Source organism: Oscillospiraceae bacterium MB08-C2-2 (genome assembly GCA_035621215.1).
Lineage (GTDB): Bacteria > Bacillota > Clostridia > Oscillospirales > Ruminococcaceae > WRAV01.
In genome coordinates, this window is record CP141729.1 from 115,343 (window position 1) to 1,038,088 (window position 922,746).

General features: G+C 49.0%; 813 protein-coding genes, 5 tRNA genes, 10 pseudogenes, 7 riboswitches and 2 other annotated features (2 of these 837 only partly in view). Of the genes and pseudogenes, 381 read left to right on the plus strand and 447 right to left on the minus strand.

Annotated elements, in window-relative coordinates:
- Positions 1-1,333: the 5' portion of a molecular chaperone HtpG gene (htpG, locus tag U6B65_00530; protein ID WRS27642.1), read on the minus strand. 566 nt of this gene lie to the left of the window's left edge; only the first 1,333 of its 1,899 coding nucleotides appear in the window; the start codon lies at positions 1,331-1,333; its stop codon lies off the left edge, out of view.
- 244 nt (positions 1,334-1,577) lie between these two features.
- On the opposite strand from htpG, the gene U6B65_00535 reads away from it, so the two are divergent.
- The 5 genes from U6B65_00535 to U6B65_00555 all read left to right on the plus strand — a co-directional run bounded on the left by U6B65_00535 (position 1,578) and on the right by U6B65_00555 (position 5,780).
- The gene (locus U6B65_00535) at positions 1,578-2,138 is read left to right on the plus strand and encodes a hypothetical protein (protein ID WRS27643.1); all 561 of its coding nucleotides are present in this window, start codon (positions 1,578-1,580) and stop codon (positions 2,136-2,138) included.
- A 451-nt stretch (positions 2,139-2,589) separates the two neighbouring features.
- Complete coding sequence (locus U6B65_00540) at positions 2,590-3,348, plus strand: DeoR/GlpR family DNA-binding transcription regulator (protein ID WRS27644.1); 759 nt, start codon at positions 2,590-2,592, stop codon at positions 3,346-3,348.
- Positions 3,348-3,623 (plus strand): GIY-YIG nuclease family protein, encoded by a 276-nt coding sequence (locus tag U6B65_00545; GenBank protein WRS27645.1) that lies wholly within the window; start codon positions 3,348-3,350, stop codon positions 3,621-3,623. The genes U6B65_00540 and U6B65_00545 overlap by 1 nt, the downstream gene beginning before the upstream one ends.
- 190 nt (positions 3,624-3,813) lie before the next feature.
- Positions 3,814-5,307, plus strand: a complete 1,494-nt coding sequence (locus U6B65_00550) for an FGGY family carbohydrate kinase (GenBank protein WRS27646.1) — start codon at positions 3,814-3,816, stop codon at positions 5,305-5,307.
- A 35-nt stretch (positions 5,308-5,342) separates the two neighbouring features.
- Positions 5,343-5,780, plus strand: coding sequence for a GNAT family N-acetyltransferase (locus tag U6B65_00555; GenBank protein ID WRS27647.1), 438 nt, complete (start codon positions 5,343-5,345; stop codon positions 5,778-5,780).
- Positions 5,781-5,946: 166 nt separating this feature from the next.
- On the opposite strand, the gene U6B65_00560 is transcribed toward U6B65_00555, so the two are convergent.
- Positions 5,947-6,306 (minus strand): NifB/NifX family molybdenum-iron cluster-binding protein, encoded by a 360-nt coding sequence (locus U6B65_00560; protein ID WRS27648.1) that lies wholly within the window; start codon positions 6,304-6,306, stop codon positions 5,947-5,949.
- Positions 6,307-6,328: 22 nt separating this feature from the next.
- Entirely contained in the window at positions 6,329-7,159 is an 831-nt protein-coding gene (locus U6B65_00565) for an Mrp/NBP35 family ATP-binding protein (GenBank protein ID WRS27649.1), read from the minus strand.
- A gap of 303 nt (positions 7,160-7,462) precedes the next feature.
- Here U6B65_00565 and U6B65_00570 point away from each other — a divergent pair, with 303 nt between their 5' ends.
- Positions 7,463-7,615: a hypothetical protein gene (locus U6B65_00570; protein WRS27650.1), complete on the plus strand. Its 153-nt coding sequence runs from the start codon at positions 7,463-7,465 to the stop codon at positions 7,613-7,615.
- Positions 7,616-7,683: 68 nt separating this feature from the next.
- On the opposite strand, the gene U6B65_00575 is transcribed toward U6B65_00570, so the two are convergent.
- The 6 genes from U6B65_00575 to U6B65_00600 form a co-directional block, all read right to left on the minus strand.
- Positions 7,684-8,925 carry an Mbeg1-like protein gene (locus tag U6B65_00575; protein WRS27651.1) on the minus strand — a complete coding sequence of 414 codons (1,242 nt, stop codon included), beginning with the start codon at positions 8,923-8,925 and terminating at the stop codon, positions 7,684-7,686.
- 142 nt (positions 8,926-9,067) lie between these two features.
- Positions 9,068-13,207 (minus strand): Ig-like domain-containing protein, encoded by a 4,140-nt coding sequence (locus tag U6B65_00580; GenBank protein ID WRS27652.1) that lies wholly within the window; start codon positions 13,205-13,207, stop codon positions 9,068-9,070.
- A gap of 199 nt (positions 13,208-13,406) precedes the next feature.
- Entirely contained in the window at positions 13,407-14,792 is a 1,386-nt protein-coding gene (locus U6B65_00585) for a family 10 glycosylhydrolase (protein WRS27653.1), read from the minus strand.
- A 420-nt stretch (positions 14,793-15,212) separates the two neighbouring features.
- Positions 15,213-15,593 carry a DUF4363 family protein gene (locus U6B65_00590; protein WRS27654.1) on the minus strand — a complete coding sequence of 127 codons (381 nt, stop codon included), beginning with the start codon at positions 15,591-15,593 and terminating at the stop codon, positions 15,213-15,215.
- Positions 15,590-16,273, minus strand: coding sequence for a DUF421 domain-containing protein (locus U6B65_00595; GenBank protein ID WRS27655.1), 684 nt, complete (start codon positions 16,271-16,273; stop codon positions 15,590-15,592). Before U6B65_00595 ends, U6B65_00590 begins: the two co-directional genes overlap by 4 nt.
- Before the next feature lie 182 nt (positions 16,274-16,455).
- A complete protein-coding gene (locus U6B65_00600) occupies positions 16,456-17,625 on the minus strand; it encodes a DUF2225 domain-containing protein (GenBank protein WRS27656.1) in 1,170 nt (389 codons plus the stop codon).
- 333 nt (positions 17,626-17,958) lie between these two features.
- Here U6B65_00600 and U6B65_00605 point away from each other — a divergent pair, with 333 nt between their 5' ends.
- Positions 17,959-19,227, plus strand: coding sequence for a folylpolyglutamate synthase/dihydrofolate synthase family protein (locus U6B65_00605; GenBank protein ID WRS27657.1), 1,269 nt, complete (start codon positions 17,959-17,961; stop codon positions 19,225-19,227).
- Positions 19,228-19,277: 50 nt separating this feature from the next.
- Positions 19,278-19,371, plus strand: a riboswitch (THF riboswitch).
- A gap of 49 nt (positions 19,372-19,420) precedes the next feature.
- The gene (locus U6B65_00610) at positions 19,421-19,951 is read left to right on the plus strand and encodes a folate family ECF transporter S component (GenBank protein ID WRS27658.1); all 531 of its coding nucleotides are present in this window, start codon (positions 19,421-19,423) and stop codon (positions 19,949-19,951) included.
- Positions 19,952-20,165: 214 nt separating this feature from the next.
- Here U6B65_00610 and U6B65_00615 read toward each other — a convergent pair whose 3' ends face one another.
- From U6B65_00615 to nadE (U6B65_00675), 13 genes are all read right to left on the minus strand, one after another.
- Positions 20,166-21,584, minus strand: a complete 1,419-nt coding sequence (locus U6B65_00615) for an NCS2 family permease (GenBank protein WRS27659.1) — start codon at positions 21,582-21,584, stop codon at positions 20,166-20,168.
- A gap of 180 nt (positions 21,585-21,764) precedes the next feature.
- Positions 21,765-21,864, minus strand: a riboswitch (purine riboswitch).
- Between the two features lie 117 nt (positions 21,865-21,981).
- Complete coding sequence (locus tag U6B65_00620; protein WRS27660.1) at positions 21,982-22,605, minus strand: V-type ATP synthase subunit D; 624 nt, start codon at positions 22,603-22,605, stop codon at positions 21,982-21,984.
- Positions 22,606-22,652: 47 nt separating this feature from the next.
- On the minus strand, positions 22,653-24,035 hold the full coding sequence (locus U6B65_00625; protein ID WRS27661.1) for a V-type ATP synthase subunit B: 1,383 nt from the start codon (positions 24,033-24,035) through the stop codon (positions 22,653-22,655).
- 37 nt (positions 24,036-24,072) lie between these two features.
- Positions 24,073-25,836 carry a V-type ATP synthase subunit A gene (locus U6B65_00630; GenBank protein ID WRS27662.1) on the minus strand — a complete coding sequence of 588 codons (1,764 nt, stop codon included), beginning with the start codon at positions 25,834-25,836 and terminating at the stop codon, positions 24,073-24,075.
- A 21-nt stretch (positions 25,837-25,857) separates the two neighbouring features.
- Complete coding sequence (locus U6B65_00635) at positions 25,858-26,424, minus strand: V-type ATP synthase subunit E family protein (protein WRS27663.1); 567 nt, start codon at positions 26,422-26,424, stop codon at positions 25,858-25,860.
- A 108-nt stretch (positions 26,425-26,532) separates the two neighbouring features.
- Entirely contained in the window at positions 26,533-26,841 is a 309-nt protein-coding gene (locus tag U6B65_00640; protein WRS27664.1) for a V-type ATP synthase subunit F, read from the minus strand.
- A gap of 16 nt (positions 26,842-26,857) precedes the next feature.
- Positions 26,858-27,301, minus strand: coding sequence for an ATP synthase subunit C (locus U6B65_00645; protein WRS27665.1), 444 nt, complete (start codon positions 27,299-27,301; stop codon positions 26,858-26,860).
- 72 nt (positions 27,302-27,373) lie between these two features.
- On the minus strand, positions 27,374-29,440 hold the full coding sequence (locus tag U6B65_00650) for a V-type ATPase 116kDa subunit family protein (GenBank protein ID WRS27666.1): 2,067 nt from the start codon (positions 29,438-29,440) through the stop codon (positions 27,374-27,376).
- A 28-nt stretch (positions 29,441-29,468) separates the two neighbouring features.
- Complete coding sequence (locus tag U6B65_00655; protein WRS27667.1) at positions 29,469-30,506, minus strand: V-type ATPase subunit; 1,038 nt, start codon at positions 30,504-30,506, stop codon at positions 29,469-29,471.
- 5 nt (positions 30,507-30,511) lie between these two features.
- Positions 30,512-30,823: a hypothetical protein gene (locus U6B65_00660; GenBank protein WRS27668.1), complete on the minus strand. Its 312-nt coding sequence runs from the start codon at positions 30,821-30,823 to the stop codon at positions 30,512-30,514.
- Positions 30,824-31,164: 341 nt separating this feature from the next.
- Entirely contained in the window at positions 31,165-32,520 is a 1,356-nt protein-coding gene (locus U6B65_00665; protein WRS27669.1) for a PFL family protein, read from the minus strand.
- 37 nt (positions 32,521-32,557) lie between these two features.
- Entirely contained in the window at positions 32,558-32,827 is a 270-nt protein-coding gene (locus U6B65_00670; GenBank protein WRS27670.1) for an ACT domain-containing protein, read from the minus strand.
- 37 nt (positions 32,828-32,864) lie between these two features.
- On the minus strand, positions 32,865-34,670 hold the full coding sequence (gene nadE / locus U6B65_00675; protein WRS27671.1) for an NAD(+) synthase: 1,806 nt from the start codon (positions 34,668-34,670) through the stop codon (positions 32,865-32,867).
- Between the two features lie 468 nt (positions 34,671-35,138).
- Here nadE (U6B65_00675) and U6B65_00680 point away from each other — a divergent pair, with 468 nt between their 5' ends.
- The 4 genes from U6B65_00680 to U6B65_00695 all read left to right on the plus strand — a co-directional run bounded on the left by U6B65_00680 (position 35,139) and on the right by U6B65_00695 (position 41,726).
- Positions 35,139-35,966 carry a histidinol-phosphatase HisJ family protein gene (locus U6B65_00680; GenBank protein WRS27672.1) on the plus strand — a complete coding sequence of 276 codons (828 nt, stop codon included), beginning with the start codon at positions 35,139-35,141 and terminating at the stop codon, positions 35,964-35,966.
- 92 nt (positions 35,967-36,058) lie between these two features.
- A complete protein-coding gene (locus tag U6B65_00685) occupies positions 36,059-36,745 on the plus strand; it encodes a CPBP family intramembrane glutamic endopeptidase (GenBank protein ID WRS27673.1) in 687 nt (228 codons plus the stop codon).
- A gap of 323 nt (positions 36,746-37,068) precedes the next feature.
- Entirely contained in the window at positions 37,069-39,057 is a 1,989-nt protein-coding gene (locus U6B65_00690; GenBank protein WRS27674.1) for a toprim domain-containing protein, read from the plus strand.
- 434 nt (positions 39,058-39,491) lie between these two features.
- Entirely contained in the window at positions 39,492-41,726 is a 2,235-nt protein-coding gene (locus U6B65_00695) for a DNA topoisomerase (ATP-hydrolyzing) subunit A (GenBank protein ID WRS27675.1), read from the plus strand.
- Positions 41,727-41,996: 270 nt separating this feature from the next.
- Here U6B65_00695 and U6B65_00700 read toward each other — a convergent pair whose 3' ends face one another.
- From U6B65_00700 to U6B65_00755, 12 genes are all read right to left on the minus strand, one after another.
- Entirely contained in the window at positions 41,997-43,640 is a 1,644-nt protein-coding gene (locus U6B65_00700; GenBank protein ID WRS27676.1) for an NAD(P)H-dependent oxidoreductase, read from the minus strand.
- The gene (locus U6B65_00705) at positions 43,637-44,185 is read right to left on the minus strand and encodes a PadR family transcriptional regulator (protein WRS27677.1); all 549 of its coding nucleotides are present in this window, start codon (positions 44,183-44,185) and stop codon (positions 43,637-43,639) included. The genes U6B65_00700 and U6B65_00705 overlap by 4 nt, the downstream gene beginning before the upstream one ends.
- A 293-nt stretch (positions 44,186-44,478) precedes the next feature.
- Positions 44,479-46,746: an InlB B-repeat-containing protein gene (locus tag U6B65_00710; protein ID WRS27678.1), complete on the minus strand. Its 2,268-nt coding sequence runs from the start codon at positions 46,744-46,746 to the stop codon at positions 44,479-44,481.
- Between the two features lie 273 nt (positions 46,747-47,019).
- Positions 47,020-48,000 (minus strand): PfkB family carbohydrate kinase, encoded by a 981-nt coding sequence (locus tag U6B65_00715; GenBank protein WRS27679.1) that lies wholly within the window; start codon positions 47,998-48,000, stop codon positions 47,020-47,022.
- An 82-nt stretch (positions 48,001-48,082) separates the two neighbouring features.
- The gene (locus tag U6B65_00720; protein ID WRS27680.1) at positions 48,083-49,162 is read right to left on the minus strand and encodes an ABC transporter ATP-binding protein; all 1,080 of its coding nucleotides are present in this window, start codon (positions 49,160-49,162) and stop codon (positions 48,083-48,085) included.
- 1 nt (position 49,163) lies between these two features.
- Positions 49,164-50,861, minus strand: a complete 1,698-nt coding sequence (locus U6B65_00725) for an iron ABC transporter permease (GenBank protein WRS27681.1) — start codon at positions 50,859-50,861, stop codon at positions 49,164-49,166.
- Between the two features lie 142 nt (positions 50,862-51,003).
- Positions 51,004-52,071 (minus strand): ABC transporter substrate-binding protein, encoded by a 1,068-nt coding sequence (locus tag U6B65_00730; GenBank protein WRS27682.1) that lies wholly within the window; start codon positions 52,069-52,071, stop codon positions 51,004-51,006.
- Positions 52,072-52,341: 270 nt separating this feature from the next.
- On the minus strand, positions 52,342-53,031 hold the full coding sequence (dhaL, locus tag U6B65_00735) for a dihydroxyacetone kinase subunit DhaL (GenBank protein ID WRS27683.1): 690 nt from the start codon (positions 53,029-53,031) through the stop codon (positions 52,342-52,344).
- Between the two features lie 9 nt (positions 53,032-53,040).
- On the minus strand, positions 53,041-54,006 hold the full coding sequence (locus tag U6B65_00740; GenBank protein WRS27684.1) for a dihydroxyacetone kinase subunit DhaK: 966 nt from the start codon (positions 54,004-54,006) through the stop codon (positions 53,041-53,043).
- 16 nt (positions 54,007-54,022) lie between these two features.
- Positions 54,023-55,003 carry an ABC transporter permease gene (locus tag U6B65_00745; GenBank protein WRS27685.1) on the minus strand — a complete coding sequence of 327 codons (981 nt, stop codon included), beginning with the start codon at positions 55,001-55,003 and terminating at the stop codon, positions 54,023-54,025.
- 117 nt (positions 55,004-55,120) lie between these two features.
- Positions 55,121-56,641 carry a sugar ABC transporter ATP-binding protein gene (locus tag U6B65_00750; GenBank protein ID WRS27686.1) on the minus strand — a complete coding sequence of 507 codons (1,521 nt, stop codon included), beginning with the start codon at positions 56,639-56,641 and terminating at the stop codon, positions 55,121-55,123.
- A gap of 239 nt (positions 56,642-56,880) precedes the next feature.
- Positions 56,881-57,894, minus strand: coding sequence for a substrate-binding domain-containing protein (locus U6B65_00755; GenBank protein ID WRS27687.1), 1,014 nt, complete (start codon positions 57,892-57,894; stop codon positions 56,881-56,883).
- 882 nt (positions 57,895-58,776) lie between these two features.
- On the opposite strand from U6B65_00755, the gene U6B65_00760 reads away from it, so the two are divergent.
- Genes U6B65_00760 through U6B65_00775 form a run of 4 tightly spaced genes read left to right on the plus strand, consistent with a single transcriptional unit; the run spans position 58,777 to position 62,863 of the window.
- Positions 58,777-60,378 carry a spore germination protein gene (locus tag U6B65_00760; GenBank protein WRS27688.1) on the plus strand — a complete coding sequence of 534 codons (1,602 nt, stop codon included), beginning with the start codon at positions 58,777-58,779 and terminating at the stop codon, positions 60,376-60,378.
- 16 nt (positions 60,379-60,394) lie between these two features.
- A complete protein-coding gene (locus tag U6B65_00765) occupies positions 60,395-61,552 on the plus strand; it encodes a Ger(x)C family spore germination protein (protein ID WRS27689.1) in 1,158 nt (385 codons plus the stop codon).
- Positions 61,542-62,654, plus strand: coding sequence for an endospore germination permease (locus tag U6B65_00770; GenBank protein ID WRS27690.1), 1,113 nt, complete (start codon positions 61,542-61,544; stop codon positions 62,652-62,654). The genes U6B65_00765 and U6B65_00770 overlap by 11 nt, the downstream gene beginning before the upstream one ends.
- Entirely contained in the window at positions 62,651-62,863 is a 213-nt protein-coding gene (locus tag U6B65_00775; protein ID WRS27691.1) for a hypothetical protein, read from the plus strand. The genes U6B65_00770 and U6B65_00775 overlap by 4 nt, the downstream gene beginning before the upstream one ends.
- Before the next feature lie 139 nt (positions 62,864-63,002).
- Here U6B65_00775 and U6B65_00780 read toward each other — a convergent pair whose 3' ends face one another.
- The 11 genes from U6B65_00780 to U6B65_00830 all read right to left on the minus strand — a co-directional run bounded on the left by U6B65_00780 (position 63,003) and on the right by U6B65_00830 (position 77,616).
- Positions 63,003-64,178, minus strand: coding sequence for an LL-diaminopimelate aminotransferase (locus tag U6B65_00780; protein WRS27692.1), 1,176 nt, complete (start codon positions 64,176-64,178; stop codon positions 63,003-63,005).
- Between the two features lie 4 nt (positions 64,179-64,182).
- The gene (gene nadE / locus U6B65_00785; protein WRS27693.1) at positions 64,183-64,935 is read right to left on the minus strand and encodes an NAD(+) synthase; all 753 of its coding nucleotides are present in this window, start codon (positions 64,933-64,935) and stop codon (positions 64,183-64,185) included.
- Positions 64,932-68,972 (minus strand): carbamoyl-phosphate synthase large subunit, encoded by a 4,041-nt coding sequence (gene carB, locus U6B65_00790; protein WRS27694.1) that lies wholly within the window; start codon positions 68,970-68,972, stop codon positions 64,932-64,934. Before carB (U6B65_00790) ends, nadE (U6B65_00785) begins: the two co-directional genes overlap by 4 nt.
- A 51-nt stretch (positions 68,973-69,023) precedes the next feature.
- Entirely contained in the window at positions 69,024-70,106 is a 1,083-nt protein-coding gene (locus U6B65_00795; protein ID WRS27695.1) for a carbamoyl phosphate synthase small subunit, read from the minus strand.
- An 11-nt stretch (positions 70,107-70,117) separates the two neighbouring features.
- A complete protein-coding gene (locus U6B65_00800; GenBank protein ID WRS27696.1) occupies positions 70,118-70,681 on the minus strand; it encodes an ANTAR domain-containing protein in 564 nt (187 codons plus the stop codon).
- Positions 70,682-70,802: 121 nt separating this feature from the next.
- Entirely contained in the window at positions 70,803-72,068 is a 1,266-nt protein-coding gene (locus tag U6B65_00805; GenBank protein ID WRS27697.1) for a glutamine synthetase family protein, read from the minus strand.
- Positions 72,069-72,627: 559 nt separating this feature from the next.
- Positions 72,628-73,350 carry a glutamate synthase gene (locus U6B65_00810; GenBank protein WRS27698.1) on the minus strand — a complete coding sequence of 241 codons (723 nt, stop codon included), beginning with the start codon at positions 73,348-73,350 and terminating at the stop codon, positions 72,628-72,630.
- Positions 73,347-74,579 carry an FAD-dependent oxidoreductase gene (locus U6B65_00815; GenBank protein ID WRS27699.1) on the minus strand — a complete coding sequence of 411 codons (1,233 nt, stop codon included), beginning with the start codon at positions 74,577-74,579 and terminating at the stop codon, positions 73,347-73,349. Before U6B65_00815 ends, U6B65_00810 begins: the two co-directional genes overlap by 4 nt.
- Complete coding sequence (locus U6B65_00820; GenBank protein WRS27700.1) at positions 74,576-75,010, minus strand: 4Fe-4S dicluster domain-containing protein; 435 nt, start codon at positions 75,008-75,010, stop codon at positions 74,576-74,578. The genes U6B65_00815 and U6B65_00820 overlap by 4 nt, the downstream gene beginning before the upstream one ends.
- Positions 75,011-75,024: 14 nt before the next feature.
- Positions 75,025-76,524, minus strand: coding sequence for a glutamate synthase-related protein (locus U6B65_00825; GenBank protein ID WRS27701.1), 1,500 nt, complete (start codon positions 76,522-76,524; stop codon positions 75,025-75,027).
- Positions 76,525-77,616, minus strand: a complete 1,092-nt coding sequence (locus U6B65_00830; GenBank protein WRS27702.1) for a hypothetical protein — start codon at positions 77,614-77,616, stop codon at positions 76,525-76,527. It lies immediately after the preceding gene.
- 699 nt (positions 77,617-78,315) lie between these two features.
- On the opposite strand from U6B65_00830, the gene U6B65_00835 reads away from it, so the two are divergent.
- Positions 78,316-80,415 (plus strand): glutamine synthetase III, encoded by a 2,100-nt coding sequence (locus U6B65_00835; protein WRS27703.1) that lies wholly within the window; start codon positions 78,316-78,318, stop codon positions 80,413-80,415.
- 278 nt (positions 80,416-80,693) lie between these two features.
- On the opposite strand, the gene U6B65_00840 is transcribed toward U6B65_00835, so the two are convergent.
- The 7 genes from U6B65_00840 to chvE (U6B65_00870) form a co-directional block, all read right to left on the minus strand.
- Positions 80,694-81,221 (minus strand): CDP-alcohol phosphatidyltransferase family protein, encoded by a 528-nt coding sequence (locus U6B65_00840; protein ID WRS27704.1) that lies wholly within the window; start codon positions 81,219-81,221, stop codon positions 80,694-80,696.
- 12 nt (positions 81,222-81,233) lie between these two features.
- A complete protein-coding gene (locus tag U6B65_00845) occupies positions 81,234-81,803 on the minus strand; it encodes a class I SAM-dependent methyltransferase (protein WRS27705.1) in 570 nt (189 codons plus the stop codon).
- Positions 81,804-82,327: 524 nt separating this feature from the next.
- Positions 82,328-83,644 (minus strand): xylose isomerase, encoded by a 1,317-nt coding sequence (gene xylA / locus U6B65_00850; protein ID WRS27706.1) that lies wholly within the window; start codon positions 83,642-83,644, stop codon positions 82,328-82,330.
- A gap of 125 nt (positions 83,645-83,769) precedes the next feature.
- On the minus strand, positions 83,770-85,296 hold the full coding sequence (gene xylB / locus U6B65_00855) for a xylulokinase (GenBank protein WRS27707.1): 1,527 nt from the start codon (positions 85,294-85,296) through the stop codon (positions 83,770-83,772).
- 14 nt (positions 85,297-85,310) lie between these two features.
- Positions 85,311-86,468 carry a multiple monosaccharide ABC transporter permease gene (gene mmsB, locus U6B65_00860; GenBank protein ID WRS27708.1) on the minus strand — a complete coding sequence of 386 codons (1,158 nt, stop codon included), beginning with the start codon at positions 86,466-86,468 and terminating at the stop codon, positions 85,311-85,313.
- 5 nt (positions 86,469-86,473) lie between these two features.
- The gene (gene mmsA, locus U6B65_00865) at positions 86,474-88,006 is read right to left on the minus strand and encodes a multiple monosaccharide ABC transporter ATP-binding protein (GenBank protein WRS27709.1); all 1,533 of its coding nucleotides are present in this window, start codon (positions 88,004-88,006) and stop codon (positions 86,474-86,476) included.
- A 136-nt stretch (positions 88,007-88,142) separates the two neighbouring features.
- Positions 88,143-89,285 carry a multiple monosaccharide ABC transporter substrate-binding protein gene (gene chvE / locus U6B65_00870; GenBank protein WRS27710.1) on the minus strand — a complete coding sequence of 381 codons (1,143 nt, stop codon included), beginning with the start codon at positions 89,283-89,285 and terminating at the stop codon, positions 88,143-88,145.
- 365 nt (positions 89,286-89,650) lie between these two features.
- Here chvE (U6B65_00870) and U6B65_00875 point away from each other — a divergent pair, with 365 nt between their 5' ends.
- Positions 89,651-90,679 (plus strand): LacI family DNA-binding transcriptional regulator, encoded by a 1,029-nt coding sequence (locus U6B65_00875; protein ID WRS27711.1) that lies wholly within the window; start codon positions 89,651-89,653, stop codon positions 90,677-90,679.
- A 253-nt stretch (positions 90,680-90,932) separates the two neighbouring features.
- Here U6B65_00875 and U6B65_00880 read toward each other — a convergent pair whose 3' ends face one another.
- The 10 genes from U6B65_00880 to chvE (U6B65_00925) all read right to left on the minus strand — a co-directional run bounded on the left by U6B65_00880 (position 90,933) and on the right by chvE (U6B65_00925) (position 107,946).
- Complete coding sequence (locus tag U6B65_00880) at positions 90,933-96,149, minus strand: glycoside hydrolase family 3 N-terminal domain-containing protein (GenBank protein WRS27712.1); 5,217 nt, start codon at positions 96,147-96,149, stop codon at positions 90,933-90,935.
- 176 nt (positions 96,150-96,325) lie between these two features.
- A complete protein-coding gene (locus U6B65_00885; protein ID WRS27713.1) occupies positions 96,326-97,645 on the minus strand; it encodes a rhodanese-like domain-containing protein in 1,320 nt (439 codons plus the stop codon).
- Between the two features lie 94 nt (positions 97,646-97,739).
- On the minus strand, positions 97,740-98,234 hold the full coding sequence (locus U6B65_00890) for a signal peptidase I (GenBank protein ID WRS27714.1): 495 nt from the start codon (positions 98,232-98,234) through the stop codon (positions 97,740-97,742).
- A 161-nt stretch (positions 98,235-98,395) separates the two neighbouring features.
- Positions 98,396-100,537 carry an endo-1,4-beta-xylanase gene (locus U6B65_00895; GenBank protein ID WRS27715.1) on the minus strand — a complete coding sequence of 714 codons (2,142 nt, stop codon included), beginning with the start codon at positions 100,535-100,537 and terminating at the stop codon, positions 98,396-98,398.
- A 54-nt stretch (positions 100,538-100,591) separates the two neighbouring features.
- Positions 100,592-101,407, minus strand: a complete 816-nt coding sequence (locus U6B65_00900; protein ID WRS27716.1) for a hypothetical protein — start codon at positions 101,405-101,407, stop codon at positions 100,592-100,594.
- Between the two features lie 103 nt (positions 101,408-101,510).
- Complete coding sequence (locus tag U6B65_00905) at positions 101,511-101,996, minus strand: hypothetical protein (protein WRS27717.1); 486 nt, start codon at positions 101,994-101,996, stop codon at positions 101,511-101,513.
- 118 nt (positions 101,997-102,114) lie between these two features.
- Positions 102,115-102,699, minus strand: a complete 585-nt coding sequence (locus U6B65_00910; GenBank protein WRS27718.1) for a hypothetical protein — start codon at positions 102,697-102,699, stop codon at positions 102,115-102,117.
- A 24-nt stretch (positions 102,700-102,723) separates the two neighbouring features.
- Positions 102,724-105,486 (minus strand): vWA domain-containing protein, encoded by a 2,763-nt coding sequence (locus U6B65_00915; protein WRS27719.1) that lies wholly within the window; start codon positions 105,484-105,486, stop codon positions 102,724-102,726.
- A gap of 73 nt (positions 105,487-105,559) precedes the next feature.
- A complete protein-coding gene (locus U6B65_00920) occupies positions 105,560-106,279 on the minus strand; it encodes a hypothetical protein (protein ID WRS27720.1) in 720 nt (239 codons plus the stop codon).
- A 524-nt stretch (positions 106,280-106,803) separates the two neighbouring features.
- Positions 106,804-107,946: a multiple monosaccharide ABC transporter substrate-binding protein gene (gene chvE / locus U6B65_00925; protein ID WRS27721.1), complete on the minus strand. Its 1,143-nt coding sequence runs from the start codon at positions 107,944-107,946 to the stop codon at positions 106,804-106,806.
- 524 nt (positions 107,947-108,470) lie between these two features.
- Here chvE (U6B65_00925) and U6B65_00930 point away from each other — a divergent pair.
- Together U6B65_00930 and U6B65_00935 are read left to right on the plus strand one after the other, a co-directional pair.
- Complete coding sequence (locus U6B65_00930) at positions 108,471-109,502, plus strand: LacI family DNA-binding transcriptional regulator (protein WRS27722.1); 1,032 nt, start codon at positions 108,471-108,473, stop codon at positions 109,500-109,502.
- A gap of 238 nt (positions 109,503-109,740) precedes the next feature.
- Positions 109,741-110,931 carry an IS256 family transposase gene (locus tag U6B65_00935; GenBank protein WRS27723.1) on the plus strand — a complete coding sequence of 397 codons (1,191 nt, stop codon included), beginning with the start codon at positions 109,741-109,743 and terminating at the stop codon, positions 110,929-110,931.
- Positions 110,932-111,089: 158 nt separating this feature from the next.
- On the opposite strand, the gene U6B65_00940 is transcribed toward U6B65_00935, so the two are convergent.
- Positions 111,090-111,166 (minus strand) — tRNA-Met (locus U6B65_00940).
- 419 nt (positions 111,167-111,585) lie between these two features.
- Here U6B65_00940 and U6B65_00945 point away from each other — a divergent pair.
- From U6B65_00945 to U6B65_01000, 12 genes are all read left to right on the plus strand, one after another.
- Positions 111,586-113,949 (plus strand): UvrD-helicase domain-containing protein, encoded by a 2,364-nt coding sequence (locus U6B65_00945; GenBank protein ID WRS27724.1) that lies wholly within the window; start codon positions 111,586-111,588, stop codon positions 113,947-113,949.
- 76 nt (positions 113,950-114,025) lie between these two features.
- Positions 114,026-114,838 (plus strand): hypothetical protein, encoded by an 813-nt coding sequence (locus U6B65_00950; GenBank protein WRS27725.1) that lies wholly within the window; start codon positions 114,026-114,028, stop codon positions 114,836-114,838.
- A 238-nt stretch (positions 114,839-115,076) separates the two neighbouring features.
- Positions 115,077-115,859 (plus strand): FAD-dependent thymidylate synthase, encoded by a 783-nt coding sequence (gene thyX / locus U6B65_00955; GenBank protein WRS27726.1) that lies wholly within the window; start codon positions 115,077-115,079, stop codon positions 115,857-115,859.
- Positions 115,852-116,535 (plus strand): deoxynucleoside kinase, encoded by a 684-nt coding sequence (locus U6B65_00960; protein WRS27727.1) that lies wholly within the window; start codon positions 115,852-115,854, stop codon positions 116,533-116,535. The genes thyX and U6B65_00960 overlap by 8 nt, the downstream gene beginning before the upstream one ends.
- Positions 116,536-116,796: 261 nt before the next feature.
- Positions 116,797-117,708, plus strand: coding sequence for a phosphatidylglycerol lysyltransferase domain-containing protein (locus tag U6B65_00965; protein ID WRS27728.1), 912 nt, complete (start codon positions 116,797-116,799; stop codon positions 117,706-117,708).
- Positions 117,709-117,759: 51 nt separating this feature from the next.
- Positions 117,760-118,623 carry a GNAT family N-acetyltransferase gene (locus U6B65_00970; GenBank protein WRS27729.1) on the plus strand — a complete coding sequence of 288 codons (864 nt, stop codon included), beginning with the start codon at positions 117,760-117,762 and terminating at the stop codon, positions 118,621-118,623.
- Between the two features lie 28 nt (positions 118,624-118,651).
- Entirely contained in the window at positions 118,652-119,194 is a 543-nt protein-coding gene (locus U6B65_00975; protein WRS27730.1) for a DJ-1 family glyoxalase III, read from the plus strand.
- Positions 119,185-119,757: a 5-formyltetrahydrofolate cyclo-ligase gene (locus U6B65_00980; protein ID WRS27731.1), complete on the plus strand. Its 573-nt coding sequence runs from the start codon at positions 119,185-119,187 to the stop codon at positions 119,755-119,757. Before U6B65_00975 ends, U6B65_00980 begins: the two co-directional genes overlap by 10 nt.
- A gap of 375 nt (positions 119,758-120,132) precedes the next feature.
- Positions 120,133-121,416, plus strand: coding sequence for an endolytic transglycosylase MltG (mltG, locus tag U6B65_00985; GenBank protein ID WRS27732.1), 1,284 nt, complete (start codon positions 120,133-120,135; stop codon positions 121,414-121,416).
- On the plus strand, positions 121,413-122,645 hold the full coding sequence (locus U6B65_00990; GenBank protein ID WRS27733.1) for a U32 family peptidase: 1,233 nt from the start codon (positions 121,413-121,415) through the stop codon (positions 122,643-122,645). The genes mltG and U6B65_00990 overlap by 4 nt, the downstream gene beginning before the upstream one ends.
- Positions 122,646-122,893: 248 nt before the next feature.
- On the plus strand, positions 122,894-124,309 hold the full coding sequence (locus tag U6B65_00995; protein WRS27734.1) for an SPFH domain-containing protein: 1,416 nt from the start codon (positions 122,894-122,896) through the stop codon (positions 124,307-124,309).
- A gap of 88 nt (positions 124,310-124,397) precedes the next feature.
- Positions 124,398-125,930, plus strand: coding sequence for an FGGY-family carbohydrate kinase (locus U6B65_01000; protein WRS27735.1), 1,533 nt, complete (start codon positions 124,398-124,400; stop codon positions 125,928-125,930).
- A 25-nt stretch (positions 125,931-125,955) separates the two neighbouring features.
- Here U6B65_01000 and U6B65_01005 read toward each other — a convergent pair whose 3' ends face one another.
- Positions 125,956-126,327, minus strand: coding sequence for a helix-turn-helix domain-containing protein (locus U6B65_01005; GenBank protein ID WRS27736.1), 372 nt, complete (start codon positions 126,325-126,327; stop codon positions 125,956-125,958).
- A gap of 112 nt (positions 126,328-126,439) precedes the next feature.
- Between U6B65_01005 and U6B65_01010 the strand changes: the two genes are divergently transcribed.
- Complete coding sequence (locus U6B65_01010; GenBank protein WRS27737.1) at positions 126,440-126,835, plus strand: pyridoxamine 5'-phosphate oxidase family protein; 396 nt, start codon at positions 126,440-126,442, stop codon at positions 126,833-126,835.
- Between the two features lie 253 nt (positions 126,836-127,088).
- Here U6B65_01010 and U6B65_01015 read toward each other — a convergent pair whose 3' ends face one another.
- The 3 genes from U6B65_01015 to U6B65_01025 all read right to left on the minus strand — a co-directional run bounded on the left by U6B65_01015 (position 127,089) and on the right by U6B65_01025 (position 132,538).
- Positions 127,089-127,955 carry a hypothetical protein gene (locus U6B65_01015; protein WRS27738.1) on the minus strand — a complete coding sequence of 289 codons (867 nt, stop codon included), beginning with the start codon at positions 127,953-127,955 and terminating at the stop codon, positions 127,089-127,091.
- A gap of 977 nt (positions 127,956-128,932) precedes the next feature.
- On the minus strand, positions 128,933-129,670 hold the full coding sequence (locus tag U6B65_01020; protein WRS27739.1) for a coenzyme F420-0:L-glutamate ligase: 738 nt from the start codon (positions 129,668-129,670) through the stop codon (positions 128,933-128,935).
- A gap of 225 nt (positions 129,671-129,895) precedes the next feature.
- Positions 129,896-132,538, minus strand: coding sequence for a hypothetical protein (locus U6B65_01025; GenBank protein WRS27740.1), 2,643 nt, complete (start codon positions 132,536-132,538; stop codon positions 129,896-129,898).
- A gap of 473 nt (positions 132,539-133,011) precedes the next feature.
- Here U6B65_01025 and U6B65_01030 point away from each other — a divergent pair, with 473 nt between their 5' ends.
- Together U6B65_01030 and U6B65_01035 are read left to right on the plus strand one after the other, a co-directional pair.
- Complete coding sequence (locus U6B65_01030; protein ID WRS27741.1) at positions 133,012-133,320, plus strand: late competence development ComFB family protein; 309 nt, start codon at positions 133,012-133,014, stop codon at positions 133,318-133,320.
- A gap of 221 nt (positions 133,321-133,541) precedes the next feature.
- A complete protein-coding gene (locus tag U6B65_01035) occupies positions 133,542-134,117 on the plus strand; it encodes an XRE family transcriptional regulator (protein WRS27742.1) in 576 nt (191 codons plus the stop codon).
- A 143-nt stretch (positions 134,118-134,260) separates the two neighbouring features.
- On the opposite strand, the gene U6B65_01040 is transcribed toward U6B65_01035, so the two are convergent.
- Positions 134,261-135,715 (minus strand): L-fucose/L-arabinose isomerase family protein, encoded by a 1,455-nt coding sequence (locus tag U6B65_01040; protein WRS27743.1) that lies wholly within the window; start codon positions 135,713-135,715, stop codon positions 134,261-134,263.
- 494 nt (positions 135,716-136,209) lie between these two features.
- Between U6B65_01040 and U6B65_01045 the strand changes: the two genes are divergently transcribed.
- Both U6B65_01045 and U6B65_01050 read left to right on the plus strand, forming a co-directional pair.
- Entirely contained in the window at positions 136,210-137,721 is a 1,512-nt protein-coding gene (locus tag U6B65_01045) for a putative ABC transporter permease (GenBank protein ID WRS27744.1), read from the plus strand.
- Between the two features lie 66 nt (positions 137,722-137,787).
- On the plus strand, positions 137,788-138,180 hold the full coding sequence (locus U6B65_01050) for a hypothetical protein (GenBank protein WRS27745.1): 393 nt from the start codon (positions 137,788-137,790) through the stop codon (positions 138,178-138,180).
- 91 nt (positions 138,181-138,271) lie between these two features.
- Here U6B65_01050 and recG read toward each other — a convergent pair whose 3' ends face one another.
- The 3 genes from recG to U6B65_01065 all read right to left on the minus strand — a co-directional run bounded on the left by recG (position 138,272) and on the right by U6B65_01065 (position 142,041).
- On the minus strand, positions 138,272-140,317 hold the full coding sequence (gene recG, locus U6B65_01055) for an ATP-dependent DNA helicase RecG (GenBank protein WRS27746.1): 2,046 nt from the start codon (positions 140,315-140,317) through the stop codon (positions 138,272-138,274).
- Positions 140,318-140,618: 301 nt separating this feature from the next.
- Positions 140,619-141,425, minus strand: coding sequence for a TPM domain-containing protein (locus U6B65_01060; protein ID WRS27747.1), 807 nt, complete (start codon positions 141,423-141,425; stop codon positions 140,619-140,621).
- A 46-nt stretch (positions 141,426-141,471) separates the two neighbouring features.
- A complete protein-coding gene (locus U6B65_01065; GenBank protein WRS27748.1) occupies positions 141,472-142,041 on the minus strand; it encodes a LemA family protein in 570 nt (189 codons plus the stop codon).
- 654 nt (positions 142,042-142,695) lie between these two features.
- Here U6B65_01065 and U6B65_01070 point away from each other — a divergent pair.
- Positions 142,696-145,713: an EAL domain-containing protein gene (locus U6B65_01070; GenBank protein WRS27749.1), complete on the plus strand. Its 3,018-nt coding sequence runs from the start codon at positions 142,696-142,698 to the stop codon at positions 145,711-145,713.
- Positions 145,714-145,845: 132 nt separating this feature from the next.
- Here the strand turns inward: U6B65_01070 and deoD are convergent, their stop codons facing one another.
- Positions 145,846-146,556 carry a purine-nucleoside phosphorylase gene (gene deoD, locus U6B65_01075; protein ID WRS27750.1) on the minus strand — a complete coding sequence of 237 codons (711 nt, stop codon included), beginning with the start codon at positions 146,554-146,556 and terminating at the stop codon, positions 145,846-145,848.
- Positions 146,557-146,973: 417 nt separating this feature from the next.
- Here deoD and U6B65_01080 point away from each other — a divergent pair, with 417 nt between their 5' ends.
- Positions 146,974-149,622 (plus strand): cation-translocating P-type ATPase, encoded by a 2,649-nt coding sequence (locus U6B65_01080; GenBank protein WRS27751.1) that lies wholly within the window; start codon positions 146,974-146,976, stop codon positions 149,620-149,622.
- Positions 149,623-149,703: 81 nt separating this feature from the next.
- Here the strand turns inward: U6B65_01080 and U6B65_01085 are convergent, their stop codons facing one another.
- The 3 genes from U6B65_01085 to U6B65_01095 all read right to left on the minus strand — a co-directional run bounded on the left by U6B65_01085 (position 149,704) and on the right by U6B65_01095 (position 152,850).
- Positions 149,704-150,573 (minus strand): polymer-forming cytoskeletal protein, encoded by an 870-nt coding sequence (locus tag U6B65_01085; protein ID WRS27752.1) that lies wholly within the window; start codon positions 150,571-150,573, stop codon positions 149,704-149,706.
- Positions 150,570-151,628 (minus strand): polysaccharide deacetylase family protein, encoded by a 1,059-nt coding sequence (locus U6B65_01090; protein ID WRS27753.1) that lies wholly within the window; start codon positions 151,626-151,628, stop codon positions 150,570-150,572. The genes U6B65_01085 and U6B65_01090 overlap by 4 nt, the downstream gene beginning before the upstream one ends.
- A gap of 181 nt (positions 151,629-151,809) precedes the next feature.
- The gene (locus tag U6B65_01095) at positions 151,810-152,850 is read right to left on the minus strand and encodes a nitrilase-related carbon-nitrogen hydrolase (GenBank protein ID WRS27754.1); all 1,041 of its coding nucleotides are present in this window, start codon (positions 152,848-152,850) and stop codon (positions 151,810-151,812) included.
- Positions 152,851-153,083: 233 nt separating this feature from the next.
- Between U6B65_01095 and U6B65_01100 the strand changes: the two genes are divergently transcribed.
- From U6B65_01100 to U6B65_01115, 4 genes are all read left to right on the plus strand, one after another.
- On the plus strand, positions 153,084-153,728 hold the full coding sequence (locus U6B65_01100; protein WRS27755.1) for a lactate utilization protein: 645 nt from the start codon (positions 153,084-153,086) through the stop codon (positions 153,726-153,728).
- Between the two features lie 449 nt (positions 153,729-154,177).
- Positions 154,178-154,906 carry a tyrosine-protein phosphatase gene (locus U6B65_01105; protein WRS27756.1) on the plus strand — a complete coding sequence of 243 codons (729 nt, stop codon included), beginning with the start codon at positions 154,178-154,180 and terminating at the stop codon, positions 154,904-154,906.
- 130 nt (positions 154,907-155,036) lie between these two features.
- Positions 155,037-156,110: a mannose-6-phosphate isomerase gene (locus tag U6B65_01110; protein WRS27757.1), complete on the plus strand. Its 1,074-nt coding sequence runs from the start codon at positions 155,037-155,039 to the stop codon at positions 156,108-156,110.
- Positions 156,111-156,184: 74 nt separating this feature from the next.
- Positions 156,185-156,571, plus strand: a complete 387-nt coding sequence (locus U6B65_01115; GenBank protein WRS27758.1) for a RidA family protein — start codon at positions 156,185-156,187, stop codon at positions 156,569-156,571.
- 321 nt (positions 156,572-156,892) lie between these two features.
- Here the strand turns inward: U6B65_01115 and U6B65_01120 are convergent, their stop codons facing one another.
- From U6B65_01120 to U6B65_01145, 6 genes are all read right to left on the minus strand, one after another.
- On the minus strand, positions 156,893-157,501 hold the full coding sequence (locus U6B65_01120; protein WRS27759.1) for a hypothetical protein: 609 nt from the start codon (positions 157,499-157,501) through the stop codon (positions 156,893-156,895).
- A gap of 12 nt (positions 157,502-157,513) precedes the next feature.
- Positions 157,514-158,335 carry a metal ABC transporter permease gene (locus tag U6B65_01125; GenBank protein ID WRS27760.1) on the minus strand — a complete coding sequence of 274 codons (822 nt, stop codon included), beginning with the start codon at positions 158,333-158,335 and terminating at the stop codon, positions 157,514-157,516.
- Positions 158,328-159,038, minus strand: a complete 711-nt coding sequence (locus tag U6B65_01130; GenBank protein ID WRS27761.1) for a metal ABC transporter ATP-binding protein — start codon at positions 159,036-159,038, stop codon at positions 158,328-158,330. Before U6B65_01130 ends, U6B65_01125 begins: the two co-directional genes overlap by 8 nt.
- Position 159,039: 1 nt before the next feature.
- Entirely contained in the window at positions 159,040-160,038 is a 999-nt protein-coding gene (locus tag U6B65_01135) for a metal ABC transporter substrate-binding protein (protein WRS27762.1), read from the minus strand.
- Between the two features lie 100 nt (positions 160,039-160,138).
- Positions 160,139-160,441, minus strand: a complete 303-nt coding sequence (locus tag U6B65_01140; protein ID WRS27763.1) for a hypothetical protein — start codon at positions 160,439-160,441, stop codon at positions 160,139-160,141.
- 72 nt (positions 160,442-160,513) lie between these two features.
- A complete protein-coding gene (locus U6B65_01145) occupies positions 160,514-160,858 on the minus strand; it encodes a transcriptional repressor (protein WRS27764.1) in 345 nt (114 codons plus the stop codon).
- Positions 160,859-161,391: 533 nt separating this feature from the next.
- Here U6B65_01145 and U6B65_01150 point away from each other — a divergent pair.
- The 3 genes from U6B65_01150 to U6B65_01160 all read left to right on the plus strand — a co-directional run bounded on the left by U6B65_01150 (position 161,392) and on the right by U6B65_01160 (position 165,692).
- Positions 161,392-162,048, plus strand: a complete 657-nt coding sequence (locus U6B65_01150; GenBank protein WRS27765.1) for a SprT family zinc-dependent metalloprotease — start codon at positions 161,392-161,394, stop codon at positions 162,046-162,048.
- Between the two features lie 185 nt (positions 162,049-162,233).
- Positions 162,234-163,505, plus strand: a complete 1,272-nt coding sequence (locus tag U6B65_01155) for an HDOD domain-containing protein (protein ID WRS27766.1) — start codon at positions 162,234-162,236, stop codon at positions 163,503-163,505.
- Between the two features lie 63 nt (positions 163,506-163,568).
- Positions 163,569-165,692 carry a methyl-accepting chemotaxis protein gene (locus tag U6B65_01160; GenBank protein WRS27767.1) on the plus strand — a complete coding sequence of 708 codons (2,124 nt, stop codon included), beginning with the start codon at positions 163,569-163,571 and terminating at the stop codon, positions 165,690-165,692.
- A gap of 139 nt (positions 165,693-165,831) precedes the next feature.
- On the opposite strand, the gene U6B65_01165 is transcribed toward U6B65_01160, so the two are convergent.
- The 3 genes from U6B65_01165 to U6B65_01175 are packed head-to-tail and all read right to left on the minus strand — an operon-like array spanning position 165,832 to position 169,973.
- Positions 165,832-167,748, minus strand: a complete 1,917-nt coding sequence (locus tag U6B65_01165) for an ABC transporter ATP-binding protein (protein WRS27768.1) — start codon at positions 167,746-167,748, stop codon at positions 165,832-165,834.
- Positions 167,741-169,492: an ABC transporter ATP-binding protein gene (locus U6B65_01170; GenBank protein WRS27769.1), complete on the minus strand. Its 1,752-nt coding sequence runs from the start codon at positions 169,490-169,492 to the stop codon at positions 167,741-167,743. Before U6B65_01170 ends, U6B65_01165 begins: the two co-directional genes overlap by 8 nt.
- Positions 169,493-169,541: 49 nt before the next feature.
- Positions 169,542-169,973 carry a MarR family transcriptional regulator gene (locus U6B65_01175; GenBank protein ID WRS27770.1) on the minus strand — a complete coding sequence of 144 codons (432 nt, stop codon included), beginning with the start codon at positions 169,971-169,973 and terminating at the stop codon, positions 169,542-169,544.
- A gap of 368 nt (positions 169,974-170,341) precedes the next feature.
- On the opposite strand from U6B65_01175, the gene U6B65_01180 reads away from it, so the two are divergent.
- Positions 170,342-171,469, plus strand: a complete 1,128-nt coding sequence (locus U6B65_01180; protein WRS27771.1) for a DUF4317 domain-containing protein — start codon at positions 170,342-170,344, stop codon at positions 171,467-171,469.
- 366 nt (positions 171,470-171,835) lie between these two features.
- On the opposite strand, the gene U6B65_01185 is transcribed toward U6B65_01180, so the two are convergent.
- The 7 genes from U6B65_01185 to U6B65_01215 all read right to left on the minus strand — a co-directional run bounded on the left by U6B65_01185 (position 171,836) and on the right by U6B65_01215 (position 178,773).
- Complete coding sequence (locus U6B65_01185) at positions 171,836-172,198, minus strand: DUF4180 domain-containing protein (protein ID WRS27772.1); 363 nt, start codon at positions 172,196-172,198, stop codon at positions 171,836-171,838.
- Between the two features lie 108 nt (positions 172,199-172,306).
- Positions 172,307-172,984, minus strand: a complete 678-nt coding sequence (locus tag U6B65_01190) for an FCD domain-containing protein (protein ID WRS27773.1) — start codon at positions 172,982-172,984, stop codon at positions 172,307-172,309.
- 171 nt (positions 172,985-173,155) lie between these two features.
- Positions 173,156-174,088: an ABC transporter permease gene (locus U6B65_01195; protein ID WRS27774.1), complete on the minus strand. Its 933-nt coding sequence runs from the start codon at positions 174,086-174,088 to the stop codon at positions 173,156-173,158.
- Complete coding sequence (locus tag U6B65_01200) at positions 174,081-175,199, minus strand: ABC transporter permease (protein WRS27775.1); 1,119 nt, start codon at positions 175,197-175,199, stop codon at positions 174,081-174,083. The genes U6B65_01195 and U6B65_01200 overlap by 8 nt, the downstream gene beginning before the upstream one ends.
- A complete protein-coding gene (locus tag U6B65_01205) occupies positions 175,192-176,754 on the minus strand; it encodes an ABC transporter ATP-binding protein (protein ID WRS27776.1) in 1,563 nt (520 codons plus the stop codon). Before U6B65_01205 ends, U6B65_01200 begins: the two co-directional genes overlap by 8 nt.
- Positions 176,755-176,861: 107 nt before the next feature.
- Positions 176,862-178,043: a BMP family ABC transporter substrate-binding protein gene (locus U6B65_01210; GenBank protein WRS27777.1), complete on the minus strand. Its 1,182-nt coding sequence runs from the start codon at positions 178,041-178,043 to the stop codon at positions 176,862-176,864.
- Positions 178,044-178,104: 61 nt separating this feature from the next.
- A complete protein-coding gene (locus tag U6B65_01215) occupies positions 178,105-178,773 on the minus strand; it encodes a YitT family protein (GenBank protein WRS27778.1) in 669 nt (222 codons plus the stop codon).
- A 239-nt stretch (positions 178,774-179,012) separates the two neighbouring features.
- On the opposite strand from U6B65_01215, the gene udp reads away from it, so the two are divergent.
- Positions 179,013-179,780 carry a uridine phosphorylase gene (gene udp, locus U6B65_01220; GenBank protein ID WRS27779.1) on the plus strand — a complete coding sequence of 256 codons (768 nt, stop codon included), beginning with the start codon at positions 179,013-179,015 and terminating at the stop codon, positions 179,778-179,780.
- Between the two features lie 96 nt (positions 179,781-179,876).
- Here udp and U6B65_01225 read toward each other — a convergent pair whose 3' ends face one another.
- Both U6B65_01225 and U6B65_01230 read right to left on the minus strand, forming a co-directional pair.
- Entirely contained in the window at positions 179,877-180,206 is a 330-nt protein-coding gene (locus U6B65_01225; GenBank protein ID WRS27780.1) for a branched-chain amino acid transporter permease, read from the minus strand.
- Positions 180,203-180,898 carry an AzlC family ABC transporter permease gene (locus U6B65_01230; GenBank protein ID WRS27781.1) on the minus strand — a complete coding sequence of 232 codons (696 nt, stop codon included), beginning with the start codon at positions 180,896-180,898 and terminating at the stop codon, positions 180,203-180,205. Before U6B65_01230 ends, U6B65_01225 begins: the two co-directional genes overlap by 4 nt.
- Positions 180,899-181,124: 226 nt before the next feature.
- Between U6B65_01230 and U6B65_01235 the strand changes: the two genes are divergently transcribed.
- The 16 genes from U6B65_01235 to U6B65_01310 all read left to right on the plus strand — a co-directional run bounded on the left by U6B65_01235 (position 181,125) and on the right by U6B65_01310 (position 200,952).
- The gene (locus tag U6B65_01235) at positions 181,125-181,904 is read left to right on the plus strand and encodes a polysaccharide deacetylase family protein (GenBank protein WRS27782.1); all 780 of its coding nucleotides are present in this window, start codon (positions 181,125-181,127) and stop codon (positions 181,902-181,904) included.
- A gap of 129 nt (positions 181,905-182,033) precedes the next feature.
- The gene (gene ispD, locus U6B65_01240) at positions 182,034-182,771 is read left to right on the plus strand and encodes a 2-C-methyl-D-erythritol 4-phosphate cytidylyltransferase (GenBank protein ID WRS27783.1); all 738 of its coding nucleotides are present in this window, start codon (positions 182,034-182,036) and stop codon (positions 182,769-182,771) included.
- Positions 182,768-183,268 (plus strand): 2-C-methyl-D-erythritol 2,4-cyclodiphosphate synthase, encoded by a 501-nt coding sequence (gene ispF, locus U6B65_01245; protein ID WRS28890.1) that lies wholly within the window; start codon positions 182,768-182,770, stop codon positions 183,266-183,268. The genes ispD and ispF overlap by 4 nt, the downstream gene beginning before the upstream one ends.
- 396 nt (positions 183,269-183,664) lie before the next feature.
- Positions 183,665-183,889: a putative Se/S carrier-like protein gene (locus tag U6B65_01250; GenBank protein WRS27784.1), complete on the plus strand. Its 225-nt coding sequence runs from the start codon at positions 183,665-183,667 to the stop codon at positions 183,887-183,889.
- Between the two features lie 307 nt (positions 183,890-184,196).
- Positions 184,197-185,336: an aminotransferase class V-fold PLP-dependent enzyme gene (locus U6B65_01255; protein ID WRS27785.1), complete on the plus strand. Its 1,140-nt coding sequence runs from the start codon at positions 184,197-184,199 to the stop codon at positions 185,334-185,336.
- A 93-nt stretch (positions 185,337-185,429) separates the two neighbouring features.
- The gene (cdaA, locus tag U6B65_01260; protein WRS27786.1) at positions 185,430-186,320 is read left to right on the plus strand and encodes a diadenylate cyclase CdaA; all 891 of its coding nucleotides are present in this window, start codon (positions 185,430-185,432) and stop codon (positions 186,318-186,320) included.
- The gene (locus U6B65_01265; protein WRS27787.1) at positions 186,317-187,585 is read left to right on the plus strand and encodes a hypothetical protein; all 1,269 of its coding nucleotides are present in this window, start codon (positions 186,317-186,319) and stop codon (positions 187,583-187,585) included. Before cdaA ends, U6B65_01265 begins: the two co-directional genes overlap by 4 nt.
- 90 nt (positions 187,586-187,675) lie before the next feature.
- Positions 187,676-189,268, plus strand: a complete 1,593-nt coding sequence (locus tag U6B65_01270; GenBank protein WRS27788.1) for a hypothetical protein — start codon at positions 187,676-187,678, stop codon at positions 189,266-189,268.
- A 415-nt stretch (positions 189,269-189,683) separates the two neighbouring features.
- Entirely contained in the window at positions 189,684-190,403 is a 720-nt protein-coding gene (locus tag U6B65_01275) for a hypothetical protein (protein WRS27789.1), read from the plus strand.
- A 298-nt stretch (positions 190,404-190,701) separates the two neighbouring features.
- Positions 190,702-192,054, plus strand: a complete 1,353-nt coding sequence (gdhA, locus tag U6B65_01280) for an NADP-specific glutamate dehydrogenase (GenBank protein ID WRS27790.1) — start codon at positions 190,702-190,704, stop codon at positions 192,052-192,054.
- Positions 192,055-192,458: 404 nt separating this feature from the next.
- Entirely contained in the window at positions 192,459-194,084 is a 1,626-nt protein-coding gene (locus U6B65_01285; protein ID WRS27791.1) for a spore germination protein, read from the plus strand.
- Positions 194,081-195,325, plus strand: coding sequence for a Ger(x)C family spore germination protein (locus U6B65_01290; GenBank protein WRS27792.1), 1,245 nt, complete (start codon positions 194,081-194,083; stop codon positions 195,323-195,325). The genes U6B65_01285 and U6B65_01290 overlap by 4 nt, the downstream gene beginning before the upstream one ends.
- On the plus strand, positions 195,322-196,494 hold the full coding sequence (locus U6B65_01295; protein ID WRS27793.1) for an endospore germination permease: 1,173 nt from the start codon (positions 195,322-195,324) through the stop codon (positions 196,492-196,494). The genes U6B65_01290 and U6B65_01295 overlap by 4 nt, the downstream gene beginning before the upstream one ends.
- The gene (locus tag U6B65_01300) at positions 196,491-196,718 is read left to right on the plus strand and encodes a hypothetical protein (GenBank protein WRS27794.1); all 228 of its coding nucleotides are present in this window, start codon (positions 196,491-196,493) and stop codon (positions 196,716-196,718) included. Before U6B65_01295 ends, U6B65_01300 begins: the two co-directional genes overlap by 4 nt.
- A 191-nt stretch (positions 196,719-196,909) precedes the next feature.
- On the plus strand, positions 196,910-199,537 hold the full coding sequence (locus U6B65_01305) for a flagellin (GenBank protein WRS27795.1): 2,628 nt from the start codon (positions 196,910-196,912) through the stop codon (positions 199,535-199,537).
- Between the two features lie 347 nt (positions 199,538-199,884).
- Positions 199,885-200,952 (plus strand): branched-chain amino acid aminotransferase, encoded by a 1,068-nt coding sequence (locus U6B65_01310; protein ID WRS27796.1) that lies wholly within the window; start codon positions 199,885-199,887, stop codon positions 200,950-200,952.
- Between the two features lie 117 nt (positions 200,953-201,069).
- Here the strand turns inward: U6B65_01310 and U6B65_01315 are convergent, their stop codons facing one another.
- A complete protein-coding gene (locus U6B65_01315; protein ID WRS27797.1) occupies positions 201,070-201,600 on the minus strand; it encodes a hypothetical protein in 531 nt (176 codons plus the stop codon).
- A 21-nt stretch (positions 201,601-201,621) separates the two neighbouring features.
- Complete coding sequence (locus tag U6B65_01320) at positions 201,622-202,062, minus strand: cell wall hydrolase (GenBank protein ID WRS27798.1); 441 nt, start codon at positions 202,060-202,062, stop codon at positions 201,622-201,624.
- Positions 202,063-202,394: 332 nt separating this feature from the next.
- On the opposite strand from U6B65_01320, the gene U6B65_01325 reads away from it, so the two are divergent.
- Positions 202,395-204,014 carry a mannitol dehydrogenase family protein gene (locus U6B65_01325; protein WRS27799.1) on the plus strand — a complete coding sequence of 540 codons (1,620 nt, stop codon included), beginning with the start codon at positions 202,395-202,397 and terminating at the stop codon, positions 204,012-204,014.
- Between the two features lie 74 nt (positions 204,015-204,088).
- Here U6B65_01325 and chbG read toward each other — a convergent pair whose 3' ends face one another.
- Positions 204,089-204,874, minus strand: coding sequence for a chitin disaccharide deacetylase (chbG, locus tag U6B65_01330; GenBank protein WRS27800.1), 786 nt, complete (start codon positions 204,872-204,874; stop codon positions 204,089-204,091).
- A 1,013-nt stretch (positions 204,875-205,887) separates the two neighbouring features.
- On the opposite strand from chbG, the gene U6B65_01335 reads away from it, so the two are divergent.
- Entirely contained in the window at positions 205,888-206,676 is a 789-nt protein-coding gene (locus U6B65_01335; GenBank protein ID WRS27801.1) for a hypothetical protein, read from the plus strand.
- Between the two features lie 174 nt (positions 206,677-206,850).
- Here U6B65_01335 and U6B65_01340 read toward each other — a convergent pair whose 3' ends face one another.
- On the minus strand, positions 206,851-208,101 hold the full coding sequence (locus U6B65_01340; protein WRS27802.1) for a Ger(x)C family spore germination protein: 1,251 nt from the start codon (positions 208,099-208,101) through the stop codon (positions 206,851-206,853).
- The gene (locus U6B65_01345; GenBank protein ID WRS27803.1) at positions 208,102-209,514 is read right to left on the minus strand and encodes a spore germination protein; all 1,413 of its coding nucleotides are present in this window, start codon (positions 209,512-209,514) and stop codon (positions 208,102-208,104) included.
- Positions 209,515-209,609: 95 nt separating this feature from the next.
- Between U6B65_01345 and U6B65_01350 the strand changes: the two genes are divergently transcribed.
- The 4 genes from U6B65_01350 to U6B65_01365 all read left to right on the plus strand — a co-directional run bounded on the left by U6B65_01350 (position 209,610) and on the right by U6B65_01365 (position 217,983).
- Positions 209,610-210,713, plus strand: a complete 1,104-nt coding sequence (locus U6B65_01350) for an endospore germination permease (GenBank protein WRS27804.1) — start codon at positions 209,610-209,612, stop codon at positions 210,711-210,713.
- Positions 210,714-211,209: 496 nt separating this feature from the next.
- Positions 211,210-212,058, plus strand: coding sequence for a helix-turn-helix domain-containing protein (locus U6B65_01355; protein WRS27805.1), 849 nt, complete (start codon positions 211,210-211,212; stop codon positions 212,056-212,058).
- 129 nt (positions 212,059-212,187) lie between these two features.
- On the plus strand, positions 212,188-212,526 hold the full coding sequence (locus tag U6B65_01360) for a hypothetical protein (protein ID WRS27806.1): 339 nt from the start codon (positions 212,188-212,190) through the stop codon (positions 212,524-212,526).
- Positions 212,527-212,880: 354 nt separating this feature from the next.
- On the plus strand, positions 212,881-217,983 hold the full coding sequence (locus U6B65_01365; protein ID WRS27807.1) for a beta-L-arabinofuranosidase domain-containing protein: 5,103 nt from the start codon (positions 212,881-212,883) through the stop codon (positions 217,981-217,983).
- An 84-nt stretch (positions 217,984-218,067) separates the two neighbouring features.
- Here U6B65_01365 and U6B65_01370 read toward each other — a convergent pair.
- The 5 genes and pseudogenes from U6B65_01370 to U6B65_01390 form a co-directional block, all read right to left on the minus strand.
- Positions 218,068-218,355, minus strand: a pseudogene (locus U6B65_01370) (IS3 family transposase).
- Positions 218,356-218,414: 59 nt separating this feature from the next.
- Positions 218,415-219,647, minus strand: a complete 1,233-nt coding sequence (locus tag U6B65_01375) for an IS256 family transposase (protein ID WRS27808.1) — start codon at positions 219,645-219,647, stop codon at positions 218,415-218,417.
- 219 nt (positions 219,648-219,866) lie between these two features.
- Positions 219,867-220,859 carry a hypothetical protein gene (locus U6B65_01380; protein WRS27809.1) on the minus strand — a complete coding sequence of 331 codons (993 nt, stop codon included), beginning with the start codon at positions 220,857-220,859 and terminating at the stop codon, positions 219,867-219,869.
- A gap of 165 nt (positions 220,860-221,024) precedes the next feature.
- Complete coding sequence (locus U6B65_01385; protein ID WRS27810.1) at positions 221,025-221,432, minus strand: hypothetical protein; 408 nt, start codon at positions 221,430-221,432, stop codon at positions 221,025-221,027.
- A 173-nt stretch (positions 221,433-221,605) separates the two neighbouring features.
- Positions 221,606-221,791 carry a hypothetical protein gene (locus tag U6B65_01390; GenBank protein WRS28891.1) on the minus strand — a complete coding sequence of 62 codons (186 nt, stop codon included), beginning with the start codon at positions 221,789-221,791 and terminating at the stop codon, positions 221,606-221,608.
- A 132-nt stretch (positions 221,792-221,923) separates the two neighbouring features.
- Here U6B65_01390 and tnpA (U6B65_01395) point away from each other — a divergent pair, with 132 nt between their 5' ends.
- On the plus strand, positions 221,924-222,394 hold the full coding sequence (tnpA, locus tag U6B65_01395) for an IS200/IS605 family transposase (protein ID WRS27811.1): 471 nt from the start codon (positions 221,924-221,926) through the stop codon (positions 222,392-222,394).
- Between the two features lie 190 nt (positions 222,395-222,584).
- Here tnpA (U6B65_01395) and U6B65_01400 read toward each other — a convergent pair whose 3' ends face one another.
- The gene (locus U6B65_01400; protein WRS27812.1) at positions 222,585-223,031 is read right to left on the minus strand and encodes a hypothetical protein; all 447 of its coding nucleotides are present in this window, start codon (positions 223,029-223,031) and stop codon (positions 222,585-222,587) included.
- A complete protein-coding gene (locus U6B65_01405) occupies positions 222,989-223,231 on the minus strand; it encodes a hypothetical protein (protein WRS28892.1) in 243 nt (80 codons plus the stop codon). The genes U6B65_01400 and U6B65_01405 overlap by 43 nt, the downstream gene beginning before the upstream one ends.
- Positions 223,232-223,466: 235 nt before the next feature.
- On the opposite strand from U6B65_01405, the gene U6B65_01410 reads away from it, so the two are divergent.
- Positions 223,467-223,733 carry a hypothetical protein gene (locus tag U6B65_01410; protein ID WRS27813.1) on the plus strand — a complete coding sequence of 89 codons (267 nt, stop codon included), beginning with the start codon at positions 223,467-223,469 and terminating at the stop codon, positions 223,731-223,733.
- 32 nt (positions 223,734-223,765) lie between these two features.
- Here the strand turns inward: U6B65_01410 and U6B65_01415 are convergent, their stop codons facing one another.
- Complete coding sequence (locus U6B65_01415; protein WRS27814.1) at positions 223,766-223,987, minus strand: helix-turn-helix transcriptional regulator; 222 nt, start codon at positions 223,985-223,987, stop codon at positions 223,766-223,768.
- A 172-nt stretch (positions 223,988-224,159) separates the two neighbouring features.
- Here U6B65_01415 and U6B65_01420 point away from each other — a divergent pair, with 172 nt between their 5' ends.
- The 4 genes from U6B65_01420 to U6B65_01435 all read left to right on the plus strand — a co-directional run bounded on the left by U6B65_01420 (position 224,160) and on the right by U6B65_01435 (position 225,400).
- Positions 224,160-224,333, plus strand: a complete 174-nt coding sequence (locus U6B65_01420; protein ID WRS27815.1) for a hypothetical protein — start codon at positions 224,160-224,162, stop codon at positions 224,331-224,333.
- A gap of 88 nt (positions 224,334-224,421) precedes the next feature.
- Complete coding sequence (locus U6B65_01425; protein ID WRS27816.1) at positions 224,422-224,655, plus strand: hypothetical protein; 234 nt, start codon at positions 224,422-224,424, stop codon at positions 224,653-224,655.
- Positions 224,652-224,900 carry a hypothetical protein gene (locus tag U6B65_01430; protein ID WRS27817.1) on the plus strand — a complete coding sequence of 83 codons (249 nt, stop codon included), beginning with the start codon at positions 224,652-224,654 and terminating at the stop codon, positions 224,898-224,900. The genes U6B65_01425 and U6B65_01430 overlap by 4 nt, the downstream gene beginning before the upstream one ends.
- 224 nt (positions 224,901-225,124) lie before the next feature.
- Positions 225,125-225,400 (plus strand): hypothetical protein, encoded by a 276-nt coding sequence (locus tag U6B65_01435; GenBank protein ID WRS27818.1) that lies wholly within the window; start codon positions 225,125-225,127, stop codon positions 225,398-225,400.
- A gap of 873 nt (positions 225,401-226,273) precedes the next feature.
- Here U6B65_01435 and U6B65_01440 read toward each other — a convergent pair.
- Positions 226,274-226,347 (minus strand) — tRNA-Gln (locus U6B65_01440).
- Positions 226,348-226,953: 606 nt separating this feature from the next.
- Here U6B65_01440 and U6B65_01445 point away from each other — a divergent pair.
- The 5 genes from U6B65_01445 to U6B65_01465 all read left to right on the plus strand — a co-directional run bounded on the left by U6B65_01445 (position 226,954) and on the right by U6B65_01465 (position 232,889).
- Positions 226,954-228,063, plus strand: a complete 1,110-nt coding sequence (locus tag U6B65_01445; GenBank protein WRS27819.1) for a BMP family protein — start codon at positions 226,954-226,956, stop codon at positions 228,061-228,063.
- Positions 228,064-228,407: 344 nt separating this feature from the next.
- Positions 228,408-229,940: an ABC transporter ATP-binding protein gene (locus U6B65_01450; GenBank protein WRS27820.1), complete on the plus strand. Its 1,533-nt coding sequence runs from the start codon at positions 228,408-228,410 to the stop codon at positions 229,938-229,940.
- A complete protein-coding gene (locus U6B65_01455) occupies positions 229,930-231,090 on the plus strand; it encodes an ABC transporter permease (protein ID WRS27821.1) in 1,161 nt (386 codons plus the stop codon). Before U6B65_01450 ends, U6B65_01455 begins: the two co-directional genes overlap by 11 nt.
- Positions 231,083-231,988 carry an ABC transporter permease gene (locus tag U6B65_01460; GenBank protein WRS27822.1) on the plus strand — a complete coding sequence of 302 codons (906 nt, stop codon included), beginning with the start codon at positions 231,083-231,085 and terminating at the stop codon, positions 231,986-231,988. The genes U6B65_01455 and U6B65_01460 overlap by 8 nt, the downstream gene beginning before the upstream one ends.
- 127 nt (positions 231,989-232,115) lie before the next feature.
- Positions 232,116-232,889 (plus strand): nucleoside phosphorylase, encoded by a 774-nt coding sequence (locus U6B65_01465; protein ID WRS27823.1) that lies wholly within the window; start codon positions 232,116-232,118, stop codon positions 232,887-232,889.
- 189 nt (positions 232,890-233,078) lie between these two features.
- Here U6B65_01465 and U6B65_01470 read toward each other — a convergent pair whose 3' ends face one another.
- A complete protein-coding gene (locus tag U6B65_01470; GenBank protein WRS27824.1) occupies positions 233,079-233,276 on the minus strand; it encodes a hypothetical protein in 198 nt (65 codons plus the stop codon).
- A 101-nt stretch (positions 233,277-233,377) separates the two neighbouring features.
- Between U6B65_01470 and U6B65_01475 the strand changes: the two genes are divergently transcribed.
- Positions 233,378-233,548 (plus strand): Arc family DNA-binding protein, encoded by a 171-nt coding sequence (locus U6B65_01475; GenBank protein ID WRS27825.1) that lies wholly within the window; start codon positions 233,378-233,380, stop codon positions 233,546-233,548.
- 108 nt (positions 233,549-233,656) lie between these two features.
- On the opposite strand, the gene U6B65_01480 is transcribed toward U6B65_01475, so the two are convergent.
- The 7 genes from U6B65_01480 to U6B65_01510 form a co-directional block, all read right to left on the minus strand.
- Complete coding sequence (locus U6B65_01480; protein ID WRS27826.1) at positions 233,657-234,763, minus strand: S-methyl-5-thioribose-1-phosphate isomerase; 1,107 nt, start codon at positions 234,761-234,763, stop codon at positions 233,657-233,659.
- 30 nt (positions 234,764-234,793) lie between these two features.
- Entirely contained in the window at positions 234,794-236,107 is a 1,314-nt protein-coding gene (locus U6B65_01485) for an amidohydrolase (protein ID WRS27827.1), read from the minus strand.
- Entirely contained in the window at positions 236,104-236,943 is an 840-nt protein-coding gene (locus tag U6B65_01490; GenBank protein WRS27828.1) for a purine-nucleoside phosphorylase, read from the minus strand. Before U6B65_01490 ends, U6B65_01485 begins: the two co-directional genes overlap by 4 nt.
- Before the next feature lie 18 nt (positions 236,944-236,961).
- Positions 236,962-237,699: a nucleoside phosphorylase gene (locus U6B65_01495; GenBank protein WRS27829.1), complete on the minus strand. Its 738-nt coding sequence runs from the start codon at positions 237,697-237,699 to the stop codon at positions 236,962-236,964.
- An 80-nt stretch (positions 237,700-237,779) separates the two neighbouring features.
- The gene (locus U6B65_01500) at positions 237,780-238,400 is read right to left on the minus strand and encodes a class II aldolase/adducin family protein (GenBank protein ID WRS27830.1); all 621 of its coding nucleotides are present in this window, start codon (positions 238,398-238,400) and stop codon (positions 237,780-237,782) included.
- A gap of 29 nt (positions 238,401-238,429) precedes the next feature.
- Positions 238,430-238,996 carry a DeoR/GlpR family DNA-binding transcription regulator gene (locus U6B65_01505; GenBank protein WRS27831.1) on the minus strand — a complete coding sequence of 189 codons (567 nt, stop codon included), beginning with the start codon at positions 238,994-238,996 and terminating at the stop codon, positions 238,430-238,432.
- Positions 238,969-239,196 carry a DeoR family transcriptional regulator gene (locus U6B65_01510; protein WRS27832.1) on the minus strand — a complete coding sequence of 76 codons (228 nt, stop codon included), beginning with the start codon at positions 239,194-239,196 and terminating at the stop codon, positions 238,969-238,971. The genes U6B65_01505 and U6B65_01510 overlap by 28 nt, the downstream gene beginning before the upstream one ends.
- A gap of 484 nt (positions 239,197-239,680) precedes the next feature.
- On the opposite strand from U6B65_01510, the gene U6B65_01515 reads away from it, so the two are divergent.
- On the plus strand, positions 239,681-241,579 hold the full coding sequence (locus tag U6B65_01515; GenBank protein WRS27833.1) for a M23 family metallopeptidase: 1,899 nt from the start codon (positions 239,681-239,683) through the stop codon (positions 241,577-241,579).
- 210 nt (positions 241,580-241,789) lie between these two features.
- On the opposite strand, the gene U6B65_01520 is transcribed toward U6B65_01515, so the two are convergent.
- Complete coding sequence (locus U6B65_01520) at positions 241,790-242,509, minus strand: (4Fe-4S)-binding protein (GenBank protein ID WRS27834.1); 720 nt, start codon at positions 242,507-242,509, stop codon at positions 241,790-241,792.
- Between the two features lie 331 nt (positions 242,510-242,840).
- Between U6B65_01520 and U6B65_01525 the strand changes: the two genes are divergently transcribed.
- Positions 242,841-245,123, plus strand: coding sequence for an extracellular solute-binding protein (locus U6B65_01525; GenBank protein WRS27835.1), 2,283 nt, complete (start codon positions 242,841-242,843; stop codon positions 245,121-245,123).
- A 107-nt stretch (positions 245,124-245,230) separates the two neighbouring features.
- On the opposite strand, the gene U6B65_01530 is transcribed toward U6B65_01525, so the two are convergent.
- The 9 genes and pseudogenes from U6B65_01530 to U6B65_01570 all read right to left on the minus strand — a co-directional run bounded on the left by U6B65_01530 (position 245,231) and on the right by U6B65_01570 (position 252,128).
- The gene (locus U6B65_01530) at positions 245,231-245,572 is read right to left on the minus strand and encodes a hypothetical protein (GenBank protein WRS27836.1); all 342 of its coding nucleotides are present in this window, start codon (positions 245,570-245,572) and stop codon (positions 245,231-245,233) included.
- A gap of 457 nt (positions 245,573-246,029) precedes the next feature.
- Entirely contained in the window at positions 246,030-246,440 is a 411-nt protein-coding gene (locus tag U6B65_01535; protein WRS27837.1) for a GNAT family N-acetyltransferase, read from the minus strand.
- Between the two features lie 44 nt (positions 246,441-246,484).
- Entirely contained in the window at positions 246,485-246,829 is a 345-nt protein-coding gene (locus U6B65_01540; GenBank protein WRS27838.1) for a cupin domain-containing protein, read from the minus strand.
- 44 nt (positions 246,830-246,873) lie between these two features.
- Complete coding sequence (locus U6B65_01545; protein WRS27839.1) at positions 246,874-247,383, minus strand: ferritin family protein; 510 nt, start codon at positions 247,381-247,383, stop codon at positions 246,874-246,876.
- A gap of 122 nt (positions 247,384-247,505) precedes the next feature.
- Positions 247,506-248,843 (minus strand): exopolysaccharide biosynthesis polyprenyl glycosylphosphotransferase, encoded by a 1,338-nt coding sequence (locus tag U6B65_01550; protein WRS27840.1) that lies wholly within the window; start codon positions 248,841-248,843, stop codon positions 247,506-247,508.
- 147 nt (positions 248,844-248,990) lie between these two features.
- Positions 248,991-249,506, minus strand: a complete 516-nt coding sequence (locus U6B65_01555; GenBank protein ID WRS27841.1) for a hypothetical protein — start codon at positions 249,504-249,506, stop codon at positions 248,991-248,993.
- A 143-nt stretch (positions 249,507-249,649) separates the two neighbouring features.
- Positions 249,650-250,192 (minus strand): rubrerythrin family protein, encoded by a 543-nt coding sequence (locus U6B65_01560; protein WRS27842.1) that lies wholly within the window; start codon positions 250,190-250,192, stop codon positions 249,650-249,652.
- 100 nt (positions 250,193-250,292) lie between these two features.
- Positions 250,293-251,549, minus strand: a complete 1,257-nt coding sequence (gene glyA, locus U6B65_01565) for a serine hydroxymethyltransferase (GenBank protein ID WRS28893.1) — start codon at positions 251,547-251,549, stop codon at positions 250,293-250,295.
- A gap of 87 nt (positions 251,550-251,636) precedes the next feature.
- Positions 251,637-252,128: pseudogene (locus U6B65_01570) on the minus strand (aromatic acid exporter family protein).
- A gap of 386 nt (positions 252,129-252,514) precedes the next feature.
- On the opposite strand from U6B65_01570, the gene U6B65_01575 reads away from it, so the two are divergent.
- The 5 genes from U6B65_01575 to U6B65_01595 all read left to right on the plus strand — a co-directional run bounded on the left by U6B65_01575 (position 252,515) and on the right by U6B65_01595 (position 258,449).
- Complete coding sequence (locus U6B65_01575; GenBank protein WRS27843.1) at positions 252,515-253,924, plus strand: MBOAT family O-acyltransferase; 1,410 nt, start codon at positions 252,515-252,517, stop codon at positions 253,922-253,924.
- 15 nt (positions 253,925-253,939) lie between these two features.
- A complete protein-coding gene (locus tag U6B65_01580; protein ID WRS27844.1) occupies positions 253,940-255,421 on the plus strand; it encodes a DHHW family protein in 1,482 nt (493 codons plus the stop codon).
- 24 nt (positions 255,422-255,445) lie between these two features.
- The gene (locus U6B65_01585; GenBank protein ID WRS27845.1) at positions 255,446-256,447 is read left to right on the plus strand and encodes a hypothetical protein; all 1,002 of its coding nucleotides are present in this window, start codon (positions 255,446-255,448) and stop codon (positions 256,445-256,447) included.
- Positions 256,448-256,466: 19 nt separating this feature from the next.
- Positions 256,467-257,729 carry a replication-associated recombination protein A gene (locus tag U6B65_01590; protein WRS27846.1) on the plus strand — a complete coding sequence of 421 codons (1,263 nt, stop codon included), beginning with the start codon at positions 256,467-256,469 and terminating at the stop codon, positions 257,727-257,729.
- Positions 257,730-257,816: 87 nt separating this feature from the next.
- The gene (locus U6B65_01595) at positions 257,817-258,449 is read left to right on the plus strand and encodes a DedA family protein (protein ID WRS27847.1); all 633 of its coding nucleotides are present in this window, start codon (positions 257,817-257,819) and stop codon (positions 258,447-258,449) included.
- Positions 258,450-258,542: 93 nt separating this feature from the next.
- Here the strand turns inward: U6B65_01595 and U6B65_01600 are convergent, their stop codons facing one another.
- On the minus strand, positions 258,543-259,469 hold the full coding sequence (locus tag U6B65_01600; GenBank protein WRS27848.1) for a S1 RNA-binding domain-containing protein: 927 nt from the start codon (positions 259,467-259,469) through the stop codon (positions 258,543-258,545).
- A gap of 276 nt (positions 259,470-259,745) precedes the next feature.
- On the opposite strand from U6B65_01600, the gene U6B65_01605 reads away from it, so the two are divergent.
- From U6B65_01605 to tuf, 13 genes are all read left to right on the plus strand, one after another.
- The gene (locus tag U6B65_01605; protein ID WRS27849.1) at positions 259,746-259,931 is read left to right on the plus strand and encodes a DUF951 domain-containing protein; all 186 of its coding nucleotides are present in this window, start codon (positions 259,746-259,748) and stop codon (positions 259,929-259,931) included.
- 72 nt (positions 259,932-260,003) lie between these two features.
- The gene (gene prfA / locus U6B65_01610; GenBank protein ID WRS27850.1) at positions 260,004-261,083 is read left to right on the plus strand and encodes a peptide chain release factor 1; all 1,080 of its coding nucleotides are present in this window, start codon (positions 260,004-260,006) and stop codon (positions 261,081-261,083) included.
- A gap of 1 nt (position 261,084) precedes the next feature.
- Positions 261,085-262,119, plus strand: a complete 1,035-nt coding sequence (locus U6B65_01615) for an L-threonylcarbamoyladenylate synthase (GenBank protein WRS27851.1) — start codon at positions 261,085-261,087, stop codon at positions 262,117-262,119.
- A 34-nt stretch (positions 262,120-262,153) separates the two neighbouring features.
- Complete coding sequence (coaE, locus tag U6B65_01620) at positions 262,154-262,765, plus strand: dephospho-CoA kinase (GenBank protein ID WRS27852.1); 612 nt, start codon at positions 262,154-262,156, stop codon at positions 262,763-262,765.
- Between the two features lie 2 nt (positions 262,766-262,767).
- Positions 262,768-263,349, plus strand: a complete 582-nt coding sequence (locus U6B65_01625) for a lytic transglycosylase domain-containing protein (protein ID WRS27853.1) — start codon at positions 262,768-262,770, stop codon at positions 263,347-263,349.
- A 335-nt stretch (positions 263,350-263,684) separates the two neighbouring features.
- Positions 263,685-265,112: an aminopeptidase gene (locus U6B65_01630; GenBank protein WRS27854.1), complete on the plus strand. Its 1,428-nt coding sequence runs from the start codon at positions 263,685-263,687 to the stop codon at positions 265,110-265,112.
- A gap of 124 nt (positions 265,113-265,236) precedes the next feature.
- Complete coding sequence (locus tag U6B65_01635; GenBank protein ID WRS27855.1) at positions 265,237-265,461, plus strand: HPr family phosphocarrier protein; 225 nt, start codon at positions 265,237-265,239, stop codon at positions 265,459-265,461.
- Between the two features lie 354 nt (positions 265,462-265,815).
- On the plus strand, positions 265,816-269,553 hold the full coding sequence (rpoB, locus tag U6B65_01640) for a DNA-directed RNA polymerase subunit beta (protein WRS28894.1): 3,738 nt from the start codon (positions 265,816-265,818) through the stop codon (positions 269,551-269,553).
- 52 nt (positions 269,554-269,605) lie between these two features.
- Entirely contained in the window at positions 269,606-273,247 is a 3,642-nt protein-coding gene (rpoC, locus tag U6B65_01645) for a DNA-directed RNA polymerase subunit beta' (protein ID WRS27856.1), read from the plus strand.
- 178 nt (positions 273,248-273,425) lie between these two features.
- Positions 273,426-273,851, plus strand: coding sequence for a 30S ribosomal protein S12 (gene rpsL, locus U6B65_01650; GenBank protein ID WRS27857.1), 426 nt, complete (start codon positions 273,426-273,428; stop codon positions 273,849-273,851).
- A 125-nt stretch (positions 273,852-273,976) separates the two neighbouring features.
- The gene (gene rpsG / locus U6B65_01655) at positions 273,977-274,447 is read left to right on the plus strand and encodes a 30S ribosomal protein S7 (protein WRS27858.1); all 471 of its coding nucleotides are present in this window, start codon (positions 273,977-273,979) and stop codon (positions 274,445-274,447) included.
- Positions 274,448-274,530: 83 nt separating this feature from the next.
- Positions 274,531-276,612: an elongation factor G gene (fusA, locus tag U6B65_01660; protein WRS27859.1), complete on the plus strand. Its 2,082-nt coding sequence runs from the start codon at positions 274,531-274,533 to the stop codon at positions 276,610-276,612.
- A 108-nt stretch (positions 276,613-276,720) separates the two neighbouring features.
- Positions 276,721-277,923, plus strand: coding sequence for an elongation factor Tu (gene tuf, locus U6B65_01665; GenBank protein ID WRS27860.1), 1,203 nt, complete (start codon positions 276,721-276,723; stop codon positions 277,921-277,923).
- Between the two features lie 123 nt (positions 277,924-278,046).
- On the opposite strand, the gene dgoD is transcribed toward tuf, so the two are convergent.
- From dgoD to U6B65_01685, 4 genes are all read right to left on the minus strand, one after another.
- On the minus strand, positions 278,047-279,195 hold the full coding sequence (gene dgoD, locus U6B65_01670) for a galactonate dehydratase (GenBank protein WRS27861.1): 1,149 nt from the start codon (positions 279,193-279,195) through the stop codon (positions 278,047-278,049).
- Between the two features lie 111 nt (positions 279,196-279,306).
- Positions 279,307-279,729 carry an HIT family protein gene (locus U6B65_01675; GenBank protein WRS27862.1) on the minus strand — a complete coding sequence of 141 codons (423 nt, stop codon included), beginning with the start codon at positions 279,727-279,729 and terminating at the stop codon, positions 279,307-279,309.
- Between the two features lie 62 nt (positions 279,730-279,791).
- Entirely contained in the window at positions 279,792-280,883 is a 1,092-nt protein-coding gene (locus U6B65_01680; protein ID WRS27863.1) for a GntR family transcriptional regulator, read from the minus strand.
- Between the two features lie 33 nt (positions 280,884-280,916).
- Positions 280,917-282,062 carry an iron-containing alcohol dehydrogenase gene (locus U6B65_01685; GenBank protein WRS27864.1) on the minus strand — a complete coding sequence of 382 codons (1,146 nt, stop codon included), beginning with the start codon at positions 282,060-282,062 and terminating at the stop codon, positions 280,917-280,919.
- Between the two features lie 449 nt (positions 282,063-282,511).
- On the opposite strand from U6B65_01685, the gene U6B65_01690 reads away from it, so the two are divergent.
- The 8 genes from U6B65_01690 to U6B65_01725 all read left to right on the plus strand — a co-directional run bounded on the left by U6B65_01690 (position 282,512) and on the right by U6B65_01725 (position 290,516).
- Positions 282,512-283,552, plus strand: coding sequence for an ABC transporter substrate-binding protein (locus U6B65_01690; GenBank protein WRS27865.1), 1,041 nt, complete (start codon positions 282,512-282,514; stop codon positions 283,550-283,552).
- Positions 283,553-283,751: 199 nt separating this feature from the next.
- A complete protein-coding gene (locus U6B65_01695) occupies positions 283,752-285,299 on the plus strand; it encodes a sugar ABC transporter ATP-binding protein (protein WRS27866.1) in 1,548 nt (515 codons plus the stop codon).
- Positions 285,296-286,273, plus strand: coding sequence for an ABC transporter permease (locus U6B65_01700; GenBank protein ID WRS27867.1), 978 nt, complete (start codon positions 285,296-285,298; stop codon positions 286,271-286,273). Before U6B65_01695 ends, U6B65_01700 begins: the two co-directional genes overlap by 4 nt.
- 14 nt (positions 286,274-286,287) lie before the next feature.
- Positions 286,288-287,271, plus strand: a complete 984-nt coding sequence (locus tag U6B65_01705) for an ABC transporter permease (GenBank protein WRS27868.1) — start codon at positions 286,288-286,290, stop codon at positions 287,269-287,271.
- A gap of 154 nt (positions 287,272-287,425) precedes the next feature.
- Positions 287,426-288,082 (plus strand): bifunctional 4-hydroxy-2-oxoglutarate aldolase/2-dehydro-3-deoxy-phosphogluconate aldolase, encoded by a 657-nt coding sequence (locus U6B65_01710; protein ID WRS27869.1) that lies wholly within the window; start codon positions 287,426-287,428, stop codon positions 288,080-288,082.
- 53 nt (positions 288,083-288,135) lie between these two features.
- Complete coding sequence (locus U6B65_01715) at positions 288,136-289,140, plus strand: 2-dehydro-3-deoxygalactonokinase (protein WRS27870.1); 1,005 nt, start codon at positions 288,136-288,138, stop codon at positions 289,138-289,140.
- 42 nt (positions 289,141-289,182) lie between these two features.
- Entirely contained in the window at positions 289,183-290,148 is a 966-nt protein-coding gene (locus U6B65_01720) for a C-terminal binding protein (protein ID WRS27871.1), read from the plus strand.
- 35 nt (positions 290,149-290,183) lie between these two features.
- Positions 290,184-290,516: a cupin domain-containing protein gene (locus U6B65_01725; protein ID WRS27872.1), complete on the plus strand. Its 333-nt coding sequence runs from the start codon at positions 290,184-290,186 to the stop codon at positions 290,514-290,516.
- Between the two features lie 100 nt (positions 290,517-290,616).
- Here the strand turns inward: U6B65_01725 and U6B65_01730 are convergent, their stop codons facing one another.
- From U6B65_01730 to U6B65_01750, 5 genes are all read right to left on the minus strand, one after another.
- Entirely contained in the window at positions 290,617-292,995 is a 2,379-nt protein-coding gene (locus U6B65_01730) for a homocysteine S-methyltransferase family protein (GenBank protein WRS27873.1), read from the minus strand.
- Positions 292,982-293,662 carry a methionine synthase gene (locus U6B65_01735; protein WRS27874.1) on the minus strand — a complete coding sequence of 227 codons (681 nt, stop codon included), beginning with the start codon at positions 293,660-293,662 and terminating at the stop codon, positions 292,982-292,984. Before U6B65_01735 ends, U6B65_01730 begins: the two co-directional genes overlap by 14 nt.
- Positions 293,659-294,534 (minus strand): methylenetetrahydrofolate reductase [NAD(P)H], encoded by an 876-nt coding sequence (gene metF, locus U6B65_01740; protein ID WRS27875.1) that lies wholly within the window; start codon positions 294,532-294,534, stop codon positions 293,659-293,661. Before metF ends, U6B65_01735 begins: the two co-directional genes overlap by 4 nt.
- A gap of 630 nt (positions 294,535-295,164) precedes the next feature.
- Positions 295,165-295,602 carry a type II 3-dehydroquinate dehydratase gene (gene aroQ, locus U6B65_01745; protein ID WRS27876.1) on the minus strand — a complete coding sequence of 146 codons (438 nt, stop codon included), beginning with the start codon at positions 295,600-295,602 and terminating at the stop codon, positions 295,165-295,167.
- Between the two features lie 14 nt (positions 295,603-295,616).
- The gene (locus U6B65_01750) at positions 295,617-296,075 is read right to left on the minus strand and encodes a YhcH/YjgK/YiaL family protein (GenBank protein ID WRS27877.1); all 459 of its coding nucleotides are present in this window, start codon (positions 296,073-296,075) and stop codon (positions 295,617-295,619) included.
- A 273-nt stretch (positions 296,076-296,348) separates the two neighbouring features.
- Between U6B65_01750 and U6B65_01755 the strand changes: the two genes are divergently transcribed.
- Positions 296,349-297,206 (plus strand): AraC family transcriptional regulator, encoded by an 858-nt coding sequence (locus tag U6B65_01755; GenBank protein WRS28895.1) that lies wholly within the window; start codon positions 296,349-296,351, stop codon positions 297,204-297,206.
- A gap of 245 nt (positions 297,207-297,451) precedes the next feature.
- Positions 297,452-297,543, minus strand: a riboswitch (cyclic di-GMP riboswitch).
- 14 nt (positions 297,544-297,557) lie between these two features.
- On the opposite strand, the gene U6B65_01760 is transcribed toward U6B65_01755, so the two are convergent.
- The 6 genes from U6B65_01760 to U6B65_01785 all read right to left on the minus strand — a co-directional run bounded on the left by U6B65_01760 (position 297,558) and on the right by U6B65_01785 (position 307,794).
- The gene (locus U6B65_01760) at positions 297,558-303,140 is read right to left on the minus strand and encodes an S-layer homology domain-containing protein (protein ID WRS27878.1); all 5,583 of its coding nucleotides are present in this window, start codon (positions 303,138-303,140) and stop codon (positions 297,558-297,560) included.
- A gap of 17 nt (positions 303,141-303,157) precedes the next feature.
- On the minus strand, positions 303,158-303,373 hold the full coding sequence (locus U6B65_01765; protein ID WRS27879.1) for a hypothetical protein: 216 nt from the start codon (positions 303,371-303,373) through the stop codon (positions 303,158-303,160).
- A gap of 47 nt (positions 303,374-303,420) precedes the next feature.
- Positions 303,421-305,412 (minus strand): metallophosphoesterase, encoded by a 1,992-nt coding sequence (locus tag U6B65_01770; GenBank protein WRS27880.1) that lies wholly within the window; start codon positions 305,410-305,412, stop codon positions 303,421-303,423.
- 160 nt (positions 305,413-305,572) lie between these two features.
- Positions 305,573-306,859, minus strand: coding sequence for a GHKL domain-containing protein (locus U6B65_01775; protein WRS27881.1), 1,287 nt, complete (start codon positions 306,857-306,859; stop codon positions 305,573-305,575).
- Positions 306,852-307,592, minus strand: a complete 741-nt coding sequence (locus U6B65_01780; GenBank protein WRS27882.1) for a LytTR family DNA-binding domain-containing protein — start codon at positions 307,590-307,592, stop codon at positions 306,852-306,854. The genes U6B65_01775 and U6B65_01780 overlap by 8 nt, the downstream gene beginning before the upstream one ends.
- Positions 307,593-307,596: 4 nt before the next feature.
- Entirely contained in the window at positions 307,597-307,794 is a 198-nt protein-coding gene (locus U6B65_01785; GenBank protein WRS27883.1) for a hypothetical protein, read from the minus strand.
- A gap of 400 nt (positions 307,795-308,194) precedes the next feature.
- Between U6B65_01785 and U6B65_01790 the strand changes: the two genes are divergently transcribed.
- The 3 genes from U6B65_01790 to U6B65_01800 all read left to right on the plus strand — a co-directional run bounded on the left by U6B65_01790 (position 308,195) and on the right by U6B65_01800 (position 312,331).
- Positions 308,195-308,902 (plus strand): DUF6385 domain-containing protein, encoded by a 708-nt coding sequence (locus tag U6B65_01790; protein ID WRS27884.1) that lies wholly within the window; start codon positions 308,195-308,197, stop codon positions 308,900-308,902.
- Positions 308,903-308,965: 63 nt separating this feature from the next.
- Complete coding sequence (locus tag U6B65_01795; GenBank protein WRS27885.1) at positions 308,966-310,492, plus strand: DUF6385 domain-containing protein; 1,527 nt, start codon at positions 308,966-308,968, stop codon at positions 310,490-310,492.
- Positions 310,493-310,555: 63 nt separating this feature from the next.
- The gene (locus U6B65_01800) at positions 310,556-312,331 is read left to right on the plus strand and encodes a glycosyltransferase (protein ID WRS27886.1); all 1,776 of its coding nucleotides are present in this window, start codon (positions 310,556-310,558) and stop codon (positions 312,329-312,331) included.
- A gap of 261 nt (positions 312,332-312,592) precedes the next feature.
- Here the strand turns inward: U6B65_01800 and U6B65_01805 are convergent, their stop codons facing one another.
- From U6B65_01805 to U6B65_01835, 7 genes are all read right to left on the minus strand, one after another.
- Positions 312,593-313,675 carry a substrate-binding domain-containing protein gene (locus U6B65_01805; GenBank protein ID WRS27887.1) on the minus strand — a complete coding sequence of 361 codons (1,083 nt, stop codon included), beginning with the start codon at positions 313,673-313,675 and terminating at the stop codon, positions 312,593-312,595.
- A 136-nt stretch (positions 313,676-313,811) separates the two neighbouring features.
- Positions 313,812-314,822 (minus strand): ABC transporter permease, encoded by a 1,011-nt coding sequence (locus tag U6B65_01810; GenBank protein WRS27888.1) that lies wholly within the window; start codon positions 314,820-314,822, stop codon positions 313,812-313,814.
- A 28-nt stretch (positions 314,823-314,850) separates the two neighbouring features.
- Positions 314,851-316,335 (minus strand): sugar ABC transporter ATP-binding protein, encoded by a 1,485-nt coding sequence (locus tag U6B65_01815; GenBank protein WRS27889.1) that lies wholly within the window; start codon positions 316,333-316,335, stop codon positions 314,851-314,853.
- A 620-nt stretch (positions 316,336-316,955) separates the two neighbouring features.
- Positions 316,956-317,648, minus strand: coding sequence for an L-ribulose-5-phosphate 4-epimerase (locus U6B65_01820; GenBank protein ID WRS27890.1), 693 nt, complete (start codon positions 317,646-317,648; stop codon positions 316,956-316,958).
- A gap of 22 nt (positions 317,649-317,670) precedes the next feature.
- Positions 317,671-319,143, minus strand: coding sequence for an L-arabinose isomerase (gene araA, locus U6B65_01825; GenBank protein ID WRS27891.1), 1,473 nt, complete (start codon positions 319,141-319,143; stop codon positions 317,671-317,673).
- A gap of 40 nt (positions 319,144-319,183) precedes the next feature.
- Positions 319,184-320,806, minus strand: coding sequence for an FGGY-family carbohydrate kinase (locus U6B65_01830; protein WRS27892.1), 1,623 nt, complete (start codon positions 320,804-320,806; stop codon positions 319,184-319,186).
- A gap of 291 nt (positions 320,807-321,097) precedes the next feature.
- Positions 321,098-322,153 (minus strand): GntR family transcriptional regulator, encoded by a 1,056-nt coding sequence (locus U6B65_01835; GenBank protein WRS27893.1) that lies wholly within the window; start codon positions 322,151-322,153, stop codon positions 321,098-321,100.
- A gap of 907 nt (positions 322,154-323,060) precedes the next feature.
- Here U6B65_01835 and ruvC point away from each other — a divergent pair.
- The 46 genes from ruvC to U6B65_02065 all read left to right on the plus strand — a co-directional run bounded on the left by ruvC (position 323,061) and on the right by U6B65_02065 (position 368,046).
- A complete protein-coding gene (gene ruvC / locus U6B65_01840; protein WRS27894.1) occupies positions 323,061-323,570 on the plus strand; it encodes a crossover junction endodeoxyribonuclease RuvC in 510 nt (169 codons plus the stop codon).
- A gap of 5 nt (positions 323,571-323,575) precedes the next feature.
- On the plus strand, positions 323,576-324,175 hold the full coding sequence (gene ruvA / locus U6B65_01845) for a Holliday junction branch migration protein RuvA (protein WRS27895.1): 600 nt from the start codon (positions 323,576-323,578) through the stop codon (positions 324,173-324,175).
- 43 nt (positions 324,176-324,218) lie between these two features.
- The gene (ruvB, locus tag U6B65_01850; protein ID WRS27896.1) at positions 324,219-325,304 is read left to right on the plus strand and encodes a Holliday junction branch migration DNA helicase RuvB; all 1,086 of its coding nucleotides are present in this window, start codon (positions 324,219-324,221) and stop codon (positions 325,302-325,304) included.
- A gap of 103 nt (positions 325,305-325,407) precedes the next feature.
- Positions 325,408-326,790: a phosphoglucosamine mutase gene (gene glmM / locus U6B65_01855; protein ID WRS27897.1), complete on the plus strand. Its 1,383-nt coding sequence runs from the start codon at positions 325,408-325,410 to the stop codon at positions 326,788-326,790.
- Positions 326,759-327,622, plus strand: a complete 864-nt coding sequence (locus tag U6B65_01860; GenBank protein WRS27898.1) for a class I SAM-dependent methyltransferase — start codon at positions 326,759-326,761, stop codon at positions 327,620-327,622. Before glmM ends, U6B65_01860 begins: the two co-directional genes overlap by 32 nt.
- 7 nt (positions 327,623-327,629) lie before the next feature.
- Positions 327,630-328,493: an energy-coupling factor transporter ATPase gene (locus tag U6B65_01865; GenBank protein ID WRS27899.1), complete on the plus strand. Its 864-nt coding sequence runs from the start codon at positions 327,630-327,632 to the stop codon at positions 328,491-328,493.
- A gap of 133 nt (positions 328,494-328,626) precedes the next feature.
- A complete protein-coding gene (locus U6B65_01870; protein ID WRS27900.1) occupies positions 328,627-329,493 on the plus strand; it encodes an energy-coupling factor transporter ATPase in 867 nt (288 codons plus the stop codon).
- The gene (locus U6B65_01875) at positions 329,493-330,305 is read left to right on the plus strand and encodes an energy-coupling factor transporter transmembrane component T (GenBank protein WRS27901.1); all 813 of its coding nucleotides are present in this window, start codon (positions 329,493-329,495) and stop codon (positions 330,303-330,305) included. The genes U6B65_01870 and U6B65_01875 overlap by 1 nt, the downstream gene beginning before the upstream one ends.
- 15 nt (positions 330,306-330,320) lie before the next feature.
- Positions 330,321-331,061, plus strand: a complete 741-nt coding sequence (gene truA, locus U6B65_01880; protein ID WRS27902.1) for a tRNA pseudouridine(38-40) synthase TruA — start codon at positions 330,321-330,323, stop codon at positions 331,059-331,061.
- Between the two features lie 36 nt (positions 331,062-331,097).
- On the plus strand, positions 331,098-332,255 hold the full coding sequence (locus tag U6B65_01885) for a DUF5711 family protein (GenBank protein ID WRS27903.1): 1,158 nt from the start codon (positions 331,098-331,100) through the stop codon (positions 332,253-332,255).
- 28 nt (positions 332,256-332,283) lie between these two features.
- On the plus strand, positions 332,284-332,976 hold the full coding sequence (locus U6B65_01890) for a CvpA family protein (GenBank protein ID WRS27904.1): 693 nt from the start codon (positions 332,284-332,286) through the stop codon (positions 332,974-332,976).
- 230 nt (positions 332,977-333,206) lie between these two features.
- Entirely contained in the window at positions 333,207-333,740 is a 534-nt protein-coding gene (gene infC, locus U6B65_01895) for a translation initiation factor IF-3 (protein ID WRS28896.1), read from the plus strand.
- A 26-nt stretch (positions 333,741-333,766) separates the two neighbouring features.
- Complete coding sequence (gene rpmI / locus U6B65_01900; protein ID WRS27905.1) at positions 333,767-333,964, plus strand: 50S ribosomal protein L35; 198 nt, start codon at positions 333,767-333,769, stop codon at positions 333,962-333,964.
- Between the two features lie 45 nt (positions 333,965-334,009).
- Complete coding sequence (gene rplT / locus U6B65_01905; GenBank protein WRS27906.1) at positions 334,010-334,366, plus strand: 50S ribosomal protein L20; 357 nt, start codon at positions 334,010-334,012, stop codon at positions 334,364-334,366.
- 116 nt (positions 334,367-334,482) lie between these two features.
- Positions 334,483-335,265 carry an RNA methyltransferase gene (locus U6B65_01910; GenBank protein WRS28897.1) on the plus strand — a complete coding sequence of 261 codons (783 nt, stop codon included), beginning with the start codon at positions 334,483-334,485 and terminating at the stop codon, positions 335,263-335,265.
- A gap of 20 nt (positions 335,266-335,285) precedes the next feature.
- Complete coding sequence (gene dprA / locus U6B65_01915; GenBank protein ID WRS27907.1) at positions 335,286-336,449, plus strand: DNA-processing protein DprA; 1,164 nt, start codon at positions 335,286-335,288, stop codon at positions 336,447-336,449.
- Between the two features lie 266 nt (positions 336,450-336,715).
- Positions 336,716-338,803, plus strand: coding sequence for a type I DNA topoisomerase (topA, locus tag U6B65_01920; GenBank protein ID WRS27908.1), 2,088 nt, complete (start codon positions 336,716-336,718; stop codon positions 338,801-338,803).
- A complete protein-coding gene (trmFO, locus tag U6B65_01925) occupies positions 338,800-340,131 on the plus strand; it encodes a methylenetetrahydrofolate--tRNA-(uracil(54)-C(5))-methyltransferase (FADH(2)-oxidizing) TrmFO (protein ID WRS27909.1) in 1,332 nt (443 codons plus the stop codon). The genes topA and trmFO overlap by 4 nt, the downstream gene beginning before the upstream one ends.
- Positions 340,115-341,134 carry a phosphate acyltransferase PlsX gene (plsX, locus tag U6B65_01930; GenBank protein ID WRS27910.1) on the plus strand — a complete coding sequence of 340 codons (1,020 nt, stop codon included), beginning with the start codon at positions 340,115-340,117 and terminating at the stop codon, positions 341,132-341,134. The genes trmFO and plsX overlap by 17 nt, the downstream gene beginning before the upstream one ends.
- Positions 341,127-341,813 carry a ribonuclease III gene (rnc, locus tag U6B65_01935; protein WRS27911.1) on the plus strand — a complete coding sequence of 229 codons (687 nt, stop codon included), beginning with the start codon at positions 341,127-341,129 and terminating at the stop codon, positions 341,811-341,813. Before plsX ends, rnc begins: the two co-directional genes overlap by 8 nt.
- Positions 341,810-342,817, plus strand: coding sequence for a radical SAM protein (locus U6B65_01940; GenBank protein ID WRS27912.1), 1,008 nt, complete (start codon positions 341,810-341,812; stop codon positions 342,815-342,817). Before rnc ends, U6B65_01940 begins: the two co-directional genes overlap by 4 nt.
- 4 nt (positions 342,818-342,821) lie before the next feature.
- The gene (gene smc / locus U6B65_01945; protein ID WRS27913.1) at positions 342,822-346,394 is read left to right on the plus strand and encodes a chromosome segregation protein SMC; all 3,573 of its coding nucleotides are present in this window, start codon (positions 342,822-342,824) and stop codon (positions 346,392-346,394) included.
- Positions 346,395-346,413: 19 nt separating this feature from the next.
- On the plus strand, positions 346,414-347,331 hold the full coding sequence (gene ftsY / locus U6B65_01950; protein WRS27914.1) for a signal recognition particle-docking protein FtsY: 918 nt from the start codon (positions 346,414-346,416) through the stop codon (positions 347,329-347,331).
- Positions 347,332-347,334: 3 nt separating this feature from the next.
- Positions 347,335-347,940 carry an RdgB/HAM1 family non-canonical purine NTP pyrophosphatase gene (gene rdgB / locus U6B65_01955; GenBank protein WRS27915.1) on the plus strand — a complete coding sequence of 202 codons (606 nt, stop codon included), beginning with the start codon at positions 347,335-347,337 and terminating at the stop codon, positions 347,938-347,940.
- Positions 347,937-348,551 (plus strand): YhbY family RNA-binding protein, encoded by a 615-nt coding sequence (locus U6B65_01960; GenBank protein ID WRS27916.1) that lies wholly within the window; start codon positions 347,937-347,939, stop codon positions 348,549-348,551. The genes rdgB and U6B65_01960 overlap by 4 nt, the downstream gene beginning before the upstream one ends.
- An 82-nt stretch (positions 348,552-348,633) precedes the next feature.
- Positions 348,634-349,248: a nicotinate-nucleotide adenylyltransferase gene (gene nadD, locus U6B65_01965; GenBank protein ID WRS27917.1), complete on the plus strand. Its 615-nt coding sequence runs from the start codon at positions 348,634-348,636 to the stop codon at positions 349,246-349,248.
- A gap of 112 nt (positions 349,249-349,360) precedes the next feature.
- Positions 349,361-349,957: a bis(5'-nucleosyl)-tetraphosphatase (symmetrical) YqeK gene (yqeK, locus tag U6B65_01970; protein ID WRS27918.1), complete on the plus strand. Its 597-nt coding sequence runs from the start codon at positions 349,361-349,363 to the stop codon at positions 349,955-349,957.
- 69 nt (positions 349,958-350,026) lie between these two features.
- Positions 350,027-350,386, plus strand: a complete 360-nt coding sequence (gene rsfS, locus U6B65_01975) for a ribosome silencing factor (GenBank protein ID WRS27919.1) — start codon at positions 350,027-350,029, stop codon at positions 350,384-350,386.
- A gap of 75 nt (positions 350,387-350,461) precedes the next feature.
- Entirely contained in the window at positions 350,462-352,867 is a 2,406-nt protein-coding gene (leuS, locus tag U6B65_01980; GenBank protein ID WRS27920.1) for a leucine--tRNA ligase, read from the plus strand.
- A 195-nt stretch (positions 352,868-353,062) separates the two neighbouring features.
- A complete protein-coding gene (gene rpsU, locus U6B65_01985) occupies positions 353,063-353,239 on the plus strand; it encodes a 30S ribosomal protein S21 (protein ID WRS27921.1) in 177 nt (58 codons plus the stop codon).
- A 137-nt stretch (positions 353,240-353,376) separates the two neighbouring features.
- A complete protein-coding gene (locus tag U6B65_01990) occupies positions 353,377-353,883 on the plus strand; it encodes a YqeG family HAD IIIA-type phosphatase (GenBank protein WRS27922.1) in 507 nt (168 codons plus the stop codon).
- A complete protein-coding gene (locus U6B65_01995) occupies positions 353,876-354,754 on the plus strand; it encodes a TIM barrel protein (protein ID WRS27923.1) in 879 nt (292 codons plus the stop codon). The genes U6B65_01990 and U6B65_01995 overlap by 8 nt, the downstream gene beginning before the upstream one ends.
- Before the next feature lie 43 nt (positions 354,755-354,797).
- Entirely contained in the window at positions 354,798-355,238 is a 441-nt protein-coding gene (gene aroQ, locus U6B65_02000; GenBank protein WRS27924.1) for a type II 3-dehydroquinate dehydratase, read from the plus strand.
- A gap of 1 nt (position 355,239) precedes the next feature.
- A complete protein-coding gene (locus U6B65_02005; protein ID WRS27925.1) occupies positions 355,240-356,310 on the plus strand; it encodes a Xaa-Pro peptidase family protein in 1,071 nt (356 codons plus the stop codon).
- Positions 356,311-356,491: 181 nt separating this feature from the next.
- The gene (gene efp / locus U6B65_02010) at positions 356,492-357,049 is read left to right on the plus strand and encodes an elongation factor P (GenBank protein ID WRS27926.1); all 558 of its coding nucleotides are present in this window, start codon (positions 356,492-356,494) and stop codon (positions 357,047-357,049) included.
- A 100-nt stretch (positions 357,050-357,149) separates the two neighbouring features.
- Positions 357,150-357,590 (plus strand): hypothetical protein, encoded by a 441-nt coding sequence (locus U6B65_02015; GenBank protein ID WRS27927.1) that lies wholly within the window; start codon positions 357,150-357,152, stop codon positions 357,588-357,590.
- A gap of 72 nt (positions 357,591-357,662) precedes the next feature.
- Positions 357,663-358,736: an FAD:protein FMN transferase gene (locus U6B65_02020; GenBank protein ID WRS27928.1), complete on the plus strand. Its 1,074-nt coding sequence runs from the start codon at positions 357,663-357,665 to the stop codon at positions 358,734-358,736.
- Positions 358,733-359,260 (plus strand): Gx transporter family protein, encoded by a 528-nt coding sequence (locus tag U6B65_02025; protein ID WRS27929.1) that lies wholly within the window; start codon positions 358,733-358,735, stop codon positions 359,258-359,260. Before U6B65_02020 ends, U6B65_02025 begins: the two co-directional genes overlap by 4 nt.
- A gap of 13 nt (positions 359,261-359,273) precedes the next feature.
- Positions 359,274-360,599 (plus strand): electron transport complex subunit RsxC, encoded by a 1,326-nt coding sequence (gene rsxC / locus U6B65_02030; protein ID WRS27930.1) that lies wholly within the window; start codon positions 359,274-359,276, stop codon positions 360,597-360,599.
- Positions 360,600-360,617: 18 nt separating this feature from the next.
- Positions 360,618-362,108 carry an RnfABCDGE type electron transport complex subunit D gene (locus tag U6B65_02035; protein WRS27931.1) on the plus strand — a complete coding sequence of 497 codons (1,491 nt, stop codon included), beginning with the start codon at positions 360,618-360,620 and terminating at the stop codon, positions 362,106-362,108.
- Positions 362,109-362,110: 2 nt separating this feature from the next.
- Complete coding sequence (locus tag U6B65_02040; GenBank protein WRS27932.1) at positions 362,111-362,791, plus strand: electron transport complex subunit E; 681 nt, start codon at positions 362,111-362,113, stop codon at positions 362,789-362,791.
- Positions 362,792-362,794: 3 nt separating this feature from the next.
- A complete protein-coding gene (locus U6B65_02045) occupies positions 362,795-363,391 on the plus strand; it encodes an electron transport complex protein RnfA (GenBank protein WRS27933.1) in 597 nt (198 codons plus the stop codon).
- A 79-nt stretch (positions 363,392-363,470) separates the two neighbouring features.
- Positions 363,471-364,283 carry an RnfABCDGE type electron transport complex subunit B gene (locus tag U6B65_02050; GenBank protein ID WRS27934.1) on the plus strand — a complete coding sequence of 271 codons (813 nt, stop codon included), beginning with the start codon at positions 363,471-363,473 and terminating at the stop codon, positions 364,281-364,283.
- Between the two features lie 784 nt (positions 364,284-365,067).
- Entirely contained in the window at positions 365,068-365,571 is a 504-nt protein-coding gene (locus U6B65_02055; GenBank protein ID WRS27935.1) for a DsbA family protein, read from the plus strand.
- Between the two features lie 46 nt (positions 365,572-365,617).
- Positions 365,618-366,559, plus strand: coding sequence for a peptide-methionine (R)-S-oxide reductase MsrB (msrB, locus tag U6B65_02060; GenBank protein WRS27936.1), 942 nt, complete (start codon positions 365,618-365,620; stop codon positions 366,557-366,559).
- A 329-nt stretch (positions 366,560-366,888) separates the two neighbouring features.
- Entirely contained in the window at positions 366,889-368,046 is a 1,158-nt protein-coding gene (locus U6B65_02065) for a diphosphate--fructose-6-phosphate 1-phosphotransferase (protein WRS27937.1), read from the plus strand.
- A 78-nt stretch (positions 368,047-368,124) separates the two neighbouring features.
- Here the strand turns inward: U6B65_02065 and U6B65_02070 are convergent, their stop codons facing one another.
- From U6B65_02070 to U6B65_02095, 6 genes are all read right to left on the minus strand, one after another.
- A complete protein-coding gene (locus U6B65_02070; GenBank protein WRS27938.1) occupies positions 368,125-369,411 on the minus strand; it encodes an O-acetylhomoserine aminocarboxypropyltransferase/cysteine synthase family protein in 1,287 nt (428 codons plus the stop codon).
- Positions 369,412-369,551: 140 nt separating this feature from the next.
- The gene (metA, locus tag U6B65_02075; GenBank protein WRS27939.1) at positions 369,552-370,463 is read right to left on the minus strand and encodes a homoserine O-succinyltransferase; all 912 of its coding nucleotides are present in this window, start codon (positions 370,461-370,463) and stop codon (positions 369,552-369,554) included.
- Positions 370,464-370,947: 484 nt separating this feature from the next.
- Positions 370,948-371,886: a serine O-acetyltransferase EpsC gene (gene epsC, locus U6B65_02080; GenBank protein WRS27940.1), complete on the minus strand. Its 939-nt coding sequence runs from the start codon at positions 371,884-371,886 to the stop codon at positions 370,948-370,950.
- A 142-nt stretch (positions 371,887-372,028) separates the two neighbouring features.
- Positions 372,029-372,958: a cysteine synthase A gene (gene cysK, locus U6B65_02085; GenBank protein ID WRS27941.1), complete on the minus strand. Its 930-nt coding sequence runs from the start codon at positions 372,956-372,958 to the stop codon at positions 372,029-372,031.
- Between the two features lie 524 nt (positions 372,959-373,482).
- Positions 373,483-374,274 (minus strand): DeoR/GlpR family DNA-binding transcription regulator, encoded by a 792-nt coding sequence (locus U6B65_02090; protein WRS27942.1) that lies wholly within the window; start codon positions 374,272-374,274, stop codon positions 373,483-373,485.
- 339 nt (positions 374,275-374,613) lie between these two features.
- A complete protein-coding gene (locus U6B65_02095) occupies positions 374,614-377,361 on the minus strand; it encodes a hypothetical protein (GenBank protein WRS27943.1) in 2,748 nt (915 codons plus the stop codon).
- A gap of 423 nt (positions 377,362-377,784) precedes the next feature.
- Here U6B65_02095 and U6B65_02100 point away from each other — a divergent pair, with 423 nt between their 5' ends.
- The gene (locus U6B65_02100; GenBank protein WRS27944.1) at positions 377,785-379,902 is read left to right on the plus strand and encodes a methyl-accepting chemotaxis protein; all 2,118 of its coding nucleotides are present in this window, start codon (positions 377,785-377,787) and stop codon (positions 379,900-379,902) included.
- A gap of 107 nt (positions 379,903-380,009) precedes the next feature.
- On the opposite strand, the gene U6B65_02105 is transcribed toward U6B65_02100, so the two are convergent.
- The 4 genes from U6B65_02105 to U6B65_02120 form a co-directional block, all read right to left on the minus strand.
- Positions 380,010-381,092, minus strand: coding sequence for a GntR family transcriptional regulator (locus U6B65_02105; GenBank protein ID WRS27945.1), 1,083 nt, complete (start codon positions 381,090-381,092; stop codon positions 380,010-380,012).
- 203 nt (positions 381,093-381,295) lie between these two features.
- The gene (locus U6B65_02110; GenBank protein ID WRS27946.1) at positions 381,296-381,784 is read right to left on the minus strand and encodes a heme-degrading domain-containing protein; all 489 of its coding nucleotides are present in this window, start codon (positions 381,782-381,784) and stop codon (positions 381,296-381,298) included.
- Between the two features lie 88 nt (positions 381,785-381,872).
- Complete coding sequence (locus U6B65_02115) at positions 381,873-382,919, minus strand: hypothetical protein (protein ID WRS27947.1); 1,047 nt, start codon at positions 382,917-382,919, stop codon at positions 381,873-381,875.
- Positions 382,920-383,100: 181 nt separating this feature from the next.
- Positions 383,101-383,895, minus strand: a complete 795-nt coding sequence (locus U6B65_02120) for an IclR family transcriptional regulator (protein WRS27948.1) — start codon at positions 383,893-383,895, stop codon at positions 383,101-383,103.
- Between the two features lie 399 nt (positions 383,896-384,294).
- Here U6B65_02120 and U6B65_02125 point away from each other — a divergent pair, with 399 nt between their 5' ends.
- The 10 genes from U6B65_02125 to U6B65_02170 all read left to right on the plus strand — a co-directional run bounded on the left by U6B65_02125 (position 384,295) and on the right by U6B65_02170 (position 392,728).
- Entirely contained in the window at positions 384,295-385,575 is a 1,281-nt protein-coding gene (locus tag U6B65_02125; protein WRS27949.1) for an ABC transporter substrate-binding protein, read from the plus strand.
- 166 nt (positions 385,576-385,741) lie between these two features.
- On the plus strand, positions 385,742-386,623 hold the full coding sequence (locus U6B65_02130; GenBank protein ID WRS27950.1) for a branched-chain amino acid ABC transporter permease: 882 nt from the start codon (positions 385,742-385,744) through the stop codon (positions 386,621-386,623).
- Positions 386,620-387,633: a branched-chain amino acid ABC transporter permease gene (locus U6B65_02135; GenBank protein ID WRS27951.1), complete on the plus strand. Its 1,014-nt coding sequence runs from the start codon at positions 386,620-386,622 to the stop codon at positions 387,631-387,633. Before U6B65_02130 ends, U6B65_02135 begins: the two co-directional genes overlap by 4 nt.
- On the plus strand, positions 387,626-388,360 hold the full coding sequence (locus tag U6B65_02140) for an ABC transporter ATP-binding protein (GenBank protein ID WRS27952.1): 735 nt from the start codon (positions 387,626-387,628) through the stop codon (positions 388,358-388,360). Before U6B65_02135 ends, U6B65_02140 begins: the two co-directional genes overlap by 8 nt.
- A complete protein-coding gene (locus U6B65_02145; GenBank protein ID WRS27953.1) occupies positions 388,344-389,048 on the plus strand; it encodes an ABC transporter ATP-binding protein in 705 nt (234 codons plus the stop codon). Before U6B65_02140 ends, U6B65_02145 begins: the two co-directional genes overlap by 17 nt.
- A gap of 81 nt (positions 389,049-389,129) precedes the next feature.
- On the plus strand, positions 389,130-389,771 hold the full coding sequence (locus U6B65_02150; protein WRS27954.1) for a bifunctional 4-hydroxy-2-oxoglutarate aldolase/2-dehydro-3-deoxy-phosphogluconate aldolase: 642 nt from the start codon (positions 389,130-389,132) through the stop codon (positions 389,769-389,771).
- Between the two features lie 65 nt (positions 389,772-389,836).
- Positions 389,837-390,844: a 2-dehydro-3-deoxygalactonokinase gene (locus U6B65_02155; protein ID WRS27955.1), complete on the plus strand. Its 1,008-nt coding sequence runs from the start codon at positions 389,837-389,839 to the stop codon at positions 390,842-390,844.
- A 36-nt stretch (positions 390,845-390,880) separates the two neighbouring features.
- Positions 390,881-391,867, plus strand: a complete 987-nt coding sequence (locus tag U6B65_02160; GenBank protein ID WRS27956.1) for a C-terminal binding protein — start codon at positions 390,881-390,883, stop codon at positions 391,865-391,867.
- 392 nt (positions 391,868-392,259) lie between these two features.
- A complete protein-coding gene (locus U6B65_02165) occupies positions 392,260-392,436 on the plus strand; it encodes a CPC_1213 family protein (protein ID WRS27957.1) in 177 nt (58 codons plus the stop codon).
- A 1-nt stretch (position 392,437) separates the two neighbouring features.
- Positions 392,438-392,728, plus strand: a complete 291-nt coding sequence (locus U6B65_02170; protein ID WRS27958.1) for a DUF3892 domain-containing protein — start codon at positions 392,438-392,440, stop codon at positions 392,726-392,728.
- Positions 392,729-392,826: 98 nt separating this feature from the next.
- On the opposite strand, the gene U6B65_02175 is transcribed toward U6B65_02170, so the two are convergent.
- Together U6B65_02175 and U6B65_02180 are read right to left on the minus strand one after the other, a co-directional pair.
- Positions 392,827-393,135 carry a DUF4491 family protein gene (locus U6B65_02175; protein ID WRS28898.1) on the minus strand — a complete coding sequence of 103 codons (309 nt, stop codon included), beginning with the start codon at positions 393,133-393,135 and terminating at the stop codon, positions 392,827-392,829.
- Positions 393,136-393,242: 107 nt separating this feature from the next.
- Entirely contained in the window at positions 393,243-393,722 is a 480-nt protein-coding gene (locus tag U6B65_02180; protein WRS27959.1) for an iron dependent repressor, metal binding and dimerization domain protein, read from the minus strand.
- A 472-nt stretch (positions 393,723-394,194) separates the two neighbouring features.
- Here U6B65_02180 and U6B65_02185 point away from each other — a divergent pair, with 472 nt between their 5' ends.
- The 8 genes and pseudogenes from U6B65_02185 to U6B65_02220 all read left to right on the plus strand — a co-directional run bounded on the left by U6B65_02185 (position 394,195) and on the right by U6B65_02220 (position 403,275).
- The gene (locus U6B65_02185; GenBank protein WRS27960.1) at positions 394,195-395,133 is read left to right on the plus strand and encodes a zinc ABC transporter substrate-binding protein; all 939 of its coding nucleotides are present in this window, start codon (positions 394,195-394,197) and stop codon (positions 395,131-395,133) included.
- 58 nt (positions 395,134-395,191) lie between these two features.
- On the plus strand, positions 395,192-395,950 hold the full coding sequence (locus U6B65_02190; GenBank protein ID WRS27961.1) for a metal ABC transporter ATP-binding protein: 759 nt from the start codon (positions 395,192-395,194) through the stop codon (positions 395,948-395,950).
- A gap of 1 nt (position 395,951) precedes the next feature.
- The gene (locus U6B65_02195) at positions 395,952-396,875 is read left to right on the plus strand and encodes an iron chelate uptake ABC transporter family permease subunit (GenBank protein ID WRS27962.1); all 924 of its coding nucleotides are present in this window, start codon (positions 395,952-395,954) and stop codon (positions 396,873-396,875) included.
- A pseudogene (locus U6B65_02200) lies at positions 396,859-397,752 on the plus strand (metal ABC transporter permease). The gene U6B65_02195 and the pseudogene U6B65_02200 overlap by 17 nt, the downstream one beginning before the upstream one ends.
- A 184-nt stretch (positions 397,753-397,936) precedes the next feature.
- The gene (locus U6B65_02205; protein ID WRS27963.1) at positions 397,937-400,858 is read left to right on the plus strand and encodes a hypothetical protein; all 2,922 of its coding nucleotides are present in this window, start codon (positions 397,937-397,939) and stop codon (positions 400,856-400,858) included.
- A 151-nt stretch (positions 400,859-401,009) separates the two neighbouring features.
- A complete protein-coding gene (locus U6B65_02210; GenBank protein ID WRS27964.1) occupies positions 401,010-401,744 on the plus strand; it encodes a MerR family transcriptional regulator in 735 nt (244 codons plus the stop codon).
- Positions 401,745-401,812: 68 nt separating this feature from the next.
- Complete coding sequence (locus tag U6B65_02215) at positions 401,813-402,535, plus strand: ABC transporter ATP-binding protein (GenBank protein ID WRS27965.1); 723 nt, start codon at positions 401,813-401,815, stop codon at positions 402,533-402,535.
- Complete coding sequence (locus U6B65_02220; GenBank protein WRS27966.1) at positions 402,532-403,275, plus strand: ABC transporter permease; 744 nt, start codon at positions 402,532-402,534, stop codon at positions 403,273-403,275. The genes U6B65_02215 and U6B65_02220 overlap by 4 nt, the downstream gene beginning before the upstream one ends.
- 69 nt (positions 403,276-403,344) lie before the next feature.
- Here U6B65_02220 and ugpC read toward each other — a convergent pair whose 3' ends face one another.
- Together ugpC and U6B65_02230 are read right to left on the minus strand one after the other, a co-directional pair.
- A complete protein-coding gene (gene ugpC / locus U6B65_02225) occupies positions 403,345-404,433 on the minus strand; it encodes a sn-glycerol-3-phosphate ABC transporter ATP-binding protein UgpC (protein WRS27967.1) in 1,089 nt (362 codons plus the stop codon).
- Between the two features lie 96 nt (positions 404,434-404,529).
- Entirely contained in the window at positions 404,530-405,360 is an 831-nt protein-coding gene (locus tag U6B65_02230) for a HAMP domain-containing sensor histidine kinase (GenBank protein WRS27968.1), read from the minus strand.
- Here U6B65_02230 and U6B65_02235 point away from each other — a divergent pair.
- The 10 genes from U6B65_02235 to tnpA (U6B65_02280) all read left to right on the plus strand — a co-directional run bounded on the left by U6B65_02235 (position 405,359) and on the right by tnpA (U6B65_02280) (position 415,054).
- Complete coding sequence (locus U6B65_02235) at positions 405,359-407,089, plus strand: extracellular solute-binding protein (protein WRS27969.1); 1,731 nt, start codon at positions 405,359-405,361, stop codon at positions 407,087-407,089. The genes U6B65_02230 and U6B65_02235 overlap by 2 nt on opposite strands.
- Positions 407,079-407,597, plus strand: coding sequence for a hypothetical protein (locus U6B65_02240; GenBank protein ID WRS27970.1), 519 nt, complete (start codon positions 407,079-407,081; stop codon positions 407,595-407,597). The genes U6B65_02235 and U6B65_02240 overlap by 11 nt, the downstream gene beginning before the upstream one ends.
- Positions 407,579-407,806: a hypothetical protein gene (locus tag U6B65_02245; protein ID WRS27971.1), complete on the plus strand. Its 228-nt coding sequence runs from the start codon at positions 407,579-407,581 to the stop codon at positions 407,804-407,806. The genes U6B65_02240 and U6B65_02245 overlap by 19 nt, the downstream gene beginning before the upstream one ends.
- Positions 407,807-407,811: 5 nt before the next feature.
- A complete protein-coding gene (locus U6B65_02250) occupies positions 407,812-408,513 on the plus strand; it encodes a biotin/lipoyl-binding protein (GenBank protein WRS27972.1) in 702 nt (233 codons plus the stop codon).
- Positions 408,492-408,893, plus strand: coding sequence for a hypothetical protein (locus tag U6B65_02255; GenBank protein WRS27973.1), 402 nt, complete (start codon positions 408,492-408,494; stop codon positions 408,891-408,893). Before U6B65_02250 ends, U6B65_02255 begins: the two co-directional genes overlap by 22 nt.
- Before the next feature lie 94 nt (positions 408,894-408,987).
- Positions 408,988-409,953 carry an ABC transporter permease gene (locus tag U6B65_02260; protein ID WRS27974.1) on the plus strand — a complete coding sequence of 322 codons (966 nt, stop codon included), beginning with the start codon at positions 408,988-408,990 and terminating at the stop codon, positions 409,951-409,953.
- Between the two features lie 66 nt (positions 409,954-410,019).
- The gene (locus U6B65_02265) at positions 410,020-410,247 is read left to right on the plus strand and encodes a hypothetical protein (GenBank protein WRS27975.1); all 228 of its coding nucleotides are present in this window, start codon (positions 410,020-410,022) and stop codon (positions 410,245-410,247) included.
- Positions 410,248-410,368: 121 nt separating this feature from the next.
- Positions 410,369-411,265 carry a DMT family transporter gene (locus tag U6B65_02270; protein ID WRS27976.1) on the plus strand — a complete coding sequence of 299 codons (897 nt, stop codon included), beginning with the start codon at positions 410,369-410,371 and terminating at the stop codon, positions 411,263-411,265.
- Positions 411,266-411,741: 476 nt separating this feature from the next.
- Positions 411,742-414,393 carry a calcium-translocating P-type ATPase, PMCA-type gene (locus U6B65_02275; protein ID WRS27977.1) on the plus strand — a complete coding sequence of 884 codons (2,652 nt, stop codon included), beginning with the start codon at positions 411,742-411,744 and terminating at the stop codon, positions 414,391-414,393.
- A gap of 190 nt (positions 414,394-414,583) precedes the next feature.
- Positions 414,584-415,054 carry an IS200/IS605 family transposase gene (gene tnpA / locus U6B65_02280; GenBank protein WRS27978.1) on the plus strand — a complete coding sequence of 157 codons (471 nt, stop codon included), beginning with the start codon at positions 414,584-414,586 and terminating at the stop codon, positions 415,052-415,054.
- A 340-nt stretch (positions 415,055-415,394) separates the two neighbouring features.
- Here tnpA (U6B65_02280) and U6B65_02285 read toward each other — a convergent pair whose 3' ends face one another.
- On the minus strand, positions 415,395-415,802 hold the full coding sequence (locus U6B65_02285; protein ID WRS27979.1) for a VOC family protein: 408 nt from the start codon (positions 415,800-415,802) through the stop codon (positions 415,395-415,397).
- A gap of 373 nt (positions 415,803-416,175) precedes the next feature.
- Between U6B65_02285 and U6B65_02290 the strand changes: the two genes are divergently transcribed.
- The 4 genes from U6B65_02290 (at position 416,176) to U6B65_02305 (ending at position 422,696) form a co-directional block, all read left to right on the plus strand.
- Positions 416,176-417,297 (plus strand): site-specific integrase, encoded by a 1,122-nt coding sequence (locus U6B65_02290; protein ID WRS27980.1) that lies wholly within the window; start codon positions 416,176-416,178, stop codon positions 417,295-417,297.
- A 593-nt stretch (positions 417,298-417,890) separates the two neighbouring features.
- A complete protein-coding gene (locus tag U6B65_02295) occupies positions 417,891-419,678 on the plus strand; it encodes a methyl-accepting chemotaxis protein (protein ID WRS27981.1) in 1,788 nt (595 codons plus the stop codon).
- A 280-nt stretch (positions 419,679-419,958) separates the two neighbouring features.
- A complete protein-coding gene (locus U6B65_02300) occupies positions 419,959-420,483 on the plus strand; it encodes a chemotaxis protein CheW (protein WRS27982.1) in 525 nt (174 codons plus the stop codon).
- A gap of 17 nt (positions 420,484-420,500) precedes the next feature.
- Positions 420,501-422,696 (plus strand): methyl-accepting chemotaxis protein, encoded by a 2,196-nt coding sequence (locus U6B65_02305; GenBank protein ID WRS27983.1) that lies wholly within the window; start codon positions 420,501-420,503, stop codon positions 422,694-422,696.
- Here U6B65_02305 and U6B65_02310 read toward each other — a convergent pair.
- From U6B65_02310 to U6B65_02320, 3 genes are all read right to left on the minus strand, one after another.
- Positions 422,660-422,854 carry a hypothetical protein gene (locus U6B65_02310; GenBank protein ID WRS27984.1) on the minus strand — a complete coding sequence of 65 codons (195 nt, stop codon included), beginning with the start codon at positions 422,852-422,854 and terminating at the stop codon, positions 422,660-422,662. The genes U6B65_02305 and U6B65_02310 overlap by 37 nt on opposite strands.
- A 213-nt stretch (positions 422,855-423,067) precedes the next feature.
- On the minus strand, positions 423,068-423,922 hold the full coding sequence (gene nifH, locus U6B65_02315) for a nitrogenase iron protein (protein ID WRS27985.1): 855 nt from the start codon (positions 423,920-423,922) through the stop codon (positions 423,068-423,070).
- A gap of 20 nt (positions 423,923-423,942) precedes the next feature.
- Positions 423,943-424,773: an ABC transporter ATP-binding protein gene (locus tag U6B65_02320; protein ID WRS27986.1), complete on the minus strand. Its 831-nt coding sequence runs from the start codon at positions 424,771-424,773 to the stop codon at positions 423,943-423,945.
- 50 nt (positions 424,774-424,823) lie between these two features.
- Here U6B65_02320 and istA (U6B65_02325) point away from each other — a divergent pair, with 50 nt between their 5' ends.
- The 3 genes and pseudogenes from istA (U6B65_02325) to U6B65_02335 all read left to right on the plus strand — a co-directional run bounded on the left by istA (U6B65_02325) (position 424,824) and on the right by U6B65_02335 (position 426,763).
- Positions 424,824-425,852, plus strand: coding sequence for an IS21 family transposase (gene istA, locus U6B65_02325; GenBank protein ID WRS27987.1), 1,029 nt, complete (start codon positions 424,824-424,826; stop codon positions 425,850-425,852).
- A gap of 48 nt (positions 425,853-425,900) precedes the next feature.
- Positions 425,901-426,059: a hypothetical protein gene (locus U6B65_02330; GenBank protein ID WRS27988.1), complete on the plus strand. Its 159-nt coding sequence runs from the start codon at positions 425,901-425,903 to the stop codon at positions 426,057-426,059.
- Positions 426,052-426,763: pseudogene (locus U6B65_02335) on the plus strand (ATP-binding protein). Before U6B65_02330 ends, U6B65_02335 begins: the two are co-directional and overlap by 8 nt.
- Positions 426,764-426,811: 48 nt before the next feature.
- Here the strand turns inward: U6B65_02335 and U6B65_02340 are convergent.
- The 4 genes and pseudogenes from U6B65_02340 to U6B65_02355 all read right to left on the minus strand — a co-directional run bounded on the left by U6B65_02340 (position 426,812) and on the right by U6B65_02355 (position 429,057).
- A pseudogene (locus U6B65_02340) lies at positions 426,812-427,121 on the minus strand (ATP-binding protein).
- Positions 427,114-427,272 carry a hypothetical protein gene (locus U6B65_02345; GenBank protein WRS27989.1) on the minus strand — a complete coding sequence of 53 codons (159 nt, stop codon included), beginning with the start codon at positions 427,270-427,272 and terminating at the stop codon, positions 427,114-427,116. Before U6B65_02345 ends, U6B65_02340 begins: the two are co-directional and overlap by 8 nt.
- Before the next feature lie 48 nt (positions 427,273-427,320).
- Positions 427,321-428,763: an IS21 family transposase gene (gene istA / locus U6B65_02350; GenBank protein ID WRS27990.1), complete on the minus strand. Its 1,443-nt coding sequence runs from the start codon at positions 428,761-428,763 to the stop codon at positions 427,321-427,323.
- Between the two features lie 207 nt (positions 428,764-428,970).
- Positions 428,971-429,057, minus strand: a tRNA-Leu gene (locus U6B65_02355).
- 228 nt (positions 429,058-429,285) lie between these two features.
- Between U6B65_02355 and U6B65_02360 the strand changes: the two genes are divergently transcribed.
- From U6B65_02360 to U6B65_02370, 3 genes are all read left to right on the plus strand, one after another.
- Entirely contained in the window at positions 429,286-430,674 is a 1,389-nt protein-coding gene (locus tag U6B65_02360) for a D-alanyl-D-alanine carboxypeptidase family protein (GenBank protein ID WRS27991.1), read from the plus strand.
- Between the two features lie 173 nt (positions 430,675-430,847).
- On the plus strand, positions 430,848-432,602 hold the full coding sequence (locus tag U6B65_02365) for a methyl-accepting chemotaxis protein (protein WRS28899.1): 1,755 nt from the start codon (positions 430,848-430,850) through the stop codon (positions 432,600-432,602).
- 112 nt (positions 432,603-432,714) lie between these two features.
- On the plus strand, positions 432,715-433,161 hold the full coding sequence (locus U6B65_02370; protein ID WRS27992.1) for an FMN-binding protein: 447 nt from the start codon (positions 432,715-432,717) through the stop codon (positions 433,159-433,161).
- A gap of 58 nt (positions 433,162-433,219) precedes the next feature.
- On the opposite strand, the gene U6B65_02375 is transcribed toward U6B65_02370, so the two are convergent.
- From U6B65_02375 to U6B65_02385, 3 genes are all read right to left on the minus strand, one after another.
- Entirely contained in the window at positions 433,220-433,696 is a 477-nt protein-coding gene (locus U6B65_02375; GenBank protein ID WRS27993.1) for a pyridoxamine 5'-phosphate oxidase family protein, read from the minus strand.
- Between the two features lie 39 nt (positions 433,697-433,735).
- Positions 433,736-434,947: an MFS transporter gene (locus U6B65_02380; GenBank protein WRS27994.1), complete on the minus strand. Its 1,212-nt coding sequence runs from the start codon at positions 434,945-434,947 to the stop codon at positions 433,736-433,738.
- A 389-nt stretch (positions 434,948-435,336) separates the two neighbouring features.
- Positions 435,337-435,777: an RNHCP domain-containing protein gene (locus U6B65_02385; GenBank protein ID WRS27995.1), complete on the minus strand. Its 441-nt coding sequence runs from the start codon at positions 435,775-435,777 to the stop codon at positions 435,337-435,339.
- Positions 435,778-436,078: 301 nt separating this feature from the next.
- On the opposite strand from U6B65_02385, the gene U6B65_02390 reads away from it, so the two are divergent.
- From U6B65_02390 to U6B65_02405, 4 genes are all read left to right on the plus strand, one after another.
- Positions 436,079-437,074 (plus strand): spore photoproduct lyase, encoded by a 996-nt coding sequence (locus U6B65_02390; GenBank protein WRS28900.1) that lies wholly within the window; start codon positions 436,079-436,081, stop codon positions 437,072-437,074.
- A gap of 96 nt (positions 437,075-437,170) precedes the next feature.
- Positions 437,171-437,257 (plus strand) — tRNA-Leu (locus tag U6B65_02395).
- 101 nt (positions 437,258-437,358) lie between these two features.
- Positions 437,359-437,808 carry a hypothetical protein gene (locus U6B65_02400; protein ID WRS27996.1) on the plus strand — a complete coding sequence of 150 codons (450 nt, stop codon included), beginning with the start codon at positions 437,359-437,361 and terminating at the stop codon, positions 437,806-437,808.
- A 260-nt stretch (positions 437,809-438,068) separates the two neighbouring features.
- A complete protein-coding gene (locus tag U6B65_02405) occupies positions 438,069-438,644 on the plus strand; it encodes a DUF1697 domain-containing protein (protein WRS27997.1) in 576 nt (191 codons plus the stop codon).
- 238 nt (positions 438,645-438,882) lie between these two features.
- Here the strand turns inward: U6B65_02405 and U6B65_02410 are convergent, their stop codons facing one another.
- Positions 438,883-440,073, minus strand: coding sequence for an IS256 family transposase (locus U6B65_02410; GenBank protein WRS27998.1), 1,191 nt, complete (start codon positions 440,071-440,073; stop codon positions 438,883-438,885).
- A gap of 215 nt (positions 440,074-440,288) precedes the next feature.
- On the opposite strand from U6B65_02410, the pseudogene U6B65_02415 reads away from it, so the two are divergent.
- Positions 440,289-440,384 (plus strand): annotated as a pseudogene (locus U6B65_02415) (DUF3852 family protein).
- A gap of 58 nt (positions 440,385-440,442) precedes the next feature.
- Here U6B65_02415 and U6B65_02420 read toward each other — a convergent pair.
- From U6B65_02420 to U6B65_02440, 5 genes and pseudogenes are all read right to left on the minus strand, one after another.
- Positions 440,443-441,193 (minus strand): annotated as a pseudogene (locus U6B65_02420) (N-acetyltransferase).
- A 106-nt stretch (positions 441,194-441,299) separates the two neighbouring features.
- Positions 441,300-441,743 carry a GNAT family N-acetyltransferase gene (locus tag U6B65_02425; protein ID WRS27999.1) on the minus strand — a complete coding sequence of 148 codons (444 nt, stop codon included), beginning with the start codon at positions 441,741-441,743 and terminating at the stop codon, positions 441,300-441,302.
- Between the two features lie 954 nt (positions 441,744-442,697).
- Positions 442,698-443,081, minus strand: a complete 384-nt coding sequence (locus U6B65_02430) for a BlaI/MecI/CopY family transcriptional regulator (GenBank protein WRS28000.1) — start codon at positions 443,079-443,081, stop codon at positions 442,698-442,700.
- Between the two features lie 123 nt (positions 443,082-443,204).
- Positions 443,205-444,158, minus strand: coding sequence for a hypothetical protein (locus U6B65_02435; protein WRS28001.1), 954 nt, complete (start codon positions 444,156-444,158; stop codon positions 443,205-443,207).
- Positions 444,158-444,499, minus strand: coding sequence for a PadR family transcriptional regulator (locus U6B65_02440; GenBank protein WRS28002.1), 342 nt, complete (start codon positions 444,497-444,499; stop codon positions 444,158-444,160). The genes U6B65_02435 and U6B65_02440 overlap by 1 nt, the downstream gene beginning before the upstream one ends.
- Positions 444,500-445,130: 631 nt before the next feature.
- Between U6B65_02440 and U6B65_02445 the strand changes: the two genes are divergently transcribed.
- The 5 genes from U6B65_02445 (at position 445,131) to tnpA (U6B65_02465) (ending at position 453,531) form a co-directional block, all read left to right on the plus strand.
- Positions 445,131-445,853 carry a LytTR family DNA-binding domain-containing protein gene (locus U6B65_02445; GenBank protein WRS28003.1) on the plus strand — a complete coding sequence of 241 codons (723 nt, stop codon included), beginning with the start codon at positions 445,131-445,133 and terminating at the stop codon, positions 445,851-445,853.
- A 496-nt stretch (positions 445,854-446,349) separates the two neighbouring features.
- Entirely contained in the window at positions 446,350-447,177 is an 828-nt protein-coding gene (locus U6B65_02450) for an ATP-binding protein (GenBank protein WRS28004.1), read from the plus strand.
- A 130-nt stretch (positions 447,178-447,307) separates the two neighbouring features.
- Positions 447,308-447,601 (plus strand): hypothetical protein, encoded by a 294-nt coding sequence (locus U6B65_02455; protein ID WRS28005.1) that lies wholly within the window; start codon positions 447,308-447,310, stop codon positions 447,599-447,601.
- Positions 447,598-452,685: an S-layer homology domain-containing protein gene (locus U6B65_02460; protein WRS28006.1), complete on the plus strand. Its 5,088-nt coding sequence runs from the start codon at positions 447,598-447,600 to the stop codon at positions 452,683-452,685. The genes U6B65_02455 and U6B65_02460 overlap by 4 nt, the downstream gene beginning before the upstream one ends.
- 375 nt (positions 452,686-453,060) lie before the next feature.
- Entirely contained in the window at positions 453,061-453,531 is a 471-nt protein-coding gene (tnpA, locus tag U6B65_02465; GenBank protein ID WRS28007.1) for an IS200/IS605 family transposase, read from the plus strand.
- Positions 453,532-453,629: 98 nt separating this feature from the next.
- On the opposite strand, the gene U6B65_02470 is transcribed toward tnpA (U6B65_02465), so the two are convergent.
- The 5 genes from U6B65_02470 to U6B65_02490 form a co-directional block, all read right to left on the minus strand.
- Positions 453,630-454,805, minus strand: a complete 1,176-nt coding sequence (locus U6B65_02470; GenBank protein WRS28008.1) for an IS256 family transposase — start codon at positions 454,803-454,805, stop codon at positions 453,630-453,632.
- Between the two features lie 218 nt (positions 454,806-455,023).
- The gene (locus U6B65_02475) at positions 455,024-456,082 is read right to left on the minus strand and encodes an acyltransferase family protein (protein ID WRS28009.1); all 1,059 of its coding nucleotides are present in this window, start codon (positions 456,080-456,082) and stop codon (positions 455,024-455,026) included.
- A 233-nt stretch (positions 456,083-456,315) separates the two neighbouring features.
- Entirely contained in the window at positions 456,316-456,750 is a 435-nt protein-coding gene (locus U6B65_02480; GenBank protein WRS28010.1) for a C-GCAxxG-C-C family protein, read from the minus strand.
- Positions 456,751-456,783: 33 nt separating this feature from the next.
- A complete protein-coding gene (locus U6B65_02485; protein ID WRS28011.1) occupies positions 456,784-458,016 on the minus strand; it encodes an AI-2E family transporter in 1,233 nt (410 codons plus the stop codon).
- A gap of 49 nt (positions 458,017-458,065) precedes the next feature.
- Positions 458,066-459,982 (minus strand): ABC-F family ATP-binding cassette domain-containing protein, encoded by a 1,917-nt coding sequence (locus U6B65_02490; GenBank protein ID WRS28012.1) that lies wholly within the window; start codon positions 459,980-459,982, stop codon positions 458,066-458,068.
- Between the two features lie 266 nt (positions 459,983-460,248).
- Between U6B65_02490 and U6B65_02495 the strand changes: the two genes are divergently transcribed.
- Together U6B65_02495 and U6B65_02500 are read left to right on the plus strand one after the other, a co-directional pair.
- Complete coding sequence (locus U6B65_02495) at positions 460,249-460,437, plus strand: hypothetical protein (protein ID WRS28013.1); 189 nt, start codon at positions 460,249-460,251, stop codon at positions 460,435-460,437.
- Positions 460,438-460,804: 367 nt separating this feature from the next.
- Complete coding sequence (locus U6B65_02500; GenBank protein WRS28014.1) at positions 460,805-462,649, plus strand: diguanylate cyclase; 1,845 nt, start codon at positions 460,805-460,807, stop codon at positions 462,647-462,649.
- Positions 462,650-462,734: 85 nt separating this feature from the next.
- On the opposite strand, the gene U6B65_02505 is transcribed toward U6B65_02500, so the two are convergent.
- Together U6B65_02505 and prfB are read right to left on the minus strand one after the other, a co-directional pair.
- Positions 462,735-464,153, minus strand: coding sequence for a glycine--tRNA ligase (locus U6B65_02505; protein WRS28015.1), 1,419 nt, complete (start codon positions 464,151-464,153; stop codon positions 462,735-462,737).
- Between the two features lie 200 nt (positions 464,154-464,353).
- Complete coding sequence (gene prfB, locus U6B65_02510) at positions 464,354-465,466, minus strand: peptide chain release factor 2 (GenBank protein WRS28016.1); 1,113 nt, start codon at positions 465,464-465,466, stop codon at positions 464,354-464,356.
- Between the two features lie 411 nt (positions 465,467-465,877).
- Here prfB and U6B65_02515 point away from each other — a divergent pair, with 411 nt between their 5' ends.
- From U6B65_02515 to rpsR, 5 genes are all read left to right on the plus strand, one after another.
- Positions 465,878-466,921 carry an RING finger protein gene (locus U6B65_02515; protein ID WRS28017.1) on the plus strand — a complete coding sequence of 348 codons (1,044 nt, stop codon included), beginning with the start codon at positions 465,878-465,880 and terminating at the stop codon, positions 466,919-466,921.
- 160 nt (positions 466,922-467,081) lie between these two features.
- Entirely contained in the window at positions 467,082-467,951 is an 870-nt protein-coding gene (locus U6B65_02520; GenBank protein ID WRS28018.1) for a UTP--glucose-1-phosphate uridylyltransferase, read from the plus strand.
- 194 nt (positions 467,952-468,145) lie between these two features.
- On the plus strand, positions 468,146-468,490 hold the full coding sequence (gene rpsF, locus U6B65_02525; GenBank protein ID WRS28901.1) for a 30S ribosomal protein S6: 345 nt from the start codon (positions 468,146-468,148) through the stop codon (positions 468,488-468,490).
- Between the two features lie 3 nt (positions 468,491-468,493).
- Positions 468,494-468,961 carry a single-stranded DNA-binding protein gene (locus U6B65_02530; GenBank protein ID WRS28019.1) on the plus strand — a complete coding sequence of 156 codons (468 nt, stop codon included), beginning with the start codon at positions 468,494-468,496 and terminating at the stop codon, positions 468,959-468,961.
- Between the two features lie 35 nt (positions 468,962-468,996).
- Positions 468,997-469,263, plus strand: a complete 267-nt coding sequence (gene rpsR, locus U6B65_02535; GenBank protein WRS28020.1) for a 30S ribosomal protein S18 — start codon at positions 468,997-468,999, stop codon at positions 469,261-469,263.
- A gap of 228 nt (positions 469,264-469,491) precedes the next feature.
- Here the strand turns inward: rpsR and U6B65_02540 are convergent, their stop codons facing one another.
- Positions 469,492-470,469, minus strand: coding sequence for an RluA family pseudouridine synthase (locus U6B65_02540; GenBank protein WRS28021.1), 978 nt, complete (start codon positions 470,467-470,469; stop codon positions 469,492-469,494).
- A 200-nt stretch (positions 470,470-470,669) separates the two neighbouring features.
- On the opposite strand from U6B65_02540, the gene radC reads away from it, so the two are divergent.
- From radC to U6B65_02565, 5 genes are all read left to right on the plus strand, one after another.
- The gene (gene radC / locus U6B65_02545) at positions 470,670-471,368 is read left to right on the plus strand and encodes a DNA repair protein RadC (GenBank protein WRS28022.1); all 699 of its coding nucleotides are present in this window, start codon (positions 470,670-470,672) and stop codon (positions 471,366-471,368) included.
- 108 nt (positions 471,369-471,476) lie between these two features.
- Positions 471,477-472,661 carry an enoyl-ACP reductase FabV gene (gene fabV / locus U6B65_02550; protein WRS28023.1) on the plus strand — a complete coding sequence of 395 codons (1,185 nt, stop codon included), beginning with the start codon at positions 471,477-471,479 and terminating at the stop codon, positions 472,659-472,661.
- Positions 472,662-472,664: 3 nt separating this feature from the next.
- Positions 472,665-473,120 carry a GNAT family N-acetyltransferase gene (locus U6B65_02555; GenBank protein WRS28024.1) on the plus strand — a complete coding sequence of 152 codons (456 nt, stop codon included), beginning with the start codon at positions 472,665-472,667 and terminating at the stop codon, positions 473,118-473,120.
- A gap of 152 nt (positions 473,121-473,272) precedes the next feature.
- Positions 473,273-474,169 carry a diaminopimelate dehydrogenase gene (locus U6B65_02560; protein ID WRS28025.1) on the plus strand — a complete coding sequence of 299 codons (897 nt, stop codon included), beginning with the start codon at positions 473,273-473,275 and terminating at the stop codon, positions 474,167-474,169.
- A 211-nt stretch (positions 474,170-474,380) separates the two neighbouring features.
- Positions 474,381-474,593 carry a cold-shock protein gene (locus tag U6B65_02565; GenBank protein ID WRS28026.1) on the plus strand — a complete coding sequence of 71 codons (213 nt, stop codon included), beginning with the start codon at positions 474,381-474,383 and terminating at the stop codon, positions 474,591-474,593.
- A 118-nt stretch (positions 474,594-474,711) separates the two neighbouring features.
- Here U6B65_02565 and U6B65_02570 read toward each other — a convergent pair whose 3' ends face one another.
- The 8 genes from U6B65_02570 to U6B65_02605 all read right to left on the minus strand — a co-directional run bounded on the left by U6B65_02570 (position 474,712) and on the right by U6B65_02605 (position 482,601).
- Positions 474,712-474,975, minus strand: a complete 264-nt coding sequence (locus U6B65_02570) for a zinc ribbon domain-containing protein (GenBank protein ID WRS28027.1) — start codon at positions 474,973-474,975, stop codon at positions 474,712-474,714.
- A gap of 85 nt (positions 474,976-475,060) precedes the next feature.
- The gene (locus U6B65_02575; GenBank protein WRS28028.1) at positions 475,061-475,966 is read right to left on the minus strand and encodes a YafY family protein; all 906 of its coding nucleotides are present in this window, start codon (positions 475,964-475,966) and stop codon (positions 475,061-475,063) included.
- A 259-nt stretch (positions 475,967-476,225) separates the two neighbouring features.
- Entirely contained in the window at positions 476,226-478,076 is a 1,851-nt protein-coding gene (gene hcp / locus U6B65_02580) for a hydroxylamine reductase (protein WRS28902.1), read from the minus strand.
- 98 nt (positions 478,077-478,174) lie between these two features.
- A complete protein-coding gene (locus U6B65_02585) occupies positions 478,175-478,849 on the minus strand; it encodes a Crp/Fnr family transcriptional regulator (protein ID WRS28029.1) in 675 nt (224 codons plus the stop codon).
- A gap of 100 nt (positions 478,850-478,949) precedes the next feature.
- Complete coding sequence (locus tag U6B65_02590) at positions 478,950-479,636, minus strand: cupin domain-containing protein (GenBank protein ID WRS28030.1); 687 nt, start codon at positions 479,634-479,636, stop codon at positions 478,950-478,952.
- 15 nt (positions 479,637-479,651) lie between these two features.
- Positions 479,652-480,671 carry an ATP-binding cassette domain-containing protein gene (locus U6B65_02595; GenBank protein WRS28031.1) on the minus strand — a complete coding sequence of 340 codons (1,020 nt, stop codon included), beginning with the start codon at positions 480,669-480,671 and terminating at the stop codon, positions 479,652-479,654.
- Positions 480,668-481,369, minus strand: coding sequence for a GTP-binding protein (locus U6B65_02600; protein WRS28032.1), 702 nt, complete (start codon positions 481,367-481,369; stop codon positions 480,668-480,670). The genes U6B65_02595 and U6B65_02600 overlap by 4 nt, the downstream gene beginning before the upstream one ends.
- Positions 481,366-482,601 (minus strand): ABC transporter substrate-binding protein, encoded by a 1,236-nt coding sequence (locus U6B65_02605; GenBank protein WRS28033.1) that lies wholly within the window; start codon positions 482,599-482,601, stop codon positions 481,366-481,368. Before U6B65_02605 ends, U6B65_02600 begins: the two co-directional genes overlap by 4 nt.
- Before the next feature lie 275 nt (positions 482,602-482,876).
- Between U6B65_02605 and U6B65_02610 the strand changes: the two genes are divergently transcribed.
- Together U6B65_02610 and U6B65_02615 are read left to right on the plus strand one after the other, a co-directional pair.
- Positions 482,877-484,088 (plus strand): DUF438 domain-containing protein, encoded by a 1,212-nt coding sequence (locus tag U6B65_02610; protein ID WRS28034.1) that lies wholly within the window; start codon positions 482,877-482,879, stop codon positions 484,086-484,088.
- Between the two features lie 182 nt (positions 484,089-484,270).
- Positions 484,271-485,041 carry an SDR family oxidoreductase gene (locus U6B65_02615; GenBank protein WRS28035.1) on the plus strand — a complete coding sequence of 257 codons (771 nt, stop codon included), beginning with the start codon at positions 484,271-484,273 and terminating at the stop codon, positions 485,039-485,041.
- A gap of 85 nt (positions 485,042-485,126) precedes the next feature.
- Here the strand turns inward: U6B65_02615 and U6B65_02620 are convergent, their stop codons facing one another.
- A complete protein-coding gene (locus U6B65_02620) occupies positions 485,127-485,351 on the minus strand; it encodes a helix-turn-helix transcriptional regulator (GenBank protein WRS28036.1) in 225 nt (74 codons plus the stop codon).
- A gap of 21 nt (positions 485,352-485,372) precedes the next feature.
- Positions 485,373-485,606: a helix-turn-helix transcriptional regulator gene (locus tag U6B65_02625; protein ID WRS28037.1), complete on the minus strand. Its 234-nt coding sequence runs from the start codon at positions 485,604-485,606 to the stop codon at positions 485,373-485,375.
- A 90-nt stretch (positions 485,607-485,696) separates the two neighbouring features.
- Here U6B65_02625 and U6B65_02630 point away from each other — a divergent pair, with 90 nt between their 5' ends.
- The 3 genes from U6B65_02630 (at position 485,697) to U6B65_02640 (ending at position 487,449) form a co-directional block, all read left to right on the plus strand.
- Positions 485,697-485,861 (plus strand): hypothetical protein, encoded by a 165-nt coding sequence (locus U6B65_02630; GenBank protein ID WRS28038.1) that lies wholly within the window; start codon positions 485,697-485,699, stop codon positions 485,859-485,861.
- Positions 485,862-485,981: 120 nt separating this feature from the next.
- Positions 485,982-487,160, plus strand: coding sequence for a YibE/F family protein (locus U6B65_02635; protein WRS28039.1), 1,179 nt, complete (start codon positions 485,982-485,984; stop codon positions 487,158-487,160).
- A gap of 22 nt (positions 487,161-487,182) precedes the next feature.
- The gene (locus U6B65_02640) at positions 487,183-487,449 is read left to right on the plus strand and encodes a DUF1294 domain-containing protein (protein ID WRS28040.1); all 267 of its coding nucleotides are present in this window, start codon (positions 487,183-487,185) and stop codon (positions 487,447-487,449) included.
- Between the two features lie 74 nt (positions 487,450-487,523).
- Here the strand turns inward: U6B65_02640 and U6B65_02645 are convergent, their stop codons facing one another.
- The 3 genes from U6B65_02645 to trxA (U6B65_02655) form a co-directional block, all read right to left on the minus strand.
- On the minus strand, positions 487,524-488,195 hold the full coding sequence (locus U6B65_02645; protein WRS28041.1) for a Crp/Fnr family transcriptional regulator: 672 nt from the start codon (positions 488,193-488,195) through the stop codon (positions 487,524-487,526).
- Between the two features lie 210 nt (positions 488,196-488,405).
- Positions 488,406-488,741: a rhodanese-like domain-containing protein gene (locus U6B65_02650; protein WRS28042.1), complete on the minus strand. Its 336-nt coding sequence runs from the start codon at positions 488,739-488,741 to the stop codon at positions 488,406-488,408.
- Positions 488,741-489,058, minus strand: a complete 318-nt coding sequence (gene trxA, locus U6B65_02655) for a thioredoxin (GenBank protein WRS28043.1) — start codon at positions 489,056-489,058, stop codon at positions 488,741-488,743. Before trxA (U6B65_02655) ends, U6B65_02650 begins: the two co-directional genes overlap by 1 nt.
- 197 nt (positions 489,059-489,255) lie before the next feature.
- Between trxA (U6B65_02655) and U6B65_02660 the strand changes: the two genes are divergently transcribed.
- The 3 genes from U6B65_02660 to U6B65_02670 all read left to right on the plus strand — a co-directional run bounded on the left by U6B65_02660 (position 489,256) and on the right by U6B65_02670 (position 493,107).
- Positions 489,256-489,717, plus strand: coding sequence for a pyridoxamine 5'-phosphate oxidase family protein (locus U6B65_02660; protein WRS28044.1), 462 nt, complete (start codon positions 489,256-489,258; stop codon positions 489,715-489,717).
- Between the two features lie 551 nt (positions 489,718-490,268).
- Positions 490,269-492,068 (plus strand): ABC-F family ATP-binding cassette domain-containing protein, encoded by a 1,800-nt coding sequence (locus U6B65_02665; GenBank protein ID WRS28045.1) that lies wholly within the window; start codon positions 490,269-490,271, stop codon positions 492,066-492,068.
- A 16-nt stretch (positions 492,069-492,084) separates the two neighbouring features.
- Entirely contained in the window at positions 492,085-493,107 is a 1,023-nt protein-coding gene (locus tag U6B65_02670) for a pirin family protein (GenBank protein ID WRS28046.1), read from the plus strand.
- Between the two features lie 58 nt (positions 493,108-493,165).
- Here U6B65_02670 and U6B65_02675 read toward each other — a convergent pair whose 3' ends face one another.
- Both U6B65_02675 and U6B65_02680 read right to left on the minus strand, forming a co-directional pair.
- A complete protein-coding gene (locus U6B65_02675) occupies positions 493,166-494,599 on the minus strand; it encodes an MATE family efflux transporter (GenBank protein WRS28047.1) in 1,434 nt (477 codons plus the stop codon).
- A 184-nt stretch (positions 494,600-494,783) separates the two neighbouring features.
- Entirely contained in the window at positions 494,784-495,392 is a 609-nt protein-coding gene (locus tag U6B65_02680; protein WRS28048.1) for a nitroreductase family protein, read from the minus strand.
- Between the two features lie 384 nt (positions 495,393-495,776).
- Here U6B65_02680 and U6B65_02685 point away from each other — a divergent pair, with 384 nt between their 5' ends.
- The 3 genes from U6B65_02685 to U6B65_02695 all read left to right on the plus strand — a co-directional run bounded on the left by U6B65_02685 (position 495,777) and on the right by U6B65_02695 (position 498,116).
- A complete protein-coding gene (locus U6B65_02685) occupies positions 495,777-496,601 on the plus strand; it encodes a transporter substrate-binding domain-containing protein (GenBank protein WRS28049.1) in 825 nt (274 codons plus the stop codon).
- Between the two features lie 104 nt (positions 496,602-496,705).
- Positions 496,706-497,407, plus strand: a complete 702-nt coding sequence (locus U6B65_02690) for an amino acid ABC transporter permease (GenBank protein ID WRS28050.1) — start codon at positions 496,706-496,708, stop codon at positions 497,405-497,407.
- The gene (locus U6B65_02695) at positions 497,394-498,116 is read left to right on the plus strand and encodes an amino acid ABC transporter ATP-binding protein (protein ID WRS28051.1); all 723 of its coding nucleotides are present in this window, start codon (positions 497,394-497,396) and stop codon (positions 498,114-498,116) included. Before U6B65_02690 ends, U6B65_02695 begins: the two co-directional genes overlap by 14 nt.
- 99 nt (positions 498,117-498,215) lie before the next feature.
- Here the strand turns inward: U6B65_02695 and nifU are convergent, their stop codons facing one another.
- The 3 genes from nifU to rnhA all read right to left on the minus strand — a co-directional run bounded on the left by nifU (position 498,216) and on the right by rnhA (position 500,413).
- Entirely contained in the window at positions 498,216-498,644 is a 429-nt protein-coding gene (gene nifU / locus U6B65_02700) for a Fe-S cluster assembly scaffold protein NifU (protein ID WRS28052.1), read from the minus strand.
- Positions 498,645-498,677: 33 nt separating this feature from the next.
- A complete protein-coding gene (nifS, locus tag U6B65_02705; protein ID WRS28053.1) occupies positions 498,678-499,859 on the minus strand; it encodes a cysteine desulfurase NifS in 1,182 nt (393 codons plus the stop codon).
- Positions 499,860-499,954: 95 nt separating this feature from the next.
- Positions 499,955-500,413 (minus strand): ribonuclease HI, encoded by a 459-nt coding sequence (gene rnhA, locus U6B65_02710; protein ID WRS28054.1) that lies wholly within the window; start codon positions 500,411-500,413, stop codon positions 499,955-499,957.
- Positions 500,414-500,852: 439 nt separating this feature from the next.
- Between rnhA and U6B65_02715 the strand changes: the two genes are divergently transcribed.
- The 8 genes from U6B65_02715 to ftsH all read left to right on the plus strand — a co-directional run bounded on the left by U6B65_02715 (position 500,853) and on the right by ftsH (position 513,761).
- Entirely contained in the window at positions 500,853-503,177 is a 2,325-nt protein-coding gene (locus U6B65_02715; protein WRS28055.1) for a sugar phosphate nucleotidyltransferase, read from the plus strand.
- Positions 503,178-503,606: 429 nt separating this feature from the next.
- Positions 503,607-505,631 carry a ribonuclease J gene (locus tag U6B65_02720; protein ID WRS28903.1) on the plus strand — a complete coding sequence of 675 codons (2,025 nt, stop codon included), beginning with the start codon at positions 503,607-503,609 and terminating at the stop codon, positions 505,629-505,631.
- Between the two features lie 362 nt (positions 505,632-505,993).
- The gene (locus U6B65_02725) at positions 505,994-507,955 is read left to right on the plus strand and encodes a DHH family phosphoesterase (GenBank protein ID WRS28056.1); all 1,962 of its coding nucleotides are present in this window, start codon (positions 505,994-505,996) and stop codon (positions 507,953-507,955) included.
- A 15-nt stretch (positions 507,956-507,970) separates the two neighbouring features.
- Positions 507,971-508,417 carry a 50S ribosomal protein L9 gene (rplI, locus tag U6B65_02730; GenBank protein WRS28057.1) on the plus strand — a complete coding sequence of 149 codons (447 nt, stop codon included), beginning with the start codon at positions 507,971-507,973 and terminating at the stop codon, positions 508,415-508,417.
- A 32-nt stretch (positions 508,418-508,449) separates the two neighbouring features.
- The gene (dnaB, locus tag U6B65_02735) at positions 508,450-509,808 is read left to right on the plus strand and encodes a replicative DNA helicase (protein ID WRS28058.1); all 1,359 of its coding nucleotides are present in this window, start codon (positions 508,450-508,452) and stop codon (positions 509,806-509,808) included.
- Positions 509,798-511,177, plus strand: a complete 1,380-nt coding sequence (gene tilS / locus U6B65_02740; protein ID WRS28059.1) for a tRNA lysidine(34) synthetase TilS — start codon at positions 509,798-509,800, stop codon at positions 511,175-511,177. The genes dnaB and tilS overlap by 11 nt, the downstream gene beginning before the upstream one ends.
- The gene (gene hpt / locus U6B65_02745; GenBank protein WRS28060.1) at positions 511,178-511,717 is read left to right on the plus strand and encodes a hypoxanthine phosphoribosyltransferase; all 540 of its coding nucleotides are present in this window, start codon (positions 511,178-511,180) and stop codon (positions 511,715-511,717) included.
- 127 nt (positions 511,718-511,844) lie between these two features.
- On the plus strand, positions 511,845-513,761 hold the full coding sequence (gene ftsH, locus U6B65_02750; GenBank protein WRS28904.1) for an ATP-dependent zinc metalloprotease FtsH: 1,917 nt from the start codon (positions 511,845-511,847) through the stop codon (positions 513,759-513,761).
- A 129-nt stretch (positions 513,762-513,890) separates the two neighbouring features.
- On the opposite strand, the gene U6B65_02755 is transcribed toward ftsH, so the two are convergent.
- On the minus strand, positions 513,891-514,874 hold the full coding sequence (locus U6B65_02755) for a uroporphyrinogen decarboxylase family protein (protein WRS28061.1): 984 nt from the start codon (positions 514,872-514,874) through the stop codon (positions 513,891-513,893).
- Positions 514,875-515,000: 126 nt separating this feature from the next.
- On the minus strand, positions 515,001-515,684 hold the full coding sequence (locus U6B65_02760; GenBank protein ID WRS28062.1) for a GntR family transcriptional regulator: 684 nt from the start codon (positions 515,682-515,684) through the stop codon (positions 515,001-515,003).
- A 761-nt stretch (positions 515,685-516,445) separates the two neighbouring features.
- On the opposite strand from U6B65_02760, the gene U6B65_02765 reads away from it, so the two are divergent.
- From U6B65_02765 to dcd, 7 genes are all read left to right on the plus strand, one after another.
- Complete coding sequence (locus U6B65_02765; protein ID WRS28063.1) at positions 516,446-517,678, plus strand: ABC transporter substrate-binding protein; 1,233 nt, start codon at positions 516,446-516,448, stop codon at positions 517,676-517,678.
- 178 nt (positions 517,679-517,856) lie between these two features.
- A complete protein-coding gene (locus tag U6B65_02770) occupies positions 517,857-518,732 on the plus strand; it encodes a branched-chain amino acid ABC transporter permease (GenBank protein ID WRS28064.1) in 876 nt (291 codons plus the stop codon).
- 15 nt (positions 518,733-518,747) lie between these two features.
- Positions 518,748-519,767, plus strand: coding sequence for a branched-chain amino acid ABC transporter permease (locus U6B65_02775; GenBank protein WRS28065.1), 1,020 nt, complete (start codon positions 518,748-518,750; stop codon positions 519,765-519,767).
- Positions 519,760-520,524, plus strand: coding sequence for an ABC transporter ATP-binding protein (locus U6B65_02780; GenBank protein WRS28066.1), 765 nt, complete (start codon positions 519,760-519,762; stop codon positions 520,522-520,524). The genes U6B65_02775 and U6B65_02780 overlap by 8 nt, the downstream gene beginning before the upstream one ends.
- Positions 520,525-520,526: 2 nt before the next feature.
- On the plus strand, positions 520,527-521,243 hold the full coding sequence (locus tag U6B65_02785) for an ABC transporter ATP-binding protein (GenBank protein WRS28067.1): 717 nt from the start codon (positions 520,527-520,529) through the stop codon (positions 521,241-521,243).
- A 111-nt stretch (positions 521,244-521,354) separates the two neighbouring features.
- On the plus strand, positions 521,355-521,870 hold the full coding sequence (locus tag U6B65_02790; GenBank protein ID WRS28068.1) for an L-2-amino-thiazoline-4-carboxylic acid hydrolase: 516 nt from the start codon (positions 521,355-521,357) through the stop codon (positions 521,868-521,870).
- Between the two features lie 269 nt (positions 521,871-522,139).
- The gene (gene dcd / locus U6B65_02795) at positions 522,140-522,664 is read left to right on the plus strand and encodes a dCTP deaminase (protein ID WRS28069.1); all 525 of its coding nucleotides are present in this window, start codon (positions 522,140-522,142) and stop codon (positions 522,662-522,664) included.
- 29 nt (positions 522,665-522,693) lie between these two features.
- Here the strand turns inward: dcd and U6B65_02800 are convergent, their stop codons facing one another.
- Positions 522,694-523,839 carry an HD domain-containing phosphohydrolase gene (locus U6B65_02800; GenBank protein WRS28070.1) on the minus strand — a complete coding sequence of 382 codons (1,146 nt, stop codon included), beginning with the start codon at positions 523,837-523,839 and terminating at the stop codon, positions 522,694-522,696.
- Between the two features lie 5 nt (positions 523,840-523,844).
- On the minus strand, positions 523,845-525,614 hold the full coding sequence (locus tag U6B65_02805) for an ATP-binding protein (protein WRS28071.1): 1,770 nt from the start codon (positions 525,612-525,614) through the stop codon (positions 523,845-523,847).
- A gap of 369 nt (positions 525,615-525,983) precedes the next feature.
- Here U6B65_02805 and U6B65_02810 point away from each other — a divergent pair, with 369 nt between their 5' ends.
- The 12 genes from U6B65_02810 (at position 525,984) to U6B65_02865 (ending at position 536,156) form a co-directional block, all read left to right on the plus strand.
- Positions 525,984-526,343, plus strand: coding sequence for an MmcQ/YjbR family DNA-binding protein (locus tag U6B65_02810; GenBank protein WRS28072.1), 360 nt, complete (start codon positions 525,984-525,986; stop codon positions 526,341-526,343).
- 171 nt (positions 526,344-526,514) lie between these two features.
- The gene (locus U6B65_02815; protein ID WRS28073.1) at positions 526,515-527,645 is read left to right on the plus strand and encodes an ATP phosphoribosyltransferase regulatory subunit; all 1,131 of its coding nucleotides are present in this window, start codon (positions 526,515-526,517) and stop codon (positions 527,643-527,645) included.
- Between the two features lie 4 nt (positions 527,646-527,649).
- Complete coding sequence (hisG, locus tag U6B65_02820) at positions 527,650-528,273, plus strand: ATP phosphoribosyltransferase (protein WRS28074.1); 624 nt, start codon at positions 527,650-527,652, stop codon at positions 528,271-528,273.
- Positions 528,270-529,556: a histidinol dehydrogenase gene (gene hisD, locus U6B65_02825; GenBank protein WRS28075.1), complete on the plus strand. Its 1,287-nt coding sequence runs from the start codon at positions 528,270-528,272 to the stop codon at positions 529,554-529,556. Before hisG ends, hisD begins: the two co-directional genes overlap by 4 nt.
- 14 nt (positions 529,557-529,570) lie before the next feature.
- Positions 529,571-530,629: a histidinol-phosphate transaminase gene (hisC, locus tag U6B65_02830; protein ID WRS28076.1), complete on the plus strand. Its 1,059-nt coding sequence runs from the start codon at positions 529,571-529,573 to the stop codon at positions 530,627-530,629.
- Complete coding sequence (gene hisB, locus U6B65_02835; GenBank protein WRS28077.1) at positions 530,626-531,213, plus strand: imidazoleglycerol-phosphate dehydratase HisB; 588 nt, start codon at positions 530,626-530,628, stop codon at positions 531,211-531,213. The genes hisC and hisB overlap by 4 nt, the downstream gene beginning before the upstream one ends.
- Positions 531,214-531,242: 29 nt before the next feature.
- A complete protein-coding gene (hisH, locus tag U6B65_02840) occupies positions 531,243-531,854 on the plus strand; it encodes an imidazole glycerol phosphate synthase subunit HisH (GenBank protein WRS28078.1) in 612 nt (203 codons plus the stop codon).
- A gap of 22 nt (positions 531,855-531,876) precedes the next feature.
- Entirely contained in the window at positions 531,877-532,587 is a 711-nt protein-coding gene (hisA, locus tag U6B65_02845) for a 1-(5-phosphoribosyl)-5-[(5-phosphoribosylamino)methylideneamino]imidazole-4-carboxamide isomerase (protein ID WRS28079.1), read from the plus strand.
- Positions 532,577-533,332 carry an imidazole glycerol phosphate synthase subunit HisF gene (gene hisF / locus U6B65_02850; protein WRS28080.1) on the plus strand — a complete coding sequence of 252 codons (756 nt, stop codon included), beginning with the start codon at positions 532,577-532,579 and terminating at the stop codon, positions 533,330-533,332. Before hisA ends, hisF begins: the two co-directional genes overlap by 11 nt.
- A gap of 25 nt (positions 533,333-533,357) precedes the next feature.
- On the plus strand, positions 533,358-533,999 hold the full coding sequence (gene hisIE, locus U6B65_02855) for a bifunctional phosphoribosyl-AMP cyclohydrolase/phosphoribosyl-ATP diphosphatase HisIE (GenBank protein WRS28081.1): 642 nt from the start codon (positions 533,358-533,360) through the stop codon (positions 533,997-533,999).
- 30 nt (positions 534,000-534,029) lie between these two features.
- Positions 534,030-534,848 carry a histidinol-phosphatase gene (locus tag U6B65_02860; GenBank protein ID WRS28082.1) on the plus strand — a complete coding sequence of 273 codons (819 nt, stop codon included), beginning with the start codon at positions 534,030-534,032 and terminating at the stop codon, positions 534,846-534,848.
- Between the two features lie 210 nt (positions 534,849-535,058).
- A complete protein-coding gene (locus U6B65_02865) occupies positions 535,059-536,156 on the plus strand; it encodes a GGDEF domain-containing protein (GenBank protein ID WRS28083.1) in 1,098 nt (365 codons plus the stop codon).
- A 55-nt stretch (positions 536,157-536,211) separates the two neighbouring features.
- Here the strand turns inward: U6B65_02865 and U6B65_02870 are convergent, their stop codons facing one another.
- The 5 genes from U6B65_02870 to asd (U6B65_02890) form a co-directional block, all read right to left on the minus strand.
- Positions 536,212-536,988: a GNAT family N-acetyltransferase gene (locus tag U6B65_02870; protein WRS28084.1), complete on the minus strand. Its 777-nt coding sequence runs from the start codon at positions 536,986-536,988 to the stop codon at positions 536,212-536,214.
- 116 nt (positions 536,989-537,104) lie between these two features.
- A complete protein-coding gene (locus U6B65_02875) occupies positions 537,105-537,575 on the minus strand; it encodes an ACT domain-containing protein (GenBank protein ID WRS28085.1) in 471 nt (156 codons plus the stop codon).
- A gap of 120 nt (positions 537,576-537,695) precedes the next feature.
- Positions 537,696-538,445 (minus strand): 4-hydroxy-tetrahydrodipicolinate reductase, encoded by a 750-nt coding sequence (dapB, locus tag U6B65_02880; GenBank protein ID WRS28086.1) that lies wholly within the window; start codon positions 538,443-538,445, stop codon positions 537,696-537,698.
- A 68-nt stretch (positions 538,446-538,513) separates the two neighbouring features.
- Positions 538,514-539,401, minus strand: a complete 888-nt coding sequence (gene dapA / locus U6B65_02885) for a 4-hydroxy-tetrahydrodipicolinate synthase (protein ID WRS28087.1) — start codon at positions 539,399-539,401, stop codon at positions 538,514-538,516.
- Between the two features lie 59 nt (positions 539,402-539,460).
- Entirely contained in the window at positions 539,461-540,540 is a 1,080-nt protein-coding gene (gene asd / locus U6B65_02890) for an aspartate-semialdehyde dehydrogenase (GenBank protein WRS28088.1), read from the minus strand.
- A 126-nt stretch (positions 540,541-540,666) separates the two neighbouring features.
- A riboswitch (Lysine riboswitch) is annotated at positions 540,667-540,849 on the minus strand.
- Between the two features lie 97 nt (positions 540,850-540,946).
- On the opposite strand from asd (U6B65_02890), the gene queA reads away from it, so the two are divergent.
- From queA to U6B65_02920, 6 genes are all read left to right on the plus strand, one after another.
- Positions 540,947-541,972 carry a tRNA preQ1(34) S-adenosylmethionine ribosyltransferase-isomerase QueA gene (gene queA / locus U6B65_02895; GenBank protein ID WRS28089.1) on the plus strand — a complete coding sequence of 342 codons (1,026 nt, stop codon included), beginning with the start codon at positions 540,947-540,949 and terminating at the stop codon, positions 541,970-541,972.
- Positions 541,973-542,412: 440 nt separating this feature from the next.
- The gene (locus U6B65_02900) at positions 542,413-543,291 is read left to right on the plus strand and encodes a MurR/RpiR family transcriptional regulator (GenBank protein WRS28090.1); all 879 of its coding nucleotides are present in this window, start codon (positions 542,413-542,415) and stop codon (positions 543,289-543,291) included.
- Positions 543,281-544,525, plus strand: a complete 1,245-nt coding sequence (locus tag U6B65_02905) for an NAD(P)/FAD-dependent oxidoreductase (GenBank protein WRS28091.1) — start codon at positions 543,281-543,283, stop codon at positions 544,523-544,525. Before U6B65_02900 ends, U6B65_02905 begins: the two co-directional genes overlap by 11 nt.
- A gap of 39 nt (positions 544,526-544,564) precedes the next feature.
- Entirely contained in the window at positions 544,565-545,233 is a 669-nt protein-coding gene (gene cmk, locus U6B65_02910; GenBank protein WRS28092.1) for a (d)CMP kinase, read from the plus strand.
- A 56-nt stretch (positions 545,234-545,289) separates the two neighbouring features.
- Positions 545,290-545,817 carry a lysophospholipid acyltransferase family protein gene (locus U6B65_02915; protein WRS28093.1) on the plus strand — a complete coding sequence of 176 codons (528 nt, stop codon included), beginning with the start codon at positions 545,290-545,292 and terminating at the stop codon, positions 545,815-545,817.
- A gap of 77 nt (positions 545,818-545,894) precedes the next feature.
- Entirely contained in the window at positions 545,895-547,886 is a 1,992-nt protein-coding gene (locus U6B65_02920) for a bifunctional 4-hydroxy-3-methylbut-2-enyl diphosphate reductase/30S ribosomal protein S1 (protein ID WRS28094.1), read from the plus strand.
- Between the two features lie 182 nt (positions 547,887-548,068).
- Here the strand turns inward: U6B65_02920 and glmS are convergent, their stop codons facing one another.
- Both glmS and murC read right to left on the minus strand, forming a co-directional pair.
- Positions 548,069-549,892, minus strand: coding sequence for a glutamine--fructose-6-phosphate transaminase (isomerizing) (gene glmS, locus U6B65_02925; protein ID WRS28095.1), 1,824 nt, complete (start codon positions 549,890-549,892; stop codon positions 548,069-548,071).
- 407 nt (positions 549,893-550,299) lie between these two features.
- Positions 550,300-551,652 (minus strand): UDP-N-acetylmuramate--L-alanine ligase, encoded by a 1,353-nt coding sequence (gene murC / locus U6B65_02930; protein ID WRS28905.1) that lies wholly within the window; start codon positions 551,650-551,652, stop codon positions 550,300-550,302.
- Between the two features lie 495 nt (positions 551,653-552,147).
- On the opposite strand from murC, the gene spoVG reads away from it, so the two are divergent.
- On the plus strand, positions 552,148-552,438 hold the full coding sequence (gene spoVG / locus U6B65_02935; GenBank protein ID WRS28096.1) for a septation regulator SpoVG: 291 nt from the start codon (positions 552,148-552,150) through the stop codon (positions 552,436-552,438).
- Positions 552,439-552,613: 175 nt separating this feature from the next.
- On the opposite strand, the gene U6B65_02940 is transcribed toward spoVG, so the two are convergent.
- A complete protein-coding gene (locus U6B65_02940) occupies positions 552,614-553,843 on the minus strand; it encodes a glycosyltransferase (GenBank protein WRS28097.1) in 1,230 nt (409 codons plus the stop codon).
- A gap of 303 nt (positions 553,844-554,146) precedes the next feature.
- Here U6B65_02940 and hprK point away from each other — a divergent pair, with 303 nt between their 5' ends.
- The 9 genes from hprK (at position 554,147) to U6B65_02985 (ending at position 566,180) form a co-directional block, all read left to right on the plus strand.
- Complete coding sequence (gene hprK / locus U6B65_02945) at positions 554,147-555,115, plus strand: HPr(Ser) kinase/phosphatase (GenBank protein ID WRS28098.1); 969 nt, start codon at positions 554,147-554,149, stop codon at positions 555,113-555,115.
- 97 nt (positions 555,116-555,212) lie between these two features.
- Positions 555,213-555,938, plus strand: coding sequence for a phosphatase (locus U6B65_02950; GenBank protein WRS28099.1), 726 nt, complete (start codon positions 555,213-555,215; stop codon positions 555,936-555,938).
- 74 nt (positions 555,939-556,012) lie between these two features.
- Entirely contained in the window at positions 556,013-556,966 is a 954-nt protein-coding gene (locus U6B65_02955; protein ID WRS28100.1) for an ROK family protein, read from the plus strand.
- Positions 556,967-557,009: 43 nt separating this feature from the next.
- Positions 557,010-557,936, plus strand: coding sequence for a UDP-N-acetylmuramate dehydrogenase (gene murB, locus U6B65_02960; protein ID WRS28101.1), 927 nt, complete (start codon positions 557,010-557,012; stop codon positions 557,934-557,936).
- Between the two features lie 12 nt (positions 557,937-557,948).
- Entirely contained in the window at positions 557,949-558,815 is an 867-nt protein-coding gene (rapZ, locus tag U6B65_02965; protein ID WRS28102.1) for an RNase adapter RapZ, read from the plus strand.
- Between the two features lie 14 nt (positions 558,816-558,829).
- A complete protein-coding gene (whiA, locus tag U6B65_02970) occupies positions 558,830-559,723 on the plus strand; it encodes a DNA-binding protein WhiA (GenBank protein WRS28103.1) in 894 nt (297 codons plus the stop codon).
- Between the two features lie 18 nt (positions 559,724-559,741).
- Positions 559,742-563,275, plus strand: coding sequence for a DNA polymerase III subunit alpha (locus tag U6B65_02975; protein ID WRS28104.1), 3,534 nt, complete (start codon positions 559,742-559,744; stop codon positions 563,273-563,275).
- A 295-nt stretch (positions 563,276-563,570) separates the two neighbouring features.
- The gene (pfkA, locus tag U6B65_02980; protein ID WRS28105.1) at positions 563,571-564,566 is read left to right on the plus strand and encodes a 6-phosphofructokinase; all 996 of its coding nucleotides are present in this window, start codon (positions 563,571-563,573) and stop codon (positions 564,564-564,566) included.
- A 117-nt stretch (positions 564,567-564,683) separates the two neighbouring features.
- Positions 564,684-566,180, plus strand: a complete 1,497-nt coding sequence (locus U6B65_02985) for a nicotinate phosphoribosyltransferase (protein ID WRS28106.1) — start codon at positions 564,684-564,686, stop codon at positions 566,178-566,180.
- On the opposite strand, the gene U6B65_02990 is transcribed toward U6B65_02985, so the two are convergent.
- Entirely contained in the window at positions 566,177-567,193 is a 1,017-nt protein-coding gene (locus U6B65_02990) for a tyrosine recombinase XerC (protein ID WRS28107.1), read from the minus strand. The two genes, U6B65_02985 and U6B65_02990, sit on opposite strands and share 4 nt — an antisense overlap.
- A 217-nt stretch (positions 567,194-567,410) precedes the next feature.
- Between U6B65_02990 and U6B65_02995 the strand changes: the two genes are divergently transcribed.
- The 3 genes from U6B65_02995 to U6B65_03005 all read left to right on the plus strand — a co-directional run bounded on the left by U6B65_02995 (position 567,411) and on the right by U6B65_03005 (position 570,039).
- The gene (locus U6B65_02995; GenBank protein ID WRS28108.1) at positions 567,411-568,238 is read left to right on the plus strand and encodes a nuclease-related domain-containing protein; all 828 of its coding nucleotides are present in this window, start codon (positions 567,411-567,413) and stop codon (positions 568,236-568,238) included.
- Between the two features lie 72 nt (positions 568,239-568,310).
- Positions 568,311-568,988, plus strand: a complete 678-nt coding sequence (locus U6B65_03000; GenBank protein ID WRS28109.1) for a DUF2726 domain-containing protein — start codon at positions 568,311-568,313, stop codon at positions 568,986-568,988.
- 67 nt (positions 568,989-569,055) lie between these two features.
- Complete coding sequence (locus tag U6B65_03005) at positions 569,056-570,039, plus strand: Gfo/Idh/MocA family oxidoreductase (protein ID WRS28110.1); 984 nt, start codon at positions 569,056-569,058, stop codon at positions 570,037-570,039.
- Positions 570,040-570,091: 52 nt separating this feature from the next.
- Here U6B65_03005 and U6B65_03010 read toward each other — a convergent pair whose 3' ends face one another.
- The 21 genes from U6B65_03010 to miaB all read right to left on the minus strand — a co-directional run bounded on the left by U6B65_03010 (position 570,092) and on the right by miaB (position 594,589).
- Positions 570,092-570,991, minus strand: a complete 900-nt coding sequence (locus U6B65_03010) for a transglutaminase-like domain-containing protein (GenBank protein ID WRS28111.1) — start codon at positions 570,989-570,991, stop codon at positions 570,092-570,094.
- A gap of 114 nt (positions 570,992-571,105) precedes the next feature.
- Positions 571,106-572,296 carry an ABC transporter permease gene (locus tag U6B65_03015; protein ID WRS28112.1) on the minus strand — a complete coding sequence of 397 codons (1,191 nt, stop codon included), beginning with the start codon at positions 572,294-572,296 and terminating at the stop codon, positions 571,106-571,108.
- Positions 572,286-573,452: an HlyD family efflux transporter periplasmic adaptor subunit gene (locus U6B65_03020; GenBank protein ID WRS28113.1), complete on the minus strand. Its 1,167-nt coding sequence runs from the start codon at positions 573,450-573,452 to the stop codon at positions 572,286-572,288. Before U6B65_03020 ends, U6B65_03015 begins: the two co-directional genes overlap by 11 nt.
- Positions 573,453-573,981: 529 nt before the next feature.
- Complete coding sequence (gene radA, locus U6B65_03025; protein ID WRS28114.1) at positions 573,982-575,367, minus strand: DNA repair protein RadA; 1,386 nt, start codon at positions 575,365-575,367, stop codon at positions 573,982-573,984.
- A gap of 80 nt (positions 575,368-575,447) precedes the next feature.
- On the minus strand, positions 575,448-576,209 hold the full coding sequence (locus tag U6B65_03030) for an N-acetylmuramoyl-L-alanine amidase (GenBank protein ID WRS28115.1): 762 nt from the start codon (positions 576,207-576,209) through the stop codon (positions 575,448-575,450).
- A 420-nt stretch (positions 576,210-576,629) separates the two neighbouring features.
- Positions 576,630-577,445, minus strand: coding sequence for a Cof-type HAD-IIB family hydrolase (locus tag U6B65_03035; GenBank protein WRS28116.1), 816 nt, complete (start codon positions 577,443-577,445; stop codon positions 576,630-576,632).
- Positions 577,446-577,511: 66 nt separating this feature from the next.
- On the minus strand, positions 577,512-578,324 hold the full coding sequence (locus U6B65_03040) for a Cof-type HAD-IIB family hydrolase (GenBank protein ID WRS28117.1): 813 nt from the start codon (positions 578,322-578,324) through the stop codon (positions 577,512-577,514).
- A 5-nt stretch (positions 578,325-578,329) separates the two neighbouring features.
- Complete coding sequence (locus tag U6B65_03045) at positions 578,330-579,265, minus strand: RluA family pseudouridine synthase (GenBank protein ID WRS28118.1); 936 nt, start codon at positions 579,263-579,265, stop codon at positions 578,330-578,332.
- The gene (gene lspA, locus U6B65_03050; GenBank protein ID WRS28119.1) at positions 579,252-579,764 is read right to left on the minus strand and encodes a signal peptidase II; all 513 of its coding nucleotides are present in this window, start codon (positions 579,762-579,764) and stop codon (positions 579,252-579,254) included. The genes U6B65_03045 and lspA overlap by 14 nt, the downstream gene beginning before the upstream one ends.
- A gap of 45 nt (positions 579,765-579,809) precedes the next feature.
- Positions 579,810-582,575: an isoleucine--tRNA ligase gene (gene ileS / locus U6B65_03055; protein WRS28120.1), complete on the minus strand. Its 2,766-nt coding sequence runs from the start codon at positions 582,573-582,575 to the stop codon at positions 579,810-579,812.
- A 243-nt stretch (positions 582,576-582,818) separates the two neighbouring features.
- Positions 582,819-583,550: a DivIVA domain-containing protein gene (locus U6B65_03060; GenBank protein ID WRS28121.1), complete on the minus strand. Its 732-nt coding sequence runs from the start codon at positions 583,548-583,550 to the stop codon at positions 582,819-582,821.
- A 22-nt stretch (positions 583,551-583,572) separates the two neighbouring features.
- Entirely contained in the window at positions 583,573-584,337 is a 765-nt protein-coding gene (locus U6B65_03065) for a YlmH/Sll1252 family protein (protein WRS28122.1), read from the minus strand.
- Between the two features lie 9 nt (positions 584,338-584,346).
- Positions 584,347-584,772, minus strand: a complete 426-nt coding sequence (locus U6B65_03070; GenBank protein WRS28123.1) for a cell division protein SepF — start codon at positions 584,770-584,772, stop codon at positions 584,347-584,349.
- 48 nt (positions 584,773-584,820) lie between these two features.
- On the minus strand, positions 584,821-585,537 hold the full coding sequence (locus U6B65_03075; protein WRS28124.1) for a YggS family pyridoxal phosphate-dependent enzyme: 717 nt from the start codon (positions 585,535-585,537) through the stop codon (positions 584,821-584,823).
- Positions 585,515-586,735: an HlyD family efflux transporter periplasmic adaptor subunit gene (locus tag U6B65_03080; protein WRS28125.1), complete on the minus strand. Its 1,221-nt coding sequence runs from the start codon at positions 586,733-586,735 to the stop codon at positions 585,515-585,517. The genes U6B65_03075 and U6B65_03080 overlap by 23 nt, the downstream gene beginning before the upstream one ends.
- A gap of 21 nt (positions 586,736-586,756) precedes the next feature.
- Positions 586,757-586,990: an RNA chaperone Hfq gene (hfq, locus tag U6B65_03085; GenBank protein ID WRS28126.1), complete on the minus strand. Its 234-nt coding sequence runs from the start codon at positions 586,988-586,990 to the stop codon at positions 586,757-586,759.
- 30 nt (positions 586,991-587,020) lie between these two features.
- Positions 587,021-587,974: a tRNA (adenosine(37)-N6)-dimethylallyltransferase MiaA gene (gene miaA / locus U6B65_03090; protein WRS28127.1), complete on the minus strand. Its 954-nt coding sequence runs from the start codon at positions 587,972-587,974 to the stop codon at positions 587,021-587,023.
- Between the two features lie 2 nt (positions 587,975-587,976).
- Positions 587,977-589,941 carry a DNA mismatch repair endonuclease MutL gene (mutL, locus tag U6B65_03095; GenBank protein WRS28128.1) on the minus strand — a complete coding sequence of 655 codons (1,965 nt, stop codon included), beginning with the start codon at positions 589,939-589,941 and terminating at the stop codon, positions 587,977-587,979.
- Positions 589,942-589,981: 40 nt separating this feature from the next.
- Entirely contained in the window at positions 589,982-592,594 is a 2,613-nt protein-coding gene (gene mutS, locus U6B65_03100; protein WRS28129.1) for a DNA mismatch repair protein MutS, read from the minus strand.
- Between the two features lie 122 nt (positions 592,595-592,716).
- On the minus strand, positions 592,717-593,127 hold the full coding sequence (locus U6B65_03105; GenBank protein ID WRS28130.1) for a YlbF family regulator: 411 nt from the start codon (positions 593,125-593,127) through the stop codon (positions 592,717-592,719).
- A 43-nt stretch (positions 593,128-593,170) separates the two neighbouring features.
- On the minus strand, positions 593,171-594,589 hold the full coding sequence (gene miaB / locus U6B65_03110) for a tRNA (N6-isopentenyl adenosine(37)-C2)-methylthiotransferase MiaB (protein ID WRS28131.1): 1,419 nt from the start codon (positions 594,587-594,589) through the stop codon (positions 593,171-593,173).
- A gap of 381 nt (positions 594,590-594,970) precedes the next feature.
- Here miaB and U6B65_03115 point away from each other — a divergent pair, with 381 nt between their 5' ends.
- On the plus strand, positions 594,971-595,555 hold the full coding sequence (locus tag U6B65_03115) for a class I SAM-dependent methyltransferase (GenBank protein WRS28132.1): 585 nt from the start codon (positions 594,971-594,973) through the stop codon (positions 595,553-595,555).
- A gap of 71 nt (positions 595,556-595,626) precedes the next feature.
- Here U6B65_03115 and U6B65_03120 read toward each other — a convergent pair whose 3' ends face one another.
- From U6B65_03120 to xylB (U6B65_03235), 24 genes are all read right to left on the minus strand, one after another.
- A complete protein-coding gene (locus tag U6B65_03120; protein WRS28133.1) occupies positions 595,627-598,323 on the minus strand; it encodes a cation-translocating P-type ATPase in 2,697 nt (898 codons plus the stop codon).
- A gap of 148 nt (positions 598,324-598,471) precedes the next feature.
- The gene (locus tag U6B65_03125) at positions 598,472-599,155 is read right to left on the minus strand and encodes a hypothetical protein (protein WRS28134.1); all 684 of its coding nucleotides are present in this window, start codon (positions 599,153-599,155) and stop codon (positions 598,472-598,474) included.
- 30 nt (positions 599,156-599,185) lie between these two features.
- Positions 599,186-600,406 carry a tyrosine--tRNA ligase gene (gene tyrS / locus U6B65_03130; protein WRS28135.1) on the minus strand — a complete coding sequence of 407 codons (1,221 nt, stop codon included), beginning with the start codon at positions 600,404-600,406 and terminating at the stop codon, positions 599,186-599,188.
- 73 nt (positions 600,407-600,479) lie between these two features.
- Positions 600,480-600,719, minus strand: a binding site (T-box leader).
- Between the two features lie 137 nt (positions 600,720-600,856).
- Positions 600,857-601,426, minus strand: coding sequence for an alpha/beta hydrolase (locus tag U6B65_03135; GenBank protein WRS28136.1), 570 nt, complete (start codon positions 601,424-601,426; stop codon positions 600,857-600,859).
- Positions 601,427-601,451: 25 nt separating this feature from the next.
- Positions 601,452-603,128: a DNA repair protein RecN gene (gene recN / locus U6B65_03140; GenBank protein ID WRS28137.1), complete on the minus strand. Its 1,677-nt coding sequence runs from the start codon at positions 603,126-603,128 to the stop codon at positions 601,452-601,454.
- 38 nt (positions 603,129-603,166) lie between these two features.
- Positions 603,167-603,619 carry an arginine repressor gene (gene argR, locus U6B65_03145; protein WRS28138.1) on the minus strand — a complete coding sequence of 151 codons (453 nt, stop codon included), beginning with the start codon at positions 603,617-603,619 and terminating at the stop codon, positions 603,167-603,169.
- Positions 603,620-603,631: 12 nt separating this feature from the next.
- Positions 603,632-604,489 carry an NAD(+)/NADH kinase gene (locus tag U6B65_03150; protein ID WRS28139.1) on the minus strand — a complete coding sequence of 286 codons (858 nt, stop codon included), beginning with the start codon at positions 604,487-604,489 and terminating at the stop codon, positions 603,632-603,634.
- Positions 604,490-604,539: 50 nt separating this feature from the next.
- Entirely contained in the window at positions 604,540-605,358 is an 819-nt protein-coding gene (locus U6B65_03155; protein ID WRS28140.1) for a TlyA family RNA methyltransferase, read from the minus strand.
- Between the two features lie 2 nt (positions 605,359-605,360).
- Complete coding sequence (gene dxs, locus U6B65_03160; GenBank protein WRS28141.1) at positions 605,361-607,244, minus strand: 1-deoxy-D-xylulose-5-phosphate synthase; 1,884 nt, start codon at positions 607,242-607,244, stop codon at positions 605,361-605,363.
- Between the two features lie 15 nt (positions 607,245-607,259).
- The gene (locus U6B65_03165; GenBank protein WRS28142.1) at positions 607,260-607,784 is read right to left on the minus strand and encodes a divergent PAP2 family protein; all 525 of its coding nucleotides are present in this window, start codon (positions 607,782-607,784) and stop codon (positions 607,260-607,262) included.
- Between the two features lie 113 nt (positions 607,785-607,897).
- Positions 607,898-608,782 (minus strand): farnesyl diphosphate synthase, encoded by an 885-nt coding sequence (locus tag U6B65_03170; protein WRS28143.1) that lies wholly within the window; start codon positions 608,780-608,782, stop codon positions 607,898-607,900.
- A complete protein-coding gene (gene xseB, locus U6B65_03175) occupies positions 608,775-608,984 on the minus strand; it encodes an exodeoxyribonuclease VII small subunit (GenBank protein ID WRS28144.1) in 210 nt (69 codons plus the stop codon). Before xseB ends, U6B65_03170 begins: the two co-directional genes overlap by 8 nt.
- Entirely contained in the window at positions 608,981-610,258 is a 1,278-nt protein-coding gene (gene xseA / locus U6B65_03180; GenBank protein WRS28145.1) for an exodeoxyribonuclease VII large subunit, read from the minus strand. Before xseA ends, xseB begins: the two co-directional genes overlap by 4 nt.
- A gap of 55 nt (positions 610,259-610,313) precedes the next feature.
- The gene (gene nusB, locus U6B65_03185; GenBank protein ID WRS28146.1) at positions 610,314-610,802 is read right to left on the minus strand and encodes a transcription antitermination factor NusB; all 489 of its coding nucleotides are present in this window, start codon (positions 610,800-610,802) and stop codon (positions 610,314-610,316) included.
- 119 nt (positions 610,803-610,921) lie between these two features.
- Complete coding sequence (locus tag U6B65_03190) at positions 610,922-611,299, minus strand: Asp23/Gls24 family envelope stress response protein (protein WRS28147.1); 378 nt, start codon at positions 611,297-611,299, stop codon at positions 610,922-610,924.
- A gap of 586 nt (positions 611,300-611,885) precedes the next feature.
- Positions 611,886-612,461: a SpoIIIAH-like family protein gene (locus U6B65_03195; GenBank protein ID WRS28148.1), complete on the minus strand. Its 576-nt coding sequence runs from the start codon at positions 612,459-612,461 to the stop codon at positions 611,886-611,888.
- Positions 612,462-612,492: 31 nt separating this feature from the next.
- Positions 612,493-613,077, minus strand: a complete 585-nt coding sequence (locus U6B65_03200) for a hypothetical protein (protein WRS28149.1) — start codon at positions 613,075-613,077, stop codon at positions 612,493-612,495.
- Positions 613,078-613,111: 34 nt separating this feature from the next.
- Positions 613,112-613,591: a stage III sporulation protein AF gene (locus U6B65_03205; protein WRS28150.1), complete on the minus strand. Its 480-nt coding sequence runs from the start codon at positions 613,589-613,591 to the stop codon at positions 613,112-613,114.
- Between the two features lie 16 nt (positions 613,592-613,607).
- On the minus strand, positions 613,608-614,759 hold the full coding sequence (locus tag U6B65_03210; protein WRS28151.1) for a hypothetical protein: 1,152 nt from the start codon (positions 614,757-614,759) through the stop codon (positions 613,608-613,610).
- A 28-nt stretch (positions 614,760-614,787) separates the two neighbouring features.
- Positions 614,788-615,174 carry a SpoIIIAC/SpoIIIAD family protein gene (locus tag U6B65_03215; GenBank protein ID WRS28152.1) on the minus strand — a complete coding sequence of 129 codons (387 nt, stop codon included), beginning with the start codon at positions 615,172-615,174 and terminating at the stop codon, positions 614,788-614,790.
- A 1-nt stretch (position 615,175) separates the two neighbouring features.
- The gene (spoIIIAC, locus tag U6B65_03220) at positions 615,176-615,373 is read right to left on the minus strand and encodes a stage III sporulation protein AC (protein ID WRS28153.1); all 198 of its coding nucleotides are present in this window, start codon (positions 615,371-615,373) and stop codon (positions 615,176-615,178) included.
- Positions 615,374-615,418: 45 nt separating this feature from the next.
- Entirely contained in the window at positions 615,419-615,907 is a 489-nt protein-coding gene (locus U6B65_03225) for a stage III sporulation protein AB (protein ID WRS28154.1), read from the minus strand.
- On the minus strand, positions 615,804-616,877 hold the full coding sequence (locus tag U6B65_03230; protein ID WRS28155.1) for a stage III sporulation protein AA: 1,074 nt from the start codon (positions 616,875-616,877) through the stop codon (positions 615,804-615,806). The genes U6B65_03225 and U6B65_03230 overlap by 104 nt, the downstream gene beginning before the upstream one ends.
- 199 nt (positions 616,878-617,076) lie before the next feature.
- Positions 617,077-618,600: a xylulokinase gene (gene xylB, locus U6B65_03235; GenBank protein ID WRS28156.1), complete on the minus strand. Its 1,524-nt coding sequence runs from the start codon at positions 618,598-618,600 to the stop codon at positions 617,077-617,079.
- 123 nt (positions 618,601-618,723) lie between these two features.
- Here xylB (U6B65_03235) and U6B65_03240 point away from each other — a divergent pair, with 123 nt between their 5' ends.
- Positions 618,724-618,927 (plus strand): hypothetical protein, encoded by a 204-nt coding sequence (locus tag U6B65_03240; protein WRS28157.1) that lies wholly within the window; start codon positions 618,724-618,726, stop codon positions 618,925-618,927.
- A 273-nt stretch (positions 618,928-619,200) separates the two neighbouring features.
- Positions 619,201-620,637, plus strand: a complete 1,437-nt coding sequence (locus U6B65_03245; protein ID WRS28158.1) for a methyltransferase — start codon at positions 619,201-619,203, stop codon at positions 620,635-620,637.
- 166 nt (positions 620,638-620,803) lie between these two features.
- Here the strand turns inward: U6B65_03245 and ytvI are convergent, their stop codons facing one another.
- Positions 620,804-621,916 carry a sporulation integral membrane protein YtvI gene (gene ytvI / locus U6B65_03250; GenBank protein WRS28159.1) on the minus strand — a complete coding sequence of 371 codons (1,113 nt, stop codon included), beginning with the start codon at positions 621,914-621,916 and terminating at the stop codon, positions 620,804-620,806.
- 705 nt (positions 621,917-622,621) lie between these two features.
- Between ytvI and U6B65_03255 the strand changes: the two genes are divergently transcribed.
- The gene (locus U6B65_03255) at positions 622,622-623,128 is read left to right on the plus strand and encodes a ferritin family protein (protein WRS28160.1); all 507 of its coding nucleotides are present in this window, start codon (positions 622,622-622,624) and stop codon (positions 623,126-623,128) included.
- A 64-nt stretch (positions 623,129-623,192) separates the two neighbouring features.
- Here U6B65_03255 and U6B65_03260 read toward each other — a convergent pair whose 3' ends face one another.
- The 5 genes from U6B65_03260 to U6B65_03280 form a co-directional block, all read right to left on the minus strand.
- On the minus strand, positions 623,193-624,824 hold the full coding sequence (locus tag U6B65_03260) for an FAD-dependent oxidoreductase (protein WRS28161.1): 1,632 nt from the start codon (positions 624,822-624,824) through the stop codon (positions 623,193-623,195).
- Positions 624,824-625,387 carry an alkyl hydroperoxide reductase subunit C gene (gene ahpC / locus U6B65_03265; protein WRS28162.1) on the minus strand — a complete coding sequence of 188 codons (564 nt, stop codon included), beginning with the start codon at positions 625,385-625,387 and terminating at the stop codon, positions 624,824-624,826. The genes U6B65_03260 and ahpC overlap by 1 nt, the downstream gene beginning before the upstream one ends.
- Before the next feature lie 205 nt (positions 625,388-625,592).
- Positions 625,593-626,210 carry a manganese catalase family protein gene (locus U6B65_03270; protein ID WRS28163.1) on the minus strand — a complete coding sequence of 206 codons (618 nt, stop codon included), beginning with the start codon at positions 626,208-626,210 and terminating at the stop codon, positions 625,593-625,595.
- 1 nt (position 626,211) lies between these two features.
- Positions 626,212-626,466, minus strand: coding sequence for a spore coat protein CotJB (locus U6B65_03275; protein ID WRS28164.1), 255 nt, complete (start codon positions 626,464-626,466; stop codon positions 626,212-626,214).
- Positions 626,463-626,918: a spore coat associated protein CotJA gene (locus U6B65_03280; protein WRS28165.1), complete on the minus strand. Its 456-nt coding sequence runs from the start codon at positions 626,916-626,918 to the stop codon at positions 626,463-626,465. Before U6B65_03280 ends, U6B65_03275 begins: the two co-directional genes overlap by 4 nt.
- Positions 626,919-627,333: 415 nt before the next feature.
- Between U6B65_03280 and U6B65_03285 the strand changes: the two genes are divergently transcribed.
- From U6B65_03285 to rnr, 8 genes are all read left to right on the plus strand, one after another.
- On the plus strand, positions 627,334-634,725 hold the full coding sequence (locus tag U6B65_03285; GenBank protein WRS28166.1) for a glucoamylase family protein: 7,392 nt from the start codon (positions 627,334-627,336) through the stop codon (positions 634,723-634,725).
- A gap of 124 nt (positions 634,726-634,849) precedes the next feature.
- Positions 634,850-636,130: a pitrilysin family protein gene (locus U6B65_03290; protein WRS28167.1), complete on the plus strand. Its 1,281-nt coding sequence runs from the start codon at positions 634,850-634,852 to the stop codon at positions 636,128-636,130.
- Positions 636,127-637,413 (plus strand): pitrilysin family protein, encoded by a 1,287-nt coding sequence (locus U6B65_03295; protein ID WRS28168.1) that lies wholly within the window; start codon positions 636,127-636,129, stop codon positions 637,411-637,413. The genes U6B65_03290 and U6B65_03295 overlap by 4 nt, the downstream gene beginning before the upstream one ends.
- Positions 637,414-637,546: 133 nt before the next feature.
- Positions 637,547-638,647: a prolipoprotein diacylglyceryl transferase gene (gene lgt, locus U6B65_03300; GenBank protein WRS28169.1), complete on the plus strand. Its 1,101-nt coding sequence runs from the start codon at positions 637,547-637,549 to the stop codon at positions 638,645-638,647.
- Entirely contained in the window at positions 638,647-639,486 is an 840-nt protein-coding gene (gene folD, locus U6B65_03305; protein WRS28170.1) for a bifunctional methylenetetrahydrofolate dehydrogenase/methenyltetrahydrofolate cyclohydrolase FolD, read from the plus strand. Before lgt ends, folD begins: the two co-directional genes overlap by 1 nt.
- Before the next feature lie 146 nt (positions 639,487-639,632).
- A complete protein-coding gene (locus U6B65_03310; GenBank protein WRS28171.1) occupies positions 639,633-641,015 on the plus strand; it encodes a protein translocase subunit SecD in 1,383 nt (460 codons plus the stop codon).
- Entirely contained in the window at positions 641,015-641,935 is a 921-nt protein-coding gene (secF, locus tag U6B65_03315; GenBank protein WRS28172.1) for a protein translocase subunit SecF, read from the plus strand. Before U6B65_03310 ends, secF begins: the two co-directional genes overlap by 1 nt.
- Before the next feature lie 310 nt (positions 641,936-642,245).
- On the plus strand, positions 642,246-644,363 hold the full coding sequence (gene rnr / locus U6B65_03320; GenBank protein ID WRS28173.1) for a ribonuclease R: 2,118 nt from the start codon (positions 642,246-642,248) through the stop codon (positions 644,361-644,363).
- A gap of 70 nt (positions 644,364-644,433) precedes the next feature.
- On the opposite strand, the gene uxuA is transcribed toward rnr, so the two are convergent.
- The 3 genes from uxuA to yiaK are packed head-to-tail and all read right to left on the minus strand — an operon-like array spanning position 644,434 to position 647,586.
- Positions 644,434-645,501 carry a mannonate dehydratase gene (uxuA, locus tag U6B65_03325; protein WRS28174.1) on the minus strand — a complete coding sequence of 356 codons (1,068 nt, stop codon included), beginning with the start codon at positions 645,499-645,501 and terminating at the stop codon, positions 644,434-644,436.
- Between the two features lie 28 nt (positions 645,502-645,529).
- Complete coding sequence (locus U6B65_03330; protein ID WRS28175.1) at positions 645,530-646,555, minus strand: alcohol dehydrogenase catalytic domain-containing protein; 1,026 nt, start codon at positions 646,553-646,555, stop codon at positions 645,530-645,532.
- Between the two features lie 26 nt (positions 646,556-646,581).
- Positions 646,582-647,586 carry a 3-dehydro-L-gulonate 2-dehydrogenase gene (yiaK, locus tag U6B65_03335; GenBank protein WRS28176.1) on the minus strand — a complete coding sequence of 335 codons (1,005 nt, stop codon included), beginning with the start codon at positions 647,584-647,586 and terminating at the stop codon, positions 646,582-646,584.
- A 286-nt stretch (positions 647,587-647,872) separates the two neighbouring features.
- Between yiaK and U6B65_03340 the strand changes: the two genes are divergently transcribed.
- The gene (locus U6B65_03340; GenBank protein WRS28177.1) at positions 647,873-648,616 is read left to right on the plus strand and encodes a GntR family transcriptional regulator; all 744 of its coding nucleotides are present in this window, start codon (positions 647,873-647,875) and stop codon (positions 648,614-648,616) included.
- Positions 648,617-648,830: 214 nt separating this feature from the next.
- Here the strand turns inward: U6B65_03340 and nrdR are convergent, their stop codons facing one another.
- The 3 genes from nrdR to U6B65_03355 all read right to left on the minus strand — a co-directional run bounded on the left by nrdR (position 648,831) and on the right by U6B65_03355 (position 650,777).
- Positions 648,831-649,295, minus strand: a complete 465-nt coding sequence (gene nrdR, locus U6B65_03345) for a transcriptional regulator NrdR (GenBank protein ID WRS28178.1) — start codon at positions 649,293-649,295, stop codon at positions 648,831-648,833.
- A 34-nt stretch (positions 649,296-649,329) separates the two neighbouring features.
- Positions 649,330-649,605 carry a DUF6514 family protein gene (locus U6B65_03350; protein ID WRS28179.1) on the minus strand — a complete coding sequence of 92 codons (276 nt, stop codon included), beginning with the start codon at positions 649,603-649,605 and terminating at the stop codon, positions 649,330-649,332.
- A 392-nt stretch (positions 649,606-649,997) separates the two neighbouring features.
- Positions 649,998-650,777 (minus strand): sugar phosphate isomerase/epimerase, encoded by a 780-nt coding sequence (locus tag U6B65_03355; GenBank protein WRS28180.1) that lies wholly within the window; start codon positions 650,775-650,777, stop codon positions 649,998-650,000.
- Positions 650,778-650,882: 105 nt separating this feature from the next.
- Here U6B65_03355 and U6B65_03360 point away from each other — a divergent pair, with 105 nt between their 5' ends.
- The 6 genes from U6B65_03360 (at position 650,883) to U6B65_03385 (ending at position 656,962) form a co-directional block, all read left to right on the plus strand.
- A complete protein-coding gene (locus U6B65_03360) occupies positions 650,883-651,152 on the plus strand; it encodes a hypothetical protein (GenBank protein WRS28181.1) in 270 nt (89 codons plus the stop codon).
- Positions 651,153-651,341: 189 nt separating this feature from the next.
- Positions 651,342-651,591 (plus strand) — a binding site (T-box leader).
- A 103-nt stretch (positions 651,592-651,694) separates the two neighbouring features.
- A complete protein-coding gene (gene pheS, locus U6B65_03365; GenBank protein ID WRS28182.1) occupies positions 651,695-652,714 on the plus strand; it encodes a phenylalanine--tRNA ligase subunit alpha in 1,020 nt (339 codons plus the stop codon).
- 15 nt (positions 652,715-652,729) lie between these two features.
- Positions 652,730-655,105 carry a phenylalanine--tRNA ligase subunit beta gene (gene pheT, locus U6B65_03370; GenBank protein ID WRS28183.1) on the plus strand — a complete coding sequence of 792 codons (2,376 nt, stop codon included), beginning with the start codon at positions 652,730-652,732 and terminating at the stop codon, positions 655,103-655,105.
- Positions 655,106-655,202: 97 nt separating this feature from the next.
- The gene (locus U6B65_03375) at positions 655,203-655,448 is read left to right on the plus strand and encodes an IreB family regulatory phosphoprotein (GenBank protein WRS28184.1); all 246 of its coding nucleotides are present in this window, start codon (positions 655,203-655,205) and stop codon (positions 655,446-655,448) included.
- A 55-nt stretch (positions 655,449-655,503) separates the two neighbouring features.
- On the plus strand, positions 655,504-656,451 hold the full coding sequence (locus U6B65_03380) for an aldo/keto reductase (protein ID WRS28185.1): 948 nt from the start codon (positions 655,504-655,506) through the stop codon (positions 656,449-656,451).
- A gap of 214 nt (positions 656,452-656,665) precedes the next feature.
- The gene (locus tag U6B65_03385) at positions 656,666-656,962 is read left to right on the plus strand and encodes a hypothetical protein (protein WRS28186.1); all 297 of its coding nucleotides are present in this window, start codon (positions 656,666-656,668) and stop codon (positions 656,960-656,962) included.
- Between the two features lie 166 nt (positions 656,963-657,128).
- On the opposite strand, the gene U6B65_03390 is transcribed toward U6B65_03385, so the two are convergent.
- Together U6B65_03390 and U6B65_03395 are read right to left on the minus strand one after the other, a co-directional pair.
- A complete protein-coding gene (locus tag U6B65_03390) occupies positions 657,129-658,247 on the minus strand; it encodes an iron-containing alcohol dehydrogenase family protein (protein ID WRS28187.1) in 1,119 nt (372 codons plus the stop codon).
- 40 nt (positions 658,248-658,287) lie between these two features.
- The gene (locus U6B65_03395) at positions 658,288-658,764 is read right to left on the minus strand and encodes an RpiB/LacA/LacB family sugar-phosphate isomerase (protein ID WRS28188.1); all 477 of its coding nucleotides are present in this window, start codon (positions 658,762-658,764) and stop codon (positions 658,288-658,290) included.
- Between the two features lie 238 nt (positions 658,765-659,002).
- Between U6B65_03395 and U6B65_03400 the strand changes: the two genes are divergently transcribed.
- Together U6B65_03400 and U6B65_03405 are read left to right on the plus strand one after the other, a co-directional pair.
- Entirely contained in the window at positions 659,003-660,238 is a 1,236-nt protein-coding gene (locus tag U6B65_03400) for an ROK family protein (GenBank protein ID WRS28189.1), read from the plus strand.
- A 13-nt stretch (positions 660,239-660,251) separates the two neighbouring features.
- Positions 660,252-660,710, plus strand: a complete 459-nt coding sequence (locus U6B65_03405; GenBank protein ID WRS28190.1) for a rhodanese-like domain-containing protein — start codon at positions 660,252-660,254, stop codon at positions 660,708-660,710.
- 53 nt (positions 660,711-660,763) lie between these two features.
- Here the strand turns inward: U6B65_03405 and U6B65_03410 are convergent, their stop codons facing one another.
- The 5 genes from U6B65_03410 to U6B65_03430 all read right to left on the minus strand — a co-directional run bounded on the left by U6B65_03410 (position 660,764) and on the right by U6B65_03430 (position 666,241).
- Positions 660,764-661,444, minus strand: coding sequence for a ribulose-phosphate 3-epimerase (locus U6B65_03410; protein WRS28191.1), 681 nt, complete (start codon positions 661,442-661,444; stop codon positions 660,764-660,766).
- Positions 661,445-661,473: 29 nt separating this feature from the next.
- On the minus strand, positions 661,474-662,481 hold the full coding sequence (locus U6B65_03415) for an ABC transporter permease (protein WRS28192.1): 1,008 nt from the start codon (positions 662,479-662,481) through the stop codon (positions 661,474-661,476).
- A 14-nt stretch (positions 662,482-662,495) separates the two neighbouring features.
- Positions 662,496-663,479: an ABC transporter permease gene (locus U6B65_03420; protein WRS28193.1), complete on the minus strand. Its 984-nt coding sequence runs from the start codon at positions 663,477-663,479 to the stop codon at positions 662,496-662,498.
- 49 nt (positions 663,480-663,528) lie between these two features.
- Entirely contained in the window at positions 663,529-665,028 is a 1,500-nt protein-coding gene (locus U6B65_03425; protein WRS28906.1) for a sugar ABC transporter ATP-binding protein, read from the minus strand.
- 163 nt (positions 665,029-665,191) lie between these two features.
- Positions 665,192-666,241 (minus strand): ABC transporter substrate-binding protein, encoded by a 1,050-nt coding sequence (locus tag U6B65_03430; GenBank protein ID WRS28194.1) that lies wholly within the window; start codon positions 666,239-666,241, stop codon positions 665,192-665,194.
- Positions 666,242-666,727: 486 nt separating this feature from the next.
- Here U6B65_03430 and U6B65_03435 point away from each other — a divergent pair, with 486 nt between their 5' ends.
- The 12 genes from U6B65_03435 (at position 666,728) to U6B65_03490 (ending at position 679,323) form a co-directional block, all read left to right on the plus strand.
- Positions 666,728-667,414 (plus strand): redox-sensing transcriptional repressor Rex, encoded by a 687-nt coding sequence (locus U6B65_03435; protein WRS28195.1) that lies wholly within the window; start codon positions 666,728-666,730, stop codon positions 667,412-667,414.
- Positions 667,411-668,349: a LysR family transcriptional regulator gene (locus tag U6B65_03440; GenBank protein WRS28196.1), complete on the plus strand. Its 939-nt coding sequence runs from the start codon at positions 667,411-667,413 to the stop codon at positions 668,347-668,349. The genes U6B65_03435 and U6B65_03440 overlap by 4 nt, the downstream gene beginning before the upstream one ends.
- A 441-nt stretch (positions 668,350-668,790) precedes the next feature.
- Positions 668,791-669,633 carry a sulfide/dihydroorotate dehydrogenase-like FAD/NAD-binding protein gene (locus U6B65_03445; GenBank protein ID WRS28197.1) on the plus strand — a complete coding sequence of 281 codons (843 nt, stop codon included), beginning with the start codon at positions 668,791-668,793 and terminating at the stop codon, positions 669,631-669,633.
- Positions 669,634-669,635: 2 nt separating this feature from the next.
- On the plus strand, positions 669,636-671,030 hold the full coding sequence (gene gltA / locus U6B65_03450; GenBank protein ID WRS28198.1) for an NADPH-dependent glutamate synthase: 1,395 nt from the start codon (positions 669,636-669,638) through the stop codon (positions 671,028-671,030).
- A 2-nt stretch (positions 671,031-671,032) separates the two neighbouring features.
- Complete coding sequence (locus U6B65_03455) at positions 671,033-671,674, plus strand: redox-sensing transcriptional repressor Rex (protein ID WRS28199.1); 642 nt, start codon at positions 671,033-671,035, stop codon at positions 671,672-671,674.
- 201 nt (positions 671,675-671,875) lie between these two features.
- Positions 671,876-672,115 (plus strand): (2Fe-2S) ferredoxin domain-containing protein, encoded by a 240-nt coding sequence (locus U6B65_03460; GenBank protein WRS28200.1) that lies wholly within the window; start codon positions 671,876-671,878, stop codon positions 672,113-672,115.
- 35 nt (positions 672,116-672,150) lie between these two features.
- Positions 672,151-673,836, plus strand: a complete 1,686-nt coding sequence (locus tag U6B65_03465; protein WRS28201.1) for a [Fe-Fe] hydrogenase large subunit C-terminal domain-containing protein — start codon at positions 672,151-672,153, stop codon at positions 673,834-673,836.
- On the plus strand, positions 673,829-675,004 hold the full coding sequence (locus U6B65_03470) for a SpoIIE family protein phosphatase (GenBank protein WRS28202.1): 1,176 nt from the start codon (positions 673,829-673,831) through the stop codon (positions 675,002-675,004). The genes U6B65_03465 and U6B65_03470 overlap by 8 nt, the downstream gene beginning before the upstream one ends.
- 16 nt (positions 675,005-675,020) lie before the next feature.
- Positions 675,021-675,497: an NAD(P)H-dependent oxidoreductase subunit E gene (locus tag U6B65_03475; GenBank protein WRS28203.1), complete on the plus strand. Its 477-nt coding sequence runs from the start codon at positions 675,021-675,023 to the stop codon at positions 675,495-675,497.
- A gap of 1 nt (position 675,498) precedes the next feature.
- Positions 675,499-677,370 carry an NADH-quinone oxidoreductase subunit NuoF gene (gene nuoF, locus U6B65_03480; protein ID WRS28204.1) on the plus strand — a complete coding sequence of 624 codons (1,872 nt, stop codon included), beginning with the start codon at positions 675,499-675,501 and terminating at the stop codon, positions 677,368-677,370.
- A 5-nt stretch (positions 677,371-677,375) separates the two neighbouring features.
- Positions 677,376-679,076: a [FeFe] hydrogenase, group A gene (locus U6B65_03485; GenBank protein ID WRS28205.1), complete on the plus strand. Its 1,701-nt coding sequence runs from the start codon at positions 677,376-677,378 to the stop codon at positions 679,074-679,076.
- Position 679,077: 1 nt separating this feature from the next.
- Entirely contained in the window at positions 679,078-679,323 is a 246-nt protein-coding gene (locus U6B65_03490) for a (2Fe-2S) ferredoxin domain-containing protein (GenBank protein ID WRS28206.1), read from the plus strand.
- A 104-nt stretch (positions 679,324-679,427) separates the two neighbouring features.
- Here U6B65_03490 and U6B65_03495 read toward each other — a convergent pair whose 3' ends face one another.
- Positions 679,428-680,057, minus strand: coding sequence for a superoxide dismutase (locus tag U6B65_03495; GenBank protein WRS28207.1), 630 nt, complete (start codon positions 680,055-680,057; stop codon positions 679,428-679,430).
- A 487-nt stretch (positions 680,058-680,544) separates the two neighbouring features.
- On the opposite strand from U6B65_03495, the gene U6B65_03500 reads away from it, so the two are divergent.
- Positions 680,545-682,338 carry a heme NO-binding domain-containing protein gene (locus tag U6B65_03500; protein WRS28208.1) on the plus strand — a complete coding sequence of 598 codons (1,794 nt, stop codon included), beginning with the start codon at positions 680,545-680,547 and terminating at the stop codon, positions 682,336-682,338.
- Positions 682,339-682,491: 153 nt separating this feature from the next.
- Here U6B65_03500 and U6B65_03505 read toward each other — a convergent pair whose 3' ends face one another.
- From U6B65_03505 to spoIVB, 14 genes are all read right to left on the minus strand, one after another.
- Complete coding sequence (locus tag U6B65_03505) at positions 682,492-684,156, minus strand: DAK2 domain-containing protein (protein ID WRS28209.1); 1,665 nt, start codon at positions 684,154-684,156, stop codon at positions 682,492-682,494.
- 45 nt (positions 684,157-684,201) lie between these two features.
- Positions 684,202-684,564, minus strand: coding sequence for an Asp23/Gls24 family envelope stress response protein (locus U6B65_03510; protein ID WRS28210.1), 363 nt, complete (start codon positions 684,562-684,564; stop codon positions 684,202-684,204).
- A gap of 87 nt (positions 684,565-684,651) precedes the next feature.
- Positions 684,652-685,125, minus strand: a complete 474-nt coding sequence (locus tag U6B65_03515) for a helix-hairpin-helix domain-containing protein (GenBank protein WRS28211.1) — start codon at positions 685,123-685,125, stop codon at positions 684,652-684,654.
- Between the two features lie 574 nt (positions 685,126-685,699).
- The gene (gene carB, locus U6B65_03520) at positions 685,700-688,918 is read right to left on the minus strand and encodes a carbamoyl-phosphate synthase large subunit (protein ID WRS28212.1); all 3,219 of its coding nucleotides are present in this window, start codon (positions 688,916-688,918) and stop codon (positions 685,700-685,702) included.
- Between the two features lie 288 nt (positions 688,919-689,206).
- On the minus strand, positions 689,207-691,516 hold the full coding sequence (locus U6B65_03525) for an ATP-dependent Clp protease ATP-binding subunit (GenBank protein WRS28907.1): 2,310 nt from the start codon (positions 691,514-691,516) through the stop codon (positions 689,207-689,209).
- A gap of 272 nt (positions 691,517-691,788) precedes the next feature.
- Positions 691,789-695,328 (minus strand): helicase-exonuclease AddAB subunit AddA, encoded by a 3,540-nt coding sequence (addA, locus tag U6B65_03530; GenBank protein WRS28213.1) that lies wholly within the window; start codon positions 695,326-695,328, stop codon positions 691,789-691,791.
- Positions 695,321-698,656, minus strand: a complete 3,336-nt coding sequence (locus tag U6B65_03535; GenBank protein ID WRS28214.1) for a PD-(D/E)XK nuclease family protein — start codon at positions 698,654-698,656, stop codon at positions 695,321-695,323. Before U6B65_03535 ends, addA begins: the two co-directional genes overlap by 8 nt.
- Before the next feature lie 117 nt (positions 698,657-698,773).
- Positions 698,774-699,307 (minus strand): 2-oxoacid:acceptor oxidoreductase family protein, encoded by a 534-nt coding sequence (locus tag U6B65_03540; protein ID WRS28215.1) that lies wholly within the window; start codon positions 699,305-699,307, stop codon positions 698,774-698,776.
- Position 699,308: 1 nt separating this feature from the next.
- Positions 699,309-700,058 carry a thiamine pyrophosphate-dependent enzyme gene (locus U6B65_03545; GenBank protein ID WRS28216.1) on the minus strand — a complete coding sequence of 250 codons (750 nt, stop codon included), beginning with the start codon at positions 700,056-700,058 and terminating at the stop codon, positions 699,309-699,311.
- Positions 700,058-701,119, minus strand: a complete 1,062-nt coding sequence (locus U6B65_03550; protein ID WRS28217.1) for a 3-methyl-2-oxobutanoate dehydrogenase subunit VorB — start codon at positions 701,117-701,119, stop codon at positions 700,058-700,060. Before U6B65_03550 ends, U6B65_03545 begins: the two co-directional genes overlap by 1 nt.
- A 4-nt stretch (positions 701,120-701,123) precedes the next feature.
- The gene (locus tag U6B65_03555) at positions 701,124-701,336 is read right to left on the minus strand and encodes a 4Fe-4S binding protein (GenBank protein ID WRS28218.1); all 213 of its coding nucleotides are present in this window, start codon (positions 701,334-701,336) and stop codon (positions 701,124-701,126) included.
- 36 nt (positions 701,337-701,372) lie between these two features.
- Entirely contained in the window at positions 701,373-702,035 is a 663-nt protein-coding gene (locus U6B65_03560) for a ParA family protein (GenBank protein WRS28219.1), read from the minus strand.
- Positions 702,036-702,655: 620 nt separating this feature from the next.
- Positions 702,656-703,435 (minus strand): sporulation transcription factor Spo0A, encoded by a 780-nt coding sequence (gene spo0A / locus U6B65_03565; GenBank protein ID WRS28220.1) that lies wholly within the window; start codon positions 703,433-703,435, stop codon positions 702,656-702,658.
- Positions 703,436-703,609: 174 nt separating this feature from the next.
- Positions 703,610-704,821 (minus strand): SpoIVB peptidase, encoded by a 1,212-nt coding sequence (gene spoIVB / locus U6B65_03570; protein WRS28221.1) that lies wholly within the window; start codon positions 704,819-704,821, stop codon positions 703,610-703,612.
- A gap of 1,011 nt (positions 704,822-705,832) precedes the next feature.
- Between spoIVB and U6B65_03575 the strand changes: the two genes are divergently transcribed.
- Positions 705,833-707,038, plus strand: a complete 1,206-nt coding sequence (locus U6B65_03575; GenBank protein ID WRS28222.1) for an acetate kinase — start codon at positions 705,833-705,835, stop codon at positions 707,036-707,038.
- 179 nt (positions 707,039-707,217) lie between these two features.
- Here the strand turns inward: U6B65_03575 and U6B65_03580 are convergent, their stop codons facing one another.
- The 4 genes from U6B65_03580 to potA are packed head-to-tail and all read right to left on the minus strand — an operon-like array spanning position 707,218 to position 711,123.
- Positions 707,218-708,432, minus strand: coding sequence for an ABC transporter substrate-binding protein (locus tag U6B65_03580; GenBank protein WRS28223.1), 1,215 nt, complete (start codon positions 708,430-708,432; stop codon positions 707,218-707,220).
- Positions 708,425-709,249, minus strand: a complete 825-nt coding sequence (locus U6B65_03585) for an ABC transporter permease (protein ID WRS28908.1) — start codon at positions 709,247-709,249, stop codon at positions 708,425-708,427. Before U6B65_03585 ends, U6B65_03580 begins: the two co-directional genes overlap by 8 nt.
- A gap of 5 nt (positions 709,250-709,254) precedes the next feature.
- Entirely contained in the window at positions 709,255-710,073 is an 819-nt protein-coding gene (locus U6B65_03590) for an ABC transporter permease (protein ID WRS28224.1), read from the minus strand.
- Entirely contained in the window at positions 710,074-711,123 is a 1,050-nt protein-coding gene (gene potA / locus U6B65_03595; protein ID WRS28225.1) for a spermidine/putrescine ABC transporter ATP-binding protein, read from the minus strand.
- A gap of 374 nt (positions 711,124-711,497) precedes the next feature.
- Here potA and U6B65_03600 point away from each other — a divergent pair, with 374 nt between their 5' ends.
- Positions 711,498-712,253, plus strand: a complete 756-nt coding sequence (locus U6B65_03600; protein ID WRS28226.1) for a hypothetical protein — start codon at positions 711,498-711,500, stop codon at positions 712,251-712,253.
- Positions 712,254-712,366: 113 nt separating this feature from the next.
- Here the strand turns inward: U6B65_03600 and U6B65_03605 are convergent, their stop codons facing one another.
- The 28 genes from U6B65_03605 to tgt all read right to left on the minus strand — a co-directional run bounded on the left by U6B65_03605 (position 712,367) and on the right by tgt (position 736,834).
- The gene (locus tag U6B65_03605; protein ID WRS28227.1) at positions 712,367-713,011 is read right to left on the minus strand and encodes a hypothetical protein; all 645 of its coding nucleotides are present in this window, start codon (positions 713,009-713,011) and stop codon (positions 712,367-712,369) included.
- 19 nt (positions 713,012-713,030) lie between these two features.
- Entirely contained in the window at positions 713,031-713,303 is a 273-nt protein-coding gene (locus U6B65_03610; protein ID WRS28228.1) for a TIGR03905 family TSCPD domain-containing protein, read from the minus strand.
- Positions 713,304-713,552: 249 nt separating this feature from the next.
- A complete protein-coding gene (locus tag U6B65_03615) occupies positions 713,553-713,759 on the minus strand; it encodes a heavy-metal-associated domain-containing protein (protein WRS28229.1) in 207 nt (68 codons plus the stop codon).
- 381 nt (positions 713,760-714,140) lie between these two features.
- Positions 714,141-714,665 (minus strand): ribosome-associated translation inhibitor RaiA, encoded by a 525-nt coding sequence (gene raiA, locus U6B65_03620; GenBank protein WRS28230.1) that lies wholly within the window; start codon positions 714,663-714,665, stop codon positions 714,141-714,143.
- Between the two features lie 139 nt (positions 714,666-714,804).
- Positions 714,805-715,650: a fumarate hydratase gene (locus tag U6B65_03625; GenBank protein WRS28231.1), complete on the minus strand. Its 846-nt coding sequence runs from the start codon at positions 715,648-715,650 to the stop codon at positions 714,805-714,807.
- A gap of 14 nt (positions 715,651-715,664) precedes the next feature.
- Complete coding sequence (locus tag U6B65_03630) at positions 715,665-716,825, minus strand: amidohydrolase (protein ID WRS28232.1); 1,161 nt, start codon at positions 716,823-716,825, stop codon at positions 715,665-715,667.
- Between the two features lie 103 nt (positions 716,826-716,928).
- A complete protein-coding gene (locus tag U6B65_03635; GenBank protein ID WRS28233.1) occupies positions 716,929-717,384 on the minus strand; it encodes a S1 RNA-binding domain-containing protein in 456 nt (151 codons plus the stop codon).
- A gap of 48 nt (positions 717,385-717,432) precedes the next feature.
- A complete protein-coding gene (locus tag U6B65_03640; GenBank protein WRS28234.1) occupies positions 717,433-717,723 on the minus strand; it encodes a septum formation initiator family protein in 291 nt (96 codons plus the stop codon).
- Positions 717,690-718,262 carry a spore cortex biosynthesis protein YabQ gene (gene yabQ, locus U6B65_03645; GenBank protein WRS28909.1) on the minus strand — a complete coding sequence of 191 codons (573 nt, stop codon included), beginning with the start codon at positions 718,260-718,262 and terminating at the stop codon, positions 717,690-717,692. Before yabQ ends, U6B65_03640 begins: the two co-directional genes overlap by 34 nt.
- 20 nt (positions 718,263-718,282) lie before the next feature.
- Positions 718,283-718,537: a sporulation protein YabP gene (gene yabP, locus U6B65_03650; GenBank protein ID WRS28235.1), complete on the minus strand. Its 255-nt coding sequence runs from the start codon at positions 718,535-718,537 to the stop codon at positions 718,283-718,285.
- A 256-nt stretch (positions 718,538-718,793) separates the two neighbouring features.
- Positions 718,794-719,036 carry an RNA-binding S4 domain-containing protein gene (locus U6B65_03655; GenBank protein WRS28236.1) on the minus strand — a complete coding sequence of 81 codons (243 nt, stop codon included), beginning with the start codon at positions 719,034-719,036 and terminating at the stop codon, positions 718,794-718,796.
- 121 nt (positions 719,037-719,157) lie between these two features.
- A complete protein-coding gene (locus tag U6B65_03660) occupies positions 719,158-719,433 on the minus strand; it encodes an HU family DNA-binding protein (GenBank protein WRS28237.1) in 276 nt (91 codons plus the stop codon).
- Positions 719,434-719,457: 24 nt separating this feature from the next.
- Entirely contained in the window at positions 719,458-720,252 is a 795-nt protein-coding gene (gene mazG / locus U6B65_03665) for a nucleoside triphosphate pyrophosphohydrolase (GenBank protein ID WRS28238.1), read from the minus strand.
- Between the two features lie 48 nt (positions 720,253-720,300).
- On the minus strand, positions 720,301-722,037 hold the full coding sequence (locus tag U6B65_03670; GenBank protein ID WRS28239.1) for a polysaccharide biosynthesis protein: 1,737 nt from the start codon (positions 722,035-722,037) through the stop codon (positions 720,301-720,303).
- Positions 722,038-722,301: 264 nt separating this feature from the next.
- Positions 722,302-722,712, minus strand: a complete 411-nt coding sequence (locus U6B65_03675) for a zinc ribbon domain-containing protein (protein WRS28240.1) — start codon at positions 722,710-722,712, stop codon at positions 722,302-722,304.
- 157 nt (positions 722,713-722,869) lie between these two features.
- On the minus strand, positions 722,870-723,817 hold the full coding sequence (locus tag U6B65_03680) for a nucleoside kinase (GenBank protein ID WRS28241.1): 948 nt from the start codon (positions 723,815-723,817) through the stop codon (positions 722,870-722,872).
- Positions 723,801-725,270 (minus strand): coproporphyrinogen dehydrogenase HemZ, encoded by a 1,470-nt coding sequence (hemZ, locus tag U6B65_03685; GenBank protein WRS28242.1) that lies wholly within the window; start codon positions 725,268-725,270, stop codon positions 723,801-723,803. Before hemZ ends, U6B65_03680 begins: the two co-directional genes overlap by 17 nt.
- A 117-nt stretch (positions 725,271-725,387) precedes the next feature.
- A complete protein-coding gene (locus tag U6B65_03690; GenBank protein WRS28243.1) occupies positions 725,388-726,020 on the minus strand; it encodes an MBL fold metallo-hydrolase in 633 nt (210 codons plus the stop codon).
- A gap of 2 nt (positions 726,021-726,022) precedes the next feature.
- A complete protein-coding gene (dtd, locus tag U6B65_03695; protein ID WRS28244.1) occupies positions 726,023-726,499 on the minus strand; it encodes a D-aminoacyl-tRNA deacylase in 477 nt (158 codons plus the stop codon).
- Positions 726,500-728,683 (minus strand): bifunctional (p)ppGpp synthetase/guanosine-3',5'-bis(diphosphate) 3'-pyrophosphohydrolase, encoded by a 2,184-nt coding sequence (locus U6B65_03700; protein ID WRS28245.1) that lies wholly within the window; start codon positions 728,681-728,683, stop codon positions 726,500-726,502.
- A gap of 14 nt (positions 728,684-728,697) precedes the next feature.
- A complete protein-coding gene (gene recJ / locus U6B65_03705; GenBank protein ID WRS28246.1) occupies positions 728,698-730,740 on the minus strand; it encodes a single-stranded-DNA-specific exonuclease RecJ in 2,043 nt (680 codons plus the stop codon).
- Between the two features lie 407 nt (positions 730,741-731,147).
- Complete coding sequence (locus U6B65_03710) at positions 731,148-731,795, minus strand: stage II sporulation protein M (protein WRS28247.1); 648 nt, start codon at positions 731,793-731,795, stop codon at positions 731,148-731,150.
- A 234-nt stretch (positions 731,796-732,029) separates the two neighbouring features.
- Complete coding sequence (proC, locus tag U6B65_03715; protein ID WRS28248.1) at positions 732,030-732,845, minus strand: pyrroline-5-carboxylate reductase; 816 nt, start codon at positions 732,843-732,845, stop codon at positions 732,030-732,032.
- Between the two features lie 59 nt (positions 732,846-732,904).
- Positions 732,905-734,266: a thioether cross-link-forming SCIFF peptide maturase gene (scfB, locus tag U6B65_03720; protein WRS28249.1), complete on the minus strand. Its 1,362-nt coding sequence runs from the start codon at positions 734,264-734,266 to the stop codon at positions 732,905-732,907.
- Positions 734,267-734,378: 112 nt separating this feature from the next.
- Positions 734,379-734,516 carry a six-cysteine ranthipeptide SCIFF gene (gene scfA, locus U6B65_03725; protein WRS28250.1) on the minus strand — a complete coding sequence of 46 codons (138 nt, stop codon included), beginning with the start codon at positions 734,514-734,516 and terminating at the stop codon, positions 734,379-734,381.
- A 135-nt stretch (positions 734,517-734,651) separates the two neighbouring features.
- The gene (locus U6B65_03730) at positions 734,652-735,065 is read right to left on the minus strand and encodes a TIGR04086 family membrane protein (protein WRS28251.1); all 414 of its coding nucleotides are present in this window, start codon (positions 735,063-735,065) and stop codon (positions 734,652-734,654) included.
- A gap of 118 nt (positions 735,066-735,183) precedes the next feature.
- Positions 735,184-735,552 (minus strand): preprotein translocase subunit YajC, encoded by a 369-nt coding sequence (gene yajC, locus U6B65_03735; GenBank protein WRS28252.1) that lies wholly within the window; start codon positions 735,550-735,552, stop codon positions 735,184-735,186.
- Positions 735,553-735,700: 148 nt separating this feature from the next.
- Positions 735,701-736,834 carry a tRNA guanosine(34) transglycosylase Tgt gene (tgt, locus tag U6B65_03740; protein ID WRS28253.1) on the minus strand — a complete coding sequence of 378 codons (1,134 nt, stop codon included), beginning with the start codon at positions 736,832-736,834 and terminating at the stop codon, positions 735,701-735,703.
- Between the two features lie 890 nt (positions 736,835-737,724).
- Here tgt and U6B65_03745 point away from each other — a divergent pair.
- Positions 737,725-741,396, plus strand: coding sequence for an EAL domain-containing protein (locus U6B65_03745; protein ID WRS28254.1), 3,672 nt, complete (start codon positions 737,725-737,727; stop codon positions 741,394-741,396).
- A 93-nt stretch (positions 741,397-741,489) separates the two neighbouring features.
- Here the strand turns inward: U6B65_03745 and U6B65_03750 are convergent, their stop codons facing one another.
- From U6B65_03750 to U6B65_03800, 11 genes are all read right to left on the minus strand, one after another.
- On the minus strand, positions 741,490-742,077 hold the full coding sequence (locus U6B65_03750) for a hypothetical protein (protein ID WRS28255.1): 588 nt from the start codon (positions 742,075-742,077) through the stop codon (positions 741,490-741,492).
- Between the two features lie 297 nt (positions 742,078-742,374).
- Complete coding sequence (hslO, locus tag U6B65_03755) at positions 742,375-743,244, minus strand: Hsp33 family molecular chaperone HslO (GenBank protein ID WRS28256.1); 870 nt, start codon at positions 743,242-743,244, stop codon at positions 742,375-742,377.
- 8 nt (positions 743,245-743,252) lie between these two features.
- Entirely contained in the window at positions 743,253-744,014 is a 762-nt protein-coding gene (locus U6B65_03760; protein ID WRS28257.1) for a class I SAM-dependent methyltransferase, read from the minus strand.
- Positions 744,011-744,304, minus strand: coding sequence for a YerC/YecD family TrpR-related protein (locus U6B65_03765; protein ID WRS28258.1), 294 nt, complete (start codon positions 744,302-744,304; stop codon positions 744,011-744,013). The genes U6B65_03760 and U6B65_03765 overlap by 4 nt, the downstream gene beginning before the upstream one ends.
- 199 nt (positions 744,305-744,503) lie before the next feature.
- Positions 744,504-745,805, minus strand: coding sequence for a diaminopimelate decarboxylase (gene lysA / locus U6B65_03770; protein WRS28259.1), 1,302 nt, complete (start codon positions 745,803-745,805; stop codon positions 744,504-744,506).
- Between the two features lie 214 nt (positions 745,806-746,019).
- The gene (yihA, locus tag U6B65_03775; protein WRS28260.1) at positions 746,020-746,631 is read right to left on the minus strand and encodes a ribosome biogenesis GTP-binding protein YihA/YsxC; all 612 of its coding nucleotides are present in this window, start codon (positions 746,629-746,631) and stop codon (positions 746,020-746,022) included.
- 25 nt (positions 746,632-746,656) lie between these two features.
- Positions 746,657-749,086 carry an endopeptidase La gene (gene lon / locus U6B65_03780; GenBank protein WRS28261.1) on the minus strand — a complete coding sequence of 810 codons (2,430 nt, stop codon included), beginning with the start codon at positions 749,084-749,086 and terminating at the stop codon, positions 746,657-746,659.
- A gap of 354 nt (positions 749,087-749,440) precedes the next feature.
- A complete protein-coding gene (gene clpX / locus U6B65_03785) occupies positions 749,441-750,787 on the minus strand; it encodes an ATP-dependent Clp protease ATP-binding subunit ClpX (protein ID WRS28910.1) in 1,347 nt (448 codons plus the stop codon).
- Positions 750,788-751,040: 253 nt separating this feature from the next.
- Positions 751,041-751,622: an ATP-dependent Clp endopeptidase proteolytic subunit ClpP gene (gene clpP / locus U6B65_03790; protein WRS28262.1), complete on the minus strand. Its 582-nt coding sequence runs from the start codon at positions 751,620-751,622 to the stop codon at positions 751,041-751,043.
- Positions 751,623-751,761: 139 nt separating this feature from the next.
- Positions 751,762-753,174: a trigger factor gene (tig, locus tag U6B65_03795; protein WRS28263.1), complete on the minus strand. Its 1,413-nt coding sequence runs from the start codon at positions 753,172-753,174 to the stop codon at positions 751,762-751,764.
- 137 nt (positions 753,175-753,311) lie between these two features.
- Positions 753,312-753,995, minus strand: a complete 684-nt coding sequence (locus tag U6B65_03800; GenBank protein WRS28264.1) for a metallophosphoesterase — start codon at positions 753,993-753,995, stop codon at positions 753,312-753,314.
- Positions 753,996-754,094: 99 nt separating this feature from the next.
- On the opposite strand from U6B65_03800, the gene U6B65_03805 reads away from it, so the two are divergent.
- Positions 754,095-754,433 carry a hypothetical protein gene (locus U6B65_03805; protein WRS28265.1) on the plus strand — a complete coding sequence of 113 codons (339 nt, stop codon included), beginning with the start codon at positions 754,095-754,097 and terminating at the stop codon, positions 754,431-754,433.
- A gap of 136 nt (positions 754,434-754,569) precedes the next feature.
- A complete protein-coding gene (locus U6B65_03810) occupies positions 754,570-754,746 on the plus strand; it encodes a DUF1540 domain-containing protein (GenBank protein WRS28266.1) in 177 nt (58 codons plus the stop codon).
- A gap of 206 nt (positions 754,747-754,952) precedes the next feature.
- Here the strand turns inward: U6B65_03810 and thrC are convergent, their stop codons facing one another.
- From thrC to U6B65_03850, 8 genes are all read right to left on the minus strand, one after another.
- Positions 754,953-756,443: a threonine synthase gene (gene thrC, locus U6B65_03815; protein ID WRS28267.1), complete on the minus strand. Its 1,491-nt coding sequence runs from the start codon at positions 756,441-756,443 to the stop codon at positions 754,953-754,955.
- 45 nt (positions 756,444-756,488) lie between these two features.
- Entirely contained in the window at positions 756,489-757,421 is a 933-nt protein-coding gene (locus U6B65_03820; GenBank protein WRS28268.1) for a membrane dipeptidase, read from the minus strand.
- Positions 757,414-758,394, minus strand: a complete 981-nt coding sequence (locus tag U6B65_03825; GenBank protein WRS28269.1) for a ribonuclease HII — start codon at positions 758,392-758,394, stop codon at positions 757,414-757,416. The genes U6B65_03820 and U6B65_03825 overlap by 8 nt, the downstream gene beginning before the upstream one ends.
- Before the next feature lie 119 nt (positions 758,395-758,513).
- A complete protein-coding gene (gene ylqF, locus U6B65_03830; GenBank protein ID WRS28270.1) occupies positions 758,514-759,389 on the minus strand; it encodes a ribosome biogenesis GTPase YlqF in 876 nt (291 codons plus the stop codon).
- 450 nt (positions 759,390-759,839) lie between these two features.
- Entirely contained in the window at positions 759,840-760,406 is a 567-nt protein-coding gene (gene lepB / locus U6B65_03835; GenBank protein WRS28271.1) for a signal peptidase I, read from the minus strand.
- Between the two features lie 110 nt (positions 760,407-760,516).
- Positions 760,517-760,861 (minus strand): 50S ribosomal protein L19, encoded by a 345-nt coding sequence (gene rplS, locus U6B65_03840; GenBank protein ID WRS28272.1) that lies wholly within the window; start codon positions 760,859-760,861, stop codon positions 760,517-760,519.
- Between the two features lie 216 nt (positions 760,862-761,077).
- Complete coding sequence (locus tag U6B65_03845; GenBank protein WRS28273.1) at positions 761,078-761,752, minus strand: TIGR03936 family radical SAM-associated protein; 675 nt, start codon at positions 761,750-761,752, stop codon at positions 761,078-761,080.
- The gene (locus tag U6B65_03850) at positions 761,749-763,614 is read right to left on the minus strand and encodes a TIGR03960 family B12-binding radical SAM protein (GenBank protein WRS28274.1); all 1,866 of its coding nucleotides are present in this window, start codon (positions 763,612-763,614) and stop codon (positions 761,749-761,751) included. Before U6B65_03850 ends, U6B65_03845 begins: the two co-directional genes overlap by 4 nt.
- A 380-nt stretch (positions 763,615-763,994) precedes the next feature.
- Here U6B65_03850 and U6B65_03855 point away from each other — a divergent pair, with 380 nt between their 5' ends.
- The 3 genes from U6B65_03855 (at position 763,995) to U6B65_03865 (ending at position 768,399) form a co-directional block, all read left to right on the plus strand.
- Positions 763,995-765,728 (plus strand): ABC transporter ATP-binding protein, encoded by a 1,734-nt coding sequence (locus U6B65_03855; protein ID WRS28275.1) that lies wholly within the window; start codon positions 763,995-763,997, stop codon positions 765,726-765,728.
- Positions 765,725-767,461 carry an ABC transporter ATP-binding protein gene (locus tag U6B65_03860; GenBank protein ID WRS28276.1) on the plus strand — a complete coding sequence of 579 codons (1,737 nt, stop codon included), beginning with the start codon at positions 765,725-765,727 and terminating at the stop codon, positions 767,459-767,461. The genes U6B65_03855 and U6B65_03860 overlap by 4 nt, the downstream gene beginning before the upstream one ends.
- Before the next feature lie 173 nt (positions 767,462-767,634).
- Positions 767,635-768,399, plus strand: a complete 765-nt coding sequence (locus U6B65_03865; protein WRS28277.1) for a helix-turn-helix transcriptional regulator — start codon at positions 767,635-767,637, stop codon at positions 768,397-768,399.
- A gap of 77 nt (positions 768,400-768,476) precedes the next feature.
- Here U6B65_03865 and U6B65_03870 read toward each other — a convergent pair whose 3' ends face one another.
- Complete coding sequence (locus tag U6B65_03870) at positions 768,477-769,661, minus strand: GH25 family lysozyme (protein ID WRS28278.1); 1,185 nt, start codon at positions 769,659-769,661, stop codon at positions 768,477-768,479.
- Between the two features lie 489 nt (positions 769,662-770,150).
- On the opposite strand from U6B65_03870, the gene U6B65_03875 reads away from it, so the two are divergent.
- From U6B65_03875 to U6B65_03885, 3 genes are all read left to right on the plus strand, one after another.
- Positions 770,151-771,026: an NAD(P)/FAD-dependent oxidoreductase gene (locus tag U6B65_03875; GenBank protein ID WRS28911.1), complete on the plus strand. Its 876-nt coding sequence runs from the start codon at positions 770,151-770,153 to the stop codon at positions 771,024-771,026.
- A gap of 5 nt (positions 771,027-771,031) precedes the next feature.
- Positions 771,032-771,358 carry a thioredoxin gene (gene trxA, locus U6B65_03880; GenBank protein WRS28279.1) on the plus strand — a complete coding sequence of 109 codons (327 nt, stop codon included), beginning with the start codon at positions 771,032-771,034 and terminating at the stop codon, positions 771,356-771,358.
- Between the two features lie 516 nt (positions 771,359-771,874).
- The gene (locus tag U6B65_03885; GenBank protein WRS28280.1) at positions 771,875-773,218 is read left to right on the plus strand and encodes a hemolysin family protein; all 1,344 of its coding nucleotides are present in this window, start codon (positions 771,875-771,877) and stop codon (positions 773,216-773,218) included.
- 108 nt (positions 773,219-773,326) lie between these two features.
- On the opposite strand, the gene metK is transcribed toward U6B65_03885, so the two are convergent.
- The 7 genes from metK to U6B65_03920 all read right to left on the minus strand — a co-directional run bounded on the left by metK (position 773,327) and on the right by U6B65_03920 (position 780,947).
- Positions 773,327-774,502 (minus strand): methionine adenosyltransferase, encoded by a 1,176-nt coding sequence (gene metK / locus U6B65_03890; GenBank protein WRS28281.1) that lies wholly within the window; start codon positions 774,500-774,502, stop codon positions 773,327-773,329.
- 74 nt (positions 774,503-774,576) lie between these two features.
- A riboswitch (SAM riboswitch) is annotated at positions 774,577-774,679 on the minus strand.
- 58 nt (positions 774,680-774,737) lie between these two features.
- A complete protein-coding gene (locus U6B65_03895) occupies positions 774,738-775,325 on the minus strand; it encodes an ECF transporter S component (protein ID WRS28282.1) in 588 nt (195 codons plus the stop codon).
- A 151-nt stretch (positions 775,326-775,476) separates the two neighbouring features.
- A riboswitch (FMN riboswitch) is annotated at positions 775,477-775,608 on the minus strand.
- 66 nt (positions 775,609-775,674) lie between these two features.
- A complete protein-coding gene (locus U6B65_03900; GenBank protein ID WRS28283.1) occupies positions 775,675-776,139 on the minus strand; it encodes a GNAT family N-acetyltransferase in 465 nt (154 codons plus the stop codon).
- Between the two features lie 22 nt (positions 776,140-776,161).
- Complete coding sequence (locus U6B65_03905; protein WRS28284.1) at positions 776,162-776,938, minus strand: TIGR00282 family metallophosphoesterase; 777 nt, start codon at positions 776,936-776,938, stop codon at positions 776,162-776,164.
- A 118-nt stretch (positions 776,939-777,056) separates the two neighbouring features.
- Complete coding sequence (locus U6B65_03910; protein ID WRS28285.1) at positions 777,057-778,607, minus strand: trypsin-like peptidase domain-containing protein; 1,551 nt, start codon at positions 778,605-778,607, stop codon at positions 777,057-777,059.
- 112 nt (positions 778,608-778,719) lie between these two features.
- Positions 778,720-780,159, minus strand: coding sequence for a HAMP domain-containing sensor histidine kinase (locus U6B65_03915; protein WRS28286.1), 1,440 nt, complete (start codon positions 780,157-780,159; stop codon positions 778,720-778,722).
- Positions 780,160-780,254: 95 nt separating this feature from the next.
- Positions 780,255-780,947: a response regulator transcription factor gene (locus U6B65_03920; protein WRS28287.1), complete on the minus strand. Its 693-nt coding sequence runs from the start codon at positions 780,945-780,947 to the stop codon at positions 780,255-780,257.
- Between the two features lie 339 nt (positions 780,948-781,286).
- Here U6B65_03920 and ychF point away from each other — a divergent pair, with 339 nt between their 5' ends.
- Together ychF and U6B65_03930 are read left to right on the plus strand one after the other, a co-directional pair.
- Positions 781,287-782,381: a redox-regulated ATPase YchF gene (gene ychF, locus U6B65_03925; protein ID WRS28288.1), complete on the plus strand. Its 1,095-nt coding sequence runs from the start codon at positions 781,287-781,289 to the stop codon at positions 782,379-782,381.
- 287 nt (positions 782,382-782,668) lie between these two features.
- A complete protein-coding gene (locus U6B65_03930; GenBank protein ID WRS28289.1) occupies positions 782,669-783,937 on the plus strand; it encodes a patatin-like phospholipase family protein in 1,269 nt (422 codons plus the stop codon).
- 6 nt (positions 783,938-783,943) lie between these two features.
- On the opposite strand, the gene U6B65_03935 is transcribed toward U6B65_03930, so the two are convergent.
- Positions 783,944-784,264: a putative heavy metal-binding protein gene (locus U6B65_03935; GenBank protein ID WRS28290.1), complete on the minus strand. Its 321-nt coding sequence runs from the start codon at positions 784,262-784,264 to the stop codon at positions 783,944-783,946.
- Between the two features lie 219 nt (positions 784,265-784,483).
- On the opposite strand from U6B65_03935, the gene U6B65_03940 reads away from it, so the two are divergent.
- Positions 784,484-785,380, plus strand: a complete 897-nt coding sequence (locus tag U6B65_03940; GenBank protein ID WRS28291.1) for a ribokinase — start codon at positions 784,484-784,486, stop codon at positions 785,378-785,380.
- A gap of 76 nt (positions 785,381-785,456) precedes the next feature.
- On the opposite strand, the gene U6B65_03945 is transcribed toward U6B65_03940, so the two are convergent.
- The 3 genes from U6B65_03945 to U6B65_03955 all read right to left on the minus strand — a co-directional run bounded on the left by U6B65_03945 (position 785,457) and on the right by U6B65_03955 (position 787,240).
- Positions 785,457-785,996, minus strand: a complete 540-nt coding sequence (locus U6B65_03945; protein WRS28292.1) for a rubrerythrin family protein — start codon at positions 785,994-785,996, stop codon at positions 785,457-785,459.
- A 42-nt stretch (positions 785,997-786,038) separates the two neighbouring features.
- Positions 786,039-786,446, minus strand: coding sequence for a transcriptional repressor (locus U6B65_03950; protein ID WRS28293.1), 408 nt, complete (start codon positions 786,444-786,446; stop codon positions 786,039-786,041).
- A gap of 77 nt (positions 786,447-786,523) precedes the next feature.
- On the minus strand, positions 786,524-787,240 hold the full coding sequence (locus tag U6B65_03955) for a hypothetical protein (GenBank protein WRS28294.1): 717 nt from the start codon (positions 787,238-787,240) through the stop codon (positions 786,524-786,526).
- A 168-nt stretch (positions 787,241-787,408) separates the two neighbouring features.
- Between U6B65_03955 and U6B65_03960 the strand changes: the two genes are divergently transcribed.
- The 7 genes from U6B65_03960 to U6B65_03990 all read left to right on the plus strand — a co-directional run bounded on the left by U6B65_03960 (position 787,409) and on the right by U6B65_03990 (position 796,087).
- Positions 787,409-789,055 (plus strand): FAD-dependent oxidoreductase, encoded by a 1,647-nt coding sequence (locus U6B65_03960; protein WRS28295.1) that lies wholly within the window; start codon positions 787,409-787,411, stop codon positions 789,053-789,055.
- Between the two features lie 285 nt (positions 789,056-789,340).
- Positions 789,341-789,628 carry a hypothetical protein gene (locus U6B65_03965; protein WRS28296.1) on the plus strand — a complete coding sequence of 96 codons (288 nt, stop codon included), beginning with the start codon at positions 789,341-789,343 and terminating at the stop codon, positions 789,626-789,628.
- A 594-nt stretch (positions 789,629-790,222) separates the two neighbouring features.
- Positions 790,223-790,912 carry a response regulator transcription factor gene (locus U6B65_03970; protein ID WRS28297.1) on the plus strand — a complete coding sequence of 230 codons (690 nt, stop codon included), beginning with the start codon at positions 790,223-790,225 and terminating at the stop codon, positions 790,910-790,912.
- Positions 790,899-791,915 carry a sensor histidine kinase gene (locus U6B65_03975; protein WRS28298.1) on the plus strand — a complete coding sequence of 339 codons (1,017 nt, stop codon included), beginning with the start codon at positions 790,899-790,901 and terminating at the stop codon, positions 791,913-791,915. Before U6B65_03970 ends, U6B65_03975 begins: the two co-directional genes overlap by 14 nt.
- Before the next feature lie 162 nt (positions 791,916-792,077).
- Positions 792,078-792,845 carry an ABC transporter ATP-binding protein gene (locus U6B65_03980; protein WRS28299.1) on the plus strand — a complete coding sequence of 256 codons (768 nt, stop codon included), beginning with the start codon at positions 792,078-792,080 and terminating at the stop codon, positions 792,843-792,845.
- On the plus strand, positions 792,838-794,811 hold the full coding sequence (locus tag U6B65_03985) for an ABC transporter permease (GenBank protein WRS28300.1): 1,974 nt from the start codon (positions 792,838-792,840) through the stop codon (positions 794,809-794,811). The genes U6B65_03980 and U6B65_03985 overlap by 8 nt, the downstream gene beginning before the upstream one ends.
- A 436-nt stretch (positions 794,812-795,247) precedes the next feature.
- On the plus strand, positions 795,248-796,087 hold the full coding sequence (locus U6B65_03990; protein WRS28301.1) for an alpha/beta hydrolase: 840 nt from the start codon (positions 795,248-795,250) through the stop codon (positions 796,085-796,087).
- 73 nt (positions 796,088-796,160) lie between these two features.
- Here U6B65_03990 and U6B65_03995 read toward each other — a convergent pair whose 3' ends face one another.
- The 4 genes from U6B65_03995 to U6B65_04010 form a co-directional block, all read right to left on the minus strand.
- A complete protein-coding gene (locus U6B65_03995; protein ID WRS28302.1) occupies positions 796,161-797,540 on the minus strand; it encodes a solute carrier family 23 protein in 1,380 nt (459 codons plus the stop codon).
- Between the two features lie 448 nt (positions 797,541-797,988).
- Positions 797,989-799,632 (minus strand): diguanylate cyclase, encoded by a 1,644-nt coding sequence (locus tag U6B65_04000; GenBank protein ID WRS28303.1) that lies wholly within the window; start codon positions 799,630-799,632, stop codon positions 797,989-797,991.
- A 374-nt stretch (positions 799,633-800,006) separates the two neighbouring features.
- Positions 800,007-801,041: a dihydrodipicolinate reductase gene (locus U6B65_04005; protein WRS28304.1), complete on the minus strand. Its 1,035-nt coding sequence runs from the start codon at positions 801,039-801,041 to the stop codon at positions 800,007-800,009.
- Between the two features lie 115 nt (positions 801,042-801,156).
- Positions 801,157-801,996 (minus strand): MerR family transcriptional regulator, encoded by an 840-nt coding sequence (locus tag U6B65_04010; GenBank protein WRS28305.1) that lies wholly within the window; start codon positions 801,994-801,996, stop codon positions 801,157-801,159.
- Positions 801,997-802,178: 182 nt separating this feature from the next.
- On the opposite strand from U6B65_04010, the gene U6B65_04015 reads away from it, so the two are divergent.
- The 4 genes from U6B65_04015 to U6B65_04030 all read left to right on the plus strand — a co-directional run bounded on the left by U6B65_04015 (position 802,179) and on the right by U6B65_04030 (position 804,061).
- A complete protein-coding gene (locus tag U6B65_04015) occupies positions 802,179-802,331 on the plus strand; it encodes a hypothetical protein (protein ID WRS28306.1) in 153 nt (50 codons plus the stop codon).
- Positions 802,332-802,357: 26 nt separating this feature from the next.
- Complete coding sequence (locus U6B65_04020; GenBank protein ID WRS28307.1) at positions 802,358-802,531, plus strand: hypothetical protein; 174 nt, start codon at positions 802,358-802,360, stop codon at positions 802,529-802,531.
- A 284-nt stretch (positions 802,532-802,815) separates the two neighbouring features.
- Positions 802,816-803,736 (plus strand): allose kinase, encoded by a 921-nt coding sequence (alsK, locus tag U6B65_04025; protein ID WRS28308.1) that lies wholly within the window; start codon positions 802,816-802,818, stop codon positions 803,734-803,736.
- Positions 803,737-803,914: 178 nt separating this feature from the next.
- A complete protein-coding gene (locus U6B65_04030) occupies positions 803,915-804,061 on the plus strand; it encodes a hypothetical protein (GenBank protein ID WRS28309.1) in 147 nt (48 codons plus the stop codon).
- Between the two features lie 144 nt (positions 804,062-804,205).
- Here the strand turns inward: U6B65_04030 and U6B65_04035 are convergent, their stop codons facing one another.
- The 3 genes from U6B65_04035 to sfsA all read right to left on the minus strand — a co-directional run bounded on the left by U6B65_04035 (position 804,206) and on the right by sfsA (position 806,899).
- Complete coding sequence (locus U6B65_04035) at positions 804,206-804,958, minus strand: hypothetical protein (GenBank protein WRS28310.1); 753 nt, start codon at positions 804,956-804,958, stop codon at positions 804,206-804,208.
- Between the two features lie 278 nt (positions 804,959-805,236).
- Positions 805,237-806,175 (minus strand): YegS/Rv2252/BmrU family lipid kinase, encoded by a 939-nt coding sequence (locus U6B65_04040; protein ID WRS28311.1) that lies wholly within the window; start codon positions 806,173-806,175, stop codon positions 805,237-805,239.
- 31 nt (positions 806,176-806,206) lie between these two features.
- On the minus strand, positions 806,207-806,899 hold the full coding sequence (sfsA, locus tag U6B65_04045) for a DNA/RNA nuclease SfsA (protein ID WRS28312.1): 693 nt from the start codon (positions 806,897-806,899) through the stop codon (positions 806,207-806,209).
- A gap of 261 nt (positions 806,900-807,160) precedes the next feature.
- On the opposite strand from sfsA, the gene U6B65_04050 reads away from it, so the two are divergent.
- The 3 genes from U6B65_04050 to U6B65_04060 all read left to right on the plus strand — a co-directional run bounded on the left by U6B65_04050 (position 807,161) and on the right by U6B65_04060 (position 811,284).
- Positions 807,161-808,525 carry a trypsin-like peptidase domain-containing protein gene (locus U6B65_04050; protein WRS28313.1) on the plus strand — a complete coding sequence of 455 codons (1,365 nt, stop codon included), beginning with the start codon at positions 807,161-807,163 and terminating at the stop codon, positions 808,523-808,525.
- A 624-nt stretch (positions 808,526-809,149) separates the two neighbouring features.
- Positions 809,150-809,827: a response regulator transcription factor gene (locus U6B65_04055; protein ID WRS28314.1), complete on the plus strand. Its 678-nt coding sequence runs from the start codon at positions 809,150-809,152 to the stop codon at positions 809,825-809,827.
- 41 nt (positions 809,828-809,868) lie between these two features.
- Positions 809,869-811,284 carry a HAMP domain-containing sensor histidine kinase gene (locus tag U6B65_04060; GenBank protein ID WRS28315.1) on the plus strand — a complete coding sequence of 472 codons (1,416 nt, stop codon included), beginning with the start codon at positions 809,869-809,871 and terminating at the stop codon, positions 811,282-811,284.
- Positions 811,285-811,343: 59 nt separating this feature from the next.
- On the opposite strand, the gene U6B65_04065 is transcribed toward U6B65_04060, so the two are convergent.
- Positions 811,344-811,553 carry a hypothetical protein gene (locus U6B65_04065; protein WRS28316.1) on the minus strand — a complete coding sequence of 70 codons (210 nt, stop codon included), beginning with the start codon at positions 811,551-811,553 and terminating at the stop codon, positions 811,344-811,346.
- Between the two features lie 84 nt (positions 811,554-811,637).
- Between U6B65_04065 and U6B65_04070 the strand changes: the two genes are divergently transcribed.
- The 4 genes from U6B65_04070 to U6B65_04085 all read left to right on the plus strand — a co-directional run bounded on the left by U6B65_04070 (position 811,638) and on the right by U6B65_04085 (position 814,820).
- Positions 811,638-812,318, plus strand: a complete 681-nt coding sequence (locus tag U6B65_04070) for a Crp/Fnr family transcriptional regulator (GenBank protein WRS28317.1) — start codon at positions 811,638-811,640, stop codon at positions 812,316-812,318.
- Between the two features lie 81 nt (positions 812,319-812,399).
- Positions 812,400-813,488: an MqnA/MqnD/SBP family protein gene (locus U6B65_04075; GenBank protein ID WRS28318.1), complete on the plus strand. Its 1,089-nt coding sequence runs from the start codon at positions 812,400-812,402 to the stop codon at positions 813,486-813,488.
- Positions 813,463-814,236 carry an ABC transporter permease subunit gene (locus U6B65_04080; protein ID WRS28319.1) on the plus strand — a complete coding sequence of 258 codons (774 nt, stop codon included), beginning with the start codon at positions 813,463-813,465 and terminating at the stop codon, positions 814,234-814,236. Before U6B65_04075 ends, U6B65_04080 begins: the two co-directional genes overlap by 26 nt.
- Before the next feature lie 5 nt (positions 814,237-814,241).
- Positions 814,242-814,820 (plus strand): ATP-binding cassette domain-containing protein, encoded by a 579-nt coding sequence (locus U6B65_04085; GenBank protein WRS28320.1) that lies wholly within the window; start codon positions 814,242-814,244, stop codon positions 814,818-814,820.
- A 90-nt stretch (positions 814,821-814,910) separates the two neighbouring features.
- On the opposite strand, the gene U6B65_04090 is transcribed toward U6B65_04085, so the two are convergent.
- Positions 814,911-815,759 (minus strand): class II fructose-bisphosphate aldolase, encoded by an 849-nt coding sequence (locus U6B65_04090; protein ID WRS28321.1) that lies wholly within the window; start codon positions 815,757-815,759, stop codon positions 814,911-814,913.
- Positions 815,760-816,129: 370 nt separating this feature from the next.
- On the opposite strand from U6B65_04090, the gene U6B65_04095 reads away from it, so the two are divergent.
- The 3 genes from U6B65_04095 to U6B65_04105 all read left to right on the plus strand — a co-directional run bounded on the left by U6B65_04095 (position 816,130) and on the right by U6B65_04105 (position 820,836).
- Positions 816,130-816,897: a DeoR/GlpR family DNA-binding transcription regulator gene (locus tag U6B65_04095; GenBank protein ID WRS28322.1), complete on the plus strand. Its 768-nt coding sequence runs from the start codon at positions 816,130-816,132 to the stop codon at positions 816,895-816,897.
- Positions 816,898-817,016: 119 nt separating this feature from the next.
- Positions 817,017-818,771, plus strand: a complete 1,755-nt coding sequence (dhaK, locus tag U6B65_04100) for a dihydroxyacetone kinase subunit DhaK (GenBank protein WRS28323.1) — start codon at positions 817,017-817,019, stop codon at positions 818,769-818,771.
- 412 nt (positions 818,772-819,183) lie between these two features.
- Positions 819,184-820,836, plus strand: a complete 1,653-nt coding sequence (locus tag U6B65_04105) for a S41 family peptidase (GenBank protein WRS28324.1) — start codon at positions 819,184-819,186, stop codon at positions 820,834-820,836.
- On the opposite strand, the gene U6B65_04110 is transcribed toward U6B65_04105, so the two are convergent.
- Both U6B65_04110 and U6B65_04115 read right to left on the minus strand, forming a co-directional pair.
- Positions 820,833-821,408, minus strand: a complete 576-nt coding sequence (locus tag U6B65_04110) for a manganese efflux pump MntP family protein (GenBank protein ID WRS28325.1) — start codon at positions 821,406-821,408, stop codon at positions 820,833-820,835. The two genes, U6B65_04105 and U6B65_04110, sit on opposite strands and share 4 nt — an antisense overlap.
- A 665-nt stretch (positions 821,409-822,073) precedes the next feature.
- Positions 822,074-823,312 (minus strand): IS110 family transposase, encoded by a 1,239-nt coding sequence (locus tag U6B65_04115; GenBank protein WRS28326.1) that lies wholly within the window; start codon positions 823,310-823,312, stop codon positions 822,074-822,076.
- Between the two features lie 282 nt (positions 823,313-823,594).
- Between U6B65_04115 and U6B65_04120 the strand changes: the two genes are divergently transcribed.
- Positions 823,595-824,281: a hypothetical protein gene (locus U6B65_04120; GenBank protein ID WRS28327.1), complete on the plus strand. Its 687-nt coding sequence runs from the start codon at positions 823,595-823,597 to the stop codon at positions 824,279-824,281.
- 138 nt (positions 824,282-824,419) lie between these two features.
- Complete coding sequence (locus tag U6B65_04125; GenBank protein WRS28328.1) at positions 824,420-824,722, plus strand: hypothetical protein; 303 nt, start codon at positions 824,420-824,422, stop codon at positions 824,720-824,722.
- 65 nt (positions 824,723-824,787) lie between these two features.
- Here the strand turns inward: U6B65_04125 and U6B65_04130 are convergent, their stop codons facing one another.
- From U6B65_04130 to U6B65_04160, 7 genes are all read right to left on the minus strand, one after another.
- The gene (locus U6B65_04130) at positions 824,788-825,678 is read right to left on the minus strand and encodes a glycine betaine ABC transporter substrate-binding protein (GenBank protein ID WRS28329.1); all 891 of its coding nucleotides are present in this window, start codon (positions 825,676-825,678) and stop codon (positions 824,788-824,790) included.
- A gap of 30 nt (positions 825,679-825,708) precedes the next feature.
- Positions 825,709-826,302 (minus strand): ABC transporter permease, encoded by a 594-nt coding sequence (locus U6B65_04135; protein WRS28330.1) that lies wholly within the window; start codon positions 826,300-826,302, stop codon positions 825,709-825,711.
- 5 nt (positions 826,303-826,307) lie between these two features.
- A complete protein-coding gene (locus U6B65_04140) occupies positions 826,308-826,961 on the minus strand; it encodes an ABC transporter permease (GenBank protein ID WRS28331.1) in 654 nt (217 codons plus the stop codon).
- Positions 826,954-828,081 (minus strand): ABC transporter ATP-binding protein, encoded by a 1,128-nt coding sequence (locus U6B65_04145; GenBank protein WRS28332.1) that lies wholly within the window; start codon positions 828,079-828,081, stop codon positions 826,954-826,956. Before U6B65_04145 ends, U6B65_04140 begins: the two co-directional genes overlap by 8 nt.
- A gap of 592 nt (positions 828,082-828,673) precedes the next feature.
- The gene (gene spoVAE / locus U6B65_04150) at positions 828,674-829,042 is read right to left on the minus strand and encodes a stage V sporulation protein AE (GenBank protein ID WRS28333.1); all 369 of its coding nucleotides are present in this window, start codon (positions 829,040-829,042) and stop codon (positions 828,674-828,676) included.
- A gap of 13 nt (positions 829,043-829,055) precedes the next feature.
- Entirely contained in the window at positions 829,056-830,072 is a 1,017-nt protein-coding gene (gene spoVAD / locus U6B65_04155; protein WRS28334.1) for a stage V sporulation protein AD, read from the minus strand.
- Between the two features lie 182 nt (positions 830,073-830,254).
- The gene (locus tag U6B65_04160) at positions 830,255-830,668 is read right to left on the minus strand and encodes a SpoVA/SpoVAEb family sporulation membrane protein (GenBank protein ID WRS28912.1); all 414 of its coding nucleotides are present in this window, start codon (positions 830,666-830,668) and stop codon (positions 830,255-830,257) included.
- A gap of 609 nt (positions 830,669-831,277) precedes the next feature.
- Between U6B65_04160 and U6B65_04165 the strand changes: the two genes are divergently transcribed.
- The 3 genes from U6B65_04165 to U6B65_04175 all read left to right on the plus strand — a co-directional run bounded on the left by U6B65_04165 (position 831,278) and on the right by U6B65_04175 (position 834,327).
- Positions 831,278-832,561: an adenylosuccinate synthase gene (locus tag U6B65_04165; GenBank protein WRS28335.1), complete on the plus strand. Its 1,284-nt coding sequence runs from the start codon at positions 831,278-831,280 to the stop codon at positions 832,559-832,561.
- 216 nt (positions 832,562-832,777) lie between these two features.
- On the plus strand, positions 832,778-833,473 hold the full coding sequence (locus U6B65_04170) for a hypothetical protein (protein WRS28336.1): 696 nt from the start codon (positions 832,778-832,780) through the stop codon (positions 833,471-833,473).
- A 765-nt stretch (positions 833,474-834,238) separates the two neighbouring features.
- A tRNA-Ser gene (locus tag U6B65_04175) sits at positions 834,239-834,327 on the plus strand.
- A gap of 160 nt (positions 834,328-834,487) precedes the next feature.
- Here U6B65_04175 and U6B65_04180 read toward each other — a convergent pair.
- The 7 genes from U6B65_04180 to U6B65_04210 all read right to left on the minus strand — a co-directional run bounded on the left by U6B65_04180 (position 834,488) and on the right by U6B65_04210 (position 840,956).
- Entirely contained in the window at positions 834,488-835,735 is a 1,248-nt protein-coding gene (locus tag U6B65_04180; GenBank protein ID WRS28337.1) for a tyrosine-type recombinase/integrase, read from the minus strand.
- Positions 835,736-835,883: 148 nt separating this feature from the next.
- A complete protein-coding gene (locus U6B65_04185; GenBank protein WRS28338.1) occupies positions 835,884-836,102 on the minus strand; it encodes a helix-turn-helix domain-containing protein in 219 nt (72 codons plus the stop codon).
- Between the two features lie 16 nt (positions 836,103-836,118).
- Entirely contained in the window at positions 836,119-836,487 is a 369-nt protein-coding gene (locus tag U6B65_04190; GenBank protein ID WRS28339.1) for a type II toxin-antitoxin system PemK/MazF family toxin, read from the minus strand.
- A gap of 631 nt (positions 836,488-837,118) precedes the next feature.
- Positions 837,119-837,538, minus strand: a complete 420-nt coding sequence (locus U6B65_04195; GenBank protein ID WRS28340.1) for a sigma-70 family RNA polymerase sigma factor — start codon at positions 837,536-837,538, stop codon at positions 837,119-837,121.
- Positions 837,539-837,961: 423 nt separating this feature from the next.
- Positions 837,962-838,050, minus strand: a riboswitch (cyclic di-GMP riboswitch).
- A gap of 17 nt (positions 838,051-838,067) precedes the next feature.
- Positions 838,068-839,153, minus strand: coding sequence for an aspartate-semialdehyde dehydrogenase (gene asd / locus U6B65_04200; protein WRS28341.1), 1,086 nt, complete (start codon positions 839,151-839,153; stop codon positions 838,068-838,070).
- A gap of 97 nt (positions 839,154-839,250) precedes the next feature.
- Complete coding sequence (locus tag U6B65_04205; protein ID WRS28342.1) at positions 839,251-840,276, minus strand: epoxyqueuosine reductase; 1,026 nt, start codon at positions 840,274-840,276, stop codon at positions 839,251-839,253.
- A gap of 101 nt (positions 840,277-840,377) precedes the next feature.
- Positions 840,378-840,956 carry a LysE family transporter gene (locus tag U6B65_04210; GenBank protein ID WRS28343.1) on the minus strand — a complete coding sequence of 193 codons (579 nt, stop codon included), beginning with the start codon at positions 840,954-840,956 and terminating at the stop codon, positions 840,378-840,380.
- A gap of 185 nt (positions 840,957-841,141) precedes the next feature.
- Here U6B65_04210 and U6B65_04215 point away from each other — a divergent pair, with 185 nt between their 5' ends.
- Together U6B65_04215 and U6B65_04220 are read left to right on the plus strand one after the other, a co-directional pair.
- A complete protein-coding gene (locus U6B65_04215) occupies positions 841,142-842,023 on the plus strand; it encodes a LysR family transcriptional regulator (GenBank protein WRS28344.1) in 882 nt (293 codons plus the stop codon).
- Positions 842,024-842,318: 295 nt separating this feature from the next.
- On the plus strand, positions 842,319-843,068 hold the full coding sequence (locus U6B65_04220) for a hypothetical protein (protein ID WRS28345.1): 750 nt from the start codon (positions 842,319-842,321) through the stop codon (positions 843,066-843,068).
- Between the two features lie 257 nt (positions 843,069-843,325).
- On the opposite strand, the gene U6B65_04225 is transcribed toward U6B65_04220, so the two are convergent.
- Both U6B65_04225 and U6B65_04230 read right to left on the minus strand, forming a co-directional pair.
- Positions 843,326-843,592, minus strand: coding sequence for a helix-turn-helix domain-containing protein (locus U6B65_04225; protein WRS28346.1), 267 nt, complete (start codon positions 843,590-843,592; stop codon positions 843,326-843,328).
- 15 nt (positions 843,593-843,607) lie between these two features.
- Positions 843,608-845,431, minus strand: coding sequence for a type IV secretory system conjugative DNA transfer family protein (locus U6B65_04230; GenBank protein ID WRS28347.1), 1,824 nt, complete (start codon positions 845,429-845,431; stop codon positions 843,608-843,610).
- A 136-nt stretch (positions 845,432-845,567) separates the two neighbouring features.
- Between U6B65_04230 and U6B65_04235 the strand changes: the two genes are divergently transcribed.
- Positions 845,568-845,915: a hypothetical protein gene (locus tag U6B65_04235; protein ID WRS28348.1), complete on the plus strand. Its 348-nt coding sequence runs from the start codon at positions 845,568-845,570 to the stop codon at positions 845,913-845,915.
- A 117-nt stretch (positions 845,916-846,032) separates the two neighbouring features.
- Here U6B65_04235 and U6B65_04240 read toward each other — a convergent pair whose 3' ends face one another.
- The 11 genes from U6B65_04240 to U6B65_04290 form a co-directional block, all read right to left on the minus strand.
- Positions 846,033-847,454 (minus strand): DUF3991 and toprim domain-containing protein, encoded by a 1,422-nt coding sequence (locus tag U6B65_04240; protein WRS28349.1) that lies wholly within the window; start codon positions 847,452-847,454, stop codon positions 846,033-846,035.
- A gap of 146 nt (positions 847,455-847,600) precedes the next feature.
- Positions 847,601-850,471 carry a MobP3 family relaxase gene (gene mobP3 / locus U6B65_04245; GenBank protein WRS28350.1) on the minus strand — a complete coding sequence of 957 codons (2,871 nt, stop codon included), beginning with the start codon at positions 850,469-850,471 and terminating at the stop codon, positions 847,601-847,603.
- Entirely contained in the window at positions 850,471-850,887 is a 417-nt protein-coding gene (locus tag U6B65_04250; GenBank protein ID WRS28351.1) for a hypothetical protein, read from the minus strand. Before U6B65_04250 ends, mobP3 begins: the two co-directional genes overlap by 1 nt.
- A gap of 376 nt (positions 850,888-851,263) precedes the next feature.
- The gene (locus tag U6B65_04255; GenBank protein WRS28352.1) at positions 851,264-851,698 is read right to left on the minus strand and encodes a hypothetical protein; all 435 of its coding nucleotides are present in this window, start codon (positions 851,696-851,698) and stop codon (positions 851,264-851,266) included.
- The gene (locus tag U6B65_04260) at positions 851,695-851,958 is read right to left on the minus strand and encodes a DUF6103 family protein (protein WRS28353.1); all 264 of its coding nucleotides are present in this window, start codon (positions 851,956-851,958) and stop codon (positions 851,695-851,697) included. Before U6B65_04260 ends, U6B65_04255 begins: the two co-directional genes overlap by 4 nt.
- A 13-nt stretch (positions 851,959-851,971) precedes the next feature.
- Positions 851,972-852,346, minus strand: a complete 375-nt coding sequence (locus U6B65_04265) for a DUF3846 domain-containing protein (protein WRS28354.1) — start codon at positions 852,344-852,346, stop codon at positions 851,972-851,974.
- Positions 852,347-852,369: 23 nt separating this feature from the next.
- Complete coding sequence (locus U6B65_04270) at positions 852,370-853,878, minus strand: peptidoglycan DD-metalloendopeptidase family protein (GenBank protein ID WRS28355.1); 1,509 nt, start codon at positions 853,876-853,878, stop codon at positions 852,370-852,372.
- 4 nt (positions 853,879-853,882) lie between these two features.
- Entirely contained in the window at positions 853,883-854,389 is a 507-nt protein-coding gene (locus U6B65_04275) for a gamma-glutamylcyclotransferase family protein (GenBank protein WRS28356.1), read from the minus strand.
- Positions 854,390-854,399: 10 nt separating this feature from the next.
- Entirely contained in the window at positions 854,400-855,431 is a 1,032-nt protein-coding gene (locus U6B65_04280; protein ID WRS28357.1) for an amidoligase family protein, read from the minus strand.
- 12 nt (positions 855,432-855,443) lie between these two features.
- Positions 855,444-855,923: a hypothetical protein gene (locus U6B65_04285; protein WRS28358.1), complete on the minus strand. Its 480-nt coding sequence runs from the start codon at positions 855,921-855,923 to the stop codon at positions 855,444-855,446.
- Between the two features lie 19 nt (positions 855,924-855,942).
- Positions 855,943-857,772, minus strand: coding sequence for a DUF87 domain-containing protein (locus U6B65_04290; protein ID WRS28359.1), 1,830 nt, complete (start codon positions 857,770-857,772; stop codon positions 855,943-855,945).
- Between the two features lie 142 nt (positions 857,773-857,914).
- Here U6B65_04290 and U6B65_04295 point away from each other — a divergent pair, with 142 nt between their 5' ends.
- From U6B65_04295 to U6B65_04305, 3 genes are all read left to right on the plus strand, one after another.
- Positions 857,915-858,409 (plus strand): GNAT family N-acetyltransferase, encoded by a 495-nt coding sequence (locus U6B65_04295; GenBank protein ID WRS28360.1) that lies wholly within the window; start codon positions 857,915-857,917, stop codon positions 858,407-858,409.
- Positions 858,410-858,490: 81 nt separating this feature from the next.
- Positions 858,491-858,601, plus strand: coding sequence for a CatA-like O-acetyltransferase (locus U6B65_04300; GenBank protein WRS28361.1), 111 nt, complete (start codon positions 858,491-858,493; stop codon positions 858,599-858,601).
- A 15-nt stretch (positions 858,602-858,616) separates the two neighbouring features.
- A complete protein-coding gene (locus U6B65_04305; GenBank protein WRS28362.1) occupies positions 858,617-859,114 on the plus strand; it encodes an AAA family ATPase in 498 nt (165 codons plus the stop codon).
- Between the two features lie 50 nt (positions 859,115-859,164).
- Here the strand turns inward: U6B65_04305 and U6B65_04310 are convergent, their stop codons facing one another.
- The 5 genes from U6B65_04310 to U6B65_04330 are packed head-to-tail and all read right to left on the minus strand — an operon-like array spanning position 859,165 to position 863,491.
- Entirely contained in the window at positions 859,165-859,752 is a 588-nt protein-coding gene (locus U6B65_04310) for a hypothetical protein (GenBank protein ID WRS28363.1), read from the minus strand.
- Between the two features lie 2 nt (positions 859,753-859,754).
- Positions 859,755-860,012, minus strand: coding sequence for a hypothetical protein (locus U6B65_04315; GenBank protein ID WRS28364.1), 258 nt, complete (start codon positions 860,010-860,012; stop codon positions 859,755-859,757).
- Between the two features lie 3 nt (positions 860,013-860,015).
- Positions 860,016-862,184, minus strand: coding sequence for a DNA cytosine methyltransferase (locus tag U6B65_04320; protein ID WRS28365.1), 2,169 nt, complete (start codon positions 862,182-862,184; stop codon positions 860,016-860,018).
- Complete coding sequence (locus U6B65_04325) at positions 862,184-862,567, minus strand: DUF4406 domain-containing protein (GenBank protein ID WRS28366.1); 384 nt, start codon at positions 862,565-862,567, stop codon at positions 862,184-862,186. Before U6B65_04325 ends, U6B65_04320 begins: the two co-directional genes overlap by 1 nt.
- An 18-nt stretch (positions 862,568-862,585) precedes the next feature.
- On the minus strand, positions 862,586-863,491 hold the full coding sequence (locus tag U6B65_04330; protein WRS28367.1) for a conjugal transfer protein TrbL family protein: 906 nt from the start codon (positions 863,489-863,491) through the stop codon (positions 862,586-862,588).
- A gap of 202 nt (positions 863,492-863,693) precedes the next feature.
- Here U6B65_04330 and U6B65_04335 point away from each other — a divergent pair, with 202 nt between their 5' ends.
- From U6B65_04335 to U6B65_04355, 5 genes are all read left to right on the plus strand, one after another.
- Positions 863,694-863,861 (plus strand): hypothetical protein, encoded by a 168-nt coding sequence (locus tag U6B65_04335; protein ID WRS28368.1) that lies wholly within the window; start codon positions 863,694-863,696, stop codon positions 863,859-863,861.
- 246 nt (positions 863,862-864,107) lie between these two features.
- Complete coding sequence (locus tag U6B65_04340; protein WRS28369.1) at positions 864,108-864,980, plus strand: hypothetical protein; 873 nt, start codon at positions 864,108-864,110, stop codon at positions 864,978-864,980.
- Positions 864,981-865,278: 298 nt separating this feature from the next.
- Positions 865,279-866,100 (plus strand): helix-turn-helix transcriptional regulator, encoded by an 822-nt coding sequence (locus U6B65_04345; GenBank protein ID WRS28370.1) that lies wholly within the window; start codon positions 865,279-865,281, stop codon positions 866,098-866,100.
- A 3-nt stretch (positions 866,101-866,103) separates the two neighbouring features.
- On the plus strand, positions 866,104-866,574 hold the full coding sequence (locus U6B65_04350) for a VOC family protein (protein WRS28371.1): 471 nt from the start codon (positions 866,104-866,106) through the stop codon (positions 866,572-866,574).
- 59 nt (positions 866,575-866,633) lie between these two features.
- A complete protein-coding gene (locus U6B65_04355; GenBank protein WRS28372.1) occupies positions 866,634-867,356 on the plus strand; it encodes a DUF5131 family protein in 723 nt (240 codons plus the stop codon).
- A 170-nt stretch (positions 867,357-867,526) separates the two neighbouring features.
- On the opposite strand, the pseudogene U6B65_04360 reads toward U6B65_04355, so the two are convergent.
- The 27 genes and pseudogenes from U6B65_04360 to U6B65_04490 all read right to left on the minus strand — a co-directional run bounded on the left by U6B65_04360 (position 867,527) and on the right by U6B65_04490 (position 890,602).
- Positions 867,527-867,634, minus strand: a pseudogene (locus tag U6B65_04360) (DUF3852 family protein).
- 102 nt (positions 867,635-867,736) lie between these two features.
- Positions 867,737-869,554, minus strand: coding sequence for a reverse transcriptase domain-containing protein (locus tag U6B65_04365; protein ID WRS28373.1), 1,818 nt, complete (start codon positions 869,552-869,554; stop codon positions 867,737-867,739).
- A 599-nt stretch (positions 869,555-870,153) separates the two neighbouring features.
- Positions 870,154-870,384, minus strand: a pseudogene (locus U6B65_04370) (DUF3852 family protein).
- A gap of 70 nt (positions 870,385-870,454) precedes the next feature.
- Positions 870,455-870,925, minus strand: coding sequence for a hypothetical protein (locus tag U6B65_04375; protein WRS28374.1), 471 nt, complete (start codon positions 870,923-870,925; stop codon positions 870,455-870,457).
- 13 nt (positions 870,926-870,938) lie between these two features.
- A complete protein-coding gene (locus U6B65_04380) occupies positions 870,939-872,639 on the minus strand; it encodes a hypothetical protein (GenBank protein ID WRS28375.1) in 1,701 nt (566 codons plus the stop codon).
- Positions 872,640-872,706: 67 nt separating this feature from the next.
- Entirely contained in the window at positions 872,707-873,279 is a 573-nt protein-coding gene (locus tag U6B65_04385) for a DUF6550 family protein (GenBank protein WRS28376.1), read from the minus strand.
- A gap of 108 nt (positions 873,280-873,387) precedes the next feature.
- Positions 873,388-873,933: a hypothetical protein gene (locus U6B65_04390; protein ID WRS28377.1), complete on the minus strand. Its 546-nt coding sequence runs from the start codon at positions 873,931-873,933 to the stop codon at positions 873,388-873,390.
- 8 nt (positions 873,934-873,941) lie between these two features.
- Entirely contained in the window at positions 873,942-874,337 is a 396-nt protein-coding gene (locus U6B65_04395) for a DUF4320 family protein (protein ID WRS28378.1), read from the minus strand.
- The gene (locus U6B65_04400) at positions 874,331-874,987 is read right to left on the minus strand and encodes a hypothetical protein (GenBank protein WRS28379.1); all 657 of its coding nucleotides are present in this window, start codon (positions 874,985-874,987) and stop codon (positions 874,331-874,333) included. The genes U6B65_04395 and U6B65_04400 overlap by 7 nt, the downstream gene beginning before the upstream one ends.
- Before the next feature lie 12 nt (positions 874,988-874,999).
- On the minus strand, positions 875,000-875,872 hold the full coding sequence (locus tag U6B65_04405) for a secretion protein F (GenBank protein WRS28380.1): 873 nt from the start codon (positions 875,870-875,872) through the stop codon (positions 875,000-875,002).
- 10 nt (positions 875,873-875,882) lie between these two features.
- On the minus strand, positions 875,883-876,812 hold the full coding sequence (locus U6B65_04410; protein WRS28381.1) for a hypothetical protein: 930 nt from the start codon (positions 876,810-876,812) through the stop codon (positions 875,883-875,885).
- Positions 876,809-878,341 carry a CpaF/VirB11 family protein gene (locus U6B65_04415; protein ID WRS28382.1) on the minus strand — a complete coding sequence of 511 codons (1,533 nt, stop codon included), beginning with the start codon at positions 878,339-878,341 and terminating at the stop codon, positions 876,809-876,811. Before U6B65_04415 ends, U6B65_04410 begins: the two co-directional genes overlap by 4 nt.
- A complete protein-coding gene (locus U6B65_04420; GenBank protein WRS28383.1) occupies positions 878,335-879,150 on the minus strand; it encodes a ParA family protein in 816 nt (271 codons plus the stop codon). Before U6B65_04420 ends, U6B65_04415 begins: the two co-directional genes overlap by 7 nt.
- Entirely contained in the window at positions 879,150-879,974 is an 825-nt protein-coding gene (locus U6B65_04425; GenBank protein WRS28384.1) for a Flp pilus assembly protein CpaB, read from the minus strand. Before U6B65_04425 ends, U6B65_04420 begins: the two co-directional genes overlap by 1 nt.
- Positions 879,975-880,003: 29 nt before the next feature.
- On the minus strand, positions 880,004-880,138 hold the full coding sequence (locus U6B65_04430; GenBank protein ID WRS28385.1) for a hypothetical protein: 135 nt from the start codon (positions 880,136-880,138) through the stop codon (positions 880,004-880,006).
- A complete protein-coding gene (locus U6B65_04435; protein WRS28386.1) occupies positions 880,135-880,587 on the minus strand; it encodes an A24 family peptidase in 453 nt (150 codons plus the stop codon). Before U6B65_04435 ends, U6B65_04430 begins: the two co-directional genes overlap by 4 nt.
- Positions 880,577-880,807, minus strand: coding sequence for a DUF6133 family protein (locus tag U6B65_04440; GenBank protein ID WRS28387.1), 231 nt, complete (start codon positions 880,805-880,807; stop codon positions 880,577-880,579). The genes U6B65_04435 and U6B65_04440 overlap by 11 nt, the downstream gene beginning before the upstream one ends.
- Before the next feature lie 12 nt (positions 880,808-880,819).
- Entirely contained in the window at positions 880,820-884,764 is a 3,945-nt protein-coding gene (locus U6B65_04445; protein ID WRS28388.1) for an S-layer homology domain-containing protein, read from the minus strand.
- A 10-nt stretch (positions 884,765-884,774) separates the two neighbouring features.
- Complete coding sequence (locus U6B65_04450) at positions 884,775-885,134, minus strand: SpoVG family protein (GenBank protein WRS28389.1); 360 nt, start codon at positions 885,132-885,134, stop codon at positions 884,775-884,777.
- Between the two features lie 31 nt (positions 885,135-885,165).
- A complete protein-coding gene (locus U6B65_04455; GenBank protein ID WRS28390.1) occupies positions 885,166-885,429 on the minus strand; it encodes a DUF6133 family protein in 264 nt (87 codons plus the stop codon).
- 54 nt (positions 885,430-885,483) lie between these two features.
- Complete coding sequence (locus U6B65_04460; GenBank protein ID WRS28391.1) at positions 885,484-886,038, minus strand: YodL domain-containing protein; 555 nt, start codon at positions 886,036-886,038, stop codon at positions 885,484-885,486.
- A gap of 41 nt (positions 886,039-886,079) precedes the next feature.
- Positions 886,080-886,652, minus strand: a complete 573-nt coding sequence (locus U6B65_04465) for a hypothetical protein (GenBank protein ID WRS28392.1) — start codon at positions 886,650-886,652, stop codon at positions 886,080-886,082.
- A gap of 63 nt (positions 886,653-886,715) precedes the next feature.
- Positions 886,716-887,546 (minus strand): DNA adenine methylase, encoded by an 831-nt coding sequence (locus tag U6B65_04470; GenBank protein ID WRS28393.1) that lies wholly within the window; start codon positions 887,544-887,546, stop codon positions 886,716-886,718.
- A gap of 8 nt (positions 887,547-887,554) precedes the next feature.
- Entirely contained in the window at positions 887,555-887,887 is a 333-nt protein-coding gene (locus U6B65_04475) for a hypothetical protein (GenBank protein WRS28394.1), read from the minus strand.
- Positions 887,888-888,025: 138 nt separating this feature from the next.
- Positions 888,026-888,313: a hypothetical protein gene (locus tag U6B65_04480; GenBank protein WRS28395.1), complete on the minus strand. Its 288-nt coding sequence runs from the start codon at positions 888,311-888,313 to the stop codon at positions 888,026-888,028.
- 77 nt (positions 888,314-888,390) lie between these two features.
- Positions 888,391-889,881: an antirestriction protein ArdA gene (locus U6B65_04485; protein ID WRS28396.1), complete on the minus strand. Its 1,491-nt coding sequence runs from the start codon at positions 889,879-889,881 to the stop codon at positions 888,391-888,393.
- Entirely contained in the window at positions 889,874-890,602 is a 729-nt protein-coding gene (locus U6B65_04490; GenBank protein WRS28397.1) for a DUF4314 domain-containing protein, read from the minus strand. Before U6B65_04490 ends, U6B65_04485 begins: the two co-directional genes overlap by 8 nt.
- 427 nt (positions 890,603-891,029) lie before the next feature.
- Between U6B65_04490 and U6B65_04495 the strand changes: the two genes are divergently transcribed.
- Genes U6B65_04495 through U6B65_04520 form a run of 6 tightly spaced genes read left to right on the plus strand, consistent with a single transcriptional unit; the run spans position 891,030 to position 898,946 of the window.
- Positions 891,030-891,248, plus strand: a complete 219-nt coding sequence (locus U6B65_04495) for a helix-turn-helix transcriptional regulator (protein WRS28398.1) — start codon at positions 891,030-891,032, stop codon at positions 891,246-891,248.
- A gap of 57 nt (positions 891,249-891,305) precedes the next feature.
- Positions 891,306-892,613, plus strand: a complete 1,308-nt coding sequence (locus tag U6B65_04500) for a DNA cytosine methyltransferase (protein ID WRS28399.1) — start codon at positions 891,306-891,308, stop codon at positions 892,611-892,613.
- A gap of 1 nt (position 892,614) precedes the next feature.
- Positions 892,615-893,661 carry a DNA cytosine methyltransferase gene (locus tag U6B65_04505; protein WRS28400.1) on the plus strand — a complete coding sequence of 349 codons (1,047 nt, stop codon included), beginning with the start codon at positions 892,615-892,617 and terminating at the stop codon, positions 893,659-893,661.
- 5 nt (positions 893,662-893,666) lie between these two features.
- Positions 893,667-896,936: a type ISP restriction/modification enzyme gene (locus tag U6B65_04510; GenBank protein ID WRS28401.1), complete on the plus strand. Its 3,270-nt coding sequence runs from the start codon at positions 893,667-893,669 to the stop codon at positions 896,934-896,936.
- Positions 896,937-896,942: 6 nt separating this feature from the next.
- On the plus strand, positions 896,943-897,350 hold the full coding sequence (locus tag U6B65_04515; protein WRS28402.1) for a very short patch repair endonuclease: 408 nt from the start codon (positions 896,943-896,945) through the stop codon (positions 897,348-897,350).
- 12 nt (positions 897,351-897,362) lie between these two features.
- On the plus strand, positions 897,363-898,946 hold the full coding sequence (locus U6B65_04520; protein WRS28403.1) for a DUF6119 family protein: 1,584 nt from the start codon (positions 897,363-897,365) through the stop codon (positions 898,944-898,946).
- 296 nt (positions 898,947-899,242) lie between these two features.
- On the opposite strand, the gene U6B65_04525 is transcribed toward U6B65_04520, so the two are convergent.
- A complete protein-coding gene (locus U6B65_04525) occupies positions 899,243-899,815 on the minus strand; it encodes a helix-turn-helix domain-containing protein (protein ID WRS28404.1) in 573 nt (190 codons plus the stop codon).
- A 443-nt stretch (positions 899,816-900,258) separates the two neighbouring features.
- On the opposite strand from U6B65_04525, the gene U6B65_04530 reads away from it, so the two are divergent.
- Positions 900,259-900,708, plus strand: a complete 450-nt coding sequence (locus U6B65_04530; GenBank protein WRS28405.1) for an AAA family ATPase — start codon at positions 900,259-900,261, stop codon at positions 900,706-900,708.
- Positions 900,698-901,453 (plus strand): tRNA(His) guanylyltransferase Thg1 family protein, encoded by a 756-nt coding sequence (locus U6B65_04535; protein WRS28406.1) that lies wholly within the window; start codon positions 900,698-900,700, stop codon positions 901,451-901,453. The genes U6B65_04530 and U6B65_04535 overlap by 11 nt, the downstream gene beginning before the upstream one ends.
- A gap of 96 nt (positions 901,454-901,549) precedes the next feature.
- On the opposite strand, the pseudogene U6B65_04540 reads toward U6B65_04535, so the two are convergent.
- Positions 901,550-901,891 (minus strand): annotated as a pseudogene (locus tag U6B65_04540) (type II toxin-antitoxin system PemK/MazF family toxin).
- Positions 901,892-902,235: 344 nt separating this feature from the next.
- Here U6B65_04540 and U6B65_04545 point away from each other — a divergent pair.
- On the plus strand, positions 902,236-902,391 hold the full coding sequence (locus U6B65_04545; GenBank protein ID WRS28407.1) for a hypothetical protein: 156 nt from the start codon (positions 902,236-902,238) through the stop codon (positions 902,389-902,391).
- 112 nt (positions 902,392-902,503) lie between these two features.
- On the opposite strand, the gene U6B65_04550 is transcribed toward U6B65_04545, so the two are convergent.
- The 5 genes from U6B65_04550 to U6B65_04570 form a co-directional block, all read right to left on the minus strand.
- Positions 902,504-902,917, minus strand: a complete 414-nt coding sequence (locus U6B65_04550; protein ID WRS28408.1) for a sigma factor-like helix-turn-helix DNA-binding protein — start codon at positions 902,915-902,917, stop codon at positions 902,504-902,506.
- 466 nt (positions 902,918-903,383) lie between these two features.
- Positions 903,384-904,583, minus strand: a complete 1,200-nt coding sequence (locus U6B65_04555; GenBank protein WRS28409.1) for a M28 family metallopeptidase — start codon at positions 904,581-904,583, stop codon at positions 903,384-903,386.
- Between the two features lie 109 nt (positions 904,584-904,692).
- A complete protein-coding gene (locus tag U6B65_04560) occupies positions 904,693-905,442 on the minus strand; it encodes a MerR family transcriptional regulator (GenBank protein ID WRS28410.1) in 750 nt (249 codons plus the stop codon).
- A 335-nt stretch (positions 905,443-905,777) separates the two neighbouring features.
- Positions 905,778-905,963 (minus strand): helix-turn-helix domain-containing protein, encoded by a 186-nt coding sequence (locus U6B65_04565; GenBank protein WRS28411.1) that lies wholly within the window; start codon positions 905,961-905,963, stop codon positions 905,778-905,780.
- 130 nt (positions 905,964-906,093) lie between these two features.
- Complete coding sequence (locus U6B65_04570) at positions 906,094-906,507, minus strand: sigma factor-like helix-turn-helix DNA-binding protein (GenBank protein WRS28412.1); 414 nt, start codon at positions 906,505-906,507, stop codon at positions 906,094-906,096.
- 233 nt (positions 906,508-906,740) lie between these two features.
- On the opposite strand from U6B65_04570, the gene istA (U6B65_04575) reads away from it, so the two are divergent.
- A complete protein-coding gene (istA, locus tag U6B65_04575) occupies positions 906,741-907,958 on the plus strand; it encodes an IS21 family transposase (GenBank protein ID WRS28413.1) in 1,218 nt (405 codons plus the stop codon).
- Positions 907,951-908,748 carry an IS21-like element helper ATPase IstB gene (gene istB, locus U6B65_04580; protein WRS28414.1) on the plus strand — a complete coding sequence of 266 codons (798 nt, stop codon included), beginning with the start codon at positions 907,951-907,953 and terminating at the stop codon, positions 908,746-908,748. The genes istA (U6B65_04575) and istB overlap by 8 nt, the downstream gene beginning before the upstream one ends.
- Before the next feature lie 7 nt (positions 908,749-908,755).
- Here the strand turns inward: istB and U6B65_04585 are convergent, their stop codons facing one another.
- The 3 genes from U6B65_04585 to U6B65_04595 form a co-directional block, all read right to left on the minus strand.
- A complete protein-coding gene (locus U6B65_04585; GenBank protein WRS28415.1) occupies positions 908,756-909,694 on the minus strand; it encodes a hypothetical protein in 939 nt (312 codons plus the stop codon).
- 127 nt (positions 909,695-909,821) lie between these two features.
- Positions 909,822-911,078, minus strand: a complete 1,257-nt coding sequence (locus tag U6B65_04590; protein ID WRS28416.1) for a M56 family metallopeptidase — start codon at positions 911,076-911,078, stop codon at positions 909,822-909,824.
- Between the two features lies 1 nt (position 911,079).
- A complete protein-coding gene (locus U6B65_04595) occupies positions 911,080-911,457 on the minus strand; it encodes a BlaI/MecI/CopY family transcriptional regulator (protein ID WRS28417.1) in 378 nt (125 codons plus the stop codon).
- Between the two features lie 451 nt (positions 911,458-911,908).
- Between U6B65_04595 and U6B65_04600 the strand changes: the two genes are divergently transcribed.
- The 5 genes from U6B65_04600 (at position 911,909) to U6B65_04620 (ending at position 914,330) form a co-directional block, all read left to right on the plus strand.
- Complete coding sequence (locus U6B65_04600; protein ID WRS28913.1) at positions 911,909-912,196, plus strand: DUF3781 domain-containing protein; 288 nt, start codon at positions 911,909-911,911, stop codon at positions 912,194-912,196.
- Between the two features lie 201 nt (positions 912,197-912,397).
- Positions 912,398-912,892, plus strand: a complete 495-nt coding sequence (locus tag U6B65_04605) for a GNAT family N-acetyltransferase (GenBank protein WRS28418.1) — start codon at positions 912,398-912,400, stop codon at positions 912,890-912,892.
- 80 nt (positions 912,893-912,972) lie between these two features.
- Positions 912,973-913,620 carry a type A chloramphenicol O-acetyltransferase gene (gene catA, locus U6B65_04610; GenBank protein WRS28419.1) on the plus strand — a complete coding sequence of 216 codons (648 nt, stop codon included), beginning with the start codon at positions 912,973-912,975 and terminating at the stop codon, positions 913,618-913,620.
- A 13-nt stretch (positions 913,621-913,633) separates the two neighbouring features.
- Positions 913,634-913,756, plus strand: a complete 123-nt coding sequence (locus U6B65_04615) for a hypothetical protein (GenBank protein ID WRS28420.1) — start codon at positions 913,634-913,636, stop codon at positions 913,754-913,756.
- Positions 913,757-913,826: 70 nt separating this feature from the next.
- Positions 913,827-914,330, plus strand: coding sequence for a hypothetical protein (locus tag U6B65_04620; protein ID WRS28421.1), 504 nt, complete (start codon positions 913,827-913,829; stop codon positions 914,328-914,330).
- Positions 914,331-914,682: 352 nt separating this feature from the next.
- Here U6B65_04620 and U6B65_04625 read toward each other — a convergent pair whose 3' ends face one another.
- The 7 genes from U6B65_04625 to U6B65_04655 all read right to left on the minus strand — a co-directional run bounded on the left by U6B65_04625 (position 914,683) and on the right by U6B65_04655 (position 920,876).
- On the minus strand, positions 914,683-915,306 hold the full coding sequence (locus U6B65_04625; protein ID WRS28422.1) for an ATP-binding cassette domain-containing protein: 624 nt from the start codon (positions 915,304-915,306) through the stop codon (positions 914,683-914,685).
- Entirely contained in the window at positions 915,296-916,222 is a 927-nt protein-coding gene (locus tag U6B65_04630; GenBank protein ID WRS28423.1) for an ABC transporter ATP-binding protein, read from the minus strand. Before U6B65_04630 ends, U6B65_04625 begins: the two co-directional genes overlap by 11 nt.
- Before the next feature lie 15 nt (positions 916,223-916,237).
- Complete coding sequence (locus U6B65_04635) at positions 916,238-917,092, minus strand: ABC transporter permease (protein WRS28424.1); 855 nt, start codon at positions 917,090-917,092, stop codon at positions 916,238-916,240.
- Complete coding sequence (locus U6B65_04640) at positions 917,085-918,068, minus strand: ABC transporter permease (protein ID WRS28425.1); 984 nt, start codon at positions 918,066-918,068, stop codon at positions 917,085-917,087. Before U6B65_04640 ends, U6B65_04635 begins: the two co-directional genes overlap by 8 nt.
- A gap of 42 nt (positions 918,069-918,110) precedes the next feature.
- Positions 918,111-919,730 (minus strand): ABC transporter substrate-binding protein, encoded by a 1,620-nt coding sequence (locus tag U6B65_04645; GenBank protein ID WRS28426.1) that lies wholly within the window; start codon positions 919,728-919,730, stop codon positions 918,111-918,113.
- 272 nt (positions 919,731-920,002) lie between these two features.
- Positions 920,003-920,458, minus strand: a complete 456-nt coding sequence (locus U6B65_04650; protein WRS28427.1) for a chemotaxis protein CheX — start codon at positions 920,456-920,458, stop codon at positions 920,003-920,005.
- On the minus strand, positions 920,448-920,876 hold the full coding sequence (locus U6B65_04655; GenBank protein WRS28428.1) for a hemerythrin family protein: 429 nt from the start codon (positions 920,874-920,876) through the stop codon (positions 920,448-920,450). The genes U6B65_04650 and U6B65_04655 overlap by 11 nt, the downstream gene beginning before the upstream one ends.
- Before the next feature lie 356 nt (positions 920,877-921,232).
- Here U6B65_04655 and U6B65_04660 point away from each other — a divergent pair, with 356 nt between their 5' ends.
- The gene (locus tag U6B65_04660; protein ID WRS28429.1) at positions 921,233-921,850 is read left to right on the plus strand and encodes a lactate utilization protein; all 618 of its coding nucleotides are present in this window, start codon (positions 921,233-921,235) and stop codon (positions 921,848-921,850) included.
- 145 nt (positions 921,851-921,995) lie between these two features.
- On the plus strand, positions 921,996-922,746 hold the 5' portion of the coding sequence (locus U6B65_04665; GenBank protein WRS28430.1) for an AraC family transcriptional regulator. Its footprint extends 125 nt past the window's final position; only the first 751 of its 876 coding nucleotides appear in the window; it begins with the start codon at positions 921,996-921,998; its stop codon lies off the right edge, out of view.

The following is a 922,746-nucleotide window of genomic DNA, read 5'->3' on the forward strand; positions in this document are numbered from 1 at the left end:
CGCCTGTGGCGTAGTAGATGTTTTTCTGATCTTCCTTCATGCGGGAAATGTATTCCCCAAGGGTGACCAGCTTCTGCTCGGTGGAGGAATAGAACAACAGTAAATCGGCCAGCATATCTTTGTTCATGCCAAAGCCTGCGGTGATGCCATATTTAAGCTGCAAGCCGAAGCTCTTATAAAAAGTCTCGTATTTTTCCCGGTCGTCGCTGAGCAGCTTGAGCAGCTCGTTTTTGACCTTCTTTTCCAAGCTGGTGGCAATGGTTTTAAGCTGACGGGTATGCTGGAGCATCTCACGGGAAAGATTAAGGGAAAGATCGGGAGAATCCACGACACCACGGATAAAGCGGAAATGCTCTGGAACCAGCTCTTCACATTTATCGGTAATCAGAACGCCGCTGGAATAAAGCTGAAGCCCCTTCTTATACTCTTTCGTGTAATAATCATAAGAGGCTTTGGCAGGGATAAACAGCAGTGCCTTGTAGGAAACAAGCCCTTCCGCATCCATGTGGATGGCTTTCAAAGGCTCCTCAAAATCGAAGAATTTTTCCCGATAGAAGGTGTTGTAATCCTCTTGGGTTACCTCCGAACGGCTGCGCTGCCAAATAGGAATCATGCTGTTAAGGGTTTCCACCTCGCTATAGGTTTCGCTTTCGCCCTCTTCGCCGCCTTCCTTGGGGCGGTGTTTTTCACGCTCCATTTTGATGGGATAGCGGATGTAATCGGAATATTTCTTCACCAAGTCCACAAGGGTGTATTCCTCAAGGTATTGGCTGTAGTTCTCGTCATCCGTGTCTTCCTTGATCTTCATGATAATCTGGGTGCCCACTGTATCTTTTTCACAGGGGGAAATGGTGTAGCCATCCACACCGGAGGATTCCCACTTAAAGGCTTCCTCAGAGCCATAGGCACGGCTGATAACCGTTACCTGATCGCTGACCATAAAGGCGGAATAAAAGCCCACGCCGAACTGGCCAATGATATCCACATCCGCACCGGTTTGGGTTTCGCCTTCCTTCATATCCTTTTTAAACTGGAGAGAGCCGCTCTTGGCAATGGTTCCCAGATTGGTTTCCAGCTCTTCACGGGTCATGCCAACGCCATTATCTGAAATCACCAGCTGACGGTTTTCCTTATCCGGCGCAAGGGTAATGGCGAAATCACCGCGGGAAAGCCCAACCTTATCATCGGTGAGGGAAAGATAGCAAAGCTTATCCACAGCATCGCTGGCATTGGAGATGATTTCCCTCAGGAAAATCTCTTTGTGAGTATAGATGGAATTAATCATAAGATCCAGCAGACGCTGGGATTCTGCTTTAAACTGTTTTTTAGCCATACAATCCGGACCTTTCCTTATATATTTTTAGCACTCATTCATGCAGAGTGCTAATCCCAAGTTCTATTTTAGCTGGAAAGGCAGTTTTTGTCAAGGGACTGGCCGGGTTTTAACAAAGAGTTCATAGAAAAAGTCATTTTTCTGTGCTATTCTAAAGAAGTTCGGATACCCTATGCATAGTGCATGCCAGAGGTGCCTTTAGGCAGCGGCCAAATGGCTATAATCCTGGAACGGATGTGATTGTATGCTCAACAAGCTTTTGGTAAAATACCGGAGTTTTTCGCTGGAAGTAGGCAGAGACTTTGAAGCTATCATAGCTCCTCTGATGGCAGAAAAAGCGCTTCAAGAGCTGGATCACTGCCTTCATCATTTCAATTATACCCGCCTGCTTCACAGCTATCAGGTGGCCCGGTGGAGCTATTTTGCGGCCCGGCTGCTGGGGTGGAATGCCCTTGCTGTAGCCAGAGCGGGTCTGCTTCATGACCTCTTTCTGCGGCATCCGGGAGAAAGTGGTTTTCGGCTGATTTTTTCCCATCCCAAAGTGGCACTGCACAATGCCCGCAAGCTTTGTGATCTCACTCCCTTGGAGGAAGATATTATCCTCAAGCATATGTGGCTCATGACCTTTTCGCTGCCCCGGTATAAAGAAAGCTATTTGGTCACGTTTATGGATAAATGCTGTGCTGCTTATGAGTTCGGTTTGTGTATCTTTTATCCCACACGGATATTCGGCTATTATATAAGAGGGACCCGCAAGGCTCTGGAGCGTCCCCCGATTCGGGGCTATTACAGCCCTCTGTTATAGGGCTCAGACTGTAGGCAAAACTGTTTGGTATGTAAAGATGGTATGGTTTTGATTCGTAATTTTTCCGCAGTCGAATTGATTTCGACGCAGGAATACCACTTTTTGCGCCAAAGCGGCGCAATCCGGGGGGGCTATGGGAGGCATTGGATGCCCCCCATAGAGGGTGTAGACTTCTGTCTACGCCCTTAGCCCTCTGTTGTAGGGTGTATTGCCTTAAAATCGCTATATACCGTTAGCAGCCGCAGTCTGGCCGGAGAGCTTTTCCTGCCTGACTGCGGCTGCTAACTCGTTGTATTTGTTTTATTAATATAAATTTTAGTGAATGGTTATTAAAAATATTGAATATATACATAAAATATGTTACTGTATATTCAACAAATATTCAGAAACTGATAAAAATACGATCAGTTTCTTCGAGATTCAACATCAACATATTTTAGGGATGGTTGCTATGCGTGAAGAAAGACTGAAAAGGATCGAACAATATCTCCTTCAGCATGAGGTTTGCCGGTTGGATACCCTGAGTGAGCTGATGGGCGTTTCTAAAATGACTGTGCGCCGGGATGTGGATGCCCTCTGCGAGATGGGTGTGGTGCACAAGGTTTATGGCGGGGTGCGCCATAACCGCCGGCAGGGAGTGGCCCCGCTGCTTTCCTATTTTCAGCGCGAGGTTGCTCATGTGAAGGAAAAAGATTACATAGGCTCCATTGCAGGCGGGCTGACCCATGAAAAAGAAGTGGTGTTTTTGGATTCCGGAACCACCATACCTCTCCTTGTAAAGTATTTAAGCGGAAAGCAGGTTAACATCGTCACACACAATCTCAGTGCGCTGGGGGAGTGCTCCAAGCAAGCAGGTTTGAACCTGTTTGGGCTGGGCGGTGAATACAACCGGATGGGAAGCAGCTTCGCCGGGGAGCTCACACAGGAAGAGGTTGGCCGCTATAATATCACCACCGCTTTTATAGCGGCTACCGGCGTTTCTCTGGAGGTGGGCTATACCTGTTCCATTCCGCTGGAGGCGGCAATTAAGCGTTTGGTAATTCAAAAAGCCACCCGAGTTTATGCACTGGTGGATCATACCAAATGGAATGTTTCTGCTATGATGACCTTTGCGAAATTAACCGACATTCAGGGGGTTATCACCGATCGGCGGCCCCCTGCGGAGTTTATGAATCTGTTCCAGCAAAACGGAATAGAGGTTCATTATTGATGGCATCCGGCGAAGAAGCAAAAGGAAAGCATACGGTTTATATCCTGCGCTGTGGGGATGGCAGCCTTTATACCGGCTGGACAACCAGGCTGGAGGCTCGAATCAAAACCCACAACCAAGGCAAAGGGGCCAAATACACCCGCACCAGACTGCCGGTGGAATTGGTCTATGCAGAGTGCTGGCCGGAGAAATCACAGGCTCTGCGCCGGGAGCATGCCATCAAGGCCTTATCCCGGGCACAGAAACTGTCCTTGATCAGCGGGCAGCAAAAATGAAGCATGTGCTGATGAATTAACGCATCCATTGATATCTTTTCTTCGAAACCCTGCAGCGATCCAAGAGGTAAAACCTCTATACTTTTTGGCCGGTACATGCTATACTTTAAAAGCAAATGCCTCCTTTTCCGATCATGTGGGAAAGAGTTGAGCTGAGGCTGAAATCAGGATAATACGGAGGATACCTGCCATGCATTATTACATTGGTATTGACTTTGGAAGCACAAATATCAAAGTGGCCGCCTATACACTTGCGGGGGAGACCGCGCACATTGAAAGCCGTCCCAACCGGGTGACGCATCCCCGGCCGGATTGGAGTGACTTTGATATTGATGGAATTTGGGCGGGTATTCAGGAAAGCCTCCAGATCATCACCGCCAAGCTGGGAGCCGCTAACATTCGTGCGGTGAGCTTTTCCTCCATGGGTGAGCCGGCTGTACCCATTGATAAAGAGGGCACCCCGCTTTATCCCACCATGGCTTGGTACGACATGCGTTCCTTGCCACAGCTGGAATACATCAACAACAAAATTGGGCGCCGCCGCCTTTATGAGATTACCGGGCAGGTTCCGGACCCCAAATTTGCCATCAGCAAGATTGTCTTTTTGCAGCAGAACCATCCCGAGATATTTGAGAAGATTCACAAATGGCTTCCTCTGCCGGACTATGTTGCCTATCTGCTGACCGGTGAGCAGTTCACCGATTATTCCATCGCATCCCGCACCATGTGCTTTGATGTAACCAACCTGTGCTGGTCCCGTGAGATTCTGGAGCCCTTGGGCATCAGCCCGGATATCTTCCCGCCCACCATACCGGGCGCTACCCGCCGGGGTGAAATCACAACCGCCGCTCAGGAGCTGACCGGCCTGCTTAAAGGAACCCCTGTGGTTGCAGGCGGACATGACCATTCCTGCGCCGCCATTACCGTAAACATCTGGGAGGATGGTGTTGTGCTGGATTCTATGGGCACCGCCGAATCCTGCATGGTGGCCATTGATAAAATGAATTTCAGTGATCATGGCTATGAAAATGCCATTTGCATGTATCCTCACTGCACCGATAAGCTTTACCGGGCTATTTCCGGTTTTAATGCTTGTGGAGCTTCCGTTGAATGGTATCTCAAGACCATCGGCCGGGCCATTGTCTTAGAGGCCGAGGCCCAGGGCCGTAACCGCTTTGAACTCATGAACGAGAAAGCTGCTAAAGAGGTTACTGATATCCCCAGCATGGTGTATCTGCCTTTCCTGCGGGGCTCTCGGCATAATTCCAACGTGCGGGGCGGTTTTGTAGGTATTTCCGATGGCCATTTAGATGGGGACTATGTCAACGCTCTGTTGGAAGGCCTTTGCTGTGAATTTCGCTCCATTGCTCAAGAGTATGAAACTCTGTTTGGAATCAGCTGCAACCGCATTCAGGCAGTAGGCGGCGGCTCTCGTGACCCTTACTGGATGCAGATCAAGGCAAACGTCATGAAGAACACCGTTTATGTACCCGCCAACCGGGAGGGCGCCAGCATGGGTGCGGCTTTCCTTGGGGCTGTGGGTATGGGCGACATTGACTTTGCAGGTCTTGCCGCAATGAAGCGCCCGGGGGATACCTATAAGCCTGCCGCTGACGCTCAGGGTGAGAAGATATTTGAAAAATACTGCAAAGCAAAGGCGCATCTGATTTCTTACTATGAATAAGCCATCTATAACGCTAGTGTTGTAGGAGATAAGACATGAAGATCAGAGAAGCACAAGCGCATGATTTAAAGTCCTTGTTGCAACTCTACACACAGCTTCACGATAATATTTTGCCAAATATTGATTTAGGTATTGAAAAACTATGGGCATCTATTCTACAGGACGAAAAGTATCATGTCTTGGTTGGTGCTATTGATGATAAGCTGGTCTGCTCCTGCACTATTTTGATTGTTCCTAATCTTACTAATAATCAGCGTCCATATGCCTTAATTGAGAATGTCATCACACATCCAGGTTATAGGTGCCAAGGCTATGCCACATCTATTTTAGATTTTGCGAAAGAATTAGCTCGCAAAGAAAATTGCTATAAAATCATGCTCATGACTGGCTCCAAGCTGGAAAGCACGTGGCGATTTTATGAGAGGGCCGGATACAACTCTCAGGATAAAAAAGCGTTTGTTCAGTGGCTGTAAGATAATACCTAAGAATAGAATTTTCTATACAAAAAAGGGACCCGTTTCTGCAATCAAAATCGTAGAAACGGGTCTCTTTTTCATTTTTTATTAATACTTAAAGTATATATTTAACAAAATATTGCTAATTGTGCGTTGAAAATACTGTAAAAGGGGCTGGTTTGGTTTATTCGTGATGGTGATGTTCATGACCATGGTCATGGGTACAGCTTACGGGAATCGATACCAGCTCGCCCTTTAAATATTGCCTGACCGCTTGCAGAGCATCACCGGATGCACCGGTAAGCACCTCTATATTTCTTTGCTTAAGAGCCTTTTGAGCGCCTTCCCCCATACCCCCGGAAATGACCAGAGAAGCTCCTTTTTCCTGCAAAAAATTGGGGAGAGAGCCGGAATCATGCCCCGGGCTGGCAAAGCTTTCACAGCGGAGCAAATTGCCGTTTTCCACTTCACAAATGAGGAAGCTTTCACAGTGTCCGAAATGTCCGCTCACCTGAGAACCATCACACGCTACAGCCAATTTCATTTTCTGTTCCTCCTATTTTAATTTAATCCAGCATTTCCAGTGAATCTGCCAACGACTCCAGCCAGTCACCCTCAAAAAGCTCCACAACGCCTTGATCACAGGCCGAAGCAATGGAAGGATTAATTGGAATCCGGGCATATTGGCCGATCCCGAACTGGCAGGCCAGCTCTTTGGCTTTGGTTTCGCCGAAGATCGAGAATTCCTTCCCGCAGTCTGGGCAGGTAACATAGCTCATATTTTCCACCAAAGCCAGAATGGGGATATTCATAAGGCGAGCCATGTTGACCGCCTTCTCCACAATCATACCCACCAGAGACTGGGGTGTTGTTACAATTACAATGCCATCCAAGGGCAGGGACTGAAAAACGGTGAGGGGAACATCGCCGGTTCCCGGGGGGAGATCCACAAACATATAGTCCACATCGCCCCAGATTACGTCGGTCCAGAACTGCTTGACCGTACCTGCAATAATTGGCCCACGCCATACCACAGGGTCGGTTTCGTTTTCCACCAGCAGGTTCAGGGACATAATCTCGATGCCTGTCTTGCTTTTGACCGGGAAAAGGCCCATGTCACTGCCCTGTGCCTTTTCGGAGAGGCCAAAGGCTTTGGGAATCGAAGGGCCGGTAATATCCGCATCCAGTATAGCGGCTCTGTGCCCACGGCGATTCATAATCACAGAAAGCATGGAGGTAACCAGTGATTTACCCACGCCGCCCTTTCCGCTGACTACGCCAATCACCTTTTTGATATGACTGAGCTCGTGAGGTTTTTCCAAAAAATCCGCAGGCTCTGTGCGCTGAGCACAATCCTGCTGGCAGCTACCACATTGATTGTTGCAGCTCTCGCTCATTTTATGATGCCTCTTTTCACTTTAATCGGCGTTGAGAAGTCATCCTCCTTTTGCTTCGGTGATGCTGCTCTCACTGCCTTTGAAAAACAGTATATCACTTATTGAAACAAATGTTAACACTCGTATGACCAGCAGACCCAGAATATTCCATTCTGTGATCGTTTTTATATCCCTTCTTCTGGGTAAGCAGCATAGTTTTAAAGGCGGGATGCTATACAATGCGGTGCCGTTGTTGTATACTGTATTTAAAATAGGTTGGCAAGAATTGTTAATAATATGCATTTTTAAAAGGAGGTCTTAGCGGTGGAGAAAAAACGCCCCGATCAAAATAAAAACGCCCATCCCACTGCCGATGAAAGAACAAAAGAGGCCTATATGCGCAAGCTGGCCCAGGAAAACCCGGAGGCCATGGCCAATTTGCTCAGGGAATTTCTTAAAAAGCTGGAAGATAAGTAGTTGAAGATGAAAATCCCGGAGGAAGGCTTGCATGCCTGCTTCCGGGATTTTGCAGTTTTGTTGGCGCTTTAGACCAGCTGAGTTCCTCTGAGTGAAACCTCTATGGGCTTTTTGTGGGTAAATTCGACAGCTTCTACCAGCAAAAGCAAAGCACGGGAAAGGGCGGGGAAGGGGGAGACCTCTTCCTTTTCCAGAATATCATGGTAGAGCTGGCCGCTTGTGGCATCCTGTTCCATGAGTTGGGCGGCATAAATCATAGCGCCCAGCCCGGCATGTGTGGCTTTGGTGAACAAATCCTGATGGGCCACGTATTTTGTGGCGGCCTCCAGCATGTAGCGACGAGCCTTCTTGGGGTCAGGTACCGCATAAAGGGCATCCAAGACCGTTTCTGCAATACCCTTGCGCAAGGTTCGGGGAAGGAGCAACAGCAGGCTGGTGAGGGTATGTGAGAGACGGCAGAAACGGCATTTCTTATCCGAGACGGCCGGAACAAACTGCCCGGATTCGCTGATCTTAAACATAAAGTTGGAGTGGGGATACATAATCTGCCCGATGGTGGGGTTTTCTTCTTCCGAAGGAATATACAGGGATTCCACCACCAGAGGAGCCTTGACATTATGAAGCAGGGAGGAGACAATATCCAGTTCGTTCTGGACCAAAAAGATTCGTGGGCGCACAGCTTCGATGGCATCCTTATACTGTTCGATATATTCATCACTGAAGCCGGGAGCATTGAAGGCATAAGTGCTTACAATCCTATTTTGCAGGTGAGCGGGTGCGGCAATGGCACCGTGGAGGGCGAGATTACCACCCAAAGAATGGCCGGTGAGATAAATCTGCTCGTTCCGCCCGATGGGAAAGCGCCGCCAATATTCATCCACCATAGCTTGCTGGGGAGTGGGCACTACATAAGCCAGCGATACATCCGCCATATAGTCGTTGCGGTAGAGGGGGTTCCCCAGCAGCTCGCTGCCTCGAAAGGCAATAACCCGCTGCCCCCCCGGAGAAATAAAGCTGCTGCCATAAAAACCCGATTGTCTGGGAGCGTTGTCATTCAAAATATCGGTGACAATCCAATCCCGAAAGGGGATTAGATCCATGCTCAGAAACTGTTTCCAAAGCTCAAATTCCTGAGGAATGTCACCAAAGCGTGCGGCCAGATAAGCCCGGCCCAAAGGGTGCCGCAAATAATAGCGGGCCATCGAGCCCACAGTTACAACTCCATTTTCCTCCATAGCCGGGACAACGTCCAAATAGGCCAATTGGGATAGTGTATGAAGCTGAAGCGGCGATAAAGCGGGAGGATTCATGAAATCGCCTACCTTTCATATCATGTTTCACTATATGAAGGGAAGGGCCGGATGTTGAAAAGGAGAGAAAGGTTTCCGTCTTGCGGCAATAAAAAAGAGAGGCCCGTCATCCGGGTCTCTCTTTTTGCTCAAGTGGGTTTGTTCAATACACCGTGATCTTGCAGGTATCGGAATAATAGCCCTCGCTATCCTTAGTGGAAACAGTGATGGTAGCAGTCCCCTTTTTCAGAGCGGTAATTTTTCCCTTTGAATCCACCTTTACAATGGAGGCGTTGCTGGATTTCCACTCCACATTGGGGTTAGTGGCATTGGCGGGATAAACGGTGTAAATTAGCTCATGGGTTTCGTTGACCGACATTTCCAGCGTGTGATCGTCAAAAATGACCTCATCGGTATAAACCGTTTTGCTGCTGACCTCCACAGTGCACTGAGCCCGCAGGCTGCTGTTCTCTTTGCTGCGAACAATAATGGTGGTTTTTCCGGCGTTAACACCGGTCACTTTGCCAGTGGAACTGACAGTGGCAATGTTCTTGTTGGTGCTGGACCACACCAGATCGGAATTGGTAGAGTTGGAGGGGGTCAAGGTAACCTTAAGCGTTTCACTCTTGCTTTTGGAAAGGTATAGCTCATCCTTGTTCAGGGAAAGCCCGGTCAGCTTAACCTTATCCTTGGTGACAGTAACGGAGCATTCCAGAATTTGAAGGCCTTCTTTATTTTTGCCCCGAGCCTTGATGGTGGTGCTGCCGGCCTTTCGGGCTTTGATATTGCCGTATTTATCCACCGTGGCAATGGAATCATTGTCGGAATACCACGTGATATCGGTGCTGCGGATAGCACCTTCATCGGCATAAACCGTTAGCTGAGAGGTGGCAGTCAAGTAGAGGGTAATATTATTCTCATCCAGATACAAATCCCCAGTAGAACGGCTCAGGGCGTATCCGGAGGAATCGCTGTCATCCTCGCTGGATTCTTCCTCCGAGCTTTCGCCGGAGCTTGAATTGGTGACCGTTACCACGCAGGTGATGGAAATCTTGCTTTGGGGGTCTGTGGCTGTAATGGTAGCAGTGCCCGCCGCTACAGCCGTTACCTTGCCGGAATCGCTTACTGTGGCAACAGAGGTCTTGGAGGATTTCCAAGTCAAATCGGAGTTGCTGTCGCTTTTCTCAGGATAGAAATCCACCGAGAGCGTTTTGGTCTTACCCTTAGTCAGGGAGATATCCGATTCATCAAAGGCCATATCTTCAATTTTCCCGCTGTTCGAAGAACTGGAACTGCTGGAGGAACTTGAAGAACTGGAAGAAGAGCTTCCCGCATTGGTATTCGGCTTAACCGAGGAGCCTGCCGATTCGGTGCCGGAGGCGCTGGAGCCGCTGTAAGCCAGCTTGACATAGCCAGAAGCGGCATCTGCAAGGCCTTTGGCAATGCTGCTTTGGAAGTCCTCGGAAATCAGCTTTTCGTATTCATTTTTATTGCTCATAAAGCCGCATTCTGCCAATATAGAAGGCACTTGAGCCGAAAGAGTAACATGATAGTAGCTATACCGGGCGCCTCGATTTGCTGTGCCAAGCCCGCTGGATACATTTTTGCTGGCATTAATTGCCAGATTGTAGACATACGGATAGAAATAATAAATCTCAGTACCGGTAGTACCGTTATTTTGAGTCGTGTTATTGTGCACGCTGATCATAAAGTGAGCATTGTATTCCTCTGCCAAGCGCACACGAGTTTCCAAATCCATAGAGTTGCTGGTGTCAAGCAGAAGCACCTTGGCCCCACGGCCTGTCAGTTCATTCGCCAGCTTCTTAGCAATGGATGCATTGAGTACCCTCTCAGGATAATTGGCCAAAAAGCCCAAAGCACCGGGATCTTTGCCGCCGTGGCCGGGATCAATGACAATCCGGGCATTGCTTAGGGAAGAAGGCGGGTTGTTGAAGCGCAGAACCAAATTGCCGTCTGTGTTGTAGTAGCCCTTGTACCCCATAAAGCCGCTGGATTTATTGAATTTCAGGGTAAGAGTGCTGCCGTTCCACACGGCCTCCGAGAAAATGGGGTTGGAGCTGAGCTTGAGGCTATCAGTGCCTTTGTTGGTATTGTGGAAAATAAAGGAGATCTGCTCCGAACCATATTTCACCGAATAGGTCACCTTCTGTGCCGTTTTAAGCACCACATTGGTGAAGCCGTTCTCCGAGGTAACGGTCATACCGGAGATCACATTGTCGCCGGGGTAATCGTTGGAAATAGCCTGAATATCCTTGGATTCCACCCTCATTTCCGAGGCCAGAAGGGTGTAGGTATAGGTTTTATCGGCACTCTTGTAAACCACCTCATCGCCCACGGCATAATCCATAGCGCCCTTAGGCAGAGGGTAGTAGTTGGAATTGGGAATGTTATTCAAAGTGTTTGGCGGATAAGTTTTAGCCTGATCGGCTACAACTACAACCGGCACGCCATCCTCAATCTTGGCTTTTTTGTTGACCTTGATGGAAGCGCCCTTTTTGCTTTCCTTCTCGCCGTTCCAAGTAGCGGTCACCACAATGTTGCCGATGGATTGTTCTGAGGTGGTGGCGGCGGGAGCGGTATAAGTTCCCACAAACTGCTTGTAGTTGGAATCACGGTCCTGCACATCCGAAACGCTTTCGTCAATTGCCATGGCCACAGTAACGCCGCCCACTTCGGCCCAGACCTCTGCATCCGAATAGGCAAGGGCAGAAATGGTCACATCCATGTTGCCATCGGTGGAGATGCTGCCCTGCGGCTCAATTTCCTTGAGAATCTGCACCTGCCGGGTGATGTTATAGGTCAGTGTTTTTTCCTTGTGGGTGATGGTGAATTGGTTGGCACCGCCCTTTAGGTTGAAGGTTACCGTGAAATAGCCGCTGGCGTCGGTAGGGATGGTTTCCCCATTGATGACCACCGGGGAGTTGGGGTCAGAGGCACCGGTAAAGGTGATCACCGGCTCAAAGGTGGTGAAGGTTTGCTTATCCGGCTTTGTGATAGCCAGCTCAGTGAGAATATGCTCCGGCTTCACCTCGGCCTTATAAAGCTTAATGAGGGTGGTGGTGGCCCCCTTAGGGTCAGCCGCCAACCGGGATAGATTGTTGAAAATACTGCCGCCGAAATCGGAAAAATCGGTGGCCTCAATGACCTGCTTAGCCAGCTGGTCATGAGCTGCCCAGCCCGCTTCGTCGGTGCAGATGCTGCTGGAGGCATGGACAATGTATAGGGGAAGATTGTTTTCTCCCGCAACCTTAGCCCACCACGAGGCCGCTTCCTTAAAAGGAACGGCGGTGTTGCTGGTGGAGGTGAAAATGCGAACCGCTACAAAATCCACCATGCCTTCTTCCACAAAAGAGAGGGTATCGGCATTGCCGCTGCCCAGTGCAGTGAAGGTCGCTTTGGTGTTGGAGCCCTGCTCGTTGTTTTCACTGTTTTCCCATACGGAATCGGTGAGAAGCCCTGCCTGCACACCGGGAGCGTTGGCTCGAAGAGAATCTGAAACTGTTTTTACAATGGAGCGGGGGGTCAGGCGCATATAGTTATCAAACCCGATGGAACCGCCTGTCATGAGATAGGTGGGGTAGCTGTTGGTGGTTCTGGGGTTATAATATCCATCAATGAGCACAGCATCCGGCTCATAGCTTTGGGCGAATTCGGATATATTCTCAGAAAGCCTGTCCAAGCCTGCGGCAGAGCTTTCCTGCTGGGTGGAATCAGCGGTAGAAAGGCTCTTGACCATGCCGGCATCCCCATCTGCTTCACCAAGAAAATGGCGGGCATTCACAATGGCATAGGTATAAAGGCCCCGGCTGCGGCAGCCCTCCACTATATATTTGAACACATCGAAATCCAGCTCAAGCCTCCGGGCATCCGCTGTGTTGAAGATAACATAATCCTTGAGGGCGGTATCCACGATGATGGAGTTCATGGTCAGCTCCTGCGCCTTGTCAAGAGCCTGATCGATTTCTTTTTCCACGGTAGCCCGGGAGGAATCGGTGGTAGCCAAAAAATCCACCCCCGGGGTCAAGAAAACGCCCCGCATCTGGCCGGGAACATTAAAATGCACCGGCAGCTCCTCTGGCTCGGTCTCCGGATCGGGCGCTTCCTCGAAATCGGAGGCACTTGGCTCCTCCTCTGGCAAGGAAGAAGCATCCTCTGCTGATATTCCCTTCGGATCCCATAAATCGGTTCCCAGAGCAAGGTAACTGGCGAGAGCAGTGGTTAGAATAAACACCAGGCTCAGCGCTACAGCAATCACTCGCCGATTTTTAAACAGTTCACTCAAGATAAACGGCCTCCCTTGGTTTGACGGTCATGTCAGCCTGAGGCTGGAGAACAACAGTCCCGAATTTCATCGGGGTTATCGACTTAAGAGGGCTCGGGTATAGAGCCTTGCATAAGAAAGAAATCTGCCGCCCAAAATGGCAGCAGGGAGGCGAAGTTCGTCTCCCAACGGCCGGGCAAAAGCGGATTTACACCGCCGATTAATCTTCCATAAGCTGCGAAAGAGCTTCTTTTTCCAACTGTACCTGGGCTTTTACCGAGGCATCGGGGTTAAAAAGGGAATCGTAGCGATAAACGGCAAAGCCCTTGTAATTGGAATATCCACGGGCAGTTTCCACCATGCTGGCCAGCAGCTCGGTTCCGCCTACCCATTCATCCTTGCCGCTGCCGGCCCAGCTATCCACCTTGCCCACTTTATAAGCGGCGATTCCCACATAAAGCTCCACAGAGGGGGAGGTGACCACATTACTCCACTGCTTTAGGGTAGTGGCGTAGGGCTGAACCTCGTTGTTATAGCCAAAGTAAATCTGAGGGCAGATATAATCGCAATAGCCTGCATTGGCCGTGATTTTGGCAACATCCAGATACTGCACATCGTAGTTGGTTTTGATGTTGCTGGCGGGAGAAATTCCGAATTTTACCGCACTGTTTTCATCTTTGATGGCCTTATACATTCTTTTGAGCAGTGTTTCCACATTGGAGCGCCGCCAATCGGCCAGAGAAAGCTTTCCGCCGTTGGCCTGATAGGCGCTGTAGGAACCAGCATCGAAGGCCGCATCGGTGACAGGATAGAAATAGTCATCAATGTGAACGGCATCAATCTTATAGTTTTTCACAATCTCCCGCACACCGTTTACAATCAAAGACTGTGCCTCAGGGCTGGCGGGGTTGTAGCTGATGATGTCACCATAGCGGACGACTGCGTTGTTGTCGCTTTCCAGCCAAATTTTGGCTTGGTTATCTTCGCAAAGGGCATTTTTGCTGGCAGTAGCCCGCACTCTGTAAGGGTTAATCCATGCTTCCAGGCGCAAATCGCGTTTGTGTGCAGCTTGAACCATAATATCCAGCGGATCAAAGCCGGGGTCTTTTCCTTCGGTGCCGGTGGCTATGTAAGACCAAGGGAAATACTCAGAAGGATACAGGGCATCACCAAAGGGCCGCACCTGCACAATCACGGTGTTAAAGCCCATTTCGGCCAGATTGTCATAGACCTTTCCAATGCTTGTGGAAAACTGGCTTTTGCTTTTTCCCCGCAGCAGAGGGTCTAAATCCAGATAGGAGATCCAGACAGAACGAATTTCTTTAACCACAGAAGCAGCCGCCACCGGCTCAGCGGCAGGAGTTGACGCAGTTTGGGTGGCTTCCTTCGCTACTGCGGCATTGGCGAATACCGGCTCAGCATCAATGGCTGGATACTCAGGAGCATAGGAGCTGTGAAAAGAGGGGGTAGGGCCGCTGTCCTCAAACACCTCTAAAGTAGGCTGAGAGCTTGCTTCACGGTCTGGAACGGGAGTGGCGGCGGAACCGCAGCCAGCCCCAGTCAGTGCAATGATTAGGCAGAGCGCTATCGATACAATTCGTTTCATGCTTGATCTCCTTACTGTGCAGATGTCATTCTTTTAAAGATGCAAGGCTCTCGAAGAGCCTTTTGTTGCTAATGCCATAAAATGCCCTAAAAGCAAAAAAAGCGATCTGCATTAATAGTGGCAAAATCTCGCCAAAATCCTGCATAAAAAAGGAATTTTTAAAAAGTTATTTTGCAGAGTCTTGGGGAGCGCTGTCGCGAAGTATTGCTATTCGGTGAACCATGGAGAACGGTATAAAAAAATAGAAATACCCATTAGTTCGGCAGGTATTTCTGAAAAGGGTACTGCGGGTTTCAAAATATTGATGGATAGTATTCCAGCGAAAAAACAAAAGGGAGTGTTTGTCCCTGCCGGATGGATTCGGCGAGGATTTCACACTCCATTCTATGCGAAAGGTAAAAGCCTTATTCGGTTTTCATCCTACAGGATATTATCCAATACCGGGATTTCGGAGTTCCATAAATGAAGAATTTTCCAATGTATGCGGCTAAACTCAATATAAAGCTCCCTTCCCATTTTGTGTTCGGCCATGGTTTGCAGGGTGGCCACGCTGTTGCTGATATCGTGAATCTGACCGTGACGCACATAGTGCACCAGAATGCTTTCTTGCTTTACCCACTGGATGGTAAAATCCTTAACCATTTGATTGAGTCCGTCATAATCCTCTGCATCCAGCAGTTGCTCCATCTCTGACAGTGAATTTGTCATTTCTTCCTTAATAGATCGGATGCGGTAGAGTGAAAACAGGCTGAAGGCAATAACCCCCGCTATAATAAACAATACAATTATAAAGCGTTTCATGGCTTTTTTCCTTCTTTTTTAGCGATATAATAGCGGCCCGTGGAATCACAGCTCATAAGAAAGACCTCTTCCACGCTGACTCCTTCTGCTTTTAAAGTGGATTGCAGCCATTTTTCATCCAACCCCAGGTAAGGAAAAGCGTTTTTAATCAGCTCCCCATCGTTAATGAGAACCATGGGCAGAATGTAATCTGACTTAACCTTGATGCTCATCATTTTAGCCGAAGGGGGTCGAACAGAGGCCTTTTGGTAGGAAGAAAGCTTTCCCGAGGTTTCCACCACGGCATAGGCCACTTCATCAATATCAAAAATATTGTTGATGCGGAGCTGTTCCATAAGATCGTCGATGGTCCAGCGCAGGTCCTTCATACCCTTCTGATCGATTACACCATCCCGGATGATCACATAGGGATTGCCTGTAATAATTTTGCGCAGCCGAGAGCTTTTCATAGTGACAACCGAGATCACCACCTCGCAGCTGATCAGCATGAGAATGGGGATTATACTCCCCAGCAGGGGAACGTTATTATCTTCAATGGAAAGGGTCGCAATGTTTGAAACCAGTATGGTAACCACTAGCTCAGAGGGCTGAAGCTCGCCGATCTGGCGCTTACCCATAATTCGCAGCGCGAAAATAATCAGTGTATATAACAGTATGGTGCGAATCAGCAGTATAACCACACGAGACCTCCTTAGGGCAGCTTTCGGCGGGGAATCCAAAGCCTTTGCCAACTGTTTTCAGTATCCTCAGCCGTGAAATTTGGGCATAGCAAAAGCCGGGGCATACTTGATTTTAGTATACATCCCGGCTCCAATTTTATACCAATATGAAACGAAAAGCTTTTCTTCTGTCCATCTGAATATTATTTGCTGCGCAGGCTATCCCGAATGTTTTCCAAGCGGTTTTCGGACTGCCGTTTCATCAGCGGGCTGCCCGAACGGTTGGTTTTAGCCATAAAAAAGTAGTTTCGGGCTGTATCCACATTGCCCAGACGCTCCTCTAAATCGCCCATGATGTAGCAAAGCTGCTGCAGAGATTTATCGGGGATTTTGAAATGCTCGTAAGAATATTGATAATCGGATAAAGCACGCCGGGAGGCATAAAAATACATTTTGTCGTCTCCCAAATCCTTATAAAGGCGGCTCAGCTTCTGCCAGATGCTGGCCGTGGTGAGCTGATAATCATCCAGGCACACAGGCGCACAAAGCATCGTGAGATAATAGCTTGCAAAAACAGTAAAAGTGTCCCTCTCTATTCCGGCCTTTAAATGCATTACAGTATCTGCCTTATAAGGGGCAATAATCTCATAAAGCTTGTTTGCAAAGCCTCTGGAGGTGAATTCAAACTGCTCGGAAAGAGAGCTGTAAAGGCAGGTGGGGCAGGTGATGGTATCATAATGGAGAGGCTCTGCCCCTTTGTATATCACCCGCAAATCGCTGTCTGTGCGCTCCACCTTTAAGCGTGAGGTGAGCACAGCCATGTTCTTAAACGTATTGGTGCACATCGGGCAGGTATACTCTCTCTCATAAAAGAACTCTCGGTTTTCGTTATCCAGAGGGAGAAGATAGCTGCCATGCCCCTCAGGGAAAAGTGGGCTTATCTGCGAAGAAGACTGTATGGTAACCGGCTTTCCTGCGGCTTCTATCTGAGCCTTCAGCTCGGACAAGGCGCTTTCGGCATGAGTGGCCCGGCGGCAGATGTTTTCAATCAGCATAAAGGTTAAAGCGGGCTGGACAGTGAAAAACTCCGAAATATTCTGTCGGGTAAGGGCCAGAAGAACCACATCGCTGAGTGCCACAAGGGTATAGAGCTGGGGCGCATTTAAAAACAGCGACATTTCACCGACAAAGCTGCCGGGGCCATAAGCAGTCACCTGATTTTGCTCAGCTGTGTTGTATTTCTGGAAAGCGCCCAAATTCCCCTGCAACAGAAAAAACAGTTCACCTCCGGTTGAATCCCCTTCCTGCGCCACCATTGCGCCCTTCCGATGGCGCTTGGTACTGGATAATTTAAGCAGTGCTTCAATGTTCATATATGCTAATTCCTCCATTCCAGAAGATTTTGAATTGCTATACCGCTATGTTGTGCCCAGTGCTTTCTCTGGCTAAATGAAACACACGATTTCATTTGTATATGAGTATATTATACAGGAAACCTCACTCATTTACCAGTCGCTTAGCCCTGTTCCAAGGCCGAGAACGCAAATTCAACAATCTATTTAAAAAATGGTCAGTCATGACTGAGCACATGCACCAAATAATACACAGTCACTCCTTGCAAGGCATTGATTATGAGGTTGAAAAAAGCTATAATAAATATGCGGAAAAAGCCGCGAATTCAATTAAAGAAAGCGAAGAAGCATCCCATGGAGCACAGCGATGTTATGCAGAGCATTTTAAGCAATTCGTGGCGCAGAAGTGTGCCCGGGCTCTCAAGGATTACCCAGCTGCTTGAGCGAATGGGTAACCCACATAAAAAGCTGAAATTTGTGCATATAGCAGGAACCAACGGCAAGGGCTCAGTATCCGCTATGCTGGAAAGTGTGCTGCGGGAGGCCGGGTATAAAACAGGCTTGTTTACTTCGCCTTTTATTCATCACTTTGGGGAGAGAATGCAGGTAGAGGGGATTCCCATCTCTCATGAGCAGGTGGAAGAGCTGGCTAGCTGGATGACCGGGCTTGCGCAGGATATGGAAGATCCGCCCACTGAATTTGAAGTCATCACCGCTATGGCTATGGCATATTTTCAGAGAAGCGGCTGCGATATTGTGGTTCTGGAGGTTGGCATGGGCGGCAGGCTGGATGCCACCAATGTGATTGACCGGCCCGAGGCCGCTGTGATTACCACAATCGGTTTGGATCATACCACCGAGCTGGGGGATACGCTGGAAAAAATCGCAGGAGAAAAAGCGGGAATTATCAAGGCTGGCTGTCCGGTGGTGCTGTATCCCCAGCAGGCTGAGGTGGAGGCGGTTTTTCAGGCAGTTTGCAGGGAAAGAAGCGCTGCTCTGCACAAAGTATCCGCTACAGAAATATTGCCTGCAAACTTTGATCTGAACGGACAAACCTTTGATTACGGCAGCCAGCATGGGCTTAAAATATCCCTTCTTGGGCAGCATCAGCTGAAAAACGCCGCCACAGTGGCGGAGACTGTTTCGGTTTTAGCCGCTGGGGGTTGGAAAATTCCTGAGACAGCTCTGTATGGGGGCCTTGAAAAAGCACGCTGGCCCGGGCGATTTGATGTGCTCCGCCGAAGCCCCGTAGTGGTTGTGGATGGCGGGCATAACCCACAGGGAGCCCAGACCGTGGCGGAAAACTGCCGCCTTTATTTCCCTGGGAAAAAGCTTCTGTTTGTGGTGGGGGTGCTGGCTGATAAAGACTCTTATGGGATATTCAGCCCGATTTTCCCGCTTGCCGATAAAATATTCACTGTATCCCCCAATATTCCCCGAGCACTTCCGGCGGATCAGCTTCGGGATCGCTTGAGCCAGTATCATCCCCATGTGACCGCATGCGGGAGCATCAGGGAGGGGCTTGAGGCGGCCCTCAGAGAGGCGCAGGAAGACGATGTGATTTGTGCTTTGGGTTCCCTTTATATGGTGGGGGATATCCGCCGTTATTTTAACCTAGCTTAACAGGCTTTGGCCGACAGAGAAAGTGGCCGGTGCCTTTAAGAAAATATGATGTCAGAGTAGGAAACACGCGTTAAGTGCCGATGGATGGGAGGTCGCCATCGGACGAAGGGTCTTGGCCCGCGGTGTGTTTTCGCATCCGCTGCCACAAAGAGAGAGCTTCTTAATGTGGCGTAACATGTTAGGAGGTCTTTTTATGCCGAAATTCAGTATCAAAGCCATGGTTCAGATCGGGTTTCTCATCGGGTTGGAGATCATTCTTTCCCGATTTGCTTCCATTGCCACCCCGCTTGTGAAAATCGGGTTTGCCTTTTTGCCCATTGCGATTGTAGCCATGCTCCACGGCCCCTTTTATGGCGGCCTTGCCGCTGCTATGGGGGATTTTCTGGGGGCTATCCTTTTCCCTATTGGGGCCTATTTCCCCGGCTTTACCCTGACAGCCTTTCTCACTGGGATGGTTTATGGAACGGCTCTTTACAAGCGTCCCAAAAGCTGGCTTCGGGTGAGCTGTACGATTTTGTTCATTACACTGGTGCTCCATTTAGGGCTCAACACTGTATGGCTGTGGATGATTACCGGCAAGGGTTATCTTGCTATCTTGCCCACCCGGCTGATGCAGGCTGCCATTATGCTGCCGATTCAAACCGCTGGGGTATATTTTGCCGGGCAGAAATTCTGCTCGCCCGGCCCTTTCTCCAAAATGCTGGGCATTAAGCTGCCCGAGTAATTAAGCCTTACGCCTTCTCCCAAGGCACAGTTTCTTTAACAGTATATAAAAAAGCACCCTGCTACCGAATTGTCGTTCGGTAGCAGGGTGCTTTTTCTGGTGGGGAGGGAAGGTCGTTTTACATTGCAGCCTGTAGACAGAAGTCTACAGCATCAAATCCCCCTGTACCCAGAGGCACAGGGGGATTTTTGAAACAATAAAGAATGAAACGAGATTAGATGAAACACAGAAGAATGAAGTTCAGAATGAAGAGCAGGGTAGAAACTAAAAGAATGGGGTGAACGGTTTTGAGCTGGCCCTTGCAGAGCTTTACGATGCAGTAGAAGATAAAGCCAGCGGCAATACCATAAGAAATGCTGTAGCACAGAGCCATGAAGATACCGGCAAAGAAGGCGGGAATGGCTTCCTCAAGATCTTCCCACTCAATTTCCCGGAAGGAACTGAGCATCATGATACCAACTGCAATCAGCGCAGGAGCGGTGGCGGCAGCGGGCACAATACCGGCAACAGGGGCCAGGAAAATAGAAGCGATGAACAGCAGTGCGGTGACAACGCTGGTCAGACCGGTGCGGCCGCCTGCGCCGATACCGGCTGCGCTTTCCACAAAGGTAGTGGTGTTGGAAGTACCAAACAATGCACCTACAGAGGTGGCAACGGAATCAGCAAAGAGAGCCTTATCCATTTTGGATTTGAATCCGGTGCTGGTGGCCATAGCAGCTTCGTCTTCAGCGCTGAAAATACCGCTTTTGCGGCCGGTGCCAATGAAGGTTCCAATGGTATCAAAAGTATCGGAAAGGCTGAATGCAAAAATAGTCATGAGCACCAATGGGATTTTAACAGGATCAGCAAAGAGAGAACCCATACCGTTGGGGCCGAAGGCTGCACCAAAAGTCACGCCAAGATCGGCAAAAGCATTACCAATGCCGGCAGTGGCGCTCAGGGTGGAAAGATCCACAACGCCCATGGGAATACCGATCACAGTGGTTGCCAGAATGCTGATCAGGATAGCGCCTTTGACTTTCATAATCAGCAGAACCATGATCATGATCAGTCCGATCAGTGCCAGAAGCACAGGGGCAGTATTCAAAGTGACCAGACCGGGCACAATGCTGGAATCCGCAATAACGGTGCCACCATCCAGAACAATGTTTTTGCCGGGGTCAGAGGTGAACTGCAGCAGGCCGGCGTTTTTAATGCCTATGTAAGCGATGAAAATACCAATACCGCCGCCAATGGCATGCTGTAAGCTGAGCGGAATGGACTTAATAATGGATTTGCGGATTTTGGTGACCGTAATCAAAACGTTGACTACACCGCAGAGGAAAACCATAGCCAAAGCCTGTTCCCAGCTAAAGCCCAGCCCAAAGCAGACTGTATAGGTAAAGAAGGCGTTGAGCCCCATACCGGGTGCCTGTGCATACGGGACATTGGCGAAAAGGCCCATGATTAAGGTGCCAACGGCGGAAGCGATAATGGTGGCTAAAAATACGCCACCCCAGGGCATACCGGTCTGGGAGAGCATAGCCGGGTTAACAAAGATGATATAAGACATTGCGAAAAAGGTAGTAAAACCGGCCATAACCTCTGTCGAGACATTTGTTCCGTTTTCCTTGAGCTTAAAGAACCTTTCCATTGATGAATCCCCTTCTGAATGATATTTACGGGCGGATGATTCAGGGAAAAGAAAAACGACAATCGTTTCTACCGATTGCCGTAAAAGAAAAACAAAAGAAGCACACCATATTATATGTGTTTACCGGGCCAAAACAAAAGCCCTCCCCAGCCCAAAACAGCCGGAAAGCAAAAACAAAAAATATGGTGAAAATACTCCAATAGTCAAACAATTACGGTTGTTTGGTAGAAACTTCGGGTCCAATTCCCCAAATTATATCGGATCTATTCACATTACATTCATATTTTACACTGTTTTCTCCCACCGGTCAAGGGGAGAATGCCTTTTATGATATATATTTTTTCTGAAAAAAGAAAAACGGCCGCATTCACCAAAGTGAGCGGCCGCTGAACAGATGCTAATCTTTTTTATTTTTAACCCTTTTAATCACTTTAAGCCGTGAGAATTCCTCTCGATCTTTTTCCTCCAGCGCATCCGAAATAAACTTTGCAGTAAATTCCAAGCGGGGGATAATGATGTTTTCCAGCGCATTGGCACGGCTTTGGGTCTTTTTAATGGCAACCGCAAGCCGGTAAACACAGTTTTCAATTTCTGCAAGAGTAGCGCACAAGCGCTTAACCTCGTGGAAAGAAACAAAAGCCTGATCAAAAGCAGCGTTGGAGCTTCCAAAATCATACCACATTTGTGGCTGATCGGCGCATTTAAGATGAATGGCAGGCAGCTCCACACCCATGACCGAGCGGTAGGTGATGGAAAGGCCTTCCTCTATGGGGACTGTTTCAGCCAATGAATCGCTTTGACCCAGCGTAATATTGGCCCGCTGGAGAGATTGATAAGCTTTTTGAAAAATATCGTCAATGGATTCCCGAAGGGAATTGGCTTTATCAATCAGCCCCATCATTTCACGGATGAGGATGTTGCGCTTGCGATCCATCAGCTCATAGCCCATGCGGGCCAGGCTCAAAGACTTTTTGGTGGATAGCAGGTTCCCCTTGGTGGGAAATATATTGGATGTATCCATGTCGCAAGGCGCTCCTTTTTTTACTGGTTTAAGCAACAGTATATAGACTACTGTGCCTTTTTAGGCAGATACCGCTCCAGAATCTGGGGGCTTACCCGATCCAGCTCGGAGGGCGACAGTGCAGAGAGAATTTCCCAGCCAAGGCTTAATGTCTGCTCAATGGTGCGGTCATCGTTGGCACCCTGAGTGATGAATTTTTCTTCAAACAGTCTGCCGAAGCTGAGATATTGCTTATCCACAGGGGAAAGCTCCTCCTCACCGATAACCGAGGCAAGAGAGCGCACTTCCTGCACCTTGGCGTAGCTGGCAAAAAGCTGATTGGCAAGATCGGCGTGATCCTCCCGGGTATAATCCTTGCCGATGCTGTCCTTCATCAGACGGGAAAGGGAGGGAAGCACTGAAATCGGCGGATACACTCCCGTTTGATCCAGCTGGCGGCTGAGCACAATCTGGCCTTCGGTAATATAACCGGTCAGGTCAGGCACCGGGTGGGTGATATCATCGTTGGGCATGGTCAGGATGGGAATCTGGGTGACCGAGCCGGGGCGACCCTCCACAATACCGGCCCGCTCGTAGATAGAGGCAAGATCGGAATAGAGGTAACCGGGATAGCCTTTGCGTCCGGGAATTTCTCCCTTAGAGGAAGAAAATTCACGCAAAGCCTCAGCATAGGAGGTCATATCGGTGAGGATAACCAGAATGTGCATGCCTTTTTCAAAGGCCAGATATTCGGCGGCAGTCAGAGCACATTTGGGGGTGAGAATACGCTCGATAATGGGGTCATTGGAAAGATTCAGGAACATGACCACGTTTTTGAGCACACCAGACTGCTCAAAGCTGGATTTGAAATAATCGGCCACGTCGTTTTTAACACCCATAGCGGCAAACACAACACCAAACTCCACGCCCTTTTCCTGCGCAACCTTGGCTTGCCGCACAATCTGGACAGCCAGCTTGTTGTGCTGCATACCGGAGCCGGAGAAAATGGGCAGCTTCTGCCCCCGGATTAGGGTCATCAGGCAATCGATGGAGGAAATACCGGTGTTGATATAGCTGTGGGGATATTGTCTGGCAACCGGATTCAGGGGGCTGCCGTTGATATCACCCATTTTTTCAGGGTAGATTTCCCCAAGGCCGTCAATGGGTTTACCGGAACCACCCAGCACTCTACCCAGAAGCTCCCGGGCCAAGGGCATACGCATAGGATGCCCCAGCAGGCGGGTGCGGGGAGTTTCCAGCCCCAGCCCGCGGGTGCCTTCAAACACCTGAATAGCGGCCCGGTGGCCTTCAATTTGAACAACACGCCCTGTGCGGGTCGTGCCGTTATCTAATTTGATTTCAACCATTTCCTCAAAGGCAAGCTCCGGTACATCCTCCAGAAAAACGATGGAACCGGAAATTTCCTTGAGACCAACCAGTTGTATACTCATAGGCACACTTCCTTAGATAGAATCGCAGTAAAGAAAATCAAGCTGTAGCGGCCTTTAAGCTATCCAACTCTTTGTCAATTGCCTCAAAATAGGGGTCAAATTGCTCCGGATGGTCATTATCCACTTCATATTTCAGGCGAATAATTTGCTCGTAAAGCCCGGTACGCAGTATATGGGAGATGGGCAGTCCGCCGGAGACAACCTCTTTGGACTTTTGATAAAGATGAAGAATAACCTCCATCATTTTCATCTGCTTGGAAAGGGGAACATAGGTGTCGTTTTGGTGATAAGCATTCTGCTGGAGGAAGCCCACCCGGATTACCCGGGCAATTTCGATGGTCAGCTTTTGGTCATCGGGGAGAACATCCGAACCAATCAGCTTCACAATCTCCATGAGCTGGCTTTCCTGCTGGAGCAGAGTGGAAATTGCCTGCCTGCACCGCAGAAAATCAGGGCTGATGTTTTCTTTATACCACGGGGCCAGATCATCCACATATTCGCTGTAGCTGTTGTTCCAGTTGATAGCAGGGTAGTGGCGGGCATAAGCCAGGTTTTTATCAAGGCCCCAGAAGCTGCGCACAAAGCGCTTGGTGTTTTGAGTGACCGGCTCTGAAAAATCTGCACCCTGAGGGGAAACCGCCCCGATGATGGAGACCGAGCCCTGCTTGCCGCAAAGGGTGATCATATCGCCGGCACGCTCATAAAATTCCGAAAGACGAGAGGGCAGATAGGCGGGGAAACCTTCTTCAGCGGGCATTTCCTCCAAACGGCCGGAAATTTCACGCAGTGCCTCGGCCCAACGGGAGGTGGAATCCGCCATGATGGCTACATGATAACCCATATCCCGGTAGTATTCGGCAAGAGTTACACCGGTATAAATAGAGGCTTCACGGGCAGCCACGGGCATGTTGGAGGTGTTGGCGATCAGAACGGTACGGTCGGTCAAAGCTTTGCCGGTTCTAGGGTCGATCAGACCGGAAAATTCTTTCAGCACCTGTGTCATTTCGTTGCCACGCTCACCGCAGCCAATGTAGACGATGATATCCGCATCCGACCATTTGGCCAGCTGATGCTGGGTCATGGTTTTGCCGGTGCCGAAGCCACCGGGAATGGCGGCGGTTCCGCCTTTGGCGATGGGGAACAGGGTATCCACAATTCGCTGGCCTGTAATAAGAGGCCGTGTAATGGGCAGACGCTTTTGGACAGGCCGGGTGTTCTTGATGGGCCATTTCTGGCAGAGAGTCAGTTCATGCTCCTCACCCTGTTCATCCACAAGGCGCACAATGCAGTCGTGAATGCAGTAGGAACCGCTGGGAGCAGCAAAGGATACCTTTCCGCGCATAGTCGGTGGCACCAGCATACGGTGCTCAACAACCGGTGTTTCGGGGCAGGTGGCATAAATCTGACCAGCAGCCAGTTCATCCCCTATTTTAGCGGTAACAGTCACTTCCCACTTTCGGTCGGGATCCAGCAAGGGCACGTTGCTGCCCTGACCCAAAAAGGCGCCGGTTTCCTCAGCCATGGCTGTCAGGGGGCGCTGGATACCATCAAAAATTCCCGAAAGGATTCCCGGTCCAAGCAGGGCGCTCATGGGCTCACCTGAGCCTACCACCGGCTCCCCGGGGCGCAGCCCGGTGGTGTTTTCATAAACCTGAATGACTGTGGATTTGCGGCTGGTGGAAATAACCTCGCCTACCAGTCTCTTTTCTCCCACATAGACCATTTCCATCATGGAGAAATCCATGGTATTCTGAACGGTCACAACAGGTCCGTTTATGGAATAGATTGCATTTGTATTCATCTTAAGCACTTCCCGCTTATTCTATATAGTCATGCCGCAGGATTGATAAAACCAAGGCAGATTCTCCTGGAATTTTGCATCCAGAGTTTCATCCAAAAGCTGTTCTGCTTTTGGAGCAAAGAGCCAAAAGCCGCCCAGCTTAATGGTTTTATCCGTTACTACGGAGCTGCCCTGACCAAGCAGCGGACGCAGCTGCTCCCACAGGGGAAGATCCTCTCCCCGCAAAGCAAGAACCAGCTCATTTGCACCCAGAACCGAAACGCTGCGGCTCAAATTTTCTTTCAGAAAATCCAGGTATTGATCCGAAGCGGCTAAAGCTGAAATTTTAGCCCGCACATTGGCGAAAACCAAGGTTGCCAGCTCCTCCCGGTGGGAGAGAAGCTTGCGGTGGGCACTCAGCTCGTGTAAAGCAATCGTATGCACAGCCTGCTGCTTAATTTCAAACAGCTGGGTTTGCATGGTGGAAAACATGAGGTCAATGATTTTTTCCTCCTGCTGATGGATCTCCTGATCCCGCAGCAGGTCGGCGGCTGAAATGATCTGCTGGCTCTGCTCGCTGGCCTGAGCCAGTATTGAAGAACATATCATTTCTGCGCGTTCTTCCACTCTGGCGATCGGTATCATCTCCTTATACTAGATACTAACCGAGCTTCAAAGGAAGCTTAACGGCATACCGCTTGTGCGGCAGCCTGTTTTTTAGATTTTTATTCCGACGGCCTCAGCCACATATTTGGTAATAGAATCGGCAATGGCACCGTCACCATGGCGGTCGGCAACCTCCACAATCAGCGGGCGGGAGGTGCTCAACTTGATCTTATAAATCTCGGCCCTGCACAGGCTCATCAGCTTGGCAGTGATCAAAATAACGGCCACGGTATTATCCCGCCGGGCAGCGGCCAAGGCATCCAGCGTTTCTTCGGCGGTGTGAACCATAACGCCGTCAATGCCGGCCATACGCATACCAATCAATGTATCTGTGTTGTCACTGATTAAAAAGAATTTCATGGGGCATCCCCCTAGCTTAACCCAAACGGTTAATAATCAAAATGGAGATCAGCAGGCCATACAAAGCAACACCTTCGCCCAAAGCAACAAAGATCAGAGCCTTACCAAGGGCTTTGGGGTCCTCGCTGGTGGCGCCGATAGCGGCAGGAGCAGCGGCAGCCACGGCGATGCCGGCGCCGATGGTGGACATACCGGTTGCCAAGGCGGCGGCGATATAGCCCATACCGTTGCTGCTGGCAGCAGTAGCAGCGGCGGCCACAGGCTCAGCGGCGAAAGCAGCAACCTGACCGATGGGCAGAATCACCATAAGGGCGGCAAATCCGAAAAAGGCACACAGGTTAAAGATCAGGCTCTGCTTGGCCTTCTGGCCGGTGGAAATGCCTCTGTATACAGGGATAAGGGGCATGGAGATCAAAAGGATAATAGCAGCAGGAATCAATAAGGTGTAGATAGTTGACATAGAAAGCAGTCCTTTCAAAAAAGAGAATAGATTAAATGAGCATTGTTCTTTTTATATTTCATGCAGAAACAATCATACAGAAGTGGTTCCGGCACGAATAGGATCAAAAGGTGCACCATCGGCGTTGAAAAAGCGGCTGAAAATTTCGTAGAATTCCAGACGCAGCACCTGAATGCCCACAATCAGACCCTCAAGGGCCATAACAAACAGGTTGCCTCCGATTACAACACCCCAGTTCAGGCTGCCGCCTGAACCCATCATGGCCGAAAGAGTCATAACCACCGACATCATGCCGGCGTGGGAAAGAATAAAGCCGCCCACACGCAGGAAGGACATGGTGTTGGTAATAAAGCTCAGCAGCACCTCGAACATTTCAAAAAATGTCTCGATAAAGAAGGCACCGATTCCATCGGGGAACATGATTTGCAGCATAGTGCGGTGTTTGGAGATCGTTACCGTAGTGGATTTGGGGCTGGGGGCAATGTCGGAGGGCAATCCACCGGCCTCGATGCAGCGAGTTAGGAACTCCTCGGTTTGCTCGTTGCTGACCAAATAGGATTCAGGAATATAGATGCGTTCGAAAAACAAATCGTGGAAGATGGCATCCACTTCGGCCTTATCCGGGCCGGAGGTGATGTAAATGCACCAGACATATTCCACATCCGTTTTAAGGGGATGCACAATAAAAGGTGTCTGCGTAAAGAAATCCAGCTTCTGGAAGTTCTCGGTGGGAAGCCGGCCAAAGCGGATATAAAGGTTTTTGCAGGAGAACAGCTTAACCAGATTGACAGCACCCGGATGGAAAGTACGGCTTTCCTTCAGCTCCTGATCCTTTTCAATCAGTGTGCTGTGATCCCATAGGGCCACGCACCGGCCAAGGGGTTCCTTAAAGAAGATAACCACCAGAGAAAAGACAATTATGATCCAAAAAACGGGAGAAACGCTTTGCCCGGTGAGGGAGAGCAGCACAGCCGCAATCACAGTGCCGTAAAACAGCAAGCCGGCCAGCCCGTTTTGGGAAAAGAGAGTTCTTTCCAGATTGTGCTGTTTGATACCAATGCAGATATTGAAGATAATAACCATCAGGATAATGACCACGCCGATCCCCACTGAGGTGATCAAAACAGTGTTGGTGGTGGCCGGACGCATAACCTCGATGGGCTTTTCATGCAGACCGAAAAGCTTGGTATATAAGGGAGTCAGTGCTTCCTCAAAGCCGAATACCGAACCATAAGCGGTTCCAAAAATGGCCGAAGAAATTCCAATGCGGGAAATAATAGCTCCCAGCTTCATACCCTTGAAACGATAGAGCAGGTACCCGATCAAAGATATAAGCAAGCCCTGCCCCAAATCGCCAAACATAATGCCGAACAGCAGAGTGTAGGTATAAGCCACAAAAGGTGTGGGGTCAATATCGTTGTAAGAAGGGGAACCGTACATTTCCACAAACATCTCAAAGGGCCGCACAAACCAGTTGTTTTTCAGCTTAACCGGTACCTGCACAGGCAGATGCCGATCTTGCCCCGCATCCTTGGCTGTGATGGTAATTTCCGGGTAGCCCTCAAACAGGCTGATGAACTCCTTCTCGGTTCGCGTGGTTACAAAGCCCACCACGTGGAACACGCCACGAATTTCCACCACATATTTGCGCAGCTCATAGGCATCATGAAACAAGGAAAGCTGCGAGAACCAACAGGAAAAAGCTTCACGCTGATTCTGGGTAGTCTCTTTCAGCTTTTTAAGCTCCTGATGAAGCATCTCCTTGGTCTGCGGAGATGCGTGAAGAAGCTTTTCTTCCAACTCTGTCTTCTGATTCAGATAGGTGGGATATTCCTTTTGAAGCTGTGTGAAAAAGGAATCCGCATCCTTTAAAAAATCTTCCCGGCTTGAGGTCGGCACAGAACAGGAGGTGCTCATCTGCTCCAATGGGATGCCCACCGTTCCTGCAATATCCCCCATTTTGCTGTAAAGCTCACCGAAGGGATTTTGTGAAAGAACACTGGAGCCAATGGAATATTCGCTGAATCCGGCGGCATTTTCAGGGTGGAAAAGCCCCGAACTTACACACCGGATCAGCACATCATCCAGATATTGCGAGCTGCCCCGCATATCAATGAAAGTCATTTTGTCGATAGCCAATGTTGCGTCACCGCCTTTCAAAAGGCTGCTAATAATCCAGCAGCGAGTGAATTTCTTCGGGAGAAACGCCATAGCGAATTCCCTCAATGACATTGATAATATTGTGAATTTCGGTATCCAGCAGGTTCATATAGCTGATCAGCACCACAGGAGCCTGTGTGGAAAAACGAAATTCCTTCTGGCTAACTCTCTTGCGCATGGTGTAATCCATCTCACCGATGGGGTCATAATCCAAATGCTCCAGTCGGATATGTGGGAGCTTTTCCAGCTGCTGCAAAAATGCTGTGGCACTGGGCGCTTCCACCAAGGATTGGGTTACCCGCTTGCGCAGATTGGTGTGGCAGGGGATCAAATAGCGGCTGATCTCCTCAGGGGACTTGCCAAAAAACTTCTTCATCCTATAAATCAGAGAAAAATTATAGAAGTTGATTTTTTGGTGAAAAATATTGGTCAGAGATTTCCGAGCCTCTCCGCCGTAATCTTCTTCAATCCACTCCAGTGCCTGGCTGTAATAGTGGGTGCGCAGCTCCCGCTCACAGGCGGGAATATCAATTGCGTTGCCAATACTGGGCCGAAGGGGCAGCAGCAAGCGATGATAAACTGTATGATCCAAAACCCGCAGCAATTCATCAAAGCTGGTTACCTGTGCGGCGGCATACAAATCAAAGGAAAAATATTTGGCCAGATAGCCGGGAAAGCGGACTTTATATTTTTCCATCGTGTTGGTACCACGCAGGTGTCTCATTAAGGAAAGCAGCTGCTCTATTTCGTTCTGCATGGTATAAAGCCGCAGCAAAAGGCCATCTGATCGGGAATAGCGCAGAAACTTGGCCAGCGTATCCCACATGCGGCGGCGAATCAGGTTTTCAAGCTGCCCTCTGTGAATGAGATTTTCTTGAATGCCGGAGAGCACTTCGCTATAGGCCGTTTCCTTCTTCAGGTAACCGGCTACCTCACCCACCGATTTCATTTGCAGAAGATGCTGGTAATCCTCCATGCGCAGACGTTTGCCATACATAGCTTTGGCTTTGGCCATGGCGGCGTTTTCGGCGTATGCAATTCCCATTTTCATCACCGCCCTGTGCAGCGGGCAAACAGCTCGGTTTCCCAGCTCTTGTGGTTTTGCTCATAGAGCTCATCCAAGCGGGCCGTGTGCTGGGCATAACGGTTATCAATCTCCTGAATACCCTCACTAATCAGGTTTGATTCAGTGGCTTTGACCTTTTCCAAATGCTCGTCGGATCGCTGGCGGTATTCTTGAGAAAGGCGCTCTTTGGAGGTGTGGATTTCCGCCAGAGTTTCGTCATAATAGCGCTGCGCATCTGCAACCATCTGCGTTGCTTTGCGATCGGCTTCAAAAAGATGAGCAAAGATGCTTTGCATCTGCATGCCTCCATTCTGAAATTTTTAATAGTTTGTGAATTAGAGTAGCGTCTTCTAATACTATACCTCGGATTCCCAATATTCAAGAGCAAAACTGGTTAAAAACAATTATTTTAAAACCGCTGTTATGTTGGAAGTGCATAAAATTTATTTAATAACGGCTCGAGTTCCAAATGCGGAACAGAATTGAGTCATAAAGTGCTTAAGGAAATCCCTGCAGCTTATAGGGGTTTCGGCGTTTTACAAACTTGCTATATATTGTACCCCGGTTTTCACCGGGCATCCATACAAGAAAGAACCCCGGAAGGCTTCGTTAGAAGCTTCCGGGATTGCGACAGTTGCTAATTTTTCAGGCTTTGCAGTGGAGCCGGAATCTGGCCGCCTCTTGCAATGAATTTGGCTGGGGAATAGGGATTGACTTTCATAACAGGGCCTTCACCCAGCAAGCCGCCGAAGCTGAGCTCCTCGCCTTCTTTTTTGCCAATGGCGGGGATTAGGCGCACCGCAGTGGTTTTGCTGTTGACCATTCCGATAGCCGCTTCGTCGGCGATGATGGCAGACAAAATTTCATCAGGCGTATCCCCGGGCACAATGATCATATCCAACCCTACCGAACAAACCGCAGTCATTGCTTCCAGCTTTTCGATGGAAAGTGCGCCGCACCGGGCGGCGGCGATCATACCGGCATCCTCTGAAACGGGGATAAAAGCACCGGAAAGGCCGCCCACCTTGGAAGATGCCATAACGCCGCCCTTTTTGACAGCATCGTTGAGTAGAGCCAGTGTGGCGGTGGTGCCGTGAGCACCGCAGGATTCCAGCCCGATTTCCTCAAGTATATGTGCCACCGAATCACCCACAGCAGGGGTGGGGGCAAGGGAAAGATCAACGATTCCGAAGGGAACACCCAAAGCTCGGCTGGCCTCGGTGCCCACAAGCTGGCCCATACGGGTAATTTTGAAAGAGGTTCTCTTGATTAGATCGGCAATAGCCGTGATGTCACAGTCGCCTGCCCGGCTCAGAGCGGAGCGCACCACGCCCGGACCGGAAACACCAACGTTGATGACACAATCCGGCTCGCCCGGTCCGTGGAAAGCACCCGCCATAAAAGGGTTATCCTCGGGCGCATTGCAAAAGACCACCAGCTTGGCGGCGCCAATGCACTCCCGGTCGGCTGTTCGCACGGCACATTCCTTGATGGCCCGGCCCATCATAGCCACAGCATCCAGATTGATGCCCGATTTGGTGGTGCCCACATTCACAGAAGAGCAGACAAAATCGGTGCAGGCCAGTGCCTCTGGGATAGAAGCAATCAGCTCTCGGTCACCGGCAGAAAAGCCCTTGTGCACCAGTGCGGAATAGCCGCCTATAAAGTTAACGCCCACTTCCTTTGCGGCCCGGTCAAGGGTTTTGGCGTATTCCACCGGGTCTCCGCCGCTGGCACCCAGCAGCATGGCAATAGGGGTAACCGAAATGCGCTTGTTGATGATGGGGATGCCGTATTTTTTTTCGATGCTTTCACCGGTGGCAACCAGATTACCGGCCAAGCGCAGGATTTTGTTGTATATTTTTTCGCAGGAGCGCTTTTGATCGCTGTCGGCGCAATCCAGCAGGGAGATACCCATTGTAATGGTGCGGATATCCAGATTTTCTTCTTGGATCATGGTTATGGTTTCCAGAATATCGTTGGTGTTGTACATAAAGACGTTACTCCTCCAAGGCCCCCGAGGGGATTATTTAGATTCTGTGCATGGATTCAAAAATATCCTCGTGCATTACGCTGATGGAAAGCCCCATTTTCTCTCCGTTTTTTTTCAGCTTGTCAGAAAGCTCCCCAAATTCGCAGTTCAGATTAGAAATATCAATGAGCATGATCATGGCGAACAGGTCTTGCAGAATAGACTGAGTAACCTCTAAGACATTGGCGTTAGACTCAGCACATTGGGTGGAAACCTTGGCCAAAATACCGATCATATCCTTGCCGATTACGGTGACGACTGCTTTCATAAAATAAACATTCCTTTCAATATGGTTGTATCAAATATCAAAGAGCCTCCAGCTCCCGGAGAAGGGAGGAAGGGTCTAAATCCGAGGGGATGTAATAGTTCACGCCGCAGAGATTGATTTCGGTGATGCTGGCGGCATCGGGGGCGCAGGCACGCTTGAACTGCCCGGCGCAGAAACGCTTGAAGAAAATACGCAGCTTTTCCTTGATAAAGGCAGGCGCCAGCTCGCTGGCAAAAGCGTGGCAGGCATAAGCAAAAAGCTTGGAAGGGCGAAACTGGTACCGGACAAAATGGTAAAGGAAAAAATCATGGAGCCGGTAAGGCCCTAAAATATCCTCCGATTTTTGGGCAACCTCCCCTTGCTCGCTTAAAGGCAGCAGCTCGGGGCTGATGGGTGTATCCAGAATATCCTCCAGAATGCCTGCGGTTTCCGGCGAAAGCTTAGTGGCCAGATGGGTCACAAGGCTGCGCAGAACGGTTTTGGTGATGCACACATTTACATTGTAGTTGGCAATGTGGTCACCCGCAAAGGTGCAAAAGCCCAGCGCTTCCTCCGAAAGATCACCAGTCCCGATGACAAGGCCACCCTTGGAATTGGCAATATCCAGCAGAATCTGGGTGCGTTCTCGGGCCTGCGCATTTTCATAGGTGGTATCCTTTTGGCCGCTGTGGCCGATATCCTCAAAATGCTGCTGCACCGCCGCCTGAATGGAAATTTCCATCTGGGTGGCGCCCAGCGTATTTAAAAGGCTCAGAGCATTGAAATGGGTGCGTCCGCTGGTTCCAAAGCCGGGCATGGTGATTCCAATCAAATTCTTGGGGGGAAGCTCCAAAACCTCTAAAGCCTTAACCCCTACCAGCAAGGCGGCGGTGGAATCCAGCCCGCCGGAAACCCCCACAATCAGCTTTTGCAGCCCGGTGTTTTCAATGCGGGCTACCAGCGAGCGAACTTGAAAATCAAACAGTTCCTCTAAATAAGCTTCGGCTCCTGTCTCAGGCAAAAAAGGATTTTGCGAAACGGAGCGCAGAAGACCCTGCTTTTCTTTGCAGCCAGCCAGCACCGCAAAGGGACGTACGGTTTTGCCCGGTAACCGCTGGGAACGGATAATATCCCCATCCAGATCGCAGAAGTGAACCACGCTCTGGTAACCGGCTTTGGCAAAGTGCAAGGGCACGCCGCATTCATATACAGAAGAAAAACCGTTGTAAAGGTAGGGGGAGGAGGTATCGCCTATCCCACCGTTAACCAGCGCCACGGCACAGCCAAGAGATTGGGAAACAGCCTGTGCCATGGAACAGACCTGCTCGGTATACCCGGCCCAGACCGGGCTGTAAGCGGGGAGAACCAGCAGGTCACAGCCTGCCGAGACCGCAGCGGGTGCCACCATAGGAAGCTCCTGCGGCAGGCAGTCCAGCAGACACAGGCGAAGCGGCCCGCAGCGGAAAACCGTGGAGCTGGACAGCAGCTCGGTTTCGGGGTAATGCAGGGGCTGGTCTTCCGAATCGGAAACAAAGCCCAAAACCTTACCACGGTGTAGCACAGCGGTTACCGAAATAGGCCCATTGTGACCAGCCAGTGGCAGGCCAATCAGCACAGTGGTTTCTAGCCCGACAGTGGCGGCACACAGTTCCCGAAGAGCCCGGTCGCAGTCATCCAGCAAAGCAGGGTTGCCCAGCAGACTTCCGCAGCTTGCTGGGCACAAGGCCAGCCGAGGAAAAATCATCAGGTCGCAGGGCGTTTCTTCCAGGGGAGCCAACAGCCCTTTTATCTCATCCAGACAGTCGGCGGGGTTCCCGCTGTTGACCTTGTTGACAGCAACAGCTATGCGCAGCAGGGATTGCATAAGCACTCCTCCTATGAATAAATGGCAAAAATCATGGAAACAACTCTGAGTTATCACTATAGTATCACAAAATAGCCAAAGTATAAACTGATTCATTGACAAAATTTACACCGGTAATATACATTATCTTTGGAAGGTGCTATACTGCCTATGGGTTTTATATCATGCCTGCTGAATAATTTGAAAATGCAACAATAACAATACGTTGACAGCGTCTTTAAATTGTTTGGGTGCATGTTTTTGCCGTATTCGGCCAAAAACCTTGCACAAAGGATTTGTGGCGTGTGTCCGCAAATCCTTTCAGGCAGTCAATCAATATCAAAATCCTATGGAATTTTGATACAGCGGGCTTTTGCCCACTGGCATGCCTTGGGCGTGGGATTGACTATGCAGCAAGGTTAACCAGTTATACCACGAGGTATAACGAGAGAACTTCAACATACCGTTTATTGGGGAGGCGGCGTATTGATGCGTACACCGAAGCTTTATGACAGTCATACCCATTCCTATCATTCGCCGGATGGCCACGATTCCGTTTTTCAGCTCTGCCAGTCGGCGCTGGACCGTGGTCTTTCCGGCATAGCCATTACCGATCATTATGAAAACGATGTGCCCAGCGGGGATGAAGAACAGCGGTGCCGGGAATCCGCCGCCAACATCCGCCAAGCCAAAGAAATCTTTCGCAAAAGGCTGGATATATCGGTGGGCATGGAAATGGGACAAGGCCCCTCTGATACCCAGCGGGCGGCTGCCATTGTGGATGAGCTCAGACCGGATGTGGTGCTTGGCTCTATCCACCATCTCAATGGGCCTCATGATGAGATTTATCACACCAACTTTGCGGGTGTATCCGCTGCTTATGTCAACCAATTTATGCACGATTATTTTCGCAAGGTTTATGAGGTGGTGGAGTGGGGCAACTTTGATGTGCTATCTCATATAACCATGCCCCACCGGTATCTGGTCTCCATATTCAAGGTGCATGTGGATTTGGCCCGTTATGAGGAAGATATTGAGGAAATTCTCAAGCTGTGTGCCCAAAAGGGAAAAGCCATTGAAATCAACACCTCCGGCCTGCGCACCGACCATAAGGAATTCATGCCCCTTGCCCGGCATGTAAAGCGCTTTCATGAGCTGGGCGGCGAGGTGGTTACCCTTGGCTCTGATGCCCATTACATGGAGCATGTGGGCGAAGGGCTGACACCAGCGCTGGATGTGCTGCGGGAAGCTGGGTTTAAATATTACGGTTTTTTTAAGGAACGTAAGCCCGTGATGATCCCCCTACTTTCTTTTTGAGAAAAAGAAAGTAGGCAAAGAAAAACCGATGATTCTGTGCTGTGTTCACCATAGAAAGTGAACCGAGAAAATTTGTATGTTGGACAGGGTTAATGATGAAAACAAGAAAACTGTCGCTGCTAAAAGTGTTGCTGTCATTGGTTGGCTTTTTATTCCTTTGGGCAATTGTTACAGATGCCTGGGGTTATTCAGAACTGCTCTTTCATGCAGAAAAGGGAACCTGGGAAAAATATATATTCAATTTAGTAAATCGCCTTATTTGGGCGATACCTGCTATTGTTTTGCTGCGATTGTATAAAGAAGATTTGCCCACAAAATGGAATGAACTGTTTTTAAACAAACCACATAAGAGGCCTTTTATTATAGCGGCAGCTGTGATCATCCTCTATTGCTTTGCTGGGATGCTGTTTTCACACGGCGGTATTTGGTTGAATCCACAATTTAATTGCATCAAAGATTTTTTGAAACTGTTGATGGTGGCATTTGCCGAAGAACTGGTTTATCGTGGATGGGGACTCAATGCCCTGTCTGTATTTATGTCCAAAAGAGCAGCAAACTTAGTATCAACCCTGTTTTTTGTATTGCTACACTTACCTGCATATTTTATAAAATTCTATTTGATCGGGACAATCCCACTGGCAGCGATGGCTTTTCAGTGCTTTTTTGTATTTATACTTGGGCTTTTATTTGGATATTTATATAATAGAGGCAGATCACTCTGGAGCCCTATGGTAGTGCACTTTTTAGCTGACTTTTTATCGATTATGGTAATTGGCTAAGCTTTTACAGTATAAGCATTTTGATTGTTTACTTTTGTAGCAGGAAGTAAACAATCAAAAACTACAATGCTTATAGTTCTCAGGTTGATAAACCAAGAAAGAGCCTATTGCTTTTCCGGCTTTGGCTGTCACAAAAACCGTCAGGACTTGACAAAAACCGCAGACAGCCGATATTATAGTATACATAGAGCTTGTCCGCAGTTAGCGGCACCGTGTAGGGGGAAAGGCCTGACTTTCGGGTCTTTCCCCTTGCCGCAGAAGGGGGCAGGTGTCTGGATGAAATTTCGGTCGGTGCACCGCATCGGTCTGGAGGATAAAGATTTATGACAGCAAAAAAACAAGGGCAGGATTACGGCAACGAAAGTATTTCATCCCTCAAGGGAGCCGACCGTGTACGGCGCAGGCCGGCGGTTATTTTCGGCTCCGATGGGCTGGAAGGCTGCGAGCACGCCGTTTTTGAAATTCTTTCCAACGCCATTGATGAGGCACGGGAGGGCTTTGGAAACCGGGTGGATATCACCGTATTCCCCGATCATTCCATACAGATACAGGATTATGGCCGGGGCATTCCGGTGGATTACAACCAGAATGAAGAGAAATACAATTGGGAGCTGATTTTCTGCGAGCTTTATGCAGGCGGAAAATACACCACCAACGATGGCGGCAGCTACGAATATTCCCTTGGCCTCAACGGCCTTGGCCTGTGTGCCACCCAGTATTCCTCCGAATACATGGATGTGGAAATTCTGCGGGATGGCTTTCAGTATAACCTTCACTTTGAGAAGGGCGAGCTTGTGGGAGAAATGCTTAAAACACCCACAACCTCCAAAAAAACCGGCACCAAGATCAAATGGCGGCCGGATCTTTCGGTTTTCACCGACATTAACATCCCCATAGAATATTTTGAGGATATTCTGCGCCGTCAGGCGGTGGTCAACAAGGGCTTGACCTTTGTGTTGGAGCAGGTTACTCCCCAAGGCACCAACCGGCAGGAGTTCTTTTATGCGGATGGTATCACCGATTATGTCAAGGAACTGACCGGAGAAAATGTGCTGACCCCGGTGCAGTTTTGGCAGGCGGAGCGGCAGGGCCGTGACCGGGAGGATAAGCCGGAATACAAGGTGAAGCTCTCAGCCGCCATGTGCTTTTCCAACCGCTTGGATCTGCTGGAATATTACCACAACTCCAGCTTTCTGGAGCATGGAGGCTCCCCGGATCGGGCGGTGAAAGTTGCTTTTGTGGGCCAGATTGATTCCTACCTGAAAACGGCGGGAAAATACCTGAAAAATGAAAGCAAGATTACCTTTCAGGATGTGCAGGATTGCCTTGTGCTGGTTTCCTCCTCCTTTTCCACCCAGACCTCCTATGCCAACCAGACCAAAAAGGCTATCAACAACAAGTTTATTTATGAGGCCATGACCGAATTCCTCCGCCATTCTCTGGAGGTTTATTTTGTTGAGAACCCCGATGATGCCGCCAAGATCGCCGAGCAGGTACTGATCAACAAGCGCAGCCGGGAAAATGCCGAAAAAACCCGCCTGAATCTGAAAAAGAAATTGGCCGGGTCTATGGATCTTTCCAACCGGGTGCAGAAATTTGTGGATTGCCGCTCTAAGGATATTTCCCGCCGGGAGATTTACATCGTGGAGGGTGATTCGGCGCTGGGCGCCTGCAAGCTGGGGCGGGACAGTGAATTTCAGGCCATTATTCCGGTGCGGGGCAAGATTCTCAACTGTCTCAAGGCAGAGTTTAACAAGATTTTTCAGAACGATATCATCACCGATATCATTAAGGTTCTGGGCTGTGGCGTGGAGGTTAAATCCAAGGCCAACAAGGAACTGGCCAGCTTTGACCTGGAGGGCTTGCGCTGGAACAAGGTGGTTATCTGCACCGATGCGGATGTGGACGGCTTTCAGATACGCACCCTGATCCTCACCATGCTTTACCGGCTGACCCCTACTTTGATTGAGAAGGGGTATGTATACATCGCAGAATCCCCCCTTTATGAGATTAGCTCCAAAAACGAGACCCATTTTGCCTATACGGAGCAGGAAAAGGCGGAGGTTCTGGAAAACCTTGCCGGCCAGAAGGTAACGCTGCAGCGTTCCAAAGGTCTTGGTGAAAACGAGCCGGAAATGATGTGGCTGACCACCATGAACCCTGAAACACGCCGCCTGATTAAGGTGTCTCCCAGCGAGGCTGAAAAAACCGGGGAGATGTTTGAAATTCTCTTGGGGGATAATTTGCAGGGGCGCAAGGATTTTATCGCCGAGTTCGGCCAGAATTATCTGGATGCAGCCGATATTTCTTAAAGAGGCTTCGCCTCTTACTTCGGGCTTAGGTGAGTGAAAACTGTTGCCTTAGCGCTCGATGGGAAGCTTTATTTCTTTTATCGGGCGCAAGCCGATTAAACCTTCCCCCTCGCTGGATGATAGTTTAATTTAAGGGGAAGCCCTTTTCTTTGATACCTTTCTTTTTCTAAAAGAAAGGGTGCCCGTGCGGCACAAGCACGACCTAAGCCAAACTGTTTAAACGGCGTTGAATCTTGGCGGGGGAGGGTCCCAAGGGGGGAGTCACCCCCCTTGGCAATTCTTTGCATCCTTTCTCATTGCAGAGAAAGGATGTGCCAGTCTGCGCGGCACGAGCGCAGGGGGAAGCGGGACTACTTGCTTCCGGTAAACGCTGGCATAAATTGTTGAACTAAGGCCCTTTCTACCCCACCTGACTAATAGGAGTGAAGAACACAGTGCCTCCAAAAAAGAAGGATAACAATAAAAAAAGAAGCGATGTTTCCGGCGCATTCATTGAGAATGCCGGAATTGTCCTTGAACAGCCCATTACCGATACGCTGGAAAAAAACTACATGCCCTATGCCATGAGCGTGATCGTATCCAGAGCCATCCCTGAGATAGACGGCTTTAAGCCCTCTCACCGGAAGCTGCTGTATACCATGTATAAAATGGGGCTTTTGGGTTCTACCCGAACCAAATCAGCCAACATTGTGGGCCAGACCATGAAGCTGAATCCCCACGGTGATCAGACCATTTATGAAACCATGGTGCGCCTTTCCCGTGGCTATGAGGCTCTGCTCCACCCCTATGTGGATTCAAAGGGCAACTTCGGCAAGGCCTATTCCCGGGATATGGCCTTTGCGGCTTCCCGGTATACCGAAGCCAAGCTGGACCCCATTTCCACTCAGATTTTTGGGGATATCGATCTGGATACCGTGGATTTTGTGGATAACTACGACAACCAGATGAAGGAGCCAACCCTTTTGCCGGTGAGCTTTCCTTCTGTGCTGGTCAACGCCAACATGGGCATTGCAGTGGGTATGGCCTCCTCCATTTGTTCCTTTAATCTTGAGGAAATCTGCCAGACCACAGTTGCTCTTATTCGGGACCCGGAACATGATTTGCTTTCCACTCTCAAGGCACCCGATTTTTCCGGCGGGGGCTATATAGTTTACGAGGAAGAAACTTTCCGGAAGATTTACCAGACTGGGCGGGGCGGCTTTAAGGTTCGCAGCCGTTATGCCTACGATAAATCCAGCAACTGTATCGATATCACCGAGATCCCCCCCACCACCACGGTAGAAGCCATTATGGATAAAGTGGTTTCTCTGGTCAAGCAGAACAAGCTTCGTGAAGTGGTGGATATGCGGGATGAAACCGATCTCAGCGGCCTGAAGCTCACCATTGACCTGCGCCGGGGCAGCGATCCAGATAAGCTGATGCAGAAGCTTTACCGCATGACTCCGCTGGAGGATACTTTCTCCTGCAATTTCAACGTGCTTATTGGCGGTGCCCCCCGGGTGCTGGGTGTCCGGGAGCTGCTGGAGGAATGGACAGCTTTTCGGTTAGAGTGTGTCCGCCGCCGGGTATTCCATGACCTGAAAAAGAAAAAGGAAAAGCTTCATCTGCTCAGAGGCCTTGCCAAGATTCTGCTGGATATTGATAAGGCTGTTCGTGTGGTGCGGGAAACCGTTGAGGAAAAAGAAGTCGTTCCCAACTTGATGATCGAGTTTGGCATCGATGAAATTCAGGCTGAATACGTAGCGGAAATTCGCCTGCGCCACCTGAACCGGGAATATATTCTCCGCCGCACCCAGGAAACCGAGCAGCTTGAACAGGATATCGCTTCGATGGAGGATATTCTGGCTAACCCCAAGAAGATCAAGGGTATCATTGTGGAGGAGCTGAAGCAGGTTGCTAAGAAGTATGGCAAGCCCCGCCGCAGTCTCCTGTATTACCCCACCCCCGAGGATCAGGAAATACCGGAGGAGGAAGTAGCGGATTACCCGGTGAACCTCTTCTTTACCCGGGAAGGATATTTCAAGAAAATTACGCCCCAGTCTCTGCGCATGAGCGGGGAACAGAAGCTTAAAGAAGGGGATAGCCTTTCTCAAGAAATTCTGGCCTCCAATGCCAGCCACTTGCTGTTTTTCACCGACCGTCAGCAGGTGTATAAAGCTTCTGCCAGTGATTTTGCCGATACCAAGGCCAGTGTGCTGGGGGATTACATCCCGGCCCGGTTGGGTATGGATGAGGGCGAAACAGTCATTTATATGGCGGTTACGACTGATTACAGCGGCTATATGCTTTTCTTCTTTGAAAACGGCAAGGCCGCCAAGGTGGAGCTTTCCAGCTACCAGACCAAGACCAAGCGCAAAAAGTTGTTGGCCGCTTATTACGGCGGCTCTCTTTTGGTCAGCCTTTATCAGCTTTTGGAGGAAGGGGAATATCTGCTGCGGGCCAACAATGACCGCACTCTGGTGGTGCATTCGGGAGCCATTTCCCCCAAAACCACCAAGAGCACCCAGGGTATTCAGGCGCTGACCCTGAAAAAGAACACCTTCTTGACTGTTGCAGTGCCCTTTTCAGAGGAGCTGCTGGCCAATTCCCACCGTTTCCGCACCAAGAACCTGCCTTCTATGGGATTTTTCCCTCGGGAAAGCGATAAGGGCGAGCAGCTGACGCTGTAGGTTTCCACAATATACAAAAGGCCTGTGCAAAACTAAGTTTTGCACAGGCCTTTTTGAGGTTGCAGGCAAAAGTCTACAACCTCTATGGGGGGCATCCAATGCCCCCCATAGTCCCCCCGGATTGCACCGCTCCGGTGCAAAAAGTGGGATTCCTGCATCGAAATCAATTCGATGCAGGAAGAAATACGAATCAAAACCATAAGGTATTCAAGTAAAGGCAGGTATGACTACAGGCCTTTTTATGCAGATAATGGCTTACTTTCCTACAGATTAAGACCTTCTGCTTGCATAGTAGGGTGGATACCACTTCTGGAACCAGCCTGTAAAGAATCCCAATAGGGCCGGGAGCAAAGAATTGAGGGCCCCCACCCACGGTGCAAGGGAGGATTGCATCAGAAAATAGGTCCAGATCGGGGTCACCAGGTACAGCATCCCCCAGCATGCTGTCAGAATTCGGTTGGTTTGAACAAACAACCCATTGCTTAAAGCCTTTTGCCCGCCATAATCATACATAGAATAATAGGCGGTCAGAGGTACCTTTAAAAATACCGTGGTACTCCACATAATACCAAAAAGAAGATAAGACACAGGCAGAAGAAGGCTGGGGGGTACCCCCAATATGCCCAATGTGCTGATGCAGGCAACAGCAGTCAGAGAGAGGCATTCAAATACAGTAGCTTTCCATTTCAGGAATCCAAAGGACAAGAGAGCGCTGGCGGCAAGGCCGATCAGCCCTCCGGCAAAAGGGTGAATGGCCATGCCCACCCAGATCGGAAGCCAAGGCAAAATCAACAGATTCATGTTGCTTTTTTTCTCTGACTCTGCATCCTGCGGAACCGCATTGCTACCAGAGGAATAGCCAAATATCTCATCCCAATGGAGCATCAGTCCGAAATCCCCCTCCACACGGTAGCGGTGCTCCATTAACGCAGTTTGCCCATCGGTTTCACCTTTGGCAATTTCCATCCAGATGGTGAGAGGTGTTTCAATTCTGGTGGTAAAGGGCAGGAAATCCTCTGTCAACACCTGTTGGCCTTCACGGCCCAGTAGAATTTGATAGGTTTTGCCGGTGTCCGTATAGTTCATTTCCAAGATTCTGTCCTGGCCATTCCATGCCTCTGGGTTATAGAGTGCCGCCATTTGCCGGGTGAACAGGAGGGCGGCATCGGCCGGTTCGCCGGCAGCATCTTGGCAGGAATCCTGTGCAGCCTCAATTCCCCAGCTGGCATCCGCCATTTGCTCAAAAACCTTTCGGGGATACAAAAGCTCTGAAAGCTTTTTCTTTGTAGGTTCTGTTATGCCTTGCGCCATAAATTCGCTGCCAGCGGTTTTGACATAGCCTAAATATTCATCGGTACGTCCGCGCAGCTCGGGTACACGGAAAAGCTCGCCCTGCCCACAGTAAAGGGTCTCATAATTTTCCTTGCCAAGGCAGTGATCAAACAGAAGGTTGACACTGTCATAGTTGCCTGCCGCTGTATAAAAGCCGCAGGTGGAAATGAGCATATACCTTTTCCCCGAGAGATCGTAGCGGGAGGGATGAGAGCCACTGTCTGGATTGCCATCGGCTCTTTGGACCATAAAGGGCAAATTCATGGGAAGCTGGCGATCCATCAGGGCCTTGAGCTGTGAAGGAAGGCTGTAATAATAAAGAGGAAAGCTCCAGATTATCACATCGGCATCCAGCATTTTTTCTATAACCTGTGCCATATCATCCTGCATGCAGCAGTGACCGGGGGTTTTGTTCCAGCAGGCAAAGCATCCGATACAGGGGTTTATATTCAGCTTGTATACCGGTAAAATATCAATTTCCAGTGAAGCCTTTTGTGCCATCCCCTCTAAAAAAGCATTGGTAAGGCACATGGTGTTGCTGTTTTTTGGCCTGGGGCTGCCGTTGAGCACCAGAATCTTCATAGAATTTCCCTCAGCCTTTCAATGCTTTTTTTTGCCCAAGTGATGCAGGTCTGCGTATAGGTATAGCCGAAATCAGCGGCTAGCTCCCAGTAGATGGTCTGATAAGGCTCCACCTGTTGGCTGTACCGTTCAATGGCTTGGGGAATATGGCTCATTTCGGCAAGATATGTTTGGCAGTCCTCAGAGAATTGTTCCAGCATGGCGATGCATTTTTCCGGCGGATTGCTGCCGGAAAAGAACACCTTCATCAAAAAAGCATCCTTTGTGCCCTTTGAAAGCCCTGTGTTTTCATCCGAAAGCCAGTGGAGAAACTCCGTTCTTCCGCTTTCGGTAATGCTGTAAAGCTTTTTGTTGGGCTTATCGGTTTGCAGAATCGGCTGGCAGGTTACCAGCTCTTTTTTCTCCAGCTTGCCCAGCTCCAGATAAATCTGGCTGGTTTGGGCATACCAGAAGAATTTAACGGACGAACCAAAGGCTTTGGATAAATCATAGCCTGTCATGCTGCCATAGGAGAGAAAGCCTAAAATTCCATGGGAAAGAGACATTGTATTTCACCTGCTTCTATATTATAAAATTATAATAGTATAATTTTATAATATAGTCAACACATTTAGAAGATCTGGAAGAACAAAAAAGCGAATGGCCGTAGCCATTCGCTTCAGACTGTAGACATATCTGCCTTTAACTTCAAATCTTATGGTTTTGATGCGTAATTCTTCCGAAGTCGAATTGATTTCGACGCAGGAATCCCACTTTTTGCTCCGGAGCGGCGCAATCCGGGGGGAATATGGGGGGCATTGGATGCCCCCCCATAAAGGTGTAGGATTGTTTTGTTTTTTCAGACCTGACCTTCCAGTAGAGGAACAAACAGGAAAGCACCGCCTGTTTGCTGCCAAAGAGTAGCAATACCGCTGTCGTCCGCCTGTATCTCGGCCAAAAGCTCCAGCTTCCCGTGGGCATTCAGACGGTAGACCCGCAACGTCTTTTTACGGAACCAGCTGCCCAAATCATAAGTCACCTCAATTGGTGCGGTAACCGGCAACGTTTCACTGAGCAGGCGCACCACTACCGCATCTGGAGTGTCGGTCTGGGATAAAGCGGCTTTGGCCTCCACACTTTCCGTATCGTAGAGAACAGCACCGAAATCATGCAGCAGACCTGCATTGGCGCTTAAAGAGCCTGGGGGAAAGGAATACACCACATCGGCTGTGTTGACCGTTACTTGCCCTTCCCGGTTGGCACTGTAAAGCTGAGAAAGGGCTCCCAGACCGGCTTCGGTGGAGCCACGTGTCAAAGGAAGCTGGGTATCATCGGGCGAAACAAACACAGCATCCTCGGTTTTGGGCTGGGCGGAATCTAGGGGAGAGGCGATTGAGGTGCCCTGAGAAGAGCTTGGCTTGGCAACCGCAACAGGCTCTGGTACGCTTGGGTCGGGATCACCGGGTTGAGTAGGGCCTACAGGGTCTACAGGGTCTACAGGGTCTGGGGGATCAGGCGGAGCAGGATTTGCCTGCCACTGCGCATAAAGGAAAACGGTTTCTGAAACACTGTGGCTAAAGGCAGTGTCCGCCCCATAGAAAGTACCCTGACCCAAGCCGGCTCTGGTGCGCCAGCCGGTAAAGGAATAGCCCTCCCGAGAAAAACCGGTTCCATCTGAAAGGGTAATCCGCTGTCCCACTGGTTGGGATACCGGCACGATGGTGCCTTGGCCGCCATTTGCATCATACTGAACGGTATAGGTTTCATCCTCCGGAACAGTAATGAAAGCAGCAGGAGAGGGCAAAACATTATCCGAGCCGCTAAAGCGCACCTGATAAACACCGGGGTTTTCCACCGGTGTAGCGCCCGCTGTACAGGGGTGAAAATTCGCTCTGCCCAAAGAAGTGTATTCCATATGAGCGGAGGTACCCTCAATGGCCCCGCCCGAGGTCTGTGCAAGACTGGGGGAAAGCCCGGTTAGACCGGCGGGAGCATCGGCTTGGCTTGCTTGCTCCACTGCCTGTGAGAATGTATACACATAAGGCTCATCACCTATCTGTATGGTCAATGTACCTTTGTAAGGTGAGGGTGAAGCAGGCGTATTGGGCAAAAGCTGAACGGTTACAGCAGCCACATGCGCCGGAGGAAGATTGCCTAAGGCAACAGAGCCGCTACCCATCATCGGTCTGACAGAGCTGAAAACACTGAAAGCCGGGCTGTCTTCCAGCACAGCGGAGTAGGTGATATCATGGGGCGTTTCGTTGGTGATTTCCACCACCAGCTTAGAAGGCTCAGGATTGAGATAAAAGCTGTTCTCCAATAAAGTATTGCCCGGAGAGGGCGCCACAGTCAAAACGGAAATCCCCACCGTTATTTCAACCGGCTCAGAAGGTGCGGCTTCATCCGTTGCCGCCATGCGGATTTGATAGTTTCCCGGTGCCACCAGGGTTTGCCCATCCTGACAGGGCAGATAGTCTTCGGTGTTAAGAAGGCGGTATTCCATGGCGGATGTGGTGCCTTTGAGTGCGCCATTTTCATAGAGGGAAGGAGCCGGGAGAGCCTCAAGCCCTGTGGGTGGCTCTTGGGGAAGAAGCTGTGCTTCTGCTCTTAAAGTGACATCATAAGTGGCCAGAACTGTATCGTCCAGCGTATCTTCCAGTATTAACTGAACACTGTGATTTCCGGCTTGAGCATTTGCTCTGAGATACAGCTCCAGATCCACCGTTTGGTTGGCGGAAACCCAAAGAGAAAAAAGAGAAGCGGAGCTTGTACCTGCTTTGCGGACAGCAAACAAATTTGCGCTGCTTCCCACAAAGTTAAAGCTTACGTTTTGCCGGACATTTCCAGAAAGATTAGTTACGGAAAAGGTCAAACAAGCGGCTTGGCTCCCCTGAGCATAAGTTCCTTCAAAGGGATAGCTTCCGCTTGCTGGCGAGGCTTCCAGAAGAGAGCCGGATTCATCTATATTCTGCGCCGCCCTTTCCAAAGGAACGGTCTTTTCAGGCAACACGGTGGAGTCCCCCAGAGCGATTTCTGAAGTAAAGGCTGCGGCCGGTGCGATGCACATAAAAGAAAGAACAAGTGAAGCGGCGGTGATCAAAGCGGATAGACGGCGAAGTATGCTCATAGTAACTCTCCTTATGCTTTCCTGTAGGAAGCACCGTGCTTCCGGGAACACTGCCAAAGGGGGTTATGCTGAGAACCTGTATCCACAATTCTGGAATAATATGGAATACAGTATAGCATATTTTGTCGAAAATTGTAATATAAATGGCGCCAAGTATAAAAAATATATTGAGGAAGTTTTCCTTGTGTGCTCAGTGTATACAATGCAAAAAAACAGCATCACCTAAGGCAAAAAGCCAAGGTAATGCTGCTCAAGATGCAGTTGGAAAGTGACCTAAAGAAGCGAAGCCAATGCCGGGTCAATTCCCAGAATATCGGCGGCGCTTATTTGAGCGGCCACCCACATGGAGGCATTAGCGGCTCCGGCGGCCTGCGCCAATCGGATGCACTGGGCCATGTCATAGCCTTTGCACCAGCCATGGAGCCAACCGGCCACGAAGCTATCCCCCGAGCCTACCGGGTTGACCGTTTCAATACGATAGGGAGGGAAGAAAGCCTCCTGCCCCTTTTGCCATGTGAAAACACCTTCCTCACCCAGAGAGATCAGCAGGGTGGCACTGCGGGTGTAATCCAGCAGAGGCAGAAGTCTTTGGGTTTGTTCGGCTCCCCAAGGAGCACAGGAGAGCGAAAAAGGAGAGCCTGCATTTTCCTGATTTTTCAGCTGATCGGCCAGCTCCAAAGCCTCCTCAAGGTTGGGCTTGAAGAAATCCGGCCCGGCTGTAGCGGCCTCTAAAAACCCGGCTCCGTGGCAATCCAGCCAAACGGGAACCCCCTTGGAATGAGCCAGCCGTATAAGAGAAGGATACAAATCAAGAGTGGCCTGCGGGTTGGCCTTTAAAGCGCCTTCCGGCAGACGCCCCGAAAGCACCAGTAAATCACAGCTATCCAGCCGATTGGCCAGATTTTGGCGAATGGCATCCATATGTTCCAGTGTCAGCATAGAGCCGGGCTGGAAGTGCTGCACCTGCTCAAAGGTGCTTTCCTGCACACAGGTTACCACCGTGCGGGTCTCGCCCTGACAGGGCAGAGCCTCCAGAGAAAAACCTTCTTCCTTGGCCAAGGCAAGAACCTTTTCACCCGCCGCACCATAAAGAGGAGCCAGTGCGGTGACCTTGTTGCCCAGCGAGGCCAGCACCCGGGCCACATTGACACCCTTTCCGCCGGTTTGGTAGCTGCGCCGAAGCTCTTTGTCACCATCCATCCAGCGGGTTTCATCCAAACAGGGATTGGGGGTAAAGGTAATGATTGATTTCATATTTTTCCTCCATATCAAGCAACAACCCGGCCGAAGCTCCCTTGCAGGAGTGACAGCCGGGCTGAAAGGATCTAAGCTGTTCCTATAAAATATGCACATTTTCGGGGGCAAAGTCAAGGAAAGCTTTTTCTCCCGCCTCATAGACCTTTCGATTGATGGGGTTGGAATCGATGATTTTAACCAGATTATTCTGCACCATAACGTGATAATCCTGATAAGAGCCCATAAAGGTGGACATGACCACATGGCAGGGGAGAAGTCCTTTATCTCGAATGCTGGCTGCCTCCGGGCGAAGCACGATCTTGCAGCTTTTTCCCTTCACCGCCTTACCGGAGCCGGATACCTGAATGATGGCACCGGAAATGTCAATTTCGCAGGAATCTCCCTCGGCCCGCAGAACGGTGCCCTCAAGGAAATTGGCTTCGCCGATAAAATCAGCCACGAACTCATTGACCGGGTGATAATAGATTTCCTGCGGGGTTCCCATCTGCTCGATAATGCCTTTGTTCATAATGATGATCTTGTCAGAAATGCTCATTGCCTCGGATTGATCGTGGGTGACATAAATGGCAGTGATGCCCACCTTTTGCTGAATGCGGCGAATTTCGGTGCGCATGGCTACCCGAAGCTTGGCATCCAGATTGCTCAAAGGCTCATCAAAGAGCAGCACAGCCGGCTCCATAACCAAGGCACGGGCAAGGGCAACACGCTGCTGCTGACCACCGGAAAGTTGATTGGTCATGCGATTTTCCATACCGGTCAGCTCCACCAGCTCCAGCATTTCATGAACCCGCTTGTTTACTTCGGCCTTGGGCACCTTTTGAATTTTCAGGCCATAGGCGATGTTATCAAAAATATTATATTGGGGGAAAAGGGCGTAGCTCTGAAAAACCATTGCGGTATCCCGCTTGTTGGGCGGTATTTCGTTGACCATTTGCCCACCTATGTAAAGATCGCCCCCATTAGGGTCTTCAAAGCCTGCTATCATGCGCAGAGTGGTGGTCTTTCCGCACCCGGAGGGGCCAAGCAGGGTGATAAAATCCCCCGGATTTATTTCCAGCGAAACATTATCCACCGCTTTAAAGCTCTTGCTCTTATCTTTGTGATCGGGGTATATTTTGGTGATGTTCACCAGCTTGACTCCCGTTGGCTGTTTCTTCATTTCAGTTTCCCTCCGTAACAACAGTGCGGCTGACTCCGAAGAATTTCAGGAAGAGGTTCATGAGCAGAATGGCGCTGTATACAATAAGAATCAGCAGCGTTGAATAAGCGCAGGCCACGCCGAACCGCCCGATATCCGCCTGTGCCATAATCTGGGGCGTAATCAGCTGGTGGGATGGCGAAACCAGAAAGATAACGGCGCTGGTGGCAGTCATACTGCGGACAAAGGCGGTAACCAGCCCACTGAAAAAGGAATCCTTAATGAGGGGCAGGGTGACCGAAGTGAAAACCTTGCCGGAACCGGCTCCCATATCGTAGGCGGATTCCTCCAGCGATTTATCAATCTGCCGCAGAGCGGACATGCCCGAGCGTGTTCCCACCGGCAGGCTGCGCACCACATAAGCCAGAATGATGATAGCGGCCGTGCCGGTCAAAGTCATAAAGCCGGAGCCCAGCAGGCCGGTGTTAAAGGCTCGGATATAGCCAAGACCCAACACCGTTCCGGGAACAGCCATGGCGAAAAGGGAGGTGAATTCGATAAAGCTCTTGCCGATAAACCGCCGCTTTACCACCAGATAGGCGATAATCATAGAGATAATGGCAGTGATGGGTGCCGCAATCGCCGAGAAGATCAGCGAATCCTTAAAGGGCTTGATGCCCACAGTCAGCACATACTTAAAATGAGCCAAACTAAAGGAATAATCCCGGCCCCACAGCTTAAACAAAGCCCCCAAAGGCACCAGCGCATAAAACACCAGCACACAGACAGTGAAAAACAGGCAAATGGCCGAAAGGGGAACCGTTACGCTTTTATCCCCAATGGGCATCCGTTCCCGGCTGGCTTTTCCGGTAAGGGTGGCCACGCTCTTGCTTTCCACCCAATATTTGGAGAGAACAAACAAAGACATGGAAAGAAGTAAAAGAATCACAGCCATGACAGTGGCACCCTTTAAATCATAAGCGCCCACTGCCTGTATGTAAATAGAAGTGGCCAGTGTGGAGTAGTTGCCGCCAATCATCATCGGGTTGGAAAAATCCGCAACAGCCTCAATAAAGGTTATGAGAAAGGCGTTGGCAAGCCCCGGAGCCAGCAAAGGAAGGGTAACGGTGGTGAAGGTTTCCCACCGGGAAGCCCCTAAATTGCGGGCAGCTTCCTCCAAAGCGGGATCAATGTTTTTCAGCAGCCCCTTGAGCATGAGATAGCAGATGGGGAAAAAGGTCAGTGTTTCCACAATCAGAATGCCGTGGAGGCCATAGATGTTGGCATCCACCATGCCGAACAGCTTGTTGGTAATAAAACCGCTTCGGCCAAAAAGCATAATGGCCGAAAGGGAAAGAACAAAAGGCGGCGAAACCACCGGGAGAACAGATATAATCTTGAAAAGCCCGCCGAATCGGGTTTTGACATAGCAATCCACATAGGCAAACAAAAAGCCCACCGAGGTTGCCAGTATCCCGCTGCACAGGCCCAGAATTAGCGTGTTGAGAAAAACGCCCCGAAAGGATCGCTTTGACCATATCTCCATATAACCGGCAAAAGAAACCCCGCCACCATCTCCGGCGAAGCTTTCCAAAAGCAGGGAGAAAATGGGGTATACAATAAACAGCAGTAAAAACAAAATAAGCAGGAGCACAGCGGTTTTAATGAGCGGATCGTTCTGAATTTTCCTGTGTTTTTTCACGGCAATACCCCCTGACATAGCCGGTCACCCCCAGTGTTTCAATGGAATCGGGCTTTTTTCGCTTGCGTGAGCAGGTGAAAAGAAAAATCACAGTACACCTATTTGAAATCCATAAGTGTACTGTGATCCGGGTTAAACAGCTGCTACCCCATGGATGCTTTTATACAACAATCTTATCGGCAGTGATGTATTTGTTCCATTCATTTACCAGACGTTCCCGGTTATCCGCAGACCACGAAAAATCATAGTCAATGAGCTTGGTGTTGGAAAGCACATCCGCTTCCGGGGGATTTTTGGCACCCTCAACTGTGAGGAACTGATAAGCGCCCACCTCTTGGCCGATTTGCTGGCACTCGGGGGTCAGTGCAAACTCAATAAAGAGCTTGGCGGCTTCTTCCTGCTTGGAATTGGCGATAATGGCGGTTGCACCGATTTCGTAGCCGGTCCCCTCGCTTGGAGCGGAAAGCACTACGTTATCGTAGCCCAGCTTCTGCTGGGTAATGCCATCGTGCAGCATACCGATAGCGATTTCCAATTCTCCGCTGCCCACCAGCTTAGAGGGGCCGCCGCCGGTTTTGGGGTACTGCTTGATGTTCTTATCCAGTGCGCTCAGGTATTCCATGGCTTCTTTTTCGCCCATGAGCTGAACCAGCGTGGAAACGATGTTGTAGCCGGTGCCGGAAGCGCCGGGATTAGCAAAGGAAATGCAGTTTTGATATTTAGGATCAATCAGATCGGCCCAAGAGGTGGGAACAGGCAGGTTCTTCTCTTTGAGCAAATCCTCGTTGCAGATAAAACCGATGTAACCGCTGTAAATGCCATACCAGCGGCCTTCCTCACCGATATAGGCCTCAGAAAGAAGGTTTTTGGCGTTCTGGGCTTCATAAGGAGCCAACAGCCCTTCGGAGGCAGCCACAATGTAAGGATCGTTGGGGCCGCCATACCAAACTCCGGCTTGGGGGTTGGCGGCTTCTTCTTTGATGCGGGCATAAACCTCGCCTGTGCTCATGCGGACAAAGGTGGTTTTAACGCCGGTGGATTTTTCAAAAGCTTCGCACACCCGAGCCACATGTTCCTCATCACAGGAGCCATAGACAGTCAAATCCAGCCCCTGACCCGCCGAAGCGGTCGGCTTGGAGCCGCAGCCGGTAAAAGATAAAACGGAAACCAACATGAATGCAAGAATCAGACTGAGCAGCTTGGCAGTTTTGGTTGGTGCTTTCATCATGCAATCCTCCAGTGTATAATGATAAATCGTATTGTCACCCGAAAGAAATAAAACAGGCGGCCTCCCTTCCTGTGGAAATGGCAGGATACACATTCGTGAAGAAGGAACTATAAAATTTTATTTCATTTAAAACGGATAATGCAACGGCTATGATACCGGAGAGGTTTCCTTTTATTATTATATAAAGGTTCATCTATTTTGTCAATATTATAATTAAACAAAATCAATATATTTATGTATAATATATACATAGATAACCAAGCTGTGAAATTATATTTCAAGACGATGGAGGGGGATATTGGTGGAGGGAGATTCATCTGTCTCTTCTCCATACAGGAAATCAGAAAATGCTTTAAAAATCAGTGAAGTGGATATAGCTCCCGGGTCGGGGTGACCGATGGTTGCCTCGTGAAAGTTTTTAGAGCGTCCGGTCCGGGAACGCAGCGTACTGCTGTGGGCGGCGCCCGCCTGTGCCGCAAGGGAGGCGGCTTCCAGCAAGGCCTTGATATCATCGCTTTCTGCCGCCGATTTTTCCATAGCTTCCACAGCGGGGGCCAGCGCATCCAGCATGGTTTTCTGCCCCGGCTTTGCCTTGCCTCTCTTTTGAATAGCCTGCTGCCCTGCATCGAAAAAAGCGGCAAGCTGGGCTGCGGTTACTCCATTCGAATCGGTCAGATGCTCCAGGCCGCCAATAAACAGCGTGCCAAAAATAACACCGGAAGCGCCTCCCATGGTTTTGACCAGCTCTATTCCGGTGGCACGGAAAAGCTGTGCCGGGTTTTCAAAGGCAGTGGTGGAAAGCATCTCCTCCAGTGCGGTAAAGCCCCGTTTCATACCAATGCCATGATCCCCATCGCCGATAATTGTATCAATTTTGGTGAGATAGGGCTCGTTTTCCACAATCACCCGTGCGCTGTAAAGCAGCATACGGCGGAGCTGATCGGTTGTCAGCCGGTTCATATTGTCACCTCAAATTGTAAAATCATAGCCTTTGGCCGGTTTTAGCAGAGCGTCCAGCTCGGCATCCGCCGCCAGCAGGCTCACAATAAAGCCGGTAGCGTTGAAGGCATTGAAATAAGCGCCAAAGGAGCAGGCTGCTACCAAGTGGCCTGCTTGTTCCAGTTCAGTTTTCAGCAGGCCGGTGAGAATAGCTGATTCCAGATAGGTGCTTTGCTGCATACGGTTGACTGCTAAATGATAGCGGGAACCGGGGAATGCCTCCAGTTCATTGGTAAGCCAGCGGCAAAGCTCACTGGTTAGCTGATCGGCGTTTTGATAGGGTAGGCTGTGGGGTGCTTTTTCCCCGGAAAAACCAGCTCCGAATTCCATCGCTTGTTCTTGTGGGTTGATTTGCACCGATACCGAACGCAGCCGGTGATTGCCCTTTTCCACAATGCGGAAAACCTCATCCAGCTCCGCTCCTGTGTCAGCGGCGGCACTGGCCAGCTTGATCAGCAATCCGATGCCGCACAGGCCGCCCCGGTTTTCTTGTGGTTCACCCCGGGCGCTAAAAAGATCGTCTGTGGCATAAACAGTTCGCACAGGAATGCCCTCGCCAGCCAATAGCTCCTGCGCCATATCGTTGTTGAGGAAATCCCCGGCAAAATTGTTGGTGAGAAACAGAATGCCCTTTCCTTGATTGAGCCGCTTGGCCACTTCGTATAGGGTATAGGCATTGGGTGCGTTGGCAAAATCCCCCGAGCAAGCGCCGTCGGCTAGGCCCTCGCCCACAAAGCCTGTGAAAAGGGGGCCATGGCTTCCGCCGCCGCTGATGACAACCTGTACCCGATTTCGCCGGGGGTATTTTTTAAACAGTGTGTGGCTGTAGGGGCTGGGGATTCGCTCAAAGATACCCGGCTGAGCGGCTTGGATGCCGTCCAGCGCCTCCTCCAAAGCATTGGGGCGGTGACCAAAAACACCCATCAAATCTTTCATAAAGATACCACCCCCGCTAATTCTTTTGATTTTTCTGCGCCATATCCACAATAACGGCAAATAGAATAATCAAGCCGGTTATGACCTTCTGCCAGTAGGAGGAAACCTGTAAAAGATTCATGCCGTTGTTGATGATGGCGATAATAGCCACGCCCATCATAGCACGGGCCACACTGCCGCTGCCGCCGGTGAGGCTGGTTCCGCCCAGCACGGTGGAGGCAATAGCAAACATTTCGTATCCATCGCAGGAGGCGGGCTGGCCGTTGTTAAGCCGGGAGGCTACGCACACACCACCCAGAGCCGCCATAATGGAGCAGAGAATATGTACCCGAAGCTTGACATTTTTCACGTTAATGCCGCTGAGGTGCGCCACACTTTCGTTGCTGCCCACTGCATAAACATGCCGCCCAAAAACGGTTTTGGTCAGCAGAATGTGCATGAGAACCACCACCACAATGGTGAATAGGGTGATGATAGGGATAACGCCCAGCTGCATATCCTCTGTGGGCAGGATGCGCCCGGCTCCCAGCCAGGCAAAGTTATTGCTCAGCCCATATACCGGCTGGCCGCCGGTGACCACATAGGCAAAGCCCCGGGCCATGGTCATCATAGCCAGTGTGGCGATCATGGGAACAACCCGGAAGCGGGTGATCATCATCCCGTTAAAAAGGCCGCAGATGCCGCCGATGACAATGGCGCTCCCCACCTGAATCAGCAGGCTGGAGCCAGTGGACATATTGGGGAACCGCAATCCCACAAAGGCAGAAAAGATTCCGGCAAAGGCGGCCACAGAACCAAGGCTGATATCGATGCCGCCGGTTATAATCACAAAGGTGATGCCGGTGGCCAGCAGTGCATTGATGGACATCTGGGAGGTGACATTGATGAGATTACCCATTGTTAAAAAGGTGGGGCTTGCCAGACTGAAAGCCACCACGATAATCAGCAGAAAGACAACCACTGCATTTTTGCTCATCCAGCTTTTAACATTTACCATACTATTCAAACTCCCCTGTTTCTATAGTTGTATAGGTTTAAAACCGCAACGTGGTTTTAAACAGCGGCGATCTGCCGCTAACCGCCATAGGCGGTCTATACCGAGCCTGTTTTCATTTCAACTGCCGCTGTGAAGGCTGGAAAGCTGAATCACGCTGTATTCGTTGGCTTCCTCCCGGGAAAGCTCGCCGCTGATGCGCCCTTCCCGCATGACTAGAATCCGGTCGCTGACCCCCAGGATTTCCGGGAGCTCAGAAGAGACCATAACAATGCAGCCGCCCTGCTCCACAAACTCGTTCATCAGGCTGTAAAATTCAGATTTGGCGTTTACATCAATGCCGCGGGTGGGCTCATCCAACAGAAGTATCTTCGACTGAGCCACCAGCCATTTGGCAAGGATGATTTTTTGCTGGTTGCCCCCGGAAAGATGGCTGACCTCTGTGTAAATACCGGGTGCACGCACCTTTAGCTTTTTATAGTATTCAGTCGTGATTTCTTTCTCCCACTTTGTATTGATGAAGGAAAGGCCTGCCATACGTTTGGCGGTGCGCAGCAGGCTGGGGAGAGAAACGTTGTCCTTTATTTTCGCCTTGAGCATCAGTCCGGTGCTGCGGCGATCCTCTGTTACAAACCCAAGGCCACTCTCGATGGCCTCCTTGGGGCTGCGGAGCTTTACGGGCTGACCTTCCAGAAAGACCTGCCCTGCATCCGGCTGGCGGGCGGCAAAAATGCTTTCCAGCACATCGGTGCGTTTGGCTCCTACAAGACCGGCGATGCCGAGAATTTCCCCGGCATAGGCGGTGAAGGAAATGTCGCTGAAAACGCCGCTTACCGTGAGGTTTTCCACCCGGAGCATTTCTTTGCCCGGTGTGTGCTCTTTTTTGTTGTAGTAATCCTTTAGCTCACGTCCCACCATACTGCCGACAATTTCGGCTTCGGTGGTTTCAGAAAGCAGCATGGTTCTGACCTTTTGGCCATCCCGCAGAACGGTAACCCTTGCGCAGACAACGGGCAGCTCCTTCATGCGGTGTGTTATGTAAATAATGGCGACATGATTCTGCTTGAGTATTTCAATCTGCCGGAACAAAGCGAAGATTTCACTATCCGACAGGGATGAGGTAGGCTCATCCATAATAACAATCCGGGAGTTTTTCACAATGATTTTGGCGATTTCGATCAGCTGCTGCTGTGCAGCGCTGAGCGATCCGGCCAGACTGGTGGCCTCTAGCTTGGCACCCATGCCGTCCAAGACCTCTTGTGCTTTTTGGTTCATTTCACGGCGGCTCAGCAGCATTCCTTTGTGGGGCTCCATGCCGAGGAAGATGTTTTCCGCCACGGTCAGGTGATTGGCAATACTCAGCTCCTGATGGATAATGGAGATGCCCTCATCCAAGGCTTGGCGGGGGTTTTTGAACTGGCGTTCCTGCCCATCGTATACAATACTGCCCTCTGTGGGGGTATACACACCGGAAATGATTTTAACCAGTGTGGATTTTCCGGCTCCGTTTTCACCCACCAGAGCATGGGCCTCTCCGGGGTAAAAATCAATGGATACATCGCTGAGAGCCCGGGCGCCCGGAAACAATTTGGTGATGTTCTTCACCTGTAGAATAGGGGTTGGTTCCCTCTTGTTTTCCATTTCTTCACCATTCCTGCCTATGCGATTCGTGATTCTGTTTATGAGCGGTCTTATGCTCGAAATAGGCGGGCCTTTCCAAAAAGGATATACTGCAATTTACACGGATATAGCTATGAATAGACCAATTCTCCGGGCAGAATTTTACCCGGAGAATTGATAGGAGTGCCGTGTTGGGCTTTCCCCTCGTGGTTAGCTGAAAGCCGTGTGGTTTTATACGAATCTTCCAGTATGGAGTGGTCTTACAGGCCGTTTTTCTCGATGTATTCGGCTGTGATGATATAAGGATCAATGGGAATCAGTTTCGCATCCACCGAACCGGAAGTTAGGTACTTGTGAACCTGCTGGGTGATGGTGGTGCCGATAAGAGCGGGGTTCTGGGAAATTTCAGAAACCCACCACTGGCCGTCGCCTTCCTTATCCTTGATAGCGGCAATGGCTTCGGGGTTGCCGTCAAAGCCGACTACAAGGGTCTTGGCTCCTGCGGCCTTGATAGCGGAAAGGGCACCGGTTGCGGCGGGATCACCGGCACAGAAAATAACGGCCAGATCCGGTTTGGAAACCAGCCAATCCTGTGTCAGAGACATGGCCACGTTGGCATCGCCTTCGTAGTTGCCGAAGAAGGGGTATTCAACATCGGTCTGTGCCTTGATAACTTCTTCAAAGCCCTTCTGGCGATCCAGAACCGAGGCGGAGGCAGGGTTACCGATCATGGCGACTGAGCTTCCTTTAGGGGCAAGGCGCAAAGCTTCCTGAGCGCCCAAACGGCCGCCTTCCACGTTATCGGTGCCAGCGTGACAGATGATGGAATCGGAGTCGTAGCCTGAATCAAAGGTGAAACAGGGAATACCGGAAGCGGAGGCGGCATCAATAGCGGGGCCTACACCGGCGGCGTCTACGGTAGCCAGAGCAATGGCATCCACCTTCATGGCGACCAGATTGTCGATGTGGTTGGACTGAACGTTGGCATCCAGCTCGCCGTCGTAAACAATGGCTTCGATGCCAAGCTTTTTGGATTCCTCAACAATGGCGGCTTCAATCAGGTTATAGAATACATGCTCCCGGGAGCCCACAATGAAGCCAACGGTGATTTTCTTATCGGCTGCTGATTCGGGGGCGGCGCTGCTGGCGGCTGAAGGAGCCGTAGATGAAGCGGGGGCTGCCTGAGAAGTTGCCGGGGTGCTGCTGCCGCAGCCAGCCAAAGCCATAAGCACGAGAACCGCGGCCAGAACAATGCTGATTGATTTTCTTTTCAAGTCTAGAATCCTCCTTTTCGTGGAACCAGTTTTGTGTTGTTTCAGTTTATACTCACCAAACTTCAAAATATAAACGTGGTTTTGAAGTCTCCGTCTACAGGCGGATAAGGCAGCCGGAGCGGCCTTCTGGCAGAGTGTATAATACTTATCTGCGATTAAAACAATCGAAAAATATCCATTGTTTTAATCCGGCAAGCAAAGCTTGCCGCTGCACTGAAAGTGCAGGCAGAACGCATCGAACAACGTCTCCACGGGCTGTGCCCGCTGCCGCATTTCATGCGGCACACACAGAGGGAAAGGGGATGTTGGATTGTATCTTTCACTTGAAAATGCGTTGAAATTAAAGGGGTGATGCGTCTGTTGATATCCGATATATAATATTGTTTATTTATGATTGAATTTATTTGAATATTATCATATATAGATTATACAGTCAATAATAATCTACAATTATAATTTTTTTGTTATAATCTATATAAATTATGATACCATATTTAAACAATTCAAATAAACGAAAAAAAACGATAGAATTTTAGCGGAATTTGTTTCGGAAAAATGCGGACAAACCCCTACGGCAAAGTTTACTGAGATTGGGGTGCAAAAACAGTCTGATATAGGAACAGAAATTATTTTTTTTCGGGCTTAAGATAAGCAGAAAAGCTTTAGAATGGATTCCTGCTTCTTGTTTGCCCCAATTTTTTTCACAAGGTTTAAGGCAATGCATAATCATACCGAAAATACAAAGGCTATGGCTATAGAATGGGAGATTATACTCATTTTGCTTCCAAATTGTCTGCAAAATGTTTTGCAGTTAAACTGACTTTAAGCAGTTCAACTTGCGCATGGGGAAGCAACTGGGAAAACACAGGGGGAATGGTCAATTTGTCGTTGTCTTCGATGCTGCGGAAAGCTCTTACAGGCTCCAGCCGCAAACCGCCCAATCAGGAAAATCATCCCCGGGAGCATGGCTTCCCGGCACTGGAAGAGAGCCTGGAGAAAAATATATCGTCATTTAAAGAATATTTGGGTACAAGCGAAGATGTAAAATATCACGCTTTTTCTTTTGGCCGGAATTTGGAATTTAATGGAACCTTGCTGTTTCTTGATGGAATGGTCAGCAGCGATACGATTACCCAGAGCATTTTGAAACCGCTCATATCCAATAAAGAAATCAGCCGAAAAAAAGACGATATCCAAAGCATGCAGGATATCCAAAAAAGCATGCTTTGTTCAGGCGATGTGGTCTGCCAGAAAGAGTTCGCCAAGCTGTTGGATGGCCTTTTATCCGGTGACACGATTTTTCTGTTGGATGGATTTCCCCAAGGCTTGGTGATCAGCACCCGAAATTGGGATAAGAGAAGTGTAACGGAGCCTCAGACCGAATCGGTGGTTAGGGGCCCCCGAGAAGGCTTTACTGAAAATTTCAGAACCAATACCTCTCTGATGCGCCGCAGGCTGAAATCCCATCGGCTGCGCATGGAGCATATGGTGATCGGTGAGAAAACCTCCACCAGTGTGTGTATTGTTTATATTGAAGGAGTAGCAAAGCCCGAAATAGTGAAAACCCTTCGCCAGCGCCTGGCTCAGGTGCATGTTGATTCGATTTTAGATGCAAGCTACTTGGAGGAATACATTGAGGATTCCCATTTTTCCGTTTTTTCCACGGTCAATTATACCGAAAAACCGGATGTGGCCGCCGCCAAAATTTTAGAGGGCCGAGTGGGCATTATTACAGATGGCAGCCCCTTTATGCTCACGGTTCCTGCACTGTTTATCGAAAGCTTTCAGACTGCTGAGGATTACTATATCCGCCCCTTTTATGCCAGTATCACCCGCCTTATGCGGTTTTTGGCTTATGCTATTTCCATTTTTGCGGTACCCATCTATATTGCCCTCACAACCTTTCATCAGGAGCTGATTCCCACCACGCTGCTGATCACCATTGCCAGCGCTCGAGAGGGAACGCCCTTTCCTGCTTTGATGGAAGCGCTGATTATGGTGCTTTCCTTTGAGATATTGCGAGAAGCAGGGCTGCGGCTTCCGCGGCCGGTGGGTCAGTCTGTCAGCATCGTAGGGGCGCTGGTTATGGGGGATGCCGCTGTCTCAGCCGGCTTAGTAGGAGCGCCTATGGTCATAACCGTGGCCATTACAGCAGTTGCCGGGTTTATCATTCCCTCTCAAATAGATTCCATCACCATTTTGCGCATTATCATGATGCTGCTTGCCTCTATGCTTGGCGGCTTTGGAATTGCTGTGGGCCTTTTGGGGGTTCTGGTGCATTTGGCTGTGCTGAAATCCTTTGGAGTTCCTTATTGCGGCGCTGTAATTCCCTCCAGAGACCAACAGGATACCTTTATTCGTCTCCCTTTGTGGATGATGATCAAGAGGCCCGAGACCATTGCTGGCAGGGATGAAGTTCGCAAAACCGGTTGGATGCCGGCAACAGGAAAAGAAAGTGATGGGCAAAGTGAAAATAACCAATAAAATAAGAAAATATAAGTTGAAAATACTGGCTTGCAAGCTATTGGTGATCTTGCTGGTAACCGGCGCTGTGACCGGTTGTTGGGATAGTCAGGAGCTGGATACAATTTCGCTGGTGACAGGTGTGGGGATCGATGAGGTTCAACAGCCGGATGAGGCGAATTTTGTTTTTCAGATTGTAAAAATCGGCTCCAATGACCCGGGAAATGAGAATTCATTCTTTGTGATGGAATCCCAGAATAAGGGGATACTGCCGGCATTGGATGCTCTGGAATACAAGAATACAAGAAGCCTTTTTCTGCATCAGAATCAGGTCATTGTGATAGGAAAAGAACAGGCGGAAAAGGGAATCAAGACCTATCTGGATGCATTCCTTCGTGGCGAGGAAATGCGTATGGAAACATGGCTGATGGTGGCGGATGGAACAGCTAAGGATATATTATCAACCAATTTGAACCAAGAGCCCATATCCTCGGTGGGGCTTGTGCGCATGATGGAAACAGAACGCCAGCTTTCGCAGCATATTACCACTAGAATGTTGGATTTTACTGTTAGGCTTCTGGAGGAAGGAGGAGCAGCTATTACTCCAATCATCCAAACAGCGGAAGAAAACGGTATATCCAGATATAAGATTTCAGGGCTGGCGGTTTTTAAAGACGCAGCCATGGTGGGCAGGCTGGATGCCCAGCAAAAACGAGGCTTTTATTGGATTATGGGCGATATTGATGATGGAACTATGAGTGTAACCACGTCCCATGGTTTTGCCAATTTAATTATCAGTGAAATCGATCATACCATTTCGCCTCGGTTTACAGAGGATGGCAAGCCATATATGCAAATTGATGTTTTGGGGTATATGGCGGCCGGTGAGGTGCAGGGCTATGATGACATGGATACCCTCCAAATGGGCAAGGATCTGGAGAAAGAGGCCCAGAAAAAGATGGAGGAGGAAATGCGGGATAGCCTTCAGGCCAGCCAGAGAATGCGGGCGGATATCTTCCGTTTTGCCAAGGCCTTTGAGCGTTGGCATCCCAAGGAGTGGGAAACAATGCAGGGCAACTGGGAGGAAATATACCAGCAGCTTTCGCTGAACGTTAACATCACGCTGAAAATGCGGGATACCGGCAAGACTACCTTGCCCTTTAACAAGGAGGTGAAAGAAGAGAATGCAGCTTGATAAAGGAAAAATCACAGGCGCACAATTTTTGTTTGCCGTTATCTGCTTTATTCAGTCCTCTTTTTTGTTAATCTCTCACTTTGTGGTTTTGGTTCAGCAGGATGCATGGCTCACAGTGTTGCTGGGGTTTTTATTCACGATGCCGCAGATGCTGGTGTTTTTGGGGCTGATGAAAAGTTTTCCAGGGAAAAACCTCATTGAGATCAATGATCTTGTGTTAGGCAAATGGGTGGGCAAGATCTTTTCCGGTCTTTATATCTTTTTCTTCATCACCCTGATGTCACTGAATTTAAGGGATATGGGGGATTTTGTTCAGAAAACAATCATGCCCAGAACACCGGAATATGTTACAATCATTCTTTTTATTTTGGTTTGCGCATGGTCGGCCCGAAATGGTGTGGAGGTAGTAGCACGTTACAGTGTGCTCTTTACCCTCATTTCCTTTGTGGTTTTGCTTATTGCTACTGCGCTCAATGTCAATATTATGAGTTGGGAGAATTTTCTGCCCATATTAAGGCAGCCGCTTAAAAGCTATGTGCAGGGGGCGCATATTGTTTCCACAATTCCATTGGGGGAATTGATTATTTTTCTGATGATAGCCCCTAATGTGCAATCGCCGCCCAAAAAAGTGAGAAAATATCTTTTTTTAGGTCTTGTACTCGGGGTCAGTAACTTATTGCTCATTATTTTGCAGGATACAGCTATTTTAGGCAATGCTATTGTGCTGTTTGCACTGCCTCCCTTCGAAGCCTTTCGGATGACAGCCATCAGCCCCGCATTGAGCCGCATGGAGATTCTCTTTGCCGTTTCGCTGATTATACTCATGTTTTTCAAAATCGGCCTGCTCCATTATGTTACAACATCGGCTTTGGCACAAACCACCGGTATGCGGGAATTTAAGCATCTGGCTTTAGCCGTGGGGACCATTGGCGTTGTTTATGCCCTGTCGGTTTACAGCTCCACTTTGGAGCATATGCAGTCGGCAAGCAAGCAGGTTCCTTTTTTGTGGCTGCTGTTTGAGTTGATCCTGCCGCTTATTACTTTAATCTGTGCAAAAGTTAGAGGGCTTTCCCAACCTCAAGGGAAGGCGGCCTTGGAATGATACTTTTATTTATTATTTTTGCGGTTATTGCCATGATCGACTTTGTGCCGCTGCTCAAAGAAAAGAGTCGGCGAGATGCTGTGATTACCGGAATTGTGCTGTGTTCCGGGCTGGTTTTGTCCGTGCTTTATGCCCTTGGTGTGGAGCTTCCAAGCCCTATTGTAATAATGGAACGTTTTTTGCGGGATAACCTGAAAATAGGATATTGAAAAAAGCAGAACCGGGAAGGATAACCCCTCTCGGTTCTGCTTTTTGGTCTGTTCAATATTCGTTTTTACCCAAGCTATGCAACTACAGTCTCGCTTATGTATGCATTTGCATATTGCCCGGGGAACTCCTTAAACCGCCTTATAGAGCCGCAAAACGCTCCATTGCTTCCTGCGTTTTTTCTTTACTGCCAAAAGCGGTGAGACGGAAAAATCTTTCACCGTTTTTGCCGAAACCGGCTCCGGGGGTTCCCACCAAACCGGCTGTGGTCAGTAAGTAATCAAAATAATCCCAAGAGGTCATTCCGCCCGGACATTGCAGCCAGATATAGGGGGAATTCTCGCCGCCCACAAAGGAAATCCCCTTGCGCCGCATGGTGGCGGCAATCAGGCGGGCATTTTCCATATAGTAGGCGATGGCACGCTCCGACTGAAGCTGCCCCTCTGGGGTGAATACAGCGGCTGCACCTCTTTGAACAACATAAGGCACGCCATTGAATTTGGTGGTCTGGCGGCGAAGCCACATTTTGTTCAGCTTGATGCCGTCAAATTCCAGTTCCATGGGCAGGATGGTATAGCCGCAGCGGGTGCCGGTAAACCCGGCGGTTTTGGAAAAGGAGCAGAATTCAATGGCGCATTTTTTGGCTCCCGGAATCTCATAAATGCTGCGGGGGAGAAAATCATCCTGAATAAAGGCTTCATAAGCCGCATCAAAGAGGATAACGGCACCCTGCTCCAGCGCATAATCCACCCACTGCCTGAGCATATCGTGGCTGTAGACTGCACCGGTGGGGTTGTTGGGGGAGCAGAGATAGATGATATCCGCCTGCACCGAGGGTTCCGGCAGGGGCAGAAAGCCGTTTTCCATATTGGCGTTCATGAAAAGGATTTTGCGCCCGGCCATAATGTTGGTATCCATGTAAACAGGGTAGACCGGATCGGGAATCAGCACAGTGTTATCGGTGCTGAAAATATCCAGAATGTTGCCCAGATCGCTTTTGGCGCCATCGCTGACAAAGACCTCGTCTTCCTCCAGCGTCACCTCTCTGCGGGTATAATATTTGCAGATGGATGCTTTGAGGAAGCCATAGCCCTGCTCAGGCCCATAGCCGTGGAAGCTCTGGGAAAGGCCCATTTCATCAACAGCATTGTGGAGCGCCCCCACAACGGCATCGCACAGAGGCAGGGTCACATCCCCGATTCCCAGCCGGATAATATCTGACTGAGGATTGGCCTGCTGGTAAGCGGCTACTTTCTTGGAGATGGAGGAAAACAGATAGCTTTCCTCAAGAGCTTGATAATGAGTATTTATTTTCATGCAGTTATCCTCCGTAGACCGGAGGCATCCGGCGTTTGTGCTCACTTTTCTTGTGGAACTCATCGATCAGCTTCTGGTCGGCCTCATCCGCTTCGCCCCTAAGGAGAAACTGATCAATACGGGCGTAGGTGATGCCCATTTCCTGCTCATCGGTCTGGCCCTCATAGAGAGCGGCCGAGGGCTTTTTCTCCAAAATGGCTTTGGGAGCGTTCAGAAAGGCCAAAAACTCATAAACTTCAGTAACGGTCAGATCAGCGATGGGGTTAAAATCAAAGGCGCCGTCTCCCCACTTGGTGAAGTAGCCCATATAACCCTCGCTGGCGTTGCCGGTTCCGGCTACCAAGGCGTTTTCACTGGCTGCGGCGGCATAAAGGGTGGCCATGCGCAGGCGGGGGGCCATATTAAAGACCGCCGCAGGGGTGAGCCCAAGCTGCCGGTGCAGCAGATCAAGGAATTCTGCCTTAATTTCGGTCAGGTCAAAGGTTTTGGTTGTGATGGAGAACTGCTCCGCAACCGACAGCGCATCCTGCAAATCCTCGTTAAAATTCCGCTTGGAGCCGCAGGGCATTTGAATGCCGATGGTGTTTTCACAGGCAGTCTTGCACAGGATACCCACAAGGGCACTGTCTTTACCGCCGCTGTTGCCGTAAACAATACCGGCGGCACCGCTTTCAGCCAACACTTTCTGGATAAAAGCGGTTCTCTTTTCCAGTTCTTCGGCGTAGTTTCTTTTTTTTGCATGTTCAATGGGTTTCATATTTCCACCGTCCCTTCAAATACAGTTTGTGCCTTTCCAGTCATAAATACTCCATCGTCGGTATAACGAATGACCAGATCACCGCCCTTTAGCTTGACTGTTACATCGGTATCCTTCCCGCAATAACCATTCAGTACCGCTGCTACAACGGCAGCGCAGGCACCGGTGCCGCAGGCCCATGTTTCGCCGCTGCCACGCTCCCATACCCGCATCAGCAGCGTGTGAGAATCAATCACCCGGATAAACTCTGTGTTGACCCGCTGGGGGAAGAGAGTGTGGCTCTCAAATACAGGGCCTATTTTCTCCAGCTCCAGACCATCGGGGTAATCGCAGAAGACCACACAGTGGGGATTTCCCATGGAAACACAGGTGATGTTATACTCCTGACCGCCGATTTCCACAGGGCGGCTGACAACTGTTTCACCCTCCAGCAAAACTGGGATTTCAGTAGGCTCCAGCCGGGGCACACCCATATCCACAGTCACGGAATCCACCTTGTCGTTTTGCAGGTGCAGATCAAGGGTTTTAATGCCGCTGAGGGTTTCAATCTTTAGGATTTTCTTCTTGCGGATGTCGTTTTCATAGAGATATTTACCCACACAGCGAATGGCGTTGCCGCACATGTTACCCTCGCTGCCATCCAGATTGAACATACGCATCTGAGCATCCGCCGTTTCGGAGGGGCAGATGAGCACCACCCCATCCCCGCCGATACCGAAATGCCGGTCGGAAAGGGAAACGCTCAGAGATTCCGGGCTGGTTATCTTCTGCTCAAAGCAGTTGAAATAGATATAATCGTTGCCGCAGCCCTGCATTTTGGTGAAGGAAAGCTTCATTTTCTCACTCCTCATATGATTAATATCCACCAGCTCAGTGCTGTAGGGGGTATAGCGCCCCATAAGGCAGCGGGCAAGAGCATTGGCGGTATCCACTGAGGTCAGGCAGGGAATCGCCCGCTCTACAGCCGCGCGGCGTATTTTCACACTGTCCCGGGCCGGGTCACGGCCCTTGGAGGAGGTGGAGATAATATAGCTGATTTTCCCGCTTTCCAGCAGGGTCATGGTGTTCTCCGAGCACTGGTGAATTTTCTTCACCGGCTCTGCTTTCAGCCCTGCCTTGTGCAGAAGCTGGGCTGTGCCCTCGGTGGCATACAGCGAAAAGCCCATGTCTGCGTATTTCTTGGCGGCATCCACAATTTCCGGTTTGTCGGAATCCCGGACACTGATAAACACGCCGCCGCCCTTTTTCATTTGGTAACCTGCTGCAATGAGGCCTTTATAGAGGGCTTCATCCAGCGTTTTGCCGATGCCCAGCACTTCACCGGTGGATTTCATTTCCGGCCCCAGCTGCACATCCAGCTTGGGCAGCTTCTCAAAGGAGAAGATCGGCACCTTGACCGCCACATAGGGGGGGACAGGATAAAGCCCGGTGCCAAAGCCCATATCCGCCAGCTTTTCACCCAGCATGGCTCTCGTTGCTAAATCCACCATGGGAACCCCGGTCACCTTGCTGATATAGGGGATGGTTCGGGAGGCACGGGGGTTCACCTCAATTACATAGATTTTGCCGTGGAAAATAACATACTGGATGTTCACAAGGCCCTTGGTGTTCAGCGCCAGAGCCAGCTTCCGGGTGTTTTCCACCAGCTGCTCAATCAGCTCACCGGGGACATTCCATGCAGGATAAACGGCGATGGAATCCCCTGAATGAACACCCGCCCGCTCGATGTGCTCCATAATGCCGGGGATGAGAATTTCCTCCCCATCGCAGATGGCATCCACCTCCACCTCGGCTCCCATCAGGTACTGATCGATGAGCACCGGGCTGTCGATGCCTTTTTCCAGTATAATGGCCATATATTCCCGGATATCTTCGGGAGAAAAGGCAATGATCATATTCTGCCCACCCAGCACATAGGAGGGGCGTAGCAGCACCGGGTAGCCCAATGTTTCGGCCACGTCCAGTGCCTGCTGGGTGGAGAGCACACCGCTGCCCCGGGGCCGGGGGATAGACAAATCTTCCAGAAGGGCATCAAAGCGCTCCCGGTTTTCCGCCATATCAATGCTGTCGGCCGTGGTGCCTAGAATCAGCACACCCTGCTCCTCTAAAAACCGGGTCAGCTTAATGGCGGTCTGCCCGCCGAAGGCCACCACCACGCCATAGGGCTTTTCGGTGGCAATAACCTGCATCACATCTTCGGGGTAGAGTGGCTCAAAATAGAGTCGGTCAGCGGTATCAAAGTCGGTGGAGACCGTTTCTGGGTTGTTGTTGATGATAGCCACCTGAAACCCGGCTTTTTTCAGTGCCCATGCGCAGTGAACGCTGGCATAGTCAAATTCAATACCCTGCCCGATGCGGATAGGCCCCGAGCCAAGGACGATAACAGTTTCTCGGGTATCCTGCCGCTCTGCAAGCAGCTGCGCCGCTTCGTTTTCCACGCCATAGGCGCTGTAAAAATAGGGGGTTTGGGCGGCAAATTCCCCGGCGCAGGTATCCACCATCTGGAAAGAGGCGGCCATAGACTGGGGGAGTTCCCGTCCGCTGAGGCGGTGGATGACCCGGTCTGGGTAGCCCAGCTTCTTGGCGGTTTCATACAGCTTGGGTGTAAGCGGCTCTTTTTCCAGCCGCTTTTCCAGCTCCCGAAGATTCAGGAGCTTGGAAAGGAACCAATGGTCAATCATGGTGATGCTGTGGATTTCCTCACAGGAAATGCCTCGGAGCAAGGCTTCATACACCACAAAAAGCCGCTGATCCGAGCAGTGGTGAAGCAGCTTGGCGATTTCCTCAGTGCTCTTTTGCTCAAGGGAAGAGAGGCGCAGACTATCCTGTGAGATTTCCGCACCACGCACCGCCTTCATCAAAGCCTGCTCAAAGGTTTTGCCCATAGCCATAACCTCGCCGGTGGCCTTCATCTGGGTGCCAAGGGTGCGGGTGGCGTAAACAAATTTATCAAAGGGCCAGCGGGGCAGCTTAACCACCACATAATCCAGTGCCGGTTCAAAGCAGGCTTGGGTTTTGCCGGTGACCGCATTGGGAATTTCATCCAGCGTATAGCCGATGGCAATTTTAGCCGCTACCTTGGCAATGGGATAACCCGTAGCCTTTGAGGCCAGCGCCGAGGAGCGGGAAACACGGGGGTTCACCTCAATGACACCGTATTCAAAGCTGTCTGGGTCAAGGGTGAATTGGCAGTTGCATCCGCCTTCAATCCCCATAACGGTGATGATATCCAAGGCCGCCGAGCGGAGCATCTGGTATTCTTTATCCGAAAGGGTAACCGCCGGGGCAATGACAATGCTGTCTCCAGTATGAACGCCCACAGGGTCAAAGTTTTCCATGCTGCAAACGGTGATCACGTTTCCAGCACTGTCCCGCATGACTTCAAACTCAATTTCTTTTTGGCCTGCTACACTTTTTTCCACCAAAATCTGATGAATGGGGGAAAGACGCAGACCGCTTTCGGCAATGACTTCCAGCTCAGTGGGGCTTTCGGCAATGCCGCCGCCGCTGCCGCCCATAGTAAAGGCAGGGCGGACAATCACCGGGTAACCCATTTTTTGCCCAAAGGCAAGGGCGTCCGCTATGGTATGCACCACAAGGGAGGGAATAACCGGTTGGCCGATGGCTTCCATGGCATCTTTAAAAAGCTGGCGATCCTCGGCCTTGTCGATGGTTTCAGGGCTTGCTCCCAGCAGTTTAACCCCATGAGTTTCCAGAAAGCCTTCTTTGGCCAACTGCATGGAAAGGGTCAGGCCGGTCTGGCCGCCTAAGGTGGAAAGCAAGCTATCCGGTTTTTCGATCTCGATGATCCGCTTGACTGTATCCAAGGTCAGCGGCTCAATATAAATCTGGTCGGCCATGGCATTATCGGTCATGATGGTGGCCGGGTTGGAGTTGATGAGCACAACCTCAAGCCCCTCTTCCTTCAGCGCACGGCAGGCTTGGGTGCCCGCATAGTCAAATTCCGCCGCCTGACCGATGACAATAGGCCCCGAGCCGATGACCAGCACTTTGTGAATATCCTGTCTCAGTGGCATAGTAAAAACCATTCCTTTCGGATTTGCTAGCAATGTTGAGAAGAATTGCTCCTAACGCAGGGTCTGCATATTTTCCACAAACCGGTCAAAGAGAAACCGGGTATCCTGCGGGCCGCCGCAGCCCTCCGGGTGAAACTGCACCGAAAAGGCGGGCATATCCTGATAATCGATGCCCTCACAGCTCCCGTCGTTGGCGTTGATCATGCTGACCCGGGCTGTGGAAGGCAAAGAATCGCCGACTACCGCATAGCCATGGTTCTGGCTGGTGATGTAAAGGCGACCGGTTTCCAGCGCCTTGACCGGCTGGTTGGTACCCCGGTGGCCATAGTGAAGCTTTTCGGTTTTGCCCCCTTGGGCAAGAGCCAGAAGCTGATGCCCCAAGCAGATTCCGAATATGGGAATCCCAGCCTTGCAAACCTGCGCCAGCTCCCAGATCACACTTAAATTATCGGTGGGGTCTCCCGGCCCGTTGGAAAGCATAACGCCATCGGGGTGAAGCTCCAAAATCGCCTGAGCGGTGGTGTTCCAAGGAACACGGGTTACCCGGCATCCCCTTGCCAAAAGCTCTCGGAGGATGCCCTCCTTGGCTCCGAAATCCCACAGAACCACATGAAAGCGTTCTTCCCCTTGGGGCTTGTGGGTGGATACAGTCTGGATACCGGCGTTGGGAACAGCATCGGCTACCCGGTAAGCGGCGGCCTGCACACTGTGCAAAGCGGCGCTTTCGGCACTTGCTGTGATTTTACCGTTCATAACGCCCTTTTCCCGGATCATCTTGGTCAGCGCCCGGGTATCAATGCCCCAAAGGCCGGGGATTCCCCAACCTTTTAAAAAAGTGTCAAGGGTTCCCTCCTGACGAAAATTGGAGGGAGCCTGACACCATTCACCGACAATATAGCCCCTGCACCGGGGGGCATTGCTTTCAAAATCCGCAGGAATAATCCCGTAGTTCCCAATGAGCGGGAAGGTCTGAACGACAATTTGGCCGTAATAGCTGGGGTCTGTGAGCGTTTCTAGATAACCGGTCATGCCGGTGGTGAACACCACCTCACCAATGGTTTCCTTCCACGCACCAAAGGCTATCCCTTCAAAGACGGCACCGTTTTCTAATATCAGACAGGCTGCTTGCTGCATAAGGCTGCTCCTTACCCTTCGTAGGTTTTTAGTATTCCTTCGGCAATTTGCCGCTTGGTACGCCGCATATCCATGGCTTGCTTTTCGATATAGCGGTGAGCCTGCGGTTCTGTCATGCCGAGATATTGTATCAATGTATATTTTGCCCGGTCAATCAGGCGGATTTCCTCGATTTTGATCTGTAACTGAGAGCGCTGGCTTTCCAACCCTCGGAGCCGGCTGCTGGAGGCGTGAACCAAGCTCAGCGCCCGGTAAAAGAAAGGCTTGTGGATGGGCTTTTCTACCACAAAAACGCCGTATTCCTCCACGCGTGCCGAGATTTCCTCCACATATTGTGCCCGGGTCAGCAGCAGAACACCCGTTTGGTTGTTGGCGGCTGCCTCGATGGATAATTCAATACCATTTTCATCGGACAAAGGGGTGTTGATAACCGTAAGGTCATAAGGGATTTCAAGCAGCATTCTGCGTGCCTGTGCACCGCTGGATGCTGTTGCAATCTGATAACGGCCCTGAGACTGCAACAGCTCCACAATCAGTTCTGCTCCCTTGCCGGCCGTTATAAGCGCCCGTTCCATCCACACACCCTCCTTTCCTCATAAGGATTCATCATACAAATCCCGGCTTTAAGACTGCCGCTGCCGGAATGCCATACAATATGACTGCCTGTGCCCTTCACAGGGCAGTAACCAGAATTTGCTACAGTGGCTGTACAGCGGCTCGGGAAAGCTGCTTTTGCCAGAGCTCATGCTCGGCATGCTTTTCTGCAATGTATTTTTCCAAAGCCTTTTGAGGAATCACCTTGGCCACCAGTGCGCTTTGCTGAGCCAGTTTTATGGCTTCCTCCAGATTGGAGGGCAGCAGCGGACAATCCTCTTCGGGGATACTGCGGCTCAGTGGGCGGCCTTGCTGGATTCCTTCCAAGCCAGCCTCCATTAAGAGGGCGAAAGCCAGATAAGGGTTGAGAGAAGGATCGGGGGAGCGCAGCTCCATGCGGCTGTATTGGCCGCTGGCGGCGGGAATGCGCACCAGCTGAGCACGGTTCTGGTGGGACCAGGTAAGGCGGCGGGGAACATCATCGCCAAAGCGGCAATAGGAGCTGGCAAGAGGATTGAGGAAAAGGGTCAGCTCATCCAGATGGGCCAGAACACCGGCCAGAAAGCTTTCGGCTTCGTGAGAGTGCTCACCCCCGGCCTTAAAGAGGTTAACGCCGCCGCGGGAAAGGGAGAGATTGATGTGCAGGGCGTTTCCTTCCTTATCCGCCAGCGGTTTGGGCAGGAAGGAAGCGTGGAGCCCGTTGCGGGCCGCAATCACCGAGCTGACAGCCCGGAAGCTGATCAAAGCGTCGGCGGCCTGCAAAGGACCGGAATATTTGCAGACAATTTCGTTCTGGCCCGGCCCACGCTCGTGGTGAGAGCTTTCGGGTTGAATGCCCATATCCTCCAGAGACATGCAGATTTCACGGCGGACATTTTCACCTTTATCCAGCGGCGCTATATCGCAGTAACCGGCTGTATCCTGCGGCTTTTTGCTGGGAACGCCGGTTTCATCCAGTTCAAAAAGATAAAACTCGCATTCACAGCCGATTTGGCAGGTGTAGCCCAGATCGGTGGCTTTTTGAACCGCATTTTGCAGAAGCTTTCTCCCATCCTCCTCAGAGGGGGAGCCATCGGCACGGCGTATTTCGCAAAAAAATCGCACAACCCGGCCATGTGAAGGCCGCCAAGGCAGGATAGAAAGGGTGGCCGGGTCAGGGAAGAGAAAAATGTCGCCGTCCTCTTCGCCCACAAGGCCCTCCACCGAGGCTGTATCGATGCAGACCCCCCGTTCAAAGGCATCCGGGAGTTCCCCGGCCATAATGGATATATTTTTCTGCACACCGAAAAGATTGCAGAAAGCAAGTCGAATAAACTTAACGTCATTTTCCTGGACAAATTCCAGAACTTCCGATACGGTAAAGGCCATTACCATTTCCTCCAATACATTCATATTGCTGCTTAAAGGCGCTGACAACCGCCTTTTTCACTTTCACTATATAATGCCTGCTGAACAATTCAAAAATGCAACAATAGCAATACTTTGACAGCGTTTTTGGATTGTTTAGGTGCAAGGTTTTTTGCCGAATACGGCAGAAAGCCTTGCACAAAGGATTTGCGGCGTGTGTCCGCAAATCCTTTCAGGCAGCCAATCAATGTATCTGAAGCAGCAAAACAGGCCTGTTTTGCTGTCAACCAGAGTGAAAATTGCTCTGGTTGCAAATGCGCTTCGCAAAGCGCATTTGTTCAGTGGATATTATATAGTCAATCAACCTGAAAGCCATAAAAGGCGTTCAGGTGGAAGCAGGAGCCTGCCGGCACACTCTGCGGCATGCGATTGACCAAGCGTTTCAATGGGGCCGCCGAAAGCGGCGTACAGGTGAAATCTGTGCCTTTAAGATGCTGTTTTTCTTAAAGCTCATTGAATATATAATGACCTAATTATTGGAAAAAAGCAAAGGTAATCATAAAAATAATTTCATTTTTCTTTAATTGTGGGTGTAAAGCCGTTTGTAGGGATTGGCCTTGTTGGGCCGCAGAACATAAAAGGAATCTTCCAGAAGCGCCCGTGCGCTGCCGCCAAACAAATCGCAGTAACGCTCCACCTCGGGTGCAACTTCCGTTAAATCCTCGGCTGTGGCCTTGGAAACAGCTACCTGCTCGGGAAGATGCTCAGGCGGCTGCTGGCAGCGAATGTAAATGGCGCCGCCGTGCATACCGGTTCCACAGAAATCGCCAACAGGTGAAGAACCGCCGATCTCCAGCCCCAGCACGATAATCTTGCCTCCGGCCTGATACTCGCCCAAAAAATTCCCGGCTCGGCCCCCGATCACCAGAACGGGCAGTTTTTGCTGATAGGCCTTCATATGGATGCCAGCCCGGTAGCCGGTGTTGCCTTTGACAAAAATTTTGCCGCCCCGCATGGCATAGCCGGTGGCATCGCCGCTGGAGCCGTGGATGATAATTTCGCCGTCATTCATGGTATCGCCGGTAGCATCCTGTGCGTTGCCGCCCACCAAAATGCGGCCGCCATCAAAATAAGCGCCCAATGCATTGCCGGGGGTTCCGTGGATGGTGATATCAGCCCCGCTCATGCCGCTGCCGATATAGCGTTGGCCCATGCAGTTTTCCACTACTACCGGCTCGGGAGCGGCCTCTTTGATCTGGGTGCACAAAGTCTGAAAATGCATGCCTTCTGCGTTGATGGTCACAGGCGCACACCTCCCATTTTTTTCTGCCGCTGCTCCTTAGAGAAAGCCATAAGCTGCGGGTGTTCCTTGATCAGGTCAAAATCTAAGGTATCCAGCGGGGTTTGCTCCCGGATTAAAGCGGTGTAAATTCCCGCCCGGGCAACTTTTTCCACCAGAATATAGCCCTTGAGGACATTGTCCTCATAAAACAGGCGCTTATACCCTTCGCCATCCCGTGAGGCGTATTCTTCACCCTGACAGGTTCCGGCTGTGATGATGTGCTTGCCAAAAAAACCGATGGCATTCATGGGCAGAGCCTTGTCGTAGCGGCTTTCGCCCCCTGCCATGTTGATGCCTGCGCATTCGCCTTGGGTGTAAGCATTGGGCAGCAGAGCCAGAACCCTGCATTCGCCTTTGGTGATGTCATAGCTTTCGGTGCAGTCTCCCGCCGCATAAATATCCGGCAGACTGGTCTGGCAAAGGGTGTCGGTGGCAATACCCCGGTTGACTTTGCCGCCGGCATTGGCCACCAAAGCCGTATTGGGGCGTACACCCACCGCTATGACCAGCCGGTCAAAGGAAATTTCACCGCCTCCGGTCAGCAGGGCTTTATTCCCCTGAAATTCCTTGACCGACTGGGAGAGCAGAAGCTCAATTCCCTGAGCGGCGATGTGGTCTGAGATAATTTGGGCAGCATCCACATCCAGAATGCTGGGCAGGATGTGATCTGCCATATCCACAACGGTAATGCTCTTGGTCTTTGACCACAGCCCTTCGGCACACTTCAGACCGATGAGCCCGGCCCCTAGAATCAGCACCCGGGTTTCAGCCGTGACCTTTTCCTGCAAGGCTCTGGCATCCTCTAAGGTCATGAAGGTGGATTGGTTTTCTACTGTTTCCAGCCCCGGTACAGGCGGTACAAAAGGGCTGGAGCCGGTGGCCACCAAAAGCTTTTCATAAGGGATACTGCGCCCGCCTTCCAGCAATACAGTCTTTTCCTCCGGCTGGATCGAGGTTACGGTCTCACCAAACAGGGTTTCGCAGCCATTGTCACTGTAAAAGCTTTTGGAGCGGTAGCGCATGCGATCCTCATCGGTTTTGCCCTGTAAAAGATAGGAGATCAGCGGGCGGGAATAGGTGTGGTGCGGTTCGTCGGCAATTAGGAGGATCGGGCTGTGGGCATCAACCTGACGGATTCCCTCCACACAGCCCACAGCGGCGGCGGAATTTCCGATGATTACATAGCTCATAGCGTTCTCTCCTCATAAACAATGGCGTGGTTGGGGCAGCCGCTCACACAGGCGGGCTTGCCGCAGCTGTTTTCAAGGCAGAGCTGGCATTTCTGCACCACACCGGATTCAGCGGGCATTACCGCACCGTAGGGGCAAGAAAGAATGCAGGTGTAGCAGCCCACACAGCGGCTTTGATCCACCGAGATCACCCCATCCTTTATGGTCATGGCACCGGTGATGCAGCCTTTGACACACAGGGGTTCTTCACAGTGGCGGCAGGATACGGCAAAGCTGATGCCGCTGCCCTCCTCGATCTGTATGCGGGGGGAAATCTTTTTCCCGCCCAGAGCCCTGACCATATCGGCTTCACCGGAATTGGCAAAGGCACAGTAATATTCGCACAGGTGGCAGCCAAGGCACCAGTTTTCGTCCACATAAATTCGTTTCATGGCTATGCTCCTTTCTACTCGCCGGCGTGGAGAATGCCCAGAATATCCAGCTCTTTCTGGCTTAGTCCCACACCACGGAGCATCAGGCGGTTGCCCCGGAGAGCCTCGATGGAGTTGATTCCCATTCCGCCCATGATTTCCTTGATTTCGTGGTTCCATGCGTTGACCAGATTCACCAGCCGCTGGGCACCCACATCCGGGTTGAGCCGTTTGACCAGCTCAGGGCGCTGGGTTGCGATGCCCCAGTTGCACTTGCCGAACTGGCAGGTACGGCATAGGTGGCAGCCAAGAGCCAGCAGAGCGGCGGTTGCGATGTAAACGCCATCCGCACCAAGGGCGATAGCCTTGACAATGTCGGCGCTGCTGCGCATACTGCCGCCCGCCAGAACCGAAACATTGCCACGGATGCCCTCTTGACGCAGGCGCTGATCCACGCTGGCAAGGGCCAGCTCGATGGGAATACCCACATTATCCCGGATTCGGGTGGGGGCGGCTCCGGTGCCGCCACGGAATCCGTCGATAGCGATGATATCCGCACCGCTGCGGGCGATACCGCTGGCGATAGCAGCTACATTGTGCACCGCCGCAACCTTGACAATGATCGGCTTTTTGTAGCTGGTTGCTTCTTTAAGGGAGTAGACCAGCTGACGCAAATCCTCGATGGAATAGATATCGTGGTGAGGTGCGGGGGAGATGGCGTCGGAGCCTTCGGGAATCATACGGGTTCGGGAAACGTCTCCCACGATTTTTTCACCGGGCAGATGGCCGCCGATTCCCGGCTTTGCGCCCTGACCCATTTTAATCTCAACCGCAGCGCCTGCATTGAGGTAATCCTTATGTACACCAAAACGGCCGGAGGCTACCTGCACAATGGTGTTGGGGCCATACTGGTAAAAATCCTCATGGAGGCCGCCTTCGCCGGTGTTATAAAAGGTTCCCAGCTCCTTGGAGGCCCGTGCCAGACACTGGTGGGCGTTGTAGCTGATGGAGCCATAAGACATGGCGGAAAAGAGAATGGGTACTGCCAGCTCAAGCTGAGGAGTCATGTTGTTGAGCAGCTTTCCGGCGGCGTCCCGGTGTATTGTGGAGGGCTTTGCTCCCAGGAAGGTGCGGGTTTCCATAGGCTCCCGAAGGGGATCGATAGGCGGGTTGGTAACCTGGGAGGCATTAATCAGGATCTTATCAAAATAAACGGGATGATCCTGCGGGTTACCCATGGAAGAGAGCAGAACACCGCCGGAGGAAGCCTGCCGGTATACCTCTTGAATGGTTTGGCCGCTCCAGTTGGCATTTGCTTTAAAGGTGTGGTCTGTCTTGATAATTTTCAGTGCTCTTGTGGGGCAAAGGCTGACACAGCGGTGGCAGTTGACACAGTTTTCGTCATGTGCCCGCATGGTTCCGGTTTCTTCATCAAAGGAGTGTGCCAGATTGGCACACTGTCGCTCACATACTCGGCATGCGATGCACCGGGTGGTGTTTCGCACAATTTCATAGTCAGGATACAAATACTCCATTTACAGTACACCTTCCTTTGCGGTCACGATGACCGGTTCTCCCCCTTCAGGGGACCAGAGGCGATCCAGATCTGGCTGGATGGTGCGGATGGCGCACTCCTCGCTGGCGGCATAGAACATATCGCCCTTTTCAGCCACGACCATGGAGCGGAGCTTGAGCCGATCACCCAAGGCCATCATACCGTTTTCAAAGCCCAGCAGAATCGAGAAGGGGCCGGTAATCAGCAGGCTGCTGAAGGCGCTTCGCAGATAGGTGAGCTGCTCTCTCTGGGCAGGAGGCAGGCGGTGAATGGTGCTCCAGAAGGGGGCGGCAATGACACTGGCAACCTCTTCAAGAGAAAGTTTGACCCGGCGGTTGAGGTAATCAATAATATAGGTAATAACCTCAGTATCGGTCAGTAGGGTGCATTTGTAACCGAACATTTCAATGTGGCGGCGGTTGGCGTCGTAGGAGGAAATCTCCCCGTTATGTACCACGGCGTAATCCAGCATAGAGAAGGGATGGGCACCGCCCCACCAGCCGGGGGTATTGGTGGGATACCGACCGTGGGCAATCCAGCAGTGGCCGGAATATTCCTCAAGCCGATAGAACTCGCCAACATCCTCAGGGAAGCCGACAGCCTTAAAAACGCCCATGTTTTTTCCGCTGGAGAAGACATAAGCACCGTCAATCTGTGTGTTTACCTTAATAACACAGCGGGCTGTGAATTCAGCCTCATCCAACTGGCTCTCAGCCAGCTTGGTGGGCAGGGGAGTGACAAAGTAGCGCCAGATCAGAGGCTCATCGGTGATGGCCGGGATCTTTTTAACGGGTATTTTGGAAAGGTTCACCACATCAAAGTGACGGTCAAGAAAACGCTCGCATTTCTGCCTGGCTTCGGTATCGTCGTAGAAAATATGCAGAGCATAATTGTTTTTATATTCAGGGTAAATGCCGTAACCGGCAAAGCCGCCGCCCAGACCGTTGGAGCGATCGTGCATGGTGGCAATGGAGCGGATGATGGATTCCCCGGTAAAGCGTTTCTTTTCTCTGGAAAAAATTCCAGAAATGGCACATCCGGAGGGAATGCGCACCTGACCTTCCTTAAGCATTGAGAGAACCTCCTTTTATAGTTGTATAGGTTTAAAACCACAACGTGGTTTTAAACAGCGGCAATCTGCCGCTAACCGCCATAGGGCGGTCTATACCCACTTCATACTCATAGCTTCAAAATTGCATTGCGGTTTTGAAGCTATGAGTATTTACTAACAGCCCGTTAAATTGCCTGATTGGGGCATTGCATACAAAAAAGCGTTCATCACCGGGAGACAACGAAAATGCCGTTACCCGGTGATGAACGCCTTTGTTCATTAAGTAGTACTATACAGCAAAGGAGGCTGCTTTGTCAAGAGAATTTGAAACAAAACATAGCCTGTCCTGCAATTAACACTTAATTATTGTAGAATATTAATCGAAAAATAAAAAAATTGTAACGATTTGCAGGGCAAAATATTTAACTTGCAAAAATTTCAAAAACCTCTTGACAAACGAAAAGAGATGTTTTATACTGTTTCCATAACAGCAAAGGCGCTGTGGGTTATGAGACCCGCAGCGCCTTTTTTGATTTTTAAGAGCGGCTGTCAAGGGGTGTATTGCCGGCAGCAGAAACGATAGCTACTTCTGCAAGAGTGTGGGTAGTGGACTGTGCTCTGGCTGTTTCTCTTTTATGCATCCCGGCTAAATCCCGTAGGGATAGGAAGCTCGATTGGCAAGTAAATTTACTTTGAACGATAAAAAAGGAGGAATTCTTTGTGCATAATCCACTCGATAATTTTGGCTGCATGGTGTTTGATGACCGTGCTATGAAGGCTTATCTGCCCAAGGATGTTTATAAGGCCTTGCAGAAAACCATTCAGCAGGGCAAAAAGCTGGATCCCACCATTGCAGGCGCTGTGGCAAACGGAATGAAGACCTGGGCGATTGAAAAGGGCGTTACCCATTTCACCCACTGGTTCCAGCCGATGACCGGCATTACTGCGGAAAAACACGACAGCTTCATTTCCCCTGCCGGTGATGGCGGCGTGATGCTGGAATTCTCCGGCAAAGAACTGGTACAGGGTGAACCGGATGCCTCCAGCTTCCCCTCCGGCGGCTTAAGAGCTACCTTTGAGGCCAGAGGCTACACCGCTTGGGACCCCACCTCTTATGCTTTTATCAAAGAAAACACCCTTTGCATTCCCACTGCCTTCTGCTCCTACGGCGGGCAGGCGCTGGATAAGAAAACCCCTTTGCTTCGCTCGATGGAAAGCATTAACAAGCAGGCCATTCGTGTTCTCAAGCTGTTTGGTGATCCTGAGGTAACCCGGGTGACCACCACAGTGGGGCCGGAGCAGGAATACTTCCTTGTGGATAAGAGCGTGTGGAAGAAGCGCAAGGATCTGGTTTACTGCGGAAGAACCCTGTTTGGCGCAAAGCCTCCCAAGGGTCAGGAGCTGGAGGATCACTACTTCGGTGCTCTTAAGCCCAGAGTACGGGCCTATATGCAGGATTTAAACCAGGAGCTTTGGAACTTGGGTGTGTTGGCTAAAACCGAGCACAATGAGGTTGCCCCTGCTCAGCATGAGTTGGCTCCGATTTTCTCCACCACCAATATGGCTACAGACCACAACCAGCTCACCATGGAAATGATGAAGAAAGTGGCTGACCGGCACGATATGGCCTGCCTGCTCCATGAAAAACCTTTTGCCGGTGTAAACGGCAGCGGCAAGCACAACAACTGGTCCATTTCCACCAACAAAGGTGAGAACCTGCTGGATCCCGGCGAGTGCCCCTCTCAGAATACCCGCTTTCTGCTCTTTTTGGCTGCGGTTATTCAGGCGGTGGATAATTATCAGGATCTGCTGCGTATCTCGGTAGCCAGTGCCGGCAACGATCACCGCTTGGGTGCCAACGAGGCGCCTCCTGCCATTGTTTCGGTCTTTTTGGGTGATGAACTGACCAAGGTTCTGGAATCCATCGAGGCTGGTCAGAATCTGGCCGCTCAGGAAAAAGAGCTGATGAAATCGGGTGTACATACTCTGGCACGGTTTACCCGTGATAACACCGACCGCAACCGTACTTCTCCCTTTGCCTTCACCGGCAATAAATTTGAGTTCCGTATGCTGGGTTCCGCTTTCTCCATCTCCGGGCCTAACGTCATCCTCAACACCATTGTGGCTGAATCCCTTTCTCAGTTTGCTGATCAGTTGGAGAACAGCCAGCAGTTTGAAGCGGATGCCATGGCTTTGGTGAAAGAAACCGTTCAAAAGCATAAGCGCATTATCTTCAATGGCAACAACTATGCACAGGAATGGGTGGAGGAAGCTGAAAAAAGAGGCTTGCTGAACCTGAAAACCACTGTGGATGCCCTGCCTCACTTTATCAGCGAGAAGAACCTTGATCTGTTTACCCGTCATGGGGTTTTCACCGAGGAAGAGATTCACTCCCGCTATGAAATGATGATGGAAAACTACTGCAAGACCATCCACATTGAGGCCCTGACAACTCTGGAAATGACCCGTAAGGAAATTATCCCGGCTGTGTGTGCTTATACCGCTCATTTGAGCGAGGGCGCACTGAAAAAGCAAAAGCTGTTGGCCGGCGCTTTGGAAGCCTGCTCTCTTGAAAAGGAAATTGTGGAGAAGCTTTGCGGCCTTTCCCAGTGCCTGACCAAAAAAATCAAGCAGCTTGACGATGCTCTGCTCAGCGAGAAGATGACTTCCTCCGACATTTTGGAGCAGGCCAGCCACTACAGAGACACTGTGTTCATCTCTATGCAGGAGCTGCGGGCGGTTGTGGACGAAATGGAGCCGTTGGTCAGCGAGGATTTCTGGCCCATGCCCACCTATGGCGAACTGCTGTTTAGCGTATAACCATTACGGATTACTTTTGATATAACTGATTTGGAAAAAGGGGGATGAGAGGAAAACTGTTGCTGTCTGTTTGGTCTGCTATTCGCATTGCGTATCTATGAGCGGGATGCGCAGGCGCTTTAAAAGGGTTCATATTCGGTGTTGGCCGTCCCCAAGCGGTTTAGCGATCGGGTTTGCCCAGAATAGTCAGAAAAGTCTCCATAAAATAGCACCGGAGCGGTCAGAGGCAGTTGCCTTTGGCCGCTCCGGTGTTTTATGCTGAAAATTGATTTGGATGTTTAGAAAAACAAACTTCGCCGGTTCAAATCCAACACAGGTGATGTCAAGTGTATGAGCGCTTCCTCCACGGCGGAAAGAAAGCATAGAGCAGCAACAGCCCACAGAAGTTTAGGAAGCTTTAAAAGCAGCAGGACGGGAGCTGAAAAAAGAAACAGTCCGGAAAGCTTGTTGGCCCATGTATGGAGGCTGGCAAAGCATCGGTATTTAAAGGCGGCAATTCCCATACCGGCCAGGCGCACCAAAAGAATCACCAGAATCCATGGGATAAACCGCTTTATCGCCGGGCCCATCCATACAGCCACCGAAACGGTAATAACGCCAAAAAGGAAAATGTCTCCCAGTGTATCCAGCCGGGCACCCAGTGTGCTTTGGGTGTTGGTTTTGCGGGCAATATAGCCATCCAGCAGGTCACTCAAGCCGCTCAGCAGATAGAGCATACCGAAAAGCACCGGCCGGTCTAGGCAAAAAAACAGCAGCAGAGAAAGAAAAATTCGGAGCAGGGAAAGAATATTGGCCGCATGCTTCAAGAGAAGCCCTCCTTATTCATCCTTGACGATGAACACTGCAATAGAAGGATTGTTAGGGCGGTTGCAGAAATGTGTCTCCATTACGGTATAGCGGGAAGGATCAAGGGTTGGCAGATAGGCCAGCAGAGCGTCCCTCTCTTCAAAGCCGCTTTGGCCGCCATAATAAATCCCAATGCTCATCAGGCCGCCTACCCGCAGAATCTCAAGCCCGGCCTCAATGGCAGCGATGCTGGTATCCGGCTTGGTAAACAGGCTGTGATCTCCGCCGGGGAGCCAGCCAAGATTAAAGCCGATGGCATCGGCAGTGCCGGGCTGAGCATAAAGAGCCATGTTGCTGTGGCTATCCAGAACCAGCTTGGCCCGATCGGTATAGCCTTCTTTTTCCAGCAGTTTAGCGGTGCTATCCAATGCCTCCTGCTGAATATCAAAGGTCAGAACCCTGCCTGTTTCGCCCACCAGCGAGCAGTAAAAGGCAGTGTCCCTTCCTCTGCCTGCAGTGGCGTCAATGCAGAAATTGCCTTCCTTAACATGTGCTGTCAGAACCTGATGTGACAGCACCAATGAATTTAAATCTCCGGGCATAATTTTCTCCTTTTAAGGCGACTTGTAATTTTATTATTTAGTATAGCACAAAATCCCATTCTTTGCAGTGGGCCATAGGCCTGTTTTTACGCAAAAAAGCCGCGGAGCCCTTCAATTTTGCTGTTTTTAAATCAGAATAAACAACAATCCTGCACCAGATTAAATCCAGTGCAGGATTGCTGCTTATGGAGGGGAAGCATGATACGGGAAATTTGCGGCACAAATGGAATATATGCAATTTTGCCAGGCGTTTGGTTCCCTTCTAAGGAGGAAGAAGGAACACTTGCCATATTTCCCCCAGCCCAAGGGCCGGAAGACACAAAATTAGCAACAATAGGTTAGCGGTGTCTTAGGGCGTGTTTGAAAATCCAATTCAGTGTCAGATTGACTATCTTTTGCGCCTTTCAGCGTTGTTGTCAGTCGGAATGCGTCAGCATTCCTTCCTCCTCCGCCTTGAAATGCATCAAAATCTGGTCAACCAGACCTCCAAAGCAATTTATCAAACACACCCTAATCAACAACCGTTAAAACAGGATGGAGTTTACAACGCTCTCCAGATATTCCTGCTTGCCTGAACCGGGGAGGGCTGGGGCTTTGAGTTGGGCGGCATATTCTGCCAGTTCCTTCAAGTTTGTTTCGCCGCTGCGGATTTTTGCCCCGATTCCACTCTGATAGCTTGCATAGCGCTCTTTTATAAAGCTGTCGATACGGCCGTCTTCAATCAGCGAAGCGGCTTTAAGAAGGCCAAGAGCGAAGGTATCCATACCAAGAATAAAGCCCAAGAACATATCTTCTTGAGTATAGCTGGGGCGGCGGTTTTTGGCATCGAAATTGAGCCCACCGTTTTTCAGCCCGCCTGCCTTCAGCACCTCATACATACACATGGTGGTGTCATACACGTTGTACGGGAATTCATCTGTATCCCATCCCAGAAGCAAATCGCCAGTATTGGCGTCTACACTGCCCAGCATGCCGTTCATGGCCGCAATGCGCAGATCGTGCTGGAAGGTGTGGCCTGCCAGCGTGGCATGGTTGGCCTCAATATTCAGTTTAAAGTCTTTGTCCAGACCATACTGGCGCAGGAAGCCGATTGCAGTGGCGGCATCAAAATCATACTGATGCTTCATGGGCTCCTTGGGCTTGGGCTCAATCCAGAATTCGCCCTCAAAACCGATGCTGCGGCCATAGTCTACCGCCATTTTCATTAACTGGGCAATGTTTTCCTGCTCAAATTTAATGTCGGTGTTGAGCAGTGTTTCATAGCCTTCCCGTCCGCCCCAGAAAACATATCCGGTACCACCCAGCTTAACGGTCAGGTCAAGAGCCTTCTTTACCTGTGCGGCAGCAAAAGCGAAAACATCTGCCGAGTTGGAACTGCCCGCACCATTCATAAAGCGAGGATTGCTGAACATATTCGCGGTGCCCCATAGGCATTTTATACCGGTCTCTTTCATTTTCTCCAGAATATGATCGGTAATTTCATCGAGGCGGCGGTTGGTTTCATTGATATCACTGGCTTCGGGGATAATATCCACATCGTGGAAGCAGAAATATTCAATCCCCAGCTTCTGCATAAACTCAAATCCAGCGTCCACCTTAGCGTGTGCATGTTCCATACTGCCCGAGGTGGAACCAAAGCTCTTATCGGCTGTTCCAACTCCGAACATATCCGCACCGGTAGCTGAAAGATTGTGCCACCATGCCATGGCGAATTTCAGGTGATCCTTCATGGGTTTACCGGCTATTATTCTATTTGCATCATAATATTTAAAAGATAGAGGGCTGTCACCAGTGATCCCTTCGTAGGGGATTTTGCCAATTCCTTCAAAAATTTCGGCCATTATGAATTCTCCTTATCTATACTTTGTTAAAATTGCTGTGCAGAGATTGGTGCCCATAGAGACAATTGCAGTGTTACGCCAAACGAGAAAGCTTTTTGAGCCTATAGTTACAACTCAATTGGCATTTAGTTTAAAGCGGATAGAAGAGAAAATTGCTTTTTAAGGGATGCATAAACCTCTTGATACAAGCGGAAATAGGGTTCGTAAGCGGCACTGTGCTCTGGGATGGGATTCTGCGGTGGATTGGTGCGTATGACGGTTCGGCAGGCTTCCTGAACACTGGGATAAAGAGATGCACCCACACCCGCAAGAATGGCGGCTCCAAGAGCAGGGCCTTCTTTGCTGTCTATGGTGACAACAGGGCAGCTATACAGATCAGCCATCATTTGCCGCCACAGAGGGCTGTTGCCGCCCCCGCCTGTTGCGAGCATTTCGCATAAGGGGACACCCATTTCTCTGAGCACATCGAGGCATTCCCGCTGGGAATACATAACGCCTTCCATTACGGCACGCAGCATATCCTGCCTTGTGTGTATACCTGAAAGCCCAAAAAACACACCACGGGCATCGGGGTTAAGCAGAGGGCTCCGCTCACCCATCAGGTAAGGCAAAAAGATAAGGCGGTTTGAGCCAATGGGAATTCGTTCAGCTTCCTGATCCATCAAATAGTAGGGATCCTTGCCCAGACCAGCGGCTGTCTGCATTTCAGCGGTACAAAAGTTATTGCGGAACCATTGCAGGCTCCCTCCCGCCGAAAGAGTGCAGCTCATTACAGTCCATGCGCCGGGCACTGCGCTGCAAAAGGTATGTACACGCCCGGCCGGGTCGATGCAAACAGAATCAGAGTGGGCGAAGATAACACCGGAGGTGCCAATAGTGGTAAAGGCCTTGCCTTGCTCCACCACCCCGGTTCCGATAGCGGCGGCGGCATTGTCTCCGGCACCGCCCACCACCGGTATACCTGGAGCCAGACCGGTAAGATCGGCTGCTTCCCGGGTGATTGCTCCGGTAATCTCACATGATTCGTATACTTTTGGGAGAAGATCGGGATCGATTTCCAGCTTTTCCAGTATTTCGCTGCTCCAGCAGCGATTGGGAACATCCAGTAGATTCATGCCGGAGGCATCGCTGACTTCTGTGGCAAACACACCGCAGAGCTTGTAACGCAGATAATCCTTGGGTAACAGAATGTGGCGGCATTTGGCATAGAGTTCAGGCTTGTGACGCCGCATCCACAGAATTTTTCCAGCGGTAAAGCCGGTCAGTGCAGGGTTGGCAGAAATCTCAATCAAACGTTGAGCGCCCACTCGGTTTGTAATTTCCTCACATTCCTGAGCGGTGCGGCCATCGCACCAGATAATGCTGTTGTGAAGCACTTCACCGGCCTCATCCAGCATAACCAGCCCGTGCATCTGCCCGGAAAGACCGATTCCGGCAACCTTTTCTTTTGAGATGCCTGCATCCTTCATGACCTGACAAAGGGTGCTTACACAAGCATTCCACCAATCATGGGGATCTTGCTCCGCCCAGCCATTTTGAGGCTGGTAGAGGGGGTATTCCACCGTGGCGGATGCGATGCTTTTTCCGGATAAATCAAAGAGAACCGTTTTGGTGCCTGAGGTGCCAAGATCAATTCCGATTAGGTAGTTCAAAAGGGGTGACCTCCTTAGGCTTGTTTGCGTTTTTTACTCATTACATCAAAGATGACTGCGGCCAAAAGTACGAGGCCTTTTACTGTTCTCTGCCAGTTGGCGTCAATACCCAGAATGGACATACCGTTGTTCAGAACACCCATGAAAACCGCACCAATTACAGAACCACCTACTGTTCCGACACCGCCGAAAGCGGAGGCTCCGCCAATATAGCAGGAGGCAATGGCATCCATTTCATAGTTGGTTCCGGCGCTGGGAGCGGCGGAATTAAAGCGGGCCACGCACACAAGGGCGGCAATGGCTGCCAAAAAGCCCATGTTGGTGTAAGCAAAGAAAAGGGTGCGGTTGGTATCAACACCGGATAGGCGAGCTGCCTTTTCGTTGCCGCCCATAGCATAAAGATAACGGCCGGGAACTGTGTTGGAGGTATAGTAGTTGTAAGCCAAAACCACCACGGCCAACAGAACCAAAATGATAGGAATACCCTTATCACGGCCTAACAGCCAAGAAACATATATGGTAACGGCACAGATCAGCAGCAGCTTGACTGCTAGTAAGGCCAAAGGCTCGACAGTGTAGCCCTTTTTCACTTTATTGCGTCGGGCATACAGCTGGGTAACAACCAAAATTGCACATACCACTGCGCCGATGGCTAAAGAAAAGTTGAGCGCTCCGCCAAAGGCTAAGTAGCTGTTGAAATAACGGGTATAGTCTGCGGGGAAGGGCGAAATGGTCAAGCCATTGAGCAAAATCAGTGCAAGCCCGCGGAAAGTGAGCATGCCTGCTAACGTAACAATGAAAGGTGGGATGCGCATATAAGCGATCCAGAAAGCCTGCCATGCACCTAAAAGTGTTCCGGCCAACAGGCAAATAGCAATAGAAAGATAAATATTAGCCTTCATATTGACAATCAAGGTTCCTGCAATAGCTCCTACCAGAGCAACAATACTGCCTACGGAAAGATCAATGTTGCCTCCGGTGAGAATACACATCAACATACCGGTCGCTAAAATAACCACATAGCTATTTTGGCTTATAAGGTTTGTGATATTGGAAGGGGCGAACAAAGAACCCTTGTTTTGCCAGATGATTAACATCTGAAACAATATCATAATAAAGACCAACGCCAGCAACATGGTATATTTTTTCAGTGATATTTTGGTTTTGTACATTCGCTTTACGCTCCTTTGCTGGATTGCAGGATCTTGGCCATAATAATCTCCTGACTGGCTTGTTCCCGTGTGAGTTCTGCAACTATACGGCCTTCGTTCATTACATAGATTCTGTCGCACATGCCCAGAACTTCTGGCATTTCGCTGGAGATCATTAATACCGATTTATTCTGTGCCACCAGATCGTTTATGATATTGTAAATTTCATATTTAGCGCCCACATCAATGCCTCGGGTGGGTTCATCTAGAATCAGAATATCCGGTTCGGCAAACATCCACTTGGAAAGCAGCACCTTTTGCTGGTTTCCACCGGAAAGATTGCCTACCAGCTGCTCACAGCTGGGGGTTTTTATCCGTAGTTTTTTTCGATATTCCTCGGCTACCTGCACTTCGCGATCCTTATCGATGCGGCCGCTGGGGCTGATACTTTCCAGATTAGCCAAGGTTGTGTTAAGCCGAATGTCTTTGGATAAGATTAGACCCTCATTTTTGCGATCTTCTGAAACATAAGCGATCTTGTTATGAATAGCATCTTTAACAGTTTTTAATGTGACTGGTTTGCCGTGAATCTTTAATTCTCCGGAAATATCGGTGCCATAACTGCGGCCAAAAATACTCATAGCCAGCTCGGTACGCCCTGCACCCATCAAGCCCGAAATACCCACCACTTCTCCTGCGCGCAACTGGATGTTTACCTGATCACACACCTTACGCCCTGCGTAAAGAGGATGATAAACGGTCCAATCTTTTACCTCCATAACTACATTCCCAACATTATATGGGCGCTTAGGAAAGCGATCGTTGATTTCGCGGCCGACCATTCCTTTAATAATACGCGGCTCGCTGATATCATCATCTTTGGAAAGAGTTTCAATTGTCGCACCATCTCGGATTACGGTAATGTGATCCGCTACTTTTGCAACTTCTCCCAGCTTATGAGAGATTAGGATCGAAGTTATCCCATCTTTTTTTAGCTGCAGCAGAAGATCCAGAAGCTTGGCAGAATCATCCTCATTAAGAGAAGCTGTCGGCTCATCTAAAATGAGCAGATGTACATTTTTGGCCAGAGCCTTTGCAATTTCCACCAGCTGCTGTTTGCCGATGCTGATATCCTTGATCAATGTATGCGAAGATTCGCGCAGACCCACCACACGGAGCAATTCATCTGCTTTGTTATTGGTTTCTCCCCAATCAATATGTAAAGAAGAGCCACGTTCGTTTCCCAGAAACATATTTTCAGCAATGGACATATAAGGAACCAGTGCCAACTCCTGATGAATAATTACGATTCCTTTTTTTTCACTGTCTCGAATGGTGGAAAAACAGCATTCATCACCATCATAGATGATTTGGCCTTCATAGCTCCCATAGGGATAAATGCCGCTCAGAACATTCATTAGGGTGGATTTTCCAGCTCCGTTTTCTCCCACCAGAGCATGGATTTCACCTTCCTCCACGCTGAGATTAACATTGTCGAGTGCCTTCACACCGGGAAACAGTTTGGTAATATTTTTCATTTCCAACAATATTTTGCGCATAGGTTTCCTCCCAGGTCGTTAGGTCGGAACCGCCGCGATCTCTTGGGAGACGGCAAAGCGGCAGCGAGCTCCGTTGTGCATTTTTTAGAAAGCAGGCGGACGGAAACCGCCCGCCTGCTTATTCAGTCTCTTTCTGTTAAGCGAGATCAGCATCGGTGTAGTAACCGGAGGAGATAAGGAGTTCCTTGTAGTTATCAATGGTGCAGGCAACGGGATCGCAGAGGAAGGAGGGGATGATGCCTGTGCCGTTGTCGTAGGTTTGAGTGTCGTTGATTTCAGGAGCGGAACCCTTAAGAATGGCATCAACCATCTTAACAACCTGAGAGGCCAGAGTACGGGTATCTTTGAAAACAGACATGCTGTGAGTGCCAGCGAGAATGTTCTTGACAGCAGGCTTGTCGCAGTCCTGACCGGTGATAACGGGGAAGTTTTCAGCAGTGAAGCCAGCGGCTACCAAAGCATTGGTGATACCATTGGCAACAGAGTCATTGCTGGAAAGAACAGCGTGGAGAGGAGTACCGTTGGGGCTGTAACCCTGAGAAGAAACAAGGTTTTCCATGCGCTTCTGGCTTTCTTCTGTGCTCCAACCAGGGGTAGCGCATTGCTCTTTAGCAGTCTGTCCGCTCTTAACGACCAGCTTGCCGCTGTCGATGTAGGGCTTCAGAACTTCCATGGCGCCGCCAAAGAAGAAGTTGATGTTGTTGTCATCAGGAGAGCCGGTAAAGAGCTCGATGTTAAAAGGACCAGCGGCATTTTTAAGATCAAGAGCTTCTTCAATGTATGTACCCTGAAGCTTGCCAACCTTCCAGTTATCAAAGCTGGCGTAGTAGGAGATGGCATCGCTGTTCATGATCAGGCGATCATAAGCGATAACAGGGATGTTGGCGTTTTTAGCACTGTCGAGAACAGTGGTGAGAGCGCTGCCGTCGATAGCGGCAATAACGAGAACACCGCAGCCGCCGGAGATCATGTTTTCGATCTGGGCAACCTGTGTGGGGATGTCGTTGTCGCCGGCATACTGCAGATCAACTTCGTAACCAGCGGCTTCAAGAAGCTGTTTCATGTTGCTGCCATCTTGATTCCAGCGCTGAAGACTTTGAGTGGGCATGGAAACACCGACCTTGGTGTTGGAGTTGGGTGTGGATTCAGGAGCCGGAGCAGTAGAAGATGCCGGTGTGCTTGCCGGATCGGTAGAGGAAGAGGGAGCAGGACTGCCGCCGCAGGCGGCCATACTTAACGCCATGGTCAGTGCCAATAACAGTGATAGTGCTTTTTTCATGTTCTAAACCTCCATTGTTTGTGTGTGAAATATACTTACTCGGTGATCTCACCGAAGGGGGCTGATAAAAGAAGAATATTCCAGTGATTGGAAATCAATGCAAATTGGAAAAAAATTTCGTTTCGTGCTCGTGCACGTTTGTGTGATTTAAGAATAAAGGATTTTTATTGCAAAGTCAATCTCAAAAAGCTGTTTGATAGAATTTCTAACAATATATATAAACTGAAATATCTATAATTGTGCATTAATCACTAGGGATTTTTTTAGATTTATATCGTGCTCGAGCCACTTTGGTATTTACAAAATTGTGTTTTTGTCGTACAATTAAAACAATAGCATTTTACTGCAGAAAGTGGTGAAGGCCAATGGCGACTATTAAGGAGATTGCGTATCTAGCAGGCGTATCACGCGGCACAGTGGACCGCGTTCTCAATAACCGTGGGGCTGTAAATCCGCAAACGGCACAAAAAGTAAAAGAAATTGCAAAAGCCATTAACTATATCCCAAACCGTGCGGGGAGAACTCTGGCGGTAAAAAAGAAACAGCTCAAGTTTGGTTTTATTTTATTTGGCAGCACCTCCAGCAATCCGTTCTTCTTGGATATGGTGTGTGGGATCGAGGATCGGAGCGAATCACTCAAAGAATATGGCGTAACCGTTTCTGTTCGTTATGCGGTGATTGATAATCCGGATTATCAGGTGCAGCTGATCGATGAGCTGCTGTTGGAGGGAATAGATGGGCTGGCCATTACGCCGATCAACCATCCCGCCGTGTTTAGGCGTCTGAAAAAGCTGACAAGGTCAGGCTTCCCTGTGGTAACTGCTAATAGTGATATCCCTGATTGTGGGAGAATTGCCTATGTAGGGAGCAATTATTATAAAAGCGGAACCACTGCTGCTGGGTTGATGAATCTGGTATGCAGAGAAGGCGCCAAAGTGGGAATTGTCATTGGATCGCCATGGGTCTTGTGTCATTCTGAGCGTGTGGCTGGGTTTACGGATCATATTAAAAGATATTATCCGCACATTCAGGTTGTGGATACGGTAATTAACAATGATGATGATTTGGATAGTCTTTCAGTCACTCGAAAATTGCTGAAGGCTTATCCGGAGATTGATTCGCTTTATTTGGCGGCGGCTGGTGTTCAGGGTGCCTGCCGGGCTGTAAAAGATATGAATTTGCTGGGAAAGCTGAATATTATCAGCTACGATACCACTGCACCAACACGGCAGTTGGTGGAAGAAGGCGCGATCATAGCCACCATTGCCCAGAGTCCTTTTACCCAGGGCTCCAAGCCCTTAGATATTCTGATGGATTATGTGGGCATGGGGATTAGGCCGGAAAAGGAATTCTATTACACAAGGCTGGAGATCAAGATTAAAGAAAATATTTGATTGACTACTATAAAAATTCAAGTTGTTCTATAATGAGATTGACTAGAAAAGTTACATATTGTTTGTTTAAAATGAAAAACATCCTCCCGTACAATTTTGTACGGGAGGATGTTTTTTGTGTAAATAGTGCGTGATCAGCCGGGAAGGGAAATAATTCGAATCCCGGCTGATCACCACTATTCCTCATTTATTCAAGTGGAAATATGGATATGATATGGATATATAGGAATTAGATATAGAATATGGAAAGGGGTTAAGCGGTTACACGAATCGTGAACTGCATGCTGACACCATTGTGAGCCTTGGCTTCGATGATGGCAAAACCGGTCTTGCTGGTGGCTTTGACAATACCGTTTTGATCCACAGTGGCGATGGCGGGATTCAGAGAAACCCAAGTAACATCCTTGATGGTGGCATTCTCAGGATCGATAACGGCGGTAAGCTTAACAGTCTTGTTTCGCTTAACCGTTTCGTCACCCTCAATGCGGATGGCCTCTACTTCAATGATCTCGCCGGGGTCGATTTCTTTCAGCTGAGCAATTGCATTACGCAAAGCAGCAAGAGCAGAGTCAACGGCACCCTGATCGGCTTGATCATCCGAAAGAACATCCTTGGCCGTGTTCAGAGCGGTTCTCAGAACGGCCCAGGTCTCGGGGGTGTAGTCGGCCTGATTCAAGGCTTCTGCCTCTTCTGCCACAGTTTCCAGCTCTGTCTTATCAACAGGGGCGGAATCGGCAGTCAACTCCACAGTAATGGTGGCCTGAGCGCCTACTGTAAAGGAAGAAGTCTTGGTCTGGTAGCCCTGCGCACTTACAGTGTAGCTGTATTCACCGGGAGCCAGATCATAAATCAAAGCGTTTGCAGCGGTGGGAGCCACAACGTCGCCTGCGCTGTTTCTTACCTCAACGGCTGCATTTGCAGGTGTTACCGCAAAGGTAATGGCGTATTTATCGGCGGGAGCTTGACTTAGATCAACGGTGATGGTCTTGTTGCCATCAGCAGTAAAGGTGGCAGACTTAGTCTGGAAGCCTTCAGCGCTGACAGAATAGTTGTACTGACCGGGAGCCAAGTCGTAGACAAGGGCGTTGCCGGAAGTAGGAGCAACCACGGAACCTTCACTGTTGGTTACCACAACCGCTGCGTTTGCAGGAGTGACTGCAAAGGTAATGGTAGAGTTGACAGGCTGGTCATCCTTCTCCATGTGAATGTATTCAAAGGTGGTATTGAATACGGAGCTGGTATCCTGATTGGTTGTGCTGAAGAGCTGAAGCTTGGCGCCATCCATACGGGTGCCGGCATCAAAGGAATTGGCACGGGAGAAGTTCACGCCATCGGAAGAATAGTAGCCGATGATGTTGGAACCTTCCTTCTGGAGGCGGAGCCAGGCGGTGGTAAAGTTAAAGCCAGTGAAATTGTTGGCAGATTGGAAGCCGCTGTTATACTGCCAGGATGGATTGCCGCCGCTAATCTGAACCAGCTTGATCCAGTTGCTGCTGCCGGTGCCGGTGTTGTTGAGGGCGATACCGTAGTTGGGGTATCCGTTGCCCGGCAGAGTGCGGTCGTTGGTAACCTTGACAGTGACAGTCCAGTCGCCATTGAGAGAGCCGTTGTACTGCAGCATGTTGAGCATGCTGGTGGAAGGGAAGTCGTTGCCGCTGGAAAGGTTACTTGCGGGAATGGTAATTCCGGTATCTGCAAAAATAGCCTTGTCGTTGGCGTTGAGAATTTCCCAATCAGCAGGCAGGCTGTTGAACCGGGTGGCACTCTCTGGTACGAAGGTGATCAGGTAAGTGTCGGTGGTGGAACCAGAGGTGAAGCTCACCTTGGCGGATTCCCACAGTTTGCTTGCCTGTGTAATGTTAATGGTTATAGATTTGTCTGCTGCACTGGCGGATATTCTGGGAATGTTGCCTTCTTCAGCAGTCTGTGTGTAGGATTTTGTGCCATAGCGGAATCCGGACAGAGGATTTCCGTCAACCTTGATTGAATAGAGCAGATCAAAATCCTTTTCAAGCTCAAAGGAGGTGCTGATAGCTGGGGTATGCTTGTAGGCAATGGAGATGTGCACCAACTGGGAGCGTTCGAGCTTTACCACTTCTGGATAGGAGAAGGTAACAGTCTTAGCTGTGCGATCCACCTGCATGTTGCTCAGAGAAAGGATACTGCCTTCAAAAGCATCCAAAGCAATGGTGGAGCTGAAATCAGCCAGAGTTAATTCTTCATCGGGCATCATGTTAAACTGAACCGTCAAAATTCCATTTTTGGCCATGACGCTTAGAATCTGAGGCTCATTATAAATGAAGCGGATGATATAATCCATGGTGGTGTCCCCATTGGTTACAGTAACCTTGGCTTCACCAGGAATCTCAGAAACGTTTGTAATGCTGACAATCTCACTGCCTTCCATAGCGGCGGCAGTAATGCTGAGAGCGTTGGGCAAAGTTCCAACGGGAACTGTATAAGTGTAGTTGCGCAGACCAGGCTCGAAATTATCAACGGACTGGCCATTGATCTTCAGTTCGCTGAGCTGCGGGCCATCGCCGGGAACAACCAGAACAACAAAATCACAGGTTTCTGTGGAACCGGTAGCGGAATCGGTAACAGTTGCGGTAATGGTGGCAACACCGCTGGTTTTGGTTTGGATAACACCATCGGTAACCGAAACAACAGAAGGGCGGTTGCTGGTGTAGCTGATGTTAAAGCGTTCAGGAATGCTGCTGCTCTGGCCTTTCATGACATAACCATACATGGTATCGTCACTCATGGTGATGGTCAGCTGAGGATTAACTGTTTTACCCAGATCAAAACGGACACGGTTAGGAATGTCTTTGGCTTTATCGCCGCTCTGAACAGCTTTGGCGGTAACAACAGAAATCTCAGGAGTAAGCTGGCCGGTAACGGTAAAGTCTTTATTCAGAACGATGTTTTTGTGATCTTTACCAACTTGGAGATTGTAAGCGCCGTTGTAAACTTCAAAGCGGCTGCTGTCTTCATCAAAGAAGGCAAGGTCTTTTACTTTGACATCCATGTTAACGGTGACGGTTTGACCGGCCGGAACCTGGACCTTATCAAAACCAACCAGACGTTTGATAGGATGCAACAGTTCGGCAGGAGAGCCGGGGGTGGCCATATAAAGCTGAACCACTTCGGCACCATCCACATTGGTGGTGTTGGTTACATCAACAGAAACATTCAGAGTGCCGTTGGCATCGATACTGCTTCCGCTCAAACCACCAACTTGCAGGTTGGAGTAATCAAAATTGCTGTAGCTCAAGCCGTAGCCAAAGGGATAGCGTACGGCACCGCCGCGGGCTTCGTCATAATACATATATGTACGGCCGTTGCCAACGCCAAAGGAATAAGTATCTTTGCCGCCGGAATTAAACTGGGAATGCTCGGGATAAGGCCAGCTGTCTTCTCCGGGGCTGAGGCGGTAGCTGTAGGTGGAAAGCATCTGATCGTTGCTGTCGAACCAGATGGAGGAAGTACGTCCGCTGAAGTTGACTTCACCCAGCAGAACATCTGCCAGTGCGTCACCTTTCAGCATGCCGTTGTAGCTGCTCCATACCAGAGCGGGAACTTTATCAGCAAAAGAACCGATATAGTTTGTGCTGATGGTTTCCATTACAACAACAGTGCTGGGGTTCTTTTCGACTACTTTAAGGATATTTTGGCTCTGAGCACCAGGCAGGTTAAGGCTGCCACGGTCTTTATCTTCGTTGCCGTCGGATGCATTGGTACCTGCATAGAAGATAACCAGATCGGCATCGGCCAAGCTGTTGAGCTGCTCTTCGCTGATGGCAGTGCTGTTGGCAGAAAAACCGATCAGGTTTACGCTTGCATTAGGGTTAGCTTTAAGAATAGCGGAGCGTAAGCCGTTGTAAGGGTTGACCAGTTTTGCCTGACCGGCGCTGCCCATGTTGGCGGAATAGCCGCCCAAGAACATGTTGGTGGTGTTAACGTAGCTGTTGGCTCCCACAATCACCACTTTAAAGTCGCCGCTTGCGGGCACTTGGATGGGAAGCAGGGCTTTAGCAGAATCACCATTGGCAACCTTATCGTTCTTGAGAAGGACAAGGGCCTCGTGAGAAGCTTCCAGAGAAAGGCTTGCTCGCTCATCGGTCATGGTATCGGCACCGTTGGAGGCTACGCTGGAAAGATTGTATTTCCAGTCGGGGCCATACTTGTTTTCGATGGTTTCGCGGGCTTGGTTATACCAGCTTACAACGCCGGCATCTACATCGAATTCGCCCAACGCCATACGAGCGCTCAGCAGGCGAAGCAAAGATACGTCTACAGAGTTCTCATCAAACACGCCGGAGGGGGTGGTGATTCCCTGAGCAGCGGCTCCCGGAACCAGCAGAGAGTATTTGAAACCAGAGACAGCGTGCCCATTGTTGCACTCAAGATCACCGCCGGCATTAATAGCCCAAGCGACAGTCTCGTTGTTGTTCAGCTTTGCACCGGTATCGGGATGGCGCCAGCCATGACCATTACTGGTGGGGTTCAACGGGTCTTGATCGTATCCATTTCCGCGGGAAGAAACGGCTACGCTGTTGCAGTCTGCTGTGACATACCCATCAAAGCCAAAGGTCTGGCGAAGCAGTGTATCCAGCACATAGTTATTCAGGTTGGCGGGAACTTCGTTCACTCGGTTATAAGCTGCCATAACCGAAGAAACATCGGATTGTTCCACGATCAGCCGATATACGTAAGAATAATACTCACGCAATTCTTTGTCTGTCATATTAGAGGAACCCTTCAGGCGGTTGCCCTCTGAGTTATTGCCCAGGTAATGCTTGATGGTGCTGATCGTTTTCAGATAGCCGTTTTCATCCAGACGGTTACCTTGCATATCTTTTCCTTCCATACCGTTGACAAACTGAGAAGCCATCATAGCGGTGTGGTAGGCATCCTCACCGAAAGCCTCATCTGCACGGCCCCAGCGAGGGTCACGCAGCAGGTTGACAGTGGGGGAATAGAAGGTAAGCTCATAACGGTTATCACGGGTCACTTCACGGGCCTCGTCACCGATTTCGGTGGCAACCCGGTACATCAGCTCCGGATTCCAGGTGGAACCCATAGCAAGGCTTATGGGATAGGAAGTGGTATTATAAATCGTGGTGGCGTTGGAATCACGCTGTGCCTGCAAACGGGAAACACCATGCAGGGCTTCATTCCACCAGCCGTACCAATTCATATTAAGCTCCGGAATCGCTGAAGAATAGCCGCTGATCATCTGAGATGCTTTTTGGTTCAATGTCATGCGGGATAGAAGATCGGCAGCACGCTCTTCAAACGAATACGAACGATCAAGATAAATAGGGGATTCTTCTGCCGCGGCAATTACCGAGGGTGTGGCGGGAACCAATACATCGTCTGCATAAACAGCCGGGCTCATGGTTCCGACACAGATGCTGAGACTTAGAACGAAAGAAACTGCACGAAGCAATCGGACTTTTCCCTTCATTTAGATAGACCTCCTCTTTTTTAAACGGTTCTGGTACTTTTAAAAACCAATTGACTATGCTTTGATAATACCTGTCCTAAACAGCTGTACGAGCTTTAAAGAGCGGCCTGCACTGGCTGTATATATACCCCCCTTTCCGGGACAAGAGTGGCGCTTTCAATAAAATAAAGTGTAAACTATGCGGCGGGCGAGCCGCTCACAATATCATAGTTCCAGTCCTTGATGCCTCCCAAGTTATATACAGTCTCATATCCCATGGATAAAGCTTCTTCCAAGGCGGTTTGAGCACGGACACCGGCGGCGCAGTAAAAGATGATTTCCTGGCTCTTATCGGGCACCAGAGAAGGCAATTTCTGGGAAATCTCGGCTACCGGAATGTGCAGACTTCCCGGTATATAGCCTTCTGCCCGCTCTTCTGCCGAGCGTACATCCACCAGAACAGCACCGTTTTCATAATCATTGAGTGCCTGCTCGGAACCGATAGAGAATTGACGCACAGAGTTTTCATCCAATATTTTGAACTCGAAGTTTTTTCCCACCAATAGAACTTGGCTGTCTCCCATGGCGATACTGTTCCACTCGGAGCCGTCCGCTTCAGACATTTGGTGGCATACCGTGCATTCCGTGATGGTCAGCAGGCGGCCTCGATCACATACAATAAGCAACTGATCGCCCAAAAGGCCCACAGCGCGCATTTCCAGAGGCAGCTGTTCAGAGAACTCCTCGCCATTCACACTGGTAAGCGCTTTAAAAAACCAAACGTCGGCCGCATCCGTGAACATAATAAAAGGCTCCCCGGGATTATCCTCCATTTGGCCATAAATAAAGAGGCTGTCACCCAGACTGGAAAGGCCGGTGAAACTGCGGCGGTCATAATAGCCGTTATATGCCTCGTTGAAATTGATCGCTTTCCAGTTCTCGCCATCGGCAGAGGTGAACAGATCGGTTTTGCCGGTTATTGCCATCAGGCCATAAGAGTTGGAGGCAATGGCAATAATATCGTTATCGGTTTCCAGCGTTTTGCTCTGCCAGTTCTGCCCGTCCTGCGAGATCCACAGGCGGCCCTTTTCGGCGGCTGCATAATACCGGCCATTGAATTCCGTTACTTGAAAAATGGTCCCGCTTTCATCTATATTTGCCTGTTGAAATGTTTTAAGATCTCGGCTGTAAAGTAAAGTGCCCTTTTCTCCGCAGATCAGGGTAAGCCCATTCTGGGAATGGATATCCAGCAGAGAGGCTTGGGTAGGCAGCGGAAGGGTTTTGCTCTTGCCATTTTGATCAATTTGATCCAAGCGGCCAGCTGTTCCGGCAGCCAGAAAATAATTTCCCAGATAGACGGACGAAGTATACCCGGCAGGCTTACCGGTTGAAAGTGTCTGTGCCTGCAAAGGCTGAAGATCAGGTGCAGTGGCAGCTTTAACTGTGCAGGATGGTAATAAAAAGAGAGCAAGTGTGACTGCTGCTAAATGCAGTATATTTTGCCTCGTTATTTTCATTTTTTCATCTCCAGAGTTGTTAAGCATAGGTGAAAAAGACTTTTAAGGTATTTTAGATTAGCTCTGCAAGAGCAATGATTTTCATAGAAACGCATTATTCCTGTTTAGAGGGAATCTGTGCACTTTTGATCAGATGCAAAAGCAGCTGAACCAAGGCAACCACAGACAATACAATTATGATGATAGGAATTACACCCACCCTGCTAATGAGGAGAGAGAGATAACCCAATAAAGGAATGGCCACAAAAAGCTTGCCTTTTATATGATTGTAGTTAACTGGGGAGGGGTCCGGCGTGTTGTTGGCATCGCCCTGTGTGATGATGCTGTCTGCTGTGACTTCCAGCGCTCGATGCGTGACAACTTCATTGCCGCCCGAAGCATAGAAGGTGATGATATCTCCTACAGCTATATTTTCTTTTTCTACTGGACGAACCACAATTAGAGATCCAACAGGTAAAGCCGGTTCCATGCTGCCTGTAAGCACTGTGAACTGTTCCCAGCCCAACAGCTGTGGGATGAGTAGTAAAGCTACCAAAAAGAAAGTTACCGATTGAAATACAATCGAAAAAATTTGTAAAAATTTTTTCATAGAGGCGTGGATCCCCTTTCGGATTCGAAATCACATTGTGAGTTGCTTCAATTATCAGAAAATATCAATGCAGATGATGAAAGACGAGAATAGAGAAAACTAGTACCAAGGTTGCCGGCGGGTTGCATAAGTTCCCGGCGGCAACCTTGGATTTTCTTAAATTATGCGGTTACGCGAATGGTTACTTCATGGGTTATTCCATTGTTGGCAGTTGCACGGATAATGGCAAAGCCAGCTTTTATTGCAGTAACTGTGCCATCTTCATCAACAGTAGCAACACCGGGATTCAGAGAAGTCCAAACGACATCCTGAACAGTGGCATCTTTGGGAAGAATGGCTGCGGTCAACTTCTCGCTCTTGTTGCGCTTGATCGTGGCAGGTGCATTGATAGCAATGCTTTCTACTTCAATGGTTTCGCCGCCACCATTTTTAACAAGTGCATCAATAGCGGACTGCAGGGATATGACAGCTGCATCTACCTCGGACTGCGTGGCTTCTGCACGATCGGCAACAGCCTGAGCACTTTCGCGTGCAATCTGCAGGGCGGCCCAGCTATCGGCGGTATAGTCTGCCTCATTCAAAGCAGCAAGCCCTTGCAGTTTGCTGTTAAGAATGCTCTTGTCAGCGGGCTCGGTTGGGGTGGCTTTTTCCAGAGCTGCTGTAGCAGCAAGCAGGGTAGTGGTTGCATTCTTAACAGCGGTAACAGCTGCCATATCGTAGATCCGAACCTCTACCAGATTCGCTGCTGCGGTTTTGGAGCTTTCGTAGGCTGCCCAGCTTTCAGTAGTGTAGAGGGATTTCTGATCGTCGGCAGGGCCGGCAGCAATGGCTTGCTTCATCTTGTCACGGCTGGGAGCGCCAAGCACAGCGAAGAAAGACATTTTTTCTGCATTTCCGCTCAGGCCGCTCCACATGTGTGCGCCCTTGTTGCTGTTAAAGGTAGAACCATCGTTGGTGCCGTCCCACTGCATAACAGTGAAGTGATCTTTGTATTCAATCAAAAGATCCATCAGATCTGCGGCATAATCTGCCTGTTCCTTCTGGATATCCTCACGCATGGCTATGGTATGAGCAGAGGTGGAGTTCCAGCCGTTCTGATTCAGACGGCCCCAGCCACTCTTACGAATAGTGGTAGCGTTGTTGACATCATAGGTATTGGTTTCAGCAGTATCACCATTGGGGACAGAGGGAAGTGAAGGATCGTAGTCAGGGTTCAGCATAAAGTCGCTGCGGATATCAGCCTCAGTAAAGGAGATCTCGTTGGCAACGGTCAAACCCATATCCAGCTGCTTACGAAGTTGCTCGATGGAGGGGAACACAGAAGAGAGACGTCCCTGCATACCGTAACCATCAATGTTGCCAGCTTCGTAAATAGGTTTCAGCATTTTAACGGTCTGGCTGAGTTTGGGTTCATAAGGTTTGTTGCTGTCATGGAAATCGTTGTAATAAAGGGTCCAGTCTGCATCGTAATATTCAGACCATTTTCTGGCGGATTCAAATGCCTTGCGGATGTATTCGGATTCTGCAAACAATCTGGCATCCGGATCGTTATCCAGATCACGGCGGCGGAAGATTCCGCCCCATTGGCCGGACTGAGAGTCGTCCATATTACGGACCTGACCCGAATAGTCATCCAGACCTTCGTTTACAACGTCCCAAGAATAGATGACGTCGTTGTATGAGGAATAACGCTCCATCATCAATTTGATGTAGTTATCCAAACGGGCAAGCATAGTCTCGCGGCTGGCCCAATCGGGATTACTGGAGTTATAAACGAACCCGTTGCAGAAAAAGTAGTTGGGCTGCTGGCCGCCGTGCCAAACAAGCACATGGGCACGAATCATTCTTTTTTCATTTTCGGGTACGGTTTGGTTGTAAGCGCGGATCGCATCCAGGGTATTCATAACGCCGGGTCTGTCAAGCAGCACAACTTTTTCGTTGGCTTCTTTCAGTGCGGCTGCCTTCTGCTCTGCAGAGAGAGAAGTGTCAGAATTAATTCTCTCAATAGCTGAAACATAAGTGTTGCGGGAAGGCTGTGTTCCCCAGTTGCCGCCGATCTGGCTATCCAGCTTCAGTTCGTTGGCGGGGCTGCTTCCTTTGTAATGGTAGAGGCGCTGATCGGTTCCTGTAGGCTGCTGGGCTGTATTGCCGTTTTTCCAGCCGCCAAAGGTGCCGAACATGAAATAATCCTCATATTCCTGCCACAAAGAAGGCAATGTAAGATCGACTGCAGAAGCAGTCATAGGGATACAGGAGACAGTCAGAATAAGTGCCATAATGAATGTTAAAACTCTCTTTTTCAACGATGCTCCTCCTTTAGTTATAGTCCAGTGGATGCGCCAAGATGGTTGGGTTTTCTATAGTCGCCTGTTATTCACCCCCTGGTTGAACCGTTTTTTTAATATTAAGGAAAGATTCCCTTGACGCCAAAACAGTGCTAATAAGGCAATAAGCCCTGACAACGCTACCCATGCAGGGGAAATCATATGGCCCCTGAGCCCTGTGTTGGGAATAGAAGTCGGAACTTTATTGTCCAGTATTTCTATGGTGCCCAAGGGAACCGGCTGATCCAGAATTGTAATTGTTGATAGAGTTGAACCCTTATCGGAGTCTCTGTCTGAATCATCTCTGTCGCCGCCGGAGCCTGTAAATACGGTGCAATAAAAACCCCAATCGAGGGAGGCCAATACATTTTGTTGCTCATTTCCAATGTTAGTGGGTAATGTAACGGTTATTTCCAGAACAGACTGCTGCCAAGAACGCAGTGTTCCAAGCGGGATATACTCATGAATTGAACCAGAGTCTTTTCGACCGGAGGCAGGGCCTTCATAGAGCAGCTTGCCGGTTTCAACAACGGAACCGTTGGAGTTGACTTCGTGAAGGGTAATCTTCATTTGAAGTGCTTCCAACAATGCGAGAGAGCGGTTAGCATCGGCCGAATCGGTAAAATGCGAGGGGGTAGCTTTGAGGTAAAAAAGCAATTGGGATGTGCTTCGGTTTTGCAAAATGACGCTGCGGGTTTCTGAGCTGCCGGGGAGCATTCCCTCCAGTGAAAAAAGCTGGCGGTCTGCCTGCAATTGCTGAAGGCTGCCCTGATAGGTAACACTGGCCCAGACCTGCAGCGGCGAGCACACCAAAACAATCGCCAATGCAAGGCCAAACAACCTTTTCAAAATATTCCCCCTTTTTTAGAAAGCTGCATTTCAAGCTGTATAAATTGAGACTTTTCCCTTTGGGAGAAGCAGATGTCTGCCCCTTTACAAATGCAGTTTGGTGCTATAGCCCTGTCCAATAGGGCCAGCTTTGAAATTGTGCCGGGAAGTTTTCAGCCTGTACCGCCTGAGGGGTAACAGTGAGAAGGATGCTGTCGGGTGCAGTTTCCTGTGTCCATTGAGTGGGTATAGTGAGCGTGTAGGGGCGCCCTTTATAGTTGGAAAAGGTGTCGAAAAGGCGAATGTCTGCTCCCGGAGCGATCGGCTGCGAATAGTAGTACATCCCATCCTCTCCCAATATCCAGCCGGTGCCCCAATGTGCCTGCAATTCTTTTAGGCTGAGAGAATCTGTTTCGTTTGAAGTTTGAATTTCCACCGAAACACGCAGATAAACAGGGGTTTGTTTTGTGTTTTTAATCGAAGCATTCTGGTAGTAGCGAACACCCGGCTCTAAGTTTTTGATGTCCGAAAACTGCTCGGAAAAAGCAATCTCCACACCGCTGGTGGTAATGGTTCCACGGCTGTCTGCTTTGAGCACGGGGGCGGACACAGACCCTCCTGTAACGGATAATGCCAGTATGAGAGATACGAAAATAATAGAGGGCAAAAAGGGCAGACGGGGTTTCAGGACAATTCCTCCTCTCTGAGAAACAGTGAGAATATGGTATTTACGGTACCATGGTCGGGTCCCAACCGTAGGGCACAGCATCCTGCACAGCAGATTTGCTGGCCTGCAGTGCTTCGGCTACCCAAGTGACTTGCAGGGTTTCTCCTGAATTGGGTGAATATCCTTTTAGCTCATAATCGGCCGTCATAGATTCACCCGGCTTAATCAGCAAATAGCGATTATCGGCCGATAGCGGCAGGAGAAAAATTTTGTTCTGAGAAAATCCGCCGGATTCATGGCTCAGCAGGGTGAATTTATAATCCTGCTGAGCTTCGTTCCGCAATAAGTCAAAATGTTCAAATTCAAGAGAGGATACATCGCGCATCAGCGGCTCTCCGCCATCTCCAAGATATTGGAAGGTGTATCCCAACCGAACAAATACCGCCAGTGTACCGGTGTTTTCCAGCACAAAGCCTCCGGTATTGCCCAGCAGCTCTGGCTCATACTTGAGCTCTATATCAATGCTGCCTGTCTTTGTAATATTTGATGTGGCAGCCTCAATGAAAAACCAAGAGAGGGAACTGTTTGAAAGCGACACAGCCAACAGCGATATTATGAGGAGGTAGGCAACATATGTTTTCTTCATGCTAGATTCCTCCTGCGGTTATGTCTATTTCCAGCGCCAGCCAAAAAAGAATTTAGGGTTGGTGGGCGCCAGTTTGATGATGACGGTTTCATGGGAATCCTGCCAGACGCCGTTAGAATCTTGTATAGGAGCGATATCCACGGTTCTTTGGCTCTGGCTGACTACTCGATAACCATAGGGGGTATAAGCGCCGATTTGATACTGCCCACGAGTCAATCCATTGCCAAGATGGTAAGTAACTTTGCCCAGACCCATGTAGTAATATTGTTGATTAGGACCAGATTCGGCCCGCTTTTGAATGGAAACCTCAAATTTCCCGGGAATATCCGTGCCGTCTGTGGTTACGACCTGAATGGTGAGAGAGGCTTCCAGCACCTTGACAGCAACAGGGAGACGGATCTTACCGCCGCTGTATTCGGCTTTGTGAGCCGCTGTGTCGGTTACCTCCAGATAAAACAGGTGTTCGCCTGCCGGCAGGGCTCCCAACAAGTGAGTGGGAACTGGAATTTCCAGACCGATACCCTCGGTTGGAGTTAAGCCTTCCAGTGGGACTGCCCCGGTTTCCAGAAGGTTTTCCTCGGCATCATACCAGCTGTAGCTGTAATCTCCATTGCCTCGGGTAATTTGCCCGGAAAGAACGGCTTCCTCGCCTGCCAGAAGGGGAATGGTATCGGGGGCGGTGATCCACAGCAGGGGAGGTACAGAAACCGTAGTATTTGGGAAAGTGACAGGCCTTTCGGCACCGTCATAAGTCAGGGTGGTGGAAATACTGGGAGAGATCTCTTCTGCACCGTCAGGGAAATAGCGCATAGGCTCACTTTTATCGTCCTTGACCCGGATAGGGTAAGTGATGGAGTAGCTTCCATGAGGCAAATCTTCCGGCATATCCCATGTGAGGGTACTGCCCCAGATGTCCACTGAACCCCATTTCGTATCCAGCTCCAGTGGGGTGCCATCCTTATCAAGAATGATTACCCGCTCTGCGGCATCAGGCGAGAATTCAAATGAATCCTCCAGCTGGTCGCTTAAAGTAAGCTCCGGCAATGTGCTGCGGGATACTTCCAAAACAGCATCACAAAGCTGCTGCATAGCCTTCGGATCAGCGGGGGAATAAACGCGCTTATTGGGGGCGGCTGTGCTTTGAGCTTGCCCTTCATAGGGGGCTTGATCATAGGGGAGTGAGAAATTGGGGGAGGTTTCCATGGTGCGGGATAACTGCTCCAAAAAATCCCGGTTGGAGCCATAATTTACGGCGTAGATGTTTATACCCTGGCTAGCCAGATACTGGGCTTCCAGACGAGCCGCCTCTTTGGCCATATGTGCATTTTCGGCCCAGATTCCCCGGCTGGCTAATTGGGTTCCATCCATATAAATTCTCTGGGGCAAGGTTCCGTCGGTATCGGAATAACTCCATCTTTTTTGTCCAAGTTCTGGGTGGTTGCCCTCCTGCAGATCGATCTCCATATAAAACTGGGTGGCTTCACCTTCAAATTCCAAACGATAGCGCCAGATATCCGTGTAGCGATAGTTAGGCTCACCGTCGCTGAGTAAAATGATGGCGCATTGGCGGTCTTCATCGTCCGATTTATAGAAATCACCATCTTCCAAGCCCAAAGCACTCCTAGCCATTAACAGCCCTGCCTGGAGGTTGGAAAGATCTTGTGTTTTGATAGACTGGATAGCACTTTCTAAAGTGGGGTCATCCCAACTGGTCAGTTCTGTCAGAATTTCCGCCTGATTTGAAAAGGTGACCAGTGAAATACGGCTTTGGCTTTGCTGCACAGCGGGTTGGCGAATAAAGTGCAACAAGGAAGCTTTCATAGATTCCAGTACATACTGGGTGCTGCGGGAGTTATCAACGAGCACAACCACATCGGTGGGCGTGGCAGAAATCTCTTGCGCGACTGTTTCAAAGGCAATTTTCACTTGGTAATGACGAAACAGGTTTTCGCCTTGCTCATCCAATTCGGGCGAAATGTTTCTGCCGTGCCATGTGATATAGGGGTCCTCTGTATTCTCAGGCCCGCGGGAAAACAGCTTGGGCAAAGTGAACAAAGAAAAAAGAGATGCCGAAGATTCAGTGCTTTCGGTGGGTTTCGGAGCGGCGGAGAGAATGCGTTCCAAACGGCTCTCTTCCAAAGAAAGGCTTTCCCGTACCTTGGATGAGGTTTCTTTTTCTTCCAACTCTTGAAGTGACACAAGGGATTCAAGGAGTGTTTCCAACCGTTGTGGATTTTCAAGTAAGCCCTTATAGGCAAATTCTTTAGCATCTTTATCCAGAAGAGAAGTTTCCAGGAACCAATTCAGTAAATCTTTATCCAACTGCCGATTTTGCTCTGAAGCCAGCTTTTCTATTAACTCTTTCAGAGCGGACTTGTTGTAGGGCCTGTCCGGCTCAGAAGATTCATCCAGTTCGGAGGATTCATCCGGCAGGGAAGACTCATTGGGCTCGGAGGACTCATCCGGCTCGGAAGACTCATCCGGCAGGGAGGACTCATCCGGCAGGGAGGACTCATCCGGCAGGGAGGACTCATCCGGCAGGGAGGACTCATCCGGCAGGGAGGACTCATCCGGCAGGGAGGACTCATCCGGCAGGGAAGACCCATCCGGTAAAGAAGGTTCCTCCGACTGGGCGGGCTCATTTTCTTCAAAAGATTGTGTGCTGGAAGCTTCGGGAAGGGATGTCTCCTGCGCAAAAGTGGAATAAGGTGAACACCAGTTGAGCAAAAGAATCAAGACGAAGAAGAAGGCGAGTTGCTTGTGTAGGATGTTCTTCTCTGTATTCATGCTTTTCCTCCGTTCTATTGATCACATTTTTTAAGAAAGAACCCCCGCCCGCCGGGCGGGGGTTCCAAATTCTTTAGCGGGCAAACAGTTCGTCCAGGTAGTTTTGCAGGTATTCATTCGCGTCGAAGGAAGAACGAGAGAAGGTGGAGATGGAAGAAGCAACAGGAATCATTTCCAGATCATCGTAGCTCACGCTCCAAGCGTTCTGGATAGCACCATCCAGAGCCTGAGTGGCAAACCAGCTGTTTTCAAAAGCAATGGAAGAACCCATGTAGGAGTTGCCCATTTTATTGCCATCCAGCAGTGCGACAAAATCAACGTCCACTTCAATACTGGGATCTACGATCAGGTAGTAGTTGTCCTGAGCATCTTTCATCCAAATATGTACTTTACCATCGTCATAAATTTTGCTGGACAGGGTTTCAGGATCAAAAGCAACAGCAACATTCTTGTCATTCACAAATGTACGGGTCTGGCCATTGGGAAGAAGATTGCCGCTGGCATCACGGATTAAGGTGGAAGTAGCATTCATGGATACTTTTGCAATAAAGGGAAGAGAACCAGTGTTTTTTACTGCGCCATCCAGATCAACGGAAAGGCCGGGTTCAAAAAGAACATCTTCAGTGTCTGCAACAAAGCTGCCCTGAATTGCCAGGTCGCCCAATTCTGCATTGCTGGTTTCCGGTGTGCTGGTAGCTGTGAACCAAGCGTAGGTGGTGCCACTTGCGATAAGAACCAGAGCGAAAACAATTGCCAAGACCGCCATTCTGCTGTTTTTTACTTTTGCCAACATAGATAATTCCTCCTGTTTTTTTGCTGTTGGCGATGTTTTTCGCCGACAGCTATTGTCCTGTGTTTTTCTGCGGATGATGGATATATGGAAAAGGGTTAAGCGGTTACACAAATAGTAAACTGTGTGCTGACACCATTGTGAAATTTGGCTTTGATGATAGTAAAACCAGTTTCACTGGTGGCGTTGAGAATTCTGTTTTCATTTACAGCAGCCATAGTGGGATTCAGGAAAACCCAAGGAATATCCTAGGAGGTAGCATCCTCGGGAGCGACGATAGCGGTAAGCGCAAGTTTTGCTTCGCTTAACCGATTTGACTCTTATACCCTCGCCTCCTTTACAGATTGTTATGACCTGTTTGCATTTTGCAGGGCCATTTTCGTATCATACGAATCACCGCTTAAAATGAAAACATTTTAAGCGGGCAACCGGATGATTGCCATCATGCTTTTGGCACGATGTGAACGTATTACAGGGGACAAAAACAATTGACTGGTATAAATCAGCCCTATGAAAGCGGCTTTGCGTTAAGCGAGATCAGCATCGGTGTAGTAACCGGAGGAGATAAGGAGTTCCTTGTAGTTATCAATGGTGCAGGCAACGGGATCGCAGAGGAAGGAGGGGATGATGCCTGTGCCGTTGTCGTAGGTTTGAGTGTCGTTGATTTCAGGAGCGGAACCCTTAAGAATGGCATCAACCATCTTAACAACCTGAGAGGCCAGAGTACGGGTATCTTTGAAAACAGACATGCTGTGAGTGCCAGCGAGAATGTTCTTGACAGCAGGCTTGTCGCAGTCCTGACCGGTGATAACAGGGAAGTTTTCAGCAGTGAAGCCAGCGGCTACCAAAGCATTGGTGATACCATTGGCAACAGAGTCATTGCTGGAAAGAACAGCATGAAGAGGAGTACCGTTGGGGCTGTAACCCTGAGAAGAAACAAGGTTTTCCATGCGCTTCTGGCTTTCTTCTGTGCTCCAGCCAGGGGTAGCGCACTGCTCTTTAGCAGTCTGTCCGCTCTTAACGACCAGCTTGCCGCTGTCGATGTAGGGCTTCAGAACTTCCATGGCGCCGCCAAAGAAGAAGTTGATGTTGTTGTCATCAGGAGAGCCGGTAAAGAGCTCGATGTTAAAAGGACCAGCGGCATTTTTAAGATCAAGAGCTTCTTCAATGTATGTACCCTGAAGCTTGCCAACCTTCCAGTTATCAAAGCTGGCGTAGTAGGAGATGGCATCGCTGTTCATGATCAGGCGATCATAAGCGATAACAGGGATGTTGGCGTTTTTAGCACTGTCGAGAACAGTGGTGAGAGCGCTGCCGTCGATAGCGGCAATAACGAGAACACCGCAGCCGCCGGAGATCATGTTTTCGATCTGGGCAACCTGTGTGGGGATGTCGTTGTCGCCGGCATACTGCAGGTCAACTTCGTAACCAGCGGCTTCAAGAAGCTGTTTCATGTTGCTGCCATCTTGGTTCCAGCGCTGAAGACTTTGAGTGGGCATGGAAACACCGACCTTGGTGTTGGAATCGGGGGTGGATTCAGGAGCCGGAGCAGTAGAAGATGCCGGTGTGCTTGCCGGATCGGTAGAGGAAGAGGGAGCAGGACTGCCGCCGCAGGCGGCCATACTTAACGCCATGGTCAGTGCCAATAACAGTGATAGTGCTTTTTTCATGGATTCAACACTCCTTTTTGTGGTTGTTTGTTTTTTTTGAATAAATTCACCTATTTTTTAGGGTTTCGTGCTCGTGCACAAATTTAAGGGCACGAGCACGATCACATTTACAACATACTGGATTATTATTAATAAGTCAACAAAAAAATAGTTATATTGATATTTTTTATATACATACACATTCAAATATGTATATGTTTATTAAAAATTGACAATATTTTTTCTTGTGCTTAAAGACGTAAATTAAATTAACAAATGTGCTCGAGCTAATAGAAAAATACAATCCAAAACGACAAGAAAATACATGATTAGACAAAATTATATGCATATGTATAAATAAATAACACATTAAACGGTGATTATTATCAAATCAAAGCGAAAAATATGTTCTCAAAGTTGTGCAATCCATAATATATATGGCGTGCTCGAGCTTATTTTAATAGATGTGTATTGATTTTGTCGAAATGTGTCGATATAATAACAGTATATAGTTGTGGAGTATATTCTTTGTGGGGTGGGATAGAATGGCGACGATCAAACAAATTGCTTATTTGGCAGGAGTGTCCCGAGGCACTGTAGATCGTGTATTGAATAGACGGGGACATGTGAATACCGAAACGGAAACAAAAGTGCTCAGTATTGTAGAGGCACTTGGATATTCGCCAAACCGCTTGGGGAAAAATCTTTCTATCCGCAAGAAAGGTTTTCGGTTTGGTTATATCCTGTTTGGCAGTGTAACTGGAAATCCCTTTTTTGAGGACATGCTGGTCGGAATACGGCATAAAGTCATGGAGCTGGAACAATACGGCATTGAAGTGGAAGTGCTGCATACAGCGTTGGATGATCCGATGAAACAGGTTGCGCTCATGGATGATTTGGTGGCGAAGGGGGCGAACGGTATTGCGCTGACACCGATTCAGCATCCTTTGGTGGAGGCTAAAATCAATGAGTTAGCGGATAAGGGCATCCCGGTGATTACTGCTAACAGTGATCTGGAAAATTCCAAGAGGCTTGCCTATGTGGGGAGCGATGGTCTTAAAGGTGGAAGAACCGCTGCCGGACTGTTGTGCCTGATCACCGGCGGAAAAAGCAATATTGGCATTGTGATGGGTTCGAAAGATGTTCGGGGCCATGTACAGCGGGTTCAGGGGTTCAGCGATTATGTGGAAGAGAATTATCCCGATATGCATATTGCAGATATTGTCACCAACAACGATGATGATCTGGAAAGCTACGATGAGACATTGAAAATGTTGCAGAATCATCCGGAGATTGATTCAATCTTCTTGGTTTCCGGAGGAGTGCGGGGAACCTGCCGTGCTGTGCAAAGCATGAATCTGGCTGGGAAATTGCGCATAGTTAGCTTTGACATGGTTCCTTATACCCGCAAGATGATTAAAGAAGGTGTAATTTATGCATCCATTGGGCAGCAGCCCGAGGTGCAGGGGGGCAAACCGCTGGATATTTTGCTGGACTATCTTGGGATGGACACTCCCCCGCTTCAAGAGAAGTATTTTACACAAAACGAAATTAAAATAAGAGAGAACCTTTTATAGAACAAACGTATTTATGTATATAAACGAGAAGAACCCGTCCAATGCTCTAAGCATTGGACGGGTTCTTCGATATTTAAGGCTTCCTGAGCAAGGTGCAAATGCCTGATCTGGAAATAACCATCACTGATACACGGTTGGATAAGGTACAATAAGTTTCGCAAATAAGAAAAGGACAAGGTTTAAGTCTCTGGTAAAATGGGAGTAACGACACCACCATTTTGAAAGGAGACAGAAAACCATGTCCGAGAAAATTGTACAACTAAACGAGGAAGTAATCAAGGTAGAAATCCGGGAACTGGTGCGCAATAGCGTGGAGGAAACACTCAATGGGTTGTTGGAGCAGGAAGCACAGCAACTGACCAATGCCGCGAAATATGAACGCAGTGAGGGTCGACAGGGCTACCGCAGCGGGCACTACAACCGGAATCTGACAACAACGTCAGGGGATGTGGAGCTGAAAATGCCGAAGCTGAAAGGAGTGTCCTTTGAGACAGCGATTATTGAGCGGTACCGCCGCCGGGAAAGCAGCGTAGAAGAAGCATTGATTGAGATGTATCTGGCCGGGGTATCAGTACGGCGAGTAGAGGATATTACAGAGGCATTGTGGGGAAGCAAGGTGTCACCAGCCACGATCAGCGAACTGAACAAGAAAGCGTATGTCCACATTGAAGATTGGCGGGGTCGCCCCTTGCAAGGCGGGAAATACCCATATGTCTATGTGGACGGCATCTACCTTCGCCGCAACTGGGGCGGAGAATATGAGAATGTGGCTATCCTCGTAGCCATCGCAGTCAATGAGGACGGCTACCGGGAGGTGATTGGCGCCGCTGAAGGGATGAAAGAGGATAAAGCAAGTTGGGTGTCCTTCTTCCAATGGCTGAAAATCCGTGGACTTTCTGGTGTCAAGCTCATTGTGGGTGACAAATGTCTGGGTATGCTGGAGGCCGTCTATGAAGTGTTTCCCGACGTCAAATACCAGCGCTGCACCGTGCATTTCTACCGTAATGTATTCTCTGTTACCCCTCGCTCCAAGGTGAAGCTGGTAGCGAAAATGCTTAAGGCTATCCATGCGCAGGAAAGCAAAAAAGCGGCACGGGAGAAGGCGAAAGCCGTTGTGCAAGAACTGCACGCCATGAAGCTGACCCAAGCGGCCAGAAAAGTGGAGGATAGCATTGATGAGACGCTTACCTATGCCGATTTCCCACCCGAACATTGGACACGAATTCGCACGAACAACGTCATCGAACGCCTTAACCGTGAAATCCGTCGCCGTACAAGGGTGGTCGGCGCATTTCCTGATGGAAACTCCGCTCTGATGCTCGTCTGCGCACGTTTGCGCCATGTCGCCGGTACTCAGTGGGGTAACAAGAAATACATGAACATGAAGCATCTTGCTGCTGCAGCAGACGATGCTTTGATCGCTGGTTAATCCCACATTATCAGAGGCTCAAAACCAATTTGCGAAAAACTATTGACACTACCCACGGTTGTGGTTGATGGTGAATGCGGAATAGATCTATTCATAATAAACAGCTCGAGAAAAGAGAAAAGCTTTTAACTAATCATCTTAGTTAAAAGCTTTTCTCATGGTTGCGGGAGCAGGATTTGAACCTACGACCTTCGGGTTATGAGCCCGACGAGCTACCGGACTGCTCCATCCCGCGATGTATGGAGTTTTTAGCGCCTATTTAGAATATCATAATTATGGGAACATGTCAACTCCTAATTTTCATTTTGTTTGTTTCGGGCACTGTACATTTCCCAAATTACTTTTAGTTAAAGGAAATATAATGAAGAAATTTTTTATAAATGCTATGGCTGAATGGGGTATGTGTATCTGTTGCAGTGGCTTTTTGGGCAGATTTATGTTATAATAGTTTTAAACCTCAACCAAGCCCGGGTTTTTGCGTGAACATGAAAACCGCAAAATCTGGCATTGCGTTGAATAAGGCTTGGGCAGGAGCGGCCTGTCTGTATGTTCAAACAGCAATTTTTGCTGTGCATTAAATGTATAAGGTTTTATAGGGGTCTTGATCGGTTCGGTAGGTGTGGGAATAATTAAAATGTTTCAGCGGAGGTACCCATGGTAAAAGTGGAAGATCAATTCTGCAGCCTAAGGCGGAAGGTGCTGGAAAAATACTATAGCAAAATGAATGATATGCAGCGCAGAGCCGTTTTTCAGGTACAGGGGCCCTTGCTGATCTTAGCAGGCGCCGGAAGCGGAAAGACGACGGTGCTGATTAACCGCATCGAATATATGGTGCGGTTTGGGGATGCCTATCACTCGCAGGAAAAAAGAGCCTCCTCGTTGGAGGCTCTTGGGGCGCTGGAAGCGTATCTGAATCAGGATGATGGGGATATTACCCCCCTGGTGCCTGCGCTTGCTTGCGAGCCTATTAAGCCATGGAATATTTTGGCCATTACCTTTACCAACAAAGCGGCGGGTGAGCTGAGAAGCCGTCTGGAGGAGAAATTGGGGAATGCCGCGTCTGATATTCAGGCTTCCACCTTTCATTCTCTCTGTGTGCGCATTCTGCGCCGGGAGATTGGTACTCTGGGTTACAACAGCAGCTTCACCATCTATGACAGCGATGATTCCATGCGTGTTATTAAGGAAGGCCTCAAAGTCATTAAGGTGGATGAAAAGGTATTGGCCCCCCGGGCTGTGCTTTCTGAAATCAGCCGTGCAAAGGATCGGATGGAAAGCCCTGCCGATATGCTGAGCCGGGCGGGGGATGATTACCGCCTCCAGTGCATTGCACGGGTATACGATTATTACCAAATTCAGCTTAAAACCGCAAACGCTTTGGATTTTGACGATATCATTCTGTTTGTGGTGCGCATTTTTCAGCAGTTCCCCGATGTTTTGGCTCATTATCAAAACCGCTATAAATACATTATGGTGGATGAATATCAGGATACCAACCATACCCAGTATTTGCTGATCAGCCTGCTGGCCTCCGGCCACAGCAATCTTTGCGTGGTGGGGGATGATGATCAGAGCATCTATAAGTTCAGGGGAGCTACCATTGAAAATATCCTCAGCTTCGAAACGCAGTTTGAGGCTGCGGAAGTAATTCGGCTGGAGCAGAATTACCGATCCACCCAGAATATCCTCAATGCGGCCAACGAGGTGATCGCCCACAATCTGACCAGAAAAGGCAAAAACCTTTGGACAGATGCAGGGCAGGGGGATAAAATTCAGCTTCATCGTGCGCACAATGAAATAGAAGAATCCAAAATGGTGGCCAAAATTATTCTGGACCATGTCAATGCTGGGGATAAATACAGCGACCATGCTATTTTGTACCGGATGAATGCTCAATCCAACTCTCTGGAAAAGGCACTGGCAAAAAATGCAATTCCCTACCGTATTATCGGCGGCCTGCGTTTTTATGAGCGCAAAGAAATCAAAGATATGGTGGCCTATCTCAGCATCATGAATAATCCTTCGGATAGTCTGCGCTTTCTGCGGGTCATCAACGAGCCTAAGCGGGGCATCGGCAACGCCACCCTCTCGGCTGCGCAGGAAATTGCGGATACCTTGGGAATGACTCTTTTTGAGGTGATGAAAGAGGCTGAAAAGTACGTTCCTCTGGCTAAAAAAAGTGCTTTGCTCCAAGGCTTTACCACCATGGTGGAAGAGCTGGCCCAAATGGCGGAGCAGGAGCCTTTGGCTGATGTGCTGGATGCGCTGCTGGATCGAAGCGGCTATGCCATGGCTCTGCGAACACAGGGCTTTGAGGGGCAGACCCGCCTCGAAAACATCATGGAGCTCAAGAGCAACCTCCTTAAATATACCGAAGAAAGCGAAGAGCCCACCTTGGCAGGCTTTTTGGAGGAAATTGCCCTTTATACCGATCTGGATAACTACGACCCGGATTCCGATGCTGTGGTGCTCATGACTGTTCACTCAGCCAAGGGTCTGGAATTCCCTTATGTTTTTATCGCGGGCATGGATGAGGGAATTTTCCCCGGCCGCCAGTCCAGCTATTATCCTGAGGAGCTGGAAGAAGAGCGGCGCCTTGCCTATGTTGCCATTACCCGGGCTAAGAAGCAGCTTTTTGTTACCTGCACCGAACGCCGCATGATTTTTGGGCAGACTAGCTTTAACCGGCCTTCCCGTTTTGTAGCCGAGATCCCGGCGGAGCTTGTTGAATGCCATGAACCTCCTGCCATTGCTAAAAAGCCAGTGTTGGATCGGGCCGCGGCCAAGCGGGCTCATATCTCCCTTTCTTCCACAACCATCGGCGTGGGGGATACAAGCCACGAGCGCACCGGTTCGGTGAGCTTTGCTGTGGGAGATTTGGTTCGGCATCGTGTTTTCGGCGAAGGAAAGGTTCTTAGTGCCCGTCCCATGGGCGGGGATAGTCTGGTGGAAATTCGTTTTGATAAGGTTGGAGTCAAAAAAGTGATGGCTAATTTCGCAGGACTAACAAAAAATTAAGTTTTTAGCACCAAACGGCGAATCCTTCATAAACTGTTATTGAGCATAACTTCAGTAACATACTAGGAGGATTCATATGGAAGAACTTATGAGTACGCCAATAGGCGAATCAAGTCAATCCAACACCTTTAAAGAAGCTGTTTGTGTGGAAGTGAACAAGATTTTCGATTCCTGCAGCGATAAGGATTGCTTGGAAGATTTGCAAATGTATTTCACCGCTGAAGATCAGGCGGTTATCGACCGTAGCAACCTGATCAAATGCCGTTCCGCTGAGGTGATGGATGTCTACATCAACGTGGAATCAATTCCCTTTAACCGTGGTTTTTACGCTGTGGATCTGACCTTCTTTTTCCGGGTCAATTTCAGCGCCCAAACCTCCCCGATTTCCAACTCGGTCAATGTGCGCGGCCTTGCCGTTTACACCAAGAGAGTGATTCTCTTTGGCAGTGAGGGCGGCGTAAAGAGCTTCTGCTCCGGCGCACAGCGCATCCCCTATTCCGAGGGCTTCGGCTCCAATATGCCCATTGCCTGTGTCAAAACTGTAGCCCCCATTACATTGGGAAGCCGTGTCTGCGAATATGCTCCCGCTTACTGCGATGGGCTCGGTTCCATCCCTGCCGACATAGCCGCAGCCTTTGACGGCCCGATTATCACCCAACCGGGCGAGGATCACAAGGTTGTTTTGGTTACCTTAGGTGTTTTCACCATTGTTACATTGGAGCGCAGCGTTCAGCTTCTCATCCCTGCTTATGATTACAGCGTTCCCGAAAAGGACTGCACACCATCTATCTCTACTGATGATCCCTGCGAGATTTTCCGCAAGGTCAAATTCCCGGTGGAAGAGTTTTTCCCTGAGAGCCTCAACGGATCCTGCGACTGCCGCAGCTAATCCGGTATCATGAACATAACCAGAGCCTGACTCTGACCTGCGGCCTTTGCACAGGGCAGGCAGGTTTTCCACCTCACCTCACTAATTTATCATAACCAAATATGCTCACCCACCGGCATTTGAGGCGCACGAAAGTGCGCCTTGTGCCGAACCCGAAAGGGGACAGGCTGCTCGGCGATGCAGCAGCTGCCGATCGTCAGCAACCAATGAATCCCATATAGAAAAGGATAGGATTGGAATGCCAAAGGTTACCTTAATCAGCCATACCGAAAATCCGGAAAAGATTGTTGCAGCTGCGGCCAAGCTTTGCTACAGTGCCAGCTCGGTGGATACTCTGCTGGAGAATCTGACCCCGGAAAAAACCCAAAGCTTTGTGGAAATGCTGGCTCAGCTGGGCCATGAAAGCCCCATGGAGCATGTGAGCTTTACTTTTGCCATCGAAGGGGTTTCACGGTCACTGCTGGCGCAGATCACCCGGCACCGGATCGCTTCTTACAGCGTTCAGAGCCAGCGGTATGTGCGGGAAACGGATATGGAATATATTACGCCGCCGGAAATTGCGGCTGTTCCGGCTGCACAGGAGCTGTTTGAGCAGGCGATGGAGGCGGCACAGGCCAGCTACAAGGCCATTGCCGAAAAGCTCAAGGCAGCCCATACAGCCCGTTTGATCGCAGAAGGGGAGGATGAAAAATCCGCCGCACGCAAAGCGGAAAAGCTGGCCATTGAGGATGCCCGCTTTGTGCTTCCCAATGCCTGCGAAACCAAAATGGTGGTCACCATGAACGCCCGGGGTCTGCTGAATTTTTTCCGTCACCGCTGCTGCAACCGGGCCCAGTGGGAGATCCGGGAGGTGGCCAACCAGATGCTGGAGCTGGTTTACGAGCGGGCACCCACTCTTTTTGGCAATGCCGGCCCGCCTTGTGCCGGCGGCCCCTGCGCTGAGGGGAAAATGACCTGCGGCAAAATTATCCAGGTGCGCCAGCAGTATAAAGAGATGAAGGAGCGGATTCGCGGTGAATGAACGGCTCGGCCGATTGCTTGTGATAGAGGGGCTGGATGGGAGTGGCAAAGCCACCCAAACGCAGCTGCTGCAGGAAAGCCTGACCGCAAGAGGCTTTGCCTGCCGCAAGATTTCTTTCCCCGATTATCAGCACAAATCCTCCACGTTGGTGCAGATGTATCTGGCCGGGGAGATCGGCAGTCTGGAGCAGGTCAATGTTTATGCCGCTTCCAGCTTTTATGCCGCCGACCGCTACATCAGCTATGCCACCGATTGGCAAAAGGATTATCTGGCAGGCCGAACTGTTTTGGCTGACCGGTATGTTACCTCCAACGCCGCTCATCAGATGTCCCGCCTGCCTCGTGAGCAGTGGGAGGAATATCTGAGCTGGATGGAGGAATATGAATATAAAAGGCTGGGCCTGCCCCGGCCTGATTTGGTTTTGTATTTGGATATGTGCCCGGCTGTTTCCCGCCTGCTTTTAGAAAAGCGCTATGGTGGCGATGAGAGCCGCCGGGATATCCACGAGCGCAATGCGGCTTATCTGGAAAAAAGCCGGGGTGCCGCACTGTTTGCCGCTCAGCAGCTGGGATGGCAGGTCATTCCCTGCGACGATGGAGCACAGCCTTTTTCTCCCGGCATGATTCAGGAAAGGATACTGGCCTTTCTGGAGAATAAAGTGCTCGACAGACAGTAATGACTGCCTCAGACTGTAGACATAACCACCTTTAGCTTAAAGACCTCATGGTTTTGGTGCGTAATTCTTCCGCAGTCGAATTGATTTCGACGCAGGAATCCCGATTTTTGCTCCGGAGCGGCGCAATCCGGGGGAGAATATGGGGGGTATTGGATGTTCCCCATAAAGGGTGTAGACTTTTGTTTACACCCTCAGACAGTAATGACTGCCTTGGCCGTTTTCTTTTGGCAGGGCAGAAAATGAAAGGATTTTTCCACCGTTATGATCGATTTCAAAGAAATTTCACTGGCTGATAAAGACTGGATGCAGGAACTTTTTGGCAAAGCCAATTATAATTCCGAGGAATATAACTTTACTTTTTCTTTTATTTGGCGGGGAATCTTTAATAGCCGGGTCGCCCGCATGAACGATTATCTTCTGTATAAATCCATCCGGCACGATACGGCTTCTTATCTTTACCCACCGGGCTGCGGCGATGTCAAGCCAGTTATTGATGCTCTGATGGAGGACGCCCGACAAAATGGGCATACCTTTAAATTCCATACGGTGCTGGCCGAGCAGGTCAAGGTGCTGGAGACTCTTTATCCCGGAAAATTTGAGTTTTTCTCCTTGGATAATTACTTTGACTATGTATACGACGCCCAGAGCCTGATTACACTGGCAGGCAAAAAGCTCCATGGCAAGCGCAACCACATCAACCGTTTTATCGCGGATAACCCGGATTGGAGCTACGAGCCGATCACGCCGGATAATCTCCCTGATTGTGTCGCTATGAGCCGGGAATGGTGCATGCGCCACGGATGCAGTGAAGAGCCCCACCTGCGGGATGAGACCCGTGCGGTTCATCAGGCGCTGGATCATTATTTCTCTCTGGATATGCAGGGCGGGCTGATTCGTGCCGGCGGCCGGGTTGTGGCCTTTTCCATGGGCGAGCGGCTCAATTCCGATACCTATCTGGTGCACATTGAGAAAGCGTTCAGCGATGTGCAGGGAGCATATGCTATCATAAATCAGAAATTTGCTGAAACCAACTGCCAGGATTACCTTTATATCAACCGGGAGGATGATTCGGGGCAGGAGGGCCTGCGCAAGGCAAAGCTTAGTTACCGTCCGGTGATGATGGTGGAGAAATACGCCGCCATCCTCAAGGAAGATTATCCGGAAAACCCATAAGATTTGATCTGCAAAAACGTTTAGCATGCTTGCCGCAAGGGGGAATGACCAATGATCACGCTGGCTGATTCCAGCATGGAGCCCGCTCTGAAAAGCATCTGGGTCGCCTGCTTCGGCGATAGCCCGGATTATGTGGATTTCTATTTTCAGCGGATGTTCCGCCCGGAGGAAGTGCTGGTGGCCTTAGAAGAAGGCGAACCAGCCGCCATGCTGACCATGCGTTCGGTTCCGGTGCGTGCGGAGGGCAAAAGCTATAAAGCTGCTTATATTTTTGCGGTGGCCACACACCCTGACCATCAGGGAAAGGGATTGAGCACCACTCTCATGGAGGCAGCTCACAGCCATCTTATCCAAAAGGGTTTTGCCCTTTCCATGCTGGCCCCTGCGACAGACAGCCTGTTCGATTTTTATGGTAAGCGGGGGTATTCCACCGCTTTTGAAACAACCGTTCTTACTTTGCGCCCCGGCAGCTGGCAGGAACAGCCCGGGGCCGCTTTGGTTCCTCTTTCGGTGGGGCGCATGTTGGAGCTGCGCCGCCGCCATTTTGCTTCCAGCCGCTTTTTTGTGGATTGGGGGGCGGAATACCTTGCCTACATTCTTGAAGAATGCCGGATGCTGGGTGGGGAGGCCTTGGAAATCGGCGGTGAGGGTTTTGCGGTCTGCTACCCTGTGGGGGAGCGGGTGGAAATCAAGGAGCTGGTTTTACCGTGGAGGACGCTGGATCAGGCTATGACAGCTTTGCATAGGCAATACGGTGCAAGGGAATATTCCCTCCGCCTTTGGCCGGGAGAGCCAATACCGGGCGAAAATAGACTCTTGCCATATGCTATGGTCAGGTGGTATGATGAAACTGCGAAAAGCGTGGCCCAAGGGGCTTGGGGAAAGGCCCCTTATATCGCCCATATTATGGACTAAGCAGGATTAATAAAAGAGGAGGCCCCTCATGATTACTATCTTTTTCGCACATGGATTTGAAGAAATAGAGGGACTGGCTGTGCTGGATATTCTGCGCCGGGCCGAACTGGATGTGCGTTCGGTTGGGGTAGGTGGCCGGGAAATCACCGGCAGCCACGGCATTACAGTTACCTGTGACATGACCGCCTTGGATGCCGATACCAAGGATTTGGAAATGGTGGTTTTGCCGGGGGGCATGCCGGGAACCCTGAATTTGGAAAAATCTCAGATTGTCACCACCTTTATTCAGTATGCCGTAGAGCAAAACCTTTGGTTGGCCGCTATTTGTGCCGCACCCTCCATTCTGGGGCATATGGGCCTGCTGGCGGGCAAGCGGGTTACTTGTTTCCCCGGCTTTGAAACCCAGTTGGGTGAGGATGCCATTTTTACCGGCTCCTTTGTGGAGCGTGATAGCAAACTTGTAACCGCTCGGGGCGCCGGTGTGGCGGTGGATTTCGGCCTTGAGCTGGTGGAGTGTCTCCTTGGCTCTGAACGGGCTGGGGCATTGAGGGCATCTCTCCAATGCCGATAAGCGGGGAAAAAGCTGTTCTTCGCCGCCGATTCCGTACACTGCGGGATGGTCTGGAGCCTAAACACAAAGCGGAATTGGATGCGGCCCTGCTGAAACATTTGCTGGCCTTGCCCGAGTTTCTTGAGGCACAAAGCCTGCTTTGCACCCTTTCCACAGGCTCCGAAATTGGTACACTCCCTTTGCTGACCGCCGCACTGGAGCAGGGCAAGCAGATTGCGGCTCCTTATTGCGTACCCGGCACCCGCCGCATGGAATTCTATTTTATCGATTCCTTGGAGCAGGGACTGGAACCCGGACCTTTTGGCATTCTCCAGCCCAATCCTGCTGTTAGCCGCCCAGTAGAAAGGTTTGAAAAAAGCCTGTGCATTGTGCCGGGGCTGGCCTTCGACTGTCAGGGCTTTCGTTTGGGCTATGGGGGTGGGTATTACGATCGTTTTCTGGCGGGGTATACCGGTGTTTCGGCGGGCCTTGTTTATTCCTGCTTGCTGGTAGAGAAGCTGCCCCGGGATGCTTATGATCTGCCCTGTAATCGCCTGCTTACCGAGGCTGGGCCTGTCCGCTGAAGGGTAAAGAGCAAGCCCCTGGGACAGGGGCTTATATCGGGCTCTTATACGGTGATGTATTAAAAGAAAGACTAGCAGCCACAGCAGCAGATGATGACAAGAATGATAAGGATAATGCAGCAGCAATTTCCACCACCAAAACCGGTATTGCAACAGCTATTACAACCGCAATTACCGAACATGCACGATTCACTCCTTTTTCTCTAAGTTACTTTATATTATGTGGATAAAGCATACCCAGTGAATTGCCGGAATCGCTTTGGAAAAGCGATACTGCTTGGCTATTCTCCCCGTACAGGCTGTATCGCTTTCCGGGTGGGATACTTTGGCGGTTCACCTAAAATAAATTGATAATTTCAGCTTCGGAGGAACAATATGCCTGGCATGGATGATTACAGCAACATACCCCGCCGACCCACCAATCCCTATCGGGATATTCCGGGTGAACCACCCCGGCGCCCGGTATCTTCTCAGCCTGTAAGGAGGCCGACTTCTGCCGGTGGATCTGGCCCTTCCCCTCAAAGGCAGCAGCCTCCCCGCCGGGAGAGCGCTCCAAAAAAGGAAAAGCCCCAGCGTCCGCCAGAGGGCGGCAACCGCTGGTTCCGAGCCATTGTCATGGTGCTGATTACCTTGGGGTTCTGCCTGTTTATGGCCTTTTTTGCTATACAGGTGGCCAGTGATTTTGCCGGGCTGAATCAGGAGGATCGTCAGGTCGAAATTGTGGTGCCCAAAAATGCCACCATTTCCCAGGTGACCAAGCTGCTGAAAGAAACCGGTGTGATCACCCAGTCTCTTGCCTTCCAGGTTTATTCCAACTTAAAGGCAGAGGATGGAGCCTTTTTGCCCGGTACCTATATTTTTAACTGCAATATGGGCTATCAAGAGATCCGCTTGGCGCTTATCAATGGAAACATCAAAAAGGTTGAGGTTCGTATCACCTTTTATGAGGGCATGACCCTTCGGGAGATTGCCAAACGTTTGGAAGAAAACAAAATCTGTGAAGCAAAGGAGTTTCTGGATTATCTGGATACTGCCGAGCTGAGCTATGAGTTTGTGGATATGATTCCTTCCAGCGGCCTTCGCTTCCACCGGATGGAGGGCTATGTTTTCCCAGATACCTATGATTTCTTTGAAGGAGAAAAGGTATCTTCGGTTGCGAAAAAGTTCTTGGATAACTTTGAAGCCAAAATCAGCGAAAAGATGCTGGCTAAGATGCAGGATATGAATATGTCTCTGGATGAAACCATCACCTTGGCCTCCATTGTACAGAAGGAAGCAGGCGTTGCCGAGGAAATGGAGCGGGTTGCTTCGGTATTCCTCAATCGCCTGGATAATTCCCAAACCTATCCCCGCTTAGAATCCGATGTTACCATCCATTATGTGGAAGATTTCATCAAACCCTATCAGGATAAGCTGAATCAGGATATGTATGATGCCTACAACACCTATAAAGCCTCCGGATTGCCGGTGGGTGCTATCTGCAACCCCGGTCTGGAAGCCATTGAATCGGTGTTGTATCCTGCCGATACCGACTATAACTTCTTTGTTACGGATAAGGAAGGCAAATACTACTACGCCGCAACGCCAGAGGAGCACTACAAAAATGTAAGAACCGCCGGCATCGGTGCTCACGGCACCGGTGTGGGAGACGAAGAATGAGCCGGGTTAGCCTTCCTGAACTGTTGGCCCCCGCAGGTGATCAGGAGCGTCTGGAGGCTGCCCTCCTCTTTGGCGCAGATGCAGTTTATCTGGGCGGCAAGTCTTTTGGTATGCGGGCAGGCCCGCAGAATTTTGATCAGACCCAGCTTGCGGCGGCTGTGGAGCGGTGCCACAGGCAGGGTGTGAAGGTTTATCTGACCTGCAACACCCTGCCCAGAGGTGAGGAAGCGGAGCACTTGCCGGAGTTTATCCGAAATGCCTCCCGTGCGGGCGTGGACGCTCTGATTGTGGCGGATATCGGTGTTCTGATGATGGCCCGCCGGGAAGCGCCGGAGCTGGCTGTGCATATTTCAACGCAGATGGGGGTGGTGAACCATTTCACTGCCACCGAGCTCTATCACTTGGGTGCCTCCCGTGTGGTTTTGGCCCGGGAGCTTTCTCTTGATGAAATTGCCTTTCTGCGGGATCGTACCCCCCCGGAGCTGGAGCTGGAAGCTTTTGTTCATGGAGCCATGTGTGTTTCCTTTTCAGGGCGGTGTATGCTTTCTCAGTATCTGGTGGGCCGGGATGCCAACCGAGGTGAGTGCGCCCAGCCCTGCCGTTGGGGTTATCATCTTGTGGAGGAAAAACGCCTGAACCAGCCGTTCCCTATTTACGAGGATGAAAAAGGCACCTATATTCTCAACGCACAGGATATGTGTATGCTGGAGCATCTGGATAAACTGCAAAGAGCGGGTATTACCAGCTTTAAGATCGAAGGCCGGGCTAAATCGGCTTATTATGTGGCGGTGGTGACCGGCGCTTACCGGCAGGCCATGGATTTGCTGGCAAAAGACCCCGACAACTATAATCCTCCTGCATGGCTGGTGGAAGAAACCCGAAAGGTGAGCCACCGGCAGTATTGCACCGGCTTTTTCTTTCCCGATCAGCCCCCCAATCAATACCTGAAAAGCGGTGGCTATGTCCGGGATTGGGAGGTAGTGGCTGTGGTGGAGGGCTGGCAGGACGGAGAACTGCTTTGCCGTGAAAAAAACCGCTTCTCTCAGGGAGAAACGGTGGAGGTTATGCAGCCGATGAAGCCGCCTGTCCGGCTTGAGATCACTGCCATCACAGATGAGGAGGGGCAGGTTATCGAGACCGCTCGTCATCCTCATATGCTGGTGAAAATCCCCAGTGCCCAGCCCTTTGCGCCCGGTTCGCTGCTGCGCATCCGGCGGGAAGAAGAATAATCTTGCGGGCTCAGCGGCATTGCCGGGGGCCCGCTTTTCAATTTATTTGCATTTCCGCAAGCCAGTAAGAAAAGCGACGCAACCGGGGGCAGCGTGGATACATTGCCGGGAATTAGGCGGCATTGCCTGTATATGCGCTTTCAGCAGCTATTAAAAGCATTGCGTTTTTAACAAATGTCTAGTATAATAATTGTAGTTGTTGCCATCACATATGTGAAATTGCGGCGATTACAGAAGGAGTATGGCATATGGAGCTTATTGGGTTCATCATAGCGGCGGCTGTGGTTGTTATCGCACTGCTGGGATATGTAAAAGCGCCGCCAGATACCGCTTTTATCATTTCTGGTCTGCGTAAGCATTCTAAAATTATTGTGGGACGTTCAAGCATTCGAATTCCTTTTTTGGAGCGTTTGGATAAGATTCCCCTCAACCTGATGCAGGTGGATATTAAAACCAATTCCGCTGTGCCCACCGCAGAATACATAAACATTTTTGTGGATGGTGTTGCCAATATCAAGGTTTCCTCTGATTTGGAATCCATCCGTCTGGCCAGCCAGAACTTCCTTGGCCGCAAAAAAGAGGATATTGCCAACGTGGCCCAGCAGGTTCTGGAAGGCAATATGCGTGAGATCGTGGGCCAGATGAAGCTTTCCGAGCTGGTGCAGAACCGGGATAAGTTCGCCACTATGGTGCAGGAAAATGCCATGGGCGATATGCGGAAAATGGGCCTTGAAATCGTGAACCTGACTATCCAGAACTTTGTTGACCAGAACAAGGTCATTGAAGATTTGGGTATGGATAACGTGGTGCAGATCAAAAAGGATGCGGCCGTTGCCCGGGCCAGAGGTGAGCGGGATATCGCCATTGCCACCTCCAATGCCAAGGAGGAGGCCAACTTGGCCCGCACCGAGGCTGAGGCTAAAATTGCTAAGCAGAACAACGATCTGCTCATCAAGCAGGCGGCTCTCAAGCTGGAAGCGGATACCCGCCAGGCTGAGGCCGATGCGGCTTATGATATCCAAAAGCAGGAGCAGCGTAAAATTATAGAGGTTGCCTCTGCCAATGCAGACATTGCCCGTAAGGAACGAGAGGTTCTCTTGCAGGAGCGGCAGGTTGAGTTCAACGAACGTGAGCTGGATGCAGAGGTTCGCAAGCGTGCAGATGCCGAGCGTTATGCTTTGGAGCAAAAGGCACAGGCTGATCTCTATATTCGCCAGAAGGATGCAGAAGCTAAAAACTACGAGGTTTTGCAGGAGGCTGAGGCTCAAAAAGCACAGGCCTCTGCCGACCGCTTTGCTAAAGAGCAGGAGGCCGTGGGTATTCAGGCGGTAGGTCTTGCCGAGGCCGAGGCAATTCGCCAGAAGGCGGAGGCGATGCGGCTTATGGGCGAAGCTTCTATGATGGAAATGTATTTGCAGGCTCTGCCTGAGGTGGTTAAAAACGCCGCCATGCCTCTTGCTCAGACCGAGAAGATTGTGATGTACGGGGATGGCAATTCCACTCGAATGATCCGGGATGTGATGAATTCCTCCAATCAGATTATCGATGGGCTGACCGATGCCACCGGCATGGACATCAAAGAGGTGCTTTCCAAGTTCCTGAACAAGAATTTACAGGGAAAATCCCCCCTGAACTTTGAAGAGACCAAAGAAGAAACCCTATAATATAAGCCTTTATGACTTGCCGCTTCACCCTCACCATGCCGGTGGGGGTGAAGTTATATCTAAACCCAGACAGCAAAGGAGCCGTCCTATGAGCAAATATCTGCTGGTTTACGACATTGTAACCTCTGTAAACAAAACTTCTCTTTTTACAACCGAAGGGGAGCTGATCCGGTGTGTCGAGTACCCGCTGACTGTGAACTTTCTACAGGATGGGTGGGCTGAACAATCGGCCGAGAGTTGGTGGGAATCCACCTGCTCCAACACCCGGGCTGTTTTGGAGGGCCTTGACCCTTCCCATGTGTGTGCAGTCAGCTTTACCGCTCAAACAATGGTGTGCCTGTGCGTTGACCGGGAAGGAAACCCTTTGCGCCCGGCCATCACTTGGTCAGATCGGCGCTCCGGCGAGATAGAGGATTCTCTGGCCGGGCGGTACGATGCGCTGGCCATACGAAACATCACCGGTGGGCGCAATAAGCCGGAAAACAGCCTGCGTAAGCTGGCGTGGATACGGGAGAAGGAGCCGGAGATTTATGCAAAGACCTACAAAATGCTCCAATGCAAGGATTATCTGATGCTGAAAATGACCGGCCGGTTTGTCACCGATTATTCCGATGCCAGCTGTACAGGCGGCTTTGATATTGGGAAGTTCGATTGGTCTCGGGAGCTGGTAGAGGCGTTGGGGCTGGATAGGGCCAAGCTTCCCGAGGTGTTTCCCTCCACTCATGTGGTGGGGGGAATTACCCCACAGGCCGCCACTGAAACCGGCTTATTGGCTGGTACACCGGTGGTGCTGGGCGGGCAGGATTTTGCCTGTGCCGCTGTGGGGGCGGGCTGCGTGGAGGAGGGGCAAGCTTATCTTTCCGCCGGCTCCTCCTCATGGATCAGTATGGCCAGCGGATCGCCTTTAAAGGCCGAAGGCTTTGATAATCTTGCTCATGCGGTTCCCGGTCTGCTGTGCCCGTTGGCTTCGGTGCAGGAGCTGGGCACAGTCTTTAAATGGCTGAAAAACCGTATCTTCCAGTATGACCCTGCTTTCACAGGGGATACCAATGTATATACCTACAAGAACATTTATCCCTACACGGGCATGGAAGAGCTGGTGAGGGCCTCTGAGCCCGGTGCAGGGGGGATGCTGTATCTACCCTACCTGTTGGGAAATACGGCAGGAATGGCCGATTCCTTTGCCCGTGGAGCCTATGTGGGGCTGCGGGTAGAGCATACCCGGGAGGATATGCTGCGGGCGGCATTGGAAGGCATTACCTTCCACCTGAACGGACTGCTGGAAAAAGTACGGCAGGATACGGCTATCCACGCCATGCGGGTGGTGGGCAATGCCTGCACAGAAGCGCAGTGGCTGCAAATTATGGCGGGGGTATTTGGAATGCCGCTGGAACATTTCAGCCGCCCCGGCACGGCAGATTCCTTTGGAGCGGCTATTTTGGCCGGGGTGGGCATTGGCTTGTATAGTGATTTCAAGCAGGCACATCGCTTTGCCCGCTGGCAGACTGTTTCTCCCGATCCGGCATTGGTGAGGGCCTATGAAAAGCTGTTTCCGCTCTTTCGCCAAAGCTATCAAGGGCTGCGCGGCGTTTTCGAGCAGCTTTCCTCTTTTGAGGCTTAGCCAGAAAATATTCTCTAGCCTTGTGTCAACCTTGCTGTTCCTCGGCCGCTTGCTCCTTGCAGGCGCTCAGATGTGAAATATACTCGCTTCCCCACTGGCCCAGTGCATCCAATACAACTTGGAACTTTTCGCCCACATCGCTCAAAAGATACTCCACCTTGGGGGGAATCTGGGAATATTCCCGGCGTATGATCAGGCTGTCCGATTCCAGAGCCTTTAATTGCCGGGAAAGGGTTGTGTGGGTCATTTCCACGGGCATCTGCCGCTGCAGCTCGTTGAAGCGGATAGGTCCCTTTGAGAGGATATATAGGATATACAAAGACCACTTTCCAGTCAGTACCTTTTGCGAGGTTAGGTAAGGGCATAATCCAAACAATTCTTTTTTTATCGATGACATTACGGTATCCTTTCCGATACTGGTATCTTAAAAAAACGTAGTTGCGTTTATATCTGTATGCGATATAATTGAATTATATCATGCAAATAAGGTTGTGAAAAGGAGAATTTCTTTGGAAGAAACACTGGAGTTTTTGAAAAAATGCGGCACATTTTATTTGGCAACAAACGAGGGTAATCAGCCCCGTGTCCGTCCCTTTGGGGCTGTATGTGCCTTTGAAGGCAAGCTTTATATTGTAACCAATAATCAGAAAAAGGTTTTTGCCCAAATGCAGAAGAACCCAAAAGTGGAGATCAGCGGTATGGCCGGAGGCCAGTGGATACGCCTTGAGGCAGAGGCCATTCACGATTCCCGCCGGGAGGTGCGTGCAGCTATGCTGGCGGATAATGAAGAAACACTCAGCCGTATGTACAGCGCCGACGATCAGCTGATGGAAGTTCTCTATTTGCAAAACGCCACTGCGACCATCTGCACTTTTGCAGGTGAGCCCGAAGAATACCGTTTTTAGTCCAATCGAGGGATGCACACGATTAAGCGAGGGGGAGCGTGACGCTTCGCCTCGCTTTTGTGGTTCCATAGCATTGGCCATTGCGGCTAATGCTCCTCACGGGCAAAAAAAATTCTGCGGGCTTGGCCGCAGAAACAATACTCAAATATAGTTAATTCACTTACAACAATTCCGGTCTTAAAGCCGGGTATATGAGGTATAGTTGAGATACAGCAATTGAAGTTTGAATCCTTGCTGTGAAAGCCTAGCGGCTTTATACTTTTTGCAATGCCCACCGCATTCCGGCGTGTGCATTGCGAAAGGGCGAGATCGGATCGGGAATACGCCCGATGCCTTGTATAAGAGTTTCAATGCTGTGCCGCAAATCGAGGCTGGTGCATCCGGGTTTATAGTCGTATTCCAGAATCAGGCTGGCATCCGGGGTATAAATACGGTAAAGATTGAAAAACTGTTCCAGATTCCGGCCGGAAAGAGCAAATGGATCTTCTGGGTTTCCTAAATTACATAAGCGGTAGGCTACAATGCAATCTTCCAGAGTTGAAACTATGTGAGGCAAGTTCCATTTTTCTTTTATACATCGTTCAATATCCAACACACAGTCGATTTCAGGAAAGTTTTCAAACAGCTCGATAAAGTCATCCGCATTAAACATGGGGCAGCATTCGGAATTGCCTCCTGCATTTTCAATATTCAGGGTTATGTTGCATTGGCGGCCCAGATAGGAGAGGGCTTCCAGATTCTCAAAAACATTGGGGTTCAGACTTTGTTGGCTATCCGGCGACACGATTTGATCTTGGGTCCGCAGTGTCAGGGTGGGGCTGCCCAGCATCCGAGCCATAAAGAAAGCGTATGTACAGTTTTTTATCAGCTTATGGTGTTCAGTGGTTCCCTTTGGGGCGATGATCTCTGAGCCCAGATAGGGGCTTTTGACTGAAATGGGGTAGGGGCGTAAATCGGGAATTTTTTGTTGGAGCATTCTTTGATATTCTGGTGAGTGGACAAGTAGGGGAATATCCATTCCCACCCGGCCATCGTATTGGGAGATAACCGATTCCACCAATTCCATGGCTTCCAGAGTGGTCTCATAATCGTACATAGCAGTGCTGACAAAAATGTGCATGACTAAATACCTCATCCTGTTGTTTTCTTTTGATCGTTATAGAGCACTTATGTTGTCAGCCCAGTTTAACTTGCACCTTACTGTTTGAAACAGAAGGAGGGCTGACTGCGAACGACAAGCAGCCTCTGCTCAAGGGAAGCGGATCACGGTATGAGCCGTGAATTTAAAATAAACCGAAGAATATCTTAAACCTGCTTTAAACGCATCCGGCAAGCAGCTTTGAAGCCTTTTTAAAGCCGCAGAAAAATGCTTTTGCGTCTTTCTAAGGAGACAGAGCTGTTGGAAATATAAATGCTTTTTCGCTTTGGGCATAACAAAAGGGACAAAATCCGCATACTTGTCCTAGCAGAGATTACGGTTTGTCTATGTACTTTATCATTCCCCTACGGGAGAAACTTCTTGGGTCTTTGCTCGATTTTTTGAGCATTTCTTTGTAATTTGTTGTGCAACAAAAGCGAAAGAAGCATTAATACTGTATTATATTGGTAAATATAGAATATTTTGATCAAAAAAATTGTCGCTCGCTGTCGACATAACAGAAATCCATTAAAAAAATTGGAAAAAAGGTGAATTTCGCTTTAAAATAGTCGGTATTTGCTTTAATTTAAGAAAGTTTTCTGAGGGATCCCTCGAGTTTGAGTAGATGTGCCATTGCGATATGAGTGCCTTTTGAATACAATGGCAAGAGCTTGTCACGCTAAGATCAGCGCGGTTTTCAAGGTTGCATAAGAGCAGCGAGGCACAGTGCCGCAGCTTTAAAATCCTCCAAAATGACAGCTTCGAATGATTTTGAGGCTGTCATTTTCGATGGAGATAGGTATAATCCGGCTTGCTTTAAGGCTTTTGCGATCAATAAACTTAAGACAAGGCTCCCATTTCCTTTTGTGCAAAAGATGGGAGCCTTGTCTTGGTATAGTCCGCTATATTGAATACTTCTGTATTGGGTTTTGTTTTCCGAAGAATCTAAAGCTGAAAGTCTATTCTTCCACAGCGGATTCTTCGGCTGGCACTTCCTCTTTGGGTTCTTCCCACAAGCGGATAATACCGATAGGTGTCTGCTCGTCCGACTGTCCCAAAGGGTTATCCTTCAAAATACGAACCAGCCAGCTCTTATCCATATCCGAATGAGAGATGCCCAGAATGTTACCACCCAAATCATTGATATCAACAACAGCTACAGGGCACCCACAGCCTTTAGAAGCCTCTTTAGCAGCCTCATCGGGGTTAGTAGGGCCAAGGACGACATAATCGTTATAAGGGGGGATTGTGCAGTCGCAGGGGCCATCGATGGAACGTGCCTTGTCACCGGCAATTTGATAAAACCAGCCCCGCTTGCCAATCAGCTTTCCGATAACTGAAATGAAGGCCGCAAAGAGGATTCGGATTACACCGCATTCACGCAGAGCCATTTCCATGGTCTCGGGAATACTCAGGCCAATTCCGTAAGGGTTTTTATAGACAAAGCGACAGAGAGTGCGTGCCAGCCAGCTGGGTTTAATGTCCTTCATGGGAATGGCCCGCTTTTGGGTGCAGGCGACTGCCTTTTCTGAGATAAAGGCAATATCACCGGGCTTTGCTACTGGAGCAATGTATTGGGAGGCCACTTGGGTCAAGGTATCCCGATCCGTGATAATGTGTGTTTTTAAAGGAATACGGGCATATTGCCGGCCGTCTACTTCGATCAGCAGCCCTTTTCCCTCGTTGGCTTTTTCCATTGCTTGAACCGCTCCTTTTTTATCCATACGCTATTTTGGGGCCGAATGCCCCAGATTATACCAATTACGTTTAAAATAAGCCTGATAGGCAAGATTTTGGTGAAATCGGCAATTTAATCTAGTATATCACTTTCGGACATTCACTACAAGAACTACCCGCCCATATCCTTGGCAAAATAATCCCCGCCCTTTTTCAAGGGCGGGGAAAGCGGATACAAGAAAGGTTTATCGGACTACTCTTCCGTTGGAAGGATTCAGGTTTGGGTTGTTGGTGGCGGATTCAGAGCCTGGGTTGGAAGAACCCGAGCCATTGCCGGAGGAACCAGAGCTTGAACCGGAACCCGAGCTGGAACTGTTTCCGTTACCGGATGCGGTGCTGCTTGAGGAGCTTTCTTCAACATTAGGGTCCTGCGAGGAAGAGGAAGAAGGTGTTTTCAAGGAGACTTTTTTATCTGTCAGATAATATTTGGAGGAGAATTTGACCTTATCCTTAGTGGTTCCCAGATAGTCACCCTGCTCATTATAGACATACAGCTTTTCATCCATATCAAAGGAGGTTTTGGTGGAGGCACTGCTCAGGTTGACCTGAACCACATTATAAATTGCAACAATGTTATCGTATTTGTTGAGCATTTTTTCATCGGCACTGGTCAAATCAGAAGTTACCTTAGCGGCGTACTTGCGGCCGTTGTACATTTTGGTGTGGAAGGAAATATTATGACCTGCATAGATCTGAATATCCTTCAGATAAGCATTGGCTTTGGCGATTTGACCTTCGGATAAATCCACATAATCATCGCCTTCAAAAAGCTCGATAAGCTCATTGGAAACCGTACCAGAAAGAGTTACCTCAGATTCTGTGTGGCGACGGCCATCCACAGAAAGATAAACAGTGAGTGAGAATTTGCGGTCGGAGGTAATAGCCAAGTCCTTCGCAAACTTAACCCGAACAAAGGACTTGCCGTTTTTGGAATCAACTTCAACACTGTTAATGAGGTCGGAGCCGGTTCTTTTGGTGGAACGGGCGGTAATCTTGCCATTGCGCAGCATGGATTCGGTTACCGATACGGCCGGGGAAGGCTTGCCGTTTTTCCATTCAAAGAAGTTAGAATCAAAATCAAAGATGATATAATCCCCCGGGCGAACCTCCAGATCATCCAGCGTTTCACCTGAACCAAGAGCACTGTCGTTACGGGTTACCACGTTGCCCAACCAAGCTCCGGAGCTGATACCTGTGATCTTGTTGCCGCTGACTGGAACAGGGTTGCTGACAGTCAGATTGTTCATGTTGTAAGTATTGCTGGTGACAGAGCCAGACTGGAAATAGAGGCTTCTGTTGGCGGCGAAAAGGGCTCTTTTAGCGGTTAGTCTCAAGACAGCGGAACCGTCACTGGATGAAGCCGCTCTGCTCACAGAGGAACTGCCTGGAGAGACAGAAACATCGAAATCTGCGCTGTTGATTCCTTTAAGGTAAGGCTGGATCATGGCATAGGTGACTACCTTATCGCCGGTACCGGCCGACCACTGAAAGAAATTGGCAGGCAAAAGAAAGGTCATGACATCGCCAATGGCAAGGTTATTACCTAAACCATCGGTACGCTGTAAGCTGGCGCCTGCGGTGACGCCGGTAATGGTGGGCGGTGTAGAAGGCACAGAAGCCGAGACCGTTACTGGTAAGTTAATGGTGACAGTTTGGCCATTCATAGAAGACTTACTGCCCTGGAGAGTGACCGGTACAGTGGTGGAACCCACAGCCGCACTCGCACTGGCGGTAACCAAAAGGTTGGTGGTGTTGGGTTCAATGGAGGCGGTAAAGCCGGAAGCGGAGGTGGAAGCAGTGATGCCGTATGTTCCATTGAGGGTGGCATAGGTCAAAGCTTGGGTGGGGGTTCCCGCAAAGGTAAAGTGGCTGTTGGTCAGCGCCATGCGGAAGCTCTCGCCCTGCTTAACCGAAGAAGCAGCGGGAGAAATGTTGGATTTAAACCCGGTCATCAGGTCAGGGTTAGAAACGGTGACTGTAACCGGGAAGTTAATGGTAACGGTTTCCCCGTTCATAGCCGATTTGCTGCCCCGCAGAGTGACCTGCACAGTGGTGGAACCAACAGCCGCATTGGCAGCAGCGGTAATCAGCAGGTTGGTGGTGTTTGGCTCAATGGAGGCAGTAAAACCGGCAGCTGAAGTGGAAGCGGTGATGCCGTATGTTCCATTGAGGGTGGCATAGGTCAGAGCTTGAGCGGGGGTTCCCACAAAGGTAAAGTGGCTGTTGGCCAGCGCCATGCGGAAACTCTCGCCCTGCTTAATTGAAGCAGGGGCAGGGGAGATGTTGGTTTGAAAACCAGTCATCAGGTTAGGGTTAGCGGCTACATTTCCGGTTAGATACTGGAGAGGTGTAGCACTGGTGACAACACCTTCTGTATTGGTAATCGCCAGCTTAATAGGAATAGAAAAGTTTCGGGCAGTGGCAATTTCCTGCGATACAGTTAAATGAGCCAGCACTCTGGCATTGGCAGCACCGGGATTTTCCAGTGTGAAGGTGATACCAGAAAAAACACTGCCAAGAGTCTGTTGATCTGCAACACCTGCATTAATAAAGGCAGGTGTTGCAGAAGCATTAAGCAGATCGGCCTGAGTAATGTCGTTAGCCGGCGTGTTAAAAGCGCTGGCGCCCAGTGGAATGGTATAGGTTTGCCCGGGGGTCAAAGTGGCTACTCCAGCTGTAGCAAAGGAATAAGTGCTGGGTGTTCCTGCAACATTGGCAGAAAAGGGGGTGCCTGTTCCAGCGGAAAGAACCGGAGCTGCACTAACAGGCAGCCGGGCAAGTCCAAAAACCAGAACCACAGCCAGCATAAGTGAAAGAACACGTTTCATTTTGATGTACCTCCTTTAAAGTCGGATCATTCATTGATGGAAAGGCAGGCTGACCGGTTGATAAAATGTCTGAACTCAATTAGCGGGCGCAGCTGCCTGTTCTTGTGTGAGAGTATCAACTGTACTATCATAATTATAACACATACCTTTTGTGATTTCAAGGAGAATGGAAAATACTTGTGCCTGCAACTTTCTACACTGGTTAATTTATTCTATCATAAAATTCTGGAAAAATCCTGCAAATGATCTCGAATTGATGCGGAAAGTGCACTCAAAAACAGTTTTTTTTTCGTATTGTAAAGGTCATCTGAAAATGCTAGAATATGATTACTTGAATTGTGCCAAAGAGAAACAAAAATAATTTCCTGTGGGTATTGCGTGAGGTGCCGTTTACTGCGAGAATCTCTGTGATATCCCGCATTGTATTTCTTGCTTATACCTTATTATATAATAGAGAAGGGATGTCGGGTGATATGAACAATACCGCTATAGAAAGCAATATGGAAAATCCCCATTCGAAATATGTTCTGATTAATGCATACGACGATATTGTAAAAACAATGGTCAGGCAGTTTATGGATAAAACAGAAATGTGCCGTTGTGAGAAATGCTTTTTGGATGTGTGCGCCTTGGTTTTTAACCGCCAATACACACATTTCGTCACCACCCGGGAGGGGGCGCTGCTGGCAAAGGTTCCCGAAATGAATCACGGCAATCGGGTTGAAATGACCGTTGTGGTTATGGACGCTATTCGTATCGTGAAAAATTTCCCCAAACACTGATAAGGAAATTGCTTAGATATCGCTTGGCGCAGGCCTTTGTGAAGGTTCTGCGATTTTTACTGTCATTTTGATGAAAATAATTCATATATTTTTATAGGAATACAGTTGACAATCCCACGGTTTATTGGTATATTTTAGAGGAAGATTTATACCATACTAAAAAACAGTACTTTAAGCAGAGCAAATTTTGTGCAGGTGTCTTGAAGGAGAGGGGATTTATTATGTCAGCAGTTGGGGCAAAAATTAAGAAAATCCGCAAGCAGCGGAAAATGACATTACAGGATCTGGCCAATTTTACAGGCCTTTCCGTGGGTTATCTTAGTAATTTGGAACGAGATTTGACCAACCCGACACTGATCAATCTTCAGCAGATTTGTGATGCTTTGCAGGTAAATGTAGTGGATATTATCAGCCAAACCAGCGGCGAAACCGTGGTTCGGCGTGATCAGCGGCAGGAGTTGTTTGTCCCCAATTCCAGCATCCGGTATCAGCTTCTCACAGCGGGCCGTCATTCCATGCGGGGAATGAGCGTGATCATTGATGCAGATAATTCCGATGAAGAAATCCTTTGGGGGCATTTTGAGGATGAAATGCTGATTGTTCAGAAGGGTTCCTTGGAAATTGAATTTGGCGGCGAGCAGTACATATTGGAGGAAGGGGATTGTGCTTATATAGCACCCAATACTCCTCACAAAATCCGTAAGCATGGGGCCGGGGAGTGTACCTTCCTTTGGGTGATCAGCGATCCCAAGGCCTACTCTCTTGAAGAGAGTGCTTATCAGTTGGTAACTAAGTAAGGTTTAATGAGTATAAATGAACAACTGGTATAGTGGTGGTCACACCCCACTGTACCAGTTGTTCGCTTCTGTGGATGCGAAGACCATGTCTGCCCGGTCAAAAGGCAGGCATGGTCTTTTTTAGAAAATTTTATTGCAGGGTATTAACGGCCCCGCCAAAAGTTTTGAATCCCGGCAGTATCGGGATCGGTGGGGTCGGGTGTGACACCGATGTATTTGCAGGTCTCATGAAGAATGGGAGACAGCTTGCCGTATGTACCTGCCGTATGATGGACATAAGGCCCGTAGACCAGCTTTTCTTCCCACGCAACCCAATCGTTCACCTCAAACCAGCTGTAGGTTCCGGTGGTGGCGGGGCCTTCCACGCTTTTCCCCTGCCCCATCAACAGGCTATACTCGCCATGATCGCCGTCAAAGCGGCAAATGGTCATGTCTTCGTCTGTGCGCAGTTCAAAATAGCTTTTGCCCGGGGAGGGAGTAGCGGCCGGAATGTTGCGTACGGTACAGGCAGCGGGGTCCTTGGCCATACAGGGCGGGAAATTGCCGCAGTGCCAAAGAAGCTCAGCATTGGGATTGGTCGGGTGGCGAATGGTCAGATCGGCAAAGAAAACAGGGTCGGTATAAAGCCCAGCGGCCTGCATCAGGCGGGAGCTGATGGCACCGTGAATATCCATCTCGCAAACGACCGGGATGCCGGTTTGGCCCACATAGCCGTTAACAGCGCAGGCCGAAATTCCCATAGCCGCCTGAAAAGCATCCCAGCAGCTGGTGGCTACAGCGTTGCAGTGGTATTTGCTGCAAAGAGCCTGCAAAGCCAGATAATAGGCCGCCATGTTTACAAGATCGTCATCATTTACCCCCACCGGTGTGGTAAGCTTGCTTATAAGGGAAACCGTTTCGGCAATTTCATCCGGAGCAGTCTCTTTGAGTTCTTGGCTTGCTTGCTGCAGTTCCACCAGAGTAATGGGGAATACCCGGATGCCGAACCGTTCCAGCAGCTCACCTTCGTTGCAGATTACCGTCCAGAAGGCTTCTGGGCGGGTGCCGATCTGGAGAATTTTGGTTTCCTTGAAAGCTTTGACTGTGGCACAAACACTCACAAAGGCTTTATAACCCCGCTCCAGCACATCGCTTTCCAAAGGGGCGTTTGGCAGATAGGTGAAAGGAACGTTGACACGCCGCAGCGCTTTGCCGGTGGCGAACAGCCCGCATTGGGTATCACGGGCCCGACCAACGGAGGATATTTTAAAATCGATAGGGGTGGAAGGGTCGTTATCCTGCGGGCCCCATACCAGCACCGGTACATTCAAGCGGGATGCCACATATACAATGCTGGATTCACTGCCGAAGTTGCAGTGCGGCACAAAGAGACCATCCACACCTTCACGGCGAAACTTCTCTGTCACTGCAATGGCGCCATCTTCGGTTTCCAGCAGGCCCTGCTGGGTTACATCGTCAATATCCACGATTTCAACAACATCCTGCAGCCATCCGCTAATTTGCTGCAGAATGGTTTCACGCAGCTCAAAGGTTTCTGGATGGTTGAAGATATCGCGTTTTGTCGGAGCAAACCCGATTTTAATTCGGTCTCGTTTCATTGGTATCCTCCCCTTATGTATTGTTAATCTTTTAGTTTAAGGAACAATATCAAGATATGATAAAACTCCTTTTTTTCCAGTGTATAGTAAATTCAAGTCTAAAACAATAGATTAATATAGTAAAACTTAGATTTATTGTTATTTTAGCGTATTACCCAAAGTGGATTACCAAAATTTGGAAGTCTTTTTGAAAATGAAAAAACTTGTTTGTGCATAAAGAATTCACCGATACAATGTCCACTGAACAAATGCGTTTATTGTTCGACAGGCATTATATAAAACAGGGGGTAGATGAAAATTATCCCCTCTACACACAAGCTGTTGGCAAATCTACACGGACGATGTATAATATATACTCAAATAGATTGAAAACCAAAAAGGTTTTCAATTATCGGGTAAAACCCAAAACGTTATTCAACTATAAAGATAACGGCATGGCTTTTGAGACTTTGTGTGCCTAATTCTAACATTTTATCAACATAAGGGGGAATTTGGTGGAATTCAGCTTTTCCCAATTGGTGCTGTATCTGGCGGCCTACAGTGTTATAGGTTGGATTTGCGAAACCATATATTGTTCGGTGGGTCAGCGCAAATTTATCAACAGGGGCTTTTTAAATGGCCCTTATTGCCCCATTTATGGTGTGGGCGGTGTGATCATTTTAGCCGTTACACAACCTTTTGCACCGTGGCCTCCATTGGTTTTTGCGGCGGCCATGGTGGCGGCCAGTATTTTGGAGTACTTCACCAGCTGGCTGATGGAGGAAATGTTTCAGATACGCTGGTGGGATTATTCCCATATGCGCTTTAACCTGCGGGGCCGTATCTGCCTGCTGAATTCGCTGCTTTTTGGCGGAATGGGTCTTGCAGCTGTCTATTTGCTGCATCCTTTGGCAAGCGGACTCATTGGGAAAATACCCAGCGACATCCAAAGGGTTGTGGCTTCGCTGGTGGTTGTGGTATTTCTATGGGATTTGCTGGTCACCCTCAATGGATTGCTGGGGCTTTCTCAGAGTATGAAAAAGCTGCGGGAATACTTTGCCGGGCTGGAACTTCACGATATTTCACATACCTGGTATAACCGGCGGGATTTAGCAGCCAGCGTTGCCCAGCTTTATAAGCTGCTGCAAAAGGAGCCGGAAAACAAAACCCTGGCCAAGATTCAGGGACAGCTTGAAGATTTAATTGGCTGGGGACACATTCAGAGCCGGCGGTTTGTCAATGCATTCCCCTATATGACAGTCAGCGGTTTGGGCAGAACAGCAGAAAGCCTGCGCCAAAGCTGGGAGCATCATAAGGAGAAAACTGCCGCTGGCGGCGGTCTGCGCCGTATATTGCGCCGGAAGGCACGGCAGGGTGCCTCGGTGTTTACCCGGGAGCTGAACGTTTACAGGCTGACTTGGGTTTTTGTGGTAGCCTGTGTGCTGGGTTATTTTATTGAAACGGTTTATTGCCTTGTGACCACCGGCGTTATTGAAAGCCGTCAGGGTATGCTTTATGGGCCGTTTAATCAGGTGTATGGCTTCGGTGCGGTGCTGATGGCTGTTTTGCTGACTCCTCTGGCCAAAAAGAATGACCGGTGGGTCTTTATGGGAAGTGCTTTGATCGGGGGCGCTTTCGAATACCTTTGCAGCTGGCTGCAGGAGAAAATGTTTGGCGCTGTTTCGTGGGATTATTCCTCCCATCATCTTTCCATTGGCGGAAGAACCAGCATAACCTTTATGTTTTTCTGGGGAATATTGGGGCTTGTTTTTATTAAAGCCATCTATCCAAGGCTTTCCCACGTTATTGACCGAATTCCCAAGCGGCAGGGGCGGGTTATGATCTCGATTCTGGCTGTTGCCCTGAGCATCAACATGCTTTTATCCGGGCTGGCGGTTTATCGTTGGACTGAGCGGCTCTACGGCCAACCGGCGGATACATGGCTGGGCCATTTTCTGGATCGGCAATATCCGGATTCTATGCTGGAAGAAGTCTATCCCAATATGTCCAGGGTGGAAATAGAATAGCTGTGTTTTTTGAAAGTTGGCCTTAAATTGTTCTGCGGCAAACCGTTAAGAAGGAGCTTGAATACTATGAGTAAAATTCGTCAGTTTTTATCCAGTAGGTATGGATCCGATCAGCTTTCGGTAGCACTGGCTATTACAGGCTGTGTCTTTATCCTCATGAACCGGCTCTCTGGCTGGCTATGGGCATCTGTGGTGGCGTGGCTGTGTTTAGCGGCCTGCATTGTGAGGATGCTTTCCAATAATCCGGTTAAGCGCCGGGCAGAAAATCACCGGTTCCTGAATTGGTGGGTAAAGGTTGCCTCTTTCTGGAAGCTGCGCCTGCGTATGGTTAAGGAATGGAAAACACATCGCTATCTGCGGTGCCCCGCCTGCCATCAGCAGCTCCGGGTGCCTAGGGGAAAAGGCAAAATCAGCATTACCTGCACCAAATGCCGCCATGCTTTTGTAAAGAAGGTATAGCATATATTTCTCGAAGCAAAGCTCAGAAAATAGCACAAAAAGCCCTGCGAATTCTTGGTTGGAGGAATTCGCAGGGCTTTTTGCAGGATTTTCAGTTGGGCTGCTGGCCCACGCGCTCCAGCAAGCGCTGAACGCTTTGGGCAAGGCCTGCGTGCTCTTTTAGGGCAAGTCCGGGGTCTTGCTCCAGCAGGGTGATTGCACAGGTCTGCGCCTGAGAAAGCAGCTCCATATCATCGGCAAGGCTGGCAATGTGAAGCTCAGGGAGACCATGCTGGCGGCTTCCGAAAAAGTCACCCGGCCCCCGAAGCTTCAGGTCATATTCTGCAATCACAAAGCCGTCGCTGTGTTCCTTCATAACGCCGAGGCGCTTGCGGGAAGTTTCACCCTTGGCGTCGGAGCAAAGAATGCAGAAGGATTGGTGCTTTCCACGCCCTACCCGGCCTCTGAGCTGATGCAGCTGGCTCAAGCCGAAGCGCTCCGCATTTTCAATCAGGATAATAGCGGCATTGGGGACATCCACACCCACCTCCACCACAGTGGTGGAAACCAAAAGCTGGAGCTGTCCCTTTTCAAAGGCGGACATAGCTTTTTCTTTATCGGCAGGCTTCATCTTTCCGTGGAGCAACCCCACCGTGTAGCCTTTAAAAATGCCCTCCGAAAGGCTCTTGGCATATTCCACGGCAGGGCGCAGCCCGGTATCCACTTCCCCCTGCTCAATAAGAGGGCAGACAATATAAGCCTGCCTGCCGCTGTCCAGATGCTTTTTAATAAAGCGCAGCGCCCGCTCCCGCTTGGAGGAATCGATTACAAAGGTTTCCACCGGCTGCCGCCCGGGCGGCAGTTCGTCCAACACCGAAAGCTTGAGATCACCATAAATCATCAAGGAAAGGGTGCGGGGAATGGGTGTGGCGGACATGACCAGCACATGGGGTTGCTGGCTTTTGCCCGCAAGCTGTGTCCGCTGGTTGACACCAAAGCGATGCTGCTCATCGGTAATCACCAGCCGCAGATTTTGAAACTCCACCCCTTGAGAAAGCAAAGCGTGGGTGCCTACACATAAATGAATGGAGCCCTCGGCCATCCCTGCGAGAATCGCTTTCTTTTGGCTTGCCTTGGTGGAGCCGGTGAGCAAAGCCACTTGGATGCCGCTGCCTTCAAGCAGGCGGGTCATGGTGGCCCAGTGCTGGCTGGCTAAAATTTCGGTGGGAGCCATCATGGCCGATTGCCCGCCGTTTTGAAAGGTATACCAAACAGCGGCGGCCGCCACAAGGGTTTTCCCTGAGCCTACATCCCCCTGTAAAAGGCGGTTCATGGGAATACCGGAACGGAGATCGGCGGCGATTTCCTCCCCGCTGCGGCGCTGAGCACCGGTAGGGGAAAAGGGGAGGCCCTCATAGAACTTCTCCAGTGAATAGGGCTTCATGGGTTCTACAGGAGAAATCTGATTATCCCAGCACAGCTTGCCCAACCTCAGGGAAAGCACCAGCAGCTCCTCAAAAATGAACCGCTTGCGTGCAACCGAAGCCGCATGCTCATTTTCGGGGAAGTGGATGTTACGCAGGCAATAGTTAATTTCGCCCAGCTGATAGCGGCGGCGAATATCGGGCGGTAAAATATCGGGGAAATCCGATATCTGCTCCAGAATTTGAGAAATATTCTTGCGGATAAACCGAGAGTTCAGCCCCGCCGTTTGGGGGTAAACGGGCAGAAGCTTCCCCCCCTCAGACAGGCTGTATACCTCCGGGGAGAGCAGCTCTTTTTTCACAAAGGAGCCTCCCGGCTTGCCAAGAAAGATATATTCTCCTTCCAGGCGAAGCCCCTCGGCCAGAAACTTGTTGTTAAAAAGGGTGATGGTGATGCGCCCGGTGGAATCCTCCGCGGTCAGCTTAAAGAGGGAAAAACCTGCCCGAATGCGCTGTTCACCGGATTTGTGGGTGATGGTGGCCACAATGGCACAAAGCTCCCCTAAAGGAGCTTCCTCTATGGTCAGAAGCTTGGTCAAATCCAGATAGCTGCGGGGGTAATGGGCTAACAGCTCCCCGGCAGTGTGGATACCCAGCTTATGATACAGAGCAGCCCGGCGTTCTCCCACACCCTTTAGATACTGCACCGGTGTTTGAGTGGTAAGAGGCGGCATGCTGTTCCCCCTTTCTCTAACGGGATATAACAAAATACAGTGTATAATTGCCCATGACCGTAGGCTGGGCATAAGAGTGAAACGTAAAATATACTCATATAGCTTCAAAACTGCAACGCGATTTAAACCTATACAACGATAACCACTTTGGGGCTATTTTACCATAAAATGGCGGGCTTGTCCTGTGGTTACAGTAAAAACACGCCGATAATAGCCTGAAAATAAAGAACCGGCTTTCCCAGAAGGAAAACCGGTTGAGTAGACAATGATATATTTGTCAGATAGATTGCTTTCGGAAAGATTACCACTTTCTGGAGCTGCCGCCGCCACCAAAGCTGCCGCCGCCACCAGAAGAACCTCCGCCAAACCCGCCACCACCGAAGCCTCCGCCACCGAAACCACCAAAGCCGCCAAAATGATCGTCATCATCCCGATAGGTTTTAACAAAATTGCGTCGCGGGCGGACATATGGGGCATAGCGGCCAAGACGAATTAATCTGCGGCGATTGGCGTTTTGCAGCAAAATGGAAATAACAAGAATAGCAATAAAGATGCCGATGCTGCCCAGCCCAAAACTGCTTTCCTCTGTGACTACAGTGCCGATTTCCTCTGGAACTTCCAAGCCGTAATGCTTATAAACAAGGGCTGCGGTGGCTTCAAACCCCTCCACAATGCCGGTGGAGTAATTCCCTTCCCGGAACTGCGGGAGCATATAGTCATCCTGAATACGGCCGGTGAGAATATCGGTCAGGGTACCTTCAAGCCCTTTACCCACCTCAATGCGTGATTCCTGATCCCCAATGGAAACCAGTATCAGCACACCGTTATCCTTACCTTTTTGGCCCAGCTTCCACTCATCCACAACCCCGATGGAATAGGATTCAATATCCAAGCCATCCAGACTTTCCACAGTGAGCAGGGCCACCTGTGCACCGGTTTGAGCTTCCAGCTGGCGGGCAATTGCCAGCATCTGCTCTTGGTCGGCGGTGCTGCAAAGATTGGCATAATCGTTGACAAACAACGCGGAGGAAGGTGCAGGTGGGCTGGCGCCCATAAGCAGCACTGCCACCAGCACAAGGCTCAGCAGTATTGTAATTTTTCTCTTCATAAACACTCCATTTGGTATTTAGCCGTTTTGGCTATACCCATTCCGGCTACTTGGAAAAATCCACAGTAGGCGCAGATTGAGCTGATTGCTCGGCTTCAAAATAATCCATTTTGTCAAACCCAAACATTCCCGCCAACAGGTTGGAAGGGAATCTGCGGATGCGGCCGTTGTATTGCCGAACAGCCTCATTGTAGCGCTGGCGAGAAACCTTAATTCTATTTTCAGTGCCTTCCAGCTGGGTCTGTAAATCCAAGAAATTTTGGTTGGCTTTTAATTCTGGGTAATTTTCAACCACAACAAGCAGTCTTGAAAGAGCCGAGCTCAGTTCGGAATCGGCCTGGGCCACCTCCTGCATGCTGCCAGCGCCCATCAGCTTGGAGCGGGCATCGGCAATGCTTGTGTATATTTCTTCTTCATGGGTGGCAAAGCCCTTGACTGTTGCAACCAAATTGGGAATTAAATCATTGCGGCGCTGCAAATCAGCCTGCACATCAGCGAAGCTTTGCTGAACCGTTTCACTGGAAGCCACCATTCCATTGTAGGTTCCGGCCAGTGAAAACACGATCACTAAAACAATTCCAATAATTACCAGAAGTATAATTGTACCTTTTTTCATATTCATACCATCCTTTAACATAATCTGAAAAAACAAGCATTTAAAACGGGTAAAGCAACCTCATGCCGAGCCTTTGAAAATTGATTGCACGGCATGACCATAGAGCTGTTCGTCTTCTAATTTCACTTAATTATATAACTGACAATAGAGATACTTTGACAGCGTTTTTAAATTGTTCAGGTGCAAGGTTTTGTGGCGTGTGTTCGCAAATCCTTTCAGGCAGTCAATTAATGTATCTGAAACGGCAAGACAAGCCTGTTTTGCCATCAAACAGAGCGAAAATTGCTCTGTTTGCAAATGCGCTTCGCAAAGCGCATTTGTTTAGTGGACATTATATGGGTTATTATACTCTGATTCGGTCAAAAAAACAAATGAAGAAACCATGAACCTATATAGCCGTGTCGCAATACCGATTTTTTCATGTTTTTATGTTGCCTTTTGTTGCATTTGAAGTATGTATTTGATATTATCATAGTGTACGCAAAAAAATCATTCGAAGAGCAAAGGGATGGATACTTATTGCATTTATCCCCAGCTTGTAGCAGCTTTTTTTATTGAGTGTGCCTTATAATTTATACATGCCGTAAAGCGGAAAAAACGGTGGGTTGATAACAGGCGAAGCACCGGCCGTGCAATGTTAAAGGGGGAGTGGTATTGGCGGCCAGACTGGCAAAAAATTCAATCCGGAAACGTCTTGTGGCCTTTATGATACTCCTCATTGTTTTTCAATCCATTATTGTATTGGTTGTGCTGAGCTTGCAGGGCGTTTTTGGACGGTTGGATGAGGATTCCGAAAAATATTTTCTGGGTCATGTTACCATCCGGGCCGATGCATTGGAAAAGGAGATGGAACAGCGCTGGTCTTCCTTTTCTTATCAATATGATCAAATGGTGCGCATCATTCAGGAATATATGGAAGAAACCGGCCTGAGCTATGATGAGCTTTCACAGGATCCCAAGCAGGTTGGTATATTACTGGATAGCTTAATGGCTCCCACTGTGGGGCTGCTCCATTCTGGCAACACCACCGGAGCTTTTATCGTTTTAGATGCTGTTCCCACCACTGAACCGGCAGGAGAGCAGATGCCCGGGATTATGCTGCAATATGCAAACCCCAAACAGATACAGGAGGATGAATCGGATGTGCTGCTGGTGGTTGGGCCTCCGACAGTTTCCCACCGCTATTCTGTGTTGGCTGATGAAGACTGGACCTTTGATTTTGATTTTAAACCATTGACCCCGCAGCAGGTTAAGCTGCAAATGAGCCTGGATTATTTCTATAAGCCTCTTTATGCAGCGCAAACCTATCCATCCAAGGAGCTTATAGATTTAGGGTATTGGTCTCCCAGCTTTCGTCTGACTCCTGAAGGAAGTCTCAATATGACCTATTCACTGCCCTTAATCGGTGAAGACGGCGAAGTATTCGGGGTGGCGGGCGTTGCCATTTCGCAGGATTATTTCCAGAATCTGCTTCCGATTGAAGAAATTGTGCGGGATGGAGATAACGCTTATTTTCTTGCAGTCTATGATCGGGAGAGCAATAACTTTTACAGCAGTGTTTATACCGGCTTCATGCTGGAGGCTTCCAGCTCTTTGCAGCCTATTTATTCCGCAGTGGATATTTATAAACAGTATGGCATTATTCCCCGCACAGAAGGAGCTTTTTATAAAGTCGATTACCTATCCTCATCAGGCGAAGAACGAAGCGTTGCCATGGGCGTGGTTCCCTTAAAGATATACCATGGGGGCTCGCCTTTTGCAGATCAGACTTGGTATCTGGCCGGGCTTACCCGTGAGCAGTCTTTGTATATCAGCTCCCAGTGGCTGCAAAAGGTTGTGATTATTTCTTTGCTGCTCAGCCTTGTGCTGGCGCTGACAGGGGTTCTTTACCTGAGCGGAAAGTTCGTGCGCCCTATTTCCAAATTGGTGGGCTCCATTCAGGAAATAAACCCTTATAGTGGTGTTGAGGTGGTGGAAACCGGCATTGCCGAGTTGGATGTGCTCTCTTCCGCAGTGGGGGTAATGGCCAACGATGTTGCCGAAGCTTCCTCCAAAGTGGCTACGATTCTTGAGCTGACCGATCTCTTGGTTGGTGTCTTTGAGGTGAATCAACGCAACGACAAAGCCTATGTTTCAGCTACAGCCCAGAGACTGCTGGAGCTTCCTCCCAATGCCAGTGGGCTGATGGATCAAAACACATTTACCCCACGGCTGGAAACCGTTATGCTCAACTTGGAGGAAGGCTGGGAGGATGTCTATTTTACACAGGTAAAGGGTGAAGCACGCTGGCTCCGCATCCGCACAAAAATGACCGAAACCAAGGTTGTGGGTACTGTAATGGATCTTACCCGGGAGGTTTTGGAGAAGCGCCGGATGGATTTCGAGCGTGATTATGACAGCCTCACCCATCTTTTTAACCGCCAGGCTTTTTACAATAAAGTATACAAGTTGATGGAAAAAGGGCAAGTGCAGGTCGCCAGCATGATTAAATGGGATTTGGACAGCCTGAAATATGTTAATGATACATATGGGCATAATTGGGGTGATCAATATCTCTGCACAGCGGCTCAGGTTCTTGCCCATCTGCCTGCCGAGCATGCGCTGGCTGCCCGCAATTCCGGAGATGAGTTCTTTACCTTTCTATACGGCTTTGAGAGCAAAGAACACCTTTATGAGCAGCTTTGGGCGCTGCGTGATGCCATGGATACGGCAACGTTGATCCTGCCCAACAGCCGTCCGTTTAAGGTGCGCAGTTCGGCCGGATTTGCATGGTATCCCGATGATACCACCGATCTGGATACTCTGATCCGCTATGCGGATTATGCTATGTTCGAGGTTAAAAACTCCAAAAAAGGAACCTCCAATGAATTTGACGCTGGCTCCTATGAAAAGTTTTCGTTCCTGATCAATAAGAAGGAATCGCTCAACGTTCTCATTGATAGCAATCGTGTTCGCTATGCCTTTCAGCCCATCGTGGATGCGGTCAGCGGCGAGATTTTCGCTTATGAAGCTCTCATGCGCCCCGATAGCGAGTTGTTTTCTTCGCCGTTGGAGGTGCTCCAGATTGCACGCTCCCAATCCAAGCTTCATCATATTGAGCGTCAGACCATTTTCAATGTGCTGGATTACTATCAAAATAAGCGTTCTCTTTTTGGAAACAGCCGCATTTTTATCAATACAATTCCCAGTCAGGTGTTGGAGCAGGAGGATGTGCAGCGTATTCTTTCCCAATACCATGAGCTCCTGCCTATGACAGTATTCGAGATGACTGAAGGAGATGAATCCCTTGGCTCAGCGCCCAGTATGCTGAAAAAGCTGGAGATGGCATCCCAGCTTGGGGTGCAAATTGCCATTGATGATTTCGGTTCCGGTTACAGCAACGAATCCGCTATCCTGAACATTAAATCCCATTATGTGAAATTCGACATTGGGCTGATTAAGGATGTGGATAAGGATTTGAAAAAGCAGCAGCTTCTTAAAGGGCTGGTGGAGTTTACCCAAACAAACGGAATTCTTACCATTGCCGAGGGTATCGAGACGGAAGAAGAGCTGCATACGGTGGTGGATCTGGGCGTGAACTACTTGCAGGGATATTTTCTGGCGAAGCCTTCCTTTGAGATAGGCGATGTTACAGAAGAGGCAAAGCGGGCCTTGAGAGGCTTGACTGTGTGATACGAACCGATGAACAGGGAAGTATCCCGTTCGAGAAAGGGCAGGGCAGCTGCTCAAAACGAAAACGTTCTGGTTTACATAAAAAAAGAGGCTGCCGCAATCAAGCGACAACCTCTTTTTTCATCTTGGATTTTACAGAATACCCAAAGCAATTTCCATCATTTTGGTAAAGCTTTTCTGGCGTTCCTCCGCCGTGGTGGCTTCTTCCTTACCCAGCAGATCGGATACGGTCAGCAGACAAGCGGCATTTTTTCCGGTAACCGCCGCATTGTGGAAAAGCCCGAAGCTTTCCATTTCCACGGCAATGCAGCCATGTTCCTGATGAACTTTCTTCCAGTAGGGATTGGGCTGTGGCTCATAATAGAAAATATCCCCGGAATGCACACGGCCTTCCACCAGTGGGATTTCCAGCCCGGATGCACTCTGCCGAAGTCTTTTGCACAAAGCATCACCGGCTTTGATAACATTCCCGGTGAAACCGCTTTGATAGAGGGCGTAAGTGGATTCACTAAAAGATTCAGTAACCAAAATCACGTCGAAAAGGGCCAAATCGGGTGCGTATCCACCTGCAGAACCGATGCGGATAATATTTTCCACACCATATTGGGTGAACAGCTCATAGGAATAAATACTGATGGAAGGGATTCCCATACCGCTGCCCATTACCGAAACAGGCTTTCCCTTATAAGAGCCGGTGTAACCCAGCATACCTCGGACATGATTAAACTCTACAGGGTTATCCAGATACGTTTCCGCAATAAATTTGGCACGCAGGGGGTCACCCGGCATTAGAACCGTTTGGGCTATTTGTCCCATTTCAGCTTGGTTGTGTGGCGTTGGCATAGCAGGCTCACTCCTTTTTTACTATGCAACCAGTATAACATAACATTGGGTAAAATCAATCCCTGAATCGTATGAATCACAGCTGAGTATAGGATTACATTATTCACTGCTGTAAAAAATGTTATGCAATAGTTGACATTTTTCTGATGAGGTTATATAATGATATAAAATTGTTTTCTAAGGAGCTTCTCGACATTCCATGGATGATGGCGACAGTAGCAGCGAAGACAGCGATCGATGCTGTTTAAATAGGGTTTGTTTTGGAAGAATAGAATGATATGCTTTGCATTTTTAAAATGTCAAGGTATGTCTTTTTTTTGTTGTTTTTTTAGGATGGATTGATACAGGTGTATACCCCGTGCGGGGCCTTGGCTCCGTGCCGGATAAATATATTTTTACTAAGGAGTTTTTTATTCAATGGACGATCATTTACCTAAGCCTTGGCACGCCAAGACATTGGAGGATGTTGAAAGCATACACAACACCTCGCTGAATGGATTAAGCGATGCTGAGGCGGCAAAGAGGCTCAAAGCAAACGGATTCAATGAGATACGGCAGAAAAAACAGAAATCAGTTTTGGCAATGCTGTGGGAGCAGCTGACCGATGTAATGGTTCTGATTCTTATTGGAGCCGCCGGCCTATCCTTTATACTTAAAGAATGGACAGAGGCTGTGGTGATTCTGGTTATTGTCGCTCTCAATGCGGCAGTAAGCATCATTCAGGAAAAAAAGGCGGCCAATGCCTTGGAGGCCTTGAAAAATATGGGCGCGCCCACAGCAAGGGTACTCCGTGAGGGAGAAGAAAGCCGCATACCGGCCAAAGAGCTGGTGGCGGGCGATCTTGTGTATCTGGAGGATGGCTGTATTGTCCCCGCAGATATTCGCCTGGTGAGCAGCAACAACCTGAAAATTCAGGAGGCCTCTCTCACCGGTGAATCGGTGCCGGTGGAAAAAGAGGACGATGCCTTGTTTTCGGCGGGAGCCCCTTTGGGTGACCGCACCAATATGGCCTATAGCGCCTCGGTTGTCATGTATGGCAACGGCATTGGGTATGTGGTGGAAACCGGCATGCACACAGAGGTGGGCCAGATTGCCACCCTGCTGGAGGAGCAGGATGAATACGATACTCCCCTTAAAAGAAAGCTGAACAGTGCCGGAAAGGCCCTGAGCATTGTGGGCCTGCTGGTGTGTATTATTATATTTGTTATCGGTTCGCTGTATGGCCGGCCATGGATTCCGCTGCTGATGACGGCTGTTTCTTTGGCTATCTCGGTAATACCCGAGGGTTTGCCGGCTACTGCTACCATTGTAATGGCACTGGGTGTGCAGCGTATGGCCGGAAAAAATGCGCTGGTACGCAAACTGCCTGCTGTGGAAACGCTGGGCGGGGCTACCGTGATCTGCTGTGATAAAACCGGCACCTTGACCCAAAACCGCATGACTGTTACCAAAATTGCCATGAATGGGGATTTTGAAGCAGGTACCCCAACCGCTGTGGAAAAAGGGGCGGATACCCATGCTGTTTACCGGGAGCTTGTGTATGCAGCGGCTCTTTGCAACAACGCAAGTCTTGACCCGGATCGCCCCGGCGAAATACTGGGTGACCCCACGGAAGGCGCTTTGATCTTTTTAACCGATGCTTTTGGTATGGATCAGGAGCATTTGGAGGAGCAATACCCACGCTTGTTTGAACAGCCCTTTGATTCTGACCGCAAGCGCATGACTACCGTGCATAGGATGCAGGATGGGCTGACCGCTTACACCAAGGGTGCGGTGGATGAAATGATTCCCCTGTGTACACATATTCTCACTTCCCACGGCGTGCGGCCGATTACCGAAAAGGACCGTCTGGAAATCCGGGAGCTGTGCCTGAATATGTCTGCGGAGGCGCTGCGTGTTTTGGGCTTTGCTAAGCGCATGCTGCCGGAAATCCCACAGGAGGATGACACGAATGTGGAATATGATCTGACCTTTTTAGGGGCCGTTGGCATGATAGACCCGCCCCGAAAAGAGGTGGTTCAGGCTGTGGAAACCTGCCGCAATGCAGGCATCCGAACCATTATGATTACAGGTGACCACAAAATCACCGCAGTGGCCATTGCAAAGCAGCTGAGCATTTTCCGTGAAGGAAATACAGTGATTTCAGGGGATGAGCTGCACAGCATGTCCGATCCTGAGCTGGATCAAGCCATGAAGAATACCACGGTCTTCGCCCGGGTATCGCCCAGCGATAAGCTGCGTATTATCGAATCTCTCCAGCGTACCGGTGAAATTGCCGCTATGACCGGAGACGGTGTCAACGATGCCCCTGCACTCAAGGCCGCCAATATCGGCGTTGCCATGGGTAAAAGCGGCACCGATGTGGCGAAGGATGCGGCGGATATGTTGCTGTTGGATGATAACTTCACCACCATTGAATACGCTATCCGTGAGGGGCGGCGCATTTATCGCAACATCCAGAAGGTTATCCAGTTTTTGCTGGCTGGTAACATTGCGGAGATTCTCACTCTGCTGATTGCTACCCTTCTCAATTGGGAGGCCCCCATTCTGGCCGTGCATATTCTGCTGATCAATCTGGTCACCGATTCTTTGCCTGCTATTGCCCTTGGTGTTGACCCGGCCAGTAAAAACATTATGAAGCATAAGCCGGTCAAATCGGGCACCCTGTTTGAGCGGGGGCTTGTGGTGCGGGTTGTTATGTACGGTATCTTCATCACCATGGCAACGGTGGCCGCCTATCAGTTCGGCTTATCTTCCGGTGGATATCCGGTCGGGATGACAATGGCCTTTTTGGTTTTGGCGATCTCCCAGATGTTTCATGCCTTGAATCAGCGCTCCAATACAGATTCTATTTTCACCTCCGGCGTTGGCCAAAACAAGTTACTGCTTGCTACCATGGTTGTTTCGGGTGTGGTTTTGGCGATTGTTGTTTTAACCCCGGCCCTGCGGCGCTTTTTCAGTTTATCCATACTCAGTGGCGGGCAGTGGATGATTACTCTGGCTTTTTCATTGATTCCGCTGGCACTGGTGGAGCTTACTAAGCTGATACAGCGCAAGGTTTCTTAAAAAGCCTGAGTGTGAATCCGTGATATTCAAATATAAAAACAGGCATCGGATTGGTTCCGATGCCTGTTTGCGTTTATGTATTTAGTTCTCTTTGATTTGCTCGAAGCGATCCAACATATCTCTAGGCGGAGAATACATCATAATCTGCCCGTTGACAAAAGCCCCACGCTTAATTTCAATCTCATCGGTGGAGATATTGCCCAGAATGGAGGAACTGCTGCCGATAGAAAGAGAATTGCGGATATCCAGATTGCCCTTGATTTTGCCTTCTACCTCTGCCTGCAGGGCCTTGATGTTTCCCAAAACCCATGCACTGTTATCAATGTTGATGATATCATCGCAGCGAACATCGCCATCTACCTGAGCACCAACAATATAAGCATTGGCGGCTGTGGTATTGCCTCGAACCTTGCCTGCTACCAATACATTGGATTTACAGTCAATATCACCTAAAATTTGCCCCAAAAGCCGCACAGAATCCTCAGTCTGGAGAGCGCCCCGGATTACGGTTCCCTTGGAAATAACAGTTTTGTTATCGTCATAAGCAGAATCGGGGATCAACGAATCCACAATAGAACGGCTATCTGTATAAGAAGAACGTTCATTGGAAGAAGGCTGCTGATAAGAGCTGTAAGCAGAAGCCGCACTCTCTGCAAAAAAATCAGAACCATGCTCTGGTTGAGCATCAAAGGAAACCTCTTCTTCAAGGGAAGCTTCCGGCTCCTGAGCAGGAGGCGTATAGCCACCGTAGGAAGAAGCAGAAGGGGCGCTTTCAAAGCTGGGCTGGGTATCCCCAAAGTTATCCTTATCCTGATCAAATGCAACAACAGGTCTGAACAAATCGTTTTCAACAGGGGCAGGTGTGTCAGGTTGAGCGATTGGGTCTGAATTCTTTATAAAATCCCGCTTGACACTGCGCAGAGCTTCTAAAAAATCCTCTTTCAAACTCATTGCACAACCTCCTTCTCGTAATTTTCTAGAAAGGACTTAGGCGCTGTTTCCGAAGTAAGGGGTAAAAAACGATAGCCCCTTTCGGTATATTCCTGAATCAATTCATCCAAAGCCTCGGCGGTTGAAGAAGAGCCTGTTCCATCGTGCATCAGAACAATGCCGGAATCCAACTGCTCAAGAGCCGGATAGATATTGCTAAGGATAGCTTTCGTGGAAAGAGGGGGAACCACCGCATCCTGTGCAGAGGCATCCCAATCGAACTGCAAAAAGCCACGTAAGTCCAGCTCGTCCTTGAGTTGCGCCAACAGCTTTTGCCGCTGGGAATTGCCGGGGCTGATACTGCCGCCGGGCAAACGGTAGAGCCGGGTCTGCTGGCCGGTTGCTTTTTCAATTGCTTCAAAGATACGCTGATAATCCGCTAAAAAAGCATCCTTATCAGCATAGATGCGATCGAAAGGCTCTACGCAGGAATAAGAATGAATTCCAATGCTGTGACCATTTTTCACCAGCTCTTTGTAAAAAGCGATGTTATCAACCGAATCCCGGGCATCCCACCAAACAAAAAAGGTGGCTTTAATGCCATACTTATCTAAAACATCCAGCAGCTGCTGTGAGGCGCCGGAAGGCGTGTTATCAAAGGTAAGATAAATCGTTTTGGAAGATGGCTCTGGCGCAGGTGCTGCCAAGGTATCAAAATAAAGGTTTTGATAGGCAGTGGGTATGTAAGGGTTAGAAACAGCGGGAGCCGCTTCTGAACTGTCTTCCATTGGGGAAGAAGATGAAGGGGGGACCAGCTCTGCGGAAGAATCTGCATTCGACTGCCCGTTTTCGCTTTCAGGAAGAACGGCTAAAGCGGGCAGAGCATCCGGCTGCGATACAGCAACCTCTGAAATAGAAGATGTGGCATCAGCCGCCTGTGCGATACGAAACTCCTTCATCATGCGCCCCATTCGGAAATACAGCACAACGGTCAGAATGACCGGGAGCAGCAGCACCAGAACAATAAACAAATAAATGCCTGTTTTGATCCGCTGCACTCTTTTGGGGTTTATCATTTTCTCAACGTCCTCACATGTAATACACCTTTTTTAAGTTTAAGTTATCATGCCTTGAATGTCAAGGGAAATCGACAAAATCCCTCAAAGAATATCAAGGTTTCAGGGCTGAAATACCAAATATAAGAGAGCACTTTCTGGGCAATATGCATAGGAGGATGGATTGCCCCCTGCAGTGGCCTTACGGCAGCTTCCCAAGATATTTTCTTTCCAAAACCCGGTTGCGGTCTTGGGTATAGGGATTGCGCAGGCAGCTTAGTGCCTCTAAATCCAGCCGGGCAGAGATGATTTCACCTTCGCCTGCGCTCAGCGCTTTAGCGATGGTGCCATTTTTAACCTTGAGCAGCTCGTTGGGGGAATAAATGCGGGTGTCCCCATTCAACGAGAATCCCAGCCCGGTATCCCCCGTCATAGAGGACTGAATTCCAAAGAGATGATTTTCCTGCACACGCAGGCCAAGGCCGGAGGTCAGCGGGGAGGGAGGAACCGAATCCTGCATGGAACGAGGGCTCAGCAAGGCTTGAGCACCAAGCTTCTTGGCAATTTGAGCCAGCATGGGGTGTTGCTCGTCTGTGCCGGTCAGCAGGGAGAAAGCACCAAGCCGGGTATCGAATACCTTCAGCTCTGTGGCGGGCTGAAGTTGCAAATCCTGCTCCAGTGGGGAAAGGGACATCTTATCCTGACAGCCGACCAGATCACCGCTGTTGTTAAAGAGAAAAGCCCGGTGGTGCAGCTTAGTGTGTTCAAAATAAAGAGAGGAGCCGGCCATAATAAAAACGCCGTGAAGCTTTGCCAGCTCAGACATAGTGTGGAAATAAACATCAAATATAAAATCTGAAAAGTAGGAAAGAAAATCATCAAAAGCAGCCGTCCACTCAGGGGTGCGGCCCTCCTGCTTATAGGAAGCGCTCAGACCGGAAAAGCTGGGAATCAGAAAAATCGGCAGCAATCCGGCATACTCCGGAAAACAGACTAGCTGAGCCCTTTGATTGACAGCCTGCTCGATATATTGATTCATGTCGCTGATATAATCCCATAAAGCCTCATATTTGCGCAGCTTAAGCTGAACAGCCGAAACCCGCAGATCGCTTTGGGTGGTGTAGGATAAATTATCCGATTGGCGGATATCCAGCCGCCGGATGCATTTATCCACCTCCCGGGTTGAGAGCTTGTAGGAGATTAAAAGCGCCTGATGGGAGCGAATATTTACTTTGAATTTCATCCGGGCCGCCTCCTTTCAGGATGTAACTATATGAGTGAATCAGGCGGGCTGACCGCCTTGCCCATAGGGTGGTATACTATCTGTATTTTCAGATAGTATACCATAAAAAGACAAACGATCAAATACCATATCTTGAAAGACACACCATTTTATACTATACTGTTATCTGTAAAAGGCAGACTGCATTTTGGAGTTGTGCAGACAAAGCAATCTTGGAAGGGGTGGCCAAAGTTATGGACAAAAACCTGTCACTGATAGTGGAAAAACGACTGGAGCGTACCGCAAAGGCGCTGGGTGCCAATCGCATAGATGCCTATGTGGTGCAGAACACACAGGAGCTTTATGAGAAAATCCGTGAGGTTTTAAAAGAAGGAGAATCCTGCTCGGTGGGAGGCTCTATGACACTTCGGGAAACCGGTGTGGAGGCCATGCTCCAAAACGGACCGTATGAGTATTATGACCGCTATGCACCGGGGGCCAACCTTCGTGAGATTTACTATCAGGCATTGGGCTGCGATGTGTATTTTACCAGTGCCAACGCTGTCACGGAGGATGGCAAGCTCTACTGCATGGATGGCAACGGCAACCGGATTGCCGCTATGGCTTATGGCCCCAGAAATGTGGTAGTGGTGGCAGGAGCCAACAAAATTGTAACCGATATTGAAGCCGCCCGCCGCCGCAACCGGGAGGTTTCAGCTCCCGCCAATGGGGTTCGGCTGGAAAAAACCACTCCCTGTGCCTTAACCGGCGTTTGCAGAGACTGTGCCACCGATGAGCGGATGTGCAACATGGAGCTGGTTATTGAAAAGGGAAGAGAAAGAGAACCGGGAACCCGCCGGATTAAGGTGTTTCTGCTGCCGGATTCTTACGGTTATTGATTCAAAAGTGGTTGTTTTTCACATTGACGCAAAGCTGCTCTCTATGTTAAAATAAAACCTATATTTTCACGCGCCGCTCCGGCGCAAAAAGTGGGATTCCTGTGTCGAAATCAATTCGACATAGGAAGAATTACGCATCAAAACCATAAGGTCTTCAAGTTGAAGTCAGTTATGTCTACAGTCTGGCGCCCCGCTTCAGCGGGGCGTTTGCCTTATTTGGATGTAAGTTTTTCTGCCGAATACGGCAGAAAAACTTACACAAAGGATTTGTGGCGTGTGTCCGCAAATCCTTTTAGGCAGTCAATCAATGGTTCTGAAACATCAAAACAGGCCTGTTTTGCTGTCAACCAGAGCGAAAATTGCTCTGGTTGCAAGTGCGCTTCGCAAAGCGCATTTGTTCAGTGGACATTGTTTCACTCATTTTATTCAGGAAAGGGAGCGAGAAAGCGATGGATACCCTTAAGGGCTACAACATCATTGATTTAGAGGGAGCTCGCAATGTGCGGGATTTGGGCGGCATACCCTGTGCGGGAGGCAAGCAAACGGCAATGGGGGTGTTCATCCGGGCGGCCGGTCTGGGGGATTTAACCGAGCGGGATCAGGAAATCCTGCTGGAATATGGGGTGGATTGCATCATTGATCTGCGCTCTCAGCGGGAGGTGTGTGATAAGCCGGATTCTCTGGCAGAGCATGAGAAGATTGTTTATCGGAATATTCCCATGCTGGATCAGGTGCAGTCTAATATTTCAAAGCAGGAGCTGATGTATCCCAGCTCGATGCAAACTATGTATATGGGGCTGCTTGATCTGGATGGAGAGCTGATTCGCCAGGTGTTCGATCTTTTGAGTGATCCTCAGTATCGGTGCATGGTTTTTCACTGCACAGCCGGCAAAGACCGCACCGGGATCATTGCCATGCTGCTTCTGGATTTGGCTGGGGTCAGCCGGGAGGATATCCTGCACAATTATGTGATCAGCGGGGATCTGGTGCGCCCCTTGCTGCGGGCGCAGGAGATTGAGGGTATTCCCAGCTATGTGTTTGAATCCCGCCCGGAATTTATGGCGGATACCTACACACATCTTCAGCGGAAATACGGCGGGGCAAGAGAATATTTGCTTGCGCAGGGCAATACCCCCCAGCAGCTGGAAAGCCTGCTGAAAACGTTTGTGGAGCCCTAAAAGCATTTTCTTCTGTTACAGCATGTGGCATAAAAAACCACAGGACACCTCTTGTTAAGTAGTTGTATTGCACAGCAAAATACGCTACAATAAAGCTAGCCGCGCGATATTACAGCAGGGAGGCAGAGTAATGAAAAATTTGGTCAAATTTGCAGAAAATCGAGTGCGCCGCAACTACACAGGCGGAGCCGCTACCGATATGCTTCGGCGCAAAAGCACCTGTGTTGATAACAATAAGCCGGAGGATTGGATTGCATCTACTGTCAACGCGGGAAACCCGGATATGGAGCCGGTTGAAAACGAGGGGCTTTCCACTCTCGAGGATGGCCGACTGTTCCGGGATTTTCTCAGCGAGGCACCGGAGCATTATTTGGGCAAAGCCCATTACAGCAAGTTTGGGATTGAAACCGGCTTTTTGACCAAGATATTGGATTCTGCTGTCCGCCTTTGCATGCAGGGGCATCCCAGCCGGGATTTTTCACGCAAGCATTTGAATTCAAAATATGGCAAGCTGGAGGTTTACTATATTTTCAGTGTTCGTCCGGGCATTGACCCCTATATCTGGCTTGGTTTCCAGCGGGCCCCCAGCAGGGAAGAATGGACAGATATTGTGCTGAAGCAGGATAGTGAGCGCCTTTCCGCCTGCTTTGACAAAGTTCCTGTTAAGCCGGGGGATGTGTGGTTTATTCCCGGTGGCATGCCGCATGCTATTGGTGAAGGGGTCCTGATGATTGAGATCATGGAACCTTCGGATTGGTGCGTGCGCTGTGAGTTTGATCCGGCCCGCAAGGTGGATCACAAGCAGACCTATTATATGGGCCTTGAACCCTATGATGCTATGGGAATCTTTAATTATACCAGCTATTCTGTGGAGGAAGTGACCCGCAATCAGCGTGTAACCCCCGCCATGGCTATTTCTACCCCGGAATATACATATGAAACTCTGATTACCCCGGCTCTCACTGATTGCTTCACAGTGGATAAGCTGACTGTGCTTAAAAACTGTATGATTGATAAGACCACCGAAACCTTCTATACCGGCGTGGTGACCAAGGGCGCTGTTACTGTATCGGCCGGCGAGGATACTCTGGAGCTGAAAGCAGGCGAAAGCTTTTTTGTCAGTGCCGCCTGTGATCAGGTGGAATACCGTCTGGATAGCTCCAAGGCTGAGGTTTTGGTCATGAAGCCCGGCCCCGGCGCATAAAATCAGGGAAATTTTCTTTCGGAGGTGATGAAAGCCTCCCAAGGAATGGCATATTGAAAGGAGCTTAATAAATCATGAGCAAGAAAGTTATTTCCACCAACAAGGCCCCAGGGGCGATTGGCCCATATTCTCAGGCCGTTGCAGTGGGAGATTTTATTTACACCAGCGGCCAGATTCCCGCAGACCCTGCCACCGGTGAGCTGGAAACCAGCTGTATTAAAAAGGCCACTGCCCGCAGTCTTGACAATGTAAAGGCCATTTTGGAGGAAGCAGGTGCTTCTATGGAGCAGGTGGTTAAAACCACTGTATTCCTGACCGATATGAACGACTTTGCTAATGTCAACGAGGTTTACGCCACCTATTTTGATGGCAACCCGCCTGCCAGAAGCTGTGTGGCTGTGGCGTCTCTTCCCCGTGGTGTGCATGTGGAGATTGAAGTTGTAGCCTATATTGGTAAATAGGGCTTTTAAAACGGTCTAAAAAAACGGACTATCGGCGTAAAGCGGATAGTCCGTTTTTTGTATTTTAAGCGGCCGGGCAAAGCTGTGGCGCTCAAAATAGGATTTTCGAAGGGGTATCTTTAGCGCACTGTCCCGATGGGGTCTGTCTACTCGCAGCGGTCTAAATCAGCGAAAAAATCCTGAATGGGTGTGTCGTACAATTCAGACAAAGCAAGCAAAACGCTGATACGAATGCTGTAAGTCCCCAGCTCCATTTCTGAGATGATTTTTTGATGAATGTCCAGCCCTATACTTTTATTCTTTTGCACAGGCAAGGGCTGGTTAAGTTGTAACGCTTTCCGCTCCCCGAACTTCCAAAACTTTCAATGAAAGCAATTGAAGCCGCAGATACTGCCAGCCGTTTTCCTCATACATTTCCAAAACACCCACGGCCTCCACCCAATCGTTGGGTTGGGGGTAAGCATTGTTCCAAGTGACCTCAAACCCGGCATTGGCATCGTAGCTGCAGCAGCCCGGGCCATAGCGAATAACATAGTGATAGGTCTGCCCGGTTTCCGTCCAAGTGTTGGTGTTGTAAATGCCTTCGTATTTAATGATCTTCCCCACATAATCTTCCGGGTTCAGGTAGATATCATTGGTTTGGGCAATAAACAGCTTCTCCTTGATTTCCACCAGATTGCCTAAAGAAGCGGCCGCCACCTCAGCGGCAAGCGCATCTTGAGAGCTGCTGTTTCCGCTGGTATCCTCGCTTTCATCGTATGAAGAAGCTTCTTCTCCCTCACTGGGGGCAGATTCGCTTTCAGGCAGAGAGGGGGCATCCGGCACAATCACAGCCCGGGTTCCTCCATTGTTATAGGGCAGAATCTGGGTGCTGTCTTTTTTACCGCAGGCGGTGAAAAGCAGCAACCATACAAGCGAAACAGCAATCATCTTTTTAATGGCTTATACCCTCCCTTTTAACCAGCCGGTCAGGCTGAAAATCAGCAGCAGAACGATGTTGACCACCACAATGCTGGCTCCCGTTGGAGTTGAATAAACATAGGAACCGGCGATTCCCACCAGAAAGCAGAAAACGGAAATAATACCGGAGCAGATAATCACGCTCCGAAAGGTTTTGCAGACACGCATAGAGGTGAGGGCAGGGAAGATAATCAGGCTGGAAATCAGCAGTGCTCCCATCATGCGCATCCCCAGCACAATGGTGACAGCGGTGAGAAAAGCAATCATCATATTATAAAGGTTTACCCGAATGCCGGTGGCCTGTGAAAAGGATTCGTCAAAGGTTACGGCAAAGATTTTGTTGTAGAAAAGGATAAACAGAATCAGCACCACAATGGAAAGGGCAATGCTAAGATAAACATCGCTTTTGCTCATGGCCAGAATGCTGCCAAACATAAAGTTGCACACATCGGTGGTCATGCCGGTGGTCATAGAAACCACGATAACACCCACGGCCAGCGAACCGGTGGAAATCAGGGCAATGGCCGCATCCCCTTTGATGCTGCTGTTTTCACTGATGCGCAGAAGAAAAAAAGCCGCCAGAACCACCACCGGGATGGAAACCATCAAGGGGGCGGCGTTAAACGCCATAGCGATGGCCAATGCCCCAAAGCCTACGTGGGAAAGACCGTCGCCAATCATGGAATAACGCTTGAGCACAAGGCTGACCCCCAGCAGAGAGGCGCAAAGAGAGACCAGCACCCCCACCACCACGGCCCGCACCAAAAACGGATACATAGACATTTCAATGAGAAGATTAAACATCCCTTTCACCTCCCAGAAAGCTTTTACCCAGCGGGGTTTGAACATATTCTCCGGCGGAGCCGAAAAAAAGCTGCTTGCCGTGCAGATGCAGAATATGGCTCGCATAATTCACGGCACTGTGAATATCGTGGGAAACCATTACAATGGTGATGCCCATGTGCTTGTTGATATCCGCAATCAGCCGGTAAAGCTCTTGTGTAACCATGGGGTCAAGCCCGGATACCGGCTCATCCAGCAAGAGAAGCTTTTTTGTGGCACAAAGGGCGCGGGCCAGAAGAACCCGCTGCTGCTGGCCGCCGGAAAGCTCCCGGTAGCATTTGTTCCGCAGGTCGGAAATGCCCAAACGGGCAAGGTTATCCTCCGCCGCCTGCTTATCCGCCCGGATAAAGAAAGGACGAATGCCCCGGCTGTTGAGCCGCCCGGAAAGCACCACCTCGTATACACTGGCGGGGAAATCCTTCTGGGCCGCAGTTTGCTGGGGCAGATAACCGATTTCGGTAGCGAGAAGGCCGTCACCCATCTGGATATTTCCCTGTGAAGGGGCTTTGAGCCGAAGCAGACCTTTGATGAGGGTGCTTTTTCCCGAGCCGTTTTCCCCCACAACACATACATAATCTCCGCCGTTTACTTCAAACGTTACGCCGCTGACGGCAAGGTTCCCCTCATAAGCGAAGGAAACATCCTGACAGGTGATCAGAGCCATATTAGTTTAGAGCCTCCTTAAGTGCATCCAGATTTTTAGTCATCAGTGAAAGATAGCCGTCTCCTGCTTCCAAATCCTCTTTGGTTACGTTGTGGCAGGAATGGAAGAGAAGCTTTTTCGCACCGGTAGCCTCGCAGACAGTATCCGCAATCTTTTGGTTGGAAAGCTCGATGTGAAGCACCACCGGAATATTTTCCGATTTGACCCTGTCAATGAGGAAAGCCACTGTGGCGGCGCTGGCGTCAGTCTGGGTGGAGCAGCCAGAAAAAGCGGCGGAATAATCCAGACCGTAGGTATCCACAAAATATCGGAAGGGGAACCGGTCGCCGAAAACAAGGGTCTTTCGGGAACCCTCAGCCACGATTTTGGCAAAGGCATTATCAAGCTCAGTCAGCTTTTCCAGATAAGTGGCGGTGCCTGCTTCATAAGCGGAGGCATGGACTGAATCAGCCTCGCACAAGGCATCGGAAAGTGCCTGCACAATTTTCATGGCATTTTTAGGTGAAGTCCACACATGCTCGTCTTTCTCATGCTGGTGTTCCTCCTCATGCTCATGATCGGATTCTTCTTCGTGGTCATGGTCTTCTTCGTCCTCATGTTCCATGCCTTCTACCATTTCTTCCTCAACGGTTTCCACTGTTTCGGTCAAGGCGATGATCTTTTTATTGCTGGTATCCACTGATTCAAGAATATGCTCTACCCATGCATCGGAATCGCCGCCCACATAGATGAAAACATCGCATTCCTGAATTTTAATCATATCCTGCGGGGTAGGCTCAAAGGAATGGCTTTCCGCTCCCGGGGGCAGCAGCTGGAAAAGCTCCACCTTATCGCCGGCAATTTCCCTGACAAAGTCATAGGGCGGGAAAATAGTAGCCACTACCTTGAGCTTATCCTCATTGGGGTTTTGCGCATTGGTGCTGGGTGCGGCCGGCTGGCATCCGCTGAGAACACCCAGAGTCAGAGCCATGACCAGCAGCCATGAAATCATATGTTTCATAGAAAAGAACCTCCGTATTTTTGGGTTTCCATGCAAAAAAATAAGGAAATCGCCCCACCGGTTAAGATCGGTGAGGCTAGACTTCCTTATGGAGACTTTTCTAGTTGTTGAGCCTTACCCGTAAAGCTACAGGAGAGACCGCTTCATGGGAAAGCAAGGGCAACCCCAGCAGCCACAATGCCAGTGTAATTTGAGCCAGCACGAAGAAGGCTGCAATGTTGGCCATTCTCAGCTGAGCCAGAAAATGGGACGCACCCCCCAGCTGAAGGCAGATGCCGCAGTGATCGTGGGTGCATTCGTGGTTGCTGTGCCGGGAGATCAGGTCAAGGGAGATAAAAGCAGCCAGAACTATGCACAGGCACAGTCCCAGAACGAGCAGCTTTTTGAAAACAGGCTTACGCATTGGCTGTTTCTCCCTTTCGCTTTATACCAAAATTCAGGCCGAGCAGTTATCACTGCTTAATTGAAGGATATTCTAGATTGCTTGGGTATGTTCGATGCATCGGCTGCATTTTCCATAAAAAACAGTTTTGATGCGGTTAATGGTGAAGGTATGCGTTTCAGCGATATGCTGCTGCAATTCTTCCATATACTGGCATTCCAGTGCGATCAGAGCACCGCAGCATTCACATTTTAAATGAAAGTGAGCCATGGGCGCTTCTCCGTCCACATATTCATAACAGGCACTGGGAACGCCGTCCAGCATATATCTTCGAAGCTTTCCGGCGGCCACCAGCTTAGCCAGTTGGCGATAAACGGTGGCCATACCCATAGGCGTGTCACTTCGTTGAAAATTCTTTGTAATCTGTCCGGCTGTCACATGGCATCCTTCCAAGGAAGACATATAGGCCAAAATTGCCTGACTTTGCTTTGTTTTATATCCTGCCGAGCCTCTCAAATACATCGCCTCATTCGCCGCTGCTTTATGCAATCAAATCGATATTCACAGGTGCTGGACACAAAATCTCCGAGAAGAAAATCTGTGCTCCCCACAATCCTGCGATCTTAAACCTGTACAACTATAGCATCGGAAAAGATGCTTGTCAAGAAAAATGAGAATGTTTTTCAAATTTATGATAAATAATTTCAATGCAAGGTTTGCAGCAGGGAAAAAACCATAGTATTGTTAAACACCTATTCTTATGATACAATTGTAACGTAATAAATTCTCAGGATGCACAGGCAAGTGTTTACCACCTGCGATTATCTTATGTAAACAGTGTTTCTTCAAAGGAAAATACAGCTGCCCGCATCATTTTTTACTTTTTTATCCGATATATCATTATGAAGCGGTTTACAGTCTGGTAGATACAGACAACCGCCCTTTAAGCTATGAAAGAGAAGCCTTGGATTATGCAATATACTCTCAAACGTTCCAAACGAAAAAGCTTGTCTCTGTCGGTTACACCTGAACTGGAGGTTATTGTTAGGGCACCGCTCAAAGCCTCGGCTAAGAGCATAGAGGCGTTTGTTGCCGGGCATACAGGCTGGGTTGAACAAACTTTGGCGAAAATGGCACAGAAAACTGCACCCCGCCACCGCTTTGCCTGTGAAAATGGTGATGTTGTTTATCTTTTGGGTCAACAGCTGGTTTTGGAGGTTCGGCCTGGAGCCGATGTGAAAGTGGAGCAGAGGCGTCTTGTTGTAGGTGAGTCCGGCCAGCTTGGTCACATAGAAGCTTTTTTTCGGCAAAAGGCACTGGATTTTTTAACTGAAAGAACCAGAGAGTGGGCAGAAAAGACAGGAAAAGCACCCACCGGCGTTAAAATTACCGGCGCCAAGACCAGATGGGGCTCTTGCAGCAGCCGGGGGAGCATCTGCTATTCTTGGAGGTTGATCTGCCTGCCCGAGGCTTTGATAGACAGTGTAGTCGTCCATGAGCTTTGCCACCTAAAGTTGTGGGAAGCGGGCCATTCTGCTGCTTTCTATGCAGAGATAGCACGCTATTTGCCGGATTATAACCAGCGCCGGGAGCAGCTTCGCCAGTTTCAGTGGCTGCTTACGCTTTAAAGCTTGTTGTGCAGTTCAGCTGAATTTTTTAGCTGCTCATTTATATGAAAGAAAATACTCTGAATTTCTCAAAGGCCGGCGGAGTACGTTGCGGAAAATACCTTGAAAAGGGAACACCGCTGTTTTAAACGGCAGCCGCCGAAAGATATCCATCTAGTGGGGGGATAACCTTGGAGCTTTTGCTTGTGCCAGTCCCTTTGTTTGACAATCAAATGACCGTGCAATTTTATCAGTTCAGCTACCACGATGGCAACGATCTTTACCACACCAACAGCGTAGGCTATTCTTTTGACGGGGCTACCTATTCGCCTCTATTGGAAATCCTCAACAAGGTTGGTATAGAAGCGTTTACAGCAGGGAAGCCGATTTTTGTGCCGGTCAGCAACATTATGCTTTTGATGAACCTGGATATGCAGTGCAGACAGCCCTCTGAAAAAATTGTTTTTCTGTTGGGCTCTGGTGTCAAGCCGGTTGAGCCGTATCTCTCCCGGGTGGCTTATCTGCGTGAAAAAGGGTTTCGGTTTGCTCTTCGGGAGGTAGAGGATCTGTCTGCCTGTGCGTCGCTGCTGGCCTTCTGCGATTATCTCCTGGTGGATTATGCGGGGGGTGACTTGCAGCGGTGGGAGGAGCTGCTTGCTGATGTTGCCCAGTATTTTGACTGGATATCCATTGTGATGACAGGCATTGAAACCAAAGCAGAATACGAGCGGCTTCGGGAGAAAAACATCGATCTTTTCGGCGGTCAGTTTTATACCATGCCTATCACGCAAAGCAAGGCAAAGCCTGAACTGAAGCCAATGAAGGCGAATCTGGTGCGTCTGCTGAATATTTTAGGAGACGATGATTTTGGGTTGGATTTGGTGGCTTCTATTGTGGGGCGGGACCCGGCCTTGATTATCTCTCTTATGCGTATGGTTAATTCACCGTATCTTTCATTGCGCAATAGGGTTAAAACTGTCTCTCATGCTGTGGCAATGCTGGGGCAGGTGGAGATGCGCAAATGGGCGAGAGCAGCTGTTTTTAAATCCCTTTGTGTTGAAAAGCCGGATGAATTTATCCGCATTTCTCTGCTTCGAGCTAAGTTCTGCGAAAATCTGGCCTCTTGTTTCGGTCTGCAAAAACACTCCGAAAGCCTTTTTTTGATGGGGCTTTTTTCGGTGGTGGATCTGGTTATGGATATGCCTATGGAGCAAGCGCTGGAAATTGTGCTGGTCACCGAGGAAATACAGGATGCCTTGCTGCATGGAGAAGGGCCCTTTGCGCCGGCAGAAAAAATGGTTCGCTGCTATGAAAGAGCGGATTGGACAAGCGTTTCCCGCCTGATGATTTTGCATAATATTTTGCCGGATAGCCTGCACCGCGCCTTTATCGATACCACAGGCTGGTACAGCGATCTGATCAACGAAGAAGTCAAACCCATTCGCCGAGCGGTGGCAGCCGATAATCTGTTTGGCTAATTCAGCCCTTTGAGGGGAGAGTTGAAATTTTGTTCAATAAAAAAGCGCGTGGAGGAGATTTTAATGGAAACCCATCAAACAGTAGAAAAGCAGGTTAAAAAGAAAAATTGGTTTTCTCGATCTGCAAAGAAACCTGTTAAAATACAAAAAGGAACACAGAGCGCTTCCCGCATGCTGAAGCTTACCCGCAGGCTTGGCTTTAAGATTTCCGTTTTTGTGGTAGCGGGCATTGCCATTATCGGTGTTTTTTCGCTGGTTTTTATGTTCGGCAGTATGAGCAATACTGTGGGCAGTATCAACACAGAACGCAGCCGGCAGGCACTGCTGACAATGAACTCGATTATTGAGGAGGAGCAGGCCAGTTCTGAAAAGGCTGCCAAAAGCATAGCTGCGGATGCTGCTGTCATTTATGCTATGGAAAGAGGCAACGCTGCGCAGGTGGAGGCTGCTGTGTCGCAGGTGATGACATCACAAGACCTTGATGTGGATTTTGTAACCATTACAGATTCGCAGGGTGTCGCCATCGCCAGAACCCACAGCGACAAAGCCGGAGATTCGGTGATCAATCAGAAGAATGTGGCTCTGGCTCTGGAAGGGCAGACTACCACGCACACGGATCTGGGAACCGAAATCAAAATCAGCATGCGAACCGGAACCCCTATAAAAAACAAAAGCGGCCAGATTGTCGGCGTTATTTCAACCGGGTATTCGTGGGTTAAGCCGGCATTTGTGGATAGGCTTAAAGAGATTACCGGCAATGAGTTCACCATTTTTATTGGAGATGAACGGGTCAACACCACCATTATGAACAATGGGGAACGTGCTGTTGGCACCAAACTGGATAGCAAAATCGCTGCATCCGTGCTGGAAAACAATCAGGATTATTTTGGCGAGGCGGATATTTTGGGTTTGCCATATGCCACGGCCTATCATCCCATCATTGATTCCGAAGGCAAGGCCATTGGAATCTACTTTGCGGGTGTTTCGCTGGTATCCACCAACGCCGCTATTGCTTCTTCAACCATTGTTTCGGTAGCAGTGGTGCTTTCTTTGATGATAGTCATTGTGCTGGCCTTGGTTGTATTTACAAGACGTGTGATTTCCTATCCCCTTGCGGAAATGGCCAAGACAGCTACGGCACTATCCCATGGCCAGCTGGATGTAGAGCTGAAATACCAGTCAAAAGATGAGCTGGGGATTTTGGCAAACGCTTTGCGCTCGACCATAGCTTCGCTGAAAAGCTATATATCCGACATTGATGCAAAACTGGGGCAAATGTCTCGGGGAGATATGCGCATTAAGATGGAGCTGGAATATGTGGGGGATTTTACTGCAATCCGTGCTTCCATAGAAACAATCGCCCAGAATCTGGGTGATACTTTGCTTCTTATCAATACCGCCGCCAATCAGGTGCACATGGGAGCGGATCAGGTATCCTCTGCTGCACAGGCACTGGCCTCCGGCGCCGCAGAGCAGGCCGCTACTGTCGAGGAGCTCAGTGCTTCTATTACCAGTGTTTCGCAGCAGGCAGAACAAAATGCGGTCAGTGTTCAGCAGGCCACCGAATATGTGGAGCAGACAGGCGCCTCAGTTAACAATGGGAATCAGCATATGCAGAAGCTGAATGCTTCTATGGAGGATATCGGCGCCACTTCCCGGCGTATTTCCGAGATTACCAAGGTCATTGAAGATATTGCTTTTCAAACCAACATTCTGGCTCTCAATGCCGCTATTGAAGCGGCTCGTGCTGGGGCGGCAGGCAAAGGCTTTGCTGTGGTGGCCGATGAGGTGCGCAATCTGGCGGGAAAATCTGCGGATGCCGCAAGGCAGACTGCCGAACTAATTGAGCAGTCTTCTCTGGCTGTGGAGGAGGGTACTGGTCTGGCTGATGAAACCACCCGGATTCTGGAGGAAGTGGCTCAAAAAGCCAAGCTGGTGGTGGAATCCATCCGGGCAATTGACGTAGCCTCTGCGGAGCAGGCGGCTTCTATTGAGCAGATCAATCAGGGGCTGACACAGGTTTCCTCCGTTGTGCAGACCAATGCGGCAACCGCACAAGAAAGCTCTGCTTCCAGTGAGGAAATGGCGGCTCAGGTGCAAATGCTGCGTGAACAAATCCAGCGCTTTAAGCTGCGGGATGAAGCTGTGAAAAACAGTGATTTTACTCTAAGTTCTTCAAGGCTTTGAAACCGGTTTTGCTTGCCGGATGGAACGCCTGATTTTGATCGATGATTCCATCACTGGTTTGACCCCGTGAACAACACCCACGATAAAAAGACGGCAGGATATCCAATATCCTGCCGTCTTTTTATCGTTTAAAGCTGCCTTATTCCAACTCAAAAGCACCGGTATACAGCTGATAGTATTTGCCTTTTTCGCTGATCAGCTGGTCGTGGCTGCCCCGCTCAATGATGCGGCCATGTTCCAGAACCATGATAACATCCGAATTCTGCACAGTGGAAAGGCGGTGTGCGATGACAAATACAGTGCGCCCCTTCATCAAAGCATCCATACCCTTTTGCACAATGGCTTCGGTTCTGGTATCAATGGAGGAGGTGGCCTCATCCAAGATCATAACAGGAGGATCCGCCACAGCCGCCCGAGCAATGGAAATCAGCTGACGCTGCCCTTGGGAAAGGCCGCTTCCATCTCCTTGCAGAATTGTTTCATAGCCCTGCGGAAGCATCTGGATAAATTCGTGGGCATTGACTCGCTTGGCTGCCTGGATGCAATCCTCATCGGCAGCGTCCAGATTGCCGTAGCGGATGTTATCCAGAACGGTTCCGGTAAACAGGTTTACATCCTGCAAAACCACGCCCAGAGAGCGGCGGAGATCCGCTTTCTTGATTTTGTTAATGTTGATGCCGTCGTATCGGATTTTACCGTCCGCAATGTCATAAAAACGGTTAATCAGATTGGTGATGGTGGTTTTGCCCGCACCGGTGGCGCCTACAAGAGCCACCTTTTGCCCGGGTTCAGCATAAAGGGTGATATCATGCAAAACAATGTTGTTTTCTTCATAGCCGAAATCCACATCATAGAAACGGATATCCCCTTGCAAGGGCGTGTAGGTAACGGTTCCATCATTGTGAGGGTGCTTCCATGCCCAGCATTCTGTCCGTTCCTCACATTCAGTGATCTGGCCATTTTTCATTTTGGCGTTAACCAGCGTCACATAACCATCATCGGTTTCAACCGCTTCGTCCATCAGCTCAAAAATACGGGAGGCTCCGGCCAGAGCCATAATCACCATATTGAACTGCATGGAAATTTGGCCGATGGGATTTACAAAGCCGCGGGAAAGGGTAATGAAGGAGACAATGGTTCCAATGGTGAGAGTATGAATGCCGGTCAGGCTTAGATTGGGGATACCGGCTATACCAGCCACACCGCCTGCAACGGCCAACAGCACATATAGGATATACCCCAGATTGACTATCACAGGCATGGTTATATTGCCGTAGCGGACAGCTTCAGTGGCACTGCGGCAAAGCTCCTCATTTTTGGCATCAAAGGTTTCCTGTGCCTTTTCTTCGTGGCAAAACACCTTGACTACCTTTTGGCCATTGATAATTTCTTCAATAAACCCATTAACATCGCCTAAAGACTGCTGCTGCCGAATAAAAAATTTGGCACTGCGTCCAGTCAGGGTCTTGACCACTTTCATCAGGATAAAGGTGAATAAGATTACTACAACAGTCAGGTTGATGCTCAGATACAACATGGCACAAAAGGATGCCACGGTGGAGAAAATGGAAGAGAGCATCTGGGGCAAGCTTTGAGAAATCGCCTGCCGGAGGGTATCGGTATCGTTGGTATAGCGGCTCATTACATCCCCATGGGCGTGGGTATCAAAATACCGAATGGGCAGTGTCTGCATATGACTGAACATATCATCACGAATCTTTTTAAGTGTGCCCTGCTCAATAATAGCCATCAAGCGGTTATAAATCCAAGTGGAAAGCACACCGATTAAATAGATCACGCCCATAAAGGAAATGGCTTCTAATAGTTTTGAAAGATCTGGGTTATTGATCCCCAGAAGAGGGATGATGAAATCATCAACCAGTATCCGGAAGAATACCGAAATAGAGGCGCCTGCCGCCGCACTGATCAAAATGCACACCACAACCAGTATCATATGGAGCCTATAGGTTGCCATGTAGGAAAACAGCCGTTTGATGGTACCTGGCTTAAAGCGGGGCCCGGGTCTTTTTCCCTGTGCTTTGGTATTTTCACGCATGCAGAGCACCCCCTCTGTTTTGGGATTCATAAACCTCTCGATAGATGGTGCTGCTGGCCAGCAGCTCTTGGTGGGTGCCAACGGCATCAATTTTGCCATCATTCAGCACAACAATCTTATCGGCATCCTGCACCGAGGCGACACGCTGGGCAATAATGATCTTGGTGGTGTTGGGGATGCTTTGAGAAAAGGCTTGGCGGATCAGCTGATCGGTGCGGGTATCCACCGCACTGGTGGAATCATCCAGAATCAGGATTTTAGGCTTTTTCAGCAGCGCCCGGGCAATGCAAAGCCGCTGTTTCTGGCCGCCGGATACGTTGGAGCCGCCCTGCTCGATATAAGTATCATACTGATTGGGAAATTCCCGAATAAAGCCATCCGCCTGAGCCAGTCGGCAGGCCTCCATCAATTCCTCATCAGTGGCATGTTCGTTGCCCCAGCGCAGGTTTTCTTTAATGGTGCCGGAGAAAAGAACATTTTTTTGCAGAACCATAGCAACCTGATCGCGAAGAGCGGTAAGACCATATTCCCGCACATCCACGCCGCCCACCAGCACTCTGCCGGAAGCCGCGTCATACAGGCGAGGAATCAATTGTACCAGACTGGATTTAGAGGAGCCTGTCCCGCCCAGAATGCCCACCGTTTCACCGGAAGCAATAGAAAGATTAATCTGATCCAGAACCGGCTTGCTGGCCTGACGGGAGTAGGAGAAGGTAACATTGTCAAAAACAATGGAGCCGTCTTGAACTGTTTGAACAGGATTCGGGCCATCCTGCAGGTCGCTTGTTTCATCCAGCAGCTCCACAATACGTTCGACAGAAGCCCGGGAGATGATAATCATGACAAACACCATAGAAAGCATCATCAGGCTCATAAGAATCTGCATAGTGTAGGTAATCAGGCTGGTCAGCTCACCGGTGGAAAGCCCAAGCACAGGGTCGTTCCCACTGGCCAGTATGGCTTTTGCTCCAAACCACGAAAGCGAAAGCATGCAGGCATACATACAGAGCTGCATCAATGGCATGTTGTAGGCAAGACGCTTGGCTGCGGACGAGAAGTTCTCGAAAATGATTTGGGAAATGGCCATAAACTTGCTTTTTTCATGCTCCTCACGGGTATATGATTTTACCACCCGGATGCCCAAAAGGTTTTCCTGCACCACGCTGTTCAGGCGATCGTAGGTGCGGAATACCCGGACAAATATAGGATGTGCCTGGTGGATAATCAGCCAAAGGCTAAATCCCAGTATTGGGATAGTGATAAGAAAAATCAAAGAGAGGCGGGAATCAATGCGAAAGGCGAAGATCAGGGCAAAGAAAATCATCATCGGCGCGCGCACACCAAGACGCACAATCATTTGGTAGGCGTTTTGTACATTGGTAACATCTGTGGTTAGTCGTGTAATGATGCTTGCGGTGGAAAACTTATCGATATTGGAAAAGGAATATCTCTGAACACTGTGGAAAATATCATGGCGCAGGTTTTTGGCAAAGCCTGCGGAAGCAATAGCGGTGCTGCTGCCGGCCCGAATACCCATCCACAATGAAAGCATAGCACAGACAATCAGAACCAACCCAAGCAGCAATACATTGGACATGCTGCCCTGGTTGATTCCATAATCGATTAAAACGGCCATAATGGTGGGAATAACAATTTCTAAAACCGATTCAATGGTGACATAAACCGGTGCCAGAATTGTATGCTTTTTGTATTCCCGCACACTGGATAAAAGCTTTTTGACCATACCAACTCTCCTTATGCTGAAATTGCTGAAAAATACTCTGAAGTTGTTTTTAGGATAAATTTTCTCTCATTCTCTGAAGATAAGAGAGCAGTGTTTGCAGCTCTTCTTCTGAAAAGCCCTTTATAAGAGTTTCTTCCATTTTTTCCGCATCCTCACACATCAGTGCCTGAATTTTTCGGGCTTCATCCGTGAGGATAATCTGCTTGAGGCGGGCATCCTGTTCCACAGAGAGCTTTTGTATCAAGCCTTTTTGCTCCATAAGGGTGAGGACCTTGGAGACCGTGGAACGAGCGATGTTAAAATGGGTTTCAATATCCTTCTGGTAGATTTCTTTTCCTTCATTTTCAACGAGATAATGAATAATCCATTTGTGGTTACCGGTGGCATTTTTGATTTCCTTCCCATGGATAGAAAATTCAAAGTAACGACGAATCGAATTGTTTAGTGCTCTCAGTTCGACCCGTATTCGTGTTTTTTGCATGCCGCATATCCTTCCTTTTAAAATTATGTTCATTTCAAATAAAGTTAAAGCATACCTTTTTTTAGGGTATTGTTCGCTATAGAACTGTTCGCTATAGAACATTATAGCTATGGGACGTAAATGTGTCAATAACTTTTGAATATATTTGTTTAAATCCAACATATAAAACAAAAAATTCAGCTTTACATATAAATTTTTCTATAATCGATTATAGACGGCCATAAGCCTTTTCTTCTGAAAATCAAGTCTTTTCTTTTGGCAGAACCTTTCGTATAATAGAAGAAGTGCTCAAAATCCGGTGCCCAGAGCCTCCGGTCATTTTTTATTACAGACAGCCCCAGCAACAGAATGGGCTTTAAGGAGTTATTATGAACGAAAAAGAAATTTCAGAGATTCGCCGGCGCTTTCGGCCGGAAAAAAGCAACATCACCAATATCTGCGGATGTTATGTTAACACCAGCAAGGAGATTGTTTCTGAGTTTAACCAGTCTATTGCTTTGATGACAGAGGATGAAAGCGAAAAATTTATCGCCATTCTCAAGAAAACCCTTTCCGGCACCTTGAATAAAAACTTGCTTCCTATTGAATTTACCACCCAGCAGGTGGTGAGCGGGGAGGAGCACAAGCTGCTTATGTCCCTGAGGGATTCAGTGCTCAAGGATGAAGAGGCTATCCAGAACATCTTTAAAAAGGTGATTGAAGCTATCACTCTTGAGGAAAACTACCTGATTTTGTTGGCTTATGATACCTATGATATTCCTTATCGCTCCAAGGATGGGGGTAAGCCAGATGATTCTTCTGAGGTGTTCTCCTACATAGTTTGCAGTGTATGCCCGGTGAAAATGACCAAATCGGCCCTCAGCTATTATGCACACACCAATGAATTCCACTCCAGTGCGGCGGATTGGATTGTTTCTCCCCCTGAAATGGGCTTTATGTTCCCCGCCTTTGATGACCGCTGCAGCAATATTTACGGCACCCTTTACTACACCCGGGATGCCGCAGAAAGCCGCGAAGAGTTTGTGCAGGCTGTCTTTGGATGTGAAGCGCCTATGCCGGCTGTGGAGCAGAAGGAAACCTTTCAGGCAATCCTCAGCAGCACGCTGGAAGAAGAATGCAGCTTTCAGACGGTTCAGCTTGTTCATGAACAGCTGCAGGAAATGATAGAGGAGCACAAAGCCAATAAGGAAGAGGAGCCCCTGACCATTTCCAAGGGTAATGTCAAGCAGATGCTTCGGGCACACGGCGTTTCCGATACACATATAGAGGCCTTTGAGGAGCAGTTTGACCAGCAGTTTGGCTCTGAAATGACACTCAGCCCTAAAAATATTGTGGATGTAAGGCATATGGAGCTTACAGCGCCCAATATCAAAATTCAGGTCAGTTCCAGCCGTGAAGGATTGGTGGAAACCAGGGTGATTGATGGAGTCAAGTATATCCTGATCCGCGCTGAAGAAGGCATTGAGCTCAATGGTGTTCCGGTGCATATTTCCTAATATAAAAGACACATCTATATATAAAAAAGGAATCCGCTGATTTGCAACAACGGATTCCTTTTTTATATGGAAATCTGCTAAAATTTATAACAATTTTTTAAGGAAAAACGGAATTGCCACCGTCACTGATCTGGATGCGGGCCGCTATGTTGTTCGGGAGCTGGAAGCTCCAAGAGGTTATGGGATCAGTGGAGAACATCAGACGGGGTTCTCTCACTGGGAATGGAACAGCATCCTGCGCCTGAGCCTATTGTACAGGCTTTCACTTTAGGCTCAATTAATCCTGCCAGCGATGCTTTCAAAAGCTTACCCAGCCACCATATAATCGGTGGGCCCCTTTACAGTTGTATATATCCCTGCTTCATTTCATTTTGCACTGTCCAGCTTAGCTGCCGCTTCTTGTAAGGTAGAAACAAAAAAGGCAGTATTTCCCTTATTGCTTTCATAGATAAAATCCTGAAGGGGTTTGCTTGTATAACCCGAATAATCGCCCACAAAGGCCACCTTCATGTTGTAGTTTGAAAATTTTTGCAGCACTTCACCGGCAAAGCCGCTGCTCAGAATGAAAAAATGATCTGCAAAGGAAGCTTTGTCAAAGATCAGCTTTCTGCAGCCTGTATCATAGTTTGCAGACATAATGATATCAAGAGCTGTTTGAGCATCTGTGATTTTTTCTGCCTCGGTAATGTAGACAATATCTTTTGCCTGCCCCAATATTGTGTAATTCATATGCTTTCTCCTTATATTTTTCTCAGTGTATCGCATATTTGCTTAAAAGACAAGCATATAAAAATCAGCCAGCTCTCCCTAAAGAAAGGATTGCTGGCTGACTGTGTTTTATTCGTCCGGTCTTTCCAATATTGAATTCAGTGAATTATCAATGTGGGTCTTGGAATAAATGTAGGCAAGCTCCAGGTTCTTTTCACGGATGCTCTCCAGAATCATGCCATGATATTTAATGGCATGATCGGGGCCGGTGCTGTGATAAAGAGCCATTTGATAATCGGTCAGCAGATCGGTCATCAAAGCCGATAGCTGGGCAATCATAACGTTGTGGGTGCCCTGTGCAATGATATGGTGAAACTCGTTATCATAAAAACGAAACTGCATCACATTATCCGCGGAGCCAAGCATTTTCTCGTAGTTTTTTTCAAGCAGATGCATATCCTCATCGGTGCATTTTTTAATGAAAAGCTCAGTGTTATATGGATCAAACATGCGCCGGAATTCCAAAACCGTTATCATGGTTTTTTTATTGAGAGGATAATAGACCAATCCCATCAGGGAGGAGTGCTCAAATTCCGTTACATAGGTACCTGACCCTTGCAGTTTTGTGAGCACCTGCAACGCGGATAATTTTTCGATTGCCTGCCTTACGGCAATGCGGCTGACCTGTAATTTTTCGCACAGCTTTGCCTCTGTATCTATCTGCATGCCCGGCTTCCATTCTCCCGAACGGATTTGGCCTACAATATGATCAAAAACCTGATTGCTTGCTTGATTACCATACGCCATACCTCTTCCCCATTCCAACTTATCATTATAGTAGAACGCCTGTTAAACGGTTATGGCCGTTAGCAGGGCAGCCCAAAGGGGTTGTCATGCGGTGCGGATACACCGCATGAATTCGCTCTTCATAGTCGTTTGTGACATGTTTTATGCGCAAATGACCATATAGTATAGTTTCTACTTTTTACCTGTTTCTGTCAACACTTTTTGACGCTTTTGTGAGGAAGAGTAAGCGGCAAGGCCGATAAGGGTAGCCACATAGGGAATGGCTTGAACTGCCTCAGCGGGAACATTCAGTGTTTGCAGAACGTTGGAAAGTGCGTTGGCAATACCAAAGCCAAAGGCCGCCAGGAAAGTAGGCAGCGGCATGGCTCCGCCCAGATTCTGCGCCGCAATAGCCATAAAGCCACGGCCGGCAACCATATCTCTGGCAAACCAAGAAAGATAACCCATAGACATATAAATACCGCCAAGGGAGGCCAGCAATCCACCGATAATCAGGGTCAAGAACTGTGTTTTAATTACGTTGATGCCAACGCTGGCCGCTGCGTTGGGGTTTTCACCCACTGTGCGGATACGAAGCCCCAAGGGTGTTTTGAAAACAAGAATCCACACAATGATAACAGCCAAGAAGCTGAAATAGGTCAGAACATTGTGCCCTGAAAGAACGGTTCCCAAGAATGGGATATCCTTGATAAGGGGAAGCTCCACATTGGGGAAGCTCAGGCTCCTCAGTGAAGTGGAAAGGCCCTTGTCGTCACACAGCACATACAGGAAGAAGATGGTTCCGCCTGTTGCAAAGGTGTTCAGCGCAATGCCGGTGAGAACCCGGTTAGCATTGAGCATCAAGTTAAAGTAGCCCATCAGCAGCATGATGCCTACACCGCCTGCACAGCCGGCCAAAAGGCCCACAAACAGGTTCTGGGAATAGGCGCTGCCCACAACGCCGCAGAAAGCCGCGGTCAGCATCGAACCCTCAAAAGCGATATGCAGCACACCGCCACGGTTGCACACCAGTGCAGCGAGAGCGCCAAATAAGAGGGGAGTGGTGATACGGATAACGGAAAATAAGAAGTCCGCAGAAAAAATACTCGCTAAAACACTATTCATTTACCGCAGCTCCTTTCATTTCCAACTGCGCATTGGCAGCCTTGACCAGTTGCTTGTGCTTGGTTTTGTGCAGGAAACGCTCAGCAACCACCAGCATGATGATAATGGCCTGAATGATGTTAACAAGCTCAATGGGAATATCGCTGGAGCGCTGCATAACATCGGCGCCTACCTGAACATAGGCAAGGAACAGTGCGGCAAAGGGAACCAGCTTGGGGTTGTAGCCCGCAATGATTCCAACCAAAATTCCATTAAAGCCGTGGCCTGTCTGCCCTTGGTACTGGAAGCGGGAATACATACCCAAAAGCTCAACAGCGCCGCCAAGACCTGCCAAGAAACCACCGATCAGCTGGGCTTTCATAATAACGCCGTTAACAGGGATTCCCGAATAAGCCGCAAACTCCGGGTTTTTACCCACAGTCCGAATCTCGTAGCCGAATTTGCTTTTATAGAGATACAAATAACCGAAAACCACCACAATGGCCGCAATAATAATACCGGCATGGATGTTGGTTCCCTTGAGTATACCGGGAAGCTCGGCTGTTTTGGCAATCTTATAGGAGGATAAGAAGCCTGCCGAAGGGTCACGCAGTATGTGATTGATGACACCCAAGGCGATGTAAAGGCTTGTCCAGTTCACCATGATACTGCTGACAACTGGCTTGGAGCCAAACTTGACATACAGACCTGCCGGAACAGCACAGGCGAGCATACCAAAGATTCCGCCCAAGAGCATCGAAAACAGCGGATGGAGAACAGGAGGGAGCTGCAAGGTGGTTGCGATGACAGTGGCACCCAATGCACCCAGCAAAAAGCCGCCTTCAACAGCCATGTTGGTCTGATTGGCCGAGAAGATAAAGCACACGCCAACGCCTGTAAAGATAAGGGGGGTCATAATTTCAATGACATTGCCCATTCTGCGCTTGGTTGTCAGAGGGCCCACAACAAAGCTGTAAATAGCGCCCAGCGGATCATCGCTGATTAAAAGAATGATAATCATGGCAATGCCCAAGGCAATGCCAACCGCCAGAATAATCCGCAAAAAATTAAATTGCTTTTCAACCTCTTTTGGGGTTTTAATCTTAGCAGGCTTTGTAAGTATGTTACGCATAGCTTGCCACCCTTCCTATCTGATCCGGAGACATCTTTTTAAGTCCCAGCATATATTCGCCCAATTCATCCTCAGTAACAGTGCTGGCATCCTCAAAATAGGCAACAATGCTTCCCTCGTTCATAACAATCAGGCTGTCGCTTACTTCCATAACCTCGTTAAGATCGGCACTGATCAGCAAAACGCCTGCACCCTTATCCCGGAGCTCCACCAGCTTTCTGCGAATAAATTCGCTGGCACCAACGTCAATTCCACGTGTGGGCTGGTTGGCAATGATGAAATCCGAGTGGGAGGTAAACTCTCTTGCGGCAACCACTTTTTGCATGTTTCCGCCGGAAAGCATACGAATGGGCTGATCCTTCCCATCGCACTTTACATTGAATTCCTTAATCAGATCATCGCTGAGGGTATCGATCTTTTTGGAATCCAGCAAAACGCCTTTCTGGAAATCGGGCTTGTAGTAACGATCGGCTATGATGTTGTCAGAAATGGAGCCGTCTCCCACAATTCCATAAACCATGCGGTCCTCTGAAATATGGGAAACACCTGCTTCACGGATTCCCCTGACATTGGTCTTCCGAACGTCCACCTTGTCGGTGCCAACCCGGATGCTGCCTTCAAACAATGTATCCATACCGGTGATGGCTTCGGAGAGCTCTTTTTGCCCGTTGCCTTCTACCCCGGCAATGCCTAGGATCTCGCCCCGGCGAACAGACAAGCTCACATCATTGAGAACCCGTTTTTGCCCATGCCCGTATTTGATCATATTTTTAACTTCCAGAACCGCTTCCTTAGGCTGTGCCTTGTCTTTGTCGATTTTGAGAACAACGTCTCTGCCCACCATGAGTCTGGAAATATCTTGTTCCGTAATATTTTTGATTTCTTCCACTCCAACGGAGCGGCCGTTACGCATAACGGTTATTCTGTCACACAGTTCGGTAATCTCGTTCAGCTTATGAGAGATAAAAATAATGGTATAGCCATCTTTTTTCAGGTGTTTCAGCTCAACGAACAGTTCTTTTGTTTCTTGTGGTGTCAACACAGCGGTGGGCTCATCCAGAATCAAAACCTTTGCTCCTCTTACAAGAGCCTTTAAGATTTCAACCTTTTGCTTTTGCCCGACAGAGAGATCCTCTACTTTGGCTGTTGCATTCACTTTAAAGTTGTATTTGCTGGCCGATTCGTTTGTAATACGCACAGCTTCCTTCATATCAAAAAGCCCATGCTTTTTCGGTTCCATGCCCACCATCAGGTTTTCTGCAACCGTCAGGGAAGGAACAAGCATAAAATGCTGGTGCACCATTCCAATGCCATAATTAATTGCCACTGTGGGATTATCGATATGGATTTCTTTCCCGCGAAGCAGAATTTGACCCTCTTCGGGTTTTTCAATTCCGAACAGGATTTTCATAAGTGTGCTTTTTCCGGCACCGTTTTCTCCTACCAAGGCATGAATCTCACCCTCGGCCACCCGAAGATTTACATTTTTGTTGGCAACAAAACCGTTGGAGTAAACCTTGGTGATATTTTCCATAGCAAGAATAGTACTATCCATAACGCCTCCGGTACAGTCGTAAACGACTTGTTGAAATTTTGACAGAAGCCGAAATCGTTTCTATTTCGGCTTCTGTATGCTATTCTTTTTTGCTTCTAGTTAAACAATTACTTTGCGGAATCTTTGATAGCGCTCAAAGTTTCGTTATCCATACCAACAGCGGTCTGAACTTTAACATCGCCAGCCATGACACGAACTTCCATCTCGGTCAGCTTGTCCTGCTGCTCTTTGGTAAGAATGGTCTGGAAATTCTCGTTCTTGGCTGCGCCAACTGCACCATCAGCCAAGCCGGTCTGTGCATAGGAACCCCACACCAGATTGCCTTCAATAGCAGCGCTCAGTGCGTTGAAAACAGTTTTGTTAACCTTTTTCTGCATGGATGTTACGATATATTTTGCAGTTTCGGGAGAAACATCCTTGAGAACAGTGTACTGATCGGAATCAACGCCAATGGAATAGGCCTTTTTCTCAGCAGCACCTTCCAAAACGCCCAGACCTGCACCACCAGCAACCTGGAAAACGACATCTGCGCCCTGGTTGATCTGTGCAATGGCCATTTCTTTTGCCTTGGCAGTGTCTTTGAAATCACCTACATAGGAGATCAAAACCTTAACTTCTTGGTCAACGTCTTTGGCACCTTGGATATAACCTACAAGGAAGTCGTTGATGGAGGTGTTTTCGCCACCGGCCACAAAACCAATAACTTTTTCTTTGTTGGCAAATTCGGCGTCAGAGGAGGTCAGCATAGCGGCAACAGCGCCAACTGCATAAGAACCTTCGTTCTGGAGATGCTCAACACTGTAAACGTTGGGAAGTGCAAGGTCATCCTTTGCATCATAGAGAACAAACTTCTGCTCAGGGAACTCTTCAGCTACCTCTTGCAGAGCTTCTTTGATGTTGTAGGTACCACAAACAATGATATCCCACTCGGGATCTTCTGCAAATTCGGTGAGTGTGGGGATCTGCTTGGTGGCATCGCCGCCCAGCTCAACAATTTTGGTGCGGAAGCCATATTCCTCTGCGGCTTCCATAAGGCCCTGCTTGGAAAGATCGCAGAAAGATTTGTCGCCCAGATTTGTGTTGATGATCAGTGCAACGCCAATTTCTTCAACAGGCTTGCCAAATCCATTGTCTGCTGTTGCGGGGGTCTCTGTATTAGCTGCTTCAGAAGCAGCGGCGGGAGCGGAAGTACCCTCCTGCTGTTCCGGTTTGCTTTCCTTGCCTGTGCAGCCTGCCAGCAACCCTGTCACCAATACCAGTGATAAGAGAAGTGAAAGTGCTTTTTTCATTACTGTTCCCTCCAAAAAATATTTCAATATGTTATCCTGCCCGTGCAGGAAGGGGACTAAATTAGTTTTGGGGATGCTGCAACTGCTTAAGCACCCTACCGGAAAAAATTTTGATGGATTGGTTGAGAAGGGGGCCGGTGAACACAATCGCAATCACAGTTCCGATGCCCCACGTTGCCCCCAGCAGAACACCGCCGGCAACCAAAATGATATCCTGCAGAATCTTGGCCTTGGAGGTAGACATGCCTGCTCTTTCGCACAAGACCTTTACCAGACCCTCCAGTGCGCCAAAGCCTCTGTCCACTGCCACATAAAGCCCCAGGCCTGTGCCCATCAAGACAGTTCCCAGTACTGTACACAATATCCGTATCGCCAAGTTCATCTCTGCGATATTCAGTCCTTGCAGCAAAGCGTTAAAAATATTCACCCAAGGCCCTATAGTAAACACACAGAGCACCGTTCCGATGTTAATGTGTTTTCTTTCCAAAAAGAAGAGTACGATTAAAAGGAGAATATTCATCACCATATTGGCTGTGCCGTAAGAGATGGAAAGCAGGTTATGTATTCCGTCACTAAAAGTTGCCATAGGTGAGGAACCTAAAGAAGCTGCATAAAATAGAGCGGTTCCAAAGCTTGAAATCATAAGACCAATTTCGATTATTGCGGTCGCAAAAAGCAATTGAAAGATATTACCTTTTGGTTTTGCACTATCTAGGATTTTCATTGACATCGTGTTAATTTCTCCGAATTCTCGCTTTTTTTGACTAATTTACATAATATATTACTTTAGCGACGAAGTCAACGGGGTTTTTGTTGTTAATTTTAACAATAAAAAATCAAATTCATATTACAACTTACTGAAAATTCAATTTGAAAGTTGTAATATGAATTTGATTTGCTATAATGGTTATAAATAAGTAGAATGTTTTATAATAGGAATGATCTGTTATAAGGAAAGTTGAGGCTTGCATGGAAAAAGAATTGATGCATCATATTAAGTGCGGAGTTGGGGATGTTGGCCGGTATGTTATTCTGCCGGGTGACCCCGGCCGTGTGGAAAAAATCGCCGCACATCTGGATAACGCTCAGCACGTTACCACTTACAGAGAATACAATACGTGGACAGGTACATTGGATGGAGAAAAGGTTTCGGTAACCTCCACCGGCATCGGCGGGCCAAGTGCCGCTATCGCTGTGGAAGAGCTGATTAAGTGTGGAGCGGATACCTTTATCCGTGTGGGTACATGCGGCGGTGTTGACCCGGCACCGGTTCCGGGCAGCCTGATTATCCCCACAGGTGCTATCCGCAAAGAGGGAACCGGGCGCGAATATGCTCCCATTGAATTCCCGGCAGTTCCTAACTTCGATTTGGTTTGTGCACTGAGGCAGGCCGGCGAAGCGCTGGGCAATACATGCCACTTGGGTGTTGTGGAGTGTAAGGACAGCTATTATGGCCAGCACGACCCTGATTCTATGCCGGTGGGAGATGAACTGGTTGCCAAATGGAAGGCTTGGAAGAAAGCCGGTGCTCTTGGCAGCGAGATGGAAAGCGCTACCCTGTTTGTGGTTGCCGGTGTGAGACGTACCAGAGCCGCCACTGTTCTTCTGCTGTGCCGGAATCGGGAACGTGAAGCTCTCACAGGGCTCACCGATACCTATTGGGATACCGAGGATGCCATTAAAACCGCTGTTGAGGCTCTTCGCATTACCATTCGGAACGATAAAGCGAAAAAATAGTAATTTTTATGCCCCTGTCCCTTCCGTTATTTAAAGGATTGCAGGGGATAGCTTTTTGGCAAGAAAACCCCCATCCGCTCAGCGGATGGGGGTTTTTTAGGCAAAAACGGATTGAATCAGTACCATATATACCACAGTGCCGGAAACAATGCTGATGAGACTGTTTCGCTTCCAAAGCTGCATCCCCACCGTTACGGCAATTGCCAGAAGTTCCGGCAGGCCATGGGGCCAAAGAGAAGGCTGCACCGACTTTATACAGTAAACCAGCAGCATCCCGATGGTGGCACAGGGCAGGGCGCTCCCAAGATAGATGATGTATTTGGGGGTGGGCTTGTCCCCGGGAAAAAGCCAAAAAGGGAGGGCTCTTGTTAATAGGGTGGCCACCGCAATAATCGAAATGGTAATCAGCGCTTGTGCTGGAGTCATTGCGCACTCCTCCCTTCCACCTGCTTACGGCCCAAGGTGAGCAAAGCCACCATCAGCACCATGGCAGGCAGTATAAAGTGGTCTGGCCCGAAAATAGCAAGACAAACAGCCGAGCCGCCAAGGCCGATGAGAGCAGGGAGGCGGTTGTGCTTTGCTCTAAATTGCTCGGCAAAAATGGAGGCGAAAAGAGCGGTCATCACAAATTCGATGCCCTGTGTGTTAAAGGAAAGCTGAGAGCCCAATAATCCTCCCAATATACAGCCCAGAATCCAATAAAGCTGGTCTAAAAGTGAGATGTAGAAATAAAAGAGAGGCTTGGAGGCGTTTTCCGGCGGCGGGGTGGAATACAGCAGGGAAAAGGTCTCGTCGGTGAGAGAGAAGACCAGATAGGGCTTGAGCTTGCCGGTATCCCGAAAGCGCTCCAGCATGGAAAAGCCATAAAAGATGTGCCGGGCATTGACCATTAAAGTGATCAATAGAGTTTTCAGGGGTGCGAAAGCGTTGGTCAGCAGGTTAACTGCCACAAACTGCATGGAGCCTGCATAAACGGTGATCCCCATTAATCCTGCCCATAGAAAATTATAGCCTTGGCTTTGCAGAAGAATCCCGAAAGCCATCCCCATGAATATGTAGCCGGTCATAACCGGTATGGTTTGAGAAAAGCAATATTTTAAGAGCCCCCTGTGTTTCATCATTCACCTCGCTGAAATAAAAGATGTCGATTTTTCCGGCATTTTGTCGGAAGCAAGCAGTCAGCACTGAACAGTATACAGAATTTGCACAGTAAAAACAAGGTCGCACATCCTTAAAAAGTAGCTATACCCTCTCTTTATAACGGAAAAAGCCTTTTGTGAGCGAATTTGTGCCCCCAGCAGGACATATATTGTAGCATAGTAGGAGAGAGGGAAGGGTGCTGGTATGCTATATAATTCTGAAAAGCTGTTTAAAAAAGCCGCTGTTATTTTAAGCGCAGCTCTGCTTTTGCAGTTGGGTCTCCTTATATATGGGGGATACAGGCGGGTGGTTGCGACTCAGGCTTCTTCAAAGCCGTTGCCCATTTATTCCGTGGAAACGGATCAGAAAGCGGTGGCCTTGGGGATCAACTGTGCTTGGGATAACGCAGATATTCCCCAGCTGATTGATATTCTGGAAAAGGCAAAGGTGAAAGCCACCTTTTTTGTGGCTGGCACTTGGTGTGATGATTACCCGGAATCGGTAAAGGCACTGGCGCAGGCCGGGCATGAAATCGGGAGTCATTCCGATAACCACAAAGATATGGCGAAGATGACCCCCGAGGAAATCTTAAACCAGATTCACCGCTCAGAGGAGAAGATTACTGCCCTGACAGGGGAACGGCCCACACTGTTTCGGACCCCTTCCGGCAGCTACAGCGATGAGGTTATCACACTGCTGGTGCAGGAGGGTTATTATCCAATTCAGTGGGATTGCGACAGTGTAGACTGGAAAAATCCCTCCCCTGAGGAAATGGTAACCAAAATTATGGATAAGGCAGGGAACGGCTCCATTATGCTGTTCCATTCGGGAGCGAAAAACACACCCGAGGCCTTGCCACAAGTGATTGCCGCTCTGCAAAAGAAGGGGCTGAAGGTGGTTCCGGTCTCCCAGTTGATTCACAAGGGGCCTTATGTGGTGGATTACACAGGCAGGCAAAGCCCTCTGGTTTCAAAATCCAAGTAAAAAGGTTTGGCAGCTTTCTGCTATATGGTGTATACCCCTGGGCAGTCTTGTATGTTATACTAAGTGATATAAAGGGCTGTTTCCGAAAGGGGCACCCAGGATCTTAACAATACAAAGGATGGTGAGAATATGCTTTCCTTTCTGAAGAAGGAGAAGCCCCCCATTGTAACGGCTATTATTGTTTCAGCGGGCTCCTCCTCCCGGATGCAGGGTGTGGATAAGCAGTGGCTGGAGTTGGATGGAGAGCCGGTGCTTTCCCGCTCCATTGCGGCGTTTCAGGCCTGTGAGCCGGTGACCCGGATTGTGGTGGTCACCCGGGAGGATGCGGTTCCCGATGTGTATGCCATGGTGCAGGATTGCGGCTTTAATAAGGTTTTCAGCGTTGTAAGCGGGGGTGAAACCCGCCAAAAGTCGGTGAAAAACGGTGTGGAGGCGGCAGGCGGCGATACCGCTTATTTTGCCATTCACGATGGAGCCCGCCCCCTGGTGGAGCAGGAAACCATTCTTGCCTGTCTGGAAAAGGCTATGGAGTGCGGAGGGGCAGCGGCGGGGGTACCGGTCAAGGATACCATTAAGGTGTGCGGCCCCGATGGTCGTGTTCTTTCCACGCCTCAGCGCAGCGGCTTGTATGCTGTGCAGACACCCCAGATTTTTGAGGCGGCCCTTTTCCGCCACGCCATTTTCATGGCAGATGCGGCCGGGCATACTTTCACCGATGACTGCCAGCTGGTGGAGCAATCCGGCAAGCAGGTGTATATTACCCCCGGCAGCTACTCCAACCTGAAAATTACCACTCCTGAGGATGTGGCGGTTGCCGAGGCAATCTTATTTGCGCAGAGGGAGGGGATACCGGGATGGCGAATATAAGGATTGGGCACGGTTACGACGTTCACCGGCTGGTACCGGATCGCAGGCTGATTTTGGCCGGAGTGGAAATCCCCTATGAGCGGGGGCTTCTCGGCCATTCCGATGCCGATGTTCTGGCTCATGCCATCAGCGACAGCCTACTGGGTGCACTGGCTCTGGGTGATATCGGGCGGCATTTCCCCGACAGCGACCCTGCCTTTAAGGATGCAGACAGCATGGAGCTGCTTGCTCATTGTTTTGGTTTGATTCGGCAAAAAGGCTATGCTTTGGGGAATCTGGATGCCACCATTGTGGCGCAGGCGCCCAAGATGCTGCCCTATCTGGAGCAGATGACAGCAAAGCTGGCGGTTGTTTTAGAAGCAGACCCTTCGCAGATTAATTTAAAGGCTACCACTGAGGAGGGGATGGGCTTTACCGGACAAGGTGAGGGCATGGCGGCTCATTGTGTCTGCCTGCTGGAAAAAAAGTCTGGCACTGCTCCTCATTGGGCAAGATAAAGGTGAGCAACATCGCCATAGCCTGTTTTCCGACTGCCTGATTTTTCTGGAGTCAACTCCTTTTCATGTATGAATACCACTTTTCGTGCCGGAATGGCTTAGTGCAGGGGCTATGGGGGCATATGCTCCCATGTTGCTTGTTGGCCTTTTTAGGCATATTCAGACAGTGAACACCTCCAAGCCTTACAGCATAAACTGTTAAAGCGACTTTCTATTTTTTGCGGTGCCTTGAAAAGTCTCTGTGGAAGATTCTTCGACGCCGGCACCCCGCTATTTTCAATCTGCCTTTTACTCCGAGTTGGAATGGCTGCATCCTTTTTCGGCGGATAAGGGCATATTGGTTTTTTAGGGGGGAATAGCAAATTCGCTTTATTCCCAGTATGTGAGGTGACGCAGGTGCAAAAGCACTTTATTTATTTAACGTCGGTGACCTATGCGGTTCGAGGGCAGCGGCTTCTGGCTCAAAGTGGTATTGTAACCAAGGTGAGCAAGGATACGGTTAATATTCGCAAGTATGGCTGTGGATATGGGCTGGAGCTGCGGGGAGACCCCAGCACAGCGGTTCAGCTTCTGCAGCAGGCAGGTATACGAGTGGTGGAAGTTGTAAACATGGGGATGTGATTCTGCCAAAAGGCGGAATCCTTTTGAATCGAATGATCTGGAATTTGGCAGGCCGCTGGCCCAAAAAGCGGCAGCCGCATCCGCAGGCCGAAAGCCCCGGCCTTTATACTCATAATAGCTTCAAAACTGTTATGCAATTTTAAAGCTGCGGTCTTTGCCCGCAAACACGCATAGCGTGCGGATGAGTATGAAGCCGGTATAGACCGCCCATGGCGGTTAGCGGCGATTGCCGCTGTTTAAAACCGCATTGCGGTTTTAAACCTATACAACTATAAGCCTTGTGTCTTGTGGCAGAAGGGAGTATTCCATGATTTATTTTGACAATGGGGCAACCACATTCCCGAAGCCACAGTCCGTTCATAGGGCAGTGGGAGAGGCTCTGACACGCTATGGTGCCAACCCCGGCCGCAGCGGGCATCAGATGTCTCTTCAAACCGCTATCAAGGTTTATGACAGCCGGGAAGCGGCAGCACAGCTTTTGGGAGCGGGAGCGGTAGAGGATGTAGTTTTCACCCAAAACTGTACCCAGGCATTGAACATCGCCATCAAAGGGGTGCTGCGGCAGGGAGATCATGTGATCATTTCCGATCTGGAGCACAACTCAGTTCTGCGCCCTATCCACACCCTTGCGGAAAGAGGGATCATCACCTATTCGGTGGCAAGCACCGCACAGGATGATGAAGAGACCGTGGCGGCCTTTGAAAATCGGATCCGCCCCAATACCCGGCTCATTATCTGTACCCACGGTTCCAACGTGTTTGGAATTCGTCTGCCCATTGAAAAGCTGGGCCAGCTGTGCCATAAAAAGGATATCCTTTTTATGGTGGATGGCGCCCAGACAGCCGGTGTAGCGGAAATTGACGTAACCAAAATGGGGATCGATTTTTTCTGCACGGCAGGACATAAAAGCCTTTACGGGCCTTCCGGAACCGGGCTTTTGATTACACCTCTTGGCAATGTGCTGGAAACCGTGATGGAAGGCGGAACCGGCACCCGTTCCATGGAATACAGCCAACCGGAGAGTATGCCGGACCGGCTGGAAAGCGGAACGGTGAACACCATGGGGATTCTGGGGCTGGGCGCCGGGATCGGTTATGTAAAGCAAAAAGGCATCCAAAATATTTACAATCAGGAGATGGCGGTGGGAGAAACCATTTTCAATCGCCTGAGCCGTATGAATAATATTCTCTTATATACCAATACCTTTGAAAGAGGAAAGCACCTGCCGGTTATTTCCTTTAATATTGAAGGTGTTTCTTCCGAAGAGACAGTTGCCAAACTGGATCAGCAGGGCTTTGCACTGCGGGGCGGATTTCACTGCTCACCCCTTGCTCATCAAAAAATGGGGACTGACCAAACCGGCACAGCCCGCATCAGCATAGGCTCCTTTAACACAAGGGAGCAGGCCGAGAAACTGTGCATGGCTATAAAAAAAGTTGCGGGTTAGCATTGAATTAACGGCTCTATGTGATACAATAGTATTTATAGATTAATAAAGAGGCTCTCCCAAGGGGGATGCCCGGCACGGAGGACGTTACCGATGGTCGAATTGCAGACGATGCTGAGCAATTTAATAGCCAATTTCAACAGTATCCTCAAGACCATCAAATTAAAGGATATTATTGATATACTTGTCATTGCCTATCTGCTGTTTCAAGCCTTTAAGCTGGTGCGTGAAACAAGGGCCATGCAGCTCGTTAAAGGTATTATGGCAATTTTGCTGCTTTATTTTATTTCCAGCCCCAGTCTTTTAAATATGATTGCCCTGCATTTTGTGATACAGAACATTCTGGCTGTTGGGCTTATTGCTTTTGTGGTGCTTTTTCAGCCGGAAATGCGCCGGGCGCTGGAGCATGTGGGGCGCACAAAGCTCGGGGATCTTGCTCATTTTGGGGATAGCTCGGAGCAGGCCAGAGCAGAACAGGAACGCATGGTTACTGTAGTCTGTGAGGCGGCTTCTGTGCTTTCCAGCCAGAAAACAGGCGCACTTATGGTGATTGAGCGCCAGACACGTTTGGGTGAGATTATCAACACCGGCACAGTGGTGGATGCATACCCTTCTACCGAACTGATCTGCAACCTGTTTTTCATCAATTCCCCCCTTCATGATGGCGCCATGGTTTTTAGAGGTACAAGAATTTATGCGGCTGGGTGCTTTCTGCCGCTTTCCAACAATATGGAGATCAGCCGGGAGCTGGGAACCCGCCACCGGGCCGCTTTGGGTATGAGCGAGGTTTCGGATGCGGTGATTGTGGTGGTTTCGGAAGAAACCGGCGCTATTTCGGTGGCCCTTGAATCCAAGCTGCAGCGCAAGCTTTCGGTGAAAAATCTGGATCGCCTGCTGCGTGCCAAGCTTTTGGGAAATACTGCGGAGGAAGCGGCCGCCCAGCCTAAAAAGCGCTTTCCTTTCTGGAAGGGGAAAAGCAAATGAAATCCTTTTCGTTTAAAAAGCTTTTCGAAAATGACCGGGTCATCGTTGTTCTTTCCATTTTGGCCGCCTGTTTTTGCTGGCTGCTGGTGGTTACCACCAACAATACCAAAACCAACCAGACCATCCGGGGTGTCCCGGTGGATTTGGAGATTCAATCCACTGCGGTGAGCGCCATGGGGCTGAATGTGATCGAGGGCGGAGACACCAAAGTGGATGTAACCGTTTATGGTGATCGTTCTGTAATCGGCCAACTTAAACCGGAGGATCTGCACATCACGGCCCGCATGAGTGATGTGGTGGGGCAGGGTACCTATGACTTGGAGGTTCGGCCGGTTACCACAGACAGCGACTTTGAATATGTTCAGTTTTCACCCGGAACCATCCGTATCAAATTTGATCAGCTGGTTACCCGCAAGTTTAAGATTGAGCAAATTATCAACGGTATTTCGGTATCACCGGGCTATATTCTGGATCAGCAGCAGCAGTATGCGAATCCTGCCGAGGTGGAGATCACCGGCCCTAAGGTGGAGCTGGATAAAATCGATAAATGTGTTGTGGTGGCTGAGCTTGAGGAGCCTTTGGAAAAATCTTATGTGACAGATTTGCCCATTCAGCTTTGGGATGCCAACGGCAACACCATTAATTCGGATGATAAGCACCTGACCATCAACCATTCGGAATCCCAGCTGGTGATCCCTGTATTGAAATACAAAGAAATGCCGCTGGTGGTGGAATATCTGAATGTGCCTTCCGGATTCCCGCTGGAGGAGCTTTCTCCCACACTTTCGGATGAGATTGTTGAGTTGGCTGGCCCTGCCGGTATTATTGATGCTCTTTCTGAAATCCGGTTGGGTTATATTGATATGAAGTATCTGGATTTGGATCGAGCAAGCTATACTTTTGATCTGGAGATGCCTTCTACCCAGTTTGTCAATTTGGATAACATCAACAGCGTAACGGTGACCTTTGATCTGGAGGATTTCAGCGAATCCTATTTCAACATCACCGACATCAAGATGGTGAATATCCCCAACAACTTTGATATTAAGCTGGTTTCCACTTATATCTACAATGTAAAGTTTGTGGGAGACCCGGAGGTTCTGCGGAATTTATCAGCCGGAGATATTGTGGCAGAGATCGATTTTTCCCAGCGTACCGTTACCACTGGGCAATATAAGGTGCCGGTCAATGTTAGTGTCCCTTCTAAGGGCCTTGTCTGGGCAGTGGGAGATCAAAGCGCTGTGATACAGGTTACTGAGAAGTAAAGTATAGGCTTTTACAGGATATGAGGATATACAGCGGCGGCGCAGCCCATGTTGGGAGGCGCCGCCACTATGTTGAAAGGATGTATACAAATGGCGATATTGGTATCCGGGCTGCGCCTCGAGCTGGAGGAAAACGCTGAAACCTTAAAAGGGAAAGCCTCCAAACGGCTGGGAATCAGGCCCGAGCAAATAGAAAGCTTTCATCTGGTGAAGAAGGCTGTGGATGCCCGGCGCAAGGGCAAGCCCTTTTTTGTCTGCACGGCGGCTGTGGGGTTAAAACAAAACGAACAAGCACTGGTACAAAGCCTTGATTCTCCCCAGGTTACCCTGCAAAAAGAAGAAAAGCTGTCGGTCGTTTTTGGAGACAAGCCGTTGGAGTATCCACCGGTTGTGGTGGGCTTTGGCCCGGCTGGTATGTTTGCGGCGCTTCTGCTGGCACGAAACGGTTTTCGCCCTGTAATTTTGGAACGGGGCGGGGATATGCAGCAGCGCACACAGGCAGTCAAGGCCTTTTGGGAAACCGGCCTGCTGAATGATTCCACCAATGTACAGTTTGGTGAGGGAGGTGCGGGCACCTTTTCCGACGGCAAGCTGACCACCCGCATCAGTGACCCACGGTGCCGCTATATTTTGGAGGAGCTGGTGGCGCATGGAGCACCGGAAGAAATTCTCTTTCAGGCAAAGCCCCATGTGGGAACCGACCGCCTGCGCAAGGTTGTTATAGCCATTCGGGAAGAAATTATCCGTCTGGGCGGAACCTTCCACTTTGAGACACAGCTGTTGGATTTAAAGCTGGCTGGCGGCAGGTTCTGCGGCGTTGTGACCAGCCGGGGTGAAATACCGGCACAGACGGTGCTGCTGGCTATTGGTCACAGCGCCCGGGATACCATCAAGGCACTCCATGACCGTGGTGTTTCCGTTGAGCCTAAGGCCTTTTCGGTGGGGGTACGCATTGAACAGCTTCAAGCCGATATAGACAGGGGCCTGTATGGGGAATATGCCGGGCACCCTGCTTTGCCCAAAGGAGAATATCAGCTTTCCCACCGGGAAGGGGAGGCGGGGGTTTATACCTTCTGCATGTGCCCCGGCGGGCTTGTGGTGCCTGCCGCCTCTGAGCAGGGGGGCGTGGTAACCAATGGTATGAGCTACTATGCCCGGGATGGAGTGAATTCCAATGCGGCGTTGGTGGCATCGGTATCCCCGGCGGATTGGGGCGGCGAGCCTTTAGGCGGCATGGCGTTTCAGCAGGGGCTGGAGCGGACGGCTTTTGCGGCAGGCGGCGGTACTTTTGCGGCACCGATTCAGACTGTGGGGCGCTTTTTGGCGGGCAGGCCCGGGGCGGAGCTAAAGGATATTGCGCCTACCTATGCCAGTGGGACAGCACCGGCCGATCTGCAAAAGGTGCTGGGTAAGACTTTGGCTGACCGACTGCGGCAGGGACTGCTCCGATTCAACCGAAGGCTCCCCGGTTTTGGAAGAGACGATGCGGTGCTCACAGGGGTGGAAACCCGAACTTCCTCGCCGGTGCGGATTCCTCGAGGCGAAAATTTGCAGGCCCCGGGCATAGAGGGGCTGTATCCCTTAGGGGAGGGTGCAGGCTATGCGGGAGGCATTGTCAGTGCGGCCGTGGATGGTCTGCGGGGAGCGCAGGCGGTGTTGGCACTTTATGCCCCGCTGGATTAGCAGCACGTAGCTTTGTGGTCTGAATTGGTTGAGAGCTGTATTTCCAGCTGGCCCGGCCGGTCTCACAGCGCCAAAGGCGCTTGAGCGGCGATGCTTACGGCATCGCCGGAGCCGGTGCATTCTGCACCGGTCACCGGCCGGGCCATGCCTTTTCCTCGGCACACATCCCTTGCTGGGCGCGTATACTGATAATACGAATGGTTCTGAACCTCACCGAGCTCTCCAACAAAACCGCCAAGCGTTTTGAGGCAGAGCTTATGGAACGGATATATCTGCTCACTATAGTAGCCAAACTTGAAAACAATGTGTTTGTTTTCAAAGACATATATCCCGCCGGGTGCCCAGGGTCCATCCGAGCCGCAGAGGAGGGCAATCCTCCGGCGGTTTTCCATATGAAAAGGATGTGTTGATCAGAGTGAAAATCGGTGTCGCATTATCGGGCTGTGACATCGGTGGTGTTGCCGCATACAGCGCGTTGCAGGAGATAGAAAACCAGGGCTTTGAAATTGAGATGGTTTCTTCCAGCGGAGTTGCCTCCATGTCGGGGGCTATGTTTGCTTTGGGCTGTGAAGAAGAAATCTACAGGCAGGCCATGGATAGCTTTATGGCTGATATCCGGACTGATGGAATGGATACAGCCATTTATAATCTTTCCCAACGAATCCAAAACAGCCCCCAGACCAGAAAAATTCCCTTAGCTATCAATTCTGTCAATATGGCAGATCAAAAAACAGTTACCTTTACCAATGATTTTGTGCTCAGCTCTCAAACCGTTATGACCTACCCTCTGCAGGAGCTGTATGATGCCTTCAGTGCGTCCATCAGTCAGGTGGAAGGTTTGGGTTATTATCGTTTCATAGGTTATCGTTTATGTGATTACAGTATCTTACATGGCTGTCCTCTCTATCCTTTGAGGATGCAGGGGATCAAACACGTTGTATCCATCTCTTTTATGCCGGAAAGGCTTTCGACCCCCTATGAGGCCATGGCAAAAAAGATTGTTGATCAGTCGGCACTGGGGGCGGATTGGCATTTGACCCTGCGGATGCCTGCAAACAAATCCCCCGCCGAGTATATGGAATGGGTGTCGCTTCAAGTCAATGCCTTTGCGCTGGGAATAAAAGCCACCCTTTAAATCCTAGAATCCGCTGAAGTGGCTTGGCGGAAAATCACATACTTTTCCGAATTTCTGAAAGAAACAATGGAGCCTCCATCATTATGGTGGGGCTCTATTGTTTATATTATTAAGTAAACAAGAGTAAAATAGAGATAAAATGAGAAAAGCGCCGTTTTTTTTACTAAAAATAGGGGGCTCAGATAAAAAAATATACTTTGATAACCAAAATTGCAACAAATCTATTGAAATGTTGCAATTTATTGGAGTATACTATTGATCATGCACAAAGAATGCAAAACGGTTTGGAGGAGTATGAATGCAGTTTAAAAACAAGCAGCTGCAAGAGGTTTATGAAGTGGTTTGCGCACGAAACAGCGGCGAACCGGAATTTTTACAGGCTGTTCAGGAGGTTCTTGAATCTTTGGAGCCGGTAATCGATCTGCACCCTGAATTTATGGAAATGGGTGTGGTTCAGCGTATGGTAGAGCCTGAGCGCTTTATCCAGTTCCGGGTTCCTTGGGTGGATGATGCCGGTAAGGTTCAGGTGAACCGGGGCTTCCGTGTTCAGTTTAATTCCGCCATTGGACCTTACAAAGGCGGCCTGCGCTTGCATCCCTCAGTAAATGCCTCTGTCATTAAATTCCTCGGCTTTGAACAAACCTTTAAAAATAGCCTCACCGGCCTTGCCATGGGCGGTGGTAAGGGCGGCTCCGATTTTGACCCCAAGGGTAAATCGGATATGGAAATCATGCGCTTCTGCCAGAGCTTTATGACCGAGCTTTCCCGGCATATTGGCGCTGATACCGATGTTCCCGCTGGTGATATTGGTGTGGGCGGCCGTGAGATTGGCTTTATGTATGGCCAGTATAAGCGCCTGCGCAACGAATTCACCGGTGTTTTGACCGGTAAAAACCTTCTTTGCGGCGGTTCCTTGGTTCGCACAGAGGCCACCGGCTATGGTCTCCTTTATCTGACAGAAGAAATGCTCGGCTGTATGAAAAAGGATTCTGTCAACGGCAAGACCTTGGTCATTTCCGGTTCCGGCAACGTTGCCATCTATGCGGCTGAAAAAGCCACCGATCTGGGCGGTACTGTTGTGGCCATGTCCGATTCCTGCGGCTACATATACGATCCGGCCGGCATTGATTTGGAGGTCATGAAGCAGCTTAAAGAAGTTGAGCATGCCCGCATCTCCGAGTATGTCAAGCGTGTTCCCAATTCCGAATATAAAGAAGGCTGCCGCAATATCTGGAGCGTCCCCTGCGATATCGCACTGCCCAGCGCAACCCAGAACGAGCTGGATCTGGAAGGTGCAAAGCTGCTGGTCTCCAACGGTGTTATTGCTGTTGCTGAAGGCGCCAACATGCCCAGCACTCCTGAAGCTGTAGAATATTTTCAGGAACATGGTGTTCTGTTTGCCCCTGCAAAGGCAGCCAATGCTGGCGGTGTAGCCACCAGCGGTTTGGAAATGGCTCAGAACTCCCAGCGTATGCGCTGGAGCTTTGAAGAGGTGGATGCCAAGCTGAAAGATATCATGGTTTCCATCTTCCACAATGCTTATAATGCAGCCAAGGAATATGGCTGTGAGGGCAATCTGGTGGCTGGTGCCAACATTGCCGGATTCCTGACTGTGGCTAAGGCCATGCTGTGGCAGGGTATTGCGTATTAAGGCATTGTTATACAAGGCCTTTCAATAGCTTTTAATCCTTTAAGGCTTGATTAAGGCGCGTTGGCCTATATTGAATAAAAGAGAGAACTTCTTTGACTGGTAATTACCAATCAAAGAAGTTCTTTTTTTAGAGCTTATCAGTGAAAGAGTTTCAGTTTTTATATGGTGACGGGTAGAATGCGCCTAAAAGGCGATGATATTCCTAATTAATGCAATCAAAATTAAAATTTGCGGTCAAACTTATTCTGATCGCCAGAATATTACTTGGTAATATGTACCATAATCAACTAAGATCATAATAATTCTATAGGTGGAAGTTTTTAATACGGAAAATGGGGTTGTTCTGGTTTGAGAGAATGTCCAAGAGAATATAAAATGCCCAATTAAACGAAAGGGGTGATTCAGTGCGCTTTTTTGACAAGCTGTTCTGGCGGCTGAAAGAACAGCAAAAACAGAAAAATAAAACAGCCGAAACAGCCGAAAGCAAAGAAAACAGCCTTTCTATCCTTTCGTCCAGCCTTCAGAAGAATCTGGATACAATCAAGGCGAAATTTGATGAAAGTGCAGATCTTGTTATCCGTGAATTTACCTTTGGAAATACTCAAAATGGAGAGATTAAGGCGGGTCTGGTTTTTCTGGATGGGCTCGCGAATCTCCCTTTGATAAACAATGATATCATCAAGCCGCTGATGTACGACAGCCGCATTTTCGCCACGGAGGAATCGGAAGATGTTTCGCATATGGATCAAATACGGAATAGACTGATGGCTGTTGGCGAAGTGAAAACAGTCTATACCTACGACGATGTAATTAATTCCTGCTTGTCAGGCAATGCAGTTTTCTTGGCCGAAGGGTTCCGCAAAGCCTTGGATATCGGTGCAAAAGGGTGGGAAAAAAGGGCGGTCACTGAGCCCACCAGCGAAACAGCAATCCGCGGCCCCCGGGAAGGCTTTACTGAAAATCTGCGAACCAATACCTCTATGATCCGCAGAAAAATTAAGGATCCGGCACTGAAAGTTCGCTCTGCTGTAATCGGAAAGCGCACTCACACGCAGATCAACATCCTTTATGTAGAAGGCATAGTCGATCCGGATTTGGTTCGTGAGGTTGAGCGGAGACTCAAAAAGATTGATACCGATGCGATACTGGCCGCCGGCTATGTGGAGCAATATATCGAAGATTCACCGTTTTCGGTGTTTCCCACCATTTGGTGCAGCGAAAAACCAGATGCCGTTGCAGGCAAAATTTTGGAGGGCCGGGTTGCGGTTGTGGTGGATGGTGCCCCCTTTGTGATGACAATGCCCATGCTGTTTATAGAAAACTTTCAAAGCGCAGAGGATTATATCGCACGCAGCTATTATGCAACCATCATGCGTTTGCTGCGCATGGTTGCTTTTTTTATCTGCCTGTTTGCACCTGCTATATATGTAGCGCTTTCTGCTTATCATCAGGAGCTTATTCCCACCACCTTTCTTTTTTCCATGGCTGCCGCCAGCGAGTCAACTCCTTTTCCGGTTGCAGTGGAGATGGGGGTTATGATGACGATCTTTGGAATTTTGAGAGAAGCCGGTATTCGGCTGCCTCGCCCAATCGGGCAGACGATCAGCATTGTGGGTGCCCTTGTCATGGGTGAAGCCGCTGTGCAGGCTGGTATTGTGGGGGCTCCGGTTGTGATTGTTGTGGCCATGACGGCTGTGTCGAGCTTTGCGGTGCCTTTTATATCGGATGCCCTTACTATACTCTCATGGTTTCTGCTGCTGATGTCAACCATTATGGGAAGCTTTGGCATTACTGTAGGCGTTTTTATCATCATTGTACACCTTACTTCCCTGCGGTCCTTTGGCGCCCCCTATCTTGCGCCGTTTGCTCCCATACAGATGGCTGGTATGAAGGATACTGCAGTGCGGGCACCTTTGTGGACCATGAGCATTCGTCCGCAGGCACTTAATCCGCAGGATTCCAAGCGACGCGGCACCCAATCCCTCTATGACTTCACCCCGAATAAGGATGACCGGAGTAAAAAACCATGATGAAACAAATTGTTCAGGCGGCAGAGAAGACTTTCGGGCAGTTAGCAGCTTCCCTTATCCGCCCATGCGCAAAAAAAGCACGCCGTGTTGCTGTGCTTTTGCTGTGTGTATCGCTTATTCTGCTGCTGTGTTCCTGCTGGAGTCAGCGTGAACTCAACTCGCTGGCGATTGTAACCGGCGTGGCATTGGATGTGGGCGATGAGCCGGATTCCTTAAAACTGACTGCACAAGTGGTGAAGCCGGGAGAGTTGGGGGCCGGCTCATCCGCACAGGGCCACTCTGGAGAAAAAGCTTTTGTAAACATCAGCTATACAGATAAAAGCATTCTTTCAGCGGCTCGGGGGATCACGCATATGCAGAACCGAAGGCTGTATTTTGCGCATAACGATGTTTTGATTTTTAGCCAAGACCTTGCAAAGCAGAATATTGGAGAGGGTCTGGATTCTTTCACACGTGACTATGAAGGCCGCATGAATGTTAACATGCTGATTGCAAGGGATACGGCATCGGAGATATTAAACGAGGATGTGGAGCTTGAAAAGGTACCGGCTATTCATATTTCCGGTATGATGGAAAATCAAAAATCCAACTCAGAAACAGTGATTATGACTTTGCGGGATTTTGCGATCGCTACCTTGAGCGAATCAACCGCTCCTGTGGTTTCTATGGTGGAGCTGTATGAATCCGAGGGGAAGAAATACGCCAGAATGCAGGGCACAGCGGTTTTTAAGCAGGGAAAAATGATCGGAGAGCTCAACACGGCGGAAACGCGGGGCCTTTTGCGGATCACCGACAAGGCAGTGGCCGGTGCCGTGACGGTGGAAACAGAGTGGGGGCAGGTTGTTTTAGAAATCCAGTATTCTAAAAGCAGGCTGAAACCTGTGAAGGCAGCAGATGGCAGTATTCACATGGAGCTTGTCGTCGATGTAGATGGGGTCCTTCAAAGCAACGAAACCTACCAGGATATGTCGACACCTGAAAATGTTGAAATGCTTAAAGGAAAGATGAAAGAATTTATTCTCTCGGATATTGACAGCGCACTTGCCAAAGCAAGAGAACTTTCAGCCGATGTCTTTTCTTTTGGAGATGCCATCCATCGTGAATATCCCAAGGAATGGAAGCAAATAAAAGACAGCTGGGAAGAAGAATTTCCTAAGATTCAGCTGAATACCCAGATCAAGGTTGAATTGCGTTCCACCAGTGGTTTGATTAAACCGATCGTTCCCGGAGGTGCGAAGTGAAGACAAATAGCAGCAGTATATCCCCACTTGATTTGGCACTTAGTGTTTTTTGCTTTATGCAGGGCACTGTGTTGCGTTCGGGGTATATTATTAACATCACACGGCAGGATTCTTGGGCTATGGCCATTACCGGGTTTCTGTTTATGCTGCCGATTTTAGGTGTTTATGCGGGACTGATAAAAAAATTCCCCGGAAAAAACCTCTTCGAGATTGATGATATTGCGTTTGGCCCTGTTTTAGGGAAAATAGCTTCTGCGCTTTATCTGTTTTTTTTCGTGACACTGGCGGCACTGAATATGCGTGATTTGGGCAACTTTGTTGTGGATTTCATCATGCCTGAAACACCGCTTATAGCGATTCTAATGATTTCTTTGATTGGATGTGTTTATGCAATTCGCAAAGGAATCCGCAATATCATGCACTTATCGGCTTTTGTGGCCATCATTGCCATTGCCTCCATTATAATGAACTCCATACTGGTTCTTAAAGATATTGAGCCCGGATTTTTAAAACCGATTTTCCAGTTGGAGCCTATGAAATATGTGCATGGTACAGTATCCGTAGGTTCCCTTCCTATGGGAGAGGTTGTGGTTTTCCTGATGTTTATACCGATGTTGGGCAAGGGTTCTAAAGCATCCAAACCCATTCTGGTGGGATTGATTCTTTCAGCCCTTTCTATGGCACTTGTTATTTTGCGTGATATTGTAACCTTGGGGCCCTTGGTTGCCATTGTATCGCTGCCTTCTTTTGAATCGGTGCGGTATATCAGCCTTGCAGGTATTCTCACCAGAATGGAAAGCGTTTATGCAGTGGTATTGATCCAACTGTTTCTGTTTAAAATCAGCATTTTGCTTTATTCCTTTACTTTAGGGCTCACGCAGCTATTAAGCCCCAAAGACAGTGTTCCTGTCAGCATCGGCGTCGAGAGCAGAATATATGAAGGGGGTCAGCTTCAATGCGAAAGAAACCGGCCGCCCCTCCTGTTTCTTTGCGCAGCGCTGGTCTTTTTCTATTCCCTTATTATCTTTCAATCTGTGATGGAAAACATGGATTGGGGTGCAACCACAGCACCTTTCTTTTCGCTGACTTTTGAATTTTTGCTGCCCGCCGCTACTTTGCTGACGGCTTGGCTGCGAAGCTTTGGCAAAGCCCGGGAGGTAAAAGCGTGAATATATTGCTGGTGCTCTTGGCTTTTGCCGGTATCGGTGCTATGGATATACCGCATATGGTTGCCGGTAAGCGGTGGCGTGACCTTGTTGTCTATTCAATTCTCTTTCTGTTGGTTCTTACACTGGGGATGATTGTTGCTATGGATATTAGGCTGCCAAGCACCATCAAGGTGATTCAGGCGTTTTATCGGGACGTGTTGGGCTGGAGTTTCCACCCGAATTAAAGGCAAACCCCTCTTAAGCCAATAAAAAAGCTTGGGTATATGGATCCACTATCCTGTTCCAAAGCTTTTTTGATAGAAAGAGGTGTTTCGATTTTTGGCGCAATTGGAGCAACGTATATAAGGTGCTTAAAGATTAGATGGCTGTAGCCGAATGATATTGTTAGATAACCAGTGATAAGTGGAAGGCTGGAATGACAACAATGAATATTCGACTGAATAAACCCGCAGCAACTGCCTCGCGTGTCGGCCAGGCGGTGAATCGGGATATAGCAAAGAATTTGGAGAAGCTTGCCTCCGGCAGCCGGATTAACCGTGCTGCCGATAATGCGGCCGGTCTTGCCATTTCTGAGAAAATGCGCACGCAAATTCGTGGGCTTGACATGGGCGCGAAAAATACCCAGCACGCTGCTGAACTGCTTAAAACCGCGGATGGAGCTCTTTCCGAAGTGACCAGTATGATGCAAAGGATGCGGGAGCTGGCTGTTCAGGCTGCAAACGGCACCTATGACGAAGCGGATCGGCAGGCCATTCAAGCGGAAGTCTCTGAGCTCACCTCTGCTATACAAGATGTTTCCACCTCCTTGAATTTCAACCAAAAACAGCTCCTTGATGGTTCTGTACACGGCGATTATGGATATTCTTATGGAATCAAGGAGTCTGCTACCATTACACCCAAGGACCCAGCAGTGATTAAGGCGGGGGAAGCCTTTGAAGGCCGTCTGCACGTTGCTTCTGGAACCAATGCGGAAATAAACAGCTCCTCCTATACAAGCAGTTATTTAAATAGCCTCAACGGCCCACCGCCCAACTTCCCATTGGAGGGTGTGTTTGCCATACAGGTTCAGACTCCTGAGCATGGAACTGTGAATGCTGTTCTGGATTTTGGCACAGAAAATGCGGATGGGGATTTCTCATTGGATCAGTTTGAGGCTTTCTTTCAGGATCAGTTTCAAGGCCTTGCAGATTTTTCAATCACGGCATCCGGTGATATTCAGATGAAAACCACAAGCTTGGGCGGGAATCAGACAAAGATTATCATTGGCATAAACAATACAGCCACACTGGGACTTCCTTCAGGAACAAGGTTTGTGAACTCTTCCTTGTTCGGTGCTAGCCCTTATCAAAGCTACAACGCAACAATCGGTGCCAAAACATCCAGAGCATTGACAGCTGCTGAGGTGGCTGCGCTGCAATCTGCACCGGGCGTTTTCAACTCCAGCCAGGTTTTGAACAGCACCCTTTTATGGAGTTTGCTGCCTGCCAGCACAAGCTTTTCATTCGCAATAGAAAAACGCACATCCACCAACCCTTTGACCTGGCAAAGCGTACCTGGCTCGACCCAAAGCTTTTCTAAATCCGGGAACCTTTCAGGAGCAACCAACCTTTCAGATGTTCGAGCCTATTTGAATAACCCTGCCAACAACAATTCGGATTACTTCAACAGCAGCAGCGTAATTCCCAGTGTGTCTATAGACCGTGATGGATTTGCATATGTAAGCTTTACCGGCAGCACCTCTGTCAATTCTGATTATTCAAGCAATCCTCCTTACCGCAGTGCTTTTATCTATAACCCTGCTACGGCAAATCACAGCGCCTATGCCTCTTCTCCTGTTATAACCAGCGCATATACCGCAGCTGTGTCGGAAGAAATCGGCACGCTGACCATTTCTATTGGAAATGTTCCCGGTGTTTCGCCTGCTCCGTCTGTGACTGTTGATTTTGGGACAATGGATTTTGCTAATACGCAGGCGATGATAGACTATATTAACCAGCGGCTGAATGCTACCGCTCCGGTGCCGGCACCAAAGTTTACAAACTCCACCTACAATGCGGCCTTTCCGGTTGCCCAGGCATATATAGACAGCAATGGGTATTTGGCTGTCCGAGCCGCTGAACGGGAATTCAGCATTGGGATTACCGAAAAAGAATCAGATAAGCCCATGTTTTCCAAAACCTCCTTTGGTGTGAGCGGGCAAAATTGGTCAAATAGAATAACCATAACCGATGATTCCGGCGACCAAACCTTTATTAATATTAAGCCGGGGGATTATAACGGAATTAACGACTTTATCACGCAGAATTCCGCTAATTTTTCACCCAAGTATATTCTTGGTACCAACGAGGCTGGGAACTCTCTCGTTATTACGAGCGCCGGTGCAGGTGCGGAGTATACTGTCAGCAACATCAGCTTAGACGTTATTCCCAGTACAACCGAAAGCAATATATATATGCAGAGTGTATTTCAAAAGCTGGGATTTGGAACTCCGGGGCTCAATGTTTATCAGGATGGTGTGACCCATCCGGCTATACCCGATCTGACCAAAGCGCTCTGGATTCAAACGGGTGCAAACCAGGGGGATGGTCTGTATATCGGCATTCCCCGTCTGGATGCTTATGATCTGGGCCTTTTAATTAAGGCGGCAGATCATGCCAACAGTGGGGCGTATCAGGGCATCAGCCAACAGCTGGGTACGGATAACTACAGTTCGGCCTTGAATGTGGAGCCGGATGGATACGGGCTGGATGTTACTTCCCACGAAAAAGCAGCCGGTGCAATATCCATATTGGATAACGCCATCAATATTGTTTCCACTGAGCGGGCACAGCTGGGTGCTGTGGCCAATAGGCTGGAGCATACCCTGAATTACAATGGCACCACACAGGAGAACATCACAGCCGCCGAATCCGCCATTCGTGATTTGGATATGGCCAGCGAGATGATGACCTTTGTGAAAAACAACATCATTTCGCAGGCTGCTCAGGCGATGCTTTCACAGGCCAGCCAGCTGCCCGGCGGTATACTGCAATTGCTCCGGTGAGTTGGCGCTTGTATGTCTTCCTTATTTTGCTGTATCATTTTCAAGAAGAGGTATGGCCCAATGGGCTGTACCTCTTGCTTTATGCAGCGGCGCCCTTCAGAAATGAGAATATATTTGCTTGATAGGCGGCTGCCTTTGCTTTGAAAAATGCGTATTTGTGGCTGGAGGGTTTCTTGAAGGAAAAATATTTTTTGCAATCTGGCGCTGTCGGGATTTGCAAAAAAAATGTGATAGTGCTATACTGATTTTTAATATTTATTTGTGTCCATCTTAGAATGAATGGGCTTGGGAGTCCTATTCTCTTAGCCCTTCGGCTCATAAACAATTTACAGTAAGGAAGTGTTAGTATGGAGGTTCGTATCGAACTCACCAAAACGCCTAAGGCCAAACCGGCGGATCAGAGTGCTTTGAGCTTTGGGCATGTTTTTACCGACCACATGTTTCTGATGAATTACAGCTCGGAAAAGGGCTGGTTTGATGCCCGAGTAGTACCCTATGCGCCGTTGCAGCTGGACCCTGCCACCACCTCCCTCCATTATGGCCAGTTGGTTTTCGAGGGTATGAAGGCTTATAAAACAGAGGATAACCGCACTGTATTGTTCCGCCCGCAGGAGAATATGAAGCGCCTGAATGTGAGCAACGACCGCCTGTGTATCCCCCAGATTAACGAGGAGGATGCTCTCCACGGCTTGTGTGAGCTGCTGAAGGTTGAAGAGGCTTGGATTCCCACCGCACCCGGAACCTCTCTGTATATTCGCCCTTTTATTATTTCCACTGATGCTTTCTTGGGGGTACATCCCTCTGATACTTATCTGTTTATCATTATTCTTTCCCCTGTCGGCCCCTATTACAAAGAGGGCTTGGCCCCGGTCAGAATCAATGTGGAAACCCAGTATGTCCGTGCTGTTCCCGGCGGAACCGGCCACATCAAATGTGCCGGCAACTATGCCGCTTCGTTGAAAGGGCAGGTTGAGGCCGGAAAGAAGGGCTATTCTCAGGTTTTGTGGCTGGATGGCGCCGAGCGCAAATATGTGGACGAAGTGGGTGCCATGAATGTGTTTTTTGTGGTGGATGGTGAGCTGATTACTTCCAGCCTGACCGGTGGTATTCTGCCGGGCATTACCCGCAAATCCATTATTGAACTGGCAAAGTCATGGGGCCTGAAGGTCACAGAGCGTAAAATTGCCATTACCGAGCTTGTTGATGCCTATAAGGCTGGTAAGCTGGACGAAGCTTTTGGAACCGGAACTGCCGCTGTTATCTCTCCCATTGGAGAGCTTAACTGGGGCGATGTGAGCATGAAGCTCAGCGATGGCAAAATTGGTGCACTTTCTCAGCGCTTTTATGATGAGCTGGTGGGCATTCAGCTCTGCAAGCGTGAGGATAAATTCGGCTGGATTTACGAAGTGAAATAAAAGCTTGCTTGTCCCTTAAGCGGCTGGGATAGCATACAACAGCATAGCAATGGGCCAAAGCCAGTCTCTCAGTGGGGAGGCTGGCTTCGCTGTTTTAAGCCGAGAGGGGAGAACGGATTAAAAAGCGCCCAAGAGTGCTCTTTCGGTGCTGCTTTCCAGCAGGGTTACAAACTTGATGGAGAACAGGTCGCAGACCATGGAGCTGCCGCCATCCAGCGCGCGCAAAACAATAAAGCTGGCACCAACATCGGTGAGAATGCCTACACGGTCGGTAATATTATTCCCGATGAGAAATTCCACACGCATCAAACTGCCGATTTTAGTCCGCAGAAAGCCGGGAATATAAATACTCTGGGTCAGGGTTTCGGGCATATTGTCATAGACAGGGAGACTGACCGGCATGGGGGCGGGGGTGAGGGTAGAAGGGGCAATGGTGGAAGGAATTGTGGATTGGAGTTGGGTTTGAGTTCCCGCCACATAGGAGGGAGCAGCTGTGGTTGCTGTGCTGGGGGTGAAGGGTGTGATTTGGTTATAGGTTGGGTATTGGTTATAGGCGGGGTATTGGTTGTAGCCTTCGGAGCAGTTTGTCCCGGCGGGGCAATTCTGCTGTATGGGCTGAATTGCGGGAATGCTGGTATAGCTGTTCATGTAGATTCTCCTTTTATGGCATTATGTTTGATGATACAGTTCAGTGGGGCGATAGAAGCAGTGCAGGTTAATTCGAGTGTGAAAGGCCCCCGAACGGTTGGGAGGGAAATATTCCCTGCATTCACCATATGGGTTGAAATACCACAGGCTGGTGCCTGCTGCATTGAGCAATCCGCCTCCCAGAGCCCAATCGGCGATTTCATAATGAATCGGTTCCGGGTTGGAATTGTAGATGGTCTGCATGTTGGGCCTGCCCCCAACTACATCCCGCACGCAGTCGAACTGCCCTGTTTGGTAAATAATCTGGCGTAAATCACCCTGCCCTACACGCTGGTATTCGCCGGTGCTTGCATTGACACGGTTCATAATGACGGTAGCGACTGCCCGCATCCCATTATCGCCTTCTCCGCCAGCTTCGCATTTTATGATCCGCGCTAAAAGCTCTCGGGCGCTATATGACATAAGAGCCCATCACCTCTTTCCAAAAAATGATGTTGCAGTACACAGTATTAGTTTATGAAATTTTGAGGGCTGTGTGTCAGGCTTCACCCGCCAAGCAGGAGGGCAGTTTTTAGGCTTTGGCCTGATTTGGTGTTAAAAGTAAAAACAATCGAGTCTGTTTTTATAAGGAAACGTGTTTTTTGAGTGAAAAAATACTTTTCCATTGAATGCGGGACAAAAATAATATTGGAATAGGCGTGGACATTCGCCAGTTGAAAATGTTATAATCAAAGCATAATGTTTGCTGGACAGACTACACTCCAGATTGAGTATAAAAGAAAGGGGTCGTCTCTATGCTGAAGCTAACACACGAAGGCATTCAAGAGAAAAAAGGCTGGGAGGAAAAGGGCATTGCGCTTCCCGGTTATTGCGTATCCGATATGGTAAAAAAAACCACCGAAAATCCACGGTGGCTCCATTTGGGGGCAGGAAATATATTTAGAGGCTATGTGGCGGATCTCCAGCACAGCATGCTGAATCAGGGTAAGGCTGATACTGGCATTATTGCTGCTGAATCCTATGATGAGGAAATTATCGAGCGCATTTACGCTCCCTATGACAACCTGACCCTGTTGGTGGTCATGAAGGGGGATGGCTCCTTCGATAAACGAGTGGTTTCCAGCCTGAGTGAGGGCTTAGTAGCTGATCCTGCCAGAGGTGCTGACTGGAACCGGTTGGTGGAAATCTTTAAGAAGCCTTCTCTCCAAATGGTCAGCTTTACCATTACCGAAAAGGGCTACAGCCTGCAAAAAATATCAGGCGAGCTGATGGATATTGTGGTGCAGGATATTAGCGAAGGCCCCAAGGCTCCCCGGCACGCTATGGCCAGAGCCTGTGCACTGCTGTTGGAGCGCTATAAAAACGGTGCTCTGCCTGTGGCCATGGTGAGCATGGATAACTGCTCTCACAATGGCGATAAGCTACGTGCTTCCATTACCACCATTGCCGAAAAATGGGTAGAGGGCGGCTTTGCCGATCAGGGCTTCCTCGCTTATATTGGGGATGAGGCCAAGATCAGCTTCCCGCTTTCCATGATCGATAAGATCACCCCCAGCCCGGCTGTGCGGGTCAGAGAGCTGCTGGAGGCAGATGGCATTGCAGCTATGGATGTGGTTAAAACCAGCAAAAATACTCATATTGCGCCCTTTGTAAACGCAGAGCAGGCTCAGTATCTTGTGATTGAAGATAAGTTCCCCAACGGCCGGCCGGCTTTGGAGGAAGTGGGTGTCTACTTCACCAATCGGGAGACTGTCGATAAAGTGGAAAAGATGAAGGTTTGCACCTGCCTGAATCCCCTGCACACTTGCTTGGCTGTTTTGGGCTGTCTGCTTGGCTACACGCTGATTGCCGATGAGCTGAAGGACGATGCACTGCGTGGCCTCATCCAGAAGGTCGGCTATCAGGAGGGCTTGCCGGTTGTAGTCAATCCCGGTATTATTGATCCCAAAACCTTTATCGATGAGGTCATGAATATCCGCTTCCCCAACCCTAATATTCCTGACACACCCCAGCGTATTGCTACCGATACTTCTCAGAAGGTTGCCATCCGCTTTGGCGAGACCATCAAGGCCTATAACGCCCGGGCAGAGCTCAATCCCGCTGATTTGGTGTATATTCCTTTGGCCATTGCCGGTTGGTGCCGCTATCTGTTGGCTGTGGACGACAATCTGGAGCCTATGACCCTCAGCCCCGATCCTATGCTGGAAAGCCTTCAGGCTTATCTGAAGGGGATTACTGCCGGTAAGGGTGCTGAACAGCCTGTTCATGATGCACTTGCTCCCATTCTTTCCAATGTGCAGGTCATGGGCATTGATCTTTACAGCGTTGGGCTGGGCGAAAAAATCGAGGATTATTTTGCACAGATGCTGGCCGGTAAAGGCGCTGTCCGTGCAACCATCGAAAAATATCTGTAAACCAGCAAAATAAAAGAGCCAGCTCTTCCTTTGGGAGGAGCTGGCTCTTTAAATATTCGGCCGGATATGAAAAGTTACTGGGCAGTCAGCTGGGCGTAACTGATCAGCTCGGCGCCAAAGGTCTCAATAACCTGCCGGAGCTTAGGGTCGGTTAATATATTCAGCTCGTTGATGCGCTGGCTGGAATAAGAGCTGTGAGTATTCAGGAAAGTATCCAAGTATCCCGGATGGCACATAATTTCCAGTGAAGAGGTTTTACCTTCGTGAATATACAGTATTTCCGCCAGCTGGTCTTCGGTGAGCTGGTCACCGTAGAATTCTTCCATCAACAATTCAGGGGAGACTAAGTCGCTGTATTCCTGTGGAAGCTGGCTGCGGCTGCGCAGGCGGATAGCAAGCTTGTATTTTTTGGCCAGTTTAAGAGCCAGTGGGAACAGGGATGCCATCATGTGAATGTGATGGTGGCTGTCCAGATGGGTTGGCTTTAAGCCGCTGGCCAGAATTTTTTCGATTTGCGCCGTGAATTCTTCTTCTATGGCGGCAATATCCAGCTTACCCTTGATTTCATTAAATTGGGCGAGAGAGATAAACTGCCCCTGTGCATTGAGCATAGAAGAAACCCTTGCAGTTATGGGCTGCCCGTGTGTCAGAGAAAGGTGAACCCCTATATCTAAATCAGCGAAGCTCTGGGCAATTTCCACTGCATGTTCATAGGCATCCCCTGTGGCCATAAGGGAGGTGCTGCGCACCACACCAAGACGGAAGGCATCTAAGATACCGTAGTTAACTGCACGGCAAATTCCAAAATCATCCGCATTGAAGATGATTTTTATGGCTTGAGTGTCGGCGGATTTCTTCATGTAAAATGACTCTCCTTGATTGATTTAAGGTATGCCCAATGGATTGGGCAGCTTGCCCGATTTCCATATATAGCCATCTAACTTAAAAGCTTTTCGAGTTAATTAGCTATAATAACAGATACAAGTATTATATGCTTTTTCTTTTATATAAGCAAGAGAATTGCTCACTGGCAGGGCGAGGCACAGCGTGAATATGATTGGAAAGTTACGATTTCGTAAACATTTAGAGAAGAGCGTTCCAAGACCTGTCTCTGCTTCTTTTTTTGTGTTATAATAACCTCACCCACTAGCAAAATCAAAGATTTTGAGTGGGGCCCGAGAACATTGAAACATCAAAACCTTCTGCCGAGAGCAGAAGCAGGCCGCTTCGCTGCCTGTTCGGCTTGCGCCGCTTATGTTTTGTGTTATAATAACCTCACCCACTAGCAAAATCAAAGATTTTGAGTGGGGCCCGAGAACATTGAAACATCAAAACCTTCTGCCGAGAGCAGAAGCAGGCCGCTTCGCTGCCTGTTCGGCTTGCGCCGCTTATGTTTTGTGTTATAATAACCTCACCCACTAGCAAAATCAAAGATTTTGAGTGGGGCCCGAGAACATTGAAACATCAAAACCTTCTGCCGAGAGCAGAAGCAGGCCGCTTCGCTGCCTGTTCGGCTTGCGCCGCTTATGTTTTGTGTTATAATAACCTCACCCACTAGCAAAATCAAAGATTTTGAGTGGGGCCCGAGAACATTGAAACATCAAAACCTTCTGCCGAGAGCAGAAGCAGGCCGCTTCGCTGCCTGTTCGGCTTGCGCCGCTTATGTTTTGTGTTATAATAACCTCACCCACTAGCAAAATCAAAGATTTTGAGTGGGGCCCGAGAACATTGAAACATCAAAACCTTCTGCCGAGAGCAGAAGCAGGCCGCTTCGCTGCCTGTTCGGCTTGCGCCGCTCATGTTTTGTGTTATAATAATTCATCTGCTAATAAAATTCAAGGCCCAATGCGGGTTGTGAAATATGGAGGCTGCTATGAAAAAATTCTTTAAGCTTTTGCCTTTGAGCTGTGCGGCGCTTTTATTTGCTACCTTTATGGCGGTAAATGCAGAGTATCAGCCAAAAGATTACGACGAAGAAATGGAAAAATGGCCCAGCCGGGAAGTGTTTTCCCTTCCTGCTTATGAAAAACAGGATAATGATTATTCCCGGCCGGCCAATGGTATTCACTACATAGGCGAGGATGAAATCGTATCCGAGGCGGTCACCTATGAGCTGGCCACCCTCAAAGCCAAAGAAGCTGGCGATACAGCCCGCAAAGAAGGCAAGGATACGGCATATGCCCAACTGGTGAATGCCGGGGCAATCAGTCAGGATGCACTTTCAGCCATGACCCGGTTGGCAGGGGAGACCCCTTTGGTGATACAGGCGGATACTCTGACTAAGGATAAAAAAGCGGTGGATGTGCGGCTGAACCTGTCACCTGCACTTTCAGTCAAAGCGCTCAATTTGCGGGCCACTACCAATTCTTTGCAGGCAGATGGCGTCAAGGATGCCTTTACCAAAAAGTACGACAACTGGGCGATGGTGATCTGCCTTGGCCAGAGAGAAGACTTTGGGCAGACTGTGGAAGTGGCGGTTAAAAACAAGCTGGCAAGTGTTAAAGCCGAATCCATGTATTTCTATACCTTTAATTCAACCACCGGCCAATGTGTCCAGCTGGAAAATACCGGCGCATGGCTGGATTCCAACGGCTATCTTCACTTCAACACAACAGCGGGCGGCAATCTAGTTGTTTCTGATGGGGCTCTGCGCAGCAAATAGCCTGACAGCAATCCACATTGATGACTATTTAATATGATTTTAACAAGGCACATCGATATCATTAGGATATCGATGTGCCTTGTTTGCGTGCAGAGCCGCTGAATATGGCTCTAAAATTGCACTTCATGAAAAGCATAAAGATTAGACAAGATACCGGCGCTTGAGAGATTAACGCTAATAACCTGCTTTTAATGTCCCAATACTATCCATAATCACGTTTGGTTCTATTTCAAACACTGTTTTTTGGAGATAATCCTCTCCGTGCTGGATTTTGGCCATATCCAATTGACGCTTTATATTGAAAAGATCCACATTCTCTTGCTGCATTCTGGTAAACATCTTTTGCGCGGAGAGGGAAATCTTTTTTTCAACACTTTCTTCCATCAGGCGGATCACTTCATCGTCGGGGTTGAGATAGTCTTGTGCCTCTTCCAATGCCACACGAAGTGTTACCTTGATTTTATATTTAAACAGGTCACCTTCCTGCACAACACGGTAAGAGTATTTATTGTTTAAGAGCACAAGCCCTATCGTTTTATCAGGAACCTGCGGATTGGAGGCGACGATCACACCGGTAGAGGCTTTTCGAAAAAGGAGGTGATAAATATCCAGCTCTTCCTGTGTCAGCTCTGCCACCATCTTGTCATCAAGAAAGATTGCCGCTCCGTCAATAATGACATAGGGCTCAAAAATCGGATCGCCGGAGTCTTGCTCTTTGGAACTATCGCTTTTCTTTGAGCCTTTACTGCTTTTTTGGCCGGAATCCTGCGATTGCTGTTGGCCCTGATCTTCACTGGATTCCTGGGAAGATTGGTCCAGGCCTGCCTGTTCTTCCACAGTCACCAGCTTGATAATGGGAAGAATATTTACGCCGCTGCCTATATTCATATCCAAAAGAAAGTCATATACATGGCAGGTAATGGTATGCAGAGACTTGTTCTGGGTATTCATCATCTCATACAGATACAGCCCCATAAACTTCTCATCCGTTTCTTCACGCTTGATGAATTCCGCAGCATCCCCATCCAATACAATTAAATACATCCGTAGGGATACCTTCTGATCCCGGTCAAAACAATCCAGATAGTCCTTTATGCCGTCCCGCGCAATATCTTTGGTCATTACATAAGCTTTTGCGCCCGCATATTCCAAGGGGAGATTTACACCATTCCGAATACCCTTGACAGCCTCGATAAAGCTGTCTCCTTTGCCAAAAAGAACAATACGCTTTTCCCTGCCTGCTTTTTCTCCTTCGCCTCTATAGGCTTTGAAGGCTTCACCATACAGATAGAACTCTCCATCCTTTTTATCCATGACACCCATGGTGTAAAACAGCAGCCGGTTCATATCCTTGTAGCTAAAGCACCCGACCATCAGACAAAGAGACATAAGCAGGGCTATTGAAATTAGAACCCTTTTTTTCATTCATCGATCCTCCTTTAAAGGAGGCCCTGCCTGCTTGCCCTTTGTTCCTTTAATAAAGATATCCTGATATTTAAAGGTTTTTTCTGTTCCAAAAGGGTACAAATAGGGGTAACCGCAGCTGGTGAGCCCTGCCAAGTGAGAAATGAAAAGCACACCGCCCATATAAAAACCCGGCAAACCCAGCATGGAAGAAAACAATACAATGCACAGGCTCCATAGGAAGATCGATCCATGCATAACAGGGATCAGATAAGATGCAATGGAAGTGATGGCAACCACAACAACGGTGATCTGCGAAGCAAGCCCGGAGGTGACAGCAGCATCCCCGAGAATCAGAGCGCCGACTATGCTCAGGGTAGGGCCAATGGGCTGAGGCAATCGAACGCCGGCTTCACGGATAATTTGAAAAAACAGCACCATATAAAGCAGCTCAATAACAGTGGGAACCGGCACACCGGCACGGAAGAGGGCCAGCCGGTAGAGAAAAATATTCGGCACCAGCTTAAAATGATAAGTAACCAGCGCCAGATAAAGGCCGGGCACAAAAAGAGCCATAAAAAAAGAAATCCACCGAAAAAGCCTGCCCATATTTGCCATAACGGGGTTGAGGGTGTAATCATCTGTTGTTTGAAAAGCCTCAATAAAAAAATTAGGGGCGGTTATCACAAATGGATTCCCGTCCAATAATATTAAAATGCGGCCCTCCACCAGTTTTGAGGAAGCCACATCCGGTTTCTCGGTATAGCCAATGGTATCAAAAGAGGTAGTCTTACATTTTAAGGCATTCTCTAATCTGGTGGGATAGAACACATAATCTTCTCGGATCAGATTGATTTTTTCTCTGGCATAGGCGATCAGCTTATCGGGGGTTGTACCTTTTATATAAACTAAAACAGCTTCTGTTTTGCTCTGCTCGCCCAGAGAGTAACGCTCCATTTTTAAGAGTGGGCTTTTGATTCTCCGGCGGATTTCTGAGATGTTGATGTTGATATCTTCTGAAAAGCCTTCACGAGGCCCTTTGATAACCGTTTCTGTCTGTGGAATTTCCACAGAGCGCCTCTCGTATTTTTTCATATCACAGGTCAAGATTGCCTCGTGATTATGAAACACAACCAGTACCTGCCCGCTTAGCACAGAAGAAATTGCAGTATCCAGATCCCGTGTTTCCACCACCATGCCGGCTTGAATAATACTCCCGGCAATGGTTCTGAGGGAATGCAGGCGGTTGAGCTTGTTATAGAGGGGGCGGATGATAAATTCTGATATCTGCCTGGAATCACACATGGACTGGACATAAACTAAAGTAACCCTAACAGAGCGGCAAAGCAGCTCACGGTATTGAACATCATAGATATACTCCAGCTCTTTTTTGAGCTGTTCGAGACAAAGGGCTGAACCATTATTTTCCACCATTATATCACCTCTGTATATTTTTCTGCCAATTGCACTATATTATACTTATAATAAAATGGTAAATGCCCTTGGCATTTTTGGAAGAAAGGATACAAATGGATAGATTTACACCTAAGCATTTTATATTTTTGATGATGGCAACCGGTATTGTATCCTTAAAGACCTATCCCATCGTTTTTATTGGGGGGGCTGGGCGGGATAGCTGGGTTGCTGTTATTATATCTTCAATACTGATTTTTCTTTATTTCCTTTTTGCAGCCAAAACCATGAATTTGGTGCCGGAGAATAATTTTCTGGATGTTTACCAAAAAGCAGTGGGGAAAAAGGCCGCTGTTTTTTTATTGGCGATTTTCTTTTTGACCGTTTTAATGACACTGGTGGAATCTGCCGCCATTGAAGCAGACAGCATGCATCAAAGCATCCTCCTTGAAACACCCGAGTGGTATTTTATATTGTTTTTTGCCATTCCGGCTATCTATGTTGTCTGTAAGGACCTAGTGGCCATTATGATCATTACCATCATTGGGATTTCGTTTATTATGGTGGCAGGAATTCATCTTGGAATGCTCACTACACAGCAGAAAACCTTTCAGGATTTGTTTCCTGTATTTTATGATGGGCTCACTGTTGATTTTATTCTCTCCATTTTTAAATCCTTGGGTTTATATGGCTTTTTGACCATAACGCTGCCCTATATGCAGTATATTTCCACCAAGCGGATTTCTCTGACAAAATATGTGATCATTGGGCTGATCTTTATTATTCAAATGCAGATTGTATCCATCACCGGCATTTTTATGACCTTTAGCCCAGAAACAGCCTCATCCTATTATTACCCCAAGCTGATTCAAACGCATTTGGTCAGCTATTTTGAAATTCTGGAATTTGGTGAGCTTTATGTTATGCTCCAAATACTGTGCGGCTGGTTCTTAAAATATCTGATCTCCTATAACTGTATTCTTATTCTCATAAAGTTTTTCAATATCAAGAAGAAAATGCTGCATATTTTAACCTATGCTATATCCATTGTTGTTCTGGTGCTTTCTTATTTTGTTACCAAAAATTCAATTCGTCTTTTCAATCTCTTGGAATATGTACCATGGATCAGTTTAGTCAACTTCATTGTAATTCCGACAATTGTTTTTACTTTATACCGCATTCGGCTTAAGAACCATCCCCAACCACAGGCACAGGCTTAACGCTGGTAGTTGGGCTGTCTGGCTTGCAAGAGTCATGTAAAAATCACCTCATAAACCTATGAACCGCACCCCAATTGTTAGACAGTATACCAAACTGTCTAACAATTGGGGTGCAGTTCATCCCTGCCTGTTCTTTTTTATGAGGTGACAATATGATTTTTCAGCGCTTTTACCGCAATGGCCGATGGCACAAGCCTACCAATCTACTGTCATATAAAGATTTCCTCAAGTGTAAGGCTCAAATAAAACAGCATAAGTTACAAAAGGATATACCTGGCTCAAGACTGGAAAAAATAATAAAGAAAATGTAACCGCTATTTACTCCTTCAGCACGCCGATCTGCTTCGGCCGGAGGGACACAGGCGGTTACACACTTTTAAGGCGCTTGAGAAATCAGAGCGCCTTTTTTCTGTTCTACTGTAACCTGTTTTTCATGGCCAACGCCTGGCATCGATGCCACACAGAGGTTACAACTAAAATATTGGAGGGCAACTAAATGGACCACAATCACACATCGTTTATCAAAATATATCACAGCGTATGGGATCAGAGACTAGAACCAGGCGCATTCAGGGCATACTGCGCCATTCTGCGCTTTATGAATAGTTCAACAGGTTATGCCAATGTAAACTTTTCCAAGCTGGCAGCGGCTGTCAGCATGTCGGAGAGGAGCCTGCGGGATAAGGTTGGTCAGCTGGAGGCCAAGGGTCTGATTCGGGTAACCAAGAAATATTATCAGGGCCACAGGCTTGCCAATGGCTACATTGTATCCAGACAGTACGGCGGCTTTACAAAGGTGCCTGTAAGCGCCCTGAATACCCCTGTAACAGCGTTTGGGTTTAAGCTCTATGCATATCTCCTGAAATGCTCCGATCTAAAAGGAAAGGCATTTCCCAGTCTAAGAAATATACGGGACTTTATCGGAGCAACCATGCAGACGGTTATCACACAGATCAGCGAGCTGGTGGAACTGGGACTTATCAAGAAGAGAACTGTCATCAAGAAAAACAATGCCTATGGCCATAATCAGTACAAGGTCCGTGCCAAGGTTTCAGCTGCTCTCCTCCTGCACCTCAAAAAGGGCAAAGAAAAAACACGCTGTGCAGGCGTGTCTCTTCAATCTGTCTATGTAACAAAATGTTATGAGAAAACAATACACCCAGTGCTGGATTTTGTCAAGGGATTGCTGCTGGCGCTTTTCTATTTCTGTTCGAGCAAAAATGCATTGGCCACTTTTTTATTGTCGGGTACTCTAATTCTTGCCGAGCATGCACTAGACCCATACAAGGGCTATACAAGAGAAAGAAAAAATGCTTATTACCCTAAGTATAACTATATCCCTTGAGCCGCTTCGGACGGCTATGAATACAATGCGCTGGAGCCACAAGGTTTTGAGGGGAATGTTGCCAAGCGCAAAGACAGCAAATATTACTTTGGAAAGCGTACAAAAGACTGGATAAAGTGCAAAACACTATTGGACGACGACTTTGTAGTATGCGGCTACTACGAAAAGGCAGAAAATCTAATCAGTGTCATTTTAGGCAGTTATAAAGGTGACAGATTGGTTTATCGTGGACATGTGGTCATGGGAGTATCCCGCCAAGACTACAAGAAGATGACGAAGGCATCCAAATCAGCAAAACAAAAACATTACTCTGAATTTCCTGATTTTGAAGGTTCTGAATGGTTGAAGCCGAAGCTGGTTTGCACAGTGCGCTTTATGGAATATACCCCTTCTGGTGGTTTGCGGCAACCGGCCTTTAAAGGGCTGCGAGATGACAAGGACCCAGAAGATTGCAAAGCCCCGCAATAATGCGGGGCTTTTTTATGCAGGTATACGTTTGAGCTGAATGTTTTGCCTGTCAAAAATTTTATCAAAGTCTGCATTTTCGGATAGCCACTCAACTTTCTCGTCAGCTCGTAGCACCACCGGCATACGTTCATGTATATCGGATATCGAATTATTGGCTGCTTTGGAACTTTGAGAAGCATACTGATAGTATTTTTTGTATTTATTAGGACGTAAATAGATAAAAATTTCAACACATATTAAATAAAATGTCATTTCATCTAAAATTAATGCATTGTAAAAAAACAGGTGATCCAATATGATAAATAATGTAGACAAAAGGCGAGAAAGAAAAAACTGGGAAGAGGTGGAAACAGAATGAAAAAAATTTTATCAATTATGCTGGCAGGGATATTAATGTTTAGCCAGGCGGTAACGGTGCTGGGTGCTTCACCTGAATCACTTGGAGACCCTGTTCTTCATCTGCAATTCGAAGACAATGTGCAGGATTCCAGCGATGCAAACAACGATGGAACCATTGTGGGCACAGGTTATGAGTATGTCTCAGGGGTGAGCAAAGAAGGGAAGGCAATTTCCTTGAAAGGCGGTACCTACATAAATTTGGGAACCGACGTGAGCCTGCATCCTCAAAACATTACACTTTCATTCTGGCTTAAACCGGAAACGGCAATGGTGGATGAACACATAATTACCTGGAATAAGGTGCAATACAACAGCGATGGCTGGTATCTTGCCTCACAGCAGGATAAGCCCCTTATTCTTTCTGTAGGATCCGGCAATAGCCAACCTTATGAGGTCGTTGTCAGTCAGGATCGGAATGCGTTTTTCCCGGCTGGAAAATGGACACATGTTGTGGTTACCTTTGATGGGGGGACAAAAGATGTGCATTTTTATCGGAATGGCATCCTGCAGACATCACAAATCCAGACTGCAATCAGCGCCAGTGCACCTGGTGTCATCAATCCAACAAGCGACATGAAGTCGATTGGATTCAACGGACCTTCCTATAACGGGGGGTACATGAAGGCGGCGCTGGATGAGTTTCAGCTGTTTGGCCAAGTGGCCTCAGCCAGCCAGGTTGTTGCGCTTTACGAAGAATTTGGAGAGCCTGTTGGCGACACATTGGCTGCTCAGGACGCAGCAGCATTGGCGCTGCCCACAACCACCGCAGTCAACCTGATTCTGCCAACCGTGGGAAGACTTGGATCTGCTATAAGCTGGACTTCTTCCCATCCTGATGTAATTGCCACAAATGGCGCGGTTACACGACAGGACACAAACGTGACCGTTACCTTGGAAGCCAGCGTCTCTTACGCAGGTAGCGAGACGGTTATCCGGTCATTTACCGTTACTGTTGCGGCGATAGGTGCTTCCACAGGTGGAAATCTATTGCAGAACAGCGGAATTGAAGGTGTTTCTCTGTATGATGATTATCTGATGAATGCAGGGGAAAAAGAGGTGGCATACCTTCTGAGTATGTCATCAAAGAAATTCCTCTATGAGTTTTACAAGGTGGCCGGGTTGACCCCACCCACAGACTCGGGGTATGGTGGTTGGGAGCGCAGCAACGCAACCAATTTCCGTGGACATTTCTTTGGCCACTACATGTCTGCGCTGGCAATGTCCTACGCTGGCAGCGATGATCCAGAAGTAAAGGCTGCGTTGTTGCAACAAATTTCCGACGCAATCTATGGCCTTGAAGAATGTCAGGATGCCTATGCTGCAACACATCCATCCAGCGCAGGTTATGTTTCTGCATTCCGGGAAAGCATCCTTGATCAGGTTCAGGGAACCGGAACTTCCGATGAGAATGTAATTGTGCCGTGGTATAACCTGCATAAAGTCTTGGCAGGTATGACACACATCTATCAATACGTTGACGACCCTGTTATTCAGGCAAAGGCACTTGAAGTGGTCACGGAGTTTGGCGAATACATCTACAACCGTGTGAGTGCACTGCCCAATAATGCCCGGCTGCTGGGTACAGAATACGGCGGCATGAATGAGGCCCTCTACGTGCTGTATGATTTGACTGGAAACGACCACATCAAATACGCTGCAGAGTGCTTTGATGAAATTACGCTGTTTCAGCAGCTGGCAAATGGAACGGATATCCTTCAGAACAAGCACGCCAATACAATGATTCCCAAGCTAACCGGTGCGCTGAAGCGCTATACCACACTAACGGAAAATCCGGATTATTACGCCCAATTAACCGATTCAGAAAAATCCGGGCTTGAAATGTATCGCAATGCGGCGGAAAATTTCTGGGACATTGTTACGAATCACCACACCTACGTGACTGGTGGGAACAGCCAGTCGGAGCATTTCCGCGAGGCGAATAAACTGGGATTTTATGCAACACAGCGCGGCGTGAGCGGGAACGGCGAAACCTGTGAGACCTGCAATACCTACAATATGCTCAAGCTTTCCCGTGCACTGTTTGCACTGACTCAGGACAAGAAATATGCAGATTATTACGAGAATACCTACACCAACGCAATTCTTTCCTCTCAGAGCCCTGAGACGGGGACAACCATGTATTTTCAGCCTATGGCCCCAGGCTACAATAAGGTTTATCACCGCCCACACGATGAGTTCTGGTGCTGCGCCGGAACTGGCGTTGAGAGCTTTTCCAAATTAGGGGATTCGATTTACTTTACGAAGGACAAGGCTGTCTACGTGAATATGTTCTTCTCCTCCGATTTTGAGTATGAGCAGCAAAATTTGAAGCTGACACAGACCGCAGATATGCCCAACAGCGATGTCGTTACCTTTGAGGTGGGTGCAATCAGTGGCAATGCTCTGGCAGAAGGCACCGTGCTCTATCTGCGTCAGCCGGACTGGCTGGCCGGAGACGTTGTTCTCAGCGTAAATGGGCAGGTTGTCGCAGAGCCGGCTGTGGAAAAGGATTATATTGTCCTTACAGTATCTGCTGGCGATGTCATTACCTACACCATGCCAATGGAAGTTACCACTTACGATACACCGGACGATCCCAACTTTATTGCATTTAAATATGGCCCCACCGTTCTGAGCGCCGGCCTTGGCTCCTATAATATCAGCGCTTCCGAAGGAACTGGTATTCTTGTGCGCCGCGGTACGCTGGATTCCAACGCCCAGACCAATATTGTAATTCTGAATGATTCGGTTGCTCAATGGAAAGAAAACATTACAGAAAACATGGTGCGCATTGAAGACAGTGAAGAAGGAAAGGTGCAGTTCCAGCTGAGAGGCACCGATTCTGATGATCTGATTTATACACCGCACTACCGGCAGCACACCGAACGCTATGGTCTGTACATGTTCTTTGAAGAGCCCGACTCCGCAGCAGCACAGGATCGCATTCTGGCCAACAAGCTGGCTCAGCGCGAGCTTGAGCGCAGTACAGATTACCTGTTTAGCTTTGATAACAACAACTATGAATTTGACAAAAACCTTCAAACCGGCGGAAACTCCTCGGTTGGAACCTACAGTGGCCGGCAATATCGACATGCACAAGGCAGCGGTAGCTGGTTCAGCTATGACTTCAAGCTGGATCAAAGTTCCGACAAGCATTATATTGCTGTTACCTACTATGGTGGAGACGGCGGACGCAGCTTTGATCTTTATCTGAACAACGAGAAATTCAAAACGGTAACCATTACCAATGCAAATGGAAGCACCGCGTTCTATGATGAGGTCGATGAGATTCCCGCACAATATTTGACTGGCGAGACAATCAACGTCAAATTTCTTTCCACGGGATCAATTGCAGGCGGTGTTTACGGGATCAATATTATTAAATCACGCATCTATGATACCAACTCGAAACTTTCTGCACTTGCATTTGATGTGGGGACACTGTCGCCTGCATTTGAAGGAAGCACCTTAACCTATTTGCTGACCGTTCCAGATAATACGCAAACGGTGCGGATGAATGCAACACCCGCAACAGGCAGCGGGTTGGTCTACATAGGGAATATCCTGATTGATGATACCTCTGCCCGTACAATCCGGTTGACTGGCGGACAAACGCTATTGAAGCTGCGTTCTTCCGCACAGGATCACACGACCTTTACCAATTACTCCATCCGAATTGTAAAAGAAGGGGAGCCCATTGGTACGGTCGACAAAACCAACCTTCAAGCGCTGTATGATGCAAACGTGAACAGGACGAACAAGGGCTATACCGATGAGAGCTGGACCGCTTTCCAGAATGCACTGAGTGAGGTCGAGCGAGTCCTGGGTGATAGCAGTGCGATTCAGGTGGAAGTGGATATTGTTGAGGCAGATTTGAACAATGCACTTAAGAATCTGATTATTATGATTGAGCTGCTGAACCATACCATGGCAACACGGGAAGACTATGACACGGTTGCAGCAGGATACATCAATCGTGTAACAGGCCGGGATTCGGCGAGAAATGTGACATATGACGCTGCCAATCAAGCAATGAATTATACAACAGATGGTCTGTGGACTTCCAGCGGATTCCGGTATAACATTACCTCTCTGGTATCGGAGTATCCTGTTGGTACCGAGTTCGAATTGTCTATGGACGTGAACCCTACTGGATCCTCCGTTTACTTTGGACTTCTGTATGGCTCTAACACAGCCGCAGATGCAGGAAAGGTTTTTAACATACCAACCGGCAGCTTCACCAACATCTCCACAACCGTGACACTGGAACGTAACGATACAAATGTTTATTTCTATTCATACTGTGGAAATCCAACCATGATGATCAGGAACATTGTATTGACTACGGGGTCTTCGTATGAAGAGCCGGAACCTGTCAACAAGGCTGCACTTGAGGCTTTGATCGCCAGCGCTGGTAAGCTGGACAGCGCCGATTATACCCCTGACAGCTGGACTGTGTTGGAGGAGGCACTGGCAAAAGCTACTGCAATCATTGCCAGCGACGATGCAACACAGGAAGACGTGGACACTGCTGTGAATGCACTGCAAGCAGCGATTGACGGGCTGAAGACAGACCCAACTCCGCAACCGGTGGAAAAGGGCGTCCTTGAAGCGCTGGTTGTAAGTGTTCACGAATTGGATGAGCAGGAGTATACCACCGACAGCTGGAGCGCTCTGGAAGAGGCACTTGTAAATGCAAATGCTGTTCTGGAAGATGCCGATGCCACTCAAGATACTGTGGATGCTGCCGTCACCGCATTGCAGGCTGCAATGGCTAATCTGAAGAAACTAGATCCCGGACAAGAAATTGAAGTGGAATCCATCGTCATTCGGGGAAGCTCTTCTGTAAAGCGGAACAATACCACCCAACTGACTGCTGTGATTAATCCCGCCAATGCAACCATTCAAGATGTCACATGGACTTCCTTGACACCTGAGGTTGCGACAGTTGATGAAGACGGTTTGCTAAGTGCAACAGACAAAACAGGCTTTGCCATCATTCAAGTAACCGCTGCAAATGGTGTATTTTCTCAGTTTACCATTCGCATTACCGCTTAACTGACATCCATGCTCCTTTTTCACAAACATGAGGCCCCAAGGAAACCATAAACTGTCCCCAAAAAGGTAGGCAAATATTTTAGATTAAGCCGACATGAGGGCTTGTTGACTGTGAAGAGCAGGCGACAAGCCCTCAAGTTTTGCCTTGATGCGGCAATTATTGTAATACTTGAGATAGGCGATAAGCTCAATTTTGAAATGTTCCATAGACTCAAAGGTTTGCAAATAAAGCAGCTCACTTTTGAGATGGCCAAAGAAATTTTCTATTATGGCATTGTCCAAGCAGTTGCCCTTACGGCTCATGCTCTGTTGTATACCTTTTGCATTGAGCATCCGTTGATATTGTTTTTGCTAATACTGCCAACCCTGATCATATGGGGTAGTGTCAAGAATTATGCGCAAATTAGTTTGCAGCCTGTAATGGAATAAGGTCAACCAGCCAATGATTCGTCGTCCATAGTCGCCTCCAGATGCTTCATGTTCATGTACTTCTTGTTGCCCCATTGGGTGCCGGCAACATGTCGCAGCCGTGCACAAACCAGCATAAGGGCAGAGTTTCCGTCAGGAAAAGCGCCCACTACGTGAGTGCGGCGGCGAATCTCACGGTTAAGGCGTTCGATGGCATTATTGGTGCGAATACGCGTCCAATGCTCAAAGGGAAACGCCATGTAGGTGAGCGTCTCTTCCACACTGTCCTCAACTTTTTTGGCGGCCTCCTTCAGTTTCAAGTCTTTCAAGGCGGCAATCACATCTTTGGCCTTTGTCAGTGCAGCAGCCTTGCTTTCCTGAGCATGGATGGCTTTGAGCATTTTGGCAACCAGCTTCCCCTTGGAACGGGGAACAACGGAGAAGATATTGCGGTAAAAATGGACGGTGCAGCGCTGGTATTTTGCATCGGGAAAGACTTCATACACAGCCTCCAGCATGCCAAGAGACTTGTCCCCGACAACGAGCTTCACACCCTCAAGTCCACGTCCCCTGAGCCACTGAAAGAAGCTCAGCCAGCTTGCTTTGTCCTCTTTCATTCCCTCAGCAGCGCCCAAAACTTCGCGGTAGCCGTCCGCGTTCACCGCAATCGCTACCAGGATGGCCACGTTCTCATATTCTCCGCCCCAGTTGCGACGCAGATAAATGCCGTCTACGTAGACATACGGGTATTTGCCGCCTTGCAAGGGACGGTTACGCCAGTCCTCAATGTGGACGTAGGCTTTCTTGTTCAGCTCACTGATGGTGGAGGGGGATACCTTACTGCCCCACAGAGCTTCCGTGATATCCTCCACACGGCGTACAGACACTCCCGCCAAATACATCTCGATCAGGGCTTCCTCCACACTGCTTTCTCGGCGGCGGTAGCGCTCAATGATAGCCGTCTCAAAGGTTACGCCTTTCAGTCGCGGTACATTCAAGGTTACTCCTCCGGAACTGGTGGTAAGGTTGCGCTGGTAGTGGCCACTCCGCCATGCCTGCCGCTCCTCGTTACGCTCATACCGGGCAGCCTGTGTCAGCTTTTGTGCCTCGGCCTCCAGCAGCCCATTGAGCGTTTCTTCCACGCTCTCTCGCACTAATTCCTTGATTTGCCCCTTGATTGCTTCCTCATTTAACTGTACAATTCTCTCAGACATGGTTTGCTGTCTCCTTTCAGAATGGTGGTGTGGTAACTTCATTCTATCAAAGACTGCAAACTATGTCTCTTTTTATCCCTTTTTAAATTTGCGCAACTTATTCTACCTTATCTTCCTACGGGCTTGGCAGACGACTGCTCCTAGAATTTTGACGGCCAAAAGCGGCTTACTCGTGAAAATGGGTAAGCCGCTTTTGGCGTTCAAACTTAGACTCTGGGCAATTGATAAACCATGCCTGTTTGCGCCTACCATAAAGAGAAATCACCCTCTTCCGGAACACTTATGCCGAATGAGCTCCGCTGCTCTTTGGGCGGTTTCAAATTCGAATGTTGTAACAGAACAGGCAGACTCTTTAGTGGTAAGCAGTAGCAGATACAGCACATCCCCGTCGCTAAAGACCTGATCGTCAGTAATATTCACCTTGACGATGTCGGATATCCTCAGCAGATGCGACACACATCCATTTTTAAATAAAAATACATAATCCTCTGTGACCATAAAATCAGATGCTTTACTCAAAGGCTCCTTCGCTTGCCTATCAATCTCTTTTTCCAATGTCTTAAAATCGCCATAGGCCGAAATATACCGCCCCAGCTTTGATCGCTTTTTGAAGAAGGCTGATTTTTGTACGATAAGCAGGACAAGAAAAGTAATACAGATCAACGAAAGCAGTACCATCGCCGTAATTTGACGTTCCAGAACAGCGCTATGACCGGTCATCAGTATCGTTGGATAGATGGATTGCTGTAGAATATCCAAAGAGATATCCATATCCTGCGACAAATTACTCATAAAATCATTGTAAGAGTTTTGAAAATGTCCGTATGATTTCATTATCAGCTCGCCATTAAAGGGGGGATATGGAGCCCTTTCGACGTCTTTTCTAAGATAAATGGCAGCTTTATCATCATAGCCGACCAGATATACGAAATAGACGGTTGTTTTGGAGTGGCCCGTTGGAATCTCTATATAAGTGCCGTTTCCATATATTCCAAAGTTTTGTGTTTCGGTACTTGCAAAGGTGTAGCCGGTATTAAGATAATCACAGTAGGAAAGCTGTGCGTATTTACTTCGTGAGTCAATAAAAGCATCAAAATCCGCTTGGCTGCCTACTTCGAAATCCGGTGTTATGGGGTTATTCCATAAAGAAATAATGATAAAACTGATAAATAAGATAATTGCACCGTGCAGTGCCGATCGCTGGTAGAAACGCTCTATATAATTGTTCTGTTCTACAAAACCCTTTGTTCGCATCCTGCCGACATCCTTTCTCATATATATCAAAAACCACTTATTGAAGCCCCCTCATGGTAAGACTTTATCTTATCATAACAGCCATCTTGCCATTAAAAGCCGCCTTAGCAAAACTTAGGGTTGAATAAAGCTCTTCACCCTCCTTATCTAATCTCAGATATAATATCAGAAATATTTGCCAGTAACGCCGGACGCCGTCAACAGCCAGTGGCGCAGAAATGCGCCGCGAAGTATGAAAATAGCGCTGGGCAGAATCGCCATCCATATGGCTACGAGCAGAGACGGCTTACGGCAGTATAAGCCCCAGCATATGAAATAGGTTAACAGCATGACCACACACAGGGTCGTCCAAATGGCGAATGCCTCCGGCGATCCGAAGCCAAAATTCCACACCAGCAGAGGGAAAATCATCAACGTCATGGAGCAGTACCGCCCGATTTGCTCGAGGATTAGCACAGGCTTGCAGGCGAATTTGTTTTCTATGTGACGGTTGCGGAGCGCGAAGATCACATTGGGAATCATCATCAGTGTCACAATCATAAAGCCTGTCAGGTTCAGCCAGCAGAATTGCATGGGATTCCCCCTCTCCACTCAATGGAATCATTATAGCACAAGGAGGCAATTTGTAGGTAAAAAACCTGAAACGCGTTGTGCGTATTTGAAAAGAGCAGCTACTATAAGAAAAGCATCAGAATATCGGCATAACCGTCGAAAGTTTCGAATTGCCTAATATGCTTATACCCTCTCTAATCCTTCCCTTCCACAAACCAACGATTTTCCTCTAAAAAGAGATACCGTTGCTGTCCTGAGATCCGGCAGGTATACCGAATCCCGCAGCCTCCTGCCTTTAAGCTGGCGGCCAGCCGCACATCCAATATTCTATCGATCTTAAATTCCCTTCCATCCTCCCACTGGATCACCAGTGGGAGGATGTTTCCGTTGCTTAAGAACCACCGGCTTTGCCGGTGGAGAAAGACCTTATAGGTATGGACAAGAAAAAAGCTCCCCGATATATTAAAAGTTAAGGTCTGCCAACCTAACTAAAAAATCGAGGAGGTCTTTAAATGAAAGACATAAACAGTTTAGAACATACCAAGTGGAGATGTCAATACCACGTAGTATTTGCACCAAAATACAGGAGACAAGTAATATATCGGGAAATTAAAGCAGACATAGGGTTTATCCTAAGGAAATTGTGTGATCAAAAAGGGGTAGAAATTATAGAAGCGAACGCATGCCCAGATCACATCCATATGCTAATCAGTATACCACCAAAGTTTAGTGTATCGCAGATAATGGGGTATCTAAAAGGGAAGAGCAGCTTAATGATATTCGACCGTCATGCAAATTTGAAGTACAAATATGGAAATAGGCATTTCTGGGCAAGAGGGTATTATGTGGATACAGTAGGGCGGAATAAAAAGCAGATACAGGAGTATATCAAAAAGCAATTGGAGGAAGATGAGCTATCCGATCAGATGAGTCTCAAGGAGTACACTGACCCGTTTACGGGTAGCAAGAACACCAAGGCATAAAAACGTACCCCTTTAGGGGTTGCCCGAGAAAGCAATGCGGATGGCAGATCTTTCGGGACCCCTTTAGGGGTACTGTCTGTATTGTGCCCTTCTAGGGCTTATTCAAGCCTCCGGCTTAGCCGGAGGTTTTGACTTATGTCAAAACTGGCTGTCACATCCACAAAAACCTTGCTTGACATAAGTATGCCTCCTAGAAATAACTGACCGGGTGTATAACGTGATCGGTCTTGGGAGAAAAGCCGGTGAGTTTGGTATCTTGCAGCACAACGCCCCGCTGTATACTGTAAGGCCCAAAGCGCTGGCGCAGGATGTCCACCGCCCTTTCTATCTTTTCTTCCTTATCAGCCTTGTGGCTGTCTGCAAATATGTCCAGCTGCACCGGTGCAGAACCCAGCATAAAGTCAGTTGCTTTAATTCCAACGCTTCGAATGCTATGTTTCCAACGATACAATTGTCGGAATAATTCCATGGCTGTTTTAGCAATATCGGTTGCCAGCAACGTGGGTTGCTTAGTTTTTCCCTGTTTACCGTAACCGATAAGCTCAGAATCACTGACACTAATAGCAACAGTCCGGGCCTTAAAGCCATGTTCCCTCATTCGGGCCGCAACACTCTCGGCCAGCACATAGACCAGCATTTTAACCTCTTCTTCATTTTCCAGATCACGGATAGTTGTTTGACTATTCCCGATGGATTTAATAAAGCTTTCCTCTTAGCAATTTGGTTCTTCGCCAACACAATCCCGTGGCGCTGCTCTGGATCGCCACCGACAGCTACCGGAAGCTTACGCAGCTCCGGGCGGTACAGGCATTCGACAGATGCGTAAAAATTATTCATATCCACATGCAAAACAGAGCGATCCAAAGCAATTCACCTCTCAAGATAAGAACAATTGTTCCTGTTTAGTATAGCTAAATTTAGAGATAAAGCAAGAGGCAATTGCTGGAATAGAATCATAAATACTGATACATGAGAATAAAAAAGAAACAGAGCCACTAGATAAGTGGCCCTGCTTACAGGTTGAATTTGAATCTAAGATTTGATATACTATCTTGCAAAGGGAGTGAGTACGATGGATCAGGAAGCATTACAAGCAATCCGGGAACTGTTTATAGAAGAACGCCAACATACGGCACGAATAATTGAAGAAAAACTGGAAGATAAAATAAAGCCACTGCGGGATAGCATAGCCAAGCTTGAGGATATGCCCAAACAAATTAAAATAATCGCAGAGGGACATATAGGTCTTGACCGTAACATTAAGGAGCTGCAGGACCACATTGCAGAAGTTCAGACTACATTGGAGAATGCGATTGTAGTCAAGGCCGTAGCGAAATAACAATTAATATAGATTATGGGCGATGCTGAGTTTTACTTAGTATCGCCTGTTTCTTTATCTGGAACAAACTCCATAATATCGCCGGGCTGGCAGTTGAGCAAGGCACATATTTTTTCAATGGTTTTCGTGCCAGTATTCCCGGTGGTCAATATCTGATTAAGCATATTGGGATTGATTCCGTTTTTACGCAGATAAAATTTATTTAGCCCCTTGCTTTCCAGCACGGTGTTAAGCCTTGAAAAAGAGATAGGCAACCCATCACATCCTTTCAAGGTATATTGTACCACACTCAGCGTATCATATCAAATACATTATTCACAAAATAAACGTATTATATTTGTTACAATAAACAGTCGAATCAGCGTATCAAATATGATACAACATAACTATAGAAAGAACGACAACCAAAACACAGGAGGGCATAAAATGGCTATTTTTACATTGACCAACAAACAGGGGTGCTACTTTACCAGCGTGCAGGCAGCCAATTATAAAACCGCTCGCAAAACTTTTAGAGATAAGTTTGGCGGCGGTGGCTGGGTGATCACAGAGTACGACAGTATGGGTAACGTATTGTCTGTTCGCAACGCCACACTTTAAGGGCATACAACGCAGAGTGACGGCCTTCGGGCCGGTAATGCGGCAAGAACGGGTCACAAGCCCCGCTGCCAGAATGGAGGATTTAAAGATGCAGCTATACATTAACGGTCAAACAGCCACAGTCGGTATGAAGGCCCAAACATTCCGGGGAGAGCCGGTAACCCTAATTTCATGGAGTGAGCCCGGCTCCCGATCCGGCGGCAATGGAGGGCGGGTGTATGTTGAAGAAAAAGGCGGTATACGCTGCGAATACTTTCCTTCCGTTATTGGAGGCAAATTCATGACGGAAGAACAAAAGATGGAGGAGAATGAGGCTTTATGACAGCCAGAGAGAGAACGGCCATAGTCAAAGCGTTCCAACATGGCATCACCAAAGCCCGGCAGAGCATCCAATATTGGAAATCATATGAAACAGCCTGCGCTGCCGGTGATTCTATTAATGCCGAAATCAAACAGAGGCAGTCTGACACGGACAGAGGCGAAGCCTACGGGGTAGCGCAGACACTGGCACTGATTGGCGGCTCTAGTGAGATGGTCAAGGCGATATACAAGGAGCTTGGCGAATAGCCCGAAGGTTTTGAGCGGTTTAACCGAAAACCGCATCCCATGCAGACTTCTGGATTCATCTGGACGAATAGTATAAAACACGACTGCATGTAACCGCCCGTTTCTTCCTGGCCCGGGCGGATCACCCACCTTCAGGACAAAACACAGGTTACATTGTAACCACTATCAATCCGGACCAGCTGCGGCCGGCGCTGCACATCCGGCTACACGAAAGGAAAGATGAAATGGAAAAGAAAGAGTTTGCACGCACCGTGCGGATGAAAGAGAGCATTCGCCAGTATGTGGAGCAGCAGCCCGGCGATACTTTCGCTGACAAGTTTGAAAACATGGTGCGGTACTCCATGGAGCGGGAAAAGGAAATAAAAAAAGCTGTCGCTCAGAAAGAGCAGCAGCTCAAGCAGTTAGAGGATCGGATCAACCAGCTGGCCCAGGTGGAGCGAAAGCTCATGATGATTCATCAGGCGGTAGATCGGGCAGTCGAAAATTGTAAAAATATATGATATAGAAGCATAACACTTGCCCCAAACTCCCTTTACAAATCAAGGGCAACATACTAATATAGACCCAGTTGGTTTTCTCCAACTAAGTCTAAAAAAAGAACCCCCACAGTTCGGCCGCTGTTGACACCAGCAACCAGACTTGCGCCTTAGAGATGTAGAAGCATCTGCTAAGACTTGTGAGAGCGTTCATGCTGTGTATTTTAACACAGCTTTGAATATATTGCAAGAGCTTACAGATGTTATCCCGCCTGGCAAAGTGTGGTAATAACTGTGGGCTCTTGTATTTTTGTGTTTAGACGCTCTGTTTTGCGTTTAAATAGATCCAGCATCCAGTCCAACCATTGTTTACAAAACTGGACTGCTGCGTGGGACAGGCTCTGCTTATAAAGCGTTGCTGACCCTCTGGCGCACATTGACAACTGAATCCTACTGACATCCTCGGTACGTTTTTTTACAGCCCTGTGGTGAGCGGGGAAGCGACTTAAGCGAAAGCGCCATGACTGCCTGCACAGATTTCTCTGTGTCAAATTGATTGCATCAAAGGTACGAGCGCCAATTCGGCTTTCAATCGATCCGTGGTGGATCGAATCGCCAAGACCCTGTAAAAAGATAATGATACTTCTCCCCCGATGAGTGGTATGCCATCGGCAACGAGCTGTCTGCCAAACAAAAGATAGAGTATCTGCGACATACGTTAGCCAACGATGCCTGCGGAGCTATGCACCTGAAACCACAGGTGGTCGTTGATGTCAATGCACAAACATTTATATAATAGGGATGGGTGTACTTAGACCTACATCCATTCCTTTTATATATTTGATTGCACTACAATAAAGCCTATTTTCATAGACTTTCTTGCAGTACAATCAAATTTGGTTGCCCGACTAGGATTTGAACCCAGACAAACAGAGTCAGAGTCTGTCGTGCTACCATTACACAATCGGGCAATATATTCATTGTGAACCGGACAGCTTTATCATTATAGCTTGTCAGTAGGGTTTTGTCAACACTTTATCCATAATTTTCTGCAAAGGATTTAAGACATGTGCCAACAGGGTTTTTAGGGGGTTAAAGCAGCAAATTAACTAATGCAAAAGAGAAGTTAAACATGCTATTTGAGACTATAAGAGAATTTTATGTTTTTTCTGGATTCAGCCGTATAATTATGCTATAATTACCGATGCGCAGTAATGGGGGATATATTTATTCTTGGGGTATGAGGTGTGTTCTTGGTAATTTCTGTGGATTTATGTTGGAAATTTCTTGGGCGCGTTTATCTCCGGCAGCGCGGGTAGGTGAGCCATCGGCTAAAGCAGCAGTTTAGGGCCTTCCATCAAGCTTCTAATTTGACTTTTTGTCATCGTTTCTGCAAGGTCGCGAGAACCCTTGCTTTTAGTGATTTTTTCTATAGCTGGAATCCTTTTTTTGGATAGACAAGCTGAGGCAAAATTGTTATAATGACTATGAAAAGTTTTGAATTTGTTGGTTTGGCTTTGAATTTGTTGTTTCTTTCCGGTGCTACATAACAATCACCATTTAAAGGAGAAAACAAAATGAAGATGAAAAAAGCATTGGCCCTCTTTTTGACCTGTGTGTTGTGTCTTTCCGCTTTGGGTGGATGCGGCGGCAGCGGTGCTCCGGCTTCCTCTACTGGCGGAGCTGCTGCCAGTACCCCTGCTGCTGAGGGCGCATCCGAAGGTGCCGCTCCTGCCGGCACAGATGCTTCTAAACTCAAAATCGGCATTGTAACCACCAACAAAATCTCCACCCAGCCTTTCCTGCTTGGCATCAAGGCCGGATTCGAAAAGGCTCAGGCTGAGTATGGCTTTGAGGGCAAGATCATTGAATCCAACGACGTCAATGAAGTGGAAGAAAATGTCCGCTCTTTGGTGGATGATGGCTTTGATCTGGTAATCGGCGGCGAATATGGCGCTGTGGATGCCATCAACAAGCTGGCCCTGGAATACCCCGAGCGCACCTTTGCCATGTTCGATGCCACCTCTGAGGTGGAAAATGTGCGTAACATCGATTTCCACGAGCAGGAAGCCGCTTACCTGATCGGTATGCTGGCTGGTATGGTTTCTGAAACAGGCAAGCTTGGCGCCGTTCATGTGGGCCAGAATCAGAAGTCCTACAACTGGAGATGGGGCTTTGCCGAAGGCGCTGAGTACGGTGCTTCCAAGGTAGGCAAAACAATTGATAAGAGCACCATCCAGTGGGCCTTTGTCGGCAGCTACAATGACCCTGCCAAGGCAAAGGATTTCGCGCTCAACATGTTTAACTCCGGCTGTGATTTCATCAATGGCGCCTGCGCTTTGGGTGAAACCGGCATCATCGAAGCTTCTACCGAAAAAGGCTTCTATACCTCTACACAGGATGTGGATAAGACCGAGCAGGGCGAAAACATCATCACCGGCCAGATCAAGAACACCGACGAGGTTTTCTATCAGTTGGTTGCTGATTACTGCCAGGGTAACTGGTCCAACGAGACCATCTACTACGGCCTGAAGGAAAAAGGCGTTGGTATGCTGTATGTTACCAAAGAGGGCGCCGCTCCCCGCCGCGCTGATGTTTTCACCGATGAAATGGTGAACATTCTCAAGCAGACTGCACAGGAAATTATCGATGGCAAAATTGATATGACTGTGCCGCTGGAGAAATAATAAACGCTTGTATCCATTTCAGAACATGAAGTGAAATTATAAGTATAAAGGCAATACGGCACAGATCAGCATTTGTGCCGTATTTGTTTATACTCATCAGCATTTCAAATTATATACTCACTATAGTTTCAAAACCGTTATGCACTTTTGAAACTTCGGGCTTCGCCCCCAAACACACCTTGCCTGTAGATGAGTATGAAGTGGGTATAGACCGCCTTTGGCGGTTAGCGGCAGGATTGCCGCTGTTTAAAACCACACTGCGGTTTTGAACCTATACAACTATAGCAGTATTTGTAGCAAACATAAGCAGGATTGGTAGATGATGTACAGAACGGAGTGGGCGTATGCAGCTGGAGATGAATCATATAAAAAAAGTGTACGGAACTCTGCTGGCCAACGATGATATCAGCATTTCGGTGAAGGCGGGCGAGGTGCTGGCCATAGTGGGGGAAAACGGAGCGGGAAAAAGCACGCTGATGCGTATCCTTTATGGCATTGAGCAGCCAACCGCCGGTGAGATTACCATCGACGGAAAACGGGTGGATATATCCAGCCCGACACAGGCAATTGCCAATAAGATTGGCATGGTGCAGCAGCATTTTATGCTGTTTTCCAATTTCACCACCACCGAAAACATTATCTATGGCGGTGAACCCCGAAAAGGCTTCGGCGGTCAGGCAGGGAAGGGCCCCTTTTTTGATAAAAAGGGTGCGGAAAAGGTTGTGTGCGATCTTTGTGAGCGGTATAAGCTCTATGTGGATCCAACTCATCGGATGGGCGATTGCACGGTGGGGATACAGCAGCGGGTGGAAATTCTCAAGGTTCTGTATCAGGATGCCCAGCTCATTATTTTTGATGAACCCACAGCGGTTTTAACACCGCAGGAAATCGGCGATTTACTTAAAACAATTCGGGTGCTGGCCGATAGCGGCCGCAGCATTATTCTTATCACACATAAGCTGGCCGAGGTTATGGAGGTTGCAGATCGGGTTGTGGTCCTGCGGGGCGGCAAACAGATCAGCACACTGGATAAAAAAGACACCACCATGGAGGAGCTTTCTTACCTGATGGTAGGCCGCCAGCTGGCCCGGCGGGAGATCACGCCCCCAAACCTTGGCGATGCTGTTTTAGAGCTCAAGGAGCTTTTGGTTAAATCGGAGGATGGCAAGTGCCTTCTGGATCACATTTCCCTCTCGGTTCGCAGTGGGGAAGTGGTAGGCATTGCCGGCGTTTCCGGAAACGGCCAGTCGGAGCTGATACAGGTGATCACCGGCCTTATTTCCGCCGACGGCGGAAAGGTGGAGATCTGCGGAGCCGATATGACCAATAGGCCGGTTCGGGAAATCCGGGAGGGTGGCTGTTCCGTTGTGCCGGAGGATCGTTACCTGTGGGGAACCTCGGGGCAGGCCACTGTTTCTGAAACGGCCCTTATGGGGTATCAGAATCAGGCCACTTATCAGAAAAAGGGTTTCCTCAAGGTGCGCAATGTAGCGGAGCTGACTTGGCAGATGGTTCGGCAGTTCGGCGTTAAGGTAGGCAGTATTCGCCAAAAGGCTTCGGAGCTTTCCGGCGGTAACCTTCAAAAGCTGATTGTTGCCCGGGAAATGACCCACAATTCTCCCTTTTTGCTGGTAGCGGAGCCCACCCGAGGCATTGATGTGGGAGCCATTGAGTTTATACATAAGCAAATCCTCAGCCAGAGAGGTGAAGGCCGGGGAATTCTGCTGATTTCTTCCGAGCTTTCTGAGGTTATGAGCCTTTCTGACCGGATACTGGTTATGTATAATGGCCGTATTCAGGGCGAGGTTTCCCGTGCGGAGGCCACAGAGGAGAAACTAGGTCTGATGATGGCAGGGGGGAAACGCAATGTCTGCTGAAAACAATCGTTCCGGCGCGAAACGCTCGCTCGGGGATATAGCCTTCTGGCTGTTTGAGAAAGCCGGTCAGCCGGTTGTGGCGTTGATTATTGCCTTTTTTGTGGGTGGATTGGCCATTCTGGCCTCGGGAGAAAACCCACTGAAGGTCTATTCCATAATGTTTGAAAAAACCCTGTTTCATCTGCCCGGCATTATGAACACACTGGCACGCTCCACCCCCATTATCATTTGTGCCATGGGTCTTGCCATTGCGTGGCGGGCTAATTACGAAACCATCGGCAGTGAAGGCCAGATGATTCTGGGTGGTATTTCCGCCGCTATCACTGCACTGTATCTTCCCGCACCGGGCATTGTAAGGACTCTGGTAGCTATTGTAGTGGCTATTATAGTGGCAGGTGTCTATTCCATGGCGGCAGGCTTTCTGGATACCCAGTTCCGGGTGCCGCTGGTTATCTGCTCCTTGCTGCTCAACTCCATTGCGGCCTTGTTTGGCTCCTATCTGGTGGGCTTTCCTTTCAAGGATCTTTCCAGCGGTGGTATTGCCATTCAAACGCCTCAGGTGGAGGAGGCAGCCCGTATTCCCAAGATGGTGACCCGCTATGCCCCTCACTGGGGTCTATTGGTGGCCATTCTGCTGGTGGCGGCCACATGGTTCTTTATGAACCGCACCGTTTTCGGCTATGAATCCAAGATGGTTGGGCTTAATTCCAACTTTGCCCGGTATGGAGGTGTACGGCGTACCCGGGTGATGTATGTGACCCTGTTTATCGCTGGGGCCTGTGCGGGCTTGGCCGGTGCTTTTGAGGTTCTGGGTATGCAGTACCGCTTTGTGGATCAGGCGGTGCAGCAGACCAACTACCCGTGGACAGGCTTGATGGCCGTTCTCATCGGCGGATACCGCCCCATTGCCACCGCGCTGATTTCACTGGCGCTGGCCGCAATTCAGTATGCAGGTACGGTTGTTGCCCGTGAAACCAATGTCACACAGGATATCGCCAAAATTATTCAGGCCACCTTGACCCTGTTGGTGGCGGCCAGACTGCTGGCCCGGTATATTGCCACCAAGAAAAGCCAGCGAACTCTGCGCCGCCGGGAGCAGGAACAGGATGGGCTGGCAGCGGTGACAGAAGGGGGCGATGACCATGAATGAGAGCTTTTGGTTTTATCTGGCGATTATCCTGAACAGTACCCTGCGAGGATTGGCACCGATTCTGCTGTGTACACTGGCGGTGGGGCTTTGCGCAAAGGTCAGAGTGTTTAACATTGCCATGGAGGGCACCCTTCTTTTTGGCTGTTTTGGGGCCATTGTGGGCAACTATTGGTTTGAGAATCTCTGGCTGGCTTTGTTGACTGCCATGGCCATGGCCACTGCCTTTTCCCTGCTGGTGGCTACCTTTATCGTACGCTTTAAGGTGCCCCCGCTAGTTACCGGTATTTCGGCCAACATCTGGTCAGCAGGCTTTACCGCTTTTATGGTACCGGTTATTTTCGGCACCACCGGCTTCTATTTTGATCCGGAGATGGAGGCACTGCCCAAGCTGAACATCACCAGCAACAACATGTTTCTGCGGATTTTCTCAGACCTGAATCCCATCGATTTTCTTTCCTTCGGTATCGCTATTCTGATCTATATTATCATGTATAAAACAGTGGTTGGCTTCCGCTTTCGGGCGGTGGGAGAAAATGTGGAGGCGGCGCAGAGCATGGGTACCCATGTGAACCGCTATAAATATGGTGCCTTTATTGCCACCGGCATTCTTTGCGGCATCGCCGGTATGCAGCTCTCTCTGGGGCAGGTGGTGCAGTTCGTGGAGGGCATGTCTGGCGGACGTGGCTTTACCGCTCTGATTGCCTCCAGTTTGGCTGGTGCCCATCCGCTGAAAATTATTGCCTCCAGCTTTCTGTTCGGCTTTGCCAATGCGGCCGGTTCCTTCCTGCTGATGTTCGGCATCAAGGATAAGATCGCCCAGCTGGTGCCATATATCATTACTTTGATCCTGCTCATTGTGGTGGGAATTCGCCAGCGTATCAAACAAAAGAAGGCTTGATTACAGCATACTGACCTTGTACGACATTGTAGCCTGTCTGTGAAAGGCTACAATAAGGCTGTAAAAATAAAAAGAGGCAAAGCAAGCATCCAAACAAGATGGCGTTTTTTGATTAGGAGGTTTTGGTATGGGTAAATTTATGTCATCCACTGGTTTGAGTGAGGAGCAGGGCGCAAAATTTGCGATTCTGCCCGGTGATCCCGGCCGCTGTGAGACCATTGCAAAGTTCTTGGAAAGCCCTCGTTTTGTGGCTTCTAACCGTGAGTTTACCACTTGGGAAGGCAAGATTGACGGTGTAAGGGTGCTGGTGGTTTCCACCGGGATCGGCGGGCCTTCGGCCTCCATTGCGGTGGAGGAGCTGACCCAGATTGGTGTTGAATATTTTATTCGCATTGGCACCACCGGCGGCATGCAGATGCACATTGGTGCCGGGGATGTGATTATTCCCAGCGGTGCAATCCGTCAGGAGGGCACCTCCAAGGAATATGTACCGGTCGAGTTCCCGGCGGTTCCGGATTTTGAGCTGACCCGTGAGCTGGTGGATGCTGCAAAAGCACCGATGAAATACAATTACCATGTGGGCGTGGTGCAGAGCAAGGATTCCTTTATGGGCCAGCATGCCCCTGCCACTATGCCGGCCAGTCAGGAGCTTCTCTATAAATACAACGCTTGGATTGCCGCCAACTGCCTGTGCAGTGAAATGGAATGCGCCGCTGTGTTCACCGTTGCCCAGATTCGCCGGGTGAAGGCTGCTGCCATTCTGCTGTGCATCTGGAACAAGGAACGTGAGAAAGCCGGGATGCCCGCTGAGGTTGTGCGGGATCATACCGATGCTATCCGCATTGTCATGCAGGCTATCCGTTCGGTGATCAACAAAGAAGGCTTCAACCGCCGAAAATAAAGCTTTTATATAATATCCACTGAATAAATGCGCTTTGCGAAGCGCATTTGCAGCCAGAGCAATTTTTGCTGTGGCTGACGCCAAAAACCTTGCACCTAAACAGTTTGAAAACGCTGTCAAAGTATTGCTATTGTCGCATTTTCAAATTGTTCAGTAGGCATTATATAGCAAGAAGAAGGCCCACAGCTTTCAGGTGATTTTGCCTGAGGCTGCGGGCTTTTTATGTTTATGGGCTAATTGCAGAGTGGATGCATGAGGTGTTTCAACAAACATTTGCTCACACTCAGCCTGTGTGGATTTCAGCAGCAGATCAGCCGCTTGGATTAACCTCTGTGCGTCTGTGAGAGCATTGAAGGCCTTGTGGTAGAGCTTTTTGTAGTTTGGCACAATTTCACCGCCTTAGTTTAAATATATTATAAGGTGATATCACTTTGTTGTCAATAATAATTTAGTATTAAGGAAAACATAGACCAAAGGGGATGATCTGTATGCCTTCTAATTTACCGCAATTCACTCTTCGAATCAGCCTGAGCCTGCTGGATAAGCTTCGTTACATTGCCAACCAGAACAGCCGCTCTGCCAATAAAGAGATGGAAATGCTGATCAAAAACCATATTGCTGAGTTTGAAAAGGAGCATGGAGAAATTATTGTAAGATAAAGTAGGAGATATGCAGTTGTAATGATAATTAAATTGTTTGATATGCTGAGCGCACAATAGAAAAGGAGGCAACCCTCGGGTAGCCTCCTTTTTACTATAGTCGGACTTTTAGCAGAGAAATTTATCCGCTATTTTATCTTCCTTCTTGGCAGGACCGTAGGTGCCGTATTCGCCCTCAGCTCCGTTTTTGTAGTAGCGGTCCAGATCATAGGGGGAGAAGATGCCCTTATCGGTGACAACGCCGCTGACCAAATGGGGCGGGGTTGCATCAAAGGTGGGATAATAGCCCTTAACCCCTTCCATGGCGGTGCGCACGCCCATGGCCTCCAGAACATAGCTCTGATCCCGCTCTTCAATGGTAACGGTATCAATGGTGGTGTGGCCCCTGTCGGGTGCACCGGTTGCAAAATAGGGGATACCCATATAATGGGCACAAATGGCGATCTGGAAGGTGCCCACCTTGTTGACCACATAGCCATCCATGCAGATAGCATCGGCGGCGGAGGTGAACACATCCACCTTTTTAGCCTTCATGGTATGAGCAGGCATATTGTCGGTGATGATGGTCACATCATAGCCCATATCATAGGCCACGCTGGCGGTGAGCCGTGCGCCTTGGAAGTAAGGGCGGGTTTCGGGGCAGATGATTTTCAGGTCATAGTTCCGGTTGCGGGCAACCTTGAGCATCTGGCCCACAATGGTTTCACCAAAGCATTGGGTCATGATGGTGCCCTTCTTAGGGAACATATCCACCAGATATTCCGCCATAACGCTGATCTTGGTGTAGCGGCGGTCAAGGCTTTCAACTGTATGCTCTCGGATAGCCAGATCAACGGGCTTTCCAGCGGCAAGAGCCACCTTGGCGGCTTCCAGACAGCCGTAGGTTACAGCCTCCATACGCTGAACGGTGGTGGGGCGGGCGTGGGAAAGGGTATAGGCGGCCTTTTCCATATAGGCAAGGAACTCACCCTCGGTTTTTCCCTTGGCTTCATGGGCGGCCAGAGCCATGCCCATACCGGCGGCGGTGTAAGGGCCAGCACTTTGGGTGACCATATCAGCGATAGCCTTGGCTACCTCCTCATGACGATGGCAGGTGACAAACTCCACCCGCACGGGGTAAATGCGGCGATCCAGAATGCGGACTGCACCGTCCTCATACCAGGCTACATTTTCATATTGGAGCATAAACGCAAGGCCTTTATCTGCTCGTTCCATTCCAGTACCTCCTTGATTTTTCCGATAGAATTACTTTTGGTTGGCGGCCAGCTTTGCCAGAATCACCGGGGGAATGCTCTTGCATTCAAACAGCACCTTTTCCTGATCTATGGTGGTCAGCTCCCCATTTTTATAGAGAACCTTTCCGTCTACCATGGTCATGGCAATGTCACTGGATTGGGCGGAAAACAAAACGTTGGAAAGGGGATCAAATACAGGCTGTAGATGGGGAACTTCCAGATCGTAAAGCACCAAATCAGCCCGGTTGCCTACCTTGATGGAGCCGCAGTCGGCTCGTCCCTGCGCGGCCGCACCATTCAGGCAGGCCATACGCAGGGTGGAGGCCATATCCATAGCCATAGGCTCACGGTGATAGCCTCTCTGCACCATAGCGGCCAGATTGACCTCTTCAAGCCCGTTGAGGTTGTTGTTGGAGGCGGCGCCATCGGTTCCGATAGCCACGTTAATGCCCATCTGGTGCATTTTCCAAGCCGGTGCCACACCGCTGCCCAGCTTCAAATTGCTGGAAGGGCAATGGGTGACGGTAACACCCTTGGCTTTCAAAATTTCCATATCCTTTTCATCAACGGCAACACAGTGGGCGGCGGAGGTAGGCTGATCAAAGAGGCCGAGGCTGTTTAAATACTGGGTGGGGGTCAGGCCGCCGTGACGCTCCTTACAGCCCTCGTGTTCGGAGAAGGTTTCAGAAATGTGGGTATGCACATGGAGGTTATGCTCCCTGGCAAACTCAGCCACTTCCCGCACCAAGCGAGGGGTGGCGGTGTATTCCGCATGGAGGGAGGCATCGCAGATAATGCGGTCATGCCCCAGACCCTTCACATAATCCAGCAGCCAGAGGGTGCTGGGATAGGCCTTGAGGTCTTTGTAGCCCTTGCTGTCATCAAAGGAGGAACAGCCGTGGCTCAGGTTGGCCTTGATGCCGCTTTCTTCCACAGCCGGGCCAATGTGCTCCATAATCATATACATGTCGGTGAAGGAGACAATTCCGCTCTTGAGCATCTCGATAATGCCCAGCAGCGTGCCCCAATACATATCCTTGCCGGTCATTTGATCCTCAAAGGGGAACATTCTTTCATTGAGCCAGCGGTCAAGAGGAAGGCCCTCTCCATAGCCCCGCAGCAGGGTCATAGCGGCATGGCAGTGGTTGTTGTAGAAGCCGGGGAGCAGAAGCTTGCCGCCGCCCTCCACAACCTCGGCCTTGGGGCCAGTGTATTCGGCAAGATTTTGCCCGATCCAAGCCACCTTGCTGCCTTCAACGGCGATGTTTGAATCGGTGACCACCTCAAAGCGGTCATCTACATAGCTGATGTTCCGAAATATCATTTGGAGGCCTCCATTTCCTTGATAATCTCCCGCAGAAGGGCTTTGAACTGCCCGGAGGTCTGGCGGCCTACCTCACTGACCTCGCCGGTGCAGAGTGGCTGATCCAGCACGCCGGTGGCCATGTTGCTGATGAGGGAAAGCCCCAGCAGCTTCATGCCGCAGTGGGCGGCGGTCAAAGCTTCGGTGACAGTGGACATGCCCACCGCATCGGCGCCCATGATGCGCATGGCACGGATTTCGGCGGCGGTTTCAAACTGGGGCCCGGTGGCAAAGAAATAAACGCCTTCTTTAATATCCAGCCCAATGTTGGCGGCGGCCCTTTTGGCGATCTCCCGCAGCCGGGCGGTATACATATCCGAAACATCGAAGAACCGGGGGCCAAGCTCCTCCACATTGGGACCACGCAGGGGGCTTGCACCCGCCAGCTTGATGTGATCGTTGATGATCATAATATCCCCGGGCTTGTAGCCGGTGTTGATGCCCCCGGCGGCGTTTGTGAGGATGGTGGCCTCCACACCCAGCAGCTTAAAGACACGGATGGGGATCACCAGCTGCTCAAAATCATAGCCCTCGTAGAAATGGAACCGCCCGGACATACAGATCACATTTCTTCCGCAGAGCTTGCCCAAAATCAGCTTGCCGGCGTGGGATTTAACGGTGCTCACCAGAAAGTTGGGGATATCCGCATAGTCAATCACAATGGGGTTTTCAATTTCTTCTGCAAGGCTTCCGAGAGCCGAGCCCAGTATAATGGCGATTTCCGGCTTGAAGCCGGTCTTTTCCAGAATGTAATCTGCACTTTTTTTAAAATACTCGTAGTCAAACTGATATTTCATAGGGGCAGCCTCCTTATTTTAATCGATGGGGACATTGATAATGGCATCCAGAGCAATGCTGATTTGATCGTCAATGGCTTTTTTCATGACCGAAGGATCGGGCTTGTAGCCCTCCACGCCAACCAGTTCAAAAGCTTTGGCATCGGCAGCCAGAATAGCACCCGCCTTGACCCCGTGAAGGGAAGAAACCACCAGCAGGCTGGCAACCTCGTTTTCCATAGCCTTTATACCGGCCTTGGCATACAGCTTAACGGTGGATTCCAGCAGGCTGGGATAAAAGAGAGCCTGAGTCAGCACAATGCCCACATGAGTGGAAAGGCCTTTTTCCTTGGCGGAGGCTTCCAGCGCACCGATGACCTCACGGTCACAGATGGCAGGGTAAGAAAGGGGCACCATTTTTTCGGTTACACCCTCTTCACGGCAGGCGGCGGTGGCGATAATTAGAGAACCGGCATCAATGCCATCCTGCATACCGCCGCAGGTGCCCACACGAATGATCACCTTGGCTCCCGCACGCCACATGCTCTCAAAGGTGATAGCGGCACCGCCGCAGCCCACCCCATGGGAGGAAACCGTGACAGGCACACCCTTATGCAGGCCGTTGTAGGTCCAGTATTCACGGTTTTGGGCTAGGCACACCGGGTTTTCCAGTAGCTTGGAGATGCGCTCGGCTCGGGCGGGATCGCCGCAGGTAATCACCCGGGGTGCAATCTCACCGGGGTTAACCTGTAGGCAGGGAAGCTTGTTTTGGCTCATAAAACCATTCCTTTCGCATACATTCAGGCACAAAAACGTTCTGTGCATCAATTGAGATTTTCATCTTGGATATAGAGCCGTTAGCGGTTCAGCATTCTATCCTGCAGCTCCTGAGAAATGAGAACCGGCTGGCCGATGCATTTGGCCATATGGCAAATTTTGGCTGCATCCTCGGTATAAACCGCCCGGATATAGGCTTTTTGCAGGGTTTCACCCACAGCCAGAACGCCGTGATTCTGCATCAGGCAGGCATTGCGATCAGCTAGACTTTTGACTGCGTTGCGGCCCACATCATCGGTGCCGGGGAGAGCAAAGTCAGATACAGGCACATCGCCGCCTAAAAAGTACATCATCTCAATGAGAATCACCGGAACCGGCTGGTTGATAACGGCAAAGCTGGTGGCATAGGGGGAGTGGGTGTGCACCACCGCCCGCAGATGGGGCAGATTCTTATAAATCTGGGCGTGCATCCGCCACTCGGAGGATGGCTTATGAGGGCCTTCCAAAATTTCGCCATCCAGTGTGGTGACCATAATATCCTCCACCGTCATGGTGGAATAATCTACGCTGCTGGGGGTAATGACTAGCTTCTGGTCATCGGTGAGAACGCTGAGATTGCCGCTGGTGCCTGCCATCAGCGCTTCCTTGTAGCAGCGGACAGCCATATCCAAAACTTCCTGCTTTGCTTGTAAAAGAGTCATTGTTTCACCTCATAATGAATTTAATGGGTCTAATCTGCCACGATCAAGCGGGTGGAGTGCTTATCCAGTGCTCTCTGCCAGGGCTTGCTGACCGGGGCATCGGTAATAATACAATCCAGCCCATCCAGAGCCACGATATGATTGGCAGAAACAGCATCAAATTTGGTGTTATCCACCACGAAAAACTTGTTTTGAGAATTGGCCAGCATCCGGGCCCGGATATGAGCTTCACTTTCGTGGTTATCGGTGGCACCGAAGCTCAAATGAAGAGCCGAACAGCTGATAAAGGCCTTGTCCGCATAATAGCCGCCCAAAGCCTCCAAAGCGGCGTGGCCGCAGAAGGAACCGGTGGTTTTGCGCAGAGTACCGCCGATACCGGTGGTTCGGACAAAATCACAGCTCATCAGCTCATTCATGATATCCAGCGAGTTTGTAATCACAGTCACGCTTTTTCGGGTGCTTTTTATTTCCCGGGCAATAAAAAGGGAAGTGGTGCTGCAATCCAGCATAATATTATCCCGGTCTGCAATCAGATGGCTGCAATATTTGGCAATCCGCTTTTTTTCTTCTACCAGAAAACGGCGGCGCAATTCCACCGGAACATCCCTCTCAAAGCCGCCGGCGGATAAGCCCCGCCATGCACCCGGCGAATTCGCTTTTCTTTTTCCAGTTTTTCAAAATCCCGGCGAATAGTTTCCTCGCTGACACCCAGCTGCTTGCTCAGATCGCTGACCATAACACTCCCGTTTTCGGCCAGAATTTGCAAAATCGTGTTAATGCGTTCAATGGCTAGCATGGAATCCTCCCAATCATCAGATTGCAGGCAATCAAGAAAGCGTACATTCCCGATAAAACCTGTTTATTCTTGCTGTGCAGGTTGATATCTGTGTTTTTATGGGTTTGTCTTTCTTTTTCTGTTTTTATAATGAGGCATTTTGAAGGCTTTGTCAATTGCTTTTCATTGTTTTGGTGAAATTGCAGCAAAAAACACAAAGCTTTGAGGTGTAGTGCAAACTTAGTTTGGCTTTTGAAGCGGTTTGAATATTTGATCATTTTGGCAAAACAATCCTAAAAAGGGCAAGTCCTTGCTTTGGTTGATTTTTTGGGCGGATTTTAGTATAATATTCCTCATGTAAGGCTTTCTTGAATAGCCTTCCCTTAAGGAATGTTGAAGAAATGTCTGTTACGATGATTTATGATGCAGGGCACAAATTTTCTTCGACCCTGTGCGAGCAGAAACATAGAAGCGATTATTCTACTATACATAAGGAGGGGAACGCTTGGCTGATAAAAAAACCAAGAAAACGCCCGGCCAAAAACCGGATAAGCCGATCGATCCTGCCTCTGCCGATAAGGTGATACACCCATCCGCCAAAGCTAAAGGTGCCCCCAAAAAGGGCGGAAAAAGCAAAGAGGCTCCCAGACTCAGTCAGGTAACAGTTCGGCGTAAGGTGAAAAAAGAGGCTAAACCAAGCCTTTGGGATTTTACTTTGCTGTTTATCTATAAGAACCTTTATATTTTAGGGGTCACCCTTTTAAGGCGGGGGCTGCGGTATCGCAGGCAGGCCCGGCTTTATTGGTTGCACCAAAAAAATGCTTTTTTCCGGTGGCAGCGGCATACAAAGGCACGGCTGCACCTGCTCAGTGGGCGTTTGAGCCGCCTTGTCACCAGCCCCATTGACAAGCTTCGGGATGCACACAGCCTGATGAAAACAGAGGCGGAGGCCTGCCGTGCCGCCAATCATTCCCCTATGAGGGCTTACAGCAAATTCATTGAATCGGTATGGCACTTTGTCTGGACAATTCTGCGCACGGTTTTCAACCATGTTGCACCGGTGGTGGCGGTGGTGTTTCTCATTACCACTGTTTCCAATACCACAAGCCGCCTGATGGGCTTATCTGTTGAATACAAAGGCGAAATTATCGGATACATTCGCCGGGAGCAGGATTTTACCACGGTAGAGAAGCAGGTTACCAACCGTGTTATTGATACGGGTAACTTTAATCTCAGTTATGAACTGCCTAAGTTTACCTTGCAGGAAGTCAGCGAGGATATGATCACCCCTGCCAAAACCATGGTTGACCGGGTTATCATGGCCTCTGGCGATGCCATTGAGCAAGCCTATGGGCTGTATATCAACAACGTGTTTCAAGGTGCTGTCACCGATAAAGAAACCCTGCTGCAGACATTGGTGGAGATTCGGCAGCAGCATGCCACAGGCCGTTCCGGCGAGCGTATGGAATTTGAAAAGAAGGTCAGTGTTCGTGAAGGGCTTTACCCCACCGCTTCTGTGGTGCCTTTTGAAACCATAGGCGAGCTGATCAATTCCTATGAGGCTCATGAGCAGATTTACCTGGTGCAGGATGGAGATACCCCAACCGGCATTGCTTCTAAAACCGGTGTGCCTTATTCACGGCTTAAGGAAATGAACCCCGGCTTTGGCGATGCCACGATTGTGGTGGGGGATGAGGTACGCATTGCCGTGGCCCGGCCCTTTATGTCGGTCAAGAATATTTACAAAACCACCTACCGGGAAGAATTCGATTACCCGGTGGAGGAAGTGAAATCCAGCACCCATGCCATTGGTTACCGGGAGGTTGCCAAGGAGGGGGTTAGCGGTGTCCGGCAGGTGACAGCTGAAATCACAACCATCAATGGCCTTGAAATTTCCCGGGATATTCTGGAGACAAAGGTTTTGCGGGATGCTGTGGAGGAAAGGGTTATTGTGGGAACCAACAACCCCGCTGCCATTATCAGCAGGGCACCCAGTGTGTCTAACGAGCCGGGCAGCACCGAGGTTTCCAGCTCGGGCTTTATTTGGCCCACCAATGGCGGACGTATCACAGTGGGGCTCAACGGTTACTATGGCCACACCGGCGTGGATATTCCCCGTCCGGTGGGAACACCGGTTTATGCTTCGGCTGCTGGTTATGTCACCGCTGTTAAATACCAGAACTATGCCTATGGTTATCATGTAATGATTGATCACGGCAACGGTTATAGCACCCTTTATGCTCATAACAGCAGCATCAATGTGGAGGTTGGCGACTATGTCAATCAGGGTGATGTAATAGCCGGAGTTGGCCGTACCGGAAACGCCACCGGCAACCATGTTCACTTTGAGGTTCGCTACAAAGGCAAGATTATGAATCCGGTCAACTATATCGGCAATCGTTGAGAAACGGCCGGCAGTGCAATTCATAGCCAAACATCCCCGGGAAGAACCAGTCTGGTTCCTCCCGGGGATGTTTTAAAGTGAAGTTTATACGAATCTTCCATCGAGAAGTCGAAAAGACTTTTTGATAGACTCCATGAAATGTGGTAGCGGGCACAGCCCGTGGAGATGTTGTTCAATACGTTCTGCCGGCGCTTCCAGCGCAGATACGTATTATTGGCCGAATAGGGCTTTTTCCAATGATTCCATGCCCACCCGGTCAATGGTGGCGCCCAGCCGTTCCTTGGTGGGAGCATTTTGCTGGAACCATTCCAACAGCTTATCCACAATAGGGAAGAGCTCCTCATCGGTTACCAAGCGGGAAAGAGGGGTCCCGGGGCGGGTTTTGCGGCCCCATGTTCCGCCAACATAAAGCTGGAACAGAACCTCCTTTTGCTTGCGCCGGGCTTCGATGCCCAAATCATTGAGGCTGGGTTTCATGCAGCTGTTGGGGCAGCCACCCACTGCAATTTTGAATTTATGAGGCAGCTTGACCGCATCCCACCCAATGTAATACCGCTGATGAAGCTGGGCAGCTATCTCTTGGGTATCGCAGCAGCCGAAAACGCAGGTGGTGCCCTTACAGGCTGTGATGGGGCGAACCTTGGCCCCGGTTCCGCCAAAGGCCAGACCGGAACCCAGCTTTTTCAGATAATCGCAGGCCTTTGGAATGTTATCAAAGGGAATACCCACAATTTCAGCGGAAAGGCGGCTGGTAAAAGCAACCTTGCCATTGCCATAAAGCCGGGCACATTCAGCAATCTGTGTCAGCTGTTCTGCGGTGTATACGCCGCCGGCTACCACCACCCGGCCTGAAAAAAGGTCGGTACCCCGGTTGCGCAAAAAGCCTTTGGCTTTTACAGATGTAATTTGTTCGGGTGTGAGCTGATTCATAGTTTCTCTCCTGTTTAAAATTCATTGAGCGACTGAAAAACGAATTCAGTATTCAGACTGTAAACAAACATATTGATTCGTAAATTCTTCCGCAGTCGAATAGATTTCGACGCAGAAATCCCACTTTTTACGCCGGAGCGGCGCAATCCGGGGGGCTATAGGGGCATTGACTTTTGTCTGCACCCTCTATTAAAATATTGGCCTTTTATTTATTGTACCCCTTTCTTTTGGGCAGGTCAAGGGCAGGCTTTTTCCCTTGGCGTTCCAGTAACTTTAGAGGTTCTCCTGCTATACTGGATTCATTAGATTACATAAAGAGCGGGAGGAAGCTATGAAAGGAAATCTTACAAGGCTTTATGCTGTGCTGCTATCCATGGTGCTGCTGCTGACAGCCTGCGGTTCCGAGGGAGCATCCAGCAGCCAGCCGGAGCAGGAGGGACAAGCCAAGGGACGCTACATGGAGCAAGCTGTGAAACTGCCGGAGGGTATAGGCTACATTATGGGCTTTGACCAGCTGGCCGATGGCAGCTATATGCTGTTCTGCAACAAAACCGATGCTAACACTCTAGGCCCTTGGTATGTATACCAGTCGGTAGATGGGGGAACCACTTGGCAGGAGAAATCTTATCCATGGCTGGACCAGATGGAAAGCTATGTAATAAACGATGCTTTTTTCGAGAGTGAGGATAAGATTTATCTCCTTTATTATGAATCGACAGAAGAGCTGGAAGAGCAAATCAATTCCCTGTATGAGCAAAACAAGGAGGAAGAGGCGAATCAGCTTTTCCGTGAGACCGAACGGTTTGCACGTGCCGATGCAGCCCAAGTCACCCCCATGGAGTTTAAATTGCCAACCACTGTGGGAGGCTCTATGCCGCAGGCTTTGACCGTGGCTTCCAATGGGGATTTACTAGGGGATGGTTACTTCACCCTTTATCAGGCAGACCCGCAAACCGGCAAGGAAAAGGCAACCTATGAGCTGGAATACACCAACTATGGCACAGGGGCTTATCTTACCTATGATAACACCCTTGCGGTATGCGCAGGTGACCGTATTCAGCTTTATGACCTCAGCACAGGTGAAAGCACAGGCGAAATTTTGCTAGGCAGTGTCGCTTCAAGCAATCGAGAAGTGTTCTTTACCGGGCGAGGCGGTACTTCACGGGTGATTTGCCGTGATCCCCAAGAGGATGCTTTTTGGTATGCCGATTCCGAAGGAATTTTCCGGGTGTTGGGGGATGGCTCTGTTACCGAAAAGGTAGTGGATGGCGCTCTCAATTCACTGGGAATGCCCTCCAATCAAATTTCGGGTCTTTATACAAACAAGGATGGCAGTTTTTTGGTGCGGGCCCAGGAAAACCTATACCTTTATACCTATGACGAAACGGTTCCCACAGTCCCTTCCACCGAGCTGAAGGTATATTCCCTTACAGAAAACAAGACCATTCGGCAGGCTATAGGGCTGTTCCAGAAGCAAAACCCGGATGTTAAGGTGGTTTATCAGGTGGGCATGACCGGTGATGACAGTGTGACCACAGCGGATGCCCTGCGCAGCCTTTCCACCGAGCTGTTGGCAGGCAAGGGGGCGGATATACTGGTTTTGGATGGCATGCCCCTGCAAAGCTATGTAGAAAAAGGCGCGCTGATGGATATTTCCCAGTTCGTAAAGGAGAAGGTGGCTTCCAATGAGCTTATCAGCGGGCCGGCTCAAAGCTGCGGCAGCGGAGAAGGAATATATGCCGTTCCCGCCCAGTTTGCAGTCCCGGTGATACTTGGTGAAGGAGTAGGCACTCTGACCGATTTGAAGCAGCTTTATAGCTGGGTTTCTTCTCAGCAAAACAAGAACTTCGGTCTCACCCGTGAGGATTTGGTGGAAACCTTTTACCCTGTCTGCTCAAGGAATTGGTTTGAATCGGATGGAACTTTGCGTTCCGAGGCATTTCGCTCGGATTTGGAAATTTTAGGGCAGATGGCCAAGGATATAGGGCCGGATGAACCCGGAAAGATTTTTAGCCGTGGAGGTTTGCTCCAAGGGGCTATTTATTGGAAAGGCGAGGCTATTTCCGGCGCTACCGGTTATTTGATGGGGGCAGATGATCTTGCCGGGCCCAATGCGGCCATCAAAAGCTTAGGTAAGGGTGAACTGAGTATCCTGTTCGGAAATAATGGTGTATACTTACCCAAAACCATATTGGGAATCAACGCCCGAACTAAACAGCAAGAAATTTCCTATCAATTTTTGGAGGCTGTGCTTTCCCCCGAGGTACTGACAGTGGATTTTGATGAAGGATTGCCTGTCAATACTGCGGCAATGGAACAAACGCAAAAAAATCCCTACAGCACAGAGAATGATGGGATCTATTACTCCTCTGGATACAACGATCCCGATACCGGGGAGCAATGGAGCTTTGAATTGCAGGTCATTTGGCCGGAGCCGGCTTATATGAAGCAGAAGCTGGAAGAAATCGAAGCCATTGCAACTCCTGTTTTAGAAAATGCAGTGGTCAAAGAAATGATCCTGACCGAAACGGCCCCTTATATCGAAGGAAGCCGCAGCCTAGAGGAAACAGCTTCGGCCCTTGAAGAAAAGCTAAACCTTTATCTGGCAGAATAAATGGCATAGGTTCACCTTAAAACAATTAATCCCTTGCTATAGGCGGCAGGCTGGCCTGCTTACACATATAGCAAGGGATTGATTTTGTTGGTTAAAATCGTAAGAAGTTATTTCTTTTCCTTCATCACAGCAAGGCTTACAGCACCGGCGGCCATAATCACCAAAAGGCCGGGAATAGCGGAAGAATTCATACCGGTTTCAGGTGCGGCGATGGGGGCGGTGCTGGTCACACCGGATGCTTCGCTGGCGGCGGCAGTAGATACACTGCTTGCAGCACTGCTGACACTGGATGCAGCGCTATTGGCACTGGATACGGCACTGCCGGCGCTGGCCATACTAGAAGAAGAGCTGGAAGAAGCTTTTTCGGCGGCTAATACTGGAACCACCATGAGGCAGGCAGCCAGAACAACAGCCAGAAGCAAGGTGTAATGCTTATAGAATTTTTTCATACCTAGGTACTCCTTTGTAAATAAAATTAAGGTCTTGCAGTCAATCAGCTTAAAACAGGTTTCCGTATGAGCATCAGCATGCTTCACTCATAGTGGGTGAACAAATACGCTTTTATTGACTTTATATAAATTTGCCCAATCTTGAGCCGGAAATCAGCAAAAGCCGCTGGTAATTTTTTCAGTAGAGATAAATTGAAAAAATAACGGGAAAGCACTATGCTTTCCCGTTCAGACTGTAGACATAACCACCTTTAGCTTAAAGACCTCATGGTTTTGATACGTAATTCTTCCGCAGTCGAATTGACTTCGACGCAGGAATCCCACTTTTTGCGCCGGAGCGGCGCAATCCGGGGGGGATATGGGGGGTATTGGATGCCCCCCATAAAGGGTGTAGACTTTTGTCTACACCCTCAGCGGGAAAGAATTAGGCTTTCCCGCTATTTTCATCATTAAACCGTTAATAGTATTTCGACATGCCGCATCCATGGGTATCGTCCGGGCGCTTTTTAAAGCCGAAGGGGAGATAAAAATCCTCCTTGCCTCGAATAGCCAGCAGGCTGGCGATGGCTCCCGGCACCGCATGAGCATCCACATAAGCGATAATTTCATCCATAATGGCTTTGCCGATGCCCTCACCCTGACGGTGCGGGCTGACCATAACGTTGCCGATATAAAAGCAGATGACATCATCACCCAAAACACGGGCCATACCAATCAGCTCATCTCCATCAAAGGCGCAGACACAAAAATTGGTTGCCGCTAGGCTTTTTTGTGTCACTTCATCCTCAAAGGCCGCCCATCCCACACTGGCTCGCAGCTTCATCCATTGATGGGGAGTAGGCAGTTTATGTTCGATGGTATATCCCATTTTGTGTGCTCCTTTTTATTGGGGTCAATTCCCAGACTTCCTTTTTAGTAGATAACAATAGCCAGCATAACAGCGGCTTTATCGGAATCGTTGCGGACAGAATGCTTATTCCCGCCGCCGGTGAACATGAGATCGCCTGCGCAGAAGGGCTCTTCGCTTTTATCCTCGCTGATGCTGACCAGCTCACCAGAAAGCATGTAGTAAATTTCGGCCTCGATTTCGTGGGGGTGCTCCCCAATGCTTTGGCCGGGCTCCAAAATGATTTCAGCGCAGATTCTGCATTTTCCTAGGCTTTCCTCCGGGGAAAGCTTGTGGTGGAGAGCCAGCTCCCCGTTCCCTCCGGCAATCTGCCGATGCTCCAGTCGAAAATCCTTTGCTTTGCGTATCATTGTTTTTCCTCCTGTCATTTTCTATGGGTTGAATCGAAGCAACATTAATAGAAATACTGGTTATACAGATCGGTAAAGATTTGCTGGTGCAGGTGTTCATCTTCGATGATGCGCCCCAAAAGCTGCCGAACCGGAACACCGCTGACCTGTTCGGAAATTTGCCGGTATTGGGTGATGGATTGCTGCTCATTTTCGATATCGGCCATCAGCATTCCCTGCACAGTGGAGCAATACGAAACACAGTTTCCGTTCCAGAAAACCGGTTTGTTGTTGCAGAATATACGGTATTGGGGATTGACACCAAGCAGATTAATACACTGCCCCAAAAGCTGGAAGTGCACAAGCTCCACCCGAATGATTCCCTGATAGGCGGCCGCTATATCGGGGTATTGCATGGCGGCCTTGATCTGATGATACTGATATTGGCAAATCGTGGTCATCTCAGAGTTCCGGCCACAGTATGCCTTTAGGAGAAGGCGGCCATCCCGCTGGTTTTTTTGCAGCCCCTGTAGAGTGGGATAAGCTGTGGGGGCTTGGAATGCTATTGCTGCCATAAAATCAATCCTCCTCCCTTCACTTGTATGTGGAGCAGAAGGTTTTTAGACTATTGGCAGCAGAGAAAACTGTTTTAAAAAAGGTCGCCGCATCACAATATAGGATGGCCGCGCGGCCTTGCCTAACGCTTGATGCCCTCGGTGCTATCCCGGTTAAAGAGAATTTTAATGGTCATCAAAATCAGCTTGATATCCTGCAAAATGGAAAATTCTTCTATGTACATCAAATCCAGTTTCAGCTTGTCGTAAGGGGTGGTGTTGTATTTGCCCATAACCTGCGCATAGCCGGTCAGACCCGCCTTGACTTTAAGGCGGAAACTGAACTCGGGCATGATCTTTTCATATTCCACAGCAATTTCGGGCCGCTCCGGCCGAGGGCCCACAAGGCTCATATCGCCTTTCAGGATATTGAAAATCTGGGGCAGCTCATCAAAACGAATTTTACGAATAAATTTCCCGACAGGGGTGATGCGGCAATCGTCCTGCTCGGCTAGGCGTGCACCGCATTCTCCCTCTGCGTCCATAATCATACTGCGGAATTTATAAATCTCAAAAACTTTTCCGTTTTGGGTCAGCCTCTTTTGCCTGTAGATAATATCCCCGCCGTCATGAAGCTTGATGGCAGCGCATATCAGCAGCATAAAAGGGGAGGCGACAATCAAAGCTACAGAGGCTACCATAAGATCAATAGCCCGCTTGACCAGTCGCTGCTCGAAGGAAAGCCCTCCGTTGCGGCACAAAAGCAGCGGGGTATCAAATAGGTGAATTTTATCGGCGCCGCCCACAATGGTATCGGAAATTTTCGGGGTCAGGTAAACACGAATGGAGCGGCTGTAGCAATACTTGAGGATGGTGTTGCGGTGAATGGATTTGACATCGCAGATAATGACCGCACTGTAACCATCGATGCGCTCAAAAATGGTGGGAAGCCCTTCCTCAATGCTGACTACCTCGCATATATCGTATCTTTCGCTGCGGGAAGTCATTTTGTGAATCAGGCTTCGGGCCGAATCCTTTTCGCCGTAAATGACTAGCATTTGGCGTGGGGGATACAGCCTGATATACAGCTTGCCTGCCGCATCGCCCCAAACCCATACGACTAGAAAATCCACAATGGTCATGAATAAAAAGGGAACCGGGTTCATGATCCGGCGCCCTACCAGACAGGTTTGCAGATAAGTAATACCGTTGGTGAGAACGGTGACCAAAAAGCCGGAAAAAATCACATCGCCCCGCTTATAGTAACCGACGCGAAAGACACCGTAAACATTGGCAAACCCCACCAAAATTAAGCCATATACGGCGATAACCAGCCAGTTGCCTTTATAGCCAAAAGGGCGAAGAATGTCATCCCCATAAAATTCATACCATACATAGGCCCAGCAGGTTGTCATGACTCCCCACAGAACAAAAGCAGATAAAAAGATCACGATTCTTTTGAAAAAGTTCTTCTCTTGCATGCTGTCCTCGCTTTGTATGATCCTCTGTTTTTAGGTTTTATCTATACCTTACAATTTTATCACATTCACCGTTATTAAACAACGTATAAGAAAAAAACTCCTGCCCCTTTAAAAAAGAAGCAGGAGAAAGGTATGTATTTTGAAAACTTAGCCTACGGCTACAACCGTAGCTTCTTTGGTGGATGCCCGTGCCACAGCTGTGCCGCCTCTAATAGAACCCGCAGCAGCCGGAGCGTCAGCGGCTTCCGAAGAGGCTGCACTGCTTTCGGTAGCATCTGCCGTTTCACCCGCATCCTCCGTGTCAGCATTTTCATCCTCAGCCGTTTCAGGAAGCGGAAGAGCATCATCGGTCTGCGGCTCTTGAGCATCTACAGCCACATCGATACCCATTTCGCCTTCGGAAATTTCGCCGCCTGTCATGCCGGAATTCATCATACTGGGATCGGTCATATCGCCCTCGCCGGCAGGAGCATAGAAAACCCCTGTCAGTACTAAGGCAATCCCAACAAGCACACAGGTGCAATAAAGAATCAGCTCCTTGCGGGAGAGGAGAGGCTTTCTGTTTTTGCGGTTTACAATATACTTACCGACCAGCAGCCCGCCAATTACCCCTATGGCAACAGCACCCAAAATAGTTATAAGTAAGATTTTTGCAATTTCCATAGAACGTTTCCTCTTACCATTGGCACCGATTTTAAGCAGTGGTGCCATAGGTTCCGCCTTTGCGGCAGCGGTACGCCGAATTTCACTAAATCGCACCCGGAAGCACTATGAGAGGGAAGCCTCCGGGTTTGCGGCAAAACAAATCAGTAGTTCTGCTGATTCAGCTCAAAGTAAGCTTGAGGGTGAGAGCAGGTGGGGCAGAGGGCGGGGGCTTCTTTGGCATAATGGATATGCCCACAGTTTGTGCACAGCCAGAACTGCTCCTGATCCCTCTTAAAGACCTTGCCTTCTTCAATGTTGTGAAGCAGGGCAAGATACCGCTTTTCGTGATGTTCTTCCACGTTGCCGACCAGCTCAAAAAGTTGGGCAATTTCTTCAAGGCCTTCTTCTCTGGCAACCTTGGCATAATTGCTGTACATTGTGGTCCATTCATAGTTTTCGCCGCCTGCGGCATCCAGCAAGTTGGCATTGGTGTTGCCGACCGAGCCACCGTGAAGCAGCTTGAACCATATTTTAGCATGCGCGTGTTCATTGCGGGCGGTTTCAGCAAAGAAGTCACTGATCTGGACATACCCTTCCTTCTTTGCCTGGCTGGCATAAAAGGTGTATTTCACATTGGCCATGGATTCGCCGGTCAGGGCATCCATTAGGTTTTTTTCGGTTTTTGTACCTTTGAAATCCTTCATCCGATAATCCTCCTCAGCAATTGGTGGTATACATTAGTGATTTGCCGATACCCGCCAATTATGCATGGAGAAAGGGAATATACGGAAGAATCAGGTAGGATTACTCATACAGAGGATATTTAGAGCAAAGGGCTTCTACATCGGCACGGATGCTGTCCGCCTGGCCTTCAAAGTCAGTGGCAGCCCGGTAAATGCAGTCTGCGATAACAGCCATATCAGCCTCCCGCAGGCCACGAGTGGTGACGGCGGCGGTGCCCACACGGATGCCGCTGGTTACAAAGGGGCTCTGAGGCTCATTGGGGATGGAATTTTTATTGACTGTGATATAAACTTCATCCAATCGCTTTTCCAGTTCCTTGCCGGTGATGCTCATGCTGCGCAGATCCACCAAGCCCAAGTGGTTGTCGGTTCCGCCGGAAACCAGATCAAAGCCTTTGGCGATGAGAGCTTCGGCGAGAGCCTTCATGTTGGATACAACGGCTTTTTGGTATTCGATAAAGGAAGGCTCCAGCCCTTCTTTAAAGCAGACAGCCTTGGCTGCAATGGTGTGAAGCAGAGGGCCGCCCTGACAGCCGGGGAAAATGGCCTTGTCAATCTTCTTGGCGATTTCCTCATCGTTGCACAGAATCATGCCGCCCCGAGGGCCACGCAGAGTCTTATGGGTTGTGGTGGTGGTTACATGGGCATAAGGAATGGGGCTCATATGAACGCCTGCCGCTACAAGGCCGGCAATGTGCGCCATATCCACAAACAGATAGGCACCCACCTCCTTGGCGATATCGGCAAAGGTTTTAAAATCGATCTCACGGGGATAAGCGCTGGCTCCGGCCACGATCATTTTGGGCTTGACTTCCAGAGCGATCCGGCGAACCTCATCGTAGTTAATCCGGTGAGTGACACTATCCACGCCGTAGGAAACAAAATGATAGTTCCGGCCGGAGAAATTCACAGGGGAGCCGTGGGTCAGGTGGCCGCCTTCGCTGAGGCTCATGCCCAAAACGGTGTCACCATGCTCGATCAGGGCGTGGTAAACAGCCTGATTGGCCTGAGAGCCGGAATGGGGCTGTACATTAGCAAAACCGCAGCCAAACAGCTTCTTGGCTCTTTCAATGGCCAGTCTTTCCACTACATCCACGCACTCGCAGCCGCCATAATAGCGCTTGGCCGGATAACCCTCGGCGTATTTGTTGGTGAGCACAGTCCCCATGGCAGCCATAACGGCAGGAGAAACCAAATTTTCGCTGGCAATCAGCTCCAGATTCCGGCGCTGGCGGCCCAGTTCTGCATTCATGGCTTGGCCCAGTTCCTGATCATAGTCGGCAACAAAACCAATAGTATCCATCATATCCTTGTACATAGCGGCGTCCCTCGTTCCTTTTATTTTGTATCGAATTGTTTTAGCTCCCCGAGGGTGTTCCTCCGCCGGGGGAGCAGGATTCCGAATAAAGCGGTTGACTATAACGGCAACCAGAATGCCCACTGCGGTATCCAGCATACGGTTCAGCGTATAGGCAAGAGGCTGTTCGCCGCTGGGAATAAGCAGGATGATCAAAAAGATCAGGCAGGCCAGCACCGTGGCATTGGGCTTGCGCAAAAGATTGCAGATGACAATAATCAGGCTTACACCCACTGTGGTAATGGGAATCAGAAAATAATGATCACCCAGTGCCGCACTGGCGGAAACCAGAAAAAAGCCTATAACACCGCCGATTACCGTTCCGATCAGGCGGGTGATGCCATCGGTAATGGATTTTTCAACACTGCTCTGCATGCAGATAACAGCGGTGGAACAGGCCAGATACGCCCTGCTGCGTTGAATAAATAAATATAATATCAAGCAGACGAAAACGGCCAAAGCTGTTTTAAAATTACGCATTCCTATATGAAAAGGTGATTTACCTGAATTGATAGGGCTGAAAGGCGTTTTTATATTCATTTGTAAAAGACCTCCTGAAAACAGGACAAGGCTATTTAAAAGGCCGCAAACAGGTCAATAATCTTATTGGGGAAACAGCGATCGGAATCTTTGTAAAATAAACAAAATAGTGACTCTAATTATAGTACGAAAGAAAGCCCAAGTCAAATATCATGCGTGCAAAATTCACGTTCTCATAAAAAAGAATAGCCCCATAACCTTTGCTTTACTACTTTTATTTTTTTGTCGAATGGTGTATAATCTATGACTGTATGCAGTATTTGAGAAGAAACTCTCATTTCAATGAGAAGTGAGTATGAAAGCTCCTGTTTTTCCGGGGACCTCTTCCAAGTCCGCAGCAATTCCAGCAACTTTTCCTATGTTAAATTCAGTTGAGGAGGCCCGGTATGGTTTTTACGAATCTGATCTTTCTCTATCTTTTTCTACCCGCCAATCTGATCCTTTATTTTGTCACAAAAAATCAGACCTACCGCAATGTGGTGCTCGTTGCTTTTTCTTTGTTCTTTTATGCGTGGGGTGAACCGATATGGATTCTGCTGCTTTTGTTCAGCGGCACGGTTGATTACTTGCATGGCCTGATTATTGAGCATTTCCGAGGCACCAAATGGATGATTTTCGGTGTTATTTCCTCGCTGATCATCAATTTGGGGCTTCTTTCCACCTTTAAATACAGTGGCTTTTTTATCTCCAACATCAACTCTCTTTTTGGGAGTAATTTGCCCTTGCCTTCCTTCGGGCTGCCGCTGGGCATCTCTTTTTATACCTTTCAGTCTATTTCCTACGTGGTGGATGTTTACAGGGGAAAGGTTAAGGCTCAGCGCAATTATCTTACCTTTATGCTGTATATTTCGCTCTATCACAGGCTGGTGGCGGGTCCCATTGTGCGCTACACCGATGTGGCCCACGAGCTGGGCCGGGAGGTTCCCACCTTTGCCAGCATGAGCGCCGGTATTCCACGCTTTTGCGTGGGGCTTGTAAAAAAGATTCTGGTGGCCAATTATGCGGGAAATCTTGTAGGGCAGTATCTTACCGGCGATCTCACCACCCTTTCGGTGGCAGAGGGCTGGTTTGGTATTCTCATGTTTTCCATCCAGCTTTATTTTGATTTTTCCGGCTATTCGGATATGGCGCTGGGGCTGGGGCAAATGTTCAACTGCCATTATTATGAAAACTTCCAGTATCCGTATATTGCCCGCTCCGCTTCGGAATTCTGGCGGCGGTGGCACATTTCTTTGGGCAGCTTTTTCCGGGATTATGTCTACATACCCATGGGGGGTAACCGGAAAAGACTCTACCTTAACCTGCTGGTGGTCTGGCTGCTGACCGGCCTGTGGCACGGTGCAAGCTGGAACTATGTGCTGTGGGGCCTTTATTACGGCGTTCTCATTATGCTGGAACGGCTCTTTTTGGGCAAGCTATTGGATAAGCTGCCCCGGTTATTTTCTCACCTTTACCTGATCTTCGTAACCCTGGTGGGCTGGACTCTCTTCTATTTTGAGGATTTTGCACGGCTGCGGCAGATGTTCTCGGTGCTGTTTAACTGGGCGGCACATCCTTTGTGGGATGCTCAGCTGGGCTTTTTAATTATGAATAACATTTTTTGGATTGTGCTTTCGTTGGCTTTCTGCACCCCTATTCTCCCTTATATCCGGCATCGGCTGGAGGACGGAGCCTCTCTGCGGCGCAAGACTTTTATTACCTATGCACAGTCGGCGGCCTGCTTGGTAATGCTGGCCCTATCCACAGCAATGCTGGTGGGTGAAAGCTACAATCCCTTCCTTTATTTTAAATTCTAAGGAGTGAAGCCTCATATGGCAAAATCTCGTTTGCTTAAATATAAGCCTTCCCAGCTTTCACCGGCTCAGGCTTATCGCCAGCAGCAGGAGGATCAAAAGCAGGGGGAACGGCTGCATATCGCTCAGGCGATTCTCACCATCCTTTTTTGCAGTGCTCTGTTTTTCATGGGCTTTTTGTCTCTGATTTTAACCAAGCCTACCGTTTCTGAGGTGGAAAAAAGAGAGCTGGCCGCCATGCCCGAGTTTTCCGGTCAGGCGGTTCTGGATGGCAGCTATACCAAGGATTTGGAGCTTCACTATGCCGATACCTTTCCTTTTCGGGAAACCTTTGTGTCTATAGCGGCCCGGCTGGATGAGATGCGGGGTATCCGCTTCGACGGTGTGCGTATCCATGGCACTGCACCTGCCCCGGAGGTTCCGCCCGAGCCTTCCCGTGCTGACCCTGAGCTGCCCGAGGGAGCAGGGTATACAGAAGAAGAGGAGTCAAGCTCCGAAGCCTCTGAGGTTTCCAAGCCCCACGAGGTGGTGGATGACGGTGCTGTAGGTGAACAGAACGGTGCGGTCTTTGTTTATAAGGAAAAAGCAATGCAGCTGTTTGGCGGCAGCAACGGTATGGCCGAATGGTATGCAGGCGCAATCAGCAATTATAAAAAGGCGTGGGGCGATTCCGTGAAGGTTTATAACCTTGTGGCTCCCACTGTCATTGAATTTTCTTTGCCCCAGCGCTATAAAAGCGTAACCAACCCCCAAAAGCCTAACATCGAGCATATTTATCAGTCGCTGGATTCCGGTGTCATCGGGGTGGATGCCTATTCTGCCTTGGAAGCCCATGCGGATGATTATCTCTACTTTAACGCCGACCATCACTGGACAGCCCGGGGCGCTTATTATGCTTATACCGCCTTTGCAAAAAGTGCGGGGTTAGAGCCGCTTTCCTTGGAGGATTACCAGCGGAAGGTGATCGAAGGCTTCCGGGGAACTATGTATTCCTATACCAACGACGCCAAGCTAGCTGAGGATTATGTGGAATACTTCCTGATGCCCGGCAACCCCACTGCTGTTCGCTGGGATAAGGGTGATCCTTATACAGCGCAGGAGCACAGTGTATGGGCGGAGTTTGCGCAAGGCGGCAATTCTTATTCGGTATTCCTGCACGGGGATTATCCTCTCATTCGCATTGATACCGGTAACAAAAACGGCAAGAGGGTTTTGGTGGTTAAAGAATCCTTTGGTAATGCCTTCTCGCCTTTCCTGATTCCTCATTATGAGGAGGTCTTTGTTGTGGATCAGCGGTATTTTGAGCTGAATCTGGTGGATTTTGTCAAGCAGAACAACATTCAGGAGGTTCTCTTCCTAAACAATATTTTTGCGGCCAATACCGGCTATCACATTGAAAAGATTGAGGGCATGATGTCTAAGCCCGCACCCACACAGAGCTTTTTGCCTGCGCCTCCTGCTGCCCAGCGGGAAGAATCTTCGAAAGAGGCCAGCGCTTAATTTAAACGATAGGGGAGGAATCCGGTGAAACGCACCTTCTTGGCAGGGCTTATGGTCTTGCTGCTGTTAACATCAGGCTGTCAAACCAGACGGCCCGATGTGGTGCGCCTTGCCCGAAATACAGCTCCCGATTCTGTGGTGAAGGGTACCTTTTGGGTGAATTCTTCGGCGGATTCCATTCTTTTACAGGCTGCGCAGGATTTTTGCCAGCGGGTTTCTACCTTTTCCGGTAAAAGTGTGGAGCTGACTGTGGAGCAGGAAACAGACCAGAAAACCTTTCGTCAAAGCCCCGGCAGCTTCTATTATGTAAACGATGTGGAGCAAGGGGATTTTTCCGGCTACAGCAATTTTTTCGATACTCCTTTTTTGTTTACCGGGTATAATCACTATGCCATTTCTGTCAATTCCCCTTTGACACTGGCTATGGTGGGGGAGTCTATGTCACAGCTGCATAAGGCTCGTCCGCTTACGGCGCTGTATCAGGGGCAGGAGGCGCTTGTATCCCGAGTCAGCCTGACAGCGCCGGAAAGCTTTGCCCGGCTGCCTATTGTGCTGGAAGAGGATATGGGCATTGTGGCGGCTTATACTCGCCTAGGGGCAGAGGTGGAGTCGGCGGATTCCCAATCCGACCGTTTAAGCATGCTGGAAAATGCAGAAGTCAAGGCTGCGGCTGTTGATCTTGCCAAAATACAGTATTATCGCCCGCCGAGGGATTTTGTTCTGGCGCTTACCAGCCATCGCATTTCTTTTTTGTGGCTGGTGGCCGACGAACAGTGGATGGAAACTCTGAGTGCCGCCCAGAAAGCGGCTGTCAAGGAGGCTACAGCCTATATCCTGCGTCAGGTGGATGATCATTATCTTACTCAGGAGGCACAGATCACCAAACTGCTGGATGAGCGGGGTGTTTTGATACAGTCCGATCTTCAGAAGGTGAGAAAGCAAAGCATTAGGCTGGGCGGAACCCAGTGGCCCTCCCCGCAGGAAAGGGAATTGTGGCAGCTCACACAGGAACTGGCTGCCCAGTAACAGAGAAGGACGGATTTTTATGGCGACACCTTTGGCGGATCGTCTGCGGCCCACCGAGCTTTCTCAGGTGGTGGGGCAGCGGCACATATTGGGAGACGGCATGGTTCTGCCCCGCATTGTGGAGGGGGGAAATGTGCCCAATCTGATTTTTTATGGCCCTTCCGGCGTGGGGAAAACTACGGTAGCCAGCATTCTGGCCCGCAAGGTGGGCAAGAAGCTTTACCGCCTCAACGGCACCACTGCCTCAACAGCGGATATCAAAGCCATTGTGGCGGAGCTGGATACGCTGGAGGGAATGGGCGGGGTAGTCCTGTATCTGGATGAAATCCAGTATTTGAACAAGAAGCAGCAGCAAACCCTGCTGGAATTTATAGAGGATGGGCGCATTACCCTGATTGCCTCCACCACGGAGAACCCTTACTTTTATATTTACAACGCCATTCTCAGCCGCAGCACTGTGTTTGAATTCCGCCCGGTGGATAAACAGGAAGTTGAAAAAGCAGTGCTTCGTGGCTTTAACCTGTTGGAGGAAGAAAGTGGCCGCACCCTCTCGCTGGAAGATGGAGTAACCGCCCATATAGCGGTTTCCTGCGGCGGCGATGTGCGCAAGGCCATCAATGCAGTAGAGCTGCTTTGGGCTTCGGCCAGAGAAGACAAAGTTACGCTGGAGGATGCAAGGCAGGTCAGCCAGCGCAGCAACATGCGCTATGACCGGGATGGGGATTCCCATTACGACATTCTCTCCGCCCTGCAAAAATCCATTCGGGGCTCGGATGAAAATGCGGCCCTTCATTATCTGGCCCGCTTGCTGGAGGCTGGGGATTTGCTTTCCCCCATACGCCGTTTGCTGGTTATTGCCAGTGAGGATATCGGTCTTGCTTATCCGCAGGCTGTCTCTATTGTCAAGGCCTGTGTGGACAGTGCTGTTCAGTTAGGTCTGCCTGAGGGGCGGATTCCGTTGGCGCAGGCCGTTATTCTCTTGTGCACAGCGCCTAAATCCAATTCGGCCATTATGGCCATCGATGCGGCAATGAACGATCTGCACCGGGTGGAGCTTGGGGAAATTCCCGGGCATTTAAAGGATGGCCACTATGCAGGAGCCCAGAAGATGGGGCACGCCAAGGGGTATCAATATCCCCATGATTTCCCGGACAGCTATGTGGAGCAGCAGTATCTCCCCGATGTGCTCAGGGATCGGGTTTATTATACCTTCGGGCAGAACAAGACCGAGCAGGCCGCTTTGCAGCATAGGCGAAAGATTCAGGGTAAAACGGGGGACTAAGATGTATTTTCGCAGATTTTTCCCCATACTCATATACAAAGTGACAGCATTAAATACAGGGGAGGAATCCCTTTTTAGGAGATGAATATGCAGGAAATCGTACAGTCTATGGAACAATGGGTACTTTGGATGGTGGAAGCCTATGGCTATTTGGGCATTACATTTTTGATTGCGGTTGAAAATGTTTTTCCGCCCATCCCTTCTGAGATTATACTTGCCTTTGGCGGCTTTATGACAACCCGAACCACCATGAGTGTGCCCGGGGTAATTGTGTGGGCAACGGTGGGTTCAGTGGTCGGTGCTTTGATTCTTTATGGTTTGGGCCGCTGGCTGGGCCGGGAACGCTTTGAGGCTTTGGTGCATAAGTTTGGTAAGCCCTTGGGCGTTAAAATGAGTGACATTGAAAAAACCTATGCTTGGTTTGAAAAATACGAAACCAAGACAGTATTTTTTTGCCGTATGGTTCCCATTGTGAGAAGCCTGATCTCCATTCCGGCGGGCATTACCAAAATGCAGATGGGCAGTTTTCTGGTTTTTACCACAGTGGGCAGTGTGATCTGGAACACCATTCTGGTTGTGGCCGGTTCCATTCTGGGTGAGGCTTGGGAGAGCATTCTGGATTATTTCAGCGCTTACTCCACCGGTGCCCTATGGTTCTTCATTGTGGTTGCTATTGGTGTGGTGGCTTTCTTTCTTTGGCGCAAATCCCGCCAAAAGTAAGCACTGCACAGCAAAAAAAGCCGACACCTCCAAAGCCTTTGGGCTTAACGGGTGTGCGGCTTTCTTTTATGCCTGCTAAAAGCAGGTGAAGTCTTATTTAAAAGTGGTTTCAATTACCCGGTCGGCACATTCCGGCGAATAGCGCCAGTAATCCAAGTGCCCGTCGGTTATGTAATAGACAAGGGCTTCGGGGGCGTAGGTAGCCTCAAAGGCATCCACAATAATCAGCTTCACCTTCATTTTTTCGGGAATGAGGTTTTTTATGTAAACACTGGCATGCTGACCGGTAACAGCACCCTCTCGAGGTTCGGCCAGTCCGGCTAGATTGGGGGTCAGCTCCACAAAAATGCCATAGCTTTCCACGGAACGGATAATACCGGAGACAGTCTCGCCCGGTACAAAGTTGCGGGCGTTTTCTTCCCAAGTTCCCAAAAGCTCCTTGTGGCTCAGGGTTACCCGCCCGTTTTCATCCACCGATTTGACCACCGCCTTGATGCTCTTTCCACTGCGGAAGCGGTCTCTCGGGTGGGAAATGCGGGAGACGGAAATGGAATTGATGGGGATGAGGGAGGTCACACCGCAGCCAATATCCACAAAACAGCCGAAGGATTCCAAATGGGTGACCCGGGCATTGATGACATCACCGGGCACCAGAGCGGAAATGTATTTTTCAAGGCAAAGACGCTGAACCCGCTGGCGTGAAAGAATAGCCGTGACCGAGCCATCCGCCTCTTGCCTGATATCGGTTACCACAAAGCAGACCGGCTTGTTCACCCTTGAAATAATGGCAATATCCCGGGTGGAGCCGTCTGAAATTCCGATTACTGTTTCTTCTTTGGGCATAAAGCCTTTGCAGCAGCCCAGCTCCACAATCAAATTGTGGTGGAAATCACAGACCACCGCCCGGGCCTCCAGAATTTTTTCGGTTGCCATGGCCTCCTGCAGGCTGGCAACACTGCGCAGAGCAGCTTTGTTTTCGGCAGTATCGATCAGAATGCCTTCGGGATAAAATACATTCATTAGCTTATAGACCTCCTCTTTTTTTGCTGCCGATGCTCCCTCTGCAACAAGGCCCCCGGCATGCTCGCTTTCCGCTGAAAACAGGGCGTGTCAGCTTTGAATCGGCATTACCATTTATATTCATTCAAAGGTCTGCTCATACCACTATTTTCCCCCTTTACTCGGAACAGAAAATACATACAGCCTGCTTTTATGCCAGTGTGGAAAAAAGCAATTGATAAATCCTGCCATTATCTGTTATAATAAACTGTAACGATTGTGCTTGGGAGTGTAGCTATGGATGTCCGGGTAGGGGATATATTGACTATGAAAAAGCCGCATCCCTGTGGAGAGCGGCAATTTTTAGTGCTTCGGTCCGGTATGGATTTTCGTATCCGTTGTGTGGGCTGCGGGCGGGAGGTTATGGTTCCCCGCTCCAAATGCGAGCGCAACATAAAATCCATTCAGCACAAGGAGCCCTGAATCGTTTGGCCAAACCCATTTGACCGGCGGCTTTCCTGATCTTTCTAAAAACACAAGATAAGGCGGAACAGTATGTTTGATAAGCTCAAAAGTGCCGAAGAGCGCTATGAACAACTCAATGAACAGCTTATGGATCCCCAGGTAGTCAGCGATAACAACCGCTACCGGGATTTGATGAAGGAATACAAGAACCTGACCCCCATCGTGGAAAAATACCGGGAGTACGCTAAAGCCAAGGAGGGAGCCGATGAGGCTCGTCAGCTTCTGGAAGAAGGCGGGCTGGATCGGGATTTCCGCACCATGGTTGAGGAGGAGCTCAGCGAAAACCGGGAAAAGGTTGAGCAGTGCAGCGAGGAGCTGCGGGTGCTGCTGCTGCCTCAAGACCCCAACGACGATAAAAGCGTTATTGTGGAAATCCGAGGCGGCGCAGGCGGTGATGAGGCCGCTTTGTTTGCCAATTCCCTGTATCGCATGTATTCTATGTACGGCGAAACCCGCCGCTGGAAAAGTGAAATTCTCAACGCCAACCAAACCGAGCTGGGCGGCTTTAAAGAAATCAGCTTCTCCATTGAAGGGGAAGGGGCTTATTCCTGCCTCAAGTTTGAGAGCGGCGTGCACCGGGTGCAGCGTGTGCCGGAGACCGAATCCCAAGGTCGGGTGCATACCTCCACCGTTACTGTGGCGGTTCTCCCTGAGGTTGAGGATGTTGAGGTCGAAATTGCCCCGGGCGATTTGCAGATTGATACCTACCGGGCCGGTGGCGCCGGCGGCCAGCATGTTAACAAAACTGAATCCGCTATCCGCATCACCCATTTGCCCACCGGGCTGGTGGTGGAGTGTCAGGATGAGCGCAGCCAGCATAAAAACAAGGATAAGGCCATGAAAATCCTTCGCTCCCGGCTGTATGAAAAGATGCTGCAGGAGCAGAACGATAAAATAGCCTCCCAAAGAAAGCTGCAAGTGGGCACCGGTGACCGTTCCGAGCGCATCCGCACCTACAATTATCCCCAAGGGCGTGTCACAGATCACCGCATTGGGCTGACTTTGTATAAGCTTGAAGCTGTCCTCAATGGCGATATGACAGAGCTGCTCAATGCTCTGATTACCTTTGATCAGGCCGAAAAGCTGCAAGCCAGTCAGGAATCGATGTAACATGATGGAAACACAGCTTTTATCCGCCCACAGCCCCCAGGAGTTTGCGTTGGCTTCGGATGTGGCCGCCGGTATTATCCAAGCCGGGGGCCTTGTGGCTTTCCCTACCGAGACCGTTTACGGCTTGGGAGCTAATGCCCTTTCCCCCGAGGCGGTGGCCGGTATTTTTCGTGCTAAGAGCCGCCCCCAGGATAACCCCCTGATCGTACACATTGCCAAGGCCGAGCAGCTGGAGCCGCTGGTTCAGGCAATTCCCCCTCGGGCGCAGGCTCTAATTGATGCTTTTTGGCCGGGCCCCTTGACCATCATCCTGCCCAAGACCGAAAGAGTACCGCTGTCTACCAGCGGTGGGCTGGATACAGTGGCGGTGCGGATGCCCAATCACCCTCTGGCGCTTGTCATTATTGAAAAGAGCGGCCTGCCCATTGCCGCACCCTCGGCCAATCGCTCCGGAAGCCCCAGCCCCACCACCGCCCGCCACTGTGTGGAGGATTTAAACGGCCGGGTGGAGCTGATTGTGGATGGCGGTTCCTGTGCCGTGGGGGTGGAGTCCACCGTGCTGACCTTAGCCGGTGATGTGCCTCGCCTCTTGCGTCCCGGTGCCGTTACAGTGGAGCAGCTGCGGGAGATTTTGGGGCATGTGGAGGTGGATCCGGCGGTGGAACACCTTTTGGATCCTTCCAAGCCGGCCCTTTCGCCGGGGATGAAATACAAGCATTATGCACCCAAGGCCGGTGTGCTTCTGGTGAGCGGAAGCTTTGAGCAGTTTGCCCGATATGCGGAACAAAACAAGGCCCCCGGAGTCTGGGCGCTGGTTTTTGATGGGGAAGAAGCGGGGATTAGCCTCCCAGCTATCACCTATGGAAAAGAAGATCACCCCGAGGAGCAGGCTGCTAGCCTGTTCACGGCTTTGCGCCGTCTGGATGAGGTGGGAGCACAGAGTGTTTTGGCTAGAATGCCCGATCGTAAAGGGCTGGGGCTTGCGGTATACAACCGCCTGATTCGTGCCGCCGGTTTTAAAGTGGTGGAGCTTTAGCCCGGAGAGAATATTAAATTAAAGGAAGACAGCCATGATTATAGGATTAACCGGCCAGACCGGGGCGGGGAAGACCTTTGTCAGCGATTTGCTGGCGGCCCGGGGCCTGATTGTGATAAATGCGGATGAGGTTGCACGCCATGTGGTGGATCAGGGGGCTCAATGCCTGACCGATCTTGTGCTGGAATTCACCATTGAGATTCTCAATGAGGATGGCTCCCTGAACCGCCGCCGTATGGGTGATCTGGTCTTTTCCGATAAGGCCAAGCGCATGCGCTTTAATGAAATTATTTTCCCTTATATTCACGAGGAAATCAAGGAGCGGATCGCTTTCTATCAAAAGCAGGGTGCCAAGCTGATCGTGCTGGATGCTCCTACCCTGTTTGAAAGCGGGGCAGACCGTTACTGCGACCGCATTGTCAGTGTCATCGCACCCAAGGAGCTGCGGATGGAGCGGATTATTGCCCGGGATGACCTGAGCCGCCAGCAGGCCGAGCAGCGGATGAAAGCCCAGCACGACGATGAGTTTTACACCTCCAAATCCCATGTTGTAATTTGCAACGATGGGGATATGGGAGCCCTGCGGGTGCAGGTGATGGAGCTTTTGGACCGGCTGAACACAGAGCTTACGAAAGAAATGAGTTGAGATTGATCGCAAAAAAACGCTTCCGATCCCTTTTAGCGGAGCTGCTGGCTCTTGCGGTGCTGATTCCTCTTTTAATGGCCGGCTTCCATTGGGGGTACCGGTATTTTTACCGCAGCGCTTATCCGGTTTATTACAGCGAGCAGGTTCTGCGGCAAAGCCAAGTTTACGATCTGCCTCCCGAGCTGCTCTATGCGGTGATTCGCACCGAAAGCGGCTTTAATCCCCGGGCTCAGTCCAGTGTGCAGGCAAGGGGCCTGACCCAAATCACGCCCGACACCTTTGAGTGGATTCAGTTCCGCTTGCAGGAGGAGCGGGAGCTGGATTTTGAAGACCTTTATAACCCTGAAATCAGCATCCAGTATGGAGCGGCTTTGCTGCGCCTGTATCTGGATGAGTTCGGTTCAGTAGAAACAGCCCTCTGCGCTTACCACGCAGGCCGAGGTAGCGTTCTTGGGTGGCTGAAAAATCCCCAATATTCCTCTGATGGAAAAAACGTGGAGTATATTCCTTTTGGTGATACCAGCCGTTATGTGGCCCGTGTCATCGAAACCCGGGATCTTTACCGTAATCTTTATGAATTCTAACTTACTTTCTTTTTAGAAAAAAAGAAAGTAAGCAAAGAAAAACCGATATTGAAAGCGAAGTAAGCAAAGAAAAACCGATATTGAAAGCGAAGTAAGCAAAGAAAAACCGATATTGAAAGCGAAGTAAGCAAAGAAAAACCGATATTGAAAGCGAAGTAAGCAAAGAAAAACCGATACTGCAAAACGAAGCAAGCAAAGAGAAACCGATTATGTGCCTATTGCTGCAGTGACAGGAAAAGGCTGAATATTTTCTTCGCCTGATTGAGGCGCATGACATTTGCAGGCATTTGACATACTAATGATAGATAGATTGCAGAGAAAGAGAGGATTTGAATATGGATATGGAACAGAATAAAAAAACACCGGCGGAGCTTTTAGGCGAGAAAGTGCTTTTTAAGCCCGAAAACAATACCATCCTCATGACCGATGAGGAAATTGATGAGGCTTTCCGTTATTGCGAGGGCTATAAAACCTTTTTGGATAAAGGCAAAACTGAGCGTGAGGCTGTTTCCTATGCAGTTTCGCTGTTGGAGGAAAGAGGCTTTTCGCCTTTTGATCCCGCTGTTAAATACCAGCCGGGCAGCAAGGTTTATCTTGCAAACCGGGGCAAGGCTCTGTTGTTTGCTGTGATTGGCAAGAAGCCCTTGGATCAAGGCGTGCGCATCCTTGCCAGCCACGTGGATTCTCCCCGCATTGATCTCAAGCCCCGCCCGGTCTATGAAGAGGCTCAGCTTGCCATGTTCAAGACCCACTACTATGGCGGCGTTCGCAAATACCAGTGGGTAGCCACACCTTTGGCGCTTCACGGCGTTGTCATCAAGAAGGATGGCACCAAGGTGGAAATTGTGCTGGGTGAAGATGTGGGTGATCCTGTTTTCTGCATCACCGATTTGCTGCCCCATCTTTCGCAGGAGCAGAACAAGCGTACTCTTGCCGATGGCATCAAGGGGGAAGAGCTGAACATCCTCATTGGGTCTCGTTCCTTCCGGGACGATAAGGCCAGTGAAAAGGTCAAGCTGAATATCCTTGGCATGCTCTACGAGAAATACGGCATTGTGGAGGCGGATTTCCTTTCCGCTGACCTGAGTCTTGTCCCCGCCCACAAGGCGTTGGATGTGGGCTTTGACCGCTCTATGCTGGGCGCTTACGGTCAGGATGACCGTGTCTGCGCCTATGGCTCTTTGCAGGCCGCTTTGGCTGTGGAGAATCCTGCTTATACCACTGTCACTGTGCTGGCCGACCGGGAGGAAATCGGTTCGGATGGCAATACAGGGCTTGCTTCCCACTTTTTGGAGGATTTTATTGCCGATCTGGCCAGCCCTTGGGGCATTGCAGGCCGTACCGTGCTGAATCGCTCCCAGTGCCTTTCCGCCGATGTCAACGTGGCCTTCGACCCCACCTTCCCGGAGGTGACCGAAAAGCGCAACACCGCCTATCTCAACTATGGCGTGTGCTTGACCAAATACACCGGTTCCCGGGGTAAATCCGGCACCAGCGAAGCCACAGCCGAATTCATGGGTAAAATCCGCGGCCTATTTGATCGTGAGGGCGTTTTGTGGCAAACCGGCCTGCTGGGCAAGGTGGATCAGGGCGGCGGCGGAACCGTAGCCAAATTTATTGCCAATTTGGGCGTGGATGTGGTGGATATCGGCGTTGCCGTGCTTTCCATGCATGCACCTTTTGAAGTCGTAAGCAAAACCGATGTTTACAATATGTACAAGGGATTTGTTTCTTTCTATAAGGATGATAGTGAAAGACTGTAAAATACTGCTATAATCTTTACTTTTTACAGATTGTTCTTGTTTCCTTCTTTTGATGTGTTATAATAGGTTTGAAATCAATGGGAAAATAGACCAAAACCTGTTTAGAAAAGGAGTGGTATTGAATATGGTACAAAAAATTAAGCTTTCCACAGCCGAGGATCTTAAGGAATTTATGAATCTGGCATGGGCTTGCGGATGCGATGTGGGTGTCCACGATCCCGAGGGCGCTATTGCCGATGCTAAATCGATTTTGGGGCTCATTGCTTTGGATTATAACCGGCCTGTCCTGGTGGTTACCGAGGATGATTCCTTCATTAAAAAGCTGGGCAAGTGGATTGTGAACGACTAAATCTCTTATTTCAATGAAAACGGGCGGAGCGGTGTATTGCTTCGCCTGTTTTTTGCATCTTTATGTGCTTGCTGGAAAAAGCGACACTTCAAGAGAAAAAGCGCAAAAAAGCGCCCCTTTTTTTAAAAAGCGGCGGTAATAATAAATTATTGAAAAAATTTAGCAAATTTCTACAAGAAATGTGTTGACAAATTGTACCAAGCGTTATATAATAATATACTGTATCAAAATGGATAAATGTGTTGTTTCGAAAGTATTATAGCACATAAAAATCCATCCTGCAAGACCGTTTTGCAAAATTCAGCCACTGACTTTGCGACAAGGTGTAAATACATGAATGGAGTGATTGAGCCTATGGTAAATGTTAGGCCGGTACAGCTGGGCAAGAACGTTCGTATGAGTTTTAATCGAATCAACGAAGTGTTGACCATGCCCAACCTGATTGAAGTGCAGAAAAATTCCTATAAGTGGTTCCTGGATGAAGGCCTTAAGGAAGTATTCCGCGACATTTCGGCCATTACCGATTATCAGGGCAATCTGGTTCTGGATTTTATTGACTACCGTATGGAAAGTACCCCCAAGTATACCATTGAGGAATGCAAGGAGCGGGATACCACCTATGCAGCTCCGCTGCGGGTGCGGGCCAGCCTTTACAACAGGGAAACCGGTGAGGTCAAGGAACAGGATATTTTCATGGGTGATTTCCCGCTGATGACCGACAGCGGCACTTTCATCATTAACGGTGCAGAGCGTGTAATTGTTTCACAGCTTGTGCGTTCGCCCGGTGTCTATTATTCCAGTTCCAAAGATAAAGCCGGTAAGGAGCTGTTCAGCTCCACCATTATCCCTAACCGAGGTGCCTGGTTGGAATACGAAACCGATTCCAACGATATTTTCTATGTGCGTATCGATAAAAACCGCAAGCTGCCTGTCACCACTTTGATCCGGGCCTTGGGCCTTGGCAGCAACCAGCAGATTGAGGATTTCTTCGGCGAAGATCTTCTGATGAAAACCACTCTGGAAAAGGATTCCACCACCAATGTGGAGGAAGGCCTTCTGGAGGTTTACCGCAAGCTGCGCCCCGGTGAGCCCCCCACTGTGGATAGTGCACAATCCCATATTGATACCTTGTTTTTTGATCCCCGCCGGTATGATCTTTCCCGGGTGGGCCGCTACAAATACAATAAAAAACTGGCTATCTCCGGCCGTATAGTGGGACAAACCGTTTCCCGCCCTGTCCTCAACCCCATGACCGGTGAGATGTTGGCTGAGCCTGGTGTTACACTGACTCGTCCTCAAGCAGAAGAAATTGAGCGGGCCGGTGTTGACTGTGTTTTCCTGCTGATGGGGGATACCGAATGCAAGGTTATCTCCAACGGCAATGTAAACATTAATGATTATGTGTCTTTTGACTGCGAGGAATACGGAATCAACGAGAAGGTAAGATTTTCCGTTCTTCGTGAGATCTTGGAAAGCTGCAACACGGAGGATGAGCTGAGAGAAGCCATCCGCCAGCGTGTGGATGATTTGATTCCCAAGCACATCATCAAGGATGATATTTTTGCTTCCATTAACTATATCTGCAACCTGAACCGGGGTATCGGCCTTGTGGATGATATCGATCATCTGGGCAACCGGCGTATCCGCTCGGTGGGTGAGCTGCTCCAGAATCAGTTCCGCATCGGCTTCAGCCGTATGGAGCGTGTGATCCGTGAGCGTATGACCACCCAATCCCAGGATATGGATGTCATTACTCCCCAGGCACTGATTAACATCCGCCCTGTAATGGCTGCTATTAAAGAATTCTTTGGTTCCTCGCCTCTGAGCCAGTTCATGGATCAAACCAACCCCTTGGCTGAGCTGACCCATAAGCGCCGCCTTTCTGCTTTGGGACCTGGTGGTCTTTCCCGTGACCGTGCCTCCTTCGAGGTTCGTGACGTTCACTACAGCCACTATGGCCGTATGTGTCCCATTGAGACGCCTGAAGGCCCCAACATCGGCTTGATTTCTTATCTGGCCACCTTTGCCCGCATCAATAACTATGGCTTTATCGAGGCTCCTTACCGCCGTGTGGATAAAGAAACCGGTGTTGTGCAGGATGAGGTCGTTTATATGACTGCCGATGTAGAGGATAACTACATCGTGGCACAGGCCAATGAAATTTTGGAAGAGGATGGCACTTTTACTAAAAAACGTGTTACCGTTCGTTTCCGTGATACTGTTCAGGAAGTTGAACGTGAGCGAGTGGACTTTATGGACGTTTCCCCCAAGATGGTGGTTTCGGTAGCAACGGCCATGATTCCTTTCTTGGAAAACGATGACGCCAACCGTGCCCTCATGGGCTCTAACATGCAGCGTCAGGCTGTGCCTCTGCTCAAGCCGGAAAGCCCCATTGTGGGAACCGGTATGGAATACAAGGCCGCCGTGGATTCCGGCGTTGTGGTTTTGGCCAAGCAGGATGGTGTGATTGAAAAGGTTAGCGCTCGGGAAATCATCATCCGGGATGATGCTGACCGGCATTATTCCTACAAATTGATTAAATTCATGCGTTCGAACCAGGGAACCTGTATCAACCAGCGTCCGGTTGTGAATGTGGGCGAGCGGGTTGTCGCCGGCCAGGTTATTGCCGATGGCCCTGCTACGGCAGACGGCGAAATCTCTCTGGGTAAAAACGTTCTCATCGGCTTTATGACTTGGGAAGGCTACAACTACGAGGATGCTGTTCTCATCAATGAGAAAATGGTCCGGGAAGATGTATTCACTTCGATCCATATCGAGGAATACGAAATCGAAGCCCGTGATACCAAGCTTGGGCCTGAGGAAATTACCCGTGATATCCCCAATGTCGGTGAGGATGCCCTCAAAGAGTTGGATGAGCGTGGTATTATCCGCATCGGTGCCGAGGTTCGCTCCGGCGATATTCTTGTGGGTAAGGTTACCCCCAAGGGCGAGACCGAGCTCAATGCTGAGGAGCGTCTGCTCCGGGCTATCTTTGGCGAAAAGGCCAGAGAGGTTCGGGATACTTCCCTGCGGGTACCCCATGGCGAATATGGCATTATCGTGGATGTTAAGGTCTTTACCCGTGAGAATTCCGATGAGCTTTCTCCCGGTGTCAATATGGTTGTCCGCTGCTACATTGCCCAGAAGCGTAAGATTTCGGTGGGTGATAAAATGGCCGGACGCCACGGCAACAAGGGTGTTGTTTCCCGTGTGCTGCCCAGAGAAGATATGCCTTACCTCCCCGATGGCAGACCGCTGGATATCGTGCTCAATCCTCTGGGCGTTCCTTCCCGTATGAACATCGGGCAGGTGCTGGAGGTTCACTTGGGCCGTGCCGCTTCTGCACTGGGTTGGAAGGTTATGACCCCTGTTTTCGACGGCGCCAACGAGTATGACATTATGGATACGCTGGAATACGCCGGCCTTTCCAGAGACGGCAAAACCATTCTTTATGATGGACGTACTGGCGAACCCTTTGATAATACCGTTACCGTGGGCTATATGTATTTCCTTAAGCTTCACCATCTGGTTGACGATAAAATCCATGCCCGTTCCACCGGCCCGTATTCACTGGTTACCCAGCAGCCTTTGGGTGGTAAAGCCCAGTTCGGCGGCCAGCGTTTCGGTGAGATGGAGGTTTGGGCACTGGAGGCTTACGGCGCTGCTTATACCCTTCAGGAAATCCTGACCGTAAAATCCGATGATATTGTGGGACGTGTCAAAACCTACGAAGCGGTTATCAAGGGCCAGAACGTGCCGAAGCCGGGTATTCCCGAATCCTTTAAGGTTCTGATTAAAGAGCTCCAGTCTCTGTGCCTGGATGTGAAGGTGCTGGATAAGGATGATCAGGAAATTGATCTTAAGCAGAGCTTTGACGACGACAGCATGGGCCTTTCTATCCGTGAGGACGAGGTTTTTGAATCGGTTGAGGTTGAATCTGAAATTCAGGCCGGTTTTGCAATTGAGCATTCGGATATAGACGGCGAAGAGGATGAACTCCTTGCCGACGATGATCTTGGGCCTGACCTGTTTGATCTGGATGCCGCCGACGATGATTCGGATGATGATCTGCTGGATGACGACAACGATTAATGAGCCTGCAACAGCGCCTAACTGAAATATTCTAAGGAACGAGGGGTCGCAATTGGAATTTAATGTTTTTGAGTCCATCAAGATCGCCTTGGCTTCACCCGATGCCATTCGTGAGTGGTCCTATGGGGAAGTCAAAAAACCTGAAACCATCAATTACCGCACACTGAAACCCGAGCGTGATGGGCTTTTCTGTGAAAAAATATTCGGGCCACAGAAGGATTGGGAATGCTACTGCGGTCGCTACAAACGTATTCGCTATAAAGGCAAGGTCTGCGAGCGCTGCGGCGTTGAGGTTACCCGCTCCAAGGTTCGTCGTGAGCGTATGGGCCACATAGAGCTGGCTGCTCCGGTTTCTCACATTTGGTATTTTAAGGGAACTTCCTCCCGGATGGGGCTTCTGCTGAATATGTCGCCCCGCCTGCTGGAAAAGGTTCTGTATTTTGCCGCCTATATCGTGACCGATCCCGGGCGCACCAGCCTGAAAAAGAACACCCTTCTCACCGAAAAGGAATACCGGGAGATGAAGGAAGCCTATGAGGATGATTTTGAAGCTGGAATGGGTGCGGAGGCTATCCGTAAGCTGCTGGCTGACATTGACATCCCCGCTCTTTCCGTGGAGCTTAAGGAAGAGCTGCAAACCGCTACCGGCCAGAAAAAGGCCAAGACCCTCAAACGTCTTGAGGTTGTGGAAGCATTCCGTACCAGTGGGAACCGCCCTGAGTGGATGGTGCTGGAGGTTGTTCCGGTTATTCCTCCCGATATCCGCCCCATGGTGCAGCTGGATGGCGGCCGTTTTGCCACCAGTGACCTGAATGATCTTTATCGCCGGGTAATCAACCGCAACAACCGCCTGAAAAAGCTGCTGGAGCTGGGTGCCCCCGATATCATTGTTCGCAACGAGAAGCGTATGCTGCAGGAAGCAGTGGATGCCCTCATCGATAATGGCCGCCGCGGCCGTCCTGTAACCGGCCCCAACAACCGCCCCCTCAAATCCCTTTCGGATATGCTTAAGGGCAAGCAGGGCCGCTTCCGCCAGAACCTGCTGGGCAAGCGTGTTGACTATTCCGGCCGTTCGGTTATCGTGGTTGGTCCTGACCTGAAAATGTATCAGTGCGGTCTGCCTAAAGAAATGGCGATCGAGTTGTTTAAGCCCTTTGTCATGAAGCGCCTTGTGGATAACAAGGATGCCCAGAATGCCAAACAGGCTAGAAAAATGGTGGAGCGGGCTACCTCTAAGGAAGTCTGGGATGCACTTGAGGTAGTTATCAAGGATCACCCTGTGCTGCTCAACCGTGCGCCTACACTTCATAGGCTGGGTATTCAGGCTTTTGAGCCGGTTCTGGTTGAAGGCCGTGCGCTCAAGCTGCACCCGCTGGTTTGTACCGCTTACAACGCCGACTTTGACGGCGACCAGATGGCTGTTCACGTTCCTCTTTCGGCAGAGGCACAGGCAGAGGCCCGCTTCCTGATGCTGGCGGCCAACAACCTGCTCAAGCCCTCTGACGGCCGCCCTGTGGCTGTTCCTACCCAGGATATGGTGCTTGGCTCTTACTACCTGACCATGCTGCGTGAAAACGAGCCTGGGGCCGGTAAGGCCTTCCGGGATGCCAACGAGGCCATTATGGCCTATACCGAGGGCGTGGTGGGCCTGCATGCGCCTATTACAGTTCGCCTGACCTCTCAGCAGGGAACCGCCCGCCGCATTCAAACCACTGTAGGACGTATTCTGTTTAATGAGCCTATTCCGCAGGATTTGGGCTTTGTAGACCGCAGTGACCCGGAGAATCAGATGGAGCTGGAGATTTCCTTCCTTGTCCGTAAAAAGGAGCTTGGAAAGATCATTGACCGCTGCATCGCCAAGCATGGAACCGCCCGTACCGCCGAGGTGCTGGATAAGGTGAAGACCTTGGGCTTTAAATTCTCCACCCGTGGCGCCGTTACTGTTGCGGTTATCGATGCTGTTATTCCTCCTCAGAAGAAGGAATACCTGGCCGAGGCCGAGAAAAAGGTTGAGGAAATTTTCCGCCGCTACAACCGTGGTCTTATTTCGGATGAGGTCCGCTATGAGCGGGTTATCAAAATCTGGAATGACTGTACCGCCAAGGTTAAGGATGCCCTTCAGGAAAGCTTTGGCCCTGAGAATCCCATCTTCATGATGGCGGATTCCGGTGCTCGTGGTAGTATGGATCAGATTCGTCAGCTGGCCGGTATGCGCGGACTGATCGCCAACACCTCCGGTAAGGCTATTGAGATTCCCATTCGAGCCAACTACCGTGAAGGTCTTAACATTCTGGAATATTTCAACTCCTCTCGAGGAGCCCGTAAGGGCCTTGCCGATACAGCTCTGCGTACCGCTGACTCGGGTTACCTGACCCGCCGTCTGGTTGACGTTTCGCAGGAGGTTATTATCCGTGAGCGGGATTGTCACGCCAGCGAAGGTATTGTGGTTGAAGAAATCATAGACAGCGGCCGTGTAATCGAGGAGTTTTCAGAACGTCTGCAAGGCCGTTATCTGCTGGCGGATGCCCTGCATCCCGAAACCGGCGCTTTGCTGGTCTCTAAGGATAAGATGATGGATGAGGCGGATGCCGAAGCCATTATTAAGGCAGGCATCAAAAAGACCAAGATTCGCACCATTTTGAACTGCGAATCCAAGAACGGCGTTTGCTCCAAGTGCTATGGTGCCAACTTGGCCAATGGCCAGCCTGTTGGTATTGGCGAGGCAGTCGGTGTTATCGCGGCTCAGTCCATCGGTGAGCCCGGTACTCAGCTGACCATGCGTACCTTCCATACCGGTGGTATCGCATCTGCCAGCGATATCACACAGGGTCTTCCCAGAGTTGAGGAGCTTTTCGAAGCAAGAAAGCCCAAAAATGCTGCTATCATCAGCCATCTTTCCGGTGTTGTATCCTTTGAAAAGGATGCCAAGGGCAATGACTTTGTTATTGTAACCGACAACGAAACCGGCGATGTTTATGAGAAGCAGGTCGTTTATGGCTCCACCCTCAAAGTTTCTGAGGGCGATCTGGTTGAAAAGGGCGCTTACCTGACCGAGGGTTCGGTTGAGCCTGCCGAGGTTTTGCTTGTCAACGGCGAGCTGGCGATTCAGAACTATCTGATTCAGGAAGTACAGCGTGTTTACCGCACACAGGGCGTTGATATCAACGATAAGCATATCGAGGTTATTGTCCGCCAGATGATGCGTAAAATTAAGATTGATGAGCAGGGCGATACCGAGCTGATCAGCGGTTCTGTGGTTTCCAAGCATGAGTTTGAGGAAGCCAATGCCAAGATCGCAAAGCTCAACCAGCAGGATGGCGGAAGCCGTCAGCCGGCTACCAAAACGCCTATGCTGCTGGGTATCACCAAAGCGTCTTTGGCCACCGAATCCTTTATGTCCGCTGCCGCCTTCCAGGAAACCACTCGTGTTCTGACCGAAGCTGCTATTCTGGGCAAGGTTGATCCGCTGGTGGGTCTGAAAGAAAATGTTATCATCGGTAAGCTGATTCCCGCCGGTACCGGTATTGTTGTTTATGACCGCTACAAGAAGGAACGGGAATTGCAAAACGATTCCCCTTACAATGAGGTGGTTTCGCAGGCCGAGAAAGCTGCCAGCCAGCTTGAAGGTGAATCGCAAATCTCTGCTGAGCTGCATCAGATGGATTCCGATGCCGCAGGGCAGGAAGTCGGATAATTTTGGATTTCTGTGTATGTCTGAGCAGAAAAATGTAAGAATATCATTGACAAAGTCATTCTATGAATGGTAAAATGTCAAATTGGAGTTACTTTTTATGTTTGTCTGGGATATGGCGGCATTTTGCCGCCTGTCCTTTTGACATAAATCAACCATTTATCAAAAAAGGAGGTGCAATATGCCAACGTTTAACCAGCTGGTTCGCAAAGGAAGAGAAGTCAGTGTTTACAATTCTCAGGCTCCTGCTCTGCTCAAGGGATGGAACTCTAAGAAGCGTATTTTTACCGACCATAACTCTCCCCAGAAGCGGGGTGTCTGTACTGCAATCAGAACAGCGACTCCCAAAAAGCCCAACTCTGCTCTGCGTAAAATTGCAAGGGTTCGTCTTTCCAATCAGATTGAGGCAACAGCCTACATTCCTGGAATCGGACACAACCTGCAGGAACACAGTGTTGTGCTGGTTCGTGGCGGTCGTGTAAAGGATCTGCCCGGTTGCCGTTACCACATTGTTCGTGGTACTCTTGACGCTCAAGGCGTCGCAAACCGCAAGCAGTCCCGTTCTAAATACGGCGCCAAACGTCCAAAGGCTGGTGCATCAAAGTAACAAAAACTCTGCTATAATTTGAACTGCCTTTTGAGGCGGCTTTTACATAGCCTCTCAAATGGCGCAACGAGAGTTTTGTCACTTTCGAGTACCGATGAATTCATTATATGAAGGAGGGAAGCGAAGTGCCAAGAAGAGGTAATATTGCAAAGCGTGATGTTTTGCCAGATCCACTGTACAATTCCAAACTGGTAACACGCCTCATCAACAGCATTATGTATGATGGTAAAAAAGGCGTTTCTCAGAAGATTGTTTACGGTGCCTTTGATATTATCCGTGAGAAAACAGGTAAAGAACCTTTGGAGGCTTTTGAAACAGCTCTGGAGAACATTATGCCTGTGTTGGAGGTCAAGGCCCGCCGTGTTGGCGGTGCTACCTACCAGGTTCCTATCGAGGTTCGCGCCGATCGGCGTCAGACCTTGGGCCTGCGTTGGTTGACCAGTTATTCCCGTGCCCGCAGCGAGCGCACCATGCGTGAGCGTCTGGCCGGTGAAATCATGGATGCACTTAACGGGTCCGGCGGGGCATGCAAAAAGCGCGATGATACCCACAAGATGGCTGACGCCAACAGAGCGTTTGCACATTACAGATGGTAGTTTCGTAGTCCTGCAAAGTATTTTGCGCCTTTTTAGGCGCTTGTTTCACACATGCAATTAGGATAGAATTTAAGGAGGACACTATGCCAAGAGAAGTCGCTTTAGAGCTTACTCGTAACATCGGCATAATGGCCCACATTGATGCTGGCAAAACCACTACTACCGAGCGTATTCTTTATTATACCGGTAGGACTCATAAGATTGGTGAGGTTCACGAGGGTGCCGCCACAATGGACTGGATGGAGCAGGAGCAGGAGAGAGGTATTACCATTACCTCCGCTGCTACCACTGCCTTCTGGAAGGGCCACCGTATCAACATCATCGACACCCCGGGACACGTTGACTTTACCGTTGAGGTGGAGCGTTCGCTCCGTGTGTTGGACGGTTCTGTGACTGTTTTTTGCGCCAAGGGCGGCGTAGAACCCCAGTCTGAAACTGTTTGGCGTCAAGCTGACAAATATCGTGTTCCCAGAATGGCCTACATCAATAAGATGGACATTATGGGCGCCAATTTCTTTAATGTGCTGAACATGATGCATGACCGCCTCAAGTGCAATGCGGTCCCCATTCAGCTGCCTATCGGCTCTGAAGCTGATTTTAAAGGCATTATTGACCTTGTCGAGATGCAGGCGTATGTTTATTACGATGAATTGGGCAAGGATATCCGCGTGGAAGAAATTCCCGAGGATCTCAAAGAACTGGCTGATGAATATCATGCTAAGCTGATGGAATCTGTAGCCGAGCAGGATGAAGCATTGCTGGAAAAATACCTGGACGGGCAGGAACTGCAAATCGACGAGATCAAGAAGGCGATTCGTGCAGCCACTCTGGCCAACCATATGGTACCGGTTGTTTGCGGAACATCCTATAAGAACAAGGGTGTTCAGAAGCTTCTGGATGCTGTTGTTGATTATATGCCTGCTCCTACCGATGTTGACCACATCACGGGTGTTAACCCCGATACCGGCGAAACAGAAGAAAGACCTTCTTCTGACAGCGAGCCTTTTGCTGCTCTTGCGTTTAAAATTGCTACCGACCCCTTTATTGGAAAGCTTTGCTTCTTCCGGGTATATTCCGGTTCCATTAAGGCAGGCAGCACTGTTTATAACACTGTTAAGGGCACCACTGAGCGCCTCGGCCGTATCGTACAGATGCACGCCAACCATCGCCAGGATATTGAAGAATGCTATGCAGGTGACATTGCCGCTGCCGTTGGTTTCAAGAATGTAACCACCGGTGAGACCATCTGCGATCAGAAATTCCCCATTATTCTGGAATCCATGGAATTCCCTGAGCCGGTTATCCGTGTGGCTATCGAGCCTAAAACCAAGGCTGGTCAGGAAAAAATGGGTCTTTCCCTTGCTAAGCTGGCTGAAGAAGATCCCACCTTCCGGTTCTATACCGATGAAGAAACCGGCCAGACCATTATTGCCGGTATGGGTGAGCTTCACCTTGAGATTATCGTTGACCGTCTGCTCCGTGAGTTTAAGGTTGAGGCGAATGTAGGCCGTCCTCAGGTTGCCTATAAGGAAACCATCCGCCGCCTTGCCGATGTGGATCAGAAATACGCCCGCCAGTCCGGTGGACGCGGCCAGTATGGTCATGTTAAGATCAAGATTGAGCCCAATGAAAGCGGTAAAGGCTATGAATTCCGCAACGAGACTGTCGGTGGTTCTATTCCTAAGGAATACATCGGGCCCGTTGATCAGGGTATTCAGGGAGCTATGCAGGCCGGTATTCTGGCAGGCTATCAGGTTGTGGACGTTATTGTTCGCCTCTATGATGGTTCCTATCATGAGGTTGACTCCTCTGAAATGGCCTTTAAAATTGCCGGTTCCATGGCTTTTAAGGAAGCTATGCGTAAGGCTGACCCCTGCATCCTGGAGCCTATCATGAAGGTTTCTGTTACCGTTGCAGAGGAATATATGGGCGATGTTATCGGTGATATCAACTCTCGCCGTGGACAGATTCAGGGAATGGAAGCCCGCAACGGTGCTCAGCAGATTGATGCTTTTGTGCCTCTTTCTGAAATGTTTGGTTATGCTACCGACCTGCGCAGCAAAACACAGGGCCGCGGCCAGTATTCCATGGAGCCTTCTCACTATATCGAGGTTCCTAAGTCCATTGCCGAGGGTATCATGACATCCAGAGGGAAAAAGGACTAACTTTTTTCACAAATACTTGCTTTTTATCAGGTAAGTTGCTACAATATTTTTATTAGGCATCAACAAGAAATATTATGAATGATCCTATTTTAAAGGAGGAAAATACGAATGGCAAAGCAGAAGTTTGAACGTAACAAACCCCATGTAAACATCGGCACCATTGGTCACGTTGACCATGGCAAGACCACTCTGACCGCCGCTATCACCAAAACCCTCGGTATGCAGGACGGTAAGAACGCTTATGTTGCCTATGATATGATTGATAAGGCTCCTGAAGAGAGAGAGCGCGGCATTACCATCAACACCTCTCACGTTGAGTATGAGACTGCTAACCGTCACTATGCCCACGTGGACTGCCCTGGACATGCTGACTATGTTAAGAACATGATCACCGGTGCTGCTCAGATGGACGGTGCAATTCTGGTTGTTTCCGCTGCTGACGGCCCTATGCCCCAGACCCGTGAGCATATCGTTCTTTCCCGTCAGGTTGGTGTGCCTTATATCGTTGTTTTCATGAACAAGGCTGATCAGGTTGACGATCCCGAGCTCATCGAGCTGGTTGAGATGGAAATCCGTGACTTGCTCAACGAGTATAACTTCCCCGGCGATGATATTCCCATCGTTGTTGGTTCCGGTCTTGCTGCTCTGGAAGCTGGCGCTGATATCAGTGATCCTGCCTATGCTCCTATCATCAAGCTGATGGAAGCTGTTGACAGCTATATCCCCACCCCTGAGAGAAAGTCCGATCTTCCTTTCCTGATGCCTGTTGAGGACGTCTTCACCATCACTGGCCGTGGCACCGTTGCCACCGGTAGAGTGGAAAGAGGAAAGATCAACACTGGTGATGAAATTGAGCTTGTTGGTTTGGCTGATGAAACCCGCAAGACCACCGTTACCGGTATCGAAATGTTCCGTAAGATTCTTGACTACGCTGAGGCCGGTGATAACATTGGCGCTCTGCTGCGTGGTGTTCAGAGAACTGAAATTCAGAGAGGCCAGGTTCTTTGCAAACCCGGCTCCATTAAACCCCACACCAAATTCCGTGGCCAGGTTTATGTTCTGAAGCAGTCTGAGGGCGGCCGTCATACCCCCTTCTTTGATAACTACAGACCTCAGTTCTATTTCCGTACCACTGACGTTACTGGTATCATCAAGCTGCCTGAGGGCACTGAGATGTGCATGCCTGGCGATAACGTAGAGATGGATGTTTCTCTTATCACTCCTATCGCTATCGAGCCTGGTCTGCGTTTCGCTATCCGTGAGGGTGGCCGTACCGTAGGTTCCGGTGTTGTTATTGAAATCGAAGCATAATTATTGCTTATCTTAATGAAAAACGTCCCCATTTGATGGGGACGTTTTTTTATATGCCGCTGACACCATAACAAAAAGGAACTGCCGATTTTAAACCGGCAGTTCCTTTTTACTAAATCAGGTTTACCACTCAGCGATGGAGCCATCCCTATGCCGCCACACAGGGTTCTTCCACGAATGGGGTGTGGCACTTTCCTCAATTACCAGCTCTTTGTTGACTTCAACACCCAAGCCGGGGAGAGTGGGCAGCTTAACATGGCCATCCACAAACTCGAAGTCCTTTTGATTGCGGATATATTCCAACACACTGCGGCCAACATTGTAATGAATTCCCATGCTTTGCTCCTGAATGACTGCATTGTAGCAGGTAGCATCAACTTGCAGGCAAGAAGCCAAAGCAATGGGGCCAAGAGGGCAGTGAGGCGCCAGCGCAACGTCGTAGGCTTCGGCCATGGATGCAATTTTCTTGACCTCAGTGATACCGCCTGCATGGGAAAGATCAGGCTGAATAATATCCACGCCGCCCATTTGAAGCAGACGCTTGAAATCCCAGCGGGAAAACAGGCGCTCGCCGGTGGCGATGGGGATGTTGCAGGCCCTGGCAATTTCAGGGAAGCATTCCATGTTGTCGCAGAGCACCGGCTCTTCGATAAACATGAGATCAAATTCCTCCAGCTTCTTGGCCAGAAGCTTTGCCATAGGCTTATGTACACGACCATGGAAGTCTACAGCAATACCGAAGTACTTGCCGGTAGCGCTGCGGATGCTGGCTACACGGTTTAAAACAGCATCCACTTTTTCGTAGCTGTCAATAAACTGCAATTCCTCGGTGGCATTCATTTTAATGGCTGTAAAGCCCTGATCCTGCTTTTCTTTTGCGGCACGAGCCACATCGTCAGGACGATCACCGCCGATCCAAGAATAGACCCGCATGCTATTTCTGCAGGGGCCTCCCATTAGATCATATACCGGCGCATTGAAATATTTTCCCTTAATATCCCACAAAGCTTGATCGATACCGGCAATAGCACTCATAACAATAGGGCCGCCCCGGTAGAATCCCGCTCTATAAAGCTTATTCCATATATCCTCGATTTCCAGAGGGGATTGTCCAATCAGTTGATCGGCAACCTCTTCCACACAAGCCTTCACTGTAGCGGCTTTTCCTTCAATCACAGGTTCTCCCCAGCCGCACAGACCGCTGTCGGTTTTGATCTCAACAAAGCACCAGCGTGGGCGTACCAGATAGGTATTGATTTCGGTGATCTTCAACGATGGGCCTCCTTCCAAAAATGTCTCAGGTTTGGTTCTGTCAGTATATGGCTAAAAAGTAGGATAGTATCTCATTTGGCAGACACTATCCCATAAAAGCGGCTATCTAAATTATATTACAATCAGCTTATCCCGAATACGGCCAGCCAGTTCGGTTGCTTCGGCATCGGTCAGGAAATGATCGTTCCCGTTCATTTCAAAAGGTCTTCCCCAGCAATAGCCATCTTTTGTTTTGGGCACGATATGGCAGTGAAGATGGGGGACACCGTCGCCATAAATGGCATAGTTGAGCTTGGCGGGAGCAAACATATCATAAATGACCTTGCTCACCTGAGCCATGTCATTCATAAATCCGGTCTGCTCATCGGCAGTCAGCTGAAAAAGTTCTTCCTTGTGCTCTTTAAAGGTGACCACGCAACGGCCAGGGTAGTTCTGGTTTTTCAGCAGGAACACCTGGGAATATTCCAATTCACAAATTGGAACCATCAAAGCGTTTCTGGCCTCATCTTGATTGCAATACAGACATTTTTCCATGACAGATACCTCGCTTTACAATTTAAACTATTGTATTCCACCGGTTTCCCACTAAAAGAAAATCAGCGGGTTTGATATAAATCCCGCACCGTATCGCCTTCCACAAGAGCGGCTGGCACGATGATTTTTATCCCCTTCATGCTTTCCAAATTAGAATTGAAAAAATAATCCAGAACGATCTGAGCAATCATATCCACATTGCCGTCTGTGGTGGTGAGCTTTTGCTCCCGCCTACGAATATCGCTCATATTATCACTGCCTATTATACTGATATCTTCCGGAATATTCAAGCCTGCCTCATTAATTGCATCAATAACACCCAAGGCCATCATGTCATTAAAAACGTAGATGGATGTGGGCCGTTCGTGCCCCATTCCCAGCAGCGTGTTGGCGATGCTGTAGCCCGATTCATACTCCCAGTCGCCCTCCAGCACATATTCCTCTGGAACGCAAAGGCCATGCTGGAACAAGGCGGCCAAAGCCCCTGCCAGCCGATCCCGGGAGGTTTGATAATCCCGCGGGCCGGTTATAAGGGAAATCTTTGTATGGCCTTTGGCAATTAGGTGGTTGACAGCGTGTGTGCCGGCGGCCACATTATCGTAACAGACCGAAAGCCCTCTAGAGCTGTAACCGGGAATCTGAGCCACCTTGATGCCCAGATTCTCAGCTGCTTCAATATAAAATTTGTCGGTCTTACTGGCAAAAATAATACCGGTAAAGTGATGCTGAGAAAGAATGCTCAAGTAATCATTTTCGTTGTAAAGAGTGGAATAAATGATGTTGGCATCAAACTTTCTGCACTCCTTTTCTACCTGAAAGAAAAGGTCGGAATAGAAAGGCTGTGTAATCTTTTTGCTTACAGAGCCTTCTTCTATAATAAAGAACCCGATCAGATCACCGCAGCTGCTTTCTGAGGGTGGTAAATCCTTGCGATATACCACCTTGGTGCCGGCACCGGCACGCTTTTCCACTAAACCGTCCTTCACAAGAAGGGCAAGTGACTTGCGGGCTGTAGCCCGATCTACACTGAAGCGTACGGATATATCCCTTTCAGGCGGCAGAAAGACGTCAAAGGGGTAAATACCCTCCAGAATTTCTTCCTTCAGTGTTGTATATACAATTTCATACAAATACCTTTTTGCATCTGTCTGCATGTTTTTTACACGTTCCTTTGAATGTGATGGGAATCAAAGAACCTCTTTAATCATCTGGCGGATGACAAGGGGCTCCACAGGGCGGGGATTGTTTTTAACATGCCCCATTGATTCCTGCACGCCGGAAACAATCGCTTCGATGTCGATTTTATCCAACGATACATAGTCGGTCAGCTTGTGAGGGCCATTGACAGAGGCAATCAGCTTTTCTATGTAAACAATGGCGGCCTCGATAGCCTCATCCTCGCTTTTGCCGACCTCATCTGTTCCCAGCGTTTTGGCGATATCCAGCAGATAAGGCTTAGCAAAAGGGGTGTTAGCACGCATAGAGCCGGGGAGCAGAATCGAGCATATTTCGCCGTGGCTGATGTGGTAAAGAGCGCCTACAGGCTGCCCGATGATATGTGCAAGCCCGGTGCCGGCGGAAATGGCACATCCCGCCAAATAGCTGCCCAGCAGCATGTTTTCGTGGGCTTTGGTATCTGTCGAGTCGCTGTAAGCCTTATGCAGGTTATCCACGATGAGGCGCAGTGCCTTTAGGGAATACATTCTGGAAACCTCATTGGCAAAAAGAGAAAAACACGATTCAATGGCATGGGTCAAAGCATCGATGCCGGTGCTGGCGATGAAGCGGGGAGGAAGCCCCATGGTAGCGGCAGGATCAAGAAACACAGCCCCTGCAATCATGGAGTTGTGGTACATAGACTTTTTCCATCCAGTTTTGTTGTTGAGGATAACACTGACCTTGGTTGCCTCTGCACCGGTACCGGCAGTGGTGGGAACGGCGGCCAAGAACAGGGGATCGGTGGTCACCGCTCTGCCATGCATCTGATAATCCTCCGCACTGCCGCCGTTGGTGGCAATAAGCGCTATGGATTTAGCCGCATCCATAACGCTGCCGCCGCCAATGGCAACCACTGCGTCACACCTATGCTGCAAAATCAGCTCCACGCCCTGATCGATAACCTCAATATCCGGCTCGCTTTTCACTTGATCATACAGAACAGTACCGATTGAATCGGCTTCCAGCAGCTGGATAGCCTTCTTTACAAAAGCGGCAGATTGATCAAAAACAACCAGAAACACCTTTTTCTTTTGATGGGAGGCCAGAACCTGAGGAAACTTTTCCAAAGCGCCCTCACCAATGAACAGGGAACGATTAAAAACCATTTCAAGCATAATAAGCAGTCCTTTCTGTTTGCGGTATTTATAAATTAAACAACATGGTGTAAACCTGTTTATATATTATTCCACAATTAAACGCTTAAGTCAAGGGGAGAAATGTGTTGCGCATTCGTATTTTAAAAGAAGAGTAAACTAGTATAAATACACCTGTACGTGTATTGGTATACAGTTTTGACAAAAAAGTATATTAAAATTATATTTTTTGTAAATGTTGTGAAAAACCGTTGACTATGAATTGAAAGTGAAGTATAGTAAACGTGTCAACACGCAAATAAATATACATGTTTATTACAGGTTGATGTAATCGGGGATATATTAGAGGGGAGTGAAAGGCTGGGGGAAAGGGAAGGGTCTGTTGGTTAAGGCAACATTCCAACCGGAATAACCGCTGACCATATGCAAAAGCTTAAAACAACACTTTTAAAATCAGGAGGAAAAAGGATATGAACATTAAAAAATTCTTTTCAGTTTCCATGGCAATTTGTATTCTGCTACTGGCTGTTACTGGGTGCAGCGGTGTAGAATCGGCACCCTCCGAGGCTCCTGCTTCCGCAGCTGCTGCTAACAGCAGTGAAGCCGCTCCGGCCGAGACTCCTGCATCCGATGATCAGATCGTAGTAGGCTTTTCCCAGCCCCATAGCACCAGTGCATGGCGTGTTATCCAGACTGAAAGCATTACCAACGCTTTGAAAGAGGCAGGCTACAAGGTCATTTACACAGACGCACAGAACAACACCCAGAAGCAGGTTTCGGATGTTGAGGACATTCTGGCGCAGAAGCCTGACTATCTGCTGTTGGCTCCCCGTGAAGAGGATGGTCTGGTTCCTGCTTTGGAAGCAGCCCAAAAGGCAGGTGTGCCTGTGATCCTGCTTGACCGTAAGGTAAAGGGTGAGGCGGGCAAAGATTATGTCACCTTTATCGGTTCGGACTATTTTGAGGCAGGCAAGGCTGTTGCACAGTGGATTGTGAACGAGACCGACGGAAAGTGCAACATTGTTGAAATTGCCGGAACCCCCGGCGCAACCTCCACCACCGAGCGTGCCGAAGGCTTCCGCAAGGGTCTGGAAGGCAGCCCCGAAGCGGTTATCCTGGCTTCTCAGGTGGGCGACAACAAGCGTGTTGAGGCCCAAAAGGCGATGGAAAATATGCTGCAGGCTTATTCCGGCCAGATTGATGTGGTTTTTGCACAGTCCGATGAAATGGCCTTTGGTGTTATCCAAGCCATGAAAACACAGGGTGTAAAGCCCAATGAGGATATTATGATCTGCACTGTGGATGGAATCCAGCAGGCTTTGGAATCCATCATCGCAGGCGAGCTGACCATGTCCCTTTATAACAACCCTGCTTTCGGCCCCTATGCCATTGATGTTATTCAGAAGCTGGAAAAAGGCGAGGCAGTTGACCAGTGGATCAAGGTTGATAACCGTATTTTTGATAAGAACAATGCGCAGGAATCGCTGAATTCTATCTACTTAAATAAGTAATTAAAAAGGCGCTGGGGAACAGGGGATTCGGTATAAGGAATAAAAGGCCATTCCTTAATAGGTCGTATGATAAAGAGCGGCTTATGCGCCGGGTTCCCTGATCTTTTAGTTGAATTGTTTATAGTGGCCAAACTTGAAAACAGTGGTTTTGTTTTCAAGTTTATTGACTATATATCTGCAAAGGAGGGGATTCGTCATCGTGAATACATTACTGGAGGTGCGGGGTGTCCACAAGGCTTTTGCCGCTGTGAAAGCCCTTTCCAATGTTTCGTTTAGTGTGCGCCCGGGTGAGGTTCACGCGCTGATGGGCGAAAATGGCGCAGGGAAATCCACCATCATCAAGATTTTCACGGGGGTTTACACCAAGGACAGCGGACAGATTTTCTTTGAAGAGAAAGAGGTTGCTCCCGCAACGGCGCTGGAGGCGCAGCTGATCGGGATCAGCACAATTTATCAGGAGCTGAATCTCAGCCCCTATTTGAGTGTGGCCGAGAATATATTTTTGGGCCGGGAAATCAAAAACAAGTTTGGAGCCATTGATTGGGCAAAAACCAATCAGGAAGCGGACAGAAGGCTTCAGGAAATGGGCATCTTTATTGATGTTAAAAAAACGCTGCTTCAGTACAGCACAGCCATCCAGCAGATGATTTCCATCGTGCGGGCGCTGGTGATTGATGCTAAGCTGATTGTAATGGATGAGCCCACCTCCTCACTGGATTCAAAGGAGGTTCAGATTCTTTTTGATGTAATCAAGCGCCTCAAATCCATGGGCATATCGGTGATCTATGTCAGCCACAGGATGGAAGAAATCTTCACGGTATGCGACCGGGTCACTGTCCTCAAGGACGGCGAATGCATGGGAACCCATGATATTGAAGATTTGAATGTAACCAAGCTGCTCTCTATGATGCTGGGGCGGGACGCCACCTCCATTCTGGAGCGGACAAAGGTGCATGATCTTTCCAAGCAGCAGGGCAAGGTGGTTTGCTCAGTCAAGGATATCCGCAAAGGGAATGTGCTCAGCGGCGTTGATTTTGAGATTCATGAGGGAGAGGTTCTGGGTTTGGCCGGGCTTTTGGGCTCCGGCAGAACCGAGCTTGCCAAGATTATTTTTGGTGAGGATCAGTTTTATACCGGGAAGGTTGCCATCAATGGAGTACCGGTTCACTTTGCTTCCCCCAAGGATGCCATCAAGAATCATCTGGCCTATTGCTCCGAAGACCGCAAAATAGAGGGGATTTTCCCTCATATGGATATCAAGGATAACCTGACGGCTGCTGTGCTGCCTCAGCTGACCAAGGGCGGTGTGATTCAGAGGAAAAAACAGCAGAGCCTCTGCGATGATTATATAAAGCGTTTGGCGGTTAAAACTCCCTCGGCCAAAAATACCATCAGCAAGCTCAGCGGAGGAAACCAGCAGAAGGTGGTTTTGGCCCGTTGGCTTTGTATGAATCCCCGGCTTGTTATATTGGATGAGCCAACCCGGGGAATTGATGTGGGAGCCAAAAGCGAAATTGAAAAGCTCATACAGTCTCTTTCGGATTCCGGAATTGCGGTGCTCTTTATATCCTCCGAAATTGAAGAACTGGTGCGGGGCTGTGACCGGGTGGTTGTTCTGTATGAAGGGCAAAAGGCCTGCGAGCTGATAGGGGATGAGATTTCCTATCAAAACATTGTGGATGAAATCGCAGCGTGCGGCGAAAAGGTAAGAGCCGGTGCCAAATCGATGCAGGGGGTACTTCAATGACAAATGTCGCTCTTTCTAAGGGAATCAGCTTGAACCGAAAGGATCTAGCCCACCTTTTTGCAGAATACGCCGTATGGATTGTGCTGGGCATTGTGTTGCTGGTAAATCTGCTGATTACACCTAATTTTGCACAGGTCAACACCTTGTGGAATCTAATCTCTCAGGCGGCAGGCCTGATTATTGTTTCGGTGGGAATGACAATTGTGGTCTCCTCCGGCGGCATTGATCTTTCCGCCGGCTCTATGATGGCTATTGCAGCGATATCCTTTACACATATGGCATATGCTACCAACAATGTGGGTATTTCTTTATTGTTTTCCTTCGTAGTGTGTGGTATTATTGGTATATTTAACGGATATATGATCAGCAAGTGGAAGGTACAGCCCATTATTTTGACTCTTTGCATGCAGATGATTCTGCGGGGGGCCTCGCTGCTTTCCACCTCAGGCAATGCTTTGCTTCTGGATCGGTTCCCCTCGGCTGAGGTGCTGGGGCTTTACCGTTTTCCCAATGGAATGCCCGGTCAGGTGATTCCCATTGTAATTGTTTTAGGCATTGCGCTGTTCCTTTTGAAGATGACTCGCTTCGGCAAAAATATTGAATATGTGGGTGACAACAGCCGGGGCGCCAGACTGACTGGTATTTCCATCACGGGAACGCTGCTGGCTGTATACATGAGCAGTGCACTGCTTTCCTGCTTGGGCGGGCTGACGGAAATGTTCCGGACAGGCGCCTGTGACCCCACAACAATGGGTCTTACATACGAAACAAACGCCATTGCGGCTGTCGCAATCGGCGGAACCTCCATGAAGGGTGGACGGGCCAAGATTTTCGGTTCTTTTTTGGGTGCCATCATCATGACGCTCATCAACAGCACCGTGAATATGAACAACGTGCCGTTTGCTTACTCCAACGTTGTGAAAACGATTATTATTATCGTGGCCGTTTCGCTCCAGAGCGAACGTAAAGCCTGATTGGGGGGGACATAATGAATACAAAAGCTTTGGATACAAGACTGAATTTCGGCAAGCTCAAGGCTATGGCCGAAAGCAACGGCCCTATTTTGATTCTCACTATTTTGTTTTTACTTTCCTGCATTGCCTTTGGCAGCAGCTTCTTTTCTTTGTTTAACCTCACCAACCTGATCCGTCAGATCAGCATCAGCGCCATTGTGGCGGTTGGCGTTAACTTTGTTATCATCAGCGGCGGCCGTGATCTTTCGGTGGGTTCTGTGTGCGCTGTGGCTTCCATGATTACAGCTTTGCTCAGCCCTTATGGCTTTTTTGTAGCCGTTTTGGCTGGTTTGTCTGCCGGTGTGGCCATTGGTCTGTTTAATGGGCTGGTAATCACCCGCTTGGGCGTGCAGCCCTTTATTGCTACGCTGGGAACCCAGTTGGGTGCAAAGGGTATTGCCCTGCTGATCAACAAGGAGCTTTCGATGCCCATTGCCGAGGAGGCCACTCTCTTTACTTGGGTGGGAAGAGGCTACATCTTGGGAATCCCCATTCCTGCTTATTTAATGCTGTTGGTTATCGGCGGTGCCTACTATGTGGCACGCTATACAAAATTCGGCCGGGCTGTTTATGCCATTGGGGGAAATGAAGAAAGCGCTTCTATGATGGGGCTTTCGGTGAATCGGGTAAAGCTGCTGGTTTATGGGATCAGCGGTTTAACTGCAGCTCTTGCGGCAGTGGTACTGACCTCCCGTTTGGGTGCGGGTCTGCCGGCTGCCGGTGACGGCTGGGATATGACTATTATGGCTACTGTTGTTATTGGCGGAACACTGGTGCGCGGCGGTGTCGGCGATATGAGAGGTGTGCTGGTAGGCGCTCTCATTTGCGGCATTATCACCAACATGATTAACATGCTGGGCAACGTGAATTCTTACTGGCAGAACATCATCAATGGTATTCTGCTGCTGATCGCCGTTGTGATGCAAACCCGCTCTGCCAACAAGGTCGCAGCCAAATAGCGTTTTTTGCAGGCAAAAAGAACATCGTGAAAACCACGATGCTCTTCACATGCCTATCACTCTCCGCCTATGGCGGAAACTGCGATTGATGCACAAAAAGTCTTGTCTTTTATGATCTTTTGTGCCCGAACGTACGCGAAAGGAATGATCTTTTATGGAAAATCAGAGCTTGGAAGCTGTGCTGGAACAAGGAGTGATCGTTATTGTGAGAGGGGTTGCCCCTCGTCACATCCTTGCAACCGTGGAGGCCCTGTATGAAGGGGGAATCCGGGCGATGGAAGTTACCTTCAATCACAAGAACCAGCAGACTGTGGAGGAATCTCTTGAATGTATGCGCCTGATTCGGGAGCATTTTAAGAGTGATCTTTACATGGGAGCCGGCACTGTTCTCACTCCGCAGCAGGTTGAAGCAGCGGCACAGTGCGGTGCGGGATACATCATCTCTCCCAATGTGGATGCAGAGGTTATCCACCGGACAAAGGAACTGGGATGCCATTCTTTCCCCGGTGCTTTGACCCCCACAGAGGCTGTCAGCGGCTATATGGCCGGTGCGGATGCCATCAAGCTGTTTCCGGCAGGCAATATGGGCGCCAGCTATATGAAGGCGATTATGGCACCCCTGAGCCACATTCCTTTTCTTGCGGTAGGCGGCATTTATCCTGAAAACATGAAGGAATTCATGGATATTGGCGTGAAGGGCTTTGGTGTGGGCGGCGGCCTTATCGATCACAAAGCCATTGCAGCAGGCGATTTCAAGGGTATGACCGAGCTGGCCGGGCGCTATATCAGCATTTGGCAGAAAAACCGGTAGGTTTTCTTAAAAAGTGAAGTCAACATAAAAATACATAAAATGGAGCTGTTAACATGAAATATATCATCACCATTGATGGAGGCACCACCAATACCCGTTGCATTTTATGGAACGAAAACCGGGAGGATGTTGCCGTAGAAAAAAGAGCGGTTGGGGTTCGCAACACCGCTGTGGATGGCAACAACAGCAAGCTCAAGGAAGCAGTCAAATCCTGCTTGGATGATCTGCTTGCCAAAAACGGCATTGCTTATGATGATGTTAAGCGTATCATTGCCAGCGGTATGATCACCTCCAATGTGGGTCTGGTGGAGATTCCCCACGTGGTGGCCCCGGCCAGCAAGGAAGATTTGGCCAAAGCCGCAACCTCTGTTCTGCTGGAGGATATTTGCCCTCTGCCCATCTGGTTTATTCCGGGCGTTAAAAACTATGGCGGTGAAATCACCCTCGAAAACTTCGAGGCCATGGATATTATGCGTGGGGAAGAAGTGGAAAGTGTCGCCATCATCGAGAACTATCCCCGTGGCAAGGAATACCTGCTGGTATTGCCCGGCTCTCACACCAAGTTTGTCATGGTGGATAAAGAAGGCCGCATGACCGGCTGCCTGACCACCATCAGCGGTGAGCTGCTTTCCTCCATTACCAACGATACCATCATTGCCGATGCTCTGGGCCGCCAGTATGTTGAAAAGGATACCTATGATAAGGAAAAGCTGCTGCTGGGTTACGATACCGCTCAGCGCTCCGGCATCGGGCGCTCCTGCTTCTCCGGGCGTATTCTCAACCAGTTTACCCTTAAGGAAAAAATCAAGGTGGCCAACTTCATCACAGGCGTTGTGCTGCAAAACGATGTTGTAGCCATTAAGAACTCCACTGCTTTGAACACTACCCCTGAAACCACCGTTATCGTGGGCGGCAAGGAGCCTCTGCGCACTATATTTGTGGATATTCTGGAGCATGACGGTCATTTTGCCAAGGTGGAATGCTTCGAAAATCTTGAAAACAAGCCCCTTTCCGCTATGGGCGCCTATATGATTGCCGATCTGAGCAGCGTGCTTTAATTTTAGCGAATACGTAACCGCAATGGGAGAAGGAGAATGGCCATGAAGGTTCTTATTACAGATTATGAATACCCGCAGGTGGATCAGGAGCGGGAAATTATCACCGGCTTCGGTGCCGAGCTGTTGACCTGCCAGCTGAAAACAGAGGCCGAATTGATCGAGGCGGTGCAGGATGTTGATGCAGTTATCGTGCAGTATGCCAACATCACCCGCCCGGTGATCGAAGCCATGAAAAAGTGCAAGATGGTGATCAAATATGGTATTGGTGTCAACAACATCGATGCCGATGCTGCAACCGAAAAGGGCATCTATGTCTGCAATGTGCCGGATTATGGTGTGGAGGAGGTTTCCAACCACGCCATCGTGCTGATGCTTTCATTGGCCAAGAAGCTGACCCTGCTTAATGATCGGATGCGCAGCGGCAAGTGGGGCTATACCCCTTCTGTTCCCCTTTACAGGTTGAATGGCTCAACCCTTGGTTTGGTGGGGCTGGGGCGCATTCCTTCCCTTGTAGCCAAGAAAATGGCTGGCTTTGGCCTGAACATTGTTGCCTATGATCCCTATGCGCAGGGGGCTGCGGCCAAGGAGCTGGGCGTTACACTGGTGGATTTTGATACCCTTTGCAAAACCAGTGATTTTGTTTCCATCCACTGCCCCCAGACCCCCCAGACAACGCACCTGTTTAACAGTGAAGTGTTTGCAAAGATGAAAAAGACGGCTTATCTGGTCAACACCGCCCGTGGCCCTATCGTTGATGAGGCGGCCTTGATCGAAGCTTTGAAATCCGGTGAAATTGCAGGAGCGGGTCTGGATGTTTTTGAAGAAGAACCTCTTGCCTCCGCAAGCGAGCTGCTGAAGCTGGATAATGTAATCGCAACCCCTCATTGCGCATGGTATAGTGAAGAAGCAATTTCCACCCTTCAGCGCAAGGTGGCGGAAGAGGTTGTGAATGTACTGGGGGGGAACAAACCCTTTAACTGCACCAATCCGGCTGTCTTGGCTCGGTAATGGGAAAGAAATAAACCGATGGGAGGCGTTTTCTTTTGAAGGATCAGGTTTGGGTATTTCATCAGGAGCAGCCCGTTAAGCAGGCTGCACCGGGAATCAACCGCCAGATGCTGGCTTACTGTGACCAGCTGATGTGTTTAGAAAATCACTTTGAGGTGGGTGCGGTGGGCGCCTTGCATCATCATCCCCATACCCAGATTACTTATGTGGTCAGCGGAGCTTTTGAGTTCACCATTGATGGTGTAACCAAAACCGTTCGCCAGGGGGATACCATGCTCAAGCAGGATGGCGTGGAGCACGGCTGTGTCTGTGTGGAAAAAGGCATACTGCTGGATATTTTTACCCCTATGCGTGAGGATTTTGTTTGATTCCTTTTTCAGCTGTATGGTTAACCTTTTGGTGTAAAAAAAGCTCTCCGAGAAAATCGGAGAGTTTTTTCTTATGCGGTTAGAAGTGTATGCAAAGCAATCAGTTGTTTACACCAAAAAAGCGGTTGGCAATGGTAACCGATTCCATGGCATCCCGGGCGTAATAGTCAGCCCCTACAAAGGAAGCATATTCGGGATTCAGCACGGCTCCGCCTACAATAAAAGTGCAGGAAAGCCCGGCATCCTTGACAGCGGCGATGGTTTCCTTCATGTTTTTCACGGTAGTGGTCATGAGGGCGCTAAGTCCCACAAGCTTGATATCCTCTTTCCGAATGGTATCCACCACGGTTTCAATGGGCACATCCTTGCCTAAATCGATCACATCGTAGCCGTAGTTTTCCAGAATCATCTTTACAATGTTCTTGCCGATGTCATGGATATCCCCCTTGACCGTGGCAATGAGGATTTTGCCCTTGCTTTCCGGCTTTGTGCCGCTGCTTTCCAAATGGGCCTTGATGATGCTGAAAGCCTTTTTCACTGCTTCGGCGGATTGCATCAGCTGAGGCAGAAAAAGCTGACCCTTCTCAAAGCGCTGGCCCACTGTATCCAGAGCCGGGATAAAATGACCGTTGACAATATCCAGAGGGGCCATGGTGGCAAGCATTTCTGTAACCCGGGGGGCGGATTCATCCTTGCGCCCTTGAATGATAATATCCTTGAGGCTGCGGCTTTCACCGCTATCCGTTCCGGTAGAAGTGGGGGAGGGGGCAGTCTGATCCGGTTGGCTGGCAATGTAATCTTCCGCACCCGAGTCCTCGTTATCCAGCACACGGAAGCAGCGCACCACTTCCATATAACGGGTGGAAAGGGGATTCAGAATAGGCGCATCCAGCCCGGCCCCAAAGGCGGCGGCCAAAAAGGTAGCGTTGAGAGATTCACGGTTGGGCAGACCAAAGGAAACGTTGCTGACGCCCAAAACTGTTTTGACTCCCAGCTCCTGCTTGACCAGCTTGATGGCCTTGAGGGTTTCCATTACCTGTGCCTGCTGGGCGGAGGCTGTGAGAACTAAGCAGTCAATGAGCACATCCTCACGGGGGATGCCGTAAGACTCGGCCGTTTCCACAATATGCCTAGCTACGGCAAGGCGGCCCTCAGCAGTAGAAGGAATGCCTTTTTCATCCAGAGCCAAACCTAAAACCAAGGCACCGTATTTCTTTACGATAGGGAAGATGCTGGCCATGCTTTCGGCTTTGCCGTTTACCGAGTTGATTAAGGGGCGGCCATTGCAGAAACGAACCCCTGTCTCAATGGCGGCGGGATCGGAGCTGTCAATCTGCAAAGGCAGACCCATAGTCCCCTGCACCTCACGAATCACCGAGCGCATGACAGCCGGTTCATCAATTTCGGGCAGGCCAACGTTGATATCCAGAATCTCGCTCCCGGCGGCTTCCTGATCAATGGCTTCGCCCACAATATATTCCAAGCGGTTTTCACGGAGGGCGGCCTTCATTTTAGGTTTTCCGGTTGGATTGATACGCTCGCCAATGACCGTGATTTTATCATCCAGCATCACTGTTTTGGTACCCGAGGTTAAGGCAGTAACCTTTTTGGGAGCGGTCGGTACAGGTGAAAGCCCGGCTATATTGGCCACGACTTCCCGGATAAAATCCGGGGTGGTGCCACAGCAGCCCCCCACCAGACGAACCCCCATTTTGACCATTTCAGCCACATAATGGGCAAATTCCTGCGGGGTAATCACATAGACGGTTTCATCTCCCTGCATCACCGGAAGCCCCGCGTTGGCCTGCACAATCACTGGAACCTTGGCATAGGTGAGAATTTGTTCCACCACCGGCAGCATTTCCTTAGGCCCCAGCGAGCAGTTGACACCCAGTGCATCCACCCCAAGAGATTGGAGGGTGAGGGTGGCGGTGATGGGATCGCAGCCCACAAAGGTTCGTCCATCCTCCTGATAGGTCAGGGTGCAGATTACAGGAAGTGAGGTGCTTTCTTTGGCGGCCAGTATAGCGGCCTTGGCCTCATAGGGATCGGAAAAAGTCTCCATGAGAATCAGGTCGGCTCCGCACTTTTCGCCGCAGACCATCTGACGCTTGAAAACCTCATATGCCTCCTCAAAAGAAACAGTCCCCATAGGCTCCATAAGCTGCCCCAAGGGGCCTATATCCAGCGCCACAAAGGGGGCGCCCGCTTCTCTGCCATTGCGGATGCCCGCCTCGATAACATCCTCCACCGAATATTCACAGTGGAGCTTGTATTCATTTGCCTGAAAGGTGTTGGCGGTGATGATTTGAGCGCCTGCCTTGACATAATCCCGGTGGATACCCATGACAATTTCAGGATGGGTTATGTTATAAACCTCCGGCAGGTCACCCACAAGAAGCCCTCTTTGCTGGAGCATAGTGCCCATACCGCCATCGAATACAGCAATATGTTCCCGAATTAAGCTAACGATGTCCACAGCTTTTACCACTCTTTCTGTAAGGGCAGTTGGCCGCCAGATTGCAGGTGCTGCAAGCGCTTTTGGGGGCGGGTTCTGCCGGATTTTCGAATATCCCCATAATGGCGGTAACGGATTTTCGGGGAAGCATAATCAGATTGGAGGTGCAGGTCAGGCCAATGCGCCGCCCCGCATCCAGCACACTGAGAAAGGCGGGCTGTGTTTCAAGAGGCAGATCGCCATAACCCGGGCTAAAGCGAAAATTGATGCTCAGCCCCTGTGCAGCCTGCTCCTGCCGGATTTCTTCTTCCACCAGATCACAGACCTTTTCAATGCAGTCGGTGGCGGCGCTATCCACAATTAAGGAGCGGGTCATATCCCGGCCGTTCATTCGTTTTAGCTGGTTTTCCAGCCCCAGCCCCAGAGTAGCGGCCATCAGAACCGCCCCTTTGGCTCCTTCCAGATGCTTGGCAATGGATTCACCGGCAAGAATCAGGGAGGTTCCTGCCAAGCCGATACCGCCGGGGGCGGGAACCAGCCCAAAGGTGCGGTGGGTATAGGCGGGCTTTGCCCAAGCAAGGCAATCGGCAATGGAGCTGTCAATAAGCTGGCTGAGTGCTTCATCCAGTTCCTGACCACCATAGCCCAGATACCGGAGAACCTCCGCTCGGTCTATTTGAATGTTCATATCTCTTGCTGAACCCTCCGGATGCGTTCCATACCGGCGGCCGCAATATCCGGCTGGTTCATGCTGTATAGATGCACACCGTCAACGCCGCCCCGAATCAAGCCTTCCGCCTGATTGGAGGCATACTCAATACCGGCCTTACGCAGATCGGCAGGACTGTCGGCATACTTGTGCAAAAGGCGCACAATAGCAGAGGGAAGGGAACTGCCGCACATAAAAATCATCCGCTCAATTTGGCCACGGCTCAGAATCGGCATGACACCCGCTGTTATGGGGAGGGTAATGCCTGTTTTGCGGGCCTTTTCTAAAAAGTCAAAAAAAAGATTGTTTTCAAAAAACAGCTGTGTGATCAGGAAATCTGCCCCAGCCTCCTGCTTTTCTTTCAGGTGGAGCAAACTTTCCTCCACACTGTCGCTTTCAATATGGCCTTCGGGATAGCAGGCCGCACCGATGCAGAAGCCGCCTAGTTCCTTTAGCTCACGAATCAGATCGTGGGCATACTGAAAATCACCGGAAAGGGGGAGAGCGGTATCGACAGGGAGATCGCCCCGCAGAGCCAGAATGTTCAGGACATTGGCCTCTTTTAGTTCAGCGGCTATTTGATGAATCTGATCACGCCGGGCGCCTACACAGGTCAAATGGGCAAGGGCTTCGATTCCCCACTTGTTTTTGATGGCAGAGGCAATTTCACCGGTTTTGCCCGAACTCCCAGAGCCGCCGGCGCCATAAGTGACCGAAATAAAATCGGGGCCCAGCTGGGTAATTCCCTCCAGCGCCCCATAAATAGCCTGAATATCAGCCGCTTTTTTCGGAGGAAAAACCTCAAAAGAGATCACCGGCTTTTTTTGTGAAAACAAATCCTTTATAAACATCCAAGTCCACTCCCTGAAAAAGATAGCAATATAGTTGAATAAAAAAGTATATTTAATCAATAACACCACAGTATTTTCGACTATTTTTGCGGATAATACTCACAAAATTGTAACAAGAAACGCCGCTAAAGTCAATCTTTATGCAGAGTATGCTAAAAGTTCTCAGACTCGGTCAAATAGACGTTTTTCGAATTAGAAAGTCCTTATAATACCACTGGAGATACAGCGTCTTACTCTGCTATAAATGTGATGCTGTAAAATGTATAAATACGGAATATTTATAGTAGAATGCGTACCAAACAGGAACGCTGTTTGGTGCAACGGCACTTCTGCCGTATGCCGCTGTAAGCGGCGCATTCTTTCTTCATACTCATTTGCATATGGGTATATAAGCTGGGAAGCATCCTCCAAGCTTATATAACACGATCTGGCATGCGGGTATTATATTGCTATAGGCAGCATACGATAATTCTGAAAATATTTGTTAGAACAATATACAAATTATATAATAATTATTTTATTATATTTTAAATTATTGACTATTTGCATAGAAGTCCAGTATAATAAACGTAGTTGACAAAAGAAAACCCCTGCGGTTTTTTAAACCGCAGGGAAGAGAAACAGAGCAAGTCACTTTATTTCTGCCAGCTTTTCCAAAGCAAAAAGGTAGCCCTGAATTCCCATACCAATGATTTGGCCGACACAGCAGGATGCTCCTGCAATCACCGAATGATGCCGGAATTCCTCCCGCCGGTGGGTATTGGAGATGTGCACCTCGATACAGGGAACCGCAACGGCATTAAAAGCATCCAGCAGTGCATAAGCATAATGACCATGACCGCCGGGATTGATGATAATGCCATCCACACAGCCAAGGCACTGCTGGATTCTGGTGATGGTTTCGCCAAGACAATTGCTTTGGAAGAATTCGATGTTCACACCCAAGGCTTCGGCTCTTTGAGCAAGCATAGCGTTGACATCATCCAGAGTGGTGCTGCCATAAAGCTCGGGTTCCCGTTTGCCAATCATATTAACATTGGCCCCGTTAATGACCAGTATTTTTTTCATTGCATGGTCTCCCTTCAATCGGCTACACGAACCTTGATGCAGGCTTTGCGCACCAAGGTGGGCACAAGTGCACGCTTTTGGGGCATATGTACATCCTGTGGGAACACAATGGCGATATCCCCCTTTTGAAGAAGAATATATTCGCATTCTTTCTCAAAGAAAAGGGCATCAGCCTTGGGATCATACTCTGTAACAGGTTCACCAGCCCGGCAACGGGGCACATAGCCAAGGTACTCAAAGCCTTCGGCTACATAGTGAACATCGGCATATTTGACATGGGCTTCAAGGCCGCAGTTGTCAATGGTTTTGGATTCATATTCCTGCACGAGAATAAAGACATTGTCGCCGTCGATATCATGACGGCCAAGCTCCATCTGACGGATATCATTGGCTTTGAGAAACTCCAAAGCTTTTTCAAAATTTCCACCCAGCGCATAATAAAGTTCGCAGTTGGCCAGTGTATCTACTACCATGGTTCAAGCACATCCTTTTCATATTTTTTAGCAGGTGCAGAAAGCTTTCTATACTCTTAGCTTAACACAGTGGCTGACTGATGTCCTTGCAAAAATGAACCGCTTTTGTTGCAAAACTTCACCTTTCCCACCGTTATCAACACTGCTTGCATGAGCTATACACAGGATTTCACCCGCCTGCTCAGGCGGTTTCAAAATAGCCCCACAAAGGACTGCTTTGAAGTGAAACAAGTATAACCATCGTATAAAAGAGAGGTGTTTTAAGTGGAAATAATGGGTACCTGCGCATGTTCTGAGAATGCCTGCCTCACCAACGGACGTTTTTCGGTGGCTTTGCTGGATTATCGGGAGCAGGTGAAGCAAATGCACAACCACAACTATCTTGAAATTTATTTTTCTGTTTCAGAAGGTAAGCGCTTTATTATTGATGATACAATCTACCCCATGTGCAACAACGATGTTTTTATCATCAATCAGTTTCAAACCCATTTGCCGGTGGCGGCTGCCCATAAAAAACACCTGCGTTATGTTTTTACCATTATGCCGGATTATCTGGAATCCATTTCTTCGCCTTCCACCAACCTGCTGCACCTTTTTTATGATACAAAGAATTATCCTCGCAGAATCCCCCTGAAAAGAACCCAGAGAGAGCAGTTGATCCAGCTTATCCACAAGCTGGGGACTTTGCAGGGCTATGGTATGGATTTAATGGAAAACTCTTTGCTGGTGGAAGTTCTTTTTTTGCTGATCCATGCTTCCCGTAAAAGCAGTGGGGTAATTACCAGTGGAGGAAAGTATATGGAGGATGTTCTCCATTATATTGATGCATCGCTGGAGCGGGATCTTTCGCTGGATACTCTTTCCGCTGAGTTTTATTTGAGCAAGGGCTATTTCTGCCGGGTTTTTAAGGAGCACACCGGCATCACTGTTAACAAATATATTCTTGCAAAGCGCATTGCCAGAGCCAAGCAACTGCTCTCAGTGGGCTGTTCGGTGCAGGAGACAGCCTCCATGGTTGGATTTAACGACTATGCCAGCTTTATCCGGCGTTTTAAGAGCGAGGTGGGGATATCCCCCAAACGGTATAGCCGCTCATACATTGTGGTTGCCCCACAGGCAGAGCAGGAGTAATGCCCAGATCCAATACAAAAGAGGGCATATATTTGTTAGGGCAGAAGGCCGGAAAGCGGCGTTCCGCCCTAACCGCATGATGTCGCCTGCCGCCATACCCTGAACAGCTCCAGCATGCCTGTTGTTTCCCATAGAAATACCCCTTTCGCCAGAGCAAGAAAAAGGCGGTATCCCCATATCCAAATGATCAGTCAAAAAGAGCCAGGGCGTGTCCTCTGTTTGTAGAGGGCACGCCCTGAGCGGTTTTCGGAAGCCAGTCTGTCGTGGCGCTTTATGAAACGCCTTAGACCCTGTAGTTTTGTGTCCTCGCTTTTCAGCGAGTTTGCCCTAGGCTCCATTCTCTTGTTTTGGTTACTTGGTTTTTCTTATGCCATTTTCATCCACTTGATAGCCGTCAATTTTTGTATTTTTGGCAAGAGAGCCGTCGGCATAGAAGTAATACCATTTTCCGTCTACCTGAAGCCATTTTCCAGCGATCATGACACCATAGCTATCAAAATAATAGCGCTTTGAATTTCCACTTGTTTCAATATCTTTCCATCTTATGGCAGGCCTGCCATTTTGGTAGAACATCCATTGGCCGGAATGGTTCATTGTCCAGCCTTGCATGGTATCGCTGAAAATCATCAGCTCAACAAAGCGGCGCAGCACTGCCGAAACCTCGGCTCTTGTGGCTGTCCCCTGGGGATCAAAGAGGTTGCTGTTTTTGCCGCTGATCACACCCGCCATCTGCATCTGCTTTACGGCTTCTTTGGCGTGGGTACTGATTTTAGCGTTATCTGAAAAGATGTTTTCCACATGAACCTTCGGCACAGTATATCCCATGGCCTTGGCATAGTTTCTCATAATAACCGCCATTTGCTCACGGGTTACAAGGCCGTCCGGATCGAACTTGCCTCCCTCGGTGCCCACCAGAATGTTGTTTTTGCTTGCCCATTCGATATAGCCCATGTAGTAGGCATCAGCCTTTACATCGGTAAAGCTGGACTGCTTATAGGCCCTTATGTCGGCATTTGCCAAACGTCCCAGTGCCGTTACAAACATTCCCCGTGTCATGGAGCCGCCCGGACTGAACGTGGTGGTGCTGGTGCCGGTTATAAGACCACGGTTTGCAGCAAAAAGAATATCATCCTTTGCCCAATGACCGCCTATATCGGTAAAGTTGAAGCCGGCTTTGTAGGCTACGCCGTAAGTGGAGAAATGGCTGGTGGAAAACACCACCGTTCCGCGTTTGGCGTCGTAGCTGGAATCGGTAAGGTAGGTTACCTTGCCTTTTGCATCCACATAGACAGCGTAGACATACCCGGCGGCTTCGTTTTTTTGCAGGGTATAGGGAATCTCCACACTGACACTGCCCTTGCCAAAGTCGGTCACAGACTTGCCGTTGCCGTAGAGTGCTTTGAGGTCATATGCGGGCCGGCTGCCGATGGCAGCCTTTGCATCGCCGGGTAGCTTTGTATTGTCCATGCGAGTGGCAGAAAGCTGGACATCAGCCTTTGCCTGCCGGTTGATCTCTGTCACGGCCGCAAGGTCAATGCCGATGGTAAGGTCGGGGCGGTCTATGACAAGCTGAACGCTGAAGATTTTGTTTCCGATAACCTTCTCCTGCGTAGTCTTGGGCAGATTGACTGTGACTGTGTCTGCATCCTTACCGGCGGTGGTGACATGGATAACCGCCGTGATGTCGCCTGGGCTCACACCTTTTTTTGCCGCTTCTGCCTGTGCGTTTGCAATGGCATCGGTGATGTTTTTGTCGGTCAGGCTGACGCTGGCGTTGCCTGTGTTGTCTACCGTGGCCTTATTTTCTGTACTGCCAGTCACCGGCTCGGTGGGCTTTGTGGACAGAGTGGGCCTATCGGAACCACTGTCAGAGTCCCTCCCGCCGTTATCGTTACCTGTGGATAATTTGGCGATAGCTGCGTCGATCCCAATCCCACCGCTCTCTTGATTAAGCGTCAGCTTAAGAGTACCCCTGATAAAGCCTTTGGCAGAAGAGGTTGCCTGGGTTTTTGTGAATCCATTCCCAGTATCCCATGCCACGGTCACACCATAGAGTGAAGCGGCTTGTGCTACACTCAAAATATCCGCTGCTGTTGTACTGTTGGAAACTGACATCCGGTTGATTGCCGCCATAATTGCAGCCTGAGCTGCCGCAAGCTTTTGCGCATCGGTAAGACCCGAGATGGTTTTGGTCAGCGTCAAGTTTTTGTTCGTTATGTTGGTGTTTGTTACCGTAACACCTGTGATTGCGCCGCTGTCATAGCCTGTGTAGCTGACTGCAATGGTATAGCTTCCGGCGGAAACGCCTGTGATGATGTACCTGCCGTCTGTCGCTGCTGTTACCACGCCGCCCACATTACCGCTGCTGTTCTTGAGCTGTAGAGCTGCGGGGATGCCCGCACTGGTATCGCTGCCCTTAACCGTACCGCTTATGGTATAGCCGGGAGCTGTCGCCGCCTTGAATGTCACGCTAACGGTGACAGCATAGGCGGGCATGGTGAAGGCACCGCTTGTCACGGTGAGAGTCGTGTTTGGGTCTCCTGTCTTGGTTACGGTAATCGTATCCAGCTCATAATTGGCATCCGCCGTAGGCGTGACAGTGACAGTTTGCCCCTCTCTCGCAGAGGGAACCTTGTTGCCGTTTACCTTCACGGTGAAGCTGCCGTTTGTGGCAGCGGTCTTGGTGATGATTTGCGCCGCCGCCAGCTTGAGCTGGCTGCCGTCCGCGATTACGGCAAATCCGCTGTTGTCACTGACGAATTTTGAGATATAGTCACTGTTGGTAACAGCTTCTCCGGTGGTGAATACACCCGCTTTGGGAATGAGAACATGGTCCCTCGATAGTTCAACGATACTGACGCCGATGGCTGTGCTGTTGGTGAGCGCACCTGTAATGTAAATATTAGAAGGGTGACCGCTATAAGGCATCAGCGCAACATTGTCGCTTGCTTCGCCGACTGTGTTGCCGGAAATATTCGCATTGCCGGACAGCATCATACCTTCGCTGGTAAGCACCCCGCCGCCCGCGCCGCCCGCGACTACAGTGTTGCCGGTGATGCTCCCGCCGCTCATGGTGAAGCCGCCTAAATTCGCCACACCGCCGCCGATTGACACGTCACCGCTGCCTGAGATGCAGGAATTACCGGCAATACTGCCTCCTGACATAGTGAAGGTACCCCTATTTGCCACGCCGCCGCCGGTCACAGCGGTGTTTCCTGTGATATTGCCGCCGGCCATGATAAAGACACCTGAACCATCAACATAGATGCCGCCGCCCGCGCCTTCTCCGGCGCCGTGCCCTCCGGTGATTTTTCCCTGATTGGCAACGGTGGCGCTGCTTGTATCGCAGAGGGTCAGGTTGCCATTCACAGTGAGGACGTTATAATCCAAACTACTCGTCGGAATATCGTTGCCATCGATGGTCTTGCCCTTGAGGTCAAGCACGGTGGTCTTATCCTCTGCAAACTCCAGCGTGGCGCTGATGTTCACATGCTCCAAGAGCTGAATGTATGCCGTGCCGCTTGCAAAACCGTTTGCGTATGCTACGGCATCGGTCAGGCTGCCGCTGCCGGCCCAAGTAGCGGGGGCTGCGTCTTCTGTGCCTGCTACGCCCCATTGCGCCTGCGGTTCAGTCCACGCTGCGCCGAACACGGGATAACCGTCGTTTGTCGTTCCGCTGTCGACCTGCCATGTGTAATAGTCGATGTTGTCTTGCTGTTCGACCCATGTGTTCATCCGGTCGATCAGCGCATTTTCTGTACCTGAGACGGCTTTCATCTGCGCGTCTGTCAATTTTGTTCCAAGACCCAAATTTGTTCCTGATGCCGCTGGCATATTTACGTAGTAACATTGATCAACCGTTCCTGAACTGAGCATACCGATTACGCCGCCGTTACAGCCTTGCATACCGTCAGCGGAGACATCGGCGGTGCTGTAGCAGTTGGCTATGGCAATCTCCTGACCGCCGTAGCCAATCAGACCTCCGGCATAGGAGCCAATGCCGCTTGCGGCGCTGACGCTGCCGCCCCGGACGAAGCAGTTGGAAATGGTTCCCCCGAATACGTCGCCTGCCAGCGCACCGGCATAGACCAGTTTGTTATTGGTAGAGGTGTTGGAAACGGCGATTGACACATTTATCAATCCGACGTTTTTAACGGAGCCGCAGAACTCGCCGAGCAGCCCTGCAAAGACAGTTTCGTCACCTGCCTCAATCTTCACCGTCAGACCTGTAATGGTGTGCCCCTGCCCGTCAAAGCTGCCGGCGAAGGCGGAGCCGGGAGCACTGCCCACCGGTGACCACTGGAAGCCGGACACGTCGATGTTATCGTCAAGGAGGACGGTGTAGTCAAGATAGTTCGCGCCGTTTGCCGACCACCACGCCGCGCCCTTGGTGGTTTTGATGGTGATGACTCTGTTTGTATCGTCCAGCACATAGTCGGTGCCGGAAGCTGCCGCAGGGGAAGCCGCCGCGTATGCTGCCGCCGTGGGGAGGGCATCGCTGGGCGGGGTCACAATAATATACAGAGACGCGAGATTCGTTAATTGGTCGTGCGGTAAAGGAGGGCAGTTGGCAGCGGCTGCTGCGTTATCCCCTACTTTCACGATATAGCCTTCATCCACGGTGATGGTACCGCCACCGTTTCGGCCGGCGTTGCTGATGGCCATGCCAAACATACCGCTGCCGCTGCTGGCGATAAGGGTAGCCGAGTCGGAAACATTCACATCTCCATTAATGCCAACACCGGCTATGCCATTAAAAGCGCCGCCTGTTCCGGCAGCACCGCCGGTGGCAGTGAGTGTCGCCGCTCCTGTCACTGTAACATTGCCGCTGATACCAGAGCCGCCAACGCCACCCGTTCCCTCTTCAGCCGATCCACCTTTGCCGCCGGTGGCAGTGAGTGCCGCATCTTCTGTTACCGTAACATTGCCGCTGATACCAGCACCGCCAGTGCCACTCGTCCCCCCGGTAACAGATCCACCTTTGCCGCCGGTGGCGGTGAGTGCTGCCGTACCCATGACAGTAACATTGCCGCTGATACCAGCGCCACCTTTACCGCTGTCCATCAAACTGGAGTAGCCTATGCCGCCCGTGAGGGAGCTGTCCGCAATCATATTTAAGGTGATTGTGCCGCTTGTCACCGTCAGGGCAGTTGCGCCGTCCGGCACCCGATACGACCCGCTCGGTGGTGCTTCGATCACAACGCCGTTAAGGTTCAGTTTAACCTCGCCTGTCGCATTGACCACGATAACATGGGAAGTGGAGGCCTTTTCATCCGCCATGCCAACGGTATATTCACCCGCAGCACCAAAGGTCAGCACACCGTTTTCATACGTCGGCGCGGCACCATCTTCGTCTATGCTGACCGAAAAATCGCCGTAGGTGGCCGGAGTACCTGTCCGCAGTGCCCTCATAAGTGGCTGCGTCCCCACCGCAACGGTGATTTCCGGTAGGGCGGCACTTACCGTATAGCCCTCTGTCACCGGTGTAAAGATATAAACGCCCTCGGCATCCATATCATATTTCGGAGCAGATATCCATGTAACCGGGATATCCGAGGTTGTGATGTTCCATTCAAGCTCGGTCGTCCCGCCTGCCGTTGCCGGCTCACTGGAGCCTGCCGGAGTGGCAGAACTGAGAGCTGCCTCTGTCAAATTGTCCGGGTTCCTTGAATCCTGTAGGGGTTTCTCCACTGTGCTGCTATCAACAGCCACTGCTGTTCTCACCGTTGCTGTCAGGGTTTCAGGCAGCTCCAGATCTTTCATGGATGTGCCAAGTGGTACTGATCTTTCTGTTTCTGTTAGTGATGCAAAGGCAATGATTTCCCCGCTTGTGCCAAGTGGAGTGGTTCCTTCTTCTGCCATAGCCGAAACCGGCAATAAGGTTAGCACCATGCACACCGAAAGCCAAATACTCAAAATTCTTTTTGTCGCCATGCTTACTTGAACGCTCCTCATTTTGCAATCTTTTTGGGCCAGTAGCATACGCCAACGTCCAGTGAACGAGGCTTATCCAGGTGAAAATCGGCATAGCGGCAATACCAGCACTGCCGCAGTCCTTGCGGTGCATCCATTCTGGGCTCAAAGGCAGGGCAGGCTTGTTTCTTCCACACGTTACCCTCTGCATTAGGGGCCGCTAGTGGTGCATCCTCACGCCTGCGCTTTTCCATTTCATCACGCTCCTTCAATCAAATACTCCGAATCTTTTTTGAATGGATTAGTTGCCGACAGTCTTCATTGCCTCAATAATAGGAAGCAACCGGTCAGTTGCTGTATTCACTAAATCGGCAACGGGAATGTCAAATAGCCAGTAATCTCCACTTGCGTGATTGTCACCTTCGCACCATACATTCAGCCTGCCGCCATCTCCAAAGTAAAACTGTGTTGCAAATTCTTCTGTATCAATGCTCTCTGCAAGCTTTTGGTATGCTGCAGCTTTGACTTCTTCGGGCATTTCACCTTCAACCCCCGCTGCCGCAAACCCGAATTTACCGTCTAGTATCAGTTGTTTGAAGGCTTTCTTATCACTTACAAAATCCCACAGGTTCCCGGTATCCTTTTCACCCGTAGACAAGCTGAAAAGCTGGGTGCGTATGGAGCTGACCGGGTAGGCTGCCCCTGCCATATACACCGTGTTGTAGGTTCGAAGGCTCAGCAAATCGCCATCCACCACTTCGAAGACAGGCATAATATCGTAAGTGGTGTCTTTTTCGGCAGAGGAGGTTGGTGCAAGGCAGAACTCTTTTAATGCCTGATTCAGTTTTTCCTGCACAGCAGCATCGGTTAAGCCGCTTGCTTCCACATAGCGTGCCTGTGTGTTGTCATCGCCGTAATTTTCAAGGGCTTTCACATCAAAGGATACCTTGGCAGAAGAACTTTCTGCGGCAGCCGGTTCCTCTTTTGCGGTGCTGACACTTGCAGCAATGTCGGTTATAGTGCCGTCTTCCTCATACGTATAAAGCCCGGCTGTGGTTTTCTCACCAGTGGTAATGACAGCAAAGGTGCGGGTGGCCTCTGGATAGTCTGTATTATGGTCAATCCAGGTTCCCTCGTTGATGTAACATTTCCCATTATCAGTAGCGCGATAAGCGGGTACATGGGTATGACCAAACACCACCACATCTACGTTTTCATCCGGATTTTCCAGATACTGTACCTTTGCCTGCCGGAAATAATATTCCCAATCCACAGTTCCGGCGACCGCCTCAACAAAGCTGTTGGGAACCTTGACCTGATTGATTTTCTGGCGTTCACCCCATGTGCGCTGGATATTTTTGAACAGCACCGGTGCGGAAATGGTCCCATCTGCCTGTTGGGCAGGATAAAAATCCAGATAGGTGTAGGAATCGTCAAAGCCATCCATGTGCATATCAAATATTTTTTCCTCAAGACCTTCGTTGGGTGTCATTCTTGTGGAAATATTTTTAAGGAGTGAATAGTAAATATAAGCACCGTACTGGTCAGCATCGGATTTATCAGGCACTGCTGTTACCACAGGCAGATTCTTTTCTACCTTGGGGCGCCCTTCCAATACCCATGTAGCCGCGTAACGTGCATAGAAATAACCGGCTGGTAACATAGTCTCGTTATTGCCCACCAGCTCAACATTGCTTACTGTATCCGGTGCGGAGAATACATCGTAACGGTGGCCATGCTCAATAGCAATTTCATTGCGGTCGCCCGTGTAATATGTTCCCAGACCTTTGGCATCCCGAATCTGCACTATTTTGGGGATAGCCTCCTGCAAAATATTGTTCTCTTGTGTCATATCGTGGTTACCGGGTATATAGACCAGCTTGATTCCGCTGTCGGCTACCTTATTGAGTTCGTCAATGATTCCTTGATTGTTGGCGATGACATCCTTGTAAAATTGTTGTACATCGGTGTAGCTGGGGTAATCCACCGGCAGAAACCATTCATCCAAAAAATCGCCGTCGATTACCAGTTCACGCACATCCTTGGTGCTTTGCAGCCGCTTTAAGAAATCAATTAGTATTGGGCGATTCTCAACATTTTCGGCATATTTATCGTCCACTCCGATGTGGATGTCACTTATGACGACAATTTTGTTTCTCGTATCCCCGGCCTCCCATAATGCAGATGCACTTTCATCGGATGATGGAGCCTTGGGTGTACAGCCACTGGTGAACAGAGCCAAAGAAGTGACCATGCTGGCCGCCAGCAGCAAAGAGAGAATTTTTATTTTCATATCCTGTTCCTCCTACCAAAAGTTGTTTTTGCAAATGTTCGCTATAAGAATACTCCGAAAAACAGAAAAAATGAGCCTTTACACTTAAAAGGCTCATTTTTACACTTAAAACAGGAAATTGGCGACAAGTTTCTCTTGACAAGCCGGATCCTATCCATTTTTATACCAGAAGCCGTACCCGGAAAACATCGTTTTCGATTCGATACATCAACTCACCATCATATTTTTTGGCGAAGGCAAGCACGCTCTTGCTGCCAATGCCGTGACCATCTTCACAAGCCACAGGGTAGCCGCTTTCGTCAAGAAAAATCCCCTCAGTGCAAGGATTCTCCATTTCCAGCAACAGTCGTCCCACTCTCCGGCAGGTGAAACGCAGATAGGAGGGGGAACTTTTGGGCAATGCGATGCAGGCTTGAATGGCATTCTCCATTAAGTTTGAAACCACCATCGTAATCTCTAAGGAATCCACCATTAAATCCCTTGGAATTTCCAGTTCAATTTCTGTCAGAATCCCCAATTGCTTGGCAAAAGCGGCGTAATGGCAGACGGCGGCATTAACAGCGGGATTTTCACAATAGACCTCACCGATTCGGTATGATACTTGATTTTGATTTTGTAGCAAGGCAACAGCTTCATCCGTTTTTCTCTGCTCCAAAAGCTCTAAAAGCACATTGTTAAAATGGCGCCGATCATGAGATGCCCGGCTGTTCTGCGCTGATGCCTCCTCCATTAGTTCAAGGCGCTGAGACATATTTTCAGCGGCCAATTGCAGATATTCCTGCTCTGACTGCATTTTCTGATTTTCCTCCTTCACCCGAAACTCCCTCTGAAGGTTTTTAAGAGAGAGCAAAATGGAACTGTAGGAGGCAAGTCCAATGAAAATCACCAGAATCAGTGGCACTGCCTGTTCGGTCAGCATCACAACAATATCATCCGCCGTTAGTACATAGTAGTTGAAGGTAATGTAAAGCCCCAACGCCACGGCGAAATACGCCATCCAATGCTCTACCGCCTGACGATACAGCGGACGTACATAACGCCATAAAACCAGCAGAAAAGCACCGAATAGGAGTATGCGCAGCAATGAATTTGCGTAGAGGGGATAAGGCAGATGCCTTGAGCCAAGAAAGCTTAAAATAATAACGGTATCGCTTATGTTTTGAACAGTAATATAAGAAAACAGCCACTGCATAAAGTTATCCTTAAACATTGGACGCACGGCAAAGCAAAGCACCGCAAACAGGATAATATCAAGCTTTGAAAGCAAGGTCAGGTTTCCGCTGACATAACAGTAAACAGCTGTACCTAAATCAGCGGCAAGAATGCCGAGCATGGTCAGCAGTGTGACTTTTTTAGAATATTTTGGCTGCAAAAGGGATGTCATCAGCAAAACATTGGCGGTAGTAGAAATGATGGCTCGCAACAGGTCTGGAAAGATTTCAATCATTGTCCCGCCCCCTTGCCATTAGGTAATCCATATAAGTATCCCTTACAGCCGCATAATGCTTAACGGCAATGGGGACGATTTTGCCGCCGGATAATGTAAAACTATCCTTGGCAAAGCGCTCCACCCGCCTCAGATTGACCACAAATGAAGTATGGCATTGCAAGAAATGCCTGTCCTTTAAAATAAGTGATATATATTCCGTGAAATTCTCTCGCATCGTTCGGCTTTGCACCTGCTCTGCATTTGACAGATAAAATAGGACAGCGTGCTTACTATACTCGCAGCAGACGATTTCAGAAAGTTTTATGATCCGTAAGCTATCCGCAGTTTTAACCGCAAAGGTCTGTTCCTCAGCAAGGTCTGCCCTGGAGATGGCAAGGGTCAAGGTATTAAACAACTGGGCCTTGTTAATTGGCTTCACAAGATAATTTATGGGGCTTGCAGCGTATGCCTGCAAAGCAAACTGAGGCTCGGTGGTGGCATAAATAATTTGCGTTTCACGGTCGAGACGGCGAATTTCTTTGCCGAGCTCAATGCCGCTGACCATAGGCATAACAATATCCAGTATGTAAAGATGAAAGCTCTTCGACTCAATGGCGGTTAAAAGTGTATCAGGATGGGAAAAATTCTTGACCTCCGCATCTAAAGTATGGTTATGCAGATATTCTGTTATATAGTCGTTTAAAATAGCAAGCTCATTTGGCTGGTCATCACAAATGGCAATCTGCAACATACAATTACACCTCCCGGCCAGAACCATATTTTTTACTATGGGGTATCCAACCATCAAATTCATCTTGTTTGTTCCGCCCAAACTTCACTGCCTTAACAGCGGGAAATTCATTTGCTTCTATCCAGAACGTCCGTGTCTGGCGACTACTACTTAAATCACCGCATACTTCGTTTGTAGTTAACCACCTATCCTCATTTTGCATGGTGCCTCTCCTTTATGAAGTAACTATTAATTATTGTAGCAAAAAAAGGTCAAAGTCTCAATGAATTTGTCTGTTCGGATATAGATAAGCAAATGCAGACGGCTAATTTAAAAATGCTTATATTATTAATAAAAAGTGCCGATTGCTGCGTTTCCTTTAGGTCAGCAAGCAGGGGGGGCGGCATGCAGAACCACCCGTTCCTAGGCTTAACAGATTCCTTCCTCCGGTCGAAATGGCTCCGCTACACACAGTGAAACCGTATTGCCGGATAAGACATTAATAACCTATGCAGAGAGATGGATCGGCCTGGAATAACCAAAACTTCTGCTGGTGAATAGAATAGACAAGAACGTAACGTGAAATAGCCTTAATAAGGTAAGACCTGGAGGTGCTAATCCATATGGAAAATGAAATTTCCATATCCACCATCAGAAGCAATCAGGATCTTCATCTACTTTACTTTGACAGTAATCACATTGAAAATCCCAGTAAAATTGATAAGGCATATCTTTTGAATGCATATAAGAAAAATCCCGATAGCGAAGTAGAAGTAGTATTAAATGAATATTTAACACACGAAGACGCTGTGCTGATAGATGAGTTAATAAAAAAACCGAGATATTCAAGCGATGCCAGTAACATCTTATGTGATATAACGGAAGCTGTACAGACTTTATCCTATGGCTCCGTTGAAAACAAGGGGTTGTTGGTGAAATTCAACGGCTTTATTTATAAGCCAAGAATTCTTCTTTTTTATCGTAAAGAGATCATTTACCCACGCTGTGGATGCGAAATATTTTTTGAAAAAGAGCTGGAACTACACGGCTTTGCACACAGGGCGCAGTCACCGTGGTTTTACAGTGGAAGGTCACAGACGATTACATTTTTTGTTGAAAATTTAGGAAGTCGTGAAATTAATATTCATCTTGAGAACAGTCCAAACGCAAATAGCGTTGTGGTTGATCCACAATGTTTATGTGTAAAACCCGGGCAAACGGTGGATATTGTACCCTATAGGTTTTCAAAGTTCATTAGACTGGCTTCAGTATCAGACGACAATCGGATTGTCTGTAATCTATGGTTTCAAACGCAACTTATGAACGATTAAACAATTTTTAGAATATGATAGATTAGCCTTTCCAATAGAAAGGAATATACTGGAGGTAAAAAAATGAATTCACTCGTATTCAATACTACTGCGGACCAATTGCGCACTAGTATTTATGGATATAACCAAGGCACTTCAACTTTCCAAGCATTACAATTGGATACAGCCGGACAGTTACTGGTTTCTCTATCCAACACCGATCTGACGGTATCCGGTGACATTACAATAACCAACACACTGTTGACGGTAGCCGGTGACGTAACGGTTACCAATACACTGCTGACGGTAGCCGGTAACGTAACGGTCACCAATACACTGCTGACCGTAGCCGGTGATGTAACGGTTACCAACACACTGCTGACCGTATCCGGTGATGTAACGGTCACCAATACACTGCTGACCGTATCCGGTGATGTAACGGTCACCAATACACTGCTGACCGTATCCGGTAACGTGACGGTTACCAACACACTGCTGACCGTAGCCGGTGACGTAACAGTTACCAATACACTGTTGACCGTATCCGGTAACGTAACAGTTACCAACACACTGCTGACCGTATCCGGTGATGTAACGGTTACCAATACACTGTTGACCGTATCCGGTGATGTAACGGTTACCAATACACTGTTGACGGTATCCGGTGATGTAACGGTTACCAATACACTGTTGACGGTAGCCGGTGACGTAACGGTCACCAATACACTGCTGACCGTATCCGGTGACGTGACGGTTACCAATACACTGCTGACCGTATCCGGTAACGTAACGGTTACCAATACACTGTTGACGGTATCCGGCGATGTAACGGTTACCAATACACTGTTGACGGTAGCTGGTGATGTAACGGTTACCAATACGCTGCTGACCGTATCCGGTGATGTAACGGTCACCAATACACTGCTGACCGTAGCCGGTGATGTAACGGTTACCAACACACTGCTGACCGTAGCCGGTGACGTAACAGTTACCAATACACTGTTGACCGTATCCGGTAACGTAACAGTTACCAATACACTGTTGACCGTATCCGGTAACGTAACAGTTACCAATACACTGCTGACCGTATCCGGTGATGTAACGGTTACCAACACACTGCTGACCGTATCCGGTAATGTAACGGTTACCAATACACTGCTGACCGTATCCGGTGATGTAACGGTTACCAACACATTGCTGACCGTAGCCGGTGACGTAACGGTTACCAATACACTGCTGACCGTAGCCGGTGACGTAACGATTACCAACACACTGCTGACGGTATTTGTTGACGGCAATGCGTTCTTCTCCACATCCAACACGTACTCCGGTGTGACCGGAACCGGTATCGCGCTTCCGATGACAGATATTGGGAATCTTAGAACAGCAACGATGTTTATTGACAATACCGGAACAAGCCCTATTACTGTTAGCATGCAAATCAGCCCTGATGGAACCGTATTCTTCAATGACCCCAATCATTTGAATGGTGTTGTTGCAGGCGGCACAAACAGCATCATGGTGGTGGATATCTTCGGACAATATGCTCAGATCTCTTACGATGCTGGCGCCCTTGCAACCTTCACAGCATATTATAACGGTCAGGCATAAGTGAGATTACTTCCACAGAGCTTCGGCTCTGTGGTTTACATAAAACAGGATGGGAGTTTGATTATGAAAACAGTAAGTCTTTGTATGATTGTTAAGGATGGAGAAAGATATATAGAGCAGTGCATTGCAAGCGTTTTTGAGGTGGTTTCAGAAGTCATTATTGTTGACACGGGTTCGACAGACAACACTCTAGAACGGGTCAAACGCTTTCACCCTCAAATTTATCATTATAAATGGAATAACAACTTTGCAGATGCCAGAAATCTTTCTCTGAAACACGCCAAGAGCGATTATATTCTTGTGTTAGATGCCGACGAAGTTGTGTATCCCGAGGATTTGCCAAAGCTTACCGAACGGATTAACAACACCGATGCGGATGCAATATCAATCAAATTCCATAACATCACAGATGAAAACTCAGAAGATACCTTTAATACGCACATAGGGTTGAGAATATTTAAAAACAATAGCTTTCACTTTGAAGGCGCCATTCATGAACAGCCGATCTTTCACGGAGCCGACAGGAAAGCCGTGCTGGAGAATGCGGATATAAAAGTAAAGCATTACGGTTATTTGCCCTCTAATGCGGGAGAGAAAAAGCGCAACCGCAACATGCCCATTTTAAAGGAACTGTTGGAGAAAGATCCTAACAGTGCATTTCACCTGTTCAATATGGGCAATGAATACCTGAACATCGGGGATTATGATACTGCGCTGACCTACTATGAAAAATCCAACAAATATAAAGATAATACCTTGGCTTACACGCCTCACCTTATGTACAGAATGGCAACATGTCTGCACAAAATGAAACGCAACGAGGAGAGCCTGGCTATCATCGCCGATGGGCTAGGTCTTTATCCCGCCTGCACCGATTTCGAATATTTACGTGGATTGATACTCACCAAAATGAAGCGGTTTTCTCTGGCGCTGGATAGCTTTCGCAGGTGCATGGATATGGGTGAAGCACCCCCATCCTTGTCCTTTTTTAGCGAAACCTCTAATTTTAGGCCACTTGTTGAGATGGCGAGAATCTATTATTATATGGATGACTACAGCAAAGCGCTGGACTGCTATATGAAAGCAATTCAAATCAATCCGAAAAAGGTTGATATAATTTATCATATCACTAAAATGCTGAACAAAATATTTGCTGATAAGAATACCGTTTATCAAAATCTGTGTAATCTCTTTGCCGATAGCAGCTACAAACCAAACGTAATGGTGATGACAGATGCCTTGCTTGATGAAAAACTAATTGAGCAAGCCAATACTGCATTGAGTAAATGCAGCGATAACGCTGCGGAGCCGGATGCGGATCTTTATTTTTCACGAGGCCGCCTGCTGTTTTATACCCAAAAATATGAGGCCGCATTTGAGATGTTCAGCCGTTGTGTCAAGCCTGGCATAGCTCGTGGTATCTTACCTGACAAAAAGCAAAGATCTTATGACTATATGACAGCTTGCAGCTTGCTCTGCACAGACCTGCACGTTGAATATCTCGAAATGGTAAATGCATTGGAAGATACCGTGGATAGGGCTGTTTATCTGGCTTTCCAGCAAGTATCAGACGCCTCTCTGGACAGCAGTGCTTTTGGGCGAATTACATCGGTACTATCCAAACTTTTGTCTGTTCGCGCATACGATGTGTTTGAACATGCGCTTTGTATCCTTAATCTTGTGGATAGTAACGAGGTCTTGTTGTTGCTGGCAGATATCTATTATCAAAATGAGTTCCACGATATGGCGGTTAAAACAATCTTACGATCTGTCAAAGAGCTTGATATCATAAATACCAATGCAGTCTTTATCCTGAACAAAGAATTTTGCATCAACTGAGGGCTTTTAAATATAAGATATTTTGTCCCCCAGGCGGCGGTATAGATGAGCTTTAATCCATCCAAGGTCCTCACCGGTGTGCAGACCATTGACAGCGTGAATTATTGCTTTAACGACAATAGCATACTGAAAACCAACAGGATAAACGAATGAAAACAGAGGCAGAAACCGATAACTGGTTTCTGCCTCTGTTTTTCCGTATTCAGTTTTATGGTCCGAGCATTTTTCTGTGTCGGCAATTATGAATGCAAAAGGGTTCGGTTACTTGCCTGCGTTAACGATGGCCTGAACATCCGGGTCGTTAACATTGCTCTTATCCACAACAATAACGCCGGTATCGATGAATTTTTCGGCAGGCGGATTTCCCTGTGCAATGGCAACAGCAGTTTTTACACCTTCATAACCCATATAGTGGGCTCTCTGAAGGATGGTGGTTACATTCAGGTCGGTGTTTTCGATCAGATCGGCGACTTCAACAGAATAATCAAAGCCGAGATGGATGAGGTCGGTGCGTCCAGATTCTTTCAGGCCGGTTGCGGTTCCAACAGTGGCGCTGTTGGCGGGGGAGAAAAGAGCCTTGAGATCAGGATAGGTTGTGATGAAATCCTGTGTAAAGCCGATCGCCTTGGTGATATCGCCTTCACTCATTTTAATGTCGTTTTTCAGGATTTCCCATGCCTCAGGAGCGTTGGCATCCCAATATTCATAGAGGCCCTTGACACGGTCGGAAATGGTCTGGGAGCCCATGGAAGAAACCGAAATACCGATCTGTGCGTGGTCGGTTTCCTTGAGGCCAGCATCCTTCAGTTTCTGGAGCAGAATCCCGCCGCAGAGCTTGCCGGCTTCGTAGTTGTTGGTGAGCAGGGCGGCGCTGTAGTTATCCGAAGCGATGGTGGTATCCAGCAGGATAACAGGAATGCCCATTGCCATGACCTCTTCAACCGGCTTTACCATAGCGGTGCTGTCGGTGGGGCAGAGGAGGATGGCATCCGGCTTTGTGGCTGCGGCATCCTGCAAAAGCTGCATTTGCTTTTCAATATCGGTATCCAGATTGGTGTTGGTCAGGGTAAAATCCTTGATTCCTAAATCCTTGATGGCGGCTTCCACACCACCGTTTACAATAGACATAAACTGGTTGCCCATAAGCTTGCTGACATAACAGATTTTCATTTCGGAAGCTTCCTTGGCGCCGCTTGATTCACGGGCTGCTTCAGAACTGGAGGCCGGGGCCGCAGCGGAAGAGGCAGGGGCTGCTGACGAAGCGGGAGCAGTCTGGCCGGATTGGCAGGCGGCAAGGCCGAACACCAACATCGAGGCCAGCAGTATGGAAATGAACTTTTTCATGGTTTTCCCTCCTAGATTGTTTCTGAAATGAATGGGTTAAAAAGGTCAGTTCATGCAACGGGCCTTAATCCAACAGAGGGCTTTTAGTGCCCTCTGCATGATCCATTTTAGGGGGGGCCAGGAGATGTGCCCGGAGTTAGCCGTTCTTTTTGCGCCGCTGGGCCTCCATGGCGCAGGCTGCCACAACAATAACACCAATGATAACCATCTGCCAGAAGCTGCTGACACCGTTGAGATTCAGCCCATTTCGCAGAACGCCCATAATGAGAGCTCCGATAATGGTGTTGAGAATGGTGCCTTCACCGCCGTTGATGGAAACACCGCCCACCACCGATGCGGCAATAGCCTCCAGCTCATAACCGATACCCGCTGTGGGCTGTGCAGAGGATGCACGGGAGGCCACCAGAATACCACAGATAACCGCCGAAAGGCCGCTGACACAATAGGCAAACATACGAGTGGTAATGACATCAATACCAGAAAGCCGGGCGGCGGCGTGGTTGCTTCCGCAGGCATAAATTTGGCGGCCGATCTTGGTTTTGGTGATGATAAACAGCAGGATAAACCCATAGACAAAGGTGATCACCACGCTGTAGGGAACAGAGCCCAGAAGGGGAACGGTATCGGCAAACCGGCCGCCCCCAAGCTGATAAAAGGCATCCTCAATTTGTTTGTTGCCCACTGAATTCACATAAATGGGCGCACCGGCCACAAGGACATAGGCAAGCCCACGGAACACCCACTGGGTTCCCAGCGTGGCAATAAAGGGGACAACCCCCAGCACTTCAATGGAAAAGCCGTTGAGGATTCCCATAAGAATACCAAAAATCAAAGCCAGTGTGATGGCCATAGGGATCGAAACCTGTTTGCTGAGCAGATAGACCACAATAATTCCGCCAAGACCCATAGAAGCACCCGCACTCAGGTCGGTTCCGCCGCAGACAAGGCAGAAGGTGAGGCCAAAGCCGATAATGGAGTATGTAACCACCTGCTGGGTGATATTAATGAGGTTGCTTTTTTCCAGAAAAACGGTAGGTTTTAGAATGGAGAATACAATAAACATCAGCACAAGGGCTGTGCCGGAAAAAATAGCCTTTTTGGTGGCGATGCTCAATCTGGATGATATTCTTTTTATAGTGGCGGTCAAATGAATCACTCCCCGAAATGTGTCCAAATCAGCAGGGCTGACTTAGCTTATTGTATCCTGCGGCCAGAAACAGAATTTCTTCCTGCGTGGTGTTTTTGGTTTCCAGCTCACCGTTGATGCTCCCCTCGTGAACCACAATAATGCGGTCGCTCATACCCAAAACCTCCGGCAGGTCGGAAGAGATCATGATGATGGCCACTCCCTGATCGCTCAGGTGGTTGAACAGCTCGTACACCTCATATTTGGCTCCCACATCGATGCCGCGGGTTGGTTCATCCACAATCAGCACCTTTACATCGTTGCACAGCCACTTTGAAAGAACAACCTTTTGCTGGTTTCCGCCCGAAAGATTGCGGGTGGTCTGGTGCAGGCTGGGTGTGCGGATCGCCAGCCGCTCCTTGAATTTCAGAGCGTTTCGGTAGCCCTCCTTATCATTTACGAGCATAAAACGTGTGAGAGCTCTCAAATGAGCCATATTGATGTTGAACTTTACATCCAGCCCAAGGGCTAGGCCGTCCATTTTCCGGTCCTCCGTGGCGTAACCAATACCCTGTGCAATTGCGTGAACCGGCCGTTTAATCCGAATGGGCTTTCCCTCCAGAAAAAGCTCTTTGGAATCGGCGGGGTCTGCTCCAAAAATACACCGCATGATTTCGGTTCGGCCAGAGCCCATAAGCCCGGCAACACCCAATATTTCACCGGCTCGGACAGAAAAATGCTCCACATCGACCTTACCTGCTCGCCGTATATTTTTGGCCTCAAAAACAACATCGCCGATGCTTCTTTGGTATTTGGGGTATTTATCTTCTAGATCACGCCCCACAATGAGATTCACCAGCTCATCCACCGTGATATCTTTATAATTGCGGGTGGCAATATACTGGCCGTCCCGCAAGACCGTAACCTTTTCGCAGATTTCCCCCAGCTCCTCCATACGGTGGGAGATATAAACCATACCAACGCCCTTTTTCTGTAGATTGCGGATGATTTTGAACAGTTGTTCAATCTCCTTATCGGTCAGTGAAGCGGTTGGTTCGTCCAAAACCAAAATCTTAGAGTGGTAAGAAATTGCCTTCGCGATTTCCACCATCTGCTGCTGCGCAATGCTGAGATTTTCCACCATTGTATGGGTATTGATATCGATTTCCAGATCATCCAAGATCGCTTGTGCATCCTGATGCAGCTTTTTATCGTTGACGATAGGCCCCGCACCCGGCGGACGGCCTATAAAAATATTATCCGCCACATTGAGATGGTTGCAGAGATTCAACTCCTGAAAAATGATGTTGACACCCAGCTCGTGGGCTTTGGAAACCGAAGTGATGGCAACTTCCTGATTTTCAATAAAAATCTTGCCTTCATCAGCCGTATAAACACCGGACATAATCTTCATTAAAGTGGATTTCCCGGCGCCGTTTTCTCCCACAAGACCGTGTACCTCGCCTTTGTTAACCGAGAAAGATACATTATCCAAAGCCTTGACACCCGGAAAGCTCTTGGATATGTGTTCCATTCTAAAAAGTTCTTCTCCCATACCGTCACCCCAATGCAATTAAATTCATAATAAGTGAAGCCGGCTGTTGGATGCCGCCTGATTAGCGCAGACAGCCTCTCTTGTTATTTTTATATAATAACATATGGCTTTTGAATCTTCTTTGCAATAATTCACTAGTTTTATTGCAATTGTTAACTTTATATTATGACTAATACCCTAAATACAATAGGAATTTGTGAATTGTATATAGGATGTACAGCGCAAAAAAGCCTGCTCCCATGAAAGGGAGCAGGCAAAAGCAGTGATGGAAAGGTCGAAAAAATGCGTATTTTGAGAACAATAGTGAGTGCAAAGTCGGGTATAGATCGCCTGTGGCGGTTACAGACTGTAGACATAACTGCCTTTAACTTGAAGGCTTTATGATTTTGATGCGTAATTCTGACCCAGTCGAATTTATTTCGACGCAGGAATCCCACTCTTTGCGCCGGAGCGGCGCAATCCGGGGGAAATATTGGGGCATTGGATGTCCCCCATAAAGGGTGTAGACTTTTGTCTACACCCTCAGACCGCCTATGGCTGTTGGCGGCAGATTGCGCTGTTTAAAACCACAGGATGGTTCTAATCCTATCAACTATAGGCTATTTTTGTCCGTAGTATGCGCCAGCTCCATGCTTGCGCAAGAAATGCTTGGAAAGAAGCACCGGGTCCATGGAGAGGATTTCCGGAGCCGAAGACTGACTGTGCCATGCCATAAAGGCCACTTCTTCAAGAACAGCCGCATTGTGAACCGCATCCAGAGAATCCTTGCCCCAAGTAAAGGGCCCGTGACTGGCTACCAGAACCGCAGGAATATCCACAGGATTCATCCCGCAGAAGGTCTCCACAATCACTTTGCCGGTTTCCGCCTCGTATTCACCTTCTATTTCTCCTTCGGTCATGGGCCGGGTGCAGGGAATACTGCCGTAGAAATAATCGGCATGGGTGGTGCCCAGAGCGGGGATGCTGCGCTGGGCCTGTGCATAGCTGGTTGCCCAGCGGCTATGGGTGTGCACAACACCTCCAATATTGTCAAAGCTGCGGTAAAGCTCCAGATGGGTGGGTGTATCGGAGGAAGGATTCCATTTGCCTTCCACCACCGCACCATCCGCAAGGCTCACCACCACCATATCTTCCGGCTTCATTTGCTCGTATTCAATGCCACTGGGCTTGATCACAGCCAGCCCTTTTTCCCGATCGATTTCGCTGGCATTGCCCCAAGTGAAGGTCACCAGCCCATAGCGGGGAAGCTGCATGTTGGCTTCCCACACCTTTTCTTTTAAAGCTTGCAACATCAGGATACCCTCCCAAAAATGGTTATGATTTCATTTTCCAAGCCCAATCCGCCAGCATCAGCTCCTGCTCCAAACGCGCCGGGGTTGTATCCGCTGTGATATGTACAAATTCAACATCCATTATACGAGCCCAATCCTGCATCATTTCTGCATCGCAGTCATAGCTGAGCACAGTATGGTGTGCGCCTCCCGCCACAATCCAGCACTCTGCGCCGGTGGCAAGATTGGGGGCGGGCTGCCACATAACACGGGCAACAGGCAGATTGGGCATGGTTTGGGTGGGGGTTACGCAATGAATATCCTGCACAATCAGCCGCATTCTGCCGCCCATATCGATGAGGCTGGCTACAATGGCGGGGCCTTCCTTGCCGCTGAACACCAGACGTGCAGGCGGCTCACGGTCACCAATGCCAAGATGATGAATCTCAATGCGGGGCTTATGGGCGGCCAAAGTGGGGCAGACCTCCAGCATGTGGGAACCAAGGGAGAGGCCGTTTTTCAGGTCGTAGGTATAATCTTCCATAAAGCTGGTGCCGCCGCCCAACCCATCGCCCATGGCTTTCATCACAGCAGTCATGGCGGAGACCTTCCAGTCACCCTCGCCGCCATAGCCATAGCCTTGGGACATCAGGTTCTGGCTGGCAAGGCCGGGAAGCTGCCGCATACCGTAAAGATCTTGGAAGGTGTTGGAGTAGGCGCTGCAGCCCTCCTGATCCAGCAGCTTTTTCATGGCGATTTCTTCTCTGGCCTGATAACGCACCGTTTCAAGATCATCGGTAGCAATGGTATATTTGGCGCTGTACTGCGCCATCATATCGTCTATTTCCTGCTCGGTGACAGCATTCATGCTTTCCACCAATGTGCCCACCGGCCAAGTATTGACCTGCCAGCCCAGCTTGATTTGTGTCTCCACCTTATCGCCTTCGGTAACCGCGACCTCCCGCATGTTATCGCCAAAGCGCATTACCTTCATGCTGCGGCTGACTGCGGCACCAACGGCGGAACGCATCCACTTGCCAATTTTGGTATGGGTGGCAGAATCCTGCCAATGGCCTGCGACTACCTTCCGGGGCAGACGCATCCGGGCACCGATAAAGCCGTGTTCCCGGTCGCCATGGGCGCTTTGATGCAGGTTCATGTAGTCCATGTCAATGGCTTCGTTGGGGATCTCCTCGTTGAACTGGGTGTGGAAATGCAGCCATGGCTTTTGGAGGAGCGAAAGCCCGTTGATCCACATTTTGCTGGGGGAGAAGGTGTGGCAGAAGGTCACAATACCGGCGCAGGTGTCGTCGTAATTGGCTTCTTTGATCGTGAGGCGAATTTCCTCCTCGGTTTTCATAATATCCTTGTATATGATTTCGAAAGGAAGATTGCCGCTTTGATTCAGGCCCTCCACCATAGCGCGGCTGTTGCTTGCTACCTGTGCCAATGTCTCGGGGCCATATAAAAACTGGCTCCCCACAACAAACCAAAATTGATACTTTTTCAGATTCATATCTTTCACCTCGGCAATTTATTGGTGGTGCTTAAAAAATTTAGTCAAGATTTTCAACGGCTGCCCGCTGGATGGGCAAAGATTTGGTAAAGCGCTGCATATACCGGTTGAAGCCCTCCTGATCCGCCTGCTCCGGTTCTGCATGCAAACCGGAGGCGTCGGCAAAAACTCGATTGGCTAAGAAATCTTCCAGTGTTTCACCTCTTTTTTTCTGCATCATAAAGGCGGCCAGCAAAGCCATGCCCCATGGCCCGCCTTCACCGGCGGATTCCATGACTGTAATGGGAACATCCAGTGCGGCAGCCATCAGCTTTTGGCCCACCCCCTTTGTTTTAAACAGCCCGCCATGGCCATAGAGCTTGCGCAGGCGGACATTTTCCTTTTGCGTGAGAATGTTCATTCCGATTTTCAGCGTGGCCATGGTGGAGAAAAGAAGAGTGCGCATAAAATTAGCCAGCGAAAGGGTGCTGTCCGGCAGGCGGGCAAACAGAGGCCTGCCGTCTGTCAAATCGGTGATGGGTTCACCGGAAAAATAGTTGAAGCTAACTAAGCCCCCGCCATCCGGTGTGCCCTCCAGAGCCTTGAAATACAGCTCATCATAAAGCTTGGGCTTTTCTACCTGTGCGCCAAAGGTGCTTAAAACTTCGCCGAACAGCCGAACCCACGCATCCAGATCGGAGGTGCAGTTGTTGCAGTGAATCATGGCGGCGGGCTTGCCGGTGGGGGTGGCCACCATGTCAATTTCCGTGTATACCTCCGAAAGGGGATGCTCCAAAACCATGGTTGCAAATACGGAGGTTCCGGCGGAAACGTTGCCGGTGTTTTCCATAATGCTGTTGGTGGCAACCATGCCGGTGCCTGCATCGCCTTCCGGCGGGCACATGGGTATACCGGCTTGGAGCAGGCCGGTGGAATCCAGCAGTGCGGCGCCTTCGGCGGTCAGTGTTCCCCCACGTTCACCGGCACTGAGAACACAGGGCAGGATATTTTCCAGCCTCCAGCTCAGGCTAAGCCGAGAAAGTGTTTGATTGAATTTCTCCATCATATGGGAATCATATGTTTTCGATTGGCTATCCACAGGGAATATGCCGGAGGCCTCACCAATCCCAACTACCTTTTCGCCGCTGAGCTTCCAATGGACATAACCGGCCAGTGTAGTCATAAAGGCTATGTGGGAGATGTGAGGCTCTTTATTCAAAATAGCCTGATATAGGTGGGCGATGCTCCAACGCTGGGGAATATTAAAGGAAAAATTCCGAGTCAGCTTTTCAGCCGCCTGCCCGGTTGTGGTGTTTCTCCAAGTGCGAAAAGGGACAAGCTGGTTTCCTCCCTCATCAAACACAAGATAGCCATGCATCATGGCGGAAATACCGATGGCGCCAACCTGCTTGAGTTCTATACCCAGATTTTTTTGCAGATTGTCCGTAAGGCTGCAATAGCTGGACCGGATGCCTTTCCAGACATCATCCAAGTGATAGGTCCACAAATTATCTTCAAACTGGTTTTCCCAATCAAAGCTGCCGGATGCAATGGGCATGTGGTCCTCACCGATCAAAACCGATTTAATGCGGGTGGAACCTAGTTCGATTCCCAAATAAGTTTTTCCTGAAAGAATCGACTCCATGGCGGTATCCCAGCAATCCGTCTGCTTGGCTTGATTCATGCAATCACCTCATATTGAACTAGCGTTTTTTAAGTTTGTGCCTTCATGTGAAATAGACCTTTTGAAACATGAAATGGATAGATTATATATATACAAGTTTTTTTAATTTTAATGTATTTGTATTTATTTTACAATACAGATTATAAACTAAAAAAAGAAAAAACTTTTGTGTCTTTTGTCTTATGCTTCTGAAATGCAAACGGAGAGAGGGAAAGAGCCGCCCTCATACGATGCCCTATAAACAAAAAAGCACCGCCCCATTTTAAGAGGCGGTGCTTTAAGAATATAAGATTAAGTGCTTTTCTTTTCGGTAATAGTCCAAGGAAGCACTGTGGAGCTTTGAGGTATGCCGTGAATAAGGTTAAGCAGCTTTTCAGCTGCCAGCATTCCGGTTTGCTTTTTGTGCTGGGAACAGGAAGTGATTTTAACTGAGGCCAGTTCGCTGTAAATGCTGTTATCAAAGCTGATAATGGCCACATCCTCCGGTATTGCTTTGCCTGCATCCTGTAGGATAGAGAGCACCTGAACCCCAACCTCATCGTTGTAGCAGACAACGGCGGTGCAATCCCCTATAATCTCCAAAGCGCTGGAAGAGATCAGGCTTTTTCTACTTTCGGTAGTATACCATAAAATGTGATCGTCATTGATTGGCAGGCCGTTTTTTTTCAAAGCGTTGATGTAGCCTGCATACCGCCGGTGACCCTGAATATCATCGCTCTTAAAAAGGCCCGCAATTTTTTTGTGGCCCTTATTAATCAGAAAATTGGTGGCTTGTTCGCCTCCCTCAAAGTCATTAGCGATCACGTAGATAGGGTTTTTCAAATCCGGATAGTAGCCGTGGACAAATACAATGGGAATACCCAAATTATAAAACTTCTGATACAAGTCAATGTTGGGGTTGGGCAAAGCTGTTTTAGTGCCCTCAATAATAAGCCCATCAAGATTTTTGCCGAGGAAATCCTCAAGGAGCTTTCGCTCGTTATCCACCCGGTTTTTAGTGGCGGAAATGATAGGAGAATAGTTGTTTTGAGCCAATATTTCTTCAATTCCACGCAGAATATCCGGGAAGATATATTCGCTAATATAGGTGGTAATAACAGCAACATTGCGGCTTTGTTCCCTATGAGCAGTCACTTTGGTAACTATTGAACCGCTGCCCTGCCTGCGTTCAATGAGGCCTTCGGTTTCCAATAGAGCAAGTGCCTGACGCACAGTTTGGCGGCTCAGAGAAGAGGTAACTCCCAACTCGTTTTCCGATGGCAGGCGCTGACCGACTTGATAGTCACCCGAAAGAATATCACTCCGGAGCCGGTCTGCAAGCTGTTGATATTTAGCAGGTTGTTTCATTCTATCGCACCATTCCAACAAAATGTTACAGAAGCATATCAAACAAGCTGTCATGCTTCTGTATATGGATATTTTTATCCAGCTTTTAGTCAAAAGTCTGTTTAACAAATAACAGTATATACTTAAATTGTATCATACAGGCTTCAAAAAGCAAGGTTATTTGACACTTATTATACAAATTAATTTTCAGTGGTATTTTCTAAGTCTAATTTATCAAGTCAAAAAATGTGGAAATAAACAAAAAACCTATTAAATATAAATTTAAGTTTAAAACTATTTACTTGTATTTTAGAAGAACTTAGTGCTGATATAGATTTAACCTGTACGGATAAATTACAGAGATAACGCAAGGGGATCAGAATGAATACAAGTTGTGTTAGCACAATAGGATAAACGGAGGCGAGCAAGATGGAGCAGGAAAGGGTACCCTTTCGCAGCCAGGCGCGAGATGTTCTACAGCATCGTTGCCAAAATGAAGCAGGAGAATGAAACAGTTATTTTATATCCCACGATCTGGAGCAGGCAGCCGGCAAGTGTAATACCATCTTGGTTATGCGGAATATGCAAATAAATACGGTAAGCATATTTGCTGATTATTTCATAAAATCCATGTGCGATTTTAAAATGTACTTTATTTATCCGCTATCAAAGCATCCCGACAGCGGAAAATGCAGCCTGCCTATATGCTTTTTCTTGGTTTTATATGAGCGGCGGTGATCTCAAGGGGTCACAATTGTGTTGTTTGTAGCGGGAGGATATGGTATAATGTCTGATAACACAGACATTATACCACTCTATGCACAGGTGTAAGGTTGATTTTTATGCCCCGCATAAGGTCATGGGCAATGAGGCTGTAGTGCTTTGTTTTTACAGCGTAAGTGTTATTTAATATTGGAGAACAGTGCCATTGATTATTATGGGAATTGACCCGGGCTATGCCATTGTGGGGTACGGTGTGGTGGATTATACCGCCGGGCACCGATTCCGGCCTGTGGCCTATGGTGCCATTATTACAGAAGCGGATACGCCTTTTGAACAGCGGCTGGAACACATTTGGGACCGGCTGGTTTTTTTGCTGTCTAAATACAAACCCAAAGAAATAGCGGTGGAAAAGCTGTATTTCACCACCAACCAAAAAACCGCCATACAGGTTGCACAAGCCCGTGGGGTGATTTTGCTGGCGGCAGTCAAAGCGGGGGTTGAAGTCTATGAATATACCCCTTTGCAGGTCAAGCAGTCGGTGGTGGGTTATGGCAAAGCAGAAAAAAATCAGGTGATGCAAATGACCAAATCCCTGCTGGGGCTGGAGCAAATCCCCAAGCCGGATGATGCCGCCGATGCCCTTGCCATTGCCATTTGCCACAGCCATACATCAGGTTCCAGAGTGAACATGAAAAATCTGCTCTATAGGGGGTAAGAATAATGTTTTACAGCCTGCGTGGAACGCTCCTTTTTTATGATACAACCACGGCCGTAGTGGAATGCGGTGGAGTGGGCTACAGCTGTCTGACCACTCTTTCCACCCTTCAAAGCCTGCCCCGGGCAGGGGAAGAGGTTATCCTCTATACTTGGCTCAGCGTACGGGAAAATGCAGTGGATTTATACGGCTTTGCCGATTTAGGCGAGCTGGATTGTTTTAAAATGCTTATTGGTGTTACTGGAGTGGGGCCGAAGGTGGGAGTTTCTATCCTTTCTGCTCTTTCGCCGGAGCGGTTGGCTCTAGCTGTGGCTGGTGGGGATTACAAATCCATTACCGCCGCACAGGGCGTTGGTCCCAAGCTGGCTCAGAGAATTGTGCTGGAGCTGAAAGATAAGGTGAAAAACAGCGACGTGGCTAAAGGTGCCACCCAGCTGCCCGGCAACTTGAATCTGGATGCAGGCAATGCGGCCGAGGCTATCAGTGCGCTGGTGGTGCTGGGCTATGGACAATCGGATGCCGCCGGTGTCATTGCCCGGCTGGATCCGGCCACATCGGTTTCGGATATGGTTAAGGCCGGGCTCAAGGCACTGGCCGGACGATAAAGGATTGGCAAAATAAATAGGGCGGGAAAGCAGGGAGAACGCTATGCCTGATATTGAGATGGATTTTGAAAGCAGAATGACCGAGCCGGAGTATATCCCGGAGGATGCGGCAGTGGAAACCTCACTGCGTCCCAAAACCCTCGGCGAATACATTGGGCAGGTCAAAGCCAAGGAAAACCTTTCAGTATTCATTGAGGCGGCCCGCCAACGTGGGGATTGCCTGGATCATGTGCTGCTCTATGGGCCTCCCGGTCTGGGAAAAACCACTCTTTCGGGTATTATCGCCAATGAAATGTCGGTGAACATCCGGGTTACTTCCGGCCCTGCCATTGAAAAGCCGGGGGATTTGGCGGCTCTGCTGACTAATTTATCCCACGGGGATATTTTGTTTATCGATGAGATACATCGGCTTTCCCGGGCGGTGGAAGAGGTTCTTTACCCCGCCATGGAGGATTATGCCTTGGATATTATCATCGGAAAAGGCCCCTCCGCCCGTTCCATCCGCATCGATCTGCCCCGGTTCACCCTTGTGGGAGCGACTACCCGGGCGGGGCAGTTGACCGCCCCTTTGCGGGATCGCTTTGGTGTTGTTCTGCGCTTGGAATTGTATAATGTAGAGGAGTTGGCCTCCATTGTTCGCCGCAGTGCCGGTCTGCTGGAGATTTCCACCGATGAACAGGGTGCCCAAGAACTGGCACGTCGGAGCCGGGGAACCCCCCGTATTGCCAACCGCTTGCTCAAACGGGTGCGGGATTTTGCACAGGTGCTGGGGGATGGGATCATCACCCGGGATATTGCCGCCGTGGCGCTGGACAGGCTGGAAATTGACCAACTGGGTCTGGATTCCCTTGACCGCCGCCTGCTGGCGACCATTATCCGCAACTATGCGGGCGGCCCTGTAGGGCTGGAAACCTTGGCAGCGGCAGTTGGTGAGGAATCGGTCACCTTAGAGGATGTATGCGAGCCGTATCTGATGCAGATCGGCTTCTTGAGCAAGACCCCCCGAGGCCGGGTGGTGACCGAGCTGGCTTATCGGCATTTGGGAATCACCCCCAAGAATTCCGGGGCCTATGAACAGCTCAACCTGATGGGGGATATTTTACAGGAAAGCCCCGGTGACGTGGAGTAACCGGAACAGGCTTCTTTTGGAGCAAACTCTGCTGGCTTTGCATAAGCTGAAAAAGATGCATTTTCTGCAAAAAGCCGGTATTTTTATAAAGGAGTGACTGAAAATGGGCAGAATTTTCGGAACCGACGGCGCTCGTGGAGTAGCCAATACAGAGATCAGCTGCCAGCTTGCTATGAACATCGGCCGGGCTATGGCGATGGTTCTGGCTGAACGCATTGGAAAACGCCCCACCATTTTAATTGGCAAGGATACTCGTATTTCCTCCGACATGCTGGAGGCCGCACTGACAGCCGGGGTTAGTTCGGTGGGAGCGGATGTGATTGTGGCGGGGGTTCTCCCTACACCGGCGGTGGCTTTTTTGATTACCAATGCGCATGCGGATGGGGGCATTATGATTTCCGCCTCCCATAACCCTTATGAATTCAACGGCATTAAAATTTTTGGCAACGAGGGCTACAAGCTCACCGATGAAGAAGAATTTGAAATTGAAGAGATCATTCTCGATAAGGTAAAGCCCTATTCTCTGCGGTGGGGCTGGGAGCTTGGGCGGATCACACGGGATGAAACCCTGTGGGAAAAATACATCCAGTATCTTTCCAGTACCATAGAAGGGGATTTAAGCGGCCTGCGGGTGGTGGTGGATTGCTCCAACGGCAGCGCCAGTGCAACAGCGGCTCACCTTTTTGATAAGCTGGGCTGTGATGTCACCATTCTCAACAATCAGCCAAATGGTGTCAACATCAACCGGGATTGCGGTTCCACCCACATTGAAAAGCTGGCCGAAGTTGTCCGAGAGAATGGTTATGATGTGGGCGTTGCCTTTGATGGGGATGCCGACCGGTGCTTGGCAGTAGATGAAACCGGCCATATAGTGGATGGTGATGTCATGATGGCCATTATGGCCACTCACCTGAAAAAGCAAGGGAAGCTGGTTAACAACACTATAGTGGCCACCGTTATGAGCAACATGGGGCTTCTGCGCTTTGCCCGGGAAAACGGCTTTGTTGTGGAAACCACCAAAGTAGGCGACCGCTATGTGCTGGAAACCATGCTGAAAAAGGGCTACAATCTAGGCGGTGAGCAGTCCGGGCACATGATTCTTCACGACCACATGACCAGCGGAGATGGCCAGCTGACCGCTATTCAGCTTCTTTCGGTTATGAAGCAAACGGGCAAAAAGCTCTCGGAGCTTTCCGGCGTTATGACCGTGTATCCGCAGGTGATGCTGGGCTTCCGGGCCGATTCGGTGATGAAATCCAAGCTGGATGTGGATGCAGGCGCCCTTAAAATCATCCAAAAGGCCAAGGATCAATTGGGCGAAAACGGCCGTGTGCTGATTCGGGCTTCCGGCACAGAGCCTTTGATCCGGGTCATGCTGGAAGGGGAAAGCCTGGAGGAAATTACCTCCCTTGCTCAGGAAACAGCCGCAAATCTGGAGGAGAGATTATCCAACAATGAGGATTGCAAAAAACTGGAAGGATTTTGAAATACTGGATACCACACAGGGGGAAAAGCTGGAGCGTTGGGGAGAGTTCCTCCTCATACGCCCTGACCCCCAGATTATATGGACACCGGAAAAATCCCCCATTTGGCAAAAGGCGGCGGCCAGCTACCGCCGCTCCAATTCCGGGGGAGGGGAGTGGCAATACCGCAAGAAGCTCCCCGAGGGCTGGACTGTGGATTACGATAAGCTTCGGTTCCACATCCGCCCCACTGGCTTCAAGCACACGGGACTGTTCCCGGAGCAGGCGGTCAACTGGGATTATATGTCAGATAAAATCAAGGCTGCGGGCCGGCCTATCCGGGTGCTGAACCTTTTTGCCTACACTGGCGGGGCAACTCTTGCCTGTGCGGCGGCAGGTGCCAGTGTCTGCCATGTGGATGCCTCCAAGGGGATGGTGAGCTGGGCACGTGAGAATGCCGCCCTTGCCGGTCTTTCGGACAGGCCCATCCGCTGGATTATAGAGGACTGCAAAAAGTTTGTGGAGCGTGAGCTTCGCCGAGGCAGTACCTACGATGCCATTCTCATGGACCCACCTTCTTATGGGCGGGGCCCCACCGGTGAGGTGTGGAAGCTGGAATCTGCCGTTTATGAGCTGGTGGCACTCTGCGCCGGCCTGCTCAGCGAAAATCCACTGTTTTTCCTGCTCAACTCCTACACCACGGGGCTTTCCCCCTCGGTAATGGAATATATATTGGGCATACTTTTACAGAAAAGAATGACCGGAACACTCAGCTCGGCGGAAATCGGCCTGCCAGTTTCCGCCAGCGGCATGAATTTGCCCTGCGGAAGCACTGCCATTTGGGAAAGGGACTAACAACACCATGGATAACATCATCACCTGCAAAAACATCACCTACCGCTATGGTTCACCCGAGGAAGAGCACCCGCCCGCACCTCCTGTGTTTGAAAACCTAAGCCTTTCCATCGGGCGGGGGGAATTTGTGGCGATTCTGGGGCATAACGGTTCGGGTAAATCCACCCTTGCCAAGCATTTCAATGGGATATTTCTGCCCAGCGAGGGGCAGGTTCTGGTGGATGGCATGGATACGGCAGATGCCGACCGGCTCATGGAAATCCGCAGCCATGTGGGCATGGTATTTCAAAACCCCGATAACCAGATTGTGGCCACTGTGGTGGAGGAAGATGTTGCCTTTGCCCTTGAGAATATGGGGGTTCCCCCTGCCAAAATCCGTGAGCGGGTGGATGCCGCTCTGCATTCGGTGGGTATGTATAAATACCGCCTCCACGCACCCCACCGGCTTTCCGGCGGACAGAAGCAGCGGGTTGCCATTGCAGGCATCATCGCCATGCGCCCCCAGTGCGTGGTGCTGGACGAGCCCACCGCCATGCTTGACCCAAGAGGGCGGCAGGAGGTGCTGGCCACCATCCGCAAGCTGAATCAGGAATTCGGCAACACGGTTGCGCTGATTACCCACTATATGGACGAGGCCGCTCAGGCTGACCGGGTGGTGGTAATGGATGGCGGCAAAATCATACTGGATGGCCCGCCACATCAGGTGTTTTCTAATGTGGAGCAGCTCAAATCGGTGGGGCTGGATGTTCCTCAGGCCACCGAGCTTGCGGATATTCTCTATCAGGCCGGTTATCCCATTTCCCGCCAGATCATCACCGAGCAGGAATGTATAGAGGCTTTGGCGGCTTTGCTGGGCCAAAAGGGCTCTTAACAGCTTTCAGGATAAAATGCACCAAAATATGTATGCCTTTTGTGTTATACTCATTCTGCTTCCCGGCGGGCGCTGAAATGATGTGCAAAAAAGGCTTTGCAGGCAAACCATAAGCCCCGGGAGGTATTGCTACTTGGCCATCATCAAGACAGAAAACTTAACCTATATCTATTCGGCTGGAACCCCCTTTGAAAGGGCGGCGATCCAAGACATTAACCTTGAAATACAAAAAGGGGATTTTGTCGGCCTTATTGGGCATACTGGCTCGGGTAAATCCACCCTGATTCAGCATTTTAACGGGCTTTTGGCTCCGGCCTCCGGTAAAATCTACATCGATGGGGAGGATATCTGGGCAAAGCCCAAAGAAATCCGCCGCTTTCGCTTCAAGGTGGGGCTGGTTTTTCAGTACCCCGAATACCAGCTTTTTGAAGAAACCGTCTACAAGGATATTGCCTTCGGCCCTCTGAATATGGGGCTCTCTTCTCAGGAGGTGGATGACCGTATCCGCCGGGCGGCCCATTTTGTGGAGCTTTCCCCGGAGCTGTTTGAAAAATCCCCCTTTGAGCTTTCCGGCGGTCAAAAGCGCCGGGTAGCACTGGCAGGGGTTCTGGCCATGGAGCCGGATATTCTGGTGTTGGACGAGCCCACTGCCGGCCTTGACCCAAAAGGGCGGGATACCATTCTCACCGAGATTCAGCGGTATCATGAGCAGAGGGGCACCACCGTTGTGTTGGTTTCCCACTCCATGGAGGATATTGCCCGCTTTGCCAAAAAGGTGCTGGTTATGCGGGATGCGCAGATCAGCTATTTTGAGGATGTCAGCCAAGTGTTTACCCACGCCGCCCAGTTGGAGGAAATGGGGCTTACCGTTCCGCAGGTTACCCGCATATTCGGTGAGCTGCACCGGCGGGGCTTTGCCGTGGAGCCCAATACCTATACCATTGAGCAGGCCAAGGCACAGCTTCTGGCGCTCATGCAATCCAAAGGGGAGGTGAAGTAATGCTCAAGGATATTACCATCGGGCAGTATTTCCCCGGAGATTCCCCTCTCCACAGGCTTGACCCCAGAGTCAAGCTGCTGCTGGCCACCGCTTATGTGGTGCTTTTGTTTATGGTGAAGAATCCCATCGGTATGCTTGTGGGCATCTTTTTTCTGCTGTTTACCTACCCCTTGGGAAAAATCCCCCTGAATATGATCGGCAAAAGCCTTAAGCCGGTGATTCCGGTGGTGCTTTTTACGGCCATATTGAATATGTTTTTTGTAACCGGTGAGCCGGTGCTGGATTGGTGGTTCATTACCATCACCCGGGAAGGCATTTCCACCGCTGTGTTGATGTCGGTGCGCATTATCTGCCTCATTGCCGGAACCTCTCTCATGACCTATACCACCTCGCCCATTGCCCTTACCGATGCCATTGAGCGGCTTTTTTCGCCTCTCAAGCGCCTCAAGGTGCCGGTGCATGAGGTGGCGATGATGATGACCATTGCCCTGCGTTTTATTCCCACCCTTCTGGAAGAAACGGATAAGATTATGTCCGCCCAGAAGGCTCGGGGTGCGGATTTGGAATCGGGCGGGCTGATTAAGCGGGCCAAGGCACTGATGCCGATTTTGATTCCTCTGTTTGTTTCTGCTTTTCGCCGGGCGGATGAGCTGGCTATGGCTATGGAATGCCGGTGTTATCAGGGCGGGGAAGGGCGCACCCGTATGAAGCAGCTTCACCTTTCCTTCCGGGATTTGGTAGCGGCCGCTTTTATGATAGCCTGTATTTTTGCAGTAATCGGGTTCAATCTTTGGGCCCCTGTCCTTTTTTAGCCTATGCGGAATCTTTTGATTACCCTGCGCTATTGCGGGACACGATTTCATGGCTTTCAGGTACAGAAAAATGCCCTTTCGGTTCAGGAAGCCTTTCAGGACAGTGTAGAGCAGATTTTGGGCAATCGCCCCGATATCAAGGGCTGCTCCCGCACCGATGCAGGGGTGCATGCCAATATGTTTTGCCTTTCCATGCTGTGTGAAAGCGCCATTCCCTGTGATAAGCTGGTGCTGGCTCTCAACCGTTATCTGCCCGAGGATGTGGCGGTGACCGCCTGCCGGGATATGCCGCTGGATTTTCACGCCCGGTATGACTGCACAGGCAAGCGCTATGTTTACCGCATCCTCAACAGCCGGGTCAAGGACCCCTTTTCCCCCGGGCTCAGCTACCGCTGGCCTCATCCGCTGGATGAAGCGGCTCTCAGCCGGGAAGCGGCGGATTATGTGGGAACCTATGATTTTTCCAGTTTCTGCTCCACAGGCGGGGATTTGGAGGATCGGGTGCGGACCATTTACAGCGCCAAGGTGACCCGGCAGGGGGAATATATCCACTTCACTGTTACCGGGGATGGCTTTCTTTACAATATGGTGCGCATTATGGCGGGCACGCTTCTGTTTATTTCAATGGGGCGGATTCCTTGGGGTGGCATACCGGAAATTATCCAAAGCAAAAACCGGGAGCTGGCCGGTAAAACCATGCCTGCACAGGGGCTTTTTTTGGATGAGGTTTTTTACGATGACCGGGTCAGGCTGTAGCGGAACCGGATTAATTGAGGCTGATGGAGCGGTTTGATGGCTAACACAACGGATTTTCAAAAACTGCGAAAAAAACGGCAGCGCAAAGAAACCCTCAAACGGATTTTGATTCTGGGTGGGGTTGCCTTGGCTTTGGCCAGTGTGGTTTTTCTCAACAGCTATCTGATTGATATTGGCGCAACCACCCACCTGAGCGATTATATCAGCTCACTGGGCGGGGGAGGCTATCCGGTTTCGGTTCCGGGCGGGGAGATTATAAGCGTGGAGGGGCTGGATACCGATCTGGCCGTGCTCAATGATACCAATCTGTATATTTACAGCCCCAAGGGTAAAATCATCAGCAGCGTTCAGCAGATGAATTCCAATTCCATTATGGACGTGGGCGGCAAGCGAGTTCTGACTTATTCCATCGGCTCAAAAAGGCTTGCAATCCACAGCCGTTCTCAAGAGGTTTTTGCACAGGATTTTCCTTTCGGAGTGCAGTATGCCTCGATGAATGAGCAGGGCTATTTTGCGGTGGTTACCTCCTCACAGCAGTATGTTTCGCAGGTGCTGGTCTATGACAGCTCCTTTAAGGAGATATACCAGTTTTTTTCCGCTGAGAACATTGTCACCGGGGTATCGGTTTCACCTTCCGGCAAAATGCTGGCGGTGGCCTGCCTCAACACCCAGAATGGCATGCTGCAATCGGTGCTCTATTTGTATCGGCTCAACGCCGAAAAAGAAGTGGCTAAAATCCTTTTGACTGAAGAATTGATTTTGAATGTGGATTTTGCCGAGGATAAGCGCATTTCGGTGGTAACCGATAAAAGCTGGGTCAATTTCTCCGACACCGGGCTGGAGCTGAACCGCTATTCCTTTGAAGATCAGCCTCTGATATCCTTCCGCTCACAGGGCAAAAACATGCTGTTCCTGCTGGGGCAATATAAAGATACCCGCAGCCAGGATTTGGCTGTGGTGGATACGGCCGGTATCCAGCGTGCGGGGCTGCACAGCTCCGACCGCATCCGGGATATGGCCTTGGATTCTAAAAATATCTACCTGCTCTATGACGATGGGCTTTATACTTATAACTACGATTTCAACGAGACCTCTGCATTTCACACCCGTAATATCAGCCGCATTGTACCGGTTAAAAACAGGCTCTATTACCTGACCGACGAAGAAATAGCGGTGCTGGGATTGCAACCGTGAAAAGGGAGCGAAAACCCGGGAGGGAACGATGACACAATATACTTGGCTGCTATGGGATGCTTTGGCGGTGCTGGTGCTCATTTGGGCCGTGGAAAAAGCGGCACGCAAGGGCTTTGTCCGAGCGGTGCTGGAGCTGTTGAGCTGTGTTGTGGCCGCTATGCTTTCTCAATATTGTGCACCGCTGCTGGCCCCACGGCTGTATGAATGGTTTGGCCGTGATCTGGCCCGGATGGCAGTGGAAAAGCAGATTGAAAGCTCCGGTCTGCTGGATGGCGTAGGTGGGCTTGCCCAGTCGGTCACCGGTATGCTGGGGGGGCTTTTGCGCTATGGCGGCGGTGTGCCGAAGGATTTCATTATCCCATCCACAACCCGGGAGGCGGCGGAGCTGCTGGTGGATCAGGTGCTTGCAGAGCCTTTGATGACTTTGCTCCAATCCTTGAGCTTTATGCTTATTTTTTCTTTGGCTTTGTTTATTCTGCGGCGGTTCTCAGGGCTGCTTTCTTTTGTGCAGTATCTGCCGGTGGTGGGCACGGTCAACACCTTTTTGGGCGGTGTTATGGGAGTGGCGCAAGGGCTGATTTATCTGCTGCTTTTGGCTCTGGGGCTGTATTTTGTGATTCTCATCACCGGGGGAGATGCCCGCTGGCTCAGCCCGGAGATCGTAGACCAAACCTTTGTGGTTCGGTTTTTTTATAGTTTCCTCCATTTAAAGCTGCCTTAAAAAAGGCGGACTGATCCCCCTTGACAAACTTTCGGTTATCTGATAAAATAAATTAAAACAAAGCAGAACAGATTGATTCGGTTCTCACCCGTTGGCCACTTTGCCACACGCGGTCAATATGATTTTTATCTTGCCGTTTTTGGCGGTCGGATATTTTGTATTGTCAGCGCAGGCGAAGTATCGTCTGTGCTTTTGTATTTGTTTGAGCCGCTTTGCGGCTAACTGTGATTTTGGAGGTGCTTACTATTAAGGAATTGCTTATCAATGAGGAGATTCGTGATAAGGAGGTCAGGCTTGTTGGTGTAAACAGCGAGCAGCTGGGCATTGTTTCTCTTGAAACAGCCATGCAGATCGCCAACGAAAAGAATCTGGATCTTGTGAAGATTGCTCCTCAGGCCGAACCCCCTGTGTGCCGCGTTATGGATTACGGTAAATACCGGTTCGAAGAGGCCAAGCGCACGAAGGATGCCCGTAAAAACCAGAAGGTCATCGAAACCAAGGAAGTGCGGCTTTCTTTGAATATCGATACACACGATTTTGAAACTAAGCTGAAAAACGCTTTGAAGTTTTTGGGCAACGGTGATAAGGTCAAGGTATCAATTCGTTTTCGGGGCAGAGAAATGGCTCACCCAGAGATTGGCCAGGGGATGATGAAGCGCTTTGCCGAGGCTTGTGCTGAGGTGGGGACTATTGATAGGCTGCCGAAAATGGAAGGCCGCAGCATGGTAATGTTTATTACCTCTAAAATTGCGAAAGCCAAGTAGATTTATCTAAAAGGGAGGAACCACTCATGCCGAAGTTGAAAACCCACAGTGGTGCAAAAAAACGCTTTAACCTCACCAAGAATGGCAAGGTTAAAAGAGCACAGGCATACAAACGCCACATTCTTAACAAAAAGACCACCAAGCGCAAGAGATTGCTTCGCAAGGCCGCTTATGCCGATGTAACCAACGCAAAGGTCGTCAAGTTGCTGATTCCGTATAAATAAGCCTTGACACACTACGTTTAAAACCACATTAGGGAGGTATTCGTTATGGCTCGTGTTAAGGGAGCAATGATGACTCGCAAGAGAAGGAAAAAAGTATTAAAACTGGCAAAAGGTTATTATGGAGCGAAAAGCACCCATTTTAAAATGGCCAAACAGGCTGTTTATAAATCTGGTCAGTATGCCTATATCGGAAGAAAGCAGAAAAAGAGAAACTTCCGTCAGCTGTGGATCACCCGTATTTCTGCCGCCTGCAAAATGAACGGCATGAACTACTCCACCTTTATGAATGGTCTGAAAATTGCTGGTGTAACCCTCAACCGCAAAATGATTTCGGAAATTGCCATTCATGATGCCGCTGCTTTCACCGCTTTGGTGGAAAAAGCAAAAGCTGCCCGCGCCTAAATATAGCTTGTAAAACGCTCGAGTCACTATGAATCGGGCGTATTTCATTATTTGGTTGATTCACTTGCAAACACGCAAGTTGGAGACATGGTTAGGAGTTTTTTTCTTTGGAAACCGTGACATCCCGGGATAACGCTCAAGTCAAGGAGATTGTTCGGCTGCTGGGCCAAAAAAAGCAGCGGGAAAATACCGGCCTCTTTGTTACCGAAGGGGTCAAGCTTTCTTTGGAGGCCTTGGAAAGTGGGCTGCATTTGGAATCAGTCTGCATGACCCCGCAGGCCGCCGAAAAGCACCGGGAGCTGGAACCATTGAAAGCCGCCGGTGCTCACACCCTGTTTATAGCCAAGGAGCTGGCCCTGCGGATATCCGATACTCGGACTCCTCAGGGCGTTTTCTGCATCTGGAAACAGCGTCCTCACACGGAGGCGGATATCCTCCTAAAGGAAAATGGACGCTACTTGATTTTATGTTCCCTGCAAGACCCGGGAAATATGGGAACTGTTTTGCGCACCAGCGAGGCCTTTGGGGTGGATGGTGTTTTTATCTCCTCCGATTGCCCTGATCTTTACAGCCCCAAGGTGCTCAGAGGCGCTATGGGGGGGATTTTTCGTTTGCCTATCGCTCTTTGCCCGGACATGCCTGCTTTGCTGGAACGCCTTGCCCAAAAAGGCGTGGCGCTGTATGCTTCGGCACTGAGCCAAGAGGCACAGTCCCTTCCCCAGATGACCTTTCAGGGGAGCTGCGGTCTGCTCATCGGCAACGAGGGCAACGGACTTTCGCAGGAGCTGCTGGAAAGGTGCTCTCATCAGGTGATGATCCCCATGGCGGGGCGTGCTGAATCCCTCAACGCCGGTGTGGCTGCGGGAATTCTGCTGTGGGAGATGTGCGACCACCGATAATCAGCAAGGAGGAAAAAGACATGACCAATCAGGCATACTGGGTTTGGTTTCAGCTTGTATTCGGGATTGGAACCCGGCGAGCCGAGCTTTTTCTTCACTATTTTAGTCATCCCGGCGAAATTTTGGATGGCCTTCGCTCAGGTGGTCAAGTCACCGCTATGCTCACCGCAAAGGAACGCTCTCTTTCTGTGCTCTGCCAAGAAAAAGCGGAAAACATCTGTGCCCGCACCCTGAAAAAAGGCTGCGACATCATCACGCCGGATCACCCTCTTTATCCCAGCCGGCTGCGGTATATTTATTCCCATCCTGCGGCGTTGTATGTCAAGGGAGATTTGAGCTGCTTGGCTGATTCCCTTTGCATCGGCATGGTGGGAACCCGCAAGCACAGTGCCTACGGTGAACGGGCCGCCTGGGAAATCAGTCGGGGGCTGGCCGCCAGCGGCGCGGTGATTGTCAGCGGATTGGCCAAAGGAATTGATACCATTTGCCACAGTGCTGCACTGGAGGCTGGCGGAAAAACCATTGGTGTGCTGGGCTGCGGCATTGATGTGGATTATCCCAAGGGGAGTGGAGTCCTGAAAAGGGCTATGAGCCAAAATGGTGCGGTGGTTACCGAATATCCACTGGGAATGCCGCCTATATCGCCTCATTTCCCTGTACGAAATCGTTTGGTTTCCGGCATGTCCCACGGTGTGGTGGTGGTTGAAGCAAATTTGCGCAGCGGTTCTTTGATTACCGCCAATCACGCATTGGAGCAGGGCCGGGATGTTTTTGCTGTTCCCGGTGATATTTTTTCCGGCTGCTCCAAGGGCTGCAACAAGCTCATTGGCGAAGGTGCCCGAATCGTGACCACGGCAGCGGATGTTTGGGCGGAATATAAGGAGTTCACAGCCGAAAAACCTGTGGAGCATATGTATAAATTCGAGCAAATGGGGTTTTCTATTAACAATGCACCTGCAAACGAAGAAATGCCGCTGTCTCAAAAGCAGCCATTGCCTTTGCCGCAGGAGCTGGGCGAATCGGCTCGTTTGATCTATGAGCAGATTCACAGCGACCCGGTGAGCATAGACGAAATCGCCGCACAGGTGGATTTGGAAATAGGAATCATTCTGTCGGCATTGACGGAACTTGAAATTTATGGTTTAATTCAGGGGTATCCCGGCAGACGGTTTTCCCTTGTCTGATCAGTGGGCAGCCTTTGGGGATACACGCTGGTTGCCTGTTGGAATGCTCTGAAAATTCACATTGCCCGGTTGTTGAAAAATGCTGATATAAGCTTTTAATCAACATTTTTCAATGGCTGGGAAACAAGCGGCCTGTTTTGCGGAGATTTCCGCGGGTATTATTGGCTATTTACAATTCATCGGCCAGCGCCGGTGAAAATTTGGCGTTTTATTCCGGTCTGGCCCTCGGCCGGTTTGACCATAGCGCACGGGAGGCTTATCATACTATGTCAAAGCTGGTTATTGTGGAGTCGCCTGCCAAGGCGAAAACCATCCAGAAGTATTTGGGCAAGGATTTTGAGGTTTTGGCTTCAAACGGCCATATCCGGGATTTGCCCAAGAGCAAGCTGGGTGTGGATGTGGAGAATAACTTCACGCCTCAATATGAAGAAATAAAAGGCAAGGAAACACTGGTCAAGACCCTGAAAAAAGAAGCGAGGAAAAGCGATCAGGTTTATCTGGCAACTGACCCGGATCGCGAGGGAGAAGCCATTTCGTGGCATCTTGCCCATTTGCTGAATTTGGATTTGGAATCGGATAACCGGGTTACCTTTAACGAAATTACCAAAAGCGGTATCAAGGAGGGCATGGCTGCTCCCCGCAAAATTGATCAGGATTTGGTGAATGCCCAGCAGACCCGCCGCATTCTGGATCGTATCGTCGGCTATAAGCTGAGCCCTTTTCTCTGGCGCAAGGTTCGCAAGGGCCTTTCGGCGGGCCGGGTACAGTCGGTGGCGGTACGCCTGATTGTAGATCGGGAAAAGGAAATTCGAGCCTTTAAATCGGAGGAATACTGGACTGTCGATGCCCAGATGCTGGCCAAATCCTCCAAAAAGCCTTTTGCTGCCAAGCTTCATTCCCATAAGGGGAAAAAACTGACCATTAAAAATGAGGAAGCCGCCCAGACCATTGTAAAGGGTTTGGAGGGGGCTGACTTTGTCATTTCCGAGCTAAAAAAATCAGTTCGTCGCAAATCCCCGCCGCCGCCGTTTACCACCTCCACCTTACAGCAGGAGGCTTCCAAGAAGCTGGGATATCAATCCCGGCGCACCATGAAGGCGGCTCAGGAGCTGTATGAAGGCGTGGAGATCGAGGGCCTGGGTGCCATCGGTTTGATTACCTATATGAGAACCGACAGCCTGCGCATTTCCGCCGAGGCCATCACCGAAGTGACCAGCTTTATTGAAAGCGCCTACGGCAAGGAGTATCTGCCCCCCAGTGTGCGGGTTTATAAATCCAAGAAAAATTCACAGGATGCTCATGAGGCTGTTCGCCCCACTTCTCCCGAGTTGACCCCGGAAAAGGTGAAATCCAGCCTGACCTCCGAGCAGTATAAGCTCTATAAGCTGATTTGGGAGCGCTTTGTGGCTTGCCAGATGAGCAACGCTTTGCTGGACACCATTTCTGTCAAAATCACAGGTGGGGATGATTATCTCTTTACCGCCTCCGGCTTTACCGTTAAGTTTGACGGCTTCACCCGCCTGTATGATACTGTAAAGGATGAAGAAGGGGAGGAATCCTCCGGTGCGCTGCCTCCCATGGAGGAGGGCCAGCCTGTAACAGCCAAGGAAATCCTGCCTAATCAGCACTTTACCCAGCCACCGCCGCGGTATACAGAGGCCTCTCTCATCAAAACCATGGAGGAAAACGGCATTGGCCGCCCCAGCACCTATGCACCCACCATCAGCACAGTTCTTAACCGTGGCTATGTGGAGCGGGAAGCCAAGGCTCTCAAACCGACAATTTTGGGCGAAGTAACCACCCAGCTCATGGAAGAACAGTTTGCCAAAATCGTAGATGCGGATTTCACTGCCCAGATGGAACAACAGCTGGATGACGTGGAGGAAGGCAAAACCGACTGGGTTGGGATGCTGGGTACCTTTTATGGCGATTTCGCAGGCAATTTGGAGCAGGCGGAAAAGAATATGGAAGGCACCCGGGTTAAAATTCCGGTGGAAGAAACCGATGTGGTCTGCGAGCTGTGCGGCCGCAATATGGTGATCAAGATGGGTCGGTTTGGCAAGTTTTTGGCTTGCCCGGGCTATCCTGAATGCAAGAATACAAAGAAAATTGTGCAGGAGACCGGCGGCCTTTGCCCGGTCTGCGGCAAAAAGGTTTTGGCTAAAAAGAGCAAGGCGGGCAAGGGGTATTTCGGTTGTGAGGATAACCCCACCTGCGGCTTTATGACCTGGGATAAGCCCCTTTCCGATCCCTGCCCCAAATGTGGCAGCACCCTCTTCCGCAAAATGGGCCGTGGCGGCAAAATTTACTGCCTCAAGGAAGGCTGCGGCTATGAGAAGGACCCTAAGGAATGAGCGGTGTAGAGATCATTGGAGCGGGCCTTGCAGGCTGTGAGGCCGCTTGGGCCTTAGCTCAGGCCGGCATTGCGGTTACCCTTTGGGAGATGAAGCCCCAAAAGTATTCCCCGGCTCATACCCACAGCGGGTTTGCGGAGCTGGTTTGCTCCAATTCCCTCAAGGCCTCCCGCCTTGGTTCGGCGGCTGGTTTGCTCAAAGAAGAAATGCGCCGCTTAGGCTCGCTGACTGTGGAGTGTGCCTATAAAACCGCAGTGGGAGCCGGCGGAGCGCTGGCAGTGGATCGCACCGCCTTCTCTGATCTGGTTACCTCCCATATACGCAGTCACCCCCTCATTCAGGTGCGGGAGGGCGAGGTGGAAAAGCTTCCCCGCTCGGGAAATGTCATTGTCGCAACCGGCCCCCTCACCTCAGATGCATTGGCGGCGGATATTGCCGACTACTGCGGCGGGGATACTTTAAGCTTTTTTGATGCGGCTGCTCCTATTGTCACGGCCCAGTCGCTGGATACCGACCGGGTCTTTTTTGCCGCCCGGTATGGCCGGGGAGAAGCGGATTACATCAACTGTCCCTTTAACCGGGAGGAATACGAAGCTTTTTATGAGGCTCTTGTTTCCGCTCAGGGTGTGGAGCTGCGGGATTTTGAGCAGCGCCCCTTAACGGTTTACGAGGGCTGTATGCCGGTGGAGATCATGGCCAAACGAGGCCCCGATACCCTGCGTTTTGGCCCCATGAAGCCGGTGGGCCTTACCAACCCCGAAACCGGCCACAGACCGTGGGCGGTTGTTCAGCTTCGGCAGGAAAATACAGGGGGAACCCTTTACAATCTGGTGGGCTTTCAGACCAACCTGAAGTTCCCCGAGCAGAAGCGGGTGTTTTCCATGATACCCGGCCTTGAAAACGCCGAGTTTGTCCGATATGGTGTCATGCACCGCAACACCTTTTTGGATTCGCCACGCCTCCTTAGCAGCGATTTCAGCCTGCAAAAAAGGCCGGAGCTTTATTTTGCCGGTCAGATCACCGGCGTGGAGGGTTATATGGAATCGGCCGCTTCGGGAATTTTAGCTGGCCAAAATTTAGCTCGCAAGCTGGGCGGCAAGCATGCTCTTATTCTGCCGGAGGATACCATGCTGGGGGCGTTAACTGCCTATATCAGCGATCCCGGTGTGGAAAAATTCCAGCCCATGGGAGCCAATATGGGGCTGCTGCCTCCTTTGCCGGAGCGGGTGAAGGAAAAGGCTCTGCGCTATGAACAGATTGCCCAGAGGGCAATTGCCTCTCTGGAAAAAACCTTGAAGGATGGTGACAGCGATGAAAGTAATCCTTGATGCCTATGGCGGCGACAATGCCCCGCTGGAGATTCTTAAAGGAGCGGCCATGGCCGTTTCCGAGCTGGGCGTTTCGGTGATGCTCACCGGCGATGAACAGGATATTCGCCGGGTGGCAGAGGAAAACAGCGTTGACCTGACCGGTATGGAAATTGTGGATTGCCAGAATGTGATCCCGGTGGAGGCCGATCCTTCCGAGATTCTTAAATCTTATGCCGACTGCTCCATGGCTGTGGGCCTCCAGCGCTTGGCAGAAGGCGAAGGGGATGCCTTTATCACAGCGGGCAGCACCGGTGCCGCCGTTGTGGGAGCCACCTTTATTGTTAAGCGTATCAAAGGGGTTAAGCGTGCGGCCTTGGGAACGGTGATCCCCTGTGCAGAAGGCTGCTATATGCTGCTGGATATTGGTGCCAACGCCGAGTGCCGGCCGGAAATGCTGGTGCAGTTCGGCCTGATGGGCTCCGCCTATATGGAGGGCATTCAGGGTGTCAAGAACCCCCGGGTGGGCCTTGTCAACATCGGAGCCGAAAGAACCAAGGGCCTTGATTTACAGCTGGATGCCTACGGCCTCATGGAAAAGGCACCCTTCCACTTTACCGGCAATGTGGAGGCGAGAGACTTGCCTCTTGGCGGGTGTGATGTGGCGGTGGCAGATGGCTTTGTGGGCAACATTGTCCTCAAGCTCACCGAGGGCATGGCTTCCTTCTTCTCCCGTTCCCTCAAGGGAATTTTGCTGAAAAACCTCACCACCAAAATCGGCGCTCTGCTGATTCAGGGTGGTGTAAAGGATTTTAAAGCCCAGATGGATTACACCGAATACGGCGGCGCACCCCTCATGGGTATTGCCAAGCCGGTTATCAAAGCCCATGGCAGCTCCAATGCCAAGGCAATCAAGAATGCCATTCGGCAGGCCAAGCTGTATCATGAAAACAATGTGGTGGATGTGATCAGCCGGGGTATTACCGCTCTGGCCGCAGAAAAAAAGGAGGAGCAAGGTGTCTGACAAACACGGGGAACTCCAAAGCAGAATTGGTTATACCTTCAAAAACATCGATTACCTGAACATCGCTCTTACCCATTCTTCTTATGCCAACGAAACCAAGCGGGGGCAACAGAACAATGAGCGGCAGGAGTTTCTGGGGGATGCGGTGCTTTCCATTGTGGTGTCCGATTACTTGTTTAAGCGGTTTCATCTGGCCGAGGGCGACTTGACCAAGCTGCGGGCCTCCATGGTTTGCGAAAAGGCCCTGTGTGAGTTTGCTCAGAAGATTTCACTGGGGCAGGAGCTGATGCTGGGCAAGGGCGAGGAAATGATGGGAGGGCGCAGCCGCCCTTCTATACTGGCCGATGCCTTTGAAGCCCTGATCGCCGCCATTTATCTGGACGGCGGCACCGAGCAGGCGGCCAAGTTTATCCTTCCTTTTGTGGAGGACTTTTTGGCGGAAGAAAAGGATGCAGCGGCGCAGGATTATAAGACTCTGCTTCAAGAAATTGTGCAGCAAAACCCGCAGGAAACCCTTTCGTATGTCACAGTGCATGAAAGCGGTCCCGATCACGACAAGCGCTTTGAGGTGGAGGTTCGCCTCAATTCCAATGTGATTGGCAAAGGTGCCGGGCGCAGCAAAAAAAGCGCCGAGCAGGAGGCTGCCCGGGAAGCACTGAGCCTTATGGGGCAAGGATGAAGCATCGGAATATCCCTGTTTTTGTACCCCATCTGGGCTGCCCGCATCAGTGCAGCTTCTGCGATCAAAGGCGCATTTCGGGCACAGCCGAACCGCCCTCTCCCCAAAAGGTAACAGCACTGCTGGAACAGTCTTGCCGCCAATTGGGCAGTGAAGCGCAAAATGCCCAGATTGCCTTTTTCGGCGGCAGTTTTACCGCCATTGACCGGCAGTATATGATCTCTCTTTTAGAAGCCGCCGCCCCTTTTCTGGGGGAAGGGGGCTTTTCGGGGATTCGGGTTTCCACCCGTCCGGATGCTATTTGCCGGGATATGGTTGCCCTCCTTGGCAGTTATGGGGTGACCACTGTGGAGCTGGGTGCTCAGTCTATGAACGACCGGGTGCTGGCTGAAAGCGGCAGGGGTCACACCGCAGAGCAAACCCGAAAGGCCGCTGCCCTGATTCGGGAGCAGGGGATTTCGCTGGGACTGCAAATGATGACTGGGTTACCGGGGGATACTGATGATACGGCTATGGAAACAGCCCGGGAGCTGGCGGCTCTCGAACCTTCCCAGCTGCGGATATACCCGGCACTGGTGCTGGAAGGCACTCATCTTGCCGATTTATACCGGCAGGGCCGCTATCAGCCTCAAACCTTGGAACAGGCTGTTTCGCTGGGCGCAAAGCTGCTGTGTTTTTTTACAGAGCGGGATATTACGGTCATCCGTATGGGTTTGCAGGCAGCGGAGCTATTGGAAAGCAGTCTGGTGGCGGGGCCTTATCATCCCGCATTTCGGGAGCTGTGCGAGGGGGAAATTTTCCTGAACAGGGCACTGGAAGCGGCTGATATACAGGGCCTTAGTGGTCGAATTTTATTGACTGTGGAGCCGGGCTCGCCCTCCAAAATGGCGGGGCAGCACCGCAAAAATACAAAGGAGCTTGAAAAGCGGGGGCTGTTCCCCCGGATTGATACCGACCCTGCACTGGGCTATTTGCAGGTCAGGGTTATGGCAAGGGAGGTGTGAAACCATGCGTCTGCGCTCACTGGAGGTTCAGGGCTTCAAATCCTTTTCGGATAAAACCGTTTTCCGGTTCGGCGATGGCATTACCGCCATTGTGGGGCCAAATGGCAGCGGAAAAAGCAACATTTCGGATGCCGTGCGCTGGGTGCTGGGGGAGCAATCCACCAAGACCCTCCGGGGCAGCAAAATGGAGGATGTCATATTTGGCGGCACCCAAACCCGCAAGGCCACCGGCTTTGCCTCGGTTGTGCTCACCATTGATAACGCCGACCGTACTCTTCCCGTGGAAGAAGATGTCATTTCCATATCCCGGCGGCTTTACCGCTCCGGGGAAAGTGAATACCGCCTGTGCGGTGCAGCGGTGCGCCTCAAGGATATCCACGAGCTGCTGATGGATACCGGCCTTGGCCGGGATGGCTACTCCATCATCGGGCAAGGCCGCATTGCCGAAATCGTTTCCGCCAAAAGCCAGCAGCGCCGGGAAATTTTTGAAGAGGCAGCCGGAATCTCCCGCTTCCGCTACCGCAAGATCGAAGCGGAGCGCAAGCTTGAGCAGGCGGAAGAAAACCTGCTGCGCCTGCGGGATATTCTGGTGGAGCTGGAAGACCGCATCGGCCCTCTGCGGGAACAGGCGGAAAAGGCCAAGAAGTATCTTTCTTATGCACAGGAAAAACAGCAGCTTGAAATTTCCATCTGGATGGTGGCGCTCTCGGATATGAAGGAGCAGCTTCGGGTGCAGTCCGACCGGCTATACCTCTGCAAAAACCAGTATGAGGGTGTAGAAGGCAAAATACGGGATATCGAAGAAGCGGTTTCTGACCTTTACAGCCGTATGCAGGGGCTTTCGGCGGAAACAGACCGCCTGCGGGGAGAAATCCGCACCGCTGAAGAGGCCGTTTCTAAAAATGAGGCGGATATCGCCGTTCGCCGAAACGATATATTCCACAACCGCCAGTCCATCGAGCGGATACAGGGGGAGCTGGAAACAGCTGGTCTGAGCCTTTCCCAATCTGGTGAGCAAATTGCCGCCCGCAAGCAGGAAGCCAAGGAGCAGAGTGAAGCCCTGCGGCTGCTGGATGAAAAGCTTGCTGTCGGGGAGGGGGCCATGGCAGAGCTGCGGAAAAAGCTGGCGGGAGAGGAGCAAACCGCCGGGCAGCTGGAAGCGCAGATTACCTCGGTGGAGCAGGCGGCAGCACAGGCACGCCTTTCGGATGCGACCAGTGCGTCTCTTATGGGAGAAGCTCAGGAGCGTTTGGTGCAGCTTCAGGGCAGCGACCAAAGCAAGGATACCATCTTGGGAGAGCTTGCGGCCATTCTGGAGGAATGCAAAACCCAGATTCGTGAAAAGGAAGAGGAGGCTGCTTCTCTTCTCAATACGCAAAAAGGCTACCGCCTCAAGCTGGAAGCCAGAAAATCCCGGTTGGGTGAGGCTCGCCAGTCACTGGAACAGCTGGAAAGCCAAAAAAGCCAGACCCTCCAGCAGGTTCGCTTGCTGGAAGAGCTGGAAAGCAGTATGGAGGGCTTTGCAGGCAGTGTCAAGTACATTCTGGGGCAATCCAAAAAGGGTGCGCTTCGGGGAATCTACGGCCCGGTTTCCTCCCTTGTAACGGCGGATTCACGGTATGCCGTGGCTATTGAGACCGCCTTAGGCGGGGCTCTGCAAAACCTTGTGGTCAGCGATGAGGCCGCGGCCAAAGCCGCTATCCGGGCACTGCAATCGGCCAAAATGGGCAGGGCCACCTTTTTGCCGGTTACTTCGGTTAAGGGCCGGCCCATGGATGGCGCAGATGTAGCCAAATACGAGGGCTTTGTGGGTATCGCCTCCAGCCTTGTGGAATATGAAGAACGCTTTTCCGGCGTAGTGGGCCAGCTATTGGGCCGGGTGGTGATTACAGAGGATTTGGACTGTGGCACCCAGATTGCCAAGGCATTTGGTTATCGCTTTCGTATCGTAACGCTGGATGGTCAAGTCATCAATGCGGGCGGCTCCTTTACAGGCGGTTCCAGCGCCCGGAGTGCCGGAGCCCTCAGCCGCCGCCACGAAATCAGCCGTCTGCGGGAACAAGCTGAGACCTTGGAGCAAAGGCTTGTCAAACAGCGGGATAGCCTGCGGGAATTCCAGCAGGAGATTGATGGCTTAGAAGCCTCCTTTACGGGGGTGTCTGCTGAAATCCGCACCAATGAGGAAGAAAAAATCCGCCTTGCTTATGAGCTGCGTCAATTGGAAAGCAACCATAAGCAGGCTTTGGATAACCAAAAAATGGCCCAGCAGGAGCTGGAACGTCTGCTCCGGCGGGTCAGTGAGCTAAAGGATACCAGCCAAAGCTCCCGACAGCTTGTGAGCGAGCTGGAAGAACGGTTGGCCGATCTGCGGGAGCAGGCGGCACAGGCCAAGGAGCAGCGCAGCTTGAGCAGCGGTTTGGCTGTGCAGCTGCAATCGGAGCTGGAAGCTTTGCGGATGTCCCGTCTGGGAGCCGCCAAGGATTTGGAGCAGCTTCTCCAGACTGTGGCACAGCTTGTTTCGGCTCGGGATAGTGCCGGTGAGCAATCCCAGCGCCTAAAGAGCGAGGTGGAGGCCCTTGAGGCACAAAACCTTGCGACAGAGGAGCAGATCGGTGAGCTGACCCGGCAATGCGGGGCGCTTCGTGAAAAGACAGCCACCATGTTGCAGGCTACCGAGAACATGGCGGCTGACCGGCTTAAGCTGGAAGCGGAGATCACCGCAAAGCGGGCAGCCGAGCGGGAGATTTCCGGCGAAAAGGAACAGATTTCTCGGGAGCTTGCCCGCTTGGAAGAACGAAAGCTGACCCTGCAAGGGGAATACGACGGCATCATCAGCCGCTTGTGGGATGAATACGAACTGACCCGCTCCCAGGCTAAGGAGCTTGCTGTCGAGCTGGAGGATAAGCAGAAGGCTCAGCACCGCCTTTCTCAGCTCAAGAGCTTGATCAAGGGGCTTGGCAGTGTCAATGTGGCGGCTGTGGAGGAATATGAACAGGTCAGCGAGCGGTATGAGTTTATGTCCGCTCAGGTGCGGGATGTGGAGAATTCTAAGGAGCAGCTTGGCAAGCTGATCGCCCAGCTTACACAGGAAATGCGGGCCATCTTCACCGAAAACTTTGCCCGCATCGCCGAGCACTTTTCCCGGATTTTCGTGGAGCTTTTCGGCGGCGGCAAGGGCCAGCTCACCCTGACCCAAGAGGAAGATGTGCTGGAAAGCGGCGTGGAGATTTATGTCCAGCCTCCGGGCAAGCTGATCAAGAATCTCAGCCTTCTTTCGGGCGGCGAGCAGGCCTTTATCGCCATTGCCATCTATTTTGCCATTCTCAAGGTACGCCCGGCCCCTTTCTGTTTGCTGGATGAAATTGAGGCGGCGCTGGATGATGTCAATGTAGTTAAGTTTGCAAGCTATCTGCGCCAAATGTGCCGCAAAACCCAGTTTATTGCCATTACCCACCGCCGGGGTACCATGGAGGAGGCGGATATGCTTTATGGTGTTACCATGGAGGATGAGGGAGTTTCTAAGATTTTGGAGCTGAATGTCTCCGAGGTGGAGGATAAGCTTTCCCTTTCCATTTAAACTATTTAGGAGGATTCCAATGGGCTTTTTTTCTAAAATCAGCGAGGGCCTAAAAAAAACCCGTGATAGCTTTGCCAGACAGGTGGATAATCTGGTCAATTCCTTTACCACCATTGATGAGGAGCTTTTGGAGGAGCTGGAGGAGAGCCTGATTCTCTCCGATGTGGGCTCGGTTACAGCGGCCCGGATTTGCGAGGAGCTGCGGGTGCGCATCAAGAAAAATGGCGAGACCAATCCCAGCAAGCTTCGGGGCATGATCAAGGAGGTAGCCAGCGACATGCTGGCGGGAGATGCTTCTCTGCACCTTTCCACCAAGCCTTCGGTGATTTTAGTGATAGGCGTTAACGGGGTGGGCAAAACCACCACCATCGGAAAATTGGCCTCCAATTTGAAGGCACAGGGCAAGGATGTGCTGCTCTGTGCGGCCGATACCTTTCGGGCGGCGGCCATTGATCAGCTTCAGATATGGGCCGACCGGGCGGGTGCCGATTTGGTTCGTCACGCCGAAGGCTCCGACCCTGCCGCTGTGGTGTTCGATGCCCTTGTGGCCGGCAAGGCCAGAGGTAAGGATGTAATCATTTGCGATACAGCCGGGCGGCTGCACAATAAGAAAAACCTGATGGATGAGCTTTCCAAGATCAGCCGTATCATTGCCCGGGAAACCCCCGGCTGTGATTTGGAGGTTCTGCTGGTGCTGGATGCCACCACAGGCCAGAACGCTCTTAATCAGGCACGGGAATTCAAGCAGGCCGCCGGGCTGACCGGCATTGTGCTCACCAAGCTGGATGGAACCGCAAAAGGCGGCGTGATTATCGGCATCAAGGCGGAGCTGGGCATTCCGGTCAAGTTTATCGGTATCGGTGAGCAGGTGGACGATCTGCGTCCCTTTGATCCGGTTGAATTTGCCGACGCTCTTTTTGACAATCAGGAGGAATAAACCTTGGAAATCGTAGCAGCAACCGGAAACGCTCATAAGCTGGAGGAATTCCAGCGCATATTGGCACCATTGGGAATTACCGTTGTTTCACTGGCGCAGGCCGGAACCAACGACGATGGCATTGTGGAGGATGGAGAAACCTTCGCCGCCAATGCCCGTATCAAGGCACAAACTATTTTTCAGCGCACCGGCCGAGCGGTGATGGCCGATGATTCCGGCCTTTGCATCAATGCACTGGAAGGCCGCCCCGGTGTCCTTTCTGCCCGGTATATGGGGGAGGAAACCTCCTATCCCCAGAAAATGGCGGGAATCCTCCGGGAGCTTGAGGGTGTGCCTACAGAAAAGCGCACAGCCTCCTTTGTGGCGGCTATCTGCTGTATTTTACCGGATGGAACGGTGTTGGAAACCGAAGGCAGATGCGGCGGCATCATTGGATACGAACCGGCAGGGAGCGGCGGCTTTGGCTATGATCCCTTGTTTATGGTGGGGGAGCGGAGCTTTGCAGAGCTTTCCCCAGCGGAAAAGGATGCTCGCAGCCACCGGGGCAAAGCGTTGGAAGAACTCTATAAGAAATTGGAGCAAAAGCTCCGGGCAGGAGAAAATGTATGATAACCAGTAAACAGCGGGCGGCTCTTCGGGGTCTTGCCAATTCGATGGATACCATCTTTCAGGTAGGCAAGGGGGGCATTACCCCTGCTACCGTGGAGCAGGTGGATCAGGCTCTGACAGCCCGGGAGCTGATTAAGCTTCGCACCCTAGAGAACAGCCCCATCACCCCTCGTGAAGCCGCTGTGGAGCTGGCTGAAAAAACCGGCTCTGAAGTGATTCAGGTAGTGGGTTCCCGGTTTGTGCTTTACCGCAAGAATCCCAATGAGCCTAAGATTGGGGCAGAGGCTAAAAAGGCACCGGCACCTAGGCCGAAAAAAGAATTTCCCACAGGCAGAGCAGCTGGTAAACCGGCTGCAAAGCGTCCTGCACATTCCGGTTTTGGCCGCCCAGATGGGGAGCGCTCTGAAAGTTTTGGAAAGCCTCGTACAGGCAGACCTGGTGGAGCGGGCAGACCCAGCGGAACCGGCAGACCCAGTGCGGCAGGCAGACCCAGTGCGGCAGGCAGACCCGGTGGAGCGGGGAGACCCAGTGCAGCAGGCCGACCCAGCGGAGCCGGCAGATCCAGTGGAACAGGCCGACCCGGCGGGGCAGGCCGACCGAAAGCTCGCTGATTGAAAAGCATTTAACCACAGGCCAAAGGTATGAAGCCTGCCATTGCCTGTGCCGACAGCATCTGGGAAGGGGAGACAGGTCTTGAAAATCGGCGTGTTTGGTGGCACCTTTAACCCCATTCATTGTGCGCATCTTCGTCTTGCCTGCAAGTGTCGGGAGCAGCTGGGGCTGGATACTGTCCTGATTATTCCCACAGCTGTTCCTCCCCACAAGAATGCGCCCCAGCTGGCCTCGGGGGAAGATCGGCTTGCCATGTGCCGTCTGGCTGTGACAGGCGAAAGTGCTTTTGTGGTATCCGATCTGGAAATACGCCGCACAGGCAAAAGCTACACGGCGGAAACACTTCGGGAGCTGGAAGCCCTTTATCCCGGGGCGGAGCTTTATCTGCTTATGGGCGGGGATATGTTTCTGACCGTGCAAAGCTGGAAAAGCCCCGAGGAAATTTATGCCCGGGCGGTGCTTTGTGCTCTTGCCCGCCACCGGGATGAATACCCAAGGCTTGAGCGGCACAAACTCTTTCTAACCGCAAGAGGCGCCCACTGCCGGGTGCTGGCACTTCCGCCCGAGCCCATGTCTTCCACCGAGGTGCGCTGCCGCATCAGCCGGGGAGAAGATATCAGGGGCTTAGTTCCGGCAGCGGTGGAAGACTATATCATAGCCCATGGGCTTTATGCGCCCAATGGGCATAACTGTTGAAGATGTTGGGATGTGGGCGTAAAACGCCTTGCCGATAATCGATGAAAGAGGCAAAGTTTCATGAATGATGCTATGATATCTTCGTGTGCCAAGGTGGCAGATATGTTCGCCTATGCCCGAGGAAAGGGGCGAAGCTCCGGTGTATGATTTGGAATTCCTGCGGGATTTTTGCAGGCGCAATTTAAGCCCCTCCCGCTATATCCACTCTATGGCGGTGCAGCGGCAGGCGGCTGTTTTGGCACCTCTTTATGGGGCAGACCCCTACAAAGCCGCCGTTGCCGGGCTTCTGCATGACATAACCCATTGCTGGGAGCCTTGGGAGCAGTTGAAATATATGGGAGCTTCTGGTATAATGCTTACCAAAGCGGAAAAAGAGCATCCGCCCATTTGGCATGCCAAAACCGGCAGCCATCTGGTGTGGCATGAGCTGGGCATCCGTGACCCGGAAATAGGCCGGGCTATCCGCTATCATACCACCGGCCGGGCCGATATGACCCCGCTGGAGCTGGCGGTTTGTCTGGGGGATAAAACCAGTGCCGACCGCATTTTTCCCGATATTGAGGTGATTCGGGAGCTGGCGCTGCGCTCCTCCCATAAGGCCATGGCCTATTATCTCCAGCATACAATGGACAAGCTCATTGCCCAAGGCGGGCCTTTTGCAGAGGATTTTCTGGAGGCGTATGATTATTATGCCCTTCATGCAGAATAAACGGGAACAAGAGCTGATTTTAGAGAGTTATTCCACCCTGTGACCAGGGATTTTGGAAGGAGCATAACTGTGACAACAAAAGAAATAATGGAGCAGTCTGTCCGCTTTTTGGACAGCAAAAAGGCAGAGGATATCTGCGCACTGGATATTCACAAGGTAACCTCTCTGGGGGATTATTTTGTGATTGCCTCCGGTACCAGCACAACACAGGTCAGAACCTTGGCCGATGGCCTTGAGGAGCATTTTTCCAAGCAGGGGCTTGAGCCTCTTCGGGTTGAGGGCGGCAGCTCCGCCATGTGGGTGCTCATTGATTACGGCGATGTGATTGTTCATGTGTTTTACAGCGAACAGCGTGATTTTTATTGTCTGGAAAGGCTGTGGGCCGATGCACCCAAGGTGGATATCAGCGGCCTGCTTCAGCAGTCCTGAGCCAGATAGCCCGACCGATGGAAGGCTTATCCCGCAGGGAAGGCATCCAAACCATTTTTGAGGGGATATGGGAAAATGAAGTACGATTTTAGTGCCATTGAAAAAAAGTGGCAGGGTATCTGGGATGAAAAGCAGTGCTTTGCGGCCTCCAATGACTATAGCAAGCCCAAGTTCTACCCGTTGGTGGAGTTTCCGTATCCATCCGCACAAGGGCTTCATGTAGGTCACCCCAGAAGCTACACCGCTTTGGATATTGTTGCCCGCAAGCGGCGTATGGAGGGCTACAATGTTCTGTATCCCATGGGATGGGATGCCTTTGGCCTGCCCACCGAGAACTTTGCCATTAAAATGAACATCCACCCGGCCATTGTCACCAAGGATAATGTGGCCCGCTTTAAGCGCCAGCTTAAATCTCTTGGCCTTTCCTTTGACTGGAGCCGGGAAATCAATACAACCGACCCCGATTACTACAAGTGGACCCAATGGATTTTCCTCCAGCTCTTCAAAAAGGGTCTGGCCTATAAGAAAAAAGCCTCGGTCAACTGGTGCACCTCCTGCCGGGTGGTGCTGGCCAACGAGGAGGTTGTGGGCGGTGTTTGCGAGCGGTGCCACGGTGAGGTTATCCACGCTGTTCGTGAGCAGTGGATGCTGGGTATCACAAAATATGCCCAGCGCCTGATTGACGATCTGGACGGTATGGATTATATCGACCGGGTCAAGGCACAGCAAATTCACTGGATTGGCCGTTCCGAGGGAGCGGAGGTGGATTTTTCAACCACAGCGGGGGATACTTTAACTGTGTTCACCACTCGCCCTGATACTCTTTTCGGCGCTACCTATATGGTTATCTCCCCAGAGCATGCCTATCTTGAAAAATGGGCGGACAGCATCACCAATCTGGATGAGGTGAAGGCCTACCAGCAGGAGGCCGCCCGGAAATCCGATTTTGAGCGCACCGAGCTGCAAAAAGAGAAAACCGGTGTATGCCTGCAAGGCGTTCGGGGTATTAACCCGGTTAACGGCAAAGAAATCCCCATCTTTATTTCCGATTACGTTTTGGTTTCTTACGGTACTGGTGCCATTATGGCGGTTCCCGGCCACGATACCCGTGACTGGGAGTTTGCCAAAAAGTTCGGCCTTCCTATCATAGAGGTTGTGGCTGGCGGCAACGTTGAGGAAGAAGCCTATACCGATTGTTCCTCCGGTGTTTTGGTCAATTCCGGTATGCTGGATGGCCTTACCGTGGAGCAGGCTATTCCTGCTATCACCAAATGGCTTGAGGAACAGAAAAAAGGCGTAACCAAGATCAATTACAAGCTGCGTGACTGGGTGTTTTCCCGTCAGCGTTATTGGGGCGAACCCATTCCGATCATTCACTGCCCGCATTGTGGCGCTGTTCCGCTGGACGAAAGCGAACTGCCTTTGGTTCTGCCTGAGGTGCCCTCCTATCTGCCCACCAAGGAAGGAAATTCTCCTCTGGCGGCGTTGGATAGCTGGGTTAACACCACCTGCCCAAAATGCGGAGCTCACGCCAAGCGGGAAACCGATACCATGCCCCAGTGGGCTGGTTCCTCTTGGTATTACCTGCGCTACTGCGATCCCCACAATCCAAACGAGATTGCCTCTAAGGAAGCACTGGATTATTGGATGCCGGTGGATTGGTACAACGGCGGTATGGAGCACACCACTCTGCATCTGCTTTATTCCCGCTTCTGGCACAAGTTCCTTTATGATATCGGTCAGGTGAACTTGAAGGAGCCCTATGCCAAGCGCACCAGCCATGGTATGATTCTGGGTGAAAACGGCGAGAAAATGAGCAAATCCCGCGGCAATGTTGTCAACCCCGATGAGATTGTTTCCACCTATGGTGCCGATACCATGCGCCTGTATGAAATGTTCATTGGCGACTTTGAAAAGAGTGCCCCTTGGAATGCTGCCTCGATCCGTGGCTGTGAGCGCTTCTTGGATCGTGTTTATGGTCTGCCTAAGCTGATGGTTGCTTCTGAGGATTACTCCAAGGCGCTTGAAAGCAGCTTCCATAAGACCATCGCTAAGGTTACCGAGGATATCGAGGGCCTGAAATTCAATACAGCCATTGCCGCACTGATGGCGCTTCTCAACGAAATCACTGAGCAGAAGAGCATCACCCGTGGTGAGCTGCGCACCTTCCTGCTGCTGCTCAATCCCTTCGCTCCTCATCTGACCGAGGAAATGTGGGAGGTGCAGGGCTTTGGCGGTATGCTGCATGAGCAGAAATGGCCTGTCTTTGATCCGGCTAAAACCAAGGATGAGACTGTGGAAATTGCCGTGCAGATTTCCGGAAAGATCAAGGGTCGCTACGAAATCCCTGTGGATATGGATAAGGAAAGCCAGCTTTCTTTTGTAAAGTCTCAGCCGGAGATAGCGCCTCTTCTGGAGGGCAAAACCCTTATAAAGGAAATTGTTGTGCCGGGAAAATTGATTAATTTGGTTGTGAAATAGGGTTAAAATGGCATAAAAATCCCCTTCTACAGCATTTTTATACTGTGACTGTGGCTGGGAATTCTGCTGATACAGCCAAAGAATATCACCTTTGGTCTTGACAGAAACACCATAAGGATGTATAATTACCTCATGGTTTTTGAGATGTTTTTTCAAAAAACTCCTGCTGCTAAGCGTAGGGAGGGAAATTGGTAAATGGCAGAAATTCGCATTAAAGATAATGAGACTTTGGATAGTGCTCTTCGCAGATTTAAAAGACAATGCGCCAAATCCGGCGTGCTGCAAGAGGTGCGGAAGAGGGAACACTATGAGAAGCCTTCTGTAAAGCGGAAAAAGAAGTCCGAAGCGGCGCGTAAGCGTAAGTTTAAATAGTTTTTTTCTTAAAGGCGGGCTTGTTGAGCTCGCCTTTTTTATCTTATCATTATTTTTAGAACCCCTGCAGATGGTTCCGTTTGTATATTGAGCTTATTTTAAATTCGCACGAGTGCAAGGATGAAAGGAGGAACGCCATGTCTGTTTTTTACCCCACTGTTCTGCAAAAAAGAGTCTACTGCATCGATAAGCCCCTGCTGGAACGCCTTGGCGTTACCGCCCTGATTCTGGATGTGGATAACACCCTGACCACCCACGATAATCCTGTTCCTCATGAGCGGGTGCTGGATTGGCTCCGGGAAATGAAGGAGCAGGGAATCGGTCTGATTATTCTTTCCAACAACAACCCCGAGCGGGTGAGGCCCTTTGCCGATATGCTGGGGCTTCCTTTTGCCGCCAATGCGGCCAAGCCTCTGCCCGGCGGCTATCGAAAGGCGATTCAGAGGCTGGGGGTCCCCTCCCACCAAACAGCGGTGGTGGGTGATCAGATTTTCACCGATGTTTTGGGCGGGAATCTGGCGGGTATCAAGACCATTCTGGTGGAGCCTATGGAATTTGAGGATAAGGGGTTTTTCAGGCTTAAGCGCCGTGTGGAAAAAGGAATTCTGCGGCGTTACCGCAAAGGGAGGAAACAGCGTGGTTAAATTCGGGCCTGCGGGCAATTCGGATAGTTTTGAGGCACAGGGCTATAAAAGCTCACTGGATGCGCCAAAATATTTACACGATATGGGGCTGGATGCCTTTGAATACCAATGTGGCCGGGGTGTGCGCATCTCGCAGGCTTCGGCGGCCAAGCTGGGGGAAAAGGCCCGGGAGTATGGTATCACACTTTCCATCCACGCACCCTATTTTATTTCCATGTCCAGCGTTGAGGAAGAAAAGCGGCTGGGGAGCCTGCGCTATATACTGGATTCCGCCGCTGCTGCCAAGGCCATGGGGGCAAAGCGGGTAATCCTGCATACCGGCTCCTGCGGCAAGATCAGCCGGGAAGAGGCGCTGGTGCTGGCCAAGGATACTATGAAGCTGGCCCTCAATGCCATGGATGAAGGCGGCTACAGCGACATTCACCTTTGCCCGGAGGTTATGGGCAAAATCAACCAGCTTGGAACCCTCGAAGAGGTTCTGGAGCTGTGTACGCTGGATGAACGGCTGATTCCCTGTGTGGATTTTGGGCATCTTAATGCCCGCACCTTTGGTGGCTTAGGCGGTTATGAGGATTTCAAGGCTGTTTTTGACGCCATGGAAAACCGTTTGGGCACCGAGCGGATGCGCAATTTCCACTCCCATTTTTCCAAAATTGAGTATACCCCCAAGGGCGGGGAAAAGAAGCACCTGACCTTTGAGGATACCGTATTCGGGCCGGATTTCAGGCCGGTTGCCCAGCTTCTGGCGGAGCGTAAATGCACAGCAACCATTATCTGCGAATCCGCCGGAACACAGGCAGAGGATGCCGTTATTATGCAGCAGGATTACCGCAGGGCAAAAGAAGCGCTTGAACAGGGCCAGCCGGGATGACTCCCCTGAAGCCATACTATCATCACAGAAAAGAGTGAATACCATGAAAAAAATCCTTGTTATTCATGGACCCAACATCAACTTGACCGGTCTTCGGGAGCGGGGGGTTTACGGCTCTGAAACGCTGGAGAGCATTGACAAAGAGATTGTCGGTTGGGCAAACGAGCTGGGCCTTGCCTGTGTAACGGCCCAAAGCAATCACGAGGGCGAAATCATTGACTGGCTCCATGACGCTATGGAAGAAAACGACGGTGTTGTCATCAATGCAGGCGCTTATACCCACTATAGCTACGCCATCCGGGATGCCATTGCCGCTATCACCATTCCCTGTGTGGAGGTGCATTTTTCCAACATTCAGGCCCGTGAGGAGTTCCGCCATCACTCTGTTATTGCCCCGGTTTGTGCAGGCAGCATTGCAGGCTTTGGGAAAAACAGCTACTATTTGGCTCTTGCAGCATTGAGCCGTATGTTGGAGGGAAAATAACATGGAAAACAAGTTGGAAGTTCTGATTGAAAAGCTGGAAGGCGATATGGACGCCGCCTTGATTACCTCTCCCATCAACCGCCGCTATTATACCGGCTTCAATTCCAGTGCCGGTGTTGTGGTCGCTACGCGCAAATCCCGCACTTTTATCATTGATTCCCGCTATTTTGAGGCGGCTCAGCGCAAGGTTAAGGGTATGGAGGTGGTGCTGGAAAATAACCGCCATCAGCAGATTCGGGCGATTTTGGAGGCCGAGGGTATTAAACGCTTGGCTGTGGAAAGCGACCGGGTGAGCATGAGCGGCTATCTGGATTATAAAAAGGCTTTTCCTGAGATGGAAATCCTCTTTGATAACCGCCTGAGCGATTTAATCACTGCCCAGCGCCAGATCAAAACCAGCGAGGAAATCAGCCTGACCGATCAGGCCCAGCAAATCACCGATCGGGCCTTTAACCATATACTCACTTATATTCGCCCCGGCCTCACTGAGCTGGAGGTGACCTTGGAGCTGGAAACTGCCTGCCGCCGTTTTGGTTCCTCCGAGCCTGCCTTTACTTCCATTGTGGTATCCGGCCAAAACAGCTCCATGCCTCACGGTGTTCCCACTGAAAAACCTCTGGAAAAGGGGGATTTTCTCACCATGGATTTTGGCTGTACCGTTGGGGATTACCATTCGGATATGACCCGGACTGTGGCTGTCGGCCACGCCACTGAAAAAATGCAGGAGGTCTACCAAACGGTTCTTTCCGCTCAGTTGGCTGCCATTGCTGTGATCAAAGAGGGCATTCCCTGCAAAGAAGTGGATAAAACAGCCCGGGATTTGATTTCTAAGGCTGGTTATGGGGAATATTTCGGCCACGGTCTCGGCCATGCCATTGGCCTGGAGGTGCACGAAAACCCTCGCTTTAACACCGTTTCAGAAGTCATAGCCAAGGCAGGGCTGATTATGTCGGTGGAGCCGGGAATTTATCTGCCCGGCCAATTCGGTGTTCGCATTGAGGATATGGTGCTGGTTACCCAAGAGGGCTGCCGCAACTTTACCCAAAGCCCCAAGGAGCTTATTGTTGTTTAGAAATATTGTTAAAGGCCAAAAGGGTTTTTGCCCTGCATTTTACAGATGATTTTGCTTTATTGAGGCAAAAAAGCTTGCATTCTACTGCGTTTTAGGATAATATTATATAGATTCAAGTAAGCGGGGTAATGGTATTTGACCGATCCGCTGATCGAGACAAACCGTTTGGAGGAAAAAACACATGATATCTGCCGGAGATTTTCGTAACGGCGCAACTTTTGAGATGGATGGCAACGTTTTCCAGATTGTTGAATTTCAGCATGTAAAGCCCGGTAAAGGTGCGGCCTTTGTCCGTACTAAAATTCGCAATGTCATTTCTGGGTCTGTGGTTGAAAGAACCTTTAACCCTTCTGACAAATATCCCACTGCTTTTATTGAGCGCAAGGAAATGCAGTATCTTTACGCCGATGGCAGTCTCCACTATTTTATGGATAACGAAACCTATGAGAATATCCCCATTAATGAAGATGTTATGGGTGATAATTTTAAATTTGTTAAAGAAAATACCGATGTAAAGGTGCTTAGCTATAAAGGCAATGTTTTTGGTGTGGAGCCTCCTTTCTTTGTGGAGCTGCAAGTCACAGAGACTGACCCCGGCTTTAAGGGCGATACTGCTACCAATGCCACCAAGCCTGCCAAGCTGGAAACCGGTGCCGAAATCCGTGTGCCCCTGTTTATTGACGAAGGGGATATGATTCGCATCGATACCCGTACCGGCGATTATATGGAGCGGGCATAGTCTATTATTTTCTCTCACAGGCCGTTGTATTTTTCTGGGGAAACCCGGCAAAATATTTACAGCAAAACACCGATGATTTACAACAAAGGGGGATTAAAGAATGGAAATTACAGAAAAAGTTGCCTATTTAAAGGGTCTTATAGAAGGCCTTGGTGTCAATGACAGCACCAAGGAGGGCAAAGTTCTGCTGGCGATGGTTGATGTTCTGGATGACATTGCATTGACTGTTACCGATGTGGAAGAGGGTCTGGATGAGCTTTATGAGCAAGTCGACGCTCTGGATGAAGATTTGGGCGAGCTGGAAGAATACATCTTTGATGAAGATGACGATGAATGCGGATGCGGCCATCACCACCATCATGATGAAGACTTCGACGATGAAGAGCTCTATGAGGTAGTTTGCCCCAGCTGTCAGGATAGCGTCTATTTGGATGAAGAAATGCTGGATCAGGGCGAAATTAATTGCCCCAACTGCGGCCAGCTTTTGGAATTTGATCTGGATATGGATGAAAACGAAACAGACGCGGCCGATAATGAGTAGCCGTTGGACAACAATAAACAGCAGTGGTTACTCTGTAGCCACTGCTGTTTTTGTTTGAGGGTTTTTTAACAAATGGATGAAAAAAAGAAAATTAAGCCCATGCCGCTGCTGCTTAAGCTCCTGTTGATTGCATTGGCGGTGTTGGTTGTGGCAGAAATATTTTTTACCGGCCAAAGCAAGCCCTATTCTTCTGTTGGCTTCGCTATGGATACCGTGGTGGAACAGCAATGGTATGGGCCGAAAGCTGAAAAATTTGGGCAGGCAAGCCTTTCTGCTATGGAAAAACTGGAGGCGGAGTATTCCCTCTATGTGGAAGATTCCGTTGTCTGGCGGCTGAATGAACAGGCGGGCAAGGACCCAACTGCTGTGAGCGATGAAGCCTTTTCATTTTTACAGCGCTCGGCTGCCTTGTGCGGCCAGTCTCAAGGCCGTTTTGATATTACCATTGCCCCTTTGGTGCTGGCTTGGGGCATTACCACTGAGGCACCTCGTGTGCCGCCTCAGAAGGAATTGGATATTTTGGTGGGATTAGTGGATTGGAGAGATATTCTTTTTTATCCTGAAACCGCAGAAGTTCAGCTTGCTCGGAAAGGGCAAAAAATTGATCTGGGAGGCTTAGCTAAAGGTTATGCTTGTGATCTGCTGCGGGATATGGCCGAAGAGTATAAGGTGACCGGTGGCTACGTCATGGTTGGCAGCAGTGTGCTGGTGATTGGGGAGAAGCCCCAAGGAGAGCCCTTTCGATTTGGCATTCAGGACCCGCGCGGAGCAAGAGGGCAAAGCATCGGAACGCTGACTATGGGGAAGGCCGGTAATGCGGCAGGTGCCTTTGATGTGTTTTCTACCTCTGGAGACTATGAACGCTTTTTTACCGATGAGAATGGAACCTATCACCACATTTTTGATCCTGCTACCGGCAGACCCGCACAGACAGATATAGCCTCGGTGGTTATTGTGGGCCGTGATGGTCTGATGACCGAGTTTTACTCCACCTACCTTTTTATGGGCGGTTCAGCGGATTTGCCTGATCCGGCTGTTGAAGAATACGGCTACATAGCAATTACAGCGGATAAGGTGGTTTACTGCTCGGATAATTTGCGGGAAAGCTTTGAGCTTAAAAGCGATTTCTATAGGATGGCTTCATGAATAGCCGGAGCAATGCCCGCGCAGTGGCGCTTTGCGGGCTTTTGTTTGCGCTGGCAGTGGCTCTTTCCGTCTTGGAAGGAACCATTCCTTTTCCGGTTCCGGGGGTGCGTCCGGGGCTTTCCAATGTGGTGGTGATGTTTTGTGTTTTTGTGCTGGGGGCTGGCTACGCTGTGCTTCTGGCCTTGCTCAAGGCCGGTTTTGTTTTGCTTACCCGAGGCATAACCGGGGCTTTGCTGAGCTTGATGGGGGGGCTTTTATCGGTTGGCCTCATGTGCCTTCTGGCCCGTATGCGCCGTCATGTGCCCAGCCTGAGCGCTGTGAGCATGATTGGGGCTGTGGCGCATAATATAGGGCAGCTTATGGGGGCATCTTTTCTGCTGCACAGCACCTACGTTTGGGCATATCTGCCGGTTCTATTAGTATCCGGCGTGGCAATGGGGATGATAACGGCGCTGCTTTATAAAGCGGCGTCTCCCGCTTTAAAAAAGATAGATGGGGTTTATAAGTTGAGGAAAAAAGACTGAAGGAGGATGGCATATGCCGAGTGTTTTTGATAAATCGCTGAAGGGTGTCAATGTGCGGCATTACAAAAATACGATGAATAGCCCTACAGTATCCATGCCGGTTCCGGATCAGGTGTGCATTGTGATGTCACAGCATATGGGCAAGCCCTGCAGTGTGTTGGTTTCGGTGAAAGATCAGGTCAAAGTCGGGCAGCCCATTGGTAACAGCGATGCAAGCTTCAGTGCACCGATTCATTCCAGTGTTTCTGGGGAAGTGATCCGCATTGACCAGATTACCATGCCCAATGGGATGCGCAGTGCGGCGGTGGTTATCCGCAGCGATAAACAGCAAACTGTTTTCGAAAAAATTGCTCCACCTGTGGTGAACGACTATCCTAGCTTTTTGCAAGCGATTAAGGATGCGGGTATGGTCGGTTTGGGAGGGGCCGGGTTCCCCACTCATGTGAAATTCAGCCCTCGCAATCTGGATGAGGTGAACACGCTGTTGGTCAATGCCGCCGAGTGCGAGCCCTACATAACATCGGATTACCGCACCATGATAGAGGATGCCGAAAGCGTTCTTTCGGGAATCACCATGACAATGAAGTATCTGGAGCTTTCCCAGTGCATCATCGGGATCGAGAGCAACAAACCGGCGGCCATTGAGAAAATGCGCAAGCTGGTGGAAAGTGACCCCCGCATCAAGGTGGTGCGCCTTAGCTCCAAGTATCCCCAGGGGGCAGAAAAGGTTTTGATTTATGAGCTGACTGGCAAGGTGGTGGGAGAAGGCATGCTGCCTGCTGATGTGGGAGTTGTGGTTTCCAATGTGACTACCTTGGCATCCATTGATCATGTAATGCGCACCGGTATGCCGCTGGTCAGCCGCCGCATTACGGTGGATGGCAGTGCTATTATGGAACCTAAAAATGTGTTGGTTCCCATCGGCACCCCTATCGCAGATATTGCGGCTTTTTGCGGCGGTTATAAGGGAACTCCCCGCAAAATCCTCATGGGCGGGCCTATGATGGGAACAGCGGTTTATGATGAATCCTATCCGGTGATAAAGCAAAACAACGCTCTGGTGTTTTTTGATGAGACCCAGGTGGAGGAGTGGGATGAAACTGCCTGCATCCGGTGCGGCCGGTGTGTGCGGGCGTGCCCGATGAATTTGATGCCGCTCTGGATTGAGGATAGCTATCAGCGCAAGGATGTTGAGGCGCTTATGGAGTTTAAGGTTAATTTGTGTATGGAATGCGGCTGCTGTGCTTATGTGTGCCCGGCCAAGCGCCATCTGGTGTTGGTGCACCGTTTAGCCAAGGGTATGGTTCGGAACCACCGGACTGCCCAGACCGGCGCATAAGGAAAGGGGAAAACCATTATGAAACAGAATCTGATGATTACCTCCTCGCCGCATTTTCGCACACATTTGACCACCCGCATTATTATGCGGGATGTCATGATTGCCCTATTGCCAGCTGTTATAGCTTCTGTGCTGATCTTTGGCTGGAGAGCATTGCTGGTATCGGCCGTGTGCACTGTGGCCAGTGTAGGTTTTGAATATCTCTATGGACGGTTCGTAAGCAAAAGCTATACCATTATGGATTTGAGCGCGGCTGTTACCGGGCTGCTTCTGGCCTTGAACCTGCCTGTTTCCATCCCTTTGTGGATGGCGGTTATCGGCTGTTTTGTGGCCATTGTGATTGTAAAACAGCTTTTTGGCGGCTTAGGCAAGAACTTTGCCAACCCTGCTATTGCGGCCCGCATTGTTTTAATGCTTTCCTTCACCACTGCCATGACCCAGTGGGTGCTGCCGATCTCCCAGCGGTGGAACGGGGAGCTTACCGGTGCAACGCCTTTGGCAATGGCCAGTATTCCGGCTGAGAAAATCCCAGGTTACCTTCAGTTGTTTCTTGGAAATGTGGGCGGCTCTTTGGGAGAAACCAGCAAACTGGCTCTGCTTTTAGGCTTTGCTTATCTGTTGATTCGCCGTCATGTTCGTATTACCGGCCCTCTCGCTTTTATGGGTACCGTTTTTCTCTTTTCTTGGGCGTTGGGGATGGACCCTCTATACCAACTTCTTTCCGGTGGTGTGATCTTAGGTGCCTGCTTTATGGTAACCGACTATGTCACCACACCCACAACCGATCTGGGAAAGCTGATCTTTGGCATCGGCGGCGGCATTATTACCGTGCTGATCCGCAGCTATGGAAGTGCGCCTGAGGGTGTTTCCTTTGCCATCCTGCTTATGAATATCTGCACACCTCATATTGACCGGCTGACCCATACCCGGCCTTTTGGCATTCCGCGGCGGCTGACCAAGCAATCCGTTCGGGAGGCTATGGTGCGCGCCAAGCAGAGCATGCTGGGTCCAACCATCATCTTGGCGGCGATTTGCCTGATCATTACAGCGGCTTTGTCGGTAACCTATTCTTCCACCCATACCCGCATTGCCGAGCAGGAAGAAAGCGCTTCCTTTGAGGCGAGAAACCGGATGCTTCCGGCGGCTGGGGGCGAATTTGAGGCTGTGGAGCTTGCCCAGGCACCTGAAGGTATGCTGGAGGCCTATAAAGCCTCTAATGGAGCGGGCTATGTATTCAAAGCGCAATCCAACGGATATAAGGCACAGGTTCCCGTTATGGTGGCGTTGGACGAAAAAGGCGAGATTCTTGCCATTGAGATGCTCCCCAACTCCGAAAGCCCGGGTATTGGTAGCCGTGTAGGGGAAGCTGCGTATCTGCAAAAATACACAGGTCAGAAAAATGGCGATCAGGTGGAAAGTGTATCCGGTGCCACCATCACCACCAAGGCTCTGAAAGAAAACCTGCGGATTGTGCAGGAAGCCTATAATCTGATTCAGGGAGGGAAGTAACCATGAAGAAAAAGTCTCGTCTTCAGGTTTTCACCAAAGGCATTATCCGGGAAAACCCGGTTTTTGTTCTGGCCTTGGGCACCTGCTCTACCCTGGCGGTTACCACCTCGGTTTCCAACGCACTGGGCATGGGAGCGGTTGTTCTGGTTGTGCTCACTTTTTCCAATGCCATTATTTCGTCACTGAAACATATTATTCCCAATGAGGTTCGTATCCCGGCTTTTATTGTGGTCATTTCCGGTTTAATGACCATTGTGGAGCTGGTAACCAAGGCTTATGCTCCCGCTTTAAATGAATCTTTGGGGATTTTTCTCCCGCTTGTAGTGGTCAACTGCATTATTTTGGGCCGGGCCGAAGCCTTTGCCAGTAAGAATACAGTTTGGGATTCCATTCTGGATGGTGCCGGTATGGGTGTGGGCTTCACACTGGCTCTGTTCCTTATGGGTGTTATTCGTGAATTGATCGGGCAGGGCAGCTTGTTTGGCTTTGCTATTTTGCCCAAGGGCATTGAGACCATGAATATTTTCATTCTGGCACCCGGGGGTTTCTTTGTATTTGGCTGCCTCATTGCTGCTGTCAACAAAATTACTGCCATGCAGGGCAAACAGCGCCAGAATCAGATGGGATGTGCGGCATGTCCCAATGGGCAGCTGTGCTCCAATGCACAGGAAAAGGGGGAATAGAGCGTGGCCAGAAATATCTTTTTTGTGCTGGTGAGCACGATTTTGGTGGATAACTTTATCTTGTCTAAATTCTTGGGCATATGCCCTTTTCTTGGTGTCAGCAAAAAGCTGAGCTCTGCCATTGGCATGAGCTGGGCTGTAACCTTTGTTATGGTGCTTGCTTCGGCTGTGACATGGCCTGTCTATACCTATCTGCTGCGTCCAAACGGGCTGGAATATTTGAACACGCTGATTTTTATTCTGGTTATTGCTTCTCTGGTTCAGCTTGTTGAAACAGTTGTGCGCAAGCTGGTTCCACCCTTGTATCAGTCTTTGGGGGTATACCTCCCTTTGATTACCACCAACTGTGCTGTTTTGGCTATAACGCTTCTGAATGTCACACAGGAATATAACTTTCTGCTTTCCGTTGTCAATGCGCTGGGTGCCGGTTTAGGCTTTATGCTGGCTATGGTGTTGTTTTCGGGTGTACGCATTCGGCTGGAAAACAACGATGGGATTCCCGCTTCTTTTCGGGGGCTACCCATTACACTGGTTGCGGCTTCTATCGTATCCATTGCGTTTATGGGGTTTGCCGGCGTGGCAGACGGCTTGTTCGGCTAAAAAGGGGATTGCTTTGGGGGTTGTAATAAGGGGTTATTGCTGAAATGTTTTCAGCAGACTGTAAAAGGGAGGAAAAACTATGCTGCTTTCAGTAGTTATAGCGGCTATGATCAGCATTGTGGCGGGTGTTGTTCTGACCGTTGCATCTAAGAAATTCGCAGTTCAGGTCAATGAGAAGGTGGAGGAAGTCAGAGAGCTGCTGCCCGGAGCCAACTGCGGCGCCTGCGGCTTTGCCGGCTGTGATGATTATGCCAAAAATTTGGTGGAGTATGGTGTGAAAACCAATCTTTGCGTTCCGGGCGGAACGGGCCTTGCCCGCCAGATCAGCCAAGTCCTCGGCTTACCATTTGAAGAGGTGGAGCCTCGCTACGCCGTGGTAAAATGCTCGGGCACCAAGGAACATACCAGCTATATCATGGATTATCAAGGGCCCAAAACCTGTGAGGCCTGCAATTATTTTTATCGGGGCAGAGGCAGCTGCTCTCATTCGTGTCTGGGGCTGGGGGACTGTGTTTCCGTTTGCCGTTATGGGGCGCTGACCATTGAGGATAATGTGGCGGTTGTCAATAAAGCACTTTGCGTTGCCTGTGGCTTGTGCGTTGGGGTGTGCCCCAATCATTTAATTCAGATTATCCCTTTCTCCAGTCAGGTATTTGTGGGCTGTTCCTCAACCGATACCGGTGCGTTTGTGCGCAAACTCTGTACAGCAGGGTGTATTGGCTGTAAAAAGTGTGAAAAGGTTTGTGAATTTGGGGCCATTACCATTACCAACAACTTGGCTAACATTGATCCGGCAAAATGCACCAATTGTGCCGCCTGCGTTTCGGCATGCCCCACCGGGATTATTCATATCATGGATTGGAAGCACCCGGCTGTGGCAGCAACAAACTAAAAAACAGATGGGATAAATTCAGCTTTGCTGCATACACTATCTGAGCAAGCAAAGACAGCACCTTTGCTGCGTAAATGCTGCGGTATTGATTTTTTGTGCGGAGAGACAAAAAATTTTTAGCGCCATTGGAACTTCCTCTAACAAAGCCGGCAGCATTAGACTGCCGGCTTTTCCTGTACCAATTTTACATTTATGTGGTATAATAACCCCATGGCGCTTGCATTTTCTGCGAAAAATGCACAGGTGGCTTTCGCAAGGCTTCAGCCACAAAGCGCCTTATGGGGGAACCAGTTCCCCCATAGACCCCCTCTGGCCTCCCGGCGGGGGAAGGACAAAAGCTTCACCTAGCGCCAGAAAAGGCTTTTTTTTATCACTCGCTGACTAGAGCCTTTCCCATTGAGAAGCAAGGAAACAACATGCTCTGGGTAATACCCAGCATAAGAGGCAAAGCCTCCCTTGGCGATTCTTTGCATCCTTTCTCATCGTGGAGAAAGGATGTGCCCTCGCACGGCATGAGTGCGGAAGTTGAAAATAGTGGCTTTATTAAACTATGGAAAGAAATCTTATGGTATAATAACCGCAAAGCGCTTATTATACGTTCCATCTTTATGCCCGGCCTACGGCCACGGTTATTATACGTTCCGTTCTTATGGCCCGCCTACGGCCAAGGGCAATTATACCATTCACTGTGTTCATGCTATAATAACCGCAAAGCGCTTATTATACACTCTGTTTTTTATGCCCGGCTCACCGCCATGGGCAATCAGAAAGGTTGGGATGACCTATGCGTAAATTGGAGGTCTTTTTTGACTATGCCTGCCCCTTTTGCCTGCGAGGGCATCAGTACCTATCCGAGTTAATAGCAGCCTTTTCAAACATTGAGATTTTGTGGTGCCCCTGTGAAGCACATCCCCGCCCGGATTCCTATGGTCCCCACAGCGACCTGTGCATTCAGGGGATGTTCTTTGCCTTGGAGCAGGGTGTGGACATTTGGGAATACCACAAGCGCATGTACAGTGCCGCTCTCCAGGAAAAGCTTGATATTGAAAATACAGATGTATTGGCCGGCTGTGTAAAGGGTCTGCTGAATCAAGATGCTTTCCGCAGTGCTCTGAAATCGGGTATCTATCAAACAGCATTGAATAGCTCCAATGATCATGCCTACCGACAGTCCGGTGTGTGGGCTGTGCCTTCTTATCGAATGGAGGGCCTCCGTCTGGATTCCGTTGAAAACGTAGGTGTAACAAAAAAGCAGCTGGAGAATTTTATGAGACTTGCCGATAAATAATAAAAACAAATGAAACCAAACAGGGGTGATCCCCCAAAGGAGAAGAATGTCTGAGATTTATTTGGCTGGTGGCTGCTTCTGGGGAACAGAAAAATACCTGGGGCTGATACCGGGTGTGCTTTCCACCCAGGTTGGTTATGCCAACGGCAACACCGAGAATCCCACTTATGAAGAGGTCTGCCACCACAATACAGGTCATGCTGAAACGGTAAAAGTGCAGTATGCTCCTGACCAATTGCCGCTGAGCACACTTCTTATGCGCTTTTTTGAGTCTATTGACCCAACTTCCCTTAACCGGCAGGGCGGAGACGTTGGCAAACAGTACAGAACCGGCATCTACTATACCGATACAGCCGATCTTCCGGCTATTGAAAGGGCGCTGGCCGAGCTTCAAAAATCCTATGAGCGTAAATTAGCCGTGGAGGCTCTGCCTTTGGCCAACTATTACCCGGCTGAAGAATACCACCAGAAGTATTTGGATAAGAATCCCGGCGGTTATTGCCATATTGGCGGGAGCCTGTTTGAAAAAGCGGCCCGGCCCCTTAAAGAGTATACCCGGCCGGATTCGCAGCAGCTCAAGGAAATGCTCACCCCTCTCGAATATGAGGTGACCCAGAACAGTGCCACCGAGCCGCCGTTCCAGAATCAGTATTGGGATTTTGCGGGCGAGGGCATTTATGTGGATATCACAACAGGCGAGCCGCTTTTTTCCTCTCGGGATAAGTTCGATTCCGGCTGTGGGTGGCCCAGCTTTTCTAAACCAGTGGAAGAGGCTGCTGTTCAGGAAAAATCCGATCGCTCACACAATATGCTGCGAACCGAGGTGCGCAGCCGTGGGGGAGATGCTCATTTAGGCCATGTTTTCACCGATGGCCCCGCTCAATTGGGCGGGCTGCGTTACTGCATCAACAGCGCATCTCTTCGGTTTATTCCCCGTGAGGCTATGGAGCAGGAGGGCTATGGCCACCTGCTGGGGTTGTTTGATTAGTGCTCGGATTTTGATGCATCGGCTCTAGATAAAAAACCAAGGCAGTTGCTTATAAAAGCAGCGGCCTTGGTTTTCTTTGCGGAATTATATTGGATTCCCTGCATGCAAAATATACTTATAGTATCGGAAAAGATTTTTTACCTAATTATAACAGGATTTTACTTGTGAAATCCGTGCCTTTTTGCTATACTATTAGAATGTTGAAAAAACAGGGCTGCTTATGCCATGCAGGATGAGCCTTTAATTCTTGCATTTTGTGAGCCCCGTTGTCTTTCATATAAAATGATAGTCTCTTTTAGGAGGCTGGGACTTGGGAGGAATGAAGAACCGTGAAAAAGCTGTTAATTATACATGGAGGCGGCCCCACGGCTGTAATCAACGCATCTTTATATGGCGCTATTACCGAAGCAAGGCGGCATTCCAATACTGAGGTCTATGCGGCTATAGGCGGCACCGGCGGGCTGCTCAAAGGCAATATACGGGAAGTGGGGCATATACCCCAACAACAAATGGAGCTGTTGCTTTCCACCCCGGGCAGTGCTATTGGCACCTCTCGGGATCACTTGGAGCCCGAGCAGTATGTCCGTATGGCGGAGATACTGAAAGAGAACCAAATCGGTTATGTGCTTTGCAACGGCGGCAACGGCAGCATGGATATGTGCGGTAAGCTGTATGCTGCCTGCAAAGAGCAGGGCTTTAATATCCGGGTTATGGGTATTCCTAAAACCATGGACAATGATTTGGCTATAACCGATCACAGCCCGGGTTATGGCAGTGCTGCCCGGTATATTGCCCAAAGTGTGCAGGAGCTTTGTGCCGATGTGCGCAGCTTGCCTATCCATGTGGTGGTTCTGGAGGCCAGCGGGCGGAATGCCGGCTGGATTACAGCGGCCAGTGCAATGGCAAGAAAGCAGGAAAGCGATGGCCCTGATTTGATTTATGTGCCGGAACGGCCTTTCATTGAAGCTGAGTTTTTAGAGGATGTTTCAGCCTTAATCCAAAAGAAAAAGAGTGCGGTTGTGGTGGTCAGCGAAGGGCTTACAGGCCCCGGCAAAGAGCCCCTTGTTCCGCCTGTTTTCAAGGTCGACCGCTCGGTTTATTATGGAGATATCAGTGCGCATCTGGCCAATATGGTGATTCAGAAGCTGGGCTATAAGGCCCGCAGTGAAAAACCCGGCCTTTTGGGCAGAGCCTCTATCGCTATGCAGAGCTCCGTCGATCTTGAAGAAGCAAAGCTGGCAGGAGAGCTGGCCTGCACAGCGGTGTTGGAGGGTGAAAGCGGCAAAATGGTAGCCTTTAAAAGGGTTTCAACCTCTCCCTATAAGATAGAGCCTTTTCTTGTTGAGATTGAGAAGGTGATGCTCACAGAGCGCACCCTTCCCGATGAATTTATCAATGCCCGGGGCAATTATGTAACCGATGCCTTTACCCAGTGGTGTAAGCCCCTTCTGGGTGCCGAACTGCCGGATATGGTTGCATTTAACTGAAGCGGTTCTGCAAATGAAAAAGTCCGCCCAATAAAGGGCGGACTTTTTGTGTGTTGCAGGGAAAAGAGGGCAGAGGCTTTATTTGCCGGTGAAGGCCTGCTCCAGATCGCCGATAATATCATCAATATGCTCGGTGCCGATGGAAAGGCGAATGGTGTTTGGCTTAATACCGGTCTCCAAAAGCTCATCGCCGCTGAGCTGGGAATGGGTGGTGGTGGCGGGATGGATCACCAAGGATTTCACGTCTGCTACATTGGCCAGCAAAGAGAACAGCTCCAACCGATCAATAAACTCTGTGGCTTCCTTTTCGCCGCCCTTAATCTCAAAGGTAAAGATAGAACCGCCCCCATTGGGGAAATACTTGTTATAAAGGGCATGGTCAGCCCGATGAGGCAGAGAAGGGTGGTTAACCTGCTCCACCTGAGGATGGTTATTGAGGTATTCCACTACCTTCAAAGCGTTCTCTACATGGCGCTCTACCCGCAGAGAAAGGGTCTCCAAGCCCTGAAGGAACAGGAAAGCGTGGAAGGGGGAAAGGGCAGCGCCTGTATCCCGCAAAAGTATGGCCCGGATTTTGGTTACAAAAGCGGCAGGGCCGGCGGCTTCATAGAAGCGGATGCCATGGTAGCTGGGATTGGGCTCGGTGAGGTCGGGGAACTTACCCGAGGCTGCCCAATCAAATTTGCCGCCCTCCACGATCACGCCGCCGATGGCGGTGCCGTGGCCGCCAATAAATTTTGTGGCGGAATGCACCACAATATCAGCTCCATGCTCAATGGGGCGAATCAGATAAGGGGTGCCAAAGGTATTGTCGATCACCAGAGGAATCTTATGCTTGTGAGCGACTGCGGCGATTGCTTCAATATCCGCTACATCGCTGCTGGGATTGCCCAGTGTTTCAATAAAGATAGCTTTGGTGTTTTCCTGAATCGCTTTTTCATAGCCGTTTTCTTCCAACGGGTCCACAAAGGTAGTTGTAATGCCGTATTCAGGCAAAGTGTGCAGAAGCAGATTATAGGTACCGCCATAAATGGTTTTCTGGCAAACAATATGATCACCTGCCTTAGCCAGATTCTGAATGGTATAGGTAACAGCCGCCGCACCGCTGGCTACGGCCAAAGCGGCGGCACCGCCCTCCAAAGCGGCAATGCGCTGTTCAAAGATGCTTTGGGTGGGGTTGGTCAGGCGGCCATAGATGTTGCCGGCATCCTTGAGGGCAAAGCGGTCAGCGGCGTGCTGGCTGTTGTGGAACACATAAGAGGTGGTCTGATAAATGGGAACGGCTCTGGCATCAGTGGTGGGGTCGGGGGCCTCTTGGCCTACGTGAAGCTGAAGGGTTTCAAAGCGGTAATTTTTGTTGCTCATAGTATTCTCTTCTCCTTTTATTGTCATGATTTCTTGTTGCGGCAGAATAGCGAACAACAACATCGTTCCTTATACCGTATCAACAGCAGAGTAAGCTTTTCTGCAATCCGTCTGTACACAATGTACCTCCCGCAAGGCTGTTATTTCAACAAAAGCTCATATTCGGTTTCCTGATAGACACTGTAGTTGAGCCAGTTCAGATAAAAAAGGCTGGCATCGCTTTCCCACAGGGCTATGATTTCCTTGGTTGGGTCGTTATCTTGAAAATAGTTTTGGGGGAAGGGGGCATTTTCCAAATGCTGATCACGCTGGTATTCCTTTAAAAGGGTGCCACGGTCGTATTCAGGGTGCCCGCTCATAAAGAGGCGGCGGCCGTCCCGGCTGGCTACCAGATGAATGCCTGCTTGCTCAGAAGAGGCCAGAACAGTCAGCTGGGGATTGTTACGGATTGCCTGTGCATCGCTCTGGGTATAGCGGGAGTGGGGGGCAAAAAAGGTATCGTTCATGCCCAGAAACAGCTTGTTTTTAGGGTCTTCTTTGCAATGGGGGAATACACCCAGAAGCTTTTCAGGCATATCATTTTTCTCAATGCCGTAATAATGGTAAAGAGCGGCCTGCGCGGCCCAACAGATAAATAAGGAGCTAAAGGCGTGGGTTTTGCACCAATCCAGAATTTCGGCAAGCTCCTTCCAATAATCCACCGTTTCAAAGGGCAAATGCTCCAAGGGAGCGCCTGTGATAATGATGCCGTCAAAATTTTGTTCCTTAATTTCCTCGAAATACTGGTAGAAGGATTTGAGATGCCCGGCACTGGTATTTTTGGAGGTATGGCTTTTCATGGTCAAAAGGGTGATCTGCACCTGAATAATGCTGTTACTCAGCTTGCGAAGAAGCTGAGTTTCGGTGGTGATTTTATCGGGCATCAGATTGAGTATACATATTCTAAGCGGACGAATATCCTGCGAATGAGCCCGCCCTTCGTTCATGACAAAAATGTTGCTGTCAATGAGGGCTTGGGTTGCGGGCAGCTTTTCTGGAATTATAACGGGCATGTTATAAATCCCCTTTCCTTTATTATACGTTCCATTTTTATGGCCCGCCTGATGGCGAGGGCCAATTATACCATAACGCTTCATTTTTATGGTATAATAAAAAATACATCTTGAGCGAAAAAGCCACTCAAAATGTATTCAAACAATCTATTAACCAAATCCATGTTTGAATGCTTTAGAGGGACTCTTTCTCATGGGTAAAAGAGTCCACCCTGCGGCACCGGCCCAGGACAAACTCTTCTAAAGCATTATCATCATCATAGATCTGGAAATTATATTCATAACTGCAATACCTATCCTTCAAGTGAAATGATACGATAAAAGCATAACACAGGTGCTTTTCCCTGTCAAGAGCCATTGGTGGACTTTGTGCAACTTGCATAAGGCGATGGGGTCTATTAAAACCCAAGTCAAAATTTCAAGATGATTATCCAATAAAAAGTGCCTGCTCCTTCCAAAGAACAAGCAGGCATCAGTTACAAATTTAGATCACCCAATCCCAAAGCCCATCCTGAGCGGGACTTTCCTTTTGTGGACGCAGGGCAAGCTCCGGGGTTTTGATGCTGGCCTTGGTGAACTTGGGAACCGATTCAGTGATGAAGGCGTTGCCGCCGATGATGGATTGCTCACCGATTACCGTTTCGCCGCCCAATATGGTGGCACCGGAATAGATGGTGACATGATTTTCAATGGTGGGATGCCGCTTAAGTCCCGCCAGCTTTTGCCCGCTGCGGGTGGAAAGCGCCCCAAGGGTAACACCCTGATAAAGCTTTACATGATCACCGATGATGGTGGTTTCACCGACTACAACACCGGTGCCGTGGTCAATAAAGAAATATTCGCCGATGACAGCACCGGGATTGATGTCAATGCCGGTGTCGCCATGAGCATATTCGGTCATAATCCGAGGAATAAGCGGAACATCCTTAATGTAAAGCTCGTGGGCAATGCGGTATACAAAAACAGCGAACAGGCCCGGATAAGAGAGAATGATTTCCTCCCGGCTTTTGGCCGCCGGATCTCCCGCAAAGCCTGCCTCCACATCCTTCAACAGTGCAGTCTGGATATGAGCAAGGCGGGTGAAAAAGTATCCGCAGATTTCATCGGCCTGCGCATGGAAATTTGCAAAGCAGCCCTCATCCTGATGCTTGTGGAACAGAGCAGATTGAATCTGCTCCTTGAGGCGCTCGTAAATGCTGGTGAGCGTGTATTCCAAAAAGCAGACCGGATACATGTTGGAAATCCGGTCTTCCTCAAAATAAACAGGGAACATAACCTTTCGCAAATCCTGCAAAATGCTGATGATCATGCGGCGGTTTGGCAAATTCGCGCCGCCTTTGGGCATAAACAGGTTTTCGCTCTCGTAGTTAGCGGCAATTCCGATAACTGCCTGCGTAATGGAATCCTTAGGATCCTGTGCCATATCGTTAATCTCCTTTGTATGAGATGGTTTCGTTTTGATTGGTGTTTCGGTGTGCTGGATAGCAAGGCCAGGTGGACTGCCTGATACGAGCAAAGCCCGGAAAAGAACCAAGCGTTCTTCTCCAGGCCGTTAAATGTAAATTTTATTCCGAGAACAGAGGAGTGGATAAATACCGCTCTCCAGTATCCGGCAGCAAAGCGACAATAATCTTACCGGCGTTTTCCGGACGTAACGCCAGCTGGGAAGCCGCCCACAAAGCAGCGCCGGAAGAGATTCCTACCAGCACGCCTTCTGTATGGGCAAGTGCTCTTGCTGTTTCAAAAGCACTTTGGTTTTCTACCGGGATAATTTCATCGTATATGGCAGTATTCAAAACCTCCGGCACAAAGCCGGCGCCGATTCCCTGAATCTTATGAGGGCCGGGGGTTCCTTTTGCCAGAACCGGAGAATCCGCCGGTTCCACCGCTACAATTTTAACAGCGGGGTTTTGTTCTTTCAAGTATTCGCCAACACCGGTTACTGTTCCACCGGTGCCCACGCCCGCCACAAAAATATCCACCTTGCCATCGGTATCCCGCCAGATTTCGGGGCCGGTGGTGCTGCGGTGAACAGCGGGGTTGGCTGGGTTAGCAAACTGGCTGGGGATAAAGCTGCCGGGTGTTTCCGCCGCAAGCTCCTCGGCTTTGGCAATCGCTCCCCGCATCCCTCTGGCGCCCTCAGTGAGCACCACTTGGGCACCGTAAGCGGCCAGCAGAGTGCGCCGTTCTACGCTCATGGTTTCGGGCATAGTCAAAATAAGCTTATAACCCTTGGCAGCGGCCACAGCGGCCAGCCCAATGCCGGTATTGCCGCTGGTGGGCTCGATGATGACCGAATCCGGCCCCAGCAGGCCCTGTTTCTCGGCGGCTTCTACCATAGCCTTAGCGATGCGGTCTTTTACACTGCCGGCGGGATTAAAATACTCCAGCTTTCCCAGAATAACGGCGGGAAGATTATTTTGCTTGCGGTAGTTAGCTAATTCTAACAAGGGCGTATTTCCAATTAAATCGGTAATTTTAGCATAGGTTTTCATAAAAAGAAGCTCCTTTGTTTATAGTTGTAAAGGGGTTGAACAGCGGCACTGTCCCAATAGGCATAAAAGTGGATTCTGTGTTTTCAAAATCCCTATGCATATAGGATGGGGCAGGTAGGCTTGTTTTGAATGATGCTTCAACAACAATATAAACAACGACAACAACAACGCATACTATCATTCATTAAGGTTTTATCAGCAACAATTGAAATAGCAGTTTGCATGTGTTGTCACTCCTTCTTAAAATGGTGCTGCCCGGCAAATCGTCATCGGACTTGCTTCTTGCAGCCAGAGCCGCACAGCAGATACGGCGCATGGTGGTTTCAATTTAATAGTGAATATTCAGGAATACCTACAGGTATTGTATGATTATAACGCCGGATTGGTGCTTTGTCAATGCTCCTGCTTTTTACCGCCAGCGAACAAATTTGAATATTCCGGATACCATAGCAAAGCCAGACGGCCATCATTGAGGGCCATCTGGCTTTTGATGTATACAAGGGCGGGGATGCCTCGCAAATGTTTTATACGGTGATCAAATCCAGTTTTTGGTCATAGTTGCGAAGCAGATAAGCCATTTCTTTATCCATTCGGCGATCTGTAATGAGCTTATCAACCTCTGCCAGATCAGCAAATTTAAGAAAGCTGATTTTGCCGATTTTGCTGGAATCCATCAGCATTATGGTTTGGGCGGCAATCCGCATCATAGAGCGTTTAATCTCCGCCTGATCAATCAGCGGTGTTGTAAAGCCCTTATCCGGTAAAAAGGCGTTGGAAGCGATAAACGCTTTATCCACATTCAGGCCGCTGAGCATGGATACCGCCAATGGCCCGGTGGTGCAGTGATACTCCCGCCGCAGGGAGCCGCCCACCAAAAAAATTTCCGCCGTGGAATGATTTTCCAGAAAAAGAGCGATTTCGGTGTCGTTGGTGATTACGCTTAAATTCTGCTTGTTCACCAGTTCCTTGGCCAGCTCCATGAGGGTGCTTCCGGTATCCATGGCAATGGTATCGCCTTCATCCACCAAACTGGCGGCATAACGGGCAATGCGTCTCTTTTCTTCAAGGCAGATCACCGTGTGACCGGGGAGATTGGCGCCAAGGCCGGGATTGCTCACCGGGACAGCGCCGCCGTGGGTGCGCCTGAGCCGGCCCTCGCTTTCCAAACCCCGCAGGTCGGTGCGTATTGTGGCCGGAGAAACACTAAAATGCAGGCAAAGCTCCGGCACGGTGATCTTAGCCCTTTCTTCCAAAAGCCGGAGAATGTGATCTCGCCGTTCCTCCGCAAACAAAGGAGGTGGTTCATTCATTTTCATTTGGCAGCTTCCTTTTATCATTTTAATGAGAAGCCCTTTTTCACACAACAAAACCGGCCGCCGCAACTTTGGATATACTGCGCAGACCAAGGGGAGGCTTCCTCTAGTTTTCAACCAGTATTCTACTTGTACGCAAATGGCTATAGAGCAGGGCAACTTTGCCCAACAAATATATCATATAATATTGTGCAGGCCAAATCAAGGGGAGACAGGGTCAGTTGGGCAGTGAATTTTTGAAAAAATGCACTTTTTTCTACACGCAAAGAAACGGCCACAATGCAAGCGAACACATTGTGGCCGTTTCTTTGGGCGTAACCTCAAGAGAGAAGAAGAGGGGGATTAATAGAGTGTGGTTTGCAGGCCGCTCCAAGAGGTTAAATCTTCCTGCCCATCCTCCAAAATCCACTGGACATTGGTATCCACCAAAACAGGCTCTTTTTCGCCGGAAAAGAGATACAGGTTTCCTTCCTGCCGAGAGCGGCTGTCGGAAAGGCAATAAAAGCTGTTGTTTTCCTGACGCAGGCGCCCGATGAGAACATTGACTCCGATGGCATGTGCAGCCGTATTTTCCACTGAATACAGTGTTCGGCCAATACCGGTTTCCTTATAAGCCAACAGCACGCCGTGGGAGCTGTAATAGCTCAAATCGTAGTCGGCCGCATCCACAAAGAGGGTTGTTTTTTCACCGGAGCGGCTTTGCGCGATGGTATACTGGCCCTTGGCCGTTTCTTTGAAAAAGAGCACTTGGTCATCCTGTGCACGATAAGGCATAGGGAGTATGCCGCTGTCGATCATGGCAGATTCGCCTGCCTGCCCATTCTGTATGGGGGTATAGTGCAGGCTCCAGCTTTCCATATCCGCGATGTTTGTTGCTAGCGGGTTTTCCTGATAGAGGGTGTAGTAAACACCAAGGCCATCCTCGGTCATCCACGCATATTCCAGATAGCTGTTTTCATCAGGAAGTGAAGCAAAGGCGGTGGGCGTGCCTCCCTGTGCTGTCAGGGAAAGATCAAACTGCCATTCCAGCTCCAGTATCTGGTTCCAATAGCTCCAAGAATGCAGCTGGGCGGCATCCAATTCAGAAAGCTTTGCCTTTTTCATTTGTGAGATCAGAGCCTTCTGGTAAATGACATAATCCTCTCTTTTGGTGCTGTCACCGTAATCGGTGGAATAAAAAACCGGGAGCCACAGGTTTTGCTCCAAAATGTCGGCGGAACCGTTGTCCGAGTAATAAAGCTCATAAAGATCAAAGATCATGCTGGAGATATCAGACGAATGCTCCCGGAGCAGATGACGGATTTCATCCCGATCCATTTTCTCGCTATAGGGTATGAGTGCAGCCTGATAAGAAGCAATGTCAGGATAATCCATCCGGTCGGGCAAGGCCATGGTTTCATCTGCCATAGCCATATCGTCCTGTACAAAATCCGAAATGGCCATTTTATCAGAGGTTCTTTTGGTGAAATAAAGCTTGCCGGTTTCTGCATCGCCATCCAGAAGATCAAATACTCCCTTGGCCATGCTTTGCTTGCTTTTTCCCTCCCGGGTAAAGCGATAAACATCCATCAAATCCGGGGTAGAGGCATCAGCGGATCCCACGGAATACAAAAGCTGGCTCAAATCCTCCGTGTAATCCACAATCTGAACAACCTGACTATCCACCTTAATCCGATTGCTGGATTTCATGGAAAGAGTGGCTATGTAAAGATCCACCTTCTCATAGAAGAAGGGTGCCTGTGTGCTGAAGTCGTATGTGTCGTAATCGTAGTCATCATAGAGGTCTTCGTCTTCTTCGTAGCCATATTCCGACTGGGGATTCACATAAAACTCATTTTCCTCCCCAGGGGTATAGGGGAAAAACTCGGTATCGGGATACTCATCGGGTAAAAGAGAGTCATCCCCCGGAGGCGGCAGCTCAGAATCGAAAAAAGGATTCGAATAGAATTCGGTCTGTTCTTGAATAAAAGCTCCGGCGATCACCTTAGCGTAATCGCGATGGTGAACAGTATAGGGCTCGTAGGCGGCAGCACCCTCGCGGCTGTCTGCCGTTTGCTTGGTATAAAGCACCTGACCGTCGGCTGAAACATGCAGAATAGAATCCACATCTGAATCGATCTGATAGCTCTTTTCAAAATCATAGAGGAAAAGACCGCCGCCTGCTTCCAGATACAAAATATATTGATTGTTTTCCACAAAGCTGAAGTAGAGAGAAGCGTTTCCAGAGATTTTCTGGCCCCGGTCGTTATTGCCTTTCTTCGAGGCAACCAGTGAACGCACAAACAGCTCTCCTGCTACCAAATAGCCGGAAGAAGAACCCCGCAGGCGATAATTGTTCAGGTACAGGAGATGCTGTCCATCATCGGATACAGTCATCAGGTCCTTTAAAGCCAAAGGCTTTGTAAAGGCCTGACTTTCTCCTAAACTATTATCCAGACTGTCCTGTTTATCCTGAAAAAGAGCCAGTGGATCGGCGCTCCAATGAAAGGAGGAGGTGATGATCTCAGGTGACTTCATTTTATGAGTTTGAAATTTAAGCTCATTCTCCTGTGTGACATAAATCAAAGGCTGTGAGCCGGGTCTTGCGCCAATTTGCCCTGTTAATTGCCGGGTAATGAGCACCGCAGAAGCAACAGCGATTCCCACAAAAACCAGCACCAGAACAACCGCTACGATGATAATGCCTACAGGGCGCCGTGTGCGGGGCTTCGCATAAGGGGGCACAGGAGAACCGGGAATAGAATAGGGCGGATATCCGCTGTAATCAGGAGCAGTCGGCGGATAAAAGGGAGGTGCCTGTTGCTGTGTGCTCCATGGCTCCAAAGGCTGGGGAGCGGCCAAACCACACACAGGGCATTGCAGATGGTCGGCCGTATAGGTAAAGCCGCATTGAGGGCATAAAATACCGGTTCCAGCTGTATTCGAAAGCGGCTGAAAAGAATCATGAAAAATTGGTTCGGCGCCGTTGTCACCCAGAGAATGGTCTGTGGCAATGTCCATGCCCCCAGGCAGAACAACAGGCCGTCCGCAAAAGCCGCAATAGCGGTCTTGTGATACAAGAAAAGCGCCGCAATGGCTGCAGTATGGCATGGAATACCTCCCGTATCGTAGGCAGAATACAGCATCACCCTCATGAATAAAAAGAATGCAACGCTTGCTAAAATTTGCCTTGATGTTCATTATAGTATACTAAATATGCATATGTCAATTTGTTCAGCAAGATTACCAAAATGATGAGGATTTGGCGGAACCATAATCGGACCCATTACAGAAAAATATAGGGCTTAGATGATTTTATATAGAAATATATAAAATCCATATTCTCGCCAGCAAATATAATATTTTTGTTATAATGATGACAGGAAATGGTCAAAATGCTTATAAACATAAAAAAACAACCGGGAATTTTATGTCAGATGCAAAAAGAGAAGGAGAAATATGACAGGTTAAATTCTGAGACCATGCCAGTGCTATAGATTCCGGTGCACCAATAGGAAAGGGGTATCTAAGAAAATGGAAGCTCATGTAAATAAGAAGAAAAAATCAAGTGCAGTGTTAGGCATTCGTACAAAAATTCTTGCCATGCTGGTGAGCCTGCTGCTGATCACATCGGTGGGGTTTATGCTTTTCGCTAATGTAATATTTTCTCGGCAAATTGAAGAGAATACCAGAGATGCCTTAACCCAAATATCTAAACAAGCTTCCCTTATGGTGGTGAGCCGTGTGGAGGGGCAGTTGAATTTGATACAGGCTTTGGCTGACAATCTGGCCTCGAAGGATCAGTTTGTTTCGGTGCAGACCAAGCTCAATGGTTTGGCTAACAATGCCGAAAAACAAGGCCTTCTTCGCATTGGTATAGGCGATTTAGAGGGAAATGTACAGTATGTGGGGGGCGCCACTGCCAATTTAGCGGATCGGCCCAATTACAAAGCGGCTCTCGAAGGCCGCACCATCTATTCCGATCCTTTAATCAGCAAGGTGGATGGCAGCCTGACAATTACATCCATGACCCCGATTCAAGCAGGAGGCAGAATGCAGGGCGTTTTGGTGTGTACCCGGGAAGGCATGTATCTCAGTGAGCTGCTTTCCGGCGCCACATATGGCGAAACCGGTGCTGCCTATATGATCAACAGTGAGGGAACACTGGTGGCACATTCCAGCAATAGAGAGCTGGTGGAAAAAATGAATAACATATTCGAAAGTGCTAAGGAAGACCCGGCTCTCCAGCCCCTTGCGGATATTCAGCGCCTGATGGCAGAGGGGCAAAGCGGCTTTGGGGAATATACATATATGGGGATAACAAAATACATTGCCTATGTCCCGGTGGAAGGCACCGGATGGTCTTTGGCCATTACCACCTCCAAGGAGGAAGCCACGCAGCATTTAAGAAGCTTTCAGCAAACCATGCTGATGGTTCTGGGAGGCATTTTGGCTGTGTCGGTATTGTTGGGGTTACTTGTTTCCAACAGGATTATCAAGCCGCTTAAACAGCTCACCCGTGCGGCTGACCAAATTGCGCAAGGGGAGCTGGATGTTCATATTAACACCCGCTCCAAGGATGAAACAGGCCTTCTTGCTGTTTCCATCCGCAACACGGTGGAACGTCTTTCCGGTTATATCGGCTATATACAGGAAATCACCCATGTTTTGGAAAACATGGCCCAAGGGGATATGCGTGTTCACCTTGAACAGGATTATCTGGGGGAGTTTGCCCCTGTTAAGGAGGCCTTGCTAAGAATCTCCGCCGCCCTGAGTTTGTCCCTTTCCCGTATTCTCACCTCGGCGGAGCAGGTGGATGGAGGCTCGGCTCAGATTTCCCACGGAGCGCAGGCATTGGCTTCCGGAGCCACGGAACAGGCCAGTTCCATCGAGGAGCTTTCTGCTTCTATCGCTCAGGTTTCGGTAAAAGCAGATCATAATATGAAAAATGTAAGCAAGGCTGTGGAATATGTAGGGCTTGCGGGAGGCAAAGTAGACGAAAGCAACCAGTACATGCAGTCTTTGCAAGGTTCCATGGAGAAAATTCGCAGCTCTTCCAATGAAATTGAAAAGATCATCAAGGCCATTGATAACATTGCTTTTCAAACCAATATTCTGGCCTTGAATGCCTCCGTGGAGGCGGCCAGAGCCGGTGCAGCCGGTAAAGGCTTTGCGGTCGTGGCGGATGAAGTGCGTAATCTGGCCGCTAAATCGGCAGAAGCGGCTAAGCAGACAGAGCTGTTAATCAGTGCTTCCATCGAATCGGTGAACGAAGGCTCCCTTACGGCGGACGCAACGGCTCAGGCCTTGAGCCAGACAGCTACCTATGCTCGAAAGGTGGAGGAGGCTACCAAGGAGATTCAGGCAGATTCCATTGAGCAAGCTACCGCTATTGCGCAGATCACACAGGGCGTGGAGCAGATATCCACTGTGGTGCAGAACAATGCCGCCACCGCCGAGCAGAGCTCCGCTTCCAGCGAGGAGCTCTCAGCGCAGGCTGTGCTGCTGCGGGAGGAAGTCAACCGCTTTAAATTGGCCGCAGTTTCCCGTGAAGAGGGCACAAAGCAGAATTTTGACAGCCTTGGAGCCTCCAAGAACACACAAAGTATGTCTCTGAACTATACCCAAGACAACACAGGCGAGAAATATTAACAGGCTGATACAGTCAAAAAGGGGCTTATCCTTTCAATAGGATAAGCCCCTTTTTGTAGTTGCCGCTATATAAGTATATATGCTGTTTTAATCCGGATGAACGAGCACTAATGATTTCGATCCAGCACGGTATCCCCTTCCACCAGTTCAACCGGAACGATAATTTTGGTTCCGTAGGGAGGGTTCATATTGTAATTGAAAAAGTAACCCACCGCCACCTCTGCTAAAGAGGTGATGTTGACATTAATGGTGGTGAGCCGCTGCTCCATTGTTTGCAGGTCACGGATATTATCACTGCTCATGATGCTGATATCCTCAGGGATTTTCAGACCGGAGTCTCGGATAGCCCGCACGGCGCCCAAAGCCATCATATCGTTGAAGGCATAAATCGCCGTGGGCAGGGGAGAGAGGGTCTCGAGTAATTTTTTGGTGCAGTCATAACCGGAGTCAAAATCCCAGTTCCCCGGGAAAATGCAAGCCTTTTTCAGTGTGAGATCATGCTGAAAGAAGGCCGAAAGAATACCGGAAAGCCTATCCCGAGAGGATTGAAAATCATCGGGGCCGGTGATAAAAGCCATGTGGCGGTGTCCCTTGCCGATCAGATATTCCACAGCCAGCGAGCCGGCACCGGCGCTGTCGTAGCAGATCGAGAGGCCATTGTTGTGGTAGCTCTGAATCTGTGCAATCCGAACGCCGCTTTCCTCCGCTCTGGTTAAATAACTCTGCTTGGTTTTGCTGGCGAATATAATGCCGTGGAACTGTTGCTGGGAAAGAATAGAGGCCAATTCTTCTTCACTGCGAACGGTGGAATAAAGCATGCTGGCACTGTATTTTTTACATTGATTTTCTACCTGATAGAAAAGGTCTGAATAAAAAAGCTGGGTGATCTTTTTGCTGATTTCCTCTTCTTCCACAATGAAAAAACCAATCATTTTGGAATCGTGGGAGGGCAGCTGGTGATTTTTGCGATAGATCACTTTGGTACCGGCTCCGGCCCTTTTTTCTACGAAGCCATCGGATACTAAAAAATCCAACGCCTTGCGCACAGTTGCACGATCCACATCAAAGCGGGCAGAAATCTCTTTTTCCGAGGGCAGAAAGACATCATAGGGGAAAACCTCCTCCATGATCTCCTTTTTTAATGCAGAGTAGACGATCTCATACAGATATTTTTTTCCTCTGGTTTCCATATTCTCCCTCATCCCCACCGGCAGGGGGCAGTGTGCCCGCTGCCTCCTATTGGCTCGCTTTATTTGATCTGTTCAAGAAAAACCCCACGAATCCAAACTTCTATAGAGTTATTATATGTGAAAAATATTGCTTTTTCAATAGAGTGGCAAAAAGGCATAAAAATACCGGGTGCGATTTGCCCCCGGTATTCCAGTCGGAAAGTTTAGTGCTCGTCTTTTTCTGCCATAGAAGCTATGTACCGGGTGATCGCATCCACAACATATTCGTGATCAGAAAGATGATCCAACCCTGTAACGGTGATAGCCCCCACCACATCGGCACCTTTTACCCTAATGGGAACAGAACCTCCCATCAGCACATAATCGGCGCTGCTCAGCCCGTGAACTTCAAGACTGGAACCTTTTTGCTCTATCGAAAGCCGGGTCAGCAGAGAGCTTTGCCTGAATTGATACACAACATTGGATTTACGCCGAATCCAATTATCTGAGTTGGGGGCAAGGCCATCCAGCGAAAACTGAAAGACTGTCTGCCGCCCAATGGAAACCGAAACAGCGATGATCTTATTTTCTCTTTTTGCCCGCTCAACAACAAGCAGCCCAAGCTTCATAGCGTCCTCGCAGCTGAACTGGGGGAAAACCAGGGATTTTTCCAATAAGGCCAATTCCTCGACCGAAGGCATGGAAAGAGGCATTGAATCAACTCCTTTTTAAATTACAGAACATATTTAATTATACTCCCTGAGAGCGCAATTGACTATATGCATATGCCCATATAACAAATTATTCATCGAAACCTTTGCATTTATAAACAACCGCTGTGCCTGCATTGCGGTTGGCGGAAAATATGCAATCTCCCTCGGGCCGATTTAAGATGATAGCATTGCTGGGGCCTTGCCCTGCATCAATTGGGTGAATTTTAAATTCCTGGGTGTCCGGCTGCCAGCTTACAAAGAAAAGCTGTTCTTTTCCGCCACGGCCTCCTCCTAAAAAGCCCTTGCGGCCTGCCAAAGTGCCTTGCTGGACCACGTGATAGAAATTCACCACCTCCGGGTGTTGGAAAACCAGCTGATAAGAACCGCCTATTTTCTTGTATATGCGGAATTTATCACCGTGGAAGGCTTCAATAGTGGCAATTTCAAGCTCGCCGTCCCCGTCAATATCCACCATATCACCGTCGCTGAAGGTACCCTCCAGAATTTTTTCAATGCCCCATTCCGGCTGGCCTTTTCCGGGCGGCGTAAAAATAAACCCACCGCTTTCACAGGTTACAAATCCGCATTCTGTACCATTCCACTGCACTCTGGCGTATCCATGGTTCTTGAGGAAGGTGTCTCCCAGCATTTCCAGCCGAATTTCCTCTTCGGGGCCTTCGGGAAGCAGGGCGGCATACACAATACCGGGCTGGGACCAATCCTCCAGAGAGCTTTTGTGAGCGGCTACACAGCAAACAAGCAGATAAAGGCGTCCATCCCGACTGAGCAGATCAAACCGATGAATATAAGGGCGGGTAAACAGGGGGGATACCGCAAAGCTTCCATCGGCTTGGTGCTTCACCCAGACAAGCTGGGATTCTTCCCAATCCCAGAGGCGGTAAAATTTCTGTATGGCCAAAAATTCCCCGTCTTTTCCCGGGATGGGCACCATGCTCATGGTACCGCCCGGGTGTTCCCACACCGTTTTAGGAGAAGAAAGCTTATCCACATCAATGGCAAGACATTTGTCATCGCTTTCACTGGCAAACAGAACGTGGGTTTTGTGGTTAATGGAAGCCTCAGCCACCGAATAACAGCCCTCAAGGGCAGCCAGTTCCAACTTTGTGAATTTCATCCAAGGCCTCCTTTGATTTTATAACCATGAAATGATTTGCAGATGGGTTGAGTGCAGCATTCTTAATCAATAAAAGATATAAACCGATATAGGAACTTAGTTCGTGGAAGCATCTAAAAAAATAATAAGACATCTGTATGCCTTTGTCAAGGATATGAAAACAAGATGTCAAAAAATTTGCTCAAGGGGCAGGGCACAAACGGGACCAATTTTCAAAATTCACCGCAATGAGTTCCTGAATTTTATACTGTGCCGAAGCCAAAGCGATGAGCGTTGCCTTTTCTTTTTCTTCGCTGTAGCGATAAACGGGGATAGGCACACTGATGGAGGCTACAATGGCGCCGTTGTGCAAAATCGGCACGGCAAGGCATTGTGTTCCGGGGGTAGATTCTTCTTTTTCGCAGCAGTAGCCGATGGCCTTTGATTGCTGGAGCTGCTCAAAAAGAATATCAAAGGAAGTGATGGTTAAGGGTGTTAAAGGGAGCAAACCCCGTGGATAAAGCAGTTTAAGCTCTTCAAGAGAGAAATCCAGCAGCAGGCATTTGCCCAGTCCAGTGCTGTATGCGGGGTTCTGATGGCCGATAGAAGCGGTCATAACCCGGATCGGTGCAGAAGATTCTTCCTTCGCAATATAGAGGACATCTCCCCCCCGCCGAATGCCCAGAAAGCAGGTTTCGTCCAGTCTTTTGGTCACTTGGCTCAGCTCAAGCTGAATGGATTTCAATACATCCACCGACCGGAGATAGCAGTTGCCTAATATAAACAGGCTATCCCCCAAGAAGTATTTTTGCAGGCTTGCATTGTAGGAAAGATACTTTCGGTGATTGAGGGTATGCAGCAAAGGGTGAAGGCTGCTTTTTGGCATATCCATATCCCGGACAATTTCAGTAAAAGTCATTCCCTCCGGGGAGCCAGAGATCAGCTCCAATATATCCAAAATGCGGCTGGTGGTGCGATGAAAAGCGGGTTCAGACATAATAATCCTCCTTTAAGGGGGTTGTGATAAGCCCATCAGCCAAAGTGCAGGCTGAAAAGACAATGGAAAAATCATATGCGGGGCAGTCTTAATTAATTTATAAGTATAGCATAAGATCATATCGGAGTAAATATTGTGCCGCAAATATCCTGAATAAGCCTTTTTATCACGATTTCTTAGAAATCTTAGCCGGTTTCACAGGTTTCCGGCATGCTTTTAGTGTATAGGCAAAAATAACAAATAAATAAAACAAATATACTGTATTGTGATGATATTCAATATTTTCTCTTGACATTTACAAAGCGACTGCATTAAGATAAAGCCACAAACACAATTGAGAACTAAGTTCGTAAACAGGAACAAACACAAATTCCATTTTTAACAAAGGAGAATGTAAAAATGAAAAACAGCCTTAGGATTGCCTGTCTTATGTGTGCGATGCTTCTGATTCTTGCGGGTTGTGGCGGTGCTGCGACCCCTGCCGCCTCCTCGGCCGGTAATACAGCAGCTTCTCAGCCTGCCGGCTCTCAGGAAGCTGGCGGCGATTTCCCGGATACTGTTAAAATCGCGTTTATATATCCGCTTTCCGGTGCCAATGCCGAATCCGGTAAAATGTGCACAGATGGCGCCAATCTTGCCGTTAAGCATATCAACGAAGCAGGCGGCATTCAATCCATGGGCGGCGCCAAGGTTGAACTGGTGATTTATGACGGCACCAGCGACCCTGCTCAGGGCAAAAACGTGGCGGAACGCGCATTGAGTGACAAGAGCATTTTGGCGGCTGTGGGCAGCGGCACCAGTGCCTTGACTCTGCCAATGCTGCCGGCCTTTGAAAAAGCCCGCGTGCCTTTGGTCACCTTCACGAACTCCAAGGATTTGACCAATCAGGGCTACAAATACATATTCTCCACCACCAACCGTGGCTCGGATCTGGGTCTTTACAATGCCATGTTCATTCAGCATCTCAATGATAGCAAGGGCGCCAACATCAAAAAGGTTGCCATTATCTATGAGAACTCCGCCAACGGTATTTCCATGGCAGAGGGTGCTCGAGGCAAGGCCAAGGATATGGGGCTGGAAATCGTATTTGACGAATCCTATCCCGCCGGCAACGTAGACTTTGCCCCCATGGTCACCGCCATGAAAAACTCCGGAGCGGATGCGGTTCTGCCTTATGGCTACATGCAGGAGGCCAAGCTAATTTTCTCCACCATGCGTGACCTGAGCTATTTCCCCATCATTATGGGTAACTCCAACTGGCCTTCTTACTACGAAGCTCTGGGCGAGGCCACCAACGGCGTTATTGCAGTGGGCAACTGGAATTTCTCCACCACCATTGTTCAGAACAACCCGGAATATCAGGCAATTGTGGATGGATTTGAAAAAGAATACGGCTATTACATGACCGAGCAGGCCGGCCCTGCCTACGATGGTGTACGCATCATTGCCGCCGCTCTTGAGCTAAATCCCACTACTGATTCCACCGTTTTGAGAGATACCATTTCCTCCAATGAGTTTCAGGGCATGCAGCTTTCCGGTGCTTACAAATTCAACGAAGCCGGTGAGAATGTAAACGGCGTTCCTGCTGTTACCCAGTGGCAGTATGGCAAGCCTGTCTGCGTATTCCCTGAGGAATTCTCTGTCAATGAATACATCAATCCTTCCGAGTTCAAAAAATAGCAGTATTCCCATGCGCTTTTGATGTTAACTTAAACCGCCGCACTGCCTGCATCCACACGGTGTTTGCAGGCAGGCTCCTGTTGGCAGCTGGGCTCGAGAAGGCGGAGCGGACAAAACCGGACAATTTGAGCAGTTGTACGGGTGAAAATGATTAGGGAGGCATTCTATGTCACAAGGATGGCTTATTGGTCAATCCATTATCAATGGGCTGACTATGGGAGGGATTTACGCACTGATATCGGTGGGGCTTACTCTGATATTCGGTGTTATGAAGGTTATTAACTTTGCACAGGGTGAGTTTCTCATGCTGGGCATGTATATGGCTCTGATTTTGCAGCGGGTTACAACGCTGGGGCCTTATTATCTGGTAATACCGGTGGCGATGCTCATGTTTGGGATCGGCATTGTTGTCTACCGTGTTGTAATCAAGCGAATTATTGGCCGGGATGGAACCAGCTTTACCATTATCACCATGGGCCTTTCCTATGTGATGGTAACAGTTACACAGCTGATTTTTTCTCCCAACAGCCAAACTGTCAAAAGCACGGTGGGGACTATCTCGGTCTCTGCGGGGCCTTTCAGCATGGCTTTGCCCCGTTTGGTTGCCTGCGGTGTTATGACAGTATCGGTTATAGCGGTCTATCTGTTCCTGAAAAAAACCGATATAGGCCGTGCCATGCGTGCTACCTCCGAAAACCGTGAGGTATCTCAGATGCTGGGTATCAAAACCAACAGCATTTATCGGCTGGCTTTCGGGCTGGGCATCACCATGGCAGGGGTTACAGGGGTTATGCTGACCCCAACCTATTTTGTTAATCCAACTGTCGGCGCACCCTTCAAAACCATTGCTATGGCTTGCGTTGTTTTAGGAGGCCTTGGCAACATTGGGGGAGCGGTGATCGGCGGTTTGCTTGCCGGTATATTTGAAGCCTTTGTGGGCTCTTATATTTCCTTTGATCTGGCTCCCGGCGCCATTTATTTCATTCTGCTGGTTGTGCTTGTGCTCAAGCCCAACGGATTGTTTGGTAAGGGGGCAAGAAAAGCATGATATCACGAAACAAACCCTCACGCAAAGCCTTGATCATCGGTGGGCTGGCGCTGGCCTTTTTAGCCATATTCCCTCTGTTCAGCAACAACAACTATTTTCTTTCCGTAGGTGTTACCTTCTGTGTTTTTGCCAGTTTGGGAAGCGCATGGAACCTGATCGGCGGCTATGCTGCTCAGATTTCCTGGTGCCATGCCACCTTTGTGGCCATTGGGGCCTATACCAGCTATTTGCTGTATATCCATCTGGGGATTTCCCCTTGGATCGGCATGCTGGCGGGGATGGCACTTTCCTCCGGGGCCGCTCTTTTTATCGGTAATATATCCTTCCGCCTCAGAGGGCCTTTTTTCTCCCTTTCCACCATTGCCTTTGCCGAGCTGGTTCGTGTTTACCTCCAGTGGCATAAGGATTTGACTAAGGGAGCCAACGGACTAGTGGTAACCTTTAAGGAGGATAGCTTTGTTAACCTGATGTTCTCCACCGTAAAGCCCTATTACTACATCATGCTGGGTGTTCTGGTGGTTTCGGTGTTTGTATGCTGGAATGTGGCCCGTTCCCGTCTGGGCTATTATCTCAAGGCCATCAAAGCCGATGAGGATGCAGTCAACTCGCTGGGTATCTCCTCCAATGAAGCGAAGATGAAGGCGTTTGTCATCAGCGCCCTCATTGCCTCTGCCGTGGGAACCGTTTATGCCTTCTTCCTTGGCTATATCGATCCACAAAGCTTCGGCAGTCTGGATTTATCCACCAAAATCGGCAGTATGGCCATTGTAGGCGGCTTGGGCACCATTGCCGGGCCATTGATCGGTGCCGCATTCTTGGTGCCGCTGAGCGAAGTGGCCAACATTCTTCTTGGCTCCGCAGGGGCGGGGATGCTTTTGTATGGTCTTTCCATCATGCTGGTGTTCACCTTCCGCCCGGAAGGCATTGTGAGCCTGTTTAAAGGGAAAAAGGCCGATCCCGCCACTGTACCGGTCAAGACAGGCAAAGCGGAGGGCACAGCCAATGAATGAGCAGCTTCAAGTGAGAAACCTCAGAAAATCCTTTGGCGGTGTACACGCAGTCAACGATGTCAGCTTTGATGTATATAAAGGCGAAATACTGGGGCTTATCGGCCCCAACGGCTCGGGCAAATCCACCATGGTCAACTTGATCAGCGGCATGTATAAGCAGGATGCAGGTGAGGTGACTTTTGAAGGCAAGGTTATTAGCAAAGCCACCGTTCCCGGACGTTCCCGGTTGGGCATCGGCAGAACCTTTCAGTCTCCCAAGCCTTTTGTGGGGCTGAGCGTGTTCGAGAGTGTGTTTACCATTGCCCTTCAATCCATGCATTTTGCACAGGCCGAGAAAAGGACACTGGAAATATTGGAAATGAGCGATCTGCTGGATGTGGCGGATTGGCGTAGTGAGCGCCTGCCCATTGAGCGCAGAAAATGGCTGGATATGGCCCGCATTCTGGCAACCGACCCCAAGCTGATCATGCTGGATGAGGTTATGGCGGGGCTGAACCCCTCCGAGATCGAAACCAGCATCGATATGGTTCGGCGTATCAATGAAATGGGCATTACCATTCTTTTTATTGAGCATGTTATGAAGGCTGTGGTAAAGCTCTGCCACCGTATTGTTGTGCTCAACGAGGGTAAGCTTCTCTGCTCCGGTGAACCGGATGCGGTTATGAACAACCCCGATGTGGTCAAGGCGTATTTAGGGGGAGGCTTTAAAAATGCTAAAGCTGAGTAATGTAAGTGCCGGTTACGGCGATCTTCAGGTTCTTTTCGATGTTTCTCTGGATGTAGGGGCAGGGGAGTGTGTGGCTCTGGTTGGCTCCAACGGAGCCGGTAAAACATCGCTGCTGCGCATTGTGTCAGGATTTCTTCCCATTACAGGGGGAAGTGTGACCTTTGAGGGAACCGACCTTATGAAAACCCCCACCACCGAAAGAGCCTCCATGGGTATTGCGCACATTCCCCAAGGCCGGGGTGTTTTGGGAACGCTGAATGTCATGGATAACCTGATTCTGGGGGGCTATGATAAGCGGGTAAAGGCCCGCCGGATGGATAATATTGAAAAGGTTTTTCAGATTTTCCCCAAGCTCAAGCAAAGGCAGCACCAGATCGCAGGCTCCCTTTCCGGCGGCGAGCAGCAGATGCTTGCAATCGGCCGTGCTCTGATTATGGAGCCCAAGCTTCTGATGCTGGATGAGCCCTCTCTCGGCCTTGCTCCCATCATTGTGGAGGAGGTTTTCGAGACCATCGGCAAGGTGCGGGATACGGGTATGTCTATCCTGATTATTGAGCAGAATCTGCTGGCGGCTTTGAGCATTGCCCAGCGAGGCTATGCGTTGGAAACCGGACGCATTGTGCTTGAGGATACCGCTGAAAACCTGATGAATAACGAGGATATCAAAAAAGCCTACTTAGGCATTTGACCGAGTCATATCCAAGTAGAATCTCCGGCACTGAACGTGATGTTTAAACCGCAGCCGGAATCAGCCTCAGGAGGAATTACCATGAAATTTGATATTTGCAAGGCCGTTTCAGAACATAAGGTGATCGCCATTCTGCGTGGCGTGGATAAAGACCGGGTGGTGGAAACCGCACAGGCTCTTTATGATGGAGGCATTCGCCTGCTGGAAATCACCTTTGCACAACACAGCCCCACCTGTATAGAAGATACCCGCTTTGCCATTGGGGCGGTAAGGGAGCAGTTTGGTGACAAAATGGCCGTGGGCGCAGGCACTGTGCTTACCAAGGAACAGGCGGCCGCCGCTCATGAAGGAGGCGCTCAGTTTATCCTTTCTGCTGTTACCGATCCCAGTGTGATTGCTTGTGCCAATGAGCTGGGCATGGCTACCGTTCCCGGTGCGATGACCCCCAGTGAAATTCAGCTGGGCTATAGCAGCGGGGGAGATTTGATCAAGGTTTTCCCGGCAGGGGATATGGGGCTAAGCTATATTAAATCGGTTAGAGCGCCTTTGAGTCACATCCCTATGCTGGCAGTGGGCGGTGTTGACCATAACAACCTCTCCGATTTCTTGGCCGTGGGAGTAGTGGGCGTTGGAATCGGCTCCAATCTGGCTGATCCCCGCCTGATTGTACAAGGCGATTTTGCCGAGATTACCAGAAGGGCCCGGCTTTATACGGCTCGCTAATAAAAAAAGGCCTTGGATTCATACACTCTCAAGGCTCCAGTAAAAAGAACAGGGGAATTATTTAAATGGCGCAGCAAACGATCATGACCATTGATTCCGGCACAACCAACACCAGAGTTGTGCTGTGGGATTTGAACCAACAGATGATCTGTATGCAGAAAAAAGAGGTAGGCGTTCGGGATACCGCCATTAACGGCAGCAACCAGCTGCTCAAGCGGGGGGTTAAGGAATGCATCGATGGCGTGTTGGAGCAAGCATCCATCGGCTTTGATGATGTCAAGACCATCATTGCCAGCGGCATGATTACCTCCAATATGGGTCTGGTGGAAATCCCCCATGTGGTGGCTCCCGCCGGAATGGACGAGCTGGCCGCAGCAACAAAAGCGGTTTTGCTGGAGGATGTCTGCCCCAAGCCCATCTGGTTTATCCCGGGAATCAAGAACAACAGCCAGCCGGTGGATATGCAAAACTACGAAGCCATGGATATTATGCGTGGTGAGGAGACCGAAAGTGTTTATCTCATTGAGCGGTACCATGAGGGCAAGCCTATGGTACTGATTCTGCCCGGCTCTCATACCAAGCTTGTGGCAGTCAATGAGCAAGGCAAAATCACCGGCTGTATGACCTCTATTTCAGGGGAGCTTCTTTCGGCTCTATCCTTCCATACCATCATTGCCGATGCTGTGGGCAGGCGCTTTGTGGATGAAGAATACAGCAAGGAAATGACCCTGTATGGCTATCAGAACTGCAAGAAAGTGGGTATCAGCCGGGCTTCTTTCTCGGCTAGAATTCTCAGCCAGTTTTCGGGAAAATCCGCCAACAGCATCGCCAATTATATGCTGGGGGTCTCTCTCCAAGAGGATGTGGCGGCTATGAAAAATACAGATGCTCTGCGCCTTGATGCGGATTCCACCATTCTCATAGCGGGGAAAAATCCGCTCAGGCAGGCTCTGGTGGATGTGCTGGAATACGATGGCTATTACAAAAACATCATCAACTACAGCCCGGAGGAAGGCAAACCCATGTCCGCTCTGGGAGCCAGCCTCATTGCGGGAAAATGCAATCTCCTATGAATGCGGCAAAAAAATATAAGTAAAGAGGTAATGATTATGCAATTAAAAGCAGTTATCACCGAATACGAATATCCTGATGTAAACATTGAAAGAGAAATCATTGAAAAAGCCGGTTTTGCTTTTGAAGAATATCAGGCAAAAACCGAGGATGAGCTGATTGAAGCCACCCGGGATGCTCATGCTGTGATCGTGCAGTATGCCGAGATCACCCCTCGGGTTATTGAGCATATGCAAAACTGCAAGATGATTGTCAAATACGGCATTGGTATCAACAACATCCATTACCAAGCCGCAACCGAAAAGGGGATCTACATTTGCAATATTCCTGATTACGGCGTGGAAGAAGTAGCCAATCATGCTGTCGCCGGTATTATGGCTCTGGCCCGCAAAATTACCATATCGGATAAAACTCTGCGTGGGGGTTATTGGGGTTCTGGTAAGCTGGAGCCGGTCCGCCGCCTGAGCAATTCCACTGTGGGCATCATCGGCTGCGGGCGCATTGGTGGAACGGTCGCTCAAAGAATGAAAGCCTTTGGCGTGCGGGTCATTGCATGGGATAACCGGGCTGAAAGCCTTGCGGATCAGAACCCCGGCGTGGAGTTTGTTGATTTTGAAACCCTGCTGAAAGAAAGCGATTATATCTCCATCCACTGTCCCTTGGATGATAACACCAAATATTTGATTGATGCGCAGGCTATTGCCAAAATGAAGCCTACCACTTTTATTATCAATACAGCACGAGGCCCCATTATCCGGGAAAGCGACCTGATTGAAGCCCTGCAAACCGGCAAGCTGGCCGGGGCCAGTCTGGATGTGTTTGAAAGTGAGCCTGTTTCACAGGAGAATCCTTTGCTGACTATGGAAAATGTGATTGTATCACCCCATACCGCTTGGTACAGCATGGAAGGCATCACCGCTCTGCACACCAAAGCAGCCACCGAGGCTGTGAACGTGTTGCAGGGGAACCTGCCGTTTAACCTCTGCAATCCTGAGGTGCTCAAAGAGCACAGCCATTCTCTTTAAAGGCTATCGCTGATTTTTAAAATTGCCCTCCTCTTGTTATGCGCTCTCTGCGGCCTTTTTTCGGTATCATGATTTGTTGGAGTTTGTCCGCCCTGACAAATGATTTTATCGGAAGCAGAGAGCGTTTTTTTGTTTTGCTGCTCCTGCTCATCAACTGTGTGCGCTCTCAATCTGAGGATAGAGGCTATAAAAAGAATAGGCCGGGGCTTTGTTGGAATGCTATTTACTATAGTCAGTTCCGCAGCTGAAAACGTGGCGGCAAGAGCTGCTTTGCGTTTATAAGCTTTCAGGTCGGTTTCAAGCCTGACTATAAGCCGCCGTTTGCAAATGTTAGAGTTCTATACCATAAAAGACAGGCGGATAAAACTGCAACCAAGAAAAGGAGCCACAGTATGGGCAACGAAAATAAAGCCAAAAGCACAAAAAACAAGAAAAAAACGGATGGGAAGTTCCACAGCAAAAACATCAAGCATGATCCCGCCGCCGAAAGCGCTCGGGCAGTCTTTGGGCTGAACCCCACCCATTCCGCTGAAAACAACCACCAGCATCATACAGGAACGGAGGCATAACATGGAGAGCTTTAATACTTCCAGTCTGCCCATGCAGACACTGAAAGATGTACCCACACCCAACGCCAATGCTCAGAGAATCACGGCGCTGGTTAAAGCGGCCGGGCGGGTAACCGGTTATCAGCTGGCCGATGGACGCATACTCAACAAAAGCGAAGGCGTTCAGCTGGCCCGACAGGGCGGCATTGAGGGCGTTGGCATTGCCACCCGCAACGGCAGTGAATATCTGAAAGCCCTGCCAGACAGCAGTGACAGCAACAACCTGAGCAATCTGCCTTCGGTTAAGCAGTAGATGATGTAGAAGGCTTCTCATATTAAACAGGAATCTTATTATAAAAGCAAAAGGCCTCCGTCTTGAAACCGGAGGCCTTTTGCTTTTATATCGTGCGGCTAGTCCTGCTTTTTTGCAAGAGCCTTGTTTTCTCTCTTGGGGTTTGCCGGGAACCACCCTTTTTTCACCCGGTGTTCCTGCTCAAACAATTCTTTGATGCTCCAAAAACAGGAAAATCCCGTTACCCCCAAAACAGCAGATGGAAGCGTGCTTTTCACTAGGATCGAGCCTATCACAAATAAAAGACCACCCACTAAAAAGGCCGGAAAAATGCGTTTGGAAAAATAATACTCTGCCTTTATTACAATGGGGTGAAAAAGCCCTATAATCAAAAAAGAACAGAATCCAATCAGTATGCCGTCAAAAATATGCTTTACCCCCAATCTCAATGCAGTGGATATCCTTAAACTGGTAATATTGTAGCATATATTGCCCATCTTGAAAAGCAAATAAACTTATCGCCCATACTTATGTGTCACTTGATGAGTGTTTCCCCATCATCCGGTTTCGGAAGGCATTGGGGGTTGAGCGTGAGAAATTCCACCAGCACCTTTAGCCTGCTTATGGTGTAGCTGCTTAAAAAATGCTCGATCTGCTCGGTCTCTTTTAAAGGATCACGGCTGCCAAGCAGTGTGAGAAAGGCCTCCATGGTCTGGTGGCGATCCAGCAGATACTGGCCGTTTTCTCTCCCTTTTTTGGTGAGCTGGATGCTTTCATTGCGGTCATATTCCAGATAGCCCAGTTCTGTGAGCTTTAAAATCATTTTAGAAGCGGAAGAGGGGCGAACATGCAGCTGCTCCGATAACCGCCCTACCCGGGTATAGCCATCCTGCAAGCAGAGCTTAAAAGCCATTTCAAGGTAATCCTCCATAGCGGGGGTGAGGGAGGAATCCTGCTTGTTCATCAGTTGAAAGCCTCTGACAGTGTGATACTGAGAGCTTGTATTGTCTTTCATTGCGTCCAATCCTTTACCTGTTTTCTACAGTATATTCGTAACATAGGAGCTTTAAGCATCATATATTAGTCAAGGGAAAGGCTCTTTCCTGCGGCTAACAGACCAAGATATATTCTTATAGTGGTTTGATTGAACATATTGGTGCGTTTGCTTTTTTAGAACCTGTCTATCTCTTAAAATCAAGAGGGTAGTATGACACCCAATAAAGAGGATTATTGAAAGAAGAATTAGAAGCCGGGCGAAGAAAAACTCGCGTTGGCAACAAAAATATAGCGCAGGTTCTGGGGGTTGCAGAGAGGACCTGATTGATTACCAGCCTTATCAGGGTTTGCAGCTTACGGTGCAGGGGATACAGGCTGTCATTTCCGTGCTGGGAGAGGCATCTGAAGGTATTTCTCATACGCCAATTAGGCTATTTCTGAAGCGAAGCTTATGTGTCAACTTAATTTACAATTCTGGAGGTCCGTTACTTATGCAAAGAAAAATAAATCTGCTGGCAGGTGTGCTGCTTTCCTTTACGCTGGTGCTTACCGGCTGTGGCACTTCGGCGGCACCTGTGGATGATTCCGGCTCCAATGCTCTCAACATTGTGGCAACCACCACCATGCTGGCCGATCTGACCGCAGTCATTGGCGGAGAGCATGTGGCCGTAAATGGGCTTATGGGGCCTGGGATAGACCCACACCTGTATCAGGCCAGTGCAGGGGATGTGAGCCTGATGCAAAAAGCGGATATTGTGGTTTACAACGGCCTGCATCTGGAAGGGAAGATGGGGGAGATTTTTGAGTCACTTTCCCAGCAGGGAGCCGATGTGATCTGCATTCAGGAGGGGCTCGATTCCCAGCGCCTGCTGGAGACACAGGAAAAGGGTGTTTATGACCCACACATCTGGTTCGATTGTTCCTTGTGGGCCCAAGCGGCGGAGCATGTTGCCAAGGAGCTTGCGGAAGCAGATCCCACCCATGCCCAGGACTATAATGCCAACTTAGAAGCCTATTTAAAAGAGCTGGAGGAGTTGGATTCCTATGTAAAAGGCCGGGCGCAGGAGCTGGCACCGGAGCAGCGTGTTTTGGTTACCGCTCATGATGCTTTCCGGTATTTTGGAAAGGCTTATGGCTTTGAGGTCAAGGGCCTGCAGGGAATCAGCACCGATGCAGAAGCAGGAACCGCCGATGTAAGCCTGCTGGCAGAATACATTGCAGCCAATAAAATTAAGGCTATTTTCGTGGAATCCTCGGTGCCTCCCAAAACCATTGAGGCTTTGCAAGCCGCTGTAAAGGCAAAAGGCTTTTCAGTCAATATCGGCGGAGAGCTGTATTCCGATTCGCTGGGCGGAGAAGGCTCAGAAGCGGATACCTATATTTTAACGGTTAAGGCGAATGTTGATACCATTGTAGATGCCCTGAAATAACTCGATATAAACCAGCCCGGCCTAGAGGCGGGTCTGAACACACATGGAGGAGCTTAACGTGAATACAAAACAGCTGGATTATGCTGTAGAAATAAAGGCACTGACAGTTGCCTATGATACCAAGCCGGTTCTGTGGGATGTTGGTTTGAAAATTCCCCAAGGCGAACTGATGGCGGTAGTAGGCCCCAACGGAGCTGGAAAAACAACCTTGATCAAAGCCATGATGGGCCTTTTAAAGCCGGTTTCGGGTACAGTGGAATTTTGGTCCGATCAAACAGAGAATACCCGGAGTCAGCACAGCCGCGTGGGTTATGTGCCCCAAAACGGCAGCGTGGATTGGGATTTTCCCGCTACGGTGCTGGATGTAGTTTTGATGGGCTGCTATGGCAGGCTGGGCTGGATTCGCAGGCCCGGCAAAAAGGATCGGGAGCAGGCCTTGCAGATGCTCGGCAAGGTAGGCATGGAGGAATATGCCTACCGACAGATCAGCCAGCTTTCGGGCGGTCAGCAGCAGCGGGTTTTTTTGGCTCGTGCCCTGATCCAGCAGGCTGAGGTCTATTTTATGGATGAACCCTTTAAAGGTGTGGATGCCCAGACCGAAAAGGCCATTGTTGCTCTGCTCAGGGAACTGAAAAATGAGGGCAGAACTGTGGTGGTGGTGCACCATGATCTGCAAACGGTAGCGGAATATTTTGATTGGGTCACCCTGATCAATCTGGGGGTCATTGCCTGTGGCCCTGTTGAGGAGGTTTTCCATGAAGAGAACCTGAAAAAAACCTACCGCAGCACCAATACCCTGCTCAGGAGTGTGGTGTAAGATGGCAGCGCTTATTTCGCTCCTTCACGATTATACCTTTCAGACAGTGGCGCTGGGTTCTGCACTTTTAGGTATTATCAGCGGTGTGCTGGGGAGCTTTGCGGTGCTGCGCAGGCAAAGCCTTCTGGGGGATGGGGTTTCCCATTCCGCCCTGCCGGGCGTGGTAATGGCTTTTATTCTGCTGGGCAGCAAAAATACAGAGGTTTTGCTGTTGGGAGCGTTGCTCTCCGGGCTTGCTTCCACTCTGCTGATTTTGGGAATTACCCGCTACAGCCGAATCAAGTTTGACAGTGCCTTGGCGCTTGTGATGTCGGTTTTCTTTGGGCTGGGGCTGGTGCTTCTTACTTACGTGCAGAAATTGCCCAATTCCAATCAGGCGGGTCTCAAACGCTTTATCTTTGGGCAGGCCTCTACACTGCTCCAAAGAGATGTACTTCTTATGGCTGGCTGCGGTGCTATTTTGCTGCTGCTTGTGGCCCTGTTTTGGAAAGAACTGAGCCTGTTTACCTTTGACAGTGAATTTGCTCAAAGCTTAGGTTTTTCTCCCAAATGGCTGAACCTGCTGCTTTCCTTTATGATTGTGGTATCCATTATCCTAGGCTTGCAGACAGTGGGCGTGATTCTGATGAGCGCCATGTTGATTGCGCCAGCGGTAGCCGCCCGTCAGTGGACTGACCGACTGTGGGTTATGGTAATATTGGCGGCTTTGTTCGGAGCCGTTGCCGGTGTTGCGGGCACAGCGGCCAGCTCGCTGACTCCCAAGCTGCCCACTGGCCCTGCCATTGTGGTATTTGTCAGCCTGTTTGTGTTGATCGGGGTGCTGTTTGCGCCGGGGCGGGGCATTCTGCACCGGATTTGGAGGCGCTGGAGAAATCGTCAGCTGCTGCTAAAAGAAGGAGGTAAGCCGGATGTCCCCGCAGTTTGAAATACAGCTCATCGCCGTGATTGTGGCGGCAACCTGCGCATTACCCGGGGTTTTTCTGGTGCTGCGCAAAATGTCTATGATGTCCGATTCCATTACCCATACCATTCTTTTGGGGATTGTGCTGGCCTTTTTTGTCACCCATGACCTTTCCTCGCCTTTTCTCATTGTGGGTGCGGCACTGATCGGTGTGGCTACCGTGTGGCTCACCGAAGCGCTGGGGCGTACCCGGCTTCTTGCGGAAGATGCCGCTATTGGCATTGTTTTTCCTCTGCTTTTTTCCATTGCCATTATTCTCATTACCCGTTATGCCGGTTCGGTGCATCTGGATACCGACTCGGTGCTTCTGGGCGAGCTGGCCTTTGCACCCTTTGACAGAATGGTGGTTGCAGGCGTGGATATAGGCGCAAAATCCATTTATACCATGGGCGCTTTGCTTCTGCTGAATCTGGTGGCCATCACCGTCTTTTTCAAGGAGCTAAAGCTGGCTACCTTTGATCCGATGCTGGCAGCTGTTCTGGGTTTTGCACCGGGGCTTCTCCATTATGGCCTGATGACACTGGTTTCACTCACTACCGTGGGAGCCTTTCAGGCGGTCGGCTCGGTGCTTGTGGTGGCTTTTATGATCGGGCCGCCGGTAACCGCCTACCTGCTCACAGATGATCTCAAAAAAATGCTGATTTTCAGTGGATTGATTGGCGGGATTAACGGTATTACAGGATACCATCTGGCTGTGGTGTTGGATGTTTCCATTGCGGGAAGTATGGCTGTAATGACAGGCCTTGTGTTTTTGCTGGTGTTTGTTGCGGCTCCCCGCCGTGGTTTGGTGAGTGCTTTGATTAGGCGCAGAAAGCAAAAAATCGAGTTTTCCCGCATGGTGCAGGAGGGTGTTGTTTCCGGTTCCTTTGCTGAATAATCATATTTTCCCTTATATTACACCGGTGAGTTTGGAATAAATTCATCGGTGTAATTTTATAAAAAAACTCTTTTAAAGTAGCGTTTTTTTTATATTTTGTGATATACTTATTTAGTATCTTGGTAAATTATGGATGGAGGGTTTTTGTATGAATGGACATATAAAAGCAAGGATGCGTATAATCAGTGTATTTTTAGTGCTGGTGCTGGTTTCAGGCTTGATGCCGCTTGAGGGTGTTTTAAATCTGACGGCTTATGGAGCATCTGCAAATCTTGGTCACTCCAGTGCCACTGTGAAGGTAATCCTGAATGGTGAACCCACTCAGATTTCTCAATGGGTTGAGTTGTATGCAAAAGACGCCGGCGAAAGTCAGTTCTCAATAAAAAACTACCTATATGTTGATTCGCAAGGGGAGGTTACCCTCAACAACTTAGAGGTCGGAAGCCAATATTATTTTTATGTGCCAAGCGATAATTACAACTACCCTACCTATGACGGCAAAGAACTTGGAAAAATATTTACCTATCCCGATCTTCCGAAAGAAATTATGCTCAATAGTCGTGTTCAAGTTACGGCTTCTGTATTTTTAAACAACCAGCCAGCATCCGGTATCCAGGTTGAGCTAAGGAAAATTGGTATTCCCTCCATGACAGCTACATCAGATGACAATGGCAAGGTATCTTTTAATTCGGTGGAACCGGGCAATGACTATTATCTTGTCGTCTACAATACACCTGCGTATGCACTCTATAATGGGGAAGATCTTGGTAAAACTTTTTCGGTTCCTTTGAGTGGAGAAGCACCGGCTATTCATTTGGATCCGGGCAATCAAATCTCCACCACAGTCACTTTTAACGGCAAAGCCGTTTCGAATGCAAGCGTATGGCTGTTTAGAAAAGATGGTTCCGCACTGTCTATTGAGGGGCTGAATCGAGCTGATGGCGTTGTCGATTTTCCCGCCGTTCCCAATGGAGAATATTACTTTGATGTCGTTGCTACAGATGATTATGAATACGATGGTTCTGACATTGACATGTACTTCACAGTGCCGGGAACCATTCCTGCAATAGAACTGATGCCTTCCTATTCGGCAACTACCACGGTAACTTTGAATGGAGTCCCTCAAAACAATGTGAAGGTTGATATAGTCAGGTCTGGCTATTATGGGCGGGGTGATGTTGAATACACCGATTCACAGGGCCGTGTCACCTTTAATAGACTATCGGGTAATGGCAGTTATTATTTTCGTGTTGACAGAACAAACACCCATGCACAATACGATGGCAGTGAGCTGGGGAAAACTTTTAAAGGCAATGTCACTGCTCCTGCAATCCAGTTGGACCCCGGGCATTCCATTACAACAAGAGTACTGTTCAATGGGGTGCCTCAGAGCAATATAAGTGTTAACTTGTGTGCTGCTGGCCATGATACAATATCTGCTACCAGCGATGTAAATGGATTTGTAACCTTCACTACCTTGTCCCCAACAGCATCCTATTATTTTTGGGTAAGTGCGGACAGCAACGATCCCTTTGCTGTATATGACGGAAAATTTACTCGGCAATCATTCAAAGTTACAGATACTATACCCACTATTGACTTGGAGCCCGCAAACACGGTTACAGCCCAAGTTTTTTTAGACGGCACCCCTGTTTCAGATATTAGAATTGAGTTGGATTTTAGTAGAACCCAAAATGGTGGTGTTGCCAGAACAGGTTATTGGCGAACTTACCCTGATGAAAATGGTAATGTTACGTTTACCAATGTACCGGCAGCTACTAAAGCATATTTTATCGTAAGAAGCAATAGAGGAGATTTTGCTGATTACAATGGCAGAACTTTGGGGAATATCTTCTCGATTCCGGGCAATGCCCCCAATATTATGCTGGAAAGAGGGCACACAGTAACAACAACGGTGCGCCTTAATGGAACCCCTGCCAGAAATGTATGGGTTAGCATTACAAATGGGCGCGGTGCCCGAACAGATGAGAACGGCCGAGTCGCCTTAACCAATGTAGCAACACAGTCAAAAGCTTATTTTAGCGTTAGCCGTGAAAGAGGGCTGCACGCTCAGTACGTTGGTGCGGCCCAAGGGATAACCTTTGCTACGCCATCGGAGGCTTATCCGGAGATAGACCTGATAACCGGTGTGACTGCCTTCGCAAAATTCACTTATAACGGTCGACCTCCAGTAGGATATGAATACGATTTGTATCAAATGACTGATCTAGATACACGTGTCTTTATTGATACTTTTTTAGCCAATGAAAATGGTGAAGTCACACTGACCAATATTGCGCCTGGTGACAATTATTATTTTGAAGCTTATAATAATGTTGCCGGTTCTATATATTACGATGGCTTCGATCAATATCGTTTCTCTATACCCGGTACAATTAAGACGATCGAATTAAATGCTTCCAAGCCCTCTGACAGCGGCAGTTCCGATTCTGGCTCAGATCGTAGCGAGCGTGTGGGGATCGATTATACAAAGCAGTCCTCCAATGATTCTGGCAATATTACCACTGCCGCAGCTCAAGCGGCTGCAAAAAGTTCGGCCGCCAAAGCAGGGGATACTGGTGTAGCAACCGTACGCCTGAAAAATCCCGGAAGCATTTCTTTGGCCGCTTTGCAGGCCATGACACAAGCAGCCGGGATGCCCACGAAAATACACGCTGATTCTATGAGTGCAGATGGAGAATCTGTGGAGGTGCGTATTTCCTTTGATCCTGCAAAGGCAGTGAAAGATATCAGTCTCTCTGCTTCTGCGCGTAATTCCACTGCCAAAGCAAGAGAAACCCTCTTTAGCAAGTGGTTTTCCAATACGGTGCAGGTGATCAGCTTTGAACAGCAAGGAGCTTTTGGCTTCCCGGTAGAAATTGCTGTTAAAATGCGTGAGAAAAATGCGGATATCAAGAATCTTGTATTCTATAGCTACAATCAGGCCAGCAACAGCTACCAGAGAATTCCCGATCCCTTAGCTTGGATTGATGTCAACGGCTATATTCATTTCACAACCTCCTATGCAGGGGATATTATTATCAGTAAGGGTATATTAACCAGGACCTAACAAAAATCAGGTATGGAATAAGGCAGAAATCAGCCAGGCGTATCTCAATCAGAGCTTGCTCTACTTCCTTAAATGTGTGGATAGCAATGAAGATTTTGTAGCGCTGTCGTTAATAGGTTTATAAGGAGAGGTCATCACGGAGACAATGCCTATGAGCTATTCTACATCTGCAATTGCCAAAATAGCAGCGGTGCACCCCAACACAGTCCGGTATTACGAAGCAATTGGATACCTGCCTGCTGTGCATCGCAAAGCAAATGGGTATCGGGTTTTTACCGATGTGCATATAGAGCAGCTCAAACTAATCAAAATTGCACATCGAAGTGAAATTCTGCAAAATAATTTGCGGGAAAAAACCACGGAAATTATTCGGCTGTGTGCTCAAAATGAGTATGAGCAAGCCCTTGCCAACGCCAGAGAGTACCAGACTCTCATTTGTGTGGAAGAGGAAAAGGCAATGGAAGCCGTTCGGCTTGTTAATGAGCTGCTAAATAGCCAAAGCACCGGCACCGCCCCCCAAGGCTTCACCAGAAGGAAAGCCGCTGAGTCTCTTGGTGTGACAATGGATGCTCTGCGTAACTGGGAGCTTAACGGGCTTATTGAAATTCCCCGCAAAGTGAATGGCTACAGGTTTTACACCGAAAAAGAGATGCGGGAACTGAAGATTACCAGGGTGTTGCGCAATGCCAATTATTCCCTCATGGCGATTTTGCGAATGCTCCATCAGTTGCGCGGCAGCCCCAATACCGACCTGCGCAAGGCTCTGGATACGCCCAGCCCCCAGGAGGACATTGTGTATGTGACAGATCGCCTGCTCACCTCGTTGATGCAGGCGAAGCGGGATGCAGGCGAAATGGTCGCACATATATTGCAGAGAATAAAATAAACCCTCCAGTATACCACCAGGCTTTTGTCTGGTGGTATACTTTTTTCATCACAAAGAGGAGGGCAATCATGGAAAATATCATATCTGTGAAAGGGCTGAAAAAATCCTACGGAAACAAAATCGCTGTGGACGGCATCACCTTTACCGTGGAAAAAGGGAGCATTTTCGGGCTGCTTGGGCATAATGGGGCGGGGAAATCCACAACCATTGAATGTATTTTGGGGACAAGGCTCTTTGAAGAGGGAGAGATACGCGTGCTTTCCCAAAATCCCCTGACCAATCGCAAGCAGCTGTTTCAAAGGGTGGGTGTTCAGTTTCAGAACGCTGCCTATCAGTATAAAATCAAAGTGCGGGAAATTTGCGAGATCAATCATTCACTATACAAAAATTCAGCCGACTGGAGAGTCATGCTGGCAGAATTTGGGCTTGCGGACAAAATGAATTCTTTTGTTTCGGATTTATCCGGTGGCGAGCAGCAAAAGCTTTATATAATCCTTGCGGTTATGCACAATCCCGCGCTTGTATTTTTTGATGAGCTGACCACCGGGCTGGATCCCAAGGCCCGGCGTACTGTGTGGAAGTATATCCACGGTCTAAAAGCCAAGGGTACAACCATTTTTCTCACCTCTCACTACATGGATGAGGTGGAAAATCTGTGCGACAAGGTTGTAATTTTAAAACAGGGCAGAATTTTGATGAGCGGAACTGTGAACCAAGTGCTTGCCCAGAGCGGCAAATCCAACATGGATGAAGCATTCTTATACTTTGCAGAGGAGGAAGAAGCCATATGAAAACCTTATGGTTGATGTATAAAACGGAGGCAAAACTCTCAATCAGAGAATTTTCATCGGTGCTTTTTGGTGTGCTGGTTCCCGCCGGGCTGATTATACTGCTGGGGGTTCTGTATGGCGATGGGACTCTGGCCGGCGCACAAGCGGTGCGGCAAATTGATGTCAGCTTTGGCGCTGTGTGCACGCTGGGCATCTCTTCCGCCGGTCTGATGGGGATACCAATCACTCTTTCCGATTACCGCTGGAGAAAGATTTTGAAGAGATACAAAGTCACCCCAATCAGCCCCATAACCTTGCTTTTATCCCATGTGTTTTTTTGCTTTAGCCTCTCCATTGTATCAACAGTTCTGGTATATATTCTGTCGGCAGCACTGTTTGGGTTTGCATTCAAAGGCTCTTTGGCTGCCTTTATCGGGGTGTATTTATTGGTTATGATTTCCATTCATGCCATTGGCATGGTTGTGGCAAGCCTTTCGCCCAATGCGCAGATGGCCGGTGTGCTTGCAAGTGTGATCTATTTCCCCATGATTTTCTTATCCGGTGCAACCATACCCTATGAGATTATGCCAAAGACACTGCAAACTGTAGCCGACTTTATGCCGCTTACACAAGGGATTAAGCTGCTGAAAACAGTTTCTCTGGGTCTGCCGTTGACCGATGCGCTGTTTAGCTTTGTGGTGATGGTGGTGACAGCAGTTGTGGGAATCGTTGTTTCTGTTCGGTTCTTTCGCTGGGAATAGAAAGAGTTAAAGAATAGAGGGCAGTGGAGAACCACTACCCTCTATTAGTATGCGTGGGTGCAGGCTCATTCACCCTTTTTCAGCCAGACCGATAGTTCTGCCGGTGTTTTTATCAAACAATAAAATCCTTGCTATGTTAAAGGTAATGGAAAAAGACCCCTTGGCACAGTCCATTTCTGCGGTGCGGCACACCAATTTTTGCCCGGAGAACTCCAGATGCAGATAGGTCTCCGCTCCCATGAGCTCATGGAGCACCAGCTGGGTCTCAATCCCGTGGGGGTCGCCGTTAATCCAGACATGCTCCGGGCGAATACCCAGGATGACCTCCCGCCCTAAATATGCGGCATAATCCGCACAGGGCGGGAGTGCCACGGTATTCTCCGCAATTTCTGCACAGTAGGCACCGTCCCGTTGGTGAACCATGGCAGGGAAGAAATTCATCTGCGGCATGCCGATGAAGCCCGCCACAAACTGATTGGCCGGATGAAGGTATAGATTCTGCGGCGTGTCGATCTGCTGGATGAGGCCGCCCTTCATGATGACAATCCTATCCGCCATGGTCATGGCCTCGGTTTGGTCGTGGGTCACATAGATAAAGGTGGTTTCTAGCCGTTTGTGAAGCCCCATAATTTCGATGCGCATGGAGGCCCGCAGCTTGGCGTCCAGGTTGGAGAGGGGTTCATCCAGCGGGAAAACGGAGGGATTCCGTACCATTGCTCTGCCTAGCGCCACCCGTTGGCGCTGACCTCCCGACATGGCCTTGGGTTTGCGGCCCAGGTATTCCGTGATCTCCAACTGTTCCGCCACCTCCATGACCCGGCGGTGGATTGCATCCTTAGGAGTGCGGCGCACCTTCAACCCATAGGCAATGTTGTCATACACCGTCATGTGGGGGTAGAGGGCGTAGTTCTGGAATACCATGGCAATGTCCCGGTCCTTGGGGGATATGTTGTTGACCAGCCGGTCTCCAATGTATAGGTTGCCGCCGGAGATGGATTCCAGACCCGCAATCATGCGGAGCGTAGTGCTCTTGCCACAGCCCGAGGGGCCGACAAAAACAACAAACTCCTTGTCCGCAATCTCCAGATTGAAATCCTTGACGGCCTGAGCGCCTCCCGGGTAGACTTTTTGAATACTTTCCAGCTTCAAACAGGCCATATTCAGCCATCCTTTCGGTGTGGTTCTGTAAATTTGAGCGCAAAAAACATAGGGTTCCGGCATGTGCGTACCCTGAATTCATCTATGCAACATTTTTTAATAGGGCAACTTTAGCCTGAACTGCGCCCCGCCGCCCGCAGCATCGTGAACCGACAGATTGCCTTTGTGGAGCAGTGCGATCTCCTTGGCCACCGACAACCCGATGCCGAAATGCTCCTTGTCGGTGCGGGCACTATCCCCCCGGTAGAACCGGTCAAAGATTCGCTCCTTGTCTCCATCCGGTACGCCGGGGCCGCTGTCGGTTACGGTGAAGTATACGTTTTTCCGCTGCACATAGGTGCCCAGATGTATCGTGCCGCGGGTGGGGGTGTATCCCAAGGCGTTGTCCATTAGAATGGTCAGCGCCTGTTCAATGCGCTGTTCATCCACATGGAGTATGGGAAATAGGATTTCCTCCATGTGGATTTCCAGTCGGATGCTCCGTTGGGCCGCCAGATCCTCGGACCGCTCCGCCATGCCAATGATAACCGTCTCCGGGTTGATCTCCGACAGCTTCATCTGCCAGGAGCCGCTGTCAACGCTTGCCAGCTTCAGGAGGTCACCGGTGAGCCGGGAAAGGCGCGCGCATTCGGCCTCGATTTTATCTGCATACTCCCGTGCCTCCTCCAAGGTGCCTTTCTTGATAGCCCCCGCACCAGCGGATATGACAGCCAAGGGGGAGCGCAGCTCATGGGAGGCGGCAGACACAAACTCAGTCTGCTGCTTGCGGCTCTTTTCCACCGGTTTCAAGGTGTAGCCGATAAAATAATGAGCGAACAGAATGAGCAGCCCAAGCGCAACCAGCAGACAGAGCACCGTGACAATGCGCACCCGGAAAAGCTGGATGTTTTCCGGCGCCGTATCTTTCAGGATTAGTGACAACGTCATGTCAACAACTCTGTATCCCGCCAGCAATGGGGATTTAATCTCTGTGGGCCTTACCGCACAGGTGCTGCAGATTGGCGTAAAAAATTGGAAGATCAAAAACACGTTTCAGGGAACACCAGGGGTGGGAATCTCTCCAGGCGTGGCAAGCTACGGAAATACCATTGCCATAAATTCCGCTGATACGATTGCCCTATACAATATGGACAGCGGCTCCCCCACTGGGGAAATCGCCGCAATAGGTGATGTAGGCGCCTCGTATATGACTCAAAAAGTCTCCACTATTTCCATCTCTCCCGATGGCTCCGCTTACTTCTATGCCAACGAGAGCGGCATTTACCGGGTTCCTATGGACACCACCGTGTCCGAGCGGCTGGTAGATGGCAGTCTTAGCTCCCTTGGCATCCAGAGCCTGACCTTCACCAACATTTTCAGTGTGGGCAGTGATGAATATCTGGCCATGGCCCGCACCACGGAATCCGGCTCCCGCCTGTTCCGGTATGTCTATAACCCGGATATTCCCGCCGAACCCAGCGAAACTCTGGGCGTATATTCCCTCCAAGACAACAAGACCATTCATCAGGCCATTTCCGGCTATCAGATTCAGCACCCCGATGTCCGTGTGAATTACCAGGTTGGATTGCAGGAGGGCAGCGGGATACCCTCAGCGGATGCCATGCGCACCCTTTCCACCGAGCTGTTGGCCGGTAAAGGCCCCGATGTCATCGTGCTGGATGGTATAGACGTAAACGGCTTCATTCAGAAAAACATCCTGCAGGATATGACCGATGTTGTTTCTGGAATCAACACCCTCTCCAATATCACCGGCACCTACCAGCAGGATGGCAAGCTCTATGCAGTTCCCACCCGGTTCTATATCCCTATGCTACTGGGTGACGGCGTGGAAAAGGTAAAAAACCTCAGCGACTTCACCACTTGGCTGGGAACCCAGTATACCTCAGACATTGGCATCCGTACAGAAGAGTTGGTGGAGCGCTTCTACGCTTCCTGTTCCTACCGCTGGTTTGGGAGCGACGGCAGCCTGAATGAGGCGGCATTCCGCAGCGACATGGAGCAATTGGGTAAGCTGGCGGAGGGCATCCGCAGTGTGGGAGAGGTGAATGCCTATGGCAATGTTGCCATTGATACTTTGCTTTGGTACGGTGGTGCCATTTCATCCAACTATGCCATGGTCAGCGGTTATGTGGATGTCACATTGCTTGCCGCCGCCATCAAAAACCGCCCCACTGGCAGCTACACGTTATTTCCCAACGAAGACGGCGGTGTATTTGTTCCCGGAACCGTGCTGGGCATCAATGCTGCTACCGGCTCTCTGGACGATGCCAAAAGCTTTGTACAGCATGTTCTATCCGACGAAGTGCAGAACACCCACCTAGGTGATGGCTTTTCGGTAAACGCCTCCGCCTTTGAATCATTGAGCCAAGACCCCATAACCAACGAAGCCTCAGACGAAGCGATGGCGCAGCTGACAGTGCCTGACGCCCGTACCGGAGAGCAGACCGAGGTATCCCTCAGTGTCAAATGGCCCTCTGAGGAATTCATGACCGGGTTCAAGAGCATGTTGAGGGGCGCTTCAGTACCGGTTAAGGCCAATGCGGTAATTAAGGAAATGATTATTGATGAAACAGCAGGATTTATCAGTGGAACAAAATCCCTCGACGAAACCGTCAAATCCTTCAAGCAAAAGATGGATCTCTACCTTGCAGAATAAACTGAAATTTTCCAACCACAACCAGCGCACTCCTTTTCCCGAGGGAGAAGGAGGCCGACCTCGTTTTGGGGATCGTATTAGGGCGCTGCTGGAGAATCTTTTTATTGCAGACGGCAGGGGAGTGGTATTCTATTTCGTGTTACCCAGTCTATTAGGTGTTCTCATTTTTGTCCTCATTCCCTTTGTGGATGTGGTGCGCCGCTCCTTTGCCACCACCATGGGCGGGGAAAATATAGGATTTGCCAACTACCGCACCATCTTCCACAACGATGCGTTTCTTCTGGCCGGCGGCAATACGATCAAGTTTATGCTGGTCTGCCTGCCGCTGCTGCTCTGTCTTTCCCTGGGGCTGGCGCTGATCCTGTATGCCATCGGAGAAAAGGCGGGCATCTTCAAGACGGCCTTTCTTGTGCCTATGGCGGTGCCGGCCCGCGGCGCATTTTCTTCGACATTGGGCTGCCCATGGGCAAGGCGGGTGTCGCTTCCGCCATGGTGCTGGGATTCCTAGAATATTGGAACCTGATCGAACAGCCCATGACCTTCCTGAAAACAAAATCACTGTGGCCGTTGGGGCTGTTCCTGCCGGAAATCACCACCGACAAGCTGGGGCTTAGTCTGGCCGCTTCGGTGATCACATTGCTGCCCTCTATCCTTGTGTTTCTGCTGGGGCAGAGCTATCTGGAACAGGGCATCGCTGGTTCCGGTGTAAAGGAGTAAGATTCATGAATATGGTTACCAAAGCGTGGAACTATCAGCCGGCCGCCGAAATTCGACAGAGCATTAAAACCCGAGCCATCAGCGCCATCGTGTGGCTGTTGGCGTTGATGGTGTGCTTTACCCTGATCTCCAGAGCCACTGCCTCTATGACCGTTCCGATTGTGGATACAGAAAAACCCAGCCCGGCCACCATCAGCCACACCGTTATCGTGGATGGCGTTGTGGAAACCGTGGGGGATAGCGGTGTGATTGCGGCCGGGGGGGCTCTTGTGCGGGAGGTCTCGGTCAAGGAGGGGGATACAGTTGCCGCCGGCGACCTGTTGTTTACCTACGACAGCAAGGACTTTAACCGGCAAATTGCCCAGTACCAGACCGATCTTGGCAAAGTCGGCGCCAACCTGAAAGCATTTGATCAGCAAAATACGTTGGATCAGGAAAACCGGGAGCGAGCCAGAGAGCGTGCTCAGGAGGATTTGAATGCCATTGAAACATACGGCGACCTGGATGTTCAGATAGCGGAAGAACAGGTGCGGGCGGCTGGGGAACGAGTACGCGCAGCCCGAGATGCACTGAATAAATATGACGGAATACGCCGTTCGGATTATGACGAAGGTGAATATACAAAGAAGAACACGACCGGCTTCGTTCCGAATATCGGCAGGCGCAGATTGCCTATGATGAGGCAATGCTGGCTCAAGAAAAGGTGATGGCGGAGAAGGAAAAGGCTATACTGGATGCCCGGCGCATCCTTGAGGATACAGAGCGTCCGATTTCACCCAGTGTCAGCGTTGATTTGGCAAAGCTGGATGCCCAGGCCATTAATTTGAAGCTGGCGGTTCTCTATGAAGCGGTAGCCAGCAACGGCGAGGTCTATGCCCCTATGGATGGCGTTGTAACCAGGGTATTGGTGAGCGCCGGAACCCGTACCGCCGATGAGGCGGCCGTGTTCATCGACAACTCCGAGACCATGAACAACGAAACCTATGCGGCTGTCACGGGAGCCATAAGCGGGGCAGACAAGATCATTAGCGCATCCAAACGGTTTATCGGCAACGGTGACCGTGTGCGGCTGAGCATAAAGGAATGAGAACATGAGACAAACCATATGGAATTACCGCATAAACTTTCTATTGCTGTTTTGTCTCGCTGTCCTGTGCTGGTCGCTGAGTGGGAGTGCATATATGAGGCTGAAAAGCCAGCCCCCCTTCACCACCTTCCAAAATGTGGGAAGTTTGTTTGCAGAGGCATATGAACCAATGCTGCGCTCCGAGGGCCAGGCCAAGGAGCCGCTGCCCTTTACAATGTGGGCCCAGACTGACAACCAGCGGTTGGAGGGCATAGGAGCAGGCCGCACCCAAAATGTCGCATGGATTGCCGCTAAGGGCGATACCCGCATCCTGCTGCCGGTGATGCAAATGCTGGATGTGCAGGATACAAACGGCTGTCTCCTTGATGCGGCCACTGCGAAAAAGCTTTTTCGAAACGCCAATGCCGTAGGCAGCACCGTGAAGATGGGCGGTGTGGAGTACACTGTCCGAGGCATCATTGACAGACCCGACTGGACTATTGTTACCCAGTTACCCCGGGAAAGCGGGCATATCCTCACTAACATCACGGTATCCGGCACGGAAAACACCGAGACTTTCCTGCTCCGGCATGAACTGTCGGCAGCGGTGACAATAAAGAGCAGCCTGTATGGTTCTTTGGCACGGGTTTTGTGCTTGCTGCCGGTCTTTGTAGTCATATGGGTTGGACTGACACTGCTGAACCGGCTGCGGTCTAGTTGGAGAAGCTACCCGGTGCGCTGCCTTCTCCTATCCATGGGGATGCTTGCAGTGGGAACAGGGGGGCTTTTGCTGCTGTTTACTGTCATTCCCCACACGCTGATTCCCTCCCAGTGGTCGGATTTTGAGTTCTGGCAGACAGCGGGAAATGAATTTATGCAGAGCGTCACCAACTTCATCTCCTGCGCAAAATACCGCCCGGATCTGGGATGGCTTTATGGTGTCTTTCAATCCTCTTTGGGGATTCTCGCCGCCCACTTGGTCCTGTGCCTCGTTAAAACAATTGACGGCAAGATGGTGAAGATAACAGTATCCAATCGGGACCAATGGAAGAAATGTATCAATGTTGCGGATGTTTTTTAGCGGCACACATACTGCCAATAAACTCAGCGGTAGAGTTTCCAAAGGAATTTTTTGGAGGGGAGTGGCTTGAAAAACCGAATTGTATTGGCTACAATAATATGTATTGCGGCAATCGTGTCAGCATATTCACAAAGAACCGGAACCAGTCAGCCCGAATCTTCCAATGTTCAGGATGCTGTAGATACTATGCCTTATGACATTGCTGCAACAATTGAGCCCCTGAAAAATAATATTCAGCGATATAACAATGGCACCATTAATCATGAGCAAGGCGTTCCTGGCGCACCAATCTGAGGAAAAAAGCACGCTGCTTTGAAAAATGATCTGCATATCCATATTGGCGAGCACGGAGAATTATCGAAAGATCGAAAATCTATAACAGCTATGAATGAAAAGCAAAACATGAGGTAGGCGTATGAAATCCAACAATCAATACCATATCTATGCACTGACCACCATCGTGTTTTGGTCACTGGCCTTTGTGTTGACAAGATTGGCTATGCAATATTTTACCGCCTTTTCATTGGGGTTTCTCAGGTACTTTATTGCGTCCTGTACTCTCCTGCTTATTGCTATAGCAACCAAAATGCAGCTGCCGCATAAAAAGGATTTGCTCTGGTTTGTGTTGGCAGGTGCGCTGGGCTTTTTTATTTATATGATCGCATTTAATCAAGGGCAAAAATCGGTTACGGCCACCACGGGCAGCATTGTAATTGCTACTGTTCCTGTTCTTACAGCCTTAATTGCTAGGGTTGTCTATGACGAAAAACTGAGTGTTTCCCAATGGTTGGGCATTGGAGTGGAATTTGCAGGTGTAGCTGTTCTAACCTTACTAAATGGTGTTTTATCCGTTAATATAGGGATGCTTTGGTTATTTCTCGCAGCCTTGTCGCTTAGTCTTTACAATCTCTTGCAGCGCAAGCTGACAAAGAGCTACACAGCACTGCAAACTTCCGGGTTTAGTATTTTTTTCGGCACAATCCTACTCTCTGTTTTTCTGCCAGATTCGGTGAAAGAAGCTTCCAATGCTCCTTGGATTCAGTGGGTCTACCTTATAATACTTGGCATATTTTCAAGTGCAATTGCCTATGTTACATGGTCAAAAGCCTTTGCAAAGGCACAACAAACCTCTCAGGTCAGCAACTATATGTTTATCACTCCGTTTTTAACAAGCATTTTGGGCTTTTTGATTGCAGGCGAAACTCCGGAACCTGCAACCTTTATTGGTGGCGGAATTATTATGCTGGGCATTTTCATTTTCAACTTTGGGAGTGGACTTTGCAAACGGGTGCGTGCGTGTCAGCGGCAGTAATAAAATGAGAAAAGCGCTCTGACCGGTAAAGTCCAAAGTCCAGCCAGAAACCGGTGACCGATGTCACAGAGCCCAGCCTATCTCGAATCCGTTTTAGGTGAAACAGGATGTTGATAAGTTGCTGTGTCAAGTAAGTATAATCTAACAACGTCTAATCAATCGGGGAAACTGGAGGCCGCCTTGAATAAGCGCATTACAAGGCCAAAAATTATGCTTGACAGGCCGTAAAACCCATGCTATGCTGTTGAAACAACAGAAGATACTCGTGAGGGAGTAGTTTGCGCAGGATTTTGCGTGGCAAGTCAACATACTGACCTGATCTGTGAGATCATATGGTCTGGCTTGTCTTAAAGAACGAGACTCATGTATGGGCTTTGCCATACATGAGTCTTTTTTTGACCCAAGTATGGTACAAACTATACTTGGGTCTTTTTTGTTGGAGAAACGTAAGGGGAGTTTTTATGATGAGTGAGTTTATGGAAAAAAAAGAAGCGCTGTTCGAACAATTGCATACCGATCCTGTAATCGGGTTAACAGAAGTACAGGTCGAGAAAAATCGGCAGCAGCATGGGAGTAATACACTGACCCGGCAAAAGTCGGAATCCCTGCTGCGGCGGATCTGGAACGCCGCAACCGAGCCTATGATTATCATGTTGATTATGGCGGGCGTCATCGCCCTTGTGGTTAACACCATTCGGGGTGTCACCGGCGGTGAAGCCGACTTCCTGGAATGTGTCGGCATCTTTGCGGCTATCTCCCTCTCTGTTATCATCACCGTGGTTATGGAAGGTAAGAGTGCCAAAGCGTTTGATGCTCTTTCCAAAATCAGCGACAACACCGTCATTAAAGCCATGCGTGGCGGTAATACGGTTATGATGAACCAGGAAGATATTGTTGCAGGTGATATTCTCCTGCTTTCCACCGGCGACAAAATCCCGGCCGACGGCAGACTGCTCGAAAGTGTGGGCCTGACCGCAGACGAATCGGCATTAACTGGGGAAAGCGTACCGGCAAAAAAGGACGCGGACTTCGAAATCGGGGACGAAAAGACGCCCCTAGCCGAGCGCACCAACATGCTCTACCGGGGAAACTTTATCACAAATGGCTACTGTAAAATGATAGTCACCGCTGTGGGCGATTCCACCGAATTCGGCAAGATCGCCCGGGAACTGACCGAGACAAAGCAAACCAGCACACCACTTCAGGAAAAGTTGGCCAAGCTGGGTAAAACCATCACTGTCCTCGGCGTGATTGCGGCTTCTATTGTGTTCATCTCCCAGCTTATTTCCTTTGCCATGCATGGCGGATTGGTGCTGGATGAGGTCATGGAAGCCTTTGTCACCAGCATTGTGCTGATTGTCGCCGCTGTTCCCGAAGGGCTGCCTACCATCGTAGCGGTGTCCCTTTCCATCAACATCATCAAGCTTTCAAAGCAGAATGCGTTGGTTAAGAAGATGATCGCCTCCGAGACAGTTGGTTGCATCAACGTGATTTGCTCAGACAAAACAGGTACCCTCACCGAAAACAAAATGACGGTTGGCGCATACTACGACACAGCTTGGCATATCGATACATCCGAGATGGCCTGCGATTGGCTGGTTCACAACATCTGCCTCAACACTACAGCCGATATTGGTGAGGACGGAACTTTTATCGGGAACCCCACCGAATGCGCTATGCTGAACTTCTATGAAAAATCGGCGCAGAGGAAAAACAGTGGCAAGACCTACCAAAATGAGCGGGAAGAACATGAGATCATGCACGCTTTTCCCTTCAGCTCTGAACTCAAGCATATGACCACCATCTCCAAGGTGGACGGCAGGATCATTTCCTATGTGAAGGGCAGCCCAGAGAGTGTCTTTGCCATGTGCAATTTGACTGCTCAGGAACAGGCAGAAATTGAGAAATTCATTATGCAGGCGCAAGAAAAAGCCATGCGTGTGCTGGCCTTCGCCCATAAAGAACTTCCCTCCATGCGGGACTATGAAGAGGAAGCCGAGCATCAGGAAATGGAAAGCAACATGGTCTTTGACGGCTTTGTTGCCATATCCGATCCGCTGCGAGGCGACGTCTATGATTCTGTCAAATCTTGTAGGGCGGCGGGTGTAGACCTTAAAATCCTCACCGGCGACAACATCGTGACCGCCACAGCCATTGCCAATGAGCTGCATATTCTGGAAAATGGCAACGTGGCGGTGGAGGCCAAGGATATTGCCGAACTGAGCGATGAAGAGCTGACCGCTAAGCTGCCATCTATTAGTGTTATCGCCCGCAGCACGCCGACCATCAAGATGCGTGTTGTGAAACTCCTCAAAGCTGAGGGCAATGTAGTGGCGGTGACCGGCGATGGCATAAACGATGCACCGGCACTGAAGAACGCCGATGTGGGCATCGCTATGGGAATCTCGGGTACAGAAGTCTCGAAAGAGGCCAGTGACATCGTGCTTCTGGATGACTCTTTCTCCACCATTGTCAAAGCGGTGAAGTGGGGCCGCAACATTTACGAGAACTTCAAGAGGTTTATCAGCTTCCAGCTCACCGTAAATCTTTCCTCAGTCATTGTAGTGTTCACATCCATTTTGATGGGGCTGAAAGCACCCTTTACTGCCCTGCAACTCCTGTGGATCAACATCATCATGGATGGCCCTCCGGCGCTGACCCTGGGCTTGGAGCCCAACTACGACGACCTGATGAGCCGCCCGCCGACAAAGCGGAACGAGAGTATTGTTTCAAAGCCCATGTTGGGACGCATTGCCATCACCGGTATCTACATGTCTGTGGTGTTCCTATGCCAGTATGTTTTTAACTTCTTGGGTGCGACAGAGGCACAAATGCCAACCGTTCTGTTCACTCTATTTACTCTGTTCCAGCTCTTTAATGCCTTTAACTGCCGAGAGCTGCACAGCACCAGTATCTTCAAAAATCTGCTCAAGAATAAGCTGATGCTGCTTGTGGTGGGCTGCACGTTCATCCTACAAATTATGATTATCCAGTTTGCCGGGGCATTTTTTGGTACTATCCCGCTGGATCTAATGATGTGGCTTAAAATTTTTGGCGTTGCGGTCACGGTGGTTGTCTTGTCCGAATTGATTAAGATGTTTTGGCGCGGCGTTAAGAAGCGGGCATGAGGAATAAAAGCGTAAAAAATTAAAAATAGCGGAAGTGCCGATTGTCCGGCGCTTCCGCATATCTATTGCTTAAGAACCACCGGCTTTGCCGGTGGAGAAAGACCTTATAGGTATGGACAAGAAAAAAGCTCCCCGATATATTAAAAGTTAAGGTCTGCCAACCTAACTAAAAAATCGAGGAGGTCTTTAAATGAAAGACATAAACAGTTTAGAACATACCAAGTGGAGATGTCAATACCACGTAGTATTTGCACCAAAATACAGGAGACAAGTAATATATCGGGAAATTAAAGCAGACATAGGGTTTATCCTAAGGAAATTGTGTGATCAAAAAGGGGTAGAAATTATAGAAGCGAACGCATGCCCAGATCACATCCATATGCTAATCAGTATACCACCAAAGTTTAGTGTATCGCAGATAATGGGGTATCTAAAAGGGAAGAGCAGCTTAATGATATTCGACCGTCATGCAAATTTGAAGTACAAATATGGAAATAGGCATTTCTGGGCAAGAGGGTATTATGTGGATACAGTAGGGCGGAATAAAAAGCAGATACAGGAGTATATCAAAAAGCAATTGGAGGAAGATGAGCTATCCGATCAGATGAGTCTCAAGGAGTACACTGACCCGTTTACGGGTAGCAAGAACACCAAGGCATAAAAACGTACCCCTTTAGGGGTTGCCCGAGAAAGCAATGCGGATGGCAGATCTTTCGGGACCCCTTTAGGGGTACTGTCTGTATTGTGCCCTTCTAGGGCTTATTCAAGCCTCCGGCTTAGCCGGAGGTTTTGACTAGTCATACCTTTACTGTGTTGATATGGGTTTGTTAGATGCGTTATCGTAGCAGATATACATGATTTTGTGCAATTGCTATTTTCAGAAGGAGATGGGGGTGTTGTTAAGCAGGCTACAAATAAGAACTTGAATTTTTTTGTTCATCCATAGAGCCTTTTTTCCCCATTATAATGCTTTATTAAAACAAGTACCTGCAGTAAAGTCATTACCAAATCACAAAGCAAAACGCATGCCCAGCCGGATCAATCATTGTGATCCATTTTTCAGGATCATATTGGACTTTGGCTTTTACTGCCCCACAGGAAAGAGCGTGCTGTGCGGCAAGCTCCAATTGTTCTTTGTCACGAACCGTAAAGTCCAAATGCGCCATCTGTTGCTGAGCAACCTGTTCTTCCGGCCAGACAGGCGGGGTATATGCGCCGTTTTGCTGGAAGGCAATTTTGACGCCGCCTGACGGGGAAATAATATCTTTCCATTCGCTGTCCTCTGCGTAGTGTTTCTTCCACCCCAAAAGACGGATGTAAAAGTCAGACAGTGCCGCAGTGTCTTTGCATTCCAATACAATTGCATCCAGAGCAATAGGAAACATCATGTCAGTGCCTGATTTTTTCATGGTTCTCCTTCCGTTTCTGCCCTTGTTATAAAGTCGGAGGGTACAGTTAAACAAACTGTACCCTCCGGTGTAGTATATTCTTGTCTTCCGTAAATTACAGCTAATACAAAAACGCAGTCTGAAGATAGATACCTCTTAAACAGGATAAAATAGTCGCAGTATATCTAGAACAGAGACAATGTTTTCGACATATTTCGACATATTTTGCTATACTTCATTATATATCTTGTGGTTTTGCTTGTCAACATTACTAGAATACCAAGCAAAAAAAGCTATTCAGATGAGATCTAATGAAAAATGCAGGCTTTTTTCGTCTATTTTCGAAAAATACGCCGTCAGCATAGTAGTCACATCTGAAAGGAGTTAAAACGCAATGTCGCGAAAAGGAGAAAACATTTATAAACGTAAGGATGGCCGATGGGAGGGGAGGTTGTTAAAGCCGGATGGGCGGTATCAATATTTTTATGCCAAAAGCTATCGGGAAGTACGAATAAAAATGAGAGAAGCCCCCAAACACAATGTAAATAAGAATACCAAAGCTGAATGCAACAAATTGGATGCGGCGGATTTGTTTGAGACTTGGCTAACGGGCAGTGCTTTAAACCGCGTAAAGCCTTCCACTTACGAAAGTTATTATTATTGTATTTATGGCTACGTGATTCCGCACTTCTCTCTTGCAGACAACAGAGAGATGACGAGCTTATCTATTGCTCGTTTCGTAAATAAAGTTGCTAACAATGCATCCATCTCCGAAACGTACAGAAAAAAAATTCTTTCTATTTTCAAACTAGCACTTCGAGAAATATGCAAAAGCATTCCCGAATCAGCTTCTTTAATTGAAGCAGTAACTCTGCCAAAGGTAATAGCTCCTAAAGAAATATCGATTTTCTCAATAAAAGAGCAGCGACTAATTGAGCATACAGTGGAAAGCTCCAAAAATAAAAAGGCCTTGGGAATTCTTATTTGTTTTTATACAGGCATCCGTTTGGGGGAGCTATGCGCCTTAAAATGGAGAGATATTGATTTTGAAGCAGGCACGGTATGTATTAGGCGAACCGTATCGCGCATACGTAACTTTGATGAGGGAAATTGTAAAACATTGCTGCATGTGGGGACTCCCAAAAGTAGATCTTCTTTAAGAAAAATTCCACTGCCCACATTTTTGATAAGTCTTTTAAACAATATGCATCCCAGCCTTATGAACGACGACTGCTATATTCTTACAGGGAATTCAGAGCCTTATGACCCACGGATTTACCAAAGACAGTATAAAAAGATTTTGACACAAGCAGGTGTAACAGACCGCAAGTTTCACACCATTCGCCATACCTTTGCAACAAGGGCGTTGGAACTTGGCGTTGATATCAAAACCTTAAGTGAGATACTCGGGCATTCTAATGTTAGCATTACACTCAATGTCTATGCACATTCTCTAATGGAACACAAAAAAGCCGCCATTGATAAATTTAACGAGATGCACACAGCGCATATGTAACTTACAGTTTCCGCCGTCAATTTTGCCGTCACACCTAACCTGATTTCCCTATAAATACGAATGAATTGCTGCAAATGCGCTGTTCTAGATATACTGCGACTATGCAGGGCGACCGCTAAGAGTATTATAACTCAATGGATGAATTGTATTCCGTGCATAGAAACTATATTCTTGTTCTTTCATTAATAGCGGTCAGTTTCGTTATACTGACCTTGCAACCGAACCAAATGACCCATGACCTATCCAACTGCTTGTTATGGGTGATTAAGAAATTTATTACTAGGACGATAATCTAAACATATGCAACTCAACAATTACATTACACGTGAATTTAGCTTGAGGGAGCAATCTGTATTGCGGCGTTTACAGCTCATTTTTCATTATTCTCACAAATAGGAATACTGCAAGGGATACATGAGAGGCGCTAAAAGCGGTTACACCTGTGGGCAGAGGGGCTGTTGCCGACAACGGAAGGCATTGCACCAAATGCATCACCCTACCACTCCACTGATCATAGCCTGAAAGGCCTTGCACTCATATACCAATGGTTATTTACACCAAACAAATATTAGTATTAGAAAGAGGGCCCCAAAATGAAAAAGTGGTTTGAAAACTTACAGATTTCAAAAAAACTCTCAACAAGCTTCCTGTGTGTCGTTTTATTATCCGTTATAATAGGCGTTGTTGGCATTGTTTCAATTTATCGTATTGACACCAACGATACCAAACTCTATGAAGAAGATACCTTAGGACTCAATTATGCCGGAGAAGCGGCTGTCCAGTTTATGCAGGTTCGCTATAGCTCTATTCGTCGTCAAAACACAAAGGATCCTGCGGCAATAAAAGAATTGGTGGAAACGATTAATAACAATATTATACAGATTGATACCTCACTCCACAATTTTGATTTGGCTGTAAAAGATCCCCTGCTTTTGGCGTTGACCGCTGAAATGAGGGGGGACTGGGATGAATATAAGGCTAATGTGACAAAAGAAAATGAGGCCGCACTTCAAGGACAAACGGTTGCTTTTTCTCAATCAATGGACGATCTGGCAAACGAACTGCGGGATGATTTTTTAAGTCTGTTTGATAAAGTCTCGGAAGAAGCTGAAGTTACAGCTGAAGGCAATACGGTAAGTGCGAGAATCGCCATTGTTATAATGGTAGCTGTTATTATCTTTTCTGCGGCTTTGGCACTGTTATTTTCTCAGTATATATCCTTTATTATCAGCAAACCGATTCAAATGTTATCCACGGTTTCCGGCATGCTTGCTGTGGGCGATGTTAATATTGACAATGTAATTGATGAAAAGGACTGGCTGCTAAAACACAGAAAGGACGAGGTTGGAGTTCTTGCCTTATCGTTTAACCATTTAATAGCCAGCACAAAGGAGCAGGTGCATCAAACCCAGATTGTTGCAGAAGGCGATCTTACCACTGCAATCACAGTCAGAGGTGAAAATGACCTGCTCGGACATTCTCTGGCCGAACTGGTTAGAAAATTCCACACCCTGGCTTCTTCTATTTCAGCAACATCGGAACAGGTGAACATCGGTGCCGAACAGGTTTCGGATGGCGCACAAGCACTATCCTCGGGCACGACAGAGCAGGCGGCTACCATTGAAGAATTGACTGCTTCTGTGACAAGTGTTGCCCGGCAGTCTGAGCTAAACGCTGTAAGCGTTCAAAAGGCCTCGGAATATGTAAAACAGGCTGGAGAAGGCGTAGAGGCAAGTAATGTACATATGCAGAAGCTGAATAATGCAATGAAAGAAATCAGTGCTTCCTCTGAGCAAATATCCAGCATTACTAAGGTAATTGAGGATATTGCATTTCAAACGAATATTCTAGCGCTTAACGCAGCCATTGAAGCTGCCCGTGCCGGCTCCGCCGGAAAAGGCTTTGCTGTGGTTGCCGATGAGGTTCGCAGTCTTGCCGCAAAATCTTCTGAAGCCGCAAAACAGACTTCAGATTTAATTGATAAATCTGTTGCAACAGTAGCAGGGGGCGAGCTGTTGGCCGCTGAAACATCAAAGCTGCTGAGCACTGTATCAGAAAAAGCAGAACTTGTTCAGCAATCAATTGAGGATATTGAACGGGCATCTGCCCAGCAGGCGGAAGCGATTGGGGAGATTAATCAGGGCTTGTCTCAAGTATCCTCTGTTGTTCAAACGAATGCGGCCACTGCAGAAGAAAGCTCCGCTGCCAGTGAGGAGTTAGCCACTCAAGCGCAAGCCTTGCAACACGAGGTAAAGAAATTTAAGCTTCATGATGATAACAATACCCATAGTATTTTTGAAAATCCAGAACTGCCGATAAAATCCAGAAGCGATGAAACTCACTTTTCGCTGGTAGGAGCGGCTGGCTTGGAGAAATATTGATTACAGGTGAAAAAAGGGGAGTTTAGTTTGAAACAAACTGCAACCAACACCTCGTAAAAAGAGCATAGCCAAGCTAACTGTCCGAAAACAGCAAAACACACACCAGCGAACTGCACTATTTCGCCAACCTTTTAATCCACAATCCAAGTTTCGGGGAGTAAGCCCCGCCCATTCCACAGAGCATAGTCTAGCAAATTGAGACGGTATTTATACCCCAAGCGATTGGCGCCCATGTTTCATGCTTTGTTGGTGCCTTTCGCAGAAAGGAATGGTCTTTAATATGAGCAAACAGGAACTATGGCAGATTGAGTACAACGACGAAAACACCACCGACAATCGGTATCTAACATTTCGTGCAGACAATCAATTGTTTGGCATTTCTATTAGAGAAGTGGTTCAGATTGTTGGGATGCAGGAAATTACCCAGTTGCCTGATCACCCATCCTACATAAAGGGCGTAATCAGCCTGCGAGAAGACATTATTCCGGTAATTGATGTGCGGGTGCGCTTTGGCAGACCTCAAGGCGCTTACGATGACAGAACCTGCATTATTATCACTAAGCTGCCAGAAGGAAGTTATGGATTTATTGTAGATGAGGTGGATGAAGTTTGCGATTTATTACCCGAGCAAATTATTCTGCCTCCGCAAGTGAAATCAGAAATATCCAACTGCAGGTATTTAAAAGGAATTGCCCATCTTTCAAAAGGATTGGATAAAAGAGAAAAGACTATACTTATAATTGTTGCTTCCGAGTTGCTTGAGGAACACGAATTAGTTGAATTATCACGAGTTACAGAAAATTAAAGGGGAAATGACCATCCATGTTGAAAAGAATGAGACTTTCATCGAAATTGGCTGTTATTCTTGGAGGAATTTTAATCATTGTTTTTTCAGGGCTTATATTTCTGACGGTAAGCCTTTCTCGTTCCTCTATTTCCTCGGCAGTGTATGCAGAACTGGAAGAAAGGGCGCAACTAAACGCATTTCAAATCCAACAAATATTTGAGGCCGCAGGTTCTGCTGCTCTTGATATGAATTCCTACTTGGAAAAGGCTTATAAGATTGCTGAGCAAAAGCCGGAACAAATGATTCTTCCAACAGATCCCGCAATTGTGGCTTTGCATCAAAGCAGCATATATAATCGGACGATCACCCCCCTGAATTTTGATGTGGAGCAGTATATTACAGAAACTGCACGTAACCTGGTAAAAAACAACGATGATGTAACGGGCATGGGCGTAATGTTCGAACCGTATAAATTTCAGGATAATATAAAGAGCTATGCATTTTATCTTGATAAGAACACTGTTCAGGATGATATTAAGCCTTTTGCTGAATATGAAACTTATTCCATAGAGTCATATTATAAAGAGGCCTCCCAAAGTGGGCAAATCGGGCTTACTGATCCCTATGAATACGCCGGTGTAAAGATGATGTCATATGCCGTGCCTATTATTTATAACAGCGAGGTTCAGGGCGTTATCGTGGCAGATATAGATGTCGACCATTTCGATAAAATCAATGCATCAAGCCAGCGGTACGAATCTATGTATGCCATTATCTATGATAATACCGGGACCATCATTTACAGCAGTGCAGAGGCTGCCGAAGCTGGCATGACGATAGGAAAATATACGCCTGTTGCATCCGAACTGGAACTAGTACGATCTAACATGGATAAAGGAGAAGCATTCCATGTAGAAACGACAAGGGAGAATGGGGCAAAATTTGCTCGGTTTTTCTACCCAATTAAGGCTGGAAATGAAGTTTGGTGGGCGTTAACCGCTGTTGCCAGCGCAGACGTAAATAAAACAGCAACACAGACTTCGCTGTTGTTGATAGGTGTTTGTGCGGTGGTTCTCGTTCTTCTGATTATTGTAACGATCACCGTGCTTCAAAGGATGCTCCGCCCCATGCAAACAGTGGTAAAAGCGGCCGAGAGTATTTCACAGGGCAGTCTGGATGTAAACATTCAGTATTCCTCACACGACGAAATTGGTATTCTATCCAATACCTTTTGCTCTATGGCAGGAAACCTTAAAACCATTATCAACGATATCGGATATTTGCTTGGTGAAATGGCAGAAGGTAACTTTGATATTAGATCGGGTGCGGAGGAAAATTATGTAGGAGATTATCGAAAATTACTGCTTTCCATACGTCAGCTGCATGGAAAGATGAGTGATACCCTACATAAGATCAGTCAATCGGCTGACATGGTGGATGCTGGAGCCAGCCAGGTATCCGATGGTGCACAGGCACTTTCCCAGGGAACCACCGAACAGGCTGCATCGTCGGAAGAGCTTGCTGCCGCAATTAACGATATCTCCAAGCAGGTTACCGATACAGCGGCAAACGCCAAGGATGCCATTCAAAAAGCGGAGATCACGGGCGCTCAGGTTGAACACAGCAATCAGCAAATGCAAGACCTGCTGGTCGCTATGAGTGATATTACGGCTTCTTCCCATGAAATCAGCAAAATTATTAAAACAATCGAGGATATTGCGTTTCAGACCAACATTCTTGCATTAAATGCCGCAGTAGAGGCGGCCCGTGCAGGAAGTGCGGGAAAGGGCTTTGCAGTGGTGGCCGACGAAGTAAGAAACCTTGCTGCTAAATCAGCAGAAGCATCTAAGAATACATCTATGCTGATTGAACGCTCCCTGCACTCTGTGCAGAGTGGCGCACGTTTCGCAGAAGAAACAGCAGAGTCCTTACAGCTTGTTATCAAGGGCGCAGAAGAAACAATTGCATCGATGGCTGGAATCTCTGCAGCGGCTGTGGAGCAAGCTGCCGCTATTTCGCAGGTCACCCAAGGAGTGGATCAGATATCGTCCGTTGTTCAGACAAACTCCGCTACGGCGGAGGAATCAGCGGCAGCTAGCGAGGAATTATCCTCTCAGGCAGCGGTGCTTAAAGAACTTGTGTCACAATTCAAATATAGAATTGATTTGAACCAGGACAGTCAGAACACTGCCGCTTATGCATTGGAATGGAAAGAAGACCATTCTAAATAATCCTGCTTTTTCCCGGCCTTGGGCGTAATGATTGTGCTGCTCACGCTATTCCAGCGCTGAACAATGGCACAAAAGCCATGGGAAAAACAAGGGTGGACGCCGATCTTATCGGTGTCCACCCTTGTTTCATAATTTAACTGTACAATTTTCTCAGACATGGTTTGCTGTCTCCTTTCAGAATGGTGTGTGGTAACTTCATTCAATCAAAGACCGCTTACCTTGTCCCTATCCTTTTCAAACTCGCATAAATATAAGCAAAATAAAAACCGCCGATTAAAAATCGACGGTTTTTTGATGGTGGAAATGAAATTATGGGACTTGGAAAAATCCAGTAGAATCAGTTCCATCAAGCGCTACTAGAAGGTTGGGAATCAAATGCGATAATCATCTTTCAATGCTTCCATCAGCCCATACTCCAGTAAAATCTCTTCCAGACGTTCCTGTGTCATTGGTTTGGGTATGGTAAAATGGGTGTTTTCGTTAATAGCTTTGGCAAGCTGGTGATATTCTTCGGCCTGCTGTGAATCTGGCTCATACTCGATCACCGTTTTGCGGTTGATTTCAGCACGCTGCACCACGTTATCACGGGGCACAAAATAGATAAGCTGTGTGCCCAGCTCTGCTGAAAAGGCTCGCAACAAATCAATTTCCCGGTCTACATTACGGCTGTTGCAAATAATACCACCGATTCGCACGCCGCCCTTTTGTGCAAATTTAGCAACTCCCTTTGCAATATTATTTGCGGCGTACAGCGCCATCATTTCACCACTTGCCACAATATAGATTTCTTTGGCTTTTCCTTCACGGATCGGCATGGCAAATCCACCACAAACAACATCGCCCAGAACGTCATAAAAAACGTAATCAAGATCCTCTGTATAGGCGCCAAGCTGCTCCAGCAAACCGATGGACGTAATAATCCCGCGTCCGGCGCATCCAACACCAGGCTCCGGTCCTCCAGACTCCACGCACTTGATCCCGCCGAATCCGGTGCGCAAAATGCTGTCCAGCTCAACGTCATCGCCTGTTTCACGCAGCGTATCCAGAACGGTGCGCTGTGCAAGCGTTCCCAACAAAAGCCTTGTGGAATCTGCCTTTGGGTCGCAGCCAACCACCATAATCTTTTTGCCGCTTTCTGCAAGTCCGGCGGTCAGATTCTGGGTTGTGGTGGATTTCCCAATACCACCCTTTCCGTAAATGGCAATCTGCCTCATTTCCTTACTCATCTGTCTTTATCCTCCCTAATTTATATGGTATACTCCGGCTGCGGCAATGCGCTTGCCAGATGAAGCTTTTCTAAAATATCCCGGCGAATGGACAAAAATTCTGTACCTCCCCGGTGGCGCGGGTGTGGAAGATGAATCTCCATGATCTCGCTGATTTTTCCCGGGCGGGGAGTCATAACTACAATCCGGTCGGAAAGGTAAATTGCTTCGTCCACGTCATGTGTTACCAGAATCATGGTTGTTTCATTTTCTTTGCGCAACTCCAGCAGCTTATCTTGAATGTCGGCACGAGTAAAAGAATCTAGTGCGCCTATGGGTTCATCGAGGAGCAGCACTGTGGGGTTGTTAATCAGCGCCCGGGCAATCGCAACACGCTGAGCCATACCACCGCTGATTTGATGTGGAAAAGACTTTTCAAATCCGGTCAGGCCGATCAGATCTATATAATGCGCTACACGGTCTTTATTCTCTTTATAAACATGGCGTGCCTTGCGCCCGGTAGCAATATTCTTTTCAACAGTTAACCATTGGAAAAGACCGCCGTTCTGAAATACATAGCCGCGCTGCGGATCGGGTTCTAAAATCTGCTCCCCATTCAGGGTAAGGGTTCCGATTTCCGGTTTGTCGAGGCCTGCAATCAGGCGCAGCAGTTGGGCAAAGTAAAGAACATTATCATAAACCCTGGTTGCACTTTCCACCCGGTCAGCGGCAGCGGGATAGGCATAGCTCTTAACCAGTTCAACCGCCAGCTCTTTGTCTTCAATCTGCGCATATTTACTGTCAGCAGCAGTGATAAAATGCAAGAAAGTGGCAATTAAAAAATGCAGTTTTTTGGCGGTTGGGAGTGACATATGATACACTTTTTCTGTCTGCCTGTGGGCAAGACAGGAAGGGTGACAGAATGGAAGGAGACAACTGGATGGATATCCGAAACGACCGGCAAAAAGGAATGAGCTACACAGAAATTGCCCGGAAATATCACATTGACCCGCGCACAGCAAAGAAGTATGCACAGAGCGACACGAAACCTGTGTACAGCCTGAGCGACCCAAAGCCATCAAAGCTGGACCCGTACAAGGAGCAAATCATGATCTGGCTGGAGGAAGCGCCGTACAGCGCACTGCGAATCTGGGAAAAGGTTAAGGAGCATGGATTTGACGGCAGCTACAGTGTGGTGAAGCATTTTGTGCGAGGGAAAAAAGAGCAGTTGGACGAGAAAGTAACGGTACGGTTTGAAACGATGCCGGGGCTGCAAGGTCAAGTAGACTGGGCATTCTTTGAAGATCATGTAGTGCCCCAAGATGGGAAGATGAAAAAACTGTACTGTTTTCTGATGGTACTGGGATACTCCCGAATGCGGTACATAGAGTTTGTGACAGACATGAGCACCAACACGCTAATCCGCTGCCATCAAAACGCATTTCGGTACTTTCAAGGGTACCCGGAGGAAATCCTGTACGACAACATGAAGCAGGTGGTCATTAAGCGGCTGCTGAAGCAAGAGGACAGTACCCTCAACCGACAGTTTGAGGACTTTGCGGGATTCTACGGGTTCAAGCCGGTGCTGTGCAGACCGTACCGGGGCCAGACAAAGGGCAAGGTGGAGCGGACGGTCGCCTTTGTGAGAGACAATTTCATGGTGGGGATCAAATACAATTCTTTGGACGGTCTCAATGGACAAGCGGTGGCTTGGTGCAACAAAGCGAATGGAAACGTCCATGCCACAACCGGGGAAGTTCCCTTTGAGAGACGAAAAAGCGAGGGGCTAAACCCTCTTTCCCGTGAATACATCATTGACAAAATCAATTTGAGGCGAGTACAAAAAGACTGCCTCATCTCGTATGCCGGCAATCAGTATTCTGTACCAGCAGAATACGTCGGCAGAGATGTGGCAGTCATTGCTTTGGACAACATGCTCGCCGCCTACTAGGTCGGAAAACAAATTGCCCTGCATCGGATATCGTACCAGAAAAAAGATATGGTAGTCAATGCACAGCATTACCGAAGATTAACGATGAAGCAGTCCTTCGACACCCAAAACACGCTGTTGGAAGGTAACAATGTCATTGATTTTCCCATCAAACCGCCAAGCTTGGATGTCTACGACGATGTGGCGGAGGTGGCGAAATATGAGTGAGGTCTTGTATGATCGGCTCAAAGAAAATCTGGAAGCCCTCAAAATGCGCAATACCCTGGAGATTTTGGACAACTACCTAGAACGGGCTATCAAAGATGAACTGAACATCGTGGATGTCCTCGACCACATCTTCACCGAAGAGGCACAGAGCAAGCGGCAGAGAGCCTATGAGAAGCAAATCCAGATGTCCGGGTTCCCCATCAAAAAGACGCTGGACGACTTCGATTTTTCTTTCCAGCCGTCCATCGACAAGCGTCAGATCGACGAGCTTTCTACCATGCGGTTCGTGGAGAATGCTGAGAATGTAGTGTTTTTGGGGCCACCTGGCGTTGGCAAAACCCATCTAGCCAATGCGCTGGGCATGGTTGCCGCAAAAAATCGCTACTCCACCTACTACATCAACTCTCATCATCGACGAAATCGGGTATTTGCCCATGGATATTCAGGGGGCTAACCTGTTCTTTCAGCTCATTGCCAAAAGATACGAGAAAGCCTCTACCATCTTTACCTCAAACAAGACCTTTTCCCAGTGGAATGAGGTTTTTGCCGATGTCACCATTGCTTCCGCTATCCTTGACAGGGTGCTGCATCACTGCACTGTTATCAACATCAAGGGCGAGAGCTATCGCCTGAAAGAGCGAAAAGAGTACATGAAGCAAAAGCAGCAAATAGTCAATACCCTGTTTGAGCAGAACGCTCAGTAATTTATCTTTATGCCCGACATTCCTCCCACCCAAAACCTACAAAATTTAATCGGCGTTTTCTTGCAAATTTAAATCGCCGTTGACAGTCGATCTGACGCTTGTCGATGGACGGCTGGAAAGAAAAATCGAAGTCGTCCAGCGTCTTTTTGATGGGGAACCCGGACATCTGGATTTGCTTCTCATAGGCTCTCTGCCGCTTGCTCTGTGCCTCTTCGGTGAAGATGTGGTCGAGGACATCCACGATGTTCAGTTCATCTTTGATAGCCCGTTCTAGGTAGTTGTCCAAAATCTCCAGGGTATTGCGCATTTTGAGGGCTTCCAGATTTTCTTTGAGCCGATCATACAAGACCTCACTCATATTTCGCCACCTCCGCCACATCGTCGTAGACATCCAAGCTTGGCGGTTTGATGGGAAAATCAATGACATTGTTACCTTCCAACAGCGTGTTTTGGGTGTCGAAGGACTGCTTCATCGTTAATCTTCGGTAATGCTGTGCATTGACTACCATATCTTTTTTCTGGTACGATATCCGATGCAGGGCAATTTGTTTTCCGACCTAGTAGGCGGCGAGCATGTTGTCCAAAGCAATGACTGCCACATCTCTGCCGACGTATTCTGCTGGTACAGAATACTGATTGCCGGCATACGAGATGAGGCAGTCTTTTTGTACTCGCCTCAAATTGATTTTGTCAATGATGTATTCACGGGAAAGAGGGTTTAGCCCCTCGCTTTTTCGTCTCTCAAAGGGAACTTCCCCGGTTGTGGCATGGACGTTTCCATTCGCTTTGTTGCACCAAGCCACCGCTTGTCCATTGAGACCGTCCAAAGAATTGTATTTGATCCCCACCATGAAATTGTCTCTCACAAAGGCGACCGTCCGCTCCACCTTGCCCTTTGTCTGGCCCCGGTACGGTCTGCACAGCACCGGCTTGAACCCGTAGAATCCCGCAAAGTCCTCAAACTGTCGGTTGAGGGTACTGTCCTCTTGCTTCAGCAGCCGCTTAATGACCACCTGCTTCATGTTGTCGTACAGGATTTCCTCCGGGTACCCTTGAAAGTACCGAAATGCGTTTTGATGGCAGCGGATTAGCGTGTTGGTGCTCATGTCTGTCACAAACTCTATGTACCGCATTCGGGAGTATCCCAGTACCATCAGAAAACAGTACAGTTTTTTCATCTTCCCATCTTGGGGCACTACATGATCTTCAAAGAATGCCCAGTCTACTTGACCTTGCAGCCCCGGCATCGTTTCAAACCGTACCGTTACTTTCTCGTCCAACTGCTCTTTTTTCCCTCGCACAAAATGCTTCACCACACTGTAGCTGCCGTCAAATCCATGCTCCTTAACCTTTTCCCAGATTCGCAGTGCGCTGTACGGCGCTTCCTCCAGCCAGATCATGATTTGCTCCTTGTACGGGTCCAGCTTTGATGGCTTTGGGTCGCTCAGGCTGTACACAGGTTTCGTGTCGCTCTGTGCATACTTCTTTGCTGTGCGCGGGTCAATGTGATATTTCCGGGCAATTTCTGTGTAGCTCATTCCTTTTTGCCGGTCGTTTCGGATGTCCATCCAGTTGTCTCCTTCCATTCTGTCACCCTTTGCCTCATGGTGGTGAGTAATCAATACCTGATCGAGCTCGCCTTCGTTTTTAAATTGCGTACCACAAATACTCATCGTTTTTTGCAGCAGAACCGAGCCTGTATATTTTTCGTTCGAGAGCAATTTGGAAATCGCTTCACGATTCCATTTCGCTTTTCCGGTAGGGGAAAGGGCTGCTTGGTTTTCAAGACCGGCTGCGATTTTGCCAAAACTGTCACCCGCAAGATACCGCCTGAAAATCCAACGAACAACTTTTGCATCACCCTGATTGACGGTGAGGTCACCATTGAGCGAAACATCATAGCCATAGCACCGACGGTTCGCTATCTTGCAGTCTGTGCTTTGAAAGGTTTTGCGCAAGCCTTCTGTAATCCCATTTGATTTGTCAATATAATTCGTCATGGTCAGATCCTCACTTTCTTAGTTAGGGTACGAAAAAAGCACGATAGCCTTTATAGCCGTCGTGCTCTCATAATTATTAATATTCTATTTCCGTGTAGGTTCAAATCCATACGTTCTGGAAATCTTCAAATCACTTAAAATGTTGTAAACCCGTATAAATAAAGGAAAGTTGACAAGTTTTTTTATCAAAAACTCGTCAACTTATCTTGGTGCGGATAACAGGACTTGAACCTGCACAGTCTTGCAACCACTAGAACCTGAATCTAGCGCGTCTGCCAATTCCGCCATATCCGCACGTGAAAATTGACTGCTCATGAATAATACCATGTCCTACTTGGTTTGTCAACCTCTAAAAAAACTTTTTTGGAGATTTTTAGAAAAAGGGTAGTTTTAGAATAGAGAGAAGGCGCCTTACCTTGAAAAAAGGCAGGTTTTGGAGTATACTAAATAACAGTTTGGGTTTGAACCAGGTGGAAATTTTCACAGCAAAAATGGTGGAATTGCTTATAAGAGAGGGAATTAGTGAAAAAATTTGCGTTTTTGTTGGCTGTGTTGCTTACGGCCTTTTATATAACTGCTTTGCCCGCCAGTGCCGATGAGAAACTGAGTATTGTTTCTGAGGCGGCGGTTCTGATGGATGCCTCAACCGGACAGGTTTTGTATCAGAAGAATATGGATCGTAAAATGTATCCGGCCAGTACCACAAAGATTATGACAGGAATATTGGCCTCTCAATACAGTGATATGAACGGTATGGTCACGGTCAGTGAAGATGCTGTCAAGCTTCCGTGGGATAGCTCTCATATTGCCCTCAGCCCGGGAGAAACCCTGCCTCTTTCTGAACTGATGTATGCTACTATGCTGGCTTCGGCCAATGACGCGGCCAATGTGGTTGCGGAGCATGTTGCCGGCTCTGAATCGGATTTTGCCGTGCTTATGAATCAAAAGGCCCAGGAGATTGGTGCCCGGAATACGCATTTTGTTAACCCTTCCGGCCTGCATGACTCCAATCATTATACCACTGCCTATGATTTGGCTCTCATTACCCGATATGGAATCCAAAACCCGATTTTTATGTCCTATTTTGGCACTTCCCATCATACTGTGCCTTCCACCAACCTTCAGCCGGAGGAACGGCCGCTGACGAACTATCAATATATGCTGCTGCCGGAATCCGCCAACTATTACGCCGATGTTATTGGGGGAAAGGTGGGTTATACCCGTGAAGCGCAGCATACCATGTCCACTGTTGCCGTGCGTGACGGGCGTACCTTAATTTGCGTGGTTTTAAAATCTTCCAATCGAAACACCAAGTTTTCGGATACCAGACAGCTTTTAAATTATGGTTTTGAGCAGTTCAGCCCGGTGGCGATTCCCAAGGAGCAGGTGGGGGAGCAATCGGCGGCGCTTTATTCCGGTGGGGAACGGGTGGGCGCTGTAACCTTTACAGCACCCCAGGCATACACCGTTCTGCTGCCCTCTTATTTAAATAAGTCTGATATTCAGTATAAAGTTGATCTTCCCCGGGCTTTTGATGTTCAGGATATGGTGGCTTCGCAGGTGGAGTACTTTGCTGTAGATTCTCAGACAGGGCAGAGGCTGGAATTAGGCAATCAGCCCTTACAAGCAGATTTTATTTACAGCGCGGACTATTGCCCGGTGCCCTCTGTGATTAAAGTGCGCAGCTTTGGCACCTTTTGGCCAGCTGTGGGTAAATGTGCATTGTTTGTTGTTCTTATCCCTCTTGGATTGGGTCTCTTGATATTGTTCTTTATGATATTGAAGCTTTTTCTACTGGAATTTCGGTTCCGCAGGCGCCTCAATTCCCGACGCTTTGTAAAAGCGCATGGCAAGAACCGCCATCGTACTTCCAGAAAGTATTCATCTGCCGGGCAACAGCGGTATGTCTGACAGGATGTAGGCGAGTATTGTGGCTTTAAGGTTTTTAGGTTTGTGTTTAGTAGATGTCAGTCAATTAGTCCTTGGGTGGTTACTGGGCTTATAACGTTGTGATTCTAAAACTTTGTTGTTATACACCAGAGCTTTGGTATCACACAGATGATGGAGTGGATATTTTGAGAAACATGAAGATCGGTACCAAGATTGCAGTTGGATTTGCCTGTATTCTTATTCTTCTTATTGCTCTCGCAGTCACAACAGTAACGTCTTCTGGCATGACAGGCTCCAATATCGATCAGGTAGGCATTTACAGCGGCTTACAAAACGAAGCCAACTCCTTGCTGCACATCCTGAATGAAACAAGAGTAACCGCCGGTCTGCTTTATGACTCTCCGACCGAGGTATCTTATGAGAACGTAAATAAACAGTTGATGTATTGCGATGTTCGCCTTAAAAAGCTTTATGAACACATAGATTCTTATCCTCTGCTTGCAGATTTGCGCCCGGATATTGAAGCCTTTGAGGGGCTTTATGGCCAGTGGCGTACCGGGCTTGCTTTGTTGCAGCAGCGCTATAACCAGATAGGGGATTTCTCTAAAGCTTCTGCAAAAGCCAAAGAGGAATACGTCGCTGCCGGTTTAGAGGTTCGCCGGGTGAACCTGTTGGCTCACGAGATTCTTTCCAACACGGTTTTAGATATCGATGATATTGCCAGCAACAAGCTGGAGGATACCAGAAGCTTTAATACCGTTGCACTGGTTCTGGCGGTGTTAATTTCCATAGTTTCGGTGTTGGCGGCAATCTTTATGGCCATAGTCATTGTTGGCTCCATCACCAAGCCCATTCAGTATATGCGGGATGTTCTGATGCAGATCGGGCAGTCGGGTGACCTGCAGATTCCGCAGGAACTGCAATCCAAGCTGGAAACGGTTGCCGCAACCAAGGATGAGGTCGCCCAGTGCACACAGGCCCTGCTGATTATGACCGAGCGGCTGCACAGTGTCAACGAGACCCTTGCCTGTGTGGCAGATGGAGACCTTACAGTGGATATAGCCCTCCAGTCTGACCGGGATACAATGGGGCTTGCGGTGGAAAAAATGCTGCGGAACCTAAATCAGAAGTTTGGCACCATTGCCCGTTCCACCCAGCAGGTTCACGAAGAGGCCGGGCAGCTTTCTCAGGGCTCTCAGTTGCTGGCAAGCGGCTCCCATGCCCAGCAGCTTTCGGTGAAGCAGCTTTCCGATTCGGTTATCGGTGTCAGCAAAACAACCGAGGAAAACACAAGCCTCGCTGGTCAGGCGGCCAGTCTGGTCAGCAGCATTCAGGATAATGCTCACAAGGGAACCGAGCAAATGAGCCGTATGATGGCGGCTGCAACCGATATCAACAACGCCAGCCAAGCGATCAATAAGGTGATTAAGGTTATTGATGATATTGCCTTCCAAACCAATATATTGGCGCTCAACGCTGCTGTAGAGGCGGCCAGAGCGGGGCAGCACGGCAAGGGGTTTGCTGTTGTTGCCGATGAAGTGCGCAATTTGGCCTCCAAATCTGCTGCTGCTGCCAAAGATACCAGCAACCTCATTTCGGATACCATTCAAAAGGCAGAGATTGGTGCTTCCACCGCCAAGGTAACGGCCAAATCTCTTGAGGATATTGTGGCGGGTGTGGAGCAAAGTACCTCCATCATAAATAATATCGCGCTGCTTTCACAGGAGCAGTTTTCCGCTATTCACCAGATTATTACCCACGTGGAGCATGTGGAAGAGGTTGTGCAGCAAAACAATTCCATTGCTTCCAGTTCTGCCGATGCGGCCAATGAAATTTCCGATCAATCCGCTTTCCTCCTTGAGCTGGTCAATCAGTTTCAGTTGTTGGAGCTGCCTTCGGAACCGGCCTCTGTGCCTCGCCTTTGGGATTCGCAGGCAATGAGCCTGTAATCTTCACTTTCATAAGGAGCCGGGTTGTATGTAAATTCTCCCGATAGTCTTTGGAATCAATGCTGTTGTAAAGCGTATTATGGATAGAATCTTTTGAACAGGAGAGACAACTATGAAACGAATCAAGGTATTTGTTTGTCTGCTGCTCCTTGTGCAGGCAATTCTGCTTCCCGGATGCTCTCTCACTTCCTATCGGGATGGGGTGTATACCGCTCAAGCAGCGGAATTCTCTTCCAGCGGTTGGAAGGAAACACTGGAGCTAACCATTAAGCATGGAAAAATAGCCAAAATCAACTGGGACGCCATTTATAAGGATGACAGCATTCCGATTCGCAAAAAACAGTACTCGAAAAGCGGGCTTTACGGAATGCTGGCGGGGGGTGCCAACAACGAGTGGTATGATCAAGCCGTTGCGGCTGAACAGTTTATTATTGAAAATGGCCCGGGTGCTCTGGCCCTAACCGACGATGGGCATACTGATGCAGTGGCGGGCTGCTCCATTTCAGTCAGCGAACTGGATCGCCTCCTGGCAGATTGTCTAAAGCAAGCTCAAAAATAAAATGAATTAAAAAATCCCTTTGCTTTTGCAAAGGGATTTTTGGTTTTCGGTTGCATGCTTAGCCAGGCATTTTCTTGTTTGCTTTACCCGAAATATGAGAGGGCATAATTTTTATTACTTTGGTTCGGGGAAGCATTTTCTCGATATAATAAACACCGGTTTCCAAATTGTCCAGGCAATATTTGCCGATAATGGCGGTGAGAGCCTGCTGTTTTTCTTCTCCGCTGGCCTCACAGGCTGTCCCAAAAACAATGGCACTTTCATAGTTGGTAGTGAAATCGTTAGGAAGAACCTGCGTTTCACCCACTACACAAAAAGAAACCCGGCTTTCGTGAGAAATGTTTGCCAACTTGGATCCAGCCAAAGCACAATGAAAATAAATGGCTCCATTGTGGTAGACATAATTAATTGGTATTCCGTAAGGCTCTCCATCTGCTGCAACAGTGGAAAGAACTCCATATTCGCCTTTGCGGAGTACCTGTTCTGTTTCTGCTTGGCCTAGTGAACGGTCTTTTCGGCGCATTTCTTTTAACACAAGGAACCTCCCATAATCAATACAAATTCTTTAAAACAATTAGATATTTTCGGGCTGAATCATAACGGACTGTACCGGGCGATTTGGCTCTTTGATAAGCAGAGTGCCCAAGAAGCCAATCAAAGCGATGCCGGATAGGACATACATAGCGGTGGGAAGGCCGTGAATATCGCCTATTTTTCCCAGCATAGGTGAGAAAATGCCGCCAATGCTGACCGTCAGGCCCATTGTGATTCCAGAAGCTAAGCCCAGACGGTTGGGTAAATATTTCTGCCCCAAAGCTACAGATGGGGTATAGGCAAAGTTGACTGCTGCCGAAAGAAAAATGACAAATACAGTAGCCACCATTACACTCTTGGTCAGCAGAGTGAGAATCAGCAGAGGGAAGATGACCCCAAAAGAAGTGCAAATCACACGGCGAAAGCCGAAGCGATCGGCCAAGCGCCCACTGATGAGGGTGGCAATGGTGGCGGCAATCGCCATAACGGTGACCATCATACTGCCACGTTCTTGGGTTTGTATCAGCACACCCACCCAATAGAGCGGGATAAAGGCCTGCAAGCCACTATGTATAATGGAACGGGCAAACAGCGAGATGCAAAGCTTAAAAAAAGCGGGCCAATCATCCTTTTGGCCGTTATCGGCGTTAAGTTTGCGTTCTTCATCGGTCATTGCGCTGGAAAATTGCAGGAATTTTTTCTGTTGAAAAAGAAAAACCAGCGAAATAGCGATGACAGGCAGAATGATAATCGCTCCGCCTTTGATGCCCCAAACGGAGACAGCGGCTGTGGCCATAATCGGCCCTACAATAAAGCCGATATTTCCACCGGCTGAGAAAATGCCCACACTGCGGCCCTTATGCTCACCGGCAACGCAGTTGGCCATTCTGCCGCCTTCGGGATGAAACATAGCGCTCCCTAAACCGGCAAAGGTCACTAGACCAAACATGGCCCAATAGTTATCTACAAAACCAATAAAAGCGATTCCCACACCAGAAATCAGCATTCCAAGAGTCATAAGCCACGGCATTGCCTTGCGGTCGCTTATAACCCCCAGAACCGGCTGAACCAATGAGGATAAAAAGCTGCTGGCAAACAAAAGTCCGGCGGCGGAAGCATAATCAATGCCCCGTTGGGCAACCAAAAAGGGAAGAAGAGCAGGAAGGGCAGCTTGGCTCATGTCAGTACAGATATGCCCGATCATCATCAGATAGCTGTAACCTTGAGAGCCTTGTTTTACCGAGTTGTTCATGTTCCAATTTCCTTTGCTGAGTGTATTTTTAAGATAATTAGGCGGAAAAGAAAATCGCAGCATGCCCGCAGGCGTAAAAGGATGCAGCCTACTTTATGCAGACTGCATGCAAATAGTATATCATGTTCTGGTGATAAACAAAAGAAAAGTTAAGAATTTATCATTTATATTTAAGCACTGTTTTGGCAGAAGAAAAGAGCTGGATTTTCATAATTATAGACGATACAAATAAAAACTGCGTCTTTATTTGTGGGGCAAAGACCGCAGGCCGCAAATCGGCCTGTTCTTGCTGCACTAAAGATGGCTCCAAGAGCCTTGCAATGAAGTTTTGATTTGAGATGAAAAAAACACGCCTCATCGGAGTGAAGCGTGTCAAAAGTATAGAAATATTAAAATCTTGAGTTTTGTTTTATGCTGCCTTCGCCACCCATGAGGGCTACCATCTCCTCTATACGTTCTAAAGGGAAAGGCGGCTGACACAATGGCTTCATTGCAATGCTCATAAGCTTCATGGGATTATCATCTGCGGCAACACGGTTTGAGGATAACGCCCCGCACCGGCGGCAGCGGTGAATAATCGCCCATTCGCCGCCATTTCGAACCCATACAGATACAGGCTCCATAATTCCGCCGCAGTCTGCCTGGCGGTCGCCGGGCTCATTATCAACATGCAGACTTGTTAGGCAGTTTGGGCAGTGATTGCGGTGCTCGCTTCCGGCACCTTCGGGAATGACCTGCCTTCCACAACTTTTGCAGATAAAAATATCATGGCAGGCGTTCGCTTTAAAATAACCCTTTTCGTATTGCTTGCGCTTGTTTTCTCGATTCATAGAAGTGTTCCTCCAAAAAGTAAATGAATCTCCTTTTGGGAGGATTGCGGAGTTTACCTTTCGCAAACCTCCCGGTTTGCAGCAAGCTCCTTAGAATTTGTTCTTTTCAAAAAGCCAATTCTCCTTCTTCACATTGTTAAGGTTGTTATTGTGTTGGTCTTTACCCAAAATATTTTGTGTTAAGACACCAACATTATAGCATGAATATAGCAAATAGAAAAGAGATTTTTTCACAGACTTTAAAATAGTATCAACAGTATTGGGGAAGCTATCACTGTCAGGAGTGAATTGAACTATGAATATGCATTTTGATGCCGTTTATTATGAGCCGGATGCACTTGGCTATGCGTTGGGGCAAATGCTCAAAGCAAAATATGCAGGCTTGCCTTGGATCGAAATAGAAAGTCATAACCGCATACCTGCCTTATCCGCAGCAAATAATCGGGATTTTGTCAAACTAAAACAGCATTTAATTATAGGCCTCAGAAAAACCCACAAATATGTGCCAAACCAAAAGGTTTCCGATTGGCTGGTTCCCTATACCTCATCAGGCTGCCGTGCCATGTGCCTGTATTGTTATCTTGTATGCAATTATAACAAGTGTTCTTATCTTCGCCTGTTTGTGAATCGTGAGCAAATGTTGGAGAAGCTTCTTAGAACAGCCGATGCCGCTCTGGAACCGCAAACATTTGAAATTGGCAGCAACAGCGATTTGATTTTGGAGAATACAATTACAGACAATCTGGTTTACACAATCAAGCGCTTTGCGCAGGAGGGCCGGGGGCACTTAACCTTCCCGACAAAATTCGATATGGTTGCGCCTTTGCTTGGTATTGAACACCAAGGTAAGACGATATTCCGTATGAGCATGAACCCGGAAGAGATTATTCGCTCGGTTGAATTGGGCACATCTCATTTGGAAGCACGGATTCAGGCGCTGAATCAAATGGCAGAGGCCGGATATCCAGTGGGCATGCTGCTGGCGCCTGTCATTCTGCTCCCGGATTGGCGGCAACTTTATGGCAGGCTGATTGAACGGCTGGCAGACCAATTAAGCCCTAAAGTGAAGGAAACCGGCTTTATAGAAATTATATTGATGACCTACAGCTTCGTTCAGAATGCCATTAATACCGATGCCTTTCCCAATGCGGTGCAGCTGTTCAACCGGGAAACTATGACCGGGCGAGGGCGGGGGAAATACTCCTACCGGAACGATATACGGTTTGAGGTGGAGGATTTTCTGCGGCAGAAGCTGGCCGCACAATTGCCTGAAATGCCGATCCTATATATTTCATAAGCCGTTGCATAAAAAAAGAGACAAGATTCCTTGACGATTTTTCCAATTTGAGGTATAATAAACGACAGTCGATTTATAGCCGGAGTCTTTATTTATGCCGCTGTGGCGGAATCGGCAGACGCAAGGGACTTAAAATCCCTCGGTGGAAACACCGTACCGGTTCAATTCCGGTCAGCGGCACCAAATTAAAGTCATGTATGAGATTTGAACTCATATATGACTTTTTGTTTTATCTATGCTACAATTAAGAACAGTGCAAATGATTTATAGATTTCGGAGAAAAAATGAAGAAATATCAATTTGGATTTAACGTTTGGGGACTGGCGCTATTTATCCTTATTATGATTCCTAACTTCATATGGTTTTCTGTACCCGCCCCCCATGATGTTTTAAGGCAGGAATCTGTAACCCCTTTCATCGATAGGGTTGCCTCAATATGTCAAGTTGTAATGATTGCTGCCATTTGTCTGTTGAGACGAAAAGATGTACGAAAATTTACAATATGCAGTAAGTGGCTGTGGATTTGTATGGCTGCAATCATTATATATTTCATCTGTTGGGCAGGATACTACTTAGGTGTTGCAGAGGAATTCGCTTTGTTGTCCTTGAGTGCTTTACCATGTATTGCATTTATTGCATATGAGATTGATCGTAAAAACTGGATAGCTTTAATTCCTACTTTGGTTTTTACTGTTTTGCACATTATTTATAGTCTGTTGAATTTTGTTATTTAATTCCATAATTTTAGCGCAACCGAAGAACCTTCCTTATTTTGAATGTTCGATTATATTGTTTGCATGCGTGACAGTCTAAATCCTCATCTGAAAACAGGATGATATGCAGAATTGACGCGGCTCTCAAAATCGTTTCTAAAGGAATTGAGTAATCTTTCTTTAGAAACGATTTTTTATTGTGGGATTAGTCCGCGTGTGTTACAATCGAAGAAAGCAAAATTGACGGATATAGCCAATTTGGCTATACGAAGGAGCTTGAAATGGACGAAAAAGGTTTTCCAAAATATGTCGCCTTTTTCCGCGGAATTAATGTTGGCGGGAAAAACAAGGTTAAAATGGCCGACTTAAAGCAACTCTTTCATGATTGTGGCTTTTGCGATGTGACAACGTATATCCAAAGCGGAAATGTGATTTTCAGATCTGATCAAGACGAATTTTTACTGCCGGATGTTATCTCCCATGCCTTCGAAAAGCGTTTTGCTTTCCCGAGTGATGTTATTTTGCGCTCCGGCAATGAAATATCCGCAATAATGTCGGCATTGCCGTTTTCAAGAGAAGAAATAGAGCAAGTCGAAGTCAAAACTCCGGAAGTTGAGCATGTGTATGTTTTCATGGCAAACGATTCTATCGACCCTGCCGCCGCAGAAACATTGTATTCAGCGTACGGTGGAGAAGATAAGCTGTCGGTTGTGAAACGTGAGCTTTATCTGCTTTGTTATCATAGTATACGCGATTCAAAGCTGGCGACCTCGTTGTCAAAACTTGGTGTTTCGCTGACCTCCCGTAATCAGAAAACAATGCTTAAAATTTGTGAGTTGCTTGACGCCGACAGCTAAATCTGCACGATGTAAAAGTAAGTGATTGCATGCAATATTCGTTTACCTGCGGGTTCCTGAACACTCGTACCATAATTAATACCCCAAGCGGATGCCCTGCGGTTTTCACCGCAGGGCATCCGCTATTTATGGGCTTCTTCACTCTCAAAATGGCCGTCAAAAAAAGTGCGAGTTCATATTTGAAGGGTAGTGTCAATAGTTTTTCGCAAATTGGTTTTGAGCCTCTGATAATGTGGGATTAACCAGCGATCAAGGCATCGTCTGCTGCAGCAGCAAGATGCTTCATGTTCATGTATTTCTTGTTACCCCACTGAGTACCGGCGACATGGCGCAAACGTGCGCAGACGAGCATCAGAGCGGAGTTTCCATCAGGAAATGCGCCGACCACCCTTGTACGGCGACGGATTTCACGGTTAAGGCGTTCGATGACGTTGTTCGTGCGAATTCGTGTCCAATGTTCGGGTGGGAAATCGGCATAGGTAAGCGTCTCATCAATGCTATCCTCCACTTTTCTGGCCGCTTGGGTCAGCTTCATGGCGTGCAGTTCTTGCACAACGGCTTTCGCCTTCTCCCGTGCCGCTTTTTTGCTTTCCTGCGCATGGATAGCCTTAAGCATTTTCGCTACCAGCTTCACCTTGGAGCGAGGGGTAACAGAGAATACATTACGGTAGAAATGCACGGTGCAGCGCTGGTATTTGACGTCGGGAAACACTTCATAGACGGCCTCCAGCATACCCAGACATTTGTCACCCACAATGAGCTTGACACCAGAAAGTCCACGGATTTTCAGCCATTGGAAGAAGGACACCCAACTTGCTTTATCCTCTTTCATCCCTTCAGCGGCGCCAATCACCTCCCGGTAGCCGTCCTCATTGACTGCGATGGCTACGAGGATAGCCACATTCTCATATTCTCCGCCCCAGTTGCGGCGAAGGTAGATGCCGTCCACATAGACATATGGGTATTTCCCGCCTTGCAAGGGGCGACCCCGCCAATCTTCAATGTGGACATACGCTTTCTTGTTCAGTTCGCTGATCGTGGCTGGTGACACCTTGCTTCCCCACAATGCCTCTGTAATATCCTCTACTCGCCGTACTGATACCCCGGCCAGATACATCTCAATCAATGCTTCTTCTACGCTGCTTTCCCGGCGGCGGTACCGCTCAATAATCGCTGTCTCAAAGGACACTCCTTTCAGCTTCGGCATTTTCAGCTCCACATCCCCTGACGTTGTTGTCAGATTCCGGTTGTAGTGCCCGCTGCGGTAGCCCTGTCGACCCTCACTGCGTTCATATTTCGCGGCATTGGTCAGTTGCTGTGCTTCCTGCTCCAACAACCCATTGAGTGTTTCCTCCACGCTATTACGCACCAGTTCCCGGATTTCTACCTTGATTATCTCTTCGTTTAGTTGTACAATTTTCTCGGACATGGTTTTCCGTCTCCTTTCAAAATGGTGGTGTCGTTACTCCCATTTTACCAGAGACTTAAACCTTGTCCTTTTCTTATTTGCGAAACTTATTGTACCTTATCATTTGAAGTGTGCATGGAGTTGAACTCGCACCTACGTCCTTTTATGGAAGAAATCCTAAAAAGAAAGCGGCGCTTTTTTATCGATGAAACAATAAAAGTAAGCGAAAAGGGGATGGACAATTTGAGTGGGCGGCTCCGGCGATCCTGTTCGCCTGCTTAGTGTTCACTATGACGGTGCCGGCCTATATCTGGACGATTCTAGATATGTAGCCGCCAAAAGCAGAGCAAGCGTTCATGTGCTTGCTCTAATTGAAATATATGGGTTACGTTAATTTTTGTCCAGCAGTTTCTTTAGGTAGCCTTCATTAAGCATGTGGACTGTTTGAAATTTTCCATTATAAAAAACGGCCCAATTGTTAAACACACCGGGAAGTGACTTTGCCTTTTCTACTGTATCAACAGCAATAAGCCTAAGCGGAATGGAATTCGCTTCACAGTACCCCTTTACTTGTTCGATACAGTTGGGTATATAGGGGCATTGCAATCCATAATAAATGGTCAATTCCTTGTTTTCAATAGACTGATTTCTTGCGCTGTCCGCAAAATTTGGTTGTGTCCCATCAAAAGATAACGCTAATAACTCATAGTCGCCCAGGAGAGTATCTACAGTCAAAAAACCGTTGGCTTGCATGAATTTTTTGTCGGATAAAAACGGCGATTTCTTTTTGGAGCTAATTACGCAGATACCTGATTTTCCCCGGCTTTTTGCGTCATCTATACAGTATTTCAACAGTGCCTTACCATGCCCTTGTCCCTTGAAACTGCCAGCCACCCAAAGGCAATAGATATACATATAGTTTTGACCAACAACAGGAACCCCATGCCTTTTCCAGAGGGGCATACTCAATAAACACCTTGCCCTTTTCGTTTAGCTTACGGAATACATGCCCTTCTTTTATACGCTCCGCAAGCCATTGGCGTTTTACATTTACACCGGCTTGATGTTTCTTGTCGGCAATGGCACAGCAAAGATGCTCTGCCGGCAAATTCTCGGCTGTAATATTAATATATTCACTCATAAAATACATCCTCTCATGTTAATTTTATATTCCAAAACAGTCTTACATTAATATGCATGGTGTTTATTTTAACGCATCAAAAGCTCACAAACTAAGATAGAATAAATTACGATAATCTCATGTATAAAATGGGATATGGCATGCCTTGCTCATCTGTCTCAGTTCTTTTATAAACTTGAAAACCCATGTGTTCGTAAAATCCTTTTGCTTGTGGATTTTGTTCGTTTACCCCTAATTCGTTAATGGAGTATTCCTTAATGCCATATTGAATCAATTTCTTTCCTAAACCCTGTCTACGTTCTTGGGGAGAGATAAATAACATTTCAAGTTTTTGTGCATCTATCCCCATAAATGCAACAGGAACACCTTTTTCATTCTCGGCAATAATCAAATGCGCAATATCCGCTAAAGCCTGTGGAATATATTGCTGAATATTGTCTATCTCCACATCTGTTAAAAACAAATGAGTTGCTTTCACAGAGCTTTTCCAGACTTTCACGAGTTGTTCTATCAGTATTGAATTTCTATCTTCAACTTTAATTATTTTCATATTTGCTCCCTTGTCAAATATAAATTCGCTCATCAAGCGTAAAAATCAACTGCTATCACTTGAGTAATATTTTGTTGGGCAGTATATATGCAAAAATTCACCATAGAGAAACCAGTGCTGCAAGCAACTGATTATGAACAAGGATTAGGGAGGACTGAATCATAAGATTTAAAATTGTCCTTTTGCAAGGGTACTCTGGAAGATCTTAGGCGTGTAGCCGTGGAGTGAAAGAAGCAGGATATCCTCGCCCTGCTTCTCTTTAGCAAGATAGCAAATGTGCGAATATTATGCTTGTTTTACTTTACTGCAGCTATATCTCCAGTGGTTAGAAACACGCACCTTTTTTTGTAGCAGTGGCTGCTATTATACCCTTTCTATGTTAAAATTATCGCTGCCAAGATAGCATATATACAGATTACCATTGCCATCTTCAAATAAGATAATCCTATCCCCGCGATTCTTCTTTGTATCCTGCCATTCTACACGTGTGGCGGTTGCGGTTGATAAATCAATATCCGTTCTTTGAAGGCTTACTGCAATTTTATTACTGTTTGCCTGTGAATCATACGGGTGGGGTGTTGTTTCAACCAGGCGCCATTTTTGGATACTGGGATCTTCTGGGCTATACGTTAGCAGGATATAACCATATCGGTTTTCGTCAGCACTGAATGTCATGGTGTATAGCTGTATGTCGGAACGGGTGAGCGAAACGAAATCATGATCCAACATCTGAACAGGGGCCAGGGTATCGTAGTTCCATCGGGGCTTCACATTTTTGTCAATATCCGCTGCAAACCACCCATCAAGGAATTTTTTGATGGAGTTGTTTTGCAAATAACGATAGACAGGATTATCTGGAGATAAATAATAGGAGGCAACGCTGGCACTGCAAGCAGAAGGACTATGATTACAAAGGATGTTGCCAAGGATATATGCAGGAATGTCCAGATTAACTCACTGCCCATCCTGTCTACCGCCTTTCATATCGTCAAGTAGAGTTTGCAGCTCTTGCAAATCTTCTTTACTCACAGCATCGGTCAGCGAAACGGACAGGACAAAATTTTTCAGTGAGCCATGGAACAGTTTATTCAATACAGACACACTTTCCTTTTGCTGATATTCCTGTTGCATCACCAAAGGTCGGTAATAATGTGTCTGTCCTTGCATTTCCTTAGAAACAAAGTTCTTTGCCTCTAGCCGACTTAGATATGTGTTGAAAGTCGTCCCCTTCCAGTTAAGGTGGGACAGCCTCTTTTGGATATAACTGCGGGGCACGGCTTCCTTTGTTTCCCACAATGTTTGCATAATACCGAGTTCCGGTTCGGTTAACGTGTACACAATATCACCGCCTGCGTAAATTGTAGTAGATGTATACATACTACAATTTACGCAGGCGGTTGTCAACATCAATTACTACTAAAATATATTGTAGATAAAATATCCTCATGAATCGTATTAAATCTATTCACGCATACCCTTCCAAGTTTTCCAAACAGATTCGCCGGTATCAATTGCACTAATTATTACAAATGCGGCTGATAAAAAGATAGTCATACCATCCGGAAAGATATGTTGATAATCTTTAGAAAATTGGTTGGTAAATACAACAAATTCACTACTCAATAGGTCTGGCCAGTGCAGAATATATATGGCAATGCTGACCCATACGATATTACTTACTATATTGGCGATACAAAGTGAAAGATTCCATCGCGCCCAATATAACTTTAGACAATTTATTAGCAAATTTATTCCTCCTAATGAAAGAATAAATAGGATACTTCGGTCAAGTGCAGCCTGCGAAAATGGGATAATTATCTCCGTGTCATACACAAATGGCAATAACCACTCAGCACGTACAATTGAAATGGTGAACCAAGCCGTTAAAACTACAGATAAGATTATTCGAGCAATCGATGAAGAACGTGGGATTTTTATTCCTGTTTGCTCAGTCAGTTGAGGTAAATCGTCGACAGTCCATGACTTGGGCTTAGATTTGCATCTCTCGCTGATAGCAAAACCAACTGTGACCCAAAACACTGCCCTCAAGGCCCCGGAGAGCGCTGAATCTATGCTGGAAAGGAGAATTTCGACAATAGAATTTGGTAATGCAACTGTAACTGCACCTATGAAAGCAAAAACACCAGCCATCACCATCGTTACTGTTTTCAGCACAGATATATAGAGTTCAAATACGGCGGGTGAAATTAGGTATCGTGGGTTTTGACGATATTGCTCTGCCAGTAAATATGGTGCGCCGAGTTTTGTTAGAACGCCTGTAATATCTTGTTCTTTTGGATTATCAGGCAGCATATCTGCTATGCACATTTCCAACTCTAATCTGACTTCACTGCGTTCTTTTTCTGATAAACGGCGGGTGACATCATAAATGTAACGTTCGACCATTTTATTCATTATACGTCTGCCTCCTTTAGTAGATTATTCATTTCACGTGTCATGCATAGCCATTCTTTACGTAACTGCACATAGACTGTCTGTCCACGGTCACTTAATATATAGTATTTGCGTGGACGATTTTCAGCAGTATCCCATTGACTTTGTAATAATCCTTGTGTTTCCAAACGTCTCAATAATGGATAGAGCGTATTAGACTCTATATGGATTCCTTTACTTTCCATATCTTGTAACAGCGAATACCCATATTGAGCTTTACCTAGACTGCTTAGAACGGCTAACACAAGCGTACCACGGCGCAAATCGACAATTAGGCTACGAACCAGTTCTTCATCGGTCATTCCTATCACCTCTATATCCATTATACTGTATGATACACACTATTGCAAATAATATATTATTTTTTTCAGTATAATGTATGGACAATAAAAAAAGGCCCTGACTTGAGTCATTTCTATTATCCATACTATAAATTCCGCATAGCGACAGCATCAATGCTCAATAGCTGTCATTGGCAGTGATGAAATGATCAAAAGTGACAGTTAAAAATGTACAGAAATGGCTCCGAGAAGAACGGGCATACTACACTGCCTCCTTATGCTTTAGCATGAAATATCCACTGCGATATAGGTTCAGGTAATCTTAATCAAACGGAAAGTGTCAGGATATCTGAAACGCCTGCCAGGCAGTTGCGCTTTTTGCTTATCTATTGAAGCCATAGGGATATTCGTATATAATATGTTATGTCATTTAATATTTTTGAGGTGAAACGCTTGAGCAGTTTGCAGGGATATATCTCAGCGCAGGAAGTGTCGAACAAATGGGGCGTATCAGAATGGCGGGTGAATCAAGACTGCCAAGTTAGGGGAGGGGCATTCTGTTTTTTTCGTATTGGATGCACAGGGGTCATCCCCGCTAATGCCAAAAGCCTTCTGACCCACGAAAAGAACAAACCGGAAGGAACTGACCGTTATGCTGCGCATTGCAATCTGTGACGACCAGCCAAAGGAGCTTGAACAGGCTGAGAGCCTGCTTGAGAAATACGCCTGTGAACACACGCAACAGGATATGAAAACAGAGCTTTTTTCCGCACCTTTGGAGCTTCTTACTTATGTGGCAGCGAAAGGCGGGTTTGATGTGCTGCTGCTGGATATCTATATGCCGGGTATTCTCGGTACAGAAGCGGCGCGGGAACTGCGGGCTATGAGCGACAATTGCCAGATCATTTTCCTGACTACGTCACGCGACCATGCTGTGGACGCATTCTCGCTAAACGCCACGCATTATCTGGTGAAGCCCTATTCGGAACAAGAATTCTTTGCAGCTCTTGACAAGGCGCTCTATAACCTTGCGGATAGGCGCGGGGTGGTGCTTACTGTCAAATCGGTTAACGGTATCAGCCGTGTGGAGCTAAGCAAGCTTGTATATGCTGAAACAGATAGCCATGTTCAGAAATTATATTTATCAGACGGCAATTTGATCAGGGTTCGAAAATCCTCAACCGAGCTGTTTGAGCTTCTTCAAGGAGAGCCGCGTTTTTACAAATGCGGCAGCACCTATATCATTAATATGGACTATATCGTTGAGCTTTCATCCAGAAGTGTTGCTTTTTCTACCGGCACTAAGATTCCGGTGCTCAGTCGAAAATACACGGATTTCAAAAAATGGTACATGGATTACGTATGTAATCGTTGAGCGAGGGATGCTATCTATGCTTATTTATACATTGATACTTCTGCGATTTTTGCAGACGGGCGCTTATATTGGCCTGTTTTTCTTCTCCCTTATAAAGCTGAAGGAGCCGAAAAGAAAACGGGTTGCCATTACAGTTGCAATTTATATCGCAGTTGCCGGGGCATATTGCTCCTTGCTGTTGCTATATGGGCAGGAGTTAGCCGAAAGCCTGATTATACCCGTTGAAGTGGGGTTGTGTCTGATTCTGCTTGTTATCTGTTCCGCCGACAGGTGGCCAGTATCGCTTTTTGTCATGTTCACTCAGTTTAATTTATACCTGGGAATATCCTATATTTCCGATCTGTGCACCACCGAATATTCCGGACTGGTTTATAATATCGAATTTTTGCTGAACCGAACCGTGCTGTTTGGTGTGCTTTTGTTTCTCAATTTCAAATATCTGCGGCCTCGCTTCCGCAGACTGGTAGAGATTCTGGGAAAAGAATGGAATTCTATTATGCTGGCGGCCTTTTTCTTCTATGTTTTGGAAGCCGTTATCCTATATTTTCCGCGTTTCTATTGGTATGAGCCGGACTACCGCTGGTATCTGGTTGCAAGCTCCTATCTGGTTTTTTTCAGCGTCAACCTGCTGATATTCCGGTCAATCAATGCAATTGTGGGGAAATATGAGGAGCAGGAGCGTGGAAGCATCCTTGCGCAGCAAAATAAGCTGTGGGAAGAACAGATAACAGAGCAAACAAATGCTGTCAATGCTGCCCGCCGCGACCGCCATGATCTTCGCCATCACTACGACACGCTTTTAGAAATGCTTTCGGGCGGGAAAACACAGGAAGCGGTTGCCTATTTAAACGCACAGACCCGGAGAACGGAAAGTGCGGCTCTGTCGGACATCTGCCAGCACCCTGCCGCAAACGCTATCCTGTCAAGATGGGCGGCGCGGGCAAAGGAGAACGGCATCAAGTCCCAAATTGATGCGGGCATTCCCGCAGATCTCCCGATTGACGAGGTTGCACTGGCCGGTATTCTTGCCAATTCCTTTGAAAATGCCGTAGAAGGCTGCCTGCGCTGCCCTGAGGTCGCGGAGAAATTTATTACCGTGAACATTGCTTATTCTGTCTATAACGGAGCTGGAAAGCTTCACATTGTCTTCGAAAATACATGTGCGCATAACATCGTCTTTGATGGTGACTTTCCAAAATCCCAGAAGCCCGGGGGTGGCACGGGAACAAAGAGCATCACTTATACCGCCGAGCGCTATAACGGTATGGTGGAATTTACCGCGCAAGACGGTGTGTTCAGGACACGGATCCTGCTTCATTTATAGCATAAAACCCCAAAATGTGACAAATACATGACATTTACGCCAAATATCCTGCAATTACGCTGCGGCCGTTTTTCGGCCGCAGTTTTTTTGTATAATTTTACTGAGAAATTAGCTTTGAGGAAGTGATTCTATGATGGGAAAACCGCGTGACAGAACAGGGGAGATCAAGACGATCGGCAGGCTTGAAATTGAGCGCGGAGACTTCTGCGATGCTTTTGAACAGGACGAGAGCCGGCTTTTTTCCAGCCGGGAGTGCTGGTACTGCAAGCATGGGGATTTTGGCATTCTTACCGAGTGCCCCACCAAAACGGGAGTATGCAGCTATACGGAGGGAATAAACGGCATTTTTGATTCATCCACAAAACGGTGCGCGTTTGATCCGACCGTTCAGGCAGACACAAAAGAGGAGGAAGAGACAAAATGAAAAAACGATTATTAAGCTTTGCACTGGCATTGTGTATGATGCTGACCCAGCTGCCGATTTCAGCCATGGCGAAAGAAGCGGACATTTCCATCGGTGCAAGCGGAGAAATTATCGCATTTGCACCGCTTGATAAAACAGAACTGTCTGTATCAGCCGGCACAGCCATTGAGAATTTGGGGCTGCCTGAAAGTCTGACGGCAACGGTGCGTACAACCGCTATAGCCGACAGCGGCACAGCGGAGGAATCCGAGCAGGATTCAGGGAACCCGGACAATTTGACAGAGGCAATTCCCGGTTCTGCCACTCCGACAGATTCCGGCCAACAGGCAAAGGCAGACGAGACGACTCCGCCCGAATGGAACATCACAACTCCGAATATCCCGGTTACATGGGAAGCCACGCCGGAATATCAGGGAAATGAAAACGGCGTTTACATTTTCACGCCGGTAATTGAGGGCTATACCGTGAGCGCCGACCTGCCGAAAGTTGCTGTGACGGTGGGCGCGGCAAAGCGCCAGATGATACGCACGGCACCTAACGACCCCGCCGTATTTTCGGTTGCCATCAATATACCGCTAGAGATTAACGTTTTACCTATTTACGGAAACCCTCAAGTGAATGAAATGTTACTTCCTTCACACGGATTTACACAACCAACAGACGGAAGTAAAGCCGCAGAGTTATATTGGGATTCGACTCAAACTAATCCAATAACATATGGGGATACTAATTGTTCAATTTCTTCAATTCTGCAAAACAAAATATATTTTTATGCGACAGAGCAGGGAACTTATACGTTCACAGCTACATTTATTGATGATGATACACATCATGATTATCCGATTACGGTTACCGTCACCGATGGCAGCACCGCCGAAGCTCGATGGGGCGTGGCAGGAAGTGGTGGTTCCGCACCGGCAGTGTTGGCATACGGTACACTGGATGATGCCATGACCTATGCCAACAGTTTAGAAAGTGGCACGGCATACATTCAGCTTCGGGAGGACGTAGCTATCACTGAAACGCTGGTCTTTGCGTCAGGCAAGGCCACCATCCTCGACCTGAATGGCAAGGATATCGACCGTGGGCTTACGGCGGCAACTGCGAATGGCAATGTAATCACTGTCAGCGGCAGCCTGACTCTCAAGGACAGCAGTACGACTGAGGCTTCAAATCAGGGTCACATCACCGGCGGGTATAGTTCCAATGATACCGGCGGCGGTGTGTGTGTAAGCGGTAATTTTACATTACAGGGCGGCGATATCACCGGCAACAAGACAACTGTGTGGGGCGGCGGTGTAAGGGTTAAATCTGGGGCTTTGTTTATGATGCAGGGCGGCAGTATTACTGGCAATGAAGCGACCGGTGATGGTGGTGCTGTCTCTGTACCAGACGCCACCTTCAGTATGACGGGCGGTAGCATTACCGGCAATGAAAGCCCTAATGTGGGCGGTATCTCCATCTACGCTAGCGGGACTTATAAAATAGGTGGCACAGCTGTTATCAAAGATAATATAGAGACTAGCGGTGGCACTAAACGCAATGTGTTCGTGTATAGCTATAATTCCCTTTCGATCGATACGCCATTTACTACCGGAGCATCGATTTGGGTGACCTCAATTGATGCTCCCACAAGCGGTAGCCCGCGCAACATCACCGGCACAAGCTCCGCCGATTACAGCGGCTATTTCCACAGTGATAACAGCAGCTACATAATTCAGAATGGCGCAAACAATGTGGTGCAGCTTGCGGTGACAGTACCCACTATCGGTGAACTGACCATTTCCAATTCCTTTATGGCAGGGAAGCGGCTATATCTGGACGACGTTGCGGCCTATGTTCCTACTGTAACGCCTAACGGATACACCATCACGGCACAAGGCTGGCAGGCTTCCGTTAACTCCAGTGAGTGGATACCTTGGTCGGGAGCAACCAGCTATGTTCCGCTTGACACTAACGCCTTCCGGAAGCTGCGCTATTTTATAACCTACACAGACCGCGGCAGTGAAAAAACAATTACTTCCAATGAAATAACGTTTAATGTAATGGGATATACAACCGAGCTTGCGCTGGCGGCAGCTCCCGCAAATCAGCAAATCCTTGGAAGCGCCATTACCTTGACCGCAACCCTCATGGGCTTTTATTCAGGCTCGAATATAAACGGGCAGACAATTACCTTTAAGAACGGAGAAACAACCCTCGGTACGGCAACCCTAAATGCCGATGGCGTGGCTGCCTATACTTGGAGCCCGTCCGTTGCGGATGCTTACACACTAACCGCTGAGTATGCCGCCAATGCTTACAACAAAGCCGCCACTTCAAGCACGGTCAACTACGCGGTGATTGTTGACCCCAATATTGCGGCAGTCGACGCCGCCGGAACCGCTCTGGTTAACGGAACTGTCAATGTGGCTTTCAATGCATCACAGGCTGATAAAACAGCCGCCGTGCAAGCCTATGTGAACAGCCTGCTCACCGGGGATGCCGCAGGGGTGACCGCAACCGTCACCTACAACAACAGCACCGGGAAGTATGATGCTGCCATCTCTAAGGGCAGCGTGAACGACACCAAAAGCCTTTCCATGACCGTAAAAGTCGCACCTGACCCGGATATTGCAACTGTAGCTAATGCCAAAACCGTCGCACAGGGTGCAAGTTACGCCGACATGACTCAAGCTGCTGCAACGGATGAGAATGCTATTAAAACGGCACTTAAAAATGCCGCGGCAGTAGAGGTCAATAACAGCGGTGTTACAATCACCATAAATAAACTCAGCTACATTGCGCCGATTGCGGGAACTTCCGCAAATCCCAGCGGTACAGATGGCAGCTATACTTTTACCGCTACAGTATCCAAAGGCAGTTACAGTGAAACAACTGGGCAGAAAATCATTACTATCACGGCAACACCTTATACCGGTGTCACCGATGCGCAGGCAGTCGCCGCCGCCGGAACCGCTCTGGTTAACGGAATTGTCAATGTGGCTTTCGATGCATCACAGGCTGATAAAACAGCCGCCGTGCAAGCCTATGTGAACAGCCTGCTCACCGGCGATGCCGCAGGGGTGACCGCAACCGTTATCTACAATATCGTAACCAAGAAGTATGAAGTTCTCTTCTCTAAGGGCAGCGTGAACGATACCAAAAGCCTTTCCATGACCGTTAAAGTCGCACCTGACCCGGATATTGCAACTGTAGCTAATGCCAAAACCGTCGCACAGGAGGCAATCTACGGCAACATGACTCAGACAGCGACAGCTAATGAGAGCGCTGTTGAAACGGCTCTGAAAAGCACTGCGGAAACAGAAATCAGTAACAGCGGTGTTACCATTACCATAAACAAGGTTAGCTACACCGCACCGATTGCGGGAACCTCTGCAAATCCCAGCGGTACGAACGGCAGTTACACTTTTACTGTTAGAGTATCCAAAGGCAGTCAAAGCGAAACAACCGAGCAGAAAACCATGACCATTACGGCAACGCCTTATGCGGGTGGCTCCGGCGGTAATGATAACGGCGGGAGGGACTCTGACAGTGGTTCCGATAGGCCCACTCTGTCCACAAAGCCCACCGAGCCGGTGACTGGCAGTACAGAAAATAAGGCCACGGTAGACAACACAGGCAACGCCAGCGTCAGCCTGACCGACAAAAACATCACCGATGCCATTGCAAACGCACAGGCAGAAGCGGCAAAAAAAGGTGTGAGCCCAGGCGACATCACGGCGGTTATCCATGTCACCACCGCCGGTAAGGATGCAGACACAGTCACAGTCAATCTGCCCAAGACTACGCAGGAGAAGGTTATCGGAAACAAAATCTTCAGCGTTCAGCTTGTCATAGACCGCCCCGACCTTACCATCGGCATTGACCTTGCGGCCGTGACAGAGATCAACCGGCAGGCAAAGGCTGATGTCCAGCTTTCTGCCACTCGCATGGACAATACAAAGCTACCCGGCGATGCAAAGGCTGCCATCGGCAGCCGGCCCGCATATGACCTCAAAGCACTCTACGGCAACGGCAAGTCTGTGACCGACTTTGGCAAGGGCAGTGTCAGTGTGGAGATTCCCTATACCCTGCAAAAAAACGAAGCCGCCGGGTATGTCTACGCTGTCTATGTGGATGCAAAAGGCAAGGTAACCTACCTTACCGATTCCAGCTACGACGCCAAACGCGGAACGGTGGTGTTTTCCACCAGCCATTTCTCCACTTACGGCGTAGCCTACAAAGCCGGCTTCAACTTTACCGATATAGGCGGTCATTGGGCAAAGGATGATATTCTTTTTGCTGCAAACCGTGGTCTTATAACCGGCACCAGCACCACCACGTTCAGTCCGGGCGGCTCCATGACACGGGGAATGTTTGTAACGGCACTGGGACGTTTGGCAAATGCCGACATAAGGGCCTATAAGCAGTCCAGCTTTACCGATGTAAAGGCTGATGCCTACTACATGGGCTATATCGAATGGGCAAGCAAAAACAACATTCTGGTGGGCACCGAGGGAGGCAAGTTCGATCCGGACGGCCTTGTAACCCGTGAGCAAATGGCGGTTATTATGAGAAACTATGCCAAGGCCATGGGATATACTGTGCCGAAGGTTCATGTGGAAAACATCTTTTCAGATAACGCTAAAATCAGTACCCACGCCAAAGAAGCCGTAAAGCAGATGCAGATGGCGGGTGTGATCAGCGGCAAAAACAGCAACCTCTTTGATCCCCAGGGGACAGCCACAAGAGCCGAGGTTTCGGCAGTGCTGCGCCGCTTTGTTGAGCTGATGATTTTCAGCGATACCATGCAAGGCTGGACAATGAACCATTCCGGCCAATGGATGTTCTACCAAAATGGCAGGCCTGCCACAGGCAAGAAGGACATTGAAAGCTCAACTTATACTTTTGACCAGTATGGCGTGGTAGCGGATGTGCCGAAAAACCTGCGCTACACCACTTATACCGTGCAGAAAGGAGATAGTTTCTGGCTTATCGCACACAAGCTTGGCTGTTCTATGAGTGAGCTGGAAGAGCTGAACAACACAAGCCGGTTCTCGACTATCCTCCCCGGCGATGTACTCAGTGTGCCAGAAAAGTAAAACAACCAATCAGTAAAGCTATGGGCAAACACGGTTAAAACGGGGGACACCAAGCCGTGGGTAACGATGTTTCACGGTAAAAAACAACGGGGAAAACTATCTTACAAAAAATTTATCCCTAAGTTTGATAATATTACAGCTGTTGGACGGTAGTGTCAATAGTTTTTCGCAAATTGGTTTTGAGCCTCTGATAATGTGGGATTAACCAGCGATCAAAGCATCGTCTGCTGCAGCAGCAAGATGCTTCATGTTGCTTAAGAACCACCGGCTTTGCCGGTGGAGAAAGACCTTATAGGTATGGACAAGAAAAAAGCTCCCCGATATATTAAAAGTTAAGGTCTGCCAACCTAACTAAAAAATCGAGGAGGTCTTTAAATGAAAGACATAAACAGTTTAGAACATACCAAGTGGAGATGTCAATACCACGTAGTATTTGCACCAAAATACAGGAGACAAGTAATATATCGGGAAATTAAAGCAGACATAGGGTTTATCCTAAGGAAATTGTGTGATCAAAAAGGGGTAGAAATTATAGAAGCGAACGCATGCCCAGATCACATCCATATGCTAATCAGTATACCACCAAAGTTTAGTGTATCGCAGATAATGGGGTATCTAAAAGGGAAGAGCAGCTTAATGATATTCGACCGTCATGCAAATTTGAAGTACAAATATGGAAATAGGCATTTCTGGGCAAGAGGGTATTATGTGGATACAGTAGGGCGGAATAAAAAGCAGATACAGGAGTATATCAAAAAGCAATTGGAGGAAGATGAGCTATCCGATCAGATGAGTCTCAAGGAGTACACTGACCCGTTTACGGGTAGCAAGAACACCAAGGCATAAAAACGTACCCCTTTAGGGGTTGCCCGAGAAAGCAATGCGGATGGCAGATCTTTCGGGACCCCTTTAGGGGTACTGTCTGTATTGTGCCCTTCTAGGGCTTATTCAAGCCTCCGGCTTAGCCGGAGGTTTTGACTCATGTATTTCTTGTTACCCCACTGAGTACCGGCGACATGGCGCAAACGTGCGCAGACGAGCATCAGAGCGGAGTTTCCATCAGGAAATGCGCCGACCACCCTTGTACGGCGACGGATTTCACGGTTAAGGCGTTCGATGACGTTGTTCGTGCGAATTCGTGTCCAATGTTCGGGTGGGAAATCGGCATAGGTAAGCGTCTCATCAATGCTATCCTCCACTTTTCTGGCCGCTTGGGTCAGCTTCATGGCGTGCAGTTCTTGCACAACGGCTTTCGCCTTCTCCCGTGCCGCTTTTTTGCTTTCCTGCGCATGGATAGCCTTAAGCATTTTCGCTACCAGCTTCACCTTGGAGCGAGGGGTAACAGAGAATACATTACGGTAGAAATGCACGGTGCAGCGCTGGTATTTGACGTCGGGAAACACTTCATAGACGGCCTCCAGCATACCCAGACATTTGTCACCCACAATGAGCTTGACACCAGAAAGTCCACGGATTTTCAGCCATTGGAAGAAGGACACCCAACTTGCTTTATCCTCTTTCATCCCTTCAGCGGCGCCAATCACCTCCCGGTAGCCGTCCTCATTGACTGCGATGGCTACGAGGATAGCCACATTCTCATATTCTCCGCCCCAGTTGCGGCGAAGGTAGATGCCGTCCACATAGACATATGGGTATTTCCCGCCTTGCAAGGGGCGACCCCGCCAATCTTCAATGTGGACATACGCTTTCTTGTTCAGTTCGCTGATCGTGGCTGGTGACACCTTGCTTCCCCACAATGCCTCTGTAATATCCTCTACTCGCCGTACTGATACCCCGGCCAGATACATCTCAATCAATGCTTCTTCTACGCTGCTTTCCCGGCGGCGGTACCGCTCAATAATCGCTGTCTCAAAGGACACTCCTTTCAGCTTCGGCATTTTCAGCTCCACATCCCCTGACGTTGTTGTCAGATTCCGGTTGTAGTGCCCGCTGCGGTAGCCCTGTCGACCCTCACTGCGTTCATATTTCGCGGCATTGGTCAGTTGCTGTGCTTCCTGCTCCAACAACCCATTGAGTGTTTCCTCCACGCTATTGCGCACCAGTTCCCGGATTTCTACCTTGATTACTTCCTCGTTTAGTTGTACAATTTTCTCGGACATGGTTTTCTGTCTCCTTTCAAAATGGTGGTGTCGTTACTCCCATTTTACCAGAGACTTAAACCTTGTCCTTTTCTTATTTGCGAAACTTATTGTACCTTATCTGTTGGACTTCTGCTGACATTGGTAATCATCTTTTCTTTCCAATAAACATATTTTTAGGGCATCACCGTTTTATCAGCGGTAATGCCCTAATTTTATGTTATGCTCTACTGTAAATCTCATTTCTTGAGGCCGAAAATGAATCGTAAAATTCCAATTCGTTTACACAACTCGTATGAAAGAAACGTGAGCGGGATACTCCCCGCGAGGATTAAAGCCATTTGCAAAACTGTATTTTGTGTAAACTGAAACACATAAAAGGCAATGATAATAATCCAGGGTTGGTGAAAAATATATACAGAAAACGATGATTTTGAGAAATAGGCAGCGGTTATAATATTGAGATAATGTTTGCTCATACCCAAAAGAGCCAAAATGCCGACCCAGGCGTATAGTTCAATTATTGCCTCATATAAGATTGCGTTAATATTTAATTCTGTATTAAACAAAACTAAATTTATAGCCATTCCTAAAATAAACATCCCCGTCAGCAAAAAACGGTATCTGTCAAGCTTTTCGAGAATACGTTCATCGGATAGAATAAAATACCCCAGCAGGAAAAAAGCAAAATATTTTCCTACACTTTTTCCTGAGATATTCAATATAATCTGACAGGCCAACGGTATGACAAAAAAGGCAAGTAAAAGGGGCAAATTGATCAGGCCGATGGGTATTTTTCTTTTTGACTTTTGATATGTCTTCATCACCGGCAAAGCAACAAGTGATATTACAAATAAGTAAAGGATAAACCAGAAATGTCCGGGAGTAAAACCACCGTGATAACCCGAAAGGTCTGTTGGCTTTGTAAAAAACAAAACATATTGTTCAATATATCCCCCTGTATAGCCATTGTGAAACCGCTCAGCAAAATATGTCATGAGTGGCATGATCAGTAATATGCCGGATATCAGTGGAATAAACAGTTTCATAACACGTTCTTTCAGATATTCCAGAGGCGTTCTTTTTCTCAAGGCATAAGCTGAGCTCATACCAGCCACGACAAATAAAAGCGGCATGATCCAAGGCCATACTGCGACAATGAAGTTGCTTGTAAATGTGATATTCGTGCCTTTTATGTAAAAACTCTCGCCAAAGGAATTGTAAATCATAAAGGTATGATATGGGAAAAGCAACAGAACAACCAGACAACGCAAATTATCAACAGAATACTCTCTCATAAATCATTTCCTTATTCTCAATATATAAATGATATGCCCCGCTTCTATATAGCAGTGATAAATGACTGTCGTAATCACCACATGGCTGTAGCAAGGATACGACCATTGTATGGCGGTGTTTCCAGAAAGTGTCCTGAGCCCTCAAAAACGAAAGGCAACAACCATGAAAAACATCATGACCATTGCCTTTAAAAGCATCCTTACGCTTTACTACCCGGATCACCCTTTTATTTTTAGTAATCCATTTGCTCCAGCAGTTCCACAGCGCCGCTAACCAGATCGGTGCAAACCTCTTTCAGCTCCGCCTGCTGCTCGGCGGGGAGAAGATCACGCTGAACAGGCTCACATCCCAAAAGTTCCCGACAGGTCACAGAGTGATTGCGCTCTTTAAAGCGATCAATAAAGTTCTTGGTCTGTGCGCCGCAAATCGCCTTGGCTTCGGCATCAGAAGGGGTAGAAGGGCCATGCTTGAGGCCAATGACCATGATCGCACCGCTGACTGCTCCGCACAGCTCACCGGTGCGGCATCCGCCCCCAAAGCCTCCGGCCAAGCGCAAAGCCAGGTCTTTGCTCATACCGTATTTTTCACTAAAAACGGTTACCACTGCTTGTGCACAGTTCATTCCATTGTGAAAATTGTTTTGAGCAGTGTCTTTTAGTGTATCCATAAAAGCGCTCCCTTTCTAAGATTGAATTCTTTATTATTTAATCAAAGGGTTTTTGGCGGAATCATAGTCCCGGGTTTTGATGGATTCGCCTTTTCTCCGCAACAGAAAATTGACCAGCCGCCGGATCAGCGAATAGAGAATTGCAAAAAGCGGCACTCCCAAAAACATGCCGGCTATGCCTAAGATACCGCTGAACAGGGTGATGGCAAAGATAATCCATAAAGGTGAAAGGCCGGTGGAATCACCCAGAATTTTAGGTGCTATAATGTTGCCGTCAATCTGCTGGAGAACCAAAATCATAATCACGAACCAAAGGGCGGCTGTGGGATTTTGAGCAAATACAATCAGAAAGCCGGGGATAACACCGATGAAAGGCCCAAAATAGGGAATTATATTGGTAATGCCCACAATGGTGCTGATCAGCAAAGCAGAAGGGATTTGTAGAATGCTTGAAAATATGAAGCACAAAATGCCCACAATAAGAGAATCGGTTACACTGCCTACAATGTATCCATTAAAAATATGGTGGCAATCCAATGCAATTTCATAGAGAAGGTTGCTTATCTTCTGAGGGAAAATGGCCCGGATAATTTTTTTAAGCTGTGCAAACAGCTTTTCCCGATCCATCAAGAAATAAATGGAAACAATGACACCCAGCACACCATTGAGAATACCGGCAGTCAAGCGGGTGGTTGCGGCAAAAATAGCGCTGACCCCATAGGTCAGATATTGGACAATGCTTTCAACCAAGCCTTCTGTCAGCTCTGCAAGCCGCTCGCTTAAAGTTTGAAGCAGAACCTGTGTGTTCCCGTCGGCACTAATCAGCTGCAATCCGGAAACCCACTCATTGAAACGGGTATAAAGCTTTTCTACAGAGTGAATGTAATAGGAGACATTGCTTCCAATCTGTGTAACCACTCGCAGCTCCGGCAATACAAGGCCGATAAACACGCTCAGAACAACAAAGGTGGTCAGATAGGTCAGCCCCAGAGCAATTCCCCGCCGGGTAACCGGTTTGGGCTGTTTTTTCCATTTTTTGAATATCCTGCACAGGAGCTTATCATCAAACCAGCGCAGCAGGGGATTAAGCAGAAACGCAATCACAAATCCATAGAAAATCGGCGCCAGCAGCTGTAAAGTGCCCTGTACCCATCCTGAAAGAAAAGAAATATTTTGCAGAAATTGAGATAAAACCAGCAAAGCTCCCAATACAAGGAAAGTATAAACGGCGATGGAAGCGTACTTCTCGTTGCGCGGAAATTTCATTGTGCTCCTCACTTTGTTGAATATTGTGTTTTGCATGGGAAATGGTGTATTACGAAATCTGGTCGCAGAGAATCGTCCATCGATTCATGCACTCTCCCAGTTCCAAACGCTTGGCTTCCAGAGAATCACAGTGCTGCTGCAACAAAAGGTAATCCCCCGATATCCGCGGAGAGGCAATTAGCTCTTCCAGCTCCGAGATTTCGCTCTCCAAAAGCTCAATGGTATCCTCTAAATCTCGCAGCTCTTTTTTGCGTGCGACCTCTATACTGCGCTGTTTTTTACTGCGATATTGGGGTGTTGCCTCTGGAGCAGAAGCGGCAGGCATCTCTGGCGCCACCGGCATTGGGGTAGCAGCCTCCTTCTGGCGCAGATAGGCATCGTAATTGCCCTTATAAACCCGGATGTGGTCTCTGTGCATTTCCACAATCTTGGTAGGGAACTTATTGAGCAGGTAACGGTCATGTGAAACGGCTAAAACCGTGCCCTCAAACTGCTGCAGGGCTTTATCCAGCGATTCCTTTACATTTAAATCCAGATGGTTGGTGGGTTCATCCAAAAGAAGCACATTACCCTTTTTCATCAGCATAATGGCAAATTTCAGGCGTGCCTTTTCACCGCCTGAAAGATCGCCCACCTTTTTAAAGACATTTTCTCCGGTCAGCTGAACATGTCCTAAAATGGTGCGGATGGTATGCTCATATTCCCGGGGAAACACATCCCATAAAGCATTCAAAACAGGCTTGGAAGGTTCTAAATCCAGCTCGCCCTGTTCAAAGTAGGAAATAACCGTATTCTGTCCCCAAAAAATCTGGCCGCTTTCGGGGATATGAAGCTTTTGCAGTGCCCGGAGCAAAGTGGTCTTTCCGATACCATTGGCGCCGATAAGAGCAACCTTCTCGCCCCGCAATATATCCAGATCAATGTGACTGCACAAAACCTGCTTGCCTTCGGTTGTATCCACAGCCAAGGATAAATCCTTTACGTGCAGCACATCCTTGACAGGGTCTTTGTCGTACCCAAATTCCAAGCGAGCCGGTTTGGAAGGAGCGTGAGGCCGCTCGATGCGTTCCATCTTATCCAGAATCTTCTGCCGGGATTGGGCACGGCCGGTTGTGCTGGCCCGAGCCAGATTGCGGGCCACAAAATCCTCCAGCTTCTGGATATCCTGCTGCTGCTGCCAATACTGTTTTTCCTGAAGCTCCAATCGCTGGGCACGTTGCTCCACATAGCGGCTGTAATTGCCTTTATAGGTATACAGTGTCCCTTGATCCAGCTCCCAGACACTGCCGCAAAGGCGATCCAGAAAATAACGGTCATGGGAAACCACCAGAAGCGCTTTTTTCCATCCGGAAAGATAATCCTCCAGCCAAAGAAGCGTTTTGAAATCCAGATGGTTGGTGGGTTCATCCAAAATAAGCAGCTCAGGCTGCTCCAGCAAAAGCTTGCACAGGGCAAGGCGAGTCTTTTCGCCACCGCTCAAAACGGCAACAGGTGTTTGCCGGTCGGTCTGGCCAAAGCCCATTCCGTTGAGCACAGTATCAATGCGTACTTCCATGGTGTAGCCATCCTGCTGCTCAAACTGGGTCAGCAAAGAAGCATAGCGCCCGGCCAAAGGCTCATAAGCAGGGGATTGGGGCGGCAGAGCGGCCATTTCCTGTTGAAGAGCGGCCAGTTCCTTTTGCATTTTCACTAAAGTGGCCAGTGCCATATGCATTTCCTGGGCAATGGTATTTTGGCTGTTCAATCCGCTGTTTTGCCGTAAAAACCCAAAGTGGCTGGCTGAGCGGGAAAGGATGCCTGTGTCCGGTTCCAGTTCGCCGTATATTATATTCAGCAGGGTGGATTTGCCAGCTCCATTTACTCCAATGAGACCAATGCGGTCCTGATCTTCTATTTTAGCGGTTAGGGGGTTGAGCACTTGATGGGCGCCAAACCCCTTGGAAATATCTTCAAGCTGTAAAATCATAGCGGTGTTGTTTCATCCTTTTGGCGGGAAGATTATTTTATTCAGCCGACAAATGAGCAAGCAAATCATTTTATTTTGTTGAAAATGGGATTGCAGCTCTGTCGTGATTTCTATTTATGAATATTGTATCATAATTTTTGGCAAAAAGACAATTGATTTTTCTTTCTATAGGGGGAAATACTAGTCTTAAAGCTATTATGAGAAGAAAATCGTGCTTCTATAAATTAAGCAGTGTGATTTTCGATGAAAAGAAAGGGGAAAGAAAAATGTCCGGTAAAAAAAGTGAAAAGATTCTTCATGGCAATTCAGCCAAAATTGATCCGCAGAAAAAAATCACAGGGGCCTACACCACCAATACCATCACGGCTTATAATAAGAAGGAAAACGAAACCCCTATTATTTCGGATGAAAATGTCCGGCTTTCCAGAAAATATGTGGATGAAAACCATAAATAAAAGGATTGTAAATAACGTGAGGCAGGGTTTATAAACAAACGCCTCATAAATGATTTCAGTTTTCAGCAGTATTTAACCTATATATCTATTTATGAAAAATCAGAAGGAATCGATAAAATGCGATTTCTTCTGATTTTTTGTATTTTCTCTGCATAAACTTTGATGACCAGTACTTGAAGTCATCATTTTTTTTTGTTATAGTCATAAGGAACGAAGCGAAAATGACGATATAATTATTGTGTATGACTGCGGGGTTTGATTTTTTTAAGGTGCTGCATGAATACCCGATGCTGAAAGAAATGTATCTCCCGTTTTTTTCAAGAGTGGGGTATCCTGTTTTCAGCAATTTTGACAGGGGGAGCATAAGGTGAATATTGGCATTGCAGTAGCGGTTGGCATTGGCGGAGCTCTATTACTGGTTATACTTGGCCTGATCGGCAAAGTTCTTGTAATTGAAAAAGCACCCTTAAATAAAGATTCCCGGTTTGATTTTGATTCCGATGCCTTTGAAGAGGATCTGGAGGATTATTTGATTCCCCGCCGTAATTTAGATTTCCCGGATGATATTCCAGATGGTGTTGATCTGGATAAAATGAGCTTGGTGGATTATTACAGCGATATTTTGGGTGAAACAGAAAAAGGGGGCGCCCATCAGGAGCCCATGCCTTTGGCCCATGAGCGTGAGGAGGCGCTCGTGGAAAATGATTCGCTCACCGGTTTGCGCTGTGGTGAGGCGTTTCATCGTGAGTGTCAGGCCATTCTGGATGCCGCTAAAAAGGAAAAAACGTCTTGGGCGGTGGTTTATTTTGATTTTGACCGTTTTAAGCTGATCAATTCCCTCAAGGGTGTTAATATCGGAGACTTTGCACTACAGCACATTGTGCAGAGATTGCCGGAGGTTTTTGGAGAGCATGCTATTTTTTCCAGGATTACAGCGGATCATTTTTTTGCTTTGCTGCCCTATCACGATGTTCAGCAGTTTGAAATCATTGCCGATAACATGAAGCAGGCCTGCCGGGCTGTCATGGAAGGCATCGGCGTTAAAACCGGCCTGAATGTGAGCATGGGGATGGCGGTTACACAGAATACATCGTGGAGCTATCGGCTCCCTGTGCTTATGGAAAGAGCCAATATTGCACACTATACCATTAAAGCCAACCGTAAGGTTTCTTATATTGTTTATAGCAGCAGCATTGTGTTTTCCCATTTTTATGGAGAGAGTGCCTTAGAAAACTTTAAGGAAAACCAGTTCGATGATGAATATGTTTTGCACTGGAGGCCCAGCCGCCGTTTGGATACCCGCAGGGTCTGCGGTGTGCAGGTGCGGGCAGGTTGGCGTATTATGGAAAATACACCTCGGCAGTATACTGTTCATGATGCTATCGGTGCGTTGCCCGGATACTGTGCTAAAATGCTGTATAAAGTTTGCAAAGAGATTAACAGCTGCCGCAAGCAGGATATTTCGGTGCTGCCGGTTACTCTTCCGCTTTCTATGATTGACCTGTATAAAGAAGATATAGATGCCTTAGTGAACCAATGCCTTACTGATTTTCAGGTAAAGCCTCAGCTGCTGGAATTTTTGGTGGATTCAGAAAAACTGCCGGTGGAAATGGAGACTTCCTTTACCCAGCTGAGAAAACTGCGGGATTTAGGTGTTCGGCTGGCTTTGGGCAACGTTGACCCACGTTCCCGTGCGCTGGAAATGCTGCCTCCCTTTCCATTTGACCGTATTCAGGTTCGCCCCGGATTTTTGCGGGATCTGAAGGAAAAAGCGGGGGATGAGGGCCAGCAGAATCTATCTCTGGGCTGGTTGGTTAATTTTGCCCGTACCTTTAACACTCAAATTCTAGTGGAAGATATACAGATTGAGGAGCAAGCGAGGGTTGCCGCAGAAAAAAGCTGCAAATTTGGGCAAGGCCCCTATTTTGATCCGCCCATGTCCACCAAGCAGTATACCAGTTTTCTTCAGGAGCTGGCTAAGGAAAGAGCCAATACCAGGGGGGCAGCCCCCGAAGATTTGCAGGAGCAGTTGTTTGATCAGGCTCAAGAGGATTTTGTGGAGACATCTTCTGCTGACTATGAGCAGCTGCCCAGTGCCGATATTCTCCCTTTCAGCGGGCAGCCGCCTAAGTCGGATTGGGAAGCGGAAATGCAGGCCGCCTATGCTCAGGAGATGGAGCAGGCTGCTCAAGAACGAAAGCAAAATTCGTAAGCCGAAAAAATGGAATAATAAAAAAGGAATCCCTCGGTTAATCTCCGGGGGATTCCTTTTGTTGTACGAAAAATCAAAGCTTAGATTAATATGTGATTTTCTCCTGAATATAAGCCACCAGCTGGTCGATGGGAACACGAGTCTGCTCCATAGTATCACGGTCACGGACTGTAACACTGCCATCGGTTTCCGAATCAAAATCATAGGTGATGCAGAAGGGAGTGCCCACCTCATCCTGACGGCGATAGCGCTTTCCGATGGAGGAAGCATCATCATAATCCACCATAAAGTGAGCGGAGAGGGCTTCAAAGACCTTTCCGGCAGGCTCGGCCAGCTTTTTGGAAAGAGGAAGTACACAAGCCTTAAAGGGCGCCAGAGCGGGATGCAGGCGAAGCACCACACGGGTATCTCCCTCGCCAACGGTCTCTTCGTCATAAGCATCACACAGGAAAGCCAAGGTAACCCGGTCAGCGCCCAAAGAAGGCTCGATAACATAGGGGATATACTTTTCGCCGGATTCCTGATCAAAATATTCCATGCTCTTGGTGCTGTGCTTCATATGCTGGGTCAGGTCAAAGTCAGTGCGGTCGGCAATACCCCACAGCTCGCCCCAGCCAAAGGGGAACAGGAACTCAAAGTCGGTGGTGGCATTGGAGTAGTGAGAAAGCTCCTCGGCCTCATGATCCCGCAGGCGCAGATTGTTTTCCTGCATACCCAAGCCAAGCAGCCAGTTTTTGCAGAATTCTTTCCAGTAGGCAAACCATTCCAGATCGGTGCCGGGCTTGCAGAAAAATTCCAGCTCCATCTGCTCAAACTCACGGGTACGGAAGGTAAAGTTGCCGGGGGTAATCTCATTGCGGAAGGATTTACCCACCTGAGCTACACCAAAAGGCAGCTTTTTGCGGGTGGTGCGCTGCACATTCATAAAGTTGACGAAGATTCCCTGAGCGGTTTCAGGCCGCAGAAAAATCTCATTTTTGGCATCCTCGGTGACACCCTGAAAGGTCTTGAACATCAGATTGAACTTGCGGATATCGGTGAAATTGGTGCTGCCGCAGTTGGGGCATTTGATGCCGTTTTCTTTGATGAAATCCATCATCTGGGCATCGCTCCAGCCATTGGGAACGGTCTCGGACTGATCCTCGATCAGCTTGTCGGCCCGATGGCGGGTCTTGCAGTCTTTGCAATCCATCAGGGGATCGGAAAAACCGCCTACATGACCGGAAGCCACCCAAACCTGTGGGTTCATGAGAATGGCGCTGTCCAAGCCCACATTCAGCGGGGACTGCTGGACAAATTTCTTCCACCAAGCTCTCTTGATGTTATTTTTGAGTTCAACGCCCAAGGGGCCGTAATCCCAAGTGTTGGCCAAACCGCCATAGATTTCAGAACCGGAATAAACAAAGCCTCTGTTTTTGCACAGGGCTGTCACCTTTTCCATGGTTTTTTGGTTGTTTTCAAGGCCGCGATTCTGCTTGGGGCTGTTTTCAGTGGTATCAGTCATGAGGATTCCTCCAAAATAAATAGTGATGCCTCCGCGAGGCTATAAAATGATGCGCCTTGCAAAGCTTCAAGGCAATACATCAAAATAGTAATGGGAATTGCTGCTAAAGTCAAGAGTAAGCCGATAAAATCAGGCTTTTTGCATCTGCTTCGCACACGAAATGTGCTTTTGTCTTTGTCGGGTGGAAACCAAACAGAAGGCTACAGGTTTCCCAGACTGGATTCACGCAGATAGGCATTGATAAATCCATCCAGTTCTCCGTCCATAACGGCGCTGATATTGCCCACTTCAAATCCGGTTCGCAAATCCTTGACCAAGGTATAGGGCATGAAGACATAAGAGCGAATCTGTGAGCCCCAGCCGATTTCCTTCTGTACGCCCTTGATATCGCTGATTTTTTCCAGATGCTCCCGCTCTTTGATCTCCGCCAGCTTGGATTTAAGCATCTTCATGGCAACCTCACGGTTTTGATGCTGGCTGCGCTCATTCTGGCAGGCCGCTACAATACCAGTGGGCAGATGGGTAATACGCACCGCTGAATCGGTTTTGTTAACATGCTGACCGCCCGCACCGCCGGAGCGGTAGGTGTCAACCCGTAAATCAACGGGATCAATGGTAATGCTTACATCCTCGTCGATTTCGGGCATGACCTCCAGTGAGGCAAAGGAGGTCTGCCGTCTCCCCGAAGAATCAAAAGGGGAGATGCGCACCAAACGGTGTACGCCGCCTTCGCTTTTCAGATAGCCATAAACATTGGTGCCTTCAATCAAAATGGAAACCGACTTGATGCCAGCCTCATTGCCAGCCAAATAATCCAGCACCTTGTATTTGTAGCGATGGCGCTCCGCCCAGCGGGTGTACATGCGGTAAAGCATCTCCACCCAATCCTGTGCCTCGGTTCCGCCAGCTCCTGCATGAAAGGTTAGGATGGCGTTGTGGCTGTCGTATTCCCCTGTCAGCAGGGTGGAAAGACGCTGTATCTCCAGCTGGGAAGTCAGTTCCTCCAAGTGCTGGAGAACCTCCTCCAGCAGGCTGTCGTCCTCTTCTTCTTCCGCCATCTGGATCAGGGTGGAGGCATCCTCGTGAAGCCCTGCCAAACGCTCATAAGAGCCCAGCTTGGTTTGAAGCTGTTTTTGTTCCTTGAGCACAAGCTGGCTTTTTTCAAGATCCCCCCAAAACGCAGGATCATTGGAAGCCTCAGCCAGCTCAGCCAGCCGCTGCCGCAGCTGTTCGATCCCCAAAGCCTTGGCCAGCTCTTCCAACTGGGGCTTTAGTTCGTTGAGCCTTAGTTTTGCGTCGTCGTATATCAGCATATTTTCCTCCAAGAGTATCAGTCTGAATAGGGCCGCTTGCCCCAAAGCTCTCAAAAAGAGGCTTTATAAGGTTTGTCTGTCATTTTAAAATTGTTCACTATTTTATTTGATTATATCTCAGCAGGCTAGAATTGTAAAGAAATAGAATGCCGGATATCCATTGCTGTTTGCCCCATAAGACCTTGAAAAGCCTATGGAAAGTCTCGTGAGTATACAAACTGTTCACAATTGGGACAGAAAACGGCGTTGATTTTGCCAGATAATAGTATATAATATTTGTAGAACAACGCTCCCGCAGTTGGGAAACAAACCGGCCTTCCCAAAGTTTGGGCCCGGGTTTCCGCTGTCTGCTTTTGGTGGTCTGAGTGGACCCTGGAGTAAAATAACGTTAGGATTGGGAAAGGAAAACCTATGGCTAATTATATAGGGGTTCGGTGTCCTGTTTGTGATAAAAAATTCAGCACTCACGATGATATTGTAGTATGCCCAAAATGTGGAGCTCCCCATCACCGGGAATGCTATGCCCAAGTGGGGGACTGTGCTTTTGCCAAGGAACATATGACCGGGAAAGCATGGGTTAACCCGTTGGAGCAGCAGGCGCAGGAGCAGGCGGCCGCTCAGGCTGCGGCTCGGGCACAGCCTGTTCGCTGTGAGCGCTGCAATGCCTATAATCCCGGGGAATATCCTTTTTGTCAGGTGTGTGGGGCAAAGATGCCCAGCCGTGAGCAGCCCGAAGATTCAAGTAGTCATACACATACGCATACCCACGCACATACACAGAACCAGCCTGAGAACTGGCCTCAGCCAGGATTTGTTTTCAGTGCGCCGGAAACGAACGCGGCTTTTTCCGCTTATGGCGGGCTGAATCCGGATGAAAGCATTGCCGGAGAATCGGTTCGGGATATTGCGTTTTTTCTGGGAGCTCGTCCAGCCTATTATCTCCATCGGTTTAAACTCTTTGACCAGACCAAGCGAATGATTACGGCCAATTGGAGTGCCGCTATTCTTGGCTTTATGTATTATTTCTATCGAAAAATGTACAAAATCGGCGTGGCGCTGCTGGCGGTTACATTGGTGTGTATGATTCCCCGCTTGCTGTATGCCTATTACTATACACCCTATATGCTGAATCAGATGGGCTTGGGCCCCGCTGTAACGCTGGATCAGACACTGCTTGATTTTTATGCTCAACTCAGCAACATCACCACTTCGGTGCAGTTTGGGCTGACTATTACCTTATCCTTTTTTGCAAACCGTATTTATTATAAAAGAGTCATTGATTCTGTCAAAACCATTCGCGAAAGCACCCAGCAAATGGTGGATGAGCAGACCTATGTGGCACAGCTTTCCACCCGAGGCGGAATCAGCGTGAAGGCTGTGGGCTTTGTGATACTGGCTGTTTCTGTAATCTATTTTCTTGCCAGCTTTGGTGTTGCTGTATCTATTTTATATTAATAATATTAATGAAGGCTTAAAATTGGAAGAAAATGGTGCTTCCATAACAACGTCTTGATGGCTCTGTGGCCTGAATTTATGTAAAAGCGGATGTGGATTCTGCAGCGGCGCGCAGCCAAAATGTGTGCCGCTTACTTTTTGAAATTGAGGAGAACCAAATATGAAGGTACGTAAGGCTGTTATTCCGGCAGCGGGTCTGGGAACCCGTGTGTTGCCTGCTTCCAAAAGTATGCCCAAGGAGATGCTGCCTCTTGTGGATAAGCCGGCTATCCAGTTTGTTGTGGAAGAGGCTGTCCGGGCTGGTATTGAGGATATCCTGATTATAACCAGCCGGGGAAAAACCATTATGGAGGATCATTTTGACCGTTCCCCCGAGCTGGAAGCCCGTCTCAAAGCAGGGGGGAAGGATGCCCTTTATGAAGAAATGCTGGCCATTTCCAAGTTGGCTAATATTCAATACGTCCGCCAGAAGGAAACCCTGGGATTGGGACATGCCGTTTATCAGGCAAAGTCTTTTGTGGGCGATCAGCCCTTTGCCGTTCTCTATGGCGATGATGTCATCATTGGTGAGAACTCTGCCTGCGGAGAGCTTTGTGAGGCCTATGAAAAATATGGTCTGGGTGTTGCGGGCATCAAGCCGGTGGAACTTTCTGAAATCGGCAAATACTGCTCTTTAGAGGTTGCGCCTCTGGAAGAGCGCCGCTTTAAGGTTACCGATATGATTGAAAAGCCTGCGCCTCATGAGGTTATGTCCAACTATTCCATACTGGGCCGCTGTGTGCTTCCTCCCTCTGTGTTCGGTATTTTGGCCGATATTCCCAAGGGCGCGGGCGGTGAATACCAGCTTACCGATGCCATGAAGATTCTGGCTCGGGGCGAGGGGATGATTGGGGTGGAATACACCGGAACCCGGTACGATATGGGCAACAAGCTGGGTTATTTGCAGGCTTGTGTGGAAGTAGCGCTGAGCCACGCCGAAATCGGAGCCGATTTCAGGGAGTATCTGCGGGTTTTGGCCGCTTCATTGTAAAAGGCTTTGCATTTGCTAAAAAGTCCGCTTTTGGCAGGAACGGTAAAATTTTCTTGACTTGTCCCTGATAAACTGCTATACTATCAGGTATTGCGGTGTGACCTATTTATAAAATTGCCGCAAACATCCTTACTCTGCCCTCATCGGCAGGGTCTTATGTCCAGAAGGAGGTGTATCAACGTATGGCCAATCTTATCGCAAAGTATGAAACTGTCATGATTTTCAATGCACAAGCCGGTGAAGAAGGTGTCAAGGAGCTTTTCGAGCGCTTCAAGACTCTGATTCAGGAAAATGGCGGCACCATCGACAGCGTCGAAGAATGGGGCAAGCGCCGTTTTGCTTACCCGATCAAAGACGAGCTGGAGGGTTATTATTACCTGGTGAACTTCACCAGCAAGCCGTCTCTTCCCGCTGAGCTGGATCGTGTTTATAAAATCACGGACGGCGTGCTCCGCAGCCTGATCATTCACAAGGAAGAGCCCAAGGAGTATCACAAGAAGAAAAAAGATGTAAAGCCCGAGGCAGAAAAGGCGGTGTAGTGGATGTATAACAGAGCTATTTTGATGGGAAGGCTGACTGCCGATCCAGAACTAAAGCAAACGCCCAATGGCGTATCTGTATGCTCTTTCCGCATTGCTGTTGATCGTGGCTATACCCCAAGGGGCGACGAACGCCAAACCGATTTTTTGGATATTGTTGCTTGGAGAAGTCAAGCGGAATTTGTCAGTAAATATTTCAATAAGGGTAAGATGATTTTGGTGGAGGGTTCCATTGAAACTCGTCAATATACCGATAAGGACGGCAACAACCGCCGTGTGTTTGAAATCATTGCCGATAATGTTCGTTTTGCCGAGAGCAAAAGCGCATCTGCTCCTTCCCGCGGCGGCAATGAATCCATGTCCTTTCCCGCTCCGAATCAGGCTCCCGCTGCTAATGCAGGGGTATCTTATTCCAGCGGCAATGTGGACGATTTTGCAGAACTTGATGATGACGGCGATTTGCCGTTTTAACTTCTTAAACCCAATGAAAGCAAGGAGGGTTGTTCATGGATAGACCTGATAGATCTGACCGTTCCGAGCGTCCCGGCAGAGGCGGCCCCAGAAAGGGCAGAAAAAAAGTATGCTCCTTTTGTGTGGATCGTGTTCACGACATCGATTATAAGGATGTCCCCCGTCTGCGGCGTTATCTTTCCGAGCGGGCTAAGATTGTTCCCCGTCGGGTAACCGGAACCTGCGCACGCCATCAGCGTCAGTTGACTCTGGCTATTAAACGTGCGCGTCATTTGGCATTCCTGCCTTATGTCAGCGAATAAGCCCCAATAAGTGTATTTTTTAAGCTCCCCCCACTGTGGCTTCATGGCGGGTAGGGGGCTTTTCTATTCCCCTTAGGCAGTTTTGTGTAAGGGCAACAAATATTGTGTTTGTGAAGCAAAGTAAAGGCGCAGTTGAATGCTGCGCCTTTCTTTACAGGTATATGATGAGATTGTTTTATCTGTGCAGCAAAGGGCCGCAGGCCGCATTGATTTTCAATCTATTTGCGTTTATATGCCGGGGGTGTTTAAGTTAACCCCTCCAAATCCGCCTTGCTCCAGCATAGGCACACTTGGCAGTGAGAAGCTTTTGCCCTTTAGATAGTTGAGCGGTCCGGCATCGGTTGGAAAATCAAGAATCAGCTTATAGGCGCACAAGGCCTGAAACTGGAAGGCACTGTCACGGTTCATGCGGTTTACTCCATATTTGGTATCTCCCAGCAGTGGGTGGCCAATCGAAGCCATATGTGCCCGAATCTGATGGGTCCGCCCTGTCAGAAGCTTGATTTCCAAAAGGCTCAGATCCTTTCGCACAGCCAGCACCCGATAGCTTGTGAGAGCAGTTTTAGCACCGGGAACAGGGGCCTTGCTAATGCGCACCGTGTTGGTGGCAGAATCCTTGGTATGATATCCTTTGAGCAGAGCGCTCTTTTGGGTGGGAACACCGTGCACTATGCAGAGATACAGCTTGGTAATTTCACGATCCTTAATTTTTTGGTTCATTATCTGCAAGGCCTCAAAGGTCTTGGCCGCAATGACCAGACCACCAGTGTTGCGGTCAATCCGATTGCACAGAGCCGGGGTGAAGCTGTTCTCTAAGTCGGGAATATATTCATTTTTTTTGTATAAATAATGAAGTATCCGCATGATTAAAGTATCCCGATCATGGCCATCCCCCTCATGAACCAACAGGCCCGGTTGTTTATTGATGATCAAAAGTTGATCATCTTCATATACAACATCCAGATCACTGGGTGCACTGCGAAAATCCACCGTCTGTTCCTGAAAAAACTCATCTGAAATATAAAGGGATACCACACTTCCCACAACCAGCCGATCAGAGCCTGCGGCTCGTTTTCCGTCTATTTTAATGCGCTTGAGGCGCAGATATTTTTGCATCAGGCTGGTGGGCAAAAGCGGAACTGCCTTGTGCAGAAACTTATCCAGCCGCTGCCCGGCATCGTTGGATTGGATATGAAACTCTTTCATCAAAATCTCCTCTAACGGTATCAATTGGCTAAAGTATATCACAATTTTTCAGACAATTAAATATGGTGGTTAACATTTTGGTAAAATACAGAGGGGAGAGTTCTAGCTAAGCGATATGTTTTAGTGTATAATGAAAGAAACAACCGAGCAACGGTTTGCGTGAAAAATATGAATGACATTATGAGGATGGGTGGTAGCGCTTGTCAAAGATCCATCAGGGACATAGGGAGCGACTAAAGGAAAAATTTCGTACGAATGGGCTTGGCGGATTTGCACCTCATGAGATGCTGGAATTTTTGCTTTTTTATTCTGTACCCCGCAGAGATACCAATGAAATCGGCCATGAGCTGATCAATACTTTCAGTTCGATTTCAGGGGTATTTGATGCTCCATATAATATGCTAACCGATATACCGGGAATAGGCGATGAATCAGCCACTTTGATTAAGTTGATTCCGGAACTGTGCCGGGTCTATCTGGACGATATGTATGCAGTGAGCAACAAAAATGTAATCAATGACCATGTGGCAGCCAAAGATTATGTAAAAAGCAAATTTTTGGGCAGAACCAATGAAGAGGTTCTTTTAATTTGCTTAGGCTATAATAAAAAGGTGTTGCTTTGCACCAAGATTGCCGAAGGTTCAATGGAGAGAGTAGCAATTACACCCAGTGAGGTGGTTAAAACAGCACTTAAGGTTAACAGCGTGACAGCGATGTTGGCCCATAACCATCCGGGGGGCTTCTGTTTGCCCTCTCAGGCGGATATGTTCACGACTCGGCAGATTTTAAAGGCTCTGAAATTTGTGAATATTCAGCTGATTGATCACATTATCGTGGGCAGTGACGGTGTTTATTCCATGGAAGAAAAGGGCATGTTTCCACCGCACAATGTGGTGTAACTGCCCAAACGGCCTGGCGGTTTCGGTAAAATCCAGCGTATAGTTAATTTGCTTTCAAACTATTTCAAAGACTGTTTAAAATGAGATTGGTATAAGTGAGGTTTGTTTATGATTGTAAAACCAAAAATGCGGGGATTTATTTGCACCACTGCCCATCCGGAGGGATGTGCCGCCAATGTCCGGGAGCAGGTGGCGTATGTTCAGGGGCAGAAGCCTATTGATGGCCCCAAAAGAGTGCTGGTGGTGGGTTCCTCCACCGGATATGGTCTGGCTTCCCGTATAGCTGCTTCATTTGGCTGCGGTGCTGAATCCGTGGGCATTTATTTTGAAAAGCCCGGTTCAGGCAACAGGACTGCCTCAGCCGGCTGGTATAACAACCAAGCTTTTGAGCAGGAGGCACAGGCCGCCGGGCTGACAGCCGTTGGAATCAATGGTGATGCTTATTCCAAGGAAGTGAAGGAGCAGGCCATTCAGGCAATCCGGGAGCAGCTTTCCGGTGGTCAGGTGGATATGGTTATCTATTCCCTTGCTTCTCCCCGCCGCACTGACCCGGAAACAGGGGAGACCTACAGCTCGGTTATCAAGCCTTTGGGACAGGCCTTTTCCGGCAGAACGGTGGATTTTCACACCGGGGTGGTATCCGATGTGACCATCGAACCTGCCACACAGGAAGAGAAGGAAGGAACGGTTGCCGTTATGGGCGGCGAGGATTGGCTGCTTTGGATGCAGGCTCTCAAAGGAGCCGGTGTGCTTGCTCCCGGCTGCTGCACGGTGGCTTATTCTTATCTGGGGCCGGTCATTACCCATGCTATTTACAAGGATGGCACCATTGGCAAGGCCAAGGAAGATTTAGAGGAAAAGTGCCGTGCGATCGATCAGATGCTCGCTTCCTTTGAAGGAAAAGCGTTTGTATCAGTTAACAAGGCTCTTGTGACCCAGTCGTCCTCCGCTATTCCGGTGGTTCCCCTGTATATTTCTCTTCTGTTTAAGGTGATGAAAGAAAAGGGAACCCACGAGGATTGCATCCAGCAGATGTATCGAATGCTGGAGCGCCTGTTTGCCCAAGAGCCCGGTGATTGGGAGGCGGTTTCGGTGGACGAAGCCCATCGGATTCGTTTGGACGACTGGGAGATGGAGCCTGGGGTTCAGGATGAAGTTGCCCGCCTTTGGGGCGAGATTACCACCGAGAATCTGGCGGAACACACCGATATAGCTGGCTATCGCTCAGATTTTTACCGTCTGTTTGGCTTCGGACGGACAGAACTTGATTACGAAAAGGATACGGAGGTCTAGTAAATGTTAAACAAGTCCCTTGCCATTCGGGATATAAAGCCGAATGACCGAGAGATTTTTTTAAATCTTTGCGGGCGTTTTTATCAGCTTCCCGCTGTGAATCACCCAGTGCCGCCTGATCATTTTGCCAGAACCTTTGATGCCGCACTTGCTCAAAATCCTCTTGTACGGTTGCTGATGCTGGAATGGGAAGGTGAGACAGCGGGCTATTTCCAGATTGTCTTTTCCTACAGCAGCGAGGCAGGGGGGGAGGTTGTGTGGTTGGAGGAGCTGTATATACTGCCTGCCTTCCAATCAAAGGGCTTGGGCAGGGCTGTGTTGGCTTGGGTGGAACAGGAATATGCCGATGCCGCCCGCTTTCGCCTTGAGGTTTCTTCTGACAATGCACGGGCTGCCAAACTCTACGAAAGTTTGGGATATTCGGTGCTGCCGTATATCCAGATGATTAAAGAAAAGTAAAAAACTGCCAATTTTTTTAAAAAAATGAATGCGCATCGTAGCTGCGCGTGGTATACTATTTCCGTTGGGCTTTTTTATACTATTTTATTTGCAAGGCGGTTGCCTTGCTGTTTATATCCCTTTTGAACTTGAACTCTTTGGGAGGACTGACTATGAAAATTAAAGCAATTGTGGTGGGCTACGGAAATATAGGCAAAAGCGTGATCCAAGCGCTTGAAGCTTCCCCTGATTTTGAATTAATCGGTATTGTGCGCCGTAAAGCCTCCTCCGATATGCCGGCAGAACTGCTCCCCTTGGTGGTGGAGGATGTGAGCCAACTGGCCTCCAAGCCGGATGTGGCGATCTTGTGCACACCTACCCGCTCAGCCCCCGATATGGCGGAAAAGCTGCTGAAAATGGGCATTCATACCGTGGATAGCTACGACATTCACACCTCCATTCTGGATGTAAAAAAGCGTCTTGATTCTGTTGCCAAGGAAGGCAAAGCCGTGGCGATTGTCTCCGCAGGCTGGGACCCCGGTTCCGATTCGGTTGTTCGCACTCTCATGGAGGCTTGTGCGCCGAAGGGGCTTACCTATACCAATTTCGGCCCCGGCATGAGCATGGGCCACACTGTATGTGTTAAAGGCAAGGAAGGGGTCAAACATGCTCTTTCCATGACCATTCCTTTGGGAACAGGTATCCATCGCCGCATGGTTTATGTGGAGCTGGAAGAAGGCTATACCTTGGAGCAGGTGACTGCCGATATTAAGGCTGATCCTTATTTTTCTCATGACGAAACCCATGTGATTCAGGTATCCGATGTGGATGCCCTATTGGATATGGGCCATGGGGTAAACATGACCCGCAAAGGCGTTTCGGGCACCACACAGAATCAGCTGTTTGAATTTAACATGAAAATCAACAATCCAGCTTTGACAGCACAGGTGATGGTGGGAACTGCCCGGGCGGCTTTGCGCCAACAACCCGGTGCTTATACTATGATTGAAATTCCTGTGATTGATCTGCTGGCGGGTGACCGTGATGATTTGATCCGGCGGCTGGTGTAATGGGATAAAAGAGCCCAGCCGGGTGATTTTTCTTTTCCAAAATTTAATTGAATATGGGTATTGACAGCTCTGCCGAGCTGTGCTATACTAAAGAAGATCTAAATGTACCAATAGCCTCACATGTATATGTAAGCCATTGAACGTTTGATGTCTTACATATACATGTGATTTTTTGTACAGGTAGAAATTTATTTTATGGAGGTCCAGACACATGAACAAAGGTACAGTGAAATGGTTTAACGCAGAGAAAGGTTTCGGCTTTATTTCTAACGATGACGGCGGCGAGGATGTATTCGTGCATTTCTCCGCTATTCAAGTAGATGGCTTCAAAACCCTTGAAGAAGGCCAGAAGGTTGTTTTCGAGACCGAGCAGGATCCCAAAAACAGCAGCAAGCTGCGTGCCAAGGATGTCCGCCCTGCCTAATCAGGCAAGGTAAAGCAAAAGGTACCATATTTCTCTTTTGAGAAGTATGGTACCTTTTTTCGTTTCAAGAATGCGTTCTTACAGAGTAGATAGTGGGATTAGTGCGACTAAGAATTTTCTAGGCTTTCCAGCGCTTCAGCATTGGGAAAAACTTCTGCATCATTTCCCGGGCACCTTCATTGGTCATACTGGGGTTATGTTCCACCATAGGGGCCACACACATCTCAATCATCTCATCCATACTGCCGTGAAAATTAAATTCACCTTTTTCATAGCAGTAGCTGCAATAGTCTGCACTTTTGCTGCCATCCTTTTCTGTACCATAGAGCTCTGTTGAGTTATTCATGGGCATTCCGCAGCTTTGGCAAAATTTCACTTCCATTGTTCTTCCTCCATATAATATATTTTCAAAGGATATTGTCCTTTTCTAAATACAATTATACTAGTTAGAACCTGACAAGAGTGTGTCAGGTATTGTGATGCATATAAATTGTTTTTGCCCAAGCTGCCAATTCATGACGCAAATGTGCAGGCTCCAATACTTCCAAAGCTGTGCCAAAGGAAAATAGATAGCTGATAACCCAACTGTTTGGGGGAAAGTGCGCTGTAACCAACAACGAGCCATCCTTTTGCTTTTTGATGCTTTTCTGATTAAACTCATCGTAGATTCGAAAGGCAACGGATGGATCAAAGCGCAGAAGCAAGGTGATGGAAGATTCAAACGGCCTCATAGTGGATTCCGGCGGAGGCGCCTCAGAAAAATCCTCGCTAAAGTGTTGATCCGTCAGCTCAAATTCCGTTATGCGGTTGACCTTAAAAAGGCGAAAATCCTCGGCCTTTAGGCAGAAAGCCTGCAAATACCAGTTTTTATCCTTGAAAATAAGCTTGAAAGGCTGCATTTCCCGCTCTGTAATTTCACCGGAGGTGCCGCAATACTGGATGCGAAGCACTCTTTTTTGCAGTATAGCTGTTTTCAGCAGATCAAACCTTTGGTTATCTACAGGGCCTTGCCCCCACCGGGAAAAATCCACCTCAATCCAGCTGGTGTTCTGTTTTTGAAACACAGCACCCAGCTTTTCCAGCAGAACACCCACCTCTTGATCGGCGGCCTGCAAGCTTTGCAGTGAAAAAAGAAGTTGGTTCTGTTCTTCATCGGAAAAAAGAGCTTTGTCAAAGGTATAGCCGGACTGCAAGAAAATGCCGCCATTTTTCCCCGAGGTGGTGTATAGAGGCACCCCCGATATAGAAAGAGCCTCCACATCCCGGTAAATGGTGCGCACCGATACCTCCAGCCGCTGAGCCAGCTCTGGGGCGGTTGCAGAGCCTTTTTCCAGCAAAATATATAAAAGCTGAAACAGACGATCGTTTTTCATAGCTACCTGCCTTTTTAGTACAGCTTGATGTTGTCATAAGCGCAAAGTACTTGTTGTACCGCAAACTTTATCCATCGGAGATGCTGTGAGAACAGAATTAGTATACCATGAAAGCGAAACATTATGGAATACTAATTCTGTTCTCACAGCATGCAATGCCTCTAGGTGAGCAATTGGGATGCAATGTTTAGTCGCTGGAAAATAGAAAAAAACCGGGCTTGCTCCCAATGGGGAACAAGCCCGGTTTTCGTTTTATTGGTTATGCCTGAAGCAGGCTGTTAAGCCGATCCAGAACATCCTCTGCATCAATGCCGTGCACTTTGCAGGCATCCGCAAGGGATTCCATCTGCGAGGAGGGGCAGCCAAGGCAGTGCATACCGCACTCCATCAGAACCGGGGCTGCATCCGGGTATTGCCGCAGGATATCGCCGATAAGCATATCCGCAGTAACAGCGGCCTCCTGAACGGTGGTCTCACCAAAGAAAAGCTCAATATCATCTTCCACAGTGCCGATTCCGGCAATACCGAAGTTTTCGACCAGAACCTTAGCCACGTTGGGGGAAAGGAAGGCGGGCAGTGTGGGCCCAAGGTGGATATTCTTAACGCCCAGATACAGCAGCGCCAGCAAGACGATAACGGCCTTTTGCTCATACCACGCAATGTTGTAGGCGATGGGGAGATCGTTGATATCATCCAGCCCAAAGACCTCTTTCAGCTTGAGAGCAATCACGGCCAGAGAATAGGAGTCGTTGCACTGACCGGCATCCAGAACACGGGGGATACCGCCAATATCGCCAAGATTCAGCTTGTTGTATTTGTATTTTGCGCAGCCTGCGGTCAGGATTACAGCGTCCTGGGGGAGAGCCTTGGCAAAATCGGTGTAGTAGTTTCTGGATTTTGCACGTCCATCGCAGCCGGCCATAACCACGAACTTCTTGATCGCACCGGATTTGACAGCGCCAACCACAGCATCGGCCAGAGCCAATACCTGATTGTGGGCAAAGCCGCCGATGATTTCACCCTTCTCGATTTCGGTGGGGGCAGCACAGCCCTTGGCCTGCTCGATAATCTGGGAGAAATCTTTCTCCTGCCCGATTTCGCCGGGAATGTGCTTGCAGCCGGGGAAGCCTGCCGAACCGGTGGTGTAGAGGCGGTCTTTGTAGCTTTCTTTAGGCGGAACAATGCAGTTGGTGGTCATGAGGATAGGGCCGTTGAAGCTTTCAAATTCTTCCTTCTGCTTCCACCATGCGTTGCCGTAGTTCCCTACAAAGTGGGTGTATTTCTTGAATGCAGGGTAGTAGTGGGCGGGGAGCATCTCGGAGTGGGTATAAACATCCACGCCAGTTCCTTCAGTCTGCTTAAGCAGCATTTCCATATCCCGCAGGTCATGGCCGGAAATCAAAATGCCGGGGCGGGTTCCCACGCCGATGTTGACCTTGGTGATTTCAGGGTTGCCATAGGCGGTGGTGTTGGCCTTATCCAGAAGAGCCATACCATTTACACCGTATTTACCGGTTTCCAGAGTCAGAGCCACCAAATCGGCGACACTCAGGGAATCATCCAGCGTTTTGGCCAGTGCGCTCTGCAAGAAAGCATCCACTTCTGCATCGTCCTGAAGCAGAACATTTGCATGCTTGCTGTAAGCGGAGAGCCCCTTCAAGCCATAGGTAATCAGTTCACGCAGGCTGCGGACATCCTCATCCTTGGTGGAGAGCACACCCACCTCTTTTGCTTTTGCGGCAAACTGGGTGCGGTCTGTGGATTCCCACAGGGCAGCCTCCGGCAACAGCTCAGTATGCGCAACCTGTGCAAGCAGCTCTCTTTTTTGATCCAGTGTATCAAATATACGGGCAACAATGGCTTCTTCATCGAAGTTGGCGTTGGTAATTGTAATGAACAGGTTCAGTGTAATCAGGTGGTTGATATTTTGGTCAACCGTTTTTCCTTCGGCCCGGAGCTGTGTGGTTACAGCGGAAATACCTTTAGTTGTATAGACCAGCAAATCCTGCATGCCGGCAACCTCTGGTTTTTTCCCACAGACACCTACTTGTGTGCAGCCGGTGCAGCCAGCGGTTTCCTGACACTGATAACAAAACATTTTATTTTCCATCATGCATCCTCCCAATTTTTCAGTTGTTGTTTCCTCGATGCATTTATGATAACAAAGAAGATGCAAAAAATCCGTAACTTGCGTTACGGATTTTTAAATTACAAAATATTTTGCATTTCTTCCAGATCGGTGATGTAAATATGCCTTTTTTCAATATACAGCAGGTCTTCGTCCTGCATTTTCATTAGCTCTCTTGAGAGAGAGGGGCGAGCTGTGTTCAAAAAATCGGCCAGCTCCTCCCGGTTCATGGCGAGGGTTACTTTTCCATCGGGCTGAGCATTTTGAAGCAAAATCTTTGCGATTTTTTGCCGTAGGGTGGAGCAGGAAAGAATCTGAAGCTTTTGGTTGAGAAAATAAGCCTTCTGCGCCAGAATCGAAAGGATGTTGGAGATCAGCTTTGTGTGATAATCGCAGGCCTCTCCGCAGGTGTGATAAAGAAAATCCCGGGGAATCTGCAATACCTTTGAGGCTGTAACCGCCTGTGCGTAGTGATCGTATTCTCTCTTATTCAAAAACAGAAAAACCTCACCAAACAGCTCTCCGGGCTGATTGAAGGCAGCTACGATGCTGCGCTTTCCGGAGCTGGAATCGTTGCATACGGCAACGGAGCCCTCAACCAGCACCAGCAGCTTTTCGGGTACATCCTTTTGATAAAAAACCATCTCATCCTTTTGATAAACAGCAATTTCCGATTTGCTGCACCGCAGGCAATTTTCAATGTCACTTTCCGACATACCGGAAAAAAGCGGGCAGTTTTTTAGCGTTGAAACCATCCTTCACCTTCTTTCAGGACATCAAATGGTATACTCTCTGCACTTGCAGACAGTATACCATATTTTCTGTGCTTTGTCCTGTTCCGTTTAGGGGGTGAAATTATGACTTAACAAACACCAGCAGCATTTTAAAAGGTTTTACCGCTTTCAGCGCATGAGGAATGCCCGCTGGCATCATAATGCTTTCGCCGGCTTTGACCGTATAGGTATTTTCGCCGATGGTGACCTCTGCTTCTCCCTCCAGAATGAACGGGAGTGCATCGCCGGGGGCGGCATGTGGGCCGATTTTGGTACCCGGATCAAAGGCGAAGAGTGTCAAACCCACTTCGGGGCGGCGCGCCAGTGTGAGGCTGACCACTTGATTGCTTTCGTAAGAAACCTGCTCTTTCAGTGAAAGCACTTCCGCCGGAGCCAGATGTTCAATGGCTTTTTTCGTGGTCTTGCCATCTTTGCTTTGGTCCGCAAGGGTCATTTGTATCAGCTGATAGGGGCTTTTGCCTTCAACAGCATGTTCGATACCGGAACCGATTACAATGCCACTTTCCTTGGGAATAGGATGGCTTGTGCCATCTACCGTGACAACAGGTGTTCCGCTGAGCACATAGTAGAGAGTATCTCCCTGATAGGCCTCATCGCTGACGCCTTCGCCGCCATCAAAGGCGAACAGCGAAAATTGAAGGTCGCTGCTGTCGGTTACATCCATGCTGGCAACCTGCCCGGAACGAACCTTGACCAGCTCATCCAAGCGAAAAACTTCCTGATCGGGAAGACGAATAATTTTACTCATGCTGATTCTCCTTTATCATTTTGTAGACTGTGGGAAAACGGTCTTTTGCCGCAAAGCTTCACCAGAGCGGAGCATACGCCGTGCGTTTTGCATTACACTGTCGATTTGATTCAGCTGGGTGAGCAGTTCTTTTTCTTCGGGGCTGGTTTCCAGCACAGCATGGATACCGCCGCTGCGGATTACAATGCGCCGGTCAGCCATCAAGGCCAGAAGAGGATCATGGGTTGCCATAAGCACAATTTTATCCTGCGAAACCAAAAGCTCCAGAGCCTTACGCCGGTCAATGCCCGCATTTTCAATTTCATCAATAAGCACAATGGGGGAGGCGCTTAAAACAGCTGTATCTGCAATCATCAGCGCTCGGGATTGGCCGCCGCTGAGGCTGGTGACAGGTGTATCCGCTGAAAAGCTCTCACCAGCCAGCCGGTTTGCCTCTTCCAGTATGCGCCGGGTAATTTCGCCCGGATTTTCTACCATACGGCTTTGGGCGTGCATTTCCACAAATTCGCCTGCACTTAAATCCATGACAAAGTTCATATTTTGCGAAAGCTGGGCCACCAGCTTGTTGTTGGGGGAATAACGCCATTTGGCATCCGGCACAGAGCCGTTGATCAAAATACTGCGCCCGGTGGGGGTATCTCCCTGTGCGGCCCATTCAATGTCCGCAAGCAGGCGGCTTTTGCCGGAGCCTGTTGGCCCCACAATGGAAACGATCTGAGAGGGCACAATCACCAGCTCTTCAAATTGTTCCGGTAACCCTTCCTTATTTCGGCCCGGCAGAATAGTCAGGGAGCTGACTGCCTTGGTTTTTTCGATGCCAAGGAACTCGGTCATCTGCTGGATATAGGCTGTCAGCTCGCCGGGCAGGCGATCTATATCAATGGCTTTATCCTCCAATTCCTCTTCGGTAAGGAGGGCCAGATATTCTTCAAAGGTAAGCTGCTCAAAGCCTGCGGTTTCGAGCCGGTTTTGCTGCAAAAAATCCGCCGCAAAGGGGTATTCCTTCAAAAGCTGTGCAAGAGTTAGGTGTTTCATTTTTTATCCTCCTCCCACACCATTTTTTTGGTATTCCCCAGCTGGTAGCTTTCACCGATGCGGGTTTCACCCAAGCAGTAAGAGCACATGGCCGCTGGCATGGGAAAGCGCAGCTTCATGCCCTGCACTGAATCCAAATGCTGCTCTTCGTCATAAAGCAAGGTGCTCAGTTCATAGGCACCTTGACCGCTGAGCCCATTGACATGCATTACCATGGCCTTGGGGTTCACTGCGCTGACACGGGATGCAAAGACCTCCCGCTCTGCCTGCGAGACAATATCCCCTTTGGTAATCACCACAATGTCGGCGGATTTAAGCATAGGCCCGATCTTTTTGGGTGTGTTGATGCCGGAAAGATTATCAATGACACATACACCCTTTACTCCCACCAGATAGGGTGAACAGCGGTTGCAAAGCCCCGCCGATTCGGTAATCAAAAGGTCAAGACCCTCCCGATTGCCCCAGCGAACCACATCCTCGATGTTGGAAGCGAAGAAGTGGTCAGGGCAAAGAGCACCGGAAAGCCCCTTTTTGATGGGAACCCCCGCCTTTTCATAGAGCAAATCATCGTCGGTATGCAGGCAGTCAAATTTGACTACCCCCACCGAGATGCCCCGTTTTTGAAAAGAAGCAATGGTTTTGAGAATAACCGATGTCTTGCCGGAGGAGGGCGGGCCGGAAAAAATAGTCAGGTTCATACTTTACCACCTGCCCCTTCAAAGAAGATGCGCTCTGTTTCCGCCAGAAGTGAGCCGATATCATGGCTGTGGATATATTCCCAACCCGGCCACATAAAAGTGTGCTCCGGTGAAAGCCCGTTATCCACCTCCGGGTGGGTTGAGGGGAACTTTCCGTTGGCGGAAAGCACATTCCCCATCTCTTTGGAAAAGAGGAAATCCACCAGCGGTTGAGATTTTTCCCGAGCGGAGGCTTTGGTCAGCAAAAAGATCGGGCTGACAACGGCACCGTCCTTAGGCCAAACCGGCCGCATGGGGCCGCCTTCCTTGACCATATGGGTGAAGAAATAAGGCATAACGGTAATCACCGGGGTTTGCTCCTGCATTCTGGCGCCTGTTTTCACCATCTGAGCGGGGTGCATGGAGGTCAGCAGACCACGGCCCAAGCTGGCTACGCCTTCTTCACCATATTCTTTATATATTCCCAGCAAAACAGCGTTGAACAAATCCAAATCCCGCATAGGCAGGGCAATGGTGTTTTCAAATTCTGGCTTAAGCAGATCGGCCCAGCTTTCCGGGAAGGGGCGATCGCCCAACAGCTGGGTATTCACCATAAAGATAGCGGGAACCACGCCAATAATGGAATATTGCCCATGAGGGTCCTTTAAATCAATGGCGGCATTGTCAAAACAGGGATTGAGCCGGTCGGCACCGGTCAGGTCAGCAAAAACCTTTTGATCAATATGCCTCCCCATGGCCTGCCGGTCAAAGAACAGGCTGAACCCGGCCGAAAGATAAACATCCGCCAGACCAGTTTCGTCAGCACTGCCGCTTACCTGATCCCGCAGCCAATCCAATCCCATGCTGGCGGCCTGTAAATCGTAATTGACCACTGCTTTTTGCCCACTCAGCCATTCATCCAGCTTTTCCAGAAGCTGAACACGGATAGGGCAGGGCAGAACACCGGCCAGTTTCAGCTCACCCTCCGGGCTTTCCAGCTTGGCTGCTCCCAGCCCAGTGGAGAGAGCCGGATTTTTTTGCTCAATTGCCTCCACCATTTGCTGTTCAAACAGTGCAGGGTCAAAATGCTTGCTGCGCAGTGCAGTTTCAACAGAAATGGTTTTGCCAATGGTTTTGCGCATCATATCGTTTCGCAGATTTTCAAACCCGTTAGCGGCCAGCAGATCAATCAGTTCGGGATAACGCTCGGTTACATCATAGACCTTATCGGAAAGAGAAAAGTAAGAGTTCATAGCAGTGCCTCCTATAGGGATGGTTTATGTTTTGCCGGGTGCGTTTTTCCGGCAGTGCTGTTTCTTTGTTTATATAGTAACCAATTTTTTGCGTAAGTTCTGTAACATAGGTTACGCAGAACATGTCCTTTATAAGGATATACACCTATAATCCGTAACCACGGATACGGAATTTTCTGCCAAATATGTTATACTGAAAATGTCAGAGGTGCATGGTCGGCCCGAAAGCAGGGAATCCTATTAACAGAGCTTTACCCTATGAAGGAGGAATTGAAATGAGTGCAGAGATCAACAACCGGGAATACCGTCAGCAGGTGCTTAAGGAGCTGATTGCTCAGCTTCATGACGGGAAAAGCGTGGAGGAGGTGCAGGCAAGGTTTGCCGAGGTTTTCGGCCATGTATCGGCCGAGGAGATTGCGCAGGCGGAGCAGGCCCTCATAGCAGGCGGGCTGCCGGTGGCAGAAGTACAGCGCCTTTGCGATGTCCATGCTGCCGTATTCAAAGGATCCATTGAGGAGATTCACCGCCCCTCTGACCCTTCGGAACTTCCGGGACACCCGGCACATACCCTGAAAGAGGAAAATCGTGCGCTGGAAAAGCTGATCAAGGATATTCGAGGAAGTTTAGCCCAGTTGCCGGATGCTAAGGCAGAGAAGGCCCTAAAAAGCGGTCTATCGGAGTTGGAGCAGCTTGACCGCCATTATCTAAAAAAGGAAAACCTGCTTTTCCCTTATTTGGAGCAGTATGGTATCACTGCGCCGCCCAAGGTTATGTGGGGTGTGGACGATGAAATTCGCCAGCAGCTCAAGGAACTGCAACAAAAGCTCTCGGCAGCGGGCGCTTCCGAAATAGCGCAGGAACTGGAAGGGCTTCTGACCAAAATCATCGATATGATCTTTAAGGAAGAAAACATCCTTCTGCCTATGCTGTTGGAAAACCTGACGCTGGATGAATGGAAAACAATCGCCGATGAAAGCGGCGAGCTGGGCTATTGCCTCCTTGATTCGGTTCCCCAGTGGAAGCCCTCCGAGGAGAATCTCCCTGTCATGGAGCAGGCAGTGCCCTCTGCTGCCGGGGTGATTACACTGCCCACCGGTGTTTTGAAAACCCAGGAGCTGGTTCGCCTGCTGGATACACTGCCCCTCGACATTACCTTTGTGGATAAGGATGATACAGTCAAGTATTTTTCCCAGGGTGTGGAACGGGTATTCCCTCGCACAAAGGCCATTATCGGCCGTAAGGTCTCCAACTGCCACCCACCCGCAAGTGTGCATATTGTGGAGCAGCTGGTGGAAGATTTCAAAGCCGGGCGCAAGGATCAGGAGGATTTCTGGATTCATATGGGGCCCAAGTATATTTTGATTCGTTATTTTGCTGTCCGCAGTGAGGAAGGGGAATATCTGGGTGTGCTGGAAGTGACGCAGGATATTCAGCCCATGCAGAGTATTCAGGGAGAGAAGCGCCTCGTTTCAGAGGATATAGAGTGATTTTATGTTCACATAAATGGAATCTACACGGGAATATTTATATTGGTTGCCGATGAAAATCGATCAAAATAGTATAAATTCTACCTCAATAGAGTTATAGAAGCTGTTGACTTACAAAACAGTCTATGATATTTTTGTAACAATCTTGATTTTAATACTCTATATGGAAAGGATGCGAAAAAATGAGTCTTTTTGATTTAACAGGTAAAGTGGCGGTTGTAACAGGGGCTTCCTCCGGGTTGGGTGTTCAGTTTGCGCAGGCGCTTGCAAAACAAGGAGCAAGCCTTGCGCTGGTTGCCAGAAGAAAGGATCGTCTGGATAAGCTAGCTGCAGAATTTAACCAAGCGGGCACAAAAGCCATTGCAGTGCAGTGCGATGCCTCCAAAGAGGAGGATATCGTTGCGGCTGTTAAGGAAATCAAGGATGCATTTGGCAGAATTGATATTCTGGTGAACAATGCGGGTGTGGGTCTTGTTGATAAGGCTGAGAACCAATCCAAAGAGCTTTGGGATACGGTTATCGGCGTAAATCTGACCGGCGTGTTTCTGTTTGCCCGGGAGGTTGCCAAGGTTATGATTCCCCAGAAATATGGCAAGATCATCAACATCGGTTCGCTGCACAGCAATACGGCGATCAATGCCGCTGTTAATCCTGTATCCGCTTATGCTACTTCAAAGGGCGGTGTACAGATGCTGACCAAATCCCTTGCGGCGGAGTGGGCACAGCATAACATCACCGTGAATGCCATTGGGCCGGCTTATTTCCCCTCTGAAATGACCGATGGCGCAGTCAGCAACGACAGCTTTAAGCAGTTTGTGGCGGTTCGCTGCCCGATGGGCCGTTTTGGCCGTGACGGTGAGCTGGATGGTGCTTTGATTTATTTCGCTTCCGATGCTTCTTCCTATACAACCGGCCAGCTCCTGAATGTGGATGGCGGTTGGAATACCATATAACTTTGTCTTATTGGGTATAGAAAAAGCCTCCGGTTTAACCGGAGGCTTTGCTTTTACCCTAGGAAAATATCATACAGGAGAGAAACTATTTTTTTGATCTAGGCAAAGGGTCTTTTACATCGGTTCTACCCAGAAGATAATCAGTGGTTGTATTGTGGTAATCTGCAAGCTTGATTAAAATCTCGGTGGGAATATCCAGCTCTCCACGCTCATAATGACTGTAAACTCTTTGGCTGCAATGCAGAATTTCGGCCATTTCTCTTTGCATTAAATCTTTGTCTTCCCTCAGATTTCGGATTTTTATATACATCATTCTCACCTTAGAAAAAGTTTAGAGACGATTCTTTTTTGCAGCTGGCAAAGGGTCTTTTACATCGGTTCTGCCCAGAAGATAATCGGTAGTGGTATTGTGGTAATCTGCAAGCTTGATTAAAATCTCGGTGGGGATATCTACATCTCCACATTCATAATTGCTGTATATTCTCTGGCTGCAATTCAGAATTTCGGCCATTTCTCTTTGTGCTAAATCTTTGTCTTCCCGCAGGTTTCGGATTCTTATATACATCGTTTTCACCTCAAAATAAGTATATCTTAGCGATATATTCGCTATTGACTTCAAGCGAATATATCGCTAAGATATAAGTGGGGTGATATTATGCCGGACTATAAAACCATGTATTTCAGGCTGTTCAACAGGGTTACAGATGCAATTCATATTTTGCAGGATGGGCAAAGAGAAGGGGAGCAGGCGTTTATTGAAAGTGGTGAGGAAGCCATATTGCTGTCCGCAAAAGCAAAAGAGCCACGGGATTCGATTTGAGTTCCGTGGTTCTTTGTGGATGCTGCTGCTGAATTGTCAAACTCCGGAATGTATGTTATAGTAATAGAGCTTGTTAAGAGCCCTATTAAAATGATACACACCTGAAAATGGGGAGTTTCCATGAAAAGCAAAACAAAGAATGTATTGGTCTATATTTTGACCGTTGTATTTGCCATTTTATACATATTCATAGGGAATAAGATGGCCACCAAGGATTTTGTTCATTTCAGCGGGGTCAACTCGGCTGTTTTTAAAAAGAGTGTTGTTACCGAAATTGTTGACCGCACCTCCGCCGAGCAGCAAATTGGTGGTGTATCCTATTCTGGTGGGGTGAATATTCGCTTTAAGGCAAGGGTTCTCACCGGAGAAAACAAAGGGGAGGTTCTCACAGCCTTACAGAATTCCGACCCCTACATGACCATGCAGATTAAAGAGGTTGAGGTGGGGGATAAAATCCTTTTGACCAAAAACCAAGACCCCAGTGCCACCATTGAATGGACAATTGCCGAATATGTCCGCAGTGATGCTTTGATTGTGCTGGCGCTGGTATTTGTGGGGCTGCTTCTTTTGTTTGGCAGGGGGAAAGGGCTTAATACCATTATTTCGCTGGTTTTTACCTGTCTTGCTATCTTTATGGTGCTGATCCCCGCCATTCTTTCCGGCAAAAATATATACGGCTGGTCTTTGGTGACCTGTACTTATATTGTGTTGATCACCCTGCTGATTGTGTATGGAGCCAATGAAAAGAGTTTGGCGGCAGGCTTGGGGTGTGCCGGCGGGGTTTTGCTTTCCGGTGCTTTAACCATGGGCATGGATCAGATTCTCAAGCTGACCGGTATGCTGGATGAGGAATCCATTTATCTGCTGGTGCTCAGCGAGGAAAATCCCATTGATCTCAAGGCGATCATTTTTGCCGCTATCATGATCGGCGCCATCGGGGCTATTATGGATGTGTCCATGTCCATTGCTTCGGCTCTTTCGGAGGTGTGCGGAACCATGCAGTCGCCCACTTGGGGCAGCGTTGTCAAATCTGGGCTGACCATTGGCCAAGATATTATGGGAACCATGACCAACACCCTGATTTTGGCTTATATCGGCAGTTCGCTTTCCATTGTGCTGCTGCTGGCGGCCTACAATGCCTCACTCATTCATCTGACCAATATGGAAATGATTGTGGTTGAAATCCTGCAATCCCTGATCGGCAGCATCGGCATTCTCTTTACACTGCCGCTCAGCTCGCTGATTTGTGCGTTCCTGTATACCCGCAAAAAAACAGATAAATCCCGGCAGGCCGCCTAGCCTAGCCTTTTGGAGAGATATTATGCATACACTGGCAGCGATCCTGTTTCTCTGGAATACCGTTGTATTCTTGCTTTATGGCACAGATAAGCAAAGAGCCAAAAAGAAGGCTCGGCGTATCCCCGAGCGTACTCTTTTGCTTTGTTCATGTTTCATTGGCGGTATTGGTGCTTTGGCCGGCATGTTCTTTTTCCGCCATAAAACCCAGCATACCCGGTTTAGGATATTGGTGCCTATATTTTTTCTGACCACAACTGTGGCGATGGTTTATCTTTACAGGATTCTATAGGCTGCAAACGCCGAGAATATATTAAAAGCGTGTCGTTATAAAAAACGATACGCTTTTTTAGTGGGGAAGATCCTCTATTGAATCAGTGACCGAAGCTTTTTTAGATTGATCAGTGAAACCTGCCCCCGGGAAAGCTCCACAAGCCCTTCACCCGAAAAATAGTTGAGCATACGGGTTACCACCTCTCGGGCGCTGCCCATATGGCGGGCAATTTCATCGTGAGTGATCCGCAGCAGGGTGGTATCCTCAATTTCGCTCTGCTCCACCAGAAACGAGGCAAGGCGGCTGTCAAAGCTGGTGAAAAGCACCTGCTCCATAATCCACATCACATCGGAAAAGCGGGAGGCCATAAGCTGGTTGGTGTAATCCGCCACAGGCAGAGAGGTTTTCATAAGATTTGCATAGATATCGGGGGGAATAACAAGAATATCGGAATCCTTTTCTGCTTCTACATGCAGAATAAAGTTAATGTTTTTCATAATGCAGGAGGCGGAAAACAGGCAGATATCCCATGCAAAAAGCCGGTATAAGGTGATCTGCTTACCGTTCTCTGAAAGGATGAATACCCGTAGCTGCCCGGATTTAACCAAAAAAAGACCCGAGCATTTATCCTCCCCGCTGTGGAGAAGCTGGCCTTTTGAAAAGCGCCTTTCGGCAGTCACCTTTTTTAGCTGTGCCTGTTGTTCCTTGGTCAGCAATTCCCATTTGGGAAACAGTCCTTCCAGTGTGGGCGTTGATTCTGTCATGATCCGCTTACCTCCCAATTCTTCACAAAACGAAGACCCTATACCTAATGAGTATAGGGTCTTCCAGCGGAATATTCAAGTGAAAACAGAAGAACTTTTAGAGGAGAAGTGGGGAGAAAAAGAGTGGGCAGTGTTCGGGGTGCGGGTAATGCGGTGTGGTACTGCTGCGGAAGTATATGAATCAATCCGGATTGGATTGGTTCGGCAATTTTAATGGAAGCCCTTTTCAAGGTGACCGGGCCACTGGGCTATGCCGCCTATGTTGGTGAGATTGCTGTAACCTAGCTCTGCCAAGGCAATACAGGCATGATGGCTGCGGATACCGCTGAGGCAATAAACAAAGAGAGGGGTGTTTTTATCCGGCAGCAGCGCGTCAATATCATGTATCCTGCCTCCCGGAAGATGAACACTTCCGGGGATATGACCCTGCCGATATTCAGGGTCAGACCGTACATCCAAGATTGTGATATCCGGATTGGCGGCTAGAACCTCATATGCTTTTTGCATGGTAATGGTGGAAAAAGACTGTGTTAAAATAGCGGGCATTATAATCCCTCCAGAAGCTCCAGAATCTGAGCCTTGGGTTTTACCCCTACTGAAACAGCGGCCAGCTTACCGGCTTGGATAACAGCAAGCATGGGGATGCTCATCACATTAAACTCGGCGGCCAGTTCTTGTTCTTCATCCACATTGACTTTGCCGATTTTTACCCGATCGGCTGTTTCTTTGCCAACCTCCTCCAAAACAGGGGAGAGCATGCGGCACGGCCCGCACCAAGGAGCCCAGAAATCCACCAGAACCGGTTTATCAGAAGAAAGAACCTCATCTTCAAAGTTTTCTTTGGTTAATACAATGGTTGACATGATTAAGTACCTCCAATCAAGAATCCTGTGTTGTTGAGTTCAGTATATAGAATCCTTGCGGCGTTATCTGTAACAAGGTTACCAATCTAAAATAAAAACAAAGGCTCTTTCTATAAGCGGCCATTTGCTGTATAATACTATTCAAAACCAAATGGTCTGGAACCAACGATGGAGGAAAATTAAAGATGCAAAACAGAATGAAACGATTTCAGTTAACAGAAAAGCAGGTGGAGGAGCTCCTTCACAGAGCAGAGGTAGGCCGGCTGGGTACCATTGGAGAGGATGGCTACCCCTATGTAATTGCCATGCATTTTGTTTATCACAAAGGCAGCATCTATATGCATGGGTTGCCCAAGGGCCAGAAGATTGATAACATACAAAAATACCCCAAGGTCTGCTTTGAGGTGGATGAATTGCTGGGGCTTCAAATTGATGCAGATGGTAAAGCCTGCAATACAGAAGCGGTCTATAACAGCGCTGTTATCAGGGGAACCGCCCGAATTTTAGAAGAAATAGAATCTAAAAGAGAGGTGCTTGGCAAGCTGGTTGAAAAATATACACCTCAGTTTGCGGGGCAGGAGCTCCCGGAAAATATGGTAAAGGGCACGGCGGTGATCGAAATCCGTATAGACACATCCACAGGCAAATACCACAGCTAAGCATTGCACCTGTAGATGGATCTGGTAGGCACGCCTTTTAGTAAACGTACTTTTGTGGTATAATATCTGCAAACGCAGATGTTATACTACCTTATGCGCAGGGCGATTCGCTCACGGTGTTCGCTGCCGCCCTAAATGCGCAATTATACGTTCCATTCTCATACCCGGCGTCCGGCGAGGGAAAAAGCAACGGCCTTGCCTGCTGCCAGAGAAGACTTTTTTCTTTGATGACTTTCTTTTTCTGCCAAAAAGAAAGTCATTGCCTGTGCGGCATAAGCACGATCGAAGCCTAACAAGTATCTCTTGCTATGTCTAGGCGGCGGGGTACCAAGGGGCGTGCCCCCTGGCGATTCTTCGCATCCTTTCTCATCGTGGAGAAAGGATGTGCCAGCCACACGGCAAGAGTGCGGAAGTGAAGAATAACGGCTTTATTAAACTCTAGGAAAGCAATTTTATAATTTAGTAACCCTACTTACTAAATGTTCTGTTCTCATGCCCGGCCTCCGGGCTATTCAATCAATATAGGAAAGACTTAACGAGGTCAATGCTGCATGCTCATTTCTGCGGAGAAAATCACCAAAAGCTATAATGAAAAGCCTTTGCTGGAGGATTGCACCCTCCATTTAAGCGAGGGGGATAAAATAGGGGTTATCGGCCGCAACGGTGCCGGAAAATCCACCTTTATTAAAATCATGGCGGGAGCAGAAATCCCGGATGGAGGCACAGTCACCCGATTTTCCGGGGCACAGATCGGCTATCTGTCGCAAAACCCTGATCTGGATGAAAAGGCTACCGTTTTGGAGCAGGTGCTGACCATGGCTGGCGGTGAGCGTGACTTGCAGGAGTATCAGGCTAAAAACATCCTCAACCGGCTGGGAATTACCTGCTTTGATGCTTTGATCGGGCAGCTTTCCGGCGGGCAGAAAAAGCGGGTGGCATTGGCGGCGGTCTTGATCACCCCTTGTGAAGCTTTGATTCTGGATGAGCCTACCAACCATTTGGATAACGACATGATTGCGTGGCTGGAGGGCTTTTTGATCAAATATACCGGCGCTTTGCTGATGGTTACCCATGACCGGTATTTTCTCGATCGAGTGGTTTCGAAAATCGCTGAGGTAGATAGCGCTTCTCTTTATCTTTACGAAGCGAATTACTCCAAATATCTGGAGCTGAAAGCGCTCCGGGATGAAGCGGAGGCCAGTGCCTTCCGCAAGCGCCAAAGCCTGCTCCGCAAAGAGCTGGCATGGATCAGCCGGGGTGCCAAGGCAAGAAGCACGAAGAGCCGGTTCCGAGTGGAGCGTTATGAGGCGCTGAGCGCCATGGATGGCCCCGAAACCGCCTCAAAGCTGGAGCTTAGCTCTATTTCCAGTCGACTTGGGCGCAAAACCATCGAGATAACCGATCTGACCAAAGGCTTTGGGGGAGAAGAACCTCTCATTCGGAATTTTGAGCATGTGTTGGCCCGTGATGCCCGCATTGGCTTTGTGGGGCACAATGGCTGTGGCAAGACCACGTTACTCAAGCTGATTGCCGGGCAGTTGGAACCGGATAGTGGCTCTGTGGTTTTAGGCGATACCGTTAAAATCGGCTATTTCTCGCAGGAATGCGATGAAATGGATTTATCCCAAAAGGTGATTGATTATGTCAAGGGTTTCGGAGAATCCATCCAAACCCCGGAAGGGACACTGACCGCCTCGCAGCTTCTGGAAAAATTCTTATTCCCCTCCGATCTCCAATGGAATACCATTGGCAGATTGTCAGGCGGAGAGCGCCGCCGGCTTTTTCTGCTGGGTGTGCTGATAACCGCCCCCAATGTTCTGCTGCTGGATGAGCCCACCAATGATTTGGATATCGATACCCTGATGATTCTGGAAGAATACATTGAGAGCTTTCAGGGCGCTGTGCTGGCGGTTTCCCATGACCGTTACTTTTTGGATAAGATTGCCCACTGGATTTTTGAGTTTCAGGAGGACGGTGTCATCCGCCAATATATGGGGGGCTACTCCGATTATCTCAGGGAGCGTCCCACTCGGGCGGGCGGCGGTGAAAAAGCGGCAGCACCTAAGGTTCAGGGGGAAAAACGAACGCCCAGTTCCCCTAGAAAGCTGCGCTTTTCTTTTAAAGAGCAAAGAGAATACGAAGAAATTGATGATACCATTGCCCGGCTGGAGCAGGAAAAAGAGCAGCTTGATCAGGAGTTGGTGACCGGTTCCAGCGATTACGAAAGGCTCCAGCAGCTTTTGACCCGTCAGACAGAGCTGGAAAAGGAACTGGAGAATCAAACAGAGCGCTGGGTGTATCTCAATGAATTAGCGGAAAAAATAGCAGAACAGGAATCAGCAAACAGATAAAGGAGGTTTAAGGCTTATGAAATCAAAGATTCTTTCCACCGGCACATTGGAATTCGGCATGCAGGTTAAGAATCCGTTTATTGCGTGTATGCACCATCGGGATGAATTCCCTCAAGGCAATGCTCAAATGGGGCCAGCGGTTCCCAGCAGCGAAAAGCCCACACAGCAGGAATTCGATCACAGCGCACCTTGGCGCATGTATTACGGAGATACGGTTCCCGGCTTTCCGGTGCATCCCCATCGGGGCTTTGAAACGGTTACTGTGGTGTTGGAGGGCTTTGTGGATCATGCCGATGGCTTGGGTGCCATGGGCCGATATGGCAACGGCGATGTGCAGTGGATGACAGCCGGTGCCGGGCTCCAGCATGCTGAAATGTTTCCGCTCCTTTCCGAAACGCAGCCCAACCCTATGGAGCTGTTTCAGGTATGGCTGAATCTTCCGGCAAAAAGCAAGTTTGTGCCTCCTCATTATAAAATGCTGTGGGATGAGGAAATCCCCGTTATTCCCCACATGGATGAAAACGGGCACAGCACCCATATCCGCCTGATAGCCGGGCGCTATGGCCGTATTACAAGCCCCTCGCCCAACCCGGATTCATGGGCGGCTGATCCCGCCAATCATGTGGGTATTTGGCTGCTGACCATGGAGCCTGAGGCCCAGTTTATCATCCCTCGTGGCTCGTCTACCCTGAGCCGGATGCTGTATTATTACAGCGGTGAGACAATGGAAATCGAATCGGTGGCATTTTCTTCCGGCTCCTTTGCGGAGCTGGATGGGGGAGAAGGCATTGTGCTGAAAAACGGTTCCAAAGAAAGCCGCCTTTTGCTTTTGGAGGGCGAACCCATTGATGAACCGGTTGTGGCTCACGGCCCTTTTGTAATGAATACACGGGAAGAAATTATGCAGGCCTTCAACGACTACCAAAAGACACAGTTTGGCGGATGGCCATGGGCACAAGGCGGCCCGGTGGCTCCCAGAGAAAAGGGGCGCTTTGCCCAGTATGAGGATGGCCGGGTAGAATACCCAGAGGATAAATGATTGCAGAAAGATGCCCGGGAACCGGCCTTAAAGGCTGGCTTCCGGGCTTTTTGTCCTCTTAGGCGGTTTCCACATCCACAGAGCTGTTATCCATGATAGGAGGCAGCTCAGGGGGAACATCCGGCAAGGGCTTTATTTTTTGGCGATAAATGCGTATCAGAAATACCGTTACCAGAATCAGCGTGCTGATCTCGGCAATGGGGAAGGCCCACCAAACGTTGTTGATAGAACCGGTACGTGCCAACAGAAAAGCTGCAGGCACCAATACCACCAACTGGCGGCTGATGGAGCCAGCCATGCTTAAAACGCCCATCCCCAAAGACTGAAACACAGAGGAGCATACAATGCCATAGCCAGCTAAAACAAAGCTGATGCTTATGGTCCGCAGGCCGGCCACTCCAATTTCGAGCATGGAATCCGATGGCTTAAACAAGGCCAATATCTGAGAGGGGAAGAGCTGGAAAAGCGCCAGACCCACCAGCATAATGCCACTGGCATAAAGGATGGCCAGCCGGATTGCCTGAATCATACGGGCCTTGCTTTGGGCGCCGTAATTGTAGGCAACAATGGGAACAACAGCGTTGGTGATGCCGAAAATGGGCATAAAGACAAAGCTTTGAATCTTGTAATAAACCCCCATAAAGGCGGTGGCGGTGTAGGTAAAAGCAGAAAGCACCTTATTGAGGAAAAACAGCATAAACGACCAGATGGAAAGCATGATAATGGAGGGGAGGCCCACCTTATATATTTCCTTCAATACCGGAGCGCTGGGGCGAAAGCCGCTAAACTGGAGCGAAATATCCTCGTTTTTTCGGTGGCAGACATAAACCGCCACAATTCCGCCTGCAATCTGGCCGATTACATTGGAGATAGCGGCTCCCTTCACACCCATGGCTGGGCATCCCAGCAGCCCGAAAATCATAATGGGATCCAAAACCATATTGATGACCGCCCCGAGACCTTGGGTAAGAAGAATGTATTTGGTTTTTCCGGTGGATTGCAGCAGCTTTTCATAGATCAGCTGAGCAAACAGCCCAACCGAAAAAATGCAGCAGATGGATATATAAGAAGTACCATACTCGATAATTTCCGACACATCGGTTTGCAGTGCCATAAAAGGCCGTGCCCCAAAGATGCCGAACAGCATGAAGCTCACGGTATAAATCAAGCTGACGAATATGCCGTTTTTAGCGGTACTGTTGGCAAGGCTGAAATTTTTCTCGCCCAAGCTGCGGGAAAGCAGTGCATTCACGCCCACTCCGGTGCCCACACCCATGGCAATCATTAAATTCTGTACAGGCGCCACAATGCCCAGAGCGGATAAGGCCTGCTCATCAATTCGGGAAACCCAAACGCTGTCCAATATATTATAAAGAGCTTCCACCAGCATAGAGAATACAATGGGCAGTGCCATGGAAATCAACAGCCGGTTAACAGGCATGGTACCCATTCTGTTTTCCGGTTTTGCCGTGGTTTTTGTTTCCTTACTCACCGGTTTTGTTCCTCCTGAAATGTTTTACGTATAGACGCATTGTCCACAATACCATAAAATAAATTTATAGTCAAACAGTGGGCAGACGCAAAAAAAGGACGAAGAGCCGAAGCTTTTCGTCCTAGAAAAAACGCTGTCTTATTGGCCAACCAAAACAGGAAAGAAAGAGACAAACCAGCGGGGCTTATTCGTGGAAGGAAACCACAGTATCAAAAGGAAGAAAAGCACGCTCACCCGGAGTTTCGGCAGCCTTGCCAAATGGCATTTGAGCAATCAGCTTCCATTTGGAGTCTACACCCCAAGTGGATTGAACAGCAGAGTCAACCAGCGGGTTGTAATGCTGGAGAGAAGCCGCAATACCATCGGCGCTCAGGCTCAGCCACAGGGCATATTGGAGCATTGCATTTCCGTGCTCAGACCAAACAGTAAAATTATCGCTGTAGCTGGGGAAATTCTTTTGCATAGCTTCAACTGTTTCTTTATTTTCAAAAAAGAGAATGGTGCCGTTGCCTGCGGCAAACCCGGCCAGCCTCTCTTTGGTGGCGGCCAGACTTTCTGCATCCTTTAAAAGAGGGGCGAGTGCTTCCTCAACCAGCTTCCAGAAATGTTTATGCTCTTTATCCATCAAAACAACCAACCGGCTGCTCTGCATCGAAAAAGCGCTGGGGGTGCATAGTGAATTTTGAATGATCTTCTCTAGTCTCTCCTTGGTTACCGAAGAATCTGTGCTTAAAATGCGGATGGAACGGCGGTCGGCAATGGCTTGCTGAAGAGAAGTTTCTTGATAAGACATATAAAAACCTTCTTTCTGTCAGTTATATAGTTTGAATCAAACAATCAAAAAGTGGTTGTCTAATGTAGACACTTGAAAGTGTTTGTATTTATTATAACGAAATAATGTGAAAAAATTGTGTATATCCGAAAAAAATAGAGCGATTTAGTAGCTGAAAGAAGGTTATGCACAATAAATTAAAAAAAGAATAACCCTTTTCTCAGGCTGGCTGACACTCTCCTTTTAATTTAACAGGATAGCTATATTTTCCAAATAATTTTATTCAGGGATGAATAATAATCACAAGTTACTGTATTTTTTTTCATTTTTCCCTTGCAATATGCTTGTTTTGGTGTATAATAATTACAGCGAAAGAATTTTGAGCTCATTTTGGAGGAAATAACTATGAAGAAAAAATTAGGCCTTATTTTATTTTTAGTGCTTTCATTGGTGCTGACTGCATGCGGTGGAGCAGGTAACAGCAGCCAGTCTCAGGAGCCTGTTGCTTCAGCATCTCCCTCAGCGCCTGCATCCGAGGCAGAGGCCGCTTCCAGCGAAGCCCCTGCGGCATCCGGCGGTGAACTGATTATGGCCACTGAGGCTGGCTTTGCACCCTATGAATACTACAGCGGCAGCGATATTGTTGGCGTGGATGTGGATATAGCCAAAGAGATTGCCGCTGAAATGGGCAAAACCCTTAAGGTTGTAGACATGGAATTCGGTGCCATCATTCCCACCGTTGATGCCGGTAAAGCCGATTTCGGCGCAGCCGGTATGTCCATCACTGAAGAAAGAAAAGAGCAGGTGGATTTCACCATTGAATACGCCACCTCCAAGCAGGTTATTGTTGTTGCTAAAGACAGCGCCATTAAAGGCCCTGCTGATCTCGGCGGCAAAACAGTTGGTGTTCAGCTGGGAACCACCGGTGACTTAGTGCTGGCAGATGAATATCCCGATGTGACTCTCAAGCAGTATAATAAATTCTTCGATGCCACCAACGATTTGATCAACAAGCGTATCGATGCCATTGTGGTGGATAGCCTGCCCGCTCAGGAGATTGTCAAAACTTCCGAAAATCTTGTGATTTTGGATGAAGAGCTTTTGATAGATAAATATGCCTTCTGTGTGAAAAAAGGCAACACAGAGCTGCTGGATACCATTAACAAGGTTATGCAGAGGCTGGTTGACGAAGGCAAGATCGATGAATACACCCTTAGCCATTCGGCTTAATTGTTAAGATACACAAAACATAAATACAACAGAACAGGGCCTCCTGCGAGGCTCTGTTCCTTGTTGGTTTTGAGGGATTTTGCGGTTTGTGAAGGGGGAAGAAAATGATTTGGATTCAAAGCATTGCGGGTGATATCTATAAGAGCCTGTTTGCGGAACGAAGATGGCGCTTTTACTTGGAGGGAACCGGAAACACCCTGCTTATGGCGCTGATGGCAACGTGTCTGGGCATTTTCATTGGCATGATCATTGCCTTAATTAAGGTTACATATCAGCAGACAGGAAAGCTGAAATGGCTTAATAAGCTGGCCAATTTATACACAACCATCATTCGGGGAACGCCGGTGCTGCTCCAGCTGCTTATTTTTTACACCATTATTTTCAAGGCGGCTCCTGTGGGCGCGGCTATTGCGGTTGCGGCTCTGGCCTTTGGAATCAACTCGGGTGCCTATGTCTCGGAAATATTTCGGGCCGGTATTGTTTCCATCGATAAAGGGCAGACTGAGGCGGGCCGTTCACTGGGGCTTAACCAGAAGCAGACCATGCGCCTGATTGTGCTGCCGCAGGCGATCAAAAATATTTTGCCTGCTCTGTTCAACGAGTTCATCTCTCTGCTGAAGGAAACCTCAGTGGCAGGCTATATTGCGGTGGTGGATATTACCCGAGCCGGTGATATCATCCGCTCCCGCACATGGACTCTTTCGCCTTTGTTTATTGCAGCTGCCATTTACCTCTGCCTTGTGCTGGGGCTGACCAAGATACAGCAAAGGCTGGAAAGGAGGCTCTCTGCCGGTGATATGCGTTAAAAATCTAAGCAAGACCTTTGGTTCTCATCAAGTACTCAAAGGCATTGACGAAGTAGTCAAACAGGGTGAGAAAATTGTGGTAGTCGGCCCCTCCGGCTCTGGAAAATCCACCTTTCTGCGCTGCCTGAATTTGCTGGAAACCCCTACGGGTGGTTCCATTGTATTCGATGATGTGGATATAACCGATCCAAAAACGGATATCAACCTGCTTCGCCAGAAGATGGGCATGGTGTTTCAGCACTTTAACCTGTTCCCCCATCTTACCGTGAAGCGCAATATTACCCTTGCACCCGTCACTTTAGGGCTGATGACTCAAAGCGAAGCAGATGCCCGGGCTTTGGAGCTTTTGGAGCGCATCGGGCTGGCCGATAAGGCAGAAGCCTATCCCCAGCAGCTTTCCGGCGGGCAGAAGCAGCGCATTGCCATTGTACGGGCCTTAGCCATGAATCCTACTGTGATGCTGTTCGATGAGCCTACCTCGGCCTTAGACCCTGAAATGGTAGGCGAGGTTCTGGCTCTGATGAAGGATTTGGCGCAGGAAGGCATGACCATGGTGGTGGTTACTCATGAAATGGGTTTTGCCCGTGAGGTGGGAACCCGTATCCTTTTCATGGATGAAGGCAAAATCGTGGAGCAAGGGCCTCCCGAAACCTTCTTCACCCAACCGAAAAACCCACGGCTTCAGGATTTCTTAGCCAAGGTGCTGTAATTTTAAAACACTTATAAAATAAAAAGGCCTCCAAGCGTAGCTTTCATACTACGGTTGGAGGCCTTTTTTCTATACCAGTTCATCGCCCTTGCGGCAATTTTAATGCAGGTGGCAGGCTTCGGTATCCAGAATCTCACCGACAATGGGAACGGGATCGATTCCCAGACGGGTGTAGTAGTCGGAGATAGCGGCCTTAATGGCTTGTTCAGCCAAAACAGAACAGTGGATTTTCACCGGGGGCAAGCCCTCCAGAGCTTCCACAACAGCCTTGTTGGTCAACCCAAGAGCTTCATCCAAGGATTTACCCTTGATCAGCTCGGTTGCCATGGAGCTGGTGGCGATGGCCGCACCGCAGCCAAAGGTCTTGAAGCCTACATCTGCAATGATGTTGTCCTCCACCTTGATGTACATTTTCATAATGTCACCGCACTTGGAGTTGCCTACCTCACCAATTCCGTTGGCATCGGCAACCTCGCCCAAATTGCGGGGATTGGAGAAATGATCCATTACTTTTTCAGAATATAACATGCAAAACACCCTTTCAGGTTAGAATTTTTAACTTCATTTTTGGGCTGTAATCTTTTCCCACAGGGGAGACATGGCCCGCAGGCGCTCCACAATGGGGGGCAGGGTTTCCAGAATGGCATCAATGTCTGCGGCGCTGGTCAGCTCGTTGATGCTCAGACGCAGGGAACCGTGGGCTTTTTCATGAGGCAATCCCAAAGCCAACAGAACATGGCTGGGGTCCAGAGAACCAGAGGTGCAGGCGGAGCCGGAGGAAGCGCAGATACCGGCCATATCCAGCATAAGGAGCATACCCTCGCCTTCAATACCCTCAAAGGCAACGTTTACATTTCCGCAGAGGCGGCGCTCACGGTCACCGTTGAGGCGGGAAAGAGGAATTGCTTCCAAAATGGTATCAATCAGGCGATCCCGCATAACCTTTATATGAGCAGTGCGGGTCTCAATGTTGGAGCAGGCCTTTTCCACTGCAAAGCCTAAAGCGACAATGCTGGCCACATTTTCCGTTCCAGCCCGCTTGCCCCGCTCCTGACCGCCGCCGTGCAGCAGAGGAGGAAGGTTCACACCCTTGCGGACATACAAGGCGCCCACTCCCTTGGGAGCATGGAGTTTATGGCCGGTCAGGGAAAGAAGATCGATTTTCTGAGCGGCTACATCAATGGCAACGTTGCCCACGGCCTGAACCGCATCGGTATGGAACAGAACACCCTTGGCCCGGCAAACCTCACCGATTTCAGCGATAGGCTGAATGGTGCCGATCTCGTTGTTGGCATACATAACGGTAATGAGAGCGGTATCCTCACGGATCGCATCTGCTACCTGTGCGGCGGAAACCAAACCCAGCTCATCGACCGGCAGGTAGGTGGCCTCAAAGCCTTCCTTAACAAGAGCCTCGACTGTATGCAACACTGCATGATGCTCGATGTTGGTGGTGATAATATGTTTTTTGCCCTTTTTTTGGAGCATGCGGGCAACGCCCTCAATGGCCCAGTTATCGGATTCACTGCCGCAAGAGGTAAAATAAATTTCACCGGAAGCAGCACCCAAAGCACCGGCTACCTGCTCACGGGCCTTTTCCAGAGCAATTTTGGCTTCACGGCCTTTGCTGTAAATACTGGAGGGATTACCGAAGCCTTCCTTAAGATAGGGGATCATGGCGGCCAGCACATCATCGGTGATGGGGGTGGTGGCTGCATTATCCGCATATACAAATCGTTTCATAGGATTCACCTTATCTTTCCTGTTGAATTTGATATATGAGCATACTTTCATTATATACCTTTTATATAGGTAATCAATGTATTAGGGATAAAAATTTACATTTTATTTTGAAGTTCCGTATAATATGCCACTGCCAAAGCATCACAGCGCTCATTTTCGGGGTGTCCCGCATGGCCTTTGACCCAATTGGGGGTCACTTTGTGAATTTCCAAGAGAGCCAGCAGTCGATCCCACAAATCCGGGTTGAGGGCGGCGTCTTTTTTGTTACGCATCCAGCCGTTTTGCTTCCAGCGCTTTGCCCATCCCTGCGCAATGGCATCGATGACATACTTGGAATCGCTAAAAAGCTCCACTTGGCAAGGCTCCTTGAGAGCCTCCAGCCCTTTAATCACAGCAGTAAGCTCCATTCGGTTGTTGGTTGTCTGTTCCTCGCCGCCGCTGAGCTCCTTTTCGCTTCCGCCATACCGCAGAATGGCACCCCAGCCGCCGGCTCCGGGATTGCCAGAGCAAGCGCCGTCCGTATAAAGATAAACCTTTTTTTGTGACACACTCATACTGTCTCCTGCTATTGTATCCAGAGGCAGACCAGCTACCCTTGTATTCTTTATAGTTTTTAAACTTGTTCTGCATGATCAGCTCTGCCCCCAAACACAATGCTTGGGATTGCAGGATACCACGGCCTGCCGAAACTTTAGAAGCAGGCGGTATCTGCTTGTTTGTGTTTATACAAACGCAGATTGATATTACAGAAATAGTATACAGAATTTGGGGCTCAGAAACAAGACTTCCCGATAAAATAATGGGCATATTTGCCGAAAACTGCCGAACAGCAATTTCTTTCTCTCCATAGAAGCCGCATTTTTAAGCTTTTTCTATGCTGTTAGCCTGCGTTTTTACTTTGATTTATTTTTTGTGTATGGCTATAAAGCTGCCAGTTTTTACCCATACTAAAGGAAAAGCAGCGTGTTCTTAACAGAAAGGATGAATCCTAAGATGAAAGCAGTAATTATGGCGGGCGGTGAAGGCAGCCGGCTGCGGCCACTGACCTGTGATATTCCCAAGCCTATGGCCCGGCTCTGCGGAAGGCCCATGATGGAATATATTCTCGATTTGCTGGGCAAGCATGGAGTGAAGCAGGCGGTTGTAACCGTGCGCTATCTTTCTCATATTATTCAGGAGCATTTTCCCCAAGGGAAATACCGGGAAATTGAACTTGATTTTTCCGAAGAAACTTCACCTTTAGGCACGGCAGGAAGCGTAAAGCTGGCCGTGGGGCAGGAGGGCCAGCCGGTGCTGGTCATCAGCGGAGATGCCTTGTGCGATTTTGATTTGACTGCCGCCGCCCATATGCACAGCACCACTGGGGCGGATGTGACCATTCTGGCTAAAAAGGTGGAGGATCCACGGGAATATGGCATCATCAACGTGGATGCAGAAGGGCGGGTTCTGGGCTTTTTGGAAAAGCCGGCCTATTCGCAGGCGGTGAGTGACCTTGCCAACACAGGCATCTATATTTTATCCCCTTCTGCGCTTTCTATGATACCGGATGGCAAGTCTTATGATTTTGCAAAGGATTTGTTTCCCTTGATGCTGGAACGGGGCATGAAGCTCATGTGCTGTGAGAGCGAGGGCTATTGGTGCGATATTGGTGATCTGGAAACCTATATCAGCTGCCAAAAGGATATGCTCACCGGCAAGGTGCGCTGTGATATTCCCGGCAGCCGTGACCGTCTGGGAAACATTTGGGCAGGGGATACGGAAGAAATTCACGGCAGCGTGCAGGGGCCTGCCTATATTGGGCGCAATGTCCGCATTGAAGAGGGTGCCGTTATTGAGGAAGGCACGGTTCTTGACGATGGCTGCTGCGTTGGTGCAGGCACCCTGATTACAGGCAGCATTTTACTGCCCGGCAGTCTGGTGGATGGGGAATGCCGTCTTATCGGCGCTTTGGTTGGGCCCGGTGCCTCGGTCAAGAAGGGGGCAGTTCTTTATGAGGGAGCAGCTCTTGGCGATGGGGCCGTGGTAGGTGCTCGGGTCACGGTGCGGCCGGGGCTGAAAATATGGAACCGCAAAACCGTTGCCGAAGGTGTAACGGTAACCCAGCATGTCAAAACCGATATTTCCGGCAAGGGCCTCTTTGGAGATGCCGGTATTTTTGGGCAGTTTGGGGTGGAAATCACACCGGAATTCTGCGCCCGAATCGGCTGTGCATTGGGCAGTATGAAGCCACGATTCCGCATCGGGCTTGGCTGTTCGGGGCACCCTTCCGCCCAGCTTCTCAAGGCGGCTGTTGAATCGGGGATACGCTCCACAGGGGCTCATGTAATGGATTTTGGCAGCAATTTTCGCTGTATGTTTGAGTATTGCGTGAATTTTTGCACTTTGGAGCTGGGGCTTTTTGTAGATGGCGGAAAAAACATCTCCCTACAGCTTATGACACAAGGGGGGCTACCTGCTACCCGTGAGCTGGAAAGAGGCATAGAAGCGTTGCTGGCCCGTGGTGAGTTTATCCGGGCACCTTTTGACGAAGTGGGCAACACCGTGAATTTCTCAGGTATGGAAGCTCTTTATCAGTCACAGCTTTTGAAAATGGCCCCCAAGGGTCTGGCGGGAATTTCGGTTCAGGTGAAATCCCCCAGTGTCCCGGTGCAGAATATGCTGCGGGAGGTTTTGCAAAGGGTTGGATGTGATTTGTGGGATGGCTTTGCTTTGGAGCTTTCGCCACAGGGCGATACTGTGCGCATCGTGGAAAACGGCAGAGTGATCCCCCACCAGCGGATACTGACCGCCTGCTGCGCTGCCGAGTTTCTGCGGGGAAGAGATGTGGCAGTGCCCTTTGATGCCCCCCGTGTGATTGATACACTGGCCCAAAAGCATGGCTGTGAGGTTTATCGCTACTACAACTGCCCTGCCGATCAAAGCGATCAAAAAGCCCGCAAACTGGCGGTAAGTCAGATGTGGTCAAGGGATGGCCTGATGCTGGCTATGCGCTTCCTTTCGCTGATCAAAAAGCTGGGAGGGCTTGAGCACTTAGAGGATTTGGTGCCGGAATTCGGTACCTTCAGCCGGGATGTTTCCATTAGCCGCAGCCCTGCCGGCATTCTTCGTGGTTTGGGCAACCAATCCAAGGGGGATATTACCGAGGGCGTTGTGGTTCGGTCAGATAAAGGCGTTGTTCTTGTCAAACCCATGAAAACCGGCAGAGCCATTCAGGTTTTGGCAGAGGCCATGAATTCGGAAACGGCGCAGGAGCTTTGTGCCGATTTGGAGGCTCTTGTTAAAAATTTGGATGGGGTCAGCCCTGATTCACTCCGCTGAATCAGGGTGAGAGCACTGTATGACGTACCTTTCCTTATGCGGAATTCTTGTATTTTCCTTCTAAAACTAAAGCGGAATTGACAAACTACTTGACAGGAGCATGTGAAAAAGGTACAATTATACCAACGATGTGATCGGATTTTAGAGCCTACTTTCGGACGGTTGTTCTGTTGGAAAGCGGTGCTGTTGTTTGCCGGAATACACTTCCACAGCTCTTGGAAATGCGGATGTCTTGAATGGGCGGAAAAATTCAGGGATATCCCCAAGCCATGTGCAGCTGTGTTTTGATTCGTATTCCGATGAGTGTATTTCCCGCTGCTGATGCGGGCATACAATAGCCTTGCTATAGGATTGGAACGTTTTTGCCGCTTTTTTGCGGCAGAGTTGGTCTAAAACTCCCGCCATTTCAAAATTTCATGAATTAAAATGATGCTTGCTTCCGCACGAAAGGGAGCAAGGCGTTTTTTACATGCAAAAAACGACTACGGAGGTAAAATAGTGTCGGACAACAATTCAAATAAGGAAAAAAAACCACCCCGGGCGCCCCGGCCAAAGCCGGCTGCCGGAGCTGAGACAAAGGCTCCGCAGAACAATGTGGCAAAAGCCCCCCAAAGCGCAGCCAAGCAGCAGGGCAATTCGCCCCGCCGCCCCCAGCACCGCTCTGCCCCCAAGCCTGCTGTTAAAAAGGAAGAGCCGCAGGCTCTCACCACAGCACCTGCCGCCCCCGCCAGACAGGATGCATCCCCCGCCCCCAAAAAACGCTCCAGAAGAAACAGCGGAAAAAGTGAAAAAAGACTGCCGCCTGTGCGTATTATCCCTCTGGGCGGATTGGGCGAAATCGGCAAAAACATGACCGTTTACGAGTGCCAAGGCGATATGTTCATTGTGGACTGTGGATTGGCATTCCCGGATGAAAGCATGCTGGGTGTGGATCTGGTTATCCCGGATTTCACCTTTGTGCTGGAAAACGCAGATCGCATCCGTGGTGTGGTATTAACCCATGGCCATGAGGATCATATCGGCGGCCTTGCCTACCTGCTCAAGCAGGTGAACCTGCCGATTTACGGCACCCGCTTGACCATTGGTCTTGTGGAGGGCAAGCTAAAGGAGCATGGGCTTCTTTCCAAATCCCGGCTGAATGTGGTAGCCCCCCGTGATGTAATTAAAATGGGCTGTATGTCGGTGGAATTTATCAATGTTAACCATTCGATCCCCGATGCCTGCGCCTTGGCCATTGAAACCCCCGCAGGCCTGATTGTGCAGACCGGTGACTTTAAAGTGGATTATACTCCCATTTTGGGTGAAATTATTGATCTGGCCCGCTTTGGCGAGCTGGGCAGCAAGGGCGTTTTGGCTCTGCTTTCCGATTCCACCAATGCAGAGCGCTCCGGCAGCACCGCCAGCGAGCGCACCGTGGGTGACAGCTTTGATAAGCTTTTTGCTCAAGCCGCCGATAAGCGCATACTGGTGGCAACCTTTGCTTCCAATATTCACCGTGTGCAGCAGATCATCAATGCTTCTGTCAAATTTGGGCGCAAGGTTGCCGTTTCTGGCCGCAGCATGGAAAACGTTGTGGCAAAAGCGCTGGAAATCGGCTATCTGGATGTTCCCAAGGGCGTGTTGATCGAGATGGATTCCATCGGCAGATACCCGGCGGGAAAGGTCGCCATCATCACCACCGGCAGCCAGGGCGAGCCAATGAGCGCTCTCACCCGTATGGCAATGGGCGAGCACCGCAAGGTTAAGGTAACCCCCACGGATTATATCATTATTTCTGCCACCCCCATTCCCGGCAACGAAAAGCTGGTGACCCGGGTGGTCAACGAGCTCCTTAAATTGGGAGCTGAGGTTATCTACGAAAACATCTATGAAATTCATGTTTCGGGTCACGCCTGTCAGGATGAACTGCGGCTGATGCTGGGCCTCACCAAGCCTAAATTCTTTATTCCCGTTCACGGCGAATACAAGCACCTGAAAAAGCATGCCGCTATAGGTGTATCCATGGGCATAGATCCCAAAAATGTGTTTATACCTGAAATCGGCAAGGTCATTGAAACCAATGGCGCCGAGATGAAGTTCAATGGCTCTGTAACTGCCGGAAGAGTTCTGGTGGATGGTCTGGGTGTTGGAGATGTGGGCAGCATTGTGCTGCGTGACCGCAAGCATTTGGCACAGGATGGCTTGATTGTGGTGGTTACCACCATGGATACAGCCAACGGCCAAATTATGGCTGGGCCGGATATTGTTTCCCGTGGATTTGTCTATGTGCGAGAATCTGAAGATATGATTGCCCAAGCCCGGGATATTGCTCGGAGCTGCATCCAAAAGTGCATTGATCAGGATTCACGGGATTGGACTACACTGAAAACGAGGCTCAAGGATGATATCGGGGATTTCCTGTGGCAAAAAACCAAACGCAGCCCGATGATACTGCCAGTTATTCAGGAGGTCTGAGTTCCAACTTCTGTTAAAACCACCTAATATTGTATAAAAAACATGCCACACCCTTGTTATGGTTTCGCAGGGTGTGGTATACTTTATACATTCCTACGATAACGCAGCAATGTAAACTCAAAGGTTGCCAGAGTATCCTTCGCTAAAAAGCGCAGGTCAGCAAGTATAATTTGCTGTAGACAACTGTTGGTTATGATTGAGTTGATATGAATAATCGTGCTGCTAAAGCCTTGTATCTTTTTTCTCTTTCTAGGCGATACAGGCGGCGCCGTTTTCATTTCTGTTAAATGCGTAAAAAGAAGAACGCATTCTTTTTACAATTCAAGCATTGGCCCGGAACGTCCGGACGGATTGGAGAATCCATGTATAAACTGTTTAGGCCTTATCTGCCCGCATTCTATGCCCTTTTTGGGCTTGGAATTGCGCTGGTAATCCCTATGTGGTTCCAGAACCGTACTCTTTTTTACATTGAGTTGGCTTTGGCGCTGAGCATTTTCGCGGCGGTTCTGATTTTCCTTTACATTACCCGGGGGCGCATTCGGGATCAATTTAACCGCATAACCGGGAATATTGTCAGCACATATGCCCAAAATATGGAAAGAGCTTTTATGCCTATTATCACCGTTCATCAGGGGGGAGAAATCATCTGGTGCAACCCTGTGGCGATGGCAGAGGTTTTTGAAGGGCAGGATGTCCGGGGAACCCATGTGGCGCATATTTTCCCACACTTGGATTTGACCCGGCCGGCCACAACAGAAGGCATTGCTTTGACCTATAACGAGCATCAGTATACCGCCTATACGTCCACCATGGTGCAAGGGGATCAAATGACCACGGTGCTGTATCTGGTGGATGATACTAACCTTAAGGGAATTGCCCGGGAGTATTTTGAGACCAAGCCCATCATCGCCTTGATTGCGGTGGATAATTACGATGAGCTGCTGCAAAACTCCAAGGAGAGCGAGCGGGCCCAGATTATGGGGCAGCTGGAATCGGTTATTGAGAAATACATCACCCGCTTTGGCGGATTCATTCTGAAATCCGGCCACGACCGCTTCTTGGCTTTTCTGGATGAACGCAGCCTTGGCATGGTGATAGGCGATAAGTTTAAGATATTGGAGCAGGTTCGTTCCCTGCATTTTGAAAACCGCATTCCCGCCACTCTCTCAATCGGCGTGGGGCGGGAAGCACACGGCCTTTACGATGCTGAGAATATGGCACGGCAGGCGCTGGATATGTGTCTTGGCCGGGGCGGCGATCAAGTTGCCATTAAAAACCAGGCCGGCTATGAATTTTACGGCGGTGTTTCCAAGGGTGTAGAAAAGCGCACCAAGGTGAAAACCCGTATTGTGGCCACAGCGCTGTGTGAACTGATTGAATCCAGCGAAAACGTGATCATTATGGGGCATCGGTTTGCCGATTTGGATGCCATGGGTGCCGGCACCGGCTTGCTGCGAGCCATTCAGAGTATGAATAAGCCGGTATGTGTGGCCATCAGCAGAACTAAAAACATGGTTGGCCCCATGTTGGAGCTGGTGAAAAACACCCCCACCTTTGCCCAGGATTATCTGGAGCCGGAGGAAGCACAGCAGCTGATCAATGATAAAACTCTGCTGATTGTGGTGGATACCCACGTTCCCCATGTGCTGGAATCCGAGCCGCTGTACCGGGCCTGCAAATCGGTGGTGGTTATTGATCATCACCGCAAAATGGTTAACCACATCAGCAACGCTGTTATTTTTTACCATGAGCCTTATGCCTCTTCGGCTTCTGAAATGGTGACCGAGCTGGTGCAGTATTTCCCAAGCAAGCCCCAGCTTACCCGTTTGGATGCCGAGGCCTTGTTGGCGGGCATTATGCTGGATACCAAAAATTTTGTTATGCGCACCGGTGTGCGTACCTTTGAGGCGGCGGCTTATCTGCGCAATCTAGGTGCCGATACAGTGGAGGTTCGCAAACTGTTTGCTTCCTCTATGGAATGTTACCAGCAAAAAGCGGCCTTGGTGGCCACAGCTCATGTATACAAAAGCTGTGCCATTGCTTATACCGAAGAAACCTCAGAGAATATCCGCGTGGTGGCCCCGCAGGCTGCCGATGAGCTTATGACCATCAACGGGGTAGAGGCCTCTTTTGTGGCGTTTGTCACCGGTTCTGTAATCAACGTATCCGCCCGGTCCTTGGGGGCGGTTAATGTGCAGCTGATTATGGAAAAGCTGGGAGGCGGCGGGCACCTGACGATGGCGGCGGCCCAATTTGAGGAGGATACCATTCCTCATATATTGGAACAGCTTCGCAGTGCAATTGATGAGTATTTTACAGAATAAAGGAGGAGCCTTATCATGAAGGTCATTTTACAGCAGGATGTACAGGGCAGCGGCAAAAAAGGGGATGTAGTCAACGTTTCGGATGGCTACGCCAGAAACTTTTTGCTCAAAAAGGGTCTTGCCATTCAGGCAAATGCACAGGCTATGCAGGAGGTCAAGTCCAAGGAGGCTGCTAAGCAGCACAAAATTGATATGGAAGTTCAGGAGGCCAATAAGCTGGCCGACCTTTTAAAGGATAAAACCATTAAGGTGACCGCCAAAGCAGGAGCCGGCGGCAAGCTGTTTGGTTCAGTAACAGCAAAGGAAATTGCCGATGAGCTGAAAAAACAGCTGAATGTTACCGCTGATAAGCGTAAAATTGTTCTGGAAAACGAAATTAAAGCCTTCGGAACCTACCCGGTGGAGGTTAAGCTGTATCAGGGGATTTCCGCCAACCTGTTTGTCATGGTCGGCGAGGAATAAAGTGTATCCCAAGCTGAAAGGAATTGGCTGTTATGGAGTTTATGGGGGAATCCTTTTCCACCACCACATATGATATGGAGCTGCCCTATTCGCTGGAGGCCGAGCAATCGGTGCTGGGGGCGGTGCTGGTGGATACCTCCTGTTTGGCCGTGGTTATGGACGATGTGGGCCCGGAGAGCTTTTTCCGGGAGCAGCATAAACGTATCTTTGAAATTTATGTGCGCATGTTCACGACGGCCAGTCCCATTGATTTTATCACGGTGCTGGAACAGGTTCGGCAGGAAAATATTTTTGAAACCGAAAACGATGCGAAAATCTACCTGACCCAGCTGGTGCAGATTGTTCCATCCACTGCCAACATTGAGGCTTATGCCAAGATTGTTAAGGAAAAGCATTACATTCGCAGCTTGATTACCGCTGCACGGGATATTATTGAAAATGCCAGAGATGGCCAGGCAGATGCCCAGTCGCTGATGGATTTGGCGGAGCAGCGTATTTATGAAATACGCCAAGGGCGTGAGGCCAGTGGTCTGGAGCGCATTAACACGGTTATCGTGGGGCTTTATGATAAGCTCCAGCGTCTCAGCGGTGATGAAAAGGATAGCTATCTGGGCCTTTCCACCGGCTTTGGTGATTTGGATAGGGTGCTCACCGGTTTGAACAAATCCGATCTCGTTTTGCTGGCGGCTCGACCCGGTATGGGTAAAACCGCTTTCGCATTGAACATTGCCGCCGCTGTGGCCCGCAAGGAAAAAAAGGTGGCTGTTTTCTCGCTGGAAATGAGCAAGGAACAGCTGGTGGAGCGTATGCTTTCCAGTGAAGCCTCCATTCAGGGTTCCAAAATGCGTGTGGGCGAAATCGGCAACGACGAATGGGTGCGTCTGGCTATGGCGGCTCAAAAGCTTTCCTCACTGCCGCTGTATATTGATGATTCTGCCGGGATCACAGTGCATGAAATCAAGGCTCGGCTGCGGCGTATGAAGGATTTGGGGCTGGTGGTTATTGACTATTTGCAGCTTATGACCAGCAGCAGTCGGAGCGATAACCGGGTACAGGTTATCTCGGAAATTACCCGCTCACTAAAGGTGATGGCCAAAGAATTGGATGTACCGGTTGTTTTGCTTTCGCAGCTTTCCCGTGGGCCGGAGGCTCGTACCGATCATCGACCTATGCTCTCGGATTTGAGAGAATCCGGCTCTATTGAGCAGGATGCTGACATTGTGCTGTTTTTGTATCGGGATGCCTACTACAACCGGGATAGCGCCGAGCAGAATGTGGCCGAGTGTATTATAGCAAAAAACCGCCATGGTGAAATGGGCATTATTCCGTTAGGCTGGGATGGCGCTCATACCAAGTTTACCGGCATGGAGCGGTTCCATCATGAACCATAAGGCCAGGCAAACCATTGAAGAATATAATATGCTGCGGCCGGGTGACCGGGTGGTCGTGGGGGTATCGGGTGGCGCTGATTCGGTGGCGCTGCTCTGCTTTTTGGAGGGACTGGCACATAAAATGGGCCTTTCCCTTTCTGTTTGCCACATGAACCATTCCTTGCGGGGAGAAGAAAGCGATCGGGATCAAAGTTTCGTGGAAGCTCTCTGCAAAGCTAAAAATATTAGCTGTAAAGTGAAAAAGCTTAACATAGCTGAGATGGCTTTAAAATCAGGTTTATCGATTGAGGAAAGCGCCCGCCGGGAGCGGTATCTTTTTTTTGAAGAAGTAGCCCTCCCCATAGGCGCAAAAATTGCCACAGCCCACACCTTGAGCGACAGCATTGAAACCATGCTACTCAATTTGCTCAGAGGTACCGGCTTGGCAGGGCTGTGCGGAATTCCCCCTGTGCGTGGGTCTGTTATTCGCCCCTTGATCCGCTGTTCCCGGGAGGAGATTGAAGCTTATTGCCGCCGTGAGAGACTGGATTATGTAACCGACAGCACCAATCTGGAGAATGATTATACCCGCAATCAGCTGCGTCATCAGGTAATTCCGGTGTTTAAAGAGATGAACCCATCCTTCGAGACCGTGGCAGGGCGAGCCATTGATCTGCTTTCGGCTGATCGGGTTTTGCTGGAGGAGATGACTTCTGCCAGCCTAAACAAGATAAAGAAAGGACAGGCTTTGGAGCGGGATGGCTTTTTACAGTTGGATCGTGCGCTGCAAAAAAGGGTATTGGCTCTGTTCTTAGAAGGTGAAGGCTACTCTCGTGATAATAAGCGGATTGAGGATATGCTGAAATTTGCCCGGCAAGGCAGTGGAGGCGTTCCGCTGGCCGCTGATGCGGCCTTTTCTTGCGACAGCGAAACGCTGTATATTAAAAAAGCCCATAGATCTCAGCCGTTTTTTGAGCAGGAGGTTTTGCTGGAGAAGGTCTTTTTCGAAAAGGTTACCTATGAATGTCCCATCATTTGTGGCAAGACTGTTGTGTTAACTGTAACAGGATATGAATATTTTGAAAAAACTGCAAATTTAGAGAAAAATCAATTCAAAAATTGTCTGGATTATGATAGAATAGACGAGATTGTTAGAATCAGACAACGACAGGAGGGGGATTGCCTCAGTCTGCCTGACCGAAAGCTTACAAAATTGGTCAGGAAGCTTTTTAACGAAGCGAAGCTTCCCATAGAGGAACGGGCCCGGCGATTGCTGCTGGCTGATTCCGGCGGTGTACTGTGGGTAGAAGGCTTTGGCACAGATCTGCGTTGTCAGGTTACAAAGGAAACCCGGCGTATTCTAAGCATTCGGGTGTTGGAGGATTTTTAAATGGATAATGATATACTCAAGGTATCGATCAGCGAAGAGGAACTTGCCGCCAAGGTGCAGGAAATGGGCAAACGCATCAGTGAAGATTACAAGGATAAAAATTTAATGCTGGTCAGTGTGCTCAAAGGTTCGGTTGTTTTTATGGCGGATTTGATGCGTGCGATTCGTGTTCCCGCCCGATTGGATTTTATGTCGGTTTCCAGCTACGGAGGCGGTGTAAAAACCACCGGCGTGGTTAAGATAATTAAAGATTTGGATATTTCGATTTCCGGCTATGATCTTTTGATTGTAGAGGATATTTTGGATAGTGGTCTGACACTGAGTTACCTCAAGGAGCTGCTGGAGCAGCGTGGCCCCAAAAGTGTGCGCATTGCCACTCTGTTGGATAAGCCCAGCCGCCGGCAGGCAAATGTGGCCGCTGATTATTGCGGTTTTGAGGTGCCGGATGAATTCTTGGTTGGATATGGGCTGGATTACGACGAAAAATACCGCAATTTGCCTTATGTCGGCATATTGAAGCCGGAGGTTTATACCCACTGAGTGTCTACAAAACAATCCGGTTTTTCTCAAGTGACAGACATAATTATATAAATTCTGACAGGAGTGAGGATGTTTGCAGAAAAGACCAAAGGGCTTAGGTATCTACGTTGCGATTCTGGCCATACTGATGATTTTCGCAACAATGGTATTTACCCTGAATCCAGAGCCCCAGACGATAAAATACACTGAAATAGTAGGGTATTTTCAGCAAAACAAAGTAGAGGAATATAGCTTCGACTTTGAAACGGGGCAGCTTACCATCTTAAAAATGGAAGGCATGGAAAACCCCATTACCTATAAAGTACCGAATATCGGCCTTTTCATTCAGGATGTTCAGGACTATATTCTGGAGTATAATCTGGCGCATCCCGATGCTCAGATTGTAGGCGATTATAAAGGTGCCCGAGAAATGCCTTGGTGGGTTACTTTCCTCCCATCTTTGCTTCTTGTTGGTCTAATGGTTGTATTCTGGGTTTTGATGATGCGGCAATCCCGGGGAACCGGGGGCAATGTAACCGGCTTTGGCAAAGCAAAGGCAAAATCCGCTCAGGATGGCCGCAAGGTCACCTTTGACGATGTAGCCGGTGCCGATGAAGAGAAAAACGAGCTGGTCGAGATCGTTGAGTTCCTCAAAAACCCTTCCAAGTTCAATAAGCTGGGTGCCCGTATTCCCAAGGGCGTTTTGCTCATGGGCCCTCCGGGAACCGGTAAAACCCTGCTTGCCCGTGCTGTAGCCGGGGAGGCAGAGGTGCAGTTCTTCTCCATTTCCGGTTCGGATTTTGTGGAGATGTTTGTGGGTGTCGGTGCCAGCCGTGTCCGTGATCTATTTGATCAGGCTAAGAAGAATGCTCCCAGCGTTATTTTCATCGATGAGATTGATGCGGTGGGCCGTCAGAGAGGCGCAGGCCTTGGCGGCGGTCACGATGAAAGAGAGCAGACGCTGAATCAGCTGCTTGTTGAAATGGATGGTTTCTCGGCCAATACCGGCGTTATCGTCATTGCCGCCACCAACCGGCGTGATATTTTGGATCCGGCACTGCTTCGTCCGGGCCGTTTTGACCGCCAGATTATGGTTGGCTACCCGGATATCAAGGGACGCGAGGAAATTCTCAAGGTTCATTCCCGCAGCAAGCCCATGGCTCCTGATGTGGATATGAAGGTCATTGCCGGAACCACAGCCGGATTTACCGGTGCGGATCTGGAAAATGTGCTCAACGAAGCCGCTTTGTTGGCTGCTCGTCGAAATCTGCACGCCATCACTATGAAGGAAGTGCAGGAATCCATGATCAAGGTGGTTGCGGGGCCGGAGAAACGCTCTCATGTAGTCACCGAAAAGGATAAGCGTCTTACGGCTTATCATGAGGCCGGTCATGCTGTTGTTACCTATTATTGCAAAACGCAGGACCCTGTGCACCAGGTTTCCATTATTCCCCGTGGTATGGCAGGCGGATACACCATGTCTTTGCCCTCTGAGGATCGCAATTATGTGACCAAGAGCCATATGTTCGAGGATATTGTGGTGCTTATGGGCGGCCGTGTAGCAGAAAAGCTGGTTTTGGACGATATTTCCACCGGCGCCTCCAACGATCTGGAGCGTGCCACCAAGACAGCCCGCAACATGGTTACACGGTATGGTTTCAGCGATAAGATTGGGCCGATTGTTTATGGCAGCGATCACAACGAAGTATTCTTGGGCCGGGATTATAACTCTTCCCGCATGTTTTCCGAGACCATTGCCTCTGAAATTGATTCCGAAATTCGTGAGGTTGTGGATTCCGCCTTTGAGATGGCTGTTGAACTGCTTCGTGAGCATATGGATCAGCTTGATAAGGTGGCCAAGTATCTCTTTAAGCATGAAAAAATTGAAGGCAAGGAGTTTGCCCTCCTTATGGAAGGCAAGCTGGAACAGGAAGACGAAGGTTCCTCTGCCTTTGAAAGTGGGGAAAAGGGTGCTCGGCTGGATATTGAAATTGGATCACAGGAGACCCCAAGTTCCTTGGAATCCAAACCCGAGGATGAGGATAAAGGCTCTATATTTGATTAAATTGCCGCTTATTTCGTGGTAAGATAAAACGGTGGAGACAAGATGTCTCCACCGTTTTTTGCAGTTTAAAGGGAACAGCCCCCATATCGGAGGGTGTTCCTTTTGAGTTGTGTAGCTTGATATATTTGATTAGCTGTGAGCGCGCTCATGGCTTTTTTGTGCTTCGGCCGCTGCCACAACCTGTCGAATCTTGGCATAGGGTATTTCGGTGGGGAGCGTGCAGTCTGCTCCTAAAATATAGGGGCGGCCTTCCATGGTATCCAGCAGCTCATTGGTAGCAGAGGCGATTTCCTCATCTGTGCCATCCACCAGAATACCGCTGCGGTCATCAAATCCGCCCAGAACAATGCTATTGGGGAATATCTTTTGGCTGCCTTCCAAAAGGCCGATTTTGTTTTCATGCACCGCCCAGTTTACAATGGGTGCATTGTAATCGGCGTATCGTGAAAGCTGTGTATTGGCTTTGCAGATATGTAGGATGTTCAGTTTGGATTTGCTGGCTGCATGGTTTAGAATCTTCTTTTCCAGTGGGGCAATGTATTGGGCAAATTCTTCATCGGTGAATAAATGAGCCTCTCCGCCTAAGTCAGCATAATAGATGCCGTCTGCCCCGGAGGCGGTGGAACAGTCAATCAGTTCAATCAGGCTTTCGGCTACTTCGTTCATCATTTTTACAACAGGGGCGGGGTTCTCACGCAGCATAACCACCAATCCATAGGCATATTCGCCATAACGATTGGCGTGCCCCATGCTGTGGTGCGTGGATGCAACCAAACCATGCACGGTAGCCACTACAGCCACATTCTTGGCTGTGGCATCCACCACTCTTTTGGTGATTTCCATTTGATCCTGAAAGAGCTTATCCTTGCGGGTAAACCCTCTGAATTTCGGCAAATCCTCAGTGGAATAAAGGCGCCCGCCTTCTGTATAAAAGAGGTTCTCATTCATTATTTTGAGAATGTCTGTATCGGTTTGATTGATGTAATCCAGATGAGCTTGTGTCGCGGCGTCGCTGTGGTGCATATTCTTGGGAAAATGCAGCCAAAATCCGGCGGGAACCCGGTCTGTTGGCTTGCCGTCAAGAAGGTTGAATACACGTTCTCTTTTGTTCATGGCAGGGCACTCCTTTTAACTGAATATTTGGTGGGTCTTTGTCGGTTGAATATACACTCATATAGCTTCAAAACCTTGGCGCAATTTTAAAGCTATGACACGCACTGCATGTATGCGCAGCGAGGCTCATTCCATCATCATGTTTGTGGAAAGAAGCTGCTGTTCCATAAAGAGAATATCTTGGCGCAAGGCTTCGTGGGCTCTGAATATGTCATGATGCTCGAGGGCATCCACAATCAGATCATGGCGATGCTCCCTGAGAACGTTGGATTGTGTCATGGGAGCGCTGTCCAGTGTGAAAAGCTGTGCATAGGCCCGGGTGCAGGTGGAAAGAGCCTGCTCAAGGGTGCGATTGACCTGCATATTTCCCGCATAATAGTTCAATTTTAAATGAAAGGTTACGTTGGCATTCCAGCAAGCCCAAACGGTGCGTCGGTCCATTCCAACTCTGCGAGCCGCATTTAACTCTCGAAGCTCATTCATAATATCCACATCCAGCTTCTTCATGATGGAAGGCAATGAACTCAGCTCAAGGAAAAGCCTCATTTCCGTTATATCTCGGATGTTTTTGCCGCTGATTTCCACAACTCGGTAACCACTTCGGGGGATGCTGACCAACACATTTTCATGGCAAAGCTGCACAAGGGCCTCTCTTACGGGCGCCTTGCTTACTGCAAATTCTTCAATCATTTGTTTTTCGGTAAGAAGTGTGTTGGTGGTGAGCCTGCCGGAGCAAATCATTTTAATGATTTCTTTGTAAACATACTCTTTCAGGGAGAGTACTGAATTCGATTTGATAATAAACACCATCTCCCTTGATAATATTTTGATATCTTTTTAGAAAAATCTTTCTGCTCATGGCATGGGCTAAATAATAACAGTAGAAAGAAATCGGCATTTTTATTAGAAGGAGGTTTTGTTAATCATATCATCTCTGATAATATTAGTCAATCATACATTGAGTTTTTATATTCGTTTAATAGCATAAAAAATAATAAATATATGATTGTTTATGGATATATATTCCTATATTAACAATTAATTAACTTATATTTAAAATTTTATTCATATTTTTAATATAAGTTGGTATTATTACAAACACATAAATATATTTAAAAATTCTGACCTTGCTTATCATAAGATTAGCAAAAAAAGGCGTAAAAACAAGTATTAAGATAGTAACGAAAACAATACGAGATTACTTATAGAGGCTTTTGTATAGATATATTCGGTAGATAATTGCAGTGGATTTGGCTTTATCTTGCAAATTTTTGCTTGACAATAAAAAAACATTGTTTTATACTCTGACCCATAGCAAAGCAAAGGCGCTGGGGAAGGGTATCCCACAGCGCCTTCTTTTTTACCATAATTTATTCAAAAAATTCATATAAATACAAATATGATCAGTAATAATCTGTAATCTTTGTTTTGGTGCATTTGGATAGATTCTGTCAGTTGTAAAGCACCATTTTGCAGCTGCGAGAATAAATGAGGGTCTTCTGTCGGTTGGTTTTAGGCGGCCAAGGTGGATCTTAACACCCAATTTAATTGTCAAATGGAGGAGAAGTTTCATGAGGAAAAGAACAGTCAAAGCTTTATTATGCATGATTCTGGTTTTGTCAATGGTTTTTGTTGGCTGCGGGCAAGCGGCACCGGCAGCTTCGTCCGAGGCAGGCACGCAGGCAGCACCAGCCGGTGATGGTGCTTCAGCCGAATCATCGGCACAGGGGGCACCGGGCGGCAAGGTCAAGGTAGCTTTGGTTGGCCCCATGACAGGTGATTCTGCACAGTATGGCCAGCAGTTCCAGCGTGGTGTGGAAGTTTTTATTGAGGAATACAACAGCAAGGGCGGCTACAATGGCTCTCCCATTGCACTGACTGTATTCGATGATAAAAACGATGCGAAAGAAGCTGTCAACATCGGCAACAAAATTGTATCCGAGGGCGATTATTTTGCAGTCATCGGCCCCTTCTCCTCCACTTGCGCTTTGGCAATGGCTGAGGTTCTGGATGAAGAAAAAGTTTTGACCATTTCTCCCAGCGTTTCGCACCCCGACTATGTAACCAATTTTGATTATACCTTCCGGCTTTCTCACGTTAATACCATTGAGGGTGCTTTTGTAGCCAAATACTGTGCTCAAAAATGGGGTTCTCAAAAAATGGCGGCCATTTATTCGCAGAATGACTGGGGCATGACTTTGGATGAAGCCTTTTTGGAAGGCTGCAAAGAACAAAATCTGGAGGTTGTTGCCAACGAGCCCTTTATTCTTGGTCAAACCAAGGATTTTTCTCCTATCATCACCAAAATTAAACAGGCCGGAGCCGATACCGTGTTCCTGATGTGCCAGTATGCCGAAGCCGGCCAGCTCCTCCAGCAGATCAGAGGCATGGGGCTTAATGATATCAAAATCTTTGTATCCTCCTCCGCTTATAAGGGTGAAACTCTTGAACTGGCTGGGGAAGCAGCCGAAGGCGCTTTGTGGTGCTCCACCTTTATGGTTGATAATCCCGATCCTCTGCTTCAGGCATTCCGCAAAACCGTAAAAGAAAAATACGATGCGGAAGTCGACAATATGATCGTCCGTGCTTATGACTGCATGATGGTCGCTTTTACCGCACTGGATAAATCCCAGAAAATGGATTCTGATTCCATCAAAAACGAGATTATGGATATTCGGGAATTTACCGGTGTCAGCGGTACCTTTAAGTTTTTTGACGACCGCAACGTTGATCGGCGATTCTACATTACCGGCCCTGACGGAAACGGCTCCTACAAATTCCTGGAAGATCCTGAACTGAAATAAAACCAAAGCATTCAGGCTGTGGGGATGTCCGGGCCGACTTTCTATATGGGCGGCCCGGATGCTTATTATCTGGTACTGATAGCTAAAATATGTATGGTTTTGGGTTGATCGACAGGATAAAAGACTTAAATAGCCAGAAGTCAGATTGGCATTTCAAGAAACAGGAAAGAGGTGCGGCGTGTTTCTACAACAGGTAATCAACGGGTTGACTATCGGCAGCTCGTATGCACTGGTAGCGGTGGGTTTTTCCATGGTTTTCGGTGTTTTGGAGCTGACAAACTTTGCTCACAGCTCGGTATTTATGCTGGGTGCATATATTGCGGCGGCAGTGCTGGCCAACCATTTCGGAATTTGGATGGCAGTGGCGGGTTCCATTGCTCTTTGCGGGATATTTGGTATTTTAATTGACCGAATGGCCCTGATGCCTATGCGTAAAAGGGGAGCCTCCCGGGTATCCTACTTGATTTGCACCATCGGGCTTTCCACCTTTTTGCAGAATCTGATCCAGATGATTTTTGGAGCCGAGGCAAGGCCTTTTCCTAAGGTTTTTATACAGGGCCAGCTTGAATTCGGCAATGCAATGATTACATATCTGCAAATTTTTGTTATTTGCATCACGTTGGCTCTCATGCTTATCACGTGGTTTTTGGTCAACTACACCTCCATGGGCGCAGCGATGCGGGCAGTTGCCCAGAATGCCACAGCGGCTCGCCTAATGGGCATTAATGTGGATACAACCATTACCTTTACCTTCTTTCTGGGCAGTGCGCTGGCGGCAGTGGCCGGTATTATGGTGGGCATGTATTACCGCAGCGTTGATCTGACTCTTGGGTTTACTGTTGGGATGAAAACCTTTGCCTCCGCAGTATTGGGCGGGATCGGAATTTTGCCCGGTGCGGTTCTGGGGGGATTCTCCATCGGTGTTCTGGAATCTCTGTTCGCCGGCTATATCAGTTCCGGATTTAAAGATGCAGTTGCTTTTATCGTTCTCATTGGCGTTCTTCTTATCAAGCCTGCTGGGCTGTTGGGTAAGAAGCATGTCAGCAAGGTTTAAGGGGGTGCTCATGGTATGAAGAAGATTTTTACAACCCGTGTGCGCCTGATACTGGCCGCTGCGCTTTGCGTTCTGATCGTGTTTTTCCCGGTTGTTGTGCAGGATCAATATGTGGTGCGTCTGGGCACTTTGGTGCTGATGTATTCCGCTCTGGCTCTGAGCCTCAACCTAATTACCGGCTTTATGGGTCAGGTTTCGCTGGGGCATGCCGCTTTTTTCGGTGTGGGGGCTTATACCTCCGCTATCCTTTCCGATCGCTTTGAATGGCCGTTTCTGCTGACTGCATTCTGCGCTATTTTGGTGGCGGCCTGTTTCGGCATGCTTTTGGGTATTCCGGCTTTAAAGCTCAGCGGAAGCTATCTTTCCATTGTAACACTAGGCTTCTGTGAGATTATTCGTCTCGTTGAGCTGAACTGGATCGACCTGACCAGAGGCCCCATGGGTATGACAGGTATTGCCCGCCCGGTGATTTTCGGTATCAAAATCAAATCGGGCATGTCTTACTACTATCTTTGCCTGATTATCCTGATGATTGTTACCTTCGTTGTGATGAACATGATGCACTCGCATATCGGCCGAGCCATTATGTCGGTGCGGGAGGATTCCATAGCCGCCTCTGCTATGGGGGTGAACGTGTTTCGCTACAAGGTGATGACCTTTACGATTTCCTCCGGTTTCGCCGGGCTGGTGGGCGCATTTTATGCTCATTATATGCGCTTTATCGACCCCAATGCTTTTAACTTTGAGCAGTCCACCAGTGTTCTCAGCATGGTGATTCTGGGGGGACTTGGCAGTATACCGGGCAGCTTTTTGGGTGCTCTGCTGCTTTCGGTTATCCCGGAGCTTCTGCGTGATCTGGCTGAGGCCCGTATGCTGATTTATGGCCTTGTGCTGGTTTTGATGATGATGTTCCGCCCTAAGGGCATTTTGGGAACCACCGCCATACCTCAGCTTCTGGGTATTGAAAAGAAATATGCAGTTCCCGACAGCTTAGAAAAGCAAACCGCCGGAGTGGGAGGGAACAGCCATGAGTAACATTTTGGAGCTGGTTCAGGTAACACAGCGGTTTGGCGGCTTGGTGGCTGTCTCAGATGTGAATCTGGCGGTTGAAGAAAATCAGGTGGTTGGCCTGATTGGGCCCAATGGTGCAGGGAAGACCACAGCCTTTAATGTAATCACCGGCATCTATAACCCCACTGAGGGCAGGGTGCTGTTTGAAGGGCAGGATATAACCGGGAAAAAGGTTCACACCATTACCAAATGCCGCTTGGCAAGAACCTTCCAGAACATTCGGCTTTTCAGCAATCTCACTGTTTTGGATAATGTGAAAATCGGTATGCACATTCAGGTGAAATCCGATTTGCTTAGTGCGGCTTTGCACCTGCCAAGGCGCAACAAGGCTGAAAAAGAAGTTACCCAGCGCTGTATGGAGCTGCTCAGCCTGACCGGGCTTGCCTCCAAAGCCGATGACCGGGCGGGAAGCTTGCCCTATGGTTCTCAGCGCCGCTTGGAAATTGTGCGGGCTATGGCTACCGGGGCCAAGCTGCTCCTGTTGGATGAGCCAGCCGCCGGTATGAACGAGCAGGAAACCGACGAGCTGATGGCATTTATCCGGGAGCTCAAGAAAATGGGGTATTCGGTGTTTCTCATTGAGCATGATATGAAGCTGGTTATGAATATCTGCGAAAAAATCTATGTGCAGAACTACGGCAAGGTCATTGCCAGCGGAGCCCCAGAGGAGATCAAGAAAAACAAGCAGGTTATTGATGCCTATTTGGGCGAGGAGGTGTAGCCGTGGCCTTTTTAAACATTGAGGGGCTCAAGGTCAGCTATGGCAGCATCAAGGCCCTGAAAGGGATTGATCTGGCTGTTAACGAGGGAGAAATTGTTACCCTGATTGGCAGCAATGGCGCCGGGAAAAGCACCACCATGAATGCAATATCCGGTCTTTTGCGGGTTGCAGGAGGCAAAATTGAATTTGATGGGGTGGATATCGCTAATAAGCCCTCGGATATGATTGTAAAAATGGGATTGATTCAGTCTCCCGAGGGCAGGCAGGTATTCCCTCGAATGACAGTGCGTGAAAACCTGATGATGGGTGCCTTTACTTTAAAATCTAAGGAAGAAAAAGCCACTAACATACAGAAGATCTTTGATCTTTTCCCCATTCTGAAAGAGCGGGAAAAACAGATGGCCGGAACCCTTTCAGGGGGAGAACAGCAGATGCTGGCCGTGGGCCGGGCGGTTATGTCCAACCCTAAGCTTCTGATGCTGGATGAGCCTTCTCTGGGGCTGGCTCCCTTGATTATCAAGGAAATTTTCAGCCTGATTACCCGCATCAACAAGGAGCTGGGCACAACCATTTTGCTGGTGGAGCAGAATGCCCGAATGGCACTTTCTATTTCTGATTATGGCTTTGTTCTGGAAACCGGCAAAATCATCTATTCCGGCAAAGGCAGTGAGCTTCTCCACGACCAAAAGGTCAGAGAAGCCTATCTTGGGGGAATATAGGCGCTTTCTGGAATATGACTGCTCAATCATGCGCTAAAAAGCAGCCCTATAGGCTTGCTTTGAAGTGACATACACATAAAATCGCTCTAAATGTAAAAGGAGGACTTACCAATGGCTGTTACCAAGAACATTTCCAATAAGCCCGCCATTACCGATGATACCATGACCAATATGCTTCGCTCTCAGATTGAGCAGCGTGCCGAATGGTTTTTTCTAATGAACGATGAAGCCGCCAAACGAGGCCACGATTGGGAAGAATATTGCCGCCCGGCTATTTTCCGCTGCGGCTGTTTTCGTGGTGATGAAATGCTCCAAAGCTTCGCAGATAAAGGCGATTTGGTTGAGCTGGGCGAATATTTTAAAAACAACCCCAATACCAAGGTTTTTGAGAAAGAATACATCACCATTACTCCCGAAAAGCTGGAAATGCATTTTCACTATTGCCCCTTGGTGGCAGGCTGGCAGAAAATGACCGACGATGAGGAACTGATTGCTAAATGCTGTGATGTGGCTATGGATGGTGACCGTGGCATTTTCAGCCGCATTCCTGACTGTGCATTCACGCTGGATGGTACCTTGGCTGAGGGTCAGCCTGTCTGCAAGCTGATTCTTGAGAAAACCAAGTAGATTAATGCCCTGATTATCGCCAGTATAATACAGTTAAAGTTTTAGGTACATTATACAGGCTTTTGACAGGAGAAGCCGCCGCACCGGCTTCAGAAAAAGTGGTGAATGAGCAAACTTCATTCACCACTTTTTTAATTTCTTTATCCTATTGCATTGGCTTGGCCCAAAAGCGGTTGCGCATTTACAGCAAACACGGTAAAATATAATTTCAGGCAGACTGAGAGATTGGCGCTGCCCGGACTCAAACAAAGCAAGGAGCGATGGCAACGATGATACTCTCAGGAGAAGAAATCAGAAAACAGGTTGAGCTTGGCTGTATTCGAATTACACCTTTTGATTCGGGGTGTGTCAACCCAAACAGCTACAATCTAAAGCTGCACAATGAGCTGATGGTTTACACCGATCCGGTTTTGGATATGAAAAAGCCCCTTAACACCAAAACTATCGTGATCCCGGAGGAAGGTCTTGTTTTGGAGCCGGGGCGGCTTTATTTGGGCCGGACTCATGAATACACCGCAACCGATGTTTATGTCCCTATGCTGGAAGGGAGATCCTCCATTGGCAGGCTGGGGCTTTACATTCATGTGACTGCTGGCTTCGGTGATATCGGCTTTGCGGGCTACTGGACTTTGGAGATACAGTGCATTCAGCCGGTGCGCATTTATCCCATGGTGGAAATATGCCAGATATATTACCATAGGATAGAGGGAGATTTTAAAAAATACACCGGCGGCAAATACCAAAAGAACACCGGTATCCAGCCAAGCTTGATGTATAAGGATTTTGAAAAGTAAACTTACAGATAGAAAAAAGCCTTTTTAGGTTAGTCGTCAGCAATCCAGGGCTGAAATTGATAAGTGAGGGGGATTTGATCAATTTCCCTCATGGGAGCAGCAACGCCTTCGGGTTTCCCTCCGCTTAGTCTTAGCTCCAGCAGATGGAAATCCTCCTCAACCTCCAGTAAAGTTTCAATCAGCCGGGGGTCAAAGTGCTTGCCGGAATCCTCCACAAGCATATTCATAGCTACATCGTGGGGATAAGCCTTTTTGTAACAGCGCTCATTGACCAGGGCATCGTACACATCCACAACTGCCAAGATACGGGCAGATAGGGGAATTGCCTCCCCGGAAAGCCCATAAGGGTAGCCTGAGCCATTCCATTTTTCATGGTGAGAGCGGCAGATATCCTTGCAATGCCGCAGATACACAGCTTGTTCCTCCACTGTGGTGCCGATGGAATCCAAAATTTCGCCGCCAATAATGGTGTGGGTTTTGATAATTTCAAACTCCTCGTGTGTAAGGCGGGCCGGTTTCAAAAGGATGCTGTCCGGAATGCCGATTTTTCCAATATCATGGAGAGCAGTCGCCTTAATGAGTGCACCCGGATCATTGGCAAGCAGTTCATCCCGGAACGCCGCATTGTGGAGCATGCGGTCCACCATAATGCCGGAAAGCTCCTGTGTGCGCCGGATATGTGTTCCGGATTCCAGACTGCGGTATTCGATAATAGTGGCCAAGGTTTCCAGAATACTCTCATGGGTTTCAGTCAAAGCCTTGGTTTTGGTTTCCACCATAGCCTCCAGATCGTTCTGGTAGTGAAACAGCTTGACATGAATATCCACCCGGGCCTTGACCACATCAGGGTTAAAAGGCTTGGAGATGTAGTCCACAGCTCCTGCTTTCAAGCCCTTGGATTCATTGGTTTCGGCATCGGCCGCTGTTATAAACAGCACCGGTATTTTCTCGGTAATAGGATTGGATTTCAAAAGACTGAGCACTTCGAATCCGTCCATCCCTGGCATCATAATATCCAGCAGGATAGCCTGCGGCAGCCGGGGTGTGTTGAATAAAATCTCCACAGCGCTCAGACCGCCATCGGCCTCCAGAATATCATAATCCCGGGATAGTATTTCCTTTAAAATAATTCGATTGATTTCGATATCGTCAATCACCAATATGCTATCAGCCATGAGAATCAGACCTCGTTTTTCAATTTTTCCAGCAGTGCGCTTATATAAAGGAGGGTCTTTTCCATAACCTGCCGGAAAGCATCCAAGCTGTTGTGTGCAGGCCGATTGTTTTTCAGCTGGGCTTCCAACAGAACAGCTGCGTTGTAAGCGGCTGGCAGAGAAAGATTGCCGGTCATTCCTTTAATGGTGTGAACGGTCTGGATAGCGGCTTCGTTTTCTTCCTCGGAAAGCTCCCTATAAAGCTGTGGGATTTGGGGACTGTTGGCGAAGCTCTTCAGAAGCGTGATATAAATGGCTTTATTGCCCAATATCCGGGAGAGCCCTTTTTCCATATCCACATATGAGCTCAAATCAGCCAACTGCTCCAGAGTGGGAGCAGCACAGGCAACCGGAGGGGGAACGGCTGAATAGCCTCTTGGGTTTACAGGCAGAGGAGGGCAAGATGCCTCCGGTGTACCACGGCTTACATTATCACATAAGACCGGGGGGCCATCCTCAGGCCGGTTAAGCCACAAATCCATATTCACCACGAAGGTGAAAACGCTACCCATCCCTTCTTTGCTGACAACAGTAATATCGCCCTCCATCATTTTAACAATGCTTTTACAAAGGGTCAGCCCAAGCCCAACTCCTTCAAAATGCCGGGATGAGCCACCCTCTCCCTGCTCAAAATAGGTAAACAGGGTGGGGTGCTGATCCTGTGCAATGCCGATTCCGTTATCTGAAACGGCGATAGCTATAGTGGAGCGAATATTATCCCGGGTAATTTCCCGAACATTCACCTGTACCGTGCCGCCAGTGGGGGTGAATTTAATGGCATTGGAAAGCAGATTACCAATCACCTGTGCCAATCGGTAATCATCGCCTCGGAAATAACGAGGTGTTTTGGGGTCAAGCTGGAAGGTTAGGGTATGTCCTTTTTTCAGCGCTTCGGGTGTATACCGCAGGGATATTTCAGCCAGCATTGCATCAAAATCAAAGGGGCGAATATCCAGTGTAAGTTGGTTGGCGGCAATCTGGGACATATCCAGCACGCCGTTGATCAGCTCCAGCAAGTGCCGGGAGGAATGGTTAATTTGCTTGAGACACTCTTTAACCTTTTCGGGGCTTTCGCTGTCTGCCGCAATACCGGCCATACCAATGATGGCATTAACCGGTGTGCGGAATTCGTGGCTCATGCGAGAAAGAAATTCCTGCTTGGATTGATTGGCGTTTTCGGCCTCGGCCTGCGCTTTGGATAAATGCTGCTGTGAAAGGCTGAGCAGCTCACGGTTTTGGGATTGAAAGGTTTCCAGAGCCATGTAATTATCCACTGCAAGGGAGATTGTGCAGCATATATGCTTTAAAAGGCGATGCTCCTGTGGAGACCATGCGGTATTTTTGCGCCCGCACAGCAGAATTCCGATGGGCTGTGCATTCCAGTCAATGGTGAGGGCAATACCGCCCTGTATTTTAGGCAGAAGAGTCTGGTTCATAAAAGTTTCCAGATCGTCGCCCCACAGGCTTTCGGTTAAAGAGTCGGTCAGGCGGCAGACAGCATTTTCTGCGATAAGCTGCCCCATCAATATTTCAAATTCAGGGAAATTTCGGCAGCAGATATACTGAGGAACAGAAGGGTGGCAAAGCCCCAGACACACCAAATCCGCCTCCAATGTATTTTGAAGTTCGCTTACCAGACAATCGAAGCTTTCCTGATTCAAAGCATCGAAACGCAAAAGCTCCCCGGCTTTAAAAATCAAGCTGTCTATTTTAGCATCATATTCGGGCAGAAGCATCTTACAGCCTCCTTTGGATTGAGGATTTCCCCTTGGGAAAGGCATGTATCTTTCAGATAAAATCAACACATCAAGCTTATATGGATTTACTACATTATATCGGCTCTTATATGGAATAGCAAATATTTTGTGAAAAAAACCGCCTTTCTATAGGAGCTTTTGGGGATGACTTGTATTGATGTTTTTGAGCAGTTCTATTATACTAGGACTATATAATGTGCCTTTTCAGTCGCCAAAACCCTTGTACCAGAACAAACCAAAAACACGCTGGAAGTATTGATTTGAGTGGTTTTTGGTTTGTTCAGCGGCCATTATATAATCGTGAAAAAACGGTTAATTAGTTTCTTTAAAGAACAAGGAGGCTTTTTTATGAAGAATAGTTGGATTTCATCCCAATGCTTGTCCCTTCCCGGCGCTGTCGAGGATTATAAAGAGGAATGGGACGCTTGGCGCTATCTAATCGGAGACAAAATGTTTGCCATGGTTGGAACAGACAATTTAAAGCGTCCGATCTTAACCTTGAAGCTGGAACCGGAAGAGGGCAGACTGCTTCGGGAACAATACGAGGATATTGGCCCCGGCTACTATATGAATAAGCTGCATTGGAACTCCTTTTTGCTGGAAGGCTCTGTGCCTGTGGAGATTATGAAGGCCTGCCTCAGCCAAGCCTATCAGCTGGTGCTTGCCGGTCTGCCCAAAAAGGTGCAGGCTGCTATAGCGGGAAAATAACGATTTTGATCATAAAGCTTGTATCAAGAGCGAAGGCGCTTTTGATACAAGCTTTTTTCTATATGGTGGCTCAGAGTATAACCGAAAAAATATATAAAATATTTCATTGATTTAGTTGACTAACACGGTGCTCTGGTATATAATTAAATCTAACAAAAAGGAGCGGATAGAATGGAAAAGCTGCTTGAGAATTTTGCCCGGGGTGAGGTTGCGGCGCTAAAGCTGCGGCGGCTGTTTGAAAGCTATGGCTTTCAAAAAACAGTTCTGAGCAAATTTGAGGACTATGCCCTGTATGTGGATAACCGCCGCTTTCTCAATACAGAAAGCATTATCACCTTTATGGATTTGGATGGAAAGCTGATGGCCCTGCGGCCGGATGTGACCCTCTCTTTGGTCAAAAATGCCCCGGAAAAGGATACAGGGTGCCGGGAACGCCTCTACTATACCGAGGAAGTGTTTCGCCTTTCCAAGGAGAACCGGGAATATAAGATGGTCGACCAGATTGGCCTTGAGTTGATTGGGAAGAACGATCCTTTTTCCAATCTTGAGGTTTTGTATTTGGCACTTGAAAGCCTTGGAGTGATTAGCCCGGATTTTATACTGGATATTTCCCACAGCGGCTTTGTGTCAGGGATGTTTGAAGGTATGGAGTTATCCTATGCGGATGAAAGCAGGATTTTCAAAAGCATTCATGCTAAAAACAGCTGGGAGCTCAGCGGTATTTTAGAGGATTTGGGAACAGCACCAGAGCGTAAGCGGCAGATTATTGCTTTGCTGGAGCTGGATGGCCCTCTGAAAGAATCTCTCGTAAAAGCAAAAAAGCTCATTGCTAACCCGGTGATGGAGAAGGCTTGGCAGGAGCTTTGCCAGCTCAGCGAAATTCTTTGTGCCAATGGCTGGGCAGAAAAGGTGCATCTGGATTTCTCCGTGGTCAACGATCTTACATATTACAACGGCCTGATTTTTAAAGGCTATATCCAGAACATTCCTTCCGCCGTGCTTTTTGGAGGCCGGTATGATAAGCTCCTCCAACGGCTGGGCAAAGAAAACGGAGCCATCGGCTTTGCTATTTCCCTCAACGCATTGGATGATTATTTCCAAAGGGGAGAGGGCAAAGAGGTGGATTACCTGATTCTTTATGATGCGGGTGCGGATATCGCTTCCTTGATGCAAAAGGCCCGGGAGCTGCGCCGGGATGGTTCCGCTGTTCGTGTCGAGCGCCTTTCCGCCATAGGAGATGAGCGGCTTATTCGATGCAAACAGCGATTCTATTTTCAGCAAAACCAGTTGGTAAAGGGGTGAGGATATGTTAAGCATTGCGTTGCCTAAGGGCAGACTGAGCGATAAGGTTTATGGGCTGATGTCCCGCATTGGCTATAACTGCGAAAGCTTTTTGGAGGATAGCCGCAAGCTGGTGATTGAAGATACCGCCAACGGCTTCCGCTATTTTCTGGTCAAGCCCTCGGATGTTGCCATTTATGTGGAACGGGGAGCCGCCGATGCCGGTGTTGTGGGCAAGGATATCCTACTGGAAAGCCAGCCAGATGTGTATGAACTGCTCAATCTGGGGCTGGGCCGATGCAGGATGGCGGTCTGCGCTCCCAATGGCTATGAAGAAAACTCCGGGCTGCCTCTGCGGGTGGCCACTAAATACGTGAACATCACCAAGCAATACTACTCCTCCCAGAATCGGGAAATTGAGATTATCAAGCTGAACGGTTCCATTGAGCTGGCGCCGATTCTACATCTTTCGGATGTCATTGTCGATATTGTAGAGACAGGCTCCACCCTTAAGGAAAACGATATGAAGGTTCTCGGCAGCTTTTTGGATATCAGCGCCCGCTTTATTGCCAACAAGGCCAGCTACAAGTTCAAATACCATGAGATCAACACCCTTGCAGAAAAACTCAGGGAGGTATCGGCACTATGATTCAGCTTATGGAATACCCGGATACGCAGGCTATAGAAGCACTGCTCCGCCGGGATGAAGCCAAAGCGGCTAATGTGGATGAGCCGGTGCGGGCGATTCTGGATACCGTTCGCCGGGAGGGCGATCAAGCCTTGTATGATTATACCCGGCAGTTTGACGGTGCTTCACTCTCCGCCTTGGAGGTTACCCCCGAAGAAATGGATGCGGCTTGGGAAGCGGCTAATCCTGACTTTATCCGCATTTTGCAGGCGGCTCGGGATAACATTGAATCCTACCACTGCAAGCAGAAGCAGGAGGGTTATATCATGACCCGAGGTGCCGGGGTGATTCTGGGCCAGAGGGTTCTGCCTCTTGCACGGGTGGGAATTTATGTTCCCGGGGGTACCGCCCGGTATCCTTCCACTGTGCTCATGAATGCCATTCCCGCCAAAATAGCCGGGGTTGGGGAGACAGTGATGGTTACCCCCCCCGACCGGGATGGAGGTCTGCCGGTGGATATTTTGGCCGCCGCCAAGGTAGCTGGGGTAGATCGAATCTTTAAGATTGGCGGCGCACAGGCGATAGCGGCTCTGAGCTACGGAACCCAGAGTGTCCCCCGGGTGGATAAAATCGTTGGCCCCGGTAACCTTTATGTAGCCACTGCCAAGCGGATGGTTTATGGCTTGGTGGACATTGATATGATTGCCGGGCCCAGCGAGATTCTGGTGATAGCCGATGAAACCGCCAATCCTCGGTTTGTGGCGGCTGACCTGCTCTCGCAGGCGGAACATGACCGGCTAGCCAGTGCCAACTTGATTACCGATGATCCGGATTTGGCCGAAGCGGTTAGGGAAGAAATCGAAACACAGCTTAGCCGCCTTCCCCGGGAGGAGATTGCCCGTTCTGCCATTGAGAACTACAGCGCCATTTTATTGGTGCAATCCATAGAAGAGGCGGTCGCTATCAGCAACCGCATAGCACCGGAGCATCTGGAAATCTGCACAGCGGAGCCATTTTCTCTTTTGCCTTTGGTGAAAAATGCCGGTTCGGTGTTTTTGGGGCACTATGTTCCGGAGGCGCTGGGGGATTATATGGCGGGAACCAATCATACCTTACCCACCAGTGGAACTGCCCGATTCTCTTCGCCCCTTTCGGTGGAGGACTTCGTGAAAAAATCCTCCTTTACCTACTACGATCGGAAGGCTTTCGGGCAAATTGGGGAGGATGTGGCCGCCTTTGCCCGGCGTGAAGGGCTTGAGGCGCATGCCAATTCAGTGCAGGTTCGGCTGAGCAGCCAGTCTTAAAGGAGGAGAAGAAAATGAGTCGTTTTTTAAGCAGGGCGGTCGGTGCGGTTAAGCCCTATGTTCCCGGAGAACAGCCCCAAGATAAGGCTTATGTTAAGCTCAATACCAACGAATGCCCTTATCCGCCCTCACCGGCAGTGGAAAAGGCGCTGGCCGCTTCTCCTGCACAGCTTCTGCGGCTGTATCCCGATCCGGATTCTGCAAAACTTCGCCAGGCTATTGGGGATTACTACAGCCTGCCGCCAGAGCAGGTATTGGCCTGTGGAGGCTCCGACGAAGCGCTTGCCTATGCCTTTATGGCTTTCTTTGATCGGGGTGATCCCGTCTGCTTCCCGGATATTACCTACGGTTTTTACCAGGTTTATGCCGATTTGTTTGGGCTGGATGCCAAAACGATTCCCTTGCGAGGCGATTACGCCCTTTGCCCGGAGGATTTCTGCGGCTTGCCGGGGAATCTGTTCATTGCCAACCCCAATGCACCTACCGGCCTTTGTCTGGAGCCGGAGCAGATCGAGCAGATTTTGCGAGGCGACCCGCATCGCTTGGTGGTGGTGGATGAAGCCTATGGGGATTTTGCCCCAGGAAAAAGTGCGGTTCCCCTTCTAGGAAAATACGATAACCTCCTTGTGGTGCAGACCCTTTCCAAATCCAGATCCCTTGCGGGGATGCGCATCGGCTTTGCTTTGGGAAGTGCCGAGCTGATCGGCGATATGAACCGAGTTCGCTGTTCTTTTAACCCCTACAACCTGAGTCGTCTTTCCATGCTTTGCGGCATTGAGGCCATGGCAGACCGGGAATACTTTGAGGCGACAGTGGCAAAGATTATGGATACCCGGAAAAAAACACAGCAGGCGTTGGCGAAGCTGGGCTTTGTTTATCTGGATTCCAGCACCAACTTTATTTTTGCCCGCCATCCTGCACTGGAGGGAAAGCAGCTTTATCTGAGCCTGAAAGAAAGCGGCATCTTAGTACGGCATTTCGATCTGCCCAGAATACAAGATTTTGTGAGAATCACCATCGGCACCCCGGATGAAATGGAGTGCCTGCTAAAAACAATCAGGAGGCTGTTATGAGAGAAGCAACTGTTATTCGCAATACTTCTGAAACCCAGATTTCCCTCACCCTTGGTCTTGATGGAACCGGGCGGTATAGCGGGAGCACCGGCGTTGGCTTTTTGGATCATATGCTGGAGCTGTTTATTCGCCACGGGCATTTCGATTTGGAACTGAACTGCAACGGGGATGTACAGGTGGATTTTCACCATACAGCAGAGGATATGGGCATTGCTCTTGGGCAGGCTTTTGCAGAGGCCTTGGGAGAAAAGCGTGGTATTTACCGCTATGGGCAGATGCTGCTGCCTATGGATGAAGCACTGGTGCTGGTGGGAATCGATCTTTCCGGAAGAGCTTTTCTGGGCTGTGATTTACAGATTCCTGCCCAAAAGGTGGGCGATTTCGATACCGAGCTGGTGGAGGAACTTTGGCTGGGCTTTACCCGTTCGGCAGGTGCCTGCCTGCACTTTAAGCAAATGGCGGGGCGCAATTCTCACCACATCATTGAAGCAGCCTTTAAGGGAGCTGGTAGGGCATTGGCACAGGCAGTTGCCATTCAGCCCGAATATGCCAATGAGATTCCTTCAACCAAAGGGATGCTGTAAAAACAATTTAGCGCAAGGAAGTGGTAAAAATGGTGGCAGTTGTGGATTATGGCGTAGGGAATTTGTTCTCCCTTTGCTCCTCTCTGGCATACATAGGGGTGGACTGCCGGGTAACCGGAAAGGCCCAGGAGCTGGAACAGGCCGATAAAATCATTCTGCCCGGTGTGGGTGCCTTTGGGGATGCGGCGGCCAAGCTAAAGGCAACCGGGCTGGATGAACAGGTTATACATCAGGCTGAGAAGGGCAAGCCTCTGCTTGGCATCTGTCTTGGAATGCAGCTTCTTTTTGAGCGCAGTCTTGAGCTGGGGTTTTATACCGGGCTGGGTCTGATAAAAGGAGAGATACGCCCCCTTGCCGGCCGAATTGACAGCCGCCTCAAGGTTCCCCATATGGGCTGGAACACACTGGATTTTCACCGGGAAAGCCCCCTTTTAAAGGAGACCGCACCCGGGAGTTATGTATATTATGTGCATTCCTACTATGCCGCCGATTGCGACCGGGCTGTGGTAGCATCCTCCCATTATGGTGTGGAGGTTCCCGGTATTGTGCAGGCAGGGAATGTATATGGTACACAGTTTCACCCTGAAAAAAGTGGCCCGGTAGGGCTTGGCATCCTGCGGGCATTCTGTGAGCTGGGCTAGCGGAGGGAAGGAGACATAATAAATGGAGATATTTCCGGCAATTGATTTAAAAGGCGGGCAGGTGGTGCGCCTGACCCGGGGAGATTACGATCAAGTTCAGGTCTATTCCCAAAGCCCAGCACGGATAGCGGCTGAATTCAAAAAGGCGGGGGCAGGCAATCTGCACGCTGTGGATTTGGAGGGAGCCAGAGACGGGGTTTCCCAGAACTTTGAGGCCATCGGGGAGCTGGCGGGCTGTGGGCTGTTTTTGCAGGTGGGCGGTGGTATTCGGGATGAAGCCGCTATTGTTCGCCATCTGGAGGCCGGGGTAAAGCGGGTGATCTTAGGCACCAAGGCGGTGGAGGACCCTGCTTTTTTGAAGGCTATGGTCAAGAAATACAGCGGTGCCATTGCTGTTTCGGTGGATGCCCGAGACGAAAAGGTAGCCGTGGAAGGCTGGACAAAAACTAGTGGGCTTTCTTCTGTAGATTTTTGTAGAAAGCTTGAGCAAATAGGGGTTCAGACGGTGATATACACCGATATTTCCAAGGATGGGGTGCTGGGAGGCACCAATCTGGAGATATACCAGCGCTTGAGCCGGGAGGTTTCTCTGAATATTATCGCTTCGGGCGGAGTCTCCTTTCTGGAGGAGATTGCGGCACTCAAGGAGTCGGGAGTCTACGGCGCTATTATCGGAAAAGCTCTGTATGCAGGCAGCTTGAATCTAAGGGAGGTGCTGGAAAATGCTCACTAAGCGAATCATTCCCTGTTTGGATGTGCGGGATGGCCGCGTGGTTAAGGGAACCAACTTCACTCAGTTGCAGGATATCAGCGATCCTGCCCAGCTTGCTTCCTTCTATAATGAAAGCGGAGCGGATGAGCTGGTGTTTTATGATATTACAGCCTCTGCCGAAGGCAGGCGAATGTTCACCAATATTCTCGAAAAGGTTGCCTCTCAGATTTTTATCCCTCTGACTGTGGGTGGAGGCATCAACATAGTGGAGGACTTTGACCGGGTTCTCAAATGCGGGGCAGATAAGGTGAGTGTCAACTCCGGTGCCATTGCTGATCCCTCCATGATTGGCAAAGCGGCAGAAAAATATGGCAGTCAGTGTGTGGTGCTTTCCATGGATGTCAAGCGGGTGGATGGTTCCTTCCATGTTTTTGCCAAGGGAGGCCGACTGGATACCGGGCTGGATGCTATAGAATGGGCGAGGCAGGGGCAGCAGAGCGGGGCCGGGGAGGTTGTGCTCAACAGCATTGATACCGATGGAGTGAAACAGGGCTTTGATCTGGAAATGCTGCGGGCCGTGGGAGAGGTTTTGCATATCCCTCTGATTGCGTCAGGCGGAGCAGGCGGCAAAGAGGATTTCGGTCAGTTGTTCCAGCAGACAGGTGCAGATGCCGGGCTGGCCGCTTCTATCTTTCATAGCCAGCAGGTGCCCATCGGCGATTTGAAGCAATATCTGCACGGTATAGGGATTCCCGTGCGCCGGTAGCCTCATTATAGAAAGGAAGTATCACATGGAATTGAATCTCAAATTTAACAGCGATGGCCTGATACCGGCCATTGTGCAGGATTATTACTCCAAAAGAGTGCTCATGATGGCGTGGATGAACAGTGAAAGCCTTGCCATCACCCTTGAGGAGAAAATGACCTGCTTTTACAGCCGCAGCCGCAAGCAGCTTTGGCGCAAAGGGGAAACCTCCGGGAACCGCCAGCATGTTGTTTCGGTAATCACCGACTGCGACCAGGATACCCTTCTCATCGAGGTCATCAAGGATGGTCCAGCCTGCCATTTGGGAAACGAAAGCTGCTTTGAATTTCCTCTGTGGAGGGATGAAAGCAAGCCAGAGTTTTCAGCGGGGGAGCTGTATGCGCTTCTTAAGGGACGCAGGGAGCAGAAGAAGGAAGGCTCCTATACCACCTATCTCTTTGAAAAAGGCGAGGATAAAATTCTCAAAAAAATTGGTGAGGAATGCACCGAGGTGATCATCGCCGCCAAAAAGAACGATAGGGCAGAAACGATTTATGAAATTGCCGATCTTGCCTATCATGTTATGGTGCTCATGGTGGAAAAGGGAATCTCTATGGAGGAGCTGGCTGATGAGTTGGCAAGCCGGCATGTGGTTGATCAAAAGACCAAGCAGGAATACATGAAATAAATCCTTTGATAAGCAGGCGGGAGGGAAATTATGGAATTTTTATCAAATCTTCATACCCACACCTTTTACAGTGATGGAACCAGCACCCCGGAGCAGTACATAGAAGCCGCACTGGAAAAAGGTTTTGTTAGCCTGGGCTTTTCCGAACATGCTTATTCCCCTTATGATATCGACAGCTGCATCCCTCTGGATAAAGTGGAGCCTTACAAGGAACATGTGCAGCGGCTTAGGGAGCAATATGCCGGTAAACTTGAAATTTATACAGGCATTGAAAGCGATTGGCTCAATCCTGCTTCACCGGATGAATATGATTTTATCATCGGCTCGGTGCACTGTCTGAAATTGGGCGAGAAGTTTGTTCCCGTAGATGCCAGACCTGCTATCTTAGAGGCGTTTTTGGCCAATTCGGAGGAGTCTTTTACATGGCAGACTCTGGTGGAGCAATATTACCGGCAGGTAGCCGATATGGTCAAGGCCACCAAGCCCACTATTGTGGGGCATCTGGATTTGATCACTAAGTTCAATGAGGGTAACCGGTATTTTGATGTGAACAGCGGGTGGTATCAGGAGCTTGCGGCTTGGGTGGTGGAGGAGATCGCCAAGACCGACTGTATTGTGGAGGTTAACACGGGCGCAATTTCCCGTGGGTACACAACAGTGCCTTATCCCAGCGATTTTTTGTTGGGCCGCTTGCGGGATAAAAGCATTCCTCTGACTGTTTCTTCCGATGCTCACTCTGCTGCCCATCTGGATTACCACTTTGATCAAACGGTGGAGTTACTCAAAGCCGCTGGCTTTTCGAGCCTGATGAGAATGCAGGGTGGAAGCTTCGAGAGGTGCAGATTGTAGCTCTTTTAAGCTACTTCGATCTATGATAGCTTTCTTTTTATCTCTTGTCATTTGGCCTAACAGGTTGTATAATGGCTGTAGTTATATTGCTTTTCAATATACTGAATAATTCCTGTATCCAACGCAGTTCATTCTGACTCTCTCGAAAAATCAAAATGAACTGTGTTGGGAAAGCCAGATTTGTAGATACTGTTAAAATACGAGGAAAAGATGAAAAAGCTTATCCGGATTGTATTGGGAGATCGTTCCTGCTTTGCCAGCAAAAAGGAAATGGCCGAGTGCGCCACAGTATCAATCTTTGCTGTGGCATTTTTGATTGTACATCTGGCATTCATTCCTTTCTTTTTTATATCCAGTATTTGGCAGCTTGGGATTGTGAATGCTTTCAGCATGCTGATCTATGCTGTCGTTGTTTTGATCAATGTGAGGGTGAAAGGTGTATTATCCAGCCTGTTGATTGTGCTGGAGCTTTGCGCCTACAGTGTGGCCAGTGTATATATTGTGGGGTGGGAAGCCAACACCCAGTGGTTTTTGCCTTTCATGATTATTCCTTGTTATCTTTCCTTTCCTATTTCAAGACGCCGGGCGTGGGTTTACATTGCACTTTTATGCGCTGCACTTTTTTATTGCTATTGGGTTTATCTTTTTACCCCGCCTTTGTATCACATCAATTTGCAATATATTATATTGCTGAACCTATTTTTCTGCACAGTATGTGCTATTGTGGTCATACGATCGACCCATTTTGCCCATCATCTCAGTGAAACCTCTTATCGTGAACGCATTCAGAAGCTGGCCAGCGATGCTGCTATCGATCCACTCACGAAGTTGGGGAACCGCCGCTATGCTGAAAGCAAGCTTCAGGGATTGATTAACGCCCAAAACAGGTCAACCACCTGTTTTGCCATGATGGATATTGACTATTTCAAAAAAATTAATGATACCTATGGTCACAGCTGTGGTGATGAGGTGCTCAAGATTTTAGCGGAACAGATTTCCCTGCGTTTTCGCAAGAGCGATATTGTGGTTCGGTGGGGCGGGGAAGAATTCCTATTAATTTTAACCAATACCGGAGGGGATGCCGCTCAGCGGGTGCTCAGTAATTTTCGCAGAATTGTGGAGCAGATGCCCTTTGTTGTGGATGGCAGGATTTTACGTGTAACTATAACCATTGGCTACTATGAGTGCAGTGGTCACATTGGAGTGAGCCAGGCCATTGATTTTTGTGATCAGGCACTGTATTACGGGAAAAACCACGGGCGAAACTGTATAGTGCGTTTTCATGAAACTGGAATGCGGATTAATTAAAGAAAAGAAGGGTGCCGGCTCTCTGATTTGCAGAGTTGCCGGCACCCTTTTCATCTCAAATATGCGCTGTTTTGACTGCGTATACAGTGTATTCTCCGTCTGATATGTACCCAAGCTTTTGGGCTAAAGAGGCAGATTCCTTATTGGCAGCATCCCAGCTGGGATAAAGCCTCTGCTCAAGGCATTTCAGAATCAGGTTGGCGGCGCAGACTGTTGCAAGACCCCTTCGCCGATATTCCGGATGCGTATCAATTTCGATTTCAATGCCATCCCGGTATACGGTGTAGGAGGATGCGCCGCAGATAATCTTCTCACCCTCCATGATTACAAAGCCGAGGCCTCGTTTTTCGTAGTCCTCGTAGGTGGGGAACTGTGAACATAAATCCCTTGACCATGGTTCCAGAGAAGTAACATGATATTGCTTTTCGTCAATGGGCAGCAGCGAGTAATGGGAGGGGAGATTGTTGGCATACCTTTGGAGCTGCACAGTATCAAAACCTTGGGTATCTTTTTTAAAGGCATAGCGTATACTTTTTTCTGCCCGCTGGGCATACTGCTGCTCAATAAGGGGGAACCACTGTTCTGTTGTGGCCGCCATCAGCAAGCAAGGAGACGGAAAGGATGTGGGGATATTTTTAACCAGCTCCATGTTAGGCTTTCCCGAAAAAAAGCAAAAGTCTCCGGTTATGATTTGCGCAGATTGGGGAGATACCAAAGAATCGACCCAAGCATTGCCCATATATCCTTGCAGGCAAGACCAAATCATGGTTTCATTCCACCCCTCAAAAAGAGGGGCAATTTTATGCATTTCTTCTGTTTTTAGATGGTACATTTGGTTTTCTCCTTCGCAAATTCGTGTTACTCTTACGATAAAAACCGGGCGGCAAACAGATAGTGTTCGCTGCCCGGTTTAAAATGATCGGGAAGAAAGCAGAAATACCTTTTTCTTTACTCAGAGATTCCGAAAGCCTTTTCCAGCGCTCCAGAAGCCTCTGCAAAATCACAAGCGGCAACTAGCAGGCTGATGTCAATTTCCGAGGTGGTAATCTGCTGGATTTCAACACTAGCTTCAGCCAGAGTAGAAACAGCCTTGGAAAACACACCCGAAAAATCTCGCATTTCTTCGCCATAAATTTGGAGCTTACAGTTGCTGCTGCTCACCATGGGCTTGAGAGAAGGATTTTTTTCGCCCATACTGCGGGCAATTTCCAATACCTTAATCATGTCGGCATCCGAGCAAGTAAAGGAAATACTGACACTGCCCCGCACAGGAGAGGTTTGGGAAATCATATCAATGTTAATTTGATGATCGGCAAACTTTCCAAAAATATCCGCAATCAGAGAAAGGCTGGCCGGAATGTCATTAAAGGTTACGAGAGTAACATCCTCTGTGGTATACAACTTGAAATTTCCATTCATATTCGATTTACCTCCGTTATGTTACAAAACGAAATCGGGGCAGAAAAATACTGTGATAGAATTGTCCATGCCATAGGCCGGGCATTAAGAATGGAACGTATAGTAAACGCTCTGCGGTTATTATATCATGTCGGACATACCATAGAGGCCTGCCGGTTTACCAGCAAGAAACAGAGCGGCGTTGATGGAACCTGTGGCGAAAACCTCCTTAGAGGTTGCGCTGTGGCTGATGGTGATAACCTCATCATGCCCTGCAAAGATAATATCATGCTCACCTACAATGGTTCCACCCCGAATGGAGTGAAGTCCAATCTCTTTTTTAGGCCGTTTTTCCAACCGGTTGTGGCGGTCATAGACAAACTCATAGGGCTCATCCAGCACCGATGCCACTTCCTTAGCTAACATGACAGCCGTTCCGCTGGGAGCATCCACCTTTAAGCTGTGGTGTTTCTCCAAAATTTCGATATCAAAATCGTATTGGAGAAATTTAGCAGCCTGTTTAGCCAAAGCGGCCAGCAGATTGACACCCAATGACATATTGGAGGAATGAAATACCGGAATAATCTGACTTGCTTGATCAATATGGGCCAGCTGCTGCTGTGAAAGGCCGGTGGTGGCGATCACAACGGGAAGCTTGCGGGCTACTGCCATTTTCAGCAGGGAATCCACTGCGGCCGGATGGCTGAAATCCACCAGTACATCGGCTTCTACTGTGCATTCATCGGCTCTGGCAAAAACCGGAAAGCCGCCGGTCATATCCGTGGTCAGATCAATGCCTGCCACAATGGTGCAATTTTCCCGCTGGCGAACGTTTTGAGAGATAACCTGCCCCATTTTGCCGTTGCAGCCGGACAGTATCATTCGGATCATAATTTAACATCCCCTTCTACTAACAAAATCAAAAACCAAGGGTTCCTAATCGCTGCATGAAACACCGACTAAAGCAGCTTTTGCTTGGTCATCTCTTCAATCAAAACCTTTTTAGCCCCAGCTCCCAGCTCAATTAAAGGCATGCGGCAGGGGCCTGCGTTAAAGCCCATCAGGTTGAGGGCTTCCTTGACAGGAATAGGATTAACCTCAAGGAACAGGGAGTTGATCAAGCCGAAAAGCTCCACCTGCATAGCAGTGGCCCTTTTCAGATCTCCGCCAGCATAGGCGGCGCACATATCGTGAGTTTGCTGAGGCATGATGTTGGCCAGAACCGAGATAACACCTTTTCCGCCCAAGGACATGAGGGGAATAATTTGATCATCGTTGCCGGAATAAACATCCAGATCATCGCCGCAGAGATGCTTTGTTTCGGCAACAGCGGAAATGTTGCCGCTTGCCTCTTTGGTGGCTACAATATTCGGGTGCTTGGAAAGCTCTTTATAAGTAGCAGGGGAGATGGAAAGCCCGGTACGCCCTGGAACATTGTAAAGGAAAACCGGCAGATCGGTGGCGTCGGCAATCATATTAAAATGGCGCACAAGGCCAGCCTGTGTAGTCTTGTTATAATAAGGTGTAACGTGAAGCAGAGCATCGGCACCAGCCTGAGCCGCTTCCTTAGACATCCAGATGGAGTAACGTGTATCGTTGCTGCCTGCGCCGGCCATAACCGGGACACGGCCAGCGGTTTTCTCCACCGCATAGCGGATGCATTCGATATGTTCATCATCGGTCATGGTGGTGCTTTCGCCGGTGGTTCCGCAGATTACAATGCAATCGGTGCCGTTGTCAATCTGGAAATCAATCAGCTCGCCCAGCTTATCGTAATTGATGGAAAAATCATCGTTCATTGGGGTTACTATGGCTACACCGGAACCGGTAAAAACAGTCTTTTTCATGAGGAAAGGCCTCCTTCATTAAAAGGGTTGTGTGTTGACGTATATTGTTGGGGAAGGAATTAGTCCATATAGCCCTGCGCGGTCAGCAGCTCAGCCATGAGCACCGCACCGCCGGCAGCACCGCGGACTGTGTTGTGGGAAAGGCAGATAAATTTAACGTCATACTGGCTGTCGGGCCGCAGGCGGCCAATGGAAACAGCCATACTGTTTTCAAGGTCTCTGTCCAGCTTAGCCTGAGGGCGGTTATCCTCCTCAAAATAGTGGAGGAACTGCTTGGGAGCAGAGGGGAGAGCGAGCTTCTGAGGCTCACCGGCAAACTGGGCCCAGCGTTTTTTGATCTCTTCCAGAGAAGGTTTGTTTTCAAAGGATACAAAAACGGCAGCGGTGTGTCCGTTGCTTACAGGTACACGTAGGCATTGGGTGGTGATCGAAGGGCCTTCGGCGTTTACGATTTCATCGCCTTCGATTTTGCCCCAGATTTTCAGAGGCTCCCGCTCGCTTTTTTCTTCTTCGCCGCCAATAAAGGGGATCACATTATCCACCATTTCCGGCCAGGTCTCAAAGGTTTTGCCTGCTCCCGAAATTGCTTGGTAGGTACAGGCAAGCACTTTCTCCACACCAAAATCCATCAGAGGATGCAGGGCAGGCACGTAGCTTTGAAGAGAGCAGTTGGATTTGACAGCAATAAAGCCTCGTTTGGTTCCAAGGCGGCTGCGCTGCGCATGAATAATCTCACCATGATCGGGGTTAATTTCAGGAATGATCATGGGAACATCCGGTGTGCCGCGGTGTGCGGAATTGTTGGAGATAACAGGGCATTCTGCCTTGGCATAGGCTTCTTCCAGTTTTTTGGTTTCCTGTTTATCCATATCCACTGCGCAAAAAATGAAATCAACCATTCCTGCAATTTTTTCTACATCTGCCAAAGCGTCCAGCACAATCATTTTCGCAGCACTCTCCGGCATGGGGGTATCCATTGCCCAGCGTGCGCCTACAGCATCTTTATACTGCTTTCCGGCGGAGCGGGGGGAGGCTGCCAGAGCGGTAACGGTATACCACGGGTGATTCTCCAGCAGGGAAATAAAGCGCTGGCCAACCATTCCGGTGGCTCCTACTACCGCAACTTTGTACTGTTTCATTGGAAGAACTCCTTTCGTATTAAAGCCATTTAAAATATGAAAAAAACCGGTTGAAAACCGGTCGTCATTGCAATATAATAAAAAGGTATGGGTGCGGCAAGTGCTCAGCACAAAAGAAGCACTTCTTGCACCGATAGCTCTTCATCAATAGCAATGATGACAGTCACAGGCCTATTCGGCTTTGCAACCAGGCAACCACCCACCGCTCTGGGGTTAGTTCCTTCGGCGGCTCACCCTTTCACCAGAGACAATTGCTTGCGGTAAGCTGTCTTTCCGGTTACTATTGAGAGTCGCACCTCTATCCAGTATATGCAACCTATTCATTTTATTATATATTATCATTGCGTATTTGGTCTGTCAATTGTATTATGCTACGAATTTCACCTGATAAGGGAGCTTTTTCTATATGAAAACATCTGATTTTTGGTATAATCTGCCCCAGGAGCAGATTGCCCAACAGCCGCTGGAGCCGAGGGATTCCTCCCGGCTGATGGTAATGGAACGCAGTTCCGGCCAGTGCAGTCATAAATTTTTCCGGGATTTATCGGAGCTGTTGGCGCCGGGGGATTTGTTGGTGCTCAACGATTCGAGAGTGCTTCCTGCCCGGCTGTTTGGCACCAAGGAGGGCAGCGGGGGCAGTATGCAGTTCCTCCTGTTGGAGCAAAAGTCGGCCGATTGCTGGGAGATACTGGTCAAGCCCGGCAAGCGGGCCAAGCCGGGAGCCCGCTTTATTTTTGGCGAGGGGCTTCTTGTAGGAGAGATTCTGGAGGTGCTGGAGGGCGGAAACCGTTTGGCTCGTTTTGAGTGGCAGGGGGATTTCTTTCAGGTGCTGGATCAGATTGGCCAGATGCCGCTGCCGGAATACATCACCCAGCGCCTGACCGACAAGGAGCGTTACCAGACTGTGTATGCCCGTGAACCCGGTTCGGCTGCCGCACCCACTGCCGGACTTCATTTTACCCCCCGGCTCTTAGAGGAACTGAAGAACATGCAGGTGGATATTGCCTTTACTACCCTGCATGTGGGTCTTGGAACCTTCCGCCCTGTTAAGGAAACGGAAATTACCAACCACAAAATGCACAGCGAGCATTACAGCCTTTCGGCGCAGGCCGCGGAGCAGATCAACGCCGCCAAAGCAAGGGGAGGGAGGGTGATCGCTGTGGGGACAACCTCCTGCCGTACATTGGAGTCGGTTTTTGCCAAGGAAGGCCGCATCACGGCAAGTGAAGGGTATACGGACATCTTTCTGTATCCCGGGTGTACCTTCGGTGTTTTGGATGGTCTGATTACCAATTTTCATCTGCCGGAAAGCACGCTGATTATGTTGGTTAGTGCCTTTGCCGGTTACGATAATACTATGGCGGCTTACAGGCTGGCAGTGGAGGAAAACTATCGATTTTATAGCTTGGGGGATGCCATGGCTATTTTGTAGCCTGTTTCTATAATTGAATTGCGGCATTAGAGGATTTGACTTCTTGTGCCGCTTATTTTTGTTGCTTTTTTGGTATAAAATTGTTCCACAAGAAAATGCAGGAGGAATTCAAAAAGCCTTCAACAATGTTCTTTATTTTGCAAGCGACTTAAAAACGACTTGCAAAACTCTTTTAAAAATCCCCAGAGGTACTTGCAATTTGGGCCGATTTTGTTTAAAATCAGGTGAGATGCTTAATAACTGGCCCAGCAGCAGGGGGGCTTTGTTCACTATCCCGGAAAAGGATATGCTTCTTTATGCATAGTCAACCATATTCGGCGGTGTGCCAGGAGAAGTGCTGCGATCCAAAAAGGTTTTATTTAATTTATAAACTGATCGATTATATGGGGAATAATTAACTATACTTAAGATATTTTATCGCAATTTTAGGAGGTGCCTTCATGGGGAAGGATGTTCTGGCTTTGATAGAATCTACAATGCCCAGTTTCTCCAAAGGACAAAAGCGAATCGGAAATTATATTAAAGAAAACTATCAAAAGGCCGCCTTTATGACAGCCTTAAAGCTAGGCGAGACAGTTGGAGTCAGCGAATCCACCGTAGTGCGCTTTGCCACGGAAATTGGCTTTGAGGGGTATCCTCAGCTTCAGAAAAATTTGCAGGAGATGACCCGCAACCGTTTGACCTCGGTGCAGCGCATGGAGGTTACCAATGAACGCATTGGAAGCGACGATGTTCTCACCCGGGTTCTCCAGACCGATATTGATAAAATCAAAAACACCATGGAAGAAATCGATAAATCCGCTTTTGATGCAGCAGTTGCCAGCATCATCGCCGCACGGAAGATTTTTATCATCGGTATCCGCAGTGCCGCGGTGCTTTCCGGCTTCCTTAACTACTATTTCACGCATATTTTTGATAACGTTCACACCATTGATACAGCCAGCACCAGCGGCATTTTTGAACAGATGATGCGCATTGGGCCTGAGGATGTATTTTTGGGTATTACTTTTTCCCGGTATTCCAAGAGAACGGTTAAGGCGGCAGCCTATGCCCGGGATTGCGGAGCCAAGGTGATTGCCATCACCGATTCTTACTCGGCGCCTATCTGTGCCGTGGCGGATCATGTATTGATTGCCAAAAGCGATATGGCCAGTTTTGTGGATTCTCTCGTGGCGCCTTTGAGCTTGATCAATGCTTTAATTGTGGCGATCGGCCTGAAAAAGAAGGATGAAATTTCCGCAACCTATCAGAAGCTGGAAACCATCTGGGAGGAATACAGCGTTTACGAAACTGGAGAGGGTCAGCTGGATGGCGAATAGGGCGGATGTCATTGTCATTGGGGCAGGAGCGGCCGGTATGCTGTGCGCCGGAATGGCTGCCAAGGGTGGGAAGTCGGTTTTATTGCTGGAGAAGATGGAGCGCCCCGGACGCAAGCTACTGATTACCGGCAAGGGCCGCTGCAATGTAACCAACAACTGCGATAACGAAGAATTTTTACAGGCTGTGCGAACCGGTTCCAAATTTCTCTACAGTGCCATTGATGGTTTTTCATGCCGGGATACCATGGCTTTTTTTGAGGGTTTGGGTGTTCCTTTAAAAACCGAAAGGGGAAATCGAGTATTCCCAAAATCCGATCGTTCCATGGATGTTGTGGAAGCTCTTTCACAGTTCGTGAAGGATAAGGGCACTCCTGTGCTGACCGGTAACAACGTTGATCAACTGCTTTTAGATGGTGTAAAGGTAAAAGGCGTTACACTCTCGGATGGCTCTGAATTGCTGGCCGATGCAGTGGTTGTGGCTACCGGCGGAAGGAGCTATCCATTGACCGGCTCTACTGGGGATGGATATCGTTTGGCTCGCAGTGTGGGACATACTGTAACAGCCCTCAAGCCCTCTTTAATCCCTATCATTTCCCGGGAAATTTGGTGCAGTGACCTGATGGGTCTCTCTTTGCGGAATGTAACCCTTTCACTGTGGGATAGCCGGAAGAAGTCTCCGGTTTTTCAGGAACTGGGAGAAATGCTTTTTACGCACTATGGGATATCCGGCCCGCTGGTTTTGAGCGCTTCGGCCCATATGGGAACCGATTTAAACCGATACCGCATTACCCTCGATTTGAAGCCGGGCTTAGATGAAGCCCAGCTGGATACCCGTCTGCTGCGGGATTTTGAGGCTTTTGCCAACAAGGATTTCCGACACAGTCTTGATGAATTGCTGCCCCGCAAGCTGATTCCAATTATTGTGGAGCTTTCCGGTATTCCGGGGGATCAAAAAACCCATCAGATTACCCGGGAGCAGAGGAAAACTTTGATTCAATTGCTCAAGGCTCTCCCCATAACGCCCAAGGGTCTGCGGCCGATTGAGGAGGCTGTGGTTACCTCCGGAGGGGTCTCTCTCAAGGAGGTTAACCCGAAAACCATGGAATCCAAGCTGGTGCAGGGGCTCTATTTTGTGGGGGAACTACTGGATTTGGATGCCTATACAGGGGGCTACAACCTGCAAATTGCCTTTTCTACAGGGGTATCTGCGGCAAGAGCCATTGCAGGTGCGTAACGACTTATGTAGCAGAATAATCAAACGGAGTGAACAAACATGATTTCCATTGCCATAGATGGCCCTTCCGGGGCTGGGAAAAGCACAATTGCCCGTATTGCGGCCACGAAGCTGGGCTATATTTATGTGGATACAGGTGCTCTTTACCGTGCCATTGGCCTTGCGGTTCACCGGGCAAAGATTGACTGCCTGGATGAGCAAGCCCTGGCACAGCTTTTGAGCGTCACGCAGCTCTCTCTTGTTTACCGAGAGGGGGTTCAGAGGGTTCTGCTCAATGGCGAGGATGTTTCAGAAGAAATCCGCTTGCCGGAAATGTCTATGGCCGCCTCTCAGGTATCGGCTATTGCCGCTGTGCGGGAATTTTTGTTTGATCTCCAGCAGAACATGGCTCGGGAGAACAATGTGGTCATGGATGGCCGGGATATCGGTACAGTGGTTCTGCCTTGTGCCAACGTTAAAATTTTTCTGACCGCTTCTCCTGAGGATCGGGCCTCCCGACGGCTGGATGAACTGCTGAGCAAAGGCATGAAGGCGGAATACGAGCAGGTGCTGGCTGAAATGATTCAGCGGGATTATCAGGATGCAAACCGGGAGGTAGCCCCTCTGTGTCAGGCACCGGATGCCATTTTGCTGGATACCACAGGCAATGAATTGGAACAGTCTGTGGAGCTGGTGCTAAAAACAATTAAGGATTGTGGTATTGAATGACCTTTTATACATTTGCAAAAAATCTTACCTATATCTGGGTAAGGCTGGTTTTTAATATGAAATATGAGGGGCTGGAAAATGTCCCCAGTGATCAGGGATATATACTGGTCAGCAACCATAGGAGCAATTACGATCCTTTGTTCATTGTCCAGAAGCTGAAAGCGCAGATGCATTTTATGGCCAAGGCAGAGCTTTTTCGCAATCCTTTTTTCGGGTGGATACTGCGCATGGTGAATGCGTTCCCCATTGAACGTGGAAAAGGGGATACCGGTGCCTTGGAATGGGCAACCAGAATTACCCGTGAAGGGAGAATTTTAGTTATGTTCCCCGAGGGTTCCCGCTCCAAGGATGGCAAACTGGGGCGGCCTCGTTCCGGTGCGGCGGTCATTGCTTCTCAGACTGGGGCGGATATTCTGCCCTGTGCGGTTTCTTTTGGCTCTAAACTGGGCTTTCGTTCTAAGGTTGTTGTGCGGTATGGGCCGCTGATTAAGAACAGTGAACTGGCTCTTGATCCGCAGGTACCTTCCTCTGTCAAAAAGGCCAGCCAAATGATTATGGAGCGGATTGCCTCTCTGTTAGACTAAAGTAATAAAGCCGCTGTTTGATCGCTAAACAGCGGCTTGTTGAAATAGAATTAATTTAGAGAAAAAGGGGAGAAGAAGTGGCGGTTCATGTTGCGAAAAGTGCAGGCTTTTGCTTTGGAGTCAAACAAGCAGTTGAGATGGTGGAGCAGCAGCTGCAGGGTGGGGTGAAAATTGCAACACTCGGGCCTATTATACACAACCCCATCATGGTTGATCGATTGGCGCAGCAGGGTGTGTTGGTTATTGATGATGTTGCTCAAACCCCGGCTGGCTATACAGTGGTCATTCGTTCTCATGGTGTGGCTCCTTCGGTTTACCGGCAGCTTGAAGAAAAAAACATTCCCTATATTGATGCTACCTGCCCCTTTGTAAAGAAAATTCACAGGTTGGTAGAGGAGCATTCCGGGCAGGATTCTCTGGTGCTTTTGGCAGGGGACCCGGCACACCCCGAAATCCGTGGGATTGTGGGATACTGCAAGGGCGATTGCCTTGTGTTTCAATCGGAGCAGGAGCTGCGGGAAAAGCTCCATTCTTTTCCAGATCGTGGTGCTAAAACAGTCATTTTAGCCGCCCAGACCACCTTTTCTGTAAAAGAATGGACTAAATGTGTAGAATTCGCAAAAAATGGGTGTACAAATTTAAGAATATTTGATACAATATGTATTGCTACGATGTTAAGGCAAAAGGAAGCGGAAGAACTCGCCAAAGCATCTGACATTATGATTGTGGTAGGGGGGCAAAACAGCTCCAACTCCACCAAACTGGCAGATATTTGCCGTGCGGTCTGCAAGACTGTTTTTGTTCAGAATGCAGATCAGCTGTCCTTAGAAGATTTTGCCAGGATTCGTATTGTCGGCATAACTGCTGGGGCTTCCACACCGGCTTTTATAATTAAGGAGGTACAAAAGGTAATGAGCGACGTTATCAACACCAACCAGACAGATGAGCTGAGCTTTGAGGAGATGCTGGAACAATCCTTTAAAACTATATATTCGAAGGAGAAAGTGACTGCTGTTGTCACCAATGTGTCACCCAATGAAATTGCGGTTGATATTGGAACCAAGCATGCAGGCTATGTGCCGTTTAATGAGTTCACCGAGGACCCCAACGCTAAGCTGGAAGATCTTGTCAAGGTGGGCGATGAAATTGAATTGATGGTTATGCGGGTCAATGATGTAGAAGGAACCGCAATGCTTTCTAAAAAACGCTTGGATGCCATTGCCGGCTTTGAGAAGATTGTTGAGGCTGAGGAATCTGGTGCTGTTTTGGATGGTGTAGTTGTGGATGTTGTAAAGGGCGGCGTTTTTGCTGTTACCAACGGTGTCCGCGTATTCATTCCTGCATCGCAGGCAACTGCTTCCCGGAATCAGCAGCTTGAGACTCTCTTGAAGCAGCCTGTTCAGTTTACTATTTTGGAAGTCAATCGCCAGCGCCGCCGTGCTGTTGGCTCCATTCGTGCCGTACTTAAAGAGCAGCGCAAGGTTTTGGAAGATAAGTTCTGGGAAGAAGTGGAAGTTGGCAAGCACTACAAAGGAACTGTTAAATCCCTCACCAGCTACGGCGCTTTTGTCGATCTTGGCGGTGTGGATGGTATGGCTCATATTTCCGATCTTTCTTGGTCTCGTATCAAGCATCCTTCCGAGGTTGTCAGTGTGGGCGATCTGTTGGAGGTTTATGTTCGTGATATTGACCGTGAGAACAAAAAGGTTTCTCTGGGTTATAAGAAAACAGAGGACAACCCTTGGGAAGTTCTCAAACGCGACCATCAGGTCGGTGACAGCATTAAGGTCAAGGTGGTTTCTCTCACTTCCTTTGGTGCCTTTGCCCAGTTGATTCCCGGTGTGGATGGCCTGATTCATATCAGCCAGATTGCCAACGAGCGTATCAACAAGCCTTCGGATGTACTTTCTGTAGGGCAGGAAGTTGATGTTAAAATTACCGATATTGATTTTGATAAAAAACGCATCAGCCTTTCCATTCGTGCTTTGCTTGCTACCGAGCCTGAGGCCACAGCGGATAATGAAGCTCCTGCTGTTTATGAGGCTGCTCCTCCCGAAGCTGCCGAATAATATCTTTATTTGACTTTGTCATTGCCGCTTTGCCTTTCAACAGGGAAAGCGGCTTTTTTATACTGAATTTGTCTGTCTAAAGTGTTTGTATTATGATGTGTCAATACGCAAAAAACCACGGAGACTCTGTTCCGTGGTTTTTTATAGCAACAATTCGTTTATGTGCGGCGATCCTTAATGGATTATTCCACTGTAACCGATTTAGCAAGATTACGAGGTTTATCCACATCACATCCCCGAATAACTGCGATATGATAAGCGAAAAGCTGCAAAACAATCACAGCAGCCACCGGCATCATACTGTCGGGAATGTTGGGAAGGACAATGGTCTTATCGGCAATGTCTGCGTCAATTTCCAGGCCTTCTTTGGTGATGATCAAGGTATAGGCACCCCGGGATTTAACCTCTTTAATGTTGCTTACAATTTTCGGCAGGAGGCTGGATTGGGTTACCAAGGCAACCACAGGCACTCCCGGTGTAATCAGAGAAATGGTGCCGTGCTTAAGCTCGCCGGCAGCATAAGCCTCTGAGTGGATATAAGAAATTTCTTTCAGCTTAAGAGAACCCTCCATGGAGAGAGCATAATCCAACCCACGGCCGATATAGAAAAGGCTGGAGGTATCCTTATAATGCTCGGCCATATCGGTTAGCTCTTCATTATAGGCAAGAATCTGCTGCGTTTGCCCAATAGCAGCCAAAAGCTGTTCGGTTAATTCCTTGGCTGAGGTTTCGGTCAGACTGCCTGAGGCCCGCCCAAGTTCTATGGCAATAAGAGCAAGGGTTGCGATTTGCACAGAGAAGGCTTTGGTGCTGGCTACTGCAATTTCCGGCCCTGCAAAGGTGTGAATAACCCGGTCTGCCTCTCGGGCAATGGAAGAACCGGCTACGTTTACCACAGCAAGGGTATCCACCCCACTGGCCTTGGCAAGGCGCAGAGCAGCTAAAGTATCGGCGGTTTCACCGGATTGAGAAATAACAAGCATCAAATCGGTATCATGGAAAATAGGATTGCGATACCGGAACTCGGAGGCCATATCCACCTCAACCGGAATCCTGGCCCATTGTTCAATGAGGGATTTTCCCACCATGCCGCTGTACATAGCTGTACCGCAGGCTACCATGTGGATGCGCTTGTATTTTGCAAAATAGCCATTCGGGAGGCTGTCAAAGGAAGCAAAATCGGGCAAAGAATTGCGGATGCGGGGATGAATGGTATCCCGGAGAGCCTTGGGCTGCTCAAAGATTTCCTTGAGCATAAAATGGGGATATCCATCCTTTTGAGCCTGTGCAATGTCCCATGTTGCTGTGAGCCTTGGCTTCTCAATGAGGTTTCCATCCATATCCCGGATTTCCACCTTTTCCTGAGTAACACAAGCAATTTCCAGCTCATCCAACAGGTGATACTGCCGGGTATACTGCAAAATAGCCGGTACATCCGAGGCGATAAAGTTTTCGCCTTCGCCCAGCCCAATAATGAGAGGGCTATCCTTGCGGACGGCATAGATGGTGCCCGGGTGGTCTGCGAACAGTATGCCAAAGGCATAAGCACCTTCAAGCTGTTTGAGTGTCTCAACCAGTGCAGCAAAAGGATCGCCGTTATAATGGTAATCCAAAAGCTTTACAGCTACTTCTGTATCGGTTTGCGATGTAAAGGTATATCCCTTGTCGGTCAAGAATGCTTTTAATGAAAGGTAATTTTCTATAATCCCATTGTGCACCAGAGAAATCCGATCGGTGCCATGGGGATGTGAATTGATATCTGAGGGTTCACCGTGGGTAGCCCATCGGGTATGACCAATGCCGCAGCTTCCATCGGGTGTTCCCACTTGTTCCATGAGTTTGGTCAGATTGGAAAGCCGTCCCTTAGTTTTGCATACCTGCAGGTTCCCCTGATTCAAAACCGAGACACCGGCTGAATCGTAGCCTCTATATTCCAGCCCTGAAAGCCCGTTGATCAATATATCGCAAGCGCTTTTTTCACCGGAATAGCCAACAATTCCACACATTCAATATACTCCTATTCAATTTGCTCCACAGGCCGGAATTTGTGCTGGGGTTGCCCCACAGATTTGCCCGACCCTGACGCTTTGGAGAAAACGGAGAGGCATCCGCCGAATTTTCGATTCACCTCTCACCTCGTCAACCGGTTTTTGCCGGTTCTGGCGCTTTGCTTTGATACAGGTATTTTTCGATCACCTCCACCAATAAAAATTGCGCTTTTTGATCCTCCCTTCTTTTAGTATATTCGAATTCATTGTATCAGTTTTTTAAATTGTTTACAAGTTTATTCCCTTTACTTTATGTAAAATATAAGAAAAAGGTTCCATTTTCAAAAAATCGGCCTTTCAGGTAAAATCCCCAAAAGGCCGACAAGTATTATTTTATTTGGAAGGCGGGTGTTTTGCCAAAAGGATTATTTTAGCATCAGCTTGGCGCATTTATATACATCTCCGCAGCCAAGGGTGAGCACAAGGTCACCGGGGGAGGCGTTCTCCATCACATAGTTTGCCATTTCCTCAAAGCCGGGATACCAGACAGAACCGGGAATCTTATCCGCCAAATCCTTGGTGTAGATGTTGTAGGTGTTTTTCTCACGTGCGCCCATAATTTCTGACATGACCACCCGGTCTGCAATAGCCAGCACACGGGCAAAATCATCCAACAGCAGAGCGGTGCGGGAATAGGTGAAGGGTTGAAATACGGCCCAAACCTTGTTGTAGCCCATCTCTTGAGCCACTTCCAGTGTTACACCCAGTTCGGCCGGATGGTGGGCGTAGTCGTCGGCAATGGTGACACCGTTTTTGGTGCCTAGAATTTCGAAACGGCGGCCTGCACCTTTAAACTGGAAAAGATGTTCTGCAATCTGCTCCGGGGTGGCTCCTACCTCCAAAGCCGCCGCAGCCGCTGCCAAAGCATTCAGGACATTGTGTTTTCCAGGAACGCTCAGGGCAATATCGGTGAGCTTTTCACCGGCCCGCCACAATTCAAAGCGGTGTAAGCCTTTTTCACGTACAATGCTGCGGGCCTGATAGGTGTTGCCTTCGCCCAGACCAAAAGTAATGGTTCTCTTATCCAACCCTTCCACAGCTTTAAGGGAATTGGCGTCATCGCCGTTGACGATTAAAAGACGGGTAGTCTTTTCTGCAAATTTCCGGAAGGATTTTATAATGTTTTCCAGAGTACCAAAATAATCCAGATGATCGGCATCCACATTTAAAATAACCGAAATATCGGGGGAGAGATGCAGAAAGGTATCGACAAACTCACAGGCCTCACAGGTCATAATGGAGGAGCTTCCAGCCCGACCATTTCCGCCGATGAGGGGGAGCTTTCCGCCGATTACAGCAGTGGGGTCCAGCCCGGCGCTGACCAGAATCTGGGTGAGCATGGCAGTGGTGGTGGTTTTTCCATGTGTTCCGCTGACACAGATACAGTCATCATACTGCTCTGTAATATAACCCAGCACAGCAGACCGCTCATAGGTGGGGATGCCCCTCTCTTTGGCCGCTACCAGCTCGGGGTTGTCCTTCATAAGGGCGGCGGTATAAACAACCATATCGGCTCCGCTCAGATTGTCCGGGTCATGGCCTATGGACACATCAATCCCCATTTTGCGTTCCAGCTCAATGGTATCACCGGGGTTGTTATCTGACCCTGTAATGTGATAGCCTCTGGATTTAAGGATCTGCACAATTGGGAACATGCCTGATCCGCCTATGCCGATAAAATGGATATGTTGAACCCCTTGCCATACGGTATTCTCCATCTCACTGCTCATATCAATTCTCCTAAACATCAAAGTCATATAGTCAATCCGGTTTGGATAAAAAACTCTGTGATGTAAAAACAGGTGCATCTCCTAACTATTAGTTTATGCCCTGTAATACAGCATAGTCATAATAGCACGATCGTGTTACAAAATCAAACAAATCCCCTTGAATTTTGGCGAATACATGGTGGTTTTCAGGATTTATCTTCAAAATCTATAAGACAATCCAAGTGAATACCAAAATGACTTCTGCATCGAGAATTTTATTGTTCACTTGTTATTATAGAGCGCAAAAGGGATAAAATAAACAAAAACATGGCAAATAATTTTCTCTGGACGCATAAATTCTTTCAGCCGCAAAATACTACTAAAGGAATATTGGCTCCCGTATCAGTAGGTAAACACCATGGGCTTGTACATAGCCGACATTGCCAAGTATGCAATTTGTTGGCTGTATCTGCGCTAAAGACAATTGCAGGAGGGAAACCACCATTGAACATCACAGATATTCGGATTCGCAGAACCTATCAGGATACTCGGCTCAAGGCGCTGGTGTCGGTTACTATAGATCATGATTTGGCTGTGCATGATATTAAAGTGATCGAAGGTCCGGAAAGGTTATTTGTGGCTATGCCAAGCCGCAAGGATGATAGTGGCACCTTCCGGGATATTGCGCATCCCATTACAGCGGAGGCACGTTCGGTGCTGGAAAATTCCATTTTAGAAGCTTATCATCAATATATAGAGGCTGCCGCACAGGAATCCGCACAACAGCCTGAATAAAAACCGTGAGATTTCTTTTTTGCAAGAGCTGGCAAGCCTTTGACGGCAATTTTTAATAGGACTCAATTCTTATATGATACAACAAGTGCTGTTCCGGCAGGCTATATGAGCCTGCCGGAACAGCACTTGTTTTGCATTTCAATCAAGCCATGACGGATAATTTGTTGGATAGGGTTTATTCATCCTTGGGTTTGGGCTTAATGCGCAGCTTGATTCCAGAAACAGAAGCCGGCTTGGCACTCTTCTGAATGATCGCTTTATTGTAAACTCCCAACATATAAGAGGCAAGATCCACCGAGCCCCGGGCTACTACAGAGCCGACCACAGAACGATGCAGGCTTTCCAAGGTTTCTTTGGGCATATCCCGCATACCGCGCAGTTTCTGTGCCATTTGCTCTGCACTGTGGAAGTAAAAACCGTTGATGCCCTCTTGAATCTGATCTGCATTGAGCTTGTCAAATCTTTGGAATACCGGCAGCCCGGTAGCCATTCCCTCCAGCATGGAGATGGAGTTCATCTCGGAGAGGGAGGCACTGATATAAGCATCGCAGGCGGCAAAATTGGCGGGCATTTCAACATGGGGGATCATCCCGGTAAAGGTAACCATAGAGCTGATTTCCAGCGTCTGCGCCAGCTTTTCAAGTGCCGGTCTTTCAGGGCCTTCGCCAATCACGGCCAAATGCATTTTATCCGCAGGAGAAATGGTAGAAGCCCAGTATTCCAACAGGGTATCCACGCTTTTTTCCTGCCCAAGGCGGCCTACAAAGCAGGCAAGCATAACATCTTTAGATATCCCGTATTTTTCACGGAAGGCATCTTTCTGTTCCTGCGTGATTTTATCCAGATTGAAGGCATCCAGGTCAACCGAATTGGGGATGAGGCTCATATCCTTTTTAATACCGATTTGCTTGAAATACTCACCACATTTTAGGGAAGGCCCGGTCAGCTCGGTGGCGCTTTTTGCAATGAATCGGCTGTAGGTATGAGAAAAACGGGTAGCCGCCCGCAGGAATGGACGGGGAGCAATGTAATAAATGTATTGATCATACATGGTGTGGAGCGTGTATACCAGAGGCTTTTTAAGAAGTTTGGCAGCCAAAATACCGGAAAGGCCGATTCCAAACTCATGGTGAATGTGGATGATATCAGGGGCGAAATCAGCAATCAGCTTTTGCCGGCGATAGCTGATCGGCTGGGAGACACCAAAGCTGTAAAGCCGCTTGACCTCCTTAGCCGGGCAGTGGAGGACGCCATCCTCGATAAAATGATGGCGGGTATATTTATCGGCGGTTACAACCATGACCTCATGGCCCAGCTTTTCCAGCCCGTCTTTGAGGGTCTTAACATGAGCGACAACACCATTGACATAAGGCACATAGGTTTCGGTAAACAATGCAACTCTCATAACAGTTTATCTCTTTCCTTTAAATTTAAGAGGTTTTGGGTGGAGCCAAAAAGAATTGAATCCAGCGGAATTCTAGGGTATAATATTTACATGTGATTATTAGTATACCATAAATGCAGGCTGGGTGTTAGCAATAGAACGTATAAATACCAAGGGACATAGGCCGGGCATAAAAATGGGACGTATAATAAGCGCTTTGCGCTTATTATACCACAAAATTCATTCTTTTTATGGTATAATCTTTGTAAAAGCTTATATTACTCAATAATGTTTGTAAAAAATATAGCAGGAAGTGGTGGTACTATGCAGCAAAGAACCTTTTCGGTCAAGCTTTCCAAGCTAATCAAGCTTCATGGGCTGGAGCCTGTTTATCTGCCTCGGGATGCCGAAGAAATTGATATTACCCAAGTGGAGGTCAACCGTCCGGGGCTTCAGCTTGCGGGCTTTTATGAGTTTTTTGATAACCAGCGCATCCAGATTTTTGGCAAAAGCGAATTTACCTATCTGGAAAGATTCGATGCCGAGCAGCTCAGCCGCTGCTTTGAAAACTATTTTGCCTTGTGCCCGGTGATTGTGGTGGTAGCCCGTAATCTGCCTATTTTCCCACAAATGCTGGAAGCCGCCAAAAAATATGAATGTGCCCTTTTCACCTCTGAGCTGGGAACTTCCGAGCTGACTTCCAACCTGATTTCTACTTTGAATGTAGAGCTTGCACCCCGAATCACCCGCCATGGTGTTTTGGTGGAAGTGCATGGTGAAGGAATCCTGCTGTTGGGTGAAAGCGGCGTTGGTAAGAGCGAAACTGCCGTGGAGCTGGTCAAGCGGGGACACCGCCTCATTGCCGATGATGCAGTTGAAATTCGCCGTGTTTCTGCTAAAACGTTGGTGGGCACTTCGCCCGAAAACATCCGGCACTTTATTGAGCTGCGGGGTGTGGGCATTGTCAATGTCCGGCGCATCTTTGGTATTGGTTCGGTTAAGGTCACTGAAAAGCTGGATATGGTCATTCAGTTGGAGCAATGGGATTCCAAAAAGGTTTATGACCGTATGGGCCTTGAAAATGAGTACATTGAGATTCTGGGCAATCGGGTGCCTTCTCTAACCATTCCGGTCAAGCCGGGGCGCAACCTTGCCATTATCATTGAAATTGCCGCTATGAACAACCGCCAGAAAAAGATGGGCTATAACTCCGCCCACGAGCTGCTCAATAAGCTGGGGATGGCCCATGACTCCCCGGGCAATGCCATGGAAACCGACGATTGGCCTTACTGATCCTTTAGGGGAAAGCACAGGCTGTCTTTAGCATACCCTGCCGCAGAGCGGGGATGCATGGACGGCCGACTGTGCATGGGGAAGGGAGAAAAGGGATATGAAGATTATTGCCGATACACACACCCACACATCGGCCTGTAGCCATGGTTACAGCACCCTGTGGGAGAACATACAGCATGCCCGTAAAATTGGGCTGAAATTTTTGGCATACACAGAGCATGGGCCAAGTTTGGAAGGCTCCCCCAATGACATGTATTTCCGCAACTTTTCCATGGTACCGGATTGCGTTGACGATATTGTAATATTAAAAGGCGCCGAAGTCAACATATTGGATTTTGACGGCGCTTTGGATTTGTCGGATAAAATCTTGGCTAAGCTGGATTGGGTTATTGCATCCTTTCACACGATGTGTATTGAACCGGGAACCCGAGAGGATCACACCCGAGCATGGCTCAGTATTGCCCGCAATCCTCTTGTGGATGTGATTGGCCATTGCGGCGATGAGCGGTATTGTTTTGATCATGAAGTGGTAATAAAGGAATTTGCTCAATATAATAAGATTGTGGAGGTTAATGCACATTCCTTTGATTGCCGCCCCGGCTCGGAAACCAACTGCCCGGCTATTATGGATTTATGCCAAAAATACAATGTTCCTGTTGTAGTTAGCTCTGATGCTCATTTTTTCACCCATATCGGGGAGTTTGATAAAGCACTTGAAGTGCTGAAAAGCATCGATTTCCCTCAAGAGCTGGTGCTCAATGCGGATTACAACCGCTTTTTAGAAGTCGCCCGCAGAATCACAGGCAAAAAACTGGTGGACTAACGCCGGAGGCGCCGCCTCTGAGAATTTCAAATAGACCTAAACCTAAAAATCCAGCTTTTTGGAGGCAGTAAAAAATGAATTATTACTTGGGTGTTGATTTGGGCGGTACCAACATAGCGGTGGGGGTCGTAGACGAGGATATGCGCATTCTCGGCCGGGGTAAGAAGAAAACAAATGCCCCCCGACCTGCACAGGAGATTGTAGAGGATATCGTTTCTGCGATTTCCATGGCATTGGAGCAGGCAGAACTTTCTATGGAGCAGATTCAGTGGATCGGGGTGGGTACCCCCGGCAGTGTGGACATTGTGGCCGGTGTGGTGGGTTATGCCGCCAATCTTGGCTTTTTAAATACACCGCTTGCTTCTATGATCGGTGAGCGCACTGGTAAACAGGTCTACCTTGGCAACGATGGCAACGCAGCCGCCTATGGCGAAGCTTTGGCCGGGCATGCTAAAGGTGCCAAGGATGTGGTCATGGTGACTTTGGGCACAGGCTTTGGCAGTGGAATCGTTATTGATGGCAGAATCTATACCGGCTATCAAAGCAAGGCGGGTGAGATTGGCCACGCAGCAATGGTGTATAACGGCCGGCCCTGCACCTGTGGGCGCAAAGGCTGTATTGAGGCATATTGCTCGGCTACCGGGTTAATCTCCACCACCCGGGAATATATGGAGCGTTTTCCCCAGTCTCAGATGTGGGAGCTGGCCAAAAAAGAGGGCGATGCTGTCAGCGGGCGCACTGCGTTTGATGCTATGCGTTCGGGCGATGAAGCCGGAGCCGGTGTGGTTGAGGAATACATAAACCATCTGGGCTGTGCCCTCGCCAATATCGTGGATATCTTTGCCCCTGAATACCTTGTAGTGGGGGGCGGTATCTGCAACGAGGGTGAAACCCTGATGGCACCTCTACGCAGGGTAGTGGAGCAGGAGATTTTTGATTATGATCCCCAGAAAGCCACCAAGTTGGTAACGGCGGCTCTGGGGAACGATGCCGGCATTCTGGGTGCGGCCTTTTTGGGAAAGGCCTAGGCTTAGAACCGGTAATACTATGAAACAGGAGGCAGGCAGCCCCATGAACTTAACACAACTGCTGGAGTTTTGCCGGACAGAGGGCGTGACCTTTGCAGAGCAGGAGCCTTTAAAAAAGCATACTACCTTTCAAATAGGCGGCAATGCCGATTTGATGGTGTGGCCGGAGGATGAAGAAGGCCTGGCGGCTTTGCTGGCCTTGGCAGAAGAAAGTGCCGTTCCTGTCATGGTGATCGGTAAAGGCTCCAATCTCTTGTGCTCCGATGAGGGCTTTCGGGGAATGGTGGTCTGCCTTTCTCAGAATTTTTCGGGAGTGCAGCTGCTGGAGGATGGCGTTAGCCTGTATGCCAAGGCGGGAACCCCGCTTAGTCAGCTCTGCTTTTTTGCCTTGGAGCACTCATTGGAAGGCTTGGAATTTGCTTATGGAATCCCCGGAACGGTAGGGGGAGCGGTGTTTATGAATGCCGGAGCCTATGGCGGTGAAATGAAGGATGTGCTTTCGAGGGCTTCCCATCTTGACCCTCAGCATAAGCCGGGCACCTTCAACCGGGAACAGCTTGATCTGAGCTACCGGCACAGTGCGTATTCAGATGGAGGCTATATCATCACAGGTGCGGCGGTAACCCTGCAAAAAGGTGATGCACAGGCTATTCATGCCCGAATGGAGGATTTTATGTCCCGCCGTCGGGAAAAACAGCCGCTGGAATGCCCCAGCGCAGGCAGTACCTTTAAGCGTCCGGTAGGCGGGTATGCCTCTGCACTGATCGATCAGTGTGGCCTGAAGGGCTGCTCTGTAGGCGGAGCGTTGGTCAGCCCCAAGCATGCTGGTTTTGTGGTGAGTGATGGAACTGCCACAGCTGCTGATGTTTTGGCTTTGGTGGCAAAGATACAGCAGGAGGTAGCCGAAAAAACAGGCTTTCATCTGGAATGTGAAATTCGCAGAGTGGGCCAAGGATTGTGTGAGAAATAAGGGGAGATCAAGTTGGAATTCATCATTATAACGGGTATGTCCGGTGCAGGTAAAAGTCAGGCAGTGGGGGCTCTGGAGGATATAGGCTATTTCTGCGTGGATAATGTTCCGCCCCATCTGCTCACCAAGCTGGCGGAGCTGCCGGTGCAGTCCGGCGGCTGTATGCAGAAGGTTGCTGTGGTTATGGATGTGCGCAGCCGGGATATGTTTGCAGACTTTGAATCCAGTCTGGATGCTTTAAAAGAAAACCAATGCCCTTTTCAGGTTTTGTTTTTGGATTCCTCCGATGAGGTTCTGCTGCGCCGCTATAAAGAAACCCGGCGCAAGCATCCTCTGCTGGAGGATGAATCCATGGATTTGGCCGCCGCCATCCGGGAGGAGCGCCGGATTCTCTCAAAAGCCCGGGAACGAGCGGATTTTGTGGTGGATTCCTCGCTGCTTTCCACTGCCAAGCTGAAAGAACGCATCCGGAGCCTGCTGATGCAGGAAACCAACCAAGCTATGGTGATTACCTGTATGTCCTTTGGCTTCAAACATGGAACGCCTTCGGATGCAGACTTAATGTTTGATTTGCGGTGCCTCCCCAATCCTTTTTACATACCCGAGCTGCGGGAGCAGACCGGGCTGGATCAGGCGGTAGAGGACTACGTTCTCCAGTTTAAGGAGGCAAAAGGCCTGATCCCCAGAATTCTGGATTTGATTGATTATTTGCTTCCCCTCTATCAGGAGGAAGGAAAAAGCCAGCTGGTTGTGGCCATAGGCTGCACCGGGGGCAAGCACCGCTCGGTGGTGTTTACACAGCTTTTGGCCAAGCACCTTACCGATAAGGGGTGCCCGGTGGTGATAACTCATCGGGATATTCAGCGAAAAAACCAGTAGAAACGGAAGATAAAATGGAACCTTCCTTTGCATATCGGCTCAAAAATGAAATGGTAGAAAACAAAGCCTTTCGTCTGCGGCAAAAAACAGCCCAGGCCCATGGCTTTTTCCTGTTTGGCCGCCGCTTTTCCCGTGAGGAAATCTCCCTTCATACAGAGGATGAAGAAATAGCCCGCTTGTTTGGGTGGTTTGTGATCTCTTTAGCGGGTAAAAAGGCAGTGGTTACCCGCACTCGGAAAAAGGGAATTCTGCGTATGGAAGTGCCTGCTCAGTCGGATCGGGATAAGCTGGTTGAGCTTTTTGGAGATGGTGAGCAGCTGGATATCGGCAAGCTTGCCCGCCCGGAAGAGAAGGGTGCATTCCTGTGTGGAGCCTTTCTGGCCTGCGGCAACATCACCGATCCGCAAAAAAGCTATCATTTGGAATTTGTGGTGCGCAATGAGGCTCTTTGCCAGCCTTTAGCCGATTTGCTGGAGGAATGCTGTGGTCAGTCTCGCCTTTCGAAGCGCAGGGGCCTGCCGCTTGTTTATTATAAGGACTGCACTCAAATTGAGGATTTGCTGGCTTTTATGGGGGCGGTGAAAGGCTCGCTGGAAATTGTGGATATTGAGATTCTTAAAAATGTTCGCAATCAGGCTAACCGTGCCACCAACTGCGAAACCGCCAACATTGATAAAACCGTTAACGCCGCTGCCACTCAAATTGCGGATATTAGCTACATTTTGGAAACAGCAGGAGAGAATGCCCTGCCGGAGGCTTTGCGGCAATTGGCTCATTTCCGGCTGGAAAATCCGGAAATGTCCCTGCGGGATTTGGCAGCACTTTTCCCCGGGGGGCTTAGCCGCTCGGGCATTCACCACCGCCTTGCAAAGATCAGCGCCATCGCCGAGGAGCTTCGGCAAAAATAACCACTGGGAAGTGAAACGATGTCTTTTGTCCATCTCCATTTGCACACCGAATACAGCCTTTTGGATGGCGCCTGTCGTATTGCGCCCCTGATTTCCCGTGTAAAGGAGTTGGGTCAAACAGCAGTCGCCATCACCGATCACGGTGTTATGTATGGTGCCATTGAATTCTATAAGGAAGCCAAAAAGCAGGGGATTAAGCCCATTATCGGTTGTGAGGTCTATGTGGCGCCCCGCACCCGCTTTGATAAACAGCACGGGATTGATAAATCCCCTTATCATTTGGTGCTTCTCTGCAAAAATAACATAGGTTATCAAAATCTGATCAAGTTGGTTTCCGCAGGCTTTGTGGAGGGCTTTTATTCCAAGCCCCGCATTGACCGGGAGCTGCTTTCTGCCCATAGCGAAGGGCTGATTGCTCTTTCCGCCTGTTTGGCCGGGGAGGTTCCTCGTGCGCTGACAGCGGGGGACTATAACCGCGCCAAAGAGGCGGCTCTCTTTTATAAGGGCATTTTTGGAGAGGATTATTACATTGAGCTGCAAAACCACGGTATTCAGGAGCAGATCGATATTCTGCCCCGGTTGGCACAGCTTTCGGAGGAAACCGGAATCCCACTAGTGGCAACCAACGATTCCCACTATCTTTTAAAAGAAGATGCAAGGGTTCAGAATGTGCTCATTTGCATCCAGACCAACCGCACCGTGGCGGAAGGCAGTGACATGGAATTTGCCACCGAGGAGTTCTATGTTAAATCCGAGGAGGAAATGGAAGCTCTCTTTGGCCGATATTCAGGCGCCATCGAAAATACCCAGCAGATTGCCGATCGCTGCGAGGTTGAATTTGAATTTGGGAAAACCAAACTTCCGCTTTTCGTTGCTCCCGGCGGAGTGGATAATGTATCCTATTTCCGGGATAAGTGCTACGGGGGGCTGTATGAAAAATATGGCCAAGCTCCACCGCCCTCTGCGGTGGAGCGCTTGGAATATGAACTTGGGGTTGTCGCTTCCATGGGGTATGTGGATTACTACCTTATTGTTCACGATTTCATTGACTATGCCCGAAAAAATGGCATTAGTGTCGGCCCCGGCCGAGGCTCGGGAGCAGGGAGCCTTGCGGCTTACTGCATCGGCATCACCGGCATCGATCCCATTCAATATAACCTTTTGTTTGAGCGGTTCCTTAACCCCGAGCGGATCAGCATGCCCGACTTTGACATTGATTTCTGCTACGAGCGCCGCCAAGAGGTCATCGACTATGTAGTGGAAAAATATGGTGCCGATCATGTGGCCCAGATCATCACCTTTGGAACCATGGCCGCCCGGGCGGCTGTTAAGGATGTAGGCCGTGCCTTGGGCATGAGCTATCAGGCGGTGGATGCTGTTTCTAAGGCCATTCCCTTTGAGCTGAACATGACTTTGGAACGTGCATTAAAAGTCAGCGCCGAGCTCAAAGGAATGTATGAGGGTGACCGGCAGAACCGGGAGCTTATCGATATGGCCAGAAAGCTGGAGGGTATGGCCCGCCATGCTTCCACCCATGCCGCCGGCGTGGTTATCACCCGTGACCCGGTGGATAGCTATGTGCCGCTGGCTAAAAACGATCAGTCCATTGTCACCCAATATACCATGACTATTTTAGAGGAGCTGGGGCTTCTCAAAATGGATTTTTTGGGTCTGCGCAACCTGACGGTCATTCAGGATGCTACGCTGATGATTCGGCGGCACACCCCCGATTTTTCCATTGAAAAAATCTCTCTCACTGATAAAAAAACCTTTGAGATGCTTTCCAGAGGCCAATCCAATGGGGTGTTTCAGTTTGAATCTGGCGGTATGAAGCAGGTACTTTCCAGCCTCAAGCCGGAGCATTTTGAGGATTTAATCGCTGTTATTTCCCTCTATCGTCCCGGACCTATGGATTCCATTCCCACCTATATCCGAAACCGGCACAACCCCGCTTTGGTTACCTATAAGCACCCCTCTCTCAAGCCAATTTTGGAGGTTACCTACGGGTGCATTGTTTATCAGGAGCAGGTTATGCAGATTTGCCGGGAGCTGGCGGGCTACTCCTATGGCCGGGCGGATTTGGTGCGCCGGGCTATGTCCAAGAAAAAGGTCGATGTGATGGAAAAGGAGCGGCAGGCTTTCCTATATGGTGTACCCGGGGAATGCCCCGGTGCTATTGCAAATGGGGTAGAGGAAAGCATAGCTATTCAAATTTTCGAGGAAATGAGCTCCTTTGCCTCCTATGCTTTCAATAAATCCCATGCGGCGGCGTATGCTATGGTTGCCTACCAGACCGCTTATCTGAAATGCCACCATGCTCAGGAATATATGGCGGCCCTTCTGACCAGCGTTCTGGATAACACCAACAAAGTGATTGATTACATTACCGAATGTAAAAAGCTGGGGATCACTGTTTTGCCGCCCGATGTAAATGAAAGCGGAATGGGTTTCAATGTGACAGAAAAGGGGATTCGCTTTGGCCTTTTGGCTGTCAAGAATCTGGGCCGAGGCTTTATTACCGAGTTGATTGCCCAGCGGCAGAAGGCCCCCTTTAAAGGCCTTTATGATCTGCTGGAGCGGATGTATGGCCGGGAAACCAACAAGCGTGTGGTCGAAAACCTGATCAAATGCGGGGCGCTGGATGGCTTTGGCAGTAACCGCCGCCAAATGGATAAAGGCTATGAAGCAATGATGGATGGCATTGATAAGCGCCAGAAAAACAACCTTTCCGGCCAGATGGATTTTTTCTCTACCCAAACCACTGAGCCGGGGGAGGAAAGCTTTCCACTTCCACCAGCCGAGGACTATTCACCGCTTCAGCGCATGGCTATGGAAAAGGAAACCACAGGCCTTTATATTTCCGGGCACCCTCTTTCGGAATATGAAAGCATCGTCAAAAAAATGAAGGCACCGCCTATTAGCCGATTTAGTGCCAAGGATGAAGGCCGTCGGGTGGAGCTGATTGCCATTGTGAGCCACAAGCGAACCATGACCACTCGCAACAACGATATGATGGCCTTTGTTCAGCTGGAGGATATGACTGCCGGGATTGAGATGATTGTGTTCCCTAAGATATACAGCAGCTTTGCGCATCTTCTGCAAGAGGGAACTGCGCTTGCAGTGCGGGCTCGGGTAAAAAGTCAGGATCAAGATGAAGAAAGCGTCCAGCTTATCTGCGAGGATATTTGTTTGCCTGAAGAGGCGCTTTCCCGTTTTGCAAAGGATAGAGCACCTTCCTATGGGAAAAACTATAATACTCCAGCGGAATCTCCCAAATCACCCGGAGAGGAAAAAAAGACTGTGAGCGAAGAAAAAAAATCCGCCGGCAAAAAAGGCCTCTACTTAAAGATTCCCAGTTTTGAAAGCCCACACCGCTTGCGGGCAGAAAAAGTGCTTCGCATTTTCGATGGCACCATGCCGGTGATCTGGTATTGTGAGGATTCCAAAAAGTATACCCGGGCGCCTCAAAGTGATTGGGTCTTAGTGAATGAGGTTATGCTGAATGAATTGCGCCGTCTGTTGGGGGCAAATAACGTTGTTTATATTGACTAAAAATTCCTAAACCTTATATCGTTTTTTTTACTTGAAGCGAGGGAGACATCTGTACTATAATTGGTAGAGTAATTTGTCATATTTTGGCCTGAAGGCCTTGCGGACCGCGGTGATCTTATGATTCCAGCAATGGAATTTATCAGCCAATAGTCCGTTAATTATATACCAATTTTTTGAGATCAATGGTATACTGTTTATTGTGCAGAAAAAATAGCTGTACCTTTAGAGCAGGTTTGCCTGTTTTGAAGTCAAGCGGGGATAAAATATGCTCCAAATTCTGGGAGGTAAAGGTAGAATGGGTAAGGAAATCAAAACCATCGGTATTTTGTCAAGCGGCGGCGATGCCCCCGGCATGAACGCTGTTATTCGTGCGATTACACGCACAGCGCTGTATAACGGCATGAAGGTGATCGGTATTCGCCGTGGCTTTGCTGGGCTGATGAAGGGCGATATGTTTGAAATGAACATGCGCAGTGTCAGCGATATTCTTCAGCGGGGAGGCACCATGCTCCATACAGCCCGCAGCCCTGAATTCGTTGAGGATGCCGGCGTTGAACTGGGCAAAGAAAAGTGCCTTGAAATGGGCATTGATGGCATTGTTGTTTGCGGTGGTGACGGTTCCTTCCGCGGTGCCCGTGATCTGGCTGCGAAGGGTATTCCTTGTGTTGGCGTTCCCTGCACCATTGATAATGATATTCCCTGCACTGAATATACCATCGGTTTTGATACGGCTGTTAACACCGTTACCGAAAATATTGACCGTATCCGTGATACCTCCCAGTCTCATGAGCGCTGCTCGGTGGTAGAGGTCATGGGCCGCCGCTGTGGCGATATCGCCCTTCAGTCGGCCATTTGCTGTGGTGCTGTGTCTGTTCTGATTCCCGAAGTCCCTTACGATTTGGAGCGGGATGTGGTTGAGAAAATGCAGCGCACCATCCGCACCGGCAAACGGCATTTTATTGTAATTGTAGCTGAGGGTGTTACTCTCTATTCAAAGGATGCCAAATCTTCTGCGGAAATTGCCGATTATATTGAAAAGAGAACCGGCTTTATTACCCGTTCCACCATCTTGGGCCATATCCAGAGAGGCGGCACACCTACTGCCAGAGAGCGTGTTATTGCGGCACGCATGGGGCATCACGCTGTCGAAGTATTGGCAAGAGGCATCGGTAACCGTATTATTGCCATGCAGGCCAATAAGATTGTAGACCTTGATCTGGAAGAGGCTCTGAAAATGACCAAGGAGCTGGATGTGGATATGCTCCGCACCGCTCATGAGATTTCTCTGTAAAAGCTTTTAGAAATTCATATGCGGGGGGTGCAGCAAAAGTGCCTCCCGTTGTATTTTATATTCAGGATTGCTGATAGCTCTGGCATTTAGAAAAGGGTAAGGAAATGGAGAACAGAAATGACCACTGACTGGAAGATTAACCGTAATTTAACGATGCTGACCGATTTCTACGAACTGACCATGTCCAATGGATATTTTGAAAACGGTTTGCAGGATAAGATTGCTGTTTTTGATATGTTTTTCCGTGGTATCCCGGATCGAGGCGGCTTTGCTATTTTTGCCGGTTTGGAGCAGCTTGTGGAATATCTGGCGGGCCTGCATTTTACACAGGAGGACATTGAATTCCTGCGTACAAAGCAGCTTTTCAGCGAGAATTTTTTACAGTATCTTTTGGATTTTGAGTTTAAATGTGATGTATGGGCCTGCCGTGAAGGAACCCCCATTTTTCCCAATGAGCCTATTGTGGTGGTGCGGGGCCCTGTCATTCAGGCCCAGCTTGTTGAAACAATGATCCTGCTCACCATCAATCACCAGAGCCTGATTGCCACCAAGGCCAACCGTATTGTGCGTGCGGCGCAGGGGAGGCCCGTATTTGAATTTGGTTCCCGCCGGGCTCAAGGATATGATGCCGCAATATTGGGCTCTCGTGCCGCTTATATCGGGGGCTGTGCCGCAACCGCTTGTGTGCTTTCTGACCGGGATTATCAGATTCCGGCGGTGGGCACCATGGCACATAGCTGGGTTCAGATGTTTAACAGCGAATACGAGGCCTTTGAAAGCTATGCCAAGCTGTATCCCAACGACTGCACTCTGCTGGTGGATACCTACAGCGTTGTGAAATCCGGTATTCCCAATGCTATTAAAGTATTTGATACTGTCCTCAAGCCTCTGGGCTGCCGCCCTAAGGGTGTGCGCATTGACAGCGGCGATATCGCTTATCTTTCAAAAAAAGCCCGCAGACTGTTAGACAGCGCAGGCTATTCCGATGTGCAGATTATTGCATCCAATTCTTTGGATGAAAATATTATTCGTGATTTGCTCATTCAAGGGGCACAGGTTAACAGTTTTGGGGTAGGGGAAAGCCTCATCACCAGCAAATCCGAGCCCGTTTTTGGTGGGGTTTATAAGCTGACTGCTATTCAGGAAGGCGAATTCTACCTGCCAAAAATGAAAATCAGCGAAACCCTTGCCAAGATTACGACCCCCGGCTTTAAAAAGCTGTATCGGTTTTATAGCCGTGAAACCGGACAGGCTATAGCCGATTATGTAACCAAGTTTGATGAAGAAGTGGACGATAACCGGCCTATTGTAATCTTTGACCCCATGGCAATTTGGAAAAAGAAGAAGGTAACCAATTATATTGCAGATTCTCTTTTGGTGCCCGTTTTCGAAAAAGGGAAGCAGGTCTATGAGTTGCCCAACCTGCGGGATATTCAGGCCTATTGCTTGGCTCAAGTGGATCGTTTGTGGGATGAGGTCAAGCGTTTTGAGCATCCGCACACCTATTATGTCGATCTCTCGCCCCGGCTTTGGGAGACAAAGCAGCAGCTATTGGCTGAGATCAGCCGCTTTGAAGAGCGGGGCAGTCCGTCAGAGTCTGCTGAAAAAAATTAATCCTTCCCTGAATCTTTGGGCGCTTTCTTCTTGAGCTTTACATTGGCAAGAGGGGAGCGCTGTGCTGCTTTTTCGATCTGTGTATCCGAAACATGAGTGTAAATTTCGGTGGTAGAAAGATTTGCATGCCCCAAAATCTCTTTGAGCACCCGGATATCCACCTCTCCATGCTGGTACATGAGGGTAGCTGCTGTATGGCGCAGTTTGTGAGGGGAGTAGCCCTTACCAGATAGTCCTGCTTGCCGAAGACACTGCTCCACAATTTGCTCCACCCGCCGGGCAGTCAGCCGGGTGCTTTGCCGGGAAAGAAACAAGGCATTCTGGTGTTCCTTGTGGGTAGGCTGAGGCCTTACCTTTAAATATTCTCCCAAGGCAAACAAACAGGCATCATTGAGATAAACCACCCGCTCTTTGTTGCCTTTACCCAGCAGCTTGAGAGTGTTTTCACGGATATCCTGTACATTGATTCCCACCAGCTCTGAAACACGCATGCCGCAATTGAGAAACAGTGTGATCATACAATAATCTCTTGCCGAGAAAGCTGTATCTACATTGGAAACCAGCTCGAGACTTTCCTCAAGGGTCAAATATTTTGGCAGAGCCTTTTTGGAGGCCGGCATTTCCAAATCCTTGACCGGGCTTTCTTCTAAGAGATTGGTTTTGGTGGTGATATACTTATAGAAGCCGCGCAGACTGCTCACCTTGCGGGAACGGGCTTTTGTATCGTTTCCACGGCTGATCATAGTATAATTCAGGTATGTATACACATCCGAAAGCGTGATGCTTTGCATAACCTCCACCGGCAAATCATCAATGGCAAGGTCATGGCCTTGGTCAATGTCTTTTTCTAAATAGCCTAAAACCTTGACCGCTTTGATGTAGCGGAAAAAAGTCCGCAAATCGGTAGCATAGGCTTCGACTGTGCGGGGAGAGCGCCCGCGTATCGTTAACATATAAAAGAGATAATCCCGCACATAGCCGGGGAAGTCCTGATAGAGAGATTTCTTTGACATTGAGCTATACCTTAACCTACCCATTTTTAGAATAGACTAATTTCGCTAAATTAAAATTTAGCGAAATTAAGGGGAGGGGTTCTCACAAGAACCTTTTCCTTTCTGTCGCTTCATTCATATAAGTATGTATGCGACATTTGTGCAACTACAATTTAAAATGAGTATACCATAAAATACTTAGCCGAACAATCATACTTGAATAAGGAAGTGCTCTGCTATGGAAATATCACCCGCTTTTTACGCACCATTTTATAGAATCACGCTTGTTGGAATACTGCTATTTTTGCTTATAGGAATTGTGATTATTATTGTTGCGATTGTTATGCGAAAAAGAACCGGGTCTACTGTAAGAAAAGTTACGGAGTATAGACCTATTGATCAAAGCAATAAGAGGTTTTCTGGTCAAATTCTACCTGCTCCCTTTTTAGATAAAAAAGAAAATGCAGATGAAATAGGTGCCAGAGGTGAAAAAATAGCGTTTTTCCACTCTATTCCCATATATGGATATGGCAAACAGGTGCGCAATATATATCTGCCCCTTTCAAATGGACGAACTACTGAAGTTGATGTTGTGCTTATACATACCAATGGTATCTTTGTTATTGAAAGTAAGAATTATAGAGGATGGATTTTTGGTAAGGATACCGATAAGAATTGGACAGTAACATATTCCAAAAGTAAAAGATATACTTTTTATAATCCCATTATGCAGAATGCAGCACATGTAAAGAAAATATGTGAGCTTACTGGAATATCTCCGGATAAGGTGTTTTCAGTGGTGGTTTTTGCTCGGGAAAGTGAACTGAAAAAAATCGTGAATCAGCAGCCCAATACCTTTGTTATTCGATATACAGGGCTGGGCAATAAATTAAAGCTGACCATGGAGCGTAATGGAGAAATACTGGATTTTCAAACTGTAAATCGCATCTATGAGCAATTGAAGGTTTATGAAAATGCGGATGATGAAACCAAGAATGCGCACATCCAGTTTGTAAAAGGGCTGTCTTTAAAAGATAAAAACAATCGTGAAGATATTTTGATATAATATTGCCTTTGGCTTTATTTTAATGGTATGATTAAAATAGGGATATTTTGGATACAGGAAAGGATCGCAACTATGGGTTTGGATTTTTTTATGACTGCGCCGTTATGGCTGCTGATTGGAATATTAGGTGCAGCGCTGTTTCTTTTGATTACAGTGCTGGTTATTGTGATAGCCACGAGAAATGTTGATCCGGCTCAGTACTCCTACACAAACGAGCCCGATTCTGCTGATGACGACGATGATTTTTCTTTGGGCGGTTCGGTGGAGGATTTTGAACGTTTTAAAAAGTATCTCTATAAAAAAAGAGAGTTTCTTTCCCCAAACGAGCTTTCTTTTTATTCTGACCTCCTTAAGGTGGGCAGGCTGTTGGAATTGACAGTCTTTACCAAGGTTCGGCTTGCGGATGTAATTGAGCCCATAACCGGGCAGGATAATTGGATGGGGAGTTTCAATAAAATCAAATCTAAGCATGTGGATTTCGTGCTCTGCAATTCTGTGGCCGATCCGGTATTGGTTGTTGAGCTGGATGATTCCAGCCATAACCGGGAAGACCGCATTGAACGGGATCATTTTGTGGATTATGCCCTTAAAAGCTCAGGTGTTCCGGTTCTTCATGTATTCGATAGTTTTGAATTGGCTGATAAAATTCGCCAGAAGCTTAATTATACAGAAAGCTCCCCCTCCCCTTCTTCTAAGCTCGAGGGAAGCTATTCCGACATATCGTCTACTCCACAATTTCAGAAGGTCTAATTGCAGGATTCTCCCTTGTCACTCCAATTAATCGGGCTGTATTCTGATACGAAAAGGAGCTGTGATTATGCAAAAAGCAATTCAATGGGGCTTGGTTGGCACCGGGCGCATAACGCATCGGTTTATGGCAGGTTTTCGGCAGGTTTCGGATGCCCACATGGCTGCGGTTTGCTCCACCTCTATGAGCAAGGCGGAAGCTTTTAGTCAACAGTATGGGGTTGGGCAAGCCTTTGATAGTATCGAACAATTTATCACCCGAGGCAAAATAGATGTTGCCTATATTTCGGTAACCCATCCCCACCACCTTTATTTTGCTAAAAAGTGTATTGAAGCAGGTATACCGGTCCTTTGCGAAAAGCCATTGACCCCCAATAGCATGCAGGCCAGCGAACTGATCCAAGCGGCGAAAATCAACAACACTTTTTTGATGGAAGCCTTTTGGACCCGTTGTTTCCCTGTGGCCTTGGAGGTTCAGGAATGGATTCGAACGGGGAAAATCGGCAAAATAACCGCTATTCGTGGGGTAATGGGCTTTAAAGCCACCACCGACCCTACTGACCGTCTGATCGATCCCCATGAGGCAGGCGGCGCTTTGCTGGATATAGGGGTGTATCTAATCAATTTCACGCAATTTGTTATGGGAAAACAGCCTGCCCAATTGATGATCAGCGCCAGATTGGGAGAAACCGGCGTTGACCGTACCGATGGAATTGTTTTGCGGTATGATACGGGAGCCATCGCTTCTCTGCTTTGCTCCTTTGATTGCGAAACCGGAAATACTATAGATATTATGGGCACAAACGGTTCGATTCATGTTGATGAGAAGTTTTATTGCCCCCAGAGGGCACAGTTGATAACAGGCACCCAGACCATTACACTGGAATCCCCTTGTGAAGGTGAAGGGTATCAATATGAAATTCGGCATGTAAACGAGTGTATCCGGGCTGGTCTTAAGGAATCGCCTCTAATGCCTCTTGCTGATTCTCTGGCGAACCTACAAACTTGTGATCTTCTTCGTCAACAGATTGGGTTGCGGTATCCTTTTGAATGAAGAATTGAAAAAGAGCTTCACATTGCCTGCAAAGGCTGTGGAGCTCTTTTTTCTAGTTTGGTGTAATGAGTACCGGGGGCTCAATGTTAAGCGGTATGGATTCCAGTGGCCCCGCCTGCTGACGTTCTTTCTGGATGCTCGCCTTTACGGTACTGCGATCGGGTTGGCTGGAAAGAACCACCTGGATAGGTGCAAGGGTAGGATAAGAAACAATACAGGCAGGGGGTGTGAATTCTGAGCGGATACGCTGTGTATCCTCCGGTGTTATGCCCGGCCAAAAAGCAATCAGGTTTTCTCCCCACTTGTGATCCGCCAGCATATGCTCATCGGATTTGAGAAAGAAGCGAAAGGCGGTGGTTCCATTGCGGACTATATTCTGCTCCAATTGGGGGTCGAGATGGTACCAATTCTCCCCAAGGTGTACCACTGCCCATGCATGATCCACATATTCCCCCTCTACGGAAAGGGTATATCCCGCCACATACTGAGCCTCAAAGCCCATTTGCTCCAGCAACACAACCAATGCAGCGGCAAAATCCTCGCAGGAGCCGATTCCAAAGGCTAAAGGGCTGATCGCACGGTTTTCCACATAGGTTGGCGGCTCTGTCTGGCTGCTGCGCCATTGCCATACATCCAGCCCTACAGGCTCTGCAAAATAAACGTTATCAATCAAATAGAGATAGACTTTCTGAATGCTTTCCTCAGGGTTCATATCCGATGCAATCAGCTCCCCGATTAACTGGTCAGCCAGCTCTCGGACATAATTAACAGGTGGTATCTGCTCCGGTATGGAAGAGATATCTTTAAAAGGTTCTGGAACAGAAGGCTCCGGTGATAAAGAAACTTCCATCTCCTGCGTTGAGGATGGTGAAACAGCAGGTGAAGCTGGAGGTTGTGCGCAACTGGCGAGAAGCAACAAACTGGCCATCAACCATACCATCAGCTTTTTCATTCTCGTTGCCTCCCCTCTCGTGTCCATAAAAAATAGTATACTCATTTTACAGACAAAACACAAGGCCGCTTCTCCCGTGTGCTGCGGTAAGAAGCGGCCATATATATTTTTATTCTATTCGTGGCGCAGAGCATCCACCGGCTTGAGCCCTGCCGCCATAGAAGCAGGATAAACACCAAAGATAACGCCGATAACAACGGTAAGCAACACACAAAAGACAATCAGCTCTGTATTCAGCTGAGGATGGATTTGCAGGGGTATGCATCCGATCAGGGTAATGCCGGTTCCGATAACCGTTCCAATAATGCCACCCAGAAAGGATATAGTAAACGCTTCCACCAGGAACTCCCAGAGGATATCCCGCCGACTGGCCCCGATGGATTTCTTAATCCCGATTTCCCGGGTTCGTTCATTAACAGATACCAGCATAATGGTCATAATGCCCAGACCCGCTACAACCAGCGAAACAGCAGCAATGGCTGAAAGCACTAAGGTGACAATATCCAGCACTGTATTGAGCTTTTCCTTTTGGGCGAACATATTTTCTGCCTTATAGCCCGAGGTGGTTCCCGAAAGCTGATTCAGTGCCGTTACAAGCTGACTGCTCACAACATCGCTGTCGATTCCCTCCCCTGTTTTTACAGCAATTTGATCAAAGGTGACCCGCCCGGTCATATCCTGATAGGTTGTATAAGGCATATAGATAAAGGAAGGAATATAGTTCCCGATCAGGCCCTGTAAAATGTTGCCTCCGGAATTAACCACGCCCACAATTTCAAAGTCCTCGTATCGGCTTCCAATTTGAAGGGTTAGGGTCTTCCCCACAATGTTATCCCTTTTATAATAGGCCTTGGCCAGATTCTGATCCACCACGCAGACAGGATTTTTACCCGCTACATCTCCGCTGGAAATGACCCGGCCATAAAGAGCCTCCATAGGGATAACCTGATTGGCTCCCGAATCCACGCCCCACACAACAGCATCCATCATGAGCCCCCGCATGTAGCTGCGCAGATAATCCACCGTTATAGGAATTGCCCGTTCCACAGCGGCACTTTCACGGATGACCTCCAAATGTTTGTGCGTTAAAACGGTTTGGGAATTCTGGCTGCCTCCGCTGACCATCAAGCCGCCCATACCCAGACTGTTCAGCTCTTGGTTGATGGTTTCTTTGCCAATATCGCCAATGGAGGTAATCAGAACCACCGAGGCCACGCCAATGGAGATGCCCAGAATGGTCAGCCAGCTTCGAAACTTTTTTCGGCCCAGGTTCTTAAACCCGGCAAGCAACGTATCAAGAAGCATCTGCACGCCCCCTTAGCCCCACATAATTGCTTTTTTCAAGCAGTTTTTCTGGGTTATAGGCAATTACGTCACTGGGAGAAACGCCTTCCAAGATTTCCACCTCGTTGAGCATTTCACGGCCAGTGAGAACGACTCTTTTTTTCAGAGTACCGCCTGTATACACATAAACAAATTCGTTGTTGCTTTCATCCTGGCGAATGGCCTCATAGGGCAAGGTCAAAACATCCTGACTTTCATCTCCCAGAATTTCCACCTTGGCGGTGAAGCCGGATTTCAGGCTGGGGCTTCCTTGATCCAGTGCTATTTCCACATCCACCACAGTCTCCGAGGTGGTTCCCCTCAGAGCCTTGCGGGCTGTCGGGTATATTTTGGAGATGGTTCCATTGAACACCTGATTAGGAAAAGCTGTTCCGCTTATACGGGCCCGGTCCCCCACCGTTACCTCCCCTATATCCGCTTCACTCACCGTAGCCATTACATTGAAATTTTCGCTGTCTGCAATGGTGATGACCGGCACACCAGTGGAGGCCGGGGCCTGCCTCTTTATATTCAGTGCGGTTATAATGCCGGAGATGGGCGCACGAATCTCCTGCACTGCCTCTTCTGTTACCATATAGGGAACCGATTCGCTGATGGGAGTATCAAAGGAACTTGAAACCATCTGGCTGTCTCCCAGCAGTGCTCCCAAAGCGCTTAAATCGGCATTTCCACTGTATTGGCTGATCGCCGCCGTCAAACCATAGGCCGAGGCCAGCTCCAGCCATTCTTCCCCCTGGGCTGACCCACTAAGCTGTGGAAGGCTGGCAGGGATTCCTTCAGGCAGTCCCTGCATGGTAAGGCTATCCAGAAAATCATAGCCCTTATTTTTTAGGCCTTGGGTGAGCTGTGTATCCACCCGAACCAGCAGCTCATTTTCCCGCACGGTATCCCCAACCGAAACCAATACTTCTTCCGGTATCAGAACAGATTGGAGATAGACCTCCTGAACCTGAGCAGACTGAACCACGCCGGTGCAGGAAATAGAGTTTTCGTAGGATTTGATTTGAGGCGAGGTATAATAAACAGAAGGAACGGAAGATTGCACCATTCCCGGAACTGCCGCAAAACCGGCTATAATAAGTAGTGTCAGCACCCATATGAATACCCTTTTTTTCATAAAGAAGCCCCTCCCGTATATTCTGTATACAGGCCGAAAATTCCGAGGTCATTAAACAAAGCCCCGGAATTCGGCAAAATTCAAAAGTCTGGTTTTAGTGTTGCTGTTTCACAGGAATTTATACCCACTGCCCATACTTTTAAAACTTTAATTTATTCGGTGAATGCATCTTTCAAAAGGTGCAAAATTCTGGGGCAATGCATATTCCCGTTAGCATGTATTAGAATAGCAAGAAGGAGGGGATCGCATTGAATTTGATTACCTGTGATCAATCTTGCCGACATCAGCAAGATGGTTACTGTACCTTGAACCATATTTCCAATTTGACCAGTGATACCAGCTCCGCCTGCGGCTATTACGAAACCATAGTGCTCCCCAAGAAAGGCCCTAGCAAGGGTCATAAAAATGCGGCAGTATCACCGGAGTCTATGGGCTCAATCCCCCAAATCAAGACCTGAAAAAACACAGAGATTTGCTGATCATCCAGCGAATCTCTGTGTTTTATTTTGTATGCTTGCTTGTATGTATTTCAGCCCAACAGGGCCAGTGCCTGCCGGATTCCCTTGACCCCTACAATCTCGATGCTGTCTGAGCCGGAGGAAAGGGAAAGCCCCTTTAGACAGGCATGAGGTATAATCACCTTAGAAAAACCGAGGCGTGCGCATTCATTGATACGCAGGGCGGCGTGGGAAACACTCCGCACTTCACCTGCCAAGCCGATTTCACCAAAAGCGGCCACATCATCACCCAAGGGCTTGTCCAAAAGATTTGAAACCAGTGCGATGGCAACTGAAAGATCGGCCGCCGGTTCATCCAGATGCAGGCCGCCAATGATGTTGATATAAGCATCCATGTTGCCAAAGAAAAAACCGCCCCGCTTTTCCAGAACCGCCATCAGCAGGGCCGCACGGTTATAATCAAAGCCGGTGCTCATGCGGCGGGGTGTACCAAAGCCGGTTTTGCTCACCAGCGCCTGTACCTCAGCCAAGATTGGGCGTGAGCCCTCCATTACACAGGCTACACAAGTGCCGGAAATACCCACAGGGCGCCCGGAAAGCAGCATCAGCGAGGGGTTTTCTACATTGACAAGGCCAGATTCCCCCATTTCAAAAACGCCAATTTCATTGGTGGAGCCGAAACGGTTTTTAACTGCACGCAGAATGCGATAAGTGGAATGGCGCTCCCCTTCAAAATAGAGAACCACATCCACCATATGCTCCAGAACCTTGGGGCCAGCAATGCCGCCATCCTTGTTTACATGCCCCACAATGAACACGGGGATTTCCATGGATTTCGCTGCGCGAATCAGCCATTGGGTGCACTCACGCACCTGGCTGACACTGCCGTTGGAAGAGCTGAGCGTTGCCAAATTCATGGTCTGAATGGAATCCACCATCACCATATCCGGGTTTACATATTCAATGGTGCTGACAACCTTTTCAATGTCGGTAACAGCCGCCACAAACAGGTTTTCGCTGTCAATCCCCAAGCGGATTGCCCGCATTTTGATCTGCCTTGGGCTTTCCTCTCCGGCTATATACAGCACCTTCTTGCCCTGACACAATGTGTTGCAGATTTGCAGAAGAAGGGTGGATTTTCCGATTCCCGGGTCACCGGCCAGAAGCATCACCGAACCATCCACGATACCTCCGCCCAACACCCGATCCAGTTCGGAAAGGCCGGTTTGCTGGCGGATTTCATCCGAGGCATCCAGCACCGTGATTTTGGAAACCGCCGCATCCAACTGACCGGGAGAAGCCACTGTGGCACGCAGCTTTTCCTTGGGGGAAGGCGGCAAACGTGTTTCTTCCACAAAGGTGTTCCACTCACTGCATTCGGGGCATTTGCCATACCAGCGGGGGGATTCAAAACCACATTGTGAACAAACATGAACTGTTTTTGCTTTAGCCGCCATATAAACATCCTTTCCGCTCCAGCTGTACAGATTTTGAAACCGCCGGGATTACCTGCACAAGCTGTATACATCGCAAAGCGCTACTGTGTTATTTCGGTCATCGTATTGTATTGCTGGGTTTCCATGTCGGGCGGAATTTCCACTTGCAGGTATTCCAGCACCGAGCACAAGGTGACAAAAGCAAGCTTGCTTTGGTATTCTGGATCAGCCAGCTTATAAGCCTCGGTACGATTGGATAAAAATCCGCATTCGATAAGCACAGCAGGGCATTGTGCTTCGTACATCAAAAAAAGGTTTTTGCCTGCGGATTTTTGCAGCCTCTTATTTTCCGGCTGAAGCATCTCCACCATATTCTGTTGGATGGTAGAAGCAAGCTCTTTGCTTTCCTCATTGTTTGGGCTGTAAAAAATCTGTATCCCATTGGAGCGGGAATCACCAAATTGATTCTGATGAATGCTGAGGAATAAGGCGTTGGGGTAGCTGTTCATAATAGACAGACGGTTATGCAAATCAGAGGTTTTCTGTTTCTTCGCACCTTTAATGCCCTCATCGTGGATAGAGCGGTCATCCTCACGGGTCATAACCACTGTAAAGCCGGAAATTTCCAGTTGATCCCGCAGCATAAGGGCGATGGAAAGGTTTATATCCTTCTCTACGATTTTATCTACCCCCACGGCTCCCCCATCCTGTCCCCCGTGGCCCGGATCTAAAATAATTACAGGCAGGTTGCTGACTGTTCCTATGGCAGGCAGAGCCCCACCCACCCTCTGAACGGAAAACACCATAGCCAACGTGCAAAGCAGGCCGACCAACCCTAAAAGAAGCCGTTTGTGCATCTTCATCCGCATCGCCTCACATTCAACAGCTTCTGCGGAGCTTCCTCCCCTGCCCATTGGCGGCTGAGAAACAACAACTTCTATATTATCACCGCAGATTAGTATAGGGTATGCGAGACAAGGCTTTGGTTATGCCAAAATGTATCACTATAAAGTGCAAAGGAGCCGCTGCTGAGAGCGTAGACTTAAGTCTACGCTCTCTATGGGGGGCATCCAATGCCCCCCATATTCCCCCCGGATTGTGCCGACTCGGCACATAAAGTGGTATTCCTGCGTCAAAATCAATTTAACGCAGGAAATATTACGAATCAAAACTACAGTATCTTTTTTGGTTGATTAAAGGCCTTATATCTACAGCCTAAGCCGCTATTTGATATCCGGAAAGGAGCGGCTCCAAATTATGCATTTCTATTTTTGCCTAGCAGATCAATCCTCACAAATGCTCTCCAGATATTCCACCAAATCGGCTAAGGCTCCGTCCTGACAGGTTCCCACCACCAAATCAGCGGCATCCTTTAAATCCTGCGGAGAATCCTTCAAGGTAACGCCAATACCGGCCAACTTGATCATTTCCATATCGTTATAGAAATCCCCGATGCAGACCAGATTTTGCAGCGGGACATTCTCCATTTTAACCAGCTCAGTCAAAGCTGTTGCTTTGGAACAGCCCTCGGGAAGCATCTCCTGAAGGCGGTAATTGGTGGCGACAAAGCGCACACCGGGGTAATTGCCGTTGTTTACATGCTCATAAAAGGCATCAAACTGGGATTCATCAATAAAGAAAAGCCCTTTACGCCACGGCAGAGGGATTTTATCCAGATCGGGGCAGAAGGCATACCGGCGGCCCTTGTCATTCTGCTGATCCTTTAGGGTGGTATCCTCTCGGATTATGTAGTAATTATCCGATACAACCAAAGCCTCACAGGTGGGCACGGCTTCTTCCACCATGCGGAAATAAGGGCGGGCCTGTTCCGGCAAAACCCAATCCTTGAGAATCTTTCCGGTGTTGTAATCGTAAATCATGCCGCCGTTATACATAACGCAAGGGAAGTTGATGGGCAGATGCCCGAGCAGCTCCTTTAGTTGAATGGGAACCCGCCCGGTGGAAAGACCAAACCGGCCTCCCTTGGCAATAAAGCGGTTGAGGGCTTCAACGTTTCGCGCAGAACGCTTATGGTCTCTGGTTATCAGAGTGCCATCCACATCGCTCATAATCACCATATCCTGTATTCTGCGTTTCATAGTACCTTACTCCTCTCAGCTGCTGGTTTTCTATTCTATCCTTCATGCCACTTCCCTTTTAAACAATCAACTGGGAAGTTTCTCCAAATATTCGACTAAATCGGCCAAAGCACCGTTTTCACAGCTGCCCACCACCAAATCCGCCGCTTTCTTCATTTCATCGGGGGCATTTTCCACTGTAACCCCCAGCCCGGCCATTTGAATCATTTCAAGATCATTAAAATAATCCCCGATGGCCACAACCTTTTCTGGCTCGATGTTTTTTTCTTTTGCCAGAACGCTCAGAGCTTCTCCTTTGGAAAGGTGCAGAGGCATCATTTCCACCAAGGTCTCCATGGTGGTGACAAAGCGAACATTGCTATAGCCAAGGGTATTTACAAATTCCTCAAAAACAGGAACCTGCTCCGGCTTCATCGAAAACAGCACCTTATACCAGTTGCTGTCCTGATCAAAGTCAATACCACTGTTCCGGGGGAAAAAAGAGGTCATATCGTTCTTGGGATAAGAGAAAAAAACCTCGCTTTTCAAGTCATCTCCGCCATTGTGGAGCGGCAGCACCCCAGTATCGGGAAATTTTTGGATGATCTCTTTTATATAAGCGCCGCAGCCTGGCGGCAGCAATACCTCTTGGCTGCGCTCCCGAGTGGTATAATCGTAAACCAACCCGCCATTGAATATGATACAGGGCATATTAATGGGGATTTGGCTTGCCACCTGATGTGCGAAAGAAACAGAACGGCCGGTGGCAATGGCTAGATGCCCACCCTGCTCCACAAAGCGTTTCAATGCAAGAATGTTACGCTGGGGAATTCCTTCTTTCGTAACCAAAGTACCATCCAAATCGGTTACAAGGAGGGTACCAGAAAAATCTTTTTTCAACCAGTTCAATCCTTTCCGGGAAGGGTTCTTAAAAAAGCGGTGTAATATTCGGGCAGCTCCGAAGAAAATTCCATGTTCTGACCGCTTCTGGGATGGATAAAGCCAAGCATTTGGGCATGCAAACACTGACCGCCCAGTTGGGTAATCACTTTGGCAGGGCCATAGACCTCATCCCCCGCCACTGGGTGGCCAAGATAAGCAAGATGCACCCGAATCTGATGGGTTCTGCCGGTTTCCAGCCGAACCTCCAAATCAGAAAAGCCACGATAGCGGTCGAGCACCCGATAATGGGTCACCGCTTCTCTGGAGCCTCGATCGGTTACACACATCTTCTTGCGGTCTTTGGGATGTCTCCCAATGGGCGCATCCACTGTACCGGAATCGGTTTTAAATCCGCCGTAAACCACCGCACGATATTGACGCAAAAAGCTGTGCTCGCTGATTTGAGCAGAAAGCCCTTGATGGGCAAAATCGTTCTTTGCCACCATAAGAAGGCCGCTGGTATCCTTATCGATCCGATGCACAATACCCGGCCTTGTTACCCCGCCGATACCGGAAAGCTCCTCCCCGCAGTGATAAAGCAGAGCGTTGACCAAGGTACCATCCGAGTGACCGGGAGCCGGATGCACCACCATGCCCTTGGGCTTGTTGACCACCAACAAATCGGCATCCTCATAGACAATATCCAGAGGGATATCCTGTGCTTCCACCGATGAAGGTGCGGGAGCGGGCAATATAACCTCCACTGTCTCATTACCCAGTATGCGGTAGTTCTTCCCCACCGCCTTGCCTTCCACCAAAACCAGCCCATCGTCACAGAGTTTTTGGGCCATGCTTCTGGAAATATCGGGGAGCTGATCGGAAATCCACTTATCCATACGGCAACCGCTGTCTTTGGCCTGGGCAGCCAACCACAGCGGTTTTTCATTAAATCTGTTCATGTGGGGGAACATCCTTGGGTTCAGAGGGCAAATCAGGATTGTGGGAAGAAATCTCGCTGGAAATCAGGTACCAAGCAAGAAGCCCCGTGCCGATTACCACACAGCAATCGGCGAAATTAAACACAGGAAAAGAAATTAGGGGGCTTACATCCAGATAATCCACCACAAAGCCCTGAGAGGCACGATCAATCAAATTGCCTACGCCGCCTGCTAATATAAGCACAGCACCGCTGATCAGGCGTCTGCCCTTGAGACGGCCGGCAAACAGCAGAAAAGCCATTACAGCTAGAATCGCACCGGTAAAAACAGCCAGAATACCAGCCCGGCCCTGCAAGAATCCAAAAGCGGCTCCCCGGTTTTCTACATAGGTGAGAGAAAACACACGAGGTATAACAGGGATGGTTATTTTGGAGGCAAGAGCCTCTACCGCCCATTTTTTCAGGAGTTGATCGATCCCGATCAGTGCCGCTGTAATCAGCAGCAAGATGCTTTTTTTCATAGAACCTCCATTGTGGCAACTAAAAGTGCAGGCCGATTGTGCCGTTTATACGATATCAGCGCACCGGCTGCAAAGAGTGGGATGCTCAGCATGTTCACCCACTGTTTTATCAAAGGTCCAGCAGCGCTCGCATTTTTCGCCTTCTGCCTTTTCCACCAAAACAGCCAGATCACCTTCGCCCTTGAGAAGCTCCACCTGAGAGACAATAAACAGCATGGGCAGCATTTCAAAGGATGCAGAAAATGCTTCGTATTGTTCAGCACCGGCAGTGAGAACAACCTTGGCTTCCAAAGATTTACCGATTACCTTATCGGCACGGGCAATCTCCAAGGCCTTGTTAACCTCATCACGCAGGGCAATGAGAGTATCCCACTTGGCCATAAAGTCCTCAGAAGCTTTCGGCCCGATTGAATCGGGAATGGTGTTGAAGGTGACAGAATCGGCGTCGTATTCCTTGGAAGCAGGCATAAAGCCCCAAATTTCCTCAGCGGTAAAGGGAATGATGGGTGAAACCAGCAAATCCAGTGCCCGCAGAATTTTGTAGATGGCGGTCTGGGCCGAGCGGCGAAGAACACCGTCAGTGGCCTCAATATAAAGCCTATCCTTGATCACATCCAAATAGAAATTGGACATATCAATGGTACAGAAATTGTGAATGGCATGGAAGATGATATGGAAATCAAACCGATCATAAGCGGTCTTAGCCTTTTGCAGCAGATTATCCATCCGGGCCAGTGCCCAGCGGTCAAGCTCCAATAGCTGATCATCGGCTACACAGTCGGTATCCGGGTTAAAGCCATCCAAATTGCCCAGAATATATCGGGCCGTGTTGCGGATTTTACGGTAAATCTCGGAAAGCTGCTTGAGAATATCCTTGGAGATACGGATATCCGCATGATAATCGGAAGAGGCAACCCACAGGCGAAGAATATCCGCACCGAAATCCTTGATGATATCCTCGGGAACAACACCATTGCCCAAGGATTTGGACATTTTACGGCCTTCACCGTCCACAACCCAGCCATGGGTGCACACTGCTTTATAGGGGGCCTGCCCTCTCCACGCAACGGAGGTGAGCAGCGAGGACTGGAACCAGCCACGGTACTGGTCGGTACCCTCCAAATAGAGGTCACAAGGCCACTGCTGATCCGGCCAGCGCTCCAGCACAGCAGCATGGGAGACACCGGAATCAAACCAGACATCCATAATGTCTTTTTCCTTGGTAAAGCCCTTGGAACTGCCGCAGTGTGGACAGCTAAAGCCCTTGGGAAGAATCTCAGCGGCATCCTTAATAAACCAAGCGTCGGAACCTTCCTCACGGAAGAGATCGGAAACAACCTTGATGGTTTCATCGGTTACAATGTATTCACCGCAATCATCGCAGTAGAATACCGGGATGGGGACACCCCATACACGCTGGCGGGAAATACACCATGCGTTGCGATCCACAACCATGTTGGTCATACGGTCACGGCCCCATTCAGGGATAAACTGAACCCCTTCAATGGCCTTGATGGTTTCATCTTTAAAGTCTTCCACATTGCAGAACCACTGCTCGGTGGCACGGAACAGAATGGGCTCCTTACAGCGCCAGCAATGAGGATACTGGTGAACAATATGAGAAACAGCCAGCAGATGGCCGGTTTCTTTGAGGTGCTCGAGAATGGCCTTATTGGCCTGCTTGGTGGTCAGGCCCGCAAACTGCCCAGCCTCTTCGGTGAGAACACCATGAGCATCCACAGGAACAACCACACCCACCTCGGGATAGAAGCGAGCGCAAACGTCAAAGTCCTCCACACCGTGGCCGGGAGCAGTATGAACACAGCCGGTGCCGCTTTCCAGTGTGACATGATCGCCCAGAATCACCGGAGAAATGCGGTCAAGGAAGGGATGGGAATACTGAATGTATTCCAACTCTTTGCCCAAGGCAGAGCCCAGCACAGTATAATCGGAGATACCGGCCGCTTTCATAACCGAATCGACCAATTCCTTGGCCATGACATAGTATTCATCATCGGCCTGCACAACCACATACTCAAACTCAGGCCCAAGGCAGGTAGCCAGATTGGCGGGCAAAGTCCAGGTGGTGGTGGTCCAGATTACCACATAGGTTTTGGAAAGATCCTTGGCACCCATTTTTGTCAGGACACCTTTATCGTCTGTAACCTGAAACTTCACATAGATAGAATCGCAGGGATCATCGGCATATTCAATCTCCGCTTCTGCCAGTGCGGTGACACACTCAGGGCACCAGTAAACGGATTTAAGATCCTTATAAATATAGTTTTTCTTAGCCATTGCGCCAAACACTTCGATTTGGGTAGCCTCAAATTTAGGATCAAGGGTCAAATAAGGATGGTCGTAATCCGCCATAGTGCCCAGCCGCTTAAACTGCTTTTTCTGGTTCTCCACATGATAGAGGGCGAACTCTTTGCAGTGCTGGCGCAGCTTGACAGGATCATTGGTAATTTGAACGCCCGCAGCTTTAATGGCTTTCAGCTCAATGGGCAGGCCATGGGTATCCCAACCGGGAACGTAATGGGTTTTAAACCCATTCATATTTTTATAACGGACAATAATATCCTTCAGCACCTTATTGAGCGCTGTGCCCAGATGAATATCGGCGTTGGCATAGGGAGGGCCATCGTGGAAGGCAAAAACAGGCTTACCCTCGTTATGCTCCATCATTTTTTCATACAGCCGCTCGTTTTCCCATTTTTCCAGCATGGCTGGTTCTCTCTGAGGAAGGCCGGCCCGCATAGGGAAATCAGTTTTGGGAAGGTTTAGAGTTTTGTTGTAATCCTGGGACATTATCTCCGTTCTCTCCTTGTTGCTTATGATTTTGGACCCAGCGGCCCAATCAGCGCCAAAGTATTTTCCTGCAAAAATGTTTGCATAGACTTTGGCTTGGTGATGCTGTTTTTATGATTATTTACGCATAAAACATCTCAAATGACCATAAAGAACGAATTCTACCTGCACGGATACATGTTCATATCAGCGCTTATACATGATCTGGATTCTATATGGGAAAATGCCCCATTTTTGAAAACCTTATTCGTGGCGGGTTAAATCATAGCCTTCGCCAAAACGCAGGTTTCCGAATTTTTGGGACGAATTGCCTTTTTTGCGGTGTGGGAACTGAACGGTCTTTTTAGAGGCATCTTCCTCTGCTTTTATATCAGCCTCATCTTCCATTTCATCAGCGGAAATTTCTTCAAACCGAAGAATGGGTTCATCCTCCACAGTGGCGAGAAACTCAGCTGTATCAACTTCCAAGGCTTCGGTTTCTTTTTCACGCTCTAAGGGCAGCGGGGCCTCCACAGGCAATTCCGGTTGCGGCGCCTCATTGGGAATGGTGTTGATTAGCTCCAGATGCTGCTTATACATCGCCATCAGCTTGGTTTTAAATTTAGAAACTTCACGCTGAATGGTGGTCAGCGCCATGGCTTCCTTATCAATCTGGGTTTTGGCCCGGGTGATAATCAGCTCGGATTTTTGATTGGCCTCTGCCAGAATGGCCTCAGCCTTTTTCTTGGATTCCCGCACAACGGTATCCCCAAGCTTTTGTGCACCAATGAGAGCCGCCCGCAGGCTATCCTCATCTTCCTTGTATTCCTCCAGCTTTTCAGCCAGAACCACAAGCTTCTCCTCCAGCTCCTGATTCTTTTCTGTAAGGCTTACCACATAATCGTATACTTCATTCAAAAAAGCATTGACATCGTCGGCCTTATAGCCGCTCATGCCCCTGTCAAATTTTTTGTCCAGAATCATATTTGGAGTCATGCTGTAACTTCCCCCTTGTAGCTTAGAGATATTTTCTGCACTGGATATGGAGCCTGCCTTTTTTGGAAAGGCCCCCAATATCATCCAATATAAATTTGCCAATTCCCCGGATGGAAATGCTTTCACCCGGCAGGCATTCCCGGGTCAGCTCCAAGCAGGGAGCCCCTGCCACGGAAACCTGACCGGCTTTGATTAAATCGGCGCTTTTCCCCCGGCTTTGCCCAGTGAGCAGTGCCACCATACTATCCAGCCGTGGCGATTTTACTGTCCCGGAAACCGGCATAAAAGAAGGCTCAAAGGCAACAGAGCCCGCCAAAGCAGGCTTGCACTTTACCCCTACCCGGCCCACCTTATCCAGCTCAGAAAGCACAGTGGGGGCCACCGATTCCAAAACGAAAAGAGTACATTCCCCGGTCCCCGGCAAAATATCGCCCACCGATTCCCGGCTTATCTTCAGCCCCATAAGGGAGCCGAGAAAATCCCGGTGTGAAAGGCTGAATTCTTTTTTGTAGGTTATCTGGATTCCCTGAATGGGAAAAAGACGATCCTCAGGCTCCTCATACGGAGAAAAAGCGCCCAGCATTACTCGCCCGGCGCCTTCGTATCCGCCATAAAGCCGGAAGGTATCACACTTTTGCTGCCCAGCTGCTTCTGCCGCCAGCAGCACCTGCCGCTCTGTGAGAAAATGGGAAAACCGTGCCCGGCCGCTCTCAGAGGAAAGCCGGATAATATCCCTGATTCTGGCGACAAACAGCTTTTCATCGCCCTCTAAATTTGCAAGATTCATAGGGTTCTCTTAAAAGAAAACGCCGCTGTTTTCAAGCTCGTCCAAAAGATCGCCCATAATATCCACGTTATAAGGCGTGATGATATAGGTGCTGTTGGCCACTCTTTTGATCTGGCCATTGTTGGCGTAAGCAACACCGCTCAAAAAATCAATAAGGCGGCGGGTTACATCCTTGTTGGCCGATTCAAGATTCAAAACAACGGTACGCTTGGCATTGAGATGGTCGGCAATGCCGCTTGCATCTTCAAACCGCTCGGGTTTAACCAAAATGACCTGAAGCTGGGTGGTAGCATGAATGTTAACCACCTTGTTGGAGCGCTTGTCCACACTACTGATGGGTATATCAATGCCATCATCCGCGGGAGCATCCGCTTCGTCGTAATAATCATCCTCAGGGTATCCTATAAAGTTTTTGAATTTCTCGACAATCCCCATGGTAACCTCCAAAAATCTTTAAACAGTAATATTAGAAAAGCAGTAGCCTTATTGAACGTGACGGCTGCCAAAAAGGGCGGTACCCAGACGGATCATGGTTGAGCCCTGCCGTATGGCGGGAACAAAATCCCCCGACATGCCCATAGATAAAATATCCATTCTCATATTATCTCTGTTTTTTGCCCCTATGTCAACCGATAGTTGGCGTATCTCTGAAAAATAATGCTCAATTTGGTGTATTTCACCGCAAATGGGAGGAATTGCCATAAGCCCCCGTATGCGCAGAGCGGGCAGGCCTGCGATTTCCTCCGCAAGCCCCTCGGCCTGCTCCAGTGGCATTCCGGATTTAGAAGCCTCATCCCCCACATTGATTTCAAGCAGGATATCCATGGTTTTACCCAGTTCCTGAGAGCGCCTGCTGATTTCTTTGGCAAGGCTGAGGCGGTCCACCGAATGAATCATGGTGACCTTATCTACAATCTGGCGCACCTTATTGGTTTGCAGATGCCCGATAAAATGAACCTCGGCCTGATTCAAGTGGTAATCCGGGTATTTTTCCAGAAGCTCTTGGGCACGGTTTTCACCCAGCAGGGTGATGCCGCCTGCTATCGCCGCATTCACCAGAGGAGCCGGAACTGTTTTGGTAACGGCCATAATTTGAATGGAATCCGGGTCTCTCCCCGCCTCCAAAGCGGCCTCTTTAACCTGCCGGCGCAAATCTGCCAGGTTTTGAAGAACCTGCTCAGGAGATGATTTTTCCATCATGGAGATCGTTCCCCCTTATGATTTGATCAAACTTTTTTACAGCGTTTGGTTCCAACGAGTTGGGATTGGAAAGAATAAATCCCTGATCCTCATAGATGGGATCAATTACACGGAAGCAAACGGTGTTTTCATCCAGAATATAAACCCCTTGCCGGTTATCAACAAAGCGGATATCGGCTGTATCGATTTTAAGCCCCTCATGGTTGCGGAAGTTGATTTCCACTTCTGCCTCCCGCAGATTGATCAGATCAGAGGTAACATAGTTACAGCGCAGCACCAGAATGGCGGTGGGATTCTCCCGCTGGCTGATTACATCCTTTACCACAGCCGGAATCGGCGTATTGCCGATTACATCAAAGCGCATAGAGACATTCTGCCCAAGAGTGACCCACTCCACCGTATCCCGCGGAATGGCACAGATAAAATACCAGTTGGCATTGGTGACCATTTTGCCTACGGCATCTGTGGGTGCAGGCGGAACATCGCCCTCAACAAAGCCGATCAGTGTTTCAATGGTGCCGCTATCCACCATTTGGGGATTGAGCATGGTTTCATAACCATCCACATTCTTTACAAAATAACCGGCAACCGGCGTGGTTACTGTACGTGTGGAATCCGGAACCTGATTTTGCGCCAGTGCATCATATTCAGCCTGCAAAACGTGAATTCGGCTCTCAAAGCTGCTTACTTTGCCGGTTGCGATCTGCTTTTTGTTTATGAGAGCGGTCAGCTGACTGCGCAGCACACCGGCATCGCTATACCAGCCGGAGGTGGTCATTTTAGTGAAGTTGGTCAGCTGCACCTTAATCTCCCGGTTGAGCGCCTCGGTGTTGGAATAGTTATTGATGGTTTTATCCTGTGCATTTTGCAGCATTTCAATTTCGGATTTCAGCTGATTCAGTTCCCGGATATTGCGGCTGCCCACGGGATCGTTGTAGCATTCGGCTACTACCTGCCCAATGGCCATTTTGGTGCCATCCTCATACAGAAAATTTTCAGAGCCATCCACCGGCTCTAAAAGGGTTTCCTGCCGAACAGCAACTCCCTGAGCGGTGGTGTTCTGCGAGACTGTATAGGTGAACACCGTTTCAGTTTTATAGGGATTGTAGTAATAGTTGTAGGCCTGATAGCCAATGTAGGAAATGGACATGAGGGCAACAGCCAAAGCGATAATGTGATCACTTATGTTTTTTTTCATAGGGCCTCCATAACGCTTGGATTACTGAATTTCCTCAGCCTCACGAGGCGGCTTGGTGGCAATAGGCTTCAGCGGATTGATGGTGGAAATTGCATGCTTATAGACTAAACTCTGCTTTCCCTCGCAATCCAGCAGGACTGTGAAGGGATCAAAACCAATCACCATACCACGGATTTGATAGCCATTGGTGAGATAGATGGTGACCGGAATCTTTTGCGCACGCACCTGATTGAGAAAAGTATCCTGCATGTTCATCAAAAAGCGCTCCTTCCACGAGCTTGTGCCTCACCTGCCCGGTAAGGCTGGGGTGATTGCTTCCATTGCCGCATCAAAAAGCTGCTGTGAACTTTTGTAATCCTCCCGGAACAGCCACTGAACCCGGGAATCCCGGCGCAGCCATGTCATCTGGCGCTTAGCATAGCGGCGGGAGCCCAGCTTGACCGCCTCCAACGCTTCTTCCAAACTGCACAGCCCCCGGTGGTAATCAAACAGTTCTTTATAGCCGATAGCCTGAAAAGCGGTGGTGCCATAGCCCATTTGCATCAGGGATTTCACTTCTTCGGCAAGCCCCTGCTCCGCCATTTGATCCACCCTCTGATTAATTCGCTGGTTGAGGGTTTCCCGCTGCCGCCAGCATAAAGCCAGCATAACGGGGTTATAAGGTGAAGGCTCCAATCGGGAACGGCGCTGATGCTCGCTCATGGGAATCCCGGTCAGCATAAAAACCTCTAGGGCACGGACAACCCGCCCCAGATTGTTGGGATGCAGCCCCCGCGCCAAAACGGGGTCAGCCTGTTCGAGTTTCTGCCACAATACCTGGTTGCCTTCACGCTGAGCCTGTTCATACAGCTCCCCGCGAAGCTGCTGATCTTCTGCAATGGGAGTGAAAGCAATGCCGTCGATCAAAGAGGAAATATAGAGCCCGGTTCCCCCGGCCACAATGGCTCGCTTGCCTCGGCTCACAATATCCTGTATGGCATCTCCTGCCAGCTCCACATACCGGGCTACCGAAAAGCTCTCACTGGGCTCAAGAAAATCCATCAAATGATGGGGAATCCCCTGCCGCTCTTCTTTTGAGGGCTTGGCGGTTCCCACATCCATATACTTATATATCTGCATGGAATCGGCCGAAACAACCTCACCATCCAGTTCCTTGGCCAGCTGAATAGCAAGCTCGGTTTTACCGGTGGCGGTGGGGCCGGTGATTACAATGAGGGGTATTTTTTCGTTTTCTGCCATGGTCATCCCAATCTGCCAAACATTTTTTCAATTTCGCTCCGCCCCAGACGAATGAAGATAGGCCGCCCGTGGGGGCAATGTGTGATGTGCGGATTTTCCTGCAAGAGTTGGATCAGGGCTTCCAGCTCGAATCTGCTGCTCTTATCGTGAGCCTTGATGGCACTGCGGCAGGCGATGGATTCATAGAGGCTGTCCAGCACCGAAGGGGTCAAGTTACGGCGATTTTGTGCGATACCGGCGGCGATCTCCTCCACAATGGAACGGATATTCTCCTGTGAAAGCTCGATGGGTACTTCACGCACCACCAAGGTGCCTCCGCCAAAATCCTCCGCTAAAAAGCCCATTTCCTCAAATATGGGTAGATTCTCAAGAGCTGCCGAATAATCCTCCGCGGAGAGAGACACCCGAACCGGCACCACCAGCAGCTGCCGATTCCCCGGCTGAGCAGCACGGCGGATTTCCTCATACAGCAGCCGTTCATGGGCAGCGTGCTTGTCCGCCATGAGCAGCTCATCCCCCGATTGGAGCAGGATGTAGGTGCCGAACAGTTCCCCAATCAGGCGCAAAGCCTCTCTTTTGGGATCAAAGGTAACATGCTCTGTGGGAGATGGATGTGCTTCCATTGTAATAGTACCCAAAACCTGTTTTTTTCCTGCATCTTCCTCTAAAATATTACAGGAAGAAGCTGGTATTATTTTATCATAAACAGTCGTATTGTCCATATTTCCCCCAAAGGAGGCCCGGAGGTTCTGGGAACGAAGTTCCATAGGTGTGCTGAAAAAGGAGGTCTCCCTGACCGGAATGCCTTCATCCTTTGGAGAAAAAGCGGTTCTGTACTCCGCGGCAGACATCCGGGAAACCGGTGCTTCCTGCGCCGAAGGCGGCATAGAAAAGTGTCCTTGAGGTGCCATATCGTCGTTGGGAGCCAGCTCGAAGGGAGTCAGTTTGGGCGGTGGGGGCTTGGGGACGCTGCTCTCACCTGCTTGGGCCAAGGTGGACTGAACCGCAAAATACAGTGCGCCGAAAACCGGCCGTTCGTTGACAAACCGCACCTCAATTTTAGCCGGGTGCACATTCACATCCACCAGCTCGGGGGCCATTTGCAAATCCAACACACAGCAGGGGAACTTGCCCACCATGATTTTATGCTTAAAGGCTTCCTCCAAGGCGGCGGAGCAGGTTCTGGAGCGAACATATCGGGCGTTGATGAAGAAATTTTGCCAGCTCCGGGTGGCTCTGGTCAACTGAGGGGAACCGATATACCCGGCCACCCGAATGCTGTCGGCAGTATAATCCACCGGGAGCATGCCCCGGGCGGTTTCCTTTCCGAAAACGGAATAAATCACCGAAAGCAGTTCGCCGTTCCCGGAGGTTTGGAGCTTAAGCTGGCCATCCCGAATGAACTTAAAGGCTACATGGGAATTGGCAAGAGCGCATTTTTCCACCACAGCGGCCACGCTGTTTCCCTCGGTAATATCCTTTTTAAGGAACTTCATCCGGGCGGGGGTGTTATAAAAGATATCTTTCACCACAATGGTGGTGCCGGTGGGAGCGCCGATGGGGATACAGGCCTCCCCTTTTCCGCCCTGAATGCGATAGAAAGTACCTTCGCTTTCCTCGGCGGTCTTGGTGGTCATTTCCACCCGGCAGACAGCGGCAATGGAGGCCAGTGCTTCCCCCCGAAAGCCCATGGTGAGGATGCTTTCTAAATCGGTTGAGGTTTTCAGCTTGCTGGTGGCGTGGCGCAAAAAGGCTTTGGGAAGCTCCTCACGGGGAATGCCACAGCCATTGTCGGTGATGCGCATGAGGCGTATGCCACCACCCTGAATCTCCACCGTAATGGCGGCGGCACCGGAATCCACGGCGTTTTCCACCAGCTCCTTGATCACAGAGGAGGGGCGCTCCACCACCTCACCGGCGGCAATCAGCTGGGCAACCTTTTGATCCAATATATTGATTTTTGCCATGGCGGTTCTCCTTGCTGTGAAGGGTTAATCAGACAAAATTCTATTTCACCAGCTCTTTGAGGCCGTAAAGGATGTTCAGGGCTTCGAGAGGAGTTAATGTGTTGAGATCGATATCCTTTAGCTGAGCTTCCAGCTGCACAAGCTTTGGATTCTCAAACTGAATCTGCATTTCGTCGGGCATGGATTCTGTGGCTGCCTTCACTGGACGGCTTTCCTGCATGGGCTTATCCGATTCCAGCTGCTTGAGGATTTCCTTGGCACGTTTGATAATCCAATCGGGAATGCCTGCCAGCTTGGAAACTTCAATACCATAGCTTTCATCCGCCCCACCCCGCACAATCTTGCGCAGGAAGGTGATGTCGTCTCCCCTTTTCTTGACACAGATGTTGTAGTTCTTCACACAGGGGAGCCGCTCCTCCATCTGGGTCAGCTCGTGGTAATGGGTGGCAAACAGGGTTTTTGCTCCCAGGCGACGCTTATCGGCAATGAATTCCAGCACACCTTGGGCAATGCTCATGCCATCGTAGGTGGAGGTTCCCCGGCCGATTTCATCCAGAATCAGCAGGCTGTTGGCGGTGGCATCCTTAAGAATCTTGGCTACCTCCACCATCTCCACCATAAAGGTGGATTGGCCGGCGCTCAAATCATCGGAAGCACCCACACGGGTGTAAATACCGTCCACCACGCCGATTTGGGCGCTGGCGGCGGGGACAAAGCTGCCGATCTGCGCCATAAGCACAATGAGGGCAGTCTGGCGCATATAGGTGGATTTACCAGCCATGTTGGGGCCGGTGATAATGGCAATCTGATTCTCCCCCGGCTCCAACAACGTATCGTTGGGGACAAAAGGCGCACCGGTGAGCAGCTGCTCCACCACTGGGTGGCGGCCGTCTGTAATGGCAATACGCTGGGATAAATCCACATCCGGGCGTACATATTGGTTCATAAGGGCGGTTTGGGCAAAGGAGCAGAAAACATCCAGCCGAGAAATAGCGGAGGCAGACTGCTGAATCCGGTGCAGCTGTTTGGCAACCGATGTGCGCACCTGCTCGAAAAGCTGAGTTTCCAGCGAAATAGCCTGATCGGTGGCGGAAAGGATTTTCTCCTCCAGCTCCTTGAGCTCCTGTATGATATACCGCTCGCAGTTGGCGAGGGTTTGCTTGCGTATGTAATGCTCCGGCACCTGCGAAAGGTTGGAGCGGGTGACTTCAATATAGTAGCCAAAGACTTTGTTGTAGCTGATTTTGAGATTGCGGATGCCGGTGGCCTCCCGCTGCTCGTTTTCCATCCGGGTGATGTAATCCAGCGCATGATCCATCAGGTCACGCAACTGATCCAGCTGATCGCTGTAGCCCTTGCGGATTACACCGCCATCCTTGAGGGTGGTGGGTGGCTCCTCCTGAATGGAGGCTTCCAGCAGCTGTGCCACATCCTCCAACAGGTCAATTTGGCTGTCAATTTCCTTGAGATAAGCTGAGCGGCAGTCTGCCAAATGCCCTTTGATGCCGGGGAACTGCCGGATGGTCTGTTCCAGCGCCTTGTATTCACGGGGCGTAGCGTTGCCGTAGACAATGCGGGTGATCATGCGCTCGATATCAAAAATACCGCCCAGCAGATCGATGATTTCAGAGCAGCGCAGCTGATTCCCCACCAGCTCCTCTACAGCGTTGAGCCGCTTGTTGATGGCAGCTGGATTTACAAGAGGCTGGCGCAGAAAATTTTTGATCTGCCGCTTGCCCATAGGGGTCTTGGTTTTATCCAGCACCCACAGCAGGCTCCCCCGCTTGTCCTTGCTTCGCATGGTTGAAAGCAACTCCAAGTGGGTGCGGGCATTTTGATCCAGATTCATATACTGGGCTTCGTTGTGAAAACGCAGAGTAATCATGCGCTCCACGCCGAGCTTTTGGGTATCGGCAAGATACTCCAGCAAAGCACCAAGCGCCCTTGTGCACTTGAGGTAGGCCGCAAGACCCAACCCTTCTAAAGATTCAGCCTCAAAGTGGGCTAGAATCCGGGCGGAGGCAGCGTCGATATCGTATTTTTCTTCTTCCAGCAGGTCGGCGGTGCAGAGCATTTTTTCCCGCAGGAACTTGGCGATGCTCTTTTTTTCCAAAAAAGCAGGGTTAAAGATCACCTCTCGGGGAGCATAGCGGGAAAGCTCATTGAGAAGCAGGCTGTCGTCATCCTGAGTCAGCTCGATCAGGTTCATTTCACCGGTGGAGATATCGGCAAAAATCAGACCATAACCGCCCGGCTGGTAAAAGATGCAGCAGAGGAAGTTGTTGGAATCCTCCTCCAGCAGATTGCTTTCCAAAACAGTGCCGGGGGTAATAACCCGCACCACCTCCCGGGAAACAACCCCCTTGGCAAAGGCAGGGTCCTCCACCTGCTCGCAGATGGCAACCTTATAGCCCTTTTGAATCAGCTTTGCTATGTAGGTCTCACAGCTTTTAAAGGGGATTCCGCACATGGGGGCCCGTGTTTCCTGCCCACAATCCCGGCCGGTGAGCACCAGCTCCAGCTCCTTGGAGGCAATGAGGGCATCCTCATAAAACATCTCATAAAAATCCCCCAGCCTGAAAAAGACGATATGATCCTTGTGGCTGTCCTTAATGCGGAAATATTGCTGCATCATCGGTGATAATTCGGCCATTTTTATGCTCCCCATCGGTTTTTGTCGTGTTGCATTTCAGAGAAGTCTGTATAACAAGGCGGCCCCATAGCCGGATTAAACCTTCGGCAATGGAGCCATCCGTTTTCAGTGTCTCTATCCGCTTAGTTGCAGCCGGAGCAGCCAGAGCAGCTTCCGCCGCAGCCACCGGCCTCTTGTGGCTCGATGCTATCCGGGTCTTCGCCATTCACGCTGCCGCTGAGAATTTGATTGATATAATCCATGGTGGATTCCATATCCTTGCGTGTAGCAGAAAAAACCATCATATTGGCGTTGGACATAATGGTGTTGTAGAGGGATTTCACCTCGGCATCCAGAGCGGTCACAGCAGCCTGCTCCCGGTCGGGCTTTTGAACCAACTGGTTCAGCTCCACACGCTTCAGGTTGAAGCTTTTAATCATATTTTGGAGAACCTCATCCCCATCGCTTTTTTCCTGAGCCAAGCGCATAGCGATATACTGCTCATCCGCCTGAATCGCCTTGCCGAGCTCCTTAGCCATTTGGATAATATCCATTGTATTGCCTCCACTTTATCTTAGTTTTAAATTAAAAATATATTTACACGAGCTCCCCCATAAGCGCCCAGCTGAGCGCTTGGGTAATGCGAACCTTTACAATCTGCCCCACCAGCTGCTCAGAGCCAATAAAATCCACACTGACACTGGAGGCGGTTTTGCCTGTACTATAGTCTTCCCCGGTTTTGCCCATTCCTTCCACCAGAACCTCAACCACAGAACCAACCATTTTTTCCAGCAGGCTGTTGCCGATATCGGACTGAACGGTGAGCAGCTCCCGAAACCACTTGGATTTCTCCCCAGCGGGGACAGGGTCTTCCATGGCGGCAGCTTTGGTTCCCACCCGTGGAGAATACAGAAAAGTAAACAGGCTCAGGTATTTCACTTCACGAATCAAGGAAAGGGTCTCCTGAAAATCCGAATAGGTTTCGCCCGGAAAGCCCACGATGATATCGCTGGTGAAGGTAACACCAGGGATTCTTTCCCGGGCATAGCGAACCAGCTCCAAATAGGACTGCCGGTTGTAGTGGCGGTTCATCTGCTCCAAAATGCGGTCAGATCCGCTTTGCACCGGCAGATGGATGTGGTTGCACACCTTATCACACGCCGCTATGGCATCGATCAGCTCCCGGGTGCAGTCCTTGGGATGAGAGGTCATAAACCGAATGCGGAAATCCCCGGGAATCTCATTCATCTTATAAAGGAGCTGTGCAAAGCCTATGGGGCTTTCCAGATCCTTCCCATAGGAGTTGACATTCTGACCAAGGAGGGTAATCTCCTTGTAGCCCGCTTCCACCAAACTGCGGGCTTCCTCCAGGACCATTTGAGCAGGGCGGCTTTTTTCCCGGCCCCGCACATAAGGCACCACACAGTAGGTGCAGAAGTTGTTGCAGCCCTTCATAATGGGCAGCCATGCTTTGATGGCGCTATCCCGGCGGGCAGGCAGGCCTTCCACAATGCCCTCGCCGCTGTCGGCGGCTGTATCAAACACACGCCCTCCCCGAGAAAGGCGGGTATACAGCAGCTCCGGCATGTGATGCAGGGCGTGGGTGCCGAAAACCAAATCCACATAGGGGAAGCTTTTCTGAATCTTCTCCACCACATGCTCCTGCTGCATCATGCAGCCGCAAAGCCCCACCACCATGCCCGGATTGCGGCGCTTGTTGTGCTTGAGCGCTCCCACATTGCCAAAAATTCGATCCTCGGCGTTTTCCCGGATGGCGCAGGTGTTGTAAAGAATAAAATCTGCTTCGTTGCGGTCATCGGTAAAGCTATAGCCCATCTCAGCCAGCATACCAGCCAGCCTTTCCCCATCGGAAACATTCTGCTGGCAGCCATAGCTGTGGGTATGGCAGACCGGGGGCCTGCCGGTTTTTTCTTCAAATTCAATGTTATAAAGGCGAACCAGCTCGATAAATTTTTGCGTTTCGGCCGGCATTGTCATAGTAGACTGTGTATTCAAGGCTTTCCTCCAGTACTTTTTAGGGTAGTTTCTGCTTTCACGGCAGAAAAACAACCCGTCCCCTTCCCTTTGCGCCTTGGAGGTGCAATCCGGGGTGCTTATAGGGACATTGTATGCTCCCATAAAGCCTATCCATCTTTTTTCGACAAATTTTGCCCGCATTTGCGAGCCTTCACTTATCTATTTATTATACCAAAAAAAAACCTCAAACGCAAACGCTTTTCTGGGGGGTTCCTGCAAAGTCTGCCTGCATCCCCCGGCATGCACAGACGTAAAAAAGGCATACCATTGCAATCTTTTATTATTTTGTCTATAATTTAGTGGCAAAGCCTTAAACGCTTTTGAAACTTTACTTCGACATACAGCAAGGGAGCCTCCCATATGGAAAGAAATGCCGCTATTATTCAGGAATATTTTAATGACCGTGCCGCCGGTTGGGATGCTCACAGCCCTTTTAACCCCCAGAAGATGACCACGGTTTTATCCCTGTGTGATATTCACCCGGGAAGCGAGATTCTGGATGTGGGCTGCGGTACCGGTTCATTAGAGCCTCTTTTGCTGGAATATCATCCCAAAAGGATTCTGGGGGTAGACTTTGCCTCCAATATGATTTCGGTGGCAAGGCAAAAGCTCAGCCGCCCTGATGTCACCTTTATGTGCGGCGATATTTTTGAATTGAAAGGCTATCTTTTTGACCAGTGCTTTGTGATGAACACCTTCCCTCATATTCTCAGGCCCGTGGAATTTATTGAGCATTTGGCTTCGCTTCTTCGCCCTGGCGGCCGCTTAACTATTTCACACAGCCAAGGAAAAAAGACAATGGATGCCACTCATGCGGATGTGAAGCACCTCAACCTTCCTCTTTTGCCCGGGCAAGGGCTGCTGAATATTATGAAGGCCTATTTCCGCATGGACATTCTCATTGACAACAACCTGTTCTTTGTGGTTTCGGGAACTCGCTTGTAATTTCGGCACCTGTAATTACGGACACAAAAACTCCTGCACTTAAGGGTGCAGGAGTTTTTTTTAGAATCTTATCAATCGGCTTGAATCGATTGGGCCTCGATTACAACGTCTCCTCTTTTTCTGCCCGGTATCAGCATAATAAGAGCGGAGAACAGCGGGGCCACCAACGCATAGCAGAATACTTTGAGAAGCTGGGTACCTGTAAGGGCCACAGTGGAAAAGATGCCCTGCATCCACGGATGGTAGATGGTCAGCGCCACCACCCCAACAGAGGTGAGTACTGCCAGAATCAAGCTGGGGTTATTCAGCAGATTGATGCCAAATAGGCTGTGGCGTTCCGATTTGCATTCGAACACATGGAAAAGCTGTGTGATAATCAAGGTGACCAGCGCCCCGGTGCGGGCTGTATCCAAATCGCCATAGTGGCGCATAAAGGTAGCGAATATGGCCAAAGTGGTGAGCCCAATGAGACAGCCTCGGAACAGGATGGTGGAGAGCAGCCCTTGTGAGAACACCGATTCATTGGCCGGGCGGGGCTTCTGGCTCATGATGTCATCCTCGGCGGGTTCAAGGCCCAGTGCCATGGCGGGCAGGCCGTCTGTGGCCAGATTGACCAGCAGAATCTGAATGGGCAGCAGCACCACCGGCATTCCCATGAGCATACCCACAAACATGGTGAGCACTTCGCCGATGTTGCAGGATAGCAGATAACGGATAAATTTGCGGATGTTGCTGTAAACCACCCGACCCTCTTCCACCGAGGCCACCAGTGTGGCAAAATTATCATCCAGCAGGATGATAGAGGCGGCCTGCTTGGTTACATCGGTGCCGGTAATGCCCATGGATACACCGATATCCGCTTCCTTGATGGCGGGAGCATCGTTTACACCATCCCCAGTCATGGCCACGATATCGCCCCGCTTTTTCAGTGCCCGGACAATTTTCAGCTTATGGCCGGGATTGACTCGGGCAAACACCGATACCCGGTGAACGGTAGCTTCAAAATCGGACTGGCTCATGGCATCCATTTCGGCACCGGTCATCACCAGATCGTTGCGCTTCATGATGCCCAAATCCTTGGCGATGGCACAGGCTGTGATTTTATGGTCACCTGTGATCATCACCACACGAATTTTTGCTTGCTTGCATTTGATGACTGCATCATAGGCTTCCCGCCGGGGAGGATCGATCATACCCACAAGGCCCACAAAAACCATATCGTTTTCGCTGTCCGAAAGGCCTTGTGGTTCTGCTTTATAGGCAAATCCAAGCACGCGCAGGGCTCCGGAGGCCATTTCTTCGTTGGCCGCAAGAATCTGCCGGCGAACCGGTGTGCTCAAGGGCTGAACGCCCGAATCGGTCATATAATAGCGGCATTTTTCCAGCAAAATATCAGGAGCACCCTTAGAGAAAGAATTGGTCTTGCCATTTTTGTTTTTGACCAGCACAGTCATACGCTTGCGGTCAGAGTCAAAGGGCAATTCCCCGAGCTTTTCATAGTCCCCCGCATCTGCGTGAACATTTCCCTTAGCGGCCATAACCAGCAGTGAGATTTCGGTGGGCTCCCCGGAAACCTGCCACTGATCATTGGATAGATTGATGGTTCGATCCCGCCCCCCCATTGCCTTGGAAGGTGAGTTAATCTGTGAGCTGGTGCACTGGACACAGATATCCAAAAGGCGCCGCAAAGTTTCGGAAGCACCCACAGAGGCTCTGCGATCGCTAACCGTGAACTCTCCCCCCTGCTCATAACCGTTGCCGGAAACATCCACCTTATAATCCATGGTGAAGATTTTGCGGGCGGTCATTTTATTTTCGGTGAGAGTGCCGGTTTTATCGGTGCAGATCACGTTGGCACAGCCCAATGTTTCCATAGAATGGAGCTTGCGCACAAGAGCATTGCGTTTGAGAATCCGCCCCACAGCCAGAGCAAGAGCGATGGTTACAATGGCGGGAAGCCCTTCCGGTACAGCGGCCACAGCCAGGGAGATACCGGTGATGAACATATCAAAAACCGGCTCGCCCCTCAGAACGCCGGTAACCGACACCACTGTGCAAATCAGCAGACAGCCGATGGCTATGTATTTGCCAAGCTGCTGAAGACGCTTTTGAAGCGGGGTCATTTCCTCCTCGATTTCCGTGAGCATCCCGGCGATTTTGCCCATTTCCGTATTCATCCCGGTGCTGATCACTTCGGCTACGGCACGCCCCTTGGTGGCGACCGTGCCCATGTAAATCATATCGTCCCGGCCGATTTCCCATTTTTCGGGGGTGCTGGTGCATACTCTTTTATCCACTGGAACCGATTCGCCGGAAAGCATGGCTTCATCACAGGAAAGAGAAACGACTTCCAAAAGCCGGGCATCCGCCGGTACCTTGTAGCCGGATTTGACCGAGATCACGTCGCCCGGCACCACCTCGACTGAGGGAACGGCCTGCCACTTCCCATCCCGCAGCACCTGCGCCGAGGGCGCCGCCATATTCTTGAGGGTTTCAAGGGTTCTTTCCACTCGGAATTCCTGCACAAACCCCAATATGGCGTTGAGTAAAACGATTGTGATGATGGCAATAGCCTCTACGGTATCCCCCATGATGACACAGATAACTGTGGAGACCAGCAGAATCAGGATCATGAGATCCTTAAACTGCCCCGCAAAAATTTTGAGCGCACTGATTTTTTTCTCGTTTGCCAGCCGGTTTTCTCCATATTCAAAGAGTCGTCTGGACGCTTCCTTGCCGGTGAGCCCCTGTACAGAATTTCCTTTCATTCTAAACATCTCCCTTTTTTGGACTAGTCTATATCTATTCCGAAGTGGGACAAAGTATTCCTTCCCAAAGGGAGATTTCCATAAAAAAGAAAAGGCCCGGAAGCAGGCAGAGGGACAACCTGTTTTCCGGGCGAAGCCATAGTTCGATTTATTCGGAGCGGAAGCCGCCGGGATTTTTCCGGCTGAGAATATCCAATTCCTCCAAGAGCTGATCGCCCGGCCACTTTTGCCGGGCCATATCCAAAAGCTCTGCGGCGCGCGAGTTTTTTTCCTGAGCCAGCGCCTCAAAAACATGGAGGACACAGACAAGGGAGCCATAGCTTTCACTTTCGGCAAGCTCCTGCAAGCCCTTTCGATTTTCTTCCATAGCAGCCAGTGCCTCTTGTTGTTCACCCAAATAGAAATGAACATAGGCCATATCCATAAGATAAATAACACGGTTGAGTTTTCGAACATATTTGGGGTTTACCATACCGAGCTGCTCTTTGGCCCTGTCAAACTCTTTTTTCTGGCAATAGGCGGCACAGAGATTAATGTGTAGGACAGCCCGCAGTCCTTGTGGACGCAGACCCTCCAGCAGCTTCTGATTTTCCTCGATATAGCGGTCAGGATTCTTTTCTTCCCGAAGAATAGGCAGAAGGGCGTTGATCCGGCCTGCAAACCGCCGGTACCAAATCAAATTGAACAGATAAGCCCCCACAATGGCAGCGGCTCCGATGGTCAGGTATATTTTCCAAAAAACCGCATCCGGCCAATCAAAATAGCCCTTCAGTATACCCAAAAGAAGTCCCAAAAAGCAGGCGCTGATCCAAATGATCGCTTTCCTTTTCACAGGAATCCTCCTTCTGTTATAGGGTTGATTTTAAAGAGAAACCTTATGGAATACCTTTTTGCCTTTTCTTACAACAACGCCCTGCACAAGTTGTTCTTTCGTAACCACAGCCGCAAGATCCTCTGCCTTGGCATCGTCCACCGAAATACCGCCCTGCTGCACAAGGGTGCGGGCCTGAGACTTGGAAGAAGCCAACTTAATTTTAACCAACAGATCCAGCAGGGCGATGCCGCCTTCGCTCAGATCGGATTCCGTAAGCTGGGTAGAGGGCATGTTAGCGCTGTCGCCGCCTCCTGCAAAAATAGAGCGGGCGGCTTCCAGAGCCTTGTCAGCCTCTTCCTTGCCGTGAACATCCCGGGTCAGCTCATAGGCCAGAATTTCCTTGGCCTTGTTCATCTCGCTGCCTTCCCACTTCTCCATAGCCTCAATTTCCTCAATGGGAACAAAGGTGAGCAGCTTGAGGCAGTTAATGACATCGGCATCGTCCACGTTGCGCCAGTATTGGAAGAACTCATAGGGGCTTGTCTTTTTGGGATCAAGCCAGACAGCGCCCTTCTGGGTTTTGCCCATTTTAATGCCTTCCTTGGTGGCCAGCAAGGTAAAGGTCATGCCATAAACATCCCTGCCCTCCACACGGCGAACCAGATCCACACCACTGATAATGTTGGACCACTGATCGTTGCCGCCAAACTCAAGAGTACAGCCATACCGGCGGTTCAGCTCCAAAAAGTCGTAGCTCTGCATGATCATATAGTTGAACTCAATGAAGGAAAGGCCTTTTTCCATGCGGGATTTAAAGCACTCGTAGCTGAGCATTTTGTTGACCGAGAAATGCACGCCCACATCCCGCAGAAGCTCCACATAGTTCAGATTCATCAGCCAGTCGCCGTTGCGGGCTACGATGGCCTTTTCAGGGGAAACATCCACAACACGGCCCATCTGCTCAAGAAAACGGTCGGCGTTGTAGTTAATTTCCTCAATGGTCAGCATTTTGCGCATATCGGTGCGTCCGCTGGGGTCGCCCACCATGGTTGTACCGGTGCCCAGCAGCAGAATGGGCATATGTCCAGCCTCCTGCATCCGACGGATAATGGTCAGCTGCAAAAAGTGGCCCACATGCAGGGAATCGGCGGTGGCATCAAAGCCGATATAAAAGGTTACCTTGCCCTCATTCATAGCCTTTTCAATTTCTTCGGGATGGGTCATCTGGGCGATTAATCCACGCCGGGAAAGCTCCTGAAACAGTGTCATTTCTTCTTTCTCCTTTAAGCTTTTTCATTTTGGTTTTTGGCACAAAAAAACGCCCTGTCAGACGTTTTGTCCGAAAGAGGGCGACTAAAAATCGCGGTACCACCTCTGTTTACCGGCGCATCACTGCCCCGGCCTTATGGAGTACTAGCATACCCCTGACGCTTTAACGGGCGTACCCGGCAAACCCTACTGCAAAAGTTCAGGCTGCGGCTCAAGGATGTATTCACCCGCTGCTTTCCCACCTTTTCACACCAACCAAAGGCTCTCTGAGGGGACAAACAAGAGGGCTACTTATTCCTGTCTCTGCCATTGGCACCTAGTATAATTCATGGAATTTGTTTTGTCAAGCACTTGTTGCTCACTGGGAGACAAGTGCGAGCCGAGGCGTTTTTTGCACCAAAGAAATCGGCCTGTATGATCAGGCCAAAATAGACACCAAACTGATCGGCTTCACATGCCAATTTGGGGTTTTAACATAGAACATATTTCATTATAAACAACAGGCAAAGTATAAATATTGTCCCTGTCAATAAAGTGCTTTCCCGTTGGCATTACTATAAATTTACAGTGCAGATGACGGGCAAGTGTTTCAGAATAAGTGTATGGAATAATATCATCATCGATTGCCGAAATGACCACTGCATCTTTAACTTTAGGCAAGACTTTTGTATAATCGATGGGATTGCAAGTGAACGGAGCCAATTGAGGTAAAGTATAGGTTGTCTCATCAAACCCCGACACTAAAATCAAATTAACATTGTGAACATTATGCTGGCTCACAAAACGCAAAGCCTCAATGCATCCCAAACTATGCCCAATGATGACGATACCGTCTTTATGTGCTATCTTTTCATCACAAACAGCATCCCATTCTTCCGGTATCGGGTTGTTGGAATTGGGCATCTCCAATAGATTGATACCCTGATTCAGCTTTTCATTTACCTCTTTTTTTAGCCATGGGAACCAATTTGCTGAAGGATTAGCAGTGTATCCATGAATTAAATAAATGTGATTGTTCATTTCTATTTTACCCTTGTTTGATGAATTATTCTCTGGAAGCCTGCTGTGCCGCCTCAAGCATTTCTTCGGCATTTTTCAGGGCGGTATCGGTCAGGCGGTCACCTCCGATGATCCGGGCTAACTCCTGAATGCGACCGGAGCGCTCCAAGGTGTGAATTTCGGTAAAAGGGCGGCCCTTTTCGGTTTCCTTGCAAATCAGCAGATGATTGTGGCCAAAGGAGGCTACCTGTGCCAGATGGGTGACACACAGCACCTGCCGTTGGGCGGCAACCTGCCGAAGCTTCTGCCCAATCTTTTGGGCTGCCCGGCCACTGACCCCGGAATCCACTTCATCGAAAATGAGAGTATCAATATCATCCCGATTCGAAAGCACGTTTTTAATAGCCAGCATAATCCGGCTCAATTCTCCACCGGAAGCGATGCGGCTCAGGGGTTTGGGAACCTCACCTGCATTGGTAACAATCAGCAGTTCAATCTCATCGGTTCCCCGGGAGCCCAGTGCTTTTTCCTTTTGTGATACACTGAGCTTAACCGAGGGCATGTCCAAAAATACCAGTTCCTGCTCCACGGCCTTGGTAAAGGCCTCCCCGGCTTTACGGCGCTTTTCGCTGAGTGTGGCGGCAAGCTTTTCAGCTTTGGCCCGTGCTTTTGCCAATGCGGCGGCAATAGCCTCCCGACGCTGTTCTGAGGTGGTGATGGATTCCAGCTCTTCCTGCGCCTTTTCGGCATATTCCAGTATATCGCTCACCGTACCACCATATTTGGCTTTAAGCCTGTGAATTTGATCCAGCCTGTATTCCAGCTCGTCCAGCTCACGGGGATCAAATTCCATATCATCCAAGCTGCTGCGGATATCCGCAGAGAAATCCCCCAGCTCGTAGGCCATTTCTGAAAGGCGCTGAGCCATGGGCTCCAATGCCTCTATGTACCGGGAGGCCTGCTCAATGTGGGAGGCTGTTGCAGCCAGAAGCGAGGCCGCTCCCTCCACTTCTATATCGCCTTGCAGGGCGGCATAGGCCCCGGAAAGAGCCTGGACAATTTTCTCACTGTTGCGGATGATCTGGCGCTGGGCAGTGAGGGCTTCTTCCTCGCCTTCCTCCAATTTCGCCGCCTGAATTTCTTCCAGCTGGAAGGTGAGCATATCAATTTGCCGGGCTTTCTGCGCATCATCCATGTTGAGGCCTTCCAACTGGTCTGCAAGTGCCCGCATTGCAGAGAAAGCCTCCTGATAAGCAGAAAGCTCCCCTTCCAGACGGCCAAAATCATCGATGAAATCCAGATGCCGCTGAGAGGAAAGCAGCTGTTCGGTATCATGCTGGCCGTGAACACCCACCAACAAAGCGGTCACCTCTCGCAGGATCGCCGCAGTAGCCGGCATACCGTTTATTTTACAGCTTCCCCCGGTTTGGGTGATTTCCCGGGTGATGAGAAGCCCATCCTCCTCCGGTTCAAAACCCATTTCCGCAAGCTTTTGGGCCGCATTGGGAGCGATTTGCGTAAACAGGGCGGAAACCACCGCCTTGGTTTCCCCTGTGCGGATCATATCCTTCTGCACACGCTTGCCCATAACGGCATTAATGGCAGAGAGCAAAACAGTTTTGCCCGCACCGGTTTCGCCGGTAAAGACATTGAGTCCCCCGGTCAGCTCTACCGCCGCTTTCTGGATTACGGCCAGATTGGAAATGAACAGTTGGGCGATCATAGTAAAAGCCTCCTGTTTCTAAAAAGCTCTGCCTGCTCTTATTTCAGCAGCTTATAAAGCTGCTCTACAAAATCGGCGGCTGTGGCCTTATCCCGCATAATGCAAACAATGGTATCATCTCCCGCCAAAGTACCCACTACACCCTTCCAATGGATGGAATCCAAAGCGGCGCAGGCAGCGTTGGCCATGCCCACATAGCATTTAATGACAACCAGATTCTCGGCAAAATCAATGCTGGTTACCGATTCGGAAAAAATGGCGTGGAATTTAAAGGTCATATCCACATTTTCTTTGGACATATTGGGGGAATACCGGTAACCGCCATCGGCCGATTGAATCTTGACCAGCCGCAGTTCTTTGATATCCCGGGATACAGTCGCTTGTGTTACCTTAAAGCCGCTTTCGTGCAGCTTGCCCAATAAATCCTCCTGGGTTTCAATTTCCCGGCTGCCGATCAGTTCCAAAATCTTTGCATGGCGTTTCGCTTTCACCTGGTTTCCTCCTCATGTAATCGAGAATTTTTTATTGAGTGCCCAATAAAAGTCCTTTTTGCCAAAATCCACTAAGGTGGCGGTTTGAGTGGATTTTTCGATGTAAATACATTCCCCCAGCAGAATGCGGTGGCTGGTTCGGCCATCCACCGAAAGGCTCAGCCCGCCCCGGTTACTGCTGCTTTGGCTCTCACAAAGGCAATAGCTCCGGTCGGTTCGCAGAACCATAGGCCTTGTAATGGCGGCGTGAGGGCAGATGGCTGTCATGATAATGGCATCCAGCGAAGGATCAAGAATTGGCCCACCCGCCGACATGGAATAGGCTGTAGAACCGGTAGGGGTAGAAAAAATAAGCCCATCCGCCCGAAAGGAGGAAACACGGCCCTCCTGTGCGGTTACCACCATATCGGCGATGTTGTTGGAATCAATCCGGGTTATCACTAAATCATTCAGAGCATGATATTGAAAATCCTCACCGCAGGAGCCTTCTATACGGGCCTTAAGCATCATACGGCTGGCAAGAGAATACTCCCCTCTGACCAGCAGCGCCAGATCCTCAAGCTCTCCTTCTTCCAACTGAGTGAGAAAGCCTATGCGGCCGGTGTTAATACCCAGAACCGGCTTGCCATAAGGAATTGCCGCCTTGACAGTGCGGAGAATGGTGCCGTCACCTCCCACGCTGATAAGCACATCGCAAAGAGGGATGATTTCTTCCATAGGGCCGTAGCGGCACTGGGGGTCATCAAAAAAAGAACGGTCTGCCTCGTTTATAAAAATCTGAGCCCCATGCCCCAGCAGGATGGAGGCGGCTTTTCGGACACATTCCAGACTGCCTTTTTTATCAAAATTCGGCCTTATTAAAATGTTCATACTGTCTCCTATAATGGTAATGCCTATCCATAAACAACACCGGCAAAACGTTACTGCTTTGGTGTATCGATATTCAGCAGAGTGTGCGCCCGAGCAACGCAATCATCAATAATGGATTGCTCCATCGCTACAGGCGAGGTGCTTTTTTGCAGATGAATCAAGTATTCGATGTTTCCCTCAGGCCCTTTTACAGGTGAAAAGTCCAAACCCTTTACAGCAAAGCCCAAGCCCATTGCACATTCGATCACCTTGGTGATCACCTCTTGGTGAATCTCCGGCTCACGGACAACCCCTTTTTTGCCTACCTTTTCCCGTCCGGCTTCGAATTGGGGTTTGATCAGGCAGACCATTTCCCCTTCCTCCCGCAAAAAGCGAAAAGCAACCGGCAGAACCAGAGAAAGGGAAATGAAGGAAACATCCACCGAGGCAAAATCGATGGGATCGGGTACCTGTTCCGGGGTCAAATGCCGAATGTTGGTGCGCTCCAAGCATACCACACTTGGGTGCGTGCGAAGCTTCCAAGCAAGCTGCCCGTAGCCTACATCAATAGCGAAAACCTTAGCTGCTCCATTTTGAAGCATGCAGTCGGTAAACCCGCCTGTAGAGGCCCCTATATCCATACAGACAGTATCTTCTAAATCAAGCGGAAATACTGCAAGAGCTTTCTCTAACTTGAGGCCGCCCCGGCTCACATAAGCCAGTGTTTCGCCCCTTACCTCAATATTCTGCTCTATATTCACCGGCATACCCGGTTTATCGGCTTTTTGGTTGTCTACAAATACCTTTCCGGCCATAATCAGCCCTTTGGCACGATCCCGCCCTGTTACAAGGTTAAGCTCTACCAGAGCCGCATCTAGTCTTATTTTCAAAATTATGCCCGTTTCCTTTCAGTCAGCTGCGCTTCGATGGTTCTTGCAAGCCCGGCTTCATCCAATCCCAGACGAGCCAACGCCGCATCCGGCTTGCCCTGTGCCACAAATTGGTTTTCAATAGCGGCTATAGACATATTGCCATGGTAGCCTGCCAGAGCCAACGCTGTGATGGTATGCTCGCCAATGCCGCCTGCCCGGATTCCCTCTTCAGCAAAAAGAACACTTTCATACTGCATTGCAATGTTGAGCCAAGCCTGCTCCAGAGGGCAGACCTTGGTCAGCTTGAGAACAGAAACAGCGATTCCCTTTTCCGCCAGCAGTGAAACCGCTTGGCAGGCTTGGGCATACAGCCTCCCATAGGTGATGAGAAGTATGCTTCGGCTTCCGCTGTCCAGATGGAAATAATCCTGCTTGAGAGGAACATAAGAAGCGGGAAGTTCCGGTTCTCCGCCTCTGGGGTAACGGACAGCGCAAATGCCTGTTTCGGCAAACAAAGCCTTTTCCAAGCAGTATTCTACTTCGCTGTAAAGGGCAGGCGAATAGATGCTGACTCCCGGAACAGACGAAAGAAAAGCACAGTCAAAAACACCCTGATGGGTTTCGCCGTCATCCCCCACAATACCGGCACGATCAACGGCCAGCACCATATGCTGCCGCTCGATGGCGCAGTCATGGAGAACCTGATCGTAGGCTCTTTGCAAAAAGGAAGAATACACAGCAAAAACAGGTATCATTCCTTTGGAAGCAAGGCCGGCGCAAAAGGTGACCCCATGGCCCTCAGCAATGCCAACATCAAAGAAACGACCTGCATTTTTATAGCGACGTGCAAAATAATCCATACCGGTGGCATATTTCATAGCGGCGGTCACACCGCATATGCGGCGATCCTTTCCAGCCAGCTTCACCAAAGTCTTGCCGAACACGGTAGAAAAGCTCTCTCTGGGGGTGTCATCCGCTCCAAGTGCCGGGTTGAAGGGGGCAACCGCATGATAGGCCCCCGGGTTTTTCTCCGCAGGCATATAACCCTTACCCTTGATTGTCTCCACATGGATGAGAACCGGTTGATTGAGGGATTTGGCACGAACCAGAACATCCTCCAGCATTTTCAGGTTATGACCATCCACCGGGCCAAAATGCACAAAGCCCAAATCCTCAAAGAAGCTGGTGTGATAAATGGATTGCTTCAAAAAGTTTTTAGAGGCGGTCACCGTTTCCACCAGCGAATCACCCACGCCGGGCACCTGCCCCAGCACATCCTTGGTCAGGTCTTTTAGTTTAAAATAACCCTGATGTGCGCGAAGCCTGCTGAGATAACTGGTGAGCCCACCCACATTTTTAGAGATAGACATTTTATTGTCATTCAGAATTACAATGACTTTTTTATTATTACGGGCAATATTGTTAAGCCCTTCAAAGGCAAGACCACCTGTAAAGGCACCATCACCAATGACAGCCACCACATGCCCTTCTTCCCCTAAAAGGGATTTGGCACGGGAAATACCATCCGCCGCTGAAATGGAGGTGGAGGAATGCCCGGAAATAAAGCTGTCGTGAACGCTCTCGCTCTGGCGGGTAAAGCCGGAAAGGCCATTTTCCTGACGAAGAGTGGAAAAGCGGCTTTTACGGCCGGTGAGCAGTTTATGGGTATAGCTCTGATGCCCCACATCCCAAACAAGCTGGTCGGTGGGAGAACGAAATACACGGTGCAGCATAACAGTCAGCTCCACAGTGCCCATATTTGAGGCCAAATGCCCTCCTGTTTCCGAAACGGTCTGTACCAAAACATCCCGAATCTCCTCACAGAGCCGGGGAAGCTGAGAAGCCTTCAATCGGCGCAGATCGGCAGGAGAAGTGATTTTATCCAAAAGAAGCGATTTATCCATTCAAGTGTATCCAATCTATTTCTTAATGGGAAGAAGGAGCGAAACCAAAATTCCCAGAAGGCAGCCTCCCAAAACCTCTACCGGAGTATGCCCAAGAAATTCCTTAAGCTCCTTGCCCTGCACAGAAGTGGGTTCCACAGTCTGAGGATCTTCCGGGGGCTTCCCTTCCGACTGGTTTTCGCTTTTGAAAAAGGGCAGAGAGAAAAACGAAAACTCGAAAATCATCCGGTTAAGTATTTTTGCCTGTTCCCCTGCCGCCCGGCGAACACCCATGGCATCGTACATCACGATGGCAGCAAAGGCTAAGGAAAGAGCAAAGATAGGGGAATCAAACCCCTCGCTCCGGGCAAGAGCTATAGCAATGGAGCAGGTCAGAGCCGAATGGGAGCTGGGCATTCCGCCCGCACCAAACATCCGCTCCAACACCACCTTTCTGGTGGTGATCAGCGTAAAGATGGTTTTTAGAAACTGGGCTGAAAACCACGAAACGACCCCAACATTGATAATATGATTGCTGGTTAATATCCGCAAAATACTCATTGCATCACCGACCTATATATACTCGTTGTAGATATTTTGCCTTTCAGCAGCCGATAAGCTGCCAAGCAAAAAAAATTATGAAAATCACCTCAAAAACAAAGCTGCATGCTTGGTTAAAACCGACGGTCAGAAAGACGATCTGCCAGTTGGCATAAAAAGCCGCACTCTAACCCGGTGAAAATAAGAGCTTGCTTAGCCTCGTCCGCCAAGGCTCTCACCTGAGCCTGACACTGCTCCGGGGTATAAAGAGTGGCAAAAGTGGTTTTGTGATTCTCGCTGTCGCTCCCCACCGGCTTGCCTAAAACCTCTGGTGTACTCAGCTCATCCAACAGATCATCCACGATTTGAAAGGCAAGCCCCACCTTGGCAGCGTATATATCCGCTGCCGCCAGAAGCTGACTATCCCCGCCTGCTAAAATACAGCCCATGCGGCAGGCCGCCCGGAAAAGCGCCCCTGTCTTTTTGGCATACATCCTGCGAAGGAGAGCCTCACTGGTTTGTTTGCCTTCATGCTCCAAATCCATAACCTGTCCGCCGATCATACCGGACCAGCCAGCAGCCCCAGCCAGCTCCGCTATTGCAGAAATCCGACGCTTAGCAGGCAGCTCGTTTTCCCGTGAAGCAGTTTCGAAGGCAAGCGTAAGCAGGGCGTCACCGGCAAGAAGAGCGGTTGTTTCCCCAAAAGCAACGTGGCAGGAGGGCTTTCCCCTGCGCAGATCATCGTCGTCCATACAGGGTAGGTCGTCGTGGATCAGAGAATAGGCGTGAATCATTTCCAGTGAACAGGCAAAAGGAATAGCCGGTTCCAGATTCTTTTGCAGCAAAGCATAAAAAGCCAGCACCATCACACCACGTATCCGTTTGCCGCCGCCCAAAAGGCTGTAATGCATAGCCTCGCAGACTGAGGCTTCTTCCGTATCGGTAGGAGGAAGAAAACCCGGAAGAGCCTGCTCAACCTGTTCCACATAGCTGCGCATCAGAGATTCAAAATCATGCATCCGCCTTATCCTCCTGAGGCGGATACAGCTTTTGAATGGTCAAAGCCGCACTGCTGAGAGCCTGATCGCAGAAAGCCACAAGTTCAGCCCCTTCAGCATACAGCTTGAGAGAGGCATCCAGTGTGGTATCGCCTTTTCCCAGCTGAGCGGTAATCTCCTCCAGCCGGGCCATAGCCTGTTCAAATGTGGTCCCCTTTTTCATAGCCTGGGCTTTTCCTTTCTGATGTGGGTAATGGAGGCGTCTGCAACGCCATCCCGCAAACGCAAAGAAACCCGATCTCCCGGACTGAGCTCCGAAAGGTCGGTGACACCTGCATTGTCCTTTAAAATCAAAGCATAGCCACGCCCCAATACCCGCAGAGGGCTCAGACTATCCAACAGAGCCGCTGCAGCCGCAAGCTCCCGGGTGGAATGCTGCATAAATATACAACTATTATTATACAACGTTTTCTCAAAAAAATCCAATTTTTCTTTATTCTTCTCAACATAACCCATAGGACTTGCAAGAAGACGGTTTTGCCGCAGTGCATCCAGCCGTGTTCGGCTGTGGGCAAGGCGGGATTCGATTCTTTCTTTGGCTGTCCGGGCAAGGCTATCAAGTCTATTGGCACGTTCCGAAAGACGCCGGGAAAGTGTTTCGGCCATATCCGCAGACATTTCCCTTATATGCTCGGCAATTTGCGAAACATCCTCCGCCACCAGCTCTGCTGCCGCCGATGGTGTTGGTGCTCTTAAATCCGCCACAAAATCGCAGATGGTATAATCCGTTTCATGCCCCACTGCCGATAGTACCGGTATCTGGCAGCGGTAGATTGCCCGAGCTACCTCGATTTGATTAAAAGCCCACAAATCCTCCAACGAGCCGCCGCCCCGGGCTACAATGATTACATCGCAGTGATTCCCCTCACTGAGAAAATCCAGCGCCTGCACAATTTGAGCAGAGGCTCCCTCCCCTTGTACCGCCGCCGGAACCAACACAACCTGGCCTAAGGGGTAACGACGCTCCAGAATTTGCAGAATATCCCGCAAAGCCGCACCGTTTTCAGAGGTCACCACCCCGATCTTTCGGGGATACCGGGGAATGGGGCGCTTGTGGGCAGAATCAAAATAGCCCTCCTTTTCCAGCTGATCCTTCAGCTGCTGGAAGGCCAAATATAAAGTGCCAACCCCATCGGGCTGCATATCAGTCACATATAGCTGAATGTTTCCGTCCCGTTCGTAAAAGCCGATGTTAGCCCGAACCAATACCCCCATGCCATTTTTCGGAGAAAAAGGCAGTTCCTGCCCATAGCTGCGGAACATGACCGCCTTAATCGCACCGGTGGAATCCTTCAGGGTGAAGTACATATGCCCCGATCCGACATGATGGATATAGTTGGAAATCTCTCCCCGGATATAGAGATCGGAAAGCTTTTTATCGCCATCCAGCAGAAATTTTAGATATCGGTTGAGCTGGCTGACTGTCAATATGTTCATAGAAGGCTCCTAACTGCGGCAAAGCAAGCGTGTCCCCTTTCTTGGCCGCAAAACCTTAGGCCTCAGCCGATTGCTCTGTCTGGGAGGGGACTTCCTCCTGAACGGTGGCAGTTTCCTCCGGCACAAGAATATCTTCGGCGGCAATATCCACATTCAGCTCACGGGCGATTCCGCCCAGCACTCCGTTGACAAAAGCAGCCTCATCCTCAGTCGAAAACTTTTTGGAAAGCTCAACTGCCTCATTGATGGAAGCACCCACCGGGATATCCTCCATCAAAGTAATTTCGCAGACTGAAAGGCGCAGAATGGCCAAAGTCACCTTAGAAAGGCGGCTAAGCTTCCATTTCTGCGAAAACTTCTGGATCAGGATATCCAGAGTGGTGCAATTTTCAATAGCCGTAGAAGCCAGCTGGTAAGCAAAAGGATCTACGACTGTGTTGCGGCCCAGTTCCGCCTGTTCAATAATTTGATCCAGTGTATCATCCTTAAAGGACCATTCAAACAACAGCGCAAAGGCTGTTTCCCTGGAATCACGTCTTTTCATATAGACTTCCTCTCCTGTTGTATACGCATGCCGGGCAAGAAACAGCTAAACAGCTTTTTCAGCCCAGTGGGGCCTGCCCTCTTTTCTATGGGGCAGGCAGCAGACCGTTAGACAGCCCCTTATTGTTGTGCGGGGGATTCCTCCGATTGGGGAAAAACAATGCCTGCTACATAGACATTGACCTTGGATACGGCGATTCCAGTCATGTTCTGGACAGAATCCTTGATCGCAGCCTGAACGGCCGGCCCGACCTGCGTAATTTTAGCCCCAAAGTCAAGGTTAAGGTGAATGTTGATCTCAGCAAAATCATCGCTGAGGCTTACCTGAATTGATTTGTTTCGATTGCTGGAGCCCAAAAGCCCCCAAAGGCTGGCTGGGGATTCGGCAAGAGAACTGACTCCATCAATTTCCAGCGCAGCTACGCTGCAAATGGTGGCGATAACTTCCTGCGAGATTTTAAGGCTTCCGGTCGATTGTTTCTGATCACGGCGTTCCATACAAAGAAAACCTCCTGTCAAACAGTGTGGGCATAGGCAGACGCTTTAAAAAAATATGCAGCGTCCAAAGCCGCTGCATACATTATAACACACATTTTATTTCTGGTGTTACAAATTTCCTGCCCTTTTGTGGGAATGGAAAATCTGAGGCGGCATAACGGCTGTATTGACCCGCTTTCCATAAGGCTTATGGAAAATAAGAATTTTTAGAATACGGCTATTATACCATAAAAGCGAAGCGCTATGGGATAATTGCGCATTAGGGGCGGAAGCGAACAAAGTGAGCGGATCGCCCTGCGCATAAATTTGGTATAATATCTGCTGTTGCAAGTATTATACCATAAAAGCGAAGCGCTATGGGATAATTGCGCATGAAGGGCGGAAGCGAACAAAGTGAGCGGATCGCCCTGCGCATAAATTTGGTATAATATCTGCTGTTGCAAGTATTATACCATAAAAGCGAAGCGTTATGGGATAATTGCGCATGAAGGGCGGAAGCGAACAAAGTGAGCGGATCGCCCTGCGCATAAATTTGGTATAATATCTGCTGTTGCAGATATTATACCATAAATTTTACTCAGAACAACTAGTTGATCTCAACGATAGAGATATTTTCTGCGGTGATAGAGGTTTCTTTGAGAATGATATCCTTAATCTGGGCGGCCTGATCGGCAGCAAGACCTTCTGTTTTCAGGATAACATCGGCTCTCTGGGTATCGTAATAAACCATAACATCGGTAAATCCTTTGGATTTAATGAGGTTTTCGATTTTGCCTTCCACCTCAATGGAGTTGGCCAAATCGCTGGCTCTCAGGGCAAGCTCGGCACGCTGGTCGGTATCCAGCTCTGCATCCTGAAGCATGACGGCTAAGGTATCCACCGCCTCATCCCGGGCTTTTTGGCGGGAAAGCTTGGCTTCCACAAAAAATGTTTCTTCTTCTCCGTTTGCCGTGGTTGGGGTCAGCTCAATATTTACGGAGGAAGAGTCATCGGGATTGGCTACAAACTGGGCTTCCCCATAGTTTGCCGCTTCTTCCAAGGCCCCGGAAATCGGGAGATCGCTGTTTACGTTTGTATAGGTCCAGTTAAGATAAACCGCCACTCCAAGACCAAGCACCAGTGACGCTAAGATAATCTGACGTTTTCCAATAATCATGTTCATATGGCTCTTTCCTCCTGATGATATTTTCACTTTATTCTGAAATGATTTGGGCAATGCACACCTTGTTTGAGCCTACAGGCAAAGCGGTGGTAACCACCTGAGTCAGAACTTGCTCCACCCTGATGTTTCCTGCTCCTTCACAAAGAATGACCACACCCTGAACCTTGGGTTGTAATTGGCGCAAAATCAAGGGCTGTTTTTTGCCATATTCCGATTCCACCAGTATGTATTTTTCTTCAATGTTCTCTTTTTGGTAGGTCTTCCCAACCTGCTGCTCCCCTGTTATTTCCTGGGTTTTATCGGTGTTGCGTTTTTGTTCCTGAGCATAAACATATTCAACACCTCCTTCCAGCGTAACCATTACCTGGACACGGCCCACCCCCTCAATTTTAGATACAAGGGCTGTCAGCTCCTGCTCAAGCTGCCTTGCATAATCCGCCGACGAAGCCTCCGGTGTGCTTGAAGCCTGCACCTCCTTGGTTTCATCCTTGGATTTGAAAAAAGCCGGCAGGGCAATCAGCGTCATACCCGCAAGGCCTGCCAGAACGATTATCCCGACCCGCTTGTTGGCCGGAATGAGGCTGGAAAGGATATTCCTGATTTTAGAAAAATCCACACTTTTTCTCCTCCTTACTTTTTGGTTGTGCTTTTTACTGGTATTCCAGCTCCACCGCAAGGCCCAGCTCATTTTCCAGAGTCTTTTGGATAAGCGGCCCGGAGGCTTGGTGCTGTTTTTCCAGTGTAAGCTTCACCCCATCCACCTGTGTGTCATTTTGTCCGTTTGTAGTAATATTTATGGTGATGGTGTGATAGTTTATACCCATTTTCTGTAATTTATCCTGTATAATTTTTTCCATACTCGTTGTGATCTGGCGTTGGGACTGTTCTTCCAGCACCTGTTCCAGCCGTGCGGCTCTCTCTCCGATATCCGGGAGTGCCTCTATTTCCACATCCAGAGCCAGCCCCGGCCCCCTAAGAAAAAAGGGGGTCAGCAGGCAGCACAGGAAAAAAACGCTGACAGTCAGCCGAAACAGCTTTTCTAAATTGGATTTTGGCAAAACCATCTGACCGATACCGCAGGCTACCATGGCGGCACACAAGGAAAAGGCCCATTCTTTTACAGCTTCCATTTGCTTTTCTCCTCCCCTATGCCGAGCCCATCCCCACCACCATGACCACTGTGGTGGAAACGATAACCAGCAGTGCAAAGCACAGAATCACAGCGATCAGCATCCCCAGCACTGTGGAGCATGCCTTGAGGATGGCCGATACCCGGCTTACTCCCATGATATCCCCCACCATAGCCGCCGCTTGGGAAAGAAGATACCAAGTGACAGTCTGAAGCAGGATTGGCAAAAAAATGAGCAGAGCCACCAAAATGCCATAGGCACCCAGCGAGGTTTTCAGCAGCCGCAGGCACCCTTGGGCGGCGGTATAAGCTTCGGATAAAGCCCCGCCCACCACCGGAACAAAGCTCCCGATCAAAAACTTGGCGGTTTTGGCGGTAACCGTATCGGCGCTTTGAGCCACCATGGTCTGGATGGAAAGAAGCCCCACAAAAACGGTGGTGATGAAGCCCAGACTCCAGCTTACCGTGGTTTTAATAGCCCCTGCCGCCGAATTCATATTGATGCCGGGGCTTAGAGAACCGATAATACACAAGGCCAGATAAATCCCCATAAGGGGGATCAGGGTTTGGGAGACCACCTGCGAAATCACCTGACAGGTGGAAAACAGAAACATGCTGTAGGTGGCACCGGTTATAGCCTGACCCGAAGCCACCAGCGCCGCAGAAAAAGCAGGAATGAAGCTGATCATGAACACGGCCGCCTCCTGTATGGCTTTGGCTGTATCAATGATGCAGTCCAGGATGGGGGAAGAAATAGCCGTGATCACACACAACACTGAAACGGTATCAAAAACACCCGAAAGGCTCCCCTCCCACCCTGCCTGCTTCATTCCACCCAGCAAAGCGCAAAGAATCACAATCCCGGCCAGTGAGGCAAGCATCTTGGTGGGGCTGCGGAGCTTCTGCAAAAACATCTTCCAAAGTGCGCGGAAGAAATCCCGGGGTGAAAGGTTCAGCAGCATTTCCGGGCTTAACTCTCCTATCCCCGCCTCTTCCATGATCGAGCGGGTTTCACTGGGGATTTGCCCCTCCAGCTCGTCCACACCCAACGCTTCCATCTGCGCCTGAATATCTTCTTCGGGCAGCTGCGCCTGCACCGGGAGGAAAAGCCCCCCCATGGTTAGCATCAGCATCAGCAGTACCAGCAATTTTCGTTTCAGTTTTCTCACATCCTGTCTTTTGGGGATATACAGACGGCTATATCAGCGAATGCACAATGGAAAGAACCTTGGAGAACAGCGGCAGGCTGACCACCACAATGGCAATTTTGCCTACGGCCTCGATCTTGGAGGCAATGGCACTTTCCCCTGCGTCCTTGCAGGCATCACAGGCAAACTGGGAAAGAAAGCAGATGCCCAGAGCCTTGAAAAGAATGGCGGCATATTCCCCCGGAACCGAGGTGAATTCCAGTATGCGCTGAATTTCATCCAGTGTGGGAATCAAAAATTCCAGCAGAATAAACAAAATGGCAATGCCTGCCGCCAGTGACACAACCAGTGCCATCTCCGGCCGGGTTTTACGCAGCAGCACACAGGCGACTGTGGCAACAATTCCCATCCCAATGGCGGTGAATAGGCTTTCCATATCAGTAAAACCCAAAGACGCTTTTAACTGTCTCAAAAAGGTCGGCAATTTCGTTGACCATGATGAGCAGCACCGCAATCACCCCCGCCAAGGTGGTCATGGTGGCCTGCTCCGGGCGGCCGGAGCGATCCAGCACCGTGTGCAAAACCGAAACAATAATGCCAATGGCGGCTATGCGAAAGATTAAATCCACATCCATGCCTTTGTTTCTCCCTTCCCAGTCTATTCAGTGCGCAAATTTTGCTTAAAGAAGGATCACAACCACTGCAAGGCCTCCTAAAAGCCCGAGGCTCTGGTAAAGCTTTCCGCTTTTTTGGCTGTTGGCTCTGGCCTTTTCCAGCCGTTCTTCCAGCAGCTTGCGGGTATAAGAAATAAATTGAAGCTGGCCCTCTAAATCGGTAACCCCAAGATTTTGGGATAAAGCCGCCACGACACGGGCATCCTCCTTATCCAGACCGCTGTTGGTCAGGGAAAGAGCCTTGGGCCAACAAAGGGCAAAACGTTCACCTTTTTGGATTGCAGTTAAGGTATGCTGTATGTAATCCAACCGATTAAAGGGCTCCTGCCCACCCACGGCTTCTATCAGCCTGTTGATGGGAGGCTGTAAAAAAGCAAGCCGGTCATACAGACTATCCATAAGTCGAATGGCTGTTTCCAAAGCCGCTGCCCGCTCCCGCAAGGAGGAAGCCATCAGGTGCCCTGTCATCCATCCGCACAGAATCAGCAGAACCATTCCCGAAATTTTCACCAAGCAAATCACCTGCTTCCAAAACATCAACAATCTGTCCCGGCGTTTCCGCCCGGCCCAGTAGAACCACTTTATCAAAGGCCCCCTGCTCCAGCAGGCGGCGAAGCTGCGGACGGCGCATAAGCTCCTGCGGGCTTGCTCCATGGGCGCTGGCGACCAGCTTAACACCGCAGCCCACACTATCCAGAAGGCTGTCTGCCTCCTTGCTGGAACCAATTTCATCACAAACAACCACCTGTGGGGAAAGGGTGCGTATAGCCGTTAGAATCCCCTCTCCTTTTGGGTAACCGCTGAGAATATCACAGCAGGCCCCCAAATCATTTTGGGGAAGCCCGGCAGATACCGCCCCCAGTTCGCACCGTTCATCCACCACAGCAACCTTGTAGTAGTTTCCCAGCTGCCCATCAGCCAGCATCCGGGCTAAATCACGCAGCAGGGTGGTTTTGCCGCTGGAAGGAATTCCGGCCACCAATACACTGCAAAGACCGTTTGCAAACACCCTTTCTGCCAGCTCCCCAGCCGCTCCCTTCATCTCCCGGGCAATGCGCAGATTAACAGAGGTTACATCCCGCACATTGGCCAGCACTCCGTCGGTTACCACGGCTGTGCCGCAGATGCCTGCCCGGTGACCGCCTTCTACAGCGATAAAACCGTTTTTAAACTCCTGCTGGTGGCTGTGAATGGAATAATCACATAGAGTAATTACACAATCCTCTAAATCCCGCAGGGTGATTATAAAGCTGTTTGCATCCGGAAACCGGCTTGGATGCCCCTCGTGATCCACGAAAAGGCAGCCCTCCCCACTGACCAGTGTAAGAGGCTTGCCTACCCTAAGACGCACCTCAAAGGCCGATTCTCTTACTTTTTCCGGCAGTGCCAGCAGCACTCTGCATACCCGATGGCTGAGAAAAGAAACAGCCTGATCAAATCGCCGTGTTCCAACAAGCTCCTGCAAGTCTACGCCTCCTATCCCAGATGACTGTATTTTGATTCCCGAATCATAAAGAGGGATAAACCATTTGCTATTTAAAGAGTATTAGGCTTTGTCCATTTTTAGAACCCAAGTTATGCCCCAAAAAGATAAAAAAAGATCCGCTCCTTGAGAAAGCTCTCAACAAAGCGAATCCTTTTTATAAGGTTATTTCAGATGGGATTTACAGGCTGCTCAGCCTTTCAAAATGAGGCTTGAGGCTGGGATAAAGGCTTACATATTCCTCATAGTAGCGGTTATAAAGCTCTGCGTTGGCCGAATTAGGGGCACAGTGCTTATCGGTGGTGACCAGACGGTCGCAGCCCTCCTCCACCGAGGAAAACAGCCCGGCTCCCACGCCGGCCAGAATGGCCACACCCAGTGCGGGGCCTTCCTTGGAGGCAACGGTGCGCACAGGGCAGCCGTAGAGATCAGCCATCATCTGCCGCCAGAGGCTGCTGGTTCCGCCACCACCGCAGGCAATCATATCCCCTACCTGCACACCCATGCTCTTTAGGATTTCATAGCAATCCCGCAGAGAGTAGGTGACGCCCTCCATAACCGCCCGAATCAGAGCCGCCTGATCATGAATAGCGGAAAGGCCGAAAAATACGCCCCGGCAGTTTGGGTTCAGGTGGGGGGTTCTTTCCCCCATCAGGTAAGGGAGATACAGCAGACGGTTGGAACCGGCCGGTACCTGTTCCGCCATGGAATCCATGAGATAATAGGGGTCCTTACACTGCTCCTTGGCCTGCGCCAGTATATCCCGGCAGAAGTTGTTGCGGAACCATTGGAGGCTCAGCCCCGCCCCTTGGGTCACGCCCATTACATGCCAAGCTCCCGGAACGGCACAGCAGAAGGTATGCACCCGGCCTGCCGGGTCAATCTGCATTTTGCTGGTGTGGGCAAAAACCACACCGGAGGTGCCAATGGTGGTGAAAGCAGTATCATCCCGCACCACACCGGTGCCCACTGCGGCTGCGGCGTTATCCCCGGCGCCGCCCACCACCAGAGTGGAGGTGGAAAGCCCAGTCAGCCGTGCAGCTTCCGAATGGACAGTGCCTGTGACCTCCGGGGATTCGTAAACCTTTGCCAGCAGAGCCGGGTCGATATCCAGCTTTTCCAGCACTTCCGCTGACCAGTTCCGGGCGCCCACATCCAGCAGCTGCATACCGGAGGCATCCGAAACCTCGGTGGCAAATTCCCCGGTCAGCATATAGCGTATGTAATCCTTGGGAAGCAGTATGTGGCGGCAGCGGGCGTAGAGCTCCGGCTCGTTGTTTCGTACCCACAGGATTTTAGAGGCAGTAAATCCCGTAAGAGCGGGATTGGCTGTGATTTCAATAAGCCGCTGAGCACCCACCTTGTCGGTGATTTCAGCGCATTCTTTGCTTGTGCGCTGGTCACACCAGATAATAGAGCGGCGCAGCACCTCACCATTTTTATCCAGCATTACAAGGCCGTGCATTTGGCCCGAAATGCCGATGGAAACCACCGATTCCTTATCCACACCGCTTTTTTCCAGAACAGCCCCAATGGTGTTCATAGCGGCGCGCCACCAGTCCACAGGCTCCTGCTCCGCCCAGCCGTTGTGGGGCTGATACAGAGGGTATTCCTCCGCCGCGGAAGCCATCACTGTTCCTTCCTGTGAGAATAAAACAGTTTTGGTTCCAGAAGTGCCCAAATCGATGCCCAACAAATATTTCATATCTATTTCCTTCCTGCTCCAACTTTTGGTATTTTAATTACTATACTGCCCTGAATGGACGCTGTCAAGGTGATTGGCAGGGGTTTATGCGGTCAATACTCCCTATGAATGGAGGGACCGGCAATGGATACAAAACACTACTATGGCTTATGGCTTCTGATGATTCCGGTGGTGCCTCTGCTGACAGCGGGGCTTCTGCTTCTTCTGCGATTTCAGCCCACCGGTTACTATCTTCTGGTGAGCGGTCTTTTCAGCCTGTGGATTCTGGTCAGGGCATTGGGGCGGGCCTATAACCCGAAAAAAGAGGAAAAAACCGAGGAGCTTTAAGAACTCAAGCACTCAACTTAATAAGAATATCCCTATTTTAAAAATCCCCGCAGGACTTTTTTAGTTCTGCGGGGATTTTTCCGGCCTAAAGCTTATGATTAAAATTGTAGCAAATATCAGGCTCCTACGAAGAAAACGAATGAGGAGACCTGTGTTGGCTCGTGGAGATTTTGATTTATTTTCTTGACGTCTATAAAATATGTATGCTATACTAACAAATAGTTAGAAGCGGCTAACCACTGTTTTATTTAAAGCAAGGAGGCTTTTGAAACAATGTATAACATGGAGAACAATCCAAGCCGATACTATAAAATAATGCACAACTACCAAGAGGCACAATTGCTTTTTGCGGCCATTCGCCTGAATGTATTTTCTCATCTGGATACACCTGCAACAGCAGAGGCGGTTGCGGCAGCACTTAACTGTGACAAAAGACAAATTAAGCTGCTGTTGTTATCTCTTGCTTCCTGCGGATGGGTAAACAGGCAAGGGGATTTTTATACAAATACGCCGGAGACCAAAGATTTCTTATCACGAAGCAGTGAAGTGTTCTTGGGCGACGCTTTGCTTTTTCGTGAGAATATGACTTCTCTGGCGCAATTGGAGCAAAAAGTAAAGTCTGCCGATTCTCCGAGCAAACCAATTTATGATTTTTCAGAAATGGCAAAAATTTCGATTCCCGAAATGTATACCGGGCGCCTGCAAACGTTTTTAAGTCAGATGAAAAAGCTGTATCCTGATTTTGAACGGCCGCTTCGGTTGTTGGATTTGGGTGGTGGAACCGGTATCTTAGCCATTGAATTTGCCAAGCACTTCCCAAACAGCAGGGCGACTATTTTTGAAAGCCCCGATGTAGTGGAAGTTACAAGGGGTATTGTCTCACAGCATCATCAAGAGCAGAAGGTGGATGTTATTGCGGGAGATTTTAACACAGATTCTCTCGGCGGCCCTTATGATGTAATCATCGCTTCCGGTATCTTGAATTTTATAAAAGGCGATTTGTCTGACTTTATTCAAAAGTTATCGGATTCTATAGCAGATGGCGGCTATTTGATGATCGTTGGACAATATGCGGATCATGAGCAGGATGCCCCAAGCAATATGCTAGGTTGGCTTTCGGGCTTGCTGAGCGGCATTCCCCTCCCCCCCAATCGCCAGGAGATTGCAAAAGCAGTGCTGCAGGCAGGTCTTACAGCTGTTGACCGTATGGACGATAATCGCTACGAGGGGCAGCTATACCGCAAGGGAGAAATGGCTTGCCACATTTGTTCGGGCGATGTCATTCGTTCTTTTATTGAGTTAACCGAACAGATAGCCAACAGCAGAACCAATATTCTTAGCTTTGGCAGCCAGGATATGACCTTTTACCGGGGTGAAATTCACATCATTAAGATGATTGGTGATTTCCCGGGCATCCACAGTGCCGAGCTTGCCCGAAAATTTGGAATTACCCGCCCTGTAGTTCATAAAACCCTTCAAAAATTATCTGAACGTGGGTTGATCAACAAAGAGGATGATACTGAGGATAAAAAGCGCAGTTTGCTTTATCTGACAGAAAAAGGAGAGTTAGCCTACCATGAGCACGAGAAATACCATGACGAAAACGACAAGGCTCTTTTTGATTTCCTTGCAGATATGCCGGGCGATAAATTAAGCGCCATCGATGGGTTTCTCAATCATGCGATTGGTTTGATTAAAAACCATGCGTGATTCAGTGAGGCAATAACATATGTCGCAGAAGATAAAAGCCTGACCTCAATATAACGAGGTCAGGCTTTTATCTTCTCTGTCGGTCATTACAAGAAAAACTATTCCAAAACTGAAATACAACAACTTGCAGAAAAAAGGAAAAAATAACACTTGACAGGCCGAGAAACTAAATCACTTCTGTTGGAGACTCTGAATCCGGTTCTTCTTTTTTAAACTGAAGCACACCATCTTTAAAAAGGCTGACCACTGTCTGGGTGATGATGGGGAACAAAATCATGCCGCCAACCCCAATGGTGCGAAAGCCGATATAAATACACACAATGGTAACCAGTGGGTGAAGACCCAGTTGATCGCCCACCACACGAGGCTCCACAATGTTGCGCACCAGTGTGATGATGCCATAAAGGGTTAACAATCCCACAGCCAGCGGAAAATTCATGCGGGCCAGTTCAATGGCAACCCAAGGCAGCAGGATTGTACCACAGCCGAAAACGGGCAGAATATCAATCAAAGCAATGAGCAAAGCCAGTAAAATAGAGTTTTTAACCCGCAGAACACTCAACCCAATGGAAAGCTCCACAAAGGTCATAGACATCAAAATTAGATAAGCTTTTAAATATTTACCCACTGTTCCGGCAGTATGCAGGCGAATTTCATCCACCAGCCTGCTGTAGCGCCGAGGAATCTGCCTGACCAAAAAAGCGGTTATTTCTTCATGCCCCATGCTGATAATGATGGAGGACATAATTGTAAAGATCAGAGAAAGCAAAAACGAAGGGATTTTGCTGGTGGTGCTGCCCAGCCAGCTCAGTGCTGTGGAAGAAACCGAAGAAAGGCTGTTTTGAATATAGATGAGAATTTGATCGAATACCGTTTCTGTGCTGTAAATTAAGTCGGGAGAAATGCGCCCCAACAATCCGCTGATAAATTCATTAAGTGAAGCAAGCCCCGGCTGGAGAGTCTGCGCATAAAAGACAGGGAGAGAACTCACCAGACTTTTACCCGCAGAAAAAAGCCGACTGCTTAGCAAAATGAAAAGAAGAACCAAGATGCCATAGCCCACCACCACCACAATAAAACCGGCCATTCTTTTATGGATAGGGGTGTGCTTGACTAACAGATTCACTACAGGCTTAAAAAGCAGAGCAATGAGATACCCCAGAATAAATGGCATAAGCCACGGCACCAAATACTTAAAGGTTGCCAGAATGAGGGCCCCTACCAACACAAAATAGAATGTGTTTATAATAAAGGCACGGCGTTTTTCAATTGTATTCATTTTGTATACCCTCTTTTTTTTACCCGGAGTCTGTTGTGAGAAGCGCTCAGCAGATCCATCTCTTGCGGTTTATTGGATTAAAGTGCATTTTTTATAATAAAGACCAGATGGTTGTCTTTTATTTCATTCTATTCATAAATTGGCATATTTGTTCTTAAGTATAGCATAAATTCAGGTAAAATTTTTAGAATTTTTTTGAACTTTTCTTTTCATTCTGTCAAATTCAGTCGTATACCAGAGTAATAGACAAATTTCGATAGGCTGTTGCTATGATAACCTTACCCACCAACATTAAAGCATCAAACCCTTACCTGCTGTCTTTCCGAGGGGCCGACCTGTTCTTTTGTCTTGGAGAAGTACTTATTCTTGAGCCAGTGTTTTATTTCCGTATCTGCAATAGAATAGAAATATACTACAGTATGCCCTGCCCTGTCCAGCTTATGACCAGATGTATAGAAAGACAGAAGGGTGCACAACGATAAACCAGAGCGATATTTTGCCGGGATTTGGTGACGGCTATTGATTCGCTGATTCAGGAATGCGGCAGATCTGTGTATCAAAATTCTGCTTAACTAAAAATCGACTTGTCGCTAACAGACAGGCCGATTTGTTGTATATGCATCAAATCCGCTTGTGTTTGCTCTAATCTTTCAAATGGCCGCATATCCTTTTCATATACCAAATGTTTTGAGGAGGATTGCTTTCATGAAATCCATATCCCCAGATCAGTATATCTTGGATGAACCCTATCCCAAGGTTATCCTCCAGCCTTCTGATCGAAAATACGCCTGCATGCTTTCGGATATCTACGCCGGAAAGGGTTCTGAAACCACGGCCATTGCCCAGTATCGTGTTCATGTGCATTACCTAACAGATCTGCCGCAAATTCACAAGGCGTATGAAGGGATTGCCGGGGCGGAAATGATCCACCAAGATCTTCTTGGAAACCTGATTTGTGAAATGGGCGCCTCCCCTATCCTTCTCTCCGGTGTAACCAATTGCTATTGGAATGGCATATTCCCAGATTATCAGTGCCGCCTGCCCGCCATTTTAGAGTCGGATGCCCAGGGCGAGCGGAACGCAATTGCTCATTATACCCGAATTGCAAATTGTGTAACCAATACAAGTCTGCAAGCACTGATCTATCGAATCATACAGGATGAACAGCTCCACCTGAAATTTTTATTATCCTTGCTGGATGAATATGAATAGCCTTCAGTAAAAGCGGGGAAACGCATATGCGTTTCCCCGCTCCATCTGTTTCAGACCAAAAAAATTACTTTACCAGCTCTTCCAAATACTCCAAAAGCTGCTGAACATTCATTTTGCCGAAAGTGACATGCTCATCGTTGACCACAAGGCACGGCACACTCATGACATTATACTGATCCTTTAGTGCCGAAAAATGGTTGAGATCATATGCTTCTGCACGAACATTTGGGTTCTCTGCCGCAATGCGCTGAGCTGCCATAACCAACTCCGGGCATTTTGTGCAAGAAAGCGAAACCAGTATTTTCAGTGAAACCGGCTTATCGATGACTCGAATACGCTCCATAAGCGCCTCATCCAGCACCTGCCCGGGACCGGCTGCATTGTAAAGCCCAAGTATAAAGGAATTGAACTCATGCCCGCCTGGAACGCCATGGAAGGCCATCCCCAGCTCTGTGCCATCCGCTGCACACATTGCAACACAAGGGGCATCCCGATCTGAGCTATCCGTTTGAACCTGCACTGTAATTTTATCGGTCAGTGAGATAAGCTCTTTAATAAATGTTTGAAGCTCTTCTGATACCGGGCGCTCATCCAGATACAGCTTGAGAACAATTGGGTTTGCCATCTTCTCGAAAACACCGGCGAGTTGTGCACGTATTTCATCAGTAAAGAAACCGTCTCCTGTGGAAGACTTTGCTTCCCCAGTCGATTCCTTCGGGGCTTGAGTAACAGGCCGCTTGGGAATTTGCCCGGTTTTTGTGTGCATATCAGCAGCGTAGCGTTCCAATTCGGTGGCGGCTATTGCGCCATCCGCCGTTGCGGTTACCATCTGCCGAAGGTTCTTTACACAGACATCACCGGCACCGTAGATGCCTTCTTGCGAAGTTTTTTGGTTGGCATCGGTGATGATGTATCCATACTCATCCAACTTGACCAAATCCTTGACCAATTCGGTATTGGGCACATACCCGGCAAATACGAAAACACCGAAGGTTTCCCCGCCGACAGCCTGATATTCGGTCACTTCACCGGTCTGGGTGTTTTTATAGCGAATTGCCCGAAGCTTGCTGTCTCCAGTGACTGTTTCCACCGTGGTGTTATAACGAATCTGGATTTTCTCATGCTGTTTGACCAAATCAGCCGTTGCTTTGGCACAGGTGAAGTCTTCGCCTCTTACCAAAACGGTAACCTGACGGGCATACCGTGTTAGGAAGACTGCCTCCTCAGCCGCGGCAAAGCCGCCTCCCACCACGAAGATATCCATATCGGTAAAAAATTCACCATCACAGGTAGCGCAGTAGGCAACTCCCCTGCCTTTGAATTGCTGCTCCCCCTCAAAGCCTACGCTGCGGGGATAAGCACCGGTAGCGATGATCAGACCATAGGCAATGTATTCACCTCGGGATGTGTGAATGTGCTTATAGTCACCGTCCGCTTCAATGCGGTGAGCATCGGCAAGCAGAAATTCAGCCCCAAAGCTCTGTGCCTGCCTGCGCATAACAGCGGTAATCTCTTCCCCGCTGCCTCTCTCCACGCCGGGATAGTTCACAACATCGTCGGTGATGGTGATCTGGCCCCCAAACTGCTCTTTTTCAATGACCAGCACCCGATATTGTGCTCTTGCCAGATATAGGGCGGCGGTAAGCCCTGCAGGCCCACCGCCGATGATTATGACATCATATAGATTTGCGTTCATTAAATCAGCCCCACAAGATCCAAGCTGGGCTTGAGGGTCTTTTCGCCGGGTTTCCACTTGGCAGGGCAAACCTCGCCATCATGATCTGCAACAAACTGAGAAGCCTGAACACGCCGGAACAGCTCGTCTGCATTGCGGCCGATGTTGCTGGCAACGAGCTCATAAGCTACAATTTGGCCTTCGGGATTGATGATAAAGGTCCCACGCTCCGAATGGCCTTTGCCTTCGTTCATAACATCAAAATCTCTTGCCAGCGCACCAGTGGGGTCTGCCAGCATGGGATACTGGATTTTCTGAATGGTCTTGGAAGCATCATGCCATGCTTTATGGACAAAATGAGTGTCGCAGGAAACCGAATAGATCTCACAGCCAATCTCTTTGAATTTATCATAGGAATCAGCTAAATCCTCTAGTTCCGTGGGGCAGACAAAGGTGAAATCGGCAGGATAAAAGAAGAAAACGGACCACTTTCCTAAAACATCCTGCTTGGTCACGGCCTTGAATTCATTCTTATAGTAAGCCTGTACCTGAAAATCGCTAATTTCTTTATTAATCATTGACATAATACGTGCCTCCATTCTTAATTAAAGTAAAGTTAGTTGTTGGTAACTCAAGTATACCATATAGGTCTTCTTATGTCAACGGAGCACATTGGGCACTTTTTTCCTACTTGGCCTACCAAATAAAAAAGCAGCCCCGCACAAAGCAGAGCGCTCTGTAGGGGGCTTGTGTTACAGCTGAATTTTGGCCAAAAGAATTTGCGGAGTATTACTTGCTTCGGCCGGATTTGGCGGGAGTGAATGCCGGATTAAAGGCATAGAAGTTTTTGCAGTTCAGCTTATCCTGAACAACACGCAGGGCTTCACCAAAGCGCTGATAGTGAACGATTTCACGTTCACGCAGGAATTTGATTGCATCCCGGACATCGGGGTCATCCGCCAGCCACAGAATGTTGTCATAAGTAGTCCGAGCTTTTTGCTCGGCGGCCAGGTCTTCGTGAAGATCAGCAATGATATCGCCTTTGGAAGCATAGGTAAGCGCTGAGTTGGGAACCCCAGATGCAGCTACAGGATATAGGCCTGTGGTGTGATCCACAAAATAAGTATCATAACCGCTGTTGCGGATTTGATCCATGCTCAGGTTGCGGGTCAGTTGATAGACAATGGCGCTGACCATTTCCATATGCCCCAATTCTTCTGTGCCAACATCTGTTAAAACAGCCTTAACCTCGTCATAAGGTGCCACATACCGCTGGCTCAGATAACGCATGGCAGCTCCCAGCTCTCCATCCGGGCCGCCAAACTGGCTGATGATAACCTTGGCTAAAGCTGGATTGGGGTTTTTAATTTTTACCGGATACTGCAATTTCTTCTCGTAAGCAAACATTTCAATTACCCTCCATTTCCCAAGGCCAAGGGCCGTCAATCCATTTCCACCGTGGGCCGCCGTCATAATTGCCTGGGCTCAGGGGGCCGTATTTGGTGGTGAATTCATCCATCGCCACCTCATAGAGATCGTTGTGCTTGCGGTAATACTCCAGTGCTTCGGCATTGGTGGGGTTTACATCCAAAAACAAGGCCGCATCATGCAGGCAAAAAGCCAGCACTTGAATTCTTTTCAGCAGTGCTTGACGTTCACTCATTTCCTTGGTACCTCCTCACCGATAAATGGCATATCCAGTTCGCTGAATATTGTGCCTCTCCCAAAGCCTATCTCCGGCTCATAAAGCTTTTGCCAAAGCTGCTTGGGAACATAAGCCATGCCAAGAGTGATGCAGTAGCCGCATTCGGCTTCGCTTGCTGCAGAAGGAGCCGGTGCAGGCATGGGCATGGGAACAGGGATAGCTCTGAATTTCGGGGGCAAAATCTCTCCCATTGGCACAACAGAGGATTCGACAGTGGCTTTGGTTGCAGGTGCCTTCTGTGCCATAGGGGCGGTCTGTGCCTTAATTGCAGGGATATTTTGAGGGGTGGTGGGGGCAGCTTGTTGTGTCGGTGCTGCGGATGTCCGGGTGGAACCGGCCACAGGTGTAACCCAGCCGCCGCCTTTTATCTGGCTGGCTTTTGTATACATGCTCTGTTTTCCATTTTCCAAAACAATCGCTCCTTATTTTAGTAAGTGGCGGAGTTCTCTGCCAATCGCAAGTGGCACGATTTTATCGATAGTACAGCAGCGCTGACGGATAACCGCAAATCCACGCAATCTGCGATTTTTCATGTATTCTGTATGTACAATAAGGCAGAGTTCCTTTGACATCAGTCTATGCAGTGATAACCCATTCTGACTGTCTTAGGGGGTGTATTTCCCAAGCATTTCGGTGTGTTTTAAAGAAATCCAACTATAAAAAAGAATCTTTTCCTTTGTTTTCATCGGCTTTTTCCTCAATTTGTATTTTTGTGTGCCAGGGCGGCAACAATAGGTTGGATAGCCCCCTACTTTTTCCTGCATATAGATTTCGAACAGAAGGAAAAAGAATTCTGCATAGAAAACAATGGAGCAAGCTAAGCCTATGGAAAAGAACAATCCCATCACTCCAAAGCCTGTGTCCGCCTCTGCACAGTCTCTCGCTCAAAGCAGTGCCCAGCTTCGCCGCAGCCTGCTTAGCCAGCTCTCTGCTGTGCGGCAGTGTTATATAGATGCCAATCAAAGTGCAGAGCGTACACCGGTCAGCGAATGGTTGTGCGATAATTACTATGTATTGGAAAAAGAATGCAAGCAAAGTGTCAAGGACATACGCCATCTTTCCAAGCACGCCCGAAAAGATGAGCTAATCGAGGTTTATCACCATCTTTTCGGGTGTATAACCAAGGAACTGCCTGAGATTGATAATGTCTCCGTAACAGCCATACTTTCCCATATGGGTCGGCAGTGGCAGATTACTGAGGCACAATTCAGCTTTACCCCCACTGCCATGCGGGCAGTGCTGATTCATATGGCTTATACCGCTTGTTTGCAAACCCAGTCGGAGCAATGGATTCGTTACGCCATTACCGGGCTGAGCCAGCTGAGCTCTGTCAATTTTGATAAAGTCATCACCACTTGCAGCGAGGTGGAAAAAACACTTCTGAAAGACCCCGCCGGAATTTATGGCAATATGACCAGCGAAAGCCGCCATCATTACCGACGCCTTGTAGCGATTATCGCGGCTAAAACCCAGCGTTCCGAGCTTGATGTGGCGACAGAGTGCTTGGAAAAATCCAGTGCCTCCACAGGTGCCCGGCAGCATATAGGCTATTTTATTCTGGAAAGCCCGATTATACGGCTCCCACGCCTGCGCCGGGGAAAAGCTTCATTGATTGCGGGGGTGCTGATGCCCTTAGCCGCCAGCGTGCTTTTGGGCTGGATTTGGAGGGATTGGGGGCTTTCTCTCCTTTGTTTTTTACCTCTCTGGGAGCTTCTGCGCACTCCCATTCAGCAGGGCGCGCTTCATGGGGTGGAAGTGGATTTCATCCCCAGAATGGATCTTTCGCGGCTTGCTTCCAAGCCCCGAACCGTTGTGCTGGTTTCCACCCTGTTGCCTAAGGCCTCAGAAGCACTGCATCTGACCGCCCGATTGGAACAACTCTATTTTTCCAATTCAGACCCGGATATGTATTATTGCATTCTGGCTGATTTTAAGGAGTGTGAATACCCGGAGGATGCACAGGATGAATCCCAGATTGCGGCTTCTTGCCGGGTAATTGAGGAGCTGAACCAGAAATACAACCAGCGCTTTATGCTGTTTCTGCGGGGGCGGGTTTACAACAAAACACAGAAGAAATACAGCGGCTGGGAGCGCAAACGGGGCGCGATCACTGAGTTTATCCGCTTTTTGAAGGGGGAGGAAACCTCTCTCCACACCTTTATGGGGGATCGCTCGGCGCTTGATTCCATTCGTTATGTGGTGGCGTTGGATAGTGATACCTGCCTGCTTTATGAAAGTGCTCAAACCTTAGTGGCTACAGCCATGCATCCCCTGAACCGTCCGGTTATCGGTGAGCAGGGAATCGTGACCCGTGGCTACGGCATTTTGGTGCCCCGCATTTCCACCGATCTGAACAGTGCCGGAGCCACCCCTTTTTCCCGGGTTATGTCTGGCTGCGGCGGTGTGACCGCTTACGATACCAAAAACAAGGATTTTTACCAAGACCTCTTTTTTGAAAGTATCTTCTCCGGGAAGGGTCTTATTGATGTAGACACTTTTTATGAACTGCTCAACAACCGGTTCCCGGAAAATCACGTTCTCAGCCATGATATTCTTGAAGGCGCCTATCTGCGGGCGGGCTTTGTATCGGATGTGGAAATGACCGATTCCGCCCCCTCCAATATGCTATCGTGGCTTTCCCGCCTACACCGCTGGACAAGGGGTGACTGGCAAAACATCGTTTTTATTGCCGGGCGCTGGAAATGTGAAGGAAAATGGTTGGAGAACCCTATCAGCAGCCTTTCCAAATACAAGCTTTTCGATAACCTGCGCCGATCGTTGGTACCGGTGGCAGCTGTTCTGTGCGTGATAGCGGCTTTGATTTTGCCCTCCCCTTCCTCCACTGTGCTGGCGGTTGTTGCTGGGATTTCTATCACCTTTTCCAGCATATGGGCTGCCTGCTGGTCTCTGTTTTCCAGCGGCTTTTTCACCATGTCCCGGAAGTTTTTCACCCGCACCCTCCCCCACACCTTTGAGCTTTTGGGTCAGGGACTGTTTTTTCTGGTTATGCTGCTGCCGCAGGCTATTCTTTCGACGGATGCTTTGTGCCGCTCTCTTTTTCGTACCTTTGTTTCCCACCATAAAATGCTGGAATGGACAACTGCCGCTCAGGCTGATACTCGCAAAATAACCTTTGCTGCTGTTCTCAAGCGCTTTTGGCTGCCCCAGCTTCTGGCGATGCTGCTGGTGGCCTTTTCCGGGAATGGTGCGCTGACCCTTCTTGGCCTTGCCCTTTCCCTGTTAATTCCCATTGCCTGGTTTTCCGCTCAGGCAGGCCGGGAAGATAACCATAGCCTTGAAAACGGTGACCGGGATACCTTGATTTCCTACAACGCCGCCATGTGGCGGTATTATGAGGATTTTGCCAACCAGGAAAACCATTTCCTTCCGCCGGATAATATCCAGCAGTCCCCTGTATACCGGGTAGCTCGCCGCACCTCCCCCACCAACATCGGTATGATGATGCTCTCGGTGCTGGCGGCCCGTGATATGGATTTTGTGGATACCCCCGGTCTCTATCGCCGCCTTGAGCGCACGCTCTCTACCGTTGAGAAGCTGGAAAAATGGAACGGAAACCTTTACAACTGGTACGACACCGAAACGCTGGAAATTCTGCAGCCTGCCTTTGTATCCACCGTGGACAGCGGCAACCTAATCTGCTGTCTGGTGGCGCTCAAGGAGGGGCTCAGTGAATTCTCGCTGGAATATCCGCCTATAACCGGGCTCATTGACCGTTTGGGTAGGCTGATTGAAGCAACCGATCTGATCCCGCTTTATAATAAGGAAAAGAACCTGTTTTCCATTGGATGGGACGAGCAGAGCGGGGTGCTCAATCAATCCCACTATGATTTTCTCATGAGTGAGGCCCGGCTGACCAGCTACTATGCCGTTGCCCGCAAGCTGATTCCCCGTAAGCACTGGGGCGCTCTTAACCGCACCATGTCCCGCAACAGCGGCTATGCGGGGGCTGTCTCTTGGACCGGCACCATGTTCGAGTATTTTATGCCCCATCTTCTTTTGCCTGCTTACGAAGGCTCTTTGCTCAACGAAGGGCTGATTTACTGCCTTTATTGCCAGAAGAGGCGGGTGAAAAATCAGGCTCCGTGGGGCATCAGCGAAAGCGCCTATTATGCCTTCGATAATTTCCTAAACTACCAATATAAAGCCCATGGTGTACAGAAAATCGGGGTCAAGCGCCATCTGGATAAGGAACTGGTTATCTCCCCTTATTCCACCTTTATCACCATTCCTTTTAACCCCAACTCATCCATGGCCAATCTGAGCCGCCTCCATCGGCTGGGGGTATATGGGCGCTATGGATTTTATGAGGCGGTGGATTTTACCCCCCAGCGGGTGGGCGCAGCCTCTCTGGCCGTAACCCGCAGCTTTATGGCTCATCACATCGGCATGAGTATGATCGCCTCTTGCAACGCTTTGTTTGATAACCGAATGCAGCGGCGGTTTATGAACGACCACTATATGGAATCTGCCAAGGAGTTTTTGCAGGAGAAGATTGCTAAAAGCACCGTGATCTACGATGAACTGAAACACCCGGTGGCCGGGAACGAAAAACGGGAACGCCCTGCCTTCCGGGATCAAAGTGCCTATATGGACCCACAGGCCCCCAAGGCCGTTTTACTTTCCAATGGAGAGCTGACCGAAATCCTCACCGATGTGGGAGCAGGGTACCTCAAATTCGGCGATATCGACCTGACCCGCCACAGCTCCGATTTGCTCCGCAGGGCGCAGGGAGTGTTGGTTTTAGTTCGGTGCGCAGGAAATGTAACCCCTGCTGCCTATGCGCCCTTTTATAAAAAGGATGTGGCTTATTCGGTGGAATATCTGGAGCAGGCTGTCACCTATTACGCCAAAAGAAATGAGCTTGAGCTAGGGGTTCGCTGTATGGCGCATCCCACTGTTTCCTGCATACAAAAACAGATTCTCATTAAGAACACCTCCTCCGGCCGCCAGCTTATGGAGGTTCTGATTTATATGGAGCCGGTGCTCAGCCTATGGCGAGATTATGACGCCCATTCTGCCTTTTCCAAGCTGTTTGTTTCCGGCTCCCACAGCTCGGAAACCCGAACCCTCACCTTTACACGGCGAAACCGGGATAGCTCCAATTCTCTTTATTTATCGGTGGGCTTTCTGGAGGATATTGACTTTCAGTTTGAGCTGACTCGTGAAAACCTGATGGAAGCACCCGAGGGTCTTTCTCAGCTTTTGCGGTTTGACCGGCTGACCTTTACAGGGAAGGATGGAGGCGTTCCTGATTGCTGCTGTGCCTTGCGCACCGATGTTTTGGTGAATCCCGGCTCACAGCGAATGCTGACTCTGCTCATAAGCGCCGCCCACACTCGGACAGAAAGTGTGCAGAACATCCTTTCTATGCGTAAAATGGGCCCTCTTGAAACCAGCGCTGCCGCCAAATCACCTGTCTTGGGGGATGGGCTTTCAGCACGGTTGGGCAGCAATTTGTTGGGCAAGCTGCTCTTTGAGCATACCTCTCAAAAGAAAACAACAGAGGCTTTGGGTGCCAACACGCTGGGGCAGCCCGCTCTTTGGGCCACCGGTATTTCCGGAGATATCCCGCTGGTGCTGCTGGAGCTTACCGGCCGGGTGGATGAGGAAATGACAGTAGCCTATATCAAAATTCAGGATTCCCTGCGCAGGCTCGGCGTTGAGTTTGACCTGTGCTTTTTGCATTCGCAGGAGGAGCATCCCAAGGCTCTGCCGATTCTTCTGGAAATCATCAGCAAAGCCGGAGCGGATACCCGCATCGGAATTCGTGGCGGGCTTTTTCCGCTGTGCCGGGAGAACTTCTCCCCCGAAACCATTACCCTGCTGCGGGCGGCGGCACGCTGTACCATTCAAAGTGGTGCCGACCCTCACGATGGCCCGGCGGATATTTTCTCCCCTGTGGAATTCAAAGAGATATCTCCAGAGCCCATGCCTAAAAATCCGGAGCTTAGTGTTTACGGTGGTGCCTTTGCACACAGCGGCTTCTATGTGGATAAGGCATCCCCTCTGCCTTACTGCCATATACTTGCAAACCCCATGTTTGGAACTTTGGTTTCTGACAAGGCCTTAGGCTTTACATGGGCTGTAAACGCCCGAGAGAACAAACTCACCCCATGGTACAACGACATTGCCACTGACAACGAAGGGGAACTTCTGCTACTTCGGGATGGAGAAGAATATTTCAATTTAGTGAAAGGCTCCCGTGCTTTTTTCTCTAAGGAAAAGGCTGTTTATGCAGGGCGAACAGGGCGTTTTGCCAGCCGCATAACCGTAACAATACCCCCGATAGGCAAAGTCAAGCAGATTGAACTGATTCTGGAAAACCTCACCTCACAGCCTTTGGAGCTGGAATGCGCCTATTATACCGAGCCGGTATTGGCAGTCAACCGGGATACCTGCCGCTTTATTCAGCCCACGCAAAAGGAAAACGTTCTTTTGCTCCACAACCCTTATAACACGGCGGTTTCCTGCTATAGTGCTTTAACTGCACAAGGCGGTGACTCGGTGCGCTTTGTGACCGATCGGAGCGCCTTTTTATCAGGAGACTGGCGATTAAGGGAGCCTGCTCCCAGCGCCGACCCTTGCGCAGCAGCTATACAACGGCTAACACTGATACCCGGTCATAACACCGTTCTGACCTTTTCTCTTGCCTTTGGCGAAACGGATCAAGAGGCGCTGGAAAGCATTGATCCACCGAAAGCCATGCCTGAGTCGGCCGAGAATCGGTTTGTCATCCACACGCCGGATAAGGCGCTGAACCAGTTTATCAACCATTTTGCACCCCACCAGATTCTGGCCTCCCGCATTTATGGGCGAACGGCCTTTTTTCAATGCGGCGGTGCCTTTGGATTTCGGGATCAGTTACAGGATGTTTCCGCTTATCTGCTCATTGATCCGGCAGTGGCCCGCAGGCACATTCTTCGCTGCTGTCAGGTTCAATTTGAAGAGGGAGATGTTCTGCACTGGTGGCACGATCTGCCGGAAAATGCCGGTGGTCTGCGGGGGGTGCGCACCCGCTTTTCGGATGATCTGATCTGGCTCCCTTTCGTGACAGCGGAATATGTAACCAAAACCGGGGATTACAGCCTTTTAGAGGAACCGGCTGCCTATATTACCGCCCCCCTGCTGGAACGCCATGAGCATGAGAAATACATCGGCCCCATCCGCAGCAGCCTAACCGAAACAGTGTTTGAACATTGTGTTCGAGCACTGGATAAGGGGCACAATCTGGGCGAAAACGGGTTGCCTCTCATCGGCTGTGGTGACTGGAACGATGGATTCAGCGGTGTAGGCTTGGAGGGTAAGGGGCGCAGTGTTTGGCTGGCGCTGTTTCTTTCTATGGCACTGGAAGCCTTTGCCCCTTTGTGCGGGGAGCGGGGCAGGCCCGAACTGGCTGAGAAATACAGGGTATGGGCCGCTTCCCTGCGCTACAATGTGGACATCCACTGCTGGGACGGCCGGTGGTATCTCCGGGCGTTTTTTGATAACGGTGAACCAATGGGTGCCCATGAAAGCGCCGAATGCTCCATTGATCTTCTCCCCCAAAGCTTTGCCGTTTTGGCGGGTATGCCGGATGCCCTGCGCATCACTCAAGCCTTGGATCATGCCTGGCACCGTCTGGTGGATAAACAGCATGAAATCGTCAGGCTCTTTGACCCGCCCTTTCAGTTCTCTAATCAGCAGCCGGGCTATGTCAAGGCTTATCCCAGAGGCTTGCGGGAAAATGGCGGCCAGTATACCCATGGGGCTGTTTGGTTTGCCATTGCCCTTCTGGAGGCAGGCCAGATTCAGCGAGGGCTGGAAGTGCTGCAAATGCTGAACCCAGCGGAACGGGCTACCAAGTCCGAGCTGGCCCCAGCCTATAAGGTGGAGCCTTATTATATAGCGGCTGATATTTATAGCAGCCCAGGAGCCGAGGGCCGAGGCGGCTGGAGTCTTTATACCGGTGCGGCGGCGTGGTACTATCGGGCGGTGCTGGAGCATCTCCTTGGTTTGCGCCTGAAGGGAAGGCATTTGGAGATTTCCCCCAAGCTGCCCCCAGATTGGAGCGGAACCCGGGTGGAAGCCACCATTGCCGGGGGGACATTATCCATTTTTTATGAGTATACCGGCAGCCCGGGGCTGATCTGTGACGGAAAACCCTGTGAACGGATTTCGCTGGATGGCGGCGATCATGTAATACAGGCCAGCTTTTAGAAAAAATCTAGCCGTTTTATGGAAAAATCAGGGTTTTTATGGTATACTTCAAGGTGATATTTTGCCTTATTATATCCTCTGCCCAAAGGGCTGAATAGGCCATACTATATAAGGAGATGAAGCTATGAGTTATGCCTTATCCCGGAAAGCCATCGGCACCGGCATTCATTTCAGTCATGTGATAGACCCGAAATTCAAGTTTAACCGCATATCTGTCAATTTTATTGTGCCCCTTCAAAAGGAGCGGGCCAGTGATTTTGCTGTAGTGCCCTTTATCCTGCGCAAGGGCTTTCGGGAATGCCCGGATTTTACCGCTCTCAATGCCAAGCTCTGTGAGCTTTACGGGGCCAGTTTGGAAGCGGATGTAACCAAATTCGGCGATTTGCAGCTGTTGGAGGTTTCTATCCAGAGCATTGACAACCGGTTTTCCTTGGAAAACGAGGATATTGCCGGCCAGTGCGCCGAGCTGCTGGCTTCGGTTGTGCTGGACCCCAAGCTGAGTGAAGAGGCTTTTGATCCCACCGACACCCAGCTCGAAAAGGAATATGTCATTGATTCCATCGATGCTCTTATTAATGATAAGCGCAGCTATGCGCTGGCCCAGTGTGTACAGGCTATGTGCAAAGGCCAGCCCAATGCTATTCGCCGCTATGGCGATCGGGATCAGGCGGAAAAGATTACCCCACAGTCGGCGGCTGCGGCTTACCGGGATTTGCTGCTGGAAAGTCCGGTGGAAATCCTCTTTCTCGGCTCCGGCAGCCCGACTGCCACAGAAGAGATTTTCACCCGCCGCTTTGCGGAAATCCAGCGCAAGCCCCTTTCTCACACGCCGTCACCCATTCCACCCAAAGCAGGAGAGGTTCGCCATGTAGAGGAAACCATGGAGCTTTCCCAATCCAAGCTGGTTATGGGCTTTCGTACCGGCGGGCTGAGCACACCGGAAAGCCTGACCGCCGCCCGGGTTTTCGCCGCCTTGTTTGGCGGAACCCCTTTTTCCAAGCTATTCCTCAATGTGCGGGAAAAGCTGAGCCTTTGCTATTACTGTGCCGCCCGGTTTGATATTGCCACCCAAATTCTTATGGTGGACAGCGGCGTGGAAAAGCAAAATGTAGAAAAGGCAAAGGCCGAGATTTTGGTTCAGCTGGCCGCTATGCAAAATGGCGAAATCACCGATCAGGAGCTGGCCAACACCAAGCTGCTGCTGAAAAACGGCATTACCACCACCACTGATTCCCTTTCCTCCATTGAAGGGTGGTATCTTTCACAAATTCTGCGTGGGCAAAGCGATACACCGGCGGAGGATGCCGCCCAGATTGACGCGGTTACCATCGGGCAGGTCGTGGAAATTGCCAAGGGTGTTACACTGGATACCATCTATTTCTTGACTGGGGAGGAAAGCAAATGAGCAGCAGACAAATCATAACCTCCGAGCGTTTGGGTGAAAGCTTCACCAAAATAGAGCATTCATCCGGGCTGACCTTGATGCTTTGCCCTATGAAGGGTTTTTCCACCGCCTATGCTCTTTTTGCCACCAAATACGGTTCGGTGGATACCTGCTTTAAAACCGATAAGGATGCGGATTTTGCGCAGGTCCCCGAAGGCATTGCCCATTTTCTGGAGCATAAGCTTTTTGAGAGCGAGGATGGAGACGCTTTTTCCCGTTATGCACAAACCGGAGCCAGTGCCAATGCCTACACTTCCTTTGACCGCACAGCCTATCTGTTTTCCTGCACCGAAAACTTCAAGGAATCCATCGAAATCCTGCTGGATTTTGTAACTCATCCTTATTTCACTCCCGCCACCGTTCAAAAGGAACAGGGCATTATTGGGCAGGAAATCAAAATGTACGATGACAGCGCCGACTGGCGGGTATTCTTTAACCTGCTGGGTGCTCTTTACCACAACCATCCTGTGCGCATCGACATTGCGGGAACCGTGGAATCCATCTCTCATATTGATGCTGATCTCTTGTATCGATGCTACCATACCTTTTATAATCTTAATAATATGGTTCTCTCTATAGCCGGTAACTTTGACGTGGGTACCGTGCTGGAGGCGGCTGACCGAATTCTTAAAAAGGCAGAACCCATTCGTATTGAGCGAAAATCGCCGCCTGAGCCTGCCGGTGTGGTCAAATCCTTTGTAGAACAGCGGCTGCCGGTAGCAGTGCCTATTTTCCAGATGGGCTTCAAGTATGAGAGCCTTTCTGCTTCCGAAAATATGCGGCAGCAAGTTTTGGGCGAAATGGCGTTGGATGTTGTGGCCGGGGAAAATACCCCTCTTTACCGCCGGCTCTATGATGCCGGGCTGATCAACGCAACCTTTTCTGCCGAAACTATGGTGGGTGCCGACTATATTCTGGGCATGTTCTCCGGTGAATCCAAGGATCCCCAGCGTGTTTACGATGAAATCTGCGCCGAAATCCGCCGCATTCAGCAAGAAGGAATTGATGACAGCCTTTTTGAGCAGTGCAAAAAATCCACCTATGGGCGCTATGTAGGCCTTTTGGGGCGGGTTGAATCGGTGGCCACATGGATGATGATGTCCCATTTTTCGGGAGTTGAAATGTATGAGCTGACCGAAATTGTGGCAAACGTTACGCGTGAAAAGCTGGAGGATTACCTCCGCCAGAGAATCAACACCCAGCATTCTGCTCTTTCGGTGGTTCGTTCTCCCGAAGCCTCCTGATGGTCGTTTCTATTTCTTTTGAAGAAGGCATCAGCCCTTTTCCTCTTTAGAAGAGGGCTGGTTTTCTTTGGGACATGCCGGCAACTATACATTAGCAATGGCCACCGTGCTTCGGCTGGCAGAAAGGAACTTTATGACTGATACACTTTATTTTCCAAAGCTGGGTCTGGAGTTTGAGCTGAATCGGGTTGCTTTTTCCGTGGGCTCCGTTGCCATTTACTGGTATGGCATTATTCTAACCACAGCCTTTTTGTTGGGCGCACTGTATGCACTGCGCCGGGCCCGCAGCTTTGGTCTTGACCCCGATCGGGTGATTGACCTGATCATGGGCGGCACCATTCTGGGCATTGTAGGCGCCCGGGTTTATTATGTTGCCTTTAAATGGGAGGAATTTCAGGATAACCTGATTAATATTTTCAATACCCGTTTGGGCGGCCTTGCCATTTATGGCGGGATTATTGGGGCTTTTTTGGCCTGCCTGTTTTTGGGGAAATGGCGCAAAGTCAAGCTTTTACCTGCTCTGGATTTGGCGGCCGGTGGGCTTCTGCTTGGGCAGGCTGTTGGACGGTGGGGCAATTTTGTGAATATGGAAGCGTTCGGCTCCAATACCAATGCGCCTTGGGGTATGACCAGCCAGACCATCGCCTCCTTTCTCCAGCTACATAAGGCACAGCTGCAGAGTTTGGGAGTGGCGGTGGATCCTGCTGTACCTGTGCACCCGACCTTTCTCTATGAATCCCTTTGGTGTCTGGCAGGTTTTGCTCTAATTGTATGTTATACAAACCGCCGTCGGTTTGATGGAGAGCTGAGCCTCCTTTATTTGGCTTGGTATGGAGCGGGCCGCATGCTGATTGAAGGCCTTCGCACCGATAGTCTTTTGATGGGCTATATTCGGATATCGCAGCTTTTAGCGGCACTTTGCGTGGTTGCCTCTTTGATTTTGTTGGTGGCGCTGCGTTCCCGTATCAAGCGTGAGGCGGATTCGCAATATATGATGCTCCATGTTTCCACCCCTCTTGGCCAGCATATTCTTCATGGGCTTTCCACCGAGCAGGCAGAAAAGCTGCTTAACGAAGAGAATGAGGCGGAAACCTCCGATGCAGAAGCATCTTCTGATGAAGAAGAGAACGAAGAAGAAAATGTAGAGGAAAACGAAGCTGGTGACGCTTCTCCTTCTGAAGAGGAAGTGCCGCATGAAGATGAAGATCCCTCCGACGAGAAGGAGGAAATCTAATGGGGCAGATTATTGATGGCAAACAGGTTTCCGCTCGGTTGCGTGAAACTCTCAAGCAGCAGGCTGATAAACTGAAAGCAAGTGGGGTTACCCCCGGCCTTGCTGTGGTTCTGGTTGGTGATGACCCTGCTTCCCGGGTTTATGTCAGCAACAAAGCAAAGGCTTGCGATCAGCTGGGCTTTTATTCGGAACAGCATACACTGCCTCGAAGCACCACCCAGCAGGAGCTGATGGCTTTGGTGGAGCAGCTGAACGCTGATCCTGCCATTCATGGGATTTTGGTCCAGCTCCCCTTGCCCGCCCATTTGGATGAGCAGGCTGTGATTGAAGCCATCAGCCCCCGCAAAGATGTGGATGCTTTTCATCCTTATAATGTAGGGGCCATTATGGTAGGGAACTATCGCTTTCTCCCCTGCACACCGGCCGGGGTTATGGAGCTGATCGATTCCACCGGGGTTGAAATCGCCGGTAAGGAATGCGTTATCATCGGCCGCAGCAACATTGTGGGCAAGCCCATGTCTATGCTGCTTCTACATCGTCACGGCACTGTAACGGTTTGCCATTCCCGCACCCAGAACCTTGCAGAGGTTTGCCGCAGAGCGGATATTCTGGTGGCGGCGGTGGGCAAAGCTAATTTTGTGACAGCGGATATGGTCAAGCCCGGTGCTGTGGTTATTGATGTAGGCATCAATCGAGGCAGCGATGGCAAGCTCTGTGGCGATGTGGATTTCGCATCCGTTGAGCCTGTTGCCGGTTATATTACCCCCGTTCCCGGTGGTGTGGGGCCTATGACCATCACGATGCTGATGAAAAACACCCTGACTGCCGCAGAGCTTTGAAAAGGTAAGCCGACTTTGATAAAAACGGATACCTCTAATTATCCGACACAGATTGACTTTTGAAAGATTTTGCCATATACTATTCCTTATGAGTGCCAGCAAGTTTGTACAAAAGCTGGCCATGAGTTTGGCTTGGAGGATTGCAAATGAGACAAAAAGGCACACTGACATTCTTTGTGGTGGCGCTGCTGATTATCGTGTTTACCACGATGAGCTTCACAGGTATTCGCACCACCTATGGCGATGTCACGACAACCCGAATCAAAGGGACTTCCGATATCCGCTGGGGTATCGATATCCGGGGTGGCGTGGATGTCACCTTTACCCCACCGGCAGATTACGATGCTACCGATGTTGAAATGGGACAGGCTGAATCCATTCTTAAAGATCGATTGGTAACCAAAGGCATCACCGATTATGAGATTTATACCGATACCTCCAAGGATCGGGTTATTGTCCGTTTTCCCTGGAAGGAAAACGAGGTGGATTTCGACCCTGAGGCTGCGATCCGTGAGCTGGGCGAAACCTCTGTTTTGGCCTTTCACGAGGGCAGCGAAGTGGGTGAAGACGGCAAGCCCGCCGGAACTCTTATTTTAGAAGGCCGTGATGTTGAACAGGCCTATGCTGCTCTGCGTCAAGATACCTCCGCTCCTATTGTATCGCTTACTCTGACCAGTGAGGGTGCGCAGAAGTTTGCAGAAGCCACCACTCGTCTGGCTCCCACCAAAGGCTCCATTTCAATCTGGATGGATGATCGCCAGATTTCTGTAGCCAGCGTGCAGGATGCGATTACAGACGGCAAGGCCATGATTGACGGCAGCTTTACCGTTAAAACCGCTCAAACCTTGGCGGATCAGATCAACGGCGGTGCACTTCCCTTTAAAATGATCAGTGAAAACTACAGCATCATTTCTCCTTCCCTTGGCACCGGCGCAAAGGATACCATGGTATTTGCCGGCGGTTTAACAATGATTGCGGTTTTCATCTTTATGGTTGGCGTTTATCGCCTCCCCGGCTTTATTGCTTTCTTATCGCTGGTGGGGCAGGTTGGCGGAATGATCGCCGCAATTACCGGCTTCTTCGGTAATTTCCCTTCCTTTACCCTCACTCTTCCCGGTATTGCGGGTATCATTCTTTCCATCGGCTTCGGTGTTGACGCCAACGTTATCACAGCCGAACGCATCAAGGAAGAGCTGCAAGAAGGCAAAACTTTGAGTGGTGCTATTGAAAGCGGCTTTACCCGCGGCTTCTCCGCCATTCTGGATGGTAATGTCACTGTTATTATTGTTTCTATTGTTTTAATGGGCGCATTTGGACCTCCTTCCAGCTTCTTTGCTAAAATGCTCACACCTGTCTTCTTTATGTTTGGGCCTTCCACCACCGGCACCATTTACTCCTTCGGCTTCACGCTGTTGGTTGGTGTTATTTTCAATATGATTATGGGTGTTTATGCCTCTCATGCCATGCTTAAGTCAATTTCCAAGTTTAAGGCCTTGCGCAATCCTTGGCTGTATGGGGGTGTAAAATAATGAAACGTACCTTTGATTTTATGGGCAATCGCAATAAATTCTTTGCCTTTTCAGGTGCATTGATCGCCATAACCATTATTTTTGTTGCTGTATTCGGTATCATCATGGATATTGAATTCAAGGGTGGTTCCATTCTTACCTACTCCTATGCAGGAGAAATAGATCAGGAAACCTTCGATAAAGAGCTTTCTTCCTTGGTGGGCGGCAGTGTTTCGGTGCAGCGAAGTTCCGATGTTGTTACCGGTAAAGAAACCTTGGTTGTTTCTCTCCCTGGTTCAGAAGCACAAACTGCCGATACTCTGTTGTCTATGACCGAATCCCTCCGGGAGAAATTCCCTGATAACGATGTCGAGTCAATTGCTACCAGCAATGTGGATCCGATAATCGGCCGCGAATTCCTTTATAAAAGTATTGTGGCAGTGCTCTTTGCAAGCATATTGGTTATTGCCTATATCGCCCTTCGATTCCGTAAAATTGGCGGTTGGTCGGCAGGCGTAATGGCTATGATTGCTTTGTTCCATGATATTGTTATTGTTTTTGCTGTGTTTGTTTTGTTCAGGATACCGATCAATAATAATTTCATTGCGGTTGTACTGACCATACTGGGCTTCTCACTGAACGATACCATTGTTATTTATGACCGTATCCGTGAGAATCAGCAGCTCTATAAAAACAAAATGTCTTTGAGTGAGCTGGTCAATCTTTCAATTAACCAATCCATCACTCGCTCGGTCAACACAACTTTGTGTGCTCTAATGGGTATGATAATTGTTACAATTCTTGCTTTCGTTTACAATGTGGATTCGATTCTTTCCTTCTCGTTGCCCATGTTGTTCGGATTGATTTCCGGTGCCTATTCCACAATCTGTTTGGCAGGTCCTTTATGGGTTATGTGGAAGAGCAAAGCCCGCAACGTATAGAATTTTCAGATACCCGCTCTTAAAAGGGCGGGTATCTGTATTTATATGGGAGAACATAATATATATAATGTTTATTAAGATTAAATCTATGTGCTTTTTGGAGCGCAATATTTAACACAGAAAAGCTCTGGCCTTCTTCTCATTTTTTAATTGTTTGAGCCGATATCGATTTGAAGTGAAATGCTTCCAGCCCGTAAGCACCTGCTTAGAAGAGGCTGGTTCTAATAAGTTTTCTGCACATTTACAGCATCCGGCCCTATGCCTTGCTTCTGCGAAATGTGTCACACCATAATAAAGATAGGAAAATACAATGAAGATTAAAGATTCCACTCGTTCCAAACTGCTTGCAATTTTCAAAGCTCCCAGAAAAGATCCCATGACCTACAAAGAGCTTTATAAAAAAGCAGGCATTACCAAAGCCAATAAAACAGAGTATCTTGCCGCTCTTCAAACCCTCAAGGATGAAGGTAAGCTGATAGAAGAAAACGGCATGCTGAATTCTTCTGCCGGAATGGGCCTTGTAACCGCTGATATGGTCAAGGTAAACGCAACCTTTGGCTTTGCCCATGTTCCGGAACAGAATGGGGATGTGTTCATTCCCGGCCGCTATTTAAAGCAGGCGCTCCCCGGTGATAAGGTGCTGATCCGGGTAAGCCGTGGGCGTGGCGATCTGCCGGAGGGGCAGGTTGTGCGCATTTTGGAGGAAGCACAGCCTCTTTTCACCGGTATTGTGATCCTCACCGAAAAGGAATGCCAGATTCAGCCGGATAGCTATCTGCGCTTCCCTATTCCTCTGAGCCGAAAAAAGCTGGCAGGTGCCAAGCACGGCGACAAGGTGCTGGCTTATATAATCAGCCGGGGTGATGAGCGCCGCCAGCCCCTTGCGCAGATTAAGGAAAGCTTTGGCTCCGCTGAGCTGGCTAAAAACTGCTGTGCTTCTATTTTAGCAGCCAACGATATTATCCCTCCTTTTTCCCAGCCGGTGCTGGACGAAGCCAAAACTGTATCCGATAATGGGATACATCCCAAGGAGGCGGCCGCCCGTCTGGATTTGCGGGAGGAGCTTATCTTTACCATTGACGGTGCCGATACCAAGGACATTGATGATGCCATTAGCCTGAAAAAGCTGCCCGATGGCGGCTGGGAGCTGGGTGTTCACATCGCCGATGTCAGCTGGTATGTAACCCCCGGCAGCGCTTTGGATGCAGAGGCTTTCCGCCGGGGAACCTCAGTATATTATGCTGATTCAGTGGTTCCCATGCTGCCGCCGGAGCTTTCCAACGGCATCTGCTCTCTCAACCCCAAGGAAGATCGGCTTGCTTTTTCTGCACTGATGACCCTCAATGCCACCGGTCATATGACTGGTTATCGCTTTGAGAAAACATTGATCCGCTCTTGCATCAAGGGTGTTTACAGCGAAATCAACGCTTTGCTGGATAACAGCGCTTCACCGGAGATTGAGGAAAAATACAAGCCGGTTCTGCACATTCTGCCGGATATGAAGGCCCTTGCCGCCATGCTTATGGATAACCGCTACAAGAGAGGCTCTATGGAGATCGAATCCACCGAAAGCAAGATCAAGGTGGATGAGGAGGGGCGTGCAGTTGAAATCTCTGCTCGTCAGCGAGGCTTTAGTGAGGGCATGATTGAAGAGTTTATGCTGGTAGCCAATGAGGCCGCCGCAACTCTGGCTTTGAGTAAAGGTCTCCCTTTTATTTTCCGAGTTCATGAGCATCCTGCCGCAGAACGGCTTCAAAGCCTTTATGAAACATTGGCTTCGCTGAATGTCGATGCAGGCAAGCCCAAAACCAAGGTAACAGCGCAGGATCTTTTGGATATTCTGGGTTTGGTGAAGGGTACTAACCTTTCTCGGGTAGTGAACACCATGGTTTTGCGTTCTATGGCAAAAGCAAAATACAGCGAAATCAATCTGGGGCATTTTGGGTTGGTGCTGAAAAACTACACCCACTTCACCTCCCCTATTCGCCGGTATCCCGACCTGTGTATTCACCGGATTCTTTCCGCTTATGTCACCGGTATGAAAATGGAAAACATCCACAAGCGGTATGACGATTTTGTGGGACAGGCGTCGGCACGCTCTACCGAACGTGAGATTGGTGCCATGCAGGCCGAGCGCAAGTGTGAGGATTGCTACAAGGCAGAGTTTATGCGTCCCTTTTTGGGGGAAACCGTGGAAGGAATTGTTTCTTCCATTGCCCCTCATGGTATGTATGTGGAGCTGCCCAACACCGTTGAGGGCATGATCGCTCTACGTGGGCTGGCGGGAGAATGGGAGGCCATCGGCAATGTTGCCTTGACTGACAAGCTCACCGGACGGCGTTTTCAGGTGGGAGACAGCCTTAAAGTGTTGGTGGCCGGTGTGGATGTTTCCGCCGGGCAGATCGATTTTCAGCTTACCGAAAATTAAAACAAGATAAAAAAGCACTTCCTGTGAACTATATGTTCACAGGAAGCGCTTTTTTGGTTAGCTATGCTTTCTATTTAGACATCTTTGCAATGGCTTCCCACAAGCCGCACAAATAAGCGGCTCCAATGGCCCGGTCATACAGGCCATATCCCGGCATAGAAACCTCACCCCAGATCGCACGGCCGTGATCTGGGCGTATTGGGCCGTCAAATCCAGTGTCATAGAGCGCCTTTATAATCTCAAACATATCCAGTGAACCATCGCTGGATAGATGAGCGGCCTCCTCAAAGCTCTGCTCCCCGTTATACTTGACATTCCGCACATGGGCAAAAGCAATTCGGCCCTTCACCGAGCGGATGATGGCAGGAATATTATTTTGCGGGCTGGAACCAAGAGAGCCTGTACATAGAGTCAGGCAGTTGTAGGGTGAATCCACCGCATCCAGAATGTTTTTGAGCTTTTCTCCGCTGGTGGCAATACGAGGCAAACCAAATACAGGCCATGCCGGGTCATCCGAATGCAGAGCCATCCGAATTTTATATTTTTCGCAGACTGGCATGATGCGGCCAAGAAAATAGACCAGATTATCGAAAAGCTTTTGTTCATCCACATCCTTGTAAAGCTCAAAAAGCTGTTTGACCTGCGCCATTCTTTCGGGTTCCCAGCCCGGTAGGGCAAATCCGTTGGATTGCCCATCCATGGAGGCAAACATCTCCTCCGGCTTTATTTTGCTCACCTGCTGCTGGTCATAAGCCATAACGGTGGCGCCATCCGGGCGGACTTTAGCCAGATCCGAACGGGTCCAGTCAAACACCGGCATAAAGTTATAGCATACCAGATCAATGCCTTCCTCCCCTAAATGGGTGAGGGTCTGAATGTAGTTTTCAATGTATTGCTCCCGATCCGGTGTGCCCACCTTAATGGCATCGTGAATGTTTACACTCTCAATGCCCTTGATCACCAGCCCGGCTTCTTCAACCTCTTTTTTAAGGGCTGAAATAGCCTCCCGGCTCCAAACCTGCCCAGGGGCGGTATCATAAAGTGTGGTAATAACACCGGTTACTCCGGGAATTTGCCGAATCTGCTCCAGCGTGACGGTATCAAAGCGGCTCCCAAACCAGCGCAAGGTCATATCCATAAATTGTTGTTTCCTTTCTTCTTATAAGCTATTCTTCAAAGAGAATGACCATCTTTTTCATATCGGCCGGAGGATTTTTCATATTATCGAAAACTTGCCCAACCTCACTTAAGGGAATATAATGGCTCACCATTCCCTCCAAAGTATACATTCCTTTTTCCATTTTTTCAATGGTGGGCCCAAACTGCCCGCTGGACATACGGGTTCCGATAATAGAAAGCTCCCGGACATTGATCATGGCCTGCGAGATTTTCTCAGGCTCGGTGGAAAAGCCCAGCGGCACAATACGTGCCCCATTGGTAGGAATGCCGGGTTGAAGGAGCAGAGACAAAGAGCCGGGGAAACAAGCACAGTCGAAAATAACATCCACACCTGTGCCGCCGGTTATTTTTTGGATGGCTTCTGCTAGATTTTCTTCCCGAGAATTCACGATGTAGTCTGCACCATAGGTTTTGGCTCTTTCCAAAGAGCTTGTGTTTACATCGGCACAGACTACCCGGCAGCCCATTTGTTTGCAGGTTTGCAGAACCACTGCACCAATACTGCCGCTGCCAAAAACCAGCACCATTTCACCGGGCTGAATTTGCGCTCTCTTGGTGCAGTGCCCGCCAATGGCAAAGGGCTCTACCAAGCAGGCATCCCGGAAAGGGATTTCCTTACTGATGCGATAAACATCCTGCTCAGGCACAATAAAATACTCCCGCCAGCCGCCATCGGCAGCGGCACCCCTTGCTTTGACCTCCCGGCAAATGTTCCGTCTGCCATTTCGGCACTGAGGGCAATGGCCGCAGGCTACAACCAAATCCACCACCACATGGTCACCAGCCGCAACCCGGCTGACACCTTCCCCGGTTTGGGCGATAATACCGGCATTTTCGTGCCCGGGGATACGTGGGTAAACTGCATTGGGGTTTTCTCCCAAAAAGAGATGAATATCAGAACCGCACACACTGGCGGCTTTCATTTGAACCAAAACCTCCCCCTTCCCCGGCTGGGGGATATTCGTTTCCTGTATTTCATATTGGAGAGGCGCCGTTATTACAATCTGTTTCATAAGAACCGCCCTTCTTTTCTATTTGATTAAAGGGCTTTAATTTCAGCCCAGACAGTATCGTCTACAAAAACGCCCTTCTCGGTGTTTTCAGCTCGGTATAAAACATAATCCTCACCGGGATACCATATCTCACGGGTGTTTTCATCTACCTCAGAGCTTTTGATATAAGCCTTGGCTTTCTCAATGGTTTCGTAAATGTGCTCCTTAACCATCAGCTTTTCGGGATCGATAACAATGAAGATTTGGGAGGCACCGCCACAGCTCCCCTTTCCAATTGTATCGATATCCGCCGCACCCATTCCATCGGAAAGCACAGCCCCCAGAATGTCCAGCATAAAGGCAAAGGAAGAACCCTTCCAGTAGCCCATGGGCAGAATCCGCATGCTTTCTTCGATGGCACCGGGATCATCGGTGAGAACACCTTCTTTATCAAACCCGCCCGGGAAGGGAAGTTTTTTGTCTGCAAGCCGGGTAACCTGCAGCTTGCCATAAGCATATTGGCTCATGGCCATATCAATCATGACAGGGTCTTCCCTGCCCGGAGCCGCCATTACAAAAGGATTGTTGCCAAGACGGCCCTCTGTTCCACCCCATGGGGGCATGCAGGATTCAGTATTTGTCCATGAAATCATCACATAGCCCTGATTGGCTGCATACAGCCCATATGTACCGCCCCGCATCCAGTGGGTGGTGTTGCGCAGGCCAATCATGCCGATACCATGTATCTTGGCAAGCTCTATAGCCCGATCGGTAGCAAATAAGGCGTTTGTAATGCCGATACCAAGATTGCCGTTGTAAACCGCCATGGCACCGAACTCTTTTTCCAGTGTAGGTCGCGCATGGATATCAACCCATCCATCCTCAACATAACGGATAAAGCGGGCAACCCGGTTTGTTCCATGGGAATAGATGCCATCCCGGCTGGATTCGGTGTGAATGCGGGCACATGTTTCCGCTTTTTCAGCATCCATGCCATATTTAAGAAATACTTCCTTAATCTCATTTTTCATCTGCTCAAAAGGGATTCTCATGCTGTCACCACTTTCTTCGATTTTCCAGTTAGAAGGAGGCTGTCATACTAGCATGCCACAATAGTAGCATTCACGATGTGTCTTGTCAATAAAAATTGCCCCTGCGCAAACAAAACTTATATTGCATATTTTGTAGGTTCATACAAATAACGTAGGCAATCCTGTTTCTATGGAGATTTGGGCGCAAATATACTTGTAAAAGCACAACTAACATGCTAGTATATTGTAGCTGTTCCAAAAGAATCAAGGGAACAGATGCCATCTAATTGCTGTAAGGAGAATGGTTATGGTAATCCGAACTCAAAATCTTTCCGAATCAGCCAGTGACTATGCTTATTGGATTTTGCATACCAATATTATTCAGATGCTGCTTCCTCCCGGCACGGTAATCAGCCCTGCGGAGCTGGCGGGAGAGCTGAAGATTAGCCGCACCCCTATCCAGTCCGCCTGTGCCCGCTTGGCGGCGGAAGGGCTGCTGACCATTGTGCCTCAAAAGGGTTCCTATGTGTCTATTATCAATTTGCAGCGTGTTTATGAATCTGTATATATGCGCAGCCTTTTGGATCAGGCTGCGGCACGGCTTCTCTGTGCCAGCTCCCAGCAAGAAGAACTTTTTCTGGCCTTACAGGCCAATCTGCATCAGCAGGAATTTATTCTGGAAAACAATCTGCAGGCGGATATGTTTGAACTGGATAACCAATTTCACAGCATTCTATACCAATGGTGCGAGATGGATAATATCCGAAAAGCCATTGTGGGAATATCCGCAGATCAGAATCGGGTTCGCTATATGAAGCTGAAATCCAAGATTCGTCTTGGAGAGACTATATCCGAGCATAAAGAAATTTTTTATGCTATCAAGCAGCGTGACAGCGAGTCGGCCGCCCGCCTGAGCCATGAGCATGTAGCAAAATTTGGAGAAGATATCGCCCGTGTTTATTATCAGAATCCTTCCTATTTTTCCCATTGGGAAGAGAATCTGCCCAATCGTTTTGCATCCAAGCAAGCAACCTTTTATATTCCTCTATGAGGTAATCAAAGATTTCCAGTGACTCATGAGCACGTTGAATTTCCAGAAAATTGCTTAGCAGTGATACGGGGCTTTGCCCCTCAGGATGTTTCGCATTTTGTGTAGTTGATATATTGTATACCAAATGAGTTTACGATAAAAATGCCGTAAAGCAACCAGCCGGATTCCGGTCATTGCTTTACGGCATTTTTATTCTGTTATGCAAAGAAAGCGTTTATTCGCCTTTTTTAGATGCCTGAATCAACTTTAGCTCATCCATAAAGGAGTCGATGTCCCGGAATTGCCTGTATACCGAAACAAAACGGATATAAGCCACCTCATCAATGCCTCGCAGGCTTTCCATTACAAGCTCCCCAATCTGGGTGGACTTAACCTCCCGATCCAAGGAATTTTGAATGGAATTCTGGATGTGATCCACGACCCCTTCCATTGTTTCAATGGAAACCGGACGCTTTTCGCAGGCGCGCAGCAACCCACTCAGCAGCTTGCCGCGATCAAAAGGCTCCCGCGATTTATCTCTTTTGACTACCATTACAGGCGTTGTTTCAATAATCTCATAGGTGGTAAAGCGCTTTTCACAGCTCAGACATTCGCGCCTGCGCCTAATTTTTTCCCCTTCATCGGTGGGTCGGGAATCCACAACCTTACTTTCCAAATGGGAACAGTAGGGACATTTCATCGGGCCCCTTCCTTTCTGTCATAGACATATCCGGTTAGTCCAGATAATCCTCCAACACATCACCCAAATGAACCAGGGCTACCTGCGCCTTTTGGCAAAGCTCTATAAATCTTTCTACAAAGCTTTTGTTGGTTGAAATGTCGAGGTATTCCGCCACAAGATTGCCCTCTTCATCCAGCATCTGCACTCCATATGTAGTATAATGCAAGTTATCCAAGTCGTCAATATGGGTCACGCTGAGATTATACCGAAACCCATATCCCAGGGGTTTCTCTGTGCTATAGCACATATTGTTCCCGGTCGTGATCAATTTAAATACCTCCTGCACACACAATAATTGTTTGAGAATAGGCTTTTATAATAATGACTGGGAATTTGGCCCGGTCAGAATTTTTTCATTACGAAATACAGCCCGGTAAAATGCTTCCAAGCGATTGGTTCCTATTCCCAAACTGGCATCCTTTCTATTACAGCCTGCCTAAGGCAGGTATATGCCGCAACTGCAAAACAACAGTTTATAGTTACCAAATTTATCTCACGATAAATACTATACAGGAAATCCAAACAATTTGAAAACGATTTCATCATTCATAATTCGACAGAGATCGACATTTTGTATACATAATCATTATTTATTCTGTAATAATACTACATTTTCACAACAAAGTGCATAATAGATGAAAAATTTGTCGAATGCTTTGGCTAGATTGACAGATGGTTGAAAAGATGTTGATAGCACTGCTTTATTTCAACAAAATCGCCGAAGTTTTCCCGATATAATTCAACTATTATTCCACCGTCGAAGCCGTTTTTGGCTACAGAATCGATAAAATTCGGCAAATCAAGTTGTCCTCTCCCCAAAAGCATACAGTCATGATTTTGGTCGTGATCGCTAATATGTATATGGCGAACTCCATCCCCCATAGCCGAGATCATATCGGGAAAGGCAACCCCACTGCGAATGCACTGCTTTAAATCCAGCACAAACCCGGCATCCGGCAGGCACTTCTTCATTTCAGAAAAAAAGCTGGGATCATACCCGGCGCAGCGTGAGACATTTTCATGGCAAAGCTCCACACCAAAAGCTGCCGCATCCTCCATCAGGAGCTGGTACCGGGAGAAATACTTCTCTCGGGGAATTGGTGTTGTCCGGTAGTTCCCATGGAACATGACCAGCTTTGCCCCTAGTATACAAGCCGCCTGGTAGTATTTTTTGTAGAATTCACGTCCGTCTTCCAGTCTGCGGTCATATCCGGAAAAAAAAAGCATCGGCTCCAGCCCGCAGGTGAAGGGATGGACGGATAAAACCTGTGTTCCCCCACTGTCGGCAATGCTCCGCAGCCTTTTTAGGAAAGGCTCCTCCAGCTCCGAAAAGGAATTAATAAAAACCTCGGTGGCCTTGACAGATATATTGGCTAACTTTCGCAGAGCCGATTCAAGCTCCTGCGGATACAGGCAAGCCGTGGATACCCCAGGCAGCATATTTACGTCACCCTCTCAAGATGTTGGTAACAATTCTCATTGATGCGTCATAGCTCTTATGTTAACATGATAGGCACAGAATCTCATATGAAAGGTGTGCTTTTCATGTTTTTGTACCATAAGATTTCCGGTTGGTTCAGTGACCTTCACTGGTATGCCAAATTCTCCTTCCGGTTGGGTTTCGGCGTAATGTGCTGCTATTATGCAGTCGCTTTAACCGCCTATTTAATTACCCCGATAGCCGTTAATTATCTGGCGGCCCTGGCTATTCAGGATGGGGCTCTGGAGGCAGCACCTGCTTCTCTGGTAGTTGGAATATGCGCCGGAATCATCTGCGATGTTACATACAAGCGTTCCCAACCCAAAAGCCACTGAAACTGCAACACCAATATTATAGCATAGTTTTTAGCTTTAGAAAGTGTTTTTGACTAGGCAATTTTTAGGGATATTATTGTCAATAACTACCGAATAGATCAAAAAATAGGATTATTCAGCCACTTTTTGATTTTCTCTTCCCCCCTCTTGCATGATTCCAGTGAATGTGGTAAAATTAAACATATATTAATAAACCCAACGAACAGGCACAGTACTCATCCTTAGGGGTTTGCAGAGAATCGGTGTCACTGGCTGAAAGCACCGATACCTCCGGATGTTGGAAATTTCACCTGGGAGGGGATTGGCTGAAAGCTTCTTGCTTAGAGGCGAACTGTAGGCTAATCCGGATGGCGCCGTTACCGCCGCCGAGTGTTTGCTATGTGCAAAAATTTGGGTGGTACCGCGGAAAACCGTTGCAATGGAGCTTTTCGTCCCATACTAAGGGATGAAAGGCTTTTTATTATGCAATTCACGGCCTATTCACTCCAAAAACTAAAAGCTTGAAATAGATATACTTAAAAATAACAATGAGGTGGATTTGAATGAAAGCAGCGTTGGAAGCCATTGGACAAAAGGCCCGGGACGCTCTGCAGCAAACCGACAGCCTTCAGCAGCTGGATGAGCTGCGGGTAAAGTATCTGGGTAAAAAGGGAGAGCTGACTGCTATCCTGAAACAAATGGGCGGCCTTGACCCCCAGGAACGGCCCATCGTGGGCCAGATTGCCAATCAGGTGCGGGAGGCAATCGAGCAGCTGATTGATCTGCGCACCTCTCATCTGAAAGAAAAGGCTTTGGAGCTCCAGCTGATGGAAGAGCAAATCGATGTCACCATGCCGGGTAAAAGCCATCCTCTGGGCAAAAAGCATCCCCTGACCTTGATTTTAGACGAGGTAAAGGAGATTTTTCTGGGAATGGGCTTTTCCGTTGTCACCGGCCCGGAGGTTGAAACCGATTATTACAACTTTGAGGCCCTGAACATGCCCAAAAACCATCCCTCACGGGATACACAGGATACCTTCTACATCTCCAAGGACATTGTTCTGCGCACCCAGACCTCGCCTGTGCAGATTCGTACCATGGAAAAGCAAAAGCCCCCTATCCGCATCATAGCGCCCGGCCGGGTTTACCGTTCCGACGCTGTGGATGCCACCCATTCTCCCCTCTTCCATCAGATTGAGGGCCTTGTGGTGGATAAGGGTGTCACCATGGCTGACCTCAAGGGAACTCTTGAGATTTTTGCTAAGATGATGTATGGCGATGATGTGGCGGTTCGTTTCCGCCCCCATCACTTTAAATTTACAGAACCCTCCTGCGAAATGGATACCATGTGCTTTGCTTGCCACGGCGAGGGCTGCCGCCTTTGCAAGGGAGAAGGCTGGATCGAACTGCTGGGCGGCGGCATGGTGCATCCCCGAGTGCTGCGCTACGGCGGCATTGACCCCGAGGAATACAGCGGCTTTGCCTTTGGTATGGGCCTTGAGCGTATGGTTATGCGCCGCTTTAACATTGATGATCTGCGGTTGTTCTACGAAAACGATCTGCGGTTCCTGCAACAATTTTAGGAGGACAACGAAACTATGAAGCTTTCAATGAAATGGCTTTCTGATTATGTTAAGACAGAACTATCTTCCCGGGAGTATGCCGAAGCCATGACCATGTCCGGCTCTATGGTGGAGGGTTTTGAAGTGGAAGGCTCTGAGCTTTCTGGTGTGGTTGTGGGCCGGGTGCTTTCGGTAGAGCGGCACCCCAATGCAGACAGCCTCGTTATTTGCAGCATTGATATTGGCCGTGAGGAGCCGGTGCAAATTGTCACCGGTGCCACCAACGTGGTCCCTGAGGCGTATGTCCCGGTAGCCACCGACGGTTCCACTCTGACAGGCGGCGTTAAAATCAAAAAAGGCAAGCTTCGGGGCGAGGTGAGCATGGGTATGCTTTGCTCCCTTGGTGAGCTTGGGCTGCCCGGACATGATTTCCCCCACGCCATCGAAAACGGAATCTTTTTGCTGGAGGGTGAGTATACCCCGGGGCAGGATATCCGGGAGGCCATTGGCCTCAACGATACCGTAATGGAGTTTGAAATCACTTCCAACCGCCCCGACTGCCTTTCGGTAATCGGTTTAGCAAGAGAAACCGCCGCAACGTTTGATCTGCCGTTGGAGCTTCCCCAACCTGTAGTGAAGGGCGGCGGCGGAAAGCTGGAGGATTATCTGGCTGTTACAGTGGAAAATGCCACCCTTTGCCCTCGCTATACCGCCCGTGCAGTTACCAATGTAAAAATCGAGCCTTCCCCCCTCTGGATGCGGGAACGGCTCCGTGCCAGCGGTGTGCGCCCTATCAATAACATTGTGGATATCACCAACTATGTGATGCTGGAATACGGCCACCCCATGCACGCTTTTGATCTGCGCCATGTGGCCGGGAACAAGCTGGTGGTGCGCAACGCACAGCCGGATGAAACCATTGTCACTCTGGATGGAACCACCCGTACCTTGTCCCCCGAAATGCTGGTTATTGCCGATGAAAAGGCTCCCAGTGCCGTTGCAGGCATCATGGGCGGCGAGTTCAGCGGTGTTTATGAGGATACCAAGACCATTATTTTTGAGGCGGCCTGCTTTGAGCCGGTTTCCGTCCGCACCACCTCCAAAAAGCTTGGCCTGCGCACCGAAAGCTCCGGACGCTTTGAAAAAGGCCTTGACCCGGAAAACTGCCTCCCTGCCCTGCAAAGAGCCTGCCAACTGGTGGAGCTGTTGGGTGCCGGTCAGGTAGTGGATGGGATCATCGATATCAACAACGCCCCCAAATGGGAAGTGGCTGTTCCTCTGGAGCCCCAGTGGCAGAATGCCCACCTTGGCCTCAGCCTTTCTCAGGAGGAAATGGAAAAGATTCTGCGCTCCCTTCACTTTGAAATAAAGGATGGCGTTGTGTATCCGCCCTCTTTCCGCCGGGATGTGGAATGCAAAGCGGATCTTTCGGAGGAAATTGCCCGCATTTTTGGGTATAATAATATTCCCACCACCATTATGCGTGGCTTGGCACAAGGCAAGCTGACCCATGAGCAAAAGCTGGAGCGCTCCATTTGCGATGCTTTGCTGGGGCAGGGCTACAGTGAAATCATCACCTATTCTTTCATCAGCCCCAAGTATTATGACCGCATTGGTCTTCCGGCTGACAGCCCTCTGCGCAAATCGGTGGTCATCAGCAATCCCTTGGGTGAAGATACCAGCGTGATGCGCACCACCACCATTCCCTCTATGCTGGAAACCCTTAGCCGGAATTACAACAACCGCAACGCCTGTGCCCGCCTTTACGAAATAGGCACCCAGTATACCCCCAACGGCGAAGGCCAGCTGCCCAACGAAAGCAAGCAGGTCACACTGGGGCAATACGGCAGCAACTGCGATTATTTCACTTTGAAGGGTGCTGTTGAGGTTCTGCTGGATACCCTGAATATCTGTAACTGGGATGTGGAAGCGGTTACCGATCATCCTACCTTCCATCCCGGACGCTGTGCCCGCCTTTCGGTAAACGGCGAGGAGCTGGGCATACTGGGTGAAATTCACCCGCAGGTTTGCGAAACCTACGGTATCGGCTCCAGAGCCTATGTGGCAAATCTGGATTTCGATGCATTGGCTCGCCAAAGTGTCTGTGAAAAGCAATACCGCCCCCTGCCTAAGTTCCCTGCCTCCACTCGTGATCTGGCTTTGGTCTGCGCAGAATGTGTGCCGGTTCAGTCCATGGAAAAGGCAGTCAAAACCGCTGTAGGCTCGCTGGTAGAAAAGGTAGAGCTGTTTGATGTTTACCGGGGCAAGCAGGTTGGCGAAGGCAAAAAGAGCGTGGCCTTTAACATCACACTGCGGGCCGGTGACCATACCCTGACAGACGAGGAATCCGACCGTGCCGTGAAAAAGCTTCTGCGCGCTCTTGAAGAACTGGGTGCCGAGCTCAGAGGCTAAATTGGTAAATTCTGCTTTGATTTCTTAGTATTTTCATAGACTAGCCTTGCAAAATTCACATCTTTGGTGTATCCTTTTATTTAGGAGGTGGTGTAAGATGCATGAACCAACCATCAGCTTTTCTATCCATGAGGATAAAGAAAAGCAAATGAAGGAAATTCTCACCCAGATTTATGATGCGTTGCGTCAAAAGGGGTACAATCCAATTAACCAGATTGTAGGTTATATATTATCGGAGGATCCCACCTACATCACCACCCACAACAATGCCCGAAGTTTGATTCGCCGCATTGACCGCGATGACCTGCTCCACGCTTTAGTGGAGTCCTATCTCAATGCTTAAATGATACGGGGAGCGGCCGGGTTTTAAACGGCCGTTCCCCTTTTTAGGAGCCGACATGCAGTATAGACAGTTAGGGAGAACCGGTATTACCGTTTCCCGAATGTGCTTTGGAACTCTCACCGTCGGCCCTTTGCAGGGGAATCTTCCTCTTGAAGAGGGCAGCACCGTTTTGGCGGCGGGAATACAGGGCGGTGTTAACTTTTGTGATACCGCTCAGCTTTATGAAACCTATCCTTATATTCGCAGGGCCATGGAGATGACCGGCAAATACGATTTGGTCATTTCCAGCAAAACCTATGCTTATACTCGAGAACTGGCTGTCACAGCGGTTGAAGAAGCCCGCAAAGCTCTGAACCGGGATTATGTGGATATTTTCATGCTTCACGAGCAGGAAAGCGCCCTGACCCTGCGTGGTCACCGAGAGGCTTTAGACTATCTGCTGGAATGTAAATCGAAAGGCATTCTTCGGGCAGTGGGCGCTTCCATGCACCACATTGCCGCCGTGGAAGGTGCAACCGCTCTGGGGCTGGATGTGATTCATCCCCTGCTCAACTGCACCGGTTTAGGCATTGTAGATGGAAGCCGCCAGCAAATGGAGGAAGCTGTCTCCGCCGCCCACAACCACGGCGTCGGCACTTTTACCATGAAGCCTTTGGGGGGCGGCAATCTGTTTAAATCCGCACCTGCCTGTCTGGACTATGTATTGGGCCTTGATTATGTGGATTCAGTGGCCATTGGAATGCAGTCGGTGGAAGAAGTTGAGGCCAATTTATCCTATTGGCAGGAAGGGCACTTTTCCCCTGCTCAGCTTCGTGAGCTGGAGCAAAAGCAGCGCCGCCTCCATATAGACGATTGGTGTGAGGGCTGTGGCCAGTGTGTCAAAACCTGCCCTCAAGACGCCCTTTCTGTTATGGAGGGCAAAGCTGTCTGCAATTACAGTGCCTGTGTATTGTGCAGCTATTGTGCCGGAGTATGCCCAGTTTGGGCAATTAAAGTGGTTTAGGACTTTACTTTATAAAAGTTTTGTGCTATACTGATAGAATCAAACATTTTCCTATCCAGAAGAAGCCCGGAGCCTAAAGTTAAACAATTTTCTTTATCCCTGCGCTCCGGCGAACTCCGCAGGAGCCTTTTAAAACGTTTGCAGGGCGCGAAAAAAATGACATGGGACTTGCGGGAACACTTTTTTATGACAATACTTTAATGGAGGGGTTTGCATGGCAGAAACCAAGAAGAAAGAAGAAATGCTGCTGTTTAAGGGCAGGCCGCTGGTTCGGAGCGGCAGTACGATTTATTATGGAGACATGGCTGATCCTTATGTGGCTATGCTTCAGATTCTCAGCACACAAACACAAGGGCAACTGGAATTGGCAAACAAAGTTTCTGTTCAGATTCTATCCACTGATTCCGATCTTCGCCCCAAGGAACGCATCAAGAAAAAGACCGAAAAAAATTCTCTCTATGATGCAGTCAAAATCGCTTCGATTTGGCTGGAGCGCATGTTGGAAGAATAACCTCCTTCCCTTACTTTCTAATATATTTTGTATATATCAAACCGGTCTTCTTCACAGAAGGCCGGTTTTCAGTTTCCCTGCAAACAAGCCCCGAGATGGCCTGCCAAAGTAAAACGGCAGGCCATCTCGGGGCTTGAAAAATCAGTCAGAAAAGTTAGAAAAGCTGTTAGCGGAAGGAACGATACATGGTATAAAGCATATCGTCGGTAATCTCAACCGGTGCATTGAGCATGTTGGGGTGACGGCTCTCTTTCACCAAAGTATCAATATCGCCATCGGTCAGGTTTAAATCCTTCAGGTCAATGCGGGAGCCGGTTGCCTTCTTGATCTCCAGTATACGATCACACATAGCATCCACATCTGCAAAGCCAATCCGCTGGGCAAAGCCCTCCAGACGGTTATTCTCCGCACCCTTGCACAGGCGGGTAAAATAATCCAGTGTCAGTGCACAGGCTTCTCCATGAGGAATGTGATACCGATTGGTCAGCACAAAGGAGCATGCATGGGAAGCGCCGGTTTTAGGCAGATTAAAGGCCATTCCGGCCAGCAAAGATGCTTGTGCCATCATGCTCTTGGCTTCTTTGTCGGTTTCCTTCTGGCAGGCACGCTCCAGATAGGTAAACACCAGTTGAGCAGCCTCAGCCGCCAATGTATCGCAGATCGGCTGATGGTTGCGGCTATAAAAGCCCTCAACAGCATGGGCCAGAACATCTAAGCCTGTTGCGGCGGATACTTTAGGCGGTACAGTATAGGTCAGCACCGGGTCTACAATGGCATACTTGGGATAAAATGCCTCGCTGACAATAGGAGCCTTGAGACCCTTTTCCTCGTTGGTCACCACGCTCACAGCGGTTACCTCGCTGCCTGTACCGGCTGTGGTGGGGATGGCCAGAAGGGTCAGCCCGCCGGCCGGAACCGCAACGCCTGTGGCGTGGTATTTGGTGATGGAATCCTCTGTCTTGGCAATAGCGGCCGCCGCCTTTGCACAGTCGATACAGCTGCCGCCGCCCATGGCAATCACATAATCCGCACCCGACTCACGCAGAGCCGCCGCCAAATTGTCGATGTTTACAACAGTAGGGTTGGGCTGAAAATCGGTAAAAACCTCTGTAACCTGCCCCCCAGAAAGCTCTACCAGCTCCTTGGCAAAGCCATTCTCTGCCACTACCCTGTCACAAACTAAAAAGCCTTTGCTTAAACCCAAGGTCTTAGCCAAACCAAAAACATTTTTACGCTCATTATCGCCAAAGATAATCTTGACCGGCTGTTGATATTCCCAACGCATATTCTAAAATCCCCCGCTTTTGTTTGATGGTTAATGCCAATTATTTAGCGTATATGGTTTTTTCCAGAGCGGCAAACTCTTTTTTGGCTCCTTTAAGAGCCTCCTGACGCCACTCTTCCAAATCCTGTGTAAACTCGGTCTGCAAAAAGGCCTTGACCATTTCAATGCCCAGCTCGGGTGCAATGACCCAGCCGCCCAATGCCAGTATGTTGGAATCATTGATGGCTCTGCACATTTTGGCACTGTAGGTGCTTTCTACCACTGCAGCGCGCACATTGGGATATTTATTGGCAACCTGAGACATGCCCATGCCGGTTCCGCAAATCAGAATTCCTCTTTCTGCCTCACCGGAAGAAATTTTTTCTGCAACGATCGGGGCAGTCTTAAAAAACGGCATGGGAGCATCGGGCGACTGGGTGCCCAAATCCTCCACTTCGTAATTTTGGCCAATCAAATATTCCTTGATGGCCTCCTTCAAAGAAAATCCCGATTTATCCGAACCCAACAGTACTTTCATCTCAAAATTCCTCCCGGTTTTTTTGCAGCCGCTAAGCGCAGCTTTGATGGACTGGCAATTAAATCGATTACGATTTTTATTATAAGCATCCTAATCAAAAAAAGCAAGGCCTTTCGTCCATACAATTTTAAAGCAGCGGGATATGACTGCAAAAAGCATTTTTCAAAGCTTGTAATTTAGCAGCGGCAATGCTATGCTGTTATTAATTTTAAAAACACAACAACCGAGGTGACTGTATTTGGAACTGCCGGTCGGCATGGGTGAAATGAAAAAAGCCAACACCCAAAACACCATTTTGGCTATTATCCGTAAATATGGGGAACTCTCCAAGCTGGATATCAAGCGCATGTCCAAATATAGTATGTCCACTGTGCTTTCAGTCATCGATGAGCTGGAGCGCTGCAGGTATATCCGCTATTCACGGACAGGAAAATCCAGCATTGGGCGTAAGCCTACTCTTTATACCCTTAACGCACAGGCTGGTTATTTTATCGGCGTGGAATTCAGCGCCGAAGAAATTCATTGTGTGCTGTTGGATTTCACCCTTAAACCTGTCAATGCCCATTCCGATGTGATTGATCTCCCTGAAATCAACGCCCAGTCTGTGATCGGGCTGGTTTGTGATCAAATTCGCGGGATTGCTGCGCCTTTGGGTGCTGGTTGGCAAAAGCAGATTATCGGGCTGGGGGTTGGCTCCCCCGGTTATGTGGATGAGCAGGGCAAAAGCCTTTATTACGCCTATATCCGAGATTGGGCCGATATCGATTTAAAGACCGTTTTGGAGAAGGAATTTCATATTCCCGTTCATGTGGATAACAACATCAATCTGTTGGCTCTGGCCCATAAGGATGTTTCGGGAAAGGATCAAAACTTTCTTTTACTTTCTATCCGGACCGGTATCCGCTTTGGCTGTGTACTGAATAACAGCATTTATAGGGGAACCCGAAACCTTTCGGGTGAAATCGGCCATACAACAGTCTACCCCGGAAGCCGCCAATGCCGTTGTGGCCGCAAGGGCTGTCTGGAATCCGAGATTTCCAATTACGCTGTTATGGATAAAATCACAGAAGGCATATCCTATGGCCGCTTCACGCACATTTGGGAGATGGCCGGGCAGCAAACCCGCAATATCACCATTTCGCTTTTTGCCCGTTCGGTGCTGGCCGGTCACCGGGATTCGATGGAGCTTTTCGATGAAATTTGCAGCTATCTGGGCGGTATGCTGGCCCAATCGGTCAATCTGTTTAACCCTTCGCTGATTTATCTGCGGGGGCCTCTCACAGAGGTGGGGAGCCTGCTGGTGGATAAGGTCAATGAAGTGATTGCCCGGCATTCTTATTCTGCAAGCTTGGAAGGGTTTGAGCTTCGCCTCTCCCCTTTCGGCGTGGATGCAGGTGCTATTGGTGCCGCTTATTATGCCATGGATCGTGAATTCCAGTTTGTATCCATTCCCGATTCTGTCCCCGGACTCTAAAGGAGGATTGCCTGTGTCTGAATCGACACGCAAGCTTTTGATTGTGATGCTTATTGCCTTGCTGAGCATAGAGTTGGTTTCGTTTTTCTATAACAGGCAGAATGCCAAGCCAGCTTCTCCGCAGATTTCCAGTGAGGCTGTATCTTCCCAGCAGACAGTGGATTACCGCAAGCTTTCTGCCAGCGAGGCCAAAAAAATGCTGGATGAAAACCCGGATGTTTTTCTCTTGGATGTCCGCACCGAAGAAGAATATCAGGAAAGCCATATCAAAGGGGCTGTTCTGATTCCCTACGATCAATTAAGCGACCGTGCGGAGGCGGAGCTTCCCGAAAAGGAGGCTGTGATCCTCCTTTATTGCCGCAGCGGGAACCGAAGCAAGACCGCCGCCGACACTTTGCTTTCTATGGGTTATACCAATGTATATGATTTTGGAGGTATTCTCTCCTATCCATACGAAACCGTTTCAGGTTAAAAAAAGCCCGTTGGTTACGCAGTGCGGCGTAACCAACGGGCTTTTTATACCTGCTATACGTTCTGCCGAACACCTCCAAAGGCTTCTTCAAAGCGCTTACAAGCCTCTACAATACCGTCAGGCTGATCAAAGATCATATAAATGCCTGTAACCAGCATATCCGCGCCGTTTCGAATGCATTGATCGGCAACCTCATAGCTGACCCCGCCATCCACCAGAATCTGGAAGCAAAGCCTGTGCCTGCGGCGAAAATCCGAAAGCTCTGCCAGCCGTTCCATTGCACCCGGCAGAAAGCGCTGCCCGGCATAGCCCGGTTCCACCGACATAAAGACCACATAATCCAGCAAATGAGCAAACGGCTCCAGCATCTCTACAGGCTGAGATGGGTTGAGAACCACGCCAGCCTTGATTTCCAACTCACCCAGCATGGTCAGTGCCCGAACCGTAAAAGGGGTGGTTCCCAGATGAAAGCTGATGCAATCCGCCCCATACTCCCCCAGCAGGGAAAAATACGACATAGGATTCTCTGCCATAAGATGCACCTCCACCATACAGTGGGGGTACTTTTTCTTTAAATCCCGGACAAAGCTGGGCGGAAAGCATAGATTGGGTACATAATGCCCATCCATGATGTCCACATGAAAGCACCGCACACCGCCTTCTACCAGCTGCTGTACCTTGGATTCCATCTCCAACAGGCTGATGTTCGCCAAGGAGGGAACGTTGATAACCATAAGCAAACCCCTTTCCTATTAAAATTTCATCAGGCCGGCTGCTTTTCTGCCCGGCGGTGGTGGATTTTTTCCCGCTGGTGATCGGAATAGACTTGCAGCAGCACCGCAACAAGCAGAATCACCCCTGTGCTGATATCCTTCCAGTAAGCACTAATATGCCCGTTAAGGTTGATCAGGTTGGTAATCAGGTTAAGGAACAGTGAACCAAGAAAAATCCCCTGAATTTTGCCCATTCCGCCTCGAACACTGGTTCCGCCGATCACAATGGCCGCCATAATGGTCATTTCCCATCCCTCACAGGCCGTAGGCTGCCCTGCGCTGAGCCTGCCGGAGAGAACAATTCCGCAGAGAGCCGCTGTAAGCCCGCTGAGAATGAAAACCCATATCTTGGTTTTGGTCACCCGGATGCCCATCATTTCTGCGGCTTCCTCGTTGCCGCCCACTGCATACATCGCCCGGCCAAAGGGTGTATAGCGAGTTACAATCATAAAAACAAGCACCAGTGAGATAAACAGCAATGCCGGAACCGGCAGTAGGTCAAAGAGGTTGGCGTTTCCCATTGCCTTTAAGGTGTTGGCAGAATCCGCAATGGTGATGGAAAGCTCCTTATTAACCAAAAGCGCAAGGCCTCTGGCGGCCAGCTGTGTGCCCAGAGTAGCGATAAAGGGCTGTACCCTAAATTTCGCCACTATAATGCCGTTAATCAGGCCAAACACCAAACCCACGGAAAGCCCACCCAAAATACTGGGCAGCAACCCCCAAGGGCTCAAGAGCGCCGAAAACATACTGGCGGATGCAGCAACCGAAGCAACGGATAAATCTCTTGCCCCAATGAGAAAGCAAAGGTTAACCCCCACCCCCATAATGCCCATCATAGATGCTGTATGCAAAACGTTAATCAGGTTGCGCTTGTAATTCAGAAAGGTCATGCCATAGGAAAGGGTTCCAAAAAGCATCAGAATCAGCACAGCCCACAAAGCGGTGTTGTTCTGAATAAAGGCAAAAATTCTTTGCCGAGAAATTGCTTCGCTTTTCATCTTCCTTCCCCCTCTTAAACTGTTTTTTCCCGCTGAATTGCCAGCGAAAAAATGATGATGAAAGCCTTGATGATGTTGGCTACCGCAAAAGGAACGCCGTTCATATTAACGGTCGTCGCAACCAGCACCATGATAATACAGCCCATAATGGAACCGATGACATTGGATTTTCCGCCTTTCATGCTGGTGCCGCCCACAGCAACGCCCGCAATGGCATCCATTTCATACAGCTTACCCAGCTCGTTGGGATCAAGAGCGGCATTTCGGGCAAGCTCCAGTATTCCGCAGAAACCGGCCATCACAGCGGAAAGCACATAAACCGTAATCAACACCGAGGTGGTCTTGATCCCGGCCAGACGGGCCGCCCGGGTATTTTCACCCACAGCCTCAACCTTTTTGCCCAGAACCGTCTGGCGCACCACAAAAATACTCACTACCACAATCGCAACGAAAAACACAGTCTGGATGGGAATTTTTCCGGGAAACCGGTAAAGCCCCAAAATCCGGATGGCCGGGTGCTTAGAGAGAACAAAGACCTTGGAATTTGCCATAAGCACCGTAAAGCCCCGCATGGCAATCTGCATGACCAGCGTGAGAATAATGGGCTGAACCCCCACCCGGGCAATCATGAAGCCGTTAAAGGCACCGACCAAGCCACAGGCCGCCAGCCCCAGCAGTGCCCACAGATAAAAATTTCCTCCTCCGGCAACATCCAGAGCGATAATGATACCGCAAAAGCCCATCATGGAACCGGTGGAAATATCGATGCCTCCGGAGGAAATAACCAAGGTCATGCCAATGGTCATAAACAGAATCGGGGTTGCCTGCTTGATCACCAGAAAAAGGGTGTTGATGGAGAGAAAGTTTTTGGTGAAGATCATGTTGAAGAGAATCAAAACCCCAAGAGCAAAGGCAGCTCCGTATTCTACAAACAATTCACGAAGATCGGGTTTCTCAGAGATTTTCAGCCGAGCTTCTGCATGGCCGGTTTGAAGCATTTCAGTTGTCTCCCCTTCCTATTTTGGGTATTGGTAATGGGATGGCAGGCTAGTATACAGCGCAGTGATCGGCAATAACGGTCATAATTCGGTCAGAGCTGATTTCTTCGCCCGTTAGCTCCGCAATTTTCTGGCCTTCCCGAAGCACAGCCACCCGATCACAGCCTCGCACCAGCTCATCCAGCTCGGAGGAAATATACAGCACACTGATCCCCTGATCGGCAATTTTTTTGATTAATTCTTCAATTTCTCCTTTGGCTCCCACATCGATTCCTCGGGTAGGCTCATCCAGAATAATCAGGTCTGGATGGGTTGCCAGCCAGCGGGAAAGGATAACCTTCTGCTGGTTTCCACCGCTGAGATTCTTGATTTTAGTATCCGCCGAGGGCGTTTTTACCGCAATTTTTTCTATGTATTCCTCTGTAACAGCCCGCTGCTTTTTCTTGTTGAGGACGCCGAAGCGGCTGAGCTTACCCAAAATAGACATGGTTAGATTATCATTGATGCTCATACGGGGGAAAATCCCCTCTGTTTTGCGATCCTCCGAGCAAAAGGCAAGGCCATTTTCAACAGAATGGCTGGGGCTTTTAAAGCGTACCGCCTGCTGCCTCAAGCAGATTTCACCCTCATAGTTTTGATCGTCTCCGAAAATCACCTTGGCCAATTCGGTGCGCCCGGAACCCAAAAGCCCGGCCAAACCCACTACCTCGCCTCTGCGTATTTCCAAATCCACGCCGCAGAGCCGGTGATTTGCCTTTTGAATTCCTTTCACCGAGCAGAGTATTTCGGCCTCCTGCTTGGCGGGATCATATTCCTTTCTTTTATCCAGAATCTCTTGGGCATCCCGGCCAATCATCAAGGAAATAAGCCGAAGCTTGGGCATCTGCTCAATAGGCTCACAGGCAATGAACATACCATCCTTGAAAATGGTGACCCGGTCGCATATCCGATAAATTTCATCCATCTTGTGGGTGATGAAAATCGTGGAGATTCCTCTTTGCCGCAGCTTCTGCACAATGCCGAACAGCACCGCCACCTCGCTGTTATCCAGAGAGGAGGTAGCCTCATCCATAATCAAAAGTTTGGTATCAATGGATAAAGCCCGGGCGATGGAAACCATCTGCTGCACCGCAATGCTCTGCTTGTTCAGGGCAGCGGTAACATCTACCCCCACCCCCAAATCCGCCATGAGCTTGCGGGCGTTTTCATTGAGCTGTTTCCAATCAATAAGGCCGCCCTTCCGGGGGGTGTTCCCCAGATAAATGTTTTCCGCCACACTAAGAAAAGGGCTCAGATTCAACTCCTGAAAAATGGTGCTGATGCCCAGCCTCTGCGCTTCAAGGGTATCCGCCGGATTGATGGGCTTTCCGTCAAAGAGCATTTCGCCCTGATCGGTATCCCGGCGGTAATATCCGGTTATAATTTTAATCAGCGTGGATTTTCCAGCCCCATTCTCTCCCATCAGGGCCATAACTTCTCCTTTATTGACAGTAAAATCCACATTTTTGAGAGCCTTCACTCCGGGAAAGCTCTTGGATATATTGGTCATCTGCAGCAAAACATTCTGGTGCACACACATACCCCCTGTCTTTTTCCGCAACTTCACTGCAAAGCATCGTTTCTTTTTTAGAGAGCCTTTAGAAAAACAGAGCTTTGGGGCACTTAACCCAAAAGCCCTGTTCATTCAGCCTTTTAAGCGGTAGCGCCGCTGATTACCACCCGGCGTTTTTCAGCTCTTCCGCCGCATTGTCAATGGTAAAGAAACGGTCGTTGGCCCAAATCAGGCCTTCCACCGGCTTGCCGGCCTCCAAGGCTTCTACCACCTCCAGAGCCTGAGGCCCCAACAAAGGGCTGCACTCGGAGCAAGCTGCCACACGGCCGTCAATAATCTCCTCCAGCATAGCGGAGCTGCCATCCCCAATGGAAAGAACCTTAATATCCTCACCGGGAATCAGGCCTGCGCCATCAATGGCCTGCAAAGCACCAAAGGTCATTTCATCCGAATGGGTGACAACCACATCAATTTTATCCCCATGGGCTTGCAGCATATTTTCCATAACCACCTGAGCCTCAGAGCGCATATTATTGCCCACCTGTGTATCCAACTTTACCAAGCTCTTATGTTGATCAACCACGGCCCAGAAGCCCTTGGCACGATCCATGGCGGTGGTGGAACCGGGAGCGCCAAAGATTTCTACAATGTTGGCACCATCAGGGAAGTTCTCCACGATCCAATCGGCGCACCATTGGCCTTCGGCTTGTGCATTGGAGCGGATGGCTGTTACATAGTCCTCACCGGGGGTGCCATTGGCGGAGCGATCCAGCAAAATTACCGGGACCCCGGCCTTTTTGGCTGCTTCCAGAGCCGGAACCAGGCCCGCTTCTTCTTTAGGCGGCAGCAGCAAATATTCAATATCCTGTGCCAGCAAATCGTTTACGTTGGAAATCTGCTTGGCGGTATCGTTGCCTGCTTCATTCCAAACCACTTCAAAGCCCACTGCTTCAAAAGCATTTATTACACTTTGGGTTTCTGCTGTGCGAAAGGCGTTGGTATAATGCATCTGAGCTAGCCCAATTTTGCGCCCTGCTCCCCATTGATCGCTTTCAGCCGGAGCAGCTTCTGAGGCTGATGCCTCAGGGGCCGCCTGAGCGGAAGGAGCCGCAGGAGCCTCAGAGGCGGGGGCGGGAGCTGATGTGCCACCGCAGGCCGCAAAAGACAGTGCCATGCTCACCATTAATACAATCGCCAGTATTTTTTTCACAATGAATCCTCCTTAATTACCAGGTCAAAATGGCTCGTTTCCTGTTTCGGGGTATCCAAACCAGCTTACCCCGCTTTAAAGCAGAATGAGTATTTTCCAGCCTCCTTTTAAGATATTGGAGAACAAGGACTAGCCCTTGTTCTCCCCACCATTTTAGTCCGGGACTTTGTGCATAACGGGTCTTATTTTGCGTTAAGGTTTATTTATTTCTTTTATCTTTTTGCTCTAGACTTCAAAGCTATGGGAGAGACTATTTAGTATAAAGGTTGACACCGCCACACAATCAGTATTATAATATCGATAATAGAAGGTTTATTTTAATGCAGGTTAAAATACGTGCATTTTAACGGCCTGCGATAACCCCCAAGAGCCTTCTAGCAGTAGTTTCTTTTCGTATATTGTTTACCGAAATCGGCTTCATTTGGCTGTTTCCCCCAAGCCACTATTGGGTTTAAAAGTTACAGCTATTGATGGGAGGTGTTTATTATGCCGGAAAACAAAAAAGGCCCTGTTGCTATTTCAACACAGGCCTTGAAAAGGATGCCCTATTATCTTCAGTATCTGCAAAGATTACAAGCCCAAGGCACAGAATTTGTGGCGGCGCCTGCCATTGCAGAAAGCCTTGGCCTCAACGAGGTGCAGGTACGCAAGGATTTCGCCGCAGTCAGCACTGCCAAGGGAAAGCCTAAGGTGGGTTTTCGGGTTTCTGAGCTGATTGCAAGCATGAAAACCCTGCTTGGCCACGATAATGTGGATCAGGCTGTTCTGGTGGGGGTGGGTTCTCTGGGAACAGCACTGCTTTCTTATAAGGGCTTTCAGGATTATGGCATTCAAATTGTAGCGGCCTTTGATACGGATGAGCGGGTGTTTGGTTCAAAAATAAGAGGGAAAAAGGTCTTCCCCTCCGAAATGCTCAGTGAAATTTGCCGCAGGCTGGGTGTTCATATCGGGATTATTGCAGTACCGGCCGAACAAGCCCAAATGGCCTGTGATCAGCTTGTGGCAGGCGGTGTGCTGGCTATCTGGAATTTTGCTCCTGTGCATCTTTCCGCTCCCAAGAATATCCTTGTTCAAAATGAAAATATGGCCGCCTCACTGGCCCTGCTTTCCAAGCATTTACAGGAAACCTTTGACCGGCTTGTCATAGCTGAGGGAGGCGAAAAGCAACGATGAATACTCTGCATTTTAAATACGCTGTGGAGGTTGAAAGAACCCGCTCCATTACCCAGGCGGCGGAAAACCTTTTCATGGCACAGCCCAATCTGAGCAAAGCCATTAAAGAGCTGGAGGATACCATCGGCATCAGCATTTTTGAGCGAACCTCCAAGGGGGTAACCCCCACTCGAAAGGGCGCTGAATTTCTGGTTTATGCCAAAAATATTCTCGCTGAAATTGAACGTATGGAATCTCTTTATATCCCGGATAATTGCGACCGCCAAAGCCTTAATATTTCCATTCCCCGAGGGAGCTACATTTCCAGCGCCTTTACTGACTTTATAGCAGAGTTGGACCCGGAAAAGGAGATTGATGTTCACCTCAACGAAACCAACTCCATGCAATCCATTACCAATGTGGTGGATGGCCAGTTCAATATGGGGATTATTCGCTATCAGATTGCCTATGAGAATTATTTTTTGGATTATCTGGCCGAAAAGAATCTTTCTTTCGAGCCTATCTGGAAGTTTGAGTGTCTGGCACTTATGTCCCGAAATCACCCGCTGGCCTCCCGGGAAAAGGTTACCTATAAAGCACTTTCTCAATGCATCGAGATTGTTCACGGGGATACACTGGTTCCTTATCTCTCTGCAAGAAAAACCAAAACGCCCCACAGTTCCCCTGAAATTCGCAGAAAGATTTCTCTCTATGAGCGATTCAGCCAGTTTGATATCCTCTCTCGCATTCCCACCACTTATATATGGGTTTCGCCTATTCCAGAGCATATTTTGACCCAGTATAATCTGATACAGCGCAAATGCTATGGCGCCAACCAAAAATATAAGGATGTGCTGATTTATCCCAAGGGATATGTTTTTACAGAACTGGATAAAAGATTCATTCACTGCCTATATGCTTCTAAAAATCAGGTGGAGGCTATGGAATACACTTGATCACTCTGAAAAGGCTCCTTTGATATCCATAAAACAAATGAGAAATAATGCTGAAAAGTCTGGAAGTCGATATTTCTCTATATATGCGATATTGAGTTTTATATAGCCATTTCACTATGTAAATTGTTACTATCAGCTAATTTTTCTTTTATAACAAGCTATTTTTAAGCGGATTTTTCATCTATATCATTTCTGAAAATCTAAATATACAAATAACTCTATATCGATATTGGTATATCGATATTCCGGTTTCATATTTCACATTGATGCCCCGATTGGTTATAATATTCAATGAAGATAGGTTTTTTCAAATATAACTTAAATCAATTTGATTTTTTTATCATCTTATATTAAAATATTTCCCGGAGTTCTTCAAGCTGTTGATTACTAGGCTGCTGTGATTTTAATAAAAGCGGCCCTTTTCAAAGGAAGGTATTGTCTATGTATCAAATTTTACGAAAAGAAGCTTTGAATCCTACTGTGACCTTGATGGAGGTCATGGCTCCCATGATAGCCAAGAAGGCCGAGCCGGGCCAGTTTATTATCCTGCGTGTAGACGAGAACGGCGAGCGTATTCCTCTCACCATTGCGGATTTTGACCGCACCAAGGGCACCATCACCATTATTTTTCAGATCGTTGGTGCCACCACCGAGGCTCTGAACCACTTGAACGAAGGGGATTATATCCACGATTTTGCAGGCCCCTTAGGCAGAAAAACCGAAACCGAAGGCCTTAAGAGAGTGGCTGTTGTTGGCGGCGGCGTAGGCTGCGCCATTGCTTATCCGGTTGCCAAGAGACTGCACGAGCAGGGCTGTAAGGTTGATACCATTGCCGGTTTCCGCAGCCAGGATTTGGTCATTCTGGAGGATGAATTCAAAGCGGTCAGCGATCGCATGTTCCTCATGACCGACGATGGCAGTGCAGGTGAAAAGGGTCTGGTTACCGATGCACTCAAAAAACTGATTGAAGAAGGCACCCAGTACGATGAGGTTATCACCATTGGGCCTTTGATCATGATGAAATTTGTTTGTGCCCTGACTAAAAAATACGACATCAAAACCACTGCCAGCATGAACCCCATTATGATCGATGGCACCGGCATGTGCGGCGGCTGCCGACTGAGCGTGGGCGGCAAAACCAAGTTTGCCTGCGTGGACGGCCCTGATTTTGATGGTCATGAAATTGATTTTGACGAGGCTATCGCCCGGTCTGCGACCTACAAGCCCTTTGAGAGACAGGCCCATACCGATGTGTGTAACCTCTTTAATATGGAGGTTAAATAACAATGCCGAATATGTCGCCTAAAAAGAACGAGATGCCTGCACAGGAAGCCAATATCCGCAACCAGAATTTTCTTGAGGTAACACTGGGTTACAGCGAAGAGCAGGCCATTGACGAAGCGAAACGGTGCCTCAACTGCAAACATAAGCCCTGTATCAAGGGCTGCCCTGTTCAAATTGAAATCCCCGCTTTCATTCAGGAGGTCGCTCAAGGTAACTTTGAAGAGGCTTACCAGATTATCTCTCTTTCCAGCTCCCTGCCTGCCGTTTGCGGGCGCGTTTGCCCCCAGGAATCCCAGTGTGAGGAAAAGTGTGTTCGTGGCATCAAGGGTGAGCCTGTTGGCATCGGCCGTCTGGAGCGTTTTGTAGCGGATTACCACAACGCTCACGTGACCACAGCTCCTCAGAAGCCCCAGCCCAACGGACACAAGGTTGCCGTTATTGGTTCGGGCCCTGCTGGTCTTGCCTGTGCTGGCGATTTGGCTAAAAAAGGCTATTCTGTTACTGTATTTGAGGCTTTGCATTTGGCCGGAGGCGTTCTGGTTTATGGTATTCCCGAGTTCCGTCTGCCTAAATCCATTGTGCAGAAAGAAATTGACACTCTCAAAGAGCTGGGTGTTACAGTTGAAACCAATATGATTATCGGCAAAACCGTTTCCATCGATGAACTGATGGAGGAATATGGCTTTGAATCCGTGTTTATTGGTTCGGGTGCCGGCCTCCCCCGCTTTATGAATATTCCCGGTGAAAACCTCAAGGGTGTTTATTCCGCCAACGAATTTTTGACCCGTGTGAACCTGATGAAGGCCTATAAGCCTGACAGTTCCACCCCCATCCAGAAGAGCAGCCGTGTGGCTGTTGTAGGCGGCGGAAACGTGGCAATGGATGCCGCCCGCTGTGCAAAGCGTCTGGGCGCTGAAGTTACCATTATCTATCGCCGTACCGAGAAGGAGCTTCCCGCCCGTTTGGAGGAAGTGGAGCATGCCATGGAAGAAGGCATTGAGTTTAAGTTTTTGACCAATCCTGTTGCCATTAACGGCAATGCAGAGGGCTGGACCACCAGCATCCGCTGCGAGCAGATGGTACTTAGCCAGCCGGATGAATCCGGGCGTGCCAAACCGGTTCGGCTGGAAAACAGCGAGTTTGATATCGAAGTCGACTGCGTAATCATGTCTATAGGCACTTCCCCCAATCCTCTGATCAAATCCACCACCGAAGGGCTTGATACCCATAAGTGGGGCGGCATTGTGGCCAATGAGGAAACAGGCGCAACCTCTCGCAAGGGAGTCTACGCTGGCGGCGACGCCGTTACAGGCGCAGCAACCGTTATTCTTGCGATGGGAGCGGGCAAGGCTGCGGCCAAAAGCATGGATGAATATATCCATGGCATAGGAGAATAGCTATGAAGCTTAAATCTGTCCCAACGCAGACTCTTCAAAGATTACCGGCTTACCTGAATTATTTGAAATCTCTGCCTAAAGACGGAGTCGCTAACATTTCCGCCACGACCATTGCCGAGGCGCTGCGTCTCAACGATGTTCAAGTTCGGAAGGATCTGGCCTCCATTAGTGATGGGGGCCGCCCCAAGGTGGGGTATGTTACAGAAAACCTCATTTTTGATATTGAACAGTTTTTGGGCTATGATGATGCCGACAACGCTGTTATCGTGGGTTCAGGCAATTTAGGCAAGGCGCTTCTTTCCTATAAAGGCTTTTCGGAATATGGTTTGGATATTGTAGCAGCTTTTGATATTGATGAAAGTGTAGTTGGCTGCACTGTCAACGGCAAACGCATCCTCCCCGCTGAAAAGCTCAAAAACCTCTGTCACCGTATGGGCATTAAGATTGGTATTATCACCGTTCCCGCCTATCAGGCGCAGGATGTATGCAATACACTCATTGAAAGCGGTGTGGTTGCTATTTGGAACTTTGCCCCTGTTCATCTTGAGGTTCCTGAAAACGTTTTGGTGCAAAACGAAAATATGGCTTGCTCCTTGGCCATACTTTCCATGCATTTGACAAAAAAACTCACTGAGAAATCCTGAAAACCAGGATTAAAGAGACAACATGAAGCCGTCCGCTTTTCCTCTTTGTTTGCGGGCGGCTGAAATTTGCCAAGAACCACCCAATATAATGATAAAACCTGGTTTTATATGCACCTTTTCCTGAAGAACCGATAATCGGAAACCTCCTCTAGCACTTTATCAGACTTAATCTTAAGACACTGAAATTGGAGGGTAAGCTGTATGGAAATCACTGTTTGTATTGGAAGTTCCTGTCATTTAAAAGGTTCCAGACCGGTTGTTGAGCAACTGGAAAAACTGATTTTTGAAAAGCGGCTCCGAGATAGGGTGGAGCTGCAAGGTTCCTTCTGCATGGGTAACTGTACAGCTGGTGTTTGTGTGCAGGTGGAAGGCGAAATGTTTTCACTTAAGCCGGAAGATACCGCAGTCTTCTTTGAAAAAGAGGTTATGGCAAGGCTATAATGGCTCAACGCAGCAATTTATAGGGGGATGGAACGATGACTCAAACAGCAGACTATTTAAAGCTTAAAAAGTCCAACTGCAAAAACTGCTATAAGTGCATTCGGAACTGCCCTGTAAAATCCATCCGCTTTTCCGATGGTCAAGCCAATATTATCAACGAGGACTGCATCCTGTGCGGGCACTGCTTTGTGGCCTGCCCCCAGAACGCCAAGGAAATACGGGAAGATATCGGTGCAGCGAAGTCCTTGATTGCGTCCGGTGCTCCGGTATATGCCAGCATTGCCCCCTCTTTTGTGGCCAATTATGACCGTGTAACCATCGGCTCCCTTGAAAAGGCTCTGCTTCGTCTGGGCTTTGCCGGTGTGGAAGAGACAGCTGTTGGCGCTACCATAGTAAAAAAACAATACGACGAGCTGGTTGCTCAGGCAGATGGAAAGGTTGTAATCTCTTCTTGCTGTCACACCATCAACCTGCTTATACAAAAATATTATCCCGAGGCCCTGCCGTGTCTTGCTCATGTGCTGTCACCAATGCAGGCACACTCCCAGGATCTTAAACGGCGGTTTCCTGCCGCTAAAACAGTCTTTATCGGCCCCTGTATTTCCAAAAAGGAAGAGGCAGAGCGTTATCCGGGAATCGTAGACTGCGTTCTGACCTTTGAGGAGCTTTCCTCCTGGCTGGAAGCTGAGAATATCCAGCTTGAATATGTGGAGGATCAAAACGCCAACAGCCGGGCACGCCTGTTCCCTATCTGCGGCGGTATCCTGCGTACGATGGACGCTGATAACCCCGATTATTCCTATATGGCTTTGGATGGTATAGATAACTGTGCCCATGCTTTGGAGGATATTCTCAGCGGTAAGCTGACCGACTGCTTTATTGAAATGTCCGCTTGTGTGGGCAGCTGTGTGGGCGGGCCTGCCATGGATAAAAGCCATCGTGCTCCTGTACGGGATTTCATAGCGGTTAACCGCTATGCGGGTAAAGATCATTTTCAAGTATATGATTATATAGGAGCTGCTCTTGAAAAAGAAATGCCCCCGCTGGCTCCCCGAGAGGTATTTTTCAGCAACAGTGCTATCGAAGAGATTTTGCGAAAAATCGGCAAGACCAGCCCGGAGCACGAGCTCAACTGCGGGAGCTGCGGTTACAATACCTGCCGTGATAAGGCTAGAGCGGTTCTTTTGGGAAAAGCCAATCTGGAAATGTGCCTGCCTTATCTAAAAGAAAAAGCCGAATCCTTTTCGGATAAGATCATTGGCAACACGCCCAATGCGATTATTGTGATGAACGAAGCAATGGAGGTGCAGCAGATCAATGCTGCTGCCTGCAGGCTCATGAACATTCACCAGCCCCGGGATATTTTGGGCGGCCCGGTGGTTCGCATTCTGGATCCCACGCCTTTTATGGATGTTTTTCAAAAAAATAAAAGCGTTTACGATAAACGCTCCTATTTGGCTGAATATAGAAAATATGTGGATCAGACCGTTATTTACGACAAGGACTATCACATTATCATTTGCATTATGCGCGATGTAACAGAAGAGGCCCGCCAGCGGGAGGAAAAAGAAGCAATCAGCCGCACAACCATGGAAATTACCGATAAGGTAATTGAAAAGCAGATGCGGACTGTTCAGGAAATCGCCTCGCTTCTGGGTGAAACCACCGCTGAAACCAAAATTGCATTGACCAAGCTAAAGGAGTCCCTAAGCCATGAATAACCTTTGCACCGATGTGGGCTATGTGAGCATCAACAAGCATAACGAACAGCTCTGCGGCGATCATGTTGAGGTGGTATCCCAAGGTGACAACTCCACCGTGGTGGTGCTGGCAGATGGTCTGGGCAGCGGGGTTAAAGCAAACATTCTCTCCACTCTTACTGCGAAAATCATCTCTACCATGATGGCCAATTCTCTTTCCGTTGAGGATTGTGTTTCCACCATTGCGGCCACCCTGCCCATCTGCAAGGTGCGTCAGGTCGCTTATTCCACCTTTACCATCATTCGTATCGCCAACAATCTGGAGGCGGAAATCACACAATTTGATAATCCCCATGTTATCTTTCTGCGAAACGGAAAAAACGTGGATTACCCCACAACCTCCGAGATGATTGACAACAAGGTGATTTATAAATCTAAAATCCAGCTTCAGGAGGATGATACTTTCATCGCTGTCAGTGATGGAGCTATCCATGCCGGAGTTGGGCTGACGCTGAATTTTGGCTGGCAGCGTCAGAATATTATCGAGTTTATGGAAACAATCTATTCCGGGGATTTTACTGCCAAAACCCTCAGCACCATGCTGGTGAACGAATGCAATTCCCTGTATGGCGGCGAGCCGGGAGACGACACTACCGCCTGTACCGTTAAAATCCGGCGCAGAAAGCCTATGAATCTTCTTCTTGGGCCTCCCTCCGATCCGGCGGATGTTTCCAAGATGATGTCGCTGTTTTTCTCCAAAGAGGGCAAGCACATTGTCTGCGGAGGCACAACCTCCACTCTGGCGGCGGAATACTTAGGCAAGCCTTTGAATGTAGGCACCCCTGTTTATATTGACCCTGCAATCCCCCCTACTGCCAAAATCGAAGGGGTGGATTTGGTTACCGAAGGTGTTATCACCATCAACCGGGTGCTGGAATATGCCAGAGATTATCTCAAGGACAATGAGAAATACACCGATTGGAGCTACAAGCAGGATGGCGCCTCTCTCATTGCAAGAGCCCTTTTTGAGGAGGCCACTGATATTAATTTTTTTGTGGGAAAAGCCATTAATCCCGCCCACCAAAACCCCAATCTGCCTATCAATTTTCATATTAAAATGCAGCTTATTGAAGATCTTTCCGGCTGTTTGAGGACGATGGGTAAAAAAATAAAAGTCAGCTACTTTTAAAATGGAGGAACAACCCATGGATGAGACATTTGAACTAAAGGTAATCGATGAGATTATCGATGAATTGGGCTGCAAGGAGAGCTCGGTTATTGCGATCCTGCAAAGCATACAGGAGCATTACCGGTATTTGCCCAAAGAGATATTCCCTCATCTTGCCAAAAGACTGAAAATCAGTCAGGCCAAAATTTATAGTGTGGCCACCTTCTATGAAAATTTTTCCTTGACTCCCAAGGGTAAATATGTTTTGAAGGTGTGCGATGGAACTGCCTGCCATGTCAGAAAATCCATTCCCATTCTGGAAAGGCTGCGCAAGGAGCTTGCTTTGGTTCCCGGCCAAACCACTACCGAGGATTTGAATTTTACAGTGGAAACCGTATCCTGCCTTGGTGCCTGCGGACTTGCCCCTGTGCTGACTGTAAACGATAAGGTTTACCCTGCCATGACACCGGATAAGGCTGCGGAACTTTTGGTACAACTCAAGGAGGAACTGTAAAATGTTAGGAAGCAGAGAGGATCTCATTAGCCTGCGCAGTACTTATGAAAAATCTCTTGGCGCACAAACCAAAAAGATTTTGGTTTGCTGCGGTACCGGTTGTATTTCCAGCGGCTCTTTGGAAATTTTTGACCGTTTGACCCAATTGATGAAGGATAAAAACGTTCCCTGCACCGTACAATTGGAAGAAGAGCCCCACGAAGCAGTGGCTATGAAAAAAAGTGGCTGCCACGGTTTTTGTGAGTTGGGGCCTCTTGTCCGCATTGACCCCGAGGGCTGGCTGTATACCAAGGTCAAGCTGGAGGACTGCGAGGAAATCGTAGAAAAAAGCATTGTCGGCGGTGAACATATCGCTCACTTGGCCTATACAACAAATGGTGAAATTTTTAAAAAGCAGGAAGAGATTCCTTTTTATAAAGGCCAAACCCGTTTGGTTCTGGATCACTGCGGCCATATTGATGCCACTTCACTCAAAGAATATTTGGCAATCGGTGGTTACTCCGCTTTTGAAAAAGCTCTCTATGAGATGGACCCTGACCAGATTATTAACGAAGTCACAGAAGCCACCCTTCGTGGACGTGGGGGCGGCGGTTTCCCTGCCGGACGCAAATGGGGTCAGGTTAAGCGCCAGAATGCACCTCAAAAATACGTTGTCTGCAACGGTGACGAGGGTGACCCGGGTGCGTTTATGGATCGCAGCATCATGGAAGGCGATCCCCACCGTTTGCTGGAAGGCATGATGATTGCCGCTCTGGCCTGCGGTGCCAGCGAGGGTTATATCTATGTTCGTGCTGAATACCCCATGGCGGTGGAACGCCTTAAAATAGCGATCGCCCAAGCCAATGAATTCGGTATTTTGGGTGACAACATTCTTGGTTCCGATTTCTCCTTCCATCTGCATATCAACCGTGGAGCCGGTGCCTTTGTTTGCGGCGAGGGCAGTGCTCTGACCGCTTCCATTGAAGGCAAGCGCGGCATGCCTCGTGTCAAGCCTCCCAGAACGGTTGAGCATGGTCTTTTCGATATGCCTACAGTGCTCAACAATGTTGAGACCTTCGCCAACGTTCCTGTTATTATCAACAACGGGGCCGAGTGGTATAAGGGCTTCGGCCCGGCCAACAACGCCGGAACCAAGGCCTTTGCTCTCACCGGCAACATCTCCAACACCGGCCTGATCGAAGTTCCTATGGGAACCACCCTGCGGGAGGTTATCTTCGATATCGGCGGCGGCATGCGGGATGGCGGCGAATTCAAAGCTGTTCAGATCGGTGGCCCTTCCGGTGGATGCCTGACCGCAGAGCATCTGGATTTGCCTCTGGATTTTGATTCCCTGAAAAAAGCAGGTGCTATGATCGGCTCCGGTGGTCTGGTGGTTATGGACAGCAACACCTGTATGGTCGAGGTTGCCCGCTTCTTTATGAACTTCACCCAGAATGAATCCTGCGGCAAGTGTGTTCCCTGCCGTGAGGGCACCAAGCGTATGTTGGAAATTCTGGAGCGCATTGTAGAAGGCAAAGGCGAAGATGGCGACATTGAGCTTCTCCTTGAACTGGCCGACACTATATCTGCCACCGCTCTGTGCGGCTTAGGCAAAACTGCTGCTTTCCCGGTAGTCAGCACCATCAAGAGCTTCCGCAGTGAATACGAAGCTCATATTTATGATAAGCACTGCCCAGCTGGTAGCTGCCAGAAGCTCAAGAAAATCTACATTGATGCCCCTCTTTGCAAGGGCTGCTCCAAGTGCTCCAAGGCTTGCCCGGTCAGCGCTATTTCCGGCAAGGTGCGGGAACCTTTTGTGATCGATCAGAGCAAGTGCATAAAATGCGGGGCCTGTGTGACCACCTGCCCATTCCATGCAATCAAGGAGGCGTAACTCAAATGAATACCAAAGAATTTATGACCATTGACGGCATGCCCGTCGAAATAAACGGCGAAAAAAACCTCCTTGAGCTGATCCGCAAGGCTGGTATTAAAATGCCCACTTTCTGTTATCATTCCGAGCTTTCCATTTACGGTGCCTGCCGCATGTGCATGGTAGAAAACCAGTGGGGAGGCTTGGATGCCGCTTGCTCCACTCCGGTTAAGGCCGGTATGGAAATCCGCACCAACACTGAGCGTCTGCGGAAATACCGCAAGATGATTCTGGAGCTGCTGTTGGCAAACCACTGCCGCGACTGCACCACCTGCAACAACAACGGCAAATGCAAGCTGCAGGATTTGGCTATGCGCTTTAACATTGAAGGTGTACGCTTCCCCAACAGTGCGGCTGCGCCTAAAATCGATGATTCTTCCCTCTGCATCACCCGAGATGCTCACAAGTGCATTCTTTGCGGTGACTGTGTGCGGGTATGCAACGAGATTCAGAATGTGGGAGCCATTGATTTTGCTCACCGTGGCTCTAAAATGACCATCAGCACCGCATTTGACGGCCCCATCGCCGATTCTCCCTGTGTAGGCTGCGGCCAGTGTGCGGCAGTGTGCCCCACCGGTGCCATTGTGGTTAAGAGCGATGTAAGCCGCCTCTGGAAGGATCTGGACGACCGGAATACCAAGGTAACGGTACAGATTGCGCCTGCTGTGCGTGTGGGTATCGGCAAAGAGCTTGGAATGGCCAGCAACGAAAATGCCATTGGCAAAATTGTGGCTGCCCTGCGCCGCATGGGCTTTGATGAAATCTACGATACCTCCACCGGTGCTGACCTGACTGTTCTGGAAGAAGCCAATGAGCTGACCAAGCGTCTGGAAAAGGGCGGAAACACCTATCCCCTCTTTACCTCCTGCTGCCCTGCATGGGTTAACTTCTGCGAAAAGCAGTATCCCGAATTGATGGAGCATGTCTCCACCTGCCGCTCTCCTATGCAGATGTTTGCTTCTGTCATAAAAGCACAGCATGAGCCTACCGACCGTAAGTGTGTCCATGTGGCAATCATGCCTTGTACCGCTAAAAAATTCGAGGCAGCCCGTGAGGAATTCACCACCGATGGCACTTCTTCCGTGGATTATGTAATCACTACTCAGGAACTGATTCAAATGATCAAGGAATCCGGCATTATGTTCTCGCAGCTTGAGCCGGAAGCTGTTGATATGCCCTTTGGCACCATGAGCGGCGCCGGTGTAATCTTCGGTGTAACTGGTGGTGTTACCGAAGCGGTTCTGCGCAGAGTTTCTACCGATAAATCTTCGGCCGCCCTGCTCTCCATCGCCTACAAGGGTGTTAGAGGTATGGAAGGCGTTAAGGAGACCACCATTACTTTTGGTGAGCAAACTCTCAAAATTGCCGTTGTCAGCGGCCTTAAAAACGCAAGTGACCTGATTGAACGAATCAAGGCAGGCGAGCACTATGACTTTATCGAGGTTATGGCTTGCCCCGGCGGCTGTGTCAGCGGCGCCGGCCAGCCCTTCGCATCTTTGGAACAGCGTGAATCCAGAGGCAAGGGTCTTTATTCCGCCGACAAGCTTTGCAACATCAAGCGCTCTGAGGAAAACCCCCTGATGATGTCGCTGTATAACGGTGTACTCAAAGGGCGTGTCCACGAGCTTTTGCATGTAGATTACAAATTATCTGAGGGGGTCAAATAGTATGCTTGAGTTAAGTGTGTGTATCGGCAGCTCCTGTCATTTAAAGGGTTCCTACAATGTAATCCAAGAGTTTCAGCAAATGATCGAAGAGAATGCGTTACATGACAAGCTTGACTTTAAGTCTACTTTTTGCATGAAACAGTGCTCCAATAAAGGGGTTTCTGTTTCAATTAACGGAGATATTTATGATCTGCTCCCCGGAGCAGCCAAAGAGTTCTTTAACTCCAACGTTTTGGCCCAGCTGTAACGGCTTGGCCTTGCTCACAAACAGAATAAGGCTAACCCATAAAAACTCCGCCGGAAACCCGGCGGAGTTTTTATTTTTTAACTTAACATGCCCATAGGAAAGCTTTATTTCCCAGAATTCATTTTATCTGCATAGTTTTTTTCGACCTGCTTCCAATCCAGCACATGGAATAAATCCTTCAGATAATCGCCCCGCAGGTTCAAGTGCTTGAGATAATAGGCATGTTCCCAAACATCAATGCCCAAAATCGGGGTCCACACCCCACCGGTCTCCAAAATCGGGTTATCCTGATTGGGGCTGGTGGAAAGCTTCAGATCACCGGCGGCATTAGCCGAAAGCCATGCCCAGCCGGAACCAAACTGCCCCATGGCAGCCTTGGTAATCAAATCTTTGAAATTCTCATAGGAACCAAAGGTTTCCTTTATTTTTGCAGCCAAGGCGCCGGAAGGCTCACCGCCCCCCTTAGGCGATAGATGCTGGAAATAGAGGTTGTGGTTCAAGAAACCGCCGCCGTTGTTGCGTATAGCGGTCTTATATTCCTGCGGAACCGCTGTTTCCCAATTGGCCAGAATCCACTCGGCGCTTTTATCTTCAAGCCCAGCCGCCTTTGCAGCCTCGTTGAAATTTTTGGTGTAAGCCGCAAGGTGCTTTAAATAGTGGGTCTCCATGGTCAGAGTATCAATATATGGCTCCAATGCGTTAAAGGAATAATTCAGTTTAATCTGCTCAAACATAAGTGTTTCCCCTTTCCAGTTTCAATTTAAAGTTTTATTTAAGAGCATCTGCCCAAACAAATTAGGCATTCAGTAAATGGACTAACTGTTAGCCTACGATAACATATTGGATAACCCAACTGCTTGTAAGCTAATTTAAGTATAAAGTATCATTTTCCACTAAATTTGTCAACTATACTCGTTCTATAAAATAACGCCTCCTCTTTTCTTATCTTATAGCGTTCTTGGCTTATTTGACACTCAATTTGTTCAAATGAGATTTGGCTCTATATAAATTCGGCATACCTCCAAAAAGTCTTTTAGATAAGCCTTCAATTTTGCTTGAATGCTGTCGAAGAATAATATAAGACATTGTATAACTTCGAATTGCTGCTATAATTAGGGACAGTGCTTACCAAATAAAGGCAGGCGGATCATTAAAAAAATTAGAAGCCTGCTGAGACTATACAAACGCAAGCCGGATCAACAATACTGGAGGTGCTTTGAAATGAAAGGAACTGTTGTTTCTGCATGGATAAAAAGCTGTGAAAAGCTCTATTCTAAACCTTTGGTGGATGGTGCGCTGGAGCAAAACGGTCTGCCCCATACCAAGGTCTTTACACCGCTGGAGGATGTAGACGAAGCCCTCTGCACCAATCTTATGGATACCATTGCTCAAAATGCGGGTGTTACCAAAGAAGATATGTGGCGCATGATTGGGCATGAAAATATCGAAACCTTTTTTCATATGTATTCCGGCTTCTTCCGGCATGAAAGCGCCTACAATTTCCTGAAATCCATGAACGATGTGCATGCCATTGTCATGCGCCGATTTAAAGGCGCTAAGCCTCCTGTGCTGGATATGGAGCCAATTTCCAAATACAGCGCCTATTTTACATACCGCTCCAAGCGGGGGATGTTTGATTATTTTTTAGGTATGCTGGAAGGTTCCGGTATGCATTATGGAGAAGAAATTGCCGTGCAGGTTATCCAGCGCAGTGAAAGTGAAATGAAGCTTAAGCTGACCTTCCAGCATCCTGTGCAGGAAAAACGCCGCTTTTGGCTGAATTTGCTGTTCTCCTTCGGCATACTCCGCAGTGCCAGCGTGAAGACCGCCTTACTGGGGGGCCTTTTGGTGAGTGGTGCCGCTTATTTATTCCCGGCTTATGCAGCCTCCCCCCTTTCTCTGGGAGTTCTTTCTCTTGTATCAATTTTAGTGGCAGCACTGGTGCTTCATCTCCCCTATCACACCATTAAAGGGGAAATCAAGCGGCTGACCAATAAAGATTATTCCAGCAATCTGCATCTGCGCACGGCCGATGGTTATCAGACCTTAGGCAACGAACTGGAGGCTATGAAGCAGGGCGTTCAGAAGGATTTTATTGGCTTCAATGCTGTTGTGGATGAAATGTATACCTTTAACAAGACTGTTTCCCGCATCTGCTTAGAAATGAACAAAACCTCCGATAATATTTCGGTGGTCATTCGTGAGTTGGCGGCAGGCGCCAATGCACAGGCTACCGATACAGAAAAATCCATTCGTATTTTGGATCAAAACCTGACTAACGTCAACCAGATCGCCGAGGAAGAACAAGCCAACAGCCAACTGCTGGAAGGTGCCGTGGTCAATATTGAGCAGAGCTTCGAAGGGGTTCAGGTGACTGCCTCGCAGATTCTGGGGGTTCTGAAACAATTCAATGAGATTCGCAATCATGGCATGGCGCTTACAGAACAAGTGAAGAGCCTGACAGGCATTGTCTCCATGGTTTCCCAGATTTCGCAGCAGACTAATCTGCTGGCTTTGAATGCCTCTGTGGAAGCAGCCCGTGCCGGAGCCGCCGGAAAAGGCTTTGCAGTGGTGGCCAGCGAAGTAAGCACCCTGGCCCAGCGCACCAAAAATGCTGTGGAAAGCATCAATGGGGTTTTGACCAATTTTGTCGGCAAGCTGGAGCAATTGGTTTCAGGGGTTAATACCCAATATACGGTCTTGGAAGTCGAAAGCGAAAAGCTATCGGATGCTGTGAATAACTCCAGCCTTTCCAACCAACAGATTAAGTTGGTTTCAGGGAAGCTTGCCGATACGGCCCAGCGTTTGCAGGAACAGACTACTGATATTTCTATGCTGTTTGATAAAATGCACAGCCTTGCTGCAATTGCTGAAGAAAACAGCGCCGCCACCGATGAGGCCAATGTCAGTGTTCATACCTATACAGAACAAACCAAGGAGCTTACCCGCCAGATTCTTGTTTTTGATAAGCTGATCGAAAGCTTTAAAGAGGATTTGGGCCGGTACTCTCTTTAAGAACAAATTTCCCCTTTTACTGAACTGAAAAGCCCTCCTTTGCAGGTTATTCTGCAAAGGAGGGCTTTCTGTCTGTTTATTCGGCATAATATATCATTGAGAATATAGGGCGCTATTCTTCAAAGCTTAAACCCGATAGATGAGGCAAAGGCTCTATTCTACCGAAATGATGTAGTAATAAACGGGCTGACCGCCTTCGATTAAAGCAAGCTCTACAGAATCGGGCAGGCGGGCACTGACTGCGGCTTCCACCTCACGGGCCTGCTCAGCACTGACATCTGCACCATAGATCAGGGTAACAAAGGTGCTGTCTTTTTTGATCAGTGAGCGCACCAATTTGACCACGGCTTTAACCATATCCTTTTCAGTAAAGGAAATCTTGCCGTTTTCCAGTGCCAGAAGCTCACCTTTTTTAATTTTATCCCCATCAATGGAGGAATCACGGGCGGCAAAGGTAATCAGGCCTGTTCCGATCCGTTCTGTGGCTTTGACCATTTTCAGCTGATTTTCTGCCAATGGGGCTTCTGGGTTAAAGGCAAGCATGGCACCCAAGCCTTGAGGAATGGTGCGAGTGGGCAAAACAAATACATCCCGATCCGCCATTTTTGTAGCCTGCTCCGCCGCCATAATGATATTTTTGTTGTTGGGCATCACAATAACCGTTTTGGCCGGAGTGGCGTGAATGGCTTCCAGCAAATCATCGGTGGAAGGGTTCATGGTTTGCCCGCCACTGACCACATTATCCACGCCCAAATCAGTGAAAAGGCTTTTAACCCCTTCACCAGCCGCTACAGCCACAAAGCCGTATTCTCTGGAAGGATCAACCGGCGCATAAGGGAAGCTGTTGGAGCTTTTATTCTTGATGGATTGCTTCTGATCAGCATGCTGTTCCCGCATATTTTCTATTTTGATTTTGGTGAGCCCGCCAAAAGCCAGAGCACGCTGCAAAGCATCACCCGGGTTATCGGTATGAACATGGCATTTGATGATATCCTCATCATCCACCACAACGGCACTGTCTCCGATGGATTCCAGATATTCCCGCAGCAGCATCGGCTCCTGCTCCTGATCCGCCCGTAAAACAATAAACTCAGTGCAATAGGTAAAGGTGATTTCACCCTCATATTCCCCTGCGGCATTTCGCTCAGAGGGGAATAACGTATCCTTCTCTGCCCCTGTCACAGGTTCAGAGACAACGGCCCCACCGCTTAAAACAGCGGCAATGCCCTCAAAAATCAGCAGCAGGCCTTTTCCGCCCGCATCCACTACCCCGGCCTTTTTCAGAACAGGAAGCTGCTCGGGTGTTGCGGCCAACGCCTCTGCCGCAGCGGTGATCACCACATCCCAAAGGGCGGGAGCGGTCATTTGCGGGTTGGCATCCAAAGCTTTTCTGGCCTCTTCCGAAGCCAAACGGGCAACGGTGAGAATGGTTCCTTCTGTGGGCTTCATGACCGCTTTATAAGCGCCCTCCACACCAATTTCCAGCGAGCCTGCCAGATCAGCGGCAGAAACAGTATCCTTCCCTTTCAGCTGGGTGGAAAAACCACGGAACAACAGCGAAAGAATAACGCCGGAATTGCCTCTGGCCCCACGAAGCAAGGCAGAAGCGGTGGTCTGCGCCACCTGACCGGCTGTGGCATTCTCCGGAAGGATTTCCAACTCTCTTTTGGCGGCTCCCACTGTCATCGTCATATTCGTGCCTGTATCTCCATCCGGTACAGGAAATACATTCAGGGCATCCACCTCTTTGCGGTGGTTGGCTATATTATTGGCTCCGGAAATAAATCCTTTGCAAAGTTGACTGCCTGTAACTACCATGATCGACTCCTCAAAATACATTTTATAGCCCGACAGATGTGGGGGTTATTCAGATTTCATATTGGTGATGTAGACATTAACTTTGGATACAGTCAGCCCGCAGGCCGCCTCTACTGTGTAGGTAACCTTGTTAATGATGCTTTTCACAATAACAGAAATGTTAACTCCATAGGTAACAACGATGTATAGGTTGATTACCAAAGCCCCGGCCACATTCTTAACCCGGACCCCTTTATCGGGAAAATCTCTTTTAAAAAGCAGCGAGCGCAGGCCCTGATAGGGAGTGCTGTTATCAAGCCCTGCAACACCATAGCATTCTGAAACGGCGTGCCCCACCAAATTGGCAAAATAATTGTTCGAAACTTCAATTTTCCCCAAATGGTTTTCAATTTTTATCACTGATTGCATCCTCCTTTGCAGCGGAACGTAAAAATCCGTTTCCTTATCTGAACAAAGTATAAAATAATGTATACCCCTTAGAGGTATTTGTATTGACTATAGATCCTGAAAATAAGCCCAGAGCTTTTGATAAGTAGCCTGCCCGATCCCCTTAATTTCCATAAGCTGATCGAGGTGTGTGTAGCCGCCCAGAACCTCCCTATATTGTATAATGCGCTGTGCGGTTACCTCTCCAACGCCGGGAATGAGCATAATTTCTTCCAAGGTAGCGGTATTGATATCCAGCGGGAACTGCACACCTTCTGTCTGGGATTCCTCAAATTCAGAAGCGGCGTTTTCCTGCTCCGAAGAGGCCTCACCAACTTGCTCCAAAGAAGAAACGGAATGGATAATGACACTGCTTTCAGAGCTTGGCTCCTGACTTGAAGGAACACAAGAAGCTGTCTGCGAAACCGCCGAAGCATAGTGAAGCTCCACACCATAACTCTGCCCCATATAAAGATTATAGAACACAGCCGATAAAATCATTGCGCCGGTCAGAAAAACCAACAGCCTGTATCCTCTGGACATGGCGGCATTCCTCCCAAACAGCAAGGCATTACCCAATAATAGATCTATTATACTATAAAAGCCAACAGAAATACAGAATATTTTAAGTTTATTCCATACCGATTCAGAAAATCACCTGAAATGCAGCAATGGCGGTTAGCGGCAGACTGCCGCTGTTTAAAACCGCAACGTGGTTTTAAACCTATACAACTATAGTATATCACAAAGCATCCTATGAAAAAAAGTCTTTTTTACTACTGCTGTGTATGATCTTAGCCCTTTTGCCTATGGCAGTCATAACCACCAGCTAAGCTGGTGGCTTGATTAGGCCCTGTAAGGGCCTGTTATCGGCAAGCGCCTCAAGACGCACTGAATGTCTTTCCACTCGCATCCCCTGCCCCGCTGCCGTTAAAACGGCAAAATATTTGTTGTCTTTGGTTTTCTGTTCGCCATAAAAATAACGGACAGGGCAAGGGATTTGGGCAAAGCTAAAGCATTCACCCCACCGGCAGAGCCGGTGGTTGACTATGAAAGCAAAACCCACCGGAACAAAATGTCCCGATGGGTTTAGAAAAGCAGCTATTGCACAATCAAGTTAGTGAATTTCGCTGTGGAACTGCTGGAGAGATTTTACAGGAGGATGTGAGCCGGATTTTTCTGCCTTGATGCCTACTACAGTAGCCTGTGCAGCAGCCATAGTGGTGACATAGGCGGTCTTGTTTTTCACAGCCGACTTACGGATATAGCTGTCATCCGCAGCGCTTTTGCCCCCCACAGGCGTATTGATTACAATGTTAATCTTTTTGCTATCCATCATATCCAAAATCTCATTGCTGCCTTCGTGAAGCTTATCCACACTGCGGCAGCTAATGCCTGCCTCCTCCAAGGCTTGAGCGGTGCCTTGGGTGGCTATAACATCAAAGCCGCAATCGACAAAGCCTTTTGCAACCTGCACAGCCTCTTGCTTGTCACTGTCGGTCACGCTGATAAATACAGTGCCTTCTAAGGGCAGCTTATCGCTGGCGGCCTCCTGTGCTTTAAAGAAAGCAAACCCAAAATCACTGGATATCCCCAAAACCTCGCCGGTAGAAAGCATCTCAGGCCCCAAGACAGGGTCTACTTCCGAGAACATATTAAAGGGGAACACCGCTTCCTTGACCCCAAAGTGCGGAATATTTGCGTGCTTCAGGCTCTGCATATCAAAGGTTTTGCCGCTTTGTGCGCTCATAATGATCTGAGTGGCAATGGGCACCATGCGAATGTTGCAAACCTTGGAAACCAGCGGCACGGTACGAGAGGCCCGAGGATTGGCTTCCAAAATGTAAACTACACCATCGGCAATGGCATACTGGATATTCAGCAAGCCCCGAACACCCATTTCCACTGCAATTCGCCGGGTATATTCTGTGATGGTATCGCAAATTTGCTTGGAGAGCGTGATGGAAGGAATCACGCAGGCTGAGTCGCCGGAATGGATACCCGCCAGCTCAATGTGCTCCATGATGGCGGGAACAAAGGCGGAAGTGCCATCGCTGATAGCATCGGCCTCCACTTCCTTTGCATTTTGCAGGAACTTATCCACCAGAATCGGATTGTCTGCATTCACGCCGACGGCGTTTTCCATATAGGCCACCAACGAAGCCTCATCCTGAATTACCCGCATACCAGCGCCGCCCAATACATAGGAAGGGCGCACCATAACAGGATAGCCAATTTCTTTCGCCGCCTTAACAGCTTGAGCGGTGTTGGCGGCCATATCCGATTGCGGCATAGGAATGCCCAGCTTTTTCATCATGGCCCGGAACAAATCCCGATCCTCTGCCATGGCAATGGTAGAAGGCAGTGTTCCCAAAATGGTGACACCCAGCTTTTCCAGCTGTGCCGCCAGATTCAAGGGTGTCTGCCCACCGAACTGGGCGATAACGCCAACCGGCTTTTCTTTTTGATAAATGGAGAGAACATCCTCAACCGTCAGCGGTTCAAAATACAGCTTATCGGAGGTATCGTAGTCGGTAGAAACGGTTTCGGGGTTGCAGTTGACGATGATGGTTTCATACCCCAGCTTGCGCAAAGTAAAGGCCGCATGAACACAGCAATAATCGAATTCGATGCCCTGCCCAATCCGGTTGGGGCCGCCGCCCAGTATCATCACCTTGGGTCGTTCACTGGGCTCGGGGGAGCTGTCGGGCGCATTGTAGGTGGAATAATAATAAGCTGCATCCTCCACCCCGCTGACCGGCACAGCCTCCCAGCCTTCTACAGCGCCCAGCTTAATGCGGGCCTTGGCAATCTGGGATTCAGTACACCGAAGCAGCAGAGCCAGATACCGGTCAGCAAAGCCCTCTTGCTTAGCCTGTACCAAAAGCTCACCCGGAAGTGTATCAAGGGTATGGGAGAGGATTTTCTTCTCTGTTTCCACCAGCTCCTTCATCTGTTCAATGAAGTATGCCTTGATGTGAGTCAGATTCACAAGGCTTTCCACTGTGGCTCCCTTGCGCAGTGCCTCATAGAGAACAAACTGCCGCTCGCTGGTGGGAATTTCCAGCATTTCCATGAGCTTTTCCAAAGGCAAGGCGTTGAAGTTTTTGGCAAAGCCAAGGCCGAAGCGCCCGATCTCCAAGCTGCGGATCGCCTTTTGAAGGGCTTCCTTGTAGGTTTTTCCGATGCTCATAACCTCGCCCACAGCCCGCATCTGGGTGCCAAGATGATCCACCGAGTTTTTAAATTTTTCAAAGGCCCAGCGGGCAAACTTGACCACGATATAATCCCCGGAAGGCTTATAATCAGCCAGTGTGCCGCCCTTCCAATAGGGGATTTCATCCAAAGTCAGCCCAGCGGCCAGCATCGAAGAAATAAGGGCTATGGGGAACCCGGTTGCCTTAGAGGCCAGTGCGGAAGAACGGGAGGTGCGGGGATTGATCTCGATGACAACCACACGATCAGTTACAGGATCATGGGCAAACTGCACATTGGTGCCGCCGATAACTCCAATGGAACGAACAATGCGGTAAGCATATTCTTGAAGGCGGTTTTGCAGCTCCTGCGAAATGGTCAGCATGGGAGCGGAACAGAAGCTGTCGCCGGTATGTACACCCATTGGATCGATGTTTTCAATAAAGCAGACGGTAATCATCTGATCCTTTGAATCGCGAACAACCTCGACTTCAAGCTCTTCCCAGCCCAGCACCGATTCTTCCACCAGAACCTGCCCTACCATACTGGCAGAAATGCCCCGGCTGACCACTGTTTTCAGCTCATCCTCGTTGTAAACAAGGCCACCTCCGGCTCCGCCCATGGTATAGGCTGGGCGAATAACCACTGGGTAACCCAAATGCACTGCACACTCCAAAGCCTCTTTTACACTGTAGGCCGGTTCACTCCGGGCCATCTCAATGTGCAGAATATCCATCTGCTCTTTAAAGGCAATGCGGTCTTCCCCGCGCTCAATGGCATCCAAATCCACGCCAATAACCTTAACACCGTATTTTTCCAGTGAGCCTGCTTTGGCTAAAGCCGAGCAGAGGTTGAGGCCCGATTGCCCACCCAGATTGGGCAGCACCGCATCGGGACGCTCCTTCGCAATAATCTCGGTGACCCGCTCCACATTGAGCGGCTCAATATAAGTGATATCGGCTGTTTCGGGATCGGTCATAATGGTGGCGGGATTGGAATTGACCAGTACAATCTCGTAGCCCAGCTTTTTCAGCGCTTTGCAAGCCTGTGTTCCCGAGTAATCAAATTCGCAGGCCTGTCCGATAATAATGGGGCCGGAACCGATAATCAGGATCTTGTGGATACCTTCTCTTTTTGGCATACAATATAACCCTCCTGTGCGTCATTGAACAGAATATATTTATTATTATACATCTATTTGCATAATAATACAATATCGACCCAAAATTTTTTTGCCGCATTCTTATGCAGCGTTTTAAATCCCCCTATAAATGCGGGAATTTGGATACAGGGTACAAGCCCTGTTCTCCCTATATCTTCCCCCTTAACCCCCGGAACAAGCCAATAGAGCCATGCCCTTTGGCTTGCTTGTGGTCTAGGGTTTTGTCAAAAAAATACACCCTACAAATAAATGTAAGGTGTATAAATTTTAATTGCTAGGCAAAGCGGTCAACTTGAGCTGACCACTCTCCGCCATTAAATCGATGGTTGCCGGCTCCTGCTCTGCATCGCCGACCAGTATGTTACAAATTTGATCCTCAACCTCTTTGCGAATTACCCGGCGAATATCACGAGCGCCGCTTTTTTCGCCATAGGCCTTAGCGGCGATAATGGCAAGCGCCTCGGGGTGGTATTTAAAGACAATACCCTTCTCCAACAAAGGCTCGGTCAATTCATCCAGCATCAGAGCCGCAATGGCTTCATAATCCTTCTGATCAAGAGCCCGGAACACAACCACTTCATCCACACGCCCAAGAAATTCGGGGCGCAGGAAATCTGACAGGGCTTTGTTGGCCTTATCCTTATCCACCTGATGGGTCTGTTTATTAAAGCCAACTGAGCCGGATTTAATGTTGCTGCCGGCATTGGAAGTCATGACAATAACGGTGTTTTCAAAATTCACCACACGCCCTTGGGCATCTGTGATTTTGCCTTCATCCAAAATCTGCAAAAGGATGTTCATCACATCGGGATGTGCCTTTTCAATTTCATCGAAAAGCACCACAGAATAAGGTTTGCGGCGCACTTTTTCAGTCAGCTGGCCGGCCTCATCGTAGCCCACATAACCGGGAGGAGAACCAATAATTCGAGAAACGGTGTGCTTTTCCATAAATTCGGACATATCCAGCCGAATCAAAGGATCAGCTGCATCAAACAGCTCATTGGAAAGCACCTTAACCAGCTCTGTTTTACCCACACCGGTAGGTCCCACAAAGATAAAGGAGGCAGGCCTTCTGCGGCCGCTGATCTGAACCCGGGAACGGCGAACAGCCGCCGCAACCAGCTCCACGGCTTCATCCTGACCAATAATTTTGCTTTTCAGAACCTTTTTCAGACTGGCAACCTTTTTCATTTCAGACTGGCGGATTTTGGTGGCCGGAATACCGGTCCACAGCTCCAAAACCTTGGCCAGATCATCCTGTGTAACCTCCCGGTTGAGAGCCAAAGGCTCAACTTCCTTCAAACGGTTACTTACACGAATTTTTTCAGCCTTAATCTCAGCCACTCGCTCATAATCAATGGTGTCGGACTGGCCTTCCAGCTCCTCCAACTCTTCCATAAGAATTTTCAGTTCACGGTTGAGAGTATCATATTCAAAAAGGCTGGTGTTCTCCAAGGTGGCACAGGAGCACGCCTCATCCAGCAAATCAATGGCTTTATCGGGCAAAAAGCGGTCGGTAATATACCGCTCGCTCAAAACCACTGCACTGCGCACAATGGCTTCCGGAACAGTCACGCGATGATGTCTTTCGTAATAAACCTTAATGCCCTTGAGCACCTCCACTGTATCAGCAATGGTGGGCTCATTGACCTTTACAGGCTGGAAACGGCGTTCCAGAGCGGCATCCTTTTCAATATACTTGCGGTATTCCGAAAAGGTGGTGGCACCGATCACCTGAATCTCACCACGGGAAAGTGCGGGCTTCAAAATATTCGCCGCATTCATAGAACCTTCAGAATCACCAGCTCCGACCAGATTGTGGATTTCATCCACAAACAGAATCACATTGCCGGCTTCTTTGATTTCGGTTACAAGCCCCTTGACACGACTCTCAAACTGGCCCCGAAACTGGGTACCAGCCACCAAAGCAGTCAAATCCAGCAGCATGATTTCTTTTTCCGCCAAACGGGGCGGCACATCGCCGTTAGCCAGCTTAATGGCAATGCCCTCTGCGATAGCGGTTTTACCCACACCGGGTTCACCGATAAGGCAGGGGTTGTTTTTGGTGCGGCGATTCAGAATCTGAAGGACACGGTAAATCTCATTTTCCCGGCCTACGATCCGATCAATTTCATTATTTTTAGCCTTCTCAGTCAAATTCTCGCAAAAATTATCCAAATATTTGCGTTTTTTCTTGTTAGGCTGGTTTCTCGTCTTGGTGTCTTTTGGCCGTTCGCTGGATCTCTCAATGGGACGCTCATTTTTGATATTTCCCGGCTGAGACTGGGCAGGCTCATCGCCCATTAAATTTTGAAGAAAAGGCAGCGCTTGCGCTCCGCCCATTTCAAAATCTCCATCCAATTCAGAAAATTCCCCACCCATGAGTTCTTCCATCTGGCTGCTCATGTTTTCCAGCTCCTCGTCGGTCAAACCCATCTGGTCCATGACCTCCTTCACCTTGGGGATATTCATCTCCCGGGCACATTGCAGGCAAAGCCCCCGGTTTTTCATGACACCGTCTTCCATATGTGCCAAAAAAAGGACAGCCATCCTTTTTTTGCACTTAGAACATAACATATTCATATATATAAACACCTCAGCCCTAATCAGCATTTAGTCTTATCCTATCCAAGAGCAGATTCTCTCTGCGATAGGATGGCGCATTGGGGCGGCAGCAAACAGCAAAATGGTTTGCCCTGCGCATAAAACGTATAATAACCACCTTAGCTTTATTATACTACTATACTGTGAACGTTGTGTGTACCCAACGTTTCGCAATAATTACATTCTGCCCCTAGACTACAATAGTATAGATTAAAACAAATAATTTGTAAAGGGAAAGTTTCTCTTTAAGGCTCGATTTCTACCTGACAGCCCAAGGAAAAAGAATAGAGCAAGCATTGCTTTACAGGCATTTCCAGCGTTTTTTTCAAAATATGGCGATAAAGCTTAAGCTGTGGCGTATACCGCTCCCTGAGCTCCTGCGGTGTCTTCACCCGGTCGGTTTTATAATCCACAATAACGGCCTGCCCCTTTTCCACAAAAACACAGTCGGCCACTCCCTGCAAAGAAATTGTGTGCCCTGCGGTAAGATACGGCAGATATTCCCCCAGCTGCTCCCGGGTGCACCCGCCCATAAACCGCAGCTCACGGTAAAGGGCATCCGCCGCGAAAATACGCTGAGCCAGCTGGGAATGGAAAAATTCCGAAAGCTTTTTTTCGTCCAGACTTTCCGCCTGTATTGGGGATAAGAACCGTTTTTCCCGCAGGCGCTGGATCTCCTGCTTCAAATGATCCCGGGCGTTTTCATAATTGCTGAACTGCATGAACTGATGGAGAGCGTTTCCCTTTTCCGCACCGGTGAGGGTCTGCCGGGTCAGAAATTTAGGACGGCTGTTAAACCGATATCCGGCACCGCTTTCCGCCTTTGCCACAGCCGAAACCGCCAGCTTGGCGGGAATCCGGGTAGCCTCCTCAAAGGAGTAGCGCCAGTCAAGCCGCTGCTCCACCAGCGCTTTCAGCGTTTCATCCGCCTGTGCTGTACGGATAATAGGCTGATTGGAAACTGTATCCTTCTGTTCCTCCGGCACACTCAGCACAACTTGCCACGGGGTAGCATCCTCCATGACAAAAACCTCTGTTTCCGAAAGCTGCTCCCGCAGGATTTCTCCTCCCGGATGCCGCAAAAGTGCCATCAACAGCCAATCCAGATAACAGTTTCCACCCCGGACAAGGGCGGGCGGAAGCTGCTTTTGGCTGCCCAGAGCACCAAAGCCCTCCAGTCTTTTTGAGAGCCCACGGCGCAGAGTGCCAGTTACAATCAGTTTTTCCCGGGCACGGGTCAGGGCAACATAAAGTACTCGCAGCTCCTCCGAAAGCATGGAACGCTGGGTTTCCAGACGCACCGCCTCCATAGGCACCGTGGGGTATTGCTTGAGAAGCACAGGATCCCGCCGAACACAGGCAAAGCCCAGCGAGGAATGAAGCAAGGTTGGCTGCATGAGATCCTGCCGGTTAAACTGCCGGGCGGTATCGGCCAGAAACACCACCGGGAATTCCAACCCCTTTGAGCGGTGGATGGATAAAATCTGCACGGCATCGGCTCCCTCTCCCATACGGCTGGCCGGGGTCAAATCCCCCTCACGCTCCTCCAAGCGGGAAAGAAAGCCCACAAAGCCGCTCACCTGCTTGTAGCCCAGCTTATGATACTGGGCGGCGTATTCCATGAGTAAAAGAAGGTTGGCCTTTCGGCTCTGGCCCATAGGCCACACCTGCACCGCCGCAAGAAAGCCGGTTTCCTCCAAAATCAGGCGGATCACCTCGTCAGCCGGGCGAAGCCCCGCTTCGATTGTCAGCCGGGCAAAAGCCTGTAAAAACCCCTGTGCCTTCATGTTTCCTTCCTCCGCCGATGCCCGCAAAGCTAGATAAAAAGGCCCCTTACGGCACAAGCGTATGGCAGCAAGATCATCCTCGGTAAAGCCAAAGGTGGGAGAAAGCAGGGCAGCAGTCAGCTCAATATCCAAAAGCGGATTATCAATGGCCTTGAGCAGGCAAACCACCGCCGCCACCTCCCGGGTACGCAGAAAGCCTCCGGCCGTTTCAGACCAAGCGGCGATTCCCCATGCAGCCAGCTCCCGGACATAAAGCTCCGCTCTGCCCCGAGGCGAGCGCATAAGAATACAGATATCTCCCAGCCGCAAAGGCCGCAGAGCACCCAGCTCGGTCACCTGATAGCCTTCCTCAAACAGGCGGGTAATGCGCCGGGCGACGAGCCGGGCCTCCAGCAAGGCAGAATCCTCTTCGGTCTCGCTTTCGCTGATATCCAGCAGATGCAGTTCGGAAAAACAGGCGGGATATTCCGGATAGGAAGCTCCGGGCTTGAGAGTCTCCTCATGGGTGTATTCAATTTCCCCCAGCGAACGGCTCATAAGAGAGGCAAAAATATAGTTGACCCAGCCAATCACTGTATCCCGGCTGCGGAAGTTGGTATCCAAGTTGATTTTGGCAGGATATGCCCCTTCCTCGTAAGGTGCGAATTGCTCTTTCTTGGCCATAAAAATTTCCGGCATAGCCAACCGGAAACGGTAGATGCTCTGTTTCACATCCCCCACCATAAACAGATTGCTTCCCCCTGCCGAAACACCGGAAAGAATTTGATCCTGCACCTCATTGGTATCCTGAAATTCATCCACCATCACACAGTCAAACTGGCTGGCAATATCCTTTGCATATTCGGTGGGGATATATTGCCCCCCGACATCCTTTTCCACCAATAGCTGGAGGGCATAGTGCTCCAAATCGGTGAAATCCAGCGCACGGCGCTCCTGCTTAAGGGCATCCAGCCGGGAGGCAAACCGCAGCACTAAATCAAACAGCAGGCGAATGCGCGGCTGCAAATCGGCGATATCGGCGGCAAAATCGGCGGCTGAGGCACTAAAGGCTTTACCGGAAAGCTCTCCGATGGCCTTCTTTACCCGTTGACGCAGGGCTTGCGCCCGGTCTTTATCCGGCCCCGCTCCCCGCACCGGGGAAAGGCGCGAGAAAGTGATTCCGCCAAGCCTCTCCACCAGCTCATCCCACCGGTTCTTCAAAGCGGAGGCCAGAGCCTCCCGGATGCGCTGCAAATCCTCCATAAAGGCGGGGCCATAGGCAGGCCAGAGCTTCTCATCCCCTTCCATCACCGGCAGAAAATCCTCAATGGAACGAGCCAGATATTCCAGCTGTTCGGCACCGTAGGCAAGCAAGACCTGCCCCCACGGGGTTTCACCCGGCGGAATGGAAGAATCATAAAGGGCCAGCTTGCCTGCAAGCCAATCCTCAAAAAAAGGATGGGAACGGCTGAAATCATAAATTTTGAAAACAGTTTCCAGCAGGCGGCGGTCGTCTCTTCCTCCCGCCAGCAGCTCCACCAAACCGGCAAACTCGCCGGTGGTATCCTCCCGGTAAAAATCCTCCACAACCTCCCGGGCGCAGTCGTTTTTCATTAGCATCAGCTGGCTTTCATCCAGCAGCACCAAATCAGGAGAAAGCTCCAACCTGTGGAAATTCTGCCGGATTAAATCCAGACAGAAGGAGTGAACCGTGCTGATCTTCGCCATATCCAGCAGCACCCGCTGACGCTGTAGGAACAGGTTTTCCGGCTGGCGGCGGCAAAGCTCTCCCAATCGGGCTGCGATGCGCTGCTTCATCTCCCCAGCGGCAGCTCTTGAAAAAGTAACCACCAGAAGGCGTTCCGCAGAAATCGGCTCCTGCTCCCGGGTCATCAGCGTGACTGCCCTTTCGGCCAAAACAGCGGTTTTACCGCTCCCGGCGGCGGCTGAAACCAGCAGAGGGCCGCCCAGCGCAAAAATTGCATCCTGCTGAGGCTTTGTCCAGCGTGTATCAGCCATTTTCATCCTCCTTTAGCATCTGGAAAAACCGCTCCTTATCCACCTTGGCTACCGTTTGCACCGGATCGCCCTCCTCAAAGCCGCACATGGCCCAATAAGGGCAATAAGCGCAGGGCTGGTATTCCGGTGAGCGCACCGGGCAGGAATCAATTTTACCGCCAACAAGGGCCTGAGCCATGCCACCCACCATTTCCTGCACCTTAACCGCCAGCCGCCCCATCTGTTCGTAGCTGGCCAGTGAGGAGCTATCCACTGAGCCATCCTTTTTCATCTTAACCGGGATGTAGATTCCCGCCAACTCGGCTTCCATCCCGGACAGACTTTCCCGGTCTTCCAGCAGAAGGCCGTTCATCTGAAGGTTTTTCTGGCGGGTCTTTTCCAGTTCCTCTTGGCCGGTTTCACGCTGAGCAGAAATGTAGTTTTCCCACACCGGCATATAGAGAACCCCGGCAGGAGCGGCATCTGCCAAGCCACCCTTGCCCTTTTGTTCCAGCGTAAACAGATAAATGAGCATCTGCATATTGAGCCCATACAAAAGATCGGTGAGATCAAACCGCTTGCGCCCGGATTTATAATCCACAACCCGAATGTAGCGCCGCCCACCGGATTCCATCACATCCACCCGGTCAACTATACCCTCCACTGTAACGGATATGCCATCCGGTGTAACCAGTGAAAGGGCTTCCGCCTTGCCGGGTGTGGGAATTTCCAGCTCAAACTCCACCGGCTCAAACTGGCTTTGAGAAAGCTCCTGCCCCATATGGCGCAACAGCCGCAGAAGAACCCCCACCAGCCGGGTAAACAGATACTTGAAGCGTGCAGGAAGAGCCTCCACATCCTGAATTCTCTGTTCAAGATACCCCTGTATGATCTGGGAAATTTCCTCTTTAAGGGCCGCATCGGACAGTTGACAAAGCGCAGAAGCTGAATGCTTTTTCAGCATAACCTGCAAAACCTGATGGATCACACTGCCCGATTCCAGCGGAGAATACTCCACCCGCCTTCTGGGGCGAAGGCGAAGCCCCTCTCCTGCAAAATAAGCAAAGGGACAGCGGTAGTAGCTCTCAATGCGGGAGGGGGAAAGCCGCATGGATTTTCCAAACAGCTGTCGAGCCAAGCCTTTATCTTCAATGGTATGAGGTGTTTTGATCTCCATAGCACCAAAAGCGGCCAGCAACTCTCCATTCCCCTTGGCGGAAAGGCTTTCGGCCAGTGCCGCAGTCAGCGGCGTATCCTGCCGCCAATTTTGGGCCAACAACTCCAGTGCCGCCCCCCGGCCATAAAGGCGGTCGGAAGGCTTCTCAAAGGGGCGAGAGAGAGCAAGCCCCGGGAACAGCTCCAACAGCTGGCCCACAATAGAAGAAGGCTGAATAGCTCCGCCGCCCAACCCGGCACGGGAATAGGAAACCTCTAATTTATGACTGGCCAAGGTTAGGGCGAAATAGGCAAAGTATTTTTCCATAACCGCCTTTTCCAAGGCAGGCTGGGAAATACCAAGTCCGCTTTCGATCATGGCCCGGCGCTCACCGTCGGTGAAAAGGCCACCTTCCCCCACTTGTGCAGGGAAAATCCCCTCACCGGCCCCAACCACAAATACGGCTTTCACCTCTCCCGGGCGGATGCGGTCGGCTCCCCCGGCGATCACCTGATCCAAGGTTTGGGGAATGGAGCCGATATCCGCCGTGCCCACCGCTAAGCGAAACAGCTCGGTCATCCGGCGTATAGGCTGGCGAATTCCACCCAGCACCGTTCCGAATATATCCAGAATATCCACAAGACTATCCCACAGGCGTCGGCACTCCTCCAGAAAAAGAGGTTGTTCCTCCTGCGGCAGGCTTTGAGCAAAGGCCGTCAAGTTATCCGGGGCTTCCACCGCAGTGAGAAAATCAAAAAGACCCCGGGCAAATTTTTCTCCATCGCAATCCCGGAAGCTTTCCCGCAGTGCCAAAAACGGCTGAACAAACTGGCTTCTCAGTTCGTTCAGCTTGCCCAGCAGGGCGGCATCCTGTTCGGTTTGCTCCTCTGCAAGCCCCCGGGGATTGTTGACAAATTCGCTTTGCCAGAGCGCTCCACCTACACCCCAGCTATAGCAATAGTTTTCCAGCTCCCACACCAGCTCCCGATCCAGCCCCATAAGGGGAGACTTTGCCAGTGCAACCATAGCGGTACTCTCAAAATTGCTGCGCACCGCCTCCATTGCCAAGAGCAGGCCAGAAATCAGAGGGCTGCTTTCAATATCCTCACGGGTATCCAAAAAGCATGGTATATCATACTTTGAAAACACCCGCTGGATTACACCGGTATAATCCTCCAGCTTTCGGGCCACCACGGCAATATCCCGGTAACGAAACCCCTCTTCCGCCAGACGGCGGATAGAACAAGCCACACGCTCCATTTCCTCGTAGGGGTCAGCGGCACTGATAAGGGTAACAGCGGGGCACTGATCATAAAAAGGGGCCGGTGCCGGGAAATGAAAATTTTCAGCCAGATAACGCAGCTCTTCCCCTTTGAATCGATGCGAGAGGGCGAGAATCTCCGGTGCAGCGATCTTTGCTCCAGCGGTTTGGGCCATTTGAATCAGGCGGCGGATGGTGGCTTTCACCGGGGCAAAGGCTCCGGTGCCTCTGGTCTGGTCGGCTATGCCATCCGCTGTAAAGGCAAAGCATACCTCTTGCGCCTGTGCTAAAATATGCCGCAAAAGTTCCATTTCGCCTGACATAAAGGTCATGAAGCCATCTACATAAACATGGGCATTCTGAAAAAAGGCTTCTTCCTCCAGCAAAGCGCAGGCTCGGAGAAGATCATCGTCGCTATCCAGATAGCCCTTATCCAAAAGAGCCTGATAGGCGCTGTAAATGGCTGACAGCTCTGCGGATTTATCCGCCAGAGAGCCAGACGGACAGGCGGCGGCAAAGGCTTCCAACCGCTCCGGTGTGATACCCGCTGTTTTAAACTCCGAAACAGCGCCCAGCAGTGTATCCAAAAAGGCTGTGTTGGAGCAGCTTTTCCGATAAACCTGCAAAGTATCCCGCAGTTCACTGACCGCCACCGACAGCATTAGATATTTGGCCGCTGGGGTAATATAGGTTCCTGCAAGACCCCCCAATCCACGAAAAATGCTGTTGCAAAGACGTGTAAAGCTTACGACCTGTACACCCAAAGAAGCACGAGGCCCTATAGCGGAAAGAAGCATTTCCTCCCCCTGAAAGGAGAACTGCTCCGGAACAATCAGATAAACCTGCTTGCCTTCCCGGGCAGAACAGGCAATTTTTTCGATCAGGCGACTGGTCTTGCCGGTTCCCGCAGTTCCTAACACAAAGCTGAGCATATGCTTCCTCCTTGATTTAAAAATATAGCGGACAAGCTTCCAGATAAACAGTTATCTCCCCCGCCTTGGACGAGGGAGATACTAAATCCATCTTAAAAGCACGTGCAGTGCTAAATGCTATAAGGACATTCCCAATTTAATCGCCCGCATATTTGGCTCTAAAAGATGCTGTTTTTTTGCGGGAACACACTTCGATACAGCCTTCTCTACAATTTCCATAGAAGCAAATTCTGATTCCTTGAGAACCTTTCCCAAGAGGATCATGTTGCCGATGCCTTCCAGATGCTCGTCAATGGCAAGCTGGGAAGCTGGAATCTTAAACAACTGTATATCGGTGCGCTGTATCTCCCGATCCACCAAGGTGGAATCCACGATAATTTTGCCGCCGGGAGCCACTGTGGAGGCAAATTTATCAAAGGATGGCCCATTCATAGCCACCAGAATATCCGGCTCCGTTACCAGAGGAGAACCAATCGGCTCATCCGAAAGGCAAACGCTGCAATTGGCAGTGCCACCCCGCATTTCAGGGCCGTAGGAAGGCAGCCAAGAAAGCTCTTTACCCGCCAGAAGTCCCGCATAGGCCACGATCTTTCCTGTAAACAGAACACCCTGACCACCAAAGCCTGCGAAAATCATATTTAGTGATTCCATCTCATTCGGCCTCCTTTGTGATATCCTTGTAAACGCCAAGAGGATAATGAGGAATCATGTTATCCTTCACCCAGCCCAGAGACTCCACAGGAGTCAGCCCCCAGTTGGTGGGGCAGGTGGAAAGAACCTCCACAATGGTAAAGCCCTTTTTCTGGGATTGCAGGGTGAAAGCCTTTTTAATAGCGGCCTGCGCCTTGCGGATATTAGGGATGCTGTTGACCGCAACACGTTCGGCATAGGCCACGCCATCCAGAGTGGCAAGCATTTCGCAAACCCGAATGGGATGCCCGGAATAAGCCACATCACGGCCATAAGGCGTGGTCTGGGTAACCTGACCCGGCAAAGTGGTTGGAGCCATCTGGCCGCCGGTCATACCGTAAATGCAGTTGTTAACAAAAATGATGGTGATGTTTTCTCCCCGGGTGGCTGCGTGAACGGTTTCAGCTGTACCGATTGCTGCCAGATCGCCGTCTCCCTGATAGGTGAAGATAATCCCCTCCGGCAAAGCCCGGCGCAGGCCGGTTGCAATGGCAGGCGCTCTTCCGTGAGGAGCCTGCACCATATCATATTTAAAAAAGTTATAGGCCATTACAGAACAGCCAACCGGTGCAACACCCACTGTATCGCCACTCAGACCCAGCTCGTCAATGGCCTGCGCCACCAGCTTGTGAATCACGCCATGTGTACAGCCCGGGCAATAGCTCAGGGGCATATCCGCCAGATCTCTGGGTTTTTGATAAACAATAGCCATTATTTTGCCTCCCCTGTGATTGCCTTGATTTGCGCAAGAACCTCAGCTGGTGTGGGGATAATACCGCCTGTATGGCCAAAGAAATGCACAGGCACTTTGCATTCCACAGCTAGGCGAACATCGTCCACCATCTGCCCCATGCTCATTTCAACAACCAAAACATTTTTGCAGCGCAGCCCGATCTCATTGATAATCTTCTTGGGGAACGGCCACAGGGTAATGGGGCGAATTAGCCCCACCTTGATGCCCTCACTGCGAGCCGAATTAACAGCACTGCGGGCAATACGGGAAGACGCACCGTAAGCTACGATAACCAGCTCGGCATCGTCGGTAAGATAGGTTTCAGCTTTAACCTCATTGGCCTCCACTTGAGCATAGCGGCCAAAGCGCTCGTTAATTTTAGCCTCCAGTTCATTGGCCTGCAAAAACAGCGAGTTGACTATATTGTGCTCCCGCTTGTTTTTATGACCACAGGCGGCCCATGGCTTTTCAGAGGGAACGGCTTTCACCTCAGGGAATTCCACCGGCTCCATCATCTGACCCAAAAGACCATCACCCAAAATCATGGCAGGCATCCGGTATTTTTCAGCCAGATCAAAGGCAGTGAAAATCGTATTGACCATTTCCTGCACAGTGGCGGGAGCAAACACAAGGACATGCAGATCACCGTGTCCGGGAGCCTTGGTTGCCTGGTAATAATCCGATTGGGCAGGCTGAATGCCACCAAGCCCCGGGCCGCCCCGCTGAATGTTTAAGATTACGCAGGGCAGATCACTGCCCGCAATATAAGAGATCCCCTCCGTTTTCAGGGAAATACCGGGAGAAGAGGATGAGGTCATCGTCCGAACACCGGCTGCAGCCGCCCCCAAAACCATGTTAATAGCGGCAATTTCCGATTCCGCCTGAAGATAAACGCCTCCGATTTTAGGCATACGCTTGGACATATAGGCACTGACTTCAGTCTGGGGAGTGATGGGATAACCAAAAAAATGCCGGCATCCTGCCTGAATGGCGGCCTCCGCCATGGCCTCGTTGCCTTTCATTAAAACTCTCTCGCCCATAATCTCACTCCTTTTCCACAGTAATGGCACTGTCCGGGCACATAAGTGCGCACATTGCGCAGGCAATGCATTTTTCCATTTCGATCACAGTCGCCGGGTTATAGCCCTTAGCATTGAGGCGCTGCTTGTCCAGAAAAATGATCTTCTTCGGGCAGACAGATACACAAAGGCCGCAGCCCTTGCAAACATCCTCGTTCACTGTCATTTTGTTTGCCATATATGACAACCTCCCTTTTACATCCATAAAAAGCCCTTACCAAGGCGTTTTAACATAAATATCCACAGGAAAAACAGCGGCCTTACCTGCCAAATCCGCCGCTATATCTCTTCTTGCAGCCGTTCCCAATAAGGGAAGCCCAGCCTGATCAGCCGCCGCCTGCGCAAATGGAATCGAACCCAAAACATCTTCTGCGGTTGTCTCCCCTGCCAGGTTTGAACAATTTACAACATGGGTAGCCGGAACCCGAGATGCCCCGTGAATCTCATCCAGCAGGCCTACAGCCTCCTGTGGGGTACGGGTTAAAAATCGAAAGCCGTTGACTACATAAAGCATGGCATAATCTTGGGATACAATATCGGCCGAATAACGCCCTAAGGCATAAGCCCCTGCATCATCTCCGCCAACATCAATAATCACTGTTTTATCGGAAACAAGCGCAGCACCCAGCCGGCCTGTCAGAGCCGGGATATCCAGATTCGAACTGGCATAAGCAGGCGCAATTAACTCAATGCCGAGCTTTTTAGCTTCACCCGACCAATCAGCGCTTCGAAAATATGGGTTAACGACATCCAGATCCGCCAAAACAACCCGGCGCCCCAATTTACTGAGCTCCACTGCCATATTGATGGAAACATTGGTTTTTCCACTGCCATAATGGCCGGTTACAACGACAATCCGGGGCAATACAGTATACAAACAGGCACCTCCTTGAAATATAAAAAACGGGCAGAGCTTGCCTGTGAGCCGCTCGTAACCCGCCATCGTATAAATATTCATATAGAAATTTATCAAACGGAATAAAAGCTTGACCCGTTTATTAAAAAATCAATAAGAGCACAGTGGCCAATTGATCCTTGCATCGATTTCAGAAGAAAGCAGTAAAACAAATGCTCAAGAAAACAATGCCCAGATTGAATGAGCTTTCAGGTTCTCAATCAATCCAGACATTATTATAACAAAATCTGTCTATTAAAACAAGATATTTAGCCACGTTTCATGCAAATCAGATAATCGGCTCCTCCTAAATCTCCATCGACTTCAAAAAAATGGATATTCTAATGCCATTTCAAGAATGAGCAAAGCGATTTCTTTTACACTTTTTTAAATTCAGGAGTTATGCAATTGGATTTTGGGGGTCTGATAATGGAATGAACGCATAAAAATACGGCTAACCTAATCTCCATGTATTCATATTTTACGAACAACCTCAGAAAGGGCGGTCTCCCTCAGAAGAACGCCCGCTTTAATATTTACCTTTAATGTCCATAATCTCCAAGAAATATTTGTAATATAATTTTTACCCAAACATAAGGATTTTAGGCCACTGAACGTTTCAAACGAAGCTTATCGCTGATCATAGCAATAAATTCTGAATTTGTAGGCTTGCCTCTGCCATTATGAATGGTGTAGCCAAAATAAGAATTCAGTGTATCCACATCGCCCCGGTCCCAAGCAACTTCAATCGCATGACGAATTGCTCTTTCTACACGGGAGGAGGTGGTTCCGTTCTTCTTAGCCACAGTGGGATAAAGCTGTTTGGTCACGGAATTGATGATTTCGGGTTGCTCGATAGCCAGAATAATAGAGTCACGCAAATAGTAATAGCCTTTGATATGCGCCGGAACACCAATCTGATGAATTATTTCAGTAACCATAATCTCTAAATCGGGTTGCTGACGGGAACTAGACTGGGTCACTGCGGACTCAACAGATTTTTGGCGGTTCTTGGAAAATTGAATAATACGCTCAATCATGATATCGGTATCCAAAGGTTTCAGGAAAAAATAAGTGGCACCATAGGCTGTCAGTTCTTTTTCAATAGCCGGGGAGTCAAAGCTGGACATTGTCATAAAAATAGGCGTTTTAACAGATTCATCTTTTTGAATATTCTGCATAACACCAATGGCATCTAAGTGAGGCATAAACACCTCCATAAGCACGATGTCAGGCTGCTGGTTTCGAATAGCTTCCAGTACCTTAATACCATGTTTGGATGCGAAAACAGTCTCATAGCCATAGGCTTTGAAGATTGCTGTGCATTTTGCAACGAATTCCTTGTCGTCTTCCGAAATAAGGACCTTCCACTTAGCTGTCATTTTCTCTCCCTCACTTACAATTAAATTGTCGCATTCTTTTTGTTTTCCATATATTTCCATATCCGCTAACAAGATACTACCATATTATGGAAGATAATACAAGGGTTTGTCAAATATTAATACTACCTATAAATTATACATTTTTTGGTAAATATGTCAATATTATATGCACTATTATTCGTTATTTTCGACATATTTCATTTTTTCATCCATGATTTCCGCAAAAATACCATACCCTCTTGTCGGATCGTTTACAAAAACGTGGGTTACTGCGCCTACGAGTTTTTCATTTTGGATAATTGGAGAACCACTCATTCCTTGCACAATTCCCCCGGTTTTTGCCAGAAGAGTAGGATCAGTCACACGAACTACCATATTTTTAGTTGGCGAATTACCACTGTAATTTACCTTTTCTATCTCAATTTCAAAGCTTTGAGGCTTATTTCCCGAAAGAGTGGCTAATATTGTGGCTTTTCCCGGCACAATCTCCTGTCGAAAAGCCATTGGAATGGGGTCTCCGCACAAAAGAGGTTGAACGAGGGAGCCAAATATACCTTGATCACAGTTATACTTAAGTTTACCAATGGGTGATTCTCCTGCAAACGTGCCTTTCAATTCCCCCGGTTTTCCAGAAAGTCCGGCATTTACTCCCGAAATGTTTACATCTAAAATTTCTCCTGAGGAAAGCGGCATAACATTACCCGTATCCACATCACAAATAGCATGACCCAGTCCTGCAAAGGAAAGGCTTTCCGGATCGTAATAAGTGAGAGTCCCTATCCCTGCTGAACTATCCCGAACCCAGATACCCGCTTTATAGCTGCTGTCATACTCCGATTGAATTGGTTGTAAATATAGCGTCAGGGGGCTGCCTTCTCTTTCTATAGAGAACTTAACCTCGGCTCCTTCACTTTCAGATATGAATCTGGCTACATCCGAGTTTCGTGTAACCGGCTCATCATTCATGGTGAGAATAATGTCACCGATTTTAATACCTGCGTTTTTAGCAGGATTGATATTTTCAGTTCCCACCTGTATATCGCTCATGCCAACAACCATAACGCCCTCAGTAAACATGGTAATACCAAAAGGAACCCCTCCCGGAACCACGATACGCCGGGAAGCAGGGGCTTGAACCTCTTGCACCGGGGCTTCTTCAAAAAGATTAAGCCGGAGGCTATAGGCCTCCCCTTGGCTGTCATAAATCTTGGGCGAAAAATCAGTCAGCCGGGTGGAAATCAAAAGATTGGAAGTAATACAAAATTCACTGCCTGGTTCCACATAAAAATTATCCGGAAGTGTGGACTGAACCAGTAGGATCAGGGTCATCAGTGAGGCCACACCTGCGGATAACAATCCAGTCAAGCCTTTAACTATTTTTTTCATTTTTTTGCTGCACTCCTAAAGTGTATACTTATTGCCTATCCAAGAAACGATGACTCTCGGAAACACACACCAATTAAATGTGCATTTGCCTTTAAAGGCTTGGCGAGAATGTTTTGCTTATCAATTTCCGAATTTTGCTGGAAATGATAAAAAATTTTAATTATCGATCAAAATATTTAAATGGCTTCGAGTCTAAAAACCATAAGAATCTAAACTCAAGCCTTTTCATAAACAAAGCGGTTAGAATGCTCTGTTTTTCTAAAAGAGATTCTGCCGCTGTATAATTACTTTGCCTCAAAGGCACTTTGATTATTTGAGTAAAAATTATTGCAATTACCCTGAAATTCTCTGTTTTGTCACAAGGTTCTAGCTTTTCAAAAACATTTCTCGAGTATAACAGCCGACCATCTTTTTTGAAAGGATCAAGCAATAAGCTGAAGAATTTCTGGTATATCTTTCTTTTAATTTATTGTTATCTGGAAGTGTATGATATAAAAAAGCTCTTTTTAAAAAAGAGAGCATTCTAAAATAGGCGATACTCTATATGGTCGTTTTATGAATGCAGCAATGGCATTGGTTTAGATTTTGCATTTTGGCATTTTACAAGAAAATGGCTAAAAATCGTTGTAGCCATAGATTCCATATAACTATATACTCATATAGATTCAAAACTGCTATGCAATTTTGAATCTGCGGACTTCGCCCGCAAACACGCATTGCGTGCAGATGAGTATGAAGTGGGTATAGACCGCCTATGTCGGTTAGCGGCAGATTGCCGCTGTTTAAAACCACATTGTGGTCTTAAACCTATACAACTATAGTATCTGTTTTATAGACAGTGTTCATCCGTGTTATATACTGTCGAAGACTGCCAGTTATTTCTTGCAATCCCTTGGTTGATACAGTATAATAATTACCGTATCTGTAAATTTTTTTGGCAGTGGGCTGTGCTTTTGCAGCAGAATCAAAAGCAATTTCGGATTCCGGGATTAAAAAAAACGAGGTGCAACTTTGAAAATTCTAGTAATAAATGCAGGCAGCTCATCACTTAAGGGCAAGCTGTATGATATGCAGACTCAGCAGGCATTAGCCGAAGCAAACTGCCAGCGTGTTGGCTTGAATGAGAGTATTATAAAATATGTGGGGCTTTCAGGAAAAAAAGAGATTTTCCACAGGAGTTTGCCTACCCATAAAGAAGCTTTAGAGGAAATTCTACAGCTTTTTACCACGGGGAAAACCCAAGCCATTGGTTCGATCAAGGAAATTGCCGCTATCGGCCACCGCTTGGCTATGGGTGGTGCAAAATACGTTAAATCGGTGCTCATTGATAAAGAAGTCGTTTCCACTTTATATGAACTGGGTGATGTGGCTCCTCTTCACAACCCGGTGCAGGCACGAACCATTGAAATTTGCTGGCAAGTGTTTGGCAGCGATTTGCCTATGGTTGCAGTGTTTGATACAGCCTTTCACCAGACCATGCCCCAATCCAATTACATGTTCTCTCTCCCCTATGAATACTATAAAAAATACAATCTTCGCCGTTACTGTTTTCACGGAATGTCTCACCAATATGTCAGCGAAGCCTATGCCCAGCATACAGGAAAGGATATTTCCCAGCTGAACCTGATTACCTGCCATATGGGCGGCGGCTCCTCTATCACAGCGATTAAAGGTGGAAAATCCATCAACAACAGCTTCGGCTTTGGTATTGGCGAAGGCCCTATGGGCGGAACACGAGCCGGCACCGTGGATTATACCGCTCTGAGCTATATTATGAAAAAAGAAAACCTTTCTTTCGATGAGGTGGAGGATGTACTGGCCCGGGAATCGGGTATGCTGGGTGTATCAGGGATTTCCAGCGATGAGTATGAATTGGAGAAGCTGGCCCTTGAGGGAAATGAAAGAGCCAAACTGACTCTGGATATCTTCGCTGTTCAGATCAAACGGTATATTGGTTCCTATTTTTTTGAAATGGGCAGCCTGGATGCCCTGATTTTCACCGGAGGCATCGGCGAAAACTCTGATTATATGCGCCGTCTGATTTGCGAAAACCTTGAAGAAGTGGGCATCTCTCTGGATCAAGAGGCCAATGTGGCATTTAATCGGCAAGTAGGCAGAATCTCTAGCCCTGATGCAAAAGTGGATATTTGGGTTATCCCCACCAACGAGGAATGGGTTATAGCCAACGATACCTTTAAAACTGTTAAGTCTATATAATGTCTTGAATGTATAAAAAGAATCGCCCGTTTCAGGTTTGCGGCCTGAAACGGGCGATTCTTTTTATTTGTGCAGCCTATTCTTACTGCATACTCAAATAACGCTTTGCGTTTCGCGTTTTACCCTATGATTGAAAACTAAAATGGTTTTCAATCTATTTGAGTATATCATAGCAAAGTTTAATATTTTTTCTGACGCCTTTTTTTGTTGAACATACGATAGACATTGATCCCCACCGACAAGAGAATGCCAAACAACAGAAGCATAGGAACCAGCATTCTGGAATACTGCTCGTTGGTGCTGAGCAGCTGCGTCCACATGGAATCCATCAGCAGGTTTGTTTCTCTGGGCATTTCATTGAAATACTCGAAAGTATCCATCAGCTCCTCGGGCGGATAGGCAACGGAAGTGATCACTTCCTCATCCATTAGTTCAAGAGCACCGGAATTGGGAATGGCATAGCCGATGTATTCGCCGTTGGCAGCGCTGATTTCCGGTTCCGCCATAAAATTAATATACATTTGGGCAGCAAGCGGATTCGTGCTTCCCTTGGGGATACACATGGCATCCACAAATTTATTGGTTCCCTCTTTAGGGATTGCAAAGTCCAAATCCGGATTTTCATCCATCATGGTCACTGCATCTCCGGCATAATAGGGTGCCAGCGCCGCTTCTCCCCCCAGCATTTTGTCAAAGATTTCATCCATGACATAGGCCTGCACCAAGGGCTTTTGCAGCTTAAGCTGCTCCAAAGCGTCAGCCAGCTCGTCCTTGTTCTCAGTGTTGAGAGAATATCCCTCCCGGGCCAGCGCAATACCAAAGGCATCACGTGGGTTAGAAAACATGAGAATCTGGCCATAATATTTTTCATCCCACAGAATATCCCAGCTGTCTACCTCATCAAACACCATGGTGGTGTTATAAATGATACCCACCACGCCCCAAGTATAGGGAACGGAATAGCGGCTTTCCGGGTCATAGATGGGATTAAAAAAATCAGGCAGAATATATCGCAGATTAGGGATTTTTTCAGAATCCAATGGCAGCAGCATATCCTCACGGATCATCCGGGCAATCATATAATCTGAAGGAATGATCACATCATAGCTGGCACCCCCACTGCGAAGCTTAGAATACAGCTCTTCATTGGTTGCAAAAGTGGAATAGTTTACCTTGATGCCAGTGAGATTTTCAAATTCCTTGTTAATATCCACCGAATCATTGCTGCCATCGGAAATATATTCGCCCCAGTTGAACACATTGATGGAAACATTCTGCCCACGAAGCTGGCTGTAATATTCTTCATCCACAGGCTCTTTCAGCTCGGCAAAGGCCGGCACTGAAAGACTGATCATCAAGGCAAAAGCGGTAAGCGCAGACATCCATTTACGCAATGCTTCCACCCCCTGTCTTGAGGCGCCGCATTTTCTTTTCAGCACGGCTGTCGTGGAGGTTGACCAGCAAAAGCACAGTCAAAACAATGATAAAAATAATAGTCGAAAGAGCGTTAACCTCCGGGCTGACCTTGCGCCTGGTCATGGAAAAAATGGTAATAGGCAGGGTCTGGGAGGTTGCACCGGAAACAAAATAGCTGATGATAAAATCATCCAGCGACATGGTCAGCGAGGTGAGAAACCCAGCTACAATGCCCGGCATGATATCCGGAACCACCACCTTGCTGAAGGCCTGCCAGTCGTTGCAGCCCAAATCCAGTGCAGCCTCGTAAATGCTGGGATCCATCTGGCGCAGCTTAGGCATGACATTGAGAATCACATAGGGAATGTTAAAGGTGATGTGCGCCAATATCAAGGTAGGAAAGCCGAATTCCAGCGGAATGTTCATTTTGCTTTTGAAGAACACGAACAGAAGCATCATGGAAACGCCGGTGACAATTTCCGGGTTGATAATAGGCAGATAGGTGAAGTTAAGCACCAGCATTCTGGGAACCCGCCGCATATTGGAAAGGCCGATGGCGGCCGCTGTTCCAATGATGCAGGCAATGGCAGAGGAAACCAATGCAATCACCAAGCTGTTCCAAAGAGAACCCATAATCATTTCGTTGGTAAAGAGCTTTTTGTACCAATCCAGCGTAAAACCAGTAAAATATGCCCGAGACTTGGATTGGTTAAAGGAATAGGCAATCAGCACCACAATGGGCAGGTAGAAAAACGCCATCATGACGCTGATATACGTTTTAGCATACCATTTCATTTTTCTCACAGCAGCATTCCCTCCATTTCTTCCTCATCACCAAACTGGTTGAAGATACTCATACAAAGAAGGATGAGCACCATCAGCACGAGGGAAATGGCCGAACCCAAGTTGGGGTTATAGGCGTTGCCGAGAAACTGCAAGTCGATCAAATCACCGATGAGCAGGTTGCCGCCGCCGCCCAGCATGCGAGAAATCAGAAAAGTGCTCACCGCCGGAACAAACACCATAGTCACACCAGTGCGGATTCCAGGAGCGCTCAGAGGCAGCACTACACGGTAAAAAACCAATACCCAGTTGGCACCCAAATCCTGTGCCGCTTCAATGGCTGTATTCTGAATCTTGGTCATAATGGAATAGAGCGGCAAAATCATAAAGGGCAGATAGTTATAAACCATTCCCAGCACCACAGCGCCTTGGGTGTTGATCATTTGAAAAGGCCCAAGCCCTATATACCCAAGCAAGCGGTTAATCAGCCCCGTGTTTTCCAAAAGGGTCATCCATGCGTAGGTGCGCAGCAAAAAGTTCATCCACATGGGCAAAATGGCCAGCATCAGGAGCGTTCTCCTGCCACTGCCGCTGCTGCGGGAAATAATATAGGCAAGAGGATAGGCAATCACAAGGGAGGCAATGGTTGCCACCGCCGCCAGCCAGATAGAACGCATCAGCACAGGGGTAAATTCGCTGACATGGGATATGTTGGCCAAAGTAAAGCCGCCGGTTTCACCATCTGTAAACGCAAAAACCGCTACCAAGAGCAAAGGTACAACGATAAAAATGATCATCCAGACAATATAGGGGGAGGCAGTCCATTTTAATTTCATTTATGCCTCCTCCATTTTTTTCATGATGTGAATATCGTTTGGCTCGATGTTCATACCAATGAGCGTCCCCACTTCTTCACTTTTGGTGGAATGAATCATCCACTTGATGCCATGGGCATCTACAGTCATTTCAAAGTGCACGCCTTTAAAAATAATGGATTCAACTAAACCGTTAATCTGGCCGGTCTGAGAGGGAACCACCTTAATATCCTCAGGGCGGATAACAACATCTACCTTTTCGTTTTCCTCAAAACCCTTATCCAGACATTCAAACTGAACGCCAGCAAATTCCACATAATAATCCCGAAGCATCATACCATCCACAATGTTGCTCTCGCCGATAAAATCCGCCACAAAGGCATTGGCCGGCTCGTTGTAGATATCCTGCGGGGTTCCGATCTGAAGAATACGGCCATCCTTCATAACCACCACCCGGTCGGACATAGTGAGGGCTTCTTCCTGATCGTGGGTAACATAAATAAATGTAATGTTCAGGCTTTGCTGAATTTTTTTCAGTTCCACCTGCATCTCCTTGCGGAGCTTAAGATCAAGCGCACCTAGAGGCTCGTCCAGCAAAAGAACCTTCGGGTGATTAACCAGCGCCCGGGCAATGGCTACCCGCTGCTGCTGACCGCCTGAAAGCTGGTGTACATTACGGGATTCATACCCAGCCAGATTAACCAGCGCCAGCATTTGCTTAACCCGGTCTTTTCGCTCATTCTCAGGTATCTTTTTTATCTTTAAACCAAATTCCACATTCTCAAAAACGTTTAAATGCGGAAACAGTGAATACTTTTGGAAAACAGTGTTAACCTGTCTCTTGTGAGGCGGCAGATCGTTTATTCTCTTTCCGTCAAAGAAAACATCGCCCTTTTTGGCATCCATAAAACCGCCAATGATGCGCAGGGTTGTGGTCTTTCCGCAGCCAGAGGGTCCAAGAAAGGTCACGAATTCTTTGTCGTGAATTTCGAGATTAATTCCATCCAGCACCTGTTCGTCATCATAATCCGCATAAATATCCTTCAAGGATACAAGCACTTTTTCTTCCAACTATACATCCTCCTTCAAATATTCCGATTTATATTTCAATACAAAATATAACATATTTCGGGAAAAAGTCAAGAAAATCTGCGATTTTTCGGAAATTTCTTAAAGGAGAGTCTTGTTTGTTCTGTTTTGCTATATAAATTGCTGGTTTTTCTCTGTTTTCCTTCTTCAGTAATTTCAATTATTTTGCCAGCTATAAAAAGAAATCATACATCTTATTTTAAGAACCGTAGATGTCTCACAGACAATGCAAAATTATAAAAGCAAAGCTTGTATAATGATAATTACATAAATATGAATTTTATAAATGACATCGTTCAATAAATATGATAAAATGGTATTGATAACCAATTACATTTCAGGAGGTAGAAATAGCAATGCATTTTGAACAGATGAATGACCACTATAAGAGCAAGCATTACCCCAAGGGTTCCGTCTTTGCAAGATTGAATACTGAAAATAAGAAGTCGTCTGTGATTTTGTTGGTGATGCTGGTATTGTTTGCGGCGGCCTTGGGAGCAGTTCTTATTTGGGAGATTGCTTTGACAGCCGGATATGCAGGTGAAGGTAATAGCGAAAGCGTGAAAATAGGCATCATTCTTTTGAGTATTACAGGCTTCTTTTTTTTGCTTTGCATTCTCGGCATCGTGTTTTCTGTAAAGAATTTTCGCAAGGGTGTGGGAGAGATCATAGAAAAAGCTATGATTTCAACCGGCTTAAGCGAAGAGGAACTGAAAGAATTTGACCGTCAGGCCATGGAGCCTTCCAGCTATATTCTAAGATTTAAGAGCAAGCTGGCAGCCGCTGTCGCCGAGCAGCAGAACGGCATTCTCACAAAGGATTATCTCTGGCTGGGGAACACCGCAAATGAAATTATGAAATGCCAAGATATTGTTGGCGTTTGTTTTTATCAATGGTCTTTTTATGTAAACAAACGCAAAATATGGTGCCGAAGCATCTCTGTTTTGAACCGTCAGGGTACGGCTGCTTCTGCGGAGGCTTCCGAGGAAAATGGGCTTGCATTTATAGAACTGCTGACTGCTGCATACCCGCACATACATATAGAAAAGAAGCTTCTTTCCGAGGGAAAAGAATACGATGATTGGCGCAGCAGTCTGCTAAGCCAAGTGTAACTTGCATTCTCCCTTCGTGGGATGGTTTTGAGTTTCCTGTTTCTCATAAAAAGAGACGGACTTTCTGCTTACGCAGATCGTCCGTCTCTTTTTGTATTCGTTTAAGAAAAAGCTTAATCCAGTATGTAATCCACCTGTTCCAACTCTTTGAGACAGTATTTGTAAAACCGCTGGTAAAGACTGTTGCCCCGCTCAATATAAAACTCCTCGCCAGGACGGCTGGCAAGCTTGGCGAAAACATCGCCCACACATTCCTCAGAGCTGGCATGGGTGCGCTCGCAGAGAATATAAAAGGAGAAAGAAGCCATATCACTGATGATGGCATAAAGCTCCTTGGAGCTCTCTTCCAGAATTTCATAAAATACATTCAGAGCAGTCTGAGATAAAATGGAATTGGGTGAGCGATGCTGTATCACCAGATTCACCACATAAGAATACAGAAGAACCTGCTGGGTATAATCGGGGGCATCCAGCTCTGCATCTCTTGAAATAATTGTGCCTTCCAGGATACCCTTGGCAAAGGTTGCACCCAATTTTCTGGCTTTATCTATATTGCCTGTTTCCCGCTGGCGCATATACTGGCGGGCAGCCCTCTCGGCCGTATCTTCCCGAGGGAAAGGGGAAGAAAAGGATTCCGGTGCTATTTTAATGTCTTCATCTCCCGCCACTGCAAACATCAGAGGTGAACCCTTGCGCTGATTTGCAAAAAAGGCCAGAGACGATAAAAGCGCCAACAAAAGCAGCAAAGTGATGTACATAATTCAGTCACCCTTATCTTTATATTTTCTGCGCAGGCTGCTCAGATTCCCCAAGCATCTCCCGAAGCGCCCGAGAAAGCTGATCGGGGCAGGAGGTTCCTTTTCCCGAGCAGGAAATCCCCGCCAATTTATCAATCACAGCCTGAATGCTTTCTCCTTTAACCAAGGAGGAAATCCCTTGCAGATTGCCATTGCAGCCACCCACAAACTGAACGTCTCGAATAATATCGCCCTCAGCATCTATCACAATTTTCCGGGAGCAAACACCGGTAGGGCAATAGATATATTTCATAAGATTTTTCCTCCAAAATAGATACCAAAATGATAGTTCGCAAGGTATACAGGATTGACCCTGCCCTATGTAACGGCAGCACATATGGGCCGCCGCAGCCCAAATGACTGCTTGTTGCGATCATTCGAGCATATAAAGCTACACTATCATATTATACCCTTTTCGACAGTTTCAGGCAAGAGAAGCGAAAAATTTTCCGTTTTTGGAGTGGTCTTTAGCAAGGCATCGCTGCTTCTACCACACTGACTCTTAAAAGAAGACCGGAAAACCTAAGCCTTCAATCAAATCGGCTATTTGGAGCTTATCCATATCACCTCCGGTTAAAGCCACAATTCCCTGTCTGCCATCCACGCTGACAAATTCAATCCCGGGGATTGCTTGAATTTCTGCGGTAATTGCATCCTCATCTTTTTTATCGTTGATTCCCTGCACATGGAGTATCACTCCGTTTTCCATCTTTAAAAGCTCCTTTCAATATTTATGCCGGACATGCTGCATTCATTCGCAAATGCAGCTTCTATTACCATTTAAATAGTATAAATAATCGATCAGGTTTTCTACCGGGCAATTTGTTTTTCATATGATTTCTATAGTCAATGACACACAATGGATGTGCGACAGACAAAACTAACAATCAGAAAATATTCTGACTGATTGTATTGTGTCCATTCCGATATGAAATGCACAAGCCAAAATATGCAAAGGATTTTGCAAACAAAAAAGGATGCCTGCTTATAGCAGACATCCTTGAAAGTATACTCATGCTGTTTAAAACCACGTTGCGGTTTTAAGTCGACACAACGATAAAAGCACTATTGCAAATGCGGTTAGAACCAATTACTCTTCGTGTTCAAGAAGGCCGTAATCGCCGCCCTGACGTTTATAAACCACCGAGATTTCGCCATGAGTGCTGTTGCGGAACATAAAGAAGCTGTGCCCCAGCAGATTCATCTGAAGAATTGCCTCCTCCACATCCATGGGCTTGAGGTTAAAGTGCTTGGTTTTCACAATTTTGTAATCTTCTTCAGTACCTACATAATCCTGCTCATAGTCATTGACAAAAGCAGACTTGCGCATTTTCTTTTCCAGCTTGGTTTTGTTTTTGACAATTTGCTTAAAGAGAGCATCCACCACCGCATCCAGAGAATCCAAACGGTCGCCAGTGGTTTTTTCTGCCCGGAAGATCATGCCGGAATCTCTTACAGTCACCTCCACCGTCTCTCTTGAGCCTTCGTTGGTTACAGTAACATAAGCCGCTGTATCCGGTTCAAAAAAGCGATCCAGTTTGGAAAGTTTCTTCTCCAAACTCTTTTTGAAAGGGTCCCGTATGGTGGTATTCCTTGAAGTGATATGTACCGTCATGATTCATCGCCTCGTTTCTGTTATAATGTTCCAGCTTGTCCTGAAGCCTTTAACAACTGGAACCTTATTTATAGTATACCATAAGAGGCACAAATCAATCAACGGTTTTATATAAAAACACAAAAAGTTCAGATATTTTTCATTTTAGGGTCACAGATGCATGGCGGGTAACGTGGCATCCCATATTTACAGCCACGGGCAGACTGGCAATATGAGCGGCAAAGGTTTCAATATGCACGCCCAAAGCGGTGGTATCGCCGCCGAAGCCTTGAGGGCCAATGCCGGTAGCGTTGATTTCCCCCAACAGGCGGCTCTCCAGCTCCGCATACAGGGCATCTGGATGGCTCTGCCCCACCGGGCGGCATAAAGCCTTCTTGGCCAGCTGAGCGCATTTTTCAAAGCTTCCGCCCATACCAATCCCTACAATAACCGGCGGGCAAGGATTGCTTCCTGCCGTTTTAACCCAATCGACAATCCAAGCACAAATAGCATCCACCCCAGCCGATGGATTGAACATACGGATTGTACTCATATTCTCACTGCCTGCCCCTTTGGGTGCCACAGTGATGTGCAGGCTATCCCCGGGAACTATTTGAGTGTGGATGATAGCAGGGGTATTATCCTGTGTGTTAACACGGCGCAAAGGATCGGATACCACCGAAAGGCGCAGATAGCCTTCCAAATAGCCCTGCCGCACTCCCTCATTGACAGCGTCATACAGGCTCCCACCTGTAATATGAACCTCCTGCCCCAGCTCCAAAAAGATCACAGCGAGGCCGGTATCTTGGCAGATGGGGATATCCTCTTTACCTGCCAGCATGTAATTGCCAATCAGATCAGAAAGCACCTGCTGGCCCAAGGGATGGGTTTCACGGCCGCAGGCAGTATGCAAGGCCTGCTGAATATCGCGGGGCAGCTCCTTGTTGGCACGGATACACAGCGCCTTGACTGCTGCGGTAATATCCGAGGCGTGGATTTCTCTCATAGCCCTTCCCCTTCCTATACGATTCGGCAACCGTCGATAAACACCATAGCCGGCTTGGTTTCCACCGACAGGGGCAAGCCCCCTTCAAGCACCACCAAATCCGCATCCTTACCGGGAGTCAGCGAGCCAATACGGTCAAATAAATCCGCTGCCTTAGCCGCATTGCAGGTGATGGCCTCCAATGTCTTTCGCTGGTCCAGCCCATGGGTGGCGGCTATAACCGCAGACATAACCAAATAATTAGCCGGAACCTCGGGGTGATCGGTGGAGATGGCAATGGGAATACCCGCCTGCGCAAGCTTGGCGCAGTTATCGGGAACCATGTTCCCCAGCTCCGGCTTGCTGCGGGTTCCCATGAGAGGCCCGCAAATCACATCCGCGCCCATCTCAGCCAGAACATCCGCAATCATATGCCCCTCCGTACAGTGGATGAGGGAAAAAGAAAAACCGAATTCTTTGGCGATTCGGATGCCGCTGAGAATATCATAGGCCTGATGGGCGTGGATATGCGCCCGAATCTGCCCGGAAAGCAGTGGGACAAGAGCCTCACACTTAGCATCGTATTCCGGTTCCTCCAGCTCATCGTCCTCTGCCGCAGCCTCGCAATCTTCCATGTAGCGCTTGGCCTTGCTCAGCTGCTCCCGAATCAAGGCGGCAGTGGCCATCCGGGTTACAGGTGCCTGATTCTTATGCCCATAGCACATTTTCGGGTTTTCGCCAAAGGCGAATTTGATAGCCAGTGGCTCCCGGACCACCATACGGTCAATCCAGCGACCGTGATTTTTGATGGCACAAATTTGTCCCCCAATGGGATTGGCGCTTCCCGGGCTGACCACCGAGGTGGTAACCCCCGACTGTGCGGCCTCCGCAAAGCAGCGATCAAAAGGATTGATGGCATCCAGCGCCCGCAGATGGGGGGTAATGGGGTCGGTATCCTCGTTGCCGTCATCCCCTTCCACACCAAGGCTGTCCCCAAACAGCCCAAGATGGGAATGTGCGTCAATGAAGCCCGGCAGCAAGAGCTTGCCCTGCAAATCGATCATCTCGCCGCCATATTGGTCGGGGCAAGCGGTCATCGGGCCAAGGGCCGCAATTTTATCCCCCTTAATCAGAAGGAAACCCTCGGGTATATCGGGTCCATCCATAGTGAGAAGCTGTGCATTTATAAAAAGCATGGCAGTTTTTCCTCCAAAAGTGCAGTAACCGCTCTGAGCGGTTTAGGACAAGTATAAAAGGCAGACGTGCCCGGGGGCACCCCTGCCTATAATAAAAAACAAATTAACGGGAAGAGCCTCCACGGCGGTTGGTAGAGCCTTTGCGAAGGTTAATGGATTTTTTAAGATCCAGCAGCTTATCATCACTGGATTGCTTAAACTTGGTCAGCATATCCTCAAAAGGCATTCCCTCTGTGCTTTGAGAGCGGGATTTCCATTCAAAGTTATCTGTCCGGGGGCCGCTGGTAGAGCGCCGCGGCTGATAAGATTGCTGCGGGGGCGGATTATCCTGCGCTTTCTTGATGGAAAGGCTGATTTTGCCATCTCCGGCAATGTTGAGAACCTTTACTTTAACCTGTTGATCGGGTTTCAGGAAATCGCTGATTTCCTTCACATAGGTGGTCGATACCTCCGAGATATGTACCATCCCGGTTTTGTTGCCCGGCAACTCGATAAATGCCCCGAATTTGGTAATGCCTGTGACCTTACCTTCGATAATAGTTCCTACCTCAAGCTGCATATTGTAGAATAATCCTCCTAAAAATTTGCTAACATAAATCCTTGCTTTTTAATTGCCGGAAACATCGATAAAGACACGTTCTTCAGGGGCCACATAATCCAGCTTATCCCGTGCCACCCGCTCAATATAATCTTTATCGTCACCAATAGCAAGCTGGCGTTCCAGCTCTTTATTGGCTATGCGCTGCTGCTCATATTGAACCTGCAGCTGGGCCAGCTCCTTTTTGCGCTGGCCAACCGAGACCTGCATGTCGATCAAAACAACCGAGGCATAAATCACGAAGGCAAGGAGCATCAAACGAACTATTAAATTTTTAGTTTGTTTTTTCTTCTGCGCCATTTTTTCGACTCCCTGACTTTTGGCTTTCCACGATTTTTTATACGAAAGTCTTTGTACTGATTATACAATAGAACAACCCTTGTTTTCAAGCGATATTTGAGTGCTTTAATACATTTTTTCAGAATTATTTTTAAATATCCGAAAGGCATAAGTATTATTTTGACAAAATGATACACCAACCACCAAATGGGTCGAATAATAAAGCGGTAAATAAACCGCAGGATTGCCTTTATCACCCGGATTATCACTTTGGAAATATTCATAACCAGCCGGCCAGCCGTAAAATAATAAAGAATAAAACCGAGCAGCTCTCCCACCAGAATGAAAAAACGAATTTGCCCATCCACCTGCTGCATCATAAACCCAAAGGTGACTACCCCACACAGCAGAAAAAACAGCATGTCTTCTGCAAAGATGATCCCGTTGCTTAGAGGCGCTGCCACCCGGCTGATGCGAAAAAAATCAAACAAAACGCCCAATGCGGCCCCAATAAGCAGCGACTGCAAAAAGGTGATGGTTTGGTCTGCCAGATATACCACCAAAGCCTCTTCTCCCCTTTTCAGCGAAATAGCTTGGCAAAAAAGCCGCCCTTATTGGGCTTTTGATCGCTGTAACTGAGAGAATCAATTTCTCCCTCCATGGTCAGCTCACCGGTATCCACATCAATTTTATTGATATGCAGATTATTCCCCCGAACAGTCAGTTCCCCCTGCTCGGTAAAGGCGACCACCGTTTCTTCATTAAAGCTGTCAATATCCATCACACCGCTGATGGTCAGGTTTTTGCGGTTTTCCATAATAATGTTATGCTGCATTTTCAGGACTCTTTTTTCGTCTGCCATGTTGCTCACACCGCTCCCTTCATTTGCTTCTTGCAGGGCTACAGCATGTATATGCAAAAAAAGGCCGAGGTATACGCACCAAACTTAAAATACGTTTATTTTGGCTTTGTCCATTGCTTTAACAAAAGGCACCATGCGGATTTTTTCACTTCCCCCTGATTGTGCAGAATCTATAGGCCCAATAGAAAATCCCCTTCTGCACCAGAAGGGGATTCATCATTATGGAAAGTCATTCAACAATTTCGTAAAGCTCACTGGCACCCTCTTTATTCACATGCTCAGTAACCTGCAGCACACGAACCTTGAGGCCACGGGCACCCAGCTGAATTTCCAGCAGATCGCCGGGCTTTACTTCATAAGAAGCCCTCGCTGCTTTTCCGTTGGCGCTGATGCGCCCGGCATCACAGGCTTCATTGGCAATGGTACGCCGCTTAATCAGGCGGGATACCTTTAAATATTTATCCAAACGCATGGGGATTTTCCGTCCTTTTCTGGCATAATCTCTGCAAAGCACCCGAAAGCAAAGTCTGCTTCTTTATGGTACAATGCGAAAAAAGCCGCCCCAAACAAGGCGGCTCTGATCAATATACCAATCAGTCAGCGACAGCTTCCTTAAGGGCTTTACCGGCTTTAAACGCAGGCAGCTTGCTGGCAGGAATGGGCATGGGCTCCTTGGTTCTGGGGTTGATGCCTTTTCTGGCAGCACGGGATTTTACTTCAAAGGTGCCAAAACCAACCAGAGAAACCTTATCGCCATTAACCAGAGCATCGGTAATGGCTTCAATAACAGCAGTAACCGCCTTTTCGCTATCTTTTTTGGTGAGTTCGGATTTTTCCGCTACAGCACTAATCAATTCTGCTTTTGTCATGTTAAATAACCTCCATAAATTTGATTATTCTTTTATTTTTGCCTCTCTCCAGAGGGTATCCAACAGCTCAATAGAGCTCCCGGGCATATTAATACCCCGATCCTTGGCCAAACCTTCTACAACCGAAAAGCGGTGAATGAACTTATCACAAGCTTTTCCCAGAGCATACTCCGGATCTATCTCCAAAAAGCGGGCTACATTAACAACACTAAAAAGCAAGTCGCCCAACTCTTCTAAAATATGGGCGGAAGACTGTTCCTTTATAGCCTGATCCAGTTCCTCCACCTCGGAGCGCATATCCCGAAAGGCTCTTTCTACATCGGGATAATCAAACCCAACCTTTGCGGCACGGTGCTGCACTTTGGCACTGCGCATCAAAGCAGGCAAAACTCTCGGCACATTTTCCAGAACCTCTGTCTGTGTGGTTTGTCCCTTGGTTTGCTTTTTGATATCCTCCCAGTTGCTGAGAACCTCTTTGGCTGTATCGGCTTTACCATCTCCGAAGATATGCGGGTGACGAACAATCAGCTTTTTACAGATATCATTGCAGACATCTCCAAAGTCAAAGCTGCTCTGTTCCTCCTCCATACGGGTATGAAACACCACCTGCAGCAGAACATCACCCAGCTCCTCACGGAGAAGAGCGGTATCGCCGCTGTCAATGGCTTCAACAGCCTCGTAGGTTTCTTCTATAAAATTCTGGCGAATGCTTTGATGAGTCTGCTCTCGATCCCAAGGGCAACCGCCCTCTCCCCTGAGCAAGGCCATGATCGCAAGCAGATCTTCTATGGTATAACTATCCTTTAACATAAAAGCCATTTTATACATCCTCAAAGCAAAACCGCATTTTATAAAACCTAACTTATCTTAACCTAAAAAGGAGAGTTTTTCAAGTATTTTCGCAATTTTTTTGCCATTTGGAAGCAACAATGCCTCTTCGCGGGTGATTACCTTTAATAATAATATAAAAACGAGATAAATGGCACCCCCAATTCCAATGGAAAGCAACACCCCAAACCGGGAATCAACCCGGCTGCTGAGTATTCCAAAGGAAGTATGGGCAGCCAAACCGCAAAGTATTCCGCATATTAAAGGGATTATAAGAGTAGATTTTATTTTCAGGTCAAGTCCTGTATGCTTTTTGAGGGAAATCAGGCTGCCGATAAAAATAAAACCGTAGCAAACCAACGTTCCCCAAGGGGCTCCGCCGATGTTAACAGACGGTATAGCCACCAGAATATAGTTGGTTATCAGCTTGAGAACAGCACCCACAGACATCAAAAGCACCGGAACATGTACCTTGCCAATGGCCTGGTGGATGCTGGTTAAAGGAGCGTTGACCGCCAGAAAAACGGCGCTTATACCCATAATCCGCAAAAGAGGCGCCGCAATTGCCACCTCCTGAATGCGGTTGGAATAAAGAAGGCTGAGAATCGGGTGGGATAAAGCAGCAATTCCCAAACCAGCCGGAATGGCCAAGAGCGCCGCCAGTTTGACTACCGAGCGAATATTCTCTCCCGCTGCTGCCCGCCTGCCCAAGGCCCAGTTGGAGGCAATGGAGGGCAGTGCACTGACTCCAAAGGCACTGGTGATAGCCGGCACCAAATTGAAAATGGAGATAGTAAGCCCCGAATAGGAGCCGTAAAGATACACAGGCAGATCTTCTGAGGCAATGCCCGGAGGAAGAAGCCCACTGTAAAGGCTCCGAACCGTATCCCCACCCAGAGCAACAGCCGTCTCCAGCCGCTTCATGATTGATACAAGATCGATCACCGAGGTTAGCTGCGCCATAAGAGAGCCTGCGCACACCGGCAGAGCAATGAGCAGCAGAGACTTGAGCAAACGGGAGGCACTGTCCACCTTCTCACCGGAAGGCCCTCTGCTTTGCGCCAGTTTGCTCTTTTTAGCGGTAACAAGCAAATACACAGCACCGGCCAAGGTGCTCACGCTAACCCCCAGCATTGCACCTGCGGCTCCATAGGGCATAACCGCAAGCTTTGCAGCATCCGCATTTTCAACCACTTGGCCAAATACGGCACCTGTCTTTTCATAGTCTTTTAAACCCAGATGGATAAACAGGTAAGCAAAAAAAATACCAAAAATCAATTTGCAGATCGCTTCTACAATTTGCGAAACGGCAGTGGGCAGCATGTTGCTCATCCCTTGAGCGTAGCCTCGAAAAACAGCCATAACACAGCAGAAAAACACAGCAGGAGCAATAGCCAGCACCGCCAGATACGCATTGGGATTGCCCACCCAGCCAACAAAGGTTTTGGCCCCCAGCACCAGAGTCAGACTCCCCACCCCACCGGTAATGAGAAAAAAAGCCACCGAAAGGCGCCGAATTTTTTCTACGTTTCTATATTGGCCCCGAGCGGCATTTTCCGAAACCATTTTGGAAACAGCCACCGGAAACCCGGCAGTGGAAAGTAGATTGATGATATTGAATATGCTGTAGGCAGTCATGAAATAAGCCATGCCGGTTCCCCCCAAGATATTGGTCAGGGGGATTTTATAAACAGCACCAATTACCTTCACCACAACCATAGCGGCCGTGAGAATCATGGCTCCCTGCAGAAAATTCTGTCGCTGCGCTTTCGGCAATACCGACACCTCGCTTCGTGGTTATTCTCACTGCATACTCAAACAACGCTTTGCGTTTCGGGTTTTACCCGATGATCGAAAACCACTTTGGTTTTCAATCCATTTGAGTATACTGAATAAATATGCCGGGGGACCGGAAGGATATGCCCGCTCCAACCCAAATCAGGGAAAAAGCAATGGAAGAATCCGGCGAAAACCGCAAAAAGGCGGGGAGATTCCCCGCCTTTTTAAACCTGTGAAATTCAAGCAGTGTGGAATAATGTCTTAGAAAGGCATTTCCCCGTCCTCGCCAACCTCCGGCTCCTCTTTGAGCTGTGTGCCGCAGCGGGCGCAGTAAAAAGCACTTTCCTCGTTGTATTTTCCGCAATTTTCACAGCGGCAGATATTTTTAAAATCAAGGATTTTCTTTTCCACTTCGGCCAGCCTCTTGCGCAGCTTATCAACCTCGGCAACAGCCACATCCACCAGCTCACCAAAATCTTCCTTGCTTTTTTGCGCTTCGTAAACAATGGCACCCAGCTTGGCATAGGCACGCTCAATATCCCAAGTGATCTGCTTGGCCTGATATTTCAGCTTGCTGACCTCTACAACCTCGGTGGTTTTCTTTCCGGCAACATCGGCTGCCCATTTGGCCCCGAAGAGAACATCATCCATAAATTCTTCCAGCTTGCTCATATGGTTCTTCCTTTCCCGTTTTTTGCCGGCAAGTGCAAAACCGGCGGGATTGCCCCGTTAACCAGCCCTAAAAAGACCGATTCTGATTATATACCAGTATAGACTGAAACGACAGCCCTTTCAAGAGCTTTTTCGTCTTTTTTAATAAAGAATCAGGCTATTCACCAATAAATTCCCGCAAAAGGCTGTTTTGGGGGATCAAATGATAATCCACCTTTTCAAACATGGTCAAGGCTCCAAATATCCGTTCCAACTCAGGGTATTTTTGATAAGCCCCATCCCCCAGTGTTTCCAAAAGGCCGGAGAGCAAATCATACCAAACACTGACCTCATAATCAATGGTGTTATCCATTTTCAAATCCACATCATCCCGGAAGGGATCAATGTTGGCCTTTTCCCCTTCCACTACATTGTACCACTGGCGCAGAGTAGATTCAGGGGGATAATTGCGAAATTTATGATCCCGTACAATACGCCGTATCAGACGGATATCCTTCGGTTTAAGAACATCCTGCTCGCCGCAGACAAACTTGGTGCGCACGCTGACATACAGGCGAAAAATGCTTTCCCGGGGAATATGGCTCAGCACCATAGGGTTGAGAGCGTGAATGCCCTCCATAATCAGCACATCACCGGGGCCTGTTTCAATCAGATGATCCATAGAGCTTCTGGAGCCGGTGGTAAAATCATAGGTAGGGAAATAAGTTTTTCCCTTCTCAAAAAGCTGATCAAAGCAATCATTCAGCAAAGATAAATCCAACGCATGAATGGATTCCATATCCGGGGAGCCATCCGGCAGTTTGGGGTATTGCTCAATTCCCAGAAAAAAATTATCCATGGAAATTACTCTAGCCCCTACCCCTTGGGCAATGAGGCGATGTTTAAGCTTATGGGCTGTAGTGGTTTTGCCCGAGGCCGAAGGCCCGCAGAGAAGCACAAAATTCAGTCGGTCAAGCCCCTCCTTGATCAAGGTTGCCGCCTTAAAAACCTGTGCGTTGTAATATTCCTCCGAAGACCGCACAAAGGTTTCTTGATCCTTGGCGGCCATACGGTTAACGGTATCGATATCCAAGCGAGAATATTTCAGCTCATGTATGTCTCGCATATAGTTCCATCACCCTTTCCTTGCGTGCTAGTATTTCTTCAAAGCGCCCAATATATTCATACGGGAACTTATAGTTAAAAACACGTTCCAGCTCGCCTGTTTCCGGGAAATACAGCTTTGTGGAAGCCCCGGCCCCCACTGCCAGAATGGTTTGGGTTTCGTTCATAATGCAGATGTTGTAGCGCCCCTCGTGGCCGGGCAGGCAGTAGCCGGTGTTTTCCAAGCTTTCGATAGTCGCCTTCTGGCGGTAAAGATAATAAGGCAGATAACCCGCAGAAGAAAGAGCTTTCCGGGCATAATCCACCATAGCCCCGGGCCTAGCAATTTGAGAGTGTTCCTCCTCACGCAGAGCCGAGGAACGCTTAACAGTCAAGGTATGCACTGTGACATTCTCCGGGCGAAGCCGGATAATCCGATCCATAGTATGGCGGAAGCCCTCCTGTGTATCGGTGGGAAGGCCGGCAATGGTATCCATATTCACGCAGGCAAAGCCCACCTGACGGGCAAGCGCAAGGCTTTGCTCCACCTGATCAGCGGTGTGCCGCCGCCCGATGGCCTCCAGAACGCTGTCATTCATGGTTTGGGGATTGATGCTGATGCGCTTTACCCCCATATCACGAATGGTCTCCAGCTTTTCCCGGGTAATGGTATCCGGGCGGCCAGCCTCTACTGTATATTCCAGCAGGCCAGAAAAATCAAAGCTTTGCTCCACTGCCTCCATGATTTCTCTTAATTGAGCGGCGCTGAGGCTGGTGGGGGTTCCCCCGCCCATATAAACCGTTTGGAGGGTAAGCCCCAGACTTTTGGCCACCTGACCGGTATAAGCAATTTCCTGGCAAAGAAGGCGCACGTAATCGGGCACCAACTTAAAGGTTTTTTCAATATCGTGAGAAACAAAGGAACAGTAGCTGCACCGGGATGGGCAAAAGGGGATGCTGATATAAAGGCTGAAGGTTTTAGCTCCACCCTCTCGGATAACCGGCTCCTCCGCCTGCCGAACAGCGGCAGCCAGAGATGCCTTTTCGGGGGAAACCAAATACCGCTCGGTCATTTCCCGGGCAATTTCTTGATCAGGAACCCCCTGTGCCGCTAGCTGGTGGCACAGCTTCACCGGGCGAACCCCGGTAAGAATGCCCCACGGAAGTGTAAGGCCCGTCATCTCAGAAAGCAGCCTATAAAGCATACGCCCCGCCAAAAAATCCCTTTGCTGAGGCTCGGGCTGTTTCGGCAAAAGCTGCTCCAGTTCTTTGTGTTGTGCGCCTAGAGCAACCCGGACAGCAAGGCGGCAGCCCTGTTCTGTAGGCTCCAAGGCTGCAAATATCTCGTTTTGCTCCGGCTCCTGCGAAATGCGGATGCCCACCGGCGCAAACATCCGGGCCAGATTTTCGATTTCATAGCGCAGGGCTTCGGGGGTCACCACCAAGGAGGTGGGGTATATTGTCTGTTGATCCAAAAGGCTTCCTCCCTGTGGGAATAAATTAGAATATAGACTTATGTCAAACAGTGATTAAAAATCCATGATTTTTAATCACTGTTTTAAATGACAGCGCAGAGCATAACGCCCTTACTGCTATAACCTGCCGTTTACATAAGGGTTATTGCGGCGTTCTTCTTCCAGCGTAGTGGAATCACCATGACCGGGATAAACCTTGTAGTTCCCTTTGAGCGCCGCCAGCTTCGCCAAGGAAGCCTTGAGCTGCTGGTAATCGCCGCCGTAAAGATCGGTGCGGCCCACATCCCCGGCAAAAAGAGTATCTCCGGCAAAAATTTGATCCGCACAGAGATAACATACCCCGCCCTTTGTATGGCCGGGCGTTTCCAGAACCTGAAAGGTTAATTCATCTAAGGCGATAGTATCGCCTTCCTTAAGGGTTTTTACGTTTTTCAGCAGGAAATCTCCATCGTCATCGTAGCGGAAGGCGGCCAGACTTTTGCTGGAATCTGCCAGCATTTCGGCATCCCCTTCGCCAATGTAAAGGTCAGCCTCCGGAAAAGCCTCCATCAGCTTTTTCACCCCGCCAATATGATCGTGATGCCCATGAGTCAGCAGAATGTGCCGAAGGTTCCACCCGTTTTTGGTGATCTCCCCTGCCAACCTTTCCGGTTGTGCACCGGGATCAATGGTCACACAGTTTTTCTCTTCAGAAGCGAGAATGTAGCAGTTGGTGCCAAGCATTCCCACCGGGATAGTCAAAAGCTTCATGTTTATTCCTCCTTTTGGCCGCGGCGGCCGGGCATGATTTCCTGAGAATCCAGCAAAACGGTCACCGGGCCGTCGTTGTGAATTTCCACCTGCATGTCACCGCCGAATTCACCGGTCTGCACCGATACCCCCGCCTGTTTAACCGCCTCAACAAAGGCTTCATACAAAGGGATCGCTGTTTCGGGGCGGGCCGCTTCCACAAAGGAAGGGCGGCGGCCCTTTCGGCAGTTGGCATAAAGAGTAAAGTTTGAGACAATCAGGCATTCTCCCCCTGTATCCAGCAAGGAGCGATTGAGATGACCTGCATCATCATCAAAAATGCGAAGTCCCATGGCCTTATCCGCCATATAGGCGGCCTCGGCCAGAGTATCCTCATGGGTGATACCAATGAGAATCATCAAACCCGGGCCAATGCTTCGTATTCCTGCACCCGCAACCTCTACACTGGCCTTTTTTACCCGCTGAAGAATCAGGCGCATTTACTGCACCGTCCTTTCCACTCGGTTGACACCGCTGATCTTGGAAAGGTTGCCCATGATGTGCTGAAGCTGATCCAAACCATGGATGCCCACTGTAATCTGGATGCCGGTCTGATTGCCCGGCTGTTCCTTGGCTATCAGGGAATAAACGGGTATGCGCAGATTGTTGAGAGCCATGCTCACATCCACCAGCAGGCCGGGGCGCTCTTTGCCATAAATATCGATGGTGGATTTAAAGGTTTCCCTATCGGAATCCTCCGCCCATTCACACCCAATCCATCTTTCCCGCTGGTTGGGGTCATCAATGGCAGAGGCAACGTTGATACAGTCTTTTTTGTGCACCGAAACACCAAAGCCCCGGGTGATATAGCCCACAATATAATCGCCGGGCAAGGGGTTGCAGCATTTTGCGAACTTGACCAGAACACTGTCCAGACCTTCCACAATCACGCCGCTGGCCGCTTTTCTGGGGCGCTGGGAGGCGGTTTTTTCCAGCTGACGTTTCAGCTCCTCCTCATGGGAGACCTTATAGTTTTGCTGGTACATCTCCTTGATGCGGGGCATAATTTTAGAAAGGGAAATACCGCCGTATCCAATAGCCGCAAAGAATTCCTCGGCGGAATTCAAATGCTGGTTCTTGGATATCTTATTCAGGAACCGTTCTTTTTCTTCGGAGGAAAGCAAAATGCTGTTGCGTTTAAATTCCTTGTCGACCTCGGTTTTGCCTTGAAGAATATTCTCTTCCTTGCGTTCCCGCTTGAACCAGCTGCGAATGCGGTTTCGGGCACCATTGGTTTTAACAATATTCAGCCAGTCACGGCTGGGGCCATGACCCTTGGCGTTGGTGGTGATGATGTTGATAATCATACCGGTCTGGACAAGGGTATCCAGCGAAACCATGCGGCCATCCACCTTGGCCCCGATCATGCGGTTGCCCACCTCCGAGTGGATAGCATAGGCAAAATCGATGACTGTAGAGCCCACAGGCAGGCTGATCACCTCGCCTTTGGGGGTGAACACAAATACCTCGTCGGTGGAAAGGTCTGATTTAATGGAACCCATGATCTCCTGCACATCCACCGTATCGTTCTGGGATTCCAGCAACTGGCGAACCCACGAAATACGCTCCTCCAGCGAATCGGTGCCCTTGATGCCCTCCTTGTATTTCCAGTGGGCGGCGATGCCGTATTCAGCGGTGTGGTGCATATCCCAAGTGCGGATCTGAACCTCAAAGGGGATCGCCGTTTTATCGATCACTGTGGTATGCAGGGATTGGTACCGGTTCTGTTTGGGGGTGGAAATATAGTCCTTGAACCGGTTTGCAATGGGTGTGAACATATCGTGGATAATGCCCAGCACGTTATAGCATTCATTTACAGTGTTTACAATAATACGCAGGGCATAGATATCATAAATTTCAGCGAAAACGCGCCCTTGCACATACATCTTGCGGTAAATGCCGTAAATGCTCTTGACCCGTCCCTCAATGAAATAATCCCCTATATCGGTATCCAGACGCTGGCTAATCTTGGCCTTGATGTTCTGGATAAAAATTTCCCGCTCGTTTTTCTCGGAATCCAGCAAAAATTCAATATCCTTGCAGGCTACAGGGTCCAGATAACGCAGAGAAAGCTCCTCCAGCTCCTCCTTGACTGCACGGATACCCAAGCGGTGCGCAATGGGGGCATAAACCTCCATGGTTTCAAGAGCCTTATCCCGCTGCTTCTGCTCCGGGAGAAAGCTGAGAGTGCGCATATTGTGAAGCCGATCGGCCAATTTAATAATGATAACCCGGACATCCTCCGCCATAGCCAGCAGCATTTTGCGGATGTTTTCCGCCTGCTGCTCCTCCCGGGAAGAAAAGAAAATCCGCCCCAGCTTGGTGACGCCATCCACCAAAAGGGCGACATCCTTGCCAAACTTCTTTTGGATTTCCTCCAAAGGATAATCTGTATCCTCCACCACATCATGCAAAAGAGCGGCTACGATGGAATCGGTATCCATTCCCAAATCCACCAGAATAATGGCCACAGCCAAAGGATGGATAATATAGGGCTCCCCCGATTTTCTAAGCTGTTTTCCGTGTGCCTCAAAGGCAGTCTGGTAGGCTCTTTCTATCATGGAAAGATCATATTGGGCATCGTTAAGCTTTATAATTTGAAGCAGGTCATTATAGTCATTCACGGGTGATCACCTTCTCATGCTTTCAGCATTTTTAAAGTAGGGGTCTGATCTAGATCGGCTTTTTCCGAAGTTTTTTCCGCCGTTATAGTCACAGAGGAGCCTGCTGCCTCCAAACGGAGCAAGCCCGCCTGACTTAAAATATCCACACAAAGGCACAAAGAACAATATTCAAGTTGGGGATACAGGGCATAATAGAGGCCCCATACACCACTGGTAATTTTACCTATCTTGCGCATATAGCGGTAAACCGCCGCCAAATCCTCTCGGCTGGGAATCAGTCGGATGCGCTCTTCCCGTGTGGTGATTTCCCTACGCAGGAAGCTTTCATAAATGCCCTTGCCTGCCAGCAGAGCCTGCTGATCCAATCCACTGGGGTGAACATCCTTAATGCGGATGCTCAGGCGGGTGGTTCCATTCCAAACGTCTGTATTAATATTCGCTGCCGCATCCAGTTTATCCCCGATGACAAAGGGAAAGCGCTCCGGGGTCATACCAAAATAAACGGCAAACAGGCTTTGGCCTTCCAGCAAAAGCTTGAGGCGTATGTGTCGCCCTTCCGCCAGCGAGTAAACGCCCTCCAGCACAGCGCCCCGCAGCAGGAAAACAGGCTGCTCATTCCCGGAACCAAAGGGTTCCAACAGGCTGAGCCGCTCCACAGCCTCCACTTGCAGAAGTGATGGTTCAATTGCGGCGTCAATCAGCAGCTGCCGCACCGGCATCACAGGGCAGCTGCGGGCGGCATATTCCTCAATCTCTTTGGTAAAAGCCTCCAAATGCTCTCGAGGAAGGCTCAGCCCGGCCGCTTGATTGTGCCCGCCGAATTTAGACAGAAGCCCTGAACAGGCGCTAATGGCCTCGATGATGGAAAATCCCGGCAAACTCCGGCAGGAGCCCCGGGCTGTTTCAGCATCCAGTGAAAAAACCATGACCGGCTTGCCATACCGCTCCATCAGGCGGGAGGCCACAATTCCCACCACACCATGGTGCCAGCCCTCGCCCCATACGCTAAGAATGCGGGAACGCAGCCGGTGAGGCTCCTTTTGAAGCAACTCAAAAATCCCTTTGAGTATCTGCTCCTCGGTTTCCTTTCGGCAAAGGTTCTGTTCGTTTATTTCCCCGGCAATATCCATAGCAGCGTTTTCACTTTCAGTGAGAAGCAGCTCAACACCGTCATCCGCAACACCCATGCGCCCGGTTGCATTCAGGCGGGGAATTAAGCCAAAGGCTACCGATTCGCTGGCCAAGGCCCGGCCTGAAAGACCGCTGACCTCCAGCAGAGCAATAATCCCCGGATGATGGGGATCAGCAAGCTGCCGCAGGCCATGGCGCACCAAAATACGGTTATCCCCTGTCAGGGGAACCACATCGGCAATGGTGCCAAGGGCCACCAAATCGGCGTAGTATTCCATCAGCTCGCCGCTTTCATCCCCTTCCAGCCCGCAGATCAGCTTAAAAGCCACGCCCACACCGGCCAAATCCTTGTAGCGGCTGGGGCAATCCTTTCGGTGGGGATTGATAACGGCCACTGCCTGGGGGAGCTGGCTGCGAGGCTGGTGATGGTCGGTGACCACTACCTCCATACCGAGAGTGGCGGCGTATTCGATTTCTTCCAAAGCGGAGATGCCGTTATCCACTGTGATGATCAGTTCCACACCCTGCTGCGCCAGAATATCCAGAGCGGGCCTATTGAGCCCATAGCCTTCTTTTTCACGGTTAGGCAGATAGTAGATTACATCCGCCCCTTCGTTTTGCAGATAGCTGACCATCAGGGCTGTGGCCGTAATGCCGTCACAGTCATAATCGCCGTAAACAGCGATGCGTTCCCCATTTTCCAGAGCCCGTGCCACTCTGGCAACACCGGCCTCCATATCAGCCAATGCAAAAGGGGATTCCAATGCAGTGGTCTCCTGCAAAAGAGCGGAAAGCGCCTGCTTTGAGGTGCAGCCCCGGGCAGCCAGTAACCGGCAGACCAGCTCGGGAAGCTGTGTTTCCTCTTGCAGTAGGCGCAAATCGGCCTCAGAGACCGTTGGCCGCATTATCCATTCCCTGATTCCCACAGTTTTTCCTCCAAGGCAGTATCAAACTATATAATAAATGGGTCTGAAAGTATTTTGCTATAGTATCCAAAATTGGAAGCAAACACGCCTGTTTTCAAAACGAGAGAATGGCCTACTAAGAGGCCAAACTGCGTCTTTGCTTTTAAAAACGATGGTTTCGTTTTCAAGTTTATTGACTATATCAAATAAGTATATAAACAAATCCAACGTATATTGTAGCACAATTCTCTAGAAAATACAAATATTTACCTGCTTCCCTTCCTTCTCTCAATGGCAGGAAGGCCTGCAAGACACAGCGGTCTCACAGGCCTAAAAAGCGGGCTTGAAGATGCAAACAAACATTTTCCCCTTTGGCACCGGCACATACAAGAACAGTACCTGAGAAAAATTTGAGGGTTAAAGCCGTATCATCCAAGCGCAAGGGTATTGGCAAAGGCAAAATACAGCCCGGCCTCTATCAAAGCGGCTCCCAGACACAGCGCCGCTGCAACCATAAAGCGCCCGCAATAAAGCCTTAGGGAGTAGCTTGCTTCCTTATTCCCCTGCCGCCCCACCGCCCCGGCAAAAAAGGTGGCCAGCCGCAAAGCCTCCCGGCAGCCCAGCAAAAGCGCAACTGTAGAAACTACAGTGCTGGGAAATACCAGCACCGAAACATATCCGATGGCACGAGAACCATAGTAGGCATACAAGGCACCGGTAGAAAAGCCTAAGCCCAAGCCCTTGAACAAAGGCAGTGCCACAATTACTGGGTGTGAAATGGCACAGAAGCCACAGACAAAGAGTACAACAATAAAAAGCAGTGAGCTGCTTAGAGATGAAACAAAGAGTTGTGATAAATTGGCTGACTGCCGCTTTTCCCGAAAGCCGGAGAAAAGGCGGAACAGAAGCTGTAAAGTCTCACTCTCAGCGGATTTTACCAAAATGGTACCAAACACTACCCCCAGAAGAAAAAGCCCTCCCAGCAGCAGTACTACCAGATTTTTGCGGGCATATTCATAGAGTGAATGGGTGTAATATCGGCGGCGGGCACTCAGAGACATGGTTGTCCTTGTCATTTTCTTCATCCTCCACTTGGTGCAGAATTGGATAGACTACTGCTATATATATGTGAAGAAATCCGCTGATAGACATGACAGCCGAATTTTCTCTCCCCGGCCGCTTTATTGCTGCAAAAAAGCCCCCAAGGCCATAATCGGATGGCTTTGAGGGCTGGGCTCCCGAAAGAACCCTGCTGCACTATAAAAGTTTTATGCATATTCTAACAGAAGGGAAAAAATGAAGGCAAGCTGTTATTTGCCCAACTCCTGCAGCTCATAGGCCCGCTGAATGCAATCATCAAAAGCTGTGCTGATGGCCTGCTCGAAACCACAGCGCTCCAGAGCTTCCATGGCCTTGAGCGTGGTGCCGCCGGGAGAACACACCATGCGGATCAGCTCCTCATGGGATTTATCCGACTGCAGCATCATCTGTGCGGCTCCAATGAGGGTATGGCAAAACAGTCGATTGGCTTGCTGAGGGTCAAAACCCTTTTCCTCGGCCTTCTTGACAATTACCCGGGCAAACTCATAAACAAAGGCCGGACTGCTGCCCGAAACCGGTATGATCTCGTTCATTTTATCGGGAGGAATAACCTCCGCCACACCGGCGGATGCAAAAAGCTGAACGGCAAAATCGAATTCTTCATCCGTTACCGGAGGCTGGTGGCTGAGAATGGATGCCCCAAAGCCCACCAGCATAGGGGTGTTGGGCATGGCCAGAATCAGCTTGCAGTCAAAGCCTATTGCTGTTTTGATATACTTGGCAGTCATGCCCGCCGCAATGGAAATAAGCAGCTTATCGGGAGTCATGGCGGCCTTAACCTGAGGCAAAACTTGTGTAAAGATCTGGGGCTTTACAGAAAGAAACACGGTCTGGCAGCCAGTTACCAGCTCTTCCACGCTGTCAAAGACTACAAAGCCACGGCTTTGGTAGCTTTCCATTACAGAAGCATTGGTATCGAAAACGCCGACCTGAGAACACTCCATGATGCCGCTGCCTGTAATGCCCCCGATGATGGCTCCCGCCATATTCCCTGCACCAATAAAACCGATTTTTGCCTGTTTCATCCTTTAATACCCCTCTTTCCAAGCTGTTATAAAGTCAATAGCCATTTATATTCCATTTTTTAAGCCTCCGCCAAGGCGGCCTTAATCATAATAGCACATTCCAGCCTCTTTTTCTCCATTTGGCAGGCAATGTCATAGCTTTTGAGAATATCGCCTTCATACTGCATATTGTTGGCGTTACACCCGCCACTGCAATAAAATTTAGCCCAGCATTGCTGGCAATCCTGCTTTTGATAGACTGAGGTTTTGGAAAAACGCTCTTTCATATCCAAATCCAGCGTACCATCCAAAAGGCTGCCCATTTTCCACTGATCATGGCCGATAAACTGATGGCAAGGATAAATATCCCCATCCGGTGTCACGGCTATGTATTCGTTGCCGCAGCCGCAGCCCCGCAGACGCTTAATGGCGCAAGGCCCTTGATCCAAATCCAGCATGAAATGGAAGAAGTTATAGCCCTTACCCTCTTCTTTGGAAGCCAATATCTTACGGGCCAATATCTCGTATTCCTCGAATATACGCGGCAAATCCTCACGGGTAATGGCATAAGGCAATGCAGGATTTGCAGCCACCGGCTCCACCGAAATTTGATCAAAGCCTGCCGCATGAAGGCTTTCCACATCCTTGGAAAAATCCAGATTATACTTGGTGAAGGTGCCCCGCACATAGTAGCGGTCATGGTCTCTTTTTTCCACCAAGCGCTGGAACTTCGGCATAATGGCATCGTAGCAGCCGGAGCCGTTCACGCGAGCCCTGACACGGTCATTAACCTCTTTGCGCCCATCAATGGAAAGCACCACATTGGACATTTCTGCATTGATAAAATCCATCTTGCTTTCATCCAGAAGCATACCATTGGTTGTAATGGTAAAGCGAAAGTTCTTGCCGTGGATTTTTTCCTGTTCCCGGGCGTAAGCGACCACTTCCTTGACCATCTGGAAATTCATCAGTGGTTCGCCACCGAAGAAATCCAACTCAAGATTGCGGCGCCCTTGGGATTTTTCAATGAGCAGGTCCACTGCTTTTTTCCCAATCTCCACCGGCATAAGCATGCGCCCGCCGCTGTAATCGCCTTTGCCTGCAAAGCAATATTCGCACCGCAGGTTGCAGTCGTGCGAAACATTCAGGCACATGGCCTTGATTGGCGAAGCCACCATGCGGTCCGCGTAGGGGCCATAATCATCCACAGAAAAAAGCTGACCTGCTTCATACAGGGCAAAAATGTCTTCATAGGCCTCTGCAAGCTCCTCCGGGGGATATTTCCCCTCCAAAGCCTGTAGCACCTCCAGCGGGCAGCTGGGCCCCAAAGGAGGAACCAGCTTTTCCAGAAGATCATAGACCAACTTGTCCACTGTGTGAATAGCGCCGCTGTTCACATCCAGAACAATATAATGCCCATCCAGGCAATACTGGTGAATCATGGATTTTACCACCTTAACTTAAACTTACAAAATACAAAACGAAAAGGGCAGTTGCCTGCCCTAACGTGTTTCAAACTATACAGAAATGATTATCTGTGCCCGAAGCACAAAATTATTTCTCGCACTTCTGGTTTGCCACAGTGCAGGAAGTTTTGCAGGCAGACTGGCAGGAAGCCTGGCACTCGCCGCAACCGCCTTTGGCAGCAGACTGCTTGAGATTAGCCTTATTCAAGGTTTTAATGTGTTTCATCGTTTATTCCCCCGCTTTGCATTAAAATAGGTAAAGCATGCTAATAAATATCCGATAGCAGGCAGCAGCCCTTTATCGAGAGTTATGAGCAGCAATATTCTTAAATATTATAGCACAAAAAGGGGTTCTTTTCAATTATTTTCTGCGCGGACGGTAATTGACCCCTAAAACACCGCCAAGCATGGCTGAAAAGAGAATGAAGATCACTTTGGTGACAGCCAGCAGACCAAATCCGTTGTCACTGACTGCAAAGCTGGAAAACAGCACAACAAAGCAAAGTATTCCCCCAACAATCGCGCCCCATAAAAGCCCGCTTTCTTTTTTGATCTTAGCGCAGATAAAACCGGCGGCAAAGCTGCCCACCGAAACCGAAAAAACCGCCATAGGACTGATAATGGATTGGGGTATGCTTTGTGTTGCAATCACCACCGAAAACAGAAGCAGCAATCCCACACAAACAGCGATTCCCACACACAGACTGACCAGTAAAGGCCGCAGGCTGCGTCTCAGGGGCCCCGGCTCGGAAGTAACGGTCCTTGTATTCGACATACAGTCTCCCCCTCAGGTTAAAGTAATAGTTCATCTATATTCGGGGGCTGTACCAAATATACATGCCTGCTGCATCTGATACAAATTCAAGCAGACAAAAGAGTTCTCGGATGCAGGTTTATTCCTTAGCTTCCTTTTTCTCTTTCTTTTCTTTCTTCTCTTTTTCTCTGGCTTCCATAGCCGTGTTGTTGGCCTGAATCGCCCAGCGGGCAATACGGATCTTGCTGCGGTCGGAGCCGGTTTCAATTAAAATGGTATCCTCTTTAATGCTGACTACACGGCCAATAATACCGCCGGAGGTGATGATTTCATCGCCTACATCCAGCCGGGAACGCATCTCCTGGATTTCCTTCTCGCGCTTTTTCTGGGGACGGATCATGATGAAATAAAACACAGCAAAAATGGCACCAATACCGATTAACTGGGTGATCATTCCCATTGTACCGGCCTCACCGGTAGCTCCTGCAGCCAAAATAGTATTTAGCATAACGACTCCTTCTTTTTTGGATGGGCCGATTGTCAGCGGCCCGTTCCATATTATTGTGTGCAAAAACCCCTCTGCTTAAGCGGAATTCTTATTGTATTATATATAAATACCCGCTATATTGCAAGCAATTTGGCGGAAAAGTGAAGACTTAAATCCGTTTGCCCAGAATTGGCACCCATTTTTCCCGAAAAGCTTCAAACCGATTCTCTTCAATGGCTTCTCTGATTCTTTCCATAAGGGTATTGTAAAAATAGAGATTATGGATAACAGCCAGCCGCCCTCCCAGAATTTCGCCTGCCTTAAACAAGTGGCGAATATAAGCTCTGGAGTGATTCCGGCAGGTCGGGCAATCACACTCAGGATCAATGGGCTCGCTATCCTCCTGATATTGGGCATTACCAAGAATACGGATTCCCTGCCAAGTAAACATCGTCCCATGGCGTGCGTTGCGGCTGGGCATCACACAGTCAAACATATCCACTCCCCGCCATACCGCCTCAATGATATTTACCGGAGTTCCCACCCCCATTAGATAACGGGGCTTATTGGCAGGCATATAAGGCTCTACAGCGTCAATGGTTGCATACATTTCCTCAGCGGTTTCACCAACCGCCAAGCCGCCAATGGCGTAACCATCCAGATCCAGTTCCGCTATATCCTGCATGTGCTGGATACGCAAATCCTTATAGGTGGAACCCTGATTGATGCCGAAAAGCATTTGCTCTTTATTGAGCGTTTCGGGAAGCTGATTCAGGCGATCCATTTCTGTTTTGCAGCGGCGGAGCCAGCGGGTGGTTCTAGCAATGGATTGAACCGTATAGTCATAAGCCGCCGGGTTCTCAATGCACTCATCAAAAGCCATGGCAATGGTGGAGCCCAAATTGGATTGAATCCGCATGCTTTCTTCCGGCCCCATAAAAATGCGTTTGCCGTCCACATGGGAATTAAAGGTGACACCCTGTTCTTTAATGGTACGCAGCTTGGCCAAAGAAAAGACCTGAAATCCGCCGGAATCGGTTAAAATCGGGCCATGCCAGTTCATAAAGGTGTGCAGGCCACCCAAGCGGCGAATCAGTTCATCGCCCGGGCGTATATGAAGATGATAGGTATTGCAAAGCTCCACCTGGCAGCGAAGCTCTGTGTTCAGATCAGGTGAAGATACGCCTCCCTTAATAGCAGCGGAGGTGCCAACATTCATAAAAACCGGTGTCTGAATAACGCCGTGAGGAGTATGAATCTCTCCCCTTCGGGCAGATTGTTCCTGATTAATTAAACGGTACATGGAAGGCTCCTTCTATTACAACAAATTATAGTAAAATACTCATATATAAACAAAAGCAGCGACATATATGCTTCGCAGCTTCAAACCTCTATGACTATACCACATGTTCCAATCTGGTTTCAAGTCCGAGAAAAATCCTTTGACATATTCTGTACTATACTTTTTGTTTTTAGCGTATTGTCTGCTCTTATTCGGCCAATACAACCCTGTCACAATTGAATCAACTGTGGGCTTGCACTACAGAGCGCTCTCTATTACGGTTCATTGACGTAGAAGCCCATATTATACAGTCATTTACACAAAAAATGTTTCAAATAACTATGAAGAACGCATTCATGCGGATGCATCGGCACCGCATTACAGCTCTATGGGGGTGTTGTGTCAGACAGTTATGACTGTTTGGCACAAATTCCACGATAGAAGCAGTCTTTGGAATATTATACATAGCCTATTCCTGAAAATTCCCTTTAAGTGGAAAGGCTATGCATAAAAAAGTTCCATTTTTCTTCTTTTTTCGTCAAATTAATGGTATAATGGAACAGTAAAAAAAAATCGTAGTATGCTGTCCGATAGCCTCGGTCCGCCTTGACCAACATGAGCCTAATTTCACCTCAAAACAGTGCCAAAACTGTCTTGAGGCTGCGGTAAAGCTGCAGTTCCCACCGAAACAGGCGGGAGAGTGCCGTTTATAGTCATTTGTGTGTTAAGCAGTCATTCTGTATTCAACATGTAGGAAAACCCACTGGAAAATGCTCTCGCAAAATGACTATGCATAACGAATTTACCCGGTATATTGGCACCGGGGTGCATCCCAAACAAGGGTGTGCTGGAAAGCGGCCGCAGCTGTTTTTCAGAAATTCTACTACAAACGAAGTCGGGTGATTTTAGTTTTGGATAGACAGGACCAAGAAATCAAACTAACCAATCTGCTGAATCTGGAAGACATTCAAGATCTTCAAGATTTATTTGCCGCTGTCTCGGGCATGACCGTATCTGTGGTTAATGCACAGGGTCAGCTCATTACCCAGCCCAGCAATCTGCTGGATTTTTCTCACGAAGCTTCCACAACCTTAGAGGTTTACCAGACGCTGCTCTCTTCGTATCATTTTTTATACGACAGCTGCCGCAATTCCCAAACAGCGCAAACTTATTTTTGCCGTTTGACCGGGCTTTCCACTGCGGTGGTACCCATCTTTCTGGAAACTGATTTTTTAGGAGTCTGGGTGGTGGATTTAATAAAAATATCCGATCTATCCCAGCAGAATATAGAAGCCTCTGAAGAAGATTCTCTCCCCTTTAATCCGCAGCATTTCGAAATAAAAGACATAGAAAATCTGCCCAGTGTCTCCCACGAAAGACTTTCTCTCCTCACCAGCCTGCTGGAGCATATCACCCGAACACTGGTTTCTATGGCTGAACGCAATCAGAGTGTCTCTCAAAGCAACCAAGAGCTGGTAGCCATGACCATGCAGCTGAACACAACAGCCGAAATGCTCACAAAGCTTATTGATTCTGCGGATGTTAACCTGTATGTTACCGATTTTTTCACCGGTGAGCTTTTGTTGGCAAACAACCGGCACGCTCAGCTTTTGGGGACTACGCCCGGTGAAATGATTGGCCAGGTATGTGAAGATATCATGGGTGAGGATAGCACTGCTTTTTGCGGTTCCTGCGCTAAAGAGCGGCTTCTCACTGAAAACGGCTTGCCGGCAGAGCCCTATGTTTCCACTGTATATAACAAAGAGCATAATTTATGGCTGCGGTGCACCAATCAGGCCATCAATTGGGTGGATGGGCGGCTTGCTCATATGGTCACCTACATTGATATCACGGAAAATGTGGCTTTGCAGGAAGAGCTTTCGCAGCTTGCTTTTTTTGATCGGCATCTCAAGCTGCCCAACAGTCTTAAATTGATTCACGATCTGAACAACCTTCCCGCAGATGAAGATTTTTCCCTAATCTGCTTTGATATTCAGTCGCTGCGAAAAATCAACGACGGTTACAACCGAGAAACAGGCGATAACCTGCTGATCCAGATCCGCAACTGGATTATAGAGCTGGATATTCCCGGCGCAACCATGTATCGCATTGATGGTGATGAGTTTGGTCTTGCACTCAGCAATATGGACCCCAGCGCCGTGGAACTTCTCGCACAACAGCTGAATCTGCGGTTTGAAGACCCATGGGTTCTCACCACTGCCAAAGAAAAATTCCACATCTTCTGCAACATTTTTGTAGGTGTAATTCACAATGTCAAGCATTTTTCTGATGACAACAAGCTCATTAACCTGATTGAACGGGTGATGGAATCCGCCCGGGCAGAAGGCCGGATCGTGGTTTATTCCGAATCCTCCGATCAGAAGTTTCAAGAGCGTCTGCTGCTGGAAATGAGCCTTAAAAATTGCATCAACGAAGGAATGAAAGGTTTTTCGGTTTATTATCAGCCCATTGTAGACCCCAACACCGGAATGTGGTGCAGTTTGGAGGCTCTTTGCCGCTGGGAAAGTCCTGAATTCGGCCCTGTTTCGCCTCTCGTGTTTATTCACGAGGCAGAACAAATGGGTTTGATCAGCGTTTTGGGCCACTGGGTTTTGGAAACGGCTGTCCGGCAATGCAAGCAATGGGGACTGGATGAACACAGTCGCTTTATTTTGGATGTGAACCTTTCCCCTGTTCAATTGGCCGATGAGGGGCTCTTCTCCAAAATTCTGTATATTCTTCGGAAATACGATTATCCCGGCGAAAAGCTGAGTCTTGAGATCACCGAAAGCACCCAAATGAACTTTACTACCCATGCCATTACAGCTATTGACCGTCTGCGGCAGCATAATATTCAAGTGGCACTGGATGATTTCGGAACTGGATACTCCTCCTTTAACAATCTGAAAAACCTGCCTGTCAGCCTTTTGAAGACTGAAAGAGCTTTTATTGTGGATATTGAAAACGACACTTATCTTCAGTATCTGCTATATGTAATGGTGGAACTGGCTCATGCCGCCGATATGCGCTTGATTGCCGAAGGCGTTGAAAACAAGGAACAGCTTGAAATCCTACTGAAAAACGGCGTGGATTTTGTGCAGGGTTATTTATTCAGCAAGCCCCTGCCCGCTGCTGAGCTGGAAGCCAAGCTCCACAAATTCTACCAGATTTCCAACTCCACCCAATCGCTTAACCCAAACCCTGTTAATCTGCAGCGGATTATCAATGGAGAATCCCCTCTGACTCTCACCCCCAATCTTTATCTCACTTTGAATCAGTGCATGCAGCTGCTGATGAACAGCTGTGACGTTTATCAGTCTATGACCACAGTGCTTTCGATTATTGTGGATTCTCTCAAACTAAGCCGGGGCTATGTCTATTTCTCAGATACCCCCTTGCTTTTCACTCAAAAAAGCATTTGGTGTGATTCTATGACCCGCTGCCCTGAAATGCTCGCAAAGCTTTTGGATTTCCGGGAAGAATCACCTTACTGGATGGATGTTCTGAAAACCGATAAGATGATACTGGTTCCTGACCGTGCTTATCTGCCCAATGAAATTCAAGAAACTTTGATCGAGCCGACATCGCAGTCTTTTCTGGTTATCGGGCTGTTTCATGAGGATGAAGTGATTGGTTTTGTTGGATTCGATGATTGCCTTCATTCCCGTGGTTGGCTGCCGGAAGAAGTATCAATGCTTTATAACCTTTGCTTAATTATTTCAAACGTCACCCAATGCCAACAGCTGGAAGCAAAGCTTTTTGCCCGGGAAACTGTTCTTGAAAATGTGCTTCATCATCCCAATATTGGTATCTGCGTTACAGACCCGGAAAGTGGCTGTATTCTTTTTGCCAACGATAAAATACGACAGGCTTTCGGTAACCCGGATATTGCAGAAGGCAGGCTTTTTCACGAAATACGCAACCCGGAGGATCTGAGCCACCTAATCAACTCCACCTCTGGTGAAAGCTGGGAATTCGAGAATAAACAAGACGGACGGTTTTATCGGGTGAGCTCCAGTACGATCTCTTGGAATGAAAACCAGACCGTTTTTTTGGAACAGGTTCAGGATATTACAGAACACTATGAACGTCCGGCACAGTTGGAAGCTTATCGCTCAGACTGCCAATTAGAGGATCAACTGTATAAGCCCATCGCTCTGGTCGAGCAGCTTCAAAAGCGCCTTAAAGAAGCCAGAAGCCAGAACCGGCCGTTATCCTTGTGCCTGATCGATATCAACAGCGCTGCCAATGGTGCCCATACACCAATACAAAAAAAGCTTTTAATAACCAGTACCCTGCAAACCATTAAAAGCTTTACCCGCCGGTTTGATATGGTTGCCCAGCTTAGCGAAGAGCAGTTTGTTCTGGTTCTTTCCTCCTGCACAAAAGAAACCGCATTGGCCAAGATTCTGAACGCTAAGCAAACCCTGCTGCAAAGCCATATCGAAGGCTTTGGCAGTTCTGTATTCAGCTTTGGCATCGCAGAAGCTTCCGAGGTTCCTTTTACAGATGAAGAAAACCACTGTTTGGAACTTCTGGAGCTGGTGAAATCCCGTATTAGAGAATTCCAGAAAATGCACTAAAGCTCCCTTTTATAGTTGTATGAGTATATAAAAAAAGCGGCCTGCCTGATAAAAGGCAGGTCGATTTTTTATGCTGAATTGATCCGCTTATATTTATAGGGCAGATCCTTTGGGGCGCCGCCTTGTTCTGCGGCGGTTCGGCTGCTTTGTATTCACAAGCTTTTTTTCTGCCAGAACAATCTGAGCCGCTTCCCTCTCCTGATGATCCCTGCGCTGGCGCTTCTTTTCTTGAAGAATCTCATTAGACAGCTCATGTGCGCTGTTGTTGCCATCTCGGCTAATCCAAAAAAGGGTGACGAAATTGTTTTTTTCCAGCCGCATAAGCTGCATGGTCAAACCGTAAAGCAATTCATTTTCCGCCAGATAATCCGGCAGCTTTTCCGGTCTGTTCTGCATGGCAAGCGTAGCTTTAGCCTTTTGAATGCCCTCTACCAAAGTCAAATCATCGCAGTGAAAGCGAATGGTCTGGCTAAAGGGAATATAGCCGGTTCTCTGCTTGGTATCGATATATCCGATTGCCTTATTCAGCGCCCGCAGTTCACATAAACGAATGTTTGAGGATGCGGGGATTTCCTTCCCAGATCGAAGCTGCAGACTCCCATCCATATAAACCACCACACCAATGGTAGCAATATCACCTTTAGGATAATAACTGGCATCGCAATAAACATCAATACGCATAACCAGCCTCCTTTCATCAGGCAATACCTTTTTATCGGTTGATAGTAAATTTAATTTTTCTATGCCAATAGTATACCACAAAAAGGGGGTGTCTTGCACCTTTTTATTTCTTCCAAAGAAAACCGCCCTTCTTTGAACGATTCAAAGAAAGAGCGGTTAAGCAGCTCGTATTGCATCCCTAAGTTGAAATTACCTAAATCAAGTTAGTTCGATCACTTCTTTTAAGACTGCTGCACGAATTCCTCTTAGGAAGCCAGTTGGCTATCATTCTATCGCAGAATACTTGATGGCCAAAACCTACCGGCCCAGAGCACGCAGCTCTGTGGGGTTAAAACGGTATTTCTTGTTGCAGAAGTGGCAATCCACTTCGGTGACCTCCTGCTCCTTGGCCATTTGATCCAGCTCTTCCCGCCCAAGGCTCAGCAGAGCACGTTCCACACGCTGGCGGCTGCAATCGCACCGGTAAGAAACTTCTCGGGTCTCAATAACCTGTGGTTCCATGCCTTCCAGCAGCTTATGAGCGATATCATGGGGTGTCATCCCGGAAGATAGCATCTGGGTAACAGAAGGAAGCTTTCCCACGTTGGCTTCCAGCTGGGCAATGGTCTCATCGGTGGCTCCAGGCAGAAGCTGCACCAAAAAGCCCCCGGCATTGAGCACAGTCAAATCGGTGTTAACCAGCACACCGAGGCCGCAAACCGTGGGGGTCTGCTCGCTGGTGGCATAATAGTGGGTGATATCCTCAGCGATCTCGCCGGAAACAATGGGAGTCTGGCCAATATAAGGCTCCTTCATCCCCAAATCCTTGAGGACATAAAGGAGGCCGTTTTTGCCTACAGCACCCGCCACATCCAACTTGCCATATTGATTCAAAGGCAGCTCTACAATGGGATTTTCCACGTAACCCCGCACATTGCCCTGAGAATCGGAAACAGCGATAACACTGCCGGAAGGCCCATCCCCTTTAAGGCGCAGCGTGATGGAATCATCCTCATGATACAGCATAGTGCCCATCATGGAGGCCGCAGTCAGCAGCCGCCCCAGAGCTGCTGTAACCACAGCGGAGGTGCGGTGAAGCTGCTCCGCTCTAAAAACGATGTCGGTGGAATCCATAGCCTGGCAGACTACGCCTCCATCCGCTGAAATGGTTTTGATTATTGTTGCCATAAAATGTTCTAGTTCCTTTCCTGCTCCTTCTTTCTGGCTGCAAAAACCAGACGTTCGGAACTTTCCTGAGGCGGCTCAAAGCTATCCTCATGAAAAATAGCAAGCAGCTCAAAGCCAGCCTGCTCCAAAAGCTTCTCCCACACCGAAATGGGGTAGGCCCTTTCACAAAAGCATTCCCTGCTCCGGTTATACCGCCCGGATTCCAGCTTTTCGAAGAAATCCAGTGTAACCTCCACCACTCCATCCTGGGAGCTGAAGGCATTTTGCCATACACAATAAACCGAGGGCTTTTCCAAAACAAAAACGGAATCCCCCAGTATATTCTGGTGCTTATAAAAAGTGTTAACATCAAAGAGAAACAGCCCGCCAGGGTTGGTAAACAGCCCTACCCGGTGAAAAACTTCCCGGAGATCGGCTTCCGCAGTGATATGATTGAGACTATCCAGTGCACAGACTGCCACATCCACCGTGCCGTATAAATCTAACTCTTCCATATCCTGACAGAGAAAGAGCGGTGGCTTTTCCAATATGCCTGTTTTAGTATAGGCCATAGAAAGCATTTCCTGAGAACCATCCACACCAATGCACTCATAGCCTAGGTCGGCTAAAGCCAGCGTCAAGCTGCCGGTGCCACAGGCTAAATCCAGCAGAAGGCGGCCTTCGCCCAGATTGTATCGGTGTATCAAGCTGTCAAAATATTTGGCTCTGGCGGCATAATCTACATTATCGGTTAAGGTATCATAATGGCGCGCAAAGACACTGTAGCTCATTCCTTGGATTCCAAACGGGAAAAGGCCAGCTTATAGCCATCGCTGCCATAATGAAGCGACCGGTTAACCCGGCTGATGGTTGCGGTGCTGGCTCCGGTTTTCTGCACAATATCGTTGTAAACCATCTGCTGGTTAAGCATATGGGCCACCTGAATACGCTGGGAAAGAGCCTTCAGCTCGGGAACTGTACACAAATCCTCAAAAAAAGCATAGCATTCCTCCATGCTTTCAAGAGTCAGTATGGCCTGGAAAAGAGCATCCAAATCAATCTTTTTTAATTTATCGGTCATGATAAACCACCCTCTCGTTTTCCCAAATACCTGTACCTATAGTGTAGCACAAAGCTCTATCACTGTAAAGCGTTAACGCACCAACAATACCACTAAAAATGCCCATTACACCACAGCAAGATACCCGAAAAACCCAAAAGAGAACGGCACATCCTCTCAAAACGAAGGAAATGCCGTCCGTCGAGCTGCTTTTTACAGCTTAAAGCAAATCGTTGCGCACCAGATCTTCGTGGGTTTCTCTCTTAACCACAACACGTGCATCCTTGCCATTGACCATAACCACAGCGGGCTTGGCAAGGCGATTGTAGTTGGAGGACATGGAATAGTTATAGGCACCGGTTGCCAGCACCGCCAAGGTATCCCCCACTTGGACCGGCTGGAGCTTTACATTCTCGCCCAACAGATCACCGCTTTCACAGCAGCGACCTGCTACCGTGACCACAGAGGCTTTGGGCTGAGTGGCCTTGCCTGCAATCATCATATCGTATTCGGCCTTGTAAAGGGCATAACGGGGATTATCGGCCATGCCGCCATCCACCGAAACATAGGTGCGGATATTGGGGATTTCCTTGATGCCGCCAACGGTATACAGTGTGATACCCGCAGGCCCGGAGATGGAACGGCCCGGCTCCATAATGATAAAAGGAGTGTTCAGACCGTGCTTGGCGCAGTTCTCCTTGACGGTGCGGGAGACCATTTCCATGTAGCTGCCATATTCCACCGGGTTGTTCTCGGGGGTATACTGGATGCCATAGCCGCCGCCCAGATTGAGCTCGGCAATCTCATAGCCCAGCTCATCCTTCACCTTAGCCATAAGGCCTACCATAACCTCACCGGCCAGCTGGAAGGGCTCCACACCGAAAATCTGTGAACCAATGTGGCAATGCAGGCCTGCCAGATGAATGTGGCTCATGCCGATGGCCTGCCGGATGGCTTCAAAGGCCTCGCCGGTTTCCAGCGCAAAGCCAAATTTACTGTCAATCTGACCGGTTTTGGTGAAGTCATGGGTATGGGCATCAATGCCCGGCTTGATGCGGAAATGAATGGTTACCTTTTTATTGTCAGCCTTGGCAATCTCATTGAGCAGTTCCAGTTCATAGATGTTATCCACCACAATGCGGCCGACACCGCTGCGAACTGCATAGGTCAGCTCCACAGGAGGCTTGTTGTTTCCGTGAAAAAGAAGCTTCTCCGCCGGGAATCCTACCGAAAGAGCGGTATAAAGCTCCCCGGAGGATACCACATCCATGCCCAGTCCTTCTTCCATGACGATCTTGCAGATGGCCTTACAGCAAAAGGATTTTGCAGCAAAGGCTACCATTCCGCGACCGTCGTAATATTTTTCCATAGACTGCTTATAGCTGCGGCAATTTTGGCGAATCTGGTTCTCATCCATTACATAAAGCGGGGTTCCAAAGGTCTGGGCGAGCTCAAGAGTATCCCGCTCTCCAATGGTCAAATGTCCCTGGGAATTGACACCCAGGCAATCGGATACAAACATACACACCTCTCCTGTTTTGTAAACTTATTTCATTTCAAAACAATCCCCCAAAACTGTTTTGAAGTTGCGGCAAAGCCGCGGTTTCCGCTCAAAGAAACGGAAGAAATACTATTTATAGTCAATTTGAACACCTTAGGTGCACCGGCGTGCTCTGCACAGCCAACTTTAAAACAAGCGATTTTAAAGTAAATTTACTATTTAAACAAACCGGAGCTTATTCCGGCAATTGCTGCTCACTTTCAAAACCCGCTGCAATTTCCTCAATAATACCGCGGACTTCTTCCACACCCTCCCCTGTCTCCGCAGAAAAAGGAATGACCGTAATCTGCTGCGCAAAAGGGATTTCTTGCTGCAGCGCCTCCAAACGGCTTTGACGCTGCATGGGCTTTAGCTTATCCATCTTGGTCAACACCACCACAAAAGGAATCTCTGCCTCGATGAGAAAATCAAGCATCGTCAGATCATCCTGTGTGGGAGCATGCCGGGCATCGATGAGCTGAAAAATCAGCTCAAGGCTGCGCCCGGTGCTGAAATAATCCTCCATGAGCCGCCCCCATCGGGCCTTCTCGGTTTTTGCTACCTTGGCATAACCATAGCCAGGTAAATCCGCAAACCGGGTGTTTTCCACCTTGAAAAAATTGATGGTGGTGGTTTTTCCCGGGCTGGAGCTGACCCTCGCAAGCTGTTTTCGATTGAAAACGGCGTTGATCATAGAGGATTTACCCACATTGGAACGCCCGGAAAAGGCGATCTCCGCAAGATCGGAAGGGGGAAGCTGGCTGGTAAGGCCATAGGAGGCTTCAAACACTACATTGTGAAAATTCATAACCACTCCTCAATGCCAAAGGGGCCTATTGCTGAAGCACCGCCTTGGCAGACAAAACATCTGTTTCATATTCCAAAGCAGGGATAACCTCATTGCTTTGGGCTTTTTCCGCCGTTCCAGTGTATTTCTCTACCAAGGCCACATCCAGCACAGTGCGGATATGCTTGGCAGGGATAAACCGAATGGCTTGCTTGACCACAGGGTCTACCTCTTCCAGATCGGAAAGGTTATCCTGCGGGATAATAATAGTCTTGATACCCAAGCGATAGGCCGCCATGGTTTTTTCTTTCAAACCACCGATGGGAAGCACTCTGCCCCGGAGAGAAATCTCACCGGTCATGGCAACCTCACGATGAACGGCAATACCTGAAAGTGCAGATACCAACGCAGTGCAGATGGTAATACCCGCCGATGGGCCATCCTTGGGCACTGCACCCTCCGGCACATGGATATGGATATCTTTGGTTTTATAGAAATCCTTAGGGATACCGTATTTTTCACAGCAGGTACGCACATAACTGATGGCGGCCTGGGCAGATTCTTTCATCACATCGCCCAAACTGCCGGTGAGCACCACCTTGCCGTTGCCTTCCAGCACCGCTACCTCAATCTCCAGCATTTCGCCGCCTACAGAGGTCCATGCAAGGCCGTTAACCAAACCAACCTCATCATGATCTTCCAATACATCTAGTTTGAATTTATGGGCTCCCAAATATTCCTGAATGTTCTGAGCGTTGATGGTTACCTTCTCCAGCTCGCCGCCCACAATCTTTTTGGCGGCCTTGCGGCAAAGGGAGGCAATCTCCCGCTCCAGACTACGAACACCGGCTTCCCGGGTGTAGTGATCAATCAAGGCAAAAATGGCACCGTCGGCCAACTTAAAGGTGGCGGAAGTGAGCCCGTGTTTTTTAGACTGCTTTTTGACCAGATACTTTTTGGCAATGCTGAATTTTTCCTGGCGGGTATAGCTGGTCAGGTTGATGACCTCCATCCTATCCAGCAAAGGCCGGGGGATGGTGGAAAGGTTATTGGCTGTGGCGATAAACAGCACCTGAGAAAGATCAAAGGGAATCTCGATATAGTGATCCCGGAAAGCGAAGTTTTGCTCGGAATCCAGAACCTCCAACAGCGCCGCGGAAGGATCGCCCCGGTAATCGCTGCCCAGCTTATCCACCTCATCCAGCAAGAGAAGCGGGTTTTTGGTTCCGGCCTGCCGCATTGCATTGATAATCCGGCCAGGCATAGAGCCCACATAGGTTTTGCGGTGACCTCGAATATCCGATTCATCCCGCACGCCGCCCAAGGACATCCGCACATATTTGCGCCCAAGGCTCTTGGCGATGGAATTGGCCACCGAGGTTTTGCCCACGCCCGGAGGGCCCGCCAGACAGATAATCTGCCCCTTCATATCGGGGGCCAGCTTACGGACGGCCAGCATCTCCAAAATGCGCTCTTTAACCTTCTCCATACCATAATGGTCGGCATCCAGCTGTTTTTTGGCTTTGGCAATATCAAACCGATCACGGGTGGTCTTGTTCCAAGGAAGCTCAAGGCAGGTATCCAGATAGGTTTTAATAACCCCTGCCTCATGGGAATTGCCCGGCATTTTCAGCAGGCGGTCGGCCTCCTTGTGAAGCCGCTCGGCGGATTCCTCATCCAGCTTGAGGGCCTCGATCTTTTCGTGATATTCATAGGCCTCGCTTTGGGAATCTCCATCCCCCAGCTCGGCGGAAATTGCCTTCATCTGCTCACGGAGGTAATATTCCCGCTGGTTGGTATCAATTTGATCCCGAACCTTTTCTTGAATCTCCTGCTCAAGAGAAAGGATTTCATTTTCTTCCTCCATAATATGAATGAGCAGGCGCAGCCGCTTGGCAATGCTGGATTCTTCCAGAATTTTTTGCTTGTCCACCGTTTTAATGGGCATGTTAGCCGCTATGTATTGGGAAATAAACTCAGGATTTTCCGAAGCAATGGCGTTGATCAGCATATCCTTTGGCATCCGGGGGGTCAGAGAGCTATACTCCTCAAATAAATCCTTAACGGTACGCAACAGCGCATCCAGCATGGATTTTTTTCCGCCTCGGGCACTGTTAACGGGATATTCTTCGATGAGAGCCTCAAAGTATGGCTCATCCTCCAGTATTTTCAGGGTACGGGCACGATAAAGCCCCTCCACCAAAACCCGCAAATGATTCTGGGATTTGATGATCTGCTTGACTTCGCCCACAACACCGACTGTATACACATCACCGGTATCAGGCTCCTCATCCCGCACATCCTTCTGTGCCACCAAATATATACGACGGTCGGCATTCATGACCTCATTGAGAGCCAGTATGGATTTATCTCTTCCCACATCAAAGTGAAGAACCATTTGGGGGAACAACACCATACCACGCATGGCCAGCATGGGTATTTTAATTGGCTGAATGCTTGTATCAGCGTTTTTCATGTTTGAACTCCCCTTCTTTTTCATTTATTCAATCAATATGCAGGGCTTACAGCCCAAATGCACGCTGTTTCTCCCTGCCTGACAGATGGTTAGAATCTGCCATATTCAAATTATAGTAAAACTGTATGCAATGTTTCAAGTGAATCTCATGAAGAGATCATGAACAAATTTTGCACTCGACTATGGAGTCTGCCAATTTCACTTCAAACCTGCCTGATTTCACTAAAAATTTGGTTAGATTGAATTTTAGCAAAGGGCGGGGCTATTCACCCCGCCCCGCCCTCAACATATATACGTTATCCAACTGGGAAAAAGCTTTTGGTCATTTCAATTTGGCCACAATTTTATGATTGCTTATGCGGAAGGCTTGCGCAGGGTTTTCTTTTTTTCCGGCCCTCTGGTCAGCTTTAACTGCCGTGGCTTACGCTCAGGATCCCGGATGATAACCGGCTCTGCTTCCTTCTCCACCGATTCTTTGGTAATCTGAATGCGCTCAATGGTGTGATCAGAGGGAGCCTCATACATGATATCCCCGAGAGCATCCTCCATAATGGAGCGCAGACCACGAGCACCGGTTTTGCGTGCAATGGCCACATCTGCAATTTTTTCCAAAGCATCCTCGGTAAATTCCAATGCAATATCATCCATTTCAAGCAGCTTTTGATACTGCTTAACAATGGAGTTTTTCGGCTCGGTCAAAATCTTGACCAAGGACTGCTGATCCAAGGAATTGAGTGTTGTAATAATGGGAATACGCCCTACAAGCTCGGGTATCAGCCCAAACTTAACCAGATCATGGGGCTCGATCCGAGTCATCAGCACATCGGTTTCTTTATCCTTTTTCTCAGCCAGCTTGGCGCCAAACCCCAAGGTGGTGGTGTTGATGCGCTTATCAATCACTTTTTCAAGGCCATCGAAGGCGCCGCCGCAAATAAACAGAATGTTGGTAGTATCAATGCGGATGAACTCCTGATTGGGATGCTTGCGTCCACCGTTGGGCGGTACATTGGAAACAGTACCCTCCAGGATTTTCAGCAAAGCCTGCTGTACACCCTCACCGCTTACATCGCGGGTGATGGAAGGATTCTCGGATTTCCGGGCGATCTTATCGATTTCATCCACATAGATGATTCCCCGCTCAGCCTTCTCCACATCAAAGTCGGCAGCCTGAATCAAGCGAAGCAGAATGTTCTCTACATCCTCGCCCACATAGCCGGCCTCAGTCAGAGTGGTGGCATCGGCAACCGCAAAAGGCACATCCAGCACACGGGCCAAGGTCTGGGCCAGAAGAGTTTTACCTACACCAGTGGGGCCAAGCAAAAGAATGTTGGATTTTTGAAGCTCCACATCCCCCTCGTCCTCCATGGCGAAAATGCGTTTATAATGATTGTAAACCGCTACAGAAAGGGACTTTTTGGCCCGATCCTGACCGATTACATACTGATCCAGCACTTCCTTGATTTCATGAGGCCGGGGTACAGTGAATCCGGTCTTGGAAGAAACATTGGGCTGTCTTTCAGAGGGAGAAGGCCGGGGAGATGCATCGTCGTAAATGTTCTCACCATCTAGCACACTCTGGCACAGCTCAATGCACTCATCACATATACACACGCCGGGTCCAGCAATCATGCGGCCCACTTCATCCTGCATTTTACCGCAAAAAGAACAGCGAAGTATACGGTTATCAATCGACTTAGACATAGTCATTGTCCTTTCCTGATGCAGAATCTGGAGGATGCCCGCCCCAAAGCGCCGATTTCCGGTTGCTCTGCCTATAATCCCATACGTTATAGGGATATAATCTGCGCGCATCTATTGCCGCCTTCAGCTTTTGCCATGGGAACATTTTATTTCCCGCAAAACATAACGCCAAGGCTCAGCAAAAGAAAAAACCAAAGTGTGAAAAGAAATAATTCTTCTCACACCAGTTTTTGATTGATAATCGAATCAAACGTTATCTGGAAACAACGATCTTATCGATCAGACCGTAGTTTTTAGCTTCTTCTGCATCCATAAAATTATCCCGGTCGGTATCCCGCTCGATCACTTCAAGAGGCTGACCGGTCTGAGCTGCCATAATGGCATTGAGCTTTGCTTTGGTTTTGACAATATGCTCGGCGTGGATACGAATATCCGAAGCCTGCCCCCTGGCCCCGCCGGAAGGCTGGTGGATCATAATCTCTGCCATCGGGGTTGCAAAACGCTTACCCTTGGTACCGGAGGAAAGCAAAAACGCGCCCATAGAAGCAGCCAAGCCAATGCAGATGGTCGAAACATCGCATTTGACATAGTTCATGGTATCGTAAATAGCCATACCGGCTGTAACAGAGCCGCCGGGAGAATTGATATACAGGTTGATGTCCTTATCGGGATCCTGCCCCTCCAAATAAAGAAGCTGAGCCACGACAAGGCTGGCGGTGGTGTCGTTCACCTCATCGCACAGCATGATAATTCGATCGTTGAGCAAGCGGGAAAAAATATCGTAGCTTCTTTCTCCCCGGTTGGTCTGCTCCACTACCATTGGTACTAAGCTCATATTTGTTGATACCTCCAATGCTGTAATACAGCATTCCCCAAAACGAAAGAATCTTTTTAGGGAATACCGAACAATGAGCTGCGGCAAATCCGGGAGCCCTTGCCTTCAGGCGCAGTCATTATGTATCAGCAGGCTGGTATTACTTCGCCTCGCCTGCTTCTTCGTCTTTTTTAGCTGCTGCTTTTTTGGCCGCAGGCTTTTTAGCTGCCGCTTTTTTAGCAGGTGCTTTTGCGGTTTCCTTGGAATCAGTCTCAGCAGCTGCTTCCTCAACCTCAGTAATAACAGCCTCGCTGCGGATAAGTTCGAGAGCCTTGGTGGTGCAAAGATCAGCAGCCACATCCTTTTCACGGAGCATGTTCTTGATTTCTTCGGCCTTCATGTTATACTGCTGGGCAAGCTTTGCATACTCAGCCTCAATATCCTCGGCGGAGGCTTCAAGCTTTTCGTTTTCAGCGATTTTCTCCAATGCAAGGCGAGTCTTGACCTGACGCTCTGCCTGTGCGGAGAAACCGGCACGGAAAGCAGCCATATCCATGCCGCTGTATTGCAGATACATATTCATGTTCAGGCCCTGAGAAGAAATGCGGTATTCAAAATCCCGCACCATATCGTCAATGCGGCTCTCAATCATAACCGAAGGAATCTCCGCCTTGAGGTTTTCCACAACAACATCCATCAGAGCATTTTCAACTTCATCCTTGGAGCGGTCGTCTCTTGCATCCTGCAGCTTTTTGCGCAGATCAGCACGCAGTTCGTCCAAAGTATCGAATTCGCTGACATCCTTAGCAAATTCATCATCCAGCTCAGGCAGTTCCTTTTCTTTCAGCTCTTTAAGGGTTACTTTAAAGGTGGCAGGCTTGCCTTTGAGCTCCTCAGCGTGATACTGCTCGGGGAAGGTTACGTTAACGTCAAAGGAATCGCCTACGTTTTTACCGATGATCTGCTCCTCAAAGCCCTCGATAAACTGGTGAGAACCAAGCACAAGGTTATGATCCTCGCCCTTGCCGCCTGCAAAAGCAACACCGTCTACAAAGCCTTCAAAATCAATGACAGTGGTATCACCATCCTGAGCGGGGCGGCCCTCCACAGCAATGATCCGGGAGTTGCGATCCTGCATGCGTTCAATTTCCTGATCAACCTCGGCATCGGTTGCCTTATACATAACTTGGTTAACCGCAATGCCTTTGTATCCTTCGATCTCCACCTCAGGCTTCACAGTAACAGTGGCTTTAAAGGTAAAACCAACGGCTTTATCTAAAGTCAGAATTTCAACATCCGCTTTATCCACCGGCTCGATACCGGCTTCTTCCACAGCACTGCGATAGGCAGCGGGATACAGCTCGTTGACAGCATCATCAAAGAAGATGCCTTCGCCATACATTTTTTCAATGATCTGGCGGGGAGCCTTGCCCTTGCGGAAACCGGGCACGGAAAGCTGTTTTGATTTCTGGCGGAACGCCTTATCAACAGCCGCTTTAAACTCCTCTGCGCCAACGGCGATCTCTAGTTCAACGATGTTATTATCGGTTTTCTGTGTGGAAGTCAAGCTCATGAATTACTCCTCCTGTATTTTCCCATCTCTTAATCTTTTTGATTGTAACATAAAAACTGGCAAAAAGCCACAGAATAAATAAAAAATTCTATTTATTGCTTTAACTAAGCCCCATTCCTAATCTATATCCTATAATATTAAAGTTTCTTGGGGCAGAAGTGCAGGTAATCGGCGGAAATCATGGTGTATTCAACCCCATCAAAAAGCCCCTCATGGGCAAATCTGTGACCGCCACCGTGAATATGCCCATAATAGCAGCGGGCTATACAGTGCCGGGCCAGCACCTCCAGCAGTGAGCCGATAAACTGATTGTTGTAAATCGGCGGATAGTGCAGAAAAACCACTTTTTCTCCCGAAAAGCCCTTGGCGGCCGTAAGAGAGGCCTCCAACCGCAGCACCTCCCGGTTGATCAGCTTATCATCGTGGGGCTTGCCGGATTCCATCATCCAGCCCCGGGTGCCGCAGAGTGCTAAGCCCTCGGCCGAGATAAAATTGTTGTGGAGAATCTCAAGGCTGGAAAATCCGTTTTCTTCAAAAAAGCGGCTCATCCGGGAAGCAGAGGTCCACCAGTAATCGTGGTTACCCTTGAGCAAAATCTTGCGCCCGGGCAATGCCTGCAAAAAGGCAAAATCCGCCCGGCTCTCCTCCAAGGTCATGCCCCATGAGGTATCACCGCACAGCAAAACCGTATCCTCCGGCGCAATCTGCTCACGCCAGTTTGTTTCGAGCAAAGTTACATAATTTTTCCACCCGGGAAAAGCATCCATCGCTTTATCGCCACCCAATGAAAGGTGAAGATCCCCTATTGCAAAAACTGCCATGTCATCCCCCAGTTTTATAGTAATGCCTACTGAACAATTTGAAAATGCGACAATAGCAATACTTTGACAGCGTTTTTAAATTGTTTAGGTGCAAGGTTTTTGCCATATTTGGCCAAAAACCTTGCACAAAGGATTTGTGGCGTGTGTCCGCAAATCCTTTCAGACAGTCAATCAATGTATCTGAAACGGCAAAACGGGCTTGTTTTGCCATCAACCAGAGCAAAAATCGCTCTGGTTGCAAATGCGCTTCGCAAAGCGCATTTGTTCAGTGGACATTATAGTAGAACAAAATCAAAACAGATGATCTGTTCGTTCTTTACAGCAATTTTTGCACATGCAAAAGATGCGTCTTTTCCTCCTGAAATAAACTGTAAAGCGGGTTTATTTCAATATGGCTATAAAATGAAATATAATGCAGTAAGCTCGCCTATTATTTAGCGGGTATGTTGCGCACTGCACAGCGGATACTATTAGTGCGGTTATACCGGAGACGTTTTTCAGCTGCGTTTTTACGCACAAACAAAGCTTTTCCTGTATAGCCGGCAGCACACGACAGGAAAGGAGACCCTCTCCCATGCAACTGCAAAATAATTTACCAGGCAATACTCTGCCCGGCATCAAGTGCCATGTGACCAACTGTGTTTATAATGTAGGTCAGCACGACTGCTCCGCTAACGAAATAAGCGTTGGCCCTCAGTTTGCCTCCTGCACAGACGACACTGTCTGCGCCACATTTCAGGCCAAATCCTAGGGTCAACCCCATAAAAGCAGTATAAAACAGTCTTTTTCGAATCGGCGTCCAGGTCATAATTTTGAACCGGCGCAAAATCCCGGGGAATTGTATCCCCCAAAATTAATACTGCAAAAATAACGAACCCCTGGAAAGTCCCGCTTTCCGGGGGTTTTATAACTGTTTAACTTAAAGGCAGCTGGTCATAAAACAGCATATCTGCTATCCTATATTCCCAGCAAAGACATAGCGGTTTCTCCAATGGTCTCACGGGTACAGATGTGATCGAAGCGAATCTCTTTTTCCGGCAGAGAAGAAATCTGGGGAGGAACCGGCAGCCCGGTCAGCTGGTGCAACTGGCGAATCAGCTCAAATTCATCTCCCTGCTCGTCTTTACCAGTCAGAGCGCTGAGCACGCTGCCCACGAATTTATAGGGATTGGCCGTAGAAGCCACAACGGTTTTGGTGGTATCCCCGGTTGCCTCGGTATACTGGCGAAGCACCTCAAGTGCCACAGCCGTATGGGTATCGCACAAGTAGGAATGGCTCTCAAAATAACGGCGGATGGTGGTCAAGGTCTGCTCTTCGTCGCAGCTGCCGCCGAAGAAATCCTGATCCATACGTTCCTTCACATCCGATGACAGCCTGTATACACCGCTGTTGCGCAGGCCTTCCATCAAGCTCTGCACTTCCTGGTCATCCTCTTGATGCAGATGGTAAAGCAGCCGCTCCAGATTGCTGGAAATCAGGATATCCATAGAAGGGGAGCTGGTCATGTAAAAGTCCCGCTCCTTGTTGTAAACGCCGGTTTTAAAGAAATCGGTGAGTACCTTGTTTTTATTGGAAGCACAGATCAGCTTGCCCACAGGCAGGCCCATTTCCTTGGCATAATAAGCGGCCAAAATGTTACCAAAATTGCCGGTAGGAACCGCAATATTGATGGGATCGCCCAAGGCAATCTCTTCATCGGCCAAAAGATCGCAATAAGCGCTGATGTAATACACGATCTGCGGCACCAACCTGCCCCAGTTGATGGAATTGGCGCTGGAAAAGAACATATCCGCATCCGCAAGGCGCTGGATGTTATCGGAATCGGTGAAAACCGATTTGACGGCAGTCTGGGCATCATCAAAATTGCCCTCAATGGCGCAAACCTGCAAATTTTCGCCTTCTTGTGTCTGCATTTGAAGCTTCTGCACATGGCTGACACCATCCCGCGGATAGAACACCAGCATTTTGGTGCCCGGCAGATCACGGAAACCTTCCATGGCCGCCTTGCCTGTATCCCCCGAGGTGGCCACAAGAATAGCCGCCGTTTTGGAGGGATGGTGTTTGTTCAGCGAAACGGTCAGCAGGCGGGGCAGAAGCTGGAGAGCCAAATCCTTAAAGGCACAGGTAGGCCCATGCCAAAGCTCCAGCATATAAGTGGTATCATCCAGCTTGGAAAGAGGCGCCGGACGGTTTTCCTCAAAGGTATCGGTATAAGCGCCCTGCACGCAGGACCATATCTCCTCCGGGGTAAAATCCGGGAGAAAATCCCCTAAAATATTGCAGGCTCTCTGGATATAACTCATAGGAATCAGCTTTTCCAGACGCTCATGAGTTAGCTTGGGAAGGCTTTCCGGCACAAAGAGGCCGCCCTCCTCCGAAATTCCCTGCGCGATCACCTGCGCAGCGGATAGGGATACTTTGTTGTTGCGGGTGCTGGTATAATTCATTGGGCGACTTCCTCTCATGGATTTAAAACATTCCTATAGGGCAGTTCACAGGTTGGCAAGATAGTTCCGGGCATTTTGAAAAAGGATCTTATCCACCACCTGCTGGGGTATGCCTGATTTTAACATAGCCTGCACTAAAAAATCAACTGTTCCTACACCGTGAAGATAATCGGGAACATCCGCCCCATCATAATCCGAGCCTAAGGCGATAGTATTCTCCCCGCCCCGCTCCAAAAAATGATGGATATGATAAAGCAAATCCTTTACTGTACCATGCTCCCCATCCTCACGGATGAAAGGCCGATAGTAGTTCATGCCCACAATACCGCCCCGGCGGACAATTTCATCAAACATGGCATCGGTCAGGTTGCGGCGGTGAGGGCAAATAACCCGAGAGTTGGAATGTGTGGCTAAAAAGGGCTTGGTGGCAAATTCGCACAGCTCCCAGAAAGCCCGGTCGGAAAGGTGGGATACATCCACGGCCATGCCAAGACGCTCCATCTCCCCCACCGCCTGTCGGCCAAAAGGAGTAAAGCCCTCATCCGTGGCCGCCCCGCCTGCAATTTCGTTGGCTGCATTCCAAGTCAGGGTCATGATGCGCACCCCGGCCTCATACAGAACAGCCACCCGGGAAAGCTCTCCGGCCAGCGCAGATCCGCCTTCTACAGTCAGGAAAGCCGCCCATTTGCAGCAATCCAGCGCCTGATCAATGCATTTTAGACGCTCCACCGTCCGGATTCTGTTTCTGTGCTTGCACATCTGCTGGCGATAGGTTTCCAGCAGGGCATTAAAGTATTCCACTGCGGCTCGGCCCCGGTAAGCATCGGGCATAAAAATGGCAAAGGCCTGACACCAGCGGTAACCCTCTGGGAGCTTATTCAGGTTGATATGCAGCCTATCGCTGGTAATATCCAGTTTTTCATCCCGGCACAAGGTTAAGGTATCGCAGTGAAGATCAATGATACGCCGTTCATCCATTGGTATAAGCACCTCCGTCAAAAGCGGCAGGAATCAGCTCACAGTCCACAATCGCTCCTTTTTTGTCTGTAACTACACTGAGCACATCAAAACGTGGCTGGAGTGAGTTGGGAAAGGCATCAAGATAGCAAAGGGCTGTTGTAATGATGCGTTTCTGCTTTGAGCGGGTCACCGCCTCCGGGCCTGTAACCTGACTTCCCTGCCTGCGGGTTTTTACCTCTACAAAGCATATGTAATCTTCGGTAGTCGCTATTACATCTATTTCACCATAAGCACTGCGGTAATTTCTTTCCAGCACTTCATATCCAAGGGAAGTGAGGGCCAATACTGCGTAATCTTCTCCCATTGCTCCCAAATTGGAGGAAGCCTGCGCCGCCCGATTCCACTTTTTGAGAAAGCTTTGCCGGTGGATGGTGCTGGGCCCATGCTCCACCAGTTTTTCATAATGGAGCTTGGTGGGGTAGCCCTTATGTTTGGCAAGGCAGTATTGCGGGTAGCTTTTATCCAACTCCAGCATATAGCGATCCCGGGCCACCTTGGCTAAAATAGAAGCAGCGGCAATACAGGCCGAGGTGGCATCCCCTTTAACCACCAGCCGAGTGGAAACCGCCAGCCGAGGATCAGCGTTGCCATCCACCAGCGCAAGCTGGGGCAAAGTCTTGAGGCTTTCCACTGCCCGGCGCATAGCCAGCTTGGAGGCCTCCAATATATTGAGGGCGTCTATTTCTTTTTCGGTAGCTGCGGCAATACCAAAAGCCACAGCTTGCTCCATAATCAAAGGGAACAAAGCCTCCCGCTTTTTCTCGGATAGCTTTTTGGAATCGTTAAGCCCGGGGATTTCAGGTTCCTGCGGCAAAATAACGGCGGCGGCAAAGACAGGCCCGGCCAGCGGCCCTCTGCCCGCTTCATCCACCCCGCAAAAGCAGGTCAGGCCCTCCCCATAAACAGCATTGTCGTATTCATACAGGCTCATGGAAGAAGGCTCCTTTCAGAGAAATTTTTGAGGCTGGTGTTTTCTCGGCCAATGCCCGCTGAAAAGCGGGCAACCGGCGCTTGGCGCCGAACCATTGGCCGAGAAGGGCTGGCAGAAAGCTAATCCCGCAGGATGGGCGCCTGCTCCAGCGTAATCCGCCCAATGGTACCGCCACGAAATTCATCGAGTATCATGATGGCCGCCCGCTCGGTGTGAACTACACCACCGGGCAGCAGCATCCCTCTTTTCTGGCCAATGGCGGATAACATTTCATAACTGGTTTTTCCTTCCAGCTGCTCCGACTCCATACCATACCGGGAACAGATCAGCTGGGGATAGCGCTGCCAAAGGAGCTCCAGCAGGCGCATGGCAAGGGCTTCCAAATCCATAATATCGTCCTTGACCGCACCGGTAAAGGCAAGGTATTCCCCCACCTGCTTATCATCAAACTTAGGCCAGAGAACACCAGGCATATCCAAAAGTTCCATGCCGCTCTGCAGCTTCACCCACTGCTTGCCTCGGGTTACACCGGGGCGATCCTCCACCTTGGCCCGGCGGCTGCCCGCCATCCGGTTAATGAAAGAGGATTTGCCCACATTGGGCACCCCCACCACCATGATGCGAATAGGCCGCCCGCTCATGCCTTTTTCTTCAAGGCGCTTGAGCTGAGCAGCCAGCGTTTGCCGCACAAGAGGCACAAAAGCCCCCAGACCCTTTCCGCTGCGGCAATCCACAGCCAGGGCGGGGACCTGACGAGACATATAATAAGCGCACCAGCGCTGGCTTTGCAGCTCATCGGCGGTATCCGCCTTGTTGAGCAGAATAATGCGGGGCTTATGGGCCGTGAGCTTGTCTATTTCAGGGTTGCTGCTGCTGTGAGGAATGCGGGCATCCCGCAGCTCGACCACAATATCCACAAGGCGCATATTTTCCCGCATCAGACGGCGGGTTTTGGCCATATGGCCGGGGAACCACTGTACACTGACCGCTTCCATTAAAACAAATCAACTCCTAGCTGTTTGGTATACTTATATAGCGTCAAAACTGTATAAAAGTTTTGACGCTGCGGACTTGGCCCGCAAACACGCCTTGCGTGTAAATGCGTATGAAGGCAGTATAGACCGTCTATGGCGGTTGGAGGGTGTAGAGAAAAGTCTACACCCTTTATGGGGGGCATCCAATTCCCCCCGGATTGCGCCGCTCCGGCGCAAAGAATGGAATTCCTGCGTCGAAATCAATTCGGCTTCGGAAGAATTAGGCATCAAAACCATAAGGTCTTCAAGTTAAAGGCAGTTATGTCTACAGTCTGAGGCCGCCTATGGCGGTCAGCGGCAAATTGCCGCTGTTTAAAGCTGCGTTGCGGTTTTAAACCTAACCAACTATAAGGCCAACTTCTGAAAGTGCCGGCCTTATAGCTCTATAGCCAAAAGGCACCAATGGCAAATTCAGGATAAAAAGCCGCCTCTTTCAAAGGGCATGATACGGAAAAACGCCCTGCCTAAAACATATCGCTTATCAATCATGCCAATATCACTGTCTCGGCTATCCAAGGAATGGTTCCGATTGTCTCCCATTACAAAGACAGTTCCCTCCGGCACCGTTTGGGGGAACTCCACATCATACTGAACATAGGTTGGTTCAAAGGTATAGGGCTCCTCCAAAGGCTGGCCATCCACGCTGACAACACCCTGCTGAAAATCAATATCCACCGTTTGATTCTCGGTTGCAATTACTCTCTTAATCAAAGGCTCGGTAGGCTCACTGATACGGGTTACCACCACAATATCCCCTTGCTTTGGCTCATAGAGGAACCGGCTGATCAGCAAAGCATCCCGATTTTCTAAGGTAGGGAACATAGAATCGCCGTTGACTCCGGCTGTGCGCATAACAAAGGTAAACAGCAGCACAACAAAGACAACCGCCATTACAAGAGCCTCCACCCAATCAATCAGCTCTTTTTTATAGACCGATACCTCACGTTCTTCCTCTTCGGGATAAAGGCCGTCGTTCATGGTATCACTCCTTTGATAAAATAAGGCCCGCAAAGGCTTTTGGGGCCTCTGAATAAAAACCTGTGTAAAGCAGAAAAAGGGGCCATATGGCCCCTTTCCTCATCACATTCTTAGCGAATGGCTTCTTTAACCTTGGCAGCCTTACCCACACGATCTCTGAGATAATACAGCTTGCCTCTGCGGACACGGCCCTTGCGAACAAGCTCAACTTTATCCACGTTAGGGGAATGGATCGGGAATACTCTCTCAACACCTACACCGTGGGCAACACGGCGAACGGTAAAGGTTTCTTCAATACCACCGTGCTTCTTGGCGATAACAGTGCCTTCAAAGGCCTGAATTCTTTCTCTTTCGCCTTCCTTGATTCTTACATGAACGCGGACAACATTACCCACGTCAACCACAGGAATTTCCTTTTTCAGGCTATCCTGGGCAATCAGCTTCAAAGCATCCATTTAATGCTCCTCCTTAATTTACGGCATTCATTCTCATTTTGGAAATGACAGAGGAATACCTGTTTCAATGTCATGGCCGTAGGGCTGTGGCATGAATCCCCCCTGTTTTTTGGACAGGAGTCACAACATACGGTGATATTATAGCATAGCGGACTGCATAATGCAACCATTTTGTACACATTTTTCGGCTTACGGGGCAGCGTATAAAGTAAACCTTTATTCAAAAGGATGCAGGTGATCATCCAATACCGCTACACGGGCGATCCGCACCAAATCCGGCTCCACTTCCGCCTCTTTGTAAAGCGCATCCAAAAACAGCGAAGGGTTCAAATTTTGGCTCAGGCCGGTTCGCAGGCGCAGGGTCATATCCAGACAGTTCTCCCCTTCTTTTTGCTCCAGAAGCTGAACCATGGGGCGAATGTCCACCTCTTTGAGGATTTTTCGGCCGGGGCCTTTTTTGGCTTTTTTCATCACCAAAATTTCCGGTTGTTCCATAAGGCGGGCAAGAGCGTGGGACATCCTGTCGGCGCCTTCTTCATCAAACAAAAGCTCCACATGGTAATCTGCCCACTCAATAGCCGAAGGCTCCTGCACCGGGGTACTGACCCGGAAAATCTCAAAGCCTGCGGGCAGGCAAGGGGAAAGCCTGCTGATAATTTCTTCGGAGCAAATCTCCTCATTGAGGCGGATATCCACCGTTTCCCACATCCCCTCGTATCCAAGGGAGAGGGGCAGCGAAAAGGTCAGGTACATATGCGGGTTAAAGCCTTGGGTATACCAAACAGGCAGGCCACTGCGCTTGATAGCACGGGATACTGACCGCATTAAATCCAGATGGGCAAGATATTTGGCACGGCCGGCCTTGCGGTAAAAAATACGAACAGGGATCATGGGCAAGGCCACCTCCCTTCTCCATCGGGATAGAGCCCCGAAGCACCGCAGGCACTGCATTGGAGCAGGCAGTTGGGGGTGGTGCGGTCACCATGGGCCTTTTTGTTTTCACGAATGAGGAAATCCTTGGTCACACCGTAATCCAAGTGGCTCCAAGGGGTTACCTCCTCAAAGGAACGGCGGCGGTTGGCATAAAATGCAGGATCAAGCCCGCATTCCGCCAAAGTTTCCAGCCATGTTTCCAAAGAAAAATGCTCGTCCCACCCTTCCAGCACACAGCCCTTGCGCCACGCCTGTTCCATAGCGGCACACAGGCGGCGGTCACCACGGGCCAAAACAGCCTCTAAAAAGCTGACCTTGTTGTTGTGGTATTTCACTGAAATTTTCTTGGTGCGAACCGATTCAACCAAATGCCTCTGCTTGGCGGCAAACTGCTCAATGGTATCCTGGGGCTCAAACTCAAAGGGAGTAAAGGGCTTGGGCACAAACCCGGCGGCACTGACCGTTACATTCACGCCCTTGCCCTTGGGCTTGTTGGGGTTTTCATAGTAAAGATTGACGATTTTTTGGGCAAGCTGGGCGATACCCTCCACATCCTCCATAGTTTCGGTAGGAAGCCCCAGCATAAAATACAGCTTAACCGAGGTATAGCCTCCTTCAAAAGCCATGGTGCAAGTGCGGAGGATTTCCTCCTCGGTGATGTTCTTGTTGATCACATCCCGAATCCGCTGAGTACCTGCCTCAGGGGCAAAGGTCAACCCGCTTTTGCGCACCCGGGTGATCTTTTCTGCCAGCGAATCTGAAAAATTATCCACCCGCAAAGAGGGCAGGGAAAGGTTAACCTTTTCCTTTTCAGTCCAATCCAGCAGGGTATCCAGCAACGGTTCCAGTCGGGTATAATCGCTGGTGCTCAAAGAAGTGAGGGAAATCTCATCGTAGCCGGTGGAATCGCAGAGCGCTTTGCCATAGCTGTTGAGAGTGCCGGGTTCCTTTTCCCGGAAAGGCCGGTAGATAAACCCGGCCTGACAGAAGCGGCAGCCTCGGGCACAGCCTCGGAGCACCTCCACCATAGCCCGGTCATGCACCGCCTCTACAGCGGGAACCACAAAGCTTTCAGGATAAAAAATGCAATCCAGATCGGCCACAATCCGTTTGGTTACTTTGGCGGGGGCGCCTTCCTCCGACGTGATGGAAGCCACGGTTCCATCCGGGTTATACGCCACCTGATACAGGCTGGGGACATAGATACCCTGAATTTGTGATGCCGCCTTGAGGAAAGCTTCCTTGCTCCAGCCCTCCGCCTTGGCCTGCTTGTAGAGATCCATCAACTCCAGATTGACCTCTTCCCCTTCCCCCAGCACAAACAGATCAATAAAATCTGCAAGGGGTTCGGGGTTGCAGGCACAGGGGCCTCCCGCAATGACAATGGGGTAAAGTTCTTTGCGCTGGCTGGAGCGAACCGGCAGGCCCGCCAAATCCAGCATATCCAATATGGTGGTAAAGCTCAGCTCATATTGGAGGGTAAAGCCGATCATATCAAAATCCTTAATAGGCTCCAAGCTTTCCAGCCCATAGAGAGGGATTCCCTGTTCCTTCATACAGTCCCGCATATCCATATCCGGGGCGAAAACCCGTTCGCACCAAAAATCCGGCCGGCTGTTGATCAGCGAATATAAAATCTTCATGCCCAAATGGGACATGCCGATCTCATATAAATCAGGAAAGCAGAAGGCAAAGCGAACCGCCACATCCTGGGGCGATTTTACAATGCTTCCGATCTCCCCCCCAATGTATCGGGCAGGCTTTTGCACTTTGGGTAAAATCCTGTCCAGTTTTTCCATTAACAACTGTTTTTCCTCCATCCCTTCTGGGAATGCTTTCTATAGCAGCCCTTCTTGAAAACAGCAGAATGCTGTGTTCCTCCCCTTGCGAAAAGCGGGAAAACGGCATACTAAGAGGCAAAAACTGCGCCTTTGGCGCAAAACAAGCTCTGCTCGCTTTTGAAAACGATGGTTTCGTTTTCAAGTTTATTGACTATACCATAGATAGTATTACAAAATTGTTCTCTAGTCAATCTGCCTCAATGTGCCCACTTTCATATAGTCGTATTCTTTTCTGCACTTTTGTATCTTCAGCCTTGCAAAAAAAATAAAAAAGTCTTATGATAGAACCTGTTGTGCAGGGCCTAAAAAGTTCCCGCACATTTTACACCTTTGTATCCATGGAAAGGAGCTGGAATTTTTTGCTGCGTATCAGTCGTTTTATCGGGCGCTATAAGGCCCAGTTTTTCTTCGGGTGGCTTCTCAAGCTGCTGGAAGCAGTATTGGAGGTGTTTCTGCCTCTGTTTATGGCTAAGATTTTGGATATAGGTATCCCCCAGGGAGATCGGGGCTATATTCTGCAAATGGGAGGATGGCTCATGCTGTTTTCCGTGGTGGGTTTGGCCTTTGCGATTTTCTGCCAATACAGTGCCGCCGTGGTCTCTTTGGGGACAGGCACCATCATCCGTGATGCTCTTATGAAGCAGGTCTCGGGTTTTTCTTACCGGGAGCTGGATCGTTTCAGTCCTTCCACACTGATTAACCGCCTCACCGGTGATGTTACCAATGTGGAGCAGGCCATTGCCATGACTATCCGCCTTGTTTCCCGAGCACCTTTTCTGTGCATTGGCTCGGTGATCATGGCTTTTTATGTGGATAGCCAGCTTGCCTTGATTTTTGTGGGGCTGATCCCGATGCTGGGGATTTTGCTGTATTTCTTAATCGTGCGCACCACTGCTCTCTATAAAGAAGCCCAGAAAAAGCTGGATGGCCTGGCTCTGATTGTTCGCGAAAACCTGAGCGGTGTGCGCATTATCCGCGCTTTTGCCCGCTGGAACAAAGAGCAGGAGCGTGGCGATTCCGCCGCTCGTGAACTGGCCGTTGCCAATATCCGAGTCGCCAGCTTATCGGCTCTTTCCAACCCGGCCACCTCTATTTTGATGCAGGGCAGCACAATGCTGATTCTGTATTTGGGAGCCAATCGGGTTTTTGAAGGCTTGCTCACACGAGGCAATGTTCTGGCCCTTACCACCTATGCCACGCAGGTGCTCTATGCGCTGGTTATTTTCTCCAATCTGGTGGTGCTGTTTACCAAAGCCTCCGCTTCGGCCGGGCGCATCAATGAGGTGCTGGATACAGAACCTTCCATTGTGTATCCCCAGCAGGCGGCTTCTCTTTCACAGGAAGCCCCGGCAGTTAGCTTTGAAAATGTCTCTTTCTCTTACAGCGGCCATGAAGAGGCTGTGACCGATATTTCCTTTAGCTTGCCTCACGGCAAAGCGCTGGGCATTGTGGGGGTTACCGGCAGCGGAAAATCCACCGTGATCAACCTTTTACAGCGGTTCTATGATTTGGATAAAGGCTGTATCCGGCTCTCGGGCGCCCCGCTGACTGAGCTTTCTCAGCAGCAGCTTCGGGATATGATCGGCGTGGTTCCCCAGCAAAGCATGCTGTTTACAGGTACCGTAGCAGACAACCTGCGCTGGGGCAAGGAGGATGCTTCCACCGACGAGATGTGGGCTGCTTTAGAAACAGCTCAGGCTCGTGACTTTGTGGAGGCACTGCCCGGCGGGCTGGAGTTTCGCATTGAGGAAGGCGGACGCAATTTTTCCGGCGGCCAGCGCCAGCGTCTTGCCATCGCCCGTGCACTGGTTAAAAGGCCCTCTCTCTTGATTCTGGATGATTCCTTGAGCGCTCTGGATTACAAAACCGATCTGGAGCTGCGCCGGGCACTGGCCCGGGATTTGCCCGATACGACCTTGCTGGTGGTTTCTCAGCGTATCAGCTCGGTGACCGGCGCTGACTTGATTGTGGTGCTGGATGACGGTAAAATCAGCGGTCTGGGCGTTCACAGCACCCTGCTGGAGGAATGTGAAACCTACCGGGATATTTACCGCTCTCAAACCAGTTCCGGATCAAAGGAGGCAGCCCAATGACTGAAATTCAAAAGCCTGTAACCGGCCGCCTGCTTTCGGTAATGTCGGCCCAATGGCCGAAAATACTCATGGCCTTGCTCTGCGCTGTTGTTTCCAGCCTGAGCGCCATTTTTGCAACGCTGTATCTTGGTTATGCCATAGATGCTATGGTTGGCCAGGGGGATGTGGATTTTCCCGGACTTCACCGTATTATTTTGATTCTGGGGGGGCTGTATCTGGCGGGTGCCCTGTTCCAGTGGTTTGTATCGGTGCTGGCCAACCAGATCGCTCATGGCACTTCCCAGACCCTACGCCATTTGACCTTTGAAAAATTAGGCCGTCTTCCCCTTTCCTTCTTTGATCAAACCTCCCGGGGAGATTTGGTCAGCCGGTTCACCAACGATCTGGATAGTGTATCACTTGCACTTTCTCTGAGCATTGTCAGCCTCTTTACCGGGGCTGTCGTGGTGGTTACCTCTCTCATTTTTATGCTCAGCCTTAATGTACAAATAACCTTGGTGATTTTGCTTTGTACCCCCGTGATTTTTCTGGTGGCGTGGATTATTTCCCGCTTCACGCAGGAAACCTACCGCCGCCAGCAGGCTGTCGTGGGTGAGCTTTCCGGGTTTGTCTCTGAGATTGTGGGCAATCAGCGCCTGGTCACCGCCTTTGGCTACGAGAGCCGAAGTGTAGAGCGGTTCGAAGCCATTACAGCCCGGCTCAAGGTCACCGGTACCAAAGCGCACTTCGCGTCGGCTCTGTTTAACCCCATCACTCGATTTGTAGACCATTTAACCTATCTGCTGGTGGGTGTAGTTGGCGGCCTAATTGCTTTGGGCGGTGTCAGCGTAGGAACCGTTTCCAGCTTTTTGATCTATTCGGCTCAGTTTGCCAAGCCCTTTAATGAAATTTCCGGTGTGCTGGGCAATATCCAAACTGCATTTGCCTCTCTGCGGCGCATCTTTGAAATTCTCGATACCCCTGAGGAATCGGCGGAAGCCCCCAATATGCCGGAGCTGGGTCATCCTCAAGGTGCTGTGGAATTCAGGAATGTGGATTTTTCCTACAGTTCCAGCCGCCCTCTTATTCAGGATTTGAATCTCAAGGTCACTCCCGGCAGTCTGGTTGCCATTGTGGGACCCACCGGAGCGGGTAAAACCACCATCGTTAACCTGCTGATGCGGTTTTATGAGCTGAACAAGGGTGCCCTGCTGATTGACGGCCGCAATGTTTCCGGCGTGACTCGAAACAGCCTGCGCCGTAGTTTCGGTATGGTTTTGCAGGACACTTGGCTGTTTGAAGGAACCATCCGGGATAATATTGCTTATGGTAAACCCAACGCGACCCAACAGGAAGTAGAGGAGGCGGCTCGCTTTGCCCACGCCCATTCCTTTATCAAGCGTTTGCCCCAGCAGTATGATACCATGCTCACACAGGATGGCGGCAATCTTTCGCAGGGCCAAAAGCAGCTTCTTACCATAGCCCGAGTGATGCTCACCAATCCGGCCATGCTGATTCTGGATGAAGCCACCAGCTCCATTGATACCCTTACCGAAATCCGCATCCAGAAAGCTTTCCTAAAAATGATGGAGGGCCGCACCAGCTTTGTCATCGCCCACCGTCTTTCTACCATCACCTCTGCGGATGTAATTCTGGTGCTGGATAAGGGTAAAATCATCGAGACCGGAACCCATAACGAGCTGCTGGAAAAAGGCGGTTTCTATGCCCAGCTTTATGCCAGCCAGTTTCAATAACACAAACCTTTAAAACACCCAAATGGGTCGGTTGACAGCTTTGTCACCGGCCCATTTTCATGCCTCAACCGCACTCTACCGCTAGTCGGTTGCATCATTCCTCTTTTGGAATTATACTAAAACATAGCCTAGTCACGGAGTGAAACCCGGATATTCTCAGGAGGTAATGGTGCATGTATGAAATCAACAATGAGCAGTTCGGCAGCTTTGTGGCTGAGCTGAGAAAGCAAAAGAGCTTTACCCAAAAAGAGTTGGCCCAAAGATTGTTTGTTTCGGATAAGGCGGTCAGTAAATGGGAACGAGGGCTGAGTATGCCGGACATTTCGCTGCTTATGCCTCTGGCGGATTTGCTGGGGGTAACCATCGCGGAACTGCTGAGTGGTCAGCATATTTCCCAGCCGGAGGTGCTGGATGCACAGACGGTGGAAAAGCTGGTTGCCGGAACCATCGGTCTTTCTGTAAAAGAGCAGCAGAAGCGCAGGCGGCACCGCCGACAAAGCCGAAAGGCTTATCTGACATGTGGGGTTATAGCGGTTTTGGAATGTGTGCTGCTTTTATTGCTGGGATATTCTCCGGAAGAACTGATGAAAGATGTATTTCTGGTTGAATCGTTGAGCCTTTTATTTGGAGGCTGGTTTTGTTTATGGGTTAAGGATATCCTCCCGGCTTATTATGATGAAAATAAAATCAGCAGCTACAGCGATGGTGTTTTCAGGATGAATCTGGCAGGGGTATATTTTAACAACAGCAACTGGCCATATATTCTAAAAGCCGGCCGCCGATGGGTTCTAGGGGTTATGGTGATATTCCCTTTCTTGTATGCAGTTGTAAAGAGCCTCTTTCCCACTGTCTGGGAAGCAGGACAGCTCTTTTTTGTTTTAACTGCCTGCCTCGGCTGTTTTGTTCCCATGATACTGGCTGCCAAGCGGCATGGCTGACTTGGACTGCAATAAAAAAAGCGTTTCTTTTTCGGACCCTCCGCCGAAGAAGAAACGCTTTTTTATTTACTATAGCTTTACTGGAAGAGTAATTCCAGTTCCCAGCAATCCACATTGCCGGTTTGATCCAGACCGTTGTTCTTCTGGAAATCCTTAACCGCCTGAATGGTGTTATCATCCATCACACCGGTTAGCTGATAGGGGTAAAGTCCCTTATAGAACAAGGCAGACTGCATTAAACTAATCATTTTCGGGGTGTTGTATTTTTCGCTCCAGACCATCTCTTCCAAAGTCTGAACCGCACCCGAATAAAGCTCCCCATCCACGGCCAGCTTGGCATTCAATAAAGCATTCAGCTCGGTCTGGAAGCCCTTGACCAACGCCTGCTTTACATCCGCCATCACCAGCTGATCCATAGCAAGCTGGCTTTTATAGGTGGTGTTGAGATACTGTTTGACCAGATCGGATTTTTCCTTATCCACCACAATTTTCTTACGCAGACGCAAATCCTCATAGGCGATGTTGATGTCCACCCGGCCACTGATGCCGCTGACCGAACCATAAGAGGTATGCTGCCAGATTTTGTGATCAACCTGAGAGGGCTGCTGAATGTAATTGGCCGCCCAGATAGGATAATCCTGCAGCTTGCTCATATCCAGATAAGAGTGGAAATAGTTTTCATAGCTGTAAAGCATAACGGTATAGCCTGCATCCTTCACAGTTTCCATAAAGGCTTTGGCTGCCTGTGTCAACTTGGCCTTGGAAAGATTGCCCCGGTTGTTTTCCAAATCCAGCACAACAGGGTATGTAATATCCAGACCATCCAGATGGCTGAGGAAAAATTCGGCCTGCTCCACGGCAGTAGATGTGCTGGTAAAGGTAGCATAATGATAAGCTCCTACCAAAACACCTGCCTGATGAGCGTTTTTGGCATTCTGACGGAAGGTTTTATCGGAAGTGGTTCCAACTGAAGCCCGAATCAGAGCAAAATTGATACCATTTTCCTTAACCTGATCCCAATTGATGCTTCCCTGATATTCAGAGACATCAATGCCCTTGATGCCGTTTTCTATATTGTCTGCGGCCTCCTGCGTTTTGATGGTGACCGCCGCATGTAAGTCGCTTGATGTACCGCCTGTGTTCATTCCCTTAGCCAATGCTTTGCTCATTGCAGAGAACATATTGGCAGGCAGGGTCACAACTAGAGCGATGGCCAACAACAGACCCGCTGCTGCAAGCCGGGGCTGCTTAATTTGTGTCATTCTTTTTCCTCCGTTTCCTTATTGAATTGATGTTTGTGGTATTGCTGAAAAAGCCTGTCCGGCTACCCTGCCAAAGAGGCACCGCCCTCTTCAACCACTTCTGCCGAAATGAAACGACATTTCTGCAAAAAATGAAAACTAAGAGACCCCGCCGGCAGGCAAGCACTTCCAATACTATATCAAAAAATTAGTCGAAAAACAACGTCATATATGCATAAACTGTAAAATTCTTGCAAAGCACCTTGACCTTTGGCGGCTTTATGGGCTATAGTTAGATAATAGTAATTCTAAAATAAATGTCTTCAAAGTTATGACCGGATATCTTTTTCATAAAAATGCATTGTATTCTTTTTTTCCTTGTTTCAGACGTACATATCCCCGGCATTGCTGGAGAAAATTTATTACTGGTGTGTGCTTGCGATCTGCACAAAAACTTTGCTTGACCGGATTCTATAAAAACGCAGCGGCACTTGTTGGAAGGATTGAACTCTGGTGGCACGATATGATGTAGCAATAATCGGCAGCGGGCCTGCGGGCCTAGAGGCTGCTGTTAATCTAAAAATCCGCAATAAAAGTGTGCTGTTGGTGGGGCCAAAAAACCTCAGCAGCAAGATTCAAATTGCGCCTCAAATCAATAACTATCTGGGTTTTCCCCATATTTCCGGTGCAGAGCTTAGGGAGCGCTTTCAAGAACATTTGACTGCTATGGGAATTGAGGTCACTCCCGAACGAATCACCACCATCCTCCCTATGGGGGATTACTATATGCTGGCTGGCACACACAGCACCTTCGAGGCTGTGTCTTTGATTTTAGCCACCGGCATTGCTCCCACACGCACCTTTCCCGGTGAAGAAAGCTTTCTCGGCCGGGGTGTGGGCTACTGCGCCACCTGCGATGCTCCCCTTTATAAAAACAAGGTGGTAACCATTGTGGGCTACAATGAAGAAGCTGTGCATGAGGCGAATTATGTGGCTGAGCTGGCCTCTAAGGTTTATTACATCCCCGTGGGAAAGGTCAAGGGTACTCTTTCCGATTCGGTGGAGCTGGTGGAAGATTTGCTGGTGGAAATCGCCGGAGAAAACAAGGTTACCCATGCGATTTTAAAAAAGCAGCAGCTGGATACAGACGCGGTTTTTATCCTGCGGGACAGCATTGCCCCCGGTCAGCTCCTTCCCGGAATTGAACAGCAGGATGGTTTTATAAAGGTAGACGCCAATATGGCAACCAATCTTCCCGGCTGCTTTGCTGCCGGAGACTGCACAGGTAAGCCCCATCAATACATGCGTGCCGCCGGGCAGGGACAGATTGCCGGTTTGAATGCCGCTGCCTATATAGACACAATGAATCAACAAAAGAAAGGCTGATGAATATGCTCATCCATCTCGACGAAAACACTTTTAACGATGCCATTAACAGTGACACCCCTATTTTGGTGGATTTCTGGGCAGGCTGGTGTATGCCCTGCAAAATGCTGGCTCCTGTTCTGGATGACCTAGCTCAAGAACTGGATGGTACCGTGGATATTGGTAAAGTGGATATTGACCAGTGCCCTGCCCTTGCCACCCAGTATGAAGTAGCCAGCATCCCCACCCTGATTCTGTTTTCTCAGGGTAAAATTCTCAGTACACTGGTTGGTGTAAGACCTAAGGATCAAATCAAGGAAGCTCTGGAAAATGCATTGAGCCCTTTGGTGTAAGGAACATCTGATGGGTTTTCCCAAAAACTATAAAAAATTCTGTGCCGCCTCAGTGCCGGTTCATGGCGCCGGGGCGTTTTTTTAGAATATTTCCGAGATTTTGTGCTTTCTTTACTTTCTGAAAAGTCTCCCAAATGACATAAATGCGTGCTGTCGGGATGAAAACAAGGGAGAAATTCGCCTTAAAACCGCATGAACGGGCGAATACCCTCTTGTGGCTGTGATATTGGCTATAGGGGATAGTTGAAGCCCAAAATCAGCCTCTGAATGCCTCTCCCCACCTTATTTGTACCATAAGGGAGCTTTGACATATTTTTGCAAAAACGCTATATTATATAATAAACTTAATTGCTGACGAAATCAGCACATTCTGGAACATTGAATCATCAAAAGACAGCCTTTTGGCGGTGCGGGGCTTTGCCCCTCAAAATACTTTGTATTTTGCTTTTGTGATACAATATCTGTTGAACTGGCTTTTTCTTTTTAACAGGATTATTTTGAATTAAGGAGATAAACATGGAACCTGACGGTAGTATATGGGGGTATATTCTTTTATTGGCTGTTCTCATTCTGTGCAACGCATTTTTTGCCATGAGTGAAATCGCCATTATTACCCTCAATGACAACAAACTGCGCAAGACAGCGGAGGAAGGCAGCAAAAAAGCCAAGCAAATCCTCAGACTTGTAGAAGAACCTTCCCGCTTTTTAGCCACAATTCAAGTAGGTGTTACCATTTCGGGTATGCTTGCTTCTGCGGTGGCAGCCGATACCTTCACCGGCTATATCGTATATGCACTGCGCAATGTGGACATATCCCCTTCTTTGGTGAAGGGTGTTTCATTGGTTGTCATAACCTGTGCACTGTCTTATTTTACTCTGGTTTTAGGCGAGCTCGTTCCCAAACGAATTGCAATGAACAACGCCGAAAAAATATCCTTCAGCGTAATTGGACCTTTGGCCGTTTTATATGTCGTTGTCCGTCCTTTTGTGGCATTGCTTTCCCGTTCCACCAACGCCATTCTAAAACTGGTTGGCATTGATCCCAATCAAAAGCCCGAAGCGGTTACCGAAGAAGAGATCCGCATGATGATTGATGTGGGTAACGAAAACGGCAACATTGAAGAAAGCAACAAAGATATGATCAACAATATCTTTGAATTCGATGACCGTACCGTAATCGAAACCATGACCCACCGCACCGAAATGACCGCTGTGGATATAGAGGATTCCCTCGAGGAAATTGTAGAGGTCGCCACCTCCACCGGTTATTCCCGTATTCCTGTCTATGAGGAAGACCCCGATTCCATTTTGGGTATTCTGTATGTCAAGGATTTGCTGACACTGGTTATGCAGAAGGATGTCGATTCCTTTGATATCAGAGCACACCTGAGAGAGCCCCTGTATGTGCTGGAATCCACCAACTGCAAGCAGCTTCTCAAGGAGTTTCAAGAACGCAAGGTGCAGATGGCCATTGTGATTGATGAATACGGCGGAACCTCCGGCCTCGTTACAATGGAGGATTTGCTGGAATCCATTGTGGGCAACATTCAGGATGAATACGACGATGAAGACGAAGAAATTGCCGCTGTAAACGAAAACTGCTATCTGGTGGATGGCTTGACTACTGTAGAGGATGTGGGCAAATACTTCAATATACGCTTTGCGGATGATGAAGATTTTGAAACCATAGGCGGCTATGTGCTGAATCAGCTGGGATATATCCCTTCCGAAGAGGAGCACCCCAGTGTTCAGATTGGCGATATTGTTTTTACCGTTTCTGAAATGGATGAGCGCCGCATTTCTAAGCTTCATGTGGAGCGGGTTTTGCCGGCCTCCAGTTTAGCGGAAACAGACGAATAGTTGTTGACTAATAGCTTCTAAGCACATACAAGAGAACCTCCTGCCTTTTAAAATGCAGGAGGTTCTTTTTTATAGCGATCAAGATTGGATGCGTTTAAATGGGAGCCCCTACACGCACAGCGCCCGGAGCTTATCCACATAATCCAGCTTTTCCCAAGCCACATTCAAGTCTTCACGGCCCATATGGCCATAAGCTGCCAAAGCCTGATAAATAGGCTGGCGCAGGCCAAGCCGTTTTACAATTCCGGCGGGCTTGAGATCAAAGAGCTGCTCCACAGCCTGAGCCAGTGCATCATCCGAAATGCGGCCGGTGCCAAAGGTGTTGACATTGATAGAAACAGGGCGGGCCACGCCAATGGCATAGGCAATCTGAACCTCACACTTGGAGGCCAGCCCGGCGGCCACGATGTTCTTAGCTACGTGGCGGGCAGCATAAGCGGCAGAGCGATCCACCTTGGTGGGGTCCTTGCCGGAGAAGCAGCCGCCACCATGACGGCCATAACCACCATAAGTATCCACGATGATCTTGCGGCCGGTCAAGCCGCTGTCACCCTGAGGGCCTCCAATGACAAAGCGCCCGGTGGGGTTAATGAAATATTTGGTATCTTGCAGCAGTTCTTCCGGTACAATGGGCTTGACCACATATTTGATCAAATCTCTGCGGATCTGCTCACTGGAAACATCCTCAGAATGCTGGTTGGAAAGCACAATGGTATCCACCCGCACCGGCTTGTCGTCCTCATATTCCACTGTTACCTGTGATTTGCCATCGGGACGCAGATAAGGCAATGTGCCGTCCTTGCGCACCTTAGCCATCTGCTTAGCCAGCTTATGGGCCAGCGCAATCGCCATAGGCATATATTCGGGGGTTTCATCGCAGGCATACCCAAACATCATGCCCTGATCCCCTGCGCCATTTTCCTCTGCCTGAGAATCGGTCTCCTTTGCTTCCAGCGCCTTATCCACGCCCAAAGCAATATCCCCCGACTGCTCATCGATGCTGGTAATGATTGCACAGCTATCGCCGTTGAAGCCATATTCAGCAGAATCATAGCCAATATCCCGGATAACCCTGCGGGCGATCTTGGGAATGTCTACATAGCACTGGGTGGATATCTCCCCCATAATCATAACCATACCGGTGGTGCAGGTAGTCTCGCAGGCCACCCTGGCCACGGGATCCTGTGCCAGAATTGCATCCAGAACCGCATCGGAAATCTGATCGCAGATTTTATCAGGATGTCCCTCTGTTACTGATTCAGACGTAAAAAGAAGCTTTGCCATATTACAACCTCCTTGGTTTTAGGATCGGCAGGCAAAAGAAAACAGCCCGGATGAACCGGGCCGTTTATATGCCGTCCCCATCTCTCGGTTACTTACCGCAGGAATTGGCACCTTACAGACACACTGTAGGTTGCCGGGCATCGTAGGGCCTGTTCCCTCCGCCACTCTTGATAAGGGTAAAATATTCTTTTGTCTATTTTATTTTAAACCAGACTGCGAAATTTGTCAAATGGTTTTATTCGGATATTTTTCTTAAAAAACCACCCATGGCTCTGTATATCCCAAAGGCCACCAATGAATTAATGCCTGATTTAAGCAGGTTAAAAGGGATCACAACCGGCACCAGGGTTTCCGCCACCTTTTCCCGGGTCAGGCCAAAAAAGATAGGGGTTACCAGAAGATTCATCCCCACCATCACCACTGTCATAATCACACAGCCACAGGCCAGCACTGCCCCGAGCCGAATGCCGGTGGGATTTTTGCGGGAAAGCAGCCCCACAGCAAAGGCCATGGCGCTGGTGGCCGTTACATGCATGATAAAGCCCACAACACCGCTGGAGCCATGAATGGCAAAGCTCTGCAAAAAGCTGACCACAATGGTAAGCAGAACCCCGCTCACCGGCCCAAACAGCAAGCTGCCAATCAGGATGGGAATATCGGCCGGATCGTATTTCAGATAAGCGGCCGTTGGGAAAATCGGAATCTCCACCAAAGTTACCAGCACCACACCGATGGCGGCCAGCATTCCTTGAGCCACCAGCTGCCGAACACTGAAAATCGATTTTCCCCCATGGTAAACACTGTTTGAAAAATCCTTTGTCACTAGAAAGACCTCCTGAAAAATTTTCCTGGATATCCTCTGAGTGTCCGTCGGCCTGTAAATCCCGGTTGAACTTCCGGGCGGGTCGATGGCAGAACGCAAAAAATCCTCAAACAAAAAAAGCTTGTTCGAGGACGGCATGTCATAAAAGACATAGCTGTTTCTTTCATCCGGACTATACCGTCGGTCAGGGATTCTAACCCTGTCGGCCTGTTGCGGCTCGTGGACTTATAGCTTGACGCTCATCACCACCGGTGAGGAATTACACCTCGCCCTGAAACAGAAGATATTCGGTTTTTATTAGTATATGCCTATCAATGAAATTTGTCAAGGGGGGGGGGCGCCCCTTTCTCTAAAAAGTGAGGGCGGTATACATTCTCTGCACTGTATCATCTTCACCCTTAACCATCGCTAAAAAACTCCATCCGCATTTCTCGTAAAAAGAAGTGTGATCCGTAACTAAATAGAGCTTTTCAATTTGAAGCTTGCCGCAATCCTCTCTGGCAAAATCCAAAAGGTATTTTGCAACGCCTTGGCCACGATAACGCCCCTCCACAAATAGGGCACATAAATTGGGGCTTAAATCCTTGCGATCATGAAAATCATTTTCTATTATTCCCGCCCCGGCAATAATTTCCCGCTCTGCATTTAAAACAACATACCACTGTGGTATTCCCGTTTTGTTTTGAATGCATTTCTCAATGCTTTCACAGTATATCTGCTCATCAATTCCCCATTTTTCACTAAACCAAAGTGCTGCCTTTTCCAAAAACAGAGGATGATCTCTTAAAGGCTTTAAGTCAATATTTTGATGCATATTTCCCTCTTGTAATCATTTCCTATTGCAGCTTAATGCGGCGAATCGTCTTTGTTTTGCCCGTTGCCTCATCGATATCAAGCAGAACCCCGCAAAGCTCTATGTTTTCCTTCTCATTTTCGAATTTTACCGGTAAGCGGGTACGCATTTTTTCCATGGCACAGGAGGCCTTAACCCCCAGCACCGAATAACGCCCGCCGCACATTCCCAAATCGCTGATGTATCCGGTACCGCCGGGGAGAATCTGCTCGTCGGCGGTGGGTACATGGGTATGGGTGCCCACAACAGCGGAAACCCGGCCATCCAGATAATAAGCCATGCAAAGCTTCTCAGCGGTTGCCTCTGCGTGAAAATCCACCAGTATATTGGGGGTATCCACCTGTTCCAGCAAGCGATCCACGCAGTCAAAAGGGCTTTCGTAGCTTTCCATATAAACAGTGCCCTGCAAATTGATCACACACAGCTTAAACCGCAGGCCATCAAAAATGTACATGCCCTTACCCGGAGCACTGGGGTGATAGTTGGCCGGGCGGATAACCCCATCCTCCCGCTCCAATGTCTCATATATCTCTCGGCGCTTATAAACATGGTTGCCGGTGGTAATCACATCCACGCCGCTGTCAAAAAGATGCTTGGCGCTGGAAGGCAAAATGCCGTTACCCTCAGCGGAATTTTCTCCGTTGGCCACCACCATCTGTATGTTCTCTTTTTTTCGGAAAGCGGGCAGCCGGTCACGCACGAATTCACAGCCTGCCTGTCCCACCACATCACCCATAGCCAGTATACGCAATAGAATCACTCCTTAAATCGCTGGCCGCCCCAGAGCGGCATTAGAATATAAAAAAGCGGGAATCCGCACAGACATGCGGTTCCCGCAATGCAAAGGTACGGTCTAAAGGCTAAAGTTTTCAGCCTTTTCAGCTTTGATCCTCCACCAATGCCAGCTGAACCTCAAAGGTATCGCTCTGCATGGAGGTGATCTGCCGATAAACAGTCAGGGTTACAATATCCCCTGCCTTATGCTGCTTCAAGATGGTTTTGACCTCATCGAAATTGGTCACTCTCTCACCGGCAATGTGGGTAATAATATCGTTTTTCTGGAGGGTATTTTCCCCCGGAATCACATTTTGATTCACAGTCTCAACCCGCAGGCCAAGAGGCACGCCATATTTGCGTACATCGTATTCATCCACTTCTCTGGCAGTGATGTTCAGAACCACTCGCCCAGTTACACGGCCATGGGAGATCAGGTCATTGATAATGGGCTGGGCATCCGCGACGGGAATAGCGAACCCCAAACCTTCGAAGCCGGTTGCAAAAATTTTGGAGGAATTGATGCCGATAACCTGACCGTATTCGTTGACCAAAGCACCGCCGGAGTTGCCGGGATTGATAGCGGCATCGGTCTGGATATAGTTCATGGTATAAGTGGTAGTGCGCACAATGCGGTCCACAGCCGAAACAATGCCCTGTGTCACACTGCCTGCCAGCTCCAAACCGGCGGGGTTGCCGATAGCCAGCACGGTCTCCCCCACTACAACCTGAGTGGAATCGCCAAACACAGCAGGAACCAGGCCTTCTGCCTCAATTTTAAGTACAGCCAGATCGGTCTGACGGTCTGTACCCACCAGCACCGCCGGATACGGGTCACCATTGTGAAGAATAATTTTAATATCGCTGGCATTTTCCACCACATGGGCATTGGTGACAATGTATCCGGATTCTGTCATGATAATGCCAGAGCCTACACCAGTCGGCTCATAAAAATCGGTGCGCTCATATTTTACCACGCCCACTACCGAAGGCAGAACAGCCTGTGCCACTTGAGGAATGGTCATTTTCCCATCGACAACAGCTTCTTCCGGGCGGGATTCAATTTCAAGCTGAACGCTGTCATCCCGATTCACTGCGGGCAGGCTCTCGTCGGTTTTATCGTCCGGCACAGCCGTGTCCGGCGAGGAGGAACCAGGCCCTGCCTCCGCAACCGAGGAATCAAAGCTCATATAGTTATAGATGCCAAAACCGGAAACAAAAACCAAAGCCAGCGCCATCAGCAGCAAAACCGCCACGCCGAATACAACCAGCCCCCGGTTTTTCTTTCCCCTTTTGCGGATCGGGTCTAAACGGTCATAGTCCTCAAAATTCCACTGGTATTTCGGCTGCTCCTTCTGAGGCCCTGGGGCAGAAGGCTGCTGCCATCCATTACCGGAATTGGGCGGAGCCTGATATGGGTTCTGCTGGTAATTTCCGTATTGGTAATAAGGCGGCCTCTGTTGGCCGTTGCCATTATTGCTGTAACCGCCCGAACCCTGGTATTGGCCGCCGGGAGCCTGCCAGCCCCCTTGCCTTGTATAGCCCTGAGGCGGCGGGTTAAACCCGGGAGTGCTTCCGGAATGAGAATCAGCTCCCCGCCCGGAATCTTCGCCGGCAGAACCTTGGCCGGAAGGCCGGTTAAATTGATCGTTCATATGGTTCCCCTCCAAAAAAGAAATAAGCTTTCAAATAATAGGGCCCAAAGCAAGGCGGCTATACCTGCCTGCTGAAAAGTATATGCTCTATTCCCGCTGTATAGAAACCGTATCAGGCTCCTTCAGTGGTTTTCGGGTTGGGCAGGCTGATTTCGAACTCTGTATATTCGCCAAGCACACTGCGCACCAGAATATCACCCTTATGGTAGTTGATAATGGATTTTACAATGTGCAGCCCCAGACCAACACCCTGTTTATTGAGGCTTCGGGATTTATCTGATTTATAAAACCGCTCAAAAAGCTTTGGCGTTTCTTCTTTAGCAATACCAGCGCCGCTGTTGCGAATAGCTATATAGGTCATTTCCTCATCACTGTGGTAATGAACCGAAATATAACCTTTATCTTCCACAAATTTTACAGCGTTATCCACCAAATTGTAAATGACCTGGTGGATCAGATCCACATCCGCCTCAACCAGAACCTTATCGGTCTCAAGACCCATAATTTCTACCTGCTTTTCTTCAAGGCGGGCCTCAAAGGTAAAAATGGTCTGGCGGACAATTTCACTGATATCAAAAATGCTAAGTGTGAGCTCCAGCTCACCGGCTTCGATCCGAGCCGTATCCAGCATAGAACGAACCAACCGGGAAAGCCGCTTGATTTCAATCGAAACAATCTTTAAATACTGCTCCCTTTTTTCTTCCGGTATGGTGCCATCCAGCATACCATCCACAAAACCGGAGATAGTGGTCATGGGCGTGCGAAGCTCATGGGAGACATTGGCGGTAAAAAGCCGCCGAGAGCTTTCCAGCGCCGCTACAGAAGATGCCATATTATTGATAGCCATAGCCAGCTGGCCAATCTCATCATAACTGGCCACCGGCAGACGTACCGAAAAATCCCCACGGGTGAAGCTTTGCATCGCTTGCAGCATATCTTTAAGAGGCTTTACCATCTGAGAGGTAACAAAATAGAGAACCACAAACGCAAGCACCAGCACAATAACCGCACTAATCAAAAACATGCGAAGGATTTCTCCTAAAAACAGCGCAACGCTCCGAGCAGAGGATGCCGCAAAAAGAACGCCGATGGTTTCGCCTGCGCTGGTGGTAACCGGAACCGCCACCGTGTGGTAAACAGAATTATAAACGCCGCCCAGTGTGCCGGTCTCCTCATAGTAGCCCTGCGAGATCACAGTCTGAATCACCGACTGGGGCGCCTGCTTCTGGCTGTAATCGTAGTCATTGACCCTTTGCTGAAGCACAACCTCTCCCGCTGTATCTACCAGCGAAAAATCCGAATCGGTTACATTGGAGAGAATGCGGTAAGTGGTTGTGATAATCTGCTCATCCACAAAAGCACCCTGATTGCGCTCATAATTTGCCACTGTTACCGCCGCAGCCTGACGGGCGTTGCGTTCCAGTTTTTCATAATTTTCCTGCTTGAAATACTGAAAGGCACACAAAAGGAGAACCCCACCCAGCGCCACAATACTGACAAAAATGGAGCAGAAATATACAACCATCTGTTTTTTTACAAGTCCATTTTTCATAGTGGGCACCGCAGCTCCTATACCAATATATTATACTATATTTTCCAGCGAAAAAGAAGGCATTGCCGTTAAAATTCCGCAACGCCTCCCAAGGGCTATTCCTTCACTTCGAACTTATAGCCCACGCCCCACACTGTTTTAAGATTCCATTTATCTGAAACCCCTTCCAGCTTTTCACGCAAACGCTTCACATGGACATCCACAGTCCGGGAGTCGCCATAATATTCAAAGCCCCACACCTCATCCAAAAGCTGGTCACGAGTATAAACCCGGTTGGGGTTGCTGGCCAAATGAAAAAGCAGCTCCAACTCTTTGGGTGGGGTATCCACCACCTTGTTGTTCACCTTCATTTCGTATTTGGTCATGTTGACCACCAGCTTGTCGTAGCTGACCTCCTTGCTGTCGGAGGTATCGGAGTTTTTGCCGGTACGGCGAAGAACCGCCTTGATACGGGCCACAATCTCCTTGGAATCAAAGGGCTTGACCACATAATCATCAGCCCCCAGCTCAAGGCCCAAAACCTTATCAAAGGTCTCACCCTTGGCTGTAATCATAATAATCGGGCAGCTGGATTTTTTGCGTATTTCCCGGCAAACCTGCCAGCCATCCAGCTTGGGCATCATAATATCCAGCAGGACCAGATCAGGGCTTTCCCCCCGGAACTTGGTGAGAGCCTCCTCGCCATCTTCCCCTATAATCACAGTATAGCCTTCCTTTTCCAAATACAGGCGGAGCAATTCCGCAATGTTTTTATCATCATCCGCCACCATTATTGTACCCATGGACATACTTTTTGCCTCCTCTGCTTTATTGTCTGTATTGTCTTAAAGGCGCTTTTATAGGAATTAGCCGTAATTCCCCCGCCTTTTTGATAATTCCTCTGAATTGAATCGTTATATAGTTATTATACTATAATTGACTTCTGAGTGATGAACAATTTTTAAAGGTTTTTTCTCTGTATCGTGACCAAAGCTCTTGCAGTAAAAGCCTTTGGCCGTTATAATAATACGATGGAGTTAAGCCCATGCGGCATTGCCGCGGGGAATTATTTTATTGGCCACTTTCTGCTGCGCAGACACAATGGCCGTTTTGTTGCGCTTGCAGCAGCAAAAGAAAGGATAACACAAATGAAATTAGGAATGGTTGGTTTGCCTAATGTAGGCAAAAGCACACTTTTTAATGCCATAACCAACGCGGGGGCGGCCTCGGCCAATTACCCCTTTTGCACCATAGAGCCCAATGTAGGCGTGGTTTCGGTACCGGATAAGCGGTTGGACGCTTTGGCTAAAATGCACCAGCCCGAAAAGCTTACCCCGGCTGTGCTGGAATTTGTGGATATTGCAGGACTTGTAAAAGGTGCCTCCAAGGGAGAGGGTCTGGGTAATAAGTTTCTTTCCAACATCCGTGAGGTGGATGCCATTGTGCATGTGGTGCGCTGCTTTGAGGATGGAGAGGTCATTCATGTGGATGGGCAGATTGGCCCCTCCCGGGATATTGAAACCATCAATTTAGAGCTGATCTTCTCGGATCTGGACATTGTGGACCGGCGCATTGACCGGGCCACTAAGGCCGCTAAGGGCAACAAAAAGTTCTTGGGTGAGGTCGAGATGCTCCAGCGGCTCAAGACTCATCTGGAGGAAGGCAAGCCTGCCCGTTCTTTTGTGTGTTCCGAGGAGGAGCAAGGCTATCTGGACGAAGCACCACTGCTTTCGGGCAAGCCGGTTATTTATGCAGCCAATCTGAGCGAAGAAGATTTTATCAATAAGATTGAAACCAGCCCCTATTACCAGCAGGTTTTAGCGATTGCCAAGGAAGAAGGCGCTCAGGTGCTCCCCATCTGCGCCAAAATCGAGGAAGAAATCTCCGATATGTCCCCGGAGGATAAGATGATGTTCCTCAGTGATCTTGGGCTGGAAAACTCTGGCCTGGACCGCATCATTCAGGCAGGCTATTCTCTTCTGGGGCTGATCTCCTATTTAACCGCCGGCAAACCGGAGGTCAGAGCTTGGACCATCACCAAGGGCACCAAGGCGCCACAGGCTGCCGGTAAAATTCATACCGATTTTGAAAAGGGCTTTATCCGGGCCGAAATCGTTTCTTTTGACGACCTGATGGCCTGCGGCAGCATGGCCGCAGCTAAAGAAAAGGGCCTTGTTCGCTTGGAAGGCAAGGAATATGTGGTGCAGGACGGAGACATTGTTTTGTTCCGCTTTAACGTTTAAGGTTTCCCCAATTGCAACAAAATAGGCCGCCGCTCTACCGCCAATGAAAATACCCCATACATTACACTGCCCCCGCTGTATCTTTATCATTTTAAAGGTCAGCGGGGGCAGTTTTTTTCTTGCCGCTCTGATGAGCTGTATGGTATACTGTCAAGTACTGATAGTATGGCTGTTTTCGGCTAAATTGTACACTCTTTTTTCATTCCATGGTGATGCTTATTTCAACCATGGAATAAAGCTCACCACCAACACCCTATTTCTTTATTATGACAAACTGAGGTGATTTCTTGAAGCGTGGAATTGTGCTGGCGGGAGGCGGTTCCAGAGGTCCCTATGAAATCGGCGTATGGCAGGCTCTGAGAGAACTGGAAATTTCTTTTGATATCGTCACCGGAACCTCGGTGGGCGCCCTGAATGGCGCCCTAATGGTACAGGGCAGCTTCGAGCAGGCAAAAGCACTGTGGCAGAGCATTTCTTCTGCTGATGTTATTTCCGGCCTTCCTGCCGAAAGCACCATGCATGATCCCAGATTATATGCATCCTTTCTTCGAAAAGCGGTGGAACAGGGCGGTATGGATACCACTCCATTGGAAGAAACCCTGCGCCGTATCATCGACGAGGATGCTTTTCGCCAATCACCCATCGAATATGCACTGGTCACCGTGGAGTATCCTTCCTTTCGGCCAGTCAACTTAACCAAGGAACAGATTCCACAGGGAAAGCTGGTGGATTACCTGCTGGCTTCCAGCGCTTGCTTCCCTGCCTTCCGCCAACGGGAAATCGACGGCAGCCGCTTTATTGACGGCAGCTATTACGATGTGATGCCGGTGAATCTCGCCGTGGAATGCGGCGCTGAGGAAATCATCGCCGTGGATTTGCACTCCCTTGGGCTGCACCCTCAGGTAAAGGCCGGCTATCCCATCACTATTATCCAAAGCCATTGGGATTTAGGCATCTTTCTGGTATTTGATCCGGCCATTGCCCGGCGCAATATGGTGCTGGGCTATCAAGATGCCATGAAAGCGTTTCGCCGGTTAGAAGGAAAGGCTTATACCTTTTTCCCGGGTGAAACCGCCCGGAATGCTCTGGTGCTCAGCCATACAGTCCATTCCATGCGCCGCCGCTTTCGGGAACTGCTTTTAAACGAAGCTTCCAGCCCCTCCCGTGATTTGGCTCTCTATCGTCTGCGCAAAGCGCTCAGCCTGACAGATAAGCAAAAATACGGACGTTTGATGACACAGGCAGCTGAAACAGCGGGGGAAATTTTCCAGCTTGATCCTGCCCGAAGCTACAGCTTTGGTGAATTCAACCGCTGCCTTTTAACCGCAGTAAAGGATAGAACCACTTCTATTTCTGCTATGCCCAAGCTGGTCAGCATATCCGAACTTTTGCCGCTGGCAGCCCGGGAAACCACTCTCTGGCTGCTGGATGCTTTGCGCCAGGCCTATCATTCAGGAAGTGTTCCCCCTCGCTTTTGGCGACGGGCGGCCGTATCCACCAAAGAATCGGTAGCCGCTCTGTATCTGTTTATTCTGGAACTTTCCCGAGGTATTTAGGGGCTGTTATTCGCAATAAACCGCCGTGCCGGAAGCGGTCACCATCAGCATTCCATTATCGGCTCCCAGCACTTCATAATCCATATCAATGCCAACAACTGCGTTGGCGCCCATATTCCGAGCCCGCTGTGCCATTTCCTGCAAAGCCGCCTGACGGGCATCAATCAGCTCCTCTTCATAACTGCCGGAGCGTCCTCCGAAAAAATTGGTCAGCCCGGCTGCAAAATCCTTAATAAAATTCACACCATTGACTACCTCTCCAAAAACGATTCCTTTGTATTCCTTAATTACCTTGCCTTCGATTGTGGGGGTTGTGGTTAAAATCATGGTTTTTCTCCCTTTCACTGTAGAATGTAATTTGGCTGGCGTATGCTTCTTTTTTGTGCCCAGTATAGCAGAAATACAAAGGAATGTATAGCAATTATGCTGCGGCATAAACGGGATTTTTAGTAAAGTATTTTCCTTTCAGTGACTTTAATGTAAATATAAAGGCTTTGAATATACAATCTTTTTTAGCCTTTCATTCCTAAAGGAGGACTTCCCCTAATGAAAAGTATACTCAATTTTGGCTCACTTAATCTGGATCACGTTTATTCGGTGGAACACTTTGTCAAACCGGGCGAAACTCTCGCTTCGCTTGGTTATCAGGTATTTCCCGGTGGCAAGGGCCTTAATCAGTCCATTGCCCTTTCACTGGCGGGTGGTCAGACCTTTCATGCGGGTAAGGTTGGGGCAGACGGTCTCTGGCTGGTGGATTTACTGGCCGAAAAAGGGGTTGATACCCGCTTTGTGGAAACTGACGGCCAACACACTGGTCACGCCATGATTCAAGTCAACAGCAAAGGGCAAAACTGTATTTTACTTTATGGCGGGGCCAACGCTGAAATCAGTGAAGCGGCCATCGAAAAAACGCTTTCGCATTTTTCTGCCGGTGACCTATTGGTTCTGCAAAATGAGATAAATGGCCTGCCCTTTCTGATGGAAAAAGCCTATGAAAAGGGCATGGAGATTGCCCTGAATCCCTCCCCCATTACATCGGAACTGCTTAATTATCCTCTTGAAAAGGTGACTTGGTTCTTACTCAATGAATTAGAGGGGCAAACCCTCAGTGGTAAAAGCCTGCCGAATGAAATCTGCGAAGCTCTTTTAAAAAAGTATCCGCAGTCCCGCATTGTTTTAACTCTTGGCAAAGAAGGCGTTCTCTACCGGGATAGCCAACAGAGTTTCACGCACGGCATCTATGATGTGCCGGTTGTGGATACCACCGCTGCAGGCGATACCTTTACCGGCTTTCTGCTTGCCAGCGCCGCTCAGGGAGCCTCGATTCCACGTGCTTTGGAGCTGGCTTCTATTGCTTCTTCCTTAGCTGTTTCCCAAAAGGGAGCCGCTGTTTCCATCCCAACCATCCAACAGGTTACAGCAAGCAGCCTGCAACTGCTTTAAGGCAATTGCGAACATAAAGAGAAGGGCCATCCTTTACAGATGGCCCTTCTCTTTATGTAAGGAGGAAAATTCGCGATTAATAGTTTGTGGCGCGGATTTGGAAGTAAGATTTGGGATGATCGCAGGTGGGGCAAATTTCGGGAGCCTTTTTGCCAATAACAATGTGTCCGCAGTTGGCACACTGCCAGACCATTTCACCTTCACGGGAGAAGACAATGCCTTCTTCAATGTTGGCAAGCAGCTTGAGATAGCGCTCCTCGTGCTCTTTTTCAATGGCGGCTACCTGCTCAAACAGGAACGCAATTTTAGTGAAGCCCTCTTCTTGGGCTTCTTTGGCAAAGGTGGCATACATATCGGTCCATTCATAGTTTTCGCCTGCCGCTGCATCCTTTAGGTTCTGCATGGTATCAGGTACGCCGCCATGGAGAAGCTTAAACCAAATTTTTGCATGCTCTTTCTCATTGTCAGCTGTTTCCTGAAAGAGAGAGCCAATTTGATTGTAACCCTCTTTTTTCGCTTTGGAAGCGTAATACTGGTATTTGGTGTGCGCCTGAGATTCACCGGCGAAGGCGGCCATCAAATTTGCTTCGGTTCTGGTTCCTTTGAGTTCTTTCATTTGTTTTACCTCCACTTTGTAATAATATATTGATAATACCTTTTACACAGATTGATTTCCCGGCAATCGCCGGCACTGGGGGCATAGCCCCGTGAAATAAACATCATGCGCCTCAATTAAAAAGCCTTCTTGGGTCTCTGTTCCGGGAGAGAGCTGGGCCTGATAGGGTAAATCCACATCCAGAACCTTCCCGCAGAAGCGGCATTTCATATGATAATGGGCGGATAAGGTATGGTCAAAGCAATCGGCCGCACCCGGCAAAACAACACGCCGCAGCTTACCCTCCCCAATCAACAGGTTGAGGTTTCGATAAACAGTTGCTTTACTAATAGTGGGATGCTGCTGCACAACAGCGGCATAAACCTCTTCAGCTGTCGGGTGGAACAGTGTTCTGACAGCCTGCAGCACCAGATCACGCTGGATGGTATTTCTGCGTTCTATAATAATCATTCCTTATTAGTAATTATTATCGATAAATTCATACTACTCACTTTTCATTATATTGTCAAGGGGTTTATAAAAATATTCTAAAAATTCTCACCAATCCCCTTCCAATGCAAAGGCGAATCTGTAATTACCAATGCCCCAGCCACAGAAGTGTTAAAATGGAGGAATCCATTCTCATCCAGCCAAGCTCCTGTTTCCTCCAGAAGCACTGTTTCTTTAGAAGAACGATTGTAGCTGTAAATAAAAAGAGTTTCTGCATCCAAGCCCTTCTCCAGCTTAGCAATCACCTCAACGGACATACCAAAGCCAACCGGTTCCGCCAAGCTGATCACCATAACCTGATTGTCATAGCCCCCTTCAAACAGCTCCTTGATCCACACCGCCCGGGGTGAATCCATCGTTGCTAAAAGACACATATCCTGAACAGCTAAGGCTGGTTCCAAGGTGATGCGAACATCCAGCTGGCCGCCGGTAATGGTATCTGCTTTCAGCCGCAGGGGCATCTTCCCTGCTATTTCCGCTATACCCTGCAAGGCTTCTAAAGAAAGGTGGTTATAATCCCGAACCAAAAGGCTTGTGCTTCCCTTATTCTCTGCCTTTGCCTTATCCACTGCCTTTTGGGTTAAATCCATTGCTATTTCACGGGTAAGATAGCGATCCGATTCCTCTAGCTCAACGGATATTCCATCCTTCTCCTGACCATAAACAGAGGCCGCCTGTGTCCCCACAGGCAGGCAAAAGACAATGATTGCCGCAAAGCAAAAAAGAACACCCAGCCTTTTAATGATACCACCCATATTATGTTTCCCTCCCCTGTATCAATATTTTCAACATAGCATCCACCAACAAAAATGTCAATGGTCATTGATAAACTCCTGCGTATTGTAGTAGAATGATGCTGTAAGACAAAATATGGCATGGTTCGCCAGCTTTAAACAAGATTTATATAAGGAGGAATTTGATCCATGAAAACAGTAATTGTAGGCGGTGTGGCCGGAGGCGCCTCAGCGGCGGCACGCCTTCGCCGACTGGATGAGAAAGGCGAAATTATTCTCTTTGAAAGAGGCGAGCATATTTCCTTTGCAAACTGTGGGCTTCCTTATTATGTGGGCGGGGTAATCACCCAAAAATCCGCTTTAACTCTGCAAACCCCAGCCAGCTTTAACGGACGGTTTTGTGTGGATGTGCGAAATTTTAGCAATGTAACCGCCATTGACCGAACTGCTAAAACGGTAACGGTGCAAAATACACAAACCGGTGAAAGCTACACCGAAAGCTATGACAAGCTGGTTCTTTCCATGGGAGCAGAGCCTATTCGCCCGCCTCTCCCCGGTGTAGAGCTGGAGGGGGTATTTACCCTTCGCAACATCCCGGATACGTTGGCGATTCGCCAGTATATTGAAGAGAAAAAGCCTGCCTCTGCCGTGGTGGTAGGTGGAGGCTATATCGGAGTGGAAATGGCCGAAAACCTCATGGAAGCCGGCCTTTCGGTCACAGTGGTAGAGCTGGCCGATCATCTGATTGCGCCGCTGGATTTCGATATGGCCGTGGATGTTCACCGCTATCTTGCCTCAAAAGGAGCTGTTTTAAAACTAAACAATGGCCTGAAATCCATTGAGAAAGCTGAAAATGGACTCTCTGTAACTCTTTCTGACGGTCAGGTGGAGGCTGGGCTGGTTTTGATGGCCGTGGGTGTTCGCCCAGAAAGCGCCCTTGCCAAAGACGCCGGTTTAGAAGTCAATGCCCGAGGCTCCATTGTTGTGGATGAGCATATGCTCACTTCCGACCCGGATATTTACGCTGTCGGCGATGCTGTAGAAAGCACCGACTTCATTACAGGGCAAAAAGGCTTTGTTCCTCTTGCAGGGCCTGCCAATCGTCAGGGGCGCATTGCGGCAGACAACATCTGCGGTATTCCCAGCACTTACGGCGGAACACAAGGCTCGGCTATCCTTAAAGTGTTTGATATGACCGTAGCGGCAACCGGTATCAATGAGAAAACAGCTAAGGCCGCAGGGCTGCATTACGACAAGGTTTTCCTCTATAGTGCCCCCCATGCCTCCTATTACCCCGGCGGCTCCCCTATGTCGCTCAAAGTGCTGTATGAGAAGCCCTCCGGCAAGCTGCTGGGCGCTCAAATTGTGGGCTTTGAAGGCGTTGATAAGCGCTGCGATGTGCTGGCAACGGCCATTCGTTTGGGGGCCACGGCCATTGATCTGACTAGGCTGGAACTTTGCTACGCTCCCCCCTATTCCTCTGCAAAAGACCCGGTAAATATGGCTGGCTTTGTTATGGAAAACGACTTGACCGGCAAGGTAAAAACCTTCCACTGGCACGATGTGGCCGCATTGCCTCGGGATGGCAGTGTAACCCTTCTGGATGTGCGCACAGTGGGTGAGGTTGCCCACGGTAAAATCGAAGGCTTTATCAATATCCCTTTGGATAGCCTGCGGGAACGGCTGGATGAACTGGATAACAGCAAGCCCATTTATGTTCACTGCCACAGCGGCCTGCGCAGCTATGTGGCCTGCCGCATCCTTGCTGGCCACGGCTTTGACTGCCACAATCTCAGTGGAGGCTGGCGGCTCTATAACGCAGTGGTAAACATCTAGTTTTATTGCCTTTCAGATAAATGGCAGGCAATAAATCAAAGACTATAAAGGTATAGGAAATTCATCTAAATGAAGCACTGCCTCCACCAAAAACATTAATTATTTTACAAAAGAAAGCACCACTTGTCAGATTATTTTAGGCATGACTGTAAAAAATGTAAAAACATCGTCATATTTCTTGACAATTGTTACAAAAATGATTAAGATGATCCTCGGTTAGCGATTAGGAAAACCCATCGCTAATACAGATGTAAATGTCAGCAACTGTAAAAGGAGACATCTTAAATGAAAAAATTACTTACTTTATTATTGGTAGCCGCTCTTGCCACTTCTCTCTCTGCTTGTGGCCCTGAGAAGCCTGCTAGCAGCAACGAAGAGAGCACTGCCTCGGTTTCTGAAGCTGCCGAAGCTTCGGAAGAAGCCCCTGAGGAAGAGAGCGCTCCTGCTGAGGAGACCTCTGAAGAAGCATCTGCTGAAGCTTCCGAAGAAGCATCTGCCGAGGCTTCCGAAGAAGCATCTGCCGAAGCTTCCGAAGAAGCAGCTGCCGAGGCTTCCGTAGAAGCCATCAAGTAAGACATCGTCTTATTGGCACACAAAAGCTCCCATTCGATTGAATTCGAATTGGGAGCTTTTTCTTATGGATTGGCTCGGCCATTTTAACCCTTTGGCAAAACCAATGGGTTACTATCTGCAAAAGCAGCGAGTATATCACCATATGCGCAGGTCGATTTGCGCACTTTGCTTACGGACGCCCCGATGCGCAAGTATACCATAACGCTTCGCTTTTATGGTATACTAACCGCAAAGCGCTTATTATACCGCTTTATGCGCAGGGCGATTCGCTCACTTCGTTCTCTGCCGCCCCGATGCGCAAGTATACCATAACGCTTCGCTTTTATGGTATAATAACCGCAAAGCGCTTATTATACCGCTTTATGCGCAGGGCGATTCGCTCACTTCGTTCTCTGCCGCCCCGACGCGCAAGTATACCATAACGCTTCGCTTTTATGGTATAATAACCGCAAAGCGCTTATTATACCGCTTTATGCGCAGGGCGATTCGCTCACTTCGTTCTCTGCCGCCCCGATGCGCAAGTATACCATAACGCTTCGCTTTTATGGTATACTATATCAAAAGCTCTATTTTTCAGCCGGAAAGAGGGATTCAATGTATAAGATTTTGATTGTGGAGGATGACGCTGTCATCGCAGAGGAAATCAGCAAGGGGCTTGCCAAATGGGGATATAAAACAAAAGCCGTGGAGGATTTCTCCAGTGTGCTCACCCTGTTTGCAGAGTTTGAACCTCATCTTGTGCTGATGGATATTTCCCTTCCCTTTTATAATGGCTATCATTGGTGCCAAGAAATTCGGCGTATTTCTAAGGTGCCAGTGATGTTTCTTTCCTCCGCCTGTGAAAACATGAACATCATCATGGCTGTCAACATGGGCGGGGATGATTTTATCGCCAAGCCCTTTGATATGGAGATGCTCTCCGCCAAGGTGCAGGCGCTTCTGCGGCGCTGCTATTCCTTTCAGATGAATGCGGTTGTTGCCGAACACAGGGGGGCTATCCTGAACCTTTCAGATGGAACCCTGCTTTATAACGACCGTAAAATTGAGCTGACCCGCAACGAGCTGCGTATGCTCCAGCTTTTCTTTGAAAACAAAGGCAGAATTGTTTCCCGGGAGCTTTTGATGAAGCGCCTGTGGGAAAGCGACTGCTTTGTGGATGATAACACCCTGACTGTCAACATTGCCCGGCTGCGCAAAAAGCTGGAGGATGCGGGCCTTTCCGATTTTATCCACACAAAAAAAGGGGCAGGCTATCTGTTGGAGGATTCCTATGAGCAGGCTTAACAGGGGATGGCTGTTGGGCAAATGGCTTGCTTGCCGCTATCGGCTTCTGCTGGCTATCCTGCTGGGCAGCTCTTTATTTGTGGCTCTTTCTCTGCTCTCGCATATTGATTTTCGCCCCGCCCTCTATGGGGCGGGTTTATGTCTTTTTCTGACACTGCTTTGGAGTATCTACGATTGCCTGCGGTTTCTCCAAAAATGCAGACAGCTCCAAGGTATTCTTCAAAACTTTCGCATTACCGCAGAAGCAATGCCGGAGCCGCGAAGCCTGCCGGAAGAAACCTATCAGAGCCTGATTCGGGAGCTGTATAACGACCGAACCGCTCAACTGGCGGAACACGAAAAATCCAAGAGTGAGCGGGAGGATTACTACACCCTTTGGGTACACCAGATTAAAACGCCTATAGCGGCTCTGCGTCTCCTTCTCCAATCAGACGATCTGCACGGCAATGTTTTTGCCATGGAGCAAGAGCTTTTTAAAATAGAGCAGTATGCCGAAATGGTGCTGCAATACCTTCGTCTGGAAAGCCTTACCTGTGACCTGCTGCTCAAGGATTATTCCTTGTATGAGCTGGTTCGGCAATCGGTGCGGAAATACTCCCCTGCTTTTATCGGGAAGAGGCTTTCCCTTTCTCTCGATGAATTTGACTTCCCGGTTATTACCGATGAAAAATGGCTCTGCTTTGTATTGGAGCAGCTTCTTTCCAACTGTATCAAATACACCTTTAAAGGGGGCCTGCGCATTGAAATGGACAAAGTGGTTCCCCGTACCCTGCTCATTTCCGATACCGGTATTGGCATAAAAACAGAGGATATCCCACGCATATTTGAACGGGGCTTTACCGGCTACAATGGGCGGATGGACAAAAGCTCTACCGGAATCGGCCTGTATCTTTGTAAAAGGGTTACCGATCGCCTGGGTATTTCCCTGACTGTTTCTTCCGCACTGGGTGAGGGCACACAATACCGCCTTTATTTCCCACCCAACCCCGATGCACTAAATTAAGCATAACAGGAATATCCCCCCCTGCCGCCGGTTGATACAGCGGCTAAAACCAAACATTACAAAAATGAAAGCCTGAACCCTTGTATTGTAAGCCAAAGCTAAGGCAGCAAATTTAGCGCTTTGCTATACTTAAAGCCATAAAAGCAAAGGAGGAAGTTGCACTTGGCACTTTTAGAAGTAAAGAATCTCAAAAAAATATACACCACACGTTTTGGCGGCAATTCTGTTCAGGCATTGGAAAATGTGAGCTTTTCGGTGGAGCACGGGGAATATGTAGCCATCATGGGGGAATCCGGCTCCGGTAAAACCACACTGCTCAATCTGCTTGCTTCGTTGGATAAACCAACAGGCGGGGAAATCTATCTGGAGGGCACCGGCTTTTCTCAAATCCGCCCCAAGGCTCTGTGTGCCTTTCGCCGGGATAATCTTGGCTTTGTTTTTCAGGATTTCAATTTGCTGGATAGCTTTTCTTTGCAGGATAACATTCTGCTGCCACTGGTGCTGCAAGGGACAGAATTCCCCGAAATGCAGCAGCGCTTATCGGGCTTGGCGGAGCAGCTGGGTATCACAGCACTGCTCACCAAATATCCCTATGAGGTTTCAGGCGGGCAGAAGCAGCGGGCGGCGGCGGCCCGGGCACTGATTACCCAACCCAAGCTGGTGCTGGCGGATGAGCCAACCGGTGCGCTGGATTCCAAGGCATCCAGACAGCTTCTTGGCCTGTTTTCCGATATCAACCGGCAAGGGCAAACCATTTTGATGGTTACCCACAGCGTGCAGGCGGCAAGCCATGCCAAGCGGGTGTTGTTCATTAAGGATGGAAGCCTCTTCAATCAAATTTACCGGGGTGAGCAATCTTATGAGGAAATGTTCCGCATGATTTCCGATACTCTCTCGGTTTTACAGGCAGGAGGCACCCGCCATGCATAGCGTGCGTATACTCCCCCGGCTGGCTTGGGGAAGCATTCGGAAAAACATCCCCACCTATCTCCCCTACATCTTTGCCACATCCTTCGCAGTGCTTGTCTTTTTCATTTTCAGTGCCATTGCGGCTAATCCTATCATGCAAACAATGCCTCATGCCGGTTATCTTTCAATGCTGATGCAAATCGGCATGGTGCTTCTGGGCATTATTTTGGTACCCTTCCTATTTTATACCAACAGCTTTCTCATGAAGCGGCGTAAAAACGAACTGGGGCTTTACAGCATACTGGGGCTGGAAAAACGGCACATCGGCCTTATCGTTGCCGCAGAGACTGTTTTTATCTGTGTTGCTTCGCTTATCTTGGGCATTTTGATGGCACTGGCTTTTTCTAGGCTGATTTTCCTGCTTCTGCTCAACATAACCGACCTGCCGGTGAATATCACCTTCACCGCTCCTCTCTCCTGCTATGTGGGAACCGCCGTTTTCTTTGGCTGCGTGTTTCTTCTGAATCTTATCATCAATCTGATTCAGGTATATCGTTCCCGCCCGGCTGATTTGTTCCAGAGCGCCCGCAAAGGGGAAAAGCCCCCCAAGCGCCTTTGGCCCACGGCTGTGCTGGGGCTGGCCGCACTGGGGACCGGCTATTATCTGGCTGTGGGCTTTCGCCTCAACAGCGCTTTTCTTTTGATTGTGTTTGCCGCTATCCTTCTAGTGGTAGTTGGCACCTACTGCCTTTTTTCCGCGGGCATTATCATGCTTTTGCGGGTTCTCAAAGGGAATCGCCGCTTCTATTACAAAAAGAGCAACTTTGTAACGGTATCCGGTATGCTTTACCGGATGCGAAAGAATGCTGCCAGCCTCTCCAACATCTGCATTTTCAGCACCATGGTGATCATTACATTGATATGCACGGTATCCCTCTTTAAAGGGCTGCCCAGCATTACCAGCTACCGCCACCCGTATGATGTGGATATCCGCTTTATCAGCAGCAAAGCAACAGATCGGGAAGCAACGGAGCAAAAACTGCTTTCAGAGGCACAGGCCCAGAATATCACCTTGGCCGCACCCATTGCTTTTGAGTATATGACCCTCAATGTGGATCAAAAGGGCAGCTCCTTTCAGGAGGTCGCCCAGGGACAAACTGATTACCGGAGTGTCTACGCGATGCGTGTTCTCACTCTGGAGGATTACAATCGAATTCATGGCTCCAATGAATCCTTAGAACCGGACGAGGCCTTATTTTTCACCAACGGTGCCGATGCCGGGCTTAGAGAGATTCAAATAGCCGAAAGGTTTTATCGCATTAAAAGCGAGCTCCCCACTCTGATTTTTGAATCCAAGGAACCTCGGGCGCTGAGCAGCGATTACTATTTGATTGTTCCAAGCCGGGAAGATCAGCAGTATCTCTACGAGGCTATGAACCGCACCGAGGATCAGTGGATCTATACCGTCCGGTTTAATTTGGAAGGCTCGCAGGAAGGCATAGAAGCCTTCACACAGGGTCTTAGCCAATGGATTGGCGATACCCCAGGCTTTTCTGTGCTGAACAGCCGTCTCAATGACGAAAGACAGGATCGTGCCTTGTTGGGCGGGCTGCTGTTTTTGGGAATATTCTTCGGCATTATCTTTATGGTCTGCATGATTATGATTATGTACTATAAGCAGCTATCGGAAGGTTATGAGGATAAAAACAACTTTGATGTGATGCAGCAGGTGGGTATGAGCCAATCAGAGGTTAAAGCCACTATTGGCCGCCAGATTTTGATTGTGTTTTTTCTGCCGTTGGTAATGGCTCTGCTGCATACCGCTGTGGCACTAGGAGCTGTGGAAACAATGCTCAACACCTTGAATTTGTATAACCACAAGCTCATCGTATTCAGCACGATAGGCGTTTCTCTGGCTTTCACTGGTATTTACAGTGTCAGCTACCAGTTGACTGCCAAGGCCTATTATCGTTTGGTACGCCGCTGACTGCCATTAAAAAGGCCATCCTACGGGAGCAATTCCCATGGGATGGCCTTTTTATGGTATAATAACCGCAAAGCGTTTATTATACGTTCCATCTTTATGCCCGGCCTACGGCCACGGGCAATTATACCATAATGCTTCGCTTTTATGGTATAATAACCGCAAAGCGCTTATTATACTGCCTTATGCGCAGGGCGATTCGCTCACTGTGTTCGCTGCCGCCCTAGATGCGCAATTAGACCATTCACTGCGTTCATGGTCTAATAACCGCAAAGCGTTTATTATACGTCCCGTTTTTATGCCCGGCCTGCGGCTGTGGGCAATCATGCCGATCGGGAAAAGAGATGACAAGGAGCGGAATAGTTTGTACACCAACGACTGCACATGGAAAACCATGCAAAAATTTCTACCCATACCGGGCAGGTTGACCACAAAAGTTATGCCAACAGAGAGTTTTATCCAGCTCAGCGATGGGAGCCGGATTCATCTGGATACCTATGGGCAAACAGAACCCAAAGCAACCTTTGTTCTATTCCACGGCGTTGGTGGAAATGGGCGCCTGCTCTCCTTTCTGGCCGTGCCCTTACACGCCAGCGGCTATGAGGTCATCTGCCCTGATTTGCCCCTTTACGGTTACACCCAGTGCACTGGCACTGTTACATATAACTCTTGGGTTACAGCCGGTACAGAAATTGCCGAGCATCTTATCAAAAGAGGCAAGCGTGTGTTCCTGTTCGGATTGAGCGCAGGGGGGCTTCTCGCTTATCAAATAGCCTGTAACGTGCCCTCTGTATGCGGTGTTTTGGCTACTTGTATCTTAGATCAAAGGCAAAGGGAGATTACCGAAAAGACCTCTTCCCACCCCCTGCTGGTCAAGCTGCTTCCTGCTGCTTCAATCATCGCTAGAATTTTCCCCAATATTAAAATCCCCATGAAATGGGTTGCCAATATGAAGGCTATTGTCAACAGCCCGGAGCTTGCCCGCTTGCTTATGGCGGATAAAAGGGCTTCGGGAGCATGGGTTTCGCTGGCCTTTTTGAATACAATGCTCAACCCGGAAATCATACAAGAACCGGAGCAGTTCTCTTTACCCTTTGCTCTCTTGCATCCGCAGGAGGACCGCTGGACCGATTTATCCCTAAGCAAGCTATTTTATGATAAGCTGGCAGGTGAAAAAGAACTGCACATTTTAAAAGAAGCGGGGCACTTTCCCATTGAAGAGGCCGGTTGGAAGCTTCTGGTGGAAAACAGTATCCGCTTTATTGAAAAATACCGTTAAACTTATAACAGTCAGGGTACGAAAAGGCCCCCTGGTGTTCGGATGAACACCATGGGGCCTTTTGAAATATGTCTTAGGCTTTTTTGATTTTTTTATCGCCAATGGAAAGCAATAGGTTGAGCAGGATACCGAAAATTGCAGCACCTGCAACCGCAGGAATGCCCATTCCGAAGAAGTTAATGGTTCCGCCAAAGGTATAGTGAATACCAAGGCCAAGCACCATTACACTGGCAATAACCGCAATGTTCTTGGAGGAGAACATATCGCACTTCTTATCAATCAGAATAGCAACACCCTGTGCGGCAATGGCACCAAACAGGTATATTTCCAGCCCACCGATAACAGCCAGAGGAATGCCGTAAATCACACGGATAAGAGGGGTAAAGCAAGCCATAACCATAGCCATGATGGCAGAAACCATCAATACAGGCACGCTGAACACCCGGGTAATCGCCATGGTGCTGATGTTTTCACCGTAGTTTGTGCCAGCAGGGCCACCAATAACACCGGCAACCATATCGCACAAGCCGTCACCGATCAGGTTCTTATCCAGCATGGAAACCATGTCGTATTTTTTCTTTACGCCTTTTTCCTTCGCCACATCGTTCACATAAATATCAAGCTGGTATACATGAGCGGTGGATTCCGGGATGGTGGCAATGGCGATGGGCATAATGGCCGCAACAGCTGCCCAAGATACTTTGGGAAAAGAGAAGGCAGGCAAAGCGAAGAAGGAACCGTCTCCCATTTTCCAGGTAGAGGCTGCCAGCGCTTCTGGAGGCAGAGCACGGAAAAGATTGTAGCCCTCGCCGCCAATCATATAAAGGGCTACTGCTACCAGGCACCCAACTCCCGCACCGAGCAGCAGAGGGAGCTGCCCCAGAAAGCCTTTAAGGTATCGGGAAAACAGCACAGTGGAAAAAAAGGTCGCGAGAGAAACCAGCCAAACCAATTGGCTCTGTTCTCCGGCAGGAGCCGCATCCGCCAGCGCATTGCCGGCAAGGGTAAGGCCGATAATCATAGCGACAGGACCGGTTACACAAGGAGGCAAAATGCTTTCTACTGCATCACGGCCCGCCCAGCGGACCAAAAGGCCGGCTGCAACCGATACAAGGCCGGACATGATAATGCCGAACTGCGCAATCCTTATTGCCTCAGTGGGCAAAATCCCGTTGGTGGTTGCAAACCCCTCAGCAGCTACCAGACCCGAAATGGCGGAAAGATAAGCAAAGCTAGAGCCATAATACAGGGGCAGCTTCTTTCCTGTGATGAAAGCAAAGCAAAGGGTGGCAAGGCCGCTTGCAAAAATGGTGGTGGAAACCTGGAACCCCGTAATCAGTGCCACGGTGATGGTCGCGGGGAACATTACAACCACCTGCTGCAGTGCATACAGCAGGAGCTTCCCTGCGGGCGGCCTTTCGTCGGGTAGATAGCCAATTTTTTGCTTGTTCATTTGTTTGCAACTCCTTGTAATTTTTTGATTCTATTTTAATCAATCGCCTTAAAAGCAGGCTTCTGCTCTTGAAGGTGCAGGCAAGGCCTGCCGATGCCCTCAAAGGCATCCGGTTGTATATAGGCTCAAACTTAATTCACACTCTTTTCCGCAGGCATACAGAGAGCTTCTCACTGCCGCAATGCGTCATAATCTTGTTTATGAAGGCTTCCAAAAGGGCTTGCGTAAAGCCGGCAAGTTCCGCTTGATACCCTCAAAAAGCGTTTGGATACACTGCGTGCCTTGCCGGCGTGGCTATACCGGATAAAAATTTTATCCTTAATACTATAAAGCATATTTTGCACTTTGTCCAGAAAAACTTGCAAAATTCGCCGATTTTTTTTGCAGACCAATGTTGCCCCCTTTTAACTAAAACGGAAGGCTACTCATTGGTGCCTCTTTTTTCTATCTAGGAAACTCTGTTTCTGCCATTGTTTTTTGCTCTGTAAAGTGAATCATCGGCTCTTTTAATCCAGCTGTCTATAGCTTCACCATACAGCTTTTCGGCTACGCCGATACTGACAGTTACCTTCTGGGTATACTGAAAATTGTGCTCATCGATTGTCTTTCGAATGCTTTCTGCATATTTCGTGGCCTGTGCAAAGTCCGCCTCATACGTGACAACGATGAATTCCTCTCCTCCCCAACGGATCAGCTCATCCTGATGCCGTATGGTTCTGGCCATAAGTACAGAAAGCTCTTTCAGCACCGCATCCCCCATGTTGTGACCAAAGGTGTCGTTCACATCCTTAAAGTGGTCAATATCGATCAGCAAAAGCGAAAGATTTTGTGTATTCTCTTCCAGTGCCGATATTTTACTGATAATCACCTTTTCAAAATAATTGCGGTTGAAAAGACCGGTTAACGGATCGGTGGTTGCCTCGTTTTTAAGCCTTTGAACCATCTTTTTATTTTCATTCAGCTCGTTGAAAATAACAATTGTCAGGCTAGCGGCCTCCGTGGCCCAAAGCAGATAAATCGAATTGGCCGTTATCAGATTCCATGGTACAGCACCAAAAAGGCCCAAAATATAGGCTCCTGTTGCCATAAAGGTAAGCACCACCATGGCAAAGAAATATTGGGGGAGTTTTTTTGTATTGCTTTTAGAGGCATAAATCGAAAGCATAAAACCAATTGTGCAAACAACCAGAAGGAAGAGCGTGACGATATCTGAAAAGGCAGATATTCTGATAAAATTAACCGCACAAATAAAGACGATATGCATGCCGATCAAGATTCTGTAAATCCTGGCAGGCCAGCCGGGCAGCTTTGTTCGAATGCCAAAATAATTGTAGTTGATATACATGGCAGCCATGCTGGTCATAAAGCCCCACACATATGCCGCAAGGAAATCGTTAAATCCAATCACCAGTTTTTGCAGGCCGGAATCCTGAATGAGTGCAAAAATCATAATCAGCAGCAGGAGCGCATGGGTGGAATAGCCGCTGTTACCATCAAAGCGATAAAGAACCAGATTCATAAAAAAGACAACGGCTATAACCGCTATGCATCCAGTGCGATAAATAAGCAAGCGGTTCTGGCTCAGAAAAAAGGCCTGCTTGTTAGCGCTGCGTAAAGCCATGTGATAATTTGTGCGCAAATCGCCCACTCTTAGGTATAAAAGCTCCGCCTCTGCCGGCATCTCGGCATAAGAATAAATGTGGTTATTCCCTATGGGAATTGCCACAGCTCTTTTGTTTGATAGAGAAAATGCCTCTTTTATTTCCAGAAACTCGTTTGTTAAAAAAATTGCGTTTTCTTTGGAGGGGCGGCTCTCTGCAAAGGTAATTTTCACCCAAGTAGAATCATAGTCAGGATTGATCCTCTTTCTTTCGGGAGAAAACCACACCGGATCAGCCTGTAGAATCTGGCTGATGTCCATATTGGATTGCCCCAGAAAAAATTCCACATTGGTTATTTCCTGTGAAGACGCTTCTATAGGAAATCCACTGTGCGCCTTGTGAAAATAACCCCCAATTTGCCAAACAGCATTGATCACCACTACAAACACAATGACCTGAAAGAATTTAATTTTAAATCTTTGTTTTTCCATGCTTGTCTCACTCGCCATTATGTAATTTCAGAGGTAAAACACTATGCAGTAAGTTCTATGCATCGCAAGCAGTCTCAAGATTGCATATATTTTAAATCAAAGGCACTTTTTCTAACCTTAATAAAATTATATACTCACCACTTTGTATTTATTGGAATTTCTAACTTTATAATATACCATATTTCTCAGCAAAAAGGAATATCATACCCTTTTATATACCTTTTTATCTTAGGAATAATGGAAAACCATTTTAAGATTTTAGCTTGAACCAGCGTCATCCCTCTCAGAATAAAACGATGCTTTCAAAAATACAGGAGCCACAGTTTTTAAATACTGCAGCCCCTGTATTTTTGATATATGTGAAAATTTCGAGTCTATTCTACACTCAAGTGCATAGGGTAGGAAAGGTATTCCACCGGCTCCAGCTTTTCAGCCGTGATATAGCCCGCAGGGGCATTGAGAATGGTGGGGATACGGTTGACAATGGTAGCGCAGGTATGCTCAACTGTAGCGGGCTTGGTGACAAAGAAGGTTGTATCCGGCTCACCAATGATTTTCCAGTCGCACATATCACCATCATCGGGGCCGTATACCTTGCCAATGCACTGGGTTTCGATTACAGGCCCTTGGAAGGTTTCGGTGGTCACCACGGCGCTCATGCCGATGCATTCTCCCTTGGGGATGGTGCGGCCCAATGTCTCGGAATACAAATCCTTATCATAAAAATAGGGCACACATTTTTGGGTTTGGGATTTGATGGTCCAGCCCATTTTGTTGCAGAGAGCTTCGTTGGAATTCCAGACATAGGCAGGCTCCAAGGTAACAGGGTGGGCAATCTTTTCTTCAAACTCATCCGCGGTCATACCGGCTCCATGGGCCTCAGCCAAAGCCAAACCATAGTCTTCCACATTGTAGCTGACAGCGCCTTCAATGCGGTCAATACGGTGAACACCACCGGCCACACAGCCAATCATATTGACCCAGTATATATCCTGCATACCGGAGCCAACAATGGTGCAGTTGTTTTGCTTGGCCAGTTTATCCAGCTTGTTGGTGATGGCGGAAGCGGTAGTCCAAGGATAGATCGCCTCTTCACAGGTGGTCACCACATTGATTCCCCGGCTGACACAGCGCTCAAAATGGGGATATACATCATCCATAAAGCTGAACAAGGTGAGAATTGCAATATCCGCATCGCAGCTATCCAGCACTGCATCAGCATCGTTGCTGATCTTTACGCCAAGCTTTACACCCAGCTCTGCATAGTCACCAATATCCATCCCCACAACCTCGGGGTTCACATCGATAGCGCCCACAATTTCTGCGCCCTTTTCATACAAATAGCGCAGCGTGTATTTGGACATTTTGCCGCAGCCATATTGTACCACTCGAATCTTTTCGCAATTCATTTCTGCAACCCTCTTTCTGTGATTCATATTTTCAGGATGTAAATCCTCCTGCTACTATCATTGTAAGGGTTATTGTTACTATAATGTCAATCTCTTGATTGATAAAAAACAAACACTATCCTTTGTTGAATTTGATGGGTATTTGCAGCTTGAGAAACATTCCCCGTTCACCGCTTCCCATCAAAGGCAGCTCCGCCACCGTTTCGCAAAGATAGTCCCCGCAAATAGTGTAACCACAAATTGCCGTTTCTTCCAACAGCTTGCGGGCATATTCCTTTTCCTTATAGAAATTATCGCAGTAAATGCACAGATAATTTCCCGAAGGCTGCACCGTGATAAAATCCTCCGAAACATATTCCCGGTCTACAAAAACAAAAACCTCAGTGGAATAAAAGCGGCCCGCCAGCAGGTTTTCCTTGCGCAAAATGGTTCCGGCATTGCAGTAATAGATTTGGGGTAGCTGATCCTGCGCCAATCGGCTGCGCAGCTCCCGCAGAATTTGCTCGTAGGCTTCTATTCCCTGATCGTAAAAATTATATTTGGTATCCACGCAGTACATCTGCCGTTTGCCGATGTATTCCAGCACAATGGTTCCATCGGGAGGGGCGGCATGGTAGCGCTCATAGCTTTCCAGTGTACGCTCAACGGCACGGCGCTGCATTTTCAGCTCCTTGATCTGCTGATCAATCTGGCTGTGCTTCTGCTGGAGAATCCCTTCCAGATACCCGGATTCTCCGCTTTCAAGCTGAGCCTTGATATCCCGCAGATTCATGCCGAGGGATTTCATATACTGGATGATATCCAAAACAGCGCTTTGCTTGATGTTGTAGTAGCGATAACCATTATCCTCTCCCCGCATACCGGGGCTGAGCAAACCTTCCCGGTCATAAAGCCTGAGTGTCTGCTCGGAAACCTGATTCAGCTTTGCCATTTGTCCTATAGTCAGCCATTGCATCAAACCACCTCCTGCCTTTCAGTATATTAAAAGCTTATAGCAAGGTCAATGTTTTCAGACTGCAAAAACAAAGTTTTACTGCAAAAAACATAAATACTTCTCTCATTTCGTTTGGCACTGCCGAACTCTCTTTTTGCATAAACAGCCTGTCTCTGCAAATACTGGTGATGAGGTGATAAATTATGGCAAAGAACAGCCAGCTGGACCCTAAAAATGTTCGCAAGCAAAAGGCCAAGGGCGGCCCCACATTTGCTGAAAGCGCCCTTGATGGAGAGGGCCGCAACACTAAAAAGCAATCCGCCAGCCGCCATAAACCCGGAGACGATAAAAAATAAGCTCGCTGCTATAGGGAGAAACGAAAATGAAGCATTACCCCGATATGAATCAGCTGTTCGCACAGGAACCGGAAGCCAAGCAGTTTTTTGATAAGCTGCCTGAAAATGTCCGGGAGCAAATCAGCACCCGCGCCGATGGAGTCAACTCCTTTGAAAGCCTCCGCCATTATGCAGATAATCTGCTGCGCGGCGATCTCTAAGGCAATTTCTGCGACTCCAATACACGATTTTCTCAAAGGAGCTTCGGCTCCTTTTTTGTGTTTTAAGCTGTGCTGTATTGCGTGTTTGCAGGCAAAGCACGCAGCTTAAAAATCGCTTCACAATTTTGAAGCTGTATGAACATACAAATCTCCTTTGTTTTTGCTTGACGCTGCTGTTTTGAACAAGTAAGATGATACGTATAGTGGCCTAAAAATAAAAGTGCAAAACCCAAATATTCGGCAGAACAACGCTACAAAAGAATCGTCAGCTTGGGGTGAACGCCATGAAAGGCAAAAAAGTGCTGGGAATGGATATCGGTGGAACCTATATGCGGTTTGGTCTGCTTGACGAGCATCTGAATCTTTCTGATTTTGCAGTGGATAAAACCTGTGCTGTTTTAGAAGGGGGCGACCCCGGCATACAGATTGCACGGCGCATCCGGCAGTATCTGGATACAGCTATGGAGGGCTGCCTTCCCGCCGCCGTTACCATTGGGTTCCCCTCCACGATCGACAGAAGCCGCCGTGTGGTGTGCTCCACCCCCAACGTAAAAGGGCTAAACAACCTCCCCGCAGCCGAGCTTTTAGAAAAGGAGCTGGGCGTCCCCGTTTATGTGAACCGGGATGTCAACTTTCTTCTCCTCCATGATATCCATGACAAGGGATTGAAACACGCTCCCATTGTACTGGGGTTTTACATAGGAACAGGCTTGGGCAATGCGGTTTCCATAAACGGCAGGCTGCTGCTGGGGAAAAACGGAGCCGCCGCCGAATTGGGCCACATTCCGGTTTATGGCTTGGATGAAATGTGCGGCTGTGGCAATACAGGCTGTATGGAAGCCATCGCCTCGGGAATGCGGCTGGAAAAGCTGCGGCAGAAGTTCTTTCCCGATACCCCCATCGGCCAAATTTTTGAGCATCATGGAGACAGCACCATTCTGCTGGATTTTGTGGAATGTCTGTCGCTCCCCATTGCCACCGAAATTACCCTTTTTGACCCCGATTATGTTGTGGTGGGTGGCGGAATCCCCCAAATGGCGGGTTTCCCTACAGCATATTTGGAACAGTGCATACACCGGCATACCCGCAAGCCTTATCCCAGTGAGGGGTTGGAGATCCGCTATTCTTCCCCCGGACAGGAGAATGGGGTCATAGGCGCAGGAATCTACGCCTTTAAAAGAATAGAAAATCCCAAGTATTTATAGAGTGAATTTGTTTCCCATGGGCAAACAAGCGAATATACAAGCATTTTATTTAAATTTCCTCTTGACATAACCCCACCAATATAGTATAGTATTAAATAAGAAATAACTATATTGGAAATACCGTAGAAAAAATAACCACCCGGTATCCGATCCTAACAAAACAAGGAGGCGTTTACTAATGTCTGAGAAATTAAATAAAGTATCCTTATCCACTGAGAATGAGACTAGGAGCATTCCATATCCCGATGGCTTCTGTTCACCCGAATTCGCCCCCGGCTGTGTGTTTGAGGATAAAGTGCTGGATCGTCAGGTCAAAGAAGACTAAAACAATATTTAAGGCCGCTCATTTCTTTAAGATTTGGGCGGCTTTTGTTTTCCCCCAAAGAAAAAACGCTTACCACACCCTAAGAGATGGTAAGCGTTTTTTGTGCTAGAGCCTTGGTTTAGCAGCTTTCAGGCGCTTAGCGGCTCATTCAGCCACAATGGTGGTGCGGAAGGTTCCCTTAATGGTGATCTGCTGGGCATCCTCCAGCAGAGGTATAGTGCCTGCATCGCCACCAGGAAGAGCATCCGGCAGAGAAGCGGGATCAACTTCTTTCAACAGCTCACTGGAATCCAAAGACAACTCTATTTCTGGAGCCTCAGAGCTTTCTTGAGGCTGAAGAGAATAGGTGAACTCCAAAGTACCTTCTACTACCCCCGGTTCAGCAGGGCGGAAGTCTTTGCCTTTGAAGAAATCAAGATCTTTATCAGTGCCAAAAGCAGATTTTTCCTCAGTGCCCTGATAAATGTACGGTGCATAGGGCAGATCAAAACTGACGGTTTCGCCCGGCTCTAAGAACTGAGTGCGGTAATCCATAGTGGTGATTTCAGGGTAGAACATACCCGCAAATCCGCCAAATTTGACTTTCAGGCCGTCGGGCACCAGGTTGGAACCGGAGCCCTGAATAAAAGCAACCGTCTCATCGCTCTTGTTTGTGATCTCCACAACCAAAGGGATGACTGTTTCAAGATCGTATTGCTTGTCATCCAGCTTGATCTCCACCGAAACGTTTTCATCCTCAACGGTATAAACATCTGCTTCCTTCTTCACTTCTTTTGCCGGTTCGGAAGCCCCAGCAGGCTCTGAGGGCAGGCTTGAATCATTTTTATCCTTTGTGGTACAACCGGCTGCACTGACCAGAAGCAGGCCCAGCAGCAATGCAGTGAGCTGTCTTTTCATAAAATTACACGCCTTTCGCCGAAGATACGGCATAGAGTTTTTAGCAAACGAATTTTGTTTGCTTTCAGTATTATAGTGCCTAAAAGTTTATTATTCACTGCTACATTTGATGAATTTTACAATTCAGTCATAACCTTCTCAGGATCTGCCAGAAATCCTGAATGAAGCTGGTAAAACTTCTGTTGGATTTGTCCATTTTACATTGCAAATAAAAACTTGCCGCAGTTCCCTTTTCATTGAAAGGAATTGCGGCAAGTTTTTTAATGATTGTGTAAAATTCAGTCATTGGCAGGTTTCAGCCCTCCAAAAACCTCCGTGCTGTCATCGGGAACCATGATCTCCACAGCCTCCCGCATATTTTGAATCACCACATGCTCAGGCGAACCGCCATATTCTCCGTCCAAAGTCCAATGGATTTCATCGCACAGCTCGATTTCCACCCGGCTGGTGCGGAAAAATTGCAGGCAATCCGAAAGCTTTTCCTTTCTGAGAAAGGATTGAACAATCAGGTTCAGATCGTTTAGATTCTGAGGCTGTGCAACAAAAAGCGCTTCGAATTCGCCATCGTTAAGCTGAACCCGCTCCGAGCTTAATCCCTGAAAGCCACCTAAAGAAATACTGTTGCTGATGATGCCCAAAAGGTAATCCCGCTCCACCTGCTGGCCGTTTTGCTCCAAAACACAGCGGTAGGTGCGCATATTGGTCAGGCGCTTGATTCCTTCCATCACATAAGCGGCATGGCCAAACAGGTTTTTCAGCTCTTGGGGGGTATCGTAGGGCACATCGGTGAAAATCCCAAAGGCGGCCACATAGGAAAAGTAATCATCATTAAAACGGCCCACATCCACCGCAGTCTTGCGCCCTGAAACAATACACCGCGCCGCCTGCTCTATATCCTTAGGCAAGCCGAGGCTGGCTGCAAAATCGTTGGTGGTTCCGGCGGGAATATACCCCAGCACCGGACGCTTTTGACAATGCATCAAGCCGCTGACCACCTGACTAAAGGTGCCATCCCCACCGGAGCAGACCAGGTAATCGAACTCCCCTGCCCGTTCCTTTGCCGATTCAAAGGCATCCAGAGGGCTTTGGGTGGGCCGCACAGTGACATCAAACCCAGCCTCAACAAAGCAGTTGATTACAGGATACAGGTTTTTGGCAAGCTCCATTTTTCCCGCTTTGGGGTTAAAAATAAAAAACAGCTTCTTACGGTCAGCCATTGGCTCAATTCCTCCTTCTGTGCTGTAGAAATCACAAGCGCATTTCCACCGGTTTGCCTATCTGCAAGCTTCCCGGGGTTACACGGCAGTCATAGGCCAGTATACCCACCCCTGCCTGCTGCGCATGGCACAAAGCCTTCCCGAAAGCGGGATGCGTTGCATCGTTGGGTGCAAAATAAGCGACATCCTCCAACTGGATCACAAACACGGCGAATGCTCTGCCACCCTCCCCCACCACACGTTCCAGCTCATGCAGATGCTTAATACCCCGCTCGGTGGGCGCATCGGGAAAGAATACCGCTCCATCCTCCTCTAAGGTAACACCTTTTACCTCCATATACACAGGGCCGGCATCGGTCTGTGCGAGAAAATCCAAGCGGGAATCACCGTATTTCACCTCACGGCGCAGGCTGACCAATGGGTCTTTTAGCCCTGTAAGCGAAAAATCCCGCAGCAGAGCCTCCTCCCATACCTGATTGGGGGCTTGGCTATCCATGTTAATCAGCCTTGTCCCCTTCTCAACTGCCACAATCGAATAAGCTGTTTTTCGGTTGGGGTTATCGGAGCCTTCCAGATACACAACCGCTCCCGGTACCAAAAGCTCCCGGCAGCGCCCGGTGTTCTTCACATGGCAGGTCTGGACTGTACCCTCAATCTCCACCAAGGCAATGAAGCGGTTGGGACGCTCCCAAAAACTGCCTTTTTTAATTTTTTTGTATTCCATTTGATTTTTTCCTTAGCATAAATATCTCTGTATGCTCTATTCTGCCACAGACAGTCCACTTTTTGCAAGCCATGTTTTAGTGTTTTCGCATTTCTTTCCTGTATCCTTCTTCCAGTTTTCCCCTGTTCTTCATATAGCCATCACATTGGGCCATTAAACTAAGCTTACAGTAAAACATCAGACAGCAAGCACATCAAAAAATCGACAGCATGTTCTGATGCTCACTCAAATTAATTCTTTAAAGTAGAAAGGAGTTTGAATATGAACAACAACGATAACAATCTTCATGGCTCCTATTCCTATGAAGATAACACCAACTTATACGGCCAGCCCATATATCCCGACACCTCAGCCAATCAGAACACACCGCAGGAGCCCTATACTCCGCCTAACTACGGTTCCTCCTACAGCTCCCAGCCCTATCATTACAACCCGAGCTGGTATCAACCCTCTTATTCCTCCTACAGCACCCCGAAACAGCAGCCTCCTGTTCCTCCCACAACTGCCGGCACCCCGAAAAAAAGAAAGGCGCCCCGCATTATTGCTTCTGCACTGGCCATTATGCTTCTCTCCGGAGCGGCAGGAGGCGGCGCAGCCTATTGGGTTCTTCAAAATGGTGCTGCACCAAGTGCATCGGTCGCCCCGAGCCAAGTTGAACCTTCTGTTGCAGCTACGACCTATAAGAGCACCGGAGAAACTGGTGTTACCTCCGTCGTTAAAAAATCTGCCAGCTCCGTGGTGGAAATCACAACCGAGGCCGCCGCACAAAATCCCTTCGCTATGCAGTATGTGGAGCAGCAGGCGGGCAGCGGTGTAATCTACACCGAAGATGGTTTTATCATCACCAACAACCATGTAATTGATGGGGCCGATTCCATTCTGGTTCGCACACAGGATGGCACGGAATACAACGCCACGTTAGTGGGAACGGATTCCAAAACCGATTTGGCTGTCCTCAAAATTGAGGCCACCGGTCTGCATGCCGCCACCTTGGCGAACTCCGATTCCTTGGAGGTAGGTCAGCTGGCAGTAGCCATCGGCAACCCACTGGGCGAGCTGGGCGGAACGGTTACCAGCGGTATTATCAGCGCAACCGGCCGTGAAATCAGCATCGGAACCGAAACCATGCACCTGCTGCAAACCTCGGCGGCTGTGAACCCCGGTAACTCGGGCGGCGGCTTATTCGATCAAAACGGCGATCTGGTGGGTATTGTAAACGCTAAATCCACCGGTGTGGATGTAGAAGGCCTTGGATTTGCCATCCCCTCCAATCAGGTTAAAGAGGTTGTGGATGACATTATGCAGAACGGTTATGTAACCGGCCGCCCGGAAATGGGCATCAGCATTGTTGATGTGGCCGATCTGCGCACCGCTGCCTCCTATAACCTCAATGAACTGGGTGTATATGTTGCCTCTGTAAACCGTGAAAACGGATTACAGGTGGGTGACCGCATTATCAGCGCAGATGACACTGCTATCCGCCTGAGCAGCGATGTCCGAGCTGCCTTGAGCCAGCACAAGCCGGGCGAAACCATTCGTCTGGTGGTTGCCAGAGATGGCCAGGAAATAACGGTAGAAGTTGCCCTTACCGAACAGGTTCCGCAGTCTGTCAAGGAAAAAATGTAAGCTCTCCAGCTGTCCTTTCAATCTAAGTCCCCTGTGTTGTCGGGGCAGCTTTAAAATACAAACACGGCTGTTTCCTTCTTAAACCTTTGCACGGCTTTCATCTTAATTTTCTGAAAGCAAACACATTCACATTCGATTAAGCTCCTCATTTGTAAAGGCCTTTAAAAGGATACAGATATACCGTTAGGAAGGGTGATGCAACTTTCCCCCTCTGTCAAGCTGATAACGGGCAGCAGGACAGGGGGGATTGGTGTTTTTAAAGATATATTGTGGTATAATATCGATAAAATCCGATGTTATACTGCCTTATGCGCTGGGTTATTATACCATAACACTTTGTTTTTATGGTATAATAACCGCAAAGCGCTTAGTGTATTTTCCATTTTTATGCCCGGCCTATGGATACGGACAAGATCCAAGCCTAATATTTAAATTGAACCCAAGTTCGGATCTGGGGGGTACCAAGGGGGAGCGCCCCCTTGGCGATTCTTTGCATCCTTTCTCATCGTGGAGAAAGGATGTGCCAGCCGAACGGCATGAGTGCGGAAGTGCGAAAGTTCAGCTTCATAAAGCCATGAGGAGATATCCTATCTTACGATAAACCCAAAAGGCAGGTGGTCAAGCATGTTTAAAATACTGGTGGCCGATGATGAAGAAAAAATCCGGCAGCTGGTCAAAAAATACGCTCTGTTCGAGGGCCACCAGGTCACCGAGGCTGCCAACGGAATGGAAGCGGTCACCCTTTGCCGCCAGTCGGAGTTTGATGTGGTTGTAATGGATGTAATGATGCCGGAGCTGGATGGTTTTTCCGCTGTGGAGGAAATACGCAAAACCAGCAATGTTCCGGTCATCATGCTTTCCGCCCGGGGTGAAGAATACGATAAAATTCACGGCTTCCAGTCGGGGGTGGACGATTATGTGGTCAAGCCCTTTTCGCCCAAAGAACTGATGCTCCGCATTCAGGCAGTGCTCAAAAGAACCCGTGCCTGCGGCGAAAGCAACTCTGCCCACGAAATTTACCAGCGAGATGGCCTTATGGTGGATTTTACAGCCCGTCTGGTGCAGGTGGATGAAAAACATGCCGATCTTTCCCCCAAGGAATACGACCTGCTTTTTTATATGGTGCGCAATCGGGGCATCGCCCTTGACCGTGAAAAGCTGCTCACCGAGGTTTGGGGCTACGATTTTTACGGCGACGACCGGACACTGGATACACACATCAAAATGCTTCGCAAGGCGCTTGGGCCTTACAGCGGCTTTATCACCACCCTTCGCGGCATTGGATACCGGTTTGACGGCTGAGTCGCTTAAACATTGAAAGATTTTGCGGAGAGGGTGGATTTTTGAAACCAAAACAGATCAGTATTAAATGGAAAATATATCTTTATCTTGTCGGCTTCTGCTTTTTGCTTTTGATGATGCTTTGGCTTTTCCAAACGGTTTTGTTGGATAGCTTTTACAAAACAATCAAAGCGGCCCAGGTCAAAAATGTAGCCCAAACGATTTCCGGCTATATTACAGAAAGCAATTGGGATGGGCTTTTGGCTATGCTCACCGATCACGATGATTTATATGTGGAGGTTCTCTCCCCTTCGCTGGAAACGATGCTGGTGGCAGGGAGCAATGTTTCTTCCAACATCAAAAGCCAATATCGCCCCAAGGAGAAGGCCGTTTTGTTTTCTCAGGCATCTCAGACCGGGGATGCCATTGTCAAGCGGTTTCCACCGGCCGGTTCTTCTGAAAGTGAAAGCATTCTGTATGTCAAGCTGCTGCCCACCGCCCAAGAAAACCGCCTTTTGATGGTCAGCGCCAATATTTCCCCTGTGGATGCCACCGTGCAAACCCTTCAGATTCAGCTGACCTGCATCAGCGTGATTATGATCGCACTGGCGGCGGCACTGGCGCTTCTGATTTCCAATCGGGTCTCCCGCCCTATCGAAAGGCTGGGCCGATCGGCCAGAGAACTGGCCGCAGGCAACTATCAGGTTGCATTTGATGGCCGGGGTTATCAGGAAATTGCCGATCTGGCGGACATTCTGGATCAGGCTGCCCGGGAGCTTGCCAAAACAGACAGCCTGCGCCGGGAGCTGATCGCCAACGTTTCCCACGATCTGCGCACCCCCCTCACCCTGATTACCGGCTATAGTGAAATGATTCAGGAGCTGCCGGGAGAAAATGTTCCAGAAAACATGCAGGTCATCATTGATGAATCCAAGCGGCTTACCTCGCTGGTCAACGACCTGCTGGATCTTTCAAGGCTCCAATCGGGCAACCAGCCACTCAACCCCACCCGCTTCAACTTGACCGATGAAATTGAAGGTATTCTGGGGCGGTTTACCCACTTTTGCCAGCAGGATGGCTATCAAATTGACTTTGTGCACAGCGGTTCCTGCTGGGTTGCAGCGGATTGCGACCGGATTGGTCAGGTTATCTATAACTTTATGACCAATGCCATCACCCATACCGGTCCGGATAAACGAATTACCCTGACCCAGCTTCTGGAAAACGGGCGTGTAAAGGTCAGTGTGACCGATACCGGCGAGGGCATCCCCGAGGAAAGCCTCCCCTATGTGTGGGAGCGGTATTACAAGGTGGATTCGGTGCACAAACGGATGGCCACCGGCACCGGGCTGGGGCTTTCGATTGTCAAGGCTATACTCAGCCAGCACCCGGATGTGGAGTATGGAGTTGTTTCCAGCCCGGGTCAAGGAAGTACCTTTTGGTTCTCTCTGCCCTGCGAGGACGGAGGCTTTATTTAATGCCTGCTGAACAATTCAAAACGTGACAACAGCAATAGTTTGATAGCGTTTTGAATTGTCTAGGTGCAAGGTTTTGTGGCATTATTTAGGCCTTCGCTGCGCACCACAGCATTGCCCGCTTCTTTTCCTATCAGGAGGAGAAGCGGGCTTCTCTTTTGACTGGCATGTGCAAATTTTGGAACCATATCTTGTGAATTATGCCAAGGCAACGGCTTGCCTTTTCTCATGTTCCACATAAAAACCGTATCAGATGAAACGATTTTCAGCATTTAATTCATTGTATTTGGGTTATTGTTATGTTATAGTCAATGTACCATAACAAGCGCTTTCAGGAGCCGAAAGGAAAAAAGCCTATGGATTGCCCTTCCCCTGCCGTTTCTCAGGCTTTCGAGAAAAGTCAGCTTTTCTGTCACTGTGTCCCCGAGCAAACCCGATTTTTTCTGCGGGATTTTGCCAAGGGCAGTGAAATTTCCGGTGCGCCTGAGGGCGATCCGGCAGTGGGGCTGGTGATCACAGGGCGGGTACAGGTTTACAGCATCAGCGCCGATGGCACCAGTGTGAACCTTTCTACCTTGAATCCCGGTGAAAGTTTTGGTATCTCAACTATTTTTACCGAGGCAGGCCTAACCACAAGACTGTATGGGGATAAGAAAGCCACGATTGCCTATTTTCCTCGTACCGAATTTTTGCGGCTTCTGGAAGAAAACTCTCAAATGTTATTGGGCTACGCTTATCTTTGCAACCAGAAGATTTCTTACCTGACCCAAAAAATCCAGTTTTTAACGATGCCCTCTTGTCGCAGGCGATTGGTGGTGTATTTGCTGAAAAACCAAACACCTCAGGGAGAAGTTTTTCTGGACATCTCAAAGGAGCGGCTGGCCAAGGTGATCGGTGTCAGCCGTGCCAGCCTTTTCCGTGAACTGCGCCGCCTCAGCGATGCCGGGTTGATTTCGGCAGAGGGAAAAAGCATTCAATTGCTTGCTCTCGCTTCTCTGGAGCAGATTGTTCAGGAAACCCACGATTCTTCTCAGTAAGAACCTTCGGCATTGCCGGAATTTTTGGAGCTTTGCTCCGTCTGCCTTGTGCAGTATTTTATGACAAAAGGAGTACCATCTATGAAAAAGCTTTTATCCCTTGCTTTGGTGCTGATGCTGGCCGTTTCCATGCTGGCCGGATGCACCCCCAATCAATCAGGCGAAACAAGTGAATCTCTTCCCTCTGCTGGAGCTTCCCCTACCTCTTCCGAAGCCGCTCCCGCCGAAGTCTCAGAAGAAGCCTCCGAGGAAGCCGCTGCTCCCACCGATGCCACTCCTCCCGAGGAAATCAGAGTTTCCGCTCTGAAAGGCCCCACCGCTATGGGTATGGTCAAGCTGATGCAGGATACCGAGGATAAGGCTGTAACCAGCCCTTACACTTTTGCTATCGGCACCACCGATGAAATTGTTCCCAAGCTTTCCAAGGGTGAAATTGATATCGCCGCTGTTCCCGCCAATCTGGCTTCTGTCCTTTACAACAACACCGAGGGCAAGGTGCAGGTTCTGGCCATCAACACACTTGGTGTTCTCTATGTAGTGGAAAAAGGCGATACTGTCAAATCTGTTGCTGATCTCAAGGGCAAGACTATTTATGCCACTGGTAAAGGTGCTACCCCTGAATTTGCCCTGAACTATGTTCTGCTCCAGAATGGCATTGATCCCACCAAGGATGTCACCATTGAATACAAATCCGAAGCAGCCGAGATCATTCCCCTCATGGCACAGGCTGAAAATGCCATCGCCATTATGCCTCAGCCCTTTGTAACCGTGGCCGGGGGCAAGATTCCCGGTTTGCGTGTCGCTCTTGACTGGACCAAGGAATGGGATGCCGTTTCCGCCGGAAAGAGCAGTATGGTGACCGGTGTTGTGGTGGTTCGCAAGGAGTTTGCCGAAACCTATCCCGGTGCTGTGGCACAGTTCATGACCGATTACTGCGCCTCCACCAGTTATACTCAAACCAACGTTGCCGAAGCCGCCGCTTTAGTTGGTAAATACGGTATCGTTGATGCAGCGGTGGCTGAAAAAGCACTGCCTGCCTGCAACATTACCTTTATAGATGGTGCTTCCATGCAGGAAAAGCTGAGTGGCTACTTAACCGTTCTCTCTGAGCAAAACCCCCAGTCTGTAGGAGGAAAGCTGCCCGATGAAGGATTCTATTACCTCCCCTAAGCCCCCTCGGCTTTGGGAAAAGGCTCTGGCAATCGCATTATGGCTGCTTTGCTGGTATCTGGCCAGCAAAGCGATTAAACAGGAGATGCTTCTGGCATCTCCTGTTTCGGTTGCCAAAACGCTGCTGGGCTTAATGTCCACCGGCAGTTTCTGGAGCAGTGTTGCCTTTTCCCTTTCCCGGGTAGTTGCCGGCTTTGGTCTGGCTTTTGCCGCAGGTATCCTACTGGCTGTGGGTGCCTACCGCAGCCGGGCCATGGCAGTTTTTCTGCGGCCCTTTATGGGAATCATCAATGCGGCACCCATGGCCTCCTATATTATTTTATGCCTGTTGTTTCTTTCTTCCCGGAGCCTTTCAATTTGCATTTCCTTTTTGATGGCTCTGCCCATTATGTATTCCAATGTGCTCACTGGCCTGCAAAGCACCGATCAAAAGCTGCTGGAAATGGCCTCAGCCTTTGGCGTACCGCCCCTGCGGCAGATGGTGTACATTTATTTTTCCCAGCTGATGCCTTTTTTGGTATCTGCCTGTAGTCTTTCGCTGGGTGTCTGTTGGAAATCCGGGATATCCGCTGAGGTAATCGGGCTGCCACTTGGTTCCATTGGCGAGCAGCTTTATCAAGCCAAGATTTTTGTGGATGCCAAAACAGTATTGGCTTGGACTGTTATGGTTATCGCTATTAGCTTTCTACTGGAACGCACATTTTTGGCTCTGCTTCAAAAGCTGGCCAGTTCCTTGGAAAGGATGTGAGAGCTGTGGCAATTGAGCTTTGCGGCATTTCAAAGGCTTACGAAAGCACTCAGGTTCTCCAAAATGTTTCCTTGCGCTTTGAAACAGGGAAAAGCTACTGCATCATGGGGCCTTCCGGCTACGGCAAAACCACGCTTCTGCACGTTTTAATGGGGCTGGTCAAAGCGGATGCGGGAGAAATCACCGGCCTTGAAGGGTATCGGCTTGCGCCTGTATTTCAAGAAAATCGCCTGTGCGAAAATCTAAGTGCCGGGGCCAATCTGCGGATGGTTCGCCCGGGCAAAGCCACCGCTCCCGAACTGGATGCAGCCCTTGAAAGTCTCGGCCTTCCCGGCGCTCTCCACCAGCCTGTGCGGGAGATGAGCGGCGGTATGAAGCGGCGGGTTGCAATCGCCAGAGCGCTGGTCAGCGGCGGCAATCTGCTGGTTATGGATGAGCCCTTTAAAGGGCTGGATCATGAAACCAAAGAGCTGGTGATGTCCCATGTTCGGGAGCAGGCAATGGGCAAAACCATGATTTGGGTCACCCACGATGAACGTGAGGCTGCCTTTATGGGCAGTGAAATGATTCATTTTCCTCTTTAAAGCGTCCAATAGTCTTTAATATGTTAAAAGCCTGTCACTCCTTAAAGGAATGGCAGGCTGTTTTGTATATCGCAATAAAAGATGCCGGCTTTAATAAGTGAATTTGGAGAGCAGCATTTTAACCCGGAGATATTCCATCAGTTTTTCTTGGGTGTATTTGGGCAGACCAAACACATCGGCGCCCGGGCTGTTTATGTATTCCTTAATGGAATCGGTGTAAAGCTGGAAGAACTCCGTTCCCACATTGAACTTATTGATACCCTTGCGGAAAGCGATTTCCAGCTGATCTTCCGGGATTCCGCTGCCGCCGTGCATAACCAGCGGAACGTCGGTGGCGTTGTTGATCTCTTCCAAACGCGCAAGATCCAGCTTGGGGGTTACTTTATAAACACCGTGAGCACTGCCCACTGCAACAGCGATGGAATCTACATTGGTGCGCTCATAGAAATCAGCGGTAACCTCGGGCTTGGTGTAAAGATCCTCGTTGCTTTGATCGGAAGCGGTAGCGGCAACACCAACATGTCCCAACTCGGCCTCCACATCCACGCTAAAGAGATGGGCCGTTTCCACAACCTTCTGGGTGTTTTTGATGTTTTCTTCCACAGGGAGCATCGAGCCGTCATACATAATGGAGGTAAAGCCGCTTTTAATGGCATGCATCAGATATCCGTAATCGCTGCAATGATCCAGATGCAGGCCGATGGGAACCTTCACATCATCCGCCAGCTTTCTGACCATTTGCGCAAAGGTAGAAAGGGAGGCAACATTGTTTTCAATACTGTGACCGGGATAGAGCATAACCAAAACCGGGGTTTTCAGCTCCTCCGCCACGGTGACAACGCTATAGGCCATGTTGTAATCCGTGCAGTTGAATGCAATGACAGAGGTATTCGCCTTATCAGCCATTTTAAGGATTGTGCTCACTCTTTCAAAAGCCATAAAACTCTTCCTTTCGCGATGCATAAATGTTTGTTTGTGTTTGTTTATATTTTAATATTATCGCTTACAATGCTGCTTGTCAATAAGATTTCCCAATAATTGTAAGAATGGTTGTATATTCTGCTAAAAACAGGGCCGGTTTGTGCGAATCCCCAGAAACAAAAAAAAATCGATCACGGTATTGAATGTTTATTCATTTCTTGTTACAATACTATTGTCAAAAATCGAAAATAGTCGAGTCCTATTTTGTATAGATCACCCCAAGGCATGTATCTTTTTGAATGGCTTCGCGGCAAACAATACCGCTTATTACCGCTCATTTGGCATTGCTGTCGATGAATATACTTTTTATGAAGGCAGGTTTGTTCCCATGCTGGCTGAAGAAAGAAAAAACAAAATTCTGGAGCTGATCAGCGAAAAAAAGATCGTCAAGGTCACCGAGCTGAGCACCCTGCTCAAGGCCACCGAGGCCACTGTTCGCCGTGATCTGGAGGATTTACAGGCACAAAACAAAGTGCATCGGGTGCACGGCGGCGCCACCTCTGTGAATCCCACCAGCCGTATGATCCGGCAGCAAGATCTCCTCGACCTTTGCACAGAGGAAAAAAAGCGCATCGCCCGAAAAGCCTATGATTATGTTCAGGATAACGACGCTATTTTTATGGATAGCTCCACTACGGTGCTGGAGCTGGCAAGGCTGATTGCCGCAGGTGGCCGCAGCAGGCTCACTGTGATCACCAATTCCTTTGTGATTGTTTCCCTTTTCGCCGATACACCGGATATCCGGGTGCTCCATACAGGCGGGCAGATTGTGTATGCCTTGCAGGCCGCTCTGGGCGTAGTGGCGGAAAATATGATCCGAGGGGTCAAGGTGGAAAAATGCTTTTTAGGCACCAACGGCATTGATCCCTCCTATGGCTATTCCTCCCCTACCTTTGAGGAGGCCTCCATTAAGCGGTGCATGATGCATTCCTCTAAGCAAACCTTTGTGCTTTCGGATCACACCAAATTTGACGAGTTCTATATGTGCAAGTTTGCCGATTTTGTGGGAGAAGTGGATTATCTCATCACCGATGCCCTGCCCAAGGAGCCGAGCCTTGCCCTTTATCGAACCAGCGTCAACCTTGTTTTGGCCTAGTTACTGGGCACCCTTTTCACGGTTGAAAGCCCCTTTTCTTTCAGAGCAGGGGTTTTTTTATACAATTTACTAAGACGTATCCTCCACAACCTAAATTCATTTGCAAGGGAGAAAAAAGTATGAAGAAAATACTCAATGCCTTAGACAGAACCGTTTTGGAAATGTGTGCCGGGCTGGCACTGGCCAATACCGAGCTGCACGCCGATTTCAAGTACAAATTCCTACGGAAGAAAAATATCGACCGCAGCAAGGTCAGCCTGCTCAGCGGCGGCGGAAGCGGCCATGAACCCGCCCACGCCGGATACATAGGCACCGGTATGCTGGATGTGGCTGTCTGCGGTGATGTTTTTGCCTCTCCCTCTCAAATTCAGGTTTATCAGGCCATCAAGGACAGTGCCGGTGACAAGGGCGTTCTGCTGATTATCAAAAACTACAGCGGCGATATCATGAACTTCCAGAGCGCCGCCTTTTTAGCTGAAATGGATGGCATTGAGGTCAATTATATCAAGGTCGACGATGATATCGCCGTGGAGGATAGTCTTTATACCGTAGGCCGCCGGGGCGTGGCCGGAACGGTTTTGGTGCATAAGCTGGCCGGAGCCGCTGCACAGGCCGGGCTTTCCCTTGCAGAAGTCAAGCGAGTGGCACAAAAGACCGCCGATCATGTCCGCAGCCTCGGTTTTGCCTTCTCCTCCTGCACAGTGCCGGCCAAAGGCAGCCCCACTCTCACCATCGCCGATGATGAAATGGAATACGGTGTGGGTATTCACGGTGAGCCGGGTATCCGCCGGGAGCCTGTTGCCTCCGCAGACCAGCTGGCTCAGCGCATGGTATCGGCTCTGCTGGCCGATATGAAGCTGGATGTCGGCAAGCCCCACGAGATCGCTCTTCTGGTCAACGGCTTCGGCGCCACTCCTCTCATGGAGCTGTATGTTTTCAACAACTCGGTTATGGGCCAGCTGGCGGAAAAAGGCATTAGGGTTTACCGCACCTTTGTGGGCAATTATATGACCAGCTTGGATATGGAGGGGGCTTCCCTTTCCTTCCTTGTTCTGGATGATGAGCTGAAGGGCTATCTGGATGCCAAATCCACTGCCCCCGGCTTCCCGGTGGATGGCCCCGCCGCTTCCCCTGTTTATATCCCTCTGAGCCACGAAAATGAGGATCATCCCGTTTCCTACAAAGCCGATACCTCCAAGGGCGGAGACACCATTCAGGGCGAAGGGCTTTCGCTGGAGAACGTGACTTTCCTTGTGGATAAAATGAGCGAAATCATCATTGAAAATGAGGTTCCCTTCTGCGATCTGGATTCTCATGCGGGTGACGGTGACTTCGGCATGAGCGTAGCCAAGGGCTTCCGGCAGCTCAAACGGGAGTGGAGCGGTATTTTGGCCGGTTCCAAAACCATTGGGGAATTTCTGGATGCCTGCTCCGTTGTGATCATGGAGCATTGCGGGGGTGCTTCCGGCCCTATCTGGGGCTTTGCCTTCAAATATGCCGCCAAGGCCGCCGGAGAAACCACCAGCCTGACCCTGCCCGCCTTCGCCGATATCATGCAGGCCGCTGTGGAGGGTGTGCAGACCACCGGCAAGCGTTCCTTTGGCCGGGGTGCTGTTGTGGGCGACAAAACCCTTATCGATGCCCTTGTTCCCTGCGCCGATGCATGGAGCGAGGCCGCTCGTAAGGGAGATAGCTTGATGGAAACCTTCAAAAATGCTGCACAGGCCGCTGTGCAGGGTGCCGATAAAACCAAGGAAATCGTGGCCCGCATGGGCCGTGCTGGAACAGTGGGAGAGCGGAGCCTTGGCTATCCCGATGCAGGAGCTCATGCTCTGGGCGTAATCTTCACCCAAATCGGCGAAGCTCTCCGGTAACAAAATAAGGTCTTAGACTCTGTGAAAAAGCGTGCAGAACTGGATTCTGTACGCTTTTTCTTCTTTTTTGTCGGTATGGGGCCTGTATACTGAATAAAGTGCGACAAGATTGACACTGTTCTCTCTCATGCGTTATACTAGTGAACAGTTCAGTCTATGTCTTTTTTCTTCCTCGTGAAGCAACATGCCCGCGGCACCCTCCTTATAGTTGTATAGGTTTAAAACCACAATGTGGTTTTAAACAGCGGCAATCTGCCGCTAACCGCCATAAGCGGTCTATACCGACTTCATACTCCTTTACACGCAGTGCGTGTTTGTGGGCGAAGCCCGCAGCTTCAAAATTGCATCACAATTTTCAAGCTGTATGAGTATATATGAGCGGCAGCCGCATTTGAATAAAAAGGAGATTTCTGTGCGCAAAATCAAGCTTGTTCAATTGACAGCCTTTTTTATGGCTCTTCTTCTTTTATGCTCCTGTTCAGCGGATTGGAAGCAGCAGTGGTCCTTGGCCTCCCGCGTTCCCGAGGAATCGGAAAGCAGTCTCTCGTCCTCCGAACCGGAGGAAACCTTCCAATACAGTTTGGATCAGCGCCTTCCCAGCATACTCCGCCAACAGATTATAGCCAGCCGCCGCCAAGTTTTTGCACCCATTGACGATGCGGTGAAAAAGCAGGTTGAGCTTTACCTTACTCCCGATCTGGAATTGGAAACCGACCTGCAAATTGCCCGTTCCCTTACAGAAGGAGTAGGCAGTTTTGATGAGGCGGTTCTGGAAATGCCCAAAAAGCTCAGCCACGCCGAAGCTAAAGAGGAAATTGAGTTTTTGTTTTCTTATTTAAAATACGGCTACTGCGGCTATGGTTATTTGGGCGGAGACGCTGTATTTAACACCGCAAAAGAAAAAATGCTGGCCGCTTTGGCTCAGCAAAAGGATCCGGTGGATCTGTTCACTTATAAATATGATATCCTCATTGAATTTCTGGAACCCATTATTGTGGATAGCCATTTTGTGGTGGATAGCGAGAGCTTTTCCACCGCTCATACACACCGTTATTACAGCTTCAACGAGGAGCTGCTCTTTGAGCAGGAAGGAAACGAGTTTATCACAACTTTGGATGGAACACGCCTGACCTTGACCGCCGTGGAGGGCAAGCCTCCTGAAGAATTCCTGCGCCTGATTCTGACCCAAGAAGGAACACCTGCATGGGCAATCGGCATCACCCATGTGGAGCCGGGGGAATATTCCAGCCTGACCCTGACCCTTCGGAATGAAAACGGCGATCCCTTGGAGCATTCTTTGCCTTTGCAGCAGGCGGATACCGAATATACAAAGGCCCTGCGGAAACAGTCAGCGGGCTATAACCGCTATGAGCGGGAGGGTATTTCCATCTTGGAAAACCGCCGCCTTTATGCGGAGGATAATGACCCTCTCAACGATGCTGACCCCCAGCTGACTGCCTTTACCGAGGAAGCCGCCACACTAAGCACTGAACCGGTGCTGATTCTGGATTTGCGCGGCAATCCCGGAGGAAACGATTCCTACGCTTTTAAATGGATACAGAATTATGCCGGCCTTTTTGAACCGGGCAATTATGCCTCTATCAATGTTTCGCTCCTGACCAATACGGTTTATCAAAGCGCCGGGTGGATTCGCACTTGGCTGGAGGATATGTTCTATGAAGCGGATCAAGAAGGCCGTATTCCCGGCTGGACCGATGTCCTTTATGGCTCCGCAAAGCTGGTTCCCAACGAAAATGTTGTTTTTGTTCTGATCGACAGCGGCGTGGCATCCTCAGCAGAAACCTTCGTGGCCGCCCTGCAGGAAATGGAAAATGTAATTATTGTTGGCACCAGCACCAGCGGCATGGGAACCATGGGGAATATCCGAGAGATTTATCTGCCCAAAAGCCGCCTTTGCATCACCTGTGGCTTTTCGCTGTTTCTGACACCCGATCTTTCTCCCTTTGAGGGAAAAGGTTATGCCCCAGATTTATGGGCTCCTCCCGGCGAAAGTCTCGAAAGGGTTCTTCGTTTTGCTGCCAACTACGAGTTAAGTCAGCCTTAAAAGGGAATCAGCTCCATGTGTTCAAGCAGAATTTCCAGGCCCATCAGCACAAGAATGCCGCCACCGGAAAATTCCGCCCGTTGTTTGAGCTTGGCACCACAAATATGGCCCAGCTTAACCCCCAGCATCGAAAGCAGGAAGGTAACACTTCCGATAAAGAATACGGCGGGAATGACTTCCACCTTTAAAAAGGCGAAGGAAACACCCACAGCCAGTGCATCAATACTGGTTGCTACAGCTAAGGGGAGCATGGCTGAGAATTGGAGGGAGGCTTCTTCCCGGGAAGCTTCCTCGTGTTCTTTTTTCAGACTGCCTACAATCATTTTTCCACCTAAAATTGCCAGAAGCACAAAGGCAATCCAATGATCAATGGCTGTAATGTAATCGGCAAACTGAGCACCCAACAGATATCCGGCAAGCGGCATAATCGCCTGAAACAGGCCAAAATATAGCCCCACTACCATACCCTTGCGCAGAGTGGCTTTTTTCATGGAAAGCCCCAAGCAAATCGCCACTGCAAAGGCATCCATGGATACCCCCACCGCAAATACAAACAGTTCAATCCAACTCAAATCCAATACCCTCCTAATATACTTCTACAGGAAGAAAAAGTCTCTTGCATAAGCTCTGTATAGCATTGCCCTGCCTTAACTGGGTAATAAAGGTGACCGCTAAAAAATACCTATTGAATAAATACGGCGATTTCCTTTATTTATTCGCAAGACCGGGTATTTTAGGCAAAAGAAAAAACTCAGGCATGGCCTGCCACACAAACCCAAATTTCGCATTTGACAAAATTAAGCTGTATGAAAAAGCTATGCATGAGTCTCGTCATTTAAGATAAGCCAGACCATTACAGTCAGTGTGTTGACTTACCACGCCAGCGGCGATAACTACTCCCTCACGAGTGTTTTGATTATTTTTGCATTTTAGCATATGCCCCCGTATCTGTCAAGCCCCGGAAATGCTTTGGTTGTGCGATTTTTATGGGTATTAGCCTATATTTGGCATGTCCTAGGCTTAGTTAGATCAGGCTTACTCTTGTATATTTTTTCTTAACTATTGCTAATTAAGATGAAGTGCTTATTTTGCAGCAAAAAAGTGCTGTCTTCAACAAAGTATATAAAAGCCTGCAAATAAGAAGTCAATAGGAAAATGAAGAAAAACAGCAACGCGAAAAGGTGGAACACTAATAGGCCGCCGCCAGTAGCGCCGACCAAAGCTATGCGGAACGAGTTTAGCGAGATAGCCCAGTGGAATCCATATCCACAGGCTTGTCCAGAGTATTCATGTATTCCTTTACCCTGCCGTAGTAAATACGCAGGAATTTGTTACAGCCAGCGGTCATGTAGACATGATAGGGCTTACCCTCGGCTCGTTTTTTGTTCAAAAACTGAAACACAGGGTCGTCTGGGGGCGCTTTTTGCAGCAGGATTGTCATGAGGATAAAGAGCGTCTTTCGCAGTTCCGGAGAGCCCCGCTTTGACGAACGCGTGCTTTTCGCCTCGTAGCTTCCGGACTGGTTTGCGCCCGGGTCAACCCCTGCAAAGGCCGTCAAGGAGCCCTTGTGTGCAAAGCGGCGAACATCGCCAATCTCCGCCATAAGCTGCGGCCCGAGAGATTTTCCGGCACCATACAACCCCATAACCACTTCGTATTCAGGAAGCTCCTGTGCGAGCCGGTTCATCTCCGCGCGGAACACCTCCACGGTTTTGGAAACGGTACCCAGTTGTGTAATTGCTTCCTGCACCATCACTTTGGACAGCGGATTTTTCGGCAGCATGGCAATCAGTTCTTTCGCTTCCGCGTGAATCTGGGCAGCTTTGGCGGTACTGAAATTGTATCCGTGCCGCTTGCACCACTTGCGGTAACGCTCCACGAAGGAGATCTGTCCTATACCCCTTACGCAGTCCACGTGCCAGAAGGACGCGGCGAAATCCACCCACTTCTGGCTGCCATCCGCACGAACGGGGCTTTCAAAGAGGGCGTTGACTCCGGGGTAGGTCTGGTCAAGCAGGGCAATGAGATTGTTCTTCAGCGCCGTCTTGTTCTTGGTGTACAGACCATATTGCCGGTTCATGCTTTTCAGTTGGTAGCGAATCGTATCCATAGGAGTATGTTGGCGCAATTCGGCCCAGTTGTCAAGGCCATACCGGGCAATCTTGAGCGCATCCGCTTTGTCCGTCTTGACCTTACGGAGCGAGTTATTCCCGTATTCCTTGATGAGCAGCGGATTGACCGCACTGACAAAAACTCCGGCGTCATGCAGCATCTGGGCCACCGGTTCATAGTACCGCCCCGTGTGTTCCAGAACCACCCGCGTCTCGCCCTCCAGACTTTTCAGCCGCTTTGTCAGCTCGCTGAGTTCACTGGAGGTGTGGCGTACCTCATAGGGCTTTGCCACCAGCTCCCCAAAGGGACGAAGAACCGACACCATGCTTTTCCCTTTGGAAATATCTATCCCGACTGCGTTCATAACCCCACGCTCCCATCACAGATTTACAATTGGCGTACCATCCTTTTCTCACTGCCGATTCTATCTGTTTGATGACACGAACGCGCCGGATGGCGGCTCTACCTGCACAAATCGAACGCTGCGAGCGAGAGGATGACTGACTGACTTTTCAACGGACGCGAAGTCCTTGGAGATAACCGCCAGGCCTATTGTCCTCTCATTCTATCAGCTTAGGCAATGAAATGGATAATGGCGCAACTGGATGCTGCGCCACCAACCAAATATATAGTAACAGGAGAAAACATGATGAAAAAAATCCTGACATTTTTTCTTTGCGCTGTTTTATTAACGTCTTGTTCAATCGGAAATGGTTCTTCATCCAGTGGCGCTATCCAAAGTGAACCCTCCGAGTCTTCAATCGGCACAAATAGCACATCCATTTCGGAGGAAAATGTTTATGAACTTTTTTCCGCACTGGATAAAAAGGCTTTGCCTGTTATGCGCTGGTATTTCGAAGAAGCTTGGGAGAGTTTGGATATCGCCGAGGAATCGGTTTATGCACCCTATTATAAGGTCAACGATTTTGCAACCATTGCTGAAATGAAGGCCGCTACTGCCGAAGTCTTTACAGCCAATTTTGCCAATATATTTTTTTATGATCATGCATTTATTGACCCCTCCGGCGAGGATACCCCTATGTACAAAGAAATCGACGGTCAACTGTATCGCAACACAGATCAGGGCGGGTTGGGCTGGCCTTATAAGCTCACCGATCAATGGTACATTCCCTACCAAGACGACCAAATGATTGTGATGGCAGTGAACACCCTCCTGCTGGGCGATGAGACAGAATGGAACAATTTTTTACTGAGAAACGAGGGCGGCTCTTGGAAATTGGACTCTTACTTTGAATTTAACCCTTATATGGAATATTCCAATGCTGTTACCAAGCAAAAAGAAAATGAAATAGATTATGCGGTTTCCTCATAGTTTTGTGCGCAGGATTGGAAAGATGCCAACCAGCTGGACGCCAACGCCCTGATCAATTTTTATGTATATACCTATCTTTCGGATATCAAGGAAGAATACGATTACAACCAAGGTTATCCGGTTGCAGCCGCAGATGTAATGGAAGGGCTGTCGGTATACCTAAAGGGCCTGCAAAAGGAAACCTTAACCGCAGTCAATGAACTGCCTTACGCAAATGCCCGTTATGACCAAGCAACCGATTGTTTTTACTTTGACATTATGTTTGACCCGGCGGATTGTATTGTGATCGATTCCCAGACCAAAGAAAACACCACCACATTGGAAATCATGGTAATCGGCAAAAACGGCAAAGCAGCTTATACATCCTTCTTGGATTTAGAGGTAAATGGTTCTCGGATTCAATATGTTGGCAACCGTTCCGGTGAGGATTTCCCCGAATAACAGCATATAGAAGAGCCATCAGCTTACGCCGATGGCTCTTCTATAGTTATATACTGCTGAAATCGTTATTTCAGCAAACCCTTCTCTTCAATAAAGGTAGCGGCGACCTTTTCAATGGAAAGCTTTTCTCCATCCACCATATAGTTGTAACGCACCATATCCTCTGCGGTGGTGCAGTCTTTTAAGACCTGCAGTGTCTCTGCAATTTCAGGATGTGCGGTTAAGGTATCCTGCCGAACCACAGGGGCGCAGTAATAAGAAGGGTAGAAATTCTTGTCATCCTCCAAGACGACCAGATCGTATTCATAAAGCAGGCCATCGGTGGTGTATACATTGGCAACATCCACCTCACCCTGATTCAGCGACTTATAAATCAGTCCTACATCCATTTGTAACGTATCTTTAAAATCATAGCCATACAGCTCACACATGGGGTAATATCCATCGGTACGGTCTAAATAGCCGTGCTCAGCTCCAAAGATCAGCTCAGGAGTAAAGGGAGCCAGATCGCTAAAGGTTTTGATGCCGTTGGCTTCGGCAAAATCCTTACGGACAGCATTGGCATAGGTATTGTTGAAGCCGAAATCCTCCAACCATACAAGGCCGAACTGCTTTTCATATTCCTCTTTAACCACCCGATAAGATTCGTCGGGATCGGTGATTGGCTCTTTTTTCAAGTAGTGGATCAGTGCACTGCCAGTGTATTCTGGAACAATATCAATTTCACCGCTCTTAATGGCTTCGAAGCTTACTGCTGCCGAAAGGTTATATTTTCGTTCGATTTTCAGATCGGTTTTAGCTTCCAGAAGCTGCGCAATAATTTCACCGGTCAGCAGGCTTTCGGTGTAGTTTTTTGCACCCACCGTCACCTTATCCTTAGAACCGCACCCCGCAAGAGAGGCCAGTAATACGGTCACCATCATTACCGTTGCCGCTATCTTTCGAATCCTGATCATAAAATTCTCCTTTCGTGTAACAAGTGTGATTTATCGTCGTATCATTTTCCTTTCCAGGCGGTTTAGCAGAAAGTCGGTTCCCACTGCCATGGCACAGATGGGAATGGCTCCCATAAGAACCATAGCCGTATCCGCTGTCTGGGTTCCCCGGTAAATATAACCGCCCAGTCCACCCCCGCCTACCAAAACAGCAATGGTCACAATACCGTAGGCCGTAATCAGCGAGACCCGGATACCGGAAAGAATCAACGGCAAAGCGTTGGGAAGCTCCACCTGAAGAAGCATTTGCAGCTTGCTCATCCCCATGCCTCTGGCTGCCTCCAGCAGGGCCGCATCAACACCCCGGATTGCTGTATAGGTGTTGCGCACAATAGGCAGCAGCGAATAGAGGAAAATGGCCATAATGGCGGTGGTATCCCCCAGCCCAAAGGTCATCATGAGAATCGCCAGCATAGCCAGTGAGGGCACAGTCTGCAAAATTTCGGAAAGCCCCAGCACCGGGCCGGATAAAACCGGAACTCTGGTAAGCAGAATCCCCAACAGGATACCGATTACAGCCGCAAAGGCGACCCCGCCCCAAGAAAGCAGAAGATGAGAAAAAGATTTGACCACTAGTTCTGTCATAAAGCTTATCCCCTTTCCCGCTGAATTTTCAGGCCTCTGGGCGTTACCGCCTGCACCAGACGGCCGATGACCAGACTGGTCAGAACAGCCAGAATACAGGCCGGTGTGGCCCCCATTACAATCATGGGGTAATTATAGGTCATAATGCCGGTATAGATAATATCCCCCAGCCCCCCGGCTCCCACTAAGGCCGCAACAGTGGCCCAGCTGATGATGTAAACCGCAGAAAGCTGAATGCCCGAAACAATCACCGGCAGCGCCAAAGGAATCTCAACTCTGCCCAAGGCTTGCAGGGTATTCATGCCCATGCCCTTGGCAGCCTCGGTATATTGGCGGGGCACCTCTGCGATACCGGTATAGGTATTTTGCAGAATCGGCAGAATGGAATAAATCACCAGCACCACCAGCGCTGTTTTGGAACCAATGCCCAGCAGTGGGATCGCCAAACCAAACATAACCATGCTGGGAATGGTCTGGAATACCCCCACAATGGCCAGCACCTGACGGGCGGCCTTGGGAAAGCGTGTCAAAAGAATACCCAGAGGAACGGCAATGCAGATTCCCAGTGCGACTGCCGAAAAGGAAAGCCGGATATGAACCTCCAGCGCCCGAAGCAGTGTACTCCAGTTTTTTTGCACAAAAGCAGCCAGCTCACTCATCGGTATCCTCCCCCCATACAGCATCGGCCAGCGCTCTGGCCATACTGGTTTTGGTTACGATACCGGCAACGGTATTATCTCGGTTAAGCACCACAACATAGTTATCATGGCCGGAAAGCAGCTTATCAAAACAGGCTTGGGCATCTTCATCTATGTACGAGGTCATGTTGGTTTGCTGCACAAGAGGCTCGATGGTTTTATGTCCCTTACCCTCGCTGCGGATGCTCTGAATCGAAACAGTTCCCGCATAGGTATCATCCGGATTCTTCACAATGAGAGTATCCACATTGCGGCGTGCCATTAAGTCAACAGCCTCCCGGATACCGCGGTTGTTGTATACGGTAATGATGTTTTCCCGCATAAAATCAGCGGCGGTCTGGGGAAGCAGCTCATTTTCCGTATTGCGCTTGCCCATAAAGCTGCGAACCAGATCATTGGCAGGCTTTTTGAGCATCTCCTCCGGGGTGGCCATCTGCACGATGCGGCCCTTATCCATAAAGATAATCTTATCGGCCATATTCAGGGCTTCATCCATATCGTGGGTGACAAACACAATGGTTTTGTTCAGCTTGCGCTGGAGCCGCCGGACCTCATCCTGCAAAACGCTTCTGGTCATGGGGTCTAAGGCACCAAAAGGCTCATCCATAAGAACAATGGGGGGAGAACCTGCCAAAGCCCGCAAAACCCCAATGCGCTGCTGCTGCCCGCCCGAAAGCTCCGAGGGATACTTGCCCGCATATTGATCATAGGGCATGTTCACCAACTCCATCAGCTCGTGAACAATTTGGCGGCTTTTCTCCTTATCGTATTTCAGCAGCCTGGGTACTACGCAAATATTTTGCTCCACCGTCATGTTGGGGAACAAGCCGATTTGCTGAATTACATACCCAATGGTACGCCGCAGCTTGACCCTATCCATCTGGGCCGTATCCTTGCCATCAATAAAAATTTTGCCTTTATCCGGATTAATAAGGCGATTGATGGTTTTTAGTGTAGTGGTTTTTCCACAGCCACTGGGGCCTATGAGCACTGTAAATTCGCCTGTTACAATTTCAAGATTCAGGTCATTCAAAATCAGTGCATCCCCATAGCTTTTGCTGACATGCTCAAAGCAAATCAAAGTTTTCCCTCCTTACGCATTGATCACATTTCTTTTTTCGGCAAACCGTTTCGTTGAACCGATTCCAAACACGGGGCAAAAGCAAAGCCACCGTGGTATTGACGAATCCATTGGCATTGGACCAGTGAGGTTATCCCACCGGGTTAAAGGCTCAATTTCAAGATGCCCAACTGCCCCAATTAGCAGTCCGTATTACACCGCTGAAAAAGAAGCATAAGCCGCCGCTCATTTGACCTTGGAAATTACATTCTTCCATTCTCAAAATTGAGCTGCAATTCAAAAAGCCGATCGGTTGTCGGCATCCCCAAGTGTGCTCAAAGCAAAGCCGTTTTCCGCCTGAAATCAAGGTTTTTTTCTTGGGGGAATTCAAAAGATGTGTTTTTAGTATACAGAATATGAAAGACCCTGTCAAATTCATGACAGGGTAATTCGACTGAAAAAGACATGAAACGACCTGACTTTTTCTATAAAATATTCAATTTGATATAAAAAAGAAAGGATATAGCCTTTGACGGGGTAGAAAAATATACCAATGATGTTTTTGGATTATTTTTTCACTTTTTTGTAAATTCCAAAAAATCCGCATCATTTTTCAGCTTTTTTCCTTGGGCTTAAAAATCAATGCAATCAGCAATCCGAACAGAATAGAGGCGGCGATTCCACCTGAAGAAGCAGTCAAGCCTCCTGTAAGAGCGCCAAGGAGTCCTTTTTCCTGCACAGCCGTCAAGGTTCCCTTGGCAATGAGATGGCCAAAGCCTAAAAGCGGCACCGAAGCGCCTGCCCCGGCGAAATCCACCAGAGGCTGATAAAGCCCAAAGGCCTGCAGAGCCACCCCGGCAACCACAAAGGTTACCAGTATGCGTGCCGGGGTCATCTTGGTGTAATCAATCAGAACCTGACCAACAGCGCAAATAGCCCCACCTACCAAAAAGGCCTTGAGATATTCCAAAAAAACAGACATGTTCCTTCCTCCTCTAATTGGGGTCGGCAGACAGGTGAACCAGATGAGCAATGCAGGGGATACTCTCTCCCTGCTGGACGCTGACCGTGGACATAAGCGCACCTGTGGCGATAAACAAAACGTTCCGCAGTCTTCCCTCCCGGATGGCTGGCAGAATATAAGAGCAAAGCACTGTGGCACTGCATCCGCAGCCGGAGCCTCCTGCCTGCACATTCTGGGTATCCCTGTCATAAATCAACAAGCCGCAGTCCGAGTGCTTTTTGCTCAGATCATAGCCTTCCCGCTTCATCAGCTGCTGCAACAGGTCACTTCCCACCATGGCCAAATCGCCGGTGATGATCAGATCGTAGTTATCCGGCCCGGTAAGAGTATCGCTGAAAAAATTGGTGAGAGTGCTGGCCGCCGCCGGGGCCATGGCCGCACCCATGTTGTTGATATCTTTGATTTCCTTATCTTCAATGGTGCCGATGGTCACCGCACGGACATAAGGCGGAGCGGTTCCCTGCCCTATCACTGCGCCACCCGCACCGGTTACTGTCCACTGGGCGGAAGGAGTCCGGCAGCCGCCGTATTCCAATGGAAAACGGAATTGCCGCTCAGCGGAGCAGAAATGTGAAGAGGTCACGGCCATGGTGGTGGCACACAACCCTCCTTCTACCATCATTGCAGCCATGGCCAAGCTCTGGGCCATGGTGGCACAGGCGCTGTAAAGTCCCGATAAGGGAATTCCCAGCTCCCGCAGGCCATAGTGGGAACCAATACACTGGTTGAGCAAATCTCCCGCAAAAATCATATCCACTTTATCCGGAGAAAGGCCTGCTTTTTCCAGTGCTTTTTCCGCCACCAGCTGCTGCATCCGGCTTTCGGCCTTTTCCCACGATTGCTGGCCAAAAAAGGAATCAACATTGACTATATCAAAGTATTTGGCCATTGGCCCCTCGGATTCTTTTTTGGAGGCCACAGAGGCATAGGACAGCACACAAGGGCTGGAATCCAGCCGAATGGTGCGTTTGCCTGCTTTTGTCGCCATAATTCATCCTCCCATTCAAAAAAGTATACTCATTTAGACAGGCAAAATCAGTCTTGCTGGTTCCCCGGAATATGAGTATGAAGAAAGAATGCGCCGGTTACAGCCGCATACGACAAAATGTCATATGTACTAAACAGCCAATCTGTTTAGTACGCATTCTGCTATAAGTGCAGGCGCCCGGATCAGTAAAATCCAAACAGAAAAACCAGAATGCCATAAAACACACCAGCCGCCACACCATACACAATAACCGGCCCGGCGATAATGAACATTTTGGCTCCCAGCCCCAAAACATAGCCTTCGCTTTTAAATTCAAGAGCAGGTGCCGCCACCGCATTGGCAAAGCCGGTAATGGGAACCAGTGTGCCTGCTCCTGCGATGGATGCAATGTTATCGTATACATTCAAGCCGGTAAGCAGTGCGGATAAAAAGATCAAAGTAATCGAAACGCAGGCACCAGCCACATCCGGCTCCATGCCCAGATACAAATATAAATTGCTGAAGGCTTCACCAATGGTGCAGATAGCGCCGCCAATGAGGAACGCCATAGGGATGCTGAATCCGCTTTTGCTGGGAGGAGTGGCACGTTTTGCCATTTCCTGATAATCCTTGTTGGTCAGTTCCAAAATAAAAGTCACCTCACAAAACATAGTCAACGGATAACGGTTTAGAATAAAACCACCCGCTTTTCCCGACGCATCCCTTCCAAAATTTGCACAGGTAAAAGCAACTATTTTCCGGGAATCCAGCGTCACTTCAGTATTTTTCCCGTACACAGGATAAATATGTACTAAGAAACGCACCTGCAAATTGCAAATATTTTATTTTAATAAAGCGTTTTTTGGAGCAGTATGGCTGATGTAAAGGCATCTGCTCAAAATAGATATAGGGTTTTAGGTTGCGATATCGCCCGAATTTTGGTATAATAATCTCGCCCGCTTAGCAAAACCAAAGATTTCGAGTGGGTTACTTTGAAACAACGAAAGGCCGCTGAAAGGCGGTATGAGCTTCGCCTCTTCAAAATGCGTTGCATTTTGCTTTTGTGTTATAATAACCGCCAACAGCTTAAATTTGCTAAATTTTTACGTTTGGATTTTATTCCCGGTATAAGCGCATCTGCAAAACGGATGTGTCACCATAGAACAGCGGTTGTTTTTTCTTATATATAAGAGAGAAACAGCCCATAAGGAAAAGGGGTTGTAACATTGCCAACTAAGGTTGTAGTCGGCGTACAATGGGGCGACGAAGGAAAAGGCAAAATCATTGATATTCTGGCTTCCCGGGCGGATGTAGTCATACGTTCACAGGGCGGCAACAATGCAGGTCACACTGTGGAAAGCGGCGGAGAGGTTTATAAGCTTCGGCTGGTACCATCCGGGATTCTATATCCCCACGCCACTTGCCTCATCGGCTGTGGAACCGTTATTGATCCAAAATCCCTTTTGGAAGAGCTGGATGGCCTGATTGAGCGTGGAATTGACTGCGGAAATCTGCGCATTGATCCCAGAGCCCACGTGGTCATGCCTTGGCACCTGACCTTGGATGCTCTTTCCGAGGATTCCAAGGGTGCACAGGATATTGGTACAACCCGCCGGGGCATTGGCCCCTGCTATGCCGATAAGGCAGACCGCATCGGCCTGCGCATGTATGATCTGACCCACCCGGAGGAGCTAGGCAAGAAAGCACGCGTTACCGGCGCTATTAAAAACCGCATGATTACCGGTATGTATGGCCATTCTCCCCTTGATATTGAAGCAATTATTGAGGAATATATCGCCTATGGGCAGCGTCTGCTTCCTTATATGGCTGATGTATCCGTTCTGGCTTTTGAAGCCATTAAAGCAAACAAGGAAGTTCTGTTCGAGGGTGCTCAGGGAACTTTGCTCGACTTGGACGTGGGAACCTATCCCTTCGTCACCAGCTCCAACCCCAGTTCCGGCGGTGTCTGCACCGGTGTGGGCATCGGGCCCACTATGATTGACCGGGTCATCGGCGTGGCAAAAGCCTATACCACCCGAGTTGGCAAAGGCCCCTTCCCTACCGAGCTGTTTGATGAAGTTGGTGAAAACATCCGGAAGGTCGGCAATGAATTTGGAACCAACACCGGCCGCCCCCGCCGTATTGGCTGGTTCGATGCCGTGATTTTGCGCCACGCTGTTCGGGTTAATGGCTTGACCGATTTGGCTGTGAACAAGCTGGATACTTTACAAGGAATTAAAATCTTGCGTATCTGTACCGGTTACAAGCTGCCGGATGGCCGCCTGATCAAAGAATTTCCTCCCACCTTTGAGGAGTTGGGTCAATGCCAGCCTGTTTATGAGGACATTGCCGGCTTCGATGAGGATATCTCACGATGCCGCAGCTTTGATGAGCTTCCCCTTAACTGTAAGGCCTATATTGCCAAGCTGGAGGATGTTTGCGGCTGCCCCATTACTATGGTTGGAGTGGGCCCTGCCCGGGAACAGAATTTAGAACGTACCAGCAAATAGTGTAACTAAAAATGGGGGAAGCTTTTCAAAAGGCTCCCCCCTGCTTTTTATTTCCCCACTGCTTGCCGGTAATTATTGTATTTTTATAGTAGCCGAACTTGAAAGCAAGTGCGCTTGCTTTTAAGAACGATGGTTTTGTTTTCAAGCTTATTGACTATATCATGCAGCTTTATACGTGTGCTGGTATCCCTTCAAGGAATGGAAAGGAGATGTATTATGGAAATGCTTAAACTCAGTGTCGGCGAGCCATTTTCCTCTCCGGCTTTTAACAGCAATTTTGTTGTGTTCTCGGATTTGAGCTGTCCTTACATCCCCGAAGAGCAAACCAGAAAATATCTGGCAGCTTGCTGCCGATACGCCCGGCAATATCACATTCATCTTGTTCCCCATCGGTTTGTACTGCAAAACTTTCTGTGTATGTGCCTGATCTCCCCAGACGGACGGGTTTTGGGTGCACAGAGAGCCTGTTATGTCAATCTGCTGGATGACACTGATTTTGAACGAGGCACGGATATTTCTTCCTTAGATACTGTTTTTGGCCCACTATTTCTTTGTGTGGACGTGGACATCTATCATCCGCTGGTTTGTGAAGCCGCCTCGCGTCTTGGCGCCAAAATCATCATTTCTTCGCAATTTATTCGCCTACAACAATACGGAAGCCATATGGTAATTAATGGGGCATGGAACGTTGCTCAAACCAACCATGTTTTTGTTGTGAGCGTCACCAATCATGCCAGTGCAGTGTGTATACCTGCCGCCATTTCCCAAGAAAAGGATGGTTTCTTTGTGCCACCTTCCGGTAAATTTCCTTTTACCGCTGCATTGGATATTTCGCAGTTAAATACCGTAAGATCCAAGCCTTTTTTAGGAAATACTTTACTGCATGTCCATATGGAGCAACTCCTGGAATAAAGAACAAAGATGCTTTTTTCCACATTTTCAACACAGTATTCCACACGTCGTTGAATTGGGCACCTTAAACCCGCAGTTGATCTATGCTTTCGAGTTGTTGATGTTTTTAGACTTTTCAACAGACTAAGAAATCCACAGTTTTTCTCAAAAAAGGCTTGACTTTTTCCTATGGCTGAGGGTATTATGTAAAAGGTTTTGTTTGTCTCCGGGCTAAAGCTCAGGTTCGGTTAAGGGGATTCTTGCGCTCGAAACGGGCGAGGGAAAATCCGCGGCCTAAATCCGGAAAAGCCCGTGTTTCCAAGGTTTCCGAGCCGCAAGACTCAGGAATCCACGGCTCTATTCTAACACCTGTGCCACCCTGAAAAGCGGGGTGAAATTGAATATGGAGAGGTACCCAAGTGGTCGAAGGTGCGAAACTCGAAACGGGCTCTTGCACTTCGCATGTTCTACCGGCTAAGTTCCCGCGCAGTGCGGTTCTACGCCTGAAAATCTGTTGGGCTATGCCCAGAAATTCTACGTTTTTTCTACGCTTTGCCAGAGCTTTGGTTTTGGCGGGCGTCTAAAATAAAATATGGAAGCGTATCGAAGTGGTCATAACGAGCCGCACTCGAAATCCACTCGGTCAGTTGCCTTGAAAATGCGGGAAACCCTTGAGTTTCTGCGGGTTTGCGGGATTTTGAAAATTTAGCTTTTTACCGATTTCTACGGTTTTTCTACACTTTGCCTTGACTTTTTCGAAAGGCTCGGTGTATTAAAATAGAATATGGAGGCGTATCGAAGTGGTCATAACGAGCCTGACTCGAAATCAGGTTGTCCTCACGGGCACGTGAGTTCGAATCTCACCGCCTCCGCCAGGGGCCTGTTTGCGGTCAATGTCCGCAACAGGCCCTCCATTTTTTTGTCTTTTCTACGCTCTCTTTTGAGGGCGTTTTTTTGTTTCTGTAGAAAACGGATGTGCCTGAGTCCTCGCTCTATAAGGCTTTTCCGTATTTCTATTAAGCAGTCCGTAGAAAATCAGTTGGCCGCTGCAAGTCCAGTAGGTTCCGCCACTCGGTTTCTTTCAAACATCCCATCCATAACCAAGCCGGATTCGATCTGTGCATGGAAGTCCAGATGAGAGTAAATATCCGCTGTGGTCGAAAAAGTGCTGTGTCCCAGCCATATCTGGATTTGCTTCATTGATATCCCATTTGCAAGCAGTAAGCTGGCGCAGGAATGTCTTAAATCGTGGAAACGGATTTTTTTGAGGTCGGCTTTTTCAAGCACCCAGCTAAAGTGTTCCGTCACATAATTGGGGCGCATGAGTTTTCCCGCTTGGTCGAGGCAGATGTAATCAAGGTAATCTCGGCAGTAGGAACGCTTGAATAGCTTTCGGTACATTTCCTGCTTTTCCTTTTCTGCAAGCAGTAGCTTTTCCACCGATGGCAGTAACGGTAGGGTGCGGAAGCTGGATTTGGTTTTCAGTACATCTTCTCCGACCGCTATGGATTTGCCATCTACCGTGTCCTCAATCACCTTGTGCTTGATGGAGATTGTCTTTTGCTCAAGGTTTATCGCATCCCACTTTAATCCGAGGACTTCACTTCGGCGCAAGCCATAGTAAGCTGCCAGCTTCACACAAATCTCCAAGGGATCATCTGATATCTCATCGAACAGTGCCATCATTTCCTCTGCGGAATAAAACTGAGCATGGTACACGTTTTTCTTGGGCCTGTCCACCCGGTCAGCAGGGTTGCTGTCGATGATCTCCTTTTTTACTGCATTCTGCAATGCTCTGCGTAGGACTGCGTGATAATGGATAACCGTGTTCGGTGTGTGTCCTTCATCAAAAATTGATTGATGAAAGTCCTGGATGTGCTGTGGGGTAACCTCTCCCAAGGTGATATTCAGCTCAGTAAAATACCGGCTGATCCGACCGTCCAGCATGGTTTGATAGCCTTTGAATGTTGTTTTGGCTATCGTAGGCTTTGCTTGAGTTAGCCATTTTTGGAGGTAGTCGGTAAATAATACATCTGCTTGCGGATTCCGTTTGCCCTCAATTTGTTCTCTGGCTCGTTCCTCGGCTTCCCGACGCTCCTTTTCTTCCTGCTCCTGTTCATATTCCAACCGGATTTGGTCAAAGGCTTTTTGGGCTTTCCTGTCGCTGGTCCCCGCTACCGGGAGTCCGGTAGAAACCCATTTAGGTTTTCTTTTACCATCCACTTTGATATATAGGACGGCGTAATAAGTATTGTTTTTTTCTTGTAGGCAGCCTGTTATCATTGTTATCCTCCTTTGAAATAACAGCGAATTTGCCTACCATTGACAACATCACAATACCATAGAAAGCATGGGATAGCTACTGAATTACGCGGAAACAATCCAACGGATTTTTCTACGGTTTTGGGCCAATAATAAGCAAAAAGCCATATCAACCAATCTTGATATGGCACATTTCTTCGCTCAGTAAATATTCAATGACGCATGACTTGGGAATCTTATAGGTTCGCCCAATGCGAACACTATGTATCTCTTTTTCTGACAGCAGTTTATATGCCAGTTTCCGGCTGATGCCTCCGAGCATTTCCCGTAATTGATTTACCTCGACTACATCGGGGTATTTTTCAAACATGATTGTTTGGTTACCCATAATACAAATCCCCCTTTCATAAAAAAGGCGCCGGACTAAGTCCGATGCTGATAGAAAGTGCCTGATTGATTTCTTCCATCTTCTGCTCATCCAGCCTGCCGACCCAGCCCCGAAGCCGGGTTCGGTCGATGGTGCGTATCTGCTCCAGAAGTGCGAAAGACTCCATGGACAGTCTGCCCGCTCCGACAACGGCCGTATGGGTGGGCAGGGGATTTTTGGGTTTGCCAGTGATGGCGCAGACAATGGTGGTGGGACTATGGCGGTTGCCTATATCATTTTGCAGAATAAGTACGGGACGGATGCCTCCTTGCTCGCAGCCCACAACAGGGTTTAAATCGGCGTAGTAAATATCGCCGCGGCTGATGCCTTGCTTTATCGTGTCCAAACTTTGCACCTCCTTGATTTGGAATTCCTTCATTTCTCTTAATGGCACAAATATAGGGACCGCTCTGCTGTAACGGCAGAGCGATCCCCATCGCTTCTGACATTAAGTCTTTTTTGGTAATCAAGGTGCTTAATTCGACACTACTCCCCAAGCACACAGAGCCCGAATCGTATCGGACTCAAAAGGCGATGGCCTGAACTGCGGCTGGCATCACCGCATCATGGGAATCTCACCCCCGCCAGGATCTCTGCCGGCTGCCCTCATTGCGTGATCCCCCGGTCAAGGGGGGCTGTGACTGGACAGAAGTATCAATATAGGCTGACGGGATCATTGCAAGACAGGCTGCCACAGCCTGTTTTCCGGTCGGATGGGTACCGCTTTGCACCTTATTTGGCCGTCTTTGATAGGAGCAGAAAGAAACGAGCGAACAGAAAAGTGAGTGATTCCGCTTTTCTTGCTGCCTGCCTACAGGTGGTCTTGGCGCATCCTCCGGGGTTGCTTTCCCTTTTGGGGTCCGTCAGCTAACGTATTCAGGTCATCGGATATGAAGTTTTCAAAGAGCAGTGAGGGTGAATAGAAAAACCCCCTCACTACTAAGCCGATTTCGTGAGGGGGTTGAGCGGAATTATTTTTAAATTTTCATAAGTTTTTTTAGTTTGACCAGAATTTTGTGCCGCCGGTCATTGATGGTTTTCTGTGGAATGCCTGTTTCCTCAGCGAGTTGACGCTCACTTTTATTCTGAAAAAACAAAGTAAAAATTAGCTCCTGTTCTTCCTTGGTGAGCTGGGCAAGACACTGATGGAGCTTTTCTGCCAACAGCTTGTCCATAATCAGATCCTCCACACGGGGAGAAACAAGGTCGGGAATTACATCCTCACCATTGGTTCCCTCCGTATCCAGGGCGCTGTAATAAAACACGCCGTTTGTCGTATCTCTTTCCTCCAGATAAGTTTCACGGCGCTTCATTCGGTGATAGGTCAAATAGACTTCTTCGCTGACAGGGACGAGCTGCCCCTGCACCTTGATTCGATATTCTTTTTTCTCTGCCATATGGCTTGTCCTCCGTTTTCTGAAATTTTGATGATGAGTCAAAATGTCAAAAGCGGAGGAGAGCGGCAGCGGGGAACGATAGCTGCCTTATATAAAAGCGGCTTGTAAAACTCTGTAATTTTCTGTCGCTGTGAATGGTTTCTTGTCGAAAGTAAAAAGTCAGCACTTTGCCCTTGGCAAAATACTGACTTTTCTAAAATATAATTATAAAATTGTATATGTAAAAATGGAGACAGACGGATTTCACCGTCTTTATCTCCACCCCCGAAAAGGCAAAAAACAAAGCATACGCATCAAGGAACCCCTTTTACTATGGCAGTGCAAAGCGAAATTTGGTGTCCAGATGCCCATATGCTCCGTCAAAAGCCGTAAAAGTGAGCAAGGACCTGTCCTCTGTTTGGAGAGGGCAGGCCCTGCGCGGTTTTTGGCAGCCAGACTATCATAGCATCAAACGATGCCTTAGACCCTCGGCTTTGCGTCCCCATTTTTCAATGGGTTTGCCCTAAATTATATTCAAGTTATTTTTATCTCAATGCTTTCCAATGTAGCCTTTCATCGTAAGTAGTTCAGCGCATAAAACAGAGCCTCCAGCTGCACCACGTATGGTGTTATGGGAAAGCCCAACAAATTTCCAGTCATATATACTATCTGGGCGGATTCTTCCAATGCTTATTCCCATACCATTTTCGTAGTTTACGTCTAATTTAATTTGTGGTCGATCATCGTTATAGAGGTATTGAATAAACTGTTTTGGTGCGCTGGGCAAATTCATGAGTTGTGGCTCACCTTTAAATTCCAAAAGCTTATTAATCAATTGCTCTTTTGTTGGTTTGTTGCGAAATTTAAGAAATACTGCAGCAGTATGCCCATATAAAACAGGTATGCGAATACACTGACAAGTAATTTTCGGCTCCCTTGCTGGCACAACTAATCCGTTCTCAATACCGCCCCATATCCGCAAAGGCTCTTGCTCACTTTTTTCTTCTTCACCAGGGATAAACGGATTTATATTCTCAATCATTTCAGGCCACGTATCAAAATTTTTCCCCGCCCCGGAAATTGCCTGGTATGTTGTCACCACTGCTTCATATGGTTCAAATTCTCTCCATGCTGTCAATACAGGGGTATAACTTTGAATAGAACAATTTGGTTTTACAACAATAAATCCTCGTTGTGTTCCTAACCGCTCTCTCTGTTTTATAATTAATTCACAATGATGTGGATTGACTTCTGGCAAAATCATCGGCACATCTGCGGTCCATCTATGAGCGCTGTTATTAGAAACAACAGGTGTTTCATGTCTTGCATATTCTTCTTCAATTACTTTAATTTCTTCCTTTGGCATACTAACGGCACTGAACACAAAATCCACCTGCTCAGAAATGCTGTCTATATCATAAATACTTTGGATGTTCATAGATTTTAACCGTTCTGAGAGCGGTGTGTACATGCTCCAACGTCCACTTAAGGCTTCCTGATAAGTTTTTCCTGCAGATCGTTCACTGGCAGCTAACGCAGAAATTTCAAACCATGGATGATTAGAAAGCAAAGATACAAATCTTTGCCCCACGGTACCAGTAGCACCTAATATACCAACTCGTATTTTTTCAGTCATGATAGATTCTCCTATTAAGGCAACAACACATTATTAGTCTTGCTGAAATAAAAAACGATTGACAAATTACATCAATAATAAATTCTAATAACTTTTTTTAAAGCTCTCTTTTTATACAAATGGCAGTTGCCATTTTCCGCACTTTGGAATAGCTGCTATTACAGGATTCTATAATAGAGGACCTATATTTTTCATCAAAGTGATTATCCATAAAGTTTAGTGCATTTACTTGCCATTTCCATAGCTCATCTGGAGTAAGGTAAAAAAATTTGGGTTGAACTTTCTCTTTGTAGGTTTTCTCATCCATTTTTAAAATGCTTTCTGCAGTTAAAATGTCTGACAGCGCTTCTAATTGAGGAAATTTCTCTTTTCCTATCCATTTTCCACGATTCATCGGGCATACATCTTGACAAACATCGCAGCCGTAAATCCACTCTCCAAATTGCATGGCTAAAGAATTTTTTAAAAGATCTCTTCCCCCAAAGGTCGTTAAAAAAGAAACACATTTCAATGGATTCATCGTATACGCTTCGCACAGCGATTCGGTAGGACAAGCCTTAATACAGCGGTCACAGTTATTGGGGCAAGGGGAAAGTTTTTGCTCTTCAACCAGTTTCATTTCATAATCAGTCAAAAATGCTTCGATACTAATATACGAGCCAGATTCGGTGTAGAAAAAATTATTTCTCCTGATAATACCAAGCCCGGCCTGCATAGCTGCCCAGCGCAACCCAACTAAACCGAACTTTCGGTTGGTGGAAGTTCGCATCCCAAGAGCTCTTATATATTGCTCCAATTCCACACTATTTTGATATTCTTTTGTATTTTCATCAATGCGGGTATCTAATAAATACTTTTTTGCAATATGCCCACCCATTGATTCTGGAACATGATATTTCGAATATGGTACCGTCAAGACCACAACAGATTTTGCCCAAGGAAACTCCTCTTTAAATTTTACAAGACGCTGCTGTCCTTGATAGAAGAGCTGCGACTCCGGTATCTTTTGCGTCCGTTCATTCAATTTGTTCTCATATTCAGACATCATACCGACGGGAATAATGCCGCATTTTTCATAACCAAGCTTAAGAGCTTTTTGACGTATTAACTGTGCTATCTCCATGCTAGATTCATACCTTCCTTGACCATTGTCTCACCCATTAAGCAAATTAATGCTATCTCTAAGGCGTTGTCTCATTTGTTATAATGGAGTGTCTACTGTTTTTATAAAAATAATGAAATGGCACAATATACTAACAATAAGGCCATAATTGCATTAATAGCTTTTCGATATTTGTTAAATAATTTTTCAAAAACCGCACCAAAGACAGCCCAGCAAAGACAGCCCGAGGTGCCAATCACTGCAAGCAATAATGCAAACATCTCAATTGTAGCTATATCGTGGTAATGTGGCAAAACGTATGATGACATTGCAGTAATTCCATACAGTATAATTTTTACATTAACAAATTGGAGGAGCATTCCCGATAAAAAAGAATTAGCATGCGTTATGCCGTTGCTTTTATGTGGCTTGTCCCTCCATACTGTCCATGCTAAATAAAGAATGTAAGCCGCTCCTATATAAATCATTGCCGGTTTAATGGATGGAATATACTCGTACAACAACGTAGAAAAGGCGGCACAGGCTGACATTACTATAACGAACCCAGAAAAAATTCCACCAAAAAACGGAATAGATCGTTTAAAGCCATCGCGCCCAGCATTTGTCATAGACATAATATTATTGGGTCCAGGTGTATAGGCTGTTAAAAATGTGTAAGAAAAAAAAGCTGAGAAATTCATAATATGTACCCTCCAAAGGTGAAATTTACTGTATGTATACAGCATTTTAAGACATTTAAATTCAGAAATACGCTATTGCATTTATGTCCCTATAATGCTATGATAACATTTAAGTAAAGTTCATTCAAATTGAAATATTAGAATTTAGAATTCAATATTTTTGAATAATTAACGAGGTGATGACTTTGGATTTCAAGTATCTTAATACATTTAAGACAATTGTGGAGGAAGGTAGCTTCATAAAAGCAGCAGCAAAACTTAATTATACGCAGTCTACTATTACGTTTCAGATGGGACAGATGGAACAAGAATTATCAACAAAACTGTTTGAAAAAATTGGTCGGCGTATGGTATTGACGAAAGCTGGAAAGCAGCTTTTACCATATGTAGATGATGTTCTTGCATCCATCAACAGAATGCGTTACTTTGAAAATGACTTAGCAGAATGTCAAGGCGATTTACATATAGGTATTGCAGAAACCCAGTTATGTTATAAAATGCCGCCAATTCTTAAGGAATTTCATCAGCAAGTTCCTAATGCTCGTCTATTCCTTCGCTCCATGAACTGCTATGACATTCGCGACGAGCTTATAAATGGAACTCTTGATATAGGGATCTTTTATGAAGACGTAGGTGGGTATGGTTCTAATTTAATAACCCAGCCAATGGGAATATTTCCGCTCATATTGGTTGCTTCTCCTGAAACAAAGGAAAGCTATCCGGATTTTATCACTCCTGACCAACAAATTCCCGTTTCTTTCATCATTAATGAACCAAATTGTATTTTTAGGCAAATTTTTGAACGGTACATATGTGAAAAATCTATTCTACTTGACCACACAATTGAATTATGGAGTATTCCTACAATAAAAAATTTAGTTAAGAGCACTGTCGGTATATCCTTTCTCCCCAGATTTTCCGTTCAGGAAGAACTCTACAGCGGTGAACTGGTCGAAATCCCGACAGATTTATCCGGTGCACAAATCTCTGCTGTATGCGGTTATCATAAGAACAAATGGATTAGCCCACTTATGCAAGCATTTATAGACCTATGCATTACAAAATAGCCATTAAATATTTTATTAACACCCCTACTCTTGCAGTTGATATGACTAGCTATCCCTGCTTAATTACTACAGAATTGAAATACGATGAACTTATTGTTACCTGCAGGTAAACCCATTACTGAGAAAAGCACAATATCTCAAACTAAAATAGACCGAAAAATTAACTGACAAGAATTTTATTTATAATAAGAACCCAAAACGATCAATATATATCCAAATTTTTTAAGTCAAAGCTTCCATAAAAAATATTGTGTTTAGAAATCCTTATTAGGAAGAACATAAAGGAGATTAAGATATGAAACAATATATGCTCACAATTCCCGCAGGTAAACGATTGATTGCTAAGGCTGTCGTATCGTTACCGCAAATCAAGGATGCACTGGATAACCACACTATTGTCATCATTTCAGGAAGTACCAACGGGTACATTGCAGAAGAACTTCTGTCTAGAATTGGACAAGCGGAAGATTTTTTAAAAGCGTCGTTTATGCGAGGTATTAACTTGGGCCCCGGTAAAAAAGTGACAGATGGAAATTACTCCGAATCCGATATTGTTATTGAGAAAGGAATTTGGCAAAAAGGGAAGACAATTTTTGATGTAGCTTCGTCCTTAGGACAGTATGACATCATTTTAAAAGGTGCCAATGCCGTAGATCCTGAAAGAAAGCTGGCAGGCATTCAAATTGGTAATCCTGCCCTTGGTACCAGCGCAGCAATACTGCCTGCCGTTGTCGGAAGGCGTACAGAACTGATCATTCCGGTAGGCTTGGAAAAACGGATATTTGGAAACATTGGGGAAATTGCTGCCAAATTAAATGATCCGGCTTCCACAGGTTTACGTATGTTGCCAGTTAGCGGTACCATTATTACAGAATTAGAAGCGATCAAATTATTAACCGGCGTTTCTGCAGAACTCATTGCAGCCGGAGGAATTAAAGGTGCCGAGGGCTGCTGCTGGATTGGTATATCCGGAACTCAGGAGCAGGTAGATGTCGCAGGAGAAATTCTTCGTGCCATAGCAGATGAACCACATTTTGCCGAATAGTCAAATGAAATTATCTTCTTTTGTTTCTTATTCGGCTCAGGTTCTTTTTTCTATCACAGAAAGAGAAAAGCTGATCAGGTCGCAATCGTTTAGGGTTATATAAAAATATAAAGAGATACCCTTTCTACTTTCTCTGTAATAAATATTCTTAGAGTGAGAGGTTCCGGTGGGTTCATCATGAACCACACCTGGGTTCAGCAAAAAGGCGGAAATCCCCCTTGGCGGGAAATCCGTCTTTTCGCTTTTTTGCAGTCCAGCTAACTTTTTAGAATCAGCCGGTTGCTGGTGTTGCTGCCGTTCTCCCGGTAGCGAGACTCCTTTTCAATCAGTCCCGCCTTCACCAAATCATGCAGGGCACGTTTCACAGTGCTTCGGGAGAGCTGCAAGTCAGCGGCAATGGTTTTGACCGCAGGCCAGCAGTCCGCCCCCCTTCCAGCGCGATCACGGAGATAGATATAAACCGCTCTTGCCCGATGGGGAAGTTCATCAGGCGAGGCGGCATAAATGTGATTAAAATAGCTCATGGATTATCAGCTCCTTTACGTTCGGATATGACTTCGTCGCTTTTGTAGCTCTGCGGGAGGCTCTGCCACGAGTGTGTGGAGCACGCCGGTGCCGGTGGGCGGTTTAAGGATTTCCCCGGTTTCCTCATCCACCATCAGGCAGGCCACGTGCTTGCGGACAATGTTTTCCTCCAGCGTCTGCTTGTCGGCGTACACTACCTTGCGGTGCGCCTTTTCCGCCATGGTATAGGGCTTTCCGAAGCGGATGCCCCAATCCAGAAACAGCCGCAGTCTTGTCCGCATTGGATGTGTGCCGGTTTTCATGACGACAAAGTTTCCTTTGGGAATGGATTTGAGTTCATCCGGCGCCATCAGAGGGCGCTCCATCATCTGCAGTGACTGGCTGTGATCGTTCTTTCCGCGGCTGATGCTGCCGCTCATGACGGTGCGACTGCCCAGCGCCTTGGAGAGTACCTCGGCGGTCTGGCTATTGGGCGCGAAGCCGCCGAAGATGGTGTCCTGGCAGTTATCTACGATGATTTCCGCACCCTCCTTGCCGTAATTCTTTTCAAGCTGGCCGAAGGATTGTATGATCGGCACCATCCCAAGCCGGCGTGAGCGTGAGGCACTGAAAATTAATTCGAGCGATTCAATGGCTGGAAGCGTCCCAAGCTCATCACAGTAGAACATCACACGGTTTTTCAGTTTGCCTCCGTTCTCATCCGCAACCGCGAGGATCTCCCGGTAAAGCTGCTGGATCATAAGGCTGACCATAAAATACTTGGTCAAATCTTCTTCGGGAAGTACGATAAACAGAGCGGATTTTTGATTGCAGAATTTCTCCGCATCAATGGCTGTTTCAAAACACAGAATCTGTTCCATTTCGGAATCGAGAAAAGCATTCAAACGGGATAGCACGGTGGAGAGCACCGATGCCATTGCCTGCTCTGCTGAATTCAGGGCGGCTCCTGCAAACCAGCGGGCCTTGTGGTCGGAGGGCAGTTTGTCCATTAAAAGCTGGAACTGGCTTTTCCCCTTTACCTTGCTGGGCGCCAGCAAGTCCTGAACCAATTTGAACACGCTGATGATATGGCGGCAGTCCACCTTTTTTCCATCTGCTTCAGTGGGAGGCATATACTCGGCAATCAACAGAATCACTGAGGAGAGGAGTCCTTCGGCGGCATCGTAAAAAAACTGATTCTGTCCGTAATTTTCACTGCTGGCGTTGATGATGGTTTTGGAGATAATCTTGGCGTATTTCTCTGCTTTCGCCTTTGCCACAAGATTGTTTTCGTCGGCAAGGTACTGATCCATGTAGGTGTTCACCAGATGGAGCATATTGTTGCCGTCCGAGCGGGTGGGGTTTCTGAGGTCGATGACCGCCACATGGTAGCCGTAGTAGTCACGGGCGATGGCTCCGTAGTTCCGATACAGATCGCCCTTGGTGTCGGTCGATAAAAAACTCATCCCGGAGGCACAGGCGTATTCCAGGTTGGGGTATAAAAAGTATGCAGTTTTCCCGACACCGGACGCACCGATCATGAGGCAGTGGACATCGTCAGTGTCCACCATCGCCGTGATCTTGTTTTTCGCACCTACGCATCCGAGAATGATTCCCTGCTCGGCGGCAGTGGGGAGGCATTGGCCCTGCCTCCACAGCTCCGGCTGAAAGGGGATGTGCTGATAGGTATTTTTGATTTCCTGTTTTGATGCGAATCGTGCCGTACCGTGCTGGCCGTCACCTACCGTGCGGGACTTGATTCCGTTTAGGGTATAATAGTGGGCCAAAAGGGAAAGGCCGCCGATGACGAAAAACATCACGGCGGCCGCTGCAATCAAAATATAGACTTGAGATGGCATGGTATACTCCTTTCTTTTCGATTGATTTAGTGGTAAAATACTTGAAAAAGTTGTAGTGTGTTAAAACGTGCAGTATAGCGATAAATTTGAATTTAAAGTGTAGGTTATTTATATTGTTTAGGATGGAGGTGGATAGATGTTTAACGAAATTTGTATTTATGAAGCTAAAATTGAAAAGCAAGATGAGATTGAGACTCTTATGAAAGAAGTGGCAGAATTTTATATGCAGCAAGAGGGTGTAATTGACGTTAAATATATTAAGCGCACACATCGTCAAACTGATTTTAATGCCGTAAAACAAGGGGAATTACCAATTACTCTCACAAGATATGTTGGTAAGGTGACCTATGTCTTACATTGGACTGTCCGTGATGAAGAAACACACGCAAGAGTATCAAAATTAGGGCTTGAACAATTTTATAAGCGATGGAATAGATGTTTAACTACTATGCCTAAAATTATTTTAGGTGAAAATATTGTGTAAAAATGAGCATCAAGAGAAACTCACAAATTCCACTTTGTCAGAATATCTAATCAGCACTTAATTTATTTACCCTTGTAAGTCAGGCAAAGTAGTCAGGAAATGATCGCTCGGCCTTTTTTAAGCCATCGTCAGAGCCTGACGCTGACTCTGCTCCATCTTCTGCCGATGCTTCTCCAGCAGAATCGCTCCCTTAAGTCCCTGAGCAGCAATGTGTTCATAGCATTCTGCCAGCTTTTCCTTTTCACCGGCGGTCACCACACGCTCAAAGCCCCGCAGAGCCATGATGTCGGATTCCAGTAAATCCAGCCGTGTTTTCAGGTGCCCTCGATTTTCATAAGTCCTGAAACCACTATGCAGACGGCTTTGCACCACGGAGATATCCCGGCTGTGATTCATCTGCCGGTACTCCCTCGCAGCGGCAGCTACGGAGAGGCGGCACATTTCCCTAAGACATTCATCCGCCTCTGAAAATTGTCCCCAATGCAGATAGGATCGGGCTTTCAAGAGCAGAGCCGACAGGGTGTTAGCGGAACAGTTGGATTTCACAGTCATTGCCGTTTCGGTAAGCTCCCGGCAGATTTCATCCCGAATTAAATGCTGGGGATGTTCCTCGGCAGGGATTGCCGGTAGTCCGTGATTTGCCTTGATATCCTCGTTCCAGTCCTTGTGTATAGACAAATCCTTATCACATGAGACACCCTTTTCTATAAGCAGATCGTGATATTTCTCCGAGGCTTCGATCCCCGCCTCGTCATGATCCAGACACAGGACTACATGGTTTAGGTTCGGATGCAGTTCCAGCATCTTCAGCATGGCGTATTCGGAAACACCGCAGAGTGCCACATGGCTGTGGTTCTGCCAGTCCTTGGGATGCAGGGTGATGTAAGACAGCAAGTCGATGGGAGCCTCAAACACATAGAGGCTGTTGCTTATGCCGATGTGGTGGAAGCTGTATGCCGGATCGCAGCTCTCCACATTCCCCTTGAAGCCGGTTCCCTCGGTATAGAGCCCCCGTTTATGGGCATGGCGGGGAACTCCGTTTTCATCGTATCCCACAAAGACTGCATTATGGTATTCTTTTATGCCATCCTTGGATTTTTCGCAACTCTCATACAGGAGCTTTGCTCTGGCAAAGTAACTGACCACCTCACGGTCAATGAGCCGGGTTTTAGTAAGGTAGGCATAGACACGGCGCATATCGCTGTGGGGATTCGGAAGGGCAAAGGGCTGTTTTGGCTCCTGTTTCTTTTGCGAGGCGGGCCTGTAGACTTCGCCCTGCTCACCGCCCAGCAGCATGGTCACCGCTTCAGGGAAAGACAGTCCATAGAACTGCCGCACGAAGTCAATGGCATATCCGCCGCTCTCTGCGGAGTGATCGTACCACTCGTTTCCCCGGACGGTGATGCTGCGGTCGGATGCCAGCCGCTTATCCCGGCCGCTGGGAATCAGCTTCTCACCGCGCCGCTGGAGAAAGTCCACAAGGTCCACGTTGTTGGCACGGTATTTTTGGTCATCCGAAAAATGCACATATACACCCATGGTCCACCTCCTATTTATGGCGAGTGCCGATTCTATGAAAAAAAGCCGCCCTTTTTACAGGACGGCAATAGCTCTTACGCGATTTCTCCTTGATAGGCGGCAGCTCGATTTTCTTTTTCTGTTTTTTCACGGTTATCCTCCAATCATTATAATGACATGGTCTGTTCGTGGTCATCCCTCGCATGACCCTGTGCCTGCTTTTTCTCACGGAGCTTGCGGAGGAGCTTACGGTCGGTTCGCTGGCCGGGCGGTTTCAGCGGCGGGGTGTTGTCTGCAAAAACACGGCTCATGTGATGCAGGAGCCGTGTTCCCGCCAGCAGAACGGAGGGGTCTTTGAAATCATCCATATGGTCGAGGAAAAATTGGGCGTAAATGTTGCCCTGTGCTGCCGAGAGGGTAAACCAGAGGACGGCAGTTTCTTTATCTTGGGGGACATCTTTTCCCATCAGATACAACTTGCCGAGGGTGTACTGCGCATACTGATTTCCCTGTTCTGCGGCAGCCGTCAGAAATTGCAGGGCAGTCTGAATATCCTTTGGCACATCCTCGCCCATGAGGTAAATCTTGCCCAGCCGGTACTGTGCAAACTGATTCCCCTGACCGGCAGACCGTTTTAGGTATTCCAGGCATTTGGGGACATCCTTCAGAACATCCTCCCCCTTGAAGTAGAGGACGCCGAGGGCATATTCAGCAAATTGGTTCTTTCTGTCGGCGGCAAATGTAAGCCAGTGAATGGCGGACTCCACATCCTTCAGTACGCCCTCACCGCCGAGGTACAGCTTGCCGAGCCGGTATGCGGCAAAGTCATTGTCCTGTCCTGCCGACAGAGTATAGAGTCGTATTGCCTCTGCGATATTTTGCGGAACGTGCTGTCCCTTTTCATAGAGCTTGCCAAGAAAATATGCGGCATAGGGATTCTCAGCCTCCACCGCTTTTCTCAGGTAGCCGAGGGCTTTCTCCACATCCTGCGGCGGTGCTTTTTCATCGGAGAGGATGAGTTTGGCAAGCTGGTAGCAGGCAAAGGGGTTTCCCACGGATGCCGCCTTATCAAAGTATTCCTTTGCTCTGGCTTCATCCTTGTCTGTACCTACGCCGTTTAGAAGCATCCAGCCCAAACGGTACTGGAGCTTATCGTCATGGTTCTGTTCCTCCAAGGAAACAAAACCGAGAAAGGCTTCCTTGAAACGGCGGTCAGAGTCCTGCTGATTTTTTACACAGCCGATTCCGTCCCGCAGCATTTTACCAAGTTCAAAACTGGCATAGGGGAAGCTCTGGTCCGCGGAGCGGGTATAGAGGGCAAAAGAAGTTTCATGATCCTGATTCACACCCTTGCCATGGTAATACAGACCGCTGAGAGAATACTGTGCGTACTTATAATTCTCATCTGCGGACAGGGTGAGCCAATCGACCGCTTGCAGATAGTCCTGCTCCGTGCCAAGCCCTGCGGCGTACATTTTTCCTATGCGGTATTCGGTGTATTTCCATGCTTTTTCTTCCTCGGCCCCATGAAAGACAGCAAGAGCCTTTTCGTACCAACGATAGGCTTCATCGGCATCCGCTTCGCAGCCAAGACCATCGGCGGCCATTCTGCCAAGGTCATACAGTGCAAGAGGGTTATCCGCTTCCGCAAGGAAGAGTTCACGGGCTTTTTCAAAGTCCTGCGGGATTCCGGTATCCTCATCACCGTACAAATATTGCTTTGCCTGCTTGTAGCCATCCGTCCACCATGAGCCGGAAGATTCCTTATCGTCAGAGGCTTCATCGCTGGAGGGCTGCCCTCCGGAATCATGTATCGGTTCCTGATTTTCTTCATCCGCCATGTCAGAGAGGGGTATCTCCAGATCGTTGTCCGGCTCCGGCAGGGCGGTTTCCACGGATGCCGGTTCCTCAAAGGTCATGCTCCCTATCAGCAGGGCCTCCTGGATGACCATGTTGCGGATGGGCTTAAAATCATCACAGCGGGAAAGAGGCGGCGGCTCGGATGAGGTTTCTGTGTAGATGGATTCGATTCGGCCCCTGGTTTCCCACCACAGACGGTAGGCTTCCGAGACACGGCTGTCCTGTGCCAGATCATCCACAATTTTGTCCGCGATATTTTTCAGGTCTGGCCCCAGATAGCCGTACTGTTTTTTGCCACCGACCGTTTGCAGTCGCTCGGCAAGAAGTGTGAGGAGCTGCTCCATGCGGTCGCTTTGTAAAACGCCGCCTTTCATCTGACGGATCATCTCCCGCATGGACTCGGCCGCCTGTTTCTTGAGGTCATCCCGCCGCTGTGTCTTTTCTCCGTAAAGTGGTATAAGCTCTTGACGGAAAATCTCATTTGCCAGAGAGGACTTTATTTTTTTAATGCCCTGTTTGGTGAGATAGCCTTCTCCCCGGTGGGTACTGTAGCAGACCATGTGGATGTGGGGATGGTGGGACTCGTTGTGGAAAGCGGCGTACCATTTGAGGTGGTCCGGATGGATTTTTAGATTCTCCGCAATCTCCATAGCCTTTTCGGAAAGCAGAGCCTTCCATGCAGGCGCGTTGTCATATCCCATCTGTGCGGCATCCTCACGGCGCAGGGAGATAATCGGAGTCCACACATTTCCGGTGTGGCCGGCTACTTCATCAGCGACCTGTAATAAAACCAGAGGCTCGTCACCCGCTGTAAATAAGCCGTGGCTGTCAAACTTTTCGACACGGGGACGGTTTGCAATGTAGTCCAGATATTTCTCCCGGTCGCTGATTTTATCAAGATGCTGTTCCAATGCAATGGTGATAAATTCAGAGGCGTTTCCCCGGTTGGGATTTTCGAGGTAATCCTCATATTCAAACAGTTCCTTGGCATCGGGAAACTCCCGGAGTATCTGTGCAATCAAATCTTTTTGTTTTTTGGTGGAGTGCCAGAGCTTATGACCGCTATCCATTTTTTCTACGCCGTTGCGGGTGGCGATGTATTTGACGAGGTTACTTAAATGGGCGGCAGTCTTTTCCCCGCCTTTGAGGTAGGGGCACTTGAGAATGATGCGGGCCATTATTCTTCCGCCTCAGGGCTGCTCTGGAAATCCACCGCATCGTCCAGACGGATTTTTCCTCTGGTCCGTTTTACCTCGGCAACGCACCGACCGCGGAGCCGGTGCAGTTCCTCATCGGTAATATCCAGCGTAGTTGCCAGCAGATGCATCATCATGCTGATTTCCACTGAAAGCCGAAACAGATTGTTTGCCACCCGGTTCTCGGTCTTTTGCAATGTGCCCTGGATGGATGCAAGCAAAGCCTTGGAGAGATAGGAGGAGATGTCCTCCGTCCCAAGGTAGCCCATGTAAAAGCTGAGAGCCTTTTCAATAAACTCGCTGCGGCTCTTGCAGTTATCCTTTGGCAGCCAGCCGTCCAGCCGTTCAATGGTTTCGGGATACAGCCAGACCGCCGTCCGTTCCTTATTATTTTTCATGTGAAATCCGACCTTTCTTGGGTGTCCACCTATGAGATGACCGTGCAAATTCCTTTGTTTCCTTACGTTTTCGTAGATTCCGACCACCTTGGTTGTGACAAAGCCGCAATCCGACCACCTCATGTGGAAGTGCGAAAAACGCCCAGCACTGCTGGGCGAAGTGGTTGGCGGGAGGGCGCTTGCGACCACCCGCCTTTATCCTGCTCTCTTTTCGACCATGGGGAGCTGCCGGATTCGGGGCCTGGTGCGCTTTTCTAAACGCCTTGCACAAAGCCCTCACGTTGCCGTTTGAGCTGGGAGAGGTGCGTGGATGCCACCCCCGCGGTCAAAACGGCACACAGGGGCGAACAAGGGGCAACGCTGGGGGAACGGTGTGTTATCCCATGGACGGCATTTGGGTGAGGCTTTGCTCCTGCATAAGCGCATCACAATACTCTGGCAGGGAGATTCCATTTTCCTGCCGGCAATACGCATCCATCTTGGCGTAAAGCATCGCCTTTTCCGCATCGTTGATGGGATAGCTGCGTGTTTCCTCGCCGCCATCGCCCCGGTGCAGTTCGATGTCCAGCGTATCGCAGACCTGCCGGGGCTCCATGTCAAAGTTGGCGTATACATTGAGCCAATCATCGTTCCCCGTCGTTTGCACGTTGGTTCCGAATACCGCGTCCACATCAAAATCTGTGTTGATATAAAAGTTGAGCCGCCCGTCCATTTCCATGATTTCATCGGAGAAAGAGATGTCTTTTTCTTCGAGCCGGGTGGCTGTTGTCAGTTCCTGACCATGCATCTGTGCCGGAGGATTTCCGCTCATCGGCTTACCTCCCGCGGCTCGTTGACCGCTGCGGCCGTGCTTTTTTCTCTCTGCTTTTTGGGGGAGGCTGTGGTGGAAGATTCGTCATCTGCTCCTTCGTCAATGTATTCCCGGACGGTAGTGGGGACATATTTCTCATAGAGCTTTTGCAAGGAATCGCAAAGCTCCTGCGTGAGATCGGCATCCTTTTTCCCCATATAGCGCTTGACGGCACGGAGTTTTTCTCCGTCCATTTGTATGGTGATGCTTTCTTTTTTCATATTAGTGCCCTCCTTAATACTCAAAACCGATAAAGGTGATACCGGGCTGAAGCTCCGGCTCCTGTCCAGTAAATTCGGGGATTTCCTCAAAAAGCTGGCTGTATTCAGCCACCTTACTCTTGCTGAGAGAGGTGAAATTTCCGTCGCGGGTAGTGTCGCAGACAAAAAAAGGACCGCAGATAATATCTGCGCCCAGCCTTCTGTTGGGCGGCATTCCGTTCAATTTGCCTTCCTCATTGCAGACAGCAACGCAGCCATTTGGAAAGCTGATGCATTCAATCCAGCCGCCCACCTCCGCCTGCAGGCTGGCAAGGTCATTTTGGATTTCCTTGACGTGGGGTGCTTGCCCCGGCTCAATCTTTAAGATACGAAGCATATTTTCACTCATAAAATCATCCCTTCTTTCTATTTTTACGGCAGATAGTTTCTTGGATTCTGCTTCACACCGTTCACCCGCACCTCGAAGTGCAGATGGTTTCCGGTGCTTCGCCCGGTGGAGCCCACCTTGGCAACGGTTTCGCCGGATTTTACGGTCTGCCCCTCCCGGACGAGAATCACAGAGCAGTGCCCGTATAAGGTGACCAGCCCGCCGCCGTGTTCAATGGTCAGATAATAGCCGTAGCCGGTGCTGCCATAGACCACGGTTTTCACTGTCCCCGCTTTGGCTGAACGGATGGAGGTGCCTTTCGATGCGCCGAGGTCAATGCCGGAATGTCCCGCCTGCTGCCCGGTGATGGGGTCCGTCCTGCCGCCGAACTCGGAGGTCACCATGGAGCGCCAGCTCTTTCCCAGCGGGGAAATAAAGCCGGAGCCGGAGGTTTCCGGTGCTTCGGCATAGGGCCTTGCGTACAGAACCTGCTTGCCGGAGTCAAACAAATCCCGGTAGACAACCTCCCCTCTGGAAGAGGACGCATCCACCACCTTGCTGTCCCCGGCGTAGATGCCAACGTGGGTAATGTTCATGAAGCGGCCGTTTGGTTTGTGGCTCCAGAACACCAAGTCACCTGGAGCGAGGCTGGATTTCGCAATGGTCAGCCCTTTGTCCACGCAGTATTTTCCCTGCGCCGCAGCCGTGCCGGGGAGATTGACACCCAACTTTTTATACACCCACTGCACAAGATAGCTGCAGTCGGTGTAGCTGCCCTGTCCGCGCAGCTCCTGCGAATAGGGGTCGCCGAGGCGGGAAAGCCCCAGCCGGACAGCTTCAGCCCCCGCTTCTCCGACAGGCAAAGCTGAGTAGAAGCCGTCTATCTGATCCGGCATCCAGTCCTGCCACGAATCGGAACCATCCCCCTCCATGGGTGCGCCGGTGCCGTACCGGGCGCGGTAATAAATTTCATTGGCGTTGGCCTGATCCTCATAGGTAATGGCTCTGCCGAACAGTGTACGGATGTTGTTGTAGACAGTGGGCAGAGAATCAATAGGGACGGCCACGGTATAGGTTTCCTCCGAGGTGGCGCCGTCCTCGTTTTCCACGGTTCGGGTGCGTTCCTCATAGGTCATGAAGCAGTCCACATATTCCCGATGCTCCAGTCGAGAGGGGGATTCAGCGCCGAAAAACAGAGAATAAAAAATAGCCTTGACCCGGTAATCATCAAGGCTATCGCCGCCCTCCATCTCTGCGTTCACTGTCGCAATGGCACCGTCTATGAGAGTGAAGCTCTGCCGCATATCCCCGATGTACTCTTTATACTCTGCGGGCATGCTTACCGGAATCACACCGCCATGGAAGCACAGCTCCACAGCGGTGTTGTTGTGATTGGTAGTGCCGGAAAGCAACGAGCAGACCAGCACGATGATTAGAATGAGCGGCGACAGAACGGCGGCAATGATCCAACCGATGGTCTTTCGGGTGCGCTCATCCGAGAGCGCGGCAGCGGCGGCTTTGGCAACCGCTGTGATGGTTGCGGGATCTGCCATGCTGTCACCACCATTTCATTTCGCTAAACCCGAACAGACACTGTTGTTCCGGCTCCGGCTCGCTTTCCATAAGCTGCTCGGTATAGTCCACCGCCTGCTCCAGAACAGCAGTGTCAAACCCGGCGGTTTTGTAGCCCTCACGGATGGTATTGTAATAATAGTCGGAAGGGTAGCCGAGCCGATGCCCCGGCGTCATCACATAGACCATGGCTGAAACAGTCCGGTCGTCCAGAGGCAGCTCCATAGACTGTTTCTCATAAAAGCTGGGATAGCCCTCGTAAACATCCAGCGCCTGCTCATCTTTCGGTGTAATATTCCATAGCAGCACAGGAACGGAAGAGCCCTCGCAAGGCTCGATGGTAGCCACCGCGCCGTGCCTGCCGCCCCGAAACACAAGGGCATAATCCTTGATTTCGGATGCGCCCACCACCTTGGCGGAGGGGCATCGGTGCGCCATCTGCGGCAGATTGAGGTTGCTGCCGTAGGCAATATAGTATCGTGCGTTTTTCATACGTTCTCCTTTACATTGACATAGTAAAAGCGGAGGACTGCTCATCCTCCGCTTCCAATATAGGTTCCGGCACAGCTTCTTCAGGCGCTATCTGTGACTGCTCCGCTTCACGCTTTTGCCGCAGCCGTTCTTTTTGCCGCTGTGCCTGCGCAGGGTCTTTCCACGCAATGCAGCCCTCCAAGTGATCCAGCAGATGCTTTCGGGCGGTTTTGAATTCATCCCCGATCATGCCGAGGCGCAGAAGCCAGACACGAAAAGTGTATTTTTCGTTGCTGGACTGGGTCTTGGTGGGGCTTGCCGACCGCTGGTTGAGCGCCTGCGCTGTCATGGCAAGGCAGAACTGGATATACGCCTTGATTTTCCCGGCGTGCAAATCTCCGTTGAATGCCCGGAACTCCACCGTGCCCTTTTGAAACACACTATGCAGATTCAGGCAGTGATAGCGGCTGTGGTGATAATGCTCCCGGCTGCCGTCGCCGCCGTTGTACCAGAGGCTTTTCAGCCGGTCGAGGGTGGTGGGCTTCTGCCGGTTGAGCCGCTCTAAAAAAGCGGGGTCAATCTTCTGGCAGTAGTGGCTTTCCCGCCCACGCGAAACCTTCAGCGCCTTGTAAATCATATCCTCCTTGGCCGCCATAATGTTGACCAGATTGCGAAGGTGCGGTGCGTCAAAGGGCGCGGCGTTGATGTGAATATGAATGCCGCAGGAGGAATTCACAAACGCCCCGGCGTCCCGGAGCTTGCGGATCAGCTCCTGCACCGTTTCGATATCTCTGTACTGGCAGATGGGACTGACCAGCTCCACGCTGTAGTTCCGGTCGGCGCTGACCTTCCTGCGCCCCTCTTTCCGTTGGCAATCAAGGCTGCCGTCGCTCATGACCTTCCATTTGCGGCCGGTGGAATCCCTTGCGAAATAGGCATCATAAAAGCTGCCCTCATACTCTCTGGTGGTGCCGAAATACCCGGCAATCACATCAGCAGCGCGGCTTCGTGTAAGCCCGGTCATTTCAATTTCGATTCCAAAATCCTGAGCCTGTAGCTCCATTTACTCACCGCCTTACCACATCCGGTGCTGGAGAGTCAGGTCTTTTTCCTGAGACAGCCCGGCAAGCTCCGCCGCGGAATTGATGAAGCCGCACAGCCGTTCCCTGCGCCATGTATCGATCAGGTATCGTCCACATTCCTCGTTGAGCGCATTAATCTTCAGCACCGTATCACGCACACACTCAGAGACGGCAGCGGGATCACCCTCTGCGGACATGAGGTCGTCAATGTATTCATCCAGAATATTGCCCATGAGGGACACATCCTCCGGGGTATAGTGGTAGCTCCCGGCGTAGGGGTTGGGGTATTCCTTGCCGTCCATGCAGCACCGGAGCAGCTCCAAAATGACGGGTCGTTCGTCACAGTCCGCTTTCTGGTATTTCTCCATAAAGGCTAAAAGATCCGCTTCCCGGTTGGGGGTATAGCGGATGAAGGACAGCATATCTTCAAGGAGCCCCGCTTTGTTTTCTTTCTGATGTTGAAGTCTGTTCACAATTTTTCTCCCTTCTTTGTTATCTGCCGCCCGCCGTTCCGAACAATTTTTCCTTATACGCCGGAGCATGGACCGCAAGGTTATACCGCTCAATGCCGCATTTATAGAGACACACACCACGCTGGGGAAAGCGGATGAGGTTGTATTCCGATTCCTCCAGCTGGAGGGAATCGATATAGAACCGCTTGTCGATGTTGCCTGCGTTAAACAGAAAAGCGTGAGTTGGGATGGAAAACAGCGGTTTAGTTAGTTCCCGGATATGCTCAATGTTGAAATCCTCCAAGTTCTGCGATGCGAGAATCACCGCCGACTCCTTTTTGCGCACACGCTTCATGAAATTGCGGATATATTCGATAGCCGTCAGGTTTGTGAGGAACAGATAAAGTTCATCAATGGAGGCGGCGGTGTTGCCCTCGGTCAGTAGCTTGTCGCTCATGAAGGACAGCACATTAAACAGCAGGGCGTTTTTGACGTTCCGGCTTGCTTGCAAAAGCCCCTTGACGCCGAACACAATAAAGCGATCTGAGGTCACGTTGGTGTGGCCGTTGAAGAACTGACTTTCCGCGCCCATGCACATGGAGTGAAGCCCCAGCAGGATTTCCTGTAGGAGTTCCGGCGGGTAGAGCTGGTATTTGGTCTTGTCATAGCCCTTGTACTCGGCTTCAATCAGGGCATACAGATCGGACAGAATGGGATAGTCCGTGGCTGCCAGCTTTCTGAAATCGGTGCGGTCGCTGATGCCGAATTGTTCGTACAGCTTGCCCAGCATGATTTCAATGACGTCAATGTGGCGGTCCGAAAAATCCTTGTAGCACCGGAAGAAATCCTTGAGAAAGCTGATGTGCTGACTGAGCTTGGTGGACTGCCGGAACGCCTGGGGCGCGTCGGTATCCTCCGGGCTGCCACCTTCGTCCCACGTTTTCGGCTCCAGCGGGTTGATGCGGTACCGGCCTGACATAAGGTCAATGAAACAGCCGCCGAGGTTTTCAGCCAGCTCCACATATTCGTGCTCGGGGTCCAGACACAGAACCGATTTGCCCGATTCGAGGATATTGCAGAGGATGAGCTTTAACAGATAGCTCTTGCCTTGACCGGAGTTGCCGAGTATCAGGACATTGGCGTTTGTTTTGTCATCGTCGCGCTTGTCAAAATCCGCGATGATATTGGAGCCGAACTTGTCCCTGCCGAGGTAAAAGCCGCGGGGATCGGTCTTGCCACTGTAATTGAAGGGATAGAGGTTTGCCACTGAGCTTGCCGGAAGCACCCTTTCAAACTGGCTGCCGAACACATTCCGGCTGGCCGGACCGACAGATAGAAAGCCCTCCCGCTGCCTGAGAATGAGCCGGTCCACGTTGAGCTTACTTCGCACCAGCTCGGTGAGGACATCGGTCTGGAGGAGCTTCAGCCCATCGGAATCGTGGGCGGTCAGCTCAAGAAAAACAGCGCAGTGCAGGAGCGGTTCCCGATTCCGGTGCATGGAGGACACCAGCGTGACCACATCCTGCAGATTGCTTTCGGCGGTGACGGTCTGCTGGAGATCGTTGGTACTGCTCTTATCCATGCGGTTTTTGTTGGCGGCGTTGTGGATGATCTTCTTTTCCTCGGCCGCCGTTACCTGACAGGTGTAGATACGCAGGGTCACACCGTCCTTTTCCCCAAGGTGACGCAGGATGGCCTGTTCCTCGGTGGCGGTAGGATATTCCCGCAGCACCCACACACAGCGGTAGGTGTTACCGCAGAGGAAGTGGTCGGTGTTGAATTTGATGATGCCCGGAGCGATCATGTCAAGGAAATCCTTGATTTTCACATCCTCCTGCGGCGGAGATGGTAGGGTTCTTTTTCTTGCCATCGGCGTTTCTTCCTTTCTAATTTTGATTTTGGGTATAGGAAAAGCCGCCACGAAGTGTGACGGCTTGCAGTAAAATGGTTCACTTTAATAAAGAAATGAGGTACAATAAGATACATGACTCGTTAAAAAGGAGATTAAATGCATGACAAAAATCATTGATAAAAACATGCTATCCTTACGCCCAATTAAGAAAGAGGATTTTTCTGTTATTGAAGAGTGGCTCAACAAGGATTATATAAAAAAGTGGTATGGCGAACCGGAAGAATGGTTGTCGGAAATCCGAAATGACAGTGGTGACTTCGGCTGGCTCAATCATTACATCGTTCTCTATCAGGATATGCCTATTGGATTTTGCCAGTATTATGACTGTTCCAAAACACCGCCGGGCTTTGAATGGGACTCTGAACCCAAGGGAACTTTTTGCATTGATTATCTAATTGGGCAAGAGTTTTTTCTAAAGAAAGGGCTGGGCAGTGTAATCGTCCAACAATTATGCAGCCTGATTTTCAAACAGGAAAACCCCGTACAGATTATAGCCGATCCGGTTCCAGAAAACATTGACTCTATAAAGCTACTTGAACGAAACGGCTTTACGTTAGACCCTACTTCCGGTTTATATAAAATGAAAATCAAATAACCAAGGCGGCAACAATATGGCAAAAACGAGCAATGTCGCCTCCTAAAACGGATCACTCAATATTGTAGGAGGCTAATAGCAATGTTGCCCCTTGCCATCCAATGTCATCATGCGGTTTGCGACGGTTATCATGTTGGAAAATTTGTAGAAGCCTTGCGCAGCATGGCGGCAAATCCTAAACAATGGCTCTAACAGAAAGGCGCGGCTATGAAAAATTTATATCTAATAGGCGGAACGATGGGAGTTGGCAAAACCGCTACCTGCCAAATTCTAAAACAAAAACTGAATAATAGCGCGTTTCTCGATGGGGATTGGTGCTGGGATATGCATCCCTTTCAGGTGACAGAGGAAACAAAGCGGATGGTCATCCAGAACATCTGCTTCCTTCTGAACAATTTTATTCGATGCTCCGCTTATGAAAACATCATATTCTGTTGGGTTATGCATCAGCAGGCGATCATTGACGATATCCTTTCACAGCTGGATACGGTCAACTGTACGGTGCATTCTATTTCGCTGATTTGCAGTGAACAAGCTCTGCGAACCCGATTGGAGAAAGATGTTGCTTCCGGTATCCGTGCGGAAGATGTGGTCAAACGGAGCATTGAAAGAATCCCGCTCTATGAAAAACTGAACACCTGCAAGGTGGATGTGTCCGACATCACTCCAGAACAAGCAACAGAATTAATTCTGCAACACTGCTAAATAAAGTAAGGGAAGCCGAGAATCAACTCTTGGCTTCCCTTTTTACCTGCTCACTCATTCAAAATAACCCATCGCTCTCCATCGTAATCCTCATACACCTCGGTTGTCACATTCTGCTCATAATAGACACCCAGCAGGCGCTTGATGTCCGATTCACCCGCCTTGCGCACCGTGAAGCCCTGATCTTTGAGGCTCTTTTCGATGCGGGAAAGATAGGGCTGAACATCGCTTTCCTTTTCATTTTTTAGCCGTATGATGATTAAAAATTCCCTTGCCGTCGCCATCTGCACCTGCATACGGTCAAGGGCAGTCTGATCCTGTGCCAGCAGCTTTCGAATGACGGGGTTCTGTTCGGCATCCATTCTGGCTTTCAGGTAGCTTTTGTTGTCCTCAAAGTTCTCCCGACTGTTCAGGCACAGCATTTCGATATCCGAGATGCCCTTGAGCACATTCATGAGGGCATAAATCCTTGCCCCAATGCTGGCATCGGACAGAACACTGATGTTGGTGGGCTTGATCATAAAAAACACCAGCTCGCCGTGAGGTGTTGCGAGGCTGTGGCTGGTGATGCCCTCAATGCCCATGAGCTGGCGGGTAGAGGCTTTTTCTCTGGCTTCCTGTTTCTTTTTTCTGTTCATATTCACGCCCTCCATTCATAGGTCTGCTGCTTTCCAAAGAAGAAAGCGGCAGCGTAGCGGATAAAGTCAAGGATGCTCACATCCTCAAAGCGGATGGATAAAAAGGCATAGACCGCCGTCAGAACAATGGGCGGCAGCCAGCCCAGCCGAGAGAGTGCGAAGACGGAAATTAAAAGACCGACACCGATAATGCCGATGTCCCGTAGCTCCCACAGCCACAAGGTCGCCTTTGAACGCAGATTGTCGGGGTATAGATACATTGGTTATTCCTCCTGTTCCTCATAGATTTTTTGCAAAAAATAGGCGATACCTCGGAGGACAAAGTCCACGCAGGGTATCGCCACGCTGTTGCCGAGTGCCTTGTATCTGGCGCTGTCCGATGCTCCCGGTATCAGCGTCCAGCCATCGGGAAAGCCTTGGAGCCGCTCACATTCCAGAGGTGTCAGTCTGCGGATGAGGTTGCGCCTTTCCACGATGCATTTGTTCTGGCTGACATACTGGCTGCCAATGCCTTTCTCATCCCCGCGGCAAAGTGCTCCCACCACCTCTTGATAAGGCTCGCATACTGCATGGCGGTCGCTGGTCGTAATGGTGTAGCTGATGTCCGGCTGACAGCCGAGTCCGTTGCCGCCGTTTTCCGGCTCCCGGTCAATGGTGTTGCCCGCAATGCAGATGGTTTCCTGCAAAATAGCAATGCCGCCTTGGTTCTTGCTGGGGTCGGGGCTTCCGGTATCAATGGTTCTTGCAACGTCTGTTTCCCTGCATCCCGAATAAGGGTTTGCCGATTTCATACTGTTGGACTCCTTCGAATCAAGGGAGAATGCAACGGGAGTTCCCACCAACGGGACATTATTGCCGCCGGTTCCCATACGGGCCGACATGGTGGGTGCTACCGCATGGGGACCGCTGTAGCGGCTGTCAATTCCGTGATTTTCGAACACCAGCGGCTGATGCCCATGCTCCTGCGCCCGGAGTGTGCCCGTAATATCCTCGGTGCAGTGCATCTGGCTGCCGCCCTGATCGTTGAGGCAAAGCACCGATGGAGCTGTACCTGTTTTAATGGTAGGAGAACATTCTGCCTGATAGCCGATTCCTCTGGCTTCGGCACTGGCGTTGCCGCAGAAGCCTGCGGTCAGTACACAGGGATAGCCCTGTCCGGCCTGCCCACCGCCGCCGGTGATGGCGGTGTGAACCTCCGGCATAAGAAAGCAGTCGCCGTCACCCTTACTGACAACCCCTGCCGCAAACAGCAGCCCAGCCGGATTTCTTCCGCCACCGCCATCTGCTCCCGCAAGAGTCGGAGCCATACCCTCCGGCGTAAACACACGGCTTTGTTGGGTATCCCATCCGTTCAGACAGTTTGGCTGGGACACAAGGGGCGGGTGACCTCCCATACCCGCACGGAGCGTGGAAGTCACTTCCTCCGTGATATCCATCCGATTACCGCCCTGATCATTTAAGCAGATCAGCGGCTCTGCAACAAAAGTCTGCTGCTTCATGCCAGGCTGAGCCTGTATCGCCCCTGCAACATCGTGCAAATCCCGCACTTCATCCCGCTGATTGGCGGCAAAGGCTATCGCTGTTTTTTCTTCTGTTTGGATATATCCGTGTCCGCCGCCCTCGCCGCTATAGAGGGCGGGCCATGTGCCTGTTTCTTCAAAAATCCGGCGGCTCTGCACATCCCATGGGGTCAGGCAAGCCCCGCCTGCAGCATCAGCGCTTCCCTCAGCTGGGGCGGCAGTTCTTTGCCGCGGGCCTCCGCTCTCCGGAGTATCCCCAAACAGGCCGTCTTGCTTAAATAATATTTCGGGTGCGGTTGTGCCTCCAAAATCTGCGACAAGGAAGATGCGACGGCGGCGCTGGGCGACTCCCCAGAATTGAGCATCCATGACACGCCAAGCAAGGCTGAATTCATCTCCCAATAGGGCAGCCCCAGCAGATTCCCAGCGCCCGGACTCAGGTCGAGGCACATCACAGGCACTGTACTTAATGCGGATGATCTCCTCGATGACCGCCCGGAAGTCCTCGCCGTCTGCGCTGGAGAATGCTCCGGGGACATTTTCCCAAACGAGGTATCGAGGTCGAACAAGGTGAGCTGGTACGTTTCGCTGCTCATCGGCTTTTCTCATCTCCTTTGTGATTCGTGTCTGCTCCATAAACAGGCCGGAGCGCGCCCCAGCCAATCCAGCTCTCTGGCCAGCTACGCTAAGGTCCTGGCACGGGCTACCGCCGCAAATAACATCCACAGGTGGCAGCTTTGCTCCGTTCAGCTTCGTAATATCCCCGACATGGAGCATTTCAGGGAATCGGATTTTCGTTACTTCGATGGGAAAGGCTTCGATTTCACTGGCCCATACGGGAGCGATGCCGTTGCGGACAGCCGCTAATGGGAAGCCCCCGATCCCATCGAAGAGGCTCCCCATGGTCATCATCAGGCCATCCTCATCGCCTGCTGGGGAGCTTCGGCCGGTGCGGTGTCTTTGGCTCTGCCGATGGCAAAGCCGTTTTCCTGTTCCATCACCCGGCGAACCGGGATGCCGAGCCTGCCCGCTTCCTCGATTTCAAGACGCATCCCATAGGAGATGCGGTCGCCATAGCACCACAGCTCGTCACAGCGTGGCAGCATGGCAAGCCCCATATCCAGACCGAGCTGACGCTCCTGCGGATTGGAATCATCAAGGAGCTGTGGGTAGAGCAAATGGGGCGCAAAAAAAGCGTGCCCCTCGCTCATCACATGGCGGCACGCTCTCTTGGCAAACTTGGTATTTCTCTCAATGTCCCCGGCATAGGGGGACGCCACATAGATTAGTTTCATAGGCTTTTTCCTTTCCTGTTATTTCGGTGCCACTGCCTGCACCACGGTTTTTGTGGTGTTGACAGCGGCCTGCGCCGTATACACCGCCGACATCAGATTTGCCTTGGTGCTGGTGTCCAGCCCAAAAGCTCCGGCAATTCTCGGCACTTCTCCTGCGGACAGCATCAGACCAAGCCCCAGCAGGGCGTGGGTTCGCAGCACCATAAGCCCCGCGGCGAGGATGGTTGCCTGCAAAAATGTGGTCAGGCACAGACCGATGATCTGCTTGCACCACTGGGTAAAGCCATCAATATAGCCGCGGGGAACGGAGAACATATACAGGCTGCCCACAGCGATCTGGATCAGCAAAATGCCGCCACGTTTCAGGTTGGCAAAGAACACTTTAATGACCGCATAGCCCATCATGATAATCATAAAGAGCATAAGGATGGGGCTGGTAATGACAGACAGCCCTCCGAATACACCGGAGCCCATGGCGCCGCCGATGTCCGCTGAGCTGCCAAGCTCGGAAATGATGTTTCCCGCAAGGTCGCCAAAGCTGCTTCCATAGCCGGTGATGCCCGCCGTGAGGCTGCTCTGGAGATTGACCGAGAGCTTGAACAGCTCCACCGGTACGATGGTAAAAAGGGACACCGCCATAAAGCCCTTGATGGCATTTAAGGCGGTGTCCTTTACGCTGCCCCGGCCGTGCTGGTATTCGATGCCGGTTTCAAACGCCGACACCACCAGCCCGGTTCCGTACAGTGCCCAAGCCAGATAGGAAAAAAACAGGACGATGGACTGCACCCAGCTCATCTCGAACAGCTCCACGCCCATGTTTCCCATCTGTGCAAAGAAGTCGGCCAAAAAGCCGACCACCTGTCCGTAGAGCCATTCGATAATCTGATCCATGACGGTTCCAAGGACAAAGTCCCATATAAACATTGGATTTTCACCCCCTTTCTGTGAACATAAAAAAGGCACACCATGCAATAAAATACGGTGTGCCTACGTATCTGTTTGAACGGATTTTCGGGCAGGGCGCGAAGATTTAGAAAATTTCAAAAACGACTTGACAACCCGCTCGTTCAGAGCTTCAATACCACACAACGGTGGCCGCCGAAATAAGGAAAAGGAGGTCAATTGCGTGGCAGATTACAAAAAAATGTATGATTCGCTGTTCAACGATGTGACGGATGCCATTTCGCTGCTTCAGCGAGCGCAGCAAAAGACGGAGGAGCTTTTCATCTCCGGCGATGACGGCGTTATTGTGGAGCTCAAAAGAGATTCAGAGCCCGACGACGAAGATAGATAGCAAGGCCTGTTTGCAAATATCAAGGAGAGCGGTTCTGCCGCCCTCCTTGTTTTGCTGCTGCAAATACCTTCTCTCTGTTTGGAACTGTGTGTAAAAACAGCTCTGCCCTCTACATCACCAAAATCGTCCAGTCAATGCTTGCATATATCTGGTGGAAAGATGCTGATAAATATGCTATTCTTTTATATATAATGATTTGTACTGTAACACAGATGTCCTAAATCATGAACAGTAAGGGGGTGTACCATGGATACTGCGTTAACATTAAGAGTTGCTTGTGAAGAAGGTAAGTGCTTGGAGAATGACCAAATCTCCAGCCTGCTAAGTCAATCGGCATTGGTTAGAAAGCTCACAACAGATTTTGTGGATCATCCCCTATTTGCTGTTTTTCGGATTATGGGTCTAAGCGAAATCCCGTATATGGAAAGATTACCTTACACGCAAAAAATGGTTGACTATATTAACCGGAACATTGCGACAGCGCAAGGATTTTCATGCTTAGGCAGAATGGAAGAAATTGTACCTTGCTATAACGCCATGCTGCTGGAAGCCTATTGCAGACTTGGGCTCGCTAACAGCAAAGAAGCACAGGCGGCTTTAAGCTGGATTGAACAATATCAGCTTTTTGAACGTAACCAAACTACTTCATGGCCTCATAAAGGCGTATGCAAGCATGGTGGCTGCCTTGGAAAAACACCATGTTATATTGGTATCAGTAAAACTGTTCGTGCGCTCACCACCTATTCAGAGTTTGTGAAGCATGAAAACTGGAACGTGGAAAAGCTCTTGGTACAAGGGACAGGCTATATGCTTCGTCATAAAATGTTTCAGAGATTATCGGATGGCAAGCCCATCAGCGCTCATATTACAGATATCATGTTTCCGCAAAGTTACGCACTCTCACTTACAGACTTAACTTATATTGTTGGGAAAAGACAGTTGATGACAAGTGAAGATAGTTCGGAGTTGTTACACCTCCTTCAGGAGAAACAAATAGCGGAAAACCAGTGGAAGATCGACTATCTATACAGCTATAAAGGGTATGTCGGCTTTGAAAGTAAGCGCAAAGCATCGGAATGGGTTTCGGCATTGTTTCCAATATGGCTATCTAAATCATAGTAAGCATAGCAGTAGGCCGATTTTGTTACATACCAAGTATCGTCCAGTCAATACTTGCATAAAGACGGTGAACGGATTTTAATTTTCATAGCACCGACTTCCTTCCTATTGTCTACATTTAATTGATTGAAACTTCTATTTTGCTATGATAATCTTATTTATTATATTTACCGAGTAAAGCTTTTTTGGAATAGCAGTGAGGAAAAAACAGCCGCGAAGGGGTGTAGTTATATTTACTTGATTTGGATTTGGCGATAAATGCAATTAAAATTTTACTTTGAAAATGAGGGGAAACGATTTGATTACCCAAAATGACAAGCAATTCAATATGTTTCCCTCACATATAGGGCTAAGAAAATATATTCTATATTACAATATCGTATTTCCAGAAAATGATACGTTCATGGCACAATATACGCTTATGCCTAACGCTTGCGGAACATTGTCGCTTGCCTTTGATGGAACCGCTGTAATTGCTGAACTATGGGGGGCATCCCTAACACCTGTTTTGTTAGGGATGGAACCAAACAATTACCATGTCCTGTTGCTTATCCAGCTTTCACCCTATGGTTTGTATCAGATCACACATCAAAGCCAAGCGGAGTTTGCTGGCAAACGTCTTTCGCTTGTAGACATCGACAACGAGCTTTTCCATTCACTATACCAAGCCTTTATAATGTCAAAAACCACAATAGAGTTAGTAAATACTTGTGAAAAAATATTATATAGGCGCATGGAAAATCCTCTTATTTCCGACGCTTTGTTATTAGCTACCACAGTAATTTCTGATAGTTGCGGACAAGTACAAGTGAAAGAAGTCGCCCGACAATGCGGTTATAGTGAGCGACAGCTAAACCGCTTGTTTCTTACACAAATCGGAATTAATATTAAAAACTATGCTCGTTTAACCCGCTTTAACTACGTGTTAAAACACATTCAAACGTCGCCTTGCTTTTTTGCGGCATTGTCACAACAAGCTGGCTATTTCGACCAAGCCCATTTTGATAAGGATTTCAAGGCTATCAGTGGTGTTTCACCTCAAGACTATCTGAAAACAATGTCGGATTTTTACTATGACGGAATGGAGATATACGATACAATATCCTCAAAGGAGGATTGAAAAATGAAATATCAAGGTTGTCTTTTGGCGGTTAAGAATATAGCCGCATCCAAACAATTTTATGAAAAGGTACTTCATCAAAATGTGGTCATGGATATTGGTGTACATGTAACTTTTGAGAGCTTTTCGCTGCAACAAGGATATGCTGAACTCGTTGGCTTGGCAGATGATAGTGTGAAAGAGCAGTCACACAACTTTCAAGTTTATTTTGAAGTAGAAGATTTAGACAAAGTATATGCCGAAATGAAAAGCATATCCGACTTGCAATGGGTACATGAAATAAAGGAATATCCGTGGGGGCAGCGTGACATTCGGGTATATGACCCGGACAAGCATATTGTGGAGATTGCAGAGGATATGAATACCGTTATCAAACGCTTTTTGAAACAGGGAATGCCGGTTGAGGAAGTTGCCAAGCGCACTATGTTTCCCCTCGAAGTCGTGAAGCAATATTCGTTGTGCTTTGATAAATGACAAATATCGGCTTTGGTAAATCAAAGCCGATATTTTACTCTAAGCGAAGGAGGGTGTCTATGAATTGGGAGCCGTGGACAGGTTGTTACAAAATAAGTGATGGCTGCACAAATTGTTATTTTTACGGGCCACACGCGAAACGCTATGGTCAAAACACCATACAAAAAACAGATAAATTTGATTGGCCTATACGGAAAACTGCAAAAGGCGAATACAACATTAAAGGAAACAAAATTCTTGCGACCTGTTTTGCAACTGACTTTTTTCTTCCCGAAGCAGATGAATGGCGTAAAGAAGTTTGGTCTATTATCAAGGAAAGAACGGACATAGATTTTTTGATTTTAACAAAACGAATTGACCGTTTCCTCATATCGCTTCCATCAGATTGGGGTGCAGGATATGACAATGTGAATATTGGGTGTACTGTTGAAAATCAAAGATTAGCAGACGAAAGGCTTCCACTCTTTTTATCCTATCCGATAAAGCGGCGGTTTATTGCTTGTGCCCCACTTTTAGAAAGGATAGATTTAACGCCATATCTTCATGGCATAGACCATGTGACTGTCGGCGGTGAAACAGGGCGAGAAGCCCGTGTGTGTGATTATGATTGGGTACTTAATATTCGTGAACAATGCGTAAAAGCAAATGTAACATTTTGGTTTAAAAATACAGGTTCACTTTTTAAATGTGATGGCGTAGTGGAAAAAATAAATCCATTTAAGCAGACCAGTATAGCGAAAGATTTTGATATAAATATTTTAGATGGGAAAAGATTGTTTTGATCAAACTCAATGGTGTAAAGCATTATTGCCTATTTTACTTCATGAGTGTTCTGAACGAACCAAATGGGCAAACTCTTTGTTGGTGACTAAGTTCACCTACACAATCAAATCTGGCTTACCACGAAATTGAGCCGCTGCACCTCTACTCTGATGCAACGGCTCCTTTTTCATTATAAACCCAAAATCGTCCAGATATAGGTCGGCGCCGTCAGAGTGAACACCAAGCAAGCGAACAGAATTGCTGGCGCCGCCCACTCAAACTGTCCGTGCTTTCGATGTGGGCTAAGTGCCCAGCGCCTTACCATATTCCTATGGCAGGTTTCCGAACACTCGCCCCCGAACCGTGCTTGCACCTCTCGATGCACACGGCTCTCCACTTGTTAATTCAGTTTTCCAGAGTGTAACTTTTCGTGACAGTCTAAGCAGAGCGCCAGCGTCTTGCGGTTTCTCGCAATCATAAAGCGCTCCCAATAGCTTTTACCTTTCAGGTCTTTGAGCTTCCTGACATGGTGAATTTCAATCTCACAGTCAGTTTTGCCGCACAGCTCGCATTGCCCTGCGGACAGCCTTGCCATCAAGCTTGTTTTACTGGAATACATCACAGTTTGAGGGATAACGTCTACAACGGCATTTTTCTGCAAAGGCTTTCTTGCGAAACCCTCATTGTAAAACAGTCGTGTTTTTGTCTTTCCTTTTTTATCAGTGAAGCGTACTCCAAAGTTCTTGCCGATACGCAGTTTCCCAATCATTCTGCGCATGGTTGTGCGATATTTGGTCGCAAAGGTTTTGAACATACTGTACTGCATGATATAGCCAAAAGAGCTGGCATGAGCGGCGTTATTGGCAATACGGTAGTAATTGCGGAAGCCCCTGATTTCACTGTTGTACTGGTCAAGGATTTCGAGGTCATCGTTATCCTTGAGATAGTACCGGGCTTTCGCTTTCCAGTTGTCTTTGCCATAGACCGTTTTTTCAATGGTCATAGCACTGTATTCCAATAGCTTTTTACGCATAAGCTCCGTTGGCATTTCCAAACAGACAGTGCCGTTCAGGTGGCGGCAGAGCCGCCCTGTCTTATCCTTTTTGGTAGCGGCAGAACGCCGTACATAAATGTCATACCCCAAAAACCTTGCTCTTTTTTCGGAATGGGTTATCAGCGTTTTTTCATCTGACAGCTCTAAGATCAGCGTGTCAGCAACAAAAGCCTTTACCTGTTCCTTTATTGCGATTGCGTCCTCTTTACTGCCAATAACGCCGATAAGAAAATCATCAGCATAACGGACATATTGAAGCCGCTTAAAGCTGGTATCAAACGGGTCGGAATAAGGAATCGTCAGCTTTTTACGGTCAATCTCACGAATTTTCTCTGTGAGCACCTGCTTTTCTTCCTCTGAATTGGTGTTGCGCAATTTCTTGGCAAGAACCCCACGTTTTTTCTCCAGCTCATAGGTTTCAGGATAGACAGCACGGACAGCTCCCTTATCAAACCGCTTTTTCAGTTCCTCCATATACCTGTCCAATTTATCCAGATAGATGTTGGCAAGAATGGGACTGATGATACCGCCCTGCGGCGTACCGCTGTAGGTGTTATGGTACTGCCAATCCTCTAAATATCCAGCCTTTAGAAACTTGCGGATAAGACGCAGAAACTTTTCATCTTTGATACGTTCCGCTAATATCCCAATCATGACTTCATGATTGATATTGTCAAAGAAGCCTTTAATATCTCCCTCAACAAACCACTTCACGCCAGTAAAACAGACCTGTGCTTGACTAAGTGCCGTATGGCAGCTATGTTTTGGGCGAAAGCCATGCGAGGTTTTCGCAAAACCGCCCTCATATACTGCTTCCAGCAGGAGCCGCACACATTCCTGTACCAGCTTATCGTCAAAAGAAGGGATTCCCAACGGACGCATTTTTCCGTTTTTCTTTGGGATATAGGTTCTTCTTGATGGTTGTGGCTGATAGCTCTCGTCCTTTAGGCTCGCAATCATGCCATCAATGCGATTCAGGCTCATTGCGTCGATGGTTTTTCCATCGGTGCCTTTTGTCATATTCCCTTGGCTGGCATAGATATTCTGATAAGCCAGCAAAAACAGCTCACGGTTATACAGATTGCGGTAGAGCCGTTCAAAGGTATACGACCTGTCACTACTGTGGTTCTGTAAACTGCTTAACATATTGATTGGATTTCTCATGGTGTATCACACACCTTCCTTTCTCTATTGTTAAGATAACAAGCTGCCGCCCTTCGCCATGTATGCGGCGTTACCGCACTCGGACTACTACGGCGGCTCCGTTGCCATGCCGAATATTCAGCGTCATCTTTCTTGGCAAAGCCTTGAAATTTATCACCACAAAGGCATTACGCATAGCCGGATTTCCGGCATTTCGGGTTAGGCAATCCCCGTTTAGCAATGTAATAATAGCGTAGATGATTGTCGGATAGCGTTTCCGTCCTTTTCTCCATACGGAGTTGAGCCACACAGAAGCTCACCCACATATACTCGACTAATGCATTGTGGCTGTGCGGTATGGCGATAGCTGTCTTTCGCCAAAGTTCCTACATAAACCTCTCGGACTGCGCTTCAGGCAGTATGGCTTTTATCCTCATATCATCTGTTTCATCTTCCCATTCAGTCGTGGGCTGACAACTGCCCAACTCATGGGTTTACCGGTGTGCTATTTTCCCCTATGAGGTTTCCCTCTCAGGTAAGCCGGTTGATGACGGGCAAATGAGCTTTTACCCGCTGGATTGCCAAGTCCAGAATTATTACATCGCCGTTACGGGCGCACAGTCGAAGTACGCCATCCCTAATTTTGCAAAGAAAAACACCGCCAGAATGAGGTCAATTGCGGGAAACACCACCTTGTTGACCACCGTCTTAATCTGCCCGGAGGCATCATTCCATGTGCCCTCAATAGCTCCCGCAACATCGCCATTTGCCGCAAAAGCGGTTGTGCTAAAGAGCATGGTCACCATGAGGACGAGGATAAGCATAAGAGCAATTTTCTTATACCTTTTCATAAAAACCACCTTTCTAAAAATCAAGAAAAGGCCGCAGAATTGCTCCTGCGACCTTGTTCTTTTTCTGTTTTTATAGTTTCATTGTCATATCCATGCTCGGAGTCTGTTCCTCCAAAAGCGGGGACAGTTCAATCACCTGGGGGTTCTGATAAAATTTCAGGTCACTGCGGAAGCCTTTCTTCAATAAGCTGAATTCTTCAGCCTCCGCAAGTGTTTCAGGAGGACAGCCGGGTGGCATCTCCTGATTCCATCTCACCCATTCCCCATTTTGATGCCGCTGCTCCAGCTTTAGGATGATGTAATCCTCCGGTACAAAAGCGGGATACCTCTGTAAAAATCCCTGCGTATCAACGTAGGGATGACCTTCTTTCATGACGGTCATTTCCATAAGCCGCAGGGTGTCCGCAAGGGAAGTGCAGAACCAGCACTCACGATCCCCGAATCGCCGGATGCGGCCATCCTGCAAAATTGCATCCAGCCGGTCCTTTTGCGTGTAGTGGTACAGGCTGCCTTTTGGCGCCTCAATTCGTTCATATGCCATTTTATCACCCCCGCTACGGCTTTTTAGGAGCGACATGCCAGTCCTGCCACAAGTTGCCCCGTATGGTCAGGCTGTCTGTAAGGTTGGCGGACAGCATTCCATCCGGCGTCCATCCATCAATGAGCCAGGCGTTGACGGTATAGGCTCCGTCCGGCATCCAAATCGGGCTGAAATGAGTTCGGTTTTTGTAGGTGGAGTAAGGGTTTTGCTGAAACTCAAACCGTCCCGATCCCATGCGCTCCAAGAGCCGCCAATAGGTTTCATAGGAAAATTCGGGGAAATAGCTGACCGCATTCTGTGGCTGGGTAACCGCCGAGCTTTGGTTGGAGCTGATACTTCCGGTGACGGTCTGGTTGATGCCATATCCCGATTTCATCGTTCTTCCGCTGGCAGTCGGATTCATGCTGTCGCATTTGATGCTCATGGCGGCGGTCATGCTGGCGCTGTAACGGTCCAGGTCAAACTCCCACCATCCGTGATCGCACCAATATCCGTTATCGTTTCCTTCATCGTCATAATCACTGTGCCATACCCAATACGCCTGCCACCACGGACGCCAGACACTCCAGCTTGCCGAGTTTTTAATCGCTCTGCTTGGGACAGCGGCGGCACGGAAGCTGTCGTTTCGGTCATCGGCAACAGGGTTGGGCGGAGGGTTCTTGTCAAGGTCAAGGATTTTGACGTTGAGGGTCGTCTTGGCGGTGCTGCCGGAGCCGGACACCGTCACCTGAATTGTCATATTCTGTTCGGTGTCGGGGGTTTTCCACTGAACCCATGCAAGCTGGCTATCGCCTGCGGGATAGTAGACATTGCCCACGCTGTAGGTTTGCCCGCCGATATTAAAGCTGACACGGGTGGGCCTGTCGGGATCGGACTGACCTCCGCTGATCCTCACCGCTGTGATGACATTGGTGCTTACCCGGTACTCATAATCGTAGGCGTCAATCTGAGGTTGCTCCGGTTTCTCCGTAAAACGGACAATGCCAAGTCCAAGGCTGGATTTGATATCCGCATTGGATGCGGCGCTGTTCTTGCTGCCTCCCCATGCGGGATAGCCGAGGTCGCCTACCTCCAAAAACATAGCGAGGGGCAGATTCTTGTGTGTAAGAGACACCATTCTTCTGCGGAGCAGACCGCTAACCTGTTCATCATACAGGGCGGCTTCGGTAGCGGTGGTGGCAATCATAACCCCCTCAAATTTGTAGTAGGCAATGGGCTCCAAGAGGATTTTATACTCACCGCCGATGAGAACATCGTAATTCATACCTGTTACATCTGCAATGCGTTTGATGACATATTCCGAACAGAAATACTTCTTGATGGCGGCAATATTGTTGCTTCCGTTGGTACTGATAATGCGGGGTATGGTTTGAGCTGGATTGATATAATGGTACACACTTGTGGTAGGGCTTAATTGCTGACCAGAGCTATAGGACAGTTTGCTCACCTTTCCAAAATGAACACGAATATTGTCCGGTTTCTTATTTGTAAAATCTACCGGCGTGGTGACCGCTGCGTGATCACTTGCCCGAACCACAGTAATGCGCGCACCCTCGTTACCGCCGCTCCATGTGTTGGTGCTGGTTCCGCTGCCCATGCCTCCACCGCCGCCATCAATATTTCCGTTGCCGCCGGTATCAGCGAATGCGGTTAGGGGGCAGAATAGGCAAAGCACCAGCATAAGACTGGCTATGCTCTTGAATAATTTCTTCATTGCGGCCTCCTTTTTTTCAAAAGTAAAGGCACGGTCTGTTTCAACCGTGCCTTGTGAAAGTATTCTGTTATTCCCCCATATTGCCGACTTGTTTATTGATATCGCCGTCACCGTCTACAGTTGTGCCTTGACCTCCACCGCCGTTATCGTCAATCCACCCGAAACCCGGCACATAAATCTTGCCGTCCTTGGTTTCGCCGCCCTGCGGCTGATTGTTGTTTTTGGGGGTATCCTTGGGCTTTTCCACCTTATCATGGTCGACAGGCTTGGGAGGCTCCGTGACCTTTTCGCCGTCAGGTTTCTGCGTGGGGTCTTTGAGCTGTTCCTCAGTATATTCGGGCTTGGTTGCATCGCCTTGGATGGTCTGCTCCTTGCCACTGGAAACCGTACCGTTGTCGATGTTTGTCGGTTGGGTGGTATCAGGCGGGGTTACGGTGACCTTTTTTTCTTTCTCTGTGCTATCCGGCACTCTGGGGTCCACCGTCACATTACTCACTTCGGAGCTTTGGGGTGAGGGCGAGGTATCCACCGGCTTTGGGGTTATGAACTGCTGTCCGATCAGCACCACAAGTACCGCACAGAGGGCGAGGCATCCGGTTACGGCCAGCCATTTCTTCGTTTTAGCATTCATATTTTTCATAAGAGTGTCCTCCTATTTGTTAAATTTTGATAGGTTCCTGTTAAGTCACACCCTACCACGAACTTTTCAAAAAGTCTATCACTATTGCAAGAAAACTTCTCCGTAGGGTTAAAACCTCGGTGTGTATCCGGCGCTGGTCTTGACTTTGATCGTCATGGGGGGAAGCAGTTTTCCACCAAAGGATACGGGAACCTCCAGCATGATGGTACTGTCAGCTTCAAAGCGAGAGGAGGCTTGGTCGCCCGACGCAAAGGGCGCGTTTCGGATATCCACCTCCAGATTCCACACCTTAAATTCCAGCTTGCCGTCCGGGGTGCGTTTTTCATGATAGCCGCCGCTGTAGGAAAGACCGAGTACACCATCCAGCCTCTCATAAATGTCGCCGTAATCGAGGCTTTCCTCAAAATCCTCGGCAATGGGCTGGTAGGCTCCGCTATAGCCCTCCCGCACGCCGTGATACACATCGTCATAATTGTCGTTGACGGTGGAGATGACGGCGGTCTGCACCGCATCCCGCACACCCTGGGCCACGATCATAAGCCGGAAATACTCCGAAATGCCGGTAAAGACAATCACCAGCAACAGGGTGACGGCGATAATGAGCGGAAAGCCTGCACCGCTTTTGTCCTTCAGGATACGCTTGATTTTTTCCATCTCATCACCTACTTCCAATAGACTTCTGATTTTCCCGCAGCATCAGCCTTGAGTGTAATCGGAAAGGAGCCGAACCCGCCGAACAGCCCGATGTTGGACTGGTAGGTGACTGTCACCGTGACTTCTTCATTGAGCTGAATCCTGCCGGTCTTGGACCATGTCACGGTGGGGGTCAGTCCGGTTTTTTCCCGCAGGAATTGTTCACGGCGGTTGGTTTCGCTGCCGACCTGTCCGGCAATTTCCGCTTCCCGCATGAGCTCCACGGCAAAGGTGTCGATCTGCTGCTTTTGGATATAGACAGGAAACACCTTGACCGCCAGGGCAATGACCAGCATGGCGCACAGCACCAGCACCGCCACATCAATGTAGCCTTCGCCAGCTTTGCTTTTCAGTATTTTCAGCACATGGTCACCCCCTGCTCGAAGGGAGCCTGCTCCTGTTCCGGCTCCCGGATGTAATCGCTTAATATGCGCCATGTGCCCTTGCTGAAGCTGGCGCTATGGATTTCCTGATTTAGCAGTTCCTCCGCGGTAGTTTCCATAGTATATTCAGGATCACCGGGATGCCCTTTTATGCTCTGGCCGGACAGCAGAAGCTGTGCCTTTTCCGGCGTCAGGTACACAAATCCGCCGGGAGTCATCATGTTGAGGTTGGCACAGGGATGGCGTTCAATAAATTCCCGCACGGTGACCTTTTTGTCTGTTGCAGGGACCGGCGTATATTCCGGGTCAAGGGCATAGCCCTGTTCTGCGTCGCCCTTGTCCATCAGACTCCAGAGCGCATGGTTGAGTTCCTCGCTGAAATCAACCGATTGCTCCGATAGCCACTGATCCCTTGCAACCTCCAGCGGGTTTTCAAAACGCAGGAGGTATTCCATATAGTCCTCCGGATACCCGCCACCGTACAGCTCGTTATAGACAAATCGGGCAGCAGTAATCTCATCGCTTTTTCCGATGAGAACGCCTTTGGAAAGTCCGTCCAGCTCACGGAGGTAATCGTTCCAGTTGCGGTCGAGTTTTTCCCGAAACGTATCTATCATCTGTTCTCGCTGCATTTGCGCACCTCCTTAAAACATCCCGCCGAGGGATGTGATGATTTCATAGACAATGATCGCCATGTAGGTCATGAGAAAGCACATCAGCATGGCAAAGGAAAACACTCGGATTTTGGGCGGAATCTTCATGGCCTGCGCTTTCAGACGCTGGAGTTCCAGTTGCTTCATATCGTGTGCCAACATCTGAAAATACATCCCGCCGTCATCCCCGCGAAGTACGCCGATTAGCCCTCGCGTGATATCCGAGAGCATGGGCGAATTGAATCTCGCCTCGAACCTCGTCAGCGCCGCCTCGTAGCTGGATGAGCGCATATCCGCCGTGAGGATGTCAAGCTCTGCGGAAAAATCCTCGCCCACATTTCTCTTGAAATTCTCCAGCATGGACAGCACATCCCGGCTGGCTTTCAGTTCCTGGGTGATGGTTGCAACGAAGCGGGGCAATTCCTGTTCGATTTTGCCTCGTTTCGCTGCCAGAGCCTCGTCCGCCTTGCGGATCTCCTTGAAGTAGACCAGTATGGCGGCGAACAGTACAATGGGCGCCAGCAGCGGGAGGACGATAAGGCAGGGAATGATGCAAAGCGCAATATTTATCGCCTTGACGATTGCCATTGCCGTGAACAGCTCCGGCGAATCGGAAAGCCCTGCCGCCGACAGCACATTTTCCATTCGGCTTTTCTTGTACTCATCCATTCGGATATACCGGGCAAGCCGGATGGCGGCGTTTCGCAGCAGTGCATCGGTGGCTTTCGGTTTTGCCTTGTCCTGCTTTCCCGCCGACAGCATCGCCTTTTGGGTGGCGAGAGTGGGCAGCCGCAGCAGATCGGCGGTAATGAAAAAGAGCCCTGCCGATAGGAGGACTCCGAATAAAAAGATGTAGATTGTCATGAGCGTCCTCCTATCTTCGATATTCGATGGGCTGCGTGAGCTTGATGACAAACGCCGTGGAGATGAAAATCACGGCGGCGCAAATGGTCAGAATAATCTGCCCCAGCGGTGTGTGCATCAGCGTGTGGTACCAATCCTTGTTCAAAAAATAGAGGAGAGGAATATTTCCAACGACAAGGACCACCATGATAATAAATTCTTTCCTGGGCTCAAAGACCATCGTTTCAAGCTCCCCATTGACTACCCGCATATCACTGAGCTTGCTGACGATGGGGGTCAGGGTGGTCTTGAGGCTGCGGTCGTGCTGGCAGGCAATGAGGGCGTCGCACCACTCGGCATATACGGCATTGTTGATCCGGTCCTTCAGGTCATAAAGCGCCGCCGTCACATCGGGGTCAACCAGCCTGACACGGGACAGGAACCCTTTGAAAACCGATAGCACGGGAGGGTTAAGATATGGCAGATTTTCTTCCACTGCCGTCAGGATGTCCTCGTTTCTGAGGTAGGCTGTGGTGATGATACTGAGCGCCGTTTCCAGCTCTGCCGCAATATCCCGTTTGAAGTGGTTGGCTGTGAGCTTCACCCACCAAAAGGGTAGGAACATACAGCCTACTGCCATCACAGGAACAAGAAAAAAGTTCGAGAGCATGATGGCGATGGATGCGCCCACGGCAAAGCACAACAGGGACAGTGCGCAAAGCATGGGAAAGCGTGCCGTCCTGCCGGTTACCTTGAGAATGGACTGCACCTCGGCAATTTCCCGGCGCAGATAGGACTGTTTTTTTCTGCGGGTGAATTCGCCCACTTCGTCGCGGAGAGATTTGGGCTTGTCGGTGAGCTTTCCGAACACCGCCGCGGTGAACTCTACCGGCGTGATGCCGAGTAAAACAAAAGAGCCTGCAATCATTCCGATGCAGGCAATCAAAAGTACCGTTGTCATGCGCTTTGCGCCTCCTTTCCCCGTAGGCTCTCGATGACCGCCTGGGGCATACCGTTTTCCAGCAGCCGCTTGGCAAGGCTGTCCGAGATGGTATTGATCTGCTCATGGTGGCCCTCGATGATGAATTTTCCGTCCTCCATGCGGTTTTCAGTGATGACATACTGGAACAGCGGGCGGTAGCGCCTTGTGCCGTCCGGCAGTATCTCGCATTCCTGAATCTCCATCATACGGCGCTGCTTGTTTTCGAGCTGCTTGCAGAACACGACGATGGGATAGGCTTCCGTCACATAGTCCATGAGGGTCTGGTCGGACATATCCACGGCGCGTTTGCAGAGAGACACCATTCTTCGGTAGGTGGCCTCGCAGGAGTTGGAGTGGATGGTGGTCAGCACGGCTACGCCGGTTCGGGCGGCTTCTTGGGCGGCATTGGCCTCGGCGCCTCTCATTTCACCAACCACGATGATGTCCGGATTGAAACGGAGCGCATAGTCCAGGAGGTTGGTTTGGTCGATGCGCTGGCGGTCATTGTCGCTGTCGCGGGTCAAGGTATGGATGACCGAATTGACCACCTTGCCGTCCTTTTCCCGAACCAATGCCAGCTCACGGGAGCCGTTTTCGATGGTATAGATTCTTTTGTTGTCCGGCACAGTGGTCAGCACCCAGCCTGCCACAGTGGTTTTGCCGGAGCTGGTTGCTCCCGCTACGCAGACCGATATGCCGTAGCGGATGCAGAGGGATAAAAAGTCCAGCATGGGGTCGGTCGCCGTACCGCTCCCCACAAAATCTTCTTTTTTCATGCTCTGCGGGTTGACAATACGGATGGATGCGGCGATGCCTACATCCTCGTCCACAATGGGGCTTTTAAGGACGGCAATTCGGATGTTTTTAGAAAGATGCCCCAACACGATGGGACTGGCGTTGTCTAAGACCATGCCGCTGATGTGGAGCATCCTGCGAATCACATTGACGGCGTGCTGGGGGCTTTCAAAGCGTTCCTCCAGCTTGACCGTGCGGCCGTCCGAATACTGCACCTCAATATCCCGCCACGAGTTGATGTCGATTTCCTCGATTCCGGTGCCAAAGATATATTTCGTCAGAAATCCGAACTCCGCCATTTCGGTGTAGAGAGCCTCCGCCAGCTTGCCGCCGCTCATGCCGTTTACCGAAACACGGCGGTCCTGAACATACTTGGTGATGTAGCGTTTGAGCTGCGCCTTGGCATCTTCGCCGCCCGCAGTGATGAGGGTGCTGTAATGTTCGGAAATATACTCCTGCACATCGGCAAGGACCGAAGAGAAATCCTTGCCCTCTGCTTCCGGTGTGAAGAATAGCGTATGAGCGCGGTTTGTCCCTGCAAAATCCACCGGGCGGTTCACCGTAGACTCCTGATCCATGGTGTTGCTCAAAGCAGGAGCCGTTGCCTGGGGTGTGGATGGCTGGTTTTGTGTCTGCTTTTTCTGCTCCTGTTCGGCCTGTGCTTTATTTTTCCCCTTGGCAAATGCCGGGGCATTTCTCTTTTTCCCTAACATCCGAACACCTCCTTTGCGATTTTTTCAATCTCCCGACGGAACAGGCGGCTGTCTTTCAGGGACAAATCAGCCAGCAGATTCCCTGCAAGGTACTGTTCCTCCAGCTCTTGAGAGTGGATGAGGGTAAAGGCTACCGAGCCCAGCGCCTGCCCGATCTGCTCCCCGGCCTGCTGGGGCTTTACGTTGCTGGCAACCTTGTATTGCTTATCCGCATCCCATTTGGAATCCCGAAGCAGAGGGAGCTGGCTGGAGAGATAGCTCACAGACTTTAGGTCTGCATTGGCAAGGCGCAGGACGTTGTCTGCCTCCATGAGCGCCACGGCGGAGAGGATGTCATTGGCAATATAGCTGCCGCAGTCCACCACCACGCATGGAGCAATTTCCCGCAGTCCGTCCATCAGCTCCTGTGCCTGTAGCTGCTCATAGGGCGGATAGGTGTACTCGTTCTCGCCCTTTCGCATTCCAAGGATGGTCAGGTAGCTGTTTTTCTTCAGGGTAACCAGGTTGTGCTTGATGAGAGCTTCGGTTACATGGGTAGCGGCAAGGATACTGCCCAGCGAATGCTCACTCTCCAAATCGGAGGGCGGGCAGACACAGGGAAGCATGGGCGCGGTCATATCACAGAGCAGAAGCACCACGTTTTTCTTCCGGTCCGCAAGATGCTTTGCAATCTTCACGGCGGTGACCGTCTTTCCGCTGCCGGGAGAGCCCCAAACGGCAAGAATGCCGCTCTGAGGCTCCTGCTCCGGCTGGGCATCTTCCCTGGCAGACTGGCGGGTGAAGATGCTCTTTTTCTTGAAATTCAGCATCACTGCACCTCGCTTTCTGCGGGTGTTTCGGATGCAGTGCTTTCCTCCGATTCCTGAGACTTGGGTTCAGAGGAGCTGTCCTGTGGCACCTCCACAGGATACAGGGCGGCAATGACCTTGTCCTGCGCCTCTGTAAATTTGGCGGTGTTGGCAGGCGTGCCACGGTAAACGAGAGACAGGTGGAGCTTGCCGTCAGCCTCCAGCTCCGCCAACACCTTGCTCTGCTCGGGAGATACCAGCAAGGTTACGGTGGAGGGCAGCTCACGCTCATCCTTCTCGGATTTGGCCTCGCCGGTGTTGGCGTCATAGCCGGAGGAGGCCGTCACGCTGATGACCTCCACATATTTCAGCTCGGCGGAGATGACGGTCATGCCTTGCTTTTTGTAGTCGGCGGCAATGACCGACACGATATCGCCGCTCTGGAGCTTGCCGGACAGACCGTTTGCAAAGCTCTTGATGGTCACCGACATGGCCTGCTTGGTACCGTCCAGATTATAAAGGTAGGCATTCTCCGCAGCCGGGGTGTCGGACAGCTTGGTGTTCAAGATATAATCACCGATGGAGAGGTCGGCCTTGGCATACTTGCCGATGACCGTTTCGCTCTGGCGGATGACGTTGTCGGGCAGCCCGAAGCCGCCTACTTCCACGGTCTGGACCGTATCCTTTGTGATCTCATCGCCTGCTTTGATTTCCTTGACCACGCGGACAATCTCGGTTTTCTGGCTGACGGACTTGTTGAACAGCGGCGTCACGCCAAAGCAGATAAGCAGGGACAAAAGGATACAGATCACACCGACAACTGTGCGATTCTTAAAAAGACTCATAGGATTTTCCTCCTTGATTTCATTGTGATTTAGAAGCTGGCGGAGCTGTATTTGCGATATTTCACTGCTTTCACAGCTCCCGGAATAAGGGCGGCAGCCAGCGAAACGGCGGCAATACCGATGATGAGGATGGTCTTTTTTCTGCTGATATGGATTCTTTTCATAGGATGTTTCCTCCAATATTTAGAATGGTTACGGCAAGAAAGCCGAGGGACAAAAACGGCGCCATCGGCAGAGATGCCTGCGCCGCTTTCTGAGGCTTCAGTTTACGAAGCCTTCTGACGGCTTGGGTCCAGAAATAAAAAAAGAGGGATGCCATCAGACCAAGTGCCAACCCGGCCGTGCATCCCCAAAATCCCAAAACAATGCCTGCGGCGGCAGTGAGCTTGATATCCCCGCCGCCAATGCCGTCCGGCTTGTATAGGGCGGAAATGAGCAGCGGCAGCGCCGCAAGCACTCCCAAGAAATTGGCGGGGCTGAAATCAATCAGCCCCGCCAGTGCAATCAGGAGGCAGATGCTGTCCGGGATGATCCGTTTGCGGAGGTCCCACACAGAAGCCGCCAGAAGCAGAGAAGAAAAAAGCACCGCCTGTGCGATGCCATTAGCCTCCATAGTTGAACATTTCCTTGATTCTCTGTGTCAAGGTCGGCAGTACCGTTTCCCCAAACAAAGCATAAAGACCTGCCAGAAGCAGAGCGCCGATGACAACCGCCAGCAGGATTTTAATGGCCGTATCAATGTAGCCCTCCCCGCAGTTTCCGGAAAGGGTGTTGCGGGTTCTGACTACGGCTGTGGCAGCCTTGTTCTTCAGCTTGCAAATGAGAGATTTCATGGATTTTCCTCCTTACTCGAAATGATAGGTTACGGAATACGTGATGTTGCTCTTGTTATACATGCAGTCGTGATTGGTGTAATAATAGAATTCCAGCCTTGTGTACACCCCGGCGCCAAGGCTGCGGGTGAAGGTGATGCCGTTGCTGGTGGTACCGTAGTCAAGCTGATCCCACTGACCGGTCAGCCTGTTGTATCCACGTACCCTGCCAAAGTCAGAGCCGCTGTGACCACTTACAGGCGGCACCGTAAAGGTATATTCCGTGATGGTGGCGCCTTCGAGCCCGTTTTCCATGATGACGGAGTCAGGACCTGTTAATACCATCCCACCGCCGCCGTTAGGGTCAGCCACAAAGAACACAATGGCAGCCCAGGGCGATTCAGCGCCTGCGGAGTCCACCGCTTTGACGCGGACCACATTTTTTCCACGGGGATAGGTCTGTGTTTCAGCATTTCGGCCCTCCCAGACAAGGGTGACAGCATCGCCATCGGGGTCGGAGCTGGTTGCCTTAATGGTGACCAGCGTTCCCGGTGCTACGCTGTTGCCGCCTGGGGTTCGGGTAATGACCGGCGCAGTCGGTGCGGAGTTTACGATGCTGAATGTTTTGGATACCCACTCCGAATACAGCCCGGTAGTATCTTTGGCGCGAACACGAATGGTGTGCGTGCCAACGGTATAGTAGTTGTCAGCCGCCTTGTTTTCCCACTCCAGAGTGGTTGCATCGCCGTCCAAGTCAGCGGCTGTTGCGCTGATATTGACAAGGAATTTGCCGTTATTCGCTGTTCGGGTGGGGGTTGCGGTCAACGTGACCGTAGGCGCCGAGCTGGTAATGGTGAAGGACCTCTCAGCCCAAGGAGAATATGCCCCGGCAATATCCATTGCCCTGACACGGACGATGTGAGTACCGGGGGCATAGTAGCCATCGGCCGCCTTGTTTTCCCACTCCAGCGTAGTGGCGTCGCCGTCCGCATCGGCGGCTGTGGCATTGATATTGACGAGGAACTTGCCATCCTTGACAGTACGGGTCGGTTCAACCGCCAAGGTAACCGTGGGAGCTGCATTGGTCACGGTGAAAGTTTTCTCGGTCCAGGGAGAGTAATCCCCGGCGATATCCTTTGCCCTGACACGGATGGTGTGGGTACCCGGCGCATAGTAGCCGTCAGCCGTAGTGTCCGCATACTCCAAGGTCACCGCATCCCCATCGGGATCTGTGGCATTGGCGGTGATATTGACAAGGAACTTGCCATCCTTGGCGGTGCGGGTAGGAACAGCATCTACCACAGGGGCATTCGGCGCCGTATTGGTTACCGTAATACTCTCCACATGGGAGGTTACACGTCCTGAACTGTCGGTGATGGAAGCGGTCAGCGTAAAAGTGCCGATGTCACGGATGACAATTCTACCGCCGTCATTGCCCAGGATTCCTTGATACTGCCCGGTATTGCCATCCTTTTGAAGTGTCCAGACCACGGCATAGCTGCCGATATGCCGAACATCCCTTGCGGCAACCTCAAACTCCGTACCGTAGTGAACGGTCTGCGGCATGGTGAAAGCATACTGCACCACCGGCAGGATGCGGATGCTTTCGCTGTGGGAATAACTGCGTTTCAGATAGTCGGTCATGGCTGCGGTGAGAACATACTCGCCGTCGCCCTTAAAGGTAATCTTGCCACCCTGGGGGGTGAGGCTGCCGTCAAACGCCTCGGAGAGCGGGATGCTCTTGCCGTCCTTGCTGACGGACCACTCCACAGGCAAAACATTGTTGTTGCCATGGGTTCTGAGGTCAATGGCGGTATCGGTGTAGGCAAAAGTGGGAAGCTCGAAGCCGATAGCCAGCACGGGAAGCACCTCGCACCTATCCTTGCTTTCGTACAGAAAGACACGGCCGGTATCATCGGTGACTCGCGCCACCAGCTCATAGATGCCCGCTCTTTTGAAACGGATGGTACCGCCGTCATTCGAGAGCTTTCCGTCCACGTAAGTCGGCCAATCCTGAAAGCCGAAGGTGTTGTCCACCAACCATTCGACGGTGAGGCCGTCCAGCTCGGAGGCTTCGGTATTGACCACGATATCGGTGTCGGTATGGGCGTATTTTGGCAGGCCGTAGGTAAGGTCGGGCACGGGATAAACCTTGAAGCCCTGCTCATAGCGGTAACTCCTGCCGCCATCATCGATGAACTCCGCTTTCAGGATATAGCTGCCCTTGGAGCGGAACTTCAGCTCGCCGCCGCTGTTGCCCAGCGTACCCTCCGCCGTATCGGTGAGGGATACCTCCTTGCCGTCATGCAGCAGGGACCATTTGGCAGTATGGCTGCCGATCTCTCCGAACACCGCTTCCACCACAACCGCTTTGTCGGTATGGAAGACTTCGGGCAAGTAAAATCCCGCCGAGCCCACCGGGTAGACCGTGATGCCTACGCTACCGGCAAACACTCTGCCGGTAGCATCAGTAACGGAAGCGGTCAGCACATAGACACCTTTTTCCTTGAATCGGATGCTGCCATGGTCGGGATCTCCTTCGATCCATGTGCCGATATCGGCGGATTCTCCGTTTCGGGTCAGGGTGTAGGTCAGCGTGAGCCCATCGGTTTCTTTTGTTTCTGTTTTTAGCTGGGCGGTTTTATCGGTATGGGAAACTGTCGGCAGAGTGAGATTCACCTCCGCTACCGGATAGACCGTGATACCATCTTTGAGAGTGACCGTTTTGCCCAGCTCATCGGTGATGGAGGCGGTGAGCGTATAGCTGCCCTTATCCTTGAACAGCACTGTGCCGCCTGCAGCGGTCAGCTCTCCGGTAAGGGCTTGCCCCATATCAATGGCAGCCCCATCTTTTTGAAGGGACCACACCACAGAATTAGAGCCGAGATTCTCCGTGGTAAGCTCCACTGGCACGCCGGTATCGGTATGGGCGGTTTCAGGCAGCGTGAATGCTGCCGTCACCACCGGATAGATGCTTACCGTCTGCTCATGGGTCACCGTGGCTCCCCGGCTGTTTTTCGCTGTGGCAATGAGGGTAATGCTGCCGGTCTGCGTGAATTTCACCTTGCCGCCTGCAGCGGTCAGTTCACCCGCTATCAGCCCGGAAAGCTCGGCGGGTAGTCCGTTTTTAAGAATTGTCCATGTCACGCCGCTCACATAGCGGCTTTCCGGCTTTATCTCAATTTCATCGGCGGTGTAGGCGGTTTTGGGCAATGTGAAGCTGAATTGCGGAGCGGGGATATAGGAGGAACCACCGCCGCCAGAACCGCCGCCACCGGAAGGCTTATCCTCCGGCTTGGGTGTTACGGGCGGCTTCGGAGGTTCTTCTTTTTTGATCTGTTCCTTTGCTTTCTCCGTATCCACCAGCATTTCAAAGGCTTCCGCACGGGTGACTTTACCGTCCGGCTTTACTGTACCATCCGGGTAACCATCCACAATGCCATACTTTTTGCCTGTGCAGATACAGGATTTATCCCCATCAGCGAGTCCATCGTCATCGGAAAACCCGGTGACGCAAGGGCAGGCTACATCATGGTCGCCCTTGCCGATAGCCCTCACCAGCATTCGGATCATCTCCATGCGGGTGATTGGCTCATTCGGCAGGAACTTCGTGTCGAAATCGTCCTTTTGGATAATTCCTGCAATAATGAGCGCCTCAACATACTGTTCTGACCAGTGTCCGGCAATGTCAGTAAAGCGAATGGTGACTTCACTTTCATCCGTTTTCAGCAGTTCCATAGTCCTGGCAATCAGGGCGGCAAACTCGCCTCTTGTAATGATTGCGTCGGGGTGCGCGAGACCATCGGGATAGCCGCTGATGACACCCTTATCCGTGAGGATTTTGATAGCTTCTTCCGCCCAATGGCCTTTGGCATCCTCAAAATATCGGTTTACCGCATAGGCGCTGCCCGCAAGCAGGGCAATCACCATGCAGACCACAAGGAGGATGCTGAGAGGTCTTTTCATTTTCTCCTTCATCGCCTACCTCCTACATCCCACCCATGACAGGCTGGCTTTGCTCCTGCTGGGGTTCGGGTGATTCCTGTTTCTGTGCGGCGGCCTGCCCCTGGGTAAGTGCCTGCTGGTAGGCGCCGATGACCGCCTTATCAAATTCCGCTTTGGCTTCTTTGGTGCAAGGGAAGCAGATATCCTTGTACTCACCGTTTCCGGCTTTATAGCTGGGCATGGAGACAAACAGCCCCTTGGAGCTGTCCATAATCTTGATGCCCCGCACGGCAAAATCGCCGTAGATGTTAACCGAGGCGGTGGCCTTGCAGCTTCCCTCCGGGCGGATGGAATGGATTTTCACATCGTACTTGGGGACAGCCGGTGTTGTATTCTTAGGCATGGTTTTTCCTCCTTCTTAAAATTGCCGTTTCTTAACCGGCGTAGTTGAACATCTCCTTGATTCTCTGCGTCAGAGTCGGCAGCACGGTTTCGCCAAACAGTGCGTAGAGCCCTGCAAGGAGCAGGGCGCCGATGACAACGGCCAGCAGGATTTTAATGGCTGTGTCGATGTAGCCCTCCCCGGCACTCTCAGAGAGAATGCGCCTGCCGCGGAATGCAAGTCTGACGGCGGTGTCCTTTGCCGCCGTTAGCTTATGAGAAACCGCAGCTTTTACTTTTTTGATAACATGAACCATATTGTTTTCCTCCGTTCTATTGATGGGGCATAAGAAAAGACAGCCCAAAGCTGCCTACATACTCATGCCCATGGTTTGGGTCTGCTCCGGTGACTCGAAGCTGATTTTCTGGAATCCGAAACGGTCGCAGTAGTGGTACTTGCTGCCCTGTGCATCGTAAAGCTCCACCACGTCCGACATGGAAAGGGAATGCCCGTTATATCCGGGCGGGTGATTTACATTGCACCTTGCATAGATGGCTTCGAGGTCGTTGGTATCAAGCTGTCCATCATAGGCGACACGGTAAGCCTCAGGAGACGGCTCTCCGAACTGCCGCACCATTTCCTCATAAGGAATAAACTTCATGTGGATATCTACATCGGGCTTGAGCTGCCAGATGCGGACATTTTTCAACGGAGCAGCAGTTTCGATACCGCCCAGCCGTTCCCCGGCAAGAAGCCGCTCCATCACGCCATCCGTCCACTGAGGCGTTAGGGAACGGCTTTTAAGCCATTCAGACAGCTTGTCGTTTTGGAAGATACGATCCACCACTGCTTTTTCTTTTTCTGTATAACCGGCCGGGTTTCCATAATAGGAAATGAGGCCGTTTTTCAGGGAAATCCCCGGCATATTCTCACCTCCCAAGCGGTATTTCGGAGAGCGAATACGGGTTATTTGCCATAGATGATGCTTTCCTGCATAATCAGTTCATCCAGTGCCGCAAGGCAGATGCCGCTTTGAGCCAGTATCGAAAGAATGCAGGGAGGCACATCGCCTAAGTCCTGCTGGATGTCCGCCTCCACCACCGTGATTTCGCCGCTGTCCCCATCGGTATAGGCTTCCAGCTTGGCGCCTTTGGAAATGCCCGCTTCCTCCAGCAGATAGTCGGGAATATGGATGCTCTGGCTCTCGTCCAGCAGATCATGGCAGAGGGAGCAGTTAGCCACCCACTCGGCGGGATTGTTACCGCAGCCGCATTCCGCACCAGCTTCAGGATTTTCATCGCCGCAGTTATTGCAGAGACCGCAGGCTTTGGCGAGATGGATCGTCATATCGCTTACCAGCTCACTGAGTGCGGTGATAACACGGATAAGCTCCAGCACCGTCATCTTACCCTTGTGGATAACGCATACACCATCGGCGGCCATCACCGCAAGGGTTTCGGCATCGGTAAACCCGCACCGCTGCTGAATAACAAGAGGGATTTGCAGGGTCTGCTCGGTTTTCTTCTGATGATTTTTCATGGTCTGTTCCTCCTTAAAATGTTTGCCTCATGATATGGGGCGAATTTTGTTTTCTGCTTCCAGTCAGAGTTCAATCCCTCCGTCATCAAATAAGTTAAGCTGTGAAGGAGCCTCCCTCGTCCGTTCTCGCATATCGTAGTTGGCAATGAGGATTTCAGGGAACTGCGCCCCATTGTCATACCGTTGCTTGATGTTGTTGATTCGGGTATAGGAGTCGATTTGAATGCCCGGCGTATCATATAGCTCCCGGATAAATTCGCAGTCATTGTAGGACAGCAGGAATTTGCCCTCAATCCGCAGCAGTGCGTCCCGCAGGCGGATATGGTCTTTTTCTGTAAAGCCATCCTCGCCTACGTTCTTGTAGTAGTTCTCTGTTTCAAAGTACGGCGGGTCGCAGTAGAAGAAACTAACGGGTCGGTCATACTGCCCAATCAGCTTCTCAAAGTCCTTGTTTTCAACGACCACTTTGGCAAGCCGCCTGTGGGCCTGCTCAATCAGCGGAAAATTGGACCGAATATCATGTGGCTGGCTGCCGTAGCTCGTCAGCCCCGATGCGTAGCTGTAGCGGATGAGCTGATAAAACCAAGCGGCTTTCTGCACATCCGAGGCAGGGCTGTCACGGGCAAGGGTGTTTTTTACAAGGTCAAAATCTGCACGGGCATTGAGAACATAGCGCAGTACGTCCATGAGTTCCTCTGGCTTATCCCGCACACAACGGTAAAGATTGACCAATAACCCATTAAAATCGTTGTACACCTCAAAGTCATTGCCAGGGAACTTATGAAAAAGAATCCAGCCGCCCCCGCCGAATACCTCGATGTATCTTTCATAGTAGAGGGGAAACAGAGTGACGATCAGCTCACGCAGGGATTTCTTGCCGCCGATCCAAGACATAAAGCTGTTCAGGAGTCATCACCTCCCTCCAGCGGCAGGCGTATCTGCGTATCGTCAAACGCCGTGAGGGAACGCTTGAGTCCTGTGATGGCGGCGCTGATTCCGCTGATACGGCTTTTCATATGCCGGATGGTCAGGCGCACTTCAGCCTCAGTCTTTGCGTAGAAATAGCCGCTTTGATCGCTGGCAATGGGGATACCCTCACGGCGCAGGGCATTAACAAGGTCACGCAGTTCCTTGCCTGAAACGTGGAATGTGTATTCCATCATTTTGCTTGTGACGGCATTTTCAGCGCCGTGATGATAATGGTGCAGATACTCCGCAAGCTGCTCCTTGAGCATCGCTGCCTCCTTTCCGGCTGTTTCCCCGGAAAGGAAGTCAAGGCAAAAAGGGCATAAAAAAACAGGGCCGCCTCCTGTCGGGGAAACGGCCTTGTTTCTATATTGGGGTCTAAAAAAGCACAGACATCATTGCCTGTGCTACTTGATTACGCCAAGCTCCCTTAAAACTGTCACACAGTCCTTGGCGCCCTGGATGTACATATGCTGACTGTATTCACCTAATAAAAGCTGCATGGCTTCAAAGTATGAGTCTGCGATCTGTTTCAGCTCATCATCGTATTTGGGATGATCCTTTAACAGTATTGATGCCTCCAGTTGTTGTTTCATAGCATCTCGGACATCGGCGTTGGATTCCGCGAGTTCTACAAAGGCTGCGTCAAGGCGTTCATCCAGCGCAGTTTGCAGGGATTCTTTCCATAGCTCCATCCTGCTCACCTCCTTCAAGCACAACACAATGCCACAGTTTTCATAAAAAAGCTATACAAATGTCGACAAAGATTCTGCTATTTCATTTCCATGCCGTGGTTCTGGCTGGGACGGTTAAGGCATTGCTCCACCGTCCGACCATTTTGTTGTTCAAGCGGTCCATAAGGGGTTTCGGCAATGCCGTATATCTCCATGAGATACCGCCCGTAGCCTTCCAAGTTGCAGAATTGTTCCAAGCCATCGTCGCTTTCAAACGACATCATTCTCTGAACTTCTTTTTCAGCGTAATCTGCGGGAGAAGCAGTTTCGGACAAAATCTCAAATTTCTCCGTCAGAAAAGTAAGATCAAGCGCATCCTCCAACGAAATATCCCCAGAGGCAGTTTCCAGCATTGCTTTGTAGGTCAGGACACCATTTTCCTCTTTGAGGTGGCGGAGCTGCTGTGCCAATTCATTGACCAAGCCGTATCTGTCGCCCTCCGATTCATATAGGGCATCTCCGATTTTTTCAGTAAGGGAAGGTATCATACAGTCCGCAGCGGAGAATTCACATTCCTCCGGTGATGCTGCTTTCACCGCTTCAACGGCTTGAGAGAGCATCTCATCATCCGCAGGGAGCTTCAGGAAAGCAATCAGTTCATTATCATATTGTGGGTCGTTAAAATACCCTTTGGTTACCCGAAGAAGCACGGTATAATCCGGTTTTTCCAAGGGGACGGCATCACCGCTGTGGTAGGTCTGCGAAATTTCGCCATTTTGAACCACATAGCCATGTGGAGTGAATACGCCACCCTCGCCCTCGCGCATCTCTTTGCCGATTTTACCGAAATCCAGGCACTCATAGATTTCATCCGGTACATTTTCGAGTTTCTGCACAAAGTCGTTATCCGCATAAAATTTACCGAGGGTGCTGTCGTCATGGGCTTCATAGACGACATGGCAGTCATTCATGCTGTGGGTCATGTTGATGAGGCGGTCTACTGCGATGGGGGAGTATTGGGTCCGGATGGTATCCATCATCACCATCCCCTCGAAGCAGTCCAACTCCCATTCGTTTAATGAGGACAAACGCTCGGCCAGATGATTCAGCTCATATAGGTTCGCGTTTGTACCGATAAACTGCGGCAGATAATCCAGCTCGCAGCCTATGATTTCTGCAGAATAGATGACACGTTCATCGGTGATGCGGGCCTTGTCCAGTGCATCCAATATTTTATATTGTGCAGCAGGGAGCGTGAGAGTGGAGGAGGTTTCCGCACCGAATGAACCGGGGCGGCTGATTTCCACTTCAAAAATGTGGCCGCTTTTCATACCGGATTGCTCTTGCCGGGAGAGCGGGAGAACATCCCAGCCAAACAGCGCCCCCTGATGCATTGTGTTGATCTGCTCGGCTGTAATGCCGTGCCTTTCGTTGTAGTTGTTGACGATTACCTGGTTCGCCTTTCTATTCTCCGTGTTGAGTTCGGAGCGGCTGAACCCTGATTTCCCATATTCAATGCGCATAATTTCGCCATTCGCATTCATGAACAGGCACTGTTCGGGAAGCCTATTCTTTGATTGTTTATCCAAGCTGCATTCCTCCCATCTGCTGGCTCGCAGCCTCTAATTCATCCTTAGTCGTTATGCTCCAGTCCCTTGACGCCGTCCAAAGGCTGACATATAGTTCATCGCTGCCAATCTTAATCGGACGCTGCTCAAAGCCCTCACCGAAACCGTCAGATGCCTGACCAGACGCATAATCTTTGAGCTGCTCCAGTTCTACATCATTCAAATCCCCTTGTACCCGGCATTCGGCTACACCCATCAGCTTGTTCCCAACTTGCTCCACGGTGAAAAAGAGGGACTTGACTTTCTGACTTACGCTGTCATCCCCGTGATAATATTTCATGAGTCCACGTTCTGATTCCTCCAGCACCCGCTCCTTGAGGATGGCGGCAAGGATTTGGCCGTGATAGGAAAGTACCGTATCCTGGTCGAGCTCCGAGGGATATTCCTCCAAAGAGCCCCATTCATCACGCTCATACTGCATCACGGCCAGAGGCATATACAGCTTTAGCGTTTGGAGAGGCTGGGGAATTACAGTGAAATGGTCAACGCCGGGAATCAGCGCGAGGGAACGGCCGTTGCTCCACGTCATATGGATTTGGGCTGCATCGTCGATAAAATCAACTTCCCCCTCGGTGCCGGGAGGCACGGGGGCATAGGGGTCCTGCATCTCTATGAGCCGAATGCGGGTACCGGGCGGATACTGTTCTTTTATAAATTTCAGAAATTCTTGCTGATGCCTCATGTGAGTTCCTCCTTTTTCTGCTTATTTCTACTGTGAATCCTCTGCATATCTGTTCTTAGGCAGTCACCCTCGGAGCTGTAACAGATAAATCCATGCGAAGGATATGGGCAGTTGCCACAGCTCTTGAACGGGCCGTGGGGCCGCTCGTCAGGCGGTATTCTCCCTGTTGTTATGATGGACTCCGAATCATAACAAGCTGGTTTTTTATTTTTCTTGTAATGCACTAACATAATTTCCTCCCTTCTGAAAAACAAAAAAAGCCGGAGAATTGAAGCGCATTCTGCACTCCGATTCTCCGGCTCTTTTTAACTGTATCTTAGCTCAGGATATTTAAACAGTGTTTGCGAACGCAAAAATATCATTGATTTTTCCAAATAAAAATGATATGATTATGAAGATTATATAGAAGGAGCAAGGAGGCTAAAAGGTGATTGTCAGTTATAACAAGCTTTGGCATTTAATGCTCGATAAAAAGATGAATAAACAAGATCTAAAGAAGGCGACCGGCATCAGTACCGCATCTATCGCCAAGTTAGGTAAAGGCGAGAACATCACGACCGATGTTCTCGTCAAAATATGCAAAGCTCTCGATTGCGAATTACATGACATCATGGAGTTGTCTCACGAAAATGAGGAGACAAGATGATACTGGTAGAATATCGAAAGTTTTGCTCGAAAATAATCATTGATTGGAGGTGATGATATGGCCGCGTTTACAAAACTACTTCAAATGAAAAATTTAAACGCCACCAGAAAAAATGACTTCCGAAGTGATAAGGCATTATTGTTTACGGAAGCGGTTAAAGCGTTGCCTAAATTCTCACCACTTGACGTAGGTTCTTCAGATTCCAACCCTATACAGATACTTGATTTTTTTAGCGGTGCAGGCGGAACGTCGTTGGGCTTTGCTGCTATAAATCAGGTCGTGCCTATGTTTCATTTTTTGGCTGGGTGTGACATCAATCCGATATCGGCCGCAACCTATAGTAGAAATTTTGGAACGCCGACTGTTTGTGAAGATATTCTTAAAATTGCGAATACTCCCGCAAGCATTCGCCAGTTTTTAAATAGAGTTGGTTTTGACAGTACTAAGCCTACAATTTTGATCGGCTGTGCTCCGTGTCAAGGCTTTTCATCGCATAGAAAAAAACACTGGGACAACGAGGATGATGACCGTAACAGCTTGGTAATTGCTTTCTCGCGTATCGTTACCGAGGTCAACCCTGATATATTTATTATGGAGAACGTACCGGAATTTTTGTCTAATAGATACTGGAGATACTTCAGTAAAGCGCGCGAGACGTTTTGTGAGGCGGGATATACGGTCAAGCAGAACATCTATAACTCAGCCGAGTTTGGCGTGCCTCAGGAAAGATTCCGCTCTATTATAATTGGAATGAAAAGAGACTTTCTGCTTCCGGATGGTTATTTTACTTCTGATGAATATAAGACTGTTCGCGATGCTATTGGAGCGTTGAGTCCACTTAAGGCGGGAGAAATAGACCCGAACGACCCGCTTCATAAGGCCGTGGCTCATAAACGTAGCACTATCGAGGTTATTAGAAAGGTACCTCACGATGGTGGAAGCCTACCGCAGGGGGAGGGACCTGCGTGCTTGACGAAAGTTAATGGTTTTTCTGATGTATATGGGCGGCTCAGTTGGGATAAGCCTGCGATCACTATCACGCACTATGCACGGAATCCGGCAAGCGGGCGCTACACACATCCTGTTCAAGATAGAGGGCTAACGGCGAGGGAAGCTGCAAGATTACAGAGTTTCCCTGACGGTTTTCAATTTGAAGGCAAGTCCGATGATATTTATCGTCAAATAGGTGAAGCTGTTCCTCCTTTGCTTTCATGTGGGGTTGCGATAAACGTGTTAATAGAGTACTTATCAACAGAGCCGACAACTGCTCAACTTCAAACCGGTATGGAAACTATCGAGTTGCCGGTGAGCAATTCATACTCCAGCGTAATTGCGGGCATCAAAAACACAAGGAGGCGAGCTTAATATGCGTTTCACTTGTGTTGATAGTTTCTCAGGGGCAGGCGGTTTATCGTTGGGGTTAAGCGAGGCGGGCTTTGAAATCCTGTTGAGTTTTGACATAGACAAAAGATGTATCGAATCGATACAAAGCAATCCTAAATATTTTGCGCATCCCGCTCTTTGCGAGGATATAAGAAATATGCTTGGAGGACGGCTACTTGATATGATTGGGTTAAAGCAAGGCGAGTTGTTTTTGCTTGCCGGAGGCCCTCCATGCCAGGGATTTTCTGTCCAACGTATCGGTAAGGATACAGACATTCGAAATGAGCTGGTTCTCCTATACGGAAAACTTATCGAAGAGGTTCGTCCGATGTTTTTTGTTATGGAGAATGTATCGGGTATTCAGGGAAAACGGGGGAAAACCATCCTGGCGGAGTTGATTGAGAAAATGGAGTCTATTGGATACCATGTTCATAAACAACCAGTGGATGCAGAGGATTATGGTGTTCCACAACGGAGGAAGAGACTTGTCTTGGTAGGCGAACGGCATGACGTTGGTTCGACGTATATATTCCCCAAACAAACGGGCGAAAAACGTACCGTTCGTGATACAATAGCCTTCCTTCCCCCGCCTCCTGAAGATGGTAAACCGCATCCTGAATACCCATTGCATCGACGCGATCGGTTGTCAGAAAAAAATCTGCAACGCATACAGGCATTGCAGCAAGGGCAAGGGCGGGATCATCTACCTAAAGAGTTGTTAGCTGATTGTCACAAAGTGGACAGCGCTATTATTGGACATCGTAACGTATACGGACGCATGTCTTGGGATGAAGTAGCACCAACCATAACCGCTCGTTTCGACAGCTTTACCCGAGGCTTATTTGGTCATCCGGATCAACCGAGGAGCATCTCGTTGTGCGAGGGTGCGTTGCTGCAGACCTTTCCTTTGGACTTTGTTTTCCAAGGATCGAAAATTGAAATTGCTCGTCAAATTGGAAATGCAGTTCCTCCTAAATTGGCTAAAGCTATCGGAGACAGTATTATAACCTACTATAAAGGAAAGAGGTGAGCGATGTGTCATATCAGGCAATTATAAAGCGTTACTTAAAGAGCTTGCAGCGTGATTACAACGATTCTCTCGCCGCTCATCAGCACACAGCCGAGCTCTCTTTCCGACCTTCCTTAGATACGCTATTCAAAGAATTAGCGGCGGAGTTGAACGGTAGCCCTGATATTGTGGTCATTCTCGAACCACGCAATCAGGCTCAAATGGGACGTCCTGACTGGCGTATCCATGACAGAACAACTCTTGGCGTTTACGGTTATATTGAGGCCAAGGGGCTTTCCGCGGATGCATTTGATATCACGGCCCACGAGGAGCAGTTCAATCGCTATTTGTCGTTGGGGCATAAATTGATAATTACTGATGGAATTGATTTCATCTACTCCTTTGACGAGGGGGTGCATCCCCAAATTATATCTCTAATAGACAAGTCCCACATGAATCGCCCAGACTGGTCGCGCCTAACGCTCAATCCTCAGTTTGAGGTTATGATGCGCAGGTTCTTTGCCGATCCGTCCCCACAGTATTGTGACGAAGGAAAACTCGTTGAGTTGGTCGCTTTGCGAACAAAGTATCTGTCGGATGAAATCCTGCGCTATTCGAGCATCCCAATAGATGAAGCAATGGATGAGACCGAAAGGAATGCTATATCACTTTTGGATGAGTTGCGTGTTTTGGTCTATAACCATAATGACGAAAACATGAGGCGAGACAAGGTATTTGCTGATTTTTCCGCACAAGTGATTATGTTCGCATTGTTGTACGCCCATCGCATTGAATGCACAGACAACGATTCTCCGACTGATAAGGAACGTAAGATAAAGGATTACCTGGCGCGAGATGTCGTGGATGGTCAGGCGCTACGTCCGTTCCTTACAATAATCCATTATCTCAACAACCACGGTGACGATGACAGTTTCATCCTGAATTGGACAGACGAATGCATCCGGTTTTTGTCGTTCGTACATATGACAGAGCAGCAACGGCGTAGCCCCGATTACCACAAGCTGTTTGAACTATTTCTTTCAAAGTTCGATCCGCGCTCGCGCTTTGACTACGGCGCATATTACACGCCGAGCGAACTTGCCGATTGTATTGTTCGTTTGACAGAGATTATTGCTCGTGATAATTTTGATGGTGCGAGTATTTTTGACGATGGTAATATGCTGATCGACCCCTGCTGTGGGACGGGTTCATTTTTAGAAAGAATACGTCAAAACGATGTGCGGTGTGGTGCGTTTTTTCTTTGCGGAATTGAGATCCTTCCCGCTCCCTATATGCTTGCAAACTATCGAATGGCGGTGCTGAATCAAGAAATCAGAGATCATCGTTCAAGATACGAATTGATACTGGCGAACACTCTCAGCGACTGCGTATTTGGGAGAGAACCAGCCAATACGGATACGGTTGAGGGATTTGAGCTTAATCGCGCACGGGAACTGTCCTCTCGACCAATTACCCTTGTCATAGGGAATCCCCCTTCCTCGGATTCGTCAAAGACAAATATGGGTTCGGATTTTTCGAAGATATTGGGTTTAATGGATGACTTTCGCCCTCCTGCTGAAAATCGACACGGAAGACAAAACACGCAAAAGCAGGTTAACAATCCTCATCTTCAGTTTTTACGTTGGGGATGTGAAATGCTGGAGCATTCGAATAATCACTCTGTCTTAGCGTATATCGTTCCAGCGACATTCCTTGAAGCCGAGTCGTATAAATACGCTCGGAAGTATATTGTCGAACATTTCTCATCCGCCTGGATAGTGTCGGTCGATGCAGACGCAAGGGCTGGCATCCGTTCTGACAGTATGTTTAGGACACAGCAAGGTCGAGCGGTACTCATTGCGACAAGGAAATTCGGAGAAACTTCGGCAATGAACGAGTTTAAATACTTTGATATATCGCGGTTCGCAAAGACTGAGAAAACAGCATGGCTTGAGCAAGATGCCAATGTATCCCTAAAGATGTTTGATTGTTACTCTATAGATAATTCAAATTATGCCCTACGCCCGTCTTTACCGTTTGACGAAGAGCTGTATTTATCTTATTGGCCTGTAAGCGGAGAGTCTGAGCCGAATGCAGTATTTAAGAATCATTGTTCCGGTATTAAACTTGCTCCGTCCAGCATCTTTACACACTTGAAGGCTCCTATGTTGAAACGCCGCAGCAAAGAAATAATGAAGCACGGGATGCAGGCTTCTGAGGAGTGGTTGCGCTCTCAAGATAAGCCCCCGCAGGAGACCGATACCCGCGCCTTTGCTGATGCACTGAATGAATTAGGGAGTGCGCAAGCGATTGAGGCTACCCTTGACCAAAACATTGTAGATTATGCTTTTCGACCGTTCTTGTCGATGAAAGCATTCCTTTGGCAAGACTTACTACATAGATTCAGTCGAGTTGGAGGCGGTGGGACAAGGCGACGTCCGGAGATCGGAAAAGCGTATGCCGATGAATACACCATTGGCTTTGCATTATCGCACTCGCCGAAGGATCAAAAAGATAGCTTAAAGCCTTTTGCTTCTTTTTGCTGGTATTATCCCGATAATGATCTGTGCCGTCGTGGAAACTCTTTCATTTACTTGAATCAGTATCCAGTCAGTAAGAAGAGCGACACTCTCCGTGAAAATATCAATGATCGGCTTTGTGAACTACTTGCAACGCTCTTGGGTATTGATGGGGTTGCCCTTGCCACAGAGGTAGTATTTTATACTTTTGCCATTCTTTGCTCGCAAGTCTACCTTGATGAATTCGAGGGTGCTCTATTCACGGTTAATCGTGCAGATTTGCGCCCACGTATCCCTGTAGTTAATGACGCCGATACGTTTATGCAAATTGCTGAACTTGGGCGAAAAGTAGCTGCGTTGGAAAAACGAGACTACACACCACAAAATCTTGCGGGATATGATTATGATGCTATTAAGTCGCTGGTACCTCCAGACTTCAGACTCTCATGGACGAAAGGTATCCAGCCATTCGATGAGGATAATGAGACCATCACGTTGACGGACGGTCGAACCAATATCATAATTCCTTGTCCTCTGGATGTTCAAAGAATAAACATCTCTGGATATGAGGTTATCAAGAACGCATGGATGAAGTTTAACTCATACGACTTTACCCATTGTGCCTTTACCGCAGAAGATATGGGAGAATTCCTTAATCTTGTGAACAAGTTGCTTGAATATGTTGAACTTGTTGGAGAAATTAATATCGTAATGCACGATGTTATTAAAGGACACTATCCTCTGATTTTGCCGGATTGCGGCGGCGAATCGAGGTGATGTGGGATGCCAGACGTATACGATAAAGCAACTCGTTCAGCAGTTATGAGTAAGGTGCGCTCCAAAGGCAACAAGTCCACAGAGCTGCGTTTAATCGAGGTGTTTCATGAGTACGGAATAACCGGTTGGCGACGAAACTATACCGTCAAGGGTCATCCAGATTTCGTGTTTATGGAGCGTCGAATTGCCGTATTCGTAGATGGCTGTTTTTGGCACGGACATGATTGTCGTAACACGCGGCCGAAAGAAAATGAGGACTTTTGGGCTGCAAAACGGGAAAGAAACATTATGCATGACAGAGAGGTAACAGCGAAATTTGAACAACGCGGATGGACAGTAGTACGAATTTGGGAGTGCGAACTAAAAAAGAAGAACCTTCCCAAATTACTTGCAAAACTTAATTTGATGAAGTAAAGGGGGATACATATGCCAAACTATAATATCTTCAAAGTTGATCCTGAGTTACGCATCGGGATGCTTCAAAAATTTCAAGAGGTTGGTCTAACCGAAACGTATCATGAAGATATTGATGGATATGTTCACTCTTTTTACTTCTCCGACGAGCCTATTGAAGCTCAAATTGAGTGGATTCGGCTATACTCGTCATTTGTAAACCTCGATGAAGAACCCAGCAATAAAAGCTATTTTGCCATTCTTCTTATTCAAGTGCCAGAAGGCGGAGAATACGCGATAAGCCTTGGAAAAGCGCATTTTTACTTATCACCATTTTGTTACTACGACTTCGGGCTACAACTTGCGGAGCGTATTTTTCAAAGATCAAGAATGAAACAGGCAAAACATTTTTCATCGCGTAGAAGCAAGACTATTACTTCATACACTCGGAATAATGAATTGAGTTATGAGAGCGGTGAGTCAATCGGATTAATCAAAGGCAGTACCGATGCCCATGAAACTTGGGGAAAGTCCGTAACGTTTGGACAATCTGTTAAGTTGTCAATTCCACATATCCCAGAAGAAGTATATCTCATTTTAGATGAGATTGAAGCAGCCATGAAGCTGCCGCCTCGTATTCAACTCCCAAGAGCAAAAGTAATTAAAGATGCCGCTGAAATCAGGCGATTGGATTCTTTGTTATGCCAAAGCTTACGCGAAAACTCCGTTTCAGTAAATATTGATGAGTTTTCATTAAATTCCGTTTTCTTTACATTCACCGATGAATACGATGGGTTTGCGATGCAGATAAAAACGAAGATTGGTGAACAAGAATTCGTGGAAAAAGCGAGTAAGGAAGATTCTATATCAAAGGAAACTGTTGGACATTTTTTGTCGAATATCTCCGGCAAGGGCATCAGTGTTATTGATGATATTGATAGAGTAAAGGTTGGCTTATGGAAAGATGGAAAACGGCGCTTAACACAACCTATAAAAGAACTGGTTGAATACGTTACAGATGATTGGTGCTGCCTCATAGGGGGAAGATGGATGAAATTTTCTCAAGACTATGTGGCTTATCTGAAAGATAAAATTGACAGCGTCCAACTTAATCGCGATGCCCCTGTTATATTAAAAAAATATTCTCAGACACAACAACGGCAATATGGCGTTGTTAATCAAGAAGAACAAACGCTAATTGATATGATGGAGCAACGTGGGCATACCGTCCTTCACAAAAGTAGCGCTGACGAAGAAGGGGTTCGAGGTTTTAATGTTGAAATTGCTGATATGAAAAAGGACGATTGTCTGTATTTTGTTAAAATGGGAACGCCCCAAAAGCTCATATATGTCATCGACCAATCATTGACAACAGTATCGCTTATTCAAAATAAGAGGCTTTCACAAGATGAAAGTGTTCAAGGTGTCACGACAATCTGCCTGTGGCTAATTTTTGACGAAAGAAAATCGGATCTAACAAAACTATCGGAGGTCAGTTCCATTACATTTCTTATTGCAATGAATGACTGGATACAAGCGGTTCATGATGCAGGCTATAGCCCTGCGGTAAATGTTGGTTATCGTCGTTTTGTGAAAGTAGAGGAATCTGCGATATAGAACACTGGTTGCGTTCCTCCCTATCAAATGATTGATGCAGGGTAAAACACCGGTATCAATCTTTGCTTGATATGGACAAAAACCTGGAAATATCAAGGTTTACAGACTTTCTTTAAAAAGGATTAGGCCCAAGACTCAAAGTGGGCTTGCAGTCTGAACGTTCGTCTTGAGCTTATCGCTTCTGTTGTTTTATCAGTTATAACTTATAAAACAACGTAATTGTTTCCTGGTTTAAGATATAACGGTTCAACCTTAAAGAGTATATGTGGAAAACAGTTTTTTTCTAATAGCATTCCTTAACTATGCTTCTTCATTTTTTGATACTCTTGTATCAGAGCAGAATGCTCTTTGGATTTCTGAGTGATGCGGTGGGCTTTGGTTGCCATGTATTCGATCAGGCAGTCTTTGGGTATCAGGTATTTGTTGTAGTACCACACCCCGAATAATTTCTTTTTGGCTATCCATTCTGACACTGTGGTTTTGCAGTAACCGGTCAGTTTCACAGCATTGCCCACGGTAAGGGCATCAGGAGAGCTGCTCCACCTTTTCTTCAGCATCTTCATAAATTTATCTGAATCTATCGGCTCCACAATTTTGTGTTTAGGTCTATATTTTATTCCGCTTGAAAAAATTCCGGGAGGTGTCAGCAGGGACTCCGGAGAATCTTCTAAGCGGGTAAGGTATTCAATCACATCCATTATTCGGATTTTGAACCTACGGGTCTTTTTCCCTGTATCCTCGCAGGGAATATACCCGTTCTCTAAAAGCCATGTGGCTTTTCGTTTGCTTATTCTGCAAATCCTGTAAAATTGGTCTTGACATATCTTTTCCGGATATTCGGTCAGAAGGTAAGAGTAGTCAGTTGCCATGTCCATCCCTCCAATGCATTGATGGTTCAGACAGATATTAGCTCTGTCTGTTTTGCGTTATTCACTTAAAATCAATGTCAATGGTAGGACTTCGCTATGGTTTATGTTTTTATAAATGCCAGGAAACTAAAGTATCTTAAGGTTATTTCGCTGGTCGTTTTTCTACGGTTTTTCTACACTTTGCTTTGAAAACCGTAAAATTTGGGGGTTGAGCCGAAGCGTTGTAAATTCATGGTTTGTGCCCAGAAAGCCTTTATTCATGCGGGTTCACGGGATATCAATTTATCTCAAAGTCACCTTGATAATCTCATCGAAACTTGCCCTCAAATAACTCGAAATGCGGTTGCCTTCACGGGCACGTGGGTTCGAATCCCACCGCTTCCGCCAAGCTGCTCATAAACGCCTTGTTTATGGGCTTTTCTTATAAGGAAGTGTTTTGCCGAATGGAAATGATTTTGTTTGTTGGCATCCAAGCAACAGGGAAAAGCGAATTTTATAAGTGTCATTTTTACAAAACCCATATGCGCATCAACCTTGATATGCTGCGCACCCGAAACCGGGAAAACATTCTTATCAATGCCTGCATTCATGCAAAGCAGCCGTTTGTCGTTGATAATACTAACCCAACTGTAGTCGACCGCGAAAGGTATATTGCTGCTGCCAAGGATGCTGGCTTCACAGTGTCCGGCTATTACTTTCAGTCTGCTATCAAAGAAGCCATTACCCGAAACGAAGAGCGCAGCGGCAAGGAGTGTCTTCCCATACAGGCGCTTTTGGCAACCCATAGCAAACTGGAGCTGCCATCCTATGACGAAGGGTTTGATAAGCTTTTTTATGTGCGCATCGGCCCGGATCGTGATTTTATTGTAGAGGAGTACCAGGATGAAATTTGATGAGCTTGACAGCAAAATGCGCATATATGAAACTGCCCATGACTACTCTGTGCCGCCTGAAATCTATATGGTTGCCCGGATTGATGGCCGCAGCTTCACGCGTCTGACCAAGGAAGTGCACCAATTTAAAGCCCCGTTTGACATCCATTTCCGTGATATGATGGTGGAAACCGTAAAGCACCTTATGAACTGCGGTTTTGACATCCTCTATGGCTTTACCGAAAGTGATGAAATCTCGCTGCTTTTCCACAAGGATGTACGGGTGTTTGGCAGGAAGCTGCGCAAATATCAGTCTGTGCTCGCAGGTGAAGCGAGTGCAAAATTCTCCTTGTTGCTTGGTGACATTGGTGTATTTGACTGCCGCATTTCCGAGCTGCCGACGAAAGCACTGGTCGTAGATTACTTTCGCTGGCGCAATGAGGATGCGCACCGCAACGCACTAAACGCCCACTGCTATTGGCTGATGCGCAAGAACGGGGAGTCCGCCAAAGCTGCCACTGCTTTTCTCAGTGGCAAGGCTGTTTCAGAAAAGAATGAATTCCTGTTCCAAAATGGGATCAATTTTAACGAGGTTCCAAACTGGCAGAAGCGCGGCATTGGTCTGTATTGGGAAGACTATGAGAAAACAGGTGTCAATCCTGTCACGCAGGAGGAAACAACAGCCATGCGCCGCAGGGTCAAAGTGGATTACGATCTGCCCATGAAGGATGCGTATGGGCAATTTATCGAAGCGCTTGTAAAATAGCAGGGGGGGATGATCATCCAATGTATTACCGCTGTCCTGATCCTGGCATTTTACATCGCCTACTTTGCCAAGCAGGTTCTCCTGCGCAGGCAGGGTATCCAGACCGAAGCTCACCGCTAAGGCTTCATTGACCTGTTGCATCTGCGGCTCACTCAAATGGCCTATGTACTCACGCAGGCGGGAACGATCAATGGTTCGCACCTGCTCCAGTAGCACAAGGGAATTCTGCCTCAGTCCATACTGCTGACTGCACAGTCGGATATGGGTGGGCAGAGGGTTCTTTTCTGTGCGGCTGGTAATGGCGGCCACAATAACGGTAGGGCTGTAGCGGTTTCCGATATCGTTTTGGATGATCAACACCGGTCGAATGCCGCCCTGCTCACAGCCTACAACCGGCGTTAAATCGGCGTAGAGCATATCGCCTTTATAAATATGCATTTTCCATTCCTCCTTTTTATGAAATCAGTGTTATACCACAAGGATAAGGACAGCCGCCGATTGTGACCGGGTTTACCCGCAGGGCGGCTGTCCTCATAGTTTCTGATATAACAAAACTCTTGTTCTTCGTTTTCTGCTGCTTCTATTCGACACTACTTCCCGAAGCAGAACACCACAGACAAAGTGCCTGCAGTTAAGGACGATTCCGTCCTTTGGGCAGTCAGCTTAAACCAGCCGTGGCTTGCGGCTGTCATGGGAATCTCACCCCCGCCGGGTTCTCCGGCGGCTGCACCCATTGCGATGTCTGTGGCTGTGCAGAAGTATCATTGTAGGCTGTTCAGGTCATGGCGGGGCAATCTACCACGGATTGCTTCTTGGACGGACATTTCTCGCTCGGCACCTTTGATGCTATCGTATTGACGGATAGCTCTGACCTATCCGCAGATGGTCTTGGCGTGTCCTCCAAAGCCGCTTTCCCCTCATCGGAGCTGAACAGCTAACGTATTTAAGCTGCTGGATATGACCGAATGGCTCGGTGTTTTTCAAGGAACAGGAGAGAGATAGAAAATCCCCCTCACTTCTATAAAGGAAAAAGTGAGGGGGTTGAGCGGATTAATTTTCTATGAGATTGCGAAGTTTAAGCAGGATTCGTTTTTTCCTGTCGTTAATAGTTTTTTGTGGCACAGAGATCATTGCAGAAAGTTCCCGCTCACTTTTATCATTGAAAAACAGTTCATCAATGAGGGAGCGTTCATCCTCTGGCAAGGACTGAAGAGCAATCCACAGTGCCTCCAGCTGTTCCTGATGAATGAGCCTGTCCAAGATGTCCGGCTGTACACGGACAATGAGATAATCAATATTGACGCCATCCTCCCGGAATCGCTCCAGCGACAATTCGTTCTGGCGGATCAACTTATCCTGATAGCGTTCCGCTTCACGCTCTTTATGGTAGGCACGGTAGACGGCCTCACTGACCTCTACACGCTGCTTTTTTACGACAATGGTATATTTTTTGTTCTCTGACATATGCTTGTCCTCCTAATTTTCAAAATGTGATTGAAAACGAAGGACAAGAGGCGGTGACCGACACCGGGGAATGATTTTGGACAGTAAAAAAAGAGCGTACCTGTGGACATGATCGTCCAATGATACGCTCTTATATATTAATTCACATTCTACCTGCTCTGCTGGTTCGTGTTGGTGGGTATAGTTATCCGTCGAGAGACACAGGCTTTTTTTAACAAGTTACCTATGTATGTACTGGTTATGCAGATTGCTTAATGTCGCTGCAGCAAATGCGCAGCGGTGTAGCCTGTAAAGACCAACACATATAAAATCCCTCCAAACTTCACGGGTTTGGAGGGATGCTTTAGATATTCAGGCATGAAGAATGACCCGCCAAAGCGCCGTTTTTTTATTTGGCGGGTATGAAGAAATAGATTTCCATGGATATCACAATGGTTTTCTCATCGTTGCTGACAAGGTTTAAATGTCAATTGGCAATCTCTGTTTTTGTTCTTACAGAAAGGGAATCAATGACATTCGCAAGGAACTGTGCCGTAGGTTTGATTAGTTCAAAATCAACGGTGTCTAAAGTATCTTTTGGAGTGTGGGTATATTCTAATGCTCCATCGAAAAAATCAGATGATGTTACAACAACACATGGAACTCCACGAAAGATAAATGGAGCCTGATCCCCAGCATACCACTCCTCACCTTTTGACATTTTGGCACTGTTAGCAATCAGAGTATTAGTTATTCTCTCAATTGGATTGCTCAAATTATAAAATGAAATAGCCGTATCTGAACCTTTATGACACGGAGAATCTATATTTATCATGAGTGCAATGTTTTGGCTTTCACTTTCAAGAAGTTTGAGATACTCCAATTCTCCATTGGCACCATAGAATTCTTCGCTATTAAACGGAACAATGTCTATATCATATACCGAGGATTTTAATGATTGTGCCGTTTGCAATAACACAGCAACCCCTGTTGCATTATCAAGCGCACCTGGCGTGTTGTACTTCGTATCCATATGTGCGGCAATTATAATTTTTCCTGCTGATTTTTTCGCCTTTTTTGATGCAACGATCTGACGACTTTTTGCCTCTATTTTGTGTGAATCTATTACTAAGTTCACGGGCGCATTTAGCTGAAAAAACTTTTCTAGTTTTTTTAGATGCTGCTCCTCAATACTGCCAGACGGAATAAGAAAATTACCATCTTCAAAAAGCGGAAAAGGATTTTGACCATTTAATGTGTTTTTTCCGGTGACAGCAATAATAGCTTTGGGTGATTTTTTCTCAAGCAGTGAAATGATCGTTTTATGTTCATCTGGATAGTAAAAGGGATAATTCTTCGGTTGCAATGGTGTCCGGGTCATATCTTCTGCAAGCACTAAGATATCGTCCTTACAGTTGATATTTTCTAATTGTTCTAATGTTTTTATAAGATGCAACTTGCCGCTTCCGTTAAATGGCTCTGAAAAAGGACTTGGCTCAATTGTAATACTCTGGTTATCAGTATTGATAGAGGATAGTCCACTGTTCCATACCATGCAATTAAATGGTAACGATTGTACGGTGTATCCCATTTCACTTAAGCTCTGTTCAATCATCTCTACCAATTCCGTATTTGCGTTTGTTCCAACAGGTCGCTCCTTTGATAATAGTTTTAGAAAATCTTTCATTATAACAATCCTCCTGCCCTTGATTTAAAGATAAAAAAATAACACACCTACCCTCTACTAAAAATAATAGCATTAAAGAAGGGGGTGGTGTGCATGTGTAAGGTTTGTTTTATAAATTTGCTAATTTGTCAAAAATTGAAGGTATTGTTTGTGCCGCTGTGCTCAGACGTTCTAGCTCATGTATCCATCGATCACCAACAGAAACAAGTTCCTCATATTGGGGATTATTTAAAGCAGTTACAATTTCATTTGTATGCCCGTTCTCATACATAGTAAGACTTCTCTGTATTGCAGCAATGCTAAAACCGGCTTGTATCAACATATAAATAATGCTAATTCTATTTAAATCACTTCTGGAATAAAGTTGCTCACCTTTTTCACCTTTTTTAACTGAAACAATAAGCCTATTTCGTTCCCAATTTCGAACTGTTTCTACAGTAATGGCAAAACGGTCAGCTACTTTTTTGCGTGATAGATAGCTGTCACTGTCTGTATCTTTTTGCGTAGCTACTGTATTTGCCCATTGATTTAATATGATAGCTGTTCTTCTGGCAATTTTAATTTCCTGTTCAATAATTTGTATATATCGTTCTGCGTTTTGCTTACCAATGCTCCACTCTTGTCTTGCTGATGCCCACATAACCTCATTTCCAGCATTCCGTATATTTCTATTCGTAAAGGGGTATCCAAAAATACAACGGCATATTTCAATTTGAAATATATGCAATTCTGTAAAGATTCGATAATTATTAGCTGCTCTTTCCGGCATAGATATATAATTTAAACGTTCATAGAGGCGTATGGTGTTTGGGTGAATATGGTATATCTTGGCTAATTCAATAGTTGTGTGCTTTTTCATGCAAACCTCCATTTCAACAAGATGCTGTATTACAAGGACACTTTATAGGTAATGCATTTGATTTGTCGGTTTTGCCGACCGCTTCCAGAGCCAGATCATGGTCGGTTAGAAATATTATCAGAATGCCTCGTGTAGCCCTAACTTTTTACACAGTTCAAAAACTATTGCTGTTAGGTAGATTAACATTCAAAATTATCGGAGCAAAAAACTTTTCATTTGCAGAATTACCGCTGCATCATGGGTAGAAATAGTTTTATATCCATTCAGTTCGAAGTATATCACAAGCCGGATTTCAGCATCACATCATTCTCTGCTAGAGAACTTGCTTTATGATATCACTCCTTTTTCCTATTTTCTTTCAGCCTGCTGTCTGCAGGCTTTGGCGCATCCTTGGGAATTGCCCATGCACGACCGAAGCGAACCGCTCCGTTAATTCTGTTTTCTTCGCAGAGTTTTTGTATTCTTCGTTTAGAGACCCCCCATTTATCAGAAGCCTGCTGTACAGAAATATAATCAAGCATTTGTAATCCTCCATAATATCTTTATTACAGTATATACGCAAAAGCGAATAAAATCAATGATGCTCTTATAGCAAAAGAAATCCCCCTCACGTTTCCTTATAAAAATGAGGGGGATGGACGGATTTGTTTTTTACTTGTCCATAAGTTTCTTTAACTTTCTGAGTATCCGATTCTTTTTATCACTCAGTGTCATACGGGGAATATCAAGCTCCGCAGCCAACTTGCGCTCGCTTTTATCATTGAAAAACAGTTCGTCAATAAGAGAGCGTTCATCCTCCGATAGGGATTGAAGAGCAATCCACAGCGCCTCCAGCTGCTCCTGATGAATGAGCCTGTCCAAGATGTCTGGCTGAATACGGACGATGAGGTAATCGATGTTGACACCATCTTCATGGAACCGCTCCAGCGACAGCTCATTCTGACGGATCAGTTTGTTCTGATAGCGTTCTGCTTCCCGTTCTTTATGGTAGGCACGGTAGACGGCCTCACTGACCTCTACACGCTGCCTTTTTACAACAATGGTATATTTTTTGTTCTCTGACATATGCTTGTCCTCCAAATTTTCAAAATGTGATTGAAAACGAAGGACAAGAGGCGGTGATCGGCATCGTAGAATGATTTTGGGCAGTAAAAAAAGTGTCAGCGCCGATGATAAAATGAAGGAAAGTGCCAATTAAAAAATGCAGTTTTCTGGCGGATAGGGATGACATATGATACACTTTTTTCTGTCTGTAAAAAGCAGATAGAAAGGGTGGCAAAATGGAAGGAGACAACTGGATGGACATCCGAAGCGACCGCCAAAAAGGAATGAGCTACACAGAGATCGCCCGCAAGTACAACATAGACCCACGCACAGCAAAACGATATGCCCAGGCCGACACAAAACCGGTGTACAGCCTGACAGATCCCAAGCCATCAAAACTGGATCCATACAAAGAACAGATTGACGTGTGGCTGGAAGAAGCGCCGTATTCGGCGCTGCGGATACTGGAGAAGATCAAGGAAATGGGATTTCCGGGAGAATACTCCATCGTGAAGCACTACGTGCGAGGGAAAAAAGGACAGTTGGATGAGAAAGCAACGGTGCGGTTTGAGACGATGCCGGGGCTACAAGGCCAGGTGGACTGGGCATTCTTTGAAGATCATGTTGTGCTGGAAGATGGGAAACAGAAGAAGCTGTACTGCTTCCTGATGGTGCTGGGATACTCCCGGATGCGGTACATAGAATTTGTGACGGACATGAGCACCAACACGCTGATCCGCTGCCACCAGAACGCATTTCGGTACTTTCACGGCTACCCGGAGGAGATACTGTACGACAACATGAAGCAGGTGGTCGTCAAGCGTCTGCTCCGGCAGGAGGACAGCACGCTCAACCGACAATTTGAGGATTTTGCTGGATTCTACGGGTTCAAGCCGGTATTGTGCCGACCCTACCGGGGCCAGACAAAGGGCAAGGTGGAGCGGACAGTGGCGTTTGTTCGGGATAATTTCATGGTGGGAATCCGGTACAATTCGCTTGACGACCTAAACGGACAGGCCGTGGCATGGTGCAACAAGGTCAATGGGAAAGTGCACGCCACCACAAATGAGATTCCATTTGAGAGGCTAAAAAAAGAGGGCCTCAGCCCCCTTTCCAGAGAATATATCATCGACAAAATCAACCTGCGCCGGGTACAAAAAGACTGCCTCATCTCGTATGCCGGCAATCAGTATTCTGTACCAGCAGAATACGTCGGCAGAGATGTGGCAGTCGTAGCCCTGGACAACATGCTTGCCGCCTACTACGAAGGAAAGCAAATCGCCCTGCACCGCATATCGTACCAGAAAAAAGATATGGTAGTCAATGCCCAACATTACCGAAGATTAACCCTTAAGCAATCATTTGACATCGAAAACACCTTGCTGGACGGCGACAATGTCATTGATTTTCCTATCCGGCCGCCAAGTCTGTCCGCATACGATGAAGTAGCGGAGGTGGCGCAGTATGAGTGAAGTTTTGTACGAGCGACTCAAAGAAAACCTGGAATCCCTCAAAATGCGCAATACCCTGGAGATCATCGACAACTACCTGGAACGAGCTATCAAGGATGAACTCAACATTGTGGATGTCCTCGATCATATCTTCACCGAAGAGGCTAGGAGCAAGCGTCAGAGAGCTTACGAGAAGCAGATTCAGATGTCCGGCTTCCCCATCAAGAAGACCTTGGAGGACTTTGATTTCTCTTTTCAACCCTCCATCGACAAGCGCCAGATCGACGAGCTTTCTACCATGCGGTTCGTGGAGAATGCTGAGAATGTAGTGTTTTTGGGGCCACCTGGCGTTGGCAAAACCCATCTGGCCAATGCGCTGGGTATGGTTGCCGCCAAAAACCGCTACTCCACCTACTACATCAACTGCCATACCCTCATTGAGCAGCTGAAGAAAAGCCACTACGAGAATCGGCTACCAGACAAACTCCGCACCCTCATCCGTTACAAGGTGCTCATCATCGACGAAATTGGGTATTTGCCCATGGATATTCAAGGCGCTAACTTGTTCTTTCAACTCATTGCCAAAAGATACGAGAAAGCCTCTACCATCTTTACCTCAAACAAGACTTTTTCCCAGTGGAATGAAGTTTTTGCCGATGTTACCATTGCTTCCGCTATCCTCGACAGAGTGCTTCACCACTGTACCGTCATCAACATCAAGGGCGAAAGTTATCGCCTGAAAGAGCGCAAAGAGTACATGAAGCAAAAGCAGCAAATCGTCAATACCTTGTTTGAGCAGAACGCTCAGTAATCTAACTTTATACCCGACATTCCTCCCGCCGAAAACCTACAAAATTTATTCGGCGTTTTATTGCAAATTTAAACCGCCGTTGACAATGATTAATGTAAAAGGTGTTTTGATACCGTGAACCGGGATATCCCACGATTTTGAAGGCTACGTGGAGCGTTCCGTCTGCATTCACTTTCAGGTTGCTTATTAGCCCGCCCCCACCATCAAAAAACTGCTGTGCGAAAACCTGCTTGTTCAACGTTTCCAACGTAACGGCTTCCATGGCCGAATAGATAGAAAGGCTATCAAGGTAATCCTGTGTAACTGGCTCCGTGGATTGTTTGATGTTGTGTAATTGCTTATACTTGGGAAGTGTGCTGCTGTCTGGGGATTGGGCATCTGCTTCAAAAGTGATTTCGTAATCACCGGCAAGAGTATCATGATACATACCGTAGCTGCTGGTGTTCTCCATATCAGGCTGAAAATCGGGAGCATATACGCTGATAATCATAAGCGATAGGGTATCTCCTTTTTTTCCTGTCACCGGTTCAAAGATGATGGAAAAAAGGTACTCTTTGTTGTCCGCCTCCAAGTCCATAATGTGCATGGTTTGATATGCGGGAGCAGTGTCTGTTTTATACGGTTGTGCAACGCCGTCCACAAACATAAGAAAGCCAACATTCTTTGCTTTACCAGTGGCAGAAACTTGATAAGGAATGCTGATTTCTCCCCCCTTATAAACAAAGGGCAGTTTCTTTCCATTTTCATCCCGATTCATATTTGTCGGGCTATGTCCGATACTGCCAAGCATACCGCCTGCGATTTCATCCTCGTCTTGGAAGGGATTTTCATCCAAAACAGCAGAACTGTTAATTGGGGTATTGCTTGTGTCACTGCTCCGTGAAGTGCATCCCGCTATTGCCATTGTCAGCAAAAGCGATAGGAGTAAACTCGCTATTTTCTTCATTGGTTATCTCAACTTTCGTTTTACATTTGTTCTAATAAAAGCCTAATTATAGACAATTGTCTATAATTAGAGTGCACGACCACCTTGCTTTGGTGGTAACGGGGTCGTGTTGGTGCATTATTATGAATTAGTTTTCATCGTCAGCAATTATACGAGGAATTAAGTGATACATATCAGGATCATGTATTTCAGAGTCATAAGGCTGCGCTTGGGGCGGTTCCACAGGAGTATCTTCATAGATGGGTATAAGCGCATCGGGTGGTAAGCTGTTGTCAAGGGCACTTTGACTCTCTGATTCATCTGGGGACGTATCGGATGGGGTCATCGTATACATATCATTAGGCTCTGTGGTATACACATAACTCGGCTCTGTATCAGTCATTATCGTTTTATTGGACTGTTGTTCATTGCTTTCGGGAACAACGGGCAGAGTCGGCGATAACGCAAAGGCAGTGGTTCCACACATGGTAATAACCAAGACCGCAAGAAACAATACTGGAGAAAAGCGCTTATTAGCCATGTCCATCATGGCATGGATACGCTTTTTCATACCATTTGTTCCGCTGTAAAAATTTGTGGATAAAGCTGTCTTGTAAGTGCTGCTGTTTCGTACTGTGCCAATAACGGACTCTCCATATCGTGCGCGTCCTTTTGCGCCAATCCCTTTTAATACTTCCTCGTCACAGGAGATTTCGCATAAATTTAGAACCGATCTTACAGCAAGGTGGATGACCGGGTTAAACCAGTGGATAGCGAGGGCTGCCATCATCAAGACTTTATACCACAAATCTTTTCTTCTCGTATGCACCAGCTCATGCTTGAGAATAAGCGGCAGCTCGTCCTGAGAAAAATGAAATTGCAGCGGCAGCAATACCACGGGATAAAGCAATCCGACCACCATTGGTGTTTTGATGCAGGCACAGGATTTGATGGAAACCTGTTTTTTGATACGCAGCTCAGTCTGTATGCTGTAAAAGGTTCTCAATATGGCTTCATCTTTCACATCTTCGCTCCAGCGTTTTATTGCGGATAAAAAGCGCAAGTGCGAAAGCAAATGCCAGATTAAGAAAGCAGCTGAACCTGCGATCCACAGCGATCCTGCATATTGAAGCCAATCCCAATTTGCTATGGTATTGGCAATGGCGGCATCAGAAACGGTTTGTGTTGTGCTTTGTGGTGCGACTGTCTGTAGGAATTCCGGCAAGGTTAGTCTTATATTCGCCCGAAGGGGCAGAAGTAACGCTGCAAAAACAACTGCCCATAAGTAATAGCGGCATTTTGCTGAATACCGATGTGCCAATGTCGGAGAAACGAACAGCATCAGCAAGATAATTAAGGAAAGTTGCAGGGAGTTCTGAAGATAAACAGAAAATATCTCTCTCATCTTATTCACCCCGCTTTTTTAACCATTTTGACAGCTCATCTAAGTCGGACTCTTTCAACTCCGATCCATCGTACAGAGTATCCACAAGACTGATGATGGATCGGTTATGAAATCGCTCAATAAAGCTGCTGGTTTCAAATTTCAAGTACTGCTCTTTATCCACCAAAGGATAATAGGTACGCTCCTTACCGTTTTTTTCGGTGCGTAAAAATCCTCGGTCAACCAATCGAAGTAAAAGCGCAATCAGTGTTTGTAGCCTCCACCCCTTTTCATTGCCCAGCTGATCCATCAAAATGTTGGTGGTGACGGGAGGTTCATTCTCCCATATAGTTTTCATTACTTCAAACTCCGCATCGGGAAGTTTCTTAATGCTTTTCATTATCTCTGCTCCTATCGCTTATTAGAAAATATACAAGCGTCTATAATGCGTTATTATACAACTGTCTATAATAAATGTCAAGAGGTGGATAGACAAATGTATATATTGATTTATTCGTTCTCATAGCCCTTGATGATTCGCTGTGACCGTCACCCACCGTTTTGGATTTGATTCCACTAAGGGTATAATAGAGCGTGGTATAGGCAGCTCCTTTCTTTTCTGTGATTTTTATAGTAAGATAAATTCATGATAACCAATGAGGTAAAACATTATGGAAAAGTATAAACCTGAAGAATTAATGCAGGCGCTCCGTGCCATTAACTCCATCGTTCAGAAATGTGAAAAAGCGCAGGAGAAGTTCCCGGATGGAAATTCACAGCATACGCTTTTGCGAAACCGGCTGAAAGCAATGTATATTTCAAAGGCGCTGATTATAGAGGCATTGTTTAAAATGGAACCGGACAAAGGGCCACAAACCCTATCTGATGATAACTGTAATTCTGAACTTCTGCTTTCAAACTTAGATCAGCTGCATACCACGGATTTGGGAGCTGAACGTATCCACAGGAATCTGCATTTAGATACCGATGATGTGGTTGGCTGGTGCAGAGAAAAAATAGAAACGGCAAATGCCACGATCACACGAAAGGGCAAGAACTGGTACATCGCCGTGGATGGCCGAGAAATAACTGTAAATGCCCACAGCTACACGATCATCACCGCACACAAACGAGCATGAGGTTTTTAAATCATCGTTCCAGTCCTTGTGTGCCGAAACATCATATATCACTGCTTTAAAACCTCGATCCTTCTTTCTGGTTTTGATTTTGGATATAGGAAAAGCCGCCACGTGTGTGACAGCTTGGGATAAATTGGTTCACTTCGACAGACAAATGAGTTATAATAAAATTCATAGTTCATTGAAAGAGGGGGTAATTCCATGGCAAAAATTATTGATAAAAATATGCTTTCTTTACGCCCAGTCAAAAAAGAGGATTTTTCTATTATTAAAGAGTGGCTCAACAAGGATTACATAAAAAAATGGTATGGTGACTCGGAAGAATGGCTGTCGGAAATTCGAAATGACAGTGGCGACTTCGGTTGGCTCAATCATTACATCGTTCTCTATCAGGATACGCCTATCGGATTTTGCCAGTATTATGATTGTTCCAAAACACCGGCGGGTTTTGAATGGGATTCTGAACCAAAGGGGACTTTTTGCATCGATTATCTGATTGGGCAAGAATCTTTTCTAAAGAAAGGGCTAGGCAGTGTAATCGTTCAACAATTGTGCCTCCTGATTTGTACACAGGAAAATCCTGTACAGATTGTAGCCGATCCTGTTCCCGAGAACATTGACTCCATAAAACTTCTGGAACGAAACGGATTCACTTTAGACCCTACTACCGGTTTATATAAAATGAGAATCCAATAGTCGAGGCGGTGCTGCTATGGTGAAAACAAGCAATGTTGCCTCCTAAAAGAGAACATCCTATATTTTAGGAGGCTAATCGTATGAAATTTATTGAGATACCAATGGAGCGATGGGCGCGAAAAAGCCACTACGAACATTATAAGAACAATGTAAAATGCTCCTATAGCATGACGGTGGATATTGATGTTTCCTATTTGCTCACACGGTTAAAGGAGCGAGGGCTAAAAGCCTACCCTGTGCAAATCTATATGCTTTCCACTATTGTGAATCAGTTTCCGGAGTTTCGAATGACAACCACTGAAGATGGCCATTTAGGGTATTGGGATATCATCGATCCCATGTATACAGTTTTCAATCCGGGCACAGAAACATTCTCAGCGGTGTGGACGAAATACGATGCATGCTTTGCAGGGTTCCATCAGGCATATTTGCGAGATTCCAAACAGTATGCAAATGGAGAGCTTTTTCCGCAAGAGAATACTCCCAGCAATGTTTTTAATATTTCCAGTGTACCGTGGCTGGATTTCACTGCTTTTAACATCAATGTGTTTTCAGATGGTAGCTATCTGCTGCCCATATTCACCATGGGAAGGTACAAAAAGCAGGGTGGCAAAACGCTGATACCCCTTGCTATCCAATGCCACCATGCAGTTTGCGACGGTTATCATGTCGGGAAATTTGTAGAAGCATTGCGCCAAATGGCGGCAAATCCCGAACACTGGATATAAGGTGGTGTTTGCTATGCAAAAAGAAATTAAAATACAGGGCTGTGTAGAAATCACTGAAATTCTCTTATTTGATGACTTTTATGATAAATTCATTACCTTTATAGAGGTTCGGCCGTGGAATGAAAGAAATCGTTGACGGATTCTACATCAATTCCGATGGAACAAAAGGGAGACATGTTTTAGATCAATCTGAGGAATGATAATGTATGGATCATTACAAATCATGGGCAGGACTCAAAAAACAATTAAGTGAAGCGCTATGTGACACATTAAAAAACAGGGTCACATATTTTCTTACACGGTATCATGATGTGCATAATTCCTATGGCAGAGCTGCCATTTTGCTGGACGGCAAAGAATTGGTCTGCTTTTCATGGATAGAAATGTATCATCAGGAGAGGGACATCACACCTCTATACGATGAAATGCCCGGTTCTTCTTATAAAAAGCTTGTTGAAAAAATGAAGCCTAAATGGGATGCCAACTGCACTTACTATGAAATGGATTTTTTAGAGGCGGTTCTTCAATTTCGCAATATGCCGATTCAGGAAGCCCTTGAATCCGAAAACTATATCATAAAAGTATTGGCAATCATGGATACACGTGTGGGCAAAAGAACGCTCTCAAAAATTCTTGAGGATGAGGCATATAAGGATTACCCAGCGTGGGCACGCCAGTTTTACCAGCTGCGTTTATCCCTCCAAAATTGAGTTGCAGGCCCAGCGGGAAGCCGAGGAACATTCTTTACCTCCTGCTTTTTATCACTCATTCAAGATAATACACCGCTCTCCATGGAAATCCTCAAAGCTTTCAGTGTTGAAAGATAAGGTAGAATAACGTGGCCTGTGCTGTTATAGTTGTATAGATTTAAAACAGCGGCGCTCTGCCGCTAACCGCCAAAGGCGGGCTATACCGACCTCATGCTCATATACACGCATTGCGTGTTTGCGGACAAAGCCCGCAGCTTCAAAATTGCATCATAATTATGAAGCTATATGAGTATATAAATGCAGAAGCACTCTACGAAACAAATCTTCGTAGAGTGCTTCTGCGTCATTCAGATCATAGGGCTTGGCATCTATTTAGCTGAGGCAGAGCGATGGTGCGGTCACATACTTTTTGCGCCAATGCCTCATTGTGGGTCACAACAATTAGCCCAAGGCCGTTTTTAGCGGCACAATCAAGGACAAGCTCCCAGATTTGAGCTTGGGTGATCACATCCAGCATGGTGCTGATTTCGTCACAAAGTAAAAATTTCGTTTGCGGCCCCAAAACACGGGCAATGCAAAACCGCTGGAGCTCTCCCCCCGATAGCTCGTTGGGCCACCGGGAAAGCCATTCCTCCTCGATCCCCATAGCCTTGAGCAGCTCGCCATCCGGTTCCCAGCATTCAGTGAGAATTTTTTTCATCCTGTGCCGAGGGTTAACCGCCAGCTCGGGGTGCTGATAAATCATCTGCACCGGGCAAAAGCCGGAAGCCGGCAAAGGCGCTCCCTCTAAAAGAACCTCGCCTTTTGAGGGCTGTATATAACCGGATAGGATTTTTGCAAGGGTACTCTTTCCGCAGCCGGAGGAGCCTATAAGAGCCACTCGCTCACCAGTTTCGATGCAAAAGCTAACATCCTCCAAAATCCAAGGGTCCTTTGGCGAATAACGATACGAAATGTTCTTGGCCTCAAGTAGCATGGATACACCGCACCTCTCCCCCACGCACATTGCGCATGGCGATTTCCCCGCTGCACGCCTGCGTGCGTATCGAACAGCGCTGTGCAAACAGGCACCCTGACGGCAGGTTCCCGGCGTATGGCTGAGCACCTGCAATGGGGTGGAACCCATTCTGCGGCAAAGCATCGATAAAAGCTTTGCTGTAGGGATGCCGCAGAAAGTCCCTGCCGTTTTTGAAATCCTCCGCCGGGGCAAGCTCTACCGTGGTGCCCGCATAAAATACAGCGATTCGATCCGCAACAGACAGCGCCAGATCGATATCGTGGGTAATCAGCAGAACAGCGGCGCCATTGTCGGCAAATTCTCTAAAATGCCGCAGGGTCTCTATGGCCAGCTCTACACTCAAGCCGGGCGTAGGCTCATCGGCCACAATCAGCTTAGGCTGCATGGTAACAGCGGTGGAAACCAATACCCGGCGGGCCATACCGCCGGATAGCTGAAAGGGATACAGCCGCTCCACACGCTCTTCCAGCTCATAGCGCCGAAACGCTGCTTTTTGAGCCTGCTCGCTGCTGTTCACTCCCACCACCTGCTTGCCCACACGCATGAGGGGGTCAAGGTAATCAACCGATTGGGGAATCAGCGCAATTTCGGTACCCCGCAGCTTCTTTTGAAGGGCAGGGGTTAAATTTTTACCCTCATATCGAATAGATCCTTCTGTGGAGGCATTCCTTGGTAAAATCCCCAGAACGGCGTGTGCAAGAAGGCTTTTGCCGGAACCGCTGGAACCGACAACGGCCACGATTTCCCCTCTGCGCACATTGAGGCTCAGGGACTGTATAACATCCAGCCTTGTTTTGCGCAGACCCTTGCGGTACATACTAAAGGATACCTTTAAATCCTTGACTTCTAAGAGCGGAGCTTCTTGGTCTTTCATCAGCAGCACTCCCTCCTATTCATTTCCGCTGGCCGGGTTCAGCAGCTTCTTCAAATTGTCTCCAATGACATAAAACAGCAGAACAGCAGCAATAAGCATCAGCCCCGGAAACAGGGCAAGCCACCATTTGCCTGTGGCAATATGCTTCATGGCCTCGGATAAGATCACGCCAATAGCCGGTGTTTCCGCAGGCAGACCGAAGCCCAGAAAGGTAATGGCTGATTCGTGCATAATGGCGTGTGGAAACAGCAAAATCAGCCCAACGGTGTATACAGGGATCACATGGGGCAAAAGATGCTCTTTGGCAACCTGAAAATTCGTTTTGCCCATTTTATAGGCCGCCTGTACATATTGGGAGGAGCGTATCTGCAAGACCTCCGCCCGCACAAGCCTTGTAAGCTCCGGCCAATGGGTCAGGGCAACGCTGAACAGTACTCCCCGTTCCCCTTTCCCCATCAGCACCGATATAAGAATCAGCAGCACCAAATGTGGGAGACCCATGCAGCAATCCACACACATTAAAACAAACTTATCGTATTTTCCGCCAATAACAGCGGAGCTGATTCCAAACACAAGGCCGATCACCGAACTGACCAGTGAAGCCATCAGCCCAATGATAAGGCTGTTTGAAAGGCCTTTAACACATCGGTAGAACATATCTCTTCCCATAAAGTCAGTCCCAAACAAATGCTCCCAGCTTGGCGGCAAAAATTTATCGGCATAGCGGATCGCATAGCTGCTTTCCGGCATGTTTACGCCCCAAAGGAATACGCCGATCAGATACACAGCGGCTACAGCAACATAAATTAAAACCTTTACTCTGGTGTTGAAGGGAGAAACGCCCAGTTTTTGCCCAGTGGAATTAAACATGCGCTTCCCCCTTTCTCAATCTGGGGTCCACAATGCCATACAAAAGGTTGGCGATCAGGTTCCCGGAAAACACAAACAGAGCGCTGATCAAGGTGATTCCCAGTAGTAGCGGTACATCCCCTTTCATTGCGGCAGCCGTTGTGGCTGTTCCGATGCCGGGGTAAGAAAACACTGTCTCGGCAAGAGCCATTCCGCCAAAAAGCTCGCTAAAGGATGCGAATTGCAGTGTAACAGCAGGCAGAGCCGTGTTGCGAAGCAAATGCCGGCTCACCAACTGCCGTGTATTCTCACCTCGTGCCACAGCAAAAAGGATGTAATCGCTGCTGAGGATTTCGGTTACCTTTTGCCTTGTATACAGGGTGATTTTGCCGATGCTGACAATGGTGAGGGTGAAAACCGGCAAAATTAGATGATGCATACGGTCGGCCAGTGTAACCTCTGCGGCCAGCTTGCCTGCAGGTATAGCCATCCCAAAGGGGAACCATCCCATCTGCACCGCAAAAAAGCTGATCACCAACAGCCCCAGCCAATAGGTGGGCGCAGATTGCAGCACAATACAAAATAGCCGGATGGCTTTGTCAAAAAGCCCATCCTTTCGCACACCGGCCAAGATACCGGCCCCATAGCCCAAAAGGCCCGAGAAAGTCCATGCAAGCAGCATCAGAACCACTGAATAAGAAAACCGATCTCGGATTACATCGATGACCGGGCGCTTATAGGTTATGGACATGCCAAAATCGCCACGCAGGATGTTCTTGACCCAGCTGAAATAACGCTGAGGCAACGAGTCGTTTAATCCCCAATGCTCGGCAATTTCATCCCGAGCCTCCTGCGATAGGGTTGATTCGGTTCCCACATAGGCTGTCAATGGATCAATGGGCGCTTTCACGATCAGCGTAAACGACAGAATACTGACAAGGAATAAAAGCAGCAGCATCCTGCCGAAAATCCCCGCGGCCTTTCTTGTGGTAGTCATATTGAAAGCTCCTTTGTAATCAGTGCTGTGGGCCTGGCTCCATTATTTTAAGGTCCAATCCTTCATATTGCAGATAATGGGGGAGCCATGGCCGTGGGGATGAGGAATCTGTGTATCTTCAGAAAGTTCCAGCCGGTCGCTGACAAAATAGCAGTGCTCAATGTTCACAATATAGAGATAGGGGTAATCCTCCTTCGCAACAGCCTGCACCTGCTTCCAATCAGCGATTGCGGCTTCCTGTGTCACTTCGGAGAGTGCCTGATCAATCAGCTTATCCACTTCGGGGTTGGAATAAGCCACAACGTTGTTATAGCCACCGGAAAAAGCGAAATCGGAATGAAAGAGTGAGGCAATAACCGTGGGGCTATACTGACCCCAGCCCCATACCACGCCGGAGGTATTCATGTTGGCGGAGATATCGTCCCAGTTGGAGGAGTGGGGATTGATCTTGATACCAAGCTCAGCGGCATTCTCTGCCAGTGCGGCGGCAAGGACATAGCGATCCTCAGCGGCATAAACATCAAACTCACAGACAACGCCATCTTTTTCACGGAAGCCATCGCCGTCTGAGTCCACCCAGCCTGCACTCTCCAACAGTGCTCTCGCTTCATCCTTGCGGTTATCCTCGTAGGAATCCCCGTTTGCCCAGATCAGGTTGGAGGTAAAACCTACAGCCGGCTTGCCAATGCCGTTAAAAGCGTTCTGTATAATGGTCTTGCGGTCAATTCCGATGGCCAGAGCCTGACGAACATTTTTATCGGAGGTCACGTTGTTGCCAACCTTCATACCTTCGTGTTCCTGCTCCGGGAGAACAGGCAGGCTGATTTGCCGGATATCCATGGTTTCCATAGGGAACATCGTCATCCCCTCAACGGTTTCTGCGGCATAATTGGGGCTGACCATCACAATATCCAGCTGGCCCGAACGGGCGGCAGAAAGAGCGGCATCGTTATCCATATAAACCAGTGTTACACGGTCGATCGAAGGTGCGCCTTCGTAGTAATATTGGTTGGGCTCCACAATAATCTGCTGGTTGGCATCGTATTGTGCAACCTTCCAAGGGCCTGTTCCGATGGGGCTGTGCTCAAAGCTCTCACTGTTATAGGAATCGCTAGGGACAATGCCCAGCATAGAGGTTGTATCCAGAAAAGGCGAATAGGGCTCTGAAAGGGTGAACTCAACGGTATATTCATCCAACGCTTTAACGGATGCCAGCTTGGTGAGATCGACATTTTCATTTTCTGCCTGATTGGCCTTGACGGTTTCATAGGTAAAAACAACATCCTCGGCAGTCATATCCGAGCCATCGCTGAACTTTACGCCTTCACGGAGCTTAAAGGTGTATGTAAGCGCATTTTCGCTGACCCCCCACTCGGTGGCCATATCCCCCACATACTCGGACGCGGGGTTCACTTTGAGCAGTGCGGCATTGGTGAAAGGGTAGCCGTAGCTCATGGCACCTTTTACAGGGTTAAGGCTGCTATCGAATATGGTTGTTCCAACATAGGCCACAATGGAATCGGGGTTTTCTGCGGAAGCTGACCCGGACGAAGTGACCTGCGAAGCGGCAGCTGATGATGAGGCGCTTCCGCCCCCTGCGCAGCCTGCCAAACTCATTAGTGCAATGGATATAGTCAAAAGCATTGCTGTGAATTTTCTCATATTAACCTCCAAAACAAATTGTTTATTGCTGCTTTTTGGTTTGGCGGTCTTTTTTGTGAAACAAGGCATAGCATCAACAAAAAAGACCACAAAAAATCTTATCAATGCCTTCTGACATTGAAAAGACCTTCATGGCCTCTGTTTAAATATTTCAGGTTGTTCTCATGTGGCAGTCAAATCGCAGGTGCCTTCGTGGCAACTAAAATCCTATAAAATTATAAAGGATATGTCCGAAATTGTCAACATCTTTATATGCCAAGAGGTTCTTTCTCTTACTGTTGGGCAGTGGGGTCGAGCCGAATATCCAAGCAGACATCCCCCGCAGAGGTTGCAAGACAGCAAGCTGTCTGCAAGGCATAGGTTTTGTTTTCATCAGCTGTGCGGATAACCGGCGGTAAAATATCGCATTTCAGGTCACCATCCGCCAGAATTGTTAATACGTTGCCGCTGATGATGTTGGAGATTTCTGAAATCGCCGAGGTAACAAACTCATCAACGGAATCCAGCTCCATACCGCTCATAATTTTCACCATATTGAGAGAGGTTTCGGCGGGAAAACAATACACCACCTCACCGGCCAGATCACCGATAACCCCGATGGAAATATTCATGGTATTATCACCGGTAAAGCCCTCGGAGGAACGCTCCTCCACATCCGAAAGATCCAGCATCAGCTCAAATACACTGCGGGTTGCCTCCAAAAAGGGTGTGTAAAGATCAGTGTTCATTGCCTGCTACCCCCTTTTCAATGGCATAGGCGGCAATGCGCTGATCTTCTGAGGCAACATGGTTGATCAGCCAGGCCAGCAGCTTGCCTGCAAACTGTTGCATCAGCTGTTCATCAAAGCCAAGGCGCTCGTATTCTTCTGAAATCTTCACAACATAGCTGACCATATCGGCGTGTATTTTTCTGTGCTCTTCATACCCCGGATACCCAATTTTACGCTGGTATTCTTCTTCATCCTGAAAGTGCTCCACAACATAGTTTTTCATGAAATCCAATGTTTCGTTGACCTTGGTGACCTTATTTTCCCATGAGGCGGAAGAACGAAGTGTCTGAATAAATGCCTCAACACGGGCAAACAGCTCCTTGTGCTGTTCATCCACCAGCTGCACGCCCAGCTCATATTTGCCTTTCCACAACATTGTGCTTCTGTCCCTTCCCTGTAAACTCAGCACCACATATAGCGGCATACGACAGAAACATCGTATGCACCAAACAGTGAACCGGTTTGGTACGCATTCTACTATAAGCGATTAGCCGGAATTTGGGGCCAGCTTCTCTGCACAGTAACAAGGGAGTTTGTTTATCACAGAAAAGATAGCTTTGTATTACTAATTTTACAGCAAAATTCGGCCAAGGTAAATACCTGTTTGCAATAATATCTAGTAAATACCTGTACTTCGTATATTTTTACAGACATTGACTTCTAAAGGTGGGCATTATAAACTATACACAATCCAACCGTTCGGACTATCCAGCAAAAGGGGAATATACTTACATGGATGAAAAAATAGAAAAAGCAATCCGCCAGCTGCAAATCAACAACATGGGTGGCTATTATGCAGAAAATACTGAGGAATTGTTTGCTCTGCTCTCCACTCTGCTGGTCAAGGGTGAGAAGATCGGCTGCGGTGATTCGCTTACATTGGAGCAAACCGGTGTTTTTGAATACATCCGAAAGAGCGATTTCATCTTTTACGATAAGCATCAGCCCGGTTTAACCTCAGAGAAAAAACGTGAAATCTATCTGAACAATTTTGATGCAGACACCTTTTTGACTGGCACAAACGCTGTCACTGCGGATGGCCAGCTATTCAACATTGACGGGAACGGCAGCCGTGTCGCCCCCATGCTTTACGGGCCCAAGCAGGTCATTGTGGTTGTGGGGGTCAACAAGCTGGTTAACACGGTGGAGGACGCCATTGGGCGAGCCCGGCAGGTCGCGGCCCCATTGGATGCAAAACGGCTTGGTAAGAACACCCCCTGTGTAAAACTGGGTAAATGTATCAATTGCAGGCATGAACAGCGAATCTGCAACGACTTTGTTTTGATTGCCAGACAGTTTGTCAAAGAGAGAATCAAGGTCATCTTTGTGAACGGGGATTACGGTTATTGATTTTCACCGCCAACAAACAATAAGAATGGAGTCACAATTATAAGCCGGATAACTCTGCGAGCCTTTTGCGATAAAGATAGAGCAAAAATAATCGAGAGATTTCCTTTTCCATTCCGTATGATTATAGCTGTAAGGAGGTGAAAGTATGGAGGAACAGCGACTGGCTGTGCAGCGGATGCAGGATTATATCGAGGCGCATCTTTATGAAAGCATTACTTTGGCCGATCTGGCCAAGGCCTCACTTTATTCACCGTGGTATTCCTACCGGCTGTTTGCTCAATGGGTGAACCTGACTCCGGCTGACTATATCCGGCGGATCAGGCTTTCCCGCTCGGCTCTCAAGCTGCGTGATCAAGCCTGCAAAATTCTGGATGTTGCGCTGGAAATGGGCTTCGGCAGTGTGGATGGTTACCAAAGGGCATTTTTCCGTGAGTTTGGCTGCAACCCACGAGAATACGCCAAAAGCCCGATTCCCCTCTATCTTTTCACCCCTTTCGGAGTCAAATATCGAGTGAATGGAAAGGAAAACTGTATGGAACACACCAAAACCATTTTTGTTCAGGAGATTCACAAGCCCGCCCGCAAGGTGCTCATTAAGCGGGGTGTAAAAGCCGCTGATTACTTTGCTTACTGTGAGGAGGTAGGCTGCGACATTTGGGGGCTTCTGGTGAGCATCAAATCCATCAGCGGTGAGCCGGTGAGCATGTGGCTGCCCAAAGCGCATATCAAGCCCGGGACCTCCCAGTATGTTCAGGGGGCGGAGGTTCCCCTGGATTACAGCGGAATCCTACCGGAGGGGCTGGATACCATTGAGCTGCCCGCCGCACAGTATCTTATGTTTATCAGCGAGCCCTTTGAAGAGGAAAATTACGGTCAGGCCATTGAGGAAGTGCAGG

What these genes read in the sequence shown, in the direction of transcription:
- U6B65_00535 (WRS27643.1), top strand. Translation starts at nt 1,578, where the DNA reads ATGCTCAACAAGCTTTTGGTAAAATACCGGAGTTTTTCGCTGGAAGTA.
- U6B65_00540 (WRS27644.1), top strand. Translation starts at nt 2,590, where the DNA reads ATGCGTGAAGAAAGACTGAAAAGGATCGAACAATATCTCCTTCAGCAT.
- U6B65_00545 (WRS27645.1), top strand. Translation starts at nt 3,348, where the DNA reads ATGGCATCCGGCGAAGAAGCAAAAGGAAAGCATACGGTTTATATCCTG.
- U6B65_00550 (WRS27646.1), top strand. Translation starts at nt 3,814, where the DNA reads ATGCATTATTACATTGGTATTGACTTTGGAAGCACAAATATCAAAGTG.
- U6B65_00555 (WRS27647.1), top strand. Translation starts at nt 5,343, where the DNA reads ATGAAGATCAGAGAAGCACAAGCGCATGATTTAAAGTCCTTGTTGCAA.
- U6B65_00560 (WRS27648.1), bottom strand. Translation starts at nt 6,306, where the DNA reads ATGAAATTGGCTGTAGCGTGTGATGGTTCTCAGGTGAGCGGACATTTC.
- U6B65_00565 (WRS27649.1), bottom strand. Translation starts at nt 7,159, where the DNA reads ATGAGCGAGAGCTGCAACAATCAATGTGGTAGCTGCCAGCAGGATTGT.
- U6B65_00575 (WRS27651.1), bottom strand. Translation starts at nt 8,925, where the DNA reads ATGAATCCTCCCGCTTTATCGCCGCTTCAGCTTCATACACTATCCCAA.
- U6B65_00585 (WRS27653.1), bottom strand. Translation starts at nt 14,792, where the DNA reads ATGAAACGAATTGTATCGATAGCGCTCTGCCTAATCATTGCACTGACT.
- U6B65_00590 (WRS27654.1), bottom strand. Translation starts at nt 15,593, where the DNA reads ATGAAACGCTTTATAATTGTATTGTTTATTATAGCGGGGGTTATTGCC.
- U6B65_00600 (WRS27656.1), bottom strand. Translation starts at nt 17,625, where the DNA reads ATGAACATTGAAGCACTGCTTAAATTATCCAGTACCAAGCGCCATCGG.
- U6B65_00605 (WRS27657.1), top strand. Translation starts at nt 17,959, where the DNA reads ATGGAGCACAGCGATGTTATGCAGAGCATTTTAAGCAATTCGTGGCGC.
- U6B65_00610 (WRS27658.1), top strand. Translation starts at nt 19,421, where the DNA reads ATGCCGAAATTCAGTATCAAAGCCATGGTTCAGATCGGGTTTCTCATC.
- U6B65_00615 (WRS27659.1), bottom strand. Translation starts at nt 21,584, where the DNA reads ATGGAAAGGTTCTTTAAGCTCAAGGAAAACGGAACAAATGTCTCGACA.
- U6B65_00620 (WRS27660.1), bottom strand. Translation starts at nt 22,605, where the DNA reads ATGGATACATCCAATATATTTCCCACCAAGGGGAACCTGCTATCCACC.
- U6B65_00625 (WRS27661.1), bottom strand. Translation starts at nt 24,035, where the DNA reads ATGAGTATACAACTGGTTGGTCTCAAGGAAATTTCCGGTTCCATCGTT.
- U6B65_00630 (WRS27662.1), bottom strand. Translation starts at nt 25,836, where the DNA reads ATGAATACAAATGCAATCTATTCCATAAACGGACCTGTTGTGACCGTT.
- U6B65_00635 (WRS27663.1), bottom strand. Translation starts at nt 26,424, where the DNA reads ATGATATGTTCTTCAATACTGGCTCAGGCCAGCGAGCAGAGCCAGCAG.
- U6B65_00640 (WRS27664.1), bottom strand. Translation starts at nt 26,841, where the DNA reads ATGAAATTCTTTTTAATCAGTGACAACACAGATACATTGATTGGTATG.
- U6B65_00645 (WRS27665.1), bottom strand. Translation starts at nt 27,301, where the DNA reads ATGTCAACTATCTACACCTTATTGATTCCTGCTGCTATTATCCTTTTG.
- U6B65_00655 (WRS27667.1), bottom strand. Translation starts at nt 30,506, where the DNA reads ATGGGAATTGCATACGCCGAAAACGCCGCCATGGCCAAAGCCAAAGCT.
- U6B65_00660 (WRS27668.1), bottom strand. Translation starts at nt 30,823, where the DNA reads ATGCAAAGCATCTTTGCTCATCTTTTTGAAGCCGATCGCAAAGCAACG.
- U6B65_00665 (WRS27669.1), bottom strand. Translation starts at nt 32,520, where the DNA reads ATGTACAACACCAACGATATTCTGGAAACCATAACCATGATCCAAGAA.
- U6B65_00670 (WRS27670.1), bottom strand. Translation starts at nt 32,827, where the DNA reads ATGAAAGCAGTCGTCACCGTAATCGGCAAGGATATGATCGGTATTTTG.
- nadE (WRS27671.1), bottom strand. Translation starts at nt 34,670, where the DNA reads ATGCAATCCCTGCTGCGCATAGCTGTTGCTGTCAACAAGGTCAACAGC.
- U6B65_00680 (WRS27672.1), top strand. Translation starts at nt 35,139, where the DNA reads ATGCGTACACCGAAGCTTTATGACAGTCATACCCATTCCTATCATTCG.
- U6B65_00685 (WRS27673.1), top strand. Translation starts at nt 36,059, where the DNA reads ATGATGAAAACAAGAAAACTGTCGCTGCTAAAAGTGTTGCTGTCATTG.
- U6B65_00690 (WRS27674.1), top strand. Translation starts at nt 37,069, where the DNA reads ATGACAGCAAAAAAACAAGGGCAGGATTACGGCAACGAAAGTATTTCA.
- U6B65_00700 (WRS27676.1), bottom strand. Translation starts at nt 43,640, where the DNA reads ATGAAGATTCTGGTGCTCAACGGCAGCCCCAGGCCAAAAAACAGCAAC.
- U6B65_00705 (WRS27677.1), bottom strand. Translation starts at nt 44,185, where the DNA reads ATGTCTCTTTCCCATGGAATTTTAGGCTTTCTCTCCTATGGCAGCATG.
- U6B65_00710 (WRS27678.1), bottom strand. Translation starts at nt 46,746, where the DNA reads ATGAGCATACTTCGCCGTCTATCCGCTTTGATCACCGCCGCTTCACTT.
- U6B65_00715 (WRS27679.1), bottom strand. Translation starts at nt 48,000, where the DNA reads ATGAAATCAATCATTACCTTTACCCCCAATCCCTGTTTGGATGAAACC.
- U6B65_00720 (WRS27680.1), bottom strand. Translation starts at nt 49,162, where the DNA reads ATGAAGAAACAGCCAACGGGAGTCAAGCTGGTGAACATCACCAAAATA.
- U6B65_00725 (WRS27681.1), bottom strand. Translation starts at nt 50,861, where the DNA reads ATGTCAGGGGGTATTGCCGTGAAAAAACACAGGAAAATTCAGAACGAT.
- U6B65_00730 (WRS27682.1), bottom strand. Translation starts at nt 52,071, where the DNA reads ATGATGAAAGCACCAACCAAAACTGCCAAGCTGCTCAGTCTGATTCTT.
- dhaL (WRS27683.1), bottom strand. Translation starts at nt 53,031, where the DNA reads ATGAACCGGCTGACAACCGATCAGCTCCGCCGTATGCTGCTTTACAGC.
- U6B65_00740 (WRS27684.1), bottom strand. Translation starts at nt 54,006, where the DNA reads ATGAAAGATTTGATGGGTGTTTTTGGTCACCGCCCCAATGCTTTGGAG.
- U6B65_00745 (WRS27685.1), bottom strand. Translation starts at nt 55,003, where the DNA reads ATGGTAAATGTTAAAAGCTGGATGAGCAAAAATGCAGTGGTTGTCTTT.
- U6B65_00750 (WRS27686.1), bottom strand. Translation starts at nt 56,641, where the DNA reads ATGGAAAACAAGAGGGAACCAACCCCTATTCTACAGGTGAAGAACATC.
- U6B65_00770 (WRS27690.1), top strand. Translation starts at nt 61,542, where the DNA reads ATGCAGCTTGATAAAGGAAAAATCACAGGCGCACAATTTTTGTTTGCC.
- U6B65_00775 (WRS27691.1), top strand. Translation starts at nt 62,651, where the DNA reads ATGATACTTTTATTTATTATTTTTGCGGTTATTGCCATGATCGACTTT.
- U6B65_00780 (WRS27692.1), bottom strand. Translation starts at nt 64,178, where the DNA reads ATGAAAATAAATACTCATTATCAAGCTCTTGAGGAAAGCTATCTGTTT.
- nadE (WRS27693.1), bottom strand. Translation starts at nt 64,935, where the DNA reads ATGAAACCCATTGAACATGCAAAAAAAAGAAACTACGCCGAAGAACTG.
- carB (WRS27694.1), bottom strand. Translation starts at nt 68,972, where the DNA reads ATGCCACTGAGACAGGATATTCACAAAGTGCTGGTCATCGGCTCGGGG.
- U6B65_00795 (WRS27695.1), bottom strand. Translation starts at nt 70,106, where the DNA reads ATGCAGCAAGCAGCCTGTCTGATATTAGAAAACGGTGCCGTCTTTGAA.
- U6B65_00800 (WRS27696.1), bottom strand. Translation starts at nt 70,681, where the DNA reads ATGGAACGGGCGCTTATAACGGCCGGCAAGGGAGCAGAACTGATTGTG.
- U6B65_00805 (WRS27697.1), bottom strand. Translation starts at nt 72,068, where the DNA reads ATGGCCTTTACCGTATCGGAAGTTCTGGAATTTGTCCAGGAAAATGAC.
- U6B65_00815 (WRS27699.1), bottom strand. Translation starts at nt 74,579, where the DNA reads ATGAGCTATGTAATCATCGGAAATTCCGCCGCCGCTGTGGGCTGTGTG.
- U6B65_00820 (WRS27700.1), bottom strand. Translation starts at nt 75,010, where the DNA reads ATGAAACGAATTTATGTGGACGAAAACTGGTGCCTTGGCTGCCACCTG.
- U6B65_00825 (WRS27701.1), bottom strand. Translation starts at nt 76,524, where the DNA reads ATGGAGTATTTGTATCCTGACTATGAAATTGTGCGAAACACCACCCGG.
- U6B65_00830 (WRS27702.1), bottom strand. Translation starts at nt 77,616, where the DNA reads ATGCTTAAGGAAGGTCAGGTGCGCATTCCCTCCGGATGTGCCATTTCT.
- U6B65_00845 (WRS27705.1), bottom strand. Translation starts at nt 81,803, where the DNA reads ATGCCCGGAGATTTAAATTCATTGGTGCTGTCACATCAGGTTCTGACA.
- xylA (WRS27706.1), bottom strand. Translation starts at nt 83,644, where the DNA reads ATGGCCGAAATTTTTGAAGGAATTGGCAAAATCCCCTACGAAGGGATC.
- mmsB (WRS27708.1), bottom strand. Translation starts at nt 86,468, where the DNA reads ATGTACAAAACCAAAATATCACTGAAAAAATATACCATGTTGCTGGCG.
- mmsA (WRS27709.1), bottom strand. Translation starts at nt 88,006, where the DNA reads ATGCGCAAAATATTGTTGGAAATGAAAAATATTACCAAACTGTTTCCC.
- chvE (WRS27710.1), bottom strand. Translation starts at nt 89,285, where the DNA reads ATGAAAAAAGCACTATCACTGTTATTGGCACTGACCATGGCGTTAAGT.
- U6B65_00875 (WRS27711.1), top strand. Translation starts at nt 89,651, where the DNA reads ATGGCGACTATTAAGGAGATTGCGTATCTAGCAGGCGTATCACGCGGC.
- U6B65_00880 (WRS27712.1), bottom strand. Translation starts at nt 96,149, where the DNA reads ATGAAGGGAAAAGTCCGATTGCTTCGTGCAGTTTCTTTCGTTCTAAGT.
- U6B65_00885 (WRS27713.1), bottom strand. Translation starts at nt 97,645, where the DNA reads ATGAAAATAACGAGGCAAAATATACTGCATTTAGCAGCAGTCACACTT.
- U6B65_00890 (WRS27714.1), bottom strand. Translation starts at nt 98,234, where the DNA reads ATGAAAAAATTTTTACAAATTTTTTCGATTGTATTTCAATCGGTAACT.
- U6B65_00910 (WRS27718.1), bottom strand. Translation starts at nt 102,699, where the DNA reads ATGAAGAAAACATATGTTGCCTACCTCCTCATAATATCGCTGTTGGCT.
- U6B65_00915 (WRS27719.1), bottom strand. Translation starts at nt 105,486, where the DNA reads ATGAATACAGAGAAGAACATCCTACACAAGCAACTCGCCTTCTTCTTC.
- U6B65_00920 (WRS27720.1), bottom strand. Translation starts at nt 106,279, where the DNA reads ATGTTGGCAAAAGTAAAAAACAGCAGAATGGCGGTCTTGGCAATTGTT.
- chvE (WRS27721.1), bottom strand. Translation starts at nt 107,946, where the DNA reads ATGAAAAAAGCACTATCACTGTTATTGGCACTGACCATGGCGTTAAGT.
- U6B65_00930 (WRS27722.1), top strand. Translation starts at nt 108,471, where the DNA reads ATGGCGACGATCAAACAAATTGCTTATTTGGCAGGAGTGTCCCGAGGC.
- U6B65_00935 (WRS27723.1), top strand. Translation starts at nt 109,741, where the DNA reads ATGTCCGAGAAAATTGTACAACTAAACGAGGAAGTAATCAAGGTAGAA.
- U6B65_00945 (WRS27724.1), top strand. Translation starts at nt 111,586, where the DNA reads ATGGTAAAAGTGGAAGATCAATTCTGCAGCCTAAGGCGGAAGGTGCTG.
- U6B65_00950 (WRS27725.1), top strand. Translation starts at nt 114,026, where the DNA reads ATGGAAGAACTTATGAGTACGCCAATAGGCGAATCAAGTCAATCCAAC.
- thyX (WRS27726.1), top strand. Translation starts at nt 115,077, where the DNA reads ATGCCAAAGGTTACCTTAATCAGCCATACCGAAAATCCGGAAAAGATT.
- U6B65_00965 (WRS27728.1), top strand. Translation starts at nt 116,797, where the DNA reads ATGATCGATTTCAAAGAAATTTCACTGGCTGATAAAGACTGGATGCAG.
- U6B65_00970 (WRS27729.1), top strand. Translation starts at nt 117,760, where the DNA reads ATGATCACGCTGGCTGATTCCAGCATGGAGCCCGCTCTGAAAAGCATC.
- U6B65_00975 (WRS27730.1), top strand. Translation starts at nt 118,652, where the DNA reads ATGATTACTATCTTTTTCGCACATGGATTTGAAGAAATAGAGGGACTG.
- U6B65_00980 (WRS27731.1), top strand. Translation starts at nt 119,185, where the DNA reads ATGCCGATAAGCGGGGAAAAAGCTGTTCTTCGCCGCCGATTCCGTACA.
- mltG (WRS27732.1), top strand. Translation starts at nt 120,133, where the DNA reads ATGCCTGGCATGGATGATTACAGCAACATACCCCGCCGACCCACCAAT.
- U6B65_00990 (WRS27733.1), top strand. Translation starts at nt 121,413, where the DNA reads ATGAGCCGGGTTAGCCTTCCTGAACTGTTGGCCCCCGCAGGTGATCAG.
- U6B65_00995 (WRS27734.1), top strand. Translation starts at nt 122,894, where the DNA reads ATGGAGCTTATTGGGTTCATCATAGCGGCGGCTGTGGTTGTTATCGCA.
- U6B65_01000 (WRS27735.1), top strand. Translation starts at nt 124,398, where the DNA reads ATGAGCAAATATCTGCTGGTTTACGACATTGTAACCTCTGTAAACAAA.
- U6B65_01005 (WRS27736.1), bottom strand. Translation starts at nt 126,327, where the DNA reads ATGTCATCGATAAAAAAAGAATTGTTTGGATTATGCCCTTACCTAACC.
- U6B65_01015 (WRS27738.1), bottom strand. Translation starts at nt 127,955, where the DNA reads ATGCACATTTTTGTCAGCACTGCTATGTACGATTATGAGACCACTCTG.
- U6B65_01020 (WRS27739.1), bottom strand. Translation starts at nt 129,670, where the DNA reads ATGGAAAAAGCCAACGAGGGAAAAGGGCTGCTGATCGAAGTAGACGGC.
- U6B65_01025 (WRS27740.1), bottom strand. Translation starts at nt 132,538, where the DNA reads ATGAAACGTGTTCTTTCACTTATGCTGGCTGTGGTTCTGGTTTTTGGA.
- U6B65_01030 (WRS27741.1), top strand. Translation starts at nt 133,012, where the DNA reads ATGAACAATACCGCTATAGAAAGCAATATGGAAAATCCCCATTCGAAA.
- U6B65_01035 (WRS27742.1), top strand. Translation starts at nt 133,542, where the DNA reads ATGTCAGCAGTTGGGGCAAAAATTAAGAAAATCCGCAAGCAGCGGAAA.
- U6B65_01040 (WRS27743.1), bottom strand. Translation starts at nt 135,715, where the DNA reads ATGAAACGAGACCGAATTAAAATCGGGTTTGCTCCGACAAAACGCGAT.
- U6B65_01050 (WRS27745.1), top strand. Translation starts at nt 137,788, where the DNA reads ATGAGTAAAATTCGTCAGTTTTTATCCAGTAGGTATGGATCCGATCAG.
- recG (WRS27746.1), bottom strand. Translation starts at nt 140,317, where the DNA reads ATGCCGCCTCTTACCACTCAAACACCGGTGCAGTATCTAAAGGGTGTG.
- U6B65_01060 (WRS27747.1), bottom strand. Translation starts at nt 141,425, where the DNA reads ATGAAGAGAAAAATTACAATACTGCTGAGCCTTGTGCTGGTGGCAGTG.
- U6B65_01065 (WRS27748.1), bottom strand. Translation starts at nt 142,041, where the DNA reads ATGAAAAAAGGTACAATTATACTTCTGGTAATTATTGGAATTGTTTTA.
- deoD (WRS27750.1), bottom strand. Translation starts at nt 146,556, where the DNA reads ATGCCAACGCCACACAACCAAGCTGAAATGGGACAAATAGCCCAAACG.
- U6B65_01080 (WRS27751.1), top strand. Translation starts at nt 146,974, where the DNA reads ATGGACGATCATTTACCTAAGCCTTGGCACGCCAAGACATTGGAGGAT.
- U6B65_01085 (WRS27752.1), bottom strand. Translation starts at nt 150,573, where the DNA reads ATGAGTTTGAAAGAGGATTTTTTAGAAGCTCTGCGCAGTGTCAAGCGG.
- U6B65_01090 (WRS27753.1), bottom strand. Translation starts at nt 151,628, where the DNA reads ATGATAAACCCCAAAAGAGTGCAGCGGATCAAAACAGGCATTTATTTG.
- U6B65_01095 (WRS27754.1), bottom strand. Translation starts at nt 152,850, where the DNA reads ATGAAATTCAAAGTAAATATTCGCTCCCATCAGGCGCTTTTAATCTCC.
- U6B65_01100 (WRS27755.1), top strand. Translation starts at nt 153,084, where the DNA reads ATGGACAAAAACCTGTCACTGATAGTGGAAAAACGACTGGAGCGTACC.
- U6B65_01105 (WRS27756.1), top strand. Translation starts at nt 154,178, where the DNA reads ATGGATACCCTTAAGGGCTACAACATCATTGATTTAGAGGGAGCTCGC.
- U6B65_01110 (WRS27757.1), top strand. Translation starts at nt 155,037, where the DNA reads ATGAAAAATTTGGTCAAATTTGCAGAAAATCGAGTGCGCCGCAACTAC.
- U6B65_01115 (WRS27758.1), top strand. Translation starts at nt 156,185, where the DNA reads ATGAGCAAGAAAGTTATTTCCACCAACAAGGCCCCAGGGGCGATTGGC.
- U6B65_01120 (WRS27759.1), bottom strand. Translation starts at nt 157,501, where the DNA reads ATGATTGCTGTTTCGCTTGTATGGTTGCTGCTTTTCACCGCCTGCGGT.
- U6B65_01125 (WRS27760.1), bottom strand. Translation starts at nt 158,335, where the DNA reads ATGTTTAATCTTCTCATTGAAATGTCTATGTATCCGTTTTTGGTGCGG.
- U6B65_01130 (WRS27761.1), bottom strand. Translation starts at nt 159,038, where the DNA reads ATGGCTCTGATCACCTGTCAGGATGTTTCCTTCGCTTATGAGGGGAAC.
- U6B65_01135 (WRS27762.1), bottom strand. Translation starts at nt 160,038, where the DNA reads ATGAAACATATGATTTCATGGCTGCTGGTCATGGCTCTGACTCTGGGT.
- U6B65_01140 (WRS27763.1), bottom strand. Translation starts at nt 160,441, where the DNA reads ATGCGTAAGCCTGTTTTCAAAAAGCTGCTCGTTCTGGGACTGTGCCTG.
- U6B65_01150 (WRS27765.1), top strand. Translation starts at nt 161,392, where the DNA reads ATGCAATATACTCTCAAACGTTCCAAACGAAAAAGCTTGTCTCTGTCG.
- U6B65_01160 (WRS27767.1), top strand. Translation starts at nt 163,569, where the DNA reads ATGGAAACCCATCAAACAGTAGAAAAGCAGGTTAAAAAGAAAAATTGG.
- U6B65_01165 (WRS27768.1), bottom strand. Translation starts at nt 167,748, where the DNA reads ATGCGTGAAAATACCAAAGCACAGGGAAAAAGACCCGGGCCCCGCTTT.
- U6B65_01170 (WRS27769.1), bottom strand. Translation starts at nt 169,492, where the DNA reads ATGGTCAAAAAGCTTTTATCCAGTGTGCGGGAATACAAAAAGCATACA.
- U6B65_01175 (WRS27770.1), bottom strand. Translation starts at nt 169,973, where the DNA reads ATGCAAAAAACACGAATACGGGTCGAACTGAGAGCACTAAACAATTCG.
- U6B65_01180 (WRS27771.1), top strand. Translation starts at nt 170,342, where the DNA reads ATGAACGAAAAAGAAATTTCAGAGATTCGCCGGCGCTTTCGGCCGGAA.
- U6B65_01185 (WRS27772.1), bottom strand. Translation starts at nt 172,198, where the DNA reads ATGAATTACACAATATTGGGGCAGGCAAAAGATATTGTCTACATTACC.
- U6B65_01190 (WRS27773.1), bottom strand. Translation starts at nt 172,984, where the DNA reads ATGGCGTATGGTAATCAAGCAAGCAATCAGGTTTTTGATCATATTGTA.
- U6B65_01195 (WRS27774.1), bottom strand. Translation starts at nt 174,088, where the DNA reads ATGAATAGTGTTTTAGCGAGTATTTTTTCTGCGGACTTCTTATTTTCC.
- U6B65_01200 (WRS27775.1), bottom strand. Translation starts at nt 175,199, where the DNA reads ATGCGTAACATACTTACAAAGCCTGCTAAGATTAAAACCCCAAAAGAG.
- U6B65_01205 (WRS27776.1), bottom strand. Translation starts at nt 176,754, where the DNA reads ATGGATAGTACTATTCTTGCTATGGAAAATATCACCAAGGTTTACTCC.
- U6B65_01210 (WRS27777.1), bottom strand. Translation starts at nt 178,043, where the DNA reads ATGAAAAAAGCACTTTCACTTCTCTTATCACTGGTATTGGTGACAGGG.
- U6B65_01215 (WRS27778.1), bottom strand. Translation starts at nt 178,773, where the DNA reads ATGTCAATGAAAATCCTAGATAGTGCAAAACCAAAAGGTAATATCTTT.
- udp (WRS27779.1), top strand. Translation starts at nt 179,013, where the DNA reads ATGGAAAAAGAATTGATGCATCATATTAAGTGCGGAGTTGGGGATGTT.
- U6B65_01225 (WRS27780.1), bottom strand. Translation starts at nt 180,206, where the DNA reads ATGACTCCAGCACAAGCGCTGATTACCATTTCGATTATTGCGGTGGCC.
- U6B65_01230 (WRS27781.1), bottom strand. Translation starts at nt 180,898, where the DNA reads ATGAAACACAGGGGGCTCTTAAAATATTGCTTTTCTCAAACCATACCG.
- U6B65_01235 (WRS27782.1), top strand. Translation starts at nt 181,125, where the DNA reads ATGCTATATAATTCTGAAAAGCTGTTTAAAAAAGCCGCTGTTATTTTA.
- ispD (WRS27783.1), top strand. Translation starts at nt 182,034, where the DNA reads ATGCTTTCCTTTCTGAAGAAGGAGAAGCCCCCCATTGTAACGGCTATT.
- U6B65_01255 (WRS27785.1), top strand. Translation starts at nt 184,197, where the DNA reads ATGATTTATTTTGACAATGGGGCAACCACATTCCCGAAGCCACAGTCC.
- cdaA (WRS27786.1), top strand. Translation starts at nt 185,430, where the DNA reads ATGGTCGAATTGCAGACGATGCTGAGCAATTTAATAGCCAATTTCAAC.
- U6B65_01265 (WRS27787.1), top strand. Translation starts at nt 186,317, where the DNA reads ATGAAATCCTTTTCGTTTAAAAAGCTTTTCGAAAATGACCGGGTCATC.
- U6B65_01270 (WRS27788.1), top strand. Translation starts at nt 187,676, where the DNA reads ATGGCGATATTGGTATCCGGGCTGCGCCTCGAGCTGGAGGAAAACGCT.
- gdhA (WRS27790.1), top strand. Translation starts at nt 190,702, where the DNA reads ATGCAGTTTAAAAACAAGCAGCTGCAAGAGGTTTATGAAGTGGTTTGC.
- U6B65_01290 (WRS27792.1), top strand. Translation starts at nt 194,081, where the DNA reads ATGATGAAACAAATTGTTCAGGCGGCAGAGAAGACTTTCGGGCAGTTA.
- U6B65_01305 (WRS27795.1), top strand. Translation starts at nt 196,910, where the DNA reads ATGACAACAATGAATATTCGACTGAATAAACCCGCAGCAACTGCCTCG.
- U6B65_01310 (WRS27796.1), top strand. Translation starts at nt 199,885, where the DNA reads ATGGAGGTTCGTATCGAACTCACCAAAACGCCTAAGGCCAAACCGGCG.
- U6B65_01315 (WRS27797.1), bottom strand. Translation starts at nt 201,600, where the DNA reads ATGAACAGCTATACCAGCATTCCCGCAATTCAGCCCATACAGCAGAAT.
- U6B65_01320 (WRS27798.1), bottom strand. Translation starts at nt 202,062, where the DNA reads ATGTCATATAGCGCCCGAGAGCTTTTAGCGCGGATCATAAAATGCGAA.
- U6B65_01325 (WRS27799.1), top strand. Translation starts at nt 202,395, where the DNA reads ATGCTGAAGCTAACACACGAAGGCATTCAAGAGAAAAAAGGCTGGGAG.
- chbG (WRS27800.1), bottom strand. Translation starts at nt 204,874, where the DNA reads ATGAAGAAATCCGCCGACACTCAAGCCATAAAAATCATCTTCAATGCG.
- U6B65_01335 (WRS27801.1), top strand. Translation starts at nt 205,888, where the DNA reads ATGAAAAAATTCTTTAAGCTTTTGCCTTTGAGCTGTGCGGCGCTTTTA.
- U6B65_01340 (WRS27802.1), bottom strand. Translation starts at nt 208,101, where the DNA reads ATGAAAAAAAGGGTTCTAATTTCAATAGCCCTGCTTATGTCTCTTTGT.
- U6B65_01345 (WRS27803.1), bottom strand. Translation starts at nt 209,514, where the DNA reads ATGGTGGAAAATAATGGTTCAGCCCTTTGTCTCGAACAGCTCAAAAAA.
- U6B65_01350 (WRS27804.1), top strand. Translation starts at nt 209,610, where the DNA reads ATGGATAGATTTACACCTAAGCATTTTATATTTTTGATGATGGCAACC.
- U6B65_01355 (WRS27805.1), top strand. Translation starts at nt 211,210, where the DNA reads ATGGACCACAATCACACATCGTTTATCAAAATATATCACAGCGTATGG.
- U6B65_01365 (WRS27807.1), top strand. Translation starts at nt 212,881, where the DNA reads ATGAAAAAAATTTTATCAATTATGCTGGCAGGGATATTAATGTTTAGC.
- U6B65_01375 (WRS27808.1), bottom strand. Translation starts at nt 219,647, where the DNA reads ATGAAGTTACCACACCACCATTCTGAAAGGAGACAGCAAACCATGTCT.
- U6B65_01380 (WRS27809.1), bottom strand. Translation starts at nt 220,859, where the DNA reads ATGCGAACAAAGGGTTTTGTAGAACAGAACAATTATATAGAGCGTTTC.
- U6B65_01385 (WRS27810.1), bottom strand. Translation starts at nt 221,432, where the DNA reads ATGCAATTCTGCTGGCTGAACCTGACAGGCTTTATGATTGTGACACTG.
- tnpA (WRS27811.1), top strand. Translation starts at nt 221,924, where the DNA reads ATGAAAGACATAAACAGTTTAGAACATACCAAGTGGAGATGTCAATAC.
- U6B65_01400 (WRS27812.1), bottom strand. Translation starts at nt 223,031, where the DNA reads ATGCTGGTCTATGTGCTGGCCGAGAGTGTTGCGGCCCGAATGAGGGAA.
- U6B65_01405 (WRS28892.1), bottom strand. Translation starts at nt 223,231, where the DNA reads ATGAATAATTTTTACGCATCTGTCGAATGCCTGTACCGCCCGGAGCTG.
- U6B65_01410 (WRS27813.1), top strand. Translation starts at nt 223,467, where the DNA reads ATGGATCAGGAAGCATTACAAGCAATCCGGGAACTGTTTATAGAAGAA.
- U6B65_01420 (WRS27815.1), top strand. Translation starts at nt 224,160, where the DNA reads ATGGCTATTTTTACATTGACCAACAAACAGGGGTGCTACTTTACCAGC.
- U6B65_01425 (WRS27816.1), top strand. Translation starts at nt 224,422, where the DNA reads ATGCAGCTATACATTAACGGTCAAACAGCCACAGTCGGTATGAAGGCC.
- U6B65_01430 (WRS27817.1), top strand. Translation starts at nt 224,652, where the DNA reads ATGACAGCCAGAGAGAGAACGGCCATAGTCAAAGCGTTCCAACATGGC.
- U6B65_01435 (WRS27818.1), top strand. Translation starts at nt 225,125, where the DNA reads ATGGAAAAGAAAGAGTTTGCACGCACCGTGCGGATGAAAGAGAGCATT.
- U6B65_01445 (WRS27819.1), top strand. Translation starts at nt 226,954, where the DNA reads ATGAAGATGAAAAAAGCATTGGCCCTCTTTTTGACCTGTGTGTTGTGT.
- U6B65_01450 (WRS27820.1), top strand. Translation starts at nt 228,408, where the DNA reads ATGCAGCTGGAGATGAATCATATAAAAAAAGTGTACGGAACTCTGCTG.
- U6B65_01455 (WRS27821.1), top strand. Translation starts at nt 229,930, where the DNA reads ATGTCTGCTGAAAACAATCGTTCCGGCGCGAAACGCTCGCTCGGGGAT.
- U6B65_01460 (WRS27822.1), top strand. Translation starts at nt 231,083, where the DNA reads ATGAATGAGAGCTTTTGGTTTTATCTGGCGATTATCCTGAACAGTACC.
- U6B65_01465 (WRS27823.1), top strand. Translation starts at nt 232,116, where the DNA reads ATGGGTAAATTTATGTCATCCACTGGTTTGAGTGAGGAGCAGGGCGCA.
- U6B65_01475 (WRS27825.1), top strand. Translation starts at nt 233,378, where the DNA reads ATGCCTTCTAATTTACCGCAATTCACTCTTCGAATCAGCCTGAGCCTG.
- U6B65_01480 (WRS27826.1), bottom strand. Translation starts at nt 234,763, where the DNA reads ATGGAACGAGCAGATAAAGGCCTTGCGTTTATGCTCCAATATGAAAAT.
- U6B65_01485 (WRS27827.1), bottom strand. Translation starts at nt 236,107, where the DNA reads ATGATATTTCGGAACATCAGCTATGTAGATGACCGCTTTGAGGTGGTC.
- U6B65_01490 (WRS27828.1), bottom strand. Translation starts at nt 236,943, where the DNA reads ATGAAATATCAGTTTGACTACGAGTATTTTAAAAAAAGTGCAGATTAC.
- U6B65_01495 (WRS27829.1), bottom strand. Translation starts at nt 237,699, where the DNA reads ATGAGCCAAAACAAGCTTCCCTGCCTACAGGTTAACCCCGGTGAGATT.
- U6B65_01500 (WRS27830.1), bottom strand. Translation starts at nt 238,400, where the DNA reads ATGACTCTTTTACAAGCAAAGCAGGAAGTTTTGGATATGGCTGTCCGC.
- U6B65_01510 (WRS27832.1), bottom strand. Translation starts at nt 239,196, where the DNA reads ATGCTAGCCATTGAACGCATTAACACGATTTTGCAAATTCTGGCCGAA.
- U6B65_01520 (WRS27834.1), bottom strand. Translation starts at nt 242,509, where the DNA reads ATGAATCAGCTCACACCCGAACAAATTACATCTGTAAAAGCCAAAGGC.
- U6B65_01525 (WRS27835.1), top strand. Translation starts at nt 242,841, where the DNA reads ATGAAAGGAAATCTTACAAGGCTTTATGCTGTGCTGCTATCCATGGTG.
- U6B65_01530 (WRS27836.1), bottom strand. Translation starts at nt 245,572, where the DNA reads ATGAAAAAATTCTATAAGCATTACACCTTGCTTCTGGCTGTTGTTCTG.
- U6B65_01535 (WRS27837.1), bottom strand. Translation starts at nt 246,440, where the DNA reads ATGGGATATACCATCGAACATAAACTGCCTACTCCCCATCAATGGATG.
- U6B65_01540 (WRS27838.1), bottom strand. Translation starts at nt 246,829, where the DNA reads ATGATACGCAAAGCAAAGGATTTTCGACTGGAGCATCGGCAGATTGCC.
- U6B65_01545 (WRS27839.1), bottom strand. Translation starts at nt 247,383, where the DNA reads ATGGCAGCAATAGCATTCCAAGCCCCCACAGCTTATCCCACTCTACAG.
- U6B65_01550 (WRS27840.1), bottom strand. Translation starts at nt 248,843, where the DNA reads ATGCAAGAGAAGAACTTTTTCAAAAGAATCGTGATCTTTTTATCTGCT.
- U6B65_01555 (WRS27841.1), bottom strand. Translation starts at nt 249,506, where the DNA reads ATGGAAATTGCAAAAATCTTACTTATAACTATTTTGGGTGCTGTTGCC.
- U6B65_01560 (WRS27842.1), bottom strand. Translation starts at nt 250,192, where the DNA reads ATGAAGGATTTCAAAGGTACAAAAACCGAAAAAAACCTAATGGATGCC.
- glyA (WRS28893.1), bottom strand. Translation starts at nt 251,549, where the DNA reads ATGTACAAGGATATGATGGATACTATTGGTTTTGTTGCCGACTATGAT.
- U6B65_01575 (WRS27843.1), top strand. Translation starts at nt 252,515, where the DNA reads ATGGTTTTTACGAATCTGATCTTTCTCTATCTTTTTCTACCCGCCAAT.
- U6B65_01580 (WRS27844.1), top strand. Translation starts at nt 253,940, where the DNA reads ATGGCAAAATCTCGTTTGCTTAAATATAAGCCTTCCCAGCTTTCACCG.
- U6B65_01590 (WRS27846.1), top strand. Translation starts at nt 256,467, where the DNA reads ATGGCGACACCTTTGGCGGATCGTCTGCGGCCCACCGAGCTTTCTCAG.
- U6B65_01595 (WRS27847.1), top strand. Translation starts at nt 257,817, where the DNA reads ATGCAGGAAATCGTACAGTCTATGGAACAATGGGTACTTTGGATGGTG.
- U6B65_01600 (WRS27848.1), bottom strand. Translation starts at nt 259,469, where the DNA reads ATGAATGTATTTTATCCCGAAGGCATTCTGATCGATACTGCCGAAAAC.
- U6B65_01605 (WRS27849.1), top strand. Translation starts at nt 259,746, where the DNA reads ATGGATGTCCGGGTAGGGGATATATTGACTATGAAAAAGCCGCATCCC.
- prfA (WRS27850.1), top strand. Translation starts at nt 260,004, where the DNA reads ATGTTTGATAAGCTCAAAAGTGCCGAAGAGCGCTATGAACAACTCAAT.
- U6B65_01615 (WRS27851.1), top strand. Translation starts at nt 261,085, where the DNA reads ATGATGGAAACACAGCTTTTATCCGCCCACAGCCCCCAGGAGTTTGCG.
- coaE (WRS27852.1), top strand. Translation starts at nt 262,154, where the DNA reads ATGATTATAGGATTAACCGGCCAGACCGGGGCGGGGAAGACCTTTGTC.
- U6B65_01630 (WRS27854.1), top strand. Translation starts at nt 263,685, where the DNA reads ATGGATATGGAACAGAATAAAAAAACACCGGCGGAGCTTTTAGGCGAG.
- U6B65_01635 (WRS27855.1), top strand. Translation starts at nt 265,237, where the DNA reads ATGGTACAAAAAATTAAGCTTTCCACAGCCGAGGATCTTAAGGAATTT.
- rpoB (WRS28894.1), top strand. Translation starts at nt 265,816, where the DNA reads ATGGTAAATGTTAGGCCGGTACAGCTGGGCAAGAACGTTCGTATGAGT.
- rpsL (WRS27857.1), top strand. Translation starts at nt 273,426, where the DNA reads ATGCCAACGTTTAACCAGCTGGTTCGCAAAGGAAGAGAAGTCAGTGTT.
- fusA (WRS27859.1), top strand. Translation starts at nt 274,531, where the DNA reads ATGCCAAGAGAAGTCGCTTTAGAGCTTACTCGTAACATCGGCATAATG.
- tuf (WRS27860.1), top strand. Translation starts at nt 276,721, where the DNA reads ATGGCAAAGCAGAAGTTTGAACGTAACAAACCCCATGTAAACATCGGC.
- U6B65_01675 (WRS27862.1), bottom strand. Translation starts at nt 279,729, where the DNA reads ATGGAAAAATGTCTGTATTGCAATCAAGATGAGGCCAGAAACGCTTTG.
- U6B65_01680 (WRS27863.1), bottom strand. Translation starts at nt 280,883, where the DNA reads ATGCAGACAGATGCAAAAAGGTATTTGTATGAAATTGTATATACAACA.
- U6B65_01685 (WRS27864.1), bottom strand. Translation starts at nt 282,062, where the DNA reads ATGCTTGAAATGGTTTTTAATCGTTCCCTGTTCATTGGTGAGGGCGCT.
- U6B65_01690 (WRS27865.1), top strand. Translation starts at nt 282,512, where the DNA reads ATGAACATTAAAAAATTCTTTTCAGTTTCCATGGCAATTTGTATTCTG.
- U6B65_01700 (WRS27867.1), top strand. Translation starts at nt 285,296, where the DNA reads ATGACAAATGTCGCTCTTTCTAAGGGAATCAGCTTGAACCGAAAGGAT.
- U6B65_01705 (WRS27868.1), top strand. Translation starts at nt 286,288, where the DNA reads ATGAATACAAAAGCTTTGGATACAAGACTGAATTTCGGCAAGCTCAAG.
- U6B65_01710 (WRS27869.1), top strand. Translation starts at nt 287,426, where the DNA reads ATGGAAAATCAGAGCTTGGAAGCTGTGCTGGAACAAGGAGTGATCGTT.
- U6B65_01715 (WRS27870.1), top strand. Translation starts at nt 288,136, where the DNA reads ATGAAATATATCATCACCATTGATGGAGGCACCACCAATACCCGTTGC.
- U6B65_01720 (WRS27871.1), top strand. Translation starts at nt 289,183, where the DNA reads ATGAAGGTTCTTATTACAGATTATGAATACCCGCAGGTGGATCAGGAG.
- U6B65_01735 (WRS27874.1), bottom strand. Translation starts at nt 293,662, where the DNA reads ATGAACATTCAAATAGACCGAGCGGAGGTTCTCCGGTATCTGGGCTAT.
- metF (WRS27875.1), bottom strand. Translation starts at nt 294,534, where the DNA reads ATGTTTATAAAGGATTTGTTTTCACAAAAAAAGCCGGTGATCTCTTTT.
- aroQ (WRS27876.1), bottom strand. Translation starts at nt 295,602, where the DNA reads ATGAAAAAAATACTGGTCATTAACGGGGCCAATGTTAATATGATTGGC.
- U6B65_01750 (WRS27877.1), bottom strand. Translation starts at nt 296,075, where the DNA reads ATGGTAGTAGATACACTGGCCAACTGCGAACTTTATTATGCGCTGGGT.
- U6B65_01755 (WRS28895.1), top strand. Translation starts at nt 296,349, where the DNA reads ATGGGTACCTGCGCATGTTCTGAGAATGCCTGCCTCACCAACGGACGT.
- U6B65_01760 (WRS27878.1), bottom strand. Translation starts at nt 303,140, where the DNA reads ATGGCGACAAAAAGAATTTTGAGTATTTGGCTTTCGGTGTGCATGGTG.
- U6B65_01765 (WRS27879.1), bottom strand. Translation starts at nt 303,373, where the DNA reads ATGGAAAAGCGCAGGCGTGAGGATGCACCACTAGCGGCCCCTAATGCA.
- U6B65_01770 (WRS27880.1), bottom strand. Translation starts at nt 305,412, where the DNA reads ATGAAAATAAAAATTCTCTCTTTGCTGCTGGCGGCCAGCATGGTCACT.
- U6B65_01775 (WRS27881.1), bottom strand. Translation starts at nt 306,859, where the DNA reads ATGATTGAAATCTTTCCAGACCTGTTGCGAGCCATCATTTCTACTACC.
- U6B65_01780 (WRS27882.1), bottom strand. Translation starts at nt 307,592, where the DNA reads ATGTTGCAGATTGCCATTTGTGATGACCAGCCAAATGAGCTTGCTATT.
- U6B65_01785 (WRS27883.1), bottom strand. Translation starts at nt 307,794, where the DNA reads ATGCAAAATGAGGATAGGTGGTTAACTACAAACGAAGTATGCGGTGAT.
- U6B65_01790 (WRS27884.1), top strand. Translation starts at nt 308,195, where the DNA reads ATGGAAAATGAAATTTCCATATCCACCATCAGAAGCAATCAGGATCTT.
- U6B65_01795 (WRS27885.1), top strand. Translation starts at nt 308,966, where the DNA reads ATGAATTCACTCGTATTCAATACTACTGCGGACCAATTGCGCACTAGT.
- U6B65_01800 (WRS27886.1), top strand. Translation starts at nt 310,556, where the DNA reads ATGAAAACAGTAAGTCTTTGTATGATTGTTAAGGATGGAGAAAGATAT.
- U6B65_01805 (WRS27887.1), bottom strand. Translation starts at nt 313,675, where the DNA reads ATGAAAAAGTTCATTTCCATACTGCTGGCCTCGATGTTGGTGTTCGGC.
- U6B65_01815 (WRS27889.1), bottom strand. Translation starts at nt 316,335, where the DNA reads ATGGAACACATATCCAAGAGCTTTCCGGGTGTCAAGGCTTTGGATAAT.
- U6B65_01820 (WRS27890.1), bottom strand. Translation starts at nt 317,648, where the DNA reads ATGTTGCAAGCTTTAAAAGAAAAGGTGTGGGAAGCCAACATGCAGCTT.
- araA (WRS27891.1), bottom strand. Translation starts at nt 319,143, where the DNA reads ATGAATCTGAAAAAGTATCAATTTTGGTTTGTTGTGGGGAGCCAGTTT.
- U6B65_01830 (WRS27892.1), bottom strand. Translation starts at nt 320,806, where the DNA reads ATGAATCAAGCCAAGCAGACGGATTGCTGGGATACCGCCATGGAGTCG.
- U6B65_01835 (WRS27893.1), bottom strand. Translation starts at nt 322,153, where the DNA reads ATGAAACAACCTGCTAAATATCAACAGCTTGCAGACCGGCTCCGGAGT.
- ruvA (WRS27895.1), top strand. Translation starts at nt 323,576, where the DNA reads ATGTTTTACAGCCTGCGTGGAACGCTCCTTTTTTATGATACAACCACG.
- ruvB (WRS27896.1), top strand. Translation starts at nt 324,219, where the DNA reads ATGCCTGATATTGAGATGGATTTTGAAAGCAGAATGACCGAGCCGGAG.
- glmM (WRS27897.1), top strand. Translation starts at nt 325,408, where the DNA reads ATGGGCAGAATTTTCGGAACCGACGGCGCTCGTGGAGTAGCCAATACA.
- U6B65_01860 (WRS27898.1), top strand. Translation starts at nt 326,759, where the DNA reads ATGAGGATTGCAAAAAACTGGAAGGATTTTGAAATACTGGATACCACA.
- U6B65_01865 (WRS27899.1), top strand. Translation starts at nt 327,630, where the DNA reads ATGGATAACATCATCACCTGCAAAAACATCACCTACCGCTATGGTTCA.
- U6B65_01875 (WRS27901.1), top strand. Translation starts at nt 329,493, where the DNA reads ATGCTCAAGGATATTACCATCGGGCAGTATTTCCCCGGAGATTCCCCT.
- U6B65_01885 (WRS27903.1), top strand. Translation starts at nt 331,098, where the DNA reads ATGGCTAACACAACGGATTTTCAAAAACTGCGAAAAAAACGGCAGCGC.
- U6B65_01890 (WRS27904.1), top strand. Translation starts at nt 332,284, where the DNA reads ATGACACAATATACTTGGCTGCTATGGGATGCTTTGGCGGTGCTGGTG.
- rpmI (WRS27905.1), top strand. Translation starts at nt 333,767, where the DNA reads ATGCCGAAGTTGAAAACCCACAGTGGTGCAAAAAAACGCTTTAACCTC.
- rplT (WRS27906.1), top strand. Translation starts at nt 334,010, where the DNA reads ATGGCTCGTGTTAAGGGAGCAATGATGACTCGCAAGAGAAGGAAAAAA.
- dprA (WRS27907.1), top strand. Translation starts at nt 335,286, where the DNA reads ATGACCAATCAGGCATACTGGGTTTGGTTTCAGCTTGTATTCGGGATT.
- topA (WRS27908.1), top strand. Translation starts at nt 336,716, where the DNA reads ATGTCAAAGCTGGTTATTGTGGAGTCGCCTGCCAAGGCGAAAACCATC.
- trmFO (WRS27909.1), top strand. Translation starts at nt 338,800, where the DNA reads ATGAGCGGTGTAGAGATCATTGGAGCGGGCCTTGCAGGCTGTGAGGCC.
- plsX (WRS27910.1), top strand. Translation starts at nt 340,115, where the DNA reads ATGAAAGTAATCCTTGATGCCTATGGCGGCGACAATGCCCCGCTGGAG.
- U6B65_01940 (WRS27912.1), top strand. Translation starts at nt 341,810, where the DNA reads ATGAAGCATCGGAATATCCCTGTTTTTGTACCCCATCTGGGCTGCCCG.
- smc (WRS27913.1), top strand. Translation starts at nt 342,822, where the DNA reads ATGCGTCTGCGCTCACTGGAGGTTCAGGGCTTCAAATCCTTTTCGGAT.
- ftsY (WRS27914.1), top strand. Translation starts at nt 346,414, where the DNA reads ATGGGCTTTTTTTCTAAAATCAGCGAGGGCCTAAAAAAAACCCGTGAT.
- U6B65_01960 (WRS27916.1), top strand. Translation starts at nt 347,937, where the DNA reads ATGATAACCAGTAAACAGCGGGCGGCTCTTCGGGGTCTTGCCAATTCG.
- yqeK (WRS27918.1), top strand. Translation starts at nt 349,361, where the DNA reads ATGCCCGAGGAAAGGGGCGAAGCTCCGGTGTATGATTTGGAATTCCTG.
- leuS (WRS27920.1), top strand. Translation starts at nt 350,462, where the DNA reads ATGAAGTACGATTTTAGTGCCATTGAAAAAAAGTGGCAGGGTATCTGG.
- rpsU (WRS27921.1), top strand. Translation starts at nt 353,063, where the DNA reads ATGGCAGAAATTCGCATTAAAGATAATGAGACTTTGGATAGTGCTCTT.
- U6B65_01990 (WRS27922.1), top strand. Translation starts at nt 353,377, where the DNA reads ATGTCTGTTTTTTACCCCACTGTTCTGCAAAAAAGAGTCTACTGCATC.
- aroQ (WRS27924.1), top strand. Translation starts at nt 354,798, where the DNA reads ATGAAAAAAATCCTTGTTATTCATGGACCCAACATCAACTTGACCGGT.
- U6B65_02005 (WRS27925.1), top strand. Translation starts at nt 355,240, where the DNA reads ATGGAAAACAAGTTGGAAGTTCTGATTGAAAAGCTGGAAGGCGATATG.
- efp (WRS27926.1), top strand. Translation starts at nt 356,492, where the DNA reads ATGATATCTGCCGGAGATTTTCGTAACGGCGCAACTTTTGAGATGGAT.
- U6B65_02015 (WRS27927.1), top strand. Translation starts at nt 357,150, where the DNA reads ATGGAAATTACAGAAAAAGTTGCCTATTTAAAGGGTCTTATAGAAGGC.
- U6B65_02020 (WRS27928.1), top strand. Translation starts at nt 357,663, where the DNA reads ATGGATGAAAAAAAGAAAATTAAGCCCATGCCGCTGCTGCTTAAGCTC.
- U6B65_02025 (WRS27929.1), top strand. Translation starts at nt 358,733, where the DNA reads ATGAATAGCCGGAGCAATGCCCGCGCAGTGGCGCTTTGCGGGCTTTTG.
- rsxC (WRS27930.1), top strand. Translation starts at nt 359,274, where the DNA reads ATGCCGAGTGTTTTTGATAAATCGCTGAAGGGTGTCAATGTGCGGCAT.
- U6B65_02035 (WRS27931.1), top strand. Translation starts at nt 360,618, where the DNA reads ATGAAACAGAATCTGATGATTACCTCCTCGCCGCATTTTCGCACACAT.
- U6B65_02040 (WRS27932.1), top strand. Translation starts at nt 362,111, where the DNA reads ATGAAGAAAAAGTCTCGTCTTCAGGTTTTCACCAAAGGCATTATCCGG.
- U6B65_02050 (WRS27934.1), top strand. Translation starts at nt 363,471, where the DNA reads ATGCTGCTTTCAGTAGTTATAGCGGCTATGATCAGCATTGTGGCGGGT.
- U6B65_02055 (WRS27935.1), top strand. Translation starts at nt 365,068, where the DNA reads ATGCGTAAATTGGAGGTCTTTTTTGACTATGCCTGCCCCTTTTGCCTG.
- msrB (WRS27936.1), top strand. Translation starts at nt 365,618, where the DNA reads ATGTCTGAGATTTATTTGGCTGGTGGCTGCTTCTGGGGAACAGAAAAA.
- U6B65_02070 (WRS27938.1), bottom strand. Translation starts at nt 369,411, where the DNA reads ATGAGCAACAAAAATTACCGCTTTGAAACCCTTCAGCTTCACGTAGGC.
- metA (WRS27939.1), bottom strand. Translation starts at nt 370,463, where the DNA reads ATGCCCGTTATAATTCCAGAAAAGCTGCCCGCAACCCAAGCCCTCATT.
- epsC (WRS27940.1), bottom strand. Translation starts at nt 371,886, where the DNA reads ATGGCACAGGATCCTAAGGATTCCATTACGCAGGCAGTTATCGGAATT.
- cysK (WRS27941.1), bottom strand. Translation starts at nt 372,958, where the DNA reads ATGAAAACCTATGCTAAAATTACCGATTTAATTGGAAATACGCCCTTG.
- U6B65_02090 (WRS27942.1), bottom strand. Translation starts at nt 374,274, where the DNA reads ATGAAAATGAATGAACCACCTCCTTTGTTTGCGGAGGAACGGCGAGAT.
- U6B65_02095 (WRS27943.1), bottom strand. Translation starts at nt 377,361, where the DNA reads ATGCCATACTGCAGCCATTGCGGCGCTTTTCTTGTATCACAAGACCGC.
- U6B65_02100 (WRS27944.1), top strand. Translation starts at nt 377,785, where the DNA reads ATGGAAGCTCATGTAAATAAGAAGAAAAAATCAAGTGCAGTGTTAGGC.
- U6B65_02105 (WRS27945.1), bottom strand. Translation starts at nt 381,092, where the DNA reads ATGGAAACCAGAGGAAAAAAATATCTGTATGAGATCGTCTACTCTGCA.
- U6B65_02110 (WRS27946.1), bottom strand. Translation starts at nt 381,784, where the DNA reads ATGCCTCTTTCCATGCCTTCGGTCGAGGAATTGGCCTTATTGGAAAAA.
- U6B65_02115 (WRS27947.1), bottom strand. Translation starts at nt 382,919, where the DNA reads ATGAAATTCACAAAGTTGGAACTGGCTGCCCTTGAGGGCTGTTATTCG.
- U6B65_02120 (WRS27948.1), bottom strand. Translation starts at nt 383,895, where the DNA reads ATGTCTGAACCCGCTTTTCATCGCACCACCAGCCGCATTTTGGATATA.
- U6B65_02125 (WRS27949.1), top strand. Translation starts at nt 384,295, where the DNA reads ATGAAAAACAGCCTTAGGATTGCCTGTCTTATGTGTGCGATGCTTCTG.
- U6B65_02130 (WRS27950.1), top strand. Translation starts at nt 385,742, where the DNA reads ATGTCACAAGGATGGCTTATTGGTCAATCCATTATCAATGGGCTGACT.
- U6B65_02135 (WRS27951.1), top strand. Translation starts at nt 386,620, where the DNA reads ATGATATCACGAAACAAACCCTCACGCAAAGCCTTGATCATCGGTGGG.
- U6B65_02140 (WRS27952.1), top strand. Translation starts at nt 387,626, where the DNA reads ATGAATGAGCAGCTTCAAGTGAGAAACCTCAGAAAATCCTTTGGCGGT.
- U6B65_02145 (WRS27953.1), top strand. Translation starts at nt 388,344, where the DNA reads ATGCTAAAGCTGAGTAATGTAAGTGCCGGTTACGGCGATCTTCAGGTT.
- U6B65_02150 (WRS27954.1), top strand. Translation starts at nt 389,130, where the DNA reads ATGAAATTTGATATTTGCAAGGCCGTTTCAGAACATAAGGTGATCGCC.
- U6B65_02155 (WRS27955.1), top strand. Translation starts at nt 389,837, where the DNA reads ATGGCGCAGCAAACGATCATGACCATTGATTCCGGCACAACCAACACC.
- U6B65_02160 (WRS27956.1), top strand. Translation starts at nt 390,881, where the DNA reads ATGCAATTAAAAGCAGTTATCACCGAATACGAATATCCTGATGTAAAC.
- U6B65_02165 (WRS27957.1), top strand. Translation starts at nt 392,260, where the DNA reads ATGGGCAACGAAAATAAAGCCAAAAGCACAAAAAACAAGAAAAAAACG.
- U6B65_02170 (WRS27958.1), top strand. Translation starts at nt 392,438, where the DNA reads ATGGAGAGCTTTAATACTTCCAGTCTGCCCATGCAGACACTGAAAGAT.
- U6B65_02180 (WRS27959.1), bottom strand. Translation starts at nt 393,722, where the DNA reads ATGAAAGACAATACAAGCTCTCAGTATCACACTGTCAGAGGCTTTCAA.
- U6B65_02185 (WRS27960.1), top strand. Translation starts at nt 394,195, where the DNA reads ATGCAAAGAAAAATAAATCTGCTGGCAGGTGTGCTGCTTTCCTTTACG.
- U6B65_02195 (WRS27962.1), top strand. Translation starts at nt 395,952, where the DNA reads ATGGCAGCGCTTATTTCGCTCCTTCACGATTATACCTTTCAGACAGTG.
- U6B65_02205 (WRS27963.1), top strand. Translation starts at nt 397,937, where the DNA reads ATGAATGGACATATAAAAGCAAGGATGCGTATAATCAGTGTATTTTTA.
- U6B65_02210 (WRS27964.1), top strand. Translation starts at nt 401,010, where the DNA reads ATGAGCTATTCTACATCTGCAATTGCCAAAATAGCAGCGGTGCACCCC.
- U6B65_02215 (WRS27965.1), top strand. Translation starts at nt 401,813, where the DNA reads ATGGAAAATATCATATCTGTGAAAGGGCTGAAAAAATCCTACGGAAAC.
- U6B65_02220 (WRS27966.1), top strand. Translation starts at nt 402,532, where the DNA reads ATGAAAACCTTATGGTTGATGTATAAAACGGAGGCAAAACTCTCAATC.
- ugpC (WRS27967.1), bottom strand. Translation starts at nt 404,433, where the DNA reads ATGGCCTGTTTGAAGCTGGAAAGTATTCAAAAAGTCTACCCGGGAGGC.
- U6B65_02235 (WRS27969.1), top strand. Translation starts at nt 405,359, where the DNA reads ATGTCAACAACTCTGTATCCCGCCAGCAATGGGGATTTAATCTCTGTG.
- U6B65_02230 (WRS27968.1), bottom strand. Translation starts at nt 405,360, where the DNA reads ATGACGTTGTCACTAATCCTGAAAGATACGGCGCCGGAAAACATCCAG.
- U6B65_02245 (WRS27971.1), top strand. Translation starts at nt 407,579, where the DNA reads ATGGTGCTGGGATTCCTAGAATATTGGAACCTGATCGAACAGCCCATG.
- U6B65_02250 (WRS27972.1), top strand. Translation starts at nt 407,812, where the DNA reads ATGAATATGGTTACCAAAGCGTGGAACTATCAGCCGGCCGCCGAAATT.
- U6B65_02255 (WRS27973.1), top strand. Translation starts at nt 408,492, where the DNA reads ATGCTGGCTCAAGAAAAGGTGATGGCGGAGAAGGAAAAGGCTATACTG.
- U6B65_02260 (WRS27974.1), top strand. Translation starts at nt 408,988, where the DNA reads ATGAGGCTGAAAAGCCAGCCCCCCTTCACCACCTTCCAAAATGTGGGA.
- U6B65_02270 (WRS27976.1), top strand. Translation starts at nt 410,369, where the DNA reads ATGAAATCCAACAATCAATACCATATCTATGCACTGACCACCATCGTG.
- U6B65_02275 (WRS27977.1), top strand. Translation starts at nt 411,742, where the DNA reads ATGGAAAAAAAAGAAGCGCTGTTCGAACAATTGCATACCGATCCTGTA.
- tnpA (WRS27978.1), top strand. Translation starts at nt 414,584, where the DNA reads ATGAAAGACATAAACAGTTTAGAACATACCAAGTGGAGATGTCAATAC.
- U6B65_02285 (WRS27979.1), bottom strand. Translation starts at nt 415,802, where the DNA reads ATGAAAAAATCAGGCACTGACATGATGTTTCCTATTGCTCTGGATGCA.
- U6B65_02290 (WRS27980.1), top strand. Translation starts at nt 416,176, where the DNA reads ATGTCGCGAAAAGGAGAAAACATTTATAAACGTAAGGATGGCCGATGG.
- U6B65_02295 (WRS27981.1), top strand. Translation starts at nt 417,891, where the DNA reads ATGAAAAAGTGGTTTGAAAACTTACAGATTTCAAAAAAACTCTCAACA.
- U6B65_02300 (WRS27982.1), top strand. Translation starts at nt 419,959, where the DNA reads ATGAGCAAACAGGAACTATGGCAGATTGAGTACAACGACGAAAACACC.
- U6B65_02305 (WRS27983.1), top strand. Translation starts at nt 420,501, where the DNA reads ATGTTGAAAAGAATGAGACTTTCATCGAAATTGGCTGTTATTCTTGGA.
- U6B65_02310 (WRS27984.1), bottom strand. Translation starts at nt 422,854, where the DNA reads ATGTCTGAGAAAATTGTACAGTTAAATTATGAAACAAGGGTGGACACC.
- nifH (WRS27985.1), bottom strand. Translation starts at nt 423,922, where the DNA reads ATGAGTAAGGAAATGAGGCAGATTGCCATTTACGGAAAGGGTGGTATT.
- U6B65_02320 (WRS27986.1), bottom strand. Translation starts at nt 424,773, where the DNA reads ATGTCACTCCCAACCGCCAAAAAACTGCATTTTTTAATTGCCACTTTC.
- istA (WRS27987.1), top strand. Translation starts at nt 424,824, where the DNA reads ATGGAAGGAGACAACTGGATGGATATCCGAAACGACCGGCAAAAAGGA.
- U6B65_02330 (WRS27988.1), top strand. Translation starts at nt 425,901, where the DNA reads ATGGTAGTCAATGCACAGCATTACCGAAGATTAACGATGAAGCAGTCC.
- U6B65_02345 (WRS27989.1), bottom strand. Translation starts at nt 427,272, where the DNA reads ATGGTAGTCAATGCACAGCATTACCGAAGATTAACGATGAAGCAGTCC.
- istA (WRS27990.1), bottom strand. Translation starts at nt 428,763, where the DNA reads ATGACGAATTATATTGACAAATCAAATGGGATTACAGAAGGCTTGCGC.
- U6B65_02365 (WRS28899.1), top strand. Translation starts at nt 430,848, where the DNA reads ATGAAGATCGGTACCAAGATTGCAGTTGGATTTGCCTGTATTCTTATT.
- U6B65_02370 (WRS27992.1), top strand. Translation starts at nt 432,715, where the DNA reads ATGAAACGAATCAAGGTATTTGTTTGTCTGCTGCTCCTTGTGCAGGCA.
- U6B65_02380 (WRS27994.1), bottom strand. Translation starts at nt 434,947, where the DNA reads ATGAACAACTCGGTAAAACAAGGCTCTCAAGGTTACAGCTATCTGATG.
- U6B65_02385 (WRS27995.1), bottom strand. Translation starts at nt 435,777, where the DNA reads ATGAATCGAGAAAACAAGCGCAAGCAATACGAAAAGGGTTATTTTAAA.
- U6B65_02390 (WRS28900.1), top strand. Translation starts at nt 436,079, where the DNA reads ATGCATTTTGATGCCGTTTATTATGAGCCGGATGCACTTGGCTATGCG.
- U6B65_02400 (WRS27996.1), top strand. Translation starts at nt 437,359, where the DNA reads ATGAAGAAATATCAATTTGGATTTAACGTTTGGGGACTGGCGCTATTT.
- U6B65_02405 (WRS27997.1), top strand. Translation starts at nt 438,069, where the DNA reads ATGGACGAAAAAGGTTTTCCAAAATATGTCGCCTTTTTCCGCGGAATT.
- U6B65_02410 (WRS27998.1), bottom strand. Translation starts at nt 440,073, where the DNA reads ATGTCCGAGAAAATTGTACAACTAAACGAAGAGATAATCAAGGTAGAA.
- U6B65_02425 (WRS27999.1), bottom strand. Translation starts at nt 441,743, where the DNA reads ATGAAAATAATTAAAGTTGAAGATAGAAATTCAATACTGATAGAACAA.
- U6B65_02435 (WRS28001.1), bottom strand. Translation starts at nt 444,158, where the DNA reads ATGAATAAAATGGTCGAACGTTACATTTATGATGTCACCCGCCGTTTA.
- U6B65_02440 (WRS28002.1), bottom strand. Translation starts at nt 444,499, where the DNA reads ATGACCGATGAAGAACTGGTTCGTAGCCTAATTGTCGATTTGCGCCGT.
- U6B65_02445 (WRS28003.1), top strand. Translation starts at nt 445,131, where the DNA reads ATGCTGCGCATTGCAATCTGTGACGACCAGCCAAAGGAGCTTGAACAG.
- U6B65_02450 (WRS28004.1), top strand. Translation starts at nt 446,350, where the DNA reads ATGCTGGCGGCCTTTTTCTTCTATGTTTTGGAAGCCGTTATCCTATAT.
- U6B65_02455 (WRS28005.1), top strand. Translation starts at nt 447,308, where the DNA reads ATGATGGGAAAACCGCGTGACAGAACAGGGGAGATCAAGACGATCGGC.
- U6B65_02460 (WRS28006.1), top strand. Translation starts at nt 447,598, where the DNA reads ATGAAAAAACGATTATTAAGCTTTGCACTGGCATTGTGTATGATGCTG.
- tnpA (WRS28007.1), top strand. Translation starts at nt 453,061, where the DNA reads ATGAAAGACATAAACAGTTTAGAACATACCAAGTGGAGATGTCAATAC.
- U6B65_02470 (WRS28008.1), bottom strand. Translation starts at nt 454,805, where the DNA reads ATGTCCGAGAAAATTGTACAACTAAACGAGGAAGTAATCAAGGTAGAA.
- U6B65_02475 (WRS28009.1), bottom strand. Translation starts at nt 456,082, where the DNA reads ATGAGAGAGTATTCTGTTGATAATTTGCGTTGTCTGGTTGTTCTGTTG.
- U6B65_02480 (WRS28010.1), bottom strand. Translation starts at nt 456,750, where the DNA reads ATGGATACACTAAAAGACACTGCTCAAAACAATTTTCACAATGGAATG.
- U6B65_02485 (WRS28011.1), bottom strand. Translation starts at nt 458,016, where the DNA reads ATGAAATTTCCGCGCAACGAGAAGTACGCTTCCATCGCCGTTTATACT.
- U6B65_02490 (WRS28012.1), bottom strand. Translation starts at nt 459,982, where the DNA reads ATGATTTTACAGCTTGAAGATATTTCCAAGGGGTTTGGCGCCCATCAA.
- U6B65_02495 (WRS28013.1), top strand. Translation starts at nt 460,249, where the DNA reads ATGTCCGGTAAAAAAAGTGAAAAGATTCTTCATGGCAATTCAGCCAAA.
- U6B65_02505 (WRS28015.1), bottom strand. Translation starts at nt 464,153, where the DNA reads ATGACTGATACCACTGAAAACAGCCCCAAGCAGAATCGCGGCCTTGAA.
- prfB (WRS28016.1), bottom strand. Translation starts at nt 465,466, where the DNA reads ATGCTGATATACGACGACGCAAAACTAAGGCTCAACGAACTAAAGCCC.
- U6B65_02515 (WRS28017.1), top strand. Translation starts at nt 465,878, where the DNA reads ATGGCTAATTATATAGGGGTTCGGTGTCCTGTTTGTGATAAAAAATTC.
- U6B65_02520 (WRS28018.1), top strand. Translation starts at nt 467,082, where the DNA reads ATGAAGGTACGTAAGGCTGTTATTCCGGCAGCGGGTCTGGGAACCCGT.
- U6B65_02530 (WRS28019.1), top strand. Translation starts at nt 468,494, where the DNA reads ATGTATAACAGAGCTATTTTGATGGGAAGGCTGACTGCCGATCCAGAA.
- rpsR (WRS28020.1), top strand. Translation starts at nt 468,997, where the DNA reads ATGGATAGACCTGATAGATCTGACCGTTCCGAGCGTCCCGGCAGAGGC.
- U6B65_02540 (WRS28021.1), bottom strand. Translation starts at nt 470,469, where the DNA reads ATGAAAGAGTTTCATATCCAATCCAACGATGCCGGGCAGCGGCTGGAT.
- fabV (WRS28023.1), top strand. Translation starts at nt 471,477, where the DNA reads ATGATTGTAAAACCAAAAATGCGGGGATTTATTTGCACCACTGCCCAT.
- U6B65_02555 (WRS28024.1), top strand. Translation starts at nt 472,665, where the DNA reads ATGTTAAACAAGTCCCTTGCCATTCGGGATATAAAGCCGAATGACCGA.
- U6B65_02560 (WRS28025.1), top strand. Translation starts at nt 473,273, where the DNA reads ATGAAAATTAAAGCAATTGTGGTGGGCTACGGAAATATAGGCAAAAGC.
- U6B65_02565 (WRS28026.1), top strand. Translation starts at nt 474,381, where the DNA reads ATGAACAAAGGTACAGTGAAATGGTTTAACGCAGAGAAAGGTTTCGGC.
- U6B65_02570 (WRS28027.1), bottom strand. Translation starts at nt 474,975, where the DNA reads ATGGAAGTGAAATTTTGCCAAAGCTGCGGAATGCCCATGAATAACTCA.
- U6B65_02575 (WRS28028.1), bottom strand. Translation starts at nt 475,966, where the DNA reads ATGAAAAACGATCGTCTGTTTCAGCTTTTATATATTTTGCTGGAAAAA.
- hcp (WRS28902.1), bottom strand. Translation starts at nt 478,076, where the DNA reads ATGGAAAATAAAATGTTTTGTTATCAGTGTCAGGAAACCGCTGGCTGC.
- U6B65_02585 (WRS28029.1), bottom strand. Translation starts at nt 478,849, where the DNA reads ATGGTTTCAACGCTAAAAAACTGCCCGCTTTTTTCCGGTATGTCGGAA.
- U6B65_02590 (WRS28030.1), bottom strand. Translation starts at nt 479,636, where the DNA reads ATGAGTAAAATTATTCGTCTTCCCGATCAGGAAGTTTTTCGCTTGGAT.
- U6B65_02595 (WRS28031.1), bottom strand. Translation starts at nt 480,671, where the DNA reads ATGAAACACCTAACTCTTGCACAGCTTTTGAAGGAATACCCCTTTGCG.
- U6B65_02600 (WRS28032.1), bottom strand. Translation starts at nt 481,369, where the DNA reads ATGAACCTGACTATTTTTTCCGGCCCGCCCTCCTCCGGCAAGACATCG.
- U6B65_02605 (WRS28033.1), bottom strand. Translation starts at nt 482,601, where the DNA reads ATGAACTCTTACTTTTCTCTTTCCGATAAGGTCTATGATGTAACCGAG.
- U6B65_02610 (WRS28034.1), top strand. Translation starts at nt 482,877, where the DNA reads ATGAGTGCAGAGATCAACAACCGGGAATACCGTCAGCAGGTGCTTAAG.
- U6B65_02615 (WRS28035.1), top strand. Translation starts at nt 484,271, where the DNA reads ATGAGTCTTTTTGATTTAACAGGTAAAGTGGCGGTTGTAACAGGGGCT.
- U6B65_02620 (WRS28036.1), bottom strand. Translation starts at nt 485,351, where the DNA reads ATGTATATAAAAATCCGAAATCTGAGGGAAGACAAAGATTTAATGCAA.
- U6B65_02625 (WRS28037.1), bottom strand. Translation starts at nt 485,606, where the DNA reads ATGTATATAAGAATCCGAAACCTGCGGGAAGACAAAGATTTAGCACAA.
- U6B65_02630 (WRS28038.1), top strand. Translation starts at nt 485,697, where the DNA reads ATGCCGGACTATAAAACCATGTATTTCAGGCTGTTCAACAGGGTTACA.
- U6B65_02635 (WRS28039.1), top strand. Translation starts at nt 485,982, where the DNA reads ATGAAAAGCAAAACAAAGAATGTATTGGTCTATATTTTGACCGTTGTA.
- U6B65_02640 (WRS28040.1), top strand. Translation starts at nt 487,183, where the DNA reads ATGCATACACTGGCAGCGATCCTGTTTCTCTGGAATACCGTTGTATTC.
- U6B65_02645 (WRS28041.1), bottom strand. Translation starts at nt 488,195, where the DNA reads ATGACAGAATCAACGCCCACACTGGAAGGACTGTTTCCCAAATGGGAA.
- U6B65_02650 (WRS28042.1), bottom strand. Translation starts at nt 488,741, where the DNA reads ATGCCCGCTATTTTAACACAGTCTTTTTCCACCATTACCATGCAAAAA.
- trxA (WRS28043.1), bottom strand. Translation starts at nt 489,058, where the DNA reads ATGTCAACCATTGTATTAACCAAAGAAAACTTTGAAGATGAGGTTCTT.
- U6B65_02660 (WRS28044.1), top strand. Translation starts at nt 489,256, where the DNA reads ATGAAACGATTTCAGTTAACAGAAAAGCAGGTGGAGGAGCTCCTTCAC.
- U6B65_02665 (WRS28045.1), top strand. Translation starts at nt 490,269, where the DNA reads ATGCTCATTTCTGCGGAGAAAATCACCAAAAGCTATAATGAAAAGCCT.
- U6B65_02670 (WRS28046.1), top strand. Translation starts at nt 492,085, where the DNA reads ATGAAATCAAAGATTCTTTCCACCGGCACATTGGAATTCGGCATGCAG.
- U6B65_02680 (WRS28048.1), bottom strand. Translation starts at nt 495,392, where the DNA reads ATGTCTTATCAAGAAACTTCTCTTCAGCAAGCCATTGCCGACCGCCGT.
- U6B65_02685 (WRS28049.1), top strand. Translation starts at nt 495,777, where the DNA reads ATGAAGAAAAAATTAGGCCTTATTTTATTTTTAGTGCTTTCATTGGTG.
- U6B65_02690 (WRS28050.1), top strand. Translation starts at nt 496,706, where the DNA reads ATGATTTGGATTCAAAGCATTGCGGGTGATATCTATAAGAGCCTGTTT.
- nifU (WRS28052.1), bottom strand. Translation starts at nt 498,644, where the DNA reads ATGTTATATTCTGAAAAAGTAATGGATCATTTCTCCAATCCCCGCAAT.
- nifS (WRS28053.1), bottom strand. Translation starts at nt 499,859, where the DNA reads ATGAAACGATTTGTATATGCGGATAATGCAGCCACCACCCCCATCACC.
- rnhA (WRS28054.1), bottom strand. Translation starts at nt 500,413, where the DNA reads ATGAGTGTGTCACAAAAAAAGGTTTATCTTTATACGGACGGCGCTTGC.
- U6B65_02715 (WRS28055.1), top strand. Translation starts at nt 500,853, where the DNA reads ATGAAAGCAGTAATTATGGCGGGCGGTGAAGGCAGCCGGCTGCGGCCA.
- U6B65_02720 (WRS28903.1), top strand. Translation starts at nt 503,607, where the DNA reads ATGCTTGCTTCCGCACGAAAGGGAGCAAGGCGTTTTTTACATGCAAAA.
- U6B65_02725 (WRS28056.1), top strand. Translation starts at nt 505,994, where the DNA reads ATGTATAAACTGTTTAGGCCTTATCTGCCCGCATTCTATGCCCTTTTT.
- rplI (WRS28057.1), top strand. Translation starts at nt 507,971, where the DNA reads ATGAAGGTCATTTTACAGCAGGATGTACAGGGCAGCGGCAAAAAAGGG.
- dnaB (WRS28058.1), top strand. Translation starts at nt 508,450, where the DNA reads ATGGAGTTTATGGGGGAATCCTTTTCCACCACCACATATGATATGGAG.
- tilS (WRS28059.1), top strand. Translation starts at nt 509,798, where the DNA reads ATGAACCATAAGGCCAGGCAAACCATTGAAGAATATAATATGCTGCGG.
- hpt (WRS28060.1), top strand. Translation starts at nt 511,178, where the DNA reads ATGGATAATGATATACTCAAGGTATCGATCAGCGAAGAGGAACTTGCC.
- ftsH (WRS28904.1), top strand. Translation starts at nt 511,845, where the DNA reads ATGATTTTCGCAACAATGGTATTTACCCTGAATCCAGAGCCCCAGACG.
- U6B65_02755 (WRS28061.1), bottom strand. Translation starts at nt 514,874, where the DNA reads ATGAACAAAAGAGAACGTGTATTCAACCTTCTTGACGGCAAGCCAACA.
- U6B65_02760 (WRS28062.1), bottom strand. Translation starts at nt 515,684, where the DNA reads ATGGTGTTTATTATCAAATCGAATTCAGTACTCTCCCTGAAAGAGTAT.
- U6B65_02765 (WRS28063.1), top strand. Translation starts at nt 516,446, where the DNA reads ATGAGGAAAAGAACAGTCAAAGCTTTATTATGCATGATTCTGGTTTTG.
- U6B65_02775 (WRS28065.1), top strand. Translation starts at nt 518,748, where the DNA reads ATGAAGAAGATTTTTACAACCCGTGTGCGCCTGATACTGGCCGCTGCG.
- U6B65_02780 (WRS28066.1), top strand. Translation starts at nt 519,760, where the DNA reads ATGAGTAACATTTTGGAGCTGGTTCAGGTAACACAGCGGTTTGGCGGC.
- U6B65_02790 (WRS28068.1), top strand. Translation starts at nt 521,355, where the DNA reads ATGGCTGTTACCAAGAACATTTCCAATAAGCCCGCCATTACCGATGAT.
- dcd (WRS28069.1), top strand. Translation starts at nt 522,140, where the DNA reads ATGATACTCTCAGGAGAAGAAATCAGAAAACAGGTTGAGCTTGGCTGT.
- U6B65_02800 (WRS28070.1), bottom strand. Translation starts at nt 523,839, where the DNA reads ATGGCTGATAGCATATTGGTGATTGACGATATCGAAATCAATCGAATT.
- U6B65_02805 (WRS28071.1), bottom strand. Translation starts at nt 525,614, where the DNA reads ATGCTTCTGCCCGAATATGATGCTAAAATAGACAGCTTGATTTTTAAA.
- U6B65_02810 (WRS28072.1), top strand. Translation starts at nt 525,984, where the DNA reads ATGAAGAATAGTTGGATTTCATCCCAATGCTTGTCCCTTCCCGGCGCT.
- U6B65_02815 (WRS28073.1), top strand. Translation starts at nt 526,515, where the DNA reads ATGGAAAAGCTGCTTGAGAATTTTGCCCGGGGTGAGGTTGCGGCGCTA.
- hisG (WRS28074.1), top strand. Translation starts at nt 527,650, where the DNA reads ATGTTAAGCATTGCGTTGCCTAAGGGCAGACTGAGCGATAAGGTTTAT.
- hisD (WRS28075.1), top strand. Translation starts at nt 528,270, where the DNA reads ATGATTCAGCTTATGGAATACCCGGATACGCAGGCTATAGAAGCACTG.
- hisC (WRS28076.1), top strand. Translation starts at nt 529,571, where the DNA reads ATGAGTCGTTTTTTAAGCAGGGCGGTCGGTGCGGTTAAGCCCTATGTT.
- hisB (WRS28077.1), top strand. Translation starts at nt 530,626, where the DNA reads ATGAGAGAAGCAACTGTTATTCGCAATACTTCTGAAACCCAGATTTCC.
- hisH (WRS28078.1), top strand. Translation starts at nt 531,243, where the DNA reads ATGGTGGCAGTTGTGGATTATGGCGTAGGGAATTTGTTCTCCCTTTGC.
- hisA (WRS28079.1), top strand. Translation starts at nt 531,877, where the DNA reads ATGGAGATATTTCCGGCAATTGATTTAAAAGGCGGGCAGGTGGTGCGC.
- hisF (WRS28080.1), top strand. Translation starts at nt 532,577, where the DNA reads ATGCTCACTAAGCGAATCATTCCCTGTTTGGATGTGCGGGATGGCCGC.
- hisIE (WRS28081.1), top strand. Translation starts at nt 533,358, where the DNA reads ATGGAATTGAATCTCAAATTTAACAGCGATGGCCTGATACCGGCCATT.
- U6B65_02860 (WRS28082.1), top strand. Translation starts at nt 534,030, where the DNA reads ATGGAATTTTTATCAAATCTTCATACCCACACCTTTTACAGTGATGGA.
- U6B65_02865 (WRS28083.1), top strand. Translation starts at nt 535,059, where the DNA reads ATGAAAAAGCTTATCCGGATTGTATTGGGAGATCGTTCCTGCTTTGCC.
- U6B65_02870 (WRS28084.1), bottom strand. Translation starts at nt 536,988, where the DNA reads ATGTACCATCTAAAAACAGAAGAAATGCATAAAATTGCCCCTCTTTTT.
- U6B65_02875 (WRS28085.1), bottom strand. Translation starts at nt 537,575, where the DNA reads ATGAATGGAAATTTCAAGTTGTATACCACAGAGGATGTTACTCTCGTA.
- dapB (WRS28086.1), bottom strand. Translation starts at nt 538,445, where the DNA reads ATGATCCGAATGATACTGTCCGGCTGCAACGGCAAAATGGGGCAGGTT.
- dapA (WRS28087.1), bottom strand. Translation starts at nt 539,401, where the DNA reads ATGAAAAAGACTGTTTTTACCGGTTCCGGTGTAGCCATAGTAACCCCA.
- asd (WRS28088.1), bottom strand. Translation starts at nt 540,540, where the DNA reads ATGAAACAGTACAAAGTTGCGGTAGTAGGAGCCACCGGAATGGTTGGC.
- queA (WRS28089.1), top strand. Translation starts at nt 540,947, where the DNA reads ATGAAAACATCTGATTTTTGGTATAATCTGCCCCAGGAGCAGATTGCC.
- U6B65_02900 (WRS28090.1), top strand. Translation starts at nt 542,413, where the DNA reads ATGGGGAAGGATGTTCTGGCTTTGATAGAATCTACAATGCCCAGTTTC.
- U6B65_02905 (WRS28091.1), top strand. Translation starts at nt 543,281, where the DNA reads ATGGCGAATAGGGCGGATGTCATTGTCATTGGGGCAGGAGCGGCCGGT.
- cmk (WRS28092.1), top strand. Translation starts at nt 544,565, where the DNA reads ATGATTTCCATTGCCATAGATGGCCCTTCCGGGGCTGGGAAAAGCACA.
- U6B65_02915 (WRS28093.1), top strand. Translation starts at nt 545,290, where the DNA reads ATGAAATATGAGGGGCTGGAAAATGTCCCCAGTGATCAGGGATATATA.
- glmS (WRS28095.1), bottom strand. Translation starts at nt 549,892, where the DNA reads ATGTGTGGAATTGTTGGCTATTCCGGTGAAAAAAGCGCTTGCGATATA.
- murC (WRS28905.1), bottom strand. Translation starts at nt 551,652, where the DNA reads ATGGAGAATACCGTATGGCAAGGGGTTCAACATATCCATTTTATCGGC.
- U6B65_02940 (WRS28097.1), bottom strand. Translation starts at nt 553,843, where the DNA reads ATGAGAGTTGCATTGTTTACCGAAACCTATGTGCCTTATGTCAATGGT.
- hprK (WRS28098.1), top strand. Translation starts at nt 554,147, where the DNA reads ATGCAGCAAAGAACCTTTTCGGTCAAGCTTTCCAAGCTAATCAAGCTT.
- U6B65_02950 (WRS28099.1), top strand. Translation starts at nt 555,213, where the DNA reads ATGAAGATTATTGCCGATACACACACCCACACATCGGCCTGTAGCCAT.
- U6B65_02955 (WRS28100.1), top strand. Translation starts at nt 556,013, where the DNA reads ATGAATTATTACTTGGGTGTTGATTTGGGCGGTACCAACATAGCGGTG.
- murB (WRS28101.1), top strand. Translation starts at nt 557,010, where the DNA reads ATGAACTTAACACAACTGCTGGAGTTTTGCCGGACAGAGGGCGTGACC.
- whiA (WRS28103.1), top strand. Translation starts at nt 558,830, where the DNA reads ATGGAACCTTCCTTTGCATATCGGCTCAAAAATGAAATGGTAGAAAAC.
- U6B65_02975 (WRS28104.1), top strand. Translation starts at nt 559,742, where the DNA reads ATGTCTTTTGTCCATCTCCATTTGCACACCGAATACAGCCTTTTGGAT.
- pfkA (WRS28105.1), top strand. Translation starts at nt 563,571, where the DNA reads ATGGGTAAGGAAATCAAAACCATCGGTATTTTGTCAAGCGGCGGCGAT.
- U6B65_02985 (WRS28106.1), top strand. Translation starts at nt 564,684, where the DNA reads ATGACCACTGACTGGAAGATTAACCGTAATTTAACGATGCTGACCGAT.
- U6B65_02990 (WRS28107.1), bottom strand. Translation starts at nt 567,193, where the DNA reads ATGTCAAAGAAATCTCTCTATCAGGACTTCCCCGGCTATGTGCGGGAT.
- U6B65_02995 (WRS28108.1), top strand. Translation starts at nt 567,411, where the DNA reads ATGGAAATATCACCCGCTTTTTACGCACCATTTTATAGAATCACGCTT.
- U6B65_03000 (WRS28109.1), top strand. Translation starts at nt 568,311, where the DNA reads ATGGGTTTGGATTTTTTTATGACTGCGCCGTTATGGCTGCTGATTGGA.
- U6B65_03005 (WRS28110.1), top strand. Translation starts at nt 569,056, where the DNA reads ATGCAAAAAGCAATTCAATGGGGCTTGGTTGGCACCGGGCGCATAACG.
- U6B65_03010 (WRS28111.1), bottom strand. Translation starts at nt 570,991, where the DNA reads ATGAAAAAGCTGATGGTATGGTTGATGGCCAGTTTGTTGCTTCTCGCC.
- U6B65_03015 (WRS28112.1), bottom strand. Translation starts at nt 572,296, where the DNA reads ATGCTTCTTGATACGTTGCTTGCCGGGTTTAAGAACCTGGGCCGAAAA.
- U6B65_03020 (WRS28113.1), bottom strand. Translation starts at nt 573,452, where the DNA reads ATGAAAAAAAGGGTATTCATATGGGTGCTGACACTACTTATTATAGCC.
- radA (WRS28114.1), bottom strand. Translation starts at nt 575,367, where the DNA reads ATGGCGGCTAAAGCAAAAACAGTTCATGTTTGTTCACAATGTGGTTTT.
- U6B65_03030 (WRS28115.1), bottom strand. Translation starts at nt 576,209, where the DNA reads ATGAAGATGCACAAACGGCTTCTTTTAGGGTTGGTCGGCCTGCTTTGC.
- U6B65_03035 (WRS28116.1), bottom strand. Translation starts at nt 577,445, where the DNA reads ATGAAACGCAGAATACAGGATATGGTGATTATGAGCGATGTGGATGGC.
- U6B65_03045 (WRS28118.1), bottom strand. Translation starts at nt 579,265, where the DNA reads ATGAACAGATTTAATGAAAAACCGCTGTGGTTGGCTGCCCAGGCCAAA.
- lspA (WRS28119.1), bottom strand. Translation starts at nt 579,764, where the DNA reads ATGAAAAAAAGCATCTTGCTGCTGATTACAGCGGCACTGATCGGGATC.
- ileS (WRS28120.1), bottom strand. Translation starts at nt 582,575, where the DNA reads ATGTCCCAGGATTACAACAAAACTCTAAACCTTCCCAAAACTGATTTC.
- U6B65_03060 (WRS28121.1), bottom strand. Translation starts at nt 583,550, where the DNA reads ATGACTCCAAATATGATTCTGGACAAAAAATTTGACAGGGGCATGAGC.
- U6B65_03065 (WRS28122.1), bottom strand. Translation starts at nt 584,337, where the DNA reads ATGAATCTTGCAAATTTAGAGGGCGATGAAAAGCTGTTTGTCGCCAGA.
- U6B65_03070 (WRS28123.1), bottom strand. Translation starts at nt 584,772, where the DNA reads ATGGGGATTGTCGAGAAATTCAAAAACTTTATAGGATACCCTGAGGAT.
- U6B65_03075 (WRS28124.1), bottom strand. Translation starts at nt 585,537, where the DNA reads ATGATGGAAAAATCATCTCCTGAGCAGGTTCTTCAAAACCTGGCAGAT.
- U6B65_03080 (WRS28125.1), bottom strand. Translation starts at nt 586,735, where the DNA reads ATGAAAAAAAACATAAGTGATCACATTATCGCTTTGGCTGTTGCCCTC.
- hfq (WRS28126.1), bottom strand. Translation starts at nt 586,990, where the DNA reads ATGAACATGCAGGATACTTTTCTCAATCAGGTGCGTGCGCAAAAGATT.
- miaA (WRS28127.1), bottom strand. Translation starts at nt 587,974, where the DNA reads ATGGCAGAAAACGAAAAAATACCCCTCATTGTAATCACCGGCCCCACC.
- mutL (WRS28128.1), bottom strand. Translation starts at nt 589,941, where the DNA reads ATGGCAAAAATCAATATATTGGATCAAAAGGTTGCCCAGCTGATTGCC.
- mutS (WRS28129.1), bottom strand. Translation starts at nt 592,594, where the DNA reads ATGGCCGAATTATCACCGATGATGCAGCAATATTTCCGCATTAAGGAC.
- U6B65_03105 (WRS28130.1), bottom strand. Translation starts at nt 593,127, where the DNA reads ATGGATATTATCCAAATGGCTAAGGAGCTCGGCAAGGCGATTCAGGCG.
- U6B65_03115 (WRS28132.1), top strand. Translation starts at nt 594,971, where the DNA reads ATGGAAAGAAATGCCGCTATTATTCAGGAATATTTTAATGACCGTGCC.
- U6B65_03120 (WRS28133.1), bottom strand. Translation starts at nt 598,323, where the DNA reads ATGAAAGGAAATTCTGTACAGGGGCTCACCGGCAAGGAAGCGTCCAGA.
- tyrS (WRS28135.1), bottom strand. Translation starts at nt 600,406, where the DNA reads ATGACACTGTTTCAGGAGCTTTCCCGGCGTGGATTAATCGCCCAGATG.
- U6B65_03135 (WRS28136.1), bottom strand. Translation starts at nt 601,426, where the DNA reads ATGAACAATCACATTTATTTAATTCATGGATACACTGCTAATCCTTCA.
- recN (WRS28137.1), bottom strand. Translation starts at nt 603,128, where the DNA reads ATGATCGCCCAACTGTTCATTTCCAATCTGGCCGTAATCCAGAAAGCG.
- U6B65_03150 (WRS28139.1), bottom strand. Translation starts at nt 604,489, where the DNA reads ATGAACATTTTAATAAGGCCGAATTTTGATAAAAAAGGCAGTCTGGAA.
- dxs (WRS28141.1), bottom strand. Translation starts at nt 607,244, where the DNA reads ATGGATAAATCGCTTCTTTTGGATAAAATCACTTCTCCTGCCGATCTG.
- U6B65_03165 (WRS28142.1), bottom strand. Translation starts at nt 607,784, where the DNA reads ATGAGTATTTTGCGGATATTAACCAGCAATCATATTATCAATGTTGGG.
- U6B65_03170 (WRS28143.1), bottom strand. Translation starts at nt 608,782, where the DNA reads ATGCATGATTTTGAATCTCTGATGCGCAGCTATGTGGAACAGGTTGAG.
- xseB (WRS28144.1), bottom strand. Translation starts at nt 608,984, where the DNA reads ATGAAAAAGGGGACCACATTTGAACAGGCTATGGCCCGGCTGGAGGAG.
- xseA (WRS28145.1), bottom strand. Translation starts at nt 610,258, where the DNA reads ATGAACATATTGACAGTCAGCCAGCTCAACCGATATCTAAAATTTCTG.
- nusB (WRS28146.1), bottom strand. Translation starts at nt 610,802, where the DNA reads ATGAAAAGACGTGATTCCAGGGAAACAGCCTTTGCGCTGTTGTTTGAA.
- U6B65_03190 (WRS28147.1), bottom strand. Translation starts at nt 611,299, where the DNA reads ATGGAACGCCGTGATCAGAAACAATCGACCGGAAGCCTTAAAATCTCG.
- U6B65_03195 (WRS28148.1), bottom strand. Translation starts at nt 612,461, where the DNA reads ATGAACATGATTATTGGAAAACGTCAGATTATCTTAGCGTCACTGGTG.
- U6B65_03205 (WRS28150.1), bottom strand. Translation starts at nt 613,591, where the DNA reads ATGGAAGCTGTAAAAGAATGGGCCTTTTCCTTGTGTGCCGCCATGGTA.
- U6B65_03215 (WRS28152.1), bottom strand. Translation starts at nt 615,174, where the DNA reads ATGGAAAGCCTATTCACCGCCATTGGGATGGGAATTGTTGCCACAGTC.
- spoIIIAC (WRS28153.1), bottom strand. Translation starts at nt 615,373, where the DNA reads ATGGATGTGGATTTAATCTTTCGCATAGCCGCCATTGGCATTATTGTT.
- U6B65_03225 (WRS28154.1), bottom strand. Translation starts at nt 615,907, where the DNA reads ATGGTTCTGCTGATTCTGTGCGGATGGATGACAGGGCACCTGATGGCT.
- xylB (WRS28156.1), bottom strand. Translation starts at nt 618,600, where the DNA reads ATGAAATATTTGTTGGGCATCGATTTGGGCACTTCTGGAACCAAAACT.
- U6B65_03240 (WRS28157.1), top strand. Translation starts at nt 618,724, where the DNA reads ATGGATACAAAACACTACTATGGCTTATGGCTTCTGATGATTCCGGTG.
- U6B65_03245 (WRS28158.1), top strand. Translation starts at nt 619,201, where the DNA reads ATGTATAACATGGAGAACAATCCAAGCCGATACTATAAAATAATGCAC.
- ytvI (WRS28159.1), bottom strand. Translation starts at nt 621,916, where the DNA reads ATGAATACAATTGAAAAACGCCGTGCCTTTATTATAAACACATTCTAT.
- U6B65_03255 (WRS28160.1), top strand. Translation starts at nt 622,622, where the DNA reads ATGAAATCCATATCCCCAGATCAGTATATCTTGGATGAACCCTATCCC.
- U6B65_03260 (WRS28161.1), bottom strand. Translation starts at nt 624,824, where the DNA reads ATGAACGCAAATCTATATGATGTCATAATCATCGGCGGTGGGCCTGCA.
- ahpC (WRS28162.1), bottom strand. Translation starts at nt 625,387, where the DNA reads ATGTCAATGATTAATAAAGAAATTAGCGATTTTCAGGTACAGGCTTAC.
- U6B65_03270 (WRS28163.1), bottom strand. Translation starts at nt 626,210, where the DNA reads ATGTTTGCTTACGAGAAGAAATTGCAGTATCCGGTAAAAATTAAAAAC.
- U6B65_03275 (WRS28164.1), bottom strand. Translation starts at nt 626,466, where the DNA reads ATGAGTGAACGTCAAGCACTGCTGAAAAGAATTCAAGTGCTGGCTTTT.
- U6B65_03285 (WRS28166.1), top strand. Translation starts at nt 627,334, where the DNA reads ATGGAAAAGAACAATCCCATCACTCCAAAGCCTGTGTCCGCCTCTGCA.
- U6B65_03290 (WRS28167.1), top strand. Translation starts at nt 634,850, where the DNA reads ATGAGTTATGCCTTATCCCGGAAAGCCATCGGCACCGGCATTCATTTC.
- U6B65_03295 (WRS28168.1), top strand. Translation starts at nt 636,127, where the DNA reads ATGAGCAGCAGACAAATCATAACCTCCGAGCGTTTGGGTGAAAGCTTC.
- lgt (WRS28169.1), top strand. Translation starts at nt 637,547, where the DNA reads ATGACTGATACACTTTATTTTCCAAAGCTGGGTCTGGAGTTTGAGCTG.
- folD (WRS28170.1), top strand. Translation starts at nt 638,647, where the DNA reads ATGGGGCAGATTATTGATGGCAAACAGGTTTCCGCTCGGTTGCGTGAA.
- U6B65_03310 (WRS28171.1), top strand. Translation starts at nt 639,633, where the DNA reads ATGAGACAAAAAGGCACACTGACATTCTTTGTGGTGGCGCTGCTGATT.
- secF (WRS28172.1), top strand. Translation starts at nt 641,015, where the DNA reads ATGAAACGTACCTTTGATTTTATGGGCAATCGCAATAAATTCTTTGCC.
- rnr (WRS28173.1), top strand. Translation starts at nt 642,246, where the DNA reads ATGAAGATTAAAGATTCCACTCGTTCCAAACTGCTTGCAATTTTCAAA.
- uxuA (WRS28174.1), bottom strand. Translation starts at nt 645,501, where the DNA reads ATGGATATGACCTTGCGCTGGTTTGGGAGCCGCTTTGATACCGTCACG.
- U6B65_03330 (WRS28175.1), bottom strand. Translation starts at nt 646,555, where the DNA reads ATGAAACAGATTGTAATAACGGCGCCTCTCCAATATGAAATACAGGAA.
- yiaK (WRS28176.1), bottom strand. Translation starts at nt 647,586, where the DNA reads ATGAGAATCCCTTTTGAGCAGATGAAAAATGAGATTAAGGAAGTATTT.
- U6B65_03340 (WRS28177.1), top strand. Translation starts at nt 647,873, where the DNA reads ATGGTAATCCGAACTCAAAATCTTTCCGAATCAGCCAGTGACTATGCT.
- nrdR (WRS28178.1), bottom strand. Translation starts at nt 649,295, where the DNA reads ATGAAATGTCCCTACTGTTCCCATTTGGAAAGTAAGGTTGTGGATTCC.
- U6B65_03355 (WRS28180.1), bottom strand. Translation starts at nt 650,777, where the DNA reads ATGCTGCCTGGGGTATCCACGGCTTGCCTGTATCCGCAGGAGCTTGAA.
- U6B65_03360 (WRS28181.1), top strand. Translation starts at nt 650,883, where the DNA reads ATGTTTTTGTACCATAAGATTTCCGGTTGGTTCAGTGACCTTCACTGG.
- pheS (WRS28182.1), top strand. Translation starts at nt 651,695, where the DNA reads ATGAAAGCAGCGTTGGAAGCCATTGGACAAAAGGCCCGGGACGCTCTG.
- pheT (WRS28183.1), top strand. Translation starts at nt 652,730, where the DNA reads ATGAAGCTTTCAATGAAATGGCTTTCTGATTATGTTAAGACAGAACTA.
- U6B65_03375 (WRS28184.1), top strand. Translation starts at nt 655,203, where the DNA reads ATGCATGAACCAACCATCAGCTTTTCTATCCATGAGGATAAAGAAAAG.
- U6B65_03380 (WRS28185.1), top strand. Translation starts at nt 655,504, where the DNA reads ATGCAGTATAGACAGTTAGGGAGAACCGGTATTACCGTTTCCCGAATG.
- U6B65_03385 (WRS28186.1), top strand. Translation starts at nt 656,666, where the DNA reads ATGGCAGAAACCAAGAAGAAAGAAGAAATGCTGCTGTTTAAGGGCAGG.
- U6B65_03390 (WRS28187.1), bottom strand. Translation starts at nt 658,247, where the DNA reads ATGCGTTGGGAATATCAACAGCCGGTCAAGATTATCTTTGGCGATAAT.
- U6B65_03395 (WRS28188.1), bottom strand. Translation starts at nt 658,764, where the DNA reads ATGAAAGTACTGTTGGGTTCGGATAAATCGGGATTTTCTTTGAAGGAG.
- U6B65_03410 (WRS28191.1), bottom strand. Translation starts at nt 661,444, where the DNA reads ATGGTTATCAACGTTCCCTCCTTGGCGAACATCAGCCTGTTGGAGATG.
- U6B65_03415 (WRS28192.1), bottom strand. Translation starts at nt 662,481, where the DNA reads ATGAAAAGCGAAGCAATTTCTCGGCAAAGAATTTTTGCCTTTATTCAG.
- U6B65_03420 (WRS28193.1), bottom strand. Translation starts at nt 663,479, where the DNA reads ATGCTTCAAACCGGCCATGCAGAAGCTCGGCTGAAAATCTCTGAGAAA.
- U6B65_03425 (WRS28906.1), bottom strand. Translation starts at nt 665,028, where the DNA reads ATGACCAATATATCCAAGAGCTTTCCCGGAGTGAAGGCTCTCAAAAAT.
- U6B65_03435 (WRS28195.1), top strand. Translation starts at nt 666,728, where the DNA reads ATGCCGGAAAACAAAAAAGGCCCTGTTGCTATTTCAACACAGGCCTTG.
- U6B65_03440 (WRS28196.1), top strand. Translation starts at nt 667,411, where the DNA reads ATGAATACTCTGCATTTTAAATACGCTGTGGAGGTTGAAAGAACCCGC.
- U6B65_03445 (WRS28197.1), top strand. Translation starts at nt 668,791, where the DNA reads ATGTATCAAATTTTACGAAAAGAAGCTTTGAATCCTACTGTGACCTTG.
- gltA (WRS28198.1), top strand. Translation starts at nt 669,636, where the DNA reads ATGCCGAATATGTCGCCTAAAAAGAACGAGATGCCTGCACAGGAAGCC.
- U6B65_03455 (WRS28199.1), top strand. Translation starts at nt 671,033, where the DNA reads ATGAAGCTTAAATCTGTCCCAACGCAGACTCTTCAAAGATTACCGGCT.
- U6B65_03460 (WRS28200.1), top strand. Translation starts at nt 671,876, where the DNA reads ATGGAAATCACTGTTTGTATTGGAAGTTCCTGTCATTTAAAAGGTTCC.
- U6B65_03465 (WRS28201.1), top strand. Translation starts at nt 672,151, where the DNA reads ATGACTCAAACAGCAGACTATTTAAAGCTTAAAAAGTCCAACTGCAAA.
- U6B65_03470 (WRS28202.1), top strand. Translation starts at nt 673,829, where the DNA reads ATGAATAACCTTTGCACCGATGTGGGCTATGTGAGCATCAACAAGCAT.
- U6B65_03475 (WRS28203.1), top strand. Translation starts at nt 675,021, where the DNA reads ATGGATGAGACATTTGAACTAAAGGTAATCGATGAGATTATCGATGAA.
- nuoF (WRS28204.1), top strand. Translation starts at nt 675,499, where the DNA reads ATGTTAGGAAGCAGAGAGGATCTCATTAGCCTGCGCAGTACTTATGAA.
- U6B65_03485 (WRS28205.1), top strand. Translation starts at nt 677,376, where the DNA reads ATGAATACCAAAGAATTTATGACCATTGACGGCATGCCCGTCGAAATA.
- U6B65_03490 (WRS28206.1), top strand. Translation starts at nt 679,078, where the DNA reads ATGCTTGAGTTAAGTGTGTGTATCGGCAGCTCCTGTCATTTAAAGGGT.
- U6B65_03495 (WRS28207.1), bottom strand. Translation starts at nt 680,057, where the DNA reads ATGTTTGAGCAGATTAAACTGAATTATTCCTTTAACGCATTGGAGCCA.
- U6B65_03500 (WRS28208.1), top strand. Translation starts at nt 680,545, where the DNA reads ATGAAAGGAACTGTTGTTTCTGCATGGATAAAAAGCTGTGAAAAGCTC.
- U6B65_03505 (WRS28209.1), bottom strand. Translation starts at nt 684,156, where the DNA reads ATGGTAGTTACAGGCAGTCAACTTTGCAAAGGATTTATTTCCGGAGCC.
- U6B65_03510 (WRS28210.1), bottom strand. Translation starts at nt 684,564, where the DNA reads ATGCAATCAGTGATAAAAATTGAAAACCATTTGGGGAAAATTGAAGTT.
- U6B65_03515 (WRS28211.1), bottom strand. Translation starts at nt 685,125, where the DNA reads ATGTCCAGAGGATACAGGCTGTTGGTTTTTCTGACCGGCGCAATGATT.
- carB (WRS28212.1), bottom strand. Translation starts at nt 688,918, where the DNA reads ATGCCAAAAAGAGAAGGTATCCACAAGATCCTGATTATCGGTTCCGGC.
- U6B65_03525 (WRS28907.1), bottom strand. Translation starts at nt 691,516, where the DNA reads ATGTTATGTTCTAAGTGCAAAAAAAGGATGGCTGTCCTTTTTTTGGCA.
- addA (WRS28213.1), bottom strand. Translation starts at nt 695,328, where the DNA reads ATGGCTGATACACGCTGGACAAAGCCTCAGCAGGATGCAATTTTTGCG.
- U6B65_03535 (WRS28214.1), bottom strand. Translation starts at nt 698,656, where the DNA reads ATGCTCAGCTTTGTGTTAGGAACTGCGGGAACCGGCAAGACCAGTCGC.
- U6B65_03540 (WRS28215.1), bottom strand. Translation starts at nt 699,307, where the DNA reads ATGGAATCACTAAATATGATTTTCGCAGGCTTTGGTGGTCAGGGTGTT.
- U6B65_03545 (WRS28216.1), bottom strand. Translation starts at nt 700,058, where the DNA reads ATGGCTATTGTTTATCAAAAACCCAGAGATCTGGCGGATATGCCCCTG.
- U6B65_03550 (WRS28217.1), bottom strand. Translation starts at nt 701,119, where the DNA reads ATGGGCGAGAGAGTTTTAATGAAAGGCAACGAGGCCATGGCGGAGGCC.
- U6B65_03555 (WRS28218.1), bottom strand. Translation starts at nt 701,336, where the DNA reads ATGGCAAACAAAATGACAGTGAACGAGGATGTTTGCAAGGGCTGCGGC.
- spo0A (WRS28220.1), bottom strand. Translation starts at nt 703,435, where the DNA reads ATGACAGCTAAGTGGAAGGTCCTTATTTCGGAAGACGACAAGGAATTC.
- spoIVB (WRS28221.1), bottom strand. Translation starts at nt 704,821, where the DNA reads ATGAAAAAAATAGTTAAAGGCTTGACTGGATTGTTATCCGCAGGTGTG.
- U6B65_03585 (WRS28908.1), bottom strand. Translation starts at nt 709,249, where the DNA reads ATGAAATGGTATGCTAAAACGTATATCAGCGTCATGATGGCGTTTTTC.
- U6B65_03590 (WRS28224.1), bottom strand. Translation starts at nt 710,073, where the DNA reads ATGAAATTAAAATGGACTGCCTCCCCCTATATTGTCTGGATGATCATT.
- U6B65_03600 (WRS28226.1), top strand. Translation starts at nt 711,498, where the DNA reads ATGCATTTTGAACAGATGAATGACCACTATAAGAGCAAGCATTACCCC.
- U6B65_03605 (WRS28227.1), bottom strand. Translation starts at nt 713,011, where the DNA reads ATGTACATCACTTTGCTGCTTTTGTTGGCGCTTTTATCGTCTCTGGCC.
- U6B65_03610 (WRS28228.1), bottom strand. Translation starts at nt 713,303, where the DNA reads ATGAAATATATCTATTGCCCTACCGGTGTTTGCTCCCGGAAAATTGTG.
- U6B65_03615 (WRS28229.1), bottom strand. Translation starts at nt 713,759, where the DNA reads ATGGAAAACGGAGTGATACTCCATGTGCAGGGAATCAACGATAAAAAA.
- raiA (WRS28230.1), bottom strand. Translation starts at nt 714,665, where the DNA reads ATGACGGTACATATCACTTCAAGGAATACCACCATACGGGACCCTTTC.
- U6B65_03625 (WRS28231.1), bottom strand. Translation starts at nt 715,650, where the DNA reads ATGAGAGAAATCCACGCCTCGGATATTACCGCAGCAGTCAAGGCGCTG.
- U6B65_03630 (WRS28232.1), bottom strand. Translation starts at nt 716,825, where the DNA reads ATGCTTTTTATAAATGCACAGCTTCTCACTATGGATGGACCCGATATA.
- U6B65_03635 (WRS28233.1), bottom strand. Translation starts at nt 717,384, where the DNA reads ATGCAGCTTGAGGTAGGAACTATTATCGAAGGTAAGGTCACAGGCATT.
- U6B65_03640 (WRS28234.1), bottom strand. Translation starts at nt 717,723, where the DNA reads ATGGCGCAGAAGAAAAAACAAACTAAAAATTTAATAGTTCGTTTGATG.
- yabP (WRS28235.1), bottom strand. Translation starts at nt 718,537, where the DNA reads ATGCAGCATAACATTATTATGGAAAACCGCAAAAACCTGACCATCAGC.
- U6B65_03655 (WRS28236.1), bottom strand. Translation starts at nt 719,036, where the DNA reads ATGCGTTTGGATAAATATTTAAAGGTATCCCGCCTGATTAAGCGGCGT.
- U6B65_03660 (WRS28237.1), bottom strand. Translation starts at nt 719,433, where the DNA reads ATGACAAAAGCAGAATTGATTAGTGCTGTAGCGGAAAAATCCGAACTC.
- mazG (WRS28238.1), bottom strand. Translation starts at nt 720,252, where the DNA reads ATGGCTTTTATGTTAAAGGATAGTTATACCATAGAAGATCTGCTTGCG.
- U6B65_03675 (WRS28240.1), bottom strand. Translation starts at nt 722,712, where the DNA reads ATGAGCAAGCTGGAAGAATTTATGGATGATGTTCTCTTCGGGGCCAAA.
- U6B65_03680 (WRS28241.1), bottom strand. Translation starts at nt 723,817, where the DNA reads ATGCGAGACATACATGAGCTGAAATATTCTCGCTTGGATATCGATACC.
- U6B65_03690 (WRS28243.1), bottom strand. Translation starts at nt 726,020, where the DNA reads ATGAAGCTTTTGACTATCCCGGTGGGAATGCTTGGCACCAACTGCTAC.
- dtd (WRS28244.1), bottom strand. Translation starts at nt 726,499, where the DNA reads ATGCGCCTGATTCTTCAGCGGGTAAAAAAGGCCAGTGTAGAGGTTGCG.
- U6B65_03710 (WRS28247.1), bottom strand. Translation starts at nt 731,795, where the DNA reads ATGACAAGGACAACCATGTCTCTGAGTGCCCGCCGCCGATATTACACC.
- proC (WRS28248.1), bottom strand. Translation starts at nt 732,845, where the DNA reads ATGAAACAGGCAAAAATCGGTTTTATTGGTGCAGGGAATATGGCGGGA.
- scfB (WRS28249.1), bottom strand. Translation starts at nt 734,266, where the DNA reads ATGATTCACCAGTATTGCCTGGATGGGCATTATATTGTTCTGGATGTG.
- scfA (WRS28250.1), bottom strand. Translation starts at nt 734,516, where the DNA reads ATGAAACACATTAAAACCTTGAATAAGGCTAATCTCAAGCAGTCTGCT.
- U6B65_03730 (WRS28251.1), bottom strand. Translation starts at nt 735,065, where the DNA reads ATGTCGAATACAAGGACCGTTACTTCCGAGCCGGGGCCCCTGAGACGC.
- yajC (WRS28252.1), bottom strand. Translation starts at nt 735,552, where the DNA reads ATGCTAAATACTATTTTGGCTGCAGGAGCTACCGGTGAGGCCGGTACA.
- tgt (WRS28253.1), bottom strand. Translation starts at nt 736,834, where the DNA reads ATGTACCGTTTAATTAATCAGGAACAATCTGCCCGAAGGGGAGAGATT.
- U6B65_03750 (WRS28255.1), bottom strand. Translation starts at nt 742,077, where the DNA reads ATGCGTATTGATGTTTATTGCGATGCCAGTTATTATCCTAAAGGTGAT.
- hslO (WRS28256.1), bottom strand. Translation starts at nt 743,244, where the DNA reads ATGGCAACAATAATCAAAACCATTTCAGCGGATGGAGGCGTAGTCTGC.
- U6B65_03760 (WRS28257.1), bottom strand. Translation starts at nt 744,014, where the DNA reads ATGAGCTACAGTGTCTTTGCGCGCCATTATGATACCTTAACCGATAAT.
- U6B65_03765 (WRS28258.1), bottom strand. Translation starts at nt 744,304, where the DNA reads ATGACCGATAAATTAAAAAAGATTGATTTGGATGCTCTTTTCCAGGCC.
- lysA (WRS28259.1), bottom strand. Translation starts at nt 745,805, where the DNA reads ATGTTTGTATCCGATTGCCTGGGTGTCAATTCCCAGGGACATTTGACC.
- yihA (WRS28260.1), bottom strand. Translation starts at nt 746,631, where the DNA reads ATGAATTTTCACAATGTAGTGTTTGAAGCCTCCTATGGCCTTACCAGC.
- lon (WRS28261.1), bottom strand. Translation starts at nt 749,086, where the DNA reads ATGAAAAACGCTGATACAAGCATTCAGCCAATTAAAATACCCATGCTG.
- clpX (WRS28910.1), bottom strand. Translation starts at nt 750,787, where the DNA reads ATGTCTAAGTCGATTGATAACCGTATACTTCGCTGTTCTTTTTGCGGT.
- clpP (WRS28262.1), bottom strand. Translation starts at nt 751,622, where the DNA reads ATGAGCTTAGTACCAATGGTAGTGGAGCAGACCAACCGGGGAGAAAGA.
- tig (WRS28263.1), bottom strand. Translation starts at nt 753,174, where the DNA reads ATGAGCTTGACTTCCACACAGAAAACCGATAATAACATCGTTGAACTA.
- U6B65_03800 (WRS28264.1), bottom strand. Translation starts at nt 753,995, where the DNA reads ATGGCAGTTTTTGCAATAGGGGATCTTCACCTTTCATTGGGTGGCGAT.
- U6B65_03810 (WRS28266.1), top strand. Translation starts at nt 754,570, where the DNA reads ATGCAACTGCAAAATAATTTACCAGGCAATACTCTGCCCGGCATCAAG.
- thrC (WRS28267.1), bottom strand. Translation starts at nt 756,443, where the DNA reads ATGAATTATACCAGCACCCGCAACAACAAAGTATCCCTATCCGCTGCG.
- U6B65_03820 (WRS28268.1), bottom strand. Translation starts at nt 757,421, where the DNA reads ATGGATGAACGGCGTATCATTGATCTTCACTGCGATACCTTAACCTTG.
- U6B65_03825 (WRS28269.1), bottom strand. Translation starts at nt 758,394, where the DNA reads ATGAGCCTGTATGAATACGACAATGCTGTTTATGGGGAGGGCCTGACC.
- ylqF (WRS28270.1), bottom strand. Translation starts at nt 759,389, where the DNA reads ATGGAAGCGGTCAGTGTACAGTGGTTCCCCGGCCATATGGCCAAAACC.
- lepB (WRS28271.1), bottom strand. Translation starts at nt 760,406, where the DNA reads ATGAACGACGGCCTTTATCCCGAAGAGGAAGAACGTGAGGTATCGGTC.
- rplS (WRS28272.1), bottom strand. Translation starts at nt 760,861, where the DNA reads ATGGATGCTTTGAAGCTGATTGCCCAGGATAGCCTGAAAAAGGAAATT.
- U6B65_03845 (WRS28273.1), bottom strand. Translation starts at nt 761,752, where the DNA reads ATGATCCCTGTTCGTATTTTTTACCGCAAGGCCGGCCGTGCCAAATAT.
- U6B65_03850 (WRS28274.1), bottom strand. Translation starts at nt 763,614, where the DNA reads ATGGAGGAAAAACAGTTGTTAATGGAAAAACTGGACAGGATTTTACCC.
- U6B65_03860 (WRS28276.1), top strand. Translation starts at nt 765,725, where the DNA reads ATGACTGAAATTCAAAAGCCTGTAACCGGCCGCCTGCTTTCGGTAATG.
- U6B65_03865 (WRS28277.1), top strand. Translation starts at nt 767,635, where the DNA reads ATGTATGAAATCAACAATGAGCAGTTCGGCAGCTTTGTGGCTGAGCTG.
- U6B65_03870 (WRS28278.1), bottom strand. Translation starts at nt 769,661, where the DNA reads ATGACACAAATTAAGCAGCCCCGGCTTGCAGCAGCGGGTCTGTTGTTG.
- trxA (WRS28279.1), top strand. Translation starts at nt 771,032, where the DNA reads ATGCTCATCCATCTCGACGAAAACACTTTTAACGATGCCATTAACAGT.
- U6B65_03885 (WRS28280.1), top strand. Translation starts at nt 771,875, where the DNA reads ATGGAACCTGACGGTAGTATATGGGGGTATATTCTTTTATTGGCTGTT.
- metK (WRS28281.1), bottom strand. Translation starts at nt 774,502, where the DNA reads ATGGCAAAGCTTCTTTTTACGTCTGAATCAGTAACAGAGGGACATCCT.
- U6B65_03900 (WRS28283.1), bottom strand. Translation starts at nt 776,139, where the DNA reads ATGCATCAAAATATTGACTTAAAGCCTTTAAGAGATCATCCTCTGTTT.
- U6B65_03910 (WRS28285.1), bottom strand. Translation starts at nt 778,607, where the DNA reads ATGAACGATCAATTTAACCGGCCTTCCGGCCAAGGTTCTGCCGGCGAA.
- U6B65_03915 (WRS28286.1), bottom strand. Translation starts at nt 780,159, where the DNA reads ATGAAAAATGGACTTGTAAAAAAACAGATGGTTGTATATTTCTGCTCC.
- U6B65_03920 (WRS28287.1), bottom strand. Translation starts at nt 780,947, where the DNA reads ATGTCCATGGGTACAATAATGGTGGCGGATGATGATAAAAACATTGCG.
- ychF (WRS28288.1), top strand. Translation starts at nt 781,287, where the DNA reads ATGAAATTAGGAATGGTTGGTTTGCCTAATGTAGGCAAAAGCACACTT.
- U6B65_03935 (WRS28290.1), bottom strand. Translation starts at nt 784,264, where the DNA reads ATGATTTTAACCACAACCCCCACAATCGAAGGCAAGGTAATTAAGGAA.
- U6B65_03940 (WRS28291.1), top strand. Translation starts at nt 784,484, where the DNA reads ATGAAAAGTATACTCAATTTTGGCTCACTTAATCTGGATCACGTTTAT.
- U6B65_03945 (WRS28292.1), bottom strand. Translation starts at nt 785,996, where the DNA reads ATGAAAGAACTCAAAGGAACCAGAACCGAAGCAAATTTGATGGCCGCC.
- U6B65_03950 (WRS28293.1), bottom strand. Translation starts at nt 786,446, where the DNA reads ATGATTATTATAGAACGCAGAAATACCATCCAGCGTGATCTGGTGCTG.
- U6B65_03955 (WRS28294.1), bottom strand. Translation starts at nt 787,240, where the DNA reads ATGGGTGGTATCATTAAAAGGCTGGGTGTTCTTTTTTGCTTTGCGGCA.
- U6B65_03960 (WRS28295.1), top strand. Translation starts at nt 787,409, where the DNA reads ATGAAAACAGTAATTGTAGGCGGTGTGGCCGGAGGCGCCTCAGCGGCG.
- U6B65_03965 (WRS28296.1), top strand. Translation starts at nt 789,341, where the DNA reads ATGAAAAAATTACTTACTTTATTATTGGTAGCCGCTCTTGCCACTTCT.
- U6B65_03970 (WRS28297.1), top strand. Translation starts at nt 790,223, where the DNA reads ATGTATAAGATTTTGATTGTGGAGGATGACGCTGTCATCGCAGAGGAA.
- U6B65_03975 (WRS28298.1), top strand. Translation starts at nt 790,899, where the DNA reads ATGAGCAGGCTTAACAGGGGATGGCTGTTGGGCAAATGGCTTGCTTGC.
- U6B65_03985 (WRS28300.1), top strand. Translation starts at nt 792,838, where the DNA reads ATGCATAGCGTGCGTATACTCCCCCGGCTGGCTTGGGGAAGCATTCGG.
- U6B65_03990 (WRS28301.1), top strand. Translation starts at nt 795,248, where the DNA reads ATGCCAACAGAGAGTTTTATCCAGCTCAGCGATGGGAGCCGGATTCAT.
- U6B65_03995 (WRS28302.1), bottom strand. Translation starts at nt 797,540, where the DNA reads ATGAACAAGCAAAAAATTGGCTATCTACCCGACGAAAGGCCGCCCGCA.
- U6B65_04000 (WRS28303.1), bottom strand. Translation starts at nt 799,632, where the DNA reads ATGGAAAAACAAAGATTTAAAATTAAATTCTTTCAGGTCATTGTGTTT.
- U6B65_04005 (WRS28304.1), bottom strand. Translation starts at nt 801,041, where the DNA reads ATGAATTGCGAAAAGATTCGAGTGGTACAATATGGCTGCGGCAAAATG.
- U6B65_04010 (WRS28305.1), bottom strand. Translation starts at nt 801,996, where the DNA reads ATGCAATGGCTGACTATAGGACAAATGGCAAAGCTGAATCAGGTTTCC.
- U6B65_04015 (WRS28306.1), top strand. Translation starts at nt 802,179, where the DNA reads ATGGCAAAGAACAGCCAGCTGGACCCTAAAAATGTTCGCAAGCAAAAG.
- U6B65_04020 (WRS28307.1), top strand. Translation starts at nt 802,358, where the DNA reads ATGAAGCATTACCCCGATATGAATCAGCTGTTCGCACAGGAACCGGAA.
- alsK (WRS28308.1), top strand. Translation starts at nt 802,816, where the DNA reads ATGAAAGGCAAAAAAGTGCTGGGAATGGATATCGGTGGAACCTATATG.
- U6B65_04030 (WRS28309.1), top strand. Translation starts at nt 803,915, where the DNA reads ATGTCTGAGAAATTAAATAAAGTATCCTTATCCACTGAGAATGAGACT.
- U6B65_04035 (WRS28310.1), bottom strand. Translation starts at nt 804,958, where the DNA reads ATGAAAAGACAGCTCACTGCATTGCTGCTGGGCCTGCTTCTGGTCAGT.
- U6B65_04040 (WRS28311.1), bottom strand. Translation starts at nt 806,175, where the DNA reads ATGGCTGACCGTAAGAAGCTGTTTTTTATTTTTAACCCCAAAGCGGGA.
- sfsA (WRS28312.1), bottom strand. Translation starts at nt 806,899, where the DNA reads ATGGAATACAAAAAAATTAAAAAAGGCAGTTTTTGGGAGCGTCCCAAC.
- U6B65_04050 (WRS28313.1), top strand. Translation starts at nt 807,161, where the DNA reads ATGAACAACAACGATAACAATCTTCATGGCTCCTATTCCTATGAAGAT.
- U6B65_04055 (WRS28314.1), top strand. Translation starts at nt 809,150, where the DNA reads ATGTTTAAAATACTGGTGGCCGATGATGAAGAAAAAATCCGGCAGCTG.
- U6B65_04065 (WRS28316.1), bottom strand. Translation starts at nt 811,553, where the DNA reads ATGCTGAAAATCGTTTCATCTGATACGGTTTTTATGTGGAACATGAGA.
- U6B65_04070 (WRS28317.1), top strand. Translation starts at nt 811,638, where the DNA reads ATGGATTGCCCTTCCCCTGCCGTTTCTCAGGCTTTCGAGAAAAGTCAG.
- U6B65_04075 (WRS28318.1), top strand. Translation starts at nt 812,400, where the DNA reads ATGAAAAAGCTTTTATCCCTTGCTTTGGTGCTGATGCTGGCCGTTTCC.
- U6B65_04080 (WRS28319.1), top strand. Translation starts at nt 813,463, where the DNA reads ATGAAGGATTCTATTACCTCCCCTAAGCCCCCTCGGCTTTGGGAAAAG.
- U6B65_04090 (WRS28321.1), bottom strand. Translation starts at nt 815,759, where the DNA reads ATGGCTTTTGAAAGAGTGAGCACAATCCTTAAAATGGCTGATAAGGCG.
- U6B65_04095 (WRS28322.1), top strand. Translation starts at nt 816,130, where the DNA reads ATGCTGGCTGAAGAAAGAAAAAACAAAATTCTGGAGCTGATCAGCGAA.
- dhaK (WRS28323.1), top strand. Translation starts at nt 817,017, where the DNA reads ATGAAGAAAATACTCAATGCCTTAGACAGAACCGTTTTGGAAATGTGT.
- U6B65_04115 (WRS28326.1), bottom strand. Translation starts at nt 823,312, where the DNA reads ATGAACGCAGTCGGGATAGATATTTCCAAAGGGAAAAGCATGGTGTCG.
- U6B65_04120 (WRS28327.1), top strand. Translation starts at nt 823,595, where the DNA reads ATGATGAAAAAAATCCTGACATTTTTTCTTTGCGCTGTTTTATTAACG.
- U6B65_04125 (WRS28328.1), top strand. Translation starts at nt 824,420, where the DNA reads ATGGAAGGGCTGTCGGTATACCTAAAGGGCCTGCAAAAGGAAACCTTA.
- U6B65_04130 (WRS28329.1), bottom strand. Translation starts at nt 825,678, where the DNA reads ATGATCAGGATTCGAAAGATAGCGGCAACGGTAATGATGGTGACCGTA.
- U6B65_04135 (WRS28330.1), bottom strand. Translation starts at nt 826,302, where the DNA reads ATGACAGAACTAGTGGTCAAATCTTTTTCTCATCTTCTGCTTTCTTGG.
- U6B65_04140 (WRS28331.1), bottom strand. Translation starts at nt 826,961, where the DNA reads ATGAGTGAGCTGGCTGCTTTTGTGCAAAAAAACTGGAGTACACTGCTT.
- spoVAE (WRS28333.1), bottom strand. Translation starts at nt 829,042, where the DNA reads ATGTCTGTTTTTTTGGAATATCTCAAGGCCTTTTTGGTAGGTGGGGCT.
- spoVAD (WRS28334.1), bottom strand. Translation starts at nt 830,072, where the DNA reads ATGGCGACAAAAGCAGGCAAACGCACCATTCGGCTGGATTCCAGCCCT.
- U6B65_04160 (WRS28912.1), bottom strand. Translation starts at nt 830,668, where the DNA reads ATGGCAAAACGTGCCACTCCTCCCAGCAAAAGCGGATTCAGCATCCCT.
- U6B65_04170 (WRS28336.1), top strand. Translation starts at nt 832,778, where the DNA reads ATGGAAATGCTTAAACTCAGTGTCGGCGAGCCATTTTCCTCTCCGGCT.
- U6B65_04180 (WRS28337.1), bottom strand. Translation starts at nt 835,735, where the DNA reads ATGATAACAGGCTGCCTACAAGAAAAAAACAATACTTATTACGCCGTC.
- U6B65_04185 (WRS28338.1), bottom strand. Translation starts at nt 836,102, where the DNA reads ATGGGTAACCAAACAATCATGTTTGAAAAATACCCCGATGTAGTCGAG.
- U6B65_04195 (WRS28340.1), bottom strand. Translation starts at nt 837,538, where the DNA reads ATGGCAGAGAAAAAAGAATATCGAATCAAGGTGCAGGGGCAGCTCGTC.
- asd (WRS28341.1), bottom strand. Translation starts at nt 839,153, where the DNA reads ATGACTGAAAAAATACGAGTTGGTATATTAGGTGCTACTGGTACCGTG.
- U6B65_04205 (WRS28342.1), bottom strand. Translation starts at nt 840,276, where the DNA reads ATGGAGATAGCACAGTTAATACGTCAAAAAGCTCTTAAGCTTGGTTAT.
- U6B65_04210 (WRS28343.1), bottom strand. Translation starts at nt 840,956, where the DNA reads ATGAATTTCTCAGCTTTTTTTTCTTACACATTTTTAACAGCCTATACA.
- U6B65_04220 (WRS28345.1), top strand. Translation starts at nt 842,319, where the DNA reads ATGAAACAATATATGCTCACAATTCCCGCAGGTAAACGATTGATTGCT.
- U6B65_04225 (WRS28346.1), bottom strand. Translation starts at nt 843,592, where the DNA reads ATGAGCTATTTTAATCACATTTATGCCGCCTCGCCTGATGAACTTCCC.
- U6B65_04230 (WRS28347.1), bottom strand. Translation starts at nt 845,431, where the DNA reads ATGCCATCTCAAGTCTATATTTTGATTGCAGCGGCCGCCGTGATGTTT.
- U6B65_04235 (WRS28348.1), top strand. Translation starts at nt 845,568, where the DNA reads ATGTTTAACGAAATTTGTATTTATGAAGCTAAAATTGAAAAGCAAGAT.
- U6B65_04240 (WRS28349.1), bottom strand. Translation starts at nt 847,454, where the DNA reads ATGGGTGTATATGTGCATTTTTCGGATGACCAAAAATACCGTGCCAAC.
- mobP3 (WRS28350.1), bottom strand. Translation starts at nt 850,471, where the DNA reads ATGGCCCGCATCATTCTCAAGTGCCCCTACCTCAAAGGCGGGGAAAAG.
- U6B65_04250 (WRS28351.1), bottom strand. Translation starts at nt 850,887, where the DNA reads ATGAAAAATAATAAGGAACGGACGGCGGTCTGGCTGTATCCCGAAACC.
- U6B65_04255 (WRS28352.1), bottom strand. Translation starts at nt 851,698, where the DNA reads ATGAGCGGAAATCCTCCGGCACAGATGCATGGTCAGGAACTGACAACA.
- U6B65_04260 (WRS28353.1), bottom strand. Translation starts at nt 851,958, where the DNA reads ATGAAAAAAGAAAGCATCACCATACAAATGGACGGAGAAAAACTCCGT.
- U6B65_04265 (WRS28354.1), bottom strand. Translation starts at nt 852,346, where the DNA reads ATGAGTGAAAATATGCTTCGTATCTTAAAGATTGAGCCGGGGCAAGCA.
- U6B65_04270 (WRS28355.1), bottom strand. Translation starts at nt 853,878, where the DNA reads ATGGCAGATCCCGCAACCATCACAGCGGTTGCCAAAGCCGCCGCTGCC.
- U6B65_04275 (WRS28356.1), bottom strand. Translation starts at nt 854,389, where the DNA reads ATGAAAAACGCACGATACTATATTGCCTACGGCAGCAACCTCAATCTG.
- U6B65_04280 (WRS28357.1), bottom strand. Translation starts at nt 855,431, where the DNA reads ATGGAGCTACAGGCTCAGGATTTTGGAATCGAAATTGAAATGACCGGG.
- U6B65_04290 (WRS28359.1), bottom strand. Translation starts at nt 857,772, where the DNA reads ATGGCAAGAAAAAGAACCCTACCATCTCCGCCGCAGGAGGATGTGAAA.
- U6B65_04295 (WRS28360.1), top strand. Translation starts at nt 857,915, where the DNA reads ATGACAAAAATCATTGATAAAAACATGCTATCCTTACGCCCAATTAAG.
- U6B65_04300 (WRS28361.1), top strand. Translation starts at nt 858,491, where the DNA reads ATGTTGCCCCTTGCCATCCAATGTCATCATGCGGTTTGCGACGGTTAT.
- U6B65_04305 (WRS28362.1), top strand. Translation starts at nt 858,617, where the DNA reads ATGAAAAATTTATATCTAATAGGCGGAACGATGGGAGTTGGCAAAACC.
- U6B65_04310 (WRS28363.1), bottom strand. Translation starts at nt 859,752, where the DNA reads ATGAACAGAAAAAAGAAACAGGAAGCCAGAGAAAAAGCCTCTACCCGC.
- U6B65_04315 (WRS28364.1), bottom strand. Translation starts at nt 860,012, where the DNA reads ATGTATCTATACCCCGACAATCTGCGTTCAAAGGCGACCTTGTGGCTG.
- U6B65_04320 (WRS28365.1), bottom strand. Translation starts at nt 862,184, where the DNA reads ATGATGACCATGGGGAGCCTCTTCGATGGGATCGGGGGCTTCCCATTA.
- U6B65_04325 (WRS28366.1), bottom strand. Translation starts at nt 862,567, where the DNA reads ATGAAACTAATCTATGTGGCGTCCCCCTATGCCGGGGACATTGAGAGA.
- U6B65_04330 (WRS28367.1), bottom strand. Translation starts at nt 863,491, where the DNA reads ATGTTTATATGGGACTTTGTCCTTGGAACCGTCATGGATCAGATTATC.
- U6B65_04340 (WRS28369.1), top strand. Translation starts at nt 864,108, where the DNA reads ATGGATACTGCGTTAACATTAAGAGTTGCTTGTGAAGAAGGTAAGTGC.
- U6B65_04350 (WRS28371.1), top strand. Translation starts at nt 866,104, where the DNA reads ATGAAATATCAAGGTTGTCTTTTGGCGGTTAAGAATATAGCCGCATCC.
- U6B65_04355 (WRS28372.1), top strand. Translation starts at nt 866,634, where the DNA reads ATGAATTGGGAGCCGTGGACAGGTTGTTACAAAATAAGTGATGGCTGC.
- U6B65_04365 (WRS28373.1), bottom strand. Translation starts at nt 869,554, where the DNA reads ATGAGAAATCCAATCAATATGTTAAGCAGTTTACAGAACCACAGTAGT.
- U6B65_04375 (WRS28374.1), bottom strand. Translation starts at nt 870,925, where the DNA reads ATGGCATATGAACGAATTGAGGCGCCAAAAGGCAGCCTGTACCACTAC.
- U6B65_04380 (WRS28375.1), bottom strand. Translation starts at nt 872,639, where the DNA reads ATGAAGAAATTATTCAAGAGCATAGCCAGTCTTATGCTGGTGCTTTGC.
- U6B65_04385 (WRS28376.1), bottom strand. Translation starts at nt 873,279, where the DNA reads ATGAAAAATATGAATGCTAAAACGAAGAAATGGCTGGCCGTAACCGGA.
- U6B65_04390 (WRS28377.1), bottom strand. Translation starts at nt 873,933, where the DNA reads ATGGAAAAAATCAAGCGTATCCTGAAGGACAAAAGCGGTGCAGGCTTT.
- U6B65_04400 (WRS28379.1), bottom strand. Translation starts at nt 874,987, where the DNA reads ATGCAGCGAGAACAGATGATAGATACGTTTCGGGAAAAACTCGACCGC.
- U6B65_04405 (WRS28380.1), bottom strand. Translation starts at nt 875,872, where the DNA reads ATGACAATCTACATCTTTTTATTCGGAGTCCTCCTATCGGCAGGGCTC.
- U6B65_04410 (WRS28381.1), bottom strand. Translation starts at nt 876,812, where the DNA reads ATGACAACGGTACTTTTGATTGCCTGCATCGGAATGATTGCAGGCTCT.
- U6B65_04415 (WRS28382.1), bottom strand. Translation starts at nt 878,341, where the DNA reads ATGTTAGGGAAAAAGAGAAATGCCCCGGCATTTGCCAAGGGGAAAAAT.
- U6B65_04420 (WRS28383.1), bottom strand. Translation starts at nt 879,150, where the DNA reads ATGCTGAATTTCAAGAAAAAGAGCATCTTCACCCGCCAGTCTGCCAGG.
- U6B65_04425 (WRS28384.1), bottom strand. Translation starts at nt 879,974, where the DNA reads ATGAGTCTTTTTAAGAATCGCACAGTTGTCGGTGTGATCTGTATCCTT.
- U6B65_04430 (WRS28385.1), bottom strand. Translation starts at nt 880,138, where the DNA reads ATGAAAAGAATCCATATCAGCAGAAAAAAGACCATCCTCATCATCGGT.
- U6B65_04435 (WRS28386.1), bottom strand. Translation starts at nt 880,587, where the DNA reads ATGGAGGCTAATGGCATCGCACAGGCGGTGCTTTTTTCTTCTCTGCTT.
- U6B65_04440 (WRS28387.1), bottom strand. Translation starts at nt 880,807, where the DNA reads ATGAAATCTCTCATTTGCAAGCTGAAGAACAAGGCTGCCACAGCCGTA.
- U6B65_04445 (WRS28388.1), bottom strand. Translation starts at nt 884,764, where the DNA reads ATGAAGGAGAAAATGAAAAGACCTCTCAGCATCCTCCTTGTGGTCTGC.
- U6B65_04450 (WRS28389.1), bottom strand. Translation starts at nt 885,134, where the DNA reads ATGCCTAAGAATACAACACCGGCTGTCCCCAAGTACGATGTGAAAATC.
- U6B65_04455 (WRS28390.1), bottom strand. Translation starts at nt 885,429, where the DNA reads ATGGTTCATGTTATCAAAAAAGTAAAAGCTGCGGTTTCTCATAAGCTA.
- U6B65_04460 (WRS28391.1), bottom strand. Translation starts at nt 886,038, where the DNA reads ATGCCGGGGATTTCCCTGAAAAACGGCCTCATTTCCTATTATGGAAAC.
- U6B65_04465 (WRS28392.1), bottom strand. Translation starts at nt 886,652, where the DNA reads ATGAAAAATCATCAGAAGAAAACCGAGCAGACCCTGCAAATCCCTCTT.
- U6B65_04470 (WRS28393.1), bottom strand. Translation starts at nt 887,546, where the DNA reads ATGTCTTGGATCGGCGGCAAGAAATCCCTGCGTGAGCTGATCGTCACT.
- U6B65_04475 (WRS28394.1), bottom strand. Translation starts at nt 887,887, where the DNA reads ATGCTCAAGGAGCAGCTTGCGGAGTATCTGCACCATTATCATCACGGC.
- U6B65_04480 (WRS28395.1), bottom strand. Translation starts at nt 888,313, where the DNA reads ATGGAGCTATGGAAAGAATCCCTGCAAACTGCGCTGGATGAACGCCTT.
- U6B65_04490 (WRS28397.1), bottom strand. Translation starts at nt 890,602, where the DNA reads ATGAGGCATCAGCAAGAATTTCTGAAATTTATAAAAGAACAGTATCCG.
- U6B65_04500 (WRS28399.1), top strand. Translation starts at nt 891,306, where the DNA reads ATGGCCGCGTTTACAAAACTACTTCAAATGAAAAATTTAAACGCCACC.
- U6B65_04505 (WRS28400.1), top strand. Translation starts at nt 892,615, where the DNA reads ATGCGTTTCACTTGTGTTGATAGTTTCTCAGGGGCAGGCGGTTTATCG.
- U6B65_04515 (WRS28402.1), top strand. Translation starts at nt 896,943, where the DNA reads ATGCCAGACGTATACGATAAAGCAACTCGTTCAGCAGTTATGAGTAAG.
- U6B65_04520 (WRS28403.1), top strand. Translation starts at nt 897,363, where the DNA reads ATGCCAAACTATAATATCTTCAAAGTTGATCCTGAGTTACGCATCGGG.
- U6B65_04525 (WRS28404.1), bottom strand. Translation starts at nt 899,815, where the DNA reads ATGGCAACTGACTACTCTTACCTTCTGACCGAATATCCGGAAAAGATA.
- U6B65_04530 (WRS28405.1), top strand. Translation starts at nt 900,259, where the DNA reads ATGGAAATGATTTTGTTTGTTGGCATCCAAGCAACAGGGAAAAGCGAA.
- U6B65_04535 (WRS28406.1), top strand. Translation starts at nt 900,698, where the DNA reads ATGAAATTTGATGAGCTTGACAGCAAAATGCGCATATATGAAACTGCC.
- U6B65_04545 (WRS28407.1), top strand. Translation starts at nt 902,236, where the DNA reads ATGGCGGGGCAATCTACCACGGATTGCTTCTTGGACGGACATTTCTCG.
- U6B65_04550 (WRS28408.1), bottom strand. Translation starts at nt 902,917, where the DNA reads ATGTCAGAGAACAAAAAATATACCATTGTCGTAAAAAAGCAGCGTGTA.
- U6B65_04555 (WRS28409.1), bottom strand. Translation starts at nt 904,583, where the DNA reads ATGAAAGATTTTCTAAAACTATTATCAAAGGAGCGACCTGTTGGAACA.
- U6B65_04560 (WRS28410.1), bottom strand. Translation starts at nt 905,442, where the DNA reads ATGAAAAAGCACACAACTATTGAATTAGCCAAGATATACCATATTCAC.
- U6B65_04565 (WRS28411.1), bottom strand. Translation starts at nt 905,963, where the DNA reads ATGCTTGATTATATTTCTGTACAGCAGGCTTCTGATAAATGGGGGGTC.
- U6B65_04570 (WRS28412.1), bottom strand. Translation starts at nt 906,507, where the DNA reads ATGTCAGAGAACAAAAAATATACCATTGTTGTAAAAAGGCAGCGTGTA.
- istA (WRS28413.1), top strand. Translation starts at nt 906,741, where the DNA reads ATGGACATCCGAAGCGACCGCCAAAAAGGAATGAGCTACACAGAGATC.
- istB (WRS28414.1), top strand. Translation starts at nt 907,951, where the DNA reads ATGAGTGAAGTTTTGTACGAGCGACTCAAAGAAAACCTGGAATCCCTC.
- U6B65_04585 (WRS28415.1), bottom strand. Translation starts at nt 909,694, where the DNA reads ATGAAGAAAATAGCGAGTTTACTCCTATCGCTTTTGCTGACAATGGCA.
- U6B65_04590 (WRS28416.1), bottom strand. Translation starts at nt 911,078, where the DNA reads ATGAGAGAGATATTTTCTGTTTATCTTCAGAACTCCCTGCAACTTTCC.
- U6B65_04595 (WRS28417.1), bottom strand. Translation starts at nt 911,457, where the DNA reads ATGAAAAGCATTAAGAAACTTCCCGATGCGGAGTTTGAAGTAATGAAA.
- U6B65_04600 (WRS28913.1), top strand. Translation starts at nt 911,909, where the DNA reads ATGGAACCGGACAAAGGGCCACAAACCCTATCTGATGATAACTGTAAT.
- U6B65_04605 (WRS28418.1), top strand. Translation starts at nt 912,398, where the DNA reads ATGGCAAAAATTATTGATAAAAATATGCTTTCTTTACGCCCAGTCAAA.
- catA (WRS28419.1), top strand. Translation starts at nt 912,973, where the DNA reads ATGAAATTTATTGAGATACCAATGGAGCGATGGGCGCGAAAAAGCCAC.
- U6B65_04615 (WRS28420.1), top strand. Translation starts at nt 913,634, where the DNA reads ATGCAAAAAGAAATTAAAATACAGGGCTGTGTAGAAATCACTGAAATT.
- U6B65_04620 (WRS28421.1), top strand. Translation starts at nt 913,827, where the DNA reads ATGGATCATTACAAATCATGGGCAGGACTCAAAAAACAATTAAGTGAA.
- U6B65_04625 (WRS28422.1), bottom strand. Translation starts at nt 915,306, where the DNA reads ATGCTACTTGAGGCCAAGAACATTTCGTATCGTTATTCGCCAAAGGAC.
- U6B65_04630 (WRS28423.1), bottom strand. Translation starts at nt 916,222, where the DNA reads ATGAAAGACCAAGAAGCTCCGCTCTTAGAAGTCAAGGATTTAAAGGTA.
- U6B65_04635 (WRS28424.1), bottom strand. Translation starts at nt 917,092, where the DNA reads ATGTTTAATTCCACTGGGCAAAAACTGGGCGTTTCTCCCTTCAACACC.
- U6B65_04640 (WRS28425.1), bottom strand. Translation starts at nt 918,068, where the DNA reads ATGACTACCACAAGAAAGGCCGCGGGGATTTTCGGCAGGATGCTGCTG.
- U6B65_04645 (WRS28426.1), bottom strand. Translation starts at nt 919,730, where the DNA reads ATGAGAAAATTCACAGCAATGCTTTTGACTATATCCATTGCACTAATG.
- U6B65_04650 (WRS28427.1), bottom strand. Translation starts at nt 920,458, where the DNA reads ATGAACACTGATCTTTACACACCCTTTTTGGAGGCAACCCGCAGTGTA.
- U6B65_04655 (WRS28428.1), bottom strand. Translation starts at nt 920,876, where the DNA reads ATGTTGTGGAAAGGCAAATATGAGCTGGGCGTGCAGCTGGTGGATGAA.
- U6B65_04660 (WRS28429.1), top strand. Translation starts at nt 921,233, where the DNA reads ATGGATGAAAAAATAGAAAAAGCAATCCGCCAGCTGCAAATCAACAAC.